This is a genomic window from Niallia sp. FSL K6-0212 (genome assembly GCF_038007605.1).
GTDB classification, from domain to species: Bacteria; Bacillota; Bacilli; order Bacillales; family Cytobacillaceae; genus Niallia; species Niallia circulans.
Map to the genome: position 1 here is coordinate 2,175,243 of NZ_JBBOXL010000001.1, position 922,746 is coordinate 3,097,988.

General features: G+C 35.2%; 853 protein-coding genes, 2 tRNA genes, 12 pseudogenes, 6 riboswitches and 3 other annotated features (2 of these 876 running past the window's edge). Of the genes and pseudogenes, 641 read left to right on the forward strand and 226 right to left on the reverse strand.

The window, feature by feature from the left end:
- The 4 genes from MHH96_RS10290 to MHH96_RS10305 form a co-directional block, all read left to right on the forward strand.
- Positions 1–433, forward strand: the 3' portion of a protein-coding gene (locus MHH96_RS10290; protein WP_095259454.1) for a response regulator transcription factor. Its footprint begins 272 nt before the window's first position; 433 of the gene's 705 nt are visible here — the last part of the coding sequence; its start codon lies beyond the left edge, outside the window; the stop codon is at positions 431–433.
- Positions 430–1,431, forward strand: coding sequence for a sensor histidine kinase (locus tag MHH96_RS10295; protein ID WP_341117238.1), 1,002 nt, complete (start codon positions 430–432; stop codon positions 1,429–1,431). The genes MHH96_RS10290 and MHH96_RS10295 overlap by 4 nt, the downstream gene beginning before the upstream one ends.
- 82 nt (positions 1,432–1,513) lie before the next feature.
- Entirely contained in the window at positions 1,514–2,278 is a 765-nt protein-coding gene (locus MHH96_RS10300; RefSeq protein ID WP_328282717.1) for an ABC transporter ATP-binding protein, read from the forward strand.
- A complete protein-coding gene (locus tag MHH96_RS10305; RefSeq protein ID WP_144546630.1) occupies positions 2,253–4,151 on the forward strand; it encodes an ABC transporter permease in 1,899 nt (632 codons plus the stop codon). Before MHH96_RS10300 ends, MHH96_RS10305 begins: the two co-directional genes overlap by 26 nt.
- A 693-nt stretch (positions 4,152–4,844) precedes the next feature.
- Here MHH96_RS10305 and MHH96_RS10310 read toward each other — a convergent pair.
- Entirely contained in the window at positions 4,845–5,960 is a 1,116-nt protein-coding gene (locus tag MHH96_RS10310; RefSeq protein ID WP_047943266.1) for an NADH-dependent flavin oxidoreductase, read from the reverse strand.
- 258 nt (positions 5,961–6,218) lie between these two features.
- On the opposite strand from MHH96_RS10310, the gene licT reads away from it, so the two are divergent.
- From licT to MHH96_RS10360, 10 genes are all read left to right on the forward strand, one after another.
- Positions 6,219–7,055, forward strand: coding sequence for a BglG family transcription antiterminator LicT (licT, locus tag MHH96_RS10315; RefSeq protein WP_047943265.1), 837 nt, complete (start codon positions 6,219–6,221; stop codon positions 7,053–7,055).
- 141 nt (positions 7,056–7,196) lie between these two features.
- On the forward strand, positions 7,197–9,074 hold the full coding sequence (locus MHH96_RS10320; protein WP_341117240.1) for a beta-glucoside-specific PTS transporter subunit IIABC: 1,878 nt from the start codon (positions 7,197–7,199) through the stop codon (positions 9,072–9,074).
- A 12-nt stretch (positions 9,075–9,086) separates the two neighbouring features.
- The gene (locus MHH96_RS10325; protein WP_341117242.1) at positions 9,087–10,520 is read left to right on the forward strand and encodes a 6-phospho-beta-glucosidase; all 1,434 of its coding nucleotides are present in this window, start codon (positions 9,087–9,089) and stop codon (positions 10,518–10,520) included.
- Positions 10,521–10,825: 305 nt separating this feature from the next.
- Complete coding sequence (pxpB, locus tag MHH96_RS10330) at positions 10,826–11,566, forward strand: 5-oxoprolinase subunit PxpB (RefSeq protein ID WP_236691801.1); 741 nt, start codon at positions 10,826–10,828, stop codon at positions 11,564–11,566.
- The gene (locus MHH96_RS10335; RefSeq protein WP_047943262.1) at positions 11,554–12,528 is read left to right on the forward strand and encodes a 5-oxoprolinase subunit C family protein; all 975 of its coding nucleotides are present in this window, start codon (positions 11,554–11,556) and stop codon (positions 12,526–12,528) included. The genes pxpB and MHH96_RS10335 overlap by 13 nt, the downstream gene beginning before the upstream one ends.
- Before the next feature lie 233 nt (positions 12,529–12,761).
- Entirely contained in the window at positions 12,762–13,985 is a 1,224-nt protein-coding gene (locus MHH96_RS10340) for a Bcr/CflA family multidrug efflux MFS transporter (protein WP_047943261.1), read from the forward strand.
- Positions 13,986–14,351: 366 nt separating this feature from the next.
- Positions 14,352–14,816, forward strand: a complete 465-nt coding sequence (locus tag MHH96_RS10345) for a PTS sugar transporter subunit IIA (RefSeq protein WP_047943260.1) — start codon at positions 14,352–14,354, stop codon at positions 14,814–14,816.
- Complete coding sequence (locus tag MHH96_RS10350; RefSeq protein ID WP_047943259.1) at positions 14,813–16,234, forward strand: PTS fructose transporter subunit IIC; 1,422 nt, start codon at positions 14,813–14,815, stop codon at positions 16,232–16,234. The genes MHH96_RS10345 and MHH96_RS10350 overlap by 4 nt, the downstream gene beginning before the upstream one ends.
- A gap of 1 nt (position 16,235) precedes the next feature.
- On the forward strand, positions 16,236–17,096 hold the full coding sequence (locus MHH96_RS10355; protein ID WP_047943258.1) for a ketose-bisphosphate aldolase: 861 nt from the start codon (positions 16,236–16,238) through the stop codon (positions 17,094–17,096).
- Between the two features lie 96 nt (positions 17,097–17,192).
- Positions 17,193–17,966 carry a DeoR/GlpR family DNA-binding transcription regulator gene (locus MHH96_RS10360; RefSeq protein WP_047943257.1) on the forward strand — a complete coding sequence of 258 codons (774 nt, stop codon included), beginning with the start codon at positions 17,193–17,195 and terminating at the stop codon, positions 17,964–17,966.
- Between the two features lie 161 nt (positions 17,967–18,127).
- Here MHH96_RS10360 and MHH96_RS10365 read toward each other — a convergent pair whose 3' ends face one another.
- A complete protein-coding gene (locus tag MHH96_RS10365) occupies positions 18,128–18,889 on the reverse strand; it encodes an SDR family oxidoreductase (RefSeq protein WP_047943256.1) in 762 nt (253 codons plus the stop codon).
- A gap of 577 nt (positions 18,890–19,466) precedes the next feature.
- Between MHH96_RS10365 and MHH96_RS10370 the strand changes: the two genes are divergently transcribed.
- The 3 genes from MHH96_RS10370 to MHH96_RS10380 all read left to right on the forward strand — a co-directional run bounded on the left by MHH96_RS10370 (position 19,467) and on the right by MHH96_RS10380 (position 22,510).
- On the forward strand, positions 19,467–20,222 hold the full coding sequence (locus MHH96_RS10370) for a MurR/RpiR family transcriptional regulator (RefSeq protein ID WP_047943255.1): 756 nt from the start codon (positions 19,467–19,469) through the stop codon (positions 20,220–20,222).
- 80 nt (positions 20,223–20,302) lie between these two features.
- A complete protein-coding gene (locus MHH96_RS10375; RefSeq protein WP_341117247.1) occupies positions 20,303–21,757 on the forward strand; it encodes a glycoside hydrolase family 1 protein in 1,455 nt (484 codons plus the stop codon).
- 363 nt (positions 21,758–22,120) lie between these two features.
- The gene (locus tag MHH96_RS10380) at positions 22,121–22,510 is read left to right on the forward strand and encodes a hypothetical protein (RefSeq protein WP_047943253.1); all 390 of its coding nucleotides are present in this window, start codon (positions 22,121–22,123) and stop codon (positions 22,508–22,510) included.
- A gap of 188 nt (positions 22,511–22,698) precedes the next feature.
- Here the strand turns inward: MHH96_RS10380 and MHH96_RS10385 are convergent, their stop codons facing one another.
- The 4 genes from MHH96_RS10385 to MHH96_RS10395 all read right to left on the reverse strand — a co-directional run bounded on the left by MHH96_RS10385 (position 22,699) and on the right by MHH96_RS10395 (position 24,860).
- On the reverse strand, positions 22,699–22,944 hold the full coding sequence (locus MHH96_RS10385) for an indolepyruvate ferredoxin oxidoreductase subunit alpha (protein ID WP_047943252.1): 246 nt from the start codon (positions 22,942–22,944) through the stop codon (positions 22,699–22,701).
- Positions 22,945–22,975: 31 nt separating this feature from the next.
- On the reverse strand, positions 22,976–23,392 hold the full coding sequence (locus MHH96_RS10390) for a hypothetical protein (RefSeq protein WP_341117252.1): 417 nt from the start codon (positions 23,390–23,392) through the stop codon (positions 22,976–22,978).
- A 77-nt stretch (positions 23,393–23,469) separates the two neighbouring features.
- Positions 23,470–23,769 carry a helix-turn-helix transcriptional regulator gene (locus MHH96_RS25625; RefSeq protein ID WP_095259469.1) on the reverse strand — a complete coding sequence of 100 codons (300 nt, stop codon included), beginning with the start codon at positions 23,767–23,769 and terminating at the stop codon, positions 23,470–23,472.
- Between the two features lie 455 nt (positions 23,770–24,224).
- The gene (locus MHH96_RS10395) at positions 24,225–24,860 is read right to left on the reverse strand and encodes a pentapeptide repeat-containing protein (RefSeq protein WP_047943250.1); all 636 of its coding nucleotides are present in this window, start codon (positions 24,858–24,860) and stop codon (positions 24,225–24,227) included.
- A 199-nt stretch (positions 24,861–25,059) separates the two neighbouring features.
- Between MHH96_RS10395 and MHH96_RS10400 the strand changes: the two genes are divergently transcribed.
- The 5 genes from MHH96_RS10400 to MHH96_RS10420 are packed head-to-tail and all read left to right on the forward strand — an operon-like array spanning position 25,060 to position 29,607.
- Positions 25,060–25,968, forward strand: coding sequence for an ABC transporter ATP-binding protein (locus MHH96_RS10400; protein WP_047943249.1), 909 nt, complete (start codon positions 25,060–25,062; stop codon positions 25,966–25,968).
- Positions 25,965–26,711: an ABC transporter permease gene (locus MHH96_RS10405; RefSeq protein WP_047943248.1), complete on the forward strand. Its 747-nt coding sequence runs from the start codon at positions 25,965–25,967 to the stop codon at positions 26,709–26,711. The genes MHH96_RS10400 and MHH96_RS10405 overlap by 4 nt, the downstream gene beginning before the upstream one ends.
- Before the next feature lie 12 nt (positions 26,712–26,723).
- Positions 26,724–27,452 (forward strand): ABC transporter permease, encoded by a 729-nt coding sequence (locus tag MHH96_RS10410; protein ID WP_061800004.1) that lies wholly within the window; start codon positions 26,724–26,726, stop codon positions 27,450–27,452.
- A 32-nt stretch (positions 27,453–27,484) separates the two neighbouring features.
- Positions 27,485–28,210: a response regulator transcription factor gene (locus MHH96_RS10415; protein ID WP_061800009.1), complete on the forward strand. Its 726-nt coding sequence runs from the start codon at positions 27,485–27,487 to the stop codon at positions 28,208–28,210.
- Positions 28,207–29,607, forward strand: a complete 1,401-nt coding sequence (locus tag MHH96_RS10420) for a sensor histidine kinase (RefSeq protein ID WP_336044560.1) — start codon at positions 28,207–28,209, stop codon at positions 29,605–29,607. Before MHH96_RS10415 ends, MHH96_RS10420 begins: the two co-directional genes overlap by 4 nt.
- Before the next feature lie 149 nt (positions 29,608–29,756).
- Here the strand turns inward: MHH96_RS10420 and MHH96_RS10425 are convergent, their stop codons facing one another.
- Positions 29,757–30,017, reverse strand: coding sequence for a DUF4190 domain-containing protein (locus MHH96_RS10425; RefSeq protein WP_061800014.1), 261 nt, complete (start codon positions 30,015–30,017; stop codon positions 29,757–29,759).
- A gap of 269 nt (positions 30,018–30,286) precedes the next feature.
- Between MHH96_RS10425 and MHH96_RS10430 the strand changes: the two genes are divergently transcribed.
- From MHH96_RS10430 to MHH96_RS10440, 3 genes are all read left to right on the forward strand, one after another.
- The gene (locus MHH96_RS10430; RefSeq protein ID WP_095259472.1) at positions 30,287–30,418 is read left to right on the forward strand and encodes a YuzL family protein; all 132 of its coding nucleotides are present in this window, start codon (positions 30,287–30,289) and stop codon (positions 30,416–30,418) included.
- Between the two features lie 604 nt (positions 30,419–31,022).
- Positions 31,023–31,856, forward strand: a complete 834-nt coding sequence (locus tag MHH96_RS10435) for an alpha/beta fold hydrolase (RefSeq protein ID WP_047943243.1) — start codon at positions 31,023–31,025, stop codon at positions 31,854–31,856.
- On the forward strand, positions 31,853–33,064 hold the full coding sequence (locus MHH96_RS10440; protein WP_047943242.1) for a SpoIIE family protein phosphatase: 1,212 nt from the start codon (positions 31,853–31,855) through the stop codon (positions 33,062–33,064). The genes MHH96_RS10435 and MHH96_RS10440 overlap by 4 nt, the downstream gene beginning before the upstream one ends.
- Before the next feature lie 607 nt (positions 33,065–33,671).
- On the opposite strand, the gene MHH96_RS10445 is transcribed toward MHH96_RS10440, so the two are convergent.
- The gene (locus tag MHH96_RS10445; protein ID WP_047945042.1) at positions 33,672–34,946 is read right to left on the reverse strand and encodes an IS110 family transposase; all 1,275 of its coding nucleotides are present in this window, start codon (positions 34,944–34,946) and stop codon (positions 33,672–33,674) included.
- 571 nt (positions 34,947–35,517) lie between these two features.
- Between MHH96_RS10445 and MHH96_RS10450 the strand changes: the two genes are divergently transcribed.
- From MHH96_RS10450 to wrbA, 6 genes are all read left to right on the forward strand, one after another.
- Positions 35,518–35,973 carry a MarR family winged helix-turn-helix transcriptional regulator gene (locus MHH96_RS10450; RefSeq protein ID WP_047945040.1) on the forward strand — a complete coding sequence of 152 codons (456 nt, stop codon included), beginning with the start codon at positions 35,518–35,520 and terminating at the stop codon, positions 35,971–35,973.
- A gap of 146 nt (positions 35,974–36,119) precedes the next feature.
- Positions 36,120–37,058: a ring-cleaving dioxygenase gene (locus MHH96_RS10455; protein ID WP_047945039.1), complete on the forward strand. Its 939-nt coding sequence runs from the start codon at positions 36,120–36,122 to the stop codon at positions 37,056–37,058.
- Positions 37,059–37,076: 18 nt separating this feature from the next.
- Positions 37,077–37,688, forward strand: a complete 612-nt coding sequence (locus tag MHH96_RS10460; RefSeq protein ID WP_047945038.1) for a flavin reductase family protein — start codon at positions 37,077–37,079, stop codon at positions 37,686–37,688.
- 23 nt (positions 37,689–37,711) lie between these two features.
- Positions 37,712–38,659 carry a ring-cleaving dioxygenase gene (locus MHH96_RS10465; RefSeq protein ID WP_047945037.1) on the forward strand — a complete coding sequence of 316 codons (948 nt, stop codon included), beginning with the start codon at positions 37,712–37,714 and terminating at the stop codon, positions 38,657–38,659.
- Entirely contained in the window at positions 38,656–39,267 is a 612-nt protein-coding gene (locus tag MHH96_RS10470) for an alpha/beta hydrolase (protein ID WP_047945036.1), read from the forward strand. Before MHH96_RS10465 ends, MHH96_RS10470 begins: the two co-directional genes overlap by 4 nt.
- Before the next feature lie 180 nt (positions 39,268–39,447).
- On the forward strand, positions 39,448–40,059 hold the full coding sequence (gene wrbA / locus MHH96_RS10475; RefSeq protein WP_047945041.1) for an NAD(P)H:quinone oxidoreductase: 612 nt from the start codon (positions 39,448–39,450) through the stop codon (positions 40,057–40,059).
- Between the two features lie 54 nt (positions 40,060–40,113).
- On the opposite strand, the gene MHH96_RS10480 is transcribed toward wrbA, so the two are convergent.
- Positions 40,114–41,028 carry a DMT family transporter gene (locus MHH96_RS10480; protein ID WP_047945035.1) on the reverse strand — a complete coding sequence of 305 codons (915 nt, stop codon included), beginning with the start codon at positions 41,026–41,028 and terminating at the stop codon, positions 40,114–40,116.
- Between the two features lie 126 nt (positions 41,029–41,154).
- On the opposite strand from MHH96_RS10480, the gene MHH96_RS10485 reads away from it, so the two are divergent.
- The 16 genes from MHH96_RS10485 (at position 41,155) to MHH96_RS10560 (ending at position 57,861) form a co-directional block, all read left to right on the forward strand.
- On the forward strand, positions 41,155–41,982 hold the full coding sequence (locus MHH96_RS10485; RefSeq protein ID WP_047945034.1) for a TrmB family transcriptional regulator: 828 nt from the start codon (positions 41,155–41,157) through the stop codon (positions 41,980–41,982).
- Positions 41,983–42,023: 41 nt separating this feature from the next.
- Positions 42,024–42,230, forward strand: coding sequence for a hypothetical protein (locus MHH96_RS10490; protein ID WP_047945033.1), 207 nt, complete (start codon positions 42,024–42,026; stop codon positions 42,228–42,230).
- A gap of 323 nt (positions 42,231–42,553) precedes the next feature.
- Positions 42,554–43,810, forward strand: coding sequence for a YeeE/YedE family protein (locus MHH96_RS10495; protein ID WP_047945032.1), 1,257 nt, complete (start codon positions 42,554–42,556; stop codon positions 43,808–43,810).
- Positions 43,811–44,401: 591 nt separating this feature from the next.
- Complete coding sequence (gene ltrA, locus MHH96_RS10500; RefSeq protein ID WP_047945094.1) at positions 44,402–45,664, forward strand: group II intron reverse transcriptase/maturase; 1,263 nt, start codon at positions 44,402–44,404, stop codon at positions 45,662–45,664.
- Positions 45,665–46,351: 687 nt separating this feature from the next.
- Positions 46,352–48,448, forward strand: a complete 2,097-nt coding sequence (locus tag MHH96_RS10505) for a 5'-nucleotidase C-terminal domain-containing protein (RefSeq protein ID WP_047942878.1) — start codon at positions 46,352–46,354, stop codon at positions 48,446–48,448.
- Positions 48,449–48,803: 355 nt separating this feature from the next.
- Positions 48,804–49,328, forward strand: coding sequence for a YceI family protein (locus tag MHH96_RS10510; protein ID WP_047942877.1), 525 nt, complete (start codon positions 48,804–48,806; stop codon positions 49,326–49,328).
- An 839-nt stretch (positions 49,329–50,167) separates the two neighbouring features.
- Positions 50,168–50,722 carry a YwhD family protein gene (locus MHH96_RS10515; protein WP_047942876.1) on the forward strand — a complete coding sequence of 185 codons (555 nt, stop codon included), beginning with the start codon at positions 50,168–50,170 and terminating at the stop codon, positions 50,720–50,722.
- A 16-nt stretch (positions 50,723–50,738) separates the two neighbouring features.
- Positions 50,739–51,803: an LLM class flavin-dependent oxidoreductase gene (locus MHH96_RS10520; RefSeq protein WP_047942896.1), complete on the forward strand. Its 1,065-nt coding sequence runs from the start codon at positions 50,739–50,741 to the stop codon at positions 51,801–51,803.
- A gap of 4 nt (positions 51,804–51,807) precedes the next feature.
- The gene (locus tag MHH96_RS10525; RefSeq protein ID WP_047942875.1) at positions 51,808–52,374 is read left to right on the forward strand and encodes an NADPH-dependent FMN reductase; all 567 of its coding nucleotides are present in this window, start codon (positions 51,808–51,810) and stop codon (positions 52,372–52,374) included.
- 72 nt (positions 52,375–52,446) lie between these two features.
- Complete coding sequence (locus MHH96_RS10530) at positions 52,447–52,755, forward strand: hypothetical protein (protein ID WP_061800037.1); 309 nt, start codon at positions 52,447–52,449, stop codon at positions 52,753–52,755.
- A 614-nt stretch (positions 52,756–53,369) separates the two neighbouring features.
- Entirely contained in the window at positions 53,370–54,608 is a 1,239-nt protein-coding gene (locus MHH96_RS10535) for an MFS transporter (protein WP_047942872.1), read from the forward strand.
- Positions 54,609–54,810: 202 nt separating this feature from the next.
- Complete coding sequence (locus tag MHH96_RS10540; RefSeq protein ID WP_053215709.1) at positions 54,811–55,434, forward strand: lysozyme family protein; 624 nt, start codon at positions 54,811–54,813, stop codon at positions 55,432–55,434.
- 15 nt (positions 55,435–55,449) lie between these two features.
- Positions 55,450–56,370 (forward strand): cysteine synthase A, encoded by a 921-nt coding sequence (cysK, locus tag MHH96_RS10545; protein ID WP_061800041.1) that lies wholly within the window; start codon positions 55,450–55,452, stop codon positions 56,368–56,370.
- A gap of 220 nt (positions 56,371–56,590) precedes the next feature.
- Entirely contained in the window at positions 56,591–57,199 is a 609-nt protein-coding gene (locus MHH96_RS10550; RefSeq protein WP_047942868.1) for a transglutaminase-like domain-containing protein, read from the forward strand.
- 27 nt (positions 57,200–57,226) lie between these two features.
- Positions 57,227–57,433: a DUF6980 family protein gene (locus MHH96_RS10555; RefSeq protein WP_047942894.1), complete on the forward strand. Its 207-nt coding sequence runs from the start codon at positions 57,227–57,229 to the stop codon at positions 57,431–57,433.
- A gap of 149 nt (positions 57,434–57,582) precedes the next feature.
- A complete protein-coding gene (locus tag MHH96_RS10560) occupies positions 57,583–57,861 on the forward strand; it encodes a hypothetical protein (protein WP_047942866.1) in 279 nt (92 codons plus the stop codon).
- 52 nt (positions 57,862–57,913) lie between these two features.
- Here the strand turns inward: MHH96_RS10560 and MHH96_RS10565 are convergent, their stop codons facing one another.
- Positions 57,914–58,756, reverse strand: coding sequence for an SDR family NAD(P)-dependent oxidoreductase (locus MHH96_RS10565; protein WP_047942864.1), 843 nt, complete (start codon positions 58,754–58,756; stop codon positions 57,914–57,916).
- 131 nt (positions 58,757–58,887) lie between these two features.
- On the opposite strand from MHH96_RS10565, the gene MHH96_RS10570 reads away from it, so the two are divergent.
- Positions 58,888–59,247 carry a MerR family transcriptional regulator gene (locus tag MHH96_RS10570; protein WP_047942863.1) on the forward strand — a complete coding sequence of 120 codons (360 nt, stop codon included), beginning with the start codon at positions 58,888–58,890 and terminating at the stop codon, positions 59,245–59,247.
- Between the two features lie 179 nt (positions 59,248–59,426).
- Here MHH96_RS10570 and MHH96_RS10575 read toward each other — a convergent pair whose 3' ends face one another.
- Positions 59,427–59,810: a RidA family protein gene (locus MHH96_RS10575; protein WP_047942862.1), complete on the reverse strand. Its 384-nt coding sequence runs from the start codon at positions 59,808–59,810 to the stop codon at positions 59,427–59,429.
- Between the two features lie 106 nt (positions 59,811–59,916).
- On the opposite strand from MHH96_RS10575, the gene MHH96_RS10580 reads away from it, so the two are divergent.
- Positions 59,917–60,255: a winged helix-turn-helix transcriptional regulator gene (locus tag MHH96_RS10580; protein ID WP_047942861.1), complete on the forward strand. Its 339-nt coding sequence runs from the start codon at positions 59,917–59,919 to the stop codon at positions 60,253–60,255.
- A gap of 400 nt (positions 60,256–60,655) precedes the next feature.
- Here MHH96_RS10580 and MHH96_RS10585 read toward each other — a convergent pair whose 3' ends face one another.
- A complete protein-coding gene (locus tag MHH96_RS10585; RefSeq protein WP_047942860.1) occupies positions 60,656–61,144 on the reverse strand; it encodes a DedA family protein in 489 nt (162 codons plus the stop codon).
- Positions 61,145–61,360: 216 nt separating this feature from the next.
- On the reverse strand, positions 61,361–61,621 hold the full coding sequence (locus MHH96_RS10590) for a hypothetical protein (RefSeq protein ID WP_047942859.1): 261 nt from the start codon (positions 61,619–61,621) through the stop codon (positions 61,361–61,363).
- 196 nt (positions 61,622–61,817) lie between these two features.
- Between MHH96_RS10590 and MHH96_RS10595 the strand changes: the two genes are divergently transcribed.
- The 3 genes from MHH96_RS10595 to MHH96_RS10605 all read left to right on the forward strand — a co-directional run bounded on the left by MHH96_RS10595 (position 61,818) and on the right by MHH96_RS10605 (position 64,580).
- Complete coding sequence (locus tag MHH96_RS10595) at positions 61,818–62,117, forward strand: phasin family protein (RefSeq protein WP_047942858.1); 300 nt, start codon at positions 61,818–61,820, stop codon at positions 62,115–62,117.
- 13 nt (positions 62,118–62,130) lie between these two features.
- Positions 62,131–63,789, forward strand: a complete 1,659-nt coding sequence (locus MHH96_RS10600) for an ABC1 kinase family protein (protein WP_047942857.1) — start codon at positions 62,131–62,133, stop codon at positions 63,787–63,789.
- Between the two features lie 215 nt (positions 63,790–64,004).
- A complete protein-coding gene (locus MHH96_RS10605; protein ID WP_047942856.1) occupies positions 64,005–64,580 on the forward strand; it encodes a nucleotidyltransferase family protein in 576 nt (191 codons plus the stop codon).
- Positions 64,581–64,623: 43 nt separating this feature from the next.
- Here the strand turns inward: MHH96_RS10605 and MHH96_RS10610 are convergent.
- A pseudogene (locus MHH96_RS10610) lies at positions 64,624–64,969 on the reverse strand (IS1595 family transposase); the annotation flags it as partial.
- 217 nt (positions 64,970–65,186) lie between these two features.
- On the opposite strand from MHH96_RS10610, the gene MHH96_RS10615 reads away from it, so the two are divergent.
- A complete protein-coding gene (locus tag MHH96_RS10615; protein ID WP_047942855.1) occupies positions 65,187–66,329 on the forward strand; it encodes a zinc-dependent alcohol dehydrogenase in 1,143 nt (380 codons plus the stop codon).
- Between the two features lie 170 nt (positions 66,330–66,499).
- A complete protein-coding gene (locus tag MHH96_RS10620; protein WP_047942854.1) occupies positions 66,500–66,922 on the forward strand; it encodes a NusG domain II-containing protein in 423 nt (140 codons plus the stop codon).
- A gap of 244 nt (positions 66,923–67,166) precedes the next feature.
- Here the strand turns inward: MHH96_RS10620 and MHH96_RS10625 are convergent, their stop codons facing one another.
- Positions 67,167–67,955 carry a formate/nitrite transporter family protein gene (locus MHH96_RS10625; protein ID WP_341117265.1) on the reverse strand — a complete coding sequence of 263 codons (789 nt, stop codon included), beginning with the start codon at positions 67,953–67,955 and terminating at the stop codon, positions 67,167–67,169.
- Between the two features lie 404 nt (positions 67,956–68,359).
- On the opposite strand from MHH96_RS10625, the gene MHH96_RS10630 reads away from it, so the two are divergent.
- Positions 68,360–69,847, forward strand: a complete 1,488-nt coding sequence (locus MHH96_RS10630; protein ID WP_047942852.1) for an MFS transporter — start codon at positions 68,360–68,362, stop codon at positions 69,845–69,847.
- A gap of 417 nt (positions 69,848–70,264) precedes the next feature.
- Positions 70,265–70,338: transfer RNA gene (locus MHH96_RS10635), tRNA-Gly, on the forward strand.
- A gap of 117 nt (positions 70,339–70,455) precedes the next feature.
- Here the strand turns inward: MHH96_RS10635 and MHH96_RS10640 are convergent.
- A complete protein-coding gene (locus tag MHH96_RS10640; RefSeq protein ID WP_047942850.1) occupies positions 70,456–71,121 on the reverse strand; it encodes a B3/B4 domain-containing protein in 666 nt (221 codons plus the stop codon).
- A 92-nt stretch (positions 71,122–71,213) separates the two neighbouring features.
- Between MHH96_RS10640 and queG the strand changes: the two genes are divergently transcribed.
- From queG to MHH96_RS10680, 8 genes are all read left to right on the forward strand, one after another.
- Positions 71,214–72,347, forward strand: a complete 1,134-nt coding sequence (gene queG / locus MHH96_RS10645) for a tRNA epoxyqueuosine(34) reductase QueG (protein ID WP_047942849.1) — start codon at positions 71,214–71,216, stop codon at positions 72,345–72,347.
- Positions 72,348–72,650: 303 nt separating this feature from the next.
- Positions 72,651–72,776 carry a hypothetical protein gene (locus MHH96_RS10650; protein ID WP_341117268.1) on the forward strand — a complete coding sequence of 42 codons (126 nt, stop codon included), beginning with the start codon at positions 72,651–72,653 and terminating at the stop codon, positions 72,774–72,776.
- Positions 72,777–72,941: 165 nt separating this feature from the next.
- Positions 72,942–73,820, forward strand: coding sequence for an amidase domain-containing protein (locus tag MHH96_RS10655; protein ID WP_328282858.1), 879 nt, complete (start codon positions 72,942–72,944; stop codon positions 73,818–73,820).
- Between the two features lie 80 nt (positions 73,821–73,900).
- Positions 73,901–74,374, forward strand: a complete 474-nt coding sequence (trmL, locus tag MHH96_RS10660; protein ID WP_095320213.1) for a tRNA (uridine(34)/cytosine(34)/5-carboxymethylaminomethyluridine(34)-2'-O)-methyltransferase TrmL — start codon at positions 73,901–73,903, stop codon at positions 74,372–74,374.
- Positions 74,375–74,584: 210 nt separating this feature from the next.
- Entirely contained in the window at positions 74,585–75,340 is a 756-nt protein-coding gene (nfsA, locus tag MHH96_RS10665; protein WP_047942847.1) for an oxygen-insensitive NADPH nitroreductase, read from the forward strand.
- A 215-nt stretch (positions 75,341–75,555) separates the two neighbouring features.
- Entirely contained in the window at positions 75,556–77,451 is a 1,896-nt protein-coding gene (locus MHH96_RS10670; protein ID WP_047942845.1) for a PrkA family serine protein kinase, read from the forward strand.
- A gap of 259 nt (positions 77,452–77,710) precedes the next feature.
- Entirely contained in the window at positions 77,711–78,886 is a 1,176-nt protein-coding gene (gene yhbH, locus MHH96_RS10675; protein WP_047942843.1) for a sporulation protein YhbH, read from the forward strand.
- Between the two features lie 634 nt (positions 78,887–79,520).
- The gene (locus tag MHH96_RS10680) at positions 79,521–79,922 is read left to right on the forward strand and encodes a hypothetical protein (protein ID WP_047942841.1); all 402 of its coding nucleotides are present in this window, start codon (positions 79,521–79,523) and stop codon (positions 79,920–79,922) included.
- A 93-nt stretch (positions 79,923–80,015) separates the two neighbouring features.
- Here the strand turns inward: MHH96_RS10680 and MHH96_RS10685 are convergent, their stop codons facing one another.
- Positions 80,016–80,309, reverse strand: a complete 294-nt coding sequence (locus tag MHH96_RS10685) for a hypothetical protein (protein WP_047942839.1) — start codon at positions 80,307–80,309, stop codon at positions 80,016–80,018.
- Between the two features lie 115 nt (positions 80,310–80,424).
- On the opposite strand from MHH96_RS10685, the gene MHH96_RS10690 reads away from it, so the two are divergent.
- The 5 genes from MHH96_RS10690 to MHH96_RS10710 all read left to right on the forward strand — a co-directional run bounded on the left by MHH96_RS10690 (position 80,425) and on the right by MHH96_RS10710 (position 83,707).
- Complete coding sequence (locus MHH96_RS10690; RefSeq protein WP_047942838.1) at positions 80,425–80,913, forward strand: CBO0543 family protein; 489 nt, start codon at positions 80,425–80,427, stop codon at positions 80,911–80,913.
- A gap of 223 nt (positions 80,914–81,136) precedes the next feature.
- Complete coding sequence (locus MHH96_RS10695) at positions 81,137–81,310, forward strand: hypothetical protein (protein ID WP_156485448.1); 174 nt, start codon at positions 81,137–81,139, stop codon at positions 81,308–81,310.
- A 58-nt stretch (positions 81,311–81,368) separates the two neighbouring features.
- Positions 81,369–81,761, forward strand: coding sequence for a DUF454 family protein (locus tag MHH96_RS10700; protein WP_047942837.1), 393 nt, complete (start codon positions 81,369–81,371; stop codon positions 81,759–81,761).
- Between the two features lie 168 nt (positions 81,762–81,929).
- Positions 81,930–82,445 (forward strand): hypothetical protein, encoded by a 516-nt coding sequence (locus MHH96_RS10705; RefSeq protein WP_047942835.1) that lies wholly within the window; start codon positions 81,930–81,932, stop codon positions 82,443–82,445.
- Between the two features lie 356 nt (positions 82,446–82,801).
- Positions 82,802–83,707, forward strand: coding sequence for a phosphotransferase (locus MHH96_RS10710; protein ID WP_341117273.1), 906 nt, complete (start codon positions 82,802–82,804; stop codon positions 83,705–83,707).
- A gap of 60 nt (positions 83,708–83,767) precedes the next feature.
- On the opposite strand, the gene MHH96_RS10715 is transcribed toward MHH96_RS10710, so the two are convergent.
- Positions 83,768–84,748 (reverse strand): aldo/keto reductase, encoded by a 981-nt coding sequence (locus MHH96_RS10715; RefSeq protein WP_144547011.1) that lies wholly within the window; start codon positions 84,746–84,748, stop codon positions 83,768–83,770.
- Positions 84,749–85,112: 364 nt separating this feature from the next.
- Here MHH96_RS10715 and MHH96_RS10720 point away from each other — a divergent pair, with 364 nt between their 5' ends.
- The 3 genes from MHH96_RS10720 to bglX all read left to right on the forward strand — a co-directional run bounded on the left by MHH96_RS10720 (position 85,113) and on the right by bglX (position 89,723).
- Positions 85,113–85,949 carry an AraC family transcriptional regulator gene (locus MHH96_RS10720; RefSeq protein ID WP_047942830.1) on the forward strand — a complete coding sequence of 279 codons (837 nt, stop codon included), beginning with the start codon at positions 85,113–85,115 and terminating at the stop codon, positions 85,947–85,949.
- Positions 85,950–86,059: 110 nt separating this feature from the next.
- Complete coding sequence (locus tag MHH96_RS10725; RefSeq protein ID WP_047942829.1) at positions 86,060–87,463, forward strand: sucrose-specific PTS transporter subunit IIBC; 1,404 nt, start codon at positions 86,060–86,062, stop codon at positions 87,461–87,463.
- A 16-nt stretch (positions 87,464–87,479) separates the two neighbouring features.
- Positions 87,480–89,723 carry a beta-glucosidase BglX gene (gene bglX, locus MHH96_RS10730; protein ID WP_341117275.1) on the forward strand — a complete coding sequence of 748 codons (2,244 nt, stop codon included), beginning with the start codon at positions 87,480–87,482 and terminating at the stop codon, positions 89,721–89,723.
- A gap of 260 nt (positions 89,724–89,983) precedes the next feature.
- Here the strand turns inward: bglX and MHH96_RS10735 are convergent, their stop codons facing one another.
- On the reverse strand, positions 89,984–90,562 hold the full coding sequence (locus tag MHH96_RS10735; protein ID WP_047942827.1) for a CBO0543 family protein: 579 nt from the start codon (positions 90,560–90,562) through the stop codon (positions 89,984–89,986).
- A gap of 584 nt (positions 90,563–91,146) precedes the next feature.
- On the opposite strand from MHH96_RS10735, the gene MHH96_RS10740 reads away from it, so the two are divergent.
- The gene (locus tag MHH96_RS10740) at positions 91,147–92,244 is read left to right on the forward strand and encodes an L-dopachrome tautomerase-related protein (protein ID WP_341117278.1); all 1,098 of its coding nucleotides are present in this window, start codon (positions 91,147–91,149) and stop codon (positions 92,242–92,244) included.
- Between the two features lie 147 nt (positions 92,245–92,391).
- On the opposite strand, the gene MHH96_RS10745 is transcribed toward MHH96_RS10740, so the two are convergent.
- From MHH96_RS10745 to MHH96_RS10755, 3 genes and pseudogenes are all read right to left on the reverse strand, one after another.
- Positions 92,392–92,691: a spore coat protein gene (locus tag MHH96_RS10745; RefSeq protein WP_047942823.1), complete on the reverse strand. Its 300-nt coding sequence runs from the start codon at positions 92,689–92,691 to the stop codon at positions 92,392–92,394.
- Between the two features lie 17 nt (positions 92,692–92,708).
- Complete coding sequence (locus MHH96_RS10750) at positions 92,709–92,903, reverse strand: hypothetical protein (protein WP_341117280.1); 195 nt, start codon at positions 92,901–92,903, stop codon at positions 92,709–92,711.
- Positions 92,904–92,919: 16 nt separating this feature from the next.
- A pseudogene (locus MHH96_RS10755) lies at positions 92,920–93,066 on the reverse strand (glutathione-dependent formaldehyde dehydrogenase); the annotation flags it as partial.
- 517 nt (positions 93,067–93,583) lie between these two features.
- Between MHH96_RS10755 and MHH96_RS10760 the strand changes: the two are divergent.
- From MHH96_RS10760 to MHH96_RS10770, 3 genes are all read left to right on the forward strand, one after another.
- Positions 93,584–93,856, forward strand: coding sequence for a hypothetical protein (locus tag MHH96_RS10760; protein ID WP_176474100.1), 273 nt, complete (start codon positions 93,584–93,586; stop codon positions 93,854–93,856).
- A gap of 197 nt (positions 93,857–94,053) precedes the next feature.
- Positions 94,054–94,524 carry an NUDIX hydrolase gene (locus tag MHH96_RS10765; protein WP_328282856.1) on the forward strand — a complete coding sequence of 157 codons (471 nt, stop codon included), beginning with the start codon at positions 94,054–94,056 and terminating at the stop codon, positions 94,522–94,524.
- Between the two features lie 332 nt (positions 94,525–94,856).
- A complete protein-coding gene (locus MHH96_RS10770) occupies positions 94,857–95,327 on the forward strand; it encodes a GNAT family N-acetyltransferase (RefSeq protein ID WP_328282855.1) in 471 nt (156 codons plus the stop codon).
- A gap of 449 nt (positions 95,328–95,776) precedes the next feature.
- On the opposite strand, the gene csaA is transcribed toward MHH96_RS10770, so the two are convergent.
- The 4 genes from csaA to MHH96_RS10790 form a co-directional block, all read right to left on the reverse strand.
- Entirely contained in the window at positions 95,777–96,106 is a 330-nt protein-coding gene (csaA, locus tag MHH96_RS10775) for a chaperone CsaA (RefSeq protein ID WP_047942811.1), read from the reverse strand.
- A gap of 1,134 nt (positions 96,107–97,240) precedes the next feature.
- Positions 97,241–97,768: a permease gene (locus MHH96_RS10780; RefSeq protein WP_047942809.1), complete on the reverse strand. Its 528-nt coding sequence runs from the start codon at positions 97,766–97,768 to the stop codon at positions 97,241–97,243.
- Positions 97,765–98,247 carry a hypothetical protein gene (locus MHH96_RS10785; RefSeq protein WP_047942808.1) on the reverse strand — a complete coding sequence of 161 codons (483 nt, stop codon included), beginning with the start codon at positions 98,245–98,247 and terminating at the stop codon, positions 97,765–97,767. Before MHH96_RS10785 ends, MHH96_RS10780 begins: the two co-directional genes overlap by 4 nt.
- Positions 98,240–98,581: a PadR family transcriptional regulator gene (locus MHH96_RS10790; RefSeq protein WP_047942807.1), complete on the reverse strand. Its 342-nt coding sequence runs from the start codon at positions 98,579–98,581 to the stop codon at positions 98,240–98,242. The genes MHH96_RS10785 and MHH96_RS10790 overlap by 8 nt, the downstream gene beginning before the upstream one ends.
- A 345-nt stretch (positions 98,582–98,926) precedes the next feature.
- Between MHH96_RS10790 and MHH96_RS10795 the strand changes: the two genes are divergently transcribed.
- The 4 genes from MHH96_RS10795 (at position 98,927) to MHH96_RS10810 (ending at position 103,178) form a co-directional block, all read left to right on the forward strand.
- Positions 98,927–99,424 (forward strand): AAA family ATPase, encoded by a 498-nt coding sequence (locus MHH96_RS10795; RefSeq protein ID WP_047942806.1) that lies wholly within the window; start codon positions 98,927–98,929, stop codon positions 99,422–99,424.
- Positions 99,425–99,744: 320 nt separating this feature from the next.
- Positions 99,745–100,263 carry an NUDIX hydrolase gene (locus tag MHH96_RS10800; protein WP_328282854.1) on the forward strand — a complete coding sequence of 173 codons (519 nt, stop codon included), beginning with the start codon at positions 99,745–99,747 and terminating at the stop codon, positions 100,261–100,263.
- Positions 100,264–100,604: 341 nt separating this feature from the next.
- Positions 100,605–101,279, forward strand: coding sequence for a DUF421 domain-containing protein (locus MHH96_RS10805; protein WP_047942804.1), 675 nt, complete (start codon positions 100,605–100,607; stop codon positions 101,277–101,279).
- 375 nt (positions 101,280–101,654) lie between these two features.
- Complete coding sequence (locus MHH96_RS10810) at positions 101,655–103,178, forward strand: SIR2 family protein (protein ID WP_047942803.1); 1,524 nt, start codon at positions 101,655–101,657, stop codon at positions 103,176–103,178.
- Between the two features lie 446 nt (positions 103,179–103,624).
- Here the strand turns inward: MHH96_RS10810 and MHH96_RS10815 are convergent, their stop codons facing one another.
- Positions 103,625–104,152 carry a TetR/AcrR family transcriptional regulator gene (locus MHH96_RS10815; RefSeq protein WP_047942802.1) on the reverse strand — a complete coding sequence of 176 codons (528 nt, stop codon included), beginning with the start codon at positions 104,150–104,152 and terminating at the stop codon, positions 103,625–103,627.
- A 131-nt stretch (positions 104,153–104,283) separates the two neighbouring features.
- Here MHH96_RS10815 and MHH96_RS10820 point away from each other — a divergent pair, with 131 nt between their 5' ends.
- Positions 104,284–105,069: a ketopantoate reductase family protein gene (locus MHH96_RS10820; protein ID WP_047942801.1), complete on the forward strand. Its 786-nt coding sequence runs from the start codon at positions 104,284–104,286 to the stop codon at positions 105,067–105,069.
- Between the two features lie 701 nt (positions 105,070–105,770).
- On the opposite strand, the gene MHH96_RS10825 is transcribed toward MHH96_RS10820, so the two are convergent.
- Entirely contained in the window at positions 105,771–106,148 is a 378-nt protein-coding gene (locus tag MHH96_RS10825) for a winged helix-turn-helix transcriptional regulator (protein ID WP_047942800.1), read from the reverse strand.
- A gap of 167 nt (positions 106,149–106,315) precedes the next feature.
- Here MHH96_RS10825 and MHH96_RS10830 point away from each other — a divergent pair, with 167 nt between their 5' ends.
- The 8 genes and pseudogenes from MHH96_RS10830 (at position 106,316) to MHH96_RS10865 (ending at position 112,059) form a co-directional block, all read left to right on the forward strand.
- Positions 106,316–107,062, forward strand: a complete 747-nt coding sequence (locus MHH96_RS10830) for an SDR family NAD(P)-dependent oxidoreductase (protein ID WP_047942799.1) — start codon at positions 106,316–106,318, stop codon at positions 107,060–107,062.
- 59 nt (positions 107,063–107,121) lie between these two features.
- Positions 107,122–107,259: pseudogene (locus tag MHH96_RS10835) on the forward strand (cysteine hydrolase); the annotation flags it as partial.
- A gap of 269 nt (positions 107,260–107,528) precedes the next feature.
- Entirely contained in the window at positions 107,529–107,942 is a 414-nt protein-coding gene (locus tag MHH96_RS10840) for a YjdF family protein (RefSeq protein WP_047942797.1), read from the forward strand.
- 210 nt (positions 107,943–108,152) lie between these two features.
- Positions 108,153–109,067, forward strand: coding sequence for an alpha/beta fold hydrolase (locus MHH96_RS10845; RefSeq protein WP_236691796.1), 915 nt, complete (start codon positions 108,153–108,155; stop codon positions 109,065–109,067).
- An 11-nt stretch (positions 109,068–109,078) separates the two neighbouring features.
- Positions 109,079–109,630 carry a hypothetical protein gene (locus MHH96_RS10850; protein ID WP_047942795.1) on the forward strand — a complete coding sequence of 184 codons (552 nt, stop codon included), beginning with the start codon at positions 109,079–109,081 and terminating at the stop codon, positions 109,628–109,630.
- Positions 109,631–109,698: 68 nt separating this feature from the next.
- Positions 109,699–110,025, forward strand: coding sequence for an antibiotic biosynthesis monooxygenase family protein (locus MHH96_RS10855; RefSeq protein ID WP_047942793.1), 327 nt, complete (start codon positions 109,699–109,701; stop codon positions 110,023–110,025).
- 271 nt (positions 110,026–110,296) lie between these two features.
- Positions 110,297–111,121 carry an AraC family ligand binding domain-containing protein gene (locus MHH96_RS10860; RefSeq protein WP_047942791.1) on the forward strand — a complete coding sequence of 275 codons (825 nt, stop codon included), beginning with the start codon at positions 110,297–110,299 and terminating at the stop codon, positions 111,119–111,121.
- Between the two features lie 35 nt (positions 111,122–111,156).
- Positions 111,157–112,059 carry a DMT family transporter gene (locus MHH96_RS10865; protein ID WP_144546747.1) on the forward strand — a complete coding sequence of 301 codons (903 nt, stop codon included), beginning with the start codon at positions 111,157–111,159 and terminating at the stop codon, positions 112,057–112,059.
- A 450-nt stretch (positions 112,060–112,509) separates the two neighbouring features.
- Here the strand turns inward: MHH96_RS10865 and MHH96_RS10870 are convergent, their stop codons facing one another.
- Entirely contained in the window at positions 112,510–112,866 is a 357-nt protein-coding gene (locus tag MHH96_RS10870; protein ID WP_047942789.1) for an MmcQ/YjbR family DNA-binding protein, read from the reverse strand.
- A gap of 211 nt (positions 112,867–113,077) precedes the next feature.
- Here MHH96_RS10870 and MHH96_RS10875 point away from each other — a divergent pair, with 211 nt between their 5' ends.
- Complete coding sequence (locus MHH96_RS10875) at positions 113,078–113,329, forward strand: hypothetical protein (protein ID WP_144546741.1); 252 nt, start codon at positions 113,078–113,080, stop codon at positions 113,327–113,329.
- A 145-nt stretch (positions 113,330–113,474) separates the two neighbouring features.
- Here the strand turns inward: MHH96_RS10875 and MHH96_RS10880 are convergent, their stop codons facing one another.
- Positions 113,475–114,524, reverse strand: a complete 1,050-nt coding sequence (locus MHH96_RS10880; RefSeq protein ID WP_144546739.1) for a LacI family DNA-binding transcriptional regulator — start codon at positions 114,522–114,524, stop codon at positions 113,475–113,477.
- 353 nt (positions 114,525–114,877) lie between these two features.
- Between MHH96_RS10880 and MHH96_RS10885 the strand changes: the two genes are divergently transcribed.
- The 8 genes from MHH96_RS10885 to MHH96_RS10920 all read left to right on the forward strand — a co-directional run bounded on the left by MHH96_RS10885 (position 114,878) and on the right by MHH96_RS10920 (position 124,686).
- The gene (locus MHH96_RS10885; protein WP_095258729.1) at positions 114,878–116,314 is read left to right on the forward strand and encodes an L-fucose/L-arabinose isomerase family protein; all 1,437 of its coding nucleotides are present in this window, start codon (positions 114,878–114,880) and stop codon (positions 116,312–116,314) included.
- A gap of 19 nt (positions 116,315–116,333) precedes the next feature.
- Positions 116,334–117,164, forward strand: a complete 831-nt coding sequence (locus tag MHH96_RS10890) for a transketolase (RefSeq protein ID WP_412759303.1) — start codon at positions 116,334–116,336, stop codon at positions 117,162–117,164.
- Entirely contained in the window at positions 117,161–118,126 is a 966-nt protein-coding gene (locus tag MHH96_RS10895; RefSeq protein WP_047942785.1) for a transketolase family protein, read from the forward strand. The genes MHH96_RS10890 and MHH96_RS10895 overlap by 4 nt, the downstream gene beginning before the upstream one ends.
- 12 nt (positions 118,127–118,138) lie before the next feature.
- A complete protein-coding gene (gene glpK, locus MHH96_RS10900) occupies positions 118,139–119,623 on the forward strand; it encodes a glycerol kinase GlpK (protein WP_061797800.1) in 1,485 nt (494 codons plus the stop codon).
- A gap of 145 nt (positions 119,624–119,768) precedes the next feature.
- Entirely contained in the window at positions 119,769–121,187 is a 1,419-nt protein-coding gene (locus MHH96_RS10905) for a PTS transporter subunit EIIC (RefSeq protein ID WP_053215706.1), read from the forward strand.
- A 110-nt stretch (positions 121,188–121,297) separates the two neighbouring features.
- Positions 121,298–122,590: an apiosidase-like domain-containing protein gene (locus MHH96_RS10910; protein WP_061797788.1), complete on the forward strand. Its 1,293-nt coding sequence runs from the start codon at positions 121,298–121,300 to the stop codon at positions 122,588–122,590.
- Between the two features lie 318 nt (positions 122,591–122,908).
- The gene (locus MHH96_RS10915) at positions 122,909–123,823 is read left to right on the forward strand and encodes a class I SAM-dependent methyltransferase (protein ID WP_061797782.1); all 915 of its coding nucleotides are present in this window, start codon (positions 122,909–122,911) and stop codon (positions 123,821–123,823) included.
- A 158-nt stretch (positions 123,824–123,981) separates the two neighbouring features.
- Entirely contained in the window at positions 123,982–124,686 is a 705-nt protein-coding gene (locus MHH96_RS10920; RefSeq protein WP_061797777.1) for a hypothetical protein, read from the forward strand.
- Positions 124,687–124,745: 59 nt separating this feature from the next.
- Here MHH96_RS10920 and MHH96_RS10925 read toward each other — a convergent pair whose 3' ends face one another.
- From MHH96_RS10925 to MHH96_RS10935, 3 genes are all read right to left on the reverse strand, one after another.
- Positions 124,746–125,345 carry a response regulator transcription factor gene (locus tag MHH96_RS10925; RefSeq protein WP_047942777.1) on the reverse strand — a complete coding sequence of 200 codons (600 nt, stop codon included), beginning with the start codon at positions 125,343–125,345 and terminating at the stop codon, positions 124,746–124,748.
- Positions 125,342–126,475 carry a sensor histidine kinase gene (locus MHH96_RS10930; protein WP_061797773.1) on the reverse strand — a complete coding sequence of 378 codons (1,134 nt, stop codon included), beginning with the start codon at positions 126,473–126,475 and terminating at the stop codon, positions 125,342–125,344. The genes MHH96_RS10925 and MHH96_RS10930 overlap by 4 nt, the downstream gene beginning before the upstream one ends.
- A 152-nt stretch (positions 126,476–126,627) precedes the next feature.
- A complete protein-coding gene (locus tag MHH96_RS10935) occupies positions 126,628–127,659 on the reverse strand; it encodes a fatty acid desaturase (RefSeq protein WP_061797771.1) in 1,032 nt (343 codons plus the stop codon).
- Positions 127,660–127,883: 224 nt separating this feature from the next.
- Positions 127,884–128,112 (forward strand) — a binding site (T-box leader).
- 37 nt (positions 128,113–128,149) lie between these two features.
- Positions 128,150–128,377, forward strand: a binding site (T-box leader).
- Between the two features lie 42 nt (positions 128,378–128,419).
- On the opposite strand from MHH96_RS10935, the gene thrS reads away from it, so the two are divergent.
- Positions 128,420–130,339, forward strand: coding sequence for a threonine--tRNA ligase (gene thrS, locus MHH96_RS10940; protein WP_061797767.1), 1,920 nt, complete (start codon positions 128,420–128,422; stop codon positions 130,337–130,339).
- Between the two features lie 41 nt (positions 130,340–130,380).
- On the opposite strand, the gene MHH96_RS10945 is transcribed toward thrS, so the two are convergent.
- A complete protein-coding gene (locus MHH96_RS10945; protein ID WP_047942769.1) occupies positions 130,381–130,803 on the reverse strand; it encodes a DUF4395 domain-containing protein in 423 nt (140 codons plus the stop codon).
- Positions 130,804–130,876: 73 nt separating this feature from the next.
- Positions 130,877–131,266, reverse strand: coding sequence for a helix-turn-helix domain-containing protein (locus MHH96_RS10950; protein WP_082138351.1), 390 nt, complete (start codon positions 131,264–131,266; stop codon positions 130,877–130,879).
- A 169-nt stretch (positions 131,267–131,435) separates the two neighbouring features.
- Between MHH96_RS10950 and MHH96_RS10955 the strand changes: the two genes are divergently transcribed.
- From MHH96_RS10955 to MHH96_RS10995, 9 genes are all read left to right on the forward strand, one after another.
- Positions 131,436–131,657, forward strand: a complete 222-nt coding sequence (locus tag MHH96_RS10955; protein ID WP_047942767.1) for a helix-turn-helix transcriptional regulator — start codon at positions 131,436–131,438, stop codon at positions 131,655–131,657.
- Between the two features lie 33 nt (positions 131,658–131,690).
- A complete protein-coding gene (locus tag MHH96_RS10960) occupies positions 131,691–132,008 on the forward strand; it encodes a hypothetical protein (protein WP_047942765.1) in 318 nt (105 codons plus the stop codon).
- Positions 132,009–132,099: 91 nt separating this feature from the next.
- Positions 132,100–132,915, forward strand: a complete 816-nt coding sequence (gene proC, locus MHH96_RS10965) for a pyrroline-5-carboxylate reductase (RefSeq protein ID WP_082138350.1) — start codon at positions 132,100–132,102, stop codon at positions 132,913–132,915.
- A 292-nt stretch (positions 132,916–133,207) separates the two neighbouring features.
- Entirely contained in the window at positions 133,208–134,821 is a 1,614-nt protein-coding gene (locus tag MHH96_RS10970) for a response regulator (protein WP_341117292.1), read from the forward strand.
- Position 134,822: 1 nt separating this feature from the next.
- Positions 134,823–135,860 (forward strand): HEAT repeat domain-containing protein, encoded by a 1,038-nt coding sequence (locus MHH96_RS10975; RefSeq protein ID WP_047942763.1) that lies wholly within the window; start codon positions 134,823–134,825, stop codon positions 135,858–135,860.
- 1 nt (position 135,861) lies between these two features.
- Positions 135,862–137,274: a glycosyltransferase family 2 protein gene (locus MHH96_RS10980; RefSeq protein ID WP_047942761.1), complete on the forward strand. Its 1,413-nt coding sequence runs from the start codon at positions 135,862–135,864 to the stop codon at positions 137,272–137,274.
- Positions 137,271–140,519, forward strand: coding sequence for a hypothetical protein (locus tag MHH96_RS10985; protein WP_341117293.1), 3,249 nt, complete (start codon positions 137,271–137,273; stop codon positions 140,517–140,519). Before MHH96_RS10980 ends, MHH96_RS10985 begins: the two co-directional genes overlap by 4 nt.
- Before the next feature lie 3 nt (positions 140,520–140,522).
- Positions 140,523–140,888, forward strand: coding sequence for a response regulator transcription factor (locus MHH96_RS10990; protein WP_095320217.1), 366 nt, complete (start codon positions 140,523–140,525; stop codon positions 140,886–140,888).
- Positions 140,878–143,739: an ATP-binding protein gene (locus MHH96_RS10995; protein ID WP_328282852.1), complete on the forward strand. Its 2,862-nt coding sequence runs from the start codon at positions 140,878–140,880 to the stop codon at positions 143,737–143,739. Before MHH96_RS10990 ends, MHH96_RS10995 begins: the two co-directional genes overlap by 11 nt.
- A 49-nt stretch (positions 143,740–143,788) precedes the next feature.
- Here the strand turns inward: MHH96_RS10995 and MHH96_RS11000 are convergent, their stop codons facing one another.
- Positions 143,789–144,361, reverse strand: a complete 573-nt coding sequence (locus MHH96_RS11000) for a YitT family protein (protein WP_123259060.1) — start codon at positions 144,359–144,361, stop codon at positions 143,789–143,791.
- A gap of 562 nt (positions 144,362–144,923) precedes the next feature.
- Here MHH96_RS11000 and MHH96_RS11005 point away from each other — a divergent pair.
- Positions 144,924–145,142 (forward strand): hypothetical protein, encoded by a 219-nt coding sequence (locus tag MHH96_RS11005; RefSeq protein WP_341117294.1) that lies wholly within the window; start codon positions 144,924–144,926, stop codon positions 145,140–145,142.
- 92 nt (positions 145,143–145,234) lie between these two features.
- On the opposite strand, the gene MHH96_RS11010 is transcribed toward MHH96_RS11005, so the two are convergent.
- Positions 145,235–146,233, reverse strand: coding sequence for an inorganic phosphate transporter (locus MHH96_RS11010; RefSeq protein ID WP_095330175.1), 999 nt, complete (start codon positions 146,231–146,233; stop codon positions 145,235–145,237).
- Positions 146,234–146,247: 14 nt separating this feature from the next.
- Positions 146,248–146,865 carry a DUF47 domain-containing protein gene (locus MHH96_RS11015; RefSeq protein WP_047942753.1) on the reverse strand — a complete coding sequence of 206 codons (618 nt, stop codon included), beginning with the start codon at positions 146,863–146,865 and terminating at the stop codon, positions 146,248–146,250.
- Between the two features lie 558 nt (positions 146,866–147,423).
- Here MHH96_RS11015 and MHH96_RS11020 point away from each other — a divergent pair.
- From MHH96_RS11020 to MHH96_RS11030, 3 genes are all read left to right on the forward strand, one after another.
- Entirely contained in the window at positions 147,424–148,263 is an 840-nt protein-coding gene (locus tag MHH96_RS11020; protein WP_123259214.1) for an oxidoreductase, read from the forward strand.
- Positions 148,264–148,373: 110 nt separating this feature from the next.
- Positions 148,374–149,204 (forward strand): aldo/keto reductase, encoded by an 831-nt coding sequence (locus tag MHH96_RS11025; RefSeq protein WP_341117297.1) that lies wholly within the window; start codon positions 148,374–148,376, stop codon positions 149,202–149,204.
- Positions 149,205–149,461: 257 nt separating this feature from the next.
- Complete coding sequence (locus tag MHH96_RS11030; RefSeq protein ID WP_061797736.1) at positions 149,462–149,716, forward strand: GlsB/YeaQ/YmgE family stress response membrane protein; 255 nt, start codon at positions 149,462–149,464, stop codon at positions 149,714–149,716.
- 65 nt (positions 149,717–149,781) lie between these two features.
- Here the strand turns inward: MHH96_RS11030 and MHH96_RS11035 are convergent, their stop codons facing one another.
- Positions 149,782–150,705 carry an RluA family pseudouridine synthase gene (locus MHH96_RS11035; RefSeq protein WP_341117298.1) on the reverse strand — a complete coding sequence of 308 codons (924 nt, stop codon included), beginning with the start codon at positions 150,703–150,705 and terminating at the stop codon, positions 149,782–149,784.
- 174 nt (positions 150,706–150,879) lie between these two features.
- Between MHH96_RS11035 and MHH96_RS11040 the strand changes: the two genes are divergently transcribed.
- Positions 150,880–151,287: a DUF5365 family protein gene (locus MHH96_RS11040; protein WP_095330172.1), complete on the forward strand. Its 408-nt coding sequence runs from the start codon at positions 150,880–150,882 to the stop codon at positions 151,285–151,287.
- Between the two features lie 101 nt (positions 151,288–151,388).
- Here the strand turns inward: MHH96_RS11040 and MHH96_RS11045 are convergent, their stop codons facing one another.
- Together MHH96_RS11045 and MHH96_RS11050 are read right to left on the reverse strand one after the other, a co-directional pair.
- A complete protein-coding gene (locus MHH96_RS11045; RefSeq protein ID WP_163186790.1) occupies positions 151,389–151,862 on the reverse strand; it encodes a thioredoxin family protein in 474 nt (157 codons plus the stop codon).
- Entirely contained in the window at positions 151,859–152,305 is a 447-nt protein-coding gene (locus tag MHH96_RS11050; RefSeq protein ID WP_095330170.1) for a disulfide oxidoreductase, read from the reverse strand. Before MHH96_RS11050 ends, MHH96_RS11045 begins: the two co-directional genes overlap by 4 nt.
- 210 nt (positions 152,306–152,515) lie before the next feature.
- On the opposite strand from MHH96_RS11050, the gene MHH96_RS11055 reads away from it, so the two are divergent.
- Entirely contained in the window at positions 152,516–154,054 is a 1,539-nt protein-coding gene (locus tag MHH96_RS11055; protein ID WP_095330169.1) for a bifunctional GNAT family N-acetyltransferase/carbon-nitrogen hydrolase family protein, read from the forward strand.
- A 266-nt stretch (positions 154,055–154,320) separates the two neighbouring features.
- Positions 154,321–155,595 (forward strand): IS110 family transposase, encoded by a 1,275-nt coding sequence (locus MHH96_RS11060; protein WP_047945042.1) that lies wholly within the window; start codon positions 154,321–154,323, stop codon positions 155,593–155,595.
- A 496-nt stretch (positions 155,596–156,091) separates the two neighbouring features.
- Here MHH96_RS11060 and MHH96_RS11065 read toward each other — a convergent pair whose 3' ends face one another.
- Positions 156,092–156,337, reverse strand: coding sequence for a YhdB family protein (locus MHH96_RS11065; RefSeq protein ID WP_061797721.1), 246 nt, complete (start codon positions 156,335–156,337; stop codon positions 156,092–156,094).
- A gap of 205 nt (positions 156,338–156,542) precedes the next feature.
- On the opposite strand from MHH96_RS11065, the gene MHH96_RS11070 reads away from it, so the two are divergent.
- From MHH96_RS11070 to MHH96_RS11085, 4 genes are all read left to right on the forward strand, one after another.
- Positions 156,543–157,547: a M14 family zinc carboxypeptidase gene (locus tag MHH96_RS11070; RefSeq protein WP_144546724.1), complete on the forward strand. Its 1,005-nt coding sequence runs from the start codon at positions 156,543–156,545 to the stop codon at positions 157,545–157,547.
- A gap of 24 nt (positions 157,548–157,571) precedes the next feature.
- Positions 157,572–157,904 (forward strand): DUF3889 domain-containing protein, encoded by a 333-nt coding sequence (locus MHH96_RS11075; protein WP_144546722.1) that lies wholly within the window; start codon positions 157,572–157,574, stop codon positions 157,902–157,904.
- Between the two features lie 146 nt (positions 157,905–158,050).
- Positions 158,051–158,152: riboswitch (purine riboswitch) on the forward strand.
- A 152-nt stretch (positions 158,153–158,304) separates the two neighbouring features.
- Positions 158,305–159,600 carry an NCS2 family permease gene (locus MHH96_RS11080; RefSeq protein WP_144546720.1) on the forward strand — a complete coding sequence of 432 codons (1,296 nt, stop codon included), beginning with the start codon at positions 158,305–158,307 and terminating at the stop codon, positions 159,598–159,600.
- Between the two features lie 245 nt (positions 159,601–159,845).
- Positions 159,846–160,643: an aminoglycoside adenylyltransferase domain-containing protein gene (locus MHH96_RS11085; RefSeq protein WP_144546718.1), complete on the forward strand. Its 798-nt coding sequence runs from the start codon at positions 159,846–159,848 to the stop codon at positions 160,641–160,643.
- Positions 160,644–160,938: 295 nt separating this feature from the next.
- Here the strand turns inward: MHH96_RS11085 and MHH96_RS11090 are convergent, their stop codons facing one another.
- Positions 160,939–161,688, reverse strand: coding sequence for a tautomerase family protein (locus MHH96_RS11090; RefSeq protein ID WP_328283652.1), 750 nt, complete (start codon positions 161,686–161,688; stop codon positions 160,939–160,941).
- A gap of 110 nt (positions 161,689–161,798) precedes the next feature.
- Between MHH96_RS11090 and MHH96_RS11095 the strand changes: the two genes are divergently transcribed.
- The 15 genes and pseudogenes from MHH96_RS11095 (at position 161,799) to MHH96_RS11165 (ending at position 173,264) form a co-directional block, all read left to right on the forward strand.
- Positions 161,799–162,680: a LysR family transcriptional regulator gene (locus MHH96_RS11095; RefSeq protein WP_047942737.1), complete on the forward strand. Its 882-nt coding sequence runs from the start codon at positions 161,799–161,801 to the stop codon at positions 162,678–162,680.
- Positions 162,681–163,142: 462 nt separating this feature from the next.
- Entirely contained in the window at positions 163,143–163,697 is a 555-nt protein-coding gene (locus MHH96_RS11100; protein ID WP_047942735.1) for a TetR/AcrR family transcriptional regulator, read from the forward strand.
- 1 nt (position 163,698) lies between these two features.
- Positions 163,699–164,055 (forward strand): DMT family transporter, encoded by a 357-nt coding sequence (locus MHH96_RS11105; protein WP_047942879.1) that lies wholly within the window; start codon positions 163,699–163,701, stop codon positions 164,053–164,055.
- A gap of 142 nt (positions 164,056–164,197) precedes the next feature.
- Positions 164,198–164,623 carry a YvaD family protein gene (locus tag MHH96_RS11110; protein WP_047942734.1) on the forward strand — a complete coding sequence of 142 codons (426 nt, stop codon included), beginning with the start codon at positions 164,198–164,200 and terminating at the stop codon, positions 164,621–164,623.
- A gap of 11 nt (positions 164,624–164,634) precedes the next feature.
- Positions 164,635–164,829: pseudogene (locus MHH96_RS11115) on the forward strand (IS1595 family transposase); the annotation flags it as partial.
- Between the two features lie 128 nt (positions 164,830–164,957).
- The gene (locus MHH96_RS11120; RefSeq protein ID WP_047942733.1) at positions 164,958–165,791 is read left to right on the forward strand and encodes an alpha/beta fold hydrolase; all 834 of its coding nucleotides are present in this window, start codon (positions 164,958–164,960) and stop codon (positions 165,789–165,791) included.
- Between the two features lie 848 nt (positions 165,792–166,639).
- Positions 166,640–167,644 carry a DUF3231 family protein gene (locus MHH96_RS11125; RefSeq protein WP_144546714.1) on the forward strand — a complete coding sequence of 335 codons (1,005 nt, stop codon included), beginning with the start codon at positions 166,640–166,642 and terminating at the stop codon, positions 167,642–167,644.
- A 391-nt stretch (positions 167,645–168,035) separates the two neighbouring features.
- Complete coding sequence (locus MHH96_RS11130; protein ID WP_047942729.1) at positions 168,036–168,983, forward strand: helix-turn-helix transcriptional regulator; 948 nt, start codon at positions 168,036–168,038, stop codon at positions 168,981–168,983.
- A 67-nt stretch (positions 168,984–169,050) separates the two neighbouring features.
- A complete protein-coding gene (locus MHH96_RS11135) occupies positions 169,051–169,590 on the forward strand; it encodes a DinB family protein (protein ID WP_047942728.1) in 540 nt (179 codons plus the stop codon).
- An 11-nt stretch (positions 169,591–169,601) separates the two neighbouring features.
- Positions 169,602–169,745, forward strand: a complete 144-nt coding sequence (locus MHH96_RS11140; protein ID WP_235973255.1) for a hypothetical protein — start codon at positions 169,602–169,604, stop codon at positions 169,743–169,745.
- A 250-nt stretch (positions 169,746–169,995) separates the two neighbouring features.
- Positions 169,996–170,379, forward strand: a complete 384-nt coding sequence (locus MHH96_RS11145; protein ID WP_047942727.1) for a VOC family protein — start codon at positions 169,996–169,998, stop codon at positions 170,377–170,379.
- 232 nt (positions 170,380–170,611) lie between these two features.
- Complete coding sequence (locus MHH96_RS11150; protein ID WP_412759328.1) at positions 170,612–171,187, forward strand: hypothetical protein; 576 nt, start codon at positions 170,612–170,614, stop codon at positions 171,185–171,187.
- Between the two features lie 177 nt (positions 171,188–171,364).
- The gene (locus MHH96_RS11155; RefSeq protein WP_047942725.1) at positions 171,365–171,754 is read left to right on the forward strand and encodes a tautomerase family protein; all 390 of its coding nucleotides are present in this window, start codon (positions 171,365–171,367) and stop codon (positions 171,752–171,754) included.
- 253 nt (positions 171,755–172,007) lie between these two features.
- Positions 172,008–172,304, forward strand: coding sequence for a hypothetical protein (locus MHH96_RS11160; protein WP_144546712.1), 297 nt, complete (start codon positions 172,008–172,010; stop codon positions 172,302–172,304).
- Between the two features lie 288 nt (positions 172,305–172,592).
- Positions 172,593–173,264, forward strand: coding sequence for a 5'-methylthioadenosine/S-adenosylhomocysteine nucleosidase family protein (locus MHH96_RS11165; RefSeq protein ID WP_047944985.1), 672 nt, complete (start codon positions 172,593–172,595; stop codon positions 173,262–173,264).
- Between the two features lie 198 nt (positions 173,265–173,462).
- Here the strand turns inward: MHH96_RS11165 and MHH96_RS11170 are convergent, their stop codons facing one another.
- Positions 173,463–174,470 (reverse strand): DUF3231 family protein, encoded by a 1,008-nt coding sequence (locus tag MHH96_RS11170; protein ID WP_047945067.1) that lies wholly within the window; start codon positions 174,468–174,470, stop codon positions 173,463–173,465.
- Positions 174,471–175,103: 633 nt separating this feature from the next.
- Between MHH96_RS11170 and MHH96_RS11175 the strand changes: the two genes are divergently transcribed.
- From MHH96_RS11175 to MHH96_RS11200, 6 genes and pseudogenes are all read left to right on the forward strand, one after another.
- The gene (locus MHH96_RS11175; RefSeq protein WP_144545349.1) at positions 175,104–175,379 is read left to right on the forward strand and encodes a hypothetical protein; all 276 of its coding nucleotides are present in this window, start codon (positions 175,104–175,106) and stop codon (positions 175,377–175,379) included.
- A gap of 114 nt (positions 175,380–175,493) precedes the next feature.
- Positions 175,494–175,949, forward strand: a complete 456-nt coding sequence (locus tag MHH96_RS11180) for a GNAT family N-acetyltransferase (protein WP_047945070.1) — start codon at positions 175,494–175,496, stop codon at positions 175,947–175,949.
- A gap of 107 nt (positions 175,950–176,056) precedes the next feature.
- Positions 176,057–176,896: pseudogene (locus MHH96_RS11185) on the forward strand (tyrosine-type recombinase/integrase).
- A gap of 185 nt (positions 176,897–177,081) precedes the next feature.
- Positions 177,082–177,507 carry a cytidine deaminase gene (locus MHH96_RS11190; RefSeq protein WP_341117307.1) on the forward strand — a complete coding sequence of 142 codons (426 nt, stop codon included), beginning with the start codon at positions 177,082–177,084 and terminating at the stop codon, positions 177,505–177,507.
- A gap of 289 nt (positions 177,508–177,796) precedes the next feature.
- On the forward strand, positions 177,797–178,699 hold the full coding sequence (locus tag MHH96_RS11195; protein WP_047945072.1) for an alpha/beta fold hydrolase: 903 nt from the start codon (positions 177,797–177,799) through the stop codon (positions 178,697–178,699).
- Positions 178,700–179,008: 309 nt separating this feature from the next.
- The gene (locus MHH96_RS11200; protein ID WP_047945042.1) at positions 179,009–180,283 is read left to right on the forward strand and encodes an IS110 family transposase; all 1,275 of its coding nucleotides are present in this window, start codon (positions 179,009–179,011) and stop codon (positions 180,281–180,283) included.
- A gap of 1,542 nt (positions 180,284–181,825) precedes the next feature.
- Here the strand turns inward: MHH96_RS11200 and MHH96_RS11205 are convergent.
- From MHH96_RS11205 to corA, 9 genes are all read right to left on the reverse strand, one after another.
- Complete coding sequence (locus MHH96_RS11205; protein ID WP_047945004.1) at positions 181,826–182,008, reverse strand: hypothetical protein; 183 nt, start codon at positions 182,006–182,008, stop codon at positions 181,826–181,828.
- On the reverse strand, positions 182,001–182,723 hold the full coding sequence (locus MHH96_RS11210) for an ATP-binding cassette domain-containing protein (protein WP_053215823.1): 723 nt from the start codon (positions 182,721–182,723) through the stop codon (positions 182,001–182,003). The genes MHH96_RS11205 and MHH96_RS11210 overlap by 8 nt, the downstream gene beginning before the upstream one ends.
- An 11-nt stretch (positions 182,724–182,734) precedes the next feature.
- Positions 182,735–184,519: a hypothetical protein gene (locus MHH96_RS11215; protein ID WP_047945005.1), complete on the reverse strand. Its 1,785-nt coding sequence runs from the start codon at positions 184,517–184,519 to the stop codon at positions 182,735–182,737.
- A 70-nt stretch (positions 184,520–184,589) separates the two neighbouring features.
- A complete protein-coding gene (locus tag MHH96_RS11220) occupies positions 184,590–184,943 on the reverse strand; it encodes a PadR family transcriptional regulator (protein WP_341117310.1) in 354 nt (117 codons plus the stop codon).
- A gap of 378 nt (positions 184,944–185,321) precedes the next feature.
- Complete coding sequence (locus MHH96_RS11225) at positions 185,322–186,302, reverse strand: ABC transporter permease subunit (RefSeq protein ID WP_144545347.1); 981 nt, start codon at positions 186,300–186,302, stop codon at positions 185,322–185,324.
- Complete coding sequence (locus MHH96_RS11230; RefSeq protein ID WP_082138465.1) at positions 186,295–187,209, reverse strand: ABC transporter ATP-binding protein; 915 nt, start codon at positions 187,207–187,209, stop codon at positions 186,295–186,297. Before MHH96_RS11230 ends, MHH96_RS11225 begins: the two co-directional genes overlap by 8 nt.
- On the reverse strand, positions 187,202–187,996 hold the full coding sequence (locus tag MHH96_RS11235) for a GDSL-type esterase/lipase family protein (protein ID WP_047945008.1): 795 nt from the start codon (positions 187,994–187,996) through the stop codon (positions 187,202–187,204). Before MHH96_RS11235 ends, MHH96_RS11230 begins: the two co-directional genes overlap by 8 nt.
- Before the next feature lie 194 nt (positions 187,997–188,190).
- Positions 188,191–189,036 (reverse strand): YitT family protein, encoded by an 846-nt coding sequence (locus tag MHH96_RS11240; protein WP_371000152.1) that lies wholly within the window; start codon positions 189,034–189,036, stop codon positions 188,191–188,193.
- A 175-nt stretch (positions 189,037–189,211) separates the two neighbouring features.
- A complete protein-coding gene (corA, locus tag MHH96_RS11245; protein ID WP_249879028.1) occupies positions 189,212–190,159 on the reverse strand; it encodes a magnesium/cobalt transporter CorA in 948 nt (315 codons plus the stop codon).
- A 217-nt stretch (positions 190,160–190,376) separates the two neighbouring features.
- Here corA and MHH96_RS11250 point away from each other — a divergent pair, with 217 nt between their 5' ends.
- A complete protein-coding gene (locus MHH96_RS11250; protein WP_047945011.1) occupies positions 190,377–191,075 on the forward strand; it encodes a response regulator transcription factor in 699 nt (232 codons plus the stop codon).
- A 268-nt stretch (positions 191,076–191,343) separates the two neighbouring features.
- Here MHH96_RS11250 and MHH96_RS11255 read toward each other — a convergent pair whose 3' ends face one another.
- The 3 genes from MHH96_RS11255 to MHH96_RS11265 form a co-directional block, all read right to left on the reverse strand.
- Positions 191,344–192,720, reverse strand: a complete 1,377-nt coding sequence (locus MHH96_RS11255; protein WP_047945012.1) for a hemolysin family protein — start codon at positions 192,718–192,720, stop codon at positions 191,344–191,346.
- Positions 192,721–193,217: 497 nt separating this feature from the next.
- A complete protein-coding gene (locus MHH96_RS11260) occupies positions 193,218–194,555 on the reverse strand; it encodes a hemolysin family protein (protein ID WP_235844455.1) in 1,338 nt (445 codons plus the stop codon).
- Positions 194,556–194,854: 299 nt separating this feature from the next.
- Positions 194,855–195,403: a GNAT family N-acetyltransferase gene (locus tag MHH96_RS11265; RefSeq protein WP_047945014.1), complete on the reverse strand. Its 549-nt coding sequence runs from the start codon at positions 195,401–195,403 to the stop codon at positions 194,855–194,857.
- A gap of 311 nt (positions 195,404–195,714) precedes the next feature.
- On the opposite strand from MHH96_RS11265, the gene MHH96_RS11270 reads away from it, so the two are divergent.
- The 5 genes from MHH96_RS11270 (at position 195,715) to MHH96_RS11290 (ending at position 203,666) form a co-directional block, all read left to right on the forward strand.
- The gene (locus MHH96_RS11270; protein ID WP_161798423.1) at positions 195,715–197,013 is read left to right on the forward strand and encodes a methyl-accepting chemotaxis protein; all 1,299 of its coding nucleotides are present in this window, start codon (positions 195,715–195,717) and stop codon (positions 197,011–197,013) included.
- Positions 197,014–197,250: 237 nt separating this feature from the next.
- Positions 197,251–197,703 carry a helix-turn-helix transcriptional regulator gene (locus MHH96_RS11275; protein WP_047943022.1) on the forward strand — a complete coding sequence of 151 codons (453 nt, stop codon included), beginning with the start codon at positions 197,251–197,253 and terminating at the stop codon, positions 197,701–197,703.
- A gap of 484 nt (positions 197,704–198,187) precedes the next feature.
- Positions 198,188–199,477 carry an MFS transporter gene (locus MHH96_RS11280; protein ID WP_341117314.1) on the forward strand — a complete coding sequence of 430 codons (1,290 nt, stop codon included), beginning with the start codon at positions 198,188–198,190 and terminating at the stop codon, positions 199,475–199,477.
- Positions 199,478–199,896: 419 nt separating this feature from the next.
- On the forward strand, positions 199,897–201,657 hold the full coding sequence (locus MHH96_RS11285; protein ID WP_047943024.1) for an ABC transporter ATP-binding protein: 1,761 nt from the start codon (positions 199,897–199,899) through the stop codon (positions 201,655–201,657).
- On the forward strand, positions 201,654–203,666 hold the full coding sequence (locus tag MHH96_RS11290) for an ABC transporter ATP-binding protein (protein ID WP_341117316.1): 2,013 nt from the start codon (positions 201,654–201,656) through the stop codon (positions 203,664–203,666). Before MHH96_RS11285 ends, MHH96_RS11290 begins: the two co-directional genes overlap by 4 nt.
- A gap of 182 nt (positions 203,667–203,848) precedes the next feature.
- Here the strand turns inward: MHH96_RS11290 and MHH96_RS11295 are convergent, their stop codons facing one another.
- Positions 203,849–204,070 (reverse strand): hypothetical protein, encoded by a 222-nt coding sequence (locus tag MHH96_RS11295; RefSeq protein ID WP_341117317.1) that lies wholly within the window; start codon positions 204,068–204,070, stop codon positions 203,849–203,851.
- Positions 204,071–204,118: 48 nt separating this feature from the next.
- Entirely contained in the window at positions 204,119–204,928 is an 810-nt protein-coding gene (locus MHH96_RS11300; protein WP_341118117.1) for an alpha/beta hydrolase, read from the reverse strand.
- Between the two features lie 127 nt (positions 204,929–205,055).
- Between MHH96_RS11300 and MHH96_RS11305 the strand changes: the two genes are divergently transcribed.
- The 5 genes from MHH96_RS11305 (at position 205,056) to MHH96_RS11325 (ending at position 210,632) form a co-directional block, all read left to right on the forward strand.
- Entirely contained in the window at positions 205,056–206,675 is a 1,620-nt protein-coding gene (locus MHH96_RS11305) for an AraC family transcriptional regulator (RefSeq protein ID WP_061797604.1), read from the forward strand.
- Between the two features lie 103 nt (positions 206,676–206,778).
- Positions 206,779–207,735, forward strand: a complete 957-nt coding sequence (locus tag MHH96_RS11310; RefSeq protein ID WP_341117320.1) for an iron-hydroxamate ABC transporter substrate-binding protein — start codon at positions 206,779–206,781, stop codon at positions 207,733–207,735.
- Positions 207,736–207,825: 90 nt separating this feature from the next.
- Positions 207,826–208,848 (forward strand): iron chelate uptake ABC transporter family permease subunit, encoded by a 1,023-nt coding sequence (locus MHH96_RS11315; protein WP_144545360.1) that lies wholly within the window; start codon positions 207,826–207,828, stop codon positions 208,846–208,848.
- Positions 208,832–209,866 carry a FecCD family ABC transporter permease gene (locus MHH96_RS11320; RefSeq protein ID WP_047943029.1) on the forward strand — a complete coding sequence of 345 codons (1,035 nt, stop codon included), beginning with the start codon at positions 208,832–208,834 and terminating at the stop codon, positions 209,864–209,866. The genes MHH96_RS11315 and MHH96_RS11320 overlap by 17 nt, the downstream gene beginning before the upstream one ends.
- Positions 209,867–209,876: 10 nt before the next feature.
- Positions 209,877–210,632, forward strand: coding sequence for an alpha/beta hydrolase-fold protein (locus tag MHH96_RS11325; protein WP_144545339.1), 756 nt, complete (start codon positions 209,877–209,879; stop codon positions 210,630–210,632).
- Positions 210,633–210,684: 52 nt separating this feature from the next.
- On the opposite strand, the gene MHH96_RS11330 is transcribed toward MHH96_RS11325, so the two are convergent.
- Complete coding sequence (locus MHH96_RS11330) at positions 210,685–210,888, reverse strand: alpha/beta-type small acid-soluble spore protein (protein ID WP_031535675.1); 204 nt, start codon at positions 210,886–210,888, stop codon at positions 210,685–210,687.
- A gap of 322 nt (positions 210,889–211,210) precedes the next feature.
- On the opposite strand from MHH96_RS11330, the gene MHH96_RS11335 reads away from it, so the two are divergent.
- Entirely contained in the window at positions 211,211–211,453 is a 243-nt protein-coding gene (locus MHH96_RS11335) for a hypothetical protein (RefSeq protein WP_047943143.1), read from the forward strand.
- Between the two features lie 65 nt (positions 211,454–211,518).
- Here MHH96_RS11335 and MHH96_RS11340 read toward each other — a convergent pair whose 3' ends face one another.
- The 7 genes from MHH96_RS11340 to MHH96_RS11370 form a co-directional block, all read right to left on the reverse strand.
- Positions 211,519–212,616 (reverse strand): ABC transporter ATP-binding protein, encoded by a 1,098-nt coding sequence (locus MHH96_RS11340; RefSeq protein WP_061797584.1) that lies wholly within the window; start codon positions 212,614–212,616, stop codon positions 211,519–211,521.
- Between the two features lie 161 nt (positions 212,617–212,777).
- Positions 212,778–213,680 carry a helix-turn-helix domain-containing protein gene (locus tag MHH96_RS11345; protein ID WP_144545337.1) on the reverse strand — a complete coding sequence of 301 codons (903 nt, stop codon included), beginning with the start codon at positions 213,678–213,680 and terminating at the stop codon, positions 212,778–212,780.
- Between the two features lie 369 nt (positions 213,681–214,049).
- Positions 214,050–214,226 (reverse strand): hypothetical protein, encoded by a 177-nt coding sequence (locus MHH96_RS11350; protein WP_162837586.1) that lies wholly within the window; start codon positions 214,224–214,226, stop codon positions 214,050–214,052.
- 11 nt (positions 214,227–214,237) lie between these two features.
- Positions 214,238–215,455, reverse strand: a complete 1,218-nt coding sequence (locus MHH96_RS11355; protein WP_047943033.1) for a YheC/YheD family endospore coat-associated protein — start codon at positions 215,453–215,455, stop codon at positions 214,238–214,240.
- Positions 215,452–216,816, reverse strand: coding sequence for a YheC/YheD family endospore coat-associated protein (locus tag MHH96_RS11360; RefSeq protein ID WP_341117327.1), 1,365 nt, complete (start codon positions 216,814–216,816; stop codon positions 215,452–215,454). Before MHH96_RS11360 ends, MHH96_RS11355 begins: the two co-directional genes overlap by 4 nt.
- Entirely contained in the window at positions 216,782–217,882 is a 1,101-nt protein-coding gene (locus MHH96_RS11365; protein WP_047943036.1) for a YheC/YheD family endospore coat-associated protein, read from the reverse strand. The genes MHH96_RS11360 and MHH96_RS11365 overlap by 35 nt, the downstream gene beginning before the upstream one ends.
- Positions 217,875–219,263: a YheC/YheD family endospore coat-associated protein gene (locus tag MHH96_RS11370; RefSeq protein WP_047943037.1), complete on the reverse strand. Its 1,389-nt coding sequence runs from the start codon at positions 219,261–219,263 to the stop codon at positions 217,875–217,877. The genes MHH96_RS11365 and MHH96_RS11370 overlap by 8 nt, the downstream gene beginning before the upstream one ends.
- 252 nt (positions 219,264–219,515) lie before the next feature.
- Here MHH96_RS11370 and MHH96_RS11375 point away from each other — a divergent pair, with 252 nt between their 5' ends.
- A complete protein-coding gene (locus MHH96_RS11375) occupies positions 219,516–219,872 on the forward strand; it encodes a YlbF family regulator (protein WP_047943039.1) in 357 nt (118 codons plus the stop codon).
- Between the two features lie 131 nt (positions 219,873–220,003).
- On the opposite strand, the gene MHH96_RS11380 is transcribed toward MHH96_RS11375, so the two are convergent.
- Positions 220,004–220,204, reverse strand: coding sequence for an alpha/beta-type small acid-soluble spore protein (locus tag MHH96_RS11380; protein WP_047943041.1), 201 nt, complete (start codon positions 220,202–220,204; stop codon positions 220,004–220,006).
- 280 nt (positions 220,205–220,484) lie between these two features.
- Between MHH96_RS11380 and MHH96_RS11385 the strand changes: the two genes are divergently transcribed.
- From MHH96_RS11385 to MHH96_RS11435, 11 genes are all read left to right on the forward strand, one after another.
- Positions 220,485–221,351, forward strand: coding sequence for a Cof-type HAD-IIB family hydrolase (locus MHH96_RS11385; RefSeq protein WP_047943043.1), 867 nt, complete (start codon positions 220,485–220,487; stop codon positions 221,349–221,351).
- A 176-nt stretch (positions 221,352–221,527) separates the two neighbouring features.
- Positions 221,528–223,039, forward strand: coding sequence for a coproporphyrinogen III oxidase (locus tag MHH96_RS11390; protein WP_047943044.1), 1,512 nt, complete (start codon positions 221,528–221,530; stop codon positions 223,037–223,039).
- A 217-nt stretch (positions 223,040–223,256) separates the two neighbouring features.
- Positions 223,257–224,555, forward strand: coding sequence for an NCS2 family permease (locus tag MHH96_RS11395; protein ID WP_047943046.1), 1,299 nt, complete (start codon positions 223,257–223,259; stop codon positions 224,553–224,555).
- 180 nt (positions 224,556–224,735) lie between these two features.
- A complete protein-coding gene (locus tag MHH96_RS11400) occupies positions 224,736–225,635 on the forward strand; it encodes an ABC transporter ATP-binding protein (protein ID WP_047943048.1) in 900 nt (299 codons plus the stop codon).
- Complete coding sequence (locus tag MHH96_RS11405; protein ID WP_341117332.1) at positions 225,628–226,875, forward strand: ABC transporter permease; 1,248 nt, start codon at positions 225,628–225,630, stop codon at positions 226,873–226,875. The genes MHH96_RS11400 and MHH96_RS11405 overlap by 8 nt, the downstream gene beginning before the upstream one ends.
- 130 nt (positions 226,876–227,005) lie before the next feature.
- On the forward strand, positions 227,006–228,217 hold the full coding sequence (locus MHH96_RS11410; RefSeq protein ID WP_061797566.1) for a metallophosphoesterase family protein: 1,212 nt from the start codon (positions 227,006–227,008) through the stop codon (positions 228,215–228,217).
- Between the two features lies 1 nt (position 228,218).
- Positions 228,219–231,215 (forward strand): ATP-binding protein, encoded by a 2,997-nt coding sequence (locus MHH96_RS11415; protein ID WP_341117335.1) that lies wholly within the window; start codon positions 228,219–228,221, stop codon positions 231,213–231,215.
- Positions 231,216–231,217: 2 nt separating this feature from the next.
- Positions 231,218–232,219: a 3'-5' exoribonuclease YhaM gene (gene yhaM / locus MHH96_RS11420; RefSeq protein ID WP_235844453.1), complete on the forward strand. Its 1,002-nt coding sequence runs from the start codon at positions 231,218–231,220 to the stop codon at positions 232,217–232,219.
- 159 nt (positions 232,220–232,378) lie between these two features.
- Positions 232,379–232,573: a sporulation YhaL family protein gene (locus tag MHH96_RS11425; RefSeq protein WP_047943053.1), complete on the forward strand. Its 195-nt coding sequence runs from the start codon at positions 232,379–232,381 to the stop codon at positions 232,571–232,573.
- A gap of 694 nt (positions 232,574–233,267) precedes the next feature.
- A complete protein-coding gene (locus MHH96_RS11430; RefSeq protein WP_035416275.1) occupies positions 233,268–233,351 on the forward strand; it encodes a YjcZ family sporulation protein in 84 nt (27 codons plus the stop codon).
- Positions 233,352–233,439: 88 nt separating this feature from the next.
- Positions 233,440–233,529, forward strand: a complete 90-nt coding sequence (locus MHH96_RS11435) for a YjcZ family sporulation protein (protein ID WP_035416274.1) — start codon at positions 233,440–233,442, stop codon at positions 233,527–233,529.
- Positions 233,530–233,633: 104 nt separating this feature from the next.
- On the opposite strand, the gene MHH96_RS11440 is transcribed toward MHH96_RS11435, so the two are convergent.
- The 3 genes from MHH96_RS11440 to MHH96_RS11450 form a co-directional block, all read right to left on the reverse strand.
- The gene (locus MHH96_RS11440) at positions 233,634–233,813 is read right to left on the reverse strand and encodes a hypothetical protein (RefSeq protein WP_035416273.1); all 180 of its coding nucleotides are present in this window, start codon (positions 233,811–233,813) and stop codon (positions 233,634–233,636) included.
- Positions 233,814–234,031: 218 nt separating this feature from the next.
- Entirely contained in the window at positions 234,032–234,586 is a 555-nt protein-coding gene (locus MHH96_RS11445) for a DUF3267 domain-containing protein (RefSeq protein WP_047943055.1), read from the reverse strand.
- Positions 234,587–234,936: 350 nt separating this feature from the next.
- Entirely contained in the window at positions 234,937–235,506 is a 570-nt protein-coding gene (locus tag MHH96_RS11450) for an HTH-type transcriptional regulator Hpr (protein WP_047943056.1), read from the reverse strand.
- A gap of 224 nt (positions 235,507–235,730) precedes the next feature.
- On the opposite strand from MHH96_RS11450, the gene MHH96_RS11455 reads away from it, so the two are divergent.
- Positions 235,731–235,856: a hypothetical protein gene (locus MHH96_RS11455; protein ID WP_268874801.1), complete on the forward strand. Its 126-nt coding sequence runs from the start codon at positions 235,731–235,733 to the stop codon at positions 235,854–235,856.
- Positions 235,857–235,978: 122 nt separating this feature from the next.
- Here the strand turns inward: MHH96_RS11455 and MHH96_RS11460 are convergent, their stop codons facing one another.
- From MHH96_RS11460 to MHH96_RS11470, 3 genes are all read right to left on the reverse strand, one after another.
- Positions 235,979–236,329: a YtxH domain-containing protein gene (locus MHH96_RS11460; protein WP_047943058.1), complete on the reverse strand. Its 351-nt coding sequence runs from the start codon at positions 236,327–236,329 to the stop codon at positions 235,979–235,981.
- 90 nt (positions 236,330–236,419) lie between these two features.
- Entirely contained in the window at positions 236,420–237,505 is a 1,086-nt protein-coding gene (gene serC, locus MHH96_RS11465; protein ID WP_061797561.1) for a 3-phosphoserine/phosphohydroxythreonine transaminase, read from the reverse strand.
- Positions 237,506–237,814: 309 nt separating this feature from the next.
- A complete protein-coding gene (locus MHH96_RS11470; protein ID WP_061797558.1) occupies positions 237,815–238,237 on the reverse strand; it encodes an HIT family protein in 423 nt (140 codons plus the stop codon).
- 697 nt (positions 238,238–238,934) lie between these two features.
- On the opposite strand from MHH96_RS11470, the gene MHH96_RS11475 reads away from it, so the two are divergent.
- The 3 genes from MHH96_RS11475 (at position 238,935) to MHH96_RS11485 (ending at position 241,730) form a co-directional block, all read left to right on the forward strand.
- Complete coding sequence (locus tag MHH96_RS11475) at positions 238,935–239,675, forward strand: ABC transporter ATP-binding protein (RefSeq protein ID WP_047943061.1); 741 nt, start codon at positions 238,935–238,937, stop codon at positions 239,673–239,675.
- Positions 239,668–240,888 (forward strand): ABC transporter permease, encoded by a 1,221-nt coding sequence (locus MHH96_RS11480; RefSeq protein WP_047943062.1) that lies wholly within the window; start codon positions 239,668–239,670, stop codon positions 240,886–240,888. Before MHH96_RS11475 ends, MHH96_RS11480 begins: the two co-directional genes overlap by 8 nt.
- Positions 240,889–241,010: 122 nt before the next feature.
- Positions 241,011–241,730: an EcsC family protein gene (locus MHH96_RS11485; protein ID WP_061797555.1), complete on the forward strand. Its 720-nt coding sequence runs from the start codon at positions 241,011–241,013 to the stop codon at positions 241,728–241,730.
- Positions 241,731–241,780: 50 nt separating this feature from the next.
- Here the strand turns inward: MHH96_RS11485 and MHH96_RS11490 are convergent, their stop codons facing one another.
- The gene (locus MHH96_RS11490; RefSeq protein WP_341117343.1) at positions 241,781–242,989 is read right to left on the reverse strand and encodes a M20 family metallopeptidase; all 1,209 of its coding nucleotides are present in this window, start codon (positions 242,987–242,989) and stop codon (positions 241,781–241,783) included.
- A gap of 167 nt (positions 242,990–243,156) precedes the next feature.
- Here MHH96_RS11490 and MHH96_RS11495 point away from each other — a divergent pair, with 167 nt between their 5' ends.
- A complete protein-coding gene (locus MHH96_RS11495; protein ID WP_061797543.1) occupies positions 243,157–243,825 on the forward strand; it encodes a phosphatase PAP2 family protein in 669 nt (222 codons plus the stop codon).
- Positions 243,826–243,971: 146 nt separating this feature from the next.
- Here MHH96_RS11495 and MHH96_RS11500 read toward each other — a convergent pair whose 3' ends face one another.
- On the reverse strand, positions 243,972–245,375 hold the full coding sequence (locus MHH96_RS11500; protein ID WP_061797537.1) for a hypothetical protein: 1,404 nt from the start codon (positions 245,373–245,375) through the stop codon (positions 243,972–243,974).
- Positions 245,376–245,715: 340 nt separating this feature from the next.
- On the opposite strand from MHH96_RS11500, the gene liaF reads away from it, so the two are divergent.
- The 3 genes from liaF to MHH96_RS11515 are packed head-to-tail and all read left to right on the forward strand — an operon-like array spanning position 245,716 to position 248,119.
- Positions 245,716–246,450, forward strand: coding sequence for a cell wall-active antibiotics response protein LiaF (gene liaF / locus MHH96_RS11505; protein WP_167555725.1), 735 nt, complete (start codon positions 245,716–245,718; stop codon positions 246,448–246,450).
- A 9-nt stretch (positions 246,451–246,459) separates the two neighbouring features.
- Entirely contained in the window at positions 246,460–247,491 is a 1,032-nt protein-coding gene (locus MHH96_RS11510) for a sensor histidine kinase (protein ID WP_061797529.1), read from the forward strand.
- A complete protein-coding gene (locus MHH96_RS11515) occupies positions 247,484–248,119 on the forward strand; it encodes a response regulator (RefSeq protein ID WP_095320237.1) in 636 nt (211 codons plus the stop codon). The genes MHH96_RS11510 and MHH96_RS11515 overlap by 8 nt, the downstream gene beginning before the upstream one ends.
- Positions 248,120–248,147: 28 nt before the next feature.
- Here MHH96_RS11515 and MHH96_RS11520 read toward each other — a convergent pair whose 3' ends face one another.
- A complete protein-coding gene (locus tag MHH96_RS11520; RefSeq protein WP_341117349.1) occupies positions 248,148–248,672 on the reverse strand; it encodes an antibiotic biosynthesis monooxygenase in 525 nt (174 codons plus the stop codon).
- A 548-nt stretch (positions 248,673–249,220) separates the two neighbouring features.
- Here MHH96_RS11520 and hemE point away from each other — a divergent pair.
- From hemE to MHH96_RS11550, 6 genes are all read left to right on the forward strand, one after another.
- Positions 249,221–250,282, forward strand: coding sequence for a uroporphyrinogen decarboxylase (hemE, locus tag MHH96_RS11525; protein ID WP_095320239.1), 1,062 nt, complete (start codon positions 249,221–249,223; stop codon positions 250,280–250,282).
- 67 nt (positions 250,283–250,349) lie between these two features.
- Positions 250,350–251,294: a ferrochelatase gene (hemH, locus tag MHH96_RS11530; protein WP_144545333.1), complete on the forward strand. Its 945-nt coding sequence runs from the start codon at positions 250,350–250,352 to the stop codon at positions 251,292–251,294.
- A gap of 278 nt (positions 251,295–251,572) precedes the next feature.
- Entirely contained in the window at positions 251,573–252,157 is a 585-nt protein-coding gene (locus tag MHH96_RS11535; protein WP_047943077.1) for a TetR/AcrR family transcriptional regulator, read from the forward strand.
- Between the two features lie 112 nt (positions 252,158–252,269).
- Positions 252,270–254,489 (forward strand): YhgE/Pip domain-containing protein, encoded by a 2,220-nt coding sequence (locus tag MHH96_RS11540; protein ID WP_047943078.1) that lies wholly within the window; start codon positions 252,270–252,272, stop codon positions 254,487–254,489.
- A gap of 256 nt (positions 254,490–254,745) precedes the next feature.
- The gene (locus MHH96_RS11545) at positions 254,746–255,735 is read left to right on the forward strand and encodes a lipoate--protein ligase (RefSeq protein ID WP_047943079.1); all 990 of its coding nucleotides are present in this window, start codon (positions 254,746–254,748) and stop codon (positions 255,733–255,735) included.
- Positions 255,736–255,957: 222 nt separating this feature from the next.
- On the forward strand, positions 255,958–257,235 hold the full coding sequence (locus MHH96_RS11550; protein ID WP_047943080.1) for a M48 family metallopeptidase: 1,278 nt from the start codon (positions 255,958–255,960) through the stop codon (positions 257,233–257,235).
- A gap of 95 nt (positions 257,236–257,330) precedes the next feature.
- Here MHH96_RS11550 and MHH96_RS11555 read toward each other — a convergent pair whose 3' ends face one another.
- The gene (locus MHH96_RS11555) at positions 257,331–257,561 is read right to left on the reverse strand and encodes an IDEAL domain-containing protein (protein WP_047943083.1); all 231 of its coding nucleotides are present in this window, start codon (positions 257,559–257,561) and stop codon (positions 257,331–257,333) included.
- 187 nt (positions 257,562–257,748) lie between these two features.
- Between MHH96_RS11555 and MHH96_RS11560 the strand changes: the two genes are divergently transcribed.
- Entirely contained in the window at positions 257,749–258,330 is a 582-nt protein-coding gene (locus MHH96_RS11560; RefSeq protein ID WP_053215721.1) for a competence protein ComK, read from the forward strand.
- Positions 258,331–258,350: 20 nt separating this feature from the next.
- On the opposite strand, the gene MHH96_RS11565 is transcribed toward MHH96_RS11560, so the two are convergent.
- Positions 258,351–258,716 carry a hypothetical protein gene (locus MHH96_RS11565; protein WP_047943085.1) on the reverse strand — a complete coding sequence of 122 codons (366 nt, stop codon included), beginning with the start codon at positions 258,714–258,716 and terminating at the stop codon, positions 258,351–258,353.
- A 241-nt stretch (positions 258,717–258,957) separates the two neighbouring features.
- On the opposite strand from MHH96_RS11565, the gene MHH96_RS11570 reads away from it, so the two are divergent.
- The 6 genes from MHH96_RS11570 (at position 258,958) to addA (ending at position 271,113) form a co-directional block, all read left to right on the forward strand.
- Complete coding sequence (locus MHH96_RS11570; protein ID WP_047943086.1) at positions 258,958–260,943, forward strand: S9 family peptidase; 1,986 nt, start codon at positions 258,958–258,960, stop codon at positions 260,941–260,943.
- A gap of 322 nt (positions 260,944–261,265) precedes the next feature.
- Positions 261,266–262,207, forward strand: a complete 942-nt coding sequence (locus tag MHH96_RS11575; RefSeq protein ID WP_047943088.1) for an LCP family protein — start codon at positions 261,266–261,268, stop codon at positions 262,205–262,207.
- 217 nt (positions 262,208–262,424) lie between these two features.
- On the forward strand, positions 262,425–263,045 hold the full coding sequence (locus tag MHH96_RS11580) for a TVP38/TMEM64 family protein (RefSeq protein WP_047943089.1): 621 nt from the start codon (positions 262,425–262,427) through the stop codon (positions 263,043–263,045).
- A gap of 37 nt (positions 263,046–263,082) precedes the next feature.
- Entirely contained in the window at positions 263,083–263,637 is a 555-nt protein-coding gene (gene lepB / locus MHH96_RS11585) for a signal peptidase I (RefSeq protein ID WP_047943091.1), read from the forward strand.
- A 257-nt stretch (positions 263,638–263,894) separates the two neighbouring features.
- Complete coding sequence (gene addB, locus MHH96_RS11590) at positions 263,895–267,386, forward strand: helicase-exonuclease AddAB subunit AddB (RefSeq protein ID WP_047943092.1); 3,492 nt, start codon at positions 263,895–263,897, stop codon at positions 267,384–267,386.
- Entirely contained in the window at positions 267,373–271,113 is a 3,741-nt protein-coding gene (gene addA, locus MHH96_RS11595) for a helicase-exonuclease AddAB subunit AddA (protein WP_341117361.1), read from the forward strand. Before addB ends, addA begins: the two co-directional genes overlap by 14 nt.
- Before the next feature lie 88 nt (positions 271,114–271,201).
- Here addA and MHH96_RS11600 read toward each other — a convergent pair whose 3' ends face one another.
- The 7 genes from MHH96_RS11600 to MHH96_RS11630 form a co-directional block, all read right to left on the reverse strand.
- Positions 271,202–271,420, reverse strand: coding sequence for a spore germination protein (locus tag MHH96_RS11600; RefSeq protein ID WP_047943093.1), 219 nt, complete (start codon positions 271,418–271,420; stop codon positions 271,202–271,204).
- A 53-nt stretch (positions 271,421–271,473) separates the two neighbouring features.
- Positions 271,474–271,692 (reverse strand): spore germination protein, encoded by a 219-nt coding sequence (locus MHH96_RS11605; protein ID WP_047943094.1) that lies wholly within the window; start codon positions 271,690–271,692, stop codon positions 271,474–271,476.
- Positions 271,693–271,774: 82 nt separating this feature from the next.
- A complete protein-coding gene (locus MHH96_RS11610) occupies positions 271,775–272,287 on the reverse strand; it encodes a spore germination protein GerPE (protein ID WP_082138364.1) in 513 nt (170 codons plus the stop codon).
- 2 nt (positions 272,288–272,289) lie between these two features.
- The gene (locus MHH96_RS11615; RefSeq protein WP_047943096.1) at positions 272,290–272,469 is read right to left on the reverse strand and encodes a hypothetical protein; all 180 of its coding nucleotides are present in this window, start codon (positions 272,467–272,469) and stop codon (positions 272,290–272,292) included.
- Positions 272,466–273,101, reverse strand: a complete 636-nt coding sequence (gene gerPC / locus MHH96_RS11620) for a spore germination protein GerPC (protein WP_047943097.1) — start codon at positions 273,099–273,101, stop codon at positions 272,466–272,468. The genes MHH96_RS11615 and gerPC overlap by 4 nt, the downstream gene beginning before the upstream one ends.
- A 36-nt stretch (positions 273,102–273,137) precedes the next feature.
- Positions 273,138–273,377 (reverse strand): spore germination protein GerPB, encoded by a 240-nt coding sequence (locus MHH96_RS11625; RefSeq protein WP_047943098.1) that lies wholly within the window; start codon positions 273,375–273,377, stop codon positions 273,138–273,140.
- 24 nt (positions 273,378–273,401) lie between these two features.
- Positions 273,402–273,623 (reverse strand): spore germination protein, encoded by a 222-nt coding sequence (locus tag MHH96_RS11630; protein WP_047943099.1) that lies wholly within the window; start codon positions 273,621–273,623, stop codon positions 273,402–273,404.
- Between the two features lie 291 nt (positions 273,624–273,914).
- On the opposite strand from MHH96_RS11630, the gene MHH96_RS11635 reads away from it, so the two are divergent.
- The 4 genes from MHH96_RS11635 to MHH96_RS11650 all read left to right on the forward strand — a co-directional run bounded on the left by MHH96_RS11635 (position 273,915) and on the right by MHH96_RS11650 (position 277,057).
- Complete coding sequence (locus MHH96_RS11635) at positions 273,915–274,820, forward strand: fumarylacetoacetate hydrolase family protein (protein WP_047943100.1); 906 nt, start codon at positions 273,915–273,917, stop codon at positions 274,818–274,820.
- 65 nt (positions 274,821–274,885) lie between these two features.
- Positions 274,886–275,224, forward strand: coding sequence for a DUF1516 family protein (locus tag MHH96_RS11640; RefSeq protein WP_047943101.1), 339 nt, complete (start codon positions 274,886–274,888; stop codon positions 275,222–275,224).
- On the forward strand, positions 275,208–276,410 hold the full coding sequence (locus MHH96_RS11645) for a sensor histidine kinase (RefSeq protein ID WP_082138365.1): 1,203 nt from the start codon (positions 275,208–275,210) through the stop codon (positions 276,408–276,410). Before MHH96_RS11640 ends, MHH96_RS11645 begins: the two co-directional genes overlap by 17 nt.
- A gap of 2 nt (positions 276,411–276,412) precedes the next feature.
- Complete coding sequence (locus MHH96_RS11650; protein WP_047943102.1) at positions 276,413–277,057, forward strand: response regulator transcription factor; 645 nt, start codon at positions 276,413–276,415, stop codon at positions 277,055–277,057.
- A gap of 148 nt (positions 277,058–277,205) precedes the next feature.
- Here MHH96_RS11650 and MHH96_RS11655 read toward each other — a convergent pair whose 3' ends face one another.
- Positions 277,206–278,045: a YitT family protein gene (locus MHH96_RS11655; RefSeq protein WP_047943103.1), complete on the reverse strand. Its 840-nt coding sequence runs from the start codon at positions 278,043–278,045 to the stop codon at positions 277,206–277,208.
- Positions 278,046–278,440: 395 nt separating this feature from the next.
- On the reverse strand, positions 278,441–279,769 hold the full coding sequence (locus tag MHH96_RS11660; protein WP_047943104.1) for a hemolysin family protein: 1,329 nt from the start codon (positions 279,767–279,769) through the stop codon (positions 278,441–278,443).
- Positions 279,770–279,967: 198 nt separating this feature from the next.
- Between MHH96_RS11660 and MHH96_RS11665 the strand changes: the two genes are divergently transcribed.
- From MHH96_RS11665 to MHH96_RS11680, 4 genes are all read left to right on the forward strand, one after another.
- Entirely contained in the window at positions 279,968–280,900 is a 933-nt protein-coding gene (locus MHH96_RS11665; RefSeq protein WP_047943105.1) for an ABC transporter ATP-binding protein, read from the forward strand.
- A gap of 11 nt (positions 280,901–280,911) precedes the next feature.
- Entirely contained in the window at positions 280,912–282,168 is a 1,257-nt protein-coding gene (locus MHH96_RS11670; protein ID WP_341117368.1) for an ABC transporter permease, read from the forward strand.
- Complete coding sequence (locus tag MHH96_RS11675; protein WP_341117369.1) at positions 282,165–283,259, forward strand: ABC transporter permease; 1,095 nt, start codon at positions 282,165–282,167, stop codon at positions 283,257–283,259. Before MHH96_RS11670 ends, MHH96_RS11675 begins: the two co-directional genes overlap by 4 nt.
- A gap of 410 nt (positions 283,260–283,669) precedes the next feature.
- On the forward strand, positions 283,670–284,431 hold the full coding sequence (locus MHH96_RS11680; protein WP_328283467.1) for a class I SAM-dependent methyltransferase: 762 nt from the start codon (positions 283,670–283,672) through the stop codon (positions 284,429–284,431).
- Positions 284,432–284,633: 202 nt separating this feature from the next.
- Here MHH96_RS11680 and MHH96_RS11685 read toward each other — a convergent pair whose 3' ends face one another.
- On the reverse strand, positions 284,634–285,488 hold the full coding sequence (locus MHH96_RS11685; RefSeq protein WP_047943109.1) for a MurR/RpiR family transcriptional regulator: 855 nt from the start codon (positions 285,486–285,488) through the stop codon (positions 284,634–284,636).
- Between the two features lie 166 nt (positions 285,489–285,654).
- Between MHH96_RS11685 and MHH96_RS11690 the strand changes: the two genes are divergently transcribed.
- Entirely contained in the window at positions 285,655–286,671 is a 1,017-nt protein-coding gene (locus tag MHH96_RS11690) for a Gfo/Idh/MocA family oxidoreductase (RefSeq protein ID WP_328283466.1), read from the forward strand.
- A gap of 1 nt (position 286,672) precedes the next feature.
- On the forward strand, positions 286,673–287,671 hold the full coding sequence (locus MHH96_RS11695) for a Gfo/Idh/MocA family protein (protein WP_095321637.1): 999 nt from the start codon (positions 286,673–286,675) through the stop codon (positions 287,669–287,671).
- Between the two features lie 117 nt (positions 287,672–287,788).
- Here the strand turns inward: MHH96_RS11695 and MHH96_RS11700 are convergent, their stop codons facing one another.
- Entirely contained in the window at positions 287,789–288,691 is a 903-nt protein-coding gene (locus MHH96_RS11700) for an ArsR/SmtB family transcription factor (protein ID WP_047943112.1), read from the reverse strand.
- A gap of 168 nt (positions 288,692–288,859) precedes the next feature.
- A complete protein-coding gene (locus MHH96_RS11705; RefSeq protein ID WP_176473272.1) occupies positions 288,860–289,723 on the reverse strand; it encodes an AraC family transcriptional regulator in 864 nt (287 codons plus the stop codon).
- A gap of 139 nt (positions 289,724–289,862) precedes the next feature.
- Between MHH96_RS11705 and MHH96_RS11710 the strand changes: the two genes are divergently transcribed.
- Entirely contained in the window at positions 289,863–291,827 is a 1,965-nt protein-coding gene (locus MHH96_RS11710; RefSeq protein ID WP_095320248.1) for a glycoside hydrolase family 127 protein, read from the forward strand.
- A 422-nt stretch (positions 291,828–292,249) separates the two neighbouring features.
- Positions 292,250–292,741 (forward strand): GNAT family N-acetyltransferase, encoded by a 492-nt coding sequence (locus MHH96_RS11715; RefSeq protein WP_047943115.1) that lies wholly within the window; start codon positions 292,250–292,252, stop codon positions 292,739–292,741.
- A gap of 79 nt (positions 292,742–292,820) precedes the next feature.
- On the opposite strand, the gene MHH96_RS11720 is transcribed toward MHH96_RS11715, so the two are convergent.
- Together MHH96_RS11720 and MHH96_RS11725 are read right to left on the reverse strand one after the other, a co-directional pair.
- Positions 292,821–293,384 (reverse strand): DUF2777 domain-containing protein, encoded by a 564-nt coding sequence (locus MHH96_RS11720; RefSeq protein ID WP_047943116.1) that lies wholly within the window; start codon positions 293,382–293,384, stop codon positions 292,821–292,823.
- 38 nt (positions 293,385–293,422) lie between these two features.
- The gene (locus MHH96_RS11725) at positions 293,423–293,560 is read right to left on the reverse strand and encodes a hypothetical protein (protein WP_328283464.1); all 138 of its coding nucleotides are present in this window, start codon (positions 293,558–293,560) and stop codon (positions 293,423–293,425) included.
- A gap of 64 nt (positions 293,561–293,624) precedes the next feature.
- Here MHH96_RS11725 and asnB point away from each other — a divergent pair, with 64 nt between their 5' ends.
- Positions 293,625–295,472 carry an asparagine synthase (glutamine-hydrolyzing) gene (asnB, locus tag MHH96_RS11730; protein WP_095320250.1) on the forward strand — a complete coding sequence of 616 codons (1,848 nt, stop codon included), beginning with the start codon at positions 293,625–293,627 and terminating at the stop codon, positions 295,470–295,472.
- Positions 295,473–295,658: 186 nt separating this feature from the next.
- Here the strand turns inward: asnB and MHH96_RS11735 are convergent, their stop codons facing one another.
- The 6 genes from MHH96_RS11735 to MHH96_RS11760 all read right to left on the reverse strand — a co-directional run bounded on the left by MHH96_RS11735 (position 295,659) and on the right by MHH96_RS11760 (position 301,110).
- Complete coding sequence (locus tag MHH96_RS11735; protein WP_172885262.1) at positions 295,659–295,844, reverse strand: GerAB/ArcD/ProY family transporter; 186 nt, start codon at positions 295,842–295,844, stop codon at positions 295,659–295,661.
- A 121-nt stretch (positions 295,845–295,965) separates the two neighbouring features.
- The gene (locus tag MHH96_RS11740) at positions 295,966–296,136 is read right to left on the reverse strand and encodes a GerAB/ArcD/ProY family transporter (protein WP_172885224.1); all 171 of its coding nucleotides are present in this window, start codon (positions 296,134–296,136) and stop codon (positions 295,966–295,968) included.
- Positions 296,137–296,391: 255 nt separating this feature from the next.
- Positions 296,392–297,297 carry a DMT family transporter gene (locus MHH96_RS11745; protein WP_047943118.1) on the reverse strand — a complete coding sequence of 302 codons (906 nt, stop codon included), beginning with the start codon at positions 297,295–297,297 and terminating at the stop codon, positions 296,392–296,394.
- Positions 297,298–297,434: 137 nt separating this feature from the next.
- Entirely contained in the window at positions 297,435–299,213 is a 1,779-nt protein-coding gene (locus MHH96_RS11750; RefSeq protein WP_341118118.1) for an alpha-glycosidase, read from the reverse strand.
- A 144-nt stretch (positions 299,214–299,357) separates the two neighbouring features.
- On the reverse strand, positions 299,358–300,233 hold the full coding sequence (locus MHH96_RS11755) for an SDR family oxidoreductase (protein WP_047943119.1): 876 nt from the start codon (positions 300,231–300,233) through the stop codon (positions 299,358–299,360).
- 382 nt (positions 300,234–300,615) lie between these two features.
- Complete coding sequence (locus tag MHH96_RS11760; RefSeq protein ID WP_047943120.1) at positions 300,616–301,110, reverse strand: YajQ family cyclic di-GMP-binding protein; 495 nt, start codon at positions 301,108–301,110, stop codon at positions 300,616–300,618.
- 199 nt (positions 301,111–301,309) lie between these two features.
- Here MHH96_RS11760 and MHH96_RS11765 point away from each other — a divergent pair, with 199 nt between their 5' ends.
- Complete coding sequence (locus MHH96_RS11765) at positions 301,310–302,191, forward strand: CvfB family protein (RefSeq protein WP_047942505.1); 882 nt, start codon at positions 301,310–301,312, stop codon at positions 302,189–302,191.
- 258 nt (positions 302,192–302,449) lie between these two features.
- On the opposite strand, the gene MHH96_RS11770 is transcribed toward MHH96_RS11765, so the two are convergent.
- Positions 302,450–302,581, reverse strand: a complete 132-nt coding sequence (locus tag MHH96_RS11770) for a DUF3941 domain-containing protein (protein WP_082138337.1) — start codon at positions 302,579–302,581, stop codon at positions 302,450–302,452.
- 90 nt (positions 302,582–302,671) lie between these two features.
- Positions 302,672–303,532, reverse strand: a complete 861-nt coding sequence (locus tag MHH96_RS11775) for a DegV family protein (protein WP_047942504.1) — start codon at positions 303,530–303,532, stop codon at positions 302,672–302,674.
- A gap of 207 nt (positions 303,533–303,739) precedes the next feature.
- Here MHH96_RS11775 and MHH96_RS11780 point away from each other — a divergent pair, with 207 nt between their 5' ends.
- On the forward strand, positions 303,740–304,564 hold the full coding sequence (locus tag MHH96_RS11780; protein ID WP_047942503.1) for a YitT family protein: 825 nt from the start codon (positions 303,740–303,742) through the stop codon (positions 304,562–304,564).
- Between the two features lie 13 nt (positions 304,565–304,577).
- Positions 304,578–304,940 (forward strand): hypothetical protein, encoded by a 363-nt coding sequence (locus MHH96_RS11785; RefSeq protein WP_095258822.1) that lies wholly within the window; start codon positions 304,578–304,580, stop codon positions 304,938–304,940.
- A gap of 129 nt (positions 304,941–305,069) precedes the next feature.
- Here the strand turns inward: MHH96_RS11785 and MHH96_RS11790 are convergent, their stop codons facing one another.
- From MHH96_RS11790 to MHH96_RS11800, 3 genes are all read right to left on the reverse strand, one after another.
- The gene (locus MHH96_RS11790) at positions 305,070–305,255 is read right to left on the reverse strand and encodes a DUF3813 domain-containing protein (RefSeq protein WP_047942502.1); all 186 of its coding nucleotides are present in this window, start codon (positions 305,253–305,255) and stop codon (positions 305,070–305,072) included.
- Positions 305,256–305,408: a hypothetical protein gene (locus tag MHH96_RS11795; RefSeq protein ID WP_162837581.1), complete on the reverse strand. Its 153-nt coding sequence runs from the start codon at positions 305,406–305,408 to the stop codon at positions 305,256–305,258. It lies immediately after the preceding gene.
- 136 nt (positions 305,409–305,544) lie between these two features.
- Positions 305,545–306,363 (reverse strand): Cof-type HAD-IIB family hydrolase, encoded by an 819-nt coding sequence (locus MHH96_RS11800; RefSeq protein WP_047942500.1) that lies wholly within the window; start codon positions 306,361–306,363, stop codon positions 305,545–305,547.
- Positions 306,364–306,684: 321 nt separating this feature from the next.
- On the opposite strand from MHH96_RS11800, the gene MHH96_RS11805 reads away from it, so the two are divergent.
- The 4 genes from MHH96_RS11805 (at position 306,685) to MHH96_RS11820 (ending at position 310,406) form a co-directional block, all read left to right on the forward strand.
- The gene (locus tag MHH96_RS11805; protein WP_341117376.1) at positions 306,685–307,473 is read left to right on the forward strand and encodes an alpha/beta fold hydrolase; all 789 of its coding nucleotides are present in this window, start codon (positions 306,685–306,687) and stop codon (positions 307,471–307,473) included.
- A gap of 120 nt (positions 307,474–307,593) precedes the next feature.
- The gene (locus MHH96_RS11810; protein ID WP_047942498.1) at positions 307,594–307,902 is read left to right on the forward strand and encodes a metal-sulfur cluster assembly factor; all 309 of its coding nucleotides are present in this window, start codon (positions 307,594–307,596) and stop codon (positions 307,900–307,902) included.
- A 133-nt stretch (positions 307,903–308,035) separates the two neighbouring features.
- The gene (gene moaA / locus MHH96_RS11815) at positions 308,036–309,037 is read left to right on the forward strand and encodes a GTP 3',8-cyclase MoaA (RefSeq protein ID WP_341117377.1); all 1,002 of its coding nucleotides are present in this window, start codon (positions 308,036–308,038) and stop codon (positions 309,035–309,037) included.
- A gap of 103 nt (positions 309,038–309,140) precedes the next feature.
- Positions 309,141–310,406 carry a molybdopterin molybdotransferase MoeA gene (locus MHH96_RS11820; protein ID WP_341117379.1) on the forward strand — a complete coding sequence of 422 codons (1,266 nt, stop codon included), beginning with the start codon at positions 309,141–309,143 and terminating at the stop codon, positions 310,404–310,406.
- Between the two features lie 54 nt (positions 310,407–310,460).
- Here the strand turns inward: MHH96_RS11820 and MHH96_RS11825 are convergent, their stop codons facing one another.
- A complete protein-coding gene (locus tag MHH96_RS11825; RefSeq protein WP_095258827.1) occupies positions 310,461–312,146 on the reverse strand; it encodes an L-lactate permease in 1,686 nt (561 codons plus the stop codon).
- 254 nt (positions 312,147–312,400) lie between these two features.
- Between MHH96_RS11825 and MHH96_RS11830 the strand changes: the two genes are divergently transcribed.
- The 13 genes from MHH96_RS11830 to clpB all read left to right on the forward strand — a co-directional run bounded on the left by MHH96_RS11830 (position 312,401) and on the right by clpB (position 329,678).
- Positions 312,401–313,129 (forward strand): FadR/GntR family transcriptional regulator, encoded by a 729-nt coding sequence (locus MHH96_RS11830; protein ID WP_047942493.1) that lies wholly within the window; start codon positions 312,401–312,403, stop codon positions 313,127–313,129.
- 434 nt (positions 313,130–313,563) lie between these two features.
- Positions 313,564–314,283, forward strand: coding sequence for a (Fe-S)-binding protein (locus MHH96_RS11835; protein WP_341117381.1), 720 nt, complete (start codon positions 313,564–313,566; stop codon positions 314,281–314,283).
- 18 nt (positions 314,284–314,301) lie between these two features.
- The gene (locus tag MHH96_RS11840; protein ID WP_047942489.1) at positions 314,302–315,729 is read left to right on the forward strand and encodes a LutB/LldF family L-lactate oxidation iron-sulfur protein; all 1,428 of its coding nucleotides are present in this window, start codon (positions 314,302–314,304) and stop codon (positions 315,727–315,729) included.
- Positions 315,729–316,445, forward strand: coding sequence for a LutC/YkgG family protein (locus MHH96_RS11845; protein ID WP_095258829.1), 717 nt, complete (start codon positions 315,729–315,731; stop codon positions 316,443–316,445). Before MHH96_RS11840 ends, MHH96_RS11845 begins: the two co-directional genes overlap by 1 nt.
- A gap of 550 nt (positions 316,446–316,995) precedes the next feature.
- A complete protein-coding gene (gene argC / locus MHH96_RS11850) occupies positions 316,996–318,030 on the forward strand; it encodes an N-acetyl-gamma-glutamyl-phosphate reductase (RefSeq protein ID WP_341117382.1) in 1,035 nt (344 codons plus the stop codon).
- A 21-nt stretch (positions 318,031–318,051) separates the two neighbouring features.
- Positions 318,052–319,278 carry a bifunctional ornithine acetyltransferase/N-acetylglutamate synthase gene (argJ, locus tag MHH96_RS11855; RefSeq protein ID WP_141232317.1) on the forward strand — a complete coding sequence of 409 codons (1,227 nt, stop codon included), beginning with the start codon at positions 318,052–318,054 and terminating at the stop codon, positions 319,276–319,278.
- A gap of 11 nt (positions 319,279–319,289) precedes the next feature.
- A complete protein-coding gene (gene argB, locus MHH96_RS11860; protein WP_144581032.1) occupies positions 319,290–320,063 on the forward strand; it encodes an acetylglutamate kinase in 774 nt (257 codons plus the stop codon).
- Positions 320,060–321,217: an acetylornithine transaminase gene (locus tag MHH96_RS11865; protein WP_144581031.1), complete on the forward strand. Its 1,158-nt coding sequence runs from the start codon at positions 320,060–320,062 to the stop codon at positions 321,215–321,217. Before argB ends, MHH96_RS11865 begins: the two co-directional genes overlap by 4 nt.
- A gap of 78 nt (positions 321,218–321,295) precedes the next feature.
- Positions 321,296–322,378 carry a carbamoyl phosphate synthase small subunit gene (locus MHH96_RS11870; protein ID WP_341117384.1) on the forward strand — a complete coding sequence of 361 codons (1,083 nt, stop codon included), beginning with the start codon at positions 321,296–321,298 and terminating at the stop codon, positions 322,376–322,378.
- Complete coding sequence (locus MHH96_RS11875) at positions 322,371–325,493, forward strand: carbamoyl phosphate synthase large subunit (protein ID WP_047942479.1); 3,123 nt, start codon at positions 322,371–322,373, stop codon at positions 325,491–325,493. Before MHH96_RS11870 ends, MHH96_RS11875 begins: the two co-directional genes overlap by 8 nt.
- Entirely contained in the window at positions 325,490–326,437 is a 948-nt protein-coding gene (gene argF / locus MHH96_RS11880) for an ornithine carbamoyltransferase (RefSeq protein ID WP_095258834.1), read from the forward strand. The genes MHH96_RS11875 and argF overlap by 4 nt, the downstream gene beginning before the upstream one ends.
- Before the next feature lie 244 nt (positions 326,438–326,681).
- Positions 326,682–326,861 carry a YjzC family protein gene (locus MHH96_RS11885; protein WP_047942478.1) on the forward strand — a complete coding sequence of 60 codons (180 nt, stop codon included), beginning with the start codon at positions 326,682–326,684 and terminating at the stop codon, positions 326,859–326,861.
- Positions 326,862–327,077: 216 nt separating this feature from the next.
- Positions 327,078–329,678: an ATP-dependent chaperone ClpB gene (gene clpB, locus MHH96_RS11890; protein WP_341117385.1), complete on the forward strand. Its 2,601-nt coding sequence runs from the start codon at positions 327,078–327,080 to the stop codon at positions 329,676–329,678.
- Positions 329,679–329,852: 174 nt separating this feature from the next.
- On the opposite strand, the gene MHH96_RS11895 is transcribed toward clpB, so the two are convergent.
- Positions 329,853–330,032, reverse strand: coding sequence for a YjzD family protein (locus MHH96_RS11895; RefSeq protein ID WP_235844452.1), 180 nt, complete (start codon positions 330,030–330,032; stop codon positions 329,853–329,855).
- A 296-nt stretch (positions 330,033–330,328) separates the two neighbouring features.
- Between MHH96_RS11895 and MHH96_RS11900 the strand changes: the two genes are divergently transcribed.
- From MHH96_RS11900 to MHH96_RS11910, 3 genes are all read left to right on the forward strand, one after another.
- Complete coding sequence (locus MHH96_RS11900) at positions 330,329–331,066, forward strand: hydrolase (protein ID WP_095330023.1); 738 nt, start codon at positions 330,329–330,331, stop codon at positions 331,064–331,066.
- Positions 331,067–331,229: 163 nt separating this feature from the next.
- Complete coding sequence (locus MHH96_RS11905) at positions 331,230–332,015, forward strand: hypothetical protein (RefSeq protein ID WP_144545302.1); 786 nt, start codon at positions 331,230–331,232, stop codon at positions 332,013–332,015.
- Positions 332,016–332,037: 22 nt separating this feature from the next.
- Entirely contained in the window at positions 332,038–333,051 is a 1,014-nt protein-coding gene (locus MHH96_RS11910; RefSeq protein WP_328282749.1) for a BMP family ABC transporter substrate-binding protein, read from the forward strand.
- 109 nt (positions 333,052–333,160) lie between these two features.
- Here the strand turns inward: MHH96_RS11910 and MHH96_RS11915 are convergent, their stop codons facing one another.
- Positions 333,161–333,559 (reverse strand): hypothetical protein, encoded by a 399-nt coding sequence (locus MHH96_RS11915; protein ID WP_144545300.1) that lies wholly within the window; start codon positions 333,557–333,559, stop codon positions 333,161–333,163.
- Positions 333,560–333,952: 393 nt separating this feature from the next.
- On the opposite strand from MHH96_RS11915, the gene MHH96_RS11920 reads away from it, so the two are divergent.
- The 5 genes from MHH96_RS11920 to MHH96_RS11940 all read left to right on the forward strand — a co-directional run bounded on the left by MHH96_RS11920 (position 333,953) and on the right by MHH96_RS11940 (position 339,074).
- On the forward strand, positions 333,953–334,891 hold the full coding sequence (locus MHH96_RS11920) for a beta-ketoacyl-ACP synthase III (RefSeq protein WP_144545298.1): 939 nt from the start codon (positions 333,953–333,955) through the stop codon (positions 334,889–334,891).
- A gap of 70 nt (positions 334,892–334,961) precedes the next feature.
- Entirely contained in the window at positions 334,962–336,203 is a 1,242-nt protein-coding gene (gene fabF, locus MHH96_RS11925; protein WP_047942462.1) for a beta-ketoacyl-ACP synthase II, read from the forward strand.
- A gap of 265 nt (positions 336,204–336,468) precedes the next feature.
- Positions 336,469–336,891: a Fur family transcriptional regulator gene (locus MHH96_RS11930; RefSeq protein WP_171509447.1), complete on the forward strand. Its 423-nt coding sequence runs from the start codon at positions 336,469–336,471 to the stop codon at positions 336,889–336,891.
- 332 nt (positions 336,892–337,223) lie between these two features.
- Positions 337,224–337,979, forward strand: coding sequence for a DUF2268 domain-containing protein (locus MHH96_RS11935; RefSeq protein ID WP_235850257.1), 756 nt, complete (start codon positions 337,224–337,226; stop codon positions 337,977–337,979).
- A 348-nt stretch (positions 337,980–338,327) separates the two neighbouring features.
- Entirely contained in the window at positions 338,328–339,074 is a 747-nt protein-coding gene (locus tag MHH96_RS11940; RefSeq protein ID WP_047942457.1) for a YjbA family protein, read from the forward strand.
- 515 nt (positions 339,075–339,589) lie between these two features.
- Here the strand turns inward: MHH96_RS11940 and trpS are convergent.
- Positions 339,590–340,579 carry a tryptophan--tRNA ligase gene (gene trpS, locus MHH96_RS11945; RefSeq protein ID WP_047942455.1) on the reverse strand — a complete coding sequence of 330 codons (990 nt, stop codon included), beginning with the start codon at positions 340,577–340,579 and terminating at the stop codon, positions 339,590–339,592.
- Positions 340,580–341,239: 660 nt separating this feature from the next.
- Between trpS and MHH96_RS11950 the strand changes: the two genes are divergently transcribed.
- From MHH96_RS11950 to pepF, 12 genes are all read left to right on the forward strand, one after another.
- Positions 341,240–342,853: a peptide ABC transporter substrate-binding protein gene (locus MHH96_RS11950; protein WP_341117390.1), complete on the forward strand. Its 1,614-nt coding sequence runs from the start codon at positions 341,240–341,242 to the stop codon at positions 342,851–342,853.
- Positions 342,854–343,044: 191 nt separating this feature from the next.
- Positions 343,045–343,980, forward strand: coding sequence for an ABC transporter permease (locus MHH96_RS11955; protein WP_047942453.1), 936 nt, complete (start codon positions 343,045–343,047; stop codon positions 343,978–343,980).
- Between the two features lie 2 nt (positions 343,981–343,982).
- Complete coding sequence (locus tag MHH96_RS11960) at positions 343,983–344,900, forward strand: ABC transporter permease (RefSeq protein ID WP_047942451.1); 918 nt, start codon at positions 343,983–343,985, stop codon at positions 344,898–344,900.
- A gap of 12 nt (positions 344,901–344,912) precedes the next feature.
- Positions 344,913–345,980, forward strand: coding sequence for an ABC transporter ATP-binding protein (locus tag MHH96_RS11965; RefSeq protein ID WP_047942450.1), 1,068 nt, complete (start codon positions 344,913–344,915; stop codon positions 345,978–345,980).
- Position 345,981: 1 nt separating this feature from the next.
- Positions 345,982–346,908 (forward strand): ABC transporter ATP-binding protein, encoded by a 927-nt coding sequence (locus MHH96_RS11970; RefSeq protein WP_047942448.1) that lies wholly within the window; start codon positions 345,982–345,984, stop codon positions 346,906–346,908.
- 175 nt (positions 346,909–347,083) lie between these two features.
- Positions 347,084–348,289, forward strand: coding sequence for a putative glycoside hydrolase (locus MHH96_RS11975; RefSeq protein WP_047942447.1), 1,206 nt, complete (start codon positions 347,084–347,086; stop codon positions 348,287–348,289).
- A gap of 5 nt (positions 348,290–348,294) precedes the next feature.
- Positions 348,295–348,870, forward strand: a complete 576-nt coding sequence (locus MHH96_RS11980) for a GNAT family N-acetyltransferase (protein ID WP_341117394.1) — start codon at positions 348,295–348,297, stop codon at positions 348,868–348,870.
- 584 nt (positions 348,871–349,454) lie between these two features.
- Entirely contained in the window at positions 349,455–349,850 is a 396-nt protein-coding gene (spxA, locus tag MHH96_RS11985) for a transcriptional regulator SpxA (RefSeq protein ID WP_016204317.1), read from the forward strand.
- Positions 349,851–350,371: 521 nt separating this feature from the next.
- Entirely contained in the window at positions 350,372–351,034 is a 663-nt protein-coding gene (gene mecA, locus MHH96_RS11990) for an adaptor protein MecA (RefSeq protein WP_047942445.1), read from the forward strand.
- A 298-nt stretch (positions 351,035–351,332) separates the two neighbouring features.
- Positions 351,333–352,850 (forward strand): cardiolipin synthase, encoded by a 1,518-nt coding sequence (gene cls, locus MHH96_RS11995; protein WP_047942536.1) that lies wholly within the window; start codon positions 351,333–351,335, stop codon positions 352,848–352,850.
- Between the two features lie 199 nt (positions 352,851–353,049).
- Positions 353,050–354,219 carry a competence protein CoiA gene (locus MHH96_RS12000; RefSeq protein WP_047942444.1) on the forward strand — a complete coding sequence of 390 codons (1,170 nt, stop codon included), beginning with the start codon at positions 353,050–353,052 and terminating at the stop codon, positions 354,217–354,219.
- A gap of 179 nt (positions 354,220–354,398) precedes the next feature.
- The gene (pepF, locus tag MHH96_RS12005; RefSeq protein ID WP_047942535.1) at positions 354,399–356,222 is read left to right on the forward strand and encodes an oligoendopeptidase F; all 1,824 of its coding nucleotides are present in this window, start codon (positions 354,399–354,401) and stop codon (positions 356,220–356,222) included.
- Positions 356,223–356,554: 332 nt separating this feature from the next.
- On the opposite strand, the gene MHH96_RS12010 is transcribed toward pepF, so the two are convergent.
- The 4 genes from MHH96_RS12010 to MHH96_RS12025 form a co-directional block, all read right to left on the reverse strand.
- Positions 356,555–357,427, reverse strand: coding sequence for a ClpXP adapter SpxH family protein (locus MHH96_RS12010; RefSeq protein WP_047942441.1), 873 nt, complete (start codon positions 357,425–357,427; stop codon positions 356,555–356,557).
- Positions 357,427–357,834 (reverse strand): globin domain-containing protein, encoded by a 408-nt coding sequence (locus MHH96_RS12015; RefSeq protein WP_047942439.1) that lies wholly within the window; start codon positions 357,832–357,834, stop codon positions 357,427–357,429. The genes MHH96_RS12010 and MHH96_RS12015 overlap by 1 nt, the downstream gene beginning before the upstream one ends.
- A 106-nt stretch (positions 357,835–357,940) precedes the next feature.
- The gene (locus tag MHH96_RS12020; protein WP_047942438.1) at positions 357,941–358,567 is read right to left on the reverse strand and encodes a lytic transglycosylase domain-containing protein; all 627 of its coding nucleotides are present in this window, start codon (positions 358,565–358,567) and stop codon (positions 357,941–357,943) included.
- Positions 358,568–358,726: 159 nt separating this feature from the next.
- On the reverse strand, positions 358,727–359,314 hold the full coding sequence (locus MHH96_RS12025) for a CYTH domain-containing protein (RefSeq protein ID WP_047942437.1): 588 nt from the start codon (positions 359,312–359,314) through the stop codon (positions 358,727–358,729).
- A 491-nt stretch (positions 359,315–359,805) separates the two neighbouring features.
- Between MHH96_RS12025 and MHH96_RS12030 the strand changes: the two genes are divergently transcribed.
- The 4 genes from MHH96_RS12030 (at position 359,806) to MHH96_RS12045 (ending at position 362,759) form a co-directional block, all read left to right on the forward strand.
- Positions 359,806–360,174 (forward strand): UPF0738 family protein, encoded by a 369-nt coding sequence (locus tag MHH96_RS12030; protein WP_061797435.1) that lies wholly within the window; start codon positions 359,806–359,808, stop codon positions 360,172–360,174.
- A 149-nt stretch (positions 360,175–360,323) separates the two neighbouring features.
- Positions 360,324–360,956, forward strand: a complete 633-nt coding sequence (locus tag MHH96_RS12035; RefSeq protein ID WP_047942435.1) for a GTP pyrophosphokinase — start codon at positions 360,324–360,326, stop codon at positions 360,954–360,956.
- 78 nt (positions 360,957–361,034) lie between these two features.
- Positions 361,035–361,829, forward strand: coding sequence for an NAD kinase (locus MHH96_RS12040; protein WP_047942434.1), 795 nt, complete (start codon positions 361,035–361,037; stop codon positions 361,827–361,829).
- Positions 361,830–361,874: 45 nt separating this feature from the next.
- Complete coding sequence (locus MHH96_RS12045; RefSeq protein ID WP_061797851.1) at positions 361,875–362,759, forward strand: RluA family pseudouridine synthase; 885 nt, start codon at positions 361,875–361,877, stop codon at positions 362,757–362,759.
- A 40-nt stretch (positions 362,760–362,799) separates the two neighbouring features.
- Here the strand turns inward: MHH96_RS12045 and prpE are convergent, their stop codons facing one another.
- Positions 362,800–363,558, reverse strand: coding sequence for a bis(5'-nucleosyl)-tetraphosphatase PrpE (prpE, locus tag MHH96_RS12050; protein ID WP_047942433.1), 759 nt, complete (start codon positions 363,556–363,558; stop codon positions 362,800–362,802).
- Positions 363,559–363,739: 181 nt separating this feature from the next.
- Here prpE and mgtE point away from each other — a divergent pair.
- The 4 genes and pseudogenes from mgtE to MHH96_RS12070 all read left to right on the forward strand — a co-directional run bounded on the left by mgtE (position 363,740) and on the right by MHH96_RS12070 (position 368,710).
- Positions 363,740–365,109, forward strand: a pseudogene (gene mgtE / locus MHH96_RS12055) (magnesium transporter).
- A 20-nt stretch (positions 365,110–365,129) separates the two neighbouring features.
- Positions 365,130–366,983 carry a monovalent cation:proton antiporter family protein gene (locus MHH96_RS12060; RefSeq protein WP_047942431.1) on the forward strand — a complete coding sequence of 618 codons (1,854 nt, stop codon included), beginning with the start codon at positions 365,130–365,132 and terminating at the stop codon, positions 366,981–366,983.
- 263 nt (positions 366,984–367,246) lie between these two features.
- Entirely contained in the window at positions 367,247–368,020 is a 774-nt protein-coding gene (gene fabI, locus MHH96_RS12065; protein WP_047942430.1) for an enoyl-ACP reductase FabI, read from the forward strand.
- Positions 368,021–368,203: 183 nt separating this feature from the next.
- Complete coding sequence (locus MHH96_RS12070) at positions 368,204–368,710, forward strand: CotO family spore coat protein (RefSeq protein WP_047942429.1); 507 nt, start codon at positions 368,204–368,206, stop codon at positions 368,708–368,710.
- Positions 368,711–369,102: 392 nt separating this feature from the next.
- On the opposite strand, the gene MHH96_RS12075 is transcribed toward MHH96_RS12070, so the two are convergent.
- A complete protein-coding gene (locus MHH96_RS12075; protein WP_047942428.1) occupies positions 369,103–369,591 on the reverse strand; it encodes a CotY/CotZ family spore coat protein in 489 nt (162 codons plus the stop codon).
- A gap of 154 nt (positions 369,592–369,745) precedes the next feature.
- On the opposite strand from MHH96_RS12075, the gene MHH96_RS12080 reads away from it, so the two are divergent.
- The 7 genes and pseudogenes from MHH96_RS12080 (at position 369,746) to MHH96_RS12110 (ending at position 373,608) form a co-directional block, all read left to right on the forward strand.
- Complete coding sequence (locus MHH96_RS12080; protein ID WP_309325346.1) at positions 369,746–370,108, forward strand: DUF1360 domain-containing protein; 363 nt, start codon at positions 369,746–369,748, stop codon at positions 370,106–370,108.
- A gap of 382 nt (positions 370,109–370,490) precedes the next feature.
- Positions 370,491–370,970: a hypothetical protein gene (locus MHH96_RS12085; RefSeq protein WP_047942426.1), complete on the forward strand. Its 480-nt coding sequence runs from the start codon at positions 370,491–370,493 to the stop codon at positions 370,968–370,970.
- A 12-nt stretch (positions 370,971–370,982) separates the two neighbouring features.
- On the forward strand, positions 370,983–371,465 hold the full coding sequence (gene spoVAC / locus MHH96_RS12090) for a stage V sporulation protein AC (protein WP_047942425.1): 483 nt from the start codon (positions 370,983–370,985) through the stop codon (positions 371,463–371,465).
- The gene (gene spoVAD / locus MHH96_RS12095; RefSeq protein ID WP_144545286.1) at positions 371,465–372,475 is read left to right on the forward strand and encodes a stage V sporulation protein AD; all 1,011 of its coding nucleotides are present in this window, start codon (positions 371,465–371,467) and stop codon (positions 372,473–372,475) included. Before spoVAC ends, spoVAD begins: the two co-directional genes overlap by 1 nt.
- A gap of 57 nt (positions 372,476–372,532) precedes the next feature.
- Positions 372,533–372,889 (forward strand): stage V sporulation protein AE, encoded by a 357-nt coding sequence (gene spoVAE, locus MHH96_RS12100; RefSeq protein ID WP_095258848.1) that lies wholly within the window; start codon positions 372,533–372,535, stop codon positions 372,887–372,889.
- 219 nt (positions 372,890–373,108) lie between these two features.
- Positions 373,109–373,192, forward strand: a pseudogene (locus MHH96_RS12105) (YjcZ family sporulation protein); the annotation flags it as partial.
- Between the two features lie 161 nt (positions 373,193–373,353).
- Positions 373,354–373,608, forward strand: a complete 255-nt coding sequence (locus MHH96_RS12110) for a stage VI sporulation protein F (RefSeq protein ID WP_047942421.1) — start codon at positions 373,354–373,356, stop codon at positions 373,606–373,608.
- Positions 373,609–373,716: 108 nt separating this feature from the next.
- Here MHH96_RS12110 and MHH96_RS12115 read toward each other — a convergent pair whose 3' ends face one another.
- The gene (locus MHH96_RS12115) at positions 373,717–376,047 is read right to left on the reverse strand and encodes an ATP-dependent helicase (RefSeq protein ID WP_341117418.1); all 2,331 of its coding nucleotides are present in this window, start codon (positions 376,045–376,047) and stop codon (positions 373,717–373,719) included.
- A gap of 161 nt (positions 376,048–376,208) precedes the next feature.
- Between MHH96_RS12115 and MHH96_RS12120 the strand changes: the two genes are divergently transcribed.
- Positions 376,209–376,466 carry a hypothetical protein gene (locus MHH96_RS12120; protein WP_047942419.1) on the forward strand — a complete coding sequence of 86 codons (258 nt, stop codon included), beginning with the start codon at positions 376,209–376,211 and terminating at the stop codon, positions 376,464–376,466.
- Positions 376,467–376,472: 6 nt separating this feature from the next.
- Here the strand turns inward: MHH96_RS12120 and MHH96_RS12125 are convergent, their stop codons facing one another.
- The 4 genes from MHH96_RS12125 to MHH96_RS12140 form a co-directional block, all read right to left on the reverse strand.
- Entirely contained in the window at positions 376,473–377,156 is a 684-nt protein-coding gene (locus tag MHH96_RS12125; protein ID WP_047942418.1) for a YetF domain-containing protein, read from the reverse strand.
- Between the two features lie 163 nt (positions 377,157–377,319).
- On the reverse strand, positions 377,320–377,745 hold the full coding sequence (locus MHH96_RS12130) for a GNAT family N-acetyltransferase (RefSeq protein WP_047942417.1): 426 nt from the start codon (positions 377,743–377,745) through the stop codon (positions 377,320–377,322).
- A 6-nt stretch (positions 377,746–377,751) separates the two neighbouring features.
- A complete protein-coding gene (locus MHH96_RS12135) occupies positions 377,752–378,261 on the reverse strand; it encodes a YjcG family protein (protein ID WP_047942416.1) in 510 nt (169 codons plus the stop codon).
- Between the two features lie 197 nt (positions 378,262–378,458).
- The gene (locus MHH96_RS12140; RefSeq protein WP_047942415.1) at positions 378,459–379,184 is read right to left on the reverse strand and encodes an alpha/beta hydrolase; all 726 of its coding nucleotides are present in this window, start codon (positions 379,182–379,184) and stop codon (positions 378,459–378,461) included.
- 209 nt (positions 379,185–379,393) lie between these two features.
- Between MHH96_RS12140 and MHH96_RS12145 the strand changes: the two genes are divergently transcribed.
- Complete coding sequence (locus MHH96_RS12145; RefSeq protein WP_341117423.1) at positions 379,394–381,238, forward strand: anaerobic ribonucleoside triphosphate reductase; 1,845 nt, start codon at positions 379,394–379,396, stop codon at positions 381,236–381,238.
- Positions 381,235–381,723 (forward strand): anaerobic ribonucleoside-triphosphate reductase activating protein, encoded by a 489-nt coding sequence (gene nrdG / locus MHH96_RS12150; protein WP_047942412.1) that lies wholly within the window; start codon positions 381,235–381,237, stop codon positions 381,721–381,723. The genes MHH96_RS12145 and nrdG overlap by 4 nt, the downstream gene beginning before the upstream one ends.
- 143 nt (positions 381,724–381,866) lie before the next feature.
- Here the strand turns inward: nrdG and MHH96_RS12155 are convergent, their stop codons facing one another.
- A complete protein-coding gene (locus tag MHH96_RS12155) occupies positions 381,867–382,397 on the reverse strand; it encodes a DoxX family protein (protein ID WP_047942411.1) in 531 nt (176 codons plus the stop codon).
- A 268-nt stretch (positions 382,398–382,665) separates the two neighbouring features.
- Here MHH96_RS12155 and ssuE point away from each other — a divergent pair, with 268 nt between their 5' ends.
- Together ssuE and MHH96_RS12165 are read left to right on the forward strand one after the other, a co-directional pair.
- Positions 382,666–383,193, forward strand: coding sequence for an NADPH-dependent FMN reductase (ssuE, locus tag MHH96_RS12160; protein WP_047942410.1), 528 nt, complete (start codon positions 382,666–382,668; stop codon positions 383,191–383,193).
- Positions 383,194–383,318: 125 nt separating this feature from the next.
- Positions 383,319–383,390 (forward strand) — tRNA-Val (locus tag MHH96_RS12165).
- Positions 383,391–383,536: 146 nt separating this feature from the next.
- On the opposite strand, the gene MHH96_RS12170 is transcribed toward MHH96_RS12165, so the two are convergent.
- Together MHH96_RS12170 and MHH96_RS12175 are read right to left on the reverse strand one after the other, a co-directional pair.
- Entirely contained in the window at positions 383,537–383,758 is a 222-nt protein-coding gene (locus tag MHH96_RS12170; protein ID WP_047942409.1) for a hypothetical protein, read from the reverse strand.
- 144 nt (positions 383,759–383,902) lie between these two features.
- Complete coding sequence (locus MHH96_RS12175) at positions 383,903–385,321, reverse strand: polysaccharide deacetylase family protein (RefSeq protein ID WP_061797419.1); 1,419 nt, start codon at positions 385,319–385,321, stop codon at positions 383,903–383,905.
- A gap of 263 nt (positions 385,322–385,584) precedes the next feature.
- Between MHH96_RS12175 and MHH96_RS12180 the strand changes: the two genes are divergently transcribed.
- The 5 genes from MHH96_RS12180 (at position 385,585) to MHH96_RS12195 (ending at position 392,247) form a co-directional block, all read left to right on the forward strand.
- Positions 385,585–386,916, forward strand: a complete 1,332-nt coding sequence (locus tag MHH96_RS12180; RefSeq protein ID WP_144544533.1) for a GntT/GntP/DsdX family permease — start codon at positions 385,585–385,587, stop codon at positions 386,914–386,916.
- A 391-nt stretch (positions 386,917–387,307) separates the two neighbouring features.
- Positions 387,308–388,066, forward strand: a complete 759-nt coding sequence (locus MHH96_RS12185; protein WP_251688783.1) for an ABC transporter ATP-binding protein — start codon at positions 387,308–387,310, stop codon at positions 388,064–388,066.
- Positions 388,063–390,198, forward strand: a complete 2,136-nt coding sequence (locus MHH96_RS12190; RefSeq protein WP_341117434.1) for an ABC transporter permease — start codon at positions 388,063–388,065, stop codon at positions 390,196–390,198. Before MHH96_RS12185 ends, MHH96_RS12190 begins: the two co-directional genes overlap by 4 nt.
- Positions 390,186–390,533 carry an FtsX-like permease family protein gene (locus MHH96_RS25630; RefSeq protein WP_445668995.1) on the forward strand — a complete coding sequence of 116 codons (348 nt, stop codon included), beginning with the start codon at positions 390,186–390,188 and terminating at the stop codon, positions 390,531–390,533. The genes MHH96_RS12190 and MHH96_RS25630 overlap by 13 nt, the downstream gene beginning before the upstream one ends.
- A 664-nt stretch (positions 390,534–391,197) precedes the next feature.
- Complete coding sequence (locus tag MHH96_RS12195) at positions 391,198–392,247, forward strand: C45 family autoproteolytic acyltransferase/hydolase (RefSeq protein WP_144544531.1); 1,050 nt, start codon at positions 391,198–391,200, stop codon at positions 392,245–392,247.
- 101 nt (positions 392,248–392,348) lie between these two features.
- Here the strand turns inward: MHH96_RS12195 and MHH96_RS12200 are convergent, their stop codons facing one another.
- On the reverse strand, positions 392,349–393,194 hold the full coding sequence (locus MHH96_RS12200; RefSeq protein WP_047942406.1) for a MurR/RpiR family transcriptional regulator: 846 nt from the start codon (positions 393,192–393,194) through the stop codon (positions 392,349–392,351).
- Between the two features lie 179 nt (positions 393,195–393,373).
- On the opposite strand from MHH96_RS12200, the gene gnd reads away from it, so the two are divergent.
- Both gnd and MHH96_RS25635 read left to right on the forward strand, forming a co-directional pair.
- The gene (gene gnd, locus MHH96_RS12205) at positions 393,374–394,270 is read left to right on the forward strand and encodes a phosphogluconate dehydrogenase (NAD(+)-dependent, decarboxylating) (RefSeq protein ID WP_047942405.1); all 897 of its coding nucleotides are present in this window, start codon (positions 393,374–393,376) and stop codon (positions 394,268–394,270) included.
- A gap of 122 nt (positions 394,271–394,392) precedes the next feature.
- Complete coding sequence (locus tag MHH96_RS25635; protein WP_445668996.1) at positions 394,393–394,572, forward strand: TIGR04104 family putative zinc finger protein; 180 nt, start codon at positions 394,393–394,395, stop codon at positions 394,570–394,572.
- Positions 394,573–394,920: 348 nt separating this feature from the next.
- Here the strand turns inward: MHH96_RS25635 and gntK are convergent, their stop codons facing one another.
- Positions 394,921–396,465 (reverse strand): gluconokinase, encoded by a 1,545-nt coding sequence (gene gntK, locus MHH96_RS12210; RefSeq protein WP_047942404.1) that lies wholly within the window; start codon positions 396,463–396,465, stop codon positions 394,921–394,923.
- 273 nt (positions 396,466–396,738) lie between these two features.
- Between gntK and MHH96_RS12215 the strand changes: the two genes are divergently transcribed.
- Positions 396,739–396,987, forward strand: coding sequence for a hypothetical protein (locus MHH96_RS12215; RefSeq protein ID WP_047942403.1), 249 nt, complete (start codon positions 396,739–396,741; stop codon positions 396,985–396,987).
- Between the two features lie 3 nt (positions 396,988–396,990).
- On the opposite strand, the gene MHH96_RS12220 is transcribed toward MHH96_RS12215, so the two are convergent.
- Positions 396,991–397,860 carry an AraC family transcriptional regulator gene (locus tag MHH96_RS12220; protein WP_082138334.1) on the reverse strand — a complete coding sequence of 290 codons (870 nt, stop codon included), beginning with the start codon at positions 397,858–397,860 and terminating at the stop codon, positions 396,991–396,993.
- 249 nt (positions 397,861–398,109) lie between these two features.
- On the opposite strand from MHH96_RS12220, the gene MHH96_RS12225 reads away from it, so the two are divergent.
- Genes MHH96_RS12225 through galT form a run of 3 tightly spaced genes read left to right on the forward strand, consistent with a single transcriptional unit; the run spans position 398,110 to position 401,854 of the window.
- A complete protein-coding gene (locus tag MHH96_RS12225) occupies positions 398,110–399,282 on the forward strand; it encodes a galactokinase (RefSeq protein WP_341117443.1) in 1,173 nt (390 codons plus the stop codon).
- Between the two features lie 29 nt (positions 399,283–399,311).
- On the forward strand, positions 399,312–400,301 hold the full coding sequence (galE, locus tag MHH96_RS12230; RefSeq protein ID WP_095320264.1) for a UDP-glucose 4-epimerase GalE: 990 nt from the start codon (positions 399,312–399,314) through the stop codon (positions 400,299–400,301).
- A 35-nt stretch (positions 400,302–400,336) separates the two neighbouring features.
- Positions 400,337–401,854, forward strand: a complete 1,518-nt coding sequence (gene galT / locus MHH96_RS12235) for a UDP-glucose--hexose-1-phosphate uridylyltransferase (protein WP_095320265.1) — start codon at positions 400,337–400,339, stop codon at positions 401,852–401,854.
- Positions 401,855–401,983: 129 nt separating this feature from the next.
- Here galT and MHH96_RS12240 read toward each other — a convergent pair whose 3' ends face one another.
- Complete coding sequence (locus MHH96_RS12240; RefSeq protein ID WP_328282753.1) at positions 401,984–403,549, reverse strand: glycosyltransferase family 2 protein; 1,566 nt, start codon at positions 403,547–403,549, stop codon at positions 401,984–401,986.
- Positions 403,550–403,804: 255 nt separating this feature from the next.
- Here MHH96_RS12240 and MHH96_RS12245 point away from each other — a divergent pair, with 255 nt between their 5' ends.
- The 10 genes from MHH96_RS12245 (at position 403,805) to MHH96_RS12290 (ending at position 414,394) form a co-directional block, all read left to right on the forward strand.
- The gene (locus tag MHH96_RS12245; protein ID WP_095258863.1) at positions 403,805–404,785 is read left to right on the forward strand and encodes a LacI family DNA-binding transcriptional regulator; all 981 of its coding nucleotides are present in this window, start codon (positions 403,805–403,807) and stop codon (positions 404,783–404,785) included.
- Between the two features lie 282 nt (positions 404,786–405,067).
- Positions 405,068–406,276, forward strand: coding sequence for an N-acetylglucosamine-6-phosphate deacetylase (gene nagA, locus MHH96_RS12250; protein ID WP_047942394.1), 1,209 nt, complete (start codon positions 405,068–405,070; stop codon positions 406,274–406,276).
- Positions 406,273–407,025 (forward strand): glucosamine-6-phosphate deaminase, encoded by a 753-nt coding sequence (gene nagB / locus MHH96_RS12255; RefSeq protein ID WP_047942393.1) that lies wholly within the window; start codon positions 406,273–406,275, stop codon positions 407,023–407,025. Before nagA ends, nagB begins: the two co-directional genes overlap by 4 nt.
- On the forward strand, positions 407,022–407,741 hold the full coding sequence (locus MHH96_RS12260) for a GntR family transcriptional regulator (RefSeq protein WP_061797382.1): 720 nt from the start codon (positions 407,022–407,024) through the stop codon (positions 407,739–407,741). Before nagB ends, MHH96_RS12260 begins: the two co-directional genes overlap by 4 nt.
- A 161-nt stretch (positions 407,742–407,902) precedes the next feature.
- On the forward strand, positions 407,903–408,097 hold the full coding sequence (locus MHH96_RS12265; protein WP_144544515.1) for a hypothetical protein: 195 nt from the start codon (positions 407,903–407,905) through the stop codon (positions 408,095–408,097).
- Between the two features lie 275 nt (positions 408,098–408,372).
- On the forward strand, positions 408,373–409,563 hold the full coding sequence (locus MHH96_RS12270) for a sensor histidine kinase (protein ID WP_144544513.1): 1,191 nt from the start codon (positions 408,373–408,375) through the stop codon (positions 409,561–409,563).
- Between the two features lie 22 nt (positions 409,564–409,585).
- A complete protein-coding gene (locus MHH96_RS12275) occupies positions 409,586–410,227 on the forward strand; it encodes a response regulator (RefSeq protein ID WP_156485399.1) in 642 nt (213 codons plus the stop codon).
- A 119-nt stretch (positions 410,228–410,346) separates the two neighbouring features.
- Positions 410,347–412,557, forward strand: a complete 2,211-nt coding sequence (locus MHH96_RS12280; RefSeq protein WP_328282735.1) for an MMPL family transporter — start codon at positions 410,347–410,349, stop codon at positions 412,555–412,557.
- 202 nt (positions 412,558–412,759) lie between these two features.
- Complete coding sequence (locus MHH96_RS12285) at positions 412,760–413,524, forward strand: LamB/YcsF family protein (protein WP_047942391.1); 765 nt, start codon at positions 412,760–412,762, stop codon at positions 413,522–413,524.
- Positions 413,525–413,902: 378 nt separating this feature from the next.
- On the forward strand, positions 413,903–414,394 hold the full coding sequence (locus MHH96_RS12290; protein ID WP_047942390.1) for an RNA polymerase sigma factor: 492 nt from the start codon (positions 413,903–413,905) through the stop codon (positions 414,392–414,394).
- 95 nt (positions 414,395–414,489) lie between these two features.
- Here the strand turns inward: MHH96_RS12290 and MHH96_RS12295 are convergent, their stop codons facing one another.
- Entirely contained in the window at positions 414,490–415,983 is a 1,494-nt protein-coding gene (locus MHH96_RS12295) for a peptide MFS transporter (RefSeq protein ID WP_061797367.1), read from the reverse strand.
- A 264-nt stretch (positions 415,984–416,247) separates the two neighbouring features.
- Between MHH96_RS12295 and MHH96_RS12300 the strand changes: the two genes are divergently transcribed.
- Both MHH96_RS12300 and MHH96_RS12305 read left to right on the forward strand, forming a co-directional pair.
- The gene (locus tag MHH96_RS12300) at positions 416,248–417,036 is read left to right on the forward strand and encodes a hypothetical protein (RefSeq protein WP_047942389.1); all 789 of its coding nucleotides are present in this window, start codon (positions 416,248–416,250) and stop codon (positions 417,034–417,036) included.
- Entirely contained in the window at positions 417,033–417,476 is a 444-nt protein-coding gene (locus MHH96_RS12305) for a hypothetical protein (RefSeq protein WP_047942388.1), read from the forward strand. Before MHH96_RS12300 ends, MHH96_RS12305 begins: the two co-directional genes overlap by 4 nt.
- A gap of 37 nt (positions 417,477–417,513) precedes the next feature.
- Here MHH96_RS12305 and rpe read toward each other — a convergent pair whose 3' ends face one another.
- The 3 genes from rpe to pepT form a co-directional block, all read right to left on the reverse strand.
- Entirely contained in the window at positions 417,514–418,158 is a 645-nt protein-coding gene (rpe, locus tag MHH96_RS12310; protein ID WP_047942386.1) for a ribulose-phosphate 3-epimerase, read from the reverse strand.
- A gap of 190 nt (positions 418,159–418,348) precedes the next feature.
- Positions 418,349–418,771: a hypothetical protein gene (locus tag MHH96_RS12315; protein ID WP_047942385.1), complete on the reverse strand. Its 423-nt coding sequence runs from the start codon at positions 418,769–418,771 to the stop codon at positions 418,349–418,351.
- Between the two features lie 178 nt (positions 418,772–418,949).
- On the reverse strand, positions 418,950–420,182 hold the full coding sequence (gene pepT / locus MHH96_RS12320; RefSeq protein WP_047942384.1) for a peptidase T: 1,233 nt from the start codon (positions 420,180–420,182) through the stop codon (positions 418,950–418,952).
- Between the two features lie 214 nt (positions 420,183–420,396).
- Here pepT and MHH96_RS12325 point away from each other — a divergent pair, with 214 nt between their 5' ends.
- From MHH96_RS12325 to MHH96_RS12400, 16 genes are all read left to right on the forward strand, one after another.
- Positions 420,397–421,002, forward strand: coding sequence for a thioredoxin fold domain-containing protein (locus tag MHH96_RS12325; protein ID WP_328282733.1), 606 nt, complete (start codon positions 420,397–420,399; stop codon positions 421,000–421,002).
- A 239-nt stretch (positions 421,003–421,241) separates the two neighbouring features.
- Positions 421,242–421,457 carry a hypothetical protein gene (locus tag MHH96_RS12330; protein ID WP_047942382.1) on the forward strand — a complete coding sequence of 72 codons (216 nt, stop codon included), beginning with the start codon at positions 421,242–421,244 and terminating at the stop codon, positions 421,455–421,457.
- Positions 421,458–421,616: 159 nt separating this feature from the next.
- Positions 421,617–423,686, forward strand: a complete 2,070-nt coding sequence (locus tag MHH96_RS12335) for a bifunctional rhamnulose-1-phosphate aldolase/short-chain dehydrogenase (protein WP_047942381.1) — start codon at positions 421,617–421,619, stop codon at positions 423,684–423,686.
- Positions 423,687–424,061: 375 nt separating this feature from the next.
- Positions 424,062–424,664 carry an NDxxF motif lipoprotein gene (locus MHH96_RS12340; protein ID WP_047942379.1) on the forward strand — a complete coding sequence of 201 codons (603 nt, stop codon included), beginning with the start codon at positions 424,062–424,064 and terminating at the stop codon, positions 424,662–424,664.
- A gap of 255 nt (positions 424,665–424,919) precedes the next feature.
- Complete coding sequence (locus tag MHH96_RS12345; RefSeq protein WP_053215678.1) at positions 424,920–425,885, forward strand: AraC family transcriptional regulator; 966 nt, start codon at positions 424,920–424,922, stop codon at positions 425,883–425,885.
- Between the two features lie 169 nt (positions 425,886–426,054).
- Entirely contained in the window at positions 426,055–427,473 is a 1,419-nt protein-coding gene (gene rhaB / locus MHH96_RS12350) for a rhamnulokinase (RefSeq protein ID WP_173427266.1), read from the forward strand.
- 15 nt (positions 427,474–427,488) lie between these two features.
- On the forward strand, positions 427,489–428,742 hold the full coding sequence (gene rhaA, locus MHH96_RS12355) for an L-rhamnose isomerase (protein WP_047942378.1): 1,254 nt from the start codon (positions 427,489–427,491) through the stop codon (positions 428,740–428,742).
- Between the two features lie 147 nt (positions 428,743–428,889).
- Entirely contained in the window at positions 428,890–429,891 is a 1,002-nt protein-coding gene (locus MHH96_RS12360) for a substrate-binding domain-containing protein (protein WP_047942377.1), read from the forward strand.
- A 19-nt stretch (positions 429,892–429,910) separates the two neighbouring features.
- Positions 429,911–431,713: a cache domain-containing sensor histidine kinase gene (locus MHH96_RS12365; protein WP_047942376.1), complete on the forward strand. Its 1,803-nt coding sequence runs from the start codon at positions 429,911–429,913 to the stop codon at positions 431,711–431,713.
- A gap of 6 nt (positions 431,714–431,719) precedes the next feature.
- A complete protein-coding gene (locus MHH96_RS12370) occupies positions 431,720–432,946 on the forward strand; it encodes a response regulator transcription factor (RefSeq protein ID WP_047942375.1) in 1,227 nt (408 codons plus the stop codon).
- Between the two features lie 330 nt (positions 432,947–433,276).
- Positions 433,277–434,326, forward strand: coding sequence for a multiple monosaccharide ABC transporter substrate-binding protein (chvE, locus tag MHH96_RS12375; protein WP_235850119.1), 1,050 nt, complete (start codon positions 433,277–433,279; stop codon positions 434,324–434,326).
- A 29-nt stretch (positions 434,327–434,355) separates the two neighbouring features.
- Entirely contained in the window at positions 434,356–435,891 is a 1,536-nt protein-coding gene (mmsA, locus tag MHH96_RS12380) for a multiple monosaccharide ABC transporter ATP-binding protein (RefSeq protein WP_047942373.1), read from the forward strand.
- 88 nt (positions 435,892–435,979) lie between these two features.
- The gene (mmsB, locus tag MHH96_RS12385) at positions 435,980–437,092 is read left to right on the forward strand and encodes a multiple monosaccharide ABC transporter permease (protein WP_235844462.1); all 1,113 of its coding nucleotides are present in this window, start codon (positions 435,980–435,982) and stop codon (positions 437,090–437,092) included.
- 145 nt (positions 437,093–437,237) lie between these two features.
- On the forward strand, positions 437,238–438,002 hold the full coding sequence (locus MHH96_RS12390; RefSeq protein WP_047942371.1) for a DeoR/GlpR family DNA-binding transcription regulator: 765 nt from the start codon (positions 437,238–437,240) through the stop codon (positions 438,000–438,002).
- 250 nt (positions 438,003–438,252) lie between these two features.
- A complete protein-coding gene (rhaD, locus tag MHH96_RS12395; protein ID WP_047942370.1) occupies positions 438,253–439,089 on the forward strand; it encodes a rhamnulose-1-phosphate aldolase in 837 nt (278 codons plus the stop codon).
- 75 nt (positions 439,090–439,164) lie between these two features.
- Positions 439,165–439,293 (forward strand): iron-containing alcohol dehydrogenase, encoded by a 129-nt coding sequence (locus tag MHH96_RS12400; protein WP_141232318.1) that lies wholly within the window; start codon positions 439,165–439,167, stop codon positions 439,291–439,293.
- A gap of 86 nt (positions 439,294–439,379) precedes the next feature.
- Here MHH96_RS12400 and MHH96_RS12405 read toward each other — a convergent pair whose 3' ends face one another.
- Positions 439,380–440,231, reverse strand: a complete 852-nt coding sequence (locus MHH96_RS12405; protein ID WP_373694326.1) for an STAS domain-containing protein — start codon at positions 440,229–440,231, stop codon at positions 439,380–439,382.
- A 695-nt stretch (positions 440,232–440,926) separates the two neighbouring features.
- Here MHH96_RS12405 and treC point away from each other — a divergent pair.
- The 4 genes from treC to MHH96_RS12425 all read left to right on the forward strand — a co-directional run bounded on the left by treC (position 440,927) and on the right by MHH96_RS12425 (position 445,480).
- Positions 440,927–442,609: an alpha,alpha-phosphotrehalase gene (gene treC / locus MHH96_RS12410; protein ID WP_047942368.1), complete on the forward strand. Its 1,683-nt coding sequence runs from the start codon at positions 440,927–440,929 to the stop codon at positions 442,607–442,609.
- 111 nt (positions 442,610–442,720) lie between these two features.
- Positions 442,721–443,194 (forward strand): PTS sugar transporter subunit IIA, encoded by a 474-nt coding sequence (locus tag MHH96_RS12415; protein ID WP_047942367.1) that lies wholly within the window; start codon positions 442,721–442,723, stop codon positions 443,192–443,194.
- A gap of 366 nt (positions 443,195–443,560) precedes the next feature.
- Positions 443,561–444,307 carry a sugar phosphate nucleotidyltransferase gene (locus tag MHH96_RS12420; protein WP_047942366.1) on the forward strand — a complete coding sequence of 249 codons (747 nt, stop codon included), beginning with the start codon at positions 443,561–443,563 and terminating at the stop codon, positions 444,305–444,307.
- 24 nt (positions 444,308–444,331) lie between these two features.
- The gene (locus MHH96_RS12425) at positions 444,332–445,480 is read left to right on the forward strand and encodes a hypothetical protein (RefSeq protein WP_341117464.1); all 1,149 of its coding nucleotides are present in this window, start codon (positions 444,332–444,334) and stop codon (positions 445,478–445,480) included.
- On the opposite strand, the gene MHH96_RS12430 is transcribed toward MHH96_RS12425, so the two are convergent.
- Complete coding sequence (locus MHH96_RS12430; protein WP_341117465.1) at positions 445,445–446,161, reverse strand: hypothetical protein; 717 nt, start codon at positions 446,159–446,161, stop codon at positions 445,445–445,447. The genes MHH96_RS12425 and MHH96_RS12430 overlap by 36 nt on opposite strands.
- A gap of 161 nt (positions 446,162–446,322) precedes the next feature.
- On the opposite strand from MHH96_RS12430, the gene MHH96_RS12435 reads away from it, so the two are divergent.
- The 3 genes from MHH96_RS12435 to rfbG are packed head-to-tail and all read left to right on the forward strand — an operon-like array spanning position 446,323 to position 450,152.
- On the forward strand, positions 446,323–448,104 hold the full coding sequence (locus MHH96_RS12435; protein WP_144544507.1) for a glycosyl transferase: 1,782 nt from the start codon (positions 446,323–446,325) through the stop codon (positions 448,102–448,104).
- Positions 448,105–448,116: 12 nt separating this feature from the next.
- Positions 448,117–449,061 (forward strand): NAD-dependent epimerase/dehydratase family protein, encoded by a 945-nt coding sequence (locus tag MHH96_RS12440; RefSeq protein ID WP_341117468.1) that lies wholly within the window; start codon positions 448,117–448,119, stop codon positions 449,059–449,061.
- Positions 449,062–449,081: 20 nt separating this feature from the next.
- Complete coding sequence (gene rfbG / locus MHH96_RS12445) at positions 449,082–450,152, forward strand: CDP-glucose 4,6-dehydratase (protein ID WP_047945047.1); 1,071 nt, start codon at positions 449,082–449,084, stop codon at positions 450,150–450,152.
- Between the two features lie 166 nt (positions 450,153–450,318).
- On the opposite strand, the gene MHH96_RS12450 is transcribed toward rfbG, so the two are convergent.
- Positions 450,319–451,410: a polysaccharide pyruvyl transferase family protein gene (locus MHH96_RS12450; RefSeq protein ID WP_061800318.1), complete on the reverse strand. Its 1,092-nt coding sequence runs from the start codon at positions 451,408–451,410 to the stop codon at positions 450,319–450,321.
- Positions 451,407–452,372 (reverse strand): glycosyltransferase, encoded by a 966-nt coding sequence (locus MHH96_RS12455; protein WP_328054497.1) that lies wholly within the window; start codon positions 452,370–452,372, stop codon positions 451,407–451,409. Before MHH96_RS12455 ends, MHH96_RS12450 begins: the two co-directional genes overlap by 4 nt.
- A 147-nt stretch (positions 452,373–452,519) precedes the next feature.
- Here MHH96_RS12455 and MHH96_RS12460 point away from each other — a divergent pair, with 147 nt between their 5' ends.
- The 3 genes from MHH96_RS12460 to MHH96_RS12470 all read left to right on the forward strand — a co-directional run bounded on the left by MHH96_RS12460 (position 452,520) and on the right by MHH96_RS12470 (position 456,618).
- Positions 452,520–453,629: a polysaccharide pyruvyl transferase family protein gene (locus tag MHH96_RS12460; protein WP_144544505.1), complete on the forward strand. Its 1,110-nt coding sequence runs from the start codon at positions 452,520–452,522 to the stop codon at positions 453,627–453,629.
- Positions 453,611–454,546, forward strand: coding sequence for a glycosyltransferase family 2 protein (locus MHH96_RS12465; RefSeq protein ID WP_053215825.1), 936 nt, complete (start codon positions 453,611–453,613; stop codon positions 454,544–454,546). The genes MHH96_RS12460 and MHH96_RS12465 overlap by 19 nt, the downstream gene beginning before the upstream one ends.
- 1,181 nt (positions 454,547–455,727) lie before the next feature.
- Positions 455,728–456,618, forward strand: coding sequence for a cation diffusion facilitator family transporter (locus tag MHH96_RS12470; RefSeq protein ID WP_047941390.1), 891 nt, complete (start codon positions 455,728–455,730; stop codon positions 456,616–456,618).
- Positions 456,619–456,763: 145 nt separating this feature from the next.
- On the opposite strand, the gene MHH96_RS12475 is transcribed toward MHH96_RS12470, so the two are convergent.
- On the reverse strand, positions 456,764–457,561 hold the full coding sequence (locus MHH96_RS12475) for a nucleotidyltransferase domain-containing protein (RefSeq protein ID WP_341117478.1): 798 nt from the start codon (positions 457,559–457,561) through the stop codon (positions 456,764–456,766).
- 175 nt (positions 457,562–457,736) lie between these two features.
- Between MHH96_RS12475 and MHH96_RS12480 the strand changes: the two genes are divergently transcribed.
- Complete coding sequence (locus MHH96_RS12480; protein WP_328283158.1) at positions 457,737–458,504, forward strand: sugar phosphate isomerase/epimerase family protein; 768 nt, start codon at positions 457,737–457,739, stop codon at positions 458,502–458,504.
- 56 nt (positions 458,505–458,560) lie between these two features.
- On the opposite strand, the gene MHH96_RS12485 is transcribed toward MHH96_RS12480, so the two are convergent.
- Positions 458,561–459,391: a dimethylarginine dimethylaminohydrolase family protein gene (locus MHH96_RS12485; protein WP_047941393.1), complete on the reverse strand. Its 831-nt coding sequence runs from the start codon at positions 459,389–459,391 to the stop codon at positions 458,561–458,563.
- A gap of 444 nt (positions 459,392–459,835) precedes the next feature.
- On the reverse strand, positions 459,836–462,919 hold the full coding sequence (locus MHH96_RS12490) for an efflux RND transporter permease subunit (protein ID WP_047941394.1): 3,084 nt from the start codon (positions 462,917–462,919) through the stop codon (positions 459,836–459,838).
- A 96-nt stretch (positions 462,920–463,015) separates the two neighbouring features.
- On the opposite strand from MHH96_RS12490, the gene MHH96_RS12495 reads away from it, so the two are divergent.
- From MHH96_RS12495 to MHH96_RS12535, 9 genes and pseudogenes are all read left to right on the forward strand, one after another.
- The gene (locus MHH96_RS12495) at positions 463,016–463,867 is read left to right on the forward strand and encodes a TetR/AcrR family transcriptional regulator (RefSeq protein ID WP_047941395.1); all 852 of its coding nucleotides are present in this window, start codon (positions 463,016–463,018) and stop codon (positions 463,865–463,867) included.
- 182 nt (positions 463,868–464,049) lie between these two features.
- On the forward strand, positions 464,050–465,198 hold the full coding sequence (locus MHH96_RS12500; protein ID WP_053215621.1) for a PstS family phosphate ABC transporter substrate-binding protein: 1,149 nt from the start codon (positions 464,050–464,052) through the stop codon (positions 465,196–465,198).
- Positions 465,199–465,823: 625 nt separating this feature from the next.
- Positions 465,824–469,237 carry a pullulanase gene (locus MHH96_RS12505; protein ID WP_061800303.1) on the forward strand — a complete coding sequence of 1,138 codons (3,414 nt, stop codon included), beginning with the start codon at positions 465,824–465,826 and terminating at the stop codon, positions 469,235–469,237.
- A 137-nt stretch (positions 469,238–469,374) separates the two neighbouring features.
- Positions 469,375–469,973 (forward strand): annotated as a pseudogene (safA, locus tag MHH96_RS12510) (SafA/ExsA family spore coat assembly protein).
- Between the two features lie 276 nt (positions 469,974–470,249).
- Positions 470,250–471,266, forward strand: coding sequence for a threonine aldolase family protein (locus tag MHH96_RS12515; protein ID WP_061800301.1), 1,017 nt, complete (start codon positions 470,250–470,252; stop codon positions 471,264–471,266).
- 294 nt (positions 471,267–471,560) lie between these two features.
- Positions 471,561–473,501, forward strand: a complete 1,941-nt coding sequence (locus tag MHH96_RS12520; protein WP_061800298.1) for an FAD-dependent oxidoreductase — start codon at positions 471,561–471,563, stop codon at positions 473,499–473,501.
- 145 nt (positions 473,502–473,646) lie between these two features.
- Complete coding sequence (locus MHH96_RS12525; RefSeq protein WP_328283157.1) at positions 473,647–473,907, forward strand: metal-sensitive transcriptional regulator; 261 nt, start codon at positions 473,647–473,649, stop codon at positions 473,905–473,907.
- A gap of 95 nt (positions 473,908–474,002) precedes the next feature.
- The gene (locus tag MHH96_RS12530) at positions 474,003–474,476 is read left to right on the forward strand and encodes a DsrE/DsrF/DrsH-like family protein (RefSeq protein WP_061800294.1); all 474 of its coding nucleotides are present in this window, start codon (positions 474,003–474,005) and stop codon (positions 474,474–474,476) included.
- Positions 474,477–474,507: 31 nt separating this feature from the next.
- On the forward strand, positions 474,508–474,804 hold the full coding sequence (locus MHH96_RS12535; protein ID WP_047941401.1) for a rhodanese-like domain-containing protein: 297 nt from the start codon (positions 474,508–474,510) through the stop codon (positions 474,802–474,804).
- Positions 474,805–474,857: 53 nt separating this feature from the next.
- On the opposite strand, the gene MHH96_RS12540 is transcribed toward MHH96_RS12535, so the two are convergent.
- On the reverse strand, positions 474,858–475,211 hold the full coding sequence (locus MHH96_RS12540) for a hypothetical protein (protein WP_047941402.1): 354 nt from the start codon (positions 475,209–475,211) through the stop codon (positions 474,858–474,860).
- Positions 475,212–475,299: 88 nt separating this feature from the next.
- On the reverse strand, positions 475,300–475,443 hold the full coding sequence (locus MHH96_RS12545; protein ID WP_156485453.1) for a hypothetical protein: 144 nt from the start codon (positions 475,441–475,443) through the stop codon (positions 475,300–475,302).
- Positions 475,444–475,708: 265 nt separating this feature from the next.
- On the opposite strand from MHH96_RS12545, the gene MHH96_RS12550 reads away from it, so the two are divergent.
- Both MHH96_RS12550 and MHH96_RS12555 read left to right on the forward strand, forming a co-directional pair.
- Positions 475,709–476,299, forward strand: a complete 591-nt coding sequence (locus tag MHH96_RS12550; protein WP_047941610.1) for a spore coat protein — start codon at positions 475,709–475,711, stop codon at positions 476,297–476,299.
- Between the two features lie 67 nt (positions 476,300–476,366).
- Entirely contained in the window at positions 476,367–477,107 is a 741-nt protein-coding gene (locus MHH96_RS12555; protein WP_369989565.1) for a polysaccharide deacetylase family protein, read from the forward strand.
- 113 nt (positions 477,108–477,220) lie between these two features.
- Here the strand turns inward: MHH96_RS12555 and MHH96_RS12560 are convergent, their stop codons facing one another.
- Positions 477,221–478,747, reverse strand: a complete 1,527-nt coding sequence (locus tag MHH96_RS12560) for a solute symporter family protein (protein WP_047941403.1) — start codon at positions 478,745–478,747, stop codon at positions 477,221–477,223.
- A complete protein-coding gene (locus MHH96_RS12565; protein ID WP_047941404.1) occupies positions 478,744–479,094 on the reverse strand; it encodes a DUF485 domain-containing protein in 351 nt (116 codons plus the stop codon). The genes MHH96_RS12560 and MHH96_RS12565 overlap by 4 nt, the downstream gene beginning before the upstream one ends.
- Positions 479,095–479,392: 298 nt before the next feature.
- Between MHH96_RS12565 and MHH96_RS12570 the strand changes: the two genes are divergently transcribed.
- The 3 genes and pseudogenes from MHH96_RS12570 to MHH96_RS25640 all read left to right on the forward strand — a co-directional run.
- On the forward strand, positions 479,393–480,220 hold the full coding sequence (locus MHH96_RS12570) for a manganese catalase family protein (protein WP_061800283.1): 828 nt from the start codon (positions 479,393–479,395) through the stop codon (positions 480,218–480,220).
- 308 nt (positions 480,221–480,528) lie between these two features.
- Positions 480,529–481,632, forward strand: a complete 1,104-nt coding sequence (locus MHH96_RS12575; protein WP_061800280.1) for a 5-methyltetrahydropteroyltriglutamate--homocysteine S-methyltransferase — start codon at positions 480,529–480,531, stop codon at positions 481,630–481,632.
- Between the two features lie 153 nt (positions 481,633–481,785).
- A pseudogene (locus MHH96_RS25640) lies at positions 481,786–482,040 on the forward strand (SF0329 family protein); the annotation flags it as partial.
- Between the two features lie 50 nt (positions 482,041–482,090).
- Here the strand turns inward: MHH96_RS25640 and MHH96_RS12580 are convergent.
- Positions 482,091–483,122 carry a HAMP domain-containing sensor histidine kinase gene (locus tag MHH96_RS12580; protein WP_047941407.1) on the reverse strand — a complete coding sequence of 344 codons (1,032 nt, stop codon included), beginning with the start codon at positions 483,120–483,122 and terminating at the stop codon, positions 482,091–482,093.
- A complete protein-coding gene (locus tag MHH96_RS12585; RefSeq protein WP_047941408.1) occupies positions 483,119–483,793 on the reverse strand; it encodes a response regulator transcription factor in 675 nt (224 codons plus the stop codon). The genes MHH96_RS12580 and MHH96_RS12585 overlap by 4 nt, the downstream gene beginning before the upstream one ends.
- Before the next feature lie 177 nt (positions 483,794–483,970).
- On the opposite strand from MHH96_RS12585, the gene MHH96_RS12590 reads away from it, so the two are divergent.
- The 3 genes and pseudogenes from MHH96_RS12590 to MHH96_RS12600 all read left to right on the forward strand — a co-directional run bounded on the left by MHH96_RS12590 (position 483,971) and on the right by MHH96_RS12600 (position 485,319).
- Positions 483,971–484,177, forward strand: coding sequence for a hypothetical protein (locus MHH96_RS12590; RefSeq protein ID WP_047941409.1), 207 nt, complete (start codon positions 483,971–483,973; stop codon positions 484,175–484,177).
- 189 nt (positions 484,178–484,366) lie between these two features.
- A pseudogene (locus tag MHH96_RS12595) lies at positions 484,367–484,889 on the forward strand (IS1595 family transposase); the annotation flags it as partial.
- Between the two features lie 16 nt (positions 484,890–484,905).
- Complete coding sequence (locus tag MHH96_RS12600; RefSeq protein ID WP_061800274.1) at positions 484,906–485,319, forward strand: DUF6678 family protein; 414 nt, start codon at positions 484,906–484,908, stop codon at positions 485,317–485,319.
- Between the two features lie 377 nt (positions 485,320–485,696).
- Here the strand turns inward: MHH96_RS12600 and MHH96_RS12605 are convergent, their stop codons facing one another.
- A complete protein-coding gene (locus MHH96_RS12605) occupies positions 485,697–487,418 on the reverse strand; it encodes a sensor histidine kinase (RefSeq protein ID WP_061800273.1) in 1,722 nt (573 codons plus the stop codon).
- Position 487,419: 1 nt separating this feature from the next.
- Positions 487,420–488,121 carry a response regulator transcription factor gene (locus MHH96_RS12610; protein WP_061800271.1) on the reverse strand — a complete coding sequence of 234 codons (702 nt, stop codon included), beginning with the start codon at positions 488,119–488,121 and terminating at the stop codon, positions 487,420–487,422.
- A gap of 149 nt (positions 488,122–488,270) precedes the next feature.
- Between MHH96_RS12610 and MHH96_RS12615 the strand changes: the two genes are divergently transcribed.
- The 4 genes from MHH96_RS12615 to MHH96_RS12630 all read left to right on the forward strand — a co-directional run bounded on the left by MHH96_RS12615 (position 488,271) and on the right by MHH96_RS12630 (position 490,481).
- Positions 488,271–488,441: a hypothetical protein gene (locus tag MHH96_RS12615; protein WP_156485452.1), complete on the forward strand. Its 171-nt coding sequence runs from the start codon at positions 488,271–488,273 to the stop codon at positions 488,439–488,441.
- A 55-nt stretch (positions 488,442–488,496) separates the two neighbouring features.
- A complete protein-coding gene (locus tag MHH96_RS12620; protein WP_047941412.1) occupies positions 488,497–489,186 on the forward strand; it encodes an ABC transporter permease in 690 nt (229 codons plus the stop codon).
- Positions 489,186–490,088, forward strand: coding sequence for an ABC transporter ATP-binding protein (locus MHH96_RS12625; protein ID WP_047941413.1), 903 nt, complete (start codon positions 489,186–489,188; stop codon positions 490,086–490,088). The genes MHH96_RS12620 and MHH96_RS12625 overlap by 1 nt, the downstream gene beginning before the upstream one ends.
- Positions 490,089–490,181: 93 nt before the next feature.
- Positions 490,182–490,481 carry a hypothetical protein gene (locus MHH96_RS12630; RefSeq protein WP_047941414.1) on the forward strand — a complete coding sequence of 100 codons (300 nt, stop codon included), beginning with the start codon at positions 490,182–490,184 and terminating at the stop codon, positions 490,479–490,481.
- Between the two features lie 215 nt (positions 490,482–490,696).
- On the opposite strand, the pseudogene MHH96_RS12635 reads toward MHH96_RS12630, so the two are convergent.
- Positions 490,697–491,401: pseudogene (locus tag MHH96_RS12635) on the reverse strand (HAD family hydrolase); the annotation flags it as partial.
- A gap of 187 nt (positions 491,402–491,588) precedes the next feature.
- Between MHH96_RS12635 and MHH96_RS12640 the strand changes: the two are divergent.
- Positions 491,589–492,377 carry a hypothetical protein gene (locus tag MHH96_RS12640; protein ID WP_047941614.1) on the forward strand — a complete coding sequence of 263 codons (789 nt, stop codon included), beginning with the start codon at positions 491,589–491,591 and terminating at the stop codon, positions 492,375–492,377.
- A gap of 1 nt (position 492,378) precedes the next feature.
- Positions 492,379–492,846, forward strand: a complete 468-nt coding sequence (locus MHH96_RS12645) for a hypothetical protein (RefSeq protein WP_047941416.1) — start codon at positions 492,379–492,381, stop codon at positions 492,844–492,846.
- 88 nt (positions 492,847–492,934) lie between these two features.
- On the opposite strand, the gene MHH96_RS12650 is transcribed toward MHH96_RS12645, so the two are convergent.
- From MHH96_RS12650 to MHH96_RS12660, 3 genes are all read right to left on the reverse strand, one after another.
- Positions 492,935–493,492 carry a flavodoxin family protein gene (locus tag MHH96_RS12650; RefSeq protein ID WP_144544497.1) on the reverse strand — a complete coding sequence of 186 codons (558 nt, stop codon included), beginning with the start codon at positions 493,490–493,492 and terminating at the stop codon, positions 492,935–492,937.
- Between the two features lie 114 nt (positions 493,493–493,606).
- Positions 493,607–495,196, reverse strand: a complete 1,590-nt coding sequence (locus MHH96_RS12655; protein ID WP_061800267.1) for a response regulator — start codon at positions 495,194–495,196, stop codon at positions 493,607–493,609.
- Between the two features lies 1 nt (position 495,197).
- Positions 495,198–497,036: a sensor histidine kinase gene (locus MHH96_RS12660; RefSeq protein WP_061800265.1), complete on the reverse strand. Its 1,839-nt coding sequence runs from the start codon at positions 497,034–497,036 to the stop codon at positions 495,198–495,200.
- Positions 497,037–497,247: 211 nt separating this feature from the next.
- On the opposite strand from MHH96_RS12660, the gene MHH96_RS12665 reads away from it, so the two are divergent.
- From MHH96_RS12665 to MHH96_RS12690, 6 genes are all read left to right on the forward strand, one after another.
- On the forward strand, positions 497,248–498,528 hold the full coding sequence (locus MHH96_RS12665) for a sugar ABC transporter substrate-binding protein (RefSeq protein ID WP_328283155.1): 1,281 nt from the start codon (positions 497,248–497,250) through the stop codon (positions 498,526–498,528).
- A 75-nt stretch (positions 498,529–498,603) separates the two neighbouring features.
- The gene (locus MHH96_RS12670; RefSeq protein ID WP_047941420.1) at positions 498,604–499,497 is read left to right on the forward strand and encodes a carbohydrate ABC transporter permease; all 894 of its coding nucleotides are present in this window, start codon (positions 498,604–498,606) and stop codon (positions 499,495–499,497) included.
- Positions 499,498–499,511: 14 nt separating this feature from the next.
- Positions 499,512–500,354 (forward strand): carbohydrate ABC transporter permease, encoded by an 843-nt coding sequence (locus MHH96_RS12675; protein ID WP_047941421.1) that lies wholly within the window; start codon positions 499,512–499,514, stop codon positions 500,352–500,354.
- A 17-nt stretch (positions 500,355–500,371) separates the two neighbouring features.
- The gene (locus tag MHH96_RS12680; RefSeq protein ID WP_047941422.1) at positions 500,372–501,472 is read left to right on the forward strand and encodes a glycoside hydrolase family 172 protein; all 1,101 of its coding nucleotides are present in this window, start codon (positions 500,372–500,374) and stop codon (positions 501,470–501,472) included.
- A 95-nt stretch (positions 501,473–501,567) separates the two neighbouring features.
- A complete protein-coding gene (locus MHH96_RS12685; protein WP_082138277.1) occupies positions 501,568–501,684 on the forward strand; it encodes a DUF4023 family protein in 117 nt (38 codons plus the stop codon).
- Between the two features lie 446 nt (positions 501,685–502,130).
- Positions 502,131–502,406 (forward strand): YqhV family protein, encoded by a 276-nt coding sequence (locus tag MHH96_RS12690; protein WP_047941423.1) that lies wholly within the window; start codon positions 502,131–502,133, stop codon positions 502,404–502,406.
- 81 nt (positions 502,407–502,487) lie between these two features.
- Here the strand turns inward: MHH96_RS12690 and MHH96_RS12695 are convergent, their stop codons facing one another.
- On the reverse strand, positions 502,488–502,898 hold the full coding sequence (locus MHH96_RS12695; RefSeq protein ID WP_047941424.1) for a hypothetical protein: 411 nt from the start codon (positions 502,896–502,898) through the stop codon (positions 502,488–502,490).
- Positions 502,899–503,112: 214 nt separating this feature from the next.
- Between MHH96_RS12695 and MHH96_RS12700 the strand changes: the two genes are divergently transcribed.
- Positions 503,113–504,375 carry an MFS transporter gene (locus MHH96_RS12700; protein WP_061800326.1) on the forward strand — a complete coding sequence of 421 codons (1,263 nt, stop codon included), beginning with the start codon at positions 503,113–503,115 and terminating at the stop codon, positions 504,373–504,375.
- A gap of 30 nt (positions 504,376–504,405) precedes the next feature.
- Here the strand turns inward: MHH96_RS12700 and MHH96_RS12705 are convergent, their stop codons facing one another.
- From MHH96_RS12705 to MHH96_RS12725, 5 genes are all read right to left on the reverse strand, one after another.
- Positions 504,406–505,065, reverse strand: coding sequence for a YitT family protein (locus tag MHH96_RS12705; RefSeq protein WP_235844532.1), 660 nt, complete (start codon positions 505,063–505,065; stop codon positions 504,406–504,408).
- A 224-nt stretch (positions 505,066–505,289) separates the two neighbouring features.
- Positions 505,290–506,084, reverse strand: a complete 795-nt coding sequence (locus tag MHH96_RS12710) for an ATP-binding cassette domain-containing protein (protein WP_095321727.1) — start codon at positions 506,082–506,084, stop codon at positions 505,290–505,292.
- A 19-nt stretch (positions 506,085–506,103) separates the two neighbouring features.
- A complete protein-coding gene (gene ssuC / locus MHH96_RS12715) occupies positions 506,104–506,886 on the reverse strand; it encodes an aliphatic sulfonate ABC transporter permease SsuC (protein ID WP_328283153.1) in 783 nt (260 codons plus the stop codon).
- The gene (locus tag MHH96_RS12720) at positions 506,883–507,878 is read right to left on the reverse strand and encodes a sulfonate ABC transporter substrate-binding protein (RefSeq protein ID WP_095321728.1); all 996 of its coding nucleotides are present in this window, start codon (positions 507,876–507,878) and stop codon (positions 506,883–506,885) included. Before MHH96_RS12720 ends, ssuC begins: the two co-directional genes overlap by 4 nt.
- A 425-nt stretch (positions 507,879–508,303) precedes the next feature.
- A complete protein-coding gene (locus MHH96_RS12725; protein WP_047941429.1) occupies positions 508,304–509,764 on the reverse strand; it encodes a spore germination protein in 1,461 nt (486 codons plus the stop codon).
- A gap of 355 nt (positions 509,765–510,119) precedes the next feature.
- On the opposite strand from MHH96_RS12725, the gene MHH96_RS12730 reads away from it, so the two are divergent.
- The 8 genes from MHH96_RS12730 (at position 510,120) to MHH96_RS12765 (ending at position 519,556) form a co-directional block, all read left to right on the forward strand.
- On the forward strand, positions 510,120–511,091 hold the full coding sequence (locus tag MHH96_RS12730) for a LacI family DNA-binding transcriptional regulator (RefSeq protein WP_047941430.1): 972 nt from the start codon (positions 510,120–510,122) through the stop codon (positions 511,089–511,091).
- Between the two features lie 242 nt (positions 511,092–511,333).
- The gene (locus MHH96_RS12735; protein ID WP_144544495.1) at positions 511,334–512,323 is read left to right on the forward strand and encodes an ABC transporter permease; all 990 of its coding nucleotides are present in this window, start codon (positions 511,334–511,336) and stop codon (positions 512,321–512,323) included.
- Positions 512,324–512,367: 44 nt separating this feature from the next.
- The gene (locus MHH96_RS12740; RefSeq protein WP_047941616.1) at positions 512,368–513,219 is read left to right on the forward strand and encodes a carbohydrate ABC transporter permease; all 852 of its coding nucleotides are present in this window, start codon (positions 512,368–512,370) and stop codon (positions 513,217–513,219) included.
- A 30-nt stretch (positions 513,220–513,249) separates the two neighbouring features.
- On the forward strand, positions 513,250–514,866 hold the full coding sequence (locus MHH96_RS12745; RefSeq protein ID WP_047941432.1) for an ABC transporter substrate-binding protein: 1,617 nt from the start codon (positions 513,250–513,252) through the stop codon (positions 514,864–514,866).
- 19 nt (positions 514,867–514,885) lie between these two features.
- Positions 514,886–516,343: a glycoside hydrolase family 32 protein gene (locus MHH96_RS12750; protein WP_341117508.1), complete on the forward strand. Its 1,458-nt coding sequence runs from the start codon at positions 514,886–514,888 to the stop codon at positions 516,341–516,343.
- A gap of 22 nt (positions 516,344–516,365) precedes the next feature.
- Positions 516,366–517,406, forward strand: a complete 1,041-nt coding sequence (locus MHH96_RS12755; protein WP_341117510.1) for a carbohydrate kinase family protein — start codon at positions 516,366–516,368, stop codon at positions 517,404–517,406.
- Between the two features lie 35 nt (positions 517,407–517,441).
- Positions 517,442–519,301, forward strand: a complete 1,860-nt coding sequence (locus MHH96_RS12760; RefSeq protein WP_341117513.1) for a glycoside hydrolase family 32 protein — start codon at positions 517,442–517,444, stop codon at positions 519,299–519,301.
- Positions 519,302–519,382: 81 nt separating this feature from the next.
- Positions 519,383–519,556, forward strand: coding sequence for a hypothetical protein (locus MHH96_RS12765; RefSeq protein WP_156827898.1), 174 nt, complete (start codon positions 519,383–519,385; stop codon positions 519,554–519,556).
- Here MHH96_RS12765 and MHH96_RS12770 read toward each other — a convergent pair.
- The 6 genes from MHH96_RS12770 to MHH96_RS12795 form a co-directional block, all read right to left on the reverse strand.
- On the reverse strand, positions 519,540–521,108 hold the full coding sequence (locus MHH96_RS12770; protein ID WP_341117516.1) for a glycoside hydrolase family 32 protein: 1,569 nt from the start codon (positions 521,106–521,108) through the stop codon (positions 519,540–519,542). The two genes, MHH96_RS12765 and MHH96_RS12770, sit on opposite strands and share 17 nt — an antisense overlap.
- Before the next feature lie 539 nt (positions 521,109–521,647).
- Positions 521,648–523,114, reverse strand: a complete 1,467-nt coding sequence (locus MHH96_RS12775; RefSeq protein WP_341117517.1) for a glycoside hydrolase family 68 protein — start codon at positions 523,112–523,114, stop codon at positions 521,648–521,650.
- A 300-nt stretch (positions 523,115–523,414) separates the two neighbouring features.
- Positions 523,415–524,701: an ABC transporter substrate-binding protein gene (locus MHH96_RS12780; protein ID WP_047941438.1), complete on the reverse strand. Its 1,287-nt coding sequence runs from the start codon at positions 524,699–524,701 to the stop codon at positions 523,415–523,417.
- A gap of 47 nt (positions 524,702–524,748) precedes the next feature.
- Positions 524,749–525,906, reverse strand: coding sequence for a response regulator transcription factor (locus tag MHH96_RS12785; RefSeq protein ID WP_061800237.1), 1,158 nt, complete (start codon positions 525,904–525,906; stop codon positions 524,749–524,751).
- Positions 525,907–525,956: 50 nt separating this feature from the next.
- The gene (locus MHH96_RS12790) at positions 525,957–527,708 is read right to left on the reverse strand and encodes a cache domain-containing sensor histidine kinase (protein ID WP_061800235.1); all 1,752 of its coding nucleotides are present in this window, start codon (positions 527,706–527,708) and stop codon (positions 525,957–525,959) included.
- A gap of 458 nt (positions 527,709–528,166) precedes the next feature.
- Positions 528,167–529,078: a LysR family transcriptional regulator gene (locus MHH96_RS12795; protein ID WP_016204111.1), complete on the reverse strand. Its 912-nt coding sequence runs from the start codon at positions 529,076–529,078 to the stop codon at positions 528,167–528,169.
- Between the two features lie 147 nt (positions 529,079–529,225).
- On the opposite strand from MHH96_RS12795, the gene gdhA reads away from it, so the two are divergent.
- The 3 genes from gdhA (at position 529,226) to ggt (ending at position 533,768) form a co-directional block, all read left to right on the forward strand.
- Positions 529,226–530,608 (forward strand): NADP-specific glutamate dehydrogenase, encoded by a 1,383-nt coding sequence (gene gdhA, locus MHH96_RS12800; RefSeq protein ID WP_061800233.1) that lies wholly within the window; start codon positions 529,226–529,228, stop codon positions 530,606–530,608.
- Positions 530,609–530,958: 350 nt separating this feature from the next.
- Entirely contained in the window at positions 530,959–532,191 is a 1,233-nt protein-coding gene (locus tag MHH96_RS12805) for an MFS transporter (RefSeq protein ID WP_061800232.1), read from the forward strand.
- Positions 532,188–533,768, forward strand: coding sequence for a gamma-glutamyltransferase (ggt, locus tag MHH96_RS12810; protein WP_341117520.1), 1,581 nt, complete (start codon positions 532,188–532,190; stop codon positions 533,766–533,768). Before MHH96_RS12805 ends, ggt begins: the two co-directional genes overlap by 4 nt.
- A 240-nt stretch (positions 533,769–534,008) precedes the next feature.
- On the opposite strand, the gene MHH96_RS12815 is transcribed toward ggt, so the two are convergent.
- On the reverse strand, positions 534,009–536,063 hold the full coding sequence (locus MHH96_RS12815) for a methyl-accepting chemotaxis protein (RefSeq protein WP_341117521.1): 2,055 nt from the start codon (positions 536,061–536,063) through the stop codon (positions 534,009–534,011).
- Between the two features lie 713 nt (positions 536,064–536,776).
- Here MHH96_RS12815 and MHH96_RS12820 point away from each other — a divergent pair.
- Positions 536,777–539,584: a DEAD/DEAH box helicase gene (locus MHH96_RS12820; RefSeq protein ID WP_047941445.1), complete on the forward strand. Its 2,808-nt coding sequence runs from the start codon at positions 536,777–536,779 to the stop codon at positions 539,582–539,584.
- Between the two features lie 31 nt (positions 539,585–539,615).
- Here the strand turns inward: MHH96_RS12820 and MHH96_RS12825 are convergent, their stop codons facing one another.
- Positions 539,616–540,011 carry a (deoxy)nucleoside triphosphate pyrophosphohydrolase gene (locus MHH96_RS12825; RefSeq protein ID WP_047941446.1) on the reverse strand — a complete coding sequence of 132 codons (396 nt, stop codon included), beginning with the start codon at positions 540,009–540,011 and terminating at the stop codon, positions 539,616–539,618.
- A 367-nt stretch (positions 540,012–540,378) separates the two neighbouring features.
- On the opposite strand from MHH96_RS12825, the gene MHH96_RS12830 reads away from it, so the two are divergent.
- A complete protein-coding gene (locus MHH96_RS12830; protein ID WP_047941447.1) occupies positions 540,379–541,818 on the forward strand; it encodes a glycoside hydrolase family 1 protein in 1,440 nt (479 codons plus the stop codon).
- Between the two features lie 462 nt (positions 541,819–542,280).
- Here MHH96_RS12830 and MHH96_RS12835 read toward each other — a convergent pair whose 3' ends face one another.
- Complete coding sequence (locus MHH96_RS12835) at positions 542,281–543,348, reverse strand: saccharopine dehydrogenase NADP-binding domain-containing protein (RefSeq protein ID WP_047941448.1); 1,068 nt, start codon at positions 543,346–543,348, stop codon at positions 542,281–542,283.
- Positions 543,349–543,989: 641 nt separating this feature from the next.
- On the opposite strand from MHH96_RS12835, the gene nirB reads away from it, so the two are divergent.
- The 6 genes from nirB (at position 543,990) to MHH96_RS12865 (ending at position 551,179) form a co-directional block, all read left to right on the forward strand.
- A complete protein-coding gene (gene nirB / locus MHH96_RS12840) occupies positions 543,990–546,395 on the forward strand; it encodes a nitrite reductase large subunit NirB (RefSeq protein ID WP_341117525.1) in 2,406 nt (801 codons plus the stop codon).
- 32 nt (positions 546,396–546,427) lie between these two features.
- Positions 546,428–546,745, forward strand: coding sequence for a nitrite reductase small subunit NirD (nirD, locus tag MHH96_RS12845; protein WP_061800223.1), 318 nt, complete (start codon positions 546,428–546,430; stop codon positions 546,743–546,745).
- A 3-nt stretch (positions 546,746–546,748) separates the two neighbouring features.
- Complete coding sequence (cobA, locus tag MHH96_RS12850; protein WP_341117526.1) at positions 546,749–548,185, forward strand: uroporphyrinogen-III C-methyltransferase; 1,437 nt, start codon at positions 546,749–546,751, stop codon at positions 548,183–548,185.
- Positions 548,167–548,907: a sirohydrochlorin chelatase gene (locus tag MHH96_RS12855; protein ID WP_341117527.1), complete on the forward strand. Its 741-nt coding sequence runs from the start codon at positions 548,167–548,169 to the stop codon at positions 548,905–548,907. The genes cobA and MHH96_RS12855 overlap by 19 nt, the downstream gene beginning before the upstream one ends.
- 25 nt (positions 548,908–548,932) lie before the next feature.
- Entirely contained in the window at positions 548,933–549,733 is an 801-nt protein-coding gene (locus MHH96_RS12860; RefSeq protein WP_061800207.1) for a formate/nitrite transporter family protein, read from the forward strand.
- A gap of 342 nt (positions 549,734–550,075) precedes the next feature.
- A complete protein-coding gene (locus tag MHH96_RS12865; RefSeq protein WP_341117528.1) occupies positions 550,076–551,179 on the forward strand; it encodes an erythromycin esterase family protein in 1,104 nt (367 codons plus the stop codon).
- Between the two features lie 325 nt (positions 551,180–551,504).
- Here MHH96_RS12865 and MHH96_RS12870 read toward each other — a convergent pair whose 3' ends face one another.
- Positions 551,505–551,882 carry an SLAP domain-containing protein gene (locus MHH96_RS12870; RefSeq protein WP_172865105.1) on the reverse strand — a complete coding sequence of 126 codons (378 nt, stop codon included), beginning with the start codon at positions 551,880–551,882 and terminating at the stop codon, positions 551,505–551,507.
- 466 nt (positions 551,883–552,348) lie between these two features.
- Here MHH96_RS12870 and MHH96_RS12875 point away from each other — a divergent pair, with 466 nt between their 5' ends.
- From MHH96_RS12875 to MHH96_RS12900, 6 genes are all read left to right on the forward strand, one after another.
- On the forward strand, positions 552,349–552,975 hold the full coding sequence (locus tag MHH96_RS12875; protein ID WP_047941456.1) for a metal-dependent hydrolase: 627 nt from the start codon (positions 552,349–552,351) through the stop codon (positions 552,973–552,975).
- 178 nt (positions 552,976–553,153) lie between these two features.
- Positions 553,154–554,257: a DUF4236 domain-containing protein gene (locus tag MHH96_RS12880; RefSeq protein WP_047941457.1), complete on the forward strand. Its 1,104-nt coding sequence runs from the start codon at positions 553,154–553,156 to the stop codon at positions 554,255–554,257.
- Positions 554,258–554,406: 149 nt separating this feature from the next.
- Entirely contained in the window at positions 554,407–555,603 is a 1,197-nt protein-coding gene (locus MHH96_RS12885) for a GTP-binding protein (RefSeq protein ID WP_341117531.1), read from the forward strand.
- Between the two features lie 129 nt (positions 555,604–555,732).
- Positions 555,733–556,002, forward strand: coding sequence for a 30S ribosomal protein S14 (rpsN, locus tag MHH96_RS12890; RefSeq protein WP_095320319.1), 270 nt, complete (start codon positions 555,733–555,735; stop codon positions 556,000–556,002).
- 26 nt (positions 556,003–556,028) lie between these two features.
- Positions 556,029–556,280, forward strand: coding sequence for a type B 50S ribosomal protein L31 (locus MHH96_RS12895; RefSeq protein ID WP_047941460.1), 252 nt, complete (start codon positions 556,029–556,031; stop codon positions 556,278–556,280).
- Between the two features lie 104 nt (positions 556,281–556,384).
- Entirely contained in the window at positions 556,385–557,275 is an 891-nt protein-coding gene (locus MHH96_RS12900) for a fructose bisphosphate aldolase (protein WP_047941461.1), read from the forward strand.
- A 116-nt stretch (positions 557,276–557,391) separates the two neighbouring features.
- Here the strand turns inward: MHH96_RS12900 and MHH96_RS12905 are convergent, their stop codons facing one another.
- Both MHH96_RS12905 and MHH96_RS12910 read right to left on the reverse strand, forming a co-directional pair.
- Positions 557,392–558,639: a DUF438 domain-containing protein gene (locus tag MHH96_RS12905; protein WP_341117533.1), complete on the reverse strand. Its 1,248-nt coding sequence runs from the start codon at positions 558,637–558,639 to the stop codon at positions 557,392–557,394.
- 8 nt (positions 558,640–558,647) lie between these two features.
- Entirely contained in the window at positions 558,648–558,881 is a 234-nt protein-coding gene (locus tag MHH96_RS12910) for a DUF1858 domain-containing protein (protein ID WP_047941463.1), read from the reverse strand.
- 323 nt (positions 558,882–559,204) lie between these two features.
- Here MHH96_RS12910 and MHH96_RS12915 point away from each other — a divergent pair, with 323 nt between their 5' ends.
- From MHH96_RS12915 to MHH96_RS12945, 7 genes are all read left to right on the forward strand, one after another.
- Entirely contained in the window at positions 559,205–559,654 is a 450-nt protein-coding gene (locus tag MHH96_RS12915) for a PTS sugar transporter subunit IIA (protein ID WP_235850318.1), read from the forward strand.
- Positions 559,655–559,669: 15 nt separating this feature from the next.
- Positions 559,670–559,957, forward strand: coding sequence for a PTS sugar transporter subunit IIB (locus MHH96_RS12920; RefSeq protein ID WP_047941465.1), 288 nt, complete (start codon positions 559,670–559,672; stop codon positions 559,955–559,957).
- 20 nt (positions 559,958–559,977) lie between these two features.
- The gene (locus MHH96_RS12925) at positions 559,978–561,240 is read left to right on the forward strand and encodes a PTS ascorbate transporter subunit IIC (protein WP_235844517.1); all 1,263 of its coding nucleotides are present in this window, start codon (positions 559,978–559,980) and stop codon (positions 561,238–561,240) included.
- Positions 561,241–561,292: 52 nt separating this feature from the next.
- Positions 561,293–561,880 (forward strand): SIS domain-containing protein, encoded by a 588-nt coding sequence (locus MHH96_RS12930; protein WP_328283133.1) that lies wholly within the window; start codon positions 561,293–561,295, stop codon positions 561,878–561,880.
- A gap of 77 nt (positions 561,881–561,957) precedes the next feature.
- Positions 561,958–562,884: a 4-hydroxy-tetrahydrodipicolinate synthase gene (gene dapA, locus MHH96_RS12935; RefSeq protein WP_047941467.1), complete on the forward strand. Its 927-nt coding sequence runs from the start codon at positions 561,958–561,960 to the stop codon at positions 562,882–562,884.
- Positions 562,871–563,506, forward strand: coding sequence for a ketohydroxyglutarate aldolase (locus MHH96_RS12940; RefSeq protein WP_047941468.1), 636 nt, complete (start codon positions 562,871–562,873; stop codon positions 563,504–563,506). Before dapA ends, MHH96_RS12940 begins: the two co-directional genes overlap by 14 nt.
- Positions 563,507–563,612: 106 nt before the next feature.
- Complete coding sequence (locus MHH96_RS12945) at positions 563,613–565,694, forward strand: BglG family transcription antiterminator (protein WP_328283131.1); 2,082 nt, start codon at positions 563,613–563,615, stop codon at positions 565,692–565,694.
- Positions 565,695–565,812: 118 nt separating this feature from the next.
- Here MHH96_RS12945 and MHH96_RS12950 read toward each other — a convergent pair whose 3' ends face one another.
- Complete coding sequence (locus MHH96_RS12950; protein ID WP_047941469.1) at positions 565,813–566,586, reverse strand: DeoR/GlpR family DNA-binding transcription regulator; 774 nt, start codon at positions 566,584–566,586, stop codon at positions 565,813–565,815.
- A 475-nt stretch (positions 566,587–567,061) separates the two neighbouring features.
- Here MHH96_RS12950 and iolA point away from each other — a divergent pair, with 475 nt between their 5' ends.
- The 10 genes from iolA to fba all read left to right on the forward strand — a co-directional run bounded on the left by iolA (position 567,062) and on the right by fba (position 578,585).
- Entirely contained in the window at positions 567,062–568,522 is a 1,461-nt protein-coding gene (iolA, locus tag MHH96_RS12955) for a methylmalonate-semialdehyde dehydrogenase (RefSeq protein ID WP_328283130.1), read from the forward strand.
- Positions 568,523–568,591: 69 nt separating this feature from the next.
- The gene (iolB, locus tag MHH96_RS12960; RefSeq protein WP_095257820.1) at positions 568,592–569,407 is read left to right on the forward strand and encodes a 5-deoxy-glucuronate isomerase; all 816 of its coding nucleotides are present in this window, start codon (positions 568,592–568,594) and stop codon (positions 569,405–569,407) included.
- 20 nt (positions 569,408–569,427) lie between these two features.
- Positions 569,428–570,417: a 5-dehydro-2-deoxygluconokinase gene (gene iolC / locus MHH96_RS12965; RefSeq protein ID WP_328283129.1), complete on the forward strand. Its 990-nt coding sequence runs from the start codon at positions 569,428–569,430 to the stop codon at positions 570,415–570,417.
- A gap of 16 nt (positions 570,418–570,433) precedes the next feature.
- On the forward strand, positions 570,434–572,344 hold the full coding sequence (gene iolD, locus MHH96_RS12970; protein ID WP_095257819.1) for a 3D-(3,5/4)-trihydroxycyclohexane-1,2-dione acylhydrolase (decyclizing): 1,911 nt from the start codon (positions 570,434–570,436) through the stop codon (positions 572,342–572,344).
- Positions 572,345–572,359: 15 nt separating this feature from the next.
- On the forward strand, positions 572,360–573,256 hold the full coding sequence (iolE, locus tag MHH96_RS12975; protein ID WP_061799786.1) for a myo-inosose-2 dehydratase: 897 nt from the start codon (positions 572,360–572,362) through the stop codon (positions 573,254–573,256).
- A gap of 14 nt (positions 573,257–573,270) precedes the next feature.
- Complete coding sequence (locus MHH96_RS12980; RefSeq protein WP_047941475.1) at positions 573,271–574,692, forward strand: sugar porter family MFS transporter; 1,422 nt, start codon at positions 573,271–573,273, stop codon at positions 574,690–574,692.
- A 50-nt stretch (positions 574,693–574,742) separates the two neighbouring features.
- Positions 574,743–575,780 (forward strand): Gfo/Idh/MocA family protein, encoded by a 1,038-nt coding sequence (locus tag MHH96_RS12985; RefSeq protein WP_047941476.1) that lies wholly within the window; start codon positions 574,743–574,745, stop codon positions 575,778–575,780.
- A 94-nt stretch (positions 575,781–575,874) separates the two neighbouring features.
- Positions 575,875–576,741, forward strand: a complete 867-nt coding sequence (locus MHH96_RS12990; protein WP_047941477.1) for a sugar phosphate isomerase/epimerase family protein — start codon at positions 575,875–575,877, stop codon at positions 576,739–576,741.
- 17 nt (positions 576,742–576,758) lie between these two features.
- Complete coding sequence (locus tag MHH96_RS12995; RefSeq protein ID WP_047941478.1) at positions 576,759–577,607, forward strand: sugar phosphate isomerase/epimerase family protein; 849 nt, start codon at positions 576,759–576,761, stop codon at positions 577,605–577,607.
- Positions 577,608–577,715: 108 nt separating this feature from the next.
- Complete coding sequence (gene fba, locus MHH96_RS13000; protein WP_336044939.1) at positions 577,716–578,585, forward strand: class II fructose-1,6-bisphosphate aldolase; 870 nt, start codon at positions 577,716–577,718, stop codon at positions 578,583–578,585.
- Between the two features lie 87 nt (positions 578,586–578,672).
- Here the strand turns inward: fba and MHH96_RS13005 are convergent, their stop codons facing one another.
- The gene (locus tag MHH96_RS13005; RefSeq protein WP_336044938.1) at positions 578,673–579,062 is read right to left on the reverse strand and encodes a tautomerase family protein; all 390 of its coding nucleotides are present in this window, start codon (positions 579,060–579,062) and stop codon (positions 578,673–578,675) included.
- A 991-nt stretch (positions 579,063–580,053) separates the two neighbouring features.
- Here MHH96_RS13005 and MHH96_RS13010 point away from each other — a divergent pair.
- From MHH96_RS13010 to MHH96_RS13105, 20 genes are all read left to right on the forward strand, one after another.
- Positions 580,054–580,971, forward strand: a complete 918-nt coding sequence (locus tag MHH96_RS13010; protein ID WP_336044940.1) for an ABC transporter ATP-binding protein — start codon at positions 580,054–580,056, stop codon at positions 580,969–580,971.
- Complete coding sequence (locus tag MHH96_RS13015; RefSeq protein WP_341117535.1) at positions 580,968–581,717, forward strand: ABC transporter permease; 750 nt, start codon at positions 580,968–580,970, stop codon at positions 581,715–581,717. Before MHH96_RS13010 ends, MHH96_RS13015 begins: the two co-directional genes overlap by 4 nt.
- A gap of 12 nt (positions 581,718–581,729) precedes the next feature.
- The gene (locus MHH96_RS13020; protein WP_047941488.1) at positions 581,730–582,461 is read left to right on the forward strand and encodes an ABC transporter permease; all 732 of its coding nucleotides are present in this window, start codon (positions 581,730–581,732) and stop codon (positions 582,459–582,461) included.
- Positions 582,462–582,483: 22 nt separating this feature from the next.
- Complete coding sequence (locus MHH96_RS13025) at positions 582,484–582,834, forward strand: YxeA family protein (RefSeq protein ID WP_047941489.1); 351 nt, start codon at positions 582,484–582,486, stop codon at positions 582,832–582,834.
- 205 nt (positions 582,835–583,039) lie between these two features.
- On the forward strand, positions 583,040–583,759 hold the full coding sequence (locus tag MHH96_RS13030) for a response regulator transcription factor (protein WP_047941490.1): 720 nt from the start codon (positions 583,040–583,042) through the stop codon (positions 583,757–583,759).
- Positions 583,760–585,160, forward strand: a complete 1,401-nt coding sequence (locus tag MHH96_RS13035) for a sensor histidine kinase (RefSeq protein WP_047941491.1) — start codon at positions 583,760–583,762, stop codon at positions 585,158–585,160.
- A gap of 166 nt (positions 585,161–585,326) precedes the next feature.
- Positions 585,327–585,731: a hypothetical protein gene (locus tag MHH96_RS13040; RefSeq protein WP_047941492.1), complete on the forward strand. Its 405-nt coding sequence runs from the start codon at positions 585,327–585,329 to the stop codon at positions 585,729–585,731.
- 699 nt (positions 585,732–586,430) lie between these two features.
- On the forward strand, positions 586,431–587,309 hold the full coding sequence (locus tag MHH96_RS13045; protein WP_336045329.1) for an AraC family transcriptional regulator: 879 nt from the start codon (positions 586,431–586,433) through the stop codon (positions 587,307–587,309).
- A 298-nt stretch (positions 587,310–587,607) separates the two neighbouring features.
- Complete coding sequence (locus MHH96_RS13050) at positions 587,608–588,537, forward strand: carbohydrate ABC transporter permease (protein WP_061799779.1); 930 nt, start codon at positions 587,608–587,610, stop codon at positions 588,535–588,537.
- Positions 588,538–588,556: 19 nt separating this feature from the next.
- Positions 588,557–589,411, forward strand: coding sequence for a carbohydrate ABC transporter permease (locus tag MHH96_RS13055; protein WP_047941494.1), 855 nt, complete (start codon positions 588,557–588,559; stop codon positions 589,409–589,411).
- A gap of 28 nt (positions 589,412–589,439) precedes the next feature.
- Complete coding sequence (locus MHH96_RS13060) at positions 589,440–590,807, forward strand: extracellular solute-binding protein (protein WP_047941495.1); 1,368 nt, start codon at positions 589,440–589,442, stop codon at positions 590,805–590,807.
- A 106-nt stretch (positions 590,808–590,913) separates the two neighbouring features.
- Positions 590,914–591,951, forward strand: coding sequence for a Gfo/Idh/MocA family protein (locus tag MHH96_RS13065; RefSeq protein WP_047941496.1), 1,038 nt, complete (start codon positions 590,914–590,916; stop codon positions 591,949–591,951).
- A 205-nt stretch (positions 591,952–592,156) separates the two neighbouring features.
- Entirely contained in the window at positions 592,157–592,915 is a 759-nt protein-coding gene (locus MHH96_RS13070) for a sugar phosphate isomerase/epimerase family protein (protein WP_047941497.1), read from the forward strand.
- A 45-nt stretch (positions 592,916–592,960) separates the two neighbouring features.
- Positions 592,961–594,124, forward strand: coding sequence for a Gfo/Idh/MocA family protein (locus MHH96_RS13075; protein WP_047941498.1), 1,164 nt, complete (start codon positions 592,961–592,963; stop codon positions 594,122–594,124).
- A gap of 62 nt (positions 594,125–594,186) precedes the next feature.
- The gene (locus MHH96_RS13080) at positions 594,187–595,005 is read left to right on the forward strand and encodes a sugar phosphate isomerase/epimerase family protein (protein ID WP_047941499.1); all 819 of its coding nucleotides are present in this window, start codon (positions 594,187–594,189) and stop codon (positions 595,003–595,005) included.
- Between the two features lie 12 nt (positions 595,006–595,017).
- Positions 595,018–595,788 (forward strand): TIM barrel protein, encoded by a 771-nt coding sequence (locus tag MHH96_RS13085; protein WP_144544458.1) that lies wholly within the window; start codon positions 595,018–595,020, stop codon positions 595,786–595,788.
- A gap of 322 nt (positions 595,789–596,110) precedes the next feature.
- A complete protein-coding gene (locus MHH96_RS13090) occupies positions 596,111–596,644 on the forward strand; it encodes a cell wall hydrolase (RefSeq protein ID WP_047941620.1) in 534 nt (177 codons plus the stop codon).
- 360 nt (positions 596,645–597,004) lie between these two features.
- A complete protein-coding gene (locus MHH96_RS13095; RefSeq protein ID WP_341117541.1) occupies positions 597,005–597,676 on the forward strand; it encodes an ABC transporter ATP-binding protein in 672 nt (223 codons plus the stop codon).
- Positions 597,677–600,115, forward strand: coding sequence for an ABC transporter permease (locus tag MHH96_RS13100; protein WP_047941502.1), 2,439 nt, complete (start codon positions 597,677–597,679; stop codon positions 600,113–600,115).
- Positions 600,116–600,230: 115 nt separating this feature from the next.
- On the forward strand, positions 600,231–600,953 hold the full coding sequence (locus tag MHH96_RS13105; protein ID WP_144544452.1) for a hypothetical protein: 723 nt from the start codon (positions 600,231–600,233) through the stop codon (positions 600,951–600,953).
- 72 nt (positions 600,954–601,025) lie between these two features.
- Here the strand turns inward: MHH96_RS13105 and MHH96_RS13110 are convergent, their stop codons facing one another.
- From MHH96_RS13110 to MHH96_RS13120, 3 genes are all read right to left on the reverse strand, one after another.
- Complete coding sequence (locus MHH96_RS13110; RefSeq protein ID WP_082138280.1) at positions 601,026–602,516, reverse strand: glycine betaine ABC transporter substrate-binding protein; 1,491 nt, start codon at positions 602,514–602,516, stop codon at positions 601,026–601,028.
- A gap of 94 nt (positions 602,517–602,610) precedes the next feature.
- The gene (locus MHH96_RS13115) at positions 602,611–603,726 is read right to left on the reverse strand and encodes an ABC transporter ATP-binding protein (protein WP_047941506.1); all 1,116 of its coding nucleotides are present in this window, start codon (positions 603,724–603,726) and stop codon (positions 602,611–602,613) included.
- 338 nt (positions 603,727–604,064) lie between these two features.
- The gene (locus MHH96_RS13120; protein ID WP_328283121.1) at positions 604,065–605,303 is read right to left on the reverse strand and encodes a helix-turn-helix domain-containing protein; all 1,239 of its coding nucleotides are present in this window, start codon (positions 605,301–605,303) and stop codon (positions 604,065–604,067) included.
- Positions 605,304–605,509: 206 nt separating this feature from the next.
- Between MHH96_RS13120 and MHH96_RS13125 the strand changes: the two genes are divergently transcribed.
- The 7 genes from MHH96_RS13125 (at position 605,510) to MHH96_RS13155 (ending at position 613,890) form a co-directional block, all read left to right on the forward strand.
- A complete protein-coding gene (locus tag MHH96_RS13125; protein ID WP_053215630.1) occupies positions 605,510–606,823 on the forward strand; it encodes an ABC transporter substrate-binding protein in 1,314 nt (437 codons plus the stop codon).
- A 93-nt stretch (positions 606,824–606,916) separates the two neighbouring features.
- Positions 606,917–607,834 (forward strand): carbohydrate ABC transporter permease, encoded by a 918-nt coding sequence (locus MHH96_RS13130; RefSeq protein ID WP_082138282.1) that lies wholly within the window; start codon positions 606,917–606,919, stop codon positions 607,832–607,834.
- Positions 607,834–608,661: a carbohydrate ABC transporter permease gene (locus MHH96_RS13135; protein ID WP_328283120.1), complete on the forward strand. Its 828-nt coding sequence runs from the start codon at positions 607,834–607,836 to the stop codon at positions 608,659–608,661. Before MHH96_RS13130 ends, MHH96_RS13135 begins: the two co-directional genes overlap by 1 nt.
- A 24-nt stretch (positions 608,662–608,685) precedes the next feature.
- Positions 608,686–610,725 (forward strand): beta-galactosidase, encoded by a 2,040-nt coding sequence (locus tag MHH96_RS13140; protein WP_341117543.1) that lies wholly within the window; start codon positions 608,686–608,688, stop codon positions 610,723–610,725.
- Positions 610,726–610,969: 244 nt separating this feature from the next.
- Positions 610,970–612,337, forward strand: coding sequence for a 23S rRNA (uracil(1939)-C(5))-methyltransferase RlmD (rlmD, locus tag MHH96_RS13145; RefSeq protein WP_445669008.1), 1,368 nt, complete (start codon positions 610,970–610,972; stop codon positions 612,335–612,337).
- Between the two features lie 283 nt (positions 612,338–612,620).
- Positions 612,621–613,154: a cell wall hydrolase gene (locus tag MHH96_RS13150; protein WP_061799735.1), complete on the forward strand. Its 534-nt coding sequence runs from the start codon at positions 612,621–612,623 to the stop codon at positions 613,152–613,154.
- Positions 613,155–613,338: 184 nt separating this feature from the next.
- The gene (locus tag MHH96_RS13155) at positions 613,339–613,890 is read left to right on the forward strand and encodes a hypothetical protein (RefSeq protein ID WP_047941510.1); all 552 of its coding nucleotides are present in this window, start codon (positions 613,339–613,341) and stop codon (positions 613,888–613,890) included.
- A 100-nt stretch (positions 613,891–613,990) separates the two neighbouring features.
- Here the strand turns inward: MHH96_RS13155 and MHH96_RS13160 are convergent, their stop codons facing one another.
- Positions 613,991–614,758, reverse strand: a complete 768-nt coding sequence (locus MHH96_RS13160; protein ID WP_047941511.1) for an IclR family transcriptional regulator — start codon at positions 614,756–614,758, stop codon at positions 613,991–613,993.
- Between the two features lie 245 nt (positions 614,759–615,003).
- Between MHH96_RS13160 and MHH96_RS13165 the strand changes: the two genes are divergently transcribed.
- From MHH96_RS13165 to MHH96_RS13185, 5 genes are all read left to right on the forward strand, one after another.
- A complete protein-coding gene (locus MHH96_RS13165) occupies positions 615,004–615,912 on the forward strand; it encodes a dihydrodipicolinate synthase family protein (protein ID WP_144544444.1) in 909 nt (302 codons plus the stop codon).
- A 73-nt stretch (positions 615,913–615,985) separates the two neighbouring features.
- Positions 615,986–617,974, forward strand: coding sequence for a YjhG/YagF family D-xylonate dehydratase (locus tag MHH96_RS13170; protein WP_144544442.1), 1,989 nt, complete (start codon positions 615,986–615,988; stop codon positions 617,972–617,974).
- A gap of 92 nt (positions 617,975–618,066) precedes the next feature.
- Positions 618,067–619,461, forward strand: a complete 1,395-nt coding sequence (locus tag MHH96_RS13175) for an MFS transporter (protein WP_341117546.1) — start codon at positions 618,067–618,069, stop codon at positions 619,459–619,461.
- A 115-nt stretch (positions 619,462–619,576) separates the two neighbouring features.
- Positions 619,577–621,145 (forward strand): glycoside hydrolase family 43 protein, encoded by a 1,569-nt coding sequence (locus MHH96_RS13180; protein ID WP_047941515.1) that lies wholly within the window; start codon positions 619,577–619,579, stop codon positions 621,143–621,145.
- 293 nt (positions 621,146–621,438) lie between these two features.
- Complete coding sequence (locus MHH96_RS13185; RefSeq protein WP_047941516.1) at positions 621,439–621,951, forward strand: DoxX family protein; 513 nt, start codon at positions 621,439–621,441, stop codon at positions 621,949–621,951.
- Between the two features lie 28 nt (positions 621,952–621,979).
- On the opposite strand, the gene MHH96_RS13190 is transcribed toward MHH96_RS13185, so the two are convergent.
- Complete coding sequence (locus tag MHH96_RS13190) at positions 621,980–622,876, reverse strand: LysR family transcriptional regulator (protein ID WP_047941517.1); 897 nt, start codon at positions 622,874–622,876, stop codon at positions 621,980–621,982.
- A 127-nt stretch (positions 622,877–623,003) separates the two neighbouring features.
- Between MHH96_RS13190 and MHH96_RS13195 the strand changes: the two genes are divergently transcribed.
- The 9 genes from MHH96_RS13195 to MHH96_RS13235 all read left to right on the forward strand — a co-directional run bounded on the left by MHH96_RS13195 (position 623,004) and on the right by MHH96_RS13235 (position 631,786).
- Positions 623,004–624,272: an APC family permease gene (locus tag MHH96_RS13195; protein WP_047941518.1), complete on the forward strand. Its 1,269-nt coding sequence runs from the start codon at positions 623,004–623,006 to the stop codon at positions 624,270–624,272.
- Between the two features lie 78 nt (positions 624,273–624,350).
- Positions 624,351–625,028 (forward strand): DUF554 domain-containing protein, encoded by a 678-nt coding sequence (locus MHH96_RS13200; protein WP_047941519.1) that lies wholly within the window; start codon positions 624,351–624,353, stop codon positions 625,026–625,028.
- A gap of 86 nt (positions 625,029–625,114) precedes the next feature.
- Positions 625,115–625,594 carry a pyridoxamine 5'-phosphate oxidase family protein gene (locus MHH96_RS13205; RefSeq protein WP_047941520.1) on the forward strand — a complete coding sequence of 160 codons (480 nt, stop codon included), beginning with the start codon at positions 625,115–625,117 and terminating at the stop codon, positions 625,592–625,594.
- A gap of 266 nt (positions 625,595–625,860) precedes the next feature.
- The gene (locus tag MHH96_RS13210) at positions 625,861–626,973 is read left to right on the forward strand and encodes an ABC transporter ATP-binding protein (protein WP_047941625.1); all 1,113 of its coding nucleotides are present in this window, start codon (positions 625,861–625,863) and stop codon (positions 626,971–626,973) included.
- Positions 626,970–627,908, forward strand: coding sequence for a carbohydrate ABC transporter permease (locus tag MHH96_RS13215; protein ID WP_047941521.1), 939 nt, complete (start codon positions 626,970–626,972; stop codon positions 627,906–627,908). Before MHH96_RS13210 ends, MHH96_RS13215 begins: the two co-directional genes overlap by 4 nt.
- On the forward strand, positions 627,905–628,723 hold the full coding sequence (locus MHH96_RS13220; RefSeq protein ID WP_082138283.1) for a carbohydrate ABC transporter permease: 819 nt from the start codon (positions 627,905–627,907) through the stop codon (positions 628,721–628,723). Before MHH96_RS13215 ends, MHH96_RS13220 begins: the two co-directional genes overlap by 4 nt.
- Before the next feature lie 47 nt (positions 628,724–628,770).
- Positions 628,771–630,108, forward strand: a complete 1,338-nt coding sequence (locus MHH96_RS13225) for an ABC transporter substrate-binding protein (RefSeq protein WP_047941523.1) — start codon at positions 628,771–628,773, stop codon at positions 630,106–630,108.
- Positions 630,109–630,183: 75 nt separating this feature from the next.
- Positions 630,184–630,945 carry a glycerophosphodiester phosphodiesterase gene (locus MHH96_RS13230; RefSeq protein ID WP_047941524.1) on the forward strand — a complete coding sequence of 254 codons (762 nt, stop codon included), beginning with the start codon at positions 630,184–630,186 and terminating at the stop codon, positions 630,943–630,945.
- Positions 630,938–631,786, forward strand: a complete 849-nt coding sequence (locus MHH96_RS13235; protein ID WP_053215631.1) for a glycerophosphodiester phosphodiesterase — start codon at positions 630,938–630,940, stop codon at positions 631,784–631,786. Before MHH96_RS13230 ends, MHH96_RS13235 begins: the two co-directional genes overlap by 8 nt.
- 65 nt (positions 631,787–631,851) lie before the next feature.
- Here the strand turns inward: MHH96_RS13235 and MHH96_RS13240 are convergent, their stop codons facing one another.
- On the reverse strand, positions 631,852–633,096 hold the full coding sequence (locus tag MHH96_RS13240) for a helix-turn-helix domain-containing protein (protein ID WP_047941526.1): 1,245 nt from the start codon (positions 633,094–633,096) through the stop codon (positions 631,852–631,854).
- 120 nt (positions 633,097–633,216) lie between these two features.
- Between MHH96_RS13240 and MHH96_RS13245 the strand changes: the two genes are divergently transcribed.
- From MHH96_RS13245 to MHH96_RS13255, 3 genes are all read left to right on the forward strand, one after another.
- Positions 633,217–634,509, forward strand: a complete 1,293-nt coding sequence (locus MHH96_RS13245; RefSeq protein ID WP_341118121.1) for an MFS transporter — start codon at positions 633,217–633,219, stop codon at positions 634,507–634,509.
- A 432-nt stretch (positions 634,510–634,941) separates the two neighbouring features.
- On the forward strand, positions 634,942–637,308 hold the full coding sequence (locus MHH96_RS13250; protein WP_047941527.1) for a polyprenyl synthetase family protein: 2,367 nt from the start codon (positions 634,942–634,944) through the stop codon (positions 637,306–637,308).
- 39 nt (positions 637,309–637,347) lie between these two features.
- The gene (locus MHH96_RS13255; RefSeq protein ID WP_047941529.1) at positions 637,348–638,082 is read left to right on the forward strand and encodes an MBL fold metallo-hydrolase; all 735 of its coding nucleotides are present in this window, start codon (positions 637,348–637,350) and stop codon (positions 638,080–638,082) included.
- 24 nt (positions 638,083–638,106) lie between these two features.
- On the opposite strand, the gene MHH96_RS13260 is transcribed toward MHH96_RS13255, so the two are convergent.
- A complete protein-coding gene (locus MHH96_RS13260; protein ID WP_047941530.1) occupies positions 638,107–638,589 on the reverse strand; it encodes a GNAT family N-acetyltransferase in 483 nt (160 codons plus the stop codon).
- 124 nt (positions 638,590–638,713) lie between these two features.
- On the opposite strand from MHH96_RS13260, the gene MHH96_RS13265 reads away from it, so the two are divergent.
- From MHH96_RS13265 to MHH96_RS13300, 8 genes are all read left to right on the forward strand, one after another.
- Positions 638,714–640,153, forward strand: coding sequence for an amidase family protein (locus MHH96_RS13265; protein ID WP_047941531.1), 1,440 nt, complete (start codon positions 638,714–638,716; stop codon positions 640,151–640,153).
- A gap of 427 nt (positions 640,154–640,580) precedes the next feature.
- Positions 640,581–640,955 (forward strand): hypothetical protein, encoded by a 375-nt coding sequence (locus tag MHH96_RS13270; RefSeq protein WP_047941533.1) that lies wholly within the window; start codon positions 640,581–640,583, stop codon positions 640,953–640,955.
- A gap of 44 nt (positions 640,956–640,999) precedes the next feature.
- The gene (locus MHH96_RS13275) at positions 641,000–641,698 is read left to right on the forward strand and encodes an SDR family oxidoreductase (protein WP_047941534.1); all 699 of its coding nucleotides are present in this window, start codon (positions 641,000–641,002) and stop codon (positions 641,696–641,698) included.
- A 180-nt stretch (positions 641,699–641,878) separates the two neighbouring features.
- Positions 641,879–642,733: a GNAT family N-acetyltransferase gene (locus MHH96_RS13280; RefSeq protein ID WP_053215632.1), complete on the forward strand. Its 855-nt coding sequence runs from the start codon at positions 641,879–641,881 to the stop codon at positions 642,731–642,733.
- A 37-nt stretch (positions 642,734–642,770) separates the two neighbouring features.
- Positions 642,771–644,372: a PucR family transcriptional regulator gene (locus tag MHH96_RS13285; RefSeq protein ID WP_047941536.1), complete on the forward strand. Its 1,602-nt coding sequence runs from the start codon at positions 642,771–642,773 to the stop codon at positions 644,370–644,372.
- Between the two features lie 120 nt (positions 644,373–644,492).
- Positions 644,493–645,767 (forward strand): cytosine permease, encoded by a 1,275-nt coding sequence (locus MHH96_RS13290; RefSeq protein WP_341117548.1) that lies wholly within the window; start codon positions 644,493–644,495, stop codon positions 645,765–645,767.
- A 20-nt stretch (positions 645,768–645,787) separates the two neighbouring features.
- Entirely contained in the window at positions 645,788–646,876 is a 1,089-nt protein-coding gene (locus MHH96_RS13295) for a DUF917 domain-containing protein (protein WP_047941538.1), read from the forward strand.
- 3 nt (positions 646,877–646,879) lie between these two features.
- On the forward strand, positions 646,880–648,430 hold the full coding sequence (locus MHH96_RS13300; RefSeq protein ID WP_047941539.1) for a hydantoinase/oxoprolinase N-terminal domain-containing protein: 1,551 nt from the start codon (positions 646,880–646,882) through the stop codon (positions 648,428–648,430).
- A 56-nt stretch (positions 648,431–648,486) separates the two neighbouring features.
- Here MHH96_RS13300 and MHH96_RS13305 read toward each other — a convergent pair whose 3' ends face one another.
- Positions 648,487–648,699, reverse strand: a complete 213-nt coding sequence (locus tag MHH96_RS13305; protein WP_047941540.1) for a helix-turn-helix transcriptional regulator — start codon at positions 648,697–648,699, stop codon at positions 648,487–648,489.
- Positions 648,700–648,938: 239 nt separating this feature from the next.
- On the opposite strand from MHH96_RS13305, the gene MHH96_RS13310 reads away from it, so the two are divergent.
- From MHH96_RS13310 to MHH96_RS13340, 7 genes are all read left to right on the forward strand, one after another.
- Positions 648,939–649,820, forward strand: coding sequence for a CPBP family intramembrane glutamic endopeptidase (locus MHH96_RS13310; protein WP_047941542.1), 882 nt, complete (start codon positions 648,939–648,941; stop codon positions 649,818–649,820).
- A gap of 106 nt (positions 649,821–649,926) precedes the next feature.
- A riboswitch (PreQ1 riboswitch) is annotated at positions 649,927–649,969 on the forward strand.
- Positions 649,970–650,022: 53 nt separating this feature from the next.
- Positions 650,023–650,682, forward strand: coding sequence for a 7-cyano-7-deazaguanine synthase QueC (queC, locus tag MHH96_RS13315; protein WP_047941543.1), 660 nt, complete (start codon positions 650,023–650,025; stop codon positions 650,680–650,682).
- 4 nt (positions 650,683–650,686) lie between these two features.
- Positions 650,687–651,169 carry a 6-carboxytetrahydropterin synthase QueD gene (queD, locus tag MHH96_RS13320; protein ID WP_061799655.1) on the forward strand — a complete coding sequence of 161 codons (483 nt, stop codon included), beginning with the start codon at positions 650,687–650,689 and terminating at the stop codon, positions 651,167–651,169.
- Positions 651,162–651,890: a 7-carboxy-7-deazaguanine synthase QueE gene (queE, locus tag MHH96_RS13325; RefSeq protein ID WP_061799649.1), complete on the forward strand. Its 729-nt coding sequence runs from the start codon at positions 651,162–651,164 to the stop codon at positions 651,888–651,890. Before queD ends, queE begins: the two co-directional genes overlap by 8 nt.
- Positions 651,891–651,922: 32 nt before the next feature.
- Positions 651,923–652,486: a GTP cyclohydrolase I FolE gene (gene folE / locus MHH96_RS13330; RefSeq protein WP_047941547.1), complete on the forward strand. Its 564-nt coding sequence runs from the start codon at positions 651,923–651,925 to the stop codon at positions 652,484–652,486.
- Between the two features lie 152 nt (positions 652,487–652,638).
- Positions 652,639–653,127 carry an RNA polymerase sigma factor gene (locus tag MHH96_RS13335; RefSeq protein ID WP_235844515.1) on the forward strand — a complete coding sequence of 163 codons (489 nt, stop codon included), beginning with the start codon at positions 652,639–652,641 and terminating at the stop codon, positions 653,125–653,127.
- Positions 653,117–653,815 (forward strand): hypothetical protein, encoded by a 699-nt coding sequence (locus MHH96_RS13340; RefSeq protein ID WP_061799645.1) that lies wholly within the window; start codon positions 653,117–653,119, stop codon positions 653,813–653,815. Before MHH96_RS13335 ends, MHH96_RS13340 begins: the two co-directional genes overlap by 11 nt.
- A gap of 41 nt (positions 653,816–653,856) precedes the next feature.
- Here the strand turns inward: MHH96_RS13340 and MHH96_RS13345 are convergent, their stop codons facing one another.
- Positions 653,857–655,248 carry an L-cystine transporter gene (locus MHH96_RS13345; RefSeq protein WP_047941551.1) on the reverse strand — a complete coding sequence of 464 codons (1,392 nt, stop codon included), beginning with the start codon at positions 655,246–655,248 and terminating at the stop codon, positions 653,857–653,859.
- A 183-nt stretch (positions 655,249–655,431) separates the two neighbouring features.
- Here MHH96_RS13345 and MHH96_RS13350 point away from each other — a divergent pair, with 183 nt between their 5' ends.
- From MHH96_RS13350 to MHH96_RS13360, 3 genes are all read left to right on the forward strand, one after another.
- Positions 655,432–655,911, forward strand: coding sequence for a methylated-DNA--[protein]-cysteine S-methyltransferase (locus MHH96_RS13350; protein WP_061799641.1), 480 nt, complete (start codon positions 655,432–655,434; stop codon positions 655,909–655,911).
- Positions 655,912–656,279: 368 nt separating this feature from the next.
- A complete protein-coding gene (locus MHH96_RS13355) occupies positions 656,280–656,483 on the forward strand; it encodes a hypothetical protein (protein WP_061799638.1) in 204 nt (67 codons plus the stop codon).
- A 308-nt stretch (positions 656,484–656,791) separates the two neighbouring features.
- Entirely contained in the window at positions 656,792–657,037 is a 246-nt protein-coding gene (locus MHH96_RS13360; RefSeq protein WP_047941554.1) for a DUF1450 domain-containing protein, read from the forward strand.
- Positions 657,038–657,129: 92 nt separating this feature from the next.
- Here the strand turns inward: MHH96_RS13360 and MHH96_RS13365 are convergent, their stop codons facing one another.
- Complete coding sequence (locus MHH96_RS13365) at positions 657,130–657,789, reverse strand: helix-turn-helix transcriptional regulator (RefSeq protein WP_047941555.1); 660 nt, start codon at positions 657,787–657,789, stop codon at positions 657,130–657,132.
- A gap of 256 nt (positions 657,790–658,045) precedes the next feature.
- Here MHH96_RS13365 and MHH96_RS13370 point away from each other — a divergent pair, with 256 nt between their 5' ends.
- From MHH96_RS13370 to pdxA, 12 genes are all read left to right on the forward strand, one after another.
- Complete coding sequence (locus MHH96_RS13370; protein WP_047941556.1) at positions 658,046–658,663, forward strand: superoxide dismutase; 618 nt, start codon at positions 658,046–658,048, stop codon at positions 658,661–658,663.
- 54 nt (positions 658,664–658,717) lie between these two features.
- On the forward strand, positions 658,718–659,242 hold the full coding sequence (locus tag MHH96_RS13375; RefSeq protein WP_047941557.1) for an NADPH-dependent FMN reductase: 525 nt from the start codon (positions 658,718–658,720) through the stop codon (positions 659,240–659,242).
- Between the two features lie 641 nt (positions 659,243–659,883).
- Complete coding sequence (locus tag MHH96_RS13380) at positions 659,884–661,218, forward strand: ABC transporter substrate-binding protein (protein ID WP_095257741.1); 1,335 nt, start codon at positions 659,884–659,886, stop codon at positions 661,216–661,218.
- Positions 661,219–661,437: 219 nt separating this feature from the next.
- Positions 661,438–662,280 carry a carbohydrate ABC transporter permease gene (locus MHH96_RS13385; protein WP_047941630.1) on the forward strand — a complete coding sequence of 281 codons (843 nt, stop codon included), beginning with the start codon at positions 661,438–661,440 and terminating at the stop codon, positions 662,278–662,280.
- 13 nt (positions 662,281–662,293) lie between these two features.
- Complete coding sequence (locus MHH96_RS13390; protein ID WP_047941559.1) at positions 662,294–663,130, forward strand: carbohydrate ABC transporter permease; 837 nt, start codon at positions 662,294–662,296, stop codon at positions 663,128–663,130.
- 16 nt (positions 663,131–663,146) lie between these two features.
- Positions 663,147–664,415: an arabinan endo-1,5-alpha-L-arabinosidase gene (locus tag MHH96_RS13395; RefSeq protein WP_201781386.1), complete on the forward strand. Its 1,269-nt coding sequence runs from the start codon at positions 663,147–663,149 to the stop codon at positions 664,413–664,415.
- Positions 664,416–664,418: 3 nt separating this feature from the next.
- Positions 664,419–665,042: a YesL family protein gene (locus MHH96_RS13400; RefSeq protein ID WP_047941560.1), complete on the forward strand. Its 624-nt coding sequence runs from the start codon at positions 664,419–664,421 to the stop codon at positions 665,040–665,042.
- A 192-nt stretch (positions 665,043–665,234) separates the two neighbouring features.
- Entirely contained in the window at positions 665,235–666,197 is a 963-nt protein-coding gene (locus MHH96_RS13405; RefSeq protein ID WP_047941561.1) for a glycoside hydrolase family 43 protein, read from the forward strand.
- 592 nt (positions 666,198–666,789) lie between these two features.
- Entirely contained in the window at positions 666,790–668,487 is a 1,698-nt protein-coding gene (locus MHH96_RS13410) for a sigma-54-dependent Fis family transcriptional regulator (protein ID WP_061799626.1), read from the forward strand.
- A gap of 426 nt (positions 668,488–668,913) precedes the next feature.
- A complete protein-coding gene (locus tag MHH96_RS13415) occupies positions 668,914–669,897 on the forward strand; it encodes a 2-keto-3-deoxygluconate permease (protein WP_047941563.1) in 984 nt (327 codons plus the stop codon).
- A gap of 18 nt (positions 669,898–669,915) precedes the next feature.
- Positions 669,916–671,217: a four-carbon acid sugar kinase family protein gene (locus MHH96_RS13420; RefSeq protein ID WP_144544401.1), complete on the forward strand. Its 1,302-nt coding sequence runs from the start codon at positions 669,916–669,918 to the stop codon at positions 671,215–671,217.
- Complete coding sequence (gene pdxA / locus MHH96_RS13425) at positions 671,214–672,215, forward strand: 4-hydroxythreonine-4-phosphate dehydrogenase PdxA (RefSeq protein ID WP_061799620.1); 1,002 nt, start codon at positions 671,214–671,216, stop codon at positions 672,213–672,215. The genes MHH96_RS13420 and pdxA overlap by 4 nt, the downstream gene beginning before the upstream one ends.
- 208 nt (positions 672,216–672,423) lie before the next feature.
- Here pdxA and MHH96_RS13430 read toward each other — a convergent pair whose 3' ends face one another.
- Positions 672,424–674,037: a response regulator transcription factor gene (locus MHH96_RS13430; protein ID WP_341117560.1), complete on the reverse strand. Its 1,614-nt coding sequence runs from the start codon at positions 674,035–674,037 to the stop codon at positions 672,424–672,426.
- 3 nt (positions 674,038–674,040) lie between these two features.
- Positions 674,041–675,744 (reverse strand): histidine kinase, encoded by a 1,704-nt coding sequence (locus MHH96_RS13435; RefSeq protein ID WP_144544399.1) that lies wholly within the window; start codon positions 675,742–675,744, stop codon positions 674,041–674,043.
- 236 nt (positions 675,745–675,980) lie between these two features.
- Between MHH96_RS13435 and MHH96_RS13440 the strand changes: the two genes are divergently transcribed.
- The 6 genes from MHH96_RS13440 to MHH96_RS13465 all read left to right on the forward strand — a co-directional run bounded on the left by MHH96_RS13440 (position 675,981) and on the right by MHH96_RS13465 (position 682,871).
- Positions 675,981–676,943: an ABC transporter permease gene (locus MHH96_RS13440; RefSeq protein WP_217275619.1), complete on the forward strand. Its 963-nt coding sequence runs from the start codon at positions 675,981–675,983 to the stop codon at positions 676,941–676,943.
- Between the two features lie 17 nt (positions 676,944–676,960).
- On the forward strand, positions 676,961–677,881 hold the full coding sequence (locus MHH96_RS13445) for a carbohydrate ABC transporter permease (protein WP_235850429.1): 921 nt from the start codon (positions 676,961–676,963) through the stop codon (positions 677,879–677,881).
- A gap of 17 nt (positions 677,882–677,898) precedes the next feature.
- Positions 677,899–679,440 (forward strand): extracellular solute-binding protein, encoded by a 1,542-nt coding sequence (locus MHH96_RS13450; protein ID WP_047941567.1) that lies wholly within the window; start codon positions 677,899–677,901, stop codon positions 679,438–679,440.
- Positions 679,441–679,544: 104 nt separating this feature from the next.
- Positions 679,545–680,183 carry a YesL family protein gene (locus MHH96_RS13455; protein ID WP_061799610.1) on the forward strand — a complete coding sequence of 213 codons (639 nt, stop codon included), beginning with the start codon at positions 679,545–679,547 and terminating at the stop codon, positions 680,181–680,183.
- Position 680,184: 1 nt separating this feature from the next.
- Positions 680,185–681,243: a Gfo/Idh/MocA family protein gene (locus MHH96_RS13460; RefSeq protein WP_047941569.1), complete on the forward strand. Its 1,059-nt coding sequence runs from the start codon at positions 680,185–680,187 to the stop codon at positions 681,241–681,243.
- Between the two features lie 110 nt (positions 681,244–681,353).
- The gene (locus MHH96_RS13465) at positions 681,354–682,871 is read left to right on the forward strand and encodes a glycine betaine uptake BCCT transporter (RefSeq protein ID WP_341117566.1); all 1,518 of its coding nucleotides are present in this window, start codon (positions 681,354–681,356) and stop codon (positions 682,869–682,871) included.
- A gap of 19 nt (positions 682,872–682,890) precedes the next feature.
- On the opposite strand, the gene MHH96_RS13470 is transcribed toward MHH96_RS13465, so the two are convergent.
- Positions 682,891–683,283 (reverse strand): SET domain-containing protein, encoded by a 393-nt coding sequence (locus tag MHH96_RS13470; protein ID WP_047941571.1) that lies wholly within the window; start codon positions 683,281–683,283, stop codon positions 682,891–682,893.
- Positions 683,284–683,588: 305 nt separating this feature from the next.
- Between MHH96_RS13470 and truA the strand changes: the two genes are divergently transcribed.
- The 4 genes from truA to MHH96_RS13490 all read left to right on the forward strand — a co-directional run bounded on the left by truA (position 683,589) and on the right by MHH96_RS13490 (position 688,204).
- Positions 683,589–684,326 (forward strand): tRNA pseudouridine(38-40) synthase TruA, encoded by a 738-nt coding sequence (gene truA, locus MHH96_RS13475; protein ID WP_341117568.1) that lies wholly within the window; start codon positions 683,589–683,591, stop codon positions 684,324–684,326.
- 314 nt (positions 684,327–684,640) lie between these two features.
- The gene (locus MHH96_RS13480) at positions 684,641–686,092 is read left to right on the forward strand and encodes a nicotinate phosphoribosyltransferase (RefSeq protein WP_047941573.1); all 1,452 of its coding nucleotides are present in this window, start codon (positions 684,641–684,643) and stop codon (positions 686,090–686,092) included.
- 15 nt (positions 686,093–686,107) lie between these two features.
- The gene (gene nadD, locus MHH96_RS13485; protein WP_061799595.1) at positions 686,108–686,722 is read left to right on the forward strand and encodes a nicotinate-nucleotide adenylyltransferase; all 615 of its coding nucleotides are present in this window, start codon (positions 686,108–686,110) and stop codon (positions 686,720–686,722) included.
- Between the two features lie 92 nt (positions 686,723–686,814).
- A riboswitch (ZMP/ZTP riboswitch) is annotated at positions 686,815–686,894 on the forward strand.
- A 110-nt stretch (positions 686,895–687,004) separates the two neighbouring features.
- Positions 687,005–688,204, forward strand: a complete 1,200-nt coding sequence (locus MHH96_RS13490; protein ID WP_095257723.1) for a phosphoglycerate dehydrogenase — start codon at positions 687,005–687,007, stop codon at positions 688,202–688,204.
- A gap of 195 nt (positions 688,205–688,399) precedes the next feature.
- Here the strand turns inward: MHH96_RS13490 and MHH96_RS13495 are convergent, their stop codons facing one another.
- Positions 688,400–689,356: a ribose-phosphate diphosphokinase gene (locus tag MHH96_RS13495; RefSeq protein ID WP_341117570.1), complete on the reverse strand. Its 957-nt coding sequence runs from the start codon at positions 689,354–689,356 to the stop codon at positions 688,400–688,402.
- A gap of 354 nt (positions 689,357–689,710) precedes the next feature.
- Between MHH96_RS13495 and MHH96_RS13500 the strand changes: the two genes are divergently transcribed.
- The 6 genes from MHH96_RS13500 (at position 689,711) to MHH96_RS13525 (ending at position 694,887) form a co-directional block, all read left to right on the forward strand.
- Complete coding sequence (locus MHH96_RS13500; protein ID WP_047941577.1) at positions 689,711–691,063, forward strand: amino acid permease; 1,353 nt, start codon at positions 689,711–689,713, stop codon at positions 691,061–691,063.
- 158 nt (positions 691,064–691,221) lie between these two features.
- Positions 691,222–692,199 carry an ABC transporter ATP-binding protein gene (locus MHH96_RS13505; protein ID WP_336044771.1) on the forward strand — a complete coding sequence of 326 codons (978 nt, stop codon included), beginning with the start codon at positions 691,222–691,224 and terminating at the stop codon, positions 692,197–692,199.
- Positions 692,196–693,008 (forward strand): ABC transporter permease, encoded by an 813-nt coding sequence (locus MHH96_RS13510; protein ID WP_328283109.1) that lies wholly within the window; start codon positions 692,196–692,198, stop codon positions 693,006–693,008. Before MHH96_RS13505 ends, MHH96_RS13510 begins: the two co-directional genes overlap by 4 nt.
- 5 nt (positions 693,009–693,013) lie before the next feature.
- A complete protein-coding gene (locus MHH96_RS13515; RefSeq protein ID WP_047941579.1) occupies positions 693,014–693,796 on the forward strand; it encodes an ABC transporter permease in 783 nt (260 codons plus the stop codon).
- 85 nt (positions 693,797–693,881) lie between these two features.
- On the forward strand, positions 693,882–694,040 hold the full coding sequence (locus MHH96_RS13520) for a YozQ family protein (RefSeq protein WP_082138285.1): 159 nt from the start codon (positions 693,882–693,884) through the stop codon (positions 694,038–694,040).
- A 139-nt stretch (positions 694,041–694,179) separates the two neighbouring features.
- Entirely contained in the window at positions 694,180–694,887 is a 708-nt protein-coding gene (locus MHH96_RS13525) for a polysaccharide deacetylase family protein (protein WP_047941580.1), read from the forward strand.
- A 69-nt stretch (positions 694,888–694,956) separates the two neighbouring features.
- On the opposite strand, the gene MHH96_RS13530 is transcribed toward MHH96_RS13525, so the two are convergent.
- Entirely contained in the window at positions 694,957–695,985 is a 1,029-nt protein-coding gene (locus MHH96_RS13530) for a DUF3231 family protein (protein ID WP_047941581.1), read from the reverse strand.
- Positions 695,986–696,168: 183 nt separating this feature from the next.
- Here MHH96_RS13530 and MHH96_RS13535 point away from each other — a divergent pair, with 183 nt between their 5' ends.
- From MHH96_RS13535 to MHH96_RS13585, 11 genes are all read left to right on the forward strand, one after another.
- Positions 696,169–696,852: a response regulator transcription factor gene (locus MHH96_RS13535; RefSeq protein WP_047941582.1), complete on the forward strand. Its 684-nt coding sequence runs from the start codon at positions 696,169–696,171 to the stop codon at positions 696,850–696,852.
- Positions 696,853–696,854: 2 nt separating this feature from the next.
- Positions 696,855–697,859, forward strand: coding sequence for a sensor histidine kinase (locus MHH96_RS13540; protein ID WP_047941583.1), 1,005 nt, complete (start codon positions 696,855–696,857; stop codon positions 697,857–697,859).
- Between the two features lie 150 nt (positions 697,860–698,009).
- On the forward strand, positions 698,010–698,147 hold the full coding sequence (locus MHH96_RS13545) for a hypothetical protein (RefSeq protein ID WP_328283106.1): 138 nt from the start codon (positions 698,010–698,012) through the stop codon (positions 698,145–698,147).
- 240 nt (positions 698,148–698,387) lie between these two features.
- Positions 698,388–699,071 (forward strand): ABC transporter ATP-binding protein, encoded by a 684-nt coding sequence (locus MHH96_RS13550; RefSeq protein WP_095257717.1) that lies wholly within the window; start codon positions 698,388–698,390, stop codon positions 699,069–699,071.
- Positions 699,068–701,659: an ABC transporter permease gene (locus MHH96_RS13555; RefSeq protein ID WP_341117574.1), complete on the forward strand. Its 2,592-nt coding sequence runs from the start codon at positions 699,068–699,070 to the stop codon at positions 701,657–701,659. The genes MHH96_RS13550 and MHH96_RS13555 overlap by 4 nt, the downstream gene beginning before the upstream one ends.
- Before the next feature lie 119 nt (positions 701,660–701,778).
- Positions 701,779–701,973 carry a hypothetical protein gene (locus MHH96_RS13560; RefSeq protein ID WP_176473239.1) on the forward strand — a complete coding sequence of 65 codons (195 nt, stop codon included), beginning with the start codon at positions 701,779–701,781 and terminating at the stop codon, positions 701,971–701,973.
- Positions 701,974–701,984: 11 nt separating this feature from the next.
- Positions 701,985–702,161, forward strand: coding sequence for a hypothetical protein (locus tag MHH96_RS13565; RefSeq protein ID WP_235976308.1), 177 nt, complete (start codon positions 701,985–701,987; stop codon positions 702,159–702,161).
- Positions 702,162–702,478: 317 nt separating this feature from the next.
- Positions 702,479–703,972 carry an aldehyde dehydrogenase family protein gene (locus MHH96_RS13570; protein ID WP_328283104.1) on the forward strand — a complete coding sequence of 498 codons (1,494 nt, stop codon included), beginning with the start codon at positions 702,479–702,481 and terminating at the stop codon, positions 703,970–703,972.
- Positions 703,973–704,134: 162 nt separating this feature from the next.
- On the forward strand, positions 704,135–704,653 hold the full coding sequence (locus tag MHH96_RS13575) for a sigma-70 family RNA polymerase sigma factor (protein WP_047941587.1): 519 nt from the start codon (positions 704,135–704,137) through the stop codon (positions 704,651–704,653).
- Positions 704,646–705,959 carry a DUF4179 domain-containing protein gene (locus tag MHH96_RS13580; protein WP_328283103.1) on the forward strand — a complete coding sequence of 438 codons (1,314 nt, stop codon included), beginning with the start codon at positions 704,646–704,648 and terminating at the stop codon, positions 705,957–705,959. Before MHH96_RS13575 ends, MHH96_RS13580 begins: the two co-directional genes overlap by 8 nt.
- 88 nt (positions 705,960–706,047) lie before the next feature.
- Positions 706,048–706,320, forward strand: a complete 273-nt coding sequence (locus MHH96_RS13585) for a hypothetical protein (RefSeq protein WP_328283102.1) — start codon at positions 706,048–706,050, stop codon at positions 706,318–706,320.
- Positions 706,321–706,379: 59 nt separating this feature from the next.
- On the opposite strand, the gene MHH96_RS13590 is transcribed toward MHH96_RS13585, so the two are convergent.
- A protein-coding gene (locus MHH96_RS13590) for an IS3 family transposase (protein WP_144547513.1) occupies positions 706,380–707,728 on the reverse strand; the annotation gives its coding sequence in 2 pieces (ribosomal slippage) (positions 706,380–707,272 and positions 707,272–707,728; 1,350 coding nt in all).
- 364 nt (positions 707,729–708,092) lie between these two features.
- Here MHH96_RS13590 and MHH96_RS13595 point away from each other — a divergent pair.
- From MHH96_RS13595 to MHH96_RS13685, 19 genes are all read left to right on the forward strand, one after another.
- On the forward strand, positions 708,093–709,100 hold the full coding sequence (locus tag MHH96_RS13595; protein WP_144544138.1) for a substrate-binding domain-containing protein: 1,008 nt from the start codon (positions 708,093–708,095) through the stop codon (positions 709,098–709,100).
- A 65-nt stretch (positions 709,101–709,165) separates the two neighbouring features.
- Positions 709,166–710,794 (forward strand): glycoside hydrolase family 13 protein, encoded by a 1,629-nt coding sequence (locus MHH96_RS13600; protein WP_047941593.1) that lies wholly within the window; start codon positions 709,166–709,168, stop codon positions 710,792–710,794.
- 282 nt (positions 710,795–711,076) lie between these two features.
- Positions 711,077–712,129 carry an aldose epimerase family protein gene (locus MHH96_RS13605; RefSeq protein WP_047941594.1) on the forward strand — a complete coding sequence of 351 codons (1,053 nt, stop codon included), beginning with the start codon at positions 711,077–711,079 and terminating at the stop codon, positions 712,127–712,129.
- Positions 712,130–712,384: 255 nt separating this feature from the next.
- Positions 712,385–713,329, forward strand: a complete 945-nt coding sequence (locus MHH96_RS13610) for a carbohydrate ABC transporter permease (protein ID WP_047941595.1) — start codon at positions 712,385–712,387, stop codon at positions 713,327–713,329.
- Between the two features lie 13 nt (positions 713,330–713,342).
- Complete coding sequence (locus MHH96_RS13615; protein ID WP_341117578.1) at positions 713,343–714,176, forward strand: carbohydrate ABC transporter permease; 834 nt, start codon at positions 713,343–713,345, stop codon at positions 714,174–714,176.
- A gap of 15 nt (positions 714,177–714,191) precedes the next feature.
- The gene (locus MHH96_RS13620) at positions 714,192–716,033 is read left to right on the forward strand and encodes a heparinase II/III domain-containing protein (RefSeq protein ID WP_053215634.1); all 1,842 of its coding nucleotides are present in this window, start codon (positions 714,192–714,194) and stop codon (positions 716,031–716,033) included.
- Positions 716,034–716,044: 11 nt separating this feature from the next.
- Positions 716,045–716,359, forward strand: a complete 315-nt coding sequence (rhaM, locus tag MHH96_RS13625; protein WP_047941597.1) for an L-rhamnose mutarotase — start codon at positions 716,045–716,047, stop codon at positions 716,357–716,359.
- A gap of 28 nt (positions 716,360–716,387) precedes the next feature.
- A complete protein-coding gene (locus tag MHH96_RS13630; protein ID WP_061801183.1) occupies positions 716,388–717,044 on the forward strand; it encodes a YesL family protein in 657 nt (218 codons plus the stop codon).
- Between the two features lie 159 nt (positions 717,045–717,203).
- Positions 717,204–718,547, forward strand: a complete 1,344-nt coding sequence (locus tag MHH96_RS13635; protein ID WP_445668997.1) for an ABC transporter substrate-binding protein — start codon at positions 717,204–717,206, stop codon at positions 718,545–718,547.
- A gap of 27 nt (positions 718,548–718,574) precedes the next feature.
- Positions 718,575–720,392, forward strand: a complete 1,818-nt coding sequence (locus MHH96_RS13640; protein ID WP_341117581.1) for a cache domain-containing sensor histidine kinase — start codon at positions 718,575–718,577, stop codon at positions 720,390–720,392.
- Positions 720,385–721,986 carry a response regulator transcription factor gene (locus tag MHH96_RS13645; RefSeq protein ID WP_047941600.1) on the forward strand — a complete coding sequence of 534 codons (1,602 nt, stop codon included), beginning with the start codon at positions 720,385–720,387 and terminating at the stop codon, positions 721,984–721,986. Before MHH96_RS13640 ends, MHH96_RS13645 begins: the two co-directional genes overlap by 8 nt.
- A 185-nt stretch (positions 721,987–722,171) precedes the next feature.
- Complete coding sequence (locus MHH96_RS13650; RefSeq protein ID WP_047941601.1) at positions 722,172–723,311, forward strand: glycoside hydrolase family 88 protein; 1,140 nt, start codon at positions 722,172–722,174, stop codon at positions 723,309–723,311.
- A gap of 42 nt (positions 723,312–723,353) precedes the next feature.
- Positions 723,354–725,186, forward strand: coding sequence for a DUF2264 domain-containing protein (locus tag MHH96_RS13655; protein ID WP_167555747.1), 1,833 nt, complete (start codon positions 723,354–723,356; stop codon positions 725,184–725,186).
- 228 nt (positions 725,187–725,414) lie between these two features.
- Positions 725,415–725,496, forward strand: a riboswitch (cyclic di-GMP riboswitch).
- A gap of 226 nt (positions 725,497–725,722) precedes the next feature.
- On the forward strand, positions 725,723–726,148 hold the full coding sequence (locus MHH96_RS13660) for an ATP-binding protein (protein WP_047941603.1): 426 nt from the start codon (positions 725,723–725,725) through the stop codon (positions 726,146–726,148).
- A 166-nt stretch (positions 726,149–726,314) separates the two neighbouring features.
- Positions 726,315–727,073, forward strand: a complete 759-nt coding sequence (locus MHH96_RS13665) for a GNAT family N-acetyltransferase (protein WP_047941604.1) — start codon at positions 726,315–726,317, stop codon at positions 727,071–727,073.
- 65 nt (positions 727,074–727,138) lie between these two features.
- Complete coding sequence (locus tag MHH96_RS13670) at positions 727,139–728,158, forward strand: asparaginase (RefSeq protein ID WP_235844561.1); 1,020 nt, start codon at positions 727,139–727,141, stop codon at positions 728,156–728,158.
- 21 nt (positions 728,159–728,179) lie between these two features.
- The gene (locus MHH96_RS13675; RefSeq protein ID WP_047941606.1) at positions 728,180–729,079 is read left to right on the forward strand and encodes a CPBP family intramembrane glutamic endopeptidase; all 900 of its coding nucleotides are present in this window, start codon (positions 728,180–728,182) and stop codon (positions 729,077–729,079) included.
- A gap of 349 nt (positions 729,080–729,428) precedes the next feature.
- Complete coding sequence (locus tag MHH96_RS13680; protein ID WP_095257696.1) at positions 729,429–730,394, forward strand: S8 family peptidase; 966 nt, start codon at positions 729,429–729,431, stop codon at positions 730,392–730,394.
- Positions 730,395–730,632: 238 nt separating this feature from the next.
- A complete protein-coding gene (locus MHH96_RS13685; RefSeq protein ID WP_047941608.1) occupies positions 730,633–733,815 on the forward strand; it encodes a DEAD/DEAH box helicase in 3,183 nt (1,060 codons plus the stop codon).
- A 48-nt stretch (positions 733,816–733,863) separates the two neighbouring features.
- On the opposite strand, the gene MHH96_RS13690 is transcribed toward MHH96_RS13685, so the two are convergent.
- The 4 genes from MHH96_RS13690 to MHH96_RS13705 all read right to left on the reverse strand — a co-directional run bounded on the left by MHH96_RS13690 (position 733,864) and on the right by MHH96_RS13705 (position 736,935).
- Entirely contained in the window at positions 733,864–734,028 is a 165-nt protein-coding gene (locus MHH96_RS13690; RefSeq protein WP_047942897.1) for a ribbon-helix-helix domain protein, read from the reverse strand.
- A 12-nt stretch (positions 734,029–734,040) separates the two neighbouring features.
- Complete coding sequence (locus MHH96_RS13695; RefSeq protein ID WP_047942898.1) at positions 734,041–734,883, reverse strand: SPFH domain-containing protein; 843 nt, start codon at positions 734,881–734,883, stop codon at positions 734,041–734,043.
- Positions 734,884–735,012: 129 nt separating this feature from the next.
- Positions 735,013–735,888: a dipicolinate synthase subunit DpsA gene (gene dpsA, locus MHH96_RS13700; RefSeq protein ID WP_235844560.1), complete on the reverse strand. Its 876-nt coding sequence runs from the start codon at positions 735,886–735,888 to the stop codon at positions 735,013–735,015.
- Positions 735,889–736,017: 129 nt separating this feature from the next.
- Positions 736,018–736,935: a helix-turn-helix domain-containing protein gene (locus MHH96_RS13705; protein ID WP_047942900.1), complete on the reverse strand. Its 918-nt coding sequence runs from the start codon at positions 736,933–736,935 to the stop codon at positions 736,018–736,020.
- A 181-nt stretch (positions 736,936–737,116) separates the two neighbouring features.
- On the opposite strand from MHH96_RS13705, the gene MHH96_RS13710 reads away from it, so the two are divergent.
- The 11 genes from MHH96_RS13710 to MHH96_RS13760 all read left to right on the forward strand — a co-directional run bounded on the left by MHH96_RS13710 (position 737,117) and on the right by MHH96_RS13760 (position 747,926).
- The gene (locus MHH96_RS13710; RefSeq protein ID WP_047942901.1) at positions 737,117–737,833 is read left to right on the forward strand and encodes a ThuA domain-containing protein; all 717 of its coding nucleotides are present in this window, start codon (positions 737,117–737,119) and stop codon (positions 737,831–737,833) included.
- A 19-nt stretch (positions 737,834–737,852) separates the two neighbouring features.
- A complete protein-coding gene (locus MHH96_RS13715) occupies positions 737,853–738,878 on the forward strand; it encodes a Gfo/Idh/MocA family protein (RefSeq protein WP_095257689.1) in 1,026 nt (341 codons plus the stop codon).
- 53 nt (positions 738,879–738,931) lie between these two features.
- Positions 738,932–739,900 carry a sugar phosphate isomerase/epimerase family protein gene (locus MHH96_RS13720; protein ID WP_095257688.1) on the forward strand — a complete coding sequence of 323 codons (969 nt, stop codon included), beginning with the start codon at positions 738,932–738,934 and terminating at the stop codon, positions 739,898–739,900.
- A gap of 70 nt (positions 739,901–739,970) precedes the next feature.
- Positions 739,971–741,020 (forward strand): Gfo/Idh/MocA family oxidoreductase, encoded by a 1,050-nt coding sequence (locus tag MHH96_RS13725; protein WP_144544148.1) that lies wholly within the window; start codon positions 739,971–739,973, stop codon positions 741,018–741,020.
- Between the two features lie 624 nt (positions 741,021–741,644).
- Positions 741,645–742,652 (forward strand): metal ABC transporter substrate-binding protein, encoded by a 1,008-nt coding sequence (locus MHH96_RS13730; RefSeq protein ID WP_047942905.1) that lies wholly within the window; start codon positions 741,645–741,647, stop codon positions 742,650–742,652.
- Between the two features lie 138 nt (positions 742,653–742,790).
- Positions 742,791–743,435 (forward strand): SGNH/GDSL hydrolase family protein, encoded by a 645-nt coding sequence (locus MHH96_RS13735; protein WP_047942906.1) that lies wholly within the window; start codon positions 742,791–742,793, stop codon positions 743,433–743,435.
- Positions 743,436–743,612: 177 nt separating this feature from the next.
- Positions 743,613–744,893 (forward strand): MDR family MFS transporter, encoded by a 1,281-nt coding sequence (locus MHH96_RS13740; RefSeq protein ID WP_047943007.1) that lies wholly within the window; start codon positions 743,613–743,615, stop codon positions 744,891–744,893.
- Positions 744,894–745,120: 227 nt separating this feature from the next.
- A complete protein-coding gene (locus MHH96_RS13745; protein WP_047942907.1) occupies positions 745,121–745,672 on the forward strand; it encodes a sigma-70 family RNA polymerase sigma factor in 552 nt (183 codons plus the stop codon).
- Entirely contained in the window at positions 745,657–746,073 is a 417-nt protein-coding gene (locus tag MHH96_RS13750; RefSeq protein WP_047942908.1) for a PadR family transcriptional regulator, read from the forward strand. Before MHH96_RS13745 ends, MHH96_RS13750 begins: the two co-directional genes overlap by 16 nt.
- A complete protein-coding gene (locus MHH96_RS13755; protein WP_047942909.1) occupies positions 746,066–747,301 on the forward strand; it encodes an FtsW/RodA/SpoVE family cell cycle protein in 1,236 nt (411 codons plus the stop codon). The genes MHH96_RS13750 and MHH96_RS13755 overlap by 8 nt, the downstream gene beginning before the upstream one ends.
- A 16-nt stretch (positions 747,302–747,317) precedes the next feature.
- Positions 747,318–747,926 (forward strand): VanZ family protein, encoded by a 609-nt coding sequence (locus tag MHH96_RS13760; protein ID WP_047942910.1) that lies wholly within the window; start codon positions 747,318–747,320, stop codon positions 747,924–747,926.
- 22 nt (positions 747,927–747,948) lie between these two features.
- On the opposite strand, the gene MHH96_RS13765 is transcribed toward MHH96_RS13760, so the two are convergent.
- Positions 747,949–748,836, reverse strand: coding sequence for a LysR family transcriptional regulator (locus MHH96_RS13765; protein ID WP_047942911.1), 888 nt, complete (start codon positions 748,834–748,836; stop codon positions 747,949–747,951).
- Positions 748,837–749,041: 205 nt separating this feature from the next.
- Here MHH96_RS13765 and MHH96_RS13770 point away from each other — a divergent pair, with 205 nt between their 5' ends.
- Positions 749,042–750,082 carry a 2,3-butanediol dehydrogenase gene (locus MHH96_RS13770; RefSeq protein ID WP_047942912.1) on the forward strand — a complete coding sequence of 347 codons (1,041 nt, stop codon included), beginning with the start codon at positions 749,042–749,044 and terminating at the stop codon, positions 750,080–750,082.
- A 96-nt stretch (positions 750,083–750,178) separates the two neighbouring features.
- Here the strand turns inward: MHH96_RS13770 and MHH96_RS13775 are convergent, their stop codons facing one another.
- Complete coding sequence (locus MHH96_RS13775; RefSeq protein WP_047942913.1) at positions 750,179–751,711, reverse strand: DHA2 family efflux MFS transporter permease subunit; 1,533 nt, start codon at positions 751,709–751,711, stop codon at positions 750,179–750,181.
- A 275-nt stretch (positions 751,712–751,986) separates the two neighbouring features.
- On the opposite strand from MHH96_RS13775, the gene MHH96_RS13780 reads away from it, so the two are divergent.
- A complete protein-coding gene (locus tag MHH96_RS13780) occupies positions 751,987–752,895 on the forward strand; it encodes a TetR/AcrR family transcriptional regulator (protein ID WP_047942914.1) in 909 nt (302 codons plus the stop codon).
- Between the two features lie 75 nt (positions 752,896–752,970).
- Here MHH96_RS13780 and MHH96_RS13785 read toward each other — a convergent pair whose 3' ends face one another.
- Positions 752,971–754,317, reverse strand: coding sequence for an amino acid permease (locus MHH96_RS13785; protein WP_341117586.1), 1,347 nt, complete (start codon positions 754,315–754,317; stop codon positions 752,971–752,973).
- A gap of 215 nt (positions 754,318–754,532) precedes the next feature.
- Here MHH96_RS13785 and MHH96_RS13790 point away from each other — a divergent pair, with 215 nt between their 5' ends.
- The 7 genes from MHH96_RS13790 to MHH96_RS13820 all read left to right on the forward strand — a co-directional run bounded on the left by MHH96_RS13790 (position 754,533) and on the right by MHH96_RS13820 (position 763,867).
- On the forward strand, positions 754,533–754,724 hold the full coding sequence (locus MHH96_RS13790; RefSeq protein WP_095319892.1) for a hypothetical protein: 192 nt from the start codon (positions 754,533–754,535) through the stop codon (positions 754,722–754,724).
- Positions 754,725–755,609: 885 nt separating this feature from the next.
- Entirely contained in the window at positions 755,610–756,035 is a 426-nt protein-coding gene (locus MHH96_RS13795; protein WP_047942916.1) for a DUF1641 domain-containing protein, read from the forward strand.
- A gap of 116 nt (positions 756,036–756,151) precedes the next feature.
- Positions 756,152–757,336: an NAD(P)/FAD-dependent oxidoreductase gene (locus MHH96_RS13800; protein WP_047942917.1), complete on the forward strand. Its 1,185-nt coding sequence runs from the start codon at positions 756,152–756,154 to the stop codon at positions 757,334–757,336.
- A gap of 289 nt (positions 757,337–757,625) precedes the next feature.
- Positions 757,626–758,810: a Ger(x)C family spore germination protein gene (locus tag MHH96_RS13805; RefSeq protein WP_144544150.1), complete on the forward strand. Its 1,185-nt coding sequence runs from the start codon at positions 757,626–757,628 to the stop codon at positions 758,808–758,810.
- Between the two features lie 186 nt (positions 758,811–758,996).
- A complete protein-coding gene (locus MHH96_RS13810; protein ID WP_095321836.1) occupies positions 758,997–759,482 on the forward strand; it encodes a nitroreductase family protein in 486 nt (161 codons plus the stop codon).
- Between the two features lie 268 nt (positions 759,483–759,750).
- Positions 759,751–760,749: an asparaginase gene (locus MHH96_RS13815; RefSeq protein ID WP_047942920.1), complete on the forward strand. Its 999-nt coding sequence runs from the start codon at positions 759,751–759,753 to the stop codon at positions 760,747–760,749.
- Between the two features lie 412 nt (positions 760,750–761,161).
- Complete coding sequence (locus MHH96_RS13820) at positions 761,162–763,867, forward strand: SH3 domain-containing protein (RefSeq protein ID WP_341117588.1); 2,706 nt, start codon at positions 761,162–761,164, stop codon at positions 763,865–763,867.
- 933 nt (positions 763,868–764,800) lie between these two features.
- Here the strand turns inward: MHH96_RS13820 and MHH96_RS13825 are convergent.
- Complete coding sequence (locus MHH96_RS13825; RefSeq protein ID WP_047942921.1) at positions 764,801–765,925, reverse strand: NAD(P)/FAD-dependent oxidoreductase; 1,125 nt, start codon at positions 765,923–765,925, stop codon at positions 764,801–764,803.
- Positions 765,926–766,688: 763 nt separating this feature from the next.
- On the opposite strand from MHH96_RS13825, the gene MHH96_RS13830 reads away from it, so the two are divergent.
- The 3 genes from MHH96_RS13830 (at position 766,689) to MHH96_RS13840 (ending at position 770,136) form a co-directional block, all read left to right on the forward strand.
- Positions 766,689–767,975 carry a C40 family peptidase gene (locus MHH96_RS13830; protein ID WP_047942922.1) on the forward strand — a complete coding sequence of 429 codons (1,287 nt, stop codon included), beginning with the start codon at positions 766,689–766,691 and terminating at the stop codon, positions 767,973–767,975.
- 659 nt (positions 767,976–768,634) lie between these two features.
- Entirely contained in the window at positions 768,635–769,351 is a 717-nt protein-coding gene (locus MHH96_RS13835) for a metal ABC transporter ATP-binding protein (protein WP_047942923.1), read from the forward strand.
- Entirely contained in the window at positions 769,288–770,136 is an 849-nt protein-coding gene (locus MHH96_RS13840) for an iron chelate uptake ABC transporter family permease subunit (RefSeq protein ID WP_047942924.1), read from the forward strand. Before MHH96_RS13835 ends, MHH96_RS13840 begins: the two co-directional genes overlap by 64 nt.
- A 47-nt stretch (positions 770,137–770,183) precedes the next feature.
- Here MHH96_RS13840 and MHH96_RS13845 read toward each other — a convergent pair whose 3' ends face one another.
- Both MHH96_RS13845 and MHH96_RS13850 read right to left on the reverse strand, forming a co-directional pair.
- The gene (locus tag MHH96_RS13845) at positions 770,184–771,146 is read right to left on the reverse strand and encodes a D-2-hydroxyacid dehydrogenase (RefSeq protein ID WP_047942925.1); all 963 of its coding nucleotides are present in this window, start codon (positions 771,144–771,146) and stop codon (positions 770,184–770,186) included.
- A 128-nt stretch (positions 771,147–771,274) separates the two neighbouring features.
- Positions 771,275–771,866 (reverse strand): annotated as a pseudogene (locus MHH96_RS13850) (PhnE/PtxC family ABC transporter permease); the annotation flags it as partial.
- 190 nt (positions 771,867–772,056) lie between these two features.
- On the opposite strand from MHH96_RS13850, the gene MHH96_RS13855 reads away from it, so the two are divergent.
- The 5 genes from MHH96_RS13855 (at position 772,057) to MHH96_RS13875 (ending at position 776,847) form a co-directional block, all read left to right on the forward strand.
- A complete protein-coding gene (locus MHH96_RS13855; RefSeq protein ID WP_053215710.1) occupies positions 772,057–773,613 on the forward strand; it encodes a bifunctional metallophosphatase/5'-nucleotidase in 1,557 nt (518 codons plus the stop codon).
- A gap of 189 nt (positions 773,614–773,802) precedes the next feature.
- Positions 773,803–774,528 (forward strand): gamma-glutamyl-gamma-aminobutyrate hydrolase family protein, encoded by a 726-nt coding sequence (locus tag MHH96_RS13860; protein WP_047942927.1) that lies wholly within the window; start codon positions 773,803–773,805, stop codon positions 774,526–774,528.
- 153 nt (positions 774,529–774,681) lie between these two features.
- A complete protein-coding gene (locus tag MHH96_RS13865; protein ID WP_016200885.1) occupies positions 774,682–774,948 on the forward strand; it encodes a phosphocarrier protein HPr in 267 nt (88 codons plus the stop codon).
- 320 nt (positions 774,949–775,268) lie between these two features.
- A complete protein-coding gene (locus MHH96_RS13870) occupies positions 775,269–776,057 on the forward strand; it encodes an ABC transporter ATP-binding protein (RefSeq protein ID WP_047942928.1) in 789 nt (262 codons plus the stop codon).
- Between the two features lie 16 nt (positions 776,058–776,073).
- Positions 776,074–776,847 carry a Cof-type HAD-IIB family hydrolase gene (locus MHH96_RS13875; RefSeq protein WP_047942929.1) on the forward strand — a complete coding sequence of 258 codons (774 nt, stop codon included), beginning with the start codon at positions 776,074–776,076 and terminating at the stop codon, positions 776,845–776,847.
- 119 nt (positions 776,848–776,966) lie between these two features.
- Here the strand turns inward: MHH96_RS13875 and MHH96_RS13880 are convergent, their stop codons facing one another.
- Both MHH96_RS13880 and MHH96_RS13885 read right to left on the reverse strand, forming a co-directional pair.
- Positions 776,967–777,140, reverse strand: a complete 174-nt coding sequence (locus MHH96_RS13880; RefSeq protein WP_161798400.1) for a hypothetical protein — start codon at positions 777,138–777,140, stop codon at positions 776,967–776,969.
- Positions 777,121–777,441, reverse strand: a complete 321-nt coding sequence (locus MHH96_RS13885) for a hypothetical protein (protein WP_047942930.1) — start codon at positions 777,439–777,441, stop codon at positions 777,121–777,123. Before MHH96_RS13885 ends, MHH96_RS13880 begins: the two co-directional genes overlap by 20 nt.
- A gap of 372 nt (positions 777,442–777,813) precedes the next feature.
- Here MHH96_RS13885 and MHH96_RS13890 point away from each other — a divergent pair, with 372 nt between their 5' ends.
- Together MHH96_RS13890 and MHH96_RS13895 are read left to right on the forward strand one after the other, a co-directional pair.
- On the forward strand, positions 777,814–778,329 hold the full coding sequence (locus MHH96_RS13890; RefSeq protein ID WP_053215714.1) for a hypothetical protein: 516 nt from the start codon (positions 777,814–777,816) through the stop codon (positions 778,327–778,329).
- A 27-nt stretch (positions 778,330–778,356) separates the two neighbouring features.
- Positions 778,357–779,871, forward strand: coding sequence for a flotillin family protein (locus tag MHH96_RS13895; RefSeq protein ID WP_095257645.1), 1,515 nt, complete (start codon positions 778,357–778,359; stop codon positions 779,869–779,871).
- Positions 779,872–779,917: 46 nt separating this feature from the next.
- Here the strand turns inward: MHH96_RS13895 and MHH96_RS13900 are convergent, their stop codons facing one another.
- The 3 genes from MHH96_RS13900 to proV are packed head-to-tail and all read right to left on the reverse strand — an operon-like array spanning position 779,918 to position 782,893.
- Positions 779,918–780,808, reverse strand: a complete 891-nt coding sequence (locus tag MHH96_RS13900) for a glycine betaine ABC transporter substrate-binding protein (protein ID WP_047942933.1) — start codon at positions 780,806–780,808, stop codon at positions 779,918–779,920.
- Position 780,809: 1 nt separating this feature from the next.
- Positions 780,810–781,655 (reverse strand): ABC transporter permease, encoded by an 846-nt coding sequence (locus MHH96_RS13905; RefSeq protein WP_341117592.1) that lies wholly within the window; start codon positions 781,653–781,655, stop codon positions 780,810–780,812.
- Entirely contained in the window at positions 781,655–782,893 is a 1,239-nt protein-coding gene (gene proV / locus MHH96_RS13910) for a glycine betaine/L-proline ABC transporter ATP-binding protein ProV (protein WP_047942935.1), read from the reverse strand. Before proV ends, MHH96_RS13905 begins: the two co-directional genes overlap by 1 nt.
- Positions 782,894–783,223: 330 nt before the next feature.
- Here proV and MHH96_RS13915 point away from each other — a divergent pair, with 330 nt between their 5' ends.
- The 11 genes from MHH96_RS13915 to MHH96_RS13965 all read left to right on the forward strand — a co-directional run bounded on the left by MHH96_RS13915 (position 783,224) and on the right by MHH96_RS13965 (position 793,677).
- Complete coding sequence (locus MHH96_RS13915; protein ID WP_047942936.1) at positions 783,224–783,760, forward strand: GbsR/MarR family transcriptional regulator; 537 nt, start codon at positions 783,224–783,226, stop codon at positions 783,758–783,760.
- A gap of 229 nt (positions 783,761–783,989) precedes the next feature.
- A complete protein-coding gene (locus MHH96_RS13920; RefSeq protein WP_082138357.1) occupies positions 783,990–784,097 on the forward strand; it encodes a YjcZ family sporulation protein in 108 nt (35 codons plus the stop codon).
- Positions 784,098–784,133: 36 nt separating this feature from the next.
- Positions 784,134–784,262: a YjcZ family sporulation protein gene (locus MHH96_RS13925; RefSeq protein ID WP_082138358.1), complete on the forward strand. Its 129-nt coding sequence runs from the start codon at positions 784,134–784,136 to the stop codon at positions 784,260–784,262.
- A gap of 231 nt (positions 784,263–784,493) precedes the next feature.
- Complete coding sequence (locus MHH96_RS13930) at positions 784,494–785,207, forward strand: NAD-dependent deacylase (RefSeq protein WP_047942937.1); 714 nt, start codon at positions 784,494–784,496, stop codon at positions 785,205–785,207.
- 169 nt (positions 785,208–785,376) lie between these two features.
- On the forward strand, positions 785,377–786,957 hold the full coding sequence (locus MHH96_RS13935; protein WP_047942940.1) for a peptide chain release factor 3: 1,581 nt from the start codon (positions 785,377–785,379) through the stop codon (positions 786,955–786,957).
- A gap of 599 nt (positions 786,958–787,556) precedes the next feature.
- On the forward strand, positions 787,557–788,630 hold the full coding sequence (locus MHH96_RS13940; RefSeq protein WP_047942941.1) for an amino acid ABC transporter substrate-binding protein: 1,074 nt from the start codon (positions 787,557–787,559) through the stop codon (positions 788,628–788,630).
- 145 nt (positions 788,631–788,775) lie between these two features.
- Positions 788,776–789,900, forward strand: coding sequence for an amino acid ABC transporter permease (locus MHH96_RS13945; protein ID WP_309325270.1), 1,125 nt, complete (start codon positions 788,776–788,778; stop codon positions 789,898–789,900).
- An 8-nt stretch (positions 789,901–789,908) separates the two neighbouring features.
- Positions 789,909–791,105, forward strand: coding sequence for an amino acid ABC transporter permease (locus MHH96_RS13950; protein ID WP_047942943.1), 1,197 nt, complete (start codon positions 789,909–789,911; stop codon positions 791,103–791,105).
- 16 nt (positions 791,106–791,121) lie between these two features.
- Positions 791,122–791,901 carry an amino acid ABC transporter ATP-binding protein gene (locus MHH96_RS13955; protein ID WP_047942944.1) on the forward strand — a complete coding sequence of 260 codons (780 nt, stop codon included), beginning with the start codon at positions 791,122–791,124 and terminating at the stop codon, positions 791,899–791,901.
- Positions 791,902–792,070: 169 nt separating this feature from the next.
- On the forward strand, positions 792,071–792,544 hold the full coding sequence (locus MHH96_RS13960; protein ID WP_047942945.1) for a hypothetical protein: 474 nt from the start codon (positions 792,071–792,073) through the stop codon (positions 792,542–792,544).
- A 140-nt stretch (positions 792,545–792,684) separates the two neighbouring features.
- Positions 792,685–792,781: riboswitch (yybP-ykoY riboswitch) on the forward strand.
- A gap of 122 nt (positions 792,782–792,903) precedes the next feature.
- Positions 792,904–793,677, forward strand: coding sequence for a TerC family protein (locus MHH96_RS13965; protein ID WP_341117595.1), 774 nt, complete (start codon positions 792,904–792,906; stop codon positions 793,675–793,677).
- 72 nt (positions 793,678–793,749) lie between these two features.
- On the opposite strand, the gene MHH96_RS13970 is transcribed toward MHH96_RS13965, so the two are convergent.
- Positions 793,750–793,944 carry an alpha/beta-type small acid-soluble spore protein gene (locus tag MHH96_RS13970; RefSeq protein WP_047942948.1) on the reverse strand — a complete coding sequence of 65 codons (195 nt, stop codon included), beginning with the start codon at positions 793,942–793,944 and terminating at the stop codon, positions 793,750–793,752.
- Between the two features lie 374 nt (positions 793,945–794,318).
- On the opposite strand from MHH96_RS13970, the gene MHH96_RS13975 reads away from it, so the two are divergent.
- The 3 genes from MHH96_RS13975 to MHH96_RS13985 all read left to right on the forward strand — a co-directional run bounded on the left by MHH96_RS13975 (position 794,319) and on the right by MHH96_RS13985 (position 796,114).
- Positions 794,319–795,674: a TrkH family potassium uptake protein gene (locus MHH96_RS13975; RefSeq protein WP_047942949.1), complete on the forward strand. Its 1,356-nt coding sequence runs from the start codon at positions 794,319–794,321 to the stop codon at positions 795,672–795,674.
- Positions 795,675–795,808: 134 nt separating this feature from the next.
- A complete protein-coding gene (locus tag MHH96_RS13980) occupies positions 795,809–795,967 on the forward strand; it encodes a hypothetical protein (protein WP_164463606.1) in 159 nt (52 codons plus the stop codon).
- The gene (locus MHH96_RS13985) at positions 795,968–796,114 is read left to right on the forward strand and encodes a hypothetical protein (protein WP_162837585.1); all 147 of its coding nucleotides are present in this window, start codon (positions 795,968–795,970) and stop codon (positions 796,112–796,114) included.
- A gap of 44 nt (positions 796,115–796,158) precedes the next feature.
- On the opposite strand, the gene MHH96_RS13990 is transcribed toward MHH96_RS13985, so the two are convergent.
- Entirely contained in the window at positions 796,159–797,184 is a 1,026-nt protein-coding gene (locus MHH96_RS13990) for an acyltransferase family protein (RefSeq protein ID WP_061796820.1), read from the reverse strand.
- Positions 797,185–797,558: 374 nt separating this feature from the next.
- Here MHH96_RS13990 and MHH96_RS13995 point away from each other — a divergent pair, with 374 nt between their 5' ends.
- Entirely contained in the window at positions 797,559–799,436 is a 1,878-nt protein-coding gene (locus tag MHH96_RS13995) for an ATP-binding protein (RefSeq protein WP_144544158.1), read from the forward strand.
- Between the two features lie 226 nt (positions 799,437–799,662).
- Positions 799,663–800,235 carry a DUF2087 domain-containing protein gene (locus MHH96_RS14000; RefSeq protein ID WP_061796816.1) on the forward strand — a complete coding sequence of 191 codons (573 nt, stop codon included), beginning with the start codon at positions 799,663–799,665 and terminating at the stop codon, positions 800,233–800,235.
- Between the two features lie 60 nt (positions 800,236–800,295).
- Here MHH96_RS14000 and MHH96_RS14005 read toward each other — a convergent pair whose 3' ends face one another.
- Entirely contained in the window at positions 800,296–801,078 is a 783-nt protein-coding gene (locus MHH96_RS14005) for a carbon-nitrogen family hydrolase (protein ID WP_061796813.1), read from the reverse strand.
- Positions 801,079–801,296: 218 nt separating this feature from the next.
- Between MHH96_RS14005 and MHH96_RS14010 the strand changes: the two genes are divergently transcribed.
- On the forward strand, positions 801,297–802,472 hold the full coding sequence (locus tag MHH96_RS14010; protein ID WP_061796811.1) for a pyridoxal phosphate-dependent aminotransferase: 1,176 nt from the start codon (positions 801,297–801,299) through the stop codon (positions 802,470–802,472).
- Between the two features lie 390 nt (positions 802,473–802,862).
- Positions 802,863–803,132 carry an aspartyl-phosphate phosphatase Spo0E family protein gene (locus MHH96_RS14015; RefSeq protein WP_053215712.1) on the forward strand — a complete coding sequence of 90 codons (270 nt, stop codon included), beginning with the start codon at positions 802,863–802,865 and terminating at the stop codon, positions 803,130–803,132.
- 228 nt (positions 803,133–803,360) lie between these two features.
- Here the strand turns inward: MHH96_RS14015 and MHH96_RS14020 are convergent, their stop codons facing one another.
- On the reverse strand, positions 803,361–804,851 hold the full coding sequence (locus MHH96_RS14020; RefSeq protein WP_047942956.1) for a PAS domain-containing sensor histidine kinase: 1,491 nt from the start codon (positions 804,849–804,851) through the stop codon (positions 803,361–803,363).
- Between the two features lie 173 nt (positions 804,852–805,024).
- On the opposite strand from MHH96_RS14020, the gene MHH96_RS14025 reads away from it, so the two are divergent.
- Both MHH96_RS14025 and MHH96_RS14030 read left to right on the forward strand, forming a co-directional pair.
- Positions 805,025–805,465: a MarR family winged helix-turn-helix transcriptional regulator gene (locus MHH96_RS14025; protein ID WP_047942957.1), complete on the forward strand. Its 441-nt coding sequence runs from the start codon at positions 805,025–805,027 to the stop codon at positions 805,463–805,465.
- 155 nt (positions 805,466–805,620) lie between these two features.
- Entirely contained in the window at positions 805,621–807,315 is a 1,695-nt protein-coding gene (locus MHH96_RS14030) for a M3 family oligoendopeptidase (protein WP_061796808.1), read from the forward strand.
- Positions 807,316–807,363: 48 nt separating this feature from the next.
- Here MHH96_RS14030 and MHH96_RS14035 read toward each other — a convergent pair whose 3' ends face one another.
- Positions 807,364–809,520: an ATP-dependent Clp protease ATP-binding subunit gene (locus MHH96_RS14035; protein ID WP_095319905.1), complete on the reverse strand. Its 2,157-nt coding sequence runs from the start codon at positions 809,518–809,520 to the stop codon at positions 807,364–807,366.
- A 260-nt stretch (positions 809,521–809,780) separates the two neighbouring features.
- On the opposite strand from MHH96_RS14035, the gene MHH96_RS14040 reads away from it, so the two are divergent.
- On the forward strand, positions 809,781–810,812 hold the full coding sequence (locus tag MHH96_RS14040) for a YkvI family membrane protein (RefSeq protein ID WP_047942960.1): 1,032 nt from the start codon (positions 809,781–809,783) through the stop codon (positions 810,810–810,812).
- Positions 810,813–810,882: 70 nt separating this feature from the next.
- On the opposite strand, the gene MHH96_RS14045 is transcribed toward MHH96_RS14040, so the two are convergent.
- Together MHH96_RS14045 and MHH96_RS14050 are read right to left on the reverse strand one after the other, a co-directional pair.
- Positions 810,883–812,244, reverse strand: a complete 1,362-nt coding sequence (locus MHH96_RS14045) for a PFL family protein (RefSeq protein WP_047942961.1) — start codon at positions 812,242–812,244, stop codon at positions 810,883–810,885.
- A 17-nt stretch (positions 812,245–812,261) separates the two neighbouring features.
- Positions 812,262–812,540 carry an ACT domain-containing protein gene (locus MHH96_RS14050; RefSeq protein ID WP_047942962.1) on the reverse strand — a complete coding sequence of 93 codons (279 nt, stop codon included), beginning with the start codon at positions 812,538–812,540 and terminating at the stop codon, positions 812,262–812,264.
- 139 nt (positions 812,541–812,679) lie between these two features.
- A riboswitch (glycine riboswitch) is annotated at positions 812,680–812,761 on the reverse strand.
- Between the two features lie 209 nt (positions 812,762–812,970).
- On the opposite strand from MHH96_RS14050, the gene MHH96_RS14055 reads away from it, so the two are divergent.
- Positions 812,971–813,075, forward strand: a complete 105-nt coding sequence (locus MHH96_RS14055) for a DUF6254 family protein (protein WP_220040981.1) — start codon at positions 812,971–812,973, stop codon at positions 813,073–813,075.
- Positions 813,076–813,172: 97 nt separating this feature from the next.
- Here the strand turns inward: MHH96_RS14055 and MHH96_RS14060 are convergent, their stop codons facing one another.
- On the reverse strand, positions 813,173–813,346 hold the full coding sequence (locus MHH96_RS14060) for a YkvS family protein (protein WP_082138361.1): 174 nt from the start codon (positions 813,344–813,346) through the stop codon (positions 813,173–813,175).
- A gap of 475 nt (positions 813,347–813,821) precedes the next feature.
- Here MHH96_RS14060 and MHH96_RS14065 point away from each other — a divergent pair, with 475 nt between their 5' ends.
- Positions 813,822–814,016, forward strand: coding sequence for a hypothetical protein (locus tag MHH96_RS14065; RefSeq protein ID WP_047942963.1), 195 nt, complete (start codon positions 813,822–813,824; stop codon positions 814,014–814,016).
- Between the two features lie 98 nt (positions 814,017–814,114).
- On the opposite strand, the gene MHH96_RS14070 is transcribed toward MHH96_RS14065, so the two are convergent.
- Positions 814,115–814,483 (reverse strand): PilZ domain-containing protein, encoded by a 369-nt coding sequence (locus tag MHH96_RS14070; RefSeq protein WP_061796806.1) that lies wholly within the window; start codon positions 814,481–814,483, stop codon positions 814,115–814,117.
- Between the two features lie 709 nt (positions 814,484–815,192).
- Between MHH96_RS14070 and MHH96_RS14075 the strand changes: the two genes are divergently transcribed.
- The 4 genes from MHH96_RS14075 (at position 815,193) to MHH96_RS14090 (ending at position 821,211) form a co-directional block, all read left to right on the forward strand.
- Positions 815,193–815,459, forward strand: a complete 267-nt coding sequence (locus tag MHH96_RS14075; RefSeq protein ID WP_016200927.1) for a phosphocarrier protein HPr — start codon at positions 815,193–815,195, stop codon at positions 815,457–815,459.
- A complete protein-coding gene (ptsP, locus tag MHH96_RS14080) occupies positions 815,459–817,177 on the forward strand; it encodes a phosphoenolpyruvate--protein phosphotransferase (RefSeq protein WP_061796805.1) in 1,719 nt (572 codons plus the stop codon). Before MHH96_RS14075 ends, ptsP begins: the two co-directional genes overlap by 1 nt.
- A gap of 348 nt (positions 817,178–817,525) precedes the next feature.
- Entirely contained in the window at positions 817,526–820,174 is a 2,649-nt protein-coding gene (locus MHH96_RS14085; protein ID WP_061796803.1) for a cation-translocating P-type ATPase, read from the forward strand.
- Positions 820,175–820,335: 161 nt separating this feature from the next.
- Complete coding sequence (locus tag MHH96_RS14090) at positions 820,336–821,211, forward strand: NAD(P)-dependent oxidoreductase (protein WP_047943014.1); 876 nt, start codon at positions 820,336–820,338, stop codon at positions 821,209–821,211.
- Positions 821,212–821,257: 46 nt separating this feature from the next.
- Here MHH96_RS14090 and MHH96_RS14095 read toward each other — a convergent pair whose 3' ends face one another.
- Together MHH96_RS14095 and MHH96_RS14100 are read right to left on the reverse strand one after the other, a co-directional pair.
- Positions 821,258–822,415 (reverse strand): aminotransferase A, encoded by a 1,158-nt coding sequence (locus MHH96_RS14095; RefSeq protein WP_144544164.1) that lies wholly within the window; start codon positions 822,413–822,415, stop codon positions 821,258–821,260.
- A 135-nt stretch (positions 822,416–822,550) separates the two neighbouring features.
- Complete coding sequence (locus tag MHH96_RS14100) at positions 822,551–822,742, reverse strand: hypothetical protein (protein ID WP_047942970.1); 192 nt, start codon at positions 822,740–822,742, stop codon at positions 822,551–822,553.
- A gap of 278 nt (positions 822,743–823,020) precedes the next feature.
- Between MHH96_RS14100 and MHH96_RS14105 the strand changes: the two genes are divergently transcribed.
- The 3 genes from MHH96_RS14105 (at position 823,021) to MHH96_RS14115 (ending at position 826,222) form a co-directional block, all read left to right on the forward strand.
- Positions 823,021–823,548 (forward strand): RDD family protein, encoded by a 528-nt coding sequence (locus tag MHH96_RS14105; protein ID WP_047942971.1) that lies wholly within the window; start codon positions 823,021–823,023, stop codon positions 823,546–823,548.
- 138 nt (positions 823,549–823,686) lie between these two features.
- The gene (locus MHH96_RS14110) at positions 823,687–824,988 is read left to right on the forward strand and encodes an MFS transporter (protein ID WP_047942972.1); all 1,302 of its coding nucleotides are present in this window, start codon (positions 823,687–823,689) and stop codon (positions 824,986–824,988) included.
- 328 nt (positions 824,989–825,316) lie between these two features.
- Positions 825,317–826,222, forward strand: a complete 906-nt coding sequence (locus tag MHH96_RS14115; protein ID WP_061796799.1) for a chemotaxis protein — start codon at positions 825,317–825,319, stop codon at positions 826,220–826,222.
- Between the two features lie 594 nt (positions 826,223–826,816).
- Here MHH96_RS14115 and MHH96_RS14120 read toward each other — a convergent pair.
- Entirely contained in the window at positions 826,817–827,284 is a 468-nt protein-coding gene (locus MHH96_RS14120; protein WP_047942975.1) for a YkyB family protein, read from the reverse strand.
- A gap of 270 nt (positions 827,285–827,554) precedes the next feature.
- Between MHH96_RS14120 and MHH96_RS14125 the strand changes: the two genes are divergently transcribed.
- Positions 827,555–829,654, forward strand: coding sequence for a sensor domain-containing protein (locus MHH96_RS14125; protein ID WP_082138362.1), 2,100 nt, complete (start codon positions 827,555–827,557; stop codon positions 829,652–829,654).
- 315 nt (positions 829,655–829,969) lie between these two features.
- Here MHH96_RS14125 and MHH96_RS14130 read toward each other — a convergent pair whose 3' ends face one another.
- On the reverse strand, positions 829,970–830,692 hold the full coding sequence (locus MHH96_RS14130; protein WP_047942977.1) for a C39 family peptidase: 723 nt from the start codon (positions 830,690–830,692) through the stop codon (positions 829,970–829,972).
- 341 nt (positions 830,693–831,033) lie between these two features.
- Between MHH96_RS14130 and MHH96_RS14135 the strand changes: the two genes are divergently transcribed.
- Together MHH96_RS14135 and MHH96_RS14140 are read left to right on the forward strand one after the other, a co-directional pair.
- On the forward strand, positions 831,034–832,251 hold the full coding sequence (locus MHH96_RS14135; protein WP_047942979.1) for an EAL domain-containing protein: 1,218 nt from the start codon (positions 831,034–831,036) through the stop codon (positions 832,249–832,251).
- 105 nt (positions 832,252–832,356) lie between these two features.
- On the forward strand, positions 832,357–832,962 hold the full coding sequence (locus tag MHH96_RS14140; RefSeq protein WP_061796797.1) for a DUF3993 domain-containing protein: 606 nt from the start codon (positions 832,357–832,359) through the stop codon (positions 832,960–832,962).
- Between the two features lie 55 nt (positions 832,963–833,017).
- Here the strand turns inward: MHH96_RS14140 and MHH96_RS14145 are convergent, their stop codons facing one another.
- A complete protein-coding gene (locus MHH96_RS14145; RefSeq protein ID WP_061796795.1) occupies positions 833,018–833,254 on the reverse strand; it encodes a glutaredoxin family protein in 237 nt (78 codons plus the stop codon).
- A 354-nt stretch (positions 833,255–833,608) separates the two neighbouring features.
- Here MHH96_RS14145 and MHH96_RS14150 point away from each other — a divergent pair, with 354 nt between their 5' ends.
- The 6 genes from MHH96_RS14150 to MHH96_RS14175 all read left to right on the forward strand — a co-directional run bounded on the left by MHH96_RS14150 (position 833,609) and on the right by MHH96_RS14175 (position 837,734).
- On the forward strand, positions 833,609–833,845 hold the full coding sequence (locus tag MHH96_RS14150) for a YkuJ family protein (protein WP_016200943.1): 237 nt from the start codon (positions 833,609–833,611) through the stop codon (positions 833,843–833,845).
- A 180-nt stretch (positions 833,846–834,025) separates the two neighbouring features.
- Entirely contained in the window at positions 834,026–834,187 is a 162-nt protein-coding gene (locus MHH96_RS14155) for a hypothetical protein (RefSeq protein ID WP_156485386.1), read from the forward strand.
- Positions 834,188–834,253: 66 nt separating this feature from the next.
- Positions 834,254–834,706: a cyclic-di-AMP-binding protein CbpB gene (gene cbpB / locus MHH96_RS14160; RefSeq protein WP_047942983.1), complete on the forward strand. Its 453-nt coding sequence runs from the start codon at positions 834,254–834,256 to the stop codon at positions 834,704–834,706.
- 100 nt (positions 834,707–834,806) lie between these two features.
- Positions 834,807–835,706 carry a LysR family transcriptional regulator gene (locus MHH96_RS14165; protein WP_047942984.1) on the forward strand — a complete coding sequence of 300 codons (900 nt, stop codon included), beginning with the start codon at positions 834,807–834,809 and terminating at the stop codon, positions 835,704–835,706.
- 88 nt (positions 835,707–835,794) lie between these two features.
- Positions 835,795–836,505, forward strand: a complete 711-nt coding sequence (gene dapD, locus MHH96_RS14170; RefSeq protein WP_047942985.1) for a 2,3,4,5-tetrahydropyridine-2,6-dicarboxylate N-acetyltransferase — start codon at positions 835,795–835,797, stop codon at positions 836,503–836,505.
- A gap of 101 nt (positions 836,506–836,606) precedes the next feature.
- The gene (locus MHH96_RS14175) at positions 836,607–837,734 is read left to right on the forward strand and encodes an N-acetyldiaminopimelate deacetylase (protein ID WP_047942986.1); all 1,128 of its coding nucleotides are present in this window, start codon (positions 836,607–836,609) and stop codon (positions 837,732–837,734) included.
- A gap of 69 nt (positions 837,735–837,803) precedes the next feature.
- On the opposite strand, the gene MHH96_RS14180 is transcribed toward MHH96_RS14175, so the two are convergent.
- Positions 837,804–838,655: a mechanosensitive ion channel family protein gene (locus MHH96_RS14180; RefSeq protein ID WP_095321861.1), complete on the reverse strand. Its 852-nt coding sequence runs from the start codon at positions 838,653–838,655 to the stop codon at positions 837,804–837,806.
- A gap of 227 nt (positions 838,656–838,882) precedes the next feature.
- Between MHH96_RS14180 and MHH96_RS14185 the strand changes: the two genes are divergently transcribed.
- Both MHH96_RS14185 and MHH96_RS14190 read left to right on the forward strand, forming a co-directional pair.
- Positions 838,883–839,329 (forward strand): TlpA family protein disulfide reductase, encoded by a 447-nt coding sequence (locus MHH96_RS14185; RefSeq protein WP_095321863.1) that lies wholly within the window; start codon positions 838,883–838,885, stop codon positions 839,327–839,329.
- 107 nt (positions 839,330–839,436) lie between these two features.
- On the forward strand, positions 839,437–840,096 hold the full coding sequence (locus tag MHH96_RS14190) for a potassium channel family protein (protein WP_095257616.1): 660 nt from the start codon (positions 839,437–839,439) through the stop codon (positions 840,094–840,096).
- Between the two features lie 54 nt (positions 840,097–840,150).
- Here the strand turns inward: MHH96_RS14190 and rnjA are convergent, their stop codons facing one another.
- The 3 genes from rnjA to def form a co-directional block, all read right to left on the reverse strand.
- Positions 840,151–841,818, reverse strand: coding sequence for a ribonuclease J1 (gene rnjA, locus MHH96_RS14195; protein ID WP_095321864.1), 1,668 nt, complete (start codon positions 841,816–841,818; stop codon positions 840,151–840,153).
- Positions 841,818–842,030, reverse strand: coding sequence for a DNA-dependent RNA polymerase subunit epsilon (locus tag MHH96_RS14200; RefSeq protein WP_047942992.1), 213 nt, complete (start codon positions 842,028–842,030; stop codon positions 841,818–841,820). The genes rnjA and MHH96_RS14200 overlap by 1 nt, the downstream gene beginning before the upstream one ends.
- A gap of 913 nt (positions 842,031–842,943) precedes the next feature.
- A complete protein-coding gene (gene def / locus MHH96_RS14205; RefSeq protein ID WP_047942993.1) occupies positions 842,944–843,498 on the reverse strand; it encodes a peptide deformylase in 555 nt (184 codons plus the stop codon).
- 330 nt (positions 843,499–843,828) lie between these two features.
- Between def and MHH96_RS14210 the strand changes: the two genes are divergently transcribed.
- The 6 genes from MHH96_RS14210 (at position 843,829) to MHH96_RS14235 (ending at position 850,493) form a co-directional block, all read left to right on the forward strand.
- Entirely contained in the window at positions 843,829–844,512 is a 684-nt protein-coding gene (locus MHH96_RS14210) for a YkyA family protein (protein WP_053215713.1), read from the forward strand.
- A 637-nt stretch (positions 844,513–845,149) separates the two neighbouring features.
- Complete coding sequence (gene pdhA / locus MHH96_RS14215; RefSeq protein WP_047942994.1) at positions 845,150–846,265, forward strand: pyruvate dehydrogenase (acetyl-transferring) E1 component subunit alpha; 1,116 nt, start codon at positions 845,150–845,152, stop codon at positions 846,263–846,265.
- Positions 846,266–846,268: 3 nt separating this feature from the next.
- Positions 846,269–847,246 (forward strand): alpha-ketoacid dehydrogenase subunit beta, encoded by a 978-nt coding sequence (locus MHH96_RS14220; protein ID WP_047942995.1) that lies wholly within the window; start codon positions 846,269–846,271, stop codon positions 847,244–847,246.
- Positions 847,247–847,335: 89 nt separating this feature from the next.
- Positions 847,336–848,616, forward strand: a complete 1,281-nt coding sequence (locus tag MHH96_RS14225) for a dihydrolipoamide acetyltransferase family protein (protein WP_047942996.1) — start codon at positions 847,336–847,338, stop codon at positions 848,614–848,616.
- A 4-nt stretch (positions 848,617–848,620) separates the two neighbouring features.
- The gene (lpdA, locus tag MHH96_RS14230) at positions 848,621–850,030 is read left to right on the forward strand and encodes a dihydrolipoyl dehydrogenase (RefSeq protein WP_047942998.1); all 1,410 of its coding nucleotides are present in this window, start codon (positions 848,621–848,623) and stop codon (positions 850,028–850,030) included.
- A 208-nt stretch (positions 850,031–850,238) separates the two neighbouring features.
- The gene (locus MHH96_RS14235; RefSeq protein ID WP_369988435.1) at positions 850,239–850,493 is read left to right on the forward strand and encodes a hypothetical protein; all 255 of its coding nucleotides are present in this window, start codon (positions 850,239–850,241) and stop codon (positions 850,491–850,493) included.
- 209 nt (positions 850,494–850,702) lie between these two features.
- Here the strand turns inward: MHH96_RS14235 and MHH96_RS14240 are convergent, their stop codons facing one another.
- Both MHH96_RS14240 and MHH96_RS14245 read right to left on the reverse strand, forming a co-directional pair.
- The gene (locus MHH96_RS14240) at positions 850,703–851,041 is read right to left on the reverse strand and encodes a hypothetical protein (protein WP_047942999.1); all 339 of its coding nucleotides are present in this window, start codon (positions 851,039–851,041) and stop codon (positions 850,703–850,705) included.
- A gap of 113 nt (positions 851,042–851,154) precedes the next feature.
- Positions 851,155–852,624 carry an aminotransferase class I/II-fold pyridoxal phosphate-dependent enzyme gene (locus MHH96_RS14245; RefSeq protein WP_047943000.1) on the reverse strand — a complete coding sequence of 490 codons (1,470 nt, stop codon included), beginning with the start codon at positions 852,622–852,624 and terminating at the stop codon, positions 851,155–851,157.
- A 379-nt stretch (positions 852,625–853,003) separates the two neighbouring features.
- On the opposite strand from MHH96_RS14245, the gene MHH96_RS14250 reads away from it, so the two are divergent.
- Positions 853,004–853,276 (forward strand): UPF0223 family protein, encoded by a 273-nt coding sequence (locus MHH96_RS14250; protein ID WP_047943001.1) that lies wholly within the window; start codon positions 853,004–853,006, stop codon positions 853,274–853,276.
- Between the two features lie 140 nt (positions 853,277–853,416).
- Here the strand turns inward: MHH96_RS14250 and MHH96_RS14255 are convergent, their stop codons facing one another.
- The gene (locus tag MHH96_RS14255; RefSeq protein WP_047943002.1) at positions 853,417–854,037 is read right to left on the reverse strand and encodes a YktB family protein; all 621 of its coding nucleotides are present in this window, start codon (positions 854,035–854,037) and stop codon (positions 853,417–853,419) included.
- Positions 854,038–854,297: 260 nt separating this feature from the next.
- Here MHH96_RS14255 and MHH96_RS14260 point away from each other — a divergent pair, with 260 nt between their 5' ends.
- Both MHH96_RS14260 and MHH96_RS14265 read left to right on the forward strand, forming a co-directional pair.
- Entirely contained in the window at positions 854,298–854,492 is a 195-nt protein-coding gene (locus MHH96_RS14260; RefSeq protein ID WP_047943020.1) for a hypothetical protein, read from the forward strand.
- A 411-nt stretch (positions 854,493–854,903) separates the two neighbouring features.
- Positions 854,904–855,704, forward strand: a complete 801-nt coding sequence (locus tag MHH96_RS14265) for an inositol monophosphatase family protein (protein WP_047943004.1) — start codon at positions 854,904–854,906, stop codon at positions 855,702–855,704.
- A gap of 12 nt (positions 855,705–855,716) precedes the next feature.
- Here MHH96_RS14265 and MHH96_RS25645 read toward each other — a convergent pair whose 3' ends face one another.
- Positions 855,717–855,902 carry a DUF5325 family protein gene (locus MHH96_RS25645; protein ID WP_222125395.1) on the reverse strand — a complete coding sequence of 62 codons (186 nt, stop codon included), beginning with the start codon at positions 855,900–855,902 and terminating at the stop codon, positions 855,717–855,719.
- Between the two features lie 335 nt (positions 855,903–856,237).
- Here MHH96_RS25645 and typA point away from each other — a divergent pair, with 335 nt between their 5' ends.
- From typA to MHH96_RS14280, 3 genes are all read left to right on the forward strand, one after another.
- Entirely contained in the window at positions 856,238–858,070 is a 1,833-nt protein-coding gene (typA, locus tag MHH96_RS14270) for a translational GTPase TypA (RefSeq protein WP_047943005.1), read from the forward strand.
- A gap of 287 nt (positions 858,071–858,357) precedes the next feature.
- On the forward strand, positions 858,358–858,492 hold the full coding sequence (locus MHH96_RS14275) for a hypothetical protein (RefSeq protein WP_328283082.1): 135 nt from the start codon (positions 858,358–858,360) through the stop codon (positions 858,490–858,492).
- A 108-nt stretch (positions 858,493–858,600) separates the two neighbouring features.
- Positions 858,601–858,966 carry a cupin gene (locus MHH96_RS14280; RefSeq protein ID WP_047939877.1) on the forward strand — a complete coding sequence of 122 codons (366 nt, stop codon included), beginning with the start codon at positions 858,601–858,603 and terminating at the stop codon, positions 858,964–858,966.
- Between the two features lie 52 nt (positions 858,967–859,018).
- On the opposite strand, the gene MHH96_RS14285 is transcribed toward MHH96_RS14280, so the two are convergent.
- Together MHH96_RS14285 and MHH96_RS14290 are read right to left on the reverse strand one after the other, a co-directional pair.
- The gene (locus MHH96_RS14285; protein WP_047939878.1) at positions 859,019–859,219 is read right to left on the reverse strand and encodes a YlaI family protein; all 201 of its coding nucleotides are present in this window, start codon (positions 859,217–859,219) and stop codon (positions 859,019–859,021) included.
- 70 nt (positions 859,220–859,289) lie between these two features.
- Positions 859,290–859,898 carry a YhcN/YlaJ family sporulation lipoprotein gene (locus MHH96_RS14290; protein ID WP_047939879.1) on the reverse strand — a complete coding sequence of 203 codons (609 nt, stop codon included), beginning with the start codon at positions 859,896–859,898 and terminating at the stop codon, positions 859,290–859,292.
- Positions 859,899–860,119: 221 nt separating this feature from the next.
- On the opposite strand from MHH96_RS14290, the gene MHH96_RS14295 reads away from it, so the two are divergent.
- Positions 860,120–861,448 carry a PhoH family protein gene (locus tag MHH96_RS14295; protein ID WP_047939880.1) on the forward strand — a complete coding sequence of 443 codons (1,329 nt, stop codon included), beginning with the start codon at positions 860,120–860,122 and terminating at the stop codon, positions 861,446–861,448.
- A gap of 65 nt (positions 861,449–861,513) precedes the next feature.
- Here the strand turns inward: MHH96_RS14295 and MHH96_RS14300 are convergent, their stop codons facing one another.
- Complete coding sequence (locus tag MHH96_RS14300) at positions 861,514–862,002, reverse strand: hypothetical protein (RefSeq protein WP_047939881.1); 489 nt, start codon at positions 862,000–862,002, stop codon at positions 861,514–861,516.
- A gap of 274 nt (positions 862,003–862,276) precedes the next feature.
- On the opposite strand from MHH96_RS14300, the gene MHH96_RS14305 reads away from it, so the two are divergent.
- The 12 genes from MHH96_RS14305 to coaD all read left to right on the forward strand — a co-directional run bounded on the left by MHH96_RS14305 (position 862,277) and on the right by coaD (position 871,352).
- The gene (locus MHH96_RS14305) at positions 862,277–862,558 is read left to right on the forward strand and encodes a YlaN family protein (protein ID WP_016200976.1); all 282 of its coding nucleotides are present in this window, start codon (positions 862,277–862,279) and stop codon (positions 862,556–862,558) included.
- Positions 862,559–862,858: 300 nt separating this feature from the next.
- Positions 862,859–864,097, forward strand: a complete 1,239-nt coding sequence (locus MHH96_RS14310; protein ID WP_047939882.1) for an FtsW/RodA/SpoVE family cell cycle protein — start codon at positions 862,859–862,861, stop codon at positions 864,095–864,097.
- Between the two features lie 426 nt (positions 864,098–864,523).
- Complete coding sequence (cyoE, locus tag MHH96_RS14315; RefSeq protein WP_047939883.1) at positions 864,524–865,441, forward strand: heme o synthase; 918 nt, start codon at positions 864,524–864,526, stop codon at positions 865,439–865,441.
- A gap of 313 nt (positions 865,442–865,754) precedes the next feature.
- Complete coding sequence (locus MHH96_RS14320; RefSeq protein ID WP_047939884.1) at positions 865,755–866,222, forward strand: DUF420 domain-containing protein; 468 nt, start codon at positions 865,755–865,757, stop codon at positions 866,220–866,222.
- Between the two features lie 403 nt (positions 866,223–866,625).
- Positions 866,626–867,483, forward strand: a complete 858-nt coding sequence (locus tag MHH96_RS14325; protein WP_268874792.1) for a CAP domain-containing protein — start codon at positions 866,626–866,628, stop codon at positions 867,481–867,483.
- 222 nt (positions 867,484–867,705) lie between these two features.
- Complete coding sequence (locus MHH96_RS14330) at positions 867,706–868,125, forward strand: YlbD family protein (protein ID WP_235844434.1); 420 nt, start codon at positions 867,706–867,708, stop codon at positions 868,123–868,125.
- Between the two features lie 13 nt (positions 868,126–868,138).
- Positions 868,139–868,378, forward strand: a complete 240-nt coding sequence (locus MHH96_RS14335; RefSeq protein ID WP_047939887.1) for a YlbE-like family protein — start codon at positions 868,139–868,141, stop codon at positions 868,376–868,378.
- 93 nt (positions 868,379–868,471) lie between these two features.
- The gene (locus tag MHH96_RS14340; RefSeq protein WP_152679984.1) at positions 868,472–868,900 is read left to right on the forward strand and encodes a hypothetical protein; all 429 of its coding nucleotides are present in this window, start codon (positions 868,472–868,474) and stop codon (positions 868,898–868,900) included.
- A 74-nt stretch (positions 868,901–868,974) separates the two neighbouring features.
- Positions 868,975–869,421 carry a YlbF family regulator gene (locus MHH96_RS14345; RefSeq protein ID WP_047939888.1) on the forward strand — a complete coding sequence of 149 codons (447 nt, stop codon included), beginning with the start codon at positions 868,975–868,977 and terminating at the stop codon, positions 869,419–869,421.
- Positions 869,422–869,515: 94 nt separating this feature from the next.
- The gene (locus MHH96_RS14350; RefSeq protein WP_047939889.1) at positions 869,516–869,791 is read left to right on the forward strand and encodes a YlbG family protein; all 276 of its coding nucleotides are present in this window, start codon (positions 869,516–869,518) and stop codon (positions 869,789–869,791) included.
- A gap of 499 nt (positions 869,792–870,290) precedes the next feature.
- Positions 870,291–870,857, forward strand: coding sequence for a 16S rRNA (guanine(966)-N(2))-methyltransferase RsmD (rsmD, locus tag MHH96_RS14355; protein ID WP_047939890.1), 567 nt, complete (start codon positions 870,291–870,293; stop codon positions 870,855–870,857).
- 3 nt (positions 870,858–870,860) lie between these two features.
- The gene (coaD, locus tag MHH96_RS14360; RefSeq protein WP_047939891.1) at positions 870,861–871,352 is read left to right on the forward strand and encodes a pantetheine-phosphate adenylyltransferase; all 492 of its coding nucleotides are present in this window, start codon (positions 870,861–870,863) and stop codon (positions 871,350–871,352) included.
- Between the two features lie 81 nt (positions 871,353–871,433).
- On the opposite strand, the gene ylbJ is transcribed toward coaD, so the two are convergent.
- The gene (ylbJ, locus tag MHH96_RS14365; protein ID WP_047939892.1) at positions 871,434–872,654 is read right to left on the reverse strand and encodes a sporulation integral membrane protein YlbJ; all 1,221 of its coding nucleotides are present in this window, start codon (positions 872,652–872,654) and stop codon (positions 871,434–871,436) included.
- A gap of 209 nt (positions 872,655–872,863) precedes the next feature.
- On the opposite strand from ylbJ, the gene MHH96_RS14370 reads away from it, so the two are divergent.
- Positions 872,864–873,655 (forward strand): patatin-like phospholipase family protein, encoded by a 792-nt coding sequence (locus tag MHH96_RS14370; protein WP_047939893.1) that lies wholly within the window; start codon positions 872,864–872,866, stop codon positions 873,653–873,655.
- Between the two features lie 115 nt (positions 873,656–873,770).
- Here the strand turns inward: MHH96_RS14370 and MHH96_RS14375 are convergent, their stop codons facing one another.
- Complete coding sequence (locus MHH96_RS14375; RefSeq protein ID WP_047939894.1) at positions 873,771–874,985, reverse strand: nucleotidyltransferase; 1,215 nt, start codon at positions 874,983–874,985, stop codon at positions 873,771–873,773.
- Positions 874,986–875,456: 471 nt separating this feature from the next.
- Here MHH96_RS14375 and MHH96_RS14380 point away from each other — a divergent pair, with 471 nt between their 5' ends.
- The 44 genes from MHH96_RS14380 to carB form a co-directional block, all read left to right on the forward strand.
- The gene (locus MHH96_RS14380; protein ID WP_047939895.1) at positions 875,457–875,969 is read left to right on the forward strand and encodes a YceD family protein; all 513 of its coding nucleotides are present in this window, start codon (positions 875,457–875,459) and stop codon (positions 875,967–875,969) included.
- A gap of 93 nt (positions 875,970–876,062) precedes the next feature.
- On the forward strand, positions 876,063–876,236 hold the full coding sequence (gene rpmF / locus MHH96_RS14385) for a 50S ribosomal protein L32 (RefSeq protein ID WP_016200993.1): 174 nt from the start codon (positions 876,063–876,065) through the stop codon (positions 876,234–876,236).
- Between the two features lie 144 nt (positions 876,237–876,380).
- On the forward strand, positions 876,381–876,830 hold the full coding sequence (locus tag MHH96_RS14390; RefSeq protein ID WP_047939896.1) for a DUF523 domain-containing protein: 450 nt from the start codon (positions 876,381–876,383) through the stop codon (positions 876,828–876,830).
- Positions 876,831–876,958: 128 nt separating this feature from the next.
- Positions 876,959–877,528 carry an RsfA family transcriptional regulator gene (locus tag MHH96_RS14395; RefSeq protein WP_047939897.1) on the forward strand — a complete coding sequence of 190 codons (570 nt, stop codon included), beginning with the start codon at positions 876,959–876,961 and terminating at the stop codon, positions 877,526–877,528.
- A 535-nt stretch (positions 877,529–878,063) separates the two neighbouring features.
- Entirely contained in the window at positions 878,064–878,981 is a 918-nt protein-coding gene (locus MHH96_RS14400; protein WP_047939898.1) for a 2-dehydropantoate 2-reductase, read from the forward strand.
- Positions 878,974–879,369, forward strand: coding sequence for a DUF3397 domain-containing protein (locus tag MHH96_RS14405; RefSeq protein ID WP_047939899.1), 396 nt, complete (start codon positions 878,974–878,976; stop codon positions 879,367–879,369). The genes MHH96_RS14400 and MHH96_RS14405 overlap by 8 nt, the downstream gene beginning before the upstream one ends.
- A 302-nt stretch (positions 879,370–879,671) precedes the next feature.
- Entirely contained in the window at positions 879,672–881,306 is a 1,635-nt protein-coding gene (gene bshC / locus MHH96_RS14410; RefSeq protein WP_047939900.1) for a bacillithiol biosynthesis cysteine-adding enzyme BshC, read from the forward strand.
- Between the two features lie 534 nt (positions 881,307–881,840).
- On the forward strand, positions 881,841–882,272 hold the full coding sequence (gene mraZ / locus MHH96_RS14415) for a division/cell wall cluster transcriptional repressor MraZ (protein WP_047939902.1): 432 nt from the start codon (positions 881,841–881,843) through the stop codon (positions 882,270–882,272).
- Positions 882,273–882,335: 63 nt separating this feature from the next.
- Positions 882,336–883,268 carry a 16S rRNA (cytosine(1402)-N(4))-methyltransferase RsmH gene (gene rsmH / locus MHH96_RS14420; protein ID WP_047939903.1) on the forward strand — a complete coding sequence of 311 codons (933 nt, stop codon included), beginning with the start codon at positions 882,336–882,338 and terminating at the stop codon, positions 883,266–883,268.
- A 24-nt stretch (positions 883,269–883,292) separates the two neighbouring features.
- The gene (gene ftsL / locus MHH96_RS14425) at positions 883,293–883,652 is read left to right on the forward strand and encodes a cell division protein FtsL (RefSeq protein ID WP_047939904.1); all 360 of its coding nucleotides are present in this window, start codon (positions 883,293–883,295) and stop codon (positions 883,650–883,652) included.
- 3 nt (positions 883,653–883,655) lie between these two features.
- Positions 883,656–885,779 carry a penicillin-binding protein gene (locus MHH96_RS14430; RefSeq protein ID WP_047939905.1) on the forward strand — a complete coding sequence of 708 codons (2,124 nt, stop codon included), beginning with the start codon at positions 883,656–883,658 and terminating at the stop codon, positions 885,777–885,779.
- A 121-nt stretch (positions 885,780–885,900) separates the two neighbouring features.
- Positions 885,901–886,806 (forward strand): nuclease-related domain-containing protein, encoded by a 906-nt coding sequence (locus tag MHH96_RS14435; RefSeq protein WP_047939906.1) that lies wholly within the window; start codon positions 885,901–885,903, stop codon positions 886,804–886,806.
- Positions 886,807–887,307: 501 nt separating this feature from the next.
- Positions 887,308–889,218 carry a stage V sporulation protein D gene (locus tag MHH96_RS14440; RefSeq protein WP_144544179.1) on the forward strand — a complete coding sequence of 637 codons (1,911 nt, stop codon included), beginning with the start codon at positions 887,308–887,310 and terminating at the stop codon, positions 889,216–889,218.
- A 313-nt stretch (positions 889,219–889,531) separates the two neighbouring features.
- A complete protein-coding gene (locus tag MHH96_RS14445; protein WP_047939908.1) occupies positions 889,532–891,013 on the forward strand; it encodes a UDP-N-acetylmuramoyl-L-alanyl-D-glutamate--2,6-diaminopimelate ligase in 1,482 nt (493 codons plus the stop codon).
- Positions 890,997–891,437, forward strand: a complete 441-nt coding sequence (locus MHH96_RS14450) for a hypothetical protein (protein WP_047939909.1) — start codon at positions 890,997–890,999, stop codon at positions 891,435–891,437. Before MHH96_RS14445 ends, MHH96_RS14450 begins: the two co-directional genes overlap by 17 nt.
- A 1-nt stretch (position 891,438) precedes the next feature.
- On the forward strand, positions 891,439–892,413 hold the full coding sequence (gene mraY / locus MHH96_RS14455; RefSeq protein ID WP_047939910.1) for a phospho-N-acetylmuramoyl-pentapeptide-transferase: 975 nt from the start codon (positions 891,439–891,441) through the stop codon (positions 892,411–892,413).
- The gene (murD, locus tag MHH96_RS14460) at positions 892,413–893,765 is read left to right on the forward strand and encodes a UDP-N-acetylmuramoyl-L-alanine--D-glutamate ligase (RefSeq protein ID WP_061796775.1); all 1,353 of its coding nucleotides are present in this window, start codon (positions 892,413–892,415) and stop codon (positions 893,763–893,765) included. Before mraY ends, murD begins: the two co-directional genes overlap by 1 nt.
- 312 nt (positions 893,766–894,077) lie before the next feature.
- Positions 894,078–895,178 carry a stage V sporulation protein E gene (gene spoVE, locus MHH96_RS14465; protein ID WP_047939912.1) on the forward strand — a complete coding sequence of 367 codons (1,101 nt, stop codon included), beginning with the start codon at positions 894,078–894,080 and terminating at the stop codon, positions 895,176–895,178.
- Positions 895,179–895,654: 476 nt separating this feature from the next.
- The gene (gene murG / locus MHH96_RS14470; protein WP_061796774.1) at positions 895,655–896,758 is read left to right on the forward strand and encodes an undecaprenyldiphospho-muramoylpentapeptide beta-N-acetylglucosaminyltransferase; all 1,104 of its coding nucleotides are present in this window, start codon (positions 895,655–895,657) and stop codon (positions 896,756–896,758) included.
- 95 nt (positions 896,759–896,853) lie between these two features.
- Positions 896,854–897,630: a cell division protein FtsQ/DivIB gene (locus tag MHH96_RS14475; protein ID WP_061796772.1), complete on the forward strand. Its 777-nt coding sequence runs from the start codon at positions 896,854–896,856 to the stop codon at positions 897,628–897,630.
- Complete coding sequence (locus tag MHH96_RS14480) at positions 897,620–898,318, forward strand: DUF881 domain-containing protein (RefSeq protein WP_095257582.1); 699 nt, start codon at positions 897,620–897,622, stop codon at positions 898,316–898,318. Before MHH96_RS14475 ends, MHH96_RS14480 begins: the two co-directional genes overlap by 11 nt.
- Before the next feature lie 32 nt (positions 898,319–898,350).
- Complete coding sequence (locus tag MHH96_RS14485) at positions 898,351–899,079, forward strand: DUF881 domain-containing protein (protein WP_369988450.1); 729 nt, start codon at positions 898,351–898,353, stop codon at positions 899,077–899,079.
- Positions 899,079–899,444 (forward strand): small basic family protein, encoded by a 366-nt coding sequence (locus MHH96_RS14490; protein ID WP_047939917.1) that lies wholly within the window; start codon positions 899,079–899,081, stop codon positions 899,442–899,444. The genes MHH96_RS14485 and MHH96_RS14490 overlap by 1 nt, the downstream gene beginning before the upstream one ends.
- A gap of 332 nt (positions 899,445–899,776) precedes the next feature.
- Positions 899,777–901,060 carry a cell division protein FtsA gene (gene ftsA, locus MHH96_RS14495; RefSeq protein WP_047939918.1) on the forward strand — a complete coding sequence of 428 codons (1,284 nt, stop codon included), beginning with the start codon at positions 899,777–899,779 and terminating at the stop codon, positions 901,058–901,060.
- A 171-nt stretch (positions 901,061–901,231) separates the two neighbouring features.
- Positions 901,232–902,398 (forward strand): cell division protein FtsZ, encoded by a 1,167-nt coding sequence (gene ftsZ / locus MHH96_RS14500; protein ID WP_095257581.1) that lies wholly within the window; start codon positions 901,232–901,234, stop codon positions 902,396–902,398.
- Positions 902,399–902,750: 352 nt separating this feature from the next.
- Positions 902,751–903,683, forward strand: coding sequence for a sigma-E processing peptidase SpoIIGA (spoIIGA, locus tag MHH96_RS14505; RefSeq protein ID WP_047939920.1), 933 nt, complete (start codon positions 902,751–902,753; stop codon positions 903,681–903,683).
- 45 nt (positions 903,684–903,728) lie between these two features.
- On the forward strand, positions 903,729–904,448 hold the full coding sequence (sigE, locus tag MHH96_RS14510; RefSeq protein ID WP_047939921.1) for an RNA polymerase sporulation sigma factor SigE: 720 nt from the start codon (positions 903,729–903,731) through the stop codon (positions 904,446–904,448).
- A 152-nt stretch (positions 904,449–904,600) separates the two neighbouring features.
- Positions 904,601–905,380, forward strand: coding sequence for an RNA polymerase sporulation sigma factor SigG (sigG, locus tag MHH96_RS14515; RefSeq protein ID WP_047939922.1), 780 nt, complete (start codon positions 904,601–904,603; stop codon positions 905,378–905,380).
- Positions 905,381–905,621: 241 nt separating this feature from the next.
- Positions 905,622–906,446 carry a peptidoglycan editing factor PgeF gene (pgeF, locus tag MHH96_RS14520; RefSeq protein ID WP_047939923.1) on the forward strand — a complete coding sequence of 275 codons (825 nt, stop codon included), beginning with the start codon at positions 905,622–905,624 and terminating at the stop codon, positions 906,444–906,446.
- The gene (locus tag MHH96_RS14525; protein ID WP_047939924.1) at positions 906,447–907,124 is read left to right on the forward strand and encodes a YggS family pyridoxal phosphate-dependent enzyme; all 678 of its coding nucleotides are present in this window, start codon (positions 906,447–906,449) and stop codon (positions 907,122–907,124) included. It abuts the gene before it with no gap.
- Between the two features lie 12 nt (positions 907,125–907,136).
- Positions 907,137–907,634, forward strand: coding sequence for a cell division protein SepF (locus tag MHH96_RS14530; protein WP_047939925.1), 498 nt, complete (start codon positions 907,137–907,139; stop codon positions 907,632–907,634).
- A gap of 6 nt (positions 907,635–907,640) precedes the next feature.
- Positions 907,641–907,901, forward strand: coding sequence for a YggT family protein (locus MHH96_RS14535; protein ID WP_047939926.1), 261 nt, complete (start codon positions 907,641–907,643; stop codon positions 907,899–907,901).
- Positions 907,902–908,470: 569 nt separating this feature from the next.
- Positions 908,471–909,244 carry a YlmH family RNA-binding protein gene (locus tag MHH96_RS14540; protein WP_061796768.1) on the forward strand — a complete coding sequence of 258 codons (774 nt, stop codon included), beginning with the start codon at positions 908,471–908,473 and terminating at the stop codon, positions 909,242–909,244.
- A gap of 201 nt (positions 909,245–909,445) precedes the next feature.
- Entirely contained in the window at positions 909,446–909,943 is a 498-nt protein-coding gene (locus tag MHH96_RS14545; protein ID WP_016201026.1) for a DivIVA domain-containing protein, read from the forward strand.
- 60 nt (positions 909,944–910,003) lie between these two features.
- Positions 910,004–910,238 (forward strand) — a binding site (T-box leader).
- A 99-nt stretch (positions 910,239–910,337) separates the two neighbouring features.
- Positions 910,338–913,097, forward strand: a complete 2,760-nt coding sequence (gene ileS / locus MHH96_RS14550; RefSeq protein ID WP_341117607.1) for an isoleucine--tRNA ligase — start codon at positions 910,338–910,340, stop codon at positions 913,095–913,097.
- A 343-nt stretch (positions 913,098–913,440) separates the two neighbouring features.
- Entirely contained in the window at positions 913,441–913,722 is a 282-nt protein-coding gene (locus MHH96_RS14555) for a hypothetical protein (RefSeq protein WP_061796764.1), read from the forward strand.
- A gap of 64 nt (positions 913,723–913,786) precedes the next feature.
- Entirely contained in the window at positions 913,787–914,320 is a 534-nt protein-coding gene (gene lspA, locus MHH96_RS14560; RefSeq protein ID WP_082138207.1) for a signal peptidase II, read from the forward strand.
- Positions 914,289–915,200: an RluA family pseudouridine synthase gene (locus tag MHH96_RS14565; RefSeq protein ID WP_061796762.1), complete on the forward strand. Its 912-nt coding sequence runs from the start codon at positions 914,289–914,291 to the stop codon at positions 915,198–915,200. Before lspA ends, MHH96_RS14565 begins: the two co-directional genes overlap by 32 nt.
- Positions 915,201–915,389: 189 nt before the next feature.
- Entirely contained in the window at positions 915,390–915,932 is a 543-nt protein-coding gene (gene pyrR, locus MHH96_RS14570; RefSeq protein ID WP_047939931.1) for a bifunctional pyr operon transcriptional regulator/uracil phosphoribosyltransferase PyrR, read from the forward strand.
- 177 nt (positions 915,933–916,109) lie between these two features.
- Positions 916,110–917,435 carry a solute carrier family 23 protein gene (locus MHH96_RS14575; protein ID WP_061796760.1) on the forward strand — a complete coding sequence of 442 codons (1,326 nt, stop codon included), beginning with the start codon at positions 916,110–916,112 and terminating at the stop codon, positions 917,433–917,435.
- Positions 917,436–917,622: 187 nt separating this feature from the next.
- Positions 917,623–918,561 carry an aspartate carbamoyltransferase catalytic subunit gene (locus MHH96_RS14580; RefSeq protein WP_047939933.1) on the forward strand — a complete coding sequence of 313 codons (939 nt, stop codon included), beginning with the start codon at positions 917,623–917,625 and terminating at the stop codon, positions 918,559–918,561.
- Positions 918,527–919,813, forward strand: coding sequence for a dihydroorotase (locus MHH96_RS14585; protein ID WP_061796758.1), 1,287 nt, complete (start codon positions 918,527–918,529; stop codon positions 919,811–919,813). Before MHH96_RS14580 ends, MHH96_RS14585 begins: the two co-directional genes overlap by 35 nt.
- Positions 919,810–920,907 carry a carbamoyl phosphate synthase small subunit gene (locus MHH96_RS14590; protein WP_061796756.1) on the forward strand — a complete coding sequence of 366 codons (1,098 nt, stop codon included), beginning with the start codon at positions 919,810–919,812 and terminating at the stop codon, positions 920,905–920,907. The genes MHH96_RS14585 and MHH96_RS14590 overlap by 4 nt, the downstream gene beginning before the upstream one ends.
- A protein-coding gene (gene carB / locus MHH96_RS14595; RefSeq protein WP_144544181.1) for a carbamoyl-phosphate synthase large subunit crosses the window boundary here: on the forward strand, positions 920,894–922,746 show its 5' portion. Its footprint extends 1,360 nt past the window's final position; the window shows 1,853 of its 3,213 coding nt (coding positions 1–1,853); the start codon lies at positions 920,894–920,896; its stop codon lies beyond the right edge, outside the window. The genes MHH96_RS14590 and carB overlap by 14 nt, the downstream gene beginning before the upstream one ends.

Here is a 922,746-nt window from a genome sequence, read left to right on the forward strand (position 1 = left end):
TGAAAATGGTGGGGATGATTTTATTACAAAGCCATTTCATCCTGATATTGTGATGGCGAAAATTAGAAGCCAGCTCCGCCGAGCATATGGGGAATATTCCTTAAAACATGAGGAAAGAGTGCTTCGTGAAGGGGATTTGAGCTTATATCCAGAACGGTTTGAATTACGATTTAAAGACAAAGTAACGCAATTAACGAAAAAAGAAACAGACATTATCGAAAGCTTACTTGATCGCTACCCACGTGTTGCTGGCCGGCAAGATTTATTAGCAAAGCTTTGGGATGATGAAGCATATGTCGACGAGAATACATTGAATGTGAATATCACGCGTGTTCGGAAAAAATTTCAAGAGCTAGGGATTGAGGAGGCAGTAGAAACAGTAAGGGGAGCGGGATATCGCTTGCGGCCGACTTGGAAAGAGGAACAAGCATGAAGCTATTTATTCGCGAGCATTTTTTATTTATTATCATACAGCTCATCCAATGTCTTTTGATTCCGTTTATATTTTGGCTGGATGGTTACCGAGGAATTAGAGTCTGTCTATATGCTATTTTCTTATCAATCGTATTTTTAACAGTATTTTTACTATATCAATATGTGAGTAGAAGAAAATTTTATCAAAGGCTTGAACATTCAATCGGAACATTAGATGGTTCTTTAGATACGACGGAAGCAAAACCAATTTCGGAGGCTCTCAATCAGTTGCTAATGGTACAGTATCGTTTATATCAAGAAGAAATTCAAAAAGCAGAGGACAGGCAAGATGAGCATCTCCTCTTTATGGATCGCTGGGTCCATCAAATGAAGACACCTCTCTCGATTATTGAGCTGACAGCACAAACGCTTGATGAGCCAGAATCATCGAGTATCCGGGAAGAGACAGACCGGATGCGAAACGGACTGAATACCGTTCTTTATATGGCGAGACTTCGCACCATTGCAGAAGATTTTCAAATTAAGCCTGTCGTTCTTTCTAAGTTAATACATGAGGTGAATCAAGAAAATAAGCGTTTTTATATTCGCAATGAAGTGTATCCGCAATTTAAAGAAGAAAAGCAAGGCATTACTGTAGAGACAGATGAAAAGTGGCTATTCTTTCTCCTGACACAACTTGTTCATAATGCTGTGAAATATTCGGCAGGGAAAGCAAATCATCTCATTATTTCTTTATATGAACAATCAGGAGAAGCTGTTCTGGAGGTGCAAGATTTTGGTGTTGGTATACCAATTGTAGATCAGAAGCGTATTTTTAATAAATTCTATACAGGAGAAAATGGTCGCAAATATCGAGAATCTACCGGTATGGGGCTTTATTTAGTAAAAGAAGTGGCAGAGAGATTAGAGCATCGTCTGGAATTGGAGTCAAAGGTCGGAATAGGTACAACGATAAGGATTATTTTTTCTGATACACAAAACCTTACATCAATGTAAGATTGCTGAAAGCATAATCGATAGTATGCCATATCCTTTACAGGCTATACTTTTACTAGAATTGTTAGAGAGGAGAAGGATTATGCTTAAACTTACAAACGTAAGTAAGGTTTACGAAGGAAAGATAGCTTACCGTGCCCTTACTGATATTAATTTTGAAATTGACAAAGGTGAATTTGTGGTGATTATGGGGCCGTCTGGAAGTGGAAAAACAACGCTGCTTAATATCATTTCTACGAATGATGGTCCAACTACAGGTGCTGTGGAAATAGAAGGGAAAATGCCTCATAAGCTAAAGAAAAACGAACTAGCTAAGTTTCGCAGAAATGAATTAGGCTTTATCTTTCAGGACTTTAATTTATTGCATACTTTAACAGTGGAAGAAAATATCGTTTTACCCTTAACATTGGATGGCTCTCCTGTTAAGGAAATGAAGAGGAAAGCAGAAGAAATTGCTAAGGAATTGGGGATTACAGCAATTCTGAATAAACGCACATATGAAATCTCAGGTGGGCAGGCGCAGCGGGTTGCTATTGCCAGAGCAATGATTCATGAACCAAAGCTATTATTAGCAGATGAGCCCACAGGAAATCTAGATTCAAAAGCAGCAAAAGATGTGATGAATATGCTTGTCTCGATTAATGAAAGGAAACAGACAAGTTTATTAATGGTAACACATGATCCCCAAGCGGCTAGTTATTCTGATAGAGTAGTCTTTATTCGCGATGGAAAGCTACATTCTGAAATACATCGAGGAGATAGTAGACAAGCATTCTTCCAAAAAATAATCGATATGCTTTCGTTGATGGGAGGCGACGGCAATGACTTTTCGTCAGTTCGCGTTTAATAACGTACTTCGTAATAAACGGCTGTATATCGCTTATTTTCTCAGCAGCATGTTTACAGTGATGGTATTCTTCACCTTTGCTATCTTTGCTTTCCATCCAGCCTTTTCTGGTCCCGACATGAATAGTAATGCACTATTTGGTATGGGTGTTGCTGGCGGAATTATTTATATCTTTTCTTTCTTTTTTGTTTTATATTCTATGAGCTCTTTCTTACAATCAAGAAAGAAGGAATTTGGCTTATTAATGATGCTTGGGGCATCTAACCGGCAGATTCGTCTTTTGGTTTTTCTAGAAAATATTCTAATCGGCTTTTTTGCCACAGTGAGTGGGATTCTCGCAGGCTTAGTATTTGCGAAGGTAATTCTTTTGATTGCTGAGAATGTATTAATTATTACAGAATCACTCCATTTTTATTTCCCTACATTGGCAATTGTGGTGACTTTTATTAGTTTTCTGATTCTCTTTTTCTTTATTTCTATCTTTGTTTCCTTTATTCTTCGTACTAATAAGTTGATTGACTTAATCAAAGGGGATAAAAAGTCAAAAGGAGAACCGAAAGCTTCATTATTTCTATCGATTTTAGCAGGATTGCTCTTACTTGTAGGATATGTTATTGCAATTTCTGTAGAGGGAATATTGGTTGTTTACGCGCTGGTTCCAGTTGTTCTCTTAGTAACACTCGGAACCTATCTCTTATTTACTCAACTGAGTGTGTATTTTATCCGCAAGATAAAAGGGAATAAGTCTATTTTTTGGAAAAAAACAAATATGCTCTTGTTTTCCGATTTATCTTTTCGCATGAAAGATAATGCAAGAACCTTTTTCTTGGTGGCGATTATATCAACAGTGGCTTTTAGCGCCATTGGAACACTATATGGTTTCCAATCCTATATAACAAAAGGAATAAAAGAAATAAATCGCTATACTTTTACTTATTCTCCATTGGAAGAGGACAGTGAAGAAGTAATTGCCAAAGATAAGAGTAAAATGAATACGTTAATAGAAAATGAAAAGCTTGATGTGAGCAGTGAAGAGACTCAATTGAATTATTACAAACTAGCTGGGGAAAAGAAGAACGTGTTAATTGCGCGAGCATCTGATTACAATCGTTTTGCCGAGCTAATTGGAGAGACGAAAATTCATCCAAAGGAAGATGAAGCCATTGTTGTAGAACAAAGTGATGCTGTCTTAAAGGAAGGCGGACAGAAACCTAGCAAAAAGCTATTGGAAACGGCCATTCCTTTAAAAGGCGGCCGAGAATTAACGCCTTCTCGAGTAATAGATGCGTCTGTTTTAACAGAAATAACGGCTTATTATGTAGTAAATGATAAAATTTATGATCAGCTGGATGAACCAATAAAAAGCAAGCTAAGTGTTGTATGGCAAGCGAAAGAAGGACAAGAAGACAAAGTCCTTGCAGTTGGGGAACAATTGGATGAGGAATTATCCTATAAAGCTTTTTCTGTCGATTATGCCATATACCAAATTAATAAAGCGTTTGGACCTATTCTGTTTATTGGCTTGTTTATTGGGATTGTATTCTTCGTTTCTGCAGGAAGCTTCCTTTATTTCCGATTATTTACTGATTTAGAGGAAGAAAAGCGCAAATTCCAATCGATTGCCAAAATTGGATTAATGGAGACGGAGTTGAAAAGAGTCGTTACCAGACAAATAGCTCTTTTATTTTTCTCACCGATTATAGTTGCTTTAATTCATGGTTCTGTCGCACTTATTGCCCTATCCAATATGTTTGATTTTAATATTACAAGAGAGGCAGCATTGGTATTAGGAAGCTTTGCTTTCATACAGATTCTTTATTTCTTAATCGTTCGCTATTTTTATGTAAAACAAGTGAAGAGAATTATTCTTTAATGGATATATTAGGCAGCTCCCTGAAAAGGGAGTTGTTTTTATATAAAGAAAAGGACTGTGGATTTTTGAAGATTTATCTAATTATTATCATTTATGATGTGGTAGTATATTCCATATAGGGATAAAAAGAAGTTGTTTATCTTTGATATAAATAGCTAAAAAAAGAGGATGGTGGTTGGCTTCAGGCCTTAGGAGTGACTATAATCGAAGCTTATTTCCTTGTTGGCAGCTTTTTCTGTTTTTATTACAGGCTTAAATGGAAGGATCGCACGGAATGGAAATTTAATTTCCCCATCACAATTGGGATTCTACTCTTCTTATTTGCAGCTTTTAGTTATTTTGATTTTATGCTTGGCAGAATAATAGTAGGTATACCGGGGATTATTTTGATAGTGGGTAATAAGTATTTTGCGTAACTTTATAATCTTTCAACAATGTTAGTAAAATCCAAGATTTTTCTATGGAATGATTAGAGACGGAATTTGGAGGCTGTGGAGAAAAAACATTTTGAAAATCTATCAATTTGAAAATAATATCCCCACCTTAACTGAATAAATATTCCTGTCATTTTAGGGGAGAAGTCCCTAAAATTTTATTTCTCATAGAATGGTTGAAATGTTTACTGTGATTTCCAAAAAATAGACATCAAAAGCACCTGCTTAGCAGGTGCTTTTGATAAAGCTGCATTCTTTTTTATACACCAGGGAACCAGCCGGGTGCATTGATAATAGCATTCCAGAGTGGATCTGGAATGACGAGTTCTTTTTGTTTTTCTTTATTCAGTGTTGTAGCAATTGTATCTTCTTTTCCTTCCGCTAGCTTTTGTACCCAATGTGGTTCGATAATAAGGCCTCTACCTAATGCCAGCAAAGATACTCCTGTTTGTAATGCTTTTTGAGCATCCTCTGCAGTATAAATAGAGCCAACGCCAATTAACGGTACACGATTATGGATGGTTTCGAGTAAATAGGCAATACGAGTTTTGGATATATCCTCTACTCCTCTTCTTGGTGTTGAATGGAAATCCTGAAGAGATACATGTAAGTAATCCAGTCCTTTATCGGCAAGTTTATCCACTAGAGCAAGGGTATCGTCCATGGTAATACCAGGTGTTTCAGGCTCCTCAGGAGAAAAACGATAACCAACAATAAAAGGAGAGGCAGCATGTTTTTCGACTATACTTTTAACCTTATCAATAATGGCTAAAGGAAAAGTCATTCGTTTTTCAAGGCTTCCACCAAAGCGATCTTCACGGCGGTTAGAATGAGGAGAGAAAAATTGTTGAATAAGATATCCATTTGCTCCATGAATCTCTACTCCATCATAACCAGCTTCAATAGCACGGCGAGTTGTTTCTCCGAAAGCATCGATAATAGCTTCGACTTCAGCTTCTGATAATTCTCTTGGAATAGCATTTCCTTCTCCTTCAGCAGGTATATTACTAGCACTCACGACATCTCCATTTACTAAGTCAGGAGGGCACATTCGTCCACCGTGGAAAATTTGCAGAACTGCTTTTGCGCCTTGTTCTTTAATACTAGAAGCTAATTTTGTTAAGCTAGGAATAAATTCGTCACTATAGGCAGCAAATTCCCCAGGAAATCCTTGACCATTACGCGTAACATTTGTACAAGCAGTAATAACCATGCTAACTCCAGCTGATCGATGTGCATAATAATCAACTTCTTCTGCTGTGACTGTTCCATCTTGATTAGAAGAGAAATTAGTCATGGGAGCCATAACGACTCGATTTTTAAGGGTTACACCATTAGGTAGTGTAAAAGAAGATAAAAGCTCATTGTTATTCATCTATTATTTTCTCCTTTTTAAAGTATTAGTGTCATTATATAGCAACAAATACTTTGGATAAATTTTTATGCTTACATAGTTTTTCCGTTTTATTTTAGGAATAAACAAAGGCAGCTTGTCTCAAGATTTTAAAAAATATCAAATTGACAGTAGAAATTACCTATGATAGACTGATTTTAAAGGATTGTTACCGCTTTATTGTGGGCTATACCTATTTTTTGTTGTAGTGAAAGAAAATAAAAGAATAGGGACTATCTTATGAACGTATGGAAAGTAATTAATAATAATATCGTATTGTCTAGGAATGATGATAATCAAGAAGTTGTCATTATGGGTAAAGGGCTTGGCTTTAAGAAAAAAGCAGGTGATGCTATTGATGAATCGAAGATTGAGAATATGTATCTCAGTTCAAAAGAGTGGAGCGTCAATAAATTAACCCAGATGCTTTCTTCTATTCCGATGGAACATATTCAAGTGGCAAATGAAATCATCAGCTTTGCTAAAGTATCGCTTGGAAAAAAATTAAGCGAAAATATCTTCTTAACATTAACCGATCATATCAGTTATGCAATTGAGCGCTATGAGAATGGCATGGAAATTAAGAATGCTCTTCTTTGGGAGATTAAAAGATTTTATAATCATGAATTCTTAATTGGGAAAGAAGCGTTATCGATTGTAAAAAACAGACTCGGTGTTGACTTGCCGGAAGATGAGGCTGGATTTATCGCCTTGCATATTGTGAATGCGGAGCTTGATATGGGTCAAGTAAGCAAAGTATCAGAAATGGCAAAGGTTATCCAGAATATCCTTAATATTGTAAAGTATCACTTCAAAATTGATTTAGACGAGTATTCCTTAAATTATGAACGATTTATCACCCACTTGAAATTTTTCTTTCAACGAATGTTTAGTGGGGTTAAATTGGATGATGCCGGAACGTCTAGTTTTATTTTCATGCTGAAGGAAAAGTATACAGATGAGTATGCTTGTGCTCTGAAAATTAGAGAGTACATTAAGAAAGAATTTGGAAGAGAATTAGAAGAAGATGAGTTAATCTACCTGACGATTCATATAAAAAGAATAACTAGTGATTAGGATTGTTACTGATAATGCAGGCTATACCTAAATGAACCTCTAACTGTTTGTGAGGTTTCATTTAGGTATTTTTTTATTCCTTTTAAACTACAACTACAACAAATATTTTTTAGCTTATAAAAATAATGGAGGGCAAACCAAATGAATTATCAAGATTTGGCTAAAGTGATTATCGATAAAGTTGGTGGTGAGGAAAATGTTAAAAGTTTAACTCACTGTGCTACACGGTTACGATTTAATTTAAAGGACGATCAGAAACCAGACGAAAAAACATTGAAAAGTACGCCAGGAATAATGGGAGTAGTTAATAAAGGTGGACAATACCAAGTCATTATTGGAAGTGATGTTGGAAATGTCTATAAAGAAATTATTACACAAACTAATATTGCTAATGATGAAGCTAAGAGTGAGGGAGAAGATAAGCGTTCTGCTTTTGCAAAGGTCATCGATACGATAACAGGAATCTTCACCCCGATTCTCCCAGCGATTACAGCGGCAGGGATGCTAAAAGCAGTACTTTCTATATTAGTAGTGTTTAAAGTTTTAACAACAGAAAGCCAAAGTTATCAGATTATTAATTTCATGGCAGATGCAGCTTTCTATTTTTTACCTATCTTACTAGCTGTCTCATCTGCTCAAAAGTTCAAAGCCAACCCATTTTTGGCGATGATGGTAGGGGGAATCTTGCTGCATCCTAACTTTGTGGCAATGGTAAATATCGCGAAAGAAGGCGGAGAAGCCATTAAACTAATGGGACTTCCTATTTCGGCCGTTACTTATTCTTCTTCTGTTATCCCGATTATTCTTTCCGTTTGGTTTATGTCTTATATTGAACCACTTGCAGATAAAGTTTCACCGAAAGCAATTAAGTTCTTTAGTAAACCAATGATTACCATTTTTATAGTAGGAACAGCAAGTTTAGTAGTATTAGGACCAATCGGTTATTTAATCAGTGATGCTATCTCAAACGGAATCACCGCATTAGAATCTGTAAGTCCATGGATCGTGCCATTATTGGTTGGTACATTTAGTCCATTACTTGTGGCAACTGGTACGCACTATGGTCTGGTGCCAATTGGAATTAACAATCGTATGACAACTGGTTATGATACCGTGATTTATCCAGGTATGCTTGCATCGAACGTGAGTCAAGGGGCTGCGGCTATTGGGGTTGGTGTTAAGTCAAAAGATAGTACAATTAAACAATTAGCTTATTCTGCTGGTCTAACTGGTTTGTTTGGTATTACAGAACCAGCTTTATATGGAGTAAACTTACGCTTTAAGACACCTTTATATGCCGCTATGATTGGTGGAGCAGCAGGCGGTCTATTCATGGGTATTTGTAGAGTCCGTAACTTTTCTGGCGGTTCACCTGGTCTATTAACATTACCTAGTTATATTGGAGATAATACACTAAGTTTCTTCTATTATGCATGTATTGGGGCAGCTATTAGTATTGTTGTAACATTTATTGCGACATTAATTTTATACAAAGACCCTGTTGCAGAAGAAAAAGAGGAAGCTGACGAATCAACAACAAAGGAAACACCTAATTTGAGTATCGGTGGTGCAACAATCGTATCTCCGCTGCAAGGAAATTTACACAGCTTAAAATATGTAGATGATGGCATGTTTTCTGAGGAAATATTAGGACAAGGTGTAGCCATTGAACCAGCCGAAGGGACTGTGCTTTCCCCTGTGAATGGAATAGTTAGTGCGACTTTTGAATCAAAACATGCTATTGGTATTACTAGTGAAGACGGAGTGGAGCTATTGATTCATGTAGGGATCGATACGGTTCAATTGAATGGAGAAGGATATGAATATTTTGTTGAGAAAGGACAAGAAATTCAAATAGGAGACAAATTGATTCAATTTGATTTAGAGGCAATCAAAGCAAAAGGATATAAGGTAATTACACCTGTTGTTATTACAAATTCAGCAGAAGTAGGAGATATTCTAATTGCAAATGAAGGTCCCATTCACTTTGGTGAAGAAGTAATAAAAGTAATGAAATAGGAGGAACAAACAATGGGATTTAGAAAAGATTTTTTATGGGGCGGTGCGACCGCAGCGAATCAATGTGAAGGCGGATTTAATGAAGGTGGCAGAGGTCTAGCAAATGTGGACGTTATTCCAACTGGTCCTGATCGCAGAAGTATTATTACGGGTAAAAAGAAGATGTATTCTTTTGAGGAAGGTTATTTTTATCCTGCGAAAGAAGCAATTGATATGTATCATCGTTATAAAGAAGATATTGCTTTGTTCGGGGAAATGGGCTTTAAAACCTATCGATTGTCGATTGCGTGGAGCCGCATTTTTCCAAAAGGGGATGAAACGGAGCCGAATGAAGAGGGACTACAGTTTTATGAAGATCTATTTAATGAATGTCATAAATATGGAATCGAACCGTTAGTGACAATTACTCACTTTGATTGCCCGATGCATTTAATTGAGGAGTATGGCGGATGGAGAAATCGAAAGCTGATTGATTTTTATAAACGTTTATGCACTGTATTATTTACTCGCTATAAAGGGCTTGTTAAATACTGGCTTACTTTTAATGAAATTAATATGATTCTGCATGCTCCGTTTCTTGGCGCAGGACTATGCTTTGAAGAAGGAGAAAATGAGGAGCAAATAAAATACCAAGCTGCCCATCATGAATTGGTAGCTAGTGCGGAAGCAACAAAAATCGCCCATGAAATTGATCCGGAGAATAAGATAGGATGTATGCTGGCAGCTGCAAGTTACTATCCTTATAGCTGCCGACCAGAAGATGTTTGGGAAGGAAAGCAAAAGGATAGAGGCAATTACTTTTTCATTGATGTTCAATCAAAAGGTGTCTACCCTGCTTATGCACTCAAAGAATTAGAGAGAAAAGGCATTGAGGTAGAAATGACTGCAGAAGATTTAGAGGTTTTGAAAAATCACACGGTTGATTTTATCTCCTTCTCTTATTATGCTTCTCGTGTTGCGGCAGCTGAAGACTCTGATGTGGAAAAGACAGCGGGCAATCTGTTCCCTACTGTTAAAAACCCCTATCTTCAATCCAGCGAATGGGGATGGCAGATTGACCCATTAGGCTTACGCATCACGATGAATGATTTATATGATCGTTACCAAAAACCTTTATTTATTGTAGAAAATGGTCTTGGTGCAGTCGATACACCAGATGAATCTGGGTATGTAGAAGACGATTATCGCATTGAGTATCTTGCTGCACATATTCAAGCGATGAAGGCAGCAGTCGACGAAGATGGTGTCGATCTGCTTGGCTACACAAGCTGGGGATGCATTGATTTGGTATCAGCAGGAACTGGCGAAATGAAAAAACGCTATGGTTTTATCTACGTGGACCGCGATAATGAAGGAAATGGCACTTTAAATAGAGCAAAGAAAAAATCGTTTCATTGGTATAAAAAAGTAATAGCTTCCAACGGGGAAGACTTAACCAACGAATAATAATGATAGTTTACAATGCGTGCAAGAATTTCTTGTACGCATTCTTTTTTTAGAAGGGAGGGAGCAGGATGGAGAGTCATAAGTAAAATAGATGATTTTCCATTCATCATACTCATATGACGAGTAAACGGGGAAAGGGAACCTAAATCAGCAATCTTCTTGCATTTTTATTTGAATATTTTAAAAATTAACACAGTTGTTATTTACAAACAATAAATAGAAGTTTATCATATCCCATATAAAGTTAATAGAAAATGAGGAGAGATCCATGTAGAGTATAAGCTTAGTGACAAGAGGTGAGTTCATTGAAACTAATACCCCCGAAAACCAAAAGAAAGATAGAATTTCTGCCAATGGGAGAACAAATTTTAATCGTCCAGTTTGAGGGAATTTTATCAATTGAAAACAACCAGATGGTGCAGCATGTGGCTGAAGTGATCAAGTCTTTAAACATTCGCGGTGTTAAAGATATTGTTAAGGGTATGTGCAATTTCTCGATATTATATGATCCGCTGCTAATAAATTTTGAGCAATTAAAAGATAAGCTTAGCGATATTGATTTTACAGAAGTTAGCGGACGAGAGCAAGAATCACGGATGGTTCATATTCCAGTCGTTTTTGATGAACAGTATGGTCTTGATTTACCTGAGTTAGCAAAGAAGTTGGCTTTAAGTGAAGAGGAAATCATCGAAATAATAACTTCAAATGCCTATTATGTCTATATGATTGGATTTATTGCAGGCTTGCCATATATGGGAAATCTAGATAAACGAATGGCTGTTCCTAGAAAATCAAATCCAAGAGTAAAAGTGCCCAAAGGTGCGGTTGCTATCGCTGACAAAATGACTTCTATTTACACAGTCGAATCTCCAGGAGGTTGGCACTTAGTCGGATGGACACCAATGGATATTTTTGATGGGACAAAGAATCCTCCTAACCTTATCAAAGCAGGAGATTATGTTAAATATGAGCCTATTTCAGCTGAAGTCGCCCAAAATTGGAACAGTCAAGTACAAAAAGAGTGGAATCAATTATGGAATATATAAAGTGTTTAAAACCAGGCTTATTAACAACCATCCAAGATTTAGGGAGACCATCTTATCAGTCATTTGGTGTTTCAGTTTCTGGTGCGATGGATCCTCTTTCCTTGAAGCTGGCTAATATTATCGTCGGCAATCCACCTGACTATGCTGCTTTAGAAATAACATTATTAGGACCAGAAATACTTTTCAAAGGAGAAGGGATTATAGCGGTTACTGGAGCAGATTTATCGCCAGCATTAAATGGAAAAGCAATCCCTATGTGGAGAGCTATCCATATCGAAGATGGAGCTATTTTGAAGTTTGGAAAAGGGAAAAATGGCTGTCGCAGCTATCTTGCTATCCTTGGCGGGATAGATGTTCCAGCAGTAATGGGAAGTAAAGCAACTTTTATTCGCGGAAGATATGGAGGAATAGAAGGAAGAGCTCTTCAAAGTAATGATTATATTCCAATAGGACCGTTCCATCCTAAGTGGATGAATGAGGTGAAAAATCGGAGAATCCCAGGCTGTTATATTCCGAATTTTTCAAATGAAGTGGTTAGATTTGTGTGGGGGCCGCATGATAGGGAATTTGAAGAAGAGTCGAAGGAGATATTTGTAAAAGGATTTTATCAAGTGACTAATCAATCAGATCGAATGGGATACCGTCTTAATGGAGATCCGCTAGTACATAAGAAGTCTGCAGATATACTTAGTGAATTTGCAGCACCAGGAACAATCCAAGTCCCGGCAAATGGTAAGCCCATTATTTTGATGGCAGATTGCCAAATGTCTGGTGGTTATACAAAAATCGGTATGGTCATAGGCACAGATATTCCCCTGGTAGCTCAGAAAAAGCCTGGTGATGCTATTAAATTTCAACCTATATCAATATTACAAGCTCAACAAGAATGGAAAAGGCAAATGAGATGGTTATCTATATTAGCTGCAAATAATCTACATTTAAACCGGAAAACAGCAATTTGAAAAATTGGGCTAGAAGATAATTTTTTGATATAAAATACACTATCCTTCATATGAATAAATGACAGTACTTTATTATAAAAAATACTTATTTTAAAAAAGTGAGCTTTATTAGTGAAATATTCCACGTTTCATAATACAATATGAAAGTATGCTTCCTTCTTTGAAAGAAGCATTTTTTTCAGGTCATTATTCAAATAAATAATAAATATTTCATATGGAAAGGCGATGAAAAGTTGAATTCATTAACCAAAACGAAACGATTACAAATTGCTTTTCTATTGGGATCTCTTTCCCTATTAGGTCCATTTACAATAGACACATATCTGCCGGCATTTCCAACAATCGTTGAGGAGTTTCATACGAATGCATCCTTAGTTCAAGTTAGTTTGACAACATGCTTGTTAGGGCTTGCTTTCGGGCAGTTAATTATTGGACCAATGAGTGATGTTCAAGGACGTCGCAAACCGTTGCTTACATTTCTTGGCTTATATTTACTATCTTCGTTAATATGTGCAATCGCACCAAATATTTATATGCTGATAGGTGCTCGCTTTATCCAAGGCTTTGCAGCAGCAGGAGGCCTTGTTATTTCAAGAGCAGTCGTTCGCGATCTTTATAGTGGAAGAGAGCTGACGAAGTTTTTCGCAACATTAATGTTAATCGGAAACCTTGGTCCAATTGTAGCACCAATTATAGGCGGAGCTATTCTTTCTTTCGCGAGTTGGAAAGTAGTTTTTCTTGTATTAACCTGTGTTGGAATTATTTTGACTTTAGTCGTTGCTTTTAAATTGGAAGAAACATTACCAGTGGAAAAGCGTGTACCAAGCAATATTAAAAAAGTAGTCTCGAATTTCGGTTCTTTACTGAAAGACCGTGAATTTGCCGGCTATGCCTTTACACAAGGTTTCACAACGGCAGGGATCTTTGCCTACGTATCTGGTATTTCCTTTGTCTATCAAAATATTTATGGCGTTTCCCCACAAGTATTTAGTTTATTGTTTGGCTTAAATGGAATTGGTTTAATTATTGGAACACAAATTGTTGGCCGCTTATCGAGATTTTCAGAGAAAACATTCTTGAAGAGTGGTTTAGCTCTTTCCATGTCTGCATCGATTTTATTAGTAATTGCTATTTTAGTGCATGCACCATTAGTGGCAGTAGCAATTCCTATTTTCCTTTTCGTTACCTCCATTAGTATTATTGGAACCTCGTCTTTTTCATTGGCGATGGAAACAAAAGGGCATATGGCTGGAAGTGCATCTGCGCTATTAGGTCTATTACCGTTCTTACTAGGCTCTTTAACAGCACCACTAGTAGGAATCGGCGGAGAACATACCGCTGTACCGATGGGAGTTATCATTTTCGCATCAAGCTTACTAGCATTCTTGTCTTATTATATATTGGTTCGTAAATCATCGGTAAAGATGAATACACCTAAACATATTACGCATAATTAGTATGTTTTCTGCAAACAGGCACCTTCAAATAGAGAGGGTGCCTGTTTTTTGTGCAGTGAATGAGATGAGGCTGTGACAATTGTATCGGAATTTCTTGATTGCTGTTTTCCGTTTTAAATAAGTTTCATCACACCATTAGCAAGGCACGATTTTATTGTTTATTTAGATTCGTTAATTTAAAAAAATGTAGTTGAGTAGATGATCATCTTGAAGAAAAAATGAACGAAAAAAATCATTTAAATGACTATTTTCTATATAAAAAAGCCATAATGTCAACTTTCGTTCATTTCATTGAACTAATTGGTGCATGGTGATAGAATCATTTCTGAAAGGTAAGCGCTTACCTATAGCGAAGGAGGAGGGACAATGGATATCTCATCCATGATAGATACGAATTGTATTTTGTTTGATTCGACGATTCAATTGAAAAAGGATTTGTTTTCCCGTCTAGCTACTATTCTTGAAAAAAGTGGTTATATATCAAGTAAGAAACGTTTTATAAAAGACTTAGAAAAAAGAGAGAAGGAGTCTCCAACTGGAATTGAAGATGGATTTGGCATACCACATGCAAAAAGTAAAACAGTAAAAAATCCTGTGATCGTTTTCGCTCATACAGGAAAAATAGTAGATTATGTTGCGCTAGATGGTTCACATGTTGATTGTGTTTTTCTGTTAGCGGTGCCTGAAAAAGCAAGTGATATTCATTTAGATATACTTAGCTATTTAGCAAGGCAACTAATGAATGATGACTTTAAATTAGAATTAAAACAAGCAAGCAATGCAAGTGATATACAAAGCTTATTAATGAATAAAGGAGGGAGCTCATTATGAAAATTGTTGGCATCACATCTTGTCCAACTGGAATTGCCCATACCTATATGGCTGCAGAAAAACTGCAAAGAACAGCATTAGAAAAAGGTTATGCAACGAAATTCGAGACACAAGGTGTAAAGACAGAGAATGTGCTTTCGGCCGCTGATATAGAAGAGGCAGATGTAGTAATACTTGCTATAGATAAGATAGTAGAATTGGATCGATTTGTTGGAAAAAAAGTGAAAAAAGTTTCTACAGCAAGAGCTATTAAGGAACCTCATCTTGTTATTGAAGAAGCTATTAATGGAAAGGGAACTTATATTCATCAACAAGAAAGTAACCAGAATACCTCACAGAATTTCCAGAATAAGAAGAGTGTGTATAACCATTTCATGAATGGTGTTAACTATATGCTCCCCTTTGTAATTGCTGGGGGAATTCTAATAGCAATAAGCTTTGCTTTTGGTATAGAAGCATCGAATCCTAACAGTGACCAATACAATGTAATGGCTGCTGCTTTGTCCAAAATAGGTGGCGATACTGCTTTTGCACTCATGGTTCCAGCCTTAGCAGCAGGAATCGCAGTTTCATTTGCAGGAAGAGCAGGATTTGCACCAGGATTAGTAGCCGGTACATTAGCTTCAGCTGGAGGTTCGGGTTTTTTAGGTGGAATGATTGGTGGAATATTAGCGGGATATATTACGGATAAAATAGCAAATAAAATCCATGTGAAAAAATCGTTTCAGGCTATCTATCAGCTCATTGTTGTACCACTAGTAGCAATTACTGTTGTCGGTCTATCTATGGTGTTTTTAATTGATACGCCTATTTCTTGGTTATTAAATACATTAACTAGCTTTTTAAACGGATTAGGAGAAACTTCAGGACTTGTGTTTGGATTATTAATAGGATTAATGATGGCCGCAGATATGGGAGGCCCAATTAATAAATCAATTTCTACTTTTTCTATTGGATTAATGTCTGCAGGTGTAAATGCTCCAATTGCTGCATGTATGATAGCAGGAATGACACCTCCACTTGGATTAGCACTTGCTACTATATTATTTAAACAAAAGTTTAATGAGGAAGAAAGAACTTCTGGAAAGTCCTGTTGGATTTTAGGTGCTTCTTATATTACCGAAGGAGCTATTCCCTTTGCAGTCGCTGATCCCATCAGGGTGATTCCTAGTCTAATGGCTGGATCGGCTGTTGCTGCCTCTATTTCAATGGCTTCAGGAGTGACGTCAATGGCACCACATGGTGGAGTATGGGTTATGTTTATTCCAAACGTCATTAACAATCTACCAATGTATCTTCTTGCATTAGTAGCAGGTACAGTTGTTACAGCTGTGACAGTAGGATTACTAAAAAAAACACCAATTAAAAAGGAACAAAACATATCTAGAGAATTGGAAAACAAAGAAGGGATTGCATAATATGTTATATACAATGAGAGATTTACTAAAAGTGGCAAAGGAAAATCAGTTTGCGGTACCAGCGTTTAATATTTGTAGTTTTGATATGTTGAAATCTATTATGGAAGAAGTAGAAGACCAGAATGCGCCAGTAATTATTGAAATTCATCCAGATGAGATCGCTTATTTAGGAGACCGGTTTATTGCTGCTGTTCGAGAATATGCATTATATAGTAAAGTTCCTGTTGTAATCCATATGGATCATGGAGGAAATATAGATGATGTGATGCGAGCTATCAAAAATGGTTATACGTCCGTAATGATTGATGCCTCATTATCTGATTACGAAGAAAATGTGAAGATAACAAGAGCTGTGGTAGAATTGGCGCATAAGGTGAATGTTTCAGTTGAAGCAGAGTTAGGAACGATTGGAAATAATGGATCCTATGAAGGTGGCTCAAATAAAATTATCTATACTGAACCAGATCAAGCGGTTGATTTTGTTAAACGAACAGGTATTGATACTTTAGCTGTTGCAATTGGAACCGCCCATGGACTTTATCCAAAAGACGTTATTCCAAAACTCAACATTCCATTACTAAAAGAATTAAATGAACGAATAGATATTCCGTTTGTGTTACACGGTGGTTCAGGCAACCCCGATTCTGAAGTCATTGAATCAATTAAATATGGAGTAGGGAAGGTAAATTTATCTTCTGATTTAAAGAGCGTGTTTTTTCATGAGGTTCATCAAGTTTTAGCAGATAATCCAGGCATGTATGAACCAAATCAAGTGTATATTCGGCCGAATGAGAAGGTAAAGGAAGTTGTACGTCATAAATTAAATATCTTGAACACTGTAAATAAGGCTGATTTGTATTAAATGTTATTAATTGGTGTGGACGATTATGTCCATGCCTTTCATGCATTTTAACTAGATTAATAGTAAAACATAGCTTTATTGAAAGGAGGGATATGAATGACAACATCCATACAAAAGGAAAGACAAGATAAAATTGTTAATCATTTAAAAGTAGAAAATTTTATGAAGACTACTGATTTGGTTGAGTTATTAAATTATAGTGAGGCAACGATAAAGCGTGATTTAATAGAATTGGAAAATCAAGGATTAATTCGTAGAACTCGTGGCGGCGCCGTGATTATTGACCGCCGAAAGATTGATATTCCTTATTTAATGAAAGTTGATAAGTTTAATGATGATAAAGAGAAAGAAAGAATGGCAAAATTGGCAAAGGAATTGATTCAAAATGATATGAATCTATTTATTGATTCAAGCAGTACAGCATTACATTTGGTTCATCAATTAAACAAGTTTGAAGGCTTACAAGTGATTACAAATGGAGTTATTACAGCTAGTTTATTATCAGAGTACACATCAGCAAAAGTGAATATTCTAGGAGGTTCGATTGTTCCTAAGCGGTTTACAGTTAATGGGTCTAAGGCATATCATGATGCCCTAACTTATAATGTTGATCTAGCATTTGTTTCTTGTCGTGGCTTTGATTTTTCTGTAGGTGCAACAGAAACAACAGAAGGAGAAGCATTAATAAAGCAATCATTCAGAAAAGGGGCAAAAGAAGTTGTTCTGATGGTAACACATGATAAATTGAATCAGAAATACTTACATCAAAGCTTAAATTGCTCTGATATTGATTATATGATTGTAGACAAACCCTTATCAAAAATAGAACTAGAGGATTTACAAAAACATAAAATATCCGTTTTATATTAAAAAAGAAAAGTCTCTTGTTGTAGAAAAACTATAAAAGATGAAACACAATAAGAAGAGAAAATAAAGTTACTCAAGTAAACATTGGTTGATCGGAATAGAGGATTTAACTAGATAGACAAAAAACTCACCAAGATATGGTGAGCTTTTTGTCCAATTCATTCTTACTCAATCGTCTTCTTCATCGCCTCATACATATTCTCCACATGCTGATCCACTTCATCACGAGACATCCGCAAGCGATCTACCGAACTGCCATAGCCTATTTCTACCTTACCTTCTTTTAACCCTTGAAATATTCCATCGGCAAACTCGTTTAAAGGCTCTCCTGCTGTATGTAACCCAGCTCCGCCTAAATCGGTATTTACAGCTGGAGGGGCAACTTCAATTACTTCTATAGATGTCTCGGAAAGCTGATGTCTTAAGCTGACAGTGAATGAATGCATCGCTGCTTTGGTTGCTGAATAAATGGGTGCAATAACCATCGGCGTAAAAGCTAAACCTGATGTTACATTAATAATGGCCGCATTTTCTTTTTTTGAAAAATAAGGTGCAAATAGCATAGACATATGAATAGCAGCTTCCATATTAATGGTAATTTCTTTGTTGAAATAGCTCCAATCATTCTTTGCATCCGCTTTTAATACATTAAACCGTTGTTGTATGCCTGCATTGTTTACTAATACGTTCACCTTTGGATAATTCGCTGTTACCCATTCAAATAATGCGATGCGGTCAGCTTCCACAGAGAGATCACTCACATATGTAATCAAGTTAGGATATTTTTCATTTGCCTGTTGAAGTGCATCTTCCCTGCGGCCACATGCAATCACCGTATTTCCTGCGTCCATAAATCTTTCTGCAAAAGCTAAGCCGATTCCGGCATTTCCGCCTGTAATGAGAATGGTATTATCAGAGAGTTTCATTGGGATTCCTCTTTTCCACTTATTTTATATTCTATTTAATTACTTCCTATTTTCTTTCCTCAATCTTTTCAAGTACCGAGAAATTTTCTCTTCCATTCCTTTTAGGGACTCCTTTATTAACGATCTTTCAGTGATTACATCATGTTTGAGATTTTCTATCATGGCAAGGCTTTGCTGGATGGTGCTGTCTCCTTCGATAATCCAATCAATATATTGTTTAATTCTTTTTATCGACGTATGCGTATTTTTTTTAACAAATAACGGTTTCAAATAGTGCCATCTTGTTTTCTAAAAATAATCGCCTTTCAGCTTCATCGCGTTCTAGCAATGGAAGTAATCCTTGTTTTTTCATAATACCTAATCGTTGATTCAGGAATATTAAATTTAGCTGATGTTTCACTGATATAACAATAATTCATACGGAGACCTTCAATCCGTGTCGACAGGATTAGTATACGACTTTAACTACGGTTTGAGTCAAGCAGGCTGATTTAGTTCATTAAAAAAGTAGATATAAAGGAGTAGATTCTTAACCATTACCAAAATAATATGATACGATCATCATGAGGTGGAAATTTTGGAACAATTAATTTATACACTTTTAGCATATATAAATAATTCTTTAGAAAAGGATATTAACTATTCCATCGCCAATAGTTTCCTGGAAAATATTCATCATATAGAAGGCTATTCTTTAGAAATGGCTGCAGAAGTATGTAATGTAGCCCCATCTACGATTAATCGTTTCTGTAAGCGCATTGGTTTCCGCAACTTTTCGAATCTCCGCAGCAGTGTAGCTTATCAAGGGGGAATGTATGAGGAAAGGGAAAAGAGCTTAACTACAGAAACATTTGAATTAAAACTAAAGGAAAATATCGAGATGATGGAAGGGATTTCTAAGGAACAACTAGACCGTATCATAAAAAAGATTCATGAGTCTAAAAGAATTGTCATACTAGGATTTGAAAAACATCAGATTCAAGCGATGGAGCTTCAAAAGCAATTATTTCTGCTTGGAAAGCTATGTGAATGCAATACGAATTTTTTTAAACAATTGGAAACAGTATCTCATTTGACAGAAGAAGATATGATTATTACGATTTCCATTGAAGGAAACATCCTGACAGAAGCGTTAGCAATCAAAGAAAAAATTAAGGCGGCAAATGGGAAGAAATTACTAATTACTTTTTCAGATCCTGAGAAGCACCAACAAATATTTGATGAGATAATACAATGTGGAAAAATTGATAATAGTGCTGTGAGTAGTTATACCTTATTACGTTTGTTTGATATTCTTATCTATCACTATCAAAAACGATATCCTTCTTTTTAACTGGTCTGAAAGAGACCAGTTTTTTCTTTTTTGTAAGCGTATCATTATAGGTAGAGATTAGAAAAGGGAGGAAATATATAATGAAGAAAAACGGATTTCCTGAAGGTTTTTTATGGGGGGGAGCTACAGCTGCCAATCAATTAGAAGGTGCGTATAATGAAGGCGGAAAAGGATTATCGATCTTTGATATGGTCACATTCGTTCCAAAGGAAGAACGTGGCGATGATATCGAGATGGATGTGAAAAGCAAAGCAGAATTAGAAGCACTATTAGCTGGCAAAGGCGGGGACAATTTTCCGAAACGTTGCGGGATTGATTTTTATCATCGCTATAAAGAAGATATTGCTCTTTTTGCAGAGATGGGCTTCAAAACATTCCGTCTGTCTATTTCTTGGCCGCGTATTTTCCCGAACGGGGATGACTTGGTGCCAAATGAAGAGGGCTTAGCTTTTTATGATCGAGTATTTGATGAGTTGGCTAAATATGGAATTGAGCCATTAGTGACGCTGTCCCATTATGAAATCCCACTAAACCTTGTTCAAAAATATAATGGCTGGGTAGATAGACAATTAGTAGATTTCTTTGTTCATTATGCTGAAACTGTCTTTAATCGCTATAAGGACAAGGTGAAGTACTGGTTAACGTTTAATGAAATTAATATCTCAACGCTATCCCCTTACATTGGTAGTGGTATTTTAATTGATGAGGTAGAGAATAAAGAACAAGCTATTTATCAAGCTTTACATCATCAATTTGTGGCAAGCTCTAGAGCAGTGAAGGCATGTCATGAGATTATTCCTGAAGCACAGATTGGCTGTATGCTGGCACGTATGGAAGTATATCCGGAAACATGTAATCCAGATGATGTATTAGCAGCATTAGAAGAGGATCAGAAGAATTTATTTTTCACAGATGTTCAAGTGCGCGGATACTATCCAAGCTTTATGCTGAACTACTTTGAGGAAAATAATATTCAGATTGAAATGCTTCCAGGGGATGAAGAGCTGCTTTTACAACATACTGTTGATTTCCTATCTTTTAGCTATTATATGTCTATGGTGGCAAGTGGAGCACCAGATAAGAAAAAAGAAAAAGGTAACTTCTTCTCTGGAGTGAAAAATCCATACTTAGAATCATCTGATTGGGGCTGGCAAATCGACCCGAAAGGATTGCGTATTACGCTAAAGAAAATGTATGATCGTTATCAAGTACCTTTATTTATCGTTGAAAATGGATTAGGTGCGCATGATAAAGTAGAAGAAGATGGTTCTATTAATGATGATTACCGTATTGAATATATGCGGGCACATATTGAGCAGATGAAAGAAGCAATTAAAGAGGGGGTAGATCTCATTGGCTACACAAGCTGGGGCTGTATTGATCTTATTTCTGCCAGCACCTCTGAAATGTCTAAACGATATGGCTTTATCTATGTAGACCAAGACGATTATGGCAATGGAACATTAAAGAGAACAAAGAAAAAATCATTCGATTGGTACAAAAATGTTATTGCGACAAATGGCGAAGAGTTATAATTTATGCCTAGATAAACAGTGCTGTCCCTTTTGGGATTCAGCACTGTTTTTTTAGACTATTTTAGAAAAGGAAGAGCGATATGATTATCAAAAATGATAGATTTTTTAGAATTAATAAACAAATCTTAATATATTGATATAATGAAAATCATGTGTTAAAATGTTCCAGTCAAGCATCTTCATTAGGAGATTTTAGAAGCTATTATGGATAAATATCGAATAATATTCTAATTTTTCTAATAATACACAACAGTCTAAGAACTGTGGGCAACATTGTTTTTGCCCAAGTGTTTATATAGGCTACATAATACTTATGGTTTATGGAATAGTAATTATATTATATGGGTATAAGGAGAGGTTCAAATGAAATATCTTTCTCTATTTATGGCCGCGTTCCTATTCTTGCTTGCAGGATGCGGGAATTCAGCGGAAGAGAAAAAAGAGCAACCAGTAAAAGAACAAACGAATGCAAAACAAGAAACAAAAGCAAAAGAATTAACAGATGAAGATAAGAAATTTATTGCTTTATTGGAAAAAGGCGAATATCAAACAATCATTGATGAAACAATCGGTCTTGGCAGTGATGCCCAAGTGAATTTTTACTTTTTAGCAAATGCCTTTAAGGCAGTTCCTGATTATACATTAAGTAAAACATATTTGAATAAAACGAAGTATATTCCAGCTGAAATTGAAGATAAAGTAAATAAATTAAAAGAAGATATAGATGCTAACGTGGAGAAAGAGGGAGCTTAATCTCTTTAATCTCGTTAGATAGGTGCTTGACCTCAAATTAAGATGTAATGAAGAACCTTGTCAGAAGATTTCTGGCAAGGTTTTTAATACTTTGGAAAGGATAGCATAAGGCATCAATCAATACTTTTCCTAACACGAAGAAAAGAATAAAAAACAAATCAACAAAAATAAAGTTGATTTGTTTTTCGTTATCCTTCATATGATTTGTAAAAATCGATAGCCTTCTGGATATAAGGCTGTTCTTCTGGTGGTACCTCTTCTTCGTGATAAATGGCGGAAACTGGACATACTGCTTCACATGCACCACAGTCAATACAAATATCAGGATCAATATAAAATTGATCTTCTCCCTTTGCGATACAATCAACAGGACAAACATCTACACAATCTCCTGCTTGTTCATGCATACATGGTGAAGTTATAACGAAAGGCATGGAATCTCCCCTCCCCTTTACTTAAATATTATTAAGATCTTATGCTGAGTAGTACTTCATTCATTCGATTTATATTTTCGCGGATTTTTACAGCACTCAAGTAATCAATTTTATCATGATAGCTTTCAGGCTGTTCTCTTTGCTCATTAATAGACATATGCTGATATTCATCAATGCCCCCTGTTGATGCTTGATAGTCCTCCATTAAGCTAGCTTCCAATTGTTGAACCATATTGTTTAATCTATCAAGACTTTGTGTCATCGAAATGGCTGTGTTGATGATTTCTTCGTCTAATTTTGGAAAGTTATCCATTTTGTTCTTCTGTTCTTGTAAATCATTCTTTACTTGCTGAAGCAAAGGATCTTTGTCAGCATCTACTTTCATATGATCAAGTATTTGTAACGTGTCGCCTATCAATATTTGCAATCTCTTGGAGGCGTTTTCCATGGAAATCCCACCTTTAAGCATTGTATCTATAAAATGGACATAATATCGGCTTTCTATACATCTTACGAGAGTTCTCGCTATTTTCTAGGCGAAATGCGAGTAATCTTTTTAAAATGGCGATGAAAGGATCGCAAATTATTGTAACCCACAGTTATGGCAATTTTGCCAATCGGCAGCTGCCTATTTTTTAACTGATAACACGCCTGTGATATTTGATACTGGGTCAAGTATTCGGTAAAGGTTATATTTGTTATATGAACAAACAGTTTGGAAAGATAATCATAATCATATTGCAGATGCTTTGCTGCGACTTTCAATGCGCAATCTTGACTGTAGTGGCTGTCTACATAAAGCAATATTCTATGAAAAACTTTCATCTATGTTGAGTATGCAACAGGCGTTAATTTAGTGTCCTCTACTAAATTACCACATATATCATAAAGAAAACTTTTTTGGCGATAAATAGACAAATTGGGTGTCCTTTAAATAAATCACATTGCTTTCTGGAATAAAGCCCTTAGAACCTTTTGAAAGGGAAGAAGAAAAGCTAGTAGAAGATCCCATCGAACTTCCAGAGAATTTGGAGAAAATGATGGGAGAAATGCAATCAAACAAACCCTTAAATGAGTGCGAATGGTGGATGCTGACTTTGAAAATCAAGATGAGCGAAGTAGTAATCAATCTCGATTTTTAAAGGAAAGAAAATCAGAGAAAGGTGTATTAGGACTATCAGTATGGTGAAAAAGGAAAGAATTATGTGAAGGTTTGGGGATAAACAGAAAAAGCTCTAGCAAATCGTCATATTTTAGCTAGCCAGAGCTTTTTTATGCAATCAATCAACAATTTCCAAGCCCAATAAAGCGGAAAATTGGATGGCTTGATAGGTAGAAACTTTACACCCTTTTAAATCTGTTGGAGATACAAGCAATGATTGGAAGGTAGATGTACTAATATCAACACCGTTAAGGGAAGTTCTTTCAAAATTTGCTCCATCCATCGTACATTTCTTAAATTCAATCTTTTTAAAGAGACAGTCATAAAAATCAGCAGATTCAACAGGTGAGTCTTGGAATCTAACTTTCTCTAGTTTGGAGCTTCCAAAAGCGGCTAGCCTCAATAAGGAATCAGTAAACTGCACATTTCTTAAACGTGAGTCTGTAAAATCTACCCCCAATAATTTGCAGTTAGTAAATTGGCATTTGTGAATGGAAGAACTATTGAGCTTCGCATTAGAGAAATCACAGTTTTCAAAAATAACGTCTGTTAATTCCATGCCGGAAAAATCAGTATGCATAAACTTACAATTCTTCAGCACCATTTTCGATAACCGTACTTTATTTAATGCTTCTTCTTCAAACATGGAGTGATGCACTTCGCATCCTTCTAACTCTAATTCTTCCTCGTACAATATATCGTGAAAATTTCTTGATGGTAGGTTCGCAGGTATCTTTGGTTCTTCTATTTTCATCTATACTACTCCTTTTCTGTTGCATTCCCGTGTGATAACTATATGAAAAAATAACTTTAATTTAAAGACTGTATTTTTTGTTCTATTTATGTGCAGGTGAAAAATTATAGTTTTTTAAGGTTCAGTTAAGGTATGGAAAACGAACAGTTAAGATGGAGCGGCTAGAATAAATGGAAGAAAAGAAATGGAGGAGAAAGTTATGTCAGATTATATTATTGAAACAAGCAATTTAACGAAGAAATTTGGAAAGTTTTTAGCCGTTGATCAGGTAAACCTATTAGTTCCAAAGGGAGGGATTTATGGATTTCTCGGACCAAATGGTGCTGGAAAGTCGACGACGATTCGAATGCTGCTCGGACTTATTAAAGAAACAAAAGGAGAGGTGAAGGTATTTAATAAGTCGATTAAGGATGACCGCATCGCTATTCTAAGCCGCATTGGCTCCATGGTAGAAACACCTTCCTATTATGGTCATTTAACTGCTTATGAAAATTTAGAAGTAACGCGAAAAATTTTAGGTGCAGAAAAAAAGGAAATAGAGCGTGTTTTAGAAATTGTAAAATTAACAGAAGTTCGTAACAAAGCAGTAAAAAAGTTTTCTTTGGGCATGAAACAACGGTTAGGAATAGCTCAAGCTCTGTTAGGAAAACCAGAATTACTGATTCTTGATGAACCGACAAATGGATTGGACCCCTCTGGCATTATCGAAATTCGGGAACTAATTAAAAGTTTGCCAAAGGATTATGGCATTACGATTTTGATATCCAGCCATATTTTAAGCGAAATAGAACTAATGGCAACCCATGTTGGGATTATTAACAAAGGAAGATTACTATTTCAAGGTTCAATGAATGATTTAAGAGAGAAACAAAAGGAGGTCATTCAACTAGAGGCGGAGCCGAGGGCAGAGGTAGAAGCTTATTTAAAAAATGCTGGGATATCTTTCGAAGCTGATACGAACTATTTATACCTTGAACCAAACTACCAGGCAGCGAAAGTAAATCGAGAGCTGATTATGAATGGGTATGATGTACATCAATTAATGATGAAAAAGAACTCCTTAGAGGAAATATTTCTATCTATTACAGGGAAGGAGTCAGTGTTATGAAACTTGCAACCTTGATTTTGTTAGAGAGCTACAAGCAGAAAAAAGGCTGGTTGTGGTTATTTTTACTAGTTATTCCTACTGGAACGACATTGGCGATGTTCTTAGATATTAATGAGCGCTATGACTATTTACGCGATACAGCAAGTCCTGGTTATAATTCATGGGATATTCTTTTGTTAGAAAATCATAGTGTTCTTGGGTGGGGCATGTTTTTACCGATGTTTATCGGCATCATTTACTCCTTAATCTTTCAAGTGGAAGAAAGCCAAAATAATTGGAAGCAAATTCTTAGCTTACCTATCAAACGAGAAACTGTATATTTTTCTAAGTTTTTAGCAGGCCTTTTGTGCTGTATAGCTCTTATAATCCTAAATGTGCTCGGCCTTATTTTAGTAGGATATATGATGGATTTTCCTGAAGCGGTGGAATGGAGCAATTATCTTGTTTATGCGGGGAAACAGATCGTGATGATATTAGCTGTTGCTAGTTTGCATAATTGGTTAAGCTCTTATTTTAAGAATACGATCATTCCTATTGCGATTGGATTTGCTGGAGTCATTGTATCCGGTATTGTCAAGTTTCAATATCCAGAAGCAGGAAAGTTCTTTCCCTATACGTATCCTTACGTTACAGATGGACTGGTCAATAAGGAATTAGCAGAGTTTTTGCCTTATTCTCTCGTTTTTACGTTGTTATTTTTATGTTTTGGAATATGGCAATTTAAAAGAAAAGATGTTCTGTAGGAGGGGAAAACAATGTTTACATTATTAAAAGTAGAATTATATAAATTAAAGCGGTCAAAAATTTTATTAGCAACTACGATTTTTACTTTTCTTGCTCTTTATCAAGGCTGGGATTCTGCCAAATCTGGCCATGCAGAAGGGGAGGGGAATGTTTTTAAAGACTTTTTATTTCAAGGAACTGCTACTGTTTACAGCTGGATTATTTTCCCGCTTATTATCACCCTTGTTCTCGTGATGATGTCAAGAATGGAGCATAGTAATAATAGTTGGAAGTACTATCTGACATTACCAGTAGACAGAGTGAAAGTATATTTAGCAAAGCTTGTTATTGGGGGCGGAATTATTTTCTATAGCTTAGTTTTACTGTTTGTGGGAATTATTTTAGCAGCTAATTTTCTGGGATTAGAAGCAGTTCCATTGTTATGGTTAGCAAAAAGATTTGCTTTATTATTGCTTTCATCATTCGCGATAATCGGGATTGTTTTTTATTTAAGCTATCGTTTCACTCATTTTGCTGTACCTATAGCGATTGGAGCAGGGCTTGCTTTTCCTTCTATGTTTGTTGCTAATTCAGAGAAGTATTGGATTTTTTATCCGTGGGATTATCCTATTGTTGCTTCGATGACTGATGTATTTGAAGTAGGTGGAAAAAATACAAGCATGCTTGTTATATCGATAAGTATCTTTCTTTTTGCAATTATTATTGGCCTTTTACGATTTCGGGCAAAAGATGTACTATAGCAATATAGAAGTGGAAAAGAAAGGGATATAATATGTCATTAACAGGATTAACAGAAAAGAAAATACTATTAGTTGATGATGAAGTCGATATTTTAAATTTATTAGAAACCGTATTGCGAAAGGAAGGCTTTAAGCGAATCGAAAAAGCAGCGACCGGTGAAAAGGGAATTAGGCTGAGTGAAACGTTTAATCCAGACATTATTATCCTCGATATTATGCTTCCTGATATGGAAGGCTATGAGGTATGTCAAAAGATGCGTAAGATAACCTTTGCGCCAATTATTTTTTTATCGGCAAAATCAGAGGAAATTGATAAGCTGCTCGGACTTGGAATAGGTGGCGATGATTATGTAACAAAGCCTTTCAGCACAAAAGAATTAGTGTTTCGGATTAAGGCTCAACTCCGAAGAAGTCAATATATGATTCAAAGTCAAAATATAGATGAACAGATTACGTTTGGGGATATCATCATTTCGCCGAATACTGGAGAAGTGAAAAAAGGGGAGAACTCCATACCACTAAAAGCAAAAGAGCTGCAATTATTAGTTTATTTGGCCAAACATCCGAATCAGATTTTTAGTAAAAATAAAATCTGTGAAGCTGTGTGGGGAGAAGATTTCATTGGTTTAGATAATACTATTATGGTCCATATTCGCCGCCTTCGCGAAAAAATTGAAGAGGATCCGAGTAATCCAAAATGGATAAAAACAGTTAAAGGACTAGGCTATAAGCTGCAAGTTAGAGGAAATGAAGGATGAAGTGGAAGATTACAACGCAGTTTCTCTTTTTTATGATATTAAGTTTATTGCTTTCCATTTTTGTTTTTCTTTTGTTTAATGTATTTTTCTTCTATAGTAGCTATTTGGGAAAGGAACGTATATTCCCCTATCAGAACCCGACTTATTATACACTGGATTTTGCAGACAATATTCGATATGAAAATGATCAAGTTTCTATTGCAAAGAACAAGCTGGATGATCTCGAAGAGGGACAAATTTGGATTCAAGTTTTAGATGAAAACGGAACGGAGATATACAGTAAGTTTAAACCGGAAAAAGTGCCTACCCATTATACGCCTGCTGAAATAATCCGCTATCATAAATTTACGGGAGCACTAGAAAACTCCACTATATATGTTGGGATGCTAGAAAAAGGAAATCGTCATTTGAGCTATATTATGGGGTATCCAGAGAAAGTTATTGGAAAGGCTTATATCAATTATCGGACAGAAACACTACTGCGAGATGTTTTGCTCGTGATTGTTTCCATTGTAATTGTTGTAACGTTAATTGCTTTAATATTTGGCTACTTTTTTAGTAGAAGGCTGGCAAAGCCGATTGTTCAGCTTATTGAGGGGATTCAAAAGCTTGCGAGAGGGGACTTTTGGAGAAGAGATCAGGTGAAGGGTGTTTATAAAACAGTATTTGAGAATTTAAATGAATTATCGGATACACTTCAATCTAATGAAGCAGAGCGCAGAAAATTAGAAAAGATGAGAGAAGAATGGATTACGAATATTACTCATGATATAAAAACACCACTTTCCTCCATTAAAGGTTATTCGGAACTGCTGCAAGACTACGAGTTAGATGCTAAAGAAAAGAATCGATATGTGGATATTATCTTAAATAAATCAGCCTATATTGAGCATTTAATCGATGATTTGAACCTAACCTATAAATTAAAAGGCAATGTCTTTCTCTTGAAAAAGTCAGAAGCAAATTTGGTGGAGATCGTAAGGGAGTCCATTATTCAAATTTTGAATCATCCTTTATACGAGGAAACGAATCTTGATTTTTCAACGGAAACCGAGCAAGTTTTATTTAGCTGTGATAAAACCTTGATACAACGTGCGTTAATGAATTTAATTTATAATGCCATCGTTCATAATCCGCCCGATACCTATATTCAAGTGTTTATTGGTAAAGAAAAAGAAACGATTAAAGTATGGATAGAGGATAACGGCAATGGCATTGAAGAAGGAGAACTAGAGGATTTATTTTCTCGCTACTATCGTGGAACAAATACAGGAGAAGCACATAAAGGAAGTGGCTTAGGATTAGCTATTGCTAAGCAGATTGTCGAAGCACATGGCGGAAAGATATTTGTAGAAAGCAAGTTAGGGGAAGGAACTAGAATTAATCTTATCTTCTAGAAATATATTTTTAAATAATGGAAATGGCAGAAACGCTTTTAAAAAGTTGTTAGTAAAATGTCATAGGTACTGTCCGACGCAACATAGATATGATTCGTATATGCAAAAAAGGCTCTCCATAAAGGGGGAGCCTCACAAAAACATATAGTTTATCCAAAAGTGGCCAGTGAAAAAAACGCAATAATCCCTAACAGTACTAACAGTTGGAGGATTATTCCCGCTATGCCCCATATTAAGCCTGCTGTCGCAAAGCCTCTCCCATTTTCGTCCGTTTTATTGATTTCATTTACTGCTTTTCTTGAAAAAATAATGCTGATAATTCCTAAGATAAGACCAATGAAGGGAATTAATACCGATAAAATACCAAATGTTAACGATATAATTGAATTAGTGTTTGTCTGATTGTTCATGACAGTCGTTCCTCCTTTCTCTTATTACTTGGCCCAGCTCAAACTCTGGAAAATCTGTCAGTTAGGGATGGGATGTATCCTTGAAGGTCGATCCATCAGTGGTTATCACTGATAGAAGTTTTCTTTCTATACTGCGGTTGTTTGCTTTATCCTTATATAAAGTAATACGAAGAACAGCATTTAAAGTTACAATGAATATTTTTCATTCTTTACAACGATTCACATAACTTCATTTATTCATGGAAAACTAATCTGTGGAGGTGAATAGAATGACAAACAGAAAAGCAGATCCATCCACAATTGGTTTAGGTTCTAGCCAGCCAGAAGGTCAAGGAACAACTTCAAAGGAAACAGGAAAAACAAAGGCAGATTCTTCTAGAAAGAAACAAAAACGTTCTTAACCGTGAGAATATAAGAAGAAAAACAGGCGAGTAAGATTCACCTGTTTTTCTTTTAATTATAATATTATTTTCTTGAACTTAAGCTCTCCTGCTCTCCTCAGCATGAAGGGGAATACTCTAGCTCCAGCAGAAACTTTTTTTCTCTTCCTTATTTTATAAGTGTTCCAGCTATCATACTAACGGTTATCTTTCGTTGTTTTCCTTCATTCAAAAAGAATCTTCAGAAATGCTCCCTCAAGCTCAATATATAATTGTTTGTGACTTCCCCAATAGTGTTATGTTAGATGACTAATTCTAGAGATGGGTATCGGCTTTGAACAAAAGGCGGTTTTTCCTTCTCGTTCTTTTACCAACTTTTAGAACTAAGTGGGTATACTTTCTTTATTTTGAATCAGTGATAAAATAAAGAATATAATTAATTTAAAGGACGTTATTTATAATACCAAAGTGACTTTTTGGAGTCCATTAACTGTTTATCCGTTTTATTGTATGGGGAATCGGTTGGTAATGTTTGGATAAAAATGTTGAATGAATGGTTTATTAGAAAGAGTAGGGCTTGAAAATTTTTTATAATTAATTGATAGGATAAGAAAGGAGCGTTGTTATGAACCCTAGTATCCTGAACCGAAATAATGTCAATGTTCTAGGAAATGGAGATCAAGCGATGATTTTCGCACCAGGTTTTGGATGTGATCAAACGGTGTGGAAATCTGTATCAGAGTCGTTTGAAAGTGATAAGCAAATTGTTTTATTTGATTATGTTGGGATGGGAAAATCAGATATAAAGGCATTTGATTCGGATAAATACAGCGATCTTTCCGGTTATGTTCAAGATTTGTTAGATGTTTGTTCAGCCTTAAATCTTAAAAATGCAATATTTGTTGGTCATTCCGTTTCAGGAATGATTGGTTTATTAGCATCCCTGCAACATCCGGAATATTTTTCCCATCTTATTATGGTCGGTCCTTCTCCTTGTTATCTTAATGATCTTCCTGATTATTTTGGAGGTTTTGAAAAAGAAGATCTAATAGGCTTAATTGATATGATGGATAAAAATTATATTGGCTGGGCAACTATTTTTGCTTCAACCGTTACCAATAATCCTAGTCGGCCAGATGTTGCAAAGGAGTTGGAAAATCGCTTTTGTTCTACTGATCCCGTAATTGCTCGTAAATTTGCAGAGGCTTGTTTCTTTGCGGATAGCCGGGAAGAATTGCCAAAAGTTACCGTGCCCTCTCTGATTATGCAATGCTCTGAAGATATAATTGCTCCAACTATAGTAGGTGAGTATTTGAGTCAACATGTTCCGAAAAGTAGGCTGACATACATGAAAGCAACTGGACACTGCCCGCATATGAGTCATCCAGAAGAGACGATTCAATTAATTCGAGAATATTTGGGAGAAGTTCCTAGTAAAGTTGTTGATCCCGCCTTATGAATGAGCAATTAAACAAAGCTCCTTGTGGTTTTATTACGCTTTCGAAAGAGGGCATTCTATTATCTATTAATGATACATTAGTTCAATTACTTGGTTATCGTTTAGATCAATTAATTGGACATCACATCAATATCATTCTTCCTAAGCCTTCACAGGTATTTATGCAACTTTATTTCTTTCCCTTGGTAACTGTTCAGCATCAAGTAGAAGAAATGTATCTCTCTTTTACTAATAGGAATGGAGAAGAAATACCCGTTCTGATTAACGCATCACTCAGCCAAGATAAGAATAGTCAAATTATAACTTGTGTAATTATCCCTATACAGAGAAGAAATGAATACGAAAACCAGTTAATTATGTCCAAAAAAATTACGGAGGATGCATTAAAGGAAATAAGCATTGTTAATGTAAAATTGGAGAAAGCCCTTCATAATTTGGAAGAAAATCAGAAGAAACTTTTAGAAGTGAATAAGCAGAATGAACAATTTAAAAAAGATACACATAGAGAATTGAATCTAGCAAAGAAAATACAAGAAAGATCACTGCCTGAAATAATATCTGCCGATCACATCGAAATGGAATCCTATTATTCTGCATCGAAGGAATTATCAGGGGATATTTATGGCTGTTATAAAATAAATAATCATCGATATGGAATTATTCTATTAGATGTAATGGGACACGGTATTTCATCAGCACTAATAACTATGTCTTTGCAATCTTTATTCCAAAGGTTGATTCCAAAAGGAACTGCTACTAACGAAGTGATAAAAGAATTAGATGATCATTTACATACTTTATTTCATCACAATCAGGAATCCTGGCATTATTGTACGGCTATTTATCTTGTAATTGATACCGATAAAAAAACGATAGAGTATACGAATTGTGGACATCCACCAGCTATCTTTCAGAATTCTGCAGGGAGTCAGTCAGAACTTCGAGCAACCGCACCTCCACTAGGGACATTTGAGGGGATACAGTATGAAATAGAAACATTTCATTATGATATAGGCAGCAGAATTCTTTTATACACCGATGGCGTTTCAGAACCTCTTGGCTTCCATCGGCTAGGTTCCTTGTTAATGGAGCATTCATCTGAACCATTGATAGGGTTAAAAGAAAAAGTCTTGCAATCTCTTCAAAATGAAGGAGAGGAGAAATTTAATAATGATGATCAGTGTTTTATTTTAGTTGGTTTAAAATAGATATGTAATAGAGTAAGAGAAAAGCATTTAACTATTTCGACTCTAATCCAATAAAGCATCTTTATCTGGAAAAAGGATGCTTTACATCATTTTTCTGTTATAAGCTCAACCAATAAAACATGCAATTAGTAAACAGAAAAGAACTAAAAACAAAGTGCAGCTTGTTGACAAAAGGAATTTAGGAAATGCAAATGGAATTATTATGCATTGATTGGAGTGGAAGGGGTGAGACTCCCTCGAGGAAAGTTGATATACCAACGTTTACAGCGTTATTTTTTTAGTCCAATATTTTTTTAGGAAAACTCTTTGAATCATATTTTAACTAACTATTCCATTAATTATAATATTTGGTAAGTAAGTGGACGCGACGCTAGAGCCAATAGGGATTTATTGACAAATATACACTATTAGATGCATCCGGTATCTCTACTCTTCTTATGAGGACGTACCCTCCCATGTCTCTTAGCGTCGCGCGCTTACATTCCTTCGTTTGGTCTCATCATAAGGCAGAGGCTGGTATCATGCTCCTGTATGGACTCTAAGTCGTAAGTCTCTCTAAAAGCCAGCTTTCCTGTCATCTTTTTGAATATAACCGTCTTATAGATTTTTATTTGGGTTGGAGGATAGAGAGATCTTGTCTCATTCGCTCCTTATCAAACAGTACTTCTTGCTGACAAAGTCCATGAAAAATTTTTAACATTTTATTACATAGAACGACTAATGCTTCTTTCTTCTTCAAAGGGTTTTCTTTTCTAGAGATATAATACTGATATAAATCATAAAAGGTTTCATTATTTCTAATCAAAGGCAAGACAGCACGATAGAGAAGGGCTCGCAGCTTTCTTCTCCCTCTTTTGGAGATTCGCTTTTGTCCAATCATCTTTCCAGAAGAGTTCTCTCGTAAGGTTAATCCCGCTAATTTAATAAGTTGGCGTGGATGTTTATAATGCTTGAGAGAACCCACTTCTGCTAGTAAATCTATAACGGTAGTTTCCCCAATGCCAGGGATTGATAATAAATAATGATATTCCGCTTGTTGCTCTGCTAGTGTCTTTAAACTTTCATTTACCTGTTCTAATTGCTTTGTCAGAAGTTCGTATTGAGTAATTAAAGAGTAAATTTCTATACGAGCCATATTGGAGCCTTCTGTTAATCCAATAGATTGTACCGCCACTCTCTTTAGTTGTGCTATTTTAGGTCTTGCTGGATACTTTAGTTTTTCCTTTTCCAAGTATAAAAGGACTAACTCCTCGATTTCTTTTTCCATTAAGTCTACTGGTAAAGGGGTATGTTTTAATATGGCACATGCATTCAGCCCTAAATCTTTAAATGCTACTTTAAATTCAGGAAAGTAACGATCCGTCCAGCGAATGATACGATTTTTCACTTTCGAAATGTCCTTTTTCAGATTCCACCGAATAGAGGAACCTTCTCTAAGCTCTGCTTCTATTCCTTCTATTTGACGAGGATCACTAAAGTATCCATTGGTTATTAGTTTAGCAATGACTCTCGCATCCTTCTTATCATTCTTCGTTTGTAAGTTATCATCCAACTCCTTGGAACGATTCACATGTAGAGGATTGACCATGACAAAACGAATATCATTTTGGGTAAGAAAAGCAGCTAAATTCATCCAATAGTGCCCAGTAGGCTCGAATCCAATCAATAAATCATCCTTTTGATGAATGGCCTTTAGATTTTGAAGCTTGAGATAAAATTGATGAAAACCATGATGAGACTGGTGGATAGAAAAAGAGGTACTTAACTCAACCCCTCGATCGTCCACCGCACATGCATAGTGTGTATTTTTAGCAATGTCAATTCCAATGATTAAAGTGGAAGTAGACACTTGATTTAAACGGTGATTACGGGTATTATTCATAATAGATTCTCCTTCTGACGCTGTGTTGATTGGTCTCAATATAAGCATCATAAAGGAGGATCTTTTTTTGTGCAATACCACAGAAACTAATCCCACAGGAATGCTCCTGTGGGATCTGCGAGACAGTCTGAGACCCTGCAGGCCTTAGGCCGAAGCGGCTCAGCGCGAGCCCCGCGGAAAGCGAACCCCTGCAGCGGAAATCAACTCTTATTTAAAAGATGCATATTTATAAACTAAGACAAACTCCTAATTACTGAATTAGGAGTTTGTCGACGGTCTGAACTATAACATAGTGTTAAGGTTCTTTTTCGTGTATTTTTCTCCTTTTGATCTTTTATGGGAAACATGCAATCAAAGTACAGAGACAAGCAATAGATTTACTTATTCAAAAAGCTTTTTATAAAGCTATTTGAAATGGGCATAATGGAAATTCGTAAGACTATATAAGCAAATGTAGATTACACCACTTTAATACACGCTTGGTATATCACTTTATGAAAAGTAGTTGACATGTACAAATAAAGTATTATATAATTATCTCGAATTCAAGATAATTGAAAGGAAGATTATCATGGATAATAAGGAAGTAAGTAAATATGAAGAAGATTTATCACTAAAGGTATTCGTTGTGTTGTCGAGAGCATTGCAATCGATAAAGAAACGAGTAGAAGAAGATATAAAATGTCTCGGGTTAAACCCTACAGAATTTTCTGTGCTGGAATTGATTTATAGCAAAGGGGATCAGCCAATTCAAAAGATTGGTGAAAAAGTTTTGATTGCAAGCAGCAGCATTACCTATGTTGTAGATAAATTAGAGAATAAAAAATTAATCAGAAGAAAACCTTGTCCAAAAGACCGCCGCATAACCTATGTGGTAATAACAGAAGAGGGAACCGAGCTTATGGACAAAGTCTTTCCAAAGCATAGAGCAGCTATGAACGAGATATGTGGCGGGTTAGACAATAAAGAAAAAGAAATACTGATTGAACAGCTCAAAAAATTAGGGCTTCATGCACAAGAGATGTGATTTTTTTTGAGGTTATATCTCGAATTAATAATATTTTAATTCGTAGTAATGAGCAAAATAGAGAATTTCTATAAATGATTTTTCTGCTTATAACAAATAGTAATTAAATAAAGCTTGCTAGAAAATTGGAATAGGAGTGAACGGGAATGACGAAGAGCACAAGTGGAATTCACCATATTACGGCAATCGTAGGCCACCCGCAAGAGAATGTTGACTTTTATGCAGGTGTATTAGGATTGCGTTTAGTGAAACAGACTGTCAATTTTGATGATCCAGGGACATATCATTTATATTTTGGAGATGAAGGCGGCAATCCAGGAACGATTATTACTTTCTTTCCATGGGCGGGAGCGCGTCAAGGAGTTATTGGAGACGGGCAAGTCGGCGTAACGTCTTATGTGGTGCCTAAAGGAGCTCTTTCATTTTGGGAAAAAAGGTTAGCAAAATTTAATATTTCTTTCACAAAAACAGAGCGTTTTGGAGAGGAATACTTAGCTTTTTCTGATCCTCATGGCTTACTGCTAGAAATAGTAGAAAGAGCAGAAGGGAAAAATAATAGCTGGCAGTTTGGTGAGGTGACACCTAAAAATGCTATTAAAGGATTTGGCGGTGCAACGCTTTTATCGAAACAACCTGCACAAACAGCAGAACTTTTAGAAAAAGTGATGGGTTTTAAAAAAGTTGGCGAAGAAGGAGAATATGTACGTTTCCGTTCCTTTAGCGATATTGGAAATGTCATCGATTTAAAATTAACTACAGGCAGAAGTGGAGAGATGGGTGTAGGGACTGTTCATCATATTGCTTTTAGAGCAGTGGATGATCTTGACCAATTAGACTGGCAAAAACATGTCTCGCAAAATGGATACCATGTAACAGCTGTTAAGGATCGAAATTATTTTAATGCCATCTATTTTAGAGAGCATGGTGAAATCCTCTTTGAAATTGCGACAGATCCTCCAGGATTTGCCATTGATGAATCTAAAGAAACACTAGGAGAGACATTAATGCTGCCAAGTCAATATGAACAATATAGAGAACAGCTTAATAGCAGATTAATACCAATTGATGTTAGAAATCTCGACTAATTTGTAAAGGATGATTTGATGCATTCCATTGATCCGAAAACCATTTCAGAAAGAGAGAATTATAAATTTCTAATTGGAAGCATAATTCCTAGACCTATTGCCTTTGTTACTAGCTTGTCGGAAGAGGGTGTCTTAAATGGGGCTCCTTTCAGCTACTTTAATATTGTATCATCTAATCCGCCAATGATATCGTTATCCATTCAGCGTTCCAATGGGAAACCAAAGGATACGGCAAGGAACATTTTAAACAAAAGGGAATTTGTCATTCATATTGTAGATGAACAAAATGTTGATAAAATCAATCAAACGGCAGCAAGTCTTGCGCCAAGTGAAAGTGAGATTGAATTAGCAGGATTAACACCGATAGATAGCAGCGCCATCTCTGTACCGGGGATAAAGGAAGCTAAGATTCGTATGGAATGTGTATTGGAACATTCATTAGAATTGGGAGGTACCGAGGCACTTCCTGGATGTGATTTTCTAATTGGAAGAGTGGTTCATTATCACATTGATTCTACCCTGTATGAAAATGGCAGAATTGATCCAAGAGGGTTAGCAGCTGTCAGCAGATTAGCGGGAAATGACTATGCAAAAATTGGTGACATGTTTACAAAAGTAAGACCACAATAGTTCCATGAAATGGAGAGGATAAGATGCAAAAAACAGCAGGAATTCATCATATTTCAGCAATGGTAAATGATGCACAAAGAAATATTGATTTTTATGCAGGTGTCCTTGGTCTACGATTGGTAAAAAAGACAATTAATTTTGATCGCCCAGAAGTATATCATCTCTATTTTGGGAATGAAACAGGGGAACCGGGAACAATTATTACCTTCTTTCCATGGGAAAAACAGCTGAAAGGTAGAATTGGCCAAGGGCAAGTTGGTGTAACGAGTTATGTTATTCCACAAGGTAGCAGTGCATTTTGGAAAAATCGTCTTCTTTCCTATGGTGTAGAAGTGGAAAGTGCTGCGAGATTTAACGAAAAATATTTGCAATTTGTCGATCCAGATGGTCTGCAAATCGAATTAGTGGAACGAAACGAAGGACCAACAAGTAATTGGCAGCTAGGTTCGATCCATCCCGCTGCTGCTATTAAAGGTTTTGGCGGAGCAACATTACTTTCAGCACAACCGAACAAAACAGCAGAGGTATTAGAACATATATTGGGTCTTAAATGTGTAGGAGAAGATGCAGGGTATCTCCGTTTCTTTGCAGATGCACAGATAGGAAATGTGATAGATATCAAATTGACCCCGTCTGTTCGTGGTCTCATGGGAGCAGGAACTGTCCACCATATTGCTTGGCGGGCAAAAGATGAGACAGAGCTTCAGCAATGGAGAACGCTGCTTCAAGAAAAAGGGTATTATCCAACGGAAGTGAAAGATCGAAACTATTTTAAAGCCTTATATTTTCATGAAGAAGGCGGCATTCTATTTGAAATAGCTACTGATGGACCTGGATTTGCGGTGGATGAGCCAACAGAACAGCTGGGAGAGAAGCTTATGCTTCCTGAGTGGTTAGAAGAAAAGCGTGATGAGTTAACAGCTGCTTTGCCTAAAGTAGAGGTTAGAATCTTAGAGGAGGAGAAGGGATGAAACATATTTTCAATAAGGGAAAAGATCCGAAAAAACCCACGTTATTGATGTTACACGGAACAGGCGGAACAGAGTTAGATTTATTGCCACTAGCGGGGATGATTGATGATGAAGCTTCAGTGCTAAGTGTCCGTGGGAATATTTTAGAGAACGGCATGCCGCGTTTCTTTAAGCGTTTAGCAGAAGGTGTATTTGATGAAGAAGATTTAATTTTTCGTACAAAGGAATTAAATGAATTTCTAGATGAAGCAGCCCAAAAATATGAATTTGATAGAGACAATATCGTGGCAATTGGCTACTCTAATGGTGCCAATATTGCTGCAAGCTTATTATTTCACTATCAGGATGCATTAAAAGCAGCTATTCTACATCATCCAATGGTTCCAAGAAGAGGAATCACGCTCCCTGACTTAACAGGAAAAGGAGTATTTATTACCGCAGGAACGAATGATCCAATTTGTTCAAAAGAAGAATCAAATGAACTACAATCAATGCTTGCTAATGCGAATGCGAATGTCGAAATGCATTGGGAAAACAGAGGCCATCAGCTAACAGCAGAGGAAGTAAAAGCAGCTTCTAAATGGTATTCGGCCTTAATGAATAACTAATCATTAAAAAGAGAAAAATCAATCATAAATTTCTACAATTGGGGAATAAGAAGAACAGCTAACATTGAAAAGACTATTTCAGTGGAGGTGATTCTTATAAGAGATCAATAAAAAAATAAAGCAGGTGTACTTATGGGATTTTTAAACAAATTATTTGGAAAATCAAAGGAGATGGAAAATATGTCAAATGTTAAAGTAGCAGTAATTTTTTATAGTATGGGTGGAACAAACTATCAACTAGCACAATGGGCAGCAGAAGGAGCAAAAGAAGCTGGCGCAGAAGTGAAAGTGGTAAAAGTACAAGAATTAGCGCCACAATCTGTTATTGACAGCAATGAAGCTTGGAAAGCAACAGTGGATGCAACAAAAGATGTACCAGTTGCATCATCGGAAGATATTGAATGGGCAGATGCGATTATTTTTAGTGTTCCAACACGTTTTGGTACAATGCCTTCTCAAATGAAGCAATTCATTGATTTACAAGGCGGTCTATGGGCAAACGGAAAAACAGTAAACAAAGTAGTTAGTGCCATGACTTCTGCGCAAAATCCACATGGTGGACAAGAAGCAACATTATTATCCTTATACACTTCTATGATGCATTGGGGCGCTATTATTGCTGCACCAGGATATACAGATCCAGTTCTTTTCGGTGCAGGTGGAAACCCTTATGGAACAAGTGTAACAGTAGGACAAGATGGAAAAATGATCGAAGACGTTCAAGGTGCAGTTAAACACCAAGCGAAACGTACTGTTACCGTTGCAGAGTGGGTTAAAAAAGGAAATCAATAATTTGTAAACATAGGAAAACCAGAAGTAGATAGCTTCTGGTTTTTTTGCATGCTGTTATTCCACAGAAGCTTCCGATGGCAGCGGTTGAGGTAATTCCTCTTTTTGAATGGAGCTTAAAATAACACCGATAATGACAATTGCTCCGCCAATAACCTGGGTCAATGTAACGATTTCCTTTAGAAGAAAAACGGAGAAGACTATCCCAAGTACAGGAACAAGATTCATTAAGGAAACGGAAGCACTTGCAGACAGTTTTTTTAATCCATAATTATATAAAATAAAGGCAGCAACGGAGCAGCCAATGCTTAAAAAGAGCAAAGAGGTTATGCTGATCACATTTGGCATTTTCCACGCTTCATCTTCCCAAAGTAAAAACGGTATAAAGCATAAAGTTCCTACAGTCATTTGATAGGATGTTATGGTCATTGCTGAATATTTCCTCGTTATATCTTTTGTAACAAAGTTGTAGCATGCCCAAACTATTCCAGCCCCTAGAAGAATAAGATTCCCCCAAAAGGATTGATTGCTTCCATCTACTTTAATTTGTGTCAAAATAGCAACACCTGTAATAGCCAGAAAGATTCCTAAAATCTTTTGTAAGGAAGGCTTGGAGCGATAAAGGAAAAATTCAAGCAGTGCAGTAATGGCAGGAAAGGACGCAACAATTAAGGCGGCATTAGAAGCAGAAGTCATTTGAACGCCTATATTCTCTAAGGTGAAATAAAGGGTAATTCCCAATAAACCACTTAAAAAAAGTCGTTTACGATCCTTGTTTCTGATTTTTTCTGTTGAATTTGTTATTTTGCGAATGATCCAGATAATAAGGGCTGCTATAAGTGTTCTTCCAGCTCCAAGCTGAATCGGCGCAAAGGTTTCGTAAGCTAATTTGGTTGTAATAAAAGAACCACTCCACAATATCACAGCACTAATACATGCTAAATAATAAATATGAATACCTTTTTCCATCATCAACACCACTTTTCAAAATAGTAGCTACAAAAGTAACTACTTAAAATAGTAGCAGAATGATTTGTGATAAAGCAATAGCTTTTGGTAAAATAATAGTTACTAAAGTAGCAACTATTCGGAGGGACTATGAAAGACAATACTTTGGAGACATTAAGAAATTTAAATTTTACGGAATATGAGGGAAAGGCTTATCTAGCTTTATTAGCGGAATCTCCCTTAACGGGCTACGCCGTTGCCAAAAATTCAGGAGTGCCGCGTTCCAAAATTTACGAAGTACTGGAAAGTCTTGTCAATCGTGGCGACATTTTTGTCAGCTATGGCAATACACCACAATACATTCCCGTACCAGCGAAAGAATTGATACGAAATCGCCGCTTAAAAGCAGAAGAGAATTTTGAACAGGCGGAAATGTTATTGGAAAAATTTGAGAATACAACAAGTGATCGCGAAAACATCTGGAACATCACTGGAAGTAAGGAGATATTGGTTAAAGTAAAAGAATGTATTGCTTCTGCTGAACAAAGGATACTGATGGAAATATGGGCAGAGGATTTCAAGGAACTAGAAATGGAATTAGAGCAGGCTGCAAATCGAGGCGTAACAATCACGATTATTGCATATGGAGAAATAGTATCAGATTTTGCTAATATATATCGCCATGATATGAGTCAAGAAATTACGGAGGAATACGGTGGTAGATGGCTAGTCTTTAGTGGAGATGATCAAGAGGTATTAGCTGGGATTATTTCCTTGGGAAAAGAAAGCCGTGCAGCTTGGACCATGCATGTTGGACTTGTAATGCCGATTACAGAAGTAATGATCCATGATTTATACTTAATGGAAATATTGGAGAAACATCGTGATATATTAGAAAACTCATTTGGGAAGAACCTTATTGATTTGCGGAGAAAATTTTCCATCTATCCTGACTTCAAAAAGCATTATGTGAAATAAATCAAATTGATATGCCAATTATATGGAAATGAAGGAAAGTAATGGAAGTGTTTTTAATAAGCTTTTTTTCAGCTGCCATTATATTTATTACCGTTTTTTATATAATAAAGGCATTAGTTGTCGCTTTTAAGAGTGATGAAATATCACTGCGAAAGTTTGTTATTTTTTCAAGTTTTTCCATTGGAATAAGTGTAAGCATTGTGTCCATATTACCCTTTGGCTATCAAAAGATATTTGATTATATTTAAAAGACAAAGTATTTTTTTTATAGAAGTGAAAGCGAGAGGACTCTGTGGGATGGCGAGAAAAACAGGCAGAGATTTAGCGCAAATCCTACGGAGTGAATCCCTCTATAGGGGAAAAGAACATCTTATTCAAAGAGAGTAGTAAAACAAAAATAAACGTCTATTTCTAAAAATTAGGGTGTATTTACAGTCGGAATGTTATTTTTTTAATTAACAAAGTTTAATATAGCTTTTTAAAAGGTAATTTTATATTGACATAAATTGAATATACCATTAAGATGATAAAAGTAATTCCGACTATATTAATAGGGAAAGGGTGTTTTGGAGTGACAACTTCAGTAAATGTTCAATCGGCTCAAAAGATAAAGAGTCAAAAAGAACAACCAAAAGGATTAAAGGCTCCACAGATGCCTTTAATTATTGGTGGACTCATTGTAGCAGCGATTCTACTAGTCTATTTATTAATGACACAAAAAAGTATGCAGCCGATATTATTAGTTTTAGGTCTCTTACTAGGATATACATTATTTCATGCTCGTTTTGGTTTTACATCCGCATTTCGCAGACTTGCTTCAGTAGGAAATGGGCAGGCGTTACGCGCTCATATGCTGATGTTAGCAGTGGCGGTAACGCTATTTGCTCCAATTTTAGCATACGGCGTTTCCTTTTTTGGAACAGGAGCTACTGGCTATGTATCACCGGTTGGTGTTAGTCTTGTCGTTGGTGCCTTTATGTTTGGGATTGGCATGCAGCTAGGGGGCGGATGTGCTTCTGGTACCTTGTATGCAGTAGGCGGCGGACGTTCTGTTGCATTTGTAACATTACTATTCTTCATTATCGGATCCACAATTGGTGCAGCTCATCTGTCGTTTTGGACAGAAGACTTACCATCTTTTGCACCAATTTCATTAGCGACATCAACTGGTCTTGGCTATGGTGGAGCTTGGATTGTATCCATTATTCTATTTGGTGTAATTGCATGGATTACATTAGTTGTGGAAAGAAAAAGAAAAGCGCCAAAAATGGCTCCTCTTCCAACAACAACTGGCTGGAAACGTATTTTCCGCGGTTCATGGCCATTATTCGCAGCAGCGATCGTGTTAGCTGTACTTAATGCTTTAACCTTAATGACACGCGGTACACCATGGGGAATCACCTCTGCCTTTGCTTTATGGGGTTCAAAAGTGGCACAATTTTTTGGTATGGATGTAGCAAGCTGGGGATTCTGGCAAGGGGCAAATGCTCAAGCTTTAGAAGCTTCTATTTTTGCAGATTCTACAACGATTCTAAACTTCGGTGTTATCCTTGGGGCCTTTTTGGCATCAGCAGCTGGCGGTCTCTTTAAATTTTCAAAAGTGACGCTTGGAAATGTGCTTGCTTCCATCATTGGCGGCTTACTAATGGGCTATGGCTCACGTCTAGCATTTGGATGTAACGTAGGTGCTTACTTTGGCGGGATTGCATCATTCAGTGTTCACGGTTATGTGTGGGGAATATTAGCATTAGCTGGGACATTTGTTGCCTTGTATCTTCGTCCATTATTTGGACTTTCTGTACCAAAGTCAAAAGATACATTTTGTTAAGAGAAAAAGCAGGTATCATTTAGATGATGCCTGTTTTTTTTGGTGTGCCCGGCATGGGTGCAATCTTTAGGGTGAAAGTCCCGAACTGCGAAGGCAGAAGTAGCAGTTAGCTTAACGCAAGGGTGTCCGTGGTGACGCGGAATCTGAAGGAAGCGGGCGGCAAACTTCCGGTCTGAGGGACACGAACTTCATAGAAGGCTAGGTATCATTGGATGAGTTTGCCAAACAAAACAAAGTCCTTTCTGCCGAAGGTGATACAAAGTAAATGAAGCAGATAGATGGAAGGAAAGATCGCACTCTTACCCGGGGAGGTCTGATGGATACGTGAAGTACTCTTCCTAACCTACTTAGCGATAAGTAGCTGAACCATCAGAAGTCAGCCGATGTCATAGTACAAATCGGTCTAGAACGATTTGGAAGGACGGAACAATTAAGAGAGAATAGCCCTTGGCTTTCAGTAGGTCATGAGGAACACAGAAAACATAGTACCTCACTTGAGGAAGGAAACGGTGAATTCCGTGGGGGATCTCTTGGAGGGTGGAGTGACCACTGGCATAAGAAGATAAGCTATTCACGGAAGGAAGAATAACGATGCTTTTAAATCAAATCCTGTCACGGGAAAATATGCTTCAAGCATTAAAACGAGTAGAACAGAATAAAGGAAGTCATGGAGTAGATAGGATGCCCGTACAAATCCTACGACAGCACATAGTCGAAAACTGGCATTCTATCAGAGAGGCTATTTTCAAGGGTACTTATGAGCCAATGCCTGTCCGAAGAGTCGAAATCCCGAAATCTGATGGAGGTGTTCGGCTACTAGGTATTCCAACCGTGAAAGATCGTTTGATTCAACAAGCCATTGCCCAAGTATTATCGAAGATATATGACCCGATGTTCTCCGAACATAGCTATGGCTTTCGACCAAACCGAAGCGCCCATGATGCGGTAAGGGAAGCAAAGGGTTATATAAAAGAAGGATATAGATGGGTTGTAGACATGGATTTAGAGAAGTTCTTTGATAAGGTCAACCATGATAGACTCATGAGTACACTTGCGAAAAGAATCAATGACAAACCACTAATAAAGTTAATCCGCAAATATTTACAGGCGGGCGTTATGATGGATGGAGTTATTTCAAGTACAGAAAAAGGAACGCCACAAGGCGGACCATTAAGTCCATTACTCTCTAACATAGTTCTGGATGAACTAGATAAAGAGCTAGAAAGTCGCGGGCATAAATTCGTTCGTTACGCGGATGACTGTAATGTTTACGTAAAATCGAAGCGGGCAGGAGAACGAACAAGGGCAAGCATTCAACGATTCATCGAAAAGAAACTTCGATTAAAAGTGAATGAGAAGAAGTCAGCAGTAGATCGACCATGGAAACGGAAGTTTCTAGGGTTTAGCTTCACGTCTTCTAAAGAACCAAAGATTCGTATTGCAAAAGAAAGCTTAAAACGAATGAAGATGAAAATACGAGAAATCACTTCCAGAAAGATGCCCTATTCTATGAGATGTCGGATGGAGAAATTAAACCAATATCTAATGGGTTGGTGTGGATATTTTGCATTAGCGGATACTAAATCACTGTTTATAAAATTAGATGGTTGGATACGAAGAAGACTTCGCATGTGCCAATGGAAAGACTGGAAGAAACCAAAGACAAGGATTCGCAACCTTATACATCTAGGTGTCCCAAAAGGGAAGGCTTATGAATGGGGAAATAGCCGGAAGGGCTATTGGCGCGTCTCGAACAGTCCTATATTAGATAAAACCCTCGATATCTCCTATTGGAATAATCAAGGGTTTAAAAGTCTACAAACTCGTTATAAATTCTTGCGTCATTTATCTTAATTGAACCGCCGTATACGGAACCGTACGTACGGTGGTGTGAGAGGTCGGGAGTTAATCACTCCCTCCTACTCGATTAAAAAAACTTAACTTTTCAAAAAAACATCTAAATAGAAGATAATAATCTATCGAAATTTGAGCAAGTCTTTCTCCTTTATGTCCAAGTCTCACTTATTTCGGGAAGGTGCGAATATTTTAGTATATAAGAGGATATCTTTTTTAAGTCCTAAAGTTGGCAGGAAAAGTATTTAATATATTGAATGTTCGCCTTTTTGGGTATTTTTTTCGTCTGTTTTCTTAAAAAAATGAAAAAAATGTAGAAAATACAAACAATCTTTTCTATACTAGTTGTAAAGATAGGATTCCTGATAAAAGCTTCTACCGTTTCATTAATCGCGAAGAGGAAATTTACTTTTTTCCTGAATATGGAAGATGAGATTTTAACAGGTACTAGTAATATAGAAAAAGGTTGGGAGGTGCAATTGTCCTGTTATAGGCATTTAATGACGGGATGTAAGTTGAGAACCTATCTCAAGAAAGTATTTAATTTATGAATAAGTAGATAAGCTAGATTAACAGAGATTTACAACCGTTTCATCATAGGTTAATAGAGAATTTCTACAATAAGGGAGAAAAGTTGATTTTTATTTGCTTTAAGTCAACGAAACTAATTAGGGGGTAATTGCTTAAATGAACAGGAAGAGGCATTTTGCATTTCTTTTTAGCATCATAACAACATTAGCACTATTAGTATCTGTTATTTCACCAGCTAGTACATACGCGGAAGAGAGTAATAATCATTTTAAGTTAACGATTATGCACATGAATGATACGCATGCTCGTGCCGATTTACTGCCAAATATGATCACTGCTATTAAAGAAGTGCGGGCAGAAGATCCTAATGCATTAGTATTTAATGCAGGAGATGTTTTTTCCGGCACACTCTATTTCAATGAATATCGTGGAAAAGCAGACCTAGCTCTATTAAACATGATGAATTTGGATGGGATGATCTTTGGTAATCACGAATTTGATTTAGGTTCTAATGAGAATGGTCATAAATCATTGGCAGAGTTTGTTAAGGGTGCAAAGTTTCCATTCCTTGCAGCTAATGTTGATTTTTCTGGCGATGATTTTATGAAAGATCTGCAAAAGAATGAATTCTCTGCATCACCAGAAGACGGAAAAATTTTCAATGGTATAGTGAAAGAAATTAACGGAGAAAAGGTTGGTATTTTCGGGTTGACAACAGAAGATACAGCAAACATCTCTAGTCCGGTAAATGTAAAATTTTTAGATTATATTAAAAAGGCAGAAAATGCAGTTAAGACTTTTGAAGATATGGGGATTAACAAAATTATTGCGGTGACTCATATTGGCTATGATAGTAACCCTGATTTCGGAAATGACTTACAATTAGCCAAGTATGTAGATGGAATTGATGTAATTGTTGGTGGACATTCACATACTCAATTAGATGAGCCAACCGTTATTAAAACAGATGAGAATGGTGTGGAGAAAGATCCAACTCTTATCGTTCAAGCATACCAATATGCACAATATTTGGGAAAACTAGCGGTTGAGTTTGATGAGAATGGTGTTGTTTCTGGGCATGAAGGACAGCTAATAAATGCTTCACAAAAAGAAGCAGATCCAGAAGCTGCTGCTATATTAGCTCCATATAAAGATAAAATAACACAGCTTTCTACTCAGGAATCAGGAGCAATTGCACTAAAGGCATTAGCAAACCCTCGTCTAGGTGAAGGAAGTACGGTAAGTGTACGTGCTAATGAAACAGAGTTAGGTAATCTTGTTACAGATGCCATGTTAGCAAAAGCAAAAGAGAAATATCCAAAAACAGTAATTGCCTTTCAAAATGGCGGTGGAATTCGAGCAGCAATTAATGAAGGTCCAATTACTATCGGAGAAATCATTGCAGTTCTTCCATTCGGAAACGATCCAGTGGTGTTAGAATTAACTGGTGCAGAAATCAAGCAAATTCTTGAGCAGAGTGTTAGTCAAGCTCCAGCGGAAAATGGAGGTTTCCTTCATATAGCTGGTATGAAGTATAGTTATGATAGCACTAAAGATTCAGGTTCCAGAGTTGTTTCTATGTATGTAAATATAAATGGGGAATTTCAAGAAATTCAACCAGACCAAAGATACCTTGTGACGACAAATAACTTTACTGCTAAAGGCGGTGATGGGTATCCAGTATTTGCTAATGCTTATGCAGAAGGTCGGGTACAGGACATTGGGGAAGTTGACTGGGAACAATTATGCTCTTATATGGTAGACGATTTACGTGGAGAGGTAAATCCTGTTCTTGAAGGCCGAATTGTCGATTTACGTGGAGCTGAGCCAGAAACCCCAGGAGACGAAGAAGAAATCCCAGGAGATAACGAAGAAACTCCTGGAGATAATGAAGAAACGCCAGGAGATAACGAAGAAACTCCTGGAGATAATGAAGAAACGCCAAGAGACAACGAAGAAACTCCTGGAGATAATGAAGAAACGCCAGGAGACAACGAAGAAACGCCAGGGGATAATGGAGAAACCCCGGGAGATAACGGAGAAACGCCAGGGGATAATGGAGAAACCCCGGGAGATAACGGAGAAACTCCAGGAGATAAAGGTGCAACACCAGGAACAAACAACAATGCAGATGGAAATGCTCTTCCAAATACAGCTACAAACATGTATACAATGATTGTAGCTGGGGCAATATTATTAGCTGCCGGAATTGGATTCCTGGTATTTAGAAAAGTTAAATATTCAAAGATTTAATAAAATTAATAGTTGAAAAGACCCTTTCGCAGTTGCGGAAGGGTTTTTTTTTGAGGAGAATTTTTAAAATAGATGATTGAATTATATTTAATGAAATTATGTCTATATTTTGGAATTAGTTTAATTTAACTCCTCTTTCAAAAATTCCGAAAAAAATTTCACAAAAGTGTAGACAAAACAAATAGATGTGTGTAAAATTATCTTTAATTAGAGATAATTTATTTCAAAGTATTTTTGATAGGAATATCTCTAATAAGTTTGCCTTAATATTCAATAAGATTGAGGGAAACTAATTTTTTTAATAAATATCTTGAATTCAAAGTAAATAATAAGAGGAAAATGGAGGAATTTTAAAATGGCAAAATGGACAGTAGATCAATCACATTCTAGTGTAGGATTTGAAGTAAAGCATATGATGGTTTCAAAAGTGAAGGGACAATTCGATTCTTACTCAGCAGACGTAGAAGCTGCAGATTTAGCAGATTTAACAACAGCTAGCATTGCATTTAAATTTGACGTAGCAAGCATTAACACACATAGTGAAGATCGCGATAATCACTTGAAATCAGCAGATTTCTTCGACACAGAAAAATACCCAACAATTGATTTTAAATCAACATCGATTACAAAAGATGGTGATGACTATAAAGTAACAGGTGATTTAACTATTAAGGGTGTTACAAAGCCAGTAACATTTGACGTAGAATACGGTGGAAAAGGCACAAACCCATGGGGCGTAGAAGTTTACGGTTTCGAAGGAGAAGCAAAAATTAACCGTGAAGACTTTGGACTTACTTGGAACGCGGTATTAGAATCAGGCGGCGTACTAGTAGGAAAAGATATCAAAATCAAAGTAGAATTAGAAGTAAACCCAGCATAAGGAAACAGAGGGAGGACGGTTCTTATGTATCCAATTGGATGCATTAGAACTGTCCTCTTTAGATAAAAAAGAAATGCACTTCTGTTTGGGAAGAAACTTACTTCTTTCTATATAAAGAGAATAATGGGCCTGCTGACATGGAGAGGATGAAAGCAAGAACCTGGTCATCAAGAGGAAAAATGGTGTTGATGAAGAGGATGAAAGCCAAAAAGCTGTCATCAAGAGGGAAAAGTGGTGTTCAGGGAGAGGCTGAAAGCCAAAAGTTCGTCAGGAAGAGGAAAAAGTGGTGTTCATGGAGAGGATGAAAGCCAAAAGTTCGTCAGGAAGAGGGAAAAATGGTGTTCATGAAGAGGATGAAAGCCGAAAAACCGTCATCCAGAGGAAAAAGTGGTATTCATGAAGAGGATGAAAGCCAAAAGTTCGTCAGGAAGAGGAAAAAGTGGTGTTCATGGAGAGGATGAAAGCCGAAAAACCGTCAGCAAGAGGGAAAAGTGGTGTTCATGGAGAGGATGAAAGCCAAAAGTTCGTCAGCAAGAGGGAAAATTGGTGTTCATAAACACCTGAATTCAAAAATTCACCGACCACTGTATTCCATCCAAACTTCATACATAGCCACACTCTAAAGATGGCAAGCTATAAATTAAATGAGCATACAAAAATCCTTATTTATAGTAACAACAAACAGAATAATTGCCATAAAACGCCATTCCCCTTAATATAGCAATCAAGACAAGTCATTTTGAAGCGGTAAGTTAGTTTTCCGAAAATACCTTATCTAGTTGGTCTAAATAAGAAAAAAGCATAAGGGACTTGTATAAAAAGGAGGAGCAAACTCAAATATGGACAATAAAAAGGAAGGTTCATCCAAAAAAAATGCACAATTTAATATTTTGCGAAATGATCCGACAAAAGGTGATGGCGGCTATGGTGTAGGATCTATCTCCTTAGAGAATGTAACGCCAATCATTATTGATCGAGAAAGCCAGGAAGTATTTATTGATATAGGTGCTATGCATGGCAGGAGTAAAGTGGAACAAAAAGTATTTTTTAAGAATGTGACAAAAGAAGAAGTACTAGATTTGGATCCGCATAAATATTGGGTTATTTGGATTGCGTTGGACAGAAACGAAGAGGGTGCTTATTATTCTGGTGCTGGTGCTTGCGAAATCTTGGTAGCAAAGAAAATGAAAGAAGGAAGTAGAAAACGTTTTGGCTACAAGGCGATGCCAGAGCATGTAAATAGCCTTGATAAAGCTATCAAACGAAGATTTGCGTTAGACAATATGGATTACGATTCCAAGCAGTCGTTAAAAAAGTTCCTTGTTGATTTTAACAATGATTATTGGGAGAGATCGCCTGAGGAATTAAAGAATAGTTTAAATAATGCTGAATAGAAGAAAGGTGAAGAAATTGAAAAAATACGGATTAGATCCAAGCAAAGGATTAGAGTTTGGAATCTATACATTAGGGGATCATTTACCAAACCCACTAACAGGGGAACGAATTTCTGCAGAAGAACGTGTACATGAGATTATCGAATACGCAAAATTAGCAGATCAAGCAGGACTTGATTTCTTTAGTGTTGGAGAGAGTCATCAAGAATATTTTGTTACACAAGCGCATTCAGTTGTGTTATCAGCTATTGCACAAGCTACGAAAAATATTAAAATCGCTAGCTCTTCTACTATTATAAGTACATCAGATCCGGTCCGGGTATATGAGGATTTTGCAACAATTGATTTAATTTCTAAAGGCCGTGCTGAAATTATTGCTGGGCGTGCTTCAAGAGTCGGTTTATTTGAATTGTTAGGTTACGATCTTCGTAATTATGAAGAATTGTTTGAAGAGAAATTTGAGTTATTAATGAAAATTAATGAAGAGGAAGTAGTGAACTGGAATGGAGAATTCCGTGCCCCGTTAAGAAATGCCAGAGTGTTACCACGGCCTAAAAATAGTTTTATTCCGATTTGGCGTGCTGTTGGAGGGACACCAGCAAGTGCAATCAGAGCTGGAATGGCAGGAGCTCCAATGTTTATGGCACATTTAGGCGGTCCAGCATCTGTATTCAAACGAACAGTAGATGCTTATCGTGAAGCAGCTCGGAACAGCGGATTTGATCCAGCTGAATTACCAGTGGCTACAGCAGGCTTCTTCTATGCAGCAGAATCATCTCAGCAAGCTTTAAAAGATATGTACCCACATATTAATGAAGGTATGAAAAAAACAAATGGTGCTGGCTTCCCAAAACAGCATTTTGCTCAAGGGGTAGATCCGCATAACATTATGAATATCGGAAGTCCACAGCAAATCATAGAAAAAATTCTTTATCAACATGAAATGTTTAATCATCAACGCTATATTGCCCAAATTGATTTTGGTGGTATGCCATTTAAAAATGTTATGAAAAATGTGGAGATCATTGGGACGGAAATTTTGCCGGCTATTAGAAAATACACAAAAAAATCGGAGGCATAAGATTATGAAAATTGTTGGATTATCCGGATCAAAGGTCGGATCTAAAACGAGAACAGCGATGGATTACACAATGAAAGCTATTGCGGATAATTATCCCGATATTGAGATAACGTTACTCGATTTGGCGGATTATGATATCCAATTTAGTGATGGGAGAAACTATTTAGAATATGAAGGGGACACAGGGCTTGTCACCAAGACATTGATGGAAGCAGATGCGATTATTATAGGCACACCAGTTTTCCAAGCATCTATACCTGCTACGTTGAAAAACATTTTTGATTTATTGCCGCAAAATGCGTTTCGCGATAAAGTAGTTAGTATAATTGTAACGGCAGGTTCTTCTAAACATTATTTAATTGCAGAACAGCAGTTAAAACCGATTTTGGCTTATATGAAAGCGCAGATTGTTCAAACATATGTATTTATTGAGGAAAAAGATTTTCAGCGCAAAGAAATTATAGATGATGATGTGTTATTCCGCATTGAGCGATTAGTGGAAGATACAATAGTATTAACAGAGACATATACGGAAATACGAGCGAAAAAGGAAGCCCAATACGATTTTTAATAAGTGAAAATGTTTGTGAGATATTTTTTATATATTTTAGTCTAATTAGTATTTATAATTGAGGAAGAAGAAATGAAGGAATTAGAAGGAATCGTTGTCATTCAACGAGATATCGGTTCAGATGTATTAGTTATTAATAATATCCCTGTATCGCAGTATTATAGAGGCTACAATGGGAAAGAAATCATTCTTACTATTGTTTGTGCAAAGGGGAAAACTTATACATATGAAGGAACAGCTGATATTTTTTACTTTGAAGGCAAGCAGCATTACTACAGAGGAACGAAATATGTAGATGATTTTTTTATCGATGATATCGATATTAGAGAGTTATTAGAGCAGCATGAAAATGAATCTGTCAAAATAATCATTTCTAGTTGAAATCTAAAAAAGCTAGTACTTTTCGGCTGAAGAGTACTAGCTTTTCTGTTATTAAGAAGGAAAATTCTTTTGATAAGAAAAAGAAAAGTTTGGCTGAAAAGAGGACAGGTTTGGCTGATAAAAAGGAAGTTTGGCTGATTCCCACCCAAGTTTGGCTGATAAAATGAGAGTTTGGCTGATTCCCGCCCAAGTTTGGCTGATAAAAGAAAAATTCAGCTGAAAAGAAACCGAATTTGGCTGATAAAAGAAAATCTTTTCTCAAAAAGCAGAGATGATTGGCTAATTTAATCAGCAATCATAAATAAAGAAATAAAAAAATTTATTTTGTAAGCAAATTGTAGCAAAGGCGATGCATATGCTATGATTAATTGGAATATAAATGAAGCGGAGGTTTTCCTTGTGACAGCATCAATGAGACTAAGATTCCCACATTTCATCGTTAACTAAATACGTTTGGATAGTCTTCTTTTGAGAAGAAGTGGGATTGGTCTGTCTGTTTATTGGAAACCTAATAATGGTTAATAAAGAGGGGAGATACCAAGTCTTCGCTCTTTTTTCTGCTCTAATAGATAGACTTATTCACATGACAAAAAATTAGAATGTGAGGTTTATAAATGAGTACAGTTAATAATAAAGAAAATTGGTATCGGAATATTGTATTATTTCTTAGCAGCCAGACGATATCTTTGTTTGGATCATCACTTGTGCAATATGCTATTATGTGGCATATAACGTTAACCACTGAATCCGGTTTAATGATGACATTATATATCCTTTGTGGATTTCTTCCCACGTTTCTTTTGTCGCCAGTGGCTGGAGTATGGGCCGATCGCTATAACCGGAAACTCTTGATTATGATATCTGATGGATTAATTGCATTTGCGACATTAATATTGGCGCTGCTCTTTTTAATGGGATATGATTCCATTTGGCTGCTCTTTGTGATGGCAGCAGTTCGAGCGTTTGGAACAGGTGTTCAAACGCCATCTGTTGGGGCGATTTTGCCACAAATAGTGCCAAAAGATAAGCTGACAAAAGTGAATGGTGTTAATGGAAGTATTCAGGCAGTAATAATGTTTATATCTCCGATGGTTAGTGCTGCTTTATTGACGATGGCATCCATCGAAGCGATTTTTTTCATTGATGTTATAACGGCAGCTATTGCTATTTTTACCTTGCTTGCCTTTTTAAAGATTCCTGCACATCAAAAGGCATCGCTAGAACAATCGACAAGTTATTTTAGTGATTTTAAAGAAGGACTGAAGTATGTCCATAATCATGCCTTTTTGAAAAAATTCTTTATTTATTTTTCCATCTTTTTTGTGCTGATGGCACCAGCAGCATTCTTAACTCCTTTGCAGGTTACTCGCAGCTTTGGAGATGATGTCTGGCGGCTAACGGCCATTGAAATAGCTTTTTCCATTGGAATGATGGTAGGCGGAGGAGTCATTGCCGCATGGGGTGGATTTGAGAATAAAGTGAAAACAATGACCCTAGCAAGCATTATTATGGGAGTTTGCACTTTTGCACTCGGGATGATTCCATTCTTTTGGATCTATTTAATATTTATGGCGCTATTCGGAGTGGCAATGCCCATTTTTAATACACCAACCACCGTCTTATTGCAGGAAAAAATAGAAGAAGGATTTTTAGGAAGAGTTTTCGGTGTCATGGGGATGATTTCTACCTCTATGATGCCAATTGGCATGTTAATATTTGGACCGCTTGCCGATTTTATTAAAGTCGAATGGTTATTATTAGGAACAGGAATTTTTATTATGATCCTGTCGATTTTCTTAGGAAAAGACAAAGCATTAATCGAAGCTGGAAAACCTTCTATTGAAAGAGTTTGATTCAACTGTTAGGCTTAGTGAGCGCATAGTATGTTTGCGCAGCTAAGTCTTTTTTTCTTTTAAAAGCTGGGAGAATTTAAAAGTTCTCTTACGAGGAATGAAATTCGACACTGTTTCTTGTATAATGGATAAATGTATCGGGAAATGCAACGTTCAAAAACGAAACGCTTAATTGATATTTAAGCGTCAACGAGGGATAGGGATGAAAAGAAGAAGGAAAACTACAACAAATACAATTATTGTCTTAATATTAGTTATATATTTTGGCTATTTATTTGCTTCTACTACAATTAAGCAAAATAAAGAACAAAGATTGTTGAAATATTTACCAGAAATCGCCACTCAACTGGAAAAAAATGAATTAAATGCAGAAGAGCTGGCACCTGTTTTACTTGCTATCATGGATCAAGAAAGTCGCGGAAAAGGAAATGATCCCATGCAGTCCTCTGAATCAGCAGGGCTGAAAAGAAATGCAATTGAAGATCCATCCGAGAGCATTAAGCAAGGAGTATTTCATTTTGCAGAAGTGTACAAGTATGGGCAAAAGCAAGGAGTAGATATAGAAGCAATCATCCAAAGCTATAATATGGGACCTGGTTATATTGATTTCATTGTCAGCAATAATCAAGTCGAACATAGTGAAGAATCAGCCAAAACATACTCAGAATATATGGTCGAACGGTCACCAGACATTTATACATGTAATAATGACAAATTAAATTTTAGATATCCCTATTGCTATGGAGACTTTACCTATGCAGATAAAGTGACATCCAAGGTAGAGGAGATGAGTAATATAATTGAAAAATATGCTCGGAAATTATAGGAGGAATAAAGAAAAATGAAGCTTTACCATTCTGTACTTGAATTAATTGGCAATACACCGACTGTACGATTGAATAAAATACCTAATACTACTGGAGCAGAGGTTTTTATCAAATTAGAATCTTTTAATCCAGGGGGAAGTGTGAAAGATCGTGCGGCTTTAAATATGATTGAGCGTGCCGAAAAAGAGGGAAAGCTTATCCCGGGAAGAAGCACCATTATTGAACCGACCTCAGGTAATACAGGGATAGGAATTGCCATGGTTGCTGCCGTAAAGGGATACCGTTGTATCATTACAATGCCAGATAATGCAACAAAAGAACGTGTCCAAATATTAAAGGCATATGGAGCAGAGGTATATTTAACCCCAGGTAACAGACGAATGCAAGGGGCAATTGATGAAGCCAATCGTTTAGCTATAGATATTGCTGACAGCTTTATTCCCATGCAATTTGAAAATGCAGCAAATGCTGATGCCCATCGAGGTACTACTGCTGTTGAAATTTTTGAAGCGTTTGAAGGAAAGCTAGATGCACTTGTTTTGACAGCTGGCACAGGTGGAACAGTTACTGGTGTTGGAGAAGAATTAAAGAAAATGATTACAGACATAAAAATATATGTAGTAGAGCCATTTGGTTCTCCAGTATTATCAGGAGGTAAACCAGGCCCTCATAAAATTCCAGGAACAGGCCCAGGATTTATACCGAAAATCTTGAACAGAGACATTTTTGATGAAGTCTTATTAATAAAAGATCATGATGCAGAAGTCATGGCAAGACGTCTTGCAGCGGAAGAAGGAATCTTTGTAGGGGCATCGGGTGCATCTAGCGCACATTTTGCTGTGCAAATAGCAAGTGAACTGCCATCAACTGCTAAAGTGTTATGTATCGCACCTGATACAGGAGAACGTTATTTATCTTCAGATTTATTTTCATAAAAGAATGGAAACATTGGAATAAGCTGTTCCTATTGGGGAGAAAATATTCCAACTAATACTTCTTAGCTGACCAGATCATTTGTGATTTGGTCTTTTCTTTTTCTCCAATTGGCATAATAATGTTGCGATTTTATAGTACATCTTTAACTCTGTTTTAAATCAAGTGTATAATAATACGTATATGTAAATTTTTATACATAGATTAAAGGAGATGGAGTTAATGAAATTGATTTGTGAGTCCGGCCAATTAACAGATTACTTATCTGAACAAAAGGAAGTGGATTATTCTAATCCAATCATTAAAGAGAAAAGAGAGGACCTATTTAATTCAACTCAAACAGAAATTGAAAAAACCAAAGCAGCCTTTGAATTCGTCCGTGATGAAATAGGTCACTCCTGGGATATTCAAGGGAAACGTGTGACTTGTAAGGCATCCGATGTTTTGAAGTACAAAGAAGGAATTTGTTATGCAAAAGCAAATTTATTAGCAGCTTTATTACGTTCTCAGCATATTCCAACAGGCTTCTGTTATCAGCGATTGATGTTGTTTGACTCTCCAGAAAAAGGATATTGTCTACATGCTTTAAATGCCGTTTATTTAAAATCTCTAAATAAATGGATACGATTAGATGCTCGTGGAAACAAAGCTGGCATTGATGCACAATTTTCCTTAGAGGAAGAAAAGTTAGCTTTTACAATTAACGAAAAAATGGATGAAAAGGACTATCCCGTTATTTATGTTCATCCAAATCCCAAAACAATAAATGTGCTAAAGGGCCATAATGATGCATTAGAAATGTACAAACATCATTTGCCTGATAGCATTTAGTACAGGTGTTTAATGGTTTACAAGGAGATGAGAAAGAGGAATATGGATTGCTGTGGGGAGATGGGGTATCATGCAACATTCAAGTGTGATATTCATGAAAATCCCTATGACTGTCCAGATAAATTAATTTTATTCGATGAAAAGGATCATGACTACGGATTGATTATACATGATGGAGGTACTTCAAGTATTGAAATTGAATTTTGTCCGTGGTGTGGGTCAAAATTAGCATAGTTTGTGCAGAATTACCGGAGCACAGAATACGTATTGGCCAAATATCGGTTGAGAATTAGGACAGCTAAAAATTGCATAAGGTGAAACTTTTTATTCCATATAAGCGTACCATTTATTAACTAATTATTAATTATTAGGGAGGTAAAGCATTGGGAATTTTACTCGACTTATTAAATCTTGCAGTTTATATACCTTTTCTAAAGGTTGATGAAGAAGAGGTATGCAGAAATGTAAAACATCTAAAAAAACATCAATGGTTCCGAAATTACCTTAATGATGAAGAGTGTAGAGGGCTAATTATTCACGATAAGGATGTCCGACAATGTATTGGGAAATTCAATAGTAGTAAACTCTATAAGCATTCTTATCAAAAAAAGTGTCAAGAAAAATTACATAAAGTTCTTCTGCAAAATGGAAATTTTGCCTAAAGCAGTTGCCGGAAAAAAGGCTGTCAAGAGAGTTTTGGCAGCCTCCTTTTTTTCAAAGTGATAAATATTCCTTTTCATATACATATTGCACTTGCAGTAAAACTTGGGCTGCGTGCTGTTTAAATTTGAATTCCACTGGCTTTCCTTTTCTAAAATATAGCCCAGCTTCATGCGGAGATTTTTCTAATCCAGCAAACAACCGACCTGCCCCCACACTAGGATGTGGACCAAATAAATGGATGAATGGTTGTATAATTAGTGGCAGCTCGCCATTTCTCCCTTTGCGCATTGTATTGTTATTGCCTGGATCTATACTGATAATTGTCACACCCTCTCGCTTTAATTCTTGTGCAAAAGCATGTGTCCACAAAGTAATTGCCAACTTCGTCGATGCATAGGGACCAATCAATTTCTGAAATTTAGGCGGGTTTGCCAATTCCTCTGGTACGAAAGATTTTTTAAATTTAAATGCATCTGAACTAGTTTGTATAACAATAACAGGTTTTCCTTTTTTTAAAAGATCAAGTAGTTCCATCGTAATGATAAAGGGAACCACAGTCTGAATTTCGTAATGCAGTTCACGTCCTTGTGGGGAAAAGACGAGCTTCGAGAAACTGCCTCCTGCATTATTGAAGAGAGCATCAAGCTTTGTTTCTTTCTCTTTTATTAACTTCAAAGCAGACTTTAATTGCCTAAAATCAGCTATATCAGCATGATAAACTCGGATTTCTCCTGCACGGATTTTTTGCTGCAGCATTTGCTCTTCTTTTGGAAATTCAGAGCGAATTAAAGCTGCAACTGCCCACCCATTCTCGATTAATTTCTTAGTCAGCTCAAGACCTATTCCGCTGTTCGCCCCCGTAACAAGAGCTGTTTTTCTTTCTGCTATAATCATTTTATTACCTCCTATTGGTGATGAAGGAAGTATAGAATATGGAGTTAACTCCATGTCAATAAAAAGAATTCTCCTTGACCTGGAGTTAACTCCATATCTTATAATGACTTTATAAGAAGGAGGACGAACGAATGTATACCATTAAACAGGTAAGTACTCTTACTAGACTAAGTATTGATACAATCAGATATTATGAAAAAATTGGTTTGCTTCCAAACATTAAACGGCTGCCGAATAAGCATCGAGTCTTTACGCAAGCTGATATGGATAGGCTTCAAATGATCACTTGTATGAAAAAGGCAAATCTTAGTTTAGAAGAAGTGAAATTATATCTTGGTATTGCGGAAACAAGTAAGATGACCCCTGAAATGATAGCAGGTATGCTTCAGCAAAAGGAAAAAGTAAAAAATCAGATGGCCCAATTACAGACCGTTTTGGATTTTATCGATGAAAAGTTAGCAGAAGGAACATGGTTAAAAAGAAAAGTATAAAAACGAATGTCATTCTTTTAAGGATATTTCTTAAATCAAACAGATTTTGATTTTATCACAACTAAAGTGGAAGGTAAGTGACATTAGTAATAGGAAATTTAAAATAACTATGCCCTTGTAATGATATTTCAATCAATATCATTACAAGGTACATTATTTATTTTGAAATTGTAACTTACTTAATCAGAGTGTGCGACAGCCTTGACTTCAATCAACTGCTCCGGAAACGCCAGGTAAGTTACACCGATGAGGCTGCCGGCTGGTCTGTGTTTTTCCAGGTATTCTTTGAACAGACTGATGACTGGCTCAGTGTGCTCCTGCGGATTTGTTAGAAAGATTTCCACATAAGCGAGGTTGGACTTCGTAATACCAAATTCATTCAAAACTCGATCAAGGTTTTCTAATGTTTGGCGAGTTTGTGCCTCAATATTATCCTTGCCAACGAACATACCATCCTTATCGTGCGAAAATTGACCTGAAATGTAGATAGTACCGTTGACACTATATCCTTGGGTAATACCGTGGTCCCATAGGTTGTGATTGTAGGTTTTAATAGTAGTCATTTTTTTTCTCTCCTTTATCTCGAATTAAGGAAAGTATAAAATGAATATAAAGAAAAAAATAGTACGCACTATTTAGATAGCTACTATCAGAAAGGAAAGTGTCAATATGAGTATGGCTGATTATAAAGAAAAGGGTAATATCCAAGAGACACCTTTTGGATATACACTGTCAGTTGTTGGAGGTAAATGGAAAATGCTAATTCTGTATCTCCTTTCAGAAAGTCAACCTGTTCGCTTTAATGATATGAAAAGAAGAATAGGAACAATTACCTTTAAAACATTAAGTTCGCAGCTTAAAGATTTAGAAGCAGATGGGATGATTATACGAAAGGAATATCCTCAAATTCCTCCTAAAGTGGAATACAGTCTAACACATAAAGCAGAATCGATCCTGCCTATTTTAGAACAGTTATGTGAATGGGGAGAAAAAAACCGCAATATTTAACTTCTTTTGGCAGGATAATCAGAACTCATTTGAATCAGAATGAGCTAACTTTAGTCTCTTGTATTAGAAAACAGAAAACAGTTACCTAACTGGTAGCTGTTTTCATTAGTGTGCGGGCATGTTCACTAGCAGGCGGTGAAAGTTCTTATTATTCGTACTCTATAGAAATATGGTGTTCATTCGATGGATGAAAGCTAGATTTCGCCTTACTCCAGTAAAAATTGCGTTCATTCTAAGGATAAAGTCCCTTTTCACTTTACTCCAGTTTGTGTAGCCGAGCTGGATTTCCGCCACTACTTTCATCATAGTCTTGATTATTTAGGCTGAAATAAACTATTAGCAAGCTAGAAGATACAGTATTTGAGCTGGAATTTCCCCTTAAAAAAAGGAGTGTTCCCATTTAAAGTGGAAGCACTCCCATGTAGTAACCAATAATATTAAAAAGTAAACACCAAAGAAAAGAACCGATTGCGGCAAATAACATATATTTTGATAGATTCATACCAGAAATGCCTGAAAAGTAAGACGTTAATCTTCTGACACCTGGGATGAAATTAGCAATGACTATTGTCCAAGGGCCATATTTATCAAACCAATTTTCCACGCGTTCTAATTTGCTAGGGGTGAGCTTGATCCATTTTCCGTGGGTAAGCAGAAAGGGTTTGCCAATTTTCTTGCCTAATGTGTAATTGATAACCATGGCACTAAGGGCACCAATAAAGCAAATGATATCTGCAGCTAGAAAATTCATTATGGAAATGGAAGAAAGATAGCCTACAAAGGTTAGCAATGCTTCATCGGGAACAGGAATGCCTAAACCGCTTAATGCAAAAAGCACAAAAATGGCAATGTAGCCGAATTGGGAAATGAAATGTATGGATGTACTCATCTATATTACTCCGTTCTTTATTTCTCGTTAACTAGCTAAATAATGACTGTAAAAGATTTATTTATCTTTTGAAAGAAATCCACAGTATATAGTAGTTAAGTAAAATGTGCCTATTCCATGACAAAATAGTCAAGAAATAATGCGACTTTCCTATCATACAGCGAAATAAAGAAAAATGGGAGTGAGAAGTTCTAAGAAGTTAATTTTAAGATCATTTTATGAAGAGTTGTTAACGATGTAAATAATAATAAAGCAAACAAGAATCAATGATCGTGTCCAGATTACTTTTTGGCTGAGTCCCGCTCTTTTTTCTAGGAAAAAGATATAACCGTTTATGAGAGCAAACCCTAGAATAAGAGTAGGTACAGAAAAGGAGTGCTCGGAGGACAAGAGGGCATTGGCAATAACCAGAGAGATAATCAGCATGCCGATGGAACCCCAGACTAGTTCGATATACAGACTTCTTTTATTCTCCATAATTTTGACACCTCCTTATGAAAAAGTCACCATTATTTACATTATTAAGCATATCATAAGTATGTTGGTACAAAGAAAGAAATTACACTCGAATGATTTGACTTTGAGTCATATTTGCATTACTTTAATGACAAATAGAAAAGTAGTCACTGGGAAAATGAAGCATGCTAGAAAAATATAAGGAGGTTTTTTGAGGATGAGAACAACAATTGAAAAAGCACTTTCCTTAGGTTTAGGTTTAGCGATTGCAGGTAAAGAACAAGTAGAAAAAACAGTTGAAGAATTAGTGAAAAAAGGAGAGGTAAGCAAAAATGAATCAAAAGATTTAATCAATCATTTGATTCAAAAGGGAGAGGAAATGAAAGGTCAGCTTGAAGCAGTAGCAAAAGAAAAGGTAAATGCTGCTTATGGAGAATTAAAGCTGGCTACTTTAGAGGATGTAAAGAAATTAGAAAAAAGAATAGAGGCATTAGAAAGAAAAAATCTCGACGAATAAAGTAGGTTTGTAAATGGGTGTAAGTAAACGTATTAGACAGATGAAAAGATATCGCAAAATAACGTCTATTCTCGCTCGTAACGGAATAGGCTTTTTTTCCAATAAGATCGGATTGGAGGAGAAGTTTTTCTTTCATAAAGAACATCCTCCTAAAAGCACTGGAAGACGTATCCGCTTAATACTCGAAGAACTTGGAACTACTTTTATTAAACTTGGGCAGATTGCCAGTACCCGTCCTGACATAATTCCGCCAGAAATAATTAATGAATTAAAAGAACTGCAAGACCAAGTACCTCCCTTTACATATGGAGAAGCCGTTCAGATTTTAGAAGAAGAATTAGGTGATTCTGTCGATCATCTGTTCAAACATTTTTCTGAAACTCCATTGGCGGCAGCATCCATTGGGCAAGTGCATAAAGCAATCCTTAAAGACGGGACGCAGGTTGCTGTCAAAATACAACGTCCTAATATTCATGCTATCATCGAAACAGACTTAGAAATTATCGCCGATTTGGCCCGAATCGCGGAGAATACATGGGGTTGGGCAAAGCAGTATGGCCTTCGCGAAATTGTTGATGAACTTGCAAAAGGTCTGCTGATTGAATTAGACTATGGAATCGAAGCCAGAAATATGGAGCGTTTTCTAGAGCAGAATAAATCGATAGGATATGTTGTCATCCCGTCAGTTTACTGGGATTATTCCACAAAAAAGGTATTGACGATGGATTATATAGAGGGAATAAAGCTATCTGACCATAAGCGATTAGATGAAGCTGGAATTGATCGCGAACTGCTTGCAGAAAGATTAGCCTATACGATTTTCTATCAAATTCTAGAGGTTGGTCATTTTCATGCCGATCCTCATCCGGGAAATGTACTTGCCCTACAGGATGGGCGCATCGTTTTATTAGATTTTGGGATGGTAGGCCAGCTTTCTTCTTATACGAAAAAGAGTTTTGCTTCCTTCGTTGTGGCTCTTCGTAATAAAAGCACGAAAGGAATCATTCGCGCGATTTCTGATTTAGGCATGATTCCCGAAAATGTTGATATAAAAAAATTAACAGCTGATGTGGAAGAGTTACGCGATAAATATTATAATATTCCGCTGAAAGACGTAAGTGTGGGTGAAGCAATTAATGATTTATTTATCATTGCCTTCCGTCATAACATAAGAATTCCTTCCGAATTAACCCTTTTAGGAAAGGCGCTTATGACGATGGAGGGAGTTGTTGTAGCACTTGATCCTACTTTTAGTGTATTTGATGTGGCGGAGCCATTTGGAAGAAAGCTATTTCTTGATAAGCTCAAGCCGTGGAAAATAGTGAAAAATATAGTAGAGGAAATACCAGAATACTTTGCTTCATTAAAAGATATTCCGATTACCGCCAAACAGTTAATGGGAATTCTTCGTAAGGGAAAAGTGCAGGTGGAATTTACCTCCCCACAGTTAGATTTATTAATCAAAAAAATTGATCGATTCAGTAATCAAATCGCGTTTAGTATTGTGCTGCTGGCATTGAGTATCGTGATGGTCGGTCTCATTATTGGCGTTGCACTTAGCGGAGTACAAACCGTTCTCTGGAAATTTCCAATCATTGAAATTGGCTTTTCAATCGCCATGTTGATGGTTGCTTGGCTTATTTACTCGATTTTTCGGTCAGGCAGGTTTTAGAATAAGGAGAATGAAAAGTGTCAAAAACTCTCTATTCGAGTTTTTGACACTTTTTTTGGTCACGCCTTTGTATGGTCTTTTCGTAAACATTGTTGCTTTTTTAGATATTAAGGGTTAAATGTGTTTAAAAAACTTATGGAATATTATCCCTTCCCGCTTTGTTGTGTTAGAATAAGAATGTATGTTCGATTGTGAAAAAGGGGGATAACTTTAAGATGTTAAAGAATAGAGAAGATATAATAAAGCTAATCCAAAGCGATGAAAAAATGATGGAGATTATAAAGGTTGCGAGTTCATTGAATTTGCCTGATTGGTGGATATGTGCTGGATTTGTACGTTCAAAAATCTGGGACACATTGCACGGGTTTAAGGAAAGAACTGAGACTCCAGACGTAGATGTTATTTATTTTGATAACGCAAAAATTGATGAGAATTTTGAAAAGAAATTAGAGAATAAGTTGAAAAGTATAATGCCTAATATACCTTGGTCTGTTAAAAATGAAGCAAGAATGCACGTCATTAATAATCTTCCTCCTTATTCTTCTTCGGAAGATGCTATTTCAAAGTTTCCAGAAACTGCAACTGCTCTCGGAGTAAAGATAGACAAGGATAATAAACTGGTTCTTACTTCTCCTTGTGGAACTGATGATGTCATTAATTTAGAACTGAAACCGACTCCCTATTTTATTGAAATAAAAGAACTTGCTGCAATTTACGAGGAGCGAATTATAAAAAAGAATTGGAAGGCTATTTGGCATAAAATTAAAGTCCAACACATATTAAAAAACTAATTAGGAAATATGCCGTTTCATTTTATAGAATGGCTTTTTTATACCTAAGGTGGTGGATACCTTTTTTAACATATCCTTCTTTCCTAAGATTAATAGGCTCGTGTTTCAATGTCTTTATCAGAGCGAATTTCTTATAGGTTGTAGTATCAGCGCATAGCAAAGAAGCTGGTTCACTATCATTCCCTATAACCGCATCTATTTCTTCCGCTCGCACTCGGCCTTGATTATAACCTGCAACTACGGTTCTGAACTACCACAACAGCAATTTTAAGGTTACTAGTCTGTCTCTTCCCCCACATTTCTTTGTTTTTCTGTCTAAGGCTTACATCCTTTTAAAGACTCGTTAAAAAGGGTTCATCACTTTCCAGCATTCCTTTCAAAATTTGAAATCTTTGGGGTGTGTAGCTATATCAAGTGAATTAGTATATTTTTCCAATTTTACCCTAACCGTCACCGTCAAATCTAGTCTTTTATCGGCAGTTACGCCTAAAATTAACCGCACTTCGAATCTATTCCTGCAGTAAATAACGGAAATATTTGGATGTTTGTAGCTTCTTCTTGAAATGGTATAGATAAACAATCAACTAAAACAGGAGGAGTTTGCTGATGAAGGCTGTTACATTTCAAGGAACGAAAGATGTACAAGTAAAGGAAGTGGAAAATGCGAAGCTTAAAAAAAAGGATGATATCGTCGTTCGCATTACCTCCACGGCTATTTGTGGATCTGATTTACATATTTATCAGGGGGCATTGCCGGCTGAAAAAGACTATGTCATAGGACATGAACCTATGGGAATTGTGGAAGAAGTAGGGCCTGAAGTAACAAGAGTAAAAAAAGGAGATCGTGTTGTACTACCATTTAACATTGCTTGCGGACATTGTTACTATTGCGAGCATGATATGGAAAGCCAATGTGATAATGCTAATTCCAATAAGGACATTGCAGATACGGGAGCATATTTTGGCTTTACAGAACGGTATGGAGATTATCAAGGGGGACAAGCAGAATTGTTACGAGTTCCATACGGGAATTTTGTTCCTTTTGTTATCCCGGAGTCCTGTGAATTAGAGGATGAAGCCTTGTTATTTATGTCTGACGTCCTTCCAACGGCATATTGGAGTGTCGAAAATTCAGGCGTAAAAGAGGGCGATACGGTCGTCGTTTTAGGTTGTGGACCTGTTGGATTAATGACTCAAAAATTTGCTTGGATGAAGGGGGCAAAGCGCGTTATAGCAGTTGATAATATTCCATATCGCTTAAACCACGCTCAAAAAATGAACCAAGTGGAAATTGTTAATTTTGATAATCATGGAGATACAGGCAACTATATAAAGGAACTGACTTCTGGTGGAGCCGATGTAGTAATCGATTGTGTAGGCATGGACGGAAAGAAAACACCTATGGAAGCAATTGGTCAAAAGTTGAAGATTCAGGGCGGAACAATCAGTGCTATCGAAATTGGTATGAATGCTGTTCGTAAGTTTGGTACCATGCATTTAACAGGTGTTTATGGATCTAAATATAATATGTTCCCATTAGGAAATATTTTTGAACGAAATATTACAGTTAAAACAGGACAAGCACCAGTAATACACTATATGCCCATGTTATTTGATTGGATTACTACAGGAAAAATTGATCCAACGGAAATTATTACACATCGCATTGCATTAGATGATGCGAGCAATGCTTATCAAATGTTTAATGATCACCAGGATGAAGTAATTAAAGTTGTCCTTAAACCTTAATTGTTCGAAAAAGCCATCGAAGGAAGATGATCGATGGCTTTTCACTTCTTTATCAACCCCTTCCGAACATATGGCAATTTATCGACTATTTGACGCTATCCATATGTTTCTACTATCTAACCCTTTATAATAAAAGTGTAAACCAGCTAACACAGAGAGGGACGTTTTCGATGAGAAAATACTCCAAGATGATTAAGCCTTTTGATATTATTATGGTTGTTCTCCTCTTAATCATTTCATTTGTCCCAATGGTCGTATTTGCGATGCACCAAGGGAAGGAAGAAGAAGGGAATAAAGTCATGGCAGTCATTACACAGGACGGGAAAGTCATTCGTGAAGTAGAACTAACAGGTCATACAGAAAATGAACAATTTATGATAAAAGGAAAAGGAAAACAATATAATTTAATCGAAGTGGAAAATGAACAAATCAGAATTAAAGAAGATAATAGTCCAGACCAAATTGGCGTCAAAATGGGATGGAAAGGCATACCTGGTCAAACAATTATATGTCTGCCCCATAAAGTTTTAATCGAAATAGTAGCAGACAAACCGGAAAAGGCAGAGGAGGATGGATTGATTTTGTCGCATTAGTTAATTGTTTTGTGTGGAAAGCGGTGTTCAATCACCGCTTTCTTTTGTTTTTGTGGTGTTTGTGGTTTGGCTGAAAAAGGGTGAATTTTGGCTGATAAAGAATGGAGTTTGGCTGATATCCGCAAAATTAGCCTTTAATATATTTCCTTACAGCAAATAAAAAAAGGAATTGGTCCAAAAATATTAAAAAACCGATTCCGCACTCTGATACTCATGGAGAATCGGCTCTTTTTAATAAAAATGTTTATTTTTCGATGTCTTCCATAAAAGGCTTATTAACGTAATAATACATAACCCCCATAAAACCAACCCCGCCAATTAAATTCCCTATTGTTACGGGCACTAAGTTGCGAATAATGGCTGGGATAGTGACAGCTGGATTTTGATCTAAAACATAAGAAATAGAGAATGTTGCCATATTGGCAATGCTGTGTTCATAGCCTGAGATGAAAAAACAGAAAACGAATAAAATCATTACCGTTATTTTAGCAATATCTTCTTTTAAAGCCATAGGGATAAAGAATGCTAAACAAACAAGCCAGTTACATAAAATTCCTCGAAAGAAAAGTTCACTTATGGGTGCCTGCAATTTAGTTTCTGCAGCGTGAAGTAAAAAGTCATTGACACTAGGTGACTTAAACAGCCCGGTTAATAAAATGAAAACAGCAAAGAAAATTGCTCCGACTATATTTCCTGCATAGCTAGTTCCCCAAACTTTAAAGACATCGGTCCACTTGATTTTTTTTCTTAATGCAGCATAAGTATAGTAAAAGGTGTTTCCTGTAAATAAATCTCCGCCACCATAGGCGATAAGAATAATAGCTGCGCCGAAGACTAATGCTGCCATAGGATAGGCAAAAGGAGATTCTACTGCATAGAAGAAATTCCCTGTCTTAAATGCAACAATTACTCCAAATCCAATAAACATGCTGGCGACAACGGCACGCATAAAAAAGCGAAACTTACTGCGTTTATAAATTTTTAATTTTTTTAAGGCTAATTTTTCTACTTCATAAAGAGATGCGCCTTCCATATTCCTAATCCTCCTGAAAAAAGGTTATCTTTGATTAACACTGTAGTAATGTTTCTTACTCTATTATTATCATGTTGATTTCATAAGAGGTCAATGAAATTATGTGAAAAAAATCACAATAATAATGTATATTCGAAATTTGTTCACATTTCTACCAAAAGTTAACGATCTTATTATAGTTCCCGAAATACTAAATTAAAAATATACATAAAATATGCAAGATTTTTCTGAAAATACTGTTAATATAAGATGATTCATGTATCGGAAAATAGAATAAAACGCGTAATATCAGCTTGGAATAATTTGTCGAAGAATTCATGTTATATTTTCTTACAAATGTATAGACTTTATATTTATTCAATCATAAAATAGAAGATGGAAACTAACAAGGGAGTGAAGAGCTCATGACTTCAGCATATCGCATTTCAATGCTTGTAAACGATCAGCCGGGGGTTCTGGCTCGTATATCCAGTTTATTTGGAACGCATCATGTTAATATTGAAGATATCAAAACGAAAAAATATAAACGAGAAGCAAAGACGAGAATACAAATTTCTAGTTCGGCAGAGGAGAAGCAAGTACAAAACCTTATCCTAGGATTACAGGGATTAATGGATGTTGTAGAGGTAGATGCAGATGCCATTCATCAATCTGCTTTTCAGCAACGACTGCTTCAACGTACAAATACTATTCAGACCCTAAGAGAGCAAAAAACACTAAGCAAGAAAGTATCTTACTGGCTAGTTGCCTGCAGCTTGTTCTTAACATTATTCGGTACGAATATTCCTGCCTCCCTTTATTCTCTTTACCGTGTAGAATGGGGACTTACACCGGGAATGATTACCCTTGTATTTGCTATTTATGCTTTTACGGTTATTCCAGCAATTGTGATTGCGGGGCAATTATCCGATCAGATTGGAAAAAAGAAAGTACTTATCCCGGGAATTTTCTTTTCCCTTATAGGAACATTTTGCTTCACCATAGCGAATGGTCTGGGAATGCTGCTTATTGGTCGCTTATTCCAAGGATTATCTGTTGGAATTTTAAATGGGGTAGCAGTAGCTGCTTTAACGGAGCTTGATGAGAATAAAAATACAAAAAAGACTGCGTTAATATGTGCTCTTGCTGTTACCCTTGGGAATGCGTTCGGCCCCATTCTCTCCGGATTACTTGGTGATTTTGCTCCAATTCCATTGAGATTATCTTATTATGTACATTTATTATTTATCATTCCCTGCTTTATCTTCCTATTTTTCTTAAATGAAAATATTAGACCAGGTTTAAAGCCTGTTCAATTGAAGAAGCCATTTGTTCCAAAAGAGATAATGAAACCATTCTTACTAGCATCTTTTACTTCTTTTGTGGCATGGTCGATTATTAGTATGTTTATGTCGTTAATTCCATCTAATCTGTCTAGCTTTACAACTGTAAGTAGTTTAACGATATCAGGCGTAGTTGTAGCACTTGGATTAATCGCCGCTGCTTTTAATCAAATTTTATTAAAACAATTATCACTAATGAAATTAATGACAATTGGATATGTGTTCCTTGCATTGGGTCTTATCCTTCTAGTTATTACGATTGATACGAAATCACTGACCTTATTGTTGATTTCTGCTGTATTGATTGGCGGGGGAAATGGACCAGCTTATGCAGGAAGTCTAGCACTAGTTAATGAAGTAGCTCCAAGTAAAACGAAAGGGAATATTGTATCTACTTTCTTTGTCATTACTTATCTTGGTGTGAGCCTGCCAGTTATTGGTCTTGGCTATTTATCTCAGTCTTTTGGGGTAGCTGGGGCTGTAACGACTTATGTACTCATTATGGGAGCACTGTTAGTAGGAATTGCAGGCTTTGCGTGGAAAGAGGGAAAATCCATTTTTCCTAAATGAGATGTTGTAAATTAAAAGGCCGGATTTACTTATAAAAAGTAAACTGGTCTTTTTTCAACCCTGCCAACTAAAAGTAAAAGAATTGTAAAGAAATAAAAAAGTATTAATAATTATCTCGATATTGAATAGAATGTTGATGTAGAAGATTTGGCGAGGGAATCTACCTATGACATATCATAGAAACGAATTGGAAGGCCCCGAGACAGAGACGATCTAGGAGCCTAGCTTGAAGGTTTGAATAAATAAGTAGATTCCCTTAACCAATGAAAACTTTAAGCAGTAGAATCATGTAAGAAAAAGAGGCTGAAGAAAAATTAAAAAATTTGTCGAAAAGAGGTTGCTTTTTTTACATGATGATTATATAATAAAAAACATGTTAAGGACATGTTAAAAAACAGTAAAGAAAACTTAATAAATGCGGGTGTAGTTTAATGGTAAAACCTCAGCCTTCCAAGCTGATGTCGTGGGTTCGATTCCCATCACCCGCTCCATACATAGCTCACAACGCAGTGTTTCGTTTCATTAAGAACGAAGCATTGCGTTTTTTATATTTTACGAAAAAAATAGTTGGAAGAAGCGTTCTATAAAAAGCTCTTCTTCCAACCATATTATTCCACAATAGAAAATGAGGCCTCTCCTCCATGAACTTGTACAAACATTTTTAGTAGAGATTCTACCATTTGTTTGGCTTTTTCATTTGCAATAGAGGGTGGGAGATAAATAATCTGAATGGCATTTTTCGTAGATGATTGGACAGGGGCTCTGTCTGAATCGACAAAGGGGCTGCCAAATGGACCAAGTTCATCTTCTGATACAATCAAATTTTCAATGGAATTTATTCTTCCATTAAGGCCAGCGTATTGTTCGCCTTCTTTTCCGATACGTATGTTTATTTTTCCTTGAAGATTGGCACAATCATAAATACCGATCGGAATACCGTATTGAAGGGAAAAGAAGTTATTAATATCAATACTACTATTAATTGGTTCTAAGTAATTCTGTTTTTTGATGCGTCTCAGCAGGCTTTCGGCTGAATGGCGATAACGATTTGGATCTTTGCCTGTCTTTTTAAAGATTTCCCGCCATTCTTTTATAGAAGGGATATCCGTTACATTACTATCTTCTAAATCAAAAAAAATAGACTCTTGAAAAAGTCGCATCCGCCCTTTAATCATTTGCGGCGTGTCCATTACTTGCATACCTTGGTAATAAATGTAGCCAATCTTAAAATTGGGTATCCGTTCTTTAATCTCTTTTGCGATTGAAATATCCAATATATACACCTCCAATATAATAGTTGTCTATGTTATTCTATATTTTAGCGTAATCTTTATAAAAAACCAATGAAAAGGAAGGAGGGGGTCCTATGGATTACCGTGAATTCAAGAAAGATATCATTGCATATAGTAAAACGATCGGAATCGATAAAATAGGCTTTACAAGTGCGAGCACCTTTGAAGAAATGAAAGTACGACTAATAACCCAACAGGAGTTAAACTATCAATCTGGTTTTGAAGAAAAGGATATTGATAAGCGGGTAAATCCCTCCCTTCTATTACATCAGCCAAAGTCCATTATTTCGATTGCATTAGCTTATCCTTCTAAAATGAAGGAAAGAGTAGTCAGCAAAAAAGGGGAGCGCAGAGGGATTTTTTGTCGTGCTTCCTGGGGAACAGATTATCATGTTGTCTTAAAAGATCGCTTGCAGAAGCTTGAAGATTATATAAAAGAACGAATTCCAGATGCTTTGTGTAAGTCAATGGTCGATACCGGAGAATTGGTAGACCGAGCAGTTGCCCAGCGAGCGGGAATTGGTTGGTCTGGAAAAAACTGTGCAATCATTACTCCTGAATTTGGTTCGTATGTTTACTTAGGGGAGATGATTACCAATCTTCCAATCGAGCCTGATACACCGATGGAGGATCAATGTGGAACTTGTAATAAATGCATTGATGTATGTCCAACAGGTGCTCTTGTTCAAGGTGGCCAATTAAATGCACAAAGATGTATAGCGTTTCAAACACAGACAAAGGGCTTTTTAGCGGAAGAATTTAGAGAAAAGCTTGGAAATCGAATTTATGGCTGTGATACATGTCAAACGGTTTGTCCGAAAAATAAGGGCATTGATTTTCATAATCATCCAGAAATGGAACCAGACCCTGAAATAGCAAAACCATTGCTTCAACCACTTCTTTTTATCAGTAATAAAGAATTTAAAGAAAAATATGGTCATATTTCTGGTTCATGGCGTGGGAAGAAGCCGATCCAGCGTAATGCGATTATTGCACTTGCTCATTTTAAAGAAGAAGGAGCAATCAGTGATTTAATTACAGTCATGAAAAAAGATCCAAGACCAGTAATAAGAGGAACAGCCGCTTGGGCACTTGGGAAAATTGGCGGCGATGAATCAAAGACAGCCCTAGAATTAGCAAGACAACAAGAAGCCGATCACGAAGTATTAAAAGAAATGGATGATGCATTACAGCGGTTGGCAAAATAATTAATAGGAATGAACGCTGAAATTTTTCGGAGCAAGAGGAAAAGAGGCGTTCATCAGTTGGATGAAAGCCGAAATCTCGTGGAGCAAGAGGAAAAGAGGCGTTCATCAGTTGGATGAAAGCCGAAATCTCGTGGAGCAAGAGAAAAAGTGGTGTTCATCAGTTGGATGAAAGCCGAAATCCCGTGGAGGAAGAGAAAAAGAGGCGTTCATCAGTTGGATGAAAGCCGAAATCCCGTGGAGCAAGAGGAAAAGTGGTGTTCATCAGTCGGATGAAAGCCGAAATCTCGTGGAGCAAGAGAAAAAGTGGTGTTCATCAGTTGGATGAAAGCCGAAATCCCGTGGAGCAAGAGGAAAAGTGGTGTTCATCAGTTGGATGAAAGCCGAAATCTAGTGGAGCAAGAGGAAAAGTGGTGTTCATTAGTCAGATGAACGTAAAAATCCACAGAGCAAGCAGAAAACAGGCGTTCATTAGAAAATACTCTTTATCATTTTAACAAATTAATACGAGATGAAAAAAGAAGGCTAGCAATGCCTTCTTTTTTTGTACACTTCTACTCTGCTTTAACATAGTTATTAATGAAGGGAGTAGATGGAATGAGACAACAATTAATGGAGTTAATCGAGAAAAGGATTCAGCAATGTGTTACAAAGGATAGAGAAGCAGTAGTGGATGAAAAATTAGAGAGAAAAAGAAATAGTATGCATAAAAGAAAGGCTGAAATTGTTCATGTGAAGGCGAAAGGGAAAATTGAAGATATGGAAAAAAAGGCGGATGAGACAGAAGAATTAGTGTATTCTGTTCATTTTCAATATTTTATCAAGCAGGGCGAGCTTTTTTTGATTGAAGAAGAGGTCGAAAATCGAAAAGCTGTTGTTTTCAAGGGGGTAATAATTGAAGATACAGAGATTCTGCCAGCTTATCCAGAAGACTATCGAGAGGTGCCATTAGCGGAAGAATGGGGAGAAACAATAGAAAGAGAGAGCCGCTATAAGTATGATCGTTTAAAGGCTGTTCAATATGCAGAAAAATGGTGGAATAGCTATAATCCGAAATACCATCAATTTGAAGTAGATTGCACCAATTATATATCTCAGTGTGTGCATGAAGGCGGGGCACCAATGAGAGGCTATCCTAATCGAAATAAAGGCTGGTGGATGCAAAATAACAATTGGAGTTATAGCTGGGCCGTAGCGAATGCGTTCCCAAGATACTTAGAAACCTCTACTGCTGGATTGCGGGCAAAGCGGGTGGATAGTGCCATGGAGTTAAAACTTGGAGATGTCATTTGCTATGATTTTGAAGGCGATGGGAAATATAATCATACAACGATTGTTACAGGGAAAGATGCGAATGGCGAGCCATTAGTAAATGCGCATACGTATAATAGTCGCATGCGTTACTGGAAATATGAAGATTCGACAGCTTATACACCGAATATTAAATACAAATTTTTTACGATTATCGATGGATAAAAAGGAGACATATCTCTTTCGCATTTCCTTTTCACAAAGTGTATAATGGAACGGAAAGTAACAGTTTAGAGGTGACAAACTTGGCAATACATATTGTTTTATACCAACCACAAATCCCTTCCAATACAGGCAATATTGCCAGAACATGTGCGGGAACAGACACGGTGCTTCATTTAATTCGTCCATTTGGATTTTCTATGGAGGATAAAGCGTTAAAGAGAGCCGGCTTAGATTATTGGGAGTTTGTTAAGATTTATTATTATGACTCTTTAGAGGAATTTTACGATAAAAATGAAGGTGGAGCTTTTTACTATGTGACGAAGGCAGGGGAATCTCCCTATGACTCCTTCGATTACAGTACGCTAAATAAAGAGCATTATTTTATTTTCGGAAGTGAAACAACAGGTCTCCCTGAAGAAGTCATTCAGAATAATGTAAATAAAACGTTACGAATTCCAATGACGGACAATATTCTTTCCTACAATCTTTCGAATACAGCAGCTGTCCTTATTTATGAGGCTTTAAGGCAGCAAAACTTCGCTCATTTAAAATAAAATGAAACCAGAAAACTGGATAAATCGAAACAAGTATACGAAGATTCTACGTATACTTGTTTATTTTTTTGGAATTACAGTGAGAAAAGGCATCTAGTTTAGCAAGCAGGCTAATTCTTTTGGTCAGAAAGATTATTGGTATATTATATAGGATATAGTTACTATTAGTAATTTTGGGAGACAATAAGAAAAAACAAAGGAGAAGATCTCATGAATCAAACAATCGATACCATACTCAATCATCATTCTGTTAGAAAATTTACAGATGAGGAGTTAACACAAGAGCAAATTCGTCTCCTTGTTGAAGCTGCGCAAAGTGCTTCTACCTCTAGCTTTGTACAAGCATATAGTATTATTGGGGTAAAGGATAAGGAGAAAAAGAAAAAACTAGCATCCTTAGCTGGAAATCAGCAATACGTAGAGAATAATGGTCATTTATTTATTTTCTGTGCTGATTTATATCGTCATACAGTTGCTGCTGAAATGGAAGGAAAGAAGGAAGCCGCTCAGGACTCCATTGAAAGCACGGAAAAGTTTATGGTAAGCCTTATTGATGCTGCGCTTGCTTCGCAAAATATGGCCATTGCTGCAGAATCATTAGGACTTGGTATTTGTTATATAGGTGGTATTCGCAATAATTTAGTGGAAGTAAGTCAGCTATTGAAAACGCCTGATCATGTACTGCCATTATTTGCTTTAGTTGTAGGTTATCCAGACCAACAAACAGAGAAAAAGCCTAGAGCTCCTTTTCATCATATTTATCATGAAGATCAATATGAGCAGGATGATGCACAATATAAAAAAGGACTACAGGAATATAATGAAGAAATCACAGCTTATTATCAGGAAAGAACAAATGGAGCAAGATCGGATACGTGGACTGCGCAAATGGCTGCTCATTTTGAGCATAAATCGCGTATGTATATGAAGGAGTTTGTGCAGCAGAAAAAATTTGATTTGAAATAAACAAAAAAACAGTGTCGGAAGTATACCGATGCTGTTTTTTATTAGTAAAATAAGAAATTAGTGATTATAAGACAGCATTTTTCCTACAAAGAAAAGGTTTTTCCTCCAATTAGTTCGCTTCACTAAAAAAACTATTCCCTCTTTTAAGCATGTTCGTATTCGCTGGTGCATAGATTATATTAATCGTCTCTGATAAAGTGACAGGGGAGGTCCATATGAGTATATTAAAGAAAATCGAGATGCATAGACAAGAAGAAGAGTTGTTGAAGTGGGAAGGGACATTTGAAGAATACCTAGAAATATTGAAGGAAAAGCCATGGGTTGGTCAATCCGCGCATTCAAGGGTTTATAACATGATTAAAGATGCAGGTATTGATGAAGTAAATGGAAAAAAACAATATAAATTTTTCTCTGATCAGCTCTTTGGTTTAGAAGAGCCGTTAGAAAGATTAGTAGAGGAATATTTCCATCCAGCTGCTAAGCGTTTAGATGTAAGGAAACGTATTTTATTATTAATGGGTCCAGTCAGTGGTGGAAAATCTACATTGGTAACCATGTTAAAAAGAGGCTTAGAAGCCTATACGTACACGGATCGTGGAGCGGTATATGCGATTAAAGGCTGCCCAATGCATGAAGATCCACTTCATATGATCCCACATAGTCTAAGAAAAGATTTTTATGATGAATATGGAATCCGCATTGAAGGAAACTTATCACCACTTAATATGATGAGACTTCAGGAAGAATATAATGGAAAAATCGAAGATGTAATCGTCGAAAGAGTATTTTTCTCAGAAGATAAGCGAACTGGAATAGGAACCTTTAGTCCATCTGATCCGAAATCCCAAGATATTGCTGACTTAACGGGAAGTATTGATTTCTCGACAATTGCTGAATATGGATCTGAATCAGATCCAAGAGCCTATCGTTTCGATGGCGAGCTGAATAAGGCAAACCGAGGGATGATGGAGTTCCAGGAGATGTTAAAATGCGATGAGAAATTCTTATGGCATTTATTATCCTTAACACAAGAAGGAAACTTTAAAGCGGGAAGGTTTGCTCTCATTTCTGCTGATGAGTTGATTGTCGCCCATACAAATGAAACGGAATATCGCTCCTTTATTTCCAATAAAAAGAATGAAGCACTGCATTCCCGGATTATTGTCATGCCAGTTCCATATAATTTAAAAGCATCAGAAGAGGAAAGAATCTATGAGAAAATGATTCGCGAAAGTGATGTTGCCGATGTTCATATTGCCCCACACACTTTAAAGATAGCCGCTATCTTTACTATTTTAACTAGATTAAAGGAGCCTAAAAAAGGTGATATTGATCTAGTGAAAAAAATGCGTCTATATGATGGCGAAAGTGTAGAAGGCTTTAGTTCGGCTGATTTAAAGGAACTGCAAAATGAATATGGGGATGAAGGAATGAGTGGCATTGACCCGCGTTATGTGATTAACCGGATTTCTTCTACCATTATTCGCAAGGATGTTACAAGCATCAATGCATTAGATGTGCTTTTATCCATAAAAGAAGGCTTGGATCAGCATTCTTCTATTACGAATGAATTAAAAGAAAAGTATTTAAATTGCATTTCCTTAGCACGGAAGGAATATGATGAAATTGCGAAGAAAGAAGTACAAAAGGCATTTGTTTATTCGTATGAAGAGTCAGCTAAAACGTTAATGGATAACTATTTAGATAATGTAGAAGCCTATTGCAATAAAAATAAGCTTCGTGACCCATTAACTGGTGAGCCGATCAATCCAGATGAAAAACTAATGCGTTCGATTGAAGAGCAAATTGGTATCTCCGAAAATGCAAAGAAATCTTTCCGTGAAGAAATCCTGATTCGCATTTCTGCCTATGCAAGAAAAGGAAAACGATTTGATTATAACTCTCATGATCGCTTACGGGAAGCCATCCAGAAGAAGTTATTCGCAGATCTGAAAGATGTTGTAAAAATTACTACATCTACTAAGACACCAGATGAACAGCAATTGAAGAAAGTAAATGAAGTGGTTGCACGTCTTATCGATGAACATGGCTATAATTCCACATCAGCAAACGAGTTGCTGCGTTATGTAGGAAGCTTATTAAATCGTTAATTAAATTGGTCAAGGAGGAACAGGCTAAAAGGCGTCTGTTCCTCTTTTGGCTTAAAGATAGAATAAGTGAATAGATGGAGCATGTCTAAAGCTATTTCTAAAAAAAGTAAAATTATCGAAATTATTAGTAAATTATTTAAGGCAACTGCATATGATAGAGTAATCACTTTATTTAGATAGAGTGATACCCAAATTAGTGTATGCGCAGAGGACTTTATATGTGCACAAAACGTAGAAAAAATTTTTTAGGAGGGGTAAAATGACCGAAAAGCAAAATAAACATCAGTTTGTAATATCCCAAGAAAATTGGTCCCTCCATCGCAAAGGCCACGATGATCAACAGCGACATCAGGAAAAGGTGCAGGAGGCCATTAAAAATAACCTCCCTGATTTAATTACAGAAGAAAACATCGTCATGTCAAATGGGCGAGAAGTAGTGAAAATTCCTATTCGTTCATTAGATGAATACAAGATTCGATATAATTACGATAAAAACAAACATATTGGGCAAGGGAATGGAGACAGTCAAGTTGGCGATGTGGTCGCACGCGATGGTTCTGGAAATCAAAAAGGCCCAGGAAAAGGGCAAGGAGCAGGAGATCAAGCAGGAGAAGATTATTTTGAGGCAGAGGTCTCTTTAATGGAATTAGAAGAAGCTCTATTTAAGCAATTAGAATTGCCGAATTTAAAACGAAAAGAACAAGATCAAATTGTTGTGGAAAATATTGAATTTAATGATATTAGAAAAGTAGGCTTAATGGGTAATATTGATAAGAAAAAAACAATGATCTCAGCATTTAAGCGCAATGCCATGTCTGGGAAACCAGCATTTCATCCCATTTATCCCGAGGATTTAAAATTCAAGACGTGGAACGAAGTGCAAAAACCAGAGTCCAAAGCAGTTGTCCTTGCGATGATGGATACGAGCGGCTCGATGGGCTTGTGGGAAAAGTATATGGCAAGAAGCTTTTTCTTCTGGATGACGAGATTTCTTCGCACCAAATATGAAACAGTAGAAATAGAATTTATTGCCCATCACACGGAGGCAAAAGTTGTGTCGGAAGAAGATTTCTTTTCTAAAGGAGAAAGCGGTGGTACGATTTGTTCCTCTGTTTACCGAAAAGCATTGGAATTGATTAATGATAAGTATGACCCAGGCAGATTTAATATTTATCCCTTCCATTTTTCAGACGGAGACAATTTAACGTCTGATAATGCTCGATGTGTCAAGCTAGTAGAAGAGCTGATGGAAGTATCCAATATGTTTGGCTATGGGGAAGTGAACCAATACAATCGCCACAGTACGCTCATGTCTGCCTACAAAAATATTCAAGATGAAAGATTCCGCTACTACTTACTAAGACAAAAAGCCGATGTGTTTAATGCTATGGCAAGTTTCTTCCGGAAAGAGGAAGAGGGACAGATGTACGCATAAAGAATAGAAGCACAACTCATTAAATGGGTTGTGTTTTTTTTGATCGGACAAGTGTGATGAAATAGGATGTCCGTGTTTTAACAACTTATTTTCTTAAGAGCACACTCTCGTTTGACCCTTATATACAGGGTGAAATATTAGATACTTTTGACAAAGTGGTATTTAAGTAGGTTTAACAAGCCTAAATGATACAAAATTTAATGATGGATACAAGTCTTTACTTTTACAAAAATTAAAACTTAGAGAAACTACTCTCTTTGTACAGCATGACTAGTAAGAAAGAGTAAAAAGGAATATTTTTGCGTTTTCTTATTTAAGCTTGTTTGTATCTTCTTCAACAGTGTTTTCTACTTTTTAATGTTTTTTTTAATGCAGAGACACCGATAAATAGCATCCAAATACTCAAAGGGATAAAGGCTATGACAAAAAGTCTATCGGTAATCATATCCATCATAAATAAAATCAGAATAAAAATTGTTAATATAGTAGCAAGAGAAAATCTATTCATTTTCATCCCCTATTCCTAAGTAGATAGTTTACCGTTTGGTAATTGATATAATACAATACTAGCAAATATTAAAAAAGATTAGATTTTACTCGATATTAAATTAATTCTTGAGAAAGAAGTGGAAAAATGACGAGTCATTATTTTATTGCTACAATGCGAGCTATTCCTGAATTTCATGAAGGGGACAATAATTACTCTTTTCTAAGTGGTGAGGCTTATAAAGAGGTATTACCTTTTACATTACCATACATCTATGAATGGGGGGAAGATGATAGAGAATTAATAATCTTTCTTGATGACTTCATGCAATTAGGGGATGTTGTGGAACACTATATTTATGAAGAAGGAAGAAATGGTATAACGCTCTCTGAAAATTTTCCAGAAGAAGCAAGAACCATTAATCTTTGGAAGAAAACGTATAAGGATCAATATGGTGCATATCAATTGGATCCTAAAAGATGGCGGGAAGATCTTTCAAGCCGAACCATTGCTTCTAAAAGAAGTGTCACTACATTTGTGAAAATATAGCTAAGAAGTAAATTATTCGAATGGCAGAGAAACTTTCCATGCTTCCTCAAATAAACTGTATACGATTAAATATGGTTGCGATTGAGTATCTTATCATTTGCCTTCCTTTTTCTTCCTCTTTTCAAGAAAAGTTAAAATCGTTGTTTTCATAGAAGCATAGGAACCAATGGCTGAATAGCCGTAAAACCAGCCCATAAACAAACCAGCAACAAGACTATGTCTATGACTAATAAAGACAGAGATCAATAATCCCAAAGCTAGGGCGATGGTCGGAACATATTTTTTCGGTATCTTTATCATCATTTTCAGTAATTGTGTCATAATCATCACTACAGGGACTGCGATGACAGCATCCCAGAAGTTTGTTTGTATTGTTGGGAAATCCATTACATCGACCACCTTTACGGTTTAGTATTCCATTTACCTTTGTAACTAATACATAATTCAAAAGTATCGAATAAACCGCTCAAGGAAGCACATATTAATGCTGAGGTGGTATTTAATGGAGAAATATAAAATGGAGAAACGATTTTTAAATGGATTACTTATCGGAAATTTATTGATCCTGCTGCCGATTTTATATAGAAAACCCCCAATTAGAGATTGGATTATTGTGTTTGTGTATAATGCTATTACCAATGGTTTGCTTGATATGCTTTTAACATCTCATAAAGTAATTAGATATCCAGTTCGCTTTCTGCCGACGATATTTAATATACATATATTATTTGATTTCTTAATTTATCCGACATTTACTGTTTTCTATAATCAATTAACGAAGAGAGATAAACCCTTTGCTATTTTCTATAAATTGATTTTTTTTACACTTCCCTTTTTTATTATTGAATTATGGGCTGAAAATAAGACAAAATTAATTGAATGGAATAAGTGGTGGAAATGGTACTATTCTTTTCTAAGCATAATTCTTAAGTCATTAATAACAAGATTCGTTATCGAAATGTTAAGGAAAAAGAACTTTTTGACAAAATGAGCTAATTTGCTTTCTCTAAAGTTTATGTACTTACAAACAAGGGGAAAATATTGGAGACAGACTAAATCTTTCTATCCCATTTTAAAAGAAAACATAGTTATTTCCTTCTTTTTATTGTAAAATGGCGAAGTAGAATAGTGTAACGTAGATTGTTTCATTCAATAATAGTAATTACATACTGTACGTGATTAGGATAGAAGTTAATCCTAAGAAAGGAAAGCAAATGACAAAAATCGTAAATATCATTCTGTTAATTAATGTCATTGGAATTGTTCTTTATGCAGCAGGAGTACTTGATACGGATATCTTCCGTGTGGAGTTTTTATCCTCTGGTGTAATTATGCTTCTGTTTGGTTTAAGAGATGTTGTTAGAGGGGTGAAAAGAAAAAGACGTTAGGAATTTGGCCGTTTATGAAATGGAATGTTGCTTAAAAAGGGTAGGAAGGGAGCAAAAGATGAAGCCTGTTTATCGATGGATCTATATTTTTCTAGGGACAGTTTTTTTGGTTTTAGGAATAATTGGAGCCTTTTTACCTTTGCTGCCAACTACACCTTTTTTATTATTAACATCCTTTTTCTATACACGGGGTTCTGAGCGTATTAATAAATGGTTTCGTTCTACAACGTTCTATCGTGACTATGTGAAAGGATTTCGTAAAGGCGCATTGACGAAAAAGCAGAAAATCAAAATCATTATCACGTGCTATAGCTGCTTAGCTATCAGCGCTATTCTTGTAGATCATTTTTATACTCGAATCATGCTGGGCTGTATTGCGATTGTTCAAGCCATTTCAATGTTTATCATAAAGACGAAAAAAGAGGAACCGGAAGTAATCATAAAAGAATAAGAAAAAAACAGTGGATGACCTTTTTTAAGGAATCCTTTTTTTTTGTTCTTATAGGTTAATAGTTGAAAAAAATACTTGTTTAATAGTAAAATAGGATTCTAGTAATTTCCAATTAATAGCCTCAAGATAATTCCCCAGTCACACTAACATTTCCTATTGGAGGTAAAGATGAATAAAATTTCACAAGCAGAAGCAGTTAAATTAAAAAGTGTCCTTTCTAAGCGAATTCATGAACTAGAAGAGGAAATGGATAGAGTTGCATTTGTACAAGTAGAAGCAGGCAAGCCTATTCCGAAGCAAACACGAACAATCCTTGATGTTGAGCAAGAGCTAGAAGAAGTACGCACTGATTATCGATTGCTTGATAAATTAATGTATAGTGCCAATATCGAAAACGAAATAAGCTTTGAAAATACAAATATCACCATTGTGGAAGCAATTGAACTGGCGACACAGCTCCGCGCAAAAGCCCGAAAATATAAAGAGTTTGCGGCAGCGGAAAAGGAAGAATACGTCTATTCTTATAGTGAAACAGTCCAACTAATGAAGGTAGCCACCTTTGAACCAGAGGATTATCGTTTAAAAAGCTTAGAATGCGAACGAAAAGCAAACCGTTTATCCAATTTAATTAACAGCAAAAACTATCAAATTGAGCTAGAATTTGATGGGGAAAAATATTTTTAATTTTTATAGCATGCTTAACGGGCAGGCAGCAAAATTGCTGCTCCTATCTTGAAAAGGCGCGAAAGGAACTCAAACTTACTTATCCATTTTTGCCTTGAATAGGTGAGACTCCTATTCAAGGATAGAAGGATTTCTCTTTTTGTGTACAAAGGTACGTTTACATGGTGCTGGCTAAACCAATGACCACTAACCCATTACTCGATTACCCTTTACTTTTTACCAATTATTGCAATGGTGGTTGCGGACCATTTAGTCCTCTAATCCTTCTATGACGAAGCCGATCAAAGAATAGATTTTATTCTTTGGTTGGCTTTATTTTTGTTTATCATTAAAATGATTAGAAAGGAGGGAGTCTAATGCCAAATATATGGGAGCCCGAATACACCATAACAAAGGAGCAAGCTTCTCAATTAGTGGAGGAACAGTTTCCAATCAGTGTGTATTCTATTAGAGAAATAGGGGAAGGGTTTGATAATACAATCCTTCTCGTTAACGATTGTTATACTTTTCGCTTCCCAAGAAGAGAAATAGCGGTGAAACTTTTAACAAGTGAATGGGAGCTATTGCGGATTATTGCAGATCAGCTGCCTATCCCCATACCTAAGCCGGTTTATATAGGGTCAGCGAGCAGGGTCTTTCCGCGAATTTTTATAGGATATGAGCATTTACCAGGAAATACTCCAGAAGGTTTAACGAATAAGGAAAGAATTCAGATGGCAAAGCCATTAGCACGCTTCTTGAAAAAATTGCATTCTTTCTCCACCGAGCAATTCAAGCTTGTTCCATACGATGAATTTGATCGACTTCATATTGATAAAAGAAAATCCCGCTTAATCGATTCGATTAAGAAGCTGCGTATGCATGAAGATATACCTTTATTCCATTTAGTAGAAGACTATGCGAAAAAATTAACCCATATAGCAGTCCCAACTGTTCATGTCCTTACACATGGTGATCTCCATATTCGCAATATGCTTATTAATGAAAAAAAGGAACTAACGGGAATTATTGATTGGGGAGATACGCATATTGGTCATCCTGCCGTGGATTTATCGATTGCCTACAGTCTGTGCCCTTCTGAAGGGAGAAAACAATTTTTTACTAACTATGGTGAAGTAGATGATACTACGTTGAAACTCGCTCAGTTTAAAGCAATATTTACGACAGTAACCTTGCTTATCTACAGTATAGATAAAAAAGATTGGGAACTTTATCAAGAGGGGAAAATTAGCTTATCTTTCGCTTTAATGGGAGAAAACTAATTTTTTTCCCTTTTTTAAAATAACCGGACGAACATTAATGGTTACGCCCGGTTAAAAAAATTATTTGAACCCTAGAACTGGATGTGGGACATATGGTTCTTCTAAGCTAGCGATTTCTTCGTGTGACAATTGTAAAGAAAGTGCAGCAACCGCATCTTCTAGATGATGCAGTTTCGTTGCACCAATAATTGGAGCAGTAACAGGCTCTTTTTGTAAAACCCATGCAAGGGCAACTTGGGCACGAGGCACACCGCGTTTTTCTGCTATTGCTTTCACTCGCTCGACTACTTGACGGTCTGCTACTTCTGTTTGGGAGTATAATGTTCTTGCAAAGGCATCCGTTTCTTTACGCGTACTTGTGTCTTCCCAATCTCTAGTTAAGCGGCCGCGTGCCATCGGGCTCCAAGGGATAACTCCAATACCTTCTTCTTTACAGAGGGGCAGCATTTCTCGTTCTTCTTCTCGGTAGAGCAGATTTAAGTAATTTTGCATGGAAACAAAACGAGTCCAGCCATTTTTCTCTGCTACATGATTTGCTTTTAAAAATTGCCATGCAAACATGGAGGATGCACCAATGTAGCGGGCTTTGCCAGCTTTGACAACATCATGTAATGCTTCCATTGTTTCTTCAATAGGTGTTTCATAATCCCATCTATGTATTTGGTAGAGGTCAACATAGTCGGTGCCAAGCCTTTTTAAACTATTATCAATTTCACTCATAATTGCTTTGCGGGAAAGACCAGCTCCATTAGCACCTGGACGCATTCTTCCATGTACCTTTGTAGCAAGAACAACTTCATCACGATTGGCAATATCACGCAATGCCCGTCCTACTATCTCTTCACTTGATCCATCAGAGTAGACGTTAGCAGTATCAAAAAAGTTAATGCCAAGCTCCAATGCTTTTTTGATAAAGGGACGACTATCATTTTCTGTTAATGTCCATGCATGTCCGCCACGATCGGGTTCTCCATAACTCATACAACCAAGACAAAGACGAGAGACTTCTAAACCAGTAGATCCTAATTTAACATAATCCATTTGCTACTCCTCCTTTTGTTTTATTATAAAAGAGTGGCTATTCATTATGCGAGAGAAATGAATTTAGTTTGTAAGGGAATACATTAGTGGAGGAGTTAATAATTTAGAAAAGTGGTTAGTTAAAATTACCATATGGTTCGTAATGAATTGTACTATGGAATAGAAGGATAAAGGTTATAAATGACATATTTTTTTATAAAAAACGGTATGAGCTATACGAACAAAAAATATATTTTATTCCATTTTAAATAAAAAAACTATGAATAAATTTTATTAATGCACTAACTATTTTAAATTCCATCATTTTATTAATCTGCTATAATGTATGGAAAATATTTAATAGGGGCGAAAGGATAAATTACTGATGGGTGAACTATATGAATATATTGAAATAAATCAGAAAAAAACAATAAAATTTTTCTCATTCAAAGCCAAAGATACAGAAAGAATTATCCCTATGCATTGGCATGATAGTCCTGAACTAATTTATTGTGTAGAAGGAAAGCTAAAAGTCTGGTATGAAGGAAAAATTGTTACCCTGGGAAAGGGAGATTTGCTATTAATCAATTCTAATACCCCACATTCTACCCAAAGTATAACTCATAATAATGTATGCATCATTCAGTTTCCTGGAAATTTTCTTGAAGAAGAAAATAAATCGATTCATTTAAGCACTTGCGAAAACAAATATGATGCGCAAGTAATAGACTATACTAGGAAAATAATAACTGAAATTATAGAATACCATGTATCGACGAACGAATATGACTACTTATTGGAACAGAGTAAAATACTTCATCTAAAATATTTGTTGGTAACAAATTTTTCCTCTGGAGCTAATGGGAAATGTGAAGATAATAATCGCAAACAATTAAAATTGAAGCAGCTTGAAATTGTAATAAGGCATCTCAAAAATAACTATAAAGATAATCCTAGCTTAAAAGAAATTGCCAATGCCTGTGGATATTCTGAAGCGTATCTCTCTCGATTATTTCATACAATAACTGGACAGACTTTCATAGATTTTAAAAGAAATCTTTGTTTAGAAAAAGCAATTGAGCTTATGAATACAACAGATAAAACCATTACACAAATTGCCTATGAATCAGGTTTTTCAAATGTAAAATCATTTAGAAACTATTTTCGATCAACCATGAATATTAATCCCAAATACTATAAAAGGTCAAAAAATGACCCTTAATTAGTAAGAAAATGCAACGTAATGTAAACGTATTCCTGTTATCCTTGTTTGTGTGGTTAGCTAAATTACACGTGTTTTTGATAATTAATAAACAGAAATGAGGGGGAGAAATGAGTAATAAAAATTATAAAAATATTGCTCAAGAAGTAATACGTGGTATTGGTGGGACTGACAACATTATTTCGATGGCTCATTGTGCTACTAGGCTAAGATTAATTGTAAAAGATAGGGATATAATTGATGATGAATTGATTGAAAATATTGATTTTGCTAAAGGTTTCTTCTTTACTTCTGGTCAATATCAAATTATTTTTGGAACGGGTACAGTAAATCATGTTTATGATGCGATGTTGCAAGAAGGCGTATCGGGAACAACAAAGTCTGAATTGAAAGAGATTGCTTCAGATAAAGATGATAATATCTTTTTAAGAATGATACGTTTGTTCGGAGATGTATTCGTGCCAATTATACCGGCATTGGTAGCTACTGGGTTATTTATGGGTGTAAGAGGATTGATTTTACAACCTGATATCCTCGCAGTATTTGGTTTAACGCCAGACCATATTTCAGATAATTTTATTAAGTTTACTCAAATATTAACAGATACTGCTTTTGCATTTCTTCCTGTATTAGTTTGTTGGTCTGCTTTCAAAGTATTTGGAGGTTCGCAATTATTAGGAATTCTGTTAGGGCTAATGCTTGTACATCCAAGTCTGCCCACATCATGGGATGTTGCACAAAATGTAGCAGAGCCTTTAAAATTTTTCGGAATTATAAAAGTTGCAGGCTATCAAGGTTCTGTTCTTCCTGCATTTATTGTTGGGGCTTTGGGAGCAAAGGTGGAAGGATTTATTAGAAAAAGAGTGCCGAGTGCTCTTGATTTAATTTTATCTCCGTTCTTCACTTTATTAATCATGATAGTTTTAGCGTTTTTCTTAATTGGCCCTGTTTTTCATGAAGTAGAATTATTATTATTACATGCAGTAACATATGTTTTAGAATTACCATTTGGTATTGGTGGTTTAATTTATGGTGGGATTAATCAAATAATCGTTATAACAGGATTGCACCATCCTCTTAATTTAATTGAAATCCAAATGCTTGCTGATACAGGAAAAAATTTGGTTAACCCGATAAGTACTGCTTCGATCTGTGCTCAAGCAGGAGCAGCATTTGCAGTCGCGGTTAAATCAAAAAATGTGAAAACTAAGGCTATTGCATATCCCTCCACTATGTCTGCATTACTAGGAATTACTGAGCCAGCTATTTTTGGTGTTACATTAAGATACGGGAAGCCTTTTATTATGGGATTAATAGGGGGTGCTGCTGGTGGATTTGTAGCTGGGTTAATGCACTTATCAGCCACAGGAATGTCTATCACAGCTATTCCAGGGACTTTGCTATTTCTGAATAGTCAAATTTTTGGATATTTATTAGTATCCCTAATCGGGTTTGGTGTGGCATTTATTCTTACCTATCTTTTTGGATATAAAGATCACCCAAAAACAAAATAATAAGGAGGGAGTATCGATGCAAAAAAATGAAGTTATGGCTTTAATCGATTCTCTGTCCGTTGAGGAAAAAATCGGTCAACTTGTGCAATTAACTGGAGATTTTTTTACTAATGAAACGGAAGAAACGATAACTGGTCCAATAAAAAAATTAGGATTAAATGAAAATTATAATATTTATCATACAGGATCAATCTTAAATATTACTAATGCTCATGAAATAATTAAAATTCAAGAGAAATATTTAGAAAACTCAGGCCATAAAATCCCTTTGCTTTTTATGGCAGATATTATATATGGATTTAGAACTATCTTTCCCATTCCATTGGCACAAACTTGTAGTTGGAACTTTGATTTAATAGAAGAAGCAGCTTCCATTAGTGCTAAGGAATCCTATGAAGAAGGATTACACGTTACATTTTCTCCTATGGTTGATATTGTAAGAGATCCAAGATGGGGCCGTGTTATGGAATCTCCTGGAGAAGATACGCTTATGGCGGAATTATTTGCAGAAAGAGTAATAAAAGGACTTCAAGGTAATTCCGAGCAAAAAATACCGAAAGATAAAATTGCTGGATGTGTTAAACACTTTGCAGCATATGGAGCTCCTATAGCAGGGCGTGAGTACAATGCAGTAGATATGTCTGAGCATACATTGCGGGAGGTATATTTACCGAGTTACTTATCGGCAGTAAAAGCAAAAGTTAAGCTTGTTATGACGGCATTCAATACTTTAAATGGCGTACCTTCAACCGGTAACGAGTGGTTAAATAAAATGATATTAAGAGATGAATTTAAATTCGCGGGAGTACTTATTTCAGATTATGCAGCTGTTGAGGAATTAATTACTCATGGATATGCTAATGGACCAAAAGAAGCAGCGCAGCTAGCATTAAAAGCAACAGTAGATATTGATATGAAAACATCGGTTTTTGCTAATGAATTAGGTGCAATTGTTAATAACAATGAGCAAATGATGGATTTACTAAATAAAGCAGTTTATAGGATTTTATCCTTGAAAAATGATCTGGGCTTATTCGAAGATCCATATAGAGGATTAAAAGAAAGATCAGCAGAAAACTCTAGTATCTTATGTTCTGAGCATAAAAAGACTGCTTTAATGTTAAGTGAGGAATCGATTGTTTTATTAAAGAATAATGGTGTCTTGCCATTAGAAAAGGGCAAAAAGGCTGCAATTATTGGACCATATCACGATGAAAAATCAACACTTGGTATGTGGGCTATAAAAGGCGATATAAATGACACTATTACACTGAAAGATGGGATAAACGAGATTGTAGGGAATAATAAGAATCCCTTTTGCAGAGGATCACATTTAATAGAGAAGGAAACTGCACACTTACTTGGAAAATTTGAAGATAAAATTCCAAATGAAAGAATAAGTAATGATGAATTAATAGAAGAAGCTGTTAACTTAGCAAAGGACTCTGAAATTGTAATACTAGCATTAGGTGAAAGTATTTTTCAGAGTGGTGAAGGTGGATCACGTACAGAGATTACATTACCTAAACCTCAACAAAAATTATTCGAAGCTATAAAAAAATTAAATAAACAAATAATTACTATCATTTATAGTGGGCGTCCTTTAATTTTAACTGATGTAGAAAAACACTCAGATGCTCTTATACAGGCTTGGTTTCCTGGTATTATGGGAGGTAAGGCCTTAGCGAATATTCTCTATGGGATAAGTAATCCATCAGGAAAGCTGTCGATGTCTTTCCCAAGGAGTGTTGGACAAATACCAATCTATTATAATGAGTTAAACACAGGGAGACCAGATCTGCCAGAAAATGCTTTTTATCGCTTTGCTTCACGATATATTGATGAATCTAATAAACCATTATTCTCTTTTGGCTATGGATTATCTTATACAACTTATCAGTATAACTCTGTCTCACTTAATAAAAAGTTAATAAGGCAAAATAGCCATGATGAATTAATTATAACAGTTGAGGTTGAAAATACTGGGGATTATGACGGTTATGAGATTGTGCAGCTTTACATAAGAGACCAGTTTGGCAGTACTGCTAGACCAGTAAAGGTACTAAAAGACTTCAAAAAGGTATTTATTAGAAAAGGCGAAGTGAAAACAATCTCATTTACAATTACAGAAGAGCAATTGAAAATTTATCGAAGTGATTTAAGCTTTGCTAGCGAGCCAGGCCAATTTGATGTTTATATCGGTTCTAGTAGTGAAGATTTACCTTTAAAAGAAAGCTTTGAATTAATTCAAACAAGCTAAATGAATTTATATAGAAATGCAATGAGTCTAAGGCTGGAATATAATAATGAGAAAGGTGAATTTGAAGTACTCAAATTCACCTTTCCTTATTTATGGTTCTGGAGAGCTTAAAGCGAGGTAATAAAAAAAGTTTATGAAATAATCGACTTAAACAAACGCGGGCATTTCTTTCATATAAAACCATAATTAATAATATATACTTATTAAATGTTTGGAATCAAAAATATAGGAAAAGAACCCATATTTAATAAGTATTTTTCCTATTCTCTATTGGGAGTTGAGTAATTAGGTTTATGTAATATATGAAATAACCAAGTTATAAATTTTGCTATCAGAAGTACTAATACGTAACCCAAAAATAAATGGAAATAATTAATTTCACCATACATTCTAAAAAGACCAATACTTACTAAAATAGGCTTTAAAATAAATGCAAATAAGGCAGCAGTTATTATAGAGTATAGGTAATAATTTTTATGATTATTTAATGTCCATTGATAAATGAGCATGAAAGCCACAGGGACCATGGAGGTGTCCAATGAGATGCTTGGCAGTGCAGGGATAATTTGATAAGGGTAATGCCAATACCCTCTATTTATACCGAAGATATCGATGAATGTAAAAAAAACATGAATGTTATATCCATAAAAACCAATTAGAAATACTTTACTTCGGTCCATTTTGATATAGAGAATAACCAATGGGATTAAAAGAATGACAACTAAAACCCAAAACTGCCATGTAGAAGGGTTAGAGTAGTCTGTCCAATAATTAATTAAAGAATCGGTATTCTCTTTTCTACCGTATAGAATCTTGTCAAATTCACGTAAACGATCCAATAAAATTCCTCCCTAATGTTTGCCAGTTATATAGTTAGAATAACCAAATATATTATGTTTATTAATAATTAAAGAAGGTAATTATTTCATTTTTTGAGTAAGTGTAGCAGTACTTTGGGGGGGAAACATGGAAAGAGCTTTATACAAATGAAAGAATGGGTAAAATTAATAAAATTTTATGATTTGTTGGTTGTTTTGAACCAAGTAGCTGCTGGAATTTAATAGTCGGTGATACAATTAATGTTAAATCAGTATTCGAAAAGGCTTGCGGTTACTTTTGATTTCTTTTGGTACGTTTTTAATACCAAAAGTAAATGGAATTAGGTATTGAGTCAGCTTTGTTTATGGCTTGGATACTATAAAAGGTAAAGATTACATATTAGGTAAAGTTCCAGATAAAAAACTAGTAAGAGTTTCCTAAGAGAAATGTGATTTAATACGTTCGTTCCTCCAATTCAGTTTTTAATTAGTTTGTTTTAATTTGTTTTTCTCGTTTGGTTAAATACACTGTAAGAACCATGCACTAGAAAGAAATTTAATCATATATAAATGGTATCCAGTTTTATTTTGATGAGGAGGATATAATGGAACCACTATTACCTATGGAAAAATATTTCGGTAAGTTAGAACTAGTATATTCATTTTATGGAGCTATGCCTACAGGTGTTAGTGTATCAGAAACCGGTCGTGTTTTCATTTGCTTTCCGAAGTGGGGAGACCTTGTTAAATTTACTGTAGCTGAAATTGTTGGGGGGAAATTGCAGCCTTATCCTAGTTATGAAACTAATTTGTTTAACCCTGCGAATAACAAAGTGTCTTTTATCAGTGTCCAAAGTGTAGTCGCGGATGGTAGAGGAACGCTTTGGGTATTAGATACAGCGGCACCAAATTTTTCTGAACCTATTAAAGGTGAAGCAAAATTAGTCGCTGTTGATTTAGAAACCAATACAATAAGAAAAGTATATAATTTTACAGAAGATGTTGTCTTGCCTACAACATATCTGAATGATGTCCGTTTTGATTTTCGTGTTGGAAAAGCAGGTTATGCCTATATAACGGATTCTTCTTCAAGAGGACCAGGAGCTATTATTGTTGTAGATTTATTAAGTGGGAACGCGTTTAGACGGTTAAATGGTGCAAAATCAACTTCGCCTGATCCTTACTTTTTACCGAAAGTAGAAGGCGAAATTTTGATGAATAGAAACAAAGATGGTTCAACTTCTCCGTTTAGATTGGCATCTGATAGTCTTGCGATATCTCCCGATGGAAAGAGGTTATTTTTTGCGCCATTAACCAGTCGTCATTTGTTTTCGATTTCAACAGAAGCCTTGAGAGACAGAAATATACCAGACATGGCTTTACGTTATCATCTGGAGTATTGGGGAGAAAAAGGTGCATCTGATGGAATGATCACTGATGCAAAGGGAAATGTTTATGCGGGGGATTATGAAAACAACAGTATCCGTAAAATATTGCCAAATGGCATAATGGAAACTATTGCCCATGATCCTAGAATTCTGTGGCCGGATACTTTTTCAATTGGTCCGGATCAATATTTGTATGTCATTGTGAACCAATTACATCGGCAGCCTAGATTTCATTATGGAAAAGACTTACGACAGAAACCTTATAGTTTACTTCGTCTCAAAGTTGATGAAAATCCTGCTCCGACCTTTTCATAATAAAATAGTTAATTAATTATTTTCATTAATATAGTGTAAAACAAACATAAGTAAGCCAGAAGTATTAACTTACTTCCGGCGTAAAAAACTTAAAATATTTTTAGGAACAGTTTATTTGGTAAATTATAAACTGTACCTAAGAATTTTTTATAATGTCGGTAAATTCAATGCTGTTTGGATATTATTTAAATCTAAACTAATTTGTTCGTTTGTATCCCAAGCATGATACCATCCTTTTTCTACCATATAAGCGGATATCTGTTCATGGATATCAAGAGCTTCCACTAAATGGCGAGTGAGCATTTCTTTAATTTCTGGTGTACCTGCCTCTGTAACTGCCATGGCATAATTTCTAACTCCACTTTTAGCTGAAATTAATAAATCCATTGTAACTACTTGGTCGGATAGTGCGTTCATGCCAGTTAAATTTTCAATGATTGGATTCATGTATATTCATCTCCTAATTACTGCTTAGCGTTCGAAAGGATTGAAGCATATTCTTGTAATTGTCTCGTAGACATATCAATGTCTAACTGCATAATATCTTTTAATTGCGGATCTGTAACTAACGCTCTCATCGTTTTTGATTTAGTCAAACAAGTGGTCTTAAATGTAGATATCTCATGGACTTCAAGAACTTCATGTAAAGCATAGTTCATTTTTTTATCTCCTTCCTTAAGGTTTCAACAAGACCTTAATACAATTATCCAGTTTCGCGTCAAAAATTTCATATCCATGTTTTGCTTCACTAAGTGGAAGTACATGACTCACGACATCTCCTGGGTCAATTTTTCCCGTCGAAACTAATTCAAACATATATGGATTCGGCTCAAATAACTGTTGATTTGGATATATTAATTGGTAAAAATACAATTTAGGAAAAAGACGATTAGGATGGCCTTGTGAGGGGTCAGCCCTAATAGTCTTTTCTGCAATTATTGGCTGCTTTTCAAAATAAAAAGGAAGTCTTTTTATTTTAGGGCTAACGGGCAGGTTGAACCATCTAACTTTATATTTTATACAATTTATAGTCTGATAAACATTAACATAGGTTCCTTATAACAGACAACGAAGCAGTAAGATTTTACCGAAAAAATGGATTTAAAATAACAAGTTTAGGTAAAAAAATTTCTCGGTGTAGAGCGGCTCTTATGTTACTATAGCAACACTTTGTAATATGGAGGTATCGCATTTTCTTATTGCACTAAAGGAGGTTAGTATGAGAAGGAATTAACAGTATAGAGTTAATGCATTAAAACTCAGGTATTGCTATGGTAATATAAATTTGATGGGGATAAGGAGTGTTCTAATTATTATTTAGAAAGGTGGAAGGATTCAAATGAACGAATATATGAATATGATAGAGACTGCATTGAAAGACAGTAATCCATTGAAACTTATTTTAAAAGGATGGATGGAAGAGGGGGCTGGTGTTGTCGCTGTAGTTTATGCAACTACAGATTCTAACAAAGCTAGAAGTTTTATCGAGGAAATAATTTCTGTAGTCAACGATGACAACTACTATATGGTTTACAGTGTCCCTTTTGATGTGGATTTAACCCAAATTGGGCATTACCCTTCAATAGCAATATCTAAAGAAGACTTTAAATAATTTGTTTTACATATCAGTTCCTATTTGCCTTATTATAAAAAATCCTAATGAATTTAATATTAAATCTTATTAGAAATGGAAGTTAAAAATCATCCTTAAATAAAAGGTTAGTGGAAGACGGAAAAATATAACTTGAAATACCATTTTCTTCTATTTGGTATATAATTAACTTGTATTTTTTATATAGGAGGAAATTTATGACTACATCCAGTGACTACATTCGCTATATTCGTGGAAAAGTGGGACAAGATTTAATATTTCTTAATTTTGCTGGAGGTATTGTTTATAACGAACGAAATGAGATTCTTTTACAAAAAAGGGGAGATGGAAATGAGTGGGGTTTTCCAGGCGGTGCTATGGAACTAGGAGAATCTCTTGAAGAAACAACAAAACGAGAAATTCTTGAGGAGACAGGATTAAATGTTAAGGTTGAACATCTTATTGGTGTCTACTCTAAATATTTTTGTGAGTTTCCGAACGGAGATAAAGCTCAGACTATTACTCACTTTTTTCAATGTAAGCCAATTGATGGGGAACTTACTGCAGATGGTATTGAGACATTGGATTTGAAGTACTTTCCAATAAATAAAATACCGAAATTATTCACTAAACAACACGAAGATGCCTTAGAAGATTGGGTTTTCAAAAGAAAAGGTGTATATAAATAAGTTCAACTACAAAATAATTATACATAATCAATAACCGAGGCTTTCTTTAAAGAAAAGAGTGGCCTATTCTATGTGCTAAAGTGGAAAATGGCTGTGGAAAATTTGATAAACCTACAAAATGGTATGCAGATTTATAATTCCATACATCCTGTAGTTGCTATTTTCGTCTATTGAATTAACTGGAGTTTATGCAATATTTTAATTACAGATTAGCGATATTCTTGTGTCGCTAAAGGGGAGGTTAGTTGAACAGAAGTGAATAAAAGATGTGCTAAAATTGGTAATTAGTATAGGAGTGGGTAAATATAACATACAAGGTAGGGGGATTAAAAATGGAGATTCGTTCAGTAAACAGTTTAGATTACTATGAAATCTCGCCATTACTAAATCAATGGTGGGGTGGAAGACAAATGGCTGATAAGTTACCAAAGCTCTTTTTTGATCATTTTACAGATACAAGTTTTATTGCTGAAAAAGATGGAAAAATAGTAGGGTTTCTAATTGGGTTTTTATCACAATCAAATTCTGAAGAGGCGTATATTCATTTCGTTGGAGTACATCCAAAATATAGAAAACACAGTGTAGGAAAAACACTCTATAACAAATTTTTTTATGTGGTTAAACAAAAAGGTGCTAGTATAATCCGTTGTGTAACTTCACCTATTAATAAAGTTTCAATTTCCTTTCATACTAATATGGGTTTTGATATTGAACAAGGAGATGCAGTCGTAGATGGAGTTCCCGTGTATAAGGACTATGACGGACCAAATCAAGATAGGGTTTTATTTAAAAAGAATTTATAATAAATTTGGAACCTCATTGAACTATTGGGAATTAATCCATGAAGGATTAATTCCCTTTTTTGGCTATGGTACGAACGGGGCAGGTTAGTATAAGTGTAAAACTCCACAAAATTAAGAAATTAGCCATATTCTAAAATGAAAAATGGCTTAAATAATTAAAATTAATGAGCTATCTAATCATTCACTTAGCAATATGGTGGCAGCGTTCCTGTAATAAATACCCTGCTTCGGTATTTCGACTCTACCAAAAGTTGTCTTTAATACATACCATAGGTACCCCCCTTTTGATATATTCAAGTATTCTTATCTAAACAGTTTTCTTCTTACAATTATTCAATAAAATGAATGTTCCTTTGTAATCTGTTATGTAGAAAAAGCCTGATTACCCATTTATTAATCAAATTTGACAGGCTCTTCCTTCAATACCAGAAAGGGCAGTATATTTATTCTTAAGCGATTGGGGTACCATTTTTAACAGGTTGGTCTGGTTTTAAAAGCACTACGTCATCTCTCCCTTGTATACCACCAATTACTAATACCTCAGATTTAAAACCTGCAATTCGCCTTGGAGGAAAATTTACTATCGCTACCACTTGACTACCAATAAGTTGTTCTGCCTTGTATCTGCGTGTTATTTGAGCTGAAGACTGTCTAACACCAATATTACCAAAATCAATTTCTAATTTTATTGCGGGTTTTCGTGTTTCTGGAAATGGCTCTGCCTTAATCACAGTGCCAACACGGATATCTAATTGTAAAAAATCCTCGATATTTGCCATTAATACACCTCATATAATCTTTAATATCTTGTAAACCTTCAATATTGCCTATGAATTGGATAGAATATCGAACAGGTACCGATCCTTGAGGTGAGAGAAAGTCTTTTTGGGTCATACCAATCTCTAGGTGCCTTAAGTTTTAAGTTTGATTTAGATCTGCATGTTGGTCATAACTGTAATGTGTAGTTTCTTCATTAGAATGGTTTTCAAACAATATCATCCGCATCCTCAAGTGAAATAGGTTGCTTTATCAATACGCCTTCCATCTGAATTATGCTTAATCATAAAAAAGATTTATATTCTTATTGTAAACTATTATAATATATTAAAAACTTAACTTACTTTGAGGCAAAGTTATACACTTATTATTCTAGTTTAAGTATAAAAAAGAATAATGTTTATGTTTTTATCTGATAATGATTCAGCATAATGAAAACAAGGGCATGCTTTGCAAATCGATTTTCAAGATACCCAGTGACTACATATAATTGCCTTCCACCGGGAGATTGATCAAGAGGCTTACAGGCATTTTGGGTGAAGTGTATGTGACGTTAAATTAAATGCCCACTTAAATGAGTTTCTATAATTCGTTGGAGTTTTATTGGCATTGCTTTTAAAAAGACTAACAGACTAGGTATGTTAAAATCTAATTTGGTATGCGATTTTACAAACCGATAATGTTGATGTTACCAAGCAATCTATTGCTTTCTCAATTATTTTATTGTGAATATGCTTCTGTGTGCTCTATCCCGTAATTTTTTGCAGCAGATTGCTTATATAGTTTGGAGATACATTCTACAGAAAAGATTTTGCACCGTGGGCAGTCCTATTTGTTGTACTAATTATCTGTTGAAATATTCAGTTAACAACAGGGCATCTATTTTTACCAACAAATCCATACTTGCTGTTTTTCGAGTTATAAAATCTATTGGTGTAATCGAGCGCACATCAATATACTAAACGATCAAATCCTGACTAGATATTATTTATTGGCGAATGGTATTCTCGCTGAATACTTTCCATAATATTTTATCGTGAAAAAGTCGGGGTTCCTAACAGAATGTTATCAATTTAATGACTACAGCTACTAAAGAATTTGGAATTGTAGGGTTTAAAATACTAAATGCTTTAAATCTATTTTCCGATAGTTGTATCATACTTTAGCAACTTTTGTTGGCTATACATTTTTTCAAAAAGAATTCCTGTTAAATAATAAAACACGAGCCCGAAACAAATATGAATAAGTGTGAATTTAGGGCCAAATGAAGTAAATTCATACACTAGAACTGGCAATTTCACTGTTGACCAAGCCCCTAAAAAAAACACTATATAACGGACGCTAGCTCCTTTTCTCAATAAAAGTACTGCGATTGGAAAGGCTATATAAAGAGGTCCAGCAGCTACTGTTGCTAATAATAAGGTGAAGAGGACACCAATTATACCTGATTTTTCCCCCATATATCTAATGAGTGTTTCTTTCTTTACCCATTGGTCCAATAATCCCACTAATATAAATACTGGAGGGAGTAGAATTAACATATCCAAAATATTTTTACCAGTTAACTGAACTGTTTTTGCAGCAATCGTTTGATTCATAAATGCTATAAGCAGAAGGCCTAATAATAAAATGAGAAAGAACCGATATCTTTTTAACTTTTTCATGTCATCACCACCCAAATAATTAATGCAAATAGAAGGGACATTACTATGGCAGAAATATTTCGGGCATAAGCAAAACTTTGACCAAAAGTTTTTTGTTCCATAAATAAACTTGCCAGTCCTACAGACATTAATGTCGACATTAATACAGCAACTTGTGGAAGAGCAGCGCCATTTTGAACTAATGTATGTCCAAGAGGAAAAACGATAAAGCTAGGGACTATAGCAATTGATCCAATGATTGTTGAATAAAGGATACCAAGTAAACCGGAATTTTCCCCAATAATGGAAGAAATAAGGGACGGTGTTAATAAAGATAGTGCCAGTCCAACGAAGAGCATAATGGCTAATAAATCCGGTAAAACATTGCGAAACATTTTCCATGAGCTTAATAAGGCTGCCTTTGTTTTATATTTGTCTTTTATAAAAGACAGGATCAGATAGATAGCAGCTATCGTATATAAAACAATTCCATTAACCATTATTTTCACAATTCCATTTTTTGTATTTTTCCAGGAAAAATGATAAATTTTTAATTTTTTCTTGAATATCAATTTGAAATTCTTCTAATTTTCTTTTTCCAAGTGTAGTGATTTTATACATCCTTACCGGTTTATCTTGATCAGAAACATCTAGATAAGATTCAATGGCACCTTCTTCCTCTAATTTTTTTAGTGTGCGATATAGTATGGCGCTATCAATTGGATTGATGGGAAGCTCTTCCTTACATTTTTGCAACAGTTTTCCCCCATAGTTATCTCCCTCCAATAAAAACAGCAAAAGAAATGCACCAGTATGTCTTCCTGTATGTTTCATAATAGATAGAACCCCCTAATTTTAATGTAATGTACTTTTTATCAATATATTACTGTTGTTAACAGTATAGTGTTATTATCAGTTATGTGTCAATCTTTTTATAATGAAAATTAAATGTGAGGCTTATATTTTAACTAGACTTATATTTAGGAACGGAAGGTGCTACGACATCTCTTTTTATTGAATTAAAGAGTGGGTTTGCTAAAAAAGGAAAATAAACGAAATCGGTAGAATAAGTATACTGGATATAAATCTTAACGTTTAAATATTAATAAGAGGATAATAACTATGGGGAACTCATGAAGTAAAAAGTTTAAACTAAAATAATTGAGAGGGTTGAAAAAAATGAAAAAATTGGGGACACTATACTTTTTCTGTGGAAAAATGGGAGCTGGAAAATCAACTAAATCAAAGCAATTGGCGATAGACAAACATGCGGTACTGTTGTCTGAGGATGAATGGCTTTCATCTCTTTATCCCAATCAAATTGCATCATTTGAGGACTATCTAAAATTCTCAGCGCAGCTCAAGCCATTGGTGAAAAAGCATGTCCAAAACATATTAAGTGTTGGTACAGATGTAGTGATGGATTTTCCAGCTAACACTCAAAAACTGCGAAAGTGGTTTTTGGATATGGCGTCAGAGGTCAATGCAAACCATCAACTAATTTTCCTTAATCTAAATAACGAGCAATGCTTACGTCAAATCGCACAAAGGCGTAATGAACAACCAGAAAGATCAGCTTTTGACACGGAAGCGGTGTTTATTCATGTTACTAAATTTTTTGAAGCACCAGAGGCATCTGAGAGTTTAAATATTTTAGAATATAGCGGAAAAGAATAACAAGGAGTTCAATGATTCGTGTGTGTAGAGTGCCTTTTTTTGGGGAGGTGCTCTATTTGATATAAAATGATATGTGGGTAAGAATAGTTTCTCTGGATGACCTTATAATACGAACGGGTGCTTTAGCTCAATAAGGAGATGGACAGTTTTTTTTTGCGGACTTTCAACTCTAAGTAAAAAATATTACTAATCGTCGTTATGGAAAAGTTACTCAACTTTTATCCGATTCTTTAAATATCTATTGTGAAATTCATGATGATAATCTGATTATATAGTATACTGGGAACCTTATTACAATAATATACATAAGGAGTTTTGCAATGGAAAAGTGGGATTTATTTGATAAACATCGTTATAAAATAGAGAAACAAATAACTCGTGGAGATGAAATGAAACCAGAAGAGTTTCATTTAGTAGTACACATATGTATATTTAATTCAAAAGGTGAAATGCTCATTCAGCAGCGTCAATCCTTTAAGCAAGGATGGCCGAACCTTTGGGATATCACTTGTGGTGGTAGTGCGGTTGCAGGCGAAACAAGTCAGCAGGCTGCTTCAAGAGAGCTATTCGAGGAGTTGGGGATTCATTATAACTTTGAAAAGATTCGTCCACAATTTACTATTAACTTTGAACGTGGCTTTGATGATTTTTATTTAATTGAATATGACTTTGATTTGAATGAATTGACATTACAGATTGAAGAGGTACAAGCAGCCAAATGGGCTTCTAAAGAGGAAATCTTGGAGCTAATCGAACTGAAAAAATTTATACCTTATTATGAGAGTATCATTGCTTTTCTTTTTGAGGGGCGAAATCATTATGGCTCTGTTCGTCTTTAAATGAAACGTGCAAAGTATAAAACATATAAAGATCTGGTGAGAACACAAAAAGATGATGTGAAGTATGGTCCTTAAAGTAATGGGGGCATTAGTATAAGATCGTTTGGCTGCTTTGGCAGCCTATTGTTGTTGTACGAACGGGCAGGATTGTTTAAGTACATTTATTTACCACACTTTCTTTTCCGAACACGCTCCTAATTTTGCATTTTAAAGCCGTTGTATGATATTCGTACTAATCGGATATAACATAATATGTACGATGTAGAATTAGGATTGTGCAAAAGTGTGAGAGATGGAAAATGACGATTTGAAAATTACGGCTTAATTAGGGGGAAATACTAATGTACAAAGACATAACAGTTGAATTGATTATTGGTTTCTTAACTTTATTAATAGTCCTTAAATTACTTGGGAAGATTCAATTTTCACAAATAACTCCTTTTGATTTTATCACGGCCATGGTAATGGGAAACCTAGTAGGGGACGCAATTTTTGAAAGAAGAACAGGAATTTTGGAGATAGTATTTAGCATTGTTATATGGGGGTTACTAATTTATCTAGTAGAGTTTTTAACGCAAAAATCTCTAAAATTCCGGAGTTTTTTTGAAGGTAATCCCACGATCTTAATTGAAAAAGGAGAGATTATTTATAAGCAGCTAAAAAAAAATAATATGGATCTAAACCAATTACAGCAGCTTATGAGACAGCAGGGATATTTTTCTATCTATGAAGCAGAATATGTAATTTTGGAAAGAGACGGGAAAATAAGTGTTGCACCAAAACATGCATTTAGTGTTCCAACAGCGCAGGATTTAGCCATACCTCCTAAACAAGTAGAGATATCCTTTGCAATTATTATGGATGGGAAATTACAATCTCAAAATCTTCAATTGGCTGGGTTAACAGAAGAGTGGTTACATAGACAATTAAAGCAAGAAAAAATTAAAAAGTATAAGGAAGTGTTTTATGCAGAATGGCAAAAAGACCGAGGGCTGCTGATTACTAAATATACATAATCACCCCTTTATTTTAAAGGGACTTTGAGCTAGCTAAGATGGCATTCGTTGTGCGTTTATATGCTTTGGTATTAATGATGTTTTTTTATTTGTTCATGGTTTTTCCTAAGAAGTAGGAATATAGGAAAAAGGTTATTAGGCTCCAAGAAATATGGAGCGTAGTTCATTAGGGATGGATGCTCAGTTTCTCATAAAACTACGTATATAAGAAATTAAGTACTGTGGGAGAATGTGTGAGTGCCATTAAATAGGTATACCATAGAAGATATAAATTTCGAAAAAACATAGGCTTGTTTTACTAAAAATATTTATTTTTGTAAGCTTTTGAATATTGAAGTAAAATAATAGAAAAATAGATGGATGAGGTGAAAATGATTGAGTTTACCAACATTATCAGTATTTTTCGGAGCAGGTGCAGAAATAGGTTATGGTTTGCCGTCAGGAGGGAAATTTGCATTAGAAATATTTAGAGTTTCAAATGAAGAAGATAAAGCAACATTTAGAAGCCAGATTCAAAGCCTAGACTCTAGGTCACAGATTGCTACTCAATGGCTTCCAGATAATTATGCGAGTAAGAGATTAAATGTTTTTGGAAAAGGAGAGTTTGAAGGCCTTATTGCCTCTAGTTTAGAAAATAGAAGAAGCAACATTTTGGATTATCTGGATCATTTTGATGAAAACGTTTCCGAGTTGTTAAATAAATGGAAGTTTAATGAAACAATAATACGTGATAAGTTTACAAACGAAACAGGCGAACAAATTGGTGATATGAGATATAATCAAGCAATTCGGTTAAATGAGAAGCTTGCTTCCAGTGTATTGCTGTTTGAATCTGACTATTTTTCAGCATACTTAAGATTATTAGAAAAATATCCAACAGATCGTTATTTGAAAAGAATTGTAAGGGCTTTTTTGGAATTATTGGTTGGAGCAATTGGTCAAAGTCTTGTTTCGCAGCTAAACGAAGAATTGTTTACTGCAGCACCTGATGAATTAAACGTATTTGATGATTTATCGGGGGTTTTTTCTTTGAATTATCAAGGTGTTGGACAAACTGGAATGGAAATTGTAATTGAAGAAACCTCGATTGATTTAAAGGAAGATACAGACGGACTTACAGTGTTTAGAGAACTTGGTAGAAGCATATTAGAAGAAATTTATTGTCAAGCAATGGATTACCAAGCTTTAATAGATAGTCATTTTAGATATCTGTATAATCCTAAAGCGCAATGGGCTAAATTTAGTCGAATTGCTATATTCCTTCATACTGTTCAAAGATATATTACTAATAAAGTCCATGTTGATGAAACAAGAATTTCAGATGGTCCCGGATATTATCACGACTTAATAAATTTAAGAAATTATTTTCATATTAAAGCTGTGGGAACTACCAATTATAACAATTTTGTACAACAGGTATTAGCAGGGACGGAAATCGCAGAAACACCTGTGTATCATTTAAATGGAAGTGTAAATGAATACTATGATCCATACAAAAATGAAATTTTAACAGAACCTTCTTCCGAGGAGAGACAAGGAATAATTCTTGTACCATTTATGTTTACTCAAAGTGGTGTTAAACCTTTGACTTCTGTCAGTATGTCAAGAAAGTATGTTGATCTTTATGATCATTTTGTTGAATCAGACATAGTATGTGTGATTGGTTATGGTTTTAACGGAGATGATGGCCATATAAATGGAATGTTCAGAAGCTTGGTAGAGAAAGAAAATAAAAGTTTAGTCATTTTACACTATAAAAGCGATAATCGTACGGAGCAGCAACTTTTAAGGTATTATCAACAAAAATTACGTTTAAGTTCTTCTGGAAACTTAAGAGTTGTTTTGGTAGATAATAACCGTATATTTAATGGAGATATTTGGTACAACGCCCTACTATAGAGGGTTTCTTTTGACCGAAAAGCTATTGCAATGTGTGTAATAAAGAAGTTGAACTTAAACGTTATAAAATAATAAAATCAGGCAATTGTTTAAAACAAGCTGGAGGAGTTCAGGCGAAAAATGTAAATAACGGTTCTAGTGTTAAGGAAAAGTAGGGGAGAAAGCTTCAAGTTTTACAAGATAATTAAATTTGCGGCGAAAAGCTATTAATAGCCTTTACCGGATAGCACAAGTATAAATCCCCTACTAAACACGACAGTAACTATGATTACGCACTTACTAACACAGAATTTTGTTAGGTTAAAAGTCTTTCAAAAAGTTTAAAGCTGTTAATCACGAAAAAATCAACAATATCTCTTTAGAAAAGGAAATGGTATTTCGTGTTCTTACTATCGATACTCCCCAAGAGAAGCAGCCCATATTTAAACCAAGATTATATAATAAATTTATGTAATGATGGAAAAGATTATATCTTTTAATTCAGCAGCAATTTCTGATGGAGCTGTGTTCAATTCATCTTCAGCTAACCACCATTCAATAGTTCCTAGAATAGTTGATATGATAGCCCTTCTTTTCAAAATACTAACAACGCGGAGATCAAATAAGTCTGAAGTTTCAATAAAGGAAGATATAGATGACTTGAGTTCGTGTTGGAATAGTTGATACCCTTCATTCCTCAATAAGGGTTCAATAAAATTGTAATTTTCCTTTAAGTAATTAAAAGCTAAAGTAAGTGAGTTAATAGTCATTTCTTGATTATGAAGACAGTATTGGTCCATTTGATTTATATAGGTTTTAATGGTTTTTTCCAGTAATTCATATTTATCCTGATAATGAAGGTAAAAAGTGCCTCTGTTAATATCAGCTAATATTGTAATTTGATTTACTGTGATTTTATCAAACGGTTTCTCATTAAGTAATAAGAAAAAAGTGTCTATTATCAGCTTTTGCGTTCTCCTTTTTCTTCTTTCCATCTCCACACCTCAACAATTTTAGTATCATGTTCATTAATCAACATATCTTGCCTTTTGATGATTGTTTCCTGTAATACAAATGATACTATTAAATCAACAACTGTTCAATGAACGAACTGGAGGGGGATTTAATGAATATCTTAGTTATTGGGCGTGGGGTGATTTCTACTCAATATGCTTGGATCTTTAAAGAAAATGGAAATAATATTGATTTTTATATTAGATCAGAATCAATAGATAAGTATACGCGAATGCTGAATTTGCAGCTAGACGATTGGAGGAAACGGAAGTCTAAAAAGATTAATGTATCGTGGGAAACTAACTTAATATATGAAATTCCCCAAAACCATAACTATGACTTGATTTTTGTGAGCGTCAATATTGAACAAATTAGTTCTGTTGTAAAAACATTGAATAATAAGGTGAATAAGGCCACTGTACTGTTTTTTAATAATTTTTGGGATCCAATCAAGCAGACAGAAATATTACCACAATCTCAACTTATATTCGGGTTTCCTGTTGCTGGCGGGGGAACAGTAGGGATAAACACAATTAATGGTGCGTTTTCTTCTATTATAATAATAGGTGATATAGGGATGGCTTCGAAAGAACGAGTACAGCAAGTATACACATTATTTGAGCAAGCAGAATTCAGCGTTAAAAGGCAGACTAACTTTAAAAAGTTCTTATTGAACCACTTCCTCTTAAATGTAGCAGTTGAAATAGAAGTTTTAAAAGAAGGGAGTTTTATAGGATTGATGGATTCTATCGATGCTTTAGGAAACATTTCCATCAATCTTAGACAGCTAAAGCCTATAATGAAGGAGCGAGGAATGAGTTATGATGCTTTAAATACTTTACTTTTCAACGATATCACCAAAAATTATAGGGATTATAATGTCCAAGTTTATCTTTAAAAGTGGAAGTACAGCACGATCTTTAATGGAAGGAAATAATACTATAACTGGACGCAGCGCCAAATTAATTCTTGATGAAGCAAGAAGAAAAAATATACATGTAAATACACTCGAAAATATTAGTAAACTCCTACCCTAATAATATAGCTTTTTTTTACTTATAATAGGAAAATGTTATAGGGCTGCAGTATTCTAATAAATATTACAGAGAAGAAAAATTTGAATGTCTATAAAAAGGTAATATCCAAGAAAAATACGCAGTCAAAAATAAAGTGAATATTCGTGTGAATATAATAGAATTAGACTTTTACTGTCTTAAACCATAATTTAGGTTAAGAAGGATTAACGCTTCTTTTTGTTAAAAAAAGGTATTTCTAATATCGCTATCAGGGCAGGATAATTGAATAACAAGAGAAAATTTAAGCAATGAAAATAGCCGAGTTTATCTCGACTAATTTTTAATAGTATCATCTGAAATAGTTTTTAATATATTGTTTTTCTCTTTTTGTAATTTTAGAAAATATATCAGATACACCAAACTATAAAGTTAAAATAATAATAAGAATCATCTAATCTAAAGTAGCTCCGTGTTTTTAGGTAATGCGGTATTACATTATGTAATTATATCTTGATAGTACGTTCAAGTATTCCTAAACCTTATTCTGAAGGTATTGATTAAGATGACTAATCCCTTTAGATCTCTATGAAATTATATTATCTTGATATGAAACTTGTTCTGGTTGTACAATTTCATATTCACCTTCTGCATACTCTTGCTCCGCATAATGGCTTCCCCATTGACAGAGCTCCTGCAAGATAGGTTTAAGAGATTCTCCAAGTTCAGTGGATGAATATTCAACCTTTGGTGGTACTTGATTATACATCTTTCTGCTCACAAGTCCACTGGCTTCAAGCTCTCTAAGTGTTTGAATAAGCATTTTCTGAGTTATATTTGGGATAATGCGCTTTAATTCACTCGTTCTCTTTGGTCCATTCATTAAAAAGTATAATACAAGGCCTTTCCATTTTCCGCCAATAACTTCCTTTGTCACTTCAAACCCACAACTAAATTTTTTCATGTCTAAAGCTCTCCATTCCACATTTATTACTTTTTAGTTACTATATCACAAAAAAGTGGGTACTTCCGATAATGTGCTTACTGAAGGATACTATATCTTGTAAGTTGTTCTTCAAGTACTTAAGGTACTAGACATAAAATAAAATTAATTCTAAAGGAGTGTTAAGTATGGGTAAATTTGAAGGTAAAATAGCGCTTGTAACGGGTGGAACTAGTGGGATTGGTCTTGCTACAGCGCAAAAATTTGTAAACGAAGGTGCATATGTTTATATCACGGGACGTAGACAAAACGAACTTGATAAAGCTGTTAACCAAATTGGCAAGAACGTAACCGGTGTTCAAGGTGATATTTCTAAGCTTGAAGACTTAGACAAACTATATGACATTATAAAGCAGGAAAAAGGTAAGTTGGACATTCTTTTTGCTAATGCAGGCATCGGCAACTTCCTTCCATTAGGTGAAATTACTGAAGAGCAGGTTGATAGAACGTTCGACATTAACGTTAAAGGAACCATCTTTACTGTTCAAAAAGCGTTATCACTATTCCCGGACAAAGTAGGTTCAATTATTGTAACAGGCTCTACTGCTGGATCAATTGGCAACCCAGCGTTTAGTGTATATGGAGCATCTAAAGCAGCATTAAGAGCACTAGTTCGCAACTGGATTCTTGACCTAAAAGGTACTGAAATCCGTGTAAATGTGGTTAGTCCAGGAGCTATTCTTACACCTGCATACGATGAGCTTTTTGGTGATGCACTTGAAGAAGTAATGGAAAATAGCAAAAATACTGTTCCAGCTGGAAAAGTTGGGACACCTGAAGAAGTAGCAAACGCTGTATCTTTCCTTGCTTCAGACGAAAGCAGTTACTTGACGGGTGTTGAATTGTTCGTAGATGGCGGGCTAGCACAGGTATAATTTCACTGTGCAGAGATTACAAATAGTCCCTAAAAAAGGTTAATGGGGATTTACTTGTAACAGCTGCTTTTGGTATGAAGGACCAAGATGGTACATATTATGATGCAGCTGCTATCCATAATATATCTCTAGCTACATTGCACGAAGAATTTGCCACAATACTTACAACAGATAAATTGCTAAACGAGTTTTTTTAATACGCTTATGGCACTAAGCGGCTTTCCTGTATTAAATAAAGAAATTCTTTTATCATAAACGTAGGAGAATAATTCAGTAAGATCAGTTACAGAGTAAAACTATCTTTTACTATTACCTCTACATAAAAAGTAAATTATTGTATAATATATTTTGGAATGAAAAAACACAATTCGGTTGGTAGTCCGAATGCATTAAAAAATTTAATGTCAGTAGCCTTCCCCTCCTCGGGATGTCCATCGTTCTAGTATAACTGGAGGAGGGACCTATAATGAAACTAACCATTTATTATGATGGTCAATTTTATATAGGGCTTATAGAAATTGTGTCTGAAAATAAACTTAAAGCCTGCCGATATATTTTCGGTAAAGAACCAAAAGATCAGGAAGTATTAGATTTTGTGAACAGAAAATTATTAAGGGTAATTGAATCTAATCAACAAATAGGGATACATATTTGTCAGAAATCACAAAAGAAAATTAATCCTAAAAGAATTCAAAGAAAAGTCTCAAAAGAATTAAAGCAATGCTCTGTTTCTTCTAAAGCACAAGAAGCCATCAAGGCTGAATATGAACAACGGAAGAAAGTAAAATCAGCTAAAAATAAACAGCTAAGAGAAGAAAAAAAGACGTATATTAGAAATTGCATGGTTCAAAAGGCTAAAAATAAACATAAAGGCAGGTAACATAATTTCTATTTTTTGCAGACAACTAATGTTGTCTGTTTTTATTTATCATCATTCACTTAAATAGAATTAATTGCTTTATCTTACTAAAAAACAAGGATGTTTTATCAAACTATCAGGGCATGGAACAGAAGAAGGAATATACAAGACTATATAGAATAAGTAAGTTATTGGAAAAGGAAGAGATAGAACTATTATTCCAAAGCAGGGGTGAATAAGATTAACCAATTTATAATGGTAAAAGAGAAGAAAATAGAACTTTTACATATAGGCAGTAAAGGAATTCCTATTGTTATACTTACAGGAATGGGTTGTTCGTTTTATGAGTGGTATCAAGTAACAAAATCATTAGCGAAATCAAACAGAGTCATTATGTTTCATAGACCAGGACTCGGGCTTAGTCCATTAAGTGAAGAGATACGTAATACGAACGCAGTTATAGATGAATTAAGTCAATTGTTGATCGGATTAAATATTTTTGAGCCCGTTATTTTAGTTGGACATTCTTATGGTGGTTTATGTGCACAGCATTATGCCAAGGTTTTTCCAGAAAAAATTGCCGGAATCGTATTGATTGATTCCACTTCTGTTGACTTAAAAGAATTAGATGAATTAGAGTTACAAGTGCTAGATGAGACTGGTACGGATGAGGTCTGGTTAGAGAAATGCCATTCTTACTCGCTAATGAAACCAGCTGAACTAAAAGAAATAGTAAAACCTACTCTTACGGATAAACAAAAAAATCTACCACTTCATCTCCAAGAGCATGTCCTTGACTTTCAGACAAGTCCTGCCTTATATAAAACGATGTACCTGGAAATGTGTAATTGGAAGAAGGATGGAGAACGAATAAAGAGGTTGGGGGTTTTTCCCAATTTGCCTCTAATAGTTATTGGACGAGATAAAGAATATAACATTCAATTGGGAATTGCGGAGGGACTGCCCGAGTGGGAGATGAGAAAATTAGAAGATAAGTGGGAAGAGCTTATTATGAAACAGGCTAGACTTAGTAAAGATAGTGAATTAATTTTTGCTGAGAATTCTAGTCATTCTATTTATCTTGATCGTCCAGACGTAGTAATAAAAGCAATTAAAAGTTTGAATAAAATTAGAAATGGATTATAAGGGGTTAAACAATGCAACTGTTTAAAATCAATATCAAGAAACAATACTGGCTAGGATCAACTGATTCAGAAGAGGATCTATGCTCTCATGGAGAAATATATTTAAAGGTTAATGACACCGTTATTACTCAATCCGGAATAGATGAAGAATGGGGGATTAGTGAATCGGCATTAGCTTTGTTACGAACATTAGATAATGATTATCTTTGTGCTCCCGAGGATGATGAAGGGTTAATTCTCCATGGATGTGGTTTAATATTGATGACGAGTTGTCCTATTTCCATTCATTGGACAGTAAAACATTGTGGGGATGACGTATTTCTTTCAGATTTTGTTAAGTTTACTAGTACCGACAATCAATCAGGCAGCATCTACTATCCCGATTTAAATGTTAAGCTTAGTAGAAACGAATATACATTTCAAGTTTGTCAATTTACAATAGAGGCAAGGGATTTCTTTCGTTCTTCAAAAGAGAAACGAATTGCTGATGACTTTGATAAAAATATGTATGATGAGTTTTGGAGTGAATATAATCAATTGTTAAATAGCAATTTACCAGACTAAAGGTAAAACGATGCTATAATCATCTATTAAAAGTGATTGGAAAATAAGACGTATTGGAGGAACTAAAAATGAATGGGATTGCTAAAACTCCTAAACTACCTTACTATGCGGTTATCTTTTCTTCCCAGCGAACGGAAGGTGACAAAGGCTACGGAAAAATGGCGGATAAAATGGTAGAGTTAGCTTCACAGCAGGAAGGTTTCTTAGGTGTAGAAAGTGCACGTGATGAGGGACTGGGCATTACTGTTTCCTATTGGGATTCCTTAGAGGCAATAAAGAATTGGAAGGAAAATTCCGTCCATCTTGCTGCGCAGAAATTAGGAAAAAAAGAGTGGTACCAGAGCTTTGCGCTAAGAGTGTGCAAAGTAGAAAGAGATAACTTCTTCGAAATGTAATAAAGCTAGTCTCTTTAGGCTAACCATAAAAGAAGAAGAGCATCTTTGCGGAAAATGATTCTTTGATTAGAGGAACAAAATTTTGATGATGAGTTTGAACTAAGCTATGGAAAAAGTGAGGTAACTTTTTTGATAGGAGCGTCTATTACCAGGATAAATGGTTTGACGCTTTTTTTATTTGCTTAAAGCTTTTTTAGTCAATATCCTACAAGAACAACTAATAAAAATATGCTAAGCTATTTAAACAGAAGACAAGGGGGAGCGGTATCAGATGAGAAGGGAAGAAAGAAAAATTTGTTATGATGAAGATTTGCAAATTGAGGCCTATCGTTTTCACGGGATTATGCAAAAATTCCCCAATCACTTTCATGAATATTATGTTATTGGCTTTATCGAGAGTGGTCAAAGAAAATTGACATGCAGAAATAAAGATTATGTTATTAATAGTGGAGATCTTATCTTTTTTAATCCATTTGATAATCATGCTTGTGAACAAATGGATGATGAGCCCTTAGATTATCGTTGTTTAAATATTACGCCAGAAGTAATGCGAAAAGTAGTTGAAGAAATCACTGGTAAAGACTATCTGCCTTCCTTTAAAGGTCCAGTCGCCTTCCGTAGTGAACATGCAGAATTATTAAAGCGGCTGCATCAAATGATCATGGCTGAGTTAGGAGATCTGGAGAAAGAAGAAACTTTTTATTTCTTAATGGAACAATTGATTGAAGAATATAGTGCCATAGAGAAAAACATTAAATTGGATAAGATGGCCAAGGAAATATCAAAAGTTTGTGAATTTATTGAAAGGCACTATGTTGATCCGATTTCTCTTGATGATTTGGTGGCGGTATGCAATATGAATAAATACACCTTATTACGTTCATTTGCGCGAATTCGCGGAATTACACCTTATCGGTATTTACAGACAGTGCGTATCAACAAAGCAAAGAAGCTATTAGAACAAGGGATGAAACCAACCGATGTAGCTGCTCAGACTGGTTTTGTGGATCAAAGCCATTTCAGCCATTATTTTATGGACTTTATTGGATTAACGCCTGGACAATACCGAAATATATATATAGATAGTGTAAATTAAATCGTTTCAACTAGAAGGAAAGAGTGGCGAACAAGATGAAGTTTGGACATATTTCAGCAATGATCACGATATTGATTTGGGGGACAACATACATATCTACAAAAATATTATTAACTGATTTTACTCCCATTGAGGTATTATTTTTTCGTTTTGTTATTGGAATTGTAGCCTTGAGCATCATTTATCCATATCGATTAAAAATGAAAAATAGAAAGCATCATTATTTATTTTTACTTGCGGGGTTATGTGGGGTAACACTTTATTACCTCTTAGAAAATATTGCTTTGACCTTTACTACTGCTTCTAATGTAGGAGTAATAAGTGCGATGGTGCCATTTTTCACTGCTATTCTCACTTATTATTATTTGAAAAGTGAACCCTTGCGATTAAATTTCTTCATTGGTTTTATTCTAGCTTTAATAGGAATTTTTCTCATTAGTTTTAATGGCACTGCTAATTTTAAAGTAAATCCATTAGGTGATCTACTAGCTGTCGCAGCAACTCTTATATGGGCTATCTATTCTGTTATTACGAAGAAAATTAGTAGTTATGGATATAATACGATTCAAGCCACAAGGCGGATTTTTTTATACGGTATTTTATTTATGATCCCTGTTTTATATTTGTTTGACTTTAAACTAGGAATCGAACGTTTTGCCCAGCCGATCTACTTATTTAACATCATTTTTCTGGGGTTAGGCGCATCGGCACTTTGTTTTGTTTCTTGGAATTTAGCCATTAAAAAATTAGGGGCAATTAAAGCAAGTGTATATATCTATCTTGTTCCCATAATTACTGTTATCACGGCGATGATAGTCTTAAAGGAGCCTCTAACTTGGATGGCAGCTCTTGGCATCCTGCTTACTCTAACTGGCCTTTTCGTTTCCGAAACTAAAATAATTACTAAGAAAAAAAAGGATTTGGTAAGTAGTTATTAGATGGAGGGATACTTATAGCAATGAGGGAGATTGCTTTTTTATAAGAGTGGTTCTTTATAAAATGAGACTGTTAAAATGATCTAATTTTTTCATGGAATGTAAAGTGTTGGCTAAGTGAAGGATATAGATAATATGCTTTTTGACAGATTGCTAGTTTGTATCTCAAGCTAGGAATGGCACATTCAACATTAAGGAAATAGTTCATATTGCTGTTCATATACACAGATTAATTTCATAATCAGCTTAAATGGTTTTATCTCCTGCCATATTGAATAGCTAGATTTAGGGTTTTATAAAGGACTCTTCCTTTTTTTAAAGCAGGGTCCTTTATTATGATATTACAAATGTAGATGTTATAAACTAGAGAGAACTGTAGATTATGGACGAATTCATTATAATGCAAATTATCTCTTTGTAACTTTTTAAGGTTATAATAAACATAAACATATTTTATTTTGTTAAATGATAACTAGTATCTAGTAAATTATAGATGTCAGCTTTAGGGTATGGGCTATCAAGTATGATAGAAATCCAGTGTTCCTTATTCATATGGTATGCTGTTAAGATTCCCTCTTCTTTCTGAAGTAGATTTTTTAATTCTGGTTCACATTTTACATTTAAGACATCTACTACTTCTTCTCCTGATAATCCTAATTTGTTTTTAGGAACATTCATCATTAAACCATACCATTTGCCCTGATTAACATGTCTTAACACAGCATAGTTTTGGAATTTTTTCCAAGGATACTCTGGATTTGTACCATACTTTTCTTTTGCATAAGAAAAAATTTCTTTTCTCGTTGTCATAAAGTTTAGTTCCTTTCTTTATCCTCTTTTATTAGTATGAACTGATTATGTCCTTGATTATATCACTATTATTTATTTATGTTTTTTTCCATGTTATTTGCCTATATTTAATAGAAGCTTTATTGTTAACTATATAGTATTTCTATGTACATAGGATTACTATATAATAGAAATAGGATTAATTATTAGGTAATTAAAATGGGGGAGAATTATGAAGGGATTAGCTTTATTTTTGATGCTTTTTTATTTCCTTGTTACCGGATTATGGATAGCAAATTCACCGTATTTATTTTCCGTTCAAGGAATGATTGTATGGCTGATATCGATTGTGCTAGGGTTTGTAACGTATAAGCAAATAATAGAAATAAACATTATAAAGAGACTTATGCTGTACTTCACCTTCTTTATGGTGTTTTTGCTTATAATGACAGGTTTGATACATTGGGCTGTCAATTCTATGTGATAATGTCGTTGTATGGCTGTTACAAAATTCAAGCTTTATAACAGGCATGACACTGCCGATTGATGGAGGATTTTCTTCGTATTCTGGAGTTTGATAGTCGTAAATATACTAAAAGCAGAGTCTAATTAGATTCTGCTTTTAGTTATTAGGTTAGTATCGTTTTTTGATTTGAAACTTTTACACAAGATTTCCGTTTCACTAATTCTGTATCTATAAATATTTTCATTTTATCTTCTTCGTTTTCATCTATTTCTCGGATAAGCTTCTCAACAGCTAGTGATGCAATCTTGTCTTTCTTGACATGAATAGTTGTGAGTTCTGGGCTGACAATTTGAGATTCAACAATATTATCAAATCCAATGATGGATATGTCTTCCGGTACATGGATATTTAATTCATGGAGTGATTTAATGATACTAATCGCCATGTAATCACATTCACAAAATATAGCGGATGGTAGGTTATCCTTTAACTCCATTATATTTTGTTTGAAATCCTCTTGCACAGAAAGATCGGTTGGAGACATTTTGAAAATATGTTCAGGTTTAATGGTTAATCCATTTTCACTCATTATTTTTTGAAATCCTTTTCTCCTCGCATCAAAATTATACATGCGTGAAACCGATTCTGCATATCCAATTACCTTATGACCTAACTCAATCAAATATTCCCCCGCTTGGTAAGCGCCAATGATATTATTCATCACAATGAAGTTAATATCCAAAGTTTCAAAACAAGTATCTAAAACAACTAAATTTGGCTGCAGCTTAGAAACGGTTTTAATCTGTTCTTCAGTCAGGTTGGTCCCTAACAGCAATATACCAGAAGACTGTTGCTGCATTTCAAGATTCGTTATTTCTTGCTCGAGCGAATCTATATTTATAGAGGAGATGATTAAGGAATATCCTTTTGATGAGATAGACTGGTCAATATTATTGATTAATTCCATAAAAAAAGACTGCGACTGATATTGTTCGGTAACGATACCGGTATGGGTACATGCTACAAAACGAAATATTTTAGTTGGAGAAGTATTTTTCCCTTTTGAAAAAGTTCTTGGGTTATAGCCATTTTCCTTTGCGATTTTTAATATTTTTTCTCTCGTTTCTTGACTAACACCGGGTTTTCCATTTAACGCCAAAGAAACAGCTGATTTGGATACCTCCGCTATTTGTGCAATATCATCTATCTTCATTTAAATCCTCCACCCTATATAAGTAAATAAAAATTTTCCAATGAGTATATATATTAGTTTAGTTAAAAAGTTTAGTTGTGTCAAACTAGCAAACTACTAAATGATTACTATAATGCTTATTTTATTAGGGTTTTTTACACGATTTAACTAAACTTAACTAAAAATAACGTTTACAATATGGTAAAAAACAAATAAAGTTTATATAAAATTATTGACTTTAATTTAGTTTAGGTGTTAATCTAATACCGAGAAATAAATCAAAACTTATTATGTAATTGTATAGTTTATAACGGTTTAGAAAAGTTTAGGATAGTTTAGAAAGTTTAGTAGTGAATGTCAATTGGGGGAATATCATGGAAAAGTTTAAATTAGGTTTTGCGCCAACACGGAGATTCGTGTTTAGTAAAGAGGATGCTTACAAATATAAAGAACTAATAAAAGAGAAGATAAGAAGTTTCGGCTTGGATATGGAGATTGTGGATTTAGAAGGAATCAATGAAGAAGGATTACTATATAATCGTGCAGATGAGCAGGCAATCATTCAACGATTTAAAAGGGAAGATGTTGATGCATTATTCTTTCCCCATTGTAATTTCGGTACCGAAGATCTTGTTGCTAAAATTGCTAAGGCTATCGATAAGCCTGTATTAATCTGGGGACCTAGAGATGAAGCTCCTTTGGAAAATGGAATGAGACTGCGGGATACGCAATGTGGAATTTTTGCGACAGGAAAAGTATTGCGCAGGTTTAAGGTCCAATTTACTTACATAACAAACAGTAGTGTTGACTCTGAAGTTTTTGCGAGGGGTTTTAAAAACTTTATAGGGGCTGCAAATGTTGTTAAGCATTTTAGGAAACTTCGAATCCTTCAAATCTCCACAAGACCTTCTGATTTTTGGTCGGTCATTTGTAATGAAGGAGAATTGTTAGAGAAATTCGGAATTCAAATATATCCGATTACCTTAGATCAAATTAAACAGAAAACACTTAAGATTGAAAAAGAGGGCGGCGCTGAACTTGAGCAAGCAGTAGCTTATATTAAAAAAACACTTGATTGGAGTACGGTTAAGGAAGAAGATGTTCGTCGGATTGCTGCACTAAAAGTTGGTATGAAGCAATACGCGGAAGAAACAGGCAGTTCTGCTATTGCTATTCAATGCTGGTCCACTTTGCAAGACATTATTGGAATTATGCCCTGCCTTGCAAATGCGATTTTGACAGATGAGCAAATACCTGTTACTTGTGAAACCGATATTCATGGCGCAATTACTTCAATCATGGTGCAAGCAGCAACACTAAATACATTGCCAACCTTTTTTGCGGACATTACGATTAGGCATCCCGAAAATCCAAATGGAGAACTGTTATTCCATTGTGGTAATTTCCCGGTTTCTTTAAGTGTGGAAGAAAAACCGCAATTGAATAAACACTTTTTATTTGATGATCATTCACCTGGTACACATGAAGGAGAAATAAAAGGGGGCGAAATGACCATTGCTCGTTTTGATGGTGATAATGGGGAATATTCCATCTTTTTAGGAAAGGCAAGAGGGATAGAAGGACCGTATTCAAGAGGCTCCTACGTGTGGGTTGAAGTAAATGATTGGCCGCTTTGGGAAGAAAAATTAGTGAAGGGACCATATATTCACCATTCTACAGGCATTCATGCCAATGTAATACCAATAATCTATGAAGCATGTCAGTATATTCCTGGATTGACTCCCGACCCAGTTGATCCAACTGAAGAGGAAATTCGCGCATGGCTGCGAGGCAGTGACATAAATTATTGATGCAATGGAGGAGATAATTATGATAGATATAAAAAAATTAGAACGAAAAGCCGCAGAAATTAGAATGACAGTGATTGATATGGTTTATGAGGCTGGCACTGGCCACACCGGTTCATCCTTATCCAATACAGATATCTTAACCGTTCTTTTCTATGAGGTAATGAAGAATGATCCAGTTAATCCAAACTGGGAAGAACGAGATCGGTATATTCAGAGTAAAGGTCATGCTGTTGAATCCTATTGGGCTGTTTTAGCGGATAAAGGCTACTTTCCAAAAGAAGAATTAAAGACATTTTCTAAATTCAATACAAGACTTATCGGGCATCCAAACAATAAAGTTCCTGGCGTAGAAATGAATACCGGTGCATTAGGACATGGTTTATCCATATCCGTAGGAATGGCATTAGCGGCCAAAATGGATCATAAGGATTATCGAGTTTTTACATTAATGGGTGATGGAGAGCTCGCGGAAGGCTCTGTGTGGGAAGCCGCTATGGCAGCATCGCAATATAAGCTTGATAATTTAGTAGGAATAGTGGATCGAAATCGATTGCAGATTACGGGCAGTACAGATGATGTAATGAGCAATGAACCTCTTGATAAAAAGTGGGAGAGCTTTGGCTGGGACGTTATCGAAGTGGATGGCAATGATATAGCTGAATTAGTGCAAGTCTTTCATTCAATCCCGAAGACAGAAGGGAAGCCTACTATTATACTCGCAAATACAATTAAGGGAAAAGGAATTTCTTTCGCTGAAAATGAGGCTGGCTGGCATCATCATGTTCCATCTCAAGAAGAATATGAACTGGCAATGAAGGAACTTTCTAAGCGTTTGGAGGTATTAGCATGAATAACGTCATACTAAAAAAAAATACTGGCAATAAAATTGCAAACCGGACAGTGGTAAGCGATACTTTATTAGATTTAGCAATGGACAATAAGGACATTCTCGTTTTAACAAGTGATTCTAGAGGTTCGGCTTCGATGGTTCCTTTTGCAGATGCATTACCAGAACAGTTAGTGGAAGTAGGAATTGCTGAACAAAACTTGGTAGGGATTTCAGCGGGATTGGCTGCTTCTGGAAAAATACCATTTGTTGCTTCTCCAGCTTGTTTTCTCAGTATGCGTAGTATAGAGCAGGTTAAAGTGGACATCGCTTACTCAAGAACAAATGTGAAACTAATTGGAATCAGCGGTGGTATCAGCTATGGAGCGCTTGGAATGTCTCACCACTCTGTCCAAGATTTAGCGGTGACAAGAGCGATACCAGGCTTACATGTTATGATGCCGGCTGATCGTCATGAAACGAAAAAAATGATTGAAGCATTAGTGGATTATGATACACCTGTTTATATGAGAATTGGTAGAAATCCAGTAGAAGACTCTTATCAAAGTGATGAGTACGACTTTCAAATTGGCAAATCTGTTACGATGCATGAGGGCGGTGATTTAACGATTATTGCTTCTGGGGAGACGGTACGTGTTGCGCTTGATACTGCCTTTTTGCTAAAGGAAGCAGGGATTAGCTGCAGGGTCCTAAATATGCATACGATAAAACCACTAGATGAAGAAGCGATTATCAAGGCAGCTAAAGAAACGGGATACATCATTACAATCGAGGAACACAGCATATATGGCGGGCTTGGTTCTGCGGTTTCAGAAGTGACTTCCAATAAATGTCCTGTTCCCGTGAAAATAATAGGAATTCCAGATGAACCAGCAGTAGCTGGAACCACGAAAGAAGTATTTCAACATTATGGAATTAGTCCTGAGAATATTTCAAGTATCGCTAGAAAATTACTTGGTCAATAGGAGGAGACAGCGATGAGCGATAGTTACATCCTAGCAATAGATCAAAGTACTTCTGGCACAAAAGCATTACTTGTTGATGAAAAGGGTTCTATCATTGCAAAAGAAACGACAAGTCATAAGCAGCTATATCCTCAGTCGGGTTGGGTGGAACATGACCCGATTGAGATATATGATAATGTGAAGAAAGTAATAAATAGTATTGTTGATTCAAATCAATCTTTAATGAGAAAAATGAAGACCCTTACAATAACGAATCAGCGTGAGACTCTTGTTATTTGGGATAAATATACGAGTGAGCCGGTATATAACGCGATTGTGTGGCAGTGCAGAAGAACGACGTCTATGTGCTCTTCTTTGAAAGCAAAGGGCTGTGAAGAAAAGGTTCATGCGAAGACAGGACTTAAGATAGATCCATATTTCTCGGCAACGAAAGCAAAATGGATCTTAGAAAATGTCCCAGGTCTCAAAAAAAGAGCAGAAAAGGGAGAGATTCTACTTGGGACAATTGATAGCTGGTTAATTTGGAAATTGACAAATGGAAGGGTTCACGCCACAGATGTAACGAATGCAAGTAGAACACTTTTATTTAATATTCACTCTTTATGTTGGGATGATGAATTACTGAGGATTTTTGAAATACCAAAGGAAATGCTCCCTGAAGTAAATTTTTCTGATCGTATATTTGGAATGGTCGAGGACAGTGAACTATTAATACATAAGGTGCCGATAGCGGGAGTAATAGGCGATTCACAAGCAGCTTTATTTGCGCAGCGGTGTTTTAATAAGGGGATGGCAAAAGCTACTTTTGGCACAGGTACTTCTGTAATGGTGTATACAAATGAATATGTTCAAGCAAAAGAAGGGTTAGTTACTTCAATAGCTTGGGGATTCAATGGCAATGTTCACTATGCTTTAGAGGGGATTATTAATACAACAGGTGATATTATCCGCTGGATGAAAGAGGATCTTACTCTTTTCACAACTTTTGAAGAAGCCGAGATATTGGCAGAAACACTAGATAATAATGAAGGAGTATACTTAGTTCCTGCTTTTGTAGGACTAGGTGCACCGTATTGGAGTCCCAATACAAAGGCAGGAATTACTGGGATGAGCAGAAACACAAACAAGTCACATCTAGTAAGAGCAGGGTTAGAAAGTATCGTTTACCAAGTAAAAGATATTATTCAATTAATATATAAGGAAACAAACGTAGTGGTAAAAGAGTTAAGGGTGGATGGCGGTGCAACAGCTAACGAATTTCTAATGCAGTTTCTTTCTGACTTATTAGGAGTCAAAGTCATTGTTTCACATGTTTCTGAGCTGTCAGCACTAGGTTCTGTTTATCTTGGTGGTCTTGGAATGAATATGTGGAAATCAGTTGAAGAAATATCTCAGTTAAATAATGAAAAACGTATTTATAGCCCAAAAATGGATAGAGAAACGAGCGAGCGGTATTATGCGGAATGGATGAAAGCAGTGCACACTCTCTTAATCTAAGAAGATTGTAAATGAATGCGCTTTTAATTTATGTAAGGGAGGTGAATGCTCTTACAATCTATTTGAGGTTCTTGTTGTATCCCCAATTTTTAAATGCATGTTATTTAATTAACTAGTTAGGATAATGTTGATTGGAGGCCAAAAAATGAATTATGGAGCACTTGCTAAGAAGATTGTTCAAGAGGTGGGCGGGAAAGAAAATATCAATAGTGTTATACACTGTGTAACACGGTTAAGATTTAATCTGAAGGATCAATCACTTGCAAATACTGAAGTCATCAAAGATATGGATGGTGTTATGACCGTGGTTATTAGCGGAGGGCAATACCAGGTAGTGATTGGTGATCAAGTTCCTATTGTATATGCAGAAGTGGTCAATTTAATTGGGGGAGGAACTTCTCAAAATGTAGAGGCTGCGGAAGAATCGGATGAAAAAAAAGGTTTGTTTAGCAAATTTGTGTCCCTTATTTCTGGTATATTTATGCCTGTAATGGGAGCGATGGCAGCTGCTGGGATTCTAAAAGGATTTTTGGTAGCGCTGACGGTGGTTGGATGGATAGATGAAGAAATGGGAGTATATAAGATCTTATTCGCCGCATCTGATGCATTCTTCTATTTTATGCCTATCCTGTTAGGATTTTCAGCTGGTAAGGTGTTTAAAACGAATTCTTATATTACAGCAACTATTGGTGCGGCTCTTGTTTATCCGACAATGATTGAAATCTATAATGCGGGGGAAGCATTAAGTTTTCTTCAGATTCCCGTTATCCTTATGAATTATACGCAATCGGTTATTCCGATCATACTAGCTTCGTTTTTAACAGCTAAATTAGAAAAAGTGCTGCTGAAAGTAATTCCTAAATCATTGCAATTGATTTTTGTTCCTTTATTTATTACTGTCATAATTGTTCCATTATCTTTTATTATAATTGGACCAGTTTCTGTATATGCAAGTGAATTATTAGCTAAGGGAGCGATGGCTGTATACTCATTAAGCCCTGTTATTGCGGGATTACTATTAGCGGGAATTTGGCAAATTGCAGTAATGTTTGGACTGCATTGGGCCTTTATCGCAATATTTATCAATAATATCACTACATTAGGATTTGATCCTATAAATGCATTACTGTATTGTACTGTATTTGCTCAAACTGGAGCGGCTTTAGCTGTTTCCTTAAGAACAAAAGAAACAAAAATGAAATCGTTATCAACCACTGCCACCATCTCAGGATTTTTAGGAATTACAGAGCCTGCCATCTATGGAGTTAACTTACCACTGAAGAAGCCGTTTATTATGGCGTGTATCGGCGGTGGCGTTGGTGGTGCAATTGCCGGCTTCTTTAGTGCGAAGATGTATGGGGGATTTGCATCAGGGGGAGTTTTTGGGATACCGATGTTTATTGATCCGGACGGAATCAGTTCTGAATTTTATGGCTTTGCTGTTTCGTTGCTTGCAGCTCTAGTAACTGCTTTTGTACTTACTTTCTTATTTGGCTATTCCAAAAAAGTGAGTACTAAACCAGCGAAAGAGAAGTCTGCAGTAACCAGTGACAGTAATCTATAATCATATAAAATGGATTTAGTAGGGTAATAGAATTGCGATTTAACAGAGTCGAGAGAGAAAATAGTAATGAAACTATTTTCTCTTTACTATTTAATTTGGAGGGGAATCAATTGATTAAATTAAGAGTTGCGGAGAATAAAAAATGCTTGGAAACAACCAATGGAGAAAAGTTTTTTTACCTGGCAGATACGGTTTGGAGTGCCTTTACTAATGCAGCTTTAGAAGAGTGGAATGATTATCTTGAGCTTAGAAAGACTCAAGGATTTAATGTACTTCAAATTAATATTCTTCAACAGTGGGATGCGAGTGAAACTGAGTTAAATATGAAGCCATTTGAATATAAAGAGGATGGATCATTCGATTTTTCCAAGAGAAATGAAGCATACTTTGAACGAGCAGAAAAAATGGTGCAAATGGCAGTTGAGAAAGGATTTGTTCCTGCATTGGTTTTATTATGGTGCAACTATGTACCAGAAACTTGGGGGTCAGAAATTAGTAGTGTGAATAATATGCCTTTAGATGTAGTTGAGGATTATGTAACATACGTCGATGGAAAATTTTCTAAGTATAATCCTATTTATTTAGTAAGTGGGGATACTGATTTTCCAACTGAACTTACTATTACCTATTATTCTTTAGCCTTAAATACCATTAAAAAGTTAAGTCCTCAATGTTTAACTACTTTACATGTTAGAGGGAGGCTAATGGAAATACCTGATGAGCTACTATATAGTGATAATTTGGATTTTTATATGTTTCAATCTGGTCATAATATTCAGTTTCAAAGTATGTCTTACCAGCTCGCAGAAGAGTTTAGTAATAAGCCGGTAAAAAGACCTTCTATTAATTCAGAACCATGTTACGAGCAAATGGGTTATAGCAGAAATTTATACGGAAGATTTACTAGATTTGATGTGAGAAAAGCAGCGTGGCAAAGTTTATTATCAGGAGCAGAAGCAGGGATTACATACGGAGCCCATGGTATATGGAGCTGGCACAAGAAAGGGAAAGGATTTGGCTTAGTTGGTGAGGCATTTGATAAGCCTTTTGATTGGAGAGACGCAGTGAAATTTGAAGGTGCGTGGGATTATGCTTTTGCAAAAAGTTTATTTAAATTATTTAGTCTCCATGATCTGCAGCCATTGGATATTGTGTTAAAAAATACAGAAGAAATTAGGGTTGCGAGTACTGCAGGGTTAAATAAGATAGCTATTTATATGCCAGTTAACACTACCTTGAAATTAAATAAGCTATTAGAAAACTATGAATTCACCATAATAGATTTAGAGCAAAGAAGATTTGCGGAAGCGGATGTTTCCTTTAAAGATAATATAACCGTTATTGGAATGCATAATTTTGAAGCAGATGTTGTAATTATTGGGGAGAAAAAGCTGGGAAGCTAATGGGATAGTTTTGAGAGTTAGGAATAAAACGGCGTATAAAAAATGCTAAACAAAACTCTATTGTTTGGAAAAGCCCTTGTCTACGTTTGGGAATGAGAAGGTCAGTACTAAAAGAAGTGTCTAAATCCATGTAGTATATGAGATTCGCACTTTTATTTACGTCTTTTGTTTTAAAGGTATTTCCTGGAAAATAGTTATGAGATAAGTTGAAATATTTGACAAAAAAATCAATTTGTGCTATAATTCACAATAATAAACATTGCTGATATAATAAGATTCTCCTGGCCAGGGGGGAATCTTTTTTTTGGGGTGTTAGCGATGAAGAATAATGAATCAAGTTTAACTTCTTTAATTTCAGCATTTAGTCGAGCATATCATGTGAAAGAGGACTGCCCGATTATATTCAATGATTATATAGCGCAAGATTTCTTATCACCAGAAGAATATCAAGCCATTGCAGTAAATATGTCTAATGGCATTACTTTTTTTAGTTCTGAAATGGCTGAAAAATTAAAAGGTGATCAGGACGCAATATTAAAGTGGGTTACACAAATTCAACTATCACCAACACCACTTGCTAGAGCGGCCTACGCAGAAAATGTAGTTCGGAACGAATGTCAGCTTGGGGCTGAACAATATGTCATTATGGGTGCAGGTTTAGATACTTTTGCTTGGCGTTACGATACATTACCAAATGTTACTGTATATGAAGTTGACCACCCATCTACACAGAAATTTAAGATAGAACGGTTAGAGCAAGCGGGCTATGAAATTCCTGCTCATTTAAAGTTTGTAGCAATGGATTTCACGAAAGAGCTTTCGTTAGAAAAACTAGCTGCGGCAGGATTGGACCTATCTAAGAAAACAGTGTTTAGTTTACTTGGGGTATCTTATTATTTAACAAAAGATGTGCTTCAGCAGTTGCTGCATGGCTTCTTTAAAGACCTTTCAAAAGGAAGTTCGATTATTTTTGATTTTGCCGATGAGGGTTTGTTTACAGAACCTGGTATTTTTAATCGTGTGCAAAATATGGTCCAGATGGCACAAGCTGCCGGAGAACCAATGAAGTTTGCTGCTTCTCTTGCAGAATTAGAAGATTTACTTGCTAATGAGGAATTATTAATCTATGAACATCTATCACCACAAAAAATTCAACAGCAGTTTTTTTCTAATCGGGATGATAACCTGCAAGCATTTGAAACCATTCACTATATACATGCTGTGAAAAAATAATTATGTTCTAATCTTACCAATCCTTACCTGTTCCTATTTATGATAGGCGGGTAAGGATTTTTGCTTTTCTTTATAAAAGTAATCTTTTTAATTGAGAATAATTATCATTTGTTGTATAGTAGATAGTACAATATTGTTACCGTAGAGGAGAATATAGCATGCAAATATACTGGACGAAAATAAATAAGATTATTGAGGAAAACCCAGAGGTTAAAACTTACTTGCTTGACCGTCCGCAAGACTTTACATGGGAAGAAGGTTCCCACACCCATTTCGCTTTGAGAGGTTTCAATGCCGGAGACAAACCAAACCGCAGTTTGATTCGCCATATGTCTATCTCTTCTTTACCACACGAAAATGTAATCGCAATTACAACGCGTATCAGAGAGCAGTGCTCAGAATTTAAATCGATTTTAAGAAATCTTGAAGTCGGAAATGAAGTCGCTATCTTTAAAACACATTCAAACTTACCGCTTAAAAGAGAAAACAAAAATGTTTATCTACTGTCATCAGGGGTTGGACTGGCAACTTTTCGACCGATTGTACTGGATTATTTCGACCGCGCTGACAACGTCACTCGCATTCATTCTTTGAATATTGATTCATCAAAAGCCTTTTTATTTACAGATATTTTTACATCTGTACCTGACAAAAAGTTTGAAGCCCAGTTTGTTGATAACCGTAATGATTATTATGAAGAAGTGAAAAATTTAGCTGCAGACAAGGATGGTCTATTCTATGTTGTTGGCAGTGATGACTTCTTGATACAGAACATTGAAGTACTGCGTGAACAGGGCATCAAGCCGGAACAGATTATGCTCGATAAACGTGAAGGTCAACTGCCTGAGTTTTTTGCTCAGTAAATTGGCTATGGTTAGAAATCTACTTTAAATAGAAAAGGACTGGGAATCCAGTCCTTTTTCTATTTAAACCATCCTTTTTCCTTAAATCTAGTGATGGCTTCTATGCGGTTTTTTACTTCGAGTTTATCGAGGATCATGCTGATATAGTTTCGCACAGTGCCTGTTTTAATGGAGAGCTCTTGGGCTATTTCTTTTGTGTTTTTGCCGTTCGCAACAAGCATCAGAACTTCTTTTTCCCGTTCAGTAAGAGGATTTTCTTCTTTGTAAACATCATCAACCAATTCTGGTGCGTAAATTCTTCTTCCTTCCATTACACTGCGGATGCTATTGGCTAAATCGTCGCTAGGACTGTCCTTGAGCAAATAGGCAGATACGCCAGCCTTCAATGCGCGCTGGAAATAACCAGATCTTGCAAAAGTAGTTAAGATAATGACTTTGCAAGGGTGGCTCATAAGTTCTTCCGCTGCTTCTAAGCCTGTTTTTGCAGGCATTTCAATATCCATTATACAAATATCTGGATTCTTTTCCTTGACTAGCTGAATGGCTTCTTCTCCATTGTTTGCTTTGCCCACAACCGTGATATCGTCTTCTAAATCAAGCAATGAACCTAAAGCACCTAAAAGCAGGCGCTGGTCTTCGGCAATGACAATGCGGATCATATTAATTCCTCCTTTTCTATTATTTTTCCATCACGTGGAACCGCAATTTTTACGATGGTTCCCTCCTCGGCACTAATTTCTAAAGTACCATTGATAAAATCTAATCTTTCTCTCATGCCCGCTAGTCCGTTTCCTTTGTGCATATTTTCTTCTTGAAAAGGAGTGCTTCCATTATCTTTAATTTCCATGATTGTTTCTTTTTTGTTCTGGCTGATGCTTATAGAGCAAGCGGTGGCATTACTATGTCGAACCACATTGGTAACCGCCTCTTTTAGACACATGCTGATAATGTTTTCTGCAATCGATGAAATTCTTAGATTGGAAGCTATATTGCATGTCAGGCTTATCTCTGCCGCACCTAATATTTTTTGGACAAGAAGGAGTTCGTCTTTTAATCGTATGCCGCGCATTTCAGAGACCATTTTTCGGACTTCGTTCAGCGCAGATCGAGAAGTATGCTGAATATCTTTCAATTCTATGCGGGCTTGTTCTGGGTCCTTATAGATAAGTTTTCTTGCTAAATCACTTTTTAAACCAATAAGAGATAGCTTTTGGCCGAGAGTATCATGAAGATCTCTGGCAATTCGCTGTCTTTCTTCGAGTTTCACTAAATGTGAAATACGCTTATTCGCATCTTCTAGTTGTTCCTGCAGCTGATCTTTCTCTTTGCGGTTCTGGATATTCAATGGCAATAAAATTACGCCAAACCAGATGATCAGTACAAAAGGCAGCTGCTTTATCAGCAAGGCATCGCCTATTATAATTTTGAAGTAAATGGCAAATGTAGTAACTGCCAAGTGGATAAAATAAAGGATAAAAAAAGGAATCCGCTTTTTAATATTGCCAATAAAATAGGAAAGAAAAAAGGAAAAATACACATAGCTGTATGTATAAATAGCAAAGGTGGAGATTCCGATTAATAAGGACGGCCATAAATAGATTGTCCAGCCTTTTGACAGATAAGCAATTCTATAAAAAATAAAAAATAAAATGGTAAGGATGATGCCTGATATTACATCAACTGCAGAAGAGGCATGGAATATGAAATAAAATGGCAGAATGGTCAGCAATGTCCAAATATAAGGAGAGATCCCCGTGCTTTTTTTTAAAACCTCTAATCTTTTCATCATCAGTTTCTAACCTCGTTTTATTGACTGTTATTTATTCATTTTAACATAATGGAGCAGCAATTAATGGCCTAATTGCTGCTCAGATAGTTGCTTAAAGCAAACGGAATCTTTTTGCTTTAAAGATAGTGGACCTGACTGATAGAAGCTTTTATTTATTGCATTTCTGATCTTGCAGATATGGAAAGGGATTTCTTTTGCTTCTTCCATTCATAGAAGCTGATAAATTTTTTGTCCTTTTCGTCCCATAAACGAAACTTTAAAGAGCGAAGACTGCTTGCAAGTGTTATTGTTGGAACATTTTGCAGGGGCTCTGTCTGTTTATGGACTAGTTCTAAGTTGTAATTAGGAACCCTCGGACTTAAATGATGGACATGGTGATAGCCAATATTGCCAGTCAGCCACTGCATCCATTTGGGAAGGTGATAGAAGGAGCTTCCTTCTACAGCAGCCTTTACATAATCCCAATTTTTATCTTCTTCAAAGTACGTGTCTTCAAAAGTATGCTGTACATAAAATAACCATACGCCAACAGAGCCGGATATAAGAAAAATCGGCAGCTGTACAAGCAAGAAAGATGACCAGCCAAGCGTACTGCCAAGAAGCACAGCCAATAATACAATCGCCATATTCGTTATATAAGTATTTAGTCTTTCCTTCAATCTAGCTCCTTTACGGTTGAAGCGGTTGGCTAAAAGAAATTCATAAATTGGTCCTAGTATAAACATGATGAACGGATTACGGTATAAACGATATTGGATTTTTACCATTAAAGAGGCATTCTCGTACTCTTCTATCGTCATCATCCATAAATCGCCGACTCCTCGTTTATCCAGGTTGCTGCTTGTTGCGTGATGAATAGAATGGCTATGCTGCCATTTGCTATAGGGGAATAAGGTTAAGATTCCAGTAATTGTTCCTAAAACCTTATTAGCTTTACGGTTTTTAAAGAAAGAAAAGTGGCAGCAATCGTGAAAAATGATAAAAATCCTTACTAAAAATCCTGCGGCGGCTATGGCGAACACAAGGGTTAACAGATAAGAAATACTTAAGCTTTTAAATGCAGCAAACCAAAGTAAAACAAAGGGTAAAATGGTGTTGGCAAGCTGCCAGACACTAATTCTTACAGTGGATTTCTCAAATGGCGCTACAGCAGTTCTTAATTGTTTTAAGTTTTTTATATTCATTTTTAATTTCCCTTCTCTTAATGGATATCTATAGTATAATTATGTATCAATTAAATTGGCAGACATACATGTCATGCTTGCTATATGACATTTGTCATATAGCGATTTTTCTCGCTTCAAAAAGTCTTGTAATTGAAAGAAGAAAGCATAAAGAGATAAATAAAATAAAAAATAAGGTTGCATAATTTTTTACTTTGTAATAGAATATTAAAAAAAATTGATTATAAAAAGCTTTGATAAGGACATGAGCTACTATTTCGGTTTCCAGAGAGGGAAGAATTGCTGAAAACTTCCTAACGCAGAATAAGTATCTTACCACCTTTGAGCCGTATTGGGGAATTGATAGTATCCAATACCGTAGATGCAAACGTTATTGTACCAAGCCATGAACAACACTGTGTATTTTTCATGGGAATTTGGGTGGAACCACGGGTAAACGCACTCGTCCCTTTCATTAGGGATGAGTGCGTTTTTTGTTTTTACAATTTCATAATATGCGATGAAAAGGACATGAATTATTTTTACTGTTATCAGAGAGGGAAGGATAGGTGTGAGCTTCCTAGCAAAGGAAAATAATTTACCACCTTTGAGCTATATTGGTGAACGAGAAGTAGTCAATATCGTGTATGCAGCGTTACTGCACCAAGCCATAAGAAAATCACTGTGTTTTTTTATGGGAATTTGGGTGGAACCACGGGTGAAAACACTCGTCCCTTTCAATAGGGACGAGTGTTTTTTTTGTACCAAAAAATGATAAGGAGTGAACAAAATGATTAAGGTAGTATTAGCAGATGGGAGTAAGAAGGAATATCCAAAAGGAAGCACAGTCGCAGAAATTGCGGAGTCTATTAGTGTTAGCTTAAAGAAGAAAGCAGTTGGAGCAAAGATCAATGACGAATGGTTTGTAGATATGAGCCATCAAATAGAAGAGGATGTACATTTAGCTATCATTACAATAGATTCGGAAGAAGGTGTATCCATTATGCGCCATTCCAGTGCCCACGTCATGGCACAAGCGATAAAACGATTGTATCCCAATGTACAGTTAGCAATTGGACCAGTGGTAGAGGATGGTTTTTATTATGATATGAAACTCGCTCACAGTTTAACTTCCCATGATTTGCAAGCCATTGAAAAAGAGATGAAGAAAATTATCAAGGAAAACCTTCCTTTTACTCGCAAAGAAGTATCGTTCGAGGAAGCGCAACAGCTTTTTGAAGAGAAAGAAGAGATATTTAAATTGGAGCTCTTAGAGACTATACCAAGCAATGAATCGATTTCCCTTTATCAGCAAGGAGAGTTTATTGATTTATGTCGTGGAACTCATCTCCCTTCGACTGGTTTTATTAAAGCTTTTAAATTAATGCGTGTATCTGGTGCTTACTGGCGAGGGGATAGTGATAGGGAAGTATTGCAGCGTGTGTACGGTGTTGCCTTTTCCAGTCAACAGCAATTAGCAGAGTACTTAGAAATGATTGAAGAAGCAGCAAAACGAGATCATCGGAAGCTAGGAAAGCAATTGGAGCTGTTTATGTTCTCAGAAGAAGCACCTGGCATGCCGTTTTATTTACCAAAAGGACAAATCATCCGCAATGAATTAGAACAATTTTCAAGAGAGCTTCAAGGCGGGGCGGATTACGAAGAAGTAAGAACTCCTTTGATGATGAATGAGCGAATGTGGAAGCAGTCTGGCCACTGGGATCATTATCATGAAAACATGTACTTTTCCGAAGTGGATGAACAAAAATTTGCGTTAAAGCCAATGAATTGTCCAGGACATATGCTTATCTTCAAAAATAGTCTCTATTCCTATCGCGATTTGCCGATTCGCTTATCAGAATTTGGGCAGGTACATCGTCATGAATATAGTGGTGCACTAAACGGAATGTTACGTGTTCGTACGTTTTGCCAGGATGATGCCCATTTATTTGTAAGAGAAGACCAAATAGAAGCAGAGATTAAAAGCATTTTTCAATTGGTCGATAAAGTTTACCGTACTTTTGGATTTGCATACACTGTAGAGCTCTCTACTAGACCGGATGATTCGCTCGATGGGGATGACATTTGGGAATTAGCAGAGGGAGCATTAAGAAATGTTTTAGAACAGCTAGAAATAGATTATATTCTTAATGAAGGCGATGGTGCATTTTATGGTCCGAAAATTGATTTTCATATAAAGGATGCTTTAAAAAGAAGCCATCAATGTGCAACAATTCAGCTTGACTTTCAAATGCCGAAGCTCTTTAACTTAGCTTATATTAACGAAAACAATGAAAAAGTCTGTCCAGTTGTTATTCACCGTGCTATCTATGGGTCGCTTGATCGATTCTTTGGCATACTAATTGAACATTTTGCAGGCGCCTTTCCTGTTTGGCTTGCTCCAATACAGGTGGAAATTATTCCGGTATCCAATGTTCATCTAAATTATTGTCTAGAAGTTCAATCAGTTTTAAAAGAAGCAGGAGTAAGAGTAAAGATAGACGACAGCAATGAAAAATTAGGATATAAAATCCGTGCAGGACAAATGCAAAAGATTCCCTATTTGCTTGTATTAGGGGATAAAGAAAAAGAACAAAATGCTGTAAATGTGAGAAAATATGGAGAAGAGCAGTCAAAAGGAGTTTCTTTAGAAGCATTTAAACAAATGATCGGAAAGCAGATAAAAGAAAGAAGCTTATAAAAAACGGGGATTCAATCGATTTTGATTGAATCCCTTTCGTGTTATAAGCTCCGATTATACTGATATTTTTTCCATTGAAACCGGATAAAGCAGCCAATACAAAAACCAAGTATGGCAATAATCGAAGAAAGTCCGACCATAATAGAAAAGATATAGCCAAGAACATTCCAATCTAAGAAAAAGGAAAGGGAACCTATTGCCAAGCATATTACAGCAATTATTTGGTTAAATTGCTGCTGCTCCCAATCCTCTTGATGATATTCTCTCATGGGTTTTTTAAGAAATATACTCGCTGTTTTCATAATAGGATTCCATTGGAATAATAATCCACAGAGCCCTGCGAGAAGTGGAATTAGCATGATCCAGTATTGCTGAAAAACTAAGCTAAGTAATACAGATAGAAAAATAGTCCATTGATTTGTTCGGACTAATGGTACTGGAATTGTTTTGAGCAGATTAGTCATCAAAACCAACCTTTCTTATAAGAATTATGTATATTATACGCTCTTATAAGAAATTTGTTAAGTTAAGAAGCTCTTATTTATTTTGCTTTTCGTCCTCCAAGAAACGCCAGAGCCTATATAACTGTGAAACTGTCTTTTCAGGGTTGTTAATAAGATGGTTATATAGGGTCGGGTATTTCTGCAATTGAGTTAGCAGCTCTGCTTCTTCGCTCGTCATACTATTATCCGATACTTTACTATGATAGCTAGCTCTAGTTTCCTTTGCTTCTGATCGTCCTAGGAGGTAATCAGTGCTTACATCAAAATAATCTGCTAATTTTTGTAAGGTGTCTGTATCAGGTTTGCGATTACCTGTTTCGTATCCTGAGATAGATACTTTTGTTACATTCATTGCATTCCCAAGCGTTTGTTGAGAAATGTTGGCAGATTTCCGCAATTGTCTCAATCTTTCTGGAAAATTCATCTAAACCAGCTCCTAATTTCGTTACTTCTATTATAAGTTAACGTTTAGCTAACAGTAAATAATGAATTTTTGTTAACAAATTCGGAATTATATATTGAAGTAAACCACTTGTTTACCGTATAATTTTAATAAGGAAAAAAATGAGAATGGGGAAGATGAGGTGTAAAAAATGCATCGGAATAAGCTGCGTATCATAAGAAAGCAATATGGCTATACCTATCAGATGATGGCTGATAAGTTAGGAATTACAAAGTCTTATTATTGGCAAATAGAAAATGGCAAACGAGGATTATCTTATGAGCAAGCAGTACAGATATCTAGTATTTTTTCCAAAACACCAGATGAGATTTTTCTTCCAGATTATATAGAGGTTAAAGGATGTTCGAGATAAGGATAGAATTTCAAGTGAATTAGGAGGCTTAAAGTGAAGGAGCAAATATACGTAACCGAGGAAAATCTTTTATTAATAAAAGAAGCATTGGATTTTAGTATACGAAATGCATCCAGAGGAATTCTATTCATTTTAGAAATGGTAAAGGAAAAAGTCACAACCAGTAATGACAGTATTTTGAGACTGGATGGAATGGAAATGGAGATTATTCTTGTTTCCTTAATCGAATATGGTATTAGTTTATTGTCTTTTCATTCAGATAAAGGGAATTTATGTATGGAAGAAGCAATCAGAATTGATCAAATTAAGCAGTATTATCAAAGAAAAAATGGTCCGAAAATGATGTGCTAATATTCTAAACACTAAACAGCTTAGATAGATTTGTTGATTTTCTTCTCATACTATGTAAGAGTAAAAGGACAAACATGAGAGGAAGATCAGAGTGGAAAAAAGAAAAGTTGGTTTCATTGGCTGTGGAAAAATGGCTCAAGCAATGGTAAATGGAATGCTGCAGTCTTCTTTTTTGAGTAGAGAGGATATTTTGGCTAGTACGAAATCCGCGGAAAGCGCGCAAATGGTAAGGGAAACCTTTCAAATAGAAACGACATTAGATAATAAAAAAGTAGCAAGCTTTGCAGATGTACTTATTGTTGCAGTAAAGCCACATTTATATGGAGAGGTCTTACAAGAAATTCTCTCCTATGTGAAGAATGAAACAATCATTGTTACAATCGCAGCTGGAATTGAGATGGCATACATAGAATCACAGTTATCAAAAAATGCAAAGGTTATCCGCTCCATGCCAAATACTCCTTCTCTTGTAGGAGAAGGGATGACTGTATTTTGTGCAAATGAAAGAGTTACAGAGCCGGAAATTGCTTTTATAATAGAAATGTTTACAGCATTTGGGCAAGTGGAAGTCGTGGAAGAAAGCTTAATGGATTATATTCCTGCGATTAGCGGTTCTTCCCCAGCCTATGTCTATATGTTTATTGAAGCATTGGCAGATGGTGGCGTTCGCAGTGGAATACCGAGAGAGAAAGCTTACAAGTTAGCTGCTCAATCTGTTTTAGGAGCAGCAAAAATGGTCTTAGAAACAGGTAAGCATCCAGGAATATTGAAAGATGAAGTATGCACACCTGGTGGAGCGACAATTGAAGCAATTACTGCATTGGAACAAAATCAATTTAGAGGGACAATTTTGGCAGCAATGGAAAGCTGTGATCGTAAAAATCGCAGAATGAAGAAGGAAAATTAACAAGTAATAAAAGTAGAAATTAGGAAATGTTTCTCTATTATATTTTGTTTTCTTTTTATATAATATAAAAGAAAAAATTAATAATGAAGAAAAATGTAATTTAATTATACACATCTATCGAAATGTTATATTTATTGTAGTAATCAGACCAGTTTTTTGGTCTGTTTTTTTGTGCGCAGTCTTTTGGTTTTCCTAATATTTAGGATGAAATGTTTATGATTAATTTTTATATGTCGGGAAAAATATCAAAACAGTCTTAATGATTTGGTTAAAGTAGTCGGGAGGATTTATAGTGTTGAATAAATATAAGGCAATATTTATTACAAGGATGACACAGCAGTTAAATGAATTGTTAAATAAACAAGCAGCAGAGACCATTAAAAATGAGGAAGTCTATAGGTTATTGCATGCGATTAAAGGCACTTCTGGTACATTAGATTTGGATTTGTTATTTCATTTAGTTTCGGGATTAATGACAAAGGTGGAAGAAAGAGAAGAAGACTGGGCACAATCCGAGCTAAAGAATTTTTTAAGTGAGTTACTTGATATTTGTGAAGAATATGAACATTTTCACGAAGATATTAATAAAACTCCTGATTTTAGAGATATTGAAGTACCGCTTATTCAGCTTATTGACGACGATGTTTCTTTATTGATTTTCTTAAAGGAGATGATGGAACGTAAAGGCTGGATGGTAATAGCAAATTCTAATGCGGAGAATGCGATTGAGCAATTTTACAGTATGCAGCCAGATTGTATCATTATTGATATGAACCTGCCATTTAAAACTGGTTTAGACATCCTAGATGATATTCAGATGCATACGAAGCACTCATTTGTTCCAAAGGTTATATGTAGTATTGATAATTCAAGAGAAAAGAGAATAGCTGCATATAAGAAGGGCGCAGATGATTATATGGAAAAGCCGCTTGATATAGAAGAATTTCTGATTCGAATTGAGAGACATATCGAGCGAAAGAAAACCTTTGACCAGTCTGTATTAGTTGATGAATTAACAGAAGTATATAATCGCAAGTTTTTAAAGGATTCTTATACTCGTTTTATTAGTGATACAGCTCGGACCAAAACTTCTGGTACCATTGCTATTGTAGATATTGATTATTTTAAACGAGTCAATGATACATATGGTCACGTTGTAGGCGATAAGGTATTAAAAGCTTTTGCCCAATTCTTGAAAACAAATATACGAACCACAGATACACTTTTTCGTTTTGGTGGCGAAGAGTTTGTCATTCTTTTTCAACGAGCGGGAGAATCTGAAGTTATCGATGTATTAAACAGGATGCTTAAGCGTTTTTCAGGAATAGAATTCGAAGAAAATGGTGGCAAATTTTCTTTGAGCTTTTCTGCTGGTGTATTTGAAGTCACTTCAAATGACATACCATTAAATAAAGCAATTGAGAAGGCAGATGAGGCGCTTTATTTAGCCAAGGAAGATGGACGTGCTTGTATTCGAAGCGCTAATAAAAGGAAGGAAGCATCAAATAAAAAATTATTAAATATTTCGATTGTTGATGATGATTCCTTCATTCGTTCTATTTTAAAAAATATATTGGATTCCATCGAAATAAATAACCTTACCATAAATGTCGCAGAATATGAAGATGGGATGCAATTTTTAGAATCCAAGCGATTACAAGAGAATGGGATGCATTTTCTTATCTTGGATGGAATGATGCCTGTAATGGATGGACTCGAGCTCCTGCAAATTGTTAAAAAGACGTCTTATCAGCATAATGCTCATATTTTAATGTTGACTGGCAGAAAAAGTGAACATGATATTGCTGAAGCATTACGGTTAGGTGCAGATGATTATGTTACAAAACCATTCAGTATTAAAGAGTTACAGGCAAGAATAACAAGGTTAATTATGAGGATGATTTAATTTGGAACAAGAGATAAGAGTATTACAAATAATTAGTATTATCCTATTTGCTACGCTATTATGCTTATTAACTTATTTAGTCATTAGGAAAATAATAGAGAATAGACAAGATAACCAAATTAATGAGCGAAAAAAACAGCTGATTGGACCAATCTTTTCCTATCTTCGGGAGGGGAAGGAAAGATTGAAGGATATAAAGCAAACAAGAATAGACAAGCAGGCAATAGAACAGGTTCTCACTGATTTTTCTGAGAGAATAGAGGGAGAACAGGAGGAAGAACGGCTGCTTGAACTTGCTGAGTTTTACTTGATAGATAAATATAGGAAAGAAATAAAGTCTAGATATTGGAGTAAACGGATGAATGTCCTATATAAAATAGAAGATTTTCATATGAAGGAAATCGAACACCAGGTGATTAGTCGATTATCTAAAAGAAATTGTCATAAAGAAGAGAAAATCCAGATTTATCGGATTTTAGCTGCCTTTCAATCTGAAAACATTTGGAGCCTCATAAATAAGGATGAAGAACTTACGGAAAAGAATTACCGAAGTATACTGCTGCGATTAAAGCCTGAGAGTTTTAGGAAGTTTATTCAGCCTTTTTATTATTGTCGAGAAGCGTTACAATTAGCAATCTTAGACGTAATAAGCATGAAAAAGAAGGTAGAGTACGTCCAATTTATAGAGAGTGTTTTCGCGAAGTATGAGGAAGAGATCAGATTAAGAGCTTTGAAGGCAATAGCTTCAATTGGCTATGTGAGAAATATAGAAGATTACGTTTTCTTGGCAGATTCTGAAGTTTGGCAGGAGAGAATGATGGTTGCCAAACTATTAGGAACGAGTAGTAGCCTCGATAAATATATTCCTTTGTTAGTAAAGCTTCTTCATGATTCTTCTTGGTGGGTGCGATCTCAAGCAGCTGAATCCATCATAAGCTTTAAAAAAGGCAGAGAAGTTTTATTTGAAGTCGTTAACCAATCAGAGGATAAGTTTGCCAAGGATATGGCCAGAGAATGGTTAAATAAAGGAGTTTATTAGCATGGTTTATCAATGGTGGTCAATTGCTGTACAAATCTTTGCCACGTTTATTGCTGTTTATATGATAATTATTATATTGTTTTATTCTGTTATTCTTTTCATTTCCATGCTTCAGCTACGAAAGGAATATAAATTAAATAGAGAAGATACATTTGATGATGTTTCAAATGAATGGTATACGAAACCAGTATCTATCATTGTTCCAGCTTATAATGAAGAAGCTGGAATCATTCCAAGTGTACGGTCCTTGTTGAGCATTAATTATCCTCAATTTGAAATCATTGTTGTCAATGATGGATCAAAGGACCATACGCTGCAGAAAATGATAGAACAATATGAGATGGTTCATATAGAAAAGGTTGTCAGGAAACAACTTACGACAAAGCCTATTAAAGGGATTTATCAATCGAAGCTGCTCCCTAAATTATATTTAATCGATAAAGAAAATGGCGGAAAAGCAGATGCTTTAAATGCAGGACTGAACTTTTCTCATTTTCCTTATATTTGTTCATTAGATGGTGATTCGGTCTTAGAAAGAGATGCCTTTTTAAAGGTAATGAAGCCTATTATGGATAGTGATGAAGAAGTGATAGCCTCAAGTGGAAGTATTCGTATTGCTAATGGATGTAAGATAAAAAACGGACAAGTTCTCGAGATAGGATTGTCTCGCAATCCCTTGGTTATTATGCAAATAATCGAATATTTGAGAGCTTTTTTGATGGGGAGAATTGGATTAAGCAGACATAATTTATTATTAATTATTTCTGGGGCTTTTGGTGTTTTTTCAAAAAAATGGGTCCTAAAGGCTGGGGGCTATCAAACGAATACAGTCGGCGAAGATATGGAGCTCGTAGTGCGAATCCATCGATTATTAAAAGAGACAAAGGAAAAAAAGAAAATCGTTTATGTTCCAGACCCAGTTTGCTGGACAGAAGTTCCGGAAGAAATAACGTTTTTAAGAAGACAGCGAAGAAGGTGGCATCGGGGATTATATGAAAGTCTATGGAATCATAGAAAGCTAACCTTTAACCCGAAATATGGAAATATCGGACTAATATCTTTTCCATACTTCTGGCTAATTGAATTTTTGGGCCCTATTGTCGAATTTTTAGGATATGTTTATACGATTATTGCCTTGTTTTTTGGTGGAGTATATTTAGAATTTGCCATCTTAATTTTATTACTGTCCTGTATTTATGGCTCTATTTTTTCAATGGCAGCAGTGTTATTAGAAGAATGGAGTTTGCGCAAATATCCGAAAGTTTCCCACATCATTTCTTTGTTCTTCTATTCGCTGACAGAATCTTTTTGGTACCGCCCGTTAACTGTTTTTTGGCGATGTGAAGGCATTTGGCAATTAATAAGAAGCGATAAAAGTTGGGGAGAAATGAGCCGTAAAGGAGTATCCGAATGAAATGGAATAAATCGATTATTTTCTTTTTACTTATTCTCTTTGGTGTAGGACTTTTAACAAGTCCTTTTTGGCTTTGGCAGTTAAAGCATTCAAAGGAATTAAATGTCTTAATTATGGATAAAACAGTGCCGGATTCTTCCTATCAGGAACATGCGGGATTAATATGGGTGTTGAATAATCAGAAATATGTAAAAAGCAATCAAGCTCCTTATAGCAAAGAACGTGATTATGTAGGAGTTAATCCTTTGAAAGAAAAACACAAGCAATTAACTCATCTGCCAAAAGATTTATCCTCCTATGATGTGATCTATATGACAGATCAATATGGAATAGATAAGGAAGAAGCTTCCAGAATGAATAGCGTTGAGAAAGTTTCGAAGCAGATGGAAGGCGGATTAGCGTTAGAAGATGTTGAAAGGGTAGAGTCAGCTTTGTTTCAAAACACCAATAAAACATTAATTGCTGAATTTAATACCTTTGCAGCTCCAACTAGTGATCAAGCCCGCGAAAAAATAACAAATCTTCTCCATCTTTCATGGAGTGGATGGATAGGAAGATATTTTTCTGACCTGGAAAGCAATGAAGTTCCTATATGGGTCAAAGAAAGATATGAACAAATCTATGATCATAAGTGGTCATTTAAAAGATCAGGGTTAATCTTGATTAATAGCGATGATCATCTAATTGTATTGTCAGATCAAGAGCTTGTTAGCGGAGCCCTTCAATTTTCGACTACTGATAAAGGGAAGGATTTGTTCAATCAGCCTATTAAATCGAATTATGGTTATTGGTTTGATATAGTTGCTGCAAAGGATGAGACCGATATTCTTGCTACGTATACACTTCCAGTAAATGAAAAAGGGAAAGCAGTCTTAACCGAATATGGCTTACCTAGTCAGTTTCCAGCAGTCATTCAATACAAGAATAAACAATACACGTCTTATTATTTTGCAGGTGACTATGCAGATGAAGCAGAGGTACCAGCACTTTATAAAACAGTCGGGTTTGATACGTGGAAAAGATCTATAACTTATCGCCATTCCTTTTATTGGAACAGTTATGTACCTATTATGAAAGGGATTCTAAAGAATGGTTTACATTCCGCTGATCATGCAAGTACTAATGTGGAAACAACAACTGTGAATCATTTGAAGATAAACACGAAAACAGATGATACGTATATTCAGGTGTTGAAAGACAATAAGTGGACAAATCTCCTTGTTAAAGGAGTTAATATGGGGATAGCAAAGCCAGGAACTTTTCCAGGAGAAACGGCCATAACGAAGGATGAATATTTACGCTGGTTTAAAGATATTGGCGCTATGCATGCAAATGCGATTAGAGTGTATACCTTGCATCCGCCCGCTTTCTATCAAGCATTGTATGAGTATAATCAGTTGGCAGAGGAACCTTTATATCTTTTTCATGGTGCATGGATTAATGAAGAGACTCTCCTAGAAAAACAGGATGCTTACGCGAATGAAGTGGATAATGATTTTAATCGAGAATTGAAGAATATGATAGATATCATTCATGGGAATGCATCTATAGCTGCTGCCCCTGGCCATGCTTCCGGCGAGTATACATATGATATATCAAAATATGTATTGGGCATTATGATCGGAATCGAATGGGATCCAGAGGTAGTACAGAATACAAATGAGAAACATAAAAGCATAGCTTCATATGATGGCACTTACTTTGAAACAAAAGATGCTTCTCCTTTTGAAAGTTGGCTTGCACAGAAGATGGATGAAACAGTGAAATATGAGGTTGATAAATATGACTGGCAGCATACAATGAGCTTTACCAATTGGGTAACAACGGACTTGCTTAAACATCGTTATGAGCCGGATCCAAAAGAAGATATGGCCATCGTAAATCCCAATCATATAAAGACGACAGAGAATTTTCATGCGGGATTCCTTGCTTCCTATCATGTCTATCCGTATTATCCAGATTTCTTAAACTATGAGCCTGCATATAAAGGCTATATAAATAAACAAGGGAAGCAGAGTAATTATGGAGCTTATTTACAGGAGTTAAGAGAAGCACATGATATGCCAGTTCTAATTGCTGAATTTGGTGTACCCGCATCGAGAGGAAAAACGCATGAGAATGTAAATGGAATGACACAAGGGTTTCTTTCCGAACAAGAACAAGGAAATTTCGATAAAGAAATGTTTCAAATGATTGTCGATGAAAATTATGCAGGTGGGCTACTATTTGCTTGGCAGGATGAATGGTTCAAGCGAACATGGAATACGATGGATTATGATAATCCTGATAGAAGACCATATTGGTCCAATCTACAAACAAATGAACAGCATTTTGGCTTACTCAGCTTTGATCCTGGAAAATATGAGTCGCCCATTTATATAGATGGAAAGAAAAAGGACTGGGAAAAACTCGGCATTTCTCCTTTGTATGAAGATAGAAGGGAACAAAAAGGAATAGAATCTATATATGTAACAAGTGATGAACAGCAGGTCAACTTGAGAATTGATTATCACCAGCCAATAGACTTACAAACAGATACAACCTATCTATTGTTTAATACCATTGAGAAGCAAGGCCAAAAAACAATTGCACTTAAAAACAAAACAATTAAATCAACGTTTGGCGTTGACTTTCTTGTTAAAATAGCGAATGAACACAATTCGCAAATATTAGTTGATAGTTATTATGATTCCTTCCATTATCATTATGGATCCATTTTGCATATGATCAAAGAAGAAGCTTATGCAAAGAAAAAGGATAATGGAGTATTTCATCCTATTCGACTGACCTTAAATAAGGAATTAGAGCTCCCAGATACTAAAATTCCATTTCAATCTTATGTAACTGGACATCTTCTATTTGGCAATGGAAATCCTGCTAGTAAAGAATTTAATAGCTTAACCGATATAAGCGTGAGCAAAGATAAAAAAACGATTGAAGTCCGGATACCTTGGGCCTTGTTGAATATGAAAGATCCGAGCCAGAAAGAGATAATGGCTGATTTATGGCAAAAGGGATTAGAGGAAAGTGTACAGGCTAAGGGAATCCAAATAGCAGCGGTAATGGAAAAAGAGGAGGAAATAATCTCTTCCTTCCCTAAGCTTAATAGATATAATGAAATCCTAGCTGCTGATGCTAAATGGTACACGTGGGAGGAATGGGAGATGCCAGCTTACCATGAACGGCTAAGGGCATCGTATTACCTCTTAAAGGATGCCTTTTCAGAAATAAATTTGGGGGATTAAATGGTGAAAAGAATTTTATTAGCAGAAGATGAAGAAGTATTAAGAATGTTAATAGTTGATACATTGGAAGATGAATACATCGTGGATGAAGCACAAGATGGAGAAGAAGCATTTCAGTTAATTCAAGAGAACCAATATGATTTACTAATCCTTGATTATATGATGCCAATTATGACCGGCTTAGAAGTCATTGAAAAAGTAAGAGCAGATAAAGAGAGAGAGCATCTTAAAATTATGATGCTCTCTGCCAAAAGCCAAGCGAGTGAGCAACATGAAATTATGGGAGCAGGAGCAGATTATTTTATGGCAAAGCCATTTAGCCCGCTTGCTTTATTAGACAAAGTAGGAGAAATATTGAATGAAAATTAAAGATTATTTTGGTAAAAGCATATCAAGACAGTTTGTAGCTTTACTGTTTTTTTTTAGTTTGCTTTTCCTTATGGGCTGTGCCTTCCTTGCACTCAGTCAAAAGCAATTGAATGATCGCTATGCAGAAGAAAGGGAAGTGATCCTTGAAAAAATATCAATCACTAGAGAATTACAAGATATGCTAGAAAATGCTTTATCAGAAGCAAGAGGATACTTCGCGTTTAATAATCCCGATATGCGTTCATCCGCTTTAAAAATGGATGCCAAGACAAATGAATTGATTCAACAGCTAAAAGCTGTTGCTACAACAGATGAAGATGCAGTGTTAGTAGAAGAGATAGCAAATTTTCATTCTTATTATTTTCAGGATATCCTCCCCAAAGCATTAAACTACTTTGATGAAGGAGAAATCGACAAAGTGGTGAAACTCTCAGATGATGGGGGAGCAGATCGAATTAGTCATATAAAGGGTTCGTTACATAACTATTTACAATCGATGACGAATGAACTGAATAGTTTGGTAAATGAACTAGATAAAAATATTATCATTTTTCAAATCAGCTTTCTTGTCTATATTATTTTCATTATGATGGTTATTTATTTTATAGGGCGGGCTGGATTAAAAAAAATTGGCAAACCGTTAGCCGATTTATCAGTTGCGGCAAATGAAATTGCGAAAGGAAATGATGCACAGATAAAGATAGACACCAAGCGAGCTGATGAGATAGGGAAACTCTCTGCTGCTTTTTATCAAATGTATCAAAGTGTTCAAGATAAAGAACAAAACTTATTGGCGCAAAATGAGGAATTACTTGCACAGCAGGATGAACTGCATGCACAACAAATAGAATTAGAAGAGGTCTTAGAGACAGTTAGAGCAAATAGGGAATCATTAAGGCGAAGAAATGAATTAATTAATAGCATTTCGAATTCATTAGATAAAAATGAAGTATTAGAGAGTATTATTACCCATCTAGCAGCAATTCTACAGGCAGACAGAGGAATTATCTTACTATTAAAGGATCAAGCATATGCATCCTACGGAATTGTCGAAGAAGGAGCAGAGCAATTTAAAAATTATGTATGGCAAGGAATGCTCGATCGACTAAAAAAAGAGAAAGACCCATTTATTATTTCAAGAGAAATGGTATTGGCCGAAAAAGGCTATCACCTTGAAAAAGGATTTACACATGATTTGTATATTCCTGTCTATAATTCGGATGATGAAATAACAGCAGTGATGATGCTGAGTCGTTTTAGCGATCCTTACTCGGTGTTTGATAAGGAAGAATTTATTGCGTTGGCAAAACAAATAAGTATTTCTTTAGATAAAATTGAATTATTTGAGCAAACAGAAAATGATCGTGTATTAAACTACGATATCTTAAATACCATTCAAGAGGGTATCCAGGTAGTATGTGGAATAGGTGAAATAATATTTGTGAATGAAAAGCTTGAAGAAATGATTGGGGACACGAAGGAAGCAATATTTTATCCTGGCTGTGGATGGGACGAATGGAAGCATCCATTAACAGCTCATTTTATGGATGAGGAAGGATTGCTCCAGTATATAGAAGCATCCATTAAGGAAAAACAGACGGATTCTTTTAGTGCTTTCATGAAAGATGGACGAGTAGTTAATATTTATGCGGAGGAACTTTTTAGAGGAAACACTAAGTTCGGAACAATCCTTGTTTATAGGGATATAACAAAAGAATATGAAGTGGATAGAATGAAGTCTGAGTTCGTAAGCACAGTAAGTCATGAACTGCGAACACCGTTAGCAAGCATCCTTGGATTTACAGAATTAATGATTAATCGAGAGTTAAAAGTGGATAAGCAGAGGAAATACTTACAAACGATATATGGTGAAGCGAAGAGGCTCACTTCCTTAATAAATGATTTCTTAGACATTCAACGAATGGAAGCAGGAAAGCAAACCTATGAGAAGAAATACATTGATCTAATGCCAATAGTAGAGAGAGTCAAGGAAAAGCTATCTATTAATACTAGTTCCCATCGAATCGAAATAAACCAATTGATAGAGGAAACCATGATTATTGGTGATAAAGCGAAGATTGAACAAGTGCTGACGAATCTTTTAAGTAATGCTATTAAGTATTCCCCTGATGGAGGGACAATAGAGATTAATGTCTATAAAGAGAATAATCAGCTGCGAGTATCTTTTAAAGATGAAGGCTTAGGAATCCCAGAAGCAGAGATCAATAAATTATTTACGAAGTTTTATCGAGTCGATAATACGGACCGAAGAAAGATTGGTGGTACTGGCCTTGGACTTTCTATTGTTCAAGAAATTATGAATGCCCATGATGGCCAAGTGGTAGTAGAATCAGATTATGGGAAGGGAAGTACGTTTATACTTATTTTTCCCCTTGTCCATAAAATGGAGACTTCAGATGAAGCATCTAAAGAAAATAAGCAAACTTACTCGATCATGGTCATAGAAGATGATATTAGCTTGGGGGAATTAATCGTTCATGAATTGCAAGATAACGGCTTCCAAGTTGTGTATTATAAAAATGGTCAAGAGGCAATTCGAATGCTAGAAAAGAATCCGCCAGATGCATTGGTGCTTGATATCATGCTTGAAGATGAAAATTTTGATGGTTGGAACATCTTGAATCATATCAAAAAATCAGAAAAACTCAGAAATATTCCGGTTATCGTATCATCTGCATTAGATGAGAAAGAAAAGGGATTATCATTAGGAGCGCTGGATTATCTCGTAAAACCATATCAAACTAGCCAACTTTCTAAAACCATTATGCAAACCTTATTAAAGATGGGGAAAGTGGGCCAAGTATTAGTACCAGAACAAGATAAAGAGTGAAAGAGTCGCTTTAAAGGCAAGTGGAAGGAGAGGTAATAGCTACCTCTCCTTACTTTATAGGGGAGTTTTTAGATAATAAAGTTGTAAACACAGCCACACAGAAAATAGTTAAGAAAGAAGCTAAAAAAGTTGTCGGCCCAACTATTTTGTAGCCGCTGGCTAAAACGATCCCATCTATTAGAAAAATGATGAAACCTACCTGAATAGAAAGGATCTTTGATAGGACTTGGGCAAGGAGATCAGTCCCTCCAGTGCTGGTCTCAAATCGAAGCATTACGCCAATCCCTATGCCGATAATCACTCCACCCAAAATCGCACTTAATACAAGCTTCAGTGAAAATAAATCACGTAAAAAAGATAGGAAATCAATAGAGATGGAGGAAGCAAGGAAGCCAATTATGCCATAAATAAAGTATTTCCTATTATAAAACCACACCACAATATATAATGGAATGCTTAAAAGAATCATAGACAGACCTGTGGGAATCTCGTAGTGATAGTGAAGAATAAGGCCGATTCCAATTATACCCCCATCTAACAGATGATGTGGGACTAAAAATCCATTTACCCCAATGCCTATTAATAAGCTCCCTACAATTATCGCCGCTATTTTTTCTATCACTAAACATCATCCTATCTATTCCTTGTCCACTCATCTTATACATATGTTTAAAAACGCGAACATAGAAGAACTTAATCGGACAAGCAGGATGAAAATTGATCGAGCAATTGGGATATGGATGTTAGAAGTAAGATAGGTAAGAGTACTACTTTTGCTATTAAATTCTATAAACTGGTGATTTAGCGAAATAAAATAACAGAAGATTGCGAGCATTTATTTGTTGCAAGAAAAAGTGGTGTTCATAAAGGGAATGAAAGCCAGAAACTGCTCGGCTGCAAGAAAAAAAGGTGTTCATAAAGAGAATGAAAGCCAGAAAGAGCTCGGCTGTAAGAAAAAAAGGTGTTCATAAAGAGAATGAAAGCCAGAAAGAGCTCGGCTGTAAGAAAAAGTGGTGTTCATAGAGGGAATGAAAGCCAAAAACTGCTCGGCTGCAAGAAAAAGTGGTGTTCATAAAGGGAATGAAAGCCAGAAAGAGCTCGGCTGTAAGAAAAAGTGGTGTTCATAGAGGGAATGAAAGCCAGAAAGAGCTCGGCTGTAAGAAAAAGTGGTGTTCATAGAGGGAATGAAAGCCAAAAACTGCTCGGCTGCAGGAAAAAGTGGTGTTCATAGAGGGAATGAAAGCCAGAAAGAGCTCGGCTGCAAGAAAAAATGGTGTTCAATCAAAGAATGTGCACAAGCTCATCATAAAATACACACAAAAAGCTACGAACTATTTAAAGTAACTAAAAGTGGCTTTCTTTTCTTAGATATCAGTTCTCTTCCAGCACTTTTTAACTTTTAAAGGGTCCCTTTAAATAAGAAAAACATCTTTACCCAATTAGGTGAAGATGTTTCTTATGGCCATTTATTAAGCCGTATATGATAATTTTTTACTTAAAAAAAGAAATGCAGGATATAGTAACAAATTGCAGCGATACTTGCTGAAATTGGCAATGTAATAACCCATGTAATAATCATTCGTTGTGCTGTTCCCCATTTAACTCCTTTTAAGCGATGCGCAGAACCAACACCGAGAATAGAAGAAGAGATAACATGGGTTGTACTAACTGGAAGGTGAATTAAGGTCGATCCGAAAATGATCATTGCTCCTGATAAATCAGCTGCTACCCCATTTACTGGTCGAATTTTCATAATATTTCCACCAACGGTTTTGATAATTCTCCAGCCACCTACAGAAGTCCCTAGTCCCATTGCAGTAGCACAGGCAAATTGTACCCAAAATGGCACCTCACCAGTTGAAACATAATTATTAGCTAATAAAGCCATCGTAATAATCCCCATGGCTTTTTGAGCATCATTTGTACCATGTGTATAAGACTGCAATGCTGCTGTGAATATTTGGAAATAGCGAAAACGTCTATTTGTTTTTGTTAAATTTAAATCCCTAAAAAAGAATTTAAAAATGGAGTAAATAGTAAAACCAACAATAAAGGCGATGATAGGCGAAAGAATCAATGCCTCAATGATTTTAATAAACCCAGTATAATTAAGGGAGGAGAAACCAGAAGAAGCAATTGCTGCTCCAGCGATTGATCCAATAATTGCATGGGAAGAACTACTCGGTATTCCAAAATACCAAGTAACTAAATTCCAGATGATAGCAGAAATCAATGCTGCAAGGATAACGAGAGAACCATTTGTTAATTGAAAAGGATCTACGATTCCTTTTGTAATTGTCTTTGCCACACCAGTAAAGGTCATCGCACCAATAAAGTTCATACATGCTGCCATAATAATGGCGTGCTTTGGTTTTAGTGCTTTTGTTGATACTGCAGTAGCAATGGAATTGGCTGTATCATGAAAGCCATTAATAAAATCAAATGCTAAGGCAAAGACAACGATTAAAATTGTAAGTATTAATAATGTATTCATTGGAAAAAGACTCCTTATGCGTTCTTCATAATGATACTTTCAAGTGTGTTGGCAACACTTTGACAGTAATCAGCGATATCCTCAAGATTTTCATACACTTCTTTATATTGGATAATACGAATCGGATCTTTTTCTACAGAGAAAAGGTTTTTAATCGATTGTCGTAAAATGCCATCACATTTTGATTCGTGATCTTTAATTCTAATTGCATATTCTCTAATTTTAGGTAATTTTTTAGTTGTAAGTAAATCTACTGCTTTATCAATTTCTACTGCACAGTTTTTGATTTCTTCCACAAAACGCAGCATATATTCATCTGCACTAATGATATTGTACATTTCGAAAAGTGCAGAAGTACTCTCAAGACCATCTAAAACATCATCCATACTCATTGTAAGAGCTAGAATGTCTTCTCTTTCAATCGGCGTAATAAAGGCTTTATTTAATTCTGTGATAACTTCATGAACATATGTATCACCTTTTGTTTCAATTTCCTTCATTGTTTCAGAAAAAGTTTTTAAATCGCTAACATTTGTTAGCTTATAGTCAGCAAAAAAGTCTGCTCCTTCTTTTAAATTTGAAGCGATATTTTTTAACATAACAGCAAACTTATCTTGTTTTTTAAAAACCATTATGGTTACCTCCATTAATATATAACAAATTATGACTAAGCCTTACATATTTTATAGGAAAGTTGTCGAATAGCATAGTATTTTGAAAAGAAATTTACAAAAACTTAATATTTGGTTTACAAACTTTTAAGAAAACTACATTACTTTTTTACAATATTTTCATTAATTTAATAATTTTCTCCAGGAAATTGAGTGCTTTTTCATAGCTCTATCCTAATATTGTGTCCAATTCTATATATAATAAAGTAATAGCAAAATGTCCAAATAAGAAGGAGAGCCACTGTTAATGGATGAAATTATTATTATTCGAGAAAGATATGGCTTATAGGAAGAGAACAGAAATCCCATAAACAAGTTCTATATATTACAATGGACATTACAGGAACTAATAATACGATTATCGAGAAGAAAGGAGATTCCTTATTAGGAGGGGAAGATTAAGTCCAATCCACTCTGTGAATCAAAAAGTTTTAATATAGAAAAGAAGCGTTAATAAGAACAACAGTCAATATAATGTCCATGTGAAGATGAGAATATGTGGCAGGAAAAGGGGAAAAAGTGGAGAAAAAAGTAGTCCTCATAACAGGAGCAAATAGTGGATTTGGGAAATGGATGACAATAGAATTTGCAAAAGCGAACTATACAGTTATAGCATCGATGAGAGATAGGAATAAAAGTAGGCAGTTGGTAGAAGAAGCAACAAAAATGGGGATAATCTCTAATATAGACATAGTTTCTTTAGATATTACTTCTGAGCAATCAGTAGAAAACTTAAGTTTATATGTACAGAGAATAGGCCAGATTGACTTACTGATAAATAATGCCGGCTATGCAGGAGCCGGTTTTTCAGAGGAGATATCAATCGAAGAATATCAACGTCAGCTGGATACGAATTTTTTTGGAGCGATTCGTGTAACGCAATGTGTTCTTCCGTTTATGAGAAAGCAGCGGAGAGGAATGATTATTAATATAAGCAGCATAAGTGGCGAAATTGGATTTCCAGGCTTATCCCCATATGTTTCCTCTAAATTTGCACTAGAAGGATGGAGTGAGGCCTTAAGATTGGAGTTAGCTCCATTTTCTATTCCAGTCGTTCTAGTAGAGCCTGGTTCTTTTCAAACAAATATTTGGACAACAGGGAAGCAAATTGCTGAAAAATCTACCTTGTCTTCTTCACCTTATTATTCGTATATGAAACAGCTCGATACATATTTACATAATAGCAGCAAAAAAAATGGAGATCCAAGGTTGGTAGCTGAAAAGGTAGTTTCTATTGCAAAGAAAAAACATCCAAGATTACGTTATGTAGTTGGAAAAGGAACAAAAGGTACAATCTTTTTCAAGCATATTGTGCCATGGAAGTGGTGGGAGAAAATCGTTCTATATATTTTAAAGTAAAAATATATTAGGAAGCAGGCAATTTTTTAAAAGGAATAATTCATATTTATAGAGAAGTATTCAAATAAGTGTTATTATATGGATAATTCTGATTTTTGGAGGTGTTTTGTTTGGTCAATAGCATCGAACAGAAAGTGACGCTACATAATGGAGTAGAAATACCACAATTAGGGATTGGTGTCTTTAAAGTAGAAGAGGGAGACACCGTATTCCAAACAGTAAAAACTGCTTTGGATCTTGGTTATCGTTCTATTGATACTGCTGCCATTTATAAGAATGAAGAAGGAGTAGGCAGAGCGATAAAAGAAAGCGCTATCCAAAGAGATGAGTTATTTGTTACTACTAAAGTATGGAATGATGATCAAGGATATGATTCCACTTTAAGAGCATTTGAAACGAGTTTGAAAAAATTAGACTTAGACTACCTAGATTTATATTTAATTCATTGGCCAGGAAAAGATAAATATGTGGAAACATGGAAAGCACTTGAGAAATTATATGAAGAAGGATTAGTTAGAGCTATTGGTGTAAGTAATTTTCATGAACATCATTTAGAACATTTACTTGCAAATGCAAATGAGAAGCCAACTGTTAACCAGATTGAATTACATCCAAGGCTTTCCCAAGAGAGCGTAAGAGAATATTGCAAGAAAAAAGATATCAAAGTGGAAGCATGGTCGCCGATTGCCAAAGGTCGGTTAGTAAATGAACCGACACTTAATTATATTGCGAAAAAGCATGAGAAAACCCCTGTTCAAGTTATTTTACGCTGGCATCTGCAACATGGAAATATTATTATTCCAAAGTCTGTTCATCCAGAAAGAATCAAAGAAAATGCAGAGATATTTGATTTTCAACTAAGCTTAGTGGAAATGGATCAAATCGATCGCTTAAATATGAATGAAAGACTTGGCAGTAATCCAGATAAATTATTATTTTAATAAATTTAAGGACTATAAAACGGAACAAACAAAAGGTCTGCGCCTAATTAATTAGGCGCAGATTTTTTGTTAGGAAGCACTTGAATGAATCTTTTTAAAACAATGAATGTAATAGATATGTTTAAAAGACTCAAAGGGTGGTAAATATAAGTACAAGCAGATAGTGAAAATAAACCGTACGGGAAAATCATAGCTGCAGCATGTTTTTCACTATCTCATTGAAAACTATCAACACTATAAGAAAAGGAGTGTTAAATATGGGATTTTTATGGTCATTAATAATAGGTGGTATTATAGGATGGTTAGCAGGATTAATTACTGGTAAGGATATTCCTGGCGGAGTTATTGGTAATATTATTGCCGGTTTTGTTGGAGCTTGGTTAGGATCATTAATTTTAGGAGATTGGGGTCCATCCATTGCTGATTTCGCCATTATTCCGAGCATTATCGGCGCTGTCGTGCTAGTATTTATTCTAAGCTTGATTATGCGTGGAATGCGTAAAACAACATAAAGATAGAGAAAAAAGGAAATGAGCTTTTTTAAGCCATTTCCTTTTTTTTGTTGAAAACATATCCTTCAACTTAATAACGATTCCCAATCTTCATCAGGGAAAATCGGCGGGGTGTCTAATGGTGGAGCAAAGACTGTAATTTGTTCCTGAGAGATAGGATGGGTGAATTGGATTTTCGCCGCATGAAGTGCTTGTCGATGGAACATAGGTTTTCCGCCATAAAGTTTGTCTCCAGCAAGAGGATGATTTATGGAGCTTAAATGGACTCTAATCTGATGTGTTCTGCCAGTGTCTAAAGTACAAGAGATAAGCGTTAAATCATCGAAGGGCAGCCGCTTGATTCGTTTAAAATGGGTGATTGCCTGCTGTCCTGTCTCTGAAATTCTTCTACGGCTGCTATGATGTCGATCTTTCCCAATCGGCTTATTAATCGTTCCTTTTTTCTGTGCTAAAAAACCCTCAATAAGAGCGATATACGTTCTTTTAATTTTTCTTTCTCTTAATAGATAATCAAGCATGTTAGCGACTAAATCGTGTTTGGCAAAAAGAATACACCCGGTAGTATCCCGATCCAATCTGTGAATATGCTTTAATTGTCTTTCTTCTCCACTTAATAATAGATGATAGGCCACACCATTTAATAAGGAAGAAGTATCTTCGGGAGAATGAGGATGGGTATCGATGGAATCAGGTTTGTTTACGACTAAAAGGAAATCATCTTCATAAAGAATAGAAAGATCCATATAAATTGGGATAATGTTGTTAGGCTGCTGCTGAAAGAGATTAATTTTTAAAATATCTTCCTGCTTAAGCATGGAATTCCATGGAACATTTTGGTTATTTAATTGAACTTTTTTCTCCATTTTAAATAGATGAATTTGCTTTTTTGAAGCAAGTAAAACCTGTGAAAAGAACTCCTCGATTGATAATCCTTCCCATTGCACAGGGATTTTAAGCAGTAGCCAGTCTCCTTTTCTTTCATATATCATACATAAAATCTCCTTTGTTTTTTATACGAATGAATGATAAAAGTGTCTTAAATATAACTTAGTTATCATATCATGGTTTTAATTACCACAGAAATGGTTTTTGGGGATATGTTAGACTATGGGTAACAGTTAGGTTGTGTAAATTTATAAGAAATAAAGAGGGTGTTTCATTTCATGAAAGTCGTATTTGCATCAACACCAACACAAGAGGAAAGAATTAATGAGTTGATTCAGACCTTTTATTCGAAGGTATTTCCTTTTTACTTTTCAGATGAGGAAATTAATCAATTCGAACGATTAAAGGTTTTAGCTATTACTCCAGAAAAAGCGCAGTTATTAAGCACATTAAAAACATCTTATCAAGTAATTGCCAGTCTTCAAACCCTTGTGAACATATTGGAGGATCCAGAGAATAAGCACAAATATAAACAAGTTTTTGCAAAAAATGTCCACATTCTCGAGGAATTGGATATATTCTTTCCCTTCCATTTAGATAATTTTAGATCAAGCAGTAACGGGGATTCCTGCAATCAAGTGAATTTTAGTATGTATGCAGAGGCAAATAATTCATACTTACTTTAATTTTTTCTAACTTCCTATTGCTTATTCTTTAGGAAAGGAAAAAGGCCATCGCAGTCAATAGAAAGACGATGGCCTTTTTTATACAAAATTTTTTAGCACCCTTATTTTTTCACACTGTATTCTTCGAGCCACTGTTTAAAGACTGCAGGTTCTTTGTAGCCATTAATTCTGCTTACTTCTTTTCCATTTTTGTATTGGACAATAGTAGGAGTTGACTCGATATTGTATTTATCCCAGCCTTGCTCAAATTCCAATAAATTATATTGATCAATCGATACATTTAATTCTTTTGCAAGTGGCATTAATTCAGGAGTAGTTTTTAAACAATATTGACATTCCGAACTAAAGAAATAGACGGTCACATCTTCCTCGTTTTTTAATTTTTCCTCGAGTTCATCAGGAAGGATGATATTTTGGTAATTAGGATTCTCTAATAATTCAACTGTAGCTGGCTCCAGATCTGCTTTCTTATAGATATTGCCTTCCACAGCTTTTTCTTTTTTCATATGAGATAAAAAAGCTACCCCAGCAAATAAAATAATAATAAAGACAAGGAAAAACAGGACTTTTTTCATTCATTCATCTCCTTTGTTTTTTTCCAAATAATAAGGCTGCAAGTAAAGATAATGATAAATCCAATTAGCGCCATAAAGGGGATCGTGATAAAACCTAACCAATTTATGTACTCACCTGTGCAAGAAACTGGTCCGCAGGCTGATGACGATTCAAAGATGCTAGCTAACTTTTGGATGGAATAGTGATAAATGGAAACACATGCGCCAATCCCAGAAAGAATCATGGTATAAAAGCTGATTTTGTAATCTTTTCGAATTACCGCAATTCCTAAAATAATCACAAACGGGTACATTAAAATACGCTGATACCAACACAAAGTACATGGAACAAATTCTCTAATTTCGGAAAAGTAGAGACTGCCAAACATGCTGAGGACAGCTGCAATCCATGCCAAATATAAAATGTTCTCCCGTGAATCCTTTTGCTTTGTTTTTTCCTCCATAAGATTCTCCTTTATTGTGTTTATTGATTCCTAAAATTGATAGAAATATTTTCACTATAAAAAAAGTATAAAGGTAATCGGAATTGATGTAAACAAACTAGAATTCCAAAAGGAGAGAGATTATATCTGAAAAAAATGGGGAAATGTAAAAATAGTAAATAAAATGTAGAGTATGGATTAAGAAGATCATACATAAGGGAGTAAAATAGTATGCCAAAATTGGATTTATCGAAATTTGAGAAAAAACTCATTATCCGAAACACAGAATTTCAGGATATTGATAAAATCATGAAGCTTCAAGCGGAGTGCTTTCCAGGCATGGATCCGTGGACAAAGGATCAATTAAGAAGCCATATTGAGATTTTTCAAGAAGGACAATTTGTTGCAGAATATGATGGGGAAATTATTGGATCATGCTCTAGCTTGATTATAAATTTTGACGAATATGATGCCCGCCATACATGGGATGAAGTGACAGATGGCGGATATATCACAAATCATAATCCCCATGGCTATAATCTTTATGGAATTGAGGTAATGGTAGATCCAGAATACCGAAGAATGAAAATAGGACACCGTCTTTATGAAGCGAGAAAAGAGTTAGTGCGTCAGTTGAATTTACAAAGTATTATCATTGGCGGTAGAATTCCGAATTATTATAAATATGAAGACCAAATGACAGCAAGAGAATATGTTCAAGAAGTACTGCATCATAAAATATATGATCCAGTACTGTCCTTTCAATTATTAAATGGTTTTACGTTAATGCGGATTAATCCAAATTACTTACCAGATGATGCCCAATCGAAAAGCTATGCAACGATTATGGAATGGAACAATGTAGAATACATGCCAAAATCTAAACGTTTTTTCAAAAGCAGTTATCCTGTGCGGATTTGCGTTGTTCAATATAAGATGAGACAGATAAAGAGTTTTGAGGATTTTGCCAATCAGGTAGAGTATTATACAGATGTAGCATCCAATGGGGAATCAGATTTTGTTGTATTTCCTGAATTGCTTACATCGCAATTAATGTCGTTTATGGATGAACGTGTTCCAAGTACGGCTATTAGAAAGGTAACAGAATATACAGAGCAGTATATTGAGCTTTTCACTAATTTAGCAATTCGCTATAACATTAATATTATCGGTGGTTCTCATTTTGTGAAAGAAGATGATGAAGAAATTTATAATATTGCCTATCTTTTTAGACGTGATGGCACGATTGAGAAACAATATAAATTACATATAACGCCTAATGAGCGGAAATGGTGGGGGATAAGACGAGGAGATGCCGTCAGGGTTTTTGATACAGATTGTGGGAAAATTGCGATTCAAATTTGCTATGATATTGAATTTCCAGAGCTAGCCCGGATTGCAACCGATATGGGGGCGAAAATTATTTTTACCCCGTTTTGTACAGAAGATCGCCAAGGTTATTTACGTGTCCGGTATTGTGCGCAAGCTCGAGCTGTAGAAAACCAAGTTTATACGGTGATTGCTGGGACTGTCGGTAATTTACCACAAACAGAAAATATGGATATTCAATATGCCCAATCGGCTATCTTTGCGCCATCTGATTTTGAATTTGCCCGAGATGGGATTGTTGGGGAAACAAACCCAAATATAGAAATGGTTATGATCGGAGATGTAGATTTAGAAATACTAAGAAGACAACGACAAAGAGGAACAGTCCGCCAATTAAAAGATAGACGCTTTGACGTATACCGAATTGAATATAAGAAGTAATCAATTATAGATGTAATATGAAATGAACAGGTAAAACTAATCTCTTTGAATTATTAGGATGTTGCTTTCCGCTTCGGGGGTTCGCTTTCCGTGGGGCTCGCGCATAGCCGCGGTCTGCTTACAGCCTGCAGGGTCTCAGACTGTCTCGCTAATCCCACAGGAGCATTCCTGTGGGATTAGTTTCTGTGGTATTGCACAAAAAAAGATCCTCCTTTATGATGCTTATATTGAGACCAATCAACACAGCGTCAGAAGGAGAATCTATTATGAATAATACCCGTAATCACCGTTTAAATCAAGTGTCTACTTCCACTTTAATCATTGGAATTGACATTGCTAAAAATACACACTATGCATGTGCGGTGGACGATCGAGGGGTTGAGTTAAGTACCTCTTTTTCTATCCACCAGTCTCATCATGGTTTTCATCAATTTTATCTCAAGCTTCAAAATCTAAAGGCCATTCATCAAAAGGATGATTTATTGATTGGATTCGAGCCTACTGGGCACTATTGGATGAATTTAGCTGCTTTTCTTACCCAAAATGATATTCGTTTTGTCATGGTCAATCCTCTACATGTGAATCGTTCCAAGGAGTTGGATGATAACTTACAAACGAAGAATGATAAGAAGGATGCGAGAGTCATTGCTAAACTAATAACCAATGGATACTTTAGTGATCCTCGTCAAATAGAAGGAATAGAAGCAGAGCTTAGAGAAGGTTCCTCTATTCGGTGGAATCTGAAAAAGGACATTTCGAAAGTGAAAAATCGTATCATTCGCTGGACGGATCGTTACTTTCCTGAATTTAAAGTAGCATTTAAAGATTTAGGGCTGAATGCATGTGCCATATTAAAACATACCCCTTTACCAGTAGACTTAATGGAAAAAGAAATCGAGGAGTTAGTCCTTTTATACTTGGAAAAGGAAAAACTAAAGTATCCAGCAAGACCTAAAATAGCACAACTAAAGAGAGTGGCGGTACAATCTATTGGATTAACAGAAGGCTCCAATATGGCTCGTATAGAAATTTACTCTTTAATTACTCAATACGAACTTCTGACAAAGCAATTAGAACAGGTAAATGAAAGTTTAAAGACACTAGCAGAGCAACAAGCGGAATATCATTATTTATTATCAATCCCTGGCATTGGGGAAACTACCGTTATAGATTTACTAGCAGAAGTGGGTTCTCTCAAGCATTATAAACATCCACGCCAACTTATTAAATTAGCGGGATTAACCTTACGAGAGAACTCTTCTGGAAAGATGATTGGACAAAAGCGAATCTCCAAAAGAGGGAGAAGAAAGCTGCGAGCCCTTCTCTATCGTGCTGTCTTGCCTTTGATTAGAAATAATGAAACCTTTTATGATTTATATCAGTATTATATCTCTAGAAAAGAAAACCCTTTGAAGAAGAAAGAAGCATTAGTCGTTCTATGTAATAAAATGTTAAAAATTTTTCATGGACTTTGTCAGCAAGAAGTACTGTTTGATAAGGAGCGAATGAGACAAGATCTCTCTATCCTCCAACCCAAATAAAAATCTATAAGACGGTTATATTCAAAAAGATGACAGGAAAGCTGGCTTTTAGAGAGACTTACGACTTAGAGTCCATACAGGAGCATGATACCAGCCTCTGCCTTATGATGAGACCAAACGAAGGAATGTAAGCGCGCGACGCTAAGAGACATGGGAGGGTACGTCCTCATAAGAAGAGTAGAGATACCGGATGCATCTAATAGTGTATATTTGTCAATAAATCCCTATTGGCTCTAGCGTCGCGTCCACTTACTTACCAAATATTATAATTAATGGAATAGTTAGTTAAAATATGATTCAAAGAGTTTTCCTAAAAAAATATTGGACTAAAAAAATAACGCTGTAAACGTTGGTATATCAACTTTCCTCGAGGGAGTCTCACCCCCTCCACTCCAATCAACACATAAAAATGTAATTCTTACTTCGCCAATATCTTTTTGTCGACAAACTCAAACCACGACTGAAGTGTCGTGGTTTTTTGGTGGGATTCTATCTATTACATGGTAGTTGTGTGAATCCATTCTTCTTCGGCTAAATCGTTGGCGTGATCGATGTAGCGTAATAAGGAATATAAATGTTTTTCTATGACTGAATAATCATGTTCAAAGTTGTAGGCATGCAGAAATTGTTCAATTTTTTTTGAGAGAAAGTTATCATGGGTTCTTACCATCAATATGAGAAGATTATCCCACTCTGATCGATGAGTATAGTATAGGGCTCGATCATAATCTGTTTTGTTCATCTTTATGCCTCCTTATGTGGGAAGGAGATGATTATATTATATGGATAAAGGTAAGAATGTTACCCACTAAAAGTTGGCTATATTGATTTAAAAGGGTTTTCTGTTTTTACCTGTATAATTCTTGTGGTTTCATGTGAGAATAAATTCAACGTAATATGAATAAGGACTCCTATATATCCACAATATAAAGAAAAAAGGGGTTATTATGAAAAGGCGACTTATTATTATTCTAACTGCAATCTCAGTCTTTCTTTGTGTAAATACAAAGGAGTCCTATGCGAAATCAGTTGTTGATACGAGTGAAGTGTATACATACGAAAACTTTCAAGATGATGTTTGGATTTTAAAAAGTAAATATAAGAAACAGCTCCAAGTCCATGCGATTGGAAAATCAGAATTTGGTCGAAAAATTTATGCGATTCAAATAGGGACAGGAAAGAAAAGTATCCTTTTGTCAGGTGCACATCATGGAAGGGAATGGATTACTTCTTTATTAACGATGAAAATGGCAGAGGATATTGCAGGGACAATAAAGAATGGAGACAATTTTCTTGGTTCCTATTCGATTTGGATTGTACCAATGATCAATCCAGATGGAGTCACCATTCAACAGGGGAAAATCAACAAATTTCCGTTTTTCTCGAAAAGAAAAATAAAGAAGATGAATGGCGGCCTAAATGATTTTACGCGTTGGAAAAGTAATGGGCTAGGAGTGGATCTAAATCGACAATATCCTGCTGGATGGGAGTATATAAAGGATTCCAAAAAAGAACCTTTTTATAAAAATTATAAAGGGAAAGCTCCATTTGAAGCAAAAGAGGTACAAGCCATTGTCGAGTTAACAGAAAAAATAAAACCAACGATTGCGGTTGCTTACCATTCTTCTGGTCAGGAGATTTTTTGGCAATATAATAATGGAGTGAATGAGGACAGAGATCGGATGATTGCAGAAGTTCTCGCAAAAGAAACTGGGTACAAGCTTGGGGTTCCACCTAAAGACGCCGTAGGGGGTGGATTTACAGATTGGTTTATTACGACCTATCATTTACCCGCATATACAATTGAAATATGTCCATTGGTAGATGAGCGCCACCCTTCCTTGACAAACTTTTCTAAAGAATGGGCCAGAAATAAAACCATTCCCAGAACGCTGATTGAGGAAGCCAAAAAAATAGATGCGATACATAAAAAAATGCTGGGAGATTCATAATAAGAAAAAACATTGGAGGTAAATATGAAGACTAAATCTTTATCCGTTCTTATTGTTACCATATCAGTATTAGTTATGGCATTTATGTTTCCATCCCATCATTTAGCTGTCCAAGAGTTAGATTATAAGAAATTTGGGACTGTTGCAATGGCTGTAGTAAAGGCAGATTATCCAGAAGAGTCTGTAACTGATTATAAATATTTAGGGCGCAAAAAAATATCTCCGCAAGAAGAACAAGATTCCTTTCAATTTCTTGTAAAAGAGGGTGGAAAGGAAAAAACAGTTATCATTACAGTGAATCATAGTATCAAAAATTATAAATTCATCTCCTTAGTAGTAGAAGAAGCAAAGCCATAAAAAAGACCGAAATGGTCTTTTTTATGGCTTTTTCCGAGTTGGTTTGCTTTCAATTCTCAGTATTTTGCATTTGTTACTAGACAATTCTATTCCAATTTATACTATTGACATAATAAATTAATCTTGTTATCATTCTCCTATTGTTTTTAAAAAGAATAGATAGACCTTGTATAAATTCAAGAATATGGCTTGAAAGTTTCTACCAGCTACCAATAAATAGCTTGTCTACAAGGAATGGGAATTTTATAACATTTTTATTCCGTTTTGTAGAAAAGCTTTGACCAAATAAGGGTCAAAGTTTTTTTTATTATCTAATGGGAAAATAAAATGAATTAGTGGTAAAACTAATCTTAGAATCACTCCCTATCGATCTATAATTTAGCAAATAGGAGACTACAACATGAGAGACTTTTTTAAATTTGCAGAACGGAACACTTCTTATGCGCAGGAAACACTTGCAGGAATAACAACTTTCCTATCGATAGCATATATATTAGTTGTAAATCCAATTATCTTAAGCCAATCCGGAATGGATAGCGGTGCTGTATTCACAGCAACTGCGCTCACGGCGATTATCGGAACATTACTTATAGGTTTACTTGCTAACTTTCCAATCGCAATTGCACCTAGTATGGGCCTGAATTCGTTCTTCACTTTTTCTGTATGTATTGGAATGGGAATAGAATGGCAGGTCGCTTTAACGGGTGTTTTTGTTGCAGGAATCATTTTTATGTTATTAAGTTTAATGAAAATCCGCGAGAAGATCATTAATATCATTCCAGCGAGTTTAAAGCATGCAATCGCTGCTGGAATTGGATTTTTCATTACGTTTATTGGGTTGAAAAATGGCGGAATTATTATTGGCAATCCAGATACATTTGTCTCGATTGGTGATTTAACGTCCCCTATGACCCTGCTGGCAATTATAGGTCTTGTCATTACAATTGTTATGTTAGTACGCGGCATTAACGGCGGGATTTTTTATGGCATGGTCATTACTACGATTGTGGGAATGATTTTTGGATTAATAGAAGTTCCTTCTTCGGTTGTTGGAGATATACCAAGCCTTAAACCAACATTTGGTGTTGTATTTTCTCATTTAGATGAGATTTTTACGCCAGAAATACTGACAGTTATCTTTACCTTTTTAATTGTTGCCTTCTTTGATACTGCAGGTGCATTAATTGCCTTAACTAGTCAAGCTGGAATGATGAAGGATAATAAGATTCCTAATATCGGTAAAGGGCTGCTTGCCGATTCTGCTGCCGGTGCCATTGGGGCTATTTTAGGCACATCGACACCTGCAACGAGTGTTGAATCTTCGGCAGGTATTGCTGTCGGAGGAAGAACAGGCTTTACGTCTGTCGTCATTGCAGCTTGTTTTGTAATCGCATTGTTCTTTTCACCACTTGTTGCCGTTATTTCAGTGGAAGTTACAGCTGCTGCATTAATTGTGGTAGGGGCATTAATGGCCATGGAAATTAGGAGAATAGACTGGACGAAGTTAGAAATTGTCATTCCATCCTTTTTAACAATTATTATGATGCCTCTTACTTCTAGTGTGGCAATCGGGATTGGATTAGGATTTGTTTTTTATCCAATATGTTTAGTATCACAAAAGCGTTATAAAGAAGTTCATCCAATTATGTATGTACTTTGCTTGTTATTTATTTTATACTTTGCTTTTATCGTGTGAAGCTTTAAGTAGGGAAGGATGATAAAATATCATACAGTATATGCATTGAAAGAAAAAGGATAGAAGAGTGGAAGGAATTCGCTCTATCTATCCTTTTTTTGTACAATATTCTTATTTCCCCACAGAACAGCAATATGATAGTTGTAAATGTTTACATTGGCGATAGTTAGTATTAATATTAACTAAAATTACTATTTTTAACAAATAAGCATATTGGTAACGGAGTAAGAACAGGGGGGAGAAAGATGGGGGATGTTTGGAAAACATGTTCTTCAGAAGTGAAGGATTTTGTCTTTCATCTAAATAAAAGTATGAAGGAAATTATAAAAGACAATTACATTGGTTTTTATATACATGGTTCTTTGGCTATGGGAGGATTTAATCCTAAAAGCAGCGATGTGGATGCTTTGGTTATTACGCATCAATCATTAGAAGTAGAAGATAAAAGAAAATTAGCGCGGTTCTTATTAGGTTATTCCAATTCTCCATATCCCATTGAAATAAGTTTTCTAAATACGGATCAATTACGGCATTGGCAGCATCCATCTGCATTTGACTTCCATTATAGTGAGTTTTGGAGAGAACGCTTCGAAAGAGATTTGTTAAATGGTACCTATCAGTATCTAAATAGTGACATTCATTCAGATGCCGATTTAGCAGCTCATTTAACGATTACTTATCAAAGAGGCATCTGTGTAGAAGGTAAACCTATAAAGGAAGTATTTCCTTTAGTTCCAAGCGCAGATTATATATCGTCCATACTAGGTGACTATTACGATTGTTTGGAAAATATCGAAAAAGACCCCATTTATTGTTCGTTAAATTTAATAAGAGTATTTTGGTATCTTAAAGAAGGAGTCGTTTCCTCGAAGCAAGAAGCTGGTAATTGGGGGCTTAAAACTTTCCCTAAGGATGTAAGGACCATCATTCGTAAAGTCGTCGATTCTTATAATAATGGAAATGGTACTAATACTTTTGAGAAAGACGAACTTGTCTCATTAAGAGATTATATTGCTGATAAGGTTCAAAAACTATTAAGCTAACGAATGTTTATAGGGGAGATTAACTGCTAATCATGCATCTTCGATTATGTTATACAAAATGAAAATATCTTTGGATACATAGGAAAAGAATGGGGAACTTTAGCTATAAAAAAAACTATTAAGTTACGTTATTGATAAGAGCTAATTGGTAGCAGGATTATAATTTCCAATGGAGAATCTTACAAATAATCAATCTAGCAAAATAGATAAAATAAGTATGGCTTTTTTTTATAAATAGAATGTTTACAATAAAAGTGTGTTGAACTATGCTCAACACACTTTTAGCCAATACAGATTATGATGAAAATACTTTTTTTGCTGCATCCAGTGCAGAAGTTGACTTAGGCCAACCAGTATAGAAGGCAAGGTGCGTAATTAACTCGATTATTTCATCTTCTTTGATTTTATTTTCCATCGCTAAATTGATGTGAAATGGTAATTGTTCTATGTTACCTGCTGTAATTAAGGAAGAAAGCGTAATTAGACTTCTATCTCGCATCGATAAGTTTTTTCTCTTCCATAAATCACCGAAAAGCACACTTTCAGTATAGTCTACAAATGCAGGAGCTAAATCTCCTAGCGTATTTCTAATATTTGATTTTATTTCTTTCTTAGATAAATGATTTTCTTTTATTATGGTAGTAGCAGCGTTCCAATTAGTAACCATCTGTGCTTCTCCCATACCAAATGACCAATTTTCCAATGGAGTCTCATTAAGAATGATAAAAACATTTTCTTTAGTTACAATATTTTTTTCACTAAGATTATCAGTTAGTGTATGGTATAGATTCCTCTTTTGCTCAATAGTTCTGCCTATTCCGCATGTAATTTGAATATACAAAAGTTTTTTAGTTCTTTTGGCATTGATTAAATAGTGGGAATTGAAATGGAACTGTTCTTTTTTGTGTGAATCAAATACTTGAAAAAAATAATCATATGGGACATTAAATTCTTTGATTAGAGAATTCATTATTTGTGTACTAATAAATTGTAATTCCTTCTTATTATATTGCTCTTCAAGATAACTAATTTTAATAAATGGCATATTATATCCTCCTCTATCTTATTAATATCATTGTAGTTTATAACTCTTGATCTATATAATTGAATTAATTGAATAACATAATTCGATAATTTCGATAAAGAGGGAAGATAATGGATTTAAAAGAACTAATTACTTTTCAAACGATACTAAGACAAGGGACATTTTCAAAAGCTGCAGAATCACTGCATTATGCACAATCAACAATTACGAATCAAATTCAAAGATTAGAAAAGGAATTGGGAATTAGCCTTTTTTATAGAGGATGGGAGGCTGAGTTAACACCTGCTGGGAAAATATTTGCGGAAGAAGTTGATGATCTTATCAACCATTGGAAGTTTGTTACGGAGCAGGCAAAGGCAATACAAAAAGAAGAAGTTGGAACTATTAATATAGGGATTATTGACTCAATAACGAATATAGTACCAAGTATTCTAGCTCGATTTAGTAGGGAAAAGCCTAAAATCGTTTGCAACTTTGTTGTAGGAAATACAAATTCTTTAGCAGCAGCTCTGGAGAAAAATGAAATAGACTTTGCCATATGTGCAGAAATTGCTGGACAGTTTCCATATACATTTGAATCTTTATATGAAGAGAAGCTAGCATTTATAGTCTCCAATATACACCCTTTCGCTAATAAAAGTAGAATGTACAGCTTAGAAGAGCTGTGCGATTATCCAATTGTTACAGGAGGAAAGAACTGCATTTATCAGTTAAAGTTAGAAAAAGAATTACTAACTATTTCTAAAAAGCCCTTTTGCTATACAATTAGCCAATTATCGATAATCCCACAGTTTATTATATCAATAGATGGAGCAATAGGCGTAATTGTCTCTTCCATGCCTATTCCCGACAACTGTAAAAAATTAGATGTAGAGATTAACAATTCAGATATTAAGATAGGTATTATGAGAAATTTGAGGTATGATAACATGACTTCTTCCAAACAATTACTTTTAAACTACTTAATAGAAAGCCTTTCAAGAGTTAAATAAAGGGAGAGGTGCGTTTAAAGATAATCATTCACTTAATATGATGAGATAATTAGTATTTTTTAAGGTATTTCTTTATTAACAAATAAAGAAATCCGTACATGATAAATAACTGTTCTTTATATATTCAAGGGATAATAATTGCAAATATGAACAAGGGACCATCTAATATTTGATGGTTTCTTTTAATGATCAAATTTGATTAGCTATTAAGATAGGTTTTAACTGAAGGTGGATTGTACGATTGAAATTGTTCTATGAAGACGCTGGCTCAGAATCATTCATAAGTAGAAGTTCTTGTTTATTTATTTGACTAAATAATGCAGCGCCTCTCATTCCGGAAATAGAGTTCGAGTATTTGTCATTATTACATTTTATAAAACTATTGTGCAATTTTAGATATTATACTATACTGGTACCAATAAAACCGAATGAGTTTCATTCGTATTGGTAGGAGGTCTGTTTTTGCATAATAGAATTATTGATGAAACAATTAGATTGATTCAAGTAAAAGGATTTAGTTTTACAGTGAGTGAGTTAGCTGCTAATTTAGGAACAAGCAAACGAACAATTTATCAATACTTTTCTTCAAAAGATCAGATTGTTGACGAGATTATCGAAAAACTTATTCATAGTATAAAGCAAAATGAACAAGAGATTGTTATGGATGAGAATACAAATGTGTTAGATAAGATTAAACTTATCCTTTGTAGTACTCCTGAAGAGTTCGGGATTATGGATATTCGCTTATTGTCCGATTTAAAAAAGCACCATTTTCAACAATGGGAGAAATTAGATATTTTCCTAAGAGAAGAATGGTCAACTGTTCTTACTTTGATGAAGCAAGGGATAAAACAAGGAAACCTTCGAGATATTAATCTAGATATCTTTATTGAGTTGTATCTAGGTGCTATAAATCAAATTTATGTTTCGCAAAGCTCATTAACAATTAAAGAAAAATTAGAAGCAGTTATGGATATATTGTTGAATGGCATTTCGAAATATAAGGAAGGTGATTAATATTTCTTGGCTATATTTATGTTTGGCAATAGTATTTGAGGTTGCTGGTACAACAAGTATGAAATTATCTGAAGGCTTAACAAAGTTATTACCAAGTATTTTATTAATATTCTTCTATCTAAACAGTTTAGTATTTTTAACGTTGGCATTAAAGACGATCGAAATCTCTGTGGCTTATGCAATCTGGTCAGGTATAGGAATCCTAATTATTTCAATTATTGGAGTATATTATTTTAATGAGAGTTTAAGTCTTGTGAAAATAACTGCGATTTTTCTTATTATTATCGGCGTTGTAACTCTTAACTTTACTGTCGATCATAGTGAAGCATCTGATCACAAGTCTCAGATGAGCGAGTAGTTATACTAGTTATTCAAATTTTATCCTATTTTACTTCTATTACCTGTAGGAATGAACTCTTATAATTGTTTATTGTAACTGTGACTACATTTGGTCTTATTTCAGCAGTAAAGAAATATTTAAATAAGAAAGGATTTTGTTAATGAAATATTTAAAGCCTTTTTTTCTCGTCACCGATATAGGCTTTATCATATATTGGATTATTACATATTTCAGTCTTATTCCTATAGAATGGGCCTTTAAGGATTATGATAATCCCATTATTATTGCTTGGAACTGGTCGTTTTTTCCTTTAGATATTTTCATCTCAGCAACAGGGCTCTATAGCTTATACTTATATAAGAAAACAAGTGCAAAATGGAAGCCGTATGCCTTAATTTCATTAGTGCTGACCTTTTGTTCGGGTTTGCAGGCTATTGCATTTTGGGGATTTAGTTTAGAGTTTGATATAAGCTGGTGGGCAGTAAATTTGTATTTAATGATTTACCCACTGTTTTTTATTCCCTTTTTTATTAATAGTGACAAATCAACTTCTAAAGAGTTGCCTTGTAAAGTAGATACAGTGTAATTAATACCTACACCAAGGGTCTATATCACATCCAGAACGTCCACAACTACCACCGAAGACTGAAAGGTGAAAGGTTGGATACAGCTTTTTAACGGCGTGGCGACCACGTATCTGAACAACTATCTTGGTGGTTTCAATTGTTAGAGAGCAATCATCATCAGCAAAATGAAGTCACTAAGAACGATATAATAGTAAAAGGGAATTAAATTCCAAATGCAGAAACATATGATAAACTTAGATTATCTAAGTTTACTGTATAAAGGGCTTTTCTTTATTCAACTATGGAGCAGTTTTATTGAAGAAGAAAATAAAGATATGAGAGGAAAAATAAAAATTGAAAAGGTACATAATTAATGACGGGGAAATCAATGTACACATAACAGAATGGGGTAGTGAAAATAAACCTGTAATTTTTTGCTTACACGGATTAGGAAGTACAAGCCTAAGTTTTATTGAAATCGCAGAAGAAATAAAGAATGATTATAGAATTTTTAGTATAGATGCTCCTGGTCACGGTAAAACAGATGGGTTTAATCGTGTAGAAAGGTATGAAATGCCCGCATTAGCAAAATGGTTGGAAAATATTATCGGAATCTTAAAAATTGAAAAGTTTTATTTTTTATCTCATTCTTGGGGAAGTTTTGTTTCTTTATTCTATATACTTAATTATCCTAAGAAAGTGCTGGGGACAATTCTAATTGACGGTGGCTACCAGACTAAAAGAAGAAATTCTACTTCAATAGAAGAAGAAATTGAGTATTACGAAAAGGATTTTGAAGAGTATGTAGGGACTTGGGAAAAGTTTTTGGATGTGGCTGTCTTTGGTGACTCCAGAAGAACTCCACTATTAATGACTGCGGCAAAGGATTTAGCTCTTGTTAAGGATGGAAAGTATTATTGGCACGCAAGGGGAAAAACGGCTGGTAACATTATTAAAGGTATGTACAAAGATGAAGCGGAGGATATCTATGAAAAACTCCCTAATAACTTAAATATCTTATTACTCCGTGCAACCCTTCCTAAGTCACAAGATACGTATAGGGATATAACTTCAGGCATCTTTGCACAAAAAACAGGAGCAACTGTAAATTTAGTACCTAATATTTCTCATATGTTACATTGGGATAATCCAGAAGTTGTCATAAAAGAAATTAGAGAAAGATGGTAGTTAGGTTATTCAACGATTGGGTGCGTTAGTTCAATAAGACAATAAAATAGAAGTTCCATTTTTATGGAACTTCCGTTATTTCTATTAATATCAACATTAAGCTTTAACAGAGGCTTAATTAAAAATCTTTGATTAAAAACACTTTTATTATTGTGCTAAAAGATGCTTTCCTGAATGAAGGAAAGCATCTTTTTATGGTTTTGAAAGCTCGTGGCTATACCGGGATTCCAGAGCTTCTAGCGAGTTAATAAAAAACCTCTTTTCACATGTATTTCCCGACCATTTTCTCTCTTTTTTTATTGTATCGATTATCATTTGAACAGTTTTTGCGCTATCTGCATTATTATATAATCCAACTCGAGATTGAGTTGGTTCTTTCCATTCTAGGCACCTAGTTTCCATCGCTTATTTTAGAGTCTCTTTATTCCAGTTTATTAATTCTGAAAGTCAGTTCACTATATAAAGACGGAGTACTCAAGAAAATGTTGAACAAATTATGCAATTGTTCGTGGTATCCATATAGAGGGGCTTGGAGGAGTAAAGTTATCTTTAAGCATAGACAGTTAGGCAGAGGGCCGAAACCATATTTTTAAAGGGATGGATTTCCATAAACTTTTGTTAACTGTGAGGGTTGTTATCTTTTACATGCGGCAGAAAGAAACGATCTTTAAATCAGTAGATATAATGTTATTATTCAGCTCATTTACATGATTAATGCTTACTATTTGAAAGAAGTGTATAGTTGGCAGAACAGGAATGATGTTATGGCAACTCGATCTCACGGTATATATAGCTTTGAACTGAGCATACTTAAATTAGAAAAAATTTTATTGAAAAGGAGATTTTCAATGGAGCCAAAACATTCAGTAGGCTTATCATCAACTGAAATTGCAGGTTTATGGGGAACTTATATATCTGATAGCTTGTCTATCTGTCTTACAAAGCATTTCTTACATCATTCGAACTACACAGATGTTAACCCTCTAATTCAACTAACTTTAGATATATCTAATAAACATATAGAAGAAATAGAAAGCATATTTAAAAGTGAAGGCTTCCCTATTCCAAAGGGATTTTCAGATGATGATCTTGACCTCACAGCACCACCTTTGTTTTTTGATTTATTTTCAGTAAGCTATATCTATGGTATGAGTCGGATAGGTTTAATGAACTATAGTATTCAGCTTTCTAATGTTGCAAGAGAAGATATTAGAACTTTTTTCTCTAATTGTTTGACTTCTTCATTAGACCTTTATAATAAATCAGTTGATCTGATGCTATCTAAAGGAATATATGATAGACCAACAATGATTCCATATCCTGATTCAGTCGAGTTTGTTACTAAAGAAGGCCTACTGTCTAAATTTATTGAACCAAAACGGCCACTAAATGTACTTGAAATTTCTGAAATGTTTTTTAACATTGAAAGGAACTATTTTGGTTTAATCTTACTCACAGGTTTTATTCAAGTTGTAAAAGATAAAGAGATAAAAAATTATTTAATTAAAGGAAAAGAGTTAGCTAAAAAACAAATACGCTTTCTGAATGATGCCTTAATTAAAGATGATTTAATTGGCACTATCATGATTAATACCGAAGTTTCAACTTCTACTATATCTCCATTTTCGGAAAAGTTAATTATGAACCTTGTAAACACGCTTAATACACAAGGGTTGACCTATATTGGGCATGCATTATCTATCACATCACGAATTGACCTGTCTACTGAATATTTGAAATTGATTCCTGAAATTTTGAAGTTTGGAAAGGATGGGGCTGATATTTTAATGGACAGGGGATGGATGGAGGAACCACCACATGCCCCAAATAGAAAAGAATTAGGGGGATATTAAAACGAGGAGCGTTGTTGATCTCAGTTCAACAACGCTTTTGTGTTAATGTAAGCTGTATCATTTTTCTTTATTGGACTAACGGGGGCATTTAGTACAAAATTTTTTATGATATTATAAGAAATAAATCTGCAAATTGAGGTAAGAGATGATTAATTCTGCTGAAGAATATTTGTTAGATTAAGAATTGGTGAACATGGATGGAAACCCGAGAGTTGCTATGGGGAATTTTTAGTTGGATAGCGAATTTTAGAATCGTTACGAGGCAACAAATCGAAGCATTTAGCGCGTATACATTGCGAAGATGATCCTCTCTTAGAGATCTGCATGCTGCTATTCAACTATGACGGATCATTAATATATTTTGAAAGATAAACTGTGGAGGACAGAAAAAATGAATAAAACTGAGCGGCAGCTTGCAATCACGCTTGAATTACAGCGAAGCAAAACGCTGAGGGCAGAAGACTTAGCTTCTCAATTTGAGACAAGTGTCCGTACGATATATAGGGACATTCAAGCACTAAGTGAGGCTGGGGTTCCGATTTTAGGCGCTCCTGGTCTGGGTTATTCCTTAATGGAAGGATATTTTCTGCCCCCGGTTAGTTTTACAGCAGAAGAGGCAGTATCTCTGCTCATGGGAGCTGATTTTATTGAACAAAGGTTGGATACTGATTACGGTATTTATGCTAAGACTGCTAAAAGAAAAATCGAGGCTACTTTATCGGAATCAGTCCGCAACCAATCAACACTTGTTCGGGAAACCATGCGACTGCTTCATGTAGGTGAACCATCAACTGAAGATAGGGTAAGAACTTATCTTAATCAAGTTCGTGACGCAATATTGAAACAATGCAAAATCAGTTTTGTGTATATCAAAAATATGCCAGGAACGGATGGGAAGCGGAAAAATAAGCGTAAGGTTTCTCCATATGGATTAACACTAGTTCATGGAAATTGGATATTAATCGCACACTGTGATTTGAGACAAGATATACGTCATTTTCGCTTGTCACGGATGACCGAACTTTCTGTGTTGGAGGAACGATTTCTTTTGCCAAATAATTTTGATCTAAGCAGCTATCGGCCACCTGACAATCGAGATGAAAAAATCTTAATCAGGGCAACCACAGAAATTGCCGACAAGATTATAGAGGCAGTTAATTTTTATATTGATACCATTGAGGAGCGGGAGAAGGAGGTTATCTTTCAATTTCGTGTTCGATATCCGGAGGAAATATTGCATTTTTTACTTGGCTTTGGCGGAGATATCGAGGTGATTGAACCGAAATCTTTGCGTCACAAGGTTCGAGAAGTAGCGAGAAAAATTTTAGAACACTACTGACATACACTTGTCAGTAGTGTTTTTTTATACTATGAATATATCAAAATAATGAGGAGTTGCTAGAAGGATGAGTAGTACAAAGGAAGTTTTGAAGTCATTTGAATTTACAGTCGAAAAATATTTGGCAGAACTAAAAAAACTCAATATGGAGAAATTAAATAGAAAGTTGAACGAGGAAGATTGGTCCATTGGACAGATGTATGTACATTTAATTCAATCAGCGTTTATTCATCTGCATAATGCCGAGCAATGTTTAGATGGCAGCGAATCGACATTGAATCCAGCGATGGAAAAAACGGAGCAGGGGAAGGCAGTGTTTAAATTAGAACAATTTCCTGCCGTTCGTATTAAGGTCCCTGCTTCGCCGAATTATACTCCGCAACCACCCGAGAGCATGGAGTATCTGGTAGATGGGCTTCATAGGGTTGTAGAACGGATGAGGAATATGGAGTCAATTTTACATCAATCGGTCGTAAGTAATAAGATGCTTCATCCGGGATTTGGTGCATTAAACGCACAGGAGTGGTTTTTGTTGATTGTAATGCATTACAGACATCATTTCTTACAACTAGATCGGTTGAAAACGAGTTTAGCATTTGAGGAGTAGGGGATTGGGGCATGGCGGATCTAACAAGTCAGAATAGCAGATATTGGATTGGTGTTGAATCCGCTTCTCATAAAAATGTAGCCATAGAAGGCGGGAGTGCAAAGCTGTGTCACGGTATGGCAGCAATCACTTTTGCGTCAAATGTCTGCAGGTGATTGGCTGCTATATTACATTTATTAATATCTAATGTAAGAAGCGGAGCAAAAGAAGGAATCTACAAGTGTACACTAACTGCCGAATGAATATTTTTTATGTAACTATAGGGTCAGGTTTATTGTAGAGAGAACCATTGCTTCTCCCGAAAATTGAGCTGACTTTATTATTCGCTCTTAATAGTATAATATAAACAAATAGTTAATGAGACTAGAGCAACATACATTTCAATATCAAAGGAGGCAAAGAAATATGAAAATCATTGTTACCAGTATATTCGTACAAGATCAAGACAAGGCACTGAAGTTTTATTCAGAAACCTTGGGCTTTGTAAAAAAGCATGACGTTCCAGCAGGAGAATATAGGTGGATAACGCTTGTTTCTCCCGAAGACAAAGAAGGTACCGAGCTTTTGCTCGAACCTAATAACCATCCAGCAGCTAAAGAGTATCAAAAGAAACTGTTTACCGAAGGCATCCCGGTAACAATGTTTGGCGTGGCAGATATTCGTAAAGAGTACGAACGATTACTGGAAAACGGCGTAAAGTTTACAATGGAGCCGACAAAAATGGGCGAAGTAACAATAGCTGTCTTCGACGATACATGCGGCAACCTTATTCAGATAATGCAGGAGTAACTTTATGATAGGATATATTATCCAATAATGTGTTTTTTCTAAACAATTTAACAACAACTTTATGACCCCTGTCTTAATATAGGACAGGGGTATCGCATTTTTTATTGAGGGAGGTTAGTTAAACAAGAAGATAAGGTATCATTGAGTTATATAAATCAATAAAGGAAGTGTACAAGTGTTTTATTTTTCAAAAAAGAAGAAAATACGAGGTTGGAAAAGACATAAAAGAAAAATCGAAAGATGGAAGCAAAATGCAATCAATTTAGATATGGACTACTTAAGGAATTATCAAAGACAATACGAAAAATTATGGATTCATCCTTTTTATAAATTAGAACGGAGAAACCCTCCTAATTGGTATAAAAGCCTTTTACTTGATGCAATGATCGAAGTTTACCTAGAGTGGCATCAAAAAATGAAAAAAGAAGAGGAAGACTTTTATTTGAAACTCTGGCTTTATGACCCTCATTTTATTAATTCACAAATTGTTGTCGCATATAGAAATTGTCTTGATTTTTATGATAAAACCTTCAAAAGAAGGCAAGAAAATAAGGAGTTTCCATTTGATAAATTTCACTCTTTGAGAGACAAGTTAGAACAATTTGAATGGGATTTGCATATAGAGAGTGATTATTACGATGAAAATGACTTAAATGAATGGTTAGAAGAAGGTGCTTTAACCGAAAAAGAAGTATCAAGAATTAAGGGAAAAGCATATGATGCCGTAAGAATTAAAGATGAAGATGGGAGTTTCCTGCAATATAGTCTCGACAAGGGTGATGTTTGGATAGGGACTTTAAAGAGATAAGATAATACACTAGTTCTTTAGCTAACTGTTGCATTGATTCAAGATGGATGAATGAACTTTTATCTATTAAGGTATTAAAGGGTCAGGATAGTTAAAGAAGGATTTTTATAAAGTTTATTGAATATCTTTTAATTAAGTCAGATGAGTTTAGAGTAGATAAGGAAGGATGAATCGAGAATGGCACAAATTAGAGTGTTTGGTCTTAAAGAAAGTTTAAACCCAATTAAAAAACAATTATCTGAGGTAATACATTCTTGTGTTATGGATGCATTTCAGTATCCATCAGAAAAGAGGTTTCATCGCTTCTTTCCTATGGATAAAGATGATTTTTTATTTGCGGACGGAAGAACAGAGAATTATACCATAATTGAAATAAGTATATTTGAAGGTAGGACAGTAGAAAGTAAGAAGAAGTTGATTAATTTACTGTTCAAACGAATTAAAAACGAGTTAAACATAACCTCTCAGGATGTGGAAATCACCATATATGAAACCCCTAAACATAATTGGGGAATTAGGGGATTACCAGGTGATGAACTTACACTAAATTATAAAGTTAATATTTGAAAATAAGGTGGTCAGCTGATTGTTCAACTAACGAGTGCTGAGCACAAGAGGATTCGCTGCGGCGTTCCTTTTTTGTTATGGGGCTAACGGGGCAGTTTAGTGAAAGAAGGATTTACATATTTTTTGGTGAATATTTGAATGAACTTACTAAATTTAACAGAAGATGATGTAATCCATATGGCTAGTAAATCAGATTTATAATGAAAATTTCGCTTTTTAGAAATTATGTAGATATATGCGAAGGAGGATATACATGACTGAAATAAAAACACTTTCAATTCCAAACCCAATAACTGCCCTGCTAAATAACTATGAGATGACTATTGAAAGGTTATATATATTTAATAGGTTACTACCAGAAAGGGATACCAAAGAGAATGATTTATATCAACTAGCTGAAGAGTACTATAAAGTTTTAAAGCATGTTTCTAAAGAGCTATATAAGGATTTTCCAGTGGAGTTATTACCGGTTGGAGAGTTCTTAGAAGAAATGTACGAGAGGTTGGATGACGATGAAATTCAAAAATTAATTAAACCATTCTTAGAATAAATCTTGAGTAGCAAGCCCTAAATAGTGTTTCCCTAAGTTTATTATTTTTGCTCTAGTGGTGTTTTTAACATTTATCAATAAAACCTAATGAAAAATTCTTTAGAAAGATCGTGCTACATTCCTATAATAAATAAGATGCTTCTTTTGTCGCTATAGGGGCAGGTTAGCGGAAGAAGGATATTTACATATTAATAACGAATTAACGATGAACATAAACATAGTAAAGAAGATTCAGACCGTTTATATGAATTCAATAGTGACAATTTAAATTTGTAGGGTGATAAGTCAATGATAGGAATAAGCATTGCAACAAAGTGGGAATATGAAGCGACATTAGAATACTTTAGCATAGAAGATAACGAATGTTTCGGTTATCCTTATGGCGAGTATTTTACAACAACAATAAATGATACTGAACTTGTTTTTTATAGCACAGGTGTAAGAAAAGTAAATGGTGTCGGTGGAAATCAGTATATGATTTCTAAATTTAACTTAACTAAAGTAATCGTTGCTGGAACGTGTGCAGGAATAGATGATAAATTCAGTAATTTGGATATTTTTATACCTGATAAAGCCGTTCAATATGATTGTACAGTAAAAGAAATTGAACCTCTTATTAAACAATCCTTCATAGTCGATATTGATCTATCGAAATACGGAAATGATTTTTATACTGGAACAATTGCCACCGCTGATAAAGCAGTAGTTATGTGGAAGGACTATTTAGAACTAAAAGAAAACAAAATAACAATAGCAGATACAGAAGCGGGTGCTATTGCTTATATTTGTAAGAAGAATGATGTTGAATGCATTATCATTAAAGGAATATCTGATTTCCCAACAGATGAAAGAAACTGTAATAAATTCGAATCAAACATTGAACAAATTAATGTATATTTAGAAAACACACCAAAAGTTATGAACAAAATATTTGGGGAATATCTAAAGAGATTTATTTAAATTGATTTAAAGTCAATAGAAAGATGATGTTGATGGATTAATGCCCGCTTCTGTTGAAATCCTTATTGTAGAAACGTGGCAGGTTAGTGGAATAATGGCTTTCATATATCTAGTACACTCACCATTTCTTAAAGGAGATTTGGAATACTCCTTTGAAAAACAAAAAAGCTACCGTACTTTGGTAGCTTTATTTTTTTTTTAGTCTTGAGCAAGCTTATCTCTATTTAGTGCAACAGGAGGTTTCTCCATCCACTCATTTTTTATCATAAAGGTTTTTATATTTTCTTCATATTGATACACATCTGCAATTATCTTTGCATATGTAGTTTTTAAATCTTTTCGGATACTTACTGCTGCACTATATCCATAACTGGCGATACCATCACGATTAAGTTGGTCTAATAGATAAGATATTAATTTATCTGAAAAAGGAGATGTTTTACCATCCAAAACATTCGTATCCCAAGTCATTGAAATAGGCAAATCATTTTGAACTAAAATATCACCTAATTTGTCTATAATATTTAAAGATAATTCTTTTCCATGTTGCAATAAACTCATTAATTGCTGATTAGATGTAGATTGTATAAATCCAATTAATAAGTTTTTACCAATATAATTCATAAAAACATTTTTGTGTAGCTCATTTGCTTCTCTTGCCGTTAATTCTCGATTATCATTAAAGAAGTTACCCAAAAATCCTTTATCTGCAATTGGGTTTGTTTCATGAGTGGAGGTAATTGAAGGAGGTCTTACAAATACTCCCTTTTCTAATAGAATAGTTGTTGTACGTTCAAATAAATTTGAAACGTTTTTTAATTGTTCATGGAAAAAATTGCGGATATCCTCCCTTACTGAATCGGATAGTGCCATACTTGTTAAGGACATTCCAATTTTAGACATATTATTTAAATAAAATAGTATAAAAACATCCGTATACATCTTAGGGGCATTTGGGTTTAAATCATCTTTAATGTTAAAGCCTTTAGGGATTGGATAGTTTTCACTTCGTAGAACAGATTCAAAAAATTGTACAGCAGATTTAGAAATAGAAACCGCCTCACTACAAAGAGATTTAACTTCTTCTAGTTCTGATGTTAGGGTAAGATACTCCAAAACAACATTTGACATACTATTATTCATGAACTGTTCCCAACAGTGTGCTAACTCACCCGCAGTTAACTTTGCAGCCTTTTTATTATCCATATAATCAATTCCTTTTTAAGATTAATTTTATATTCTATAACAAGTATCTGGTATTTTTTTATCAATTATGTATTATTGCATGGAAAATTAATAATTTTTTGGTTTGTCAAGGGAGATATCATAACTAAGAGGGCTTTTCAAATATTCAGCAATGGGGGACTTTAAAAAAGTTTGTGAAATATTGTACTTAAACTATCGGGAGCGTTAATTCAAGAAGGATTAACGCTATTTTTCGTAGAAGTTATTGTATTAAAGGGGCAGGTTAGTGGAGTAAACTGGTAATTTAGTTGAAATGAAATGGATGGTGATTAAACATTATGACGAAAAAATATACTATATTGGGCAAGGTAATTGCTTGGTTAGGATTTCTATTTTTTATGCTTGGATTCATGTTTAACGAAAGTATAGGTGTGTTGAGAGAAGATATTCCAGAAGATTTCTATCCTTTTTCCTTACCATCAATCATAATAGGGATAATTCTACTCCTTATTTCTAACTTCTTTAAAAAGAAGAACGTTTAGTTGTCTTAATTTATATTCAATTATCGGGTGCGTTAATCCAAGAGGGGTTAATGCCCCTTTTGATGAAAATATTAAGTAATGGGGCAGTCATAAAATAAGGGGATTAGATTATATGAAAAAATTATTTGCAGTTCTATCGGTTAGTTGTTTCTTATTTACACTTATTATGCTTATGCATCTCTCGCAAGGTTGGGAAATTGGCTTTTTTGATTATTTATTTGGAATAAGTTTGTTTACACCTATCCTTATAAATGTTTTTGGTGTCATAAGTGCTTTTTTCAGTGCAAAAGGAACGACACGAAAAACTTTAGTTTTAATAAATTCATTGATGATTATTTGCTTTGGAATTCTTTCTTTCGTCGCTATATACGGATTTCAAGAACCTTAAAAACATCAATGGTTCTTTCACTAACGGGGGCATTAATCCAAGATGGAGGAATGCTTTTTTATCTATTCGGGCACTAACGGGGCAGGAACTATATAAACTAGAGGGAGGATGAGTATGGAGAAGTTTGAGGTAAAGTACATTAACAATCTGTTGAATTTTGATTTGGTTAGCTTAGTAAAACAAAGCAAAGAAGATGGGTTTTGTTTTGTAGAAAGATTATTAAATGAATATCAAAATGGCAATAATACTTTCAACCATCTTGGTGAAGGCTTATTTGGGGTTTTTAATGAAGAAGGTTTACTTGTTGCTATTGGTGGGTTAAATAAAGACCCATTTTCAGGTGCTCAAAATATCGGTAGACTGAGAAGGTTTTATGTCTATAAAGAATATAGGCGAAATGGTATAGGAAGTCTTTTGGTAAAAAGGATAATAGAAGAAGCGAAAAGACATTATAAAATTTTGGTTCTTTATACAGATACCGAACAAGCTGATAGATTTTATTCTTCTATCGGATTTACAAGGGGAAATCTTTATCCAAATTCAAGTCACTTTATGGAGTTTAAAAGTTAATGCGTTATGGGTTAACGGGGGCATTTCTTACATAGAAAATCTTAAAAGAAGTATATTTTATATATTACTAGTTAATAATGTTCCTAAAAAGTTAGGAAGATTCGTAGATGATATTATCTGAAGCTTGGCATTTATATAAAGCCGATAAACAAATTCAAGGTTATTCATCACAGACATTAAAAGCATATAAGGTACAATCCATCCTATTAATAAATAATTTAGGAGATATTCTGCTAGAAGATATTACAAGAGAATCAATAAAATGGTATTTAGGGGAAGTAGCTAGTAAATTGAAAGCATCTAGTTTATGCCATCGAATCCGTTTTATTAAGTCTTTATTTAAATGGGCACAAGAAGAAAAATATATAACTTTTAATCCAGCACAAGCCATTAAAGAACCGAAATTAGAGAGTAAGATTCCAAAATTCTTAACGGAAGAGGAAATAGAGTTATTACGGGAAGCCTGTATAACTACTTTTGAAAAAGCCTTATTTGAGTTTATGTATTCGACTGGGTGTAGAATAGGTGAAATCATGAACTTGGATAAAAGTGCTATTAACTTTTCTGAACAGTCGGTTGTTGTATATGGAAAAGGGAAGAAGGAAAGAGAAGTATATTTTAATACAAGAAGTAGCATTTGGCTAAAGAGATATCTAGAGGAAAGAAAAGATAATGAGTAGGCTTTATTTGTTACTCTCCGTGCCCCACACCGAATGGGTGTTGCACAAATGAGATATGTCATTAAACAGATTTCGTTAAGAGCAAAAATTAGTAAGTGTATACATCCGCACCAATTAAGGCATAGTTATGCAACCACCTTAATTAATAATGGAGCACCATTAGAAGTTATTCAAAACTTGATGGGGCATGAGAAAAGTGAAACAACAAGGATTTACGCTTATCTAAGTGGACAATTAAGACGAGAATTATATAAGAAATATTTCTGAAAGAACTGCAGGGAAAATTGCAGTTCTTTATTTTTTTATCAGAGCCATATTGCAAGAATAAATGTTGTATGTCACAATCAGGTGCAGGATAGTGCAACAAGACATTGTAACAAGGACATTAAAATTCTGAATAATAAATGAAGATAACTAAATGCATAAATTCAACTAATGTAAGAGGAGTCCATATGAAAATATTTAACACAACTAAAGAAGATATAGAATTAGTAGAAGTAGCAACACAGAAGATAACAATGCTTTATGAAGACGATAAACATCATGTGGGAGCTGCCATTCGTACGAAAACAGGGGAGATTATTTCGGCAGTACACATTGAAGCGTATATTGGACGAGTGACGGTTTGTGCGGAAGCTATTGCAATCGGTAGTGCTATATCAAATGGACAAAAGGATTTTGATACAATCGTTGCAGTCAGACATCCCTATTCTGATGAAGTAGATAGACGTATAAAGGTAGTAAGTCCTTGTGGTATGTGTAGGGAGCTGATTTCTGACTATGCACCAGAATGTTTTGTCCTTCTAGAAATAAATGGCGAGTTAATTAAAACTGCAATTAGTGAACTCATCCCACTTAAGTATTCCCGAAATTTTTAAAGATTAAGTTTCGAGTTAAATAAAATGGAGTTATAGTAATGCTTTGCATCTTCAGGAACTATGGAAGCATTCCTTGAAACTAGCCTATGGAAGAAACGGGGCAGGTTAGCGGAAGAAGGATTTTTTCAAATCACATCGAATATAATAAAAAACTTTATTTGGAGGAACTATTATATGAGATACTGTATCAAACCATTTCATTAACCCTTAATTTTTTGTCTATTCGCAAGACCTCCTCCTATATATGAATTTGAGTTTCTATTCATTAAAAGATGAGGAGGAGATATTAATGAAGAATGGGCAATTCATTGAGATTAATGGAAAAAAGCTGTACGTGGAAGTCAACGATACAAACTCTGATAAAGCAATACTATATTTACACGGAGGCCCTGGAGAAAGTTGTTTCGACTTTACTTATCATCAAACAAATAGATTGGGTCAGAACTTTCGATTGATTGCATTTGATCAAAGAGGCGTTTGTAGGTCTGAAGGTATTAGCGAGAATGAACCCTTTGGTCTTGATAATTTAGTCGAAGATTGTGAGGAACTTCGCCGTTGCCTGGGAATTAAGAAATGGTCTATAATAGGGCATTCTTTTGGTGGTTATCTAGCTGTGCTATATGCTTTTCGGTATCCCAACTCCATAGATAAAGTAATCTTTGAAGGACCAACATTTGACTTTAAATATACGGCTAAGGCACTTCTCGAAAAAACAGCCAGTTTATTTAAAAAATATAAGATGTCTGAAAGTCGATATAGGTGTCTAAAACTTTCTAATGACTCCTCCTGTACTACAAAAGAACTTGTAGAAGGCTATATGGAACTTAGTGAATTTCTAGAAGAAAAAAGGATGCATATATATACTCATAACTTTAATAATCCAACTGATACTAGTATGTATTCCGATGAACAGTGGGATATATTCTATGATAAATCCGAAATTCATTTTAACCGACTTAGAGATGAGGGGAAGATATTTGAATCAGCCTTACCATTATTAAAAGATATCAGGTTGCCTTGTCTTTTAATTTTAGGTCAGTATGATGTTGTTACTTGCCCAATTCAAATTGAAACTTATATAAATGATATACAACAAGGTGAAATTTATTTTATAGAAAATTGCGGTCACACTCCTCATTATGAGGCGGCAGATATATTCCGTGATGTGGTAACAGATTTTCTAACAAAATAATTTAAAAGGCTGCATTATTGCAGCCTTCAGACTGTCGACAAACTCCTAATTCGGTAATTAGGAGTTTGTCTTAGTTTATAAATATACATTCTTTTAAATAAGAGTTGATTTCCGTTGCAGGGGTTCGCTTTCCGTGGGGCTCGCGCTGAGCCGCTTCGGCCTAAAGGCCTGCAGGGTCTCAGACTGTCTCGCAGATCCCACAGGAGCATTCCTGTGGGATTAGTTTCTGTGGTATTGCACAAAAAAAGATCCTCCTTTATGATGCTTATATTGAGACCAATCAACACAGCGTCAGAAGGAGAATCTATTATGAATAATACCCGTAATCACCGTTTAAATCAAGTGTCTACTTCCACTTTAATCATTGGAATTGACATTGCTAAAAATACACACTATGCATGTGCGGTGGACGATCGAGGGGTTGAGTTAAGTACCTCTTTTTCTATCCACCAGTCTCATCATGGTTTTCATCAATTTTATCTCAAGCTTCAAAATCTAAAGGCCATTCATCAAAAGGATGATTTATTGATTGGATTCGAGCCTACTGGGCACTATTGGATGAATTTAGCTGCTTTTCTTACCCAAAATGATATTCGTTTTGTCATGGTCAATCCTCTACATGTGAATCGTTCCAAGGAGTTGGATGATAACTTACAAACGAAGAATGATAAGAAGGATGCGAGAGTCATTGCTAAACTAATAACCAATGGATACTTTAGTGATCCTCGTCAAATAGAAGGAATAGAAGCAGAGCTTAGAGAAGGTTCCTCTATTCGGTGGAATCTGAAAAAGGACATTTCGAAAGTGAAAAATCGTATCATTCGCTGGACGGATCGTTACTTTCCTGAATTTAAAGTAGCATTTAAAGATTTAGGGCTGAATGCATGTGCCATATTAAAACATACCCCTTTACCAGTAGACTTAATGGAAAAAGAAATCGAGGAGTTAGTCCTTTTATACTTGGAAAAGGAAAAACTAAAGTATCCAGCAAGACCTAAAATAGCACAACTAAAGAGAGTGGCGGTACAATCTATTGGATTAACAGAAGGCTCCAATATGGCTCGTATAGAAATTTACTCTTTAATTACTCAATACGAACTTCTGACAAAGCAATTAGAACAGGTAAATGAAAGTTTAAAGACACTAGCAGAGCAACAAGCGGAATATCATTATTTATTATCAATCCCTGGCATTGGGGAAACTACCGTTATAGATTTACTAGCAGAAGTGGGTTCTCTCAAGCATTATAAACATCCACGCCAACTTATTAAATTAGCGGGATTAACCTTACGAGAGAACTCTTCTGGAAAGATGATTGGACAAAAGCGAATCTCCAAAAGAGGGAGAAGAAAGCTGCGAGCCCTTCTCTATCGTGCTGTCTTGCCTTTGATTAGAAATAATGAAACCTTTTATGATTTATATCAGTATTATATCTCTAGAAAAGAAAACCCTTTGAAGAAGAAAGAAGCATTAGTCGTTCTATGTAATAAAATGTTAAAAATTTTTCATGGACTTTGTCAGCAAGAAGTACTGTTTGATAAGGAGCGAATGAGACAAGATCTCTCTATCCTCCAACCCAAATAAAAATCTATAAGACGGTTATATTCAAAAAGATGACAGGAAAGCTGGCTTTTAGAGAGACTTACGACTTAGAGTCCATACAGGAGCATGATACCAGCCTCTGCCTTATGATGAGACCAAACGAAGGAATGTAAGCGCGCGACGCTAAGAGACATGGGAGGGTACGTCCTCATAAGAAGAGTAGAGATACCGGATGCATCTAATAGTGTATATTTGTCAATAAATCCCTATTGGCTCTAGCGTCGCGTCCACTTACTTACCAAATATTATAATTAATGGAATAGTTAGTTAAAATATGATTCAAAGAGTTTTCCTAAAAAAATATTGGACTAAAAAAATAACGCTGTAAACGTTGGTATATCAACTTTCCTCGAGGGAGTCTCACCCCTTTCACTCCAATCAATGCATAATAATTCCATTTACATTTCCTAAATTCCTTTTGTCAACAAGCTGAAGGCTGCATTATTGCAGCCTTTTGCCATAATAGTTGATTTATCTTGTGGAACAAACGGGGCAGGTTAGTCAAACAAGCTGATAGTATAAAAGCAAAAACGGAACTTCTCCCAAAATGGGAAGTTCCGTTTTTAGTGTGCCAGGCATGTTCATCAACTAGACGGTGAAAGTCCGTTATGGGCGTTGGGATATGCGAACCATTAGCCGAAAGCAAGGGTGTCCATGTGACTTGGAATCTAAAGGAAGCTCTAGGCAAACCCTCGGTCTGAGGTACACGAATCACATTCGAGGTTTCTGTTCCAGGACGAGTTTGCTAAACAAAACGAAGTCCTAAATATCCCCAGATGGTGCAGGAATAAATGTGCAGATGGATGAGGGGAAAGTGTATGAACTTACCCTGGGAGATCTCTTAGATACCTTAATTTAAGAACTTGCTTAGCGATAAGTAACTGAACTAAGAGAAGTCAGCAGATGTCATAGTACCAATCCTCAGGATTGGGAAGGACGGAATGAAAGGAGCGACCACGTTAGAGCGATTTACGGGGAAACAAAGACACAGCCAACTTATGACTTTATGACAGGAAGAATGTTCGGAAAACAGGATTCATCCATAAAGTGTGGAGTTCACCTCGTGTAACCTTGAGAACATGGGAACAATATGAAATCACAACGGACAATTATTGAACAAATTATGGACGAGGAAAATCTGAACCAAGCTTTTAAGAAGGTTAATAGAAATAAATGAGCAGCAGGAGTCGATGCGAAAGATATTGAAGCTACTCGCCTTTACTTAATAGAAAAAGGAACAGACTTAATTAATCTCATAAAAGAAGGAAAATACAAGCCCCAACCAGTAAGAAGAGTAGAAATCCCAAAACCAAGTGGAGGAAAGAGGCTGAGGAATTGCGAAATAGAAGTTGTAATAGCTGGAAATGAATAGCTTAATACTAATATCTTAAGAATACAAAATAAATTTACAGCATTCCACTCGACCACTATTTGGAGTCCGTGGTGAGGGAAATGCTGGTATATGATTGATTTAATTGGAATTTAGGATAAATAGATAACTTAAAACTAATCTATTCTACTGGGCTATTTTCCCTTCTTATTCTTTAAATTTTTATATTCAACAGTTAAAAATGCCAACACTGCAATAAGAATACAAGTGATAATAGTAGCATCTTTAATATGTCCCATATACAATGAAAAAACTAGTGGAATAACAGCAAATATAGAAAATACTAACGCTCCTATAATGTACAGCTTCTTATTCATAATCTTCCTCCGTTAGTCTTAATGTGGATAAAAAATAATCTTCTAATGTAGAATATTTGTCGGTTACCGAGGTAATTGACATGTTTTCCTCTAGGATTTCACCATTTTTAATCAAGATAAGAGTGTCACAAAAATGCTGAGCCACTTCTAATTGATGTGTAGATAAAAGTACTGCATTTCCTCTATTAGCATAATCTCTTAGTATAGTCTTAATTATCTTCATATTTAATGGGTCAATACCTGATATAAATTCATCTAGCAATAATAAGGATGGTTTACTTAAAAGAGTAGTAAATAAGGCAATCTTTTTTTTGTTTCCTAAAGAAAAATTCTTTATTTTTTTTGGTAATTCATTATCCATATCATATAGAGCAAGGTCTTCATAAGGATTTTTCAGTTTGATTTCAAAAAGACTAATCATCATTTCTATATATTCAAAGCCTGTTAATTCTTCATATAATAAAGGGTAATCAGGTATAAACATAACTGGATGAGATGTCTTATGGAGTGAATCTTTATTTGCTAGAATTAGTATTTCTCCTGAATCTTGTTTTAAAAGACCTGCCCCTATTTTAAGTGTGGTCGTTTTTCCTGCCCCATTCGGTCCTAAAAATGCAACAATTTTATTCTTTGGTAATGAAAAACTAAGATTCTTTAATATCTCTTTTCCTTCAATTATTTTATTTACGTTTTTAACCTCTAAAATATTTTCCAATTTATCCCCTCCTATAAAGAAAAATCATCTAAACTCTTATAGTTTATTAATTTAGATTTTATAAGCGCAATAATAGATCCTAAAAGTATAAAAAATAAGGCTATAGTTCCAAAAACATTTACTATTAGATATTGAGAGATACTTATGTAATCTGACATTAACAACGCTGCTGGTAACATTAAACACGGAATAAATACACCAACTGTTAAGTACTTTATAGAGTTCCGTATAGTTTTTTGATCTGGATAATCTTCAAGTTGTTCAAGATTCAAAAAGTTATAATGCGGACATATAACTGATGGTAAAAATAAAACAGTGCTTAATAGCAAATAAAATAGCATATGATTGATAACGATAATGATCGCAATCTTGCTGGGAATTCGATTAATAATCATAAAAACAATGTCACACACAATAAATAACGGCAGTGTAGTGATTAAAAATAGTCGAATCTTGTATAGAAATATAGACCAAACATTATTTTTGGAGATCAGATGTAATATGATACGATTTCCAATACTATCTAAAGAGTACATTCCGTTTAAATTCGAGAACATTGTAGACACATAAAAATATACAAAAAAGTAGAAATAAAAGGATAAAATAAGATGATACATCTTATCTGCTGGCTCAAATATTTGGATGAAACTAGTGTATATCCCAACCTGAATCCAGAAAGAGAAAGGTCCAAAAATTATCGGAAATCTATTAAAAAAATAGTCTGTGCGTAAATCGCTTTTAATTAAAAATGTAATATATGGTTTTGTTTTTATCATTCCACTTAAAGAGATAATCCACTTTTCATAAAAAGAAAGTGAGTAATTTTTATTAGAAGGTTTAGAGTTATCAAAGGCTAAAAAAACTGATAGTCCGCCTGCAATAAGAATTAATAAACAAAAAATGAGTAAATCATGAAACTCTAGGTCTCCAATTGCGTAATTTGCTAAAATGCTATTTGGCAAAATGTGAAAAGAAATCACATATTCTAGCGGTCCAAATAACTGTCCTAGAGATGTGATGCCAAGTTGCATCCATTCATAATATTCTTCAATCTCTATATTATTTGATGTTAATGGAAAGTCTTTAATCCAAGGCATTAATGATTTGCTCAACTCTAATGCTGTAACTAATAGAAATGATCTTATAAGAATACTTGTAACAATTCGAAATAAAGAATTTACTCTCTTTTTTTGTAAGTTTATATATCGGTTATGAAAAATGGAGCTCATTATTCCAAGTAGCAGGAAACACAAAAATGCAATTAAAGATATGAGGATTATCTTTATTGGTTTTAGACTTAACAAATGCCCAATTGATAGCATAATCGGCACATAGGTTATTAGGAAATTTCGCGAATCCCATATTAAAGTTTCCAAATAAATATAAATATTTGATTTTTGCGCACTAATCTTTAGATTAATAATTAACCAATCTCTATCAATAGACTGCAGCTGCCATTTAGAAGACGCAATACCGGCAACAATAGCATGTATGAATATGATAAAGAATAGTATTGACCATAGCAGATGATAATCTTCCCTTAGGGTAAAGAGGAAGCGCATAGCTAGAGTTGAAATGATACTGGATGGTTGCTCATTTATAATTAATCGTTCATTTAGGATAGTTGATTTAAAAAGGAAGTAACTTCCTCCTAAAAGGGTAAAAAAGTTAATGAAACTCCATATAACAATCCAAATCCATTTATTGTTCACCTGTTTATTTTTAAAAAAGAGAATATGGTTTATTTGATTTTCCCATCTGATTTTTAATTTCCATTTGATCCAATTGAGTAACAATATTTTCCCGCCTTTTACTGTGCTCTAAAAAAATGATTGTTCATAATCAGCTCTTTAATAAGTTATTTCATTAATTTGTATCATTATGGATCACACTACTTTTTCTTTTTAATAATAAATTACTAAACGAAACTGCAACTACTCTCCACTCTTTTGCGATGCTTTCAAATTCATTTTTACCATTGTCTGTTAAATAATAGTACTTTCTGTTATGCCCTGATGCAGCTGTCATTGTCTCACTGCGAATAAATCCGTTTTTCTGTAATCTGAGTAGTACTGGATATATGGTTCCTTTACTTATCTTAGGCAATCCAGCTTTTAGTAACTTTTTTGATAATTCATATCCATAGACTGGCTGTTCTTCTATAATGCCCAATATGCAGCCATCTAGGATTCCTTTTAACAATTGAGTTCTAATGGACAAACTCTATAACCTCCTCTACTAAATTGCATTGCAAGTTAGTTATTCTAATGACAGCTACCTTGCATAGCAAAGTAGCTGTCATAATTATAGAATAATTTCTTTGTGCTTTCAACCAAAAAAAGAATTTTTTATGATTTAGATTAAATTTGTATGAATAAAAGAATAAATATGACAGGAAAATTGTTAAAACCAGGAAAAGAGTGTATATTACCTCACACTCTTTTTGTATTAAATATTCCGATTCCTCTTCTTCGACCGTGAAGTATTGGACTTAAACTAACGTGGGCGTTAGTCAAACAAGCTGAAAGTATATAAGCAAAAACGGAACGTCTCCCAAAATGGGAAGTTCCGTTTTTATGCGTATAACAACATTAAACTTTAGTAAACATCCCTTCTCGTAAAGACAAGGAAGGAGATAATAATCCCGGCAAGTCCCCAAATAGATAGTACCATTAGGGAAAATGGCAGGGACATGCCTTCTATTGGCGGTATATTCCCTTGGAGATAATCTGTTAGACGCAAGTTTACCATGAAAAAGTATTTGGCTGATTCCCATGAAGAAGCGATCGAACTAATGATAGTACCAGAAATCAAGAATGCGAGCATAGCGCCCATTCCTGCAGCTGTACTTTTAATAAGGACAGAGAACATAAAGGAAAGTGTCCCTACGACAACAGACACAAACCAGCCGAGTCCAAAAATCATGAGAATGTATTGCCATTGCGGGACTAAATGAACATTGGCAGTATTTAATTCACCAGCCTCCACGGTAAACCCAGTTAGCATTGGTGCGGTCCACCCTGTATATCCAAAGAATAATCCGGAAATGAGATAAGAAAATAGCCCGAACATAAGTAAGATAAAGGAAACCGAGAGAATAAGCGTAATATATTTGCTTAAAAGGATTTTCCAACGCCGTACCGGTCTTGTCAGCAACAGCTTAATGGTCCCTAAACTTTTTTCCGAAGAAACCATATCAGCTGAAATAATCATTACCATTAACGGTAGCAGCAGCTGGATGGAATTATCGAGAAACACGCGCAAAAAGGTGGGAGCACCTGGATCTTGCGGGTTGATGTTATGGTCGAGATAATACTGACTTTGGTCGATGCGAACTTTTAACTGGGAGCGGAATTCTTCGGAAATCCCGCTTGAACCGATTCTGTTTTGCATATCGACAATTGATTGCTGCAGGGTGACGCGCCAGTCTGTATCGCCAATTCTTTTTTTGACATTTTCCATTTCACGATGCTGTGCATAGGTAAACATCATGATCATTATTCCGATGATAATCGTCACAACCAATAAGCGTTTACTTTTCACGAGCTTTAGCATTTCATTATAGATGAGTTTATTCACCGACAGAATCACCTCCTGTTAGCTCTAAGAATAGATGCTCAAGCGAAGGGATTTGCCGATTCATTTCTTTTATAGCGACATTGGCTTCCATCAATGAACGACTCCACTTAGAAACTTCTTCTTCTATATAGGGGGTAATCACCCTTTCTTCCTGGACTGTGACAGATGGAGCAAGTTTATTCAAGATTTCTATTCCCTTTTCTAACGGGGTAAATCGCCAAATTAATTTTTCCTTTTGCGTCAGTAAAGTACGTACTGATTCAGTATGGATGATTTTACCGTCTAAAATAATGGATACACGATCACATAAGAGCTGAATCTCACTTAATAAATGGCTGGAGACTAATACACTTAGACCTTCTTCTTTTGCCAGAAAACGAATGAACTGCCTCATTTCTCTTATCCCAGAAGGGTCTAATCCATTGGTTGGTTCATCTAGTATCAAAACTTTCGGCCTGCTTAATAATGCCTGTCCAATTCCAAGACGCTGGCGCATTCCTAGGGAATAAGTTTTTACTTTGTCATGAATACGCTCCGTTAATCCTACTAACTCTACAACTTCTGTTATTCGCTTATCATCTGCATTTGTCAGCATTCGTGCGAAGTATTTTAAGTTTTCCCATCCGGTCAAATAAGGATAAAGCTCTGGATTTTCTACAATACAGCCTAAACGCTCCATTGCTTTGGAAAAATCCTTTTTGACATCATAGCCGCAAATGGATATTTGACCAGAGGTAGGTTTGATTAATCCAACAAGCATCCGGATGGTTGTTGTTTTCCCAGCACCATTTGGTCCGAGAAAACCGAATACTTCTCCGCTTTTTAATTCAAAGCTAATGCCTTTAATAATAGCCCGCTTTCCGATTTTTTTCGTTAAATGCGAAACTGATAACGTAATGTCACTCATTGTCATTTACCTCCCAGGAAATAAGGGATGCTACCCGTTCAGCCATAAGCTGATAGCCCTTTTTATTTGGATGGAAATGGTCAGAATATAAATATTGCTGAACATTCTGCTGGAAAATATCATAGGTTGGAACAAAAATAGTTTGCGGATAATTAGCACATATTTCAGCAGTCGCATTATTCCAAGTGCGGACTACTTGGGAAGTTAAAGCACTATTGTCTAAATCATTAAAAGGATTATATAAGCCCATTAAATAGATGGTGGCGTCTTTATTAATGGATCGAATTGATGAAAGTACCGCCTGCAATTGCTCGGAATAAGCTTTCATTAATTTACTTATAGAATCTTCATTGAGTTCAGATAAAGATTCTCCCCCTTGAAAAAGATCGTTCCCGCCAATGGTTATAAAGAGAAGGTCAGCATGAGTTATTTGTCTTTGTACTTCGTCTTCTTTTACTTGTTCGGCCAATTTATCAGTCGTTAATCCTTTGATCCCATAGTTGGTAATGGTGATTTCTTCCTCTGTTTTTTCTTCTAAGGCATCAGAAAGATAACCAACATAACCCTTACCCGTATCATCACCGGTTCCACGGGTAAGGGAATCACCTAGAGCTAAAAGACGTATGCCATCTTTCTCCATTTCTTTTATTTTCTCTTCACTAGCTATTTTAGCGCTGCTTTCAGGCTGATTGTTATAGTCGATTAATACCCAGCTTAAGCCAATTAGCCAAAGTAAACAAACAATGCTTGATCCGATTAAAATCGATAATGTTATGTTTTTCCGCAAATCATAACCTCCTATCAAATGAAATTTTTCACAAAAAAGACGAGAAATAAACCTAGGAATGGTTTTGATTTTCTATTTTCCTGACTAAGTATGGAGTTATTTGGAAGGTTCCAAAGTTCCCATCGAAGGAAGATTGCGTAGAAAGAGGGTGCCTAAAAAATGCTTAGCTTTTTAGGCAATAACAAAGAGTAATATTAATGAATATCTTTTTTCTTGAACCTGCCTCCGCGAACTTCCGAGATGTTGGCAACGGCAAGAAAGGCAGCAGGGTCCAACTCTTCGATAATTGTTTTAAGTTTTGCTTCTTCGAGACGGTTAATGACACAAAAAATTACTTTTTTCGTGTCACCAGTATAGGCACCTTCGCCCTTTAGATATGTAACGCCACGCCCAAGCCTTGCCAATATCGTTTCTCCGATGATTTCTGAATGATCGCTAATAATCCAGACCGATTTTGATTCATCTAGACCAGCTATAACAATATCAATGACTTTAAAAGCGATAAAATAGGCAATTAATGAATACATAGCCCGATTCCATGAGAAAACAAATCCAGCACTAATAAAGATGAAGACGTTAAAAAACATAATGATTTCGCCAACAGAAAAGGGGCTTTTTTTACTGAAAAGGAGAGCTAATACCTCTGTTCCATCAAGGGAGCCGCCGAAACGGAGGACAATTCCCACGCCAATGCCGAGGATAATACCGCCAAATACCGTTGCGAGAAGTAAATCCGATGTAAATACAGGTACATCATGTAATAATATCGTAGTAAGAGAAAGGACTGTGATGCCTAGCATAGTGGAAAGAGTAAAAGTCTTGCCAATTTGCTTGTAGCCGATGTAGAAGAAGGGAATATTGAGTAAAAAGATAAAATAGCCTAATTTCGCGCCAGATAAATGGGAGAGAATGATAGAAATTCCGACAATTCCTCCATCTAATATTTTATTAGGAACAAGAAATTCCTCGATTCCTATTCCCATTAAAATACTGCCGATAATAATGAAAAATATCCTCTTTGCTAAAACTCTTTTCGGCATAATCCTATGCTGTGGTTTTTCTAAGATAGCCTCTGTTTGAAAATTTGATGACTCCATCGTTAATCCCCCCAAATTCTATGTAATAATCCTGTATGGTGAAAATAGTGATAATTCTATTTTATCATAATAGTTTTGAAATATAGTTAATCAATGCTCTGCATTTAATAACATATTTTTATTTAAACCATCCTTTTCTTTTGAACAATATAAACATGCCCACTCCTATGCTCACCATAACAAATAATAGAAGGAAGTAGCCATATTTCCAGTGCAGCTCCGGCATATTTAAAAAATTCATTCCGTATAAGCCTGCTAAGAAACTTAGTGGCATAAAAATAGTTGTAATAACCGTAAGGATTTGCATAATTCGATTGGAATGATGAGAATTATAGGATAGATAACTATCCCTTATGTCTGTTGTTAATTCACGATTGGATTCAATTAGTTCACTGATTTTTAATAAATGGTCATAGATATCAGAATAATATTCTCTTTTCATTAAGAGAGCAGCCAGTTTTTCCGTATTAATCATTTGATGTAATAAATCTTTCATTGGGACGACTGTATGTCGCAAGGAAAGCAGCTGATGCCTAGTAGAAAATAATTCATCCAGCAATGCTTCCATCGTTTTATTAGTAGGATTTTCATCGATTTCTGCGAGAGAATCCTCAATTTGATAGACAATAGGAAAATAATTATCTACGAGGTGATCGAGTAGCTGATAAAGAACCGTGTATTGTGTCCATGCTGCAGTTTCCTCTTTTAGTAACATTTCTTTTACGGCATTGACTTCCACAGAGGCATGATGATGGAAAGTAACGATAAAGTTTTTGCCCAAAAAAATATTAAGCTCGTCCTTCTTCACTGTTTTAGGGTTTAAACAATGAGTGACAAAAAAGGTATAGGTTTCAAAATAATCAATTTTAGGCCTTTGTAAATTATGAAGACAATCTTCAATAGATAAGGGGTGAAAATTAAAAGGATGATGTAATTTTTCAATTTCCTCATCGATTGGCTGATCAAAGTCAACCCAAAACCATTCATAATCACCTGCAACTAGATCTTCAACGGAAAGATCAGTGAGTAGCTGCTTCTTTTTATTTATAGCGAGAGAATGAATCATATCAATAACTCCTTTATAGGTGGTGTTATTAACTAGGATAGTTCATTTTGTTAGTTTACTACAATTAAAAACCTTTTTATGCAGAAATATCGGCTGAATCGTTTGGGTTGGTCATTCAACTATTTCTTCCTTTAAGCTAGCAGGAAATGAAACTTGCTCATCACATCTGCTATAATAAGTAGCAAAGAAGGAATGCTAGAAAATAGGAAGTGTTAGGATGAAAATACTTGTAATCGAAGATAATGAGAGTGTTTGCTCCATGCTAGAAATGTTTTTCTTAAAAGAAGGCTATGAAGGAAAATTTATTCACAATGGAAAAGAAGCGTTAGACTTTTTCCTAGAAAATCAAGACTGGGATATTATCATTATTGATTGGATGCTGCCAGGAATGGAAGGCGTTACGATTTGCCGTAAGATTAGAGAAGTTAGTTCCGTTCCGATTATTATGCTTACCGCAAAAGACAGCGAATCAGATCAAGTGCTCGGCCTGGAGATGGGGGCAGATGATTATGTAACAAAACCATTTAGTCCGTTGACGTTGATGGCTAGAATTAAAGCGGTAACGAGAAGATATCAAAAAGAAACAATGAACCAGGGTGATGATAAGTTTCTTACAACAGAGCATTTTAAAATAAGTAAGGAAACAAGAGAAGTCATCTACAATAATAAAGTAATGACTAATCTAACACCGAAAGAATTTGATCTACTTTATTATTTAATCAGTAATCCAAAACAAGTTTTCACAAGGGAACAGCTATTAGATCGAGTGTGGGGCTATCAGTTCTATGGGGATGAGAGAACGGTAGATGTCCATATCAAACGGTTAAGAAATAAGATTGGCACAAAGGAACAACCTTTTATTCATACTATTTGGGGTGTAGGTTATAAATTTGATGAGTCAATGGTGAATGACTAAAGAAGAGAAAATTTATTTCCATTCTGCTTCAATCAGCTACGGCCATTGAATGAAATCTCTTAGAAGGAGAACATAGCCTTAACGAGCACCCTATCGAAAGCGAAGTGTATTCAGGCTGCGGTGATCACCACAAACCTTCGTTCTTAAATTTAATTAACCCCCGAACAATTATACGAGTATTTTTTAGTGTGTACGTATAATTGTTCGGGGGTATATTTGATTGAAATACTTATGTCCCACCCTCTATTTAAAGTTGGTATTAAATGTTTTAGGACACAATCTCAGCCTCAGATGAAGGAGAGGGAATGGATTGCTGCACCGTAATATGCTTTGTTTGCTGTACCGGGACATCGGATAATTTTTTTACTTCGACGTATTTAATATGATGGTCTTCCATTTCCACAATTTTAAAAGCGTAAGATTTGAACATAACTGTGTCTCCTTCTGACGCTTCGTAATTAGAAGTGAGAATCCAGCCGCCTAATGTATCGATGACTTCATCGTTTATGTCTATTTGCAGTAAAGCGTTTACTTCATTTATTAACACCTTAGCATCCAAGATATAATGATTTTCCTTTATAGTGCGTACAGTAGGGACCTCTTCCTGATCAAATTCATCCCATATATCGCCAACAATTTCCTCAATAATATCTTCCACTGTAACTAATCCAGATGTTCCACCATATTCATCCATTAAGATGGCCATATGAATACGATCTTTTTGCATTTTTAACAATAGATCTTGAATAGGATAGGTTTCAATTACACGGATGACAGGCCTTATATATGGCTTTAATGTTTTAGTCGTTAGATCTCTTGATTTAAGTAACTCTGTCATGATTTCTTTTACATTAATCATGCCGATAATATGATCTTTATCCCCATCTGTAATTGGATATCGAGTAAATTGCTCTTTTTGGATAAGGTTAAGCAACTCCTCTAATGTACTTGATTGTTCAAGAGAAGCAATTTCTGTTCGTGGTACCATAATTTCTTTAGCTATTCGATCATCAAAATCAAAAATATTATTTACATATTTAAACTCCGATTGGTTGATTTCACCATTTTTATAACTTTCAGAAACAATAATACGAAGTTCTTCTTCTGTATGTGCTAACTCATGCTCAGAAGCAGCCTTTATTCCAAACATTCTTGTAATAATTCTAGAAGAGCCATTCAAAGTCCATATAAAGGGATAAAGCAGTTTATAAAATAGGATTAATGGTTTTGCTGCCCATAAAGTAATTTGTTCTGCCTTATGAATGGCGAATGTTTTGGGAGCAAGTTCACCAACTACTACATGTAAAAAAGTAATGAAGGCGAATGCTAAAGAGAAGGATAAGACGGTTATTGCTGTATCAGGAACATGGATAATTTGTAGTAATGGTGCTAAAACGTGCTGAACTGTTTCTTCGCCAATCCAACCAATACCGAGCGCTGTAACAGTTATCCCTAATTGGCAGGCAGATAAGTATTCATCGAGATTGCTAGTAACCTTTTTGGCGGAAAGGGCATTTTTATGACCTTCCTCTATAAGCTGATTAATCCTTGAACTACGAACTCTAATAATAGCAAACTCTGAAGCTACAAAAAAAGCAGTCAAAGCAATTAAAATGGCTATTATAACCAAGTTAAATATGTCCAAATAAATTTCCTTATCTCGTTTACCGAGTAAGGAGTCACCTCCTGATTAATTCAGATTGAAATGAGCGAAATCTCTATCGAGTACAATCTAGTAATAAAGTTCTTTATTTTCTACACATAATCACAGTTTTTCCAGCCATGAGGATGCACCAGTGATTTATATTTTATAAAAAAATTACATTTATAAAGCAGGTTCGATGCGGAAGCTAGTATAATAAACGTTTGTATGAAAGAAGCTGTATGAAGTTTCTTTATTTAGATAAACAATCCCATTATACCACCTCGCAATTGTTTAGTTTTACTAATTATTATACGGTAAGCCAAACTATCCAGTCAAACTTGATAACGATTACTTTTTTAATTTTCTGTCTATAAAATAAATATATGAGAAAAGAGAAATTTCATGTTAATTGTCTTATATCCAAGATATGAAAGAAGAGGGAACAAAAATAGTACGATGAACCGTTCTTACACATAAAACGGCTCATCGTACAAAATTTATTTATCTTCTGCTAAGGGTGCAGGTATTTTTTGAACATCAAAGCTAAAAATATGCTGTCGAATCATTTTATCAATCTTGAATAAGTAGCCATTATATTCGATTGTTTCCCCTTTTTTTAAATTCGGATTTTGATATAAAATCCATCCACCAAGTGTATGAATATCTTCTCGATCGATTGATAGCGATAAAACCTCGTTTACCTCTGTCAGGGGAAGCTTGGAATCAAGAATATAGTGATGATCATTAATTTTTTGAATAAGAGGCGTTTCCTCTTCGTCAAATTCATCTCTAATCTCGCCAACGATTTCTTCTAAGATATCTTCCGCGGAAATTAGACCAGCTGTTCCACCGAATTCATCATGAAGAATGGCAATAGACGTTCTTTCCTTCTGCATCTTTAAGAAAACAGCTTGAATTGGAGTTGTTTCGATTATATGAATAATCGGCTGTGCATACTCCAATAATGATTTATTTTCATAACCTTCATTTTTTAACCAGTCCGTTAGTAATTGTTTAATATGGATAAAGCCAATAATGCTGTCTTTATCATCATTTTTGGTAAGTGGATACCTCGTATAGCGTTCTTTTTGAATAATATTTATTGCTTCATCAATGGATAAATGGTCTGATAAAGTAACCATTTCTGTTCTTGGAATCATAATTTCATTTGCTAGCCGGTTATCAAAAGCAAAAATACGATTAACATAGTTGTATTCAGATAAACTAATTTCCCCATTATTATAACTTTCCTTTAGTACAATCTGCAGTTCTTCTTCTGACAAGGCGTCACTATTGGTTGTAGGATTGGTAATTCCCCATAACTTCGCTACTTGTCTAGATGATTTGTTGAGAATCCATATAAAAGGATACATAATGTTATAAAACCAGATTAATGGTTTACTCACTAATAAAGAGACCTTCTCTGTAAGGATAATAGCAACAGACTTCGGAAAGAGCTCTCCAATCACTACATTAATATATGTAATAATAGAAAAAGATAAAACAAAGGCTAAACCTTGTGATAAAGCAGCTGGTACAGCCAACTCATTCATTAAAGGCTGAATCAATTTTAAAATAGTAGGTTGTCCCAACCATCCTAATCCTAAAGACGTAATAGTAATTCCTAATTGGCAAGCCGAAAGATAAGCATCAATATTTTCAATGATTTTTTTTACAGTACGCGCATTTTTGTGGCCTTCCTCTGCAAGTTGCTCAATCCTTGCAGGTCGCACACGAACAATAGAAAATTCTGTTGCTACAAAAAAAGCAGAAAAAGCAGTCAGTATGACAATTAATAGTAGTTGCATTCCAATCATTATTTCGTTCATCACCATTCTTTTGTTCTCAAGGCAGTATTAGTTTCCAATCTTTTTTGTATCCTAAAACTTCTATTTTCTTATATTATACCTTTTCTTACATAAAATAAAATCGTGGAAGATAAAGAGAGGAAGAGGATTCAAGCGATTCTTTGTTATTATTCCACTCTTAACGGGCAATAAAACGGCTAAAATAGAAAATGTGTGTTAGCGAAATTTGCCCGTAAAGTAGTTAAGTGCATAAACCTCCAGTAAGATGAGAAATACGTCCTGCAGATAAAAAATTCTTTCTTCTCGTGTACATGTGGAATAGAAATCTAATATTTGGCTGCCCATTCTCTGGCCAGCATGCTATAGGAATATAGGTCATGGAAATGGTCATAAAGAAATTCGCCATCTCTGATAATTCCTTCTTTTTTAAAGGAAAGTTTCTCAGGAATTGCTTGGCTTTTGCTATTTTTTACCCCACATTGTATTTCGATTCTGTTTAGCTTTAAATAGTAAAACGCATAATTTAAGATAGCAACAACACATTTTGTCATAATGCCATGCCCTTGTGCATCTTCAGCTAAAAAATAGCCGATGCTAGCTTTGCGGCTTGCCCAATCAATTTGTTGTAATGTAACCATTCCTACTAATCTGCTATTAAAAAAAATACCTGCATTTAGTTCTGTTTGCTCTGTGAAAAGTTGATTCCATAAGGGAATGATTGTTTGATATTGATAAGGAGAAGTTATTTGATCCACCCATGGAAGCCATTTTCTTAAATACTTCCTATTTTTATTCACTAATTGAAATAGTTCATGAGAGTCCGTCCGCTCTAATAAACGTAATTTAATCTGTTGATCTACAAATATATTAAACAACATCAGTCATCCTTTCTAATTTTCTAAGAAGGAGATATCGTTGTATTTTATGCTTAGAAAAAAATTTGGCTCGTAAACTTTCCGATTCTTACGTGAATGAAAAAAAAATTAGGCATTTCTCCTATTTTTATTTCTGTAAAAAAATTTATAAAAGAATTACAAATAAAGGCTAAAAAATGGGTAAAAATTACCGATATTAAAGACATAGAGAGAGAACAAAGTTATTATATGTGAAAGCGTTTTAAGGATATTTAAAGGTGTTGCTAGGAGATGGCTCCTTATTATGGACGGCGGAAGAGAGGATGTTACGAATGAAAAAGAAAGATAATTTTAAAGGGAAATCGCTTATTGGGTTTAATGTGCTTCTCCTTATTACTACTTGTATTAGTGCTTTTAGCGGGTTTTTTATTGCTAAAAACGAAAATTTGCAAGGCTTGTTATCCTTCACTTATAGCGATTATTTAATCATAGTAGCTTCAGTAATTATTCTTACTATATTAAGCGCACTGGTTTTTAATGTGCTAATGAAGGGGAAATTAAAAGCCATATCCCGTCTTAATGACAAGGTACATAGGTTGGCACATGGTGATTTATCTGTTGAATTCAATGATAAATCGAAAGATGAAATTGGCCAGCTGAATCGTTCTATTAGCGAATTGCAAGAAAAGTTTGCCTTCCTTGTTTCAAGCTTGAAAAATGTAAATGAAACTGGAATAAGTCAAGCTAGTGATGTATCTGTAATTGCTGAAGAAACATTGGCTAGTGCCGAAGAAATTGGTAGAGCAATGGCTGAAATTGCTGAGGGAGCTGTTAGCCAGGCTTCCGAATTAGAAGAAGTGAAAAGAGAGATAGATAGCTTAACCAATTCCATCGATAATATGGAAGGGAAAAATCAAATCATTAAGAAAGCAACTGAAAATGCTCAAGAAGCATCACATAATGGACAAAAGACTATTAATACTTTAAAAATTTGTAATGAAAATGCTAGCAAATCAACGAATGAAGTAAGTATTGGAATTAGTGGCTTATATCAAAAAGTCTTAGATATCTCTAAAATTACTTCTACAATTAATAGAATAGCAGAACAAACAAACCTGCTTGCTTTAAATGCAAGCATTGAAGCTGCTAGAGCCGGTGAGCATGGAAAAGGATTCTCAGTTGTTGCCAATGAAGTTCGTAATTTAGCAGAAGAGACAAATTCGGCTACTAAACAGATTCAAGATATGATTCAAAATATCGAGAAAGAAATGGAAAGCACGGTTATGTCCATTTATGAAACAACTAATCAAACCGCTGAATTAGATACTGCCGTAAAGGATACAGAAAAAGAATTTACAGCAATTGCTAGGGCTGTAGTAAATAGTATTGAGGCAGTGAAAGAAATGACAGTAGAGCTAAACCGAGTTGTAGAGCAAAATAATCATATTTCTAGCTCTATTGCAAAAGTATCAGAAGTATCAGAGTCAGTTGCAGCGGCAGTGGAACAAATTGCTTCTAGTACAGATGAACAAACTTCTGCTATTGGAAATGTGGCAAAAACAGCAGAAATAATGAAGAGCAGTAACGAGGAATTAAAGGATTCGCTAACACAATACAATCTAGCAAAATAATAAATAGGAAAGCCTTGTTTTCATGGAGAACATAGGCTTTTTTTATTTTTATTTCGCTTCTGCCATTACTAGTTCCTTTTTTAGGAAGTAAAGCAAATATTTAGTCAAATAAAGTTGGAGAATAAAAATAAATTTTAAATAACAAATAGTTTTAAATTGAAATTTGTCTAAAGGAAGCTTATAATATAGTAAATATGGTGTAAAATTACACATAACTAATAAGGGAATGAAGAAACTTTGACTAGAGAAGAAATTATTGAGAGTGTATCAGAAAAGATGAGATTAATACGCACAGAAGCGGGATATACCCAAGATAAGATGGCAGAGGTTATTGGCTTGTCAAAAAAGACGTTAGTGCAAATTGAGAAAGGTAGGCTATATGCTGGCTGGTCTACTGTAGTAGCAGTTTGCGCACTCTTTAGAGAAACTGAAACAGTGCGCTTCTTATTTGGTAATGAACCTTTAGAGGTGTTGGAGACCGTTGCTCGTGATGGAATGGATTACCGAAAAGAGAAAACATTGGGCGGAAAAGTATGGTGGAGAGAAGTAGAAAAAAAGAACGGATTTATTCTGCAGCAGAATATCATTAGTCAGCATTTTCGTATTATTGACGAAGATCATTTCCGGATTTTTTCTAGCTTTGACGAAAAAGAATCAAAGGATCGTTTTAATGAACTTTTAGGCGAATAAGCACCGTGAAATAAGATATAGGCTGTTTTTAAATTAATCTTGAATGACTGACCAATTCAAGATTAATTTAGGGACAGCCTATTTGTTTTGGAGAAAAGGTATATGTCCGTGCAAGTTTTGCTTGCTACTTGCTAAGGGGACAGAAGCGTTCTTTGAGCCCGAGAGGAAGAGAAGTCAAGGGAAAAGGGAAAAGGGAAAAGAGGACGGGTCACTGTACCGAAAGAAAGCAGAACAAAGAAAGAAGAGAACAGTGAGAGCATAGAGCCTCCCATCCTGCTGATATAGTTAATAAGTAACAACAGAGCAATCTCTATTTTTCATCGGAAGAGAACCCTCACTTCCTTACTGAAATGGAGGAGCATCAGCCTTTATAATGGAATTTCTTTCCGTCTGTAGACCGACGAAGAAACCATCGGATGAATGTTCTTATTCCAAAGGAAGAAAGCTAAAATGAACTCATCAACTAAAGGATGAGGGATAATAGATGAAGAAATTTGCAGAAATATTCAAAAATACGAGCTTTACTAGACTCTTTATTGCCAATGTCACTTCCCAAATGGGCAGTGTTATTGGTTTAACGGCTTTTATGTTTTATATTCTCGATCGTTTTTCTGAGCAGCCTGCTTATGCAACAGTGACTGAATTAATGTTTTCTTTGCCAACTTTAGCCGTGTTTTTTTTAGTCGGAGTTGTAGCAGATCGGATGGACCGCCAAAAGATTGCCTATTATTGTGAGATGATTGCAGCTGTATTGTCACTATTTGTGTTGGGGGCAGTTCTTATTGGCTGGATGCCACTTATTTTTATGATGTTGTTTTTAAGAAGTGCCGTTCAAAAATTCTTTTTCCCAGCGGAACAAGGTATTCTGCAAGGCGTATTAAAAAAAGATGATTTTACAACCGCAGCAGGATTAAATCAATTAGTGAATAGTATCTTTATGTTATTTGGTAATGCGATTGGAATATTTGTTTATTGGACACTAGGCATTTATGGCGCAATCTTAGTGGATGTAGCAACCTTAACTATTAGCGGATTGCTTATTAAATCAATGAAGCTGGATGAAACTGTTCGAAAGCCTAATGGCAGTCATACTTTAAAGGAATTAAATATTCGCTTTATATGGAGTGACTTTATGATTGGCTTAAAATATATATTGACCAATAAGTTATTGATGGCATTAATATATGGATTTATTGCCTTTGGAGTGGTCAATGGTGGATTTAGCGTCATGCAGGTCTTTATTTTGAAATATAAACTAGCACCTGATAATTACGAACAAGTATCGATTTATTTTGGAATTGTCTTTGGAGCAGGGGTTATGATTGGAAGTTTCCTTTCCTCTCTTCTTGCACAGACGGTTAAATTGTATAAGTTGATTATCACTGGCGCATTTTATATTGCCATAATGACTATTTTGGCATCTTATTCACCGAATATTTTAGTCTTCTTAACCATCTGTTTCTTCTTAGCACTGGGGTTTCCGCTGATTAATATTGCAATAGGAGGCTGGATGCCGACGATTATTGAGCCGAAGATGATGGGAAGAGTTCAAGGGTGGATAACCCCGTTAATGATGCTGTCACAGTCTATTACATTAGGACTTATCTCTATTGGTTATCCTAAATGGTTTTCTATTGAAATAATATACTGGTTTGTCGGTGCTTGCTTTCTTTTAGTCGGTTTTTATTACAGCCTAGTATTACCTAAATTAGCAAAAGAAAAGGAGGCAAAAGACGCAATAGCTGGAAAAGAAGAAGTTCAATTAAATTATTAAAAATCTTTAATTTTCGGAATAATGGCAATTGACATTATAAAATCTACATGTTAATCTCAATTATATTGGAAAATAAATGTAGAGAAAGGAGGAGTTACCGATGAGAAGACTAAATAGACATGATGTATTTATAACTTCATATGTCGGTAACCTTCTGCTTTCTTTTCGATCATTTTAGTGCGGATGTAGATGGTTGCCATATAGGTAGCCTGTGTAGTTTTCTGTCATAAAAGAGATAGATCGCATGGTTGCGGTCTGTCTCTTTTTTTGTGGAAAAATTCTTAATTGGGTGATCAACATTTGTTTTCAAAAAATAAAGGAGGAGAAGGTAATGATTGTTATGATCAAAGAAGCAAGAAAGGCATTAAAGGATTTAGAAAGTGGCTAGTTGCAGATGAAGAGAGACAGGGGATGAGTGAATGTTTTCGATATTTTTTAAATTAAAATGGTTTTTTAAAGAACATTGGAAGAGTTATACAATAGCTATTATTCTTTTAATTTTTGTAGGGTTTATAGAAGTGTTACCGCCCAGAATCCTCGGCATGTTTATTGATGAACTAACGATTGGATCATTAACGAGCAATAAGACATTGGTCTATATACTTGGGGTGGCAGGGATCACCATAAGTACGTATATTATCACTTATTTTTGGATGTATAAGCTATTTGGTGGAGCCAATATTTTAGAATTGAAGTTAAGAAGTAAATTTATGAATCATCTATTTAAGATGACGCCAACTTTTTTTGAAAAAAATAAAACAGGCGATCTAATGGCCAGAGCAACCAATGATTTAAAGGCTGTTTCCGTTACAGCAGGATTTGGAATTTTGACATTGGTTGATTCTACGATTTTTATGCTGACGATTTTAATTACAATGGTGATTACCGTAAGCTGGAAATTAACATTGGCAGCAATTCTTCCACTGCCTATTATGGCCATTATCATGCAAATATATGGGGAGAGAATCCATAAACGCTTTATGGAAGCACAGGATGCATTTGGTGATATGAATGATAGTGTTCTTCAGTCTATTTCAGGAGTCCGAGTAATCCGTGCTTATGTTTTGGAAAAAGAAGAACAAAAACAATTCCATCATTTCACAGAAGATGTCTATAAGAAGAATTTACATGTGGCTAAAATAGATTCTTTATTTGATCCAACTGTTCGAATTCTTGTTGGTTTAAGCTATCTAATTGGACTTGGATATGGTGCTTACTTAGTGTTTCAACAGCAGTTGACAATTGGGCAGCTTGTTACATTTAATGTTTATTTAGGAATGATTGTTTGGCCAATGTTCGCTGTTGGTGAATTAATGAATATTATGCAGCGAGGCAACGCTTCTTTAGATCGGGTCCAGGAAACATTGAGTTACAAGGCGGATGTAAGTAATCCGGAGAATGGAAAGACAGAAGAAGTTCCTGAAATTATTCAGTTCAAAGATGTGCAATTTCAATATCCATCGTCTAAACAAGAGAATCTTCGTGACATCTATTTGACCATTAGAAGAGGAGAAACAGTTGGGATTGTTGGGAAAACAGGTAGTGGAAAGACAACGATAATTAAACAGCTGCTTCGAGAATATCCGAAAGGGGAAGGGAAGCTGGTGATTAATGGGAATAGCATTGATTCCATTGATTTGCATACATTAAGAGGCTGGATTGGCTATGTTCCCCAAGATCATGTCCTTTTTTCAAAAACAGTGAGAGAAAATATCTTATTTGGAAAAGAAGGTGCTGCTGAAGGAGAATTAGAAGAAGCAATTCGTCTTGCCTCTTTTGACCAGGATATCGAAATGCTTCCAGAGGGGTTAGAAACACTTGTAGGGGAAAAAGGAGTAGCTTTGTCTGGGGGACAAAAGCAGCGGATATCGATTGCGAGAGCACTTATCCGTAAACCAGAAATTCTCATTCTAGATGATTCTTTATCAGCGGTAGATGCAAAAACAGAACAAAAAATTATCACGAATATAAAGAAAGAACGACAAGCAAAAACAACGATTATTTCAACTCATCGAATGACTGCTGTTCAGCATGCCGATCATATTATTGTGATGGAAGATGGCCATATTGCAGAACATGGAACACATGAGGAGTTAATGAAACAAAATGGCTGGTATAAGGAACAATATATAACGCAACAGACAAAAGTGGAGGCAGATGAAGCGGAGGTGAAAGCATGACTACTGGTAAACGATTATTTCAATATGCATTAAAATTCAAAGGTATTATTATTGCTGCGTTAATCATGCTGACAATTGCTGTTATCGCCGATCTGGCTGGTCCATTTGTTGCTAAAAAGGTAATTGATGATCATATAACGGGGATTGAATCACAATGGTATCAAACAGAACCAACAAAAGAGGCAGTAAAATATAAGGGCAATTTCTACAAAAAAGCAGCGTATCTTGATTCCGATGAAGAAAAGCTTGCAGAAGTAAGAATCCTCCAAGTGGGAAGACAATTTCTTTTTGTGGAAGGGAAGATTTCATTTGATGGAAGTCGCGAGTTTCATGACGGAACATTGACTATAAGAAAAGGGACAGACGCAGAAACATATCCTGCCACGCTGTTATCAAATGCGGAAGTATTTGATTTCTATAAACCCGAGATTACGCCTATTTTAAAGCTGTTATCTTTTTATTTTGGATTAGTCATTATTTCTGCCATTTTCCAATATGGCCAGCACTATTTATTACAAAAGTCAGCCAACCGAATTATTCAGAAAATGCGCGAAGATGTATTTGCCCAAATTCAGCGGTTGCCTATCAAATATTTCGATAATCTTCCTGCAGGTAAAGTAGTTGCTAGAGTAACAAACGATACAGAAGCAATTAGGGAACTATATGTAACAGTCCTATCCAACTTCTTCTCTAGTGGAATTAATATTATTGGAATCTATATTGCCTTATTTATCTTAAATCCACCACTTGCTGCAATATGTTTAATTTTACTGCCGATTTTATATATATGGATGATCGGATATCGCAAATTTGCTTCCCGATACAATCATGTTATTCGAGCGAAAATTAGTGATATTAATGGAATGGTTAATGAATCTATTCAAGGGATGCATATCATTCAGGCGTTTAGCAAAGAAAAACAAACGAGAAAAGAATTTGAGAATTTAAATAACGAGCATTTTCGCTATCAAAATAAGATGCTTCGATTAAACAGTCTTACTTCCCATAACTTAGTGAACGTGTTAAGAAACATCGTATTTGTTGTTTTCATCTGGTATGTTGCTGGTCAGTCTTTATCAGCAGCTACAGCACTTTCTCTTGGAATGCTCTATGCCTTTGTTGATTATATAAACCGATTATTCCAGCCAGTACAAGGTATTGTCAATCAATTGGCCAATTTAGAACAAGCACTTGTTGCAGGGGAACGAGTATTTGAATTATTGGATGAAGATGGAATAGATGTGAAAGATGTTACGTTAGAAAGATATAAAGGAAATGTCACTTTTGATCAAGTTAACTTTGCCTATAAAGATAACGACTATGTGTTAAAAAATATTTCTTTTGAAGCAAAGCAAGGTGAAACAGTCGCTTTAGTTGGTCATACGGGATCAGGAAAAAGCTCGATTATGAACCTTTTATTCCGTTTTTATGATATTCAATCAGGAAAGATTAAGATAGATGGAAAAGATATTATGTCTTTTTCAAAGCAAGATCTTCGTAAATATATGGGAATTGTTCTCCAAGATCCTTTTCTATTTACAGGAACCATCGCGTCCAATGTCACCTTAAATGATCCTTCTATTTCACGAGAAACTGTGGAGAAAGCATTGAAGGATGTTGGCGCAGATAGAGTGTTAAAGCATTTAGAAAAGGGATATGATGAGCCAGTGATAGAAAAGGGAAGTACTTTATCTAGCGGACAAAGACAGCTGATTTCCTTTGCAAGAGCTCTGGCCTTTGATCCAGCAATCCTAATTCTAGACGAAGCAACAAGCAGTATTGATACAGAAACAGAACAAATAATTCAACATGCAATGGAAGTCCTAAAAGAAGGCAGAACGACTTTTATTATAGCCCATCGTTTATCAACGATTCGCAATGCGGATCAAATACTTGTCCTTGATCATGGAGAGATAGTAGAAAAAGGCAACCATGATGAATTAATGGCAAGAAAGGGCAAATATTATCAGATGTATCAGTTGCAGCAAGGGGAAAGTTTAGTAAGCTAGGAAAGTTTATCTTTATGGAGAAATAGGAACACCCGAGATTTGCCGAATTAGTTTTATATGGCAAGCCTCAGGTGTTTTTTTGCAGTCTACCTTAACTTAGTCTATTATTTTCCAAATGATAGTGCCAGTTTTTTAGTGAAGGGAAGACTCCCTTCACTTAGTATTCAACGTTTTTGATATTTCTATTTCTTTTTAAACATTGTTGTATTATCAAGAAGGATTGAATCGAATTCCCCACAGTCTAAACAAAATGTATATTTTATTTGCTCCATTAATAGACATTTTGTTTGTTTTAATAGGCATAAAGTCTGTCCCTTCTGCGCATTCACTTCTTCCGCATTTAAGTTCATTTTTATTTTGATAATAACAACGCCTCCATCTCTTCTATCCGATTTAACCTCCAAAAAAGGGATTAGCCCACCTGATTGCTTTAAAACCTTTTTTAGTAAAATTCATTTATCATTTATAAAACGTATCGTTTTATTGATTAATGGCAGTAATACAGTAAGATGATTTTCTTCTTTAAATTCATGAAAAATATGCTGGAAGGAAGGAGAATGATAATACTGCAATTTCTCAGAGAGAGTAATTGCCTTTTGATGCATTTGTGTAAAATGTGATTTCTCTTTTTCTCCAACGGTAAGCAGCAATTTATTTGTGTCTAGATTGTTTAGCCTTTTGGGAAAGAAGTCTAGCTCTTTTAATAGCTGCTCTTCGTTCCAATGGATGGATGGGCTGCTTGCCAGATAATATTGAAACGAAGAAGGGACGGTGAAGAGTGTATAAAGAACAAAAAGACCTCCGAGTGAATGACCAGCAATCATTTGCTTTTTTGTGTTTATTGGAATGTTTTGCGCTACTAATGGCTTTAATTTCTGTTCGATAAAGGAAAGAAATTGTCTGCCGCCGCCAAGAGGAGGCCATTGTGTGCCAGTTGGATTTTTAGGAAGCTGTGTCTGGTCTGCATGAAAAGTAAAGTCGAAATATCTTTCCTCACTATAAGGTTCAGTAGTTTCATAGCCTATACCAATGATAACAGCAGGATGTAATCCGGTTTTTTCTCGTGTTCTAGTCTGCAAGCGTACCGCTTCTACATAACTACCAAAATTAGCGTTGCCGTCCAAAAGATAGAGGACAGGAAATCCATCTTCAGGAACGGGGATATTTGGGATATAGACAAAGAGTTTATATTTTTTTGTCTCATCAATAGAATATGTCCAAATTTCTGTATTGGGAATATAAAAGCTTTCTTTCCATTTCATCAAGAATATCGCCACCTATTTCTTTCTATGCAATAATTTGGTAAAATAAGTGATAATGATTATCAATATTAATTAGGTGAATATATTGTACATATAAATAAAGAAAATAACAAGAGAGGAAAATGAGATGATTCATAACTGGGAGAGTATGGAATTAGACTATGGCCGTATAGAACGATTATATGACAAGAAGATAGAGCGAGTTTTATCGACTAGTTATCTATTTATTTATATTAATAGGGGAGAAGGGATGCTATCGATTGATATCGATAAGTTTCTCTTCAGTAAAGGGGATCTTTTATTTATTCCAGCGGATAGCACCTATCAACTTCAATTTAAAAAAACTTGCAGTGCAGACTATTATTTGCTGCCATTTCAATTGTATCAAACGAAAGCGATAAATAGGGATACATATACAAAAGTAGTGCTAAAGAATGAGAAAAGTATCTTGAAATCATTTGTTTTTCAGTCAGCTGACACAATTCAACCTATAATGGAGGACCTGTTCAAATTAGAACAAGATGAATCAATAAATAATCATTTTCTAAAAAAGGCAAAACGTTCGATGATTTTTCATTATTTTGTGACCAATCAACAGCAAAAAATTCCAAAAGATACAATGATTGCGATAGAAGAGACCAAAAGATATATGGAGAAGCATTATGCTGATGCGATTTCTACCGCTTTATTAGCAAAAAGAGCGGGGCTAAGCCCTAAATACTACTCCCAGCTTTTTAAAAAAGAGTATGGAATAGGTGTGCAGGATTTTTTAACAGAAATCCGTATACGCGGGGCAAAAGAATTACTAATCAAAACATCGAATAGCTTGCGAGTAATTGCAGCAAGCGTTGGTTATGCGGATGAATTTTATTTAAGTAGAGTGTTCAAAAAAATCGTTGGAATACCGCCAACGATTTATAGGAAGAAGCGAGAGGTGAAGATTGCATCTTATGATTTTTCGACTACCGGTCATTTACTTGCACTTCAGATAATTCCCTATGCAGCTCCACTGCATCCTAAATGGACCAATTATTATTATCAGAATTTTCGAGATGATATTCTTATCCATTTAAATACCTACAAGATTCATTCAGAATGGGAAAACAACATACAAAAACTGTCTGCAGTGAAACTAGATAAAATAATCGCGAAGGATGACATATCAGCTGAAGAGAAGCAGGAACTCGAAAAAATTGCACCAGTCTATTATTATTCATTCAAAAATAGCAGTTGGAAAAACCAATTGTTAGAAATAGCGACCTATATTAATTGCGAAACAGACGCAGAAAACTTTTTAAAAATATATGAAGATAAAGTAAAGGAAACAAGAAAGTTATTGAAGGAATCATTGCAGAACGAAGCTGTGTTAGTAGTAAGCCTATTTAAAAATACAATAGTCCTCAATCGTTCTAGAACAGCTATTGAGCTTGTGTATAAAGATTTAGGATTTACGTCAGCACAGCCTGAAGAAGATATTCAATTAAGCGAAGCCATTACACTTTCTGACTTAGTAAGCTTAAATCCAACTTATTTATTTGTTAATATTCGCCAGGATATGGAGACAATTGACGCTTGGGACAAATTGAAATGCTCAATAGAATGGAATTGTATAGCAGCAGTTAAAAATAGGAAAGTTGCTTTTATCCATTCAGATCCATGGAATGAGTATTCTGCAAGTTCCCATTTAAGAGTTCTTGATAATCTCCGAGAGCTGATGATAGAAAAGGAAAAAGTACAAGCATATTAGCGGAAATTATCCATGTTATAATCAGAGCTTTTTTCAGTATAATTCTAATTGATAAAGGTTATCAATCTCAATTAGGGTTATATAGAGAAAGGAAAGAGAGTATATGAAAAAGAATTTATTTTTTATTTTCCTAGCGGCTTTTTTATTATTAACAGCTTGTAGTCAAACGGGAGAAAAAAATACATCTTCATCGATAAAAGATAGTAAAGGGGACGGACAAAGTACGACTCAAGAGGTTACCTATTTAGGGGAAAAATACGAAATTCCTGCAAAAGTGGAGACAATTGTAACAGCAAGCCAAGAAGCGATGGAAGATGCAGCGATGCTGGGGATTAAACCAGCAGGTGCCATTGCAACAGCTGGAAAATTCCCTGCTTATCTAGGCGACTCGATGTCGGAAGCAGAGCAAATTGGCGAAAAAATGCAGCCAAGTGTAGAAAAGCTCTTGCAGCTAAAACCAGATGTTATTCTGGGCACAAGTAAATTTCAACCAGAGGTGGCGGACAACCTAAATAAAGTTGCACCAATGATTCCTGTTTCTCACATTTCAACAAACTGGAAAGATAATTTAATATTACTAGGGCAATTGACAAATAAAACAGAAAAGGCAGAAACAATCATTGCGGATTATGAAAAAAACGTTACAGAGACAAAAGAAGGCATTCAAGATAAGCTGGCTGAGAAAAAAGTTGTTATGCTGAGATTAAGAGGAGGCAGCTTATATATTTATCCTGAAACGGTATATTTTAACCCCGTTCTATATGGAGACCTTGGCCTTGATGTTCCTGAAGAAGTAAAAAAAGCAAAAGCACAGGAAATGATTTCATTAGAGAAATTAGCGGAAATGAATCCAGATTACTTATTTATTCAGTTTGAGGAAACAGAAAACACCGATAGTCCAACAGCATTAGCTGATTTAGAGAATAATTCTATTTGGAAGAGCCTTGATGCTGTTAAAAATAATCAAGTGTATGAAAATGTAGTCGATCCATTGGCAGCTGGGGGAACTGCATGGAGTAAAACAACTTTTCTTAAAGCTTTTGCTGGTTTATTTAAATAAGAGAGCGAACAAGGAAACGGAATTATCCCCACCTCATTTCTCCATCTTGGTGGGGGTCTTTTTTTGAAAGGAGGTTCATTCGATCAGGTGATGTCAAATTTGGATAAAGAGACAGTAAGAGCATATGCGATTATATATAGTGCGCCTTTTTTATGTGTTGCAGTTATTCTTTTATCTATTTCGTTAGGGACAATGAATATTTCATTAAAGGAAGTCTTTGATGCCTTTTTTAATTTTGATGCAGAAAATGTGGAACATACCATTATCCGGACAGCTAGATTTCCTAGAGCAGCAGGAACATTATTAATAGGCGGCCTTTTGGCAATGTCCGGAGCTATGATGCAGGGAATGACAAGGAATTATTTAGCATCGCCGTCCATCATGGGAGTTTCGGATGGTGCAGCATTTATGATAACACTTGCTTTTGTATTTTTTCCAGGATTGAACTCCTTTCAAATGGTTGCTTTTTCTTTTCTCGGATCTGCCTTAGGTGTTTTCTTAGTTTTAGGTTTAGCTTCCGTTGTGAAGAATGGTTTTTCTCCTTTAAGACTTGCTATTATAGGCACCGTTTTTGGATCTTTTTTAAGCAGTTTATCTTCTGCCATTGCCTCCTATTTTCAAGTATCCCAAAATATGAGCTTCTGGTATAATGCCCGCTTGCACCAGCTTAATAATGATCTATTGCTTATTTGCTTTCCTATAGCCATTATTGGAATTGTTTTGGCATTATCGCTTTCCAAATCGATTGCTATTTTATCGTTAGGAAAAGAAATTGCTACATCCCTTGGTCAGAAAACATTCATTATTCAACTTTTAACGATGACAGCAGTTGTAGTGATGACGGGGATCTCTGTTTCGCTGGCGGGAAAAATAGGTTTCGTCGGTTTAATTATTCCCCATATTACAAGAATGATAGTTGGAGTTGACTATCGAAAAATAATTCCATGCTCTGGAATTATAGGGGCCATATTTCTCGTTATATGTGATACTCTCAGTCGCTTCATTAATTACCCTTTTGAATCGCCAATTGGAATCGTAACAGCCTTCTTAGGTGTTCCTTTCTTCTTGTATTTAATAAAGACAAAGGGAGGAGGGAATACTCAACGTGGATAATGAAAGAAAAAGAACCTATGTATCGATCTATGTATTAATTGCTTTATGTCTCATCATCATGATCATTAGTTTATCCAAAGGAGAATATATTCTTTCTTTTCAAGATATAGGAAGGAGTATTTTTCGTTATCATCCTGATGCTAATACGGATCTAGTTATATTTGAGTTCCGTCTGCCTAGAATTATTTTGGCCATTTTTGTTGGCTTCGGATTGGGGATTGCAGGTTCTATCCTGCAGAGTATAACGAAAAATGGTCTTGCGGATCCTGGAATATTAGGAATTAACAGTGGAGCCGGAGCTGCGATTGTTGCCTATATGTTTTTCTTTCAAGGAGTGCTTAATCTTAATAAGGATAGCTTATGGATTGTGTTAAGTATGCCGCTTATTGGCTTAGTTGGAGGATTTATTGCTGCATTTGTAATTTTTTTATTAGCAAAAGATAGAGAAAGACTGAACTCGCAAAAACTCATTTTAACTGGAATAGCCATAAATTCTGGGTTTGGTTCTTTGGCCATGTATATGTCCTTAAAAATGAAAGCACAGGATTTTGAAATGGCAGCAGTATGGCTGACTGGAAGTATTTATAATGCCAATTGGTTATTTATTCTTGCAATGTTACCATGGTTTTTACTAATCATTCCATTTATTATTCGAAAGGCGTACTCGCTTGATTTATTTCAATTGCAAGAAACAGTAATGATTGGTTTAGGAGTAAAAGTGGAAAAAGAAAAATGGCTATTATTATTATGTGCTGTTGGCATGATTGGAGCATGTGTGTCTGTTTCAGGGAGCATAGGTTTTATTGGACTAATGTCTCCACATATGGCAAGACTGTTAGTTGGATTAAAACATCGAAATTCTATGATAGTTTGTGGGTTAATTGGCAGCCTCTTCATGTTAATAGCAGATTTTATCGGCAGAACAATTGTCGCACCTGCAGAAATTTCAGCTGGGATAATTTTAAGTATAATTGGCGCACCTTATTTTGTTTATTTATTAGTAAAAGCTAAAGTGTAGAGGTAGATAAATGGATGGTCACAGAAGTAAGAAAATGAGGGGAACGTTAAGGGAGGTCCAGATACAAACTCGAACTTTGAGTATCTACCTGCCACCTTCTTATAATAAATTATCAAGTAGTTTTCCAGTAATCTACATTCATGATGGAGGAAATCTTTTTCATCCTATCTTACATGAATTAGAAGAATTATTCTCTTTAGATATAGCAGAGGAAGTAATACTTGTAGGAATTGAACCAAAGGAGAGGCTTAATGAGTATACGCCTTGGTATTCACCTAGTCTTAATCCCACTTTGCCTCCATTTAAGGGGGAAGGAAAAGCCTATTTATCCTTTGTTACGCAAACGATTAAACCATATATTGATACAATGTTTCAAACAAAAGCAGATCGACAAAACACAGGAATGATAGGAGCCTCCTTAGGAGGGCTGATTTCTTTATATGCCATGTATGACTTTGCTGACTATTTTTCTAAATTTGGGCTCCTTTCCCCGTCACTATGGTATCCGCACAGCCTTTCCTATGTACAAAAAAATGAGATGCAGAAGGAGAATAGTGTTTTTTTGTATGTTGGTGAGGACGAGGGAAAGAGCAAGGGGAATATTCAAAGGTATATGGTTGAAAATGTTTTGCTGGTAAATGAAGTATTTTTTAAAAAACTGCCAAAGGAACAATATCAATTTATTCTGGGAGAAAATGCGGATCATAAAAGAGAGTACTTTATTCAACAATTTCTCCATGCGATAAAGTGGTTATACACTAAATAAAGCAAGCCCCCCTAAAATTAGGAGGGCTCTAGCCATTATATTAAATTTTCAATTAGCCTTGAAATCCACCTAGTTGCTTTTCAGCCATTTGTACTAAGCGTTTTGTGATTTCTCCACCAACAGATCCGTTAGCGCGAGAAGTTGTTTCTGCACCAAGGTTTACACCAAATTCAGATGCAATTTCGTATTTCATTTGGTCTAGAGCTTGAGATACTCCTGGTACTAAAAGTTGATTTGAAGAATTGTTGTTTGCCATTGTGTTCCAGCTCCTTCTAGTTGTTTTTTTGGTTGGGTTAACTGGAATTGCACCAGTCTGTAAGATATATCTTACTACCACTAGGTATAACCCAATAATCATGGAAAGTGATAGATGCTTATGTTTGCTCTTACCTTGGTTTGCTGCTTGTACTATTATTATGGTTGGATTTCATTATCTTATTCTAGAAAAAATCAAGGAAATTAATTCCTTTTATTCCTGCTGGATAGTTTCTAAATCAATAGAGAAACTAAAGGTAAGAATAAATTTAACGCATAAAAAAGATGATTTTAGGGGCGGAATCAAGAGAGGTGGATTTGAAATGGGCTCCATTTGTCCTATCTGTAATGGCTTGGAAAGTTTAGAAAGAACTTGCTCTAATTGTGGTTATCGCATAGAAGACAAGGGCAGAGTGATGGATTATTATGATGACTATAGTGCCTATATGCCGATTGATCAAATGAAGCTAGAAAACGGCTATCAGGATTTATCATCACATTTATGTCCCCATCTTGTGCTTTGTCCACAATGTGGACAAGAAGAGGTATTGTTTATCCAGGAATAGAGGCTAACCATTAATAAAAGCTTACCATGCATCAGCAAGGTAAGCTTTGAATTTAACTTTTTTTATTAACGAATACGAAGTTCTGTTTCTTTATCAAAGAAGTGACCTTTATTCATATCAAGTGCTAATTTTACAGATTGACCAGCTTGAAGGTCTGCTCTAGAATCTAAGCGAGCAACAAATTCCTTTCCAGAAAGAGTAGAATATACAAGACTTTCTGCACCTGTTAATTCAAACACTTCTACTTTCGCATCAAAACTTGTATTTTCTGAACTATTTAAGAATACCAATTCATCGTGAATATCTTCTGGTCGGATACCAAAAATAACTTCTTTACCGATATAATTTTGTTCACGTAATGTCTTTAATTTTCCTTCTGGAATAATGAAAGCATTATCGCCGAGTACTAATTTATTGTCTACTACTTTTCCTTCAAAGAAGTTCATTGCTGGTGAACCAATGAAGCCGCCAACGAAAACATTTTCAGGTTTTTCATAGACTTCTTTTGGAGCACCAACTTGTTGGATAACTCCGTCCTTCATAACAACAAGTCTTGAAGCCATTGTCATTGCTTCTGTTTGGTCATGCGTTACATAAATAGTAGTAGTTTGCAGTCTTTGGTGAAGCTTTGAAATTTCAGCACGCATTTGCACACGTAATTTAGCATCTAAGTTTGATAATGGCTCATCCATTAAGAATACTTTTGCATCACGAACAATAGCACGGCCTAGTGCGACCCTTTGACGTTGTCCACCGGATAATGCTTTTGGTTTTCTTTTTAAATATTCTTCTAATCCTAAAATTCTTGCAGCGTTATTTACTCTTTCTTCAATTTCCGCTTTAGGGAATTTACGAAGCTTTAAACCAAATGCCATATTATCATAAACTGTCATATGTGGGTATAGAGCGTAGTTTTGGAAAACCATCGCGATATCACGATCTTTTGGTGCAACATCATTCACACGTAACTCATCAATATAGAAATCACCTTTTGAAATATCTTCAAGACCAGCAATCATACGTAGAGTTGTAGACTTACCGCAACCAGAAGGACCAACAAATACGATAAATTCTTTATCCTGAATGTGTAAATTAAAATCTTTAACCGCTTCTACTTTTTCATCATAGATTTTATAAATATTCTTTAACACTAGTTCTGCCATTTTGTTTTCCCCCTACCAATTTGATAATTCTACTTTACCATTTTTGATACCGTTTTCAAATTGGCGAAATGCATGAAAAACGCTTACAGAGTTTTGAGCAAAATGCCTAAGAACTTGTATAGAAATTTCTCCATAAAAAAAGCCAATAATGGCTTTATGAGCTACTTCCCGCTAGTGTAGAATAGGCAGGCAAGATAGGTGGTGATATAGGAATGATAATTCTTTAGGTTCAAACCTGTTTTTTCTGTAAACTTATCAAGTCGGTATTGTAAGGTATTGCGATGGATAAACAATTGTTTTGCTGTATTAGTGCTGTGTCCATTATTTTCAATAAATGTTTTGATGGTAAGCAGTAATTCTTTGTCTTCTTCAAAAATGGAAAACCATTCTTTAAATAAATCAAGTTCGTCTTCCTTCAGTCTGCTGATTAACAGGTTAGGAAGAATCGTTTCTAAGCTAAGAACGGTGGATTTCGGCATAAATGCTAAACCCTTTGAAAATAAGTTTCGTTCTTGTCCAAAAATAACCGGAATAGAACTATTAAGTTTCAGCTCTTTTCCCATGTAAAAGCAAATGGAAAAAAAGAAATCGGATTGCAAAGCTTGTGCAAGAGCGGTGAAATCTTCCTCCTCTAAATATTGTGCATTTTGCTCTATTACAGCCCCTTCATTGGAGCCGTTCCAAATGATAAGACTATTTTCATGAATAAAACCATCAAATGCCGATTCAATTAATTTTCTTTCAATAGAAGCCGTATCACCTTTAATATGAAACTGGATAAAACGTACTGTCTCCATATTTTTGAAAGAGGGCTGTTCTCCGTTAAAATATAGATATTGATTCCAAGCATATTCTTCCTTTTCTAGAGTTTCATCTGGTTGGAAAAAATCATAGCAAGCTTTCAATAATTCTAGCTGAGAGCCATCAATCTCCTGTTTTTGAATCCCAATCCAATCATCTTGAAAATCAACCTTGAACCAATAGTGATCGGAAAGCTGTGATGGTGAGGGGGGGGCTGCTTGCTCCAAACTATGTTTATAATAGGCTAATAATTTATGCTTCAATAGATGGATCCCTCCGAAATTTTTTCATAATTTTATTCTATACCGTTTTATAGAAAAGGGGCAAGTGATGATGATGGTTTATGGTGAGGAAGTTTGGCTGAAAAGAGTGGTGTTTTGACTGATAAAAGGGGAGTTTGGCTGAAAAGTCCGGTGTTTTGGTTGATAAAATAAAAGTTTGGCTGAAAAGTCCGGTGTTTTGGCTGATAAACCAAAAGTTTGGCTGAAAAGCCCACAGATTTGGGTGATAAAACAAAAATCTGGCTGGAAAATCCGTCACATTAGCTGACAAAATCTTAAAATCAATCGAATGAAAGCAAAAAAGCATCCCCTTTGCCAATAATAAGCGAAAGGAGGGGATGCCTAAACAGTTTATTCGATTAGATGAGGGGGTTCTTCTTCCGGTAGTTCTCTTGCTTCCTCCATATTTGTGTTATTTTCTCTATTTATTACTGCTCCACCTGCTAACCCTTCATTTATGATTCGATCAATATCTAAATAAGCTTTTTCTTTTCCCTCATATGCGAGATCTTTTTTAGCTTTTTTCATGATAATCCCTCCTAAGTTTTAGGATGGGTCATCTCCTGCGATTTATTCTGAAAGGGGAAATTAGTTAATGAATAAAAAAGCTTTATTAGCTGCTGGCATCGTTTTTCTTCAATTTCTTTTTCGTCAAATAACATTGGTTTGGCATTAATCTCGAAAAGATAATACCGGCCATTCTTATCAACACAGGCGTCGATGGAAAATTCTCCGGTAAAACCATATTTTTGAGTTAACAAGATTCCACAATGATCAACTATTTTTTGGAAAAATAAGTCATGCTCTTTTTGTTGTACTTCCTGATAGGAAAGTAATTTTCCGCCGGAAGGTATATGGGTTGTAACATTCTGCTGGGTTGATTGTCTCACCCCCACCCCAGTAAGGACATAGTGATTTTCTTCAAAGGTAACTAATAGGCGAAAATCATAGCGATTTCCATTGTATAAAGCTCCGTCAATTTCTTCTTGGAGCAAGTACTGTCTTTGGAGCCAATCTTGCTGATACTGTTCCCAGACTTGATTTAAAGTAGAGTAGTATTTGGTCTCCTCGGTTGTACTGACATGGATAGAATCGTTTTGTTTTAATCTGATACGGTAAATATTTTTCCCCTTAAAGCCTTCTACTGGTTTTAAATAAATATTTTTATACGTAAGCAGAAAATCAGCAAAGTCTTCTTTCTGCTTTAAAAGAATGGTTTTAGGCAAATGCTCTTTTAATAAGGGAGAATCACGAAATAATTGATGAAGCTCCCATTTATTAATAAATGAAGCGTTAAAAAAGGGGATTTCTTGTTCTTTCAATAAAGATACGGCTGTCTGAAAGGGTTCCTGCTTCTCTGTTTTTCGAAAAGGAACACGATTATAGACGATGTTTGGTAACGGAGTAATCGCTTTTATCCAACTGTTTCTGCTGGAACAAAATATATATCCCGTTAGTTTTTCTGTCTGTAAGTTTTCAGGAGGAAAGATAACGATAATTCCTCCTGCATGGTGTTGAAGTTTTTCCTGTAGCTGTTTAAAGAGCTCTCCATTTCCAATTAATTTATTATGCTTATTTCTTGCAATCATAATTCCGATTAATGGACCAACCTTATTTTCGTGTGGGACAATTGGGAAAGCTGCATGGTTGGCAGCTGGCTTTGAAGTAGCTAAGCGCATGTTAGATGTCCCAAAAAAGTAAGTGTCCCGCGAGGCTGTGTACCAACATTCTTTTTCGGAATCATAAAAAATATTCATTGGTAGATATCCTCAAGACTTTTAATACTTTGATCCATTAGGAAGACTGCGTATTCGAGTGATTTTCTGCGTGTTTCTAAATCGAATTTTCTAAGAGAAGGATGCTTAAAAATACTTCTTCCCGGCTTTGCATTGGCTTCGAATAACCATACGCGTCCTTTTCGGTCCAATCCTAAATCAAAGCCGATTTCTCCGATATATCCTTCCATTTGTTTTTCCAGGGCCTTACTTATTTGCAAGGAAGCCTTAGATAGTTTATTGCTTATTTCTTCGCAATTAAGATCTGTATTGGTTAATTCCTCGATTGCTTTAACCGTACCATCATTATTAAGATGAGTGGTAACACTGCCGGTGCCTGCAATTTTTGCGGCCATTGCCGTCATTTCCCATTTGCCATCTTTATTTTTATTGGTATGCACACGGAAATCAACTGATTTTTTTTCTGAACGAATTAAGTGAATACCTTGTTGAACGATATAATGAGATAAATTCTGATTTTCAAATAAGTGATTCATTAATCCTTCTAAATGATCAAATTTCATCAAGCGATTGCCCTGCTCCTCATCTTTAAAGCGAGTATAATAGCAGCCATCCTTTTTATCAAATAGTATTTGGTAGATTCCCTTACCAAGGCTTCCATTTTTAGGCTTGATATAAACATTGCCAAAGTTGCTCAGCATTCTTTCAATGACAGAAAAATTAGTGAGTGCATGGGTTTCAGGCAAATAATCGGAAATACTGTCATCCTGCAGAAGCCGTTCATAAATATCGAGCTTGTTAAAGAAGCCAGGATTATACCAGGATATAGAATATTCTTTCTGTAATCGGGTTTTAACGGTCTGGATTCGGTGGAGATTTTCAATTCGGCGATTTGGGATACGGTCATAAACGACATTAGGAAAAGGAACCTCTACTGATTTCCAGCCATCTTCGTAAAATAGTCCATGAATCGTTCCTGTTTCCCAATTAATATGCTGCTCTCCAAATAGGAAAGCAATGACTCCAACTGTTTTTTGGACAGAAAGAAGTTTAGAAAATAGAATCGAACGATCTCCGATTGGGCGAACTTTAATTGTTGAAAAGCCTGAAGTGAATATGCCTACGAGTGGTCCAATATAGATGGTTTCGTCATCTGAAAATAAGTGCACATTTGAACTGCTGGAAGGCAGTAGTAAATCTTTAAAAAGATCGGAACTAATGCCTATCATATTTTTTGATTTTTTATGTTTTTTTATAGTGGCTTCTTTGCTGACGGCTCCAAATGCAATCATTTTCAAATTTTTATTTGTTTCAAAGTCCGTTGGTAAGTAGACAGTATGTTCGCTGTTAGAGATTATTTCGATAGGATATAGTTTCTTCATCTCGATTCCTCCTTTTTTCATCAGCAAGTTTAGCAGCATAAAGGATTGGGGCTTTATAGAGCTTTTCACATAGATGTGGATATGCTGTCATGATTACCTTTCTCCCTGGTTTTGAATTTACATCAAGCATCCATAACGACCCATTTGGTGAAATGCCAATATCTACGCCAATCTCAAATAATGCAGAGAAGGAATTTTCTAAAATAGAAGGAAGGAGAGTAAGAATTTCCTCCATCTCTTGTTTAAGAAAGCCTTTTAATGGAAAGTGAGCAGTTTGAAACCAATCTTCAAATGGGAAAATCGACGCACCAGCACTTAAATTAGAAATAATTCTTCCTTTTTCGCCAATGCGGACTCCTTTTTCGATAATGTTCCATTCTTCGTTTGGATTTTTTTGCAGAAAAGCACGAATATCAAATGGCTGGTCTTCTTTGTTAGCAAGGGGAAGATGTGCTTGCATGATATAAGCGTTTCTATTTAAAAGCTGGTCAAGCCATTTATTAAAAGTCACCCGATCCGAAAATATTTTTTCTATTGTTTTTTCTTTTTTATCTGTTCTAACTAAGATTTCATTATTTTGCTTTCTAATAAAATAAAGTCCATTTCCTTGAGAACCATTTATTGGTTTAATAATGACGGGATTTAAGTGTTGAAAATTTATTTGTTTGGCTGATTGTAAGAGAAAAGTTTCAGGAATATATGCAGAAAGTTCTGACTCGCATAATATTTGGTATAGTTTCCATTTGTTTGGCAATCCATTGCCGAGAAAGGTAATTGTTGGCTGTTTTTTCAGCCACTGAATAATATTTTTGCATTGAATGGAATGTGAATCATCATGATAAAAGCAGCGATCATATAGAATAGAAGGAACTGGAAATTCTGCTTCTATCCAACTATCTGAATCTGGTATATATTGTTTTCCTTTTACGGTATGTGTAAAGGGATGATAAGTAGAAGGGACAAAATGATAAATAGTAAATCCGAAATCCCTTCCATATTTTGCGATTTGGTGAATGTAATGATTTTCATGGTCGAGGGATAATGACATGATCCCGAAATTATTCATCGTCTGATAGCTCCTTTAAACAAGGGGAAAAGGAAAGTGTAATAAAATATTCAAGTAAAGCTTTTGTGGATGGCCTTGTTTTTTCAATATGTTCCTCTAATTTCTTAGAAGGTTTAGAGTTTACCTCAATGATCCATAAGTGTCCTTGTTTATCCATACCGATGTCAATTCCAAGTTCACCTAAGTATCCATCTGTATTTTTATTGAGGAGATTGGCAATTTTGATTGCTAATATTTTTAATTCCTCTAATTTTTGTTCTGCATTTTCTGTATGCAGCAATTCATTTAACACAGCTTTTGCAGGCTTCATCTCTGCGCCTTGGGCAAGATTGGCAACAATTGCATTCTTTTGGGCAATCCTAGCAACGGTAGATGTTATCGTCCAGTTCCCTTGGTAGTTTTTGTGGCAAAGAATACGAAAGTCAAGGGCGCGCCCTTGCCATTTTTGAAAGTCTATTCCTTGCTGGCAAATATAGGATCTTCTCTTACTATAGCGTTCTAGCCATTTCCAGAGTTTTTTTTCTTCCGTGAAAAGCTGGCTTTTTCCTTTCTTTTTTCCAGAAGAAATGGTAGCAATAGAATTATTGTTAATGGACTCAATATGAATGATATTTCTGCCTTGGCTTCCATGAACAGGTTTCACATAGAGAACTGGAAAATGCTTTAGCATAAAGTGTAAGTTTTCAGCAGTTAAAGGCTCCGTTACCGGTAAATGGAGAGCAGCTGCTGCATCTTTAACGAGAAGTTGATATGTTTCATCCTTTGAAAAAAATTTACTATTAAAAATAGGAATTTCTTTGTCTTCTAATATTTTTTTGAGCTTCAAAAAAGAAGTACTTGCCTCTGCCTTTCGCGAATGAAGGCGATTATAAACAACATTCGGATAAGGGAATGGTTGTTTAGACCAGGTGTTATTAGCAAAAAAATAACCGTGAACGAAATCATCTTGAACATGCTGTAATCCGAACAGATAAAAGAATCCGCCTATTTGCGTTAATTCTTCCGTCAATTCCTTGCATAGATGTTGAATAGCAGGAAAAGAAATATCCTCTTTATCGTCGTTCACTTCTGTTAATATACCAATAACAGGGCCTAAATGGATTATTTGATTCTTGTGATAATAGGGCAGAAGATAGGTGTTGATTTCTTTAGGAATGGGCAAGTTTTTTTCTAAATCTGTACTAAAAACAATATCTTGTTTTTCAAGAGAATGTGTTTGTACATTTACTGGAATAAGCATTTTAGCTATACATACATAAACGGCATCATGGAGATCCACTTGTAAAAATTTTAATAAAGAGGGACTGATTGCAATAGATAATCCTTTTAATGTTTTTTGAAAATCATCTTTTTTTGTTAGTTGCAAAAATTTCAGAGTCATCCAGATTCCCCATTTGTTTTCAAGTTATGAAGAGGCAATACGGATATTCGCCTATTTTGGTGCTGATATATCTTATGAAAGATGAGCAGAGTTGTGAAAGACATAGGAAAAAGATTTATCGATTAGATGGGAAGAACAGCTTATATAAGTTTTTAGAAGCTTTCTTGAATTTCTGAAATAGAGGTATTTCTGGTATTATGATGCATAGTTTGTTATAGTGGAGTCAATTGTTAATGAAAAGGAGTTGTTTAAATGGCAGTAAATTTACATGATCCTGCTAATGCTTTAGAGAAAGCGATTCGTCAAAGTGATGAATATACAGAATTGAAAAAGATGTATGATACGGTAAATGGAGATCCTTCTGCGAAAGCAATGTTTGATAATTTCCGTAATATTCAATTACAGCTTCAGCAAAAGCAAATGTCTGGTCAGGAAATTACACAAGAAGAAGTAGAACAAGCCCAAAAAACAGTAGCACTTGTTCAACAACACGAAAGTATTTCGAAACTGATGGAAGCAGAACAACGTATGAGCGTATTAATTGGTGAATTGAACCAAATCATCATGAAACCATTAGAAGAGCTTTATGGTCCTGCTCAACAACAATAATACTGGCAAAACTCCTCTACTTTTAGTAGGGGTTTTTTTGTAGCGGGATGACGTTTCTTTTTGCTATTTTTATAAAACAAGAGGACGGCATGGCGCCGTCCTCCATTTAGCCAAATTTATTTAATTATTACTTAGAATCTGCTGCCGCCAAGTTGTTGCTCAGCCATTTGTACTAATCTTTTAGTGATTTCGCCACCAACAGAACCGTTAGCGCGTGAAGTAGTTTCAGCTCCAAGGTTTACTCCAAACTCTGATGCAATTTCATATTTCATTTGATCCAATGCTTGAGATACTCCAGGAACTAATAATTGATTTGAATTGTTATTTGCCATGATGAATGTTTCCTCCTTGAGTAATTTAATTTGTGTTACGTTTATTATTTTAAAAAAAATGACCTATTTTATTCAAAAAAGTAAAAAGAAATTTTTTCCATAGAGATGGATACCAGAATGGATTAGATTTTACTATCTAACAACCAACCCTTACATTGCAAAATCTTACTAGAATAAATCCATACATCTTTTGTTTAATCTTCCCTCAAAAGTTCTATTATGCTTGTTTTCTACATAAATGATATATAAAGACAATACATCGAAGAAATGGGGGAAATTTATGATATATCGCTTACTAGCTTTAAATATCGATGGTACTCTCCTTCAATCAAATGGGCGCTTAACGAAAGCGACGAAAGAGGCGATTGAATATGTACAGCAAAAGGGAATTTATGTAACGCTTGTAACCGCAAGGAGCTTGCCCTCTGCGAAAAAGGTGGCAAAAGCGTTGAAATTAAATAGTTACATCGTGGCACACGAAGGAGCATTAGTGGCCAATCATGAAGATGATACTATTTTTGTTAAACGAATCGCAGAAGACCTTACATCAGATATTGTCCGATTCTTAGAAGGATTCATATGCCAAATTCGTTTAGTGCATGAAAAATTCTCACTAGCTAACAAATCAAAACTCCATCATAACATGCTTGCAAAAACGGTCTTGTCGTCTGGAGATCCAGTCTTTTATTCCCACCAATTTGTCGATGTTTTAAGTGATGTTTTATTAGAAGAACCAGTAAGTCCGCCCAAAATGGAAGTTTATTTTGAAGAGAAAAAAGACTGCCAGGATGCAAAAGAAGTGCTTGAAAAGATGTTTGACAATATCCATATTGTTCAACATAATGAGCTGCGTCTAGATATTTTACCAGCTGGTGTATCGAAACGAAGCGGGTTGTTACTTTTAGGGGAGAAGCTTGGAATAAAGAGCAGCGAAATGGTTGCCATAGGAGACGGCTTAGACGATTTAGAGGTAATTGAAGCAGTAGGTCTTGGTGTGGCAATGGGAAATGCTCCAAATCAGTTGAAAATTGCGGCTGACTGGGTAACGAGATCTAATGATCAAGAAGGGGTTGCTTATATGGTCAAGGAACATTTCCGTAAACAGCATCCCATTGATTTTTTGCGCAAGATGAATATTATAAAATAGCTATTATTTATATTTTTATAGAGGAGAAGTCATACGGAGACTTCTCCTGTTCCCTTTTTTTGAATAGCTAACAGAAAGTCTTTTGACCTTTCTAGTTATTTTTTTTACACTACAGTATAATTGGTTAAATAAAGCATGATAATATTTCAGAATAAAAGGTGAGTTGAAAAATAACGATGAAACAAATATATATAAAAGGGTTAACAGATGAACGTTATATTAGGCCGTTAGAGCACATAGGCAATTTGTTTTTTGAAGATACAAAGGTGCTTTATAGGGAACCAGAAGAAAAGGCAGACCTTCATGTTGAGTTCGAAACAGAAATTATTGGACATGAATTTATCGTAAAAGGCAAGCTCAAGGAATTAAAAGAAGAAACTATATGTAACGGCCATGCAGATCTTAGTCAATTAACGGATAAAGAAATATTTAAGCAAATGAAAAAAGCCATTTCCAAAAGTTATTTATTAATGCTGCAAGAGTATACAGGTATGGTGCAGAAATGGGGGATTTTAACGGGCATTCGCCCAACAAAACTTCTTCATCGTCATATGCAAAAGCAAACACCGATAGAAGAGGCGCATCAATCTCTTCGTGAGGAATATTTAATGTCCGATGAAAAAATCGAGCTCATGCAGAAAATCATTGATCGCCAACTAGCAGTGATTCCTGATTTATATGATTTGAAAAAAGAAGTAAGCATCTATATTGGAATTCCGTTTTGTCCGACAAAATGTGCTTACTGTACGTTCCCAGCGTATGCCATTAATGGACGACAAGGCTCTGTTTCCTCCTTTTTAGGCGGTCTTCATTATGAAATGGAAAAGATAGGGGACTGGCTGAAAGAAAAAAATATTAATATAACAACCGTCTATTATGGTGGAGGGACACCAACAAGTATTTCAGCCGAAGAAATGGACATGCTTTATGAGCGTATGCATGATTCTTTTCCAAATGTAGAAAACATTCGTGAAATCACGGTTGAAGCAGGCAGACCGGATACGATTACGCCAGATAAACTGGAAGTGTTAAAAAAATACAATATCGATCGAATTAGTATTAATCCCCAATCGTATACACAACAAACCTTAAAAGCGATTGGCAGGCATCATACAGTAGAAGAAACAATTGATAAATATCATTTAGCACGTAAGCATGGCATGAATAATATTAATATGGATTTAATTATTGGACTTCCAGGTGAAGGTGTGGAGGAATTTCAATATTCTCTTGATAAAACAGAAGAGTTAATGCCTGAATCACTGACTGTTCATACCCTGTCATTTAAACGTGCGTCTGAAATGACGCGTAATAAATCCAGATACAAGGTAGCAGATAGAGAGGAAATTCAGGAAATGATGAAGATGGCGGAAGAATGGACAGAGAAACATGATTATGTTCCTTACTATTTATACCGTCAGAAAAATATTCTAGGAAATTTAGAGAATGTCGGCTATTCGAAGAAAAACCAGGAAAGTATCTATAATATTATGATGATGGAAGAACTGCAGACGGTTATTGGTGTAGGCTGTGGAGCGTCCAGCAAGTTTATTCATCCTGTTACGGGGAAGATTACCCAATTCTCTAATCCCAAGCATCCTAAAACATATAATGAAAGTTTCGTGGAATATACAGATAAAAAAATTGCTTTGTTAAATGAACATTTTTCATTAGAAGCATCTAAATAAGGATCATTAAAAATCTATTAGAACTATTTCCGTTCTGGTAGATTTTTTTTGTTTCTGTGAATTATTTTCGTATGGAAAAGAAAGACTGGTGTCAAACTAATAAAGGTATTTCACTAAATTGCCATTTTTCGATCGAGAAAAATAGTTGCTTTTTGCAGTAAAAACGAATAACATAGATAATGTTGTTTTTAAATGTTCGTTTTTTGGAGGTTCTTTCATGTTTAAGTTAAAGGAAAATAATACAACTGTGAAAACAGAGTTAATGGCAGGATTCACAACTTTCTTAACAATGGTTTACATAGTAGTAGTCAATCCAGGAATTTTAAAAGAAGCAGGAATTCCATTTGACCAAGTATTCCTAGCAACCATCATAGCAGCTACTATCGGGACATTGTGGATGGCTTTATTTGCAAACTATCCTATTGCTATTGCACCGGGTATGGGGTTAAACGCATACTTTGCTTTTTCGGTTGTTGGAAATAATAACGTCGATTATACGGTAGCACTGTCTGCAGTATTTGTTGCCGGTATTATTTTTGTTATCTTGTCATTAACATCATTTAGAGAAAAGTTAATTCAAGCTATTCCAGATAATTTGAAACATGGAATAACAGCTGGTATTGGTTTATTTATAGCATTTATCGGGTTGAGACAAACGGGAATTATTGTTGCCAATCCAGAAAATCTAGTTGGACTAGGAGATCTTCAGTCTCCCACTGTTATAATCGCCCTTATTGGTTTAGCTATTACGATTGTTCTGTTTAGTCTGAATATGAAAGGTGCGTTATTTATTGGGATGATTGTAACAAGCATTATCGCTTACTTTACTGGTTACTTATCCTTTGAAAATGGAATTATGGCAAGCCCGCATTTACCAGAAGGCCTTATCATTAGCAATCCAATTTCAGCATTTGGCGATGTTATTCAACATGGATTGTACGCTGTCGTTTTCTCCTTTTTATTGGTAACGATTTTTGATACCACTGGTACGATGATTGGGGTGGCTGAGCAAGCTGGATTAATAAAAAATAATAAGCTTCCAAAAGCAAGGCAGGCACTTCTTGCTGATTCACTTGGAACATCTGTTGGCGCAATGTTTGGGACAAGCCCAACCACTGCTTTTATTGAATCGACATCAGGTGTTGCAGCAGGCGGCCGTACTGGTTTAACTGGTGTTACAATTGCGGTTTTATTTATTATTTCTGCCTTTTTTGCTCCTTTAGTGAGCAGCATTTCTGGTTTATCTGCTATTACAGCTCCAGCCCTAATAATTGTAGGAAGCTTGATGATGGGGGCAATAAGTGATGTGAAATGGTCAGAGTTTGATGAAGCATTCCCAGCCTTTATAGTCATCCTAAGCATGCCGCTTACATCAAGCATCGCAACAGGAATTGCTCTTGGATTTATCTCTTATCCATTATTAAAGCTAGTAAAAGGAAAGGGAAAGACGGTTCATCCACTCGTTTACGTATTTGCCGTATTATTCCTTTATCAATTAGTGTTTTTACCACATTAAAGAAAAAAGCTGCTGCTAGAGACTCAATGGAGTAAACAGCAGCTTTTTTTATGAAAATCAACATAACTCCGTTCTATTCCACTAAATGTTTAAGCATTTTGTATTTCCTACAAATAATAGCCAATATTCATTGAAACCTTTTACTGTTCTATTCGTATAAAAGAGTGAGGAGGGGATTTTGTGTCATTAGAGCTAAGAAACGTGACAAAAAAATTTGGTTCGTTCACAGCAGTAGATGATTTATCTATTTCGATTCCTGAAAATGAAATGTTCGGCTTTCTTGGAGGAAATGGAGCAGGAAAGACGACAACTTTTCGCATGATTTTAGGAATATTAGAAAGTACAGCAGGACAAATAACTTGGGATGGTAAGCCGATTAATTACTCAACAAGTCCATATATTGGATATCTGCCGGAAGAGCGAGGTCTATATCCAAAACTAAAAGTACGAGATCAGCTTATCTATCTAGCGAGACTTAGAGGCATGGAAAAAAAAGCAGCATTAAGTGAGCTAGAATATTGGCTAAACCGCTTTAAGGTTCCTGAATACATGGATAAAAAAGTTGAGGAGCTCTCCAAAGGAAACCAACAAAAAATTCAATTTATTAGTGCTGTTTTACATAAGCCTAAACTACTAATTTTAGATGAGCCATTCAGTGGGTTAGACCCAGTAAATGTGGAGCAGTTAAAAAGTGCTGTAGTAGATTTGAAAAATAAAGGAACAAGTATTGTTTTCTCTAGTCACCGGATGGAGCATGTCGAGGAATTATGCCAGCATCTATGTATCATGCATAAAGGAAAGCCTGTTGTTCATGGCTCGCTTAAGGATATTAAGAGGAGCTTTGGGAAGAAGAATGTAACCATACATGCTGATTTTGATTTGACACATTTAATTCGCTATCCAGGCGTATTAAAATTAAAAGAAACAGCAGAAGGTGTTTCTCTGCAAATTGAAGGAGAAGAAGTTGCGGAGCGAATCTTAAATGATATAGTTGGAAAAGGCTTTATTCGCAAATTTGCATTAGAAGAGCCTTCTTTAAATGATATTTTTATCGAAAAGGTAGGTGCTTCTCTTGAATAGTTTTTGGGTTATCTTATTTCATACCTTTTTAAGTAAGTTCAAAACGAAATCATTTCTAATTACAACGGCTATTACTTTAATATTTGTGGTTGCACTAACAAATATTACTACCATTATCGATACTTTTTCTAGTGATGAAGGAAAGACGGAAGTAGCCGTAATTGATCAAAGCAATTCTTTATTACCAGCAATTCAAGAGGCGACAGAGACGTTAAATGAAGATTTAAAATTAGTTGCTTATAAGGACAGTGAAGAAGCAGCTAAACAAGAAGTAGAAGAAGGAAAGTATAGTGGCTTACTGATAGTGGATATGGATGAAAGTAAATTACCTATAGCGACTTATTATACAATGGATATTGCAGAAACAACTATTTCTGATAATATTACCAACAGTATTCAAATGGTTAAAAGTCAATTAGCAGCGAATCAACTCAATTTAACGAATGAGCAGCTTACGAAATTGAATGAACCCGTTGCTTTTGAAAAAATTGCTCTTGAGAAAGATGCAAAGACAGAAGAAGAATTAAACCAGACTAGAGGGTTAGTCTATGTTCTCTTATTTTTAATATATTTTGCCGTTATCCTATATGCCAATATGATAGCGACAGAAGTGGCGACTGAAAAATCATCCCGAGTAATGGAAATCTTAATTTCAAGTGTATCTCCAATTAAGCATATGTTTGCCAAAATTCTTGGAATCGGATTATTAAGCTTAACACAGCTGGCGATATTGATGCTTGTAGGTTATTTTTCATTAACTCGCAATGAAAGCCTAGGTTCGGTGGAAGGATTCCTCGGATTTAGCGAGGTGCCAGTAAGCACCATTATTTATGCAGCTATCTTCTTTATTTTAGGTTATTTCCTATATGCCACTCTGGCTGCATTGCTAGGTTCGCTTGTAAGTAGAATTGAAGATGTGCAGCAAATGATAACGCCAATGACATTATTAATTGTGGCCGGATTTATGATTGCGATGTTCGGATTAAGCGCACCTGATACCACTTTTGTAACAATTACTTCTTATATCCCATTCTTTACACCTATGCTTATGTTTATGAGAGTAGGAATGCTGAATTTGCCAGTTTGGGAACCTATTTTAGGAATTGTTGTTTTAGTGGCAACCATTATGATTCTTGCTATTTTTGGTGCAAGAGTATATAAAGGCGGAGTTCTTATGTACGGAAAATCTAACTCTTATAAAGATATTAAAAAAGCCCTGCAGCTAACGAAAAAAGAATAATTCGGAAAATGCCTCATAATAAGTGGGGCATTTTTTATTATCCAAAAACAAGCAGCAAATAAGGATAAGAACGTGCATTCGTATTTTTAGCATGGTAGAATAGAAGCAAATAGTTTTAGGACGTGAGAGTATGGGAATATCCTTTATACATTGTGCAGATTTACATTTAGACAGCCCCATGGTTGGATTGAAGAATTTGCCTACAACAATACATAACAAACTAAAAGAAAGTACGTTTACTGCATTTAAAAAGGTTATTGATGCAGCCATCAGCAAAAAAGTAGACTTTATAATTATTGCCGGAGATATATATGATGGGGAAGATAGAAGTATAAAAGCGCAAATTCGCTTTCGAAATGAAATGCTTCGCTTAGAGGAAGAGCAAATAGAAGTGTATCTGATACATGGAAATCATGATCACTTAAATGGAAGCTGGGTACAAATAGAATTGCCTCCTAATGTTCATGTTTTTCCATCAATGGTAACAGTAAAAAAATATGTGAAAAATAATTTATCGGCGAATCTCTATGGGTTTAGTTACGAAACAAGACATATTAAAGAGCGAAGAATTGATGAATACGAACGAAGCGATGATGCGCATTTTCATATAGGAATTTTGCATGGCAATTTAGAGGGATCGACTGAACACAGTGCCTATGCTCCTTTTCAAGTGAGTGATTTGCTTGCTAAAAAAATGGATTATTGGGCATTGGGACATATCCATAAACGGGAATTGTTAGAGTCTGTTCCCCCGATTGTCTATCCAGGAAACACACAAGGAAGACATAAAAAGGAAACAGAAGTAAAGGGATGCTACTATGTGGAACTAAGCGATGGGGATGCCAGCTTAGAATTTATCCCAACATCGGAAGTGATTTGGAAGAATGTGAAAATAGATGCCAGCTCTGTCCATACCTTTGATGATTTATACAAGCTCTGTCGGAAAGAAATGGATGCAATAGGAGATAGGAAATATTCTTACATTATTTCACTAGAGATAGAGCAACTGCGCTTACAAGACTCTTTTCTAGCTTCTGATTTATTGGAGATCCTTCAGCAAGAGGAGATAGAGGCAGACTTCTTTGTCTGGATTAACTCGATAAAAGTACAGGAAAATATAGAATGGTTAAAAGAGAATTTGTTAAGGGAATCGGCATTTTATGAAGAATTATTTGCTGTAACAAAGGATTTCGAACTAGTGAATGAAGCAGTTGCACCTTTATTTCAGCATTCAAAGGCCCATCGCTTTTTAGAAGAGCTTACAGCTGAAGAAAAACAAGAATTAGCAGAAGAGGCAGAAGATTTACTGCTGACAATGCTTGTGAAGAGGGGAGGCAGCTAATGTGGAATTAAAGAAAATAACGATTTACGGATATGGAAAGCTAGAAAATATAACGTTTTCCATTAACTCCCCCATCCATGTGTTTTATGGAGAAAATGAGGCAGGAAAATCGACCATTATGAGTTTTATTCATAGCATCTTATTCGGCTTCCCAACAAAACAGCAAACAGAATTACGCTATGAGCCAAAGCTGCAGCATAAATATGGCGGGAAATTAGACATCTATTTTCCAGAATTCGGACTAACAACAATCGAACGTGTAAAAGGAAAAGCTACAGGGGACGTGACAGTTACTTTAGAGGATGGGAGAAGAGGACAAGAGGAGCTTTTAGATGAACTATTAGCAGGAATCGATAAAGCTCTCTATCAATCAATCTTCTCTTTTAATTTACACGGATTGCAAAATGTCCAGCAATTAAGAGGAGAAGAGCTGGGACGATTTTTGTTTTCCACTGGTGCTGTTGGCTCTGACCGCTTATTGAAAGTAGAAAATGAGCTTCAGAAAGAACTAGATATACGCTATAAGCCTAGCGGGAAGAAGCCTGTCCTTAATGAAAAACTGCAAGTTTTACGAGATAAGCATAGCCAATTAAAAAGTGCAGAGAAGGATAATAATCAATATGAACAATTACTTGCAAAGAAAAGAAAGATAGAACAAGAAAGACAGCTGACAGAAGCAGATTTAAAAAAAGAAGAGCATGAAAAATGGTTATTGGAAGAATGGATAAAAATTAGGGGAATGGTCCGCGAGCAGGAATTGTTAGAGCAAAAATTAGCTGCTTACAAGGACTTCAAGTTTCCTCAAAATGGATTAATTAGATGGGAAGCATTGAAGGAGAAATTGCTTTCTGTAGAAGCTGAAATCCGGCATATAGAAGCACGGATGGAAGAAATGGACCAAGAAATAGCAAGCATTCCTATACAGGAAGAACTTCTTATCGCTGAAAATAATATTTTACTTGCCGTAGAAAAGTTCCCCGTGTATGAACAATTACAAAATCGGCAGACGCAAGTGGAAAATCAAGTTAATAAGATAGAAGAAGATATTGATAGTTTAAAGAGTAAGTTGCATCTACCGATTGAAGAAGAAATATTATTGAGGGAAAGTAATACAAGCATCTTTATAAAAGAGCAATGTGCACAAGCAGCCTCTAAGCAACGGAGATTAAAAGAGCAGAAAGAAGAGCTTGACGAGCGGCTGAAGGATGAGCAAACAGCTTTAGAATCTTTAGAAGAGGCAGTAAAGGAGAATAAGCAGAAGCTCATGCCAAAAGAAGAAAGAGCTAGATTAGAAGAACGTATAAAAACAGAAAATCAATATAGCTGGAACAAGGAAAAGGCAGAGTTACTTTCTAGAGAAATAAATCAATTGGAAGATCAGAGGAAGTTAGAAGAGAAACGCTTGAAGCATAATACAATGATAACTAGTGTTTTAACGCTGTTTCTTCTACTGGCTGGAGCGGGAGCTTTGTTTTTTGAGCAATGGTTCATAACCGTTATTTGCATCGTTGTATGTGTTGTTTATGTGTTATTTTTCCTGTCTGGAAGAAAATTGGCTAAAAACGAAATCAGCAAAAAAGAGAAGAGATTAGTGCTTATTAAGGAAGAACGGGCTCAGTTGGTCGAAAGCTTTGAAAAAGGACAAGGCATTTCTCGTTATGAAGCTCAGAGGCTTGAAGAGGATACAACGAGAAGAGAGAAATTCACACAGCTCCAATTTAAATTAGAGCAGCAAAATGAAAGTTATGAGAGAGTATTAGAGGGATTTGAAAAGTGGGAAGGGGATTTTCTTTCCCATCAGAAGTTGTTAAGACAATTGGCCGATGAACTTAAAATTCCATATGAACTTGCGACACAACAAATATATGATGCCTTTTTATTAATTGAAGAATGGAAAGGAAAGGATAGAGAAAGAAACTCTTATCATCAAGAACTGGATGAGATTCATCGAGAGCGTGAGGAAATTATTAGCAAGATCAGCAATTTCTTCATACAGTTTTTGGAAGATGAGAAAGATACCATTGCTAATATGTGCTACCGTTTAAAAACGGCACTAAAGGAAGAAAAAAAGAAAACGGATCGAAAAGAAGCATTACGGACAAAGCAAACAGACCTATCAGAGAATCTGGATAAATATCAAACAGAGTATAATCGCTATGCAGAAGAAAAGACTGCTTTATTTTCCCTTGCAGGTGTTGCGGATGAAGAGGCATTTCGTGAAAAAGCCATCTTGGAAACGGAGAGAGCTAAATATAAAGAAAGACTTGCTGCGATTAATGTTCAATTAGAAATGACTAATATATCAAAAGAACATATTTCATTGTATCAACAAATTCTAAATCCCGAGCTGCAATTAGAGGAAAAGAAAACGAAAATGGATAAATTAGCATCTCGCTTACAGGAACTCGTAGAAGAGGCAGCTGCAATTAACTTTACCATTTCTAGAATTGAAGGCGGAGGGACATATACAGATTTATTGCATTCCTTTAAACAAGCTCAGTCGGAGTTCAAGGAAGATGTGAAAGAATGGGCAAAATTTGCTGTAGCCAAACAACTGTTAGCGAAAACCGTTGAACAATATAAACAAAAACAGCTGCCTGCTATGCTGCAACAGGCAGAGGAAAATCTTGCTTTTCTAACGGAAGGGAAATATATTCGGATAGTTCCAAAGGAAGAAGGAGCTGGGTTCTTAGTAGAGAGTCAGCATCATCTTTTTTATGAAGCGAAGGAATTAAGCCAGGGAACGACCGAACAGCTTTACTTATCCATTCGCATTGCTTTGGCGCAAACATTTTATAAAAGCTTTTGTTTTCCGTTTATTATTGATGACAGCTTCGTTAATTTTGATGAAAAACGTACAGAAAAAGTAATTCAATTACTGCAGAAATGTAAAGAAAATCAGCTGATTTTCTTTACTTGTCACCGTCATCTACTAAAATATTTTCCCGATGAAAGCTTGCATGTATTACCAGCAGAGGAAAGAGAAACAAGCTTATAAAGATGGAAGGACTTCGTGCTATACTAAATAAAGAGAAAGATAAAGGAGAGAGTGAGTTGGAGAAAAAAGGAGTACTTCAGTATGAAGTTGGGGAGCAATTTGAATCATATTTATTAATAAAGAATGCAACAAAGGCTATTGCAAGTAACGGAAAACCGTTTATGACGCTTATTTTTCAAGATAAAAGTGGAGAAATTGAAGCAAAGCTTTGGGATGCTACAGAAATGGATGAGCAGAGCTATCGCCCGGAAACGATTGTTAAAGTGAATGGAGATATTCAAAGTTATCGTGGAAAACTGCAATTAAGAATTCGCCAAATTAAGGTGGCAGCAGGAGAAGAGGGCATTCGATTGGCTGATTTCCTTGAAACAGCGCCCTTAACTACAGATGAAATGTTAAGTAAAATTACACATTACATTTTTGAAATGCAGAATCCTAATATACAAAGAATAACAAGACATTTAGTAAAGAAGCATCAAGAAGCGTTTTTGCAATATCCAGCAGCAACGAAAAATCATCATGAATTTGTTTCTGGATTAGCTTATCACGTTGTTAGTATGCTTGATTTGGCGAAGGCGATTGCCTCTCTTTATCCGAGCTTGGATAAAGATTTGCTATATGGAGGGATCATTCTTCATGATCTAGGCAAAGTAATTGAATTATCTGGTCCGATTTCTACTTCTTATACTTTGGAAGGGAATTTGCTTGGACATATTTCTATTATGATTAATGAAATAGGAAAAGCAGCAGATGAATTAGGGATAAGAGGAGAAGAAGTAGTAATACTTCAACACTTAGTATTATCCCATCATGGGAAACCTGAATGGGGAAGCCCGAAAGCGCCGTTAATTAAGGAAGCAGAAATCTTACACTATATTGACAATTTAGACGCCAAAATGAATATGCTAGATCGTGTGTTAGATAGAGTGAAACCAGGTGAATTTACGGAAAGAGTATTTCCGTTAGAAAATCGTTCTTTCTATAAGCCGACTTTCCATAAATAAAACTAAGGAGGAGTTCCCATGGGTTCTCTTCCTTTTTGTGTTGGGAGATTTTAATATAGTTAACTTCCAGCTAGATAAATTATGTTCAAGGGAATAATCTAGTTTTCCTAGCATAGGATGAAATAAAAGATAGAAATTACTAGAAAGGGGAAATTTTCAATGCTAGGAATTCCACTTTGGGTTGTTCTTGTATTAGGAGGAATAGCGATTAGTGCCTTTATGGCGGTTAAAACCGGGAAAGAGGATAGAGCAGCAGAAAATGAAATAATTGAACGAGAAGGAGAGGTATACATGAAAAGGTTAGAAGAAGAGAAAAAACGTAGAGATAGGGAAGAAAGAGTATATGAAAATTAAATGGCACGTAGATATTTTAGAATTATTGAAATAGAGAAGATCGGTGCACCTTTTAGGGAAAGCGGCTGGATATCTCCAAAAAATTCAGATTATGTGTAGAAAGTAGTTGCTTTGATCTTGTAAGACTTGGTCGAAGTTAATAAGGACATCTTATGGAAATTAGAAGATGATAGGTGGGAATAAGGCCTGAAGGGTTACTTATTTAATATCACAAAGGATGACATGTATAAGATTCGTTCCTAACCAGGGGTTCATTTAGGAGGGATTTTGTAGATAGGATCCTTTGTTTTTTTTTGCGGGTAATCTAAACCCTATCTTCTTGCCCTTTCTATCCCTATAAAAAATGGGTATATGTCCTGTTCCGAAATTAGGGCAAATACATATGATAAATTGAGCTTGAAAAAGAGCTCTAAAGAATTCGCTCTTAGCAAATTCAGAAGGTTGTTACGGTTTATAGAGAAAAAAAGACAGTAAGAAGGGTGGACTATTCATAATAATGTTCCTAACAGCAATGTCTTTTATTTAGAACTAGCTTCTTAAGATGTGACCAATAGGGCCTTAGTGTGATTTATATGAGCAAACATTATGGGGCATGTATAAAAGGACTCTTAAGCTATTAAATAAAAGAATAAGAAAAACCGAAACACCATGAAATGAATGAACAAATGGTAGCAACCTTAAAGGAGGTGTTACTATGGGTAACGTTTACGGCGGAGGTTTTGCTTTAATCGTTGTATTGTTTATCTTATTAGTTATCGTTGGCGCTGCATGGCTGTAAGCTATAAGCGTATAAACGGCAATCTTACTAGGGGGTTGCCTAGATGCGCCAAAAAACAACTGGAACGATAAAGAGAGGAGGAATCTTCATGTCTGGTGGAGGAGTTTACGGTGGAGGCTTTGCTTTATTAGTAGTACTATTCATCTTATTAGTAATCATCGGAGCAGCTTGGCTATAAGTTGACCTGAAGGAATATAAAAAGAAGCAGTACGATAGTTGGTTACTTACCAACTACACACTGCTTCTTTTCTACATAGCTCTAATTAATGAAAATAGAGTTTGTTAAAAAAGAATATCTACATAGGAAGAAATCAAAAGAATCGTAATAAGAACATTTATTGTACGAAAAACTTTTGGCTGCTTTTCTTCAGGAATTTCTTTTTGTAAACACAAAGCATTTGTAAGTCTATTAATATTATATAAAATAAAAATAGCTAAAATAATAAAAATGGAGATCATCATTGATTCCCTCCTTATAAGCGGAATTTATTGTATGTTATTTACATTATCAAATAAAAGGATAAAAAGATAGTATTATAAACTTTTTTGATATAAACTTGGAGATTTTGTTCTGGAAAGAACTTAGATGACTCCTTATAATCTATCGATAAGAAAGAATAATCAACATTCCATCTAGTTTTATATCATTATATGAGCGACAAAACAATAATAGACTTCTTTTACGATAATTCACTAACATTATTTATTAATATCTCAAATCCATCCTCATTTTCTTCTACATAACAAGAGCGCGGAGAATGCCATAGATTTTTTATGCGAATAAAGTCAGGAACACAAATCCCTGTATGATAAGCGAAAAGCATTAAAAAATAATGAACATAACTTGTAAAAAGGAAACAAGATAGAAATAATACTCCACTAATGATAACAAATGGAATAATTAAAGCAAAGAGAAACTGCATTTTACCAATTGGTTCTTTAACTTGAATGTGAAGAATTGGTAAAATTTGCAAATGCTTAGTCCAAGTTTTTTTTATTTTATCGCCTAAATGAAGCATAGGTAATAAATGAAGCAGCTTGTGTAATGGATACATAAGTAAAAACATTGCCATAAATAGTAAAAAGTAATCGTCAGAAAGTTTGTTATGTGCAAAATAGCTTATAATTGGTACATATAGAAACAGAAAACAACCAATCATTGTCATAGTAGACAAAATAAATAGGCGCTGAGTTCCATATTTTTTATGGAAGTGGACAGTCTTCCAACAGTTCATGTTAATACCCTCCATAGGGAGAAATTTTTAGTTACTTGTGATGATACGTTCTTGCTTGAATAACTAATAATTGGAAGAATATCTTTTCTTTGCCTTATCTTGCGTTTTAATCAAGCGAACTCACCTTGCTACTTTACGATGAATAGAGTAAAAAATCAATAGTCTCTTTATACAAATTTATGACATTTTTTATATTTAGTAATTCTAAGAAGAAGAAAACCTATTCTCTATGTATTTTTGTTTGAATTTTCCGAAAAAAAGATAAGAAAGCAATCTGCCTTCTTATCTTTTTTACCACCGGTCTAGATTGTCCCAAACCTGGAGTCCTATTCCCCAATTTAATATTATCTCTATTTAGTAAATACTGGTTCTTTTTGCTTTAAATGTCCTTCATCCTCTTCCAAAATATCGTCAAGATTAGTAAAGGATTTCTCAAAAATTTCAATGAAATTGTCCCCATAAATATGTTTAACGATAGTCATTATGTCTAAAAGCTCCGGAAACTTTCCATATAAATTCTTGATTGGTAAGGAGGCGGATAGAGCTGAACTGTTGCTTGGATTGTATTCTTCCATAATTTGAACAAACACTTTTTTCCCTTTGTCCGTAAGGCAAATATACGTATTTCTCTTATCATTTTCTTTTTTCGAGAATTCTAGTAGTCCTCTTTCTTCTAATTTCTTCGAAAAATTAAATGCAGTTGAGACATGCATTACACCGAAATTTGCTACATCTGAAATAGAAGCGCCATTTAGCTGATAAGCAATCCAGAGTATATGGTGTTCATTAATGTTTAAATCGTATGGTTTAATCCAATTTTGCCAGTCCTTCTCAATCGCCTTCCATAATGCTTTACTAAGTTGTCCAATTCTTTGTGTGAAGAGTAAAGCGTCCTTCATAGAAATCTGACTTTCATCCATCCAAAATTCACCTACTTTTCTGTTATCTATAAACATTATGCCAATAAAACAAAAATTAATAAAGATAAAAATTAACAAAATTTTTAGAAATAAGAATTTTTCTTTTAAGAAAGCGCTTTATTGCATAAAAATGTAATATCAGAAATAAAAATTCAGAAGTTGTCTATACATTTTCTCTCAAAAATGAAAGGATAAAATAAGAATTAGAGACAAAGAGGAAACAAATGGAGGAGGGAAAAGTCCCAAAAAAAGTGAATAAAAAATTAAATTATAATAAAAGAGATGTAAAAGTGAAAAAAGAAAAAACAAAAAAAATGAGTGATGAAAAATTATATGCGAATAAGAATTAACATCAAAGTGTTAAAAAATATAACATGAAAAGAAAGGACATGAGCGAATAGAAAAAAAGAGGAAATTCATGTTAGAATTCCTCCTTTTTTCTTAGCTTTTCTGTATAGTAAAAGCGATTAAATTATTTTAAATCATTTTCTAACTCATTAATCGTGGATTGTAGCCCATCTAGTTCTTTTTGAAGTATTTCTTGATGTGGTTTTACTTCTTCCCGCCATGTTTCCAAAGAAAGCTTAAGATCTTCAATAAAAGTACTAAATACCGTTTTACCTTCTACTGTAGCTGTTTTAATAGAGTCTTTTATCTCATTTAAATCTAACTTTAATTCTTGAATATGTTGAAGAAAAGCTTTTCCATTATCACTGCAGGCTTTTCTTACTTCTTTACCCGAGTAAGGAGTAGTTAATAAGGTAGTGATTCCGGCTGCGATTCCTCCAATTAAAAATCCTGATAAGAATGATTTTGCACTCATTTGCTTGCACCTCGCTCTTTTTTTCATCATTATAACGTATTCAAGCCATCATTACTATTGTAAAGGGAATTCTATAGAGCTAAAGTCTTTTTATTGTTGATACTTGAGCTGAAAATCCTTCATAAATGTACTTAATGCTATTACATGTTCGAGGGGAACGGCATTATAAATAGAAGCTCGGCAGCCGCCCACAGAGCGATGCCCGTTTAGACCAACAAATCCTGCTTCCTTTGCTTCACTTAAGAAATCTTTTGTAAGATCTTCTGACTGCAAAGTAAAAGTAACATTCATTTTAGAACGACTTGTTTTTTCTGCATGGCCGCGATAAAAACCATTGCTTTGATCGATTACTTCATATAAATGTTTTGCTTTTTCGTTATTGATGGCAGCAATACCTTCCACTCCACCTTGTTTCTCTACCCATTTTAGAACAAGGGATAAAAGGTATATCCCCAAAGTTGGCGGGGTATTGAATAAAGAATTATTTTTAGCGTGTGTATGATAACTTAACATAGTTGGCAAAGCAGGATCTTCTTTGATTAAATCTTTTCGAATGATCACTACAGTTACTCCAGAGGGGCCAAGGTTTTTTTGGGCGCCAGCATAAATAACTCCAAATTGTGAAACATCAATTGGTGTGCTTAAAATATCACTCGACATGTCCGCAATTAAAGGGACAGATAAATTGCTTGGAAAGCTGCTCCATTGGGTGCCAAAAATGGTATTGTTGCTTGTGATATGGAGATATGCTGCATCATCTGGTATGTTAATCTGTTCATGGTCAGGGATATAGGTATAATTATCGTTTTTACTTGAAGTTGAAATGGCCGTATTACCGAGCTTGGAGGCTTCCTTCATGGCTTTTTCTGACCATACTCCAGTGAGAGCGTAATAAGCTGTTTGACTTTTAGGAAGCAAGTTCATTGGTATCATTGTAAATTGAAGACTTGCTCCACCTTGTAAAAAAAGAATTTCGTAATTATCTGGTATAGAAAGCAGAGATGTAAGTAGTTCCTTTGCTTCATTATGTACAGCTTCATAATCTTTGCTGCGGTGACTTAATTCCATTAAAGACATACCTGTATCATTAAAATTTAACCAATGCTCCTTTGCCTCGTGTAAAACCCATTCTGGTAAAGCTGCAGGACCTGCATTAAAGTTATATGCTCTTTTCAACGTTCTTTCCTCCTAAATTAACTTTTCAAATAGTAAAGCGTTAAAGACAAAAAGATTACCCTTATACTAACAAATTTAGCTGATTTGTACAGATGAAAAAAACACCTTTTTGAAAAAGTGAGAATTTTTCAAAAAGATGCTTTGTTTTTTCATGCTATTAGAAAAATATTTCCTTCCAGATACTAGAATCTTCGTAGTTGTTTTTAAGGAAGGGAGCGGTATTCCAATAAAAAACGAAACTATTATTAAATAGCTTTAGAAAATATGAATTTTTTTAGAAAGTTTTTTCAAGAAAATAAGCTAATGGACTTATCTTACTTTAGAATTAATTTTTTCTGCAATCTCTGTCAGCTCTTCATTTGAATATCCATCAAAATTTGTTTTCCAAACAGCTCCAAAACCATCTCCTTTTCCATAACGTGGAATAAGGTGCATATGATAATGGAAAACAGATTGTCCGGCTTTTTCACCATTGTTGTTAAGGAGATTTAAACCAATTGGTGCATAAGCTTCTTTAATGGCAGAAGCAATACTTGGCACAACTTCAAATAGATTGCTTGCAATTTCAGGAGTTAATTCATAGACATCCTTTACATGTTGTTTTGGTATCACCAATGTATGTCCTTTAGTAACTTGGCTAATATCTAAGAATGCCATTACATGTTCATTTTCAAAAACTTTTTTAGACGGAATTTCTCCAGCAATTATTTTGCAAAAAATACAATCACTCATAAAAATACCTTCCTTCATTATGTATTATCAATATTTTAACACAGGAACTATTTTATTGAACAACAAAAGGAAGAGGGTGCCTTGGAAAGGATCCTCTTATATGGATTGTCCAAGCGAGAAGTTTGAATAAACCTCTTTACTATGGATATACATAATAAGAATACCTTTTAAGGACACCCTCTAATGAAGGAGAGAACTTCTATTTAACGTTATTTAGGGTTCTTCTCTTTGATAAACACCTCATTTAAAAAATGAATTGTGTTAAGCTTTAGAGAAATCGATCATTGTTCAAACGAACCATCCCCTTAAAATGTCTTTATATGTCAAAAACGTATAAAGAATGGATGACTGTCTGCGACAAACACCTCATTTCAAAGTGGAAATGAATTAGGCTGTTTTCGTAATGAAGCAGCTTGGTGTTACTGATCTTCTGTTCCTAACTTGCTTATGCAAGGCAAACATCCCCTTTTATAAACGAATGGAAGCTTTTTTAAAGAATCTGTATAGAATCTTTTGCAAACACCTCATTTAATATTGGAGTTATACGGCAATATTTCTTTGGTGCTCCCCTTCAATAAATAGAATATCCTGAACAAGATTTTATATACGAAGAAAATAAAAATTTTTCTGTGCAATCATTTTTATTTAAGGAAGAATGTTGTTAAACTATAGATAATACATATTGGAGGTACAATAGATGGCGTTGTTAGAAATAAAGAATGTTACTGGAGGGTATACACGGAATCCTGTCTTAAAGGATATTTCCTTTTCTATTCATGCGAATGAAATGGTTGGCTTAATCGGATTAAATGGTGCTGGAAAAAGTACAACTATTCGTCATATCATTGGATTGATGGAGCCGCATAAAGGAGAAATCCTTATTAATGGCAAGACGTTTGAAGGCGATAAAGAGGCATATCGAAAGGAATTTACCTTTGTACCTGAAACGCCTATTTTATATGATGAATTAACATTAGAAGAACATTTAAGAATTACTGCCATGGCATACGGCTTGTCAGAGTCTGATTATCAAAAGCGGATGGAAATATTATTAAAAGAATTTCGCATGGAAAAAAGACTAAAGTGGTTTCCGGCTCATTTTTCGAAAGGAATGAAGCAGAAGGTAATGATTATGTGTGCTTTTCTAGTGGAACCCTCTCTCTATATAGTGGATGAACCATTTGTCGGATTAGATCCTCTTGGGATTCAATCGTTATTAGATCAACTAAAGAAAATGAAGGATGGGGGAGCGGGGATTCTAATGTCTACACACATTCTTGCTACAGCCGAAAGATATTGTGATCGGATTATTATTATTCATGAAGGCCAAATAAAGAGTCAAGGAACCATGGAAGAATTAAGGACAGCCTTTAACATGCCAGCTGCAACATTGGATGATATTTATATCTATCTTACAAAGGAAGAAGAACATGTTTGAATTTAATGAGAAGCAGTTATGGAGAGAGAGAGCTGGGCAGACAGCGAAAGAATATAGTCAATATTTAAAGTATATTCTTAATGGCCATGTTGTCATCGTTTTAGTTTTTTTACTAGGGACTGGAGCCTTCTATTATCAAGCATGGTTAAAAACGATTTCGAATGACTTCCCTGTTGCGCTTATTATGAGCATTATCCTTACTCTTTTTATGACAAATAGTCCAACCTATACTTTTTTAAAGGATGCTGACCGGATCTTTTTAATTGCAGTAGAAACCAAAATGAAAAGGTATTTTCTCCAATCCATGATGATTAGTTTTGTCCTTCAAGGCTACTTGCTTGTCATCATTCTTGCTGCCTTGATGCCGTTATATGCAAAAGTACACGGTGGTGATTTTAGTCGCTTTTGGTATCTACTTATTGTGTTGTTGATAAGTAAAGGAGCTAATTTGCTGATTCGCTGGCAAATACAATACTATGTAAATGTGCGTTATCATCATATAGATAGTGTTGTACGATTTTTGATTAATTTAGCTATTTTGTATTTATTATTTGCTGACTCGTCTCCGTTATTTATTCTTGCTCTTCTTCTAATTATGGCTTTCTTGCTTATATACTTTCAGAAAGCGACAAGCAATAAAGGCGTAAAATGGGAATATTTAATTGAACAAGATGAAAAAAGACTAGCCTCTTTTTATCGCTTTGCCAATATGTTTACAGAGGTACCGAGTTTAAGAAATCGTATAAAACGAAGACGTTTTCTAGATGTATTATTCAGCCGCGTTTCTTTTGCGAGAGAAAAGGTATTTACGCATTTATACTGGAGAACCTATGTCCGTGCAGGAGATTATTTCGGCTTAACGGTTCGGCTAACATTGATAAGTGGAATTTTCATCTTTTTCTTATCTTTTGGACCTGGACAAGTATTCATAAGTGTATTATTTGTTTTCTTAACAGGCTTGCAGCTGCTGCCGCTTTGGAATGCCTATGATAATAAATTGTGGATTACAATTTATCCAGTGGCAGCCTCTGCTAGAGAAAAATCATTTAAACAAATCTTAGCTGTGATTTTAAGTTGCCAAGGAATCATTTTGTCTCTAATTATTGCTTTAAAAGGAGATTGGATGTATGCTTTGATTTCTTTAGTAGTTAATATTGTTTTTATTATCTTCTTTACTTCGTTTTATATAAATAAAAAAGTAAAAAAGGGATAAATAGAAGAGGAGCTTAAACCTTAGTGTGTATTAGAAGGGAAGCTCCTTTTTTAATAATTAACTTCAAAAAATCAGGAACTATTTTTTTTATGGAACGTAAGCATAAGCAAGGAGGAAGATAAATGAATGAATATGAACAAAGAGCGTTAAAAGAAGTAGAAGAGTGGAAACGGAAAATCCAAAAACGGTCTTCTATTTTAAATAGAGTATCAAAAAAAGCGCAAAATAAAATAAATTCTTATATACCAGATAAAGTTCATCAGACCCTTACGGAAGCAATTAAACAGATGATTCAAGCAACACTTGCCGGCAGCAATATTATCAAGAAAAAAAATCCACCTATCTTCCGTTCTTTGCAAGGAAAAGATGAAGAGTTAACCAAAAAAATAAGTCAATTTCAAAAGGTTGCTGTTGTAGAAGGTGCCGGAACGGGGGCTGGTGGGATATTGCTTGGATTGGCTGATTTTCCCTTATTGCTTTCCATTAAAATGAACTTTTTAATGGAAGCCGCAGCCACATATGGTTACGATACGGCTCAAGTGGAAGAAAGAATCTATTTGCTCTATATCTTTCAGTTAGCTTTTTCAAGTGAAGGAAAACGAAGAGAAGTTTTAGAGATAATAGAGAATTGGGAAGAAGAAAAGCATAGAGTTGCTAGCCTTAATTGGCAGGATCTACAGCAGGAATATCGCGATTTTATTGATTTTGTAAAAATGCTGCAATTGGTGCCGGGGATTGGGGCAGCTGTGGGTGCCTACGCTAATTATAATTTAATGGATCAATTGGGAGAAGCAGCTAAGAATGTTTATCGCTGGCGTTATTTTCAGGAACAAAACAAATGAAAAAGGAAAGATTCGTGTGTTTAGAATCTCTTCCTTTTTTTTTATAAATTTTATGAATTTAAGTTAGTACTAGCCTTTGCTGCGCTTAAGGAAATATTATAAGTAATAGCAGCAGAACCTAATGTTTTTGCGGCAATAAGCATAGCCTTTTCATTAATATCAAATTTAGGATGGTGGTGCGGATAAGTCGGACCATTTGTATCAGGCATTGCTCCTGTAAAGAAAAAGGTACCTTTTACATGCTGCAGATAATAAGAGAAGTCCTCGCCAGTTAATTCAGGTTCTCCCTCTAGAACAATCACTCCTGGGACCTTTTCCGCACAATGTGCTAAAAAGGAAGTTTCCTCAGGGTGATTAACGACTGCTGGATAGCCGTCATCGTATTCATATTCATATGTACTATTTGCTGTATAGCACGTGCCTTTTATTACTCTCTCCAGCTCTTCCTTTATAAGTAATTGCGTTTCTTTATCAAACGTCCGGACTGTTCCCCCTAGGATCGCTGTGTCAGCAATCACATTAAAAGCATTACCAGATTCAAGGTAGCCTACTGTTAAAACAGCATGGTGGATAGGATTTACTTTTCTGCTGACAATTTGTTGAAGGTTAAGGACCAGTTGAGATGCGGTAACAAGAGAATCCTTCGTTTTGTGCGGCTGTGCTCCATGTCCCCCTTGACCTTGGATTTTAATTTTAAATTCATCTGCTGCTGCCATCATGGGTCCTGCTTTATAGGAAATAGTCCCTGTGGGAAGTGTCGCCCATAAATGAGTGCCAAATATAGCCTCCACATTTTCCAGGCAGCCTGCTTCAATCATCGCTTTTGCGCCACCTGGATTTGATTCTTCAGCATGCTGGTGAATAAAAACAAAATTCCCTGCTAATTCTTCTTTAAACTCATTTATTACTTTAGCAAGTATTAATAAGGTTGCAGTATGCCCATCATGACCACAGGCGTGCATGACACCTGAAACCTTTGACTTATAAGCAACATCTTTTTCATCTTGGATTGGAAGAGCGTCAAAATCAGCACGGAGCGCAACTGCTTTTCCAGGTTTTCCCCCTGATATTTTTGCGACTACTCCATTACCTCCGACGTTTCCTGTAACTTGAATTCCTAATTTTTCATAGAAAGAGATGATATATTGAGCTGTTTTAACCTCTTTGAATGATAATTCAGGGTATTGATGAAGGTATCTCCGTATTTTAACCATTTCATTATAATAGTTATCTAGTTGTTCCCATATAATTTGTAGCATATCTTCCACCTCGTTTGACTATTTAGAATATTTTTATTATAGCATGTAGTAATAAAGAAGAGAGGTGAAAAGCGGATAAACTATTATGTATCGTAAAGATTATGCCTATCCTTATAAGAGAGATGTTGTTAAAATAAGGTTAAAATGAAATTCATTTAGGAGGAATTATGGATATTAGAAAATCAAAAATGGCTTGGGGATTAATAATCCTGTCATTCTTATTGTTTATCCTGCTAATCCTAGCTGTAAATGGACAAGTAATATTAGCATTTGATACAGAACTAACCCAGTTTATACATACATTGTTTCCAGCTAGTTTTATTCCTTTTTGGGAAGGCATATCATCCATTGCAGATAAAATAGGCATTGGAATTATCGCTTTCCTATTTATTCTTTTTCTTTGGTGGAAAAAGAAAGATTTTGTAGGAATTGCAGCATTTGTCTTTTGTGTTGGACTAGGAAATGAACTGAATAAGTGGGTGAAAGATTTAGTGGCAAGACCTAGACCCTTAGCTGCTGAAGCATTAGAGACAGACAGTTTTAGTTTTCCTAGCGGGCATGCAATGGTAGGATTACTTCTTTATTTGTTTATTGCACATATTCTAGCGAAAGAAATAAAAGGGAATGCAGGAAAGTTGATTTTGGCAGTTATTGCTTTTGTATTCATTTTGCTAATTGGTATAAGTAGAATTGCTTTAGAGGCCCACTATCCAACAGATGTTATTGGTGGTTATTTATTAGGAGGGATCTGGCTGTTTGTATGGGTAGGTTTCTATGAAACATTTTATGATCGATTTCATAAACAAAAAGGAGCAGGAACAAAACTAAGTAGCTAATGGATGATAAAGAAGTTTTAGAAAATTTCATGGAACTTCCTTTTAAAAAGGTTTAAAACCCAAACAATATACGAAGCATACATTAGTATCTTCGTATGATTATTTGGGTTTGCCAGTAAAAATAATTTTTAACTGATTATCGCTAGTTAGATGAGGAACATGGCAAAAATAGTAGTCACTACTAAGCCGATACAGACTGGAAGAAGATTTCTCCTTGCTAATTCAAATGGATCGACATTACAGATTGCAGCAGCCGGGATTAATGCCCAAGGGACTAAAGTTCCACCGCCAACCCAGATGGCAGCAATTTGCCCTAAAGCAGTTAATGTGCTTATTCCACTGCCAATTGCATGGGCAAACAACCCTGCAATAGAACCTGCTAATGAAATGCCGGAGAAGCCAGAACCATCTAAGCCGGTAATAACTCCTACAGCTGTTAGTGTAACGGCGCCAATTTCTTTCGTTAATGGAACAGTGGAAGCAAGAGCAATACCGAGATCATTGACGATTCCGTGGGACTCCTTTGGGAGAAAGTCCCCGATAATCGTATTAAAACCAGAGTCACCTAAATAAAAGAAAGCAGCGATTGGAATAACCGGTCCAAATACTTTAAAACCAAATTGGAATCCTTCGATCAAATAAGTCGTTGTTTTCTCCAAGCCTTTATTTTTGTAGCTTACTAATGTTATTAAAAGAAGAATAAAAATGGATGTTCCACCAACCAGTGCGGTAGCATCTCCCCCTTGTAAATCTAATAAAAACATTGCAACAACATCAAGAATATAGAGAATGGGAATCAGAATGGCGAACAGTTTCTTTTGTGTACTACTTAGTAGTAATTTATTTACTTGGGGAAGAATATCTGATTTATTAATAGAGGTGACACCAGTTGCAAAAGTCAGTGTTCCTCTTTTCATATCGCGCTTAATAAAATAAAATGCAGTAATAGTTGTTACAACCCCCATAACAATGACAAGGGGGATACTTGCATGCATGACGTCTTCGACAGGTATGCCAGCAGCATCTGCTGTAAGTTTCGGTGCAGCTTGGATGATAAAATCTCCTGATAATGCAATCCCATGGCCGAATAAATTCATTGCCATGGCAACAGCAATTCCTGGCAGACCAACCCGTAAAGCTACTGGTAAGAGAACAGCTCCGATCAATGCTACTGCGGGGGATGGCCAGAAAAAGAAAGAAATGAGCATCATTACTATTCCGATCGTCCAATAAGCGAGTCCAGGTGAACGAATAAGTTTGGAAAAGGGAGAAATCATTACATCGTTAATACCTGTTTTCGTCAAAATTTTACTCATTGCAACAATAATAGAGATAACAACAATAGTAGGTAACAATTCTGTAATAGCAAAGATGAAACTATTGAAAATACTGCTAATCGAGGTACTTAAAGATCCGGTCGCTGTTATCGCTAATAGAAAGATTCCAACGATACAAATAAAGGTAGTATCTCTTCTCATTACCATAAAGCCGATGATAAAGACAATAAATAGTACATATATCCAATGAAGTGCTGTTAATTCGATACCCAAATAAATCCAGCTCCTTTCCCGATTTGAAGTGGAGGATGCTATAGGCATCTATCACCATTCGGTTAATACAGATTATGTAGCTGTATGTAAAAGGTGATTGGTACCTCCTTAAAATATAGTGTGTTTCACTTCATTGCTTTGGAATGGGAGGAAGGATTTATTCTAAAAATCCGGAAGAAAAATGTGCCAAAGACTCCTTCTCAAGGTGGAGAAAAAAACATCGAAAGAAGGAGCAAAAAATTACATAAAGGTAGTACAATAGATTTATAGTTGAAAAAGACTGCTTTTTAGAATTTCACAAAAATTCTATCTATAGATGTCTAGGAAAGAAGGGGAGTTTTTGAGAAGATCAATCTCCAAAATAATGTTTTCTATTAGTTTACTTATTGTAGGAGTAATCTTATTACTTGTTAATATTGGTGTCATTTCCTTGGAAATAAAAAAATTATTTGTCATAATATATCCGTTTTTGCTGCTTGTTTATGGTCTGCTTTCGCTCTATCAAATAACATTAAAACGAAAAAGCAATTTATTTTTTACCTTATTTATTCTTATTTTCTCTATTCTTCTCCTTTTGGATCGTTTTCAAGTATTAGAATTTAGATTTATCGATTTTTGGAAATTATGGCCATTAATTATTATTTTAATGGCACTAGGACTCATCAAACCTAAGTTCACTTTTGAATATGACAGTGGCGGAAAACGTTATACAAAGAAATCCTTTCGCATGGGAGATGTTAAGTATAATACAGATAATTGGGCTGTCGAACCGATGGAAATTTCTCATGGGTTAGGAGATGTCTATATTGATTTTAGCAAAGCTTTTATTCCTGAAGGAGAAACCGAGCTGTTTATCCATGCGAGGATTGGGGATGTGAAAATTATTGTTCCAGATGATCTAGCCATTTATGTTCAAGCCGAAGTAAAGATTGGAGAAGTACGAATTCTGCAGTCGGTTAAGGAGGGAATTGGAAATAGTCTGGAGCATAAATCTGCCTATTATGAAGAGGCAATAAAAAAAATAAAGCTAAATATTTTGCTTGATATTGGCGATATTACAGTGCAAAAGGTATAAGGGGGAAACATGAGACAGACAATTAGTCGTTATGGATATTATCGAAATATCATTTTAACAAGTTTGATTATTTCTTTGCTGCTATTTATAAGTATCTATTTACTTCCAAATTTTGCAACGTCTTGGATAGGGAGTTTTGCCTTAGCTGCCATCTTTTTTTTTCTGATAACAGTGGTGGGTTTTTATTTTGCTTTTAAATGGAGCGGTAAAATAAAGAAACAATTAGATGAAATATTTTGGTTTATATCATCTTTAAGGAGAGGAAAAATACCGCCAAAAATGCCGCTTGCAACAAGTGAGTATGTTTATGATGTAAAAGAAGAACTTAATCAGCTCGCTGATTATCAACAAGAGCAAATTCATTCTTTGCAGAGATTAGCAAATGAAAAAACAACGCTCGGGCAAACAGCCCACAATGCCGCAGTAATAGAAGAAAGACAACGACTGGCGAGGGATTTGCATGATGTTGTTAGTCAGCAATTATTTGCATTAAATATGATGTCTTCTGCTGCATATAAAATTTTTGACCGGGATCCTGCTTTAGCCAAGCAGCAGTTACAGGAAATTGTTTCGATTGCGGGAAAAGCGCAAGGGGAAATGCGAGCATTGCTGCTTCATCTAAGACCGATTGAATTAAGCAATGATACGTTGTGTGATGGCATAATCAAGCTTATTCAAGAGCTGAAAGAAAAAACAATGCTTCATTTTTCTGCAAGCATTGATGAAATAGATGGTCTATCTACGGCTGGACAGGAACATCTTTTTCGAATTGTTCAAGAGGCCCTATCCAATGTGCTTCGTCATTCTCATGCAGATAAAGTAAGAATCATTTTGGAAGAACGAGAAGAATATGCTTCTCTACATATAAGTGATAATGGCAAAGGCTTTGATCCGACGATAGAAAGAATTGCATCATATGGGTTAAAGACAATGAGAGAGCGCTGTGAAGAAATTGGTGGAGTGATGGAACTTCGTTCGAAAATGGGAGAAGGAACTTATATTGATATTCGAGTGCCAACAAAGGGGTGGGAAAATGATTAGAGTGGTAGTAGTAGATGATCATGAAATGGTGAGAAAAGGAATTATTTCTTACCTAATGACAGAACCCAATATTCACATTATGGGAGAGGCAAATAGTGGTCAGACTGCAGTTCAGCTTGTACTAAAGGAGAAGCCGGATATTGTGTTAATGGATTTATTAATGGAAAACGGGAATGGTATTGAAGCAACAAAGGCTATTTTAAAAGAGTATCCTAGCTGCAAAGTAATCATAATTACAAGCTTCTATGATGAAGCACAAGTCATTCCGGCAATAGAAGCAGGCGCATTTAGTTATTTATTAAAAACAGCAAGTGCTACAGAGGTCGTGCAAGCAATTAAGAAAGCCTATACTGGCGAAGCAGTGATTGAGCCAAAGGTTGCTAACGTGATGGTGAAAAAATTGCGAGCAACAGAAAGAAAGCCACATGATGATTTAACAGAAAGAGAATTAGATGTATTAATGTGTATTGGAGAAGGAATGACTAATCAGGCTATTAGTGAAGAACTATATATTGGAATCAAAACAGTAAAGACACATGTAAGCAACATCTTATCGAAATTAGCAGTAGCCGACCGAACCCAAGCTGCTGTGTATGCCAATAGGAATGGCATTATTAAAACAAGATAGTCATAAGTTCAGCTGGCTACTAGATTAATTACGCTTTTTCTTCATTTGGAATCGTTAATTGTACAAAATACGGTTTTCCATTAAAGATAGAATGCTGGGAACTATTCCAGCTTTTTTCATTACTCTTACCTATGGGAGCTTCTACATTTGCTTCGGGCTGTTTCCATTTTATATAATTCGCTTTTTCTTCCCATAGACAAAAGAGGATATAGGTGTCTCCCTTAGCAGGACGAAGGAAGCGTATAGCTGTCATTGTTTTGTTTGGGATAGATGTAAAGTACTTCATCATCTTATGCTCGAAAACAGGTTTATTTTCTTCACTTACTGGAATATGATTCATGGTAATAAACCCTTTATTTTCTAACATTCCATAACTGAATAAAATGTCATAGCTTCTTGGTTCTTGGAAGAAAGAAGGAGCTTGACTTTCGTGTAGTAGTATCGCCCGATCGCTGGCTTCTTCCTGCATTAATAACAATGTTTCATTCGAAAACTTACTTTCGTATTTTTTCCCTAAATAATCATAGGTTCCGCTAGTAAGATAGATATTCACTAATCTCCCTCCAAGTCATAAGGATATTTTAAGCATACAATAGAAAGCGGAAAGTTACGATAAAACCCTCTTAAACTATTCTCATTTGTATATTAACATTAACTACCGTGTTATTCGAGATGCCTAGTTCCATTTAAAGCTTTTCCCTTATGTTCTCATGATTTAACTTTTTGTATGCGCTGCCTATAATTAGCAAAAGAGGTGTAATCTCCTTTAATTTTGGGTAAAAAATGTCTAAATTGTGACAAAGTGATAAGTTATCTATGCAAAGATAGTAAAAAAGATATATTATTGAAATATATGCATGATTGGGAAAGAAGATTTTTACATATAGTAAAAAAAAAGAATGGGATGTCTAGGACAGGCATTCCTTTTTATTGGGATGGTAATAACTTGGAAACAAATGTTGTTCATAAAAAAATTTGTTTAAAAAACTTTTTACTTGCATATTATTTATAAATATTATAACTTAATAATTATTATAAATAAAAAACGTTAATCACTATATAGAACGAAATACATACCTTTGAAAGGTGGACATCAAAAGGATGAATAAACAGATGAAAGATACATTTATTAAAGCGGCAAAAGGACAGCCCACTGAATATGTTCCGGTATGGTATATGCGACAGGCAGGCCGCTCGCAGCCTGAATACCGAGCAATTAAAGAGAAATATTCTTTATTTGAAATAACGCATCAGCCAGAGCTATGTGCTTATGTTACGAAATTGCCGGTTGATCAGTATGATGTAGATGCTGCAGTATTATATAAAGATATTATGACGCCGCTTCCGGCCATTGGGGTTGATGTGGAAATAAAATCAGGAATCGGACCTGTGATAGAGAATCCTATTCAGTCAATGGAGGATATTACAAGACTTGGTATGTTACATCCTGAGCAAGATATTAAATATGTCCTTGACACGATTAAACTGCTTACAACCGAACAATTAAATGTTCCGTTAATAGGCTTTTCCGGCGCTCCTTTTACTCTTGCTAGTTACATGATTGAAGGTGGACCATCCAAAAACTATCATAAGACAAAAGCGTTTATGTATGCTAAACCAGAAGCTTGGTATGCTTTAATGGAAAAGCTTGGTAATATGGTGGTTACCTACGTAAAGGCGCAAATTAATGCAGGTGCTAGTGCGATTCAAATATTCGATTCGTGGGTAGGTGCTTTAAATGTGGAGGACTATCGATTATTTATAAAGCCGGTCATGAATAGGATTTTTTCTGAGCTGGAGAATGAAAATGTTCCTTTCATTATGCATGGAGTCGGGGCGAGTCATTTGGCGCTTGAATGGAATGATCTTTCTTTAGATGTAGTTGGGCTAGATTGGCGCTTACCTATATCAGAAGCAAGAAAAATGGGAGTAACCAAAGCTGTACAAGGAAATTTAGATCCCGCAGTACTTCTTGCACCATGGAGTGTTATTGAGGAAAAAGCAAAGCAAATCATTGAACAGGGAATAGAGCAGCAAGGCTTTATCTTTAATTTAGGACATGGTGTGTTCCCAGATGTAGATCCAGCTGTTTTGAAAAAATTGACTGGTTTTATTCATGAATATTCCGGTGACTTACTAAGTAGTAAGCGCTCAGGCAAATAAAAGGGATTTTAAGGATAGCTAAAATCAAAAAGATACAAAATAATAGAAAGAAGCGAGGTAATGAAAAATGAGTCGAAAAAAAATGGGGCTTCTCGTTATGGCATATGGTACACCATATAAGGAAGAAGATATTGAAAGATATTATACAGATATTAGACATGGTAGAAAGCCGACAGATGAAATGCTGGCAGATTTAAAAAGTCGCTACGAAGCAATTGGCGGCATTTCTCCATTAGCAAAAATTACGATGGAACAAGCAAAGGGTTTAGAAGCACATCTTAATGAGATACAAGAAGATATTGAATTTAAAATGTATTTAGGATTGAAGCATATTGAACCATTTGTAGAAGATGCAGTAAAGATGATGCATGAAGATGGAATCGAAGAAGCAGTGAGTATTGTGTTAGCCCCTCATTACTCTACCTTTAGTATTAAGGCATATAATAATCGTGCTAAAGAAGAAGCAGAAAAATTAGGGGGCTTAACCATTCATAGTATCGAAAGCTGGTATAAGGAGCCCAAATTTATTCGTTATTGGATTAATCAATTAAAAGAGACATACGCTAAAATGTCACAAGAAGAACGAGAAAATGCAGCGTTAATTGTCTCTGCGCATAGTTTGCCAGAAAAAATCCTTCAATATGGAGATCCTTATCCAGACCAATTAAAGGATACAGCAGAGTTAATTGCAAAGGGAGCAGGTATATCTACTTATTATCTAGGCTGGCAAAGTGCGGGAAATACACCAGATCCTTGGCTTGGTCCAGATGTCCAGGATTTAACAAGAGATTTACATGCGAAATATGGATATAAAGCATTTGTATATGTGCCAGTAGGATTTGTAGCGGAACATCTAGAAGTCTTATATGACAATGATTACGAGTGCTTTGTTGTGACGGAAGAAGTTGGAGCAAGCTATTATCGACCAAAAATGCCAAATGCTCAGCCGGAATTTATTGACGCACTAGCAACAGTGGTTTTAAAAGAAATTGCAGTACCTATTAAAGGGTAAAGTGCCGTAAATTATTTTTGTTGACATTATTATATTGTAAACGGAACCAAGTGATTTTTTCGAAAATCACTTGGTTTCTTTTGTTGCAACGGGTTTAACTCTGTGATATATTCTTTTTTGTACTAACTGACCGAAATGTTATTTTAGTCAGTTTTGTGGTGAATCAATAATGAATGCATAAATGGCGAATAAGTGCGAATAAATGGTTGGAGAGAAAATTTCTTCTACATAACTGGAGAAACTGTTTTTATTCGCATGGAAAGAAAGAGGTGGAATATTTGGCTGTTGATCGTAGGAAGCTTATTTTAGAAGCAGCGACTAAATCATTTTCTATGTTTGGTTATAAAGCAACAACTATGGATCATGTCGCTAAAATTGCAAATGTAGGAAAAGGAACGATCTATACTTTTTTTAAGAATAAAGAGGAGCTCTTTTTTGAAATTGTTAATGATTTAATTAAAGAAATGAAGGAAAGAGCAGATGAGTCATTTGATCCTTCTTCTACGTTTATGGAAAATGCCCATCGTGCACTGATGAATATGCTTGAATACCGTAAAGAGCATCATCTGACGGTTAAGCTTTTTCAAGAACAGCGAGAAATTGGTACGCTGGAAGTAAAGGAAGTAATTAGCCATTTAGAAAATGCGATCTTAAATTATATGAAAACACGTGTACAAGAAGCGATAGATAAAGGAGAGATTGAAACCCAGAATCCAGAGTTGACATCCTTTATTATTATTAAAGTATACTTAGCGCTAATTTTTGAGTGGGAGAAACAACATCCACCTCTTACTACAGAGGAAATAGCTTCTAGTTTTGAATTACATTTATTTCATGGATTAGCAAACCCGCTTAATAAATGAGAAAATAGTCTGTTAGTTATTAAAGTTAATAACCAGGATGTTTTTCTTTTAACTAAGCTATTAGAATTGTTTTTTATAGGATAAATGATTGATTAAAAATGGAGGGAATTATATGAAACAAAGTTTACTAAAGGCAGAGCTGTCCTCTATTTTTAAAAATAAAATGATGCTGATCTCTGTTATCGCTATTGTGTTTGTTCCGATATTATATGCTGGTATTTATTTATGGGCCTTCTGGGATCCTTATGGAAACTTAGATAAATTGCCTGTTGCCGTTGTGAATGAAGATACTGGGACAGAGATGAATGGAAAAACATTAGATATTGGAAAAGATTTAGTGGAAAATTTAAAGGACAGCGAAGACTTTAATTTTAAATTTGTCGATAAAGAAACTGCTTATAAAAATTTAAAAAATCAGAAGTATTATATGCTGATAGAAATCCCAAAGGATTTTTCCGATAATGCGACAACATTACTTGAAGATAATCCACAAAAATTGGATCTAAAATATGTTTCTAATCCAGGATATAACTTTATTTCTTCTCAAATAGGGAATTCCGCAATTGAAAAAATAAAGCAAGGTGTTAGTAAAGAAGTGACAGAAACCTATGCGGAATCTATTTTTGAAAATATTACGGAAATGTCAGACGGCTTAAAAACAGCAAGTAATGGTGCAAAAGATTTAAAAGATGGAACAGATAAAGTAAAATCGGGTACAGAAGAAGTGTATAAAAATCTAGAAACACTTGCTGAAAAGTCTATACAATTTTCCGATGGTGTTAATAGTGCTAATAATGGAGTGAAAGAGCTTGCAAATGGAGCAGATGATTTAAAGCAAGGATTAACGCAATTGCAATCAGCCCAAGGGGAATTAAATAATGCTGCACAGAAACTGCAAGGGGGAGACCAGGCAATTCTTGATGGTGTTTCGCAAGCCAAAGATGGAATCAACACAGTTAAAGCAAATATTCCTTCGTTAATAGAAGGGACAAATAAGCTGCAAACAGGCTCCAATACTTTAACACAAGGCTTAACAGACTGGAGCGATAAATCAGAACAATTAGCTGCTGGAGCTAATCAGTTGCATGAAGGTGCAACAACCTTACAGGAAACAATTAATGCGATAATGCCCATGCTGCAAGGTTTGCCAGAAGAAAATAAGCAGCAGCTTGTAGCAGCACTTAAAGGGTTGGTGGACGGCAGTTCTTCGATTGCCACCAATACAAAAGCGTTAAGTCAAGCAGCAGACCAGCTTGCAGCCGGCGGAACAAGCTTGTCTAATGGCATAACAGACTTAAATAAAGGGCAAAAACAATTGCAAACAGGCATTAATCAGTTAAGTGATGGAAGCAGCCAGCTAGAAAATGGGGTAAAACAGCAGGTAGCTGGTCAGGAACAATTTGTGGCTGGTATGAATAAGTATGCTTCTGAATTCGCAAAAGCTGTTGATGGTTCTACTAAATTGTCTTCTGGTGCAAATACTTTAGTATCAGGGATGAATACACTTGCAACAGGATCGACTGCTTTATCAGATGGAACCAATTTGCTCAAAGATGGATCAAAAGAATTGGTAAATGGAACATCATCCTTATTAGATGGAAGCAAGGAGCTTTCGTCTAAATTATCAGACGGAGCTGAGGAAGCAAGTTCCATCCATTCTGATGAAAAAACATATGACATGATAGCTGAACCAATCTTAGTTGACCAAGACAAAGTATCGGATGTGCCAAACTATGGAACTGGCTTAGCTCCATATTTCATTTCGCTAGGACTATTTGTTGGTGCATTAATGCTCTCAATTGTGTTCTCTTTTGCAGAACCAGAAGAACAGCCAAAAAGTGGAATTCGTTGGTTCTTAAGCAAAACGATTATTTTGATTGGGGTAGGAATCTTACAGGCTTTAGTTGCCTCCTTTGTGTTGCTAGTCATCTTAGGAATGGAAGTGGAAAGTGTACCATTGTTTATCCTATTTACCATTCTAACTAGTTTAGTGTTTTTCTCGATTATTCAATTTTTGGTTACTTTATTTGGAAACCCAGGACGATTTATTATCGTCATCATCATGATTTTCCAATTAACAACAAGTGCGGGTACTTTCCCATTAGAGTTAATACCAAATGTTTTACAACATATTCACAATCTATTGCCAATGTCTTATTCAGTAGCTGGATTAAAAGCAGTTATCTCTACTGGTGATATGGACTTTATGTGGCATAATGCAGAGATTCTTGGTATTTACCCACTTGTATTCTTTGCAGGTACAGCTGTTTATTTTATTTTTAAATACAAACGGTATTATACAAATAAGGAAGTAGAAGTAACAGTAGAATAATTTGAAAAAGCTGCTAACTTTATATCTTCTTAAGTTACCTCTATTGTGCGAAACCTTGATAGAGTGTGGGGAAGATACATAGTTGCAGCTTTTTATATGGTGTCTAAAAGATCACTCCATTTCTTAAACTTTGCCAATTCGATGAAAAAAGTACAAATGAAGTGATTATTTCCCGTTTTTTCGTTATAGTATAAAAGGGTAATTAAATTCGGGAAAATTGGATATAATTCTACAAAATTATAAGGGGTGTCTTTTTATGCTGTTTATAGATAATAAAGGGATAACAGATCCACGCATTAATCTAGCAATTGAAGAGTATGCTTTGAAAAACTTAGACATAAATGAAACGTATCTTTTATTTTATATAAATGAACCTTCTATCATTATTGGGAAAAACCAGAATACGATAGAAGAAATTAATACTGATTATGTAGAGTCAAATGGCATACATGTTGTTAGAAGATTATCTGGCGGCGGTGCCGTCTATCATGACTTAGGTAATTTAAGCTATAGCTTTATCACGAAAGATGACGGGAATAGCTTTCATAACTTTAGAAAATTCACCGAGCCTGTTGTTCAAGCACTTAAAAGCATGGGAGTAAATGCTGAATTAAGTGGTCGTAATGATCTTCTTGCTGAAGGTAGAAAAATTTCTGGCAATGCACAATTTTCTACAAGAGGAAGAATGTTTACGCACGGAACATTATTATTTGATTCAGAAATGGATCATATTGTGTCAGCGCTAAAAGTGAAAAAAGACAAAATCGAATCCAAAGGGATTAAATCAGTAAGAAGCAGAGTAGCAAACATTACTGAATTTCTTCCAGAAAAAATATCCATTCAAGAATTTCGCAGCCTGTTATTAAGCTATCTTTTTGAAGGGGAAGAGAATATTCAAGAATATGTCTTAACAGCAGAAGATTGGGAAAAAATTCATCAATTATCTAAAGAAAGATATCAAAATTGGGATTGGAATTATGGCAAATCTCCTAAATTCAATTTACAGCATTCACATCGTTTCCCAGTTGGTCAAATCGATGTAAGATTTGATGTAGTAAAAGGAATTGTGAAAAACTGCAAAATTTATGGTGATTTCTTTGGAGTTGGCGATGTAGAAGATATTGAAAAACGACTGATCGGGGTCCGCTATGACCGCTCCGAATTAGAAAAGGCATTAGGCGATATTTCCATAAAGCATTATTTTGGAAATGTGACAAAAGAAGATTTTCTGCAATTGATTTATTGATTATATAGAAGAATAATTTTTAGCATCTTAAATGATAGAAGGTTTCTTCTTATTTTGGATGCTTTTTTTATACCCTTTTTGAAAGTAAGAGTGCAACGGAGAGCTGGATACGCTTTTTTTACATCAAAATAAATAGTGAAAATATCTCCTTTTAGTTCTAAAAAAATTCTTTTTGGACTACTTATTAATAATAGGTTGTACTAGGCAGGCAGGAGGGAGATTATGACTAGAAAAATTGGCTTTTATGCAGTAGTTGCCTATGTGTTATACGGTTTGTTTTTTTATTGGTATTTATTTCAATATACTAGTCCAGCTTTGCCCTTTGAATATCAAGGATCCCAAGCAGATCCAAGTACCTTTTTAAATAGCAGAGAATTAGTATTAAGTGGGGAATATTCACGGGTAAGGAACTTCTTGTTTTTTATTTCTACACCATTTGAATGGCTTTTTTACTTATTTGTTTTGTTATTTGGTTTTTCCAAAGTATTTAAAAAATGGGGAGAGGCTTCTGCGAAATATAAGTCGATACAAACGGCTATTTACTTATTTTGGCTGAATATAACTGCCTTTATTATTACCTTTCCACTTAGTTATATTAGTTATTCTGTATCGAAAACCTATCATATTTCTACCCAGAGCTTTCCTTCTTGGATGAAGGATCAATTCATTGATTTTTGGGTGAATTATGTCATTATGTTTCTTATTGTTTCCGTCTTATACTGGCTAATGAGCAAGAGTCAAAAGAGGTGGTGGCTTTATGCCTGGGTACTATCCATTCCTTTTACTTTATTTCTCACGTTTATTCAGCCTGTCGTCATTGACCCGCTATACAATGATTTCACCCCTTTAAAGGATAAAGAATTAGAGGCAGAGATATTGAAGCTTGCGAGTGCTTCTAATATTCCAGCAGAGCATGTTTTTGAAGTAAATATGTCAGATAAAACGAGGGCGTTAAATGCTTATGTTACAGGGATAGGGAGCAATGCAAGAATTGTGCTGTGGGATACTAGTTTAAAGGAATTAGATAATGACGAAATTTTATTTGTAATGGCACATGAAATGGCTCATTATGTAGAAAAACATATTTATATAGGAATAGGCATCTCCTTATTTTCCTCTTTATTTGGTGTGTATTTTATTTATAAATTGCTGCACTGGATTGTAAATCGATGGGGGACAGAACTTAAAATTGTAAAAGTAGAGGATATACAGTCCTTCCCTTTAATTCTTTTATTAATTTCGATGCTGCTATTTACTGTAAATCCATTAACTAATGTCATTTCAAGATATGAGGAAAAAAGAGCTGATCATTATGCAGTCGAATTAACAGAAAATCCAGAGGCGGGTATTGTTACATTTCAGAAGCTAGCAAAGACCGGACTGAGTGAAGTGAATCCACCTTTATTGGTAAAAATATTCCGCTATAGCCATCCGACGATGCTGGAGAGAATTAGTAAGCTGGAAGAAGAAAGCATTCGATTACAAAATCAGAAAAAATAATAATCCAAAAATAAAGGATGTCTTAAAGAATTTAATCATAGTAGGTGATTAGACTCTTTAAGAACATCCTTTAGCTTTAAAATAATCCATTATTATCAAGTTCCGAAGCGCTTACATAATAAATTAAATTTGCTGCTCAGTTCGTTGAATGTTTCTCTGTCATGTTCATCAATGGCTTTATCAATCAAGGACATCAAATTTGCTTTTTCATTATTTAATTGAATTTCAGAAAGCAACATTTCAATATAGAGGTCTTTTACATAAGTATTTGTGTTTTTTTTCTGGCCACTTAACTTTGTAAACTCAGTATAGGACTTATCATTCATTGTCTTTCCCTCCTGATGCCTTTTTAATATTATATGGGAGAAATGGATAATTATCAATTTGTTTTTTAAAAATTATGAAATTTGATTATAAAGTATGTCTATATTCTGAAAAATTATTTTGTCTTAAGATTCATTAGGTAAAAAGTGCTATTATAGGGGAAGATTACTAAAAAAGGAGGATTTATCGTTGGAAGAAAATTTTTTAATAGTCGATAAGTATTATATTAATTATCATACGCTTGCAGTCTTGCCTTCTATTGTAGCTAATGGCGATATCTATTCAAAGGTATATGAACATAATAATGTTTTCTTATGCAAACTTAGTCCGTTAATGATTGTGAAAGCAACATGTGGTTATCTGGGAAGTTCTTATGAAGGGAGAAGGGAGGGGACTCGCCAACTAATGACCTATTATCATAAACTTCCAATTGTAATTGATGATTTTAATTCCGTTTATTTTTTTCCCACTCATTCTCCTAGGAATAACAACTGTGCATGGATTTCTCTTCATCATATTCTTGATACCAAAAAAATAGAAGCCTCTAAGGTAAGAATAACGTTTCAAAATTTGCAAAGTGTAGAAATAGGGGTTTCGCTCTATACCCTAAGAAATCAAATAATGCGGACAAATTCTCTTAAAACATTACAGCGTTATAATCATGAAGCAAGTATTAATCCCAAGTTAACATATAAAAGTTTACTGGTGGATAAACAAAAAAAATTAGCAGAAGCTCAAATGATGTATAAAAAAAAGCAGGATAGTAATTGAACTTTTTTTATTTGTTTTTGTTAGCTAATAGTAAACCTTTTGTATAAATAATGTTCCAATAATTCTTGAACTTTATTCCGAAGGCGGGGGTTAAAGTAGTTATGATATTCTTCATAGCCGTTATAAATAAATAAAAACATGGTAAATGCTTCATCACGATTTACTTCTTGAATCTTCATTGTATGCTTATACATATAACTCTTCGTTTTTCTTAACTCCGATTGTACTACTTTCATTGCATTTTCGAGTAAATCTATATAAGGTTGTTTTAATTTTAAATTACTTATTTTGATGACCTGCAGATCTCGATTAAGTATTGTTAAAAGCATAGGAAGATAAATAGCTTTTTCCATAACATCTCTTTCTATTTCAGGAATTCTTGTCATACTCGTTACCCCTTTCCTTCAATATGAAACAGAACATTTGTTCTCTGTTTATGATCATACCTTTTTTATTTACTATTTTCAAGTGAATAATGACAATTTTCGGGTGGGTTACAGATTTGCCTCTGTATGTACGAGGCTCAATTGCTATCTTTGATAAAATATAGAAAAGAAAAAAGGCAGCTGAAGAAGGGAAAGGTATTTCAGTTGTCGAAATATATAATTATTTTAATAAGGAAGGAAGATGGAAGTGAAAGAAAGTAAAAGAATAAATGCAGAAGATTTATATGAATTAAAATCTGTGGTGGATCCTCAAGTAAAAGGGGAAGAATGTTTGTATGTAGTCACTTCCATTTGCAAAGAGACTGATAAATATTATTCCAATATTTATCATAAAGATCTAAACACACTTGAAACAATGCAATGGACGTTTGGGAAACATCGAAATCATTCTCCAAGATGGTCACCGACTGGAGAAGAAGTTGTCTTTATTTCTAATCGTTCTGGAACAAATCAATTATTTTTATTAAGTAAAAAAGGTGGAGAAGCGGAGCAGCTTACTTCTTTAGCGAACGGAGTGAGTAATCCAGTATGGTCACCTGATGGGACAGAAATAGCTTTTCAATGCTATTTAAAAAAAGGAGAAACAGTAGAAAATAAAGAGATGAAAACAGACCAGAAGGAGGAAAAGCTCTCTGCTCTAGAAGTGACAAATATGAAATATAAATCAGACGGAAAGGGCTTTTGGGATGGCAGCTATGATCATATTGCTGTCTTAAATATTAAGAATAAAACAATCACACAACTTACTTCTGGAGAAAATAATTATTATTTGCAAAGCTGGTCACCCGATGGGCAATACATAGCAATTAGTGCAGATGAAAGCAAAGAAAAGGATTTCAGTTTTATCTCTGATATTTATCTCTATAATAGAAAAGAAGACAGTTGGAAGAAGATTACGGAAAGCAATGGAAATTACGGAAAAGCAACATGGACTCCTGATAGTAGAAGATTAGGATTAATAGGGAGCGGCAGAGAGTATGAAAATGCTACCTTATCTCAGCTATGGGTGTATGAGATAGAAACGGATTCTCTACAATGCTTAACTCCAGAATGGGATGTGAATGTTGGGGATTATGCAATCGGTGATTTTCAACAGGGAACTGTAACGCCTGGTATGCTGTGGGGAGAGGACAATGAAAGTTTTACCTTTTTAGCAACAGATCACGGAAATACAGTTGTTTATTTTGGAAATACTTCTGGAGCTATCTATCCATCTCTTATAGATAACCAGCATGTTTATGGTTTATCTACAGGAGGCAGTTTAAAAAAAGCGGTAGTGGCTATTAGCACACCTACACATCCTGGAGATTTATATACATTAAATTTAGAGACTGGCGAAACTCAGCAAATAACAAATATAAATAAGGAGTTTGCGGAAACTCATGCTTTCTCTGAAGCAGAGCCGCTTCAAATTGTGTCTCGGGATGGTTGGGAGCTTCATGGGTGGTTAATGAAGCCACAAGGTTTTAAAGAGGGCGAAAAATATCCGATGGTAGTAGAGATTCATGGAGGACCGCATGCAATGTATGCTAATTCTTATTTTCATGAATTTCAAACATTAGCCTCCAATGGTTTTGCTGTATTATTTATTAATCCGAGAGGAAGCCATGGATATGGACAGCAATTTGTAGATGCTGTACGTGGAGATTATGGTGGAAAGGATTATGAAGATATTATGGATGCCGTTGATTATACAATAGAAACATTTGATTTTATTGATGCTTCTCGCCTAGGGGTTACAGGGGGAAGCTATGGCGGCTTTATGACAAACTGGATTGTTGGACATACAGACCGTTTCAAGGCAGCTGTTACACAGCGCTCGATCTCTAATTGGATTAGTTTCTATGGGGTTAGTGATATAGGGTATTACTTCACTGATTGGCAAATAAAAGCAGATTTAAATGATATAGAAACACTGTGGAAGCATTCTCCGTTAGCCTATGTAAATAATATACAAACACCTTTACTAATATTACATGGTGAAAAAGACTATCGTTGTCCAATTGAACAGGCAGAACAGTTGTTTATTGCCTTAAAGGCACAAAAGAAAGAAACAAAATTTGTCCGTTTTCCAGAATCAAATCATGAACTTTCCAGGAGTGGCAAACCCGCACTTCGAATAGAAAGATTAAACTATATTAACAATTGGTTTTTAGAGTATATATAAGAAATTAAGAGGGCGCCGTTGGGTGCCCTCTTTTTGTTGATATAAGAATATTCTTTTGGAAGAGAAATTTTAAGAGGAGCGTATATGGAAAAAGAGAGAAAAAGGACAATGTTACCTTGCAATGTAATTTTAAGCAGAAAAAAATGTAGAATGGAGCATTTTTTGATATGATAGTAAAAAGAAAGATAATGACAAAGCAATTAAGGGGCTAGATAACAGTAGGAATTTACATGGAAAAGAAGGTCTATAAATTTTTTGCGAAGGTTACAATTAATAATGAAATAATTAAAAAATGAGATTGATATAGAAAGGATTAAAAGAAATGGGGAGAGCGGAGTATAGAAAAGGAAAGAAAAGAAGGAGATTACGAAAAGGAAGAGTCTTCTTTCTATTCCTTATTCTATTTATACTAGCTGTAACTATATATAGTATTTTTCAATTTAAGCAAGGCGAAAAGCAATCGTTAGGGAAGATAGGAATAGACGAGGTTAAATATGAATTTAATGGGGAAAAAGATAGTAATGGGGGCACGAATATTCTTTTACTGGGAAGCGACCAGCGTAAAGGTGAAAAGCAATCTAGAACAGATACAATTATGATTGCCCAATATCATCCAGATAAAGGAACATATAAAATCATATCGTTAATGAGAGACATGTATGTAGATATACCAGGATATGGACAAGGTAGAATCAATACAGCATATACGATTGACGGTCCTGAATTACTAAGACAAACCATTAAACAAAATTTTGATATAGATTTACAATATTATGCAATTGTTAATTTTGAAGGATTTGAAGCAGTAATTGATGAAGCATTCCCAAATGGTGTAGAGATCGATGTAGAAAAGCAAATGTCTAAAAATATTGGTGTGACATTAGAGCCGGGACTACAACATTTAAATGGAAAACAGTTACTGGGGTATGTACGCTTCCGACACGATGCAGAATCAGACTTTGGCAGAGTATCAAGACAACAAAAAACATTACAAGCAATCGCTGATCAAGTTTCTGCGGTTCAAACATTTGCAAAATTACCCAAATTGGCAGGAGTTATTATGCCATATATTAATACGAGCATGGATACTGGCGACATGCTATTTATCGGGAAAGATTTACTGACTTCAAAAAGTCATGAGGTAGAATCGTTAAGAGTTCCAGTAGACGGAACTTTTCAAGATATGAGAGTGAATGGGGCTGCTGTATTATCTGTCGATTTAGAAGCGAATAAAGCAGCGATAAAAGAATTTCTAGCGCAATAAATGGAGTGTTTATTAACATACTCTTTATGTTTATTAGCAATGTATGAATTAAAATGGAAAAGGCAGGGTAATTTTGGGTCTGCCGATGTTAAAATGAGAATGGCTATATAAGGAGCGGAATGATCCTTGTATTTTATTGGATTAATTAAAAAATCAACACTATTGAAAGAATACACATACAAAAAGATGCGTAAGTTATACAAGGGGTTTTGTGCTCATGGATATAAACTTAATGAAAGAATGGTTTACACTTGATAGAATAATGGATTTAATTGATAGTTATCGTTCATTTGGACCGTTGCCAGGGGTCCTGCTGCCGCTGATAGAAGCGTTTTTACCTTTTTTGCCGCTGTTTGTTTTTATTATGGCTAATGTGAACGCATTTGGATTTTGGCTGGGATTTCTCTATTCATGGGTTGGAACAATTTTAGGAGCATTGCTTGTATTCTCGATTATTAGGAAATATGGAAAAAAAAGAATGCTGAGATTTTTAAGTAATCATAAAAAAGTGCAGAAGCCAATGATCTGGATTGAAAGACATGGATTTGGTCCTTTGTTCTTGCTTTTATGTTTTCCATTTACACCATCTGCACTTGTAAATATAGTAGCTGGTTTATCGAGAATTAGTACAAGCCAATATATTCTGGCAGTAATCGCTGGTAAGCTTGTTATGATTAGTACGATTAGCTTTATTGGTTATGATTTACGATCCATGATTGCTCAGCCATTACGTACGATACCTGTTGTGATTGCTATCTTTATTCTTTGGTTTATTGGAAAAAGAATCGAAATGAAAATGAATAATGTAGGGATTGATGAGAAAGAGAGAAGCCATTAAAAAATGGTTTGTAAATATTGTTTGGAGGAGATAGAGGTTGAAAGCAGCAATAAAGAAAGAAAGCATAGAATGGTTAAAGGCATTTGCTATCGGAATTATCATCTTTATTATAATTCGTGCTTTTTTCTTCTCCAATTATGTAGTGGAAGGCGAGTCGATGATGCCTACCCTGCAGGACGGAAATAAATTAGTTGTTAATAAAGTTGGTTATAAAATGACTGATTTTAATCACTTTGATATTATTGTTTTTCATGCAAATAAAAATGATGATTATGTGAAACGAGTAATTGGCATCCCTGGAGATAAAGTAGAATATAGAGATGACCACCTATTTATAAATGGGAAAAAGTATGAGGAGCCTTTCTTAGATGACTACCGCAAACAAGTATCTTCAGGAAGGCTGACAGGGAATTTTACATTAAAAGAGATTACTGGAGAAGTTACAGTTCCAAAGGGGAAATTATTTGTATTAGGGGATAATCGATTAGGGAGCTGGGATAGCCGACATTTCGGATTTATTTCTATTGACCAAGTAGTTGGGAAAGTCAGCTTGCGCTATTGGCCATTTAATGAAATACAATTTTCCTTTTAGGGAAGAGTAGGACGTAAGCATCTTTTTTTAATTAATAAAATAGCCAAACAATTATATGAATCTGTATCTTTGTATAATTGTTTGGGTCTACCTTAAGCTGGGATACTTATGTCCCAGCATTTTTTTGTTAAAATTAACGCTTAGAAAAAGAGAAAAATTATCCAGCAGCACTTTTCTATAGAAACATGTGTTTCTATGTTATGATGATAATTACAGAGAAAAAATAATGGAGATAGAAAAAAGGGGGGGGATTTTGGATGACTGTCCGCTTATTAACAGGTCGATCTGGTACTGGGAAAACAACGTTCTGTATAGAAGAAATCCAAGCGAAACTTGCTGAAAATCCAGAAGGGAATCCGATTATTTATATCGTTCCAGATCAGATGACCTTTATGTCAGATCAACGTTTGTTGTCTGGCTCGAATGTTCAGGGAATGTTTCGTTCACAAGTATATAGTTTTACCCGCCTTGCATGGAGAGTGTTGCAAGAAACAGGCGGAATCAGCCGCTATCACATCAATAGTATGGGTGTAAGCATGTTGATTCGAAAAATTATAGAAGAGAATAAAAATGACCTAACTCTATTTAAAAAGGTTGCCGATAAGAACGGATTTATTGATCAGGTAGAACAATTAGTCACGGAATTTAGAAGATATACTGTTACTCCAGAGGAACTGTTAGCAACGAAAGCACAATTAGAAGGAACAAAAGAAGCAACCAAAGCTTTACAGGATAAAATCAGTGACCTTGAATTAATCTATGAAAAATTTGAAGAAAGAATAATTGGAAATTACATTGATGGTGAGGATTATTTCCGTTTGCTTGCGGAAAAGATTAGCGAGTCCTCTTATTTGCAAAATGCTGAAATTTACATTGATGGTTTTTATAGTTTTACGCCTCAAGAGTATTTAATCATTCAGCAGTTAATGCATACATGTGAAAAGGTGACGATTACGAATACATTAGATCCTTTTACTTTCCAAAATGATGACTTAAGTTTATTCCGAATGACAACAGAATCCTTCCAAACAATCCAAGCAATGGCTAAGCAGTTAGGAGTGAAAGTCGAGGTTATCAAGCTTACGGAATTCAAAAAAAATAGCCATCCATCGTTAGTTCATATAGAGAGTCATTTTGATAGTAGACCAGCTGTAGCTTTTACTGAAGATACAACTATTAAATTTGCTGAAAGCGTAAATCCGCGTGCAGAAATAGAAGGGGTTGCACGGGAAATCATAAAACTCGTTAGACATAAAAATTATCGCTATCGAGAGATTAGTTTACTCTCTCGTAATTTGTCAGCTTATCAAAATATTATAGAAACTGTTTTTAGAGATTATCATATACCAATATTTATTGATCAGAAAAGTCGAATGCATGATCATCCTTTGGTGGAGCTGATCCGTTCCTCTTTAGAAATTTTCGATACAAATTGGCGCTATGAGCCTGTGTTTCGTTCGATAAAAACAGAGTTACTATTTCCACTTCATGAACGCAAAAATAATATTAGAGAAAAAGTAGACAGGCTTGAAAACTATTGTCTTGCATATGGAATAAAGGGAAGTAAGTGGACTTCAAAAGAACGCTGGAAGTATCGAAGAATTAAGGGGCTGGAATTTGAACAAGGTGTGCAGACGGACGCAGAAAAGGAATTCGAACAAGAATTAAATGAGCTGCGTCTCTCTTTAACTGCGCCTCTAATCCGCCTTCAAAACCGCTTGAAAAGAGGGAAAAACGGCAGAGCGAAATGTGAAGCACTATATTTATTTTTAGAAGAGCTAGAAGTGCCGGTGAAGATGGAGTATTGGAAGAATGAGTTAGAAAGCAAAGGGGAGCTAGTAAAAGCTGGAGAGCATGATCAAGCATGGAACAGTATAGTAGATCTATTAGATCAATTTGTGGAGATACTAGGGGAAGAGGAATTTTCAACCAAGCAATTTGCAACGGTGATTAGTGCAGGGCTAGATACATTAAAGTTTTCTCTTGTTCCTCCAGCACTGGATCAAGTATTGATTGCTGACTTAGAACAGTCTCGTTTAAATGATATAAAGGTTGCGTTTGTTATCGGTCTAAATGAGGGTGTTTTTCCATCGAGATTTCAGGATGAGGGCATACTTGCAGACACAGATAGAGAATCATTACAACAAAAAGGGATGAAGCTTGCTCCTACAAGCAAAACAAGGTTATTAGACGAGGAGTTTCTTGCATACAAAGCATTTACAACGCCAACGGATTATCTTTATTTAACCTATCCACTGGCAAACGATGAAGGAAAGTCTATCTTGCCATCTACTTATATCAAAAGAATGCAGGATCTATTTCCAAAAGCTGAAACTGTCTATTATATGTCTGATCCGAAAGAATTGTCAGAAGAAGGCCAGCTTGATTATGTGGTTCATTTACAAACAACTTTGTCTTACCTTACTGGCCAGCTTTATTTGAAGAAAAGAGAGTATCCTATCTATGATTTCTGGTGGGATGTTTACAATGAGTATATCGAACACCCAAATTGGAGAGAACCAGCCAAAAAGGTTTTTTCTAGTTTAACTTATCAAAATAAAACCGAGAAATTATCGGAACAAACAAGCAGTGAATTGTATGGAGATACCATATCAGCAAGTGTTTCGAGAATGGAGTTATTTCATGCTTGTCCATTTTCGCATTTTGCTACCCATGGATTAAAGCTTCGTGAACGGCAGGTATATCGTTTAGAAGCGCCTGCTATTGGTGACTTATTTCATGCAGCTTTAAAATATATTGCGGAAACAGTTATGCATCAAGAGTTAATGTGGTCTAGTTTAACAAGAGAGCAATGTGAAAGTTTAGCAAGAGATGCGGTAGAAATGCTCGCACCTAAATTGCAGAATGAGATATTGCTTAGTACTAATAGACATCATTATATAAAAAGAAAGCTAGAACAAATCATTAGCAGAGCTTCTCTTATTTTAAGCGAACATGCCAAACATAGCGGTTTCTCGCCAATTGATTTAGAGCTTGAATTTGGACCAAAAGGGAAGCTGCCATCGATTTCTTTTCCGCTGAAAAACGGTACGAATATGAATCTGATTGGCAGAATCGACCGTGTTGATAAAGCAGAAGTAGGGGATGAAGTATATTTACGTGTAATTGACTATAAATCAAGCGGGCAAGAATTAAATATGAATGAAGTTTACTATGGCTTGTCCTTACAGATGCTGACTTATTTGGACTTAATTATTACAAACAGCACGATTTTGGTGGATAAGGAAGCGAGCCCGGCTGGAGTATTATATTTTCATGTTCATAATCCGATGATTTCCAGTAAAAAAATCCTCACATTAGATGAAATCGAAGAAGAGCTATTAAAGAAATTTAAAATGAATGGGTTAATGCTTGGAGAAGAACGAGTCATTCAGTTAATGGATGAAACATTGGAAAAAGGGAATTCGCCGATTGTACCGGCAGGCTTTAAAACCGATGGCACTCTTACGAAGGCATCGAAGGTAGCTACTAGAGACGACTTTAGCAAAATGCAAAAATTTGTACGTCACAAATATAGAGATTCAGGAAATAAGATTATTAGTGGGGAAGTAGGCATAGAACCTTATCGATTAAATGACAAGAAGCCTTGTACTTTCTGCTCGTTTAAGTCTGTCTGTCAATTTGATGAAGCATTAGAAACAAACCAATATAGACAATTGCCAGCCTACTCAAAAGACGAAGTACTGCAATTAATTAGAGAGGAGGCTAATACAAGTGAAAGAGATTAATATACCAGACAAGCCAGCAGATGTTACCTGGACAGATGATCAGTGGAAAGCAATTATGTCTAGTGGCCAGGATATTTTAGTCGCAGCGGCAGCTGGCTCAGGTAAAACAGCCGTATTAGTAGAAAGAATGATTCGAAAAATCGTATCCGATCAGCCAATTAATGTGGATGAATTGCTCGTTGTTACCTTTACGAACGCATCAGCAGCAGAAATGAAGCACCGGATCGGCGAAGTGCTGGAAAAGGAAATCAATGCAAATCCAGCCTCCCAGCATTTAAAAAGACAGCTGGCCCTTTTAAATAAAGCCCATATTTCTACCATTCATTCTTTCTGTTTAGAAGTTATCCGAAAATATTATTATGTCATTGATTTGGATCCAGGTTTTAGAATTGCGGATGAAACAGAAGGACAATTATTAAGAGATGAATGCTTAGAAGATCTTTTTGAAGAGGAATACGGAAAGGAAAATAATCTCGCTTTTTTTGATTTAGTAGATGCTTTTACAAATGATCGCAGTGATGATGCATTGCAGCGAATGATTCAAGAAATATATGATTTTTCCCGCTCTAATCCATTTCCGTCTGCTTATTTACAGTCTTTAATCGACATGTATGATAAGAAAGAAGATGCAGATATTACTGAATTACCATTTATGAAGCATTTAATCGATGATGTGGAGCTGCAGCTAGACGGTGTGAGAAAGCTGCTTGAGTATGGCTACGAATTGACAAAGCTTCCAGGAGGTCCCGCCCCGAGAGCGAGCAACTTCTTGGACGATTTAGAATTAGTGTCTATTTTAGAAAAGGCAAAAGCACATTCTTGGGAAACTTTATATGAGGCCATGCAGTCATTGAAATTTTCACGGGCAAAACCTTGCAAAGGAGACGAATATGATCCAGCGCTAGTGGAGGAGGGACAAAGAATCAGAGATCGTGCAAAAAAAATATTGCAAGAAATGCAAAGCGATCTTTTTACAAGAAAACCACAGAGCTTCTTAAAGGATATGGCGGCGATGAAGCCACATGTGGAGACACTTGTTTATCTAGTGGAGGCCTTTGGGCAAAGATTCCAACAAATAAAAATGGATAAAGGGTTAGTGGACTTTGCTGATTTAGAGCACTTTTGTTTAGCTATCTTAAGTCAACCCGAGGAAACCAATACGGAGCTTATTCCATCAGAAGCAGCATGGTTTTATCGAAATCAGTTTAAAGAAGTGCTTATCGATGAGTATCAGGATGTAAATTTAGTGCAGGAATCTATTTTAAAGCTAGTAACAAAGGATAGTGAATCGGAAGGAAATCTATTTATGGTTGGCGATGTAAAACAAAGTATTTATCGCTTCCGATTAGCAGAGCCTAATCTATTCTTAGCGAAATATCTTCGGTTTCAAGAACGGGAAGATGCTGGTTATAAAATCGATTTAGCGAAAAATTTTCGCAGTAGAAAAGAAGTTTTAGAAGGAACCAACTTTCTCTTCAAGCAAATTATGGGTGTAAAAGTAGGCGAAATCGAATACGATGAAAGCGCAGAATTAAAGCTAGGTGCAAGTTATCCAGAAGAAACTCCTTATCCGATTGAGGTTGCATTAGTAAATCAGCGTGATTCAAGTGTAGACATGGAGATGGACGGAGAGTCAACGGGACTTGATGCAGCAGAACTGGAACAATCACAATTGGAGGCAAGAGTAATTGCTGAAAAGGTAAAAGAATTATTCGAAACAAACCAAGAGGTATATGACGCAAAACAAAAAGCATATCGACCAATTCGTTATAAGGATATGGTCATCTTATTGCGGTCTATGACATGGGCTCCGCAAATAATGGAAGAATTAAAGCAGTATAATATCCCGACCTATGCGAATTTAACAACAGGCTATTTTGAATCCACAGAAGTGGATATCATGATGTCTTTACTAAAGATTATCGATAATCCATATCAAGATATTCCGCTTGCTTCAGTTCTTCGCTCTCCTATTGTGGGATTAACGGAAGAGGAATTAAGTAAGCTGCGGATTGCCAAGAAACAAGGAGCTTTTTGTGAAGCTATTCAAGCTTTTATTCAATCCAATAATCAGAAAGAAGAAGCTTTGTATGCAAAAATAAGACCATTCTTTGATAAATTTGCAGATTGGCGCGCTGAGGCAAGAAGAGGGGCGTTATCTGAACTAATTTGGAAGCTTTATCGGGAAACATACTTTTATGATTTTGTGGGGGGATTACCAGCAGGAAATCAGCGTCAGGCGAATTTGCGTGCACTTTATGACAGGGCTCGGCAATATGAAGAAACATCGTTTCGCGGGTTATTCCGCTTCCTTCGTTTTGTAGAGAGAATGAGGGACCGCGGCAATGATTTAGGTGCTGCAAGAGCTTTAACCGAACAAGAAGATGTTATTCGAATTATGACAATTCACAGCAGTAAAGGTTTAGAGTTCCCATTTGTATTTATGGCAGGATTGGGCCGTAATTTCAATACAATGGATTTAAGAAAGAACTTTTTATTGGATAAGGATTTAGGTTTTGCTACGAAATATATTGATGCAAAAAAGCGAATATCTTATCCGTCCCTCCCGCAAATTGCATTTGCTAAAAAGAAAAAGATGGAGTTGCTGGCAGAGGAGATGCGCGTCTTATATGTTGCATTAACTAGAGCAAAGGAAAAGCTGATTTTAATAGGTGCGGTGAAGGATATAGAAAAGGCAAAACAGAAATGGTCCCAAATCGCAGAACATTCCAATTGGCTTTTAAATGAGTTTGATCGTGCCCAAGCGAAGTCATACTTAGATTGGATCGGTCCAGCATTAGTGAGACATCGTGACAACAAATGGATTCATTTAGAAAGTTGGAGGGAAAAAGAGGAAATTTCTTTTCATCCATCTAATTGGGAAGTGAAAATTCTTCAAAAAGAGGAGCTTCTAAACCGATCGGTGGAGGAAGAAAATAAAGAAAATGAATGGCTTGAAATAGTATCGGAAGGAAAGCGAATGGATCGTTTCTCTGCTTATAAAGAAGACATTAAGAGAACTTTCGCATGGTCCTATTCTTCTAAGGAAAGCACCTCTCATCGCTCTAAGCAGTCTGTATCCGAATTGAAGCGCCAAGGAGAACTGCGGGATGCTCAAAGTGGGACAGACCTTGCTGAAAAATGGAAGCAAACGGTCTGGAATCGACCGAAATTCATGCAGGAAAAAAAATTAAGCCCAGCAGAAATCGGAACAGCTATGCATATGGTTATGCAGCATGTAGATGTAAAGGCAGAAGTTACGGCAGCTGGTCTAAAGCAATTATTAGAAGAGATGGTCAAAAAAGAACTATTAACGACTGAGCAGGCCGAAGTTATTGATATTTCTTCTATTTTATCCTTTTTCCAATCATCTTTAGGAAAAAGAATGCAGCAGGCACCAAAGCTTGTACGAGAAATTCCTTTTAATATTGCCTATCCAGCAAGCCGAGTATATGCAGATTGGCAGGGAGAAGAAGAGCCTGTTCTCATTCAAGGAATTATTGATGTATTCTTTGAAGATGACTTAGGTACTGTATTGCTTGATTATAAAACAGACACAATATCTGGTCGTTATAAGAGTGGATATGAAGAAGCAAAACCAATATTAGAATCACGCTATAAAGTGCAAATAGAGCTTTATACAGAAGCATTGGAAAAAATCTTAAAGCGAAAAATAGAAGAGAAATACTTATTCTTCTTTGATGGTGCACATGTGTTAAAGTTGTAAAAATTCTCGTGTCATAGTCGTATAAAAATGGCCCCCCGCAAAAATTGTGGGAGGCCAAATTAATGTAGAAAACAGAGGAGAATATTTATTAATTATTACCGGATATAGGCTGATCAATCCCGCTGCTATCTGTATAATTACTGGAATTGACTGCATTATTAGTAATTACAAATGCACCATTATTTCCAGTACCTGAGCCTATTGTTGATTTTGCATTGTCCTTTGGAGAAATAAAGAGGGAATCTCCAAATTGCACAATTCCCTCTCCTGTGTTAACAATTTGAATCGGACCTATTATAGCAGGCATAATTCTTTCCTCCTTGAAAAATATATGAACACTCGAATGAAAGGGCTTAGCAGCTAGTTATTTGCAACAACTGGTTGATCAAGTAAACTAGTATCTATATAGTTACTAGCGTTTAATCCATTATTTGTTATAATAAATGCTCCCGTATTGGAGGTACCAGAGCCTAAGGTTGCCTTTGAATTTCCTTTGGGAGAAATAAATAATGAATCCCCAAATTGCACAATTCCTTCTCCTACGTTAACAATTTGTACTGGTCCTACAATTGCAGGCATTTTTTAACCTCCTTTTGTGGTATCTATTCTAATCTGATACTAAAATATTCTTCTCGAAAAAATTTTTATCTTCCGCTTTCTATTATTCTAGACTTGTTTCTGTGTTATTAGAAAAAGGAGTTCCTATAAGATTTGTGCCAGTAATGGAAATAGGGCTTTCAGGGGTTGTAGTATTAAATTGACTAGGCTCATTTAATTGGATCAAATTATTTTCTGTTTCCGCTGCAAGTGGTTGCTCTATTTGCCGGATATGTTTAATTCTTGCTTCTGCATATAGATGACGGCAATTGCCTACTTGTAATAAGGAGGCAGAAGATATTCCAATAATATTTATATGATTTACTTTAATGATCGGTTTCCTATTTTCAAAATGACATGTTACATTTTCGATAATAGGAAGTAAGGGAATGGGTTCTGTAAACACAGAATAGTCTTCATATTCTGTTTCCGAACCATAAAAGAACTCTTTTTGTCTTTGGACTGCTAATGCCCTAGAGGCAGATTGATGGTAAGTTGCATCTCCGATTTCTACAATGGAGGAAAAGGATACGGTATTAATAGTGATTAAATCAACAACAGATGTACGCTGTAACATAGTTAAATTTTTGGATGCAGTGGAACAAAAGGGCCAATAATTAAAGATTCGGCTGGTGTATCGAAGGTGGAGGCTAATTGAATCGTTTGTGTATCTCCTATTAAGCAAATAGAGGAGCTGGCAACCCCTATAATATCAATTCTACCTACTTGAAGCTCTCGATTATATACTTGAAAATTCACTCTTTTCCACTTCCTTTCATGTTATCTGGTATATGACTTAAAAATAAATGAACTCCATTTTCCATTTCTTCCTTTAAAGCGTTGATAATTGCTTCATTAGATAAAGTGCTGCCGCTTTGCTTACGGTTAGTATTTTGTTGTAAATAATATTGAATCCTTGTTGGTAATTGCTTTGTAATATCCTCTTGAATAAAGGTGACATAGGATTCCTCTTCGGGCATATTAAGTTCTAATTGCTTTTGCCGAATGATTTCTGGCAATTCTAATTGAATAAATTGATGCATGACCTCTTCTATATCCATGGATCGATTCATCATCTGCTTAGGATCAATGGGTGGATAGAAAGGGGCCTGAGGCTGTTGGGTTGGTGAATTTGGATTAATGGCAAGTTCTTCAATGTTGCTTAAGTCTTCAGGATTAAGTCCAATATTCAAGGTTCCTTCTAACGTTTCCACTTTTAATTGGTCAAAGCTGTAATCGATACGATCAATATGGACAGTTGGCTTTTCGCTGATTGCCGTAACCTCATTCGTAAGATTGGCAACCTGTGCTTCTAAATCTTTAATTCTTTTTTCAAGCAATTGTAAATAATGACGCATATTTTCACTGTATTGATAAAAATCATAAGACATTTCTATCCCCCCTTTTTTCCTTATTGCAAATCATTCCTATTTTCGAGGAGATTGCAAGGGAACAGCAGGTGAGAAAACGGTATCTTCATCTGCTACATCCATTCCAGGTTCTTCTGGTTGAAGTTCAGGAGCTGATTCTGTAAATCCTCCCGTATTATATAAGTATGAGGCAGGTTTAATAATTCCAGCACTGCCTATCTGTAATACAGAAGAGTTAGAAATCCCCCCGATTTTAATTGAATTTATGGTTATAGATTGTTGGATAAAATAATTCATTAGACACATCACCTTTTAGTCTAATTACGCATTCGCAGCAATTGGCTGATCCAATCCATCGTTATCATACGTATTGGTAGAACTGCGGTAGTTGGTAATCTTTAATCCATCCCCTGTATTAAAAGAGCCTGATCCAGAAAAGGTTTTCGCATTAGAGATAGGCATCATTTTGTATACATCGCCAATATTAAAAATAGAGCTACCCCCAACGGATATAACTTGAGCTACTCCAACAATTGCTGGCATATACAACATCCTTTATACAATATTCTTATACATACTATGGAAAATAACGGATTAGGTGATACATTCACCTAGATAGCTTCATACTATTCTTAACTAACATATTCTTTTGAATGATTGTACTATGACAAGAAAAAGGAATAGGAGTTAATTCACTGCTATAAATAGCGATTTTTTGTCTTAGAAACGCTCAGAATGGAGGGGGGGAATTTTATTTGGAAAAATTTTTGAGAAAGTTTATAATTTTCTTAAATGTTCTAATATATATAATGATATTATAGGGGGGATTAATCTATGAAGCTTGCAACGGTAGCGTGGAAGAATAAAGTTTTTATTGGAGTAGTAGAGGAAAAGAGAGTTTTACCTTTAAATGATGCAGAGGAAAAGTATACGGGAAGAAGACCGTATCCAGAAGATCTTATTAAATGTATAGAACAAGAAGGATTCATGAACAAGGTAGAAAGTTTAATGCATTGGGCAGAAGAGCATTATGATAGCACAAATCTTTATATACCAATGGAAAAAGTGAAGTTTCTAGCACCGATTCCTAGACCGCGAAAAAATATCTTTTGTGTTGGCAAAAATTACGAAGAACACGCAATAGAAATGGGAAGTAAAGCGGACATTCCTGAGCATGTGATGATTTTTACGAAAGCTCCCACCACGGTTATTGGCCATATGGAGAATATTATGGAACATAAACAAGTAACAGAGCAGCTTGATTATGAAGGCGAACTAGCTGTTATTATTGGAAAAAAAGGAAAAGGAATTAAGAAAGAGAAGGCATTGGATTATATATTTGGCTATACCATCTTAAATGATATCACCGCTAGAGATCTACAGAAGAAACATAAACAATTTTTTATAGGAAAGAGTTTAGACACGACGGCGCCAATTGGACCATGGATTGTAACAAAGGATAGTATTCCCAACCCGAATGAATTAAATATTACTACTAAAGTAAATGGAGAAATAAGACAACAATCCAATACAAAGCATTTTATTTTTCCAATCGAAGAAGTAATAAGTGTATTGTCTAAAGGGATGACGTTAGAGCCTGGAGATATTATTGCCACAGGAACACCTGCAGGAGTTGGGAAAGGTTTTAACCCACCACGCTTCTTAAAGGCAGGGGATAGCATTGAAATATCGGTGGAAGGAATTGGTACCTTAATAAATCAAGTAGCAGCTGAGGAATAATAAGTCGAAAATAGAGGGATTAAAGTAATCTATGGTAAAATAATGGAGAAAAGGAGGGGATCTATATGAGTTCAACAGATGCTCATGTACTGACATGGATTATTGGGCTAATTCTATTTGCCTTGTCATTCGGTTTACATAAAGCAGGAAAAGAAAAGGGAAGTAAAATCGTACATATGGTGTTACGGGTAGTGTATATTCTGATTATTGGTTCTGGAATTGGCTTAATTGCCAAAACAGGGATGGATTTCATGCATACAATTAAGATGCTTGTAGGCATTTGGGTTATCGGTATGCTTGAAATGGTACTTATTCGCACGAAAAAATCCGAAAATACAAAAACGCTGTGGATTTTATTGGTAGTTTCTTTTGCGCTTGTGTTAGCGATTGGATACAGCATTTAATAGAAACGATCAAGAGGCTTGTAGAAGAGGTATCTTTTACAAGCTTTTTTATAAAGAAGATCAAGGAGAAAAGGGAGAAACAATGAAGGACTTTTCGATAAAAATAGTGGTTCTGGTTTTTTTATGTTTGGGCACTTTATATCAAGCATATAACATTGATGCTTGGCATTTTGCTATGCACTTATTTCTGTTTTCTATTATTATAGGATTCTATTTTCTCGTGCCTGTATTTAAAAGAAAAAGCATACCGTTTCTTACTATCATTGTTATGCTTGAAATAGTCCTCTTTACAGTAGGAAGAGAGTTATATAGCTATCTATTACTAATGCTTTTGTATTTTATGATAGTAATGAGTACTTATATATCAACTAATTTGTTTCGTATTGTCATTAGCTTGTTTCTTTTAATCAATGCTGCAATAGTTATTATAATGTTTCCCTATTTAGCTTTGGTTTGGATAAGTTTTCTTCTGTTAATTTCCTATTTACTTATTCATGTAAATGAGCTGGAGGGGGATTATCGCCAAATAAGAAATACATATGAATCTTTACTAAATGATTATCGGATACAGAAAAGACAATCTTACTATAATGAGCATGCAGCAAGAGTGGAGGAGAGAAATCTAATTGCTAGACAGATGCATGATTCCGTTGGTCATAAATTGACTGCATTAATGATGCAAATCGAACAATTTTGGATTAAGGAGAAAAAGGATCAATATTTAACTTTGAAAAATATGGCAGCTGACAGCTTAGAAGAAACAAGAAAAGCGGTACGTCTTTTACAAGTAGACGAGCCAAGAGGAATTGCTTCTATTATTACGCTGATAAAAAAATTGGAAAGTGAAAACAATATTCACGTCCATTTTACAACCAAGCAAGGGGTACTACAAGCAAACCTTAGTAATAAACAAAGTGCTGTCCTCTATCGATCTGTACAGGAAGGTATCACAAATGCGATGAAGTATGGAAGTTCGAAAGCTGTGCATATTACACTAGGTGTTTCCCCAATTGGGCATTTGACATTTGAAATCAGAAATCCCTATATACATAAGCATCCTTTTCATTTTGGTTTTGGTTTAGAGAATATGAAAAAAAGAATAGAAGAAAGACATGGAAAATTAGAGATTCTTCAATCGAATGGAGAATTTATCCTGCAAGGAAATATTCCTGTTGGGGAGGAATGAAGATGATTCGCGTGTTAATTGCGGAGGATCAAGCAATTGTTAGAAATGGTTTAAAGATGATTATTGAACAAGAAGAAGACATCAAGGTCGTTGCTGAAGCGGAAAATGGAAAAGAAGTGTTGTTTTTATTAGAAAAAACAATTGTAGACATTGTTTTAATGGATATTCGTATGCCAATTATGGATGGGATGGAAGCGACGAAAAAAATTCGTCAGCAATTTCCACATATAAAAATACTTATCCTCACTACTTTTAATGATGAAGATTATGCAATAAAGGTATTTCAAGAAGGGGCGAATGGTTTTCTGCTAAAAACAACAGATAATACTACTTTAGTAAATAGTATCAAAAGTTGTTTGGCGGGCGGCATGTCGATACATGATCAAGTTGCCGCAAAATTAATGCCAAAGCTGTTAAAAAAAGAGAACCTGCCTGAGAAAGAACTGAATCAGACAGTTGTGTTAACAACACGAGAAATAGAAATTCTCAAAAAAATAGGCCAAGGGAAAACAAATAAAGAAATTTCCCGTGAGTTATTATTATCTGTTGGAACGATTAAAAATCATATCACTCAAATTCTAGCAAAATTAGAATTAAGAGATCGAACACAATTAGCTATTTATGCGGTGCGGAATGATTATATTTGATTTCATTGCCAGCTAAGTAATAGGAAAGCGAAATAGAGTCATCTGCGGCTGCTTTCCACTAACCTTCTTTTTTTTGAAATAAAACCCGAACGATTATATAAGAGCTTTATTAGCAGCTCTGTATAATGGTTCGGGTGAAAATGCCTCACTACGCTTTAGAAAGGTGAATAAAGCCCTCGCCGAAGACGTCTCTCACATCATGAATGGTAATAAAAGCATCCTCATCTGTTTGTTTCACGATTTTCTTTAGTTTCACAACTTCTTGTTTATTAATAATAATATAGAGTATTTCCTTGTTCTCTTTTGTATAGTAGCCATGACCTGATAGAACTGTTACGCCACGATTTAATTGTTCGTTTACTTGATCCGCAATTTCTGCAGGGTAATTGGAAATAATCGTCACTGCCTTCTTCGGATTAACGCCTTCTATGACAAATTCCATCACCTTTGTTCCAACATAGAGCATAATAATTGTCAGCATCACACCTTCTGCCTTTATTAGGAAGAAGGAGGCAAAAACAACAAGAAGATCAAAAAATAATAAGCCGTAACTTATACTCCAGCCGAGATATTTATTGGTTAGTCTTGCTAGAATAGTCGAGCCAGCTGTTGTACCGCCTACTCTTATAATTAATCCAATTCCAACTCCGGCAAATACGCCGCCGAAAATAACATTAACAAATAATTCGTCAGAATGGATTGACCATGTCTCTGTTAGATGTAAAAATAACGAGTTGAAAAAAACAGCAATAATGGTATAAATAATCATTTGTTTATTTAAAAATTTATAACCGATTATAAGCAAAATGGTGTTTAAAGCAAAGTTGACTATACCTGGAGACCATTGAAATAAGTAATAAGCTATAATGGCTAAACCGGTTACTCCTCCTTCTCCCAAATCATTAGGAATAACAAATAAATTGACAGCCAATGCAAAAAGGAAGGCTCCAAAAATAATCACTAGGATATCCTTTCCGTATTTTTTCATGAAAAAAACCTCCAATAATAACAGAAACTTAATGCAAACTATTACCAGTATAATAAAGGAAAACGCAAATTCATAGGAAAAGTTTTAAAGTAATATGATTTGGTTACTCACTCGGATAAATGTTGGTTCAGCAGGATAGCTGCGGAACATATGAAGAGGGGAATGTAAATGACACTGTAATCGGTATAAATGATAGATTTAAGAACAAAAATGTGACACCATGAAATGGATAATAAAATGAAATCGAGCAGGCGAAAGACAGGGGCTTTCATCCAGTCTAATGGAAAGAGTAGTGTATTTTAGTGTGTGGGGATAATCACATCCATTTATATTTTTGGCTGGGAAACTTATGTCCCAGCCAAAACATAAGTTTAAGTCTGTTCCTTGGAAAACACTTATGTTTCTAAAGAAGTATTTGATGGGGACTGCTCTTCGATTATTTTTGTAACCTTCACTTGACTGATTCTGCGGTCCACAATTTCTTCGACTTGAAATTCGAAATTTTTATAGAGAATGGTTGGTTTTTCATTCTCATTAGGAATATAGCCAATCCTGCTGATGAGAAAACCACTCAATGTATCATAAATTTCAATCGGCAAGGTAATTTTCAATAACTCTTGCACATCATCTAGACTGATAGTCCCTTGCAATAAATAGGTATGTTCCCCGATAATCTTAATTTCAGGAGGTTTTGGTTCATCGTATTCATCAAAAATATTGCCGACGATTTCTTCCACCAAATCCTCCATTGTCACAATACCGTCTGTTCCGCCGTATTCATCAACGACAATTGCGAAAAGGACATTATTTTTTTGCATCTGGATAAATAATTCATCAATTCTTTTTGATTCTAGTACAAAGTATGGTTCGCGAATAATCCTACTTAGTTGAAAGGAGGTATCTTCTTTACCCATATATGCTAATAGATCTTTAGAATGTAGGATACCGATAATATTATCCATATTTCCCTCATATACAGGATAGCGAGTATACATTTCACGATTCACAAGAGCAGCTATCTCATTTAGAGTATAATGGGAAGGAATAGCTACCATATTAGAGCGATGGGTCATAATATCTGTGACATCTTTATTATCAAATTCGAAAATATTATGTATCATCATTCGCTCATCTTCATCAATACTTCCTCTTTCATTTCCTACATCAATCATCATTTTTATATCTTCTTCTGTTACTTCCTCATCTTCATCATCTGGACGAACGCCGAAAAGCCGTGCAACAAGGTTAGTGGAGAAGGTTAAGAAAGCGACAAATGGCGCTGTTATTTTAGAAAGCATTGTTAGCGGACTTGCGGCGAACATCGCAATTCCTTCTGCTTTCTTCAAAGCAACTCGTTTAGGAACTAATTCACCAAATACAAGTGTGAAATAAGATAACAGCAGCGTAATAATAATGACGGAGATAGAGTCAAGCAATCCTTTGGAGAGAGGAATACCCATACTTAAAAATAACTCTGTTAAGTGACCAGAAAAGCTGTCCGCAGCAAAAGCGCTGGCTAGAAATCCTGCTAGAGTAATCCCAATTTGGATTGTCGCCAGAAATTTACTCGGCTCTGACAGCAATTTATGCACTATTTTAGCCTTCTTGTGGCCAGTGTCAGCCATATGTTTAATTTTATTGTCATTTAAGGAAATGAGCGCAATTTCTGCAGCTGCAAAGAAAGCGTTTAAAGCAATAAGGATGACCAAGACTAGAATGCCCAATTAGTACAGCTCCTTTCCGATGATTATCTTTTATTTGTTTTACCCTTTTTAAATGAAAGTATGCTTAAATAAGCAGCAGCTATTGAATTAGCATAAAAAGATATGACTATAGTCATTTTATTTTTGGAAAAAAATGACCTTTAGGTATATGAATGGAAGAGTCTTTTCATTATGCTGTATATAGAAAGGATGATGACCTTGTTAGAAATAATAAATTTATCTAAATCATTTAAAGGGAAGCAAGTTGTGAATTCTGTCAATTTATATTTAGAACGTGGAGAAATTGTAGGCTTACTAGGACCGAATGGTGCAGGTAAATCTACAACAATATCTATGATATCTTCTTTGGTTTCTCCTCAAGAGGGAGACGTACGTTTAAATAATGAAAGTATTTTAAAAACACCGCAGGCTTTACGGAAAGTTCTTGGAGTAGTACCACAAGAACTCGCTGTTTATATGGATTTATCTGCTCGAGAAAACTTACTCTTTTTTGGTAAAATGCATCGGATTCCTAAAAAAATTTTACAGAAGAGAGTAGATGAAGTTCTTGAAATTATTGGTTTAAAAGAACGGGAAAAGGATTTGGTCAAAACCTTTTCAGGCGGAATGAAACGGAGATTAAATATTGGTGTCGCTTTAATACATGAACCGGAAATAATTATTATGGATGAACCAACTGTTGGAATTGATCCACAATCCAGAAATTATATTTTAGAAACAGTGAAAAGACTAAATGAAGAAAAGCAAATGACCGTCCTTTATACAAGTCATTATATGGAAGAAGTAGAGTTTCTTTGTAATCGGATTTATATTATGGACCATGGTGAAATCATTGCATCTGGAACGAAGGAGGATATTAAAAATATTTTATCGGCAGAAACAGCCATTAACATTAAGGTGGAAATCGTCAAACATGAATTTACAGAAGCACTCCGTCATCTTGAAAGCATTAAGAATATCTCGATTCAACAATCGGTGATTACGGTTATCGTACCAAGAGGAGTGAATTTGTTAAAAGATATATTGCGGATTGCCGAAGAACAGAAGACAAATGTACTCTCTGTAAATATTGAGGCGCCTACTTTAGAAGATGTGTTCTTGCATTTAACTGGCCGTCAATTAAGAGATTAGGAGGATTCCAGATGCTTTGGCAAATGATAAAAAAAGAATTATTACTGATTTGGAGAAGACCGCGAGAGCTGGTTGTCTTGTTGTTAATGCCGTTTGTGCTTATCACGATACTTGGCAGCGCGTTAGGGGCTTTGGATAATGATAGCGAAATAGAAGTAAAAGCGAAGCTAGCTATGGTGGTAGAGGATCAAGAACAGCAAGCCCAACAAGAAATAATAGAAAAAATAAACCAGTCTCCTCTAAGCGATCAAGAGAAAAAAGCAAAAATAGCGCATATTCAGGCTCTGCAGCCGATAGCTACATTTATGAAAGCAGTCGGGGAAAATCCTGATTTAAAGAAATTCCTTTCCGTTACGGAATATAGTGACCGGACCATAGTAAAGGAAAAGGATTTTGACGGTGTAGTATATATTCCAGAAGGATTTACTTCTGAATTTTATACAAATTTTTTAGAGGAAGAAACCGAACTTCCATCGTGGATAATAAAGACAAAAAACCAAGAGTCCCTTCAGGCAACTATTATCGAGGATATTATGACGAATTATCAAAAAGAGTGGACGTATCTAAAGACAGCCCAAGATCTTCAAATCGATTATTCGACATTAGTTAGTGAAAAGGTAAATGGACAAATCAAAAATATCGAAAAGAAAAAGGAAATCAGTGCTTTTGCTTATTATGGAGTCGGCATGTCTGTGATGTTTGTATTCTATATATCTACAACGGTAGCAGGCTTTGCTTATCAGCAAAAAGAAGAGCTTTTGTATGAACGTATCTTACTGGCAAATGTTCCAAAGTTTGTGTTTTTTGCAGGTGTTTTTACTGTAGCCTTTATTCTATCTTTTTTACAGCAGACCATTTTATTCAGCTTAATAGCAATGATTTATGGAGTCGTCTTTTCTAGTATGATAAACCAATTAGTTGTTATCTTAACGGTAAATCTAATGGCTGCAGCGTTTGCTACTATAGTAACTTCTATTTCTTTTGCTGCTAAGTCACGAAATGTGGAGAGTATTATGTCTTCCTTAATCGTACCTATTCTTGCGTTTATTGGCGGCAGCTTTTTTGATGTAAGTGCGATTGGTGGATTTATGGAAACATTAGGCGAATATTCTCCTGGAGGTGCAGCCCTTACTGCTTATTTAAAAGCATATCAAGGCTATTCATTGGCAGATTTATGGAGCCATCTTAAAGCAATCCTCCTATTTTCTATTACTTTGCTGTTGATTAGTGTGATTACCTTGAAAACAAGAGGAGGGGTTCGCCAATGAATGCAATTCTATGGGGGAAATGTAAGAAATTTATTAGACAGCCAGGTGGATTTATTGTAACCTCTTTCATTTGTATCGTTTTTGCTTATTTAGTTGGGATGTCTTCTTTCACAAAAGTAGAAGTGCCAGTTTATACAGAACAATCGGAGAAAACAACTGATATTCTAGAAGCTTTAAATCAAAGTGAAAGTTATTCGTTTGTTATTTATACAGAAAAAGAAGTAAAAGAACAGTTAGCAAAGGGAAAAACAGATATAGGAGTGTCGATAAATCCAGACACTTATACTATTTTTCGAGTAGCTGATACGTCCAATGTATTAATGGTTCAAAATTATCTTCAAACTTATTATGCGAATATGCTTAAGGAACAAGCGCTGTTCAATGGAGCAGCGGATAAAGAAGAAGCTCAAAGGGTGCTTGCACATAATAAAGAGACACCAATTATACCTGTAGAAACAGAACAAACATTAACGGATAAAGAAGCAAGCTATAATCAATCACTCCAGTCGCTCTTTGGGTTTACTTTATTCTTCTGTATTTATACCGTTTCCTTTACAGTTATTGAAATTCTAAGAGATAAACAAGGTGGAATATGGGATCGATTTATTTTATCCTCTACTTCAAAAGCACAAATATATTTAGGGAATTTATTATTTAGTTTTTCGATAGGTTATATCCAAATAATAATGATTTTCCTTCTTTTCAGGTATGGATTAAATATTGATTTTAATGGGAATTTTCATTTGGTGTTTGTTCTAATCATTCCATATTTATACGCTATTGTGGCATTGACTATTCTCCTAACAGGTCTTGTGAAAACACCAAGCCAGTTTAATGCCTTTATTCCGTTGGTATCTGTAAGCTTTGCGATGCTTGGCGGAGCCTATTGGCCAATTGAAATTGTTACATCGAAAATAATGATTTTGTTATCCAAAGTTGTTCCTATTACTTATGGAATGGAACTATTAAAAAAAGGTGTTATCGACAGTGCTTCTTGGAATGATATTATGGTTCCGGCAGGGATTCTTTGTTTGATGGGAACAATTATGCTAGGTATTGGCATTCAGCTTATAGAAAAAAGACATGTATAAGAAAATATAAGGTGTAATATTTTGAAAAAATAAAAAATAGTGTATAATTAAGAGTATAGATTTCCAAGTTTAGGAAGAGGGATCTGGAACAATTGATCTGAAAAATAGTGAAAGGCTATTTAGATGTTGTTGTTCTTCCTTTGACATTTTTCATTTCTATTATTTTTGAGCCGAGTGGTAATCTTGTTCGGTTAACAAATGACACCATTAGAGATATGTAGGGTATACACACATAAATATGTTGGATAAGTATCTGTCTTGGAGTGGCAGGTACTTAGTTTCAAAGAGCTTGAAAGAACTAATAAGGGAGAAAGAGTATGAGATCACTGGAACATGAAATATAAAACCATTATTGTAGAGGACCTCCCTCTATTCTTTATTGAAAAATAAAAAATAGGGAGGAATAAAAAGTGACAGATATTAATTTTCATAGGTATTTAGAGGAAATAAACGAGAAATTTTCAGGATGGGACTTTTCTAGCATTTATGATACAGGCAGAATCCAAAACAGCATGATTTCTTGGTCTTACGGGAGCAAAGTAATTTCTGCAATGCAGGAAACCACAGCTGTATTGGATATGGGAACTGGGGGAGGAGAGTTTCTCTCCTTATTGAAAGGCTATTTTCCAAGTATCATTTATGCGACGGAAGGGTACAAGCCGAACGTATCGATTGCCAAAAAGAAGCTTGAGCCATTAGGAGTGAGAGTGATGGAAGTGGTTGATGATAATGAATTGCCATTTCCCGACAATCATTTTGATTTAATCATTAACAGACATGAATCTTACTCTGTAAAAGAAGTGAAAAGAATCTTAAAGCCAAAGGGTATTTTTCTTACCCAGCAAGTTGGAGGTTTAGATTGCAAGGAAATAAATGACTGGTTTGGAGTTCCGCTCAATCCTGAATTTAAAGAGTGGAAACTTTCAGCTGCTCTTAACCAGTTTTCTCTCACTGAATGGGAGGTTCTAGAGTACCAAGAGGAGTTTCCTATCCAGCGTTTCTATGACTTGGGCGCACTTATTTATTATTTAAAGGCGATTCCTTGGCAAGTTCCTGATTTTAGCGTAGAAAAGTACCAGAATGAACTCTATCGTTTGTATCAGCATATCGAGAAAACTGGCTTTTTTGATGCCAGCCAATCTCGTTTTTATCTAAAGGTGAGAAAGCAATAACGTAGAAGTTACAAAAGAAACTCAGTTAATACCTTAAAGGTTTAGCTGAGTTTTTTTGTTTTTTTCAAAAAAAGGAAAATTCATCGAAAAATAGAAGATTGTTTTGCCAGTGGATGCCAGCTGTGCAAGAAAGACTTAGCAGCTAGTGCTGTTTTAAATCCTCTAGTTTAACTATATTTAGACTAAGGGATTTTCTTATATTCTAAAAAGAAAAGCGATCTATTAATTCCGTACTTTTTCTTTGATGCTCTCTGTTCTGTGAGTAATTTATTTGATACAAGCTGGAAAATAAGACATTAAGCACATAATCAATGGATACTTGTGATGCAAAGGTAGCGATTTTGTATGTTTCTTTCTTTTCTAAAGCTGGTATGGTTAAAACAACATCTGCCATTTTGGCTAATTTACTTTCAGGAAAGGCGGTTAGCAATAAAATCGGCACCTTTCTTTCTTTTAATATACGAGCAGCAATGAAGTCCTCATTTGATTTAGCTTCATAAGTAATAAAAAAGGCGCAGTCATTTATATCAATGTTAACAGTGTTATTGGCAAATTCATTACGGGCCGTTGCGATTATGGCATATTTATTTATCTTCAAAAGTTTATTTTGGAAACTTTCGGCCCGAATTTGCGAATCTCCTACAGCATACATAAAGATACGGTTTGCATTGTATAGATACTTAGTCATTTTAAAAAGGGATTCTTCCTTTAAGAGCTCATAGCTTTCTTTGATGGCCTGTTGAGTTAAATACATCATATCCTGGCTGATTTTCATAAGAGAAGCATCATCTTCAAATGGGATATTGGGATTAATTTCAGATAAAACATGGTTTTTTTGCTCAATAGATTTAACAAGCATAATTTTAAAATCTTTAAAACCCTTCATTCCTAACTTTTGTGTAAAGCGAATGATAGAAGTATGGGAAGTAAATGTTTTTTGTGCTAACTCTTGGATTGTCATTCTCTCTATTAAGTTAGCATTTTCCAAAATATATTTTGCAATATTTTTTTCTGCTGTTGTATAATCCGTTCTATTTGCAATTTGTTTTAGCAACAAATCGGCTCACTCCTTTAAAATTGAACATTTTGTTCATTAAATCAGCTTCATTTCAGATGGAAGCTTGAACATTTTATCCTAAATCCGTTCAGGCTAAAGCTTTACATGGAATTCTCTGTTATTCCATCCTATAATGGTCCCATTAAGGAAAAAAGGAGTGTCTTTTATGCTGACAATTGGATACATAGGAAATGGCAAAAGTACAAATAGGTATCATCTTCCTTTTACTTTACAAAGAGACCATATTAAGGTGAAAACAATTTATCGTAGAAATCCAGCCCATGATACATGGAAGAAACATAAACATATTCATTATACTACGGATTTAAATGAGATACTCAAGGATCAAGAGATTCAATTAATCGTAGTAACAACATCTCATGACTCTCATTATGCATTTGCTAAGTTAGCTTTAGATCATAATAAACATGTGCTAGTGGAAAAGCCATTTATGATGTCGGTAGAAGAAGCCGATGAAATATTTCTGTATGCAAAAGAAAAAGGACTTGTTGTTCAATGCTATCAAAACCGCCGTTATGATTCAGATTTTCTGACAACAAAAAAGGTGATAGAGAGTGGTAAATTAGGAGATTTATTAGAAGTAGAATTGAATTATGACTATTATCGACCAGAAGTGCCAGAAACAGTCCAGGTTTATAATAATTATCGCAGCTTTATGTACGGACATGGTACCCATACGATCGACCAGGTCATATCTTATTTTGGAAAACCGCAGCATGTTCATTATGATGTACGACAATTATTAGGTCAAGGACGAATGAATGACTATTTTGATTTAGACTTTTATTATAATCAGTTAAAGGTTTCGATTAAGTCAAGTTACTTCCGACTAAAAGAAAGACCAAGCTTTGTTGTTTACGGTAAGAAGGGAAGCTTCATTAAACATTCGAAAGATAGACAAGAGGAACATTTAAAAATTTTCTATATGCCTGATGGAGAGGGTTTTGGGGTAGACCAACCAGAACATTATGGCACCCTAACTTATATAGATGAGAATGGAAATTACCATGAAGAAAAAGTTGTGTCAGAGGCAGGGGATTATGGGCGAGTGTATGATGGAATGTATAATACAATCATCTATGGGGAAGAAAAAATAATAAAAGATGAGGAAACGCTATTACAATTGGCAATTTTAGAAGAGGGAATGAAGGGATGTAAATAAAATGAAACTTGGAATAGTGGGAGCAGGAAAGATTGTTCAAGATTTATTACCTATGCTTAAATCTATACCACAAATTGACTTGATGGCGATTTTTGGAAGACCCAATAAAAAAGAATTTTTGTTAGACTTACAAAAGGAATATCCTATAAACAAAATTTATGTGGATTATAAAGAGATGCTTGCAGATACCGATATAGATGTCGTTTACATAGCATTGCCTAATCATCTTCATTATTCCTATACAAAACTAGCTTTAGAAGCCAGAAAACATGTAATTTGTGAGAAGCCTTTTACCTCTAATTTGAATGAATTGAAGGAATTAGAAAGGATTGCCCAAAAGAATGATCTTTATTTAATAGAAGCAATTACTAATCAATACAGAGGGAATTTTTTAAAAATAAAAGAATTGTTGCCTAAGCTAGGAGATATCAAGGTGGTAGAAGCAAATTATTCTCAGTACTCCTCACGTTATGATGCTTTTAAGGAGGGGAACATTTTACCAGCTTTTAATCCAGAGATGTCGGGTGGCGCCTTGATGGATATTAATAGTTATAATATTCATTTCGTTGTTGGGTTATTCGGAAAACCAATGGAGGTGCAGTATTATCCCAATTTGTCACGAGGGATTGATACTTCTGGAGTCTTGATTTTAGAGTATGAGCGCTTTAAAGCGATATGTATAGGTTCAAAAGATAGCTGGGGAGCATCATTTGCGACTATTCAAGGCGATAATGGCTTCTTGACAGTTGATGGACCTGTTAACAGTATAGATTCATTTATTATCAGCAATGCTAGTAATGTAGAAGAGAAGATAAATAAAAATGAGCATAATCATCGAATGTATGAAGAGTTCGTGGCATTTGAAAAAATAATACGCGAGAAAAACAAAAGTGAAATGCTAAAAAGACTAGAACATAGTCTTCAAGTGATGGAGATTCTTACAGTAGCGAGAAAAAGGGCAGGAATTGTTTTTGCTGCCGATAAATGGCTGAATGAATAGGTTTGAAAGAAAGTCTTCTATTAATAATAGAGGACTTTTTTTATCGTTAAAGGAAGAAACGAGGAAGGTAAGGGAAACAAGTCACTGTTTCCCAACTTATTAAAGTAAATCCTTCTCTTATAAATAATAGACTTTGAAAATAATGTCCTGTGGGTGATTCCCGAATTTTTTCCCAAAAATAGTGGCACCTCCAACATATTCAGCATCTTCTTTCACTTCAATTCGAAATGTCCAGCGATCACAGTTGTCATCCAATTCATTAATGGTAATGGCGGATATCGGATCTCCATCAATATATGTACCATGGTTTGTAATTCGCAGTGTTTTAAGAAGTCCGTATTGATTTAAATTATGCGGCCACCATTCAGGAGTAAGTTTACCTCGTGTATCTGCAAAGTCGCCAGGGCTTCTCCAGGTTCCAAGTTCTAGCCCATTTAGTGAAAAGGTAATATCAGAAGGCCAATTATCATTAGAAAATGGAAATTCTGAACATACTTCTAAACTAATTTCAAATTGCTGGATTTTTTCTTCCTTTTTTAAAAAGTTTGGGATGGTGTATTGGATAAAGCCTTGAGTAAACCACAAAATTTCTGCTTCCACTCTTTTTGGATCCATAAAGAGCTTTGGTTCATCTACTCTGCCAATAAAATCCTTTTCTGAAGCTAATCCACAGGTTGGCTTTAAATCATAATCAGTATAATGACCAATTGGAACAGAAGTTTCGTAAGAAGCAAAAGAATGATAGATTTTCTTCGGAAAGTTGATTTCAATGTGGTCCACTTTTAACATGGAAATTTTCTGTAAGCCAGACTTCCCTGGAACCTTTTCGGTCTTTATTAGACCTGCATCTTCTAATTTTTTTACATGCTTTGTTACAATAGCACTGCTGATGCCCAATTCTTTGGCAAGCTCTTTTATATTCATTTTATTTTTAGACAGTAACTGAATAATTGTCATTCGAACTTCACTTGCTAAAGCTTCGTACACGACTAAAGAGGATTTATCGATCCCCAATTGCATATAGACCCCTTCTTTCAGTATGTTTAATTAACTATAAAGTTTCCTTCTTATACAAAAAATAACATGTAAATTAACCTCTGTAAATGTTTTCTTTTAGTGTAAGGGGTGATTAATATTAATGTTAATATTTTTATTGATAAAGTTTGTTAAGTTTATAGTATTGTTATCTTAAATATTATTTAATTTAATATGCCTTAAAGCAGAACGGAAAGCAGTTGGTGTCATGTTTTCTGTTTGCTTAAATACTCTCATAAAATATTTCTCATCTTTAAAACCACAATCGGCAGCAACTTTTGTAACAGTATCATTCGTATTCAATAATAATGATTTTGCCTTCTCCATTCTAACTTGAAGAATAAATTGGCTGATCGTTGTCCCGGTATTTTTAGAAAAAGTATGTGATAAGTAAGCTTTATTATATCCAAAATGATTGGCGATCTCTTCAATTGTTAAGGGGTGATTGCTGTTCATCCGAATCCATTCTTTTACATAGTGTAAGAAACGATTATGTGGTTCCCTCTCTTCGGTATCTTCATAGACACTACGGGCTTCCTCACTAAGTTCTAGCAGAATCGCTGTTACTAAATAATCTAGAAATCCATTATTTGTTTGAGATGATTTCATGCTTGCGATTAATTGATTTAACAAAATGATGGTTTTACAAAGATTCATTTCAGATGAATACAAAGGTAAATATATTTCTGGAGTAGAGCTTTTTCGTACGAAGGGATCTGAAACAGTCTCTTTTCCTTGAGGGAGATAAAAGTGGAACCAATAAAAGGACAGGCCTTTTTCTGAGGGTTTATTACCTTTAAAAGATGTGTTGGCAGGAATGAAAAGAAATTCATTTTCTTTTAATTCATATGCGGTATTATCTACCTCTAAATAAAGAGTACCGGAAATACATAGGATAATTTCTTCATTTGGATTTCTTCTTGGTGCATGAGACCATGAAACATCTGATACAAATAAACCAGCTGAATGAAAGGGTACCGCTCCTTTTAGATGGGAATATATATACGTTGCTGGCATCTTTTTTCCTCCTTTTGAAGATATGGTAGCATGATCATCTAGTTTATGTCCACCACATCTATTTGTTATCCTACTTACATCATGAACGAAACCAGTTAAACTATTGTAAGCGATACCAGAAAAGAATGGAGGAATTAAATTGTTAAGAGAATTTGCCATAAACAAGGTGCATATAAAGGATACATTTTGGAATTATTATGTCAAAAATATTAAGAACAAGACAATTCCCTTTCAATATAAAGTGATGGATAACGATATGGATATTAATATTGAGCGGGAAAGGGAGGATGAGAGTTTACCAGCAGAGAAAAGCAATGCTCTCGAAAATTTTCGTATAGCAGCTGGATTAAAAGATGGAGAACATTACGGATGGTTCTTTCAAGATAGTGATGTGTACAAATGGCTAGAAGCAGTTTCTTACAGTTTGCAAATTTCTCCAGATAAGGAATTAGAGGAGCTTGCTGACAGTGTCATCGATTTAATTGGCAAGGCACAAGAAAAAGATGGCTATTTACAAACTTTTTTTCAAGTGAAATTTCCTAATAGAAAATATCGTGAGCTGCACTATAGTCATGAATTATATTGCGCTGGACACTTAATGGAAGCGGCTATAGGCTATACAGAAGCTACAGGGAAAAGAGAACTATTGCAGATTGCATTAAAAGTAGTAGACAATATCGCAAAGCATTTTGGTTATGAAGAAGGAAAAATACAGGGAGCTGATGGTCACCAAGAAATTGAACTGGCGTTAGCAAAGTTGTATGAGTTTACTGGGGAGAAGAGATTTTTAGATTTAGCAGTCTTCTTTATAGATGTGAGGGGAAAAGATCCATTATTCTATGACAAGCAAGTAGAGCAAAACAATAAAGACGGAATAACAAATGATTATCCAAAGATTGATTTAAAGTATTTACAAGCATATACTCAGCCCAAAAAACAGACAAAAGCAGTAGGGCATGCTGTTCGAATGTTGTATATGGCAACTGGGATGGCAAGAATTGCAAAACATTCAAACGATGAACAACTATTTATGGCTTGTAAAGAAATTTGGCGGGACGTTATCTCGAAAAAGATGTATATAACTGCGGGTGTTGGTTCCACTGTACATGGGGAGGCATTTACAGGTGAATATGATTTGCCGAATGACACCATGTATTGTGAGACATGTGCATCCATCGCTCTTATTTATTTTGCGTATGAGATGTTTAAAATAGAACCAAAGGCAGAATACATAGAGATTATGGAACGAGCATTATATAATGGTGTTCTCTCTGGGGCATCTATTGAGGGGAAACATTTTTTCTATGTGAATCCACTAGAAGTATATCCGTCTATAAGTAAGAATAATCCTGGGCAAGGGCATGTGAAGTCCCAGCGGCCAAATTGGCTTGGTTGTGCTTGCTGTCCTCCAAACTTTGCTCGAACAATCGGTTCGATACAGCGTTACTTTTATACATGGGATGAAGAAGGACAAATCATTTACAGCAATCTATTTGTTGCTAGTAAGCTAGACTTTTCCGGAGGCTCTTTAGAGCAAATGACAGAATTTCCGAAGCAAAATAGAGTGAAATATCACCTCAAAACGGATGGGCAATTCGTTACTTTAAAAATTCGTATTCCCCAGTGGTTAAAAAATCCGTTACTATATGTGGAAGGAATTCCAGTCGAAATGAATTTGATTGATGGTTATGTGGAATTAAAAAGGAAGTGGAATGGAGAAATAGTGGAACTTGTCTTTGAGACACCAGTATTGGCTGTCACAGCAAATCCTAACGTAGTTGCCGATGTTAATCGTATAGCTATACAAAGAGGTCCTTTTGTTTACTGTGCAGAATCGATAGATAATGAAGAGAAATTACAAACCTATCATGTCAATCCCAAAAATCTTGGGCGGGCAAAGGTATGCTATCAGCCAGGTATATTAAATGGAATTACCCAACTTATGGTAGAAGCAGATCATGAACTAGTCGATAAAAGTTGGCAGGAAACATTATACCAATTTAATTTCAAGGGGAATATAGAAAAAAAAGAACTTACACTCATTCCTTATTATTCCTGGGGAAATAGAGGAGAATGTGAGATGGTTGTATGGCTATATAAGTAGAGTGCTTAAAGCGTAAGGATAGAATAGACTTCCTTATGCTTTTTTTGCTTTTTTGAAGAAATAATGGACACATGGGAGACGGCTACCTTCGTTTTGGAAACATGATGACTATAACAATAGCAGTTGATTTTAGAGAATGGAGTAAGCTTTTGAATTCTGATAAAATCAAGTTAATTATATTTAGAAAGAGTGCAATCAAATGAATAGGGGGGATAGGATTGAAAGAAGAAGAGAGAAAGTTTCATCGACCGTTTGGCGTGTATGGTGTTAATAAAACGATTTATCCATTCATTATGCTTCTCCACTTGTACTAAAGGCAATAGAGTGGATACAAACAGGTTCAATTGGAGTTGAAGTAACTTGGCATGAGAAATGGGAAGTGAAGAAATCCCTCCATATAGAAGGAAGAAAGGAGAGCACAGATGATTATTAGAAAAGCGAAGGATGAGGATGCCAAAAGGATTGCAAAGGTACATGTAGATAGTTGGCGCACTACTTATAAAGGAATAGTTCCAGATTTATTTTTAGAAAGGCTTAATTATGAGGAAAGAGAAGAGATATGGAAGAAAGCAATCCCGACTGGAAGTGTCTTTGTTGCTGAAAATGAAACTGGAGAAATTATAGGTTTCGCTAATGGCGGAAAAGAAAGAAGTGGACAATATCCAGGTTATGTTGGCGAGTTATACGCCATCTACCTTTTGGAAGCCTTTCAAGGACAAGGGATAGGAAGCTTGTTAGTAAAAAAAGTAATGGAATATTTAAAAGAACTCGGGCTTTTCCCGATGGTTATTTTGGCTATATCAGAGAATCCAGCTTGTAAGTTTTATGAAGCCATTGGCGGGAAAAAAATCGGAACAGAAGAAGCGGAAATTGGCGGCAAAAAATTAACAGAAGTTGTTTTTGGGTGGAAATAAGGAGACTTCTTTTTGCTCATCAGACAGTAAAAACTGTCGGCAGTCATTTATTCTGCCGACAGTCTACCCATATCACTTTTTAAGAAGTTAATTTTTCCACAATCATTCGTTTCCCAGTATTTAAAGTGAATTCAAAGCGATCTGTGCTTTTTTCATTATAAAAGAAATGATGATTAACACTACAAAGTCCTTCTTCATTATCAAAAATCATCATATTAACCCCATTCTTTCGCTTTTCCTCCTTTAAAAAAGTAAGATGATTATAACAGTATATACAATCATATATGGAGAACTTCATCGAATTTAAAGTAGTGATAAATTGATAAAAACTATCGTCGCTTAAGTCGTCTAATAATTCTTCTAAAGCAAACACAAGGTGTTTTCTTATGCGGATAGGGTCTTCATGCTCTAGAAAATGAATGGTACCAGAAACATTTACTTTGCCATCCTCCAGGAGAATACCTTTTCGCCAGCGATTGAAAGTACGAATCTCAATTTCTTGATGCAAATATTCATCCAGCATCGCTGCTTCTTCTGTTTCTTCATCAAAAAAAATCCATTGATTATTTATATATTCGACTGTACCTTTCGTAAAGGCACGTGTTTGAAATTCAATAAGTTTTGATCTATGCTGATTGTTCATTGTAAACCTCCCAAAGATTACACGCCCATAAATTCTTTTTAGACAGATAAACAAAATTTTATAACTAATCCTTCTTTTTCCTTCATTAAAACATTGAAAACGATTAATTTCTCTTTTTTGAATGGAACAAATAATAAACCTGTTATGGACAAATAACCATTTTTGATTTGGTGCATAGAATACCTCATACTGATTGATTGGTATCTAATCATAAGTTCCACGAAAGAAAGGATGATAATCATGTGTGGAATAACAGGTTGGGTTGATTACAAAAAAGATTTAAGAAACGAATCGGAAATTTTATCGGCTATGGCTGAAACATTGGCAAAAAGAGGCCCTGATGATACTAATGTTTGGACTGCATTACATGCAGGATTCGGTCATAAACGCTTAGTGGTAGTAGATCCGCTAAATGGTATTCAACCAATGACAAAAGAAAAACAAGGATTTCACTACACTATTTGCTACAATGGTGAGTTGTATAATACCGAAGACATAAGAAAAGAATTACTAATAAAAGGATATTCATTTCAAGGTCATTCTGATACAGAAGTTTTACTTACTTCCTATATTGAGTGGGGAGAAGATTGTCTGCAGTACTTAAACGGGATATTTGCCTTTGCTGTTTGGGATGAGAAACGAAACTCCTTATTTATTGGAAGAGATCGTTTAGGAGTGAAACCATTATTTTACATGGAAATTAGCACTGGTTTTATTTTTGGATCTGAATTGAAAGCATTGCTAGCCCATCCAAATGTGAAAGCAGAGCTGGATAGAGAAGGGTTAGCTGAGGTGTTTGCACTTGGACCCTCTCATACACCAGGAAGCGGTATTTTCAAAGGGATTAAAGAGCTTCGGCCAGGGCATGCATTAAAGTTTACCCAGGATGGACTGAAAGTATGGCGTTATTGGAATGTGAAGAGTGAAGAACATACGGATAGCTTTGAGGAAACGGTCGAAAAAGTGCGATTTCTTTTTAAAGATGCTGTGACAAGACAATTAGTATCAGATGTACCATTAAGCACGTTTCTTTCAGGTGGAGTCGATTCAAGTGCTATTACAGCAATTGCTTCCATGGAATATGAAAGAACAGGGAAAGGACCGCTTCATACGTATTCCATCGATTATGAAGGCAATGATAAGTTCTTTAAAGCAAATGAATTTCAGCCAAATTCAGATGGTGTCTTTATAAAAAAAATGACAGATACATTTGGAACCATTCACCATAACTGTATTATCACCCAAGAAACATTGGCTGAATTTTTACATGAGGCAGTAACAGTCAGAGATGTGCCTGGAATGGCGGATGTAGATTCTTCCCTTTTATGGTTTTGCCGAGAAATAAAGAAGGATTTTGTTGTTAGTTTATCTGGGGAATGTGCAGATGAAATTTTTGGAGGCTATCCATGGTTTAGAAGAGAGGCTGATTTGCAAAGAGGAGGCTTCCCATGGATGAGATCGATTCAAGAACGACAAAACTTATTGAAAGATTCATGGAGTAATAAATTGCAATTAGAAGATTATATGATGGATAAATATAATCAAACCATTGCAGAAACACCAAAGTTAGCGGGAGAAAGTAAAGAAGATGCTAAGCGTCGAGAATTGTTTTATCTCAACCAATTATGGTTTATGACTACTTTATTAGAGCGGAAAGATAGAATGAGTATGGGAGCAAGCCTAGAGGTACGTGTCCCATTTGCTGACCATCGCTTAGTTGAATATGTGTGGAATGTACCATGGGAAATGAAGAATTACATGGGAAGAGAGAAAGGGTTATTACGGAAAGCGTTAGAAGGAATCCTCCCAGATGAAGTGCTCTATCGCAAAAAAAGTCCATATCCTAAAACACATAATCCTATTTACACAAAAACAGTAACGAATATGCTGAAAAGCGCTTTAACGGATAAAAGTTCTGTTTTATATGAGTTCTTTGATAAGGAACGTCTCACTAAAATTATTGAAACAGAAGGTTCTGCATTTAAAGAACCATGGTTTGGCCAATTGATGACAGGTCCACAATTACTTGCCCATTTAGTACAAATCCATCATTGGTTTAAAGACTATCAGATTAATATTGTCGAATAAATAGTGAATAATTAAACAATCCCTAGCTGGCAGAAATGACTCGCTATCTAGGGATTTTTTTGTGATTTAACCTTCTTGATTAATAGAACAAATAATAAAAAGCAAGGGAAAGCAAATTGTTGAGGCATATATAAGAGATACGGAACCACCACTGCACCTTCTCGAACATGGTCATTTTTTTCCATACTAATGAAAAATAGAAAACATCGAAATAAGACAAATAATCGGTACAACATAGAAGCGATAGGACTGTTTAAAAATATATTCTAATCCCTTTAAGCCGGAGTAGATAAAGATAGAGTCCTTGATAACTTTTCCTAATATGATAATAAAAACAGCTAGAGCATCAATTCTCTCAATAAACTCTCCAATTGAAAGTTCTTGCGGCTAGATAAAAAATAAAGGGAATAGACAAGGGTAATAGGGATTGCGATAAATCTATTGAACCCAAACTCAATAATTTCAAACAAATTTTTAGAAGGTACTAGCTCATTTATATGTAGAAAAAAGAAGACACAATTAAGCCGGTTATGGTAGATAGAAGTATGGTAATCCATGCATCCTCTTTTGCTGTAATACCAAGCACCACCACAAGCGTTGTCCCTAAGTTAAAGCCTATAATAGTGGCAAATAACTGACTTAAAGATAGATTTTCTTTTAACATGAAAAAGGAATCTTCTAATTGGAAATTTGATAGATGCTTAAAGTAGTGTCTGCTGTTTTACTAGGAATATGCAGAAGAGGAAAAGATTTTTGCAATTTCTAAGGAATTGATTGGTAGGGTTTGGAATGAAAAAGACCGGAATAATATTCCAGCCTAAGATTTACACTATTAACTATTACACTTAAATATATTGAATAGCTCGCCTTTTAAAAATTATATTTGATTATGTTTTAGTCTTACTGTTTTCTTGCTCATCTAACCAATTGGTTTTTCTTGTGTAATGGTAGATTTAGGTTGCTTTTGTAGGAGGAAAAAGAACACCCCGAACAAAACGAGTAATCCACCTAAAAGTTGTGTGAGGATTAATTGCTCATTTAATAGTAAAACAGCTAAAAGCGTAGCTCCGACTGGCTCACCGAGAATACTCATGGAAATAGTAGTTGCATTAATATAATTAAGTAACCAATTATTAATGACATGTGCAAGTGTCGGAACAATTGCAAGCAAAACAAAGATGCCCCATTCTCTGCCAGAATAGCCAGTTAACGCTTCGCCAGCCAGTAGATTATAAACGGTTAACAAACAGGCAGCAAAAAAGAAAACAGTAAAGGTATAGATCCAGTGGGTCATTTTTTTGATAATATTTTGGCCGATTAATAAGTAGCCGACTACAGCAATTACACTTAAGAAGGAAAGAAGATCCCCTATAATAGCATTGCTGTCTAATCCAATATCTCCCCAGCCAATCATCATCGCCCCAATAATGGCAATCCCCATAGTCATAATAGCTGTAGAGGTAGTTCTTTCCCGAAAGAAAATAAACCCGCCAAGGAGAGAAACAATAGGCTGTAAAGCCAATATAATCGTAGAGCTGGCTACAGTAGTAAACTTAAGAGAACTAAACCATAGGGCAAAATGTAAGGCCAAAAAAGAGCCTGAGAAAAATAAGAATGCCCAATCTCCTTTTGTTAGTTTTTTGAAATCATTTCGATGGATGTAGACCATAGGAATCATAATAAGACAGGCAAGCCACATTCTGTACATACTTAAAATAGTGGCAGGTGCTTCCGACCATTTTACGAAAATCGCAGAAAACGAGATAGCGATAATCGATATAAGGAGTGGAATCCCAATGGATTTAGGTGTTGATTGCTGATTCACTTTGTTTCCCCCTGACAATTGTAACAATTCGATATAATAGTAAATATAGTACGTTCAAAGGCAGGAAACAATCATTATTTTTCATTTCTTGGAAAAAAGAATCAGGTGATCATCTTAATCGATGTTCACCTGATAGATTACCTTATATGGATATATTTATAATTCATATTGAAACGAAGGATACTACATTCATATGGTCCTAGTATTACGGCAAGATCATCTGATTCAGCAGCATACTCTTCTTTTGTTAATAAAAGAGAGATTTTTTTTCTGCGTAATGGAAAAGGTAGAAGAAATTGTGCTTCCTTGTCACTCTTATTAATAACGGTTAAAAGAATTTCATCTTCTTCTTTTGTATAATAGGCTAAACAGGAATCAGACTGGGATAAAAAATAAAAAGTGCCATTATTGATAAGAAGGGAACTTTGTTTGCGTACTTGAATCAATCGCTTAATAAATTCTTTTAGCTCCGTATCATGTACTTCTGTATTCCAAAGCATACATTTTCGACATCCAGGATCGCTGCCGCCACCTAAGCCGATTTCATCTCCATAATATATACAAGGGGTGCCAGGGTAGGTGAAAAGAAAAGTAAATAAAAGCTTCACACGTTCTTTCCGGTAACTGCATTCATGAAGGATTCGCGGCGTGTCATGACTGCCGATAATATTAAACAATACATTATTGACTGTATCTGGATAGGCCAGTAAGGTTGTAGTCATTTCTTCCATAAATTGTTGAGGAGAAATCATATCATATGCAAAAAATTGCAATGCTTTTGTTAGTAATGGATAATTCATCACCGAATCAAATTGATCTCCTCTTAACCATGGTAAGGAATCATGCCAAATTTCCCCGAGAATAAAAATGTCAGGCTTTAATGATTTTACAACAGATCGGAAGGAACGCCAAAATTCATGGTCAATCTCATTGGCAACATCTAAGCGCCAGCCATCAATATCACATTCTGTAATCCAATATTCCGCTACATGAAGTAGATATTCTTTTACTTCTGGATTGGCTGTATTAAATTTAGGCATAGCTTCATAGAAACCGAATGTTTCATAATGCAGCATGTCATTCTCTTTCAAAGGAAATTTATGGATATGGAACCAATCTTTATAGCGTGAACGCTCTTCATTCTTTAGCACATCTTGAAAGGGCGGGAAATGATAGCCGCAATGATTAAAAACGGCATCAAGCATCACTCGAATTCCACGATTATGACATTCTTTCACAAGGTTCTTAAGCATCTCCCTATCGCCAAATTGCGGGTCTACTTCTAAATAGTTAATCGTATCGTATTTATGATTGCTTTCAGCGTGAAAAATAGGAGTAAGATAAATCCCTGTAATTCCAAGGTCTGTAAGATAGTCTAGGGCGTCCATAATGCCTTGAAGGTCTCCGCCGAAGAAATTATATAAGCCAGGTTCCTCTTGTCCCCATTGTGCAGTATCCACTGGATTTAAAGAGCTATCCCCATTGCGGAAACGCTCTGGAAAAATTTGATACCAAATCGTTTGTGATACCCAAGATGGTGGAGTAAAAACGTCTTTCAGGTGAAGATATGGCAAGCAAAAGTAAAAGCCAGCATCTTCTGGAATAAATGGAAAGAATCCTTTTTCTGTATAAGTTACTTGCTGTTCCGAATCTCGGAGAATAAAGCCATAGCGAACTCTTTTTTTATTTGTTATCGTGCAATGCCAATAATCAAATAGAGAATCAGAACCGCTTTTTTCCATCGATAACCGCTGGGATACCCATTGATAGTCGACTATTTCGTATTGATCTCCATAGATTAATTCTATTTCAGTGACATTTGCCTTTTTTGTCCGGATCCGGATATGGAGAGCGTCTTTATTTTGTAAATAACAGTAATTATCTCCACTGCGATGGTAAATAGAGGCTAAATCAATCACTTTTCTCACACTCCCTTTGTAATCTTGCTATCTCTTTTGCTACTAGTGTTGCCAGATTAGCTAGATTTTAAAAGAAGAGAAGAGAATTGTCTGCATAGAAAGAACCGCTCGCAAAAACTGAGTGAATTTATATGAAAAGATTTAGCCGTTAACAATCGTACCGCCGTTGACATGGATAACCTGTCCAGTTACATAGGTAGAATCATTGCTGGCTAAATATACATACGCTGGGGCGAGTTCACAAGGTTGGCCAGCGCGTTTAAAAGGAGTATTTCCTCCAAATGAAGCAACTTGCTCACTATCAAAAGTAGATGGGATAAGTGGAGTCCAAATTGGTCCTGGTGCTACCCCGTTGACTCGAATCCCTTGTTCCGCAAGAGAGCCTGATAAGGAGCGAGTGAAAGCCGTAATAGCTCCTTTTGTTGCAGAATAATCAATTAATGTCTCATTACCTTTATACGCAGTAATAGACGTTGTATTAATAATCGCATCTCCTTTTTGTAAGTGGGGCAGAGTGGCTTTTGTTAAGTGAAACATTGAGAAAATATTGGTGCGGAAAGTTTTTTCTAATTGTTCTGACGTGATATCTAGAATGCTTGATTGTGGATGTTGCTCTGCAGCATTATTTACGAGAATATTAACCTTGCCAAATTCTGAAACGGTCTTTTTTACAACCTCTTTACAGAAGCCTTCATCACCAATATCTCCAGCAAGCAGTAAGCACTTTACTCCTTCAGCTTCAACTAATTCTTTCGTCTTTTGGGCATCGTCATGCTCATCTAAGTATACGATAGTGATATCAGCACCTTCTTTTGCATAATAGATAGCAACAGAACGGCCGATTCCACTATCGCCTCCAGTGATGATAGCAGTTTTTCCTTTTAATTTTTCAGAGCCTTTATAAGAGGGATCGACATCTTTAGGTATAGGATTCATCTCTGTCTGAATGCCTGGCTGCTGATCTTGATGCTGTGGTGGAAATGTTTGTTGTAATTGTTCCTTATTACTATTAGTCAATTCAATCACTCCTTCTAATTCTGTACATGTTTACTTATTTTTCCCAAATTCTTTTAAATAAACATGGTAAAAATAGGGTTGAGTGATATGGAGTTGTGGAAAAGAAGGGGTAAGCATGATGAAAGTTTTTGATTAAAGTGGCGTTCCTTTGTTTAATGAACACCATAATTATCTTGTTTTGAAAGAAAAGTGGTGTTCATCCGCATGATGAACGTTAAAAATACATTTTTTGAAAGAAAAGTGGTGTTCATCCGCATGATGAACACCATAAATACCTTGTTTTGAAAGAAAAGTGGTGTTCATACACATGATGAACACCATAAATATCTTGTGCTGAAAGAAAAGTGGCGTTGACCAGCTTGGTGTTCGTTGTTATTTCTAATTAACGATAATTGACAAACTGTACATCAATCGTAATTTTTGATTCATCTTTCACAGCAGCAATAATTTTTTGTAAATCATCACGGCTTTTAGCAGTAACCCGAATTTGATCATCCTGTTGTTGAGTTTTCACTTTTAAGCCACTGTTTTTAATTAATGTATTAATAATTTTGGCATTATCTCTATCAATTCCCTGCACTAATTTCGCTCTTTGACGAACTGTACCGCCGGAAGCACCTTCGATTTTGCCATAATCTAAGTTTTTAATAGGAATACCACGTTTAAACATTTTGCTAATAAGGACATCTTTTAGCTGTTCTAATTTATATTCATCATCTGAAACAAGAACCAGTTCTTCTTTGTCCAGCGTCACATTACTTTTGCTCCCTTTAAAATCATAGCGATTTTGAATCTCTTTCATTGCAAGCTGGACAGCATTCGTTACCTCCGAAAAATCTACCTTGGATACAATGTCAAATGAACTTTCTTTTGCCATATTTACCTCCTGATTAATTGGAATTTAACACGAATTAAAAGCATCTGTAGTAAATCCAATTTCTTTTATGCTTGTATTATAGTAAAATTAAGCAGTTGTAACAACTTTAGGCATGAAGTATTCGTTAATAAGGGAATAATTAGGATGGCAGAATATAGAGTAAAGTTGAAAATAGACAAGAATTTAAGGAGGAAACTAAATGTCGTTAAGAGATTATATGGGGCGTGTAGAAATATTAACAGTGGCTAGGATTGCATCTTTTGGGTATTTTTTGACAATTGAAGAGGAAGACGAGGATGTGCTTTTACACTTTAGTGAAACTGATCAGAAATTTGAAGAAGGTGATGAAGTCCGCGTTTTTATTTACAGTGATTCACAGGGAAGAGCTTGCTCAAGTACCTTTATTCCATCTATTGCGGTTGGTAAATACGACTGGGTGAAAGTAACAGACCGCAAAGAAGGAATTGGCTGTTTCTTTGATATTGGGTTGAAAAAGGACATGCTGTTAGGAGAAGATGATTTACCAGTACATGAAGAGGTATGGCCAGAAGTGGGCGATATGCTTTATATAACATTAAAGGTAAATAAGAATAACTATTTATATGTAAAACCAGCAACAGATCCTGTTATTGAAGAGATGGCAGCAAAAGCAACAAGAGAAGATTTTAATAAAAATATTCATGGGTACATTTATCGAACAGCAAAAGTAGGAAGCTGGATTTATACAGCAGAAGGCTATAAAGGATTTATCCATGAATCTGAGCGAGGCAAGGAACCAAGATTAGGGGAAAAAGTAAATGGGCGCATCATAGATGTTAAGCTTGATGGAACAGTAAATGTATCGTTATTGCCAAGAAAAGAAGAAGCGCTTGATAAAGATTCCCAACTAATTTTGGATTATTTAATAACTCGAAAAGGCGCAATGCCTTATGGAGACAAGAGTATGCCAGAGGATATAAAGGAACGCTTTAATTTAAGCAAAGGTTCGTTTAAACGAGCACTTGGGAGACTAATGAAAGAAAATAAAGTATACCAAGAAGAAGGCTGGACATATTTAAAGGAAGATAATCAAAAAAATTAAAATGTAGGTTAAATAGGGGATTTCAAAGTGGTTATAGCTTTGGGATGCCCTTTTTCTTTAGAAAAGATCTAGGAATTCAGGAGGTGCTCGTCTTAGAGCCTGTTTCGACAGTAGAAGAAGTCAAAAGGGAACAAAAAACTAATTTCCATCACTTTACAGAAGATAGAGATATACAAAAACTGAACTAGAGTCTCAATCAAAAAGAACTGCCTTAAAATCTGGCAGCTCTTTTTTCGTATTCATCTAGCAACCATCTTCTTACAGATGGTCTGTCTTTTTACTATATTGATGTTTGCCTTTTTTGCGGTTTTTTTCACGCATCATGTTCTTTTCATGACGCAATGCATTATTGTCTTTTGCCTTTTTATCATTATCAGAAGTATGTGGCATAAAAAAATACTCCTTTCAACGTCAGCTTTTGTTCAGTTAGAACATTGTTAGTATGAGTGAAAGAAGTAAATTTTATACTTTTTACCGTGCTTATTCAGGTAGCTTATTTAAGAAGAAAATAGCGATTGTTCCAGCACCAGTGTGCGAGCCTACAGATGCACCGATAGAGGAAATGAATACTTCTTTTGGCTGGAATTTTTCCATAATCATTTCTTTTACTTCCGCAGCTGTTGCTTCATCATCTGCGTGACTGATCGCGAACACTTGTTGATCCAGCTTATCTCCTCGTTCTGCTATTAGGTCAATCATTCTGCGCAGGAGTTTCTTTTTGCCGCGAATTTTTTCAAGAGGAACCAATTTCCCGTCTTCAACATGTAATAAAGGTTTTATATTTAGTAATCCACCAAGGAACGCAGAGGCCTTCGAAACACGTCCGCCTTTTGCTAAATATTCTAGATCTTCGACAGTAAATAAGTGCTCCATATGCTCGCATATGAATTGGAGTCGTGGTATAATTTCACTTACGTCTTTACCTTGATCGCGGAGTTTCACTGCTTCTTGAACAACTAAACCAGCACCTAATGATGCACATTTGCTATCAATGATGGTTAAAGCAAAGTCGGGATATTCCTCCTTTACTTGTTCTGAAATCATTACTGCTGTTTGGTATGTTCCAGATAATTGCGAAGAAAAAGCAATATAAATACCTTTTTCTTTATTTTGAGCCAATGTTGTAAAAACATCTTTAAATAAAGCTGGCGACACTTGTGATGTTTTTGGAACTTGTCCACTGCGTATGGCATTATAAACAGTGGCTGGTTCAATCGTTTTTAAATCCTCGTATTCTTTACCGTCTAAGTTAACCTTTAGCGGTAATAGTGTAACCTCGTTCTTCTCATAATAGGATAGAGGTAAATCACTCGCACTATCTGCTAGGATTTTAAAAGTCATATTCATTCCACTTCTTTCTTTTTTTTATAAAAACATATGGTTATTGGAGTACGGTTATGATAAATAACGATAATCTCTTTGAAAATGCCTTGTTTTTTGAAAACAAGGCATACTTATTTGTAGTTTATAAAACTTTTAGAGAAAAAACAATTGAATAGTTAAAGTAAAAATAGTAAAAATTACTATATATCGTATTGGAGGACACTTATGTATTGGTTATTAACAAAAAAATTAATCGTTGTTATCTTTGGGGCACTATTAAATGCGATTGCTATGAATTTTTTCTTGATACCTGCTGATGTATATGCCAGTGGTTTTGCGGGAGTGGCTCAGCTTATATCCAAAATAACGCCTATTTCTACAGGGGTTTTACTATTTATCCTTAATGTTCCAATCGCAATAGTTGGTTGGATTAAAGTCGGAAAATCATTTACCTTTTTTAGTTTTTTAAGTGTTGCTTTTATGTCTTTGTTTATGGAAATCATTCCGGAAACAAGCTATTCTCATGATATTTTGTTAAATGCAGTTTTTGGCGGTGTCATTGCGGCTGTGGGGGTTGGATTAACGTTAAAGTGGGGGGCCTCAACGGGTGGCATGGACATCATCGCCATGATTCTTTCACGTATGCAGGATAAGCCTGTCGGTACGTATTTCTTTATTCTAAATGGAGCTATTATTATCACAGCTGGTGCTATGTTCGGATGGGAAAAAGCGTTATATACGCTTGTGAATCTATATGCAGCAACCAAAGTGATTGATACGATACATACAGCCCATCAAAAATTAACGGTGATGATTATTACGAAGAAAACAGCTGAGCTAAAAGTAGCAATCCATGAAAAATTAGTAAGAGGAATTACGATTTTGCCAGCAAGAGGAGCATTTTCCAATGAGCCAAAGGAAATGCTAATGATTGTCGTGACTCGTTATGAGTTATTTGATATCGAACGGATCATTAAAGAAGTGGATCCACAAGCATTTACAAATGTTGTGCAAACAACAGCCGTACTCGGTTTCTTTAGAAAAGCTTAAAGGAGGAACTATATTGAAAAAAGCGACTGTCGTATTCTTATGCATGTTAATTAGCAGCTTCCTGCCGTTTCTAACCATAACAGCAGCAGCAAACTCAGGGAAAGAGCAAGTCAAGATAGAAGATGTAACTGTTAGTGGTACAAAAGGGAATTATCTTGTGAAAGGAAAAGCAATTACGACAGGGACTATTTTTTATTCTGTCGAAGATGGTCACAATGAATTCATCGCAAACCAGAAATTACAAGTTAGTAATAAGCAATTCTCGCTGAAAATTCATTTAGAGGAAAAAGATTTACCGACGAATGGAACAATCATTTTATTTTTTTCTGAAGAAGGAAAAGAGCCATATTCCGTAGTGTTAGAAACATTTTCGTAAGGGGAATAAAAACAAATGGTACTCCGGTTTATACTTTCCGTAATAAAAAGCAGCCCATAAAAGGCCCTTCTCCCAAGCATTTGCTTTTCTAGCGCTTATGGAGGCTTCCTTCTTGGACTGCATTTTTTATTAGTGTGTCTGAATTTGCTCTAGCTCTTTTTGTAATGCAGCTAATTGGTGTTGTTCGGCTGTTGTGGTATTTGCGTAAGCAGAGCTTATCGCATTCTTTGCTTTATCCACTAAGCCATCATTCCCATTCCCATATTTAGCTGCCTCAACTGCTTGTCTGGCTTCTTGAAAAAGTCTATTTCCCATTTATTCTAATCCTCCATGAGACTGTCTTTCATTTGACATTTTATAGCTCTCGGCTTCAGCATATGTCATATGATAAGGGATACGTTCGGAATGCTTGGATACAGAATCTACTCCTTGTTGTACGAAGCGTTTCGATTTATTTCGTTTTCCCATTGAATGATCCCCTCCGAGTGTTAGAGTATAATTGGAAAGACAAAAGAAGCATTGATTTTCCCGGAAACAGTAGTGACCGTTTCGCTTATAGTATGGACGATATTTTAGTCTTTAAAGACGGTAATGATAACCAGCTTTAGAGAACACGAAGATTTAAAACTTCGTTTAAATATACAGCAATTCCGTCTTCTTCATTGGATAAAGTAACATCCTTAGCAAGGGTCTTTAGTTCCTCAATCGCATTTCCCATAGCGACACCTTTTCCAGCATACTCAATCATTTCAAAATCATTGTCTTCATCACCGAATGCGATAATATTTCTTTGTGGGATTTGATAGTAATCAGAAACTTTTTGTAAGCCAATCGCTTTATTTATTCCTAACTTAACAATTTCGATCACATGAAAGGGATCTGCCCAACGGCGATGTTCAATTAGATCGGCATGAACCTCAGATAAATGCTTGCGAATGGCTGCAACATGTTCTTCCTCCGCATGAATAAGGATAGAAGTAGGTGCTGCTTCTAAAAATTCCAATAAATTTCCGACAGTTACTTTGGGATTTCCTAATGAAAAAATGTCAATCAATTTCTCATCATGATAATGATAATAAACCTCATCCATTACTTCCGCAATAATATTGTGAAAAGAGTAATCATTGCATGCAGCGACAATATCTCTTGCTGTTTGTATATCAAGGGGAGAATGATAAAAGCCCCATTTGGTATCCTTAGGATGATGAATAAAAGCTCCATTAAAGTTAACGATAGGAGTATGTAAATTTAATTCATGATAGATCGCTTCACTTGCGCGGAAGGGTCTCCCTGTTGCAATCATTACTTCATGACCATCCTCCATTGCTTTTTGGATAACTTTTTTGGTAAGAGGAGAAATGGTTTTATCGTCTTTTAATAACGTTCCGTCAAGGTCTAAGGCAATTAGATGTTTTTCTGTCATAGTGTCTCCTTTAGTGTCAATTATAGTAATTTTATTTTAGCTTTAAGGGGCGTAATTTTCGATAAAAAAGCCACTTCATGTTACACTTACTTATACATATAAAATATTATTACACTTTATTCGTTAATTCTACTTTCACTTATGTTAAGTTATGTAAAATCAATGATAGAGATAAATTTCCTTTCTATTCTTTACGCTTATGGCTTGATTAGAGGGAAATAACTGTCCTTAAAGTCCGATTGGTTTCACAAATCATCAAAGAGGAAGTTATACTTTATTTTACATGAATCATTTATTTTTTCCAAAAAGGAGGGGCGAGCGATGATTTTGGTTGAAAAATTACATATAGAGGAAATACCTGTACTGCATATTGTAAAAAAAGACCACTATGATCAAAAACGACCATATATTCAATTTACCCATGGCTTCACTAGTGCAAAGGAACACAATCTTCATTTTGCTTATCATTTAGCAGAGAAGGGATTTCGTGTTGTATTGCCTGATTGTTTGTATCATGGAGAGCGAGACCAAGGATTATCAGCGATGGAATTAAACATGCATTTTTGGAATATCGTGATGAAAACGATTGAGGAAATAGAAGTGATAAAAGATTATTTCAGCGACAAAGAGCTAATCGATAATCAATATATTGGGATCGTAGGAACAAGTATGGGGGGAATCGTTACATTAGGTGCATTAAGAAAGTATCCTTGGATTAATACGGCAGTAAGCTTAATGGGAATGCCATATTATGAGAAATTTGCCCATTATACCATTTCAGAAGTGAAGAAAAGGGGCTATGAGCTGCCGCTAAGTGATCATGAAATAGAAGATTTAATTAAACAGTTAGAGGAATTGGACCTAAGTAAGGCACCAGAAAAATTACAAAAACGTCCTCTTATGTTCTGGCATGGCAAAAAAGATGAAGTTGTACCTTATGCTTATTCCCACCAATTTTATGAGCATATAAAACCTTTATATAAAGATGCGCCAGATCGCCTAACATATCTTTCTGAAGATAATACTGGCCATAAAGTAAGCAGAAGAGCCATGCTGAAAACGGTGGAATGGTTTGAGAAACATTTAGCAGAAGGATTAATTAAAGCGTGATTCAAATCCTTTTTTCAAATCATAATTATTTGTTATAGTGTAACTATAAAGATAAAGCTTCCTTTTTTAGAAGATATTTAAATACGTTTTACCATAAATAAAAATAAGGGGTGCCTTTGAATGAATGAAGAATTAAAAGACAGTATAATGGGTGCACTAGAGCTTGTTATCGATCCAGAGCTTGGAATTGATATTGTAAACTTAGGATTAGTTTATGACTTAGAGCTGAATGAAGATGGATTATTGGTTGTAACCATGACGCTAACAGCAATGGGATGTCCACTTGCAGGCGTTATTGTGGATCAAGTAAAAGCAGCTTTAACAGATATTCCAGAAGTTAAAGACACAGAAGTAAATATCGTTTGGTCTCCAGCTTGGACAAAAGATAGAATGTCCAGATATGCAAAAATTGCCTTAGGTGTACGATAAACAGGGAGTGAAGAAGAAGGGAAACCTTCTTTTTTTCTTTGTTTTTAATATACTGTATATTATGAAAAATGGTATGATAAAAATATAAAAGTGGAATTTTGGTGAATGTATAGGAAAAGGAAGTGAGAATGATATGAAGGATCTTTTAAATCGTCCATTGAGAGATTTGCGCATTAGTGTGATTGACCGCTGCAATTTAAGGTGTCAATACTGCATGCCGAAAGAAATATTTGGTCCAGATTATCCCTTTCTTCCTCCAAGTGAATTATTAACTTATGATGAGATAGAAAGAATTGCCAAGATATTTGTAGAATTGGGAGTCGAGAAGATTCGCTTAACTGGTGGAGAACCATTGTTACGTAAGGATTTGCCAGTGCTAGTTGACAGGCTTATTCGACTGGAAGGTCTAGAGGATATTGCATTGACAACAAATGGGATCTTTCTTCCTAAATATGCCCATGATTTAAAGGAGGCTGGTCTTAAGCGCGTAAATATTAGTTTAGATAGTATAAATGATGAATTGTTTGGTCAGATGAATGGGCGCAATGTAGGAGCTGCTACCGTAAAAAAAGGGATAGAGGCAGCCCAGAATGCTGGCTTAGGTATAAAAATCAATATGGTAATCAAAAAAGGAATGAACGATTCTGAAATAATTCCAATGGCAACCTACTGTAAAGAAAATGAGCTAGAACTTCGGTTTATTGAATATATGGATGTTGGCAGTACTAACGGATGGAAAATGAAAGATGTTATTACCAAAAAAGAAATATATGCGAAATTACAAGAGGCTTTTGAATTGGAGCCTGTAGAGGCTGATTATTTTGGGGAAGTAGCTAAAAAGTATAAATATAAGGATGCAAATGTGCTGGTCGGCTTCATTACCTCCGTTTCCGAATCGTTTTGCTCTAGCTGTACAAGAGCGCGGCTCTCTGCAAATGGCCAACTATATACCTGTCTTTTTAATGGGAATGGCCATAATATTCGTGATTTTCTTAGAGAAGGAGCAGATGATTCAGCTTTAGAAGGCTTTATAAAAAACATTTGGGAACAAAGAAGGGATCGTTATTCCGATGAAAGAACGGAAGAAACAGTAAAACAGCGAAAAAAAGTCGAAATGTCTTATATAGGCGGATAGAATGCCGCAGATTAAATGACAAAATGAACAGAAGAGATTTGGAGGAATGGTGGAAGGATATACATCATTCTTTTTGGTTCATGGAAATAAGGAGTGAAAGTCGATGACAGTGGAAAATAGAGTTCCTATCCTAATAGAAGAGGCAATAAGCAGAGTGATGGAACACAAGAGAGAAGGAGAAAAGGAATATGTTTCAATCTATCATTGCAATGGCCGTTATTTAAGTGAAGATATAAAAGCAATACATGATGTGCCTAAATTTAATCGTTCCAGCTATGATGGATTTGCATTACGAGCAAAGGATACAAATGGAGCATCATATGAAATGCCTGTTGAGTTTGAAATAATTGATGAAATTGGTGCTGGGCAAGTTTCGACCAAAAAAATAGGTGAGTACCAAGCAATCAGGATTATGACAGGAGCCATGTTACCACGTGATGCCGATGCAGTAGTCATGCTTGAGAAGACGGTAGAGCGGAAAAAAAATCGCCAAACATATATAAAAATAGATCATATGTTACATAAAGGAGAAAATATCTCTTTTCAAGGAGAGGATGTAAAAAAGGGGGAAGTCTTATTAAAAAAAGGAACTAAAATCAATCCAGGAGTAGTGGCGGTTTTAGCAACATTTGGTATAGAACAAGTTCCAGTTGCCAAAAAACCAACTATAGGTTTATTTGCAACTGGAACGGAATTATTGGAAGTGCATGAGGAACTGGAGGAAGGAAAAATAAGGAACAGCAATGCCTATATGATACTAGCACAAATTGAACGAGCAGGAGCGGTTCCTCGCTATTTCGGCAAGTTGCCAGATGTCATGGAAATAAGTTTTGAAGCTATTCGCCAAAAAATAGATTCGGTTGATATGTTGATAACAACAGGTGGTGTTTCAGTTGGCGATTATGATTTATTGCCAGAAATTTACCGTAAGCTTGGAGCAGAAGTTCTTTTTAATAAAATTGCAATGAGGCCTGGCAGTGTCACTACGGTAGCGAATTTAAATGGTAAATTATTATTTGGACTTTCAGGGAACCCATCTGCTTGCTATGTTGGTTTTGAGTTATTTACAAATCCGATCATAAAAAGCCTTTTATTTATAGAAAACCCGCGCTTACCTATTGTGGACGCGGTATTAAAAGAGAATTTCTCAGATGCCAATTCCTTTACTCGACTTATTAGAAGTAAGGTATCTATTGTAAATGGAAAGATAGAAACTCGGACTAGCGGTATGGACAAATCAAATATTGTTAGTAGTTTGGCATCTGCCAATGGGCTTACAATTTTGCCAGGAGGGGAATCTGGATACAAATGTGGGGATATAGTAAAGGTAATACTGTTGGAAGAGGTTCAGAATCAATTATTATTGTAGATTGGAAAAAGAAGAGCATTTTCATCTAAAAGACTGCTCTTCTTTTTAATTTTTTTAAGGGATCATCCAAGAAAGTACATTGTGTTGCAGGAAAGTAATGAGACATACTATTAATAGTAGGAATACACTATGTTTTAAGGTAAAGCGTAGTAGCTCGGATTCTTTACCAGCAAGACCAACAGCTGCACAAGCTACAGCGATAGATTGTGGAGATATCATTTTTCCTGTAACTCCTCCACTTGAGTTAGCTGCAATAGCAAGGACAGGATCCATACCAACAGACAATGAAGTTACTTTTTGCAGATTTCCAAACATTAAGTTGGCAGATGTATCAGAACCAGTAATAAATACACCAAGCCAACCCAATACGGGAGAAAAGAATGGAAATAAAGCTCCTGTCTTAGCTAAGGTCATTCCAAGTGTTGTCGACATACCAGAGGCATTTGTTACATAGGCAAAACCGACTACAGACGAAATGGTTAAAATTGGAAATTTTAACTCGTGAAGGGTTTCCTTTGCTGTAGCATACACATCTTTCCAAGAAAGGCGGGCAATATATTTTGTTACAATACAAGAAAATAAAATGGCAGTTCCGGCAGCTCCTAACACTTCTAATTTGAAAATAGCTGCAACTGCTTCACCAGTGTCATTTATAATTTTATTGTTAAGTAATGGAACTTCTGGAAGAAAAGTCAATCGTTCCCCCAACCCATTAATACCTTTTAAAATAAAATTTGTCCCTTCATAATGGCCAGTTAGTGCATTTTTTATAACAGGTATCCCCCAAAGGGAAATGAAAGCAGTTAATACTAAAAAAGGAGACCATGCATGAAAAATCTGACCAGGAGAGTATGTAGGATCTGGAGCTTTTTTTATCTCAGCTGAAGCGGCTGTTTCTATTTCACCTTTAAATCGGAAAATTGTTTTTGGTTTCCAGAATTTTAGTAAAATAACTAATGCAAATAAGGAAACTAACGCAGATAAAATATCAGGCAATTCAGGTCCGAGGAAGTTAGATGATAAATATTGTGTAAGTGCAAATGATATACCTGATACTAAAATAGCGGGAAGTACTTCCCATACACGTTTAAAACCCGCCATAATAATTACAAGATAAAACGGAATGAATACGGAAATAAAAGGCAATTGTCGACCAACCATTTTAGATATTTCAAAAGCCGGAATACCAGTTGGTCCCTCAACAGCAGTAATTGGGATACCTATCGCTCCGAATGCAACAGGTGCCGTGTTAGCTAATAAACAGATGCCTGCAGCATATAATGGATTAAAGCCTAATCCAGCTAAAAGAGCAGCAGAAATAGCAACAGGTGCTCCAAAGCCAGCAGCGCCTTCTAAAAATGCCCCAAATGAGAAAGCTACAAGCAATGCTTGAAGTCTACGATCCTCTGTAATTGACAAAATAAAATTTCGTATGATAGAAAATTGTCCGCTTTTCACTGTTAATTTATATAAAAGCACTGACGTGACAATAATCCAGCCAATAGGTAATAAGCCATAAACAATGCCTTGGCTCGCAGACATAATACTCATTCCAACAGGCATGTTGAAAGCGGTTACGGAAAGGAGTAAAGCAAGAAGCAGGGTTGTAATTCCAGCCATATGTCCCTTCATGCGTTTGATGGCAAGTGCCCAAAAAAAATATAAGATTGGAATTACGGCAACTATCGCGGATAATGCTAAATTGTCGCCAACAGCGGTGAAGTCTTGAGTAAACGTCATTATTTCAGCCTCCTTAATTTTCTACTTACGATTTCTTTCTAATGAATGTTTGATCTAAATTATCAGATGAAGTAATCGTTATCATAAATAAATTGTAAAATATTAGGTCATCTGATGACTCGATGAACCTATTATAAAATGAGATTTTTTAAAAAACAACATAAAATTGACAATATTATGTCTTTTTTTATGCAAAATGTAACTTTTAGCAGTATAATAACAATAAAAAGGATGAACGCGTTGGAGGTAGAACGATGGAATTTAAGCAGATCCGCCCAAAAAAAATTTATGAAGAAATTGCAGAAGCCTTGCATGAAGGAATTCGCTCAGGAGCTTTAAAGCCTGGAGAAAAGTTGGCATCTGTACAGCAGCTTGCCGAAAACTTCCAAGTAAGCCGTTCAGCCGTTAGGGAAGCACTTTCCGCATTAAAAGCTAAAGGTTTAATTGAAATGAAGCAAGGGGAAGGTACTTATGTGAAAAGGTTTGAAGCCGATCAAATTTCTTTTTCTTTTCCTACAGCAATTTTGATGAAGGAAAAAGATCTAAATCACCTCCTTGAAGTAAGAAGGATTATGGAGGTAGGTGCTGCAGCTGCAGCAGCGAATAAACGTACAAACGAAGATTTGCAAAAAATGAAACAGGCGCTAGAAGAAATGAAACAGGCAAATGGAGTAGAAGAATTAGGTGAAAAGTCAGATTTAAACTTCCATTTAGGCGTAGCAGCAGCTTCACAAAATCCTTTGCTGGTAAATTTATTGCTCAACGTTTCGGATATTATGCAGGAAGCAATGAAAGAAACAAGACGTTTATGGCTGTTTTCTAAACAAACAACAACGGAACGACTTTATGAGGAACATCTTACTATTTATGAGTCTATTTTAGAAAGAAACGCGGAAAAAGCGAGTGAGGCGATGCTTTATCATTTACAAAAGGTAGAAGCAGTGCTTCAAAAGTATTTTGCTGAAAAAGAACAGAAGGTATGATCCGCTATTGGAAAATTGATATTTGCATTTTTTATTCTTGCAAATTTTAGCGACAACGTCTATATTAATGAAAACGCTTCATGGAAATATTTATTTAAAATTACTGTAATGAGGATGGAACATAAAATATATAGGATTTGGTTTAAACCGCTGTTTATTTAGACATACATAATCTCAAATGTCTCACTAATCCCAGCTGAGTATGCTTGTGTTCTGGTTGTTCTAACCTTCCAACTAATTCATTTTTCTAAAATCTACTAATTTTTGGGAAGTAGTCTAAATAAGCAAAATCAATAGGGGGGGAAGTATGTAACTCTTTTTATCTATTTATCGTGAGTCAGTCTTATTGTAAACAAGTCATCTGATGACCTGTTCATAGGAATATAAACATCAAATGGATAGTACATTTATTCTTAAAAAGGGGGATATTTAGGATGAAAGTGACATTATTTGCTACATGTCTAGTTGATATGTTTCAAAGTGATGTGGGGAAAGCAACGGTTGAATTGTTAGAAAGACTGGGATGTGAAATCGATTTTCCTACGGCACAAATATGTTGTGGGCAGCCATCTTATAATAGTGGGTATGTAAAGGAAACAAAGGAAGTGATGAAAACAATGATGAAATCCTTCCAAGATGCAGAGTATATTGTCTGCCCCTCTGGTTCTTGTGCCTATATGTTCCATGAGTATCAGCATATTTTTAAAGGGGATCCAGTATGGGAGCCGATTGCAAAAGAACTTGCCGCTAAAACTTTTGAACTAACACAGTTTATTGTAGATGTCTTAAAAGTAGAAGATGTAGGTGCAACTTTCAAGGGGAAGGTTACCTACCATACATCCTGTCATATGACGAGATTACTAGGGGTTAAAGAGGCTCCTATTAAGCTATTAAAAAATGTGAGAGGAGTAGAGTATACGGAATTACCATTAAAGGAAAATTGCTGTGGTTTTGGAGGAACTTTTTCTGTGAAAATGGGGCAAATATCTGAGCAGATGGTGGACGAAAAAGTAGCCTGTGTAGAATCAACGAATGCCGAGTATGTAGTTAGTGCAGATGCAGGCTGCTTGATGAATATTGGGGGAAGAATTGATCGAAAGGGTAAACCAATTAAAGCATTACATATAGCAGAAATTTTAAATAGTCGAGCATAACAGAGGGGATGATAAGCTATGTCGATGAAAACAAGTTCACAAAAATTTAAAGATAGAGTGTCGACAGAACTAGAAAATGACTTTATGCGTGGGGCTGTCTCCAAAGCACAGCAAACGATTCAAACGAGAAAAAATAATGTGACAGAGGCGATGGGAAACTGGGAGGAATGGCGTTCGCACGGGGAAGAAATTCGCCAGCATGTTTTAGAAAATCTGGATTATTATTTATATGAATTAAGCGAACAGGTGGCAAAACGTGGCGGTCATGTCTATTTTGCAAAAACTGCAGCAGAGGCAAGTGCCTATATTGAACAAGTGGCAATAGATAAAAACGTGAAAAAAGTAGTTAAAGCAAAGTCCATGGTAACAGAGGAAATTTCGTTAAATCAAAAGTTAGAAGAGGCAGGGTGTGAAGTAATTGAAACCGATTTAGGGGAATATATTCTGCAAGTAGATGACCATGATCCTCCATCTCATATTGTTGTTCCGGCATTGCATAAAAATAAAGAACAAATCCGGGATGTATTCACAAAAAAATTAAACTATACAAATACAGAAAAACCAGAAGAATTAGCATGGCATGCAAGACAAGTACTTCGAAATGAATATTTAACTGCAGATATGGGAATTACAGGCTGCAATTTTGCTGTAGCAGAAACAGGTTCGATTACACTCGTAACAAATGAAGGTAATGCCGATTTAGTTGCAGCTCTTCCAAAAACACAAGTTGTCGTAATGGGAATGGAGCGCATTGTTCCTACTTTTAATGAAATGGAAGTATTAGTGGGAATGTTGACAAGAAGTGCCGTTGGCCAAAAGCTTACAAGTTATGTAACAACATTAACGGGTCCAAAAGAAGCTGGGGATGTGGACGGACCAGAGGACTTTCATCTAGTGATTGTAGATAATGGACGTTCAGATATTTTAGGTGGAGAGTTTCAATCTGTTCTCCAATGTATTCGCTGTGCAGCCTGTGTAAATGTTTGCCCTGTATATAGACAGGTTGGTGGACATTCCTATGGCTCTATTTACTCTGGACCAATTGGAGCAGTACTTTCTCCACTGTTAGGCGGATACGAAGAATATAAAGAGCTTCCCTATGCTTCTACTCTTTGTGCGGCATGTACAGATGCATGCCCAGTTAAAATTCCGCTTCATGAGCTGCTCCATAAGCATCGACAAGTAATTGTGGAAAAGGAAGGGAAAGCCCCCATTTCTGAAAAAATGATATTCAAAGCATTTGGCATCGGTGCTTCTTCGCCAAAGCTGTATAATATAGGCTCGAAAATAGCACCAGCTGTGACGAAACCATTAGTAAAAGGAGACAAAATTACAAAAGGGATCGGAATGTTAAAAGAATGGACAGATATTCGTGATCTTCCTGCCCCAAATAAAGAGAGATTTCGTGATTGGTTCAAGAATCGAGAGAAGGGGGAAGGACAATAATGACAGGAACAATTCACAATAGAGATGCTTTTCTTGAAACCATTGCCTCGAGATTAGGCAGACAAAGAAAAACAAAACTTGAAAGGCCGAAATGGAATTATTACCCACAAGAAGAAGTGCTTAAAGATGCGACAAAGGATGAGTTAGTTGAAGTATTAAAATCCCAATGCACACTTATTCATACAGATTTAGTCATTACTTCACAAAAGGAATTGAAGCATACACTTCATCATTTAATAAAAGAGTTTGGCGGAGGAGAGGTTGTTACTTGGAAGGATCCACGTTATCAGCAATATGGATTAGAATCACTATTTAAAGAGAAACTGCCAGATGAAAATATCGATGTATTTGAATGGGATGCCTCTTTAGGAAAAGAAAATATTTCCAAAGCAGAACAGGCGAATATAGGGATTACCATAAGTGAACTTACGTTAGCGGAATCAGGTACAGTTGTTGTGTATAGTGGAAAAGATCGTGGCAGAACAGTCAGTTTTTTACCTATAAATAGTATTGTAATCGTTCCAAAAAGTACAATTGTGCCAAGAATGACTCAAGCAGCAAAAGTTTTACGGGAAAAAGTACAAAACGGAGAAGTACTCCCGTCTTGTATTAATTATATTACAGGGCCAAGTAACTCGGCAGATATTGAAATGGATTTAGTGGTTGGTGTCCATGGCCCTGTAAAAGCTGCCTATATTGTGGTAGAAGATCTATAGATAAGCATTTTGTGAAAATTTCTGACACCACGAGATAAAACCCTCATATGATGATGTTGTTAAATGAATTTCTATTGACGTAATTTTAGGAAGAAAATGAGAGATGAATTTTTGATTAGCATGTTTTTTATAAAGTTTGCTGTTTAGTGCTAGCAGTCTGAATACACTTTCCTTTCGGTAGTCACTCGAGTATTTTCGAAGACTAGAATGTCTCTAAAAGCTTACATAGGAGTCTAAGTGTATTTTGGCTGCTTTGTTTTTGATAAATTGCTTTATAAAATGGCATGTATGCAAGCTAAAAAAATTTGCAATTCCTGATGTTAATATTTTTGTCTAATTCAAATCCGCTTTGTTTCTTAATTATTCTTCACCAATCATGGAAAATATTATCCCCATATACCTTATTAATTATCAGAAAAATAAGAAAACTATCACTTTTATGAAAAAGTGTTGATTTTATATGCAGTAGTTTTTATAATAAGAGAATCTTAGATTAATAAATATAAATAAAAATGATTAAATATACATTTATAGTCGAAAGGAGGAAGTTATGAAAGTATCTATAATCGGTACAACAGGATATGGTGGTGCAGAATTAATCAGAATTTTGCATAGTCATCCTTCATTCACAATTAAGTCTGTACATACAACAAGAGATGAAGTCCCAGTATGGAATGAATATCCTCATTTATTTAATATAATGGAAAACAAACTAGAACCAATTAATCCAGAAAAAATAGCAAAAGAATGCGATATTGTTTTTTTTGCTACTCCTACAGGTGTATCTGGAAAGCTGGTTCAAGAATTCGCAGATAAAGAGATTCAAATGGTTGATTTATCTGGAGATCTTCGCTTAAGGAATACAGACGATTATCAGAAATGGTATAAAAAGGAGCCTGTTTCCATAGACCTTATTAATAGCTTTGTTTATGGGCTTTCTGAATGGAATAAAGAAAACATTGCTGCCAGTACGAGAATATCTAATCCGGGATGTTATCCGACTGCTACGCTCTTAGGATTAGCACCCCTAGTAAAAGAAAACATGATATTGCCAAATAGTATTATAGTGGATGCTAAATCTGGTATTTCTGGAGCGGGAAGGAGTCCTTCAAGGGCTAATATGCATGCTGAGATGAGCGAAAATTTAAGAATTTATAAAGTGAATGAACATCAGCATATTCCAGAAATAGAGCAGCAGTTAGCTGATTGGAATTCTGAGTCGAAAGCTATTACTTTTTCTACCCATCTTTTGCCGGCAAGCAGAGGAATAATGGCAACTATATATGCTACTTTAAGTAAAAGTGTCACAAATGAGCAAATCCATGGTTTATATACAGAAATTTATACAAACAGTCCTTTTGTACGAGTGAGACCACTTCATACCTATCCTTCGATAAAAGAAGTTACAGGCTCTAATTTTTGTGATATTGGAATAAATGTGGATGAACGGACTGGCAGGATAACGATTGTATCGGTTATTGATAATTTAATGAAAGGGGCTGCGGGTCAGGCCGTTCAAAACGCAAATATTATGAATGGCTATGAGGAAACAGCTGGTTTGCAGTTTCTGCCGCTTTACCCATAAGGAGGAGCCGACGTGCAGATTATGAATAATATTCAATCCCATATAGAAGAAATAAAGGATGGGAGTATAGTAACACCAATTGGCTATAAAGCTGCAGGTGTTCATGCTGGACTACGGTACAACAAGAAAGATATTGGCGCAATAGTAAGTGCCGTTCCAGCAAATTGTGCCGCTGTATACACAGCAAGTCACTTTCAAGCTGCACCATTAAAAGTAACGCAGGAATCTATTGCCAAAGAAAAACGAATTCAAGCAATTGTCGTAAATAGTGCTTGTGCAAATGCCTGTACAGGAGAAAAAGGCTTAAAGGATGCCTACGAAATGAGAAAAATTATGGCAACTTATCTTCAAATAAAGGAAGAATATGTGGCAGTTTCTTCAACAGGTGTAATTGGTGAATATCTGCAAATGGATAAAATAAAAGAAGGAATTAATCAATTAATCTTTCATTCCACTCCACAAAATGCAGAAGCATTTCAAGAAGCCATTTTGACAACTGATACAGTAATGAAAAAATGCTGCTTTTCTGCAACTATTGCGGGGGTAACTGTTACGATGGGAGGAACAGCAAAGGGATCTGGTATGATTCATCCTAATATGGCAACAATGCTTGGATTTATTACGACAGATGCAGCCATCCCATCGGAAGTTCTTCAAGCTGCGTTAAGTAAGGTGATTCCTACTACCTTTAATCAAATTACAGTAGACGGAGATACTTCTACAAATGATACAGTCCTTGTACTGGCAAATGGCATGGCAAAAAACGAACCTCTTACCGAAGAACATCCTGATTATCCGGTCTTTTTGGAGCTTTTATCTACAACATGTGAGAGTCTGGCTAAACAGATTGCTAAAGATGGTGAAGGGGCAACAAAGCTAATTGAAGTAAGGGTTTCAGGAAGCAATAATGACGAAGAAGCACGCGTTATTGCTAAACAAATAGTAGGATCTAATTTAGTGAAAACTGCAATTTATGGATCAGATGCTAACTGGGGAAGAATTATCACCGCTATCGGTCAAACAAAAACAGCCGTTAATCCATCAAGAGTAGACATAGCGATTGGCGATATCCTTATGCTTAAGGAAAGTGAACCACAGTCGTTTTCAGAACAAACGGCAATCGAGTATTTAAACCAAGATTTTATTCAGATATTTGTAGATTTGCATAATGGCAAAGGCGAAGGAAAAGCCTGGGGCTGCGATTTATCTTATGATTATGTCAAGATAAATGCCAGCTACAGAACTTGAGGTGATACCTAGTGAAAACCATTGTTATAAAATGTGGCGGAAGTGTAATCGATCAACTAACTTCAGAATTTTTTACTAGTTTAAAAAGGTTAAAGAATAAAGGCTATCAACTAGTTTTCGTCCATGGAGGCGGTCCCGATATCAATGAAATGCTTGATTATTTTCAAGTGAAAGCTGCCTTTCATAATGGACTCCGTAAAACGACGAAAGAGGCGTTAGAAATAGTCGAGATGGTCCTGTCAGGCAAAACAAACCGTAAGCTTGTTCAGTTATTAAGAGAACATGACTTGAATGGGATTGGCCTTAATGGAACAGATAATAATTGCATAAAAGCTTCTCTTATTGATGAAGAAAAGCTTGGACTCGTCGGGGAGGTATCCGAAGTTAATATCAGGTTGATTTCCTCCCTTTTAGAGGAAAATTTGATTCCCGTCCTAACACCATTAGGGATTACAGAAGACGGAAGAAAATTAAATATTAATGCAGATTATGTAGCATCAGCAGTTGCGAAGTATTTACATGCCGAACAATGCCTTTTTGTAACAGATGTAGCAGGAATTTTAATAGATGGAGAACTTCAAGCAAGAATGGCACAAGAGGAAATCACTCATTTCATCAACACTGGACAGATCAATGGGGGCATGATTCCGAAGGTTACCTCTGCTATCGCAGCACTGGAGAGTGGATTAAATAGTGTTATGATTATATCAGGAAAAAAACAGTTTTTTGATGGCGAAGAATTAATCGGAACAAAAATTGTTGTGAAAGAAGGGATTGTAGAATGAGTCATTTATTCCCAACCTACTCAAAGTGGGAAATAGAGCCAGAATCTGCGCAGGGGAGTTATTTGTATAGTAAGAATGGTGGCGTTTATTTAGATTTTACTTCAGGAATAGGGGTATGCAATTTAGGACATTGCCATCCAGAAGTAAAAGCTGCTGTTGAGCAACAATTAAATAAATTTTGGCATGTTTCCAATCTTTTTCCATTAGCTGTGCAGGAAAAGGCAGCAGAAATATTAACGAATGCATCTGGATTGGATCTTGTTTTCTTTGCGAATAGTGGGGCAGAGGCAAATGAGGCAGCCATTAAACTGGCAAGAAAAGCAACGGGAAAAACAAAAATTCTTACTTTTAAGCAATCCTTTCATGGAAGAACCTTTGCAACAATGTCAGCAACTGGACAGGATAAAATAAAGCAAGGCTATGGGCCGATGCTGGAGACATTTGAGTATGTTCCATTTAACGATTTAAATGCATTAAAAGAACAATTAACAGAAGACGTAGCTGCCGTGATGCTTGAAGTAGTGCAAGGAGAAGGCGGTATATATGTAGCTTCTCAAGAATTTTTACAAGGTGTTGAAGCACTTTGCAAAGAAAAGGGTGTCTTGCTGCTAATTGATGAAATTCAAACAGGAATGGGCAGAACAGGAAAAGCATTTGCCTTTCAACACTTTGGTATTAAACCAGATATTATTAGTGTGGCAAAAGGAATGGCAAATGGAATTCCAACAGGAGCTATTGTGGCAGATGGAAAGCTAAAGGAATTCTTTGGTCCAGGCAGCCATGGTACCACATTTGGAGGAAATCCTTTAGCGATGGCAGCAGCTATTAAAACAATGGAAATAATCTTTGAACCAGCTTTCTTAGAAGCAGTCGAGAAAAAAAGTGAATGGGTATTTAGCCTTTTAAAAGAAAAATTAGCCGGAAATCAACATGTAAAGGACATTCGAGGTTTAGGATTGATGATTGGAATTGAATTGGATATACCCGTTGCTTCTATATTAGGAGAATTAAGAAAAGAAGGCTTAATCGTTTTAAATGCTGGGGAAAAGGTTATACGTTTATTGCCAAGTCTTAATACTTCACCGGAAGATTTTATTAAGGGAATGGAAATAATGCAAAAAAGTTTAAATATTCATGCAAAAGTAACAATCTAATGTGTATTTTTTTGCATGATAATGTATAATTATAAGAAATAAAGAGTAACTATACATTCATTATAGAGGTGTTAACAAATGGAAGGTTATCTTCACTTAAGCAATGGTGTGAAATATAAAGGCGATTTCGTTACAAATAGCGATGCCAAAGAGATAAAGGGAGAAATCGTATTTTTCACTGGAATGACAGGATATCAGGAAGTACTAACAGATCCTTCCTATAAAGACCAAATTATTGTTTTTACGTACCCGTTAATTGGAAACTATGGCATAAACAAAGAAGATTTTGAAAGTAAAAAGCCGCATGTAGCAGGTGTTATTGTATATGAATCGAATAGTGACGCATTTCATTATCAAGCTGAATATTCCTTACAGCAATATTTAAATAAATGGAATATCCCAATGCTAGCACATGTTGATACCCGTTCTATTGTAAAAAATATAAGAAAATCTGGTTCTATGCCAGCCATTATAACAGAAGAGAAAGAAGTTTCTGTACCAACATTTGCTTTAAAGGAGGATGTTAAAGTAGCAAAGGTTTCGGAAATGAACTTTCAAACGTATGGGCAGGGTGAATATCATATTGTCCTTGTTGATTTTGGAAAAAAGGAAAGTATGTTAACAGCATTATTAGAGCGTGAGTGTAAAGTAACGGTCGTTCCCTATAATACACCATTTACTAGTATTAAATCACTGCAGCCTGACGGCATTCTCTTATCAAATGGACCTGGGAATCCAAAGGAGTTAATCAGTATTTTACCAACGATTAAAGCAGTGATTAAGCATTACCCAACTCTTGGTATTTGTTTAGGACATCAGCTTGCAGCATTAGCTTTAGGGGCAGAAACTACCAAACTGTCATTTGGACATAGAGGAGCCAATCATCCTGTAATGGATCGGAAGAAAAAGAAAGTGATTATGTCCTCTCAAAATCATAGCTATGTAGTAAAAGAAGAAAGTCTATCTGCTACAGGTTGTGAAGCAAGATTTTATAATCTTCACGATGGATCAGTAGAAGGGCTGTCTCACAGCATTTATCCACTGCAGACGGTACAGTTTCATCCAGAGGCAAATCCAGGTCCTTCAGAAGGATGTTATATATTTGATGAATTTATAGAAAATGTTAAAGCAAATAATGGGAGAGTTTTTGCATATGCCTAAAGACACGACGATAAAAACCATACTTGTAATAGGCTCAGGACCAATTGTAATTGGTCAGGCAGCTGAATTTGATTATGCTGGCACACAAGCATGCATGGCTTTGAAAGAAGAAGGATATAAAGTCATCCTTGTAAATAATAATCCGGCAACGATAATGACAGATGAAACTTTTGCTGATTCGATTTATTTTGAACCATTGACAGTAGATGTTTTAGAAAAGATTATTCAAAAAGAAAAGCCTGATGGAATTCTTGCTACTTTAGGAGGGCAAACGGGATTAAATCTGGCATTTCAATTGAGTGAACAAGGCATCTTAGAAAAGTATCAAGTAAAATTGCTGGGAAGCTCTATTGAATCAATCAAAAAGGGAGAAGATAGAGAAGCATTTAGAGAATTAATGTATCAATTAAATGAACCAGTACCAGAAAGTAAAATTGTGCATAAAGTCGAAGAAGCGATAGACTTTGCAAATGAAATTGGCTTTCCTATCATTGTTCGTCCTGCCTATACCTTAGGTGGAACAGGCGGTGGTATCGCTGGGGATATGGAAGAATTCATTAGTCTAGTATCTGGCGGTTTGAAGGAAAGTGCCATTGGTCAATGCTTAGTGGAAAGAAGTATTGCTGGCTTTAAGGAAGTAGAATATGAGGTAATGCGTGATAGTATGAATACATGTATTACCATTTGCAATATGGAAAACATCGATCCAGTCGGAATTCACACGGGCGATAGTATTGTTATTGCTCCGTCCCAAACATTAACAGATGTAGAATATCAAATGCTTCGTTCTGCTTCTATTAAAATCATTTCTGCCCTAGGAATTATAGGTGGATGCAATATCCAATTTGCACTAGATCCGAACAGTAAGAAATATTATTTAATTGAAGTAAATCCAAGGGTGAGTAGATCATCCGCCCTTGCATCAAAAGCTACTGGGTATCCGATTGCTAGAATGGCTGCAAAATTGGCAGTTGGTTATTGTCTCAATGAGCTAATAAATCCAGTAACAGGAGATACATTTGCAAGCTTTGAACCGGCATTAGATTATGTCGTAGTAAAAATACCAAAGTGGCCATTTGATAAATTTCCTACTGTATCAAGAAAACTCGGCACGCAAATGAAGGCGACAGGAGAAGTAATGGGAATAGACCGCAATATGGAGCGGGCCTTGCTAAAAGCAATCCATTCTCTTGAGATAAAGGGAAATGATTTAACCCTTCCAGAATTAAAGCATATGCCAGTGGAAGTGTTATACGAGAAAATGCTGGAACAAACGGATGAAAGATTTTTTATTATTTTAGAACTAATTAGGAAAGAGGAGCCACTTGCTAAAATACATGATTTAACAAAAATCGATTTATTCTTCCTTCATCGATTTAAAAGATTGATTGAGATGGAGAAAGAAATATTCCATACTTCCCTCCAAACAGTAACAAAAGAGAGTTTACTGAAATGGAAAGAAAAGGGGTTTAGTGATGCTTTCTTAGCAAATGCGTGGAATTGCTTTGAAAAAGAGGTAAGAGAAAAACGCAAACAATTACAAGTGATGCCTATTTATAAAATGGTTGATACTTGTGCAGCAGAATTTGAAGCAAAAACTAATTACTACTATTCCAGCTATTATGGTGAAAATGAGCAAAATAAAAGTACTAAACGAAAAGTACTTGTTATCGGCAGTGGTCCCATCAGAATTGGTCAAGGGATAGAGTTCGACTATTGCTCGGTTCATGGCGTATTTGCCTTAAAAGATGAAGGTCTGGAAACAATCATTATTAATAATAATCCAGAGACCGTGAGTACAGATTTTGCCACGGCAGATCGTCTATATTTTGAACCATTAAGCGTGGAAGATATTATGAATGTTATCGAATCAGAAGGGATAGAAGATGTCATTGTCCAATTAGGGGGTCAAACTGCTCTTAATGTAGCAAAAGAACTGGAATCCTATGGTGTCCATATTCTTGGAACAAACAGTGACACAATCGATGTTTTAGAAGATAGAGATTTATTTTATAAGCTATTGGAAGAAGAAGATATTCCTCATATCCAAGGAGATATCGCAGAAAATGAGCAGCAGATTATTGCTTCAGTCCAGAAGATAGGCTATCCAGTTCTTATCCGTCCATCTTATGTGATTGGCGGTAAGGGAATGGAACGGATAAATAATGAAGCAGAATTACAATCCTATTTACAAACAGAGGTACCTTACCCTGTCCTTGTTGATCAGTTTATGGAAGCTTCAGAAGCAGAGCTGGACTTAGCAACAGATGGAGTCGATATTTGTGTTCCAACGATTATGGAACACATCGAGAAAACGGGAGTACATTCAGGAGATAGTCTATCTATATTGCCTGCTAAAAATTTATCAGTAAGCGTAAAAGAAAAAATGATCACTTACGCTAAAAAGATTGTTCAGCATACAGGCTATAAAGGACTAATGAACATCCAGTATATCATCAATAAGGAAGAGGTATATGTATTGGAAGTAAATCCTCGCGCTAGTCGAACAGTACCGATTGTAAGCAAAGTAACTGGTGTACCATTAGTACAAATTGCGACAAAAATATTGCTTGGGACATATACATTGACCGAAAAAGAAAAAACATATTCGGATGATATAGAATTTACTTGTATTAAGTATCCTGTTTATTCCAATTATGCTTTAAAAGGGCTAGATTCTAAATTGGGACCAGAAATGCGTTCTACAGGAGAAGGAATTGCACTTGCAGAAACGCTAGAAGATGCGTTGAAAAAAGTATTTCACCCTACTTTAAAGAAACTGCCAAAGCAGGAGATGAAAATTGTTTTAAAAACAACAGAAGATCTAGCAGATCTTTATGATAAAGCAGACCAAGTCCAATTATCAGTTGAAATCGCTGATAACCAATCAGTAGAATCGTTACTAGCAGATAAGAGTACGGTTGCCTTTTATAATCCAACAAACTTACAAGAAGATCGACAATCTCGCGAATTAGCAACGAGAAATCGTATTATTACCTTCACGCAAAAAGAAAGTCTCGAAGCATTTATTTCCTCTTTTAAAGGAAAAGACATAACCGTTCATTCGATTCAGGAATGGCATACAAATATAAGAAAAGGAGTGAGTACAGTATGATGATTACATCTAATCTAGATTTAAAGGGAAAAGATTTATTAACATTGGCTGACTATTCAAAAGAAACAATCCTTGAATTATTAGATAAGGCGAAGGCAATAAAAGAATCCCACTTAAAGGGAGAAATAATTGCCCCTCTAAAAGGAAAAACATTAGGAATGATTTTTGAGAAATCATCAACGCGAACAAGAGTCTCCTTTGAAGCTGGGATGCTTCAGCTGGGAGGGCATGCTCTATATTTAAATAGTCGAGATCTGCAAATTGGCAGAGGGGAGACTATTTCAGACACCGCAAAAGTGTTATCCCAATATGTAGATGCCATTATGATTCGTACTTTTTCTCACGATATTGTCGAAGAATTAGCAGAGCATGCAACCATTCCTATTATTAATGGATTAACGGACTTATATCATCCATGTCAAGCATTAGCAGATTTACTTACTTTATTGGAAGTAAAAGGGAGTTTGGAAGGTCTAAAGCTTGCGTATATTGGTGATGGAAATAATGTGGCTCATTCTTTACTTATCGCTTGCTCGAAAGTAGGGGCAGATATTTCCATTGCGACACCACCAAATTATGAAGTCGATAAAAAAGTGGCGGAACTAGCCTATTCTTTTGCAAAAATAAGTGGCAGTAAAATTGTCCTTACTCATAATCCTATAGAAGCTGTTCGGGATGCCGATGCCATCTATTCAGATGTATGGACCAGTATGGGGCAAGAAGCGGAGAATGAGCAGCGTTTAAAAGATTTCCAAGGCTTTCAAATTAATGCAGAATTAGTGAACCATGCAAAATCGGATTATATTTTTTTACACTGTTTACCAGCCCATCGTGAAGAAGAAGTAACATCAGAAATTATCGATGGAAGTCATTCCTACGTCTTTCAGCAGGCCGGCAATAGATTACATGCCCAAAAAGCATTATTGGTGGAAATTTTAAAATAATTTGTATGAAGACTGTTAACAGATATATTGTTTGTTAACAGTCTTTTTAGGTTATTTTTTTAAAATAGATATGGACTTATAGCATGCTCGAATGAAAATGTATTTATTCCAATAAAAAGCCAGTCATTATTTTCCGTAATGTTCACTTTGAAAAAAGGTAATACTAATAAGCAGTTAAGTAACACATATTTGCTTCGTGTTTACTTAGCTTTTGAATTGGTAATGGATAAAGGAGGAGTTTATTTTGGGTCAAAATAGACAGTTTCGTCCAGGGCAAAAGGCACCAAATAATGGATTGTATATAGAAATTGGTGAAACCGGAAGTAACGTAAATAATCCTCAAATGCTAAAACTGAAAGCTGGAGACCGCTTTCCAGAAACATCGAATCATAATCGATTATGGACATATCAAAGAAAACCATAATAAGATAACCCCAATATTATACGATGATACCAATAAAAGGCTCGTATAATCGTTTAAAAAAGGGATTTCTCTAAAGAGTCTGCTTCATGATGATTATCTCCTTGAGATCATTGTTTTGAATTTACTCTTTGTCCAAGAGAGATCCCTTTACATATGGATAAATTATACTATAATAAAATCAAAGGTCAAAAAAGGTCAAAAAAGGAGTCTTGTAAAATGAATGTAGAGCAGATGACAGAAAGAGTCCAATCGGCCATAACTGAAGCACAATCCCTTGCAAAAAAAGAAAGTCATCAAGAAATAGATGATATTCATTTATTTATGGCAATTCTTCATCAACAGGATAATTTAATGACGGCCATTTTAAACAAGTTAAAAAAAGATCCAAATAGAGTGAGCGATAAATTAGCGGAAGAATTAAAGAAAAAGCCACAAGTATCATATAGTGGTTCTCAACAAGGTACGGTATATATAACTGCTGGTTTGCAGCAGCTTTTAATGAAGGCAGAAGAAGAGATGCGGGAATGGGAAGATGAATACTTATCTGTAGAGCATCTTATACTGGCATCCTATAAAGTAGAATCTTCTACAGTAGGAAGAACATTGAAAGAAGAAGACATTTCATTAGCGGAAATAAAGAAAGCAATAAAAGAGATAAGGGGGACACAGAGAGTGACAAGCAAAAATCCCGAAGCGACATATGAAGTACTTAGTAAATATGGACGAGACTTAGTAGAAGAAGTAAAGTTGGGCAAGCTTGACCCAGTGATTGGCCGTGATAATGAAATTCGTAATGTAATCCGTATACTATCAAGAAAGACCAAAAATAATCCTGTTTTAATTGGAGAACCTGGGGTAGGGAAAACGGCTATTGTAGAAGGCTTAGCACAAAGGATTGTTCGAAAAGATGTCCCAGAAGGTTTAAAAGATAAAACTATTTTTTCTTTAGATATGGGTGCACTAGTGGCAGGAGCTAAATTTAGAGGCGAATTTGAAGAACGTTTAAAAGCTGTTTTACAAGAAGTGAAAAATAGTGATGGGAGAATCATCTTATTTATTGATGAATTGCATACAATTGTTGGCGCAGGAAAAACAGATGGTGCAATGGATGCAGGAAATATGCTTAAACCGATGCTGGCAAGAGGAGAACTTCACTGTATTGGTGCGACAACATTAGATGAGCATCGTCAATATATTGAAAAAGATCCTGCACTTGAGCGCCGTTTTCAGCAGGTTATAGTCTCGGAGCCGACAGTGGAAGATACGATTGCTATTTTAAGAGGACTAAAAGAAAGATTTGAAATTCATCATGGTGTAAATATTCAAGATCGTTCTATTATTGCAGCTGCAACTTTATCGGACAGGTATATAACAGAACGCTTCTTGCCGGATAAAGCGATCGATTTAATAGACGAAGCTTGCGCGATGATTCGTACAGAAATCGATTCGATGCCAATTGAAATAGATGAACTAACAAGAAAAATTATGCAGCTTGAAATTGAGGAAGCGGCATTGCATGGAGAAGAGGATGAGCAAAGTAAAGCGAGACTTGCGGTTATTGCAAAGGAATTAGCTAATCTCAGAGAACGTTCTAATGTCTTAAAAGCAAAATGGCAGCAGGAAAAGGATGCTTTACAATCCATCCATGAGAAAAAAGAACTGCTTGAACGAAAAAAGAGAGAGCTGGAGGATGCGGAAAATAATTATGATTTGAACAAAGCAGCTGAATTAAGACATGGCAGCATTCCAAAATTAGAAAAAGAAATTAAGGAGATGGAAGAAAAGACAAAAGAAGGACAGGAGAACCGTCTCCTTCGAGAAGAAGTGACAGAAGAGGAAATTGCCAATATTGTTGCAAGGTGGACTGGTATACCTGTATCCAAGCTAGTGGAGAAAGAGCGAGAAAAGTTATTACGCTTAGAAGCAATTCTGCAGGAAAGAGTGGTTGGTCAAGCAGAGGCAGTGCAGTTAGTAAGTGATGCAGTACTAAGAGCGCGAGCAGGAATAAAAGATCCGAACAGACCAATTGGCTCCTTCTTATTTTTGGGACCTACTGGTGTTGGGAAAACGGAACTTGCCAAAACCTTAGCGGCAACGCTTTTTGATAGTGAAGAGCAAATGATTCGTATCGATATGTCCGAGTATATGGAAAAACATGCTGTGTCTCGTTTAATCGGTGCTCCTCCAGGATATATAGGCTATGAAGAAGGGGGACAATTAACAGAAGCAATCAGAAGAAAACCATATTCTGTTGTCCTATTAGATGAAGTAGAGAAAGCTCATCCAGAAGTATTCAATATTCTGCTTCAAGTTCTTGATGATGGCAGGATTACAGATTCGAGAGGACGAACAGTGGACTTTAAAAATACAGTCATCATCATGACATCCAATATTGGTTCCCATCTTTTATTAGAAACGGGAGAAGCAGAGGAAATACCCGAAGTAATAAGAGAAGGCGTTATGAATCAATTAAATGGACATTTTAGACCAGAATTTTTAAACAGAATTGATGAAGTTATTTTATTCAAACCTTTATCACTCGGAAATATTAAAGATATAGTATCCAAGCTAGTTGTTCAATTACAAGCACGCCTTACAGATCAGCATATCACTATTGATATGACGGAAAAGGCGAAAGAATTTGTTGCAAGAAATGGGTTTGATCCAAAATTTGGAGCAAGACCACTTCGTAGATATTTACAGAAAACAATTGAAACACTGCTGGCAAAAGATATAATTGCTGGTAAAGTAAAAGAAAGTGATCATGTTTTAATTGATGAAGAAGAGGAACAAATAATTTTAAAACATACTTTGTAATTTTCGACTATTAAGTGTTTGTAACAGCCTGAATACAATTGGACAAATTAGTAAATATTTGTATTCAGGCATTTTTTTATGGCTGCAATAAAAAGGTGATTAAACAAAATACACGAATAGAATTCCCCTATTAGTGCATATATTTAATCACCCAATCTTACGATATACAGATTTTTAATGAGAACCTTTTTCATGAGCAGGTTCATCTGGAATAATTGCTGATAAAATGAAAACTAGTACGGAAAAGACAGCTGTCAGAATTAGCCCCATTGAAAAATTAAAAGGAACCCCATTCATTGAACCAACAACATAAACTAACATTTGAGCAAGTAAAAATGTCCAAAAAATTGTCATTATGTAACGCAACCGAAATCACCTCTTTATAGCTTGCTTATCATAACCATCTTACCACATCGAAGCTAAATAATAAATGTGAATGATAGAGCTTTCTTAAATTCTTCACTTTTTCCATTATAAATAGTATTTCCGATTATGTTAATATGTCATTCCTTTAACAGAAATAGATAAAAAATCTGATTATTTTCTGAGATGACTCCGCATTTCTTCTTGAAATATAGGCAAACTCCCTTACGTTTTAATAAAAGAGACATACATTATTAGAAGGAAAATGCTAAAAAGGAGTTTTTAAGATGGAGAACCGGAACTTCCTGTTAGATACCGAATGGAACATGATACATTATCCTCATCGACCTAATGGTTTCGGTATCTTAATAATTGGAGACGAAAGAAATTATGTAACCGACAGTAATAGTTTTTGGAACCAAAATGAAGGAAAGCGGAATTTAATTGAATCGTTACGGGATAATGGATATACGATATTTTATTCCAATCTATATGGAAAGAACTGGGGCAGCGAAAAAGCTTTGCAATTGGCGAAAAGATTATATGAACATATTATTCGAACAGAAATATTAAACCAGAGAATTCATATAATTGCTGAAGGAATGGGGGCACTGACAGCGATCCAATTAATGATGGAGATGAAAGACAATATTCGATCTGTTGTTTTGCTAAACCCAATTTTATCTTTAAAAGAACATTTAGATAGAGAGAAAGAGCATAAGTTTTTTATAAAAAAGTTAACGAATGAGATAAGTATCGCTTTTAATACGAATAAGCAGGAGTTATTCGAAATGGTAAAGGAGAAAAAGGAGTATCAGTTAGATGAGGCAGACATCCCAACAAAAATTATTCATATTTTGCATAACGGTAGATCCTATTACCAATCAAATGGATTAAAAAAAGCTTCTGTAATTTGGGAAGAAAAAGACCTGCCTATTTTTGTTTCTTATGTATTACCGGAGAAAAGGAGTGCCATTCCGAAACAAATTGCTACGTTTTTTAAAAAATATGAAAAGTCGCTTTGAAAGAAAAGATGGTGTCCAAGTAGCATAGGCTATATTAGGCACCATCTTTTTTGAATTTTTCATAGAAGAATGGGTACTAAATCAAGCTTTTATTAAGCATATGAAATAATTGTCTTTTTTATTGCATATGATACATTAAGTAATTTTAATGGGAGGCTTTTTCATGAAGAAAGCTGTAATATTTGGCGTTTATCAGTTTGTGGGCTTTCATATATGCTCCGTATTATTAGAAGAAGGAGAGAAAATAATCGGCATCTCCTATCCAGAATTTTCGATAGAAGATTTAGAAGATAAGAAAATGGAAATTGGGCGCAATGCGAATTTTAGTGAGAAAAGCTTGGATAACCTCCCTTTTATTCTCCAAGATTCAAATGTACAACATATATATTTTGACCTTTATACATTAAAACAAATATCAATATACGAAAAGGTCCAAAGTCTGTTTTTAAATTTTCGAGACAAAGAAAAGAGCTGCGGTAAAAAGTTGATTTTTTTAGTGAATATTACTTCTATAGAGTCAGAAAGAGAGTTTACAACCTTTTTAAAAGATAATTTAGTTGACCATGATATACAAGTAATTCATCTACCAACACTTTATGGTCCGTGGCAGCCAAGTGATTTTTTATTTCAACAGATTGTAGAGGGAAAAGAGAAGAACGATATTCAGTTAAATGTACGCGAGTATACAATGGATGCAATTTTTATTGAAGATGCGGTAAGGGAAGTAGTAAAAATGACAACGAAAGGACAAAATAATGATATTCTATTAAAGAGTAAGGAAATAAACCATTGGCAAAGATGCTTAGAACAATTACAATGGGATATACCAAAAACAAATAAGACTTTGCAAATATCTCGAAATTTACAAGAAGTAATCATTGAAAACAAAGGGACGATAGAGGATAACATAGAAAAGCAAAAAAGGCATTACTTATTTAATAGAATTTAGCAGTATTATAGGAGTAAATACAATGAAAAGTGCATGGATGAACATTCGTAAATCAATAATTAGGGGAAAGCTTTTTTTTATCCTTCCTCTAATGGCGTGTGTTCTTTTCCTTTTTCTATTCTTTAATAGTTCACTGGAGAAACAAGGGAAAATAGAAAAAGTTGGTCTTCTTGTAGTTGGAACAGTAAATGATCAGGCATGGGGGACGCAAGGATATAAAGGATTATTAAATATACATACGAAACTTGGGGTAGATGTGTTTTATAAAGAGGCTATTGATTCTTACACAGTTGCAGAAAGAGCAGTGAAGGAATTACAGGGAAAAGGGGTCAATTTAATTTTTGGCCACGGCGGAAACTTTGTGCAGTATTTTAACATTCTTTCTCATAAATTTCCCTCCATCCATTTTGTTAGTTTAAATGGAAGAGAACCTGCAACACAACCGAATACAAGTAATATTAGACTAGAGAATTATCCGATGGGCTTTTTTGGCGGGATGGTTGCTGGACATATGACAAGAACAAATAAGGTCGGGGTTATTGGTGCATACGAATGGCAAGAGGAAGCCACTGGCTTTGAAGCAGGCGTCCACTATATCAATAAGGATGTAAATGTCTTGAAAGAATTCGTTAATGATTGGGATAACCGTGAAAAGGCGATGAACCTGTTAGATAAGGAGATCAGTCAAAATGTAGACGTGGTTTATCCAGTCGGCGATGGTTTTCATGTGGGGATCCTTGAAAAAATGAAAGAAAATGGTTTATACGCGATTGGATATATTTCAGATCAGTCCACTATTGGGAAGTATGCTGTCTTAACAAGCACCATTCAAGATATCCCCGAGCTTTATGGGCAAATCGCTCAAGCATTTGATGAAGGCAAACTAAAGTCTGGAAATCGCTCCTGTGGGATTAGAGACGATACCATTTTTCTAGGGAAATATAGCCCCAATGTAGATAAAGAGTTTATAGAACGATTGGAAAAAGACTTTGACCGTTATAAGAATACAGGCAAGTTGCCAGATGAAATTAAATAGTAAGCCTTGTCCAAAACAAGTGTAAAGTAGTTGGATGTCCTACTGAAATTGCTAATATACCTTATAAAAAAAGGGGATAGATTAACAACATGCATAAAATGTTACAAAGTTAATCCATCCATTTTTTTATAAATGGGGTAATTTTCTTAAAAATAGGCTTTAAGTCATTTGCCGATGTCATAAACATATCAACGTTTTTAATCAGAAGCTCCAAGTCAATTTGATTTAAAAAATTTGTTACCGCATCAATATTTACATTTTCATCTTTTTCTTCCACTTGCTTTGTATTTCCGCCACTTCTTCCAAGAATCCAATCATCCCCTTTCTCTCTTCTGTTGTAGGATGGTTCCTTGTCGTTATGCTGAGAATGTTCAATCTGTTGCTTTTTTCTAACGGATTGACGGTTTGTACCAAACATAAACATGGAAAAGTGATCAATTTCAATTTCTTCCTCTTCTATTTTTTCCTTGTCTTTTTCATCATAGAATTCATCTTTAAAATCCTCCACAATATTTCCTCCTATTTCACGATCATGGAATGATGCTCTTAATATGCTATGATAAATATCAAGGAATGCTTAGACCAATGTAATAGAAAGTAAAATATGTTGCAAAAGGGTAGAGGAATTTGATAAAATTAGTACCAAGTCATAATAATTGATAATAATATATACTGTATGAATACTGTTTTCTTTTTTCTTGAATAACAGTTAGGAGAAACGAAGAAAATGGTAAGCTTCTTTGTTTGTGAATTACAGAAGGCACCGATTTAAACTCAACCAGACTGGCATTATTGTAGCAATCATTCTAATAAGATTTTATGAAAAGACTGTTCATACTAATTAACAGTCATAAACGAAACATATACCGGATAACCGGTGACTATAAAGGAGCTGAAAGCTTTGGGAACAGGAATAATTGGTATTGGCCGTGAACTTCCAGAGAAAATTTTAACAAACTTTGATTTAGAAAAAATGGTTGATACAAATGATGAATGGATTAGAACAAGAACTGGGATAGAAGAACGAAGAATTGCAGACGACAACACAGATACATCTGATATTGCATTAGCTGCAGCACAGAAAGCAATTGATGATGCTGATATTCACCCAGAAGATATTGATATGATTATGGTGGCAACTGTTACGCCAGATCAATCATTCCCTTCTGTTGCCTGTATGATTCAAGAAAAACTAGGAGCTAAAAAAGCAGCAGCGATGGATTTAAGTGCTGCATGTGCAGGTTTTATGTATGGGATGATAACTGCAAAACAATTTATTGATACAGGAGTTTATAAATATATACTAGTAGTTGGGGTAGAAAAGCTTTCTAAAATTACGAACTGGGAAGATCGCAATACTGCTGTTCTTTTTGGTGACGGTGCAGGAGCTGCTGTATTAGGGAAAGTTTCTGAAGGAAGAGGCATTCTTTCTTTTGAACTAGGGGCAGATGGTTCTGGTGGAAAACATCTTTATTTAGATGAAGAAGACTATATTTACATGAATGGTAGAGAAGTTTTTAAATTTGCTGTTCGTCAAATGGGAGAAAGCAGTGAGAATGTTTTGGTGAAAGCTGGTTTATCTAAAGAAGACGTAGACTTCCTTATTCCACACCAAGCTAATATTCGCATTATGGAAGCATCTAGACAAAGATTGAATTTACCGGAAGAAAAACTATCGAAGACAGTTCATAAATATGGAAATACAAGTGCTGCATCTATACCGATTTCATTGGTGGAAGAATTAGAGGCTGGTAAAATCAAAGATGATGATGTACTTGTAATGGTTGGTTTTGGTGGAGGTCTGACTTGGGGCGCGATTGCAATGCGCTGGGGTAGATAATAAATTACTTCCTATATAAATAGAATATACTTTTTAAGTTGATGATAATTACAAAAAAGGAGAAAAAGTCATGAGTACAAATAAAAGAGTAGTTGTTACTGGTATTGGTGCTGTAACACCGCTTGGTAATGATGCAATAACTACCTGGAAAAATATTGTTGCTGGAGTTTCTGGGATTGGACCATTAACTAGAATAAATGCAGATGAATATCCAGCTAAAGTTGCTGCAGAAGTGAAGGACTTTAATCCAGAGGATTTTATGGATAAAAAAGATGCTAGAAAAATGGATCGCTTTACACAATATGCAGTCGCAGCTTCCCTGATGGCTGTAAAGGATGCCGAATTGCAAATTACGGATGAAAACGCACCGCGTGTTGGGGTTTGGATTGGGTCTGGTATTGGTGGAATGGAGACTTTCGAAAATCAATATGAAACTTTCCAAAAAAGAGGATATAAACGTGTAAGTCCTTTCTTCGTACCAATGTTAATTCCAGATATGGCATCAGGACAGGTATCGATTACATTAGGAGCAAGAGGCGTGAATTCTTGTACGGTTACTGCTTGTGCAACGGGTACAAACTCAATCGGAGATGCCTTTAAAGTAATTCAGCGTGGCGATGCTGATGCGATGATTACTGGGGGGGCAGAAGCGCCGATTACTAAAATGTCAGTAGCAGGCTTCTGTGCAAATACTGCGTTATCTTTCAATCCAGATCCAAAAACAGCAAGCAGACCATTTGATGCAAATCGTGATGGCTTTGTTATCGGAGAAGGAGCAGGAATCGTTGTTCTTGAAGAATTAGAGCATGCATTAGCGAGAGGTGCTAAAATCTATGCAGAAATAGTTGGGTATGGTTCAACTGGAGATGCTTATCATATTACTTCCCCTGCACCAGGAGGCGAAGGTGGAGCAAGAGCAATGAAAATGGCAATCAATGATGCAGGACTTACTCCAGAAGATGTTTCATATATTAATGCACATGGTACAAGTACTGCTTATAACGATAAGTTTGAAACAATGGCAGTCAAAGAAGTATTTGGAGACTATGCTTATAAAGTACCAATGAGTTCGACCAAATCAATGACAGGTCACTTACTAGGTGCAGCAGGGGGAATTGAAGCTATTTTTAGCGTATTAGCAATAAAAGATAGCATCGTGCCACCAACAATAAATTTTGAAACAGCAGATCCAGATTGTGATCTAGACTATGTTATCAATACACATAGAAAACAAGAAGTAAATGTAGCAATGAGTAATTCCCTAGGATTCGGCGGTCATAACGCTACAATTGTGTTTAAAAAATATCAATAATTCATGGATTTTGTTTGAAAGAGCATTTAATAAAAAAACTGCTAAGCTTCATTTATTAATCGAGGCTTAGCAGTTTTTTATTGTTAAAATAAAACCTCCTTTATTTATAATTATTTTAAATTAATATTGACTATTATTATAAAGTGTATATAATTAAAACTATAATTCTATTATTTAACATAGAAAATTCGGAATGAATCAATTTATAAAGAAAACGCTTTCTTTAGAAGGTGAACTAGCATATCACGTAGAAAGGAAGAATTCTATGCTTAGTATAGAAAGAGCTAAAAACCTCTTAAAAGAAAAAAATATACGTTTAACACCACAACGGCTAGAATTAATTAATATACTTTCTAAAGACAACAAGCATTGGACAGTAGATGAAATTTACCATGTCCTAAATGAGAATATGCCTTCGGTTAGTATTACAACTGTTTATAATAATGTTCATTTATTTACGGAATTACAATTATTAAAAGAAATACAATTCGGAGAAGGATTAAGTAAATATGAATGGAAGAAAGAGGAGCATTATCATATTGTCTGTAGCGATTGCGGAGAAATAGTTGATATTTGGTATCCTATGTTAAGGGAGGTAGAGGCATTTGCGAAATCCATATCTAAATTCCATATCAGTTCCCACAGCCTCCAATTTTATGGAACCTGTGAGCAGTGTTCAAAAGCATGAACGAAAACAAGAAACTATTTGTTTAGAATGTAAACAACCAATCAAAAAATTAAAGCATTCCATCCGATGTGGATGTGGAAGTAGAATATTGAAAGATTTTCAGAAATAAAGCTAAATATACAAATTTATTTTGATTACAAAGAAAAGGATAGACAAAGGAGAACTGGGAGTGCGTTCTTCATTGTCTATCCTTTTTAGTATAGGGAGGTTTTGAAAAGCCTGACTGCTATCAAGGTTAGTATCAATACGCTGCCAGCTCTGGAACCTCTAATTTCGAAATCCATATACTGTTTAAATGAATAGGAAAAAAAGAATGAAGAGGGGAAATAGCGGTGGGGGTAATCAAAACAAATAAATGGTTAGAAGATAATTTTTATGAACCAACTACAATATGTGAACATTTTCAATCAGCATTTGATGGAGATAAGCCTCAAAATATATATCGATATTTAATGAGATTTGGGATGTATAAGCCATCAAGACATTCGAGACAAGCATTTGAGAAGATGAAGGAACAAGATACGTGGAGTAAAGTAGAACGGATTTTTTTTAAGTATAAGAAAAAATGGAAGGGGCCAGATATACCTATATACGTATTTCCTTTTCAGTCTTCTTGGAGAGGAGACGAAAATAAATCTGGTGTATCGTTTCCTGATCAACTCTTCTTATTTATTGATGATGTCGAAAATGAAAAAGAGCTAGAAGCCCTTTTTATTCATGAATATCATCATGTATGCCGAATTCATTACCAAAAAAAAGCTATAGAGGATTATACCTTACTAGATTCCATCATAATGGAAGGATTAGCGGAGCTTGCGGTGAAAGAAAACTGCGGAGAAGCCTATAATGCTAATTGGTGTCACTTGTATGATGAAGAAGAAATAAAGCAATTTTGGGAGACAGAGCTTAAGGAACATTTACATGTAAAGAAAACAGAAGAGAAACATGATGATTTATTGTATGGTTATAGACGCTATCCCCGTCTTATTGGCTATAATACAGGTTTTTATCTTGTGAATTCTTTACATTCCAAGCAAAAAATCTTAGAAAAAGATCATTTCACAATTAATAGTGAAGCTTTTTTGTAATACTATACTACTATTTGAATGACGAGTTTAGCAGAATAGCTCGTCTATTTTTTATGGGAACATTGAAAGGGGATCTCCTCTTTATAAAAAAGAAAAAGACATGTTAGCGAAAGTTTGTACATATTATGTTAATAGGTTATAAAAATGATTGTTCAATTTTTAGGATGAACTTTAGCAATATATTTAAAGAGAAAAATGATATTCCGCTATATGTATGCCTATTACTAGGGAAACTGAAACATAAAGAGAAAATCGACATAAAAAAAATAATCCTTTGAAAATAGGAATAAATTTACTAAGCTCTGACAATACTTATGGACAAACAGTTGTTGAAGTGAGGGATAAAATATGCAGTATCTTCATGATGTTTGGGTAAATTGGTTTGAAGGGGAAGAAAACGGATATAATGTATGTCACTTTCATGAATGGAGAAAAGATGATGGTGTTGAATTATTGGACCAAGTTCCACTTTTGAAAGTAGATTCATGCTTATACAATTACATAGAAAATGACTTGGCAGAAATACCACGACAATTATTAGAAGAGATTTATCAGAAGGCATATCTACGGAAGAATCATGAACGAATTCAATTAGATTATTGTTTTGTTGTTTCTGATGGGATTGGTCTTTTAGTAGTAGATACAATCGGATACTCTGTTCCCATTCGAAAAAGCCGAATGATACCTAGACAAGAACAATTGGCCTATGAATTGCTTGAAAATCAAGAAACGATTTATTATAACTTTCAAAACACCGAAGAGAAAAAAGAGTTCCATATTCTATCACCTGATCCTCATGTGATGAATGGATTAACGAGAAAAGAAAGACAATTAAAGCAATTATTGTTTATGGCATTAGATCAATTACATTCTTCTGAAAATGTAGCAGAAGTTCGTTATTGGTACACAGAATGGAGCCCAGAACGCTATTTTGAGATTCAGCATTTAGATTTTGAACATGCGTGGAATGAACTATATGAGTGTACAAAATACGGATGGTCTAAAAAGCATGAACAGTTTTGTGAGAATATTATAAAAGGTCAGCCTTTTTTTGAAAAACTCTGGGAAATGGAGCATGGCCCGAAAGTAAATTAATAGTAACCAATTAAATAAAATGAATAGGATAAAAAAGCCAGAGTCTTAAGTATCCTAGCACTAAGTTAAACCCAAACAATTTGAGGAGATACCAAGTATATTTCCTGTGATTGTTTGGGTTTTATTCCCTTTTTAGAAGGGGGATCGTTAGGAGGACACTCAACTCCTGCGGGAAGTAGAGCAAAGCCTAAGACCCTACAGGCTTAGGTTGCTCCCCGGCGCATAGAGTGTCTGTAGCGTAATGGAACGAATTGGTTTCCCTACTAATTTAGAGATTGTTCGTCATTATTCATTAATTATTTTGTTATGTCCTACTCTCTTCTGCGAATTTTTATCAGGATAAGGTAACAGAGAGGGCTGCTCTGTTATAAAGATAAATTCACCTCGATATTAATTTTTCTCACACCTCTCATAACCCCGTGTAAACTGTAATTCCCCATCTGAAATCTTCACCCTGCTTGATTTGAAGCATAAAAAAACGATGGAGTTAGCCATCGTTTTGATAAGGGAGGAGCTTAACGTCGTTTCCGTCCTAATCCCATTGCATTTTCCATTTTTTTAATCATTTTCCCTGCCACTTTATTTGCTTTTGCCGCACCTTCGTCTAAAATGTCATCTAATTCCGTTGAATTCATTAGCTCATTGTATTTTTCCTGAATTGGTTTTAATGCATCCACTACAACGTTGGCTAAGTCAGACTTGAAATCTCCATATCCTTTTCCTTCGTACTTCTCTTCAAGGCTTTGGATACTTTCCCCTGAAAGAATAGAATAAATAGATAAAAGGTTGGAAACCCCTGGTTTATTCTCTCTATCGAATTTAACGATACCTTCAGAGTCTGTTACCGCACTTTTAATCTTCTTCGTAATCTGTGCTGGCTCGTCCAATAAAGTGATGGTTGCCTTATTATTTGTATCAGATTTACTCATTTTCTTTGTAGGATCCTGTAAGGACATAATGCGAGCTCCTACTTTTGGAATGCGTACTTCAGGAATTGTAAGAATATCATTATATTTTTTATTAAAACGCTCGGCTAGATCACGAGTTAATTCTAGATGTTGTTTTTGATCTTCTCCAACTGGAACAATATCTGTACTATATAGAAGGATGTCTGCAGCCATTAATGGTGGATAGGTTAATAATGCAGCAGAAACAGCATCTTTACCAGTTGATTTGTCTTTGAATTGTGTCATTCTTTCTAATTCGCCAATATAAGAAATACACTGCATCAACCAAGCTCCTTGGGCATGGGCTGGTACTTCTGATTGAATAAATAAAGTCGCTTTATTAGGGTCGATTCCTACAGCTAAGTACAGAGCTGCTAAGCTGCGAATATTGTTTCGAAGTACCATGCGATCTTGAGGCACTGTAATGGCATGTTGATCCACAATACAGAAGAAACAATTGTATTCATCTTGCAGCTCCACGAATTGACTTAATGCACCTATATAATTCCCTAATGTAATGGTGCCGCTTGGTTGAATCCCAGAAAAGATAGTTTTCATCAAATACTTCCTCCAATATGTATTCTAGACCCCTGATTAGTTTATAGATGTTTCTAATCAAGCGGTTTATTCTATTTAATAGTTTATTTTAGAGCCATGTTTATCTGCAAGAGAAACAGTTTTCTTCAAGCAAATACGTTAGTACTGTTAAAGATAGAATCTAGAAACTTAATTATCAATATCATTATTATAACCATTTTAGCATGATTAGTTGATATGCAAAGGCTGTTTTCTTAAAGTTTGACAAATTTTAAGAAAAAAGAATGGATGCAAGGAATAATTTTGAATTCTGATAAATTTATATTAATATAATTATTCTGTAGATTTATATATTTCAGATTTGTTTTTATTCTACAAAATTCTACAAAATTCTTGCGTGTTGAATAATCCAACTATATAATTGTCATTGCGAATGGATTAGATAGTAATATTTCAGACTATTTAAAAACATGTAAGAATACATAAATAATTTGTAATGAATGAAAAATTATTCCTATATAATATTTTGCGCGTTTTACCGTGCTGCTATTTTAATTGGAAACGGTCATTTATTCTAATTGACTGACTATTTAGGAAATGACTGCTTGTGTATTCTGAGGTTTAGAGTGGGAAAGCTATTTTCGAAGTTCCATTTGAGGAAATTATTAAGGGGGTAATTACATGAGAAAAAGAATGCTTGTGCTAATGAGCTTAGTGCTTACACTCAGTGCTTTTCTTGCTGCATGTGGTAATAACAAAGGTGGTAGTGATAAATCATCACAAAATCTTCGTTTAAATATTGTTTCAGAACCACCAACATTACATCCAGCATTAGCTACAGATTCAACATCTGGTGGAGTGTTAATTCAAACTTTTGAAGGGTTAACTCGAATTGATAAAGATGGAGTTCCGCAGCCAGCTATGGCAGAAAAAGTCGATATATCAGATGATCAGTTAACTTACACGTTCAAAATCCGCGAAGATGCAAAATGGACAAACGGTGATCCAGTAACAGCAGCAGACTTTGAATATGCCTGGAAATGGGCAATTGATCCTCAAAACCAATCACAGTATGCTTATCAACTATATGCCATTAAAGGTGCTGAAGCAGCAAATAATGGTAAAGGTAGTCTTGATGATGTTGCTATTAAAACAGTAAATGAAAAAACGTTAGAAGTAACCTTGGTAAACCCAACGCCATATTTCTTACAATTGCTAGCTTTCTATACTTATTTCCCAGTTAATAAAAACGTTGCAGAAGCAAATCCAGATTGGTATAAAAATGCTGGAGATGATTATGTAACGAATGGTCCTTTCAAAATGACGGAATGGAATCATAGTGAGTCTATCCTTTTAGAAAAGAACGAAGACTATTGGGATGCAGACAAGGTTAAATTAGAAACAGTAGAAATGACAATGGTAGAAGATCCAACAACAGAATTAAGCATGTTTGATAACGATGAATTAGATTGGGCTGGCTTACCTTTTGGTGCATTACCTACTGATTCTATTAAAGCTTTAAACGATAAAGGTGACCTAAATATCAAAGCGATAGCAGGTACTTATTGGTATAAATTTAATACAAAAGAAAAGCCATTTAACAATGAAAATATTCGTAAAGCTTTAACATATGCGATAGATCGTAAAGCAATTGTTGAGCAAATTACTCAAGGTGGACAAATTCCAGCAACGGCAGTTGTTCCTCCAACCATGTTTTCAGAAAACGAAAAAGGTTATTTTAAAGATAATGATATCAAAGTAGCAAAAGCAGCTCTGGAAAAAGGTTTAAAAGAGGAAGGCTATGCTAGTGTAAAAGACTTACCAAAAATCACATTATCATATAATACCGGTGAAGCACATGCTAAGATTGCACAAGCGGTTCAAGATATGTGGAAGAAAAATCTTGGAATTAATGTTGAGCTAGATAATGAAGAATGGCAAGTTTATCTAGAGAAAATTGATTCTGGTGACTACCAGGTTGGACGTATGTCATGGTCTGGTGACTATAATGATGCATTTAATTTCCTAGAATTATACCGTGATGCAAACGGAGGAAATAATGATACTGGGTGGGAAAATCCTGAATACAAAAAACTTCTTGATGCTTCACAAAAAGAAACAGATGAGGCAAAACGCAAACAATTATTACAAGATGCAGAAACTATTTTAATGAACGAACTTCCAATTGCACCTGTTTATTTCTATACAAATACATGGGTACAAAAAGATAATCTAAAAGATGTAGTCATTTCAGGTTTAGGGGAAGCACAGTTAAAATGGGCACATTTTAAATAATACAATAGTTGGCTTTGTTCATTCATCATACTATAGGAAATTCGAACTTTAATTTTTTATGAAAGTACAAAGCTAAAGAGAAAAAAGAGGCTGCCTTATTTAACGAGTGATACTTTCTAAGTAAGCTCGTTTCCTAGGGCATCCTCTTCCTTGCTAATTGGCATTGGTTTAGAAAAAATGGAGGTAAAACCATGATAAAGTACTTAACAAAACGTTTGCTGTTTATGGCGCTATCCTTATGGTTAATCATAACAGCTACGTTTTTCTTCATGAGGATGGCACCAGGTAACCCATTTACATCGGAAAAGAAAATGCCGCCTGCAATCGAAGCAAATTTAAACGCCCATTATGGACTTGATCAGCCTTGGTATGTCCAATATGGAGAGTATTTGCTAAGAGTTGTTCAATGGGATTTTGGTCCATCTTTTAAATATAAGAGCCAAACGGTGAATCAATTAATCAATGAAGGATTCCCGGTATCATTAGTCTTGGGCGTAGAAGCAATTTTTATCGCTTTAGCCATTGGTGTTACATTAGGGGTAATTGCTGCTTTAAGACATAATAAATGGCAAGATTATCTGGCGATGATTGTCGCAGTATTAGGAATATCAGTACCTTCGTTTATTATGGCAGCTTTTCTGCAATATATTTTCGCAATGAAGCTGGGGATATTCCCTGTAGCAAGATGGGGAACATTTATGCAAAGTGTCCTGCCTGCAATCGCATTAGCAGCTGGACCAACAGCATTTATTGCTCGTTTAACTAGATCTTCAATGTTAGAAGTGTTAAGCAATGATTATATTAAAACGGCAAAAGCAAAAGGAATAAGCGGCTTTAATATTACTGTAAAGCACGCCATCCGCAATGCGATTCTTCCCGTTGTTTCATACATGGGGCCCTTATCGGCGGGAATTGTTACAGGTAGTTTTGTTATTGAGAAAATCTTCGGTATTCCAGGTCTCGGATCACAGTTTGTCAAAAGTATAAATAACCGTGATTATACAGCGATTATGGGAGTAACTGTTTTCTATAGTATTATCCTGTTAGTATCTGTTCTTCTTGTCGACTTATTGTACGGATTAATAGATCCTCGAATTAAACTATCGGGCGGGAAGAAAGGAGCGTAAAGATGCAAGAAATTTCGAAAGATAAATTTGAAATAGTTGGCAATAGCAGCATAGAGTCAGAGAAAATATCCAAAGCAAGTTTGTCGTTTTGGAAAGATGTTTTTACTCGTTTTAAGAAAAATAAGCTTGCGGTTTTTGGACTTGTTCTTTTAATTCTTTTAATTGTTATGTCTTTAATAGGGCCGTTATTAACTCCGTACAATTATTATGAGAATGATTATACAAAAACGAATCAGCCTCCAAGTGCTGAACATTATTTTGGCACAGATGACCTTGGCCGAGATATGTTTGCTCGAATTTGGTATGGTGCGAAAATATCGTTATTTATTGGGGTAGCGGCAGCCTTGATTGATTTAGTTATCGGCGTAATCTGGGGAGGGATTGCAGGTTATAAAGGTGGAAAAACCGATGAAGTAATGATGCGTATAGCGGATGTATTATATGGTATTCCTTACCTTTTACTAGTAATTCTTTTAATGGTTGTTCTTGGCCAGGGAATATGGACGATGATTCTGGCAATGAGTATAACTGGTTGGATTAATATGGCGAGAATGGTCCGTGGACAAGTATTATCCTTAAAGAGCCAAGAATATATTCTTGCTTCCAGAACGTTAGGAGCAAGTGTATCAAGAATTATGAGCAAACATTTAGTCCCAAATGCAATGGGGCCAATTCTTGTGACATTAACTTTAACTGTACCTAATGCTATTTTTACAGAGGCATTTTTAAGCTATCTTGGTTTAGGATTAACTCCTCCATTAGCCAGCTGGGGAACGATGGCCAATGATGGAATCGGAGCACTGCAATATTATCCATGGCGATTATTTTTCCCTGCACTGTTTATATGTTTAACAATATTTGCCTTTAATGTTATTGGCGATGGAATCCGAGATGCTCTTGATCCAAGACTACGTAAGTAAGGAGTGAGATACATGGAAAAATTATTAGAAGTAAAGGATTTACAAGTCTCATTCCATACGTATGGAGGAGAAGTGCAGGCAGTTCGTGGAGTATCCTTTGATTTATACAAAGGGGAAACATTAGCTATTGTTGGTGAATCCGGATCAGGTAAAAGTGTTACGTCCCAAACATTAATGAAATTAATCCCGATGCCTCCTGGCCATATTAAAGGAGGACAAATTTTATTTAATGGAGAAGATATTGTTCAAAAAACGGATAAAGAGATGGAAAGTATCCGTGGGAAGGAAATGAGTATGATCTTCCAAGATCCTATGACATCTTTGAATCCGACTATGCGTATTGGTACACAAATCATGGAAGTACTGATAAAACATCAGCAAATGAACAAGGAAAAGGCAAAAAAGAAAGCTGTTGAATTGTTAAGCTTAGTTGGAATTCCTAAACCAGAGAAAAGGGTGGATCAATATCCGCATGAATTTTCTGGTGGGATGAGACAACGTGCGATGATTGCCATTGCTTTAGCTGCTAACCCACATCTATTAATTGCAGATGAACCAACAACAGCTTTAGATGTTACGATTCAAGCGCAAATTTTAGATTTAATGAAAGATTTGCAAGAGAAAATGAATACGAGTATTATCTTCATTACCCATGATTTAGGGGTAGTCGCAAATGTGGCTGATCGTGTTGCTGTAATGTATGCTGGTCAAATTGTTGAAATGGGAACAGTTGATGAAATATTCTACGATCCAAGACATCCTTATACATGGGGGCTTCTTGCATCTATGCCAAGTTTAGACAATGATAATGAAGATGAGCTTGCTGCTATTCCGGGAACACCTCCAGATTTAACGAATCCTCCTATAGGAGATGCATTTGCTGCGAGAAATCCATACGCATTAGCAATTGATTTTGAACAAGAGCCGCCAGTGTATCAAGTGTCTGAAACACATTTTGTGAAATCATGGTTACTGCATCCGAATGCGCCAGCAGTAGAACCACCAGCTTCAGTTAAAGAAAGAATAAGAACGTTACCCTCTAACTTTGAAACACCAGTATTAGTAAAGGGGGATAAATAAATTGAAAGAAAAGTTATTAGAAATAAAAAATCTGAAGCAATATTTCAATGTTGATACTCCTAATGTTGTCAAAGCAGTAGATGATATTACCTTTGATATTTTCAAAGGAGAGACATTAGGTTTGGTAGGCGAATCTGGTTGTGGAAAATCGACAACTGGCAGAACGATTATCCGCCTCTATGATGCAACAGGCGGTCAAGTTTTATTTAATGGAGAAGATGTTCATGGAAGAAAATCAAGGGCAGAATTAAAGAGATTTAATCGTAAAATGCAAATGATATTCCAAGATCCATATGCTTCTTTAAATCCTCGAATGACCGTTGCTGATATAATTGCAGAAGGCATTGATATTCACGGTTTAGCGAAAAACAAAAAAGAGAGAATGGAAAAAGTATATGAGCTGCTTCATACAGTTGGTTTAAATAAAGAGCATGCCAATCGTTATCCGCATGAGTTCTCAGGCGGACAAAGACAAAGAATTGGAATTGCACGTGCATTAGCTGTAGATCCAGACTTTATCATTGCAGATGAACCAATCTCTGCATTAGATGTTTCCATTCAAGCACAGGTTGTAAACTTGATGAAGAGGCTTCAAAAGGAAAAGGGGCTTACCTATCTATTTATTGCCCATGATTTATCCATGGTGAAATATATTAGTGATCGTATTGGTGTGATGTATTTCGGAAAATTAGTGGAAATAGCGCCTGCAGATGAATTATACAATAATCCGATTCACCCATATACACAGTCGTTATTATCAGCGATTCCTCTGCCAGATCCAGAAACAGAGCGAACAAGAAAAAGAACGGTTTATGATCCAGCAGTTCATCAATATCAAGAGGGTGAAGAGCTTAAAATGAGAGAAATTAAACCAGGACATTTTGTTTATTGCTCTGAAAGTGAATATAAAAAATATAAAGCACAATGAGAATAAGTAAATTCCAAGCCGACAATCCTTGATTGTCGGCTTTTTAGAATGGATGCCTACGTACAGTTGGAAATTGCTAGATTATGCTTGTTTGTGTTTGTTACAATAAAAGGGATACATCATGGATAGAGTCTCAATAGATAATAGATACTGTATGTAGATGGGAGTTTTCACGATGAAAAAGAAAATATTATCCATTGGATTAAGCATATATTTGTTGATTCCCAATATCGCATTTGCAAAAGGGGAAAAGATAATTCCTAAACATCCAACTAAACAAGTGAAAATTATGGTAAAGCATTTACCAGCTTCTTTACCTAGAATGAAGACTAATTTCGATTTTACTTACCCGGATGCTGTGAGGGGGATTTATGTAAACAGTCATTCCATTGAAGGAAACAAATGGAGTCAATTAATGGAATTAGTGAAAACAACAGATTTGAATGCTATGGTTATTGATTATAAAGAAGATCATGGTAATTTGACTTTTATGCCGGAAGCGGATTCACCTTATAGAGAAATTGGCAGCCAATCGATAAAAAATATGACAAAGCTTTTAGAGGAGCTTGAAAAGGAGAAAATTTATCCGATTGCGCGAATTGTTGTCTTTAAAGATTCTGTATTGGCTAAGGAAAAGCCCGAATGGTCTTTTGTCCAAGGAGAGAAGGTTTGGACGAATGGGAGAGGGGAAGCGTTTGTTAACCCGTTTGAAAAAAAGGTCTGGGATTATAACATTAATATTGCTATCGAGGCAGCAAAAATGGGGTTTCAAGAGATACAGTTTGATTATGTGCGTTTTCCAGAAGGATTTGAAAATAAAGGAGATATACTAAACTATACGAAAGGAGATTATCGTAAATTAGATAAGAGTGAAGGGGAGAAACGAGTAGAAGCAGTTACGGACTTTGTTCAATATGCAAAAGAAAAATTAGAGCCATATAATGTGAAGGTTTCTGTTGATATATTTGGATATACAGCAACCTTAGAAGAAGCTCCTGGAATTGGCCAGAATTTTTCAAAAATAAGCAAACATGTCGATGTTATTTCTTCTATGATTTATCCAAGTCACTGGACAAATTATTTTGGGATTGAAAAGCCAGATTTATTCCCCTATGAACTTGTAAGGGAGTATATTAAAGTAGAAAAGCAAAAATTAAATCAATTAGAGAATCCACCTATTTCAAGACCATGGCTACAGGATTTTACAGCTGCCTGGCTGGGCAAAGATAATTATCAAGTATATGGAAAAGAAGAGGTTCAAAAACAAATTGAAGCTTTGAATGATCAAGGAGTTAATGAGTTTTTATTATGGAATGCTGGGAATAATTATACAAAGAATGTCGATTATACACCGAAAAATAAAGAGAATAAAGGAGATTAAATTAGATGCATTGGTATGATAAGTTAAATCAATATTTCCCTGTGGAAGAAATGAAATCACAAGAACATATGGAAGCATTACTCAAGGACTTTCCAGAATATTATCATAAGGATGAAGGAAAGTATCATGTGTTAATGTATGTGGAAGCAGAGGATTTTGTTTTTGTCGATTATTTATTTGTCTCTGACAAAGCAAGAGGACAGGGGCTTGGTCATCAATTAGTGGAAAAGCTGAAAGAAAAGGGAAAACCTATTATTTTGGAAGTGGAACCGATAAATTATAAAGATAGTGATACTCAAAAAAGACTGAAATTTTATCAGCGTGAAGGGTTTAAGCATGCAACTTCTATTGGTTATAAACGTTTATCGTTAGCAACTAGGGAAGTGAATGCAATGGAAATTCTCTACTGGGCTCCTAATAATGAAGGAGAAGAGGTTGTTTATCAAGCATTGATAAGAACGTATAATAAAATTCACACCTATAAAGATTTCCAATTTTACGGAGAATCGTATGAACCAGTCGATGAAGTAGTTCAATTAAATATGGAACAAAAACGAAAAAATTTATTCGATGAAATTTGATTAAAGTGTAATAAAACAGCTACCCTCAAGGTGACAGCCCTCCTACAAAATGAGCGGTCACCTTGTAACGAAGATAACTGCTGACGATAAGCTGCCATATATAAAGAAGAGTTTTATTAAAATCTTTTTATATTTTCATTAAAATCTGCTTAATTGAGAATATATAGGGGTTTAATAGAAAGAAATAATGGGTATATAATCAGAAAATATATATTTAGAACAAATATTTTAACAGATGAGATAATTTTTTGAAACTTTTTTGGTTTTCAAACGTCTATAATGATAAGTAACAAAATAACTGAAGGATTCGTACTTTCATAACGAGTTTTTCTTACATAAAGGAGGAGAATCACAGCAATTACCTTAATTAGTAGCAGCTTATATACAGAAATTAATGATACTTGTGGATAAATTTTTTAAAACATATACCATAAAGCAAACAATTAGTGTATAATAATTAATATAAATTACTTGATTGAATTAATTATAATTTAAGAATTATCAAGAAGATAACTCAAGTTATTTATAATCATAATGAATGTAGTTAATTACATGTCTAAATAAAGGGAGCGTGAATTTGTAAAATGGTAACATTATACACTTCACCAAGTTGTACATCCTGCAGAAAAGCAAAAGCATGGTTAGAGGAACATGAAATTGCTTATAAAGAAAGAAATATATTTTCTGAACCGCTTTCTATTGAGGAAATTAAAGAAATTCTTCGTATGACGGAAGATGGAACAGATGAAATTATTTCAACAAGAAGTAAAACTTTTCAAAAGTTAAATGTGAATTTAGAAACAATGCCATTACAAGATTTGTTTGGTATTATTCAAAATAATCCAGGTCTATTAAGACGTCCTATAATCATTGACGAAAAAAGACTACAAGTAGGATACAATGAAGATGAAATTCGCAGATTCTTACCAAGAAAAGTTCGTACTTTCCAGTTAAGAGAAGCACAAAGATTAGTTAACTAATTAGGAACAAAGTATAAAAAAATCTGACATAAGGCGGAACTAAATGAAAATTTAGTACCGTTCAGTCAGGTTTTTCTTTTTTATATAGTAATTAAGAAAAAACAGAGGCATTTCCTAGTTGCTAAAGGTAGAAACCAATCTAACTTGATTAGATAGTCTGGTTAAAGTGTTAGTAATTGCCTGGACTTTTTAGTTTGAAATAATTTCTATGAGGTAATACTACTAAATATAACGGTACAGGAATATGGTATTAAAAGAACTAATTGCTGAGTTTAAATAAGGCTTCATTTATTTAGATAATTGAAAATTGTGAATGCTTTTGAATAGGCATTTAATGGTTTTTTCCATTCCCAAGATATTTTAATTCCATTTATACTGCTTTTGTCATAAAATATAAAGTACAAGGTACAATACAAGGAAAAATAAAAATTTTATTTCAGAAAATTTACTTGTAAGAAATAAAACAATCTGTATGGGGGTCTCTTGTCCCTTCCATCATAGTCTGAAGGGAGTGTTAGCGTATGGAAATTGAAAGAATTAATGATCATACAGTAAAGTTTTATATTTCGTATATTGATATAGAAGAACGTGGATTTAAGCGTGAGGAGATTTGGTATAATCGGGAACGCAGTGAAGAATTGTTTTGGGAAATGATGGATGAAGTACATCAAGAGGAAGACTTCATATTTGATGGACCATTATGGATTCAAGTTCAAGCTCTAGAAAAAGGGTTGGAAATCTTGGTTACAAAAGCACAGCTTTCGAAAGACGGACAGAAATTTGAAATTTCTATTCCAGAGGATAAGCTAAAGGATTTACCAATTGATGAACGTTTTGAAGATTTAATGGATCAGCACTTTACGATTAAAGAGGGAGAAGAAGAGTTCGATGAAAGTCTCGAGTTCCTCTTAACTTTTAATGACTTTGAGGATATTATTTCTTTATCCAAGATGCAAGGGCTGGAAGGAATCGATACAAAACTTTATAACTACAATGGAAAATATTACTTATTTGTCCAATTTCTTGATGAAGAAATTGCAGAAGAGGAAGTAGAAAATGCATTAAGTATTTTACTTGAATATGCTCAAGAAGATTCTAAAATGACCATTCATGTTCTCCAAGAATATGGTAAAGTTATTATTGAGAATGAAGTCTTTATGGAATTAAGAAAGTACTTTCACTAAATTATTAGCAGTTCTAATCATATACAAAAAAATTAAAGAAGCTCTACAATGTTTGGCCGTGTCCATTCATTGTAGAGTTTCTTTGCATATTATGAGAAAAATAATCCTTCAGAATTAATAGAAAGAAACCTCTTTAAGAAAGGACAAATTTTTAATATAAATAGAATAGTTTCTTCCCTAATAAATTGATCATGGAGCATCTGTGGAGTAATTTATGGTAATTATGGGTATATATATAGGAATAAAGAGATAACTCTAAGCTTAATGTAAGTAAATTGGGAGAATGGCGGTGTCTATTATGAATCATACTGCTAGGTTAGGCTTATTTTTTATCGTAGCAGCTCTTTTTGTTTATGTGTTTAATATATTTTTCTCTATACAGGGAGGAATTTACGGACAATTAAGTTTAGTGATCAGTTTATCAGTTGTTTTTATCGGTTTGGTTATTTTCTTTGAAAATCGACATCCCACACAAACATTAACCTGGTTAATAGTCTTGGGGAGTTTTCCAATTATCGGGTTTGTCTTTTATCTATTCTTTGGCAGAAACTATCGAAAAGAAAGAATTTACCGTAAAAAATATTTTCTAGATAAAGAAGCATTTCTGAAGATTGAACAAGAAATTGGTTCTAGAAGAGAAGAAAAGAGAAAGATACTCGATGGACATCAACGCAACTTATTTCACCTAGCTGAGAAACTTGGAAATACACCTATTTCCTTCGGTACCTCAACAGAGGTATTAACAGATGGAGAGGAAACATTTTCAGCTATTTTGAAAGAACTGAAGAAAGCAAAACATCATATTCACTTAGAATATTACATTGTAAGAGATGATGCCATTGGTCAGGAGATAAAGGATATATTAGTTGAAAAAGCAAGAGCTGGGGTACAGGTGCGATTTTTATATGATGCAGTTGGTTCTTGGAAGCTGTCAAAAAAATTTTGTGTAGAGATGAAAGAGGCAGGGATTGAAGTTATCGCTTTTGGTCCAGTTAAAATGCCTTTTTTTAATAGTAAATTTAATTTCAGAAACCATCGTAAAATTATCATAATTGATGGCAATATTGGTTTTGTCGGCGGTCTTAATATTGGCGACGAATATTTGGGAAGAAATCCTTCGATCGGGTACTGGAGGGATACTCATTTATTGGTAAAAGGAAATGCTGTTAGATCCTTACAATTAATTTTTCTGCAAGATTGGTTCTATATGACAAACCATAGCTTTTTGACAGAGGAATATTTAACGCCTATTTCTGAGGAAAACTCGCATGGTGGGGTACAGTTGATTGCGGGGGGACCTGACAATGAATGGAGCGTCATCAAAAGTATCTTTTTTAGTATGATTACTACGGCAAAAGAATCGATTTGGATTGCTACCCCTTACTTTATTCCAGATGAAGATATATTTTCTGCTATTAAAATTGCTTCATTAAGTGGTGTAGATGTGCGTATTCTCGTTCCTAGTAAACCGGATAAAAGAATTGTTTTCCATGCTTCCCGCTCTTATTTCCCAGAGTTACTAGAATCCGGCGTCAGGGTCTTTGAATATAACCGCGGATTTATGCATAGTAAAATTATTATTGTAGATGGAGAAATTGCCTCCATCGGGACATGCAATATGGATATGAGAAGCTTTCATTTAAATTTTGAAGTTAGCGCATTTTTATATAAAACAAGAAGTACGGAAAAGCTTGTAAAAGACTTTCTGGAAGATATAAATCAATCAATCGAATTAGAAGAAGAGACCTTTAATAAGAGACATTATGGCTATAGAATGCTTGAATCGACTTCAAGATTATTATCACCTTTATTATAAAGTGGTTTTGATTTTATATAAAGAGCACGTATTTATTCATTACTTATTTGAAGGTAATGGGCAAAAACGAGCTCTTTTTTCGTATGGTTACATGTTCTATAAAAAAGAAGGAAAATTCAAATAAGAAGAAAGTTTAAGAAGGGATTCTAAGAATAAACAAGAATAAGTATAGAATAAATCGAAAAGGAGGAAATTTATTTTGTTTACAGCCATAACAGAAGCTGGCGAAATAATCAACTTGTTCACTAGGAAGGAGAAAGATGATTTAAAATGCTTACGGCAAACTCCATTATATTGTCCAGAATGTAAAGGACGTGTTCTCTTAAAAATGGGAGAAAAAAAGATAACACATTTTGCCCATGAAAGGAAAGCATGTTGTTCAAGTAATGGAGAGGCGGAGTCTACTTATCATTTACAAGGAAAGTTGCAATTATATCAAAAATTAGCTGAATTGAATCTTCACCCCCAAGTAGAGCCTTATTATCCAGAAATAAAGCAGCGGGCAGATATTAGTTTTGTCTTTCATAAGAAGCAGTATGTGATTGAATATCAATGTGCTAAGATTTCTCCACAGTTAATAAAGAAACGTACAGAAGGTTATCGAAAAGTAAATATTCATCCTATTTGGATTATCGGCTTTTGTCATTTAAAGAAGTGGAATCCAGTCAAATTGAAACTTTCTACATTTATTTATCAGTTTTTCATCTTATACCACAACCAATATCTTCTGCCATCTTATTGTCCATATGACCGGGCATTTTATTTGATTCAAAACCCAATACCAATATCCATCTCCCAATTCTTTGTGACTACTTTTTGCTATCCTTTAGTAAAAATAGAGGGAAAGCCGCCTCTAATTCCCAGAAAAAAATGGCATTTTACTTATTGGCGAGAGATTATTCATCGGCAAAAAACAAAGGATATACATTACCAAACAAATGATCAATTTTTAAAAGAGTTGTATGTTCATGATCTGCATCCTCATTTCTTACCTCCATTTATTGGAATCCCTTTAAAGGAAGGGTTTCTCCTCGAAACAGCACCATTATATTGGCAGGCTACTATTTTTCTTGATAGCTTTAAAGAAGAGATGAAAATATACCCCCTTCAAAAGATTTATGTGAATTTCCATAAGAGAATCGATAGTAGACAAATTAAAATAAGAGATTTTCCTTTTATAAGCGAGGCAGACTGGAGAAAAGCGGTTAAACAATATTTACACATTCTGGTGGAACTGAAGGTTATAGAGGAAGTAAAACCTCATTTTTATCGGATGCTTTATAAGAAGAAAATCAGAAATTATGAAATACAGGAACAAGAAGAAGCAATGTTCTATAAACAATTAAAAAAATTGGTTAATAAGCAATAAAGATAAATGAAATAACATAAAATACATATGCTAATGTATATGTAGAAAAATTGTTCATGCATTAAAATCGGAAATAGATCGAAAATTTGGTAGAATAAGAAGGAATTGGTTTGGAAATCGGAGAATATTTAATAATGTTTATTTTCGAATTCCGAAATAAAAAGAGTGGAGGATGGAATATGTCAGCAGAAACAGGAGTAAAAAAATTACCACTGCGTAATGAAGTTCCAGTAGAAGATACTTGGAGATTAGAGGATATATTTGCAAGTGATGAAGAATGGGATAAAGAATTTGAAGAAGTAAAGAAATTATCTCAAAAAGCAACAGAGTATCAAGGGAAGCTTTCCGAAAGTGCAGATGTTCTTTATGAAGCTTTGCAATATCAAGATGAGCTTTTATCAAGACTTGGGAAATTATATACATATGCACATATGCGTTATGATCAAGATACGACTAATAGCTTCTATCAAGGCGTAGACGGACGTATTAAAAGTTTATATGCACATGCTGCAAGTGCGTTAGCTTATATGGTTCCGGAATTATTATCCATTGATGAAAAAGTTATCAATGCTTATTTAGAAGAAAATAATGAATTGAAGCTGTATAAGAAGGCTTTAGAAGAAATCAATTTACAAAGACCACATGTGTTAAATGCTGAACAGGAAGCTCTGCTTGCACAAGCATCAGAGGTATTAGATTCTTCTAGCAATACATTTGGGATGCTGAATAATGCCGATTTGGAGTTTCCAAGCATTAAGGATGAAAACGGAGAAGAAGTAGAAGTTACACATGGTCGTTATTCTCGCTTTCTGGAAAGTGCAGATCAACGTGTACGCCGCGATGCATTTATGGCTGTCTATGATACTTATGGCAAATTTAGAAATACATTTGCTTCCACATTGAGTGGAGAAGTAAAAAGTCATACATTTAATGCGAAAATAAGAAACTATAATTCGCCACGACATGCTGCACTGGCTGCTAATAATATTCCAGAACAAGTGTATGAAAATCTAGTGGAAACGATTAATAAGAATTTACCATTATTACATCGTTATGTGAAATTGCGTAAAAAAGTCCTTGGCCTAGAAAAACTGCATATGTATGACTTATATACACCACTAGTAAAAGACGTAAAAATGGAAATTCCTTATGAAGAAGCGAAAGAATTAGTAATAAAGGGCTTGGCTCCACTTGGTGAGGAATATGCGTCTATCTTAAAAGAAGGCTTTGAAAACCGCTGGGTGGATGTACATGAGAATAAAGGGAAAAGAAGTGGTGCTTATTCTTCTGGATCCTATGGAACCAATCCATATATTTTAATGAACTGGCAGGATAATGTAAACAATCTATTTACGTTAGCACATGAATTCGGGCATTCTGTGCACAGCTATTATACAAGAAAATCACAGCCATATCCTTATGGTAATTATTCCATCTTTGTTGCAGAGGTAGCCTCTACTTGCAATGAATCCTTATTGAACGATTACTTGCTAAAAACAATAACTGACAAACAAAAGCGTCTATATTTATTGAATCATTTCTTAGAGGGCTTCCGTGGTACGGTATTCCGTCAAACGATGTTTGCTGAATTTGAACAATTAATTCATGAAAAAGCAAGTAATAATGAGCCATTAACTGCTGATTTACTGACAAAGGAATACTATGCTTTAAATCAGAAGTATTTTGGGGAAGAAGATATTATTATTGATGAGGAAATTGGCTTAGAGTGGTCAAGAATTCCGCATTTCTACTATAATTTCTATGTATATCAATATGCAACTGGCTATAGTGCTGCAACAGCATTAAGTAAACAAATATTAGAAGAGGGGACACCGGCAGTGGAACGATATATTGAGTTCTTAAAGGCTGGAAGTTCTGATTATCCAATTGAAGTACTTAAAAAAGCTGGAGTGGATATGACAAGCAAAACGCCAATCGAAGAGGCATGCCAAGTTTTTGAAGAAAAATTGAATGAGATGGAAAGCTTATTAAACGAAATTTAATTGACTTAAGAATAGTAAAGCGTGTGTTAGAGGAAAACTCTATTACACGCTTTTTTTCGTTTGCGATCAGTCTGAATTTATGAAGATTTTGTGAACATCATCCCAGTTGTATTGCAGAATATAATTAAATTATGATACTATTTAGTTGTGAAGTTAATCACAAACAAACTTATACCCCTTTGTTTGACCGTGAAAAATTTCTCCCATCCCCTTTGTTCGTAAAAGTAAAAAAGGCCTTGCCTTGAGACAGCAAGTCCTTTTTTATTTTTTTCGTCTTTTCAATAATAAAAAAATAGACATGGCATCTTTATAGATTACCACATCCCCCAGTTTTAACCGATATATTTCCAAAATACCCCATATTTAGCTGGTATTTGTTCTACTAGTTGTCGTAATTGCAATTTCTTCATTTCTTTTTCAATTTCTTGAATGGATTTATTATAAACAACAGATAATTCCTTTGATGCAACAAGTTTAAAGCATTCTAAAAAGTTTTCTAGTGGAGGTGGAGCTGCTTTTTCTGGCTGAATCTGCAGCATTTCCTCGATAATTTGTACATATACCTCATATGGATAGTAACCAGTAACTTTTATGCCTTCGTCTTCAATATTCTCATTAAAGAAGACTAATGTTGGTATTTCATTTACTTCCATTTCCCGTGTAATTTTTAAATCACATTGAAAAGCTTTAGCTGCACTATTTGAATGAATATCTGATATAAATTCTATTACATCGATTCCTACACTTTTAGCACAGGACTTAAGAACTTCAAAGGTAGCAATATTCTTTTTCTCTAGAAATAATAGTTCTTGTAATTTTCGCAAGAATTTCATCCCAGATTTCCGACCCTGCAATTCTGCTGCTTTAAGTGCAATGGAAGGTAGGTGTGGGGAAACGATAGGGTTATCAAACCATAAAGAACCATCACATGACATTCCTGAACGGCTAGCGGTTTTTTCCCAAAACTCGGCAATATTCGCATGCTTGCTCTTCTTACTGCAATTTAAGGAAGATAGTCTACCGCTTAATACATGTTTAAGGGAGAAATACCGTCCATATTCAATCTGCAATTTTTTCATAATAGGCTCAAGCGCCCAGCATTCAGGACAGAGTGGGTCGATAAACATATATATTTCGAGTGGTTTTCTATCTTGGCAATTGTCATCAGCTGTTTTCGGCTTGGATATAGAAATGTCTTTTTCCATCACGTGTTATCACCTTTTTTAGTTTCAATTTCCTCCGAATTAACCATATGTTTTGCTGTCAGCACGAGTCTTGAAAAAATCTCTTCTCGTATTTCGCTATCTAAGTCTACTTCTTCCATGGCTTCATCCATACAAGATAACCATGCCAAGGCGCGCTTTTCTGTTATTGGAAAAGGTAAATGTCTCGCTCTCAGCATTGGATGTCCATGTTCATTAGAGTAAAGAGGTGGACCACCTAAAAATTGTGTAAGAAATTGTTTTTGCTTACGAGCAGTTTCTGTTAAATCTTTTGGGAAGATAGGAGCTAGGTCAGGATGTTGACCAACACGATTGTAGAATGCATCTACAAGTTTATTTAATGTGGCTTCACCAATTTTTTCATAAGGTGTCGACATTTTCTCGACCATATTTAAAACTCCTTTAGCGTTCTTTTATAGCAGTACTTTAACTATATTGTAACAATCGATATTTCATTGTACAAATAAATAGCTTGTAAACAGGTCGAGAGGGAAATTATGCCGTATAATGCTGCGTTACTTTAGCTACATAATTCTGTGTTTCCTTAAAGGGCGGAATGCCACCATATTTATCCACATTACCAGGTCCAGCATTGTAGGCTGCTAAAGCAAGTTCAACATTTCCGTTATATTTATCTAACATTTGTTTTAAGTATTTGCTGCCACCCATAATATTGTCTAATGGGTTAAAAACATTTTGCACACCTAATGATGTTGCTGTGCTCGGCATTAGCTGCATTAATCCAGATGCCCCGGCATAGCTTGTTGCATTAGGATTGAAATTGGATTCCACTTTGATAACAGAGCTGATTAATTTTTCCGGTAAGTTATATTTTTCAGCTGCTGCTTTAATCATTTCATCGAAATCAGAAGTGGTAGTTGCCGATGAAGAAGACAGCTTTGTTAAACTTAATGGCATAAGAGAACCAGTACTTGCTAAGCCTAATGGTATGGAGGCTGCTCCTAGTGTATTATTTTCAATTGAATCCGTTAATTTTGTTTCGGATGATAACATATTACTCAGAAAATCTTGGAAGAGGGTAGATGAACTACCGGTGTTTTGTGAATTTAAACCTTGTAAAGCTTGGAGTTCAAGCATTACCTTAAACTGATCAATTTTCATTGCTTTCCTCCATTTACGAAAAATAAGACATTTGCAATTAAGTAACAACACTTTTGCAGTGAACAAAATAGAAGCAATAAAGTGGGGGAGAAACTTTATTGCTGGGTACAATGGTGTAGAATAATCTAGCAAATTAATCGTATTTTTTAATATACTAAATTACTTCTGTTTATATTTTTCTTCATAAAATCTACGTACTTTGTTTTTGGTTTTTCGAACGGGAATTTTTAAGGTGGCTAATAGCTCCTGAAAGTAAATTTCTCCTTCTTCCCGATTGCTTACTTCATATTCTAACTCATAATCTTCTTTTTTTAAATAGAAACTATGGTCCAAAACTAGTAAACCATTTCCAATTTGTTTTTCTGCCCTAATTGTTCGTAGGCTTCCAAAATATATAATAGATGCAGGATCAATGTTCATGTTTCTTAACAAACTAGAAATTTGCTCATCATTTATTTTCCCAGTAGAGAAAATATCATCGCTTTCCGCTTTGGAAAGAGTTTTATTTGTTTCTAGAAGCCCGTCTGGATGAGGTTGCTTTAATGTTAATTCATATTCTGCCTTTTTTTTACGAATTCTAAGTGCGGAGTGATTAGCTTTTAAAGCAAAATCACTTGTATCAAAATAATGATTTTCTTGTTCAAATAAATCTTCCTTTCCCACTTGAAAATGGGTTAGGAGCAGTTCATATTCTTCTTTTGTTAACATATTTTTAAATTCGATTTCAATGTTTTGATTTTTAGACATATATAGATCCTTTCTTAAACCTTCTTGTCTATTATTATAATAGGAGATAGAGAAACAAGCTATGTTCGTGTTTCCATTATCTCAGTCGTTAGTCCTCCAGTTTGTACACTGCTGACAAGGCGCTTCCGCTTTTCTATCTGTCTAGCTGCAGCGCCTAGCGGTTAGCAAATTTCAGACTACCTCCCTACGATAAGTCAACATCGATTCGCTGACGCTTATCGTGTTTCCATTATCTCAGTCGCTAGTCCTCTAGTTTGTACACCGCTGACAAAGCGCTTCCGCTTTTCTATCTGTCTAGCTGCAGCGCTTAGCGGTTAGCAAACTTCAGACTACCTCCCTACGATAAGTCAACATCGATTCGCTGACGCTTATCGTGTTTCCATTATCTCAGTCGCTAGTCCTCCAGTTTGTACACCGCTGACAAGGCGCTTCCGCTTTTCTATGATAATTCTTGTGGTTGTGGTAAAATATGCATAGTTGGAGGGTGAATAATGAAACAAAAATGGCAGATTAAAGAGACGATTAAAAAGGAAAATGAACTAGTATTTCAACTGCAAGAGGATGTCAATTTAGAAAATGCGAAGGCATGTGGTCAAATACTTGTTGATTCTGATGCTCTTGCGTTTATATATTTACTTGAAAAGGAAAATGAATATGTTTATCTAGAAATTCCGGAAAGCGTATGGAAGGATTGTAAACAGGCGTTAGAGTCAAATAGTTCATTTTTTGTAAAAGATGAGAAGGGGCATTTATTGCTTGAAAACTTCAAAGAGGAATTAGAATATTTAATTGAGAATATTCGAGGAAATGGAAATTATGGAGAGGATATGGAAAAAGGAGTTTCATCCGTTTTTCTATAATGATTTGTTAGATTGAATAGAAGCAGATTTATACATGTTTTAATGGTGTAACTCTGCCTGTTTTGAAAAAAAATAGATAGTAATCGACAAATCTTCTATAAAAGAAATGCCTCGTCTGAAAAGAACCTTGGAATTGAGGTGTTATATATATGAAACAGTGGGATCAATTTTTGGCGCCATATAAACAAGCGGTAGATGAGCTAAAGGTTAAACTCAAAGGAATGAGACGTCAATTTGATCATGAAGATGATCATTCTCCAATAGAATTTGTAACAGGACGTGTAAAACCAATAGCAAGTATATTGGATAAGGCAAATGAAAAGGGCATATCTTTAGATAAACTAGAAACAGAAATGCAAGATATCGCGGGACTTCGGATGATGTGTCCATTTGTTGACGATATTATAAGAGTTGTTGAACTATTAAGACAAAGAAATGATTTTGAGATTGTAGAAGAGAGAGATTACATCTTACATAGGAAAGAAAGCGGCTATCGTTCTTACCACGTGGTAATTGTCTATCCAGTACAAACCATAAATGGGGAAAAGAAACTATTAGTCGAAATTCAAATTCGTACGCTTGCAATGAATTTTTGGGCGACGATTGAACATTCGCTAAATTATAAGTATAAAGGCCAATTTCCCGAAGATATTAAAATGAGATTGCAAGGAGCTGCAGAAGCTGCCTTTCGATTAGATAAAGAAATGTCTTTAATCCGGGGCGAAATTCAAGAAGCACAGGCTTTCTTTAACCGCAAGAAAGAAAATGATAAGAATAAGTAGTTTTTAGTTATAAATCACAAAAGAAAATTCAAAGATATTCTGCATTTCTAAAAACTGAGAAGAGGAGCTACCAAACTTATGAAATTTGCCGTTACCTCAAAGGGTGATTCGAAATCAGAAAACTTAGTCCAAATAATAAAACAATATTTGCTTGATTTTGAATTGGAATATGATGAAGAAGAGCCGGATATTGTTGTCTCCGTAGGGGGAGATGGGACACTTCTTTATGCATTTCATCGATACAGCAATCGTTTAGATAAAACAGCCTTTGTTGGGATGCATACTGGTCATTTAGGTTTTTATGCAGACTGGACGCCAGCTGAGTTAGAAAAACTCGTCATTGCGATAGCAAAAACGCCATATAACATTATTGAATATCCAATTTTAGAAGTGATAGTTCGTTATCAAAATGAGGAGAAAGAAACGAGATATTTAGCATTAAATGAATCAACGGTGAAAAGTATGGAAGGAACCTTTGTCATGGACGTAGAAATGAGCGGCAAACATTTCGAACGATTTAGAGGGGATGGTCTTTGTGTATCTACCCCTTCTGGAAGTACTGCTTATAATAAAGCTTTAGGCGGAGCGATTGTGCATCCTTCCATTGAAGCAATACAGTTGGCAGAAATGGCTTCCATAAATAATAGAGTCTTTCGAACGGTTGGCTCCCCATTAATTTTACCGAAACATCATACATGTGTATTAAAGCCAGTAAATGAACCTAATTTTCAAATCTCTATTGATCATTTGAATCTATTACATAAAAAAGTACATTCGATTCAATATCGAGTAGCAGAAGAAAAAGTACGGTTTGCAAGGTTTCGACCGTTTCCGTTTTGGAAACGAGTACATGATTCTTTCATTTCTGAATAAGAAAGAGACAGGAGCGATAGCTTGAGCTTTACGTTAGAGTGGGTTATGCAGCAGGAAAAAGGCATGACCATTAAGGAATTTTTGAAGACTCAACAAATCTCTAAGGCAGCTATAACAGATATAAAGTTTAAGGGTGGGAAGATTCTTGTTAACGAAAAAGAAGAAAATGTTCGCTATACGTTAAAGGAAGGCGATCAATTAGTGGTTTCTTTTCCACCGGAGCTGCCTAGTAGCGGCTTAATTCCAGAACAGATCTTGTTAAACATTGTCTTTGAGGATGAGTATCTATTAATTGTACAAAAAGAATATGGGATGAATACGATACCATCAAGAGAGCATCCTAGTGGTAGTTTGGCTAATGCTTTAGTAGGCTACTATCAAAAGCAAGGAATTGAAGCAACAACCCATATTGTCACGAGATTAGATCGGGATACATCTGGATTAGTGCTGATTGCGAAACATCGTCACATTCACCATTTACTTAGTGAACAGCAAAAAGGCGGTGATGTAAAAAGAAAATATCTCGCTTTTGCTGAAGGGCAAATTTCTCCGTTAGCTGCTACCATTAATGAGCCAATTGGCAGATGCTCGGACAGTATTATTAAAAGAGAAGTAAGGAAAGATGGCCAATCAGCCATTACACAATATCGTGTATTAGCACAGGATAAGCATTTATCTCTTGTGGAATTGTCTTTAGAGACTGGAAGAACGCACCAGATTCGTGTTCATCTAGCTTATCAGGGACATCCGCTTTTAGGTGACGATTTATATGGAGGAAAACGAGATTGGATAAATCGGCAAGCTCTACATTGTTTTTATCTTAAGTTTACGCATCCTGTGACGAAACAATCGATTACTTTTACAGTTGATCTCCCTGATGATATGAAAAGGCTCGAACAGAAATTAAAAAAGAGTGAAGAATCCATTTAAAAGGAACCTTCACTCTTTTTACTTATTTTGCTAAACTGAATTAATGATTCTTTGCTGTTTCTGTATCGAATGTGCGAAATTTTTCATCTATAAGAGGCATACTGGAACACACAGATTCAACAGTTAGTTCTGGATATTGAAGTGCCGTTAATTTCCCTCCGAAGACCGCGCCGGTATCTATGTTGTATGTTCGATTCATTTCTCTTACATTGCGCACAGGGGTGTGTCCATATACAACAATCGGTTTTCCTTTATACTTTTTGGCCCAATCTCTTCTTACAGGAGAACCGTTCCCATGAACCTCTCCGGTGATATCGCCATAAAGCACAAAGGTTTTTACTTTATTATGGTACTGTCCAATATAATCTTCACGAATACCTGCATGGGCAATGACAATTTTTTGATTGTCTAAGATATGGTATAATGGTGCATTTTCGTATAACTCTTTAAACATCCTTCTTATTCTTTGTTGTTCCTTTTTATTTAATTGCTCCCATTCGGCAACAGTTGTTTCCAAGCCATGGGCAATTTTTACCTTTCTTCCTAAGAAGAAACGGTATAGTTTATCACAATGGTTTCCAGGTACATAATAAGCTAACTCTTTCTTAACTAATAAATAAACCGTTTCGATAACCGCTAAGGAAGCGGGACCTCGATCTGTTAAATCACCAACAAAGGCAAGCTTTCTTCCTGCTGGATGCAAAGGATAACCTTGGTCCCAACTATAGCCTAATTTTTCAGTTAAAAGCGTAAATTCCTCGTAACATCCATGGATATCTCCAATGATATCAAGCTTCATTAAAATCACTCCTTTACCTTTTACTATACCCAATTGCTATAATGTGCATTTTTGTTAATTGTTTCTCTATTTGGGGAATTATAAAGAGAGTAATTTGTTTATGTATAAATAAAAGACAAATCGTTTATCTTTTGTTACTATAAAAATCATATTATTTTTTTATGAGAGGAGGAAGAACTAGATGGTAGAGAAAATATTAACAAATGAAGCACAGCATGCTGTAATTCTCCATTCTTTACAAAATGAAAACTTACAAGAATTCCGAAAAAATTTCCTTGATTTACATCCATATGATCAAGCTTCATTTTTTAAGGAAATGGAGATCGAAGAAAGAGCTCAAGTTTTTGAATATTTAGCTCCAAGTGAAATTGCAGAGATGTTCGAGAACTTACAAATGGATAATTGGGAATATCAAGCGTTGTTTGCTAAACTATTACCCGATTACGTTGCAGAGACATTAGCGAATATGTCCGTTGATGATGCTGTCGATATTTTAAATGTGTTGGATAAAGAGCAAGTAGAAAGCTATTTGGCAATAATGGACCAGCCGACTACGGCACGTCTTAAAGCACTTATGCACTATGAAGAGTCTACAGCCGGGAGTATTATGACAGTTGACTACATTAGTTTATCTGCAGAACAAACGGTAGCATCTGCTATGGAGATCCTGAAAAGAGAAGCTCCTAATGCGGAAACAATCTACTATATATATGTTGTTAATGAACAAAAGCAATTAGTAGGCGTTGTCTCGTTGCGAAGTTTAATTGTTAGTGATAATCAGACGCTCATAAAGGAAATTATGATGATCGCATTTATTCTGTTTCTGTAAGTGAAGACCAAGAGGAAGTAGCAAGAAAAATGCAAGACTATGATTTCTTGGCATTGCCTGTGGTTGATTTTCAAAAAAGGCTGCTTGGGATTATTACCATTGATGATATTGTAGACGTCATGCAAGAAGAGGCTTCGGAGGATTATTCTAAATTTGCTGCTGTTTCAAACATGGATTTCGTTGACCAGCATCCCTTTTCTGCTGCTAAAAAGAGATTGCCATGGCTAATTATCTTATTATTTCTTGGCATGTTTACTGCAAGCTTAATTGGTCGATTTGAAAAAACATTAGACCAAGTTGCTATCCTTGCTGTATTTATTCCGCTTATTGCAGGAATGGCTGGAAATACCGGAACACAAGCCTTAGCTGTAGCCGTTCGTGGGATAGCTACTGGGAATATTGGCAAAGAAAGCAGTTGGAAGTTAATAGGAAGAGAAGCGGGGACAGGGCTTATTACCGGAACAATCTGTGGGTTGCTTGTTATGGTTGTGGTGTATATATGGAAGGGTGATTTCTTTTTAGGAATGCTAGTGGGCATTTCGATTCTTGGAACACTAATTGTTGCTACAATAGCTGGAGCAATCATTCCTCTTATTATGCATAAATTTAAAATCGATCCAGCCGTTGCCTCAGGGCCGTTTATTACGACAATAAATGATATCATCAGTATTTTGATTTATTTTGGTATGGCAACAATGTTTATGAGTTATTTAACAAGTTAGAAAAAAGAGGAGGGATAGTGATGGCACATGGTGCTTCTTTCGCATCACTAGTTATCGTGGTGACGGTAGCTCTATTAACCCCCATTATTTTGCAGCGACTTAAATTGAATGTCATTCCGGTAGTAGTTGCCGAAATTTTGATGGGATTAATTATAGGAAAAAGCGGATTTAATCTAGTCGAACAGGATATGTGGCTAGAAACGCTATCAACATTAGGATTTATCTTTTTAATGTTTTTAAGTGGGTTAGAGATAGACTTTTCTGCTTTCTCTAGTAAGAAAAAAAGAGAGACTCTGCCTAATGGAGAATTGGAGCCAAAATCCTTTCAAACGGCAATTATTATTTTTGCAGCAATTCTCGTTCTTTCCATTGGATTAAGCTTCTTGTTTGTATTCGCTGGTTTTGTTGATAGTACTTTCTTAATGACAATAATTATTGCAACTATCTCTTTAGGAGTTGTAGTACCTACTTTAAAAGAAGCAAATATAATGAAATCAGTTATTGGGCAAATTATTTTGCTAGTGGCTGTAATTGCAGACTTAGTCACGATGATTTTGCTTGCTGTTTTTGCTTCTATCCATGAATCAGGAGGAAATACTTGGCTGCTATTAATTCTTTTTGGAGCAGGGTTAATTCTTTACTTTGTTGGTAGAAGAATAAAAAATAAAAAATTTATGGATACTCTTTCCCGAGGAACCGTGCAAATTGGTACGAGAGCAGTATTTGCACTAATCATTTTTCTTGTTGCACTTTCCGAATCTGTTGGAGCTGAGCATATCTTGGGGGCTTTCTTGGCAGGGGTCCTAGTGTCATTATTATCGCCAAATGAGGAATTGGTTCATCAGCTTGATTCCTTTGGTTATGGATTTCTAATTCCTATATTCTTTGTGATGATTGGTGTGGAGATGGATATATGGTCATTATTTACTGATCTTAAACTATTGCTATTTATCCCATTACTATTAGTGGCATTATTAGTAAGTAAGTTGCTGCCAATCTATTATTTAAAAAAATGGTATGATACTAAAACAATTGTTGCATCTGGATTTTTATTAACTTCAACCTTATCCCTTGTAATTGCAGCAGCGACAATTGGGGAACGATTGAATATTATTACTACCCAAATGAGTGGTACTTTTATTCTGGTAGCGATTATTTCTTGTATCATTACGCCAGTTGTCTTTAAAAAGCTATTCCCTAAAGAGGCTGCACGTGAAAAAGTGATAAATGTTTCTATTATTGGGGTTAATCAGGTAACCATGCAGGTTTATCAAGAGTTAAAGTCCACATTGTATGATGTTACTTTTTATCATAAAAAACAAGAAAAACATGATTTTCAAATTGCGGACTCCCTATTTGAAATCATTGAGTTGGAAAATTATTCAGAGGATATACTGCAACAAACAGATATTTATGGAGCTGATATTGTTGTTGTTTCCACAGGAGATTCTTACTTAAATGCTGAGATGAGCTTGATGATAAAAAGGGCAGGGGTAGACCGAGTTATTTGTCGTGTCGAGAACATGGAGAAAGAAGAAGTGCTGCGCAGAGAAGATATCGAAGTTTTCTCTATGCTTACTTCAACGAAGGCATTATTAACGGCATTAATTCAATCACCAAATATATTTGCCTTACTTGGTAATACGGAAACAGCATTACATGAGATTACTTTAAGAAACAAAGAATTTGAAGGGATGTCCTTGCGCTCATTCCCATTTACGGGAGACGTTATTTTCGTTCGCATTTTCAGAGGCTCTGATTTTGTTATTCCACATGGAGATACAGAATTACAGCTTAATGATCATCTTCTTGTTACAGGATCACACTCGTATGTAACAGAATTAAAACGCCAACTAGAGTTTAATTATAAGTAAGCAAGTAAACCAAGCTTTCTCTTTCTTTTGATAAAAGGAAGAGAAAGCTTTTTTCAGAGTTTGGTTCCTTTTAATGGGAATGAAAGTAGATAAAGGGAAGAGGGGGCTAATGAATAGTTTTTGCTGAAAGAAATGATAGAGTTTTTTAAATAGAAGAAAATGATTAAATCGCCTATTACAACAGTGCTTTCTTTTTTTGCGTTTTTGTAGTAAAATTAGTACTAGGTACTAATAACTTGTAATAGTATATAGGAGGAATAAGAATGACTTTTTCGTTAAAAGGCAAAACCTATGTAGTTATGGGTGTTGCGAATAAAAGAAGTATTGCATGGGGAATTGCGACTTCCTTGCATAAAGCAGGTGCTCGTTTAATTTTTACTTATGCAGGGGAAAGATTAGAAAAAAGCGTTCGTGACCTTGTTGCAACTTTAGACTCAACAGATAGTATTGTTTTACCATGCGATGTTACTAATGACCAAGAGATTGCTACTTGTTTTGAAACAATAAAAAAAGAAGTAGGAACTATTCATGGCATTGCTCATTGTATTGCTTTTGCTCATAAAGAAGAGCTGCAAGGTGACTATATGAATACAACAAGAGACGGATTCTTGCTTGCCCATAATATTAGCTCTTATTCGTTAACTGCTGTAGCAAAAGAAGCTAAAGGGTTAATGACAGAAGGGGGAAGCATTGTTACACTTACTTATTTAGGCGGAGAGCGCGCTATTAGAAATTATAATGTAATGGGTGTTGCTAAAGCTTCATTAGATGCTAGTGTTCGTTACTTAGCTGCTGACCTAGGAAAAGAAGGGATTCGAGTTAACTCTATTTCTGCAGGTCCAATTCGTACATTATCAGCAAAAGGAATCAGTGATTTCAATTCCATTCTTAAAGAAATTGAAGAACGTTCTCCACTTAGAAGAACAACTACTCCAGAAGAAGTAGGCGATACAGCATTATTCTTATTCAGTGATTTAGCAAGAGGGATAACAGGAGAAAACATTCATGTTGACTCAGGTTTCCATATTGTTGGTTAATTTCATGCAAGACAGCCGATCAGTTGATTGACTGTCTTTTTTTTGTTCTTTTTCTTTGCGCCAATTCTACTCTTTGTACTACCTTTCTTTTTTTGTTATTTCAAGTTACATATTAGGCGAATCATGCATACATTAGGATGAATCCTATAAATTTTGTGTTATCTGTTTTAGGAGGTGATAAAGATGTATAGTGAGAATAGTAAACCTTATCTTTCTCAGTCAGGCACAAAAACGATGAAGGGCAATATGCAAGTGAGCTATTCAGCAAATATTTCTAAACAGAAACAATACAAAGAGCTGATGGAAAAAAAGCAGAAGGAAGAGGCGCTCCAAGAAGTAAAAGCGAAAAAAGATTCTGTGAAAGAAGGAGTCGAAAAACAAGGCACTACAAATGTGCAAGAACAAATTCAAACCTATCAGGAACAGCAAGTGGAAAAAGTACCAAGAAAACCCGCTTTTAAACGATTAAAAAGCTTTAAAGAAATGGGAATTGTGGAGAAATTAGAGTACTTACTTCATTTTCCAAAACAGTTACCTCCAGTCCCATGTTTGGTTGTAACTGCTAAGGAGAAAGTTCGTGGATTTGTTGTTGATTTAAATGCAGATAAAGTCGATATAAAATTAATGGATCAGACAATCGTTACTTTAAATATAGCATCGATTGAAGAGATTAAAATGATTGGTATTTAAACATTCTTTCCCGGTTAATAGACGGTTATTTCAAATTGGATATTATGGTGTCATCAATATAATAGCGGCATTATTCACTATATTACTCGCTAGGATATATTTGTCACTATTTATCCATTTGGAATAATCTTTTTTTATTTATCGAAGTTATAAAAGCTGAATATTGTACAAGCATAAAAAATGCTTAAGAATTAGGGAGGATTTAAGGAGTAATAAACTTCACGATACAATATTCAACAAATTTGTGAACATATAGAATCAAACTCGTCTGATAACATGCCTGCTTCTTCCTATGCATAAAATATAAGGCGGAGAGAAAGGAGTGACCATAAAAACGGAGGCGTCTTAAAGACGACCTCCGAGTGTATAGCATTTACAAAGTTAGTAATTCATTAGTCACAAACATTTAAGTCAACGTCAGCGATACATTGAACAGCACAGAAGCAGTTTAAGTCAACAGTTATACAGCTTGAAGTGCGTTGGAATCCTTCTAATTCACAAATTTTGCTTAAGTCGATTCCTTTGTGTCCAACGATATCTAGAGTTTCCCCATCTTTACCAATAGGAGCAAGAACTCTCAATACTGCACAGCAGTTATCAAAAATATCTTCAACTCTGAAAAAGATGGAAACACAGTTGCAGTCATGACCTGTAAAGAATGCATGGAATGGAGAGCCATCTGCACTACTTAATACGAATACACGTGTATCTGCTTTTTTACGTTTTGTTGGAGATACAAGAGATCCTAAAGGCTCTGAGAAACAGTTAGTTTCACATTCGCAATTGTCTTCAGCGCTATCCTGGATATCTTTAATGGCACGAACCACTTCGCAAACGCAGCTGGATGTACCGTGAATATCTTCTTTTTTTCCACAACCCATAATTGTTTTCCTCCTTGTTTGTTTCTTTCTTTATGTTTCTTACATTACTAACATATTGCCGAAGAGCCTTATGGGTTACGGACAAACGCCTTTTTTCTTGAAATTTGGGCATATGACCATTCGTTTAGAATATTTTGGACAATCGGAGAGGAGAATGGAGATGGAAATCCATTGGATGGAGTTTTTTTTACTCATTTTGGCAAGCTTTCGTGTAACAAGATTGATTGTGTTTGATCAGATTACTGAATTTTTCCGGAAAATATTCTTAGAAGAAATAGAGGAACAAAATAAAGACGGGCAAACAGAAGTTTATATTATCCCTAAGTCAGGAAAAATTCGCGGCTTTATTGGTGAATTAATTAGTTGTTATTGGTGTACCGGAGTATGGGTTGCAATCTTTCTTACCATTTTATATTATTTCTTTCCAGTTATTTGTGAACCATTTGTTCTTGTCTTTGCGATAGCTGGAGGAGCGTCTTTGTTAGAAGCTATTTTACAACGAGTGTTTGTTGAATAGTTACCAAATGCTAGGCTAGTTGTTTACACATACATTTTTTCCTGACATACAATGTGATAAGAACATTAAAAATTAATGTTTTTATACATGTATAAATCATCATTATTGGAGGGATTGGAGTTGCTGGGAAAAAAAGTACCTAAAGTGACTGAGCCAGTAAAGGCGCAACCGACTAAAGCAAAGAGAAAAAAATCTGGATGTAACTGTGGAAAAAAATTAGCAAAATAACAAAAAATACCCGACTTTGTGCGGGTATTTTTTATGACTTAAACCCAGTTTGTAAAAATTGGATATTTTTTGTTGTAGAAACATCTAATAATTATTGCCTAAATCGAAAAAAATAAAGATACATTAATTCATCTTTACATAGGAAGGGAAGAATATGACAAATAGAAGGCATGCATCTTATCTATTGATTTTTAGCATATGTGTATTCTTAGCTGGTTGTGCGAAGGAAACACCGAATAGCCGATGGTCAATGCTTAAAAGGATTAATCCAGCGCCAATTGCTCTTTATACAGAGACTGATGGAAACCAAGAAAAATTAGTAGAAGGAATAAAAGAAGAAACGAATACCATTTCGTCCATTTATGATGTTGCAGTAATCAAGGGGAAGAAAGATACATTAGTTGCATATAAGGTAAAGCAAATGGCCAGGTTTAAAATGAAAAGTATTGAAAAGGAATTAACGAAGAAGCTTGAAGCAAAATATCCAGATGAAAGATTCACTGTCTCTAGTGATTTTAAGATATTCTTAGAGACCATCCGCTTATGGGATAATATCCAGAAGCCGGACTATAGTAAAGAAAAAGCAGATAAACGTTTGAAAGAGATTATTCAATTGAATAATGAATTAACGTAAGGAGGGAAAAAGGTGGCGGATAGTAAGAAAAAAAACAAGACACCACAGCAGCAGCAATATGAAAAATTCGAGCAAAAATTTGAAACGAAACGACCTGTTCTTAAGAACTGCATTAAAGCATTTTTTGTAGGTGGATTTATTTGTATGATTGGTCAATTTATTTCTTACTTCTATATATATTTCTTTCATTTTACGGAACAAACATCGGGAAATCCAACTTCTGCTACCATTATATTTCTTTCGATGTTATTGACTGGATTTGGAGTTTATGACCGGTTAGGCCAGTTTGCTGGTGCTGGGAGCGCAGTTCCAGTATCAGGATTTGGTAATAGCATTATTTCTGCCGCAATTGAACATCGCACAGAGGGATTTGTGCTAGGAGTCGGAGGAAATATTTTTAAGCTAGCTGGTTCGGTTATATTGTTCGGTGTTTTTTCGGCATTTGTAGTTGCTCTTATAAAAACACTATTTATTATGATGACGGGGGGATTCTAATGCTTCAGGGAAAACAGTCCTGGGTATTTCAAAATCATCCAGTAATAAAATCTACCGGAGTATCAGGCGGTCCTTTTGAAGCAAATGGAAGATTAGCTGCTGATTTTGACGTATTACATGATGATTTATGGATGGGAAAAACCTCGTATGAACAGGCTCATCGCATTTTATTGGAAGAAGCAGCACAAACAGCCATGAAAAAAGGAGAACTCAAGCGAGAAGATATCCAGTTCTTTTTAGCAGGTGATTTAATCAACCAAATTACACCTTCCAGTTTTGCTGCAAGAGATTTGCAAATCCCTTATTTCGGATTATTTGGTGCTTGCTCCACGTCTATGGAGGGTTTAGCACTTGCTTCCTTTATGGTGAATTATCAAGGAGCTAATAATGTATTAACAGGTGCTTCTAGTCATAACGCAGCAGTCGAAAAACAGTTTCGTTATCCAACAGAATATGGTGGCCAAAAACCGCCGACTGCTCAATGGACCGTAACAGGTGCCGGTGTTGCTTTAATTACGAAGAATCAGTCAGATGAGCGACTTCCCTACACAACCTCTGCAACAATAGGGAAAGTCGTAGATATGGGATTAGCAGATCCTTTTAATATGGGTGGGGCAATGGCTCCAGCAGCTGCTGATACTATCCTTGCTCACTTCCAAGATTTACAATTAGATCCTTCTTATTATGATTTAATTGTAACAGGCGATTTAGGAAAAATCGGCAGAGAAACGGTAATAGCCCTTTTAAAGGAAAAAGGGTTAACAATTGATGAAAAGATAATGAAAGATTGTGGCTTGTTAATATATACAAATGACCAGCCTGTACAATCTGGAGGCAGCGGTGCAGGTTGTTCCGCAACAGTAATGTACGGGCATTTATTAAATGGAATGAAGAAAGGTATGTATAAAAGAATCCTTTGTGTCGCCACTGGTGCGCTTCTCTCACCGCTTACCGTTCAACAAGGGGAAACAATACCTTGTATCGCGCATGCTGTATCAATCGAAATTTAAGCAGTGCTTTTTCTCTGTAGAATGCTTATTTATAAAAGAAAGAAGGAGGAATCTATTATGCTTCCAATGTTTTTTTGGGCCTTTGTGATTGGTGGTATAATTTGTGTCATTGGTCAGCTTATGTTTGATGTTGCAAAGCTCACGCCTGCACATACATTAACAACATTAGTTGTGGCTGGTGCAGTTTTAGATGGATTTGGACTATACGAGCCGTTTGCTGACTTTGCAGGAGCAGGTGCGACAATACCAATTTCAAGCTTTGGGAATGCCTTAGTACATGGGGCGATGCAAGAAGCTGAAAAGCATGGCATTATCGGTGTACTAACAGGTATGTTTGAAGTGACAAGCTCTGGAATATCAGCAGCAATCGTATTTGGCTTTATAGGAGCACTACTGTTTAAACCTAAAGGATAATGCAGTATATCTTATAAAAGAAAAGCAGACACGGAAAAGTGTTGCTTAAACGGAGAAATAAATGATTAACTCTGTGACAATCGTACATTCTATTCGTTAATAGTAGCTTGCCTACACATAAACTTCAATTCCCCATATTCTGTTAAGGAGTACAAGGAGAAGCGAGGTGATGCAGGAATGTGTTATGGCGGATATGGCTATGGCGGCGGCTATGGCGGAGGAGGATATGGAATTTCTTCTTTTGCATTAATCGTTGTTTTATTTATCCTTTTAATTATCGTAGGAGCTAGCTTCTACAGCTAATTCATTTAGTCATTGGGAAAAGGAGTTCTCTTGCAAAGAGAGCTCCTTTCCATTTTATTTAAGCGCTTTGTTCATTTTTTGTTTTCTTTTTCTTGAGTTTTCACCTTTTATTCTTTCCTTCATAGAATATAAAGTAGCTCATCGAAGGAGGAAACACAGGTATGAACAATAATTTCTTTAAAAACATTGAGTCTAAAACTGGCGTTAATATGAAGGATATTTTAGAACTAGCGAATTCCTTACAAAATGCTAATTTTAAAGATGAAAAAACAGTAAGAAGTGTCATTCGCAGAGTATCACAAATTGCTGGAAAATCTGTTCCTAAGCAAACAGAAGATAAGATTGTTGAATCAATTATTAAAGATGGCAAACAGCTTGATTTTAATACATTATCTAAAATGATTAACAAGAAGTAAAAATGAAAAAGGGTAGCTACTCGAATTGACGATATAGTTACCCTATTTTTTCCTGTTAAATGATTCTTGTAAGAATGTATCTCAGTAAGGCTTGAATTACTGATTCTATTATAATAGTCGATTCTTTTCAGCTGCATTAATAGCAACCATAGTCAAGGGTGATAAAAAACGCGAAGCCTTTGCTTTTTTTCCTCTTAAATACATAGGAATCGATAAATATAGTTCTTGTTGGGCCCTTGTCATCGCAACATAGAGAAGGCGACGTTCTTCTTCTATCGGCATGAAGTTATTATTGCGGATCGATTCTAATGCAAAGTCATGGGGAATGGAACCATCAACCGTACCAACAATGTAGACTGTTTTATATTCTAAACCTTTGGCGCGATGAATCGTGCTTAATGTGATTACATTATCTTCGTTTCGATATTGCTTTCGTAATTCTTCATTCATGGCAGTCATATGGTCTGTATATTGAACAAATTCTTTAATCGATTGGAACTTACGTGCAACAACCTTTAAATCGCGAATATCATCAGAGCCTTTATCCCATTGATTTCCTTCGTTTCCCCGTTTTTTTATAAATTCCTGAAAGCCTAATTCCTTTTCAATATAATTAATAGCATCTAGAGGAGAATAACGAATTAATCGTTTTACTATTTCTGGAATCTTTTTCAATCTGCTTTCTTGAAAAGCGAATCCTGTTTTAATAAAAACTAGGCAATCTAAAAAGCTGCAATCTTCTAATATACTTATTGCTTTAATATCCTGTAATACCGTTTTTTTTAAGAATAGGCTCGGGAGAATATCAGCAACTGCTTGCTGGTCATCTGGATCATGAATGAGCTTTAAATAAGCCATCATACTTTTCACAATAAACCTTTGATAGAAAGAACCTGCCTCTTGTTCTAAACGAAATGGCAGACTGGAAGAAGCTAATCGCTCAAACATGGCACGGCTATTTGTATTAGTTCGAAAGAGAATCGCAAAATCCTTCGGTTCATAGCCTGTCTTTATTTTCTCCTGAATATCGGTCAAAATCATCGTAGCTTCTTCTTCCTCATCATAAGGATAGAAGGCAATGGGAGTTTGGCCAGAATAGCCAGTTATCATTTTTTTTGCTCGTCTCTTCGTATTTTTACTGATTGTAGATTTAGCGATGGATACAATTTCTTGGGAAGAGCGGTAATTATAATCAAGAATAATCGTTTTAGCATTTGGATAATCTTTTTCAAAATCTAAAAGGTATTTTGGATCACTACCACGAAAAGAATAGATAGATTGATCATCATCTCCTACTGCATAGATAGAATGAGCTGACCTTGCCATTAGCTTCATCCATTCGTACTGAACTTTATTGATGTCTTGAAATTCATCTAATAAGAAATGAGTAAAACGCTTTTGATAGGTTTCTAAAATAGCTGGATTTTCAAGAAAGAAATGATAGCCGCCCAGAAGCATATCATCAAAGTCATATAAATTTCGCTGTATTTTTTTTGTTTCATATCCACTATATAGCTGGGCAACTTTCTTTTCCCAGTCATTAAGAGGCTCTATTTCATGGGGAAGAAGCATACTATTTTTCCATGCACCGATTAATTGAAGAGCTGCATCGAAAGGGAAGTCTTTTTCATCTATTTGCCTTTCACGGGCAATTTCCTTTAACAAAAGCTCTCGCTGCCAATTACTGCTTAATAATTTATTTCGCTGCCATTTCTCCCGTTCATGAAAAATTAAAATTTGGTAGAGAATGCTATGAAAAGTCCCAGAAACAATTTTTTGCACAATCCCTTTATTCATCATTGGATAGTGCAAGAGTCTTTCCTTCATTTCATTTGCGGCTTTATTTGTGAAGGTAACGAGCATGATGGTTGACGGATTTACCTTTTTCTCCTGTATGAGATAAGCTGCTCTCATTGTTAACACTCGGGTTTTCCCACTTCCGGCCCCTGCAAGAACTAGAATGGGGCCATCATCTATTGCGACAGCCTCACTTTGTGTAATATCAAGAGAATAGCCGTTTTGTTTCAGTGTATTTAAATAAGATTCTTTTGGAAAAGTAACTGGTTGACTAGCAGCGACATCAGATGTATGGGTAATCGCCTTTATAGACATAGGCGGTTTAAAAGGAGTAATTTCTGTATGGTCTTTGGAAATATTTCTACTCTTAGGAATCCGGAACCCATTTCTTTCTTCATAATCGGTTTCAGTCATAGCAGCTTGTTCCTGTGCAACAGCAGATGCTTCTGTCATACAGGGCTGTTTAGCTGAATAGTGATAAAAATAGGGAGTACTTTTTAACCCTAAATAAAGTTTTACTGCTTCTCCACATACAGAGCATGCGAGAAATCCATTTTTGCCAGCTTCATAAATTTTCTGTAATTCTTGTCTGTCAATGGTATTTAAGGAAATAAGTCTATCATAATAAAAAGCTGTTAACATAGGAAACCTCGAATCTATTAATAAATCTGTAGCTGTACATAAGTTTGAAATAATATCTATCATATCAAAAACAGATGATTGTTTAAAGAGTAGAAAAGGGGTTTGCTTTTTGGAAAAGAAGGGAAAAGGATAAAATAATAAACTAGAAGGGACAGATTCTGATGGGATATATTCTGCCAATTTCTCATTATCAAGCCGAGCAGTACGCGGTCAGAGACATTGTAAGCAAAACACGGAATTATAAGAAAGAAGAGATTTATCCAGCGGCTAAAATCGTTAATTTTTCTAACAATCTAGAGTTAAAGTATCCTTCTCAGACGTCTTACCAGAAGAAACAAAGGCATGAAGAACAAGTAGCCAATGAGAAGTTAATTGCAGAACTAACTGGAAAAGGCACTTATTTTCATGCACAAATCTAAATTGCTTTAATTCATTTGGTAGCTTTGCACATATAAAGGCGATCCTTCCTGCCATTCGGCATAGAGGATATCTTTTGGAGATTGAACATTTTGTTTTTTCAATTCTTGCATTAATTGCTCTTCATTCCAACCGATTCGAGGTAAATTTTCTTTGATGATTTCGCCATCAAGAATAACACTTATTGGAAGAGCTGTGATTTCCAACGATAAATTCATATCTTGCTTTGTGGGATTCCTGTATGCTGATTTCTTGAGTACACTTATCGTCCCATCTGTTTCTAAAATCGCATAAGCACATTCTGCTATTGAAAAAACATCTTTTGCACGAAGTAAATGTTGTAATTGGTTAATATCCAAATGATTTTTCTGTAATTCCTTAAAATCAATCTTGCCTTTATTGATAACAATGGATGGTTTTCCTTCTAAAAGTTGTCTGGTTTTCCGAAACTTTTGGGTGATGAATTCTGTTATGTAAATTAATCCTCCCCAAACAAGAATAGAGTACATTATTTCTTTTATTCCTGTCTCTGTATCATACATAGCATTTCCGACAAGCTCTCCTAGTACTAAAACAGAAACAAAGTCAAAGGTAGTAATTTGCGTGATTTGTGTTTTTCCTAATACTTTTGTTAAAAGCAGCAATAAAATATAGCCGATAATTAGTTCGCTAAATATATGTGTGAATTCCAATTCAACTCACCCTTTCCTCCATCTATTGTAGGCAGATGGAGGAAAATTAAACCTCAAACCTCTGTTTTCGATAATTGCGGAAACAAAAAAGGCAGCTCTATGGCGGATAATCACAAGCTTTAAAGGTAAGCTGTGCTTTCAACCATTGGGCAGCCTTAAAATTTTATAAATGCTTAATCATCGTTTTATGTGGAATACCAGCATCTAGGAATTCATCCGAGATGACTTCATATCCTAGTTTGCTATAAAAGGGAATTGCCTGTGTTTGGGCATTCAGTTTTAAGGCAGGAGCCCCATTATTTAAGGCATATTCCTCGATTTTATTCATAACGGCTTTTCCAGCTCCACCTTTTCGATTAGTGGAGAGGATGCAGATTCTTTCTACCTTTCCGTATTCATCAAATGTCCGGTAACGTCCAGCACCAATAGGTTTTTTGTCGTCATCATAGAGGACAAAATGAACGCTATCCTCTTCATATGCATCTATTTCTTCTTCTATTGGTACATTCTGCTCCTGTACAAAAACAGTTTGACGAACATAAAAGGCATCTTTTAACTCTTTATCTGTTTTAACGATAACTACTTCCACTTTCCACTATTCCTTTCCTAAACGGAATGTTTCATAGACTGTCCAAGAGCCATTTTCCAATTCATATAGCAAATGGAAACGATCCGCTGTTTCTTCAAAATGATAGTTTTGCATGCGTAAATTACTGTATAAGTCTAAATGTTCATCACTCGATAAATCCTGCCCAAGTGTAATATGCGGCACAAATGGATGCTCTGGACTAACACCCAATGTACTGATTAGTTCTTGGTGAAGATGTTCTAAGTCTGTACTTGGTTCAATCTTTAAATAAACAACATTGCTTACGGGTTTAAAAGAACTGACCTTTGTCACTTTAATGGGAATAGAATGATAATGACTTGCAATCGTTGCTAGTTTTTTACTTACTTCTTCAATTTCCTCATTATTAGCTTCAAAATCACCAATTAACGTGATATGTGGGGGAATTAAAGCGTATTTCGGGTCATATCTTTTTCGAAGTGAATTAGCTAAATCCTGCAAATCCTTACCAGGGAAAATAGCAATACCGTATTTCATTCGACGAACCTCCATTTCAAAATAAAAGAGTGTACAAAGATATAGAAGATAGACTATCTATTATTACGATTTCAATGTTCTATATGTAAGATATTATAACAAAATTAGTCATTTAAGTTCAAAGATTTCAGAAAAAATCCTAATGGTTAACGAGATACTCCGTTAGGTAATAAAAACAGTCAATCGAATGCCCTTTTTTAAGAAGGAAACATTTTCAGGAGCATTTTTGCAATATAAGGCTGCCAATATTTCCATGTATGATCCCCATTAAATTCTTCATATGAATAATCAGCATTTGTTGTTTGCAAAACATGAGATAATTCTCGGTTAGGAGTCAGAAAATCCTCTGTTGTGTTGATGGTTGTTTTTACAGCTGTTTCCCCTATACCGATAATATGATCTATTTCTAGTAAATGAAAAGAATCGAATTTATGAACAGCATCAAAGACGCCATCATTTACTAAAGGGGATTGCAACATAATTTTTCCAAAAGTATGCGGATATTTTAAAGCGGTCATGAATGATACAGTTGCCCCTAATGAATCGCCAATGAGTCCACGTCCCATTCCCATTTGGAAGGTGGGAAACTGTTTATCTAAATAGGGAACAAGTTCATGCGCTAAGAAACGAATATATGCTTTATTCTGTGCGCCATCAGGATGATATTTCCTGCGACGATCATGAACAGAGGAATAGGGGATTCCAACAATAATGGTATCCGCAATTTGATGATTGCCATGTAATTCATCAGCTACTCTGCCGATTCGGCCAAATTGAAAATAATCTTTCCCATCTTGTGCAATAAGTAAATGATATTTATAAAGAGGAGAAAATGCTGGTGGGAGATAGATTAATAAAGTCACTTCTTCTCCTAATTCTTTACTAAAGATAGTTTCCTCTTTAATTGTCCCTTTTGTTGTCATAGTTATCCTTCCTTTATTACGGATGATTTTACAATTAGTTTATCAATAAAAGCACTTTGTGAATAGTATAAAGCTAGAGCGATAGGAATTTTTCTATGTTTGTATTTCTATATATTGTGTATTTTTTGTGAAATAAACACAATATATAGTGAAATGATGATTCGTTCTATTATAATGGATAAGGATTCCTTTAGAATGGAGTGAATTAAATGAGTAATGAAGTTCAACTATTAAATCAATTTGTAGAAATAATTAACAGCAACAATCAAGACTTTATCCAAGAAAATGCAAATGTAGATGGAATGTCGCCGATGAGTCATATGATGCAATTTGCTGCGACAGCTTCTAAATATTATACAATGGAACATTTATTATCGGAAAAGGTAAAACAATCACATGAAGAAGGATATATTCATATTCATGATCTAGACTTTTATTCTTCTGGTACTACAACATGCTGTCAAATCCCGTTGGCCAAAATCTTAAAAAACGGTTTTAATACTGGTCATGGATATATGAGAGAACCAAAATCAATTATGAGTGCAATGGCTCTTACTTCAATTATTTTGCAAGCTAATCAAAATCAGCAGCATGGCGGACAATCCATCCCTATGTTAGACTATGATCTTGCGCCATATATACAGAAAACATATAGAAAAAATAAAGAACGATTAAAGGAGGTAATTCAAAAAAAGGAGGAACTAGAGAAAAAGGCCTGGGAATGGACAGAAAGAGAAACCTATCAAGCTTGTGAGGCATTTATACATAATTGCAACAGCATGCACTCCCGCGGCGGTGGACAGACGCCATTTGTTTCTGTAAATATAGGAACAGATCAATCAGTAGAAGGAAGAATGGTGACAAAGAATTTATTATTGGCAACCCAAGCAGGACTTGGGGCAGGAGAAACGCCCATTTTTCCAATTATCGTATTTAAAGTAAAAGACGGAATTAATTATCAAAAGAATGACCCCAATTATGATTTATTCCGCTTAGCGATGGAGACGACAAGTAAACGATTATTTCCCAATTTTGTTTTTATAGATGCCCCATTTAATTTAGCTTATTATAATGGCACTCCTCAATCAGAAGTCGCCACAATGGGGTGTCGCACTAGAGTGATGGGAAATATCCATGGAAGTGAACAAACAATAGGAAGAGGGAATTTATCTTTCACAAGTGTTAATCTTCCTTTATTGGCTTTAGAGTCAACGACGGTAGAATCATTTTTCCGCAAACTGGATGAAACGATCGACTTGGTTATTGATCAACTCCTTGAAAGATTTTATTATCAAGGAAAGAAAAAAGTAGCGAATTTCAAGTTTTTATATGGACAAGGTGTTTGGCAAGGCGGAGAAGAACTGAATGTGGATGATCCACTAGAAGAACTTCTGAAGCAAGGTACATTATCGATTGGGTTTGTTGGTTTAGCGGAATGCCTAGTATCCTTGCTTGGTGTCCATCATGGAGAAAGTGAAAAGGCGTATGAAATTGGTTTACGTATTGTTCAGTTTATGCGCCAAAAGGCAGACAAAGCCTTGGAAAAATATCAGCTAAACTTCTCTCTTCTTGCAACTCCAGCAGAATCCTTCGCTGGAAAAGCATTAAGAGCTGCTCGAAAGAAATTTGGGATTATTAAAGGGGTGACAGATAGAGAATACTTTACGAATAGTTTTCATATTCCCGTTTATTTTCCCATTTCTATTCATGAAAAAATTCAGCGCGAAGCACCGTTTCATGCGTTAACAAATGCTGGTCATATTACGTATGTAGAATTGGACGGCGATGCCAGTAAGAATGTAGACGCTATAGAAATAATCGTACGGACGATGAAAGAGGCAGGGATTGGCTACGGAAGCATTAATCATCCAGTGGATCGATGCATGACTTGTGGACATAAAGGAATAATCGATAATGAATGCCCAAATTGTGGGGAGGAAAATGAGAACCAGATTGAAAGGATTCGGAGAATAACTGGTTATCTTGTTGGATCACTTAATCGGTGGAATAATGCAAAACGGGCAGAAGAACGGGAAAGGGTCAAACATCGATGAGAGTGTTATCGATTGTGGAAGACAGCATAGTAGATGGTCCAGGTTTGCGAACTACTATCTTTTTTGCAGGGTGTACGCATTATTGTAGAGGATGCCATAATCCAGAAAGTTGGAAAATAAATGGCGGAACAGAAATGTCGATTGACGAAATAATGAGGAAAGTAAAGCAAAATCCCTTAAACGATATTACCTTTAGTGGCGGCGAGCCCATGCTACAAATAACAGAGCTTAAGCAATTAGCTAAGGAATGTAAACAATTAAATAAAAATATTTGGTGTTATACTGGATTTCTTTGGGAAGAATTGAGAGCAGCCCAATCTGATGAATTTACCCAACTAAGTATGTATGTAGATGTTTTAGTAGATGGTCGGTTTGTGCTAGAACAAAAAGATTTAAGTTTATTATTTAAAGGAAGCTGCAATCAACGGATTATTGACTGTCAAAAAAGTCTAAAAGAGGATAGGGTTTGTTTAATTAATGAATGATAAGAGAGAGGAAGAGGCCGTGAGATAATTATTTTCACTAAATATAAAACCGAACAATTATACGTAAATGTTAAGGGAAATCGTATAATTGTTCGGTTTTTTTCTTACAGGTCATCCGCTTAAATTTCCTAGCAACTTTCTATTTATGTTAAACGAGGTTTTTTTGTAAATTCTGCATTATGATCTTCTTTTTTAAAGATTGTTTTTCTGATATATGGTAATACCCATCGATCTAATCCGTAGTAACCTGCATTTGCTCCAGCAAACATAATGATCATGCCCATTAAGATATCTGTTGGGTTATGAGAGATGGTGCCTGCAAGCAAGAAACAGAAATTCATAATGACACCAAAGAATGCTGCTGCCGTTGTTAAACAACCTAAAATTAACCCAAGACCAACTAATACCTCCCCAATTGGTACGAGCACATTAAATAGTCCAACATTTGGTAAAGCAAATCCTTCGACAAAACTTGTATACCATCCATAAACCGCGGTTCCGTCTGGTCCTGTAACTGGATTAGTAACGGCATTTGTTAAAAATCCAGAAGCGTCAAATCCTCCGCCAGTTAATTTACCAAATCCAGAAGTAAACCAAGAATAACCTAGCACCAAACGTATAATGGTTAAAAGCCCAGCTGCGACTTTATTTTCTCTTAAAAAACTCATAAACATAAAAATCATCCCTTCTTTTTTTGTTTTTATTATTTACAAGTTAAATATATCAAATACTCTTAAGAAAAAAGTGAGATTGTGATTTAATTCACAATATGTACAAAAGAATATGACGGAATTGTGAACATATTTATATGGAAAGTAATAAATATTGCATTTAATTTAGAAATCACCATTTCAGCACGGTTCTTCTTTTTCGTGTTAGAATAATGGATAAATAAAAAACATCGTTTTTATAATGGGAATTTATTATAAAGGAGAGGCTTTCATGACAACGGTAACCATCATAGCTGGTGGACATAAAATAGACTCACGATTAACAGGTATTTTACAATTTGCGGTAGATTATTTAGGAAAGAAGAATGTGGGTGTTCATATTATTCAAGTTCATCAATTACCAAGTGAGGCCTTAATTACAGCAGATTTTATGAACAAGGATATAATAGAGGCAAGACAGAAAGTAGAACAAAGTAATGGTGTCATTGTATTATCACCTGTATTTCAGGCGTCTTATTCCGGAATTATTAAGACTTTTCTTGATTTATTGCCACAAAAGAGTCTTCGAAATAAGGCAATTCTTCCGCTGATGCTAGGAGGAACTATTGCCCATCTATTAGTAATGGATTATGCTTTAAAGCCTGTATTAGCAAACCTAGGTGCTACGAATTTATTAACTGGAGCTTATGTAACAGATAATCAAATTGCGAAGCAAGACAATCAAAACTATGTTTTAGATATCGATTCAGAAGCAAGGATTACGAATCAATTAGACCAGTTACTGGAGGGAATTCAATAATTATGGAAAAGTGATGGCAGACCATCACTTTTTCTATATTTTCCTAGAATGTGGAGAGAGGACATGGTATGATAAGGACAGAAGCAGAATTTTAAAAGATGCAGGTAATAATAATCTATAATCATGACTTGTTAGCTCAGTGGGAGAGCACTTGCTTGACAGGCAAGGGGTCACTGGTTCGAACCCAGTACAGGTCATTATAAAGGAACGTAGAAAAAAGCTTCTCATTAGAGAAGCTTTTTTCTTTGTAAACGTACTTCAAAATTTTATTAATTTGAATAGTCCTGCTAACCAAATACATAATAAACAGCATTTTTTAAGCAACTGGTAGATGCGGAAAATATCAATACCATGGTCCTCTATTTAACGGTACATTTGGACCTAAGTAAGGGTAATAAGCTTGAGTTCCTTGTGGCCTTGGAGCAATATAATACATTTGTCCACCAATCAGATAGTAATAAGAGTTTTCCTTTCCAAGAAGTTGTTGGTTCCATGCTCCATATGTCGGCTGGGGGAAGTTTTGATAAATTACGCCATCTAGCCCAGTGATAATGGTTGGCTGCATATGTTTGCCTCCTTTATTTTTAATTTATCTTATGTGAAGTTTGATAAATAGATAGTTGTTTCCTGGTTATAAAGAAAAAAGCACCAAAAATTTTGGTGCTTACAAAGATTGATTTTATTATAAAACAAAAAATCTATTACATTTTTATTTACTATTTCTCTCCTCCTGTACGGCCCTTAATTGAGAAATAGTTACAAGTTGATACCCTTCTTTCGTTAGCTTTTCAATGATTTCCACTGCTGCATCAGCGCTTTTTTCATATATATCATGCATAAGAATAATGCTTTCATCACTCGCTGCTTTCATAACTTTATCAACAATTTTCTTTTTCGATGGATGTTTCCAGTCTTCTGGATCAATGGTCCAAAGCACAATCTCTTTATCTAGTTCTTTTTTTAGTTCAGGCTGAATGGCTCCATAGGGCGGGCGAATAAGGGTAGGTTCCATTCCTGTTACTTTTTTTATTAAATTATCTGTATCTTGAAATTCCTTTAAGGCTCTCTTCTTATTCATTTTAGTGAGAAGCGGATGATTCCATGAGTGATTCCCTATTTCATGCCCGTTCTCAATCGTTTCCTGAAGGATGTTTGGATAATATTGAACCCGCTCACCAAGAACAAAAAACGTAGCATGGCCATTATATTTCTTTAATGCTTTGAGAATTTTTTTTGTTGGTTTATTACTTGGACCATCATCGAATGTTAAAGCAATGACTTTTTTTGATGGATCAATTTTCGCTCCTTCTGGTAATTCGGTAGCCAATTTTTTCGGTTTTGCTTCTGCAAGTAAATTTTTATTTTTCTCTTCCTCTTGATAGATTGCTAGTAATTTATCTTGTAAGATATCTTTTTTGATGGCAAGTTCTTGAACACCTAGTTTTTCTGCAGCAATTTGGTTAGAAGGAAAATAAAAAAGGATAGAATCATTTAGAATCGCAAAGTGTTGAAAGTTATTTTCATTTGGTGAAGTTCCTTGTTTTACTAACGCTTTGTCTGTTGCTAGGTCTTTATCCTTTATTAATTCGCCATAACTGATTTTTGAAAGGAGAAATAGATAATTGCTTTTTTCTTGGAAAATGTCTTTTAATGAAAGCTGTTTATGTGTCTGTAAATCAAATGTTAAACTTTCTGTTGTCAAATTCCCTTTAGGTCCTGTAATATATTCAAACGTCTCAAAAAGAATCGAGATTGTTTGTTTGCTGTAATGCGTAATCGTGTAGGAAATATGTAAGGAAGTTTCCTGCGTAACCGGAACATTTGATTTCTGAATTCGTTTATCATATTCGGTAATTTTGCTTGTAATATATTTTTTCAATGCAGCAGTGATTTCTTCATCTGGAAGGATTGGATAGCTGGTCCAGTAGCCTCCATGCTTTTCATCTTTAGTATATGAGTTTATTTCAATTGTCTTATAATTTTGATCATATTGTATTTTGACCTCTGGCTGTTTTTCTGAGGGTTCAGCAGCCTGTTTTTTGTCACTATCGAAAAATTTGAAAATAAATACTAAAAGAGTGAGGCAAATAAAAAGTATGAAAATATTTCTCCATTTTAAGCGTTTCATGTTGTTAACTCCTTACTTGAAAATAAAAGATAATGCTTTATTAATATAGACGTAATAGAAGGGGAAATGGTTTTACATTTAATTAAATTCTTCAAAAAAGATTAATGGCAATATATATTACAGTTTGTGTATTGAATTAAATTTTTCTTTAACTGCATGAATAAAAAATTTTCTTTAATATAATATTGATAAAAGAAAAATTTTTTCGTATAATATTATCAAATGAAAACACTTTCAAACCTAAGAGAAAAGGTGGTAATAATATGGATGCCTATTTATTGATTATTGCATTACTTTCCATTGTCATTGTTATTGTTGGAGTTTCCCTTTTTAAGTGGCACGCTTTTATTAGTTTAACAGTGGCGAGTTTATTTTTAGCAGTTTTTTCAGGACTATCTTTTGATAAGATTGTAAGCGCTTATGAGACAGGGGTAGGTGGCGTATTAGGTCACTTAGTTGGTATATTGGCATTAGGTACAATTTTAGGAAAAATGCTCTCTGAATCAGGAGCAGGCTTAAGAATTGCAAATTTTTTTGTAAACGTTTTTGGAGAAAAGAAATTACCTTGGGCCATGTTTTTCTCGGGGTTTATCATTGGAATTCCAGTATTTTTTGAGGTTGGTATTTTAATATTATTGCCGTTGGTTATTTCCATTCAAAAGGCAACAAAGAAAAATATTTTATTGATTGCATTACCTGGTATTGCGGGATTATCCATTGTACATGGACTGGTTCCGCCACATCCTGGAGCAATTGCTGCTATAGGTATTTTTGATGCTAATTTAGGCAGGGTCTTATTATACTCCTTGATTATTGCATTACCTGCAGGGATTATCGGGGGACCATTATTTGCAAAGTGGATCAATAGCCGTGTTTTTCCTAAAGGAGATTCAACACTTATTACGGCAGAGCCTATAGCAGAAGAGAAATTGCCAAGTACAGGCGTATCCTTCCTATCTATCTTATTACCTGTTATTTTAATGATCATTGGAACCGCTGCCCCTTACTTGACGATTTTCTCAGAAGGCGTAAGAAATGTACTTGCCTTTGTTGGAAGTCCGTTATTATCGTTATTAATTGCTGTATTTTTCGCTTTTTATTTCCTTGGTATGCGTCAAGGAATGGATAAAGAGAGTATCAAAAAGTTTACAGAAGATTGTTTCTTGCCAGTCGGTTCCATTTTACTAATTATCGGTGCTGGCGGTGCATTCAAACAAGTGTTAATTGATAGTGGAGTAGGCGATACAATTGGAACAATGTCAGAGAGTTTATCATTATCCCCACTTGTATTAGCTTTTATGATTGCAGGATTGATCCGGATAGCAACTGGTTCTGCAACAGTAGCCTTAACGACAGCAGCAGGAATAGTGTCACCAATCATCGCAGGGATGTCTGGCGTAAATGTGGAACTATTAGTGATTGCAACTGGTGCTGGTTCCTTGATGTTCTCCCATGTAAATGATGCCGGGTTCTGGATGGTAAAGGAATATTTAGGACTAACAGTCGAAGAAACCTTCAAAACATGGACAGTATTAGAAACGATATTAGCATTCATTGCATTTGCAGGCGTCTTGATTTTAGATTTAATTGTTTAAAAGTTCACCTACTATTTTTATGTAGGAGTAAAGAAGCTCTATTCGCCTCTAGGAAACTTTAAGCCCGTATTTAAACAGACCAAATTTTGTGTATAAGTAATCGAGAAGGTACTGGTGGAGTCTTCTATGATTGTAATAAGGTGTAAATTATAACTAACTTTTAATAGTCCATTTTAGATAAAGTCATTTTTTCATCAGCATACTAATAAAATATCACTTAGATTAGAACCTACTAAATATTCTGATAGAATTATAGGTATTGATAAAAGGGAAGATTATAGAGGAGAGGTACATTTGAAGAATTAATAGTAAAAAAGGACTCTATTAAAAATGTACATATCTTAGTCGAATTGGTATAATGAGGAAAATAAAGCGGTGGAGGTGGAACAGATTGGTAACTAATCCAGTTCTAGTTGTTAGTAATCTTTCAAAAATCTATAAAGGTACAGGTTATGAGGTACAAGCATTAAAAAATGTTTCTTTTAAACTATATGAAGGTGAAATGATTGTTATTATGGGAACAAGTGGATCTGGTAAAAGTACTTTGTTAAATGTATTGGCTGCTCTAGATATACCTGATCAAGGAGAAATTCAATTATATGGACAAAGCCAAAAAGAAATTTACAAAGAACCTAATGCAACTTTTTATCGTCGGAATAATATTGGATTTATCTTTCAATCTTTCCACCTTTTGAAGGATTTAACAGTGGAAGAAAATATTGCTTTACCACTTGTTTTAAAGGGAGATAAGAAGACTCATATTGATGAAAAAGTGAAAGAGATGTTACAGTTTATTGGCCTTACGAATTGGAAGAGTCATCGGCCGGTTCAATTGTCAGGTGGACAACAGCAACGTGTTGCTATTGGAAGAGCCTTAATAACAGCACCACCTATAGTGTTAGCAGATGAACTAACAGGAAATTTAGATTATAACACTTCAAAAGAGATACTTCAGGTCTTAGTAAATATGAAAGAGACTTTGAAACAAAGCATAGTAGTTGTTACGCATGATCCGCACGTTGCAGCATATGCTGACCGTGTTCTTTTTTTTCATGATGGACAGATTGTGAATGAATATAAATCGGCTGGAGATCAGAAGATAGATGATATATTAGAAAAGTTCGGAAAACTATTGGAGACAAGGGTATGACGAAAACATTGCGAGGAATAGCTTTGCGTTTCTTTAAAACCAATAAGTTCATTACATGGACCTCTGTCTTTAGTACTATTCTATCGGTTTGTTTAGTAATTGTTATGGTCTCCTATGCAACAAATGCAGAACGTTCGTTAAGAGAAGAAGTTCAGAAAATGTACGGTGAGATGGATCTATCGGTTGGATATGAAGCCAAGCTAAATAAAAGTGTAAATCAAGACCTTATTAATTCCTTCCGATCGAATAAGGATATTGATATGCTATCTCCAGTAATTATTACTCACTTAAAAGTAGATGCATTACAAGGTGAAATTTATTCTGTTGGTGTAGAAAATGATAATTTAGCAAAGAGTAGATATCACTTCAAACAGAATCTTCAAGAAAACTCAGTTATCATGAATAAGAGCTTAGCTGAAACATTGCGACTAGAAATTGGTCAAAAAGTATCTATTGAGGATAATGAATTTATAGTATCGGAAATTATAGAAGACCTAAATGCAAGTGGACTTACACCAGATATACTTCTTTTTACTAAACAAACAGTGCAAAAATTAGTCAAACAAGAGACAGGTGAAGCGAAAGAAGCAACTTATGTTTTAATCAAAGCGAATGAGCAAGCTGATACTTTATTGCTTGCTAGTGAATTAAGGAAATATGATAATGGTTTAAGAATTGATATTGCAGAAGAAGATGAATTTTTAAAAAGTAATGTGCAATCCCTCAAGGTTTTTATTTTCTCTTTAACCTTTTTAATGTTAATCATTACAGCACTGCTAATTATTTCTAATTTCGAATTATTTTTATATAAATATAAAAACCAATTTGCGATTCTTCGCTCCATGGGGGCAACAACAAAACAGCTATCTAAAATTATATTAATTCAAAGCAGCATTATTACGGCAGCAGGAACAATTGGAGGTTTTTTACTGGCTTTAATTAGTCACCAATACATGAAGCCGTGGTTGGAGGCAATATTTTTATTTGATGTACCTAAGGTGAGTTTTAACTACATAGAAAGTTTAATCGTTGCATTCGTAAGTGGAATGATCATTCAGGTTTTTATGCTAATTCCAGCTTATAAGTGTTCGAGATTATTGCCAATTTTAATAATCCAACAAAATGAAAATCGTGATTTCGGCTATAAAAAAATTCGTAAAATTATTGGCTTTGCCCTTCTATTTATTGCCCTTTTATTAATATGTATTGGTAAAGCAATGATGGGAGTAGCGAGTGTGTTACTAGGAGCCATAATTTTGTTAATTAGTATTTATCTCCTATTTCCTATTTATATTGGAACTATCTTAACATGGTTCTTACCAGTAATTAAAAAGACGCTTGGAAATGTCTCTTATATTGCAATTAAAAATCTAGTACCACAAGTAAGAAAAAATACTTTTGTGATATTGACGGTCAGTGCTATGATGACTATAGCAGTATTTGGCTCGGTTATGTTAAAAACAATCCAACAAAATGAAGAGAATTATTTAAAGGAACAATATCCAACCTCTATTGTGTTGACGAGTCGATTAGGGTATGACTCCAATATAGAGCAGGAAGATTTGAAAAAGAAGGTTCAGACAATAAGTGGTGTCATCGAGGTTAGTAGTCGAAGTACGAATAATTCAGCAGAGATAATGGATGAAGAGGGAACAAAAGCTATTGATTATTCCTTGGTGGATTTTATTAAGATGGAACAACAAGGAATTATTCCAAAAATGGAGGACGATAGTAAGAACCTGATAGTGGTATCAGAAAGATTTTTAAAAGAGAATGGTTTAAAAGTAGGAGATTCTATTGACATGGGCCTGTTTTCGAATCAAAAGCAGAGTACCGATTTTGTAGATACACTTACAATAGGAGCGGTAATAAATAATCTAACTGATGCAGATGCTTATATTGACTGGAAAAATAAAAAATTTAAAAATGATTTTACAAAATTCAGTGCGATGTACATTAGCTCTGACAATGAGAAACAAACTGTTCAAGCATTAGAAACACTCAAACGGCAGTATCCTGAACTCCAGATCAATGTATACCAACAGTCTGTTGAAAAAGCGAATAAGATGTTCCTGCAAAGATGGTCTATTTTTATTGGTGTTATGGTTGTGATTCTAATATGTGTAATGTAGGAGTATTTAGTACACTAGGAAACAACATTTATTCTAAAAGAAAAGAGTTCGCAATCTTAAGGACAATTTCTATCGATCGAAAGGGAATTAAAAAGGTCATATTAACTCAAATCAATCTCTATCTATTGATAGGCTTATTGTTGGGGATAGTTGCAGGACTAATTTTCACCTCAGTTATTCTATTAATAGATTCAGGTCAAATTTCGATTTATTATTCGCTAATAATAGGAATAGGAGTTACTATGTTTCTTGTAGGTAATAGTATATTTATACCTATTGCGACAAAATTGAGTAGAAAAAAGATATCTTTAGAACTTACAGAAGATAATAAATAATTGGAAGAAGAAGAGTGTTAGAAATAAGACAGCTGAAAACGGTTAGTAAGAGGAGGAGAAAAAACTAAATATAGATAAGTTACTCTCTAATTTAGTAGTGAACCAATCCGTTCCAAGGGATTTTTTAAGAGCCCTTAGTTGCGTTGTTTTTTTCAAAAGAGATTAATACGAAGACTCTTATAGGAGTTGCAGGAAAGTCTGAGACCGAGTGACGAGGAGGCTTGGCGCTCACCCCATAGCAAGCGAAGTGTATCCGTCTACGAGTGATTACCACTAACTTCTTTCCTAAAATAATTAAGACCTGAACAATTATGCGTAATTTATTAGCACTTCTGTGTAATTGTTCAGGTTTATTTTTGGTTGGAGTACATTATCCCAACTTTGTATTAAATCAATCATTGTCAACTATTTAGTAATCTGAGTTTATGGAAAGCAAAGTGATATTATTTAATTTAGAAAAATTTACACGAGCAATTTATTTGTCATTCCCCTTTGCTTCATGTACAGTAAAGCTCTCACCTTTTATGGTGAATGCGCGGAAGGTGGACGTCTGTAAAACTCGAATAGTTCAACTATTCAGTTGAACTGCTAGAAGTCTTTTCCTTTCACAGAGATAGAGCATACTTCAACTCTCCATAGGGAAGCAATTAAAGGGGAAATGTTAATGAAACAAGTATATAGTGATTTCATCCAGTTTCGCGGAAATCATTATGATTTTGGATATATGCAAGGAGAATTATTAAAGGATTCACCCATTCTCCCTAATCGGATAAAGCACTGGACATCTAAGCGGAAACGTTATTTTACCATAAATGAAAAAGAATCCATCCAGCTCTTAAACAAATTTATTCCTGGAATGCTAGCAGAAATCAATGGATTAGCAGACGCTCTTCAGTGGAGAACAGAGGATGCATTACGAGAATTTGGCGGTCATTATGTAGAGTATGGAAGAAGTGGATGTTCTATTTTAGCAGACTCCCAGTATTTAATTAGAAACTATGATAGTCATCCAGGTTCCTATGAGGGTCGTTATATGATTTATCAGCCAACTGATACTGGATATGCAGTAATCGGTCCATCTATGCAGATAACAGGAAGAATAGATGGGATAAATGAAAAAGGTCTCGCAATGGGCTATAACTTTATTAATCGAGTTGGTTCAGGGGATGGTTTTATTTGTAATATGATTGGTCGAATGATTTTAGAAACTTGTGCAAATGTAGAAGAGGCCATTGATTTATTAAAAGAAATACCACATCGAACATCCTTTAGCTATGTGTTATTAGATCCTAGTGGAGAGGCATTTGTTGTAGAAGCAACACCACGTTCGGTTATTGCCAGAAAATCTAATATTAGTACGAATCACTTTGAAATATTAAAAGAAGAAAACCGCTATCAGATGGATGAATCTATACAAAGAAAGCAGAATATTGAGAAGCAGCAGGGAAATCATTCAAATGTGTATGAGGCCTTTCGAATATTGAATGATAGAGATAAAGAGATATTTTCAACCAAGTATAATGCCTGGTCTGGAACACTGCACACCGCAGCATACCTGCCTAATGAAAGAAAAGCGTGGTTTGCGCTTGGGAGTGATCGAATGCCTGTTATCATCGATTTAGAATCTTTCTTAAAGGGAGAAAAGCTGAACTTGAAAAAAATTAAAGGAAAGCTTGATTATGATACTCCCTTTATTAATATGGAGTTATTATAGCGTATATATAAAGGAAGTTAGTGATGGTAAGAACAACCATAATTAACTTCCTTTGTTGCGTTTGCTGAAACTCTGAAGTAGGGAATATTGTTTGTCTGCCGTTAAATTCGTGTATCAGAAATGGCATTCCTTATTCTTTCTAATGACTGATTAGCAACATTTTTATTTAAAATCATTACATTAACATACAATGCATCTATTAAACTAAGCTGACCAATTCTTGATGATAAAGCTTCCGAACGATATTCTGTTTCCTCAGAGCTTGTGAACAGTGCTACATCTGTATTCTGGCCGATTGGTGATTTAGGATACCCAGTGATGCCGATTGTTTTGGCACCATTGTTTTTGGCTGTTTTCATTATGTTAATAGTATCTTTATTAGTGCCAGAGTGCGAAATGATTACAGCAACATCCTTCTCTGAAAGCTGAGAAGAGGACATCAGTTGAAAATGAGAGTCGACAAATGAAAACGCTTTAATTCCGGTTCGAACAAATTTATGAAAAGCATCCATCGCGATAACTGCTGAACCACCTGTACCATAAAATTCAACCCGATTTGCCTGTAAGAGAAATTCTACTGCTTTTTGAATCGAATGACCATTTAATATTTCTAATGTATTTTCTAGTGTACGTACATTCGACTTAAATACTTTTTCAGTAACGGTTTTTACACTGTCATTTTCATTAATTTCTTCATGTATTTGCTGAATAGGTTCAATTACTTCTGATGCTAATGCTATTTTCATCGCTTGATAGCCTTTAAACCCAATTCGTTTACAGAAACGAAAAACAGTAGCATCTGCTACTCCTAAATCCTCTGCTAATTCGTTAATGGTGGAATGAATGATTTTTTCTGGATTAACAAGAATATAATCAGCGATTTTTTTTTCTTTTTCACTTAGTCTAGCGTAATAGGAACGAATTTTCCCAAGACAATTTTGCGCCATTGACTTCTATCCTTTCCAAATTAATATAGTTGTAGTATAACACAATTAGTCTCTTGAAAAAAAATTTCTTATTAAAATATTTTTTTTCAAAAAATATTTACAAAGGGGTATATTTTCGAAAAAAATTTCTATATAATTGTATATAGAAAGAAATATTTTTTCAAAAGGAGAGGTAACGAATGAACATCGGTCTTATAGGTTTAGGAAAAATGGGCTATAGCTTGGCTTTAAATATGGTGGACCATAAGTATAGTGTAACAGCTTTTGATATAAATGAAAGCGCTGTAAAAGAAATTTCTAATAAAAATGTAACAGGAGTTAATACAATTGAAAAATTAGTAAGAAATTTGCCAGCTCCAAGAGTAATTTGGCTAATGGTTCCAGCAGGAGAAGTAACGGAAAATGTCTTACGGGAAGTAAAGAAGTATGTCGAAGCGGGGGATATTATTATCGATGGCGGGAATTCCCATTATAAAGATTCCAAAAGAAGAGGAATAGATTTAGAAGAGCTAGGAGTTTTCTATTTAGATGTTGGCACAAGCGGCGGAGTAGATGGAGCTCGAAATGGTGCATGTATGATGATTGGCGGCAATAAAGAAATATTTGATGAGGTAGAAGGATTGTTCAAGGATTTATGTGTGGAAAATGGTTATATGTATACTGGAGTATCTGGAAGCGGCCATTTTCTGAAAATGGTTCATAATGGAATTGAGTATGGCATGATGCAATCCATTGCAGAAGGATTTGAGCTGTTGGAGAAAAGCGAGTATGATTTTGATAATGAAGGAGTAGCAAAGGTTTGGAATAACGGCTCTGTCATTCGTTCGTGGTTAATGGAATTAACACAAAGTGCTTTTTCTAAGGATCCAAAGCTGGAAGGGATTAAAGGAGTAATGCATTCCTCTGGTGAAGGAAAATGGACGCTAGAAACAGCCTTAGATTTACAAACTGCTATGCCAGTTACAGCCTTATCTTTAATGATGCGTTATCGTTCGTTAGAGGAAGATACCTTCTCTGGAAAAGTGGTTGCGTCCTTACGAAATGAGTTTGGTGGACATAGTGTAGAATCAAAATAGAATGACAAGAAAATCCTTTAGCAGCTAAAACATGCTAAAGGATTTTTTTAATAAAATCAATGTAAACGGATCGGAATGTTTTTTGGCTATGGTAAGCTTACAGAAAAAGAAGGAGAAACTACATGAGAACTTGTCAGAAGTGTAATCAAAAATGGACTTATAAGAGAACTTTAAAAAACTCCTTTACATTAGATAATAAACTGATTTGTCCACATTGTGGGGAAAAGCAATATGTTACCTCTCGAACAAGAAGGATAACAATTATGGCAACTATTTTAATAATCACATTTACGCCCGCTTAGCAATCTTCTTTTTGGACCTTCCTTTGTCCTTGTATTTATTCTGATAGGTTTTATCTTATTAGTTCTCGGACTATATCCTTTCTGGGTTGAACTTTCCAATAAAAAAACTGGGTCATAGCAATAGCAGCAGGCTAACTAATAAAAGGTGCAAAGATTAAATCTCTCATTTAGCAGCGAAGCCCAATTTGTTACATTACAGATTGCGGATGATCCACAAACCTTCTTTCTGAAATGGCATAAAAAATCCAAACAATTATACGAGATATTGGCAGCACCGTATAATTGTTTGGTTTGAATACGACTGAAAAACTTTATATGCAAGTAATTTTCTCAAGATGTTTGTGGTGCTTATTTAACCCATTTATTCTGAAAGGATGCTATGGCATCATATTCTTTCTCCAATACTCGAGAGATACGGATATAAATAGCGGTTAAATCCTGATAGATATCAACATTTTCTTGGATTGGCTGATGGGAATATGTACTGCCAACTAATTGTTTCATAATCGAAAAATCATCAATTTCTCCAAGTGCATACATACCTAAAACGATGGCACCAAGACAAGAGCTTTCAAAGCTTTCTGGAACGACTACTTCTTGATCAAAAATGTCTGCCATCATTTGTCTCCAAAGTTCAGAACGAGCAAAACCACCTGTTGCTTGAATTTGCTTTGGTGCTCCAATCACTTCTTGTAAGGCTAACATCACCGTATAAAGATTTAAGATAACTCCCTCTAATACGGCTCTCACCATATGTTCTTTTTTATGATGTAATCCTAGTCCAAAGAAGGATCCTCTTGCATTGGCATTCCATAAAGGTGCTCTTTCCCCAGCAAGATATGGATGGAATAATAAACCGTCCGCACCAGGTGTAACTCTAGTAGCAATCTTTGTTAAAACTTCATAAGGATCAATTCCGAGTCTCTTTGCCGTTTCCACTTCCGAGGAAGCTAATTCATCACGAACCCAGCGGAATGTCATTCCACCATTATTTACAGATCCACCAACTACCCACAGATCTTCTGTTAAGCAATAACAAAAGATTCTTCCTTTAGGATCGGTTACTGGTTTATCTGTTACAGTACGAATCGCCCCGCTTGTACCGATTGTCACAGCGACAACTCCAGGGTCAATAGCATTTACCCCAAGATTAGATAGTACGCCATCACTTGCGCCAACCACAAATGGAGTTTCAGCAGGAATTCCAAGTTCCGCTGCATATTTATCCTTCAATCCTGTTAAATAATGGGTAGTCGGAACTGGCTTTGCCAACTGCTCAGATGTTACGCCGGCAACTTTTAACGCTTCTTGATCCCAAGTTAAGTGCTCAAGATTAAACATTCCTGTTGCAGAAGCAATTGAATAATCAATTACAAATTCGTTAAATAAGCGATAGAAAATATATTCTTTAATGCCAATAAATTTAGCTGCCTTTGTAAAAATAGCTGGTTGATCATTTCTTAGCCAAGTTAACTTAGATAAAGGAGTCATAGGGTGAATTGGCGTTCCTGTTCTACGGTATATTTCCAAGCCATTGTACTCTTCTTTGATTTTTTTTGCCCAAGAGGAAGCACGGCTGTCGGCCCAAGTAATACAGCGTGTTATTGGTTTTCCCTTTTCGTCTAATGCAATAACACTGTGCATCGCTGAACTAAAGGAGACTAATTTTATTTTACTAGCATCGACGTTCGCTTTTTTAATAGCTGTTTTCATTGTTTCCAATACAGCCTGAAAAATTTGCTCTGGATCTTGCTCTGCGATGGCTGGTGCAGGGCTATGCAGCGGATATTCGACATGATGCATGCTTAATACTTTGCCAGCTTCAGCAAATAAGACAGATTTTGTACTCGTTGTACCAATGTCTACACCTAAATATAGGGATGATAATTGCATATTAAAAACTCCTTTAATAAGAAAAGTGTAAAAAATATTTCATAAAATTACATTATCATAGAAAAAAAATTCTTTATTTATATTTTAAATGAAACAAAATGATTTTGAAAGTGTTTTCATTCATTATTTTAAATTAATTTCCCCATATTCTCCCTCAAAAGATAAAATTATTGTTGATCTCTTGATTAGTAATAAATTTTTGCCCTGGCGAACATAAAAATAAAGCAAAAATATGCTAAACTTAATTTATCTTATGGGTAAGGAGTTTTTTGAATGAATAATGAGATTGAAACGACATATGAGGCTATTTATAACCAAATACTCCATTTTCAACAGCATGTGGAAGCGTTGAGTAAACAAGCAGGTACATATCAAGAAGAGGATCATGAGCAGCTAATTAGAATGTCTATTGCCCTTCAAGCCTCAAAAGATATTTTGGAGAATATGCTTACACCAGGGAAAAAGCTGAACTTTATATATGAAAAAGGAATGTTCAGCTTGGAAATGTTTGATGAAAAATAAGCATTAAAGAAGAATATCCTCGCTTGGTCGAATATTCTTCTTTCGAAATTCTCCAGGAGTGATACCAGTAGATTTCCGAAATACTTTTGTAAAATAGTTGGCATTTGCAAAACCTACCTGGACTGAAATGTCTTCAATGGAATATTTGGTTTGATATAATAACTCTGCTCCCTTCATGATACGGATATTCGTTAAATACTGAATCGGTGTAATTCCAAGTACCTTTTTAAATAAACGAGTGAAGTGGAAGCGGGAAAGTGCAGCAGCTTCTGCCATATCTTCTGGTCCGATTGGTTTATGATAGTGATTTTGAGCAAATAATGTCGCATTTAGTATACTTTCAGGAAGCTGAATGTCTCCAATATTCTTCTTATATTGATACAATTCCATTATAAAGGAATAAGCGAGACTTGAAGCTTGAAAAGGGTTATTTATCTGTTTATCTTTTGCTAGCTGATAAATATGCAGAAGATGCTGAATGGGTCTCGAGTCCGAAGCTAATTGAATAATCGGCTGCTCGTTTTCCGTAAAAGAGTGCCAGCATTTTTTTACCGTTTCACCATATAGTGTAATAAAAATAAATTCCCAATGCTCACTAGTTGGAGGCAGATAGTATCTGTATTCCTCTGAAATATCAATTAAAAATGCCTTTCCTGCTGTCAATTTATGATTTTTACCTCCGAGTTCAATAGCACCAATTCCAGATATGGTATATTGAAAAACATACATACTATCCTCTTTACGCTTTTTTCCTTTCCAATTATATAGATGGGAGGTTTGATTTTCCCATCCGATTGACCAAATTTGGGCTACCTCTTTTGTAATTTTTTCCGTAAATCTGTAAGCAAATACATTATTATCTTTTTTGGACAATAGAATGCTCCTTTCTTAGTAGAGCTGGCATTGGTAGAAACTTGCCTTGGATAAGATAGGAGTAATAGATAGAAATTAAGTGTTTGGCATAAAAATTTGAAATTTATTAGCAAATTATTACCCTTTTCCCTTTCTTATTTTACCATTGAGAGAGAAAGGTTTGAAGCATAAAATAAAATTGTAAACGGTTTAATGGAAGTCTAGACTTAAGAGTAAGCATAATTGTTCATATAAAAAGGAGAGATAGAAATGGCAAAAAATCTATTGGCAACTTTTACAAATATTTTTAATGAAGCAGAAACAAGCATACGTACTTTTTTTGCACCAGGACGTGTGAATTTAATAGGTGAACATACTGATTATAATGGAGGACATGTTTTTCCTTGTGCCTTATCAATTGGTACGACAGCACTTGTAAGAAAAAGATCAGATCGAGTGATTCAATTCTATTCTACAAATTTTGCGGATTTAGGTATTATTAAAGTTTCTTTAGACGATCTATCCTTTAATCAAGCAGATGATTGGGCGAATTATCCAAAGGGAGTAATAGTAACACTTGCGCAATATGGATATCAACTCGATGCTGGATTCGATGTTTTATATGAAGGAGAAATTCCCAATGGTGCTGGCTTATCTTCATCTGCATCCATTGAAGTAGTGACAGCCATTATGCTAAATGTGTTGTATTCCTTTGCAATTGATCAAGTCAGTTTAGTAAAAATGTGTCAAAAAGCAGAAAATGAATATATTGGCGTGAACTGTGGAATTATGGATCAATTTGCAATCGGAATGGGCAAAGAAAAACATGCTATATTACTAGATTGCGACACACTTGACTATGTGTATAGTCCACTAGATTTAGATGCTGCTTCCTTAATTATTGCCAATACAAATAAACGCAGGGGGTTAGCTGATTCTAAATATAATGAGAGACGAGGAGAGTGTGAAAGAGCATTAAGAGACTTGCAGGGAGAATTAGAGATTCGATCATTAGGTGAATTAACGCCAGAGGAATTCGATTCGCATGCTCATTTGATTAAGCAAGATGTCGATAGAATGAGAGCAAAGCATGCTGTGTATGAAAATGCTCGAACATTAGAAGCTGTAAAAAAACTTCAAGCAGGAGATATTGCAGGATTTGGACAATTAATGAATGCATCACATATCTCCTTACGTGATGATTATGAAGTGACCGGAAAGGAATTAGATGCATTAGTGGAAGCTGCCTGGGAACAAGCTGGCGTTATTGGATCTCGGATGACAGGTGCAGGCTTTGGAGGTTGTACGATCAGCATTGTCAAAAATGAACATATTGAATCTTTTATCGAGAAGGTCGGAGCGAAATATGCGGAGCAAACAGGATTAAAGGCAGACTTTTATGTTGTTCAGGTTGGAGATGGAGCGAAGGAAATTGTTGAATAGGAACAGTTAAAAAAAAGGAGAGAGAAAATATGACGATATTAGTATGTGGTGGTGCCGGTTATATCGGAAGTCATATGGTTTCTGAATTATTAGACCTAGGTGAAGAAGTAATTGTTGTTGATAATCTTCAAACTGGGCATAAAGCTGCTGTAAGAGCTGAAGCAACCCTTTATATTGGGGATTTGCGGAATGAAAGCTTCTTAGAAGAGGTCTTTAAGAAACATACGATTGAAGCGGTAGTCCATTTCGCTGCTGACTCTTTAGTAGGCGAAAGTGTAACAAATCCGTTGAAATACTATGATAATAATGTAATTGGTGCGATGACTTTATTAAAAGTAATGCATGCAAATGGTGTGAAGAGAATTGTTTTCTCGTCAACTGCAGCAACTTATGGAGAGGCAAAGAATTTTCCGATTCAGGAGAGTGATGACACAATTCCAACAAATCCCTATGGAGAAACCAAACTAGCCATCGAAAAAATGCTAAAGTGGTGTGAAGCAGCATATGGGATTCATTATGTAGCTCTTCGTTATTTTAATGTAGCAGGTGCGCATATAGATGGGAGATTAGGGGAAGATCATTTTCCAGAAACGCATTTAATTCCCATTATACTGCAAGTAGCGTTAGGAAAGAGAGAAGTAATTAGTATTTTTGGAGATGATTATGAGACACATGATGGGTCATGTATAAGGGATTATATTCATGTTACTGATTTGGCCAATGCCCATATCCTTGCTTTAAAAAAATTGCAGAAAGAAGAAACAAGCGGTATTTACAATCTAGGGAGTGGAACAGGTTTCACGGTCAAAGAAGTAATTGAGGCAGCGAGAAAGGTAACAGGGCAACCTATTCCAGCAGAAATTGCTCCAAGAAGAGCAGGTGACCCGGCGCGATTAGTTGCTTCATCAGAGAAAGCGCAAGTAGAGTTAGGGTGGAATCCACAGTACACTTCACTAGAGACAATGATAGGAAGTGCCTGGAGCTGGTTCCAAGCAAATCCGAATGGCTATAAAGAATAAATGAGAATGTACTAAGAGGAAAGGAGCAATGTTAGATGACAACCACTATTTATCATCATGTTGAACAATTGCTTCATTATGGAATAGAATCAAACCTAATTACGAAATGGGATATAGATGTAGTGCGGAATAAATTACTCGAAATCTTGGAATTGGATGATTTTGTCCCATCTGAGGTTAGCGATCCAGCGGAAATAGAGTTGCGTGAACTATTAGATACTATTTTAGATTGGGCTGCAGAACATAATCTTTTGGTAGAAAATACAATAACCTATCGAGATTTATTAGATACTAAATTAATGGCTTGCTTTGTTCCATTGCCATCTGAAATAAATAATAGATTCGCCATACTCTACAAGGATAAGGGGGCAAAGAGTGCAACTAGTTGGTTTTATGACTTTTCTAAAAAGATTGATTACATTCGCACGGATCGAATTGCTAAAAATGAAGAGTGGCTGGCACATACGAGTTATGGAGATTTAGAGATTACGATTAACTTGTCTAAGCCAGAAAAAAATCCGCAAGAAATAGCTGCTCTAAAAAAAGTAAAACAAGGCTTTTATCCTAAATGTTTATTATGTAAAGAAAATGCCGGTTATGCCGGACGAGTTAATCATCCGGCTAGACAAAATCATCGTATTATACCAGTGACTCTAGAAGGGGAACAATGGTTCCTGCAGTTTTCCCCATATGTTTACTATAATGAGCATGCCATTTGTTTTTCAGAAAGGCACGAGCCAATGACCATTTCGAAAAGAACATTTACTAGATTACTAGAATTTGTTCACCAATATCCTCATTACTTTATGGGGTCTAATGCTGATCTGCCAATAGTTGGAGGGTCCATTCTTGCCCATGAGCATTTTCAAGGGGGATATCATGAATTTCCGATGGCAAAGGCTGAAATAGAAGCTGGATTTACGTTGGAGCGGTTTCCTGCTATCCATGCCGGAATTGTTAAATGGCCGATGTCTGTTTTACGTCTAAATGGAACAGACAAACAACAATTAGTGGAAGCAGCTGATTATATATTAAAAAAATGGCTGGATTATAGTGATGAAAGTGTTGATATTCTTGCATATACAAACGGTGTTCGCCATAATACCATCACACCAATTGCAAGAATGCGTAATGGCCAATATGAAATGGATTTAGTGCTCCGCAATAATCGTACAAGTGAAGAATACCCATTCGGGATTTTCCACCCACATGAGGAAGTTCATGCGATTAAACAAGAGAATATTGGCTTGATTGAAGTGATGGGGTTAGCGGTTTTGCCAGGAAGATTGAAAGAAGAAATGAGCATCCTTGCAGAGAATATCGTCAAAGTCGATTTTGAAGAGCGCATTCAACAAGAGCCTGCTATTGTAAAACACTTAGCGTGGGCAAAAACAGTAAAAGAGAAAAATCCACAGATGACAAAAGAAAATGTAAGTACTATCTTACAAACAGAAATAGGAATTGTGTTTGAAACAATCTTACATCATGCAGGTGTATTTAAAAGAAATGACAATGGAACAAAAGCTTTTTATCGATTTATTGAGACACTTTAAAAAAGCTAAGGAAAAAGATTAGACTGGCTGATACTTGAATACAAATGGGAGAAGAAAAAGGTTTCACAGAGGCCACTCGTTTTATAGGAAAACAGGTGGTCTCTATGAAATCAACTCTTACACCTAATATTAAAGAACCTTTAGCGCCAAGTGATTGTGAATGGTTTTATAAAAATGCTGCTTATCTGTTTGCTGCTTTTTTAACCGTAGCTTAGGGTTTGGGATATGTAGTTGGACTTTATGATAATCTCTATAAGATAAATAAATAGTATAAACTGATTTTCCTAGAGGGGTAAGGAATGCTTCTGGTATCATAATTCTCTTTAAAACCCCTTCATATGGTTCAATCGGAAACATAAACTGGTTATGGATGTTGTTTCGATCGCGGAACAGGAGATGTTCAACCTCTTTTGGGTGATCACCTGCAATACGAATATCGAAACGGAAGAAACCATTCGTATATTCACAATTTATTAATTCAGCATACATAGGGACTCTAATAAAGTTATAAGGCGGGCTTAGTGGAGAAACCCAGTAAGCAGTATCGTCTTTAACTACATGTTTTTTTATTTTTTCTTGATTCATCCATCGAAATAATGTTTCGATATCCTTATAGCGTTTTTGTGAAAATAACTGATAACAAACCTTATTATAAGGATGGTAAAAATGGTCACTGATCTCATAATCCAACGAAGAAGTCGTCCGTAACATTTTTTTCATGGTGGATATATATGCTTTCCTTTTTAAAAACGCATCTAATCTTCCTTTAAACGTTTGAATATTTTCCGTTCTTAGCGTATGATACCGATTTATAAACCGATTAAAGCAATCAAACTCATACAAGCGATTAAGGACCATTCGCTTTAACTCTGAATCCATTTCTTTCTCTTTAAAGTAGTTGATTACTTTTCGATTACAGTGCATTTTATTTAATACATTCGTCTGCTTCGTCAAGGATTCGTCATTTTCATCTAAGCGATTTAAATAGTAGATAACAGCTTCTGTTGTTGAGATTTTTTTACAATTAGTCAATACTTCCATGAAAAATTGCTTATCTTCTCCATACTTCATCTCAGGAAATTGAATTTGGTTCTGCTTTATAATGCTAGATTTCATCAATCTTGCTCTAGGTCCTAAATGATGAAAAATATGTGGGATACTCGCCGGGGGGATACTTCTCCTTTCTTTCCATGATTCATGTTCGCCTACTATGGCATTTTTTTTAGACGTGACTTTAATTGTTTTTCCCACTATATAATCATCATCTGTTTCATTTAGTACACTATAGAGTTTTTCCAAGCCAGTCTTTTCAAACCAATCATCTGCATCTAAAAAAGTTAAGTAAGGGGCCGATGAAAGTTCAATGCCTAAATTTCTCGGATAGCCAGGGGTGCCTGTGTTTTTCGCAAGAAGAGCGAGTTTAATATTAGGATGCTCGTTAACAAATTTTTTTAAGATAGAACGAGTTTGATCTTTAGAGCCATCATCAACAATTATGTATTCAATCTGGGGCATTATGGATTGCTGTAAAACTGATTCAATCGTCTTCTGGATTGTTTTTTCATTGTTAAATACGGGTGTGATAACGGAAATAATCGGTTGTTTTAAATAGTTCGCACTCTGAAATAGTTCATACCTATATTTATGTTTTTGTCGAAGAGATGATATATTTTTTATTGCATTCCCTACCTTCATAATTAACACTAAAAGAAACTCTTTATAGCAATCATTATGAATCAACAAGCTAAAAGGTATACTTCCATAAATAGAAAAAATAGTTCAGACGTTATTGGTTTTTATCCTGTATAATATAGAGAGATAAGAACAAATAAGGGAATCTAGCTTTACATTAAGAAAAATGAAAAGGCTTTCTTAATTAACGGGTTTCAAAGTGTGCCTGCTCTGTAACTGATTTTTCCGGAAGAAAGCAATGTATAAGGAGGTTTATAGGTGACAACTATTAGTGATATCGCTAAACTTGCGGGCGTGGCAAAAAGTACTGTTTCTCGATACTTAAATGAAGGCTCTGTCAGCGAAGCCACGAAAAGAAAAATACAGCATATTATCAAAGAAACCGGCTATACGCCTAATGCATTTGCTCAAAGCTTAAAAGCAAAGAAAACAAATATTATCGGAACGATTGTGCCTCAATTAGATTCGTACCCTTTTTCACGAACTTTAATAGGAATAGATGAAGAGTTGAAGGCAAGGAATTACCAAATGTTAATTTCTCATTCAAATCTGGATTTGGAGCGGGAAATAGAAAATATTCATTCTTTAGTAAGACAGAAGGTTGCTGGGATAATTTTATTGGCAACAGAAATTACGAATCGTCATTTAATGATCATCAAACAACTAGGAATCCCTGTACTTATTGTAGGGCAGCAGCATGAGGAGATTCCAAGTTTAATTCATAATGATTATGATGCAGCATATGATTTAGGGAAATATATACTATCTCAAGGTCATCAAAGAATCGCCTTCCTTGGTCTCCATGAGAAAAATGTTGCAATAGGAATTGATCGAAAAGAAGGGTTTAAGAAAAGTATCGAGGAAACAGCAAATATTGATGTCCAATTTTTTGAGGTGAAGATGGATCAAGCACAAACATTTTCGATTGTTTCTGAAATAATCGATCGATTTCACCCTAGCATCATTGTATGTGCTACAGATAATATTGCCATGGGAACAATGAAAGCAATCTATTCAAAGGGGATTTCTATTCCTTGTGATCTTTCCATTACCGGATTTGGCGGGTATGAAATGACTGAGATGATACATCCAGGTTTAACCACTGCAAAGTTTTTTTATAAAGATGCTGGCAATCTAGCAGCCAGAAAGATGCTAAGTCTCATTAAAGGAGACGATACTCCCATGAAAACAGTTTCTGGATATGAAATTATTTATCGCGAAAGTGTTAGGAAAATGTAAGTTCAAATAAATGATATCAGCTAAAAGCGGTTTTAGCCGATATCATTTATTCATATTTTTAGAAAAAGCAAGAAGGACAATAGGAACTTGACGAAAGAAAAGGAAATAACTATAATTTGATGTGAAACCGGTTATCTCTATTTAGTTTGGGGAAATAAAAAAATAGTGGATATCTGATAGGTTAATATTTAATGGATTGAAGAAGCATTGATATAAACCAACTGGTATAGACATCTAGATATATAGACGCGCATATTTTTAAGAAAAGGAGCTTTTAGAATCATGCTGACGGAAGAAACAAAGGCATTAATATTAAAAAATGTATGTATTTACACAGAAACGGAAATTCATTCAAATGGGTATGTAGTAGTGAAGGAAGGGAAAATCGATGCGATTGGGTTAATGGATTCCTTCCTTGAAAAAGAATGGGAAAATGCACATATACTAGATTTTCCAAAGGGCATGAATTTAATACCAGGGTTTATTGATATTCATATCCATGGAGCAAATAATGCTGACGCAATGGATGCGTCACAGCAAGCCTTAGAAATTATGGCTGAGACATTGCCAAAAGAAGGAACAACAAGCTTTTTAGCCACCACCATGACACAAGAGGTAGAAAGTATTGAAAATGCACTCACATCTATTGCCCAGTATGTCGAGACTGCGGATCAATCAGGAAAAGCAGAAATCATCGGGATTCATTTAGAAGGTCCCTTTATCTCCGAAAAGAGAGTTGGAGCACAGCCAGTCCAATCTGTTAAAAAGCCGAATGTAGAGTTATTTAAAAAATGGCAGACATTATCCAATAATCAAATCAAACTTGTGACGATGGCACCTGAGGAAGATGAAAACTTTGAGCTTGTTCGCTATTTAAAGGCAGAGAATATCGTTCCATCAATAGGACACTCAGATGCAGTTTATGAGCAAGTATTATCAAGCATTCAAGCTGGTGTCAATCATGTTACTCATCTGTTTAATGGAATGAGAGGTCTGCATCATCGTGATCCAGGAGTTGCAGGCGCAGCCTTGCTTCATTCGGAGTTAATGGCTGAAATGATTGTCGATGGTGTTCATATTCATCCAGAAATAGTTAAACTTGCTTTTTTACAAAAGGGGGCTGATCATATCATTCTCATTACAGATAGCATGCGGGCAAAATGGCTTGAGGATGGTATTTCATCCTTAGGTGGACAAAAGGTAATTGTTCGTGATGGCAAAGCGTTATTAGAAAATGGTGCTCTTGCTGGGAGCACATTAAAAATGAAGGATGCTATCAATAATATGATGAACTTTACAGGCTGCTCTTTACAGGATGTTGTAAAGATGGCATCTTATAATCCCGCCAAGCAAATTGGTGTCTTGGATAAAAAGGGAAGTATTGCAAAAGGTAAAGATGCAGATTTAGTCGTATTAGATGAAAATAATCAAGTAGCACTAACAATATGTAAAGGGAAAATTGTATATTCGAATGGAGGATTTTCAGCATGAAATTAATTGAAGTACAAAATTATGATGAAATGAGTAAAGTAGCAGCCCAAAAAATAATAGAGCAAATACAAACGAAGCCAAATAGTGTGCTAGGACTTGCTACTGGAGGAACCCCAGTAGGAACCTATCAGTATTTAATAAAGGATTTTACGGAGAACCATACATCCTATGAAAAAGTTATTACCGTTAATTTAGATGAATATGTTGGTTTAGAAGAGGATAACCCGCAAAGTTATAGCTATTATATGAAAGAACACTTATTTAATCATATAAATATTCCGGAAAATCAAACTCATTTGCCTTTTGCCAAAAATGTAAATGATAAAGATGCTGGTGAAAATTATGAGAAACTGATTGATTCCTTTGGTGGAATGGATCTGCAAGTTTTAGGAATTGGCGAAAATGGACATATTGGTTTTAATGAACCAGGTACTTCATTCTCTTCCACGACCGATGTGGTTCAATTAGCTGACTCGACGAGAGAGGCAAATGCTCGCTATTTTACTAGTATGGATGAGGTACCAACACATGCTATTTCAATGGGGATTTCCACTATTATGAAAAGTCGGAAAATCATATTGCTTGTGTCTGGAGTGAAGAAGGCCCCTGTTCTTAATCAGTTATTTCACTCCGATATAAAAGAGGATCTTCCTGCTTCTATTTTGAAAAAACATCCGGATGTTACAATCATCGCTGATCAGGAGGCTTTATCCATTTTGAAAGAAAATAAAGGAAGTGTGTATAGTTGATCATTAAAGATTCACATATTCCTATCTATTATCAATTAGAAATGGAGATAAAAGAAATCATTAAAGAGCTAAAACCTGGTGATCCAATTAGCTCTGAACGAGAGTTTTCCGAGAAATACGGTATTAGCAGGATGACGGTTCGTCAAGCTATTAATAACTTAGTAGCTGAAGGCGTACTTGTTCGACAAAGAGGGAAAGGGACTTTTGTTGCTGCACAAAAGGTAGAGCAAGAGCTTTCTGGATTAACAAGTTTTTCGGAGGATATGCATTCAAGAGGGTTAACACCAAAAACAAAAATTCTTGATTTTAAAACGATTCCTTGTCCAAGAGGCATCGCCAGTAAGTTGAAGATAGAAGAGGGAGACCAGGTTTATGAGGTTAGCCGATTACGTATTGCGGATGATATCCCAATGGCCCTCGAAACTTCCTACCTTCCGTCGCTCTTGATTAAGGAACTGCAGGAAGAGACTTTACATGGTTCTATATATGAATATGTGGAGCAAACTTTACATCAAAAGATTAGTCACGCTACCCAAACAATTGAATCAACTTTATCCCATAAAAATGAAAGTGCATCTCTTGGGATTAAAGAGGGGGCACCAGTGCTGCTGATGGAGCGTTTTAGTTATTTGGCCAATGGAACTCCTTTTGAATATGTGAAATCTATTTATCGCGGAGACCGGTATAAATTTATTATTGATATGAAGAGATCTTAATAAGAAAGAGTAAAAGAAGTTGAACATCGAAGAAGAGTAGGAGAAGTACTTTTCTATTTTTAAGGCAGTTTTGTAAAGGAAGTTAGAAATCCATTTTCAAAAAACAAATGAAAAACTGTTATAATGATTTTTCGAAATGGTTTGCTTTAAGTGTATCTTGGTTGAAAAATATAATTGGTGATTTTCCAGCAGATAAGGACAGTGTTATTACTAATGCAAGAAATGTTAATGAGTATTCTATTGAAGTTCGAATCGAATCCCTGTTAAATAATCCAGAATGTCGAGAATTGCTGCAAACTCATCTTCCTATTTTATTAGAAGTCGAGGTCAAGAAAGTGCGAAGGATTATTCGATAAAAATAGTGAATCAAGATTTACCTAACGCCCTATCTGAAAATCAATTGAATGAATTAAATGACCAATTAAAGAAAATAAAAGTAACGGAGTAATTTTTGTAATTAGATAGAAGTCATATAACAAAGTATCTTTCGTAATCATTTTTTACTAAGGATGCTTTGTTTTTGTTTTAAAGGCCATCAATCAAATATGAATGGTTATGTGCGACTCTAATTTGTTGATTTTTCAATTTAAAGGTATAATTTGGTCTATATTAAAGATAAGGTGAATTAAAAATGAGTAAATTTCAAAAGTCATATGAGAATATCACGATTATTTTACAAGATTCAACTAAAATCCCTATTTTATTATGGATTAGTCTTGTTTATATTGCAGCTCTATTACTTCAATCGTTTGATCATTTGTCCATAATAAATAATATTATTTTTACTTGTGCTATGATAGGACATTGTCTTTGTTATTGGCATTCAAAAACATGGAGTCGAATTTATCCCTGGCTTTATGTAATAAGCCAAGGATTTTTAATCTTCTTATCCGCATTTTGGATACCAGCAGGATCCCCAGCTATTTTAATTGGTTTACTGCCAATAATTATTGCACAGAGCATAACAGTTTTTGAAAGCAAACTAAAGATTTTTATATTTTTTATTATTTTTTATGGCCTGTTCTGTATAGAGATAGTTTTAAGTTATGGATCAGAAGAATTACCGATATTTATCCCTATTTTATTCATCATATTGACCATTGTAGTTTTTTATACGGTTATTTATAATAGGCAGGTCAATGCGAGACTGCGGATGGAATACTATTTAAAAGAGCTAGAAACTGCTCATAAGGAAGTGGAAAAACTAACACTTGCTAATGAGAGACAGCGAATGGCTAGAGATTTACACGATACATTAGCTCAAGGAATTGCGGGCTTTATTATGCAATTAGAAGCAATCCAAGTTTATATAGACAATGGAAATAAGGAAAAGTCACAGGAAATTGTTCTAAAATCTATGCAGCAAGCACGAGAAACATTAAAGGAAGCAAGAATTGTTATTGATAATTTACGATATAATTCCAATACTAGCCAAGGGGATTTTAATAGTATCGTATTGGGGAAAATTCAAAAGTATAAGGAAGCAGCTTCTGCAGAGATTACTTACACAATAGATCGCTTTCCTCCATTATCAACATTTATACTGGAACACAGTGTCCATATAGTAAGTGAATGTTTGACAAATGTTATAAAGCATTCCCAAGCGACACAAGTGAAAATACATATTAACAAAGTGGAAAAGCAAATGGTTATTAAAGTAGAAGATAACGGTGTTGGTTTTGCGGCAAATATGGTTGGCAAACACACTGGGAAATATGGTTTGTTAGGTATAACGGAAAGAGTTAGATTATTAGGTGGAAAAGTGGATGTCAAAAGTATAAAAGGAAAAGGGACGACTATTTTGGTAGAAGTCCCAATCTAAATGGAAAGTGAGAGGAAACGTCCTGTATAATGTACTAATTGTTGATGATCATTTAGTGGTAAGAGAAGGATTAAAATTAATGATAGAAACAAATGATATGTTTCGTGTGATAGGAGAAGCAGAAAATGGAGAAATAGCACTTCATTTAATAGAAGAACTATCACCTGACGTAATCTTAATGGATTTAAATATGCCTATCCTGAGTGGATTAGACACGATAAAAAAATTAAACGAAAGAAATATTTCCATTCCTGTGATCATTTTAACTACATATAATGAAGATAATTTAATTCTAGAAGGAATCAATTTAGGGGCAAAAGGTTATTTACTGAAAGATACTACTAGAGAAAATCTATTCAGGACTATTGAAGCTGCTGTGAAAGGGGAAACCCTTTTGCAGCCTAATATATTGAATACAATCTTAAATTTTAAGGATACTCAAAAGAATAATCAGAAATCTAGCCAATCTATCCTTACTGATAAAGAAACTTTTATTTTACAAGCCATAGCAAAAGGATTTCGAACAAAAGATGTTGCTTTTGATATGGGAATTGCAGAAAGAACAGTGAAGGCGCATTTAACAAATATTTATAATAAATTAGGAGTAAATACTAGGACAGAAGCTGTAGCAATATCTATTGAGAAAGGTTATATTCATCTATAAATTCCAAACTATGCCCAATCGTACATTCGGCAATTGCCCAAATGTACGATTTTTTTTATTTTCTTTTTCTGTAGTATAAAGGCAGAACATATGGAACTAATAGACGAAAGGGGATTTATATGGCAAAATTTCTTTATAGTATAGGCGAATGGGCCTTTAATCATAGAAAAAAAGTATTAAGTGGTTCACTGATTATCCTAGTTAGCATGGTGATTATAGCTTTAAGTGTCAAACCATCGTTTCAGAATGAAATCACTATTCCAGGTACTAAATCAGAAGCTGCAGGTGAATTATTGAAGGAGGAATTTCAGACTGGTGAATCTCCTGAAAATGGCCAAGTTCAATTAGTCATGAAGGCACCAAAAGGGAAAACTTTAGAAACAGACGAAGTAAATGAACAAATTAAAGAAACGCTCAACGATATTAAAAGAGACAAGAAAGTAACAGAAGTAGCTACACCTTCAGAGCTTGGAAATCTTAATGAATCAAAAGAAATTGGTTACGCTACAGTAACATTTAAGATTCCTGCCGATGAAGTATCAGAGGAATCTAAGGAGAATATCTTAGAAAAAATAGAGCAGACACGTGGAGAAGGGATAGAAACAGAAATTGCAGGTAATGTTGCCTTTTCGGAAATGGAAATTGGTGGAATTACTGAAGTTATTGGGGTTGCAATTGCATTTCTAGTACTAGCCATCACATTTGTCTCATTCTTGGTAGCTGGACTGCCAATTATTACAGCAGCTATTGGTTTAGGCATTGGGTTAATGATGATTATGATTGGGACAAAGTTTTTTGAGATTACCTCCTTTTCTTTATCATTAGCTGCTATGCTTGGACTTGCTGTTGGAATTGATTATGCATTATTTATCATTTCACGCTTTAGACAACAATTGCAAAAAGGCAATTCAGTTAAGAAGGCGATAGCAATTGCAACAGCTACGGCTGGTAGTGCAGTTGTGTTTGCAGGACTGACTGTTATTATTGGTTTATTGGGCTTGGCAGTAGCGAAGATTCCCTTTCTTACTGCAATGGGAATAGCAGCCGCAGTTTGTGTGTTAATCGCAATTATAATTGCAACAGTTTTGGTTCCGGCGTTATTAGCAATATATGGTGATAAACTCCATCCTTCTAAGAAAAATAAATTAATAGGAAAATTTTCGAAAGAGAATAAGGAAAGTTCCTTAACAAGTAAGTGGGGGAAGATGCTTTCTTTACATCCAATGATCATCTCTATATTAAGCATCGCTTTTCTTCTTTTTGTTACTATTCCATTTTTTCATATGGAATTAGGATTGCCTGATAATGAAACAAAATCAGAGAAAACAACGGAAAGACGAGCATACGATTTGTTATCGGAAGCATATGGACCTGGTTATCATGCATCTTTAATTGTTATTGCTAAAGTAAGTGAAAAAACAGAGAATGCTGAACAAGCATTAACAGATGTTACAAACAAAATAAGTGAGCTAGAAAACGTGAAAGCCATTAGTCCGGCAATACCTAGTCCGTCTGGAGAAATCTTTATGATTAATGTAACACCAGAGACAGGGCCGAATGACGTCAAAACGAAGGATTTAGTTCATTCTATTCGAAATCATTCTAGTGAAATGGAAAAGGAATATTCTACAGAACTATTCGTAACAGGAGCAACGGCTGTTAATATTGATATCTCTGATAAGTTAAATGAAGCATTGCCAATCTTCTCTATACTGATAGTTGGATTAGCTTTTATATTACTAGTAGTTGTTTTTCGATCAATTCTAGTACCACTAAAGGCAGTTCTTGGTTTTATATTATCGTTGGGAGCTACTCTTGGTTTTGTGGTATTTGTAGTTCAAGATGGAAACTTTCTACAATTATTTGGATTTAATGCTGCGAATCCAGTGTTATGTTTCTTACCCGTCATTGTAATTGGAATTTTATTTGGATTAGCGATGGATTATGAAGTTTTCTTAGTAAGTAGAATTCGTGAGGAATATTCCCATTCCGGTGATGCAAAAAAAGCAGTATTAGTAGGTTTACAAGATAGCGGAAGAGTTGTTATTGCAGCTGGGTTCATAATGATGGCAGTATTTGCTGGCTTCATGCTTGCCCCTGACCCTATTATTAAGTCAATGGGATTTGCCCTTACCTTTGGAGTTCTCTTTGATGCTTTTATCGTCAGAATGACAATCGTACCAGCTATTATGATTTTAATGGGGAAAACAGCTTGGTATTTACCAAAATGGCTTGATAAGATTCTTCCAAGAATAGATATAGAAGGGGAATCCATTATGCAAGAGACGGAAGAAAAAGATGTTGAAAGTAATTTAGTGACAGATAAGTAAAGAGTAATAAACATTTATAAGAAGAGATGGAGGAATTGCTCCATCTTTTTTGCTTCCTTCTTTATTCAAAAGTAAAATAAAATCATCGTTATGTAATTTGAATTATCTAAATAGTAATAAAGCTTAGCAGGGAGAAAGTAGCTGATGTTTATATTTACTAAATTGAATATGGTTATATTAAATATTGCAAAGGAGTACTTATATGTCTATTGATATAAATTGTGATTTAGGTGAAAGCTATGGTGCTTATCGAATTGGGAATGATGAAACAATTATCTCCTATGTAACTAGTGTAAATATTGCTTGTGGTTTTCATGCAGGTGATCCAACTACCATGAGAAAAACGGTGAATCTTGCACTGGAGAATAAAGTGGCGATTGGTGCCCATCCAGGCTTTAATGATGTTCTTGGCTTCGGGAGGAGAGAAATAAATATATCACCCAATGAAGTATATGATATAGTCATTTATCAAATAGGAGCATTAGAAGCATTTGTGAAAGCAGAGGGCGGAACCCTGCAGCATGTAAAGCCACATGGGGCGTTATATAATATGGCTGTAAAAGATGGACGATTAGCTGATGCAATTGCCAAGGCTATTTACAAGATAAATCCTGCGTATATTCTATTCGGTTTAGCGAACAGTGAATTGATTAGAGCGGGGAAGCGCTATGGCTTAAAAACTGCTAACGAGGTATTTGCAGATCGAACTTATCAATCAGATGGAAGTTTAACACCACGTACACATAAACAAGCTCTTATCGACTGCCCTAAACAGGCAGCTAAACAGATAATTGATATGGTTAAGAATAAAAAGGTTACCTCTGTACAAGGTGAAGAGATACCTATTCAAGCAGATACCATATGTATTCATGGTGATTCTACCCATGGTATATCCATTGTAAAAGAAGTAACATCTACGTTACTTCAATCGACAATAACCATCCGCAATTTTATGGAGAAAATATAAGTATTTGAATTTAGCATTGCTAAAAAACCCCCTCAACTAGGATGTTGGAAACTAACTACAATAAAAGAATTTAGTTACAATTAATGATTTAATGAAATGAATAGAAAATTAATCAATTTTTAAAGAAAAAACTGGAATTTTTATTACGTTAAGATGTATAATATATTTCATTGGTGTTACAATAAATTAGTTTTGTAATTGCTTTGTAACAAAAAAGATAAATACTTTAGGATAATAATAATTAAATGAAGAACTCGCAAGAAATACATACTTACTATTTAATAATGGAATAAAAAATGCTTTCTGGAATTTTAGTAATAGGAGTTTTTTGATTGTTATCTGTCCGTTGATTCACTGGTTTTGTTAGGGGTGGGGGAAATGGGTTCGATTGAAGAGCTCTATGAAAGGTATAGTCAAGAATTAATTCATTTTCTGATCTATTTAGGGGTGAAAAAGGAAGAGGCAGAAGATTTAGTACAAGAAGTTTTTATAAGACTGCTAAAAACAAAGTGTCTCTTTAAAGGGGAAAGTAGTGAACGAACCTGGCTATATACGATTGCGAAAAATATTGCCATCGATCATTTTCGAAAACAAAAAAATTCCTATACCTTTGATTGTGAAATACCTATCCATATAAAGGATGAACAGGCACTTCCTGATGAAGTTGCGATGAAGAAAGAACAGCTTGATTGGATTAATCATTTACTTTGTTGTTGTACAGAAGATCAAAAAAAGGTAATTTATTGTAGATATTTAAAAGAAATGTCTATAGGAGAAACAGCTTTGAATTTAGGCTGGTCTGAAAGTAAAGTGAAAACGACACAGCATCGGGCTTTAAAGCTGCTGAAAAAGAGTTTAGTAAGCATATGAAATTTGCACGGTAACAGAAGGAACTAAATGACTTAGGGAGAAATTTAACTTTTCCTTACATTAAAAAAGTGGAGGATTTCCTCCACTTTTTTTGTTTATTTTATTCCTTTCATCTTGTTTTGAATCATAGGTGATAACAAGAAAAGGATAATACTTAAGATAATAGCTACTCCACCAAGAATACCGAAATATGCAACTTCAGATATTTTTGTGAATAATGGAGCGATTTGTGCATTTAGTGCTTGTGCAGCTGCACTGGATAAGAACCAAAGGCTCATTGTCTGTGCAGAGAAAGCAGCTGGTGCCAGTTTAGTTGTTGCAGACAGGCCGACTGGAGATATACATAGCTCCCCAACTACTACAAGGAAATAGCTTAATACTAACCATAATGGGCTAACTAATGTATTTACTCCGCCTAAATAGGCTGGTAACATCATAATGATAAAGGATAAACCGGCAAACAATAAAGCAATTGAAAACTTCTTAGATACAGAAGGTTGACGATTTCCAAGCTTAACCCAAATCCATGCAAATACTGGTGCAAATATAATAATGAACAATGGATTGATGGATTGGAAAATAGTTGGTGAAAGACTAAATCCGCCAAACTCTAATTGTGTTCGTTTATCAGCATAGGCGGCAAGAATGGTTGATCCTTGTTCTTGAATCGCCCAGAACATAACGGCAGCTAAAAAGAGTGGGATATAGGCAATCAGTCTTGATCGTTCATCACGAGTAGTTTTTGGACTGCGATACATAACAATGAAATAAATAGCTGGAATTAAGAAGCCGAGAATTCCGACAATTGTGACAAATGATTCGAAAGTTAAGATTTTCAATGGAATTAAAATAGCTAGAATGATGGCAAGGACCACTATGCTAATACCGATAGAAGAATATACTTTTTTCTTTTCGTTTTTAGATAATGGATTTGGCACAATTGTACCAGCAAGTCCTAAATTTTTCTTCTTTGTCATCATGAATACTATTAATCCACATAACATACCAATTGCTGCTAGTCCGAAACCAAGATGGAAACTATAATTCATTCCGATTTCTCCAACAATAATTGGTGATAGGAATCCACCCAGATTAATTCCCATGTAGAAGATACTAAAACCAGCGTCACGGCGCGCATCCTCAGGACTGTACATTTCTCCAACAATACTTGATACATTTGGTTTTAATAATCCTGTTCCGATTACAATTAAAATCATGGAAATAAAGAACATGGTAATACTACCCGGCACAGCTAATACAATATGACCAAGCATAATGAAAATACCGCCATAGAAAACGGCCTTACTTGTCCCAAATATCCTATCTGCAAACCATCCACCGATTATCCCAGACATATAAACAAGTGAACCGTAGATAGATACAATGGCAATCGCCGTACCCTCGGAAATACCTAATCCGCCTTTAGATACTTCATAGTACATATAATAAACTAGGATGGCTCTCATCCCATAGTAGGAAAATCTTTCCCAAAATTCTGTAAAGAAAAGTGTGAACAACCCTTTAGGGTGACCAAAAAATCCCTTTTGGGGAACACTGTCCACAATTTTCTGTTTATTTAAATCTGACATTAAAGAAACCTCCTCTATTATTTTAATATAATACTGAAAAGATACTAGATTTGTCAAAAAAATTTTTGTTAGAACATAAAATTGGAATAAATTGTGGCTTTTTAGAGTCTGAATTCATAATAATCATTTTATTATGAAAAATATTAATGTTTTTAATATAATTATTTTTAAACTTTAAGTAAGGAGTTTTAATTAGATACGAAGTATATGCATAAAAAATAAGCAGAAGGAAGCATACTAAAAAAAACGAGTTGGTGAGGACGGGTGCAACAATTCAATGAGCAATCATATAGATATAAAAAGATGAATATGTCTATTATTAGAACAAATTATTTAAGAGTAAACAATCCTTTGATGCCACTATGGTGGGCTCTTGCCATGCCAGGTACTGGTCATATTATGGTTGGGAAGTTTCTGATAGGAATGCTTTTATTTATATGGGAATTTTTGATTAATACACAGGCGCATTTAAATTTAGCTATTTTGTACTCCTGTATTGGTAAATTTCAATTAGCTGCTGAATCGCTGGATATAAGATGGTTTTTTTTCTATGTAGGAATTTATATTTTTAATGTATGGGATGCATACAGAATAACTACGGATATTAATCAAATTTCGCTGTTAGCTAAAGAGGAAAGATATCCACTAATGCCATTTGTTATCCATCCATTGGAAATCAATTATTTGCAGCGAGTAAATAAATGGGTTCCAGTATTTTGGTCCATCATTACTCCAGGTCTTGGTCATTTAATTCTTAGAAACTTTTTAACTGGTTTATTTTTATTAGTTAGTCATTTAATCATACTCTACCACTCAAGAGCATTAGAAGGAATTTATTTCACTTGCAGAGGATTATACGGTTTAGTTTCCTCCACCTTAAACGTAGAATGGCTTCTGTTTCTGCCGTCCATTTATCTATTTGCTGCATGTGATACATATTACCATGCCATTGAAATGAATCAACTGTTTAAACTAGAGCAGAGCCATTATCTTGAACAAAAATATTCTTTTTATCTTAAAAGAAACTTTAAAATAAAGGACAATAATCCATGAATATTATCTCCGTCTTTGATCATTCCTTAAAAGTCGAATTGGTACTACATGAATTAGAAAAGCATCATATTCGCAAGGAAGATATATTTGTATCATCTCTTAATAAAAAAGGGGTAGAGAAAAAATATATGGATCCTTTCAATGCAGATGGTTTTAATATGTTCTTTGTTGCTAGTGTGAGTATGATTATGATGCTTTTGGGTACCATCTATGGATTTGTTCTTTATTTAGGTCCAATTCTCTGGGGATTAATTGGTTTAATAGTGGGAATTTGTATTACCATTCCGGTAGATTACTTGTATAAGCGGTGGAGAAATAAAGAAAAGATAAAACCAAGTAAAGCGGAGTTAATTATCGTTATTCATTGTGAGGAGTCTAAAGCAGCTTTAATAGAAAGTCTATTGTACCAATATCATACAATTGGGTTAGTTAAAATATAAAAAAAGGAATCTAAATTTATAGACTCCTTGTTACTATTTATCCACGTATTGCTTTAATTGCTTCCTCACGGTTAGGATTGTTATAAATAAATGATCCAGCAACAAGAACATTCGCGCCTGCCTCTTTGACTAATACAGCAGTTTCAGTATTAATACCACCATCTACTTCAATATCAAGTGTTGGATTTAAAAGATCTGCTAACTGACGTACTTCTTTAATTTTAGGAAGGACATTAGGAATAAAAGCCTGTCCGCCAAAACCAGGATTAACTGTCATTAATAGAACCATGTCAATATCTTCGATAATATGCTTAATCATTTCTACTGGCGTACTTGGATTTAATACTACTCCAGCCTTTACGCCCTGTTCTTTTATTAATTGAATAGTACGATGCAAGTGGCGAGAGGCCTCTACATGTACGGTGATGATATCAGCACCAGCCTTCGCGAATGCTGGAATATAAGCATCTGGATTTTCAATCATTAAATGAACATCTAACGGCAAAGTTGTCACAGGACGAATTGCTTCCACAATAAGTGGGCCAATAGTTATATTTGGTACAAAATGACCATCCATTACATCCACATGAATGTAATCAGCGCCACCTCGTTCTACATCTTTCACTTCATCCCCTAGCTTAGCAAAATCAGCGGAGAGAATGGAGGGTGCAACCTTAATCATTTGTATGCCTCCCTTTCTTAATCTATGTATTACATCAAAATTATAGCAGATTGTGAGATATCGAACAAGCGGATTGGATGCGCTTGCTTGTTTTTATGAAAGGTGAGAATGAAAAATTGTAGCCACTTCGTTTGTATAAGAGGATAAATAGAAGTGGCTATCCATAAGTGAATCTCATCATGGAGAATAATTATAGTTTAGTTATGATTTCTTTTTGAATATCAGCTGGTGCTGCAGCGTAATTTGTTGAAATACATGTAATAAGCATTTCTTTATTCTTGTAGAAAGGTTCTTTGTTTTTATTATAATAAAAACGAACACTTTCTTCTTCTTTAAAAAATTCTTTCCCGATTTTTAATAGAGTAGTAACGGGTAGTTTCTCAAAGGAAACAGTGCTTATTTCTTCTTTTTTAGCAACTACAGGCTGTTCTTGGTCTGTATTCTTAAATTCGCTCACCAATTTTTTAAGAACTTTTTCTTGTGAGATTACTTGTTTCAAAAGTTTTTTACGAACTCTTTTTTTCTTCGATTGAAGTCCAAAAGTTTCTAATATATAGTGATGTAATTCTGTATTTTGTGTTACTTCTTCTTGCATCTTACTCATTGTATCCATTGCAAAACTCCTCTAATCTTTTCTTTCACCACTAAATCCATAGAAAATAGGGATTTGGCACTGAATCATTATATACTAAACTGTTAAAAGTACAAAATTTACTTCGGTTAACGAAATAAAAATCTATAAAAATTAGGTTGCAAATTTAGAAAAGAAGGCATCAAAAGCCTTCTTTCCTTTATCCACGTTCTTCAAATAGGCGGACAATTTCTACGATTACATTTGTCGCTTTTACCATGTTATCGACAGAAATGAACTCATATTTACCATGGAAGTTCTCTCCACCTGTAAAAATATTAGGAGTTGGCAGTCCCATATAAGATAACTGTGAACCATCTGTACCACCGCGAATTGGTTGAACAATTGGTGTAATACCGAGATTTACCATTGCTTGATAGGCTACATCCACAATTTCTTTTACGGGTTCAATTTTTTCCCGCATATTGTAGTATTGGTCGTTTAGTTCCAGTTTTACTGTTTCGGCACCATACTTTTCATTTAACTCCGCTACAATTGTCTGCAGGATTCTTTTTCTCTCTTCAAAAGAAGTACGATCAAAATCGCGGATAATATAAGCAAGCTTTGTTTCTTCCACGTCTCCCTCAAAGGATAGTAAATGATAAAAACCTTCATAGCCCTCCGTATATTCAGGTGCCTCATTTGCTGGTAAGCGGTTTTGTAATTCCATCGCTATTTTCATACTATTAACCATTTTTCCTTTTGCTGTACCAGGATGAACATTCGTTCCCTTCACTGTGATTTTTGCGCCAGCAGCATTGAAGCTTTCATATTGCAATTCGCCTAATGGCCCGCCATCAACAGTGTAAGCAAAATCAGCATTAAAGGCTTTTACATTAAATTTATGTGGACCTCTGCCGATTTCCTCATCTGGTGTAAAGGCCACTCTAATTTTACCATGTTTAATTGCTGGGTTTTCTTTTAAGTAAATAAGAGCTGTTACAATTTCAGCAATACCTGCTTTGTTATCTGCTCCTAGTAAGGTTGTGCCATCCGTTGTTAACAAAGTGTGTCCTACGTAATTTTTTAATTCTGGAAAATCTTTCGGAGATAAAACGATATGTAAATCTTCGTTTAAGATAATATCCTCCCCATCATAATTTTCCACTTTTTGTGGACGAACATTTTTACCTGTAAAATCAGTAGCGGTATCTAAGTGTGCAAGGAAGCCGATTGTCGGCACTTTTTTCTCAGTATTTGCTGGCAAAGTTGCCATCACATATCCGTTTTCATCAATCGTTACTTCTTCCATACCAATTTCTTTCAGCTCTTCCACCAATAAATTGGCTAATGTTAATTGTCCTGGTGTAGACGGACATTCTAAATTATTCTCATTTGATTGGGTATCGACAACTGCATACGATACAAAACGATTTATTATATTTTCTTTCATGCGATTCAACTCCTTTATCAGATAGTTTGATTTTATCATAGGAGGAATGAATAAGACGAATATTGTGAATTTATGCTAAAAAGTCTCCCATTTCAGTTGTCGTTGGTAAATAGGTATGTTCACAATTATGTTGAATTTAGTGGAGGATTGATGCTTTATTTACAGAGCTTTTTAGATAGAATATAGTTAATAGGTTTGAAAAAGGAGATTGAGAATGAAAAGAAAAAATAGACCGGTTATTATATTTAGTGTAATTGTGTTAATTATTATTATTGGTATCGCAGCTATATGGACACTAAAGAGTAAGGATAATGACGCGATTGAAGACATACAGAAAATAAATGCATCAGCTACTTTTAATCAACAAGAGGAAGAATATATCGTTTATTTCTGGCAAGCCACTTGTACATACTGTAAACAAATTGAAAAAGATGTTCTTTCTTTTAGCAATAACGGTGACACACCTATTTATGTTGTAGATATGCAGGATGAAAAAAATGAATCGAGCTGGTATGACTGGGAAGAGCATCATAAAAAGTATGACCAAGTAATTGGGAAAATCGAAGACGGGAAAGAAGTATGGAATGAGGGCATAAACATAGAGAATTTCCAAAATGATAAAAATACTGCTTGGGGAATTGTCGCGAACGAAGAAAACCAAATCATTGCAACACATAATACTGCTTTCGGAAACGAAGTACCAGAAAACGCGGAAGAAATTGAGATTACAGGAACACCAACGATGATAAAAATCAAAGATGGGAAATTTGCAGCATATGCAGTCGGTGTAGAAGAAACTGTAGAACTGCTAGGAAAATAACAGTAAAGAAGCTTTAAGATAGGGTGAACCTGTCTTAAGCTTCTTTTTTGATGAAGAGCGATAAATTGCAGCATTCGGAGGGAAGTGGTGTTCATAAAAGGGATGAAAGCCAAAAAGTAGAGCGGGAAAAAGAAAAGTGGCATTCATTAAAAGGATGAAAGCCCAAAAAACAAAAACATTCAGAAAAGTAGTGTTCATAAAGGGAATGAAAGCCAAAAAGTAGGGCGGGAAAAAGAAAAGTGGCGTTCATTAAGAGGATGAAAGCCCAAAAAACAAAAACATTCGGAAAAGTAGTGATCATAAAGGGAATGAAAGTCAGAAAGAAGAAGGTAAAAGAGAAAAGTGGCGATCATCAAAAGAATGAAAGCAAAAAACAGAAGCATCCGGGGAAGGTGGTGTTCATCAAGCAAAAGAAAGCAAAAACAACCTCATTACTCACTAAAAAACAAAAATAAACGTAAGCGTAACAGAGATATACATCATATTCTTTCTCTTTTGATAGGAATAGTCTTTAAAAAAATAAATAAAAACAAATAAACTATTTCAAAAATAAACAAACATATTATATAATGTATTTGGGGTATAAAAAAACAATTTGTGAAGGGAGAAATATAATGGTACAGAATTTATGGAATAATGAAAAGGCTTCTCAGTTAAATAAGGGATTAGAAGAACTTGTATATCGTTCTAACTTAATTGGGACAGATCGAGCAGTATGTAATTGGGGTGGCGGTAATACTTCTATGAAAACAACCGAAAAGGATTTCCGTGGAAGAGACATAGAAGTAATGTGGGTAAAAGGAAGTGGTTCAGATTTAGCAACAATGAAAGCGCATAATTTTACTGGTCTAAAGCTAGAGGATATAAAACCGTTAATGGAAAGAGAAGAAATGTCAGATGAGGAAATGGTTGCTTATCTATCTCATTGTATGATTGATAGTTCTCATCCAAGGGCATCTATTGAAACTTTATTACACGCATTTTTACCGTATAAACATGTAGATCATACACATCCCGATGCCATTATTAGTATTTGCTGTGCTGATAATGGAAAACAAATTGCCGAAGAAATATATGGGAATCGTTTCGTTTGGGTTCCGTATATTCGTCCTGGATTCACCTTATCTAAAATGATTGCAGAAGGGGTGAAGAATAATCCAAATGCAGAATTAGTATTAATGGAGAAACATGGTCTTGTTGTTTGGGGAGAAACTGCCGAAGAAAGCTATAACAAAACAATTGCGATTATTAACGAAGCGGAAAACTATATTCATAATAAAATAGAAGAGGAGCAAGTATTTGGCGGAGAACAATATCCTGCTTTAAATGAAGAAGAGGCAGAAGAAATTTTAAGCCAAGTAATGCCAGTAATCCGCGGTGCGGTTAGTGGAGAAAAACAAATGCTGTTAACCTACGATAGAGGGGCTGATGTGCTTCAATTTGTAAATAGTAAGGATGCCAAAACCTTATCACAAATTGGTGCAGCATGCCCAGATCATCTTGTACATACGAAAAGACAGCCTTTATATATTGAATGGAATCCAACAACGAAAGATATTGCTAGTTTAAAAGAAAAAATTAAATCAGGTGTAGCAGAATTTAAAAAAGAATATACATCGTATTTTGATAGAAACAAAGAGACTGGAGATCAAATTTCTGAAACTGCTCCGCGTGTTATTCTAATACCTGGCATTGGGATGGTTAATACTGGGAAGACACTAGCTATGGCAGAAGTAAGCGGTGCTTTATACCGCCGTGCAATTTCTGTTATGAAGGGAGCTACAGCCTTAGGTAATTTCGTCTCGTTGAATGAAAATGAATCATTTAAAATAGAGTATTGGCCACTAGAATTGTATAAATTATCCCTTGCCCCGAAAGAAGCTGAATTCTCTCGTAAAGTCGCATTTGTTACAGGTGGAGCTGGCGGGATAGGCAGTGAAACATGTCGACTATTTGCAGAGCAAGGGGCACATGTTGTTATTGCAGATCTTAATATAGAAGGTGCCGAAAAGGTTGCAGCAGAAATAAATGAGAAGTATGGTTCCGTGAGAGCATTAGCCGTTAAGATGGATGTCACGAAAGAAGATGCGGTGAAAGAAGCATACAAGAAAACAGCTCTTACCTTTGGAGGGGTGGATATCATCGTCAATAATGCTGGTCTTGCTACCTCTAGCCCATTTGACGAAACGTCTCTACAAGAATGGAATTTAAACTTAAATGTTCTTGGTACAGGGTATTTTCTAGTTGCAAGAGAAGCGTTCAAACAAATGAAGGAACAAGGACTAGGTGGAAGTATGGTCTTCATTGGTTCTAAAAACTCTGTCTACGCAGGGAAGAATGTTACGGCCTATAGTTCGGTAAAAGCAATGGAAGCGCATCTTGCACGATGTATTGCAGCAGAGGGAGGAGAATTCGGTATACGTGTTAATACTGTCTTACCTGATGCCGTATTACAAGGATCCGCTATTTGGGGCTCTAAGTGGCGTGAAGAGCGAGCAGCTAACTATGGAATTGAACCAGATCAACTAGAAGAACATTATAAAAAACGGACCACTTTATTGGTAAATATTTTTCCAAAGGATATAGCGGAAGCGATTTGTTATTTCTCTTCCTCCAAAGCGGAGAAAACTACTGGATGCATGCTGACAGTAGATGGAGGAGTTCCAGCAGCCTTTACTAGATAATATTGGTTGGATTATTATCCTAATTTGTTCTTTTGAGAGGCTCAAAGAGATAAAGATAAGCATAAAAGAAGTGTGATTTCCATGAAAATCACACTTCTTTTTAATGTTAAATAAGGTAATATATGTTAAAATATTCATGGATGTTTATTAAACTAATGGATAAAAATTGCTTAAAAGTTGTTTTGTATTAAGACGAGGGAAATGAGGACATCTCTTTTGAAATAGTAACTAACGAATGACTAAAATATTTTTCTAGCTAATACCAACAATTAATGGAAGGTCAATTTGATTAAGTGGACATACCATTTGTGATGTTTCTCCTATTAGTCCTCTAAAGCCAGGGAATATTATATTTACAAAGGGGAGTAGGCGTTTATGAAAAGAATATTTTATAGTATCCTAATTCTTTTTCTATTAAGTGCATGTTCAAAAGGAGGGGGAATGAAAACGGAAGAGGAAATAGTCGATACAAATAATGTGAAGATTCCTAGTACCATTTTTTATTCTGACAAACAAAATAGTGTCATTGATGAAGAAGAAATGAAATCAAGCATAAAAACATACTTAGACACCCATGAAGAATTATATCTTGCTAGTTCCCCTTTTCAAGAGATAATAGATGAAGAAAAAGAATTAACGAAAAGTGATTTAGAGAAGTTAAAGCAAATTAACAGGCTTACAAGAGAAAATGATGAAAACTTTTTAAACTATATCTCACAAAATACATTACCCCAAGGTTATCAAGAAGAATCCGAAAGAATAAGTAGATATATTATAAGTTTAAATGAGATGCTAAATGAATTAGATACAGTGCTCGACCAACTTACAGACGACCTGAATGAAGATGTCATTCCTACAGTAAACATGGCCTCTTTAAATAAAAGAAGTAATGTAGTAAACGGAAGAGAACAGAAAAAAATAGAAGAGTTTTTGGAAAATAAAAATATCAAGACTAAAGCATTTAGACAGGAGCAATAAGAAAACAGCAGATTAGAAATGGAAAGAGGGCTATCCTTTAAAATAGAATGGCAATACAGATAAAGCAGCTTAGCTTCTTTTATAGGGAGAGCTGCTTTATGTATGCACGGTTTACAGTTGAACTTTCTGTGTGCTAGCGTTAATTCCTCCCCACCTTATTTATCAAAAAATATGTACTTTTCCTCGGAATAGTTGCTAAACCATTCTGTACCTCTCATAATAATCAAAGATAGTTAAATTAGGAGGCTGACCTTCTTGGATCATGTTGTAATGGAACAATTAAGGAAGTTAACAGAGGAAGAAATAAGCATTGTTCAGCAAAAACAAGGGGTAATGAAAGACATCTATACCAGTCAAAGTAATTTTATAATAGAAAGTGAAAAGTTTTTGCGTAATGATAAAATGATAGCGGTTAGAAAGCATACACGTTTTATTGATTTTCCTAAACATAAGCATAATTATATTGAGATTAATTATGTCGTAAATGGTCAGTTGAAGCAGAAAGTCGGGAATGATGAAATCGTGCTGAAAAGAGGAGAACTCCTATTTTTAAATCAGCACATAGAACATGAAATAGAGGCATGTGATAAGGAAGATATCGTCGTTAATTTCATCATTCAGCCGCCATTTTTTCAATTTATATTTCAATATTTACATGAAGAAAATAAGCTGACAGATTTTTTAATTAGTAGTTTATTTAAACATAAAGAGAGTGGTCAGTATTTATATTACAAGGTTTCAGAGGTCATAGAAATCCAGGATATAATTGGGAAACTATTAAAAGAAGAAAGTAATAATTCCATTTTATCTGAATCGACGATGAAGCTTTATATGGGATTATTAATGATTGAACTGATAAAAAATACTGATAAGATTCAACAAAATGAAGGAGTAACACAAGATCAGTATGTAGTCATAGAGGCTTTGACTTACATTGAAGAGCACTATCAGCTAGGGACACTGAATGAACTTGCTGGACACCTTCACCAATCAACGTCTTCATTAAGTAAAAATATTAAGAAAGCAACAGGCTATACTTTTAAGGAATTGCTGCAGGAAAAGCGACTGAGCGAAGCAAAGAATCTATTAGAGACAACTGATCTTCCGATTAAGAGAATTGTAGAAGAAGTAGGGTATGATAATATAAGTTATTTCTATCGGATATTTAAAGAAAAATATGGCATGACGCCAAAAGCGTTTCGATTGAAACTAGCAAAATAGTAATTTGCTAGTTCTTTCTTTGTAATCTCATTCCTTTTATAAAACAATGAACGAGATATGGAAAATAAGGACAATAAAAAAGAAAAGTGCGTTATTTTATTTAAAAATGAAACCCGTTACAATATCCTTAAGAAAACGTTTTCTAATTCCTTTTCAAGGAGAGGTGTAAATGATTAGATATACACTGGCAGTAGATATTGGAGCCTCAAGTGGTAGGCTTATTCTCGGGTCTGTTCAATTAGAAAAATTAGAACTGAAAGAAATTCACCGTTTCGACAATAAGATGATCAAAAAAGGACAGCATTATTGTTGGGATATAGATATGATATTTTCGGAAATAAAAAAAGGAATTAAAAAATGTAATGACATAGGAATTACTCCTGAAAGTATTGGTATCGATACATGGGCAGTAGATTTTGTATTACTAGATGAAAAGGGGGAACTTTTAACAGATGCTGTTGCTTATAGGGACGATCGAACGGATGGCATGATGGAAGAAGTATTCCAGAAAATAATGAAAGAAAGATTGTATTTAGAAACGGGAATTCAATTCCAAAAATTTAATACTATTTATCAGTTATATTCGTTAAAAAAGACACAGCCAGAAGTATTCGCACAAGCGAAAACCTTTTTAATGATACCTGATTATTTACACTATTTATTATCAGGTATTGCAGTGAATGAATACACCAATGCTACTTCGACACAGTTATTAAATGCTTTCACCAAAAAATGGGATAAAACGATACTTGATATATTAGAGATCAATAAAGAAATATTCCAAGAAATTAAAAAGCCAAATACGATTCTTGGGAATTTAAGACCAGAATTAGTGGAAGAGTTTGGCTTTGATATGAAAGTGATTTTGCCAGCGACTCATGATACAGGTTCAGCAGTAATTTCAGTTCCAGCTTTTAACGATACAATCTATATCAGTTCGGGGACATGGTCATTGATTGGGGTGGAAAATAGATTTCCAATTTGTGTGACAAAGGCTTTAGATTATAACTTTACTAATGAAGGAGGAATTGATTATCGCTATCGTTTCTTAAAGAATATTATGGGACTATGGATGATACAGGAAGTCAGACGCAATTATAATAACCAATACTCTTTTGCCAAGTTTGTTGAATTAGCAAAAGAGGCACAAGGTTTTTCAAGTATTGTAAATGTAAATGATAATCGTTTTCTAAAGCCTGACAATATGGTAGAAGAAATTCAGAACTATTGTCTAGAAACAGGACAGCAAGTTCCGACAACACCTGGAGAAATAGCGAAATGTGTTTATGATAGTTTAGTAGATAGCTATGTTACAGCGATAAATGAGATAGAAGAAATTTTTGAAAAAACTTTTCCGAGTATTAATATTATTGGCGGCGGCTGTCAGAATGAAATGCTAAACCAGCTACTTGCAGAAGCGTCTCAGAAGGATGTATATGCTGGACCGATAGAAGCGACAGCAATTGGGAATATTGTTTCTCAATTCATCGCATTAGGAGAAATAGATAGTTTATCAGAGGCTAGACAAATGATAAAGCAATCATTTGAGATAAAAGCATATAAAGCTGCGGAAGATGTAATCAAATAAAAGGAGGATACAATCATGTCGGTTAAAGAAAATTTTGATCTAGCAAAAAAACAATATGAGCAATGGGGAGTAAATGTAGAAGAAGCATTAGAAAAGCTAAAGAATATTCCGATTTCCATCCACTGCTGGCAAGGGGATGACATTGCTGGATTTGAAGTAAATCAAAGAGAATTATCTGGTGGTATTGATGTAACTGGGAATTATCCTGGGAAAGCAACGAATCCGGAGGAATTAAGAAGCGATTTAGAGAAGGCGCTCTCGCTTATTCCTGGTAGACATCGCGCGAATCTCCATGCTATTTATGCAGAAACCAATGGGCTAGCCGTAGAAAGAGATGAGTTAGAGCCAAAGCATTTTGAAAATTGGGTGCAATGGGCAAAAGAAAATGGTTTAGGGCTGGATTTTAATCCGACTTTATTTTCCCATGAAAAAGCAGCTGATGGATTAACGTTAGCTCATCCAGATCAAGAAATTCGTGATTTTTGGATTCAGCATTGTATTGCTAGTCGGAAAATTGCTGAATATTTCGGGAAAGAGCTCGGAACACCGGCATTAACGAATATATGGATACCGGATGGCTACAAAGACATTCCAAGCGACCGTTTAACCCCAAGAAAAAGATTAAAGGATTCCTTAGATAAAATTTATGCTGTAGAAACAGATGAACGCTATAACTTAGATGCAGTAGAAAGCAAGGTTTTTGGAATTGGTTCGGAATCTTATGTAGTAGGTTCCCATGAATTTTACTTAGGCTATGCCTTGAAAAATAATAAATTATGCCTCATGGATACAGGCCATTATCATCCAACCGAGACTGTTTCGAATAAAATTTCTTCCATGCTTTTATTTAGCGATAAATTGGCATTACATGTATCGCGGCCAGTAAGATGGGACAGTGACCATGTTGTTATTTTAGATGATGAACTGAAAGAAATTGCTGTTGAAATAGTACGTAATGATGCATTGGATAAAGTAATTATAGGTCTTGATTTCTTTGATGCAAGCATTAACCGAGTAGCAGCATGGACAATTGGTACAAGAAATATGATTAAAGCTCTTTTAAATGCATTATTGCTTCCAAATGATAAATTAAAACAATTACAAGAGGAAGGAAATTTCACAGAGAGATTGGCATTAATGGAAGAATTTAAAACATATCCATTTGGGGCAATATGGGATTACTATTGTGAACAAATGGATGTACCAGTGCGTGAATCTTGGCTGAGTGAAGTGAAAGTGTATGAGGAAGAAGTTCTTTCCAAAAGATAAAATATAAAGGAATCGCTCTCACCATGAGAGTGGTTTTTTTATGGTTTAAAGATGGAATTGCATGTTGGATACTTGTTTTTTTCTTTTCACTGTAAATGTTTCCATGTATAATGATACATACAGTTTTTTCCTTTGGAGGTGTGGTTTTTGAAGCGGTTACTGTATGTATATATGTTTGTTTTTATATTATTTGGTATTTATTTTTATTATTCTCATTTGTATAATGCTTTAGATGATAATAACGGTATGAAAAGAGAGCGCTTACAAGGTGCAGTTAATGACGAGTATGTGATGGTAACCTTTCTGGCAGGGATGGATTACTGGAAGTCGGCATTAAAGGGATTTGAGGACGCAGCTAATGAATGGAATGTGTCTGTTGCTTATAGAGGGGGAACACAATATGACCTGCATGAGCAAATTACTATATTAGAGCAAGTGATTGCCAAGAAGCCTGCAGGGATTGCTCTTTCTGCCATAAATCCAAATAATCTAAATACTACCATTGATAAAGCTGTGGAGATGGGGATTCCAGTTGTTTTGTTCGATTCTGATGCACCCTTAAGCAAAGCATCAGCCTTTTTAGGCACTAACAATTATGAAGCGGGTGTAAAGGCAGCAGGTAAGCTGGCATCTCTTATAAATAAAAAGGGAAAAGTAGCCGTTATTACGCTGCCAGATCAGTTAAACCATCAAGAAAGAACAAAAGGGTTTGTGGAAACCATTAAATCAAACTATCCGAATATAGAAGTGGTGCAAGTCCGAAACGGAGAAGGCGATCAACTGAAATCGGAAAAAATAGCAAAAGAGATAATAAAAAAATATCCAGATATTAAAGGGATATTTGTAACAGAAGCGAATGGGGGAGTCGGAGTAGCAGATGCAGCAAAAGATAACAAGGAGATAGATGTAAAGATTATCAGCTTTGATGTAGACAGAAAGACATTAGATAACATAGAAAATGGAACTATATCTGCAACCATTGCTCAGGGGACATGGAATATGGGCTATTGGTCCATGCAGTTTCTCTTTAAACTGCATCAGAAGGACATCATTAGCGACCCTCATGGCCTGCCTCCTTATGTGGATACAGGAATTACCATTGTTACAAAGGATAATGTGAAAGAATATTATGCCGAATATACAAAGTAAGGAAGAAAGGTTTAGATAAATGTTCGCGAAATTAGGGAAAGTTAATGATTTTTCACTAAGAGATAAATTGATTGCTTTGTTTTTACTAATTAGTATTATCCCAGCCATTGGTCTAGGCTTATTAGTCGGTGTAACAGTGGAAAAAATTTTAGGAGAACAGGCAACAAAAAATACCTTGCAATTAATCAATCAAGTAAATACGACATTAGAGTCGTCCATAACGAATGTACAAAATGTAAGTTATCTCATTTCGATGGATGCACAAATTAAGACGTTTTTTTCCTCAGATCGAAAGGAAGGAAACGAGACGGATCAAAGTTATTCCATTCGCCAAAAAATGCAAGGGTTTACATCCTTATATCCAGAAATTGCAGGAATCCTATTAATCAATAAGGAAGGAAAATATATTAGTAATGAACTTTATGCAGAGGATAGAGTGGATTTGACAAAGGAGGAATGGTATAAAGAGGCAGTCCGGAATAAGGGGATCTTTAAAATTATTGGGAAGCCTGAAAAGCGTCATATTATCAGTCAAATTAATTACAAGGATGAAGATGTGGTGACTGTAGTGAGGGCAATTGTCGATAGAGATACACAAGAAATAACCGGTGTCTTATTAATCGATTTAAAGTTAAGAGTCATTGGAGAAGCGATGAATAATGTCCATATTGGATTATCGGGATTTTTAACTGTAATAGATGAAAATGGCAAAGAGATTTATTCTACTTCTAATAGTGAAGCACTCGAGATTCCAGAAACGATTTTATTAGAAGACGATTGGGGGGCTTATAAAAAGGTAGTAGATGGAGAGAAGATGGAGTTTATTTATCAAAGAACCCCTTTTTCCAATTGGACAACAGTTGGGATATTTCATTCGGATGAATCAGTAGCAGAAGTAAAAGAAATTCAATTGTATTTGTTCTTTTTTGTATTTTTTCTGTGTTTTGCCGGTATAACGGTGTCTTATTATTTTTCTCATTCAATTTCCAATCCGATCATTGAATTAATGACGATGATGAGAAAAATTGAAGATGGCCAGATGGAAATCCGTTATAAGGGGAAACGAAAAGATGAGATTGGCAGACTTGGAAAAACATTTAATCATATGATTACAAAGATTAATAGTTTAATAACATTAACAGAAATGCAAGAAAAACAAAAGAGAGAAGCAGAATTAAGAAGCCTGCAAGCACATATAAAGCCACATTTTCTATACAATACATTAGATACTATTAATTGGATGGCAAGAAAGCATGGGGCAAAAGATGTTGCAGAGGTAGTTGCATCATTATCTTCCTTTTTCAGAATTGGTTTAAGTAAGGGCAATGATATGATTCCCTTAAAAGACGAAATGAAGCATATTCAAAGTTATCTTATGATTCAAAAGGCAAGATATCAGGAGAAATTAAGTTATGAAATTATATATGATTCTAATTTGACAGAAGTAACAATCCTTAAGTTGGTCCTTCAGCCTATAGTGGAGAATGCCATTTATCACGGAATAAAAGAAAGAAGAGGACCTGGAAACATAAACATCTCTGCTATTCAAGAAAATGCGTGCTTACTTTTAAAAGTAACGGATGATGGAAAAGGCATGGAAGAGGAGGAGTTACATGCACTAAGAGAAAAACTAAATACGCTTGTGATCTTAAAAAAGGAAAGGAAGGAACAGATAAATTTTGGCTATGGCATGATGAATGTACAAGCAAGAATTAAACTTACATATGGAGACGCGTATGGTCTAGCAATTGATAGTGAGCATGATAAAGGAACAACAGTAGCGATAAAACTTCCCATGAATCTAGAGGAAAAGAAGGAGTGAGAATGGATGGATAAACAAATATGGAATGTGTTAATTGCTGATGATGAACCTATTATTCGGGAAGGGATACGGAATGCCATTGATTGGTCTGCACTTCAGATGAATGTTATAGCGGAAGCGGAGGATGGGGAAGAGGCGATAGAGCTTTCGCTGATGCATTCTGTCGACATCCTCCTTATAGATATAAATATGCCAATTGTAAATGGACTAATGGTGATTAAACAGGTAAAAGCAAAGCTGCCAGACTGCCAAATTATTATTATAACGGGTTATGATGAATTTAAGTATGCCCAAGAAGCCGTTCGATTAAATGTATTCGATTATTTATTAAAACCTATCGATCCAGATCATCTAATGGGATTGTTAAATAAGATTAAAATGGAGTTAGTAGAAGTAAATAAAAAAAGGGCTTTACTGGACAGAACATCCGAACAATTCACTAAAAATCTGCCGACCTTACAACATAATTTCTTCCGTGAATGGTTAGGGGGCAAATTAACGAATGAGGAAATAAAGGAACAATTAGCTTTTTACTATTTAAATACAAGTATACCTAAACAACTAGTAGTTATTTCTTGTTTAGAATTTCTCGAAAACAAGCCTATTTTAAGTGAAAAGGAAAAAGGAGAGATTCAAGAATCGTTAAAATATCATATTCTCTTATTCTTACAACACAAGGAAATAGGTTATTTTCATGATGAATCAGGACTGATTGTCCTAATTATCTGGCAAACTATCACTAATGAGGTGGCTTTACAGTTGGAGGAATCTATCAGAAAAGAACTAAAAATGTCTATTGCCACCTATATAAATAACAATGAAGTGGATTACAAACATCTCTTTTCCTTATATAAAATCTGTAAAGAAATGATCCAACAGGAAATGAATATTTCACCTATTGTGAGAAGAGCAAAGAGTATTATTGACCATCAATATGCGGATTCTTCCCTTTCACTTGAAAAAGTTGCGATCACTTTACAGGTATCTCCTGTTTATTTAAGCAGACTAATGAAGCAGGAATTAAAAGTAAGTTTCGTCCAGCTCCTTACAACGAAACGAATGAAACAGGCAATATATTTACTTCAATCAACAGATTATCCAATTATCACAATATCTCAGCTAGTCGGATATGAAACGCAGCATTATTTTAGTACAGCATTTAAAAAGATTATGGGTGTTTCCCCTAATAAATATCGCAGAAATATTATGGAGGAAACAAATAATATACAGTGAAGGAGTAGAGGACATGAAAAAGGGGCTTCTTTTTTTATGAAATAAGACTAAACGCAGCTCGGGAAAATAGGTGGGAGATCAACTGTCCGTATAGCCAATTATTCAACTAATGATCAGTAGAGGGATAGAGAAGACAACATAGATATTATTTTCTTAATTAAAATGAAAGCGTTTTAATTTAAGTTAAAAAAGTATAAAAATAGTAAATTATTTGAAAAGACCATACTTGAGGCAGATGCTATAGTAAGTTTAGTCAAAATAAAAGCTTAAGACAAATGTAGAAAGGGGGAAGTTTGTTTGTGTAAAAAAGTGTTTACATTTATTGCTGTCATTGTACTAACATTTATTACTGCTGCATGTGGAGTTGAAAAAACTTCTGGAGAGTCAAAAGGGTTTATTGGTATTTCCATGCCTACCAAATCATCAGAAAGATGGGTAAATGATGGAGAAAATATGAAAAAACTGTTTGAAGAACTTGGCTTTAAAACAGATTTACAATATGCAGAGGATGTGATTGAGAATCAAACAGCACAAATTGAAAATATGATTACAAAAGGTGTAGATATTCTTGTCATTGCCCCCATCGATGACCGATCCGGATTAACAGGCGTTCTAGAGAGAGCACATAAGGATGGCATAAAAATTATTTCGTATGACCGTTTAATACAGCACAGTGAATATGTAGATTATTATGCAACATTCGATAATTTTAAAGTAGGAGAGCTGCAGGGTCAATATATTGAGGAGAAGTTAGGATTAAAAGATTCTGAAGGGCCATTTAATATAGAGATTTTTGCCGGATCTCCAGATGATAACAATGCATACTTTTTCTTCGATGGAGCAATGTCAGTCCTTCAGCCATATATAGATTCTGGCAAACTAGTCGTAAGAAGTAAGCAGACAAAATTTAGTCAAGGAGCGACACTCCGCTGGGATGGAGCATTAGCTCAAGCCAGAATGGATAATTTATTAAGTGCTCATTATTCCTCTGAACGGATAGATGCCGTCTTGTCTCCCTATGATGGGATTAGTATTGGGGTTATCTCGTCATTAAGGGGTGTTGGCTATGGAAGCAAAGATAAACCGATGCCGATTATAACAGGACAAGATGCAGAGCTTGCTTCTATTAAAGCAATTATAAATGGAAGACAAACGCAAACCATTTTCAAAGATACACGAGAATTAGCTAAGAAAGCAGTGGAAATGGCAAGGGCTTTACTCAATGGAGAGGAAGCAGAAGTAAATGATACGGAAACATATAACAACGGAAAAAAAGTAGTTCCTGCTTATCTTTTGAAACCGGTTTCTGTGGATATAGAAAATTATGAAGCTGAATTAGTCGATACGAATTATTATACGAAAGAGCAGCTGGGGCAGTAATAGTAAAAAAAATAGAGGTGGTGAAGGACATGGCAAATATAATTCTTGAAATGCAAAATATTACGAAGGAGTTCCCAGGGGTTAAAGCTTTAGATGATGTTAATTTAAAGGTTAAGCAAGGAGAAATACACGCCCTTTGTGGGGAAAATGGTGCTGGTAAATCAACTTTAATGAAGGTATTGAGCGGAGTTTATCCACATGGTACTTATTCTGGAGATATTTTCTTTCATAATGAGGTTTGCACATTTAAAGACATCAAACAAAGTGAAGAGCTAGGAATCGTAATTATCCATCAAGAGCTTGCATTAGTGTCGGAATTGACGATAGCAGAAAACCTCTTTTTAGGAAATGAAATCGTTAACAAAGGCGTTATTGATTGGAATAAAACAATTTTGCGTACAAGGGAATTGCTTAAAAAAGTCGGATTAAGTGAATCACCAAATACAAAGGTAAGTGATATTGGAGTAGGTAAACAACAATTAGTAGAAATCGCAAAAGCTTTATCAAAGGATGTTAAGCTGCTTATTTTAGATGAACCAACAGCTTCTTTAAATGAGAATGACAGCGAAAACTTACTAAATTTATTATTAGAACTTAAAAAACAAGGAATGTCTGCCATCATTATATCTCATAAACTGAACGAAATTGAAAAGGTTGCCGATTCTATCACCATTTTAAGAGATGGAAAAACGATTGAGACATTGGATGTAAAGAATGATCAGGTGGATGAAAACAGAATTATCAAAGGAATGGTAGGAAGAGATCTTACCAATCGTTATCCAGAGCGAATTCCCCATATTGGAGAGGTTGTTTTTGAGGTAAAAGACTGGAATGTTTACCATCCAAAGCATATGGATAGGAAAGTAATCGATAATGTCTCCTTAACGATTAGAAGGGGAGAGATTGTCGGGATTGCTGGATTAATGGGAGCTGGACGTACCGAATTAGCAATGAGCTTATTTGGAAGAGCATATGGAAAGAATATCAATGGAAAAATAATAAAAAATGGGAAAGAAGTGCAATTCAAAGATGTAACTGCAGCAATAAATAATGGACTAGCCTATGTTTCGGAAGATAGAAAAGGTAATGGTTTAATTTTAATGGAAGACATTAAACAGAATATTACGCTTGCAACGCTTGACCGTATTTCTAAACATGCTGTGTTAGATAAGAATCAAGAGATAAAGGTTGCAGAAGAATATCGGCAGAAATTCAGAATAAAAACACCAAGCATCTTTCAAAAAGCTGGAAATCTGAGCGGCGGTAATCAACAGAAAATCGTATTAAGTAAATGGGTATTTTCAGAGCCAGATATCTTAATTTTAGATGAACCTACTAGAGGAATAGACGTTGGTTCTAAATATGAAATTTATACAATCATTAATGATCTTGTCAATGAGGGAAAAAGTATTCTGATGATTTCGTCTGAATTACCAGAGCTATTAGGGATGTGTGACCGTATTTATGTAATGAATGAAGGGCGCATAACAGGAGAAGTTCTTAAAGAAGAAGCAAATCAAGAGAAATTAATGAAATATATGACCAAAAGTAAAGTAAGGGGGTAAGCGAACAATGCAGCCACAAATAAAACCAAATCCAGTAGGTTCACAAAAAAACAAATCACTTTCTCATGTTAATTTCCGTCAATATAGTATGATTATCGCTTTAGTATTCATTATGGTATTGTTTCAAATTATTACGGATGGTTTATTACTAAAACCCTTAAATATTACAAACTTAATCTTACAAAATAGCTATATATTAGTTCTGGCAGTTGGAATGTTACTTGTTATCGTCACGGGACATATTGATTTATCGGTAGGATCGATTGCCGCATTTGTTGGCGCCATCTCTGCCATTATGATGGTAAATTATGAAATGTCTCCATTTTTAGCAATCGTCATTTCTTTAGTATTAGGTGCTGTTATCGGAGCATGGCAAGGTTTTTGGATTGCGTATGTCCGTATTCCAGCATTTATAGTCACACTAGCAGGAATGCTCCTATTTAGAGGGTTGACGATGATTGTATTAGAAGGGAAATCGATTGCTCCTTTTCCTGAATCCTTTCAGAAAATCAGCTCTGGATTTATTCCTGATATAAGTGGAGGATCATTGCATCTATTAACGATTTTAATTGGTGCTGTTTTATCTATCATCATCATTTTCCTTCAATTAAAAAACAGAAGGAATCAATTAAAACATCAATTTGATGTTCAACCATTTGGGCTGTTTGTATCGAAGTTAGTAGGAATGATTTTAATTTTGAATATCTTTACCTTTGTTCTCGCAACCTATGAGGGCATCCCCAATATTTTAATTGTATTAGGTATTCTGATTGTTATCTATACATTTGTAACAAACAAAACAAAAGCAGGAAGACATATTTATGCAATTGGAGGAAATGAGAAGGCGGCTTTGCTTTCTGGGATTAAAACGAAAAAGATGACATTTATGGTGTTTGTTAATATGGGAGTACTTTCTGCATTGTCTGGTCTCTTATTCGCTGCACGTTTGAATGCGGCTACTCCAAAAGCTGGTAATCTTTTTGAACTTGATGCCATTGCAGCTTGTTTCATCGGTGGAGCTTCTGCATATGGGGGCATTGGAACCATACCTGGAGCAATTATTGGTGGTTTGGTAATGGGAATCATGAATAATGGAATGTCACTAATGGGACTTGGCATTGACTGGCAGCAAGGAATTAAAGGGCTTGTACTTTTAGCAGCTGTAGCCTTTGATATTTATAATAAAAACAAAGCACAATAGTTTGATGGAAGGGATGGAGTAAGGATTATCTTATTTCATCCTTTTTTTATGGAAGGGCTTCTTATTAAAACGAAAAATATGCTATAGTAATAAACATATATCAACTTAATCCCAAGAAAACAAAAATGGAGGGAGAACTTCGAAAGTGCTTGTAGCAGAAAGACGTAGAAAAATTGTGGAGCTTGTGAATGAAAGATTAAGTATACGCGTATCAGAATTAAGTGAAATTTTTTCGGTAACGGAGGAAACGATTAGAAGAGATTTAGAAAAATTAGAGCAGGATAAGCTTTTGATGAGAAGTCATGGAGGGGCAGTGAGTATTGAAAAAGAACCTAGCGATACTCCTTTCATGGAGAGAGAGGTTACGAACGCAGAGCAAAAGAGAGCAATAGCCCGAGAAGCGGTAAAGCGCATACAGCCTGGAGAACAAATCATCTTGGATGGTAGTACCACTGCCTGGTATATGGCGTCACAATTACCTGATATGCCTTTAACTGTGATTACTAATTCTATTAAAGTAGCTTTGGAATTAAGTAAGAAGGAACAAATTAAAGTAATATCAACAGGTGGAATGCTTTTGTCGAAATCATTATCTTATGTAGGACCACTGGCTGAACGTTCCCTTGAACAATATTATGTTAGTAAGTTGTTTCTATCATGCAAAGGAGTAGATGTGCAAAGTGGTCTAAGTGATGCTAATGAATGGCAGGCATTATTAAAGAAGCAGATGATGAATATAACATCAGAGGTTACTCTTCTTGTTGATTCAAGCAAATTCGGAGTAAAGACATTTGCTCATATTGCCAATCTAGATCAAATACAATATGTTATTACAGATGAACGTATTCCGGAAGAATATGAAAATTGGTTTCAAGAAAAAAATATCTCTTTTCAGGTCGTTCCATCATAAAATAATCTGTTCAAGCTTACGGGCGGAAAATGAAGAAAGATAGCACCAATATTTTTGAAAATATATTGGTGCTATCTTTTTTTATTTGGAGAGAAAGTGATTTTAAAAAAACAAAAGAAAACAAAAATATTTCGCAGTAAATACGCATAGTTAAACTGTTTTTACTTTTGAATATATTGACTTATTTTTGTTTAAGTCGTAAAATAAGGATGTGAAAATCAAGATTAGCAGATTAAGGGAGTGAAGAGAAATGGTTGCGATTATGCAAAAGCAAAATATTTTAGATGCTCCATTTATTAAAGAAATGTGTGAAGCAACATTTAATATGTGGAATATGGGCTGGGATGAACGGAATGGAGGAAATATCAGTTATCTTTTAGAAGAAGAGTTAGTGGAACAATATTTGGATACTGGCAAAATTATTCGGTCTATCCCTCTAAAGTTTCCAGTGTCAGAATTGGCAGGGAAGTATTTTATTGTAACAGGCTCTGGGAAGTATTTTAAAAATGTGAAAAAAGATCCTGCAAATACACTTGGTGTTTTAAAAATAGATAAGAGTGGAGAAAAAGTGCATATACTATGGGGATTTGCAGATGGGTCGAATCCTACAAGTGAGTTACCCTCCCATTTTATGAGCCATATTGCACGTTTACGAGTAGACCCTAATCATCGGATTATCATGCATAACCATGCCACAAATATACTTGCAATGACATTTATGCATGATTTAGATGAAGCAAGTTTTACAAAAACACTATGGCAAATGTGTACCGAATGTATTGTTGTTTTTCCGGATGCAATCGGGATTCTGCCTTGGATGGTTCCTGGAACAGATGAAATTGGAGAAAAAACAGCAGTGAAAATGAGAGAGCATCGTTTAGTTGTTTGGCCACATCATGGAATATTTGGTGCCGGATCCACAATGGATGAAACATTCGGGCTGATTGAAACAGCAGAAAAAGCAGCACAAATTTATACGATTATTGGGGATGCTTCAAAGATTAAGCAAACCATTACGGACCAGCAGTTACAAGACTTAGCAGATGCTTTTCAAGTAGTACCTAGAGAAGGCGTATTACATCTATAAAAGAGTCAGGGCAAATCGCTCTTTCTTTATAAATAATTATGTGAATTATTGAACAAACAAAAGGAGGCAAATCAAATGTGTGCACATGTATTTTATGTTCCAAGTACAAATTTAATGGGAAGAGGCTGCTTGCGGGAAGTGTTGATGACAATTTACATGTTTATTCTTGCAACCAACATATATGAAAAACCGCTGGACAGTTAGCTAAAGTCTTAGATTAGAAACGATTGGAGTAAAAATAATAAAGGATGTCTTAAAGAGTTTAACTAACTATTTAAGACATCCTTATCTTATTCTACGACCCGCTTCAAGCCAATGCTAGCTAATGCCGTGTGTAAATTGGCACATGTGGTAATTTTGCTAAAGTCGATTCCTAATGAAATAATTGTTTGAGCAATTTCTGGTCTAATACCAGAAACGATGGATTTAACACCAATTAGGTCTAAGGCATGAACGACTTTAAATAAATTGTCTGCCACCATTGTATCGACGATTGGCACCCCTGAAATATCCAAAATGAGATATTCGATTTTTAAATTGGCAGATTCCTGCAACGCAACTTCTAAAATTAATTGAGACCGCTGTGTATCAATTTCCCCAATAAGAGGAATGATGGCCGTTTCTTTTGCTATTGGAACAACTGGAACAGACAGCTCTTCTAAAGCGGTATAAGCAAGCTTCATAATCTGCGTGTTATGCTCTTCATAAATATGCCCTATGTAAGCACTAATTTCATCGAGTATAGGATCAATAATCTTGCCAACATCCAACATGGTAATCGGCGCGAAAGATTTCTGTTCTAATTCCTCTGTGAATACGTCCCAGATTACATTTCGGTAAATCGATAAGGAACGCAGAGCAGATTGTAAGGGAATATGGTTCTTTACAAAGGCTTTCCCAGTTTTATCCGACCAATACTCAATTCCTTCCGAATCTTTCTTATCTTTTAACGCTTCAGCTAAGATAAAGAAAAGCTTAGCATTCCATTTATGCATATCTTCTTCAGCATATGGGAGAGAAAAATTAGATGTCTGCTGTTGTAAAAATTGTGAAAGCAGCCTATTTGTATTTTCAGCAAGGATGTCCTTGTTTTCTATGATTTTGTTCCCAATATAAGCTAATTCATCCTTCAAAATGCTCACTCCTAGTTTAAATCTATTAATAGTATACATGTTCCTACATTATATGTGGAGTAAATGAGCTTTTCCACCAGTGATAAATTAATAATTTCTCAGAAAAAAAGAATGGAGTTTAAGCTTTCTATGTCTTAATTAGCCCTTTCCTTCTACTTAATTTTTTCTGTTCTTTCTGTAAAGATAATGATCAACCGTTTTACATTTCTATTTAGCATTATCTATATCAATGTTTTTTATCTATACAAGAAAGAGAATATTATTGATTAATTAAATTAAATTCTAAAAATTATAGGGATATCTTATCAAAAAAAGCAGTAAATGACCAATGGTTTTTAAGGAATTGACAAAAATCCTTCTTTTTATGGAATACAGAAAAAAGAGCGGAAAATGTAAGGAAGTTTATACGGACAAGTTAGGGGTAGGAACTAATTGGGTTTAGGACAAAGAGGTTTTGAAAACGCATTACTAATCAGTTGACAACTTGTATATACATGTTATGATGAAAGAGAATAAAAATCATTAGTCTTGTTCAAATGCCGAATCATATCGAAGTAACATTTGCTATAATGTCAAACCGATTCGTATGCCTTTTGAGGAAGTACTAGTAATTAAATAGGAAGTAAAAAAACGTAAATATTAACTGTATTGTTTTTTTACAGACAGGAAAAAGAATATAATTTTCACATCGGTGGTGTATATAGATGAAACAAGAATGGTGGCAAAAGGCAGTTGTGTATCAAATTTATCCGAAGAGTTTTCAAGATACAACAGGAAACGGAGTAGGAGATATTCAAGGGATTATTAAAAGATTAGATTATTTAAAAGAATTAGGGGTAGATGTATTGTGGTTAACACCTATTTATACTTCTCCTCAAAAGGATAATGGCTATGATATTAGTGATTATTATTCCATTCATCATGAATATGGAACGATGGAAGATTTTGATCAGCTATTAAAGGAAGCCCATCAAAAAGGTCTGAAAGTTATTATGGATATCGTTGTTAACCATACTTCAACGGAACATGAATGGTTTAAACAAGCAGCATCTTCTAAAGATAACCCATATCGTGATTTTTATATTTGGAAAGATGGAAAAGAAGATGGCAGTGAACCAACGAATTGGCAATCTAAATTTGGCGGAAATGCATGGCAGTATGATGAAAAAACAGGCCAGTATTATTTACACCTTTTTGATGTAACGCAAGCTGATTTAAATTGGGAAAATGAGAAGCTTCGTAATGAAGTGTATAAAATGATGCAATTTTGGTTTGAAAAAGGTGTAGATGGTTTCCGTCTTGATGTCATTAATTTGATTTCAAAAAATCAAGATTTCCCAGATGATGACGGTTCCGCAGCGCCTGGAGATGGAAGGAAATTTTATACAGATGGACCTCGTGTGCATGAGTTTATCCATGAAATGAATCAAGAAGTATTTTCCAAATATGACAGTATGACAGTTGGAGAAATGTCTTCTACAACACTAGAGCATTGCGTTAAATATACAAAGCCTGAGCGAAATGAGTTAAGTATGACTTTTAATTTCCACCATCTAAAGGTTGATTATCCCGACGGAGAGAAGTGGGAAATTGGCGAAATGGATTTTCAGGCTCTGAAACAAATTTTATCTAAATGGCAAGTTGGTATGAATGAAGGGGGAGGATGGAATGCCCTTTTCTGGTGTAACCATGATCAGCCACGTATTGTTTCCCGTTATGGGAATGATGGGGAATTCCATAAGGAATCTGCAAAAATGCTTGCTACTACCATCCACATGATGCAAGGCACTCCTTATATTTACCAAGGAGAAGAATTTGGCATGACAGATCCTAAATTTACTTCGATTGATCAGTATAGAGATGTGGAATCTTTGAATATGTATAATATTTTACAAGCAAACGGTAAATCAGAAGAAGAAATTCTTGAAATTTTGCGCAGAAAATCTCGTGATAACTCTCGTACACCTGTTCAGTGGAACGGTGAGAAAAATGCTGGATTTACGGATGGAACGCCATGGATTGAAACGGCTCGAAATTATCGAGAGCTAAATGCAGAAAATGCATTAAAGGATAAAGAGTCTATTTTCTATCACTATCAAAAACTTATCCAGCTGCGGAAAGAATACAATATCATTACAGACGGAGATTATGAACTACTTGCTCCTGAAGATGATAAAATATTTGCCTATTTACGCAGTACAGATAAAGAGAAATTATTAGTCGTTAATAATTTCTATGAAGATGAAGTGACATTTACTTTACCAGAACACATTGATTGGACAGGATTAACGGGTACTATTCTTCTATCTAATTATCCTGATTCCGATTCCATGAGAGAAAGTATAAAGCTAAGAGCATATGAGTCTATTGTCTATTATATAAAGTAATAATATTTCGTGCAGATATAGGCTTTTAGAAATATTATTTATTAGATTTATGGGAAAATTTTTGTTATTAAGTTAAAATAGGAAGTGAATCTTTTATTGGAGGGTGCTACCTTGTTTAAAAATCTATTTAAGAGAAATAAGGAAGAAAAAACGAATACGACTCAAACTTATATTCAACCATTAGAAGGAAAGCTATTAAGCATTACAGAAGTTCCAGATCCAGTATTTGCGCAAAAAATGATGGGAGACGGCATAGCGGTTGATCCATCCAATGGCGTATTAGTTGCTCCAGCAGACGGACAAATTATGAATGTGTTTCCAACAAAGCATGCAGTAAGCATGACTGATAACAATGGAAAAGAAATCTTAATTCATGTTGGATTAGATACAGTTAGTTTAAAAGGGGAAGGGTTTACTTCTTTTGTTAAAGATGGAGATAAAGTAAAACAAGGACAAAAATTAATGGAAATTGATTTTGATGCAATTAAAACAAAGGTTCCTTCCATCATTACACCAATGGTATTTACTAACCTTGAAGAGAATGAAAAAGTGATAGTAGAAGGTAATGAGATTAGAATAGGATAAGATAATAAAAAAGCTATGAGGTAAATTTGCCTTATAGCTTTTTTATTCAGAAAAGGGATAAACACAGCCTACAGGTAAAACTGTAGGATTTTTTATATGTGTTTGAAATTCCCCCTTATCCAGAAAAAATTATAATTTCTCCTCTTTCTTTAGATATAAATTTATAAAAAGTATTTTTTTGTCTTCGCTACAGTAATAAGCGTAAAGAACAATAATATCCTCCAAAAAAGGGACAGTCTTATAAGTTTCTCCTCCAAATTACTCAAAAATGCGCCTATATCTTACTAAACCTAAGGAAACAACCTATGCATCATTAGTAGCCTGTACATATAATGGCATGAAAATACTAAGAGAAGAGGTGAAAGAATGAAAGTTGTAATTTTATGTGGGGGCAAAGGAATGAGAATGAGAGGCTTAACAGAGAATATACCAAAAGCCTTAGCTGATGTTAATGGGAAGCCGATTATATGGCATATTATGAAGCATTATAGTGAATATGGTCATCAAGAGTTCATTTTGCCAGTGGGCTATAAAGGAGACCAGATAAAAGATTACTTTGTTAATTCAGCCTGGAGAAACAATAATATACAAATTGATTTAGCAAACAATCAATATACCATTCTAGAAAAAACAGAGCCATGGACAATAACTTGTATAGATACTGGTCAAGATACAATGACTGGAGCACGAATTAAACAGTTAGAACCATATATGGATGATGATATCTTTCTATTAACCTACGGGGATGGTTTGTCTGATATTGATTTAGATAAACTTATTGCCTTTCACAAAGAAAAAGGAAAAGCAGTTACACTTACAGGCATCAAAAAAAATAATCAATATGGAGTACTTGATATAGAAGATGGAATTGCTAATCGCTTTTCCGAAAAGCCGATTTTAGATGACTGGATTAATGGGGGATTTTTTGTTTGTAATAAGGAGTTCTTTCAGTATCTATCAGCCCAGCCAGATTGTGTGTTAGAGGAAGAGCCATTAAGAAAGTTAATTGAAAAGAGAGAACTTGCTGTCTATTTGCATGAAGGAACATGGATATCTATTGATACGCCAAAGGATTTGGAAGACGCAAGAAAGATTTGGAAAAAAGAACAATAGATATAAGGGAGAGAGAGGATTGCCATGAAATGGCTAAAAAGAAATATCATATCAGACTTTTTAAAAGCATTGTCGAGTAATGAGAAACAAGAAAAGTCAGCCACGTTAAATATTCAACTATTTTCAAAAGAGATTTCGGTGAAGTTTCACATTGATAATTTAGTTGACGTCGTAAATGGTGCTAAAAAAAATAATAAGGTGTTAGCTTTACCTTCTCCAAAGAAAGAGATTACATCAGAAAATAATGCGGATGCAAAAAGTAGTATAATTTGTGAAACGAATAATAGTTCTCCAAGAAGTAAGGAGAAATTAGCGCAAGAAGAAGCATTATCTCAAGAAAAGGTCCAAGAAGAAGCATTATTTCAAGAAAAGGCCCAAGAAGAAGCATTACCTCAAGAAAAGGCCCAAGAAGAAGCATTATCTCAAGAAAAAGCGCAAGAAGAGGTATTAGCGAAGGAAAAAGCGAAACAAGCAGCATTAGTGAAGGAAAAAGCGAAACAAGCAGCATTAGTGAAGGAAAAAGCGAAACAAGCAGCATTAGTGAAGGAAAAAGCGAAACAAGCAGCATTAGTGAAGGAGAAAGCGAAACAAGTAGCATTAGCAAAGGAAAAAACGAAACAAGGAGCATTAGCCCAAGTAAAAGTAATAGAAGAAGCCTTAGCGAAGGAAAAAGCGAAACAAGCAGCATTAGCAAAGGAGAAAGCGAAACAAGCGGCATTAGTAAAGGAACAAGCAAAACAAGCAGCATTGGCGAAGAAAAAAGCGAAACAAGCAGCATTAATAAAGGAAAAAGCGAAACAAGCAGCATTAGCCCAAGAAAAAGCAAAGCAAGCCGCACTAGCGAAGGAAAAAGCAAAGCAAGAAAAGCTAGCTCAAGAAAAAGCAAAACAAGAAGCATTAGCAAAGGAAAAAGCAAAGCAAGAAGAGCTAGCTCAAGAAAAAGCAAAACAAGAAGCATTAGCAAAGGAAAAAGCAAAACAAGAAGCATTAGCAAAGGAAAAAGCAAAACAAGAAGCATTAGCAAAGGAAAAAGCAAAACAAGAAGCATTAGCAAAGGAAAAAGCAAAACAAGAAGCATTAGCAAAGGAAAAAGCAAAACAAGAAGCATTAGCAAAGGAAAAAGCAAAACAAGAAGCGTTAGCGAAGGAAAAGGCAAAACAAGAAGAGCATTAGCAAAGGAAAAAGCAAAACAAGAAGCGTTAGCGAAGGAAAAGGCAAAACAAGAAGAGCTAGCAAAGGAAAAAGCAAAACAAGAAGAGCTAGCAAAGGAAAAAGCAAAGCAAGAAGCTTCAGCGAAGGAAAAGGCAAAGCAAGAAGCGCTAGCGAAGGAAAAGGCAAAGCAAGAAGCATTAGCGAAGGAAAAAGCAAAGCAAGAAGAGCTAGCGAAGGAAAAAGCAAAGCAAGAAGCTTCAGCGAAGGAAAAGGCAAAACAAGAAGAGCTAGCAAAGGAAAAAGCAAAACAAGAAGAGCTAGCAAAGGAAAAAGCAAAGCAAGAAGAGCTAGCGAAGGAAAAAGCAAAGCAAGAAGAGCTAGCAAAGGAAAAAGCAAAGCAAGAAGCTTCAGCGAAGGAAAAGGCAAAACAAGAAGAGCTAGCGAAGGAAAAAGCAAAGCAAGAAGAGCTAGCGAAGGAAAAAGCAAAGCAAGAAGAGCTAGCGAAGGAAAAAGCAAAGCAAGAAGAGCTAGCGAAGGAAAAAGCAAAGCAAGAAGCGTTAGCGAAGGAAAAGGCAAAACAAGAAGAGCTAGCAAAGGAAAAAGCAAAGCAAGAAGCGTTAGCGAAGGAAAAGGCAAAACAAGAAGAGCTAGCTCAAGAAAAAGCAAAACAAGAAGCGTTAGCGAAGGAAGAACGTACAGCAATTACACGAACAGAGGAGAAAAAATCATCCCTCTCTGAACCAATTGCAGCAACAAACCAAAATTTCTGTGTCATTGCCGGCAAAGAATATTGCATTAAGATTATGGCGGTTTATGAGTCTCTTGCTAAAAATAGTGATAACTTCAACTTATGGGTGTGTTGTATGGATGCTATTACGCACAAATTTTTAAATGAAAAAAATCTTAAAAATATGCATCTTATTAGAGTAGAAGAAATAGAGAATGATCAATTAAGAGCAGTTAAACAAGAACGAATGATTAATGAATATTGCTGGACATTAAAATCTTTCTTAATTGAATATATCTTAAAAAATAATGATATTGAGCAAGTATTATACTGCGACGGAGATATTTATTTCTTCTCTAATCCAGCAAGTATTTTTAATGAGTGGGGTTCTGCTTCCATCTTTTTGACTCCACAAAGAGATCTAGAGTGGGTAGAACAAAAATATGGAAAGTACCAAGCAGGTATTATTGGATTTAGAAAAGATGCAATTGGATTGTCAGCTGTTCAATGGTGGAAGGATCGCTGCATTGAATGGTGCGGAGTAGTTGAGAGCAATGGACGTTTTGGAGATCAAAAGTATTTAGATCAATTGCCGAAAATGTATGATAACGTGCGCATATCTTCTAATTTAGGAGTAAATGCTGCACCTTGGAATATTATCTACAATAATGATTTCAACGTTTCTTTACAAGGAGATAAAGTTTTTATCAATAATGATCCACTTGTTGCTTATCATTTTTCCTGTATAACCATATATGATAGTGATAAATATGATTTATGGAGTATGCATCAAATAAATATTCAAAAGGAAATTATGAATTATATTTATGTTCCATACCTTGATCTTTTAGAAAAGCTAATCAAAAACTATCAAAATAGTTATCCTGGTATTATTAAGGCAACATTATCAACAAAAGACTTTCTTCAAGCGAAGACAAAATACCAATCAACAAAATTGAAAAAAAGAATGATTAAATACGATAATTATTTATTATTAACCTCCATATTTAGTAAAGAATATTTAGTTAAAGGACTTGCAATGTATCACTCGCTTAGCAGACAAATAGATAATTTTCACATGTGGATTTGTACAATGGATTCAGAAACCTATGATGTCTTATCCAATCTAAACTTAAAAAATGTCACGCTAATACCAGTAGAGTCCTTTGAAACTTCACAATTAAAAGAGATAAAACAACAACGAACGCTGCAAGAATATTGTTGGACAATAAAAGCGACGTTACTGGAACACTTACTATCCACACACGCAGAGATTGACCATCTCTTCTATTGTGACAGTGATTTATATTTCTTCTCCAACCCACTTTCTGTAATTGATGACTTTGGTAGATTTTCTGTTTATTTATGTCGTCAACGCGGAACGGATATACTGGAACATTTCCATGGACAATATCAAGCAGGATTTATCGGCTTCAAAAACGAACGTAATAGCCGAAAAATTCTAAATTGGTGGAAGAAGAAGTGTTTAGAAGAATGTTCAGAGGTTTATAACGATAAACGTAAATCATGGGGAGATCAATTGTATTTAGACCGCATCCCTGAATTATTTGAAAATATTAAAGTGAATCAAAACCCAGGAATTAACGCTGCTCCATGGAATCTTATTTTGAATAATACAGAACAAGAAGTAACCATGAGGGAGAATAATGTATATATTGACAATAACCCATTGATATTTTATCATTTCGGAAGTCTGCTGATCTTAAATGAGAATGAATTTGATTTGTGGAAGCTAGAAAAAGTAGATATTTCTTCCTCCACTTTAACGTATATTTATCATCCGTATTTAACGAAAGTAAGGGAGATATTGAGCAGCTTATCTAATGACGCCCAATTCTTTGCTAATCTTCCTAGCGGATATATAGCCAAAAATCCTTATTCCATTGCCTCATTATAAGAGGTGGGTGATATGAAGTTAAAAAATAAAAAAGTGTTAGTCACAGGTGCTTATGGTTTTATTGGATCCCATCTTATTAAACAGCTTGTGAAAGAAAATGCGTCCATCGCTGTCATTGTTCGGGAACATTCCAATCCTTGGAGAGTACAGGAATATTTGCCTCATTTAAAAAAATATGAGGCAGATATTCAAAATCGCTCAGACATATGTCGAATTATCCATGAATTTAAACCAGATTATATTTTTCATTTAGCAGCTTATGGAACAAACCCAAGTAATAGAAATGACTTACTTGCATATGAAACTAATATTGTTGGAACGATGAATATTTTATTTGCAGCCAAAGATACCAATTGTAAAAAAATTATTTGTCTTGGCAGTAGTTCTGAATATGGAGATAAAAAGGAAAAGATTCATGAAGATATGTTATTAGAACCAGTTGATATCTATGGAAGTACAAAAGCATCATCTACTATTATTTCCCATCAGTTAGCACAGGAATATAAGCTTCCCATTATCACCTTACGGGCATTTAATATTTTTGGGGAAGCAGAAGATAATCATAAATTATTCTCTCATATAATTGGAAAAGTACTGCGTGGTGACGAGGTGAAATTAACGTCATGTGATCAATACCGTGATTATAGTTATGTCGGCAATATCGTCGATGGCTTAATCCTTGCAGCCACATATGAAGGAAGTAATAATACGATATTAAATATAGCTTCTGGAAATGCCTATCCTTTACGATATTTTGTTGATTTGATTTATCACCATTTAGGTACAGAGCAAGTACCATTATATGGCGCCATTCCCAAAAGGGAGAATGAAAGAAATGCGCCTATCCCTGATATTACAAAGATTCAAAAAGTGCTTGGATGGACTCCAGCTGTTTCCATAGAAGAGGGGATAAAGAAAACCATTGCCTGGTATAAAAGTTATTATCATTTTCATTAGTGGGAATGGAGGTGTTAGTTATGACAACTGATTGGCGAAAAATTTATAAAAATAAAACGGTTCTAATAACTGGTCATACTGGTTTTAAAGGTTCCTGGCTAGCTATTTGGTTAATGAAGCTTGGCGCGAATGTAATTGGTTATTCTTTAGATCCAATTGGAGAAGAGAGTTTATTTAAATTAGCAAAACTGAACAATAAAGTGAAGGATATTAGGGGAGATATTCGTGATGCTGCTAAACTACAAGCAGTTTTTGAAGAATATCAACCTGAAATCGTCTTTCATTTGGCAGCACAGCCATTAGTGAAGCAATCTTATCAAGACCCTGTCTATACGTATGAAGTGAATGTAATGGGGACAATGCAAGTGTTAGAAGCAATCAGAAAGTCACCTTCTGTAAAAGCAGGTGTAATGGTAACGAGTGATAAGTGTTATGATAATAAAGAATGGGTATGGGGCTATCGTGAAACAGACCCGATGGGAGGATATGATCCGTATAGTTCCAGTAAAGGATGCTGTGAACTATTAATCTCTTCTTATCAGCATTCCTTCTTTCCAATTGAGTCATATTCTAAGCATGGTAAGTTAATTGCTTCTGTACGAGCAGGAAATGTAATAGGAGGAGGGGATTGGTCGGAAAATCGCATTATTCCTGATAGCGTTCGTTCCTTAATGTCTGATCAAGCGATTAAATTACGCTCTCCTCATTCTGTTCGTCCGTGGCAGCATGTATTAGAGCCGCTTTCAGGTTATTTAAAAATTGGTGCCTATCTATACGAGGGAAAAACACAATACGCGGAAAGCTGGAATTTTGGACCAGAATCAGATAGTGTGATAACCGTACAACAGCTAGCCGAAAAAATTGTGGAACACTGGAATGGTGGCACATGGGAAGCAGAACCTTCTTATTCCGCAGAACATGAAGCAAAGCTTCTTAGTTTAGATATAAATAAAGCAAAGTATTATTTAGATTGGCATCCCAAATGGAATATTGATCAGACTGTTTATTATACAGTGGAATGGTATAGATTGTATCAAAAAGTGGACGTTTACGAGCTATGCTTAAAACAGATAAATGATTATGAAAAATAAAATCAGCCGATTAATAGAAGCTTTCCTTCCCTTTATTAGAGAATGGCTCCATAAAAGGGAAAGGTTTAAAGAGCTTCTATTTTATTTTTTTGTTAATCATCGGTTATACGCAACTTTTTATATGTATAAAAGGGATGTTCCGCAGAAAAGGAACATCCCTTTTAAATTACTTTTTTAATGACAAGATAAAGTCTTTATGTCTTGCGACAATTCTTTCTTTTGCTAATCTAAGCTTTTTTCGGTTTTTATTGCTTGTTAAATAAAATTCTTTGTTTTCAATCGTTTCAGCTAGTTTCTCCGTATTGGTTAGTAACGTATAAGGTAATTGGTGGACAGAGGCGGCGAAATCTACACCCTTTGAGCGATAAGCTAATTGGAAGAACGGGGTACCGCTTGATGCAGAAAGTACATTTGCATGCAGCTTTAAGTTAAGAGAAAAGTGGCAAAGCGATAAGAAAGAATAAATTTGTGAAGCTGTGCAAACTTCTGGAATGAATGTGACTTTTCCTTTCTTCTTTATGCTCTCATATAGTTCCTTGCAGTGAGGGACATCTAAATCCCACATTGGAAAAATAACAATTTGATATCCTTTTTTTAAAAGATTGGTACATGCTTTAATAGTTTGATTTTTAAGTTTATATTCATCGTAGCCAAAAAGGATGTTTTGGGTGGTTCCCCAATTGACCGCAATTATTTTTTTATCCTGATCCTGCAAGTATTTACTTTTTATATAGTCGTCTTCTTGGGGTGTAAATAGCATCCCAGAGTCACCAATTATCTGGTAATTACTCGTTGGCGAAGGATTTAAAGTCTTTATATACTTCTGTGTAAGTGGTCCTCTAAGACCTGCGAATGTGGAGTATTCAATCACTTTTTTTATTTTATCTCTATTAATCTCTTTATTATTGAAGGTGGTGGAGGATAACTGAAATTCACCCCTTTTAAAGGATTCAATTGTTTCTTCCGTCATATAATCAATACCTGTTCCATAGCAATATAGTGGAAGTTTCATTTCGATTGCCTCTAATGCCAAATCGATAAAGAAATTGCCCTGAAATAAAGAGCCACCTCCTAAGATAACGATATCAAATGGTTTTTCTCCATATAATTCTTTTAGGGTTTTAGAAGAATTAATTGGGTAGGAGAATAAAGTATAGTCCTCGTGAAGCCATCTTTCGCAAGCTTGAGCAAATGCTTCATAACAAACTTCATCTCCGATATTATTAACACCCAAATAACCAAGATATAAGATTCTCATTGCTCGTTGCCCCCTTCTTTAGCAAGAATTTCTTCAATATGAGCAAGGAGCTGCTGCGCACGAACTTGTACAGAATGTTTTTTTCTTACCATTTTATAGCCATTTAAAGCAATTTTTTTCCCTAATGTTTCATAATTTCTTAAATGATATTTAGCCTTACGCATAAAATTTTCTTCATTGATTTCAATGAAATGAACTCCAGGGATAAATCCTAAATCTTTAATTTCTTTTGTGCAGGCAGCTAGTAATAAAGTATTACAAGCTAAAGTCTCGTAGTATTTCATTACAGGATAATGATAAATGGAATCACAAGTAAAAAACATTTTTGCTTTGTTCAGTTCTTGTGCGAAGCTGCTCGCTACTTTAAATGATCTCTCATCATACTGTTGGTGGAAATAGCCAGGATGCGCATGATAGGTGAAATTTGATAAATTCTTCATTTGATCAAGAATTTTTTGACGTAATGGATAAACAGTAGGATGTACAGCCCCCATCATTAAATAATCAATGGTTTTCGGTTGCTTGAAGTCTTTAAATACATCAATATTTACATAATGAGGAAACCATATCATTTTATCTTTAAATTCTGGATACCATTCTAAAAAAGTATCTCTATAATGGGTGAAGATATATTTCACATTATTTTCTTTAATGAATGCTCTTCTTTGATCCATTTGGTAGTTTAAATCATGCATGATAATCCCAAATGGAATATTGCAGTCCTTTAGACCAGTTACTTTTGGTGATCTGGTAGGACGTAAATCATTAACTAGGATAAAGTCAGGCTGAAAGTTCATTTTTTGTATCGTCTCACTTATATTACCGTCTTCCTCCCAGGTTCTAATATCAACGTATTTTTTTAATTCTTTTGTTAAATAATACGTATTTCTTTCTATCCCATTTTCCCAATTTTTTGTAATAAAAAGTATCTTTCTTTTCTTCTTTAATGTCATCAGCATCATGTCCTTTCCCTAATGTTTACTATATATTCTATTCTTGTCCTCCATAAATCGGACCATAGCAAATGGTCCAAATGTTAGCTGCTGGTCACCATTTTATGGATTGTCCATATACTATTAAGAGATATGAGAGGTAGGAGGAGTACTTAGATGAGTAAGATTATTCTTTCAGGTTATTATGGAGAACAGAATGGCGGAGATGATGCATTGTTACTAGTATCCTCTTGGGGAAGCCGGAAATTTCTATCTGGAGATAAAATTTATGGGACATGTATACAAAAGCCTGTTCTGCCATTAAATGCGGAAATTGAAGCATTATTTGTTCAAGAAGAACAAGAACGTAATGAAAACTTACTTCGTTTGTACAGGCATTGTTATGAGAGTGATTTAATTTTATTTGGTGGTGGCTCTGTTTTTCATTCGACAGATAAAATGACAAGAGATAGCGATTTAATCGATTTAAATAGAGGGAAAGGAGCAGCTGCAATTGGGGTATCCTTTGGACCATTTAGAGATTCGGCTGCTGAAGGTGCATGTAAAAAGCTTATCGAAAAATTTAATTATATTGGCTGTAGAGATGAAGAAAGCTATGAATTAATTCGTTCTTTCTCTTCCGATATAAAGGTAGAATTAACATTTGATTTAGCAGTCCTTTTACCACTTGTAGTTGGTGAAAATTTTAATGGGTTGCATGCTAGAAAAGGTTTAGGAATTTCCTTATGTCACTATGAGAGATATATTGGTGGAGATACAAGTATTGAAAAGACGAGAATGAAAAAAATAGTCAATGTTTTAAATGGACTTAACCAGGAGGAAATAGAAGAGTTAGTCTTTATTGATTTTAATGGCCATCCTCTTTTTGGAGATCAAGACATTCACCGTGAAGTCATCGACCAATTACACACAAAAATTCCTATTAAGCATCTGTCTTATGATAAGGATCCAATAAACACTCTTCGAACCATTGCCTCCTTAAAAGGATTGATTGGGATGAGACTTCATAGCTCTGTATTTGGCTATATTACAAATACACCGACGATCATTCTTTCTTATCATCCTAAATGTGATGGATGGGCCAAGCAAATTCAAGCAGATAAAGAGTATATTATTCCATCCCATTCCTTTGAAGAGGAAAGTATATGGCATGCACTTGAACAAATTATAGCTGGCCAATATAGGTATCCAAAACTATCGATAAAGGCTGCACAATCACTAGCGATGAAAAATTGGGAGGGTGCAAGATGGTCGCTGTCTCAGTAGTTATTCCGCTATATAATAAAGAACAATATATTGAACGAACAATTATATCCATTCTTTCGCAAACATTTCAAGATTTTGAGATTATTATTGTAGATGATGGTTCAACAGATGGCAGTGTTGAAAGAGCGGAAACTTGGGCCGACGATCGGATTAAGGTACTTAAGATGGAACACAAAGGTGCCTCAGCAGCTAGAAACAAGGGGATACTTGCCGCTACCGCTGAATTAATTACGTTTATTGATGCAGATGATGAGTGGAAACCTGGTTTTCTTGAGAAAATTATATATTTAAAAGATAAATATCCTGAATGCGGTGCTTATGCAACAAGCTATGAAATCGTTCTGCCGACAAAAAAGAAAATAATCCCATCTATTTATCAAACGCCTGAAAAGTGGGAAGGGATATTTACAAACTATGTTGAAAAAACATTAAAGGATTTACCAATCATTTCTTCTGCAATCGCAGTCCGAAAGCAAGTTTTTGATAAAATAGGTTTATTTAAAGAAGGAGAGCCTCTTGGAGAAGATCAAGATATGTGGTTACGAATTGGGATGAACTATTCGATTGCCTATATCAATGAAAGCTATGCCATTTATTATCGCGGGTTAGAAAACAGTGTATGTATGGATTTGACCATATTAAATCGCTATCCGATCATTTATTCGTTAGAGAATTTGCTTCATAAAGAAGAAGTTCCTTATATCGATTTGTATTTGTCAAAATTAAAATTGGACTATAGTAAAAGATTACTAGAGGCAAATAAATTAGATTCTGCTTGGCAAGAATTGCAGTATACAAAAGCAAATATATATAAATGGCAAAAAATAAAACTTTGGTTATTCTACTATTGGAAAAAAATCAGCAATAAATATAGTTTTACCCAAAAAAATATAATAAAAAATGCCCGTAAGTTGTAATCTAAGGAAAGAGAAGCCCCATGCTAAAATAAGCAGGGGCTAGTAGTTATTTATGGTAATTGCTGAAAAATTGGGAGTTTGGCTGAAATTATCTTAGTTTGGCTGATATTTTTCAAGTTTAGCTGATTCCCCTGCAGTTATGGCTGATATTTTTCAAGTTTGGCTGATTCCCCTGCAGTATTGGCTGATATTTTTCAGGTTTGGCTGATATCCCTGCAGTATTGGCTGATATTTTTCAAGTTTGGCTGATTCCCCTGCAGTATTGGCTGATATTTTTCAAGTTTGGCTGATACCTCTGCAGTATTGGCTGATATTTTTCAAGTTTAGCTGATATCCCTGCAGTATTGGCTGATATTTTTCAAGTTTGGCTGATATCCCTGCAGTATTGGCTGATATTTTTCAAGTTTGGCTGATACCTCTGCAGTATTGGCTGATATTTTTCAAGTTTGGCTGATTCCCCTGCAGTATTGGCTGATATTTTTCAAGTTTGGCTGATCCCCCTGCAGTTATGGCTGATATTTTTCAAGTTTGGCTGATCCCCCTGCAGTTATGGCTGATATTTTTCAAGTTTGGCTGATATCCCTGCAGTTATGGCTGATATTTTTCAAGTTTGGCTGATATCTCTGCAGTTTTAGCTGATATTTTTCAAGTTTGGCTGATTCCCCCTGCAGTATTGGCTGAAATTATCTTAGTTTGGCTGATATCTCTGCAGTTTTAGCTGATATTTTTCAAGTTTGGCTGATTCCCCCTGCGCTTTGGCTGATAAATTCCATAGTTTGGCTGAAAAGCCGCTCGCAGAGGCTGAAATCCGTCTCACATTAGCTATTAAATCCAAAGCGGCTGATAAATTCCTCACTTTGACTGATATAATATTATATTTTGGTTTATTGACCGTATTTAAACCAACTTGAATTTAAATGTTAGCTTCATTCCTCGCAACATAACTATCCAAAAATAATCATCCATAAAGAATATAACTTAGAAAACAATCTATCTTATAACTTATTTTCTTACTTTGATTTATTCCACAAACGAATACATTCGTAAAGAAAAGTAAATGATTAATTTGTAAGAAGGCAACTTTTTTTCTCTAGACCCACTGCTTTCTTTTCTGCTAATATGTTTAAGTTGACTTTTTAAGTGTATTGAAATTTTTGGAAAATAAAAGAGGTTGATGAGATTTGGGATCGAGAGAATTGCTAGCCAAACGAGTAGCTTGGATTAGTGTAATTAGTAATATTATTTTAACAATTGGGAAAATAATAGTGGGTTGGATAGGGAATAGTGATGCGGTTTTTGCCGATGGGATTCACTCAGCTGCAGATGTGTTTGCCTCTGTTCTTGTTTTAGTCGTTATTAAAATTGCGAATAAACCGGCAGATCAGGAACACCCATATGGACATGGTAAGGCAGAAATAATTGTATCTGGTATTGTTGGTATGATTCTTTTATGTGTCTCTATCTACTTGGTATATGAAGTAATAATTGGGTTATTCCATCCCATCACAACACCAAGTATGATTGCAATGTGGGTTGCTGTTATTTCTTATATTTCGAAAGTGCTATTATATCGATATAGTAAGAGGATTGCGAAGGAACAAAGCAGTAAAGCAATTGAAGCAATTGCTTATGATCATAAGGCTGATATTGTGGCATCCATTGCAGCAGCAATAGGTGTTCTTTTCTCTATCCTTGGAGAAAAGTTGAATATACATTTATTTCTTTATGGAGATAAGATGGCAACGATCATTGTTGCTTATTTGATTTTTAAAATTGCGAAGGAAATGGTAAGTGAAGCTTTTGATATTTTACTGGAGCGGAATATAGATTTGGCAATTTTAGCAGAGTATCATGACATAATTTCTTCATTTGCTGAAGTAAAGCGAATTGACCGACTCCGTGCTAGAGAACATGGTCACTATATATTAGTCGATTTACGTATCTCAATCGATTACGATAAAACCATTAAGGAAGGTCATGATTTATCTAGAAAAATAAAAAAGAAATTAATGGCAAAGCACGATAATATTAATGAAGTGCTAATTCATTTGAATCCATATTTTAAGGACTAGCATTCAGTTGTTCCTTTATATTTAGCTTTCATATTAACCACTTGCATATGCAAAAGCAATTACTTTTTAAATAGAACTAGGTAGTAACTAAACAAGGTCATGAAAAAGTGTTGTTCTCACATAAACGCTTTTTCAATGACCTCTTTTAATAATTCCAGACTTCTTTTAATGAAAATCGAAATAGTTCATTTAATTGTTCGGTTGGATCTTCCGAATTTTTTTGCAACCCTTTTGCGTACGCTTCTAGCTGGTAAATCTCACTTTCTAAGAATGTATTAATAAGATTGATTCGTGGTTCGAGTGATAATTCTTCGCCAGATTTTTTTCTTTCTAATAAAGTTATAATACTTGTAAGAAGGTCACCAGCAGGGATAAGTTCTTGTACTAATGTTTCGAATTCCATTGGCGGAACCGTTTGGTATATTTGAGTCCACTTTGCTGCTAAAATTGGCCTCAATACATAAAAATATTTTTTGATTTTAACTGTATCTCCTTGTAGGTATTCTCGAAAATTTCCTTTTGCCATATTTAAATAATGATAGATAATGGAAGCAGGCGAGAATATTTCTTTTTCTAGTTCTTTCATTTTATCGATGGTTGAAAAACGCTGATAATATACCATATTAGAGCGTAACCATTCTAATAACGGAGGATTGGACTTGCGAAAAAGCTTAAGCGTTTTAGTTAGTTCCCAGCCGCTCATATCTAATAAGGGATCAACAGGGATTGATAATGAATCGTGGTTTGGAATCTCGATTACATCTCGGCTGCGATCAATCGATAAGTACCAGTTTGGCTGGTGAATATAAATAAAGCGAACATCATAATCACTATCCTTGGATGGAAAGCCCCATGCCCGACTTCCAGATTCACATGCATAAAGCACCTTTATGTTAAATTCCTTTTCCGTTTGCTCAATCACTTTTCTGATATGGTTTTCCAAAGGCATATACCTCCAATTGATTTTTGCTCATTTTACCAAAAAAATCAGCGATTTACCATATTAATCTGCAAAATGATAACGTTCTCATGTACAATAATAGGGAGTGCTTATTTTGTCTGACTATCCCTTTAGGGAGTAATTGGGGGAAAGGAATAACAAGGAGGAGGAAGTAAAATTGAAGAATATACCGATTGCCATCCAAATGTATACGTTAAGAAATGAGTGTGAGGAGGATTTTCGCGGAACCCTCCGTAAAGTGGCGGATCTTGGATTTCAAGGAGTAGAGCTTGCTGGATATGGGGGAATCCCTGTAGCAGAATTAAAGGAATTATTGGATGAACTAAATTTACGAGTAGCAGCATGCCATGTGCCATTAACTGATTTAGAGAGCGATCTTTCTCAGGTTATTCAAGACCAATTAGTATTAGGGAGTAAATTTTTAGTATGTCCCTATCTTTTACCAGACAAAAGAACAGAAGCGGATTATCAATCACTAATTTCTTTCTTGAATATGGCAGGAGCAGAATGTCGAAAAGCAGGGATATCTCTCTGTTATCATAATCATGATTTTGAATTAGATATAATGAGTGATGGAAGAACGGCATTAGCTACGATAATGGAAGATACAGATCCAACATTAGTTTTTGCAGAACCAGATGTATACTGGCTTTCGAAGCGAGATTATGACCCAGCAAAATGGATTGATACATATAAAGATAGAATGAAGCTTATTCATTTAAAGGATATGACAACAGATGAAGAACAATTCTTTGCTGAGGTAGGTACAGGAAGTATTGATTTTCAAGCAATTCTTGAAAAAGGAGAGGACGCAGATATCCAATGGTGGATTATTGAACAGGATGCAACTAGAAGAACTCCATTGGAAAGCATTGAAATTAGTTTGCGAAATCTAAAGGAAATGTTAACGGACCGGAAGATATAAACTTAACTAGAATAAATCAGCGGGGATTTTTCCCCACTGATGAAATTTACCTTTACCTATTCTCTAAGTAAGGGCATGGAACAACAACGAAAGGACCCACCAGATTTAATGATTTCGGAAAAATCAACCTCGAGTACTTCATACCCTCTTTTTTGCAATTCTTTATTAACCCCTTCATTCATAGGTAAACTAATTACCTTTTTGTTGCCAATGGATAATACATTTGTACCTAATGTTTCTTGCTCTTTAGCGCTTACGTGAATAAAATCATATCGTTCTCGCAGTAATTTTTCTTTTTCTTTATGAAATTCTCCTGGAAAAATTAATCCCTCTGTAGGAGAAAGAATATTAAAGACACAATCTAGATGGAGATATGTATCCGTAAACGGGACAGCTATGACATCATAAGAAGGCATCAAGGTCTGCAAATGGCGGATAGCTGCTTCATTTGTACGCTGACTGATGCCTGCAAAAATTGTTTTCCCGTCAATAATCACATCGCCGCCTTCAATAAAATTGCCTTTAATATCTGTATAAGTGATTTCTTTTTTCTTTAAATAATCTATTAAAACTCTTTCTTCTCCGTGTCTAGCATCTCGTGCCATTTCTGCCACAAAGATCTGACTTCCTAAGGTGAATCCGATATCTCTTGTAAAAACCTGTTCATGGTATTTTTCTTCTGCTGGAAGAAGGATTATTTCCACTCCATTTTTTTGCAGAGTTTCTATAAACATTTCATGCTGTTTTACAGCAAGTTTTTTATCAATATTTTTCTTTGCATGTTTTTTTTGAATATCATTTATAGGGACTTTAATAGCCATATATTCAGGAGAAACTAAGACTACTGTTTTTAATGGATCATATTCATTGGAACAATTTATTTTCATGATAAAACCCTTTCCATTATAGTATAGAAAATAGTTTTTCCTGAATGGCTTATTTTATGAAAGAACTTGTGCAATCATTTTTTGGGGATGATGATGTTCATGAAGGAAATGAAAACTACAATTGTAAGGAAAAGCGGTAGAAATGGCATTCATAGAGGGGATGAAAACCATATTGGCAAGAAACCCTGAAGGAAGTGGTGTTCATCAGGGAAATGAAAGTCATAATTGCAAGGAAAAGCAGTGGAAGTGGCGTTCATAGAGGGGATGAAAACCACAATTGCAAGGAAAAGCAGTGGAAGTAGCGTTCATGAAGGAAATACAAGCCATAACTACAAAAAACAGCCAGTAGAAGCAGCATTCATCCCACTATAATAGCTAAATCAGAGGAAAAGAAGACAGACAAAAGCCAGTGAAGAAACCTTCACAGGCTTTTGTCATATAGCATTAGCTTTCGTCAATATCTTTACGATTTTTCTTAAATAGTTTGGAAAGAACTTCATAAACAATAGGGACGATAACAAGTGTTAACAAAGTAGAACTGATTAAACCACCAATAACAGTAATACCAAGGTCTTTAGAGATTAATCCACTACCACCAGAACCAACTGCTAATGGAATTAATGCACCAATTGTTGCAATAGCTGTCATTAGAATCGGACGAAGACGCGTTGATCCTGCTTCAAGAATCGCTTCACGCATATTCATTCCATCTCGTTCCATATGAATGATTCGGTCTACTAATACAATGGCATTCGTTACAACAATACCAATTAACATTAAGAGCCCCATCATTACCGAAACAGAAATGGTTTGACCTGATAGGTACAATCCGACAAACGAACCGATAACAGCGAATGGTAAACTGAATAGAATCGAGAATGGGGCAACCCCTTCACGGAATGTAACAACAAGGATAAAGTACACGATCGCAACAGCAGCAATCATAGCAATACCTAACTGTGTGAATGTTTCATTCATATCTGCAGTTACACCCGCAACTCCCATTGTAACGCCTTTTGGTAAGTCGATTTTATCGATTTCTTTATCTACTTCATTTGTTACTTTCGAAACATCATCACCAAGGATTTTTCCTGATACAGTTGCATAGTATTCACCTTTACTACGAGAAAGCGTATTTAGAGTAGTTCCTTCTTCTACATCCACAAGCTCTGAAAGTGGCATTGTTTGCCCTGTAGCAGTTGGAATTTCAGTGTCTAGCATATCGTCGATTGATTTCGGCTGTGCTGATTTTTCTTGTTGGACAATAACATCAAGCTCCTCACCGTCTTTTTCAATCGTTGTTAATACATCTTTTGAATTGTTAGGGCTTAGTGTCGCAAGGAGCTGACCAGCTGTTAACCCATATTGTAATAATTCTTCCTGATTTACTTTAAATGTATATTCTACATAAGCATCTTCAGCTGTTGTAGTAACATCTTCTAAACCATCATTCTTTTTTAACACAGATTCTACTTTTTTCACTGATTCATTCAGCTTATCTAAATCTTCACTATAGAATGTATAGCTGACTTCATTCGTTGACATCCCGGTTGATGAGAAGTCTTGGGATTTCCATTCGCCAGATTGATCGAGATTTGTAATATATTCCTCAATTTCATCACGAACTTCAGGGAAGTTTTTCATATCTTCATCAAAGATTAGGTACATAAGTGCACCGCCAGCTCCCATGCCCATCATTGCGCTTTGTGCATCAGCTGTATCATTAATCGATAATTGAACGATATCGATATCTTTGCGGTCAAGCATTTTTTCTTCTACTTCTGTAACGTTCTTTAATGTCTCATCCTTTAGTTCACCAGTTTCTGGAGTGTAGGTGATATACATCGTTTTTTCTTCTTCACTTCCTAGGAAGCTAAAGCCGATTAAAGGAGTGAGGGCAACACTTCCAGCTAATAAAATAACAGCGATAAGGGAAGTGATGATTTTATGATTAAGTGCTTTTTCGAGAATACCTTTATACCAAGTTGCCAATTTACCAGCTTCTTTATGATTACTTTCTGTTTTCTCACTATATAATTTTTTCTTAAATAAGAAATGAGAAAGTGCTGGAACGATTGTAATGGCAACAAGTAATGATGCGCCAAGAGAGAACGCCATTGTTAAGGCGAAAGGACGGAATAATTCTCCAACCATGCCTCCAACAAACATTAATGGAGCAAATACCGCAACTGTTACTAAAGTAGAAGACAGGATTGGTTTGAACATTTCAATCGTTGCTTCTCTAATAAGCGCGCGGCCAGTTAATTTTTCTTCTTTCAGGTGCAAGCGTCGATAAATATTTTCCACGACAACAATGGAGTCATCAATTACCCGCCCGATTGCCACCGTAATAGCACCTAGCGTCATAATATTTAACGTGATATCCATCCAGTTTAATAGCAGTAATGCCATGAAAATAGATACTGGAATGGAAATAATCGAGATAATCGTTGATTTAAAATCACGTAAGAATAGTAAAATAATTAATACGGCGATTAAACAGCCAAATACTGCTTTTTCAACCATGGTAAACACAGATTTTTCAATCGGATCTCCTTGGTCGAGAGAAACATCAATTACTAAGCCATCAATGTTTTTTTGCTCATCTTTAATTAAATCTTTTACACTGTTAACAACATCAACAGTGTTTGCTTGTTGACCTTTGACAATTTGGATGGCGATTGCATCTTTACCATTTGTACGAGAAACTGATTCCACTTTCCCAACTACTTCAATTTTTGCAATATCGCTAAGTTTTAAGAATGGGGCAGGATTTTGTTCAGATGGAGTGACAGGAATAAGCATATTCTTTAGTTCTTTTTCTGTCATAAATTTCCCGTCAATTGCAACTGCTTGTTCGCCTTCTTCAAACTCGTAAAGTCCTAAAGAAACTGCTAAGTTACTCGCTTGAATCATATCTTTAACAGTATCTTCCGTTAAATCTAATTGCGCCATTTTTTCTTTGTCATATGTTAAATCGACTTCTTCAATATGCTGACCTGTGATAGTTGCAGAAGCGACACCATCAATCTTTTCGATTTTTGGAAGAATGATATCTTCCACAGTTGATGTTAATTCGGTAATGTCTTCTTCTGTACTGCTGACACTTAACGCTACAACTGGCATCATATTCATACTGATTGCTGTAATTGTAGGTTCCTCTGCATCTTCAGGTAAGGTGACATTATCCAGAGCGGATTGTAAAGCTCGTTTTGCTTCATCCATATCTGTACCATATTCATATTCTAGTTGAACATTTGCCATGTTCGAATAAGAATTTGAATAGACAGCTTTAACATCTTCCAGATTTTCTACTACTTTTTCTATCGGCATGGATACTTCTTCCATCACCTTCTCCGGAGTAGCTCCCGGGTAAACATCCATTACGGTTAAGTATGGAATAGAGATATTTGGTATGGTTTCCATATTCATCCTTGTACCAGAATAGATACCTGATACAGTAATAATAATGGTTAGTAACCAAACCGCAAGCTTGTTACCTAACACAAAATTTACTAAACCTTTCATAATACACCTTCCCTTTATTGACTAATCTAACTCATTTACTTATAATAAATGACTAAGTAGTCATATGTCAATCAATAGTACATAGGAGAGAATGAGATGACAAAAAAACAGCTGATTATGGAAAAATCGATAGAGTTATTTGCAAAACAAGGATTTGCGGCTACTTCCGTTCAACAAATAACGGAACATTGTGGGATTTCTAAAGGGGCCTTCTATTTATCCTTTAAGTCAAAGGATGAATTAATTATGGCTTTAGTTGATTATTTTATGGAACAGTTCATCGCGAAACTTGACTACGCAGTCAATCATGTGGATGATATTCTTTATCATTTTTATTACGAAATATTATATACATTTAAGGAAAATTCTAGTTTTGCGACATTGTTTATTAAAGAGCAAGCGCTTTCGTTTAATGATGAATTTATTCGAAAGTTTACTTATTATGATCATTTACTGGAAAAAACAATCGAGCATATGATTGGAAAAGTATATGATTCATCCAAACAAGCAATCAAGTATGATTTAGTATTTAGTATTAAAGGGTTTCTTAATACTTATACGCATATTGTATTAAACCATAATAAATATATTGATTTTGATTTACACAGGCTTGCAAAATCGCTTGTAGAGAAAACAGACATTATAGCTTCATATACAGAATCACCATATTTTACAGAAAGTATCTATCAGTTGCTGCACCAGTCCGTTATTGAAGAAAGTGCGACAAAAGAGGATTTGCTGCAACATATAAAAGGGAAAATGGAAGAAGTAGATGATCATTATGTGAAAGAATCGCTTTCTTTACTTATAGAGCAGTTGGAAGAGAAAACATTGAACTCGGTTTTACTAAAAGGATTGCTTGAAAACATTCGACATCATCGTGACTGCATTTGGTTATCCTATTTATTATTCCAATATTTTCAGCTTCATCCGAGTCATAAACAATAGATATATTTTAAAGATGAGTTCTTTACAGGATTCATCTTTTTTTATTTAAAGGATTTCAAAGCAATCAAGGAATTGTAGCAAATAAAATAATTATTGATTAAAGTGAAAATATACACTAAAATTGAAATAAATCATTTATTAAGGCGAATATATGAGAGATTGTAATTATAAAGGAGAAAAAAATGAAAGTATTACAAGCAATTATAATGACGGTGTTTATCGTATTTATTGGATTTATTGCAACAATGGTAACCACTTTATTCACAGCTAGTACATTTTATCTATGGTTTTTACCGATTATTACTGTATTTTATATGGTAACTGTTTATCTATTAATCTTTGAATGGGGGAAGAAAAAAGCAGTCAAAAGGGCAAGGATAGTAATTTTAGTCATGAGTATCTGCGGGATAGCGGGTTACATAATTTATGAACATTTTGATAAAAATTTAGAGGTTGTTAGTAGTCAAGATACGGATTTAACAGAATATATGCCATTTTTAGAGGGAACAAAAGCTGTGTTTTTGAAAGAAGAATCAACATTTAAAATAGAAGGGGATCTTCCAAGATTAGACGGCTCTACCGCTCTTTATCCTGTATACGCAGGGTTTGTTCAAGCAGTCTATCCACAAAAAATGTATTCATTAGAGGAAAGTGAGGTAGTTTCAAGTCAAACAAGTGAGGCGTTTAATCGCTTATTAAATCGTGAGGCAGACATCATATTTGTGCCAAAGCCTTCAGAGAAACAATTTAAATTGGCTGAAAGCCTTGGGGTAAAATTAAAGCTTACACCAATTGGGAGAGAGGGATTTATCTTTTTTGTTCATGCGAAAAATCCAGTGGAAACACTAAGCGTGGAACAAATACAGGATATTTATTCTGGGAAAATAAGAAACTGGAAGGAAGTCGGTGGAAAACATGAAAAAATTAGAGCATTTCAAAGACCAGAAGAAAGCGGCAGTCAATCTGCATTGTTGAGGGTTATGGATGGAAAACCGTTAATGGATCCTCCCACAAAGGATATTGTCAATGCAATGGAAGGCATAATAAGTGAAACTGCAGACTATCAGAATAAAAGAAATGCGATTGGGTTCTCTTTCCGGCATTTTTCAGAAGATATGGTGCGTAATGGAAAAATAAGAAATATTGCTGTTGATGGAATAACTCCTACAGTAGAAACAATTAAAGATGGAAGCTACCCCTTCATTAATGAATTTTATGCCATTACGCTGGAGGATAATAAATCTCCCCAAGTTGATGGATTTTTAAAATGGATGATATCAGAGCAAGGCCAACGGATTGTTTCGGAAACTGGCTATGTGGCAGTTGAATAGATATTAATATGTGGTAGATCTTTGTTTGGGTAACCGGCAGTATTTATTACTGGCCGAGTTACCTATTTATATGGTAAACAGCAACAAAAGAATCTTTATTTTTTGCTTATAATGGAGAAAACTAATTAATTAGATTGATAGATAGCTGTAAAAAGGGGAGGAATCAGCCAAAATAAGAAAAAATCAGCCAAAGCAGCGAGGAAATCAGCCAAAATAAGAAAAAATCAGCCAAAGCAGCAAGGAAATCAGTCAAAATAAGAAAAAATCAGCCAAAGCAGCAAGGAAATCAGCCAAAATAAAAAAAATCAGCCAAACGCATCCACTCCTCATAAAGATGAAAACTAAAACGCTTTATTAATGGATTTTTTCTACTCCACCTTTCTAATCCCTTTTTTTGTCTATTTTATAGGGCGGAATGCCTGTAACTATCTAGTTTGGAATTCTGTTACCGTGAACAATCAAAAGAAATATTGACACTCATAATCTAGTATATTTATAATCTCACATAGAAAGAAAGCGTTTACTTTTGCATCACTAGAAGAAGTAAACGCTTATTTTTTTATAACTAGTTAGGTTTAGTAAAAGGCTCAAGTTGCTTAAAACATTTAGAACAGGAGGAACAGGAATGAATCACTGGTTAAGGAAATCACTCATTATACTAACGATATTTGTTCTTGTGTTCACGACACGAGGCTTCTCGTTCAATCAAATGAACGTAAAAGCAGAGAACACAGATGGAAAAGATATACCTGAAAACACATTAAGAATTCATTATCAAAATGAGGGAAATAAGTATCAGGATCTAGGGTTATGGCTGTGGGACGATGTAGAATCACCTACTGCTAATTGGCCACAAGGTGCTGCAGCGTTTGAAGAAAAGAAGCAAGATGAGTATGGTACATATATTGATATTCCTTTGAAAGCAGATGCTAGAAAGGTTAGCTTTCTTGTTGTAAACAGAACGAATGGAGAGAAAGAGAGCGGAGATAAGTCCGTTACGATAAACAATCCATCATTAAATGAAGTATGGATTAAAGAAGGTTCAGATAGTGTTCATCTATTTGAGCCAGTAGAACTGGCTGAAAATACTGTTAGAATTCATTATCAAAGAGATGACCAAAACTATGATAAGTTAGGGTTGTGGTTATGGGAAGATGTAGAATCACCTACTGTTAATTGGCCGACTGATGCTGTAGCATTAGAAAAAAATGATCGCTATGGTGCTTATGTTGATATAAAAGTGAAAGAGAATGCTAAAAAAATTGGCTTTCTTATTGTAAACCGTGAAAATGGTGAAAAGATTGGTGGTGACAAAGGGTTCGCTTTATTGGAAGAGTATAATCATTTATGGATTAAAAATGAAGATGATCAAGTTTATATTTCACCATACTGGGAATCACCAACTGATTTAGTTTCAGGAGAACTATTGTCTGACACAACCATCCAATTAACTTTTTCCAGTACAAAAGGACTTGTGAAAGAGGATATAGCGCAAGCATTATCTATTGTGGATAAGGATCAAGAAGTAATAGATTTTAGTGCAGTGAAAATTATTAATGAAACCACAGTGGAAATAACAGGTGTTTATGATGCGGAAAAGGGGCCTTTTACAATCTCTTATCAAGGAAGATCTGTTACAGCCAAATCTGGATGGAAAATGTTAGATGAAAATTACTTTTATGAGGGCAATGATTTAGGGGCCACATATCATAATAAGGATGCAACATTAAAATTATGGGCACCGAAAGCATCAAAGGTAACCGCCGTTTTTTATGATAAAAATGATGCAGCAAGGAAAATTGGCAGTTTAGATTTAGTACAAGGGGATCAAGGGGTATGGAGTGTCGAAGCGAAAGCAGATGATCTCGGCATCAAAGATACAAGAGGATATTATTATCAATATGAAGTAACCAATGATGGAAAAGTATCTAAAGTTTTAGATCCTTATGCTAAATCGATGGCAGCTTTTACTGTTAACACAAAGGGACAGGTTGGCAGTGATGGCGATACAGTAGGAAAAGCAGCCATTGTTGATTTAAGTCAAACCAATCCCGCTAACTTAACTAGTGTGAAGATTGATGGCTATGAAAAACGAGAGGATGCAATTATATGGGAAGCTCATATTCGTGACTTTACTTCTGATCCAACCATTCAGACAGATTTAAATGGTCGCTTTGGAACTTATAAAGCATTTATTGATAAACTGGATTATATAAAATCCTTGGGTGTTACACATGTCCAACTCCTGCCAGTTAATGCTTGGTATTGGGGAGATGAAACGAGAATGGGAGAAAGGGAATTAGAGTATTCGGCAGCAGGAAATGAATATAATTGGGGGTATGATCCTCATAACTATTTCTCACCAGATGGTGCCTATTCGGAAAATCCAAAAGATCCAGAGCTGCGCATTAAAGAATTAAAGGAGCTAATTAATGCGATTCATGCTGCTGGCATGGGAGTGGTTCTAGATGTTGTATATACACATATGTCCAATGCTAGTCTATTAAATGATATTGTTCCAGATTATTATTTTTTCCAAGACAGTAATGGTAAATTTGTGGGGGGATTTGGAAATAACTTAGCTACAAATCATAAAATGGCGGAAAAGCTAATGATAGATTCAGTGAAATATTGGTTTCGTGAATTTAAAATCGATGGCATGAGATGGGATATGATGGGGGATGCAACCTATGAAGCTGTTCAAAAAGCTTATGATGAAGCGGCAGCCATCAATCCAAATGCATTATTTATTGGAGAAGGGTGGAGGACGTTCTCGGGGCATTTAGCAGACCCATCTTTGGCAGGAAAAGGTGCAGACCAAGACTGGATGGATAAAACCGATGATGTCGGTGTTTTCTCTGATGAAATAAGAAATGAGGTAAAATCGGGTTATGGTTCAGAAGGAGAGCCGCGCTTTATCACTGGCGGAGCTCGTAATATTCAGACGATATTTAACAATATAAAAGCACAGCCATCCAATACGCCAGCAGATAATCCAGGAGACATGGTGCAATATATTGAAGCACATGATAATCTGCCGCTCTACGATATTATTGCGAAAGCTTTGAAAAAAGATCCAGCCATTCCAGAAAATGATCTAGAAATTCATAAACGTATTCGCCTTGGAAACTCATTGATTCTGACTTCACAAGGCACGGCATTTTTACATGCAGGACAAGAATATGGAAGAACCAAGCAATGGCTAGGAGAGGGAATTCCAGAACAAAAATATGATGCTTTTACAGATGAAAATGGCAATGTGTTTGGTTACTTTGTTCATGATTCCTATGATTCATCTGATGCCATTAATATGTTTGATTGGTCCAAAGCCACCAATAAGGAAGTATATCCAGTAAATAATGAAACGGTGGAATATACAAAAGGATTAATTGAATTAAGAAAATCAAGCAATGCTTTTCGACTAGGAGAAAAGAGTTTAGTCGATTCTAATGTAACCATGATTGCTGCACAAGAGATTCAGGAAGAGGATGTTGTTATTGCCTATAAAAATGAGTCAACAGACGATACAGGCAGCTATTATGTATTTATAAATGGTGATACAAAAGCTAGGGAGCTGACATTAAGTGAAGATTTAACCGAATTTAAAGTAGTAGTGGATAATGATGAAGCAGGTAAAGATTCTGTTGAAGAGAAAAGTGGTTTCACTTTAACAGCAGAAAAAATAACACTTGAGCCACTTACTACTATTGTCATAAAAAATGAAAAAGAGACAGGCGGAAATCAGGATGATGGCGCCAAAGAGCCAAATGATCCAGAAAATCCAGTGGATTCAACAGATCCTAAAGCTCCAGAAAAACCAGATAAAGAAGACCCAGTTAATGCAGATAAGAATCCCAATGATAATAAGGGAGACATGGGTGATAACGGTGAGAAGGCTGACAATAACGGAAAATCAAAAAATTCCTTGCCAAATACAGCAACTAATAATGGCACATATCTACTGATTGGGATAGTTATTTTAGCAGCAGGTGTTTGTCTTTCTATCATCATTCGCAGAAAAAAAGCAGATGCAGAATAAATAAATAGATAGCAGAAGTTAGGAGTATAGCTAACTTCTGCTTTTTGTATTTAAAAAAGGGAAAGAAAGCAAAAAATAATGGACGAAGGATAAAACGAAATTTTGTGTGCACCTTATTATTCAGAAGGAGTGGTAAAATGAAGAAAATAATAGCAATGGTTAGTTTGTTTTTATGTTTAATAGCACTCCCTACGATGGTATTTGCTGATACATATACCGTTAAAAATGGAGATTCAATGTGGAAAATTGCGATGAAATATCAAATTGGCTTAAAAGAGATTATTGCTGCGAACACACAGATTTCAAATCCTAGTTTAATTTATCCAAATCAAAAATTGACTATCCTCAATATTGATTCCATTAAAACTGTAGATCGGGAAGTAATCCGACTTTGCAATATAGAACGTCAAAAAAAGGGACTTCCTGCTATAACGGAAAACTGGGAATTATCAAGAGTTGCTAGAGATAAATCGATGGATATGGCTCAAAAAAATACTTTAGTCCTACAAGTCCAACATACGGATCGCCATTTGATATGATGAAAGCCTACGGAATTGGTTATAAAGCAGCCGGGGAAAATATTGCCCAAGGCCAAACAAGCGCACAAGCAGTAGTTCAAGCGTGGATGAATTCTAGCGGTCATAGAGCCAATATACTAAGTAAAAACTTTACACAAATCGGTGTAGGATATTACCAAAATGGTAACTATTGGACGCAAATGTTTATATCAAAATAATATTCTAGTAAGGGATTACTACTTAAAATTGAGTGATAATCCCTTTATTTATGGTGATGAGATTAATGGTTTCATTTGTAACCCCCTTCTGGCTATTGACGTTTCCTCTTGAATATTCCGCCTAGCTCTCATTGAAGGCTTGCCAAACCATTTTCAACTATGATTTCCTCGTATAGTTATTCGACAACTGCGATAGAGAGGACAATTGCCAAAACATTTAGTGACAAGACGAATCTTTTTGTGAGAAAATATTTTTAAAAAAGGGAGGCTATGTCCATGTATAGTTTTAATAATGATTATAGTGAAGGAGCACATCCGCGAATTTTACAAGCATTGCTAGAATCCAATCTGCAGCAAGAAATAGGATATGGGCAAGATTCCTTTACACACAAAGCAGTTGAAATATTGAAAGAAAAACTGAATTGTGAGGAGGTAGATGTTCATCTTTTAGTTGGCGGAACGCAAACTAATTTAATTGCCATCTCTGCCTTTTTAAGACCACATGAAGCAGCAATTGCCGCAGCGTCTGGACATATTTTTGTTCATGAAACAGGAGCTATCGAAGCAACTGGTCATAAAGTTCTTACTGTTGATACGGAAAATGGCAAGTTAACACCAAGTCTAATTCAACATGTACTTGATGAGCATACAGATGAACATATGGTAAAGCCAAAACTCGTATACATATCCAATTCAACTGAAATTGGAACGATTTATTCCAAAAGCGAGCTTAAACAGTTAAGTGAGTTTTGTCAGAAGAATCAATTGCTTTTCTATATGGATGGAGCACGTTTAGGGTCAGCACTTTGTGCCAAAGACAATGATCTTACGTTAAGTGATTTACCTCAACTTCTGGATGCTTTTTATATTGGCGGTACCAAAAATGGAGCATTGATGGGGGAAGCGCTTGTGATAAAGAAAGATTCCTTAAAGGAGGATTTCCGTTATCATATGAAGCAAAAAGGGGCTATGCTGGCAAAAGGCAGAGTGCTAGGAATCCAATTTTATGAGTTATTTAAGGATACTCTTTTCTTCGAATTGGCTGAACACGCTAATAAGCTGGCAGAAAGACTAACGACAGCATTAGCCGAGAAAGGTTATCGTTTTTTAACCCAATCTTCGACTAATCAGGTTTTTCCGATTGTTTCGAACGATAAGATTATAGAATTACAGAAGAATTATCAATTCAACATATGGGAAAAAATTGATAAGGAACATTCTGCGATTCGGCTTGTTACCTCTTGGGCAACAAGAGAAGAGGAAGTGGAGCAATTTATTAACGATTTAAAATAAGAATAGATAAAATTATCAATGGCATACCAGAAATAATTAGGTATGCCATTATTCGTTATTCCATAGGAAAGGTTCCGTAGAAAAGAATTTTAAGTATTGTTACAGTAAAGCGTTATAGCTAGACCGCTATATTTACTAATGAACTATTATACGAAAAAACAATAGTCTTTTATAATACCTAGCATTTTTTTCTTTACTTATTTTTGTTTGCTCTCTATAATATTCATATAAACCCCACGGGGTATATTTTTTATCGAAAATAATACCCCGTATGGTATAAAAGAGGAGCTTTTTATGAGTAAGAAAGTAATTATTATTGGTGGTGTGGCAGGTGGAGCAACAGCTGCTGCACGATTAAGAAGGATAAGTGAAGAAGTAGAAATTATCTTGATTGAAAAAGGAGAGCACATTTCTTTTGCTAATTGTGGGCTGCCTTATTATATTGGAGAAACGATTAAAGACAGAAGTAAGTTGCTTGTACAGACAGTGGAAGGAATGTCAAAAAAGTTTTTATTGGATATTAGAGTACAGAGTGAAGCAATATCGATTGATTCGAATAATAAAAAAGTCACGATTAAAAATTTACAAACAGAAGAGATATACGAAGAAACTTATGATAAGCTGTTGCTTTCACCAGGAGCAAGACCAATTATTCCCCCTATATTAGGTATAGAAAACCATCAATCACTATTTACACTAAGAAATATACCAGATACAGATCGCATAAAAGCCTTTGTTGATCAAAACGCACCAGAAAGTTCTGTAATTATAGGTGGCGGATTTATTGGTGTAGAAATGGCAGAAAACCTAGCTGCCCGTGGAATAAAGGTAATGATTGTGGAGAAGGGGCATCAAGTTTTAGGTCCACTGGATGTGGAAATGGCAGGTCCTGTTCAAACACATCTTAAGCAAAATGGAATAACGCTTATTTTAGGAAATGGAGTAAAAGAATTTAAAGGCAATGGAGATATCATAGTACTGGAAGATGGGACGGAAGTTCAAACAGATATGACCATTCTATCTATTGGAGTAAGGCCAGAAAATGAGTTAGCCAAACAAGCGGGACTAGAAATTGGAGAACAAGGTGGTATTGTTGTAAATCACTTGTTACAAACTTCTAATCAAGATATTTATGCTGTTGGGGATGCTATTGAAGTTCGTGACTATATCAATAGAAAGAAAACAATGATACCACTTGCAGGGCCAGCAAATCGCCAAGGTAGAATTGCTGCTAATAATATGATGGGAAAAAAAGAGAAGTACGAAGGAACATTAGGTACTTCAATTGTTAAAGTGTTTGACTTAACAGTAGCTACTACTGGAAATAATGAAAAAACACTCCAAAAATGGGGGATTCCTTATGAGGTGGTTCATATTCACCCAAATTCACATGCTGGTTACTATCCTGAAAGTTCTTCTATTGCTTTCAAATTGATATTTGATAAAGAATCAGGACAAATATATGGGGCACAAGCAATTGGAAGGGGAGGTGTCGATAAACGAATTGATGTCATTGCAACTGCAATTAAAGGTAATCTAACCGTAGAAGATCTAACTAATTTAGAACTATCGTATGCACCGCCATATTCATCTGCCAAGGATCCTGTAAATATGGCAGGATATGTGGCAGTAAATATTGTAGAAGGAGAATTAGAGCAAATCCAATGGCATGAGGTAGATCAGATAGTGCAAAACGGTGGCTATTTACTGGATGTAAGAGAAAGTGTTGAGCGAGAGTTTGGATATATAGAAGGGTCACTTAATATGTCGTTAGGTGAAATAAGAGAGAGAATGGCTGAATTACCAAAAAATCAACCGATTTATGTGAGCTGTCAAGTTGGTTTAAGAGGATATTTAGCTAGTAGAATATTAAAAAATAACGGTTTTAATGTAAAAAACGTTGATGGTGGATGGAAAACCTATTCTTCAGCTTTTGCGGATACAGAAATGGCAGAAAGAACGGAAGGAAGCAGCCAAACAAATGAAGAAATAAGAGAAGACGAAAGCTTTCAAATTGATACAGTACTGGATGTTTCCGGATTAACTTGTCCAATGCCAATTGTGAAATTAAAACAAGGGATGGATCAATTAGAGAGCAAGCAAGTGTTAGAGTTGCAAGCGACAGATAGAGGGGTATTAAGTGATTTGCCAGCATGGACAAAAAAAGTAGGACATCAAATTTTAAAAACGGAACAAGTAGGCTCTACCATTAAATTTTGGATTAAGAAAAAATAAAAGAAAAAAAGAATGCTCTTTAGTTAGGCATGCTATATATTCGCTTCAGCTAGTTTGACAGGCTATAATAATGATCAATAAATCATGTATAATGTAGGATAATAGTGACTAACTGAAAATATGGCAAATGGAAGGGGTATTTTCTTTGGAATATAATGATCAATTAAAAAATAGAGTTAAGCGGATGGAAGGACAATTAAGAGGAATTCTGAAAATGATGGAGGAGAATAAAGAGTGTAAGGAAGTGATTACACAGTTATCAGCTGTTCGTTCAGCAGTAGACCGAACAATGGGTGTTATTGTGAGCACTAACTTAGTTGACTGTGTGGTAGAAGCCCAGGAAAACGGAGAAAGAATGGATGATGTAATTAAGGAAGCAGTAAATCTGTTAGTCAAAAGCAGATAATGAACAAAGATAAAAAGCTCTAGAACCTATAGAGCTTATAATTTTAGATGATTATATACCTATAGGGGTAAAGGTAATTAGGAGAGGGAGATAAAATGACAACGAAAACGACGATTGTGTTATTCAGTGGTGAATATGATAAAGCGATGGCTGCCTATATAATTGCTAATGGTGCAGCTGCTTATGATCATGAAGTCACTATCTTTCATACTTTTTGGGGATTAAATGCTTTAAGAAAAAAAGAGAATATAAAAGTAAATAAGGGATTGTTAGAAAAGCTCTTTGGAAAAATGATGCCGAAGGGAGCAGATAGAATGGGTTTATCCAAAATGAACTTTTTAGGATTTGGTCCTAAGATGATTAAACATGTTATCAAACAGCATCAGGCAATGACACTTCCCCAATTAATAGCAATGGCGCAGGAACAGAAGGTAAATCTTGTCGCATGTACGATGACAATGGATTTACTTGGATTAAAAGAAGAAGAGCTGTTAAAAGGGATTGATTATGCTAGTGTTGCTGCCTATTTGGCTGAAGCAGAGGATGGCCATGTGAATTTATTTATCTAAAATTAGTTTTTCGAGGGAAGGGGTAAATGAAATGAAAGAAATAACAACAACGGAATTAAATAGCAAATTACGGAGTGGAGAGAAAGTCTCGATTATTGATGTTCGGGAACCAGCGGAAGTAGCGACAGGGAAAATTCCTGAAGCAATAAATATTTCTTTGCGTCTTATTGAATTTAGATTGCATGAATTAGATAAACAAAAAGAATATTTTATTATATGTCAATCGGGAGGAAGAAGTAATCAGGCTGCTCAAATATTAAATAAATATGGATATAGGGTAGTAAATGTCATTGGTGGTATGCAAAACTGGGAAGGAAAAGTCGAATGAAAAGATTGGTAAAAACAGGAAAGTTAACTCCTTCCTGTTTTTACCCTTTTTTATCAAATCTTTGGAAATTTCACGGGAGTATTTATAGAAAGCTTGTCCTTGTATGAACGATAGGCGATCAATACTTGGTCTTTTGAACTCGCATCCAACTGTAGGATGAAATCTCCATTTGTTTCTAAATAATAACGAATGCCATTCTCTTGTAAATGACTGAAGTAATAATAATTGCCTAATAAATATTTGCTTTCTGTTTTTGTTTCCTTATTTTCTTTTATATATTTTGCCAGTTCATTTACGGACAGAGAAGTTTCACCCGTTAAGGTGAAAAGACCTTTTCGAACCGAATCAGCTGCCTGAATAATGGAATCTTTCACTTTAGTGACCATCGTATCCAAATAATTATTCATTTTTTCCTCCATACAATTGCTAATTTTCGTGCTACTTTCATTTATCTTTAAAAGTCTGATTAAATTTTGTTAATTCAGGATCTTTTTTTTATTGCTTGACATGAAATGCAGTGGTTTCAACTTCTGTATCTCTACTTATTCCTAACTGATCTCCATCAGCGTCCGCAATTACCCCTTCACGTGGACCATCCATATTTGGATCAACATTTACTTGAACTTGATTTCTAGGCATCTTGACACCTCCTAGTGATAGGATGGATAAAAAGAAAGAAAAAAATCCATGGTTTAGTGTTTTTAAAACCTTTAGTCTCTAGTAAAAATTAACAAAACAATAGTTCTATCATTGTCGATTATTAACAATTTTTAAGCGTATAGTTTCCAGAACGTTCACCATACTAATCCTGTTGTTTAAAATCCATTTACAGGAGGAGATTATATTGTTGCAAAACGGACAGCAAGTACACCAAAATCTACAAACAGGTCAAGTTCCACAAGCGATGAATCATGGCGGACATGAAATGTTTGATGTTCATGAAGTACTAGTTGGAGCAATAAATACCATGAATTTGTATAAATTGTTAGGAAACCATATTCAGGATCCAGAATTACGAGATATTCAAAACAGACAATATCAATTTATTCAAGAAGAGTACAATTTAACATTAGAGTGTTTTCAAACTGGACAACCTCCTGCAAAGAGAACTGAACCATATATGATGAAAGAAAATAATGATTTCATCTTTGGAATGACCCAGATGCCTCCTGCAAAGCCAATTCAAAATGTGACGGAAATGAGTGATCAGCAAGCTGCAGTTGCAATGCTTAGTGCATTAAAAGCTTCTGCTTCTATGAAAACAGTGGCAGCAGCTGAAACAACTAATCCGGTTGTACGTCGAGTTATTGCAGCTTCTATTCCGAACTGTTTGGAAATGGCTTATGAAGTATCTTTATACCAAAACAAGCATCATTATTATCAAGTTCCTCAGCTGGCTGCTCAAGATATGCAAAATATCTTAAACGGATTTGCACCTGCACAAGGAGCTCCAATGATGCAGCAGCAAATGAATATAAATAATAATATGCATTAATTTATAGGGGAGTTATCTCTATCTTTGAGGTAACCTCCCTATAAATCTTTGTCAAAATGAGGAATGAATGATGAAAAAAACTGTAATGCTGTTATTTTTTTTATTTCCTTTTTTACCTTCTATGGGCATTGCGCAAACAAAGATTCCGATTTTGGTGTACCATTCCATTGAAGAGTTTCATGGACAAGGTTCAAAAGAATTATATGTGACTCCAGCAAATTTTGAAAAGCAAATGATTTATTTACTAGATCATGGTTTTACTCCGTTAACTTTTGAAAGATGGCAGGATATAAATAAAGTTAAAAAGCCAATTTTTATTACGTTAGACGATGGTTATAAAAATAATTTAAGAGTGTTTGAAATTTTTCAAAAGATAAAAACCGATGATTTTACCCCAACAGCAACGATGTTTGTTATAGCAGATTTTATCGGAAATGCCAATAGGTTATCTAATCAAGAGTTGAAAGAATTAGCTAGTTCTGGTTTTATATCAATTCAATCCCATACAGCAACACATCCTGATTTGGTGAAAACAACAGACTATAAACATGAGCTAAAAGAATCGAAAAACAAAATCGAAGCAATTACAGGAAAGGAAGTTATTGCACTGTCTTATCCTTATGGAAATATTGATTCTAAGGCAATGGAGGAAGTCAAGAAGTATTATTCTTTCGGGCTAACCACAACACCAGAATTCTATAGTGAAAAGGGAATAAAGGATGAACTCTATCTGTTACCGCGTAAATATATTAAGTACTCTACCACATTAGAGGAGTTTGCCGATATAGTCGAGAGTGCTGAAGGTTGATTGCTTGGAGAAGTAATCGACTTTTGGCGCTTTTTGTCATTTTATTTCCCGGAAAATGAAAAGAACTGACTCTACTCTAACTTTTAAGTTACAGAAAGTCAGTGTCTTTTTCATCACTTCATACCCGTATTTGCTTTCACAATAACCTCGGCGTATTTCTTTTCATCTCGTTTATTGGAGAGGATGGTCCCAATAAATGCACCGAGAAAACCTGCAGGAATTGAAATGATAGCAGGATTTGTTAGTGGGAATATAGCAGTTCCAGTTAAAATAGCAGCACCAGGTTCAGGGTTAAGTACACTCGGGCTGATGGCAACCAACACTAACGCCGTAAGTAGTCCTGTTACTACGCCGGATATAGCGCCGGCTGTATTAAATCTTTTCCAGTAGATTGTAAAAATGATAACTGGTAAATTAGCACTGGCTGCTACACAGAATGCAAGGGATACGAGAAAGGCTACATTCATTTTTTGAGCAAATAGGGCAAGGATAATGGATAGAAAGGCTACTGCAACCGAGGCATAACGAGCTGCATTCATTTGCTGTTTTTCGGTAACCTTTCCTTTTTTTATTATTTGACCATATATATCATGGGCAAAGGCTGAGGCACCTGATAATACAAGTCCTGCTACAACTGCTAGAATGGTCGCAAATGCTACCGCAGAAACAAAACTCATTAAAAAGTCACCGCCAAGAGCGTGAGCAAGCAATGGTGCTGCCATATTGCCCGCGGCATTTGCTTCCACAATGTCGGCAGCCCCTACAAAAGCAGCAGCTCCAAAGCCTAAAAAGATGGTTAAGATATAGAAAATGCCTATAACCCAAGTTGCTGTTACAACAGAGCTTCTAGCTGTTTTCGCATCTTTTACTGTGAAGAAGCGCATTAGTATATGCGGCAGACCTGCCGTTCCTAGAACGAGTGCTGCCATCATAGAAATAGTATCGAGAGAGTTGGTATACTTCACGCCAGGATTAATATAACTTTCTCCTAATGGTGTAAGTGTTTTGATTTCGTCGAACATTGTAAGGATATTAAAGTTGAATTTTGCAAGAACAAGAAAGGAGATAACAACTGTTCCAAGCATTAAAAGGACAGCTTTAATAATTTGAACCCAGCTTGTAGCAGTCATACCGCCAAATAATACATAAATAGTCATCATGATGCCAACAATTAAAACTGCAAGCCAATAATCGATTCCCAATAATAGCTGGATAAGGGCGCCAGCTCCAACTAATTGAGCAATCATATAAAAAATTACAATGGTAATCGTACTTAATGCGGCTGCACCTCGCACTTTTTTCTGATCAAAGCGGGCATTTATCATATCAGCAATCGTATACTTTCCTAAATTTCTTAGTGGTTCTGCAACAATATAAAGAACGACTAAATAAGCAACTAAGTATCCAATCGAATAGAAAAATCCATCAAACCCAGTTAACGCGATAGCACCTGCTATTCCGAGGAAGGAGGCGGCTGATAAATAGTCCCCTGCAATGGCTAAGCCATTTTGCCAGCCTGTTAATCCCCCGCCAGCTGTATAAAATTCACTTGTTGTATTGGTTCTTTTAGCTGCCCAATATGTAATGATAAGAGTGATGAGGACGATAATGACAAACAACATTAATGCGATTGGACTCATTTATTTTTAGCCCCTTCCATCTGGTTTTCTTCCACAATGTCAGCAGCTAATTCATCAAATTTCATTGCTTTTCGAACATAAATCATGGATAACACCCAAGTCATGATAAACTGTGCAAATGCATACACCCACGTCCATGTAATCGATCCGATAGCAGGCTTGTTTAAAATAGTTGTGTAAGAAGTCAAAATTGGTAACATAAAATAAAAGAGTAAAAAGAAGACGGTGAGAGGAATTAGAAATTTTTTCTTTTGGGACATTAATTGCTTGAACTTAGAACTATTGGCAATTTGTACGAAATCGTAAGGCGGAGATTGCTTTTTTGCATCTTTGGCCAAATTACTCATTCACTTTCCCCCTTGTAAATAATATTTTCCAATATAACAATAGTGTAAAAACTTCAAAGAAGAATCGCAATGGTTCTTTTTTCTTAAATGTAAGCGTTTTATTTGAGCGAAATGGCTTATTTTTGTTGAAAATAACTAAACTTTATGCGAATAGAAGAATAATAGAAAATGGAATTATTTGATAGTGTTGTAAAGGAGTATTTACTATATTAAAATTTTTTCTTTTGTTTATTAAGTTTTGAGACGGGGTACATCTTAAGCGAACAGCAATATGAAAAGTCAAGGAGGTGATAGCGTCATGTTTCGTCATCAAAAAGAATTACAGTTTGAAGTGAAAGTGGACAGACCAGATCCAATGTTAGCACGTCAAATTCAAGAGGTGCTTGGAGGACAATTCGGTGAAATGACCGTAATGATGCAATATCTTTTCCAAGGTTTTAATTGTCGCGGAGAAGAAAAATATAAGGATATGCTCATGGATATAGGAACAGAAGAGATTGGTCACGTTGAAATGCTTTGCTCTTTAATCAGTCAGCTACTAGATGGTGCATCACCTGAGGATCAGGCTGAAGCAGCGAAAGATCCAGCAGTTGCAGCCATTATGGGGGGAATTAATCCACAACATCTGCTTGTAAGTGGATTGGGCGGCATGCCAACTAATTCTAATGGGGTACCATGGAATGGATCGTATATTGTCGCAAGTGGAAATCTTTTAGCCGATATGCGTTCAAATTTACATGCAGAAAGCCAAGGACGCTTACAGGTAGCAAGATTGTATCATATGACAACTGATGAAGGAGTTAGAGCCACATTTAGAAAAATGTTAGCGCGTGACCGTTACCATCAATATCAATGGCTAGCAGCAATCGAGGAATTAGAAGCTAAAAATGGTGTAGTTGTTCCAGCTAGCTTCCCTCCGGAAGCAGAAAAAGAATCTCAGCCAGAAGCGTATGAATTCTGGAATCTATCAGAAGGAGATGCTTCTTCAGAAGGTCTATGGGCAACAGGCAGCGCTCAAGATGGAACAGGAGACTTTGTGTATGTAAAAGAGCCAGTACCAAAGGGGCAGGTTCCTCTTAATCCAATTCCATCTGAGTCATTGCATCATGATTTGAATATTAAATAGTAAAAATATAAAGTAAATAGACACAAATTATTAAGTCCGATAATAGTTTGTGTCTATTTTTTTCCTTTTTATTGGCTAGTAATCTTGTGGGAAATAGTGTAGAATAACTTAAAAAAGTTTAAATAATCACAAGAGTTTAAATTTTTCGTATTTCCATCAACTTGTTTTCATGTTACATTTAAACAAGTTATAGATTCTAGCATGACGAAAGTCGCAACCGAGATTTTTCTATACATAATAATATATATATTTTTCTGAAAAGTCTAATATTAAAAAGAGAGAAGAAATTTACGGAGGTAGGGATTCACATGACAAAAACAATTATTAAAGCACCATTTAGAGCAGATCACGTAGGAAGTTTACTGCGTCCTCAATCTATTCATGATGCTAGAAAGAATTTTGCAGATGGAGTTATTTCAGCAGAAGAGCTACGTGCAGTAGAAACAGAAGAAATTAAACGTATTGTGGACAAGCAGATTGAGGTGGGTCTTCAAGCAGTTACGGATGGAGAGTTCCGCCGCAGATTCTGGCATACTGATTTCATGGAGCATTTAACAGGAGTAGAAGGCTATGTACCTGACCATGGTTATAAATTTAATGGGGTTGAAACGGAAGCTTACGATGTGCGAGTAACAGGAAAAGTATCATTTAATCCTGATCATCCTCATTTAAAAGATTTTAAGGAATTCTATGAGATTGTGGGCGATCGTGCCGTTGCAAAAATGACCATTCCAAGTCCAAACCAATTTTTCAATGCCGGTATCCGTAATGAAGAAATCTATCCGGATATTGAAGATTATGCCAATGATATTATCCAAGCTTATCGTGATGCTGTTCAAGCATTCTATGAGGCAGGCTGCCGTTATCTACAATTTGACGATGTATATATTGCAGGACTTTGTGCTCCAAAGCTGCCATTTGCAAAAAGTGAGTTAGAAAGACAAGAATTAATCGACTTAGCATTACACGTTGTGAATGGTGTTCTAGAAGGAAAGCCAGAAGATTTAATCGTAACAACACATCTTTGCCGTGGAAACTATCAATCTACTTGGGCGTTTGAAGGTCCATATGATAAAATCGCCCCTAGCTTCTTTGCGAAGGAAAAAGTAGATGGCTTCTTCTTGGAGTACGATGATGAGCGTTCTGGTGGTTTCAACCCACTTGAATTTGTGCCAAATGGAGGACCACAAGTAGTTTTAGGTGTATTCACTTCCAAAACGGGTGAATTAGAAGATAAAGCAGCAATCAAAGCACGTGTAGAAGAGGCTTCTAAATACGTTGCTCTTGAACAGCTTTGTATCAGCCCGCAATGTGGATTTGCTTCAACCCATCATGGAAACATCTTAACAGAAGAAGAACAATGGAATAAATTAAAATATATTGTAGATGTAGCGAAAGAGATTTGGGGATAAAATAGTTTTATAGTCGGATATAAGAGGCACATACTCATATTAAATGTGCCTCTTTTATTTTTAGCTGCAACTATAATAAGGTTATGAAGATAGTTTTTAAAAGAGAGGAATAGCAGATGCAATGGAGTAAGTTAAAAGCCAGAATGGTCTGAAGAGGTGGAACAAAGCCTCTTTACTGCAAATATAATGGATAGTGGATATGTCTATAAATCCTTTCTTGATTATTGCGCTCTTTCTATAGATCATGCTTTACATTCTGAGAATGAATTTATTAGAGCTTTTGCTATGTTTGATAGGAGGATTGGAAAAAGGAGATTAAGTAATATAGATAGAAAGACACTGAATCATCCATTAATTAGTAAATTTTATCAAATACGATGTCAGGTAGAAAAAATGGCAAAAAGATAACGGATTAGCTACTGTCTAATTGGTTATCTTTTTGCCATCTTCAAACAAGCTTAGAGCCTCACCATAAAAATACTCCCTTTTCCTTTTTCACTCTCCACATAAATTTTCCCGTTACATAGTTCGACGATTCTCTTTACCAGTGCTAATCCTAAACCATTTCCCGATTGGGAATGAGAGGTATCGCCTTGATAAAATTTATCAAAAAGACGTTTTTTTGTATGGTCATCCATTCCAGGACCATTATCTTGAATCGAAAAACAAATTTCTTCTTTGAACTTAGTGAGATGTATTGTTATGTTTCCGCCTATTTCGGAAAACTTAATAGCGTTATCTAAAAGATTTAGCCAAATTTGCTGAGTTAAATCTTCATTTCCGTGAAAAGTAACTTCATCAAGCTCGACATCTATGACTATATCTTTTGCGGACCATTTTGGTTCCATCAATACAATCGTTTTTCGAATTTGCTCATCTAATCGAAATGGAGTTTTTTCGGTAATAATCTCGAGATTTTCATACTTTGATAGGATGAGTACATTTGTAGAGAGTGCAGCTAAGCGCTCAGACTCGGTAATGATTATATCAAGGTATTCTTGTCTTTCCTCTTCCGTTAAGTTATTTTCTTTTAGTAATTTTGCGAAACCGCGTAATGAAACAATAGGTGTTTTGAATTCATGAGAAAAATTATTAACAAAATCACTTCGTAATGTTTCAATTCCAGAAAGCTCTTGGGTCATTTTATTAAAGCTATGAGATAATTCTTCTAATTCGCCTATTCCCTTTATGTTAACTTGTACAGAGAAATCCCCGCTGGCTACTTTATGGGTTGCATCAATTACCGTCCGAATAGGATTTAATGCTTTCTTACTGAGAAAGGCTGTTAGGGAAGTCCCAAGTAAAATGCAAAAACCTAAAAAGGCAATGAGCGGGAATACGGGAAGCTGACTATTGTCTGAAATAATCCCTAAATGCTGTAAAGCAAAAGTTATAACAGCAACAACTAGGACTGTTGCCATCATGACACCAAAAACAAACATGACTAGCGTAATGGCAAGGCTTAAACGTTTTGTAAAAAATTCTCTCATCCTTTTTTCACTGCCTTATAACCAAGTCCTCTGACTGTCAAAATTTCAAACTCTGGAAAATCACGAAGCTTGTCTCTTAATCGATTTATGTGGACATTGAGTGTACGATCATCTGTTTCAGACTCCATTCCCCAAATTTCATCCATAAGCTGAATTCGAGTGAAAATCATATTTGGATACGATAATAGTTTAAACAATAAGAAAAACTCTTTAGGTGGTAAGGTAATAACGTGATTCTCACGAGAAACAGTAAGGGCATCATAGTCTAGTACAGTCTTACCGATCGTTAAGCGATGCTCGTTTACAATCTTCGCTCTCCGCAGCAGAGCCTTAATACGTAAAATCATTTCTTCTTCATCTACAGGTTTGGTCATATAATCATCCGTACCAACAAGAAATCCTTTTCGTTTATCTGCTGCCTCCTGCTTGGCGGTAACCATTAAAATAGGGAGATTCTCCCATGTCTGTCTTAAATGCTGTGTTAATTCATAACCGTTCATTTTGGGCATCATTAAATCGAGTACAGCTAAATCAACATGCTCTTTTTCCATTATCTGAAGGGCTTCGATCCCATCTTTAGCAGCATAAGTCTGAAATCCATGCTGCTTTAAAACAGCACACATTAATTTCCTAGTATTTGTATCATCTTCTACCACGAGTATTTTAAACATCTAATACCTCCATTAATTTAAGTTATCCCTATTTTATTATGAAAATGTAAACTGAAAATTAATTTAGAGAAGTTTATATTCAGTTTACTTTACCACGGTATACTAAGAAACATAAAGAAGAAACCGGAAAATCATTAAGTAGACATTTGTATAGGTAGTAGAGAGGAGATCGTTTTAATGGGTTACACCATTTTATTTAGTTATTATGAAATAGTAGGAGAAGAAGCACAATTGATAGATGAATATAAACTTCCTTTTAATGAGCGAAAAGAGAGCTTGGAAACCTTATTAATAGAGCAGAACTACAAATTTATTGGAAATGTTGATTTATGGGGATTTCATACAAGTAAATATATGAATATTGCTGAGATAGTAAAAAACTGAAGCAAATAGCTGGATAAGATACATAAATGTCGTCTTTTAATCAGGTACGATCATTTATAAAAAAAGTTTGATTAAATTCCTGTGTAGATAGTTAAGATATTTCTTATTCGCAAACATGCTGTATTCTTGGATAAAGCTTTAAATTTCACTTTAGATAATTATGTTGAAAAATAAGCGGAGGAGTTGGAGTTTAACATTGAGGGGATTGTTGAAGTTGACGAGAACCATTTCCTATACTCTCAAAAAGGTCAACGGAGGATTTCGGCACGCAAACCTCGTAAACGTGTTGGAAATCCAAACTTAGAGGCATTAGCCACGAACAAGTTTGTGTTCTTGTTGCAAGAGACCGTACCAAAGTAACTGTCTCAAAAGTAGCTTGTATGGGGCATGTCGTTAAAATCATAGTGGAGATTATGATTGTCTCTAAACTGACAACTGATAATGTACTCGTTACTGATGCTTGGAAAACCTAGAAAACCTATGTAAAAGAAAAAGGATTAGAACATTATCGAATTAAATCAAACGATGGATAGACCGTTTTAAAGGTGTAGCTACAAAGTATCTCGACCACTACCTTGCGTGGTTTTTGTTTGTAGATAACCATAGTAACGAAAGCACAAAACACAAAATTAAAGAAATTCTGTTAATATCATTTGTATTTGAGATGACCGACACTTATGATAGTTTACGCCTATCAAAGTTTAGTGTTTAGATTTTAGGAGGGGAATATGGACGAAAAGCAAAAGGTTGTTACAGTTGTAAATAAAAAACAATTAGCTTCGGTTATGAACAACACGAAATGGGAGCAGTTGCAGAAATGTGTAATTGATACATTGCCGTTCACCCCACCTTATCAAGTTAAGTATGTATTAGAAGATGCTCCTTACCCAGAAACTTTTATAGAAGATGTATGGTATTGGGGGGATTGGGAACAGGGGCTACGTCCGTTCTATTCCATAGAATGGTTGCGAATCAGACCAAGGTATGTAAAAAGTAGAGGTAGACTTATTGAACCTGAAAGATTTGATATTACTGATGAATTCATAGAATTATTACAAAAGCTAAATATTCCGTTTGTTAAAGAAGATAGCATAATTTGTATTTATGGTTATGTTAAAAGTACAGAAACATTCAATTATTAAGCCCTGAATGAAAATGAGAGGGGAGCCAAAAAAGGTTCCCCCTACTTACTATCCATATTTCTACATTAAAATTTAACAGAGCCTTTGTTTTTAATAAATAAAACTAGCTAGTAAAAACATAATCATATTCAACAAATCGGGCGCAATTTTTTTATCCATCAAATACCGTAAAAAAATATAAGAGAATTGCCAATGTTATAGTAGCTACCTTTTTGCTATTACTGTTTTATAGCTTGGTTAAACTTCAAGTTCTACTCCCAAAACCAATCAGATTTTGGGACAGAATCGATTAGACTCACCAGTGGATAACGCAGTATACTTGTTTGAAAATTTTTTTTATAAAAAGGGACTTTCTCGTTTTTTCAATAAAGATAAATTTAGTCATCAAGTAACGGGAGGAGTATTCTGATCGTTGTTCCATTCTCGAGCTCTGTTCTTACTTTAATGGAACCGCCATGGAGTTCAATTAGCTTTTTGGTTATCGTCATACCGAGTCCTGTTCCGTTCTTTGAGCTGCTTGTGTTTGTTCCTCTGTAATAGCGTTCGAATAATCTATTTAGTGTTTCATTATCCATGCCCACACCATTATCGCTTATCGTAATTATCAGCAAATGATGGTCGAGCTTTCCGATCGTTATTGTGACAGTCGTTTTTGGTGGATTATACTTTATTGCATTTTCAATTAAATTTTCCATAATGCGTTGGAACCATTTCGGATCTACTGCTGCAATCAGCTCCTTGGGGTAAGGGTGAAATACAAATTCATATTGCTGTCCTGCAGGTCCATTCACATAGTGGATGACAGTTCGTCTGATTTGTTCATTTATTTCTACTCTTTCCTTGGCGATAGGGAAGCCCTCACTTCTAAGCTGATACGTTAAAGTCAAATCTTCCAGGAGCTGTTTCATGTAGTGCGCCTTTTCCTTGATTGTGCTAGAAAAAGTCCGAACTTCTTCTTCGGTCCATGAATATTGATCTGACTGTAGCATCTCAGCATACCCTCCTATAGAGGCAAGCGGAGTTTTTAAATCATGGGATAGTCCGCTAATCCATTCATCGCGAGCTTTGTTGGCCTTTATTCTTAATTGTTTATTTTGCTCCAGCGATGTTGTCAATTGGGTAAGAGTGGTAATCAATTCCTTGTATATTTTATATTTCCGTTGTAGCTTTCCTTTTTTAGTAAGCATCATAGAGTGCTTATTATGCCCTTCTTCATAATTTTCTTTACCCAAATCTCCAATCCATTTCATGATGGTAACAAGTGGAGCACCGAATTTATAGCCAAACCAAATATTAAGTGTAATTAACAATAAAAGTGCAAGCAAAAACAGGAAAAGAATTTTGTTCCCAGTATCTTGCATTATTTCTGTATCGGAGTGCAAGCTGTTTGTTTGGTCTGTACCTGTTAGAAGAACCTGTCCTGTCTCTCTATTAAAGTAGGCAGATACATCCTTTTGTTCGTTATTAGTAAGCTGAAATAGTTCTTGAAAAGAGTACCTATCCTTTTGATTGACAGCTTTATAATTGTCCTGAACTACACCATCTTTGCTAACAAGCTGAACCCAACCGTGTTTATCTGTAATAGTTTTTCTAATAGTATCTGGAATATTTAGTTGATTTTTCTGCCAGTTTACTCCGACTTTAATAGTATTTAGAATGGACTTGCTGCCAACTTCTTTTCCATAAAGGACTATGAGGGGCATTGCGGTATCCTGTTGAATTGGCCACATAGAGTATTGGTATGGATAATCTTCACTTTCTGAAAGTAGCAGGGAAAAGTCGGCTTTGGAGAATGAGTTACCCTCTGGCAGATTATATGTTTCTAAGGGATTACCGTTCTCCGATAAGATGGCAAGCCAACCATTCTGTTTCCTGACTAAATCCTTTAAATCATTAGATATAGAAATCTTCTCATCTTTAACTGTTATCCAATCTTCTATATTAGATGAGTCAGCTTGAGTCAAGTCAGTATTTAGTTCGTTTTTCATGGCAGTGAATCCAATTATTGCCCAAAATAATAAAAAAATAATGGATAAGAGAAAGAAAACAAACAAAAGCTGAAAAAAGAATTGCAGGATGAATCGTTTGGTCATATTCATTTTATTTGAAACCTTCTACGGATAATTTATAGCCGAGCCCTCTCACTGTCACGATATACTGCGGCTGGCTGGGATTTACTTCAATTTTTTCTCTAAGTTTGCGTATATGAACCATAATCGTGTTATCTTCTCCAAGAAAATTCTCCCCCCACACATTTTCATAAAGTTGAGCTTTACTGAAAAGTTGATTAGGATGCTTGCAGAAATATAGTAGTAACTGATATACCTGTGCAGGCAAGGAAACTTTAACTCCTCTTACCACGACTTCTCCAGATGAACTATTTACAAATAAGTCACCATATTGATATGTAGTTGATTCCTTTACTGTATTGGCTGTATATCTTCTTAGATGAGCTTTCACTCTCGCTACTACTTCCAATGGATTAAATGGTTTGGTGATATAATCATCAGCACCTAATGCAAACCCCGAAAGTTTATCAAGGTCAGTGGACCGCGCTGTTAAGAAAAAGATGGTGGCATTTGTCTTTTCTCGAATGAAAGGGCAAATATCAAAACCACTTCGATCTGGAAGCATGACATCTAGAAAAATTAAGCCGTAATCATTAACTGCGCATAGTTGTAATGCTTCCTCTGCTGTTTCTGCAGTATCAATTCGCTCAAATCCTTCCTTCTGTAAAATAATCTTCAACATCTGATGGATAGCCTTTTCATCATCCACTATTAATAATCTTATCTTTTCCATATAACTCGTCTCCCTAATGTCCAAATATAAAGATATCATATCATTTTTTTTCCTCATTATTAGAAATTAAGGAAGAATTAAGGTTCCGATTTTAAAGGGTTAAGGTACGATAGATATAATCCTTATAGATTAAAGAAATGAGGTGTAAAATGAAAAAAGTATTTAGTGCTATAGCAACCGTAGCTGCCGTAATTATGCTTTCAAGACATATTGGAAATGAATTTGCAGCTCAGAATTACTCTAGCTTAGCGATCATCCTGATGATTGGAATAATTGGTCAAATTCTCCTCCATTTTCGGGAGCAAAGAGTTAGAGATTAAGCGGTAGTTAAGAGAATTTGTATATAAATTTTGAGGAAAGAGAGAGTTTAATATTATGCTTACTATAGGGAAAAGAGAATTTCTCCAATTATTCAAAGGGGTTAAATCTATTCTGTTAATCTTGGTATTTTTAGTCACATCCTATTATACGGCTAAGTTTGCTGATATTTTAGCTACAGCAATGGAACTGACACCGAAAGAGGCTAGTGAAGTTCATTTAGTTGGATTATTGTTTTTAGTGATGTTTTTTGGACATTTATTTGTGGCGAGTTTATCTCATGACAGTATAAATAGAGAAATCCATGAGAGAACCATGCGATTTTTAGTTACTAAAACAACTAGGTTTTCCATTATAATTGGTAAGTTTTTGGGTATTTGGATGTTTTGGTTTGTCTGCCTGTTTTTATCATTCTTAATAATTGCTTTAACAACAGAAAAAATAGATCTTTTAGTTTTTGCTCAGACGATGAGCTTACTTACATTGCAGATATCATTTGTTCTCTTAATGTCTGTACTCATCATTAAGCCAGGAGTAACTATGTTCCTTGGGATTCTTGGAGGGATATTGTTACCAATACTAGGAGGTTGGTTTGCGCTCAGTGCTAATCCAGCTATTAGCTGGCTAAAATATATATCACCTTTTTATTATCTAGACTTAAATGATTATAGTTTCTTAGTTCTTCTTGTATTTGCAGGCATCTTAATTTATCTTACTAATTTATTTTTCAAGAGGAGGGAATGCTGATGTCAGCTATTAAAGCAGTAAAGGTATCAAAGAAGTATAACGGAATAACGGTAGTTAACGGAATTGATTTAACAATTGAGAAAGGGGAATTATTTGGATTTCTTGGTAGAAATGGCGCCGGGAAATCAACCTTTATCAATATGCTGACAGGGATTGCGAAACCTACTTCAGGTTCATTTTCTTTGTTGGGAGGAAAGATAGATGACATAGTGCTTAAAAGAAAAGTTGGTGTCCTGCCTGATTATTCAAGTTTCTACGAATCCACTACAGCACTGGAGCATTTGCGGTTCTTCTCTGCACTATCTGGTAATCCTGCGCAAAAAAGTGTGTGTCTAGAGGTATTGGATGCAGTCGGATTAGCTGATCATGCTAATAAAAAATTAGGAAAGTTCTCTTTTGGAATGAAAAAGAAACTTGGTGTCGCTCAGGCTATAATCCATGATCCTGACCTGTTATTTTTGGATGAACCAACATCGGGAATGGATCCAGAATCAGCAATCCAAATTCAAAAGCTGATTAAAAGACTGCATGGAGAAGGCAAGACTATTTTTTTAACTTCTCATAATTTGGATGAGGTCGAGAAATTATGTACAAGAATTGCTATCATGAAAGAAGGCAAGATTGTAAAAATCGGAACAATGGATGAACTCAGAGCATTTTACCGTTCCAATATTATCGTGAACATTAAACATAGTCCAATCCCTGTTTCAGAATTATCAAAGTTTCAACAATGGATTAAAGATAAAGGTACGGAAATTCACTGTAAAGAGGATTCGCTGACTATTACAGTTGATGAAGAAAATAGAATTTCTGAAATAACAAGGGCCCTAACGGCATGTAATACTAACGTTTACCGAGTCAATGTTGAGGAACCGACTTTAGAAGAGATATTTTTAGACTGACCCCTTAAATGAGGGGTCTTAGACCTTTAGGCACTTAGTGAACTCTTATTCGGGTAGGCATAAGGATTAAAAAATGGAGGTAGATATTAAAGCATGATCAGAAATATAATTGGATCAGCATTTATACTTATAAGTTATATAGTACTGGGAATAAATTGGTTTTATTTGCTGCCAAAAGGGTTAGAATTAATGCCATATTGGAGTTGGATTGTGTTTGTAAGTGCAATATTTGGAGTAGTTATTAAGTATTATAAACCAAATTCAAAAAATACAGATACGGATAATGGGAAACTAGGGAAAGTCAGCAAATTTTTTGATAATTCAATAGACGTTATAACAGGTCATATTAATAATGAGGATGAAGTTGATAAAAATAAGCAGTCCAAGAAATAGACAGAAAGTGAGCTCGTCTATTTCTAAAGGACTTATACATTTCAACCATTTTAGCTGATTTAAGTTTTACATCACAACATTTTCAGTTTTCGGCAATCTAAAAATAGCAAACAAAACTTGGTTCGCATTAATGTTAATGACCATGAAAATATATGGCAAGAAGCGCTGAAATTATCCCTGCATATTCACTTTTTCCCTTCCGTATAGGAAAGTTATTATTTAATCGTACTATTTTTTATTTGAAATGAAGATGATGCTGCTAGAATAGAAGTTAATTCGATAAGGTCATCAATAATTATATCTGCTTGCTTCAATTCGTCATCTTTAGCAAAATCAAAATTACAACCGATAGATAGAAGGTTATTTTCCTTTGCAGCTTTTATATCAGATAGGCGGTCTCCCACAACAGCTGCTCGAGTAATTCCATGTTTCTTAATAATCCTACAAACAAGGTCAGACTTATTCAGTGATTCAATATCCTGAATACTGCATGTCTCTGTCACCCATTTATCCAATTGATAATATTCAGCAATCGCTTGTAAGTATGCTGTTAAACCATTACTAGCGATATAAATAGAGAAATCATTTTCTTTTAAATAGGAGAAAACTTCTTTTACATTTGGATATAAGGCCCCTTTGCCTTTTTTTATATTTGTCACTAATCGTTCGAGAAAAATAGCATCTATTTCTTCTCTTAAACGAAGGGAATGATGAGGCAATAATGTTTCCCACACAATCGGCAATGGAACACCCATAATTTCGCGGTATTTATCTATTGGCGTGTCTCCATCCCATTGATGAATCGAGCGCAAGTAATGAAAAGTATCATTTAAAGATAGTTCTAAAATTTTGTCTGTTTGAAAGAGTGTACCATCCATATCAAATATTAGTGCTTGAGACAATCCATTTCCCCCTTTTGAAAAATTTTTGTATTTATGTACATTTTAACATAAACGTAATAGCCCAAAGATTCTTATCTTTTTTATTTCCTCCTAGTTTTATTGTACTTAAAAATCGGCAGATGGATAGAATTACATGATTTTGTTAAAAATAACTTGGAGTGATTATTTATCCTCAGTTATATATATGGAAAAGGTGAATGTAGTTATGGATAACTTTACCAATGACAATACAGCAAGAAGATATAGAGCGCATGTAAGTACTCTTGGGACAACACAAATTCACCTGCGAAATCCTTATATCATTGCATGGTGGAGTGCTGCTTTCCCTGGATTTGGTCATCTTCTCTTATCTAAATACCTGAGGGGATTCGTTTTATTTATTTGGGAAGTAGTAGTAAATGTTAACTGCAATTTAAATTTGTCGATGATTTATTCCTTTCAGGGAGAGATTGAAAAGGCTAAAGAAATCTTGGATACAAGGTGGTTACTCATTTATATCCCAGTTTATATTTTCGCTATTTGGGATAGCTATCGAACGACGGTAGATTTAAACAAAATCTTTGTGCTGGTAGAAAGAGAGGAGCATCGCTTTAATTCTTTTAGTATTGGTATAATGGAAATCAATTATCTTGATAAAAGAAATCCTATTATGGCCATTATTTGGTCCCTATTTATGCCTGGTTTGGGTCAATTATACATTCATAGAGTAATAACTGCATTTTTTGTTATCATTTGGGGAGTTGTGTTTTTTTATTTATCGCATGGTCTGGAAGCTTTGTCTCTTTTATTTTTGGGAGAAATCAAACAAGCGACAGATGTAATTAATCCAGAGTGGCTTTTGTTTTTTCCATCTATTTATGGGTTTGCAATATTTGATTCTTATATAAATACAGTAGAAAACAATAAGTTATATGATAAAGAACAACGTTCCTATTTTAGGGAAAAATATCAATCTTCGTCTTTTCAAGTATTAAAAGGACAAAAGGTGAATTAATATGCAATTATTTTCGACATTTGAACACTCCATTTTTATAGAAATGGCTCTCAGCACGTTAGAAAAAAAGGGAATAAAAAAAGAAAATATATTTGTTGTTCCACTTGATAATAGAACGGAGCAACGAAAGATTTTTGATGACTTGCATCGGTCAGACGGAACTTCTCTTATTGATATAGGTATTGCATTAGCAACGGCATTATCAGTTGTTTTTGCAAGTATAGGATTTAAGCTTGCATGGGGACCGATATACTGGGGCCTAATTGGTGCGGCAGCTGGCTTTTTACTTGGATTTGTAATTCGTCTTTTTACAGAACTTATAGTAAAAAAGAAGAGAAGATTACTGAAGGGATTCCAATCGGAAATAATTGTTATTGTTGATTGCGAAGAGTCGCAAGGAGAGATGATAGAGAATGTTTTATTCAGCCATTATGCTTTAGGGGTAGCGAAGATAAAAGCAAAAAAGTAGAGCAGCATCACATTTATTGGTGGTTACCCAAACAATTATATGAATGTTTTTACGTATAATTGTTTGGGGTTATATTTGATTGAGATATTTATTTCCCAAACCCTTTTAAAAATTCCTTATTTAACTGAGCAGCCGCAAAAATGGCATTTTTATCCTCCAAAATATCCCCAGGTTTATTACCATTACCTAAAATATATCCTCCAAACTCAATCCCCATAAAATCAAAAATATGTTGAAATTGCTGGATCATAGGTATGCCTTTTATAGTGGGATTATCTCCACCAACAGCCAGGACATAAGCTTTTTTTGTCGCCATCTTCGCTTTGAAATCAGGATAGCTTAAATCTCTAAGTGAGTGAGACCACCGATCAATAAAATTCTTCATTAAACCAGACATGCTGTACCAATATATAGGAGTAGAGAAGATTAATATATCATGAGGAAGTATGCGATCCACTATTGAATTGTAGTCATCCTCTCTTTTTTGAAATCCTTCTAAAGTGTGGCGCATGTCCATTATAGGAAGGATAGTATACTCTCTAAGCAGAATATTATCTACCGGCACACCGTCGATTACTTTTTCTGTCAGGAGTGCTGTATTCCCATTTGAACGAGTTCCTCCATCAATAACAGCAATTTTTTTCATGGATTTACACCCTTTCCTATTCATTTATATTAATCTTATATTGGATGGGATGAATAATAAAGATGAATATTCAGATAGGTGTCATCGAGAAAATTGATAGTAGAATAAAAATATTTAAACAATAGTGGAATGAGTACGATATTCAGTTGGTGTTAGTCCGGTTACTTTTTTAAAGGATGCACTAAAATAATATTGATTGGAATAACCTACTTTTTCACTGATCTCCATAATTGGTATGCTTGTAAAAGATAAGAATTCTTTTGCCTTATTTATTCTTAGAAATGTAATATATTTAGATATACTGGTATTTTTAACTTTCTTAAAAATAGATCCAACATAGGATGGGCTCATATTAATATGGTTACTGATTGTATTTAAGTTCAGAGTTATATCATTATAATGATTCTCAATAAATTGTATGATCTGTTCAGCGATCTGATTATGTTTAGAATGAATAGATTGTTGAATTTTCTCGCTAGTAAGAAGACAAATTTTTTCTAGATTTTCACAAACTTCTTCTACCGTGTTAAATGTATCCAAGATAGAAAAGGTATGCGTTATTTTCTCCACAATTTCCGTATCTTTAATTTCTACTTCATAGAGAAAACGCAAAATTTTTGACAGAATGGATGAAATATATGAGAGAATGCCATTTTTATTATAATATACACTAGACCAGTTTTTTTCTATATAAGCTAGAAATTCTTTTATTCCCTGTTTGTCCTTTTTAGAGATTAAATTAATGAGCAATTCTTCATCTTGTCTCGATAGAAAAAGAGGAGTAGGAGCAGCTTGATGTATTTCTTCTGTTGAATATATATTATCGTCTCCAAAAATAAATTTATATTCCGTTGCTTTTTTTGCATTTCGATAAGAATTTGAAATTTCCCATATAGATTGTACGCCATGACCAATTCCTATTGTAATCGTAAAAAAATCAAACTGTTTCTTTATCGTCTCGAAAGCTTTCATAACAAAAGTACTTAATTTATGGGGATATTGTTTATGACCAACAATAAAAATTATTCTTCCACCTTGATTTATAGTATAGACATCCTCAGAGGAGAAGTAGTCTTCTACAGCATGAATTAGTTGAAAAGTATTGAGATGATATCGCTCTACTCCGAGGCTGTTCATGCAGTCTATATGTTTACTTATCTCTAAATATACACAAATGTATTGCTTCTTTGTAAATTGCAAATTTAGATAACTAGCTTGATTTTGAAGCATGTATTCTGCATAAGTTGGACCAGCATTAATAAGGTTTAAAAAGAATTTCTCTTTCAATATTGGTTGACTATGTTTTAACTGTTCCATCGTTTCTTTTTCTTGTTGAATATTCCGGAGTACTTTTTGAATGACAGTAGTGAGATAATCATAGTCAATTGGCTTTTCGACATAGTCACAAATATTAAGTCTAATTGCTTCCTGTGCATAAATAAAGTCATCATATGAACTGATAAATATAATTTTTATAAAAGGAAATTTTGTTAATAAGGTTTTAGCCAAATCGATTCCAGTTATTTCTGGCATTTGAATATCGGAAATAACTATATCTGGCTGGATTTTTTCTATTTCTTTTAGTGCTTCTATCCCACTAGCATATATCCCACAAACGGTTGCTCCCATCTCTTCCCACTTTATGTTTTTGAAAATACCTTCTAAACAAACGGTGTTGTCGTCAATCATTATAATTTTTTTCATTTTATCCTCCTAATTCTTCAAAAAATAATTCTTCCGATATCATTTGGTGGATAGTGAAGGAAACTAGAGTACCCTGTGGATGTAATCTACTTATTTGTATTGTCGGGTTTTCGGATGAATATAAAGATAATCGAGAATTTACGTTGCTTAGACCAAAATGATTTGTACGTAATGCAGTATTGTTTAGAACCTGATTTATTGTTTCTATCTTTTCATCCGTAATTCCTCGCCCATTATCTTGGATCGTAAATTGAATAGCATCATTTTTATAGGTAATAGAAATTTGAATGGATAATGGTGTGTTAACATTTTTAATACCATGGTGGATACAATTTTCCAAAATAGGCTGCAGAACAAATTTTGGAATAAGAAAATTTTCAATTCCTTCCTCTTTCTCTATCATCCAATGAAATTCCATACTTTTGTTTAATTTTTCTAACTGGAGATAAACTTGAGCAATTTCTAGTTCATCCTTTATTAGGATAAGTTCATCGCCTTTCTTTAAAATCATTCGGTAGAACTGTGCCAATTGGGATATCATTTTATTTGCATCATCTATTCGACCAAGGGTTTGACAAGTTTTAATAGAATCAAGCATGTTATATAGAAAGTGAGGGTTTATTTTAGATTGTTCTAACTGATATTTCATTTTTTCTTCCTGTATTTTGAAATTTAAAATAGCAGTAAAATTGGTATTTATCGATTCTGTCATATTATTAAATGTTATTGCCAATGAATCAAATTCATCTTTAAAGTCCTTTTTTTTATCTATAGGCAACTTAACAGAAATAAGATTATTATTATCTAAAGAGATTGACTTAATCGTTTTAGCTATTGTTCTTATTTTTTTACTTAATTCTTTGGAGATGAATAAACTGCTGACAATACTAATGATAATAACTAGTATGACCGCTGAAATTAAGATACTTATAAGGACTATAGTATTTTTAACAATATAGCTTGTTGGAACTTCCGTAACAATATACCAGCCAGTTATTTCGTTACGTTTAAAAACATACTGGTTATCCTTGATTTTAAAGGGCTGTTCATTCATTGTTGCTATTTTGTTAAATATCTTTTTTTCAATTGGCTGGCCGATAAGCCTGCTATTATTATGTGCTAAAATAATTCCGTTTTGATCAATTAAAAAGCTATTAATAGAAGAGTCAGTAGTACTTTCATCAAGTAATTGATTTACTTCCTTTACATCTAAATCAAGAAAAATGGCATAATCTATTGTTTTCGTGTCCTTCTTTTGGTAAGTGATAAAACAACTTAAATACCTTTTATTTTGATAAGACTGATTGACAACAAAGGGCTCATTAATATTCTCAGATAGAATCCATTCTAGCTTGTTCGTACTAATAGATAGTTGCTGGTCATTTATTATTCCACGTTTATATAAATCATTTGTAGAAAAGAAGGTAATTCCTTCATCACTAAAAAGAAATTGTGGTTTTATATAAATGGTGATATTATCCAACAAGTAAGCTTCTTTTAAGTAAATAATATTATTCCTAACAGAGCTATATGATTCTAATTGGTCCGATAACTTTTGTGGTGGTTGAATTACTAAAGGATATAAATAATTCTGAATTAAACTGGATGCATTTTTCATCTGCTCAAAACGATTAGAAAGAATTACATTTAATTGATTACTTGAATAAGAGATGGAATCAAATATTTTATTTTTTGCAATATTGTAAGACAGGAAATAAGAGAGAACGCTTAAAGAGATTAACGGAATAATGGAAGTAAGAAGAAAACTCCATAAAAGCTTCTTTTGAAAACTAATAAAGTATCTTTGACAAAGTTTCTTTAAATAGAAGTATAGACGCATACAATATTTCTCCTCCTCCATTCAGAAACCGCTTACTTTTTATCCATAAGTTTATCTAGAAAAGTTTATTAAAGCAATAGATTTAAAAAAATATAATCAATCAACAAATATTATATTTTTTAGGTGAGAATTTATATTTAAGTGTTTTTTTTTCTTTTATATAATGAATTTGCATATTTGAAAGCGCTTTATAAAAAGGGAGGTTAAGAGAATGCAAAAATCAAGAAAGTGGCACAGCATAGCTTTATGCATAATGATTGTAACAGCAATTTTCCTAACTGGCTGTGTAGGAGTAAATAACACAAGTTCTAATGCTGATCAAGATTCCGGAGGCGAAGGTAAGGTTGAAGGAGAAACCATTACTTTAATGACAAATGATTCAACAAAGGCAGGATGGTCTGCCTATCAGAAGAAAATAGAAGAGGCAACTGGAGTGAAGTTAAATATTATTGTTACACCTACTAACCCTGATGATATGGTAGCTAAAATGACGACTATTCTTTCTTCAGGTGATAATACAATTGATTTAATGCATGTTAATGATGAATTAATTACAGCTTTTTCAAGAGCAGACTATTTAGAGCCCTTAGAGAAAGAGGTTATGACTCCTGAAATCGTGAAAAATTTTTCTGAGCAATATATAAAGGATATACCAACATATAATGGGAGCATCTTTTCCGTGCCTAGCTACTTAGAAATCTTAGCATTTTGGGTGAATAATGAATTATTGAAAAAAACAGGTATGGAGGCTCCAAAGTCAAAAGAAGAATTTCTTGAATACGCTAAAGCGGTAACAAAAGACGGCGTATATGGTTATGGAGGCTCATGGGAAAAAAGTTATGTTTTTAATGAAATTGGTACTTTTGTTAATCTCTTTGGCGGCGATTATTTTGATTGGACCAATCCCAAAACAAAAGAAGCATTGCAGTTTATGTATGATTTAGCACACAAAGAAAAAGTGACCCCGATATCCCAGCTTGCTGATATCTATGACCCTATGAATCAAAAATTTATTGATGGGAAATATGGAATGTTATTTATGTATACAGGTGCAATTCCTACATTTGAAGAAGCTGGGAAATTTAGTCCTGAACAATTGAATATAGAGCCGATGCCAACTTTTGAGACAAACGATGCCTTTATTGCTTCCTGGCATTATGTATTAAATAAATCTTCTGAGAAGAAAGCTGCATCAAAAAAAGTGCTGCAATATATTGCTAGCCCAGATGGACAATTAGCATATAGCGAAATGTCTGGGAGACTTCCTGCCCGTCTGGATGTAATTAATGATCCTAAATTTACTGCAAAAGGATTAGAGAGTGTCAAAGAATATATCAGCAATAGTACGTTAAGAGGTAGACCTTTAGTTCCACAGGCTATGGAGTTTGTTAATGGAATTGGAGCGATATTCCAAAAGTATATTTCTGATGAAATAAGTTTAGATGAAGCGGTAGAGCAGGCTCAAAAGGAAATCGCTCGTTTGGCCAAGTAAGTACAATCTTGAAATAAATAAAGAGGATTAAATTTATAGATAATTTTGATCCTCTTTATGGAAAGGAGCTATCAAATGAAGACTTTTCTAAATAAATCCTTTCAAAACAGGTTAGTTATTGCTTGGATTTTGATACTACCGGTATTAATTATTAGAGGATTTACGATTATTTATCCAATCATAGTTACTTTTATTAATAGTATGTTTGAAATTAATATGTTTAAAGGCGGGGTTGCAACATTTATTGGTTTTCAAAACTTTTTTGCTATTTTTAAAGATGATAAGATTATCACCTCTTTGGAATTTACATTGATTTTTACCATCATATCCATGATCTTTCATGTGATCTTCGGTATATTCTTAGCTGTTTTATTAAATCAGAAGTTTAAAGGAAAGAAGTTTTTACGAACAATTGTTTTAATACCATGGGCAATGCCTATGGTTGTAACAGGGTTAGCAGCAAGATGGGCATTTAATGATAGCTATGGTTTGGTGAATGATTTAATACGAAGAATCTTTACTACATTTCACTTCGATTGGCTGATTCACCCAGAATCTACAAGAATTGCGGTGATTTTAGTGGACTTATGGAAAGATGTTCCTTTCTTTGCGATTCTCGTTTTAGCAGGACTTCAGTTTATCCCAGAAGAGATTTATGAATCTGCTAAAATGGATGGTTCAAATATGGTTAGAACATTTTTCTCTATTACAATTCCACTAATAATGAAGAATTTGTTGACACTATGTATCTTTTTCACCATGTGGCGAATTGTAAGCTATGATATTGTCTATGCCATGACTACTGGAGGACCTGGTGATTCGACAAGCTTACTAGCATATAGAATTGCAGTAGAAGCTTTCACGAACTTAAATATTGGCTATGCCTCTGCTATAGCAGTACTTTTATTTTTGATGATGATTATTATCAGCAGTATAAGTTTATTAGGGATCAAGAAAAATGACTATTAGGAGGTATGTAAAGAATGAATATAAGGTCGATGAAAAGTTTTTATTTTTTTCTTAGATGGGGATTGACCTTTGTTGTAGCAATTATTATCTTGCTGCCTCTTTACTGGATTTTTATTTCATCTATAACACCAAAGGGTTCTCTATTCCAAACTCCTATTGATTACTTTCCTAAGATCATTACTTTTCAAAACTATAAAGATTTATTTATTCAATTGGGAATTGGGGAAATGGCGATTAATACATTGCTGATTACTGGTTTATCTCTAGTTGCTTCTATTATATTTGGTACGGCAGCAGCATATGGGTTTGCCAGATATGACTATTCGAGAGGAGTTAGTTGGGGATATAAATTGCTGTTGTTTTCAGCACTAATCCCACCTGTTATAACTGCGCGACCTCTATACGATTTTATGAAGTCTGTACAATTGGTTGATACCTATTTGGGGTTAACCATTTTATATACAAGTTCCTTGCTCCCTTTCTCTGTACTAATTCTCTATAATTTCGTTAAACAAATTCCTCCATCTTTGGAAGAAGCTGCTCAAGTAGATGGAGCGAATTTTTTACAAGTATTATTCAAAGTGTATTTTCCGCTGATGAAGCCAGCTATAGCTACTGTTAGTATTATTAACTTTATCCAATGTTTAAATGAGTTTTTTACACCTTTATTTTTTTCTTACAAAATTAAAGTATTAAGTGTGGGGATTACAACGATTCCAAGAACAAGTAACTTTGAAGTGCCTTGGGATTTAATAAGTTCCATGGGTTGGTTCATTACTTTACCTATTATTTTATTTGTGATGATTTTTGAAAAGAACATTATGGAAGGAATTATCGCTGGAGGAGTTAAACAATAAAAAATTGGAGTGATACGATGTTTAATGGATTATCTACTTTACCTATTTTAAATAATGGAAGAACAAGAGCGATTAATGCGGAAAATCCTACTGGTGAAAAAGGAGGTGGCGGGAAGGCAGCTAGTAATCTTGGACCTTCGAGAAAAGGGGCTCCGTGTTTAAGAGATATTAAATCAGGCGAAATAAAAGTTTTAGCTGAAATTGATGGACCAGGTGTTATTGAACATATTTGGATAACGGTTCCTGCGAAAATAAATGATAAAAATCCGTTTGTATTGAGAGATATTATTCTCAGAATGTATTGGGATGATGAAGAGAATCCATCAGTTGAAAGCCCTTTGGGAGATTTCTTTTGCTGTGGATTTGGGCAAGGCTGTTTAGTGAATTCCATGCCTATAGCCGTTAATCCGAATAGAGGAATGAATAGTTATTTTTCTATGCCTTTTCATAAAAAAGCACGCATTACGATCGAAAATCAATGTGAAGATGCAATTCCTGCCTTTTTTTATCAAGTAGACTATTGCTTATATGATTCTTTGCCAAAAGAAATTGCTTATTTTCATGCCCAATGGAGAAGACAGAGTATTACTGAAAAAGGGCAGGATTATATTATTTTAGATGGTGTGAAAGGAAAAGGGCAGTATGTTGGTACGTATATGGCATTATCTACATTAGAAAGATATTGGTGGGGAGAAGGGGAGGTAAAGGTTTTTCTAGATGGAGATAAAGAATATCCGACAATTTGCGGAACTGGAACAGAGGATTATTTTGGTGGTGCTTGGAGTTTTGCAACATATAATGAGCATGGCAAAATGGACGAAACAACTTATTCTACACCTTTTTTAGGTTATCCGTTTTATGCTAAACAGGATAATACAGTTGTTAATCCTTACCATAATGATGATGTACCGCCAATGCGTGGATTTTATCGCTGGCATATTATGGATCCTATTCGCTTTGAAGAGGATCTCAAGATAACCGTACAACAAATTGGTGTCAGCCATCGTGGTTTGTTTGAGAGACAGGATGATGTTTCTACTGTTGCTTATTGGTATCAGACATTGCCTCATGAGCCATTTCCTGTTTTCCCTTTAAGAGAAGAACGATGGCCACGATAAAATATATCATCCTTAAATAAGAATTAATTTGTTTTCAAGAATGTAAATCCGCTAATCGGTTAAAATAACAAGAACAACTTTGAGGAGGATTAAAAATGGAAGACACAGGTAAATTCGTGGAAAAACTAAAGGATGATCAAAAGAAGCAAGAAAAAAATAAAAAGCATGGTAAAGGACATCCAGAGGCCAAATTACCAAATAAGCAGCACTAAAAATACATGCTAAAGAACTGCACCTTTATTTAGGGTGCAGTTTTTTTAGGTTACTATTCTCTTTCTTTTTCAAAAAAATCCTTATTGCTATCACGACTTGATAGCAATCTGCATACTTTAACAAAGGAGAAAGAGGAGAAAGTAAGAGATGGAATGAAAATTGAAAAAGTCATGACATATTACGGATATGATTTGATGATTAATGAAATTTTACATAAGAAGTGCCTGAAGTGTAAACAGTGGTATAAATTTGATGGGGAATTAGGTTATTGTAATTCATGTATAAGGGAGTTGGATAAAAAAAGACAGTGTTCTTTTCAACAATAGATTTGGTTTTATCATTCCGTTCGTCATCAGGATTTCTCTTTCGAGCTTCAAAAACATGTCCTATTAAACATCCCTCTGCATATAATGGTAGTAAATTTTGCTATTGGTGGGAGGAGTATATGTTATCGTTCATTGAAAAAGCAGTTCTCGGAATGGTTATCCTAAGATTATTATCTGGAAGCATAGAAATTACTGCAGCGCTTTTGATGCTGAAGACAAATGAAATAGAAAAGGCGCTTATAATCAATAGCTCCTTAGCAATTATTGGTCCTCTTGTACTTATAGCAACTACCTTTGTTGGCTTATGGGGTTTAACAGATAAAATATCCTTTGCTAAAATGATATGGATATTATTGGGGATTGGGCTGATTATATATGGGGTGAAAAGCGAATAATCAATAAAAATTGCCTTTTTCTCCTGTTCAGGTGGTCAAAAGGCAATTTATTTTAGCTTTTGGTTAATATCGCAAAAAGCATTAGGACATAATGACTTCCTTTGAGAGAACAGTTTCGATTTTCTTAAATAATTTTTGTATTTCCTCGCCTTTAGAAATATTGACATTTATTTCACTCAGACAATGTTCTTTAATTAAATCTATCTTTTTTTTTTTGTTCTCAGCCTCTTCGCTTTCTTTGTCATTAGCGTTTTTTAGCAGCTGTTCATTGCCATGATGATTTAATATCCAAAAGGTATAAGTTAAATTTGGGTTTTTTTCTGGATAACTGAAGAATAGGACAAAGTGAATAAAAAAGTCTTTATCAAAATACTGTAATGTGCCTCTAAGGTAATTCTCCTCATTCTTACTAGAGGAAAGGGAGGTGCGAAAGCCTTTTTTTAATCCAATTTGTTCTATTTCATCCAGGATATACTCGATAAATAACTTCAATTTTTTTCCTCCGTTGTCCAAGTTTTATAACACTCACCTAATGTATTTTTCCTCTTGCTAAGTGTTAGTATTCTGGAATTAAACATATTTTGTAAGACAGAATAACTTTTCCATGTACGGATAATCTAACTAAAGATCCCTCAATCATAAAAGTAATGGATTATGCTGTACAGTAACGGAGGTAGTATTTGTGGAAAAGAAAAAAAATACAAAAATGACTGCAGTAGCGATTGGTTCTATCCCGCTTATCATGACACTAGGAAATTCCATGTTAATACCAATACTGCCAAAAATGCAATCGGAAATTAATCTTTCTGCTTTTCAAGCTAGTATGACGATAACGGTTTTTTCTGTAGTTGCCGCTTTCTTTATTCCTATTTTAGGCTATTTATCGGATCGTTTTACACGAAAATCCGTTATTCTTCCTGCTTTGTTTTTATATGGCGTTGGAGGTATATTAGCTGGATTTGCTGCGGCGAAATTTTCCCATGCTTATACATGGATCTTAGTAGGACGGTCTTTACAAGGGATAGGTGCTGCTGGAACCGCACCGATAGCAATGGCATTAACGGCCGATTTATATAAAGGAGCGAAAGAAAGTAGGATATTGGGACTTGTGGAAGCATCCAATGGATTTGGGAAAGTGCTTTCTCCTATACTAGGTTCTGCCATTGCCTTAATTGTTTGGTATGGTGTATTTTTTGCTTTTCCAATGGTTGTATTAATTTCTATTATCTTGTCATGGATATTCATTAGAGAGAAAGAACATAGTAAAAAGCCTCCATCTCCAAGCAAATATATAAAAGGGTTAGTAAGTGTTTTTAAACATGAAGGAAAATGGTTATTTACGGCATACTTAGCAGGGGCAACCTGTTTATTTACGCTCTTCGGTATTCTTTTCTATTTATCAGATACATTAGAGAAAACGCATAAAATTGATGGAATTATCAAGGGGTTAATACTAGCAATTCCCTTATTAATAATGTGTACAACATCCTATATTACAGGAAGTAAAATAGGAAAAAATCAAAAATTAATGAAAAAGTTAATCGTTCTTGGTTTTATTTTTGTCACTGCATCTTATGCAAGCTTAAGTTTATTTAAGGGCCTTGTTCCTTTTATAGCAGTCCTTGCAGTCAGCAGTGTTGGAACTGGTTTGATTTTGCCGTGTATTAATAGTTTTATTACAGGTGCTGTTGGCCAAGAAAGAAGGGGGTTCGTTACTTCTTTATATGGTTCTGTGCGGTTCCTGGGAGTTGCAATCGGACCGCCAATTTTCGGAAGGCTGATGGATTGGTCCCGTTTAGGTATGTTTTTATCAATAGCTGGATTTACTTGTCTAGTTGGTCTTCTTGCCCTGCTATTAATCAAAGGAGAGGATAACAAACAGCAGCAGGGAGAAAAAGGGAAGAAAGACAAAAAAGAAGAGGATACGAAAGAAGTCATTCCTTTTTTAGAGCCTATTGATGGAAGATGATAAGGATGTTTGGGATTATCCCGAACATCCTTATTTTTTCCGCCAGGCAAACGCAGGACCAGAGATGGGTAGACGAATTCTTAAATTATAGAGATAGGCAACAATTTTTGTAGAGAACCATTGACAGATGAGGGCTTGTATCACAATTTGCCAATCGATAATATAAGCAGTGATGACAAATATTACCCCATTTATCCAAAATAATGGTTTACCAGGATTAATATTTCTATATTTGGAGATGATTAAGGCAATAACTCCGATTCCGCCATTCGATACACCTTGCCTTAAGAGAATGCCAATTCCCGTACCTAGTACTAAGGATCCAATAAGCATATCTATCCAGACATTGGAAAAGGGTGTACTGAAATAGGTTTGGGAAAGATTAACGGCTATAGAAGTGATCGTAATTCCAAATAATGTTCCAACTGCACTGCTGCCGCCTAAGAAATGGATGGCAAAAAGGAGCATAGAAGAATTGATCATCCAAAGAATAATACTTAGGGGGATGTTGAAAAAATAATGGAAGAGAACAGTTAAACCGCCAGCTCCCCCAGAAGGGATAGAATTTGGAAAAAGGAATATACCCATTGCACATCCTTGAATAATTGCACCAAGCAAAATGAAGGAGTATTGTCTACATATTCTTCTAAATCGATAAGGTGAATAAGCTACCGGCTTTTTTTTTCTCAAAAAAATCATCCCTCATTTAATATGCATGTCCACTATAATAACAAGTGTATGCAGAAACATGAAAAGGAATGACCTTTATTATAGGAATTGGGAGTCTTTCTTTCAAGGGACTGTTCGCTTAACACATCCTCAGTGATGGGGGTATTAGGTTTGTTTTGTTACCACGCTAAATAAGAAAAGAAGAAGACCAGACAAAAAAAGTCAGCCTCCTCCACTAATCCTCATTAATTTAGCTTTGGAATCGTTTTTAATGCTAGGTTTCGTTCCTCCTCAATCATTCGATGAGACTTTTCGTCGGTTGGATGGAGGATTTTTTTCAATATATCGTTAACTAAAGAGGCAAAAGCAGCATGATTTCGCTGGCGTGACCTTTCTAGAGTAATTGGTATATCTTGAGCAATGACGCCATCCTGAAGAACAATGACTCGATCAGCAAGCGCTACAGCCTCTTCGACATCATGCGTTACTAATAAGGAGGTGAATCCGTGGGTCATTTGAATATTTTCAATCATAGATTGCATTTCTAGACGGGTAAGAGCATCTAATGCTCCAAGGGGTTCATCGAGTAACAGCAGTCTTGGTTTATGCATAAGCGACCGAGCTAATGCTACACGCTGCTTCTGTCCGCCAGAAAGATTTGCTGGCCATTCATCTTTCTTGTCTTCTAATCCAACATCACGCAAAACCTGAATGGCTTCCTCCCGGCGATTCCCTTTTAGTCCTAATTTTACATTATCTAATACGCGTTTCCATGGAAGTAAGCGCCCATCCTGGAACATCATGCATGCTTCCCTGTTTAAACTATTTAAAGGTTTTCCGTCGATGAGTATTTCGCCTTTAGTTGGTTTTTCTAACCCTGACAGTAAGCGAAGTAACGTGCTTTTTCCACAGCCGCTCTTTCCGACAATTGCAAGGAACTCGCCACGATTTATTTTAAGATTTAGAGATTTTAAGACTTTGGTATCATTATAGCTTTTTTCGAGATTTTTTATTTCTAGATATATTTTTTCTTTCCTCATCTTCCAATCCTCCTTTACTTTAGGCATGTTTGTGGTAGCTAGGATGCCATTTAAGCCATCGTGTTTCCATAAAACGAGCGATTACATCGGAAAGTTTTCCAAGTAATGCATAAAGGAGAATACTTAATACAATTACATCCATCCTCATAAATTCTCTTGCATTCATTGCCATATAACCAATCCCAGAAGTAGAGGATATTGTTTCCGCAACAATTAGAGTAATCCACATGATTCCTAATGAAAAACGTAAACCTACAAGAATGGAAGAAAGAGCGCCTGGAAATATAACATTTAGGAAAAGAGAAAAGCCATTTAGCCCATACATTTTTCCCATTTCGATTAATCCTTTATCAACGGATTTAATACCATGATAAGTATTAAGATAGATGGGGAATAAAACCCCTAAAGCTACAAGAAATACTTTTGCTTCTTCTCCAATCCCAAACCAAAGAATGACTAATGGTATTAGAGCTAAATGGGGAATATTTCGTAACATTTGAATAGAGGTGTCAAGTAATAGCTCTGTAAATCGGAATAAGCCGTTTAATAAACCTAATACAAATCCAATCGTACCACCGATCAGAAATCCAATAGACGCTCTCCATAAACTAATCCATACATGATGGGTTAATTCTCCCGTTTGAAAGAGATTGATGGCAGCCACATAGACATCCGATGGAGCGGGAAGTATTCGCGAGGAAATAATCCCTGCTTTAATAATCCATTGCCAGCTAATTAGCAATAAAATAGGAATACCCCACGGCAATATTTTTTTTATGAAGTAGAGAGATGTTTTCTTCACTGTTCCTCATCCTTTAAATCAATTGTATAGACGTTTTCATTCACCTTTATTTTCTTCGGGATAAGTTGGAGGTTATAAAAGGTATCTGCAATTTCTTGCTGTTCTTTTATAATCGATGCACTTATTTCTTCTACTCCATACACTCTTCTTTCCACAGCCATGTTCATAGAGGCTTCATCAATACCCAAAATAGAGGAAAGCATTTTTGTTAAATCTTCCGGATGCTCATTTGCCCACTGACATGATTTTTGTATTTCTTTCATCACTACTTTAATAATCTCTTTGTTTTCCTGAAGAAAGTCAGAGGAAGCTAGAAAGAAATCGCGGTCACTAGTTAGACCTTTTCCATTTACTAATAGTGTTGCATCAGCTTGTAACTGTGTATCTGCGGTAAAAGGATCCCATATAACCCAAGCGTCAATTTCCTTTTTTTCAAAAGCAATTCTTGCGTCTCCAGGCGATAAGTAAGCAGGTTCTATGTCACTATAGTTTAAACCAGCTTTTTCTAATGCTTTTACTAATAAATAATGGGAACTACTTCCTTTGGCAAAACCGATTTTTTTTCCTTTCAGGTCTGCTAATGTCTTGATGGAAGAATCATTCTTCACTAAAATGCCAGAACCTTCAAACTTTGATTTTCCTGCAGCAACATACTGTAAGGTAGAATCAGAAGCTTGAGCAAAGATTGGAGGAGAATCACCTGACCGACCAAAATCTATACTTCCGGCATTTAATGCTTCAAGTAAAGCTGGGCCTGCTTGAAATTCATACCATTCTACTTTATATCCAAGTGGCTTTAAACGTTCTTCTAAGGTACCTAGCTCCTTCAAAATAAGGAGTGGTCCATTTTTTTGATAACCAATACGGAATACCTTATCATAGCTACTATTCTCACCTGGTGGTTTTGGTAATGAACAAGCAGAAAGAAAAATGGTAGATAAAAGCAGCATACATCCTAAGATTAAAGCGACTGTTTTCTTTCTTTTTTTCATATAGAAGCATCATCTCCTCATACTCTTATTTTATTTGTCAGCTATGTTAAGGAAGCTTGTAGAAGATGATATTCTCTGCCATCAATCACTAGTTAGGCATTAACGTACATATATTTTTCTTTCTGAAAAGTTGACTGTTTCATCATTCAAACCAACCATTTTTTTAACATAGCATATCCACATATTCTGTCTGGACTTTAGTTCTTTATAAACTATGCAAAGAATACTATTAGGTACCTGTTTAGTTTTTTTAGATATAATTTCTTTTTTGTTTTATCAAATAGGGAATTTAGAATGAAGGGGAGGGAGTAGTTAACCATTTAGGAAGGATCCTCGGACAAAGAACTTTACAGCACATAAAAAAACAGCCTTAGATTACCTAAGGCAAAAAGACCATAAAAATGCAGAAATTGCTGGGATGACAATTATCGATCAGGATCATTTGGATTTAAAATACGGGGACGGCGATTCTTTAAAGGAATTGGTGTTCTGACAAGAATATCTCTCATTGCACGGTAATTGAATGGAATGAAAGGCCATAGATAGGGAACTCCAAATGATTTCGTTTTTGCAAGGAAGATAATAAACAGAGCTACCCCAACGATATATCCTGGAACTTTAAAGATAGCGGTAGAAATTAACAGCACAATCCGGACAAGTCTGTTTGCTAAACCAAGCTCATAACTAGGTGTTGCAAAAGTTCCGATGGCAGCAATGGAGAAATACAAAATGACTTCGTTTGAAAACAGCCCAACCTCTACTGCGACTTGTCCAATCATTAAGGCAGCCACAAGTCCTAATGCGGTTGCAAGCGATGTAGGTGTATGAATGGCGGCCATACGAAGCATATCCAGTCCAACTTCTATTAAAAGAAACTGAATAATTAAGGGAACCTGCCCTAATTCATTCGGTCCCAAAAAGGATAAAGATCCAGGCAATAGGCTTGGTTCTATACTCACTAAATACCACAAAGGTAATAAGAAAAGGGAAGCAAACACACCTAGGTAGCGAACAAAGCGTAAATAGGCACCTACAAGCGGATTGTTTCGATATTCTTCAGCATGCTGTAAATGATGCCAGAAAGTGACGGGGGTGATCATGGCAGACGGCGAGCCATCTACAAAAATACATATATGCCCTTCAAAAAGATGGATGGCCGTTGTATCAGGTCGTTCTGTATAACGTACTTTTGGGAAAGGATTCCAGTTGTTTCCTGAAATAAATTCCTCAATTGTTTTTTCTGCCATCGGTAATCCATCGGTATCAATATGGGACATCGCCTTCTTTAATTGTTCGACCATATCTGGATCTGCAATATCACCAATATAACAAATAACGATATCTGTTTTGGAACGACGCCCTACTTGCATAAATTCCATTCGCAGCGTCCGATCTCTGATTCTTCTTCTTGTCAGCGCTGTATTAAACACAATTGTTTCTACAAAGCCATCCCGGGAACCACGGACGACCCTCTCTGTATCAGGCTCTTGTGGTCCTCTGACAGGATAGGTTCTCGCATCAATCAGCAGGACTTCGTCAATACCTTCGATAAGGAGTGCTGTTGGACCTGAGAGCACATTATCGACAACCTTATTTAGATCATCAACAGTGCTGATTTCTATATAAGGTATATAGGTACTCAATAATTTCTTTAAAACATCTTTTCTTAATTCCTCTTTTTTTACTTTTGCAAGGAACTTCATGAGCAAATGTAATATATCATCTTTTACTAATCCATCTACAAGAAACATAGCCATTCGAATGCCAGCATATTCCACATCTAAATGGATTATGTCAAAGTTTTGTCCTACACCCAATTCTTCCTTAAGGTATCCAACATTCTGATCCAAATGACTGGATACTTTCTTCTTACTTATGTTTTCCATATCTCACCTCATACTAAAAACAGTTGTGGAATGATTTTTCTTTTTTATGTACTATATTTCATAATAGACATAGAGAAGGAAAAAAATACCCGCGAAGTAAAAGGTGAATTTTCATAATTAAGAGCCAAAATGAAAAGGAATGCCTTTGTAATTGAAAGTAAGGAGCGTTTGAAAAATATTTCTTTGAGTTTATAAGACTAAAAATGTGCTTGTTAGAATCTAGATTATATATACAGAAGGAATATATTGGATAGATGGAGGATGCAAAAAGAGCAAGTTTATGATAATATGTATGAAAACGGTTAACATATAAAGTTTAAGATGAAAATAATCTATGTTTTTTCGGGTGGTTAGCATGAAAGTAAAATTAGAAGATGTAGCAGAGTTGGCAGGTGTATCTCCAACAACGGTTTCCCGTGTTTTGAATAATCGGGGATATATAAGTGAAAAAACGAGAGAAAAAGTGGAACAAGCCATTAAAGATTTAAATTATTATCCTAATGATATAGCACGCTCTCTTTTTAAAAAACGGACAAATTTTATTGGCCTTATTTTGCCGACCATTAATAATCCCTTTTTTAGTGAATTAGCTTTATATATAGAGAATATATGCTCCAATCATGATTTTAAAGTTATTCTCTGTAATAGTTTAGGGCAAGTGGCAAAAGAAACTTCATATGCAGAAATGCTTATCAGGCACCAAGTTGATGGTATCATTGTTTGTTCCTATAATCGTGGAATTGAAATATATAAGAACTCCAAGCTTCCTATTGTCGCAATTGACCATTACTTATCACCGACAATTCCTGTAATAGGTTCTGATAACTATGAGGGAGGAAAATTGGCTGTTCAACATTTACTTAACCAAGGTTGTAAAGCAATTGTTCATATAAATGGACCAAGCGATTTAGAAACACCAACCCAAAATAGAAGAAAAGCCTATGAAGACCAAGTAGCTCACCCCATAACCTATGAACTAAATAGCGTTTTCGATGAGGAAGCGACTGCAGAAACAATTAAAAAGATTTTCAAAGAACACCCTGAAACGGATGGGATTTTTGCTAGTGATGATTTAATAGCATCTACTTGTTTGAAAGTAGCGAGTGAACTAGGAATTCAGATTCCTAATCAATTAAAAGTTATAGGATATGATGGCACGCAAAGTGTAAGGAGGTTGTTACCTCAATTAACAACAATTAAACAACCAATTGAGGAAATTGCGCAATCAGCTGTATTAAGATTAATGGACATTATTAATGAAGTAAATAAGGATGAAAGAATGGAAGTTATTTTACCTGTTCAATTGCTAAAGAGTGAGACGGCCTAATCTAATAGTTTCCTTTGATAAAATATAATCTAAAAAATTAGATTGTATTTTTTTTTAAAATAAGTAAGTCAAGCGGTTGACACATCGATTGAAAGCGTTTAAAATCAAATATATCAAGCGGTTGACAGAAAAAAGTTTGAAAGCGGTTGATATACATAATCTGAGAAGGGAGATTTAGAAATATGTCAAGCGGTTGACATTTTAATCATTCAATATTTTTTTCAAGAAGGGGGCGAAATAAAATGTCAGTTTCAGTACCTGAAACGAAAAAAACGAATAAGAAAACTTCCCATGAAGTAGAAGGTGAATTTTTTCCTGAACAAAAAAAAGAAAATTTTATTCAATATTTCAAAAAAAATTATGCGTTGTATTTATTTTTAGTACCTGCCATTATTTTAACAATTGTATTTAAATATATCCCAATGTATGGAGCAATCATCGCTTTTAAGGATTTTAGCCCAATGAAGGGAATTATCGGCAGCGATTGGGTAGGCTTAACACACTTTAAAGATTTTTTAACTTCTCCCAATTTCAAAGAGATTTTTATGAATACGCTTAAATTAAGTTTCTATGGTTTAATACTGGGCTTTCCAGTACCCATTATTTTAGCACTTAGCCTTAATCAAGTACGGCGAGCTGCTATCAAAAAGAATATCCAATTAATATTGTATGCACCGAATTTTATATCTGTTGTTGTCATTACAGGAATGTTATTTATCTTTATGTCACCTACAGGTCCAATAAATTCACTATTATCGGTATTTAACGATAAACCAGTTTCCTTTATGACAGATCCTGAATATTTTAGATCCATTTATATTTTATCAGGAATATGGCAAGCGGCAGGTTGGTCATCGATTATTTATGTAGCAGCACTTGCAAATGTGGATCCTCAATTACATGATGCGGCGACAATCGATGGAGCAACACTATTACAGAGGATAAGGCATATTGATCTTCCTACTCTAAAACCAATCATGGCAGTGTTGTTTATTCTAGGAGCAGGTGGAATTATGGCGATTGGATTTGAAAAGGCTTACTTAATGCAAACCTCTATGAATCTGCCAACTTCAGAGATTCTGCCGACTTATGTGTATAAAGTAGGGCTGCAGGCCGGGGATTATGCCTATTCAACAGCGGTAGGTTTGTTTAATTCTGTTATTAACGTCGTTTTATTGGTATTTGTGAATTTTGTAGTGAAGAAGTTAAATGAAGGTGAAGGGTTATATTAATAAAGGGGGGATACCCATTGAAAAATCATTCCAAAACAGATAAAATGCTTCTTTTTAGTAACAAAATAATTTTAATATTACTCGTTTTAATCGTGTTATTACCGTTACTTTATATTTTATTGGCTTCCTTTTTAGACCCCAATGTGCTGCTTAGTAAAGGTTTTTCCTTAAATCCTTCTGATTGGAGTCTGGAAGGCTATAAACGGATTTTACAAGATGAATTAATGATAAAAGGATTTATCAATTCAGTCATTTATTCATTAGGCTTTACAATTGTCACTATTGTTATTACGATCTTTGCTGCATATCCGCTTTCTCTTGATGGATTTAAAGGGAAGAATATAATTATGGTTTTCTTTCTCATTACGATGTTCTTTAATGGCGGGTTGATTCCTACCTATTTAATAGTAAAGGATTTAGGAATGCTAAATACCGTTTGGTCGATTATTCTGCCAGGAGCAATTAGTGTCTGGAATATTATCTTAGCACGAACCTTTTTTAAAGGGCTTCCAAAAGAGCTGTTTGAGGCAGCAAAAATTGATGGTGCTTCTGAATTGAAAATATTTCTGAAAATAGTTTTGCCTTTGTCTAAACCTATTATTTTTGTAATCGCTTTATATGCCTTTGTTGGACAATGGAATTCCTACTTTGATGCAATGATTTATTTAGAGGACCAAGAATTACATCCATTGCAGCTAGTTTTACGTTCCATTCTGATTCAAAACCAAGTTCAGCCTGGAATGATTAATGATCAATTAGCAATGGCTGAGTTAAGTAAATTAGCGGAAAAAATAAAATATGCATCTATTGTCATTTCAAGTCTACCACTTCTAATCATGTATCCATTCTTCCAAAAATACTTTGAAAAAGGTGTTATGGTAGGATCTTTAAAATAATTTAAATAAAAGCATATGGAGGGTTCATTTATGGGGAAAATCAATAAGCTTCTTTCCACTTTTATTGTTGCCGGTCTTGTTCTAACAGGCTGCAGTGGCGATAAGACAAGTAAAAGTGCTTCAACAGAAGATTTAAAACTAACTGATGTTACATTTCCTTTGAAAGAGAAAGCTACACTTCGTTTTATGACACAAAGCTCAGCTTTGGCACCAACCGACCCGAATGAAAAGCTAATTTATCAAAGATTAGAGGAACAGACAGGTGTCCATATAGATTGGAAAAACTATACGAAAGACCAATTTGTGGAGAAGCGGAATTTAGCGTTGGCAAGTGGGGAGCTGCCAGATGCCATTTTAGATGCTGCTTTCAGTGATTATGATTTATTGAAATATGCGAAGGATGGAACCATCATACCAGTTGAAGATTTAATTGATCAGTATATGCCCAATTTTAAAAAGGTGCTGGAAGAAGCTCCAGAATATAAATCGATGATTACAGCTCCAGATGGACATATATACAGTTTTCCTTGGATTGAAGAGCTTGGCAGTGGAAAGAGCCGCATTCAAGTAGTTGACTGCCTTCCTTGGATAAATGTAGAATGGCTCAATAATTTAGGGCTGGAAATGCCAACAACAACAGAAGAACTAAAAGAGGTACTTCTTGCTTTTAAAACACAAGATCCAAATGGTAATGGCGAAGCAGATGAAATACCATTATCTTTTATTGTAAATCAAGGGGGAGAGGACCCAGCCTTCTTATTTGCTTCCTTTGGTCTAGGCGATAACTGGGATCACACGGTCGTTTCCAATGAAGGGAAAGTTATTTTTACTGCAGCAGAAGAAGGATATAAAGAAGCGTTAAAATTCTTTAATGAACTAAATGATTTAGGTTTAATTGATGTAGAAGCATATGAACAAGATTGGAATAAATATGTAGCGAAAGGAAAAGATTCAAAATACGGTCTTTACTTTACATGGGATAAAGGAAATATTAGTGGCATGAACGATACTTATGATGTAATGCCCCCATTAGAAGGACCAAATGGTGAAAAAAATGTGGCGCAAACTAATGGCTTTGGTCTTGATAGAGGAAGAATGGTTATCACAAGTGCGAATAAGAATTTAGAGTTAACAGCTAAATGGATTGATCAACTGTATGAACCACTGCAATCTGTTCAAGATAACTGGGGAACATATGGGGATACGAAACAGCAAAATATTTTTGAATTTGATGAGAAAGCTGGTATGTTAAAGCATCTTCCTTTAGAAGGCGCGGCACCAGTCGAAATAAGAGAAAAAACAAATATCGCAGGACCGCTGGCGATATTAGATGAGTATTACGGCGTATATACGACAAAACCAGAAGATGCTGCTTGGAGATTAGATATTTTAGAAAAAAATATGGTTCCTCATATTAAAGCTGAGAACTTTTATCCACCTGTATTTTTCTCACTAGAGGAAGCAGATGAAAAGGCAAAAATTGAAACAGATTTATTTGCTTATGTAAATAGAAAAAGAGCCGAATGGATGAGTAATGGAAAAATTGAGGAAGAATGGGAAGATTATTTGAAAGAATTAGAGAGACTCGGTCTAAGCACTTGGTTGCAAATTAAGCAAGATGGCTATGACAGAACAGTAAAACAGTAAATTAATTGGAGGCATGACATTGAAGATTACTAAACTCGAAAAATACAGACCAGCCTTGCATTTTTCTCCCCAAAAAAATTGGATGAATGATCCGAATGGGTTAGTGTTTTTCAAAGGAGAATATCATTTATTTTATCAGCATAATCCGCATGGCAGCACATGGGGGCCCATGCATTGGGGGCATGCAGTCAGCAAAGATTTAATTGTATGGGATGAATTAGAGATAGCTTTACATCCTGATGAGAATGGAACCATTTTTTCAGGCAGCATAGTTGTGGATTGGAATAATACAACAGGCTTTTTTAACGAAGAACCCGGGTTGGTGGCTATTTTTACCCATCACTCGGAGCCAGATCACGGCAAGGAGGCTGTTCAGACACAGAGTTTGGCATATAGCATAGATAAGGGAAGATCATGGATTAAATATGACGGTAATCCCGTACTTGCTCACCCTACCAATCCTGATTTTAGAGACCCTAAAGTTTTTTGGCACAAAGATACCCAAAAGTGGATGATGGTTTTAGCTACAGGACAAACAATCTCTTTCTATTCCTCTTTTAATTTGAAGGATTGGCAGTTTGAAAGTGAATTTGGAGAGAATTGCGGCTGTCACGAAGGGGTATGGGAATGTCCAGACTTATTTGAGTTACCAATAGACAATACAAATGATAAAAAATGGGTGCTTATTGTCAGTATTGGCGATAATCCTCAATATGATGAAGGATCTCGCACACAATATTTTGTTGGGTCATTTGATGGAAAGGAATTTACGCCAGAACATGAAAATATAAAATGGCTGGACTATGGGAAGGACAACTATGCTGGGGTAAGCTTTTCTGATATTCCTGAAGCAGATGGAAGACGAATTTATTTAGGCTGGATGAGTAATTGGCGTTATGCTAATCAAGTTCCGACAGAAGGATGGAGAAGTCAGATGACTCTTCCTAGAGAGCTGGAACTGCGTGAGAAGATGGGAGAGTATTATCTCGTCCAACATTTAGTAAGAGAATTAGATACCTATTTTGATAGAAAAGAAGAAAGAACAGACACAATCATTACAGCCAAAGAAAGCACTGTTTTTGAAGTAGATCATGAATACACAGAGATAATCCTATCCTTCAAGAATATAAATGCAAATAAGTATGGATTAAGGATAGAACATACAGATTCACAGCATACAACTATTACTATTGATGCGAAAGAAAATGTACTGAGTCTGTCTCGTGAAAAATCTGGGGTGGTTGATTTTTCCGATATTTTTCCTAAACTGCAGCGAGTTGGTCTTGAGGATTCTCATTCACTTGATTTACGAATAATTGTAGATTCTGCCTCCTTAGAATTATTTATCAATGGCGGAGAGCAAGCATTAACAAGTTTAATTTTCCCTGATAAAGTAAGCAAACGAATATGTTTGTTTGCAGAAGAAGGGAAAGTAAATCTAGTATATGGCAAGGTATCTGTTCCTTCTAAAAGTTGATATATAATGGAAAGCCAGAGGATTGGATAAATCTATCCTCTGGCTATTTTATACGAAACTCAATGGAAAAAAGTTAGAAAAGTGGTGTAGAGATATGATCGATGTAGCAGCATTAGGAGAAATTTTAATTGATTTTACTCCCCAAGGAGAAAATGAGCAGGGGTTTCCGATTCTTGTTGCAAATCCAGGTGGAGCCCCGGGAAATGTTCTAGTGGCTTTATCCTGTTTAGGGCTGAGAACAGAATTTATGGGGAGCGTAGGAAATGATTATTTTGGGGAATTACTCGTTGCTACCTTACAGAATAAAGGGGTGCAAACAAATGGAATTGTTTATTCCCCAATAAAAACGACACTAGCATTTGTGCATATTGATCATCAGGGGGATCGTTCATTTGATTTTTATAGACAGCCTGGTGCGGACATGATGTTATCTAAGGACGATGTGGACTTTTCATTAATAGCAGATGCTAAAATATTCCATGTAGGATCAATATCCATGACAAATGAGCCAGCAAGAGAAGCAACTTTAGTAGCATTAAATTATGCGAAAGAACAACATAAGATTATTTCATTTGATCCAAATCTTCGTCCCTTACTATGGCAAAGCTTAGAGGAGGCAAAAGAGCAAATCGAAGCAGTCTTGCATTTTGCGGATATAGTCAAAGTTTCGGAAGAAGAATTAGCATTTTTAACGAATACAACAGATATTTTTTTAGGAGCAAAGCAGTTATTTAAAGAGTTTGATTTACGGCTGCTTTTTGTAACAGTGGGAGATAAGGGAAGCTATGCATATGGAGAGGATGGCTTAGTATTTGTCCCAGGAGCAGCTGTAAAAGCTATTGATACAACTGGATGCGGAGATGCATTTCTTGCTGGCGTGCTATATGAATTATTAAAGAGGGATTTATTGAATTTTAAAATACGCGAAGATATATTAAAGCAAATATTGAATTTCGGAAATGCGATGGGAGCATATGTGGCAACAAATAAAGGTGGAATTCCAGCCATGCCTACTCTTCACCAAATTGAAGACTTTATAGTAGTCAATAAAAAGGGAGGATAAATGGTGCTAAAAAGAAGGAAAGAAGGAGAAGCAAATTGAGAGAAAGAATCTTGACAGCTGTTTTGTCTGTTGCATGGTTATTAACTGGCTGTAGTATCCATCAAATGGGAAAGGAAGAGAAAAATTTGGATGCCTTGAGACCGGATAATATGGAAGCTGCCACTTCTGATTATTATACAGAATTGTATCGACCTCAATATCACTTTTCAACCCCTTCAGGAAATTTAGCTGACCCTAATGGACTCATCTATTTTGAGGGAGAGTATCATCTGTTTCATCAAAAAAATGGTAATTGGGCACACGCAGTGAGCAGGGATTTATTACATTGGGAGCATTTGCCGATTGCGTTAGAACATGATAACCTAGGGCAAGCATTATCTGGAAGCACTGTGGTGGATTGGAATGATTCCACAGGATTTTTTGATGGGAAAGCCGGATTAGTTGCCATCTATACAAATACAGAGGGAGGAGAATCCCAAAGTATTGCTTATAGTAAAGATAATGGGAGAACATGGGAAAGATATAAAGGAAACCCGGTTATCCCCAACCCAGGAATAAAGGATTTTCGCGATCCAAAAGTATTTTGGCATGAGAGTACTAAAAAATGGGTAATGGTTGTTTCGACAAATCAAAGTGTGACGTTTTATCGTTCTGATAATTTGATTGACTGGGAGTTTCAGAGTCAATTTGGGGATAAGGAGGGATCTCATGCAGCTGTATGGGAATGTCCTGATTTATTCGAATTGCCTGTAGATGGTGATGAGAATAATAAGAAATGGGTATTGCAAGTTAGTGTTGGAGATAATGAAGAAACAAATGGATCAACTGCTCAATATTTTATTGGAGAGTTTGACGGAACACAATTTATTAATGATAATGCGCCAGAAACTATTTTGACAACAGATTTTGGGCAAGACTTTTATGCAGCTCAGTCCTTTTCTGATATCCCGGAAAAAGATGGCCGCCGAATATGGTTAGGCTGGATGGCGAATTGGAGATATCCTTATCAATCGCCGACGGAAGCATGGAAGGGATCTATGTCAATTCCACGTGAACTGCATTTGAAAACAGTTAAGGATGGAAGTATTAAGTTATTTCAAGAACCGGTTAGGGAGTTAGAAAGTTTACGTGTTAATCATATTGCTATTGATCCTATGGAGGTCAATGGGGGGCAGTCAATTCCTGATTTTTCTGGTACCACTTATGAATTTGAAGCTGTGCTGGAATGGGAAAACATTGAGGAATTCGGTATTCGCGTTCGACAATCAGAGGACGAAAATACGGTTATAGGTGTAAATACGTTAAGTAAAAAACTATTCTTAGATAGATCTCGTGCTGGATTAGAAACGTTATTGGATCGAAATGGGAATCCATTTCAATTTGGCAATAACCATACAACTACTTACCCTGTTGAGGAGAAACGAATAAAGATAAGAGGATTTGTTGATGAATCATCTGTTGAGGTGTTTATAAACGACGGGGAATATGTCTTTACGAAATTAATCTATTCCCAGCCTACGAGCAACGGAATAGAGTTATATACAAAAGGTGGTAGTATGAAGGTTGTTTCACTAGATTTTTATCCTTTATATTCAACCTGGAGAGAACGCCCAAAGGAAAATGAAGTCGAACGTATAGTAGTAAGTTCGGAATATTTAACTATTAAAGAAGGGGAAATCAAAACTATTAAAGCGATTTTAAAGCCAGATTGGATTAAGAGCAGTTCTCCTTTTAGTTGGGACAGCGCTGAACAAGACATAATCGAAATCACGAAGTCTGATGACGAGGAGAAGGGTATTTCCATTAAAGCATTAAAGCCAGGAGTAACAAGCATACAGGTTAAGCATCCAGAAACGAAAATTGCAAAGGAAATTAGAATAAGGGTAGTAAAATAAAAGGGAATGAAAGTATTATAAAGTATGTAAGAGCACTTTTCGCAAAAAAGGAAAAGTGCTTTTATATGGATTCTAAATAGAGTGTATGGAGCATTTTGTTTACAAATAAGATTCTTACACGTTAGAAAAAATGTCATCACTCCTGGGGGAGACCATACAGTAGATATGGAAAAAGAAAGCTGGCAATTAGTGAAAAAGGATGTCGTTTCTCTGTCTGAAGAAAGAATGCCCAAATCCATTAATCAAAGTGTGTAATCGTCATATTCTTAAAGATTGCTGTCCCGCCATCTGAATACAATGTGATGGCTTGATCATCTGCATGAGGGAATATTAAATTCGATTGCACAACCTTCCCATCATCTACAAAAACCTCGATACTACTTTTATCAACAAGGATCTTTAAATGTACTTGTGTTTGTTCAGCGGGAAAGGGTGCTGTACTTTCTGAATGTGTATTCTGCTGATCTGGATGTTCGGTCAAAGAACGATTTACATATGAGTATTTTTCTTTTATAAAGATTCCTACATTCACATATCGCTTTTGATCAGAAGATTCTCTAAGTCTTAAACCGACATTATCTAACTCTGTCCATAAGATGTCCGTCTCTAGTTGATAAATTTCTCCTGTCATCTCTAGTTGCTTTTGGCCGTTTACTTCTATTTCCTTTAGATGATCTTTTGTCTTGGCCAGCTTGTTGTATGCTTCGATTGGTTGGGAAGCTAAATAATAGGAATTTTCCCCATTATTTTTTAATTGAATTTGTCGAACAACAGAATCCATTCCGTTAAAGCCTTCTTGTAATGTTGGGGTATTGTCGGCATAATTCCAATTATTCATCCACGCAAAAGCATATCTTTTCTTGTAATCATCACTATTGCTTCCATCCTCAAATGTTACCCCAGCATACCAATCCAAACCATAATCAAGCCATTGGGGTTCTGGATGATCAGCTGTAAAGTGGTTTCCATCAAAATGACCAATCCAATAAGCATAAGTATTAGGCTGATTCTTTGTTTTTCCATTTGCACTCGCACCAAGCACCCATTTGAAGCTCCCATCATTTGTCTGCATATAGTAAAGGTCCGGACATTCCACAATTCCTATATCATTTGTGAAGAAATCGCTGAGGTATGTCCAATCTTTCAGATTAGAGGATTCATAAAAACCAATCTTTGTTCCTTCTGCCATTAGCATTATCCATTTATGATACTCTTTTGACCAAATGATTTTGGGATCACGAAAATCATCGGTTCCAGGATTTGTCATAACAGGCGTATCACTGTATGAAGTGAATGTACTGCCATTATCGAGGCTGTACCACAAGAACTGTTCTTGTTTTTGCTGATTGGCTGACGGCTGAGTGACGATTGCGATAAGTGCGCCATATCCAAATCCAGCTGTATTCTCTTTATCAACAACGACAGAACCTGACCAAGGGTCTCCATTTTGATTTGTGTATTTTGGAATGGCAATTCCTTTATCCTTCCAGTGCACTAAATCTTTTGAAACAGCATGTCTCCATTCTGTGCCATTACCGTCAGGATAATCACCATTGTAAAGATAATAGTAATGATAGAAGCCATCTAAATAGATTGGTTTTTGCGGATCATTTTTCCACTTGTCAGGAGTAGTGAAATGGTATTTGGCACGATAGGATTGACCATCAGAAACAACGTTTTGTTCTTGCAGGTCTACTGTTTTAGTAAAAACCTTAGTGATTTGATTCCAAAATAAGAGGATGCCAACAAGTATAATAAGGCATGAGAGTAATAGGACTTTCTGTGTGTGCTTTGCTGGTTTCTTCAAGTAATATCACCGCGCTTATCCTGTATTTCTTGCTATTGGTAAAAGAGGGTGGGACAAAGCAAAATAAATAATGGATAAAGACGAACAATCTCTAATTTAGTGGTGAATCCAATTCGTTCCATTGCGTTACAGACACTCCCTTTCCGCGGGGAGCAACCTAAGCCTCCTCGGCAAGCCTGTGGGGTCTTAGGCTTTGCTCTATTTCCCGCAGGAGTTGAGTGTCTTCCACTCCATTTCACTCCGTTTTTAAAGAGTATTTCGTTCCAACTTTTTTTTCAAAAGAACTAAATGGAGCAGTCTGAATACACGGAGACTCCTATGGGAGCTGCGAGAAAGTCCAAGACCCCGCAGGAACGAGGAGGCTTGGCGCTCGCCCCATGGAAAGCGAAGTGTATTCAGTCTGCGGGTGATTACCACATACCTTTTTTCTTCAATAAATAAAAATTCCAAACAATTATACGAATCCTTTTTAGTATGAATGTATAATTGTTCGGGTTATATTAAATTGAAATACTTTTATCCCAACCTCGTTTTTTTATTTATTTATTTATAGTGATTTGACCTTGTTCTAAAATGCTATTTTTTACTACAGAAGTTTTATTGCCTTTAATATTTAATAAAAAGCTTGGAGCAAAAGTGGATTGATGATCTTCAAATAATCCCCTGTTTGTCATATAGCTTGTGACAACTACATTGTCACTGTTCTTTTGTGGAATCGCAAAATGAGCGTAGTTCCATGTAATATCATTTGGATCTAGATTTTGATGTAAGACAATACCTGTTTTGTTTAAAGGTTTATATGGTCCAGTAATAGAATTAGCTACATATCCTAATAGGTAAATATCTTTGTCGTTAATGCCATCAATAGTCATTTTTGATCCTCTAGAACTTGTAAATAGATACCATTTTCCGTCTTTTTCGAAGATATTCGCACGTTCAATTTCATCTGTAACAGTGTTGGAAGCAATTAACGGCTTCATTTCTTTTTTTAGTGTGTAATCATCATTAATCTCAATGATTCCTAATGCACCATTTGCTAGTGTTGCTAAATTCTTTTTCGGGCTTTGTAATAACTGCTCTTTTTCTGTTCTGAAAAATTTAGTGCTGCCCCCATAATAGATTTTATTAAATAATGATTCTTCTCCTTGATAGCCATAATCTGTTCCTGTATTAGCTTCAAATATAAGATATTTATGTCCATTGTCTTCAACGTAGTGAGGATCTCTTAATGTATGGTTATCTGCATAATTTCCACCTGAAAAAGCTTGATCAACTGTTTGATATACAGATCCATCTCCACCATCATAGATGGATTTATGATCTTCCACACCATCAATTTTTAATGTATTTGCATCTAGTTTAGATACATTAACTTGGGCAGTAGTTAATGTTTGTTTTCCAAAAAATCCATGATCAGGATCCCAGCCTTGACGATTCGTATAGAATAAGCGGATTTTGCCATCAGAAGTGAAAGTTGCTGAACCAGACCATTCTTCTGCTTGATTGTTTAAAATAACATCATTGGAAGCATATTTATCGCTGTCTTTAAATACTCTTCCTGCATTTTTCCATGCATCAATGGAATTATCACCAATTTTTTTATAGAACATGTAAATAAATGTATCCCATCCTCTATCTGGATCTCCAGCTAATCCAAATACAATTTGATAGCCATTATATTCTGCAACTGTTCCATCTGCATTTTGTAACGGCCATGTATCCCAGACATCTAAATCAATTAAATTACCTTTTTCATCATAGCCCTTTGCTGAAGGGATGTTTTTAATCGTTGATTCATCAAAAGCTGGCACTTTAAATTTAGAATCGTTTTGTTGTTCCGTCATTTTTTCCATATCGAATCGAGTGATATGTGAAATATCATAAGATTCTTTGTGGTCTAACTTTTCTTTTTGCTTTGCAAAAGCTAGAGACCCACTACCTCCAAATAAAATAGCTGCACCCAATGATACGACTGTTGCTTGTTTAGCAAGCTTGTTCAATTTCATGGTTTACCTCCTAGAATGTGTTAGATGAAACAAAAGATAAGGACAGGGTAGAACTGCTGATTTATAAAAACAAAGCAGCAAATACACCGTGTTTCTAATAAAATTATAGGTTAATCTGGTTTCTGCGCATATGGCATAGATTGATAGAAATCTAGTCTTATATTGATATAAGATAAATCGAATATACTAGAGGATATAATAGAAGAACGGGACCTTCTTCCTTATTTCAAATAGAGAGAATGATTTCTTGTAAAACCAAAAAATCGCTCCCTGCAAAAGGGAGCGATTAGAAGGCGGGAATTAGTGGGAAGATGAAGCGGCAGCCTTTTCCCAAGATTTTTGAAATTCCTGCAGCAATTGATCTCGATTTAGCTGTTTGCCCACGTATAATTGCATAGCTAATCCAAATTCTTCTCGTGCACTATTAGGAAAGGCAAACCAGTTGGCTCTAAGGGTTTTTCCTGTCTGATAGTAGTTCATAATTTCCTTTGCAAGCGGTCCTAGATGGTGTGCCTCTATATGGTCAAAAGCTGGAATGAATTTAAATTGTTCCGTCATAAAGGACTTTCCTTGCTCTGAAAATACCATCCAGTTTAGAAAATTTTTGGCTGCTTTCTTCTTTTCAGCAGATGATTGCTTGTTTACTACCCAATAATTAGAAACGTTAACAGCGATTGCATCAGCTGGTTCCTCGTTAATAGGAATCGGCAGAAATCCAATGTTCATGTTCGGAGATTGCTGATCAATCATTGGCTGAATCCAATTGCCTTGTTGAATCATCGCAGCTTTTCCCGAAGCGAAGAGATCAACTTCTGTATTATAGTCTGTTGTTAGGGGATTGTGGTTTCCATATTTGATGGTAGTATCAAGTAAAGAAATAATATCTAAGAATTTTTGATTGTTCGTAATTTTTGTGGTTCCTTTGTTTAGTTGGTCAATAAATGCTTCAGGATCATCTTGTTGTGCAAATGCAATATTTAAGAGATGATCGCCAAGCTTCCATTCTTCATAATATCCAGTTGCAAAGGGCGTAATACCGGATTCTTCTAATGTTTGTGCTGTAGCCTGTAACTCAGATAATGTTCTAGGAAGCGTATGAATTCCTGCCTTATGAAATAAATCTTTGTTATATATGAATCCATATCCTTCGATATTAAGGGGCATTCCATACACTTTGCCATCCATTGTTACTGGTTTCAAGGTGTCTTTGTACGCATGAGGAATCCATGGTTGATCGGAAAGATCTTCTAAATAGTCACTCCATATTTTCACATTGTCATACCCAGTATTTGTAAAAATATCAGGACCATTATCCGCTGCAATTTGGGCTTTCAAATCAGCAAGATCATCAGCAGCACCACCTACAGTGTGAACCTGAATATCTATATTTGGATGTTCGCGTTCATATGCCATCACCATTTCTTCAAATTGGGTAGAAATTTCTACTTTTGGATTTCGGATAGTTAGTGTGATGCGTTCATCGGCTGTTTTTCTTTCGCTTGAGTCTTCTTCTGATTTTGGCTGACAAGCTGAAAGTGCAACAATCAACAATCCTGCAATAAGCCATGTGAATGTCCACTTTGTCATAATTTCACTCCTGCTATTTCACTCTCATTTATTATTGATGGTGGTATCTACTTTGCGTCCAACGTTTTTTGACAGTTTCTGTACTCAAATGGCGTTAAGCCAACCATTTTTTTAAATAATTTTGAAAAGTACTTTTCATCTTGATAACCGAGTAATAAAGCAATTGCATAAATGTTTTCATCTTTTTCCCGAAGCAAGTATTTAGCTCTCTCGATTCTCAGTTTCATAATATATTTGGATAAAGGCATGCCTGTTTGCTGTTTGAATTTTCTAGAGATATGCTCGCGACTTAAGAAAAATCGATTAGAAAGTTTTTCTAAACTTAATTCTTCCATATAATAAGTATCCACATATGAAACAATATCCTGCATTCGCTTGGCATCGTCTATATCATTTAAACGGTGAATCGTCCGGTAATTTTGTTCTTCCACTGCCTTTTGCATCGATTGATAAGACTCATGGATTTTTCCTAACGATAGAAGGGACATTCCATTTACGATTCGGATAGGGATATCGAATTGCTGAATAATCCATTCTTCAACAGACAGCCATTGTTGGCTAGTGGTAATTACTAAGCAAAGGCTATGATCATGTTGAAGGGTAAAAGCATTTCCTATTCCTTTTTCGATAAGTTGATCGGCAAGTAATTGGATATATGGCTCAGAATGGTGCATCTGATAAAAAGAAATAAGCGTTAGTTCATACTCAACTGTATCGGGAAGACTAGAAGCAAGCTCTATTAAGTCAAATTCTTCTCCCATACAGGCTTGTGTAGCCAATTGATTCAAGCGCAGTCTTTTGGCGTCTTCTAAAACACCTGCATCTTTATTCTCGGTTATCCATGATTGTACTGCTTTTGATAGAGTATTGTTTAAAGATTCAGCTTCAATCGGTTTTAATAAATAATCAAAGCTGCTGCACTGGATTGCTTTTCGCATATAGGTATAATCGTCAAATCCTGTAATCAGAATAACCTTACCAGGATAGGAAATGGAATCTAGCCACTCAATTATTTCTATTCCATCCATTTTCGGCATCTTCACATCTGTAAAGATAATTTCTGGTTTTTGTTTTTTGATGATTTTTATTGCTTCTTCTCCATTGCTAGCTTCTAAGATGGTCGTAATTCCGTGTTTTTTCCATTCACCAATATAGCGAATAACATATCGTACATTAATTTCGTCGTCTATAATAAGAACTTTCAAATTGAATGAGCCTCCTCGAAAAGAATGGTTCGCAATGATGAACCATCTATTTAATTTTGCATCGGGATATATAGCTTTACGATAAATCCTTGTCTCTCGTTTGTAGCTATCTCTAAACCTGCTTTTGATTCGTAGTTTAGAAGAAGACGGTCATGTATATTTTTTAAACCAATATGCTCGTGAGAAAATTCGCCAGCATAAGGAGCACGATAGATATTACTCCTTATAGTCTCCAGCTCTTCTGCTGATAAACTTGAGTAGTCATTTTCAACAATTAGATATAAAAAATCCTCTTTAATTTCGCCTGTTATGTTTAAAGAAGAATCAAAATAGCCTTGTTCATAGCAATGTTTAAAATAGTTCTCTACTAGTGGTTGGAGTATCATACTAGGGATTTTTATCCCTTGGATTGCTTCACTTATCTGAATAGAGTAGTTTAGCTTACTGCCAAAACGTTCCCGTTGCAGTGTTAAGTATGCTTTTATATAATCCAGTTCTTCACGAATTAGAACCCACTGATCTGCTCGGATAGAGTATCTCATCATTTTTGATAAGGATGTTACAAGCTGATAGATTTTAGGAGAGTTATTTTGCAGCGCAACTGCTCCAATGGATTGAAGAGCATTAAATAGAAAGTGAGGATTCACTTGAGATTTAAGTGCTCGTAATTGATTTTTTCTATTCTCAATCTCCAATTTGTATTCCCGATCAATATGGAGATTTATACGCTCCAACATTTCTTTCATATGCTTTTCTAGATGACCAATTTCGTCTTCGCGGTTGTCGGTAAAAGGAATATTTAAATTTCCTCCTTTAATAGAAAGCACCTTTTGGCTGAGCACTTTAATAGGACGTGATATATAATAGGCAAGGATGCTGATCATTAATAGTCCTAGTACCCCCACCCCTATCCCAACCAGTATGTTGGTGTAAGCGGTTTGTCTAGCATCATAAAATAATCTATCACTAGGTGTCACCTTTACGATTTTCCACTGATGAAGTGGTTTTGATAATGTTTTAGATAAGATAATATCATTGCTTTTATCCTGGCTGGCATGAAGGAATTTCTCATCTGCTGTTTTTCCTATTAGGGAATGAACATTTGTATACATTACAATATCATGTTCATTAAGAAGATAAATGGAATCACCTTTCTCCTGTAATAGATTCCTGCAAATCTGTGCATACTTGTCTAGATCCATATCAATTGTAATAACCCCAAGAAATTCTTTGGATAGAGGATCCAATATTTTATGATGGATAGTCATAACCTCTGTTTTGTCTGATTCAGGTATAATCGCGGCATTATTATAGTTTCCAATCGTATGGGGAGGCTCTATTAAAAAACGTGAATTTGAATGAATCAGCTCTTGCATGGAGTCTAGCTTCATAAAATCATTTTGCGGTTTTCTTGCGCTGATCATCCCATTATAAATAGTGAATGATTCTTTATTCTTATCCAAATAAAAACGAATTTGGCGGATTTCGGAACGCATCAGGAAAAAAGTTTCAATATTTTCTTCCATAGCAATTGGATTAAAATAAATGGAATCTTCATAGCCATTAGTGAAAATCCGAAAAAAGTCTGGATTTCTATATAAAATATAGGGAAGGTTAATCATATCGTTAAAATATTGTTCTAGTTCTTTGGATAATTTATCTAATTGTTCTTTGCTGTTTTGCAGTTCATGCTGTTCGACACTATCCTTTGTATATCCATAAATAATTAAAACCGTTAAAAAATAGGGCAGGATAATGAAAGCAAGAAGCATAAAAAATAAACGGCTTTGAATGCTTTTCATATTAAGAAGTTCCTTTCTTTCCATTAATATCATTATCTAGCCTTAAAAAAATTTAGTAGTACTCAATAAACCATTTCTTTAAATCTAAATCTTTTTTTACAAATAAGTCAATATACATAGATGGAAAGAAAGCTAGGAGATATTTTTGGCGTTATATCCATTAAACCGCTGAATGGCATCGCTTACTAATGATAGTGGAAACGATAACAAAAAGAACAAAATTGAATCGATGGCACTAGGGACTATATCTTCATTACGAAATTTAGGTAATTATCATTAAATATTGTCATACTATCTATTATTTCGTTACATTCAAGTCAAAATAAGGAAAATTAAATGTTCATTTATGAGATTGGATAACTAAGGAGCATCTTCCGTTTGCATTTTGGGATGTTAATTGCTGATTTAATGTAAAAAGAGTGTCACAGCTGATATGCTTTGACACCCTTTTTGGCTGTTTACTTTTTAAACTCATTCAATCTTTCGTATGTCTCTAAGAGAAATTGGTAAAATAGTGATTCTGTTGGAAGTAGTTTGCGATGACTTGGATAAATAACCCCAACGGTTCTCGTCAGATTAACATCTGAAAGGGGAATGACGCAAGTAGAACGTGGTGTGTTATCCACCAATGTCATTTCTGGCATCAAGGCTACTCCTAACCCGGCAGATACTAATCCTTTCAGTGCATCTATGTCTTTTCCTTCAAATGCAATCTGTGGAGAAAATCCTGCATCATGACATGCTTTAACCACTTGGTCCCTGAATACGAATCCTTCTGGTAAGACACAGAAGGGATCATTCTTTAAATCTTTTAGCTGTAACTCTTTTTGATTGCTCAATGGATGATGAAGAGGAAGTAGGGCAACAATATTTTCTGTAAATAATGTAGCACCGTTAATTTTATCCTCCTTTTCTCGGTTTGGCATTGGCGCAATCATTGCCAAATTAAATTCTCCATTAATAACTCCATCGATAAGGTCATAATACAGGGCGTTGCTCATATGGAATTTTGCTTCTGGATATCGGGTACGAAAAGAATAGATGATAGAGGGAAGCGTATGAGCAGCCATACTGATAGGAAAGGCAATTCTAACTGTCCCTTTTTCCGGATCAAGGGATTCCTCCACTTCTCTTTTGGCGTCTTCCATCATACTCCATATTTGTTTCATTCGCTCAAAAAAAACTCTTCCAAGGGGTGTTAACTTCACGCTTCTTCCTTCACGGATAAAAAGCTCGACCCCTAATTCTGCTTCTAAATTGAAAATTTGTCGACTTACAGAGGATTGGGCCACATGCAAAGCATCGGCAGCTTCTGTAATATGTTCCCTTTTGGCAGCTTCCAAAAAATACTGTATTTGTCTTATTTCCATGTCTGCACTCTTTTCCATTCATGCGTTTAACGCATGAATTCAATCCGAAATTAGTATTGTACCTATTAATTATAAAATTATAAAATAAAAACAACTTTTAGAAAAGAGAATATTCTAACATTAATTTATTATAGGGGCTGAAAAAGGATGAAAGTGCTGGATAAAAAAGAAGAATTTCAAACACAAACGGTGAAAGATTACATTAATCAATTAATAAATCAAGTGAAAGAACGTAATCCTCACGAAAAGGAGTTCCAGCAGGCAGTTAAAGAAGTCCTCGATTCTTTAGTTCCTGTACTTGAAAAAAATCCAACATATATTAAACATGCTGTATTAGAAAGAATGCTTGAGCCAGATCGACTAATTAGCTTTAAAGTCCCTTGGGTAGACGATAATGGAAATATAAAAGTAAACCGCGGCTATCGTGTCCAATTTAATAATGCAATTGGACCATATAAAGGAGGACTAAGATTTCATTCTTCTGTTAATGCCAGTATTATTAAATTTCTTGGATTTGAGCAAATCTTTAAAAACTCATTAACCGGTCAGCCCATAGGCGGCGGAAAGGGCGGTTCTGACTTTGATCCGAAGGGGAAATCCGATTTCGAAATAATGCGTTTTTGTCAAAGCTTTATGACTGAACTTAGTAAGCATATCGGTCCGGATATCGATGTGCCTGCTGGAGATATCGGAGTAGGAGCAAGAGAAATTGGCTATATGTTTGGACAATATAAACGATTAAAAGGTGCTTATGAAGCAGGTGTCTTAACTGGAAAAGGAATCGGATATGGTGGAAGCTTAGGGAGAAAAGAAGCAACTGGATATGGCTTAGTGTACTTTGTGGAAGAAATGCTGAAAAGTCAGGGACTAGGTTTTGAAGACAATACGGTAGTAGTTTCTGGTTCGGGAAATGTATCGATTTATGCGATGGAGAAAGCGATACAGTTAGGGGCTAAAGTGATTGCTTGCAGCGATTCCGGCGGTTATGTGTATGATCCAAATGGAATAAACCTTGATACAGTGAAACAATTAAAAGAAGTGGAAAACAAAAGAATCTATGAATATGTGAATAGACATCCTGATGCTATCTACGAAGAAGGATACACAGGTATTTGGACGATTCCATGTGATATTGCCCTGCCATGTGCAACACAAAATGAACTGAATAAAGAATCAGCTGAAAAATTAATTGCCAATGGAGTAAAAGCAATAGGCGAGGGGGCAAATATGCCTTCTACTCTTGAAGCAGTCGATACCTTTATCGAGCATAAAGTATTATTTGCACCTGCCAAAGCAGCAAATGCAGGCGGGGTGGCAGTCTCCGCTTTAGAAATGGCCCAAAATAGTGCACGAATAGCTTGGACGCAAGAAGAGGTAGACAAGAAGTTACAAGCAATTATGAAAAATATTTATAGTAAAAGTATCCAAGCATCTGAGGAGTATGCAGCGAAAGGAAACCTAGTTGCAGGTGCTAATATAGCAGGTTTCATTAAAGTAGCGGATGCTATGATAGAACAAGGGATTATATAAGAAATTTCACATAGAATGTTATTTTATAGAGTTTAGAGGAGAGAATCAGTATGTTGCTGCTTCTCTTTTTTTATTGAAAAATCCTACTTGGATAAGGATTTATATGTTGGTTCTTTAGGAGAGAGGAAAATCTACATAAACTTATTGTTTTCATTTTCGTTTGGAAACCTATAAGTCTCTATGGAGAACTTTATGGAATTGATTGCTATTATTATTACAACAATACGAAAGGTTTTAATTGAAAATTTTTTCTTATTGAAAAAATCGTGTGAGACTTTCTGACAAGAAACAGATTTTATTATTTTACTCATGTTACAATTGTCCCAACATTCAGAAAAGGAGATTGCAATATGAAAAAATCACATCCTATCCTTGTTATCTTTTTATTCTTTTTAGGCTGGGTATTTATGTATGCAGATCGTAATATTCTATCACCAGTCATGGGAAGCATTGGAGAAGAATGGAACTTAAACCAAACCGAACTAGGGTTAATGGCTACAGTATTTTTTGCTGCCTATGCTTTTATGCAAATCCCTACTGGCTTTTTGGCAGATAAATTTGGGCGAGTAAAGGTGTTAGTAATTGGCTTTATCGTTTTTGGCGTTGGTACCTATTTAAGTGGTGCTTCCACGACGTTTGCGATGTTTTTAATTATGAGAGCAATTACTGGTTTAGGAGAAGGTACTTATTATGGTTCACAGTATGGTATCTCTTCTACGATAACCCCAAAGAAATATCGCGGCTTAGTATCAGCCATTATTAACAGTGGAATGGCTTTTGGTATTTCGTTAGGATTTATGTCGTCCAGTTATTTTACCTACACATTAAATAAAGGCTGGCAGTTTCCGTTTTATGTTTTTGCAATCCCTACCGTTTTGGTTGCTATTTTAATAGGCATATTTGTTCGTGACAATTCACATAAGGAGAAGAAAGTAGAATCTGAATATGAAAAAGTCGAGATGAAGAAAATTTTCACTAAAAATCATATTTTTGTATATATCTTAATCTTTTGTTCCTTATATGGTTTTTTCGGTATGCTGACATGGCTTCCTTATTACTTACAAACAGCAAGAGACATTGAGGCCTCCCAAACTGGGATTATTTCTTCTTTAGTGCCTTGGGCTTCCATTCCAGGTGCTATTCTATTTGGCTTCTTGTCTGATCGCATTAAAAGTAAAAAGCCGCTCATTATCGCGCTGGCATTAGCTGGAGCAATTTGTCAATTTGCAATTCCTTATACAGACAATTATTCCTTGCTGATTGTCGGATTATGTTTATATGGTTTGCTTGGAAAATTAGCGCTGGATCCAGTATTAATTTCATATATGGCAGATATTACTCCAAAGTCTATGTATTCAAGAGTTTATGGATTCTTTAACTTTAGCGGGATGCTTTCTTCTATATTTGCTCCATATATTACGGGGTATTTCGCTGATAAAACTGGCAGTCTAGAATTCGGATTTTATCTAGCCGGCGGGTTATTAATCATTGGTGCCATATTGTTTATATTTACAAGCGATAAAGGGAAAGAAGACAATAAAGCAGCGATTAATGTTGGACTTAAGGAGGAAATAGTAAGTTGAATAAAGTAATAGTAGGCACAGAATCAATGATTGTAAGTCCACATTATTTAGCTTCACAAGCAGGTGAACAAATTCTCCAAAAGGGAGGCAATGCATTTGATGCTGCTGTTGCTGTGAGTGCTTGCTTAGCTGTAGTATATCCGCATATGACTGGTCTTGGGGGAGATTCTTTTTGGCTGACTTATAAGGAAAAGACAGGGAAAGTGCGTACTTATAATGGAAGTGGGAAGTCAGGAGCGGCTGTTACAAGAGAAATGTTTAAGGGAAAAGAGAGCATTCCTTTTCGAGGAATAGAAAGTGTTCTAACTGTTCCTGGCATGGTGGATAGCTGGGATGCTATCTTAAAAGAATATGGAAGCATGACTCTTGCAGAAGTCTTACAGCCTGCTATTGAATATGCAGAAAAGGGATTTCCTCTTTCTAATGATCAATATGAAAATACGGTGAAAAATGAGGGACTTTTAAGAAATATAGAAGAAACTGCGGCTGTTTTTCTGCCAGATGGAAAGGTTCCAGAAAAATTTTCTCGGTTTGTGCAAAAGAATTTAGCGAACACGTTAAAACAATTAGGAGCGAATGGAAGAGATGATTTTTATAAAGGAGAACTGGCCAACAGAATTATTTCTGGTTTGCAGAAAAAAGGCAGCTATTTAACAATAGCAGATTTTGCCGCACATAAAGGGGAATGGAGTGAACCGCTTGCTAGTACCTATCGCTCTTATACTATGTATCAGGCTCCTCCCAATTCACAAGGCTTTGTGGGACTCATGATTTTAAATATATTAGAAAATTTCGATTTTTCATCCATTCCGTATGAATCCTATGAATATTATCAGCTAATAATAGAAGCAGTGAAACGAAGCTTTCAAGACCGGAATGAGCATCTGACAGATCCGACATTTCATGACATTCCATTAGAGCAGCTATTAAGCAAAAAGTATGCAAAGGAGATGGCGGATTCCATCTCATTAGAATATACAGCAGATTATACTTCGCGCCCTGTTGGAAGCGATACAGCCCATGCCGCTGTTGTGGATAAAGATGGGAATGCTGTTTCTTTTATTCAAAGTCTATATTTTGAATTTGGTTCTGGTGTGGTTGCAGGAGATACGGGGATTACTATGCAAAATAGAGGGTCATTTTTCTCACTTGATCCTAATCATGTCAATACATTGGAGCCAAATAAGCGGACATTCCATACTTTGATGCCTGCCATGGCTTTTAAAGAGAATAAACCATATGTGTTGTATGGTACACAAGGCGGGGAAGGCCAGCCGCAGACACAAACTTTGATGATTACTAGAATGCTTGAATATGGACTTGATCCCCAAAGAGCAATAAGTGAGCCACGATTTGTATGGGGGCGTACATGGGGAGAAAAAACCGAAGAGCTAAAAATAGAAAACCGTATTTCGGCAAATGTTTTGGAAAAGCTGCAAAAGGCTGGTCATACCGTAAACCGAGTAGAAGCATTTGACGGAATTATGGGGCATGCAAATGCTATTTTGATCGATGAACAAGGATTTTTATATGGTGGTGTCGACCCAAGAAGTGATGGAGCTGCCATAGGAAAATAAATAATCAAGAGTTCATGACTAAGAGTGAACTTCTGCTAGAAGTTGGCTCTTTTTTATGGAAAAAAGTTATACCATTCATTCCAATCTGCCCTAGTCTAGCAAACTTAGAGTTTAGAAGGAAAATTTTGAATTTTATTGATCTTATTTTTTATAGTAAAATCTTGTTGATGATCGCTAGGATAGGTTGCGAAATTATAGGATAAAAAAGAAAGGATGCCGTTTTGATCTCGGCATCCATTTTTATTCTGTTTTGAACCTTGCTATTTCAGCTTCTGTTGTCTCAATCAATGTAGTGAGAGAATCAGCATATTGTTTCACTTCATCTGTAGAAGCAGATTGTTCTTCCATAGAAGATAAGATTACTTCTGTAGAAGCAGTTGTTTCTTCTGAGGAAGCAGAGATTTCATTAATCATGCCACCTACCACATCTTTTTGCACATCGATTTCATGGATTGCATGATTCGCTACTTGAATATCTTCCACAATTTTTTCTAAAGAATTAGTGATTTGATTAATGGAATCAGTAACGTTATTTACCGCATCTTTTTGCTGTTCACTAATCGTATTTGTTTCCTTCATCATTGTTACAGCTTGAGCAGTATCTTGGATAACAGAGTAAATAATATTTTGAATATGTTCAGCAGATTCCTTCGATTGTTCTGCTAAATTTCGTACTTCATTTGCTACTACTGCAAAACCACGTCCGTGTTCACCAGCACGTGCAGCCTCGATACTTGCATTTAAAGATAGTAAGTTAGTCTGTTCAGAAATTTGCTTAATAACCTCAGTAACTTGGGAAATGTTTTTAGATTTATCACTTAAATCATTAACAATGAAAGCAACCTTTGATAATGAGCTTTCTAAATTTTGATACGAACTTTCTAAGTTTGTTACATTTGTTCTTCCAGACCCCACTTCTTGATGGGCATCTTGCAGGGAAAATTCCATATTTTTTGATTGTGCCACCAATCGATTAATTGTTTCATTTAACTCTTGAATGGCCATGGAGCCTTTTTCAACTTCTGAAGATTGCTGGCTATTAGCAGTAGCTATTTCTTCTATTGAGCTTGTAACTTCTGCAATGGAAGCACTATTTTGAGAAGCAATTTCAGTTAAACTTTGGGAAGTCTCCTTCACTTTAGAAAAATCAGTTTGGATTTTTTTCGTCATATGTCGAATATTTACTAACATCGTATTAAAATTTTTAGAAAATTCACCGATTTCATCATCGCTATTAATAGCCAAAGAAACGGTTAAATCCCCTTTGGAAGCTTTTTCTGTTGCTTCATTAAATTTGCGTAAATAGTTAAGAATCATTTTGGAAAGGTAGTAAGCAATTATGATACCAATGATTAAACCACCTGCACTAGTGCCTAATCCAATCCATGTAATACCTTTTAATTTCTTGGAAATCACACTATCTGCTGTCACTGAAACCACTTTCCAACCAGTCTCTTCAATCGTCGAAGAATTTACTTGATAAGAACTACCTTCAAAGGATGCAGTTGTATCCACTGTATCTTTATCGTATAAGGAGTCTACCCAATTAAATTCTCTTTTAAAGGCTGCTTTATCTTTCATTACATCTTCTACATCTTTAATTTTTCCACTCTGTTGAATGGAAAGATTTTTTCCATTTGCGTCCAAGAAGGAAGTGACTACAACCCCTTGATTATCCAAAACCAATAATTTATTTTCTTTTCCTTGTTGTAACTGCTCTCTTAAATCACCAATAGCATCTAATGAAATATCGTATCCTAATACCCCAATAAGCTGACCATTCTTTTTTACTGGTGTGATAACGGAAGTCATCATATCGCCTGTAACATTATCTTTGTAAACTTCCATCCAGTGGGTGGTATCTGCTTCTTTTGTTTCTTTAAATGCTCTCGTATCTAATGCATTCCCAAAATCAACCCATGGAGCAATATCCATTCTGCCTGATTCAGCATCAATAAAATAAGCAGCAACTAGTGATTCATCATGAGACTTTGTATTCTCTAACAATTGAAGAATCGTTTCATTTTCTCCTTTATCGTCATACAAACTGGCAATATGTAAAGAAAGCTCTTCTACTGATTTTTCATGTTTACTTAAAAAGATTTGGATGCTTTTAGCTGAACTAACGGCAGATGCTTCGTTTTCTTCTTTATAAACATTTTTTAAAGTATTGTTAGAATAACCATAGTAGAGAGAAGAAGATCCTAGGATAGTAATTAATAGGGTAAGACCAATAATTCCGATTAATTTAACACGTATTGATTTTTTGCGAGTTGTCTTTTCTTTGTTTCTCATCGTTGAAAATTCCTTTCTTCTTTGACAATAAAACTATTAAGTTGTTTGGCTGATATTCAATTAAAAGATTGATGGAATGGCTGCAGAATTAATCTATTAATCTCGAAGGCATAGTTTTCCTATTAAGAAATGACCATTTGGTATGAAATGAGAAGTATAAAATCACTTCAGGTCAATTGCCTATATTTGTAGATAATTTAGAACCATTTTTGAAAAATCCTTTAATGTTAAAAAAATTCTATTTTATAGAAATATATAGTGCATTACTCCTTTCTATATAATCCACAATCGGAAAAATTAGTTCTATTGTATCAAAAATAAAGAAGCATAATGGGGAAAATTTCACGATTTTTAGTTTGGGACTTTGTTAATGTGATTATACGTAGGGCTGTGGTCTAAAAGAAAGTTAATTAATAAAATTGGAAATATTTTGGTTTATAATTAGAAAGAATTTAATAAAGTTTAGTACTGAAGAGAAAAAATTGAAAATCTCATAGCTTAATTACCATTATCTAGTACAATAATAGTAACGAATTAGTACTATGGAAGGAAAGGAATAGATGGTGCAAGAGATAAAAAGTTTATGTATTTTAAATAAGACTATTTCCATTTAAAAGTACTTTATTATTTTACAAATTTTAACAAGAGAAATTAGTATATGCCAAAAAAATTTGATTAAATCGAACAACTAGACAGGGAGATATTAAGAGCTTATGGACAAAGAACTAATTGTGAATTCAGGTAATGGAAATTTATTAAGTGAATTAGTACAGGCGATTAGAGAGTGTGAAAGATTTTATTTTAGTGTTGCATTTGTTAATTTTAGTGGATTGCAGTTGCTCTTAGATTCATTAAAGGAAGCGGAAAGGAATGGTATAAAAGGGAAGATTATTACGTCTACTTACTTGAATTTTACGGAAGGAAAAGCTTTAAGAAAAATTAATGAATTCAATAATATTGATCTAAAAGTATATGTTACAGATAAAGAAACAGGTTTTCATACGAAGGCATATATATTCGAAAATAAAGAGAACTATAAGGTCATTATTGGTTCATCTAATATAACTCAGAGTGCATTAAAAAGTAATGTAGAATGGAATGTGAAACTTGTCTCTAAGGAGAATACTCCTTTTATCCATAATGTTAAAAAGGAATATGATCATTTATGGGATATAACGACAGATGCTGATTACCAATTTATTGATGACTATGAGAAGTTTGTAAATTCTATTATCAGTTATACTGGCAAAAAGCCTCAGCTTATATATGAACAAAGTGAGTATATCATTCCTAATAGAATGCAAAAAAGAGCAATGGAAAACCTTAATAGACTACGTTCTTTCGGTGAAAAAAGGGCGTTGGTTATTGCTGCTACTGGTACCGGTAAGACTTATATGTCCGCTTTCGATGTAAAACAATATCAGCCAAAACGAATGTTGTTTATTGTACATAGAGAAGAAATATTGAAGAAGGCTAAAGAAACGTTTGAAAAACTATTACCAAATGAGAACTTTAAATTTGGTTTATTAACAGGAAATCATAAAGATAAAAATGCTGATTACATATTTACTACGATCCAGACTTTATCCAAATGCTATAGTGAATTTAGTAAAGATCATTTTGATTACATTATTTTCGATGAAGCGCATCATGCAACTAGTAATAGTTATCAATCGGTCATACAATATTTTGATCCAGAATTTACACTTGGAATGACAGCTACTCCAGAGAGAACAGATAATCAAAATGTTTTTGATCTTTTTGACAATAATGTTGCCATTGAAGTACGACTACATGAGGCGTTAGATGATGAATTAGTTGTTCCTTTTCATTATTTTGGAATCACGGATATAGAAGAAGTTGATTTAAGTGGTGTCGATATTAATGATATTACTGAGATAACGAAAAGATTAAAAGTTAATGAGCGAGTAGATTTTATTATTGAGAAAATGCGCTTTTATCAACATGATGGACAAAAAAGAAAGTGTTTAGGTTTCTGTGCTAGTATAGAACATGCAAGATATATGACAGAAGAATTCAACAAAAGAGGCTATAAAAGTGCATGTTTAACTGGAGAAATGAGTGTTGATCAAAGGGCTCATTATATAAATAAATTAGAAGACGATGCTGATGAATTAGAAGTTATTTTTTCGGTCGATATTTTTAATGAAGGAGTAGATATTCCTACGGTAAATACGGTGTTAATGTTAAGACCAACTAATTCTCCAATTGTATTTATTCAACAATTAGGTAGAGGGTTAAGAAAGTATGAGGGGAAAAGCTTTCTTACAGTATTGGATTTTATCGGAAATCATAATAAAACTTTTTTAATTGCTATCGCTTTAAATGGAAGTAGATATTACGATAAAGAAAGCTTAAAGGTTGCTATTGCAACAAGTTTTGCTAATATACCAGGTAGTACACATATACAAATGGATCGAATTTCTCAAGAAAGAATTCTAGCACAAATTGACAAAGAGAACTTTAATTCTATGAAGTATTTAAAAGAAGAATATTATGAATTTAAGAAGCTTAACAGTGGGAAAACCCCCTACCTTTTAGTGGATTATTTAAAATATGATGGATCACCTGATCCAATCAAATTTATTGATAAAGAAAAAAGTTATCTTCAATTTGTTGCGAAAGTAGAAAAAGATATTAAGCTTAAAGAATTACTATCGGATATTAATTTTGAAAGTGTATTAAAAGAGTTATCCAGTAAACTTCCCCTTAAACGGATATATGAGTTTGTTATATTAAAAAATTTGCTAGAAACAAATGAAATTACTCTAGAAGATGCAAAACAAGAAATTTTGAAGTATGTGGAAAGAGTGGATGACGATAGTATTATACATGCTTTTGAAAATTTAAACCAAAATTATTATGATACTATGCAAAAGAAAGGAAAGCTTCAACTTTGTATCTATGAGAATAATAAATTAGTAAAAACAGAGCCTTTTAAGCGAATATTGGAAAAGGAACCATTTCGAATATATGTAGAAGACTGTATAATGTATGGGATTTTTCGATATGAAAAGGAATTTAAAGAAACGTATTATGGTATCCCACATTTTAAATTATATGAACAATATCAAATGATAGATGCTGCTTTATTATCTAATTATCGCAAAATCCATAGTTCCTTTAGAGGTTCGGGACTTCTAACAAATGGTAATGAGTATTTTCTTTATATAGATCTTCATAAGGAGGAGGATATTAAAGAAAGTATCAATTATAAAGATAAAATAATTGATGAGAGTACCTTCCAATGGCAAACACCAAATAGTACTAGTCAAAGTTCTGATAGAGGAAAAAATATTATTTATAATAAAGAGAGGGGGATACATTTACATTTATTTATTCGTAAATATAAAGAGATAGATGGGAAAACAGAACCTTATATTTATATAGGGAAAGGGAATACCATAGAATTCGAAGGAGATAAACCAATTACTGTGATTATGGAGTTGGAACATACATTACCAACTAGGATTTATAATGAGTTTGTAGTAAAGGTGTAAAAAAATGCTAGGGTGAAGTCCTAGCATTTTTTTATTTTTCATTTATTAATGCTGTCACTGCTGGAATATCTGCAGGCGCCCATTTTAATGAATCTAAATTCTCTCTCTCTAACCATACTAGTTTGGAATGTTCACTAGCAGCTGGTGTTCCATCGATGATTTTAGCTTTAATACAAATTAGCGTAATGATAAATGTATCATATTCATGTGTATGTTCATGGAAAAGTTCGTCTGCTTTTATTATACATCCTAATTCTTCCTTAATTTCTCTCTCAAGTGCAGTATAGATATCCTCCCCTTTTTCGACTTTCCCACCAGGGAATTCCCATCTATTTGGAATAGTCATTTGAGGGGAACGAAGTGCACATAATACTTCATTTTGATGGTTTTCAATAATTCCTGCTACTACATTTACTGTTTTTTTCAATTGATGGATTCCTCCTGAAGAATGTTGTTATAAATTAATAATAGCATATAGTTAGGGATTGATAGTAAATCATTCTTCGCTGTTTAAAAAAGTTGAATTTATTATCTTTGTGATTGGAACCAAAAAGCGATTTAGAATTAGTTTCAGCTCTTCCACTATATATGATGGAATTATAAGTTTTAGGCTAAATATAGGCATTCATATAAAAGTCTATTACCCATGAACTGTCATAATTATTTAATATACAAAAGTTGCCAAAATATGATTATATGTATATACTTATTTTATAATCAACTATACCTTTGATAGTGGAATGTGTATAGTTAAATAATTAATGTTAAGTCTATCGAATAAGGAGTGTAGCCAAATGATTCACCAATCTTTGAAAGCGTTCCCTAGTAACTTCCTTTGGGGTGCTGCATCGGCAGCTTATCAAGTAGAAGGTGCATGGAATGAGGATGGCAAGGGAGTATCCATTTGGGATACGTTTGTTAGAATACCAGGAAAAACATTTAAAGGTACAAATGGAGATATAGCGGTAGATCATTATCATCGTTATAAAGAAGATGTACAGTTAATGGCTGAAATGGGAATGAAGGCATATCGATTTTCTGTTGCTTGGACGCGGATTTTTCCGAATGGAAAAGGAGAGGTAAATCAAGCGGGAATTGACTTTTATAATGATTTAATTGATGAATTAATTAAATATAAAATTGAGCCAGTGCTAACTCTTTATCATTGGGATCTTCCACAAGCATTGCAAGATGAATATGGTGGTTGGGAATCGCGTCAAATTATTGAGGATTTTACGAATTATAGTATTGAATTATTTAAGCAATTTGGAGATCGAGTGAAATATTGGGTAAGTTTAAATGAACAAAATATTTTCACTGGTTTAGGCTATCGAATGGCTGTGCATCCACCTGGAGTAACAGATGAAAAACGATTCTATCAAGTGAACCATCATGCGAATTTAGCGAACGCTAGTGTTATCAAGGCTTTCCGCCAATATGTCCCAAGTGGGAAAATTGGACCTAGCTTTGCTTATTCTCCTGCATATGCTTTAACTTCAAAGCCAGAAGATATTATTGCAGCAGAGAATGCAGAAGAATTAAATAGTCATTGGTGGATGGATATGTATGCTTGGGGCAGATATCCAGAAGCTGCATGGAATTATTTAGAAGCAAATGGATTGGCTCCAGAGGTTGAAGAGGGAGATTTTGAATTATTACGAGAAGGCACTCCAGATTTCATGGGACTTAACTATTATCAAACAACGACCTTTGAGAAAAATCCTTTAGAAGGCGGAGTAGGCAGTGCTGAAATGAACACTACTGGTAAAAAGGGAACTTCGCAGGATTCAGGAATTCCTGGAGTGTTTAAAACAGTCGAAAATCCAAACTTGGAAAGAACGGATTGGGATTGGAATATTGATCCACAAGGATTGCGGATCGCTCTTCGCAGGATTACAAATAGATATCAGCTTCCTATTCTTATTAGTGAAAATGGCTTAGGTGCTTTTGATAAACTAGAAGAAGGCGATATCATCAATGATGATTACCGTATTGATTTTATTCGAGCACATATAAATGCGATGCAAGAAGCTATTACGGATGGTGTAGATCTGCTAGGATATTGTGTGTGGTCTTTTACAGATCTGTTAAGCTGGCTGAATGGCTTCCAAAAACGATATGGTTTTGTCTATATCAATCAGCATGAAGAGGGAACACATGATCTTCGTCGAATCAAGAAGAAGAGCTTTTATTGGTATAAAGAAGTAATTGAATCAAATGGTGAGAATCGCTAGGAAGGTGCAGACCTGCATATATTTGCAGGTTTGCCCTTCTTTTCTTTTCGTATAGATTGCTGCTGTTCGGAAGCGTTTAAAAAAATACAGCTCTTACAGTTTAATTACTCCCCTAAGAATGTTAGAAACATCTCCAGAAACTTCAAGAGAATGGAATCGACCCGTATGTGAATAGAACTTGGAATAAATCACTGGCAGATGTGTATCTTTATTAGCTACACTCAACTGTATGCGATATGTGGATAATGGCTCTTCTTGTTGTTCCATTTCTAATATTTCTTATAACTTGTTTTTGTTACCGTACCCATTTTCTGCATATTGTTACCAACGTCCATATAAACCTTTTTTTCGAATACAGAACTAATCAGAACCTATTAGGTTGTCTACTTTCATTTTCCTAGGTTTGAGATAGTAAAAGAGATCAATAACAACGTTTCTGAGGATGATAACGTAAATTTAATATCATTGTTGTTTTTTGACATCTTCTACTATAATACTAGAGCAATTGGCCATAGATAATAGTTCATCCAAATTTGTAATTTCAAAAGGATAAACCACACCTTTTATATCTGTTTTTAGAGCGATCTTGGCCAATGAAGCTGTAACTATTGCTGTTGTATGATAATCTGAAAAAGTAGATAAGGAAATTGTTCTTATCATTTTTTTATTATCGATATTCCCTTTTACTTCAACGGTAAGAAAAGCATTTTCATTCTTATTAGGTTTGTGTTTTACTACTTTAGAAACCAATTTCTTATTAAGATTTTGAAGTATATTTAAAAGACCAATCTTTCTAAGTAAAGAGACTAATTTATTAAAAGGAATGACATTCCAAGAAGTCCAATAATATATTGGTGCAACTGTCAATTTCTCTTTTATAATCTTTTTCTCTGAATGTTCTATAAGTCTTACCACCTTTTCTTTTGCATGATTTTGAAAATGCATCTTTCTTTTTTTGGTAAATCCCGAAAGGACATTATTTTGAAATTTAACTGGCTGTGCAATTATACTTAACATATCAAAAATTCCAGTAACTCCTGCTTGGGCATTGACATTTTGTAATAATGCTACATTTATTTCTGTTATTTCCTGAAACTCTGCAATAGCTTTTTGTGTGATCAAGCCAGATAAACCAGGGAAAAAACCGGACATGACAACAGAAGCTGTATTATTCTTTTCAGCACGTTGATTTAGTTCCTGCACTGTCTCTACAAAGTCATAAAATGGGGTGACATCAATACACAATATTTTATTTTCTATACAAGTTTTTTGAATAGATGGTGTTTTCTGTTTTAATCCAACAATTACAATATCCACATTACGAATTACTTTTTTTATATTTTCTTCATTATCAACATCTAAATATTGGAATTCTACTCCACTGTTTAATGAGTTTGCTAAATTTTCCCCTCTTTTAATTTTATAATCTGTCACTACTAACTTTATTGAATTATTAAATATTCTCAGTAATTCAGTACAGATTAATTTGCCTAATACTCCAGCAGCTCCAACAACTATAACTTTTTCCACTTTTATACCTTCTCTCTATAAAACTAAGACGACCTTAGCTTATTTCTGTTATAGCTAAATAGACTGTTTTAAAGCTCTTCGTTAAATTAAAAAATCTTTACGTTTATAAATACGAAAGTAGTTAATATATGAAATATGAAGAAGACAAGGGAAACTTATACATTCTTATATTTTTAGATTAATTTTATCATAATATTTTCCAGTGAAAACAGTAGAAATATGGATATATACACTGAAATCTTTATATACATATCTCCATATTTTCATGTGAGAATAATCTATGCGAAAACAGCCTGCTTTTCTTTTAGTCTAATTATCTTTTTATATTTTCTGCTAGACATAAAAATGACAAAAGATGTTCATGGAATCGTCAAAAATCCACTCCATTTTTACCTTAAAAAGAATATATAATGAAACTGCAAAAGATGTATTTCAATTATTTCTTTTGAACACTATGATGAAAAAATCCTTACTCCAATAGAGTGTATCGTCAAGAAGGATAATTTGGGGATATGACTATTCTCATTAGCATAGTGATAAGAGGACTTATGAAATTTATGAACGGATTGTTTATTATGGATTTCCATGTGATTTATTTCACAAAATAATTACCTTACTAGATAAGTCTTGGAGGGACGAAAATGAAAAAGAGATTAGTGATGATTGGAAATGGAATGGCAGGAGTTCGGACGATTGAAGAAATATTGAAGAGAAATGCTGACCTTTTTGACATAACGATTATTGGGGATGAGCCTTATCCAAACTATAATCGGATTATGCTTTCAAATGTTTTGCAAGGGAAAACAACTGTAAATGATATTCATATTAATGACTGGAAGTGGTATCAAGAGAATCATATTCATCTTTTAACAGGCGAAAAAGCAATAAAGATTGATCGCGAAGAGAAAGCGGTCCTTACGGATAAAGGAAAAACGATAGAATATGATGAACTTATCCTTGCAACAGGATCTAGTGCCTTTATTTTACCGATCCCTGGAAGTGATTTAGAAGGTGTAATTGGATTCAGAACCATTGACGATACGGAAAAAATGATGGAAACAGCAAAGACTTATAAAAAAGCGGTTGTTATTGGCGGAGGATTACTAGGATTAGAAGCCGCAAGAGGATTAATAGATCGTGGAATGGAAGTTCATGTTGTTCACTTATTGCCAACTTTAATGGAGCAGCAGTTAGATGCAGCAGCAGCAAATCTTCTTAGAAAAGATTTAGAAGCACAAGGTATGAAGTTCTTAATGGAAAAACAGACGGCAGAGATATATGGAGATAAACGAGTTCAAGGATTGAAATTTACAGATGGAACAACGGTTGATTGTGATCTTGTCGTAATGGCTGTTGGTATTAGACCAAATGTAGCAATTGCCCGTGAGGCAGGGTTAGAAGTGAATCGCGCGATCATTGTTAATGATCATATGGTTACATCTGACCCATCTGTCTTTGCAGTAGGGGAATGTGCAGAGCATAATGGAATTGCCTATGGATTAGTTGCTCCTCTATATGAACAAGGAATGGCTCTTGCCGATTATATAACAGGCAAAGAAGGAAAAGGATATCAAGGATCAATTCTTTCTACTCAATTGAAAGTAGCAGGATGTGACTTATTCTCAGGAGGGAAAATCCATGAGGATGAAAATACGGAAGCGATTATTGTTCATGACCAATTTGCAAAAGTCTACAAAAAGATTTTAGTAACAGATAACAAAATTGTTGGAATTGTCTTATACGGAGATGCTTCCGATGGAACTCGGCTATTTAATATGTTGAAGAAACAAGCAGATATTAGTGAGTATACAAGTTCCTCAGTATTGAGCAAGAGCGGGGAGGACGCAGAAGAAGATTTAGCAGCAAGCATGAGTGCAGATGACACTGTATGCGGCTGTAATGGGGTAACAAAAGGTACTATCGTTCATTCTATCCTAGAGCAAGGATTAACTACTTTTGAAGAAGTGAAAGGATGTACAAAGGCAGGAGCATCTTGTGGTAAATGTAAACCACTAGTTGAAGGGATTTTAGCGCATACACTTGGTGACAATTTTGATGCATCCATTCAAAAAACAGGGATGTGCGGCTGTACAACACTTACTCGTGATGAAGTAGTAGCACAAATAAAAGAAATGCAGCTTAAATCTCCAAAAGAAGTTAGAATGGTGCTTGGTTTTGCAAGTGAAGAAGGCTGTTCAAAATGCCGCCCAGCGTTAAACTATTATATGCGTATGCTGTTCCCAGAAGAGTATGAGGACGATAAGGCATCAAGATTTGTTAATGAGAAAATGGAAGGGAATATTCAAAAAGATGGTACTTTCTCGATTATTCCTCGTATGTATGGCGGAACAACTACTGCAGAGGATTTAGTGAAAATCGGAGAGGTAGCGAAAAAATACAATGTGCCATTAGTGAAAATTACCGGGGCAAGCCGGATTGGATTATATGGCGTGAAGAAAGAAGATGTCCCACATGTTTGGGAAGAGCTAGGAATGCGTTCTGGTTATGCTTATTCTAAATCGCTTCGTAACGTAAAATCATGTGTTGGGTCAAGATTTTGCCGCTTCGGCACCCAAGATTCATTGGGACTTGGCATTAAGTTAGAACAAGAACTAGAAATGGTCGACACTCCGCATAAAATGAAAATGGGAGTAACAGGCTGTCCAAGAAACTGTGCAGAAGTATTGACAAAAGACTTTGGTGTTATTTGTGTAGAAAATGGCTATCAATTATATATTGGCGGAAATGGCGGAACAGAAGTACGTGAATGCGATAGCTTAACAACAGTTCAAACAGAAGAAGAAGTAATTACAATGGCCAAGGCATTTGTTCAATATTATCGTGAAAATGCGAATTATGGAGAAAGAACGGCTCCATGGGTGGAACGTATGGGGATTAAAACAGTGAAAGAAACACTATTAAATCCTAGAAATATGAAACAGTTTGTAAGCAGATTTGATCGTGCAAAATCAACATACGAAGAAGCTTGGTCTTCTGTCTTAAACGACCAAACAAAGAGAGAAATGTATGAAGTGATAAAAGGCTAATAGCTATAGAACAAAAATGGAGGGAATACAAGATGACGGCAACTTTAGAATGGAATAAGATTATGAAACTTGCTGATTTACCTAAACAAATTGGTAAAGAGGTTCATTTAAAAGGAAAATCAATTGCTTTATTTCATCTATCTAATGGAGAGGTTAGAGCTATTGCGAATAACTGTCCCCATCAAAATGGTCCATTGGCAGAAGGAATTGTATCAGGTGAATTTGTTTTCTGTCCATTGCATGATTGGAAAATTTCTTTAGTCACAGGAGAAGTTCAAAAACCAGATGATGGCTGTGTAGAGGTTTATGAAACACAAATAAAAGATAATTATATTTATATAATGGTGTAAGAGATGAATACGAACAAGGGGTATGTAGCATTTGTTGGAGCAGGGCCTGGGGATATTGGTTTAATTACAACTAAGGGGATAGAATGTTTAAAAAAAGCAGATATTGTCTTGTATGATCGACTTGCCAATCCACGCTTATTACGTTTTACAAGCAAAGATTGTGTGTTTATCTATTGTGGAAAATTGCCAAATAATCACATTATGAGACAAGAAAAGATTAACGAAACATTAGTAGCAGAAGCTTTAAAAGGAAAGTATGTTGTGCGGTTAAAAGGAGGAGATCCTTCTGTTTTTGGAAGAGTCGGGGAAGAAGCAGAAGCAATAGCAGCATATGATATTCCTTTTGACATAGTACCTGGTGTGACGTCAAGCATTGCAGCAAGTGCTTATGCCGGTATTCCGGTAACACACCGAGATTATAGTACTAGCTTTACGATACGAACAGGCCATGCTTGTAAGAAAAATGAAGCTGCCATTCATCATAAGCCTAAGCAAGAAGCGATAGGAGATACACTTGCTTATTATATGGGGGTGAAAGGCTTACCGGGAATTTGTGAAAGCTTAATAGCTCAAGGCAAGGCTAGTGACACAAAAGCAGCTGTTATTGAGTGGGCCACTCTGGGAAAACAACGAGTAGTCGAAGGAACCTTAGAAACAATAGTAGAAAAGGTAAAGGAAGCAAAGCTTGGAAACCCAGCACTAACAATAATTGGTGATGTTGTCCAGTTAAGATCGTCTATTGCATGGTTCGAGAAAAAATCCTTTTATCAAAAGAAGCTATTGATTGCAAAAAGCTCATCAGAAGAAAGTGTGCTAGAAAGATATTTTTCTAAAAATGGTGCAGAAGCTTATGCCTTCCCTACCATAAAATCTAACCCTCATTCCTATACAGCGGAGGAGCTGCAATTGATAGTAAATGCGGAAAGACTGATTTTTGCTTCCGTAGAAGGAGTAGAACTTGTGTTTACCCAGCTGTTTAAAGCAAATTATGATGTGAGGGATCTTCCTCGACAAATAGAACATCTGTCTGATAAAACACGCAAGGAATTAGAAAAAAGAGGCATACACAGTCTAAAGGCATCGTATGACAAAAGAAGTGCTATTTTAATAGGAAATGAACAAGCAATCGAGAAACAAGCCTTCTCCGATAATTTACTAGCACTACCTAGCCATACTATTGAAATAGATGAACGTTTTCAAGAAGTAAATGAACGCTTGTTGACAGAAAACCAATGGGAAACGGTTATTTTTCCCAATAAACGGTCTATTGATTTATTTTTACAAGAATGGCGTAAATTTAGCACGCAGAATCCGATGGAATTGTCATTCGCGGCAATCGGCCAATCGGTGCAGGAGTATGCTGTTAAGCAGGGATTTAATCATATAGATGAACAGGTACAGCAAGTATTAGATAATCAGAAATGGAAGTGTGGAAGCTGATGGATGCAGTTGTGTATATTGGCCATGGCAGCCGTATAATTGAAGGTAATAAACAATTCATCGCATTTATCGAAGAAGCAAAAAAAGAAATAAATATTCCTGTTCAAGAAATTGCTTTCTTAGAATTAGCGTCACCATCTATTGATGAAACGATGGAAAAAGTAATCCGGGCTGGAGCAAGGGATATTCTCGTCGTACCTGTTCTATTATTTTCAGCAGCTCATTTTAAAAGAGATATACCAGAAGAATTACTGGCAGTGAAAGAAAGGTTTCCAGAAGTACGATTTTCTGTTTCTAAACCATTTGATGTCCATCCCAAAATGATGAACTTAGTTAGGAAAAGAATCTATGAAAAAGGATGGGATCATGATGGAGTAATTCTATTAGTCGGGAGGGGCAGCAGTGATCCCGAACCAATTGGGAAGCTGAAGAGAATAAGTGAGCATATACAAAAACAATTAGCTTGCTCTGTATATCCTGCATTTTTAACAGCAGGAAAGCCAGACTTTGATGAGGAACTACAAATGCTTCAATTAGCATATAACAAGATTTATATTGTCCCTTATTTACTTTTTACAGGAAGGTTATTAAAAAGAATCGAAAGCAAGATAGAAAACAGCGACAAAGAAGTGATTGTTTGTCAGCCTTTAAAATACGACCATTTGATGAAGGAAGTTTTGCTGGAAAGAATGGAAGAGCAATTCATGAGCCTTACAATATAAAACAAAAAGGTAGAGGAGTGTCGTTATGAAAGAGGTTATTACTGCATTTAGTAATACGGCATTAATGAAAAGCAATGCTTTAAATACAAGTAAAAAGAAGTATTTAGTTGGTTCAATGCTTGCTGGTTTTTTTGTTGGATTAGGAATTATTCTTATTTTTACAATTGGCGGCTTACTTGGTGCGACCGGATTTGCAGGTACCAAAATTGTCATGGGAGTCTCCTTTGGGATTGCATTGAGTTTAGTTATTATGGCAGGGGCTGACTTATTTACCGGTAATAATATGGTAATGACAATAGGCATGCTGGAGAATAAAGTCACATGGAAGGATACCGGAAAAGTGTGGGGATACAGCTATATCGGCAACTTTATCGGCTCTATTATCGTTGCATTATTATTTAGTTATTCTGGTTTGGCAATTGGAGGGGTAGCAGAATTTATAACAAACGGAGCGGCAGCAAAAATGAATGCTCCTTTTATGGAATTATTGATTCGAGGGATTCTCTGTAATATTCTCGTTTGTTTAGCAGTTTGGTGTTCCGTAAAATTAAAGGATGAAACAGCGAAATTAATTATGATCTTTTGGTGTCTGTTTGCCTTTATTACATCAGGCTTTGAACATAGTGTCGCCAATATGACCTTGTTGTCTATTGCACTCATCATACCTCATCCTGAAACCGTATCGATCGGCGGACTAATTGCTAATTTACTGCCAGTTACAATTGGGAATATTATCGGTGGAGCTGTTTTTGTAGGAGCTGCTTATTGGTATCATATATCAGAGAAGACAAAAGCAGTGGTTAAATCTTTTAAAAAAGAGGCTTAAATTTATTTGTTTATGTGTATGATATCACAAATTGGCTATCTCGTTGGAAAAAGAGATAGCTTTTTTATATTTTTTCGGCATAAGTTTAAATGTGTATAACGTATTATTTTCGGAACAAAATAAAAGGTGGGAAAAATCGTATTTTAAAGGATGTGCAAAAAAGTGGTTACAAAAATAAATGAAATGCTTCAGCCTATTCAACAATATAGTCAACCATTTAAGAATATAGAAGATTTGCGGCACTAAATCAAAAAAGCAAGTAAGGCAAAATATGCATTATTAGGAGAAGCCACCCATGGTACGGCAGAATTTTATACGATTCGAGCAGAGATAAGCAAGAAGTTGATTAGTGAGTATGGTTTTTCCTTTATTGCTGTGGAAGGAGATTGGCCTTCCTGCTATGAGGTGAACCGATACATCAAGGGAAGATCTAATTATACCGATGCCAGGGAGGTGCTCTCACAATTCCAGCGATGGCCGACGTGGATGTGGGCAAATGAAGAAATTATTCCGCTTATTGAGTGGCTGAAAGAACATAACCAATCGAAGCAGGAAGAAGAAAAGGTTGGTTTTTATGGGATTGATGTTTATAGCTTATGGGAATCGATGGAAGCGATTATTGCCTATTTGCAAAAAATAAATTCTCCAGATCTTGAAAAGGCAATGCAGGCCATTACTTGTTTTCAACCATATAATAAGCGGACAGAGCAATATGGCATGTCTGCAGCATTTTTAGGAGAAAGCTGTCGGGAGGAAGTACTAGAGCTTTTACATTCCATTATGTCAAAAAGAAAGCAGTATTTGGAGGAGAATAGGGAAAACTACCTTAATTTGCAAATGAACGGAATCGTATCGAAAAATGCAGAATCCTATTATAAAACAATGCTTACAGATGATACAGAATCTTGGAATATTCGTGATCATCATATGGTGGAAGCTTTAGAAATCATCCGTCATTTTTATGGGGAGGAAGCGAAGGGAATTGTTTGGGAACATAATACGCATATTGGTGATGCGAGAGCAACTAGTATGGAGCAAGAAGGCATAGTAAATGTTGGACAAATAACAAGGGAAAAGTTTGGGTCGCAAAATGTATATGCTATTGGTTTTGGTACATATAAAGGGACTGTCATTGCAGCGGAGAAATGGGGAGATCCTTATAAAATAATGAATATACCCGAAGCCCAAAAGAACAGCTGGGAAGAGCAGCTTCATCGGGTTGGCTCTTTTAATCAAACATTCATCTTTACGGAAGATAACCGCCGTTTTTTTAACCAAATAATCGGTCATCGCGCAATCGGAGTTATTTATGATGCAGCATATGAACAGTATGGAAATTATGTCCCGACGAAAGTTTCTGAACGTTATGATGGGTTTATTTTCGTTGATCAGTCGACAGCAGTTACACCGATTGCGATCAATGCTGAAACAAGTAACCATGGGTAAACGAAAAAAGTCTAAATAATTTTAAGTAGCCAAAAAAAGCTAGAATAGAAGCTTTTTGGCTATTTTTCATTAGAAAAAGTGCTGTTAGTTTAATCACAGACAATCGTTTGCCCATGTTTCGAGGCTGGCAGACTGATACTTGCCTAGCCACTTTAAAGTATCGCAACAAGATAGATGGAATTACAGCGCACTATGACATAGATTGGGATTAGCGTCTTTAAAGCATTGAAACGATTAATCTGCTTATAGGGGATAAAGTAGCAAAAATGGGGGCTAACGATTTAGTGTTAACCTCCATTTCGTATGAATGATTATAGTTTAGCACCTAGCTGAACTTTATTGTTCCATTCTTAAAAGAAGAGCTCATTTGATAAGAACCTTTGGGGAAAATAAACGTCCAAGGCATACTTGTATGGGCTGGAATAACAAAATTTGGAAGGGTGAAAGTCCTTTCAGCAATGATATCTCCGTTAATAGAATAAGCCAATTTAGTATCATGGAATACCAGTGGACTATCTGCGAAATTATGAACCAATACAGAAACAAGCAATGCTTCTTTGTGATTAAATGCTTCTCGGATAGGGGAGAAAAGGATGTTTAAACTTGTTAAATCCTTAGTTTCTCGGAAGATTTTTTCTATATTTATTCGATCCTGAGGTGCTAATTGTTTATCCCAGGAAGCTTCAAATTGTAATTGCTGCATATCAACAAAACCACCTTTTGAAGTGAGTGTAACATAAGTGAATGAAAGAATCTATTAATGCTGACTTATGCACTATTTGTTTTTCTTAGTCAGTAAATTTAAGATGAAATCTAAACCGAAAGCAACTAGCAATCCTGACCAAAAAATGACGGTTGTGCTAAAAGGCTCCTTCTTGAAAAACAGGGAGCTGGTACAGTTGATAAATAACAATAATAAATAGATGTAGAACCCGGCTATTGCTCCTTTTCGCCAATTAGCCGCTTCACTGTTAGACATTTTTCTGAAAAACATTATTCTCATACACCTACTTTAATTTTCTGCGTTACCATTATTTTACCATTAACTAGTTTTTAGTTTAATAGACATTATCTATTTTCTGTAAATGAAATTAATACTAAACAGAACAAATGTTTTGGTGTAGAATAGTAATGTTGCAAAACTATTAAATGTTAGAGGGGTAATCAACTTGAATGGAACATCACATGCTGTAATTGGATCAGCGACTGGATTTATTGTTGCTAATACGGTGCAATCCACACCATCAGAGACACTCTTGTTTGTTTCTTTAGGAGCAGTGTCTGGATTAATTCCCGATCTTGATATTGATGGGAAACTTAGAGGGAAAATTACTTTGCCCCATCAAATGATTCAACTATCTGCCCAAGTCATCGGAATAATGATGATTCTATATAGCTTCTTTGATAGAACGGCTTTAGAGAGGTGGATGGGTGTCGGAATCGGTATACTGATTTTATTTATTGCATCTTTGATTAAACAAAAACATATGCTTACTATCACTGGTATCGCTGTTCTGATGGGAGGAATATCTCTAGAAGAGCGCTGGATTATTCTGCTGGGAATTTATATCATGATTGCATCTTTTACTTCCCACCGAAGTTATACACACTCCATCTTAGGGGTGATCTTTTTTGGAATTATTGCAGCTGATTTAGAGACATCACTCGATATTAATGGATTGTTTTACACTTGTATAGGCGGATACATAAGTCATCTACTAGCTGATTTAAAAATACTGCCAGTTAATAAGCGCGGTGTTAAACTGTTCTTACCTTTATCATCAAAGGAATTTTAATTAGTTGATAGTTATCTATCTTTATACATAACTAGAAGTTAGATAGGAAGAATCCCCCATTCAGGCGTGAGGAGGATTCTTTCTATTGGAAGCATAAATCATTAACATTGTCTAATCAGTTATAATCGAAGTTTACATGTGATTATGTTATAATATGGAAAAAGAGGGGGCGTTAAGTATGGGATACGGTTTTCGCAAGAGTTTTAAAATAGCTCCTGGTGTTCGTGTAAATGTGGGCAAAAAAAGTGTGGGCATAAGCGCTGGTGTAAAAGGGTTAAGATACAGTGTGAACTCACGGACAGGCAGTAGAGTGACAGCAAGTATTCCAGGAACAGGATTATCTTATAGTACGTCAGGATCGGGAAGCAGAAGTAGAAAATCGCCTGCCTATCAAAGACAAACTGATATAAATAGAAGACAACGAGAGATAGCAAAGCTAAATGAATTAGAGCAGGCAAGACTTGCAGTGGAGGCATATGAAAATACAATTGAACGTATCCATAGCATTCATATAGAAGCAGATGACCCTGTTAATTGGATTAAAGTAAGAGGTTCAGAAGCACCTTATCAACTTCTAAGTGGAGAAATGGGGGAAAAGGAAAAAGCGGCATTACAGAAGCTGCAAAATTATAAACCAAGTCTTTTTTCTAAACTTTTCAATCGAGAAGCTGCGGAACAGAAGCTGCGAGAAGAAGTGATAGCAGCAAGCGAACAGGATAAACAAGAATATCTTGCCTGGGAGCGAGACGTACAGGTTGCTACAAAGGTGTTAGAAGGGGATATAGATACATATTTTCAAGTTATCGAAGAATTTGCTCCATTAGACGACTTAACGGAATTTGGAAGCGGGTTTGAATTTGGCTGCGAGGACCCGAAAGTAATGGAAATTGAATTTGAAGTAAATACAGAGGATGTTGTTCCGAAAGAACAATTATCTTTAACGAAAACAGGGAAACTTTCTAAAAAACAAATGCCGAAGGGCAGATACTTTGATATTCAACAAGATTACGTATGCAGCTGTGTAATCCGAATTGCCCGTGATATGTTTGCTTTATTACCCTTACATACAGTCTATATCCATGCAGTCGATAATCGTTTAAATACCGCAACCGGATATATAGAGAAAATCACCATTCTATCTGTCAAATTAGAAAGAGGCAAACTAAATAGATTAAATTTTGCTAATATCGACTGCTCCGACGCTTTAGAAACTTTCGAACACAAAATGAATTTCAAAAAGACTAAAGGCTTTGAACCAGTCACTCGATTAGCGATAAAATAAGAGAATCAGAGGAGACGATTCTAATGAGGGCTTTTTTAATGCAAGGGACTCAGAAGAACGTTTCCTTGATACCCTTGCTTTTTTTTATTAATGAGTTTATTATATAAATCGTAATGATTACGATTTATATAAAATGGAGGAGTGGTAAAATGAAAAAAATACCAGTTACGGTGCTAAGTGGTTATTTAGGGGCAGGGAAGACGACTTTGCTGAATCATATTTTACATAATCGAGATGGGTTGAAGGTTGCAGTAATTGTAAATGACATGAGTGAAGTGAATATTGATAGTGAATTAGTGCAAACGGTAGGTGGATTTTCCCGAACAGAGGAGAAGCTTGTAGAAATGTCTAATGGCTGCATTTGCTGTACATTGCGTGAAGATTTGCTTGTTGAAGTGGAAAGGCTGGCGACAGAAGGGGATATTGATTATATTTTAATTGAATCCTCGGGTATTAGTGAGCCTATCCCGGTTGCTCAGACTTTTTCTTATATTGACGAAGAGATGGGGATTGACCTAACAAAGTTTTGCAAGCTGGATACAATGGTAACGGTCGTAGATGCAAATCGCTTTTGGCATGATTATGAGTCAGGAGACTCACTGCTTGATCGAAAAGAGGCAGTGGGAGAAGAGGATGACAGAAATGTCGCTGATTTATTAATCGACCAAATTGAATTTTGCGATGTTCTCATCTTGAATAAATGTGATTTAGTAAAAGCGGAGGATTTGGACAAATTAGAGAAGGTAATTAGAACGTTGCAGCCAGTTGCTAGAATTATTCGGACAGTGAACAGCGAGATAGATCCGCACGAAATACTAGATACGAATCTATTTGACTTTGACAGGGCTAGTGAATCGGCAGGCTGGCTCAGAGAGTTAAATTTGGGTCCGAGCATGCATACTCCAGAAACAGAGGAATATGGAATTAGCTCGTTTGTTTATTCTAGTAAAAAGCCATTTCATTCAGAACGTTTTAATGATTGGTGCCACTCTATGCCACTCTCTATTGTACGGGCGAAAGGGATAGCATGGTGTGCGACGAGGAATGACTTAGCATTATTATTATCGCAGGCAGGTCCTTCCGTAAGTATTGAGCCAATTTCTTACTGGGTTGCAGCACTTCCAGAAGTTAGGCAAGAGGAAATTTTGCAGGTCAATCCTAGTTTGCGCGGAAATTGGGACCCTCAATTTGGAGACAGACATACAAAACTTGTATTAATCGGAATGGATTTAAATGTAGAGCTTATAAAAAAGGAACTGGATGAATGTTTATTAACAGAAGAAGAGTTTCTTGGAGAGTGGCAGCAGTTGAGAGATCCATTTTATTGGCAGTTATCAGCAAGATGATTTCGCAGAAGCAGAAAACTTGCAAATCGTAATCATTTCGTTTTAATATATAAGAAAAGTATAAAGTAAATAAATTTTGATTAGGTAAATCGTAATGGTGACGATTTGTAGAAAAGGAGGAAAAACAGCTTGGCAAAAAAATCAAAGGTAGTAAAAGAAAGAAAAAGAAGAGAAATAGTGGAGAAATACGCTGAAATTCGCAGAGAGTTGAAGGAGAGGGGCGATTTTGAAGCATTAAGAAAACTGCCGAGAGATTCCTCACCTACTAGGTTAAAAAATAGATGTGAAGCTACAGGAAGGCCGAGAGGTTATTTAAGAAAATTCAAAATGTCTAGGATTGCATTTAGAGAGTATGCGCATAAAGGACAAATACCTGGTGTGAAAAAATCTAGCTGGTAATAAGAAAAATTGGAGGAATGATTAGTATGAAAAAAGGAATACATCCAAATTATCAAGAAGTTGTTTTTATGGATGTTAATAGCGGATTCCAATTTTTATCTGGATCCACTAAACAATCAAAAGAAGAAATTGTTTGGAAAGATGGAAAAACCTACCCGCTTCTAAAAGTAGAAATCAGTTCTGATACACATCCCTTTTATACAGGACGTCAAAAATTCTCCGATCGTGGTGGTAGAGTAGAACGATTTTATGAAAAATATAAACAAAAAAAATCATAATAAATGAGTGTGATTTCCGTTTTCTTTTCTAGTGAAATGTTTTAACTCCCTTGCGAATGTGAATAATTTAAGTAGAACGTGCAAATGAAAAGGAGGATAAAAATATGAACAGCCAATTAGAGAGAATGAAAACGAAAAAAGGGTTCATTGCTGCATTAGACCAAAGTGGTGGCAGTACGCCAAAAGCGCTGCTTCATTACGGAGTGCCAGAAAGTGCTTATACGAATGACGAGGAAATGTTCAATCTAGTACACAAAATGCGGACAAGGATTATTACTTCCCCAGCATTTAATTCTGAATATATTCTTGGAGCAATCTTATTTGAACAAACGATGGATAGCAAGATTGAAGGTATGTATACGGCGGATTATTTAGCACAGAAAAAAGACATCCTTCCCTTTTTAAAAATTGATAAAGGATTAGCAGATCAAGCAAATGGAGTTCAGCTAATGAAGCCAATCCCAGACTTGGATGAAATTTTGCGACGTGCCAATGAACGTAATATTTTTGGCACAAAAATGCGTTCTGTTATTAAGGAAGCTAATCGAGATGGAATTAAAGAAGTTGTGGAACAACAGTTTGAAATAGGAAAACAAATAATAGCAGCAGGATTAGTACCAATTATCGAACCGGAAGTAGATATTTATAGCCAGGATAGAGAACAGTCTGAGGCTATTTTGAAAGAAGAATTGTTAAAGCATCTTAATGACCTAAACGAAAATGAAAATGTCATGTTAAAGCTATCGATTCCTGCTATTGCGAATACTTATAAAGAATTAACCACCCATCCACGAGTGGTTCGAGTAGTTGCCCTTTCCGGAGGATATAGCAGAGAAGAAGCAAATCAAAAATTAAAAGAAAATGACAATATAATTGCAAGTTTCTCGAGAGCTCTAAGCGAAGAATTAAACGTTAATCAATCAGAGGAAGAATTCAATCAAAGCTTAAAAGAAGCCGTAACCTCTATTTACGAAGCTTCCACCGTCAAGGAATAAGGGGACATTTTTAATTGTAATTCCGTTTGAATAAGAAAAACTATATATTTAGAAGATGAGAAAAAGAAATTTTAAATGGAAAGGCTCTGAAACAGTTTATCAGAGCCTTTATACGATCAATCAAGAATTCTTTTTTCTCCGTCTATCGCTTGGATAGGATGTATATTCTGCGTGAACTCCAGTGTTCCCATATATTCGCTTTGTTCATTTCTTACAGCAAAGTACCGTATATATACATATTTATCTTTGAATTTAATCCAAAAGTCTTCACTATCTTTTTTTCCTGATTTAAAGTCATTTAATAACTTTTCTACTATATGCACGCTTTTTGGTGGATGACAGTTTTGGACAGTGCGTCCAATGACAGCTTTTGTTCGGGCAAAAATTCTTTCTTTTCCATGGGAAAAGTAACGTACAACATCGTCTTTATCAATAAAGGTGATATCCACTGGCAAATGATTCAGCATCAGCTCTAGCTGTTTGACAGATAAAATTCCAGTTTCAAATTGAATCAATCCACTTTCAATCTTATCTAAAGCAGATGTCTCTTGCATAGAAACTCGCTTTGGAATCCACTTTTCGACCGGTTTAATCAAACAATAGCCAATTTCTTCGCTTTCCGCTGCAATTTTTATCCATTCATCTTCGGTTAATGTGCTTAGGGCCATTGGAAAGAGAATATTCTCTTCTTTAAAAATCATTTCAGTAGCTTCTTGAATGATAAAGTAAATATTATTCAGAATGTCTTGTTTTTCCCCATGATAGTCTTCCAATTGTTGCTTGGCTAATTTGATAGCTGCACGAATTCGATCATCTACTCCCCACATTACCTGGGTTGGTCCATATATACCGTATTTTTCAAGAAAGGGGAATAGTAAATTTTCCTTGCGGCTATAGTGTTTATCGATTTCTACTAATAATTGTATGTCTTCTGAAAGTTTTTGGATATTGTCTGGAGAATCTTCTTTTTCAAATCGTTCATAATGAAGCTGAAGCTTGAAATTCACCAACAAATCAATTTCCTTATTTTCCAGTTTAAAAGTATGGATTGGATGTCCAGCTTCTTCTTCAGCTTTTTGGGAAGTGGAGGCATGAATATCATCAATGGACCCTTTGAATACTGCTGTGTGCACAGAACATAATCGTTGTACCTCTTCAACTGGGATACCTTCCTCTTCCATTAATGCTTGTTCAAGCTGTGATATTTCCGATACCGATATATTACCAACTGCTTTTTCGAATTGAGCTTTAACTTCTTCCACGGACCTGCCAGCATGTAAATCTTTAATAATTTCTTTTAAAAGCTGCTGGCGCTCAGAAGCTTCTTTTTTTAATTCTGCTCGATTGTTTATTAATTCAATCATATGTTGTCTCATCCTTCTTCTATAATTGTAAATCCATGATCTATACAAGTTTGCTTTACTGTTTCCATTGATATTTTTCTTATGCGGCATCCCTTTGGAATCGTCATTATTCGTCCGGCAGTTTGTATTATGCGAGGGTCTGTAATCTTTTCAAAGCCTAGGTCTTTTAAAACGCTGACTAATTCTGGATAAGTAGTGGTTAGTTCTAAGATGGTTAGATTTAAATCTAATAGTTTAGCCAATCGATAACACCTCTTTTGCTGATAATAATTCTCAATGGAAGTATAACAAAATAATCAAAACAAAAATGTGATGGAAATCACACTTTAAAAATAATGGATAAACAATAGCACTTTTACAGGAGCTATTTTATTTAGGTTCATGATTTGTTTAGGCTCCCAACAAAATAAGAACTCAATGAACGTTGAAGAAGTAAGCGCTACAAACTACAATTTAATTAAAGGTGATCACTTTAAAAAATAAAGACATGGAGGATGTATAGCTTAAAAGAGAGTTAATACAATAAGGCTGAAATGAAAAAAAGGAAACGGCTTTAAAGGAGGTAGTGATATTGTTAAGCAATATCTTAGAGGAAGAATTTATCCAATTAAATGTGAGGGTGGATAATTGGGAGGAAGCAATTAGAAAAGGTACACTACCTCTCGTAATGAAAAACAAAATAACAAAAGAATATGTCAATAAAATAATCGAAATTGCTAAAACAATAGGACCATATATTGTCATTACTAAGCATGTAGCTTTACCACATGCTCCTGCAGAATTTGGGGCAAAGGAAACAGCAATTGGGATTACTACTTTAGAATATCCTGTTAGGTTTGGAAATGAAGCAAATGACCCTGTTAAGTACTTATTCTGCTTAAGTGCTACAGATAGTAATAGTCATTTGGAAGCATTGGCAGAATTGGTAAAGCTCTTGGAAAATGAGGAGTTTTTTAAGCTGTTAGATACAAGCAGTAGTCCGAAAGAGATATTTTCATATATTAGTAAAATTTAAAAGGGAGAGATTTCTATGTATAAAGCATTAGTAGCGTGTCGAGCAGGTGTTGGTTCAAGTTTGATGCTAAAGATAAAGGTAAATGAGGTTGTGAAAGAAAATAAACTGCCTATCCAAGTCGAACATTCCTCATTGGATGGAGTGCCTGGGTTTGATGGCGAATTATTAATCACGCTTGTCGACGTTGCACAGGAATTGAGTAATAAAGGAATAAAGCAGCATATTATTGGTATTGCAAATATTGTGGATAAAAAAGAAATTCTTGAAAAATTAAATGCATTTTTACAGCAAACGGAAATTTGAATAGAAGGAGCTGTTAGTAAATGATGCAATTCATAATTAGTTTATTTAGTAATCCTGCAATCATTCTAGCGTTAGTTGCATTGATTGGATTGCTGGCACAAAAAAAGGCAATGACAGAAGTAATGACTGGCACCTTTAAAACACTGATTGGGTTTTTGATCTTTGGAATAGGTGCTAGTACGATGACAGCTGCATTGAAAAACTTTAATGTCTTATTCCAAGATGGCTTTGATTTAACTGGAGTTGTCGCATCTCCAGAAGCCGCAACAGCCCTTGCACAATCGGAGTATGGGTTTGTTGTATCCTGCACATTGATTTTAGGGTTTGTAATGAATCTAGTTTTTGCAAGAATAACTCCTATGAAGAATATTTTTTTTACAGGAGGGCATAGTTTATTCTTTGCATGTGTACTGTCGCTCATTATTAAATCTTATGGGTATTCAAATACTATTTCAATCCTTGTTGGCGGGGTTATTTTAGGATTTTGTTCAGCTGCTTTACCGCAATTATGTCAGCCCTTTATGCGGAAAATTACAGGCAGCAATGCTACTGCTATAGGGCATTTTAATATGTTAGGCTATGCTTTATCAGGCAGTATTGGAATGTTATTCAGCAAGCATCAAGAGAAAAGCACGGAATCAATTAAATTTCCTGCTTGGTTATCTTTTTTTAGAGATTTTCTGATGGGAATGGCTGTTATCATGTTGATTCTTTTCTATGTCTCTGCTCTAAAGGCGGGAAAAGATGTTACACAAGAATTAGCTGGTACAACCCACTGGCTAGTCTTCCCCTTAATCCAAGCATTTATGTTCACAGCAGGGATGTCGATTTTAATGACAGGTGTACGTATGTTTTTGGCCGAAATTACAGCAGCTTTTGTGTCTATCTCGGAGAAATTTATCCCAAATTCGCGTCCGGCTCTAGATGTTCCCACTGTCTTCCCATTTGCGCCAACAGCAGTAATTGTTGGTTTCCTGTCTGCGTATGTAGCTGGACTTTTGGCAGTATTTATTATGGTGTTTTTTGATTTCCCAGTTGTTATTATACCTGCTGCTCATATTGCTTTCTTCTCAGGAGGAACGGCTGCGGTTTTTGGTAACTCAACAGGGGGCTGGAGAGGAGCAGTTGCAGGATCATTTGTGGTTGGATTATTACTAGCCCTCTTACCAACAGTTCTCTATCCAGTGTTTGCTGGTATGAATATTGAAGGGTCAACTTTTCCAAATATTGACTACAATATTACTGGTATGCTTCTCAATAAATTCTTAAGCTTTTTCCACTAAGTTTTAGTTAAGTTATGGGGAAAAAGAAATCAAGAGGAAAGGAAAAGAAGAAATGAGTGAGGCGAAGAACTATTTAGAAGCGATACAAGAAGAGATGAATCAATTAATCAACCATATTTCCATAGCTAATCTAGAAGAAGCAAAGTCCTGTATTATTAATGCTGGGAAAAAAGGAAAACGATTACATCTCACAGGTATTGGAAAACCTAGCTATGTTGCACGTTATAGTGCATCTTTATTATCCTCTACCGGAACTCCAGCCTACTTTTTAGATGGAACAGAAGCAATTCATGGCTCGTCAGGTCAAGTAGTGGAAGGAGATGTCGTAATTGCCATTTCCAATAGTGGAGAGACAGAGGAATTAAAAAAGACGATTCACACTTTAAGAGAAAATGGGGCAATTATCATTTCCATTACAGGGAATCTGCAGTCCTCGATTGCTCGGCAAAGCGACTTTGCAATTTTTGCAGGTGTATCAAAGGAGGGGGATGGTCTTAATAAGCCTCCTAGAGCTTCTGTTGTTGCTGAACTGCTTGTACTGCAAACCTTATCAGTATTACTTCAAAATGAGATAGGCTTGGATGCACAAACGTATGTAAAGTGGCATCCTGGTGGAACCCTTGGACAGTCCATTAAATAATAGGAAATTTTAAAAGGCTATAGAGGAAGAAACTTTCTATAGCCAGCAAAATAAATAGTTTAACAGAGGTGAAGATAATGAGGCCTAGTGGAATCATTACGGCAATGGTTACCCCTTTTGATCAGGAGCAAAAGATAGATATACAAGCAACACGTAATCTAGTAAATCGCTTAATCCTTTCAAAGGTGGCTGGATTATTTATTTTAGGTACGAATGGAGAATTTCATGTTTTATCAAGAGAGGAAAAAGTCGAATTTGCCTCACTTGTCATTAATGAAACAAATAAACGCGTTCCTATTTTTGTAGGAACTGGAGGGAATAGCACAGCAGAAGTCATTTCTCTATCAAAAGAAATGGAGAAGCTGGGAGCAGATGCACTTTCTGTCATTACGCCATATTTTCTGTCGTTAACAGAAGATGAATTATATCATCATTATAAAAAAATTGCTGAATCGGTAAGTACTCCAATATTACTCTATAATATTCCGAAAAATACTGGTATTCACTTAAGCCCGCCATTAGTAGCACGACTGGCTAAGGTGGATAATATAGTAGGAATTAAAGATAGCAGCGGGGACATTGAAAATATTAAAAACTATATTAGCGTGACAAAAGAAGAGGCCTTTTCTGTTTTATCTGGGTCTGATTCTTTAATTTTAAAAGCTTTAGATGAAGGAGCGACAGGAGCAATTGCCGCAACTGCGAACCTATTAACATATATAGATGTCTCTATTTATAAGCATTGGCAAAAGGGCGAAAGACAGGAAGCAGAAGAAGCACAGCAAAGTTTAGAGGAGCTGCGTCGAGTATTAAAACTTGGTTCCACCCCTTCTATCTTAAAAAAGGCAATGGAGCTTGCGCAGATTCCAGTTGGGCCAGCTAGGTATCCAGTCTTAGAACCAAAAAGTGAAGTAATCGAAGAAATTAACTCGGTAATAGCAGCATATCTACAAAAATATCATCAATTATCGTATGAAGGGGCTGCTATTCATGTACAAAAATAACATTCTTAATAGAATCGAAAATACAGCAATTATGGCAATTGTAAGGGTAGAAACATTAGAACGTGCCTATGAAATTGCAGATGGATGCTTAGCTGGAGGAGTAGATGTATTAGAAATTAGCTACACATTACCAAATGCGGGGGAAATTATAAAGGGGTTAAATGAGAAATATGGTGCTCGTTTACTAGTAGGGGCTGGTACAGTCTTAGATACAGAAACAGCAAGATTAGCGATATTAGCTGGAGCGAAATTTATCATTGCACCAAATTACAAAGAAGAAGTTAGTAGAATATGCAATCGATACCAAGTACCTTATGCTCCAGGCTGTACAACCATTTCGGAGATGGTGGATGCGATGGAATCAGGTGCTTCCATGATTAAAGCATTCCCGATTTCTAATTATTACGGATCCCAGCTTGGAACAGTTTTCAAAACACCGATTCCTTATATGCCTATAATGGCTTCTGGAGGTGTTACGATAGATAATATCATAGATTGGTTTGAAAATGGAATTGACTGTGTAGGAATCGGTAGTTTGTTAACAAAAGGAACATCATCACAAATTGAACAAAATGCTAGAGAACTTGTAGAAAAATTAAGAGAATATCGAAACAAGAAGTGAAACATAGAGAATAAAGCAAGAGAAATAGTTAATGAGAAATAAGGCAGCAATCATTAGTCTATTTCTCTTCTATTATTAAATGTATCAATAAATGGAGTGAAGTCATTTGCTAGATGAACGATCATACCTCATTATCCAAAAAATTATGGAACGCCCATTTATAGAAAAGCAAAACTTACAAGAACAAACGAAATTAACGCAAAGACAAATTGATTATAGCCTAGAGAAAATAAATAGCTGGTTAGCATCCCATCATAAAAAACCAATCGAAATAAATAGCTACAACCAAATTTCTGTTGACTATGAAACGAGGGAATTATTAATAAATGAGGTATCAAATACTATTCCAGTTGATGAGTATGTGTTAAGTAGTGAGGAACGGATACAATATATGTTTCTTTATCTTTTCATAAACATAGAGTATCTGTCGATAAACCATTTCATTGATGCTTTAAAGGTTGGCAAAACAACAATAATGGGAGATTTAAAAGCTTTAGCTGCAAAATTACAGCATAGGGGAATTTCTTTGGGGTACAATCGGAAACAGGGATATCATTTGGTAGGAACCGAGAGCGAGATACGCTATTTAGGATTAAAGTTAATAGTAAAAGAATTAAATACAAATAATAACACCAAATTATTTGGCTATTTTTTACGAGAAAATCATCTTGAAAGCTACGAGCAAATGAAGCAAATTGTATTATTTTATTCGAATAAACATAAGATTCATTTTATCGAGAACAGGTTAACAGAATTTATTTATTCCTTTTTATTTTTAAAGACAAGATTAAAAACGAAGGAATCTGTTAACTTCATCCATGAATGGAAATCGGTTAAATCTACAAAAGAATATCAGTTTGCAGAAGAGCTATTATCATTTTATCATTTGCAGAAGGAAGATAATATTTGCTACTTAACAGCCTGGGTACTAGGTCTAACATTAGGGGAGGCCGATGAATATCGCGAAGATTTTCCACTTATTATGGACTTGGTTGAACATATCCGCATGCGTTTTGAATCTTTTTCCGGCATTCGCTTTGAACATCCAAGAGAAGTATCTAAGCAAATTTTCCGGCATTTCCGATCTGCCTATTATAGATTGCTTTTTCATTTGCCGATCGTTAATCCATTGTATGAGAAGATTATAGAGGAATACAATCATCTATTTACTATAGTGAATGAAACGATGAAGCCGCTTAGCGTGCTATTTAAACATCCTATTCCCGCAGAAGAAGTAGCCTATTTGACGATTCATTTTGCATCCTTATCCAGGAATGAAAAAGAGGGAAAGGTAAATAAAAAAGTAGGTGTGATTGTTTGTCCAAATGGAGTTGGGAGTTCCTCTATTACGCATACCGTTTTAAAGTCTATTTTTCCCGAGTTCACTTTTTTAGCTCCTATCGAAACACAACAGCTGGATAAAATAGACGTTGATTATGATTTGTTATTTTCTACCGTACCAGATATTCGCTTGTTTTATACGAAAAAACCTGTTTTTATTGTAAGTCCTGTTATGGACATATCAGAAAAGTATCGTTTAGTAAGAGATGTTTATACAGAGCTGGGGAATTCCTTTTTCAAATTGCCCAGTGTAGAATTAATTACGCAAATTGTGGAAAAGTATGCTGTAGTGAAAGAAAAAGAGCAAATGAAGCGAGAATTATACGAGTACTTTGCAGTAAATGAGAAAGTAGAGCTAAAAAAAGAGCAGGGACCAAATTTAAGTGAAATTATCTCCCCAAATCTTATTCAATTACGTGTATTGGCAAAGAATTGGCAAGATGCCATTTCCTTATCTGCCTTACCATTATTACAAGAAAGAAGAATAACAGAAAATTATATTCAGAAAATGATCGAAAATGCTAGGAAAGATGGTCCTTATATGGTCATCATGCCAAATGTAGCGCTTCCCCATGCAAGACCAGTAGATGGCGTAAATCAATTATCCATAAGTATAGCTGTATTGAATGAGCCAGTGTACTTTGATAAACATACAAATAAACCGGTTCAATTTGTCTTCTGTTTGGCAGCCATTAATCAGGAATTTCATTTGAATGCACTTTCACAGTTAGTACAATTGCTGGAAAAAGAGGAATTTTATCATATCTTAAAAACAAGTAATACTTCCGAAGAGGTTTTTGATTATATATGCTGTCAGGAAGAAACCAATTTAAAACTAGTGCCATAATAAGGGATGAGTGCTAATAAAACAAGGAAGGCAAGGCACCAATGAAGAGAAGGTGCCCTGCCTTATTGAATTTCTGAATGGAACATAGGTACACAGTAGAACGGTCCACCGGATTACCTTATTGGGTGATGTGCTCTTGGCTGGCTACAACGATTTCGATGTTGTTTTCTTGGGCGAATTCCTTGTATTCGCTGTTTGGTGCTTGATCGGTTACGATATAATCTACATCTTCTAATCGGCAATAAGTCATAAGGGCGTATTTTTCAAATTTCTTATGGTCTGTGAGCAAGAAGATTTTTGAACTTCTATCAACAACGTTTTTTTTGATTTCGCTTTCTAGTGGGGAAGAGTTTGTTACTCCATTAGAAATAGAAATACCTGTAGATGCCATGAATGCTTTATTGATATTATATTCTTTAATAATATCTGTACTTTTCACACTTGCAAAAGATTTGGTATTTCTTTGCAGGAGCCCCCCTAATGTAATGATATTTAAATTCTCATAAGGTAAAGCACGAATAATAAAATCCAAATTATTGGTAATGATCGTTAATTGTTTTTGTTTAACATATTCCATCATTTCAAGTGTGGTAGTTCCGCTATCGATAAAAATAATATCTCCATTCTCTACAAAACTAGCTGCGGATTTTCCGATTAATTCTTTTTCGTTTTTATTTTGAACTTGTCTTTCCGTAAAAGAAACTAATGTACTGTTATTAACCGCAACTCCTCCGTATACTTTTTTTAATTCACCTCGATCCACTAATTCTTGTACGTCTCTTCTAATTGTATTCTTCGATACTTTAAAGACTGTGACTAATTCATCTAAAGATACTGTTTGATGTTCAAATACATAATCTTGTATTTGTTTAATTCTTTTTGTTTTTAACATATGATTCATCCTCTGTTTAGGTAATTTTTTAGTCCATGTACTCGATACTATTTCTTATGTTATCTATTTTAGGAGATTATAAACAATATCTGTTCTATTTTTGAAAGATTACTGGATATATATCGATTATACCAAAAAATAATCAAAAGTTCATCATTGAATTAAATATAATGATTATTTTATTGGGGGGATTTTAAGTATATTCCTATATTCACTGTTTAAGTTTTCCAAAAAAATAAAAAATATCGTTTGAAATGATTGACTGTAAGCGTTATACATATTATGATGTAATCATAAGTTATCAAAACTTAACCAAAAGATGATAATAACATCATTGGAAATACACTCGGTAAGTACAAGGGAAATGAATAAACAAATAATTGAGTGTTTTGGCTGGGAAAAAGTAAGATATTTTGGTTATGTTTTGGGATAAGAAACAGGAAATGTGAAAGTAGATCGTAGGAGGGAAAGGGAAATGGCTGTTGAAAAACTAAAAAATTATATAAATGGAGAATGGGTAGAAAGTAAAACGACTACATATGAAGATGTATATAATCCAGCTACTAAAGAAATAATCGCACAAGTGCCAATTTCTACAAAGGAAGATATTAATCATGCAGCAGAAGCAGCGAAAGTTGCGTTTGAAAAGTGGAAGAATATCGCTGTTCCTCGTCGGGCTAGAATTCTATTCAACTATCAACAACTATTAGCTCAACATAAAGAAGAATTAGCTCAGTTAATTACAATCGAGAATGGTAAAAACTTAACAGAAGCACTTGGTGAAGTTCAACGTGGGATTGAAAATGTAGAATTTGCGGCAGGTGCACCTTCATTAATGATGGGAGATTCTCTTTCATCGATTGCAACAGATGTTGAGGCTACTAATTATCGTTATCCAATTGGAGTAGTTGGCGGGATTGCACCATTTAATTTCCCGATGATGGTACCTTGCTGGATGTTTCCAATGGCGATTGCTGTAGGAAACACATTTATTTTAAAACCTTCTGAACGGACACCATTACTAACGAAAAGATTAGTAGAATTGTTTACAGAAGCAGGGCTGCCAAAGGGTGTATTTAATGTTGTGTATGGTGCCCATGATGTGGTAAACGGAATTTTAGAGCATCCAGAAATTAAAGCGATTTCGTTTGTAGGCTCTAAGCCTGTTGGGGAGTATGTATACAAAAAAGGAAGTGAAAATTTAAAACGAGTACAGGCGCTGACAGGAGCGAAAAATCATACCATTGTATTAAATGATGCGAATTTAGAAGAAACGATTACAAATGTTGTATCAGCTGCATTCGGTTCAGCTGGGGAACGTTGTATGGCATGTGCCGTAGTAACGGTGGAAGAAGGAATTGCGGATCAGTTTATGGAAGCTTTAAAAGAGAGAACAAAAAATATTAAAATCGGAAACGGTTTAGAAGATGGCGTGTTCTTAGGTCCTGTTATTAGAGAAGAGAATAAACAGCGCACACTTAGCTATATTGAAAAAGGAATTGAAGAAGGAGCTAATCTTGTATGTGACGGAAGAGAGACGGCGCCAGAGGATGGATTCTTTGTTGGACCAACTATTTTTGATCAGGTAACAACCGAAATGACCATTTGGAAGGATGAAATCTTTGCGCCTGTTCTATCCGTTATCCGTGTGAAAAATTTGCAGGAAGCGATTGAAATTGCAAATCAATCTGAATTTGCCAATGGTGCATGCTTGTTTACATCTAATGCATCAGCGATTCGTTATTTTAGAGAAAATATCGATGCGGGTATGCTTGGCATTAACCTTGGAGTACCAGCTCCAATGGCATTTTTCCCATTCTCAGGCTGGAAGTCTTCATTCTATGGAACATTACATGCAAATGGGAAAGACTCAGTAGATTTTTATACTCGTAAAAAAGTAGTAACAGCAAGATATGCAAAACCTTCTTTTGAATAATTGTAAGAAGTCTGTACAGGGTATACGAGTGCCCTGTACAGAAAATAAAATAATAGGAGGTTAATAGAAGTGAGTAAGTTACTTCGTAAATATCAGCAAAAAGAAGAAAGAGATGGCGTGAAAACTATTCATGAGGTTCTAAAGGAAAATGCCCCTTTAGAATATGTCGAATTTAGATTGCTAGATTTTACGCCTGGTGCAAAATATACGGAGACGCTTCAAGACAAAGAATGCTGTATCGTCGTTGTTACTGGGAAAGTAACAGTCACGGATGGTACGTCTATTTTTGAAAATATTGGTACAAGAGAAAATGTCTTTGAACGAATTCCCACAGACAGTGTGTACGTATCAAATGACAAAACCTATGAAATTACAGCAGAGAAAAAGGCGGTAATTGCGCTTTGCTATTCCCCCTCATCTGAACCACTACCAACTAGATTACTGAAAGCAGAAGAAATAGGTGTAGAGGAGCGTGGTAAATTTAACAATAAGCGCCTTGTACATAATATCTTGCCAGACTCTGATCCCACAGCGAATAGTTTATTAGTTGTCGAGGTATTTACAGAAACAGCCAATTGGTCAAGTTACCCTCCCCATAAGCATGATGTGGATAACTTACCAGAGGAATCTTTTTTAGAAGAAACCTATTATCATGAAATCGATCCAAGACAGGGATTTGTTTTTCAACGCGTGTATACAGATGATCGCTCTTTAGATGAGACAATGGCCGTAGAGAATGGAGATGTTGTCATCGTTCCGAAAGGGTATCATCCCGTGGGAGTGCCAGACGGCTATGCATCATATTATCTAAACGTGATGGCGGGACCAAAGAGAATTTGGAAGTTTAATAATGATAAAGATCATGAATGGATCATTCATCGCTAAATAGAAAAGGGGTGCCTGAAATGGGTTACACATTTAACGATAAGAAAGAATTCGATATCATCGCAATTGGCAGAGCATGCATTGATTTAAATGCAGTAGAGTATAATCGTCCGATGGAAGATACGATGACTTTTTCTAAATATGTAGGAGGGTCTCCAGCTAATATCGCTATCGGTGCTAGTAAATTAGGGCTGAAAGCTGGATTTATCGGAAAGCTATCTGATGATCAGCATGGCAGATTTATAAAAAGATATATGCAAGGTGTTGGAATTGATGGTTCTAATATGGTGTTTGATAAAGAGGGACATAAAACAGGTCTTGCCTTTACGGAAATTTTAAGTCCTGAAGAATGCAGTATTTTAATGTATAGAGAGGATGTCGCTGATTTATATTTAACGCCTTCTGAAGTGAATGATGAATATATTAAAAAGGCTAAGGTCTTGCTTGTCTCCGGAACAGCTTTAGCGAAAAGTCCCTCCAGAGAAGCCGTCATTAAAGCGGTAAATGCAGCAAGAAAAGATAATGTCAAAGTTGTATTTGAATTGGATTATCGTCCTTATACATGGCAATCTCTTGAAGAAACAGCTGTTTACTATTCTTTAATTGCTGAACAGGCAGATATTGTAATCGGAACAAGAGATGAATTTGATGTAATGGAGAATACGAAAGACGGCAAAAATGAAGAAACAATTCGATATTTATTTAGTCACCAAGCAGATTTAGTCGTTATAAAACATGGTGTAAAGGGCTCTTATGCTTATACGAAGTCAGGGGAGCTTTATCGAGCTCAAGCCTATAAAACAAAGGTGCTTAAAACATTTGGTGCAGGAGATTCTTATGCATCAGCTTTCCTTTATGCATTGATTTCTGGAAAAGATATCGAAACAGCCCTTAAATATGGAAGTGCCTCTGCTTCAATCGTAGTAAGCAAACATAGTTCTTCTGAAGCAATGCCAACAGTAGAGGAGATTGAATCCTTAATTAAGAAGAACGAAAAAGTGGAAGTTTAAAGAGGGGAGGATAACAATGGAAACAATTCGCTTAACAGCAGGGCAAGCATTAGTGAAATTTTTAAACCAACAGTACCTTCATGTAGATGGAAAGGAATTTCCTTTTGTGGAAGGAGTCTTTAATATTTTTGGACATGGAAATGTTCTGGGAATTGGAGAAGCGTTGGAACAAAATCCAGGTCATTTGAAAATCTATCAAGGGAAAAACGAACAAGGGATGGCACATGCAGCTATTGCATATAGTAAGCAGATGCTTCGCCAGAAAATTTATGCGGTAACTACTTCATCAGGACCAGGATCTGCAAATGTGGTGACAGCTGCGGCCACAGCATTTGCTAATAATATTCCTGTATTGCTTCTTCCAGCTGATACCTTTGCAACGAGACAGCCAGATCCGGTGCTGCAGCAATTGGAACATAATCACAGTCTTGCAGTAACCACAAATGATGCGTTTATGTCTGTGTCACGTTTTTGGGACCGTGTGACAAGACCAGAGCAATTAATGTCTAGTCTAATACGTGCTTTCGAAGTAATGACCAATCCAGAAACAGCTGGTCCAGCAACGATATGCATTTCACAAGATGTGGAAGGAGAAGCTTACGACTATGATGTGAAATTTTTTGAAAAAAGAGTTCACTATTTAGATAGAAAGAAAGCATCTGAGAGAGAGCTAAAGAGTGCTGCTGATCTTATTAAAGAGAGTAAAAGACCATTAATTCTTGTCGGGGGAGGAGCGAAATACTCAGAAGCAAGAGGAGTTCTTATTAAATTATCAGAAACCCATCAAATCCCATTAGTAGAAACACAGGCTGGTAAATCAACCGTAGAAAGCGACTTTGCTAATAATTTGGGTGGAATGGGGATTACGGGAACGCTGGCAGCAAATAAAGCAGCTTATGACGCAGACCTTATTATTGGGATTGGTACTAGATACACGGATTTCGCTACATCGTCGAAAACAGCGTTTAATTTTGCTAAGACGAAATTTTTGAATATAAATATTAGTCGTATGCAAGCATATAAATTTGATGCCTTTCAAGTTGTGGCAGATGCGAAAACAGCCTTAGAAGAGCTAGTGCCGCTATTAGAGGGATATCAAACATCTTATGGCAATGATATCCGTATTCTAAAAGAAGAATGGCTTCAAGAAAGAGATCGCCTGGCACAAGTAACATTTACTCGGGAAAATTTTGATCCAGAAATTAAGGGGCATTTTTCCCAAGAAATATTAAATGAATACGCAGATGCTTTGCAAACCGAATTAGCGCAAACAACGGCTTTGCTTGCTATTAATGAGACGATTTCTCCAGATAGTACCATTATTTGTTCTGCCGGTTCTTTACCAGGAGATTTGCAAAGATTATGGCATTCCTCTGTTCCAAATACCTATCATCTTGAGTATGGTTATTCATGCATGGGATATGAAATTGCCGGTGCTTTAGGAATTAAATTGGCAGAACCGAATAAGGAGGTTTACTCCATTGTCGGTGATGGCAGCTTCTTAATGCTTCATACGGAGTTAGTCACAAGCTTACAGTATGGGAAAAAAATAAATATTTTACTGTTTGATAATGCTGGTTATGGCTGTATTAATAACCTTCAGATGGACAACGGAAATGGCAGCTTCTTCTGTGAGCTGAGAGATCATAGCCAAAATATCATGAACATTGATTATGCCAAGGTTGCAGAAGGATATGGAGCTAAAGCTTATAAAGCTAATACCGTAGAGGAATTAAAGGCGGCTTTAGAAGATTCCAAGCAACAAAATGTTTCGACCTTGATTGAAATGAAAGTGCTGCCAAAAACAATGACAGATGGATATGAAAGCTGGTGGAATGTTGGGGTGGCAGAAGTTTCTGAAAGAGAAACAGTAAGAAAGGCAAATGAGCAAAGACAAAAGAAATTGCAGCAAGCTAAACAATATTAAAAGGGGAAAAGGAAAATGAGAGAAGAGATTTTATGGGGGATTGCTCCAATCGGCTGGCGTAATGACGATTTACCCGAAATTGGGGCTGAGAATACTCTATCACATTTGTTAAGCGATATTGTTGTTGCAGGTTTTCAGGGAACAGAGGCTGGAGGATTTTTTCCTGATACAAAGATATTGAAAAAAGAGCTGGCTCTACGAAATTTAAGAATTGCTGGTAAATGGTTTAGTAGCTTTCTGATACGTGATGGAATCCAAACAGTATCCAAACAGTTTCATGAGCATTGTGCTTATTTAAAGGAGGTGAATGCCTCTGTCGCAGTTGTTTCGGAACAGACTAACAGTATTCAAGGAACAGAAAAAAATGTATTTGGAGAGAAGCCCTTTTTTACGGACGCAGAGTGGGAGGTATTCACACAAGGATTAAATGAACTTGGCAGAATTGCAAGTGATTATGATCTTCATCTCGTTTATCACCATCATATGGGCACAGGAGTACAAACATTAGCAGAAATTGATCGGTTAATGGCGATGACAGATCCATCATATGTTCATCTATTGTATGATACAGGACATATTTTTGTATCTGATAATGATTATATGACTCTATTAAGGAAACATCGAAATCGAATTAAACATGTACATTTTAAAGATGTACGGCTAATTTCCTTAGAAGAATGCAAGAGAAATAATCTATCCTTTTTACAAGCCTTTCTAAAAGGGATGTTTACAGTCCCGGGGGATGGATGTATTGATTTTAAGGAAGTATATAACTATTTGCTCAAGACAAATTATAATGGCTGGATAGTCATTGAGGCAGAGCAAGATCCAGCCATTGCACACCCTTTAGAATACGCTCTTATTGCTAGAAAATATATTGATGAAACATTATTTGAAAAAAATCATATATAAAGGGGATTAAGAGAATGGGGACAGAACAAGGGAGTAGAGGTGGCAGCTCTCACAGGAAATCCTTAATGTTGATTACGCTAATCTCGACATTTGGTGGATTGCTTTTTGGATATGATACAGGGGTAATAAATGGTGCGCTGCCATTTATGTCTGATGAAACGCAGCTTCATTTAACACCTGTAACAGAAGGGCTCGTTACGAGTTCCTTATTATTCGGAGCTGCTTTTGGAGCAGTATTTGTTGGTAGATTGGCAGATTTATATGGACGTAGAAAGAGCATTTTAAACTTAGCATTAATATTTTTTGTCGCAACGCTTGGCTGTACATTAGCCCCAAATGTTTTGCTCATGGTTATATTTCGCTTCTTACTAGGTTTGGCAGTGGGAGGAGCTTCTGTTACAGTACCAACTTTCCTAGCGGAAATGTCTCCTGCTGAACGAAGAGGGCGAATGGTCACGCAAAACGAATTGATGATTGTAACAGGTCAATTACTTGCATTTACTATTAACGCCATTATAGGAAATATGTTTGGTGATGCCACACATGTGTGGAGATATATGCTGGTAATTGCTGCAATTCCGGCAGTGTTCTTATTCTTTGGAATGCTGAGAGTACCTGAAAGTCCACGCTGGTTAGCTTCAAAAGGGCGTAAAGAGGAAGCGTTACAAATATTAGAGAAGGTAAGAGATAAAAAGCAAGCAAGATTAGAACTGCAGGAAATTGAAAACGCTATCTCGAAAGAAGAGAATACGGAGAAGGCTACATATAAAGACCTTACGACTCCTTGGATAAGAAGAATTGTTTTTATTGGGTTAGGAATCGCGATTGTTCAACAAATTACAGGTGTTAACTCGATTATGTATTATGGAACGGAAATTTTGAGAGACGCTGGTTTTGGAACGGAAGCAGCATTAATAGGGAATATCGCAAATGGAGTCATTTCTGTTCTTGCCACGTTTGTGGGAATATGGCTTTTGGGTAAAGTGGGGAGACGACCGATGTTATTAACAGGGCAAATTGGTACAACACTTTCCTTGCTGTTAATCGGCATCTTTTCTTTAGTCCTAGAAGGCCAGCCATCCTTGCCGTATGTAGTGCTGTCTTTAACCGTAACATTTCTAGCATTCCAGCAAGGGGCTATTTCTCCAGTAACATGGCTCATGCTGTCTGAAATTTTTCCGCAAAGGGTCCGCGGACTTGGAATGGGAGTAACCGTATTTTGTTTATGGATTACTAATTTCCTAATCGGATTTTCTTTCCCTATTCTTATGGCTAATATCGGATTATCTACTACATTCTTTGTTTTTGTTGTATTAGGAGTGTTTGCCATAGCATTTGTTAAGAAATATCTGCCAGAGACAAGAGGTCGATCTTTAGAAGAGCTAGAAGAATATTTCCGAAATCAGGATAAGGAAATGATGAAAATCGCCAAATAGTATTTTATCACTGATCACTTATACCTTAAATTGGAAGGAGTATAAATAATATGACATTAAAAATTGGTGTAATTGGAACTGGTGCCATTGGCAGAGAACATATTAATAGAATTACAAAAAAGCTAGCAGGCGGAGAGATTGTTGCCGTAACGGATGTGAATCAAGAATCTGCTAGAACAACAGTGGAACAATTTAATTTAAATGCAGGGATATTTCCAGATGATAAATCGTTAATTGCAGATGGAAATGTAGATGCTGTTTTTGTAACAAGCTGGGGACCTGCACATGAAGAAAGTGTTTTGGCTGCTATCGAAGCAGGAAAATATGTCTTCTGTGAGAAGCCGCTTGCGACAACTGCTGAGGGATGTATGCGTATTGTAGAAGCAGAAATGAAGCATGGAAAGCGTTTGGTGCAAGTTGGATTTATGCGCAGATATGATAGTGGATATGTTCAATTAAAAGAACTACTTGATGCTAATTTTATCGGAGATCCATTAATGATTCATTGCGCACATCGCAATCCAGAAGTAGGCACAACTTATTCTACGGATATGGCAATAAGTGATACATTAATTCACGAAATTGATGTTCTGCATTGGCTCGTAAATGATGATTATAAGTCGGTGCAAGTATTGTTTCCGAAAAGGAATCGGTATGCCCATGAGAATTTAAGAGATCCTCAAGTAGTAATTTTAGAAACTAAATCAGGTATTGTTATAAATGCGGAAATCTCTGTTAACTGCAAATATGGCTATGATATTCAATGTGAAGTAGTTGGAGAAGAAGGGATTGTAAAATTACCAGAGGTTGCAACGGTTCCGTTCCGCAAAAATGCTACATTAGGATCGCAAATTTTGATGGATTGGAAGAAACGTTTTGTAGATGCCTACGATGTGGAATTACAGCATTTTATGGATTCAATCAAAGAAACTGGTGAGCCCAATGGTCCAACAGCATGGGATGGCTATATTGCTCAAGTTACCGCAGATGCATGTATTAAAGCACAGAATTCGGGAGTGAAAGAAGAAATAGTATTGCAAGAACAACCAAGCTTTTATAAAGATAATGTGCAGCCGACAAATGTTTAATAGCTAGAAACTTATTATTTTAGTAGATCGCTATCTATTTTGGGAAAATAGCGGTCTACTATCTAAAAAGTATATAAAGAAAAGAGGAATGAACATGCGTTTAGCTTATGATCCATCTCATTATAGAGATAATACCGGCTTAAAAGAAACAATTGATCATGTCGCAAGACTAGGGTACGAATATGTAGAACTTTCGCCTCGTAAAGACTTTATTTGGTTTTATGAATATCCAAAGGTAGATAAACAACTAATCAAAGACTTGAAGCGATACTGTTCGGATGCAGGAGTGAAAATTTCTTCTGTATTACCTGTACAACAATGGTCTTCGCCAAATGAATTAGAACGGCAATCAGCTGTTCGTAACTGGAAACGCTGTATTGAGATTACCTCTGAATTAGGGGTGGATTTAATGAACAGCGAGTTTGCTGGTGATAAGAGTCGTCCAACAGAAAGCGAAGCAGCTTTTATTCGTTCAATGGATGAGTTAATACCTATTTTTGAAAAAGAAGGAATCAAACTAAATTTACAATCTCACCCTAATGATTTTATCGAGCTTAATACAGAAGCGGTGCGGATGATTCGTGCGTTAGATAAGGATTGGATTAAGTTAGTCTACTCTGTAGCCCATGCCTTCTTCTATGATGATGGAAAAGGGGATATCGCTCAACAATTGGATGAAGCAAAAGATTTACTTGCACATGTATTAATCGCAGATACGATGAACCATAAAGCTGCATTCGGGCTTCGTTATATCGTAAATCCACCAAATGCAAATGTTACTATCCATCAACATTTAAACCCTGGTGAAGGGGAAATTGATTTTGATACGCTTTACCGTAAGTTAAGAGAATTTAAATTTGATGGAATTGTAACCAACTCTGTATTTGCCTATCCGGACAAACCAGACTGGTCAAATGAAGTAACTTTAAAGTCTATTAAGGAAGGATTAAATATTGAATAGAATAGGAGGAATTGCTGATGAAGTTAGCAATGAACCAAGGGACAACATTAGAAAATTCCACATTAGAGCAAGATCTGCAACTGCTTGAAAAATATGGATATGATTATATCGAAATCCGCTCGATTGATAAGTTAAAGGAGTATTTAGAGACACATTCGATTGAGGAATTAGTGGAGTTCTTTCAAACACATCACTTAAAGCCATTATCGTTGAATGCACTCGTTTACTTTAATAACCGCACTGATGAAGACTACAAAGCACTGCTTGAAGAATATAAAGAAATGCTTGAATATGCGAAAATATTAAATGTCGATCGAATGGTAGTCGTTCCCTTAGTATCAGAAAAGAAGATTCTGCGGCCGGTCATTAAGCAAAGCTGTGTCGAAGTTTTAACGGAACTATCTGATTTAGCTAAACCATATGGGGTAAAACTAGCGCTCGAATTTATTGGTCATCCACATGCTACCGTTAATACGTTGAGCTTTGCGAATGAGATTGTAGCTGCAGTTGATCGTGAAAATGTCGGCATCGTTTTCGATACATATCAGTATTATGCAATGAATTCTACCTTAGAAGATTTAAGAAATACTGATTTTTCTAAAGTCTTTTTATTTCATATTAACGATGTAGAAGACTATATTCCGGGAATCATGCTGGATGAAGATCGAGTTTTTCCCGGAGATGGCGTAATCGATTTAAAGAGCATTTTGAAAATTATAAAGGAAAAAGGGTTTTCTGATCACGCGTCTATAGAAGTGTTTAGACCAGAGTATTATCAACTTGAGGCAGAAGAAGTAGTGAAAACAGCTAAAGAAAAAACGCTTAAAGTGCTGGCGCCCTATTTCTTAACAGAAGAAGTGAAGTAAGGCTTTGATAGTAATAGAGAGGAAGAGTTTGAAAGATAACTCACCTCTCTAAAGGATTCTTTCATCGATTAATATTCAGAATATACAGAAAAAAAGGAGGCGGCTTTTATGTCAATAGTTTCCATGCATGATATGCTCCAAAAAGCAAAGCGGGAAAAATATGCAGTTGGTCAATATAATATGAATAATTTCCAATGGGTTCAAGCGATTCTCCAGGCTGCCGAAGAAGAAAAGTCGCCGGTCATCGTAGCGGCATCTGATCGTTTAGTCGATTATTTAGGTGGATTTAAAACCATAGCAGCTGGAGTTAAGGAGCTTATAAAAGAACTGAAAATTTCCGTACCGGTCGCACTACATCTCGACCATGGAATGAGTGTTGATAGATGTAAACAAGCGATAGATGCAGGCTTTAGTTCGGTTATGATAGATGGATCACATTATTCTATCGAAGAAAATATCTTAATGACAAAAGAAGTGGTAGAGTACGCAAAGCCAAAAGGAGTATCGGTAGAAGCAGAAGTTGGAACGGTTGGAGGAATGGAAGACGGATTAATTGGAGGGATTCAATATGCAGATCCATTTGAATGCACTCGTCTAGTGAAAGAGACTGGAATAGATGCCTTGGCTGCAGCATTAGGATCTGTTCATGGACCATATCATGGAGAGCCAGTATTAGGGTTTGAAGAAATGAAACAAATTGCAGGCCTTACAGGTGTGCCATTAGTGCTTCATGGAGGTTCCGGTATACCTGATCACCAAATAAAAAAAGCGATTGCATTAGGGCATGCAAAGATAAATGTAAATACAGAATGCTTACAGGCATGGGCGAAAGCAGTTCGCCAAGTATTAACAGAAAATCCTGATGTGTATGATGCACGATTTATTCTTGCACCAGGAATGGAAGCAGTGAAAGAAACAGTACGAAATAAAATTAGAGAGTTTGGAACAAGTCAAAAGGCATTGGTGTTTAGTGAATAAAGGAAATTGTTGAAGGTACCTTTGAAAAGAGGTATCTTTTTTATGCGGAAAATTAAAGAGAGACTCTACAAAAAGTAGAATCTCGTTTTATAGTTTCCCAGTAAGGAATTGTGCTTCACCAAATCCAAAACTCCAGTCATCGTCTCCATTAACCATGAATGAAACCATTACATCATTTGGAGCGATACCACATTTGGCCTCTAACTCTTCAGTTAATTCCTGATAAAACTTCTGTTTATGTTCTTGTTTTCTTTCTCTGCTTGTAATGGTAAAAACAAGCACCTTTTCTGAACGTTCAAATCCTAAACCAGTGTCTTGAATAATCATTTCATACGGTTTATGCTGCGAGACAATTTGATAGCGATCTCGTTCAGGAACTTGAAAATTGCGTACCATCACATCGTGAGTCACATCCAGAATTTGTCTTATTTCATTTTCTGTTCTGCCTTCCAGCATATCTAGTTTGATTAAGGGCATGAGCTTCACTCTCCTGTTCATTATATGGTTAATTGTTGTGTATAATTTGATAATATTTTTATTAAGTTTATATATAGTTTACTATAATGTATCAATTGTGTCACCGAAAAAGGCACTGGAAAAGAAATATTTATATTTAGAATATCCACCAAAAAAATCTCTCATTAAGGTATTTCTAGTTTGACTAAAGTTGCACTCTTAATACTTTTCCTAGGGTGGGTTACTTAACTAAGAAACCTAAAGGAAAGGTGTATTTGTATATTCGTAAATCTTATAGAGAGGGGAAGAAGGTAAAACATCAATATATATGGACTTGGACCAATTGAAACGGCCAAAGAAAAGCTATATAAAATTTTGGAGGAAGAAATAGAATTCCCAAAAGAATGGAAGATAAGTGGATTTATCTCGATGATGTCTATGATTGGATATTAACTTTATAAAAAGGAAAAGTTCGATATTAAGTCAACAGGAAAACAAATAACTATTGATTAATCTTTTACATGAAATCATACGAGGTTAAAAAGCGCTTATCTTGAATGTTTAATGATATTTCAAAATGAACATTAGTTAGCAAGATTAATGATACAAATGGAAGATCAATTTTCTATTCCTATGTTAAAAAATAAGAGTGGTAGAACCAAAATAGACAAGTTAATGCCCTGTGTATATGCCGATGATTCCTTAGCGTAGGAAGAATCGGCTTTATTTATGTTAAAGCATATGTTGTGGAAGTTTTCCACGCCTTGTTGCTCTTTATTTTCCTAAGGTTAAGGAATTCCTATGCAAATGCAAGTGCGCGATAATCGTCCCTTTTTTAAGATGGGCATGTAAACAGGAAGAATTCTAGCTCCGATTAGAGAAAAATTAATGCAACACTAATTGATTTAAGGTTGATGTAAGGTTCTCTTTAGATTGAGGAAAGGTTGGTTCATTACTTTTGAAACAGGGGAGAAATATCAAAAAATATGATTTAAATGGAGCTGATTTGATAATGAGTGCGGTAACTATTGTACAAACGCAAAATCTGACTAAAACATATGGGGCTGTTAACAGTGTAAATAAACTTGACCTTTATGTTCGTGAAGGAGAAATTTATGGTTTTTTAGGTCCAAATGGTGCGGGGAAAACAACCACGCTAAAAATGCTACTCGGACTTATCAAGAAGTCGGAAGGGACAATCAAAATTTTTGGTGAGAGTCTTGAAAAGCAACGTCAATCTATTCTGCAAAGGACCGGATCGTTAATTGAGTCACCCTCCTACTATGGACATCTAACAGGGCTTGAGAATATGAAGGTCATGCAGCGCCTGAGAAATGTACCAGATAAAAATGTAGATGAGGTACTTCGTATTGTACGGCTGGAAAATCAGAAAAACAAAAAGACACAGCAATATTCGCTTGGGATGAAACAACGACTAGGAATTGCAATGGCTCTTCTTTCATTCCCCAAGCTACTGATTCTTGACGAGCCGACGAACGGTCTCGATCCCGCAGGCATTGGTGAAATTAGAGAACTTATTAAAGCCCTCCCTACACGCTATGGGATAACTGTGTTACTCTCCAGCCACCTACTCTCAGAGATTGATCAGATAGCTACTACTGTAGGTATTATCGATGAAGGGAATATGCTGTTCCAGGGTAGCATGACAAGCCTTCGACAAAAAAGCAGTTCTACAATCTATCTGAAAACTGGAGACAATGCCAAAGCGGAACAATTACTTATTACTAAGGGTTACAGTCCAGCTATAACCGGAAGTCGGCTATGGTTAGGTCATCTTGAGGATATGGAGGTGGCAGAAATGAATAGATTACTTGTTGAACATAACATTCCTGTCTCACGGATCGAGGAACAGAAAAAAAGTCTGGAAGATATTTTCTTAGAGTTGACAGGAAAGGAGCGAAGCTTGTGATTAAAACATTAGGATTGGAATATTTCAAAATTCGCCGCAAAAAAATATGGATGATGATTCTGTTATTTCTTATTGTAGAAATGCTGTGGGCCTTCATGTCTATTAGTCGATCCATTGCTAGTAATCCAAATCACGCCATCTGGGAATCTATCATTTTTAATGCATCCTCTATGAATGGGCTTTTTATGCCTATTATTTCAGCCATTGTGGTCTCACGAATTTGTGATATGGAGCATAAAGGGTCTACATGGAAAATGCTTGTTGCTACCAATGTAAGCCGTAATCATCTCTATATAGCGAAGTATATATGTGCTAACAGCTTGCTCTTGTTTGGCATCTTTACACAAACTGTACTCATGATTGTGTTTGGACTGATAAATGACTTTCCTGGGTCACCTATCGAATTTTTCAGCCAGTTTATTATGGGGACTTTGTTGACAACACTCGCTGTTACGGCACTTCAGCAATGGATTTCCTTTGCTATAAAAAATCAAGCCTTTGCTTTATGTTTGGGCATGGTGGGTGGCTTTATTGGAATGACCGCTGGATTGATACCAGCTGCTCTTAGACATATTTTTATATGGTCTTATTATTTGGATATCAGTCCAGTTACTTTTCGATACGCCGAGTCTTCTGGCACTTATATAATGCAACCTATAGATATCGAAATTGCTGTGGCTGCATTGATTATGACTGTTCTACTCTATATTGCCGGAAATATTCATGTAAACCGGCAGGAAATTTAGGGAGGGAAGTAGATGGAACGAAGTATTTCTGCTGAATGGTTGAAATTAAGGCATACCCGGATTGGTCTTGTACTTGCTGTACTTCCTATCCTAAGCCTTTTAACTGGAGGTGCAAATTATTATTTTAACCAAGGTGTTCTGCAAAATGGATGGTATAGCTTATGGACACAAGTGAGCCTTTTTTATGGTGAGTTTTTCCTACCAATCTTGATAGCTATTTGTTGTGCATATGTATGCAGGCTGGAGAACCTAAACCGGAATTGGCATATGGTAATGACCTCTCCTGTATCGGCTGCAAGTGTGTTTATTGCCAAATTGTTTGTTGTTAGCATTTTAATCTTATTTGCACAAGCGTTGTTTATGGGACTTTATTTAATTGCAGGCATCCTATTTTCTTTACCCGGACCTTTCCCTATTGAGACTTTGGGTTGGATAATACGTGGGTGGTATGCTTCTTTATCTATTATTGCCTTTCAATTATGCTTATCGCTGCGAATTCGGAGCTTTGCTACACCTATTGGTATTAGCCTTCTCGCAGTCTTTATCGGTCTGGGCATGTATATTGCAAAGTTGGGCCTGCTTTTCCCTTTCTCGCTACTCACCATTGGTATGAGCGTGTTAAGCCAGGATAAGCTTACTGGCTTACAAAACATTCAATTTTGGGCAATGAACATGGCTTTTGTTGTTATTTTTGCGTCTATCTTTATTCATCGATTGAAAAATAAAGATATTGTATCATCCTGATTGGGCTTAGGAGGAATTTGTGATGAAAAAAATATTGCTAATGCTGGGGCTCGTCATCATAATTGGGATTTGCTTGTGGATGTTCTTCATGAATCCAGAAAAGTTGAAACCTGATAACCCTGCTGGAAAAACCGTCTACTATACTATGATAACTGGTTCCGGTGTTCAAGATGACAATGAACGTTACGATTATGAACTAGCTGCCTATAACGAAAAAGGAGAAGAAAAAAAACTTGAGTTTTCCGCTGGGAAACAATTGAGGGAAGGGGCTTATATTCAACTATATCACACGGGGTTTCGGGGAGTTACACATTGGGAAGAGATAGACTTCGAGGGGCTACCTGAAGCAGTAAAACAGCGATATCGAAAGTAAAAAGATTTAAGAAGAAAAGGTCTTTCTCAAAGATATCTAGTTGAGATAACGATACAAAAAATGACCACCTTAATCATTATAAACGTAAAAATGAAAGGCATGTCTTAGCTTTTTATTACTCAACATTCACTTCTGTCTTAACTTAGGAATTGAAAGAATATTAATTATTTTCTTAAGCATGTATAATAAAATTGGGTGATGTAGATTGGCGAATTTAAAAGAAAAAAAGATATTAATTGTAGATGATGAACCTGAAATCAGAATAATGATTGAAAAATTTTTAAGGAAAGAGGGGTTTTTTCGCGTTTTTACTGCTATTGACTGTGCTTCGACTTTGTCTTTTTTCAAAACAGACAAACCTGATATTGCGATTCTTGATGTTATGTTACCCGATGGTGACGGATTTTCCCTTCTGTCTTCTATCAGACAGCTCTCGGATATACCGGTGCTTTTTCTCTCTGCCCGTGGAGAGGATGAAGACCGTTTGCTCGGACTGGGTTTAGGCGCAGATGATTATATTGTGAAACCATTTCTACCCCGCGAGCTAATATTACGGCTTATGGCAATCTTAAAGCGTGTTTACGCTTCTCCTGTGACAGAGCAACTATCTGTTTTCCAGTTGGGGGATCGTATAATTAATTTGGAGAGCGCTATTGTGCAAAGCTACAGTGACCAGAAAGAGTTTTCATTGACTGCGAAGGAACATGCTATTCTTGTAAAGTTGTACGAAAACGAGGGGAAAATTGTTACGAGTGATGCGTTATGTCAGGCTGCCTGGGGAGACGACAGCTATGGTTACGAAAATACATTGATGGTTCATATTAGGCGAGTCCGTGAAAAAATTGAACTAGATCCCTCTAAACCAATCCATCTTATTACTGTTAGGGGACTGGGATATAAACTTCTACTACAGGAGACAGATTAGGTGGAAGGGATTATTCGCATTTTGCGACGGTTCGTCACCACCACCATCTTTATCTCGATATTTTTGCTTATATTTAATTTGGTTCTGTTAGGGACACTGGTATTCAAGGAAATTAACCAAAGTCCGTCACCTGAAGATATGCTTCGGCAAGTAGCCGAAGGTCTAGGCAAACAGAACGATAGCTATCGTATAGATGAGAATGTAGCAATGCTGTTGAAGCGCAATCAATTATGGGCAATGCTGCTTGATGAAGATGGGCATGTGCGATGGGATTATCACCTGCCTGATGATGTTCCACAAACCTACAACCTAGTCGATGTAGCCAAGTTTTCACGGTATTATCTTATGGAATATCCGGTTTATGTTTGGGAGCATGATGATGGATTGGTTGTGGTGGGATACCCCAAGGAAAGTCATTGGAAGTATCAATTTGACTTTCTTTCTGATTGGGTGAGTTCATTACCTCTTAAGCTTATTCTGCTGCTAGTTGTTAATGTGGCCCTGGCTCTACTAATCTCAGTTCTGATTGGTATGCGTCTTATAAGAGGAATACGTCCCCTTGTAGAGGGTGTCCACAAACTAGCAAGGGAGGAGAAAATTCAGTTAGATTCCAAAGGCATATTTGGTGATTTGGCACATAGCATTAATGCTGCATCGGATAAGCTTCAAAAAAAGACGGATGCATTGAAGACAAAAGACGAAGCTCGTTCTAACTGGATCGCTGGAATCTCCCATGATATTCGTACACCTCTATCTATGATCCTCGGCTATGCAAGCGAGATGGAAGATGGTTCAGAGTTGCCTATGGAGCAAAGGTATCAGGCTGGTATTATTAGGCGACAGGGTGAGAAGCTACGATCACTTGTAAGCGACTTGAATTTGGTCTCGATGCTCGAATATGAAATGCAGCCTTTGCATTTGAAGAGTATCCGTCTGTCAGTATTGGCAAGACAAGTTGTTGCGGAATTTCTGAATAGTGGATTAGACGACCAGTATGAGATTGAATTGAAGCTTGCCGAAGAAGCAGTTAAAATCACTGGAGACGAGAAATTATTACTTAGGGCTATCAGAAATCTTGTTAATAACAGTGTGCGACATAACCCACAAGGCTGTAAAATCATACTGGAAACTTTTCTATCCGAAGATTCCTCCCGATATTTTTTTGTTGTAAGTGATAATGGACGAGGAATTCCGCAAGAAAAATTGGCGGAGATAACCGAGTTGCCTTATTCATCAACGAGAAAGCAAACTGATGATCAAGGACATGGTCTGGGGCTTCCGATGGTAGCAAGAATTCTTCAGGCTCACCATGGTCACCTCATTCTTTCAAAAGGCACAAACCAAAAAGGTCTAAAAGCTGTTATGAGATTTCCTGTGCAATCAAAAAATGGGGAACATTGAAAAAATACAAGATGAATTATTAATCCATCCCATGTCACAAGAAGACCATATTTTTGGTTGATAGTCATTAGTAACCCGTACCGATTACGGTGAGGTACTTTCATGCAAAATGCTGCGTATTATTTAATGATATAGGGTGAGTATATAAAAACTTAAAGGAGATATTATGTTTTTAATAGGGTTTTTATTGAAATATATCACTGAGCAAGTATATTTAAGTTCGGGTACATTACTTCTAGCCATTGCAGGAATTATTTTATCCTGTAAAGGGTTAAAAAAGAAAAAGCTAAGTCCGGTTGTACAAATAAGCCGTATATTGCTTTGTTTGGTATTGCCGATTGAAAACTTCCTTATGTATTTAGGTAATTTTGATGGGAATGCTGCAGACGGATTTGAATTCATTCCTTTTAGTGACGGGCAGAAATTAAGAATAGCATGTCAGGTTTTCTTTATCTTCATACCGGAAATATTCCAAGGTATTTCTAAAAGAATTAATGTGGGAACCATTAAGTGGCTGCTTTGGATCTATCCCGTTGGTATTATAGTATTTCATTTGCTGTTACCTTTATAGATAGAAGGGGAATGTAACAATAAAGCATTACGTGGATTAAAAGGTGCAACAATCTAACATTACCAGTTATGGTCATATATTCCTTGTTCGTAGTATAATAGTCACATAACTACTTTTAAGCGAGGTAGTTATACACAATCAAGACCCTCACTCTATAAGTGGGGGTTCTTAGTATGAAAATACTCTTACACTACTATAAATTGAATATATAATTAAATTTACTACTTTTAAAAAATATATTATGATGCATCAAGAGATTAATATGCAGTGTTGGTACTGTAATTAGGAGAGAGCCTTTCAGAACGGTTAATTACATTTTGAAAGGCTTTTTCTATTTTTCTGCAAAGGATTAATAAGACTGGTGGTAAAAAGTACTCGTTTTATTGGTTGTGGAGTGTTAAATGAAGAAACAAGGGAGAAAAGTGAGGTTACATTTAAAGTAAGTAGTTTAGGACAAATTTCATTTTTCTAAAAGAGAACAATTTTGAGAGTTTAAAAATCTTCAGTTAGCATTTCCATTTTATTTATATGGAATAAGCAATACAAAATTCATATACATTAATTTTGTAATTTTAAAAGGTGACTATCATAAGAATAGAGAATAAATAAAAGAAAAATTTTCAGCAAAGATATTAGTTGGGGATGGTGGCAAGTTTATTTTTAATGTTTTGAAAACGTTTTAAATAGGAGGGGTTAAGGATGACGGAAAAAATAATCGCACTCTATCGTTTAATGGATAAGGTGGAAACTTATGAAGATTTTAGTTACCACTCTCATGATAGGTATGAAATATACTACTTTCATGGGGGAGAATGTAAATATTTAATTGGTGATCGGATTTATCGTTTACAGGAGGATGACTTAATTATTATGAATGGCTTAACATTACATCGAGCTTATCCTGAGCCTGGCGCTTATTATGAGCGCAGTGTGATTGAATTTTCTTCCGAATGGCTGCGTCCACTTTTAAACAATTTAAATGTCCCGGAATTGTTATCGCCATTTAATCAATTGAGCAATACTTTATTTCATATAAAAGATAAAGGACAGTCTGCTGAAGTAAAAGCATTAATAAAGAAATTGGCAGAGAAAGTGAAAAGATCCAAGGAAGAAAACGCAGTCGACGATCGCTTCCAAGTGGGAGAGTTAACAGCGATGCTGATGCAGCTTTTATTTAAGGTTTATGAGTTAAGTAAGCAGCAACTTGAACATAATATTCATGCTGAATCTGATAAAAATCTTCATGTCAAAAAAATGATTGAATGGATTGATACGCATTTCTGTGAACCAATCACTTTAGATGATATTGCCCATCATTTAAATATTAGCAAGTATTATATGTCGAGAATTTTTAAAGATGTAACAGGATATACAATTATGCAATATATCATGAGCTGTCGAATAAACCGCGCCAAATATTTGCTGGAGATACATCCAGACAAATCGATTCTTGAAGTATCTCTTGAATCAGGATTTGAAGATTCCTCTCATTTCAGTCGTTTTTTTCGAAAACAAATGAAACTAACTCCTACAGAATACCGTAATAGCAAAGCCATTAGTATGAAAAACACGAATTAAGCTAAATTCTCCCACAATGTCTCTACAGCACCGATTTTTAAATATGATTATTTAAAAGAGCAATAAAAAACAATTTCTTCATCAGATTACACAATTCTATCCACGTTAAAAGTAGATAACTTTCATACAATGGAATCAGAAGGGAACATAAACACGTAACCTCGATAAAAGTAATAGTATTGTTTATAGAAATGAGCATGCGAGATATTGTTAGTATCTCGTGATTATTTCTATAAAATTGAAAGCGTTGTCATAATGAGAGAAAAGGAAAACCAATCCATTAAGGAAAGGAGATTTTATGGAAAATAATCATGTTACGGCTACGGAAACCAGTATGTACATGGAGGCTGCGAAGAAGAAAAAGAAAAGAAGAACGACACAATGGACATGGTATATTTTCTTAATTCCTAGTTTTTTAGGGATTTTGCTGTTTATGGTTTATCCAGTTGTTGAATCATTTAGATTAAGTTTTTTTAAATCAAATGGAACAATAGAAAGCTTTACGGGTTTAGATAATTTTCGCACGGTCTTAACATCAGGACCATTTTGGAATGCTGTTTGGAATACTTTTTTTATCGGAATATTTCAAGTGCTAATCACCATTCCCTTAGGATTCATTTTTGCTACCTTAATTAACTCTGTTGGAAAGGGAAAAAATTTCTTTAAAGTTATCTACTTCTTGCCCAATGTTACTTCAATTGTTGCTGCGGCCATGATCTTTCAATTTGTTTTACATCCAGAAATGGGAATTGTTAATTTCGCGTTAGACTCTATGGGACTGCCGACTCCAGGGTGGTTTTCTGAGCCTAGTACTTCTAAATGGGGCGTTATACTGCTGGCTGTTTGGCATTGGATTGGCTTTGTTATCATTATATGTCTTGCTAATCTTCAAGCGATTCCTTCAGAAATGTATGAAGCTGCAAAAATTGATGGAGCAAGTGGGTTACAGCAGTGGCTGTTCATTACGATTCCTAATATGACGGGTACCTTTGCTTTCTTATTAATAACAGGCTGGATTGGAGCGCTGCAACGTTTTAATGAGGTGTATGTAATAGGAGGACCAAATGGAAGCCCTGCTCGTTCTATACAAACAATGGGAGCCTTTATTTACGAGCGTGGGTTTACCGGTTTTGAATTCGGGATTGCCTCAGCTGCCACATATATTATGTTCATTATTATTTTAATTTTTACGTTTATCAACTTAAAAATGTCGAAAATGAAAATCTAATTTAGTGGGGAGGGAGACGATGAAAAATACGATCTCCATGAAAAAGCTGGAAAGAACGACAGTTATTCTAAAGTATATTGTACTATTTGTGTTTGGAGTAGTTTTGATGGCGCCATTTGTTTGGATGATCAGCGTAGGGTTTGATCGAACGGCTAATATTGTCATGCCTTTTCCGCCGCGGCTAATACCAGAAGCAGTTTCATCCTTCAATTATGGGATCGTTTTTGAGAATGGGAGACTTATCCAAGCTTATCTTAATTCCGCCATTGTAACCGTAAGTTCTGTCTTTTTAAGTGTATCTGCTTCTTTATTAGCGGGGTATGCATTCTCAAAAGGGAAATTCAAGGGGAAGAGAGTCTTGTTTGTCATCGTTCTTTGTACATTAATGATTCCAATGGAACCACGGTTAATCCCTTTATATACTTTTTTTAATCAACTTGGCTTATTAAATACTTTTTGGCCCTTAATTCTTCCATCCGTTATTAGTGGAATGCTTATTTTTCTATGTAAACAGTTTTTCGATCAGCTGCCAGATACATTAAGGGAAGCGGCACAAATTGACGGGGCGGGAGAATTTAAAATTTTCTTCCGTGTGTATTTGCCGCTGGCAGGTCCGATAGCAGCAACAATGGTCATTTTATCGTTCATCTGGAGCTGGAATGATTTTATGTGGCCATTAGTTGTTATTAATGATTTGAATTTGCAGACGATTCCGCTTTATTTAGCGAGTTTCTCGCTGGAAAATGGGTCCAGTCTCGGCGGGTTAACGATGGCCCTAGCAACAGTAAGTGTATTACCAATTGTCATTGTGTATTTATTTTTACAAAAATATATTATCCAGAGTATTGCATTGAGTGGTGTCAAAGGGGAATAGATCATTCAAATAAATTGGGGGTTGGAAAATGAAAAAGAGGTTATTTTCTAAGACGGCTGCATTTGCTTTGGCATGGATGATGGTAATAAGTGCTGCGCTTGCTGGGTGTAGTTCTAAATCAGGAAGTTCTTCAGGTTCCGATAAGGATGGAGAATGGGCAGGACAGCAAATAACCGTTATGATGATTGGTGATTTCGCGATGGAAGACAAGACAGATCCGATTACAGGTGATTCAGTAAAAGGAGTAAAAGTGCTGAAAGAAGAATTTGAAAAGCAGCATCCTGGCGCCACAGTGAAATTCGTTCTGATGCCTTGGGAAGGATACACGGAGAAAACCCAAGCAATGATTACGTCAGGGGAAGCAGATGTGTATCAAATGCCAGGTGTTGCTGATTTTGCTCCACAAGGTGTTCTAGAACCATTGCAGCCATGGATTGAGAAAGATCCAGAATTTGATTTAGATAATTTTATTGATAATCAAGTAGAAGGGTGGAAAGCATTAGGTCCAGATAGTAAGGAGTTAGATATTTTCGGACTTCCATTTTTGGGTGATGCACGTTTTATTAGCTATGATAAACAGTTATTTGATGAATGGGGAGTAGAATATTTGTCTGAGTATCCAACAATGGAGGAAGTAGCAGAAAAGGCGAAACAAATGACTGGGAAAAATCCGAAAACAGGGGAGCAAAACTATGGGATTTGGTTCCGGGGTGACTGGTCTTCTGCCTTCACTTTAGTCGATTTGGCGGAAGGACAAAACGGACAGTGGGGAACTGGATTTGCCTGGGATGAGGTTGAATTTGCTTTTAATTCAAAAGAAATGCTGAATGGCTTAAATTGGCTACTAGATATGCAAAATTATGCTCCTAAAGGCATTGTGAGTAACCAAGGCAATGAAAAATGGTTAACAAAAGAAAATAATATTGCGATTATGCTAAACCAGGGACCTGGCGATACGGTAAAACCAGCCTATGCTCAAGGACTTGGCGATCGAATTGCCATTTCGCAAGAGTTCAAGAATGATGATGGGCAAGGCGGATTATTTGCAGGAAGTCCAATTACCATTGCCAAAGACAGCAAGAACAAAGAATTAGCCTGGGAGTGGCTTAAATTTGCTACAAGTGATTTTGTTCAAAAATATGTCTACGAAGAACTTGGTTTAGTACCATCTGTGAAATCAGCAACAGAATGGGATAGTGTGAAAGAACAACCTTTGATGCTTTCAGTGTTTGAAGCGATGTCTACTCCTATGACACCAAGATATCCATGGGGCTCTTCACAGCCACGTTATATTTTAACGTCTGAAATTGAAGCAGCATTAACAGGAAAAAGAAGTGCAGAAGATGCGCTGGAAAAAGCGCAAAAGGAAAGTACGGAGTGGGTCAAAAACCGCTAGAAGATAGACTTTAAATTGCAGGAATGAGGCAGATGGGATACTAGAAACTAAAAAAAAAAAGGTGTATCCAGTCTGCCTGTTTTTTATAAAAGGAGGAGCATGTCTAATGTTAAAAATAGCTGTGATTGGTCTCGGTGATATATCGAGTATTCATCTCTCTGCTATTCAAGCAAACCCAACAGCTGAGTTAGTAGCAGTAAGTGATATCGATGAAACACGAAGGGAGAGTGTGCAGGGGGTAAATTTTTATACAGATTACCAAGAAATGCTTGAAAAGGAAACGTTAGATTGTGTACATATTTGTTTACCACATTATCTTCATTATCCAGTGACAAAAGCTTGTGTGGAAAAAGGCATCCATGTCTTGCAAGAAAAGCCACTGGCTTTACACACAGAAGAAGGTCTTGAACTACTGAAACTTGAAGAGGACAACAAACAAGTGAAAATCGCTATTTGTTTTCAAAATCGCTTGAATGAAACGGTTGAAAAACTACGGCAGATTATCGCAGAAAATAAGTATGGAAAAATCGTAGGGATCAAAGGGATCGTCACTTGGGCAAGGACAAAATCCTATTATGACAATAAGCCGTGGCGCGGGAAATTAGACTTAGCTGGTGGGGGAGTCATGATTAATCAAGCGATTCACACTTTAGATTTAATGCAGCTTTTGGGAGGGGAAATAGCGACAATAAGAGGAACTGTTGACCAGCTTCTTGATTATGGCATTGAAACGGAAGATACGGCAGCAGCCAGAATAGTTTTCAAAAATGGGATTAATGGGTTCTTTTTTGCTACAAACGCGAATGGAAATAACTCAAGTGTAGAGCTTCAAATCGTCTGCGAAAATCAAAAGTTGACCATTAAGGACAATAGGCTAACGATGCTAGATGATAATGGCGGTAAGATAGTGATAGAAGAAGATACTAAGCTTTATGGTTCTAAGTTTTATTATGGAGCAAGTCATAAAAAACTGATTGACGGCTTTTATGCTTGTATTCTAGAGAATAGAAGGGACTATATACATGTCAAAGATGCCCTGCCTTCCTTACAAATGATTGATGCGATCATCCAATCATCTATGCTGAAGAGGGAAATCAGAATCGATGAAGTCCTTGTTTCCAATCGAAGTTTAGGAGATATGTAGTTTTTTTAGGAGATTATATTTACTTAAGAATGATACCTTTTTTATTTTTGTGCACGATTGAGCAAATCGTCTGCCTTAAGACATTGAAAAAGCAATAGGGGTAAAATAATTGCCAATAATGAACAAGATTAGCTGATGTGTTTCTCATTTTAGCGATTAAGATAGAGGTATCGACTTTTATTTTACAAAAAAAGGAGCGAGTTCGATGCATAATCAGTTTGCTGCCCAATTGTTTACAGTAAGAGAAGAATTAAAGAGAGGAATTTCCCCTGTATTTAAAGAGTTGAAGGAGATGGGCTGGGACGGGGTTCAGCTATCTGCATTACCTGCTGACTATGATCCGCATGAAGTTGCAAAGGCCTTACAGGAAAATAATCTAGGCACAGCTGGAATACATATCCCGCTTGATCGGTTAGAAAACGATTTAGAACAAGTAGTGGAGGAAGTAAAGCTATATAACACAAAAGATATTGTCTGCCCATTTTTACCAGAGGATGTAAGAAATCAAGACGGGTATGAGGGGGTAAAGGCGCTTTTGAATGAAGTGGCTGAAAAAACACCAGAATTTCGCATCAGCTACCATAATCATGCCTTTGAATTTGATACAGACATAGATGGGAAATCAGCGCTGGAATATTTATTGGAGCCTACTTCCGATAATAAGATTTTTGCGGAAATTGATGTTTTCTGGGTAAAAAAGGCTGGAAAAGATCCGCTGCAATTTCTTAAACCCTATGCAAATAGAATGCCAATCATTCATTTAAAAGATATGACAAATGATGAAAGGCAAACTTTTGCAGAGGTTGGTACAGGGCTGATCGACTTTCCCCCTATTTTAAATTGGTGCAAAAAAGCTGGGGTTGAATGGTATGCAGTTGAACAAGATATTTGTCCAGGAGATCCGATGGATAGTCTCCGAATAAGTTTAGAAAATCTTAAACGTTTAACAAGACTTTTGCAGTAAAGCTTTAGAAATGAAAAAGAGAGGTTAGGAAGGAGACGGAGAAGATTGGCTAAAGTCAAAATAGGCATTATCGGTATTGGTAATATGGGAAGTTCGCATGCAATGTATTTAAATAATGGCGAAATTGAGGGAGCGGAATTAATTGCTGTGTGTGACAGCAATCCAGAAAGATTGAAATGGGCAAAGGAAACATTAAGAGAGCATGTTCAGCAGTTCGATCATGTTGACCGCTTTTTTGAATGTTCGGATATGGATGGAGTTATTATTGCAACACCTCATTATGATCATCCACCATTGGCGATTCAATCACTAGAACAAGGGTTTCATGTCTTAGTTGAAAAACCTGTAGGTGTATATACAAAAAACGTAAGGGAATTAAACGAGACTGCAAGCAAAAGCGATAAGGTATTTGGGATTATGTTTAATCAGCGAACCAATCCCTTATATCAAAAGCTGAGAGAGCTTGTGCAAAGTGGCGAAGTGGGAGAAATTAAACGAACAAACTGGATTATCACAGATTGGTATCGTTCACAAAGTTATTATGATTCAGGTGGCTGGAGAGCGACATGGGCTGGGGAAGGAGGCGGAGTTCTTCTAAATCAAGATCCGCATCAACTGGATTTATGGCAATGGACAAGTGGATTAATGCCTAAACGAGTCCGCGCATTTTGTGGATTTGGGAAGTTTCATGATATTGAAGTAGAAGATGATGTGACCGCATATGTGGAATATGAAAATGGAGCAACGGGCGTCTTTGTTACATCTACAGGTGATTCTCCTGGAACGAATCGCTATGAAATATCGGGTGATCGCGGAAAAGTAGTCATAGAGGATGGAAAGTTAACCTTCTGGCGACTAAGACAATCGGAAAGGGAGTTCAATAAAGAATATAAAGGGGGATTTGGCGAACCGGAATGCTGGAAAATTGATATTCCTATTAAAGGAGAAGCAACACAGCATAAGGGGATCACAGCAAATTGGGTAAATGCTATCCGCAATGGGACAGAGCTGCTTGGACCTGGTGTAGAAGGCATAAAGGGATTGGAAATCTCGAATGCCATGCATTTATCGGCATGGATCGATGATTGGGTTGAACTCCCTATTAACGAAGATCTTTTTTATGCTAAATTACAAGAAAGAATTAAGACATCTACTTTTAAAAAGAACAAGCATGCATCGATCACATTAGATGTGAAAGGTTCTCATTAAAGACAGGGCAGATTAGTCTGTCCTTTTTTTCAAGAATAAGAAAAATGTGGGAGGTACAGAAGATGAAATTAGCTTTTACTACTCTTGGATGTCCTCATTGGAATTTAGAAACAATTATCCAACATGCAGTGGAAAATGGTTATTCAGGCATTGATTTTCGTGGGCTGCTAGGAGAACTTGATCTATATAAGCTTCGTGAATTTTCAACAAACGTAAAAGAAACGGTACGTCTCTTTAAGGAAGCTTCTTTAGAGATTCCGTGTTTTTCTAGTTCAGTCAAATTGGTTACTCAATCACAAGAAGAATATGAGAAGTATGTAGAGGAATTAAGAGAATACGCATTGCTCTGTAAGAAATTCAACACTCCTTATATTCGTGTATTTGGCGGAGCGGTTGGAAAGTGGAAGAGAGAAGAAGCAATGGAAATCGCTGAGAAAAATGTTCATGATTATTTGGCGATTGTAGAGGATATTAATGTCAAACTTCTCCTAGAAACACATGATGATTGGACAGATAGCAGATATGTGAAAGAGCTAGTTCAGCGAGTTTCCTCTGATTATTTGCAAGTATTATGGGATATCCATCATCCCTATCGAACAATTGGCGAAAAGCCTGATGTTACTTGGGAGAATCTTGGGGAATGGGTTGCCTATACCCATTGGAAGGATTCTTATCTAAAAAAGGAAGCAGAAAGAGGCTATCAGCTTTGTCTTTTAGGAGATGGGGATATACCATTACAAGACATATACACTTTATTAAAAAGGAACGGGTATGATGGCTACTATACATTGGAATGGGAAAAAAAGTGGTGTCCTGAATTGGAGGAGCCGGAAATAGCCTTTAAGCAGTTTAGTAAGTATATGAAAAATATTCTTGTGTAAGGGGGAAATCCTATGAGGTTCGGATGCTGTGCTGCTATTGATCAGGCAGAGGCATTGGATAAAGCGGGGTATGATTTTATCGAATGTACGGTTATTTCCTTGATGCCAGAAGAAAAGGAAGAGGTATTTAAAACAATATTAGAAAAATATCAAGCATCACCTTTACCTATTGAAGCTTCTAATATTCTTTTGCCAAGTGACTTAAAAATAGTGGGAGATAAGGTAGATAATCAGCGAGTGAAAGATTATTTAAAATCTGCATTAGAACGTGTTTGCCGAATAGGTGCGGACACAATTGTATTCGGAAGTGGTGGTGCAAGAAGTTTTCCGAAAGGACTGTCGAAAGAAAAGGGCAGAGAACAAATGGCAGCCTTTTTATCGACAATATCGGATATGGCGGACCAATTAAGCTTAACAATTGTAATAGAACCGCTCAACAAAAAAGAATCGAATATTATTAATAGTATTTCAGAAGCTGCTGCATGGTCAAAGGAATTTAATCAAAAATCTTTAAAAATATTGGCTGATTTCTATCATATGGAAGAAGAAAAGGAACCACTTACGAATTTCTATGAATATAGAGATTTTATCCAGCATATCCATGTTGCTGATACGAATAGGCTGGCTCCTGGTACAGGAATGTATCCCTATCCTGAGTTTGTGCGAAACATACATAAAGCAAACTATGATGGCAGAATCTCCATTGAATGTAATTGGCGGAATTTTGCAGAAGAAATTGGACCAGCACTTGATTTTTTAAAAAAGCAGTTTTCTTGTCATTAAATGAGTCTCTAAATTTTTTTTAGTACCTTCTTATTTTTTGTTACAGATAAAAATGGTTTGTAACAATCTTGCCTAAAATTTCCTAAATTTAGATGTTATTTGCTAACTAACTCGATTGGTTAATACTTCCATCATGTTGTAAATCTCTTTTCTAGTAAGCTATCAACCTAGCAATCTTTTGTTTACCACTTTTTGGACGATGAATCGAAATATTACATCTGCTAGCCTAATAGAAGACACCAGAAACAACGACTACTAGGAGGTAAGAGTTTTGAAAAAATTAATAGTAGCCGCTGGATTAGTGCTATCTATTTCAGCATTTATGTTAATCGATAAAGCAGATGCAGCAACGAATCGAACGATTCAGTCTGGGGATACTTATTGGAAAGTGGCTAAGGGCTTTGGGATTCCAATCGGTGATTTAATGAAAGCAAATAATAGCAAAGCCTTAATTACAGGTCAAAATATTATTCTACCAAATGCCACTGTTTCACCAGCCGATAAAGATTTAATGGCGAGATTAGTTCGCGCTGAGGCTGTTGGTGAACCATATGCAGGAAAAGTTGCAGTAGCAGTGGTTGTTTTGAATAGAGTAAAAAGTAATCAATTTCCGAATACTATTCGTGATGTCATCTATGAAAAATCGAATGGATATTATGCTTTTACCCCTGTTCAAAATGGGGAAATTAATAAGGCAGCTGATGCGGAGTCAAAAAGAGCAGTTAATGAAGCAATTGCATTAGATGGAAAAGGAAATGGTTCTCTTTATTTCTTTAATCCAAAAACAGCTACAAGTGACTGGGTTTTCTCACGAGAAGCAACGGTTACTATTGGAAACCATCGTTTTGCTAGATAAATAGTAGATATTTCCTTTTAAAAAACAAAATAACTAAAAGAGCTATCTAAAATCCATACTCTCGGTTTTTAGACTAGCTCTTTTTTAATTCTAAATTATTTCTTTATGGTTGATGTATATTAGCTCTTTTTAAGTATTAGTATTTAATTCATACTAAATTATTGTTTTATTGGTTAATGGTACCAGATTCTTTAACTCTACTACCATATCCTGTATTATCCGATTTGTTAATTTTGATAGTTTAGATATCTTAAATATAGTAAGGAATAATATAAGGGATTTAAGTTATGAATGGGAAGTTTTGGCCGATTATCTAGATTTATTGTAGTATATTTATAGAAAATATTGGAGGTGAACTTTATGGTGGAAAGTTTAAAAGTAGTTAATATGACAAAGAAATATTCAGATGATAGGGAAATTATCAAAATAAAGAATTTTACTGTAGAAAAGGGAACCATTCATGTCATCGAAGGAAAAAGTGGTTCTGGGAAATCGACTTTTTTAAGTATTATAGGTGGATTGGAATTTCCTACAAATGGAAAGGTTTATTATAATAATGAATCATTTTATGATTTGCCTGAGCAAAGACAAGCTGAAATAAGGGGGCATAAATTTGGCTATGTATTTCAATCCTTTCATTTAATACCAGAATTGACAGTTCGAGAGAATATTGAACTTCCATTGAAACTATTAAAAAAAAGGGAGAAACAATTGAAATATAGTATTGATGAGCTTTCGCAAGAATTAGGAATTCACTTTTATTTAAACAAGCTTCCAACTTTTCTATCAGGTGGGGAGCAGCAAAGAGTGGCTATTGCCAGGGCTTTAATAACTGAACCAGATATATTATTTGCGGATGAACCAACAGGTAATTTAGACCAAATTACAACTAAAAGTATTACTAGCTTATTAACTAAATTTAATAAGGAAAGAGAACTTTCTTTAATTATAGTTACACATGAGAAGAATTTAATTCAAGTTCCTCACTTTTTATATTCCATGAAAAACGGTGTATTAGAGGAGATGAGTTAAGTGTTTACATTAGGATTTAAATTTCTATGTTCTAGAAGAAAGTGGACTATATTGATAGTCCTTGCATTGTGTCTCATTATTTCTTCTGTTCTCTCTATATTTACAGCATCTGAGGCTATTAGAGCTGCTCTAATGGAAAAATCTTATTTGCAATATGGGAAAAATAGTGGAGTTCTGGTTGGTATTGAAAAGTCTAAATCTGAAATAAATAAGGAAGTAAAAAATATAGGCGAATTCCAATTGATTGATTGGATTCCTTTAGAGAATTCCAATTCCGCTACAATTGGATGGATGGATAAGGGAGCTGTAGACTTATCGAAAATTAAAGTAATGGAGGGACGGTTGCCAATTGGAAAAAATGAAGTAGCCATTGAATCCGCATACTTAAAATTATTTAATAGTAGCTGGGCTATTGGAGACATGATAACACTAGATGGTAAAGAAAAGCAATGGAAAGTAAAAATTGTTGGGATTATTTCAAATTATTCCTCGAAAAGGTATATACCTTTTCAATTTCAAAAAGAATTAGCTTTCCCCAATATTTTTATTAGCGAGCAATATAAAGACAAGTCTAGTAAAAGGAATTATCTAATTAACTATGAAGACGGCAAAAATACTACTCTCAAAAAAACAGAAAATTTATTAGCTGAGTATGATGATAAGGGTTTTGTAAATGAAAAGCTATTTTTGGAAGGCCTAAGAGATTATGATACTATTCGTAATATTTCAATCTTTTATCAAACGGTTATTCTTTTCATTTCGATATTTTCTATAAGCAGTTTATTTGCTTATTTTAATAAATCGCAACGGAGAAAAATTGGGGTATTAAAGGCACTTGGAATAAAAAGAATGCAGCTGTATTTTTTTTACTTTTCTCAAACATTTATTCTTTTCTTTTCTGGTTTGATTTTAGCAGTTCCCCTAAATTATGTTTTTAAATTCCTAATAATAAATAAGAGTTTTAAAGAAGGTATAAGTACATATCAAAATCAGACTTATACTTTTAGTATATGTTGGATTCTCTTTCTTTTTTTCATGGTTTTATTTCTATCTTTTTGGGAGATATTTCGTTCTAGAAATCTATCTATAAAAATGTTAATTAATGGAGTAGAAAAAATACCGATTGTGAATATACTAATTAATAAAAATATAAAAAGATTTGAGATAAAACAGTTAACAAGACAATTATTTTTGTTTCCTAAACAATTTATTTTAACTGTAGCAATGATAAGTTTGTCTATACTTATTTTATTGTTTTCTGTCATTTTTCAAAAAGAGACGGAAGGTATATGGGATATAGATGAATATTATTATTTAAATTCCCAGGAGGTTTACGGATTTGACACGCAAGATAATCTGCCTATCCTTTTAAGGAAGGGGTTAACTTTTTCAGAACAACAAGTTACGAATCTAAAGATTCTGCCTGGTGTTCAATATGTTGAGAAGAATCCTTTTATGGTAGATGTAATTCCATTAATCACATCACAGCAAAAAACAAAAGATATTACTCAATGGTTGGATAATCAGGGAGAAATAATCACTTATAATCAAAAATGGATTGTGCCAAATGTTAAATATGAAATTATTGATAAAGAGGAATTTTCACAACTTTTCCCAGAGGATGATTATAAAGCATTTCGAGGCAAAATCATGATCTTTGTTCCTAATAAGGATGGTAGAAAAGATGCAAATTTAAATAATCTGAAAGGAGAAACAATCGAATTCATTAAACAGGAAAAGCATGAAGGGAAATTGCAGAAAATAAAAGAACAGTTCGAAGTATATAGTGTTAACAATGAAACATATGTAAAACAAATTAATAACAAAAACAAAATAAGTTATGATGGTTTTACTATTATTTTTGATAAAGATACAATGCAGAATTCTAAACTCTTCAACGGTTATATGGAACTCGGAATATTTCTTGATACTAATATTACAGAAAATGAATTAAAGAAGATTGATGATTATGTTAATCAGATGATTGCTACTGTACCTGGTAGTTTGTTACAGAACATACCAGAATTTATCCAAAATGATACAAAGATAACTTCGTTGTTAGGTTTCCTTGCAAAATTTTCTTTCATAATTACTTTTCTTCTTACAGTTACTAGTATGTTTATAATCGTATTTAGTAAATACCAACTCCAAAAAAAGGAGTGGGGGATTTATCTGTCTTTAGGAATGTCAAAAAGAAAATTATATTATTTTCTGACATCAGAAATGGTAGTTTATTGTTTAATTGCTGCTTTAATGAGTTTTATTATTATATTTTTGTATTTAATGGGCGCAGTTTTAACCTTTCCTCTCTCTTACTATTTATATTATTATCTTCTCGTTATTATATATATGTCGCTTCTATTAATAGTTGGAAGTTTTATTATTTATAAAATAGTCATAAATCAAACAGTGTATAATATGTTAAGGGAAGTAGAATAAGTAAATTTTTAGTTGCTTTTAAACAGTCCATACAATTATAAACAAAAATCTAGTCGTATATTATAATAAGAGAATGTAGACAGAATCTGTATTTTAGTGGAAAGAGGAAGGAAGAGTGAATAAGAATTTATGGGCTGGATTTATTCTGGGGATTGCAGTGACCATTGGCATCGGATTAGCAATTATCTTTATTGGGGATTATTCTGTTCAAAAGGAAACGAAAACAGGATCTCAATCAATTACAGAGGAGGGGAATAGTAAAGAGGAAAAGTCTAGCAAAATAGACGGAAATAACGAGAGTGAAGGAATATCCTACAGTATCGAACCATATGTTTTGCTATTAAAAAAGGAGGATGGATCTATAGAATCATTTAATCATGATAGTGCATCAAGCGAAATGAAGCCTGTTGATTATTCACCTACTCGAAAAAAAGTTTTGTTAACTCCACAATATGGGTGGGAGGCAGGTGGGGCGCTCTATGTTTATTCGAAAGAAGATGGATTAAAAGAAATAATCAATGTGAACGCTACCTCTGGTGAACAAGAATATCCAAGTGGAGCTGTTTGGCTAGATGAGCGATATATACTTTATATGAATAGTAATTTGTATGGAACGATTCCTAGTGGAGAATTAAAAATCTATGATACGGAAACTAAACGGCAGCTGCCACTTGACCTATTTAAAGGTGATGCGGCAACGCACCTTGCTCGATTAACTAGTATGGGAAAAACGTATATAGTTATTGGAGGAATACAGTTCACAGATGATATGTTAAATGATACGAAAGCATATGTGGAGCAGCATGATTTAGAAGAAATTCTTAAATTGGTAGAATGATAGATAGTTTGAATTGAAAGACCACAAAGGGGTTATAGAAAATCTATAACCCCAACATATCAGCCTTATAAACTAATCAATAAGCCCTTCTTCTTTCAAAAATTCGACCGCAACATCTTCATATTGCTCTTTATCAATATCTACTTTTGCATTTAATTCTTGCATTTTTTCATTATCAATTTTTCCGACAAGCATGCTTAATACTTCTTCTAATTCTGGATATTTCTCTAATGTTTCCGCTCTAATTACTGGTGTTGCATAGTATGGTGGGAAGAAGTTCTGATCATCTTCTAGAACTTGTAAATCAAATGCTGGGATACGGCCGTCTGTTGAAAAGGCGTCAATAACATCGACATCACTGTTTTTAATCGCACTGTACATAATACCAGAGTCCATCGCTTGCGTATTTTTAAATTGTATTCCATAGGTATCGATAAGACCTGGATAGCCATCTTCTCTTTCTAAGAATTCCGGTTCAGATCCTAAGGTTAGGTCCGGTGCGATCTTTTTTAAGTCTGAAATAGTCTTTATTTTGTACTTTTCCGCATCTTCTTTGCGCATGGTTAATGTGTATGTGTTGTTAAATCCAAATGGCTCTAGCCAAACTAAATTATAGTCTTCTTTAAATCTTTTTTTCACTATTTCATAGGCTTCGTCAGGATCACTAACCATATCTTCCTTTAAGATACTTAATAATCCAGTACCTGTATATTCCATATACATATCATAATTTCCGGTATTAACCCCCTCAAAGGCTGGGGCGGTTCCGCCAAGGAAAGATTCATAGTTTACTTTTAAGTCTGTGTGCTCTTCAATGAGATGCCCCATGATGTACACCATAATTTCTTGTTCTGTGAAATTTTTTCCAGTAATAGTGATGCTATCCTTTCCGCTTTTTCCACTGCTGAAATTGGCAATCACAGTCGAAAGTGGAAGGATTACGATTAAACCTGCAACAATCCAGATTCGTATTTTGCTTTTTTTCACTTTTTTATTTTGAAGACCTTGAGGGGTCACATCTGTTTCTAATAGTTTTAATAAGTAATCAAATATAATCGCCAAAAGGGCAGATGGGATTGCTCCAGCAAGGATAAGGCCAGTATTATAGGTTTGTAAACCACGGAAGATCAAATCTCCCAGTCCGCCTGCGCCGATTAATCCAGCGATTGTTGCCACCCCGATTATTAATACTGTTGCAGTCCGAATTCCTCCCATAATAACGCTTAAGGATAGTGGCAATTCAACCATCCATAACACTTGGCGATTGGTCATACCCATCCCTACGCCAGCTTCGATTGCAGATTTTTCTACTCCGACAATTCCTAGATATGTATTGCGCAAAATAGGTAATAGACCATAAACAGTTAAAGCAATAATGGCTGGAAGTTTCCCAGTACCGATGAATGGTACTAGAAATACTAGTAATGCCAAACTTGGTATGGTTTGAAATACGCCGGCTACTCCAATGATGGAGTCTGCGATTTTTCTGTGGCGAGTTAAATAGATTCCTAGTGGAACGGAAATCACGATTGCAATGGCAATAGAGATAAGAGAAAGATACATATGCTCTAAAATTAAATTCCATATTGTCGGCCAACGGTTGATGAAGACATCTATTGTGTCTGTGATTATATTAGGAATGGCTCATCCCTCCTTTTTATTCTCCAATTTGGTCAGCAATATATTCCACAAGACCTGCACGGTTAACAATACCAATAATTTTAGAATGCTGGTCAATTACTGGAATAAAGCCATATTGGGATTCACTAACAAGTTGAAAAGCTTTTTCAGTTGCTTCTTCAAGATGAAGCGTTTTTATATTCGTATCCATTATATCTTTCAAGGTTAATTCTTCTTCTCTATATCGTTTTTGTACCTCCCACACATTCGCTATTCCGAGAAAGGTATTAGATTTGTCGACGACCACTAGACTATCCACACGCTTTCTTCTCATTAATTTTAATGATTCTGCAAGACCGCGAGACTCACCGGCTGTTACAGGAGGAACCATTAATTTTGCTAATTTAGGTAAAGAAATATTTTCTTGCAAACGATCTTCTCCAATAAAATTGCGGACAAATTCATTTGCTGGGTGACGTAATATATTTTCTGGCCGATCTAATTGCACAATTTCTCCGTCTTGCATAATACAAATTCGATCCGCTATTTTAAGGGCTTCATCCATATCATGTGTAACAAAGACAATTGTTTTTTTGATATCCTGCTGCAAGCGGACTAATTCATCTTGCAATTGTTCGCGGCTGAGAGGGTCTAAGGCACTGAACGGTTCATCCATCAAGATTATTTTCGGCTCTGCCGCAAGGGCTCTAATAACCCCAATCCTTTGCTGCTGTCCACCGCTTAATTCAGAAGGGTAACGATCACCAAATGTATCAGGATCTAACCCGACCATTTTCATTAAATCATTAATTTTGTCTAAATATTGTTCTTTTTTCCATTTTTGGAGTCGAGGAACGAGCGATACGTTTTCTTTAATTGTCATATGGGGTAACAAACCTATTTGCTGAATGACGTAGCCAATAGTTCTGCGGAGTTTTACAGGATCCTCTGTGGAAATATCCTTTCCTTCGATCGTAATGGAACCACTAGATGGTTCTATAAGTCGATTGATCATTCTCATCGTAGTTGTCTTACCAGAACCACTTGGGCCAATTAGAACAAGTAATTCTCCTTCTTTTACCTCGAAGGTAATATTCTTTAGCGCTTTAAATCCATCTTGAAACGTTTTGGTTACTTCTTTAAATTGAATCAATTTCTACGAACACCTCCAGACCTTTCTTTAAAACTAATTACCCGTTTTTGCTAACTAACTAACCACCTTTTTATAAACTATTTATGAAAGACATTTACTATTATATCATTATTTTTAGAAAAAAAAGACCGAAAAGGAATGATTAAGGGAATAATAATTAGAATTTTCAATCAAATAACATAGGGGATAATAATAATGTAATTAAATTTTGGAGAATCTTAGATTGAATATCTTACAAGCTATTCGTTACCAATATTTATTTATAAGAAATATTTAATACGGACAGGGGTTATCCTAACACAAGTAAATAACTATTGGATAAGCCCTAATTCTATTCTCTATAAAAAATTAACCGTATTCTTTCTAAATTGTTTAGGAGTAATTCCGGTATACTTTTTAAATACTTTCGTGAAATAGCTTTGATCGGTAAAATTTAAAAGGGCATGAATATCAGATAAGGAATGTTCTGCAAAAGTCATCAGTTTTTTTGCTTCCTCAATTTTCATTTGCTGTATGTATTCACTAATAGGAATTCCCACTTCTTTTTTAAATAAATTGGATAGATATTTGGGGCTGATAGATAAATGCTCTGCAATGGACTGTAAGGTTAATGGTTCATAGATATGCTTGTAAATATAGTTTCTGCATTGAAAAATAGGTCGCGAATAATTTTCCCTATTTGTTTTAGCTACTTTATCTGCAAATTCATACAAGATATTTTCTGTGAAGAAATGAATGTCCTTTAAATCTTGTAATTCCTCTAAGTCTTGAATGTAGCGGTCTCCTAAAGAATAGGCGATTTCAGGATGAAGACCGCCTGTAATGGCCGCACGGGTTGCAAGGGTAATGGTTGCAATAGTTAAATTTTTTTGATTTCTTACTTCATTTTTTTTAGAAAGCTTTCCAAAATGAAAGGAAGTGCTTTCTTTAAAGGCTTTCCAATATGCAAGCAGATTTTCTTTTTGTCCATCTATAATAAATTGATAGAGTTTTTTCTCCGCAATAGGATCATGGTGAAAGGAGGAATTTTGGTGTGTTTCTAATATGTATTTATTTGCAGTCTTTTCATCATTTAAATGATTGGGCAATTGCATTTTTGGAAAGGTAATGTCTTTGTCATAAATCTTGTTATTGTATAAAAAATAGATAAGTTTGCAGATTTGTCCTAATTTCGCAATGCTTATGACGGGAAGAGAATAATAATAGTCGCTTAAAGCATCTTCCAAACCACTTTGGCGATAGGCAGTGATCAAGTTATCTATCAGCAGTCTACTTGGCCGTTTAGATAAAACGGGGCCTAAAATAATGGTACCTAAGTTGGTAATTGGAATGATGGATACGTTTTCATAAAAAGGTGTACCTATTATGGCGGGAGATAGAGAATTCTTTCCATTACTAGGAATGACCTGTCTGTAAAAGGATTGTTTAGAAGGATAAAGAGGATTAATTAGTTCGTTCGCTGTTTTTTCTGCCATTATAGTTCCTTCATTATTAAGTAAAGTAATTGAGATATTTAATATATCTGTCATTAAATTACATATATACTCCAAATTCTTCATATTTAGACGATTTCCCACTAGATTCTCCTCCATTAAATTGAAAGTTGTCAAAATTTAGAGAGTGATATGGTAGTTAAAATACCAAAATAATAGAAATTATACCATAACCATCTTTGATATCAGTATATACTTGGACTACTTAGGTAAGCGCTTTCTATTCATTTTGTTTCCTTTTTAGATTTATAGAAAGCAGAAAAAATCTCTATCAAAAGGAGTGGAACTTTATGAGGAAAATCTATGGTTTTGTTTTATTATTTCTACTTACGATTGTGTTGGGGGCATGCAGCAATAGCTCCTCAACGAGTACAGAAGATCTAACCATTCCGGATAATCCAGAGGATATAAAAGGAGATGTCACCGTCTGGGCCTGGGCATTGGAAGCAAATTATTTAGAAAAGGATGTACTTCCTGCTTTTAATAAGAAATATCCTAATGTAAACGTGAAGATTGAGCATATTGGTGTTGATCAAGTATACCAAAAGGTTAGTGCGGGTCTTTCATCAGGTGGAAGCGGATTACCAGATGTAGTACAGGTAGAAAATAATCGTATTCATTCATTTACAGATGATTTTCCAGATGCATTTACGAATTTAAGTTCACTTGGCTTTGATAAACATGAAAATGAATTTTCTAAGTCGAAAATAGATGGGTTAAAGGATAAGGATGGAAATATTATTGCAGCACCAAGAGACTTAGGACCAGTGGGTGTTATCTATCGGACAGATATTTTTGAGGAGGCAGGAGTTGACCCAGCGACTATTAAAACATGGGATGACTATATCGAAGCGGGGAAAAAGGTTGTTGCTCATACGGGGAAGGCATTTCTTGGAACAGATGGAGATGGATTGCTTAGAATTATGCTGCAGCAGCAAGGGGGCTATTACTTTACAGAGGATGATAAATTAGATCTTACTTCAGACGCAGCCAAAAAGGCCATTGATATTTTGCAAAAAATGAAGGATGCAGAATTAATTATCTATACAAATAACTGGGATGGCCAAGTAGCAGCAATGAAAAATGGAGAGGTGGCAACACAGCCTGGTGCTGTCTGGTGGAGTGGAACGATGATTGAACAAATGCCTGAGCTGTCAGGTAAATGGGGCATGTTCCAACTGCCTGCTTTTGAAGAAGGGGGAGGGAGAGCTTCTAATGATGGAGGATCTGCCTTAGCGATTCCAAGTAAATCGGATAATAAAGTAGCAGCATATGTGTTTGCTGAATTTGCATCAACAGATGTAGAATCACAAATTAAGGCACTTACGAATAGAGGATTATTCCCAGCGTTATTAGCAGCATATGAAGAGCCGGTTTTCAGTGAAGAACAAGAATACTTTAATAATCAAACATTCTTTAAAGATTTTGCTGATACAGTAACAGATATTCCATCTGTTAATCACAGCAGTGCAGAGTTAGAACTCAGATCCATTATGACAAGTCAAATGGAAGCATTTTTACTTGAGAATAAACCAGCAGCACAAATATTGGAGGATGGAAAGAAACAAGCTGAGCAGCAAACTGGATTGGAATCGAGCAATTAAAAACCATTTTTGCTAAAGGATTAGAGGCCGACTTTTGAGAATAGCATTTGAACCTATTTTTGAATGCAGCCTCTAAAAAGGAGGGGGAGAAGAATGTCGGATAATAAAATGCTAGAAACAGGAACAAATTCATTAACTATAAAAAAGAAAAAACAATTTATCACGCCTAAGACCGTTCCTTATCTATTTGTTGGTCCAGCCTTGCTATTGTTTATTGCTTTTACGGTTTATCCTATAATTGCTTCTTTTCTATTAAGCTTTCAAACAAAGGTTGCAGGTGTTTATACTTTTTCTGGGCTTGCAAACTATACGCGGCTTTTCAGTGATCCGCTCTTTTACAAAGCGCTTGGCAATACATTTATTATTTTGCTAGTGCAGGTTCCGATTATGTTATTCCTAGCCGTCTTATTAGCGAGTGTATTGAATTCTAGTTTATTAAGAATGAAAGGTTTTTACCGGGTCGCTTTTTTTACTCCTGCTGTTACTTCATTAGTCGCAGCCTCTATTATTTTTGTATTGCTGCTAAATACAGACTACGGTTTAATTAATTACTTATTCACTTCGATCGGCCTTGAGAAGGTTCACTGGCTGACAGATCCTTTCTGGGCGAAGGTCTCCCTTATTCTAGTAACAACTTGGAGATGGACTGGCTATAACATGGTTATCTTATTAGCTGGTTTGCAAAACATCCCGAATAGTTTGTATGAAGCAGCTAGTATAGATGGTGCCAGTACAATCAAGAAATTCTTTTATATCACGATTCCACAGCTTAAGCCCGTTCTGTTATTTACTTTTGTAATGTCAACAATTGGCTCCTTCCAATTATTTGATGAGCCGTACAATTTAACAAATGGCGGTCCAAATAATGCGACAATAACGATTACTTACTATCTTTATAATCAGGGCTTCAGTTTCTTTAATTTTGGTTATGCATCAGCCATTGCTTATGTAATTGTGCTCTTTATCGCGGTTCTATCATGGATTCAATTTAAGGTGGTGAGGAATGACTGATGGCAAAACAGAAACGTATTCAAAAAATATTTATGCATCTTTTTTTACTTATTGGTGTTGTCATTTCGATTGGTCCATTTTATTGGATGCTTGTAGGGGCAACAAATCCTTCAGGCGATGTGCTGGCCTTTCCTCCAAAATTGATCCCTGGTGATTATTTGCTGGAGAACCTACGAAATTTAAGCAATTCTATCGATATTGTCAAAGCAGTAACTAATTCATCTATCATTGCCATTGTTTTTGTCGTAGTAAGTTTATTCATTTGCTCTGCAGCAGGCTATGCTTTTGCGAAATTTAAATTTAAGGGGAGCAATCTGATTTTTGCATCCTTTTTATTGGCGATGATGATCCCCTATCAAGCTACGATTATTCCACTATTTCAAATTTTTGGATCGATAGACTGGATTAATACGTATCAAGCGATTATATTGCCGCAAATATGCTATCCCTTTGCTATCTTTTTGATTAGGCAAAATATGCAGGGAATACCAGATTCCTTAATAGAAGCAGCAAGAATAGATGGAGCTGGAGAATTCTTTATCTTTTTCAAAGTTGCTTTACCAACAATGAAGCCTGCTTTAGCGGCTGTTGGGATATTCCTTTTTACCCATCAATGGAATAATTTTATGTGGCCATTAATAGTGATGACAACACAGGAAAATTATACTTTACCAGTGGCTTTGTCCACTTTAGCTGGTCTTAATTCCATTGATTATGGACAATTGATGTTAGGGACAGCTATTTCGGTAATCCCAGTAATGGTCGTCTTTCTTATCCTGCAAAAACACTTTATTTCCGGTATTTTAGGTGGTTCGATAAAAGAATAAAGAATATAGATAGGAGTGCAAATAATGACGAAAAAATGGACGGCGGAAAAATTAACACTAGGTGTTTGCTATTATCCAGAACACTGGTCAGAGGAACTGTGGGAAAATGATTTTCGAAGAATGAAGGAGGCAGGATTTACCTATGTTCGCATGGGGGAATTTGCCTGGACGATTTTTGAGCCAGAAGAAGGAGTATATTCTTTTGCTTTATTCGATCGGGCGATTGAAAAGGCCCATAAATTAGGACTGAAAACAGTGCTCGGAACTCCAACGGCAACACCGCCAGCATGGCTCACCCATAAATATCCCGATGTATTGAATGTATCTCAATCTGGTATAGCTTACCAGCATGGCGCTCGTAGACATTATAACTACAATTCGGAAAACTACCGGAGACTAAGTTCGGCTATTGTGACAGAAATGGCAAAACATTATAGCTATAATCCAGGGGTTGTCGGCTGGCAGATTGATAATGAACTAAATTGTGAAATAGATGTTTTTTATTCCGAGGCCGATCATTTTGCTTTTAGAAAATGGGCAAAGGAAAAGTATCAAACGCTAGATCAATTAAATGAGGCATGGGGAACCGTTTTTTGGAATCAGACATATACCAGCTGGGACCAAGTCTATTTAACTCGTACAACGGTTCCCAATTCTCCGAATCCCCATCATATGTTAGATGAAAAGAGGTTCATTTCTGATAGTGCTATTTCTTATGCAAAAATGCAAGCAGACATTATTCGGAAATATACAAGCAATCAGTGGGTTACCACAAATGGGATGTTTAAGCATCTCGATAATCATAAGCTGACGAATGAAGTGCTAGACTTCTATGCTTATGATTCCTATCCTAATTTCGGCAGAGTCTTAGAAGATAAGAGCGATAAGCCTTTACGAGACCGGAAATGGAGCTGGAACTTAAGTGTCGTCCGCAGCATTTCCCCTAATTTTGCTATTTTTGAACAGCAGTCTGGTCCAGGCGGATGGGTAACACGACTAGAACAGCCGTCGCCTAATCCAGGACAGCTTCGACTTTGGACCTATCAATCGATTGCACATGGTGCAGATTTAGTTATGTATTTCCGCTGGAGAACAGCAACGAAAGGAACAGAAATTTATTGGCATGGCATTAATGACTATCATAATCTGCCTAACCGCCGTATAAAAGAAGTAGAGCAAGTAAGCAAGGAGATTCAACTAATAGGAGAGAAGATAGCAGGAGCGACTTATCAGGCAGAGATAGCGATCGTCACTAATTATGATAATGAGTGGGATGCGGAATTTGATAAGTGGTCTGGACCTTTTGCTTCCCTTAGCATAGAGGCATGGTTTAAAGCGCTGCAGTATAACCATGTACCTGTAGATGCCTATAATCTAAATAGAAACTCTAATCTAGAAGAGTTGAAAAAATATAAAGTACTGGTGTATCCTCATGCAGCGATTGTATCAGAACAAACAGCGAATTTGCTGGAAAGGTATGTAAAGCAAGGCGGCAAATTAATACTAGGCTGCCGAACTGGATATAAGGATGAAACAGGTCAAGTCTATATGAAAGCATTCCCAGGTTATCTAGCAGCTCTTACGGGAATATCGGTAGAGGATTTTACAAGGGAAGCGCCGTTTGAAACTACTCCAATCGTAATCTACAAAGATAAAACAGAGATTAAGACTAGAGGATTTTATGAGACTTTGAAAGTCGAATCAAAAGATACGGAAGTAATAGGGAGGTTTTCTGACTGTTATTTTGAAGGAAAGCCCGGCCTGGTTAAGCACCAATTTGGAGAGGGAGCTTGTTATTATTTTGGAGGCGTTTTCACTATCGAGCTTGCTGAAAATTTACTCGAAGAAATACAAATTAATAATTATAATAATAAGTTTGATTTACCTGAAAGTGTAGAGTTGTCCATACGCAAGAAAGAAGGAAAAGCATATGTTTTCTTATTAAATTATTCCCATGAGATGCAGGAACTGGAGGTAAAGGAGGAAATGACCAATATTTTAACAGGAGAGAAGATACATCAGAAGATACAATTAAAGGGTTATGATGTGCTTGTGTTAGAGTAGAATATCAGGGGATAAATAGGTTTAAGGAGGGACGTTGTAAATAAAGCAACGTCCCTTTTAAATTGCTAATATCTGCAAAATAAAAATTATTATTTTCATATTGTATGATTGTCCTTTATACTAGGGAAGTATGTTAAAAATAGAGTAGCTAGATCCCTCAAAGAAATGATTCTTTTCAAATAAATTAAGCTAGTGAATTTTTGTAAGGAGGAAATGTCGTTTGACCACTATTGAAAAAGAAACAATGATTGTTGAAATTAAGAATGTTGATGAAAAAGGTGCTGGACAGGCAGTTGTTTGGCGTGAAAATGAATTAGGAAACAAAAAAAAATTAAAACTAACAATTCCGCAAACTTTACCAGGTGAAAAGGTAAAGGTAACAGTTGATCAGCCTCACAGAAGACATCGAAAAGCGATGCCAGAAGAAATCTTAGCTGCACATGCGGAAAGAATTGGACCAGCTTGTCCACATTTTGAAAAATGCGGCGGATGTGTTTGGCAGCATTGGGATTATAATGGGCAATTACAACAAAAAACCAATCATGTAAAACGGGTGATTGAAGAACAAGGATTTGATCCGAGCTTAGTAAAAGATACTATCGGCATGGATGAGCCATGGAGATACCGTAATAAAATGGAATTTACCTTTGCTGCGGATGGTTCTCTTGGTCTGCATGAGCAAGGGAATTTCAGAAAAATTATTTCCTTAGAAACTTGCCTGATTGCTGGAAAAGAAATGGTGGAAGCAGCACTTGAAATAGCCAATTGGGTAAAGGAACATGCATTAAAAGGTTATAATAAAGATACACATGAAGGACTTCTTCGTCATTTAATGGTGAGACAGTCTTTTGCTACAGGGGAAATGATGTTGGCGCTATTTGCGACAGAAGCTCCAGATGGTTCTTTGAAAGATGCAGTGGATACAGTAGTCGCTCGTATTACCGAAAAGTTCCCGCAAGTTAAAAGCTTTATGTGGCTAGAGAATACCGATTGGGCAGATCGTACGCAATCAGAAAAAAGCCATACATTAGCTGGCAGGGATTTTATTTACGATGAAATGGATGGATATCGATTCCGCGTGTGGTTTGATACTTTCTTCCAAACGAATCCAACACAAGCACAAAAATTAGTCGATTTAGCAGTAGAAATGGCAGAACCAAAAAAATCAGAAAATATGATTGATCTATTCTGTGGCGTCGGAACATTCTCTCTTCCATTTGCGAGCAGGGTTGGCAAGCTTGTAGGCATTGAAATTGTCGAAAGCTCGATTGAATCAGCTAAACGAAATGCAGGAGATAATGGTATTGATAATACTACTTTCCTAGCACAAGATGCCCGAACTGGACTAGCACAAGTATTGGAAAAATTTGGCAGACCTGAGTTATTGCTGTTAGATCCACCTCGCTCGGGTGCAGGTGGAAAGGTAATGAGACGTATCGGACGTTCTCAACCAGAAAGAATTGTATATGTATCATGTAATCCGGATACCTTTGCTACTGATATTAAGCAGCTGGAGCCATTTGGATACACGTTGAAAGTGGTTCAGCCAGTGGACTTATTCCCGCATACGGTCCACGTCGAATGCTGTGCATTATTAGTAAGAAATAATTAACATTTGGGAAGCTGATTTCAGATTTTTTCTGCTATCAGCTTTTTTATTGTTATAGATAGAAAATGGGGTTGTATTAGTATTGTAGAATCTCCATTTTAAAAAAAATTATCCCCTATGTAGGGGAAATATGAGCAATTGGAGAAAGAGGAATTGTAAATATTTAGTTATTTCTCCCAAATACCCCGGCAAATATTACAGTTCTTCCAACAATTATGCAATGAGTTTTGTTTCCAAACCTGTTAGCCTTGTATATGGGCCTGTTAAAACAGGAGGTATACAAAAAATGAAACAGTTATTATTTATTGCAATTATATTCACTTTTATTAGTGGTTCTTATATATATATACCATCTATTGCAAATGCAGAAACAATTAGTAAGGAAGAAACAACAACTGTAGCGACAAGAAAATTTGCTGTTGATAAAAAAGAAAATGTAAAAGCTTCTGATGAATCAGCAGACATAACAAATAATGAAAAAAAATTACTGGCCCGTCTTGTTCATGCAGAAGCGAAGGGTGAGCCGTTTGCCGGTAAAGTAGCAGTAGCTGATGTAGTACTAAATCGTCTAGATGATAAGCAGTTTCCTGATACAGTAGAGTCTGTCATCTATGAGAAAAATGCTTTTCAGCCTGTTCAGAACGGTTCCATCGATAAAGCAGCGGATAAAGAGTCCATGGAAGCAGTAGAAGAAGCATTAAATAATGGTAAGGAGAATAAAGAGCTTCTTTACTTCTATAATCCAGATACAGCAACAAGTGATTGGATTTTTACAAGAAAAGTTATTAAGCATATAGGAAATCATGCATTTTCTATTTAATAAGTATTAATTAGTTAATTATTTTGCCATTATTTCATATATTTGTAGTAGTAGCTGGGGAGAATAGAATTTCTCCTTTTTTTATTTAAAATTCTTATTAATTATAGCTAATACGCGAAAAAGGAAAATATTTGAAACTTTTTTAAATACTATTCGTATAGTTTTTTATTGAGGAGGTGATGTGGTGAAGAAAAGTAATCATCGTATATTCATAATCGCATTATTTCCTTTTCTTCTTATTTTATTAGTTGGATGTACTGAGAAAACAGTTAAGGACACAGATCCATACATACAACCAGTAGAAGCAGTTTTACAAAATGCTTTAAATGGCCCGAAGGATGAGTTAATAGAAATATGGAACAAACAAAAGGAAAGCAAAGTAAATGGAGAAGAAAAGCAGGCTGCTCTAGGAGAATATGAAGAAGCAGTCTTTAAAGATTATTTTTCTAATCAAAAATCCTATAATGATTTCATTACAAGATATGGAACGAACCTAATGATGGAGCCGTATAAAAAGGATTATAGTCTTAAGGTGAAAAATATTGAATTCGAAAGAACAGATTCGAAAGGAAAGATTTATAACTTTTCTATATCATTAGCATATCATAAAAAGGGCATGGATGAGCCAAAAGTAAAACAAGTAACTGGGCAAGCGAATGTAAATGCTGATTATAAAATTGAAAGAATGTTAATCCGTGTAAATGATTTATGGGGATCATTTGATAAGAGAAAGTAAAAGCTGCTATGTTAATGAAGAAGTGGATGAAGATAGCGTTAGAAAAAGAGATGTAATTATTCGGGTGAAATGATAAGAGACAGGCAAAAATGCCTGTCTCTTATTTCATTGTAATTCCATATCGCATTTTTTCCGATAATTCTTTTCCCGTTGTTTTCAATAGCTGTAAATAGTCATTAAGGAGATCATCGCTTACTGTAGAAACTAATGTTGAGATGCTAAGCGCTGCTAGTATTTGTCCATGTTGATTTAGAATTGGTACCGCGATACAGCGGACACCTAGTTCATTTTCTTGATTATCCACAGCATACTCGTTATAACGCACCTTTTCTAATTCCATAAGGAAATCTTCTTTCTTGGTAATAGTCCGGTTTGTTGCTTGTGTAAACAGATAGTTATCTAGTAGTGAATGAATTATATCTGGAGGTTGATACGATAACAATAATTTTCCGATTGCTGTACAATGGAGGGGAATTCTTCTCCCAATCCGAGAGTACCGAATAACAGAATTAGCCCCTTCTTCCTTGTCAATGTATACACCTGCATTCCCATCAAGAATACCTAGATGGCAAGTTTGGCCCGTCTTTAGTGCTAACTCAACGAGATATTTATTAGCTATTTGCCTGATGTTTAAAGTATTGATAACTAAATTCCCTCTTTCAACGAGCTTTAAGCCTAATCGATATTTTCCATTTTCAGAATTTTGATCAATATAGCGAGATTGCTGCAAAGTCTTTAATAAAGAATGTACTGTACTTTTATGAAGCCCCATTTGTTCGCTGATTTCCGTAATCTTTAATTCTACGGTGTGATCGTTAAATAAATCTAATATTTGAAGTGCACGTTCAACAGATTGAATGATTGGCATAATATCTTCTCCATTTTTGCTTTATAATATCTAACTATTTCCTAGGATAACAAACATTATAGTGTACTTTTACATTAATACAGCCATTTCAAAATAGCAATCTCTATTTGTAAATTAGAAAATATTCAAAATTAACAAAATGTAAGTGTTTACTTTTAAGGGCTGTATGTTATAATCAATTCACACAGACTAAATAATAGTATTGAGTTTTATAATGTAAAACAAAAAAGGAGAGATAAGAAAAAATGACCGAACTGAATCGATTTAAAGGCATTATTCCGCCAGTGTCAAGCATTCTTGATAAAGATGGTAATCTGAAAGAAGGCGAAATGGCGTTATTAATTGATAGACTAATTGAGGAAAAAGTAAATGGCTTATTCTTTTTAGGTACTGGTGGAGAATTTTCGCAAATGTTTGTAAAGGAGAGAAAGAGGATTGCTGAATTTGCTGTTAAGTATGTTGCAAAAAGAGTTCCTGTCTTAATTGGAATTGGCAGCACGAATACAAGGGAGGCAATTCTGCTCGGTCAGCATGCGGAACAAATAGGCGCAGATGGAATTGTTGCTATTAATCCCTATTATTGGAATTTGACCAAAGAGAATTTATATACCTATTTTAGTGACATTGCAAAGTCCGTTAAGCTGCCAGTTTTACTCTATAATTTTCCCACCCTTACAGGGCAGGATTTAACACCTGATTTTGTGAAAGAGCTTGTTCTAAATCATCAAAATATAGTTGGTATTAAAGAAACGATTGATTCTATCGGACATATTCGTGAAATGAATGATAAGGTAAAAATGATTAATCCTGATTTTTCTGTTTTTTGTGGGTTTGATGACCATTTATTTAATACGTTACTGCTTGGAGGAGATGGAGCAATAACAGCTAGTGCAAATTTTGCACCACAATTATCAGTTGGTCTGTATAATTCCTTCTTAGCAGGGGATATAGAAAAAGCAGTTTCTTTGCAGAAACAATTAGCTATATTGCCACAACTATATAAAATAGATAGCCCGTTTGTAAATGTAGTGAAGGAAGCAACGAAATTATGTGGTATAGATATTACAACCGAGGTGTTGCCTCCTGCTAAAGCGCTCAATGAAGAGAAGAAGCAGCAAGTTAAGGAAATTTTACAACAGGCAAATTTATTATAAGAAAAGGTGATAGATTGCTTTTTTTGAAATGATTATTTGTTTACTAAACAAACAGATATTGGAGGGTGATAGGATGACATTACCATTTATATTTGAAAACGAGAATAAATCCCTTTATGAAGTAAAAACGAATGCAAAGGGGCCAACTGGAAAGCTGCCACTTACTGCACAAATGCTGGAGGATTCGCCGAGCGGGGATTTATTCGGACTTAGCCAAAATGTAGGGATGGGATGGAAACCGAAAGATTTATTAGGAACAGAAGTCCTTATTCTAGGTACAAAAGGTGGTATAAGAGATCATAATGGTGAGCCAATCGCGCTAGGGTACCACACAGGACATTGGGAAGTTGATATCCTCATGGCAGAGGCAGCTGCAGAAATTCGAAACCATAAAGGTGTTCCTTTTGCGGGTTTTGTTAGTGATCCTTGTGACGGTCGTTCGCAAGGAACATTAGGAATGTTTGATTCTTTCCCTTATCGAAATGATGCTGCAATTGTTTATCGGCGTTTAATTCGTTCATTGCCTACTAGAGAAGCAGTAATAGGCGTAGCAACGTGTGATAAAGGATTACCTGCCATGATGATTGCGCTTAGTTCTATGCATGATTTGCCAACTATTATTGTGCCTGGTGGTGTTACTCTGCCTCCAGCAATTGGGGAGGATGCAGGAAAAATCCAAACAATTGGCGCACGATTTGCGAATAAAGAAATTAGTTTGAAGGAAGCGGCAGAACTTGGTTGCGTGGCATGTGCTACACCAGGAGGAGGCTGTCAATTCCTTGGTACTGCTGCAACCTCGCAAGTAATTGCGGAAGCACTAGGCATAGCAGTCACTCATTCAGCACTTGCTCCTTCTGGACAAAAGATTTGGGCAGAAATGGCAAGGCAGTCAGCAAGAGCTGTTTTAGAAATGGAAAAGAATCAAATTACAACAAAGGACATTATTACAGACAAAGCAATCGAGAATGCGATGGTTCTTCATGCTGCTTTTGGTGGTTCAACTAATCTTTTATTACATATCCCAGCTCTTGCACATGCTGCCAAATGTAAAATCCCCACAGTAGATGATTGGGCAAGAATAAATCGCAAAACTCCACGTCTAGTAAGTGTTTTACCTAACGGACCAGATCATCATCCCACAGTTCGTGTTTTTCTTGCTGGTGGTGTACCAGAAGTAATGCTTCATTTACGAAAATTAGGGCTTTTACATGAAGATGTCCTAACTGTTACTGGTCATACTTTAGGAGAGAACTTAGATTGGTGGGAAAAATCCGAAAGAAGAACGCAATTAAGGAAACGTTTATTAGAAGCAGATGGAGTCAATCCTGAGCAAGTAATTATGGATCCAGCTACAGCAAAAGCAAGAGGGCTCACTTCCACTATCACCTTTCCAAAAGGGAATATTGCACCAGAAGGATCTGTTATTAAATCGACTTCAATTGATCGCACTGTAGTAGGAGAAGATGGAATCTATAGACATACAGGAGCAGCAAAAGTATTTACATCTGAGAAATCAGCTATTACTGCAATAAAAACTGGGGGCATAAAAGCTGGAGATGTAATGGTCGTAATGGGAGGAGGTCCATCTGGAACCGGAATGGAAGAAACCTATCAATTAACGTCTGCTTTGAAATATTTGCCTTTTGGCAAATATGTATCTTTAATTACGGATGCTCGTTTTTCAGGTGTCTCAACTGGAGCCTGCATCGGTCATATCGGTCCGGAAGCATTGAGTGATGGACCAATCGGAAAGCTGCGAAATGGAGATTTAATCGATATTATGGTTGATTGTGAAAACTTGATAGGAACAGTTGATTTTATTGGTACAGAAGATCAACGATTGTCAAAAGAAGAGGCGGCATCCGTTTTAAAAACAAGAGAAGCACATCCAGATCTTAAACCAGACCCTAATTTGCCGGATGATACAAGGCTTTGGGCGGCACTGCAAGCGGTTAGTGGCGGGACATGGAGAGGCAGTGTATATGATGTTGACCGAATTATTGAAGTATTGGAAGCAGGGAAGAAGGCTTTAGCGAAAGAAGAAGGTTCTTTGACAAGATAGTTCCACAGTATCTTAGTAGAAGATAGCTCTGGTTGTCGTTGTAAGTTTAAATTAATTGTAAGCGTGAACAAAGCAATGGATGGAGGATTAAGATGTCGACCAATTTAAAAAGGGAAGAGGTTACTCCGACACAAAGTGCACCAGCTGGTGAAAAGATAAGTTTAATAGAAAGATTAGGGTATGGTTCTGGTGACTTAGCTAGTAATTTTATCTGGCAAGCAATGAGCATTTTTATTGTATATTATTTTACAGATATCATTGGCATTGCAGCAGGAATTGTAGGATCCATTATGTTGTTTTCCCGGATATTTGATGGGATAACAGATGTATTGATGGGTTATGTCATAGATAAGACGAAATCAAAGCATGGTAAGGCTAGACCGTGGCTATTATGGCTTGCGATTCCTTTTGCAATCTCAGCTGTATTACTGTTCACCGTTCCAGATGTAAGCACTGTTTGGCAAGTTGTTTATATTACGATTACCTATAATTTAGTATGCCTTGTCTATACTGGTCTAAATGTACCGTATGGAACCTTAAATTCCTTAATTACACAAGATCAATACCAAAGATCTGTTTTAAATGTCTTTCGTATGAGTCTTGCATTAATAGGATCACTTATAGTTAGTAATTTGACCCTCCCACTTGCAAATGCCTTTGGAGGTGGCCAATTTGGATGGATTGTAACTTTCCTTATTTTTGGATCGATTGGCAGTAGTCTTTTCTACTTTTGTTTCAAATCAACTACTGAAAGAGTTAAGCCTGCTAGCAAGGAACAACAGCACAATCCCGTAAAACTAAAAGACAGCTTAAGAACACTTGGGAAAAATAAGTATTGGGCACTTGTGACGACATTTATCTTTATGACCTATATTTTTAACGCCTTAAATTCTGGGGCAGTCATTTATTTTGCTCAGTATATTTTAGATGACACCCTTCTTGTTGGACTTGTAACAACAGCATATACAGTGTTTATCCTTTTAGGAATGGTGATTGTAGCACCAATTACGAAAAGATTTGGTAAAAGGAATGCCATTATTGTTGGGGAAGTAATTACGTTAATCGGTTATCTAATTATGTTAATTGACATCACCAATATAGCTTTAATTGTAGCCGGTACGATAATTCGAGGAATCGGTAAAGCGCCGATTAATGGAAGTATGTTTGCGATGCTAGGTGACACGATCGAGTACGGGGAGTGGAAAACAGGAATTCGAAATGAAGGTATGGTATATAGCGGCGGAAGCATGGGTATCAAAATCGGGAGTGGATTAGGAACCGCTATTATAGGATGGGTATTATTCTATGGAGGATATGTTGGCGGCGGAGGCACGCAATCGAATGCAGCATTGCTTTCTATTCAATCCCTGTTTATTTACATTCCAATGGCAATTACTATTTTCTTAATTATCCTCATGCTATTCTATCGTTTAGATAAAATCTATCCTCGTATTATTAGTGATCTAAAAGCTAGAAGCGCAAACTAATTTCTAACATAATATGTTATAGCAATAGTTGAAGCTATTGGGAATGTACTAGTTTTGTAGATTCCTTTCCTAATTTACTTTAGAATTTACCAATGTTAAGAAAAGGGGTTATGAAATGAGTAAAATAATCAATCCAGTCTTGCCAGGCTATCATCCTGATCCTTCTATTTTGCGAGTTGGAAATGACTATTATATAGCGGTCTCTACTTTTGAATGGTTTCCAGGCATACAAATATATCATTCTAAAGACATGATTAATTGGAGATTGTTAACATATCCATTAACAAGAGAATCCCAATTAAATATGATTGGAAATGTCAATTCAGGAGGAGTTTGGGCGCCCTGTTTAAGTTATTCAGAAGGGATGTTTTTTTTAATCTATACAGATGTAAAAAGTAGAATGGGAGCTTTTAAGGATACACATAACTATTTAGTGACAGCTGAAAATATTGAAGGGCCTTGGTCTGAGCCGATTTATCTTAATAGTAGTGGATTTGATCCTTCCTTGTTTCATGATGAGGATGGGAGAAAATGGTTAGTCAATATGATTTGGGATTTTCGTAAAGGAACTAATTCTTTTGCAGGAATCGCCCTGCAGGAATATTCTGTAGAAGAAATAAGGCTAGTGGGACCGGTACAAAATATTTTTAAGGGCTCAGAGATAGGTTTAACAGAGGCACCTCATATATATAAGCGGAATGGCTATTATTATTTAGTAACAGCAGAAGGAGGAACTTGGTATACCCATGCGGTTACAATAGCTAGGTCAACGTCTTTATTTGGTCCATACGAAATAGATCCAACCAATCCAATCTTGACATCAGATGAGAACAAAAAAGACCAGCTGCAAAAGGCAGGACATGGAAGCTTGGTGGAAACTCAAAATGGTGAGTGGTATATGGCACATTTATGTGGAAGACCAGTTGTCGATAAAAAATGTATATTAGGGAGAGAAACGGCCATCCAAAAATGCTATTGGACAGAAGATGATTGGCTGCGTGTTGAAGGAGGACCAAATCCATCCACTATTGTGGAGGCACCGGATTTACAATTACATCCATTTGAACAAGAGAGCAACCTTGATGATTTCCAAGGTCATTCCTTAAAAAAATACTGGAACTCATTAAGAAGAACATTTACAGAGGATTGGATTTCACTAACAGAACGACCAGGTTATTTGACATTAAAGGGTGGAGAATCGATGAGCTCCCTCCATCATCAAAGCCTGTTAGCACGCAGACTAGAGAGTTTCACGGTGGAAGTAGAGACAGCAGTTGAATATACACCCGAAAACTTTCAACAAATGGCGGGATTAATTTTTTATTATGATACAGATGATTATGTGTACCTCCGAATTACGACACATGAAACGTTGGGAAAATGTATCGGAATTATTGAATCCAAGCATGGGGTTTATGATGAATTACTCGATCAAGATATACCATTAAAATCTACAGGGGAGGTTAAGATAAAGGCAAAAGTTGACCAGCAATGGCTACAATTTGCTTATGCAGAAGAAGATGAATGGAAGAATATCGGCAGTAAAATCGATATTAGTCATTTATCAGACGATGATGCAGATTATATTCGTTTCACTGGAACCTTTGTTGGGATATGTACACAAGATTTAAGCGGGCAAAAGAAACCAAGTTATTTTTCATACTTTAAGTATGATGAGTTGTAAAAAAGAATATCAGAAAAGGGTACTGTGAAGTTTACAGTACCCATCTTTATGTGGTAAGAAAAGGAATAGTTAATCATTAATTATGTTTCCTTATAGATAGTGATAATCATGTCCTTAGTTCACAACTTGGCCATAACTTTGTGAACTAAATGTGAAATACATCACAATATACTTTCTCATAGTGAAAATAGTGCTATTATATAAGTGTAGTAAGAAACAAACAAGATCTTGTAAAAGTAAATGTGAATCAATGAACAAACTAATAATTTATCATTCTAAGGAGATGGAGAGAAATGTTAGATTTATTAAGAAATAATAAAGTAGTTGCAGGAATTTTAGCTTTTATCCGAATTTATCTTGGTTATCAATTTATCCATGCAGGCTATGAAAAAATAACAAGTGGTGCCTTTGACGCAAGTGGATTTTTACAAGGGGCGATCGCAAACAGCACAGGTGAACACCCAGCAGTGCAAGGATGGTGGGCAGCATTCTTAGAACATGTAGCACTTCCGAATGCGGATTTATTCACTTTCTTAGTTCAATGGGGAGAATTATTAGTAGGGATTGCATTAATTCTCGGTTTATTCACAAGCTTTGCAACTTTAATGGGAATGGTCATGAACTTCGCATTCTTGTTCAGTGGAACAGTAAGCACAAACGGACAAATGATTTTACTAGCCATCTTCGTAATAGTGGCAGGAGCTAACGCTGGTAAATTTGGTCTTGACCGCTATGCAATGCCATATATCAAAAATCAAATAAATAACAGAAAAAATAAACATAAAAAAGAAGCAGCCGCTGTTTAAGGGGTCTAAAAGAGAGAGCCAGTTACAATTAGTAGCTGGCTTCTTTTTCAAATGCAGTTCTTTTTTCTTCTTCCTGTTTAAAATAAGCTTTTGCTTCTTCGATAAAATAATGGACGATTGGAGAAACCCATCTGCTTTTATGATAAAAAAGAAAGGAAGCGACTTGACCATGTTTCTTATCTAAACGCCGTGCAGATAATCGTCCCTCCTTTAATTCATTTTGAATGGTAATTTCCGGCACAAGAGCAAGTCCCAATCCACATTGTACACATTGCTTTATTGCCTCAATACTCCAAAATTCATGAAAAGAGGTTGGAGTAATATTTTCTTCCGCTATAAATTTATCAAAAATGGTCCGATAGGGGCAGTTGCTTTCCGAATAAAGAATGGAATTAGGCTGCATATGACTAGGGGAGGAAATGATACTCATATTTTCGTCTAACATTTTAATGGTTTCTAAGGAAGGATGCTTCTTGAATTCCAGATTAAGAAGCAAGGCAATATCTAAATCGCCAATCTCTACTAAATGCTGCAGTTCCTCGCATGTCCCCATTCGAACAGATAAATGAACATCCGGAAATTTCTCTTTATATGCCTGAATGATAGTAGGAAGACGGTAAACAGTTAATGATTCAGAAGCCCCAATCGTTATTTTTCCTTTTTTCATTCTCGAAGATTGATGCAGTTCTTTTGCTCCCTTATGCAGGCGCAGCATTTCATTTGCATAAGGAAGAAATGATTTGCCTAACTCTGTTAACGCAATGGATTTGCCGAGACGATCAAAAAGTGGGCCTTCTAGTTCCATCTCTAATGCTTGTATATGGGAAGTAATAGAGGATTGTGCATAGCCAAGCTGAGTAGCTGCCTTGGCAAAACCACCAGCTTCCACGATGGCCTTAAACGTTTGTAAATGGCGTATTTCCATATAGTATCCTCCTGTTATCGGTATAATCGATATTGTTTATCGTATATATCTATTTTACTGAATGATAAAAGACAAATACAATAGAAAATGAGAAATAATTAAAAAACATCAGGAATGGGGAAAAAGAATGAATCAAAGAAAAATTGGTTCCTTGACCTTAAGCGGGTTAATCATTGGACCGCTATTAGGATCAGGAATTATTTTATTGCCAACTATTATTTATGAAAATATCGGAAACTATGCAATCTTTGCCTGGTTCATTATGTCCATCATTGGCATATGTTTTGCATATGTCTGTGGAGAGTTAATGATACAGTTTCCAGGGGAAGAAGGGCTTGGTACTGCCATGGAAAAAGCATTTGGAGCAAAAATAAAAAATCTTTCATCTGTTTTTCTTATGATTGCTGCTTTGATGGGACCAGTCGCAGTGATGATGACAGCAGCTGAATATATTCAAACCTGGCTATTTTCAAGCAATATTAAAGTAGAATGGATTGCGTTTGTTTTACTCATCATAAACGGGTTGATACTGTTATTTCGTCTGAATTTTCTTGGGAAATTGTCTTTTATCATCTCTACATTTGCCGTATTGATATTAGTAAGTGGTAGTGTCTTTTCTTTAATAAACCATCCTTCTGACACTTGGGATTTTCCTGTATTTCATTATTCTTCCTTTGGTTATAGTCTCTTATTGCTTTTTTGGACAATAGTCGGCTGGGAGATTGTTGGTAATTATTCTAGTGAAGTGAAAAATCCAAAAACAACCATTCGGAGAGCGATCTTTTTTAGTGCGGCAGTCATTTTGGTTGTTAATTTAGTCCTTTCTGCTGCTGTTCAGTGGACAACATATACAGGTACGTTTACTATTCGTTTAACGGGGATTATGTATCCATTGTTTGGACAGCTGTCTATTGGCTTATTGGCAATCGTCGCAACAGGACTTTGTATAACAACACATTTAATGGTTGTTGGTGGAGTAGCAAGACTAATAGCATCGTTATCAAAACCTATTTCCTCTCTCCACTTTCTAACTAAAAAGTTCTCTAATGGAGCACCATATAAAGCAATTGGTTTGCTTGTTTTTATCCATCTTCTGTTTGCCTTTTTAGTCTTATTAAAATTAGTGTCAGTAGAACAACTTGTCAGCTTGGCAAATGCCTTTTTCATTGCTAATGCTCTAATTGGTCTCTGTGCAGCAATTAAGTTATTAAAAAAAACGTTGTTAAAAGGAATGGCCATTATGTTAAGTATCCTGTTTGCCATCTTGCTATTACGCTCTTCCATTATTGCATTAGTCATTATCCTTATTTTAACTGGATTATTTAGCGGCTGGCACAAAAGAGAACTAACCCGCAAGAAAAGAGTGATGTACGATAAAAAAGTGACCAAAATGTAGGCAAAATAAGATAAAATGGCTTATATAGTGAGTGACCGTATGCTATTCATTAAATATAAAGCCAAGGAGAAAAAGAAATTGATTGGAACATTGTTTAACTGTTTTATGATTTTAGCAGGGTGCATGATAGGCAGTTTTTTGAAAAAGGGAATTAAAGAGGAGTATCAGGATATTTTAATGCAGGCAATGGGACTAGCTGCAACTGCACTTGGAATCCATTCCATTGTTCAATACATGCCAGACAGCAAATATCCTGTTCTGTTTATAGTCAGTCTAGCTATTGGTGGTTTGATTGGCGAAAGGTTAGATATAGAAAATGCTTTTAAACGATTTGTAGGCAAATTCTCGAAGGGGAATCTGGCAGAGGGATTATCGACTGCGATTTTACTTTTTTGTGCAGGGACTTTATCAATCTTAGGACCAATTGAAAGTGCATTAAGAGGGAATCATACTTATCTATTTACAAATGCCATTTTAGATGGCGTTACATCGATTGTTCTATCATCGACCTTTGGATTAGGAATTGCTGTTTCGGCTCTCGTCTTATTTGTGTGGCAAGGCTTTTTTTACATAACAGCTGGCTTACTTGCAAACTTTTTAACGTCTGATTTATTAGCAGAAATATCGATTATTGGCGGAATTCTTATCCTTAGTTCAGGACTTAGCATACTAGGAGTAAAAAAATTCAAGACCTTAAATCTGTTGCCGTCTTTGTTAATACCAGCAATTTGGTTTATGATTCTAAAGCTTTTTTAAACAAGCGAATTTTGTCTAAATCACTTTTGATTAAAAGTTTTTTATAAGGGTAATATACTTTTAGAACAGTTCAAGAGGTGATTATAATGGAAAACACAATTAGACAAGAAGAACTTGAAACGTTAAGAGAACTGATTAAAGATGTCGATACAGCCATGTTAACAACCGTTTCAGAAGAAGGGCTAGTCTCTCGTCCAATGAAAACGCAGGAAGTAGAGTTTGATGGTGATTTATGGTTTATAACAAAGAAAGATACCGATAAGTATGAAGAGATTTTACACGAAAATGAAGTGAATATTTCTTACGCAGGTAAATCCTATGTTTCGATAAGAGGTAGAGCAGAAATTGTAGAGGATATTGCAAAGAAAAAAGAGTTATGGAGTAAGGCCTACGAAAAAATCATGAAAGCGTCTTACGACGATCCGAATGTCGTCTTGATTAAAATAAAGGCAGAAGCAGCAGAATATTGGGATACCAGCTTTACTAAAAACATTGTCTATTTTTATAAAAGACTAGCAGGCAAAGAAGCGGAAAACACAGACATTAACGAAACAATTGAATTATAAGGAACCGTTAAAGCTCAGAGAAACTCTGAGCTTTTTTATATGCAGAGAAATGGGGACGGTTCTGCTGAGGGCAGAAATAGAAATAAGGAGAACCGTCCTCCCTGTATTTGTTAGTAAAGAAAATTAAAAAAATATGAAGAGTGTAAAGCGAACTTGAAGTTTGTCAAAGGACTATTAGGTGTTTGTTAATGATTGGTAAATTTGGCTATTTCGTTAAATTTGTATGGTTAAATAGGGATGTAATTCAATTGGGGAGGGGTTTGTTAGTGATTGCAGTAGAATTGAAGGACATTTCAAAATCATATGATAGACAAAAATCGGTAATTGATCAGATAAGTCTTTCCATAGAAGAAGGGGAATTTTTTGTGCTAGTTGGTCCATCAGGATCTGGGAAAAGTACATTATTACGAATGATTGCGGGTCTTGAAGAAATTTCTGGTGGCGTATTGAAGATGAATAATAAGATTGTCAATCACCTGCCTCCAAAGGAACGCAATTTATCTATGGTCTTTCAAAATTATGCCTTATACCCACATTTAACGGTTGAACAAAATATTCTCTTTGGTTTACGTGCCAAAAAAATAGACAAGTTAGAACAGCAAAAAAGACTAAAGGAAACAGCTGAGATGATGGGATTAATGGATTTATTAAAACGTAAGCCGAAGCAATTATCTGGCGGTCAAAGGCAGCGGGTAGCTCTTGCTAGATCTGTTGTCAGTGAAGCTCCAATTTGTTTAATGGATGAGCCGCTTTCTAATTTAGATGCAAAGCTCCGTGCCCACATGAGAATAGAAATCCGCCGTTTACAAAAGAAGCTGGGCTTAACGATGATTTATGTAACTCATGATCAAGTAGAAGCAATGACAATGGGGGATCGAATCATGGTTTTAAATGATGGGAAAATCCAACAAGTAGGCGAACCGATTACTTTATATAATCAGCCAGCCAATTTGTTTGTAGCTTCTTTTATCGGTTCCCCGAAGATTAATTTAAGTAAAGGGAAATTAATTGATTATAAATTAGTGTTGGAGAGTGGTTTGCAAATTACTATGGATAAAGAAGAAATGTTAGCACTGTTGTCCTATCCAAATTTAACGATGGGGATAAGAGCGGAACATATTTTGCCAGCAGCTCCAGAAGAGAAAACACATATTTTAGAGGTTATCAATGTGGAGCAGTTAGGAAATGAAACGCTGTTAACCTTTGAAGTGGGTAAGGAGCTTTGGACAGCTAAATGGTTAGGGCAATGGCGGATTCAAGCAGGAGATCATGTACCAGTTCAGTTGTCCTCTAAGAATATTTGCTTTTTCGATTCTGAATCGGGAGCATTGATTCGACCAGCAATTGCAGCCAAAGAACAAGAGGTTGTTGGACTATGAGTGAGGTTGTATATCGGCAGGAAGTGGAACCTTCCATTGATTTTATAAAAGAAAAAAAGAAGCAGCGGTTACAGTATTGGCTGAAAGGAATGCTATTTCTATTACCTTCAATTCTATTATTTAGTGTTTTCTTATTTTATCCATTAGGAAGAACTATCTTTTTAAGTTTTTTCTTAACGGATAATCGAGGTGACCCAACAGTCTTTGTAGGGCTGGAGAATTACTTAGAAATTTTCAAATCTGCTATTTTCCTGCAAAGTTTAAAGTCAACCTTTCTTTTTGCTTTATACACAGTTCCAGGATCGATTATCGTCAGCTTATTCCTAGCGATTCTTGCAAATGAAAAGTTACGTGGAATTGGTGTTTTTCGAACCGTTTTTTCCTCTTCCATGGGGATTTCAGTTGCGGCAGCTTCTGTATTTTGGATGTTCTTATTTCATCCGACAATTGGGTGGCTGAACCGTATTGTAAAAACATTTGGCTTAGAGCCAATTGGGTGGCTGACCGATCCTAATTGGGCGCTTTTTTCTGTATCTATTTCTACCATTTGGATGAATGTCGGATTTACCTTCTTAATTTTATTAGGTGGACTTCAATCGATTGATTCTTATCTCTATGAAAGTGCAGATATAGACGGAGCCGGCTACTTTTATAAATTGAGACGAATTACGATTCCGATGCTTTCTCCCACTTTATTTTTTGTACTGACTGTCACATTAATAAATGCCTTTCAAACATTCGGTCAAGTAGATATGTTAACAAGAGGTGGACCGCAAAATGAAACGAATTTAATCGTTTATTCTATCTATCAAGAGGCGTTTATGAATTACCAGTATGGAACAGCAAGTGCACAAGCAATTATTCTATTTGTCATCATTCTGGTTCTCACTATTATTCAATTTAAGCTTGGAGAAAGGAAGGTCCATTATCAGTGACATTGCCAATTCATAAAAAAATTATCTTTTACATCTTCTTAATCGTTTCGGCACTGCTCATTTTTTCGCCAGCTATAATCGCTTTTCTAATGAGCTTTATGTCTTCACAGGATATTATGACAGGAAAAATAATTCCAACCGGATTAACATTGGACAATTATATAAAAGTGTTTGAACGCTTTCCCTTAATGCAATATTTATTAAATAGTTTTGTCGTTTCCCTTGTTATTATGCTCGGACAATTAATACTTGCTAGTTTAGCTGCTTATGCATTTGTCTTTTTAGAGTTTAAAGGGAGAGATGTAATCTTCTTTATCTTTATTGCAACCATGATGGTGCCATTTGAAGCATCCATCATCCCAAACTTTCAAACGATAAGGAATCTAAACTGGCTGGATCATTATAATGGTTTAACCATTCCGTTTTTTGCAACAGCCTTTGGTACGTTTCTCTTACGGCAAAATTTTAAACAAATTCCCAAAGAACTTAAGGAAGCAAGTGAAATTGCGGGAATTGGGGATCTTAAATTTTATTTAACGGTTGTTCTGCCAATGGCGAAAACGAGTTTGATTACACTAGGTGTGTATGGTTTTGTTACTTCTTGGAATATGTATCTATGGCCACTACTGGCCACAACAAATGATAGTGTACGTACTGTTCAAATAGGGTTAAGACAGCTTCAATCACAAGAACAGTTAAATGAATGGGGCATTATTATGGCAGGAGCAATTATTGTGGTTCTGCCAACATTAATCCTATTATTTTTAGGCCAGAAAAAGCTTCAAAAGGGATTAACAGAAGGAGCTTTAAAATAATTTTTTCACAATATTTAACTATAAGATATTTGGGGAGTGTAGGGAAAATGAAGAAAACAAAACAGTTATTCAGTATATTCATGCTTTCAATCGTTTTATTTATGGCAGGCTGCAGCAATAATGCAGAATCCTCTACTAGTGGTGAAAAACAGGAAGGACCGACTACGGTTACATTCTGGCATTCCATGGGCGGAGCAGCTCAAGAAGCATTGAATAGTATTGTAGAGGAATACAACAGTTCGCAGGATAAGGTGAAAATCAATGCAGAATATCAAGGTACATATGATGAGGCATTAACAAAATTTCATACAGTTGCAGGGACAGAAAGTGCGCCAACTATGATGCAGGTTTTTGAAATCGGCACAAAATCGATGATTAATAGTGGATTTGTGGAACCAATTCAGACACTCATTGATGAAGATGGTTATGATATGAGCGGCTTAGAAGAAAATATCACAAACTACTATAAAATTGATGACACTTTTTATTCGATGCCATTTAACTCTTCTACACCAGTTATGTATTATAATAAGGATGCCTTTAAAGCAGCAGGTCTAGATCCCGAGAAAGCTCCCGCAACATTTGAGGAGGTAGAAGAAGCTGGAAAAGCGATAACAAAAGCAAACCCAGAAATGAAAGGATTTGCCCTTCAAGCATACGGTTGGTTATATGAGCAATTATTAGCTAATCAAGGTGCTTTATTAATGAATAATGATAATGGACGAACAGAAACACCAACAGAAATTGGTTTTACGGATGAACAAGGAAAATCGATTTTTCAATGGGTAAAACGAATGATTGATGCTAAAACCTTTGCTAATTATGGTACGAATGGTGACAACATGGTAGCTGGATTCCTTGCAGGAGATGTTGCAATGTTTATGCAATCTTCGGCTAGTGCCAGAGATGTCATTGATAATGCGCCATTTGATGTAGGTGTTGCTTTTATTCCCCATCCAGAAGCTGTAGAAAGACAAGGTGTGGTTATAGGTGGAGCAAGTCTGTGGATGATGAAAGATAAGAGTGATGAGGAGAAAAAAGCGGCCTGGGAATTCATGAAGTACTTACAAACAAAAGAAGTTCAAGCGAAGTGGCATGTTGGCACAGGATATTTTGCTATTAATCCAGATGCTTATAGTGAACAAGTTGTAACAGAAGCATATGAGAAAATGCCACAATTAAAAGTTACAGTTGAGCAATTACAGTCTACTAAGTCTTCTTATGCTACACAAGGTGCTTTAATGGATATGATTCCAGAGGGACGTCGCATTAGCGAAACAGCACTTGAGACAGTTTATAACGGTGGAGATGTCGAGGAGACGTATAGCAATATGGTAAAACAATTTAATGAAGCAATTGAAAAGGCGAATCGAGCTAGAAAATAATAGATAGTTTAGGAAACAGATTAATTTTTATACTAGTTAGTCTGTTTCTTTGCTATTAAAAAAGGAGAGGGAAGCATGAATCAAACCAAAGTTTACGGACACAGAGGCGCAAAAGGCAGGTTTCCTGAAAATACACTTCTCGGTTTTCAACAAGCGATACTACAAGGAGTAGATGGAATTGAATTAGATATCCATCTGACAAAGGATGGGGAAGTAGTTGTTATTCATGATGAATTTTTAAATCGCACAACCGACGGAATTGGCTTTGTAAAATCCTATACACTAGAAGAGCTTAAACAGTTTAGTGCGGGAAGTAAATTTTCCTCCCTTCCTGATTATGAAGAAAGCTGGATTGCAGAAAAAGTGCCTACATTAAAAGAGGTATTACAGTTGCTTGCTCCATACGATATCGAATTAAATATTGAGCTTAAAACTTATACATTTGCATATGAAGGAATTGAAGAAAAGACTCTAGCACTTGTGAAGCAATTTGGAAATGGGCGGAAGATTGTTTATTCTTCTTTTCATTTGCCGACTTTGTTAAGAATAAAGGGATTGGATCCATCTGCATCGATTGCCTGGCTATTAAATCAATTCATTTCCAACCCTCTTGATTATATAAAAAGCTTGGAATTAGAGGCTTTGCATCTCCATAAAGAAATGGTGATTGATAACTTAAAAGATTGGCAGGAATTAAGAAAGCATGTAAGAGTATGGACAGTAAACAAAAAGGAAGAGTTGACTAATCTTATCGATGCAGAAGTAGAATCTATTATTACTGATTATCCAGAAATGGCCATAGCGATAAGACAAGAAAGGGCTGTGTCTGTTGAGTAAATTCTTAAATAGAAGCACCCTCTTGCTGATTTTAATTATCTCCCTTTCTGCTTGCGGAAATAATCAGTCAGTACAAACTATGGTCAGTCCATCTGTGACAGAACACGAAGAAACTCCAAGGGTAATCGCACATAGAGGGGCAAATGAATGGTACAACGAGAGTACCATTACTGCCTATCAAATAGCAGCTCAATCTGGCGTAGATTCATTAGAAATAGATTTAAGAATGACAAAAGATGGCGAGTTAGTTGCCATGCATGATGATACAATCGATCGGACTACAAATGGCAAAGGGAAGGTTTCTGATTACACATTAGAAGAACTAAGGGCGTTTCAAACAATCGAATCGGATAATAGGAAAGAGATAAAGGAAAAAATTCCTACATTAAAGGAAATAATCGATACTTTTCAAGATACACAAAAGTACTATATTGAGACAAGGCTCGTTGATGGAAAACTAACAATGGAAGAAAAACTAATTCAGCTATTAAAAAAGTATGAGCTTTTAGACAAAAATTTGGTAACGATCCAATCCTTTTCAGTAGAGAGTTTATTGAAAATTAAAGAAATGGCACCAGCTACTGAATTAGCACTTCTTTTTCGCAAAGGCTCTTTTTCCCTAGAAAAAGCTAGTACGGTTGATTTTCCTATCATCGGCATAGAGTCTACAGATATTACAAAAGAGGTGGTAGACGAATTACATAAAAAGGAAAAAGAGGTACATGTCTATTTTACGAATAAGAAAACACAAAAAGTGGAACAAGAACGAGTTCACGAATTTGGAGTGGATGGCTATTTCACCGACTTTATTCATTTTACGAAAGAGATTTTAGCCATATAAAAAAGGGAAAATGGGTGTGAAGGAATTTATTCACGCCCATTTTTATTTTTATAAATATTACATAGTTAGCTTAAACAAATGTTTTTATATGTTTCGTTACATAGAGTCTTAAATATAGAGTCAGGCAGCGGGAAATAGCAGTCATAAGCAATTTTTGCATAATCTCGCGCTTTATCGATATTATTAAGTTCCTTATAACAAAGAGCAATAAATATATCTTTGGTAAAATAAATAGCTTGGTCAACAGGATGGTTAGTATGTTTTGGTACATAAATTGTTTTTAAAATGAGGAGTGCTTCTGAATATGCCTTAGCAAAATACATCGCTTTTCCCTTTTGAAGCATATTCCAATTATCACCGGTTACTTTTTGAGTGTTTTCGTCAAAAGTTAAATATTGATCAATGATAGGCATTGCTTGATGGTATTCTCCCTTTACATGCAGTAAGTATTCCACATAAATTACATCACAGAGTTCTTCAAAAATTTTATCTTCTACAAATTCACCATATTGCTTTAGTTTTTTTAGGTAGTAATGAAATTTTTCTTCCTCTCCCACTAGCAAGGCAACCACTGTAGCAAGCTTATAGATATCGTCTATTTTGTAGTAGAGTTTTTCTTTTCTCGAGTATTCCAATGCGCTTTCCACTGCTTCTGAAGTTGCTTTTATGTCTCCGATTGCTGAATATAAGGCAGCGATATGATAATCCATAGTGACTTTAGTCATAGGATCTATCTTTATATGGGTTGTTTCAATATGATGTCGTTCTTCCAAATAACATTGTAAAGCGTCTTGATAGCGGTGTTCCAAATAAAAGTTTATTCCTCTGAAGAATGCAATGTTTGCCCGATTAGCAGTAAGATTAAGCAAATCATAAATTAATGCTGCTTTATCACAATATAATGTCCATTCCTTTTTATTCAGACAAAATAGACTGCGGCTATAAATTTCCAATAAGCGAGCTGATTCATAGCTTTCATTCAAATTAGAGATATAGGGCTCAATTAAGGCGGTCAGTTTGGAGCATTGTTCTATGGTTTCCTCAGAGTGCTTAAAATAAATACGAAATTCTTCATGTATCTTTTCTGCTTCCTCTAATACTTTTCTTAATTCAACAATACTTACCTTTTCTAATAACTCTGATATATCAACGCCTAGTCTCTCCGCAATATATTCCAAACTCTCCATAGAAGGGCGCGCTTTATTATTCTCAATTTGACTAAGCATGCCTTTGGTTAATCTATCGCCAGCTAATGCCTCTAGGGTCATTTTTTTTTGTTTTCGTAATGTGCGAATGCGTTCGCCTAGCATAATCGTACAACTCCTTCTTTCGATAGTTTAATTATATTAAACTTTTCCTTGAAAGGAAAGTTTTGGTGTGATATGATTTGTTTAATTTAATTAAACTTTTAAAGGAAGGACGATGTTTTGGTGAAAGAATATTCGTTAGAAAAGAGAGCCGCCTACCATTTATGGACATTTGTCAGTAGTAAATTAATTGCCACAGCTGGGTCACAAATTTATACATTTGCAATTAGTTTATATATTTTGCATTTAACTGGCTCGTCAATGAGTTTTGCCGTAAATATGTTGTGCAATATTTTGCCGCGGACACTAGTAGCACCTTTTGCTGGGTCTATTATTGATAGATATCCTCGTAAACATATTGCGATTACAGCGCAAACTGTCTCTACCATATCTATTGGTGGATTGCTGCTTTACAGTGTCACGATAGGATTATCTTTACCTGCTATTTATACAACATCTTGTATTTTATCTATTACCTCGATGTTTGCGAGCAATGCTTTTACTTCTTCTTTAACAGGATTAGTTGATGAAAGCCGCATTCAAAAAGCGTCTTCCATGAATCAAATTGCCGTTTCCATTGCGCAAATTGCCAGTCCTGCTATCGGTGGAATATTATTCGGTCTTGTCTCCATGTCTGTCTTTTTAACAATTTTTCTGATTGCTTCGTCGATTGCTGTTGTACTTGATTCCACGATGAATTTTACATTGTTTGAAAAGGAAAAAGAAAAGGCAGAACAACAGGAAACGGTTTGGATGAGTTTGAAGGCAGGATTAGTTTATGTTAAGAATCAGCCGCTATTAGTAGCTATTATTTGTATTAGTCTTATCGTCAATTTTATTTTTACTGCTTTTAATATTGGTTTCCCATATGTAGTAAATACAAAGCTACATATGCCATCTGTCCAATTTGGAATGGTAGAAGGTGCTTTTGCTGTTGGAACTTTATTGCTTTCTATTTATCTTTCATTAGGAAAGGAATTTAAACAACCTTTCCAAGTAAGTAAAATAGGAATTATAGTGCTAGGAATATTAATGGCAGCTGCAGCTATTCCAATCTTCATTCCGATGTCGGCAGCCTCTATATTTATCTTTTACTTAATGCTAATGTTTTTGTTTGGATCTGTTAATATACTGGTTAATATCCCAATAATGGTATTAATGCAAAAGAAGATTGCGAATGAATATAAAGGAAGGGTTTTTACTATATTAGAGACATTTGCAATGGGAATGATGCCGGTAGGAACACTTATATTTGGTGTGTTATATGATTATGTTCCTGCGCAATGGATTCTCTTAATAGCTGGTTCTTTATTGATTATATCTGTATTCATCCTTGCAAGGCCATCTGTGATGGAAAAGGCCGCAGAATCAGGGGATACAGTTCCGGTAACCAAACATAGAGCAACTTCTGTATAATAATGAAGTAAATTTCTACAGTTTCGTACTCAAAGTATTCTGGGATGAACCATGGTTTGCTGGCTTCTGATGGAGTAAAAGCTTTATCCAACAGAAGAAGCAAGAATGAATAAAATCTTCGATATTTATGCGAAAAAAGCAAAGGGAATATGGAAGCATTGTATGGAAAGTAATAAAGTGTTTGCTAATAAATCTAGCTATTGTCAGAGACATTTTTAAGATAATCGGGAATAAAAAGGGAACAGATAAAAAGCTGCATCCAAAAATCAAACTCTTTATACTAAGACTCTCCTTCCGTAATAGGAGAGTTTTTTTCTATGGTATATATAAGATTAATAGGAGATAATGAATATTCTAGTTATAATAAAGAGGAAAGCTGATTATATTAGATTAGTTAAATGAACTTTAAGTAAAAGCAGAGGTAATGTTCATATGGATAAAAAGGTAAAAGATAAAAAAAAGGAGGAATATCGATCGGCAGAGGACAAAGCTGCTCGTTACTTCGAATCCCTTCAAAAGCAGTTAGTGGATAAGGCTTATGTGTCGCGCTTAACGAGCGACTTTCAAACATGGAAAATAAACCATATTCATTCTCCATCCATCCTAAGTTATTTTTCCCGAAAAAAAAGAAAACCACGAGTAAAAGGATATCGCCCTTATATAGAGTGGTTAAACTATGCCGGCAAACTAGATAACTATTTGCATAGAAGTGTTTCCTATCTATATATGCGTGATTTAGGAAAGACGCTTTTTTCTCCTTTCACACAAGAAAGAGTTAATGAAGCAGTTGGAAAGGTGAAAAATTATTTATTAAAGAAAGAAACAAAGGAAGATAATTTTAGTGTCTCCAGTATATACAAATTAGCTAAAAAAGATGCTGTTGAACATACAATGATTTGGGTTATGGAAAAGCTAAAACGAGTGACTTCACATATTCCTGCTGGGATGAGCGTAGAGCATGCCCAGCGGAAAATCTTGAAGATTCTTGCAGGGGTCTTGATGCACGAATTAGAAGAAAGAAGAACCATGGACCTTTCAGACGAAGAGCGCCAGCTGCGACTAGAAAAAGCTATTAAACTAGGCTTCTATTATGGATTGACCTATCCTTTAATTGATGATTTACTTGATGCCCATATTTTATCACCGGAAGAGGAAGAACGCTATTCTGCTCTAATCCGAAGTACCTTAGAAACAGGGATAGTCCCACATTTTGGTTTGTGGCATGGAGAAAATAAAGAGCTTATTTCCTTCATCCATAATGAGTTAAAAGAAGCATTTGAATATATGAAAAAACAGCATGATAATCAAACATGGGAGCTATTTTTAAATCAATCCTATATCTTTTTTCATTCACAAGAGGTCGACAGAAAAAAGAAATTGACTGTTAGCACATACTCTAATGAAGAAATATATATCCCTGTAATCCTTAAATCTTCTGCTTCGCGACAGATTGTTCGCTCGTTAATAAATGCACCTGAGGATGAAGGCTATGATCAAAGAACATTTTATTATGGAATTTATAATCAGCTGGCAGATGATTTAGCCGATATGTTTGAGGATAAAAAGGATGGTGCTGTAACGCCTTATACGTATTATCTCACCTATTATCAAACGAGAAAGGACTTACTTAATCCTTTTGAAATGTATTGGACCGTCATTTCCTATTTGATTCACGATGTATACCATTCTGATTTAAAAACCCAAGAAGTCTTATTAGACCGTGCAGTTAACGGATTAAAACGACTAAAGGAAAAATTGGGAAATGAGAAATATAATGATTTAATGGGAATTCTCACAAAAGATTTTCCCGTCTTTAATCGATTATTACAGCAGATGGTGGAAAAATCAGATGATGTCGACTTTTTCGATAAGTTATTACGTGATCATATGATTAGTATTTTAAAGGAAAATCACAGAGAACAAGAAGCGTTTTCTGAAATGATTCAATCAAGCAGGGGATCTATCGATAATATGCTGCCAATTACAGAAAATGCACAATTGAAAAAAGATATCGTGACAGAAGCAGCAAATTATAGTCTTACTGGAAATGGGAAAAGATTACGGCCGGTTATTACTAGTTTTATCGGGGAAAAAGAATGGGGACTAGATAATGCCCAAATCGCCCCCCTGCTGCGGTCAGTGGAATATATGCACACAGCTTCTCTAATATTTGACGATTTGCCATCACAGGATAATGCCGCAATGAGGAGAGGACGACCAACGCTGCATGAAGTGTATGATACTGCAACAGCAGAATTAACTGGACTATTCCTGACACAAAAGGCAATAGAAGAACAAGCTAATTTACGTGGTTTTGATGAATCCAGGATATTACAGCTGATTCAGTATACAACGAAAGCTACTGCTGATATGTGTAAAGGCCAGATAATGGATCTAGAATCGCGAGGAAAAAAACTATCTCTTCAAGAGCTGAATACTCTTTGTTTTTATAAGACGGGAATTGGGTTCGAAGCAGCACTTGTCATGCCAGCCATTTTAGCGGGAGTTCCAGAAGAGGTTAAGGATTTGCTGAAGAAATATGCTTATCATGCTGGGATTGCATTTCAAATAAAGGATGATTTACTCGATGCAGAGGGAAGTAAAGAAATATTAGGAAAAGAGTCTGGAATGGACAAAGACAATAATACGTCCACTTTTGTAAGTGTGCTAGGTGTAGAAGGTGCCAGAAAGGAAATGTGGGAGCATTATAGTTTAGCATTAGATATAGTCGATGCTATACCGAAGAAGACTAATTTTTTGAGGTACTTAGTAGATTATATGGTCAATCGAAATCGGTAATAATAAATAGATATAGATTGTTTAAAGGAGAATAGTGTGATGAAAATTACCTTTTTAGGAAAATATGGAGGTTATCCTGGGAAAGAAAGTCCGACTTCTTCCTTCTTAATGGAGTCCGCTGGATTTCATTTATTGGTCGATTGTGGGAGCGGCGTGCTAGCAAAGATGCAATCCTATGTGGATTTAAAAGATTTAGATGCGTGCATTCTTTCCCATTATCATCATGATCATATCGCAGATGTAGGCGTGCTGCAATATGCTATGTTAGTGGAATCTATACTTGGAAATCGCGCAGCAGCTTTCCCAATTTATGGACATAAACAGGATAGCAAGTTTGAGGAATTAACCAACGATATTTATACAGAAGGGCGAGAAATTTCTGTAGGAAAAACATCTAATATTGGACCGTTTACTATTTCTTTTTGTGAAACGATTCATCCTGCCTACTGTTTGGCAATGAAGATCCAAGCAAATGGCAAAACCATTCTTTACACTGCAGATACAGAGTGGAAGGATGAGTTAGTTGTTTTTGCGAAAAATGCGGATCTCTTAATAAGTGAAGCAAGTATATATAAAGAACAGTTCGGCGTGGTAAGAGGACATTTAACTGGTGAAGAAGCTGGAAAGTTAGCGGAACTTGCCGGTGTAAAGCAGCTTTTATTAACCCATCTTCCCCATTATGGAGAACAGGAAAAACTGGTGGAAGAAGCAAAAGAAATTTATAGTGGTCCCGTTCAGTTGGTATATCCAGGCATGGAAATAGATTTTAAATAGCAGTAAAAAAAGTGTTGGTTTCATTTAATTGAAATCAACACTTTTTTTGCACGGATATATCATTTTTACAAATTCATATTCTCCACCATTAGTATACTGAAGGAATGTAGCTTCCTCTTTAAAGCCTGCCTTTTTGTATAATTTTATGGCTCGATCATTAAAGACGGCAACAGCCAAGGTGATAAAAGCTGGAGAAAAGCGTTCCTTTATATAAGTGATTCCAGTAGCTAAGAAGGTATAGCCAAGCCCTTGTCCTGTTAGGTCTGGCCTTAAACCAAGGCCTATATCAATGGTGTCGTTTTCTTCATGATGGATACTAAAAAAGCCAATGAGTCGATTGTTTTCTGTAACAGCATAAACAGAGTCAGCTCTTTTATCCCTATCAAGAAATTCTGTTAAATCCTCTTCATCCGCTTCCATATTATAAAACGCATACTTTCCATCATAATGCCAGTTAAAAGCAATTTCCTCTGCTTGCTCTTGGGTAATAAGTTGAAATGAATACATAAAGAAAAACCTCTCTTTTTTTAATCATAACATATAGAAATATTTTGATAAATGAGAAATTATTCTTCCTCTCGTCTAGTTGAACAGGCTATACTTAAGAAAATAAGAAGGGGGCATCAGACAAATGGAAAAAGAAAATCAAAATCTATTTCATATAGAAGAAACAACTATTTTTGAAGTACAAAAGGCTCTGGATTCGGGGCAGATTACTTCATGGGAGCTAACAAAACAATATATAGAACGAATCAAGACATTTGATTCGACATTATGCTCCATTAGAGAAATTAATCCAGATGCATTAGCAATTGCTGCTGAGCTAGATAAAAAAAGACAAGAAGTGGATCAAATTGGCCCCCTTTACGGTATTCCAGTCATCATTAAGGATAATATTGATACAAAGGATGCGATGGCCACAACGGCTGGCTCGATTGCTTTAGCAAATAATTTTGCCAGTGAGGATGCCTTTATTGTAAAAAAGCTGCGCGAAGCAGGAGCGATTATTATAGGCAAAGCTAATTTATCCGAATTTGCCAATTTCATTACGGAATTAAATATGCCAAATGGTTATAGCTCATTAGGCGGCCAGGTAATGAACCCGTATGGGCCAGGAGTATGGGATGTTGGTGGTTCAAGCTCTGGCACTGGAGCAAGCATTGCTGCCAATTTTGCTGTGGTAGGAATAGGGACAGAAACATCTGGTTCGATTCTTAGTCCTGCTAGCAACAATTCCCTTGTTGGTATTAAACCAACGTTAGGTCTCATTAGCCGGACCGGAATTATTCCGCTGGCGCATAGCCAGGATACGGCAGGGCCGATGACTAGAACGGTTCAAGATGCCGCTATCTTACTTGGAATAATGGCAGGAGTGGATGAAAGAGACGAGGTGACATTAACAAGTATTGGTCAGCCTAGGGATTATACTGCATTTTTAAAAGCAGATGGTCTGAAAGGAAAAAGAATTGGAGTTGATCGTTCCTTCTTACCAAGAGAGGAAGAAGAAGTTGCATTATTTAATAAAGGGTTAGAAGAATTAACACAGCAAGGTGCTATTTTAATAGATATGACGATCCACCGTGAAAAATTTGACTCCATTGTTCTTTATCATGAGTTTAAATATGGGATAGATAATTACCTGCGTAAATGTGCAGAAGAAGTTCCTGTCCATTCATTAAAGGAAGTAATTGAGTTTAATAAAAATCATTTAGATGTTGTAAAATATGGCCAGACTATTTTGGAATACTGCGAAACGTTAAATGGAGATTTAAAAGACCCTACCTATAAGGAACATCGGGATACAGATATTCGATTATCCGCTTTGGAAGGAATAGATGCAGCGATAGAAAAATATGAATTAGATGGTTTAGTATTCGCGAAATATGTAGGCTGTGAGCTGCCGGCAAAAGCAGGCTATCCATCGATTACTGTACCAGCTGGTTATACTCCGAAAGGAAAGCCGATGGGATTAACCTTTACTGGAATAGCTTATAGTGAACCGAGCCTGATTGAAATGGCCTATAGCTACGAACAAGCAACAAAGCATCGTGTCCCGCCAGCTTTAGCATAGAAAAGGCCGGAGAAAGAAGGATATATTAAAAAAGAGAATAGGCAGAGAAAGTGATGGCATTAAACTCCGTCTATTCATTTTTTGAAAAATTCCTTATTAAAAATCAAAGTAGAAGAAGCAGGTTTTCACTAAATAGCTACATGAGACTAGACTTCCTCATCTTCTTCATTTAGTCACGCTCCGTTTAGGCATAAGCTAATTGGCAGGATAATATATTAATAGAAATGATTATAGTTTACTAGCTATCTAAATAGTTTGTCCTAGATTGATTTTCGTATATAAGCTATAATAAAAACAAAAAGAAAGCTCTTACATTCGAATCATATAACCAAAAAGAAGTAGGGAAAAACGGCTGTTAGTAGAAGATGAGTACTAACAAACGGTTAACAAAATAAGAGGATTTCATGTTTTTAAGGAGGAAAAGCAATTGACTTTATCACGTGTACTAGTTGGTATTTTTAAAAGTTTTGAAGAAACAAAGGAACAGCCTAAGGTTCCTGAATTGAAGACTCGTTATTATAAAAAAAGCCGCGATCGCTTAATGGAAACGATTAAGAATGTAGTCGAAAGAAAACTGACAAATTGGGATCTGAAAAAAGTAGATATGGAGAGAGGAGAAATCGTACTCAGCAAAGGCTCAAGCTTAATGATTGTGACTGTTTACAAATTAGCAGGAATGCAATCAGCTGTGGATGTTTATTGCTCAAAGGAAGGAACTTTGGGTGATTTCGGCTCAAGCTATAAACATATTCAACATTTTTTTAAAGCACTTCATACAGAGATACAGCCAGAAAAAGGGTAAATGTCAATAAAACTACATTCAATTGGAATGGAAGTGGATAAAAAGTGAAAATTTTAATTACCGGGGCAAATCGAGGCTTGGGAATTCATCTAGCTAAAACTGCTTTGAAAAGGGGACATACTGTGCTTGCCGGAGTTCGAACGGTTCAAGAAACTTCTCCTATTAATCTCTTGAAAGCAAAATATCCAGATCATTTACATACATATTACCTTGATGTCACTCAGGAAAAATCAATTATCAAAGCGGCTGAACTTGCTGCCAAGGATGTTGGAGCCATTGATGGGATTATTAATAATGCAGGAGTGTTAACAGAACGAGGGAAAAAGATCGAAGAATTAGATTTCGAGCATGTCCAATTTACGATGGACGTCAATGTATTAGGACCAATGAGAGTAGTGAAGCATTTTCTTCCGCTTATATATAAAGGCGAGGATAAAGCTATTATTAATATTTCTTCCGAAGCAGGAAGTATCCAAAACGCCTATGGAGGAGATTTTCCGTACGGTATTTCCAAAGCGGCACTGAATATGTTTAGTGTTCAATTATCAAGATATGTAAATGAAAAGAATATTACGGTATATGCTATTCATCCTGGCTGGATCAAAACGGATATGGGTGGGGAAGATGCAACAGGCTATCCAGACGAGTCGGCAAATGGGATATTAGATATTTTAGAAGGGAAAATCGTCGGAACGAGTGAATTAGGTTTTATTGATTTTAAAGGACGGGAAATGAAAATCTAAATAATATATAGATAGTATCAGAAATGGGCGGCACGATGCAAAGCTATTTCTGATTTTTTTATGAATGGAAACTCTTTTAAACGAAATGATAAAAGAAAAATCCCCACTTTTTGTAGATTCCCATTATAATAGAAATATTATTTATAATATTCTGTTGATTTGTTTTGGAAGGAGAATCTGATGAACAAGGAAAGAATCGTAACAATGCAGCTTTTAAATCAAATACATATGGAAGAACTGCTTTCTCTAGCGACTATTGTCGGCTGGGATTATGATAAGCAAGAAATCCGCACCTTACTTGCTTCGGGGACGGTCTTTGGGCATGTTAATGATAAACGTACTGTGATATCCTGTGCTGCAATTATTCCATATGGAAGCAATTTGGCATCTATCGGTATGGTTATTGTTCATCCAGATTATAGAGGAATTGGTTTAGCCAAGGAGTTATTAGTTACATGTATGAATCAGGTTTCAAAAGATTCTGCCCTTATGTTAATTGCCACACGAGAAGGAAGACCAGTCTATGAAAAATTGGGATTTAATGATTATAGTCATGTGACAAAACTACTTGGAGAAGGGCAGCAGTGCAGACAATCGCTAAATGGTTATACGATAAGCCCATATCAGTCAAAAGATTTTAAAGAAATGCTCAAATTGGACAAAGAGGCATTTGGCTGTGAGAGAGACCTGCTTCTAAAGAATAGACTTGAGCAGGCAAAAGAAGTAATAGTGATAAAGAAAAGTAATTTGATTGTCGGCTACGCTGCTGCGGTAAAAAAGCCTGCTAATCTCGTAATAGGTCCAGTTGTTGCTCAAAATGATGAACAGGCTATGCTTCTTATACAAACAATCATCTCTAACAATAGGGGGATGATAAGAATGGACGTAGTAGAAGGGAAAAAAGAGATAATAAAAGCACTCGTAGAATTAGATTTTCAAGAAAATGATCGTCCTCCGGTAATGGTTAAAAATAGCGAAGCGTTTCCTGAGAGAAATGGCAGTCTTTATGCGATTGCAGCCCAGTCTTATGGATAAAGGATTTAGATTTGCCAAATAAGAAAGAGGTTTTTGGATGAGTATAAAGCTAGAAGAATTATTAAAGCTCCCTTCCCTGCGTGAGGCAAAAGTAGTTGCAGGGAAAGAGGGACTAACAAAGCTAGTTTCCTCTATTTCGGTTTTAGAATATACGGATGTAGCTTCTCTGAAGGAAGATTTGTTTAATAATGATGAGTTTTATGGAAGTGAAATTGTTATTTCTGCCTTGATCATGATTAAAGATGATGTTGAGGCACAATGCAGAACAATTGAGCATTTGCATAAAGTAGGGGAAATTGGCTTAATCTTATATTATGTCGGTGTTTTTCTCCCGAAAATTGATGAGAAAGTTATCGAATTAGCAGATACACTCGGTTTTACATTAATTGTTATGCCTGAAAAGCAAATGTCTTTGCGTTATAGTGAAGTTATATATGAAGTCATTGAAGCGATTGTAAAGAATGAGATGGCTTCCCCTAGCTTTGTAAGTGAGATGGTTGAGCAAATATCTGGAGTACCACTTCCACAAAGAAATATGGACACTGTCTTAAAAATACTGGCTGACCGTACTCGTTCTTCTCTTGTATTAGCCAATAAAAATAACCAGGTCATCCATGCAGTCACATGGCCAAGAACAAGTACAATGAATATCTTTGAAACAGTTGAGCAATATAAAGAATTGTCTGTTGACCAAGTTTTGGTGAAAAGAAATGGCGACCAGCCTTTATATATATCAAAAAAAGTAATTGCCCAAGAAGGAATCCCTTTTTTAAATTTATATATTTTGAAGGAAAAGGATCCTTTAGTTCTTGATACAGCTGTTCAACTAGCAGAAGTCGTGCAAGTATTTATTAATTTATGGGGAAAACACTACGATGAAATAAGTACAGCAGAGCTAATGAAGGCGATTATGAACGATGAAAGTGTAAAGATGCGACGTCTGGCCAATATATTAAATATTGATGTCACAGCTATACATATGATGTGGATTGTGGAAACGAACAATATGGAGGAAGAGCAACTGCTGAAGAAAGTGAAAGAATACGTCAGACAGAATTATCATGTTTCATTGGTTGATTTTTATAATGGTTTTCTTATTATCCTAGTAGATGATTCTATTATTCAAGAAGATCCCTTTCAGTCAGCAAATCGATTGTTAGCTTTGTTGGATGAAAAGGAACAGAACTTTACGATAACTATTTGTCAAAATATGAACAATACAACAGAGGTTCAGCAAGCATATACGAACTGTAATGAGTATTTACGGATAGCGAAAATTATTTATCCGTATAAAAAAATATTTACCCTGCAAGAAATGAATTTTTCTTTAGAGTGTTTTCAGATTATTAATAGCGGAGAATTGGCAATTGAGAAAATATTGCAGCCTATTTCGCCTATAAGAGAACATGGCAACCAAGCAGAAGAGCTCTTAAGTACACTTACGGTATATTTATTAGAAGGTAGTAATCGTTTTCAGGAAACAGCTGATATTCTTTACTTACATAAAAATACGATAAAATATCGAATTCAAAGGATAACCGAAATTCTCAAATATCCTGTTACGAAATCACCAGAAGTTTTTCAGTTATACAAAGCTGTCGCTGTTTATCGAATGTTAGCACAAATAAAAGAGCAATAGAAAAAAGAGCATTTTTGTTCAATTAAACAAAGAATGCTCTTTTTATTTTTCGGTTCAGCTAAATACATATAGTTTCGTTATCGATATAATAAGTTTTAATTACATAAAGGAGGCGTGAAAATGAGTGATAACAGAGACGGAAATCAGGAGGCACAATCATGGCAGAGTCTAGCTTTTCTATGGACGGGCTCGATGATTTGTATACCTAGTTTATTAATAGGCGGTACACTAGTTAGTGGTATGCCTTTATGGGAAGCTGTCCTTGTCGGGTTAATAGGGTATGGAATTATTGTTGTTTTAATGATCTTTCAAGGAATACAAAGCAGTGATATACACAAGCCGACCGTTAGTGTCGCTTCGCAAGTTTTTGGAGAACAAGGCTCAAAGAAAATAATTTCGATTATATTAGCTGTTGCATGTCTGGGCTGGTTCGGAATACAAGCAAATGTGTGTGGGACAGCATTTTCCCAATTTTTAAGCGTATATGGGATTAACCTGCCAGTACCGCTTTCTTCCCTCATATGGGGCATCATTATGCTGTTATCAGCCATTTACGGGATCAAAATACTGAATATTCTAAATTACGTTGCAGTTCCCATTTTGCTTGCAGTCTGTGTCTATGCAGTTGCGGTTTCTTTAATGGGTGACGGTGTTGCACAAATAAAAAATTATATGCCGGCTGGATCCATGTCCTTTTTATCTGGACTTTCTATTACGATTGGTTCATTTGCGTTAGGTGCAGTTATTGCAGGGGATTATTCTCAATATGCGAAATCACGTAAAGATGTTGGCAAAGCTGCATTTATTGGGATATTGCCTTCTGGAGTCTTAATGATCACTGTTGGTGCTATATTGACCCTTACTGCTGGAACTGCTGATATTACAAGTGTATTTACAGAACTAGGACTACCTGTTTTGGGAATTATTGCTCTTATCTTAGCAACCTGGACTACGAATGCAGTAAATGCCTTTTCTGGTGGAATTGCCATTATCAATGTATTTAATATTTCAAAAGAAAAAGAACGGATAGCAGTTGCGATTGCAGGTGGTGTAGGCACACTTCTTGCTGTGGTTGGAATTTTAGATTATTTTGTTCCGATTATGTCCGTGCTTTCTGCCATGATTCCTCCTGTCGCAGGGGTAATGATTGCTTCTTATTGGGTTATTCAAAAAGGGGACAAATCAAAATGGGCTAGTAAAGAAGGAATAAATTTCTTAGGAGTAATCTCTTGGCTTGTTGGGGCAGCGATTGCAGGCATTCCTGTTATCTTCTCTTTTTTTCCAAGCTTACCACAGCTGCCAAATCAGCCATTGATTGGAATGGTTATTTCCTTTGTATGTTATCTAGTAGCCAGAAATATTATCGTTCAAAAACAAGTATCTATTAATCAATAATCACAACTGGAGGGAATCACATGCGATATTTAGATGAAGAAGCGATTGAAAATATAGCAGTTGGAGCAGCATTTCTAGGTACAGGGGGTGGAGGGGATCCTTACATAGGAAAAATGATGGCTCTTTCAGCGATAAAAGAAAATGGTCCCGTTCAACTTTTGTCACCCGAAGAAGTAGAAAATGATGATTTTTTTATCCCAGCGGCAATGATGGGGGCTCCATCTGTGTTGATAGAGAAATTTCCAAAAGGTGATGAATTCGTACGTGTATTTAAAAAACTAGGTCAATATTTAAATAAAGAAGTAAAGGGAACATTTCCCATGGAAGCAGGGGGAGTCAATTCCATGATTCCTATTGTAGTTGCTGCCCAGTTAGGATTGCCGCTCATTGATTGTGATGGAATGGGACGGGCATTTCCAGAACTACAAATGGTAACCTTCCATCTAAATGGCGTTTCTTCTACACCGATGGCTATAACAGATGAAAAAGGAAATATTGGTATTATGGAGACAATTGATAATAAATGGACAGAACGGATTGCTAGAGTAGCTACCGTTGAAATGGGTGCAAGTTCATTAGTTAGTATTTATCCATGTACAGGGGAGCAGTTGAAAAAATATAGTGTGAAAAATATTATTACCTTATCTGAAAAAATTGGACAAATTATCCGCTCCAATACAAAGGATGAATTAACCAAACTACACGAACTCTTAGATACTACTAGTGGATATCATTTGTTTGATGGGAAAATTATAGATGTTGAACGAAACACAATGGGAGGGTTTAATAGGGGCTGTGTAACATTAGATGGATTGGAGCAATTTACCGGAGAAGAAGTACAAGTATTTTTCCAAAATGAAAATTTAGTAGCCCAAAAAAATGGTAAACCATTAGCTATGACTCCTGACCTCATTTGTTTAGTAGATTTAGAAACATTAAATCCAGTTACGACAGAAGCGCTGAAATATGGAAAAAGAGTGAGGCTGCTGGCATTGCCTTCTGATCCCCAGTGGAGAACAGAGAAAGGGATTGAAACAGTAGGACCAAAGTATTTTGGTTACGATATTTCCTATACACCATTAGAGGATCTTGTGAGAAAGGAAGTGTGATATATGTATAAAGTAGGAATTGATGTTGGGGGAACAAATACAGATGCTATTATACTTGATGAAGGTTTAAATTTAATTCATCAAGTAAAAATGCCTACAAGTGAAGATATCGAGTCAGGGATTGTCTCTTCCTTAAAAAGAGTATTAGAAGAAGCAGGGATTGATAGAAAAAAAGTAACCCATGCGATGTTAGGAACTACTCAGTGTACAAATGCTATTGTGGAAAGAAAAAAACTGGCTAAAGTAGGTGTGATTCGACTGGGGTATCCAGCAACGGCCTCTGTCCTTCCTTATACTGCTTGGCCAAAGGAAATGGTCTCTGCCTTAACGGGAGAGTATCGTTTAGCCGGAGGCGGGTATGAGTATGATGGACAAGTACTGTCTAGCTTTTCAGAGGAAGAAATACGCTCCATTTTAAAGGAATGGAAAGGAAAAGTAGAAGCGATAGCAGTTGTTGGTGTTTTTTCTTCCTTGAAAAACGATCAAGAACTTCGAGTAGCCGATTTAGTGGCAGAAGTGATGGGAGAAAAAACCCCAGTATCTTGTTCTTCCTTAATTGGTTCTGTTGGATTAATTGAAAGGGAAAATGCAACGATATTAAATAGTGCTTTATTTAAGGTTATTGCAGCAACAAGCAATGGCTTTGAAAATGCATTAAGAGAAGAAGGAATAACAGATGCGCAAGTATTTCTCTGCCAAAATGATGGAACATTGATGTCGATAGAGTATGCTCGAAAATTCCCCATTTTAACGATTGCATGTGGACCAACTAATAGTATTCGTGGGGCATCTTACTTAGCTGGGATTAAAGATGCGATGGTATTAGATGTAGGTGGAACGACATCGGATATTGGTGTCTTAACAGCCGGATTTCCGCGTGAGTCTGCGCTTGCAGTAGATGTGGGCGGAGTCCGAACAAATTTCCGTATGCCGGATATTGTATCCATTGGATTAGGCGGGGGAAGTATTGTCCGAAACGTGAATAATGAAGTAACGATTGGACCAGACAGCGTAGGTTACCGAATTACTGAAGAAGCACTTGTCTTCGGGGGGGGAACACTCACAACAACGGACATTGCAGTACGCTTAGGAGTTGCAGAGATAGGAAATCCAGAATTAGTGAAACATATTGATGAAGAATTCGCTCAACAAGCATACGCGAAAATAGCAGCAATGACGGAAGAAGCAATTGATAAAATGAAAACAAGTAATAATGATGCCACGGTTGTTTTAGTAGGAGGCGGCAGCATCATTATCCCAAGACAGTTAAAAGGGGTAAAAGAGATCATTCATAATGAGAATGGTGCGGTTGCCAATGCAATAGGCGCATCTATTTCGCAAATCAGCGGACAATATGAGCAAATATATATCTATTCACAAACTCCTCGTGATGAGGCGCGAAAAGATGCGGAAGAAAGAGCGAAACAGCAAGCAATATTAGCTGGTGCAAAAGTGGAAACAATTGAACTTGTAGAAATAGAAGAAATTCCGTTAGCATATCATCCAGGAAATGCGACAAGACTAAGAGTAAAGGTAGTAGGAGAACTAACGTAAAGCTAGCTGATTAAAACAATTGGACACTCAGAATAAAGAAAGAGAAAATGATTGCCTCATTTTCTCTTTCTGTTTATATGTGCCATGATATCAGATTTTAAATAGATTCTTTCTTTATTGCCAACATTAAGCGGTTCTAGAATCCCCTTTTTTACACAGTCATGGATATATTGCCGTGTACACCCTAATAACTCGGTAACCTGAGAGGTAGAAACTAATTCTTCTTCTAAAAACTTTCTAAACTCCATATCATTTTTAAATTGAATCATAAAAATCGTCCCAATCTTTATAGTATATTATCGAGTAATTATTCAATACCCAAAATTTTAACGAACTAATCATTTCGATTAAATGAAGATATAGTAAGAATCATAAAAAATGGTCTGATTTTTTTAGAGATTCATTTTCTATTTATCCTAACGAATAAAAGCATATATTTTCCAAAAAGAAATAGATATAATGAGAAGGAGAATTTTTAAATTAAGTATGGTAAAAAGTGGAGGGGAATATGTTCAAAAATAAGTTGGGCAAGGTAAGATCTGGATGGATTATTTTGTTGGCCTTATTGGCTACTACGATAGCACAATTGCTGCTATCAGCGCCAGGTATGATTATTGCTATCATAATTGAATCACAAATTCACCCTAATCTTTCTGATGAGATGATTGATCAAGTATTAGACGGTTCACCGCTCTCGCTTTTGGCACAGGGGTTAGGATTAATTGGCGGTATTGCAGTATTATGTCTTTTATGGAAGTTTGTTAATAAGAAGAGAATTTCAGAAATGGGATTTAAAAGGCTTTCTCCAGATTTTATTATTGGGTTAGGACTTGGCGCATTGTCTATCGTCATTATCTTTTTTATTCTATTATTCACCCAAAATATAGAGATGGCTAATTCACTTGGTTCACCGGATTTTTCAACCTATACCATTTTGTATCTACTGTTTTTTATTTTAGTCGGTTTTTCTGAAGAATTGACCTTCAGAGGTTATATTATGTCTACACTTACCGATAATGGAAATTCAAAATTGGTAGTATATATCGTTTCATCATTAATTTTTGGGATAGCTCATTTATTAAATCCAAATGTAGCGGCTCTTGGAATTATCAATATTTTTCTTGTAGGACTTTTATTTGCTTATATGTATGATAAGACGAAAAGCCTATGGATGCCAATTGGTTATCATATAACGTGGAATTATTTCCAAGGAAATGTGTTTGGTTTTCCAGTTAGTGGTACCACTCCCTACGGGCTATACGGAATAGATGTTTCTGTGGGAAATGATTGGCTAACAGGTGGTTCTTTTGGGTTAGAAGGTGGTTTTCTAGCAACAATTATGATCATTATTGGGTTTATTGTTACCAAACTATTTACTATGAAAAGATAATTTTAATATACTTTGTCTAGATTTTAATCAATATTGTCATAGAATAATAGAGGAATATGCGTTATAATAAATCGAGCTGCATAATAGCATAATAAAATCCGTTTCGACGGTGGAGGTTCTAGCTACCCTCTTTAAAAAACTAAGAAAAACAGTACTACTTTCTTAGTAGTGCTGTTTTTTCGATATGAAGGAGATTTGCGAAATGAAAAACGAAAAAGCGGTTGTTGTATTTAGTGGGGGTCAAGATAGCACTACTTGTTTATTTTGGGCTATAAAAAATTTCAAAGAAGTAGTAGCTGTAACGTTTGACTATAATCAAAGACATATTACAGAGATTGAATGTGCACAGAAAATCACCGAAGAGCTTGGCATTAAACACCATATTCTTGATATGTCTCTGCTAAATCAGCTGGCGCCAAATGCCTTAACAAGAGACGATATTGCAGTCGAAGATGGCAAGGAAGGAGAGCTGCCTTCCACATTTGTTCCAGGACGAAATTTATTGTTTATGTCGTTTGCTGGTGTATTAGCAAGTCAAATACAAGCAAAACATATTGTAACAGGTGTGTGTGAGACAGATTTTAGCGGCTATCCAGACTGTCGCGATATCTTTGTTAAATCATTGAATGTAACGTTAAATCTTTCCATGGATAACCAATTTGTCATTCATACTCCACTTATGTGGTTAAATAAGGAAGAAACATGGGGCCTTGCGGATGAGTTAGGTGCCTTTGACTTTGTTCGTGAAAAAACATTAACATGCTACAACGGAATTGTGGCAGATGGCTGTGGAGAATGTCCTGCTTGTAAGCTGCGTAAAAAGGGATTAAATGATTATCTCGCTGTTCGAAAGGGGTTATAAGAGAATGCATGACTTTCGAATAGTAGATAGACTGCAAAAATTTGGGGAAGATATTTCCTCTAAGCAATTAAAATATCATTGCAAACGTGTTATGGTTAGTAAAGAGTTTACCTTTGATGCAGCACATCACCTGCATGCTTATGAAGGAAAATGTATGAATCTTCATGGACATACATACAAGGTAGTTTTCGGAATTAGTGGATATTTAGATAACCGAGGATTAATGATAGACTTTGGTGACATTAAAAAAATATGGAAAACCGAGATTGAAATTTACTTAGATCATCGCTACTTGAATGAAACTCTTCCACCAATGAATACAACAGCAGAGAATATAGTATATTGGATCTTTGAAAAAATGGAAGAGGCTTTGAATAAAGATGAGATAAAGCAAGCAGATAATGGGGCGAGAGTAGAATTTGTTCGTCTCTATGAAACTCCTACTAGTTATGCAGAAATGAGAAGGGAGTGGATGGAGAGTGAGTAAAGTACCTGTCATGGAGATTTTTGGACCAACGATACAAGGAGAAGGAATGGTCATTGGCCAAAAAACGATGTTTGTCAGAACAGCTGGCTGTGATTATTCCTGCGCTTGGTGTGATTCTGCCTTTACTTGGGATGGCAGCGGAAAAGAGCTGATTAAGCAAATGCAAGCAGAGGAAATATGGGAGGAACTAGTTCGACTAGGTGGAGACGGATTTTCTTTTGTCACCCTTTCAGGAGGAAATCCGGCCCTCTTGAAAAATCTTTCCTTTCTGGTAAATTTATTAAAGGAAAAGGAAATAAAGATTGGGCTTGAGACACAAGGGAGCAAATGGCAAGATTGGTTTATAGATATTGATGAACTTACTATTTCTCCTAAGCCGCCAAGTTCTAAAATGAATACGGATTTTGACATGTTGGATTCGATTGTGCAAAGATTAAGAAATGCTAATCGAAGTACTCATATTAGCTTAAAAGTTGTTGTATTTTCTGATGAAGATTACAACTATGCCAAAAAAGTGCATTTGCGTTATCCTGATATTCCTTTTTTCTTACAAGTTGGGAATGAAGATAATAAAACGACTGATGATACTAAATTAGTCGAACATTTATTGGCGAAGTATGAGTGGTTGATTGATAAAACCATGCTTGATCATCAATTCAAAAATGTGAAGGTACTTCCACAGCTACATACGTATATTTGGGGAAATAAGCGTGGAGTGTAGATAGTCGGGAAGGATTTTAGGAGGATTTTAGAATGAGTAAAATTAATACTCCTCAAATAGAGGAGGCTATTCGCTTACTATTAGAAGCAGTTGGAGAAGATCCAAATAGAGAAGGATTATTGGATACTCCAAAACGGGTAGCGAAAATGTATGAAGAGGTTTTTTCTGGTCTTACCATCGATCCAAAAGAGTATTTTGAAACGATTTTTCATGAAGACCATGAAGAATTGGTATTAGTAAAGGATATTCCTTTTTACTCCATGTGCGAGCATCACTTAGTCCCTTTTTACGGGAAGGCGCATGTTGCTTATATCCCGAAAGGCGGAAGAGTGGCTGGGTTAAGTAAGCTTGCTCGAGCAATAGAAGCTGTTTCAAAACGTCCTCAGCTTCAGGAACGAATAACGTCCACTGTGGCAGATACTATGATGGAAACACTTGAGCCCCATGGAGTAATGGTCGTGGTAGAGGCAGAGCATATGTGTATGACCATGCGTGGAGTGAAAAAGCCTGGTGCTAAAACAGTTACATCAGCTGTACGAGGTGTTTTTCAGACTGACAGTGATAAACGCGCAGAAGTATTTGCGTTGATTAAATAAGATAAAGCTAGTATTTATTAAAAATCCTGTGAGAGCAGGATTTTTTTATTGGAATTTATTTAAATTAACTTACATTTTTTATAAGAAAAGGGGAACTTTTTGGTTGATAAACTGGTCTTAAAGTATAAAGGGAGGTGGTTAATATTACGAAAATGAATGAGAAGGAAATATATGAATACTTTTTTGAAAAGGTATATAAAGCAACTTTTTACATCCTGAAAAATGAGGAACTAGCGAAAGATGCAACACATGATACCTTTATAAAAGTATTTAAAAATTTAGGGAAAATAAATGATCATTCAAAGTTAAGTGCTTGGATAACTACTATTGCTACAAGAACTGCTATTGATATATATAATAAAAACAATAGACAATCAACACATATGTTTGAAGAAGAAAACTATATTTCAACTACGAATGAATTTAATGATGAGAGAGATGAAATAGAATATTATTTAGCTGATTTACGACCAAAATACAAACAAATATTAATATTAAAATATTTGGATGGTTTATCAGAAAAAGAAATTGCTAATCTACTTTCCCTTAAATTAGGAACAGTTAAATCAAGGATATACCGAGCGAAACAGAAAATATATCGACAGTATCACTCTGGAGGTGAAAGTAAGCTTGAAGAATAATCAAGAAAATGAAAGATTAAAGGAGCAGATAAAGAAGGAATATAACTCCATTAATATACCTAAAGGATTAAAAGAAGAATTATGGACACAGATTTCTGTAACAAGAAAGAAAAGACGAATTTTTTCGAAACTTTTTCCGGTTATAGCTGTAGCTGCGTTTATCATTATATTAATTCCGCTTGGCTTAAGTTTAATATCTTCAGATTCAGCACAAAATCCAAGTGACGGTATTTCAATGAAAGAAGCAGCAGATATAAAAACAATTGAAGCTGTTATAACAAATAACTTTACAGGACCTGATGAGAATTGGTTAAAAATAATGAATGATACGAGTTCGGAAGAAGAGGGAGAAATAAAGGGCTTAAGCGAATATGAAGAGGATTTATTTAAAGAGTATTTTGCAAGTGATAGAGCGTATGTTGAATACGTTTCAAGATATGGGTCCGTAATATGGAATGAACCTGCGAAAAATCATTACACTTTAAGAGTATTGGATATTAATTATGAAAAGACCAGTTCTGATGAGATTATATACAATTTTACGGCAAAAATAGAATATAAGAAAAAAGGCAGTAGTACAGCAAATGTTGGAACAATTACTGGGCAAGCTAATTTAAATGAAGAACATAAAATAGAAGTGATGATGATTGAATATTTTGATCTTATTAATGAATTAGAGTTGAAATAAATAAAAAAGCAAAGCACCTTAGAAGGAGCTTTGCCTTTTTATTATGCCATATTCTCACTAGTATCTATTTCATTCGACTGATACTGTTTTGTATCTAATTCACCAAGTGTTTTACTTGTTACAACACCTGACACCATTGATCCACTTACGTTTAGAGCAGTGCGCCCCATATCAATTAATGGTTCAACAGAAATTAATACCCCAGCCAATGCTACTGGTAAGTTTAAAGTAGAGAGAACGATCAATGTTGCGAATGTTGCTCCTCCACCCACTCCAGCAACTCCAAATGAACTGATCATAACGACAATAATTAATGTCGCAATGAAAGATGGGGATAAAGGATTAATTCCTTGTGTTGGTGCAATCATGACTGCAAGCATTGCAGGATAGATACCAGCACAACCATTTTGGCCAATTGAAACCCCGAAGGATGCAGAGAAGTTAGCAATGGATTCAGGTACACCTAATTTATTCTTCTGTGCTTCAATATTTAATGGCATTGTTCCTGCACTTGTACGTGATGTGAATGCAAAAGTAAGAACAGGCCAAACTTTTTTTAAATATTGTTTTGGGCTGAGTCCCATAATCGCAAGAATAATTAAATGAATAATAAACATTGCAATTAAGGCAACATAGGACGCAATAACAAATTTTCCTAGCTTCACAATTGCATCAAGGTTACTTCCTGCAACTGTTTTTGCCATAAGCGCAAGTATACCATATGGAGTTAATCGCAGTACTAATGTTACAATTCGCATCACTATTGTATGTAATGATTCAACAATTTTTTGGAAGAAAGCTGCTTGCTCTGGATTTTTTCTTCTAATCCCTAGGAATGCAACTCCAACGAATGCCGCAAAAATTACTACCGCAATAGTAGAAGTTGGTCTAGCACCAGTTAAATCTTGAAATGGATTAGCTGGTAAAAAGCTAAGAATTTTCTGTGGTACAGTTGTGCTTTGGACTTCCCCTAAAGATTCTTCTAGTTGCTGTCCGCGAAGTACTTCAGCATCTCCAGCATTTACATCAATTGCTTTTAAGTCAAAACCTGCAGCAGAGGCGATTCCGATTCCTGCAGCTATAGCTGTTGTTAGTAATAATGTTCCGATTACGAGACCACTAATTTTCCCAAGGTTAGCTGATTTTTCTAACTTTGTGAAGGCAGCCACAATAGAAATAAAGACTAGTGGCATAACAATCATTTGTAGTAGTTTTACATATCCGTTTCCAACTAAACCGAACCAATCATTCGTAACCGTGATTACTTCTGAAGTCGGCTCAAAAAATAATTGTAAAATTGCTCCAAATAATACACCCAGTCCTAAAGCGGTAAACACGCGTTTAGAGAAGGATATATGTTTCTTTTGCATATAGAATAGAACACTAAGCAAAATAAGTAATATAATAATGTTTAAAATAGCAAAAAGGTTCAATGCTATGTCCTCCTTTTATTGTAATTCCTATAGGTTAAATAGGGATTGCGTAAATTCTTTAAAAGACTAACACTATTTTCCTCATTTGTAAATATGATTTTTGAAAAAATAAAAATGTTTTTTATGAAGCAAAATGATACTGTTCTGTTAAAATAATAGAAAATAGTTTTTCGGGGGGATAGGATGTTTGCACTAGATTATCAATCTCCAATTGGAGTAATAGAGATAATTGGAACAGAAAAGGCGATCTATTCTATCTTATTTTCAGAGAAAGAGTCACCAGAGAACCAGATAGATGATCAGACACCTCAGGTTTTAATTACATGCTATAAGGAGCTAGATGCTTACTTCAGTGGGAAAAGTCATAATTTTTCTTTTCCAATTGAAATGGGTGGAACTCCATTTCAAAGACAGGTATGGAATGCTTTAACTCATATTCCCTATGCGGCAACGGGATCATATAAGGATATTGCAAGCAGCATCGGTAACAAAAAAGCAGTTCGTGCAGTGGGAAGTGCGAATGGAAGAAATAAACTATGCATTGTCATTCCATGTCATCGAATTATAGGAGCGAATGGAACGCTGACTGGTTATGCCGGTGGTTTATGGCGGAAGGAATGGCTGCTTAGACATGAGCAGAAATGGAAAACTAACACCATATAATAAATCAAGACATAATCCATAAACGGGGGACTTTTCCTTTAGCTAATGTTTATTTTGTAGGTTAATGAAAAGTATCCGATTCTTATTGAATCGGATACTTTTCTGCTTCTCATTTAGAACTAATAAAGCTCTATTGAAGTACCAGCTCCACCTACGCTGTGTACAGTGATAACCACTAATGTTATCCAACCTAATTTACATTATAAATGAAAACGATTTCAAAATCAAATATTGTGAAGTAATGAACTTTTTTTCAGAATATTATTTCTTTTTAGCGAGATGTTTTTTTGTTCGCTAAAATATAGATGTTAATGGAAGAGAATAATTTTCTGCTTTCTGTAAAACTTATAAAAAAAGGAGTGATTTGGATGAACGAACAAAAGGGAGCGAATATGTCTGATTTTGGCCAAATAAATGATAATATGATGGAAGCTGATTCAAATAAGACAAGTGTATCGATTAAGACAAATGTAGATCCTAAAAATGTGCTTGAAGATAATCCTTATTTTGATAAAACAAAAACGTATAGTAAGGAAGAGTTGGAAAAGTTCAAGAAATTTTTTAGGGGATAAATAGAAAAAATTCACCTGTAAATTCATACTGGTAGTGACATACTCCTTGGCAGCTGATGAAAAAACTTGTTAATACATAATATAACAGCTGTAAAGGAGTATTTTTATTCTTAGTCTATCAGAATTATGGAGAGCTTCTTTACTTGCATTTTTATATAGAAAATGATTAAATGTATATACTTGTTTTTTATACTGTATGGTATAAAAAACTTTTATAAAGTGTGATTTAGTTTTTTCCTTATATCTTTGGTCCATAAAAATAATCGTTTATATATATTGTTTGTAAAATAAAAGGGAGGAACGAGCAAATGGGGATTGTAGTTGTAGAAATTTGTGATGGAAGTTTGATCACTTCAATAAATTTAGAAGAAATACTAGAATCTAAATATCCAGAAGTAGCTGTGATTGAAAGCAGCTGTCTTTCCTTTTGTGGAATGTGTGCAAAACGTCCTTATGCAATTGTAAACGGAAAAAGAATTTTTGCAAAAACTACTGAGGAATGTCTTGAATTAATAATGAAACAAATTGAAGCAGAATTAGCTGTATTTGCTTAATAGAAGAAATACTAGAAAAGGGAAGTCTTAAGAATTAATTTCTTGATGACTTCCCTTTTCCTATTAGTTTAAGTTTTTTCTAAGAAAAAGCCTTACAATACTACGAACGAGGAATCATGCTGGGAAACAAACTTTACGACAAACTTACAGTGATTGTCTCCTTCTGTTCGGCAGTATGTTCTCGTAACATCCTTTGCATGGAGAACTTTTTTGAGCATTTCTGTCTCACATCTACAGGCTATTTTAAACTCCTTCGCTACCTCGAGGATAGGACAATTATATTCCGTTATTTCAAAAGTATGGTCGTCCACTTTTGTTAAATCGGCCATATATCCTTTTTCATTTTGGATAGTAATCATTTCTTGCATTTTTTCAGCAGGATCTTTGTCATCCATACGTGAAATATACTCTTTTGTTAGACGTTCTTCCCGTTTATTGAATAATTGCTGAACTGAATCTTTTCCATAAAGTTCTTTAATGTCGTGTAATAAATCGATGCTGATTCCTTCATAACTTTTTGGGAAAAAATGTTCTGCTTTTTCCGCCAATGTAAAGCTTTGAATAGGTCGGCCCATTGGCTGTTTGATAAATTCGGATTGGATTAAATTATCTTTTTCTAATATTGTTAAGTGCTTTCGCACAGCCATATGTGTTATTTTTAGACGATCGGTAAAATCGTTTACCGTTAAGGAGCCCTCTTTCTTAAGAAGATGCAGAATTTTATCTTTTGTCGTTTTTTGTGTTGGGACCATTTTAAACCTCCATTCTATTTCATTGGAGAAAAAAATCTAAATAATTTTAAGGTATAGAAATTAATTATACCAGAAAGTATAAAATGTTGAAAGTAGTTACTTGTACAAGAGTCAGTGCATAAGATTAGCTTAGTTAATAAAAAAAACATCCACCAATTTAGAATAAAGTAATTGCTTTTTTATTATGGATGGTTTATTGTTTAAATATACTTTTTAAACCAAAAAGTATAAAAAACAAAAAATGGAGGAAATACCAATGACTACATATTCATTACCAGCTTTATCATACGAATTTAATGCTTTAGAACCACATATTGACCAGAAAACGATGGAAATTCATTATGGAAAACATCATCAGACATACGTTAATAATTTAAATGCTGCTCTTGAAGGTCAGGATGCATTACAAGCAAAATCCTTAGAAGAGTTATTAAGCAATCTGAATGAGGTACCAGAACAAATCAGAACTGCTGTAAGAAACAATGGTGGCGGGCACTTAAACCACTCCTTATTCTGGGAAGTAATTGCACCAGCTTCAGGTGTGAATACACCTTCTGGTGAATTAGCAGAAGCAATTAATAAAGCTTTTGGAAGCTTCGATGAATTTAAGCAGCAATTTACTGCTGCTGCTACTACTCGATTTGGGTCTGGCTGGGCTTGGCTGGTTGTGGACGAAGTAGGCAGCTTAAAAGTAACAAGCACACCAAACCAAGATAATCCAATTATGAATGGCGAACGCGCTATTTTAGGATTGGATGTATGGGAGCATGCTTACTATTTAAATTACCAAAACAGAAGACCTGAATACATTTCCAATTTCTTCTCTATTATTAATTGGAGTGTAGTTGCGGATAAATTTGCGAATAATAATTAATATGATAGACAAAGATTAAGTGGTTCATGCTTATCTTTAAGCTTGGAGGATACTATGAAGCTTGTAGGGATTTCTGGATCATTAGTTGGTTCCAAAACAGCTAAAGCAGTAAATGAAGTATTAGTTGCTGCCAAGGCACTTGACCCAACGATTCAAGTAGAATTAGTTGATTTAAGAGAGTATGAGATCGAATTTGTTAATGGAGCGCCATTAAGTTATTATAATGATGATACCATTAAAGTGGTCAATACTATTTTGAGTGCAGATGCTCTTGTGATTGGAACGCCAGTATATCAAGCCTCTATTTCAGGGGTATTAAAAAATCTCTTTGATCATCTACCAGTCGATGCATTTAAAACGAAAGTAGCGGGAATGGTTATCACAGGTGGTACGGATAAACATTTTCTTGTAATGGAACATCAATTAAAGCCGATTCTTACCTATTTTAAAGCATTGATTACCGTGCAAAATGTGTTTGTGCATAATGACTATTTTGATGAGGAGAATGAAATTATCGACAAAGAGGTCAAAGAGCGAATGATTAAACTGGCTGAGGAAATTATTTATTTACAACGTTAGTTATCCATTTAGAAATGTCCTAAAAAGGCAGATTCTGCGAAGTAGCAGGTCTGTCTTTTTTACTTATTAAAGAGCACACTGTTTCTCAAAAATCCAATTTGCAAGAAAAAATCACTTCTTCAAATTTTTAAATATACTTGTTAATAATTATGTAATGAAAAGTGTAAGGTTAATGCAAATATTAACTTTGTTAAGGTGGTTAACTATGTGATGAATTAGATTAATAAATATGTTAATTTAATGTCTGAAAAATATATCTAAGTTTATATAAAAGTTATTGACAACGCTTACAGATAATTGTATAAATAACTTATAAGATATATTTTTAAAGGGTGTTTTATAAAAATGTTGTTCTCTATTTTGGGGGAATTCCACACAACGAGAGGCTATCTGTAATAACAACAAACTTTGTAAAAATCGCCTTTTGCTATTAAGTTGTATCATAGTGTCATATAAAAAGGGAGATGAGGAGGAATGCAAAAACAAATAAACTGTTGATACGTTGGTGAAAATGAAAGTAATTCTAAATTAAATGCTACATAAAGAGAACAAAGTAAGTCTACGCTTAAAGTGATAGAAATGCAGATTAGTATTATCCTTTTTGTTTTATAAAAGAAATTAAAAATAGGGGAGAATATAAAATGAAAAAAGTAAAAATATTACTTTCAAGTTTTGTGATTTTCAGTATGTTGCTTTTAGGTGCATGTTCAAGTAGCAGTAACGGTAATGCGGATGGGAAGAAAGAAATCACGTTTATGTTTAGAGGAGGGCCAGATGAGAAAACGGCTTATACAGCAGCGATTAAAAAGTTTGAAGATTCGCATGAGGGCGTGAAGGTAAAAATCATTAATACAGATGCAGATCAATATGCTACTAAATTATCTGCTGCTGTTTCCGGTGGGAATGTACCCGATGTTTTTTATCTTGATTCTGGAAGTATCGCAAATTATGTTGATAATGGCATCATTAAAGATATTACAGAAGAAGTTGAGAATGCAGATTTTGATTTAGATAGTATTTGGAAATTTGGTGTAGACATCTATCGCTATGATGGGAAAACTCCTGGTAAGGGTGCCCTTTATGGATTACCAAAAGATATCGGTCCATTTGCGCTAGGTTATAATAAAGACATGTTTGAAGAAGCCGGAATTCCGTTGCCAGATAAAGACAAAGCCTATACTTGGGAGGAATTCTTAAAAATTAGTCAAGAATTAACAAAAGATACAAATGGTGATGGCGAAGTTGATCAATGGGCAAGCGGTTTTAATGCCACGTGGACTCTGCAATCATTTGCTTATAGTAATGGTGCATCCTTTTTAAATGATGCTGGAGATACTGTAACAGTTGACACACCAGAGTTTGCAAGTTCTTTGCAGTTCCTTGCCGATTTAACTAATAAATATAATACAACACCAAATGCTTCACAAGCTGAAACATTGGACACATACCAAAGATGGATGAATGGCGAATTAGCATTTTTCCCAGTTGGTCCATGGGATATGAGTACATATGCCAAACTAGATTTTGAATACGATCTCATGCCGTGGCCATCTGGTACAACAGGTAAATCTGTTGCATATGTTGGTTCCCTGGGATTAGTAGTTTCAGAGACTACAAAATATCCCGATTTAGCGACTGAATTGGCCATTTACTTGTCTGCTGATGAAAATGCCCAACAAACATTATTAGATGCTAAAGTGCAAATTCCGAATTTAATTGATATGGCTGAAGAATGGGCTAGCGATACAGAAACGGTTCCAAATAATAAGAAAGAATTTTTAGATATTGTTCGAGATTATGGTGTTCCATACCCAACTTTCGCTACCTATAACTCCCAATGGTTAGATGAATTCTGGTCGAATATTACTCCCGTAATGCAAGGGAAACAGACTGCAGCCGATTTTGTAAAAGAAATACAGCCTAAAATGCAAAAGCTTTTAGATGAGGCCAATGAACAAGCAAAAATGTCTAAATAAACTAAAATACTAGGATGTCTTTTTACTAAGAGGAGAACTCACCAATTTTAAGTAAAACTTGTTGTGAGGTTCTCTTCTTTTAAGACACCCTTTAATTGCTAAAGAGGTGAGCATATGTCCAGTGTTATAGCTACAAACAGTGAAAAGAATAAAAATCCGAAAATAAAACCTAAAAGTAAGACTAGTAACTTGTATAAGCAAGAGCATAGAGTTGCACTGATGTTTGTGGCAGCTCCAATTATTGGATTTCTATTATTTTCTGTTTATCCATTTGCTTATTCTGTGTATGCATCATTTACGGATTGGAATGGATTGAATAGAATGAACTTTGTCGGCTTAGATAACTTTATTAAACTATTTCAAGATGAATATTTCTATCAAACTCTCTATAATACAGTTTTTTATATGATAGGAATTCCTATTGGATTAGGATTGGCATTGCTGCTCGCAATGGCTTTGAGCAGGGGGCTGAAAGGGACTACTGTTTTTAGAACAATCTACTACATCCCTGTTATCTCTTCTCTTGCAGCAATCTCTATAATGTGGGCATGGGCTTATAATGGAGATTTTGGATTGATTAATCAATTTTTGGATTTATTTGGAATTAAGGGTCCAAACTGGTTAGAAAATACTGCAACTGTTAAACCAGCAATTATCCTTATGGCAGTATGGAAAGGGTTAGGTTATTCGATGCTGCTTTATTTAGCGGCAATTCAAAGTGTTTCGAAAACCTATTATGAAGCAGCTGATCTAGATGGTGCAAATTCTTTCCAAAAATTTAAAAGTATCACATGGCCAATGGTTAAACCGGTAACGTTTTTCTTAGTTATTACAAATATAATTGGCGGATTCCAAATATTTACTGAAATTAACATTATGACCCCGACTGGCGGACCATCTTATAGTGCCGCGTCTATTGTTTGGTATGTATGGCAAAAAGCATTCAAATATTATCAAATGGGATATGGTTCAGCGATGTCACTAATTTTATTTATCTTTATCTTTATCGTAACTGTTATTCAATTCTATTTTAATAGAAAATCAGATTATAGTTTGGATTAAGGGGGTGTATAGCATGAAAAAGCAAAGGAAAATAACAGATATATTTATTTATTTCATTCTCACCATTGGTTCTCTGTTTATGATTGGACCATTATTATGGATGATTACTACTTCATTAAAAGACAAGACTGGTGTATTTGCCTTACCGCCACAATGGATACCAGATCCCTTCCAGTTTGATGCATACATTAAATTATTTCAGCTTGATACTTTGGGATACGGACTTAAAAATACTATAATTGTCTCTTTAACCGTAACTATTATTGGTACCATAACATCTAGTATGGCTGCTTTTGCTTTTGCGAAACTAAGAATGCCTTTTAAAAATACATTATTTTTAATTTTATTAGCTTCTATTATGATTCCTTATCCAATCATTATGATTCCCCAATTCGTAATGTTTTCTAAAATGGGTTGGGTAGATACACTATTACCATTAATTGTGCCAGGTTTATTTGGAAATATTACGATGATTTTCTTCCTTCGTCAATATCTAACCAATGTGCCTTATTCGTTAATTGAAGCAGCAAAGGTGGATGGAGCGGGTTACCTTCAAATTTTCTTTAAATTGATTTTTCCTGTTATTCGTCCGGCGGTAGCGGCACAATTTATTCTTTGGTTCATGGGTGTGTGGAATGACTACTTAGCACCATTAATCTATCTAAATAGTCCAGAGAAACAAACATTACAAGTAGTAATTGCAAACTTAAAAGCAACTTATGCTATTCAAACGGATTATCCATTGATTATGGCAGGTTCTGTTGTCTCTTTACTTCCAGTATTAATCGTATTCTTGATATTTCAAAAACAGATTATTGAATCAGTTGCCTTATCAGGTGTGAAAGGGTAAACAGGAGGACCAAGCTATGAAAATGAAAGAAGAAACAAAACAGGGCTTAGAATTAATAGAATCATACGGATGGGGAACCTTGGGAACCCATGACCCTACGATTATCAAAGAAGATGATTTCTACTATATGTTTTCAACCGATACACATATCGATAATGCGCCAACTGAGGGGGCGCAAATTAGAAAATCAAAGGATTTAATCCACTGGGATTATGTTGGAACTGCGTTAAAGGCTGTTCCTAAAGAGGCTAAAGAGTGGTCCAAGGCATTAGGCTTATGGGCCCCGGAAGTTATTAACTATAAAGGTCGCTATTATATGTATTATTCCGCTTCCACTTTTGGGAGTACGGTTTCTTGTATTGGATTAGCTACTGCTGACCATTTAGAAGGACCGTGGTGTGATCAAGGGATTGTACTTAAAACAAATCCAGAAATTGCAACCCATAATGCGATAGATGCAAATGTAGTAATAGATAAATATGGTGAGTACTGGCTTTGTTATGGATCCTTCTTTGGAGGCATTTACCTTGTCAGACTTAATATGGAAACAGGGATGCCGGTTGCTGATGATGGTTATGGAACATTGCTTGCAATAAGACCAAAAGAAGTAGAAGGTGCGATAGAAGGCGCTTTTATTATCTACAATTCGACATTTGATTATTATTATTTGTTTACTTCTTATGATAGTTTGCATGATAGTTACAATATTCGTGTAGCGAGGTCGAAAGAAATTACTGGTCCTTACGTGGATGTGAACGGTAAAAATATGATAGATACAGAGGATGAACCACATACTATTGGTGTTAAGTTAGTGGGAAGCTATCAGTTTGAACATGATATTGCTTGGATTGGACCAGGTCACAATTCCATTTTTAGCGAAAAGAATAAACAATTTATGGTTCACCATGTTCGTTTAGAGGAATTTTCTCCCTATCATTATGGATTTATACGGGAATTATTTTGGCTAATGAGCGGCTGGCCGGTTGTATCGCCAGAATACTACTATCATACTGAAACACGCAATTATTCTGTTCTGGATCTATTGGGTGATTGGGAATATATTTCTTTTGATGAAGACAGAAGAGTTAAGCATAGTAAAAGGTTTTCTTTAAAAGAGGATAGTCTAACTAAGATTGATTCATTAGGTGATAATCAGTTTACCTTTGTGGATAGAAATTTTGAGTTTGTTATTTTTCCTGTTAAGGATTGGAAAAACAATATAGAGACAATAGCCTTCTCTGGTTTAACAAAATCAGGAGATACTATATTTGGAAAGAGGGTGTAATCTATGGTGTGGTCAAACAAAGTGATGATCGTTCTTGATAGGCTGTTAAGTGTCATCATTCTTAATCTGCTTTGGATTATGGGGAGTATAATTGGGCTTGGAATTTTCGGGATTTTTCCAGCTACCTATGCCCTTAATGTCCTAATTAGAAAAGAGGAGTTTTTCAATGATTTTCCGTCATTTAGAAAGCTTGCGAAGGAATACTTTTCTGCATATAAGCAGAACTTTCTAAAAATGAATGGTGTTGGAATCATTTATTTCCTTGTATTATATGTGCTTTGGATCGATTTACAGCTGGTACGAGGAATGACAGTTGGGGCTGCTATTTTCTATTATCCAGTTCTATGTTTCATTATTTATGTTTTGGCTACTATTCTTTATACATTTCCAATAGCCATATATACGCATGGTACGTTTAAGGAGAAAGCAAAATTAGTATTGAGTTTACCATTATTACTGCCTTTACATACAGTATTTAGTTTACTCTTCTTGTTAGTACTTTTAGCAGTAGCTTATAAGTATAGTATTGTAATACCACTATTTTTAATTAGTACCTATTTTTTATGTGTGGATAAGTTCATATCAGGAGAATTAGTCAAAAAAAGAATTATAAGAGGTTTTGAATAGATACATAGAACGCTAAAGGAATTGTTATTAGATGGAAATCAGACCAATGGCAGATTGAAAGTGATTACATCTGCAGTTCTTAAATTTTTAATCAGATAAGTCTTAAGATAATCACGTCTATGGTTATGGGATAATTTGATGGGAGATAATCTTTTTAGTTTGAAATGTAATGGATAAAAAGGAGAGAGTAAGATGACGAATGTTAAGACAGTTCATTATAACAACCCAATTGTTTTACAAAGAGCAGATCCTTGGGTATATAAACACACAGATGGCTACTATTATTTCACTGGTTCTGTCCCTGGCTATCAGAAAATAGAAGTCCGCAGAGCTAGAACATTAAATGGGCTGAAAAATGGTGAAAGTGCATTTGTTTGGCATGCTCATTCAACAGGCCCATTAAGCTCTTTAATTTGGGCTCCGGAAATTCATTTTATCCGTGGAAAATGGTACATCTATTTTGCCGCAGCAGAGTATGATTACCCTAAAAATGGGATTTTTCAGCATCGTATGTTTGTACTTGAATGCGCTGATGAAAACCCTCTAACTGGAAAATGGATTGAAAAGGGTCAAGTAAAAACGGCTCAGGAAAGTTTTAGTTTAGATGCAACTGTGTTTGAATTGCACGACAAGCTTTATTATGTGTGGGCACAAAAGGAACCGGCTATTCCAGGAAATTCTAATCTATATCTATCTGAAATGGAAAATCCTTGGACCTTAAAAGGGAAGCAGTTATTATTATCTATTCCTGAATACTCTTGGGAGAAAATCGGATTTTTAGTGAATGAAGGTCCTGCGGTGTTGATTAGAAATGGAAAAGTCATCATAACCTATTCAGCTAGTGCAACCGATGAAAATTATTGCATGGGAATGCTTTGGGCCGATATAAATTCCGATTTATTAGATGGATATTCTTGGACTAAATTAGATAAGCCAGTTTTTAGCAGCGCCCCAGAGAATCAACAATATGGACCAGGACATAATAGCTTTACTATTAGTGAAGATGGAAGGGAAGATGTTCTTATCTATCATGCAAGACCATATACAGAAATAGAGGGAGATCCTTTGAATAATCCAGATCGCCACGCGAGGGCACAAGTATTTACTTGGGATGAGAATGGGCTTCCAGTGTTTGGTAAACCGATTAAGGATTAGGAGATATACTAAGAGTCTAAAAAAAGAAAAAGGCTGGGATATAAGTATTAATTAAATTTAATCCCGAACAATTATACGTACACACTAAAAAACATTCGTATAATTGTTTGGGTTTTTTATTTATTTTAAGAAAGAAGCTTTGTGGTAATCTCACGCAGTCTGAATACACCTCGCTTCCCATGGGGCTACGTCTGAGTCTCCGCGTCACTAAACTGCACCCCAATTATTGGACACCACAAGAGCTGGGGTTTTTGTATGGATAAAAGATAACGGTGGAGCATAGAAGGTTGCTTCCCAGCGCAACGTGTGTCTGTAGTGTAATGTAATGGAACAAATTGGTTTCATTATTAATATAGAGATTGTCCGTCTTTAACCATTAATTATCCTAATCTTTTCAAGTATAAGACCAGATATGCATCCTTCAGTTAGAAGGTAAGACTGTCTGTTGCGGCATGGAACTTGTCTTTTACTTGACTTGTTTTTTTAAAAGTTTCTATTTACTTGTCAGTATCTAGTAAATTATGAACGAAACTTGACATCTAGACATAATTCTTTCAATGTATAAAGTAATAAATAATAATAGGTGAATAAAATGGGAATTAAAACGTTATTAATTGCTCCTTATCCTGCTTTGGAGCATGTGATGGAAGAATGCATAAAAGTAGAACCTGAACTTAATATGAAAATTGAATTGGCCAATCTTCAAGAAGCAATTCCAATTGCAAAGGAGGCTGAAAAACAGGGCATTGAGGTTATTATAAGTCGTGGGGGGACTGCTCAATTAATAGAGCAAGAAGTGACTATTCCAGTTGTTGACATACATGTTTCTGGTTATGATATGCTCCGTGTCTTGACCCTGGCAAATGATTATCCAGGCAAGAAAGCGATTGTGGGTTTTTCTAACATTACAATGGGCGCGAAGGCGATAACGGACTTGTTAGAAATACCTATTGAAGTATTTACAATCGAGGATGCTATTGAAGTTGATCCTTTAGTCAATCAATTGAAAATGGATGGATATCAATTAATTATTGGAGATGTTATTACTCGTGATGCGGCCGCTAAATATAATCTAGAAGGAATACTAATACAATCAGGCAGAGAGGCAATATTTGAAGCCATTAAAGAAGTGAAGAGCATCTACCGAATGCTGAGAAAGCAGCGTTTTCAAATGACTATTATGCAAACCATTATAGAGAGACAGTTTTCGGATGTCATTGTAATGAATCGTGATGGAAATATTGTCTATGAAAATTGGAAACGATTTAGTGATTCCCCGCTTTCGGTCAAAAAAATGATAAATATCATTCAACAAAAAAGTGATAGTAAAGAAGAATTAGATATCATTGAAACGAATCAGCATAAACGAGTAAAACAGATGATGGTTCCTATAAAGATAGAAGGGGAACTTCATTATTTATTTGCCTTTTCTTCTATGAAAGATTTAGTACTGGATAACTCCTTACATATTATAGATGTACCAACTCCGCCCGTTATCCTTTCTAAAAGTGATAGTATGAAGAGGTGCATAGAAAAGATTCAAAGTAATCTTAGCAGGAATGGCTGGATACTTATTGGGAAATCTGGCACAGGAAAAAAGTTAATCACCAAATGGATTCATTTCCAAAAAAATAGAGGAAATGGTCTTTTAGCAGTTATGTCTGCCAAAGCATTTATAAATATGAACCAACAGTTGGATCCTGATATAAAAACGATTTATTTGAATGAAATAGAGATGTTAAGCCTGGAAGAGTTAAGGATATTTGTTGGAAAAGTAAAGAGTAATTACAATAATGTCATCACAATTATAATAGCGATGGAGACGTCAGGCATAAATGGGTATACTGCTCTTCCGTATCTCGAATTTATCCGAGTTGATTTACCAATTTTGGTTGAACGTAAAGAGGATATCAGACCATTAGTGACCCACTTTTTAACTGCATTTCATTCTGAATTTGGCACCTCAGCAATCAAGATAAAGGAAGATGCATGGCAAGTATTGGAATCTTATTCTTGGCCAGGAAATGTTGAAGAATTATATATACTTATTCATGATGCTGTTAAGGAAGAAAAAGGGTTTGTAATAGGGAAAGGGTTGATACAACAGCTTCTTGGAGAGAGGTTGAATAAAATGGAAACTATGGATAATAAATATTTACAAGGTACATTAGAGGAAATAGAAAAAAGAATTATTGACGCCGTCATGGAAGAAGAACATTATAATCAAACAAAAGTTGCTGAAAGACTCGGGATTAATCGAACAACTTTGTGGAGAAAACTGAAACAATAACAGTTTCAGTTCAGCTTGTCGACAAAAAGATATTGGAGAAGTAAAAATGCATTTTCATGCGTTGCTTGGAGTGGAGGGGGTGAGACTCCTGTGGGATTAGCGAGACAGTCTGAGACCCTGCAGGCTGTAAGCCGAAGCGGCTCAGCGCGAGCCCCACGGAAAGCGAACCCCCGGAGCGGAAAGTAACGTCTAAATTCAAAGAGATTAATAAATATACTTTACTCAAACTTCTATTTCCAAAATACAGGAGTTTGTCTACAGTCTGAACTGAAACAATAACAGTTTCAGTTTTTTATTTTTTTTGTTTCATTTTGCAACGTTTTATACTAATTCTATTGTGGTAATAGTTGAAAGCAGTTACAATTTTATTTGTAAACGATTACTTGTTGTTTAAAATTGAAACATATAAAAAGGAGTGTTAAAATTATGAAGATTAAAGAGACGTTAGAACGGATTCCTGGAGGGATGATGGTAGTTCCGTTGCTAATTGCAGCACTATTAAATACATTTGCTCCAAACCTTCTCAGAATCGGGAATTTTACAGAGGCTTTATTTGTTAATGGATCATCTACTTTAATTGCATTATTTCTATTGTGTACGGGAGCGCAAATAAATGTAAAGTCATTTGGGGTATCTGTTGGGAAAGGGGCTACATTATTAATCACAAAATGGGTTGTTGGTGCAGCCTTTGGATTACTAGCGTATCTATTTGCTGGAGATAATGGTCTTTGGTTTGGTTTAGCTCCTATTGCAGTAATTGCCGCTATGACAAACAGTAATGGAGGATTATTTGTTGCTTTAGTTGGGCAATACGGAAGTAAGGAAGACAGAGCTGCGTATTCCTTATTAGCTCTTAATGATGGACCATTTTTGACAATGGTTGCTCTATCCATTTTTGGTGCAATGGGATTTGTGGACGGTTTATTTTCTATTACTTCTTTTATCTCTGTGCTTCTTCCAATCATAGTTGGGATGGTATTAGGTAATTTAGATGATAAAATGAGAGATTTCTTAGATAGTGGAAGTTCTATGTTAATTCCATTCTTTGCTTTTTCTCTCGGTATGGGCATCAATTTTTCTGCCATTCTTGAAGGTGGCTTGGCTGGTATTATTCTAGGCTTATTAACCGTTTTTGTAACTGGAACTGCTGGTTACTATGTGTTCAAGCTTTTAAAATGGAATCCGATTGTTGGAGCTGCTGAGGGCTCCACAGCTGGTAATGCGGTTGCTACACCTGCTGTAATTGCCGCTGCAAATGCTAGTTTTGCGTCAGTGGTCGATATTGCAACAGTACAGGTGGCCGCATCGGTGGTAACCACGGCAATACTGCTTCCAATCTATGTAGGTTTCTTAGTGAAAAGATTAGAAAAAAAAGGATATAAGTTTGAGGAACAAGGTATCAAAATGTAAGGTAAGGATGTGTTCGACGTGAAAAACAAAATGGGGATTATTTCTGATGATTTAACAGGCGCTAACGATTCTGGTGTGCAGCTGGCAATAAAAAAATTATCTACTAGTGTTGTGTTTGATTATAAAAATTTATCTAAAGATATGGCCTCTGATGTTCTAATAGTAGATACGGACAGTAGAGCGAAAGAGGAAGAGGATGCATATAAGGCAGTAGTAGAGGCAGCATCCTTTCTCAAAAGAAACGGGTATAAACATATTTATAAGAAGGTAGATTCCACGTTAAGAGGCAATTTAGAGGCAGAACTGGCAGCGCTAGAATCTGTTTATAAACCAGATATGATTGTTATTGCGCCGGCCTATCCTAAAATGAGACGTCAAACCATCAATGGACACCATTTTGTAGACGGTAAAATCATTACAGAAACCGAATTTTCCAATGATCCGAAGACACCTGTACAAGAATCGTTTTTGCCAAAGCTTTTAAATTCGAAAAATAACAGGAAAATTACATTGGTTAATAAGGAAGTTTGGCACAAGTCTAAAGAGGAGATAAACAGTTTTATACAATCATCCTTAGTGGAAGGGAATAAATGGTTTGTTTGTGATGCCGAATCTGAGGAGGATCTCATAAATATTGCTAAACTATTTTCTGAGCAAAATAAATCGATTATTTGGGCAGGATCTGCTGGACTGATAGAATATCTGCCGGGAATGCTGCATTTAATGCCTTCATCAGTAAAAGAACAGGAAGATATGGAAATCCAAACTACTTTGATCGTATCTGGAAGCTTATCTCCCGTAACGAAAAAACAATTATATAAGGTTGATAGACTGCAAGATTCTTATTTTATGCAGGTTGACCCTGTGGATTTAATAAATGGTAGCTATAGGCTGGATGAGTTTATGGAAATAATCCAGCAGAATAAAGAACACAACCATTTTGTACTTTATGTAGAAGCGGATGATGACAATAGAAAGCGTGCCATTGAAGCAGGTAAGATACTAGGATTAAGTAAAAATGATGTTAGTGAAGCAATATCAAATGGATTGGGTATCATTTCAACCCATATAGTAAAAAATGCTCCTTTTATTAAAGGGTTAGTCTTAACAGGCGGAGATACTGCCAAGGCAGTATGTCGTGCGCTGGGAGTAACAGAAATGGATTTATATATGGAAATTGAACCAGGACTTCCTTTTGGAAAAATTAGAACAGAAATGAAAAGCTATTGGGCGGTAACGAAAGCAGGAGGCTTTGGCCAAGAAGATTCATTAATAAAAGCATTAGAGTTTTTAATTAACAATAGAAGGGTGATAGTATGAGTATTGTAAAACCAATTGTAGGGATAACAATGGGAGATGCAGCAGGGGTTGGTCCAGAGATTATTTTAAAAAGTCTCGATAAAGAGGAAATGTATACGATTAGCAGACCGTTGGTAATCGGCGATAGTAAGATTTTGAATAGAGCCAAACAATTTGTTAATAGTGATTTAGCTATCCAAAATATTTCCGTAGAGGAAATTAACGAAATAACCTATGATTATGGCACTGTTTATTGTTTAGATTTAAATTTATTGGATGAAACACTTCCGGTAGGAAAAGTGGCTCCAGAAGCTGGGAATGCGGCATTTCAATATCTTGCTAAAGCCATTGAGCTTGCAAAAGAAAATAAAATCCATGCAATATGTACAGCACCATTAAATAAAGAGGCATTGCACAAAGGGGGACATAAATATCCAGGCCATACAGAAATCTTAGCTGATCTTACTGGTACTCAAGATTTCTCTATGATGCTGTCTGCTCCGAATTTAAAAGTTATTCATGTTACAACACATGTTGGAATTCTTGATGCAGTTAAGATGATTAATCCCGAACGTGTCTATCATGTTATTAAACTTGCTCATGATACTTTACAAAAGGCAGGTATTTCTAATCCGAAAATTGCTGTTTGCGGCATTAATCCACATGCTGGTGAAAATGGATTATTTGGTTATGGAGAAGAAGAAGAAAAAGTAATTCCTGCTGTAGAAAGAGCACAAAAAGAAGGGATAGAAGCAGTAGGCCCACTTCCGGCAGATACATTATTTTTCCGTACTGTACGTGGGGATTTTGATATTGTAGTAGCAATGTATCACGACCAAGGACACGGTCCAGTGAAAGTACTAGGATTAGATGCCGGAGTGAATATTACCGTTGGTTTGCCAATTATTCGAACAAGCGTAGATCATGGAACGGCATTTGATATCGCAGGTAAAGGGATCGCAGATGAAAAAAGCTTAATGGAAGCAATGCGACAAGCTGTAGAACTAGCTCCTAAATGATAAAGAAAAAGAAGATAAATTTATTAGCTTGTTAGTGTATTAGATAGACAAATATGGCCGGAATTTTACCTTAACATCATCATTCAGTAATTCTAATCATCGCAAGCTGCTGAATTTGAAAAAGCTGGATGTTTTGGTGCTCGATGTAAAGGTTCGGAAGCGCAACTAACCATCAGTGGTAAGGCAAAATACTGATGGTTAGCTTTGTTTATAAAGCGGAGGATTTTTCTTTTCGTCTATATTCAAAAGGAGTGTAATTTGTTTCTTTTTTAAAAAGTTTGGTAAAGTAGGAGTAATTTCCATATCCGACTTTATCTGAGATTATATGTACTGGTAATGTAGTTTGAATGAGTAGCTCCTTAGCGATGTCTACTCTTTTTTTGATGATATAGTTTACAAGAGAGAGTCCAGTTTCTTTCTTAAAAATTCTTGCTATATAATCTGGGCTTAAATATACAATCTTTGCAATATTATCTCTTGTAATATTCTCATGATAATGTTCATCAATATAGTCACAAATTGTATTAACAACGGTTTTCTGAGAGTGAATAAAATCTACATATTGCAGCGAAATATCAACTAAGTAAGTAATATAAATCATCATATCATCGATTGAACGCAATGATTGTGTTTGTAAAAAGTTATTTGTATTTCCATCAAATAATTTGTGTGCAAGCACTTCCTTCTTTTTTAAGTGTGTAAATAACAATTGTGTAATATCCAAACGGAAATTACATAAAACATCAAGATTAAGAGCGTTTGATTCTTTCAAGTGAATTAAATACTGTCGACATTTAGCTAAAAAGCTTTGTTTGTTTCCATTTTGCAGATACTTCTCTAAAATAGCTAAATTAGGTTCTGTGTAACTAGTGACTGTTATCTCATAAGATAGAAAGTGCTGAACAGAATTTCTAAACTCAATCATATCGTCACTTTTTCGCTGGAGCTGCTTTACTGCTGACTGAATGTTGACTAACGGAGCAGGAAAACCAATACTAAAACGACTATCTATTGACAGCTCCTCCTTAAGCGTATGGATTAAGTTCTTGCATAATGAAACGAATGAGGTTTGTTCATCACTTTTTTTTAAAAGAAGTACATAGCTTTCTTTATTAATATCAAGGGTGACTATACTCTCTAAAGAAAAGCGCTTTTCTTTAAGGGTAGAGTTTAAATGGACAATTAGTTTAGAAACCAATGCTTTATCTATTTCAAAAATAGGCGTGCTGTTTTCTTTAAAAGACATATGATAAGGAAATATATTTAGTAAAATGGGCAAAAAATAGTCTTCTGTAGAATAATTTAAATGATTTTTTAGTAATTGTTCTTCTAGGTCTGCTTGAAGCCACTCATGGTTTCTTAAATATGAACTCCAAAAATGATCTACTAGCTTTTGTTTGTTCTGCTGCCAATACTGACCTACTTGGATGGCCTGTTGACTTTGTTGATTGGCTTTTACTTTCTTAATCGCTTTTAATATACTGAATTCTAATTTATCGATTTCAATTGGTTTTAAATAGTATTCAAAGCTCTGAAGCTCAATCGCCTTTTGGGCATAATGAAAATCAGCAAAATTAGTTAAGAAAATGGTCTGGATTGTATAGCCTTCTTGCCGCACCCATGCCAATAATTCGAGGCCGCTACCTTGCGGCATTTCAATATCTGAAATAAGCAAATGAATGCTTTGTTTTTTAAATATATTCTTTGCTTGGCGGATATTATGGGCCGTATAGACTCGCTCAATTCCTAGATTCCCCCAATTGACCTTCTCCTTTAATAAGGCAACGACAAAGCGATCATCATCTACAACTAAGACATTCATTGTTTATTCCTCCATTAATTGAGTTGGGATAACTAATTGAACAATCGTTCCACTTTCGATTCCGTTTGAAAAGGAAATGGAAAAACTATTCCCATAAAGCATTTGAAGCCTTTGAATGACATTGTTTATTCCAATTTGCCTGCCATTAATTTCTGAAATGGGCAGTTGGTTTTCGAGTTTATCTAGTATATCTGATGGATAGCCAGGGCCATTATCTTTTATCGTAATATTCATTTTTTGTTCAGCTTTCAAAGTGGATATGTTTAGAGAAATAATAAGTGTATCCTCGTCGTTTATAGCTGAATGTCCGTGTTTGATGCTATTTTCAATAAAAGTTTGCAGAATCAATGGCGGGATTTGTACTTCCCCCACGTCTAAAGCAAAGGATGTTTCAAATTGGAAAGTCGGTCCGTGTAATAATTGTTGAATAGCAAGATAATCGTGGATATGATCCAGTTCCCTTTTTAATGAAACAAAATGGAGATTTGTTTGAAAAAGATAGCGAAAGTAACGGGATGTAGCAATGGACATTTTTTTGATTTCTGCAAACATCTGCATTTCCGCCATACTGTGAATACTTGATAAACAATTAATATAAAAATGTGGCTTAATCTGTAATCGCAAAAAATCCATCTCTATTTTTTTCTTTTCAAGCTCTTGTTCATAAATATTAATTTTTAACTTTTTTATTTCTTGAATAAGGTTTTTAAATTGGGTGTTAGCTTGCTCCAGCTCCACGATACTGCTACTTTCAAAATCAATCATATTGGTACTTTTGTTTAGTTCAGATAGATTTTTAGAGAATTTTTGAATAGGGAAGATTAACCGATTTTTAATATAAACCAAAATGAAAAATAAGATAATGCTAATAACAATGGTAGCTAAAATTAAGATGAATTGTGTAATAACAACATGTTTAAATGCTCCAAAATGATCTACGTTTATTTGTAGACTAAATGGCAATAAAGTTTGTTTTTCTTGAAACCGTAACTTACTTGTAAAAAAGTCATAGGATGCTGCGTCGTTTGCTGTTGACTGATTGGTGGTTAAAATTGTTCTTCTCTCTTGCTTCATTACGATGGAGCCATTTCTCCCTAAATTAAAGTTTTCTAGAGGCTTTAATAGGTCTTCAGCAGAAACTAGGCAAACAAAAATCCGATTTTCATAGCTTAATAGATGATAAAAATAAAAGGCGCCGTTTATTTTTATTGCTTTCCAAGTGCTAAAGTTTTCATATGTATGCAGAGAGTCATTTTTAGAGAAAAAGTAATTCTTTATTTGTAAATAATCTTGATAAGGCAGTTTAATTGGTGATGCATTGGTAAAAAAGGATTCTCTTTTTAGACCGAGAAAGAACTGAAACTCTTTACCTGTCGAGTATTGAAAGTCAATTATACGCGTTCGAAAATTAGTTAAGTCTCGGGGGAATTCGTCCATCTTCATGTTTTCTTCCATTTCTTCAATTAATGGCTCGTGCACGACCGTCCAAATCATAAAGTGGTCAACTGCTTTTAAGTTGGTACGCACATTCTCCATATAAAGATTGACCGTATTGGTAATCGTCTCAATGCTTTGTTTTCGTGTAATGGAGATGGTTAACATGCTAATAAACATGTTGATTAGTAAGATAATGACCATAATGATTAACAGTACTTTTAAATAGTAATTGATCGATCGGGATGGGTTTTTATCAATAGAACGGACCATTTACTCATCTCCCATGCTTATTATCATTATATTAATTTGTCAAACTATTTCTAGCAGTATTCCGTCAGAAAAATATAAAAAAGACAGAAAAATAACGGAATACTGCTATTTCTTCGTGTAATTAGAAAGGAATGATAAAATCTATCCTGTTTAGTATTATTTCAGGTCGGTATAGCTCTATTTTTATTGAATGCGCTTTCATATAATGATTATATCAAACAAAGGAGGTGGAAGAGTTGAAAAGTACGATAGCTACGGAAAAAAACACGCAAGTAACACCAAATATTCCAAACAAAATAAGACACATAAAGCAAATCAAAAAAAGTCTGCCCTTATATGTGTTGCTTCTGCCTACTCTCATTCTATTAATTTGTTTTACGTATATTCCGATGTATGGAATTATCATGGCATTTAAGGATTATTCTCCCGCTCTTGGAATTTGGAATAGTCCTTGGGTTGGAATGAAGCATTTTATCCAGTACTTTCATTCCTACCAATTTGGTTTAACGGTGAAAAACACCTTATATATTAGTTTATATAGTCTGTTAGTTGGGTTTCCTCTGCCGATAGCTTTAGCCATCCTCTGTAACCAAATGCGTATTGGCATGTTTAAAAAGGTTTTTCAAGTTACAACGTACTTGCCGCATTTTATTTCTACAATGGTAATGTGCGGGATGATATTAATTTTTTTATCACCGAGTACTGGGCTTATCGCAAATGTTCTATCTTTATTTGGGATGGAAATGCCGAACCTGTTATCAAAGCCGGCACTATTTAGCAGTGTATATGTGTGGAGTGATGTATGGCAGCATTTAGGCTGGGATAGTATTATTTTTTTGGCTGCCTTGTCAGCAATTGACCCAACTTATTATGAAGCTGCAACAATGGACGGCGCAAGCAGAATTCAAAAAATTATTCATATCGATTTACCGCTTATTATGCCTACGGCTATGATTCTATTAATTTTGCGTGCCGGCAGTCTTTTGAGTGTTGGCTTCGAAAAAGTATTATTATTACAAAATCCATTAAATTTAACGGGCAGTGAGGTTATCTCCACCTATGTATATAAAGTGGGGATGCAGAACTTCCAGTATAGTCTTTCCACAGCAATTGGGCTATTTAATACGGTAGTTAATGTAATCATATTACTTTTTGTCAATTGGCTTTCAAAGAAGCTTACGAAAACAAGTTTATTGTAGGAGGGGGGGCATTAGAATTGGAAGGAACACTTATTCAAAAATTCAATAAAAAGTTAAAAAGGAAAAAAAGGTGGAATGATCGCTTATTTGACATAGCTGTTTACACAATTGCTATTTTAATGATTTCAATGATTGTATATCCTCTCTGGTTTATTATTATTGCTTCATTTAGTAATCCAACAGATGTAACCAATGGGAATGTATGGTTTTGGCCAAAAGAGTGGCGCTTGGATGGCTATATTGAATTATTTAAGCAGGAGATTATTTGGAGATCGTATGTCAATACGATTATTTATACAGCAGCAGGGACGATTATTGCCATAATTGTTAATATTCCTGCCGGATATGCTTTATCAAGGTCTGACTTATTCGGGAAAAAGTGGCTTTCTATTTTTATCCTAATTCCTATGTTCGTCAGCGGGGGCTTGGTACCAACCTATTTAGTCGTAAAAGGCTTTGGATTACTTGATACCTTTTGGGTAATGGTATTGCCTTTTGCAGTGTCTTCCTTTCATATTATTATCGCTCGAACATTCTTCAAAAATAGTATCCCTGATACATTGTGGGAAGCCGCTCAAATTGATGGCTGCGGAACCATACGCTACTTTCTAACGATTGTGCTGCCATTATCAAAAGCCATTTTAGCTGTAATTGGATTGTGGACGGCTGTTGGTATTTGGAATTCATGGTTTAATGCATTAATTTATATTTCGAACGAAGACTTACAGCCACTCCAATTAGTGTTGAGAAGAATCTTAATTTCCAATGAATCCTTACTTGGTACTGCATCTGGTGAACTCGCATCGGAATTGAGAAGATTATCTGAAATGATGAAATATGCAGCGATTGTTGTATCAACTGCACCAATTATGTGCTTATATCCATTTTTACAGAAATATTTTAATCAAGGTGTCATGGTTGGTTCCATTAAAGAATAAGAGAGGGGAAGGAAAAGATGTTAGAGAGAAGCTGGAAAGGGTTATTGAGTGTCGTTTTAGCAAGTAGCTTAATAGTTGGCTGCAGTAATGCTAATACGAACCCAACAGAAAAGGAAGATGGAGAATACCGAATTGCAACCGTCCGCTGGTCAGACTGGGGAGATGATTTTCTAAAAGGCTTTGTAGAAGAGACGGAAAAAGAAGCAGGAATTAATGTCGATTGGGATATTTACTTGAATTCAGAATGGGGGGATAAGAAATCAGTTTTAATGGCAGGTGGAGATTTACCAGATGCATTTTGGGGATCACTTGCTTTAAGTGATGGAGATATTGCCCAAAATCAAAGTCTCTTTATTCCCCTAGAGGATCTCATTGCCGAAAATATGCCGAATTTAATGGCAGCATTTGACAAAGAGCCGTCTCTGCGAGCTTTAGTTACTTCTCCAGATGGTCATATTTATAGCTTGCCTAAGAAATTGCCTTTAAGACCATTGACAGGAAATCAGTTGTTTATTAATCAAAAATGGTTAGACAATTTGGGCTTGGAAATGCCAGATACGTATGAAGATTTCTATCATGTTCTTCAAGCATTTAAGGAAAAGGATGCCAATGGAAATGGCGACTTAAATGATGAAATTCCATATGGGGGGAATATTTATGGCTTTATATTACCGTTTGGTGTAACAAAGGGTAATGATAAAGCCGGCTTAATGACGCTAAAAGATGGAAAGCCTTCTTACATTCCAACACAAGAAGAATATAAAGAAGGGATTGCATGGATGCATCAAGCATACAAGGATGGCTTAATCGATCAGGAACTGTTTACACAAGATGATTCAATGGCAGAAGCAAAGCGTAAAGATGAAAACGATGCATTAGTAGGTGTTGCCTTCGGCTGGACTCCAGATGCTGTATTTGGTCCAAATGCCGAAGAATATGTACCATTAGCTCCACTAAAAGGTCCGGATGGAGAAAGATATGTCATTTCTGATACAGAAACATATTCGAGAAATGAACTACTAATTACTACCCAAGCTAAGGACCCGGCGAAATTGCTGCAATGGGCGGATAAGTTTTATACAGAGGATGCAAGCATTCAAACTTTTTATGGTTCCTTTGGAATTGGGGTAGAGAAGAAGGATGATGGATCATATCAAGTACTGGATGCACCAGAAGGCGAATCTGCAGATATTTTTGCCTGGACAAATTCATTCCGTGATTTTGGTCCAAAGTACATTGAGGACGGTTTTAATGAAAAGGTAACATTGCCTACAGACAGTGGGGATGGATTGAAGTTAGAATTGGACAAAAAAATAAGTGAATATGCAAGAGAGCAATTTCCAACAGTAAGTTTTACGGCAGAAGAAATGCAGCGTTTAAACACATTAAATGTAGATTTAACTTCCTATGTAAATTCCATGCAATCAAAATGGGTTGTAGAAGGTGGCATAGAAAAAGAGTGGGATGACTATATAAGTCAATTAAAGAAAATGGGCTACGATGAATTTATGGAAATTCAAAACAATGCGTTTAACCGCTATCAAGAATCATTAAAATAGTTCAAAAATATAACAGTCAGAGAATTGATATATTCTGGCTGTTACTTCTATATGGAGACTAGGTAACTTTTATAGGACTAATTCGGAAAAGGAAGGTGAATGAAATGAGTTCCCTTTTTCAAATAGATGGTCTGATTGGCAGAAAATTAGCGAGAATGGTGGATATATTTTTATTAAATTTAATTTTTATTCTTTTTTCTCTCCCTGTTGTGACAATAGGTGCTTCACTGACAGCTTTATATACAGTCAGTTTTAAAATAATAAATGGGGAAGATCCATCTGTCTGGCGAAGTTATATCAAAGCGTTTAAAAAGAATCTAAAACAAAGTTCTTTCGTTTGGTTTCTTTTAATAGGGATTGCTGTCATACTGTTTGGCGATATTTATTATCTTGTATACACAAGTGGTATTTGGAAAATCATTTTTATGAGTCTCACTCTTTTCTTTGGTTTTCTCTACAGTACATTAATCTTATATATTTTCCCCTACTTATCTAGATTTGAGGATTCAATAAAAACAGGTATGGTGAATTCTTTATTAATGGGAGGATTTCACTTTCCCTTCCTCGTCCTGTTATTAATCATTAATTATTTACCTATAATCTTCATTATTTCGTCTTTTACTGGCTTTATGACAGGTATCTATTTCTTTACATTCGGGGGATTTTCCATTTTTGCTTTGCTGAACACAATTATATTGAAGAGAATTTTTTCAAAATATGAAAATAAAAAAGGAGAGAAGTAGAATGGAAGTAATACGAATAGGAATAATTGGCGTTGGCGGAATGGCTCAGTCTCATATCAAAGGACTGCAAAATGTTGGAACATTTAAAATAGAGGCAATCTGTGATTCGAATCGTGTAAGACTAAAAAAAGTCGGCGAGCAATTAGCTATTAAAACAGAAAATCAATATCAAGATTTCCGTGAGCTAATTGATTCTCAAAAAATAGATGCAGTTGTTTCTGTCACCCCTAATAATGTTCACGCACCTATTTTAGAATATTGTATGGAACGGAAGATGCCTATTTTAACAGAAAAACCATTTACTTTGGATTATGAGGAAGCACAGCAGCTTGCAGAAAAATATAAAAAACAACCTATTCCCTGTATGGTAGGATTTAGTTATCGATACACTCCTGCATTTCGCTTTGTAAAAGTATTGCTGGAAAAAGGGGAAATCGGTCAAATAAGAAATTTTTCTATTCAGTATCTGCAAGGTTGGGGAGCTCCATCGTATCAAACTCCTTATATGTGGCGCTTTAATCCTGCCATTACAGGAACAGGCGTATTAGGAGATTTAGGTTCCCATATGATTGATATGGCACATTATCTATTTGGACCATTCCAAGAGGTATCGGCAATATTGGAAAGTTTTATTACCAAAAGAAAATTAGAGCATTCGAATGAATCGAAAGAATTCGCTATTGATGATTTTGCAAGCTTTCAGGCCCGGATGGAAAACGGCATTATTGGTACATTTCAAACAACTAGAAATGCGATTGGATCAGGAAATCAGCATGAGATAGCGATTTTTGGAGATAAAGGAACGCTTCATGCAAGTACAAAGGAAGAAGATATCGTTTATTTAATTCAAGTTAATGAGGAAACGGGTGAACTTGTGGAGAAAAAAATGCATGTTCCCAAATCGGTCTATTTGACAGAATGGGAAGATTTCTCCAAAATGCTAAATGGGGAGGTAAGATTAGGTTTCCCAGATTTTATGACGGGAGTAATGAATCAACAAGTATTAGAAGCAATTAGGGAGTCCAGTAGAGTTCCTGGAAAAAGAATAGCACCTCTCTAAGAAGCTGAAAGGGATAGTGTTTGTTTAATTCTCCTAATAAAGGATAATAATAACCTAGGCAGCAATTCTACATAGATTAGTATTCGATTATTAGAAGGAGAATTTATTATATGAAGTTTAAAAATCATCTTGTCTTTAATGTTTCTGTAATTATTTTATTAGTGATTGTATTAATAGGAGTATTTGCACCAAAATCGCTTGAACAAACCTCAGCTAATGCACAATCTTTCATTACAGATTCTTTTGGCTGGTATTATTTAATTGTCGTTACGTTTTTCGTGATAATATGTTTATACTTATTAATAAGTCCGGTAGGAAGAATTAAATTAGGAAAACCTGAGGATAAGCCAGAATTTTCTCGAATAGTATGGTTAGCAATGCTTTTTAGCGCGGGAATGGGAATCGGACTTGTGTTTTACGGGACTGCGGAACCACTTAGTCATTATGCAATTAGTTCACCTACAAATGAGATTGGAACAGAACAAGGCATGAAAGATGCTATGAGATTTACCTATTTTCATTGGGGAATTCATGCATGGGCAGTGTATGGAATTGTGGCATTAAGCCTTGCTTATACTACCTTTCGCAAGGGAGTAAAGACGTTAATTAGTTCGACCTTAAAACCATTACTAGGTAATTCTATGGATGGAAGATTAGGAAGAATCATTGATATTATCGCTGTGTTTGCGACAGTTACTGGAATAGCAACAACACTAGGATTCGGTGCGGTACAAATTAATGGAGGGCTTTCTTTTCTTTATGGGGTTCCTTCTAGTTTTTTAACTCAATTTATTATTATTGTAATAGTTACCATCTTATTTTTACTCTCTGCTGTTTCAGGTTTAGGGAAAGGCATTAAGATTCTTAGCAATATGAATATGATACTAGCATTTGTCTTATTTTTATTTGTATTTATTTTGGGGAATACAGTCTTTATCCTCAATTTATTTACAGATACAGTGGGGACGTATCTACAGAATATAGTGCGCATGAGCTTCCGGATTTCCCCTTTAAATGGTGAAAATCGTCAATGGATAAATACTTGGACCATTTTTTACTGGGCTTGGTGGATTGCATGGTCACCGTTTGTTGGAATTTTTATTGCTAGAATTTCCAAAGGAAGAACAATCCGTGAATTTGTTACGTTTGTCTTATTTATCCCCTCCATAATTGGGTTTTTATGGTTTACAGTATTTGGGGGTAATGCGATGTTTATCGAGCATAAGGGATTAGGTTCTATTTCCACCTTCGCAACGGAAGAAACATTATTTGCTCTTTTAGAACATTTTCCTCTTAGTGCGGTATTATCTATTTTAGCAATTGTATTAATTGGTGTTTTCTTTATTACCTCAGCGGATTCAGGTACTTTCGTTTTAGGTATGCTTTCTGCCAATGGTACACAAAATCCGAGCAATAGAATTAAAGTAATTTGGGGACTCTTACTTACCTCTATTTCGCTTGTCTTACTTTATTCAGGGGGATTAGATGGTTTACAAAATATGATGATTATAGCCGCTCTCCCTTTTTCCGTTATTATGATCTTAATGACGGTAAGTTTATTAAAGGAGGTCCATTTGGAAAAAGCGGAATACGAATCAAAATGGAAAAAGAAAAAAGGCTCGATGTGATATCGAGTCTTTTTTCTTTTTAATCTTCATTCTCTTTGTCTTTATTAAACCATAACGGCTCATAATCATCGACTTCGCCATTATAATTGATTAATATTTCTTCACCAGCTTTTATATCCTTATAAGCATAATAGTCAAATGTATGCTTATCAAAATTAATCTCATATGTTGCATTTGGTTCATAGGAATGGTTAAAGAGCATGCCGTATCCAAGAACAACAGCACTGTGGTTAATCCCATATTCATAAACATAATCTTCTAGCACGGTTCTTTCGATATATTTATGCTGCTCATTAGGATATGGAACAACGGGAGCTTCATGGAATAAAGTACCTTTTTTGATATCACATGTAGCAAATACGCCTCTATTGAATTCTCCATCACTTAAGGGAGATGTTTTAATTTCAATCATCATTGATCACCTACAACTCTTTCTAAAGTATACTGCTATATCATACTCTAACATTGTTTCTATTATTTAGGAAATAAATAAAATAATTTTTTATAAAAAAGAAATAATTCTTGTAATAAACTGAGTTTTTAGCTAATGAAGGTTTGAGGATTCATAGTGTATAATGAGATAATATTCATTAAGGAGTATGTTTTCTTAAAGGAATTCAGTTAGTAAGGCGATTACGTGTTAATAAAGCGGTAAACAAAGGCGTTTATACATTGTTTATAATAAAGAACATAAAAAGGGAAAGAACAGGAGAAAAAATGAAAAATTATAAAATGCTTATTCAATATGATGGTGGACGTTACAAAGGATGGCAGCGTCTAGGAAATGGAGACCAATCTATTCAAGGGAAAATTGAAAATGTCTTAACAGAAATGGTAGGAGAAAAGATTGAAATTATTGGCTGCAGCCGAACAGATGCAGGGGTACATGCCTTATCTCAAGTTGCCAATTTTAAAATGAAGAAAGAGATGACGGAAAAAGAAGTAATGAATTATTTAAACCATTACTTGCCAAATGATATTAGTATATCAAAAGTACAGATTGTACCTGATCGCTTTCATGCGAGATATAATGCGAAGGATAAAACATATTTATATAAAATATGGAATAAATCGTATACCCATCCATTTATGCGTAAATATAGCATGCATGTAGAGAAACGATTAAATCTAAAGAAAATGGAACAAGCAGCTGCCTATTTTGTGGGGAAACATGATTTTACAGCTTTCTCCAATGCTAAATCAAAGAAAAAGTCTATGGTGAAAGAAGTATACTTTGTTGATATAAAAGAAGTTGACGGATTTATAGAAATTCGCGTGAGCGGCGATGGCTTCCTTTATAATATGGTCAGAAAAATGGTTGGTACATTGATTGAAGTTGGCTTAGGAAATATTGAAGCTGATGCTATTCCAGCAATTATGGAAACAAAGGATCGCAGCCTAACAGGCATGATGGCAGAAGCGAATGGGTTATTTTTAGAAAAAGTAAAGTTTTAATAGAAGTGAAGGCGAGCAAGTGGTTATTTTGAACTGCTTGCTTTTTTGTATCCTTTTAATGGTTAGGGAACAATAGTGAGGGACAGAGTGATTGAATTGCATCTAAACTTTAACAGCAAAAGATATACAAAGAAATTCATTATATTACTTTTAAAAATAAATTTTATACTATATATCTGAAAAGCTTTGCTAAAAAAAGAATGATTTGACGAATAAAAGGATAATTATATAAGATACAAAGATTTGTCACATCCTTTTGGTAATAAATAATTTTTGAATGCAGAAGTGAATTTATTTGGAGGAGGAAATTTTAGATGAAATATGCTGATGACAGTCTTATGCTTCATACCGATCTCTACCAAATTAATATGATGGAGACTTATTGGAGAGATGGAATACATGAACGAAAAGCTGTATTTGAACTTTATTTTCGCAAGCTGCCATTTGGTAATGGCTTTGCCGTTTTTGCTGGTTTAGAACGGATTTTATCTTATATAAAAAATTGCCGATTTACGGATAGTGATATTGATTATTTAAGAAGTGGAGTTGGCTATAAAGAGGACTTTTTAGATTATCTAAAAAATGTTACTTTTTCAGGAGACATTTATTGCATGGAAGAAGGAGAGCTAGTATTTGCTAATGAACCTATTCTACGTGTGGAAGCTCCACTTGCAGAAGCACAATTAGTGGAGACAGCATTATTAAATATTGTTAATTATCAAACACTTATTGCCACTAAAGCTGCGAGAATGAAACAGGTTATTGGCAGTCAAACGGCGATGGAGTTTGGAACAAGAAGAGCGCAGGAAATGGATGCGGCGATTTGGGGAACAAGGGCTGCCTATATCGGGGGATTTTCCGCCACTAGTAATGTAAGGGCTGGTAAGATTTTTGGCATACCTGTATCTGGTACACATGCACATGCATTAGTTCAAGCTTATCAAGATGAATATGAAGCTTTTAAGAAATATGCGGAGGCGCATACAGACTGCGTTTTTTTAGTGGATACATATGATACACTTCGTTCTGGTGTACCCAATGCCATAAAGGTAGCAAAGGAATTTGGTGACAAAATTCATTTTAAAGGAATTCGCTTAGACAGTGGAGATTTAGCCTATCTTTCTAAGAAAGCAAGAGCAATGCTTGATGAAGCCGGGTTCTACGATGCGAAAATTATCGCATCGAATGATTTAGATGAGTATACAATTATGAATTTACAGGCAGAAGGAGCAAAGATTGATATTTGGGGAATTGGCACAAAGCTGATAACAGCGTTCGATCAGGCAGCATTAGGAGCTGTGTATAAATTAGTAAGCATTGAAAATGAATCAGGTGAAATGAGAGATACAATAAAATTATCTGGAAATCCGGAAAAGATATCCACACCAGGGCAGAAAAGGGTATATCGAATTATTAATAAGGAAAATGGTCATGCAGAAGGTGATTACATTACCCTCGCAACTGAAGCTATCACACAAGAACCTTTAAAAATGTTTCATCCTGTTCATCCTTATTTGAATAAGGTGGTAACAAACTACCAGGCAATTGAACTACATCATCCGGTTATAAAGAATGGACAAATTCAAATAACTCCACCACTATTAACGGATATTCAAAAAAAGGTCGAGGAAAATCTAGAGTTGTTATGGAATGAATATAAAAGAACGCTCAATCCGGAAGAGTATCCAGTTGATTTAAGTAAGGCTTGCTGGGAAAACAAGCGCAATTATATCGAGAAAATGAAGAGGAAGACGAACCGAATTTAAAAGGGAGGAAAATATGTGAGAAAAATAGGGGTTTATGGATCATCCTTTGATCCTATTACAAATGTTCATCTTTGGACAGCTAGCACAGTTGCTCATCGATGTAAGTTAGATAAAGTTATCTTTCTTCCTTCTTCGAGCAAAAGAAGAGATAAAACAATGGAAACAGCTGATGAACATCGCATAGAGATGGTCAATATGGCAATAGCTGACAATGATAAATTTGCAGTCGATGACTATGAAATGAAGCAAGATGGCTGGGAAATCTATACGTATCACACAATGAATTATTTTAAAAAATTATTTCCAGAAGACGAAGTATATTTCATTATGGGAGCAGATTTACTTGTTGATATTGGACAAGGCAAATGGACCAAAGGGGAAGAATTGGTAGCGGAAAATCGATTTATTGTTATGGCCCGAAATGGAGTTGATATGCTTTCCACGATCAGCCGCTCACCACTTCTCCGCAATCATGATGATGGGAAGACCTTTCACTTGTTAGATAAGGGACTGTCCATGGAAATAAGCTCTACGTATATACGGGAAGAGTTTTCAATGGGGGGAGAACCAAGGTATCTTTTGCCAGAAAAGTGCTATCAATATATAAAGAAAAATAAGTTATATCAGTAAACCGTTCTAAAAAAAGCATAGAAAAGAACAAAATTAATAATAAATTAGTAATTGATGAATACTGAATAGTCTGATAGAATGGAGGCAATCTAAAGGCTATGTGTAACTGGCGAAATACGGATAACCGTAGGGGAGCACATAGTGTCGTATGCCGTTCGCCTGGGCAGAGGTAAGGGAATGAACTCCTTGCCTTTTTCTTTTTTTACTATTTCCGTAAAAAAAGGGAAGCAGTATGTTCCAAGCTTACAAAGAATATAATTGATGAAAAAGGGAGCAATGGAGATGAGCACTACGACTGTTAAAGAAGTAAAAACAATTAAGACGTTAAATAATATTGCAGCAAGTGGACTAAATGTATTTAAAAAAGGGAATTTTACAATGGATGATACGAGTGCCAATCCTGATGCGATTCTTTTGCGCAGCTTTAATATGCATGGGTTGGAATTGGGAGATAATTTAAAGGCAATAGCACGTGCAGGAGCAGGAGTCAATAATATACCGGTTGAACAATGTACAGCAAAAGGAATTGTTGTATTTAATACACCTGGTGCGAATGCAAATGCCGTAAAAGAGATGGTGCTCATGTCATTAATGGCTTCTTCCCGAAATTTATTTGAAGGAGTATCATGGGCCAAAACACTTGTTTCGGAAGGTGATCAAATTCCAAAACTTGTGGAAACAGGTAAAAAACAATTTGTTGGACATGAAATTAAAGGAAAAACATTAGGCGTAATTGGTTTAGGTGCAATTGGTGCTCTGGTAGCAAACGATGCTCTTGCCCTTGATATGGATGTTATTGGGTATGATCCATTTCTTTCTGTCGATACTGCTTGGAATTTATCACGTAATGTTAAGCGAGCAATGACATTAGATCAATTATTTGCAGAGTCTGACTATATTACGGTTCATGTTCCATTAACGGAAGACACGAAGGGAATGTTTAATAAAAAGGCATTTGCCTTAATGAAACCTGGTACGCAAATTCTGAATTTTTCTCGTGGAGAGCTAGTAAATGAAATAGACATGGCTGTTGCATTGGAAGATGGGAAGATAGGACGATATATAACAGATTTCCCAAATGAAAATGTTCTCCAAATGAAAAATACGATTGCGATTCCACACCTTGGTGCATCTACAGGAGAATCAGAAGAAAATTGTGCGGTAATGGCAGCGCGTCAGGTAAAGGATTTCTTGGAAACTGGAAATGTGAAAAACGCTGTGAACTTTCCGAATGCATCTATTCCCTATACGGGAAAACGTCGGGTGACGGCATTCCATTTAAATGTTCCTAATATGGTTGGTCAAATGACACAAGTAATTTCTACCTATCAGTTAAATATTGCCGATATGATAAATAGAAGCCGCGGCGAATATGCTTACACGATGATAGATATTGATAACCAAGTAGCGGATGAGATTGTTCCTCTTTTATCTAAGCAATTAAAGGAAATTGATGGAATTGTAATGCTGAGAGTAATCTAATTCGCGAAATAGTAAATAGACACTTACACTTATAGGCTCTCAGGCAAAATAGATTTTTGCTGGAGTCTATTTGTACCTAGTTGGATTATGACAGCGATGGAGTACGAGACAATGGAAAATTATCTATTTTATTAAATCAACATTTTTTTAACAAAAAGGGCTGTCCAACAGGACAACCCTTTTGCTTAAAGCAGTTTATTTAAATAACACACTTACTGACTTATGTTCATAAACGCGGCTGATGGCATCACTTAGTAATTCAGCAATAGATAACTGTGTAATCTTGCCGATTCTTTTTTCTTCTGTAAGTGGAATGCTGTTTGTTACAATCAATTCCTTAATTAGTGATTCTTGTATCATATCAATAGCGGGTTCAGATAAAACGGGATGAATACAACATGCGTATATTTCTTCAGCGCCATTATCAAGTAAGGCTTTCGCAGCAGTAGTTATCCGATAAGAAGTATCCACTATATCGTCTATAATAATTGCCGTTTTTCCTTCGATATTACCAACAACGTTTACTTCGCGGGGACCGAAATCTTTTGGACCTCGTTTATCGATAATAGCGATAGGTGCTTTTAAGCGGTCTGCGAGCTCACGTGCCCGGGTTACGCTGCCGTGGTCTGGGGCTACTACAACAACATCATGTGTAAAGTCTTTCGTATTTAAATAATCAGCAAGAAGCGGGATACCTACTAATTGATCAACTGGGATATTAAAGAAGCCTTGTGTTTGTGGAGCGTGTAGATCTAAAGTTATCACACGGTCTGCACCAGATTTTTGAATTAAATTGGCAACTAATTTAGCTGTAATGGGCTCTCTTGGTTGGGCTTTTCTATCTTGGCGTGCGTATCCATAATAAGGGATAACGACATTAATAGTGTTAACAGAAGCTCGTTTTAATGCATCTATCATAATAAGCAATTCCATAATACTTTGATTTACAGGATCGCATGTAGATTGAATAACAAATACTTCGCAGCCGCGGACACTTTCTTCAATATTGATTTGAATTTCACCATCACTGAATTTTTTGACTGTACACTTTCCTAATTCGGTACCGAGATGATTTACGATTTCTTGAGCTAGTTCTGGCGACGAATTGAGTGCGAAAACTTTTAATTTGGTTCCTTGATATGAATTGGGCATGAATGCTTCCTCCTATAATTTGAACATTCGTAGTGATGATTCATTTTCCTAAAGATACTTCTAACAAATATTGTAGGACACTGATATTTGCATTGCAACCTAATAATAGATTTTTTTCTTCCTGATGTATCTTTCTTCTTGTATGAGGGAGCAATGGAATTGTCTTAGTAATTTATAGCCTTATAATCTGCTTTTACAAACCTAAAATGAAAGATGTTTTTTTAAAAGAAACTTTTGCTATTTGATCATGCAGAGATTCGTGTATCTTGTCTTAGAATGTGCTAAACTATAATTCGTTAATTCTTATTACATAAAAAAATTTAAATAGTAGAACTGAAAAGAGAGTGATAAAACATGCAGCAAGAAACATTGTCTAGAGGGTTGAAAAACAGACATGTTCAATTAATTGCAATTGGAGGAGCAATAGGAACAGGGCTTTTTCTAGGGGCTGGTAAATCCATCCACTTAGCAGGTCCGTCTATTTTATTTGCCTACATCATAACTGGTATCATTTGTTTTTTGATTATGCGAGCACTAGGAGAGTTGCTTCTTTCTAATCTGGAATATCATTCCTTCGTTGATTTTGTAAATGATTATTTTGGCAATAAAGCTGCCTTCGTAACAGGCTGGACGTACTGGTTCTGTTGGATTTCGATTGCAATGGCAGATTTAACTGCTATCGGCATGTATACAAAGCTATGGTTTCCACATGTACCTCAATGGTTACCAGGGTTTATCGCTTTAATTGTCTTACTTATTATGAACTTAGCTACTGTAAAGCTTTTTGGAGAGATGGAATTTTGGTTTGCTTTAGTTAAAGTTATTGCCATTATTGCATTAATCATTATTGGCTTTATTATGATAGTAAAAGGCTTTTCAACAGATGCTGGTCCTTCAAGCTTTACCAATCTGTGGAATCATGGCGGCATGTTTCCTAATGGAATGAACGGGTTTATTCTTTCATTTCAAATGGTTGTTTTTGCGTTTGTAGGAATTGAATTAGTAGGGCTTACAGCTGGGGAAACAGAGAATCCTGAAAAGGTTCTTCCAAAGGCAATTAATAATATACCGATAAGAATTTTAATTTTTTATGTGGGGGCATTGCTTATTATTATGAGTATTTACCCTTGGAATGCCATTAATCCTGCTGAAAGTCCTTTTGTTCAAGTATTTTTGGCCGTTGGGATTACAGCAGCGGCAGGGATTGTGAACTTTGTTGTATTAACTTCCGCAGCATCAGCCTGTAACAGTGCGATCTTTAGCACAAGCAGAATGATGTTTGCGTTGGCAAAGGAAAAGAATGCACCAGAATCCCTTGCTAAATTAACAAAAAATCAAGTGCCATCAAATGCACTATTCTTTTCTGTGATTGTTGTGTTAATTGCGGTTATTTTAAATTACATCATGCCAGAAGGCGTATTTACGTTAATCACAAGCATATCGACCGTTTGCTTTATCTTTATTTGGGCAATTACTGTTCTTTGTCATTTAAAGTATCGTAAATCACGCCCAGCACTAGCGGCAAAAAATAAATTTAAAATGCCACTTTTTCCATTTGCAAATTATCTTATTCTTCTTTTTCTAGCGTTCGTCCTTGTTGTATTAGCGCTTGCTGAAGATACAAGAGTTGCATTATTTGTTACACCAGTCTGGTTTATCTTATTATTGGTGATTTATCAAATTAAGTGGAAACAATCTGCAAGTTGATAGATTTCTTTTATAAATGGAGCCTGAAATTGATTTGAATATCGATTTCAGGCTTTGTTTTATTAGTAGCGGAAGATTTGAAAAAATCAAAAAATATATTGACAAAATCTTCAATAGAATGCTATTATATTCTTCTTTTGAAAAGGAGGGAGAACGCAATGATTAAAGTTCAAGGAATTAATAAGTCCTTTAAGGTGGCAAAGAGGGCAGCAGGTCTACGAGAAGGACTGAAAGCTCTTGTTTCAAGGGAGCATACAATTGTCCATGCATTAAAGGATATAAGTTTTACGATAAATCCTGGAGAAATGGTGGGATATATCGGTCCAAATGGAGCAGGGAAATCAACGACGATCAAAGTAATGAGTGGTATTCTGGTACCAGACAGCGGCGTTTGTGAAATTATGGGTTATACCCCTTGGCAGGATCGTGTAGAATATGTGAAAAATATTGGCGTTGTTTTTGGGCAGCGATCCCAGCTATGGTGGGACGTTCCAGTAATCGATTCATTTGCCCTTTTAAAAGATATATATCATGTACCAGACAAGGGCTATAAGGACACACTGTCGTTATTAATGGACACACTCGAGTTAAAAGATATCCTGCATTCACCAGTAAGACAGCTCAGCTTAGGACAGCGTATGCGTTGTGAAATTGCTGCTTCTCTTATCCATAATCCACAAATTCTCTTCTTAGATGAACCTACCATTGGTCTTGATGCCGTAAGCAAGATAGCAGTTAGAAATTTTATAAAAAAAATCAATAAGCAAAAGAACGTAACAGTTATTCTGACAACACATGATATGTTTGATATCGAAGCCCTATGTGACCGTGTTCTTCTAATAGGAAAAGGGAGCCTATTATATGATGGGAATTTGCAGGAATTAAGAAGCCGTTTTGGCTCCCATCGTACCATTACTGCAGACTATAAATCTAGCAATGCACCAGTCGAAATTCCTGGGGCCGATATTCTTTCTTGGACGGAGGAAAGAGCTATATTAAGTGTAGATACCTCAGAAATTTCTGTCTCGGAAGTTATTATGAAATTGTCTCATTCCCTGGATCTTGTTGACGTTTCTGTAACATCACAGCCGATTGAAGATATTATTGTACAGCTTTATAAGGAGTACGAAATATGAGGACAATTAAACCATATGTGGCTGTGTTAAGATTGCGATTATTAAATGGGATGCAATACCGGGCAGCGGCTTTAGCGGGTGTGGCTACACAGTTTTTCTGGGGATTTATTTATATTATGATTTTTCAAGCTTTTTATATGCAAACGATGGGTGAACAGCCTATTTCTTTGGAAGAATTAGTTACTTATTTATGGTTACAGCAGTCTTTTTTAGCGTTTATTATGCTATGGTTTCGTGATAATGAATTATTTGATTTAATAACGACAGGAAATATTGCTTATGAGTTATGCAGACCAATCGGAATTTATGAATATTGGTTTAGTAAGTTATTAGCGCAGCGGTTAGCAAGTGCGCTGCTAAGGTGTTTTCCAATACTATTACTGGCATTTCTCCTTCCGCCAGCTTATCGGCTAATGCTGCCGCCAGATCTAAAAACATTTTTATTATTTTGTATTTCCCTCTTATTAGGATTGTTCGTATTAGTGTCTATTTCTATGTTTATTTATATTTCCGTTTTTATAACGCTTTCGCCAATGGGATCTCTGTTAGTATTTGGTGTAGTAGGGGAGTTCTTTGCTGGGATGGTAATACCTATTCCGCTTATGCCAGAGTGGCTTCAGCAAATTGTTTACCTTCTACCATTCAGATTAACGGCAGATTTTCCGTTTCGAGTCTATTCTGGCAACATTCCGAATACTGAAGCAGTTGAAGGAATCATAATTCAATTAATATGGCTGGCAGCACTTGTGTTTCTTGGGAAAATGTCATTACATAAAGCGATGAAAAAAGTCATTGTACAAGGAGGGTAAATAGTATGCGCCTTTATTTTCAATACCTTCTGCTCTTATTTAAATCACAAATGCAGTATCGAACGTCTTTCTGGCTATTGTCATTAGGGCAGTTTCTTGTGCCCTTTTCTGCCTTTGCTGGATTATATTTTTTATTTGAAAGGTTTGGTCAAATTAAAGGCTGGGATTTTTATGAGGTGGGTCTTTGTTTTGCTGTCATTCATATGGCTTTTGCATTAAGTGAATGCTTCGCAAGAGGATTTGATAATTTCTCCAGCCTTGTTGCCAGCGGTGATTTTGATAGATTGCTTGTTCGACCAAGGACGACTTTTATTCAAGTGTTAGGTTCGAAATTTGAATTTACAAGAGTGGGAAGGTTATTACAGAGTGTTATGGTTCTAGGGTGGGCATTATTTAATCTAGCAATTGATTGGAACATAATGAAGTGTATCACGCTGTTGTTAATGATTTTAAGCGGTGTTTTTATTTTTACAGGAATTTTTATTTTGGCAGCGACTCTTAGCTTTTGGACCATTCAAGGATTGGAGATTGCTAATATTTTTACCGATGGCGGCAGAGAAATGGCTCAATATCCATTAAATATTTATCAAAAATGGGTGACGCGTTTTTTTACTTTTGTTATTCCTTTTGGTACTGTCAATTATTTGCCTTTGCTTTACCTTCTTGGTAAGGGCGGCGAAGCGGAATGGTTATATATGCTAACCCCGCTTGCAGGGATTTTATTTATCCTTCCTTGTATTCTTGTGTGGATAGTTGGTGTGCGTCACTATCGGTCAACTGGTTCTTAAAATGGGATGTTTCTTAAACTCGTAATGGTGGTATAAATCTAGTAGATAAATATATGCATCATGAAATATTGGGAGGCGTTTTACAATGAATAAAGATTCAAACACAAACCCTGCAGGCAAAACTCATCAGCCTGACGAGAAGAAACAAAAGGATGAAGCTTCAAAAGGATTGAAAGAAACGCATGATCAAGCAAATGATAGTTTAACAGAGGGAACCATTGATAAGAAAAAAGACAAAGAATAACCATTTTTAAGCGTCAAGAAGATGGAGAAAACGAGGAATCGTTTTCTCCATCTTTTTTCATGTCACTAAATAATAGATAAGGGAGCAAAAAGAGGATATAATTATATCCGCAAAAGTAAAGGAAAGAAAGGCTGATGGAATGAAAAAAAGATGGAGGATATTAATTGGCTTTTTGGTTTTATTGTTTATCCTATTTGGTGCCTATCAATTAATGAACGCTCGATCTTTTCAATTATTCGGTGGATTAACAGATCATGTGAAGACAAAGAAAAAAGTAGTTGCCTTAACATTCGATGATGGACCTACCAAAAATGTAGATGATATTCTGTCCTTACTAGATGCTTACGATGCAAAAGCAACTTTTTTTCTAATTGGAAATGAAATAGAAAAAAATCCTCTTTTGGCAGAGAAAATTGCGGAAAAAGGACATCAACTTGGAAATCATACATACTCTCATGAGCGTATGATATTTAAGTCGCAAGCTTTTATAAGGAATGAAGTAGAAAAAACAAATCAATTAATTGAAAAAGCTGGTTATACAGGTGAAATAGATTTCAGACCGCCAAATGGAAAGAAGCTAGTTGGGCTTCCTTATTTCTTGAAACAAGCAGAAATAGATACGATTCTATGGAACATGGAGCCTGATACGTATTATCAGACGGCAGAAGACAAGATAAACTATGTGAAAGAGTCAGTAAAGCCAGGTTCCATTATTTTGATGCACCCAATGTATGATAAGACAGGGCAAGAACAAAAAGCGTTAAAAGGAATTTTAAGTACACTAACAGAAGCTGGGTATACATTTGTTACGGTTAATGAGCTTCAAGAGATGGCAGATAGCAATTAATTGTTAAATAGCAAATAGAACAAGGTATGTGGATTTTAGCCAGATACCTTTTTTTATGAATGAAATACCTTAGCTTTCACGTTTCACTGCAAAAGGTGGTTGCTCCATCCAGCCATTTTTAATCATAATTTTAGCAGCATCTTCTGTAAATAAACCTATCTGTGTTAATGCTCTTGTATACATAAAGGCAATATCATGCCGACCATTTACAGCTATTGAGTTACCAAAGGATCTAATTTTCATCGAAAACATATCCATTTTATGAAATAACATTATTTTATCCGAAAAAGGAGAAACAGTTGATGTTGTAATTAAGTGATCAAGAAACGATGGTGTTGGTAAATGATCATTATGTAGTTTTTCCATATACTGTTCAACATGCTTATCGGTAAAGTTCTTTCCTCTAATAAAGAGTTCCCGAATCTCTTCTTGTTGGACAACTTGACTAAATGCCATAATCAATGCTTTACTCGCTACATTGTTCTCGATATTATCGTAAAGATGTGCTATTTCTAATGCATGTAATGATCTTACATGTCCAAAATAACCATTTAAAAAATCCTTTTGAACAAACATTTGACTTTCAGGAATGGGAATAATAGGCGGTTTACGGGTAAAGCCCTTTTTCATTAATATTTCCTTAATTTGCTCTATTAAACGTACGGTAGAACTCATACAATATTGGAAAAATTCTTTTACATCCTTTCGAAAAACAAGGGGAATAGCTACGTTATAAATGCTTATTCCAGCCTTAGCGGCATACTTAAGATAATGAACATAGTATTCATCTTCAAACAAACGAGGTGCTTGAAGGTTTACATCTTCTTCTAGGGAAAAACCTTTTGGCAATGGAAAATTCTCCTTTGAAAGTATTTCTGCTGATATAGATAAAAATTCTGTGCTCAATTTTAAGGCATTTTTCAATAGCTTTTTAATATCAGAATCCTCGATATGCTGAAGGAAATAATGGAGAAAACATTTTGACATGCTGTTGCCCATATACGTTGCCCAAAGTTTACCTAATTCTGCTGATGTTAGCTTTTCACTTAGGTCAGTTTGTTTTAAATCTATATTCAATGGTTTAGGTTTCGCGTCCATCTCAAAAAACTCCTTTAGTTGGTTTTGTTTTAGTATTCACAGACATATTTAATCGTATGCTAAATTTACCTATTAATATTGAATCAATTTTTTAGCTTTTTCTTTTTTGTAAGGGAAGACCTTTCACTCTATGTACCAATCGTTTAGAATAATTACAGAAAAGAAAACTTATAGGAGTAGAAAATGAAAATACTAATAGTTGAAGATGATAAAACAATTGCTTCTGGTTTAGATTACAGTTTACAAAGTGAAAATTATGAAACAATTATTTGTCATGATGCCAAAGGCGCGAGAAAAACGATAGAGGCAGAGCTTAATCAAATCGATCTATGTTTATTTGACTTGTCTCTGCCAGATGGTTCTGGTTATGAATTATGTGAGCTTGTGAAAAGTAAATCAGATAAGCCCGTTATCTTTTTAACTGCATTAGATGATGAAGTTAATGTAGTAATGGGCCTTGATATGGGGGCAGATGACTATATTACTAAACCGTTTCGCCTGAGAGAGCTTCTTTCAAGAATAAAATCCGTATTGCGCCGCTACAATGTACAGCAACAAAATACTCCTTTCATCGAAATAGACGATATTCGTATTAATACATTGGAAGGAAAGATCTATAAAAAGGCTGAAGAAGTGGTAGTCACGGCCCTGGAATACCGGTTATTTCTGATATTCGCCAATAATTTAGGCCAAGTTTTAACAAGGACACAGCTATTGGAGCGAATCTGGGATGTTGCAGGGGATTTTGTTAATGACAATACCTTAACAGTTTACATTAAAAGGCTCCGCGAGAAATTAGAAGATAATCCCCAAAAGCCAACCATTATAAAAACTGTCCGTGGTCTTGGTTATAAGGTAGGTGACTAGTAATGCTTCGTAATCGTGAAGTGAAAGTAATGATGATCGTTTTAGTATGCATAAGTATCTTAGCGATTATATATGCACTGATCTCCTTTTCTTTCGCTGCAGCCGTTTATTTGTTTATCGTTATCAGCATTATTTTTATTATCTTTTTTTTATTTACAAGATTCCGTTATAAGGAAATAAAACAGCTTTCGAGCTACTTACAGCGAATAAGTAATGGAGATGAAAGTCTGGACATCCGCGATAATGTTGAAGGCGAATTAAGTATCTTAAAAAATAATATCTATAAAGTTACCTTAATGCTTTCTGAAAATAGCACACTTCTTCGTCAGGAAAAATTAAAACTGACAGATGCAATTTCTGATATCTCTCATCAATTGAAAACGCCGCTGACTTCCATGGTGGTTATGACTGATTTGTTAAGCGATCCTCATCTGGAAGAATCAAGAAGGCGTGAGTTTACGAATAATATCTCGATACAGCTGGAAAGAATGGAGTGGTTAGTTTCTTCTTTGCTGAAATTATCGAAAATGGATGCTGGGACGATTCCTTTTAAAAAGGAAAAAGTAGTTGTGAAAGCACTAATTCATAAGGCAGTTGAACCAGTATTAATTCCGATGGATATAAAAGAACAGACTTTGCAGATTACTGGAGATGATAGTGTTACATACATAGGTGATTTTAACTGGACAGTAGAAGCAATAATAAATATTTTAAAAAATTGTGTAGAGCATACCGGAGAAGGTGGACAAATACACATTAACTTCGCGGAAAATGTCTTGTTTACAGAAATGGTTATTCAAGATAACGGCAAGGGGATCGCTAAAAAAGATTTACCTTACATTTTCAAACGATTCTATAAAGGGGAAAATGCTAGTGAAGACAGCATCGGCATAGGCTTAGCAATGGCCTATAGTATTATAAAAAGCCAGCATGGGGATATTGAAGTAAGAAGTAAGATAGGAGAAGGAACTACTTTTCATATTAAATTCTATAAACAAGTGATTTAGTGAAATTGAGTTATGGATGATAGCGGAAATTAGAATAGATGAAAAAGAGAATTCGTTTTACTGTGGGGAGGCGTTCATTGAAGGAATGAACGCCATAATTTGTTCGGATGGAAGGGAAAGCGGCGTTCATAAAGAGGATGAAAACCAAAATTGGTTCGGCATGAAGGAAAAGTAGTGTTCATAGAGGGAATGAAAGCCAAAATTGGTTCGACCGGAAAGAAAAGTGGTGTTCATAAAGAGGATGAAAGCCAAAATTGGTTCGACAGCAAGGAAAAGTGGTGTTCATAGAGGGAATGAAAGCCAAAATTGGTTCGACCGGAAGGAAAAATGGTGTTCATATAGAGGATGAAATCCATATCTGTTCGGCAGCAAGAAAAAGTAGTGTTCATCCAAAGGAGCCCCCAATATCAATAAATTAACACAAAAGAGCTATAACCATTTAAAGTGACTAAATTGTCACTTTAAAGTCACTCAATAGTCACTTTAGACAGGTAGACTAAGAGCATCAAGTAATTGGAGGGCGAATAAATGGAAATTTTAAAAATAGAAAATCTGTCTAAAGTATATGGAAAAGGGGAAACAGCTGTTAAAGCATTGGATAACGTATCCTTTTCTGTTAATAAGGGGGAGTTTGTAGCAATAATTGGACCATCTGGGTCAGGGAAATCGACTTTGCTTCATATGCTAGGTGGGGTAGATAGACCAACAAGTGGAAAAGTTTTTGTAGATAATACAGATATATATCAATTAAATGAAACACAATTAGCTATTTTTAGGAGAAGACAAATTGGTCTTATCTATCAATTTTATAACTTAATCCCCATTTTGTCGGTAGAAGAAAATATTACGCTGCCTCTTCTATTAGATAATCACAAAGTAGATATAGAACAATTTAATCGCATTGTTTCGATATTAGGTCTGCAGCAAAGATTAGATCACCTGCCTAATCAATTATCAGGGGGACAGCAGCAGCGCGTATCCATTGGACGAGCACTTATCAGTAATCCCGCAATTATGCTGGCAGATGAGCCTACAGGGAATTTAGACAGTAAAAATAGTGAAGAGATTATGGAACTATTAAAAATGTTTAATAAAACCTATAATCAAACACTTATTGTTATTACCCATGATGAACGGATTGCATTACAAGCGGATCGTGTCATTTCTGTTGAGGATGGAAAAATCGCCAAAAATGAGGTGATTCGTCCATGAATATAATGAATAAACTTACTTTGAGAAATTTAAAGGAGAATAAGCGAAGAACACTGGTGACGATTATTGGCGTTATTATTTCTGTCAGTATGTTGACAGCTGTTGCCACTCTTGGTGTTTCTTTTATTGATCTATTAAAAAGAGATACGATAGCAAGGGGCGGAGAATGGCATGCGCAGTTTATAGGTGTGAATAGCGAGCAAGCTAAAGAGATAAAAAAAGATAGCAAAATTGAAAAAGTTATCTTATCAAGTGATTTGGGTTATGCGGAATGGAAGGATTCGAAAAACGAAAATAAACCGTACTTATTTTTTAAACAATATGATGAGCAAGGATTTGAGCAATTTCCAATTCGTTTAAAAGAAGGAACGTATCCAAAATCTTCGAATGAAATTATCATATCTGATGAAATGAGGAAGAAAGGGAATAGTTCTTATGCCATCGGCGAGGAAATAAAAGTTAGTATTGGGGAAAGACATTTAAAATCAGATGGAGAAGATACGATATTAACACAAACAGATCCTTTGCAAAGGAATGAAGAAGGAGAAAAAACGGAGGAAATCCAGCAAGCAAAAGCAGCTACATTCAAAATTGTGGGGATTATGGAAACCCCATCATGGGAATCTTCATGGGCACCAGGCTATACAGTAATTAGCTATTTGGACCAAAAGGAGTTAACGACTAACAGCAGCGTCAATGCAAGTGTAGTCATGAAAAAGGTAAAGCAATCTTTATATGAGGACTTGGAATCCTTAGCAAAGAAATTATCTATTGCCAAAGTAAATTTTAATGATGAGCTCCTGCGTTATGAGGGAGTATCTTCACATGATAATGTGCTTGTTACGATGTATTCTCTATTAGGAATTATTATAGTTGTAATTGTAATTGGTTCTGTCGCATTGATTTATAATGCTTTTGCCATCAGTGTGTCAGAACGGGCAAGACATTTAGGCATGCTTTCTAGTGTCGGCGCAACTAAGAAACAAAAAAGAAATTCAGTGTTTTTTGAAGGCACAGTTATAGGAGGCATCAGCATCCCGATAGGAATCCTTGCGGGACTAGCAGGAATTGGTGCGACATTCTATTTTATAAACAAATATTTTAAAGTAGCTTTAAACACTACAGAAGGCCTGAATGTAGTAGTAACGCCTTATTCCATCTTATTTTCCATTCTGATTTCCATTGTAACAATTTTTATTTCTACCTATCTGCCAGCAAGAAAGGCATCAAAGATTTCAGCAATAGATGCAATAAGACAAACACAAGATATTAAATTAACTGGAAAAAAAGTAAAAACTTCTAAACTTGTGCGCAAGGTATTTGGCTTAGAAGCGGAAATTGGCTTGAAAAATTTAAAACGTAATAAACGAAGATATCAAACAACTGTTTTTTCGTTGGTTATAAGTATTTTGCTTTTCTTAACTGTAGCATATTTCACAGATAATATGAAAAAATCAGTTGGGCTATCACAGAAAAATATTGATTATGATATTGCAGTGTCTGCTGATTCTAATACTACAGAGGAAGAGATGCAGATTTTAGCCAATGCACCTAGTGTTACAAAAAGTAATGTAATTAAAAGCACCTATGTGAACACTTATCTTGCTGAAGATGTATTAAGTAAAAATAATAAGGAAAAAGTGAAGAAAGATAAAACTATTCTAGAGAATGGTAAACTATCATTTAATGTGAATTTCTTTGTGCTATCTGATGCAGCTTTGCAGAAATATGCTAAAACTGCAGGCTTTAATTCCCAAGAATATACGAATCCTAATGTTCCAAAAGGTATTGTAATAGAGAACGTTTCTTATTTTGATCCATATGAAAAGAAATTTGTGGAAGAAAAAGTGATAAATGCAAAACCTGGTGAGTATGTGGATCTCTATCGCTACAATTTTGACAAGGAAAAGGATGAAAAGTTTAATAAGATTCAAATTGGTACTTTTACCAATGAAACGATAATGGGGATTGATGCTAATAGTCATGGAACAATTACCATGATTATATCCGACGAGGTAGCAAAGGAATTATTTAAAAATGAAAATATGGATATGAATTACACGCTCTATTTAAACAGCGATAATCCAGAGAAAACCCAAGAGGAATTAGAAGATCTAAAAACAAGCTCGGTCTATATCTACAATGTCGAAAAAGATCGTAAGCAATCAGAGCAGATGATTATGATGATGTCTGTCTTTATGTATGGGTTTATTACGCTCATCTCATTAATTAGTATTGCCAATATCTTTAATACCATTTCTACAAGCATTTCTTTGCGAAAAAGGGAATTTGCCATGCTGCGTTCGGTTGGAATGACCCCAACTGGCTTTAATAAAATGATCTATTTTGAGAGCATTTTTTATGGAATAAAAGCATTGATGTATGGTCTTCCAATTAGTATTGGAGTAATAGCTATCATATACTGGTCGATAAGCAATACATTTGAATATGGTTTTGCGCTTCCGTGGATGAGTATTCTCTATGTAGTTATTGCGATATTTATCATTGTCGCTTCTGCTATGCTATATTCAGTCAGCAAAATTAAGAAAGAGAATATTATCGATGGTTTAAAGCAAGAGAATATTTAATAGAAATAAAATAAGAATGAGAAAAAACTCGTCCGTTTTGGCGGGTTTTTCTCATAGGAAAAAGCAAGCAGGTAAGTGAAAAAAATATAGAATCGGTAAGTATGGTAGAGGAGGGGAATATGAAGAGAGATATTTTACAACAAAATAAAAAAGCTGGAATCAAGCAGCCCATCATTTTAACGGGATTTATGCACTACCTAGTTATGGCACGCTTAGCAAATAAAAGAAGAATGAAGGCAACAAATAAAAAATCCTTGATATCGGCTGTGGCAGCGGACATTCTTTTGCTTTATATGGCGGACAAAGGGGCTTAGCCAAAGTAAAAATGAGTACTTTTATAAAAGAATTGCTTAAAGCAGGATTTACAATTGAATCTGTTATAGAAAGCGAGTTTTCCAAAAGCTTGGAAACGGTCGAGGCTGAAATCTCTCATCGCTATTATTCCTTATACAAAGCAAGGAAATTTCCAACTACTATGATTATTAAAGCGAGAAGAACATGACATGTGGGAAGCCGCATGTCCTTTTTAGTATTTCAAGTCTTTAAAAAAGAAAGCAAAAACTATTTCCGGCAATTGGGATTGTAACAAAAAGAAGTACAACGTTATTATTAGACATTCCTAATATTGGATTTTATAATTTAATTATCTGCTAGTTTGTTAAAGTTATCACATTAGAAGCAATCTTTGATTAATTGCATTTGTAAACGCATTCTTATAGGAGTATTGAAACCAGGATAAAAATAAGGTTGGAACTTTCCCTTTAATGTTCAGTGTAATCAATACCTTATTTTTAAATATACGAAAAAGGGGATTTGAAAATGGTAACTTCTTTAAATGCAGCAGCTGTATTGGACACAGAGTATGGTCTTTATATTAATGGACAGTGGCAAAAGGGTTCGGAAGGGAAGCTGATGGCAAGCTTCAATCCAAGTAACGGCGAAAAGCTAGCTGACTTTGTTGATGCAACCTATACAGATGTGGATCAAGCAGTGGATGCAGCAACAGAAGCTTTAAAATCCTGGAAAAAAGTAAGTTTATTAAATAGAAGTAACTTACTATTAAAAATTGCCGATTTAATCGATGAAAATGCGGAAAAATTAGCGTTAGTAGAAACATTGGATAATGGAAAACCGATAAGAGAAACAAGAAATATAGATGTGCCATTAAGTTCGGACCATTTCCGCTATTTTGCAGGGGTCATTCGCTCTGAAGAAGGAACTGCCCAAGCCTTTGATAAAGATACTCTATCTATTTCGATTAAAGAGCCGATCGGAGTTGTCGGACAAATTATCCCTTGGAATTTTCCCCTTTTAATGGCTGCGTGGAAAATCGCCCCAGCTATTGCTGCAGGCAATACGGTCGTTATTCATCCATCTTCTTCTACTTCTTTAAGTGTGCTGGAGCTGGCCAAAATATTAGATCAAGTTTTACCAAAAGGGGTAGTCAATGTAATTACTGGTCGCGGCTCTCATTCCGGGGACTATATGTTAAAGCATCAGGGATTTGCGAAGATTGCCTTTACAGGATCTACAGAAATTGGCCAAGAAGTTGCTGTGGCTGCAGCAAAAAGGCTTATTCCCTCTACACTTGAGCTGGGCGGAAAGTCAGCAAATATCATTTTCAACGATGCGCCAATGGAGCGAGCTTTAGAAGGGGTTCAATTAGGCATCCTCTTTAACCAAGGACAAGTATGCTGTGCTGGTTCCCGAATTTTTATCCAAGAAGGAATTTATGAGGAGTTTCTTGCGAAAATGAAGCTGGCTTTTGAGGATGTAAAAGTTGGCTTGCCTTGGGAAGAAGATGTCGTGATGGGTTCACAAATAAATGAACGCCAACTAGAGCAAATTTTAGAATATGTAAAAATTGGAGAAGATGAGGGTGCTAGAGTTGTAACAGGTGGGTGCAGGCTCATAAATAACGGATTAGAAAATGGTGCATTTATGGCTCCGACGATTCTAGCTGATGCTACCAATGATATGCGTATTGCCCAAGAAGAGATTTTTGGCCCAGTTGCAGCAGTCATTAAATTTAAGACCGAAGAAGAGGTTATTGAGCTGGCTAACCAATCAGAGTTTGGCCTTGGAGGAGCGGTGTTCTCAAGAGATATTAATACAGCATTGCGTGTAGCAAGAAGTGTGGAAACAGGCCGGATGTGGGTGAATACGTATAATCAACTACCAGCGGGAGCGCCATTTGGCGGTTACAAGAAATCAGGAATCGGCAGGGAAACATATAAGAGCATCTTAGAAGGCTATACACAGACGAAAAATATATATATTGTAACGAAAGAAGAAACAGAGGGATTATATTAAAGGAAGAGGAAGCTGTTAAGACATTGTCTTAGCGGCTTTTTTCTATGCTTGGAATTTCATGTATAATTTGCTCTTAGATAAAAAGAAATTTAATTTAGTACTTTCGTGAACTTTTTCCAAAGTAGAAAGTCTAATGTATAGGAACAAAGAGGAGGTGATTAATTGGAAGAATTAGAGATTAACAGAAAAGCTATTAAAGGAGATGATGATGCCTTTCTGGAAGTCATGCAATTACATAAAGAATCACTGTTAAGGGCTGCTTTAGCATTTCTCAAAGACGAAGACGCAGCAATAGAAGCCTTGCAGGAAGTAACCTATCGGGCATATAAAAAAATACATACCATTAAGGAACCAGCCTATTTAAAAACATGGCTGACAAGGATTATGATTAATTACTGTCAAGATCAAGTAAAGAGGAAGAATCGGATTATTTCTGATAAACAACTATATGACGTATCTGTCCACCAAAACCAATCGTTAATCGAATTAAAGGAAGCCCTTGGAATGTTATCATGTGAAGACCAGCAATTAATCTATTTAAAATACTTTCAAAATACGAAAATCAAAGAAATCGCCGCAATGGAAAATATTCCAGAAGGAACGGTAAAGTCTCGATTACATAAAGTACTGAAAACGCTTCGGCTATATTTTAAAGAGAAAGGAGCGAGTGATCATGTATGAAGAAGAGGAACAAAGATTGTCTAGGTTAAAGGCTGATTTAGAAAAAGCAGCATTACCGCTCGAAAAAGCAGAAGAAGCCATATTAAGCGGAATTTTGAAAGCTAAACAGGAAAAAAATCGGGCGAAGAAAAAACAAAAAAGATTAATCGGGCTTGCAATTGCTGCAATAATCATCATTTCCTTTGTAACATCTATTCGGATTTCTCCAACCTTCGCAAATGCTCTCTCGTCCATCCCTGGAATGGAATGGTTGATTGGTTATATTGAACAAGATAAAGGGTATTCTGCCATTATCGAAAATGATTATTATCAAAAGGTAGATGTTTCTGAGACAAAAGGTGATTTAACGTTAACGATTAACGGAGTGATTATAGATGAATCAGGAATAAATATTTTTTATACATTACAGTCTACTAAGTCTCTAACTGGTGGAAAGATAAAGGATGTTAATCTTTTTAATAAAGAAGAATTTCCTGAGCATGCACAAAGCAATAATGTCTTTTTTGCTGATGATATCGAAAATGAATTTCAGGATAAGGTGGAATACCAATTTGTTAAACCTTTTTCCTTTAAGGAATTAAAGTTTAACTTTGAATTCATTACAGTAATAGACAACAGAGAAATAAAATTTCTGATTCCTTTTGAGCTAAAGGAAAATGTAAAGAAGCAGATTACTTATCCAATAAACCAAGTGGTGGAAGTAGAGAATCAAAAAATGACGATTGAAGAAATGATTGTCTATCCTTTAAGAATTGGTGTAAAAGTAGCATTCGATCCAGCAAATACAAAGGAAATTTTGGGATTTGAAGATATGCGCTTAGAAAATGAGAACGGTGAAGTGTGGTCGTCTATTGCAAATGGAGTTGTAAATACAACTTTGAGTAAGTATGAAAAAATGTATTATCTCCAATCAAATTATTTTGAAAAACCAAAGGACCTTTATTTGCGGATCAATAAACTAATGGCGATTGATAAAGAAGAAGCGATGGTTATCGTGAATACAGAAACAAATACATTGATAAACAATCCGAAAGATGAAAGGCTAAAATTAGGGAAAACATCTAAAACACAAGTGGAATTTTCTATGGATTCGAATAGTGAGGAAGATCCAAAAGATCTCTTTAGTACTGCAATTGCTGCAGATGGAAAAGAATTATCCATTTCTAAGATAGAAAGTAGAAGCTCGCACAAAGAAATAAGTTGGATTTTATCTTTTGATAACACAATGTATAAAAATCCTTTAAAGCTCAAATTGGCTGCTTATCCAAACTATATTAAAGGAGATATAAAAGTAAAATTAAAATAAAAGGATAGGCTTTATTTAGTAAGGTAAAAAGGAATTCAAAAAAAATGAAAACCAATTTTTATCATAAATTAGGCATGGAGGTAGAAAAATGAAAAATAGTTCATCCATAATTTTTGGGTTAGCGATAATAATAGGTTTCACCATATTAGGTTTGTTCATATTGTCTGCATTTGGTAAAGAGTCTATAAAAGTAGAAAATGTTAATGAGGATTATAGATATGAATTAGTTCCTGCAAATGAGAATAATATTATCATTTTCGATAAGAAGACTGGTGAATATTGGAGCAAATTTATCCCAAGCAATGAAGGTCCTACTAATTGGGAGAAAGGCGATTTTCCAACAAATAATAGCAGTAAATAATAGACTAAGTGCATTGACCACCTTTCTTTGATCTGAACCCAAAAAGTTAGACACGGGATTTAGGCAGCTACTAGGGCATGAGTTCGATATTGCACCGGACTCATGCCTTTTAATTTTGTCTTAATCCGTTTGTGGTTATAGTAGTGAATGTAATTCTCTAATTCTTCTTTAAAATGCTGCATACTCTCAAATTCTTTTAAATAGAGTAATTCAGACTTTAATAAGCCAAAGAAATTCTCCATGACTGCGTTATCTAAACAATTCCCCTTACGTGACATACTTTGAGTAATCTCATGTTTCTTTAAAGCATGTTGGTACTTCTTCATTTGATAATGCCAACCTTGATCCGAATGGAGGATAGGGGTGTCACCCTCTTTCAAATGCTCAAAAGCTTTGTCCAGCATTTTCGAAACAAGTAGATAAACAGGACGCTTTTCTATGTTATAAGCGATGATTTCTCCGTTGAATAAATCTAGAACGGGGGACAAATATAGCTTCTCCCCGTGTAGATGGAATTCTGTTACATCCGTTACCCACTTTTCGTTTGGTTTCGATGCTTTAAAATCACGTTCCAAAATATTTGGGGCTATTTTCCCTACTTGCCCACGGTAGGAACGATATTTTTTCATACGCACAAGACACTTTAATCCCATCTCATTCATAAGACGGCGGACTGTTTTATGATTTATTTTGATGCCTCGGTTATGTAATTCTAATGTGATCCGACGATATCCATATCGTCCCTGATGTTCATCAAAAATCTCCTGAATTAACTCTTTAACTTCCTTATATTTATCTGGGCGATCCATTTGTTTTACCCAATAGTAATACGTACTACGCGCAATACCAGCGACCTTTACTAGATCAATCACTTTAAATTCTTGCCTTAATTCATAAATTATTTGCGCTTTGTCCTGTTCTGTAGTTTTTCCTTTTCTTGAATTAAGGCATGTAACTTTTTTAAGTAAGCATTCTCCATCCGTAAACGTTCATTTTCAGCTTGTAATGCTTCTTCAGACCCTTCTACTGGTTGAGGTTTATTCGTTTCCTTTTTCATTGGTGGGCGCCCCTTTTGTGTTGGTTTCAGGGCGTCAATTCCATGTAATTCAAAACCTTTTTGCCATTTTAGAATGGTACTATGTGTTGCAATGTTAAATATTGCAGCAGTTTCCCTTATAGACGTCCCTGTCTCTCTCATATAATTCAGTACGTCTAGTTTAAACTGTGTTGTATAAGATGTATAGGGTTTTATTAAAGCATCGGCACCATGATATTCATATTGTTTTATCCAATTTAATAAGACTGTATGATGTACCCCTATGGATTTCGCAATAAATTTTACCCCCTCCGTTCCCTGTAGATAACGAATAACTGCTTCTATTTTTTCCTCTATATTAAATTTAGACATATAAAAACTGCACCTCCAACTGTTAGTTTGTGTCTAACAATTGGGGTGCAGTTCACTTTTGAGGTGGTTTTTTATTGTGCTTTTCCGTATCCTTATTGTTTTGTCGTTGATTTTATATAGTTTTGTTCAGTGTATTTCACTGTCCTTTCACGAAGATATATCTGAGAATAAAATATTAATCAAGGTTTTATATAGATAGCGTTGTCTTGCATAAATTTACCGATCTGTTTAACTGACTACATAATAGAAAAAGAATAATCCCTGCTATCAAACTAACTATTTCTTAATCATTCGGGTGTTGTAAGCAGTATATTTTTATGTTATATTGGAAGCAACGTAAACGTTTACGTAAAGGATGAAAAAAATGACGATAACGATAAAAGATATAGCAAATGCTGCAAAGGTGTCTACAGCAACTGTTTCGCGAGTTTTAAATGGAGCAGGTGGTTATAACGAAGAGACAAAGAAGAAAATCCTCCAAATCGCAGAAGAACTAGGTTACCGAAGAAATGAAATGGCGAGAAGCTTAGTAAAAAAATCTAGTAATTTAATTGGTATTATAATGCCGAGTGTATCAACCATTTTTTATGCAGATATTGTTAATGGAATAGAGAAGGTGGCACAAAAACAAGGTTTTAGTGTTATTTTATCTCATGCAGGAGTTAAAGGTAATCGTTTAATTCATTGCTTGAAGATGCTGGAAGAAAGAAAAGTGGATGGGCTTGTTATTGTATCCATTCCATTAATGGAAGACCAAATTCAAGCTATTGAATCATTGAGTATTCCATATGTGTTATTGTCAACAGATACACCGAATAAACAAATACCATTTATAAAAGTAGATGATTATGAAGCTGCTTATGCTGCTACAAAGTATCTAATAAATCATGGTCATCGAAAAATCGGCTTGGCAGGTGTTGATTACTCCGATCGAGTAGCTGGGACTCCAAGAATCGAAGGATATAAAAAAGCATTAAAAGATCATGGATTAAGCTTTTCTGCTAACGACATAAAAGCAGGAGACTATAGTTTTACGGCAGGAAAAGAAGCCCTTTATGCTTTTCGTACTGAAAAGAGTGGAATTACAGCAGTATTTTGTGTAAGTGATGAGGTAGCACTTGGCATCATTGCAGCGGCTTATGAATTAGGGATAAAAATACCAGAGGACCTTTCCGTCATAGGTTACGATAATACGAGAGTTGCGGAAATGGCTGTACCACCCTTAACGGCCATTGAGCAGCCATTCCGATTAATGGGAGAGAAGGGCTGTTTCAAAATAATCGAGGCAATTCAGCAAAAGGCAGCAGTAAAAACAGAAATGCTTCCATTTAATATAGTAGAAAGAGCATCAGTAAAACATTGGAAGCATTAAATTTTTTTAAGTTAAACGTAAACGTTTACGCTTAGACGAATAATGAATAGAAAGTGGGTAACGAAATGGAAAAGAAATGGTGGCAAACATCGGTTGTATATCAAATTTATCCAAGAAGCTTTCAAGATAGTAATGGGGATGGAATTGGCGATATAAGAGGAATCATTAATCGTTTGGATTATTTGCAAAAGCTAGGCATTGATGTAATTTGGCTAAGCCCTGTATATAAATCACCAAATGATGATAATGGCTATGACATTAGTGATTATCAAGATATTATGGATGAGTTTGGCACAATGGCAGACATGGATGAATTAATTGCTGCGGCGAATGAAAAAGGAATTAAAATTGTCATGGATTTAGTAGTCAATCATACATCCGATGAACATAAGTGGTTTATAGAAGCAAAAAAAGGAAAAGACAATCCATACCGCGATTATTATATTTGGCGTGACCCAGTAAATGGCGAAGCTCCCAATGATTTAAAATCCACTTTTAGTGGTTCTGCTTGGGAATATGATGAAGAAAGCGGCCAATATTTCTTACATTTATTTAGTAAAAGACAACCAGATTTAAACTGGGAAAATAAAAAAGTCCGAGAAGAAGTTTGGAAAATGATGAACTATTGGTTAGACAAAGGAATCGGCGGCTTCCGAATGGACGTGATTGATTTAGTAGGAAAACAACCTGATATCGGTATTACTGGAAATGGTCCAAAGCTTCATGATTATATCCGAGAAATGAATGAAAAATCGTTTGGCAATTATGATGTTTTAACAGTAGGAGAAACATGGGGAGCAACACCGGAGATTGCTAAATTATATTCCAATCCAGCTAGAAAAGAGCTTTCGATGGTCTTTCAGTTTGAGCATATTGGTTTAGATAAGCAAGAAGGCAAACAAAAATGGGATCTCAAGCCATTAGAAATCAATCAATTAAAAACCATTCTTGCTAAATGGCAGACTTCGCTTGGAAATGAGGGCTGGAACAGCTTATTCTGGAATAATCATGATTTACCAAGGATTGTTTCGCGTTGGGGGAATGATAAAGAATATCGGGTAGAAAGTGCAAAAATGTTTGCCATTCTCTTGCATTTAATGAAAGGAACACCTTACATCTATCAAGGTGAAGAAATCGGTATGACCAATTGCCCGATCACAGATATTAGTCAAGTAAATGATATTGAAAGCATTAATATGTATCATGAGCGATTAGCAAAAGGATATACGAAAGAGGAGATTCTTCATTCTATTAATGTAAAAGGCAGAGACAATGCAAGAACGCCTCTTCAATGGGATGATACGGAAAATGGCGGTTTTACCACAGGGACACCTTGGCTTCATGTAAATCCCAACTATACGGAGATAAATGTGAAAAATAATTTAGAAGATCCTAATTCTGTCTTTTATTGCTATCAATCTTTGATTCAATTAAGAAAGGATAACCCAATCATTGTATGGGGAGATTTCGAATTAATCGAAGATACAGAAGAAGAAATTTTTGCCTATACTCGCAAGTTTGAAGGAGAGACATGGATTGTAATTGCTAACTTTAGTGCGCAAGAAAGAAGTCTAAATATGCCTGTGTTTGGCGAGAGTGAGGATATCATCATTAGCAACTATCACCGACAGCATGCTGACTTTTCGAAATTACAGTTAAAGCCATATGAAACATTCGCCGTAAGAGTCCATTAATAATAGTAGAAAGCTGTTAACAACCAGAGGTGTTGGCAGCTTTTTTTTGTGAAATTCTGTCTTCCTAGTAAAAAAAGATATTATCAAGTTTGATAAAATAAAGTAAAATAGATAAATAGAATAGTTAATATGTTAAACAAACTACATTAGATACTACTAATGTCATGAAATTTTTTTTGAAAAGTGAAATGAAGGCGATTTCAGATTTAGATTTTAGGGTAAAGATATTCATTTGAGTAATAGGAAAGATGTAGAGAATATACTTAAAGAGGAGAGGTTCATATGAATTACAGCAAAAGATCAATGGGAGAAGTAAATGGAGCAGATGTAACGGAATTTACTTTTACAAATAATAACGGAATGAGTTTTTCTAGTATGAATTATGGCTGCATTATTACGAAGATAATCGTACCTGATAAAGAAGGAAACAAGGAAAATGTAGTGCTTGGTTTTGAAACATTAGAAGAGTATCGAGAAAATAAAGGGCCATATTTAGGTGCCATTGTAGGAAGAGTTGCCGGAAGAATTAAAGAAGGAAAATTTGAACTTAATGGAAAAGAGTACCGCTTGAATACCAATACCCCTCCTAATCATTTGCATGGCGGAAATATAGGATGGAGTGAAGTAGTCTTTGCATCTTCAATAGTAGAAAAGGATGATGCAATAGGCATCCGTTATACATATCATAGTCCAGACGGAGAAGAAGGATATCCAGGTAATTTTGACTTAACTGTAGATTATCTATTAACAAATGATAATGAAATAATCTTATCTTATAGCGGGAAAACGGATAAAGAAACACCTGTTACCGTAACTAACCATTCTTATTTTAATTTAAGCGGTAATAACAAAAGAGATATTTTAGAGCACGAGCTGATTGCAGATGTCGATCGCTTTCTAGAGCTTAGGGAAGATTTTATTCCGACCGGAAAAATGATTCCAACAAATAACACTCCATTTGATTTTGCAGAAGGCAAGGCATTGAAAGAAGGAAAGGACAATGATTTTGAACAAAATAGAATAGTAGGAAATGGATACGATCATCCACTTGTGTTTGCAGAAAACGGCTCTCATTCTGCTATTTTGCGAGATCGAGAAAGTGGACGGGAAATGTCGTTAATTACAAATCAGCCTGCAGTCGTTCTTTATACAGGGAATATGTTAGAGGATCAATATCGTTTCAATGGGGTAATAGCTAAAAAGTATTTAGGGGTATGCTTGGAGACGCAGGGGCTTCCCGATGCAGTCAATCATCCTCAATTTCCATCCGTTGTTTTAAAGCCAGGAGAAACATATCATGCTGAAACAAAACTGAAATTCCGAGTAACGGAGTAGAAAAAGACGAAAAGAGGAAAAAATCAACTGGAATGGTTTTTCCTCTTTTTTTGCTGCAAAGGAGACGACCATTATAAATTTGTCACAAACCAACCTTTTCTTTATACCTTCATTCATCCTCATGATAACACCCTCCATTGTTACAAACCAAATGAAAGAAGTAAATATTGTCTCTGTATAGAGCAAAATAACGTTAATGTAAGTGCTATCATTTTTACTATAATGAAAGAAAATAAGATGATAGAGGTGAGTACCATGAGTGCTAGCACAGAGGTTAAGACTTCAGATATAGTAAAGCCAGCTAAGAAAAAACGGCAAAGTAAAAATGTGAAAAATGAAAACTGGGCGGGGATTGCGTTTGTTTCACCAATGTTAATTGGTGTTTCCATCCTTGTCTTACTGCCAATTGTTGCAACCTTCATTTTAAGTCTTGCGGATTGGAGTTTTATTACTAATATTTCGCAATTGAAATGGGTAGGATTACAAAATTTTGTTGATTTATTTCAAGATAAGATATTTATACGCTCTTTAATGAACAATGCTATTTTTATGTTAACGGTACCAATTTGTATGATTATTTCTTTGTTTCTAGCTATTGCAATCGATCGAAATGTTTATTTTAAGAGTTATTTTAAAGTAGCATTCTTTATGCCGTATATCTCAAGTGTGGTGGCAATTGCAGTAGTATGGCAAGTATTGTTTCACCCATCTTTAGGCCCGATTAATCAAGTGCTTATGTCACTCGGCATTGATAATCCTCCCAAATGGATTGCAGATCCAAGCTTTGCATTAGTTTCCATTATGTTTATACAAATTTGGATTTCGATTGGTTTTAATATGATCATTTATTTAGCTGCACTGCAGTCTATTCCACGAGACCTATATGAAGCCGCTGATATTGATGGAGCAAGCGCATGGGTGAAATTTAAGAACATTACGCTACCAATGGTTTCACCGACTACTTTTTTCTTGTTGATTACTGGTATTATTTCAACCTTTAAAGTATTTGATTTAATATCTGTTTTAACAAAAGGAGGACCAATGCACGCTACAAGCATGATTGTATGGAACCTATACGATACTGCTTTTGTTAATTTAGATATAGGTCACGCTTCTGCAATGGCCGTTATTTTATTCTTTATTGTTTTTGCTATTACACTCATTCAATGGTTAGGACAGAAAAAATGGGTGAATTATTAAGGAGGGTTTGCGGATGCTTAAATCACTATCAATAAATAAAGCGATAATGACAGTCGTCATGTTAATGATAAGTATTATGTTTCTTCTTCCGTTTGTGTGGATGCTTTCTACATCATTTAAGATAGAAGCAGACGTTTTTAAATTTCCCATACAGTGGATTCCAGAAAGATGGAATGGTTTCAACAATTATAGAGAAGTTTGGTTTGGGGAAAATCCATTCTACATTTATTATTGGAATACCATAAAAGTGACAGTATGTACTACTGCTATTTCAGTAACTGTTTCTGCGCTGGCAGCCTATGGTTTTTCAAAAGTGAATTTTCGGCTAGGTAATTTCTTGTTTTTAATTGTATTAGCTACTTACATGGTACCTGCACAGGCAATTTTAGTACCGCAATTTATTATTTACCGTAAAATCGGGCTATTTGACAGTCATTTAGGGTTAATCTTATTAGGAAGCTTTAGTGTGCTTGGTACTTTTATGCTTAGACAGTTTTTTATGGGCGTTTCGAATGAGCTTGTTGAAGCTGCAAAAATCGATGGAGCTGGACACTGGAAGATTTTCTGGCGAGTCGTTCTTCCGATTGTAAAGCCAGCCATAGCCACCTATGCCATCCTTCGATTTATTTGGACATGGAATGATTATCAAAACCCATTAATCTTCCTTCGCTCGGATCATTTATTGACGATACAGCTTGCAATGCAGAAGTTTACGACAATCAATGGCGAATTTTACTCCTTCATTATGGCTGCAGCAGTCTCAGCTATTTTACCGCTCGTAATCGTATTTATTATTGGGCAGAAACAAGTAATTGAGGGGATAGCGTTAGGGGGAGTAAAAGGCTAAAGGGAGGGGTTATTATTGACTTTCGAAGAGTTGCTGGAGAAGCTAAATGGGAATTATTCTTTGTTTTTTCCAAATGTTGAAGTCAAAAAAGCATGGTGGAAATCCATTCAACGTAATGCTGATTTTGCTGATATTCTAAAACAAGTAAGAGAGACATTAAAGCAGATTCAACAAGAAAAAATAAATGATGAAGAACTGCCGTATTCTTTGTTTCAGTTATATGGAACAACAGGTACTCGAATAGAATATGAAACAGCATATTTTCGGAAAAGAAGAAAATTGAATACATATGCAATCATGTTACTTCTTGAACCAGAGAAGGAAGAATTTCGTAAAGTACTGCAAGATATTATTTGGTCTATTTGTAATGAATTCTCATGGTGTTTACCTGCTCATCTTATAAATAGTCCAGAAACTGATTGTGGTCAGTTATATTCACTTACAGAAAAACAAGATTCTACTTATACAATTGACTTATTTTCAGCTGAAACAGCCTTTGCATTAAGTGAAATATATACACTGACAAAAGAATATTTAGATCCATTAATAGGGAAAAGAATTTATGAAGAGGTATATAATCGTACGTTTATTCCTTTTCTCGAAGGGAATTTCAAATGGGAAACAGAAACCCATAATTGGGCTGCTGTTTGTGGGGGTTCTATCGGTTCAGCTGCCATCCATTTAATCCAAGATTCCAAAGAACTTGCGCTTATTTTAGAAAAAGTTCTCCCTGTAATGGAAAGTTATTTAAATGGTTTTACAGAAGACGGAATATGTATGGAAGGATATTTATATTGGCAATATGGATATGGATTTTATTCCTATTTTGCCGACCTAATAAACCAGAGATCGGATGGAATGATTAACTTGTTTATGCAGAAAAAAGTTCACCAAATTGCCCTTTTTCAACAACGATCGTTTTTAGAGGAGGATTTAGTGGTGAATTTTTCTGATGCACCGCCCAAAGCAAAAGTACATATAGGGATGAGTCATTTCTTAGCAAATCAGTATGAGGATGTTATCGTTCCAGAACGTTCATTATATGCGCGTTATCAAGATGATCATTGCAGCAGATGGGCACCAGCCATCCGCGCGTTATTATGGTTTGATTCGTCGTTATCACCAAGCAAATGGGAAGAAGGAACGTTTATTTCTGAGGACTCCCAGTGGTTAATCTCTAGAGTTCAATCAAATGCAGGGTCTTTTACTTTTGCAGCTAAAGGGGGAAGCAACAATGAGCCGCATAATCATAATGATATCGGACATTTTATCCTTCAAGCCAATAAGACAACTATGCTGCAGGATTTGGGAAGTGGCTTATATACGAAGGACTATTTTAATGAGAATAGATACACTTATTTATGTAATAGTTCGAAAGGCCATTCCGTCCCTATTATCAATCATTCTTACCAAGAAGCAGGAAAAGCCAGTTATGCTCGGTTAGTCACTGCCAATTCTGATAGAAAGAGAGATTTGTTTGAATTGGATATGACAAAAGCTTATAGAGATCCATCTCTATTAAATGTCTCGCGGAAATTCACCTGGATTAAAACAGAGTTTCCAAAATTAATCGTGGAAGACATTTTTAAGTTTTCTGAAGAGCCAAAATCCATCATTGAACGCTTTATATTGCCCAATGTTTCGGTTGAAAGATTTGATGGTGGAATAAGTATCAAAGGAGAATCTTGCATCCATATTTATTTTGATTCCAATTACTATGAGGTAAGTATACAAAGAGATTCGTTTGTTAACCATTTTAATAAAGGAGAAGAAGTGCTATTACTTGATCTCTCTCTTAAGAAATTAAGCAGGAATTTTCGTGTATATCTAGAATTTGAATTTAGTTCTGAAAAATAGGAGGAGATACAATGAAAAGATTAGCATCGATTATGTTTATTAAACCTGGATATGAAAACGAATACAAAAAGAGGCATGATGAGCTTTGGCCAGAAATGGAAGAGGCGCTGAAGCAACATGGCGCTTCCAATTATTCCATTTATCTTCATCATGAATCCCAAGTGTTATTTGCTTATTTAGAAGTAGAGGACGAGGCGGCATATGATGCGATATCCCAAACGGCAATATGCAGAAAATGGTGGAAGTACATGGCGCCAATTATGGAGACGAATGAAGATTATAGTCCTGTGTCACATAAGTTGGAGGAAGTGTTTCATTTAGATTAAGTTATAGGATGAGATGGGGGATTGATTCATGAAAGCAGAAATTGGAGGATGGTCTGGAAAGGTATATGATGTCTGTCAATGGATTACGAGATTAGCTTATATTAATTTACTTTGGATTATTTTCAGTGCGATGGGCCTCTTTATTGGGGGCCTTTTCCCTTCTACTGTAGCAATGATGACTATTATTCGTAAATGGCTTCAAAAGGAAACAGATATTCCAGTATTGCACACGTATTGGCAGACATTTAAGCAAGAATTCGGTAAAGCAAATAAATTAGGAGCAGTTGTGTTTGCTTTTATCATGTTCCTTTATATCGATTGGAAAATCATCGCGTCGCTAAAAGGATCAATAAATGTTGGATTAATAGGAATGTTAGTTGGCGGAGTGTTTCTTTTCTTATTGACGTTGCTCTATCTGTTTCCTGTATATGTTCATTATGAATTGAAGCTTTTTCAATATTTTAAAGTAGCCTTTCTGCTTGCATGTACTCATCCACTCCATACGTTGTCCATGATCATCGGTGTCTTTACGATGCTTTTTTTAGGCGTAGTATTTTCAGGTGCTGGTTTGCTTTTTATAGGTAGTGGACTCGCTACTATTCTTTTATATTTCTCTAATCCGATCTTTACGAAGATGGCTGAAATAAGAATAACTAAATTACAGGAAGGGAGGTTTCAAAGTTAATAGAGCGAAGTAGAAAATTGTATTCCTCCTACAGTGTTAAAATTAAAAGTAAAAATTGTTGCCGGATAAGTAAAATTATTTTTATTGGTAACATGGGAACTTCTGTTAATCTATTCCTGTAAGGGTTTACATGATATAATACGTAGGGGGAATAAACAGATGCAAAGAAAATTTTGGAAGCTATCAATTTTTGTTTTCATTCTTACTTTAGTCATGACAGCATGCAGTAGTGGAGAATCAGAAAAAGCTTCTGGCAATGAAGATGGAAAAGTAACAATTAAATTCCACACCCATGGTAATGAAGCATCTTATAACTGGAAAAAGACAATTGCAGCTTTTGAAGAGGCAAATCCAGATATAAATGTGGATTTAGTCATCTTAAGTGAAAAGGGCGATACACAAGAGGCAATAAAAAAGCTAGATTTAGCTGCTGCTTCTGGTGAACAGCTAGATGTACTAATGTTTAGTGATACAGCAAGCTATGCACAGCGTGTGAGTATGGGAATGGTGGCTCCCATTGATGAATTTATTGAAAAAGAGGGCTACACAGTCACGGATGAATATAAAGTAGATACCAAAATTGGTGATAAATATTATGCTTTACCAGGTAAATTTAATCCATGGTATGTTTTATTAAATAAAGACCATTTAGATAAAGCAGGCTTAGAAGTTCCGACAGATTGGACATTGGATGAATTTCAAACGTATGCGAAAGAATTAACAACGGATGATCATTATGGAACATTTTTCTTTGGTCCGCAAAATGGCGGATGGTTAGAATTTATGAAACTAGCATTAGCAAGTGAAGCAGAAAATACAGAATTTATTAAAGAAGATGGCAGCTCCAATCTTGAAAATCCGCTCTTTAAGAAGACACTGGAAATACGCTATCAAATGGAAAAAGTCGATAAATCAGCTGTCCCGTATACCGATATCATGTCTCAAAAACTTCATTATCGAAATCAATTTTTTAACCAGGATGCTAGTACAGTACTAATTGGCAGCTGGATGAATACAGAATTGGGGGGAACGGACCAATTCCCATTGGAGTTTAACGTCGCAGTTGCTCCTTATCCAAAGAACACGAGTGACGCAGAAGGAGGATATACTCCGGTAACTACTGACTTTATGGCAGTCGCCAATAACTCAGAACATAAAGAAGAAGCCTATAAATTTATTCGTTGGTATACAACGGAAGGACAAATTTTACAAGGAAAAAATATTCCATCTTGGAATAATGTAAGTAATGATCAATTTGGAGAAATAATTGACAATATATTGGCTGATACGCTAAACCCAGAAAAGGTGGACAAAGAATCTTTAACGAATGTTCTTTCAAATGCGAAATCTTCTAAACTAGTATCACCAGTATCTTATCAGGCTGAAATTTACAAAGTAGTGAATGAAGAATATGAAAAATTAATTTTTGATGAACAAGATATCGATGAAACAATAAAGGTGACAAATGAAAGAGTACAAGAATTAATCGATAGCAATAAATAAAAAAACAAGATGAGGGGAGGAAACATATTGCTTATTTGGTTAAAAAATATGTGGACTCCCCGTTCTTTTCGTTATAAGGTCCTTTTAATTTCTATCATCAGCTTGGTTATTCCAGCAGTTATCTCGCTTTTAATTTATAATTATATGACAAAAAATACAGTGAAGGAACAGGCACTTTCTAATGCGAATAGAGAGCTGAATATTACAAGTGAATATATAGAAAAGCTATTTAGCGATATGCTTTATGTTGCTAACTTCGTGCAGCTTGATCCGAAAATGAATACGGTGTTAAAAGGATTAGCGAAAAGTGCTGCTGACAAGGATGGCTATGATCAATATCTATTGGAAAATGAAATAAACCGTACCATTGAGAATATCACACTAGTAGGAGAGAAATCCTATGTCACCATATTATTGAAAAATAGGAAATACTTCACAAACTATAATATCGCTGAATTTGATCCAAGAGATTTATTTAAAGAAAAGTGGTATGAAGACATCGAAGAAGCGGTTGGATATGAATCTACTTGGATTGAATCCCAGCCAACGATTTTTGAATTGGAAAAAAAGAATAATCCTTATCAAATTTCAATTGTCCGCACCTTAAGGGATGAGGGCATCCAAATCTATGGATATGTCGTTGTCACCATCATGGAAAATAAACTAAGTGAAGTATTTAATAAAATGGATGGATATAACGATGTCATGATGCTTAATCCATCTGGTAAAATCTTGTCGCATAGTGATGACGAGAAAATAGGAAGTGTTTTCACCTATCGGTCTAAGTTATTCAATCGAGATGGATCAGAAGTTCTGAAAATGAAAGATAACGAATATATCGTCACCGAACGTTCTTTATCTTTTTCAAATTGGAGATTAGTGTCATTTATTCCGTATGAACAATCGATAAATAAAATAAATGGGATATTTCAGAAAGTATTTCTTATACAAGTACTATCATTTATACTTTTCTTGCTTTTACTTACCTATTCAATGAAAACTATTACGAAACCACTGGAATATTTAGCAGAACTGGCTGATAAAGTTCAGGCAGGTAATTTGATTGTCCGTTCAAAAATTAAAGGGAAGGATGAAATAGGCAGGCTAAGTAAATCAATTAATCTGATGCTAGACCATATTAATACAAAAATTGAAGAAATAACGGAAACGGAAGCTAGGAAAAGAAAAGCAGAATTTGCGATGCTGCAAGCGCAAATAAATCCTCACTTTTTGTTTAATGTATTAAATTCCATTCGCATGAAGGTAATGATAAGGGGAGACAAAGAAAGTGCTAATATGATCACATCTCTTACAAAGTTACTGCGCATAACTATTGATAAGAATAAAGAAATAATCACATTTTTAGAGGAAATAGAAATTCTAGTCGATTTTGTGCACATTATGAATAGGAGACAAAATCGAAAAGTTTCCTTAGAGATGGATGTCGATCCAGATGCTTATTCATTTGAAATTCCAAGGTTTATTCTCCAGCCTATTATTGAAAACTCGATTATTCATGGATTTAATCAGTCTGATGGATTAATCTTAATCCATGCAGCGATAGTAAATGAGATGTTACTCATTACGATTGAAGATAATGGTCTAGGAATGAACAAAGAGAATTTAGAACAATTAAAGAAAAAAACTTTTCAGGCCGCATCACTGGAGAATCCGCAAAGAAAGCAGCAAGTGAAAGGATTCTCGTCGTTAGGCTTAGCCAATGTCTATGAAAGATTATCAATTACCTTTGGACCAGCTTTTAATATGGATATTTTAAGCGAACTTGGAAATGGCACAAAAGTCATTTTGAAAATCCCAATGAAAGGTGGAAAAAAGAATGTATAAAGTGATGCTTGTAGATGATGACTATCCGGTATTAGAGCTATTGACGAAAACAATTGACTGGAAAAGCCTTGGCTTTGAAGTGATGAGTACCCATGATAATGGACTAAGTGCCTTAGAAAAGGCAGCGGAATCAATGCCTGATGTGCTAATTTCTGATATTGGCATGCCTAAGATGAATGGAATTGAATTAACAAGAAAACTGAAGTCGATGAATGGAAGCTTGCAAGTTGCTTTGTTATCCTGCCATACAGAATTTAATTATGCCCGAGAAGCACTTAAATTACAGGTCAGCGATTATTTAGTAAAGGATACATTTGAACTAGAAGAGCTATATGAATTACTTCAGAAATTTAAAATACAACTCGACACCATGCAAAATAATAAACAAAAAGAACAAAAATTACAGCATATTCTTCATAAAAATATCGAAAAAGAAAAGACTGCATTCATAAAAAGATTAATAAATAATGGCTATTATAAAAAGGAAGCTGAATGGGAAAGTGATCGCAAAAAATTTGGCTTAATAGCGGACAAAGGATATATTGTAACACTGTTATCAATCCATGATCATCCTTTAGATTTATTTCCAGAAGAAACCCTATATTTTGCAGTTTCTAATATTGTGGGCGAATTATTAGAAAGACTAAATCCTTTAGCTGTTCACTTTCTTAATCATTCCAATAGGGTTTTTATCTTTTTTCCAAGAGACTTAGGATACCAGATGAACGCTTTATCAAATGCAAAAGAAACGTTGAAAATGATTCAGCTTTCGATTGACAAGGGATTAAATATGCACAGTTCATCCATTATTGGTGAAACATCTGAAAGCTTATTTGACTATCAAAACACAGTTAACAGATTGTTAAATAATCGACAGCAGCTGTTTTATATGCTCCCAAGAACTGTGTCATCTCTAAAGGAGTCTGTAAAGAATACGGAGGAATTATTTGCTAAGTATGATGAAGCAGCAACAGAGATGAGAATGATTGTTCTGAATAAAAAGGTGGAGCAAATAAGTAATTTCATCCATAAATGGACGATCTATATCATGGAAAACGAATTTCCACCTGAAGTAGTAAAGGATTGGTTTTGGAAATTATTATTGGATTTAAATGTCAAGTTACAAGCGCTCCAATACTTTTCGGGAGAATATTGCTTTGAATCCAAACATCAAGAGATTTTTTTGATGGAGTATATGTATCAATTAAAGGACTGGCTTAAGCATTATTTTGAGAAAATCATTCATTATCATGAAACGAATGATCAGACGAAAAGAAAAGAGATTATTGAAGCTTTTAAATTTGTCGCGATAAATTTAGAGCGAAAAATCACATTAGATGAAATTTCTAGTTATTTATTCTTAAATCCTAGTTACTTTAGTAGATTGTTTAAAAAGGAAGTAGGAGAAACATTTGTGGAATATGTAACACGGATGAAAATTAATCGTGCAAAGGAACTGTTAGAACAAACAGATGAATCGGTTGGGAAAATTTGCGAACGACTGGGCTATGATAATCAGAGCTATTTTATAAAATTATTTAAAACATATGCTGGTACAACACCAATAGAATATAGAAGTGGGAAAGTTAGCTAAGAAGGCAATACGAGTAAAATTATTTGGAAAAGTAGTAAAAATAATGCCTTGTTGAGGGAATATAGACTCCATATAATGATTATATCATTACTTTTTAAAAAGAAAGGCTGGATATTTTTTAAAAAAATGAAAGCCTTTTCTTTTTGTGTGTATTAGAAAACTATTGGAAGGAGTTGGGTGATTAGATGAGTAAAAAGGAGCAATGGGTGGATGAAGCGTGGGGGTTTGTCATAGAGAAAACGGTACGGAATAATGAAACGATTGGTGCTAATTTCCCCCATGCCAGTATAGAGAAAAGATATGTATTAGAAAGTCCGGAATGGTGGACGGCTGGTTTTTGGCCAGGGGTTTTATGGCAAGTATATCAAGATAATAAAGTGGAAGCACTTAGAAAAACAGCAGAACAGTGTGAAGAAAAACTGGATTATTTATTGTCAGATTCAGAGAAATTAGACCATGATATGGGATTTATGTGGACGTTGACAAGTCTAGCAAACTATAAACTTACGGGCAATAAAGAATCAAGAAGAAGAGGATTATTAGCAGCCAATTTATTATTAGGAAGATTTAATGTCCAAGGTAATTATATTCGTGCATGGAATGCATGGTCTAAGAAGGATGATAATCGCGGTGTCGCAATCATTGATTGTATGATGAACCTTCCGCTGCTATACTGGGCTACAGCAGAAACGGGAGATCCACGGTTTAAAATAGCTGCAGAAAAGCATGCCGAAACGGTCTTGAAACATTTTATTCGACCAGATGGTTCTGTACATCATATTGTTGTTTTTAATCCAGAAACTGGAGAAGTAGTAGATAAGCTTGGTGGTCAAGGCTATGCACCAGATAGTGCATGGTCAAGGGGAACTGCCTGGGCTTTGTATGGCCTGACACTATCCTACTTACATACAAGTAAGAGCGCATTTTTACATGCAGCAAAATCAGTTTCCCACTTTTTTCTTTCTAATCTTCGTTCTAATGAATGTCCTGCTTGGGATTTTCGCATCCCTGAAGATGGCGAAACCAAATACCATTATCCTGATTCATCAGCAGGATCCATTGCAGCCTGTGGCTTACTCCTGCTTGGAACACTGGTAGCCGACTTTGAAAAGCCGGTTTATCAGGAAGCAGGCGCATCTTTATTAAAAACCTTATATATAACTTGTGCTACTCATGCAGATAAAGAAGAGGAAGGATTATTAGGACACGGAACAAGTCACTTTCCCGAGCAAAAAAATATAGACGTCCCATTAATTTATGGGGATTATTATTTTGTGGAGGGACTAAATTTATTGCGACAAAAGGGAGTATTATTCTGGCAGTAAGATTGAAAGGAGTAAGAAAATGTCCTTTAGGAGATGGATCGGTTGAATCAATATAATGTGAAAGTAAAAAAGAATCCATTAAAAACAAGAGAGGATTTAGAACGTGCTTTATATGACTTATACGAACCCTTATTTAAAATAGGGAATGAACAGAAGGCTGGTTTATTGAATCTTGGTACAAATGGCTCCGTATATGGGCAAAAAACAAGAGAATTAGAAGCGTTTTTGCGTCCCTTTTGGGGCTGGGGGCCATTATTTTCTGTAACACCTAATAAATATCCAGCAATAAAACAACAATTAGTAAAAGGGATGATAGAGGGAACAACGCCAACAAGTGATTCTTATTGGGGGATTACCGGAGAGTATGATCAACGATTTGTTGAAATGGCAGCACTTTCTTGTACGCTTATTCACTGTAAAGTTGATTTCTGGGATAGTCTATCAACAGTGCAAAAGGAAAACTTAGCTAATTGGCTGTATCAAATCAATGAACATACAATCCCGAATAATAACTGGTTATTTTTCCGCGTATTAGTAAACATAGCATTAAAAAAATGCGGTAGAATTTATAGTTTAGAAAAATTAGAAGCAGATCTTCAACAATTAGATCAATATTATTTAGAAAACGGTTGGTATTTTGATGGATATAAGAATCAAATTGATTACTATATTCCTTTTGCCATGCATTATTACGGATTAATTTATGCAAAAGTGATGGAGGATGAAGATCAAGAAAGGGCAGCGATTTATAAGGAGAGGGCTATTCAGTTTGCTCAAGATTTTAAAGAATGGTTTTCTTCAGACGGATCTGCTATTCCATTTGGCAGAAGTTTAACCTATCGATTTGCACAATCCTCCTTTTGGGCTGCATTGGCATTTGCAGATGTAGAAGCATTGCCTTGGGGACAAATTAAAAAGTTAGTATTAAATAATTTACGGTATTGGTTTAAGCAGTCGATTTTTTCTCCGGAAGGTCTTTTAACGATTGGCTATGGTTACCAAAACTTAAATATGGCGGAAGGCTATAATGCTCCAGGTTCTCCTTATTGGGCTCTAAAGACATTTCTGCTGTTAGCTCTTCCAGAGAATCATCCTTTTTGGCAGGCAGAGGAAGAACCAGTAAAGTTCCTGGAGAAAAGCGTGCAAAAAAGTCCAAGGATGATCATTCGCCATGATTCTGAAGGAAAAGAAGTGCAAGCTTTCACTTCCGGACAGCATTCTCATGAACACGCCCACGCGGATGCAAAATATGAAAAACTTGTGTATTCCACCACTTTTGGCTTTAGTGTACCTAAAGGGAATGTTTTATTAAAGCAAGGAGCATTTGACAATTGTCTGGCACTGTCTGAATGTGATAATCGCTATAGAAGTCGTAGTGGCTGTGAGTCGTATGAAATACATGATGATTATATTGTATCTACATGGAAGCCTTGGAAGGATGTAATAATTGATACGTATCTAATTCCTTTAACTCCTTGGCATGTTCGCATTCATCGCATTCATACAAATAGAGAGCTAGAGACAGCAGAAGGTGGATTTTCTGCACCTGTAACTGAAGGGGCTGCTTATGTAACGAAAGATGAACATAGTCTTTTTTACCCATCGGAAGTAGGAACTACAGGGATTATTGACATCGATGGAAAACGTAAAGCAGACTTAATAATACCTGAGCCTAATACCAATCTACTCTATTCGAAAACAGTATTGCCGACATTAACGTCGCGTTTAGCACCTGGAAAGCATTTATTGGTTTCAAGTATTCTCGGAACGGATAGAGGAGTAGAGGAGATTTCTTTTCAGCCTATCGTTAGTCTAGCACAAGAGTGTGTCATGATTCAGTATAGAAATAGAAAATATGAAATAAAGATAAAATAAGAGTTTATGAGCATCCTATTTAAAGTTAAACTCGAGCAATCATGCGAAAAGAAAATTTCGGATGATTGCTCGAGTTTTTTTCTTTTCCAGATATTTTCTATGGAATTAGAGGAATTTTAAAAAAATTATCGAAATTAAAAAGAGATTTCTTAACATTAGGTTTATGTTTAAATGATATGGGTATATAATACTATATAATTTAAAAATCCTATAGATAGTAAGGGAAATGTAAAGGTAGAAAGCTATGATTAATCAACTTATTTGGGCGCTTTGTTGATTATGAGCTACTAGCGCAACCGGCTAACCAAACATGCTTGTTTAGTTAGCTTTTTTTTATTCAAAAACAAATCTTTAAATAAATTTTAAAGAATGTATAACTCCAGCAGCAAGCAACCGGCAATTTAAGATTCCCGCTTCCATATAAGTTTAACATCCGTTTTATTCCATTGGTGTTTCATTTATTTCAAATGAAGCTATTCTACTATTTTGTCGATTTAATAAGGAGTTTGTGCTTTTTTAAATTGGGGGGGCAGCTTATGAGTGGGCTTATTACTTATCAAACAATAGTAATACAAGATCATACGGAAAAAGAATGGAAAGAAAAGCTGAATAAAGAATTTAGAGATTTATTGGATGAGGATTTTTTGCTGAGTGTTGGAATAGGAGAAGCTGTTAATAATGCAATAGAACATGGTAATTATCCCGTTATATTAGAGCTGCAGTATAACCAGAATACACTTGATATGCGAATCAAGGATCACGGCAATGGATTTGATGTGAAGAAGAAATTTCATGATATCGAAAGGTATGGTACGGAAAAGCTTATGAGTGATATTGTGTTGGAGGAAAGAGGAAGAGGAATCTTAATGATGATGCAAATTTTCCAAAAAGTACAATATAATGAAACGGGGAATGAAGTAATTCTATGGAGAGAAACAAGGGAAGATGCGAAAGCAATTTAAATATTCTATTTCAGAGGCGCAGGACTGTTCCAAAGATGGGCAGTCCTATTTTGTTTAAATTTGCTTAATGTCATTTTTTTCTATTAATCTACTGATTTATAAGAATGAATCGTTTATTATAGATATAAAATGGTAAGAAGTTATTGGAAAGGGTAGGAGAAACATCATGGAAAAAGTAACCTATAAGAACATTCATAAAGAAGGAAAACGAATAAAAGAGCGTAGCGATTGGTTCCATGTTCATAATGAGGAAATGCTGCTTCAATATGACAGTAACTATATCCAATTTAAAAAGATGCCCTCTATTCAGGAATTTGAGCTAGTGGAAAATTATTTAAAAACATTTCATCAAAAAACTGGTCAGAAACATCTTAAATTTGTTTTTCCAGAAAATGAGAAATTCACGAAGGAGTTATTGGAGCATATTGTGCAAAATCTTCATTATGAAGTAGGAATGACTGAGCTTTATGCCATTGATCCTCACGAATTTCCGGTTTTATATCCTAGCGAGGACATACTTATTCAGAGTGTAACAGAAGAGAATTTTGAGGATTATTTACAATTAGAATATAATCAAGACTTAGAATATGGTATAGATTATGCAAAAGGGAAGACGGAAATCTATCGGGAAAATTTCAAAAATCCGCAATTTTTACAAGTCATTGCTTACTATAAAGGGCAAGCAGCTGGTGCTTTAGAAGTAATTATTGCAGATAAAACGGTTGAAATTGACGGAATCTTTGTAATTGAAGAATATCAGCGCAAAGGGATTGCTGCTCGCATGCAAAGACAGATCATGGATTTATTTCCTAATAAGACAATTATTTTGCTGGCAGATGGAGAAGATACTCCGAGAGAGATGTATCAAAGACAGAACTATCAAAAACAAGGATTTCAGTATGAAGCGTTAAAAGAAAATTTCTAGACACGAAGTTCTATGAGTTAATAGCATCATTCAAGATAGAACTGGAAAAGGAGTAGATGAAAGTGATGAAGCCTATACAGGTCTACCGTGGACAATATCTTGAAAGCAGCCATTCTATTCATGTAGCTGTTGTAGACAAAGATGGTAGATTACTATATTTCTATGGGGATCCGGAGAGAATGACCTTTCCTAGATCCTCCATGAAACCCTTTCAAGCCATTCCACTTATAGAGACAGGAGCGGCAGATTCCTTTTCTTATGATAATGCTGAAATTGCAATTGCGTGTGCTTCTCATGCTGGGGAGTCATTTCATCAGGAGACAATCCTGCGCTTATTAGAAAGATTGGGGATTCAAGAAGATGACTTGCAATGTGGTACACATACTCCATGGAATTTAGAAAGGTATAAGGAACTGCTGCGAAAGGGCAAAGACGTCACCCCCGTATACAGTAATTGTTCTGGTAAGCATGCAGGTATGCTTGCTGCGGCGATTCATATGAAGGAGGACATTGCCACATATCGGGAGGTAGAGCATCCTCATCAACAGCGTATATTGGAAGCAATTGAAACAATATGTGATTTTCCGAAAGAAAAAATAAAGCTGAGTGTAGATGGCTGCGGGGTGCCAGTACATCAATTGCCCCTCTATAATGCAGCACTTGGCTATGCTAGATTAGCAAACCCTGATTCTATTAAGTCGGTAAACCGAATAGATATAGTAAAACGAATTAGGGATAGCATGATGGAGTTTCCAGAAATGGTTGGAGGAACAAATAGGTTTGATACAGACCTAATGAAAGCTTATAAGGGGCGAATTGTATCGAAAGCAGGTGCAGAGGCTGTTCAATGTATGGGACTTATCCAAGAAGGAATCGGAATTGCCATTAAGGTGGAAGATGGCGGAACACGTGCTGTAAATGTCGCTGCAATGGAAGTGTTAAATCAACTAGGATATAAAGAAGAGAACCTATTTACAAATTTAGCTAGATATGTACATGCACCAGTTTTGAATGCTAGAAAAGAAAAAATAGGTGAAATAAGAGCCAACTTCCATTTGGAAGAGGCACTTTCAAGGGGAAAATAATCTATAAAAGGAGAAAGTCGCTTGAGACATTATTTGAATATAAAAGAAGGAAAAAATAGCTGGCCGCGTTATTTAGCGTCTATTTTATTAGCTGTTGGTTTTATGATTGCTGGTTCTATCGTCTATTTTATTGTAGAATTCATACGCGTAGAACTAGATGGGAACGAAGCCACCTATATTGATTTAGATACCGGCATGGTGATGGGCGGAAACGGTACAGTTAGTTTATTAATGACACATATTATTTATATTGTCGCTTTAATTGGTCTATGGATTGGAGTAAGATTTATTCACAAACGAAAATTTCGAACATTAATTACGGGAGAAGACAGAGTAAATTGGAAGAAGATAATCTGGGGATTTATTATATTTTCAGGACTTTTCCTACTTACATCAGCAATTGATTTCCTACTTAATGCTGACGATTATGCATGGAATAACGTATCTTTCGCCCAATTTTTCTTTTTATTCCTTGTGGTTCTATTGTTTGTCCCGATTCAAACAACAGTAGAAGAACTTTTATTTAGAGGATTATTGTTACAATTGGTTGGTAAAAAAATAAAAAATCCCATTTTGTTAGCACTGATAGTGGGATTAATTTTTGGATCGTTACACTTTTCCAATCCTGAAATGAATGATTCGGCCATTTTAGTAGGTTTAGATTATTTACTTGCTGGTTTTGCCTTAACATTTATTGCGGTGAAAACAGGAAGCTTAGAATTATCGATTGGTGCACATGCTGCAAATAATATCATGATTTTCTTGTTTTTTACATATGATGACTCTGTGGCAGGAAATATTCCAAGTCTATTTCAAATCCTTGAAACAAGTCCACAATACTCAATAATTTGGTCATTGCTAATATTCACGGCCTTTTATTTATTAAGTATAAAAAAATATGGTAAGAAGTCTATAAGCTAGTCTATCAAGTAGTTTAGGAATGAGAAAAATTCTACAATAGAAGACGGATATAAAAGACTAGTGTATAAAGGATTTCAGTCGCTCTGAAACCGAACAGTTATACGATGATGCCGATAAAAATCGTATAATTGTTTGGTTTTTTTTTGAATTGCATTAGAAAAAGCACTTACCTCCTCTTATAGAAAAATTAGAAATTATCCACTACATTTAAAAAAATATAAATAATTTAATAGAACTAGTTAAATAGAACAGATGTTCCTAAATTGAGTCTTAAGCCTCTTACTTTAATAATTCAGAATTGTTAAAATTATTTTAGTGATATCCATTCTATTATATTAGGAGGCTGTTTATGAAAAAAGAATGCAGAGTAATTCCTTATCAAGTGAAAGAAGTAATGGACGTTTCTGCAGCAGTTCCAAAAGGAATTGAGCTAATTCAGGCACCTGAGTTATGGAATAAAACAAAGGGAAAAGGGATTACAGTTGCCATATTAGATACTGGCTGTGATATCAATCATCCAGATTTACAAGAGCGAATCATTGGTGGAAAAAACTTTACCGATGATGATAATGGCGATCCAGCTATATATATGGATTATAACGGTCATGGAACACATGTAGCTGGAACAATTGGAGCATCAGGAAAAGAAGATGGATTAACGGGAGTAGCACCAGAAATATCCCTTTTAATTGTAAAAGTTTTAAATGGACAAGGCTCAGGGCAGTATGAATGGATTATAAATGGAATTTATTATGCAATTGAGCAGGGAGCAGATATTATCTCCATGAGTCTTGGCGGACCAGAAGATGTGAAAGAATTGCATGAGGCAGTGAAAAAGGCAGTTGAAGCGCAAATTTTAGTCGTTTGTGCAGCTGGAAATGAAGGTGATGGTTTAGATTCAACAGAAGAATTAGGTTATCCAGCTGCTTACAATGAGGTAATTAGTGTAGGAGCAGTAGATTTACAGAGAAATAGCTCTCGCTTTTCTAATTCTAATCGAGAAGTTGATTTAGTAGCACCTGGCGAGGAAATTTTGTCTACCTTTTTAGATGGAAAATATGCTAAATTAACAGGAACATCTATGGCTGCCCCTCATGTGAGTGGGGCTTTAGCATTAGTTAAAATAATCAGTAATAAAGCTTTTGAAAGAAATTTAACAGAGCCAGAATTGTATGCCCAATTAATTAAGAGAACGATTCCATTAGGAAATAAACCAAGTTTAGAAGGGAATGGGATTCTCTATTTAACAGCTCCGGAAGCTTTGATGGAAAAACTTCAATCCACGGTTCAATTACTTGTGTCTAATAGTTTATAAGAAGAACATCCTTGTTAATAAAAAAGTGGACAAACTCCTAAAAGGGTGGTTTGTCCACTTTTCTTATAAAAGAGAAGATGTGACAGGGCTTATGAATATAGGAATAATAAAATTCCATTACTGAGAGGGAGCTACATAATTTTACCGTAACAAGACAATAGAAATGTTTTAAAAAAAGTAGTAAAGTGAAAGAGGATAATTGTGCGAAACTGGATTTTGATAGAAGGAGAATAAATTGTTGAATACTGTCATTACACGAAAAATGATTTTGGAAATGTGTGGTCCTGTTTCTTTAAAAAGAGGGGAAGCATTCTCGAAAAATCATAAGGTGATTTTTAAAGAATATAGAGATAATTATTGTGAAGCTTTCGTTCAAGCATCTGAAGATTTTGCGGTAATGGTTGCAATCGAAGGGGAAGAAATAAAAGCAACATGTTCTTGTCCGAAACTAGCTTCTTTTCAAAAAGAATGTCAGCATATTGCAGCTGTATTAGTGGAAATAAAAAAATTTCAAATGAACGGAAAAGCTCCTTCCACTACCGTTGAAAAAAACATGGATGTATCGGGAGATTTTTTTGCATTATTTAATCAGAGTGAAACTCTATCAACAAAAAAGCAGCGCCATTTTGAAAAGCGAGAAGTGATTCCAGTTGAATTTATGCTAAAAGTCATTCCAATCGACTCGGAAACCAATCTGTTTGGAATAGAAATTCAGCTATTATCCCATCCAATAAAAGATATTCGCTTGTTTTTAGAAAGAATAAAGAGTGGAAAAGCTTATTCATTTAGTTCAGAATTAGAATTTAATCCAAAGCTTCATTGTGTAAAGGAAGAAAGTGAAGCAATTCTACAAGAGTTAGGAAAAGTAATAGAGGATGAAAGGATATTTTTGAATCATCACCAGGGAGTAAGTAATATATGGGGAGACAGTATTTTGTTAATTCCCCCTTCCTCTTGGATTCCTCTTCGTTCTCATTGGAAGGAATTAGGTTATTATGATCCGAATAAAGGGACTATGGTGCCCTTAAATGTTTCAAATGAAGTCCTGCCTTTAAGATTTCATTTATATCAGCATGAAACTGGAAGCTATCAATTAAATGTACATGGAATGGAATCCATTCAGTTCCTGCATCAATATTATGCTGTTCTGGTAGAGGGAAATGTGCGGCAATTGGAAGCAGAAGACTTTAAAAGACTTATTGAGATAAAGAAAATGATGGAAAAAGTGGGCAAGAGCTTTATTCCTATTGCACTCAATCAATTGGATTTCTTTTTAGAAAAGATAGCCCCAAGCTTAAAAAAATTTGGGGAGGTTCAATTAGAGAGAGAGCTTTCCAAAAAAATGGGTAAGACTCCCCTGCAAGCTGAGCTTTATTTAGATAGAGTAAACAATCGATTGCTGGCAAGCGTAGAATTTCGCTATGATCATATTGTCATCAATCCAGTTCAAGAACGGAACAAAGAAGTAGAAGCAGTGCTACTTAGAGATTGGAAGAAAGAAGAACAAATTATAGAGTTAATGGATAGCAGTTCATTTGCGAAAACAGATAGTGGTTATATGCTTTATAACGAGGAATTGGAGTTTGACTTTTTATATTATGTATTACCAAAACTGCAAAAGCTTGTAAAAGTTTACGCAACAACAGCTATTAGAAATCGAATTTTCAAGGAAAAAACATGGCCAAGGTTTACGGTGAAATTAAAAAAAGACCGTATTAACTGGCTTGAATTTAAATTTGAGATGGAAGGTTTTCCAGAGCGAGAAATCAAAGGCTTGTTAGCTGCTTTGGAAGAAAAGCGGAAATACTATCGCTTGCAAGATGGCTCTCTTTTTGCTCTGCAAACAAGGGAGATGGAGGAAGTGCAAAGGTATCTTCAATCTCCGCAAATAAAGGACAAGGACTTTATAAGTGGGTTTGAGCTGACACTTTTAGAAAGCTTATCTTTTATAGAAGAAGATCGAAAAATCTTTGCTTTAGATGAATCGTATCAGCAGCTGTTTGATTCCTTCTTGCATCCAGAAAAGCTAAATATTAAAGTTCCTGCGGATTTAAACAATGTCTTGAAATCGTATCAAATAGATGGCTATAAATGGCTGAAAACATTAGCGCAATATCAATTTGGCGGCATTTTAGCGGATGATATGGGATTAGGAAAAACATTGCAAAGTATTGCCTTTATTCAATCTGAATTGCCTGTGATGAGAAAAGCGAAACAACCGGTGTTAGTTGTATGTCCTTCTTCTTTATTATACAACTGGCAAAGAGAAATCATGAAATTTGCTCCGAAAATTCAGTGCCTTATACTTGATGGAGCTAAAAAGGAAAGAGCTGCGCTGCAAAAGGATTTAGAAAACATCGATGTAATCATAACGTCATATCCATTAGTTAGACAGGATATTTCATGGTATGAACAGCAAGTTTTCCATACAGTGTTTTTTGATGAAGCACAGTATTTTAAAAATCCACTATCACAAACAGCAAAAACAGTGAAGAAACTAAAAGCAGTTAATCGCTTTGCTTTAACCGGCACTCCACTTGAGAATTCCATTGAAGAACTTTGGTCTATCTTCCATATTGTATTTCCTGAATTATTCAAAGGCCTGAAGGAATATGCGAATTTAACCAATAAACAAATTGCGAAAAAAATAAGACCATTTATGCTGCGCCGCTTAAAAGAGGATGTATTGGCCGAACTTCCTGAGAAAAGGGAATGGAGCGAAATAGTGGAATTATTACCAGAACAGAAAAGATTGTATGCAGCCTATCTCGCGAAATTAAGACATGATGCCTTAAAGCATTTAAACAAAGAAACCCTTCGAAAAAATAAAATTAGAATTCTTGCTGGATTAACGAGACTGCGGCAAATATGCTGTCATCCAGCCCTATTTGTTGACAATTATCATGGAAAGTCTGCTAAACTAAATCATCTAATGGAACTAATTGAGGAAGCACAGCGATCTAATCGCAGGGTGCTGATTTTTTCTCAATTTACAAGTATGCTTGAAATAATTGGCCAAGAATTAGCAAAAAAGGGATTAGCCTATTTTTATTTAGATGGGAGCACTCCTTCAGATGAGAGAGTGGAATTATGTCATCGCTACAATTTAGGAGAGCGAGATTATTTTTTAATAAGCTTAAAAGCAGGGGGAACAGGCCTTAATTTAATGACTGCAGATACTGTTATTTTGTATGATACTTGGTGGAATCCAGCGGTCGAAGAACAAGCGGCGGATCGTGCTCACCGCATAGGACAGGAGAATGTAGTGGATGTAATTAAGCTCTTCTCTAAAGGCACAATTGAAGAGAAGATATATGAATTGCAGGAAAAGAAAAAGACTTTAGTAGATGAAATTATCGATTCAGATGATAAAGTAATTTCTTCTCTAACAGAAGAGGACTTAAGAGAATTGTTAAGTTAATCCATTAAAAAAGGAGGCCATTATTTGGGCCTCTTTTTTTCATGTAAATCAATTTTCTTTTTGTTTTGGATACCGCTTGGCTTTTTTGGCAGCTTCACGAAGTAAATACTCAATATGACTATTTATACTGCGAAAATCATCCGCAGCCCATTTTTGCAGGACTTCGTATAGCTCTGGATCAATGCGTAATGGAAAGCTTTTTTTCTTCGTCATTTATACCACTCATTAATATAAAGTACCTGTATTAATTACAGGAGTCGTAGGATTTTCAGAAACAATCGCTACTAGTAAATTATTTACTAATTGTACCTTTCTTTCATCATCTAATTCAATGATTTTATCCTGTTCCAGTTGATTAATGGCCATTTGTGCCATTCCAACTGCTCCTTCGACGATTTTCTGACGAGCAGAAATGATAGCGGAGGCTTGCTGACGCTGTAACATCGCTTGGGCAATTTCAGTAGAATAAGCTAAATGAGTTAATCTAGCTTCAATTACTTCCACTCCTGCGAGGTCTAGACGAGCTTGTAATTCGGTCGTAAGTTCATTGGAGACTTCCTCTGCATTTCCCCTTAAAGTTAGTTCTACATTTTCAAATGTATCATATGGGTATTTTGTTGCAACATGGCGGATAGCTGTTTCACTTTGGATTTCAACAAATTCTTCGTAATTATCTACATCAAAAATGGCTTTTGCAGAATCAATAACTTTAAAAACAATAACGGCAGCAATTTCAATTGGATTTCCATCAACATCATTTACTTTTAAACGTTTACTATTGAAATTACGCACGCGTAAGGAAATAGTTTTTCGTAAAGTAAGAGGGATGGTTAAAAATAATCCACTGCTGCGAATCGTACCAAGATATTTTCCAAAAAAGGTTACAACAACAGCCTGATTAGGTTGAATAATTGTTATCCCACTGCCTAGAAGAACAGCTATAAGGAAGAAGGGAATGGCAGCACCTGGAATTTCCTGCACAAGAAAATAGACACCGAGAAAAAGGGATATGGCAATAAGTAAAACGCCAATAAATCCATTAAAATGAAACGCATTTTTTTCTTTCAACTAAATCACTCCTATAATTTCAATTTGATATAATTATGATATCACTTTTGTATAAAATTGTAAAACGATTAATGCTGAAATTTTCATAAAAAAGGAGATAGCTATTAACTATCCCCTGAAAGTTGTACCTTAATTTATTTTTAGCAATTCCAGCAGTGTTTTGCCAATTATTGTACCAGCCGTCTTTGGTGCAACTTTTGCCGGTAAACCAAGGGCCCAAAGGGTTTGGATATTGTGTTCCTTGGCAGCTGCAAAATCGGTTCCCCCTGGTTTGCTGGCTAAATCAATAATTAAAGCATTGCTCGATAAATTCTTTATAAGCTTAGATGTTAAAAGCAGTGTTGGAACCGTATTGATAACAATCTGCTGAAGAGGTATTTCTGATTCTAGTGAAGATTCAAAAATTGCAGCTAACCTCATTTCTATCACTCTTGCCTCATCCTCTTTTTTTCGAACTAAAACAGTTACTTTTGCACCGACAGCAGAAAATAGACGAGCCACAGTCTTACCGACTCTGCCAAAACCGAGTACTAGCACTTGGGCATTATGTATTGTAATATCCGTATGCTTGATGGCGAGCATTAGCGCTCCCTCTGCAGTTGGGATAGAATTATGGATAGCCACATCATTTCTTGCAAAAAGAGCAACCAAGTTTCGATTTGTTTCTGCAGCCAATTGTTTTAAATAAGGAGTGATAATACCGGAATATATAGTACAATTAGATTTTGTTTTAATAATCAACTCTTTTGTTAGAACAATCTTTTCTTTAGAAAATATCGATTCAGCAATTCCATCTTCTTGAATGCCCGGAATGGGAAGTAGAATAGTATCCACTTCATGAAGTGGAGCTGTTTGCCAATTTATTTTCCGCACATTTTTATAAGAAACAGAAGCATCTTCGAAACCGATCAAATAAATTTTGTTTAGCTTTGGTGCAAGAAGGCGGATTACTTCGAGCTGTCTAGAGTCCCCGCCGATGATTAATAATACATGATTTTCGTTCAATTTTTTGCACCCTTTCCTTTGTAAATAGTACGCCTCCATACAGTAAATATATGGAGGTGTATAATGGTTCAGAATAATTTTTACGGAGAAAAAAGTGCTGGTGCACTAGGTGGCGGGTTTTATTATATATTATAAGGCGCTTGCATTTAACATTCTATTTTTAAAGGCTTTAGGCGAGCATTGATTTTCTCTTTTAAACAGTTTGTAGAATTGCGCCATATTTGTTATGCCGACTTCATAGCTTATTTCTAATATACTTTTGTCAGTTGTTAAAAGTAATAATTCAGCTTTTTTTATTCGCTTTATATTTATATAATCTACAAACGACAATCCCATTACTTTTTTAAAGTACTTGATAAAATAATGATAGCTGAAATTCAGTAGCTTACTGACATCTTCGACAAGTATTCTTTCTTCTAAATGGCTGTCAATATAATCTAAAACAGGTTTAAGTTTGGCAAGGTCTTGTTCTTCTGAATATTGGAGCATATTTTTAGTATCGTTTCGTACACATAAAAGAAGAAGTCGTTTGATGGAATAATTGATAGCTATCTCATAGCCCTTTTCTTTCGTTTGACTTTCTCTATGAATCTCATTTATTAAGGAATGTACTTCTTGTTTTATTTCCTTATTATCTTCAAATATGTAATTTATCTTGTCTAATGGATGTGTTAATTCTGAAAAACAATAGAAATAAGGAAGGATACTTTGGTCAAAGTGTTTATGTAGATCAATTTGTAAGACAATATAACGCAATTTGCCTTTCTTCACTTTACTTGTTCTGTGTGGTTGTGAAGCTCCCATAATAAGAACGTCCCCTGAAGTAATCGATAGATACCTTTCTTTTGTTTGTACCGCCAAATCTCCATCAATCATGGCAAGTAATTCTACTTCTTTATGGTAATGCCAAGGGTAATCATCAACTGGAGTCATTACATCTTCCCTCTCATCATTTATCTCCCACACTTTTAAAGACAATAGAGGGTTTTGATAAACTACTTTTTCATTTACTGGTTGATTAAAGGTGTGCTTTGTCTCCCTTTCCACTTTTTGTTCCCCTCCTATTCGACGAGACTATATGGTTAGGTGCTCTTTTCTATTTTAGCAAAAAGCAAGCAAGTAAATGACATAATTGCATAAAAAAATGACAAGATTAAGCATTTTTTTATACGCTTACATTTCATATAATGAAGCCATCATATTGTAAGGGAGAAGGAGTGGCTACATAATGATCACAATTTGGAATGAAAACCGGCATGAAAAGAAAAATCCAACCGTAGCAGAAATATATCCAAATGGCATTCATGGTGCGATTGCTGCGTTTTTGGAGAAAGAAGGTTATGAAACACATACTGCAACATTAGATGAACCAGACCATGGATTAACGGAGGAAGTTTTGAATAATACAGACGTATTAGTATGGTGGGGACATTTAGCACATCACGAGGTAGAAGATGAAATTGTGTTAAAAGTAAAACAGCGTGTTTTAGATGGGATGGGGTTAATTGTTTTACATTCCGGTCATTTTTCGAAAATTTTTAAAGCGTTAATGGGCACAACCTGTAATTTAAAATGGCGAGAAGCAGATGATCGCGAACGCTTATGGGTAGTAGCACCTAATCATCCAATTGTGGAAGGAATTAATGAATATATCGAATTAGAAAAGGAAGAAATGTATGGCGAACATTTCGATATACCAGCACCAGATGAATTGATCTTCACAAGCTGGTTTGAAGGTGGAGAGGTATTCCGAAGCGGTTGTACGTATGCAAGAGGGAATGGAAAAGTGTTTTATTTTAGACCAGGACATGAAACGTATCCAACCTATCACCATCAAGAAATTCAGCAAGTTATTATTAATGCAGTAAAGTGGGCAGCACCAGTGAAAAGAGAGAAGCCTGTTTATGGCAACGCCCAGCCTTTAGAGACAATTTCAGATAAATAATATAGAGGGGGAAAATATAATGGTTTCATTAAAAGTAGGCGTAATTGGATGTGGAAGTATCGCACAGCATCGTCATATTCCTGAATATCTGTTGAATAAACAAGTGGAATTGGTAGCCGTCTGTGACATCAATGAGGAAAGAGCAGCTGAAATTGCGGAAAAATATCAAGCGCAAGCATTTACCGATTATAAAGAATTATTAAAAATGGATGAGTTAGATGCGGTTAGTGTGTGTACACCAAACTATCTTCATGCCCCTATTTCTATTGATGCTTTGAATGCTGGCAAACATGTTCTTTGTGAAAAGCCAATGGCAACATCAAAAGAAGAGGCTGAGCAAATGATACAAGCTGCTAAAAAAAGTGGGAAAAAATTGATGATTGGACATAACCAGCGTTTTGTTGCATCCCATCAAAAAGCACATCAATTAATTAAAAGCGGAGAAATTGGTAAAGTGTACAGCTTCCGCACAACATTTGGTCATGGTGGTCCAGAAGGCTGGAGTGTTGATGGTAAAGAGAGCTGGTTCTTTAAAAAAGAAGAAGCATTTATTGGTGCTATGGGAGATTTAGGTGTTCATAAAGCAGATTTATTAAGATTTGTATTAGGAGAGGAATTTACAGAGGTAGGAGCATTTGTAGAAACAAATGCAAAAGACTTCTCTACTGTAGATGATAATGCTGTTTGTATATTAAAAACAGATAGCGGCATTATTGGAACGTTGACTGCGAGCTGGGCTTATCGTGGAAAAGAAGATAATTCAACTGTTATTTATGCAGAAAAAGCCGTCATTCGTTTAGAAGATGATCCAAACTATTCGTTAATTATCCAATATACCAATGGGGAAAAAGTAAATTATGAATTAGGCAGAATTCAATCAAATAATGATGGTGGACAAAATAAGACTGGTGTTATAGATCATTTTGTGGAATGTATTTTAGAAGATAAAGAGCCGCTTATTAGCGGAGAAGAAGGAAAAAAATCTTTGGCGATCATTCTTGCAGCCTTGGAATCACAAGCATCGAAGACTATTACCAAAATATAGGTATATAGAAGGAAAGAATATAGGAAAATTGGAAGGAATGGAGAGGAGCTCTCATGAAATTAGGCGTGTTTACCGTATTATTTGCAGACAAATCATTTGAAGAAATGCTTGATGCAGTAAAAGAGGCTGGTATTCAAGCAGTTGAAATAGGTACTGGCGGCTATCCTGGAAACAATCATTGTAATGTAGATGAATTATTAGAATCAGAAGAAAAGAGAAAAGAATATCTAAAAAAGGTGACAGAACGTGATTTAATCATAAGTGCATTCAGTTGTCATGGAAATCCAATCTCTCCAGAAGAAGCATTTGCAAAGGAATCGCATGAGACATTGATTAAAACAATCAAACTAGCATCCTTGATGAATGTTCCGGTTGTAAACTGTTTTTCAGGAACGGCCGGGGATCATGATGGTGCGAAATATCCAAACTGGCCAGTTACGCCATGGCCAAATGAATATTCTGATGTGAAAAAATGGCAATGGGAAGAAAAGTTAATCCCTTATTGGAAAGAAGTAGGGCATATTGCAAAAGAGAGTGGTGTGAAGATTGGATTAGAGCTGCACGGCGGATTCCTAGTGCATACTCCATATACTTTATTAAAATTACGAGAGGAAACTTGTGATGCGATTGGCGCAAACTTGGATCCAAGTCATTTATGGTGGCAAGGTATTAATCCGGTTGCTGCGATTAAAATTTTAGCAAAGGAAAAAGCCATTCATCATTTTCATGCAAAAGATACGTATATTGACCAGGATAATGTTAATATGTATGGCTTAACAGATATGCAGCCATACGGTGAAGTTCAGACAAGGGCCTGGACATTTCGTTCCGTTGGATGTGGACATAGTGTAAGTGAATGGTCAGATATGATGAGTGCTTTAAGAACATATGGGTACGATTATGTTGTCAGCATTGAACATGAGGATCCAATTATGTCTATTAGGGAAGGATTAACAAGAGCGGTTACTAATTTGAAATCCGTTTTAATTGAAGATGCTCCTTCTCAAATGTGGTGGGTTTAGGTTTATTAAGTATAAAGAAATACTTGAATAAATAGACATTCATTAAATAGTGGAAACGGGGGAGAGAAACATGTCCAAATTAAAGGTAGCGATTATTGGTTGTGGTAATATTTTTCCTATGCACGCCCAATCAATTGTCTCAAGAGAGGATGCAGAGTTAGTAGCAGTTTGTGATGTAAAGCCTGAACGAGTAGAAGAAAAAGCCAAAATTTATGGCTGTGCCGCTTATACAGACTATAAGGAAATGTTTGAACAGGAAAGTTTAGATGTGTTGCATATTTGTCTGCCACATCATTTGCATGCACCAGTGACAATTGAAGCTGCGAAAAAACAGATTCATATATTAACAGAAAAACCAATGTCTATTCATTATGATGATGCTGTTGAAATGGTGGAAACAGCGAAGGAAAATAAGGTTACCCTTGGTGTCATTTTTCAAAATCGTTATAATCCTGGCTCCCAGCTCATAAAGAAAATGTTGGATAATGGAGAACTTGGCAAGATCAAATCAGGAAAACTATCTGTTACATGGAACCGTTCTGATGAGTATTATCAAAAAAGTGATTGGAAAGGGACATGGGAGAAAGAAGGTGGCGGAGTTATAATTGATCAAGCAATTCATACAATGGATTTGATGAGATGGTTTGTGAATGCCGACATTAACTATGTAGATGCATCAATAAGCAATCGTGCACATGAAATTATTGAGGTGGAAGATGCAGCTGAAGGAGTTATAGCATATAAGAATGGCATTGTTACTGCTTTTCATGCTATAAATTATTATACGTATGACGCGCCAGTTGAAATTGAGCTGCATTGTGAAAAGGGAATCGCCAAAATGGTAGCTGACCGGGCAACTATTCGATTAATAGATGGAAGAGAATTCATCGCAGATAATAATCCGCAAGAAACGTTTCATTATGAAAATGGAGTAAAAGGGTATTGGGGAGTAAGTCATGTAAAGCAAATCAATAATTTTTACGATTCGTTAGCAACAGGAATTCCTTTAGATGTCACGGGGGAAGAAGCGCTAAAAACCCAAAAAATGATTTGTGCCGTGTATGAATCAGGAAAGAAAAAAGAACGTGTTTACTTTAAATCGACGGTAGAAACCAAATAAAGCTAATAATAGCAGTAGATGTATTTAAGAAAGGCTATGTTACTTCCAGATATTGGATGAATATAGCCTTTTTTCTTTTAAAATCAATTTACAGGTTCTTTAAATAGTTAGGATAAAAATAAAAAAAACACTTTACAAATCGTAATCGTTACGGTTAATATAAGAAAGTCGATGGAATAGTCTTTTAATCTTAATGTAATTTTATAAATCGTAATAGTTTCGGTTTGTTTGGAATGGAGTTTATTTAATCCTAGTAATTCCTAGACGTGCATGAATCGCCGGCAGGTGGTAAAAAAACATGCTGAGAGAATAAGTGATATTCAGGTTTCTCGGTGGATAGGTGTAAGGCAAAGTGAGAATAGTAGTTTTTGAACAAATGCGATATCCATAGTTTTCATACATAATTTAAACTTTGATCTTACAGGGCTATATTATATCTTGGGTATGAACAAACAAAGGTTTGGTCATTATGAGAGTAAAAAAACACTAGTTTTTACAGAAACAGAGATCGCAATTAAAATTTAAAATTAAGGAGAACAGAATAATCCAGATCGAATGGAGCTTATATTGTTTAATATTAAAAGAAATGCATAAAGAAAGTAAATAAAAGGCAGGGTGATAAAAATGGGGAAAAAATTTACATTAGTAACTATTATGTTACTTGCAATATTGGTGATAGCTGCATGTGGCAAAGGAGAAAATAATGCTTCCAACGGGGCAAATAAAGAGAAACTGAAGATCATGACTACCTTTTATCCTATGTATGAGTTTACCAAAAATATAGCTGGTGACAAGGCAGATGTAAACTTACTTATTCCTTCGAATCAAGAACCACATGGATGGGAGCCAACACCAAAAGATATCGCCAATGTGCAAACTTCAGATTTATTTATTTTTAATAGTATATATATGGAAAGTTTTGTAGATACAATTAAATCTGCTGTTGATAATAAAGAAACAGTGTTTGTTGAAGCAAGTAAAGGTATAACATTAAAAGAGGGAATAACAGATGAGCATGATCATGAAGGCGAAGAAGGAGAGCACGAGCATAATGGGGAAGAAGCTGACCATGACCATGAAAGTGAAGAAGCAGAGCATGAGCATAGTCATGAGAAAGATCCCCATGTCTGGTTAAGTCCAGCACTAGCGATTAAAGAAGTAGAAACAATTACAGAGAGCATGATTAAAGCGGATCCAGACAATAAAGAAACATATCAAAAGAACAGTGAAAAATATATTGCGAAATTAACTGCACTTGACCAAAAATATCAGGATGAACTAAGCAAAGTAGCGAAAAAAGAAATGATTACACAACATGCCGCATTTGGATATTTAGCAAGTGAATATGGACTAACTCAAGTACCAATCTCTGGGATATCACCAGAACAAGAGCCAAATGCACAAAGATTAGCTGAATTAAAAGATTTTGCAAAAGAACATGATATTAGCGTTATTTATTTTGAAGAAACGGCTTCGCAAAAAGTTGCAGATACGCTTGCCACTGAAATTGGGGCAAGAACAGAAGTACTAAGCACCTTAGAAGCGTTAAGCAAAGAAGATGAAGAAAGTGGAATGGATTATATTAAAGTAATGGAACGTAATTTAGAAAAAATTGTCCAGGCACAACAATAATTGAATTTCTTACAGCCTCTCTTGGAGTTTTTTAATTTCCGATTGAGGCTTTTTGTATGGGAAGAAATGGAAGGTTGCTTTGCGAAAGAAATACATGCTATTGTATAAATGAAAACGTTCTATGGAGGGATAATTGAGATGGTGGCAAATCAACGATTCGTATTTATAGGAGATAGTATTACACATGCGGGAAAAATGGAGGATAGGGAAGGCATTGGTTATGGGTATGTTCGTTATATTAAAGACTACTTTACTATTAATCAACCAGAAGCATTGCCAAGTATTGTTAATAAAGGGATAAATGGAAATAGAATCACTGATTTAGAACAACGCTGGGAAGCAGATGTCCTCTCCTTACGTCCAGATCTAGTCTCTATATCAATTGGAATTAATGATGTATGGAGACAGTTAGACCAGCCTCAACTAGAACAGGTTACTCCAGCTAAATTTAGCACTATTTACAATCGTTTATTAGAAAAAGTAAAAAAGGAAACAAATGCTAGTATTTTTTTGATGGAGCCAACCGTAATTGAGGAAGCGATTGAAGCAGAAGGCAATATTCTTTTAAAAGATTATGTATCAGTCATTCATCATATAGCAGCCAAGTATGCTGCAGTAGTTGTGCCTACACATCAAGTATTTATGGAATATTTACAAAAACAAAATCATCAAGTATTAACGACAGATGGAGTACATATGAATTCTGCTGGTAATATGCTAATGGCGCAAACATGGTTACAGGTTTACAAAAAGTTTAAGGAAGATAAAAGTAGTTTTAGATAATCGATAAAAAGAGGAAAGGATTGAAAACATGTCTCTTATCCATAGACTAACTAATATAAAATCTATTTAAAAGGATATAGAGACATCATTATAATAGAAAAGAAAGTCTTTCCTAAACCGAAATATCAAGGTATGATAGGGGAAATAAATAGAAAGAGAGTGACAACTATCATGACGATGCGACTTAGAGATTGGGATCGGAATTTAAAGATTCGTCTTGCTGGTGAATCAACTGTTAATGTAACATTTTGGATGTTTTTTCCATTTTTAGCAATATACTTTACAGAATCCTTTGGGAAATCAATTGCAGGATTCTTATTAATACTTTCTCAAGCCTTTTCTGTTGTTGCTAATTTGCTTGGCGGCTATTATGCTGATAAATTCGGTAGAAAGAAAATGATGGTAATATCAAGTCTTGCCCAAGGAATTGCCTATTTAATCTTTGCTTTTGCTAGCTCTCCGTGGCTTGATTCCCCAGCTATTAGTTTTATCTGTTTCACTGTTATCAGCTTGTTTACTAGTATTTATTGGCCAGCAAGCCAAGCGATGGTAGCTGATGTAGTAAACGAAAAAGACAGAAGCAGTGTTTTTGCTATTTTTTATACTTCTACCAATATTGCAGTAGTAATTGGTCCGATTCTTGGCGGATTCTTTTATAAAGATTATCGTTTTTTCCTCCTTTTAGCAGCTGGACTATTAAATATTATATTGAGTATAGTTTTAAAAACTTGGATTGCTGAAACAGCTCCGCCATATAAAGAACTAGATGATAAGAAAAAGAATTGGGCTATGGCGCTTGGGGCACAGTTAAAAGACTATCAGGTGATAGTAAGGGACCGAACGTTTTTACTGTTTATTTTAGCGGGAGTATTAATAGGGCAAACCTTTATGCAGCTAGATTTATTATTACCAGTATATGTAGATGAAATGGTTGCTACGCAAAACTTATTTTCTCTTGGCAATTGGTCTCTAGAAATTCAAAGTACACAAGCTTTTGGATTAATACTAGCAGAAAATGGATTGGTCGTAGCCTTATTTACCATAATTGTTACAAGATGGATGTCTAAATTTAAAGAGAAGAATGTTTTTATTATTTCCTCCTTTATATATGCGATCGCAGTTATCATGTTTAGCCAAACTAGTTTAATTTGGGGGTTAATGTTCGCGATGCTCTTATTTAGTTTTGCAGAATTGATGACAGCAGGAATTCAACAAAGTTTTATTTCTGAGATTGCTCCAGAGGATCAGCGTGGTAAATATTTTGCTGCAGCAAGTCTGCGGTTCACTTTTTCAAAAATGATTGCTCCATTATCCATTCCGATGAGTGCCTGGTTCGGATTTGAATGGACATTCTTCATTATTGCTATATTAGCGATAATAAGTGCGTTCATTTATCAGGTGATGTTCAAACAATTTGAAACGAAAAAAAGAAAGTTAAATACAGTGAAACCACTATGAGGAGTATAAAAGGTATAATGTATGGGAGATTTCCAGCTTCGGACGTTTGCTTTATAATCTGATCATTTTCTAATATAACACTTTCCTAATGGCTATTTTTATAGCTAATTAGGAAGGTGTTTTTCTTTTAAAGGCTTTATTTTAATAATGAGATTGATTTACACGAATTTATCCAAACCTTTTTCTCCTGTGTGTCGTCTAATTGTTAGGTAAGGAGGTTTATTGTTTTGGAAGAATTGTCAGCATGCTGGAAAGAAATAGACAATAAAGAAGAAATATTTGATGAAATTATGATTACATATGGACAAGAGCTATTACATTTAGTCTTTTCATATGTCAAAAATGAAGCGGTCGCAGAAGAATTAACACAAGATATTTTTGTGAAAGTATATTATTCCATCCATAAGTATAAAGGAAAATCTAGTTTTCGAACATGGCTTTGGAGAATTGCTATTAACCACTGTAAAGACTATTTGAAAAGCTGGTATACAAAAAATGTCATAAAAGTGGATGACGAATATATTTATGGAGAAGACAGTAAAGAAAATATTGAACAAGCCATTGTTCAAAAAGAGGAAGAACAATGGCTTGTGCAGGCTGTGATGAGTTTACCTATTCTGTATCGAGAAATTATCTTCCTCTTTTACTTTGAAGAATTAACGATAAAGGAGATTGCCAGGATAATAGGGGTTAATGAAAATACGATCAAAACCCGATTAAGAAGAGCAAAGCAATTATTAAAAATGATTGGAGATGAAGAAAAATGGAAAAACGACTAAAAAAACTACAAGCTGGTTTGAAAAAGACTTATTTTAATCATCTTTCATTTACTGCTGAGCATCGCAAAGAAATTATGAAAAAAATTCAAATAAAGAATAAGGAAGAGGAAATTCTTTTAGCAGCTTTGCAATTACTTCATACTAGAAAAACTGGTTTTGAATTAACAGAGTTGTTACGTGCTCGCGGCTTTCAAAAGTTTGAGAATCAAGAAGGATTTATCTATACTTTTCTGCATCGATTGGAACAGAGAAATATAATTGCTTCAGAGTGGGACAATAACAAGGTTAAATATTACCAAATAGATCGCAAAGGAAAAAAGCTCGAAAAAAAGTTGGAAGCAGAAGGGGGACGCAGCAAAAATATTAGAGAACTGATAGATTGGGTGTACGTAAATGAATAATAAACATTTATTTTTAGATAAAGTGACAGAGCAAGTGAAATCGAAAGAAGCAAAGGAATCGATTAAATTAGAAATGGAGTATCATATTCAACTTGCAAAAAAAGGATGGATAAAAAAAGGGTTGTCAGAAAGTGAAGCAGAAGAAAAAGCAATTAATGAAATGGGAAGTCCTTCCCAATTAGGACGAGAATTAAGTGAAATCTACCGTCCGACGATTGATTGGGCTATTGTTACCTTAACAGTGAGTCTGTTAATGATAGGGATTTTGCCAACGTTATCTTCTTCTCATCATTTTATCATTCTTAAGTTATTAATGACTTGCTTGGGGATTGTAATAGTCATTGGCTTTATGTATGTGGACTATCGCAAATTTGCTAATTTTGGATTTTTATTTTATGCAATAGGATCGTCGTTATTGATATCCATTATTTTCTTTAGCAATCATATGATTAATGGAGCGAACTATATAAAAATTGGACCAATTATACTCCAAGGCATAATGGCCATCCCCTTTTTTTTATTAGCTTGGGCTTCCTTTTTTAGTAAGAAAGAATTTACATATGTTTCTTTCTTGTGTTTATTTTTCTTTTCATGTGTCTTATTTCTCTTCGGATTTGATAGTATTTCTACTGTTTTTATTTATATTTTTACAGTCGCAATCATGCTATTTTGGAGCAGCTTTTCTAAACGGAAAGTCTTTATTACATATGGAATAGGAACAATTCTTCTTTTATGGCTTCTTTTTCTTACAAGAGGAAGTTATCAATTAAATAGACTAATGGCATTTCTATTTCCTGAAAGATATGCCGAAGAAGCTGGTTATTTTTATTTATATCGACAAAAAATGTGGGCTGATTTAAAATGGGTTGGTTCACCAGATATGGAAGTGTTAACTTTTATTAATAATACAGACACAGTTTTTCTGCAACTCACCTATCAATTTGGATATATGTTGGCTGTGTTTCTTGTATTATTATTTGGAGCACTTATTCTGAAGATGATTGGCAATGTCAAAAAAATAAAGAATCCATATGCGAAATTTCTATTAATAGGATCTATTACGCTGTATAGTGTTCAAGTTGTTTATAATCTAGGAATGTGCGTAGGATTTCTACCGGTTATTTCATTATCCTTGCCATTCATAAGCTATGGTCTTGTTTCAACCGTTATTAATGCTTTATTAATTGGTCTTATTTTAAGTATTATGCGCAGAAAAAACTTTCAATAATATTTGGGAGCACGATATGATTAGAATGTATCTTGAGTCAATGGTTATTTACATATTGATTGGAGCACCGATTTATCTGATAAGTCGATATTTATCTGTTAAATATAAAACACAACCAATAGTTTGGATGAAAGAAACTCTCCTCTTCCTGTTTGTGATGTTCTGCATAGGGGTAGCATCCCAGACTATTATTCCCCATTGGTATATAACAGTTGAGGAAGGTAAGCAGCAACTTTATATTCAATGGTCTGAGGGACTAAGAAGCATTAATCTTATCCCTTTTGCCACGATTATTTCTTATTTTGCCCTAGAAAATGATCAAGTAAGTAATTGGAATGAAGTGTCACTGCTCAATCTATTAGGGAATATTCTTATTTTTGTCCCTTTTGGTATTTTTCTCCCATTATTATGGAAAGCATTTAGAACGTTTTCCTCCATATTTTGGATAGCTATCTGTATTCCTCTTTTGATAGAAATAATTCAATTATTTATAGGGAGAAGTACGGATATTGATGATGTTATATTAAATGCCGTAGGAATTATGTTTGGGTTCGGTCTTTATAAGATGTTCCAGAATCTTTTTCATATAGGGAAAGATTCTGGCATTAGAAGGAATAGTAAATAATGCAGCTGGCAATAGGCTAACTTTATGTCAGCCTATTTAAGAACTCTTTAGCTACCTTAGAAATACCTTTATCTATTGGATAAATATATCCGAAGTAATAGGAATTTATTATGGTATCAACGAAAGGCAGAGTTACATAGCTATCATTGTTTGCTAACCCAGTTATTGTTTTAAATGCATAATCATAGCCAATGTTAATGGCCGTATTTCTTTCTAAGGCATACCGAATAGTTTCCACATTGTTGGTTGTAAATAATATTTCCATGTCATCATCGACAATATCTAAGTTTTGCACGAATTCTAAAATAGAATGATCATTATACAAAATAATAGGCTGGTTTATTAACATTTCCTCTGTAATATTTTCATTGTTTGCTAAAGGAGAGTCTTTATTTACTGCTACAACCATGCATCCATCATATAGTTTATGGAAATGCAAGCTGCTGTTTTTCTTGATATCCTCCTCGGTATAAATAATGAAACCAATATCTATTTCCTCTTTTTTTACTTTTTCAATTATATGCTGTGAGTTATCTTCCTCAATAGATGCCTTTATGTAAGGGAACTCTTTTTTGTATAAAGTAATTTGATCAGCTAATAAATCCAGCGGTCCAGGAAAGGTGGCAATTTTTAACTCACCTTTTAGGATATGGGCAAAGCTTTCAGCTTCGTCTAAAAACTCTTGGAATTTCTCTAGTACACCAGTAGCTTTTTGGATGAGTATTTTTCCTTCCTCAGTTGGATAGGTCCCCTTTCTAGAGCGATGAAAAATTTCAATGTTCAACTCTTTCTCTAGTTTTGTTACAGACTGACTAAGGGCAGGTAAAGAAATATTTAACTTAGTTGCAGCTGTCTTTAAAGAGCTGGAATGGGAGATTTCTACTATATATTTTAATTGTTCTATATTCATAAGTAGTTCCTTTCTTAAAAAGAAGAATATAGTTAAGTAATCGTTAACTATAGTTAATTATAATATAATTTTAAATTAATCATATAAGTACTATAATTAAATTGTTTCTGAAACTTAAGTTTTTTAAGGCCTTAAATAACAAGTTGCTCAAAATAAAAGGATACGGCTATAAACCTATTAAGGTCAAAGGGGATGTTTGTTAAAAATGAAAGCATTAAGATGGCATAACCAAAAAGATATTCGCTTAGAAAATATAGAAGAACCGCAAGTAGCACCAGGAAAGGTAAAACTTAAAGTAAAGTGGTGTGGAATTTGCGGGAGTGATTTACACGAATATTTAGGAGGTCCTATCTTTATACCTGTGGATCAGCCACATCCTTTAACAAATGAAGTGGCTCCTGTAACATTAGGACATGAATTTTCTGGAGAAATAGTAGAAATTGGAGCAGGCGTAACCGACTATCAAGTGGGAGATCGTGTGGTGGTGGAACCTATTTTTGCTACACATGGTCACCAAGGCGCTTATAACTTAGATGAGAATATGGGATTTCTTGGTTTAGCAGGAGGCGGAGGAGGTTTCTCTGAATATGTTTCTGTTGATACAGAATTACTGCATAAATTGCCGGATGAGTTATCCTATGAGCAAGGCGCATTAGTAGAACCTTCTGCTGTTGCTTTATACGCAGTAAGATCAAGTAAAATACAGGCAGGGGATACGGCAGCAGTTTTTGGCTGTGGTCCAATTGGATTGTTAGTAATAGAAGCTTTAAAAGCAGCAGGGGCGACAGATATTTATGCAGTTGAGCTTTCTCCTGAACGCCAGGCAAAAGCAGAAGAACTTGGTGCAATCGTTGTAAATCCAGCTAATTATGAAGATGTTGTTGCAGAACTTGTTCGCCGCACAAATGGTGGAGTAGATGTCTCCTTTGAAGTAACTGGCGTTCCAGTAGTTCTAAGACAAGCCATTCAATCCACTACTATTTCTGGTGAAACTGTTATTGTAAGTATTTGGGAAAAAGGAGCGGAAATTCTTCCTAATGATATCGTTATTAAAGAACGTACTATTAAGGGAATTATTGGTTATCGAGATGTATTTCCAAGTGTGTTGAATTTAATGCGAAAAGGCTACTTTTCCGCAGACAAATTGGTGACTAAAAAGATTAAATTAGATGAAGTGATCGAGGAAGGTTTCCAATCACTGATTTCTGAAAAAAATCAAGTAAAGATTTTAGTAAGTGCTGAATAAACAAAGCAATGATCATAAACAAGGATGTCCATTAAAGGAACATCCTTGTTTTTTTATACAAAAACAGCCAGCGATTGACGCTGACTGTAAGTAAGTTTATTCAACTGCTTCTTTCATTTTCGCTGGACTAGTTTGTTGCTCTGTATCTTTTGGCGGAACAGCCCGCTTTACAAATGCTGCAAGAACAAGTGCTACAATGACAATTCCGACAGAAATAAGGAAAGCATCATTAATTCCTTCCAGCATTGCCTGCATTCCCAGCTGTTCCTTCATAGTGGCAATTGCTTCAGGAGTTGGCTGAGTGGTTGTATTACTCATTTGCTGCATTGCATTAGCTGCTAGTTCCTCACCATGTGTTTTGGTACGTTGTGACATGATTGTAATCATAACTGCAGAACCAATCGCCCCAGAAACTTGAGACAATGTATTATTTAAAGCTGTCCCATGAGGATTCATTCGAGATGGTAATTCATTTAAACCATTCGTCATAATCGGCATCATAACCATGGACATACCAAACATACGCAAGGAATAGATAAGAACAAGTGTAGTTGTCGTAGTGGTCATGGATAATTGACTAAACATATATGTTGTAATGGCAGTCAATGTTAAACCAACTAAGGCAAGTGTTCTTGCTCCATATTTATCAAAAAGTCTTCCTGTAATAGGAGACATAATCCCCATAATAATAGCACCAGGCAATAATAAGAGACCAGAGTGGAATGGTGAAATGCCTCTCACGGTTTGAATGTACATTGGCATTAACAACATCGCAGAGAATAGTGCAATGTTTACCACAACAGTAATTACTGCTGATAAGGAGAATAACGGATACTTAAAGATTCGGAACTCTAGCATTGGAGTAGTCATTTTTAATTGACGAAGAACAAAGAAAATAAGGGCTATTGCACCAATAATCAAAGTTCCATAAACATGAATATTACTCCAGCCTTTTGTACCGGCAGAGCTGAATCCATATAGTAATCCGCCGAAACCTAAACTAGACAATATGACAGATAAAAGATCGATATGAATATCTACTTTTTCCTTTTTGTCTTTAATTTTAAAAATCGCTGATATTAACACAATAATAGCAATTGGTGAAACAACATAGAACAACATTCTCCATTCATAATGTTCAACAATATACCCTGATAATGTAGGGCCGATTGCAGGAGCAAAAGTCATGATTAGACCAAAAACACCCATAGCACTTCCACGTTTTTCAACAGGAAAGCTGGTAAGTAAGAAGTTCATTAAAACTGGCATCATAATGGATGATCCAGAAGCCTGTATCATTCTCGAAAGCAATAGTACTGGGAAAGAATGAGCCATGCCAGCCATTAATGTACCGATTGTAAATAAGGACATTGCTATTATAAACAATCTTCTTGTTGAGTATTTTTGAATTAAAAAGGCAGATGTTGGAATCATAATTCCATTTACAAGCATATATCCAGTTATTAGCCATTGGCCAACAGAAGGATCAATTTTGAAATCCGCACTAATAGATGGTAAAGCGATATTTAAAAGCGTTGAATTTAAAAATGCGACAAAGGCACCTGCCATTAAAATAACGATAATGCCATATGGCGGTTTTTTTTCATTCGATGTTGCATTTGTGTTCATTAAAACAATTCCTCCCTATGAACTTTACGTTCTTTTTATCCATTGGATCTAAGCTTAAATAATAATATACCTGTAGTATAAATAATGCAATAAAAATGTTTAGAATCCCTAAGTAAAAAATAATTACTTAATAATTCTACTTTTTTTCTTTAGCTGAAACCTTGCTATTACAATAATCTACCATTACTTTTTTATTGGGATGATTGTAAATCTGTTCTAAATGACCTAGTATATAAATTGAACCGGTAGTCTAAATTTATATTCAAGGTGGTTAAATGAATAAACGTAAAAAGCAAGTAATGGATAAAGCACATGAATTATTTATTGAAAAAGGATTTCAGCAGACATCAATCCAAGATATATTAACTGCAAGTAATATTTCAAAAGGTACATTTTATAATTACTTTTCCAGTAAAAATGAATTGTTAATTTCAATTTTTAAAAATATTTATACGGAATTGGAATGGCAAAGAAAACAATTACTAATGGGTCAAGACGAAACAGATAGCACCCTGTTTATCAAACAAATTGAAATGTTGATTCGAACAAATAACCAATATAAAATCATTTCTTTATTTGAAGAAATTCTTTTTACAAAGGATGAAGAATTAAAAAATTATATTAAAAATAGAAGAATACATGAGCTTAGCTGGATTTATAATCGATTAGTTGATGTATGTGGTGCACAAAATAAAACGTATTTATTAGATTGCTCTATCATGTTAATGGGAATGATTCATTCTAGTATTTTTGTACATTCATTAATCTATCAAGACCACGCAAATATACATCAAATTGTTCAATACTGTGTAAATCGGGTGCTTGATATGGTTAACCATTTATCTAAATCTAATGAAGTCCTTATAAAACCAGATACGCTTTATAATTGGATTGCACTTCAATCCATGAACGATGATGATGTGGGAAAGAAGGAAATTCTTTGTATGCTTTATGCGTTTAAAGCAGATTTAAAAAAAGATAAAGAATTGCTATCTAGTCAAGAGAAAATAGAACAATTGTTAACATTTATCGAAGAAGAGGTAGAGATCAAATACCCAAGATATTTTTTAATGGAAAGTACATTAATGTCCCTAATGCAAGAGGTAAAAGAGACACCATATGCTAAAACGGTCCAAAAACTTAGTGATAGTATAAAAAAGGTATATTCCAAACGGAATCAATGACAGTGTAGAAGGAAAAGTCACAGCTTAAACGTTGACTTTTCCTTGTTTTATTCTGTTATATAATTGAAATCTGATTTACTCTGCACACCCCGCCTTGTTTTTCCCCAATTTATGTCGCATGAAAAAAGTTGCTGATGCGATAATTAGGACAAATGCTAAGCTTACAAAAAAGCCGATCCGGACTTCCTTTTCAATAATGGTACCTGCGATAGCTGTGACAATAAGTAAAATCCCAAAGGAAGACTTTAGTTTATCCCATAGTTTTCCTTTAAGTATTTTAAAGGAGGAAAGGAGGATAAAAGTCCAGTTATATAATAAAAGAATCCCAGCAGCTGTTGTAATGTATTCGAATATTTTTCCGGGTAATAAAAGGGCAGCGACAACAGATGCAAAGAGCCCTATTCCTCCAAGAATAAAAGAAGGGAGAGGCAGCTCATTAAACTTTTTTAATTTTTTTTGGAAAATTTTCGGAGCGTCTCCATCTTTCGCTAAAGTTACCAATAGACTTGTTACACCGAATAACGAAGCTGTCATGGTGGAGAATCCTGCAATAATGATAGCACCATTAAAAACATGTGGGAAAAAGGTTAAGTGACAGTCCGATAACGCTGTTACGAAGGGACTTTCTTTTTCTGAAAACTGATCGAGTGGTGCTAATATTGTCGCTAATCCTAATGAGAGAACATAGATTATAACGAGAATGATAAGCATATTCGTACCTGCTTTTGGTGCATCTTTCTTATCTTTCAACTGCATTGCCATTAACCCAATAACCTCAATTCCTCCATATGCATAAAATGCAAATAGTAAAGAAATCCAAAATCCTTTGTAGCCTTTAGGAAAAAGGTCGTCTATAGATTTAGGGACAGAAACAGCACCATTGCCTCCATGAATCCAACCAAAAACAGCAGCAGCAGCTAAACCGATAAACATTATAATGGCCGCTGTCTTAATAATAGCCAAATAATTTTCGACACGATCGAATCCTTTTGTTCCTAGAAAAACAACAAATAAAGAAAGAACAGCATAAATACAAGCGAATACCCATAATGGGACTTTAGGAAACCAGAATTGAGATAACAAGGAGAGAGCGGTTAATTGGCTTCCCATGATTAGAATGTTAGAAAACCAATAATTCCAGCCACAACTAAAGCCGGCCCATGGGCCAAATGCTTTATTTGCATAATAACAAAATGACCCTTCCTGTGGATCCTCCGCAGTCATTTTTGCCAATTGATTAAAAACGATATACGTTCCAATCGCTGCTAAAATGAAGGTGAAAACAATGGAGGGGCCTGTTTCCATAATTCCAAGGCTGGAACCAAGAAAATACCCCGTTCCAATTGTACAGCCCACACCAATTAATGATAACTGCCACCATTTAAGATTTTCTGTTTTTGAATCTGCTTTTTTATTTGTCATTGTGTTCTCCTCTTTAAGTAATAATGAAGGGATTACAAAAAAGATAATGTTAATCTCTATTAGTATGGCAGCTTTTTCTGCAATTATTTGTGTAACTAATAAACATTAAAAAATAGATTGGAACTATAGCACCTATGTAATAAAAAGAAAAAATATTTACTGATGAAATAATGGTATCTCAGATAACAGGGAGATATAATTTTAGAGGAGAAAAAATGATTGGATTTGCCAATTGTTTATTTGTTTTATTATGGAATCGTACCAATATTTACAACTATTTATTGTTCCACGATATTGATTTTAGTCATGTCGTTTTCATTAGAAATTGGTCAGGACATATTTATGATTTAAGGAAGATTCCATTGTTGGCTGCTTTTTTTATGGGGGTTTATCAGCTGGATTATTAACTACTATTGTTATGGCGATTTACCGATATATGATTGGATATAAAAAATGTGATTGAAGCAATTTAAGACAAGTTGGGAAGTGATTATTTCCGAAAAGCTTTCAGAAACTCATATAAAGATATCAGGATAATGGTAAAGGAATGTCGGAAGAGGAACTTAAGAGACTCGGAACGCCTTTTTATTCAGCAAAAGCACAAGGAACGGGAATTGGGATATGGTATCTTTTAATATTATTCAACTTTGAATGGCAAAATTAAAATCAAAAACAAGGGAACGACTTGTTCTGTATTTTTTTCACTTAACCATAAAGAAGAAAGTAGGAATGGGCAGAGATTAAGACCTGCCTCTATTTTTGTTGAAAATAAGTAACGTTTACAGGGGTTTATAAGTCGTTTGGAGAAGTATAAAGGAGTAATAGATACAGTTTGTCGACATAAAGAGTTTTTAATCTGCTATGTAAACTTTCGATTATCAAGAGAGGGGGGGACAGACTAAATGAATAGTAACTTGTTTTTTTAGCATAATAGTTTATAGAGTAAAAAAAATAAGACAATTTTGATTAATAATTTTTTTTGTTGGTTTTATGGCTTTATACTCTCTTTTCGTGATAAATATCACTTTTCTTGAAAAAAACTCTGATTTTTTGTCAAACTTACATTTATTTTTGTTCAAAAAGTGGTATTATATTAAAGGAGTTTAATGATGGAGAGGTTGTACATCTTCTTTTAGTATGTAGAAAAAGAGTTTAAAAAGTTTTGTACATACCTTCATTCATTCTAACTAGAGTTGGTTAAAAATTATCTTTTGCAAATTTTTGTGCATAGAATCACAAAACATTTGTTAATAACATTTAAGCTAAGTGCTTATAGTAAAGGAGAATCAGTTATGTCAGAAACTACTGCGCAAACCAATGCTGAAAAACAACTGACTGCAACAAATCAAGATTTATTGGATCAGTTGCTAAAGCCTGAGGTACAAGAATCATTGACAACATTAATGGAACAACTACCAAAGTTAACTGAAATGATTAATGGTTTATCTAAAACTTATGATGTTGTTCAATCATTATCCCAAGATGATGTATTTAAAAACGATATTGTTGGGGCAACAACGGAAATGTTCGAACCAGTTATTCATTCTGTTAAAGGAATGGCATCCGCTGCTATCGAAGCCAAGGATCGTGCAGATGCAAGCAATGAAACAATTGGTGTATTCGGTTTAATGAAAATGTTAAAAGACCCACAAGCACAAAAGATGTTCCGTTTTTTACAGAGCTATCTTCAAATTATGTCAGAACGCAATAATAAATAATCTTTCAAGTAGTCTTCCTCAGTCAGTAATGACGTTAATAAAAGAATTTATTTATGTGAAAACTAACAGGGAAGCTTGCCAATACTTTTAAATGTAATAAGGACGGGGGATTTACTATGTCAAAACATATTGTTATTTTAGGTGCTGGATACGGTGGCCTGCTAGCAGCTTTAAATGTTCGTAAATTTTACAGTAAAGCGGAAGCTACAGTAACCGTTATTAATAAATATCCAACACATCAAATCATTACTGAATTGCATCGCTTAGCAGCAGGTAATGTTTCTGAAAAAGCTGTTGCTATGCCACTAGAAAAATTATTTAAAGGCAAAGATATCGACTTAAAAATTGCTACTGTTGATTCTTTCAATGTAGATACAAAAGAGGTTGCTTTAGGCGATGGAACTAAATTATCTTATGATGCATTAGTAGTAGCGCTAGGAAGTGTAACAGCATACTTCGGTATCCCTGGTCTTGAAGAGAACAGCATGGTTCTTAAATCTGCAGATGATGCAAACAAAATCTACAATCATGTAGAAGAGCGTATTCGTGAATATGCTAAATCAAGAAAACAAGAAGATGCTACTATATTAATTGGTGGCGGCGGACTAACAGGTGTAGAACTTGTTGGGGAACTTGCTGATATCTTACCAGGATTAACGAGAAAATATGGTGTTGATTTCCGCGATATTAAATTACTATTAGTAGAAGCAGGTCCGAAAATTCTTCCTGTTTTACCAGAAGACTTAATCGAACGTGCTACTAAGAGTTTGGAAAACCGTGGCGTTACTTTCTTAACAGGCTTACCAGTAACAAATGTATCTGGCAATGTAATTGATTTAAAAGATGGTCAACAAATTGTTGCTAATACATTTGTATGGACTGGCGGCGTACAAGGAAATCCACTTGTTGGTGTTTCTGGATTAGAAGTAAATCGTGGTCGTGCAACTGTAAATGAATTCCTACAATCTACTTCACACCCTGATGTATTTGTAGCTGGTGATAGTGCTGTTTACTTCCCAGCTGATGGGGATGGTCGTCCAGCACCACCAACAGCTCAAATTGCTTGGCAAATGGGAGAATTAATTGGATATAATCTATATGCTTACCTTGAAAATAAAGCATTAGACACCTTTAATCCAATTAACTCCGGTACACTTGCAAGTCTTGGTAGAAAAGATGGTGTAGCAATCGTTGGCGGAAGCTCGACTCCATTAAAAGGGTTACCTGCTTCCTTAATGAAAGAAGCAAGTAATATTCGTTACCTATCACATATTAAAGGGCTATTCAGCTTAGCTTACTAATAATAAAGAAGGAAAAGATGAGGACAGGGCTAATACACTGTCTCTCATCTTTTTTTATTTGTATCCACTTGAGAAAGAGATACTAATCATATTATTGCCAGCTATCCCTGTCATTTATGTCATTCCTCAATAGAATTGTAAGGATATATAGGATAAATTTCATTCTTTTTCACAAACTATTATTATCTTTGAAAAAGGTGTGATTGTCTGTTTTTCCAGATTCTCTATCATACCAATTAGTGATGGAGGAAGGAAGATATTGACGATACAAAGGGAGTAGTCTAAAAATATGAAGCGCTGTTTATTATGTATATCTATTGTATCCATCTTGTTTTTAGCTGGTTGTTGGGATCATTCGGAACTAAATCAAAATTCGATTGTAACGGGGATAGCAATGGATAAGGGGAAAGAACATAAATACAAACTTTCGATAGAGAGTACTTATGCTGCAGAATTAAATCCTAGAACTGCTCAAGGTTTGGCTCCTGCGATTGTCTACTCTATAGAAGGGGATACGGTAGGGGAGATTATCCATAAGTTTAATTCTGCAATATCAACTCATCTGGTTCTTTCTCACATGAGAATCCTTATTATCGGAGAGGATATGGCGAAAGAGGGTATTTTAAGTTTTATGGATTATTTTGATAGGGATAGAGAGATAAGAGACGACTTTAATATAGTTGTTGCAAGGGATACGGAGGCTGTAGATTTTTTACGAGTAACGAACGATTATCAAAAAGTTTCATCTTTGAAAATATTTCCCCAACTCGATCATATGTTAGAGGAATGGGGAGGAACTCCAGGTATTAAATTAAATGATTTTATCCGTACCTATTCATCATCTGGTCAAGTCCCAGTTTTGTCCGCTATGAAAATTCAAGGCGAAAAAGAAAAAGGGTGGGACCTTGATAATATTAAAACAACAGTGCCAGGGGCAATAGCAAAAATTGATTCATTGGCTATTTTTAAATATGGAAAGCTTCAAGGGTATTTGGATTTAAATGATACAAGAATGTTATTATGGATTCAAAATAAGTTGGAACAGACCTCGTTGAGTATTCCATACAATGATAGCAAATATTTTGGGTTGCGTGTTAATCATTCTAAGACAAAGATTAAAGCTAGACAAGTGAACGGCCGACCTAAATTTGATATATTTATTCAAGCTGAATCGATTCTAGATGGATCCGAAAAAGGGATAAAAGCTGCAAAAGTAAATGCGTTTGAAGATTTTGAAGACAAAACAAACCGTTATCTTGAAAAAGGATTTAATAAGTTGATAAAAAAAATGCAAAAAGAATATGTCGCTGATATATTTGGGTTGGGAGAAATATTTAGAGATCAAGATTACAAGCATTTTAAACAATATGAAGATAATTGGGATACAGGTTTTAAAGATGCGAAGATTAATGTGCATGTAAATGTAGAAATAAAGAGGAGTGGGTTCCGCAACAATAGTAATAATATAAAATAAGCAAATGGCAAACTTGTTCAGGGGGCGACTTAAGAAACGTTTCAGTTACCATTAGGATAGTTATCAATGTTCTGAAGGTAATTATTTTGTATTTTAGAAAGAGGCATTATTTAAAAAAATAGAAAATAGGATTATTATAATAAAGAGAAATAAGCAATAATTCATAATAAAGGGGAGAGTTAAAAAGTGAATATAGCTGAATTAATTACAGGGAGAAGAACAGTAAAAAAATTCAAAACGAAGGATGTAGAGGATGCTATTATTATCGAATGGCTCCAACAGGCGAAATTTGCACCAAATCATAGGATGACAGAACCATGGAGAATTCTATTTGTTGGAGAGAATACCCGAGCGGAACTAAAACATAAAACAAATTTTGGCGGGGCTTCTAAGGTTATAGCTGTTTTATCGCATAAAGGAAGAAACCAAGTCGAACGGGATGAAAATTTAGCAGCAGTATCCTGTTTTATCCAAAATTTTATGCTGCAAGCATGGGACGCAGGAGTAGGTACGTTTTGGAGTTCTGTCGGATCTTCGGCTTTAGGGAGAAATACGTTAGGAGTAAGCGAGGATTATGAAGTGGTCGGAGTTCTTGCTATTGGTTACCCAGAAGAAATTATGGAACCAAAAGCGCGCACGTCTATTGAGGAGAAAATTACCTATTTAGATTAAAACATGATCTAGTAATTTTGCAATAAGCGAAAAAAAGGCTCAAACAATCATACGAATCTGTTTGGCTTTATTTTTGGCCGGACATCTCTGTTCCGGCCTTTTTTATTTTGCTTTCAGCTAAGAAAATAGAAATAGAGAGAAATAAATTCTTCTGAAAAAATGGATAGAATCCTCTTATTGCGGAAACTTCTTTAAATATATATAATAACGTGGTGTATACCGAAAATAGGTATATTTTTTAGGAGTATGGCATTTAGGAGGACTGTAAATGAAAAAATTGCTTTTACTTGCAACCGGCGGGACAATTGCTTCAATAGAAGGAAATGAAGGACTTGTTCCTGGTTTGTCTGCAGAAGAGCTCCTTCAATATTTTAAGAATGATATTTTAGAAGTTGATGTAACTTGTGAGATCATTATGAATAGAGATAGCACTAATATGCAGCCGGAACATTGGGTTATGATGGCTGAGATCATTGCTGAGCGGTATCATGAATTTGATGGTTTTATTATTACACATGGTACGGATACATTAGCGTATACATCAGCTGCACTTTCTTATATGCTTCAAGGTCTCAAAAAGCCTGTTGTAATTACTGGATCACAGGTCCCGATTAGTTTTAAACAAACAGACGCTAAGAAAAATGTTATAGATAGTATTCGCTTTGCTAAAGAAGAGATAGGTGGAGTTTTTGTCGTTTTTGATGGACGAGTTATTATTGGTACAAGAGCAATGAAAATGCGAACAAAGAGCTATGATGCATTTGCGAGTATCAATCATCCATATGTAGCGACGATTGAAAAAGACCAAATTCACTTTTTATGGAAGCCTGATAAGCCGACAACTGAATTGCTGTTGGATACAAGCATATGCCCTGATGTCTTTTTATTAAAATTGCATCCAGGCACAAAGCCTGAGATCTTTGATTTTATTAAACAACACTATAAAGGGGTCATTATTGAAAGCTTTGGTAATGGGGGATTACCTTTTGAAGAAAGAAATCTATTGCCGAAGATTGAAGAAATGGTAGATGAAGGAATTGCTGTTGTTATCACAACTCAATGTTTGGAAGAAGGACAAGACCTCTTATTATATGAAGTAGGAAGAAAAGTGGCGCAATATAATATTATATTATCAGCAGATATGAATACAGAAGCAATAGTGGCAAAATTAATGTGGGTATTAGGAAATGAATTAACATTAAATGAAATAAAGAATCGCATGGAGAGCCAATTAGCTTATGATTTATCAGTTGATTGGGAAGGATAAAGATCCAACTACTGAGTGATGAAGCTTCCAATCTATCTTTTTGGTGATAGATTGGAAGCTTTTTTCATTCAGTTTTGCAGAAATAAGGTGTCTCAATTTTAAGTAGTCTAAGATACCTATTTTTGGTCTCTTTTATCATATCTAAATCATCGTGACTATTTATTTCTAGTGAGTAATGGTACTATTGGAATAGGTGAAACGTTTATATTTTGTGCTGTTATGAAACGTTAGACCTAGTAAAAGAGGCGATAATAAAAAAACGTGACTATAGGATTATATACTAGTAGAATAATAGATAATATCATAGGTACTAAAGAATATATAATAGGGGTTTAGAGATTAGTAGTAACAAGATGATAGATGCAAGAATAACCAAATAATGAACTAAGTAAATAGATCTAGGAGGTATGTAGTGGTGAAAAAAGTAGTTGTACCTGGAATATTTTTAGCAGCATTATCTTCTCCGCTTTTTATGGAAGAGGCTCATGCAGCTTCCGTCACGAAGTATGTAGAGGTGAATAAAGGCTCGGTATTGAATGTAAGAGTCGGTCCATCTATTAGTACAAGTGTTGTAACCACATTAAAGGCAGGAGAAAAGGTTAATGTCCTTTCGGAAACGAATGGCTGGTCAAAAGTGGAAGTGGATGGAAAGATTGGATATGTATCATCAAGTTATCTGATAACAAAGCAAGTAAGTTCCGTAAAATATGTTTCCGTTGATCCTTCTTCAACTTTAAATGTAAGAGAGTCAGCTTCGACAAAAGCAAATGTAGTAACAAAGCTAAAAAACAATACAAAAGTCGAAGTAGTTTCAGACTCCAATGGCTGGGCGAAAATTAAAGTAAATGGCATAAATGGATATGTATCATCTCAATACATAAAAGCTGTTCAATCAGAGGAAAAGAAAACAGCCAATAGTTCAAACAAGCAACAAAAAGTGACTAAATACGTTAATGTTAATACTGGTTCCAGTTTAAATTTAAGAAACAGTCCCTCCAATTCAGCTTCCATTATTGTAAAATTGGCTAAAGATGTGCCTGTAACGGTTTATTCAGAATCCAATGGCTGGTCAAAAGTAGAAGCGTATGGAAAACAAGGATATGTAGCAACACAATATCTAACAGAGAAGAAAGGAACTGCTAGTCCTGAGAAAAAAGAAGAGACAAAAACAAGTACTAGTGAAGAGGCAGCGGCGAAATATGTCAATGTGGAAAAAAACTCTTCCCTTAATGTTAGAAAGGAAGCAAGTACTCATAGTGCTATTCTAACAAAACTTTTAAGAGGAACAGAGGTAAAAGTTCTGTCGAGTGCAAATGGATGGGATAAAGTAACTGTATCTGGAAAAACAGGTTATGTAAGCAGTAGTTATTTATCGGTGACAAAAATTACAGAAACAACAACTAATAATAAAGGGACCGATAAGAACGAAGCAAAGCAGCCGGAAAAAGCACCAACCGGAAAACAAATGAAAGTGAACGTTCAGGCAGGATCTAATTTAAATGTAAGATCCACGGCATCAACAAGCGGATCGATTAAAGGGAAGCTTTCAGCAGGCACAGTAGTAACGGTATTATCAGAGAAAAACGGCTGGTCTCAAATCAAGACAAGTAAAGTAGCAGGCTATGTAAGCAGCGAATACTTAACAAGTATATCTACTCCCGATAAAGGTACAGATAAGAACGAAGCAAAGCAGCCGGAAAAAGCACCAACCGGAAAACAAATGAAAGTGAACGTTCAGGCAGGATTTAATTTAAATGTAAGATCCACGGCATCAACAAGCGGATCGATTAAAGGGAAGCTTTCAGCAGGCACAGTAGTAACGGTATTATCAGAGAAAAACGGCTGGTCTCAAATTAAGACAAGTAAAGTAGCAGGCTATGTAAGCAGCGAATACTTAACAAGTATATCTACTCCCGATAAAGAAACAGATAAGAACGAAGCGAAACAGCCGGAAGAAACGCCAACTGTAACCGAAAAAATCGTAAATGTTCAAGCAGGTTCTAGTTTGAATTTGCGATCAACACCATCAACAAGTGGCAAGATTCTTAGTAAGCTTCAAGCAGGTACTGTAGTAATTGTACAAGCAGAAGGAAATGGTTGGTCTAAAGTAAAAGTCAATAATCTAGAAGGCTATGTAAGTTCAGAGTATCTATCTAGCAAAGGCAATGGCTCAGCTAATGCAACGATTAATAAAAGTTATGTGAATTATAATCTCACACTAGAAGAAATGACAAATATTCAATTAAGTGTGAATCCACAAACAGATAAAAAATATGACACATATATTAGAGAAGATGCGATTGCTTTTAAAACAGCAGATTCAACAAAGGGTACTGTAATCGGAAATGGCTGGAGATTACGCGGAGGTGCTGGAACCGATTATTCTGTTGTCAGTACCTTGACTAGTGGCCAAGTATTAACGGTTACTTCTAAAATCAAAGGAACAGATGGTTACTACTGGTATAAAGTAAATTATTCACAATCATGGGTTACTGCTAGTAAGGAAGACACTGCTTACTATCTTAACCCAAACAATTTTATTAATAGTGATACACAATCACTGCAATTTCTAAAATTATCTGCAAAAGCAAATGTAGATGATAAAGAAGTAGATAGTAAGATTTTAGCTGGAAAAGGAATCTTAGCAGGAAAAGCTTCCTCCTTTGTAACTGCTGCTAATGCATATGGAATTAATGAGATTTATTTGATATCACATGCACTTTTAGAGACTGGAAATGGAACATCCACTTTAGCGAATGGTGTTCAGGTTAATGGTAAAACTGTGTATAACATGTATGGTATTGGTGCCTATGATGGATCAGCCGTTTCAAGCGGTGCACAATATGCTTATAATGCAGGATGGTTTACGCCAGAGGCAGCCATTATAGGTGGAGCCAAATTTATTGCCCAAGGTTATGTTAATGCAGGACAAGATACTTTATATAAAATGAGATGGAATCCTGATGCAGCTGAGAAAACTGGAAATGCAACGCATCAATATGCTTCCGATATAGGCTGGGCTACTAAACAAGTGGGCCAAATTTATAACTTATATAGTCTGTTAAGTTCCTATACTTTAAACTATGAGATTCCAATATATAAAGTAAATGCAAAATAAAACTGAACGATTTCAGTTAAAAACGGAAATAGATAGCGTGAATTTTCCATTTATATCAATTAGCAGGTAAATCATTGGTCTGGTAATAATAGTGTTTGGAAAGATTGTTTGCAATCTTTCTAAACATTATCCAGATGTTAATATACCCCAATTCGAAACTTAATTACTTTCAGAGATTAAAAGAAAGATTCTCATTGTATGGTACCTAACCAGGATTTGATTATAAGAACTGTCTTTTGCAAAAAAATCTGAGATATCTAAAATAATTTGATTTGTAAAACTTTAGGTTTCGCAAATCGAATCAGTATCCAGTAACATACTTTATTGCCTCTTTCTTATTGCAAGAGAAATACTAACATTTGCATCAATTGTTACTTTCACATATCCTCCATTCCCCTAAGTAATCGTAATAATTCATTCCATTTAAAAAATAACTGTAACAAGAAGTATATTAAACAACAGCTAATTCGGAAAAATATTTATTTGTTCTTCTAACAAATAATAGGAAAACACAAACTCCTTTTTTCCTTCTGCAATCTATCATTTTTTCTCGGTAATAGACGGGAATGAACGTTACATAGAATGAAAGTGAACGTAATACAGAACAATTTTAATACGAATATGATTGAAGAACCATATGTAGAAACTACTATCTATTCTCATGAGTTTCCAATATGAAGGTGTGTTTTACTCTTGTTCATGAATAATTTGGGATTCGAAATGAGGAAATAGATGGATCAGAAGTATTTAATAAGCAGTGTGTGGAAGCAAGTTAGGGAATTTATGATTAGTAAGGTAAATAAAAAATGAGAGAATATACCTAATGAAAGAAACACTTAACGTTAAACAGATAGAAAAACGTTAAGTGTTTTCATGGTTAAGGATTTGACAATAAAATTCAATAAATAGAAGCTGCTTTAAGCGTTTCTGAATCTATCGCTCTTGAATAGAACTATCGATAGAATAAGGAGAGAAGTCGATATCTGATTCAGAATGAAGAAGAAATTTTGCCAGCTGCTGCCCAATAAATGGTCCCATTGTTAGGCCAGATGCCCCTAAACCATTAGCGAGCGTTATTCCTTCATAATGCTTTACTCTTCCGAATACTGGAAGAAAATCGTTTGTGAATGGGCGGAAACCTACTTTTACTTCACGCCATATCCCTTCTAACAAGCCTGGTGCAAATAAGAGAGCCTTATCAATTATTTCTTTTATTCCTTCAATTGTAACATGGGGAGATAATTCTGTTGTATTTTCGTGTGTTGCCCCAATTACAATCGTATTATCTTCTAAAGTTAATAAGTACTGATCATGCGGGGGCATTACTACAGGCCAGTTGGAACATTGAATGTCTTTTAATTGGATATGAAGTATTTGCCCTTTTTGTGCTTTTACATCAAAAGCTAAGTGGAGTGGCTCAAGTAATTCATTTGCCCAAACTCCAGCTGCGATAACCACTTCATCTGCATAAATAGATGTATTGTCACTAAGTTTAACCCCTTTAATTGTATTTCCCTCTCTTAACAGGGTACAAGATGAATGGATAAAGCTTGCCCCTAATTGTTTGCTTGCCTCCATGAGGGCATTTCTTAAAGCCCATCCATTTACTCTTGCAGCACCGCTTATATGTAATGCCATATATCCAGGAGCTAATAAGGGGAATAGAGACTGTGCTTCTGAAGATGAAAGAATGTCAATATCCCCAATTTCTGGTGCATCTATTTTTCGTTTTAACGTTCTTTCCTTCATTGCTTCCAATTTAGCTATGTCTGAATGAAGGCTGAGCGCACCAACTTTTTTATAGCCTGTATTTAATGAATGATAGTTATGTAAATCATTAACAAGAGAAGGATAATATTTTGCTCCTTCCCTAGCTAATAGATACCATTTTTTATTTCTACGTTGGGAATTCCATGGGCAAATGATTCCGGCAGCTGCTTTTGTTGCTTGTCCGCGATCTTCCCTATCGATAACAATAACTTCAGCCCCGCGCTTTGCTAATTCAAACGTAGTAGCAGCGCCAAGTATTCCGCCGCCTACGACCACTATTCTTTTCATATAATAATCAATTCCTTTTTAGTTAGTTTCAAGCTGGTTTCAAATGATTTTCTATTTAAGCACAAGTTGGAGCAGATAGAAACTTTTTCTATCTACTATTTCATCAAAAGATAAATTGGATAGATTAATTCCTGATTTAAGACAAAATAATGTCCTTTTAAAAAGCGCAATAATTTTGTAGAAACGCAGCTAAAATAAACAGCTATTACTAATATAACATAGTGCATATATAGATTGAATTCACCATTTTGAAAGCGTTTATCCCATATTATTAGAATTTTATTTAAATAAAAAAGATAATTAGTCTGTAGTCGGTAATGTGGTGCTTATTGTTTGGAAACGGAGAGAAGAGCGAGAAATGTTAGAAAATGTCGATATAATGCGATGGAATACTACTATTAAGAACGACTTAGTTACAGTATGTTAATTATTAAATCTGCATTTTGACAGGAATTTAATGGAAGAGAATAGGAAATAAGTTTGGAAAAAATGTGAACAAAGGCAGAAAAAAAGCCATTTGAAACACAATTGTAATATTCCTATTACTTAAATGACAAATTATGATGTTATACTTCTATTTGTGGCGAAAGATGTTTTATATAAAGAACTTTCGTCGAAAGCAGGATTATCGTTTGATTTATAGAAGAGAGAATACTATATTAAAAGAGTCTCTCTACCAATTACAACCATAAACATATAGACAATACATAGACAATTAGATTATAAGAATTCTACATTAGATAAGTGCAGGGGGAAAATGGAAATGTTAAAAAAGAAACTAGTGGTACTAAATACAACTATATTACTTGGATTAGGGACTAGCTTAGCCATACCAGGAATAAATGCTCATGCGAATCAATCACCTAGCATTGTTCAACAAAAGGAATCTTTACAAGGCCAAATTTCAGACGCACAAATTAAGATCGTAGAAGCACAAGAAGAATTAAAGAAATTAGAAGCACAAATTAAAAGAGTAGATAAGGCAATTGAGGAAAATAAAGCACTTATTGAAGAAACAAAGACAAAGATGGAAACAACAGAAAAAGAAATTGCCTCCCTTGAGAAAAAGATAAAAGAATTAGAAGATAGAATTGAAAAAAGAAATGATGTATTAAAAGAAAGAGCACGTACCTTCCAAGAAAATGGAGGAAGCGTTGATTATATTGAAGTTTTATTCGGTGCTGCTAGCTTTAAGGAGTTTGTTGACCGTGTAGGTGCTGTAGCTACAATCATGGAAGCAGATCAAGATTTAATTGCTAGCAATGAAGCGGATAAAAAAGATTTAGAAACGAAGCAAAACGAAGTAAAAGAAAAGTATGATGAATTGAAAAATACAAAATTAGATCTTGAAGAAATGCAAAAGCAAAATCAAGATAAACAGAAGAAAAATGAGCAAGCAAAAAAAGATTTGAAAGCAAAAGAAGCAGACAATAAAGAACGTAAAGCTGAATTGGAAGAAAAGTATGGCTCATTACAATCTGTAGAACCACAAATTAAAAAGATGATTCAACAAAAAGAACAAGATAACTTAAATCAATTAGTTGCTACAACAGTTGGAACTAGTGATAATGGAAGTTCTAATAATTCTTCTTCCGCAAGTTCTGATAAATCTACATCAGGTTCTAACAAATCAACAAATGGTCCAAAGAAAACGGTAAAAGCTAGTGGAAGTAAATCAAAAGCTATTACAGCAGGATATAAATATATTGGTAATTCTACTTATAAATTTGGTGGAGGAAGAACAGCATCAGATGTAGCAAATGGATTATTTGATTGCTCTGGTTTTGTTAGCTGGGCTTATTCACAGGCTGGATACAGTATTCCTGCAAGCACAGATGCTTTGAAAAACGCTGGGACTCGCGTATCTACAAGTGATATGCAGCCAGGAGATCTAGTATTCTTTAACACATATAAAACGGATGGTCATGTCGGAATTTACATTGGTGGAGGCAAGTTCATCGGTTCTCAAAGCTCTACTGGTGTTGCAATTGCATCTATGGACAGTGGATATTGGAAATCTGTATTTAATGGTAGAGTTGTTCGATTCTAATAGATTGATTTTTTATAAAGCATTACTTGATGAAATTTTTCATCAAGTAATGCTTTTTATTCTGATTTATTTATATTTAATATATACCCCAGTATTTAAAAGTTATGCATCATTTCCTATTTTTATTACAGTATCAGTACGATAATCATAATAAGTTGACCACTATTGGCATCGCTATATTAATGGAGAAGCAGGTATATAAGAAGTAATTCTTGACCAATACAAAATTTTATTATAAAATTTTTAATCGGAATCGTTTTGATTTATGTTGACACTTAACAAGGAAAAGTCTATTATTAAGTGTCATGTATTATAGAAGGAAAGAAATGATAAATATTTATCTGGTGATTAAGTCATAACTTTATATTCGAACAAATAATGTTAATTTTTAAATCGTAATGAGTACGAAATTGACTACTTTTGTACGTACCCGTTTCGAGAATGAAATAAATGAAGAATAGATTGCCGCAAATCGTAAAAATTATTAAAGTTAGATAAATGAAGCAATAACAAGCAAAGACTTCGATAAAAAGTCGTTTCCTTATTTTTATTCAATACAAAGCACTAACATAACTTACTTATAACACAGTTTAAAGAGGAGCGGTTATAGAGGCGTTAGGGATAAGGAAGATAAATAAATGGAGAGGAGTAATTACTATATGAAACTAGCGACAGTATCAAAAATTACATTTGGATATGAACATGTTCCTGCACTTGAAGATGTATCATTTGAATTAGAATATGGAGAGTTTGTTGGGATTACAGGCCCTAATGGCGCAAGTAAATCTACCTTATTAAAGTTATTATTGGGGCTACTTAAGCCATGGTCAGGGGAAGTGAATATAAGTAAGTTAAATGCGAGTGGAAAAAAATTAACTGTAGGTTACGTTCCCCAACAAATTTCTTCTTTTAACGTTGGCTTCCCAAGCACCGTCATAGAACTTGTTCGATCAGGCAGATATCAACGTAAAAAATGGTATGAAAGATTAAAGGAAGTAGATCATGAAGCAGTGAAGAAATCATTAGAAATGGTTGGAATGTGGGATTACCGTAATAAGAAAATCGGTGAGTTATCTGGAGGGCAAAAGCAAAAGATTGTAATTGCACGTATTCTAGCATCTGAACCTGACTTGCTAGTTTTAGATGAACCGACCACAGGAATGGATGCAGATAGCAGGAAAGGCTTTTATGAATTTATGAAGCATCAAGTAAATGAACATAATAGAACAGTTGTCATGGTAACACATGATCAAGATGAGGTAGAGGATTATTTAGATAAAATTATTCATATTGAGAAAGGAGAAAAAGGCGGATGGAGATGTTTGAGCTTGAATTCATGCAAAGAGCATTTTGGGCAGGTGGGCTCATTGCAATAATTGCACCAATCATTGGAATTTATTTAGTCCTGCGAAGACAAGCGTTGATGGCAGATACATTGTCACATATATCATTAGCGGGAGTGGCAATTGGTTTTTTCTTTCAAACGAATGTAACAATTTCTAGTCTTCTCGTTGTAATTGCTGGAGCAATTGGAATTGAATATATGCGACGAGCATACCATACTTATTCAGAAGTATCGATTGCTATTCTTATGGCTGCTGGATTATCGTTCGCTTTATTTCTCATGAGTTTATCTAGTGGCGGAATGACGACAAGCATGGATCAGTATTTATTCGGAAGTATTATTACGATTAGTAAACAACAAGTGATTGTATTAGCAATTGTGACTGGAATTATTCTTCTATTTTTTGTTTTCTTTACGAGAAAGATGTATATTATGACTTTTGATCAAGATACGGCAACAACTAGCGGTATTAATACCAATATGTTATCCATCGCATTTAGTATTTTAACTGGTATTGCTATTTCAGTAATTATCCCAACAATTGGCGTGCTATTGGTTTCTGCCTTGTTAGTATTGCCATCTGCCTTTTCCATCAAATTAGTAAAAGGTTTTAAATGGGTATTTATCGTGGCTATTTTAGTAGCGGCTGTTAGTATCTTTACTGGATTGTTTTCATCTTATCATTTAGGAACGCCTCCTGGTGCAACCATTACTCTATTATTAGTAGTTATTTTACTAGTAGGGTTTTTAAGCCAAAGGATTTATATGATGGTTCGCCGTGCGTCAAGTCAGAAGAATTATAAAAAAGTAGGATGATAAAAAGAGGAGTGCTTTTTAAGTAAACTCCTCTTTTTATCTATACATTAATAACCTTTTTGGTAATCCACTACATTAATTGCTAAATCTTCTTCTTTTAAATAATGATTTGCATTAAGGAGGAAAATGTCTTCGATTACTCTGCTATTGTAATGTTCAGTAGAGCCCGAAGTATGGGGAGTTATAATAACATTTTCCAAATCCCATAATGGACTTGTCTGCTGCAATGGTTCATTTTCAAAAACATCTAAGCCTGCACCCAAAATTTCTCCGTTTTTTAAAGCAGTGACCAAATCATCCTCTTTGACTATTTCTCCACGTCCAATGTTGATAAAAAAGGCAGAGTTTTTCATGTGTTGAAATTGCTCTTTTTGGAATAGTTGGTATGTATCGTCTGTTAACGGCAGTGTGACTACTACATAATCACAGAGAGGAAGGATTTCGTTTAGCTCTTCAGAAGTATATAACTCATCTACATAATCGGTTCGCTTACGTGAATTTCTTACTCCAATAACATGCATATCAAATGCCTTGGCAATTTTAGCTGTTTCTAGCCCAATTGCTCCTAAACCGATAATACCGATCGTTTTTTTGTGTGCTTCCAATTTAATGTCAGTTCCATCCCATTTTCTTTTAAGCTGATTTCGTACATATGTATGAATATTCCTTGTTAGACCAAGTAAGAGCGCAAAAATTGTTTCTGAAATAGGGTAGCCATGTACGCCATTTGCACTTGTAATGACGATATTCTTTTTTCTTAACTGTTCTAAAGGAAGGGAATTTACTCCTGCACTCCAAGTCTGAATCCATTGGAGCTGGTCGTTTTCCATAATAGTTTTTAAATCAAAACTACTTCTCCAGCCAAGAATGATTTCAGAATCAATCAAATGCTCTTGCCAATCATCTTGCTTTAATGCATGGATGATTTCCCATTCAGAAAATGTGGACCGTATCTTTTCCAAAAGGGAGGAATGGAGAGGGTGGGTAAGTAATAATTTTCTTTTTTTCATTTTGGGAACACTCCTTTGTTTTTGAAATTTATTATTCTATTGTAACAAATAAATTGATAATTGGTACTATTTTGTTATTTGCACAATAAACACACATCGAGGAAAGATGATGGGTGTTTATTTGAAATTCACTTTATATTTTTATGTAATCTTCTTCTTAGAAATCCACTTATTATATCAATTATCGTTACCCTTACAATAATCCCTCACAGGATGATTCCAACTCGATCCAAATCTCATGTACTGATTGCAAAAATAAGTGGGGTTCCAATTCTTCCTGCACCGATGACACCTAAAATGGCAGCAGAACGAATGTTTATCTTGAACTTCCGGCTGCTAGCAAGCCTTCTGTTGGCCTCATATCTAGAATTTCCTCTAAATATAATTTTCCTAACATCTCTATGGATTGTGGATCTAATACTAGTATTCCAGCAAATGATCCAGAACCAACTGCTGTAATAAATAAAATAGCTATGATAACTTCAGAAATGTCCGTACGAAGCTTAATGCAAATTTCCCAGTACTTGCGATTGTTTTTCCTTTGCTCCTATTGTTAGCAGCCTAGAAGGCAAAGGGAAATACAAGGAAGTGCTGATATTAAGGTACCTATTATAGCAATCGCTAATGTATCAAGCAGACACGTAAAAAATCCTCGCCATCTGGCAAATATACATATTCCCAATCTGGATAGAAAATGCCTGTGAAGATGGCAATAGAGATTAATGTAAATAATAAACAGCTTTTATCAGGTTTAAGAAAAAGAGGGTTAGAGGAGAAAGAAAAGAAATTATAGGTAGTTAAGGAAGAATGAACTTGTTATAATGAACTTGCTTAATAGAGGAATAAAAAGAAGCTTGATTATACTACTTTATTCAGAGGAATTGGAAATTTAGATACTGGAGATGAAATCTTGAATACAGAAGTAACTATATTATTAACAAGTGATATACATGGAAATGTTTTTCCATTGAATTATGGAAATAATACCCCGGCAGATGTTGGTCTTGGTAAAATTGCTTCTATAATTAGAAATGAAAGAACCAAGAACGAGCATACCATTGTTATTGACAATGGTGATTTAATACAGGGCACACCGTTAACCTATCATTATGTGAATTTTTTAGCAGATAAAAAAAATCCAATGATAACGATATTAAATGAATTAAAGTATGATGCGGCTGTAATTGGCAATCATGAATTTAATTATGGGTTAGATATTTTAAAATCAGCAGTGAAGGAATCGAGATTCCCTTGGCTATGTGCAAATATTGTCGATGTAAAAACAAAAACTCCATTTTTAGGTAGTCCTTATGTAATTAAAAAAATAAATGGTTTTAAAATTGCTATTCTAGGGATAACAACCGATTACATTCCCAATTGGGAAAATCCTCAGAATATCGAAGGACTGCAATTTAATGATGCATTTGACAGTGCAAAAGAATGGGTAGAGCTGATTAAGAAGGAAGAGCAGCCGGATGTTCTTGTTATCTCTTATCATGGAGGATTTGAAAGGGATCCTGAGACTGGTGAACCATCAGAAGTATTGACTAGAGAGAATCAAGGATATACCATTTGTAAACAGATTGACGGGGTAGATGTACTTTTAACAGGTCATCAACATAGAGAATTAACCGGTAATATCAATGGAACAGAAATTATTCAACCAAGCAATAATGGAAAGTATGTAGGAAAAATAACATTAATACTAGATGATAAAGGCGAAGTAATCGAGAAAAGTTCTGAACTATTATCTGTTGCTGAAGTGGAAGCTGAGGAGGATATTCTATTATTAGTAAAGGAATATGAAGAGAGGACACAAGAATGGTTAGATACACCTATTGGCCGTATCGATGGGGAAATGTTAGTAAAAGATCCGATGCAAATCCGCTTAAAGGACAACCCGCTTATCGAATTTATTAATAAAGTGCAAATGGATGCAGCGCAAGTGAAAATCAGTAATACTGCACTTTTTAATAACGAATCACCGGGATTTAAGCCAAATGTAACAATGAGAGATATTGTATCCAATTATATTTATCCTAATACATTTAAAGTACTTTCGCTATCTGGAAAGGATATTCGTCACGCGCTCGAACATAGTGCAAAATACTTTGCTTTAAATGACGAAGGAGAGCCGATTGTCAACCCTTCGTTTGTTTACCCTAAGCCCCAGCATTACAACTACGATATGTGGGAAGGAATTGAATACACACTCAATCTAACTAAGCCAATTGGACAGAGAGTTGTTCAGTTAGATTTTGAGGGGGCGCCAATAGACGAGGAAGCTTTATATGAAGTAGTAATGAATAATTATCGAGCAGGAGGCGGCGGGGATTTCTTTATGTTCAAAAATAAACCTGTTATCCGTGAAATTCAACTTGACGCTTCTGAATTAATAGCTAATTATATTATGGAGAGAAAGATCGTACCTGCGACTTGTAATTATAATTGGAAAGTCATTTGGTAAGAGGAAGATAGTATTTACACTTATAACAATAGCATAAAAGATAAAAACAGCTAAAACGGTAGATAGATGATGGTTATTTAGCTGTTTTTTCTGCTTCTATTTATAGAAATTTTATTGACAAGCTCTTTTATTTCCTTTTTAATATTGTTAATATTGGAAAAATTAAATAGTGTCAGGGGATGGAGAGCGTTGAGTAAACCGGTAATAGGGATAACAGGTGCATACGTATTTAAAAATAAATTTATGGAAGGCACATATGTGCATCATGATTATCAAAAATCCGTTGCAGCCAATGGAGGATTGCCAGTTATCTTGCCGTTTGTAGAGGAGGACCTGGCAAGAGAAATGGTGGATCTTTGTGATGCTGTGATTTTGAGTGGGGGAGAAGATGTAGATCCGAGTTTATTTGGAGAAGATCCACATCAAAATATTGGAGACACCATTCTTTTGCGTGATAAAGTGGAAATACAAATAATTAAAAGAGCGATGGAAACGAATAAACCAATACTTGCGATTTGTAGAGGCATTCAAATTTTAAATGTTGCGTTAGGAGGAACATTAATACAAGATATTTCTTCGCAAATGAAAGATAGTATTAAACACACTCAATCTGTGAGCCGAAGTTTAGACACCCATTTTGTTTCTATTAAAGAAAAAAGTAAGTTAGCCAATATAATTGGAGAAACAAGAACTAGAGTAAATAGTCTTCATCATCAAGCCATTGATTGCTTAGCAGCCGGCTTAGAAATAGTTGCCAGTAGTAGTGATGGAGTTATAGAAGCTGTTGAGCATAAGAGTTATCCTAACTTTTTACTAGGGATTCAATGGCATCCAGAATCAATGGCGTCAACTAATGATAAAATGAATCAGATTTTTATAGAATTCATAAAAAGTGTAAAAAAAAGCAGAGGCTAATACGGTAGAAAAGTTTGTCTAATAAATGTAAAATATTGAGAGATACACAACTAGAAAGCCCAAAACAGAAAAAGATGAAAAAAAAGTTAGTATTAAGTCCTAAAATCAGCTAAAATAGTAGGGTAAGACAATTTTTTCTTTGGAGGTATAATAATGAGCGAAAAAACATTTACAGTAATTGATGAAACTGGTATTCATGCAAGACCAGCAACATTATTAGTTAGCACTGCTAGCAAGTTCAAATCAGATATGCAAATCTCTTTCAAAGGGAAATCTGTGAACTTAAAGTCTATCATGGGCGTAATGTCATTAGGTGTACCTAAAGGTGGAGAAATTACTATTTCTGCAACTGGTGAAGATGAAGTAGAAGCAGTTGATGGTGTAGAAGCTGTCCTTAAAAAAGAAGGATTAGTTGGTTAATTTTTTACCCATGACCCTCTTTTATGAGGGTCTCTCTCCATTTATTTTTTATCATTAAATTAAAGCGGTTACATATTCAGCAGTGAATGGATATGAGATCATTAATTTTATGAACGTAAACATAAAGATTTGACCCTTAATCATAATGGAATCATACATCAAGGTATTTTGAATGATTCCATGAAAGAAAGGTCAAGTCTTTTTATTATTTGGACTTGTTTGCTAAAATGAGCAATGATAAATACGAATGTTCTTGATTCCTCATTCTGTACAAATTATATGAATTTTTAGTAAAATGTAGAGAAGATAGGGGGATTGGCATGATTGTTAAATTAGAAGAGGTTGGCTTAAAAAGAAATGGTCAGTGGATTTTGAAAAATATTAATTGGGAGATTAAAAAAGGAGAAAATTGGATTCTGTATGGTCTAAATGGGGCCGGAAAGACAGCTTTGTTAAATATGATTTGTGCGTATTATCATCCGACTGTTGGAAAGATGGAAGTATTAGGGAAAGTATTTGGGAAGTCAGAGTTAGGAGGAGCGCTAAGGCGGAATATTGGACTAGTATCCAACCGGCTACAACAAAATTTATATGCATCAGATAGCGCATTTGAAATTGTACTTAGCGGCGCATATGCTTCGATTGGATTATATGAGTCACCAACAGCGGAAATTAGAAACAAGGCAATTGAAATAATGGAGAAGCTAGGCTGCTTGGATTATGCAGATAGACCATATAGTAGTTTATCACAAGGAGAGAGACAAAGAGTACTAATTGGAAGAGCGTTAATGGTAAATCCTGAACTAATTATTTTAGATGAACCAGCTACCGGCTTAGATTTTTTAGCAAGAGAACAATTATTAGATACCATTATTAGTTTGGTATCTGAAAAAAGCAGCATCATTTACGTTACGCATCATGTGGAGGAAATATTACCAGTGTTTTCCCATACTTTTCTGCTGAAAAAGGGAGAGGAATTTATCTCAGGATATACAAAGGAAGTATTAACCAGCAAGAATATGAGCAGCTTTTTTTCGTTACCGGTAGAAGTCATTTGGAATAATCAAAGACCACTATTGGCTAGAAGCAGCTCATTAATAAAGAAATAATAAAGGAGAAAGAATTTTGACATATAAAATTGTATTTATTGATATTGATGGTACATTAGTAAATGAAGAGAAACAAATTCCTAATGACGCGAAAGCAGCGATTAAGGAATTAAAGAAGCGGAATATCCCAATTGTTTTAGCAACTGGAAGAGCACCTTATTTCTTTTCCCATATTTTAGATGAGCTTGGTTTATCGTCATATATTTCTTTTAATGGGTCATATGTTGTCCATGGCAAAAAGGAAGTATATAAAAAACCAATCCCGATGAATACCCTAGAATTGCTAGAAAATACTGCCTTAAAAAATAATCATCCTATCGTTTTTCAAGGGAGTAAGGAAGGTTGTGCTAATCATAAAGAGCATGCACATATTATTGAATCCTTCCAATCATTAAAATTAAAGGCACCTTCTTATCGACAAGATTTTTGGAAGGAAGCCGATATTTATCAATGCTTGCTTTTTTGTGAGGAAAGCGAAGAAAAGGTATATGAAGAAGCGTTTTCTAATATACATTTTGTTCGTTGGCATCCTTTATCTATGGATGTTATTCCAACAGGTGGATCTAAAGCAGCTGGGATTGCACAAATTTTAAACATTTTAAATATCGATCCAAAGGAAGCAGTAGCATTTGGAGATGGATTAAACGACAAAGAAATGCTTTCGTATGTAGGAATGGGAATAGCTATGGGGAATGCTCATGAAGATATTAAGCCATATGCAAAATTTATTACAAAGCATGTAGATGATGGAGGACTAGCTTACGGATTACAAAAAATAAGCCTCCTTTAACCTGTAATTCGTAAGAAGAGGTTTGGAGACAAAAAGATATTGGAGAAGTAGAATTGCATTTTCATGTGTTGCTTAGCACAGAGCATCACCTTGATTCAAAAAGTTTAAATAAATATCCTTTACTCAACTTCGTTTTCCAATATATGGCAATTTTCCTGCAGTCTGGATACATATATAAAGAAGCTGCCAAAATATTTATCAGTTTTTTGGCAGCTTTTTAGTACTATCTGCAATAAGGCAGCAATTGCTGGCTTTATATCAAAATAAGTTTGATTAGTCCTCCCAATTTTCATAGACAACCACTCCTCCTGATAAATCGATTGTATTACGTTCTCCTTTATACAGAAGTTTGCCATCTTCTTCTACAATTAGATTTTCATAAGTAAACACTTTTTTCCCGTTTGGCAAGGTAATGACTACTTTGTCCCCATATTCTTCTGTTCCTGTTTTCGGCTCACTAGCAAAATATCTATCTGAAAATATATAACCTCCAAAAATTGTGGTAAGCAGTAAGATAGAGCCTAAAAAATACATCACTTTTTTACCAATATTATTTTTATTTCCATTTTCCTCATGTTTATCTGTACGTTTCATATGCTTCTCCACAATATCACCTTTTCATTAAGTTTTATTGCTCAAACGGTAACAATGGTATATAGAAAATATTTAGTAGGTATAGATAAAATTCCCCTTAAATTAACATATGAAACAAATTCTTAAAGATGACGAAATATTAATGGAAGATTGATATTTTGGCATATTTATTAAGCTGGAGCTAAATAGGGGTATTAGGTATTTATTTCTGTATGTCAGTTCATACAATATAAGGATAAATTAGATGTTTTTCTAAAAATTCCTGAAACCTTTCTTCGTTTAAGTCGTAAGTATGGTAAGTACTAAAATGAAGGGGGTCTGATTTTAGTGAATACATAGCAAAATTAAATTTTTAGAAAGTGAATGATGTATATGGAATTATTCGGCTTTGATCTTCCGTCCATTTATTTAACTGTTTTAATTGGTTCGGGAATATGTGTCATATTAACCTTATTACTTTCAGACTTATTTGGTGGAGATGTTGGTATATTTAATCCTACTTTAATCCTTGCTTTTTTTACGATATTATCAGCAAGTGGTTATCTTATGGAGAAGTATTCTACTATCAATAGCATCATTATTCTTTCCATTTCAGCAATAATCGCACTTATTATTTCCAGCTGTTTACACCTTTTTGTTTTTATTCCTCTTGCCAATGCAGAAGAATCATTAGTTTATAGCGATGAATCACTTAAGGGAAGAATTGGTAAAGTTATTACAACAATTCCGAAGGACGGTTATGGAGAAATATTGATCGAAAGCATCAGTGGAAATATCTCAAAAACGGCAGCTAGCTTTTATAATGAAGAAATTGGCTTTGGTGAAGAAACGGTTGTAGTAGAGATTAAAGAAAATGTTGCTTATGTTGTTCGCAAGGATGGCATATAGAAAAGCAAACAAAAGGAGGAAAAATAAATGGCCATTGAGATTTATATTGTAATAGGAATTGTAGCATTTTTATTAATCGCACTTATTAGTATTTTTATGGCGAAATATAAAACTGCAGGACCGGATGAAGCATTAATTGTAACAGGTAGTTATTTAGGTTCTAAAAATGTTCATGTTGATGAATCAGGAAATAAAATTAAAATTATTAGAGGGGGAGGGGCATTTATTCTCCCAGTTTTCCAGCAATCCGAACCTCTGAGTTTATTATCTAGTAAATTAGATGTTTCTACACCGGAAGTATATACAGAACAAGGCGTTCCAGTTATGGCAGATGGCACAGCTATTATTAAAATTGGTGGTTCTATTGGTGAAATTGCCACTGCAGCTGAACAGTTTCTAGGAAAATCAAAACAAGATCGTGAAAACGAAGCAAGAGAAGTATTAGAAGGACATTTACGTTCAATTCTAGGTAGTATGACAGTCGAAGAAATTTATAAAAATCGGGATAAATTTTCGCAAGAAGTACAAAGGGTTGCTTCGCATGACTTAGCAAAAATGGGTCTAGTCATTGTATCCTTTACAATTAAAGATGTCAGAGATAAAAACGGATACTTAGAATCGCTTGGTAAACCAAGAATTGCTCAAGTAAAACGAGATGCAGATATTGCAACAGCTGAGGCAGATAAAGAAACAAGAATCAAAAAAGCCGAAGCAGATAAAGATGCTAAAAAGGCAGAGTTAGAAAGAGCAACAGAGATTGCCGAAGCAGAAAAAGAAAACCAAATGAAGATTGCTGATTATAGAAGAGAGCAAGATGTTGCGAAAGCACGTGCTGACCAAGCGTATGATTTAGAAAGTGCTCGATCTAAGCAAGAAGTTACCGAACAAGAAATGCAAATTAAGATCATTGAAAGACAGAAACAAATTGAGTTGGAAGAAAAAGAGATCTTAAGAAGAGAAAAGCAGTATGATTCAGAGGTTAAAAAGAAAGCCGATGCCGATCGTTACGCAATGGAACAGGCTGCTGAAGCGAATAAACGCCGAGAAATTGCCGAAGCAGATGCAAACCAATATCGTATTGAATCACAAGCAAAAGCGGAAGCAGAAAAAGTGCGGGTAGATGGTTTAGCAAAAGCGGAAGCAGAAAAAGCAAAAGGGGAAACAGAAGCAGAAATTATCCGCTTAAAAGGTTTGGCCGAAGCAGAAGCAAAACGCAAAATTGCTGAAGCATATGCACAATATGGTCAAGCGGCAATCTTGGATATGGTACTTGGTATGTTACCTGAATACGCAAAACAAGTGGCCAGCCCATTAGCTAATATCGATAAGATTACGGTTGTAGATACTGGAAGTGATAGCAGTAACGGTGGCGCAAATAAAGTCACAGGCTATGCAACAAACTTAATGTCAACAATGCAAGAATCACTAAAGGCATCTGCTGGAATCGATGTAAAAGAGTTACTTGAAAATTTATCAGGCAAAGGAAATATTCGTCAGAGTATTAATGAGTTAAACGATAATTTAAGTAATAAATCAGAATAAAGAAAAAGAGACTCATCTGAAATTATTTCAGATGAGTCTTTTGGTTTTATTTTTTTTCTTTTAAATCTTCAATTGAATTAATATCTTTCATATAGCTAGGTACAACAAGACCTAGTTTTGTTCCTTCTAAGTTAGGTCCTAGATCTTCGAATTGACCTTTGTATTTGTTCGCATAGTCTTCATGCGTAATTGGTAACCAACCTGCAATATGTGCATCTAGGCTGCCATCTGCTACACCAGTCCACATCGGACCTGCTTCGACTTGACTTAACGTTACATTATAACCTAAATCTGTTAAAACCTTGCCGATAACATTGGTACTTGCAATTTCACTATCCCATGCTACATATCCAATTTTAATTTTGTCTCCGTCTACCTTGCTCACGCCTTTTGTCCATTCACTAACTTTATCAGCATTATCTTTTATCCATTTTTCAGCTGCTTTTGCTGGATCTTCACCTTCATAAATATCCATCATAACAACACCCATATCATCTGTTGTCCAATGGAAATTATCCAGAACTTGATATGCTTCAGGCATATCTTCTTTTAATCCATTACGTGCAATGGAGTGAATGTTTTCATCTGCACCAAAAGAGCCTTTTGGATCTTCTAAGTATTTTAAATCATATGCAGTGAACATCCAATGTGGAGTCCAGCCAGTTATGATAATTGGTTCTTTTTTATCATACGCTTTTTTTAGCGTAGCAGTCATTGCTGCGCTTGAGCCTTCTACTAATTTCCAATCTTTTAAGTCATAGTCGCTAATCGCCTTACTAGCTGCTTTCATGATACCTGCACCAGGATCGATGCCGATAATTTCATAATCAACTTTTTCACCAATTGTTGCATTCGGATCGTCTGCACTGTTAGAACCACAGGCAGCTAACCCTAAAGTAAGAGTGATTGCTCCTAATAAACTAGTCATTTTTTTCATATTATTTTGCCCCCTTTTTCTTTGTACCCACATTTTGGGTAATTCTATCTAAAATGATCGCAAGTACTACAATAGATATACCAGCTTCAAATCCACGCCCAATTTGAATTTGAGTTACAGCACGATATACATCAGCACCAAGTCCTGGTGCACCAACCATTGCAGCAATAACTACCATTGATAGTGCAAGCATAATACTTTGGTTAATCCCAGCTAGTATTGTTGGCATAGCAAGTGGTAATTCAACCTTTAATAATTTTTGGCTAGTTGTGCTACCGAAGCTTTCTGTCGCTTCTCTAATATCACTAGGAACCTGTTGGATTCCAAGAATAGTCAAACGAATAGTAGGTGGCATAGCAAAAATTACCGATGCTACCACTCCAGGTACGACCCCGATACTAAAGAAGAAGATAGCAGGAATAAGATAAACAAAGGCTGGCATTGTTTGCATAAAGTCTAATATTGGGATAACAATATTGCGGACAGTGTTATTTTGTGAAGCCCATATTCCTAGTGGAACACCAATTATAATGGAGATAAATACAGCAGAGAGAACAAGAGCCAGTGTATCAATCATGGGTTCCCAATAGCCTAAATTATCTACTAGTAGTAATCCGATAAGAGTGAAGATTGCAATCTTCTTATTCGCTAATTTCCATGCGAGTAATGTAAGTAAAATGATTAATAAAATAGGAGGAATAAATCCAAAGAAGCCTACTAAAATATTTGCTACAAATTCTAATACTGCAGTGATGCCATCAAATAATACTTCAAAAGTAGTTGTCAGCCAAGCAACAAAGGAATCAATCCAATCTGCAACTGGTAATTTAGGAATTAGATTATTCATTATTCATTCCCCCCAACTAATACTGATTCTTCGGTTGGCGGAGTATTAATAAGTTCGTTGTTACCAGCAAGGGCTCCAATAACTGCACCTCTAACCAGAATCCCTTTTAATCTATTCTGTTCATCTATTACGGCAACTGGAATGATTGCAGTTGATACTTTATCAAAGAGATCAGCTAATAATGTGTCACCTGTAACGGTAATTACATCTTTTTGTAAAATGTTTTCGATGCCTTCATTTTTTTCGGCAGCTGCACGTGCATCATCTGCTGTGATTGCTCCGAGTAATTCTCTTTTCTTATTAACGACATAGATGCTTGAAATTCCTAGTTTCTTCATCATTTGTAATGCGACACGAGGTCCCTTTTCAATCGTTACTGCTTCTGCGCGTTTCATTATATGATTGGCAGTCAATACTTTCGATAAATCTACATCTTCGACAAATCGTTCTACATAATCATTGGATGGATTCATTAATATTTCTTCAGGTGTTCCAACTTGAACAATGGATCCATCTTTCATTAGTGCTATACGATCGCCAATACGAAGTGCTTCATCTAAGTCATGTGTAATAAAGATAATTGTTTTTTCCATATTTGATTGCAAGTCTAATAATTCGTCCTGCATATCTTTTCGAATAAGAGGATCAAGGGCACTAAATGCTTCATCCATTAGAAGAATATCTGGGTCATTTGCTAAAGCGCGAGCAAGACCGACCCTTTGCTGCATTCCACCACTTAATTGGTCTGGATATTGGGATTCATAACCTGATAATCCAACTAATTTAAGTGATTCAAGTGCACGTTCTTTTCTTGTTGCTTTATCAATCCCTTGAATTTCTAATCCATATTCCGCATTTTCCAATATTGTTCGATGAGGGAGTAGAGCGAATTTTTGGAAGACCATACTTATTTTTTCTCTGCGAACTTTACGTAAGTCTTCTTTTGACATTTTTACGATATCTTTGCCATCAATATAAATGTTCCCGATTGTAGGATCAATCAGACGATTAAACATACGTACTAATGTAGATTTACCACTACCGGATAGCCCCATTATTACAAAGATTTCACCAGGATTCACTTCAAAACTAGCCTTGTTTACACCGACTGTTGCTCCTGTTTTTTTGAGGATATCCTTTTTTGATTCACCACTATTTAGTAGTTGAATTGCTTTTTTTGCGTTTTTGCCGAAAATCTTTGTAACATTTTCGACTTTTAATTTTGCCATACTTTCCATTCTTTCACCTCTTTAATTCTAAACGCTCTGTAAAGCGAGCCTACATATATTATAGAAGATAACCAATAGACACTTCAAACTGTATAATCAGTTAAAAAGATTCATTCTGAACGTACAGAAAAAACTGTATGAACTATAGGGCTTATATGCTTAATAATGCGCCCAAATGCTTTGATATACTATCTAGGTTACTACTTTACAATTTTTTTATTCATGTTAATCTATAAACAGAAAAAGTATTTAAGTGCTTGATTATTGATTCACCTTGATTATTGAAATAATCATGATTACAATGTATAAGTAAACATATAATATGGATGTGAATGATAAATGACGGATAGGGAGCAGTTAAATATTGCTCGAGAGAGAGTGATTGATTCCGTAGCTCAAAACATGGATTTATATGGAGTGACTGAATCAATTGGTAGATTATATGGAATGCTATTGTTCCAAGAAAATCCTATGACGCTTGACGAAATGAAAGAAGAGCTAGGGATGAGTAAAACCAGTATGAGTACGTCGGTTAGAACCTTGCTTGAATTGAAAATGGTAGACAAAGTATGGCGAAAAGGTGTTCGAAAAGATTTATATAGAGCAGAAGAAGATTGGTATCAAACATTTATCGATTATTTCACAATTAAATGGCGGTTAGCGATTACTGAAAATATATATGCAATTGAAAAATCAATGAATGAAATAAAAGCTTTAATGAATAAAGAAGGAATTTCTGAAGATGTTATAAAAGATGCAACTAATGACTTAGAGAAAATGAATTATGCACTAGATTATTATGATTGGCTTGAACGTTTTGTAGATAGTTTAGAATCACATGAAATTTTTAATTTCATTCCAAAAAATAAAGAATAAAAAATTATATGAAGGTGCTATCTTCTAAGGGTTTTTTTTAAACTCGGAAGATAGCGCCTTTTGTAGTTTATAAAGAAAAATTTGATATAAGGGAAAAATCAGCAAGAAACGAGATCAATGTAATCCCAAGGATATCTGGTTAAAAAACCTAAAAAATGTGCATTTGTCTATCGCACATTTTTAATTCTTGAATAGGATATATGGAATCAAAAAAAGGAGGTTTTTATTCATGGGTGAAGTTGGAGTAGGTTACGGCGGAGGTTTCGCTCTTTTAGTAGTATTGTTTATTTTATTGGTGATTATTGGTGCTTCTTGGGGTTACGGCGGATTTTATTAATCCGTAACGAAACAGATATTAAAAGGAGGAAATAGAATGTACGGATATGGTTGTGGATATCCCGGCTATGGCTATGGTGGTGCAGGTTACGGCGGAGGTTTCGCTTTAATCGTTGTTTTATTCATTCTTTTAATCATTGTGGGTGCAGCTTGCTTTAAATGGTAAAATAACGAAAAATGGAAGGCTGATTCGAAGAGTCAGTCTTCTTTTAATGATATTAAGTAGAGTGAATAAAGTACATATATTTATACAAAATATACTTTTTTAATGCAATGAAACGTGCAGGGTTCCACAGATTATCTTTTGGGAAGCAAATCATTCTTTCTTAATTTTGAGGAGTCATAACTATTTGCTAAAATGAATAGATAAGATATGTATTAGGGGGGGAATGGATAGATGGATTCCTTAGTTCAATTAATAAAGTCTGCTAATTATTTTGTTATATTTACTGGTGCTGGGATGTCTACGGAGAGTGGATTGCCTGATTTTCGATCTGCTAATAAGGGATTATGGACTGCTGAAAAAAAACAATACCTTTCCAGTACGAGTGCCCTAAATAATCATGTGCAAGAATTTATTGAGTTTTATCGTAACCGAGTTCAAGGTATTCATGAATTTAAGCCGCATCATGGCTATTACATATTAAGTGATTGGGAAAGAAAAGGCTATGTAAAACAAATCATCACACAGAATGTGGATGGATTTCACGAAGAAGCAGGAAATCAGAAAGTTGCTGAATTGCATGGAACATTAAAAAAGATTCATTGTGAAATATGTGGAAAGAGCTATCTTAGTGATGAATATTTACATGACAACTATTCATGCAGTTGTGGAGGAATATTAAGACCTTCCATTGTACTTTTTGGAGAAATGCTCCCAGAACAGCCATTTTTGAGAGCGGAAGAGGCAGCCATAAAATCTGATGTCTTCTTAGTTTTAGGATCCTCTTTATCCGTTTCACCAGCAAATCAATTTCCCTTACTTGCAAAGCAAACAGGGGCTAAACTTATTATTATTAATAAAGAGCAAACTCAAATGGATGGCATTGCTGATATTGTCATTCATGAATCAATCGGAAAGGTATTAGAAGAAATTAATCTTAAGCTGTAATGTTCATCAATTGGCTAGGAATAAATAAGATTGATGGATAATCATAAAAAAAGAAAAATAGTACAAAGAAAAGTAGCTGAATACGTTTAAATCCATTGCAAACTTTGATATATCGAGATAATATAAGGGAATGGACTAAATTTGAAACCGTAAAAGAGAGGAAAGTAACATGTCAAAGAATTTTAAACAGGATGTACTATCTCGTCGCACCTTTGCGATTATTTCCCATCCGGATGCTGGAAAAACGACGTTAACGGAAAAGTTATTACTATTCGGCGGAGCAATTAGAGATGCTGGAACAGTAAAAGGGAAGAAAACAGGAAAATATGCGACAAGTGACTGGATGGAGATAGAAAAGCAAAGAGGGATTTCTGTTACATCAAGTGTGATGCAATTTGACTACAAAAATGCACGAGTAAATATTTTGGATACACCGGGACACCAAGACTTTAGTGAAGATACTTATCGTACTCTAACAGCTGTGGATAGTGCTGTGATGATTATTGATTCGGCAAAAGGAATAGAGGAACAAACGTTAAAGTTATTTAAAGTGTGTAAGATGCGAGGTATCCCTATTTTTACATTTATTAATAAATTAGATCGCCAAGGGAAGCCACCTCTTGAATTACTTGCGGAATTAGAAGAAGTAATGGGAATCGAGTCTTATCCAATGAATTGGCCGATTGGAATGGGGAAAGAATTTTTAGGTATATATGATCGTTTTTATAATCGAATTGAGCAGTTCCGTGTAGAAGATAAGGAAAGATATGTTGATCTAAATGAAGATGGTGAGATTGAAGGAGATCATCCAATTAAACAGGATTCTTTATATGATCAAACATTAGAAGAAATTATGCTTTTAAATGAAGCTGGAAATGAGTTTTCTGAGGAGAAAATTAATAATGGTGATTTAACACCTGTATTTTTTGGCAGTGCATTAAGTAATTTTGGGGTACAAACATTTTTAGAAACATATTTGCAATTTGCACCGTCTCCACAAGCTAGAAAATCTACCATTGGAGAGATTGATCCTTTATCAGAAGAGTTTTCGGGGTTCATTTTTAAAATTCAAGCGAATATGAATCCAGCTCACCGTGACCGTATCGCGTTTTTACGTATTTGTTCTGGGAAATTTGAAAGAGGCATGACGGTTAATTTACCTAGAACAGGGAAGCAAGTAAAGTTAGCGCAATCTACACAATTTATGGCAGATGATCGAAGTACAGTTAATGAGGCGGTTAGTGGAGATATTATTGGGTTGTATGATCCAGGTTTTTATCAAATTGGCGATACATTAACGGTTAGCAAGAATGCTTACCAATATGAAAAACTACCTCAATTTACACCTGAGCTTTTTGTGAAGGTAACGGCAAAGAATGTAATGAAACAAAAACATTTCCATAAAGGCATTCAGCAGCTCGTACAAGAAGGTGCAATTCAGTTATATAAGACTGTCAAAACAGAAGATTATTTGCTGGGAGCAGTTGGTCAGCTACAATTTGAAGTATTTGAGCATCGAATGAGAAATGAGTACAATGTAGAAGTAATTATGGAGCATGTAGGTTCAAAAATTGCCCGTTGGTTAGTGGATGAAGAGGTAAATGAAAATCTTTCTAGTGGAAGAAGTCTGCTCGTAGAGGATCGCTACGGCAAAAAAGCATTTTTATTTGAAAATGAATTTGCATTAAGATGGTTCCAAGATAAAAATCCAGAAGTGAAATTATATAATCCGATGGATGAACAAGAATAATTCACTAAAAGAAGAGATTATTACAAAAGTATTCTACCTGTTTTAAATGGAGATTCTTTTGTAATAGTCTCTTTTTTTATGTAATGGAAAATTAGCTCTATGTTGAAATGATGTCAGATTTTCGAACATATGAAAGGGGGAGGAAGGGAGAAGGAACAAGTGTTTATTATCAAAATGTAGCTTTTTGTTATGTTGAAATAATTTTTATTTGATGGAACGTAGATATATACGATCTTTTTTCTGATATAAAAGCTGAGGGATGGTTTTTGTATCGAGTAAAAAAGAAAGTCTTTCGGTATACGAATTACTGATATATAAGGTTTTTGTAAATCTAAATAAAAACGAAAACGTTTAAATTATTTTCATAATTAAAAGTTTTCAAAAAACTATTTGTAATTCTAATAAAAATAGGTATAATAAAAACATGATGTTACAAAAGTTAACAAACAATTGTTAAATGAGTTGGCTTTTTAACTTCTAATAGGACTGATACTAACATTTGATGTAATAAGAGTATTCTTGTAAATATAATAGATTGAATATTCTTTTAATTAGAGTTTGCTAGTATCATAAAAACAAGATATAGGGGGATATATTGTATGAAGAAAAGTTTGTCGCTTACTTTTAGTATTTTATTAGTGCTTGTTCTAGCTTTAGCTGGCTGCTCAAGTAAGTCAGGATCAGATGGGGAAAGTACTAATGGTGCAAAAACAAGTTCTTCTAAAAGTTTACTTGAAACCATTAAAGATAGAGGGACATTAAAAGCAGGTGTTAATGATGCTCTTCCTGGTTTTGGCTACATAGGTTCAGATGGAAAAAATACTGGTTTTGATGTTGATTTTGCAAGAGCAATTGCAGCGGGAGTTCTTGGAGATCCTTCCAAAATTGAGTTTAGACCACTATCAGCTACAGACCGCTTTACGGCTGTTCAATCTGGTGAAGTAGATGTATTAATTCGTAATACAACTTGGACAACAAACCGTGATGCTGAAGTGGGGCTAAGTTTTGCTCCAGTTACTTTCTATGATGGGCAGGGAATAATGGTTCCAAAGGATAGTGGAATCAAAACACTGAAAGATTTAGAGGGTAAAACAATTGGAGTAGAAACGGGAACAACAACCGAATTAAACTTAGCTGATCAGATGAAAGCAGCTGGTGTTAACTATACAGCACAAACATTTGATAATGCAGATGCTGTAATTGCTGCATATGAACAGGGTTCTATTGATGCTTGGACAACAGATAAATCAGGATTAGTTTCTCGCCAGTCTACTTTGCAGGATCCAGATGCTCATATTATTTTAGAAGAAACATTATCAAAAGAACCACTAGCTCCAGCTGTTAAGGATGGAGACGAAAAATGGGCGGATGCAGTATCATGGATTGTATATGCAACCATTCAAGCGGAAGAATTCGGTATTACCTCTAAAAACGTAGATGATTTCTTAACTAGTGAAAACCCAGAGATTAAGCGTCTTTTAGGAGTGGAAGGTAATCTAGGAGAACAGCTAGGCTTAGCCAATGATTTTGCCTACCAAGTAATTAAACAAGTTGGTAACTATGGTGAAATATACGAGCGAAATTTAGGCCCTGACACAGTGTTCAAATTAGAGCGTGCACAAAATGCGTTATATACTGATGGGGGATTATTGTACTCTATTCCATTCCGTTAATAGGTAATAACAGATAAAAATATGGGGGGTCTCAAAAACCAAAGTGTCTAATCTATTTGAGATACCCCCTATTCTTTTAAGTGAGAGGTGAGAAATAGTGGAAATGAAAAAAACAACATCGACTCCTCTTTGGAGAAATAGAAAAGTGGTCCCGATAATTAGTCAAATTATCTTTGTTCTAATTGTAGGAATAGTAATTGCCTTTATGGTGAGAAATGTAATATCAGGTCTCGAACAAATAGGTTTAGTATTAGGATTAGACTACTTAAATTTAAAAGCATCTTTCCCTATAGCAGAATCTATTATTAGTTATACACCTGACGATCCTTATACACGTGCTTTATTAGTAGGATTATTAAATACACTTAAGGTTTCCGTTTTTGGGATTATCCTTGCAACTATTATTGGAGTCATTGTAGGAGTTGCGAGATTATCAAACAACTGGTTAGTCAGTAAAGTGGCAACAGTATATGTTGAAGTTTTTAGAAATACACCATTATTGGTTCAAATTTTCATTTGGAATTTTGCTGTTTTTTTACCAATGCCGAAAATTCAAGATGCTATATCGGTTGGGCCGTTTTATTTTTCAAATAGAGGTGCCTCTATTCCGTGGTTTACCTTACAGGATAATACGCTGATCTGGCTTGTCATTCTAATTTTTTTAATCGCAGGAAGCATAATTTTATTCAAAAAATTAACCAAAGTATCGATAGAATCAGGTAAGTCTACATATCCGTTCATTTCAAGTGTGGGATTAATAGTAATTGGAACGATAATTATCTATATTATTTTAGGAAATGGACCACTTGGTTTTTCTGTTCCTGTATTTAATGGTAATTCATTTGAAGGAGGAACGTCATTATCCATCGGGTTTATGTCTGTTTTAGCTGCCTTAACAATCTATACATCAACCTATATTTCTGAAATTGTTCGTGCAGGAATAATGGGGGTTCCAAAAGGGCAGACAGAAGCTGCTAAAGCGCTTGGATTTAAAAGTCATACAGCACTTCGTTTAATTATTTTTCCGCAAGCAATTAGAATCATTATCCCGCCATTAACAAGCCAATATTTAAATTTAATAAAAAACTCAAGTTTAGCAATGGCTGTAGCATATCAAGATATTGTTGGAATCGGAAATACAATTATTAACCAGACAGGACATACATTAGAAACTTTATTAATTGTTATTTCTGTGTATTTATTATTTAGCTTAACTACATCACTGTTAATGAATATTTTTAATAAAAAATTCCAGCTGGTAGAAAGGTAGGGAGGTAAATGGATAATATACAACTGAATACGGAACCAGTTTTGGAAACGAAAAAATTGAATAAACAAAAGAAATTACAATTATGGCTGAAAAATAACTTATTTAAGGATTGGAAAAATGCTATTTTAACGATTGTCACATTAATGGTTACTATTTATTTGCTTACGAGAATAGGTAAGTTTTTATTGGCAAGTGAATGGGGAGTTGTTACTGACAATTTAAGGCTCCTCTTTGTCGGACAATTTCCAATAGAAGAAATATGGAGGTTGTGGATATCTCTTCTGTTATTATCAGTGTTTTTAGGTACTACTTGGGGAGCTTGGAGAGGGATTATCGGACATGTTGCCATTAGTCTTAGTATTCTTCTAGTTATATTTGGAGTAATTCCTTATACGGCAATGGAATCAAAAGTATATTTATTTACGAGTGCAGCAGTGATATTCCTTTTTTACTTTATCGGAAAATATGTTCCGAAGTTAAAAATCCCCCTCCTAATATTATGGATTTTATATATACCGATTACTCTTTCTATTATTAATGGGTTTGGTGTACTTGAGCCAGTAAAAACAAATATTTGGGGAGGATTTTTATTAACGCTTGTTATCGCTTCGGTTGCAATTATTTGTTCTTTCCCATTAGGTTTACTCCTAGCAGTGGGGAGACGAAGTAAACTGCCTATAATCAAATATTGCTGTATTCTTTATATAGAATTAATCCGAGGAATGCCGCTGATTATGGTGTTATTTATTGCCCAATTATTGCTGCCGATGTTCCTTGGGGGAATCGAACTAGATAATGTAGTCCGGGCAATGATAGCATTCACTTTATTCAGTGCGGCCTATTTAGCAGAAAATATCCGTGGAGGCCTGCAATCAATACCGAGAGGACAATTTGAAGCAGCGCAAGCTCTAGGATTAAATAATTTTAAGGTAATGATTTTTGTCATATTGCCACAGGCTTTAAAAGCAGTTATCCCAGCTATGGTTGGTCAATTTATTTCCATCTTTAAAGATACATCTCTAGTTGCGGTTATTGGATTAGCAGATTTTCTTGGAATGGGAAAAAAAATTGCTGCAAATCCGGAATATTTAGGTAAATATATGGAGTTATATATTGTGATTGCTTTTATATACTTCATCTTCTGTTTCTTAATGTCGCATGTAAGTAAGCATATAGAAAAATCACTTGGTGTAGGGACGAGATAGAAAGGAGAATGAGAGGATGGAAAGTGTCTTTAGTGTAAATAAATTGTCGACGCCTCTAAATGAGAGAGAGGATATTATTAAAGTTACTAAATTGAATAAATGGTATGGAGACCACCATGTATTAAAAGACGTAGATCTTACGGTAAAGCAAGGGGAGGTAATTGTAATTTTAGGACCATCAGGTTCTGGTAAGTCAACCTTTATTCGTACGATAAATGCTTTAGAGGAATTTCAAAAGGGGCATATAACGGTTGATAATATTGCATTAACAGATGATTTGAAAAACATTGAAGAAATTCGGAAAGAAACGGGAATGGTGTTTCAATCATTTAATTTATTCCCTCATATGACTATCCTAAAGAATATCTCTTTAGCACCAATTTGGGTGAGAAAGTGGAAAAAAACAAAGGCAGAACAAATTGCGAAAGAATTACTTGAAAGAGTTGGTATTCCAGAACAAGCAAATAAGTATCCAGGACAATTGTCAGGTGGACAACAGCAACGTGTTGCAATTGCACGAGCATTAGCGATGCAGCCGAAGATTATGCTGTTTGATGAACCTACTTCTGCACTAGATCCTGAAATGGTAAAGGAAGTATTAGATGTTATGAAAACTCTAGCAGAGTCAGGCATGACCATGTTGGTGGTAACACATGAGATGGGTTTTGCAAGACAAGTGGCAGATCGAATCATCCTTTTTGATAAAGGCGAAATTGTAGAAACCGGAAAACCGGAAGAACTATTTGATCATCCGAAGCATGAACGGACAAAAGCGTTTTTATCTCAGATATTATAAAAAGAGCCCTAGGGCTCTTTTTTAGTGTTTATATGAAATATGGATCTCTATAAACAGTATTTTCATCCATTTTTTTATTTTGTAAAAATATAACAATTTATTTTGAATAAAATATCAAGATTTCGCTAAAAATGTAATAGTAGGTATAGAAAAATAGATGGTGATACCAATGAAGGGCCTAAGTAGAATTGAAGCAATCATGTGGAGTATAGCTTTACCTGGTTTTAGTCAGTTATTATTGAAAAAATATTGGAAAGGAACACTATTAGTTATCTTAGAATTTATTATAAATGCGAAAAGTAATTTTAATTTAGCTATTATGCTGAGTTTTTGTGGCAATATCCAAGAGGCAATTGAAATTATCGACTTTCAATGGATATTGTTTTATCCGTGTTTATATATGTTCGCAATGTGGGATGCCTATAAGGAAGTTATGGAATCAGAAAATGAATATGCTTTCTTACCATTTGTGTTTTGCGCATATTTTGTTACCGTAGGTGTTTTTTATTCGACGCAAATGAAGTTATTTGGAGTATTGTTAGGTCCTGTATTTTTGCCCATGGTATTTTTGATACCTGGAATCATTAGTGGGTATGTAGTTAAGTATTGCTTAATTTATTTTAGAAAAAAGAAACATTCTTAAAGAGGAAAATGATGATTGACTAAGAAAAAAGGGGAAAGAAATACAGATAGAAAAAAAATATCAGTAAAATTAAAAAATATGCAAAAAACCATTGGCAAATAGTTCAATATTGTATATAATTAATACATATTAATATTTGTATACTACTCAAAGGGGAGTAGCTTTTAGGTTTAATACCTAAAACAAAGTCGTCAGTTCATGGCATATGCCATCGGCTTTGTTGGCATATTAGTGCTTAGCAAGACCTTTGCCTATTTGGCAAAGGTCTTTTTTTGCGCACTTTTGTACATAATAACGAAAGTCGTAGCAAAACCTGCTAATAGGAGTATACAAATAAAAACCTAAAGGGGGAAATTTTATTGGATGCAAGCATGTTACTAGAGTATGGGTGGGTTTTACTGATTCTTGTTGTTTTAGAGGGGTTACTAGCAGCTGATAATGCGGTTGTAATGGCTGTTATGGTTAAGCATTTGCCCGTAGAACAACAAAAAAAGGCACTTTTCTACGGATTATTGGGTGCTTTTGTATTCCGTTTTGCTACTTTATTTATGATTTCTTATTTAGTGGATGTTTGGCAAGTACAAGCGATAGGGGCGCTTTATCTTCTCTTTATTGCAGTGCATAATATTTACGGAAAGTATGCGAAGAAGAATGAAGACGATAAAGACAAGAAGCCGAAGAAACAATCCGGTTTCTGGATGACTGTTTTTAAAGTAGAATTAGCAGACATTGCTTTTGCGATTGATTCCATGTTAGCAGCGGTTGCCCTTGCGATTACATTACCAAAAACAAATTGGTTTACGCTAGGCGGCATTGATGGAGGACAATTCTTAGTTATGTTCCTTGGGGGATTAATTGGATTGATCATTATGCGTTTTGCTGCAAACTGGTTTGTGAAGTTACTTCATTCTCGTCCATCTCTAGAAACAGCAGCATTTTTAATTGTAGGCTGGGTTGGGGTGAAATTAGCAGTATTTACGTTGGCACATCCATCGGTAGGATTCTTAGATGAGCATTTTCCGGAATCGAAAATATGGAAAGGAATCTTCTGGTTCGTGCTAGCAGCTATTGCAGTTGGTGGATATCTCTTCTCCAATAAAGAAGCAGTTAAAGCAAAAGAAAGTAATGCATAAGCATGATGAAAAAGCCATCCATTAGGAATGGCTTTTTCTTTTTGCTCAGGACTTTAGTTCAGCAGATTTAACTTATTGCGTTTTTCCAGATAACTCTGCCTGCGCTTGTTGGACAAGTCTTTTTGTTATTTCTCCCCCAACAGAACCATTAGCACGTGAAACAGTATCAGATCCTAAATTCACACCGAATTCTTGCGCAATTTCATACTTAACACTATCTAAGTATTGTTCAATTCCTGGAACTAATAATTTATTTCGAGAAGCCATTTTTGTTTCCTCCTTATGAATATATAGTACAGTTTATTTATCAATTAATTGTTTCCAAAAAAGTAATGATAAATGATTCTGTATTAATAATATGTGGATTTATTTTTAGTTCATTAGTGGTAAAGTTTGTGTATACGGGAGAAAATAGGATTTATTGTTGTTTATAGGTTAACCTAGCCTATAGGGAAATCTCCATTGCTTCATTAATTAATAGTACTTAAAAATAATCAAGCTAATCTTAAAAGTTTCCTAAACATTTAAGATTAGCTTGAACGTCGAGGGATAGATAACTTATACTGTTTAATATCTATGATAAATAAAGCCATCATTAAATAGGATATATGGGTAGCTTCAAAGAAAGGAATTGTTTTTTAATGGGCAAGAAGTTTAAGTTAGTCCTTCAAAATTTGACTCCTGCGCAGATGATAACCAGTTATTATGGTTTAGCTGTCAGCATATCGGTTTTATTATTAAGTTTACCAGGAGTACATAAAGAAGGAGTAACAGTTTCCTTTATGGATACATTGTTTACTGCTGTAACGGCAGTAAGTGTAACAGGACTTACTGTAATTAATATCGCTGAAACGTATAGTACATTTGGAATAATAATATTAATGTTTGTTCTGCAATTTGGTGGTATTGGAGTAATGGCAATAGGTACATTCTTTTGGATGATTCTTCGTAAGAAGATTGGTTTAAGAGAGAGACAGTTAATAATGATTGACCACAATCAATCTAATCTTTCAGGTCTCGTCAATTTAATAAGAGAAATTATCAAAATCATTCTTATTATTGAAGTATTGGGTGCTATTATACTTTCAATGCAATTTCATAATTATTATCCTACCTGGGGGGATTCGATTTTACATGGAACTTTTGCCTCTGTTAGTGCGACAACCAATGGAGGATTAGATTTAACAGGAGAATCACTTACTCCCTTTAAGGATGATTATTTTGTCCAACTTGTTAATATTATTTTAATTACATTAGGAGCAATTGGATTTCCCGTGCTTATCGAAGTGAAAAATTACCTGTTTCCAAAAGAAGGGAAAAACCATCTAAAGTTTTCTTTATTCACTAAGTTAACAACCATTACTTTCGGTTTTCTTTTACTATTTGGAACGATTATGATTATTGTCTTAGAATGGGGTAATTATTATGCAGGAATGAGCTGGCATCAAATATTCTTCAATGCCTTTTTTCATTCTACCTCCACTCGAAGCGGCGGTTTAGCAACAATGGAATTAAATGAGTATTCTATGACAACTTTGCTTATCTTTTGTTTTCTTATGTTTATTGGTGCTTCCCCAAGTTCAGTTGGAGGAGGTATCAGAACAACAACCTTTGCATTGAATATCTTATTTATTTATCATTATGCAAATGGCAATAGGTATATTAAGATATTTAAACGAGAAATTCATGAAGAGGATATTATAAAATCATTGGTTGTAACGATATTTGCGATTGGTATTTGTCTTGTCGCTGTCATTGCCTTATCTATTTCTGAAAAGGCGTCCCTTATTGTGATTCTTTTCGAAGTTTGTTCTGCATTTGGAACAACTGGACTTTCTTTAGGATTAACACCAGAATTATCTACCTTTGGTAAGTGTGTAATTATGCTGCTTATGTTCATCGGAAGAATAGGGTTAACTTCTTTTATCTATATTATTGGAGGGAAAGAGAAAAAGGATAACTTCCATTATCCAAAAGAACGGATCATTGTTGGATAAGGGTAAGTAAGAAGTGAATGGAGCTGTCTATTTTGACAGCTCCATTTTTTTATGATTGTTTGACAAAAGTAGGAAAGCATATCTTTTTTTTTACATGTGGATAATAATGATGTAAATGGAAAGGAGAGATCATAATGGCTAAGAGAAAAGCTGAAGTTAACAGTGTAGAAAAATACAGCAAGACGCCAAAGAAAAATACGCAGGAAACAGAATTTTCCGCTGAATTTAGTAGGGGCGAAAACCCAATCAAAGGTGCTAATCGTAATGCAAAGCATGGAAGAGAGGGACAATAAATGGCGAAAAAAATAAAAAAACGACAACAGACAGAAGCTTCAAATGTAGAGTTTGGCCAAGAGTTTGGTGATGTTAATGCAAGTAAATTCTATGATACAGGAGCCTTAACAAAGGATAAAACAAAGAGAGCAACTAGAAAAAAATAAAAAATTTCCCATCAGTAAATTTCTTCACTGATGGGAACAAAAAATTATCTATTAGTTTGAAGAGAGCGCTGAACTCTTGAGAATAGCTTTTTTAATTTAGAACTTTTTAATTCAATAATAGGCTGTGTAAAGGAAATAATTATATTGCTTGAAAGCAGTACTGTAATTAAGAATGATACAATTATAATCATCACATATGACCTAGGTGATTCAAAAATATCTGGTAAGTCACTTTGTCTAAAGAGACGGATAAAAAAGCCATGAAGTAAATATACATATAATGTTGATTTTCCGAACTTAGTAAAGAAATATTCCTTTTTTGGTACACAAGCAAAAAAGCAAAAAATCATCAGAAAACTTAATAGATAGAAAAATAATCGAATAGCCATTCCTATAAAATAACCTTCTCCAAGGGCTTCATAAGATTTTGATCCGAATAACCATTGATAATTAACAGTAGGGAATAGGTGAAATCCTATAAAAACAATCGTGAAAATAACAATAGCTAGGATGGTTGCTTTTTTTGTTTTTACTGAAGCAAAATGATCTTTTTTCATATAAAATCCTATTAAGAATAAAGGGAAGAACACAAAGGTTCTCGTTAAGCTTAAATAGCTGGACGTCCAATCGATCATACCAATCGCTAATCCTAGTATAAAGGAAAGTAAGATTCCATGTATAGGCTTTAACTTCACAAACGCTAGTAAAAAGATGTTCCAAAAAAACAAACTAATTAAAAACCATAAGGACCAATGTGGGGTCAACGGTTCAATGGCAAAAGTTGACTTTCCATATAGAAAATAATAAAAAATGCTGTATACAAGTTGGAAGATAAGGTAGGGAATGATTAGTTTTTTTGCATATTTTTTTATATATCCCTTTTCCGCTATCCCTTTGGCAAAAAATCCCGAAATAAGAATAAATGCTGGCATATGGAAAGTGTAAATTACTTTATATAGCGTATAAATATTTTGATTGTCATTTATGAATGATTGGATAAAATGACCGAAGACAACGAAAAAAATCAAAATAAATTTTGCATTATCAAAGTAGTAATCCCGTTGTTTCATAAACTCATCCTTTCATGAACGGAAATATCGTATATTTCATTTCACTAACTATATATAACACAAATTCCATTGTTTTAATCCCCTGTCGTTAATCTGTTAACTAAATAACTTCTGTTTATTACATAATTGCAATGTACGTTAGGCGAAGGAAAAATAAAAATTCTTATTAATAATACGTAAGGTTTAATTTTTTTGACTGAAGTAAAGGGAGAGGTAGATATTAAAATGATTATGGCTACTATCAGAGTTACATTTGTTTCTACATTTGTAAATTAATTTACTTTTTTTCTTTAAATTTTTCAGAAGGAAAGGAAATTCAAGAATAATGTAGAATTATGTAATCACTACGTTTGATAAGGGGGGTATCCATAAAGATGGATAGTATATCCTATTCTGAAGAATATCGACAATTACAAAATAAACTGAGGGAATTGGAAAGAGAGAATACCCTTCTAAAGGAAAAACTAGAAAAATATAGTCTTCTCCGAGATAGGAGATTTATTGCTTTCCAAACGATAAATGTAGGGTTGGTTATATTTGATAGTAATGGAGTTATTCTAGATATTAATAAATATCTTTGTGATTACTTTAACGTGAATATGAATCAAGTAGTTGATAGGAATATAACGCATTTTGTGCAGCAGGAAGAACGTTTGGTGATAAGGGAACATATGGATGCTATAAAAACCAAATCAGGTACTTTTCAAAGCATATTCCCATTAACTATTAATGGGCGAAAACATTATTTTGAAACGCAAACTAGTCGATTGCCCGGTGAGATGGGATTTATTACAATTATTGAAAAGATAACAAAGGAATGTGAAAGAGAAAAAGAGAAAGAAGCGCAAAAGCTTTATAATGATTTTTTTACAGAGGCACTGGATGGTATTGTTCTTTGGAAAGAATCAGGGCAGATTATTGCAGCTAATGAATCAGCTTTAAAAATTTTTGAAAGTTCTGAAGAAAAATTATTAAAATCAAGGATTAGTGATTTTTTTTATAAAAAAGATAAACGGTACATGGATATGATTAAAAATCTCTATTATAAAAAATCTAATCGAGAAGAATTGATGTTTTTGATGCCAAATGGACAGAAAAAAATACTAGAATTTACAACTAAACTTCATTCGGTGGAAGGGTTAAACATGAGTATTTTCCGTAATATCACGGAACGTTATAAAATGGAAGAGGAATTACGTGAAAGTAAGGCGATGTTTGAGAATACATTTGAAGAAGTTTTTGACGGTATTATCATTTGGGATCAAAACTATCAAATAATTGATATGAACAAAGCAGCCGAACGTCTCCTTCATAAAAGTAAAGAGAATTTGATCGGTGTAGATTTAATATCCTTTCTCCCACCTGCAAAAACGATTGGAGAAGATATAAAGCCGAAATTATTAAATGTAGAAAAGGATGGACAAAATAGAGGGCTCTACACGGTAAAGTTTCCTAATAATAGAGAATATACGCAGCTTGAATATCGTAATAAATTTAATATTTATTCAGGACTAAGTATTACTACATTACGTGATATTACCGAAAATACCTTATTGGAAGAACAGCTGAGAAAGTCATCTACTTTAAATGTAGTGGGAGAATTGGCAGCGGGTATAGCTCATGAAATTCGAAATCCAATGACAGCTTTAAAGGGATTTATTCAATTGCTAGAAGATGGAGTTGCCTCACAGGAAAATGAAATGTATTTTTCTGTAATAAAAACGGAGCTTACTAGGATTGAATCCATTATTAATGAATTTTTATTACTTGCTAAACCACAAGCTGTTCAATATGTAAAACGAGATATAAGACAAATTATGAATGATACGATCGAATTGCTGTATGCACAAGCAGTGCTACAAAATGTTCAAATTATAAAAATGTTTACAGAAGATATGCCGACTATATATTGTGAACCAAATCAATTGAAACAGGTATTTATAAACATTATAAAAAATGCAATAGAGGCATTAGAAGACGGCGGGGAAATAGCTGTTTCCATTGAATATAAACAGGATTACTTTCATATAGCAATCCGTGATAATGGAAGAGGAATGGGCAAGGAAATACTTGCAAGAATTGGAGAACCATTTTATACGACCAAAGAAAAAGGAACAGGCTTAGGTTTACTAGTATCCTATCAAATTATTGAAGAGCATCAAGGGAAAGTGACAGTTGAGTCAGAGCCAGGGGTTGGTACGACGTTCCACCTTGTACTTCCAGTGTGCAGAGAAAGCAAGCTAAATGAATGATCATTAGACCTGTTAGGGTGATAAAAAGAAGGGCTTATGTTAGGCCCTTTTTATTTTGGTTGTTTTTCGAATTGTTAAAGGAGTAGAAATCGGAGAAACAGATAAGGATTTGTTTAGTGATCTTTTCTACGGAAAAGATATGCTGAAAAAATATTATACCATATCTTGACATCACCACCTACTTTGATTATTATCTAATTAGATAATAATCAAAGTAGGTGATTGAATGCAATTAGATAAAATGGTTGCATTTTATAAAACAATGGGGGATCCCACCAGAATTAAAATAATCTCCTTATTGGCAAATAAACCATGGAATGGTCAAGCGATATCAGAAAAACTGGGTCTATCTGCCCCAACCATTACGCATCATTTAAAGAAAATGCGTGACATAAATGTTGTGTATGAACGCAGAGATAAAAATACGATTTATTTTTTCTTGAATAAATCAGTCATTTTACAACAAAACGAGTCTTTAAGAAAATTAACAATTGGAATGGAGGAGAGTATTATGACTGTTACTAAAGAGGAACAAGCAAAAATCATTGAGAACTTTTTTACTAAAGAGGGCAGACTTAAAAATATTCCTTCGCAAAGAAAGAAAAAGTTAATAGTGCTCAAATACATGCTTGAGGGGCTGGTTTTTGGCAGGAAATATGAAGAAAAAGAAATAAATGCTTATATCCAGCAATATTTTGATGACTACGCGACAATAAGAAGAGAATTTATTATTAATCACTTTATGTATCGAGAAAATAGTATATATGAACTTAACCCTGAGGAAATGTGGGCGAAGTGAAGAAAAAGGACTGTTTATCATTATCTGATATAAACAGTCCTAGGTTAATATGTATAAAAATCACGTATAATATTCTGGTTTTCGATCAGCAAATATTGGGATGGTTTTACGTACCTCTGTTACTTTATCTAAATTAATCGAAGCTGTTAGAATTTCTTCTTTCTCCCCTGCTTCTGCAATAATTTCTCCCCATGGGTCAATAATCATGCTATGCCCAGCAAAGATATTATTTGCATCATTTCCGACACGATTACAAGCAATTACATAACATTGATTTTCAATGGCTCGTGCAATAAGCAGGCTTCTCCAGTGTGCCAATCTCGGTTCTGGCCATTCAGCTACTACAAAGATGGCTTCAGCTCCTTTTGTTGTATGTGCTCTTATCCACTCTGGAAAACGAATATCGTAGCAGATCATACTGGCAAAGTGTCTATCCTCTAAAGAAAAAAGACCATTAGTTGTCCCGCTCTTTAAATATAAATGTTCATCCATCAGTTGAAAAAGATGAAGTTTATCATACGTATGTACCACATCACCCGATTTATTTATCACAATAAGTGTATTGTAAACACCCTTTTCCTTCTTATTAGCAATTGATCCACCAACAATATGAACGCTATATTTGGTGGCTAATTTACTTAAAAAAGAAATAGTATTTTGAGCTTGTTTATCAGCAATCGCAGCTAATCTTGTTAAATCATAGCCGGTTGACCATAATTCTGGCAGTACAACAATATCACTGTTATCCTTGCAAGCAGCAATTTTTTTCTCTACTTGTTTAAAATTCTCTTCAGGCCTGCCAAATGCGATATCCATTTGAACCAAACTAATCTGAAATTTCAAATGATTCCACCTCTATTCATCTTCGTTAAATTCCGTTATAATGTTAATCAACAAAAAAATTCAATTATTATATTAATTTCGTTATATCATAAAAAAGCGAATTATTAAACGATTATTTCTATTTTAATCACTTAGGGAATGTTTAAAGTCGAAATTTCCTAATAGAAGTTTATCCAATAATAATTGGAAGGTTTTATCATTGAAGAAGGTGTGAGTACATGAAGAAATATGATCAATCTCAATTATTAAAGAATTTACCAGAGCAGTTTTTTGCTTCATTAGTTAGTAAAGTTAACAGCTATATTGAAAAAGGATATGATGTGATTAATTTAGGGCAAGGAAATCCAGACCAACCGACACCTTCTCACATTATCAAGAGCTTGCAGGTGGCTGCCGAACAGCCTGAGAATCATAAATATTCTCCATTTCGAGGATATAAACATTTAAAGGAAGCTATTAGTGAATTTTACAAAAAAGAATACGATGTTGACTTAGATCCTGAATCAGAGGTGGCGATATTATTTGGAGGAAAGGCCGGCCTTGTAGAGATACCTATATGTTTATTAAATCCAGGCGAAACAGTAATGGTTCCAGACCCTGGTTATCCCGACTATTTATCTGGGATTGCTTTAGCAAATGCAGAGACGGTGTTCATGCCATTGCGTGAAGAAAATAATTTTTTACCAAACTACAAGGAAGTGAGAAAGGAAGATTTAGAAAAAGCAAAGTTAATGTTCTTAAATTATCCGAACAATCCTACTGGAGCAATAGCAACAAAGGAATTTTTCGCTGAAACAATTTCTTTAAGTAAACAGCATGATATATGTATTGTGCACGATTTTGCATATGGAGCGATTGGGTTTGATGGAAAAAGGCCGCTTAGCTTTTTACAAGTAGAGGGTGCCAAAGATATTGGTGTAGAAATTTATACTTTGTCTAAGACATTTAATATGGCAGGTTGGCGAGTTGCCTTTGCAGTTGGAAATAGAAGTGTCATTTCCGCTATAAATCTTTATCAAGATCATTTATATGTTAGTTTATTTGGAGCGATTCAAGAAGCTGCCTATACGGCATTAACAGAATCTTTAGAGTGTATTAGAGACATGAATCAGCTTTACGAACAAAGACGAAATATCTTCATAAATGGTCTTAAAAAAATTGGTTGGGAAGTCAATGCTCCTGAAGGTTCATTCTTTGCATGGTTAAAAGTACCAGATGGGTTTACGTCACAAGAATTTAGTGATTATTTATTAGAAACAGTACATATTGCAATGGCTCCAGGCTCGGGCTTTGGTACATTTGGGGAGGGATATGTCCGAGTTGGTTTATTGACAGAAGAAGAGAGATTGCAAGAGGCGGTTGAAAGATTAAAAACACTCTCGATATTTAAGTAATTCCTCGATAATAGATAAGAATTCAGTCGAAAAAAGGCAAAGAATCATGGGAAATAACAATTTCGTATGATTCTTTGCCTTTTGCTCTTAATAGACTAATTTCCAGAAGTGCTGATGATCCTTCATACTAAGATGTTTGCTGATAGGTGAAAGCGACTAGAAAGAAAGCGCTTTCTGTTGTTGTAAGTTGTTTTCGACTCTTTTCAGCAGTATTTTTGTCGAAAAAAAGAAGTGTAATCAAGAGAAAATAAGTCTAAATGCCTATTTTGACTTAGAAAAATGTCTAATATTGCGAATCTATTTACTTTTATTTGTTTTATTGTAATAATTCATCAAGTAAACAATTAATGCATTGTTTGTAAGTAAGGAATTTGATTAGGAGGAAGTAAGGTGTATTGTAGGAAAACAGAATTATTATTTGAAATTCAAGATAAAAGGGAGGTAATGATTAAAACAGCGAAAGAGCGTGGAACAATTGATGAGGAGACCATTAGATTGAGTCAAGAACTCGATAAATTAATCTATGAATATCAGCTTGTCTTTCGCTATGAAAGTGAGAAAAGAAAACAAATAAAACGACAATATAAAAACACGCGAATTTTTTGGTCCAATGCTAACCGATATAAACGGAAAAATTATTCCGAGGTTGTATATAGATAACTAAATGGCGAAGGGTAATGGCAGTGATTACCTTAATGATATTTCATCCAAATCAATGCCCTTCTTTAAAGAAAGATGTGACCTCCCTTAAACTACTTATCCTATTATCCACCAATATTTTGACAAAATAAAAAACGCTTCTTTTGTTCAATAGCTACTATCCTTCTTTTAAGAAGAATAATAGAAGATGAACAGCATTAATGATGCAAGAAGCGAATAGATAAATAATTATTTCATAATAGGTAAGATTATATTTACCTTCGTGCCTTTCTTTTCCCTACTGGATATATGGATTTCACCATCGAATGATTCAACGATTCTTTTACATACAACGAGCCCCAAACCAGTCCCTGTTTCCTTCGAAGTATTAAATGGCTCAAATATTTTCTTTAACTGTTGATTGGACATGCCAATGCCATTATCGGTGATTGTAATGATTACGTTTGACTTAACGGAACGTATGGAAAGTTCTAACTGCCCGCCATTTTCCATCGCTTCAAGAGCGTTTTTGGTTAAATTAAGTAATACTTGTTTCATTTGGTCGGCGATCCCGAGAATATAAATGTCTTGGTCAGATATCTTTTCTGTATATTTTACATTAAATAAATTTGCTTCCGAAACGATAAGCGGATTAAGTTCTGCGATGATTAATTTTAAATTTATTTTTTGCTTATTTTGTGCAGTTGGCTTTCCTAAGATAAGGAATTGACTTACGATTTCATTTATTCGTACAATTTCTTTTTGGATAATAGAAAAATAAAGCTGGTCTTGCTGATCGTGATATTTCTCACTTAATAATTGAATGAGACCTTTGATTCCGGTTAGAGGATTCCTAATTTCATGTGCAGAACTAGCAGCTAAATTGCCGACAAGTTCTAATTTTTGAATTTCGTTTTGCTTTGCTTCTTCTTCTCTTATTTTACGATGATAGTAAAGAATTAAAAGCATATAAACGAAATGGAAAATCACCATAAAAAAAAGAAGGAGCCATATTTTCGATTTTACGATGTTCCAAATATGTGGTTTTTCTAATTCCACAATGATGGTCCAGGGCAGACGATCAATTGGCATGCTTATAACTTCTTTTTTATTGATCGATGCACCATCATTTATATAAAGAATGCGTTCTTTTTGCTCATTCATAATGGCGATATTTTCCTCTGATGATAGCATTTTCGTGATATTTATTAAGTAATCGACACGGAGATAAGCAGTTATAATGGAGTTTAATTGATTATGGTCACTTATAATGGGCATGGCAATACCGATTACTTTCTGACCGTTACTTAATACTTCTTCTCTATTAGAAATTACTAAGTCCTTTGAATGAATAGCTTCCATTATATAATCCTCTTCAGAGATATCGATCGAATCATACGTATCGTTAACACCAGCAATTGTTTTACCTGAACTATCAAGCAGGAATAAACCACCATAAATATGCTCATTCGTAAACACTTTTTTTAATAGGTTATTAATTTCTTCTGCTGAATCGGTATTAGTTTGAATAGAGAGACTTAGAATATTTAAAGAAGAGACGATTTTGTTTATATAAGAGTCCCATTGTCGTTGGTGAATAGAGGCTACCCATTCTGCATGAGCCTTATTTTTTGCTTCTTCTCTATTTACTTGGTAATAAAAGAATAGAATAGCTGTAATAATGATCGGAATAACGACAATTGCAAAATATAAAAGCCTTTTGTGTGTGTTTATTTTCATCAATAGATTCTCCATAGGGTAATTCCAATATATAGATATAATTATAACATGAAATAGAGAAAGCTCAATGAAGGGGGTAGATTTCATCGGGAAATTGACAAAATCCTTAGGGAATAATATAATTTATCTGAATTCGAGATAGTGAATTATATACTAATAAGGGAAGTTTATAAATGGCAAAAAAAGATATCGATCAATCATTAAAGTTATATATTGTATTGTCACGTGCTTATCGGGCAATAAATGAAAATGTGAATAAGGCAATCACGGCAAACGGCTTGAATCCGACAGAGTTTGCAGTGCTGGAATTGCTGTATCATAAAGGCGATCAGCCGCTGCAGCAAATTGGGGGAAAGATTTTATTAGCAAGTGGAAGTATCACGTATGTGGTAGATAAATTAGAGGAAAAAGGATATTTAGTAAGGGTTGCTTGTCCAACTGATAGACGAGTTACATTTGCTCAAATTACTAATAATGGTAAGGAATTAATAGAAAATATTTTCCCAAATCATGAGCAAAGAATTCATGAAATCATGTCTGAATTGACAACAGAAGAAAAAGATACCGCAATTGAATTAATAAAAAGACTTGGATTATCTGTTAGAGATAAATAAGACAAAGTAACTTATAATAAGCGAGTATTTCAGATGGAAGATTTATTTTGTTAGGAATTAAATCTTCCATTATGAATATTCGCTTTTTTGTATTGGTCTTCCTAGTTTTCATGTATAATTAGAGAAGCTAGTTAAAAATGGAGGGATATAAAAAAATGAAGTTTTCGGAATTTACATACAAAAGACCCGATATAAATGAATTTACGATTAAAATGGACGAATTATTAATAGAGTTTAATAAGGCAGAGCATTTAGACCAACAAATGGCAGCAATGGAAAAAATAAATGAGCTTAGAAATGACATTTCCACTATGTTTAATTTGTGCTATATTCGCCATTCTGTTGATACAAATGATGAGTTTTACCAGCAAGAACAAGATTATATCGATGAGATATCACCAAAGGTAGAAGGGCTTATTACAAAGTATTATCAAGCGCTTGTTCAATCAAAATTTAAACCACAATTAGAGGAAAAATGGGGCAAGCAATTATTTGCATTAGCAGAGGCACAATTAAAGGTATTCTCAGAGGATATCGTTGAATTACTTCAGCAAGAAAATAAACTTTCTACTGAATATACTAAGCTTGTTGCCTCAGCCAAGATTTTGTTTGAAGGGGAAGAAAGAACACTGGCACAATTACAGCCATTTACAGAATCAAAAAATCGCGAAACAAGAAAGGCAGCAAGTGAAGCTCGGTTCGCTTTTTTCCGTGAACATGAAGAGCAGTTAGATAGAATATACGATGATATGGTAAAGGTTCGTACAGAAATTGCTAATAAGCTAGGCTATAAAAACTTCGTCGAATTAGGTTATTATCGTATGTACCGCACAGATTATAATGCAGATATGGTTGCGGCCTTTAGAAAACAAGTAGAAGACTATATCGTCCCACTAGCAACTAAATTAAAAGAAAGACAAAGAGAAAGAATAGGAGTTGACTCCTTAAAGTTTTATGATGAACCATTCGAATTTGTAACTGGAAATGCAGCTCCTAAAGGCGATCCAGAATGGATCGTTGAAAATGGGCAAAAGATGTATAATGAATTATCAAAAGAAACAGGCGATTTCTTCTCTTATATGAGAGAAACAGAATTAATGGATTTGGTCGCTAAAAAGGGAAAAGCCGGTGGTGGCTATTGTACTTTTATCGAAAATTATAAAGCACCATTTATTTTCTCAAACTTTAATGGCACTTCAGGCGATATTGATGTCTTAACCCATGAAGCAGGTCATGCATTTCAAGTGTATTCTAGCGGCGGCTTTGCTATCCCAGAATACTATTGGCCAACATATGAAGCAGCAGAAATTCATTCCATGAGTATGGAGTTCTTCACATGGCCATGGATGGATTTATTCTTTAAAGAAGATGTAGAAAAATATAAGTTTTCTCATTTAAGTTCTGCTCTGCTATTCCTTCCGTATGGAGTATCAGTTGATGAATTTCAGCATTGGGTTTACGAAAACCCAACGGCTACTCCATCAGAAAGGAAGCAAGCATGGAGAAATATAGAAAGAAAATATAGTCCTCATCTTGATTATGATGGAAATGAATATTTGGAAAATGGCGGTTTCTGGCAAAAACAAGGACATATTTATAATTCCCCATTCTATTATATTGATTATACATTAGCACAAATATGTGCCTTCCAATTTTGGAAACGTTCAAGAGAGAATAAAGAAGAAGCTTGGGAAGATTATGTAAAGCTTTGCGGCTTGGGAGGCAGTATGCCATTTACAGAATTAGTCAAAGCAGCTAATTTAATTTCTCCTTTTGAAGAAGGCTGTGTGGAATCTGTAGTAGGGGAAATCGATGAATGGTTAAATTCAGTAGATGACCGTAATCTATAAAATTAAAAAACCGTGGGAATAATTCCTCCCACGGTTTTAGTTATTTATTTATGATAATGTTTTAGAGAGAACTGGTTTTATTTTAATTTGGTCATCCTCTAGAACAGCTGTTAATTCTGTTACAGATGAATCATCAAGAATAACATCTGCCAGTTGATCTTCTAAATGTTCTTGAATCACCCTTCTTAAAGGACGAGCTCCGAAGCTTGGATGGGTACCGAGTTCCACAATTTTTTCTTTTGCAGCGTCCTCCACATGTAACGTAATATTCTGTTCTTGCAAGTTTTGTGCAAGTTCTTCTATCAATAAATCAGTAATGCGAAGTAAGTGTTCTTTTTCAAGTGTTTTAAATTCAATAATCGCATCAAAGCGGTTAAGGAATTCTGGTTTAAAGAAGTTTCCTAATGTTTGTAATAAATTACTTTCTTCAATGGCATCATTATTTCCAAAGCCAACCACTTTATGCTTATGACCAACACTAGCATTACTTGTCATGATAATAACAGAATCTTTGAAGCTTACCGTACGTCCTTGACTATCTGTTAAACGTCCATCTTCTAAAATTTGCAGGAAGATAGATTGGATATCAGGATGTGCTTTTTCGATTTCATCTAGCAGGATAATGCTATATGGATTTCTTCTTACTTTTTCCGTTAATTGTCCTGCTTCTTCATGACCGACATAGCCTGGAGGAGAACCAATTATTTTACTAATACTATGTTTCTCCATATATTCACTCATGTCTAATCGAATCATGCTGTCTTTAGTGCCAAATAATTCTTCTGCAAGTGTTTTGGTAAGTTCCGTTTTTCCGACCCCGGTTGGACCGACAAATAGGAAGCTTCCAATTGGTCTTGTTTTCGATTTTAGTCCCGCTCTACTACGCTTAATAGCTTTCGCCACTTTTCGAACTGCCTCGTCCTGGCCAATCACCTTTACAGCTAATCGTTCACTTAAAAACTTCATTTTTTGTTGTTCATCTTCTTGTAGTTTTCCAACAGGAATACCTGTTTTCTTTTCGATAAGTTGTTGAATAAGAGCCACATCGACAATCGGTTTTTCTTCGATATTTGGTTCGTTTATAGCTTTTTCAAGCTGTTGCTCTTCTTTACGTAATTCAGCTGCTTTTTCGTAATTTTCTTCTTTTAATGCTTGTTCCTTTTCTTTTGCTATCATAGTAAGACGATTTTCAATTTCTTCTGTGTTTTGATAAGTAGAAGAAAGATTCATTTTAGAACCAGCTTCATCCATTAAATCAATTGCTTTATCTGGTAAAAAGCGATCTTGGATGTAACGGTGAGAGAGCTCTGCACATGCTTTAATTGCATCCTCAGTATAAGTAACTTCATGGAACTTTTCATACTTATCCTTTATACCATTTAAGATGGAAAGAGTAGCCTCAACAGATGGTTCACTTACCTGTACCGGCTGGAATCTTCGCTCTAAAGCAGCATCTTTTTCGATTTGACGGTATTCTTTTAAGGTAGTTGCCCCAATGATATGCAATTCGCCACGAGCCAGTGCTGGTTTTAGAATATTACCTGCATCCATTGAGCCTTCTGCAGAGCCTGCACCAACTAACTGATGAATTTCATCGATAAAGACGATTACATTCTTTCGAGCTTGGACTTCTTGAATTACTTGCTTCATTTTTTCTTCAAATTGTCCACGAATTCCAGTATTCGATACAAGGGAAGCAACATCCAATAAATAAATTTCTTTATTTTGTAATTTTTTTGGAACATTACCTTCTATAATTTTTAATGCTAAGCCTTCCGCTATTGCTGTTTTTCCGACACCAGGTTCACCGATTAGCACGGGATTGTTTTTATTTCTCCGATTTAGAATTTCAATAACTCGTTCGATTTCATTTTCTCTGCCGATAACGGGATCAATCAAACCAGCATTCGCCATTTGATTTAAGTTTTTCCCATGTTTGTCAAGAATACCTGATTTTCTATGATTGTTAGTAAAAGGAGCTTCCTTTGAAGCACTAGCTCCCCCTAATGGATTTGATTGGTTAAATGATTGAAATAACTCATCAAAAGGGGAAGGTTGGAAAAACATTGGGCCGCTTTGTGCTGTCATTTTTTGCTTTTCTTTTTGATAACATGCATGACAAAGGTTCATAGTGGTTTCCATATTGTTTAAAACAAATCGTAAACTGATTGTTGCATTATTTTGTTGGCACATTTCACATTTCATTATAAATATCCTCCTTTTGAATTTGACTAATATTGACCTTTTGTAATTATGATTATACTTTGACCTTTTTTGACTTTCAAGTATTTTGCCTCAAAATAAAATTTGGAAATTTTTAGTATGATTAAACCTCCTTTGTATCTATACCAATTTTCCTATTTTAAAAGGGTTAAACGTCATGGATAAAATAAATTTTTAATAGGCTAAAATGCTCGTCATTGTTTGTCCATTTCTACATATAGTTGATGTAGGGAGGGAAATATGTGAAAAATAAATGGAGTGCTGCAATTCAGCTTGCAGCAGTTTATGTAGGCACAGTTGTTGGTGCTGGTTTTGCAACAGGGAGAGAAATAGTAGTGTTCTTTTCACAATATGGATTTGTCGGTTTTTTAGGGATACTTTTAAGCGGGATTATTTTTGCATATTTCGGAGCAAAATTAATGAGGATATCTGTCAAAATCAAGGCATCTTCCTATCAAGAATTTACCATTTACTTGTTTGGTAACATTGTTGGAAACATGATTAACTTTCTATTATTATTGATGCTTTTAGGTGTTTGTGCAGTGATGTTCTCAGGAGCAGGTGCTGTATTTGAAGAGCAGCTTGGGCTGAATAAAAGCATTGGTGTCATCTTTACTATTATTCTTTCCTTACTTGTTATGAGGGTTGGTACAAAGGGATTGTTTGCTGTAAATACTTTTGTTGTACCCATTATGATCACGTTCAGTTTTATTTTATTTCTACTTTCTTTATCTTTGCCTGGATTTGTTGATGAGATATTTCAGATGGAGAATATTTCATGGAAAACGATAAGTTCTCCATTTTCGTATACGGCTTTGAATTTAGCTTTGGCCATAGCGGTTCTAGTACCTGCTGCTTCTGAAATTGGCGATGAAGAAGTGGCTAAATGGGGAGGGATATTAGGAGGAATCGCTTTAATGCTTATACTAATATCTAGTCATTTTTCTCTTATTATGCTATCAGATATTTATCGGTATTCCATTCCGATGGCTGTTATTATGAAAAATTTAGCCCCGCAGCTTTCATGGGTATATATTTTAGTCATTTATGGAGAAATTTTTAGTTCTGTTATTGGGAATATCTATGGGTTAGAGAGGCAGCTGCGCAGTTTTATTCCTTTACCAAGCATGGTTATAATTGGAGGAATTATTTTAGTTTCTTATCTAATTAGTTACGTGCAATATGGTACGCTATTATCCTTTTTATATCCTATATTTGGATATATAAGTTTAGTCTTCTTACTATTCTTATGGATAAAGCCTATACCAAAGTGATGAATAGCAGCACAAGAAGTATCCTATTGTTTAAGAAGTAGGAATACTTCTTGTCAGTATATAATAATTACTAATTAATTAAAGCTTGTAGAGGAGATGGAATACGTCCACCACGATTAATTAGTTTATCAGAGCTATATGGATTGACACCCATAACTGGTGCACGACCTAATAATCCGCCGAATTCAACGATTTCTCCTTCTTTTTTTCCTGGAACAGGAATAACACGAACAGCTGTTGTTTTTTTATTAATCATCCCAATGGCTGCTTCATCGGCAATTATGGCAGATAAAGTAGCAGCTGTAGCATCTCCAGTAAGAGCAATCATGTCAAGACCGACAGAGCAGACGCATGTCATCGCCTCTAATTTAGACAGGGTTAGGCTATTGTCTAAAATTCCTTTAATCATACCATTGTCTTCGCTCACGGGAATAAAGGCTCCACTTAATCCGCCGACATAGCTGCTTGCCATTGCACCACCTTTTTTTACTGCATCATTCATTAACGCAAGGGCAGCAATAGTGCCATGTGTTCCAACTCGTTCTAAGCCGATTTCTTCTAATATCTCTGCAACACTATCGTTAATAGCATTTGTTGGAGCAAGGGATAGATCCATAATACCGAACGGTACGTTTAATCGTTCTGCAACGACACGACCTATTAATTCACCAGCACGAGTAATTTTAAAGGTTGTTTTTTTGATGATTTCTGATACTTCGCCTAAATCTGCTTCAGGGTATTTTTTTAGTGCACTTAAAACGACTCCAGGACCACTAACCCCTACATTGATAACGACTTCTCCTTCACCAGCTCCATGGAAAGCACCTGCCATGAAGGGATTATCCTCCACAGGATTACAGAAGACAACTAGCTTAGCACAAGCTAAACCATTTGTGTCTTTCGTATTTTCTGCTGCTTTTTTGATGATTTCTCCCATTTGTTTGACAGCATCCATATTAATTCCTGTTCTTGTGGTAGCAACAGATACAGAAGCACAAACACGGTCCGTCACAGAAAGTGCTTCTGGGAGAGCATCTAATAATGTTTGATCTCCTTTAGAAATGCCTTTATGAACAAGAGCAGAATATCCACCAATAAAATCTACATTTAAATCTTTTGCAGCTTTATCTAGGGTTTTTGCAAGCATTACGGCCTGTTCTACTGTACTATTTCCGAGTATTTCTGCAATAGGAGTGATGGAAATACGCTTATTAATAATGGGAATTCCATATTCTTTTTCTACCGCATTTGCCACTTCTGTCAATTTGCTTGCATAAGTTGTAATTTTTTTGTATACAGAATCATTTAATTTTTGAAAATCAGAATCAGCACAATCATAAAGACTGATTCCCATTGTCACAGTACGAATATCAAGATTCTCCATCTGTACCATGTTGATTGTTTCCATCATTTCATTTAATGCAATTTTCATTATTGGACCCTCTTTTCTTAAACGCGGTGCATAGATTGGAAGATTTCTTCTAATTGGATATTTATTTTTAAATGAAGCTGCTGGCTTAGTTCGTCAAACTGTTTTGTTAAGTTATCTAAGTTTTCTTTATCCGTGATATCTACGAGCATCATCATCGTAAAGAAATCTTGGAGAATGGTTTGACTTATATCTAGGATATTAATGTGATTATTAGAAAGGATTGTGGTAACCTTGCTGATAATCCCGATTTGATCTTTTCCAATTACGCTGACAACTGCGCGACGTTGTTGAACCATCATTTCACCTCATAATTCGCTATTGTTTTACATCTTAAATAAAAGAGTAGGTAAGAATGTATGAAAAAAACAGATTGGAGACACCAATCTGTTTCAAAGGATAAGAAGAACCAGGACACGATAACTTTAAGTATGTATTGGTTGATCTTCTGTCCTTTTACCTGAGATTGTGAATCCTTCGGTGCCGTTTTTAACAGAACGGTCTCTCCAGAAGCTGCTCCTGTTATAGTTTGATCCATAACATTCATAGCATGCAATTATTTAAGAAATATAATGTGATGTTAACAGTTTTTGTTTAAGTGGTCAACAGAATATTTGCAAACATAGTGTCACTTAGATAGGGAGAGAATAGTCATGAAACGTTAAGAAAGCAATGGATAAAAAACAAAATACTGTTCATGATAAAACGGAAGGGATGGAGGTGAGAAAAGTGTCAAAAGCGCAGAGAGAAAAGGAAAGAGAATGGACTGTACGTAAACAAAAACAAAAACCGCATGGAAAAGTAAAAACGAAAAAGGAATTAGCAGAAGAGTAATTTCTTCCTTATAATATAGAGATAGGTAAAGCGCATACAAAAAAGAAGTCAATAAGTGGGGAAATTCCCAATCTGACTTCTTTTTTCTGTTTCTTGTTTATTTAATGATACGATAATTTTTATGGTTAACAACGGTTCTTTGCTCAAGTTCTAAATCACGGTAATTATTCATATAAGTCAAATCGACAATAACTGAATTTTCATTTACCTTTTCAACAATGCCTTGCAAGCCTCTAAATTCAATAATATTTCCAACCTCAGCTATTTTCACGCACAATCTCTCCTTATCATTCCAAAATTTATATAAATTCTGAATATAGTTTTCACTACTTAGAACTTATTCGTAAACATATAGGTATATAAACTTACTAAATATATACTATGAAAATATGAATAAAATGTGTGTTATTTCCTTTTATAAGTGCTTGTTACTAAATAATTATTTCTATACCTCATTAATAAATAAAGGGAAATGCTGGTTTATCGAAAAATTATGTATTTTGATGCGAAAAGAAAGTGGTATGAGGAACCAGTTTCTAGAATAACCGATATTCGACTATCCTTGATGATTAAAATGCATACACTTTTCTGATATTAGATGATATTATAACATAATTAGTAGAATTATACATAATAATATCAAAAATAGTGACATAAAAAGGAATTATGCAGAATTCTTTACTTAAAGTAAAAAAGTAATTTAAAATATGGTCAAAAAATGAAGGAAAGGTTAATTGGTGAAGAGGATGAATAAAGAAATAGCGGAAGAAGTTTTAGACAAGTTAATGAAAAGAGAAATAGAAAGCTATCGAGTAAAAAAAGAGGATTTTCTTACATTCCGTGCAGAATTAGTAAAGAGGGAAGATTTTAAACATTTTAAAGGAATTGCGGAAATAGGAGGAGATGTTACGTATAAATATATGGATGAACCGAGAAGTTAAAGGGTTGAAATTAATTCGCTCTCTATAATATATAGTGAATACAAGAAAACCTCGCTTTTCATAAGCGGGGTTTATCAATAGAGGTCACCGTAAATTAATTACGGTGTCTCTTTGTTCTCTATTCGGGAAAGTTCCTTTAGTCCCCTGATAATCTGCTGCTTAGCTTCCTTGTTTCCTGTGCCTTCAAAGCCATATTCATATTGATTTCCGATTTTTTTCTTCCACGATATATGACCAGGCATTACTATTTCTCTTCTATTTAGATGGAATTGAAGCTGCAAAAGTAATCGTGTATCATCAGCTGGTAAGTCATATTCTGTTCGGAAACGTAACCCGTTGGGGCTTATATTATTTATAAAAGCATGACCTTTTCTAGAAAGAGTAGCTTCGTCAACTTTTACAGTAAATGTAGCATCTATAAAATCAGTTAATTGATATCGAAAAGATTCATTCCGGTTGTATCTCATAATTTCCCTCTCTTTTGTCCATGATCCAGTTAAATCATTAATGCTTGGAGAGTAATGGCATTAAACTGGAAAATGCTCTAGTTTCTAAGTCTAGAAAAAGTAATCACTTTTACATAGAATTAATGTAACTCGGAAGTTTTAATAATATTTAAGCTTGTTTAAGGAGATAATGCAATATATTTTCATTTTAAAATGTTTCTATGTAAATCCTTGTCTGAATTGCAAGAAGTACAGTTTCTTTTTTTAGATAATGTTAAATGCAGCTAATTGAATAAAAGTTAACTTTTTGGGGATTTTATAAACAGGAATTAATCATCCAAATTTGGACTAATTCCCCTAAAATTCCCCATAAAGTTAACTATTTTTTGTCGTTTAGTAAATTTTGATTGTCTATATAACAAAGAAATGCTATTCTTTCATTTGAGATGTCTTTTTCAAAAAACTTAAATTACCTGCCTATTTTGAACACTATTCTACTTGTTCTCATCTTTTTAGAAGATGCTATAAATGGTTGTAAAGAAAGTTTGTGTACATAGACAATTAATTTTTTTCGACAAAATACATAGCTTTCAGTTTACAATTGTAATATATAAATTATATATTATTTATGATAAACAATTGTTGGTTTATATTAAGGTTGTTTAAGTTTGAAAAGTTTAGCTTATGTTAACATCTTATAACTTAATCGATAAAGGAGAATGATTTTATTATGGTAGAAAAACAATTTAAAGTTATTGCAGATACAGGAATTCATGCTAGACCGGCGACTCTTTTAGTACAAGCTGCTAGCAAGTTTGACTCAGATATTCAATTAGAATATAAAGAGAAAAAAGTGAATCTTAAATCGATTATGGGTGTTATGTCATTAGGTATTGCTCAAGGTGCTGATATTAAAATTATTGCTGAAGGTAACGACGAACAGGAAGCAATTAATGGATTACAAGAAACTTTAAATAAAGAAGGTTTAGCAGAATAATGAGTTTTTTACAAGGAATTGCTGCATCTAGTGGAATAGCCATTGCTAAAGCTTATCGCCTAGTTGAACCAGATCTTTCTTTTGAAAAGACTAGTGTGGAAAATGTAGAAAGTGAAATTTCTCGTTTTCAAGAAGCTTTAAATAAAGCGAAATCAGAATTAGAAGCTATTCGTGAAAAAGCTAATAAAGAGCTTGGTGCGGATAAAGCTGCTATTTTTGAAGCGCATTTATTAGTATTAAGTGATCCAGAATTAATTGCACCTATTGAAGACAAAATTAAAACAGACCTAGTGAACGCAGAATTTGCATTAAAAGAAACAACAGACATGTTTATTACGATGTTTGAATCAATGGATAACGAGTATATGCAAGAAAGAGCTGCAGATATTCGCGATGTAACAAAGCGTGTAATGTCTCACCTTTTAGGCGTACATTTAGCAAATCCAAGTATGATTTCTGAAGAAGTAGTTGTAGTTGCAGAAGATTTAACACCATCTGATACTGCACAACTTAACCGCCAATTTGTTAAGGGATTCACAACAGATATTGGTGGAAGAACATCTCACTCTGCCATCATGGCTCGTTCTTTAGAAATTCCTGCTGTTGTAGGGACAAAAAAAGCAACAGAAGAAATTAATAATGGCGATTTAGTCATTGTTGATGGATTAAAAGGAGAAATCCATGTTAATCCAACACCTGAAGTAGTCGAAAGCTATAAAAAAGTTGCCGAGCAATATGAACAGCAAAAAGCAGAGTGGGCTAAACTAGTTAATGAACAAACAGTAAGCTCTGACGGTGTTCACGTTGAACTTGCTGCAAATATCGGTACACCTAATGATTTAGAAGGGGTAACGAATAACGGTGCAGAAGCTGTCGGTTTATATCGTACAGAATTCTTATACATGGGAAGAGATCAGCTTCCAACAGAAGATGAGCAATTTGAGTCTTATAAAGCTGTTCTTGAAGGCATGAAAGGAAAGCCAGTTGTTGTTCGTACATTAGATATTGGTGGAGATAAAGAATTACCTTATCTAGATCTGCCAAAAGAAATGAACCCATTCTTAGGTTTCCGTGCAATTCGTCTTTGCCTGGAGGAGAAAGATATTTTCCGTACGCAATTAAGAGCATTGCTGCGTGCAAGCTCATATGGAAATCTAAAAATTATGTTCCCAATGATTGCTACATTAAATGAATTCCGTGCAGCTAAATCTCTTTTAGAAGAAGAGAAAGCTAATTTAGTGTCTGAAGGCGTTAAAGTTGCAGACAAAATCGAACTAGGAATCATGGTGGAAATTCCTTCTACAGCAGTGCTTGCAGATCAGTTTGCGAAAGAAGTTGACTTCTTCAGTATTGGAACAAATGATTTAATCCAATATACAATGGCTGCAGACCGTATGAACGAACGCGTTTCATACCTTTACCAACCATACAATCCTTCTATTCTGCGTCTTGTTAAAATGGTTATTGATGCAGCACATAAAGAAGGTAAATGGGCAGGTATGTGTGGAGAGATGGCAGGAGATGAAACAGCTATTCCTTTATTATTAGGATTAGGCTTAGATGAATTCTCTATGAGTGCTACATCTATCTTAAAAGCAAGATCACAAATTCTAAATCTTTCTAAAGCAGAAATGGAAGAATTAGCAGCAAAAGCATTACAAATGTCTACAACGGAAGAAGTTATGGAAGCAGTAAAAGCAGCTGCGAAACTTTCTTAAAAAAACAGGTTTATCCTTAAAAATAGTGGGTATAAATAAAAATAGCATAAGCTCTTTTTACAAGTTAGCTTAACGCTATTCTCATTTTCCCCTTATTTGAACTGACTAGATGATTCTAGTCAGTTTTTTTTTTGCTTATCTTTAAAGTTTCAACCATACATGAAAAGGAAAGATGGAGGCAAAATACAACTATTCCATTGTTTTTTGAGACAGGTTTATAAAAATTAAATAATGGGAAGGGGTTTTAAATAGAAGTATGCCGCTATACATATGAACAAAGAACAGTTTATTTGTTCCATTTCATTAAGGTGTAATAAGACGGAATCATAAGGAGTTGAATAAAGTCACGTGGAATTTTATCAAAAGGATAAAGAAGCAGTATTAAAAGATTTGCAGTCATCTGAACAAGGACTATCAACAGACAAAGTAAAAGAAAGCTTGGAAAAAGAGGGTTACAATGAGCTACAAGATAAAGAAAAAATACCAACTTGGAAGCTCTTTTTAGAAACGTTTAAAGACCCAATGGTTATTGTCTTATTACTAGTAATTATTATCCAATTAATCATGGGGAAATTTGTTGAATCTCTTATTATTTTTTTAGTGTTATTGCTAAATTCTGTTATTAGTGTGATTCAAACAAAAAAGGCAGAAAGTTCTTTAGATGCTTTACGTAATATGAGCGCACCGGAGGCAAAAGTAAGGCGAGATAATACCAATATCACAATTCCTGCACGGGAGTTAGTTCCAGGAGATATCGTCTTTCTAGAAGCTGGTGATTTTATCCCAGCAGATGGACGTATTTTAGAAAGTGGTTCTCTGAAAGTAAATGAAGGAATGTTAACAGGGGAATCAGAAGCTATTGAAAAACAAGATAAAGTAATAGTTGAGGAAGCTGCACTTGGCGACCGGATTAATATGGTATACAGTAGTTCACTAGTCGTTTATGGCCGAGGGACCTTTGTTGTAACCGGTACAGGGGAAAAAACGGAAATTGGTAAAATTGCTGATATGCTTAATAAGGCAGAGGAAAAACAAACACCATTACAACAGAAGCTTGCCGAATTTAGTAAAAAATTAGGAGTAGGAATTCTTCTCTTATCTATTCTTATTTTTGCTATTCAAGCATTAAGAATATGGTTAGGAGATGAAAATGTTGATGTTACAACTTCTATTCTTAATGCGTTACTATTTGCAGTAGCCGTTGCCGTAGCGGCTATTCCAGAAGCTTTATCATCTATTGTAACCATTGTCTTGTCGGTTGGAACTAATAAAATGGCAAAACAGAGTGCTATTATACGAAAGTTGCCTGCAGTCGAGACGCTTGGTTCTACCAGTGTGATATGTACAGATAAAACTGGAACATTGACACAAAATAAAATGACCGTAACCGATTATTTTATACCGGAAGGAGTAAGAGAACATTTACCACCAGATCCTTCTCAATGGAATCATTCGGAAACTTTTTTGCTGAATATAGCTGTATTATGTAATGATTCGTACATTAATAAAGAAAATAGAGAAGTGGGAGATCCCACAGAAGTGGCGCTTATTAACTTCTATAATGATGGTAAAAGAAATTATGAACAAATTCGCTCAAGATATCCTAGAGAAGCAGAATTACCGTTTGATTCGGATCGCAAACTAATGTCTACGATTCATACCATTGATAATAAACGTTTCATGCTTGTAAAAGGTGGCCCAGATGTTATGTTTAACCGGGCGACAAAAATATTAGTAAATGAAAGGGAAGAGCCATTTACAAACGATTGGTTAAAGAAATTGCAGGAGGCTAATGAGGATTTTTCCAATCAAGCATTAAGAGTTCTTGCATATGGATATAAGCATGTGCCCGAAGATAAGAGAACTATTACGGAAGAAGATGAATCGGATCTCATCCTTGTTGGTTTAACGGCGATGATGGATCCACCACGTGAAGCTGTTTACGGATCGATTGAGCAAACAAAAGATGCGGGGATTCGTACAGTAATGATTACAGGAGATCATAAAACCACAGCACAAGCCATTGGCCGTAAAATCGGATTAATGGAGAATAATGATATTGCTTTAACAGGCCAAGAATTAGATGCATTATCAGATGAAGAACTGAATCAAAAATTAGAACAAATATCTGTATATGCACGTGTTTCTCCAGAAAATAAAATCCGCATTGTGCGAGCTTGGCAAAAGAAAAATCGAATTGTTGCGATGACAGGTGATGGAGTCAATGATGCGCCAGCACTAAAACAGGCAGACATTGGTATTGCAATGGGAAGCGGGACAGATGTTGCTAAAGATTCAGCCGATATGATTCTTACGGATGATAACTTTGTTTCGATTGTAAATGCTGTAGGAGTAGGAAGAACTGTTTTTGACAATATCAAAAAATCAATTGGCTATTTGTTTGCAGGAAACTTCGGTGCTATTATAGCCATTTTGTTTGCGGTTATTGCAGGATGGGCAAATCCCTTTACAGCATTACAATTATTATTTATAAACTTGGTAAACGACTCCTTACCAGCCATTGCTCTTGGAATGGAAAAGTCAGAGCCTGGTGTTATGAAGCGAAAGCCGCGAGACGTGAAAGAAGGAATTTTTGCAGGTGGGACGCTTCGAGCGGTCGTTGTAAGAGGGGTATTAATTGGTATTGCGGTTATTATCTCTCATTATATTGGTTTACAGCATTCAGATGAATTAGGAGTAGCGATGGCCTTCACCACGTTAATCCTTTCTCGTTCCTTGCAAACCTTTGCTGCACGTTCTAGCACCCAAACAATCTTTGGTGTGGGCCTATTCTCTAATAAATATGTATTAGGAGCAGTTGGTATTTGTTTCTTGCTTTATTTAGTTACCATCCTGCCTTTTGCTAGAGAAGTATTCGCCATTCCTGATTCCTTTGGCTTAAACGAATGGTTAATTGCAGCTGGGTTGGCCATCGGAGCAGTAATAGCAATGGAAATAATGAAAATGCTTCTTGTGCGGGTATTACGTAATAAGTAAAAGAAAAAACTACCTAGTATTATGCGATCGGTTTAGAAAGATTGGGATATTGGGTAGTTTTTTTCTATTAGCAGTTTTCAATATTCTATAGAAGAATTATACCTGCTTTCATGATACTATTAGAAAAAGAAAGTTATTTGCCAAAAAAGGGAGAGGATCGGATGTTGGCGAAAGAAACAACTATAATTGGTTTTATTGGTACTGGTGTAATGGGGAAAAGTATGGCAAGCCATTTATTGCATGCAGGGTATCCTGTTATGGTGTATAACCGCACGAAAGCAAAGGCAGACGAACTAGTAGCTGCTGGAGCAGAATGGGCAGACAGTCCCCATGAAATTGCTTTAAAAGCAAATGTCATTATTACGATTATTGGTTATCCGAAAGATGTAGAGGAAATATATTTAGGAGAACTAGGATTAATTAACAATGCCAAAGAAAATACATATTTAATCGATATGACCACCTCAACTCCTAGTCTTGCCAAGAAAATATACGAAGAGGCGAAAAAGAAAAATATATATGCAGTTGATGCCCCTGTAAGTGGTGGAGATGTAGGGGCAAGAGAAGGAAAGCTATCCATTATGGTAGGTGGGGAAGAAGCAGTTTTCCAACAGCTTCTGCCTCTATTCGAGATACTTGGCACTAATATTGTCTATCAAGGACCTGCAGGTTCTGGTCAACATACGAAAATGTGTAATCAAATTGCCATTGCTTCTACAATGATTGGTGTAAGTGAAGCCATCGTTTATGCTCAAAAAGCTGGACTAGACCCTGAAAAGGTATTGCAAAGTATCTCAAGCGGAGCTGCTGGGAGCTTTTCCTTAAGTAATCTAGCACCTAGAATGATAAAAGGGGATTTTGAACCTGGATTTTATATCAAGCATTTTATAAAAGATATGAGAATTGCTCTTAAAGAAGCAGAGGAAATGCAAATGGAAACACCAGGATTATCTCTTGCGGAAACATTATACAGCCGCCTGTCAGCGAAAGGAGAAGATGAGAGCGGAACACAAGCTTTATATAAATATTGGGATTGAAAAAACAGCTTCTAATCGGTGAAAGCCAAGATTAGAAGCTGTTTTTTTATTTTGCTAGATGTATTTTTACATATTCCTCAAAACGATTGCATGCATCTTCCAATGTTTCCATAGAATAGGCAAAGGAAATTCGAAAATATCCTTCTCCTAATTCAGAAAAGGCACTTCCAGGAACAACCGCTAGATTTACTTTATCGACTAGATCAAGGCAAAAATCAAAAGAATTCAATTTAGCTGTTGGCACTTTTATGAAAAAGTAAAACGCCCCATCTGGCATGACTACATCCAATCCAATAGAGGACAAGCGATCATACACATATTTTCTTCTTCTTTGATAATCTTCTCTCATAGGTGCTGCATCATTAATACCAATAGTTAAAGCTTCTAATGCCGCTCTTTGCGAGATTGAAGAGGCACAAGTTACATTATATTGATGGACTTTAATGATTTGTTGACAAAGATAAGAAGGAGCAAATAATAGACCAACTCTCCATCCAGTCATGCTATGTGATTTAGATAGACCATTAATCACAATAGTTTGTTCGCGTAGATATTGAGCAATGGATACATGCTCTTGATCATATAGTAATTCACTGTATATTTCATCTGCTAAAATAAAGATATCTTTTCCTTTAATCAGGGCTGCAATCTCCTTGATTTCTTCTTTTGTTAGGCTGACACCTGTTGGATTTGACGGATAGGGTAAGACGATACATCTTGTTTTTTCCGTGATATATTTTTTTATGACGTCAGCTGTAAAACGGAAAGAAGTATGACGAATATCAGCATGCACAGGAATCGCACCACATAAACGAATAATTGGTTCATATCCAGGATATACAGGTCCTGGCAGGATTACCTCCACTCCACCGTCGAGAATTGTTCGAAATGTCACATCAATAGCTTCGCTAGCTCCCACGGTAACAATCACTTCTGTGGAAGGATCATAAGAAAGATTATATTTTTTATTTACAAAATGGGATGCCGCTTCCCGTAACGCAAGGTCTCCAGCATTATGTGTATAAGAAGTATAGTTTTCATCAATGGAAGTTTTTGCTGCCTCTTTAATATGTAGTGGGGTGGGAAAATCAGGCTGGCCGATGGTTAAAGAAACCATTCCTTTTTTTCCAGCAACCATATTAGCGAACTTTCTAATACCAGAAATCTCAATATTTTTAACTTTTTTATTGATTAAATGTTCCATATCAAGTCTCCTAACGTAACGTATTCTATAATGATATCAAAAGCTATGATTGTTTTAAATACATAAAACAAAATAAAAAGAGCAGGGGATAGAAGAATATATCCCTGCTCCAAGCTTGCTCTAATATCTATTTAATTAGTAACCATAATCCCAATCAACGCCTTCTTCCATTAATAAAAGTTGTTCATGGTTTGATTGATTCAGATGATTTTCTAAAAGCAGTTTCCCATTGTCCATTTTATCTGTTTTTTTCCATGTGTCTAAATCGACATTTTCTAGAAAAGTTACCGTTAAGTCATCGTGAAAAAGAATTGCAGTACCCTTCATTGTGTACTCGTCCTCTCTTTAATTAATTAAATAATATTCGGTTTTCTTCCTTCACAACTTACACTATTAGCGTATTCTAATAGCATAAAATCGTCTAGGTGTTTGTTTGACATTTCACAAATTAGAAAAAAACAAATAAACATTTTATGAACTTTTAAAGACAAGGAGCAGGAAGGTTTCTCTTTTGTTTAATAATTGTAAAGCTAGCAGTCATTTCATAAAAAAGGTTGTTTAGAAAATAAATACCATTTATCATATTAGTGGGGAGGGGAAAATAAATGGTAACAACTATACAAATAGAAGAAAAGGAAAATCATCCTCAATATGCAGGATTTTGGATTCGTTTTGGAGCATGGGCAATTGATAGTATCATTTTAGGCATTCCATTATTATTTTTTTCCAATATCATTTTTGCTTTATTTATTAGTTCAATGGAAATACCGGATGAATTATTGATGGATCCAGCCAGTATAAATGCATTATCTGATTCTGAAATTTTATCTCTATTAGGCTCATTAATGACCGCTTTTTTGGGAACGATGGCAGTATGTATGTTTATTAGTCTTTTTTATTATTCACTGCTTCATTCCTCTAAATGGCAAGCGACGATTGGAAAGAAATTATTAGGTTTAAAGGTAGAGGATTTGAAAGGAAATAAGCTTTCTTTCTGGAGAAGTCTAGGAAGATACATCGTATCAAGTCTCCTTTCAGGGATTTTATTAATTGGCTTTATTTTGGCAGCGTTCACGGAGAAAAAACAAGCGTTACATGATTTAATTGTAGGTTCCATTGTTGTAAAAAAATAATTCATAAACCTGTGGGCTTATCCATAATGTGAGTAAGACGACAGCATTATGGATAAGCCAAATGGTTCTTAAGGAGAACAAACAGGAGTATGTTGTTTTATCCCTACATACCCGCTATTTGAGAGGAGAGCTTAATAGATGGAACCGATAACTAATAAAACAGAAATAAAAAAAAGAGGGCTGGCATTATATTTTTCTTTGCCTATAATCTCATGGGCCCTTTATGATGCGGCCAATACTATTTTTTCGTCTAATATTAACACTATCTTTTTTCCTATGTATTTACAAGATATGATTGGCTCAAATGAAGTTAATAAACAGATTGCTTCGACTTTTATTTCATATGCGAATGCATTAGCTAGCTTTCTGTTAGTTATCTTTACACCATTATTTGGCGTTATGATGGACAGAACTGGAAGAAAGAAAAAATATATTGTTATATTAACATTATTAACCGTATTTGGAACCATAGCTATGGGTTTTTTCTCTTTTATCCCGTCTACACAAATGATATTTGGGATTCCGATATCTTTATCACTTGTTATCCTCTTTTTTGTTTTATCTAAATTTACTTATCATTCTAGCTTAGTGTTCTATGATACGATGATTTCTGATTTAGGAACAAAGGAACAGATTCCATTAATCTCAGGTTTTGGTGTAGCCATCGGTTATATTGGAACACTGATTGGATTAACTGTTTATCTCTTTATAGATAAAGGGGCATATAATCAATCCTTTATTCCAACTGGTATTCTTTTTTTACTTTTATCCTTGCCATTATTTTTTTTCATTAAAGATACACCAAAAGAAAATATCCAAAAACAATCTGTTCTTTCTGGATATCGAGAAATAATAGAAACTTTTAAACAAATGAAAAGTTATCGGAAAATTTTCACCTTTATGCTTGCTTACTTTTTTCTAAATGATGCATTAGCTACTACTATTGCGACGATGTCTGCATATGCCAATGCGGTTATTGGATTAGATACTGGTAAATTTATTGTTCTTTATCTTGTGTCAACCATTGCAAGTATTATTGGTTCCTTTGTTTTTGGATATATAACGAAAAGTGTTGGTGCATACAGAGCTGTTCGTTATGTGGGGATATTGTTAGTTATTGCGATTATTATTGCAACGCTTGCTAAGAATGAAGGGTTATTCTGGGTAGCTGGCAGTTTATTTGGAGTAGCGCTTGGAAGTATGTGGGTAACAACAAGATCATATATCGTTGAAATTACGCCGGAAGAGAAAAGAGGACAATTTTTTGGTTTATTTGCTTTTTCTGGAAAAGTATCATCTATTATCGGTCCTATAATATATGGGACGATTACATTTGTTTTTGCTGAGTATGGTAATATGGCAAGTAGATTTGCACTAGGTTCCTTAATCATTCTAACTATTATCGGTTTAATTATTCATGCACGTATAAAGGAAGAATGATATTGAAAAAACTTTTCTTCTTTCCAATAGAAGAGGAAAACTAAGCTGTTCATGAAAGCTAACGATAGAAAATATTCTTTGAGAGGATTGGAATATTTTCATATTGTTCTTTCATGAACAGCATTTTTTTTAGCCATTTACTAGTAAAAATCGTGGAGACTGAAATACTATCGGATGGTGAACAGCTTTTCGTCTTTCGAATTTAGGGAAATTACCGAGTCCTACTTTAAGAGTGGATAAAAAGTCCGATATAAAAGATAGGTATAAATAATTTGATGTAGTCTGGCTAAATAAGTGAATTTTTAGGCGAGCGAAAGGACAAACAGAAATGAAAAATGATAAAGGGATACTTTTAGAAACGGGAACAAATGAATTAGAAATTGTAGAATTCAGCGTAGGAAAGAATCATTTTGGAATCAATGTGATTAAGGTTAAAGAAATCATTAATCCAGTACCTATCACACCAATCCCACACGCACACCCATATATAGAAGGGATTATGGAGTTAAGGGGAGAAGTATTAACTGTTGTTAATCTTGCAAATGTATTAGGTTATCCTCCTTCTGATACTCCTGAAAAGGACAAGTATATTGTTTCTGAATTTAATAAAACAAAAATAATTTTCCATGTTCATAATGTAACACAAATTCATCGTATATCATGGGAAAACATTGAAAAACCATCTGAGACATACTATGGAACGGAAAGTCAGATTATCGGGGTAGTCAAATTAAATGGAGAAATGATTTTATTATTAGATTTTGAAAAAATCGTTGTTGATATTAATCCGGAGTCGGGAATCAATGTTCAACAAGTAAAAAAATTAGGTGAAAGAAAAAGAAGTGACAAGAAACTAATTGTTGTGGAAGATTCTGCCCTTTTAAGAAAATTATTAGAAGACACTTTAAATGCTGCTGGATTCCAGGATATCACCTTTTTCGAAAATGGGCGTGAAGCATTAGACTATTTAACGAAAGCTATAGAGAACGGTCATCCAGTAGAAGAAGCTGCTCAGTTAATGATTACCGATATAGAAATGCCTCAAATGGATGGACATCATTTAACAAAAGTAGTGAAAGACAATCCTGACTTAGCAGCATTGCCAGTTGTTATATTTTCTTCGTTAATTACAGATGATTTAAGACATAAGGGCCAGGTAGTAGGAGCGAATGATCAAGTAAGTAAACCTGAGATTAATGAATTAATTCATATTATCGATAACATCATTTTATAAAATGTTTTTGATGTATGGTGTGGCCTTTTAGTTTAGAGACGGTTACCTGTATACTATAGATTCCCAATACTGGTCTTTGTTGATTCATATTACTTTGCATTTCTATTCTTCATTTATGAAAAATAACATTTTGTAGAAGGAAGCTTTATGAGATGCACAATTAAAACGAGACTCAACATAACTAAATAGAGGATCTTTCTGCGGGAAAGAAGCGGATTCTGCTTAATTTGTCTTTAAGAACTACTTAAAAGACCTGGGGCATAAGTGTCCCTACCAAATATAAGCCCAACCAATTATACAAAGAAGTTGAAAAAAATTCCGTATAATTGGTTGGGTTCTTATTCTTTTTAGGAACGAAGGTTTGTGATGATCACCCGCAGCCTCAATATTGTTCGGTAAGGGTTATCTAATAGTAATTTTCTGAAACAGCCTTTTAGGACGAAAAACAGCCACCCCAGCATTCGAACGTTCATGTGATGGGGTGGCTGTTTCTTTAGTTGAAATGCTTATTCTAGCCACATTCTTGTATTATAATAAGGCTGCTTATTTTCTTTTAATTGATAGAATCGAGGGGATTACCGTTTTCATTCAAGATTAATAGCTTTCACCAAGTTTTTTAAAAACAGGTTTTTGGTATTTCTTTTTGCGGATTGAATGATTTGGTGGTGTCTCTTCTTTTAATCCAGTATAGGTGGATAAAAGCTTTTTAGATTGTGTTAAGGAAAGAGTTGATTTGGGATTTCGAATACTTTGATTGAGAGATCCTAAATGTGGCAATTCCTCAAAATCCTTTTTAGTCGGAGGCAAATGAAATGTATAGTTTTCACACGCAATCAATAAATCTGATTGTTGTTGACTATATTTTGGATTATTTGAGAAGTGTAGACCGATTTTCTTTGCTTTTCCTTCTGCTAATAGTTTATGTAAACTGTCATGTTTTAATTTATATAAAAACTTTGGGTTTGGAGCAGTCTTTGCATGACGGTTTACAACTGAGATTGCTTGTAGAAGATTTACAACAGTAGGTTGTATTGGCGGCGGATATTGTTGCTGCTTATTCAATTGTTTTAACTCTCCTTTCTATTGTTTAGTACAAGTTATTATACTATTTTTACGAAAGAAAGGAAATAAAAAAAAATAGCTTGTCTGTCAAGTGTGCTCCTGAAGCAAGATTAAGATAAACTTTATTTTAAGAATAGACATAATTTTTTATCTATTTGAGTACAGAAATGGATTCACATGCCGATAATAGTAGTAAAAGAAGACGTTGGTGTATTGTGTATATCTTTTAAGAACAAATTAATATATTGCTGCATGTAAGGAATGAGATGGATGGACAAATATAACAAGAATAGCACAAGTAAGAAAATGATCGCTCAATCCAAATCAAATATAGAGAATATTATTTTTGAAATTATTTTTATGTATATTAAAGATATGGTCTTTATTATGAAAGTCGAGAAAGGGGAAGTTTTTCGCTATATTTTTGTGAATGAAGCTGCATACTTGTTTGCTAAATTACCACTCAACTTTATAGGGAAAAAAATCCAAGATGTTAATTCTGCCTACATAGCGGCTAGATTACAAAAGGAATATTCTACAGTATGTAAGATGAAGGGAAATCATAGTTATACAGATGAAATCAAGCTTGAAGATGGAAATATTATCTATGCAGAATCTGTTTTAACGCCTATAAAGGATGATCAAGATGAAGTAAAATATATTGTTTCTATTACGAGAGATATTACAGAATCCATCAAGGAAAAACATTTATTACTTGAAAGTGAACAACGATTTCGTTCATTAGTAGAGAATAACTTAGATGCTGTTCTCACAGTCAATTTAGATGGAGTTATACAGGAGGTGAATCCTGCTGGATTGAAATTAATTGGTTTTAGTGACGAAGCTAAAACGATTTTTTCGCTTTATGATCTAATAGATAGGGAGAATACAGTTTTTTATGGAAGTTTTAGAAAATGTAAACTGACAAATACATCACAATCAATCGATTGTAAATTAATGAGCACAAAGGGAACAGAATTATCTGTACATTCAAAATTCGTACCTATTATAGTGAATCGAACCATTAAGGGGATTTATGTCATCTTAAGAGATATTTCAGAAAGGAGGAAGACGGAAGAAAAGATTCAGTTTATGTCTTTTCATGATCAGCTGACAGGACTTTATAATAGACGAGCTCTAATGGAGGATATAAATCTTGAAATAAAAAGAGCGGAAACAGAGCAAGCTGCTTTCGCCTTAATGACCATTGATTTAGACAGATTTAAATATATCAATGATACATTTGGTCATATTGTAGGTGATCAAATTCTTGTAAAAGTAGCGGAACGCTTATTAGAGTTTAATAATTACAAATGTCATGTGTATCGTCAAGGAGGAGATGAATTTAATATTCTCCTTTCGCAGACGAATAGACAAGAAGCAGCAAGCAATGCTCAGCAAATCCTTTCAACCTTTGCTAATTCTTTCTATCTAGATTCTCAGGAATATTATATAAGTCCCAGTATTGGAATTAGCATGTATCCACAGGATGGAGAAGATATTGAAACATTGATAAAAAATGCTGATGAGGCACTTTTTCGAGTAAAAGAAAGAGGCAAAGCACACTATCAATTTTATCGTTCTGATATGACAACAGCTTTAACTAATATAGTATCAATTGAAACAAAATTACGAAAAGCTATTCAAAGGAATGAACTGAAATTGTATTATCAGCCGCAAATTGATTTGAATGATTATACTTTCAATAGCTTTGAAGCACTATTACGGTGGGAGAGTCCATCGTTAGGCTTGGTTGCTCCAAATGACTTTATACCGCTTGCTGAGGATACGGGTCTCATTATATCGATTGGGAATTGGGTTATTGAAACGGCGTGTGAGCAGATAAAGATTTGGAAAACACTTTACAACCTAGATACCAGAATCGCTGTGAATATTTCTCCTAAGCAATTTCAACAACCTAATTTTGTAGAAGTAATTCGAGATGCTATCCAAAAATATAACATCCAGCCATTCCTCTTAGAAGTGGAAATTACAGAAGGGGTTATGGAGAATATTAAAGAAGCAGTTCCTATTTTGCGGAATTTAAAGGAATTGGGTGTTATTATTTCTGTTGATGATTTTGGAACGGGCTATTCTTCTCTTAGCTATATAAAGCAATTTCCCATCGATGTGTTAAAAATTGACCAGTCTTTTATTAAAGATGCTGTGATAAATGCCAAGGATGCTGCCATTACAACTACAATTATTCACTTAGGTCAAAATTTAGGAATGGAAGTAATTGCAGAAGGTGTCGAGAATAAAGATCAAGAAGATTTTTTAAAAAAGGCAAATTGTCAGAAAGCACAAGGTTATTATTATTCAAAGCCATTGACTTGTGAAGACGCAGAACAATTTCTTAGGCAATTTTAAACATGATTGATAAGAGTAAATCATAAACATACAGGAGGGAAGGATAATTGAAAATTTGCCATTATAATTTAAGTGTTTAAAAAGTGTGAAGTCTTGATTTTATAGGGAATAAGAGGGTGGAGAGTAAGGCAGCCTGAATACAAATTCCTAGGGTTAGCGCGATCAAGAACTCATATGAAGAGCAGCGTTCGCCTACATAGAAAGTGAAGTGTATTCAAGCTGCTGATTAGCTGTTAGCAAATACTAAAGGGAATGCAGCCAGCCACTTAGGATATTCAGCTTTGATCCATACAAAGTGTAAAAAACTTTTTGGCTTTAGCGATAACTAATTGCTCTTGACTTTAAAGCATGCCAGGAGTTAATAAAGTTTTTTTTATTTACTTTGACGTTTTTCTTACCAGATAAGGGATCATTTAAGTAAACATGCTCTTTACTGAACCCGACTAAAACAACTGCATGTAAATCCAATGGTGTTTTAATTGTTCTTCCATTATGTTCCCATGATTCCCATCTATCGGGTAAACGATAATCCCCAGTCGTCCACACGACAATTGGATAACCATTCTCAACATGTTTTTCTAAGTCATGAAAAGAAGAATTTGTTAAATTAACTGCTCTTTCAGGTAAATATTTGTTAACAAGATCTTCCATTGGTCTATCAAATACAGCGTAACCAGCCTTTTTTCCAGTCATATCTCCAACAAAGCCAATAGAAGGATCTCCCCATTTAATAATATTTCCGTTTTTTCGGACTAATGGATCTGAGTCCTTCTCTATGTCTTTAAAAAGGTCCATTTTCGTTACTTTAACACCAGCATAATTTAAGACCATTGCTAAACTTGTTACCTCACATCCATATCGTAATTCTGGATTTTGTTTTATCAATGGAACATCTAACAGTATTTTATTAGAAGAGCTTGATACTTGACTTACTATTTCGTTTTTTTGTCTTGGATGGTCATCAATATGGAAGTATTCCCAAACTTGCTCCGAACTAAAAAAGGGAGCGAGCAAAAGTAATAGTTTCAACAACTTCATATTACTACCTCTTTCTTGCCAACTCCTAATGTTATCATACGATATTATCATCGAAATATGAGGGCATATTATTACCAAGAAGGCTAAATTAAGTTGATTCAAGTTTAGGGATTGTTTAGAAAATAGAAAGAATTTTCTATCATTATTTCGATAGCTAGGTGTTTATATGATATAATTAAGTTTATTTAATTTCTTAAAATAAAGTGAAGAACCTTTGCTTACTAATTAATAAATCCATTTAAGATAAAGACTTTTTACTTTTTGGAAGGCGTCGATTTGCCAAATTCTTAATTATGATATGCAAAGGAGCTTGCTTTTCTTATTAGGGAGGCGATCAAAATATGGATGCTTTGGATATTTTGACTGATTTAGAAAATGTCATCCCTTATTTTCAAGCTATTTTTAGCGCTGATGAACATCAGGTTATTGGATATGAAGTATTAGGTAGATACAATGGGCAAAATGGAGTGGAAAGTCTTGGCGATTTTTTTGTAGATGAAGGAATTCCAGATGAATATAAGCTTGAAGTAGATCAAGTTATTTTGACAAAAGCTTTGGATAAAGCTTTATCCCTTGATGAGGACGTATTGCTCTTTATCAATAGAGATGCTGAAATGCTGATGAAGGATGATGGAGAATCATTTTTAGATACTTTATTGGAGTACGAAGAGAAAGGCATCAAGCTGAATCGGATCGTTCTAGAGCTGTCTGAAAGAAATTATCAAGGACAATTTGATCATTTAGATCATTTATTAATTTACTATCGAACATATGGTATAAAGATTGCGATTGATAAAATGGGAAGCGATAGCAGTTATCTTGATCGCCTAAGTGATTTAGGGCCTGACATTTTGAAGATTGATTTATTGGCTTTGCGGTCTACGTCCACCTCGCACACTTATCAAGATGTATTGTATTCATTATCTATGCTTGCTCGAAAAATTGGTGCTACTTTATTATTTGAAAATATTGAGATGGTTTATCAGCTTCAATTTGCTTGGAAAAATGGAGGAAGATTTTATCAAGGGTATTACTTACATTATCCAGAGGAGAATTTCGTTGAACGTAATATTAGAAAGGAAACATTGAGAAATATGTTTCATGAATTTATCCTTTCAGAAAAGAAGAAATTATCGACGATCTATGACTTAACAGAAGAGTTTCAAGGTCAATTACAAGCACTGCTTGTCAAATACAAGAAATATTCTACCTATGAGGAGTTATTAAAATTATTGTCTGCCGAGTTAACGGATGCTGCTTTTCGAATGTATGTTTGTGATGAAGATGGGTTTCAGAAATCTGCCAATATCATTAAATATGAGAATGATTGGCTTATACAACCCGAATATGCACATAAAAATTGGAGTTGGAGACCATATTTTTTAGAAAATATTATGAAGATGCGAACTGAAAAACGAGGGATATTATCCGATCTATATAGTGATATTGAAACCGGTGAAACGGTTAGAACGTATTCTTATCCGTTAAATTCAAAAGAATATTTATTTATTGATTTGTCCTATAATTATCTTGATCGAATGAAATTATTGCTTCCTTAACAACAAGCTGAAGAGATTTTCTCTTCAGCTTGTTTTATTAGGAATAGAAAGGGTATGGAATAGTAATGAAATGGAATCAGCGTAATTAGAGAAGGGAAGGATTTGATGAAAAAAAGCTTCTTTATCTTATTGATTATTTCTATGTGGAGTGTTTTTCCGTATTCCATTGACGCCGCCAGCCATTTGACAAGTCGAGAGGAAGTATTCGCTTTTGTAGAAAAGGCATTCCGGGCACAAGTATCATTAAGTAAAGAAGCAAGAGAAATGGAGGAGATAGAAGAAATCCTAACGCCTTATTTTTCAGACAAACTAATTTATTTATTTCTTAATGAAAACTTGACTGGAGAACAAGGGAACTTTTTTACATATGGTAATGAATTTGGTAAATATTATCTACCTTTTTATCAATTATCAGAACAAACCTTTGTAGAACAAGAAGAGAATAGTATACTCCTATATGAATATTATGAACCAATTGTTATTGGAGAAAAAGTATATGAAGGTTCTTATGAAGGGATTTTGATAAGAAAATGGAATAATAAATGGCTTATAACCAATATGCTTTCAGATAAAGAGGTAAGGTCCATTTTAAAGAGTAAAGAAAAAAACTATAGTACATTAGTGTATATGCCGTTATTTTCCATTGATAATCAAGTTACTTATATAAAGAATAATAAAAACTATAATGATTTAAACACAAATCATCTCTAATATTATCATTGTAAAGTTTATGGCGCACATTAGGTGCTGTGCGCCATAATAAGTATTAAGAAAGATTCAAAGCTTCCTTTAGCTTTTCCAAATCAAATCCATAAATGACCGTTCCATCAATTACGAATGTTGGAGTGGAAAAAGATTGATATTTCTTTATTAAGTCTTTTTTGGCACGAGGGTCCTTTTGAATATCTCTCATTTCGAAATCAAAACCATGTTCTTTTAAGAATAGCTTTGAATATTCGCAAGGGGGACAATCTGGTTGAGTAAACAATGTGATTTGACGCATAATGTTCCTCCTACTTTTATCTTTAACTAATCATACAAAGAAAGTTATTATCATGCAATTCTTTTGAGTGATAAAAGAAGTTCTTGTCATCATTTTAGCTAGAAATTATACTCCTAAGGAAAGTGTGTATGTTAATTTGTCAAATGGTAAGAATATTCAGAGGAAATAAATAATAAAAAAACACCGAGTTTTTTTCAGTTTTACTTGGACAAACTCTCGACAATCTTTTATTCTGTTAGTATTGGCATTTTACACAAGAGGCGAATTGTACTAAATTAAACGAAGAAAGTGTATAGAAACATGCTAATAGTGAAACCTATGCTTAATAAAGGTTTGTTTGAAAGGAGAGAGAGCATGTCACAATTACAAGGCATATTAACAAGATTGAAAAATCTACAAGAGCAGGCAACTGGGGGAGAACCAACTCAACGTTTCTTTGAGGTAAATGGAGAGAGAAAGTGTCAAGTAACATTCCATCCAAAAACAGAGACGTTTGAACTAGAAGTATATAATGACAAGGAAAAACCAAAAAGATATCAATTTGATAATGTTGATATGATTACAATTGAGATTTTTGATTTAATTCAGTAATCTTATTTAAAAAAACCTTCAGCAAGGTGGAATAGTCCATTTTGCTGAAGGTTTTTTTTACTTCTAGTATTAATAGTCCTGCTAACGGCTAGTAAATCAGGAGAATTCAATATAAGGATAAAAACCTGCTGAACATTGAAGATTTTTCCTACATGAAAAAAAACATGGGAAACCATACTAATGGTTGAGGTGATAAATATGATGCCGACAGTTATTTGTCCAGAATGTTCAAAAGAAGAAAAACTAGAGAATGTCTTAACTGCTCAATCTAATCAAAATGTAATCTTTCAATGCCCACATTGTCAACTGCTTGTAAGGAATATAAAAACGAGTAAGGGTTAAAAGAGCATAATGCCGAGAACTATGATAAAATGAGGTATAAATATATTTTGTGAGGAGTTTTCGGCTATGATAAGTATGCACAGCGAAGAGTTTTTAAACATTACTTTAAAGGACTTATTAATTCCATCTGAACGAGTAGCACATGTGCAGATAGGAAATAGTTTAGAACACGCTCTGCTTGTCTTAACAAAAAGTGGATACTCAGCAATACCAGTATTAGATGCTCATTATAAACTCCATGGCTTAGTCAGCACTCCGCTCATCATGGATAGCATATTAGGCTTAGAAAGAATTGAGTTTGAGAAGCTTGAAGAAATAAAAGTAGAAACAATTATGAATAAGGTAATACCAAGAGTGAAGAGCAATAGTTCTGTATTACATACGATAAAATATTTAGTAGACCATCCTTTTATTTGCGTGGAAACAGAAGATGGCTATTTTGATGGAATTTTAACAAGAAGAGCAATATTAATGCGACTTAATATTTATTTGCATCAAATCAATCAAAATGAACGCTAAACGTATTATACCTTCATCTACGGCTACCGCTCTTGTCTGCCTCTTCATTAGAGATGTATCCCTCTTTTGATAACAATTTTTATTTTATGAGGATAATGTTATGTCAACAATTTCTGAATTACAACTATTAACTGTACTTTCACAGGAAATGAATATGCGCAAAGCAGCAGAGAGATTATTTGTCACCCAGCCAGCCCTTTCTCAAAGGCTGCAAAATATTGAGAAAGACTGGGGAACCCCGTTATTTATTAGGTCACAAAGAGGCCTCTCTCTTACTGCCGCAGGAGAATTAGTAACGAAATTTGCAAGGGAAACATTAAAAAAAGAAGAAGAAGTAAAAGAATCCATTCATGCATTTAAAGAAGAGGTATATGGAACATTAAAAATCGCTGTCGCTAGTATAGTAGGACAAAATTGGCTTCCAGAAGTTTTAAAACGATTTGTCGAGCGCTACCCACAAGCAAAAGTATCATTAGTAACTGGTTGGAGCAGCGATATGATGAAATCAGTTTCAGAGGATAATATGCATATCGGTATCATAAGAGGGGTATCTGATTGGAAAGGGATAAAAATGCATTTATTCGATGATCCACTTTATTTAGTGGATCGAGAAATTGCTAAGTTAGAAGATATTGCCTTAACTGATCGACCGTTTATCCAATTTAAAAGTGATTCTAACTATTACGAAGAAATACAAGTTTGGTGGCATCAGAATTTGCAAATGCCTCCTAAGAATACTATTGTTGTAGATCAAATTGAAACGTGTAAACAGCTTTCTTTTAATGGCATTGGATATAGTATCTTACCTTCCATTGCCTTAAGAAAAGCTGATGAGGCACTATCAAGAATACCATTATTTAATGATAATAATAAACCTATTACAAGAGGGACTTGGTTAATTGGCTATGAGGCAAATTTTCAATTAAAGCAAGTTCAAGCGTTCTTAGAGATTGTCAATGAATACCTTGAAGAAGAAAAAGTGAAAGCAATTAATCCTTAATATTATAATAATTATTGCTTGTTTTCATAACTTTTGTTTGGTAAAGTAATTTTTATATTGTAATTTATACATAACTGGAGGTAAAGAAATGAAAATGATGGATGCAAATGAAATTATTTCATTTATTCAAAATAGTACAAAATCTACACCTGTTAAGGTATATGTAAAAGGGGATTTATCAGCTGTTGAATTTGGTGAGAATATCCAAACCTTTATCAGCGGCAATTCTGGGGTGATTTTTGGAGAATGGACAGACATTCAAAGTGTAATTGAAGCTAATAAGGATAAAGTAACGGATTATGTAATTGAAAATGATCGCAGAAATTCCGCTATTCCTTTATTAGATTTAAAAAATATAAAAGCTCGTATTGAGCCAGGTGCAATTATTCGTGATCAAGTTGATATTGGTGATAACGCTGTTATTATGATGGGTGCTGTTATTAATATTGGTGCTGTTATCGGCGAAGGTACAATGATTGATATGGGAGTTATAATGGGTGGACGAGCTACTGTAGGTAAAAACTGTCATATTGGAGCAGGTGCAGTATTAGCTGGTGTAATTGAGCCTCCTTCTGCTAAACCAGTTATTATCGAAGATGATGTATTGGTTGGTGCAAATGCAGTTATTGTAGAGGGTGTAACTGTAGGAAAAGGTTCTGTAGTTGCTGCAGGAGCTATAGTATTAGAAGATGTTCCCGCGAATACATTAGTAGCAGGAGCACCTGCACGAGTGGTAAAAGAAATTGATGATAAAACAAAATCAAAAACAGAAATTATGCAAGAGTTACGTCAATTATAATTTTGATGAAAAGCGTGGAGAAACTTCCGCGCTTTTCTTGTAGGTAACCTAAAGGCTATGTAAAACGATATAATGAACAAAAGGAAAAGTAGGGGAGCTAGATGGGGAATACGATAGATTTAGTTACTATTCGCAGACAACTGCATAGAATTCCAGAACTTGGATTTAAAGAATTTAAAACACAGCAATATTTACTACAGATGATTCATAGCGTCGCAGATGAACGTGTAGAAGTGAAAACATGGAAGACTGGAATCATCGTAAAGGTCAATGGACTTAATCCAACAAAAACGATTGGCTATCGTGCTGATATGGATGGATTACCGATTGTGGAAGAAACAGCATTATCTTTCGTATCAGAGCATCCGACTGAAATGCATGCTTGCGGTCATGATTTTCATATGACGATCGCATTAGGTGTGCTGATAAATATTATTAATAATCCAATTAACGATGATGTGGTATTTATCTTTCAACCTGCAGAAGAGGGACCAGGAGGGGCTGAACCGATGTTGAAAAGTGAGGAGCTCCAAGCATGGAAGCCAGATATGATAATAGCACTTCATGTTGCTCCTGAATATCCTGTAGGGACGATTGCGATTAAGCCTGGCTTATTATTTGCGAATACATCAGAACTCTTTATTGATTTAAAAGGGAAAGGGGGACATGCAGCCTATCCTCACTTAACAAATGATATGGTCGTTGCTGCATGTACATTGGTATCCCAGCTCCAGTCAATCGTGTCTAGAAATATAAATCCACTAGAAAGTGCTGTTGTAACGATTGGGAAAATCACAGGCGGTACGGTTCAAAATGTTATCGCCGAAACAGCAAGGCTAGAAGGAACGATGCGTACGCTTTCTAGTGAAGCAATGGAAAAAGTGAAAAATCGCGTCCAATCTTTAGTAAAAGGAACTGAAATCGCCTATGACTGTGAATGCACCATTGATTTCGGAAGTGGTTATTATCAAGTGGATAATAATGAGCTATTAACAAAAGAGTTTATGAATTTTATTATAGAGGAAACAGAAGCAACATTATTTGAGTGTAAAGAAGCCATGACAGGGGAAGATTTCGGCTATATGTTAAAGGAAATCCCAGGATTTATGTTTTGGCTTGGAGTAGACTCTCCCTTTGGATTACATCATAGCAAGCTCAATCCAAAAGAGGATGCCTTACAGGTGGCTGTAAATATATTAACAGCGTATTTAACCAAAAAAGGCAATTAAGAATATTTAGAGGAACTCTGTTTATATAAAAGAGAAGGCTTACTGCGTAATGGAGCAGTAAGCCTTGTTTTAACTCTTTTTATCTACTATAAGCGGAGTTTCTGGAAGTTTAATACCATTTTCATCAAGCGCGATCTTTACTTCTTGTCTGATTAATCGCTCGACCCCCCATTGCTCCATATTGATGGTTTTGGCCAGTATTCTAATAGTGATAGTATTTGATTCCATGTTTTGTATCCCAATCACATCTGGTCCATCCGTAATTACTGGATTTTCTTTGGCGATACGTTCACATAAAGGCTTTAAAATTTCTAATGTTTTCGGTAGATCATTATGTACAGAAATATCTATATCTACTAAAGCTTGCATTTCTCCCCGAGAGTGGTTACTTAGCTGTGTGATTTCACGATTAGGGATAAAGTGCAGAGTTCCATCAGCAGCTCTAATTTGTGTTGTTCGCAGCCCTACTTGTTCAACAGTACCTGAAAAATCTCCTATTGATACAAGTTCACCCACTTCTAATTGTTTTTCTAATAATAAAAAGAATCCTGACACTAGGTCGCTTACTAAACCTTGTGCACCAAAACCAACTGCTAATCCAATAATACCAGCTCCAGCTAATATGGCCGTTGCGTCAATTCCTAGTAATTGAAGAATGGTAATAATGAGTATAAAAAATAATACATAAGTAATTACATTATTCGTTAAGCTTTCTAAAGTGAAGGCTCTGCCTCGGGAGATAGAATGCTTTTGAATATAAGTTTCGAATAATTTATTTATTACTTTCTTAGCCATCTTCTTGATGAAAATATAACTTAACAAGATCAAGAGAATTTTTATAGTTACAAAGGAAGTGTCTAGAAGGAAGTCCCCCCATTCAATATTTCGAATATTCGTTTTAACTTCATCTACATACATCATTAGAAATTGTACTCCTTTTATTAAAAAATAAGTTTTTTCTTTTTATTCCCTTTAAAGTATTTGATAAACTAAGAGGTGAAGCTATTCTATTGAGCTTCGTATAAGTTAGTTACTTTAATAGGTTTGCAAATAGGATATTCTGTTTATCTGAAAGCGGGGAGACATGATTCACTAACTTTTTATGCAAATGTATATATAGGGATAGAAGGAAAGAAGGTAACGAATCATTGAAAATAGGTGAGCAACTTCCAAACTGGAACACTCCGACCATATGGGTTAACGGGGAAACAAAGCTTACAGATGAAATAAGAGATAAGCTGATTTTAATTCATTTTTGGTCTGTAAGTTGTTATTTTTGTAAAAAGGCTATGCCCGAATTAAACCAATATAGGGAGTTATATAAGGATAATCTTGTAATAATATCTGTGCATTTCCCGCGAACAGAGCGAGATTTAGATATTGATTTAATAAAACAGACTGCCGAGACGTATAGTATGACACAATCTATTTATGTAGATCATGACTTTCAGCTAGCCAAGGCGTTTTCGAATGAATATGTTCCCTCCTACTATTTATTTGATAGGGAAAGAAAGCTGCGGTACTACCAGGCGGGCGGTACTAATTTGAAAATGTTAAATACACGTATCAACCGTGTCATAAATAATCAACAATAACTGGTGGGAAAACATCATTAGCTTTTGTATGTTAATCAAGTGATTTAATGTTATAATAGGGACGATTTATTTAGGTGAAATTTTTATGATTGTTGGAGGATTTTATTGTGAAAAGAGCTTTTGCGGTTATTGGCCTCGGAAGATTTGGTGGTAGTATTTGCAGGGAATTAACCGAGCTAGGTATGGATGTAATGGTCATTGATAAAAGTGAAGAAAAAGTAAATGAATACGCAAATCTAGTTTCACATGCAGTGGTAGGTAATGCAGTAGATGAAACAGTATTGAAAGGTCTCGGAATCCGTAATTTTGACCATGTTATTGTTGCAATTGGGGAAGATATCCAAGCAAGTATTTTAACAACTTTAATGCTGAAGGAATTAGGAGTGCAAAATATAACGGTAAAAGCCCAAAATGATTATCATGAGAAAGTACTAAGTAAAATAGGGGCAGATGCAGTTGTTCATCCTGAAAGGGATATGGGCAAGAGAATAGCCCATAATATTGTCTCTAACAATGTCCTAGATTATTTAGAGCTATCGGATGAGCATAGTATTGTGGAAATTAAAGCAAGTCATAAATTAGATGGTCGCTCGATCATTGATTTAGATATTCGTGCCAGATATGGAATTACTATTGTTGCCATAAAAAGAGGGAAGGAAATTATCGTTTCTCCTCAAGCATCAGAATCAATCAGAGAAAAGGATATCTTGATCGTAATTGGAGCTGACTCGGATATTAACCGTTTTGAGAAAAAGGTTATGTCTTAACAAGAAAAAGGAGCTATTTGTTCGTTATCGAACGAATAGCTCCTTTTTACTTATTTATACTTCCATAATAATAGGAAGGATCATTGGGCGACGTTTTGTTTTTTCATATAGGAATGGAGAAATAGTGTCAATTATTTCATTCTTTATTTCTGACCATTGTGTCGTTTTACGCTCCATTACTTTATTTAAATGTTTACTTATTAATGTTTGTGCATCATTGATTAAATCACCAGACTCGCGCATATACACAAATCCTCTTGAAATAAGATCAGGTCCAGCGGCAATTCTAAAATCAGTCATATTAATAGTTACCACGACAACCACTAAGCCTTCTTCTGAAAGAATTCGACGATCGCGTAAAACGATATTACCAATATCGCCAATTCCGCTTCCATCAATATATACATTTCCAGATGGAATTTTACCAGCGACCTGTGCTGTATCGCTTGAAAGTGCTAATACTTCACCATTATCCATAATAAAGCAGTTCTCTTCTTTTACACCACAATCAACAGCAGTTTGTGCGTGTGTTTTTTGCATTCTAAACTCTCCATGAATTGGCATAAAAAATTTAGGTTTAATTAATCGAAGCATTAACATTTGCTCTTGTTGACCGCCATGACCAGAAGTATGAATATTGTTAAGTGGTCCATGAATTACTTCCGCACCTGCTCGGTAAAGTTGATTAATTGTTTTATTAACACTTAATGTATTACCTGGTACTGGATTGGAAGAGAATACCACAGTGTCACCAGGGATAATTTGGATTTGTCTATGTGTACCATTAGCAATTCTTGATAGAGCTGCCATTGGTTCACCTTGGCTTCCTGTACAAAGTATGACCACTTGATTAGCCGGCAGTCGGTTAATTTGTTGCGGGTCAACAAAAGTTTCTTTTGGTGCTTTTATAAAGCCAAGTTCTAAACCGATGTTAATAGCTGCTTCCATACTGCGTCCAAAAACAGCTATTTTGCGGCCAAACTCTACGGCTGCATCTGTTACTTGCTGTAAACGATAAATATTGGAAGCGAAAGTAGCGAAAATCAATCTACCGTCGGCTTTGATAAAAGTATCATGGATGCTTTTTCCGACTTTTTTTTCAGACATAGTAAAATTAGGTACTTCACTATTTGTACTATCAGATAATAAGCACAAAACGCCTTCTTTCCCTATTTCAGCCATTTTTGTTAAATTGGCAGGTTCCCCAACTGGAGTAAAGTCAAATTTAAAATCTCCAGTGTGTACAATGTTCCCAGGTGGTGTTTTGACAACAATTCCATAGGAGTCAGGTATACTATGAGTAGTTCTAAAGAAAGAAACAGATGTTTTTCTAAATTTAATAATATCGTCTTCTTGAATTTCGTGCATCGTTGTTTGTCGCAATAAACCATGCTCTTCTAGCTTGTTACGAACAAGTGCTAATGCCAGTTTGCCTCCGTAAAGGGGGATATTAACTTGTCTTAAAAGGTAAGGAATACCACCAATATGATCTTCGTGACCATGCGTGATAAATAAGCCTTTAATTTTGTCTGCGTTCTTCTCTAAAAAAGTATAATCAGGAATAACATAGTCAATTCCTAAAAGCTCGTCCTCAGGAAATTTAATCCCAGCATCAATTAAAATAATTTCATCTTGAAACTGGACACCATACGTATTTTTACCGATTTCCCCTAATCCTCCTAGGGCAAATACAGCAGTTTGATCATTTTTTACAAATTTCATTATTCAATCTCCAATACTGTAAAGTCTTCGTTTTGTTGTTCATATTCTAAGAATGCACCTTCTACGCTAGTAATAAACTCGATATTATATGGTTTTTCTGCTAATTTTGTTCGAACATCTCTTTCTGATACACCTTTAACGAAAATAGTTCTAGTATTTTCTCTTACTGGTACCTCTGTTTTTAAATCTTGAAAATATACTTTAAATATCATTGTAAATCGCTCCTTAATAATTTGTTTCTGAAATTTATTATATAAAAAAACAACATGGTTTTCATGTTTTTTCTTTTAATAGCCATTATATTAGAAAGGTTCTTTTCTCAGTAAATTCATATAAAAATGAGGAATGAAAAAAGATATTTACCCTCTATATATTATTATGAAACATAATAATATTACATAACTTTTATGTATGATCATTCTAATGAAATCGTTATTAAAACAAAAGGTCAGACTCAGTACCACAATGCTTGGTTTGTATAGCGGTATAATAACCACTATATTTAACTAAGCGTGGTATAGGCCGGACCATAAAAATACCCTTCAATTTTTTAAGCTATTGTTTTTTTGCGAAGTAAATCTTTCCACTGTTTTAAAAGCTTTTTTCTTAGCTTCTTTAACATAGTGGATCATCTCCTTAACTCTATTTTAAACCATTCTTGGACAAAGTAAAGTCATCTTCTCATTTTATATTTCTTTTTGTAAAAAATAGTTTATTAGATGGTGTTTTTTCAATCCGATTATTCAAAATGGAAGGCGATTTTACATTATTTTAGCTACGGAAGAATGGTTTACTCCTTTTATTTGGCCCTATTCCATAGTGCGGTCTGTATGAGAGTGTTTAGGAAGCTCCATCTTCCATCTTTAGTGAGAAGCCAATGGAAAGAAAGTTTTTTGACACGATGAGCATTCCTTGTATTTGCTATGAAAACAGCCTTTTATATAAATAGTATATGAATATTTTTGTAGGATTCTCATGGATAATGTTGGTAATTGTAAAATAGGCTGAATGGAAAGCGAGCAATTGCAGCGGGGTAAAGCCTTTTTAGTATGAAACAGGGGCGAAATAAGAGAAAGAAGAAGAGGCTCGAATAATGATGATCGAACCATTTCTTAGATACAAAATTTATCTTTCAACAGGTATTGCATTATCAATAGGAAGAAAAGGATCTTTTTCATTGATATGATCATAAAACATCACACCATTAAGATGATCAATTTCATGTTGGAATACAATTGCTGGTAATCCTTTTAGGCGTAATTTTATTTCTTTTCCGTCTAAATCGATCCCTTTCAAAGTAATTCTTGCATACCTTGGAACGAAACCTGGAATGGTTTCATCGACAGAAAGGCAGCCTTCGCCAGTTGTTAAATAAGCTTTTTCTATGGAATGGCTAATGATTTTAGGATTGAATAAAGCGTAGCTGTATTGCTTGTCATTTTCATCTTTAACATGCACAGCAATCATTCTTTTGGAAACATTTATTTGCGGAGCAGCTAAGCCTACTCCGCCTCTTAAACCATACTTTTCTGCTAATTCGGGGTTTTGGCTATTTATTAAATATTCCATCATGCTTTTTAGAATGCTTTTGTCTTCTTCGCTTGGTGGCATGGTAACTTCACTTGCCACTTGTCTCAGTGTTGGATGACCGTCGCGAATAATATCTGTCATTGTTATCAAAATAATCACTTCCTTGTATCTAACGGTTTATAAAAGTAGTCTAACAGAGATAGAATAAAAAGTTAATAAATGAGAATAGTACTTTATGCAAGAAGATAATTAGATATACCTATAATATATTATAGGACAAGCTAATATGTTTATAATATAAAAATATTTCTAAAGTAATCAGCGCTGCCTGTTAAAAAAATCAGCAACTGATAATTATGCAGGGAAGAATTGTGTTTTTATCAAATTTTTTAAAGAATCAAGATGGATACGAAGAAGGGAACCATTATTGTCAAAGTACAGAAGAATCGATATAGTAATAAGAAAGTGAGGAGGAAAGAAATGAAACGAAGTGTTTTAATTAGTACAATTATGCTTTTTACGATAATTGCTGCTGGGTGCAATTTTAATTCTCCAAGTGAGAAAATGTATGAAAAACTAGAAGAAGTAGTTAAGATTGAAAGTGGTTTTGAAGAACAGCAAGAGCCTCTTGTCAAATTAGAAAAGAAGGAACAAGATATTTATTCTAAAATAATTAGTCTTGGATTAGAGGACATGGATGAAATTACAAAATTATCGGACGAAGCTCTAGAATCTATTTCTAAAAGAAAAGAATATATGGATAAAGAAGCAGACAGTATAAAACAGTCACAAAAAAAGTTTGAAACAATAGCGACAGACATAGAAGAATTAGATAAAAAGGAAGAGAAATCATTAAAGAATAAGGCAGATGATCTTTACCAAACAATGATGGCCCGTTATGAAGAACATGATAAATTATACGCAAATTACATAGAAGGGCTTAATAGTGATAAAAAGCTTTATGAAATGTTTAAAGATGAAGACGTGAATATGGACGATTTAGAAAAACAAGTAAAAAAGATCAATGATACGTATGAGACGGTTTATAAAAATAACCAAACATTTAATGAATTAACGAAGAAATATAATGATTTGAAAGTAGATTTCTATAAAGAAGCCGGCATAAAAATCAAAATGAATGAAGAGGAAGAAGAGAAAAAGTAATACTTATTATTTGATTATTACCTTTATCCTATTAAAATTTTTATAAGTTACAAAATAGAGAGGACAAACGGGGCATGAATTTTGTTTCTTTGGACACACTTTGTTTTGTGGCTTTTTTTTGTAGGATACTATTTTAAAATGTAGGAGGTGCTTTGTATCATGCAGTATTCAAAACATACAAAGAGTTCATATAGACAAGGAATGATTTTTCGACACTCAGGGAAGTTATTATAAAACAGTTGTAAATAGTGTTTTCTGTATGATACAGATGTTGTGTTGTAAATAATACAGATGTATTAATTTTGTGTAAAAAAATAATAAAAACTTCGAGCTTAAAGATTGACGGATAATATTTAAGTATATTAAACTTATAAATGTATTGAACAGTTGTATTAATATTTACATATAAATAATTGATACAGTCTATACGGAAACCGAATTAATTTTATAAGACGTTTTTTCTTGCGTATTTTGTGGAAAACTGTTTAAGTATGGTTTTTTTTGTTGCTTAGAGCGATATGCTTTAAGGAATAGAAAGCGTTACCCAACTAAGTGTTTACCACGTTGAAACACATTGTAAACATCTATTTGTTTTACAGAAAAAAGTCTTTTAATATGAAAGGAAAGGGTGGCTTTAATGGCTTCTAAAACAAAGAAGGCACAATTTGATGTGCAAGCACAGCTTGAACAAGTGGCAAACCAATTTCAAACACTTCAGATTTTAAATGAAGAGGGTGAAGTTGTAAACGAATCTGCAATGCCTGATTTAAGTGATGAGCAATTACAAGAATTAATGACTCGTATGGTTTATACTCGTATTCTTGATCAACGCTCTATTTCATTAAACAGACAAGGTCGCCTAGGTTTCTATGCACCTACTGCAGGACAAGAAGCTTCGCAATTGGCTTCACAATTCGCATTAGAAAAAGAAGATTTTATTCTTCCAGGATATCGTGATGTTCCGCAAATTATTTGGCATGGACTTCCTTTATCTCAAGCATTCTTATTCTCACGTGGTCACTTCCAAGGAAACCAAATTCCTGAAGGTGTAAACGTAATTTCTCCACAAATCATTATTGGTGCACAATACATCCAAACTGCTGGTGTAGCATTAGGAATGAAAAAACGTGGTGCTAAAGCTGTTGCGATCACTTATACAGGTGATGGTGGAGCTTCACAAGGTGATTTTTACGAAGGAATTAACTTTGCTGGTGCATTTAAAGCTCCTGCAATTTTCGTTGTACAAAACAACCGTTTTGCAATTTCTACTCCAGTTGAGAAACAATCTGCTGCGAAAACAATTGCTCAAAAAGCAGTTGCTGCAGGTATCCCTGGAATTCAAGTAGATGGTATGGATCCATTAGCAGTTTACGCTGCTGTACGTGAAGCTCGTGAAAGAGCAATCAACGGTGAAGGTCCAACATTAATTGAAACTTTAACTTACCGTTATGGTCCACATACAATGGCTGGGGATGACCCAACTCGTTACCGTACTGCTGATCTTGATAGCGAATGGGAAAAGAAAGACCCATTAGTACGTTTCCGTAAATTCCTTGAAAACAAAGGTATTTGGAATGAAGAGAAAGAAAACGCAGTAATCGAACGTGCTAAAGAAGAAATTAAAGAGGCAATCAAAATTGCTGATGAAGCTCCAAAACAAAAAGTTACTGACTTAATGAACATCATGTATGAAGAGTTACCAGTTAACTTAAAAGAACAATATGAAATTTATGCAGCAAAGGAGTCGAAGTAAGCCATGGCGCAAATGACTATGATTCAAGCAATCACTGATGCGTTACGCACAGAATTACGTAATGATCCAAATGTATTAGTATTTGGAGAAGACGTAGGTGTAAACGGCGGTGTATTCCGTGCGACAGAAGGTCTTCAAAAAGAATTCGGTGAAGATCGTGTATTTGATACTCCATTAGCTGAATCTGGAATTGGCGGATTAGCAATCGGTTTAGGACTTCAAGGTTACCGTCCAGTACCGGAAATTCAATTCTTTGGTTTCGTTTATGAAGTAATGGATAGTATTTCTGGACAAATGGCTCGTATGCGTTATCGTTCAGGTGGTCGCTACAATGCACCAGTAACTATTCGTTCCCCATTTGGTGGTGGAGTTCATACTCCTGAACTTCATGCCGACAGCTTAGAAGGATTAATGGCACAACAACCTGGTCTTAAAGTTGTTATCCCATCAACTCCTTATGATGCTAAAGGTTTATTAATTTCTGCTATTCGTGATAACGATCCTGTTATTTTCTTAGAGCATATGAAATTATACCGTTCATTCCGTCAAGAAGTTCCAGAAGAAGAGTATACTATTCCTCTTGGAAAAGCGGATGTAAAACGTGAAGGTAAAGACCTTTCTATCATTACTTATGGAGCAATGGTTCAAGAGTCTATTAAAGCAGCAGAAGAATTAGAAAAAGAAGGATACTCAGTGGAAGTAGTTGACTTACGTACTGTTAGCCCACTTGATATCGAAACAATCATTGGATCTGTTGAAAAAACAGGTAGAGCTGTGGTAGTTCAAGAAGCACAAAAACAAGCTGGTATTGCAGCTAATGTTGTTGCTGAAATCAATGATCGTGCAATTCTAAGCTTAGAAGCTCCAGTTCTACGTGTAACTGCACCAGATACTGTTTTTGCATTCACACAAGCTGAAACTGTATGGCTTCCAAACTTTAAAGATATTATTGAAACAGCTAAAAAAGTTTTAACTTTCTAATTAAAACCGAATAATATTCGCACAAGAATTAGAAGATAAGTTAGTTAAAAGAAGAAAATTTTTTCATAAGATATTAGGAGGTTGTCACATTGGCTTTTCAATTTAGATTACCTGACATCGGTGAAGGTATTCACGAGGGCGAAATCGTAAAATGGTTTGTTAAACCAGGCGATAAAGTTCAAGAAGATGATGTATTATGTGAAGTTCAAAATGATAAAGCAGTAGTAGAAATTCCTTCCCCAGTTGAAGGTACTGTCGAAGAAGTGAAAGTTGAAGAAGGAACAGTTGCAGTTGTAGGAGATATCTTAATTACATTTGATGCTCCTGGATATGAAAACCTTCAGTTCAAAGGTGATCATGGTGATGAAGCTCCAGCTGCTGCTGAAGAAGCAAAACCTGAAGCTGTTGAAGAAAGCAAAGGACAAGAGACAGAAGTTGATCCAAGCAGACGTATTATCGCAATGCCTTCTGTACGTAAATATGCTCGTGACAAAGGCGTAGAAATTCAACTTGTTTCTGGTACTGGTAAAAACGGACGTATTTCTAAAGAAGATATTGATGCTTACTTAAATGGTGGTGCAACACCTGCTAGCCAACCAGCTGCAGAAGCTGCTCCAGCAGAAACAGCAGCGGAAGCTCCTAAGCCGCTTGCTATTCCAGAAGGTGACTTCCCAGAAACTCGTGAGAAAATGAGCGGAATCAGAAAAGCTATTGCTAAAGCAATGGTAAATTCTAAGCACACTGCTCCTCACGTAACATTAATGGATGAAGTAGAAGTGTCTAAATTAGTTGCACACCGTAAGAAATATAAAGAAGTTGCTGCTGCAAAAGGTATCAAATTAACTTTCTTACCTTATGTAGTAAAAGCTTTAACAAGTGCATTAAAAGAATTCCCAGCTTTAAACACATCATTAGATGATGCTACAAGCGAAATCGTTCATAAGCATTACTACAATATCGGTATTGCTGCTGATACAGAAAAAGGTTTATTAGTTCCTGTTGTTAAAAATGCTGATCGTAAAGGTATCTTTAACATCTCTAACGAAATTAATGAACTTGCTGTTAAAGCAAGAGATGGTAAATTAGCTCCAGCTGAAATGAAAGGTGCTTCTTGTACAATTTCTAACATTGGATCTGCTGGTGGACAATGGTTTACTCCAGTAATCAACCATCCTGAAGTTGCTATTTTAGGTATTGGTCGTATTGCTGAGAAAGCTATCGTTAAAGATGGAGAAATTGTTGCTGCTCCTGTATTAGCACTTTCTTTAAGCTTTGACCACAGAATGATTGACGGAGCTACTGCTCAAAATGCAATGAATCATATTAAACGTTTATTGAACGATCCAGAACTATTGTTAATGGAGGCGTAAAAACATGGTAGTTGGAGATTTTCCTATTGAAACAGATACTATAGTCATTGGTGCGGGTCCTGGTGGATATGTTGCAGCAATTCGTGCAGCACAATTAGGACAAAAAGTTACAATTGTTGAGAAAAACGTATTAGGTGGAGTTTGCTTAAACGTTGGATGTATTCCTTCAAAAGCTTTAATCTCTGCTGGACACCGTTACGAGCATGCTGCACATTCTGCAGACATGGGTATTACAACTGAAAACGTAACAGTTGACTTCTCTAAAGTTCAAGCTTGGAAAGACAGTGTTGTTAAAAAGCTTACTGGTGGAGTTGAAGGTCTATTAAAAGGGAACAAAGTTGATATTGTATACGGTGAAGCATATTTCGTAGATGCTAACACTTTAAAAGTAATGGATGAAAAATCATCTCAAACTTATACTTTTAAAAATGCAATTATCGCAACTGGATCTCGTCCAATCGAAATTCCTACTTTCAAATTCTCTAAACGTGTTCTTGACTCAACTGGTGCACTTGCACTTCAAGAAGTTCCAGAGAAAATTGTAGTAATCGGTGGAGGATACGTTGGTACTGAGTTAGGTGGAGCTTATGCTAACTTTGGTACACAAGTAACAATCCTTGAAGGTGCAGATGAAATTCTTGGTGGTTTCGAAAAACAAATGTCTTCATTAGTTACTCGCAACCTTAAGAAAAAAGGTGCTGAAATCATTACAAAAGCAATGGCTAAAGGTGTGGAAGAAACAGACACTGGAGTTGTTGTTAAATATGAAGTTAAAGGCGAAGAAAAATCAGTGGAAGCTGATTATGTATTCGTAATGGTTGGTAGAAAACCTAATACAGACGAACTTGGTTTAGAACAAGTTGGTATTGAATTAGGCGAACGCGGAATCATTAAAACAGATAAGCAATGCCGTACAACTGTAAGCAATATCTTTGCTATCGGTGATGTTATTTCTGGTCCTCCATTAGCGCATAAAGCTTCTTATGAAGGTAAAATTGCTGCTGAGGTTATTGCTGGACATAATTCAGAAATCGACTATTTAGGAATTCCTGCAGTTGTATTCTCTGAGCCAGAATTAGCAACAGTTGGTCACACAGAAGCTTCAGCTAAAGAAGCTGGTATCGAAGTGAAAGCTGCTAAATTCCCATTTGCAGCAAACGGTCGTGCATTAGCACTTAATGATGCTGAAGGTTTCTTGAAGCTTGTTACACGTAAAGAAGATGGTCTTGTAATCGGTGCGCAAATCGCTGGTCCAAGTGCATCTGATATGATCGCTGAATTAGGCTTAGCAATCGAAGCTGGTATGACAGCTGAAGATTTAGCTATGACTATCCATGCTCATCCAACTTTAGGTGAGGTAACAATGGAAGCAGCGGAAGTTGCAATTGGCAGCCCAATTCATATCTTACGCTAATTATAAAAGGAAGTCCTCGATTGAGGGCTTCTTTTTTTTGTTTTAAAAGCGATTCGGGAAGATTTTTCCCTATGTCTAATCTAGTTTTAGTAGAGAAAATTAGCTAGTAGAATTTAGTCCTATTACTGTTTTTTGAAATGAAATAAATATAAAATAAAACAAAAGATTGGTACATATACTAGTATTAATTGTTAATGGAGGAAGGGTGGTGTTTTTCTTGAAGATTTATACAGCAATTTTATTTCAGCTAATGATTTGGAGTGGATTTTCCATTATTGAATGGTTATCAAGATATGATTTAATTTTATATAAGGTGTTTATGTTTGGTGTGTTCTTTTATTTAGCGATTATCATAGGAAATACAATCATAAAATCAACAAGAAAAACAATGCTGGCCACGATGATTAGTTTATCCATTTACGGTTCTTTTCATTTAATTATGACCATTATCTCCGTTGTCTAAATCATATAAACATAACATGATGATTTATTTTAAATATATTCTTTCTTGAGAAGAGAAGAAGAAAATCAGCTCTTTCTTTCCTGCTCTTGCGAAAAGGAAAGACTTTCTATTTATTATGAAAAATCCTCCTATACATATATAAATTCAGCACCAAAAATGCCTTATTCTAAAAATATAGGCATTTTTTAATACAATAAATTCTTATGTAGCTATAATCTCCGCTGTTTTGTTGATTTTTTTCCAAAAAAGCTACTAAAAGCGGTAAAAATCGATAGAATTAATAAGAAAAATACAAGAAAACTAAAAATAAATGGAATTGGATGGAAAATAGTTTTCGATTGCACAGGTGATTCGAATGTAATTTCTAAAGGGTATGCCTCAACGGAAGTTGGCAGCAGCCTTTTTTGTTCAGCAAATGGAATGGGACCACCGAAACGGAATGACTGTTCTAATTGTTCAGGTTTTTGTGCCACATAATTTTTAAAAATAAATGGAGAAACTAGGCTAATTAGTAAACTGATAATCATTATAACAATATATTTTTTCAAAAAGGAAAACTCCAATCTTTTTATATACAAGAAACAAATGCTGTCTTTTCATTTATCTCCAAATTAAAGACAGGAATACCCTAAATATGGCATCCCTGCTCTCCGAAATTTATTTATCTTATTGCACGATGCTCTTTAATAACACGAAGCTTTTTGAAATCGTAATCCTCAGGCCCCTGAACAGGCAATCCTGCTTCCATATTTCTTTTTATATAAGCAAGGTTATCTTCTGTAATAATTTCGCCAGGAATGAAAATTGGGATTCCTGGAGGGTATACCATAATAAATTCTGCAATTACTCTTCCAACTGAATCATCAAAATCGATTAATTCTGTCTCTGAATAGAAAGCATCTCTCGGCGTTAGTGCGAGTAAAGGGATGTTTGGCAGCATCACTCGTGCTTCTACTTTTGAAGCCTTATCTTTTCGTTCTACTGCAAGAGCTTTTAAGGCGTCAATTAAAATGTTGGCCTCTTTTTCAGAATCTCCTGGTGTAATAATGCACAAAATATTATACAAATCGGACATTTCTACTTCAATGCGATAATTTTTCCGAAGCCATTCTTCCGCATCGTGGCCAGTTAAACCAAGGTCTTTAACAGATATAATCAGTTTTGTGGGGTCATAATCAAAAGCAGAATCAGATTCCAGAATTTCTTCACCCACACAATATAGATGTTCTATGTCATTAATCTGTCTTCGAATGTATTGTGCAAGATTAATCGTTTTATCAATCAGTTCTTTTCCTTCTGTTGCAAGACGCTTTCTGGCAACGTCTAAAGATGCTAGAAGCAAATAGGAAGTACTAGTCGTTGTCAGCATACTTAAAATAGATTGTACACGTTTATAGCTAATCAGGTCGCCTCTCATATTTAAAATGGAGCTTTGTGTCATCGACCCACCGAGTTTGTGTACACTTGTTGCGGCGATATCTGCTCCGGCTTGCATAGCCGACATTGGCAAATCCTCGTGGAAATGAATGTGAACTCCATGTGCTTCATCTACAAGAACAGGGATATCATAGGAATGCGCCAAATCTACAATCGTTTTTAAATCAGCAGATATGCCAAAATAAGTAGGATTAATCACTAAAAGCCCTTTAGCATCTGGATGAAGATCTAAAGCATGTTGAACAGACTCGATGGTGATTCCATGAGAAATACCAAGATTTTTATCTACTTCAGGGTGGATAAAAATTGGGATTGCACCTGCAAATATAATGGCAGACATAACAGATTTATGGACATTTCTAGGAACAATAATTTTATCTCCTGGGCCACAAACACTCATGATCATCGTCATGATAGCACCACTTGTGCCTTGAACGGAAAAGAAAGTATGATCTGCTCCAAATGCTTCAGCAGCAAGCTGCTGTGCATGTTTAATCATCCCTTTTGGATAATGAAGATCATCAAGAGGACCAATATTAATAAGGTCTATCGAAAGAGCGTTTTCTCCGATAAAGTTTCTAAATTCTGGATCCATTCCATTCCCTTTTTTATGGCCGGGTATATGAAATTGAATAGGATCCTTTTTAGCATGTTCCAATAATCCGTGGTATAACGGTGTTTCGTGTTGTGACAATTTATTACCACACCTCTTTATTTAGTATTTTTATGCAATTTTAAGCGAACTTTATTTAAATTTCTTATGTACATTTAAAAATTTTATTGTACATCGCTGCCGCTGTTTTGTCTTTAATTTCATTACTCTTAACAAGTTTTACCCTAATCTCTAAATATAAAAATCAGAAAACAAAAGAATTATAGCATTTTTTATTTTCTTTGCATACAATTAGTTTTCACTATAGGAAAAAGAATTATTTTTTATTCCTATTTTTTCTTTTTACAGTTTATCTAACAAAGGAAAAGAACAGGAATAAGGATCCATATTTTACTTTCTTAGCTACTTAAATTACAATAGTTTTTATCTGAAAAACTTCAATATAATAGGATGTGGAAATATGGATTATCAATACCCAATCGATATTGATTGGTCAACGGATGAAATTATTACAGTCATTAAATTTTTTGAATGCATTGAGAAAGCATATGAAAAAGGGGTAGAGAAGGCAGAATTAATGGAGCAATACCGCGCCTTTAAAAAAATTGTCCCGGGAAAAGCGCAAGAAAAGAAAGTTTGTGATGAATTTGAAGAAGTAAGTGGCTATTCAACTTATCGAACAATCAAAAAGGCGAAAGAATCTGCAGATGATATTCGAATAAAGATGGCATAGGCAAGGAATATTGAATTTTATTGCTTATAACTTTCTGCTAGAAGATAATAATAAAAAAACTGTAAACAAACCACAGATTTTAGTTTGCTTACAGTCTAAGAGGCTGTAGATATCGGCCTCTTTTTTTAGCTAATCCCAATCTAATACTCCAATGATAATTTATAAAGGGGAAGCAATGTATCATAAGTTTTTTCGATTAATGCAAGCAGTTCCTCTCCATTTGATAGAATAGAATCTCCAGCAGCAATTCTCTGACCAACTAAAAATTCGGCTTTTTTCACATCACGGAATCTTGTTAAAGCTGCCTCTAAATTTGTTTCTCCAATTTTAACTGCATCCTTTTGCATATGGTCCATGGAAAGAACATAATCTTGTGGTAAAGTGGACTGCAAAAGCTTGTAATTTGCCAAAAAACCTTCAGCGATTTCTTTCTTTTTTGGAAGTTCATATATATATGCTAACCATATAAAAAGATGGTCATCAAATAAGCCGACTTGGAAATGTGGATGCTGTTTGTAGCCTCGTTTATTATTTGCGATGGCAAGCCAAGTATCCTTTGGCGGGTTAACTGTTCGTCTTGCATGCTTTGCGATATGTAGGAACATTTCCATGCCAAGCTTTCCAGAAAGCTGTTCAGTAAGCTGTGTGCCAATTTCACGAAACTTTGGCTGAATTCTTTCCTGGATCGCTTCCATTCGAGCATCTAGTCCATCAATTGTAAAGGTATCAAAATCTTTTTGTGTAAAACCAGTGAATGACATTATTTCTTATCTCCTTTTTAGTTTATCTCTACTGTTTACGGGTAAATACTGTATATAAAATCAAGTAAGCTATTTAGTCACTTAAATGTAGCTTCATCTTAGCTAGCCTTTTCGCAAATATTGTAGCATACATAAATAATATTATGAAGGAATTTGGATTGCGCTGGGTTATAGCACAAAAAAGGAGCAAGCTAATTAGTTTCCACATAATATATATGAAATCAACAGAAATGCAAGTCGATGAAAGGGGTGTTCTGTCAGTGAAACAATTGATGAATTTAGCGAAGAAAATGGAAGTGGAAAAGGAAAAAAAGGCTGTTCTTCGTCTAGAAATGGATTATGAATTGGCTACCTTATTCGATGCAATGAATGAAAAGGATGAAAAACAAAAAAAATTAAGTAAGCAAAAATTAGAAAGAATTAGACAGGAACTTCTAAGACTTAAAGCATTATAACTAATGAATAAGCTGATAGGTAATCATGCAGCTGACTCTATAGGAAGCAACCTTTCATTCCTATAAAGTCAGCTGCATGATTTTGCATACCATATGATTTCACAATAACTAATATATCAAGCTGTTTTCAATAGGCAAATGTGCTTTAGAAATACTGCGCAGTTTGAATGTGGATTGTAACTGCAGTGAAGAAAAGGATTGGAAAGGAAAATATGTTTATGCTTGGGCTCCTAGTAATAGACTTTAAGAAACAAAATTCATAAGTTATCCAAAAAAACTGTATTCATAGAATTTTCTTGTTTTATGATACTATATAGAAGAAGGATAGATTTTTTTAGAAGTATGTTTAGGGATAATCTAAGTTAAAATATAGGAAACGATGAAAAAAGAAAGTAAAGAAGGGTTGAGAAGATGACAAATTGGCTGGAAATCGATAAATATGCGAAAGAATGGATAAAAGAGGCAGGGGCAAGAATTATCAAGTCATTTTCGTCTGAGCTCATTATCCAAACGAAATCAAATAAAAATGACTTGGTTACCCAAATAGATAAGGGGACAGAAGAATTTTTGATTAATAAGATCAATAAAGTTTTTCCTTCCCATCGTATTTTAGGCGAAGAAGGATTAAGTGAAGAACTAGAAGATTTGAAAGGGATAGTCTGGATTATTGATCCTATTGATGGAACGATGAATTTTGTCCATATGCAGCGGGATTTTGCCATCTCTATCGGCATTTATGAAGATGGAGTAGGAAAGATTGGATTAATATATGATGTAGTAGCAGACGAGCTATATCATGTTCGAAAGGGAAATGGTGTTTTTATGAATGACATAAGGCTATTACCTTTAAAAGATACGGCTGTGGATGAGGCTATTATCGGATTAAATGCTACGTGGGTAACGAAAAATAAGCGGATTGATCCGACTATCCTAGAACCACTTGTAAAAGAGTCAAGGGGAACGAGGTCATTTGGATCTGCCTGTTTAGAATTAGCGTACATAGCAGCCGGAAGAATGGATGCTTATTTAACTTTAAGATTATCGCCCTGGGATTATGCAGCAGGTAAGATAATGGTAGAAGAACTAGGCGGCAAGGTAACAACTTTAAGAAACGAACCACTTGATTTATTAACGCAGCAATCTTTCTTTGCATCCAAACCTGGATTGCATGATGAAATACTACAAAAATATTTAAAAGAAGGAAATTGGTAATAGTTGTTAAAGTTATTTTTCGGTTACATGTAGCATTTTCTTTTTCTTATTGGATTTTAAGAACCAAATTCCACAAAAGAGGCAAAAACAAATTATACTGCCAGCTAACGTTTTTTCTAAAATACATATTCCAATGCTGATAAAACTAGATGTACCGTAAACGTTATAGTAAAAATATGGATAATTATCAAAATTCATGTTTATCTTCCTTTATTATGGTCTATATTTATCATAAATAATAGCATATGATAGTAAAGAAATCCCACAGCGAATGTTGTGGGTATTTTTTAACTGTGTCTCCTCTATCATACTATGGTATGGAATGGAAAGAACAGCGATAATGTAAATAAATTGTTATATTTAAGCGTAAATTGATGCTAAAATAAATTATTTTGTAATAATAACGTTTACATTTGTTATTTTTATAAAAGGTTTTAGGTTTCTGTGAAATTATGTGATATAATGACTCAGTTATAATATTATTAAAAAAATAAATTAATCCAGATAGACATATTTAGGTAGGAGTGAAATTTTTGAAAATTAGAGAAGATATTCGTAATATTGCTATTATTGCTCACGTTGACCATGGTAAAACTACATTGGTTGACCAGCTGTTAAAACAATCCGGCACATTCCGTACAAATGAACATGTGGAAGAACGTGCAATGGATTCCAACGATTTAGAAAGAGAACGTGGAATAACAATATTAGCGAAAAATACTGCTATTCAATATAAAGATAAACGTATTAATATCCTAGACACACCAGGACATGCTGACTTTGGTGGAGAAGTAGAGCGTATTATGAAAATGGTTGATGGTGTTCTACTAGTTGTTGATGCATATGAAGGTTGTATGCCTCAAACACGTTTCGTTTTAAAAAAAGCTTTAGAGCAAAACTTAACTCCAATTGTTGTTGTTAACAAAATTGACCGTGACTTTGCTCGTCCTGCTGAGGTTATTGATGAAGTATTAGATTTATTTATTGAGTTAGATGCAACAGAAGAACAATTAGAATTCCCTGTTATCTACGCATCGGCTATTAATGGTACTGCTAGCACAAATCCTGAAAAACAAGATGAAAACATGCAATCATTATATGATGCGATTGTTGATCATATTCCTGCACCAGTTGATAATCGTGAAGAGCCTTTACAATTCCAAGTAGCTCTTTTAGATTACAACGATTATGTTGGAAGAATCGGTATCGGCCGTGTATTCCGCGGTACGATGAAGGTTGGACAGCAAGTAGCGTTAATGAAATTAGATGGAACAGTTAAGCAGTTCCGTGTAACCAAAATCTTTGGTTTCTTCGGATTGAAGCGTCAAGAAATCGAAGAAGCATATGCTGGAGATTTAATCGCAGTATCAGGAATGGAAGATATTAACGTTGGTGAGACAGTATGTCCGTTTGAACATCAAGAGGCACTTCCAGTTTTACGTATTGATGAACCAACTCTGCAAATGACATTCTTAGTTAACAACTCTCCTTTCGCAGGTAAAGAAGGTAAATATTTAACTTCAAGAAAAATTGAAGAAAGATTGCGTGCACAATTAGAAACAGATGTAAGTTTACGTGTTGAAAATACAGATTCACCAGATGCATGGACAGTATCAGGACGTGGGGAGCTTCATTTATCTATCTTGATAGAAAATATGCGTCGTGAAGGTTACGAGCTTCAAGTGTCAAAACCTGAAGTTATCGTTAAAACAATTGATGGTGTTCGTTGTGAGCCAATTGAACGTGTACAAATTGATGTACCTGAAGAGCATACAGGTGCAGTTATGGAATCTATTGGTGCTCGTAAAGGTGAAATGTTAGATATGATTAACAATGGTAATGGACAAGTTCGTTTAATCTTTAACGTACCTGCTCGTGGACTAATTGGTTATACCACTGAATTCTTAACATTAACACGCGGTTATGGTATCATCAACCATACATTTGATAGCTATCAACCAATGGCATCAGGTCAAGTTGGTGGACGTCGTCAAGGTGTATTAGTAAGCATGGAGTCTGGAAAATCATCTACTTATGGAATTATGCAAGTAGAAGATCGTGGAATTATCTTTGTAGAAGCTGGAACAGAAATTTACGAAGGAATGATTGTTGGGGAGCATACTCGTGAAAATGACATTACTGTTAATATCACAAAAGTAAAACAAGCAACAAACATCCGTTCAGCAAACAAAGACCAAACGGCAACAATGAAAAAACCAAGAATTATGACTTTAGAGGAATCTTTAGAATACTTGAACGAAGATGAGTATTGTGAAGTAACTCCTGAATCTATTCGCTTACGCAAAAAAATCTTAAATAAAGCAGAACGTGAAAGAGCTGGCAAGAAGAAAAAATCTGCTGAATAATAAAAGATAAGGAAGTCATCTATTGATGGCTTCTTTTTTTGTATTCAGTAGAGTGGAGGTGTGGAATATGACTGAGAATGCAAGCAAGGAAAACTAAAGTGAGTGTGAACAAAGAAGAGTCCTCAGTGACTGTAAGCAAGTTGGAAGAATAGGGTTCATTATTTTGAATTGTGAGAGAGGGAAACGGAGTTCATGGAGGAAATGAACTCCGTTTTTGCATTGGGAGAGAAGAAGAATGGTGTTCATCGAGGAAATGAAAGCCACATTCAGCATTGGGAGTGTAGAAAATGGTGTTCATCGAGGGAATGAAAGCCACATTCAGTATGGGGAGAGCAGAAAATGGCGTTCATCAAGGAAATGGAGGACAAAGAAATCAGAGTAAAAGGTCATGGAGACCATCTCTCGTAGCTCTCATAAGTTAAACCCAATCTCCAATCGTAATACAAGCACATCTTTCAAAAATAAATTAGGTGTTTTCTTCAACCCATCTCTAATTTATAATTAGTAAATAAAGGAAAGGGAGGAATAGAATGAAAATTTTTCAATTTAATAAAGAGTATGGTAAGCAAATCACTCAATATAATTCCTATTTTATTATGAGTCGTATAGTGGAAACTAAGAAAGAAGCTCATATTGGATGTATGTATCTTGAAGAAAATGGGATTATTGGTTTACATCAAGCTGTAATACCACAACTTCTGTTAATCGTTAGCGGCGTAGGCTATGTTCGAGGAGAAAAGAATGAATGGTTTCAAGTTAGAAGTGGAGATGCGGTATACTGGGATAAAAAGGAATGGCATGAAACGAAAACAGATCTAGGGTTAACAGCCATCGTTATTGAAAGTGAAGAGATAATGCCAGCATTAATGATGCGTTTAAAAGAGAAGAACATATAAAAAAGAAGACCTTAGGTAAAAGATCTTCTTTTTATTTAAAATGCTTGTCTACTTACCAATCATCTTCTTGAGTTTTGTTTTGATAAAGAACAAAGTTACCCGAATCGATTCTTTTTTTTGTGTTTTTGGCGATTCTATCGTCACACTCATTACACATATACGTATGAATTGGGCGATTTCGTAGTCGTTTTGCCTGAAAGGAGTTTTCGTCTATATCTTCAATTTTATCACATATCACACATTTAACTTTCAATACTTGCACCTCTAATCATAAAATAGATTATAGGCACATTATAATATATAATCATATAGAAAATCGAATTTTAATCTCTTATATGATTATTTGATTGTTCATCTTGGTCATTTTTCAACTCTTTTTCTTCTTTATCATTCAATTTTTCATCTGGTTTTTTGAGATCTCTATCTGGCTCATTTCGAATCATATCCGCTGGTACCTCTGGGATAAGTCTGCCGCTAATATCAGCTAATTCATTGAATATGCCTTGAATAGGCTTTCCGTTTTGAATATCTTCCCCAATTTCTTTCAGTCTTGCATTAATGTCAGGGTCGGCAATGACAACAGCATTAGCGCCATCAGGATCGTTTTTTAAACTCTCGGCTACCGCATATTTTATTGAACCAACCTCAGAACGATCTAAGTCTGCGTTGATATCAATTCCTACGAGCGCATATTTACCGATTACTACCGCTGTTGCATCATTAACATTATCAATGCTTGTTGCAAGAGCTACGAGCCTTTTGGCTATATCCTGTCCAGTCTTCCGGTCAACCCTTTGGTTGGTAGAATTTTTTACATTTGTAACTTGAGGGCTGTTTTCTCTATTCTCAGATTGCTGGTTATTTTCTGCGTTATTATTTGTACATCCTGCAAGAAGAAAAAGGACTGCGATGAAGAAAAACCATTTTTTCATAAAATTCCCTCCTTTAATATTGAAGAACTACATTTAAAAGTGTACATTTCCCTGATTTGTAGGTGGAAATGAGCATTTTTACGATTTTTTACACTTCCTCTTTCTTTATTGTGCAAAATATCTTCTATCTTTATGCGGTAAAACATATATTTTACCAAGGTTCTTTCCGTTACACGGATAAGTGCAGCAATATATGACGTTTTAGAGCAGGGGGCATCGGTTTGAGTAAAATTTACGTATTGGATACAAATGTCTTGTTACAAGATCCTTATTCTATTTTTTCTTTTAGTGACAATGATGTAGTAATTCCAGCAGTAGCTTTAGAAGAGGTAGACAGCAAAAAACGGTACATGGATGAAATCGGAAGGAACGCAAGGCAAATATCTAGATTGATCGATAACTTAAGAGAGTCAGGAAAGTTGCACGATAAAATTCCATTGGAGAATGGTGGAACTTTACGGATAGAATTAAATCACCGTTCTTTTCACGAACTCCAAGAAATATTTGTAGAAAAAACAAATGATAATCGCATATTAGCAGTCGCAAAAAATTTATCAATAGAAGAAAGTAAAAAAGAAAATGGACGAACCGTTATTCTTGTTAGTAAAGATACACTTGTCCGTGTAAAAGCAGATGCAATTGGTTTGAAGAGTGAGGATTTTTTAAGTGATCGAGTAGTAGAAAATGAACATTTATATACTGGTTTTATGGATGTACAAGTAACCATAGATGTGTTGAATAACTTTTATGAAAATGGTCAACTCCCGATTACGGAAATTGGGAATGGCAATTACTATCCAAATCAGTTTCTTATTTTAAAGGATGTATTGGGATCTTCCTCTTCTGCATTAGCAATTGTGGATTCATCGCGGAAGTTTGTTAAAAAGCTAGTGTTCGATCATGAGCATATTTGGGGAATCCGTCCAAGAAATGTGCAGCAAACGATGGCAATTGAAATGCTATTAAAAAAAGATATGCCATTAGTGACATTAATAGGAAAAGCAGGTACAGGGAAAACACTATTGGCATTAGCATCTGGATTAATGCAGACAGAAGATTTTGGAGACTACAAAAAACTATTAGTGGCAAGACCGATTGTACCGATGGGGAAGGATTTAGGTTTTCTACCTGGAGAAAAGGAAGAAAAATTACGTCCGTGGATGCAGCCTATTTTTGATAATCTTGAGTATTTGTTTAATACAAAGAAACCAGGAGAGTTAGAAGCAATTCTGGCTGGAATGGGATCTATTGAAGTGGAGGCATTAACGTACATTAGAGGAAGAAGTATTCCAGACCAGTTTATTATTATTGATGAGGCCCAAAACCTAACGAAGCATGAAGTGAAAACAATTTTAACAAGGGTTGGAGAAGGTAGTAAGATTGTTTTGATGGGAGATCCTGAACAAATTGATCATCCCTATTTAGATGCTTTTAATAATGGATTAAGCTATGTAGTAGAACGTTTTAAAGACCAGCCGCTAGCAGGTCATGTAAAACTAGTTAAAGGGGAAAGATCTTCTTTAGCGCAGCTTGCCGCAGATTTATTATAATTTACAGTAAAACATTGTTACGCCATCTGCCAATAGCTAGATGGCGTATGTATGGATGAATACAATTATGTAATTTTAAATGCTCTGATATTTTTGATAGGGGTTTGATCTGGGCCTTTTGTTTGATCAAAAATATGTACAGGACCATCTTCTGTAAGCGGTTTTCCTTTTACGCAAAATAATAAGAAGATCGAATCGATTTTTTCTAAAGGAATCGCATATTCTGCCTCTTCTGTTGTGATTAAAAGAGTTGTTGCCTCTTCCTGCGGTTCTGCATTTTTTATAAAGGGAGCTAAAGCCATATAGAAGGTACCGGTTAGCATTTCCACTTTTTTATAGGTTTTTGTGGATTGCTCTGGGGCTTTGGCTCCCTCTGTAATCTCTTGATCCCAGTGTTTGGAGGCTTCTTTTGTATACGCTTCTAATTCGTCCTTTACTTCAACTGGGGCAAATACCGTATCAGCTGATTGTTTTCGATCATCAAAGATCCAGACAGTAGGATCAATAGTAATCGGAAAATTTACCAACCCAGAAACTTGAATAATACTATCCATTTTATATCTCCTCCGTAAACGTGTTCTTTGTTATGTATAAAAAATTCTGCAAATTAGTAGCTGCTTCTAAAAGAAAATATTTTATATCGGCTAAATTTTAATTGGCAGATTAAAACAGTTGTTACGTTAAGTATAGCTTTTTCTTGTCTTTCTGTCATTTGAGATGATAGAATGTAAACTTTTAAATTTTTTAAAAGGGATTGTTCTTGCAATTTTTCTAGGTTGAGTTTAAACTTTATAGATAGGATAATCGCTCGGAAACGGGGGGATAGGATTGACTTCTGAAATGATTATTAATCATAAAGAAAAAGCAAATGAGTTATTGAAAGCAGATGCTGAAAAAATATTAAAACTAATTAAAGTTCAGATGGATAATTTAACAATGCCACAATGCCCTCTATATGAAGAGGTTTTGGATACGCAAATGTATGGATTGTCTAAAGAGATAGATTTTGCTATTCGATTAGGTTTAGTAGAAGAACAGGTTGGTAAGAAAATTTTAGATGAATTGGAAAAAGAGCTATCGATTTTGCACGAAGCATCTATAAGAAAATAAAAAGTAAACTCAAACAAAAGCATGTATTGTTTGAGTTTTTTTAGTGGCTATGTGTATTATTTGTAAATAAGGGAAGTACATACGAACAAAAGCGCTTGATCTCATAAGCTTGTAGTGACTTATTAATGGACCGTAAGCAGCGATAAAAATAAGTAATTTGTTATGATAATTAGCAAAAATAACAGAAGACGGCCCAATATTTTAAGAGAATGAAAATTAGAAGTTTATCCTTTTCAGCAGGAAAAAGATAAGACATAACGAATACTCTAAATGAGGAGATTGAATAAGGGATGCGGTTGAATGATAAAGAAGATATTAAAATCGTATGATTATACATTAATTATAGCAATGGTACTTTTAATTCTATTTGGATTGATTATGATTTATAGTGCCAGCATGGTTTCGGCAGTCCAATATTATGGAGAAGACAGCAGTGATTTTTTTTATAAAAGACAACTAAAATATATTATCATTGCCTTGATTGCTTTTGTGATAGTAGCTATTTTTCCATATAAGGCATTGTTAAGCAATAAGATATTAGTACCAATGGTATTTGGCTCAATTATTTTTTTAGGTGGAATCTTTTTATTCGGTAGTGTTTTTGGAAATGCGCAAAGCTGGTATAAAGTTGGAACAGCTAGTCTTCAGCCAGCTGAGTTTGTTAAATTGGCTGTGATTATTTATTTATCAGCAATTTATTCTAAAAAGCAGGCGTATATAAATGAGTTTAATCGGGGAGTTGTTCCCCCGCTAGCATATTTGGTTATTGTTTGTGCATTGATTATTCTTCAGCCAGATTTTGGTACGGCAGCGATTATTTTTATGATTGGTGCTACGGTTATTTTATGTTCAGGAATGAACTGGAAAAACTTGTCCAAGTTAGTGCTGATTGGCTTGGCGTTTCTATTATTACTTGTTTTAATCCTCCAGCTAGCAGGAAAAAGCATTTTCACTGAAAAGCAAATGGCGAGAATCTTTGTTTTTCTGGATTCCCCTTTTGCTGAAGATGTTGTACAAGAATCTGGTTACCATATGAGTAACTCTCTTATTGCTATTGGATCTGGTGGTCTAAAAGGGCTAGGCTTGGGTCAAGGTGTTCAAAAACTGGGTTACTTAACAGATGGTCACACTGATTTTATTATGGCAGTAATTGCTGAAGAATTGGGGATTTTTGGTGTAGGCTTTGTAGTGGTAGGACTAAGCTATATTGTTTTAAGAGGGATTTATACAGGACTAAAGTGTAAAGATCCATTTGGGAGCTTATTAGCAATCGGTATTTCCAGTATGATAGGAATCCAAGCTTTTATCAATATTGGAGGAGTTTCTGGATTAATACCATTAACAGGTGTCCCGTTACCTTTTATTAGTTACGGGGGATCGTCTTTATTACAATTGTCCATAGGTATGGGGATTCTTGTTAATGTTTCTATGTTCGTTAAATATGAAAGAGTTTATAAGCATAAAGAAGAGAATGTTGCAGAAATAGCAGTGAAAAAGCAGCCTACTTCAGGTTTTGTACGGCCAAACCGTCATTTTTAATCAATTAGATAATAATGGCTGGGATATAAGTTTTCCAGCTGAAGAAAAACCAAAATCATTTACGAAGATATTAAAGTATTTCGTATCAGGATTTTGGTTTTTTATCTTTTTTATAGATGAATGCTATTGGAAAGAGGTTGATTCATTTGCTTCCTTGCTAAAAAAGGCTATAATATATAGAGTGTCTTTTTGTTTGTAAAACGCTTTCGAATATGATGTGAGAAATGTTAAAATTTACCAATAATGTGACAACTGAAGTTTTTAGCGTAAAAAGAGAGAAATATTCATGAAAATATGGTTTAATAGCAAAAGAGTCTTTTTTAACATTGCTATGATGTTTAAATGTGAATAATGACACAATGAAACGAACGGTATTTTATATAGTATGATATCTTTTTCTATGTAATGAAAGGGGAGCATGATCAAATGGCTAATTCTCGCGTTTATCCTGAGGCCAAATTGACGAATCAACAATCAGAAACAAGTGCGTGGAAGGATTTTCTCGCATTAATTAAAATAGGAATCGTAAATTCAAATTTAATCACTGTATTTACTGGAATCTGGCTTGCAATAGTTTTCACAGATGCAAAGTTTTTAGAGCGAATTGATACAGTATTATATACACTAATCGGATCAGGCTTAATTATGGCAGGTTCCTGTGTATTAAATAATTTTATCGATCGTGATATTGATCCATTAATGGAAAGAACGAAGACAAGACCGACAGTAACAGGAAAAGTGAAGCCTGCAAAAGTTGCTGTTTTAGGTTTTGGTTTTCTCTTCATTGGTACTTTATTCTTATTATTAACAACAATAACTGCAACTGTCATTGCTTTAATCGGGGCATTTAGCTATGTCGTTGTCTATACTATGTGGACAAAGCGTCGACTAGTATCTAACACCGTAATAGGAAGCTTTTCAGGAGCATTTCCACCACTAATTGGATGGGCTGCCATTGATCCTGGCCTTCATGTTATTGCTTGGAGCTTGTTTTTAATTATGTTTGTTTGGCAGCCGCCACATTTTTATTCTTTAGCAATTCGAAGAGCAGAAGAGTACCGAGCAGCAGGAATCCCAATGCTCCCTGTTGTTAAAGGTTTTGAGGTAGCAAAAAGGCATACGTATATATGGATTATTGCTTTATTTCCACTGCCATTTTTGTTATACCAAATCGGTATTCCATTTTTAATATTAGCAACATTATTAAATATCGGTTGGGTTATTACTGGAATACGTGCAAGTAAAAAGCAAGATGAATACAAATGGGCAACAGCAATGTTCATTTATTCTATTCAATATTTAACAATATTATTTGTCTCAATGGTAGTATTTACATTATTCTAAAAAGGATTTGTTTTTAGGGGAGAACATTCCAGGAGAATAATGGTTGATTTCTTATTGGTTAAAGCTTGATGCTTTTTCCAATAAGAAACATTAATATCCTGAAATTCGGAGGAGTCTGAATACATATAGACGTCGATGGGATTAGTGAGACAGAGGAGATCAAGCAAAGCTCACTTTCATAGAAAGATCGAGGGTGTGCATTCAAGGTTGCTTTGGTCACCTACACTAAATTTGTGAACCAGTCTTATGGGAAAAAGGAACTTTGGGAGTTTGTTAAACAAAGAGGTAAATACTTTATGGAGTGGGTAGCTAAATGGAATTTACATTACCGATATTGCCGACAATAAGTACTACGTTTATTATTTTAAGTGCCATTTTTGTAGCGATTGGTTGGGGATTAATTAAGCAGAAAAAAAGACAACAACACCAGACTGTCATGTTATTTGCAGCGATTTTTGCGGTAATCTTTTTCATCATTTATGCATCAAGAACGATTTTTATTGGTAACACTTCTTTTGGAGGACCAGATGATATTAAGATTTACTATACTATATTTCTTATTTTTCATATCACCTTGGCAACAATAGGTGCTGTATTAGGAATCATTATGTTATATACAGGTTATAAGCAGCAATATGCAAAGCACCGAAAGTTAGGACCGATCACAAGTATTATTTGGTTTATTACAGCTATTACAGGAACAGCAGTTTATTTACTACTCTATGTTTTTTATCATGGAGGAGAAACGACATCTGTTATTAAAGCAATATTAGGTTTTTAAAATCAAAATGTAAAAAATGCTTCTAAAAAATAGAAGCATTTTTTATTTGCTATCTAAGAGAGAAATGGGTGGTTTTAAATGTAACTTTATTTACATAATTGAAAAACTACTTATTCTATTAAAATTATTTAAAGTAAGTTATACTATTTAGTAAGAAAGCCACATATATTAATAGAAACAATGCTAGAGAGGGGGGAATCCTCTGAAAATTTTATTAAGAACTGTCATAATTATTGCAGTATTATCAGCGATTGGAATCTATTTTAGTATAACTGATGATAATAATCAGCCAGATGTATTAGTTGAAAATGGTGATCATCCTAAAAAAGTAGAGGATAATCTCAAAGAAGCAAGTGAAAATACGCAAATTTTACCAACTCCTAAAGAAGGGTTAGGGAGTTTAATCGGTAAGAGTACAAGTGAACTTAAAAAGAAGTATGGGGAGCCAGCGAGAATTGATCCTTCCGCTTATGAATATGACTGGTGGATATTCAATAAGGATGACTCTAAGTATTTTCAAGCTGGAATTCTTGATGACAAAGTAGTTACCATTTATGCAATTGGAAGCTCAGTGAATATTACGCCTTATAAAATTGGACAAGAAGTTGGAGATATTTATACAATGACTCCCATTGAAACCAATATTAGCTTTAACTACGAAAATTCTTCCTACCGTTTTGAATTATCGGAGGATGAAATAAATAACCGCCCTCTCATTCAAATCGGTGATTATTATGCACAGCTATACTTTGATAAATTTAATGGTACTTTATCAAGTATTCGGTATATGGATGCTCGAACGTTACTTCATTTAAGACCATACGAGTTAGTTTATCGGGGAGAATTATTAGAGACAGAGAGTAATGGGAAGAATAATGAAGCAATACAAGAAGGAAACGAACGACAAATTCTAGATATGACGAATGTATTAAGAAAAAGATTCAAGCTCAATACAGTAGAATGGGATCAGCCTACTGCGGAAGTAGCATTAGGGCATAGTAAGGATATGTTTGATACGGAAAACTTTTCTCATACATCTGAGAAGTATGGTGATCTTGAGGATCGTTTAAAAGCAGGGGATGTCTTTTATCAAGTTGCTGGGGAGAATATCGCAGCAGGGTATTCAGATGCTCCCGCGGTAATGGAAGGTTGGCTAAATAGCAAAGGTCATCGTGAATGTTTATTAAATGAGAAATTTACTCATCTTGGAGTAGGAGTATTTGATAAATACTATACCCAAAATTTTATCGAAAAATGGTAAGAGCAGAAAGACAATCAGTCGACAAACTCAGCGGAGGAGTGGTCGGCTGTTTTTTTTACCTGAGTTATTGCATGGCGGGGATAATTACATTGCAGGTTTGATTATCTTCAACCAATCTTGTTAGTCATAGGGCTTTGAGAGAGAATTTAAAGAGAAAGGCACATTTTTTTAAAAGCCATCATAAAGTAATATAGGCAGATGTATCAAATTAGAGGTGAAATAATGATGGCTGATAAAAAACTTCATCCTTCTGTAGAAGAATTTAAAGCATTTGTAAGAGCAAACCCAAAAATATTGAAAGAGGCAAGAAGTGGGAATGTGACATTACAGGAATTATATGAGGATTGGTATTTATTAGGTCCGAACGATACTAGATGGGATGGTTTATTAGAAGGAAGTGCTGTGTCCACCCAAAAGGAAGAAGAGGCATCAGGTAATCGGACTGTCTGGATGTCAAATATTGTTGATACATTAAAAAATATGGACCAAAATCAAATCCAAGGATATTTGGCAAACTTAAACCAAGCTTTAGGTACGTTGCAAGGTGTTATCTCTCAATTCGCTCCAAATAGTGGTTCTAGTGGATCATCTGCGCCAACTGAACAAAAACCTTCTGGACCATTTTCTTTTAGGAAAGATTAAATAGGAGGACTATATGAGACAGAATATTAAAGAATATATTGCGCAGAATGCAGAATTGCAACAGTTTATTCGAGAACAGCCACAATGGTATAGAGAATTAAGCAGAAATCCAAATCAGTTAGAAGTCTTTGAGATTGCTTCCCTTCATTATTATAAAAAAACCATCCCAGATCACGTGGAAAAGTTTTCAAATGGTGTACAAATGGCGTCTATGATGGTTAGCATGTTTCAGGCAATGAATGCACAATCCTAAGTCTTTAAAATTCAATAAATACTCCGAGTAAAACAAACAGGAATGGTAATACTAACCGAAAATAAAACATTATTAAAATTACCAGGAGTGTTTATGTTGAAAAAAATCCGATTGATTTGTATTCCTGCTTTTCTCTTTTTAACAGGGTGCCACAATGATATCCCTGATCCAAAAGTAAAACCTCATAAGGAAGCAGTAAATGTTGTAATCTCATCAAATATGGCTGTACAAGCCTCTATTACTTCTAGCGATACGGAAAAGATGGTTGTGCATCATTTAGTGAAGGGAAATAAAGTATTTGTAGAATGCAGAGTAAAAGACTATTCATTCAGAGAAGATAGTCAGGGGAAATTAGGCAAAATACTTTTAGAAGTTGATGGCCAGAAGTATGAATATTCTTCTGCAGCCTTTGTAATCGAAGGGTTGAAAGCAGGAAACCATACAATTAATCTTTCTGTTATAGATGCAGTAAATAAGACAACAAAATACCAAAAGTCATTTCAAGTAATGATTAAAAGTTAGATAAAAAAGGAAATCACAAACCTTTTCTTTCTAGTGTCTTTCATGTAGAATAAGAAATGGAGGTGAGCGAATACGTGCTTGCGACAACTGAAATACTCCTTATTCAAGAGGAAGCAGAAGAGATTGCTGAAATGATATTAGAATCAGATGTTGCAGAACAATACCGTATTTGTTTGGCCAATATACAATCAAACAAGGAAACACAGCGGAAAATTCATTCTTTTAACAAAATGAAAGAGCTATATGAAGAAGTTCAGCGTTTTGGAAAATATCATCCTGAATATAAAAAAGTGATGATGGAAATAAGACAGCTTAAACGCGAGATGGATTTAGATGATAATGTAGCAGCATTTAAAATAGCTGAGAATGGTTTACAAAAGCTTTTAGATGATGTTAGCGTTATTATTGGGCGTTCTGTTTCTACTTTCATTAAAGTACCAACAGGTAATCCATTTTTTGATGAACTTTCTGGCTGCTCCGGAGGTTGTGGTAGTGGTGGAAGCTGTAGTTGTTCTGCATAATATACTTAAAAGCAATGATCCAGATGATCATTGCTTTTCTATTTTCTTTTCCTATGCTATTATGATAAATAATGGTATTTAAAGGGGTTAAATTATGCTAGGGCAACGACAAGGGATCATTGTTTGGTTATTTTCACTAAAACAAGCAAAAATGTTAAGAAGATATGGGAATGTTCATTTTATTTCCAAAAGGTTAAAATATGTTGTGCTCTACACAAACCAAAGTGACGTGGAAAGCATAATGGAAAAAATAAATGCTCATTCTTTTGTTAAAAAGGTAGAACCTTCCTACAAACCATTTTTAAAAATGGAATTTGAAAATTCGCGGCCAGATAAAGCGAAAGAATATGATTATAAAATGGGAATTTAATAGCTTGCTTAAAAGATATTAAAAACAGTATGTATGGAAGCTTAGTTAGAAGTATTATTTCTGCGACTAAGTCATCATACATACTGTTTTTTCTTTTATAGAATCCCATATAAATTGAGAAGGGAAGTAAAAAAAAGCCTGCAGGCAAATACCTGCAGGCTCCTTCCACATCCTTACTATTCATAAGGAAAGAAGGTAAAGGGAGAGGAGAAACCGGAGGAAAACTTAGGGGAAACGTAAGTCTTCTCCGCGGTTGGCAACAACATCCTCGAATAGATGCTGTTAATTACATTATCCCCAACCATGGAACACTTATACCTAATCAAAATATTTTTTTTGGATAAAGTAAGATAGTCTCCTTTTTTAGTTAATAGGTGGAATAAAACTATTCATGGTATGAATAGTAAAAAATCTTTAAAATGTTGGCTCGGTATAAGGTTTATGGTAGGATAGGGAAGGTAAAAGCAGTTAAAGTAAAATTAGGGTTGTGGTGATTGAAATGAGAGTTGTCTCCGGTAAGAATAAGGGGATTCCATTGAAGGCAGTGCCTGGTAACTCGACTAGACCTACTACAGATAAAGTCAAAGAAGCCATCTTTAACATGATAGGCCCATACTTTCAAGGAGGAGAAGGCCTTGATTTATTTGCTGGTAGTGGTGGACTAGGTATTGAAGCTTTAAGTAGAGGATTGGATCTTGTTATTTTTGTAGACAAAGAAGGAAAAGCGATACATACTATTAAAGAAAATCTTTCTATATGCAAATTAAATAGTCAAGCAGAGGTATATCGCAATAATGCGGATCGTGCTTTAAAAGCATTACAAAAAAGAGAAAAAAGATTCGATTATATTTTTTTAGATCCGCCATATAAAAAGCAGCAGTTAGAAAAAATCCTAACATTTATTGATGAAGCAGGTCTCTTAAAGGAAGACGGAGTTATTGTTTGTGAACACGGTTCGGAAATTTCTTTGCCTGAGGCAGTTAGCAGACTTCAACAAGTGAAACATGAAAAATACGGAATAATTGCGGTTTCTATTTATTCCTTACAAAATGGTATGGAGGACTAAGAAATGGCTAGTATAGCAGTTTGCCCAGGTAGTTTTGATCCGATAACGTATGGTCATATTGATATTATTAAACGATCAGCAAAGGTATTTGACCATGTATACATATGTGTATTAAATAATTCTGCCAAAAAACCTTTTTTTTCAGTAGAGGAAAGATTAGAGTTAATTAGAGAAGTAACAAAAGATATTAAAAATGTTTCTGCGTCGTCCTATGAAGGACTTTTGATTGATTATGCAAAAAGTGTAAAAGCGAATGCAATTATTAGAGGATTACGAGCTGTATCAGATTTTGAATACGAAATGCAGATTACCTCTATGAACCGAGTTCTATCAGATGATATTGAGACATTCTTTATTATGACAAATAATCAATATTCTTTCTTAAGTTCAAGTATAGTGAAAGAAGTCAGCAAGTATGATGGAGACATTTCGGAGCTTGTCCCAAAGATTGTTCATGATGCGTTAAGAGCAAAGTTTCATAAAAATCGTCCCTAACGCTTACTCTCCAGTAATATGAATAAAAAGGACTTATTGCCCAAAAAAGATTTTTAACATCTTTTTGGCAATAAGTCCTTTTTATACTTCTTCTCTTGGAGATAATCTTTTTACTAAGATAAAACAATAAATCATTAGGGAAATAATCGTGACAATTGGACCCCATGTGCTAATATTTTCAAATATTTGTTGCAAGAAAGCTCCCTCTTGGTTTAATCCTGGAATCGCAATCGTTGGAGCATCTTTTGCCAAAAAGTTTTTGTTAAAGAAATCCCACGCGATAAATGTATAAATTCCAGAGAAGATTGCTTGCATTATTCTTGCTATAAAAAAAGGTTTAAAACGAATATCTGTCTGTGCTAGAATACTTGCAACCTGTGCTTGTACACTCAAACCACTAAAGCCGAGGATACAGCTAGTCAGGATTGCTTGATGCATAAGGGTGGAAGTTTCTACATCACTTGTTAATTGACTTCCTAATGTAATTTCAAATATCCCAGCAATGAATGGAATCGCTAATTCGCCAGAAAAAGTGAATAGCTGGAAAACGGCTTCTAACAATTTAGCAGCAAAAGAAGTAATATGTAAGTGAAATAGTAATCGATTAATAACAGAAAAAAGAATAATGAAGCCGCCGACCATTAATAACGATTGAATCGAAGAAGTTACAGCATCTCCCATTAATTTTCCAAGTGGACGCTTGTCTTTTAACCGAGTATGATGTAATTCCCGTAACGCTCTTTTGATGGAGGCTTTTTCAGTTGCCTCCTGTTTCTTTATTTCTGTGTCCTTGCCATGAAATCTCATAAATAGTCCTACTGTAAAGTTGGCTAAATAATGAGAAAAGGCAAGAAGCAGTCCTAGTTTGGGACTATGAAAAAAAGAAGCTGAAACTGCACCAATAATAAACATCGGATTAGAAGCGTTAGAAAAAGAAACGAGTCTTTCTGCTTCTGTTCTTGTTAATTGTTTTTCTTCACGCATTCTTGCTGTTAATTTTGCACCAGTAGGAAAGCCTGATACCATGCCCATTGCCCAAACAAATCCGCCTACACCTGGAACTTTAAAGAGAGGTCGCATAATGGGTTCCAATAAAACACCAATAAAACGAACTACACCAAAACCGATTAAAATTTCGGATAAAATAAGGAAAGGAAGAAGTGAAGGAAAAACAATCGTCCACCATGTGTTTAGTCCATTTTTGGAAGCGTCAACTGCAACTCCTGGAAAAGAAATTAGAGCAAGAGCTAATAGGGATGCAGATAAAGCGAGTACGATTGTCTTAAATTTTGAGCGTAACAAATTATATTGCTCCCCCTTCAAATAGAAAATAGTAGGTAAGTATTCTTATTTATAGAAGAAAGGCTGTTTAAGAAACTTTTTAGTAAAAAGAATACTTGTACACAAACAGCCTGAAGAATATCCCTCTACCAATCAATATACTCATAACATAAAAAAAAAGACCATAAGAATATATAGATTATTATTTTGAAAAGAATAGGTGGGACAATATGGAACGCCCAAAAATTGGATTAGCGTTAGGGTCAGGTGGAGCGAGAGGATTTGCACATATTGGGGTCATAAAAATACTAAGAGAAGAGAATATCCCAATAGATTATATTGCTGGCAGCAGTATAGGGGCTATAATTGGCTGTTTATATGGAGCAGGATCCGATATTGAGCGATTATACACTTTATCCAAGTTCTTTAAAAGAAAATACTATTTGGATTTTACTGTCCCTAAAATGGGGTTTATCGCAGGGAACCGTGTAAAGGAGTTAATTCATTTGTTTACCTATGGAAAAAATTTAGAGGAGTTGGATATCCCTGTTGCCATTGTTGCGACTGATTTATTAACGGCAGAAAAAGTAGTTTTCACAAAAGGGCCAATTGCTGATGCTGTTCGGGCAAGTATTTCTATTCCAGGTATATTTGTTCCAGAAAAAATTGACGGGCGATTGCTTGTAGACGGAGGAGTAATCGATCGTGTTCCCGTCTCAGTTGTGAAGGAAATGGGAGCAGATATTGTAATTGCTGTCGATGTCGCAAAAGTGAACATTCATACAGATATTTCTAACATTTATGATGTAATTATGCGTTCATTAGATATCATGCAAATGGAACTAGTAGAATCACGCGAGGTTGCAAGTAATGTGATGATTAAGCCGCCTGTTGAAATGTTTAATAGTAAGGCATTTACTGATTTGGAGAAAATTATTGAAATAGGGGAAACAGAAACGAGAAAATATATAGAAGGGATTAAAAAGGAAATCAGAAAGAGAAGAAAGAATGAAAAAAAGTAATTATAGAGTGAACAAATAAAGATTAAAGGTTCTCGCTTAATACAGTGGAGTGCCTTTAATCTTTAAGCTGTTTATTAAGAACTTCAACTAATAAAAACTAGTCCTAACAAAGGAATTATTTCATGATAGGAGGTTTGGTGTAATCCATCTCTAATAGTTGATGCTGAACAAGATTAGGAACACCTAAAGCATAAATCTGCGAAGCGCGAATATCCAATGCGATTTTTTCTTTATCAAAAGCAGAAAGCTTGCTGATAATTGGCAGCTGAAACTGCTTCTTTTTTTCTTTTAAATAGAGACGGCCATTTACAGTTGTTCCAAGTAAACGAATATAATTTGGCTTCAATGAAGAACTCATTTCTGCCTTTTTGGTATTTGTTAAAATATGTACGCAAATTCTTTGCAGCCTTGTCCATGTATATCTTTTCGTCTTTACTAAACGAATAAAATCGTGAAAAGAGGATGCTGTTTTTACATATTTAAGGAAGCGATACTCTAAACCTTCCTCCATCTCATATATGGCAGCTAACTCTTCTGCTGTTGACTGAAGGAGACGGAATTTTAAATAGTGCCAGTAATTCTCCCAAGTATGGTAAGTGAGGTATGTTTCCTTATACTGCTGTAGTAATTGATAACTACTTGCGGGGAGGAAGGGTTTTATTTTTCTTATGTCTCCTTTATCATGCAATAGTTCTTCGCGAATGCTTGTTGCGCTAGCTATTGTATCCGAAGTAAATGTTTTGTCATGATAGTCTGCTTTCATGCGGGCAACTGTGCAAATCTCCATGGGATACTTATTGGTATGCACTGCCTTATAGTATTCATATCCCAAGATGTTATTTGGCATACTAAGATTTAGCGCGGTGTGATCATCACTAGTTGTTAATTCTTTTATCGCCAATGATTTAGCTTTCGGATAGCTCATTCCTTGTTTCATAAACCCCTTAACAAGTAAATCCTCTTCCATTCCTTTTCCTTGCAGCAGGGTAAAAGTCTGCTGAAAAGCATCGATGCTGCCTGATTCACTGCCAAAACATAAGAAATCACAACTTAAGCTTTGCAAAATATCAACAGCGCCAGAAGCAAATACGGCAGCATGCTGTGTGGCAAAAGCATAGGGAAGCTCCACAATAAGATCTACTCCACTTTCCAAAGCCATTTCTGCTCGAGCCCACTTAGAAACAAGGGCAGGTTCTCCTCTTTGCAGAAAAGGACCGCTCATAACAGCAGCCACAATATCCGCCTGTGTTAGTTCTTTCGCTTTTTGGATATGATACAAATGACCATTATGAAATGGATTATATTCTACTACTACTCCAACTGCTTTCATCACATTCTCCCTAACTATATTCTTTATGGTTGTATTAATAAAAGTTTATCCTAAAAATAGTGGTTATAAAAGAGAAACCTATATGGATCTGCCTGTTTTAGTATATAAAAGATTCCTTGTAAATTTATATGTGAGAAACAGTAAAAGAATAGGACTAAATGCTGGTTTCAAAGATGCAATATAATCCTGGGTTTTAATAGTGCTGTCTACTTTCTAATATAGTTTCTATTCTACGAATTTTTGAAGTAAAGCTTTGCTAAAATAGCTTAAATGGAAGCAAGGGGGAGAGAAATCAAGATCATTTTAGGAAGTTTTGGTTGCAATTCTGATGAATATGGGTAGAATAGAAAAGAAATCACGAAATATGATCGTGATTCAGGACATATCTCTTATTATTTACTGTAAAGAAAAAATATTGACAAATAATTATATGAAAGCTATAATTACCTTTGTTGCCTTGGGGTGATATATATGAAATGGACGTTAAGCCAGTTACAAAAATTTCGAAGTAAGGGATTGCCAATTGATGAAACAATAAATATGGATGAGATCAAAGAAACAGATCCGACCATAAGAAAAGTATCTCCTATTCATATAACAGGATGTACGGATATTGATTCAACGAAAGTGACTTTTCATTTAAATATAAAAGGATCGCTCGTGCTACCTTGCTCTCGTACTTTAGTAGACGTGGATTATCCAATTAATGTTGAAACAACAGAAACCTTCCTATTAAAAGTTTCGGAATATGAAACAGACGAAGAGGAAGTTCATCAGGTAAAAGGGGATGTAATTGACTTAAAGCCAATTATAGCAGAAATACTTTTACTTGAGGTACCGATGCAAGTCTTCTGTGAAGATGTAACAGAAGAGGGAGCTCCACAATCAGGAAATGATTGGGAAGTAATTCAAGAGCAAGATTTACAGGAGAAGAAAGTTGATCCTCGTCTTGCAGGACTTGCTAAGTTTTTTGAAAATGAGTAAATTAACTCATAATTAATTATGCAAAAGAAAAATGTGAGATTGGAAATATCTTTTCTCATTACTTTCTTAATACTCTTTAAGGAGGTGGGACGAATGGCTGTACCTTTTAGAAGAACATCTAAAACTGCAAAGAGAAAACGTCGTACACATTTTAAATTACAAGTGCCTGGTATGGTAGAATGCCCTAACTGTGGTGAAATGAAACTTGCTCACCGTGTATGCAGCGCTTGCGGAACATACAAAGGGAAAGAAGTTGTAAGCAACTAATTATCTTTTTTGTTGATTAAAAGCACAAGAACTTAAGTTCTTGTGCTTTTTTTCATATTATAGCTATTATTACAAAAATAGCTGAAGTAAAATAAAAGGAAGTTTTGAAAGTTAGAAGAAATACATAATATGAGGTGATAAGCAATGATTGTCATAAGTTCTTGTTTAGCAGGTCTGAAAGTTCGGTATAATGGGACGGATTGTTTAGATACCAACATAGAAGAGTTTATAAAAAAAGAAAACATAAGAACGGTTTGTCCGGAATTATTGGGAGGCTTCTCTACTCCGAGGGAACCAGCTGAGATAGTCGGAGGGGATGGTTATGATGTTCTTGATGGAAAAGCATTTGTTAAAGATGCTAAAGGGAATGATGTGACGCAAATGTATATCGAAGGGGCTAATAAAACCTTAGTTTTTATTAAAGACTTGGAGGCGGAAATGGTAGTCTTAAAAGAAAATAGTCCTTCTTGTGGTAGTGGTAGTATATATACAGGGAACTTTGATGGCACAAAAATGGGCGGTGTGGGTGTAACCACTGCGCTTTTAAGAAGAAACGGTATCAAAGTGGTGTCAGAAGACGAATTATTTTCTTAACTAGGTCTATAAGTAGCAAATTTTCTTTTTGCATGCTGCTAATTTTTCTTTTTGTAATATGAATAAATCAGTCTATCTTTTCTAGTAGATGCATATGTATGAATAAAAAACACTAGGAGGGTATACTGATGACAACAACGAGACAAGATGCTTGGTCAAAAGATGAAGATATTTTACTTGCTGAAATTGTTCTTCGTCATATTAGAGAAGGCGGTACACAGCTTCAAGCATTTGAAGAAGTGGGGAAATTATTATCAAGAACAAGTGCAGCATGTGGATTTCGCTGGAATTCATATGTACGCAAACAATATAAATCTGGTATCGAACTTGCCAAAAAACAAAGAAAGCAATTGAAAAAGACAAATGTAGCAGAAGAGTTTTCTCAAGAAGAAGTAACTGCTGTTCAGCCTGCTATATCTCCAGCTCCTATACAGAATCAATTTGATGAAATGATGTTATATTTAAAAGATTTATATGATAAAGCAACTAAGTGGGAGCAAGAAAATATTGACTCTTCCACCGTTAAAGAGAAAACGAAGGTATTAGAGGAAAAGCTAGCTATATTAAAGAAGGAAAATGAAGCGTTGCAAAGTGAATTAGACTCCATGGAAGGCGCTTATAAAGCATTAGTGGAGCTGATGGAAAAAGCAAGGCAAATGGTGGTTTTTAAAGATGAGGATAAACTTCCCAAGGTGTAAGTAAAGTTTTTCTTTAGCTAAAATGCTAATGGGATCTATATCTATAATAACATGGTCAAATAAATATGCTATATTGCAGGAGGAATCCTGTCAGTTAGGAAGCATCCGCTCGACTCCTGTATATAAAAAGGTGAGGCAGAGGAGAATCATTGGATTCACTTGACTCACAAGGAGAATCTGGGCGGCTGCTTTATATAAGTCAATTAAAATCTCTAATCTTTCATATGCAAAAGAAAACAAAATCAATTTGTTGGTGTTTTAATCTATCCAATGAGTATAATACCGCATCCTCCCCATTAAGTTGTAACATTCTTCTCTAATTTTATTCCTTTTTATATTATTAAACCTTAAAAAACTCTTTTATAGATTATCTTTCAAAACTATGTGATTGCACTCGTCTTTTAGCTTTTCTTTCGTTTTTGAGGCAAGCATCATATTTTATTTTTTTTCTATTCCTGTGATTTTCGTACTACAAACATTTCAGAAAATGTTAATATATAACTAACGATAACTTGAAACGATAAAGGAGCTTCTAATGGAAATTGCAATTATTGGAGCTGGGGCAATTGGCTTATTATGTGCATACCAGTTAAAGGAAAAGCATGATGTCACCTTATATGTTCGGTCAAAGCAGCAATACGAGCGAATCCTAGAGAAAGGAATATATTATAAAGCAAATGACGAAAAGAAAAATCGAACAGTACGCGTACGGTTTTTTAAAGAGTGGAATGGACAAGAAGAGTTGACGATCGTCGCAGTAAAGCAATATCAACTAGCGTCCATTTACGAGAAGATGGAAAAAATGGGCGATAAAATAAAAGCAATGTGCTTTTTGCAAAATGGAATGGGACACATAGAGACAATTAGGAATTCGCGAGTTGCTAATATATTGATAGGTATTGTCGAACATGGAGCGATGAAAGAAGATGAGCAAACAGTAATTCATACTGGTGTAGGAGCAATAAAAATAGCTTGTATAAAAGGAAAAATGGACGATATAGTTACCACGCTCACAACAGCTACTAATAAAGACTTTTTATTTATAATGGAACATAAATATGAAATAATGCTGCAAAAAAAATTAGTCGTAAATTGTATTGTAAATAGTTTAACTAGTATTTTGCTGGTGCCAAATGGTCTTTTGCTGGAAAACGCTTATTATTCTCAATTGATGACTATGTTGATGAATGAGGTATTAGAGGTTTTAACGATAACCGAATCTGAAAAAAAAATCTATCGAGAGTATTGTATGGAAGTCATAGGAAAAACAACTTTAAATAAATCTTCGATGCTAAAGGATATGGAGGCGGGAAGACCTACGGAAATAGATGCAATCTTAGGATACATAATAGAAGAAGCAAAAAAGAAAAAACAGAGTGTGCCTATTGCAAATGCGGTTTATCTGATGATTAAGGGAAAAGAACGAGAAAGAGAGGTGTTTATCCATGATTAATCTAACTTCACATCTCATTAGTTTTCTCGTGGTTTTTCCAATCTTTACATTGTTTATTGTTTTTGTTATTAGTAAGTTGATTACAAAAAAGCATCGTCTATCTATACATCTAGCCCTAGATATTAGTACCATCTTTTTTATTGTTTCCGTCCATTTTCTTATACAATCTATCTGGCATACTTCGGTCTTATTGTATATTGTGATATTTATCTTGTTGATTGGCATGTTATTTGTTATTGTTCATTGGAAGTTTAAAGAGGAAATACAATACAAAAAAGTATTTAAAGGAATTTGGCGTGTAAGCTTTCTTCTTTTTTTCCTTTTATATATTGTATTGCTCGTTTATGGTCTTTTCCTATCTATATGGAGAACACTTGGAATGGTATAATAGTTGATTACAATAAAATAACTTAAATGTTTAGCAAGTCATTGCTACTTAGAATGAATAGGTGGACTCAATCTGGAAGATGCTAATAAGAAGATAAATCGAAAAGATAAAGGCTTATAAGCAACTTTTTTTCTTTTATAGTAAAGGGATGCTATACTTTTCTATGTAGCGAAATAAAATGAATGCTTTTTATAAGCAGCTGGATGATAAGCTCGTGGTTGGACTCCCACTATAGAAAGAGTCTTTAATAAGGAGAAAATACATATATAGGAAAACTCGAATTGGAGAAAGGAAGTACATAGATGGAGATGATGAATCTCTCTTTGCCTGTGGCAAATAAATTCGTAACAGATTATTTAGAACAAAAGAATAGTGCGGAAGACTTTTTTCATTATTCTTATCTTGATAATGGTAGCTATGAGAAGAGAGTTAAAGAATTAGAAACGAGAACTTTTATGAGGAATGATCTTGCAGATTATATCGAAGATTACATGAAAAAGTTCCCTCAAGGGGAAAAGGTGAGGCAATCCCTTTCTAAATTAAGAAAGGAAAACAGTGTAGTTGTTATAGGTGGACAACAAGCGGGTGTTTTAACAGGTCCATTATACTCTATTCATAAAGTAATTAGTATTATCCTGTTAGCTGAACAAAAAGAAGAAGAATTAGGTATTCCGGTTGTACCAGTTTTCTGGGTAGCGGGAGAAGACCATGATTATTTAGAAATTAATCATATTTATACACCAGGTAAGGAAAAAATGAAGAAGGCAGTTTATCCACAAAGAGTGTTGGATAAAAGAATGGCTTCCGATATATTGCTGGAAAAAGAGGTCTGTATAGAATGGCTGGAAAAAATCGTCGAATCCTATGGTGAAACAGATCATTCAAAGCCTTTATTGCAACTTTTGCACAATGCTGTCCATGAATCCACTACGATTGTTGACTTCTTTAGCTATATTACAATGAGTTTATTCCAAGATTATGGATTACTATTGGTTGATTCTGGTGATAAAGAGATTCGCAAGTTGGAGAAAGAAATTTTCCTTAAACAAATTAATGAATTTCAAAAATTAGCAGATTCCGTTTCAGAACAACAAAAGTTAGTACAGGAGAAGGGATATTCGCTTGTGATTGAAATGGCAGAAAATCCTGTTAACTTGTTTTATTATGATGAAGTAGAGCAAGAAAGAGTATTGCTGCAATACGATGAAATAGAAAATTGTTTTATCGGGAAAGATAGAACAGTATCCTTTACTATGGAACAGTTAATAGAGATTGCGAGTGAATTCCCTCAAAAGCTAAGCAATAATGTCGTAACGAGACCAATAACGCAAGACTTATTATTTCCTACGTTAGCATTTATTGGCGGACCTGGAGAGATTGCGTACTGGGCGGAACTTAAAAAGGCTTTTGAACACTTAGGAATTAAAATGCCGCCAGTTATTCCTCGCTTAAATATTACGCTCTTAGAGAGAAGCGTGGAAGCAGACATAGAGGAACTAAAATTATCAATAAAGGATGTTCTTGTTAATGGAACTTCTGAAAGATGTGCGGAATTTTTAAAGTCTGTCTCAAATGAACGGATTGAACAGATACTTAATGAAATAAAAGAGGTAATTAAAACGAAATATGATCAAGTGGAAGAGGAAATGAAGGCAGAGTATAAAGGTTTGCTGCCGTTATTAGAAAAAAATGAAGATTTTTTAGTAAGCCAGCTTGAATTTTTGCAGAACAAAGTTGATGCTTCCGTAAAATTAAAGCATGAAGTACTAGTAAATAAATTTAACCGTATTGAACAAAATTTAAAGCCAGAAGGGTCTCCCCAAGAAAGAGTCTGGAATATCACCTATTTCTTAAATAAATATGGAATGGATTTTATTCAAGATGTAATGGAATTGCCGATGGCCTTTGATGGAACACATAAGGTTATTAAATTATAAGGAAGAAAAGAATGATTACCCCCTAATTATAGGACGGTTCAGACTGTCGACAAACTCCTAATTCAGTAATTAGGAGTTTGTTTTAGTTTATACATATACATTTTTTTAAATAAGAATTGATTTCCGTTGCAGGGGTACGCTTTCCGTGGGGCTCGCGCTGAGCCGCTTCGGCCTAAAGGCCTGCAGAATCTCAGACTGTCTCGCAGATCCCAAAGAGTCTCACCCCTTCCATTCCAATCAATGCATAATAATTCCATTTGCATTTCCTAAATTCCTTTTGTCAACAAGCTGTACCGTCCTAATTATAGGACGGTTTTTTTATTGTTATAACGCATTTTCATTCCCTCCTTTAGTTTTGTCTTTTAGAAAATAAACAGCCAATTCTCAAAAAGTAGTGATAAAGAACCCCGTTTATTCTTTTCAAAATTATTATTTTTGTTGCAGGAAATATACAAAATAGATAGAATTAAAATTAATAGTGGAGGAAAGTGGGGGAATGTGGTACATTGAGGTTAGAAAGTGGGGGACAAGGGTATGTTTATGGGTGAATATCATCATAATGTTGATGCAAAAGGACGTATCATTGTTCCTGCGAAGTTTAGAGAGAACTTAGGTGAAACCTTTATTCTAACCCGTGGCCTCGATCGATGTCTTTTCGGTTACCCACTTAATGAATGGGAGATAATTGAAGACAAGCTCAAGCAATTACCTTTAACCAAAAAAGATGCTAGAGCATTTACCCGATTTTTCTTCTCCGGAGCAACAGAATGTGAAATTGATAAACAAGGTCGCATTAATATTGCCTCCCCCTTATTTCAATATGCACAGTTAGAGAAGGAATGTGTTATTCTCGGTGTTTCTAATCGTATTGAAATATGGGATAAACAAGAGTGGGAAAATTATTTTTCCGAATCAGAGGATTCTTTTGCAGAAATTGCAGAAAATATGATTGGGTTTGATATTTAATTTTTTCACTATGTACATAATAAATACTACCTACAAGAAAAATTTATAGACAGGTGTGGATTCATGTTTAATCATACAACAGTATTACTGAATGAAGCTGTCGATGCTCTCGATATTAAGCCAGATGGAATTTATGTGGATTGTACTTTAGGTGGAGCAGGGCACAGCGAATTAATTCTTTCCAAATTATCAGGCAGTGGAAGGTTAATTGCATTTGATCAAGATGAAGTAGCAATAAAAAATGCACAAGTAAAATTAGCCCCATATAAGGACAGATTGACGATTGTCAAAAGTAACTTCCGCTATTTAAAAGAAGAAATTCACAACTTAGGGATTACACATGTAGATGGAATTCTTTATGACTTAGGTGTATCTTCCCCGCAATTGGATACTCCTGAGCGTGGATTTAGTTATCACCATGATGCACCTCTTGATATGCGTATGGATAATGAAGCGGATGTTACTGCATATGATGTTGTTAATTCTTGGTCTTATGAATCACTAGTTAAAATTTTCTTTCGTTATGGAGAGGAGAAATTCTCTAAACAAATAGCAAGGAAAATTGAGGCAGCAAGAGAAAATCGCCCAATAGAAACGACTGGAGAGTTGGTTGAATTAATTAAGGAAGCTATTCCAGCGCCAGCTAGACGAAAAGGCGGTCATCCTGCAAAAAGAGTTTTTCAAGCAATACGAATTGCAGTTAATGATGAACTTGGCGTATTTGAAGCTTCGTTAGAGCAAGCCATTACGTTACTAAATCCAGGCGGAAGAATCAGCGTTATCACCTTCCATTCCCTTGAAGACAGAATTTGTAAGTCGACATTTAAAAAGATGAGTGATCTGCCGCCATTGCCGCCAGGACTACCGGTTATTCCAGATGAGTTTAAACCAGAATTGAAATTAATTACTAGAAAGCCGATTATCCCATCTGAAGAAGAATTAGAATTTAATAACAGAGCAAGATCAGCGAAACTACGTGTTGCAGAAAAACAATAACCAAAGGGTGCAGGAGGTAATTAAATGAGCAACTTAGCAAGAAAAATGCAGCAGGATCAATATCAACAACAAGAAGAAAAGCAGTCGGTTAAAAAGGTTATTAAACAGACTAAATCATTATTATCTCCTGGAGAGAAGATTTTAGGAATTGCCTTTGTAGTCATTATTTGTATTGGCGGCGTAAAAATTGTAAGCAATCAATCGGAGATTTATCAAGTAAATAAAGATATTCAAGTAGCGGAAAGCTCCATTAATTCGCTTGAAAAGTCAAACAAAGAATTAGATACACAAGTAAAGGATTTAAGCAGCTTTGAACGCTTACGCAAAGTAGCAGGGAAATTAGGTTTAGATTTTAGTAAAGACAATGTAAAGGTTGTGCATTAAGCAATGATCCGAAAACAACCTAATATTAATTTTGGAGCAGCCATCCTTTTTGTTTTCTTTTGTCTGCTCTTTTTTGTTTTAGTTATTCGGTTTGTCTATATTCAGGCGACAGGAGAAGTGTCAGGAGTAGAGATAGCTGCGCAAGCAGAAAAAAAACATAACACTTCCCGTGTGCTAGAGGCTTCAAGAGGAAGTATATTAGATCGCAATGGGGACGTAATTGCAGAGGATGCAGTTTCCTATAAGCTAGTTGCTGTAACAGATGAATCATTGAGTAAGAATCTGGATAAAAATGTTCATGTTGCGGATCCCGAATTGACAGCTAGAGAATTAGCAAAATATATCGATTTAAAAGAATCGGAGATTTATAGAATTTTAACCAAAAAGGGCGCAAAACAAGTGGAATTTGGGGAGGCCGGAAAAGATCTTTCCTATGAGACGAAAAAGAAAATTGAAGATTTAAAGCTTCCTGGTATTCAAATTGTCGAAGGGAAAAAGCGTTTTTATCCGAATGGAATCTTTGCTTCCCATGTTATCGGCTATTTAGAAGAGGATGAAGGTAAGGAAACAGGCAGATTAGGTATTGAAGAAAGTTTAAATAAAATGCTGACAGGTACAAATGGCAGTATGCAGTATAGTAAAGATTTTTGGGGCTATATTTTGCCAAACAGTAAGGATAAAATCGTGCCTGCTCAAAATGGCAAGAATGTTTATTTGACACTTGATAAGAAAATCCAATCCTTTTTAGAAGATACGCTGAATAAGGTAAATGCAGAATATAATCCTGTAAAAATGATTGCGATTGTAGCTAATCCGAAAACAGGAGAAATATTAGCGATGAGTCAAAGACCATCCTTTGATCCCGAAACAAGAGAAGGTATTACAGCTTCCTGGCATAATGAAGCAATTGAAACCAATTATGAACCAGGATCCACTATGAAAATATTTACTTTAGCTGCAGCGGTGGAAGAAGGAGTATTCAATCCAAACGACTATTATCAGTCAGGCAGATATGAAGGAATAGGAGATCATAATAATGGAGCTGGTTGGGGAAAGATTTCTTATTTAGAAGGAGTTCAGCGATCTTCCAATGTAGCGTTCGCGAAACTTGCCAAGGAAAAAATCGGCTTTGAGACATTCAGAGAGTATTTAACAAAATTCGGCCTTGATCAGCCAACTGGAATCGACCTACCAAGAGAAGCAAATAGCTCGATTGTATTTAATTGGCCAATAGAAAAAATTACAACTGCTTTTGGTCAAGGTACAGCTTTAACACCAATTCAGCAAATTCAAGCGGCAACAGCTATTGCCAATGATGGAAAAATGGTGAAGCCGTACGTTATTGAACAGATTAAAGATCCAAATACAGGGAAAATCATCAAAAAAGGCGAGACGCAAGTGGCAGGAACACCAATCTCTGCAAAAACAGCCAAAGAAGTCCGCGATATTCTTGAAACAGTTATTACGAGTAAAAAAGGGACGGGTTACAAAAAATTCAATATTGATGGATATGATGTTGCCGGTAAAACAGGAACCGCACAAATTCCTAAAAGCGGCGGCGGTTATTTAGAAGGTAAAAATGATTACATTTTTTCTTTTTTAGGTATGGCTCCGAAGGATGATCCTGAATTAATAATGTATGTTGCTGTTCAGCAGCCAGAGCTAAAGGAAACGGAAACTGGGTCTGAACCAGTCGCTGAAATTTTCACTTCAGTCATGAAGAGCAGTCTGCAGTATATGGATATAGTACCAACAAAAGAAGTAATTTCGAAGCCGATTGAAATCCCCAATTTAAGTGGAATGACTGCAGAAGAGGCGAAGAAAATTCTAGAGGATAAAGGGCTGAATGCCGTTATTATCGGAGACGGCAAGACAGTGGAAGAACAGCTTCCAGTCAAAGGAGATACTTATCTAAAAGGCGAGAAAGTAATCTTAAAGACGGATGGTAAAGAAACAGTTCCTAATATGAAGGGCTGGTCATTACGCGATGTTTTAAAAGTAGTGGACCTCAATAAGCTGAAACTTGAAAGTTCCGGCAGTGGATATGTGTCCTCTCAGAGTATAAAAGCAGGGTCTAAGGTTAAAGAAAACGATAAGGTATCGGTTAAGTTAAAAGAACCAGAGTAAGAGAGAGCTTCACTACATTTTTGAGATGTAGTGAAGCTTTTTTGTTGGAGATGGACGCGGTATTGTATACTAGAAATAAGCGTTCGTTTGTAATGCTTCAGTAAAATAGGAGGGTGAAAAATTGTATAAGAAAAGAAGGGAACCACTGGAATTAGCTTTATTAAAATCATTAAATAGCCGAATGGAATTATCTAATGAATTGAAGACAAAGTACTTAAATCAAGGGAAAGGCTGGGAAGGAGAGAGGAAGTTTGATAAGTATTTAAAGGATTTAGCCCCAAATAGTATTATATTAAATGATTTATTATTACAATCACACCAGACGACATTTCAAATCGACTCCTTATTGATAGAAGGAGATGCACTTCATCTCTATGAAATTAAGAACTATGAAGGTGACTTTTATTATGAAAATGATCGATTCTATAAGAAAAACAATAAAGTAGAAATCAATAATCCTATTACTCAATTAAAACGAACCGATTCATTATTAAGACAATTAGTTCACCAGCTTGGTTACTCCATTACAATTATTCCACACGTTGTTTTTATAAACCCTGAATTTATCTTATATCAAGCTCCACTTCATTTGCCTTGCATTTATCCTAACCAATTAAATCGTTATGTTAAATTATTAGAAAAAAATAAATCACAAGTAAAAAAACAGCATGCGGTCTTTGCTGAAAAGTTGATCGCTCTTCATATGGATGAATCACCTTATCGAAGAATGCCAAGTTATACCTATGAAGAACTTAAGAAAGGAATCCTTTGCGATAAATGTAACTCATTGTTCATTTCAACAGAAAGTGCAATGATCAAATGTGATGTATGTGGATATACAGAAAGCTTGGAGTTAGCTGTTTTACGAAGTGTTAAAGAATTTAAGCTGCTTTTTCCAGAAAGAAAGATAACGACAAAAGAAATACATGACTGGTGTCTGATATCGGGAGGAATGCGAAGGATTAAGAGAATATTAGATAAGCATTATAGGCTTATTGGTGTACATCAGTGGGCGTATTATGAGTGAAAGACAGTATTCAACAAGGGGATGAACGCCGAAGTAACCAGAAGAAGCAGGAAAAGTGGTTTTCATCAAAGGGATGAACACCAAAATAACCAGAAGAAGCAGGAAAAGTGGTTTTCATCAAAGGAATGAACACCAAAATAACCAGAAGAAGCAGGAAAAGTGGTTTTCATCAAAGGGATGAACACCAAAATAACCAGAAGAAGCAGGAAAAGTGGTTTTCATTAAAGGAATGAACACCAAAATAACCAGAAGAAGCAGGAAAAGTGGTTTTCATAAAGGAGATGAACACCAAAATAACCAGAAGAAGCAGGAAAAGTGGTTTTCATAAAGGAGATGAACACCAAAATAACCGGAAGAAGCAGGAAAAGTGCTTTCAGCAAAAAAAATTCCTCACAAAATCCCCTCTCTCCTTACAAACCAACTAACCAATACTCCCCGTTCTATTCCGATTCGTACAAGCATATATTTCAATTGAGTTAGTATAAAGGAGGTTCCATCTGTATGCGGGTTTCAAACGTAACCGTTCGGAAGCGATTGTTGATAGCGCTTGTTGCTGGGATAGTTATTTTTCTAATAATTGATACAAGATTAGCGTATGTTCAATTTTTTCTAGGGGACGAGCTTACAACGAAAGCGAAAAATTTATGGAGTAGACAAATTGCTTTTGAGCCACAACGAGGAGAGATCTTGGATCGCAATGGAATAGCGCTTGCCACTAATGTCAGTGCGCCAACGGTTTATATAGTACCACGCCAAATTAAAGATCCAGCCGACACCGCTAAAAAGCTTGCAGAAGTATTAGAAGCAGATAAGGAATCTGTTTATAAGCAGATTATTCAAAGGGAGATGAGTGTTCGCTTAAAAGAAGGCAGGAAAATCACGCATGAAAAAGCCAAAAAAGTTCGTGCACTTGATATAGACGGTGTATATATTGGTGAAGATTCAAAGCGATCTTATCCTTTTGGAAATTATTTATCCCATGTATTAGGGTTTGCTGGTATTGATAATCAAGGGCTAATAGGTTTAGAGCTGGAATATGATGATGAGTTGAAGGGAAAGAAGGGATCTGTTCAATATTATTCGGATGCGAAAGGGCAGAGAATGAATGATATGGCTGATGCCTATGAAGCTCCGGTAAATGGGAATGATTTAGTCCTTACTATTGATACAAAAATTCAAACGATTGTAGAAAGAGAATTGGATATAGCTCAACAAACCTATGATCCTGAATCGATTATCGCACTTGCGATGAACCCAAAAACTGGCGAGGTTTTGGCAATGTCAAGTCGACCAGGCTTTAATCCATCTGATTTTCAAAATGTGGATTCCACTGTTTATAATCGTAATTTACCGATATGGAGTTCGTATGAACCAGGATCTACCTTTAAAATTATTACATTGGCAGCAGCTTTAGAAGAAGGAAAAGTGGACTTAGATAAGGACACTTTTTATGATAAAGGGTATGCAGAAGTGGGTGGAGCAAAACTTAAATGCTGGAAGCGAGGAGGACATGGCTCGCAAACGTTTTTAGAGGTCGTTCAAAATTCTTGTAACCCTGGTTTTGTAGAATTAGGGGAACGTCTTGGCAAAGATAAGCTGTTTCAGTATATTCGTGATTTTGGATTTGGGCAAAAAACAGGAATTGATTTACAAGGAGAATCAAAAGGGATTTTGTTTAACATGGACAGAGTAGGCCCGGTGGAGCAAGCGACTACAGCATTTGGTCAAGGTGTCGCCGTAACACCAATTCAGCAAGTTACGGCACTATCTGCCGCAATTAATGGAGGTACTTTATATACTCCTTATGTAGCAAAAGAATTGATTGATCCATCTACAGGTGAAGTAGTTATGGAGAAAAAACCTGTTGCAAAGAGAAAGGTAGTTTCTGAAGAAACATCTAAAGAAGTGAGACGGGCATTAGAAAATGTTGTGGCAAAGGGATCTGGAGGAAAGGCCTTTGTGGAAGGCTATCGAGTTGGTGGAAAAACTGGGACGGCTCAAAAAGCTTCTGGTGGAAGATATTTAGAAAATAACTATATTCTTTCCTTTATCGGCTTTGCACCTGCTGATGATCCTGAATTAGTTGTGTACGTGGCAGTAGATAACCCAAAAGGAACGGTGCAATTCGGTAGTGCGGTTGCTGCTCCAATTGTTGGTGCGATTATGGGAGATAGTTTGAGAGCCCTTGGTGTGGAACCGCGTAAAGATCAAATTGACAAAGTATATAAATATCCGGAAAATCCATTAATAGAAGTGCCAGACCTTGTTGGGCATACGAAAAAAGATATTAGTGAAATGTTTATTAATCTTAAAATTGATTCAAGCGGAAGCGGGGATACGGTGATTAAGCAGTCTCCAGAACCTGGAACAAAAGTGAAGGAAGGATCAACCATTTTGATTCAGTTTAATTAATTGGATAAGAGGCGGCCGAATAATACGTGCCGCTTCTCTTTCCCCTATAAAAAAAGCCTCTAGATCCTGTTAATACTGGAATCGAGCTCGTATGTACATAATTAAAATTTTCCTCTATCTTAAATTATTCTTCTAATATAAATTCTCCAACAATAAGGTACAACATAGATAAATTTTTTTTAATCATGTAAAATAATATACGCTAAGAAAATTGTATAATCTATATGGCTGGTTCATTATTTAGTATATAATTAATATTTATGAGCAATCAAAGATTACATATAGAGCTAGAGAAAAGAGGAATCAAAAAGCGATGCAATTAAAAAAACTTATTGAGAGTTTACAGCCATACACTTCTTATACCGGAGAAGATGTGGAAATAAAATCAATAGAGAATGATAATCGCAAAGTATCAGATGGCAGTCTTTTTATTTGTATAAAAGGATATACAGTGGATGGTCATGATTTTGCCCAAAAAGCATACGAATCTGGGGCAGTCGCTGTCATAGCAGAAAGAAGTTTATCCTTGCCTATTCCAGTTATCATTGTAAAAGATACAAAAAGAGCTAGTAGTGTGCTTGCAGATGTATTTTATCAAAAGCCGACCCAAAAGCTTCAGCTTATTGGGATAACAGGTACAAATGGAAAGACAACAACTAGCCATTTAATAGATGCTATATTAAAAGAGGCGCATAAAAAAACAGGAATCATCGGTACGATGTATACCAAAATCGGTGAGGAAATACAAGAAACAAAAAATACAACTCCAGAAGCTGTGACACTTCAGAAGCTGTTTCATCAAATGGTGGAACAAAAAGTTGATACAGCAGTTATGGAAGTATCTTCCCATGCCCTTGTAGAAGGCAGAGTATTTGGCTGTGATTATGATATTGCTGTTTTTACCAATCTTAGTCAAGATCATTTAGATTATCATGGTACGATGGAAGAATATAAAAAAGCGAAAGGATTGCTTTTTACAAGACTGGGAAATGCCTTTTCGTCTGAAAAGCCGAAATTTGCTATTCTAAATAAAGATGATGCAGCAGCAAATGAGTATGAAACCATTACAGCGGCTCATATTCTAACATATGGAATTGATACAGAAGCTGATATAATGGCAAAAAATATAAAAATCACGGCAGCAGGTACATCATTCGATTTACATTCTCCGCTTGGCATACATTCTGTCCAGTTGAAAATGGTTGGAAAATTTAACGTGTATAATACACTAGCAAGCATTGGTGCTGCAATTGCAAGTAATATTCCAATGGAAGTGACCATCAATGCACTTGAAAAGGTAGCAGGAGTCGCAGGGAGATTTGAAACGGTTAATGCCGGCCAAGATTTTTCAGTGATCGTTGATTATTCACATACACCTGATAGTTTGCAAAACGCTTTGCAAACGGTAAAAGAATTTGCTAAGAATAACATATATGTAATCGTTGGCTGTGGGGGAGATAGAGACAAGACGAAGCGTCCTTTAATGGCGAAAATTGCTTGTGAGGAAGCGAGCTATGCTATCCTAACCTCCGATAATCCTAGAAGTGAAGATCCGCTTGCCATATTAAAAGATATGGAGCAAGGAGTTAAGGGAGAACAGAATTATACAATAATCTCTGATCGCAAAGAGGCTATTGCCTTTGCTGTTGATCAAGCCCAGCCTGATGATGTTATTCTAATTGCAGGGAAAGGCCATGAAACGTATCAAATTATTGGTTCTAAAGTGTTAGATTTTGATGACCGTTTAGTTGCAAAAGAAGCGATAGAGGAGAGAAAAAATGACACTGTCCTATAAATTAATCCTCCAGGCTATACCTGAAGCAAAAGGGTTTGTGAAAGAAGATTTGCGTTTTCAAACCGTGTCATTCTTAGCAGAGTGCGAACAGCCAAAAGGACTGTTTATTCCATTATATAAAGATAACTCTGGTGATTTGAGTGCTGCTATAACAAATGGAGCAATTGGAGCGATTTGGGAAGAGGGGATGGAACTCCCAACCTATACACCTAATCATTTTCCAATTTTTTATACAAAAGATTTAAAGGAAGGCATATTAAAAATGAGCAAAATTTACGAGCAACAATTACAAGCACAAGAAAAAACAACTAAATTTATTTTTTTGCAAGAAAACAGTCTGAATTCCCATATAGAAACATATGATATAGCGGTAATTAGAGAGCATGTATTAAATACAAACAATCAAGTGAAAGGAGGGAATTAAAATGCAGGAGAAAGTTATCTTTTTTACGATTCTATTAGGCTTTTTAATAACGGTATTAATTTCTCCCTTTTTTATTCCCTTCTTGCGAAGATTAAAATTCGGACAAAGCATTAGAGAAGAAGGACCGAAATCTCATCAGAAAAAAACGGGAACGCCAACTATGGGGGGCTTAATGATTATTTTCTCCATTGTGGTAACGACTTTGGTAATGATTAATAAATTTTCAGAGCCGACGATTAAGACGTATTTATTACTTTTAGTATTAGTCGGGTTTGGATTGTTAGGCTTTTTAGATGACTTTATAAAAGTAGTGATGAAGCGTAATTTAGGATTAACTTCTAGACAAAAGCTATTAGGGCAGATTGTTATTTCGCTTATTTTTTACTTTGTTTTACGCGAAAACGAATTTTCTACTGCTATTTCGATTCCTTTTGTAGATAAACCACTAGAATTAGGTTGGTTCTATGCACTATTTATTATTTTTTGGTTAGTTGGATTTTCTAATGCGGTGAATTTAACAGATGGCTTGGACGGATTAGTTTCTGGGACTTCTGCTGTGGCGTTTGGAGCGTTTGCTGTCCTTGCATGGAGTCAATCACAGTTTGAAATTAGTATTTTCTCGGTAGCCATTGTGGGCGCAGTTTTAGGATTCTTAGTATTCAATGCCCATCCAGCAAAAGTATTTATGGGAGATACTGGGTCACTTGCACTTGGAGGGGCTATTGCAGCGATTGCTATCTTAACAAAGACAGAAATCTTGTTAATATTAATAGGTGGAGTATTTGTTATTGAGACACTTTCTGTCATTCTTCAAGTAATATCTTTTAAATCAACAGGAAGAAGAATTTTCCGTATGAGTCCATTACATCACCATTATGAACTAGTTGGCTGGTCTGAATGGCGAGTAGTTGTGACATTTTGGACGGTAGGATTATTATTCGCCGCTCTAGGAATTTATATTGAGGTGTGGTTATAATGAAGCAGATTAACGATTTTCATCATAAAAAAATACTAGTATTAGGCCTTGCTAAAAGTGGAGTAAGCGCAGCTCAATTACTACATAATTTAGGGGCCTTTGTAACAGTAAATGATAGTAAGCCATTGGATGAAAATCCGGAAGCGCAAGGTTTATTAGAACAAGGAATAACGGTTATCTGCGGAAGCCATCCTATTGAGTTACTGGAGGAAGGTTTCCAGCTGATCGTAAAAAACCCTGGCATTCCTTACTTTAATCCAATGATTAAAAGGGCGGTGGAGCGCGGCATTCCTGTCATCACAGAGGTAGAACTAGCATATAGAGTTTCCGAAGCCCCATTCCTTGCGATCACTGGGTCAAATGGGAAAACAACGACCACAACCTTATTGTTTGATATGTTAGAAGTTGATAAGAAAAAGCCACTGATAGCTGGGAATATTGGAACAGTTGCTTCTAATGTAGCCCAAGTTGCAGAGGAAGATAATAAAATAGTGATTGAATTATCCTCCTTTCAATTAATGGGAATTGAAAAATTCAAGCCGAAAATTGCGATCATTACAAATATTTATGAGGCACATTTAGATTATCATGGGACACGGGAAGAATATGCGAAGGCAAAAGGAAACATTACGAGAAACCAAGATGAAAGTGACTATTTAATTGTGAACGTCGAACAAGAGATTGTCATGGATATCGCGAACAGCAGCAATGCAACGATTATTCCTTTTTCTGCAAAACGTGAACTTGAGTATGGGGCCTATGTAAAAGATAATATTATTTATTTTAATGATCAAAAAATTATGGCATTGTCAGATATAATGTATTTAAGTGCATTAAATTTAGAAAACATCCTTTCATCTGTTGCAGCAGCAAAATTATCAGGTGTAACAAATGAAAGTATTTTTGCAGTATTAAGTACCTTTAAAGGGGTTAAGCATCGTCTGCAATTTATTAAAGAAGTTAATGGACGGAAATTCTATAATGACTCGAAAGCAACAAATATTCTGGCAACACAAAATGCCCTTGCAGCCTTTAATGAACCGGTTATTCTGCTAGCTGGTGGACTGGACCGTGGAAATGAATTTGATGAACTCATTCCATCTCTTAAAAATGTAAAAGCTATGATTACTTTTGGACAAACTGCTGGAAAAGTGGAGAAGGCAGGCAAGCTTGCAGGAATAAAAACCATTAAACGCGTCGATAATGTGGACAAAGCAGTACCTGCTGCCTATGACTTATCAGAAAGCGGAGATGTTATTCTTCTTTCCCCAGCATGTGCAAGCTGGGATCAATATAAAACTTTTGAAGTCAGAGGAGACATTTTTATCAATGCGGTGCATATGCTTAAATAAGGGCTTGTCTGTAAGTAGGCGTTGAAAGAAAACTTGAGATCTATATGGATAGAAATAAAAAAGTATCCATATAAAATACTTACTTTAAAGTAAGCTCTGTAAATGATAACAAGGTTAGTAGAAAAAGGATGCAGGTTCCATTTCATCTAAATTGGGGTGGAAGGAATAATCTTCCCTTTTTCCTGTTTTAACTGATGATTTACAGAGCTTTCTTTTTTTTATCAGATTCCTCAGTAGTATACAAAGAAATCTGGATATAAATCGCTTTTCTTTGTTGCAAGCCCTTAATCTTGCAGGTTCGAGGTGTTAATGGTGCCATCAAAAAAAACGACTCCAGATATAATTTTAATGATTATTACATTTACATTGCTAGCTATAGGGTTAATCATGGTGTATAGTGCTAGTGCTGTTATGGCGGAACGAAATTTAGGTGATTCTTTTTTCTTTGCTAAAAGGCAAATGCTTTTTGCAGGGGTCGGAATTGCAGCAATGTTATTTATTATGAATCTAGATTATTGGATATGGAGATCCTGGGCTAAACCGATTATTATTGTTTGTTTTATTTTACTTGTCGTTGTTTTAATTCCTGGAGTGGGGTTAGTTCGAAATGGTTCACAAAGCTGGATTGGAGTAGGAGCTTTTTCCATTCAGCCCTCTGAATTTATGAAAATAGCAATGATTCTTTTCTTAGGAAAATTTCTATCGGAAAATCAAAAGCATATAACCTCCTTTAAAAAAGGGTTACTTCCCTCATTAGGTCTGGTATTTCTTGCCTTCGGAATGATTATGCTTCAGCCGGATTTAGGTACTGGGACAGTTATGGTTGGTACAAGTATTGTCATGATTTTCATTGCTGGTGCTCGCATTCGCCATTTTGTTATATTAGGTCTTATTGGAGTAGCTGGTTTTATCGGACTGGTTGCATCAGCCCCTTATAGGATTAAAAGGATAACATCCTTTCTGGATCCGTGGTCAGATCCATTAGGAAGCGGATTTCAAATAATCCAATCTTTATATGCAATTGGTCCAGGCGGTTTATTCGGTTTAGGCCTTGGGGAAAGCAGACAAAAATTCTTCTACTTGCCTGAGCCCCAGACAGATTTCATTTTTGCGATTCTGTCAGAAGAATTAGGCTTTATCGGCGGCTCTCTGATTTTATTATTATTTGCACTTTTACTTTGGAGAGGCATAAGAATTGCATTAGGAGCTCAAGATTTATTTGGAAGCTTTGTGGCAGTCGGGATCATTTCCATGGTTGCAATTCAAGTTATGATTAACATTGGGGTGGTAACAGGGCTAATGCCAGTTACAGGGATTACACTTCCGTTTTTAAGCTATGGCGGCTCATCGCTTACACTTATGTTAATAGCGATAGGCATCCTTCTAAATGTCAGCCGGTTTTCGCGGTATTAAATGTAGCCTCTTATCCTTAATAGGCGAGGAAGCCTCATAATTGGATATTTTTATAGAATTTATAGAAACCTAGTGAAGTGAGTGCATTCTCTTTTACTAGGTTTTTTATGTGGAAAGCTAAAGATTGTTTATCATAGTAGTTTCTGCCTTAAAAAGGGAAGGCGTGTTATAGAATACAAAAAATTTATTTTTTTCACACATATGATAAATCTTTTTCAAACATGACAATATGACTTGTAGGAAGACGAAATGTATTACATTTCATTATCATTTTCAAGATATTCATAAAGCAAGTTTAAAATATAGTACAATAAGGTATCTATTATTTGGGAGATGACGGCAAAGCTAAAAAATATCTTAAAAAATAGCAGAAGATTATTTCTGTTTTATGTTATTTGAAGCTATAATGTAAAAGAGAAGAAAACAACGTTTTTTCAGGAAAAAGTAGAGATGAGAAGTATTTTGAGGTGGAAAGAATGAAAATAGTAGTAAGCGGCGGAGGAACAGGGGGACATATATACCCTGCATTAGCATTGATTCGCGAAATAAAAAGAGAAGTGAAGGATGCTGAATTTCTTTATATCGGAACAGAGCAAGGGCTAGAAAGTAAATTAGTTAGAAGAGAAGATATTCCATTTAAAACAATACATATCACAGGGTTTAAACGAAAACTTTCCCCGGAAAATGTGAAAACAGTTTGGAGATTTATTGCAGGTGTACAAAAAAGTAAAGCGATTTTAAAAGAATTTGAAGCAGACGTTGTCATCGGAACAGGCGGATATGTTTGTGGCCCGGTTGTATATGCGGCAGCTAAGCTTGGAATACCGACTATTATTCATGAACAAAATAGTGTTCCAGGGTTGACCAATAAGTTTTTAAGTAGATATGTCGATAAAATAGCGATTTGTTTTGAAGAAGCTGCTTCTTTTTTCCCAGATGAAAAAGTTGTGATGACTGGGAATCCAAGGGCATCCGAAGTGTTAAACCAGGATGGAATAAAAGGTCGCTTATCAGTCGGATTAAAATTAAAAGAACCCGCTGTTCTTATTGTTGGCGGGAGCAGAGGAGCAAGACCGATAAATGATGCTGTAATTGCGGCTTTACCACAATTAGGGGAAAAAGCTTATCAAGTTCTTTATGTAACAGGAGAGGTACATTACGAAGCGGTAAAGAAAGAAGTAGAGCGTGTCGGCAATCCGGAAAATGTTATTATTAAGCCATTTGTCCATAATATGCCTGAAGTATTAACGAGTATTGATTTAACTGTTGCAAGAGCCGGCGCAACAACATTAAGTGAGTTAACCTCGCTTGGTATTCCGAGCATTCTTGTGCCAAGTCCTTATGTAACGAATAATCATCAAGAAAAAAATGCACATGCATTAACAAGTAACGGAGCAGCCAAAATGCTCCTTGAACGTGATATGAATGGCCAAAAATTGATAGAAGAAATGGATACTATCATGCTAAATCCTGTTTTGCTGAAGGAGATGAAAGAGGCTTCCAAAAAATTAGGTATTCCTGATGCGGCAATGAGGCTGTATAATGTCATGAAGGAAGTAATCAATAACAAGAAAAAATAAGATAGCAAATAGAAAATGTGTTTGTTAAAAAAAGGTGGACAACCTATTGTATTGTTATGTACTATTTCCTTATTTAATAATATCGGGGTGATTTTTTGGAAAAAGGGAAGGTAGTTTCTTTAGAAGATAGAATTCCAAAATTAAAAGAGCAGAGACGAAGAAAAGCGAATCGCCGCCTTATTTTCCTTCTCCTTCTATTCTTCCTAATCATCGTTTGCGTTATATACTTCCAATCACCTTTAAGTCATGTGAAAAACATCGAAATTACGGGGAATCGTTTATATTCTTTTGAAGACTTGGAGAAAATGAGCGGAATTAACAGCAAAACAAATATTTGGACAATCAAAAAAGATAAGCTCACAGAGAAATTAAAAGACTCAGGTGGAATTAAATCTGCTAAGATTTCTATTGTTTTTCCAAATACTGTTCATATAGACGTAAAAGAGTACAGGAAGATTGCTTACTTTGAAGTAAAGAATGAATTTATTCCACTTCTTGAAAATGGGGAGATGCTGCAGGATAGAGCAATGACCAATAGTCCCTATGATGCTCCTATTATTAAGGATATGAAGAGCGATGATAAAGTAATCAAAAAAATAGGGGAAGAACTAAATAAACTGTCAGCAGAAGTGTATAATGCGATTTCTGAAGTAAGGTATACTCCTAGGAATACAGATAAGTGGCGTGTTACTGTATATATGAATGATGGGAATCAGGTATTAGCTTCTTTATCCTCTTTTTCTGATAAGATGCAGCATTATCCATCCATCATTTCCCAGTTGAATACAGATAAAAAAGGCGTTATTGATTTAGAGGTAGGTTCCTATTTTAAAGCTTTTGATTCGGAAGGGGAAAAGAAGAGTGAAGAATAATAAAAGAAGAAGAAATGTTATCTTCTCCTTAGTTTTTCTTGTACTTGGATTTATGATTTCTTTTTCCTATCAAAATACAAAAAAAGATGAAGGTAAAGGACTGAACGAGAGCCAATTTGAAAGAGATTTGGATTTGCGCAATGAGCTAATCGAGCAGGAAGAAAAGAATAATGAGTTATATAAGGAGTTAAAGGGAAACCAAAGGGAATTGGTTCAATTAGAGAAGAAGCTTTCTAATGAAGCAGAGACTTATTATAACTTGGCAGAAGATGCGGAAAAATACCGGATATATTTAGGAAAGGTTGCAGTAAAAGGGGAAGGGGTACAAATTGCTTTGGAAGATGGTGAGTATAATCCAAAGGAAGATAATGTCAATAATTATTTGGTACATGAGCATCATGTATTTAAAGTGATTAACGAGCTGTATATTGCTGGTGCAGAAGCGATTAGTATCAATGGACAAAGACTGGCACATAATTCCTATATACTTTGTAATGGTCCCGTAATTGAAATAGATGGTTACCAGCACCCGGCCCCTTTTGTTATTACGGCAATTGGCGACAGCGATGTGTTAGAAGGCGCAATAAATATCAATGGTGGCGTAAAGGATTTGTTAGTAAATGATAATGTAAGATTTACGCTTGAGAAAAAAAGAATGATACAAATGGATCCTTTAAATGTTAATTAACGATAAGTATGATTTAGAAAGTATGATGCGCTTTGAATAAGAAATTTATAACCATGACGGGAATTACGCTTATTGCTGGATTTATGATAGCAGTTCAATTTCAGACAATAAAAGAACCTGCTGTCCGAGACACGAGAGATACTTGGGAGTTAAGAGAAGATCTTATCCAAGAGAAAAAAATAGAGTTAAAGCTAATAGATGAGATACGTTCGACTAATGGAAAGATAGAAGAATATGAGAATGAAACCCCAAGAAGCAAAGAAGCGGTATTGAAAGAGACTTTGGCAGAATTAAAGCAGGAAGCGGGCTTAACAGAAGTAACGGGAAAGGGAATTATCTTAAAGATTGAGCCTGTCAGTACAGAAATTCTTTTAGGTGAAGATCCCGGAGTAGTTACCTCTGAATTATTACAACGGTTAGTAAATGAATTAAACCTATATGGTGCTGAGGAGATAGCGATAAATGATAATCGTTATGTAAATACAACGGTTATCCGTGAAATTAACAATGTGTTAAAAATGGATGGGAACCCACTGAATCAGCTGCCAATTGAAATAAAAGTGATAGCGAAGGATGCTGACACTGCTGAAAAACTATTTAATTACATGAAGGTTTCCAAGTCAGCAGATGAATTTTTCTTATCTAATCTGTTATTGAATGTCGTGATGCCAAAAGAACCGATCAACATTCCAGCATATAGTAACCCCATAAATATCCATCATATGAAGCCTGTAAGTACAAGTAAAGGAGGAGATTCTTAATGTGGCTTCCTATATTTGGGTTGATTGTTGGGATAGTATTGGGATTATTAACCGATATAAAAGTGCCAGACGAATATGCTAACTATTTATCAATCGCTGTTCTCGCTGCACTGGATACTTTATTTGGAGGAATTCGTGCTCATCTGCAAAATATATTCGACGAGAAAGTATTTGTAACTGGGTTCTTCTTTAATATTGCTCTTGCAGCAAGTTTAGCTTTTCTAGGTGTACATCTTGGTGTAGACTTATATTTAGCGGCTATTTTTGCATTTGGTGTTCGACTATTTCAAAATATAGCTGTCATCCGCAGTATTATCTTAAAGAAATCAAATGCGCATTCTCTTGAAAAAAATGAAAAAAGTTGACAGAGAAAAAAGGGAATATATTAGTTTTGGCGAATAATTTAAATATTAATAGATATAGTGGAAGTGAATTACGATATTTCCTTGTGGAATAAGTAATTAGTCCTATTTGTAGTAAAAAAGACCAAAATTGTGTTGACACTTTGCGAAAACTTAGTGAAAATATGGTGTTGCCTGGTATACAATAGAATAGTTGTGAAGATTAGATTATTTTATGTATATCAAATAAACTATGTAAATAGCAGACATTACTTCTGATAAAAAAGTTGAATTTTTGACTGTATGACATAACTTGTTGTTCACATTATTTAAAATGCAAAAGGAGGTGCCCGAGAATGAACAGCAATGAACTTTATGTAAGTCTAGACATCGGTACATCCAGCATAAAAGTAATCATTGGAGAAATGATTAACGAATCTTTAAATATTATTGGTGTAGGCATCGTCCCATCAGAAGGTTTAAAAAAAGGTTCAATTGTGGATATAGATGAAACCGTTCATTCTATTCGACAAGCAATTGAGCAGGCCGAACGAATGGTTGGGATGGAGATAAAGCAAGTAGTTGTTGGCGTTTCGGGAAATCATGTAAATCTGCAAACCTCACGTGGAGTAGTTGCAGTTTCAAGTGAAAATCGCGAAATTACAATTGAAGATGTAATTAGGGTAAAGGATGCTGCACAGGTAGTTTCCATTCCCCCAGAAAAAGAGATTATTGATATAATTCCTAAACAATTTATTGTAGATGGATTAGATGAAATTACTGATCCGCGAGGAATGATTGGTGTAAGATTGGAAATGGAAGGTACTATTATTACTGGAAGTAAAACCATTTTACATAACACCTTAAGATGTGTGGAAAGAGCAGGTCTTGAAATTCAAGATATCTCCTTGCAGCCACTTGCCGCAGGATCTTTTGCGCTTTCAAAAGATGAGAAAGACTTAGGAGTGGCGTTAGTAGATATAGGCGGAGGATCTACTACAATTGCTGTATTTGAAAATGGATTCCTTAAAGCCACCAGCGTTATTCCTGTAGGTGGAGATCATATTACCAAAGACTTATCCATTGGTCTTCGAACTACAACAGAAGATGCAGAGAAAATAAAAATAAAGTATGGTTATGCTTTTTATGATCATGCTTCTGAAGAGGAAGTATTCAGCGTTCCTATTATCGGAAGCGATCAGCATCAGCAATTTAATCAATTGGAGATTTCTGATATTATAGAAGCAAGATTAGAAGAAATCTTTGAACTTGTTGGTCATGAACTAGCGAGACTAGGAGTATACGATCTTCCAGGAGGATTCGTATTAACTGGAGGAGTAGCTAGTACGAAGGGAATTTTAGAATTAGCGCAAGATATTTTCCAAAGCCGAGTTAGAATTGCTATTCCTGATTATATCGGAGTAAGAGAGCCACAATATACTACTGCAGTTGGTTTAATTAAATTCTCCTATAAAAATAGTAAACTTCAAGGGGGAAATATTCATAACCCTGTTACTGTTCCTGCTGAAACAAGGGAAAAAGTTCAAAAAACAGCATCCCAAAAACCAGCTTATGAGAAAAAACAAGTGGAAAAAGAACCCTCAAAGTTTAAGAAATTTATGGGATATTTCTTTGATTAATGAAATGTCTTTAATAGGACAAGCATAATTTTGATAAAAAGAACTTCGAGAAGGCTGAGAGTCGTTTAGGGTCAGTCTAGGTATTAAAATGGTATGTTACTCCATATCACCAAGACTTGAGATGCGGACAGTTCGATACTGCTGAATATCGACGAATTAGGAGGATTTGTCATGTTGGAATTTGATACAAATATAGATTCACTAGCTGTAATAAAGGTTATAGGAGTAGGTGGCGGTGGAAATAACGCTGTTAACCGAATGATTGAGCATGGGCTACAAGGGGTAGAGTTTATTGCTGTGAATACAGATGCACAGGCATTAAATTTATCTAAAGCAGAAATCAAGATGCAAATTGGCGGAAAACTTACAAGAGGATTAGGCGCGGGTGCAAATCCTGAAGTAGGGAAAAAGGCTGCTGAGGAAAGCAAAGAACAAATTGAAGAAGCATTAAAAGGAGCAGATATGGTCTTTGTTACGGCAGGAATGGGTGGCGGAACTGGGACAGGTGCTGCACCAGTTATTGCTCAAATCGCCCACGACCTAGGCGCATTAACAGTAGGGGTAGTTACAAGACCATTTACTTTTGAAGGAAGAAAAAGATCCACACATGCTGCAAGCGGAATTACAGCATTGAAGGATGCTGTGGATACATTGATCGTTATTCCAAACGACCGCTTACTTGAAATCGTAGATAAATCAACTCCGATGCTTGAAGCGTTTAGAGAAGCGGATAATGTATTACGCCAAGGTGTACAAGGTATCTCTGACTTAATCGCAACACCAGGTCTGATTAACTTAGATTTCGCTGATGTGAAAACAATTATGGTGAATAAAGGTTCTGCACTTATGGGCATAGGTGTTGCAGCAGGGGAAAACCGTGCAGCTGAAGCAGCGAAAAAAGCAATTTCTTCGCCACTGCTGGAGACTTCCATTGATGGAGCACAAGGAATATTAATGAATATCACTGGTGGTACGAATTTAAGCTTGTATGAAGTACAAGAGGCAGCCGATATTGTGGCATCCGCTTCCGATCAAGATGTAAATATGATTTTCGGATCCATTATCAATGATGATTTGAAAGATGAAATTGTTGTTACGGTGATTGCTACTGGCTTTAACCAAGATTTATCGCAGCTGCAGCCAGATAGACCTGGATTTGGCGGTTTAAAGCCAAATAATAATAATACAAACCCTATTAATAATCCGGTTAACAATAGAGAAGTAAAACGCGAAGAGCCGCATGTGCAAAAGGAACAACAACCAAGAAGCAATGCACAACAACCAGAGGATGCTTTAGATATCCCGACATTCTTAAGAAATAGAAACCGCAGAAGGTAATTATTTCTATAGCAAAAACCTTTCCATTTTTTCATAATGGAAAGGTTTTTTTGTTTTCTCTTTCAAAAATGAAGCAATCTCCCCTTTTATTTATAGTAAACCTCATCGCTTCTTTTACTTTTATTCCTTAGAATTAGTAAAAAAACTGATAATATTTCGCTAGAACTTAAAGTTTTTAACAGAGGAGATATAGTGACAAAAACCGTTAGAAATAGAGCAAATTTCTGATATTTTGATTACAGAAAGTGACAGAATTTCAAGAACAAGTACGTTATACTTTTTCGTAACAGATTAGTAGAGAGAAGATTTACTTCTTTTGTTGCTTTTATAAAAGAGAGGAGGAGTTACATGCTTGGCCATTTATTTAGATGTGATATGGCTATTAAATTTACTGTTTGACAGTTTATTACTATATTTAACAGGCATTCTATTAAAGAAAAAAATCATCCATTGGCGAATATTGCTTGGAGGGCTAATTGGTTCCCTTATTATCCTTTTTTCGATAACGCCGCTCAGTCCCTATTCTAATCATCCCATATCGAAGCTTCTGTTTTCTATTGTGATGGTGGCAACGGCTTTTGGATATAAGCGATTTCGTACCTATATCCAAGCTTTAATGATATTTTACTTAGCTACTTTCTTAATCGGAGGAACATTGATAGGTGCTCATTATTTTATCCAGTTTGATTTCGATCTTTCTTCTTCTGTCCTTCTTGCTAGTATTAAAGGGTTTGGTGATCCGATAAGTTGGCTTTTTGTTTTGTTAGGATTTCCGATTGTTTGGTACTTTTCGAGAAGAAATCTGGAAGGGATGGAAGTGACAAAAATCCAATATGAACAAATAATCGACGTTATTTTTCAAATAGGGGGAAAAGAATTTTCTATCAAGGGTCTGGTGGATAGTGGTAATCAAGTATATGATCCCATTTCCCGCCTTCCAGTAATGTTTGTATCTTTGAAAAATATAGAAAAGGATATGCCAGCAGAAATAATTCGTCTCACGGAGCAGCCAGAAGCCATTATCTATGGCAGTCAACCAATCGCACCAGAATGGGAAAGCAAGATGCGAATTATTCCATATAAGGTAGTTGGCAAGGACCACCAGTTACTTATTGCCGTGAAACCGGATACTTTGTTTTTAAAAAAAGAGCAGGAAGTAATTGTTGTGGAAAAGGGATTAATCTCGTTTACCAGTCAAGTTCTATCTGCTGAGGGCATATTTGATTGTATTGTTCATCCGAAAATGCTTTTAGGAAAAAAATCAATCGAAGAAAAGGTTAGTTAATATATTATACTCACGAAAATCATCGTTTAGAAGGAGGAAATGCACATGAGTAAATGGAAGCTTCGCTTATCTTATTATTGGTACAAATTACTGATGAAACTTGGATTGAAAACAGACGAAGTATTTTATATTGGTGGAAGTGAAGCACTGCCTCCTCCGTTAACGAAAGAAGAAGAGGAAATCCTTTTAGAAAAACTCCCAAAAGGAGACCAAGCAGCTCGTTCGATGCTGATAGAGAGAAATTTACGCCTTGTTGTTTATATCGCAAGAAAGTTTGAAAATACTGGGATTAACATCGAAGATTTAATCAGCATTGGCACAATTGGATTAATTAAGGCGGTTAATACGTTTAATCCGGAGAAAAAAATAAAACTGGCAACATATGCTTCAAGATGTATTGAAAATGAAATATTGATGTATTTGCGCAGAAATAATAAAATCCGTTCAGAGGTTTCATTTGATGAGCCATTAAATATTGATTGGGATGGAAATGAACTTCTTCTCTCCGATGTAATGGGGACAGAGGATGATATTATAACGAAAGATTTAGATGCAAGTGTAGATAAAAAGCTATTAGTAAAAGCGCTTCACCAATTGTCTAAAAGAGAGAAACAAATTATGGAATTACGGTTTGGTTTAGGAACGGGAGAAGAAAAAACGCAAAAAGATGTAGCGGATATGCTTGGGATATCCCAATCGTATATTTCTCGATTAGAGAAAAGGATTATTAAAAGACTACAAAAAGAATTTAATAAAATGGTCTAAAAAAATTTTTCGTTTGAAAAGCCTTGTCCCACATAATTTCAGTTAAAATTAGCGTAAATTGGAAATTTAACAAAAATTCATCCCATGCATATTTTTCCTTCTCGGGGAGATACTGTTTTTTGTACAGCAGCTCCTGTGAGGAGGGAAATAGATTGACTCGAAATAAAGTAGAAATTTGCGGTGTGGATACATCAAAGCTTCCAGTGTTAAAAAACGAAGAAATGAGATTGCTCTTCAAGCAAATGCATGAGGGAGATACATCCGCAAGGGAAAGTCTCGTAAATGGGAATCTCCGCCTCGTATTAAGTGTTATACAGCGATTTAATAATCGAGGAGAATTCGTGGATGACTTATTTCAAGTGGGTTGTATTGGTCTAATGAAATCTATCGATAATTTTGATTTAAGTCAAAATGTTAAGTTTTCCACCTATGCTGTTCCGATGATTATTGGAGAGATTCGTCGTTATTTACGCGACAATAATCCAATTAGGGTTTCCAGATCTCTGAGAGACATTGCTTATAAGGCACTACAGGTCAGAGAAAGGTTGATGAACAAAACATCAAAAGAACCAACAGCTGAGGAAATTGCCAAAGAGTTAGACATTCCACATGAGGATATTGTCTTTGCATTAGATGCTATTCAAGATCCAGTATCGCTTTTTGAACCAATCTATAATGATGGTGGAGATCCGATCTATGTAATGGATCAATTAAGTGATGAAAAGAACAAGGATATACAGTGGGTGGAAGAATTAGCATTAAAAGAAGGAATGCGCCGATTAAATGATCGAGAAAAGTTGATTTTGCGAAAGCGGTTTTTTCAAGGTAAAACACAAATGGAAGTGGCAGATGAGATCGGCATCTCACAAGCGCAAGTCTCAAGATTGGAAAAAGCTGCTATTAAACAAATGAATAAAAACATTCAAAGCTAAATAGGAAATAAAACAGGTTAGACTTCTTAAAGTAGGTACTTTAATGATTGTCTAGCCTTTTCTATTGGTATAAAATTTTACTATATATAGCTCTAGTGAGGGAAAATAAAAGGGAGAGGAATGGCAGGGAAGAAAAGAGTGAATTTCATAAATGCAAGCTTATTTCTAAAGAAAAATATGTTTTTCTGTGACCAATGATAGCTCCATATGGTAAACTAAAACAAAAAGATGGAGTTAGATAATGGAACCTTTTATTTTAAGAAATAAGCAGTTTTTCAATCTTGATTTATGGGAGCGGAAGTTTCCTAATTTAATAGCTGGTTTCACAACAAAAAATGGTGGGAAAAGTATAGGCGATTATGCAAGTTTAAATATGGCGTTTCATGTAAATGATCAAAAGGATACAGTGGTTGCAAACCGTAATGAACTAGCGCAAAAATTATCTTTCCCATTAGAGCAATGGGTTGGTGCTGTGCAAACACATCAGGTTAATATTGTGGAAGTAACACAAGCGCATTTAGGTATGGGTGCAAGCGATTATGATAGTGCGTTAAAAGATACGGATGGTTTGTTTACTTTTGAAAAAAATATATTATTAACTTTATGTTTTGCGGATTGTGTTCCATTATATTTTATTCATCCAGCTACAAAAGCGGTAGGTATCGCTCATGCTGGATGGCAAGGAACCGTAAAAGGTATTGCCGGGGAAATGATGAAAGTCTTTGCTTCTCATAAGATTCCAAGAGAAGAAGTGCTCGCTGTTGTTGGTCCTTCTATCTCAGCGCGCCATTATGTCGTGGATGATCGTGTCATCAATGAAGTGGAAAAGGCGATACAATCGCAACAAAAGCCATTTACGACTATTTCTCCAGGACAATACAGACTGAATTTACAAGAAGCAAACAAGCAGATATTGTTAGAAAGTGGTATGCTTGAAAGTAATATTCATCTAACTGACTATTGTACTTACGAAGATGATGCTTATTTTTTCTCTCACAGAAGAGATAAAGGGAAAACTGGGAGAATGATGAGTTATATTGGATGGAGAGAGGAAGACGGAAATTAAATGTTAGTGAAAGATAATCTTAATGAAATAAAACAAGAAATAGCAGGGGCATGTAAAAAAGTGAATCGTCAGCCAGAAGAGGTTACGATAATTGCTGTCACAAAATATGTTACAATAGAGCGAGCAAAAGAAGCACTCGATGCTGGGATTGTTCATTTAGGGGAAAATCGTGAAGAAGGATTATTAGCAAAGTATGACGTTCTACAAGACAAGCCTATATGGCATTTTATCGGATCATTGCAGACGAGAAAAGTAAAAGGTATTATAGATTATGTAGACTATATTCACTCATTGGATCGGCTTTCTTTAGCAAAAGAAATACATAAAAGAGCAAAGCGAACCATAAAGTGTTTTGTACAGGTTAATGTTTCGAACGAAGAGTCAAAGCATGGAATGAAGCCAGAGGAAGTTATCGATTTTGTTAAACAGTTGTCCGAATATCCACATATTCAGGTAGTTGGATTAATGACGATGGCACCATTTACAGATGATAAAGAATTCTTGCGTGAATGCTTTCGAAAATTAAAAAGCATTCAGGAAGATGTAAAAGGACTACAATTACCATATGCTCCATGTACAGAGCTTTCTATGGGAATGTCGAATGATTATTCTATTGCGATCGAAGAGGGAGCAACGATGATAAGAATTGGAACTGCTTTAGTAGGAAGCGAGAAATAGGAGGCGAGTGAAATGAGCATAAAATCAAAAATTAAAACGTTCTTCTTTTTAGAAGATGAAGATTATGAAGAAGGTCAAGTAAACTATCAAGAAGAACCAAACGAGCCGGCAAGAAATTATAAGCAGCCTGTACAGCACACTCACAGTCAGCATAACCATAACCATCATATTCAGCAGCAACAGCCGAAAAACAGTCAAAATGTTGTGAGCTTACAAAGTGTACAGAAGTCATCGAAGGTATTTTTAGTGGAACCTCGTGTATACGCAGAAGCACAAGATATTGCTGATCAATTAAAAAATCGCCGTGCAGTTGTTGTGAATTTACAGCGTATTGAAAAAGATCAAGGGAAACGTATTGTTGATTTTTTAAGTGGAACTGTCTATGCAATTGGCGGCGATATCCAGAAAATCGGTACGGATATATTCCTGTGTACGCCGGATAACGTAGAAGTTTCAGGGAATATTTCGCAAATCCTGCAAGATGCAGAATACGAAAATACGAGGTGGTAAAACCGAATGACGTTCATTATAAGTATTTTAGCTAATGCTTTAACCATATATTCTTACGCGCTTATTGTATATATATTAATGTCATGGATTCCGAATGCTCGCGAAACATCTATAGGTATTTTTCTGGCAAAAATCTGTGAACCATATTTAGAGATGTTTAGAAGATTTATTCCGCCTCTTGGCATGATCGATATTTCGCCAATTGTTGCAATCTTCGTATTGAATCTAGCAGGAAGAGGGATTGGACAATTATTTTATTGGTTCTAAGTAATTTTATAAAGGTCAATACTGAACAAAGGTAGAAAGAGGCAGGGACAAAACAAAATATATAATGCATAAAGACGAACAATCTCTAATTAAGTAGTAAAACCAATTCGTTCCATTGCGCTACAGACCCTCGCTTTCCGCGGGGAGCAACCTAAGCCTCCTCGGCTAAAGCCTGTGGGGTCTTAGGTTTTGCTCTGCTTTCCACAGGAGTCGAGGGTCCTCCGCTCCATTCCACTCCGTTTTTAAAGGTTGTTTCGTTCCATTATTTTTTAAAAAAAGAAAATATAATTATTAGGAAAAACGGAGCAGACTGAATACACGTAGACTCCTATGGGATCTGCGAGAAAGTCCGAGACCCTGCAGGCGAAGCCGAAGCGGCTCGGCGCTCGCCCCATGGAAAGCGAAGTGTATTCAGTCTGCGGTGACTAACCATAAAACCCATTCAGAATGAAAAAAACAAACAATTATACGAGAATTTGATTAGCATCTCCATATAATTGTTCGGTTTTATATTTGGTTGGAATACTTTTGTCCCAGCCCTTTTTCTATGCCAAAAAGGAGTTACAAAGATGTCAATTTATCAACATTTTCGTCCGGAAGAAAGAGAATTTATCGATCAAGTGCAAAATTGGCAAAGTTATGTCGCGAATACTTATGCACCGAAATTGACTGATTTTTTGGATCCGCGTGAACAGAAAGTTCTTCGGATGATTATCGGAGAAAATCAGGAAGTGAAATATGCATTTTTTGGCGGCCATGAACAAGCGGAAAGAAAAAGAGCTATCCTATACCCTGAATATTATCAACCGATGGAAGCGGATTTTAATTTGTCCTTATTAGAAGTGAATTATCCCAAGAAATTCATCACAATAGAGCATCCGCATGTTTTAGGAAGTTTAATGTCTCTTGGATTAAATAGAAGTAAATTCGGAGATATATTCGTTCTTGACGGGGATATTCAATTTGTCGTTGCTAGTGAGGTTGAGGATTATGTGAGACTTCAACTTGATTCTATCGGAAAAGCAAAGGTAACACTTGCTGCTGTATCTTTAGAAAACATAATTTTAACAGAAGAACATTGGACAGAGATGACAACGACTATTACTTCTCTTCGGCTTGACGCCATTGTTGCTGCTATTTATAATTTTTCAAGAGAAAAAGCAAAGACCTATATTACTCAAGGCTTAGTCAAAGTAAATTTCACTTTAAATGAAAATGTCTCTTTTATGTGTGAAGAAGGAGATGTCTTCTCAGTGCGCGGAGCAGGTAGGGCCATGATTAAATCTATTGAAGGTAAAACAAAAAAAGATAAATGGAGAATTGTAGTAGGTAAATTGAAGTGAAAAATCAGAAATGAAGGAGTTCCCATAATTTCTATTTCAGACAAAAAACATAGTTTTTTTATCGAGTATATATGATACAATATTTTTTAGCAGCATTATTTTTCATGTTTCTTCTTATTTTTTAAAAATAATGCAGGAAATCCGGTAATACTGTCGAAATAAGGATGATACATAAGAAATTGAAGTTTGGGAGGTGGCTTTATGCCATTAACGCCGTTAGATATTCATAATAAGGAATTTGCCAAAGGCTTCCGTGGTTACGATGAAGACGAAGTAAATGAATTTCTTGATCAGGTAATTAAAGATTATGAAAATATTATCCGCGAGAAAAAAGAACTAGAAGAAAGATTAAACGAGTTAACTGACCGTATCGGCCACTATAATAATATTGAAGAAACATTAAATAAATCAATTGTTGTAGCACAAGAGGCTGCTGAGGAAGTTAAACGTAATGCACAAAAAGAAGCAAAACTAATTATTAAAGAAGCGGAAAAGAATGCGGATCGAATTGTGAACGAATCATTATCAAAGGCAAGAAAGATTGCGCTAGAGATTGAAGAATTGAAAAAGCAATCAAAAGTATTCCGTACACGTTTCAAAATGCTGATTGAAGCACAATTAGATATGTTAAACAACGATGATTGGGATCATTTATTAGAATACGAATTAGATGCATCAGAGTTAAATTCTACAAAATAAAGACCATTGCCTTGACGATAAGGTAGATTTGCAATATAATTTTTCACAAATATATATATTCATGTAGCGTTGATAGGGAAAGTAGATTGCCGAAAAACTTATGATTAGCGAATCAGGGATGGTGGGAGCCTGATATAAGTTGGAAATTGAAAATCACCCTGGAGTCTTTTTCTGAAAAAGTTAAGTAAGAAAAAGCGGTTCATTGCCGTTAAAAAATGTCTAAGTGGATAAAAGAAACTTTTATCTATAAGGGTGGTACCGCGGGAACCTAATGATCGACCTTCTCGTCCCTTTCATGGGGATGAGAAGGTTTTTTGCTGTCTATACTGAATTTATAGAATATTGGTTAGATGGAAGTATACATGAAAAAAGAGAATTAAGTTGGAGGAAGAAAATGGAATATAAAGATACGTTGCTTATGCCAAAAACAGCATTTCCGATGAGAGGAAACTTGCCTAATCGTGAGCCTGAAATTCAAGCGAAATGGAAAGAAATGAACATTTACGAAAAAGTGCAGGAACGTACTCAAGGTCGCCCAATGTTTGTTTTGCATGATGGACCTCCATATGCGAATGGGGATATCCATATTGGACATGCGCTTAATAAAATTTTAAAAGATTTTATTGTACGTTATAAATCAATGACTGGCTTTCAAGCACCATATGTGCCAGGATGGGATACACATGGTCTGCCAATCGAACAAGCTTTAACCAATAAAGGAGTTAAACGTAAAGAAATGACGATTGCCGAGTTCCGTAAGCTATGTGAAGAATATGCATTAGGGCAAATCGACAGTCAACGAGAACAATTTAAACGCTTAGGGGTTCGCGGAGATTGGGAAAATCCTTATATTACTTTAAAGCCTGAATATGAAGCACAGCAAATTAAAGTGTTTGGAGAAATGGCGAAAAAAGGCTATATTTATAAAGGTAAAAAGCCGGTATATTGGTCTCCAACAAGTGAATCAGCTCTTGCTGAAGCTGAAATTGAATATAAAGACAAAAAGTCTGCCTCCATTTATGTTGGGTTTAAAGTAAAGGATGGCAAAGGGATTCTAGCAGAGGATGTACAAATCGTTATTTGGACAACTACTCCATGGACAATTCCGGCTAACTTGGGTATATCTGTTCACCCTACTTTAACGTATGTTGTAGTAGAAGAAAAAGGCAGCAAATACTTAGTTGCACAAGACTTATTGGAAAGTGTCAAAACAGAAATTGGCTGGGAAGAAGCAAAAGTTGTTCAAGAAGTGAAAGGGGCAGACCTAGAGTACATTCTAGCTGCACATCCAATCTACGGCCGTGATTCTTTAGTAATGTTAGGAGAACATGTAACAACAGATGCGGGTACTGGATGTGTTCATACTGCTCCTGGACATGGGGAAGATGACTTCTTAGTTTGTCAAAAATACGGATTAGAAGTTCTTTGTCCTGTTGATGATAAAGGGGTAATGACAGAAGAAGCACCTGGATTTGAAGGATTATTCTATGATAAAGCGAATAAGCCGATTACAGAAAAACTTGAAGAGGCTGGTGCATTATTAAAGCTGCAATTTATCACTCACTCCTATCCACATGACTGGAGAACGAAAAAACCAGTTATTTTCCGTGCTACTGCACAATGGTTTGCTTCTATTAAAGACTTTAGAAACGAACTATTAGATGCAGTAAAAGAAACAAAGTGGGTTCCAGCATGGGGCGAAACAAGATTATTTAATATGGTTCGGGATCGTGGAGACTGGTGTATTTCAAGACAACGTGCATGGGGTGTGCCAATTCCAGTGTTCTATGCAGAAAACGGTGACAGCATCATTACAGATGAAACAATTGAGCATATTTCTAATTTATTTAGAGAAAATGGTTCAAATATTTGGTTTGAAAAGTCTGCGAAGGAATTATTGCCAGAAGGATTTACACATCCTGGAAGCCCTAATGGAGAATTTACGAAAGAAACAGATATTATGGATGTATGGTTCGACTCTGGTTCTTCTCACCAAGCTGTATTGCTAGAAAGAGATGATTTACAACGTCCTGCTGACTTATATTTAGAAGGTTCTGACCAATATCGCGGCTGGTTTAACTCCTCTTTATCTACAAGTGTAGCGGTAACTGGGAAAGCACCTTATAAAGCTGTTTTAAGTCATGGCTTTGTTTTAGACGGAGAAGGCCGTAAAATGAGTAAATCACTAGGAAATGTAATGATTCCTGCAAAAGTTATGAATCAATTAGGTGCAGATATTTTACGACTATGGGTAGCTTCTGTAGACTTCCAAGCAGATGTACGTGTATCTGATGCAATTTTAAAACAAGTAACAGAAGGATATCGTAAAATTAGAAATACATTCCGTTTCTTATTAGGAAATCTTGCTGATTTCAATCCAGAAACAGATGGACTTTCCTATGATGAATTACGTGAAGTTGATCAGTTTATACTGATTAAATTAAATAAATTGATTAAAAACGTAACAGAATCCTATGATAAATACGAATTCTCTACGATTTATCATAATATTAATAATTTCTGTACACTGGACTTAAGTGCATTCTATCTTGATTTTTCAAAAGATGTACTGTACATTGAAGCAGCAAATAATAAAGAAAGAAGAGCGATTCAAACCGTTCTTTACGAAAGCTTAATCAGCTTAACAAAATTAGTTGCACCAATCTTACCGCATACTGCGGATGAGGTTTGGGATCATATCTCTTCTGTACAAGAAGAAAGTGTACAGCTAACTGATTTCCCAGAATACACAACATTTGAAAATAGTGATGTGTTAGAAGAAAAATGGAATAAATTCTTGGTTGTACGGGATGATGTGCTGAAAGCATTAGAAGAAGCTCGTAATCAAAAAGTGATCGGTAAATCACTTGCTGCGAAAGTAACATTGTATGTTAATGAAGAAGTAAATACCCTTCTAAATTCCATTCAAGAAAACTTACAGCAATTATTTATCGTATCAGGTTTCGAAATTTCTGGTGAATACAATAACGCACCTGAAGAAGCTCTAAAACTTGAAAATGCGGCCATTGTCGTTACAAAAGCAGCTGGTGAAACATGTGAAAGATGCTGGACTGTAACAACAGATGTCGGTAAAGTGGAAGCACATCCAACACTATGTGAAAGATGCGCACATGTAGTAGAAGAAAATTATTAAAAACTTTATAGGAGACTGGAATATAAACTTTCCAGTAGCTGAAGTTAACTCCCAAACAAGGATTCGAAAAAATATTTCGAATCACTTGTTTGGTTTTTTTTATAAAAGGAAAAAAGTTTTGGAAAAGCCTTTTATTGGGAAAGAGAAAACAGAAAAGTGATTACATAGTGTAAAAAACATACCTGGCTATTATCATAAAGCGGAGGGAATTTTTTATACATGAGAAAAGAAGTGAAATACTTCCACCTCCGTTAATAGTTGTTATGCCTGTTAAATCTTTAATCGGTTTTTGTCTCCTTCAATGGAAATGCTAAAAATAATTAAAGAAACGGAGGTAATGGAATTGAATTCAACTATTGAAAAGCTTTATACAGAACTCCGTATGACACAAATTGAATTAGTAACAACGTTAAGCATAAAAAGAGATTCAAAAATAAACAAATATATTGAAGACGAACTAAAAGATGTAGAAGAAACGATGCAAAAATTAGAAAATGGCAATTTTGGAATGTGTGAAATGTCTGGTGAATTGCTGCCATTTGATTTGTTAGAGATGGTTCCGATAATTAGGACAAAGAACGATATAAACAGCATTCAATCCTATTATCGAAAGTCAATCCACTGATTAAAACACTACTTCAAATGGAAATATGCGGCCAAGCTATCGTTTTCATCTAGTTTATGCTAAAATGCTAAAGGAGACTCGAGAATTGGAGGAAACTTTAGTGTTTTATTACATAATTGCAGCTATTATTATTATTATTGATCAATGGACAAAATGGTTAGTTGTAAAAAATATGGAGCTGGGGGAAAGCATCGAAGTAATAAAAGATTTTTTCTACCTAACATCTCATCGTAATAGTGGAGCCGCATGGGGCATGCTGGAAAACCAAATGGTATTTTTCTATATTATCACCGTCGTTGTTGTGATTGGGTTAATTTATTTGATTCAAACTGGTACAAAAGGAAAAATGCTATACGGCGTCGCACTGGGTCTAATTTTAGGTGGTGCGCTTGGTAATTTTATTGACCGTGCCAGACATCAATATGTAGTCGACTTTATCAATACGTATATCTTCAATTATGATTTCCCTATATTTAATATTGCAGACTCATCTTTAGTAATTGGTGTTATTTTATTAATCCTAGTGATGCTGAGGGAGGATCGAGACGCAAAGAAGGAGAAGAAACATGGAAAAAAAGGAACATATCATTCAAAGTGAGCAAGTAAATGAACGAATCGACAAGATTGTTTCCACAATTAATGCAGATTGGTCAAGAACGCAGGTTCAACAATGGATAAAAGACGGTCATGTGACTGTTAACGGACAAACCGTTAAAACAAAGTATAAAGGTGTTTTAAACGATGTAGTAGCTATTGAAGTACCGGAAGCAGTTGAGCTAGATGTAGAGGCAGAGGAAATGGATTTGGATATTTATTATGAAGATCAAGATGTTATCGTAGTAAATAAACCAAAAGGAATGGTTGTACATCCAGCACCTGGCCATGTAACAGGAACATTAGTGAATGGTCTAATGGCCCATTGTAAAGATCTTTCTGGAATTAATGGGGTGATGAGACCTGGAATTGTTCACCGAATCGATAAAGATACGTCTGGACTGCTGATGGTTGCTAAAAATGATGCTGCTCATGAAAGTCTAGTGAATCAATTAGTAGCAAAAACTGTAACGAGAAAATATAAGGCATTAGTACATGGTTCTATTCCCCATGATTATGGGACAATTGAGGCACCGATTGGTCGTGACACGAAAGACAGACAAAGTATGGCTGTTGTAGATAAGGGGAAACATGCGGTTACTCATTTTCATGTACTAGAAAGAATAGCGGAATACACTTATATTGAATGCCAATTAGAGACGGGACGCACCCACCAAATTCGTGTGCATATGAAGTATATTGGCTATCCGCTTGTGGGAGATCCTAAATATGGACCAAGAAAAACACTAGATATTGGCGGTCAAGCACTTCATGCTGGCTTACTAGGATTTGAGCATCCACGAACTGGAGAATATTTAGAGTTCGAAGCACCTTTACCTAAAGAATATGAACAGCTTTTAGATACTTTACGAAATAATCGTTGACAAGCGCTCTATCATATATTAAGATAACTTTAGTTGAATAAGTCCTTTAAATCAATCCTGTGAGGTTGAGAAGGTAACGGATTCTAGCTATTTTTAGTAATAGCTATCTTAGTATACGTATATCCTCTCATCCAAAAGGGTGAGAGGATATTTTTTTTAGATTGAATCACAGCATGGATGGTGATCAAAATGTCGAAAAAGGCACTTGTACTAGACGATCAAGCAATTAGACGAGCATTAACAAGAATCGCTCATGAAATTATTGAAAAGAATAAAGGGATAGAAGATTGTATTCTAGTTGGCATTCGGACAAGAGGTATTTATATTGCAAATCGTCTTGCCGAAAAAATTGCCCAAATAGAAGGAAAGCCAATCGAAGTTGGCGAATTGGATATTACGTTATATCGAGATGATTTAACGAAGAAAACAAAGAATGAAGAACCATTAGTAAAAGGATCAGATATTCCAACAGATATCCAAGGCTTAAAAGTCATTCTGGTAGATGATGTATTATATACAGGAAGAACTGTTCGTGCCGGAATGGATGCACTGATGGATATGGGTAGACCAGCATCCATACAGCTTGCGGTTCTAGTGGACAGAGGTCATCGAGAACTTCCAATAAGAGCTGATTATGTAGGGAAAAACATTCCTACTTCCAGTTCAGAAAAAATTGTAGTTGAGCTTGATGAAGTCGATGGTCATGATGAAGTAAATATATTTGAAAATTAAATAGATCCCTTTTAAAAGCAGTCCTGTGAGGCTGAAAAGGGGAGTTTTTTCCTAAGGTTTCTTTAAACCTGCTTAAAACCCCTTTTTTGCTGCGCAGAAAAGGGGTTTTATTTGTTCAATAGGGGATATTAATAACTAATTTATACTCAATTTTTTTAACAGAAAGAGGAGACAGAAATGAACGAAACAAAACCCTTATTAGGAATTAATGATAAACCAAGTGCCCTTCAATGGATTACCTTAAGCTTACAGCATTTATTCGCCATGTTTGGCGCAACTGTTTTAGTACCATTCTTAATTGAATTGAGTCCAGCGGTTGCTTTAGTCTCAAGTGGAATAGGTACGCTCGCATTCTTAATCATTACACAATTTAAAGTACCTGCGTACTTAGGTTCCTCTTTTGCTTTTATCGCACCAGTTATCGCGGCGAAGACAATGCCGGGCGGCGGACCAGGCGCAGCCATGATCGGAACCTTTATTGCCGGAATTGTTTATGGAATTGTTGCCTTAACGATTAAAAAAGCAGGATATCGTTGGATTATGAATATCTTACCGCCAATCGTTGTCGGACCTGTAATCATGGTCATTGGATTAGCGCTTGCTACAACAGCGGTTGGACAATCGATGTTTATGAATTATGGAGCTAAGAATCAAGAATACAGCTTACTTTATATCTCTGTTGCACTAGTAACGTTACTTGCAACCATCCTTTTCACGATGTTTGGCAAAGGAGTATTCAGCTTTATCCCAATATTAGCAGGTATCGTAATCGGCTATGTCTATGCCTTGCTTGTAGGAGTGGTTAACTTTCATGGAGTCTTGGATGCCAAATGGTTTGCAATGCCAGATTTTATCTTCCCATTCGTAGATTATCCTGTAACGATAAACCTTGCACTACTTACAATCTTTGTTCCAGTGGCAATCGTCACACTAACAGAGCATATCGGTCATCAGCTTGTATTAAGTAAAGTAGTTGGAAAAGATTATATAAAAGATCCTGGCCTTCACAGAAGTATTTTAGGAGATGGAACTGCAACGATTATCTCTGCTTTAATGGGGGGACCTGCAAAAACAACTTATGGAGAAAATATTGGGGTTTTAGCAATAACGAGAGTGTATAGTGTATATGTTTTAGGTGGAGCAGCAGTATTAGCAATAGGTTTTGGGTTTATCGGAAAAATCGCGGCCCTTATACAGTCTATCCCAACACCAGTAATGGGAGGCGTATCTATCCTTCTATTCGGAATCATCGCATCATCTGGATTAAGAATTATTGTAGAAGCAAAACTTGATTTCAATAAAAACCGCAATTTAGTTATTGCATCTGTCATCCTTGTAACTGGAATTGGCGGATTCTCGATTCATATGGGTGAACACTTTAAATTAGAGGGAATGGCTTTTGCTGCAATCCTCGGAATTATTTTAAACCTAGTATTACCTGGTAGAGAAAAAGCAAAAGAAGATTTGTTCGAAGATTCAATCGCAGTAGATGAAACTAAATAAGAACACCTTTTAAACAAGTACAGAGAGACTTATAAGGGTGCCAAAAACGATGCATGGATTATAGCCGCAGGTTTACTTTGCCTAAATCTATGCAAAAGTGAAATTTTTGACGCCCTAACGAGTATGTTAGGGCGTTTTTTTTGCGAAGTGAAGTTATTAAAAGCAGCAAATAACGGGAGGTAGTATCATGGAAAACTTATTAACGACGACTGAGTTAACCGTTACAGAGATTCAGGAAATCTTAAGAGATGCACAAAAATTTGCAGATGGAGAAATATGGCGGCCGGCAAATCAATGTTTTATAGCAAATCTTTTTTTCGAAGCTAGCACGAGAACAAAAAGCAGCTTTGAAGTAGCGGAAAGAAAGTTAGGACTTGAAGTGATTCCATTTGAAACGACAACCTCAAGTGTTGTGAAAGGAGAAACACTATATGATACTGTTCGAACGCTGGAATCAATAGGAGTAAATGCTGTAGTCATAAGGCACGAAAATGACCGCTACTTTGATGAGTTAGTCGGAAGAGTAAATATACCAGTCCTTAATGCAGGAGATGGCTGTGGTCATCACCCTACTCAATCATTGCTTGACCTTCTAACGATACAGCAGGAATTCCAACGCTTCAACGGCTTAAAAGTAAGTATTATCGGTGATATCAGCCATAGCCGTGTTGCAAGATCTAATGCAGATGCTCTGACAAGGCTAGGGGCAGAGGTTGTTTTTTCCGGACCAAGAGAATGGTTTGATGAAACAGTCTTACAAGATGCAAATTATGAAGATATTGATACAGCGATTGAAACATCCGATGTTGTGATGCTGCTGCGTGTCCAACATGAAAGGCACGGTGACGAAAGAGCTGCTTTTGACAAAGAAAGCTACCATAAGCTTTATGGACTAACAATAGAAAGAGAAAGAAAAATGAAGCAAGGAAGCATTATCATGCATCCTGCCCCAGTAAACAGAGATGTTGAAATTGCCGATGAGCTTGTGGAATGCGAACGCTCCAGAATTTTTAAGCAAATGGAAAATGGTGTATTTATCCGCATGAGTGTACTAAAAAGATCATTAGAAAATATCGGAGGGAGAAATGAACATGTCAATACTTATCAAAAATGGCCAGTTGCTTAATACTACAGGGGAATTAGAACAGAACGACATCTTGATTGAAAATGGAGCAATTAAGATGATTGCAAAGGAAATCAAAGCAATTGCAGATGAAGTGATTGATGCAGCTGGAAAAGTTGTTGCTCCAGGCTTTATTGACCTACATGTTCATTTAAGAGAGCCAGGCGGCGAACAGAAAGAAACAATTGCAACAGGGACAATGGCAGCAGCACGCGGCGGATTCACAACGATTGCGAATATGCCAAACACTAGACCTGTGCCTGACACTGTCGAAAATCTACATAAATTAAATGAAAGAATTAAAAATACAGCAAATGTAAATGTTTTACCGTATGCCTCCATTACCATTAGGCAATTAGGGACGGAGCTTACTGATTTTAAGGCGCTTAAAGAATTAGGGGCATTTGCCTTTACAGATGATGGCGTGGGAATTCAAGAAGCTGGCCAAATGCTTGAAGCAATGAAGCAAGCTGCTGCATTGGATATGGCGATTGTCGCTCACTGTGAAGACAACAGCCTCATTAATAATGGTTGTGTCCATGAAGGGGAATTTTCGAAGGCGAACGGTGTAAATGGGATACCAAGTGTTTGTGAATCAGTCCAAATTGCAAGAGATATTCTTTTAGCAGAAGCAACAGGCTGTCATTATCATGTTTGCCATATCAGTACAAAAGAATCTGTACGTGTTGTAAGAGATGCGAAAAAAGCTGGAATAAGAGTGACTGCAGAGGTATCACCACACCACTTACTATTAGCAGATACAGATATTCCTTCCCTTGATACGAATTATAAAATGAATCCTCCTTTAAGAGGAACAGAGGATCGTGCTGCTCTAATCGAAGGGCTGCTAGATGGAACAATTGATTTTATTGCAACAGATCATGCACCACATACAGCAGAAGAAAAAGCACAATCGATGCAGCTTGCACCATTTGGAATTGTTGGTTTAGAAACAGCATTTCCGCTCCTTTATACGAACTTTGTAAAAACAGGGGTCATGACGCTGCAACAGTTAATGGATTATCTAACGGTAAAACCAGCTCAAAGCTTTAAATTGGATATGGGAACATTAGAAGCAGGAAAGAAAGCGGATATCGTAATACTTGATTTAGAAGAGACAAATAAAATTGATCCTGAAACATTTTTATCAAAAGGAAGAAATACCCCATTTGCTGGTTGGGAATGTCAGGGTTGGCCAGTTGCAACAATCGTTAGTGGAAAGATTGCTTGGAGAAAGGAAAGTGTACACGCATGAAAAAACAACTAATTCTTGAAGATGGCACAGTATTTATCGGAAAAGGCTTCGGTGCCGATACAGAAAAATTTGGTGAAATAGTATTTAACACAGGTATGACAGGCTATCAGGAAATTCTATCCGATCCATCCTACTGTGGACAAATTGTCACACTTACGTATCCTTTAGTGGGGAATTATGGCATTAATAGAGATGATTTTGAATCGATAACGCCTGCCATCCATGGATTTATTGTCAAAGAAGTGTGTGATTTCCCTTCAAACTGGCGAAATGAACTATCATTAGACGAATATTTTAAACAAAAGAAAATTCCCGGAATTGCAGGAATAGATACGAGAAAATTAACCCGTATTATCCGTCAATATGGAACGTTAAAAGGCGCCATTTGCAGCATCGAAGAAAATGCTGAGGATGTAATTGCAAAATTAAAAGATATTACATTAAGTGCAGAACAAGTAAAGCAAGTTTCAACAAAGAAACCTTATCCAAGTCCTGGCCGTGGAAGCCGCGTTGTTTTAGTAGATTATGGCATGAAGCATGGTATTTTACGAGAATTAAATAAACGAGATTGTGATGTAATCGTTGTTCCTTATAACACTACAGCAGAAGACATTCTAAATTTAAGTCCAGATGGTGTGATGTTATCTAACGGACCTGGGGATCCAAAGGACGTACCAGAGTCCATTGAAGCAATTAAAGGAATTATTGGGAAAGTACCGTTGTTTGGAATCTGTCTAGGTCATCAATTGTTCGCACTTGCAAGTGGGGCAAACACGGAGAAAATGAAGTTTGGTCATAGAGGATCAAACCACCCAGTGAAGGATTTATTAACAGGGAAGGTTTCGCTGACATCGCAAAACCATGGCTATACAGTAGAGGAAGAATCTATTAAACATACAAACTTAGAAATAACACATATTGCTTTAAATGATGGAACAATTGAAGGCCTACAGCATAAAGAATATCCAGCATTTACCGTGCAATATCATCCAGAAGCTTCACCTGGACCAGAGGATGCCAACTATTTATTCGATCGTTTTATGGAAATGATACAATCTCACAAACAGGAAGGTGCCGCATATGTCAAAGCGTAAAGATATTAAAAGTATATTAGTAATCGGATCAGGACCAATCATCATTGGGCAGGCAGCAGAATTTGACTATGCAGGAGCGCAAGCATGTATCGCCTTAAAGGAAGAAGGCTATCGTGTTATTCTAGTAAACTCCAACCCTGCAACCATTATGACAGATACAGAAATGGCAGATAAAGTGTATATCGAACCATTAACACTTGAATTTGTCAGCAGAATTATCCGCAAAGAGCGACCAGATGCTATTCTTCCAACATTAGGGGGGCAAACTGGCTTGAACCTTGCTGTTGAGCTTTCCGATGCTGGTGTGTTGGAGGAATGTGGAGTTGAAGTACTAGGAACGAAGCTAGCTGCCATTCAGCAGGCAGAGGACCGCGACCTTTTCCGTAATTTGATGAATGAATTAGGTGAACCTGTACCAGCTAGTGATATTATCCACAATATGGAGGAAGCAAAAGCTTTTGTGGAGAAAATTGGTTATCCGGTTATCGTCAGACCTGCTTTTACACTAGGAGGAACTGGTGGAGGGATTTGCCATAATGACGAAGAATTAGAAGAAATCGTAACAAGCGGCTTAAAAAATAGCCCAGTTACACAATGTTTATTAGAAAAAAGCATCGCGGGCTTTAAAGAAATTGAATACGAAGTAATGCGTGATAGCAATGATAATGCCATAGTAGTGTGTAATATGGAAAATATCGATCCAGTAGGGATCCATACGGGTGACAGTATTGTCGTGGCACCAAGCCAAACATTAAGCGACCGTGAATATCAATTACTAAGAAATACATCTTTAAAAATTATCCGTGCCTTAAAAATTGAAGGCGGCTGTAACGTGCAGCTTGCCTTAGATCCAGATAGCTTTCAATACTATATTATCGAAGTAAACCCAAGAGTAAGTCGTTCATCTGCCCTTGCTAGTAAAGCAACTGGCTATCCAATTGCAAAGCTGGCGGCAAAAATTGCAGTAGGCTTAACATTGGATGAGATGATGAATCCTGTAACGGGGAAAACTTATGCAAGCTTTGAGCCAGCCCTTGATTATGTAGTAAGTAAAATCCCACGCTTTCCTTTCGATAAGTTTGAATCAGCAAAACGTAATTTAGGGACCCAAATGAAAGCGACTGGAGAAGTAATGGCAATTGGCCGTACTTTTGAAGAATCTTTACTAAAAGCGATCCGCTCTCTAGAAGCAAAAGTATATCATTTCTCTCTAAATGCAGCAGATGAAACAAGTGATGAATTACTCGAGAAACGAATAAGAGTTGCCGGTGATGAAAGATTGTTTTATATAGCAGAGGCACTTAATCGGGGCATAAGCATAGAAACCATTCATGAGTGGAGTAAAATTGATCTCTTCTTCCTGTTTAAACTGGAAGGCATTATTAAGTTCGAGAAAGAGTTAATTAACCATCCGTTTGATGAGGAATATGTAAAAGAAGCAAAAGAAAAAGGATTCGCTGATATTCAGCTTGCAAAGCTTTGGAACACAACAGAGTTCGAAGTATATAACTGGAGAAAAGAGAAAGGTATTGTACCTGTCTATAAAATGGTCGATACATGTGCTGCTGAATTTGAATCAGAAACTCCATACTACTACGGAACATATGAAGAGGAAAATGAATCAATTGTCACAGATAAGAAAAGCATTGTAGTCCTTGGTTCTGGACCAATTCGTATCGGACAAGGAATTGAGTTTGACTATGCAACGGTTCATTCTGTTTGGGCAATCAAGGAAGCAGGATATGAAGCGATAATCATCAATAACAATCCAGAGACTGTTTCAACAGACTTTAGTATTTCAGATAAACTTTACTTTGAGCCACTTACAATTGAAGATGT

What these genes read in the sequence shown, in the direction of transcription:
- MHH96_RS10295 (WP_341117238.1), top strand. Translation starts at nt 430, where the DNA reads ATGAAGCTATTTATTCGCGAGCATTTTTTATTTATTATCATACAGCTC.
- MHH96_RS10300 (WP_328282717.1), top strand. Translation starts at nt 1,514, where the DNA reads ATGCTTAAACTTACAAACGTAAGTAAGGTTTACGAAGGAAAGATAGCT.
- MHH96_RS10305 (WP_144546630.1), top strand. Translation starts at nt 2,253, where the DNA reads ATGACTTTTCGTCAGTTCGCGTTTAATAACGTACTTCGTAATAAACGG.
- MHH96_RS10310 (WP_047943266.1), bottom strand. Translation starts at nt 5,960, where the DNA reads ATGAATAACAATGAGCTTTTATCTTCTTTTACACTACCTAATGGTGTA.
- licT (WP_047943265.1), top strand. Translation starts at nt 6,219, where the DNA reads ATGAACGTATGGAAAGTAATTAATAATAATATCGTATTGTCTAGGAAT.
- MHH96_RS10320 (WP_341117240.1), top strand. Translation starts at nt 7,197, where the DNA reads ATGAATTATCAAGATTTGGCTAAAGTGATTATCGATAAAGTTGGTGGT.
- MHH96_RS10325 (WP_341117242.1), top strand. Translation starts at nt 9,087, where the DNA reads ATGGGATTTAGAAAAGATTTTTTATGGGGCGGTGCGACCGCAGCGAAT.
- MHH96_RS10335 (WP_047943262.1), top strand. Translation starts at nt 11,554, where the DNA reads ATGGAATATATAAAGTGTTTAAAACCAGGCTTATTAACAACCATCCAA.
- MHH96_RS10345 (WP_047943260.1), top strand. Translation starts at nt 14,352, where the DNA reads ATGGATATCTCATCCATGATAGATACGAATTGTATTTTGTTTGATTCG.
- MHH96_RS10350 (WP_047943259.1), top strand. Translation starts at nt 14,813, where the DNA reads ATGAAAATTGTTGGCATCACATCTTGTCCAACTGGAATTGCCCATACC.
- MHH96_RS10355 (WP_047943258.1), top strand. Translation starts at nt 16,236, where the DNA reads ATGTTATATACAATGAGAGATTTACTAAAAGTGGCAAAGGAAAATCAG.
- MHH96_RS10360 (WP_047943257.1), top strand. Translation starts at nt 17,193, where the DNA reads ATGACAACATCCATACAAAAGGAAAGACAAGATAAAATTGTTAATCAT.
- MHH96_RS10365 (WP_047943256.1), bottom strand. Translation starts at nt 18,889, where the DNA reads ATGAAACTCTCTGATAATACCATTCTCATTACAGGCGGAAATGCCGGA.
- MHH96_RS10375 (WP_341117247.1), top strand. Translation starts at nt 20,303, where the DNA reads ATGAAGAAAAACGGATTTCCTGAAGGTTTTTTATGGGGGGGAGCTACA.
- MHH96_RS10380 (WP_047943253.1), top strand. Translation starts at nt 22,121, where the DNA reads ATGAAATATCTTTCTCTATTTATGGCCGCGTTCCTATTCTTGCTTGCA.
- MHH96_RS10385 (WP_047943252.1), bottom strand. Translation starts at nt 22,944, where the DNA reads ATGCCTTTCGTTATAACTTCACCATGTATGCATGAACAAGCAGGAGAT.
- MHH96_RS10390 (WP_341117252.1), bottom strand. Translation starts at nt 23,392, where the DNA reads ATGGAAAACGCCTCCAAGAGATTGCAAATATTGATAGGCGACACGTTA.
- MHH96_RS25625 (WP_095259469.1), bottom strand. Translation starts at nt 23,769, where the DNA reads ATGAAAGTTTTTCATAGAATATTGCTTTATGTAGACAGCCACTACAGT.
- MHH96_RS10395 (WP_047943250.1), bottom strand. Translation starts at nt 24,860, where the DNA reads ATGAAAATAGAAGAACCAAAGATACCTGCGAACCTACCATCAAGAAAT.
- MHH96_RS10400 (WP_047943249.1), top strand. Translation starts at nt 25,060, where the DNA reads ATGTCAGATTATATTATTGAAACAAGCAATTTAACGAAGAAATTTGGA.
- MHH96_RS10405 (WP_047943248.1), top strand. Translation starts at nt 25,965, where the DNA reads ATGAAACTTGCAACCTTGATTTTGTTAGAGAGCTACAAGCAGAAAAAA.
- MHH96_RS10410 (WP_061800004.1), top strand. Translation starts at nt 26,724, where the DNA reads ATGTTTACATTATTAAAAGTAGAATTATATAAATTAAAGCGGTCAAAA.
- MHH96_RS10415 (WP_061800009.1), top strand. Translation starts at nt 27,485, where the DNA reads ATGTCATTAACAGGATTAACAGAAAAGAAAATACTATTAGTTGATGAT.
- MHH96_RS10420 (WP_336044560.1), top strand. Translation starts at nt 28,207, where the DNA reads ATGAAGTGGAAGATTACAACGCAGTTTCTCTTTTTTATGATATTAAGT.
- MHH96_RS10425 (WP_061800014.1), bottom strand. Translation starts at nt 30,017, where the DNA reads ATGAACAATCAGACAAACACTAATTCAATTATATCGTTAACATTTGGT.
- MHH96_RS10430 (WP_095259472.1), top strand. Translation starts at nt 30,287, where the DNA reads ATGACAAACAGAAAAGCAGATCCATCCACAATTGGTTTAGGTTCTAGC.
- MHH96_RS10435 (WP_047943243.1), top strand. Translation starts at nt 31,023, where the DNA reads ATGAACCCTAGTATCCTGAACCGAAATAATGTCAATGTTCTAGGAAAT.
- MHH96_RS10440 (WP_047943242.1), top strand. Translation starts at nt 31,853, where the DNA reads ATGAATGAGCAATTAAACAAAGCTCCTTGTGGTTTTATTACGCTTTCG.
- MHH96_RS10445 (WP_047945042.1), bottom strand. Translation starts at nt 34,946, where the DNA reads ATGAATAATACCCGTAATCACCGTTTAAATCAAGTGTCTACTTCCACT.
- MHH96_RS10450 (WP_047945040.1), top strand. Translation starts at nt 35,518, where the DNA reads ATGGATAATAAGGAAGTAAGTAAATATGAAGAAGATTTATCACTAAAG.
- MHH96_RS10455 (WP_047945039.1), top strand. Translation starts at nt 36,120, where the DNA reads ATGACGAAGAGCACAAGTGGAATTCACCATATTACGGCAATCGTAGGC.
- MHH96_RS10460 (WP_047945038.1), top strand. Translation starts at nt 37,077, where the DNA reads ATGCATTCCATTGATCCGAAAACCATTTCAGAAAGAGAGAATTATAAA.
- MHH96_RS10465 (WP_047945037.1), top strand. Translation starts at nt 37,712, where the DNA reads ATGCAAAAAACAGCAGGAATTCATCATATTTCAGCAATGGTAAATGAT.
- MHH96_RS10470 (WP_047945036.1), top strand. Translation starts at nt 38,656, where the DNA reads ATGAAACATATTTTCAATAAGGGAAAAGATCCGAAAAAACCCACGTTA.
- wrbA (WP_047945041.1), top strand. Translation starts at nt 39,448, where the DNA reads ATGTCAAATGTTAAAGTAGCAGTAATTTTTTATAGTATGGGTGGAACA.
- MHH96_RS10480 (WP_047945035.1), bottom strand. Translation starts at nt 41,028, where the DNA reads ATGATGGAAAAAGGTATTCATATTTATTATTTAGCATGTATTAGTGCT.
- MHH96_RS10485 (WP_047945034.1), top strand. Translation starts at nt 41,155, where the DNA reads ATGAAAGACAATACTTTGGAGACATTAAGAAATTTAAATTTTACGGAA.
- MHH96_RS10490 (WP_047945033.1), top strand. Translation starts at nt 42,024, where the DNA reads ATGGAAGTGTTTTTAATAAGCTTTTTTTCAGCTGCCATTATATTTATT.
- ltrA (WP_047945094.1), top strand. Translation starts at nt 44,402, where the DNA reads ATGCTTTTAAATCAAATCCTGTCACGGGAAAATATGCTTCAAGCATTA.
- MHH96_RS10505 (WP_047942878.1), top strand. Translation starts at nt 46,352, where the DNA reads ATGAACAGGAAGAGGCATTTTGCATTTCTTTTTAGCATCATAACAACA.
- MHH96_RS10510 (WP_047942877.1), top strand. Translation starts at nt 48,804, where the DNA reads ATGGCAAAATGGACAGTAGATCAATCACATTCTAGTGTAGGATTTGAA.
- MHH96_RS10515 (WP_047942876.1), top strand. Translation starts at nt 50,168, where the DNA reads ATGGACAATAAAAAGGAAGGTTCATCCAAAAAAAATGCACAATTTAAT.
- MHH96_RS10525 (WP_047942875.1), top strand. Translation starts at nt 51,808, where the DNA reads ATGAAAATTGTTGGATTATCCGGATCAAAGGTCGGATCTAAAACGAGA.
- MHH96_RS10530 (WP_061800037.1), top strand. Translation starts at nt 52,447, where the DNA reads ATGAAGGAATTAGAAGGAATCGTTGTCATTCAACGAGATATCGGTTCA.
- MHH96_RS10535 (WP_047942872.1), top strand. Translation starts at nt 53,370, where the DNA reads ATGAGTACAGTTAATAATAAAGAAAATTGGTATCGGAATATTGTATTA.
- MHH96_RS10540 (WP_053215709.1), top strand. Translation starts at nt 54,811, where the DNA reads ATGAAAAGAAGAAGGAAAACTACAACAAATACAATTATTGTCTTAATA.
- cysK (WP_061800041.1), top strand. Translation starts at nt 55,450, where the DNA reads ATGAAGCTTTACCATTCTGTACTTGAATTAATTGGCAATACACCGACT.
- MHH96_RS10550 (WP_047942868.1), top strand. Translation starts at nt 56,591, where the DNA reads ATGAAATTGATTTGTGAGTCCGGCCAATTAACAGATTACTTATCTGAA.
- MHH96_RS10555 (WP_047942894.1), top strand. Translation starts at nt 57,227, where the DNA reads ATGAGAAAGAGGAATATGGATTGCTGTGGGGAGATGGGGTATCATGCA.
- MHH96_RS10565 (WP_047942864.1), bottom strand. Translation starts at nt 58,756, where the DNA reads ATGATTATAGCAGAAAGAAAAACAGCTCTTGTTACGGGGGCGAACAGC.
- MHH96_RS10570 (WP_047942863.1), top strand. Translation starts at nt 58,888, where the DNA reads ATGTATACCATTAAACAGGTAAGTACTCTTACTAGACTAAGTATTGAT.
- MHH96_RS10575 (WP_047942862.1), bottom strand. Translation starts at nt 59,810, where the DNA reads ATGACTACTATTAAAACCTACAATCACAACCTATGGGACCACGGTATT.
- MHH96_RS10580 (WP_047942861.1), top strand. Translation starts at nt 59,917, where the DNA reads ATGAGTATGGCTGATTATAAAGAAAAGGGTAATATCCAAGAGACACCT.
- MHH96_RS10585 (WP_047942860.1), bottom strand. Translation starts at nt 61,144, where the DNA reads ATGAGTACATCCATACATTTCATTTCCCAATTCGGCTACATTGCCATT.
- MHH96_RS10590 (WP_047942859.1), bottom strand. Translation starts at nt 61,621, where the DNA reads ATGGAGAATAAAAGAAGTCTGTATATCGAACTAGTCTGGGGTTCCATC.
- MHH96_RS10595 (WP_047942858.1), top strand. Translation starts at nt 61,818, where the DNA reads ATGAGAACAACAATTGAAAAAGCACTTTCCTTAGGTTTAGGTTTAGCG.
- MHH96_RS10600 (WP_047942857.1), top strand. Translation starts at nt 62,131, where the DNA reads ATGGGTGTAAGTAAACGTATTAGACAGATGAAAAGATATCGCAAAATA.
- MHH96_RS10605 (WP_047942856.1), top strand. Translation starts at nt 64,005, where the DNA reads ATGTTAAAGAATAGAGAAGATATAATAAAGCTAATCCAAAGCGATGAA.
- MHH96_RS10615 (WP_047942855.1), top strand. Translation starts at nt 65,187, where the DNA reads ATGAAGGCTGTTACATTTCAAGGAACGAAAGATGTACAAGTAAAGGAA.
- MHH96_RS10620 (WP_047942854.1), top strand. Translation starts at nt 66,500, where the DNA reads ATGAGAAAATACTCCAAGATGATTAAGCCTTTTGATATTATTATGGTT.
- MHH96_RS10625 (WP_341117265.1), bottom strand. Translation starts at nt 67,955, where the DNA reads ATGGAAGGCGCATCTCTTTATGAAGTAGAAAAATTAGCCTTAAAAAAA.
- MHH96_RS10630 (WP_047942852.1), top strand. Translation starts at nt 68,360, where the DNA reads ATGACTTCAGCATATCGCATTTCAATGCTTGTAAACGATCAGCCGGGG.
- queG (WP_047942849.1), top strand. Translation starts at nt 71,214, where the DNA reads ATGGATTACCGTGAATTCAAGAAAGATATCATTGCATATAGTAAAACG.
- MHH96_RS10655 (WP_328282858.1), top strand. Translation starts at nt 72,942, where the DNA reads ATGAGACAACAATTAATGGAGTTAATCGAGAAAAGGATTCAGCAATGT.
- nfsA (WP_047942847.1), top strand. Translation starts at nt 74,585, where the DNA reads ATGAATCAAACAATCGATACCATACTCAATCATCATTCTGTTAGAAAA.
- MHH96_RS10670 (WP_047942845.1), top strand. Translation starts at nt 75,556, where the DNA reads ATGAGTATATTAAAGAAAATCGAGATGCATAGACAAGAAGAAGAGTTG.
- yhbH (WP_047942843.1), top strand. Translation starts at nt 77,711, where the DNA reads ATGACCGAAAAGCAAAATAAACATCAGTTTGTAATATCCCAAGAAAAT.
- MHH96_RS10680 (WP_047942841.1), top strand. Translation starts at nt 79,521, where the DNA reads ATGACGAGTCATTATTTTATTGCTACAATGCGAGCTATTCCTGAATTT.
- MHH96_RS10685 (WP_047942839.1), bottom strand. Translation starts at nt 80,309, where the DNA reads ATGGATTTCCCAACAATACAAACAAACTTCTGGGATGCTGTCATCGCA.
- MHH96_RS10690 (WP_047942838.1), top strand. Translation starts at nt 80,425, where the DNA reads ATGGAGAAATATAAAATGGAGAAACGATTTTTAAATGGATTACTTATC.
- MHH96_RS10695 (WP_156485448.1), top strand. Translation starts at nt 81,137, where the DNA reads ATGACAAAAATCGTAAATATCATTCTGTTAATTAATGTCATTGGAATT.
- MHH96_RS10700 (WP_047942837.1), top strand. Translation starts at nt 81,369, where the DNA reads ATGAAGCCTGTTTATCGATGGATCTATATTTTTCTAGGGACAGTTTTT.
- MHH96_RS10705 (WP_047942835.1), top strand. Translation starts at nt 81,930, where the DNA reads ATGAATAAAATTTCACAAGCAGAAGCAGTTAAATTAAAAAGTGTCCTT.
- MHH96_RS10710 (WP_341117273.1), top strand. Translation starts at nt 82,802, where the DNA reads ATGCCAAATATATGGGAGCCCGAATACACCATAACAAAGGAGCAAGCT.
- MHH96_RS10715 (WP_144547011.1), bottom strand. Translation starts at nt 84,748, where the DNA reads ATGGATTATGTTAAATTAGGATCTACTGGTTTAGAAGTCTCTCGTCTT.
- MHH96_RS10720 (WP_047942830.1), top strand. Translation starts at nt 85,113, where the DNA reads ATGGGTGAACTATATGAATATATTGAAATAAATCAGAAAAAAACAATA.
- MHH96_RS10725 (WP_047942829.1), top strand. Translation starts at nt 86,060, where the DNA reads ATGAGTAATAAAAATTATAAAAATATTGCTCAAGAAGTAATACGTGGT.
- bglX (WP_341117275.1), top strand. Translation starts at nt 87,480, where the DNA reads ATGCAAAAAAATGAAGTTATGGCTTTAATCGATTCTCTGTCCGTTGAG.
- MHH96_RS10740 (WP_341117278.1), top strand. Translation starts at nt 91,147, where the DNA reads ATGGAACCACTATTACCTATGGAAAAATATTTCGGTAAGTTAGAACTA.
- MHH96_RS10745 (WP_047942823.1), bottom strand. Translation starts at nt 92,691, where the DNA reads ATGAATCCAATCATTGAAAATTTAACTGGCATGAACGCACTATCCGAC.
- MHH96_RS10750 (WP_341117280.1), bottom strand. Translation starts at nt 92,903, where the DNA reads ATGAACTATGCTTTACATGAAGTTCTTGAAGTCCATGAGATATCTACA.
- MHH96_RS10760 (WP_176474100.1), top strand. Translation starts at nt 93,584, where the DNA reads ATGAACGAATATATGAATATGATAGAGACTGCATTGAAAGACAGTAAT.
- MHH96_RS10765 (WP_328282856.1), top strand. Translation starts at nt 94,054, where the DNA reads ATGACTACATCCAGTGACTACATTCGCTATATTCGTGGAAAAGTGGGA.
- MHH96_RS10770 (WP_328282855.1), top strand. Translation starts at nt 94,857, where the DNA reads ATGGAGATTCGTTCAGTAAACAGTTTAGATTACTATGAAATCTCGCCA.
- csaA (WP_047942811.1), bottom strand. Translation starts at nt 96,106, where the DNA reads ATGGCAAATATCGAGGATTTTTTACAATTAGATATCCGTGTTGGCACT.
- MHH96_RS10780 (WP_047942809.1), bottom strand. Translation starts at nt 97,768, where the DNA reads ATGAAAAAGTTAAAAAGATATCGGTTCTTTCTCATTTTATTATTAGGC.
- MHH96_RS10785 (WP_047942808.1), bottom strand. Translation starts at nt 98,247, where the DNA reads ATGGTTAATGGAATTGTTTTATATACGATAGCTGCTATCTATCTGATC.
- MHH96_RS10790 (WP_047942807.1), bottom strand. Translation starts at nt 98,581, where the DNA reads ATGAAACATACAGGAAGACATACTGGTGCATTTCTTTTGCTGTTTTTA.
- MHH96_RS10795 (WP_047942806.1), top strand. Translation starts at nt 98,927, where the DNA reads ATGAAAAAATTGGGGACACTATACTTTTTCTGTGGAAAAATGGGAGCT.
- MHH96_RS10800 (WP_328282854.1), top strand. Translation starts at nt 99,745, where the DNA reads ATGGAAAAGTGGGATTTATTTGATAAACATCGTTATAAAATAGAGAAA.
- MHH96_RS10805 (WP_047942804.1), top strand. Translation starts at nt 100,605, where the DNA reads ATGTACAAAGACATAACAGTTGAATTGATTATTGGTTTCTTAACTTTA.
- MHH96_RS10815 (WP_047942802.1), bottom strand. Translation starts at nt 104,152, where the DNA reads ATGGAAAGAAGAAAAAGGAGAACGCAAAAGCTGATAATAGACACTTTT.
- MHH96_RS10820 (WP_047942801.1), top strand. Translation starts at nt 104,284, where the DNA reads ATGAATATCTTAGTTATTGGGCGTGGGGTGATTTCTACTCAATATGCT.
- MHH96_RS10825 (WP_047942800.1), bottom strand. Translation starts at nt 106,148, where the DNA reads ATGAAAAAATTTAGTTGTGGGTTTGAAGTGACAAAGGAAGTTATTGGC.
- MHH96_RS10830 (WP_047942799.1), top strand. Translation starts at nt 106,316, where the DNA reads ATGGGTAAATTTGAAGGTAAAATAGCGCTTGTAACGGGTGGAACTAGT.
- MHH96_RS10840 (WP_047942797.1), top strand. Translation starts at nt 107,529, where the DNA reads ATGAAACTAACCATTTATTATGATGGTCAATTTTATATAGGGCTTATA.
- MHH96_RS10850 (WP_047942795.1), top strand. Translation starts at nt 109,079, where the DNA reads ATGCAACTGTTTAAAATCAATATCAAGAAACAATACTGGCTAGGATCA.
- MHH96_RS10855 (WP_047942793.1), top strand. Translation starts at nt 109,699, where the DNA reads ATGAATGGGATTGCTAAAACTCCTAAACTACCTTACTATGCGGTTATC.
- MHH96_RS10860 (WP_047942791.1), top strand. Translation starts at nt 110,297, where the DNA reads ATGAGAAGGGAAGAAAGAAAAATTTGTTATGATGAAGATTTGCAAATT.
- MHH96_RS10865 (WP_144546747.1), top strand. Translation starts at nt 111,157, where the DNA reads ATGAAGTTTGGACATATTTCAGCAATGATCACGATATTGATTTGGGGG.
- MHH96_RS10870 (WP_047942789.1), bottom strand. Translation starts at nt 112,866, where the DNA reads ATGACAACGAGAAAAGAAATTTTTTCTTATGCAAAAGAAAAGTATGGT.
- MHH96_RS10875 (WP_144546741.1), top strand. Translation starts at nt 113,078, where the DNA reads ATGAAGGGATTAGCTTTATTTTTGATGCTTTTTTATTTCCTTGTTACC.
- MHH96_RS10880 (WP_144546739.1), bottom strand. Translation starts at nt 114,524, where the DNA reads ATGAAGATAGATGATATTGCACAAATAGCGGAGGTATCCAAATCAGCT.
- MHH96_RS10885 (WP_095258729.1), top strand. Translation starts at nt 114,878, where the DNA reads ATGGAAAAGTTTAAATTAGGTTTTGCGCCAACACGGAGATTCGTGTTT.
- MHH96_RS10890 (WP_412759303.1), top strand. Translation starts at nt 116,334, where the DNA reads ATGATAGATATAAAAAAATTAGAACGAAAAGCCGCAGAAATTAGAATG.
- MHH96_RS10895 (WP_047942785.1), top strand. Translation starts at nt 117,161, where the DNA reads ATGAATAACGTCATACTAAAAAAAAATACTGGCAATAAAATTGCAAAC.
- glpK (WP_061797800.1), top strand. Translation starts at nt 118,139, where the DNA reads ATGAGCGATAGTTACATCCTAGCAATAGATCAAAGTACTTCTGGCACA.
- MHH96_RS10905 (WP_053215706.1), top strand. Translation starts at nt 119,769, where the DNA reads ATGAATTATGGAGCACTTGCTAAGAAGATTGTTCAAGAGGTGGGCGGG.
- MHH96_RS10915 (WP_061797782.1), top strand. Translation starts at nt 122,909, where the DNA reads ATGAAGAATAATGAATCAAGTTTAACTTCTTTAATTTCAGCATTTAGT.
- MHH96_RS10920 (WP_061797777.1), top strand. Translation starts at nt 123,982, where the DNA reads ATGCAAATATACTGGACGAAAATAAATAAGATTATTGAGGAAAACCCA.
- MHH96_RS10925 (WP_047942777.1), bottom strand. Translation starts at nt 125,345, where the DNA reads ATGATCCGCATTGTCATTGCCGAAGACCAGCGCCTGCTTTTAGGTGCT.
- MHH96_RS10930 (WP_061797773.1), bottom strand. Translation starts at nt 126,475, where the DNA reads ATGATGAAAAGATTAGAGGTTTTAAAAAAAAGCACGGGGATCTCTCCT.
- MHH96_RS10935 (WP_061797771.1), bottom strand. Translation starts at nt 127,659, where the DNA reads ATGAATATAAAAAACTTAAAACAATTAAGAACTGCTGTAGCGCCATTT.
- MHH96_RS10945 (WP_047942769.1), bottom strand. Translation starts at nt 130,803, where the DNA reads ATGACTAATCTGCTCAAAACAATTCCAGTACCATTAGTCCGAACAAAT.
- MHH96_RS10950 (WP_082138351.1), bottom strand. Translation starts at nt 131,266, where the DNA reads ATGAATTTTCCAGAAAGATTGAGACAATTGCGGAAATCTGCCAACATT.
- MHH96_RS10955 (WP_047942767.1), top strand. Translation starts at nt 131,436, where the DNA reads ATGCATCGGAATAAGCTGCGTATCATAAGAAAGCAATATGGCTATACC.
- MHH96_RS10980 (WP_047942761.1), top strand. Translation starts at nt 135,862, where the DNA reads ATGGTTTATCAATGGTGGTCAATTGCTGTACAAATCTTTGCCACGTTT.
- MHH96_RS10985 (WP_341117293.1), top strand. Translation starts at nt 137,271, where the DNA reads ATGAAATGGAATAAATCGATTATTTTCTTTTTACTTATTCTCTTTGGT.
- MHH96_RS10995 (WP_328282852.1), top strand. Translation starts at nt 140,878, where the DNA reads ATGAAAATTAAAGATTATTTTGGTAAAAGCATATCAAGACAGTTTGTA.
- MHH96_RS11005 (WP_341117294.1), top strand. Translation starts at nt 144,924, where the DNA reads ATGAAAGCCAAAAACTGCTCGGCTGCAGGAAAAAGTGGTGTTCATAGA.
- MHH96_RS11010 (WP_095330175.1), bottom strand. Translation starts at nt 146,233, where the DNA reads ATGAATACATTATTAATACTTACAATTTTAATCGTTGTCTTTGCCTTA.
- MHH96_RS11015 (WP_047942753.1), bottom strand. Translation starts at nt 146,865, where the DNA reads ATGGTTTTTAAAAAACAAGATAAGTTTGCTGTTATGTTAAAAAATATC.
- MHH96_RS11030 (WP_061797736.1), top strand. Translation starts at nt 149,462, where the DNA reads ATGGGATTTTTATGGTCATTAATAATAGGTGGTATTATAGGATGGTTA.
- MHH96_RS11035 (WP_341117298.1), bottom strand. Translation starts at nt 150,705, where the DNA reads ATGATATATGAAAGAAAAGGAGACTGGCTACTGCTTAAAATCCCTGTG.
- MHH96_RS11040 (WP_095330172.1), top strand. Translation starts at nt 150,880, where the DNA reads ATGAAAGTCGTATTTGCATCAACACCAACACAAGAGGAAAGAATTAAT.
- MHH96_RS11045 (WP_163186790.1), bottom strand. Translation starts at nt 151,862, where the DNA reads ATGAAAAAAGTCCTGTTTTTCCTTGTCTTTATTATTATTTTATTTGCT.
- MHH96_RS11050 (WP_095330170.1), bottom strand. Translation starts at nt 152,305, where the DNA reads ATGGAGGAAAAAACAAAGCAAAAGGATTCACGGGAGAACATTTTATAT.
- MHH96_RS11055 (WP_095330169.1), top strand. Translation starts at nt 152,516, where the DNA reads ATGCCAAAATTGGATTTATCGAAATTTGAGAAAAAACTCATTATCCGA.
- MHH96_RS11060 (WP_047945042.1), top strand. Translation starts at nt 154,321, where the DNA reads ATGAATAATACCCGTAATCACCGTTTAAATCAAGTGTCTACTTCCACT.
- MHH96_RS11065 (WP_061797721.1), bottom strand. Translation starts at nt 156,337, where the DNA reads ATGAACAAAACAGATTATGATCGAGCCCTATACTATACTCATCGATCA.
- MHH96_RS11070 (WP_144546724.1), top strand. Translation starts at nt 156,543, where the DNA reads ATGAAAAGGCGACTTATTATTATTCTAACTGCAATCTCAGTCTTTCTT.
- MHH96_RS11075 (WP_144546722.1), top strand. Translation starts at nt 157,572, where the DNA reads ATGAAGACTAAATCTTTATCCGTTCTTATTGTTACCATATCAGTATTA.
- MHH96_RS11080 (WP_144546720.1), top strand. Translation starts at nt 158,305, where the DNA reads ATGAGAGACTTTTTTAAATTTGCAGAACGGAACACTTCTTATGCGCAG.
- MHH96_RS11085 (WP_144546718.1), top strand. Translation starts at nt 159,846, where the DNA reads ATGGGGGATGTTTGGAAAACATGTTCTTCAGAAGTGAAGGATTTTGTC.
- MHH96_RS11090 (WP_328283652.1), bottom strand. Translation starts at nt 161,688, where the DNA reads ATGCCATTTATTAAAATTAGTTATCTTGAAGAGCAATATAATAAGAAG.
- MHH96_RS11095 (WP_047942737.1), top strand. Translation starts at nt 161,799, where the DNA reads ATGGATTTAAAAGAACTAATTACTTTTCAAACGATACTAAGACAAGGG.
- MHH96_RS11110 (WP_047942734.1), top strand. Translation starts at nt 164,198, where the DNA reads ATGAAATATTTAAAGCCTTTTTTTCTCGTCACCGATATAGGCTTTATC.
- MHH96_RS11125 (WP_144546714.1), top strand. Translation starts at nt 166,640, where the DNA reads ATGGAGCCAAAACATTCAGTAGGCTTATCATCAACTGAAATTGCAGGT.
- MHH96_RS11130 (WP_047942729.1), top strand. Translation starts at nt 168,036, where the DNA reads ATGAATAAAACTGAGCGGCAGCTTGCAATCACGCTTGAATTACAGCGA.
- MHH96_RS11135 (WP_047942728.1), top strand. Translation starts at nt 169,051, where the DNA reads ATGAGTAGTACAAAGGAAGTTTTGAAGTCATTTGAATTTACAGTCGAA.
- MHH96_RS11140 (WP_235973255.1), top strand. Translation starts at nt 169,602, where the DNA reads ATGGCGGATCTAACAAGTCAGAATAGCAGATATTGGATTGGTGTTGAA.
- MHH96_RS11145 (WP_047942727.1), top strand. Translation starts at nt 169,996, where the DNA reads ATGAAAATCATTGTTACCAGTATATTCGTACAAGATCAAGACAAGGCA.
- MHH96_RS11155 (WP_047942725.1), top strand. Translation starts at nt 171,365, where the DNA reads ATGGCACAAATTAGAGTGTTTGGTCTTAAAGAAAGTTTAAACCCAATT.
- MHH96_RS11160 (WP_144546712.1), top strand. Translation starts at nt 172,008, where the DNA reads ATGACTGAAATAAAAACACTTTCAATTCCAAACCCAATAACTGCCCTG.
- MHH96_RS11165 (WP_047944985.1), top strand. Translation starts at nt 172,593, where the DNA reads ATGATAGGAATAAGCATTGCAACAAAGTGGGAATATGAAGCGACATTA.
- MHH96_RS11170 (WP_047945067.1), bottom strand. Translation starts at nt 174,470, where the DNA reads ATGGATAATAAAAAGGCTGCAAAGTTAACTGCGGGTGAGTTAGCACAC.
- MHH96_RS11175 (WP_144545349.1), top strand. Translation starts at nt 175,104, where the DNA reads ATGAAAAAATTATTTGCAGTTCTATCGGTTAGTTGTTTCTTATTTACA.
- MHH96_RS11180 (WP_047945070.1), top strand. Translation starts at nt 175,494, where the DNA reads ATGGAGAAGTTTGAGGTAAAGTACATTAACAATCTGTTGAATTTTGAT.
- MHH96_RS11190 (WP_341117307.1), top strand. Translation starts at nt 177,082, where the DNA reads ATGAAAATATTTAACACAACTAAAGAAGATATAGAATTAGTAGAAGTA.
- MHH96_RS11195 (WP_047945072.1), top strand. Translation starts at nt 177,797, where the DNA reads ATGAAGAATGGGCAATTCATTGAGATTAATGGAAAAAAGCTGTACGTG.
- MHH96_RS11200 (WP_047945042.1), top strand. Translation starts at nt 179,009, where the DNA reads ATGAATAATACCCGTAATCACCGTTTAAATCAAGTGTCTACTTCCACT.
- MHH96_RS11205 (WP_047945004.1), bottom strand. Translation starts at nt 182,008, where the DNA reads ATGAATAAGAAGCTGTACATTATAGGAGCGTTAGTATTTTCTATATTT.
- MHH96_RS11230 (WP_082138465.1), bottom strand. Translation starts at nt 187,209, where the DNA reads ATGAGTGACATTACGTTATCAGTTTCGCATTTAACGAAAAAAATCGGA.
- MHH96_RS11240 (WP_371000152.1), bottom strand. Translation starts at nt 189,036, where the DNA reads ATGCCGAAAAGAGTTTTAGCAAAGAGGATATTTTTCATTATTATCGGC.
- corA (WP_249879028.1), bottom strand. Translation starts at nt 190,159, where the DNA reads ATGATTCATTCTCTCGCTATAAATAAAAAGAAGCAGCTACTCACTGAT.
- MHH96_RS11250 (WP_047945011.1), top strand. Translation starts at nt 190,377, where the DNA reads ATGAAAATACTTGTAATCGAAGATAATGAGAGTGTTTGCTCCATGCTA.
- MHH96_RS11260 (WP_235844455.1), bottom strand. Translation starts at nt 194,555, where the DNA reads ATGGTGATGAACGAAATAATGATTGGAATGCAACTACTATTAATTGTC.
- MHH96_RS11270 (WP_161798423.1), top strand. Translation starts at nt 195,715, where the DNA reads ATGAAAAAGAAAGATAATTTTAAAGGGAAATCGCTTATTGGGTTTAAT.
- MHH96_RS11280 (WP_341117314.1), top strand. Translation starts at nt 198,188, where the DNA reads ATGAAGAAATTTGCAGAAATATTCAAAAATACGAGCTTTACTAGACTC.
- MHH96_RS11285 (WP_047943024.1), top strand. Translation starts at nt 199,897, where the DNA reads ATGTTTTCGATATTTTTTAAATTAAAATGGTTTTTTAAAGAACATTGG.
- MHH96_RS11290 (WP_341117316.1), top strand. Translation starts at nt 201,654, where the DNA reads ATGACTACTGGTAAACGATTATTTCAATATGCATTAAAATTCAAAGGT.
- MHH96_RS11300 (WP_341118117.1), bottom strand. Translation starts at nt 204,928, where the DNA reads ATGAAATGGAAAGAAAGCTTTTATATTCCCAATACAGAAATTTGGACA.
- MHH96_RS11305 (WP_061797604.1), top strand. Translation starts at nt 205,056, where the DNA reads ATGATTCATAACTGGGAGAGTATGGAATTAGACTATGGCCGTATAGAA.
- MHH96_RS11310 (WP_341117320.1), top strand. Translation starts at nt 206,779, where the DNA reads ATGAAAAAGAATTTATTTTTTATTTTCCTAGCGGCTTTTTTATTATTA.
- MHH96_RS11315 (WP_144545360.1), top strand. Translation starts at nt 207,826, where the DNA reads ATGTCAAATTTGGATAAAGAGACAGTAAGAGCATATGCGATTATATAT.
- MHH96_RS11325 (WP_144545339.1), top strand. Translation starts at nt 209,877, where the DNA reads ATGGATGGTCACAGAAGTAAGAAAATGAGGGGAACGTTAAGGGAGGTC.
- MHH96_RS11330 (WP_031535675.1), bottom strand. Translation starts at nt 210,888, where the DNA reads ATGGCAAACAACAATTCTTCAAATCAACTTTTAGTACCAGGAGTATCT.
- MHH96_RS11335 (WP_047943143.1), top strand. Translation starts at nt 211,211, where the DNA reads ATGGGCTCCATTTGTCCTATCTGTAATGGCTTGGAAAGTTTAGAAAGA.
- MHH96_RS11340 (WP_061797584.1), bottom strand. Translation starts at nt 212,616, where the DNA reads ATGGCAGAACTAGTGTTAAAGAATATTTATAAAATCTATGATGAAAAA.
- MHH96_RS11350 (WP_162837586.1), bottom strand. Translation starts at nt 214,226, where the DNA reads ATGAAAAAAGCTAAAAAAGATCTCGCATATGAGGGAAAAGAAAAAGCT.
- MHH96_RS11355 (WP_047943033.1), bottom strand. Translation starts at nt 215,455, where the DNA reads ATGAATATTTTTTATGATTCCGAAAAAGAATGTTGGTACACAGCCTCG.
- MHH96_RS11360 (WP_341117327.1), bottom strand. Translation starts at nt 216,816, where the DNA reads ATGAAGAAACTATATCCTATCGAAATAATCTCTAACAGCGAACATACT.
- MHH96_RS11365 (WP_047943036.1), bottom strand. Translation starts at nt 217,882, where the DNA reads ATGAATAATTTCGGGATCATGTCATTATCCCTCGACCATGAAAATCAT.
- MHH96_RS11370 (WP_047943037.1), bottom strand. Translation starts at nt 219,263, where the DNA reads ATGACTCTGAAATTTTTGCAACTAACAAAAAAAGATGATTTTCAAAAA.
- MHH96_RS11375 (WP_047943039.1), top strand. Translation starts at nt 219,516, where the DNA reads ATGGCAGTAAATTTACATGATCCTGCTAATGCTTTAGAGAAAGCGATT.
- MHH96_RS11380 (WP_047943041.1), bottom strand. Translation starts at nt 220,204, where the DNA reads ATGGCAAATAACAATTCAAATCAATTATTAGTTCCTGGAGTATCTCAA.
- MHH96_RS11385 (WP_047943043.1), top strand. Translation starts at nt 220,485, where the DNA reads ATGATATATCGCTTACTAGCTTTAAATATCGATGGTACTCTCCTTCAA.
- MHH96_RS11390 (WP_047943044.1), top strand. Translation starts at nt 221,528, where the DNA reads ATGAAACAAATATATATAAAAGGGTTAACAGATGAACGTTATATTAGG.
- MHH96_RS11395 (WP_047943046.1), top strand. Translation starts at nt 223,257, where the DNA reads ATGTTTAAGTTAAAGGAAAATAATACAACTGTGAAAACAGAGTTAATG.
- MHH96_RS11410 (WP_061797566.1), top strand. Translation starts at nt 227,006, where the DNA reads ATGGGAATATCCTTTATACATTGTGCAGATTTACATTTAGACAGCCCC.
- yhaM (WP_235844453.1), top strand. Translation starts at nt 231,218, where the DNA reads ATGGAAGGACTTCGTGCTATACTAAATAAAGAGAAAGATAAAGGAGAG.
- MHH96_RS11425 (WP_047943053.1), top strand. Translation starts at nt 232,379, where the DNA reads ATGCTAGGAATTCCACTTTGGGTTGTTCTTGTATTAGGAGGAATAGCG.
- MHH96_RS11430 (WP_035416275.1), top strand. Translation starts at nt 233,268, where the DNA reads ATGGGTAACGTTTACGGCGGAGGTTTTGCTTTAATCGTTGTATTGTTT.
- MHH96_RS11435 (WP_035416274.1), top strand. Translation starts at nt 233,440, where the DNA reads ATGTCTGGTGGAGGAGTTTACGGTGGAGGCTTTGCTTTATTAGTAGTA.
- MHH96_RS11440 (WP_035416273.1), bottom strand. Translation starts at nt 233,813, where the DNA reads ATGATGATCTCCATTTTTATTATTTTAGCTATTTTTATTTTATATAAT.
- MHH96_RS11445 (WP_047943055.1), bottom strand. Translation starts at nt 234,586, where the DNA reads ATGAACTGTTGGAAGACTGTCCACTTCCATAAAAAATATGGAACTCAG.
- MHH96_RS11450 (WP_047943056.1), bottom strand. Translation starts at nt 235,506, where the DNA reads ATGGATGAAAGTCAGATTTCTATGAAGGACGCTTTACTCTTCACACAA.
- MHH96_RS11455 (WP_268874801.1), top strand. Translation starts at nt 235,731, where the DNA reads ATGGAGGAGGGAAAAGTCCCAAAAAAAGTGAATAAAAAATTAAATTAT.
- MHH96_RS11460 (WP_047943058.1), bottom strand. Translation starts at nt 236,329, where the DNA reads ATGAGTGCAAAATCATTCTTATCAGGATTTTTAATTGGAGGAATCGCA.
- MHH96_RS11470 (WP_061797558.1), bottom strand. Translation starts at nt 238,237, where the DNA reads ATGAGTGATTGTATTTTTTGCAAAATAATTGCTGGAGAAATTCCGTCT.
- MHH96_RS11475 (WP_047943061.1), top strand. Translation starts at nt 238,935, where the DNA reads ATGGCGTTGTTAGAAATAAAGAATGTTACTGGAGGGTATACACGGAAT.
- MHH96_RS11480 (WP_047943062.1), top strand. Translation starts at nt 239,668, where the DNA reads ATGTTTGAATTTAATGAGAAGCAGTTATGGAGAGAGAGAGCTGGGCAG.
- MHH96_RS11485 (WP_061797555.1), top strand. Translation starts at nt 241,011, where the DNA reads ATGAATGAATATGAACAAAGAGCGTTAAAAGAAGTAGAAGAGTGGAAA.
- MHH96_RS11490 (WP_341117343.1), bottom strand. Translation starts at nt 242,989, where the DNA reads ATGCTACAAATTATATGGGAACAACTAGATAACTATTATAATGAAATG.
- MHH96_RS11495 (WP_061797543.1), top strand. Translation starts at nt 243,157, where the DNA reads ATGGATATTAGAAAATCAAAAATGGCTTGGGGATTAATAATCCTGTCA.
- MHH96_RS11510 (WP_061797529.1), top strand. Translation starts at nt 246,460, where the DNA reads ATGAGACAGACAATTAGTCGTTATGGATATTATCGAAATATCATTTTA.
- MHH96_RS11515 (WP_095320237.1), top strand. Translation starts at nt 247,484, where the DNA reads ATGATTAGAGTGGTAGTAGTAGATGATCATGAAATGGTGAGAAAAGGA.
- hemE (WP_095320239.1), top strand. Translation starts at nt 249,221, where the DNA reads ATGAATAAACAGATGAAAGATACATTTATTAAAGCGGCAAAAGGACAG.
- hemH (WP_144545333.1), top strand. Translation starts at nt 250,350, where the DNA reads ATGAGTCGAAAAAAAATGGGGCTTCTCGTTATGGCATATGGTACACCA.
- MHH96_RS11540 (WP_047943078.1), top strand. Translation starts at nt 252,270, where the DNA reads ATGAAACAAAGTTTACTAAAGGCAGAGCTGTCCTCTATTTTTAAAAAT.
- MHH96_RS11545 (WP_047943079.1), top strand. Translation starts at nt 254,746, where the DNA reads ATGCTGTTTATAGATAATAAAGGGATAACAGATCCACGCATTAATCTA.
- MHH96_RS11550 (WP_047943080.1), top strand. Translation starts at nt 255,958, where the DNA reads ATGACTAGAAAAATTGGCTTTTATGCAGTAGTTGCCTATGTGTTATAC.
- MHH96_RS11555 (WP_047943083.1), bottom strand. Translation starts at nt 257,561, where the DNA reads ATGAATGATAAGTCCTATACTGAGTTTACAAAGTTAAGTGGCCAGAAA.
- MHH96_RS11565 (WP_047943085.1), bottom strand. Translation starts at nt 258,716, where the DNA reads ATGACAAGAATTCCTGAAATAGAAAGAGATGTTATGGAAAAAGCTATT.
- MHH96_RS11570 (WP_047943086.1), top strand. Translation starts at nt 258,958, where the DNA reads ATGGAAGTGAAAGAAAGTAAAAGAATAAATGCAGAAGATTTATATGAA.
- MHH96_RS11575 (WP_047943088.1), top strand. Translation starts at nt 261,266, where the DNA reads ATGGGGAGAGCGGAGTATAGAAAAGGAAAGAAAAGAAGGAGATTACGA.
- MHH96_RS11580 (WP_047943089.1), top strand. Translation starts at nt 262,425, where the DNA reads ATGGATATAAACTTAATGAAAGAATGGTTTACACTTGATAGAATAATG.
- addB (WP_047943092.1), top strand. Translation starts at nt 263,895, where the DNA reads ATGACTGTCCGCTTATTAACAGGTCGATCTGGTACTGGGAAAACAACG.
- MHH96_RS11600 (WP_047943093.1), bottom strand. Translation starts at nt 271,420, where the DNA reads ATGCCTGCTATAATAGGTCCGATTCAAATTGTTAACACAGGAGAGGGA.
- MHH96_RS11605 (WP_047943094.1), bottom strand. Translation starts at nt 271,692, where the DNA reads ATGCCTGCAATTGTAGGACCAGTACAAATTGTTAACGTAGGAGAAGGA.
- MHH96_RS11610 (WP_082138364.1), bottom strand. Translation starts at nt 272,287, where the DNA reads ATGTTACAGCGTACATCTGTTGTTGATTTAATCACTATTAATACCGTA.
- gerPC (WP_047943097.1), bottom strand. Translation starts at nt 273,101, where the DNA reads ATGTCTTATGATTTTTATCAATACAGTGAAAATATGCGTCATTATTTA.
- MHH96_RS11625 (WP_047943098.1), bottom strand. Translation starts at nt 273,377, where the DNA reads ATGAATTATTTTATCCAACAATCTATAACCATAAATTCAATTAAAATC.
- MHH96_RS11630 (WP_047943099.1), bottom strand. Translation starts at nt 273,623, where the DNA reads ATGCCAGCAATTGTTGGAGTAGCTCAAGTTATATCCGTTGGGGGTAGC.
- MHH96_RS11635 (WP_047943100.1), top strand. Translation starts at nt 273,915, where the DNA reads ATGAAGCTTGCAACGGTAGCGTGGAAGAATAAAGTTTTTATTGGAGTA.
- MHH96_RS11640 (WP_047943101.1), top strand. Translation starts at nt 274,886, where the DNA reads ATGAGTTCAACAGATGCTCATGTACTGACATGGATTATTGGGCTAATT.
- MHH96_RS11650 (WP_047943102.1), top strand. Translation starts at nt 276,413, where the DNA reads ATGATTCGCGTGTTAATTGCGGAGGATCAAGCAATTGTTAGAAATGGT.
- MHH96_RS11655 (WP_047943103.1), bottom strand. Translation starts at nt 278,045, where the DNA reads ATGAAAAAATACGGAAAGGATATCCTAGTGATTATTTTTGGAGCCTTC.
- MHH96_RS11670 (WP_341117368.1), top strand. Translation starts at nt 280,912, where the DNA reads ATGCTTTGGCAAATGATAAAAAAAGAATTATTACTGATTTGGAGAAGA.
- MHH96_RS11675 (WP_341117369.1), top strand. Translation starts at nt 282,165, where the DNA reads ATGAATGCAATTCTATGGGGGAAATGTAAGAAATTTATTAGACAGCCA.
- MHH96_RS11690 (WP_328283466.1), top strand. Translation starts at nt 285,655, where the DNA reads ATGCTGACAATTGGATACATAGGAAATGGCAAAAGTACAAATAGGTAT.
- MHH96_RS11695 (WP_095321637.1), top strand. Translation starts at nt 286,673, where the DNA reads ATGAAACTTGGAATAGTGGGAGCAGGAAAGATTGTTCAAGATTTATTA.
- MHH96_RS11700 (WP_047943112.1), bottom strand. Translation starts at nt 288,691, where the DNA reads ATGCAATTGGGGATCGATAAATCCTCTTTAGTCGTGTACGAAGCTTTA.
- MHH96_RS11705 (WP_176473272.1), bottom strand. Translation starts at nt 289,723, where the DNA reads ATGCCAGCAACGTATATATATTCCCATCTAAAAGGAGCGGTACCCTTT.
- MHH96_RS11715 (WP_047943115.1), top strand. Translation starts at nt 292,250, where the DNA reads ATGATTATTAGAAAAGCGAAGGATGAGGATGCCAAAAGGATTGCAAAG.
- MHH96_RS11720 (WP_047943116.1), bottom strand. Translation starts at nt 293,384, where the DNA reads ATGAACAATCAGCATAGATCAAAACTTATTGAATTTCAAACACGTGCC.
- MHH96_RS11725 (WP_328283464.1), bottom strand. Translation starts at nt 293,560, where the DNA reads ATGCACCAAATCAAAAATGGTTATTTGTCCATAACAGGTTTATTATTT.
- asnB (WP_095320250.1), top strand. Translation starts at nt 293,625, where the DNA reads ATGTGTGGAATAACAGGTTGGGTTGATTACAAAAAAGATTTAAGAAAC.
- MHH96_RS11740 (WP_172885224.1), bottom strand. Translation starts at nt 296,136, where the DNA reads ATGTTAAAAGAAAATCTATCTTTAAGTCAGTTATTTGCCACTATTATA.
- MHH96_RS11760 (WP_047943120.1), bottom strand. Translation starts at nt 301,110, where the DNA reads ATGGCAAAAGAAAGTTCATTTGACATTGTATCCAAGGTAGATTTTTCG.
- MHH96_RS11765 (WP_047942505.1), top strand. Translation starts at nt 301,310, where the DNA reads ATGTCGTTAAGAGATTATATGGGGCGTGTAGAAATATTAACAGTGGCT.
- MHH96_RS11770 (WP_082138337.1), bottom strand. Translation starts at nt 302,581, where the DNA reads ATGCCACATACTTCTGATAATGATAAAAAGGCAAAAGACAATAATGCA.
- MHH96_RS11775 (WP_047942504.1), bottom strand. Translation starts at nt 303,532, where the DNA reads ATGACTTTTAAAATCCTAGCAGATAGTGCGAGTGATTTACCTCTATCC.
- MHH96_RS11780 (WP_047942503.1), top strand. Translation starts at nt 303,740, where the DNA reads ATGTATTGGTTATTAACAAAAAAATTAATCGTTGTTATCTTTGGGGCA.
- MHH96_RS11790 (WP_047942502.1), bottom strand. Translation starts at nt 305,255, where the DNA reads ATGGGAAATAGACTTTTTCAAGAAGCCAGACAAGCAGTTGAGGCAGCT.
- MHH96_RS11795 (WP_162837581.1), bottom strand. Translation starts at nt 305,408, where the DNA reads ATGGGAAAACGAAATAAATCGAAACGCTTCGTACAACAAGGAGTAGAT.
- MHH96_RS11800 (WP_047942500.1), bottom strand. Translation starts at nt 306,363, where the DNA reads ATGACAGAAAAACATCTAATTGCCTTAGACCTTGACGGAACGTTATTA.
- MHH96_RS11805 (WP_341117376.1), top strand. Translation starts at nt 306,685, where the DNA reads ATGATTTTGGTTGAAAAATTACATATAGAGGAAATACCTGTACTGCAT.
- MHH96_RS11810 (WP_047942498.1), top strand. Translation starts at nt 307,594, where the DNA reads ATGAATGAAGAATTAAAAGACAGTATAATGGGTGCACTAGAGCTTGTT.
- moaA (WP_341117377.1), top strand. Translation starts at nt 308,036, where the DNA reads ATGAAGGATCTTTTAAATCGTCCATTGAGAGATTTGCGCATTAGTGTG.
- MHH96_RS11820 (WP_341117379.1), top strand. Translation starts at nt 309,141, where the DNA reads ATGACAGTGGAAAATAGAGTTCCTATCCTAATAGAAGAGGCAATAAGC.
- MHH96_RS11825 (WP_095258827.1), bottom strand. Translation starts at nt 312,146, where the DNA reads ATGACGTTTACTCAAGACTTCACCGCTGTTGGCGACAATTTAGCATTA.
- MHH96_RS11830 (WP_047942493.1), top strand. Translation starts at nt 312,401, where the DNA reads ATGGAATTTAAGCAGATCCGCCCAAAAAAAATTTATGAAGAAATTGCA.
- MHH96_RS11835 (WP_341117381.1), top strand. Translation starts at nt 313,564, where the DNA reads ATGAAAGTGACATTATTTGCTACATGTCTAGTTGATATGTTTCAAAGT.
- MHH96_RS11840 (WP_047942489.1), top strand. Translation starts at nt 314,302, where the DNA reads ATGTCGATGAAAACAAGTTCACAAAAATTTAAAGATAGAGTGTCGACA.
- MHH96_RS11845 (WP_095258829.1), top strand. Translation starts at nt 315,729, where the DNA reads ATGACAGGAACAATTCACAATAGAGATGCTTTTCTTGAAACCATTGCC.
- argC (WP_341117382.1), top strand. Translation starts at nt 316,996, where the DNA reads ATGAAAGTATCTATAATCGGTACAACAGGATATGGTGGTGCAGAATTA.
- argJ (WP_141232317.1), top strand. Translation starts at nt 318,052, where the DNA reads ATGAATAATATTCAATCCCATATAGAAGAAATAAAGGATGGGAGTATA.
- MHH96_RS11865 (WP_144581031.1), top strand. Translation starts at nt 320,060, where the DNA reads ATGAGTCATTTATTCCCAACCTACTCAAAGTGGGAAATAGAGCCAGAA.
- MHH96_RS11870 (WP_341117384.1), top strand. Translation starts at nt 321,296, where the DNA reads ATGGAAGGTTATCTTCACTTAAGCAATGGTGTGAAATATAAAGGCGAT.
- MHH96_RS11875 (WP_047942479.1), top strand. Translation starts at nt 322,371, where the DNA reads ATGCCTAAAGACACGACGATAAAAACCATACTTGTAATAGGCTCAGGA.
- argF (WP_095258834.1), top strand. Translation starts at nt 325,490, where the DNA reads ATGATGATTACATCTAATCTAGATTTAAAGGGAAAAGATTTATTAACA.
- clpB (WP_341117385.1), top strand. Translation starts at nt 327,078, where the DNA reads ATGAATGTAGAGCAGATGACAGAAAGAGTCCAATCGGCCATAACTGAA.
- MHH96_RS11895 (WP_235844452.1), bottom strand. Translation starts at nt 330,032, where the DNA reads ATGACAATTTTTTGGACATTTTTACTTGCTCAAATGTTAGTTTATGTT.
- MHH96_RS11900 (WP_095330023.1), top strand. Translation starts at nt 330,329, where the DNA reads ATGGAGAACCGGAACTTCCTGTTAGATACCGAATGGAACATGATACAT.
- MHH96_RS11905 (WP_144545302.1), top strand. Translation starts at nt 331,230, where the DNA reads ATGAAGAAAGCTGTAATATTTGGCGTTTATCAGTTTGTGGGCTTTCAT.
- MHH96_RS11910 (WP_328282749.1), top strand. Translation starts at nt 332,038, where the DNA reads ATGAAAAGTGCATGGATGAACATTCGTAAATCAATAATTAGGGGAAAG.
- fabF (WP_047942462.1), top strand. Translation starts at nt 334,962, where the DNA reads ATGAGTACAAATAAAAGAGTAGTTGTTACTGGTATTGGTGCTGTAACA.
- MHH96_RS11930 (WP_171509447.1), top strand. Translation starts at nt 336,469, where the DNA reads ATGCTTAGTATAGAAAGAGCTAAAAACCTCTTAAAAGAAAAAAATATA.
- MHH96_RS11940 (WP_047942457.1), top strand. Translation starts at nt 338,328, where the DNA reads ATGCAGTATCTTCATGATGTTTGGGTAAATTGGTTTGAAGGGGAAGAA.
- trpS (WP_047942455.1), bottom strand. Translation starts at nt 340,579, where the DNA reads ATGAAAACTATCTTTTCTGGGATTCAACCAAGCGGCACCATTACATTA.
- MHH96_RS11950 (WP_341117390.1), top strand. Translation starts at nt 341,240, where the DNA reads ATGAGAAAAAGAATGCTTGTGCTAATGAGCTTAGTGCTTACACTCAGT.
- MHH96_RS11955 (WP_047942453.1), top strand. Translation starts at nt 343,045, where the DNA reads ATGATAAAGTACTTAACAAAACGTTTGCTGTTTATGGCGCTATCCTTA.
- MHH96_RS11960 (WP_047942451.1), top strand. Translation starts at nt 343,983, where the DNA reads ATGCAAGAAATTTCGAAAGATAAATTTGAAATAGTTGGCAATAGCAGC.
- MHH96_RS11965 (WP_047942450.1), top strand. Translation starts at nt 344,913, where the DNA reads ATGGAAAAATTATTAGAAGTAAAGGATTTACAAGTCTCATTCCATACG.
- MHH96_RS11975 (WP_047942447.1), top strand. Translation starts at nt 347,084, where the DNA reads ATGAAAAAGAAAATATTATCCATTGGATTAAGCATATATTTGTTGATT.
- MHH96_RS11980 (WP_341117394.1), top strand. Translation starts at nt 348,295, where the DNA reads ATGCATTGGTATGATAAGTTAAATCAATATTTCCCTGTGGAAGAAATG.
- spxA (WP_016204317.1), top strand. Translation starts at nt 349,455, where the DNA reads ATGGTAACATTATACACTTCACCAAGTTGTACATCCTGCAGAAAAGCA.
- mecA (WP_047942445.1), top strand. Translation starts at nt 350,372, where the DNA reads ATGGAAATTGAAAGAATTAATGATCATACAGTAAAGTTTTATATTTCG.
- cls (WP_047942536.1), top strand. Translation starts at nt 351,333, where the DNA reads ATGAATCATACTGCTAGGTTAGGCTTATTTTTTATCGTAGCAGCTCTT.
- pepF (WP_047942535.1), top strand. Translation starts at nt 354,399, where the DNA reads ATGTCAGCAGAAACAGGAGTAAAAAAATTACCACTGCGTAATGAAGTT.
- MHH96_RS12010 (WP_047942441.1), bottom strand. Translation starts at nt 357,427, where the DNA reads ATGGAAAAAGACATTTCTATATCCAAGCCGAAAACAGCTGATGACAAT.
- MHH96_RS12015 (WP_047942439.1), bottom strand. Translation starts at nt 357,834, where the DNA reads ATGGTCGAGAAAATGTCGACACCTTATGAAAAAATTGGTGAAGCCACA.
- MHH96_RS12020 (WP_047942438.1), bottom strand. Translation starts at nt 358,567, where the DNA reads ATGAAAATTGATCAGTTTAAGGTAATGCTTGAACTCCAAGCTTTACAA.
- MHH96_RS12025 (WP_047942437.1), bottom strand. Translation starts at nt 359,314, where the DNA reads ATGTCTAAAAATCAAAACATTGAAATCGAATTTAAAAATATGTTAACA.
- MHH96_RS12030 (WP_061797435.1), top strand. Translation starts at nt 359,806, where the DNA reads ATGAAACAAAAATGGCAGATTAAAGAGACGATTAAAAAGGAAAATGAA.
- MHH96_RS12035 (WP_047942435.1), top strand. Translation starts at nt 360,324, where the DNA reads ATGAAACAGTGGGATCAATTTTTGGCGCCATATAAACAAGCGGTAGAT.
- MHH96_RS12040 (WP_047942434.1), top strand. Translation starts at nt 361,035, where the DNA reads ATGAAATTTGCCGTTACCTCAAAGGGTGATTCGAAATCAGAAAACTTA.
- MHH96_RS12045 (WP_061797851.1), top strand. Translation starts at nt 361,875, where the DNA reads ATGCAGCAGGAAAAAGGCATGACCATTAAGGAATTTTTGAAGACTCAA.
- prpE (WP_047942433.1), bottom strand. Translation starts at nt 363,558, where the DNA reads ATGAAGCTTGATATCATTGGAGATATCCATGGATGTTACGAGGAATTT.
- MHH96_RS12060 (WP_047942431.1), top strand. Translation starts at nt 365,130, where the DNA reads ATGGCACATGGTGCTTCTTTCGCATCACTAGTTATCGTGGTGACGGTA.
- fabI (WP_047942430.1), top strand. Translation starts at nt 367,247, where the DNA reads ATGACTTTTTCGTTAAAAGGCAAAACCTATGTAGTTATGGGTGTTGCG.
- MHH96_RS12070 (WP_047942429.1), top strand. Translation starts at nt 368,204, where the DNA reads ATGTATAGTGAGAATAGTAAACCTTATCTTTCTCAGTCAGGCACAAAA.
- MHH96_RS12075 (WP_047942428.1), bottom strand. Translation starts at nt 369,591, where the DNA reads ATGGGTTGTGGAAAAAAAGAAGATATTCACGGTACATCCAGCTGCGTT.
- MHH96_RS12080 (WP_309325346.1), top strand. Translation starts at nt 369,746, where the DNA reads ATGGAGATGGAAATCCATTGGATGGAGTTTTTTTTACTCATTTTGGCA.
- MHH96_RS12085 (WP_047942426.1), top strand. Translation starts at nt 370,491, where the DNA reads ATGACAAATAGAAGGCATGCATCTTATCTATTGATTTTTAGCATATGT.
- spoVAD (WP_144545286.1), top strand. Translation starts at nt 371,465, where the DNA reads ATGCTTCAGGGAAAACAGTCCTGGGTATTTCAAAATCATCCAGTAATA.
- spoVAE (WP_095258848.1), top strand. Translation starts at nt 372,533, where the DNA reads ATGCTTCCAATGTTTTTTTGGGCCTTTGTGATTGGTGGTATAATTTGT.
- MHH96_RS12110 (WP_047942421.1), top strand. Translation starts at nt 373,354, where the DNA reads ATGAACAATAATTTCTTTAAAAACATTGAGTCTAAAACTGGCGTTAAT.
- MHH96_RS12115 (WP_341117418.1), bottom strand. Translation starts at nt 376,047, where the DNA reads ATGTTAACAGCTTTTTATTATGATAGACTTATTTCCTTAAATACCATT.
- MHH96_RS12120 (WP_047942419.1), top strand. Translation starts at nt 376,209, where the DNA reads ATGGGATATATTCTGCCAATTTCTCATTATCAAGCCGAGCAGTACGCG.
- MHH96_RS12135 (WP_047942416.1), bottom strand. Translation starts at nt 378,261, where the DNA reads ATGAAATACGGTATTGCTATTTTCCCTGGTAAGGATTTGCAGGATTTA.
- MHH96_RS12140 (WP_047942415.1), bottom strand. Translation starts at nt 379,184, where the DNA reads ATGACAACAAAAGGGACAATTAAAGAGGAAACTATCTTTAGTAAAGAA.
- MHH96_RS12145 (WP_341117423.1), top strand. Translation starts at nt 379,394, where the DNA reads ATGAGTAATGAAGTTCAACTATTAAATCAATTTGTAGAAATAATTAAC.
- nrdG (WP_047942412.1), top strand. Translation starts at nt 381,235, where the DNA reads ATGAGAGTGTTATCGATTGTGGAAGACAGCATAGTAGATGGTCCAGGT.
- MHH96_RS12155 (WP_047942411.1), bottom strand. Translation starts at nt 382,397, where the DNA reads ATGTTTATGAGTTTTTTAAGAGAAAATAAAGTCGCAGCTGGGCTTTTA.
- ssuE (WP_047942410.1), top strand. Translation starts at nt 382,666, where the DNA reads ATGACAACGGTAACCATCATAGCTGGTGGACATAAAATAGACTCACGA.
- MHH96_RS12170 (WP_047942409.1), bottom strand. Translation starts at nt 383,758, where the DNA reads ATGCAGCCAACCATTATCACTGGGCTAGATGGCGTAATTTATCAAAAC.
- MHH96_RS12175 (WP_061797419.1), bottom strand. Translation starts at nt 385,321, where the DNA reads ATGAAACGCTTAAAATGGAGAAATATTTTCATACTTTTTATTTGCCTC.
- MHH96_RS12180 (WP_144544533.1), top strand. Translation starts at nt 385,585, where the DNA reads ATGGATGCCTATTTATTGATTATTGCATTACTTTCCATTGTCATTGTT.
- MHH96_RS12190 (WP_341117434.1), top strand. Translation starts at nt 388,063, where the DNA reads ATGACGAAAACATTGCGAGGAATAGCTTTGCGTTTCTTTAAAACCAAT.
- MHH96_RS25630 (WP_445668995.1), top strand. Translation starts at nt 390,186, where the DNA reads ATGTGTAATGTAGGAGTATTTAGTACACTAGGAAACAACATTTATTCT.
- MHH96_RS12195 (WP_144544531.1), top strand. Translation starts at nt 391,198, where the DNA reads ATGAAACAAGTATATAGTGATTTCATCCAGTTTCGCGGAAATCATTAT.
- MHH96_RS12200 (WP_047942406.1), bottom strand. Translation starts at nt 393,194, where the DNA reads ATGGCGCAAAATTGTCTTGGGAAAATTCGTTCCTATTACGCTAGACTA.
- gnd (WP_047942405.1), top strand. Translation starts at nt 393,374, where the DNA reads ATGAACATCGGTCTTATAGGTTTAGGAAAAATGGGCTATAGCTTGGCT.
- MHH96_RS25635 (WP_445668996.1), top strand. Translation starts at nt 394,393, where the DNA reads ATGAGAACTTGTCAGAAGTGTAATCAAAAATGGACTTATAAGAGAACT.
- gntK (WP_047942404.1), bottom strand. Translation starts at nt 396,465, where the DNA reads ATGCAATTATCATCCCTATATTTAGGTGTAGACATTGGTACAACGAGT.
- MHH96_RS12215 (WP_047942403.1), top strand. Translation starts at nt 396,739, where the DNA reads ATGAATAATGAGATTGAAACGACATATGAGGCTATTTATAACCAAATA.
- MHH96_RS12225 (WP_341117443.1), top strand. Translation starts at nt 398,110, where the DNA reads ATGGCAAAAAATCTATTGGCAACTTTTACAAATATTTTTAATGAAGCA.
- galE (WP_095320264.1), top strand. Translation starts at nt 399,312, where the DNA reads ATGACGATATTAGTATGTGGTGGTGCCGGTTATATCGGAAGTCATATG.
- galT (WP_095320265.1), top strand. Translation starts at nt 400,337, where the DNA reads ATGACAACCACTATTTATCATCATGTTGAACAATTGCTTCATTATGGA.
- MHH96_RS12240 (WP_328282753.1), bottom strand. Translation starts at nt 403,549, where the DNA reads ATGAAGGTAGGGAATGCAATAAAAAATATATCATCTCTTCGACAAAAA.
- nagA (WP_047942394.1), top strand. Translation starts at nt 405,068, where the DNA reads ATGCTGACGGAAGAAACAAAGGCATTAATATTAAAAAATGTATGTATT.
- nagB (WP_047942393.1), top strand. Translation starts at nt 406,273, where the DNA reads ATGAAATTAATTGAAGTACAAAATTATGATGAAATGAGTAAAGTAGCA.
- MHH96_RS12270 (WP_144544513.1), top strand. Translation starts at nt 408,373, where the DNA reads ATGAGTAAATTTCAAAAGTCATATGAGAATATCACGATTATTTTACAA.
- MHH96_RS12280 (WP_328282735.1), top strand. Translation starts at nt 410,347, where the DNA reads ATGGCAAAATTTCTTTATAGTATAGGCGAATGGGCCTTTAATCATAGA.
- MHH96_RS12285 (WP_047942391.1), top strand. Translation starts at nt 412,760, where the DNA reads ATGTCTATTGATATAAATTGTGATTTAGGTGAAAGCTATGGTGCTTAT.
- MHH96_RS12290 (WP_047942390.1), top strand. Translation starts at nt 413,903, where the DNA reads ATGGGTTCGATTGAAGAGCTCTATGAAAGGTATAGTCAAGAATTAATT.
- MHH96_RS12295 (WP_061797367.1), bottom strand. Translation starts at nt 415,983, where the DNA reads ATGTCAGATTTAAATAAACAGAAAATTGTGGACAGTGTTCCCCAAAAG.
- MHH96_RS12305 (WP_047942388.1), top strand. Translation starts at nt 417,033, where the DNA reads ATGAATATTATCTCCGTCTTTGATCATTCCTTAAAAGTCGAATTGGTA.
- rpe (WP_047942386.1), bottom strand. Translation starts at nt 418,158, where the DNA reads ATGATTAAGGTTGCACCCTCCATTCTCTCCGCTGATTTTGCTAAGCTA.
- MHH96_RS12315 (WP_047942385.1), bottom strand. Translation starts at nt 418,771, where the DNA reads ATGGATACAATGAGTAAGATGCAAGAAGAAGTAACACAAAATACAGAA.
- pepT (WP_047942384.1), bottom strand. Translation starts at nt 420,182, where the DNA reads ATGAAAGAAAATATAATAAATCGTTTTGTATCGTATGCAGTTGTCGAT.
- MHH96_RS12325 (WP_328282733.1), top strand. Translation starts at nt 420,397, where the DNA reads ATGAAAAGAAAAAATAGACCGGTTATTATATTTAGTGTAATTGTGTTA.
- MHH96_RS12335 (WP_047942381.1), top strand. Translation starts at nt 421,617, where the DNA reads ATGGTACAGAATTTATGGAATAATGAAAAGGCTTCTCAGTTAAATAAG.
- MHH96_RS12340 (WP_047942379.1), top strand. Translation starts at nt 424,062, where the DNA reads ATGAAAAGAATATTTTATAGTATCCTAATTCTTTTTCTATTAAGTGCA.
- rhaB (WP_173427266.1), top strand. Translation starts at nt 426,055, where the DNA reads ATGATTAGATATACACTGGCAGTAGATATTGGAGCCTCAAGTGGTAGG.
- rhaA (WP_047942378.1), top strand. Translation starts at nt 427,489, where the DNA reads ATGTCGGTTAAAGAAAATTTTGATCTAGCAAAAAAACAATATGAGCAA.
- MHH96_RS12365 (WP_047942376.1), top strand. Translation starts at nt 429,911, where the DNA reads ATGTTCGCGAAATTAGGGAAAGTTAATGATTTTTCACTAAGAGATAAA.
- MHH96_RS12370 (WP_047942375.1), top strand. Translation starts at nt 431,720, where the DNA reads ATGGATAAACAAATATGGAATGTGTTAATTGCTGATGATGAACCTATT.
- mmsA (WP_047942373.1), top strand. Translation starts at nt 434,356, where the DNA reads ATGGCAAATATAATTCTTGAAATGCAAAATATTACGAAGGAGTTCCCA.
- mmsB (WP_235844462.1), top strand. Translation starts at nt 435,980, where the DNA reads ATGATTATCGCTTTAGTATTCATTATGGTATTGTTTCAAATTATTACG.
- rhaD (WP_047942370.1), top strand. Translation starts at nt 438,253, where the DNA reads ATGGTTGCGATTATGCAAAAGCAAAATATTTTAGATGCTCCATTTATT.
- MHH96_RS12400 (WP_141232318.1), top strand. Translation starts at nt 439,165, where the DNA reads ATGTGTGCACATGTATTTTATGTTCCAAGTACAAATTTAATGGGAAGA.
- treC (WP_047942368.1), top strand. Translation starts at nt 440,927, where the DNA reads ATGAAACAAGAATGGTGGCAAAAGGCAGTTGTGTATCAAATTTATCCG.
- MHH96_RS12420 (WP_047942366.1), top strand. Translation starts at nt 443,561, where the DNA reads ATGAAAGTTGTAATTTTATGTGGGGGCAAAGGAATGAGAATGAGAGGC.
- MHH96_RS12425 (WP_341117464.1), top strand. Translation starts at nt 444,332, where the DNA reads ATGAAATGGCTAAAAAGAAATATCATATCAGACTTTTTAAAAGCATTG.
- MHH96_RS12435 (WP_144544507.1), top strand. Translation starts at nt 446,323, where the DNA reads ATGGATGCTATTACGCACAAATTTTTAAATGAAAAAAATCTTAAAAAT.
- MHH96_RS12440 (WP_341117468.1), top strand. Translation starts at nt 448,117, where the DNA reads ATGAAGTTAAAAAATAAAAAAGTGTTAGTCACAGGTGCTTATGGTTTT.
- rfbG (WP_047945047.1), top strand. Translation starts at nt 449,082, where the DNA reads ATGACAACTGATTGGCGAAAAATTTATAAAAATAAAACGGTTCTAATA.
- MHH96_RS12450 (WP_061800318.1), bottom strand. Translation starts at nt 451,410, where the DNA reads ATGAGAATCTTATATCTTGGTTATTTGGGTGTTAATAATATCGGAGAT.
- MHH96_RS12455 (WP_328054497.1), bottom strand. Translation starts at nt 452,372, where the DNA reads ATGATGCTGATGACATTAAAGAAGAAAAGAAAGATACTTTTTATTACA.
- MHH96_RS12460 (WP_144544505.1), top strand. Translation starts at nt 452,520, where the DNA reads ATGAGTAAGATTATTCTTTCAGGTTATTATGGAGAACAGAATGGCGGA.
- MHH96_RS12465 (WP_053215825.1), top strand. Translation starts at nt 453,611, where the DNA reads ATGGTCGCTGTCTCAGTAGTTATTCCGCTATATAATAAAGAACAATAT.
- MHH96_RS12485 (WP_047941393.1), bottom strand. Translation starts at nt 459,391, where the DNA reads ATGAAAATAAATTGTTCCAATGAATATGATCCATTAAAAACAGTAGTC.
- MHH96_RS12490 (WP_047941394.1), bottom strand. Translation starts at nt 462,919, where the DNA reads ATGAAAGGTTTAGTAAATTTTGTGTTAGGTAACAAGCTTGCGGTTTGG.
- MHH96_RS12495 (WP_047941395.1), top strand. Translation starts at nt 463,016, where the DNA reads ATGACAAAAAAACAGCTGATTATGGAAAAATCGATAGAGTTATTTGCA.
- MHH96_RS12500 (WP_053215621.1), top strand. Translation starts at nt 464,050, where the DNA reads ATGAAAGTATTACAAGCAATTATAATGACGGTGTTTATCGTATTTATT.
- MHH96_RS12505 (WP_061800303.1), top strand. Translation starts at nt 465,824, where the DNA reads ATGAATCACTGGTTAAGGAAATCACTCATTATACTAACGATATTTGTT.
- MHH96_RS12515 (WP_061800301.1), top strand. Translation starts at nt 470,250, where the DNA reads ATGTATAGTTTTAATAATGATTATAGTGAAGGAGCACATCCGCGAATT.
- MHH96_RS12520 (WP_061800298.1), top strand. Translation starts at nt 471,561, where the DNA reads ATGAGTAAGAAAGTAATTATTATTGGTGGTGTGGCAGGTGGAGCAACA.
- MHH96_RS12530 (WP_061800294.1), top strand. Translation starts at nt 474,003, where the DNA reads ATGACAACGAAAACGACGATTGTGTTATTCAGTGGTGAATATGATAAA.
- MHH96_RS12535 (WP_047941401.1), top strand. Translation starts at nt 474,508, where the DNA reads ATGAAAGAAATAACAACAACGGAATTAAATAGCAAATTACGGAGTGGA.
- MHH96_RS12540 (WP_047941402.1), bottom strand. Translation starts at nt 475,211, where the DNA reads ATGAATAATTATTTGGATACGATGGTCACTAAAGTGAAAGATTCCATT.
- MHH96_RS12545 (WP_156485453.1), bottom strand. Translation starts at nt 475,443, where the DNA reads ATGCCTAGAAATCAAGTTCAAGTAAATGTTGATCCAAATATGGATGGT.
- MHH96_RS12550 (WP_047941610.1), top strand. Translation starts at nt 475,709, where the DNA reads ATGAATCATGGCGGACATGAAATGTTTGATGTTCATGAAGTACTAGTT.
- MHH96_RS12555 (WP_369989565.1), top strand. Translation starts at nt 476,367, where the DNA reads ATGATGAAAAAAACTGTAATGCTGTTATTTTTTTTATTTCCTTTTTTA.
- MHH96_RS12560 (WP_047941403.1), bottom strand. Translation starts at nt 478,747, where the DNA reads ATGAGTCCAATCGCATTAATGTTGTTTGTCATTATCGTCCTCATCACT.
- MHH96_RS12565 (WP_047941404.1), bottom strand. Translation starts at nt 479,094, where the DNA reads ATGAGTAATTTGGCCAAAGATGCAAAAAAGCAATCTCCGCCTTACGAT.
- MHH96_RS12570 (WP_061800283.1), top strand. Translation starts at nt 479,393, where the DNA reads ATGTTTCGTCATCAAAAAGAATTACAGTTTGAAGTGAAAGTGGACAGA.
- MHH96_RS12575 (WP_061800280.1), top strand. Translation starts at nt 480,529, where the DNA reads ATGACAAAAACAATTATTAAAGCACCATTTAGAGCAGATCACGTAGGA.
- MHH96_RS12580 (WP_047941407.1), bottom strand. Translation starts at nt 483,122, where the DNA reads ATGAGAGAATTTTTTACAAAACGTTTAAGCCTTGCCATTACGCTAGTC.
- MHH96_RS12585 (WP_047941408.1), bottom strand. Translation starts at nt 483,793, where the DNA reads ATGTTTAAAATACTCGTGGTAGAAGATGATACAAATACTAGGAAATTA.
- MHH96_RS12590 (WP_047941409.1), top strand. Translation starts at nt 483,971, where the DNA reads ATGGGTTACACCATTTTATTTAGTTATTATGAAATAGTAGGAGAAGAA.
- MHH96_RS12600 (WP_061800274.1), top strand. Translation starts at nt 484,906, where the DNA reads ATGGACGAAAAGCAAAAGGTTGTTACAGTTGTAAATAAAAAACAATTA.
- MHH96_RS12605 (WP_061800273.1), bottom strand. Translation starts at nt 487,418, where the DNA reads ATGAATATGACCAAACGATTCATCCTGCAATTCTTTTTTCAGCTTTTG.
- MHH96_RS12610 (WP_061800271.1), bottom strand. Translation starts at nt 488,121, where the DNA reads ATGGAAAAGATAAGATTATTAATAGTGGATGATGAAAAGGCTATCCAT.
- MHH96_RS12615 (WP_156485452.1), top strand. Translation starts at nt 488,271, where the DNA reads ATGAAAAAAGTATTTAGTGCTATAGCAACCGTAGCTGCCGTAATTATG.
- MHH96_RS12620 (WP_047941412.1), top strand. Translation starts at nt 488,497, where the DNA reads ATGCTTACTATAGGGAAAAGAGAATTTCTCCAATTATTCAAAGGGGTT.
- MHH96_RS12625 (WP_047941413.1), top strand. Translation starts at nt 489,186, where the DNA reads ATGTCAGCTATTAAAGCAGTAAAGGTATCAAAGAAGTATAACGGAATA.
- MHH96_RS12630 (WP_047941414.1), top strand. Translation starts at nt 490,182, where the DNA reads ATGATCAGAAATATAATTGGATCAGCATTTATACTTATAAGTTATATA.
- MHH96_RS12640 (WP_047941614.1), top strand. Translation starts at nt 491,589, where the DNA reads ATGGATAACTTTACCAATGACAATACAGCAAGAAGATATAGAGCGCAT.
- MHH96_RS12645 (WP_047941416.1), top strand. Translation starts at nt 492,379, where the DNA reads ATGCAATTATTTTCGACATTTGAACACTCCATTTTTATAGAAATGGCT.
- MHH96_RS12650 (WP_144544497.1), bottom strand. Translation starts at nt 493,492, where the DNA reads ATGAAAAAAATTGCTGTTATTGATGGAGGAACTCGTTCAAATGGGAAT.
- MHH96_RS12655 (WP_061800267.1), bottom strand. Translation starts at nt 495,196, where the DNA reads ATGAAAAAAATTATAATGATTGACGACAACACCGTTTGTTTAGAAGGT.
- MHH96_RS12660 (WP_061800265.1), bottom strand. Translation starts at nt 497,036, where the DNA reads ATGCGTCTATACTTCTATTTAAAGAAACTTTGTCAAAGATACTTTATT.
- MHH96_RS12665 (WP_328283155.1), top strand. Translation starts at nt 497,248, where the DNA reads ATGCAAAAATCAAGAAAGTGGCACAGCATAGCTTTATGCATAATGATT.
- MHH96_RS12670 (WP_047941420.1), top strand. Translation starts at nt 498,604, where the DNA reads ATGAAGACTTTTCTAAATAAATCCTTTCAAAACAGGTTAGTTATTGCT.
- MHH96_RS12675 (WP_047941421.1), top strand. Translation starts at nt 499,512, where the DNA reads ATGAATATAAGGTCGATGAAAAGTTTTTATTTTTTTCTTAGATGGGGA.
- MHH96_RS12680 (WP_047941422.1), top strand. Translation starts at nt 500,372, where the DNA reads ATGTTTAATGGATTATCTACTTTACCTATTTTAAATAATGGAAGAACA.
- MHH96_RS12685 (WP_082138277.1), top strand. Translation starts at nt 501,568, where the DNA reads ATGGAAGACACAGGTAAATTCGTGGAAAAACTAAAGGATGATCAAAAG.
- MHH96_RS12690 (WP_047941423.1), top strand. Translation starts at nt 502,131, where the DNA reads ATGTTATCGTTCATTGAAAAAGCAGTTCTCGGAATGGTTATCCTAAGA.
- MHH96_RS12700 (WP_061800326.1), top strand. Translation starts at nt 503,113, where the DNA reads ATGACTGCAGTAGCGATTGGTTCTATCCCGCTTATCATGACACTAGGA.
- MHH96_RS12710 (WP_095321727.1), bottom strand. Translation starts at nt 506,084, where the DNA reads ATGAGGAAAGAAAAAATATATCTAGAAATAAAAAATCTCGAAAAAAGC.
- MHH96_RS12720 (WP_095321728.1), bottom strand. Translation starts at nt 507,878, where the DNA reads ATGAAAAAAAGAAAGAAAACAGTCGCTTTAATCTTAGGATGTATGCTG.
- MHH96_RS12725 (WP_047941429.1), bottom strand. Translation starts at nt 509,764, where the DNA reads ATGGAAAACATAAGTAAGAAGAAAGTATCCAGTCATTTGGATCAGAAT.
- MHH96_RS12730 (WP_047941430.1), top strand. Translation starts at nt 510,120, where the DNA reads ATGAAAGTAAAATTAGAAGATGTAGCAGAGTTGGCAGGTGTATCTCCA.
- MHH96_RS12735 (WP_144544495.1), top strand. Translation starts at nt 511,334, where the DNA reads ATGTCAGTTTCAGTACCTGAAACGAAAAAAACGAATAAGAAAACTTCC.
- MHH96_RS12740 (WP_047941616.1), top strand. Translation starts at nt 512,368, where the DNA reads ATGCTTCTTTTTAGTAACAAAATAATTTTAATATTACTCGTTTTAATC.
- MHH96_RS12745 (WP_047941432.1), top strand. Translation starts at nt 513,250, where the DNA reads ATGGGGAAAATCAATAAGCTTCTTTCCACTTTTATTGTTGCCGGTCTT.
- MHH96_RS12775 (WP_341117517.1), bottom strand. Translation starts at nt 523,114, where the DNA reads ATGAAATTGAACAAGCTTGCTAAACAAGCAACAGTCGTATCATTGGGT.
- MHH96_RS12780 (WP_047941438.1), bottom strand. Translation starts at nt 524,701, where the DNA reads ATGACAAAGTGGACATTCACATGGCTTATTGCAGGATTGTTGATTGTT.
- MHH96_RS12790 (WP_061800235.1), bottom strand. Translation starts at nt 527,708, where the DNA reads ATGAAAAGCATTCAAAGCCGTTTATTTTTTATGCTTCTTGCTTTCATT.
- MHH96_RS12795 (WP_016204111.1), bottom strand. Translation starts at nt 529,078, where the DNA reads ATGGAAATAAGACAAATACAGTATTTTTTGGAAGCTGCCAAAAGGGAA.
- gdhA (WP_061800233.1), top strand. Translation starts at nt 529,226, where the DNA reads ATGAAAGTGCTGGATAAAAAAGAAGAATTTCAAACACAAACGGTGAAA.
- MHH96_RS12805 (WP_061800232.1), top strand. Translation starts at nt 530,959, where the DNA reads ATGAAAAAATCACATCCTATCCTTGTTATCTTTTTATTCTTTTTAGGC.
- MHH96_RS12815 (WP_341117521.1), bottom strand. Translation starts at nt 536,063, where the DNA reads ATGAGAAACAAAGAAAAGACAACTCGCAAAAAATCAATACGTGTTAAA.
- MHH96_RS12820 (WP_047941445.1), top strand. Translation starts at nt 536,777, where the DNA reads ATGGACAAAGAACTAATTGTGAATTCAGGTAATGGAAATTTATTAAGT.
- MHH96_RS12830 (WP_047941447.1), top strand. Translation starts at nt 540,379, where the DNA reads ATGATTCACCAATCTTTGAAAGCGTTCCCTAGTAACTTCCTTTGGGGT.
- nirB (WP_341117525.1), top strand. Translation starts at nt 543,990, where the DNA reads ATGAAAAAGAGATTAGTGATGATTGGAAATGGAATGGCAGGAGTTCGG.
- nirD (WP_061800223.1), top strand. Translation starts at nt 546,428, where the DNA reads ATGACGGCAACTTTAGAATGGAATAAGATTATGAAACTTGCTGATTTA.
- cobA (WP_341117526.1), top strand. Translation starts at nt 546,749, where the DNA reads ATGAATACGAACAAGGGGTATGTAGCATTTGTTGGAGCAGGGCCTGGG.
- MHH96_RS12855 (WP_341117527.1), top strand. Translation starts at nt 548,167, where the DNA reads ATGGAAGTGTGGAAGCTGATGGATGCAGTTGTGTATATTGGCCATGGC.
- MHH96_RS12860 (WP_061800207.1), top strand. Translation starts at nt 548,933, where the DNA reads ATGAAAGAGGTTATTACTGCATTTAGTAATACGGCATTAATGAAAAGC.
- MHH96_RS12870 (WP_172865105.1), bottom strand. Translation starts at nt 551,882, where the DNA reads ATGCAGCAATTACAATTTGAAGCTTCCTGGGATAAACAATTAGCACCT.
- MHH96_RS12880 (WP_047941457.1), top strand. Translation starts at nt 553,154, where the DNA reads ATGGGATACGGTTTTCGCAAGAGTTTTAAAATAGCTCCTGGTGTTCGT.
- MHH96_RS12885 (WP_341117531.1), top strand. Translation starts at nt 554,407, where the DNA reads ATGAAAAAAATACCAGTTACGGTGCTAAGTGGTTATTTAGGGGCAGGG.
- MHH96_RS12895 (WP_047941460.1), top strand. Translation starts at nt 556,029, where the DNA reads ATGAAAAAAGGAATACATCCAAATTATCAAGAAGTTGTTTTTATGGAT.
- MHH96_RS12900 (WP_047941461.1), top strand. Translation starts at nt 556,385, where the DNA reads ATGAACAGCCAATTAGAGAGAATGAAAACGAAAAAAGGGTTCATTGCT.
- MHH96_RS12905 (WP_341117533.1), bottom strand. Translation starts at nt 558,639, where the DNA reads ATGATTGAATTAATAAACAATCGAGCAGAATTAAAAAAAGAAGCTTCT.
- MHH96_RS12920 (WP_047941465.1), top strand. Translation starts at nt 559,670, where the DNA reads ATGTATAAAGCATTAGTAGCGTGTCGAGCAGGTGTTGGTTCAAGTTTG.
- MHH96_RS12925 (WP_235844517.1), top strand. Translation starts at nt 559,978, where the DNA reads ATGATGCAATTCATAATTAGTTTATTTAGTAATCCTGCAATCATTCTA.
- MHH96_RS12930 (WP_328283133.1), top strand. Translation starts at nt 561,293, where the DNA reads ATGAGTGAGGCGAAGAACTATTTAGAAGCGATACAAGAAGAGATGAAT.
- dapA (WP_047941467.1), top strand. Translation starts at nt 561,958, where the DNA reads ATGAGGCCTAGTGGAATCATTACGGCAATGGTTACCCCTTTTGATCAG.
- MHH96_RS12940 (WP_047941468.1), top strand. Translation starts at nt 562,871, where the DNA reads ATGTACAAAAATAACATTCTTAATAGAATCGAAAATACAGCAATTATG.
- MHH96_RS12950 (WP_047941469.1), bottom strand. Translation starts at nt 566,586, where the DNA reads ATGTTAAAAACAAAAAGAATTAAACAAATACAAGATTATGTATTTGAA.
- iolA (WP_328283130.1), top strand. Translation starts at nt 567,062, where the DNA reads ATGGCTGTTGAAAAACTAAAAAATTATATAAATGGAGAATGGGTAGAA.
- iolC (WP_328283129.1), top strand. Translation starts at nt 569,428, where the DNA reads ATGGGTTACACATTTAACGATAAGAAAGAATTCGATATCATCGCAATT.
- iolD (WP_095257819.1), top strand. Translation starts at nt 570,434, where the DNA reads ATGGAAACAATTCGCTTAACAGCAGGGCAAGCATTAGTGAAATTTTTA.
- iolE (WP_061799786.1), top strand. Translation starts at nt 572,360, where the DNA reads ATGAGAGAAGAGATTTTATGGGGGATTGCTCCAATCGGCTGGCGTAAT.
- MHH96_RS12980 (WP_047941475.1), top strand. Translation starts at nt 573,271, where the DNA reads ATGGGGACAGAACAAGGGAGTAGAGGTGGCAGCTCTCACAGGAAATCC.
- MHH96_RS12985 (WP_047941476.1), top strand. Translation starts at nt 574,743, where the DNA reads ATGACATTAAAAATTGGTGTAATTGGAACTGGTGCCATTGGCAGAGAA.
- MHH96_RS12990 (WP_047941477.1), top strand. Translation starts at nt 575,875, where the DNA reads ATGCGTTTAGCTTATGATCCATCTCATTATAGAGATAATACCGGCTTA.
- MHH96_RS12995 (WP_047941478.1), top strand. Translation starts at nt 576,759, where the DNA reads ATGAAGTTAGCAATGAACCAAGGGACAACATTAGAAAATTCCACATTA.
- fba (WP_336044939.1), top strand. Translation starts at nt 577,716, where the DNA reads ATGTCAATAGTTTCCATGCATGATATGCTCCAAAAAGCAAAGCGGGAA.
- MHH96_RS13005 (WP_336044938.1), bottom strand. Translation starts at nt 579,062, where the DNA reads ATGCCCTTAATCAAACTAGATATGCTGGAAGGCAGAACAGAAAATGAA.
- MHH96_RS13010 (WP_336044940.1), top strand. Translation starts at nt 580,054, where the DNA reads ATGAGTGCGGTAACTATTGTACAAACGCAAAATCTGACTAAAACATAT.
- MHH96_RS13020 (WP_047941488.1), top strand. Translation starts at nt 581,730, where the DNA reads ATGGAACGAAGTATTTCTGCTGAATGGTTGAAATTAAGGCATACCCGG.
- MHH96_RS13025 (WP_047941489.1), top strand. Translation starts at nt 582,484, where the DNA reads ATGAAAAAAATATTGCTAATGCTGGGGCTCGTCATCATAATTGGGATT.
- MHH96_RS13040 (WP_047941492.1), top strand. Translation starts at nt 585,327, where the DNA reads ATGTTTTTAATAGGGTTTTTATTGAAATATATCACTGAGCAAGTATAT.
- MHH96_RS13045 (WP_336045329.1), top strand. Translation starts at nt 586,431, where the DNA reads ATGACGGAAAAAATAATCGCACTCTATCGTTTAATGGATAAGGTGGAA.
- MHH96_RS13050 (WP_061799779.1), top strand. Translation starts at nt 587,608, where the DNA reads ATGGAAAATAATCATGTTACGGCTACGGAAACCAGTATGTACATGGAG.
- MHH96_RS13055 (WP_047941494.1), top strand. Translation starts at nt 588,557, where the DNA reads ATGAAAAATACGATCTCCATGAAAAAGCTGGAAAGAACGACAGTTATT.
- MHH96_RS13060 (WP_047941495.1), top strand. Translation starts at nt 589,440, where the DNA reads ATGAAAAAGAGGTTATTTTCTAAGACGGCTGCATTTGCTTTGGCATGG.
- MHH96_RS13065 (WP_047941496.1), top strand. Translation starts at nt 590,914, where the DNA reads ATGTTAAAAATAGCTGTGATTGGTCTCGGTGATATATCGAGTATTCAT.
- MHH96_RS13070 (WP_047941497.1), top strand. Translation starts at nt 592,157, where the DNA reads ATGCATAATCAGTTTGCTGCCCAATTGTTTACAGTAAGAGAAGAATTA.
- MHH96_RS13080 (WP_047941499.1), top strand. Translation starts at nt 594,187, where the DNA reads ATGAAATTAGCTTTTACTACTCTTGGATGTCCTCATTGGAATTTAGAA.
- MHH96_RS13085 (WP_144544458.1), top strand. Translation starts at nt 595,018, where the DNA reads ATGAGGTTCGGATGCTGTGCTGCTATTGATCAGGCAGAGGCATTGGAT.
- MHH96_RS13090 (WP_047941620.1), top strand. Translation starts at nt 596,111, where the DNA reads ATGTTAATCGATAAAGCAGATGCAGCAACGAATCGAACGATTCAGTCT.
- MHH96_RS13095 (WP_341117541.1), top strand. Translation starts at nt 597,005, where the DNA reads ATGGTGGAAAGTTTAAAAGTAGTTAATATGACAAAGAAATATTCAGAT.
- MHH96_RS13110 (WP_082138280.1), bottom strand. Translation starts at nt 602,516, where the DNA reads ATGTATCTTTCTCTTATCTCTATTGCCATTGCAATCGTGATTTCCGTT.
- MHH96_RS13125 (WP_053215630.1), top strand. Translation starts at nt 605,510, where the DNA reads ATGAGGAAAATCTATGGTTTTGTTTTATTATTTCTACTTACGATTGTG.
- MHH96_RS13130 (WP_082138282.1), top strand. Translation starts at nt 606,917, where the DNA reads ATGTCGGATAATAAAATGCTAGAAACAGGAACAAATTCATTAACTATA.
- MHH96_RS13135 (WP_328283120.1), top strand. Translation starts at nt 607,834, where the DNA reads ATGGCAAAACAGAAACGTATTCAAAAAATATTTATGCATCTTTTTTTA.
- MHH96_RS13140 (WP_341117543.1), top strand. Translation starts at nt 608,686, where the DNA reads ATGACGAAAAAATGGACGGCGGAAAAATTAACACTAGGTGTTTGCTAT.
- rlmD (WP_445669008.1), top strand. Translation starts at nt 610,970, where the DNA reads ATGATTGTTGAAATTAAGAATGTTGATGAAAAAGGTGCTGGACAGGCA.
- MHH96_RS13150 (WP_061799735.1), top strand. Translation starts at nt 612,621, where the DNA reads ATGAAACAGTTATTATTTATTGCAATTATATTCACTTTTATTAGTGGT.
- MHH96_RS13160 (WP_047941511.1), bottom strand. Translation starts at nt 614,758, where the DNA reads ATGCCAATCATTCAATCTGTTGAACGTGCACTTCAAATATTAGATTTA.
- MHH96_RS13165 (WP_144544444.1), top strand. Translation starts at nt 615,004, where the DNA reads ATGACCGAACTGAATCGATTTAAAGGCATTATTCCGCCAGTGTCAAGC.
- MHH96_RS13170 (WP_144544442.1), top strand. Translation starts at nt 615,986, where the DNA reads ATGACATTACCATTTATATTTGAAAACGAGAATAAATCCCTTTATGAA.
- MHH96_RS13175 (WP_341117546.1), top strand. Translation starts at nt 618,067, where the DNA reads ATGTCGACCAATTTAAAAAGGGAAGAGGTTACTCCGACACAAAGTGCA.
- MHH96_RS13180 (WP_047941515.1), top strand. Translation starts at nt 619,577, where the DNA reads ATGAGTAAAATAATCAATCCAGTCTTGCCAGGCTATCATCCTGATCCT.
- MHH96_RS13185 (WP_047941516.1), top strand. Translation starts at nt 621,439, where the DNA reads ATGTTAGATTTATTAAGAAATAATAAAGTAGTTGCAGGAATTTTAGCT.
- MHH96_RS13190 (WP_047941517.1), bottom strand. Translation starts at nt 622,876, where the DNA reads ATGGAAATACGCCATTTACAAACGTTTAAGGCCATCGTGGAAGCTGGT.
- MHH96_RS13195 (WP_047941518.1), top strand. Translation starts at nt 623,004, where the DNA reads ATGAATCAAAGAAAAATTGGTTCCTTGACCTTAAGCGGGTTAATCATT.
- MHH96_RS13205 (WP_047941520.1), top strand. Translation starts at nt 625,115, where the DNA reads ATGGAAAACACAATTAGACAAGAAGAACTTGAAACGTTAAGAGAACTG.
- MHH96_RS13215 (WP_047941521.1), top strand. Translation starts at nt 626,970, where the DNA reads ATGAGTGAGGTTGTATATCGGCAGGAAGTGGAACCTTCCATTGATTTT.
- MHH96_RS13225 (WP_047941523.1), top strand. Translation starts at nt 628,771, where the DNA reads ATGAAGAAAACAAAACAGTTATTCAGTATATTCATGCTTTCAATCGTT.
- MHH96_RS13230 (WP_047941524.1), top strand. Translation starts at nt 630,184, where the DNA reads ATGAATCAAACCAAAGTTTACGGACACAGAGGCGCAAAAGGCAGGTTT.
- MHH96_RS13240 (WP_047941526.1), bottom strand. Translation starts at nt 633,096, where the DNA reads ATGCTAGGCGAACGCATTCGCACATTACGAAAACAAAAAAAAATGACC.
- MHH96_RS13250 (WP_047941527.1), top strand. Translation starts at nt 634,942, where the DNA reads ATGGATAAAAAGGTAAAAGATAAAAAAAAGGAGGAATATCGATCGGCA.
- MHH96_RS13255 (WP_047941529.1), top strand. Translation starts at nt 637,348, where the DNA reads ATGAAAATTACCTTTTTAGGAAAATATGGAGGTTATCCTGGGAAAGAA.
- MHH96_RS13260 (WP_047941530.1), bottom strand. Translation starts at nt 638,589, where the DNA reads ATGTATTCATTTCAACTTATTACCCAAGAGCAAGCAGAGGAAATTGCT.
- MHH96_RS13265 (WP_047941531.1), top strand. Translation starts at nt 638,714, where the DNA reads ATGGAAAAAGAAAATCAAAATCTATTTCATATAGAAGAAACAACTATT.
- MHH96_RS13280 (WP_053215632.1), top strand. Translation starts at nt 641,879, where the DNA reads ATGAACAAGGAAAGAATCGTAACAATGCAGCTTTTAAATCAAATACAT.
- MHH96_RS13285 (WP_047941536.1), top strand. Translation starts at nt 642,771, where the DNA reads ATGAGTATAAAGCTAGAAGAATTATTAAAGCTCCCTTCCCTGCGTGAG.
- MHH96_RS13290 (WP_341117548.1), top strand. Translation starts at nt 644,493, where the DNA reads ATGAGTGATAACAGAGACGGAAATCAGGAGGCACAATCATGGCAGAGT.
- MHH96_RS13295 (WP_047941538.1), top strand. Translation starts at nt 645,788, where the DNA reads ATGCGATATTTAGATGAAGAAGCGATTGAAAATATAGCAGTTGGAGCA.
- MHH96_RS13300 (WP_047941539.1), top strand. Translation starts at nt 646,880, where the DNA reads ATGTATAAAGTAGGAATTGATGTTGGGGGAACAAATACAGATGCTATT.
- MHH96_RS13305 (WP_047941540.1), bottom strand. Translation starts at nt 648,699, where the DNA reads ATGATTCAATTTAAAAATGATATGGAGTTTAGAAAGTTTTTAGAAGAA.
- MHH96_RS13310 (WP_047941542.1), top strand. Translation starts at nt 648,939, where the DNA reads ATGTTCAAAAATAAGTTGGGCAAGGTAAGATCTGGATGGATTATTTTG.
- queC (WP_047941543.1), top strand. Translation starts at nt 650,023, where the DNA reads ATGAAAAACGAAAAAGCGGTTGTTGTATTTAGTGGGGGTCAAGATAGC.
- queD (WP_061799655.1), top strand. Translation starts at nt 650,687, where the DNA reads ATGCATGACTTTCGAATAGTAGATAGACTGCAAAAATTTGGGGAAGAT.
- folE (WP_047941547.1), top strand. Translation starts at nt 651,923, where the DNA reads ATGAGTAAAATTAATACTCCTCAAATAGAGGAGGCTATTCGCTTACTA.
- MHH96_RS13335 (WP_235844515.1), top strand. Translation starts at nt 652,639, where the DNA reads ATGAATGAGAAGGAAATATATGAATACTTTTTTGAAAAGGTATATAAA.
- MHH96_RS13350 (WP_061799641.1), top strand. Translation starts at nt 655,432, where the DNA reads ATGTTTGCACTAGATTATCAATCTCCAATTGGAGTAATAGAGATAATT.
- MHH96_RS13355 (WP_061799638.1), top strand. Translation starts at nt 656,280, where the DNA reads ATGAACGAACAAAAGGGAGCGAATATGTCTGATTTTGGCCAAATAAAT.
- MHH96_RS13360 (WP_047941554.1), top strand. Translation starts at nt 656,792, where the DNA reads ATGGGGATTGTAGTTGTAGAAATTTGTGATGGAAGTTTGATCACTTCA.
- MHH96_RS13365 (WP_047941555.1), bottom strand. Translation starts at nt 657,789, where the DNA reads ATGGTCCCAACACAAAAAACGACAAAAGATAAAATTCTGCATCTTCTT.
- MHH96_RS13370 (WP_047941556.1), top strand. Translation starts at nt 658,046, where the DNA reads ATGACTACATATTCATTACCAGCTTTATCATACGAATTTAATGCTTTA.
- MHH96_RS13375 (WP_047941557.1), top strand. Translation starts at nt 658,718, where the DNA reads ATGAAGCTTGTAGGGATTTCTGGATCATTAGTTGGTTCCAAAACAGCT.
- MHH96_RS13380 (WP_095257741.1), top strand. Translation starts at nt 659,884, where the DNA reads ATGAAAAAAGTAAAAATATTACTTTCAAGTTTTGTGATTTTCAGTATG.
- MHH96_RS13385 (WP_047941630.1), top strand. Translation starts at nt 661,438, where the DNA reads ATGTTTGTGGCAGCTCCAATTATTGGATTTCTATTATTTTCTGTTTAT.
- MHH96_RS13390 (WP_047941559.1), top strand. Translation starts at nt 662,294, where the DNA reads ATGAAAAAGCAAAGGAAAATAACAGATATATTTATTTATTTCATTCTC.
- MHH96_RS13395 (WP_201781386.1), top strand. Translation starts at nt 663,147, where the DNA reads ATGAAAATGAAAGAAGAAACAAAACAGGGCTTAGAATTAATAGAATCA.
- MHH96_RS13400 (WP_047941560.1), top strand. Translation starts at nt 664,419, where the DNA reads ATGGTGTGGTCAAACAAAGTGATGATCGTTCTTGATAGGCTGTTAAGT.
- MHH96_RS13405 (WP_047941561.1), top strand. Translation starts at nt 665,235, where the DNA reads ATGACGAATGTTAAGACAGTTCATTATAACAACCCAATTGTTTTACAA.
- MHH96_RS13410 (WP_061799626.1), top strand. Translation starts at nt 666,790, where the DNA reads ATGGGAATTAAAACGTTATTAATTGCTCCTTATCCTGCTTTGGAGCAT.
- MHH96_RS13415 (WP_047941563.1), top strand. Translation starts at nt 668,914, where the DNA reads ATGAAGATTAAAGAGACGTTAGAACGGATTCCTGGAGGGATGATGGTA.
- pdxA (WP_061799620.1), top strand. Translation starts at nt 671,214, where the DNA reads ATGAGTATTGTAAAACCAATTGTAGGGATAACAATGGGAGATGCAGCA.
- MHH96_RS13430 (WP_341117560.1), bottom strand. Translation starts at nt 674,037, where the DNA reads ATGAATGTCTTAGTTGTAGATGATGATCGCTTTGTCGTTGCCTTATTA.
- MHH96_RS13435 (WP_144544399.1), bottom strand. Translation starts at nt 675,744, where the DNA reads ATGGTCCGTTCTATTGATAAAAACCCATCCCGATCGATCAATTACTAT.
- MHH96_RS13450 (WP_047941567.1), top strand. Translation starts at nt 677,899, where the DNA reads ATGTTAGAGAGAAGCTGGAAAGGGTTATTGAGTGTCGTTTTAGCAAGT.
- MHH96_RS13455 (WP_061799610.1), top strand. Translation starts at nt 679,545, where the DNA reads ATGAGTTCCCTTTTTCAAATAGATGGTCTGATTGGCAGAAAATTAGCG.
- MHH96_RS13460 (WP_047941569.1), top strand. Translation starts at nt 680,185, where the DNA reads ATGGAAGTAATACGAATAGGAATAATTGGCGTTGGCGGAATGGCTCAG.
- MHH96_RS13465 (WP_341117566.1), top strand. Translation starts at nt 681,354, where the DNA reads ATGAAGTTTAAAAATCATCTTGTCTTTAATGTTTCTGTAATTATTTTA.
- MHH96_RS13470 (WP_047941571.1), bottom strand. Translation starts at nt 683,283, where the DNA reads ATGATTGAAATTAAAACATCTCCCTTAAGTGATGGAGAATTCAATAGA.
- truA (WP_341117568.1), top strand. Translation starts at nt 683,589, where the DNA reads ATGAAAAATTATAAAATGCTTATTCAATATGATGGTGGACGTTACAAA.
- MHH96_RS13480 (WP_047941573.1), top strand. Translation starts at nt 684,641, where the DNA reads ATGAAATATGCTGATGACAGTCTTATGCTTCATACCGATCTCTACCAA.
- MHH96_RS13490 (WP_095257723.1), top strand. Translation starts at nt 687,005, where the DNA reads ATGAGCACTACGACTGTTAAAGAAGTAAAAACAATTAAGACGTTAAAT.
- MHH96_RS13495 (WP_341117570.1), bottom strand. Translation starts at nt 689,356, where the DNA reads ATGCCCAATTCATATCAAGGAACCAAATTAAAAGTTTTCGCACTCAAT.
- MHH96_RS13500 (WP_047941577.1), top strand. Translation starts at nt 689,711, where the DNA reads ATGCAGCAAGAAACATTGTCTAGAGGGTTGAAAAACAGACATGTTCAA.
- MHH96_RS13505 (WP_336044771.1), top strand. Translation starts at nt 691,222, where the DNA reads ATGATTAAAGTTCAAGGAATTAATAAGTCCTTTAAGGTGGCAAAGAGG.
- MHH96_RS13510 (WP_328283109.1), top strand. Translation starts at nt 692,196, where the DNA reads ATGAGGACAATTAAACCATATGTGGCTGTGTTAAGATTGCGATTATTA.
- MHH96_RS13515 (WP_047941579.1), top strand. Translation starts at nt 693,014, where the DNA reads ATGCGCCTTTATTTTCAATACCTTCTGCTCTTATTTAAATCACAAATG.
- MHH96_RS13520 (WP_082138285.1), top strand. Translation starts at nt 693,882, where the DNA reads ATGAATAAAGATTCAAACACAAACCCTGCAGGCAAAACTCATCAGCCT.
- MHH96_RS13525 (WP_047941580.1), top strand. Translation starts at nt 694,180, where the DNA reads ATGAAAAAAAGATGGAGGATATTAATTGGCTTTTTGGTTTTATTGTTT.
- MHH96_RS13530 (WP_047941581.1), bottom strand. Translation starts at nt 695,985, where the DNA reads ATGGACGCGAAACCTAAACCATTGAATATAGATTTAAAACAAACTGAC.
- MHH96_RS13535 (WP_047941582.1), top strand. Translation starts at nt 696,169, where the DNA reads ATGAAAATACTAATAGTTGAAGATGATAAAACAATTGCTTCTGGTTTA.
- MHH96_RS13540 (WP_047941583.1), top strand. Translation starts at nt 696,855, where the DNA reads ATGCTTCGTAATCGTGAAGTGAAAGTAATGATGATCGTTTTAGTATGC.
- MHH96_RS13550 (WP_095257717.1), top strand. Translation starts at nt 698,388, where the DNA reads ATGGAAATTTTAAAAATAGAAAATCTGTCTAAAGTATATGGAAAAGGG.
- MHH96_RS13555 (WP_341117574.1), top strand. Translation starts at nt 699,068, where the DNA reads ATGAATATAATGAATAAACTTACTTTGAGAAATTTAAAGGAGAATAAG.
- MHH96_RS13560 (WP_176473239.1), top strand. Translation starts at nt 701,779, where the DNA reads ATGAAGAGAGATATTTTACAACAAAATAAAAAAGCTGGAATCAAGCAG.
- MHH96_RS13565 (WP_235976308.1), top strand. Translation starts at nt 701,985, where the DNA reads ATGAGTACTTTTATAAAAGAATTGCTTAAAGCAGGATTTACAATTGAA.
- MHH96_RS13570 (WP_328283104.1), top strand. Translation starts at nt 702,479, where the DNA reads ATGGTAACTTCTTTAAATGCAGCAGCTGTATTGGACACAGAGTATGGT.
- MHH96_RS13580 (WP_328283103.1), top strand. Translation starts at nt 704,646, where the DNA reads ATGTATGAAGAAGAGGAACAAAGATTGTCTAGGTTAAAGGCTGATTTA.
- MHH96_RS13585 (WP_328283102.1), top strand. Translation starts at nt 706,048, where the DNA reads ATGAAAAATAGTTCATCCATAATTTTTGGGTTAGCGATAATAATAGGT.
- MHH96_RS13595 (WP_144544138.1), top strand. Translation starts at nt 708,093, where the DNA reads ATGACGATAACGATAAAAGATATAGCAAATGCTGCAAAGGTGTCTACA.
- MHH96_RS13600 (WP_047941593.1), top strand. Translation starts at nt 709,166, where the DNA reads ATGGAAAAGAAATGGTGGCAAACATCGGTTGTATATCAAATTTATCCA.
- MHH96_RS13605 (WP_047941594.1), top strand. Translation starts at nt 711,077, where the DNA reads ATGAATTACAGCAAAAGATCAATGGGAGAAGTAAATGGAGCAGATGTA.
- MHH96_RS13610 (WP_047941595.1), top strand. Translation starts at nt 712,385, where the DNA reads ATGAGTGCTAGCACAGAGGTTAAGACTTCAGATATAGTAAAGCCAGCT.
- MHH96_RS13615 (WP_341117578.1), top strand. Translation starts at nt 713,343, where the DNA reads ATGCTTAAATCACTATCAATAAATAAAGCGATAATGACAGTCGTCATG.
- rhaM (WP_047941597.1), top strand. Translation starts at nt 716,045, where the DNA reads ATGAAAAGATTAGCATCGATTATGTTTATTAAACCTGGATATGAAAAC.
- MHH96_RS13630 (WP_061801183.1), top strand. Translation starts at nt 716,388, where the DNA reads ATGAAAGCAGAAATTGGAGGATGGTCTGGAAAGGTATATGATGTCTGT.
- MHH96_RS13635 (WP_445668997.1), top strand. Translation starts at nt 717,204, where the DNA reads ATGCAAAGAAAATTTTGGAAGCTATCAATTTTTGTTTTCATTCTTACT.
- MHH96_RS13645 (WP_047941600.1), top strand. Translation starts at nt 720,385, where the DNA reads ATGTATAAAGTGATGCTTGTAGATGATGACTATCCGGTATTAGAGCTA.
- MHH96_RS13650 (WP_047941601.1), top strand. Translation starts at nt 722,172, where the DNA reads ATGAGTAAAAAGGAGCAATGGGTGGATGAAGCGTGGGGGTTTGTCATA.
- MHH96_RS13660 (WP_047941603.1), top strand. Translation starts at nt 725,723, where the DNA reads ATGAGTGGGCTTATTACTTATCAAACAATAGTAATACAAGATCATACG.
- MHH96_RS13665 (WP_047941604.1), top strand. Translation starts at nt 726,315, where the DNA reads ATGGAAAAAGTAACCTATAAGAACATTCATAAAGAAGGAAAACGAATA.
- MHH96_RS13670 (WP_235844561.1), top strand. Translation starts at nt 727,139, where the DNA reads ATGAAGCCTATACAGGTCTACCGTGGACAATATCTTGAAAGCAGCCAT.
- MHH96_RS13680 (WP_095257696.1), top strand. Translation starts at nt 729,429, where the DNA reads ATGAAAAAAGAATGCAGAGTAATTCCTTATCAAGTGAAAGAAGTAATG.
- MHH96_RS13690 (WP_047942897.1), bottom strand. Translation starts at nt 734,028, where the DNA reads ATGACGAAGAAAAAAAGCTTTCCATTACGCATTGATCCAGAGCTATAC.
- MHH96_RS13710 (WP_047942901.1), top strand. Translation starts at nt 737,117, where the DNA reads ATGATCACAATTTGGAATGAAAACCGGCATGAAAAGAAAAATCCAACC.
- MHH96_RS13715 (WP_095257689.1), top strand. Translation starts at nt 737,853, where the DNA reads ATGGTTTCATTAAAAGTAGGCGTAATTGGATGTGGAAGTATCGCACAG.
- MHH96_RS13720 (WP_095257688.1), top strand. Translation starts at nt 738,932, where the DNA reads ATGAAATTAGGCGTGTTTACCGTATTATTTGCAGACAAATCATTTGAA.
- MHH96_RS13725 (WP_144544148.1), top strand. Translation starts at nt 739,971, where the DNA reads ATGTCCAAATTAAAGGTAGCGATTATTGGTTGTGGTAATATTTTTCCT.
- MHH96_RS13730 (WP_047942905.1), top strand. Translation starts at nt 741,645, where the DNA reads ATGGGGAAAAAATTTACATTAGTAACTATTATGTTACTTGCAATATTG.
- MHH96_RS13735 (WP_047942906.1), top strand. Translation starts at nt 742,791, where the DNA reads ATGGTGGCAAATCAACGATTCGTATTTATAGGAGATAGTATTACACAT.
- MHH96_RS13740 (WP_047943007.1), top strand. Translation starts at nt 743,613, where the DNA reads ATGCGACTTAGAGATTGGGATCGGAATTTAAAGATTCGTCTTGCTGGT.
- MHH96_RS13750 (WP_047942908.1), top strand. Translation starts at nt 745,657, where the DNA reads ATGGAAAAACGACTAAAAAAACTACAAGCTGGTTTGAAAAAGACTTAT.
- MHH96_RS13755 (WP_047942909.1), top strand. Translation starts at nt 746,066, where the DNA reads ATGAATAATAAACATTTATTTTTAGATAAAGTGACAGAGCAAGTGAAA.
- MHH96_RS13760 (WP_047942910.1), top strand. Translation starts at nt 747,318, where the DNA reads ATGATTAGAATGTATCTTGAGTCAATGGTTATTTACATATTGATTGGA.
- MHH96_RS13765 (WP_047942911.1), bottom strand. Translation starts at nt 748,836, where the DNA reads ATGAATATAGAACAATTAAAATATATAGTAGAAATCTCCCATTCCAGC.
- MHH96_RS13770 (WP_047942912.1), top strand. Translation starts at nt 749,042, where the DNA reads ATGAAAGCATTAAGATGGCATAACCAAAAAGATATTCGCTTAGAAAAT.
- MHH96_RS13775 (WP_047942913.1), bottom strand. Translation starts at nt 751,711, where the DNA reads ATGAACACAAATGCAACATCGAATGAAAAAAAACCGCCATATGGCATT.
- MHH96_RS13780 (WP_047942914.1), top strand. Translation starts at nt 751,987, where the DNA reads ATGAATAAACGTAAAAAGCAAGTAATGGATAAAGCACATGAATTATTT.
- MHH96_RS13785 (WP_341117586.1), bottom strand. Translation starts at nt 754,317, where the DNA reads ATGACAAATAAAAAAGCAGATTCAAAAACAGAAAATCTTAAATGGTGG.
- MHH96_RS13790 (WP_095319892.1), top strand. Translation starts at nt 754,533, where the DNA reads ATGATTGGATTTGCCAATTGTTTATTTGTTTTATTATGGAATCGTACC.
- MHH96_RS13795 (WP_047942916.1), top strand. Translation starts at nt 755,610, where the DNA reads ATGTCAGAAACTACTGCGCAAACCAATGCTGAAAAACAACTGACTGCA.
- MHH96_RS13800 (WP_047942917.1), top strand. Translation starts at nt 756,152, where the DNA reads ATGTCAAAACATATTGTTATTTTAGGTGCTGGATACGGTGGCCTGCTA.
- MHH96_RS13805 (WP_144544150.1), top strand. Translation starts at nt 757,626, where the DNA reads ATGAAGCGCTGTTTATTATGTATATCTATTGTATCCATCTTGTTTTTA.
- MHH96_RS13815 (WP_047942920.1), top strand. Translation starts at nt 759,751, where the DNA reads ATGAAAAAATTGCTTTTACTTGCAACCGGCGGGACAATTGCTTCAATA.
- MHH96_RS13825 (WP_047942921.1), bottom strand. Translation starts at nt 765,925, where the DNA reads ATGAAAAGAATAGTGGTCGTAGGCGGCGGAATACTTGGCGCTGCTACT.
- MHH96_RS13830 (WP_047942922.1), top strand. Translation starts at nt 766,689, where the DNA reads ATGTTAAAAAAGAAACTAGTGGTACTAAATACAACTATATTACTTGGA.
- MHH96_RS13835 (WP_047942923.1), top strand. Translation starts at nt 768,635, where the DNA reads ATGAAACTAGCGACAGTATCAAAAATTACATTTGGATATGAACATGTT.
- MHH96_RS13840 (WP_047942924.1), top strand. Translation starts at nt 769,288, where the DNA reads ATGGAGATGTTTGAGCTTGAATTCATGCAAAGAGCATTTTGGGCAGGT.
- MHH96_RS13845 (WP_047942925.1), bottom strand. Translation starts at nt 771,146, where the DNA reads ATGAAAAAAAGAAAATTATTACTTACCCACCCTCTCCATTCCTCCCTT.
- MHH96_RS13865 (WP_016200885.1), top strand. Translation starts at nt 774,682, where the DNA reads ATGAGCGAAAAAACATTTACAGTAATTGATGAAACTGGTATTCATGCA.
- MHH96_RS13870 (WP_047942928.1), top strand. Translation starts at nt 775,269, where the DNA reads ATGATTGTTAAATTAGAAGAGGTTGGCTTAAAAAGAAATGGTCAGTGG.
- MHH96_RS13880 (WP_161798400.1), bottom strand. Translation starts at nt 777,140, where the DNA reads ATGAAAATTGGGAGGACTAATCAAACTTATTTTGATATAAAGCCAGCA.
- MHH96_RS13885 (WP_047942930.1), bottom strand. Translation starts at nt 777,441, where the DNA reads ATGAAACGTACAGATAAACATGAGGAAAATGGAAATAAAAATAATATT.
- MHH96_RS13890 (WP_053215714.1), top strand. Translation starts at nt 777,814, where the DNA reads ATGGAATTATTCGGCTTTGATCTTCCGTCCATTTATTTAACTGTTTTA.
- MHH96_RS13895 (WP_095257645.1), top strand. Translation starts at nt 778,357, where the DNA reads ATGGCCATTGAGATTTATATTGTAATAGGAATTGTAGCATTTTTATTA.
- MHH96_RS13900 (WP_047942933.1), bottom strand. Translation starts at nt 780,808, where the DNA reads ATGAAAAAAATGACTAGTTTATTAGGAGCAATCACTCTTACTTTAGGG.
- MHH96_RS13905 (WP_341117592.1), bottom strand. Translation starts at nt 781,655, where the DNA reads ATGAATAATCTAATTCCTAAATTACCAGTTGCAGATTGGATTGATTCC.
- proV (WP_047942935.1), bottom strand. Translation starts at nt 782,893, where the DNA reads ATGGAAAGTATGGCAAAATTAAAAGTCGAAAATGTTACAAAGATTTTC.
- MHH96_RS13915 (WP_047942936.1), top strand. Translation starts at nt 783,224, where the DNA reads ATGACGGATAGGGAGCAGTTAAATATTGCTCGAGAGAGAGTGATTGAT.
- MHH96_RS13920 (WP_082138357.1), top strand. Translation starts at nt 783,990, where the DNA reads ATGGGTGAAGTTGGAGTAGGTTACGGCGGAGGTTTCGCTCTTTTAGTA.
- MHH96_RS13925 (WP_082138358.1), top strand. Translation starts at nt 784,134, where the DNA reads ATGTACGGATATGGTTGTGGATATCCCGGCTATGGCTATGGTGGTGCA.
- MHH96_RS13930 (WP_047942937.1), top strand. Translation starts at nt 784,494, where the DNA reads ATGGATTCCTTAGTTCAATTAATAAAGTCTGCTAATTATTTTGTTATA.
- MHH96_RS13935 (WP_047942940.1), top strand. Translation starts at nt 785,377, where the DNA reads ATGTCAAAGAATTTTAAACAGGATGTACTATCTCGTCGCACCTTTGCG.
- MHH96_RS13940 (WP_047942941.1), top strand. Translation starts at nt 787,557, where the DNA reads ATGAAGAAAAGTTTGTCGCTTACTTTTAGTATTTTATTAGTGCTTGTT.
- MHH96_RS13950 (WP_047942943.1), top strand. Translation starts at nt 789,909, where the DNA reads ATGGATAATATACAACTGAATACGGAACCAGTTTTGGAAACGAAAAAA.
- MHH96_RS13955 (WP_047942944.1), top strand. Translation starts at nt 791,122, where the DNA reads ATGGAAAGTGTCTTTAGTGTAAATAAATTGTCGACGCCTCTAAATGAG.
- MHH96_RS13960 (WP_047942945.1), top strand. Translation starts at nt 792,071, where the DNA reads ATGAAGGGCCTAAGTAGAATTGAAGCAATCATGTGGAGTATAGCTTTA.
- MHH96_RS13970 (WP_047942948.1), bottom strand. Translation starts at nt 793,944, where the DNA reads ATGGCTTCTCGAAATAAATTATTAGTTCCAGGAATTGAACAATACTTA.
- MHH96_RS13975 (WP_047942949.1), top strand. Translation starts at nt 794,319, where the DNA reads ATGGGCAAGAAGTTTAAGTTAGTCCTTCAAAATTTGACTCCTGCGCAG.
- MHH96_RS13980 (WP_164463606.1), top strand. Translation starts at nt 795,809, where the DNA reads ATGGCTAAGAGAAAAGCTGAAGTTAACAGTGTAGAAAAATACAGCAAG.
- MHH96_RS13985 (WP_162837585.1), top strand. Translation starts at nt 795,968, where the DNA reads ATGGCGAAAAAAATAAAAAAACGACAACAGACAGAAGCTTCAAATGTA.
- MHH96_RS13990 (WP_061796820.1), bottom strand. Translation starts at nt 797,184, where the DNA reads ATGAAACAACGGGATTACTACTTTGATAATGCAAAATTTATTTTGATT.
- MHH96_RS13995 (WP_144544158.1), top strand. Translation starts at nt 797,559, where the DNA reads ATGGATAGTATATCCTATTCTGAAGAATATCGACAATTACAAAATAAA.
- MHH96_RS14000 (WP_061796816.1), top strand. Translation starts at nt 799,663, where the DNA reads ATGCAATTAGATAAAATGGTTGCATTTTATAAAACAATGGGGGATCCC.
- MHH96_RS14010 (WP_061796811.1), top strand. Translation starts at nt 801,297, where the DNA reads ATGAAGAAATATGATCAATCTCAATTATTAAAGAATTTACCAGAGCAG.
- MHH96_RS14020 (WP_047942956.1), bottom strand. Translation starts at nt 804,851, where the DNA reads ATGAAAATAAACACACACAAAAGGCTTTTATATTTTGCAATTGTCGTT.
- MHH96_RS14025 (WP_047942957.1), top strand. Translation starts at nt 805,025, where the DNA reads ATGGCAAAAAAAGATATCGATCAATCATTAAAGTTATATATTGTATTG.
- MHH96_RS14030 (WP_061796808.1), top strand. Translation starts at nt 805,621, where the DNA reads ATGAAGTTTTCGGAATTTACATACAAAAGACCCGATATAAATGAATTT.
- MHH96_RS14035 (WP_095319905.1), bottom strand. Translation starts at nt 809,520, where the DNA reads ATGAAATGTGAAATGTGCCAACAAAATAATGCAACAATCAGTTTACGA.
- MHH96_RS14045 (WP_047942961.1), bottom strand. Translation starts at nt 812,244, where the DNA reads ATGAAAATTGCATTAAATGAAATGATGGAAACAATCAACATGGTACAG.
- MHH96_RS14050 (WP_047942962.1), bottom strand. Translation starts at nt 812,540, where the DNA reads ATGGTTCAACAACGTCGCGCAGTTGTCAGCGTAATTGGAAAAGATCAA.
- MHH96_RS14065 (WP_047942963.1), top strand. Translation starts at nt 813,822, where the DNA reads ATGAATAAAGAAATAGCGGAAGAAGTTTTAGACAAGTTAATGAAAAGA.
- MHH96_RS14070 (WP_061796806.1), bottom strand. Translation starts at nt 814,483, where the DNA reads ATGAGATACAACCGGAATGAATCTTTTCGATATCAATTAACTGATTTT.
- MHH96_RS14075 (WP_016200927.1), top strand. Translation starts at nt 815,193, where the DNA reads ATGGTAGAAAAACAATTTAAAGTTATTGCAGATACAGGAATTCATGCT.
- ptsP (WP_061796805.1), top strand. Translation starts at nt 815,459, where the DNA reads ATGAGTTTTTTACAAGGAATTGCTGCATCTAGTGGAATAGCCATTGCT.
- MHH96_RS14090 (WP_047943014.1), top strand. Translation starts at nt 820,336, where the DNA reads ATGTTGGCGAAAGAAACAACTATAATTGGTTTTATTGGTACTGGTGTA.
- MHH96_RS14095 (WP_144544164.1), bottom strand. Translation starts at nt 822,415, where the DNA reads ATGGAACATTTAATCAATAAAAAAGTTAAAAATATTGAGATTTCTGGT.
- MHH96_RS14100 (WP_047942970.1), bottom strand. Translation starts at nt 822,742, where the DNA reads ATGAAGGGTACTGCAATTCTTTTTCACGATGACTTAACGGTAACTTTT.
- MHH96_RS14105 (WP_047942971.1), top strand. Translation starts at nt 823,021, where the DNA reads ATGGTAACAACTATACAAATAGAAGAAAAGGAAAATCATCCTCAATAT.
- MHH96_RS14110 (WP_047942972.1), top strand. Translation starts at nt 823,687, where the DNA reads ATGGAACCGATAACTAATAAAACAGAAATAAAAAAAAGAGGGCTGGCA.
- MHH96_RS14115 (WP_061796799.1), top strand. Translation starts at nt 825,317, where the DNA reads ATGAAAAATGATAAAGGGATACTTTTAGAAACGGGAACAAATGAATTA.
- MHH96_RS14125 (WP_082138362.1), top strand. Translation starts at nt 827,555, where the DNA reads ATGGACAAATATAACAAGAATAGCACAAGTAAGAAAATGATCGCTCAA.
- MHH96_RS14130 (WP_047942977.1), bottom strand. Translation starts at nt 830,692, where the DNA reads ATGAAGTTGTTGAAACTATTACTTTTGCTCGCTCCCTTTTTTAGTTCG.
- MHH96_RS14135 (WP_047942979.1), top strand. Translation starts at nt 831,034, where the DNA reads ATGGATGCTTTGGATATTTTGACTGATTTAGAAAATGTCATCCCTTAT.
- MHH96_RS14140 (WP_061796797.1), top strand. Translation starts at nt 832,357, where the DNA reads ATGAAAAAAAGCTTCTTTATCTTATTGATTATTTCTATGTGGAGTGTT.
- MHH96_RS14145 (WP_061796795.1), bottom strand. Translation starts at nt 833,254, where the DNA reads ATGCGTCAAATCACATTGTTTACTCAACCAGATTGTCCCCCTTGCGAA.
- MHH96_RS14150 (WP_016200943.1), top strand. Translation starts at nt 833,609, where the DNA reads ATGTCACAATTACAAGGCATATTAACAAGATTGAAAAATCTACAAGAG.
- MHH96_RS14155 (WP_156485386.1), top strand. Translation starts at nt 834,026, where the DNA reads ATGGTTGAGGTGATAAATATGATGCCGACAGTTATTTGTCCAGAATGT.
- cbpB (WP_047942983.1), top strand. Translation starts at nt 834,254, where the DNA reads ATGATAAGTATGCACAGCGAAGAGTTTTTAAACATTACTTTAAAGGAC.
- MHH96_RS14165 (WP_047942984.1), top strand. Translation starts at nt 834,807, where the DNA reads ATGTCAACAATTTCTGAATTACAACTATTAACTGTACTTTCACAGGAA.
- dapD (WP_047942985.1), top strand. Translation starts at nt 835,795, where the DNA reads ATGAAAATGATGGATGCAAATGAAATTATTTCATTTATTCAAAATAGT.
- MHH96_RS14175 (WP_047942986.1), top strand. Translation starts at nt 836,607, where the DNA reads ATGGGGAATACGATAGATTTAGTTACTATTCGCAGACAACTGCATAGA.
- MHH96_RS14180 (WP_095321861.1), bottom strand. Translation starts at nt 838,655, where the DNA reads ATGATGTATGTAGATGAAGTTAAAACGAATATTCGAAATATTGAATGG.
- rnjA (WP_095321864.1), bottom strand. Translation starts at nt 841,818, where the DNA reads ATGAAATTTGTAAAAAATGATCAAACTGCTGTATTTGCCCTAGGAGGA.
- MHH96_RS14200 (WP_047942992.1), bottom strand. Translation starts at nt 842,030, where the DNA reads ATGATATTTAAAGTATATTTTCAAGATTTAAAAACAGAGGTACCAGTA.
- MHH96_RS14210 (WP_053215713.1), top strand. Translation starts at nt 843,829, where the DNA reads ATGAAACGAAGTGTTTTAATTAGTACAATTATGCTTTTTACGATAATT.
- pdhA (WP_047942994.1), top strand. Translation starts at nt 845,150, where the DNA reads ATGGCTTCTAAAACAAAGAAGGCACAATTTGATGTGCAAGCACAGCTT.
- MHH96_RS14220 (WP_047942995.1), top strand. Translation starts at nt 846,269, where the DNA reads ATGGCGCAAATGACTATGATTCAAGCAATCACTGATGCGTTACGCACA.
- lpdA (WP_047942998.1), top strand. Translation starts at nt 848,621, where the DNA reads ATGGTAGTTGGAGATTTTCCTATTGAAACAGATACTATAGTCATTGGT.
- MHH96_RS14250 (WP_047943001.1), top strand. Translation starts at nt 853,004, where the DNA reads ATGGATTATCAATACCCAATCGATATTGATTGGTCAACGGATGAAATT.
- MHH96_RS14255 (WP_047943002.1), bottom strand. Translation starts at nt 854,037, where the DNA reads ATGTCATTCACTGGTTTTACACAAAAAGATTTTGATACCTTTACAATT.
- MHH96_RS14265 (WP_047943004.1), top strand. Translation starts at nt 854,904, where the DNA reads ATGACAAATTGGCTGGAAATCGATAAATATGCGAAAGAATGGATAAAA.
- MHH96_RS25645 (WP_222125395.1), bottom strand. Translation starts at nt 855,902, where the DNA reads ATGAATTTTGATAATTATCCATATTTTTACTATAACGTTTACGGTACA.
- MHH96_RS14275 (WP_328283082.1), top strand. Translation starts at nt 858,358, where the DNA reads ATGGTGTTCATCGAGGGAATGAAAGCCACATTCAGTATGGGGAGAGCA.
- MHH96_RS14280 (WP_047939877.1), top strand. Translation starts at nt 858,601, where the DNA reads ATGAAAATTTTTCAATTTAATAAAGAGTATGGTAAGCAAATCACTCAA.
- MHH96_RS14290 (WP_047939879.1), bottom strand. Translation starts at nt 859,898, where the DNA reads ATGAAAAAATGGTTTTTCTTCATCGCAGTCCTTTTTCTTCTTGCAGGA.
- MHH96_RS14300 (WP_047939881.1), bottom strand. Translation starts at nt 862,002, where the DNA reads ATGGATAGTATTATTCAAGTTTCTGGGTTGGTAAATTTTCCGATTACT.
- MHH96_RS14310 (WP_047939882.1), top strand. Translation starts at nt 862,859, where the DNA reads ATGATAAAGAAGATATTAAAATCGTATGATTATACATTAATTATAGCA.
- cyoE (WP_047939883.1), top strand. Translation starts at nt 864,524, where the DNA reads ATGGCTAATTCTCGCGTTTATCCTGAGGCCAAATTGACGAATCAACAA.
- MHH96_RS14320 (WP_047939884.1), top strand. Translation starts at nt 865,755, where the DNA reads ATGGAATTTACATTACCGATATTGCCGACAATAAGTACTACGTTTATT.
- MHH96_RS14330 (WP_235844434.1), top strand. Translation starts at nt 867,706, where the DNA reads ATGATGGCTGATAAAAAACTTCATCCTTCTGTAGAAGAATTTAAAGCA.
- MHH96_RS14335 (WP_047939887.1), top strand. Translation starts at nt 868,139, where the DNA reads ATGAGACAGAATATTAAAGAATATATTGCGCAGAATGCAGAATTGCAA.
- MHH96_RS14340 (WP_152679984.1), top strand. Translation starts at nt 868,472, where the DNA reads ATGTTGAAAAAAATCCGATTGATTTGTATTCCTGCTTTTCTCTTTTTA.
- MHH96_RS14350 (WP_047939889.1), top strand. Translation starts at nt 869,516, where the DNA reads ATGCTAGGGCAACGACAAGGGATCATTGTTTGGTTATTTTCACTAAAA.
- rsmD (WP_047939890.1), top strand. Translation starts at nt 870,291, where the DNA reads ATGAGAGTTGTCTCCGGTAAGAATAAGGGGATTCCATTGAAGGCAGTG.
- coaD (WP_047939891.1), top strand. Translation starts at nt 870,861, where the DNA reads ATGGCTAGTATAGCAGTTTGCCCAGGTAGTTTTGATCCGATAACGTAT.
- MHH96_RS14370 (WP_047939893.1), top strand. Translation starts at nt 872,864, where the DNA reads ATGGAACGCCCAAAAATTGGATTAGCGTTAGGGTCAGGTGGAGCGAGA.
- MHH96_RS14375 (WP_047939894.1), bottom strand. Translation starts at nt 874,985, where the DNA reads ATGAAAGCAGTTGGAGTAGTAGTAGAATATAATCCATTTCATAATGGT.
- MHH96_RS14380 (WP_047939895.1), top strand. Translation starts at nt 875,457, where the DNA reads ATGAAATGGACGTTAAGCCAGTTACAAAAATTTCGAAGTAAGGGATTG.
- rpmF (WP_016200993.1), top strand. Translation starts at nt 876,063, where the DNA reads ATGGCTGTACCTTTTAGAAGAACATCTAAAACTGCAAAGAGAAAACGT.
- MHH96_RS14390 (WP_047939896.1), top strand. Translation starts at nt 876,381, where the DNA reads ATGATTGTCATAAGTTCTTGTTTAGCAGGTCTGAAAGTTCGGTATAAT.
- MHH96_RS14395 (WP_047939897.1), top strand. Translation starts at nt 876,959, where the DNA reads ATGACAACAACGAGACAAGATGCTTGGTCAAAAGATGAAGATATTTTA.
- MHH96_RS14400 (WP_047939898.1), top strand. Translation starts at nt 878,064, where the DNA reads ATGGAAATTGCAATTATTGGAGCTGGGGCAATTGGCTTATTATGTGCA.
- MHH96_RS14405 (WP_047939899.1), top strand. Translation starts at nt 878,974, where the DNA reads ATGATTAATCTAACTTCACATCTCATTAGTTTTCTCGTGGTTTTTCCA.
- bshC (WP_047939900.1), top strand. Translation starts at nt 879,672, where the DNA reads ATGGAGATGATGAATCTCTCTTTGCCTGTGGCAAATAAATTCGTAACA.
- mraZ (WP_047939902.1), top strand. Translation starts at nt 881,841, where the DNA reads ATGTTTATGGGTGAATATCATCATAATGTTGATGCAAAAGGACGTATC.
- rsmH (WP_047939903.1), top strand. Translation starts at nt 882,336, where the DNA reads ATGTTTAATCATACAACAGTATTACTGAATGAAGCTGTCGATGCTCTC.
- ftsL (WP_047939904.1), top strand. Translation starts at nt 883,293, where the DNA reads ATGAGCAACTTAGCAAGAAAAATGCAGCAGGATCAATATCAACAACAA.
- MHH96_RS14430 (WP_047939905.1), top strand. Translation starts at nt 883,656, where the DNA reads ATGATCCGAAAACAACCTAATATTAATTTTGGAGCAGCCATCCTTTTT.
- MHH96_RS14440 (WP_144544179.1), top strand. Translation starts at nt 887,308, where the DNA reads ATGCGGGTTTCAAACGTAACCGTTCGGAAGCGATTGTTGATAGCGCTT.
- MHH96_RS14445 (WP_047939908.1), top strand. Translation starts at nt 889,532, where the DNA reads ATGCAATTAAAAAAACTTATTGAGAGTTTACAGCCATACACTTCTTAT.
- MHH96_RS14450 (WP_047939909.1), top strand. Translation starts at nt 890,997, where the DNA reads ATGACACTGTCCTATAAATTAATCCTCCAGGCTATACCTGAAGCAAAA.
- mraY (WP_047939910.1), top strand. Translation starts at nt 891,439, where the DNA reads ATGCAGGAGAAAGTTATCTTTTTTACGATTCTATTAGGCTTTTTAATA.
- murD (WP_061796775.1), top strand. Translation starts at nt 892,413, where the DNA reads ATGAAGCAGATTAACGATTTTCATCATAAAAAAATACTAGTATTAGGC.
- murG (WP_061796774.1), top strand. Translation starts at nt 895,655, where the DNA reads ATGAAAATAGTAGTAAGCGGCGGAGGAACAGGGGGACATATATACCCT.
- MHH96_RS14490 (WP_047939917.1), top strand. Translation starts at nt 899,079, where the DNA reads ATGTGGCTTCCTATATTTGGGTTGATTGTTGGGATAGTATTGGGATTA.
- ftsA (WP_047939918.1), top strand. Translation starts at nt 899,777, where the DNA reads ATGAACAGCAATGAACTTTATGTAAGTCTAGACATCGGTACATCCAGC.
- ftsZ (WP_095257581.1), top strand. Translation starts at nt 901,232, where the DNA reads ATGTTGGAATTTGATACAAATATAGATTCACTAGCTGTAATAAAGGTT.
- sigE (WP_047939921.1), top strand. Translation starts at nt 903,729, where the DNA reads ATGAGTAAATGGAAGCTTCGCTTATCTTATTATTGGTACAAATTACTG.
- pgeF (WP_047939923.1), top strand. Translation starts at nt 905,622, where the DNA reads ATGGAACCTTTTATTTTAAGAAATAAGCAGTTTTTCAATCTTGATTTA.
- MHH96_RS14525 (WP_047939924.1), top strand. Translation starts at nt 906,447, where the DNA reads ATGTTAGTGAAAGATAATCTTAATGAAATAAAACAAGAAATAGCAGGG.
- MHH96_RS14530 (WP_047939925.1), top strand. Translation starts at nt 907,137, where the DNA reads ATGAGCATAAAATCAAAAATTAAAACGTTCTTCTTTTTAGAAGATGAA.
- MHH96_RS14535 (WP_047939926.1), top strand. Translation starts at nt 907,641, where the DNA reads ATGACGTTCATTATAAGTATTTTAGCTAATGCTTTAACCATATATTCT.
- MHH96_RS14540 (WP_061796768.1), top strand. Translation starts at nt 908,471, where the DNA reads ATGTCAATTTATCAACATTTTCGTCCGGAAGAAAGAGAATTTATCGAT.
- MHH96_RS14545 (WP_016201026.1), top strand. Translation starts at nt 909,446, where the DNA reads ATGCCATTAACGCCGTTAGATATTCATAATAAGGAATTTGCCAAAGGC.
- ileS (WP_341117607.1), top strand. Translation starts at nt 910,338, where the DNA reads ATGGAATATAAAGATACGTTGCTTATGCCAAAAACAGCATTTCCGATG.
- lspA (WP_082138207.1), top strand. Translation starts at nt 913,787, where the DNA reads ATGCTAAAGGAGACTCGAGAATTGGAGGAAACTTTAGTGTTTTATTAC.
- MHH96_RS14565 (WP_061796762.1), top strand. Translation starts at nt 914,289, where the DNA reads ATGGAAAAAAAGGAACATATCATTCAAAGTGAGCAAGTAAATGAACGA.
- pyrR (WP_047939931.1), top strand. Translation starts at nt 915,390, where the DNA reads ATGTCGAAAAAGGCACTTGTACTAGACGATCAAGCAATTAGACGAGCA.
- MHH96_RS14575 (WP_061796760.1), top strand. Translation starts at nt 916,110, where the DNA reads ATGAACGAAACAAAACCCTTATTAGGAATTAATGATAAACCAAGTGCC.
- MHH96_RS14580 (WP_047939933.1), top strand. Translation starts at nt 917,623, where the DNA reads ATGGAAAACTTATTAACGACGACTGAGTTAACCGTTACAGAGATTCAG.
- MHH96_RS14585 (WP_061796758.1), top strand. Translation starts at nt 918,527, where the DNA reads ATGTCAATACTTATCAAAAATGGCCAGTTGCTTAATACTACAGGGGAA.
- MHH96_RS14590 (WP_061796756.1), top strand. Translation starts at nt 919,810, where the DNA reads ATGAAAAAACAACTAATTCTTGAAGATGGCACAGTATTTATCGGAAAA.